The 922,746-nt window shown below is 61.3% G+C and carries 780 protein-coding genes, 9 tRNA genes and 21 pseudogenes (2 of these 810 cut by a window edge); 412 read left to right on the top strand and 398 right to left on the bottom strand.

The window, feature by feature from the left end; genetic code table 11:
• On the bottom strand, positions 1-350 hold the 5' end (the start) of the coding sequence (gene trhP / locus AB4N80_RS14950) for a prephenate-dependent tRNA uridine(34) hydroxylase TrhP (RefSeq protein ID WP_305471239.1). Its footprint begins 976 nt before the window's first position; the window shows 350 of its 1,326 coding nt (coding positions 1-350); it begins with the start codon at positions 348-350; its stop codon lies off the left edge, out of view.
• Positions 351-497: 147 nt separating this feature from the next.
• Between trhP and AB4N80_RS14955 the strand changes: the two genes are divergently transcribed.
• Positions 498-1,559, top strand: a complete 1,062-nt coding sequence (locus AB4N80_RS14955; protein WP_122565115.1) for an AI-2E family transporter — start codon at positions 498-500, stop codon at positions 1,557-1,559.
• On the opposite strand, the gene AB4N80_RS14960 is transcribed toward AB4N80_RS14955, so the two are convergent.
• From AB4N80_RS14960 to AB4N80_RS14970, 3 genes are all read right to left on the bottom strand, one after another.
• Positions 1,556-1,738, bottom strand: coding sequence for a hypothetical protein (locus AB4N80_RS14960; protein WP_003203898.1), 183 nt, complete (start codon positions 1,736-1,738; stop codon positions 1,556-1,558). The genes AB4N80_RS14955 and AB4N80_RS14960 overlap by 4 nt on opposite strands.
• Before the next feature lie 89 nt (positions 1,739-1,827).
• Positions 1,828-2,022, bottom strand: a complete 195-nt coding sequence (locus tag AB4N80_RS14965) for a hypothetical protein (RefSeq protein ID WP_003203896.1) — start codon at positions 2,020-2,022, stop codon at positions 1,828-1,830.
• A 246-nt stretch (positions 2,023-2,268) separates the two neighbouring features.
• A tRNA-Asn gene (locus AB4N80_RS14970) sits at positions 2,269-2,344 on the bottom strand.
• Positions 2,345-2,579: 235 nt separating this feature from the next.
• Here AB4N80_RS14970 and AB4N80_RS14975 point away from each other — a divergent pair.
• Positions 2,580-2,807, top strand: coding sequence for a hypothetical protein (locus AB4N80_RS14975; RefSeq protein ID WP_305481888.1), 228 nt, complete (start codon positions 2,580-2,582; stop codon positions 2,805-2,807).
• A 254-nt stretch (positions 2,808-3,061) separates the two neighbouring features.
• Here the strand turns inward: AB4N80_RS14975 and AB4N80_RS14980 are convergent, their stop codons facing one another.
• Positions 3,062-4,258, bottom strand: a complete 1,197-nt coding sequence (locus tag AB4N80_RS14980; protein ID WP_122565117.1) for an amino acid aminotransferase — start codon at positions 4,256-4,258, stop codon at positions 3,062-3,064.
• A gap of 332 nt (positions 4,259-4,590) precedes the next feature.
• On the opposite strand from AB4N80_RS14980, the gene uvrB reads away from it, so the two are divergent.
• The 11 genes from uvrB to AB4N80_RS15035 all read left to right on the top strand — a co-directional run bounded on the left by uvrB (position 4,591) and on the right by AB4N80_RS15035 (position 12,957).
• Entirely contained in the window at positions 4,591-6,606 is a 2,016-nt protein-coding gene (gene uvrB / locus AB4N80_RS14985; RefSeq protein WP_122565118.1) for an excinuclease ABC subunit UvrB, read from the top strand.
• A gap of 223 nt (positions 6,607-6,829) precedes the next feature.
• A complete protein-coding gene (gltX, locus tag AB4N80_RS14990; RefSeq protein ID WP_122565119.1) occupies positions 6,830-8,311 on the top strand; it encodes a glutamate--tRNA ligase in 1,482 nt (493 codons plus the stop codon).
• A gap of 146 nt (positions 8,312-8,457) precedes the next feature.
• Positions 8,458-8,533, top strand: a tRNA-Ala gene (locus tag AB4N80_RS14995).
• Positions 8,534-8,612: 79 nt separating this feature from the next.
• Positions 8,613-8,688, top strand: a tRNA-Glu gene (locus AB4N80_RS15000).
• A 53-nt stretch (positions 8,689-8,741) separates the two neighbouring features.
• Positions 8,742-8,817 (top strand) — tRNA-Ala (locus tag AB4N80_RS15005).
• A 75-nt stretch (positions 8,818-8,892) separates the two neighbouring features.
• Positions 8,893-8,968: transfer RNA gene (locus AB4N80_RS15010), tRNA-Glu, on the top strand.
• 181 nt (positions 8,969-9,149) lie between these two features.
• Positions 9,150-9,689: a TetR/AcrR family transcriptional regulator gene (locus tag AB4N80_RS15015; RefSeq protein ID WP_122566045.1), complete on the top strand. Its 540-nt coding sequence runs from the start codon at positions 9,150-9,152 to the stop codon at positions 9,687-9,689.
• Between the two features lie 28 nt (positions 9,690-9,717).
• The gene (locus AB4N80_RS15020) at positions 9,718-10,551 is read left to right on the top strand and encodes an alpha/beta fold hydrolase (protein ID WP_122566044.1); all 834 of its coding nucleotides are present in this window, start codon (positions 9,718-9,720) and stop codon (positions 10,549-10,551) included.
• Positions 10,552-10,596: 45 nt separating this feature from the next.
• Positions 10,597-11,046, top strand: coding sequence for an acyl-CoA thioesterase (locus AB4N80_RS15025; protein ID WP_122566043.1), 450 nt, complete (start codon positions 10,597-10,599; stop codon positions 11,044-11,046).
• Positions 11,047-11,425: 379 nt separating this feature from the next.
• Positions 11,426-12,385 carry a tRNA dihydrouridine synthase gene (locus tag AB4N80_RS15030; RefSeq protein WP_122566041.1) on the top strand — a complete coding sequence of 320 codons (960 nt, stop codon included), beginning with the start codon at positions 11,426-11,428 and terminating at the stop codon, positions 12,383-12,385.
• Positions 12,386-12,504: 119 nt separating this feature from the next.
• The gene (locus AB4N80_RS15035; RefSeq protein ID WP_122566040.1) at positions 12,505-12,957 is read left to right on the top strand and encodes an Hsp20 family protein; all 453 of its coding nucleotides are present in this window, start codon (positions 12,505-12,507) and stop codon (positions 12,955-12,957) included.
• Positions 12,958-13,173: 216 nt separating this feature from the next.
• Here AB4N80_RS15035 and AB4N80_RS15040 read toward each other — a convergent pair whose 3' ends face one another.
• Entirely contained in the window at positions 13,174-16,452 is a 3,279-nt protein-coding gene (locus tag AB4N80_RS15040; RefSeq protein WP_122566039.1) for an EAL domain-containing protein, read from the bottom strand.
• A 69-nt stretch (positions 16,453-16,521) separates the two neighbouring features.
• Positions 16,522-17,412, bottom strand: a complete 891-nt coding sequence (locus AB4N80_RS15045; protein WP_460082757.1) for a LysR family transcriptional regulator — start codon at positions 17,410-17,412, stop codon at positions 16,522-16,524.
• Positions 17,413-17,569: 157 nt separating this feature from the next.
• Here AB4N80_RS15045 and leuC point away from each other — a divergent pair, with 157 nt between their 5' ends.
• The 27 genes from leuC (at position 17,570) to AB4N80_RS15180 (ending at position 47,579) form a co-directional block, all read left to right on the top strand.
• Positions 17,570-18,988 carry a 3-isopropylmalate dehydratase large subunit gene (gene leuC / locus AB4N80_RS15050; RefSeq protein ID WP_186639905.1) on the top strand — a complete coding sequence of 473 codons (1,419 nt, stop codon included), beginning with the start codon at positions 17,570-17,572 and terminating at the stop codon, positions 18,986-18,988.
• An 11-nt stretch (positions 18,989-18,999) separates the two neighbouring features.
• Positions 19,000-19,644, top strand: a complete 645-nt coding sequence (leuD, locus tag AB4N80_RS15055; protein ID WP_003203864.1) for a 3-isopropylmalate dehydratase small subunit — start codon at positions 19,000-19,002, stop codon at positions 19,642-19,644.
• A gap of 144 nt (positions 19,645-19,788) precedes the next feature.
• Positions 19,789-20,553 carry a class I SAM-dependent methyltransferase gene (locus AB4N80_RS15060; protein ID WP_460082761.1) on the top strand — a complete coding sequence of 255 codons (765 nt, stop codon included), beginning with the start codon at positions 19,789-19,791 and terminating at the stop codon, positions 20,551-20,553.
• Positions 20,554-20,619: 66 nt separating this feature from the next.
• The gene (gene leuB / locus AB4N80_RS15065) at positions 20,620-21,702 is read left to right on the top strand and encodes a 3-isopropylmalate dehydrogenase (protein WP_354338596.1); all 1,083 of its coding nucleotides are present in this window, start codon (positions 20,620-20,622) and stop codon (positions 21,700-21,702) included.
• Between the two features lie 54 nt (positions 21,703-21,756).
• Positions 21,757-22,869, top strand: a complete 1,113-nt coding sequence (gene asd, locus AB4N80_RS15070; protein ID WP_053185893.1) for an aspartate-semialdehyde dehydrogenase — start codon at positions 21,757-21,759, stop codon at positions 22,867-22,869.
• Positions 22,870-23,121: 252 nt separating this feature from the next.
• The gene (locus tag AB4N80_RS15075; protein ID WP_460082767.1) at positions 23,122-24,132 is read left to right on the top strand and encodes an aspartate-semialdehyde dehydrogenase; all 1,011 of its coding nucleotides are present in this window, start codon (positions 23,122-23,124) and stop codon (positions 24,130-24,132) included.
• Between the two features lie 209 nt (positions 24,133-24,341).
• Positions 24,342-26,951 (top strand): FimV/HubP family polar landmark protein, encoded by a 2,610-nt coding sequence (locus AB4N80_RS15080; RefSeq protein ID WP_460082771.1) that lies wholly within the window; start codon positions 24,342-24,344, stop codon positions 26,949-26,951.
• 719 nt (positions 26,952-27,670) lie between these two features.
• Positions 27,671-28,495, top strand: a complete 825-nt coding sequence (gene truA / locus AB4N80_RS15085) for a tRNA pseudouridine(38-40) synthase TruA (RefSeq protein ID WP_018610821.1) — start codon at positions 27,671-27,673, stop codon at positions 28,493-28,495.
• A gap of 63 nt (positions 28,496-28,558) precedes the next feature.
• A complete protein-coding gene (locus AB4N80_RS15090; RefSeq protein ID WP_460082774.1) occupies positions 28,559-29,182 on the top strand; it encodes a phosphoribosylanthranilate isomerase in 624 nt (207 codons plus the stop codon).
• Positions 29,183-29,447: 265 nt separating this feature from the next.
• Positions 29,448-30,368, top strand: coding sequence for an acetyl-CoA carboxylase, carboxyltransferase subunit beta (gene accD, locus AB4N80_RS15095; RefSeq protein WP_122566034.1), 921 nt, complete (start codon positions 29,448-29,450; stop codon positions 30,366-30,368).
• Positions 30,365-31,672 carry a bifunctional tetrahydrofolate synthase/dihydrofolate synthase gene (folC, locus tag AB4N80_RS15100; protein ID WP_122566033.1) on the top strand — a complete coding sequence of 436 codons (1,308 nt, stop codon included), beginning with the start codon at positions 30,365-30,367 and terminating at the stop codon, positions 31,670-31,672. Before accD ends, folC begins: the two co-directional genes overlap by 4 nt.
• Positions 31,656-32,327: an SPOR domain-containing protein gene (locus AB4N80_RS15105; RefSeq protein WP_305467713.1), complete on the top strand. Its 672-nt coding sequence runs from the start codon at positions 31,656-31,658 to the stop codon at positions 32,325-32,327. Before folC ends, AB4N80_RS15105 begins: the two co-directional genes overlap by 17 nt.
• Before the next feature lie 89 nt (positions 32,328-32,416).
• Positions 32,417-32,977: a CvpA family protein gene (locus AB4N80_RS15110; protein ID WP_030142022.1), complete on the top strand. Its 561-nt coding sequence runs from the start codon at positions 32,417-32,419 to the stop codon at positions 32,975-32,977.
• A 41-nt stretch (positions 32,978-33,018) separates the two neighbouring features.
• Positions 33,019-34,524: an amidophosphoribosyltransferase gene (gene purF / locus AB4N80_RS15115; RefSeq protein WP_053123453.1), complete on the top strand. Its 1,506-nt coding sequence runs from the start codon at positions 33,019-33,021 to the stop codon at positions 34,522-34,524.
• 56 nt (positions 34,525-34,580) lie between these two features.
• A complete protein-coding gene (locus tag AB4N80_RS15120) occupies positions 34,581-35,792 on the top strand; it encodes an O-succinylhomoserine sulfhydrylase (protein WP_460082779.1) in 1,212 nt (403 codons plus the stop codon).
• Entirely contained in the window at positions 35,789-36,562 is a 774-nt protein-coding gene (locus AB4N80_RS15125) for an SDR family oxidoreductase (protein ID WP_460082782.1), read from the top strand. Before AB4N80_RS15120 ends, AB4N80_RS15125 begins: the two co-directional genes overlap by 4 nt.
• 103 nt (positions 36,563-36,665) lie before the next feature.
• Positions 36,666-36,741 (top strand) — tRNA-Val (locus AB4N80_RS15130).
• A 58-nt stretch (positions 36,742-36,799) separates the two neighbouring features.
• A tRNA-Asp gene (locus AB4N80_RS15135) sits at positions 36,800-36,876 on the top strand.
• An 89-nt stretch (positions 36,877-36,965) separates the two neighbouring features.
• Positions 36,966-37,042, top strand: a tRNA-Asp gene (locus AB4N80_RS15140).
• A 779-nt stretch (positions 37,043-37,821) separates the two neighbouring features.
• Positions 37,822-41,178 (top strand): type III effector HrpK domain-containing protein, encoded by a 3,357-nt coding sequence (locus tag AB4N80_RS15145; RefSeq protein WP_460082785.1) that lies wholly within the window; start codon positions 37,822-37,824, stop codon positions 41,176-41,178.
• A 569-nt stretch (positions 41,179-41,747) separates the two neighbouring features.
• Positions 41,748-41,909 (top strand): hypothetical protein, encoded by a 162-nt coding sequence (locus AB4N80_RS15150; protein ID WP_163006721.1) that lies wholly within the window; start codon positions 41,748-41,750, stop codon positions 41,907-41,909.
• Between the two features lie 126 nt (positions 41,910-42,035).
• The gene (locus AB4N80_RS15155; protein WP_122566028.1) at positions 42,036-42,980 is read left to right on the top strand and encodes a SctD/MshK family protein; all 945 of its coding nucleotides are present in this window, start codon (positions 42,036-42,038) and stop codon (positions 42,978-42,980) included.
• Entirely contained in the window at positions 42,977-43,339 is a 363-nt protein-coding gene (locus AB4N80_RS15160) for a hypothetical protein (RefSeq protein ID WP_163006720.1), read from the top strand. The genes AB4N80_RS15155 and AB4N80_RS15160 overlap by 4 nt, the downstream gene beginning before the upstream one ends.
• Entirely contained in the window at positions 43,336-43,671 is a 336-nt protein-coding gene (sctY, locus tag AB4N80_RS15165) for a type III secretion apparatus assembly chaperone SctY (RefSeq protein ID WP_047229706.1), read from the top strand. The genes AB4N80_RS15160 and sctY overlap by 4 nt, the downstream gene beginning before the upstream one ends.
• Positions 43,668-45,806, top strand: coding sequence for a type III secretion system export apparatus subunit SctV (gene sctV / locus AB4N80_RS15170; protein ID WP_460082790.1), 2,139 nt, complete (start codon positions 43,668-43,670; stop codon positions 45,804-45,806). Before sctY ends, sctV begins: the two co-directional genes overlap by 4 nt.
• Positions 45,807-45,871: 65 nt before the next feature.
• Entirely contained in the window at positions 45,872-47,140 is a 1,269-nt protein-coding gene (locus AB4N80_RS15175; RefSeq protein ID WP_240998438.1) for a type II and III secretion system protein family protein, read from the top strand.
• Positions 47,141-47,153: 13 nt separating this feature from the next.
• A complete protein-coding gene (locus AB4N80_RS15180; RefSeq protein ID WP_122566024.1) occupies positions 47,154-47,579 on the top strand; it encodes a hypothetical protein in 426 nt (141 codons plus the stop codon).
• Positions 47,580-47,590: 11 nt separating this feature from the next.
• Here the strand turns inward: AB4N80_RS15180 and AB4N80_RS15185 are convergent, their stop codons facing one another.
• Positions 47,591-48,370: a tetratricopeptide repeat protein gene (locus tag AB4N80_RS15185; protein WP_305467702.1), complete on the bottom strand. Its 780-nt coding sequence runs from the start codon at positions 48,368-48,370 to the stop codon at positions 47,591-47,593.
• Between the two features lie 166 nt (positions 48,371-48,536).
• Here AB4N80_RS15185 and AB4N80_RS15190 point away from each other — a divergent pair, with 166 nt between their 5' ends.
• The 14 genes from AB4N80_RS15190 (at position 48,537) to AB4N80_RS15255 (ending at position 60,705) form a co-directional block, all read left to right on the top strand.
• Positions 48,537-49,142: a type III secretion protein gene (locus tag AB4N80_RS15190; RefSeq protein WP_122566022.1), complete on the top strand. Its 606-nt coding sequence runs from the start codon at positions 48,537-48,539 to the stop codon at positions 49,140-49,142.
• Between the two features lie 65 nt (positions 49,143-49,207).
• Positions 49,208-49,420 carry a hypothetical protein gene (locus AB4N80_RS15195; RefSeq protein WP_122566021.1) on the top strand — a complete coding sequence of 71 codons (213 nt, stop codon included), beginning with the start codon at positions 49,208-49,210 and terminating at the stop codon, positions 49,418-49,420.
• Positions 49,421-49,429: 9 nt separating this feature from the next.
• Positions 49,430-49,879, top strand: coding sequence for a hypothetical protein (locus AB4N80_RS15200; RefSeq protein ID WP_122566020.1), 450 nt, complete (start codon positions 49,430-49,432; stop codon positions 49,877-49,879).
• Between the two features lie 4 nt (positions 49,880-49,883).
• A complete protein-coding gene (sctJ, locus tag AB4N80_RS15205; protein WP_122566019.1) occupies positions 49,884-50,666 on the top strand; it encodes a type III secretion system inner membrane ring lipoprotein SctJ in 783 nt (260 codons plus the stop codon).
• A complete protein-coding gene (locus AB4N80_RS15210; protein ID WP_122566018.1) occupies positions 50,663-51,304 on the top strand; it encodes a type III secretion protein in 642 nt (213 codons plus the stop codon). The genes sctJ and AB4N80_RS15210 overlap by 4 nt, the downstream gene beginning before the upstream one ends.
• Positions 51,301-51,894, top strand: coding sequence for a type III secretion system stator protein SctL (gene sctL, locus AB4N80_RS15215; RefSeq protein ID WP_122566017.1), 594 nt, complete (start codon positions 51,301-51,303; stop codon positions 51,892-51,894). Before AB4N80_RS15210 ends, sctL begins: the two co-directional genes overlap by 4 nt.
• Before the next feature lie 65 nt (positions 51,895-51,959).
• Entirely contained in the window at positions 51,960-53,213 is a 1,254-nt protein-coding gene (locus AB4N80_RS15220; protein ID WP_240998441.1) for a FliI/YscN family ATPase, read from the top strand.
• Between the two features lie 16 nt (positions 53,214-53,229).
• Entirely contained in the window at positions 53,230-53,706 is a 477-nt protein-coding gene (locus AB4N80_RS15225; RefSeq protein WP_305490822.1) for a hypothetical protein, read from the top strand.
• Positions 53,703-54,761, top strand: a complete 1,059-nt coding sequence (gene sctQ / locus AB4N80_RS15230; RefSeq protein ID WP_460082800.1) for a type III secretion system cytoplasmic ring protein SctQ — start codon at positions 53,703-53,705, stop codon at positions 54,759-54,761. The genes AB4N80_RS15225 and sctQ overlap by 4 nt, the downstream gene beginning before the upstream one ends.
• The gene (gene sctR / locus AB4N80_RS15235; RefSeq protein ID WP_047229694.1) at positions 54,758-55,417 is read left to right on the top strand and encodes a type III secretion system export apparatus subunit SctR; all 660 of its coding nucleotides are present in this window, start codon (positions 54,758-54,760) and stop codon (positions 55,415-55,417) included. Before sctQ ends, sctR begins: the two co-directional genes overlap by 4 nt.
• Positions 55,417-55,686 carry a type III secretion system export apparatus subunit SctS gene (gene sctS / locus AB4N80_RS15240; protein WP_122566013.1) on the top strand — a complete coding sequence of 90 codons (270 nt, stop codon included), beginning with the start codon at positions 55,417-55,419 and terminating at the stop codon, positions 55,684-55,686. Before sctR ends, sctS begins: the two co-directional genes overlap by 1 nt.
• A gap of 5 nt (positions 55,687-55,691) precedes the next feature.
• A complete protein-coding gene (sctT, locus tag AB4N80_RS15245) occupies positions 55,692-56,504 on the top strand; it encodes a type III secretion system export apparatus subunit SctT (RefSeq protein WP_122566046.1) in 813 nt (270 codons plus the stop codon).
• Positions 56,505-56,529: 25 nt separating this feature from the next.
• Entirely contained in the window at positions 56,530-57,576 is a 1,047-nt protein-coding gene (locus AB4N80_RS15250; protein ID WP_122566012.1) for an EscU/YscU/HrcU family type III secretion system export apparatus switch protein, read from the top strand.
• 174 nt (positions 57,577-57,750) lie between these two features.
• Positions 57,751-60,705: a type III effector HrpK domain-containing protein gene (locus AB4N80_RS15255; RefSeq protein WP_460082804.1), complete on the top strand. Its 2,955-nt coding sequence runs from the start codon at positions 57,751-57,753 to the stop codon at positions 60,703-60,705.
• A gap of 311 nt (positions 60,706-61,016) precedes the next feature.
• Here AB4N80_RS15255 and AB4N80_RS15260 read toward each other — a convergent pair whose 3' ends face one another.
• The gene (locus AB4N80_RS15260) at positions 61,017-62,300 is read right to left on the bottom strand and encodes an NAD(P)/FAD-dependent oxidoreductase (RefSeq protein WP_122566010.1); all 1,284 of its coding nucleotides are present in this window, start codon (positions 62,298-62,300) and stop codon (positions 61,017-61,019) included.
• A 183-nt stretch (positions 62,301-62,483) separates the two neighbouring features.
• Between AB4N80_RS15260 and AB4N80_RS15265 the strand changes: the two genes are divergently transcribed.
• The 3 genes from AB4N80_RS15265 (at position 62,484) to AB4N80_RS15275 (ending at position 63,869) form a co-directional block, all read left to right on the top strand.
• Positions 62,484-62,560, top strand: a tRNA-Val gene (locus tag AB4N80_RS15265).
• Positions 62,561-62,890: 330 nt separating this feature from the next.
• Positions 62,891-63,154: a hypothetical protein gene (locus AB4N80_RS15270; RefSeq protein ID WP_122566009.1), complete on the top strand. Its 264-nt coding sequence runs from the start codon at positions 62,891-62,893 to the stop codon at positions 63,152-63,154.
• On the top strand, positions 63,141-63,869 hold the full coding sequence (locus AB4N80_RS15275) for a zeta toxin family protein (RefSeq protein WP_122566008.1): 729 nt from the start codon (positions 63,141-63,143) through the stop codon (positions 63,867-63,869). Before AB4N80_RS15270 ends, AB4N80_RS15275 begins: the two co-directional genes overlap by 14 nt.
• An 871-nt stretch (positions 63,870-64,740) precedes the next feature.
• On the opposite strand, the gene AB4N80_RS15280 is transcribed toward AB4N80_RS15275, so the two are convergent.
• From AB4N80_RS15280 to AB4N80_RS15290, 3 genes are all read right to left on the bottom strand, one after another.
• On the bottom strand, positions 64,741-65,118 hold the full coding sequence (locus tag AB4N80_RS15280) for a histidine phosphatase family protein (protein WP_240998439.1): 378 nt from the start codon (positions 65,116-65,118) through the stop codon (positions 64,741-64,743).
• 126 nt (positions 65,119-65,244) lie between these two features.
• Positions 65,245-65,682, bottom strand: coding sequence for a GNAT family N-acetyltransferase (locus tag AB4N80_RS15285; RefSeq protein WP_122566005.1), 438 nt, complete (start codon positions 65,680-65,682; stop codon positions 65,245-65,247).
• 388 nt (positions 65,683-66,070) lie between these two features.
• Complete coding sequence (locus AB4N80_RS15290; RefSeq protein WP_122566004.1) at positions 66,071-66,397, bottom strand: DUF2388 domain-containing protein; 327 nt, start codon at positions 66,395-66,397, stop codon at positions 66,071-66,073.
• Positions 66,398-66,503: 106 nt separating this feature from the next.
• Here AB4N80_RS15290 and AB4N80_RS15295 point away from each other — a divergent pair, with 106 nt between their 5' ends.
• Positions 66,504-66,689 carry a hypothetical protein gene (locus tag AB4N80_RS15295; protein WP_163006719.1) on the top strand — a complete coding sequence of 62 codons (186 nt, stop codon included), beginning with the start codon at positions 66,504-66,506 and terminating at the stop codon, positions 66,687-66,689.
• 388 nt (positions 66,690-67,077) lie between these two features.
• Complete coding sequence (locus tag AB4N80_RS15300; protein WP_460082810.1) at positions 67,078-67,350, top strand: hypothetical protein; 273 nt, start codon at positions 67,078-67,080, stop codon at positions 67,348-67,350.
• Positions 67,351-67,474: 124 nt separating this feature from the next.
• On the opposite strand, the gene AB4N80_RS15305 is transcribed toward AB4N80_RS15300, so the two are convergent.
• The 3 genes and pseudogenes from AB4N80_RS15305 to AB4N80_RS15315 all read right to left on the bottom strand — a co-directional run bounded on the left by AB4N80_RS15305 (position 67,475) and on the right by AB4N80_RS15315 (position 68,785).
• Positions 67,475-67,783 (bottom strand): addiction module antidote protein, encoded by a 309-nt coding sequence (locus tag AB4N80_RS15305; protein WP_038858737.1) that lies wholly within the window; start codon positions 67,781-67,783, stop codon positions 67,475-67,477.
• A 2-nt stretch (positions 67,784-67,785) separates the two neighbouring features.
• Positions 67,786-68,078 (bottom strand): annotated as a pseudogene (locus AB4N80_RS15310) (type II toxin-antitoxin system RelE/ParE family toxin).
• Between the two features lie 281 nt (positions 68,079-68,359).
• Positions 68,360-68,785, bottom strand: a complete 426-nt coding sequence (locus AB4N80_RS15315; RefSeq protein ID WP_240998435.1) for a hypothetical protein — start codon at positions 68,783-68,785, stop codon at positions 68,360-68,362.
• Between the two features lie 329 nt (positions 68,786-69,114).
• On the opposite strand from AB4N80_RS15315, the gene AB4N80_RS15320 reads away from it, so the two are divergent.
• The 4 genes from AB4N80_RS15320 (at position 69,115) to AB4N80_RS15335 (ending at position 71,605) form a co-directional block, all read left to right on the top strand.
• Entirely contained in the window at positions 69,115-69,885 is a 771-nt protein-coding gene (locus tag AB4N80_RS15320) for a hypothetical protein (protein WP_122566000.1), read from the top strand.
• A 479-nt stretch (positions 69,886-70,364) separates the two neighbouring features.
• On the top strand, positions 70,365-70,910 hold the full coding sequence (locus AB4N80_RS15325; protein WP_460082815.1) for a hypothetical protein: 546 nt from the start codon (positions 70,365-70,367) through the stop codon (positions 70,908-70,910).
• 61 nt (positions 70,911-70,971) lie between these two features.
• Positions 70,972-71,187, top strand: a complete 216-nt coding sequence (locus AB4N80_RS15330) for a hypothetical protein (protein ID WP_122565997.1) — start codon at positions 70,972-70,974, stop codon at positions 71,185-71,187.
• Positions 71,188-71,404: 217 nt separating this feature from the next.
• On the top strand, positions 71,405-71,605 hold the full coding sequence (locus AB4N80_RS15335) for a hypothetical protein (RefSeq protein WP_122565996.1): 201 nt from the start codon (positions 71,405-71,407) through the stop codon (positions 71,603-71,605).
• 104 nt (positions 71,606-71,709) lie between these two features.
• Here the strand turns inward: AB4N80_RS15335 and AB4N80_RS15340 are convergent, their stop codons facing one another.
• The 3 genes from AB4N80_RS15340 to AB4N80_RS15350 all read right to left on the bottom strand — a co-directional run bounded on the left by AB4N80_RS15340 (position 71,710) and on the right by AB4N80_RS15350 (position 74,187).
• The gene (locus AB4N80_RS15340; RefSeq protein WP_163006846.1) at positions 71,710-72,879 is read right to left on the bottom strand and encodes a hypothetical protein; all 1,170 of its coding nucleotides are present in this window, start codon (positions 72,877-72,879) and stop codon (positions 71,710-71,712) included.
• Positions 72,880-73,042: 163 nt separating this feature from the next.
• Positions 73,043-73,300 (bottom strand): DUF6434 domain-containing protein, encoded by a 258-nt coding sequence (locus tag AB4N80_RS15345; protein ID WP_460082819.1) that lies wholly within the window; start codon positions 73,298-73,300, stop codon positions 73,043-73,045.
• 29 nt (positions 73,301-73,329) lie between these two features.
• The gene (locus tag AB4N80_RS15350; protein WP_460082822.1) at positions 73,330-74,187 is read right to left on the bottom strand and encodes an AraC family transcriptional regulator; all 858 of its coding nucleotides are present in this window, start codon (positions 74,185-74,187) and stop codon (positions 73,330-73,332) included.
• Between the two features lie 209 nt (positions 74,188-74,396).
• Here AB4N80_RS15350 and AB4N80_RS15355 point away from each other — a divergent pair, with 209 nt between their 5' ends.
• Both AB4N80_RS15355 and AB4N80_RS15360 read left to right on the top strand, forming a co-directional pair.
• Entirely contained in the window at positions 74,397-74,903 is a 507-nt protein-coding gene (locus AB4N80_RS15355; protein WP_460082825.1) for an AAA family ATPase, read from the top strand.
• Between the two features lie 157 nt (positions 74,904-75,060).
• A complete protein-coding gene (locus tag AB4N80_RS15360; protein ID WP_122568436.1) occupies positions 75,061-75,273 on the top strand; it encodes a hypothetical protein in 213 nt (70 codons plus the stop codon).
• Between the two features lie 90 nt (positions 75,274-75,363).
• On the opposite strand, the gene AB4N80_RS15365 is transcribed toward AB4N80_RS15360, so the two are convergent.
• On the bottom strand, positions 75,364-76,302 hold the full coding sequence (locus AB4N80_RS15365) for a LysR substrate-binding domain-containing protein (RefSeq protein ID WP_122568437.1): 939 nt from the start codon (positions 76,300-76,302) through the stop codon (positions 75,364-75,366).
• A 107-nt stretch (positions 76,303-76,409) separates the two neighbouring features.
• Here AB4N80_RS15365 and AB4N80_RS15370 point away from each other — a divergent pair, with 107 nt between their 5' ends.
• Positions 76,410-76,859 carry a PACE efflux transporter gene (locus AB4N80_RS15370; protein WP_122568438.1) on the top strand — a complete coding sequence of 150 codons (450 nt, stop codon included), beginning with the start codon at positions 76,410-76,412 and terminating at the stop codon, positions 76,857-76,859.
• Positions 76,860-76,889: 30 nt separating this feature from the next.
• Here AB4N80_RS15370 and AB4N80_RS15375 read toward each other — a convergent pair whose 3' ends face one another.
• Positions 76,890-77,333: a hypothetical protein gene (locus AB4N80_RS15375; protein WP_163006847.1), complete on the bottom strand. Its 444-nt coding sequence runs from the start codon at positions 77,331-77,333 to the stop codon at positions 76,890-76,892.
• A 257-nt stretch (positions 77,334-77,590) separates the two neighbouring features.
• On the opposite strand from AB4N80_RS15375, the gene AB4N80_RS15380 reads away from it, so the two are divergent.
• Positions 77,591-78,184, top strand: a complete 594-nt coding sequence (locus AB4N80_RS15380; RefSeq protein WP_460082835.1) for a PDZ domain-containing protein — start codon at positions 77,591-77,593, stop codon at positions 78,182-78,184.
• An 80-nt stretch (positions 78,185-78,264) separates the two neighbouring features.
• Here the strand turns inward: AB4N80_RS15380 and AB4N80_RS15385 are convergent, their stop codons facing one another.
• Entirely contained in the window at positions 78,265-78,693 is a 429-nt protein-coding gene (locus tag AB4N80_RS15385; protein WP_460082837.1) for a DUF2628 domain-containing protein, read from the bottom strand.
• 236 nt (positions 78,694-78,929) lie between these two features.
• Positions 78,930-79,844 carry a LysR family transcriptional regulator gene (locus AB4N80_RS15390; protein ID WP_122568444.1) on the bottom strand — a complete coding sequence of 305 codons (915 nt, stop codon included), beginning with the start codon at positions 79,842-79,844 and terminating at the stop codon, positions 78,930-78,932.
• 109 nt (positions 79,845-79,953) lie between these two features.
• Between AB4N80_RS15390 and AB4N80_RS15395 the strand changes: the two genes are divergently transcribed.
• The 4 genes from AB4N80_RS15395 (at position 79,954) to AB4N80_RS15410 (ending at position 82,998) form a co-directional block, all read left to right on the top strand.
• Positions 79,954-81,039, top strand: a complete 1,086-nt coding sequence (locus AB4N80_RS15395; protein ID WP_305467678.1) for a TauD/TfdA family dioxygenase — start codon at positions 79,954-79,956, stop codon at positions 81,037-81,039.
• A 4-nt stretch (positions 81,040-81,043) separates the two neighbouring features.
• Positions 81,044-81,808 (top strand): sulfite exporter TauE/SafE family protein, encoded by a 765-nt coding sequence (locus tag AB4N80_RS15400; protein WP_122568446.1) that lies wholly within the window; start codon positions 81,044-81,046, stop codon positions 81,806-81,808.
• A 174-nt stretch (positions 81,809-81,982) separates the two neighbouring features.
• Entirely contained in the window at positions 81,983-82,693 is a 711-nt protein-coding gene (locus AB4N80_RS15405; protein WP_122568447.1) for an AzlC family ABC transporter permease, read from the top strand.
• Positions 82,690-82,998 carry an AzlD family protein gene (locus AB4N80_RS15410; RefSeq protein ID WP_122568448.1) on the top strand — a complete coding sequence of 103 codons (309 nt, stop codon included), beginning with the start codon at positions 82,690-82,692 and terminating at the stop codon, positions 82,996-82,998. Before AB4N80_RS15405 ends, AB4N80_RS15410 begins: the two co-directional genes overlap by 4 nt.
• Positions 82,999-83,051: 53 nt before the next feature.
• Here AB4N80_RS15410 and AB4N80_RS15415 read toward each other — a convergent pair whose 3' ends face one another.
• The gene (locus tag AB4N80_RS15415; RefSeq protein ID WP_122568449.1) at positions 83,052-83,258 is read right to left on the bottom strand and encodes a hypothetical protein; all 207 of its coding nucleotides are present in this window, start codon (positions 83,256-83,258) and stop codon (positions 83,052-83,054) included.
• Positions 83,259-83,491: 233 nt separating this feature from the next.
• Positions 83,492-84,703: an MFS transporter gene (locus tag AB4N80_RS15420; RefSeq protein ID WP_305481854.1), complete on the bottom strand. Its 1,212-nt coding sequence runs from the start codon at positions 84,701-84,703 to the stop codon at positions 83,492-83,494.
• 129 nt (positions 84,704-84,832) lie between these two features.
• Here AB4N80_RS15420 and AB4N80_RS15425 point away from each other — a divergent pair, with 129 nt between their 5' ends.
• Positions 84,833-85,342: an anti-virulence regulator CigR family protein gene (locus AB4N80_RS15425; RefSeq protein WP_122568451.1), complete on the top strand. Its 510-nt coding sequence runs from the start codon at positions 84,833-84,835 to the stop codon at positions 85,340-85,342.
• A 101-nt stretch (positions 85,343-85,443) separates the two neighbouring features.
• On the opposite strand, the gene AB4N80_RS15430 is transcribed toward AB4N80_RS15425, so the two are convergent.
• Positions 85,444-87,288, bottom strand: a complete 1,845-nt coding sequence (locus AB4N80_RS15430; protein WP_305467673.1) for a sigma-54-dependent Fis family transcriptional regulator — start codon at positions 87,286-87,288, stop codon at positions 85,444-85,446.
• Between the two features lie 397 nt (positions 87,289-87,685).
• Between AB4N80_RS15430 and AB4N80_RS15435 the strand changes: the two genes are divergently transcribed.
• The 6 genes from AB4N80_RS15435 to AB4N80_RS15460 are packed head-to-tail and all read left to right on the top strand — an operon-like array spanning position 87,686 to position 93,635.
• A complete protein-coding gene (locus tag AB4N80_RS15435; protein WP_122568453.1) occupies positions 87,686-88,780 on the top strand; it encodes an ABC transporter ATP-binding protein in 1,095 nt (364 codons plus the stop codon).
• Positions 88,780-89,889, top strand: a complete 1,110-nt coding sequence (locus tag AB4N80_RS15440) for an ABC transporter ATP-binding protein (RefSeq protein WP_305467671.1) — start codon at positions 88,780-88,782, stop codon at positions 89,887-89,889. The genes AB4N80_RS15435 and AB4N80_RS15440 overlap by 1 nt, the downstream gene beginning before the upstream one ends.
• Positions 89,886-90,752: a carbohydrate ABC transporter permease gene (locus AB4N80_RS15445; RefSeq protein ID WP_030142069.1), complete on the top strand. Its 867-nt coding sequence runs from the start codon at positions 89,886-89,888 to the stop codon at positions 90,750-90,752. The genes AB4N80_RS15440 and AB4N80_RS15445 overlap by 4 nt, the downstream gene beginning before the upstream one ends.
• Before the next feature lie 10 nt (positions 90,753-90,762).
• Positions 90,763-91,563, top strand: a complete 801-nt coding sequence (locus tag AB4N80_RS15450) for a carbohydrate ABC transporter permease (RefSeq protein ID WP_014337490.1) — start codon at positions 90,763-90,765, stop codon at positions 91,561-91,563.
• Positions 91,564-91,573: 10 nt separating this feature from the next.
• Positions 91,574-91,846, top strand: coding sequence for a DUF2160 domain-containing protein (locus AB4N80_RS15455; protein WP_053184018.1), 273 nt, complete (start codon positions 91,574-91,576; stop codon positions 91,844-91,846).
• A 46-nt stretch (positions 91,847-91,892) separates the two neighbouring features.
• The gene (locus AB4N80_RS15460; protein WP_122568455.1) at positions 91,893-93,635 is read left to right on the top strand and encodes an ABC transporter substrate-binding protein; all 1,743 of its coding nucleotides are present in this window, start codon (positions 91,893-91,895) and stop codon (positions 93,633-93,635) included.
• Positions 93,636-94,993: 1,358 nt separating this feature from the next.
• Here AB4N80_RS15460 and AB4N80_RS15465 read toward each other — a convergent pair.
• From AB4N80_RS15465 to AB4N80_RS15475, 3 genes are read right to left on the bottom strand one after another with little or no spacing between them, the layout of a single operon-like run.
• Entirely contained in the window at positions 94,994-96,175 is a 1,182-nt protein-coding gene (locus AB4N80_RS15465) for an acetyl-CoA C-acetyltransferase (protein WP_122568456.1), read from the bottom strand.
• A gap of 11 nt (positions 96,176-96,186) precedes the next feature.
• Positions 96,187-96,852, bottom strand: a complete 666-nt coding sequence (locus AB4N80_RS15470) for a CoA transferase subunit B (protein WP_003180355.1) — start codon at positions 96,850-96,852, stop codon at positions 96,187-96,189.
• A gap of 35 nt (positions 96,853-96,887) precedes the next feature.
• A complete protein-coding gene (locus tag AB4N80_RS15475) occupies positions 96,888-97,586 on the bottom strand; it encodes a CoA transferase subunit A (RefSeq protein WP_122568457.1) in 699 nt (232 codons plus the stop codon).
• A gap of 237 nt (positions 97,587-97,823) precedes the next feature.
• Between AB4N80_RS15475 and AB4N80_RS15480 the strand changes: the two genes are divergently transcribed.
• Positions 97,824-98,726, top strand: coding sequence for a LysR family transcriptional regulator (locus AB4N80_RS15480; RefSeq protein ID WP_122568458.1), 903 nt, complete (start codon positions 97,824-97,826; stop codon positions 98,724-98,726).
• A gap of 116 nt (positions 98,727-98,842) precedes the next feature.
• Here the strand turns inward: AB4N80_RS15480 and AB4N80_RS15485 are convergent, their stop codons facing one another.
• Positions 98,843-99,670, bottom strand: a complete 828-nt coding sequence (locus AB4N80_RS15485; protein WP_460082851.1) for an NAD-dependent protein deacetylase — start codon at positions 99,668-99,670, stop codon at positions 98,843-98,845.
• Positions 99,671-99,852: 182 nt separating this feature from the next.
• Between AB4N80_RS15485 and AB4N80_RS15490 the strand changes: the two genes are divergently transcribed.
• From AB4N80_RS15490 to AB4N80_RS15530, 9 genes and pseudogenes are all read left to right on the top strand, one after another.
• Positions 99,853-100,362 carry a ferritin-like domain-containing protein gene (locus AB4N80_RS15490; RefSeq protein ID WP_122568460.1) on the top strand — a complete coding sequence of 170 codons (510 nt, stop codon included), beginning with the start codon at positions 99,853-99,855 and terminating at the stop codon, positions 100,360-100,362.
• Between the two features lie 62 nt (positions 100,363-100,424).
• A complete protein-coding gene (locus AB4N80_RS15495) occupies positions 100,425-100,682 on the top strand; it encodes a hypothetical protein (protein WP_122568461.1) in 258 nt (85 codons plus the stop codon).
• A gap of 35 nt (positions 100,683-100,717) precedes the next feature.
• A complete protein-coding gene (locus tag AB4N80_RS15500) occupies positions 100,718-100,966 on the top strand; it encodes a metallothionein (RefSeq protein WP_460082855.1) in 249 nt (82 codons plus the stop codon).
• A 517-nt stretch (positions 100,967-101,483) separates the two neighbouring features.
• Positions 101,484-101,549, top strand: a pseudogene (locus AB4N80_RS15505) (hypothetical protein); the annotation flags it as partial.
• Between the two features lie 15 nt (positions 101,550-101,564).
• A pseudogene (locus AB4N80_RS15510) lies at positions 101,565-101,714 on the top strand (con-10 family general stress protein); the annotation flags it as partial.
• 24 nt (positions 101,715-101,738) lie between these two features.
• Positions 101,739-101,861, top strand: a pseudogene (locus AB4N80_RS15515) (con-10 family general stress protein); the annotation flags it as partial.
• 255 nt (positions 101,862-102,116) lie between these two features.
• Complete coding sequence (locus AB4N80_RS15520) at positions 102,117-102,998, top strand: manganese catalase family protein (RefSeq protein ID WP_122568464.1); 882 nt, start codon at positions 102,117-102,119, stop codon at positions 102,996-102,998.
• A 108-nt stretch (positions 102,999-103,106) separates the two neighbouring features.
• The gene (locus AB4N80_RS15525) at positions 103,107-104,036 is read left to right on the top strand and encodes a ZIP family metal transporter (RefSeq protein WP_122568465.1); all 930 of its coding nucleotides are present in this window, start codon (positions 103,107-103,109) and stop codon (positions 104,034-104,036) included.
• A gap of 206 nt (positions 104,037-104,242) precedes the next feature.
• Complete coding sequence (locus AB4N80_RS15530; protein WP_305467661.1) at positions 104,243-105,262, top strand: hypothetical protein; 1,020 nt, start codon at positions 104,243-104,245, stop codon at positions 105,260-105,262.
• Between the two features lie 9 nt (positions 105,263-105,271).
• On the opposite strand, the gene AB4N80_RS15535 is transcribed toward AB4N80_RS15530, so the two are convergent.
• A complete protein-coding gene (locus AB4N80_RS15535) occupies positions 105,272-105,466 on the bottom strand; it encodes a hypothetical protein (protein WP_058545342.1) in 195 nt (64 codons plus the stop codon).
• 302 nt (positions 105,467-105,768) lie between these two features.
• Between AB4N80_RS15535 and glsB the strand changes: the two genes are divergently transcribed.
• Complete coding sequence (glsB, locus tag AB4N80_RS15540) at positions 105,769-106,677, top strand: glutaminase B (protein WP_122568468.1); 909 nt, start codon at positions 105,769-105,771, stop codon at positions 106,675-106,677.
• Positions 106,678-106,740: 63 nt separating this feature from the next.
• Here the strand turns inward: glsB and AB4N80_RS15545 are convergent, their stop codons facing one another.
• Entirely contained in the window at positions 106,741-107,070 is a 330-nt protein-coding gene (locus tag AB4N80_RS15545) for a hypothetical protein (RefSeq protein ID WP_060741484.1), read from the bottom strand.
• Positions 107,071-107,704: 634 nt separating this feature from the next.
• Positions 107,705-109,645, bottom strand: coding sequence for a DNA topoisomerase III (locus tag AB4N80_RS15550; protein WP_122568469.1), 1,941 nt, complete (start codon positions 109,643-109,645; stop codon positions 107,705-107,707).
• Positions 109,646-109,887: 242 nt separating this feature from the next.
• Between AB4N80_RS15550 and AB4N80_RS15555 the strand changes: the two genes are divergently transcribed.
• From AB4N80_RS15555 to AB4N80_RS15570, 4 genes are all read left to right on the top strand, one after another.
• Complete coding sequence (locus AB4N80_RS15555) at positions 109,888-110,295, top strand: response regulator (RefSeq protein ID WP_122568470.1); 408 nt, start codon at positions 109,888-109,890, stop codon at positions 110,293-110,295.
• Between the two features lie 103 nt (positions 110,296-110,398).
• Positions 110,399-110,920: a sigma-70 family RNA polymerase sigma factor gene (locus AB4N80_RS15560; RefSeq protein WP_122568471.1), complete on the top strand. Its 522-nt coding sequence runs from the start codon at positions 110,399-110,401 to the stop codon at positions 110,918-110,920.
• Positions 110,917-111,885 (top strand): FecR domain-containing protein, encoded by a 969-nt coding sequence (locus AB4N80_RS15565; RefSeq protein WP_460082862.1) that lies wholly within the window; start codon positions 110,917-110,919, stop codon positions 111,883-111,885. The genes AB4N80_RS15560 and AB4N80_RS15565 overlap by 4 nt, the downstream gene beginning before the upstream one ends.
• 86 nt (positions 111,886-111,971) lie before the next feature.
• A complete protein-coding gene (locus tag AB4N80_RS15570) occupies positions 111,972-114,449 on the top strand; it encodes a TonB-dependent siderophore receptor (protein WP_122568473.1) in 2,478 nt (825 codons plus the stop codon).
• Positions 114,450-114,491: 42 nt separating this feature from the next.
• On the opposite strand, the gene AB4N80_RS15575 is transcribed toward AB4N80_RS15570, so the two are convergent.
• Both AB4N80_RS15575 and AB4N80_RS15580 read right to left on the bottom strand, forming a co-directional pair.
• A complete protein-coding gene (locus AB4N80_RS15575; RefSeq protein WP_060741490.1) occupies positions 114,492-116,114 on the bottom strand; it encodes an MFS transporter in 1,623 nt (540 codons plus the stop codon).
• A gap of 207 nt (positions 116,115-116,321) precedes the next feature.
• Complete coding sequence (locus tag AB4N80_RS15580) at positions 116,322-117,965, bottom strand: GMC family oxidoreductase (RefSeq protein WP_460082866.1); 1,644 nt, start codon at positions 117,963-117,965, stop codon at positions 116,322-116,324.
• 131 nt (positions 117,966-118,096) lie between these two features.
• On the opposite strand from AB4N80_RS15580, the gene AB4N80_RS15585 reads away from it, so the two are divergent.
• From AB4N80_RS15585 to AB4N80_RS15595, 3 genes are all read left to right on the top strand, one after another.
• Positions 118,097-118,981, top strand: a complete 885-nt coding sequence (locus tag AB4N80_RS15585) for a LysR family transcriptional regulator (protein WP_122568475.1) — start codon at positions 118,097-118,099, stop codon at positions 118,979-118,981.
• Positions 118,982-119,277: 296 nt separating this feature from the next.
• Positions 119,278-119,649, top strand: a complete 372-nt coding sequence (locus AB4N80_RS15590; protein ID WP_122568477.1) for a c-type cytochrome — start codon at positions 119,278-119,280, stop codon at positions 119,647-119,649.
• A gap of 115 nt (positions 119,650-119,764) precedes the next feature.
• On the top strand, positions 119,765-121,063 hold the full coding sequence (locus AB4N80_RS15595) for a D-arabinono-1,4-lactone oxidase (RefSeq protein ID WP_460083091.1): 1,299 nt from the start codon (positions 119,765-119,767) through the stop codon (positions 121,061-121,063).
• 223 nt (positions 121,064-121,286) lie between these two features.
• Here the strand turns inward: AB4N80_RS15595 and AB4N80_RS15600 are convergent, their stop codons facing one another.
• The gene (locus AB4N80_RS15600) at positions 121,287-122,231 is read right to left on the bottom strand and encodes a SphA family protein (RefSeq protein ID WP_122568479.1); all 945 of its coding nucleotides are present in this window, start codon (positions 122,229-122,231) and stop codon (positions 121,287-121,289) included.
• Between the two features lie 206 nt (positions 122,232-122,437).
• On the opposite strand from AB4N80_RS15600, the gene AB4N80_RS15605 reads away from it, so the two are divergent.
• From AB4N80_RS15605 to AB4N80_RS15645, 9 genes and pseudogenes are all read left to right on the top strand, one after another.
• On the top strand, positions 122,438-123,481 hold the full coding sequence (locus AB4N80_RS15605) for an AraC family transcriptional regulator (RefSeq protein WP_354338256.1): 1,044 nt from the start codon (positions 122,438-122,440) through the stop codon (positions 123,479-123,481).
• Between the two features lie 66 nt (positions 123,482-123,547).
• Positions 123,548-123,679, top strand: a pseudogene (locus AB4N80_RS15610) (GntR family transcriptional regulator); the annotation flags it as partial.
• Between the two features lie 85 nt (positions 123,680-123,764).
• Complete coding sequence (lexA, locus tag AB4N80_RS15615) at positions 123,765-124,382, top strand: transcriptional repressor LexA (protein WP_460082872.1); 618 nt, start codon at positions 123,765-123,767, stop codon at positions 124,380-124,382.
• Positions 124,382-125,014 (top strand): translesion DNA synthesis-associated protein ImuA, encoded by a 633-nt coding sequence (gene imuA, locus AB4N80_RS15620; RefSeq protein ID WP_122568481.1) that lies wholly within the window; start codon positions 124,382-124,384, stop codon positions 125,012-125,014. The genes lexA and imuA overlap by 1 nt, the downstream gene beginning before the upstream one ends.
• A 7-nt stretch (positions 125,015-125,021) precedes the next feature.
• Positions 125,022-126,443, top strand: coding sequence for a Y-family DNA polymerase (locus AB4N80_RS15625; RefSeq protein ID WP_460082876.1), 1,422 nt, complete (start codon positions 125,022-125,024; stop codon positions 126,441-126,443).
• Positions 126,440-129,517, top strand: a complete 3,078-nt coding sequence (locus AB4N80_RS15630) for an error-prone DNA polymerase (protein WP_460082879.1) — start codon at positions 126,440-126,442, stop codon at positions 129,515-129,517. The genes AB4N80_RS15625 and AB4N80_RS15630 overlap by 4 nt, the downstream gene beginning before the upstream one ends.
• 340 nt (positions 129,518-129,857) lie before the next feature.
• Positions 129,858-131,969, top strand: coding sequence for a hybrid sensor histidine kinase/response regulator (locus tag AB4N80_RS15635; protein ID WP_460082882.1), 2,112 nt, complete (start codon positions 129,858-129,860; stop codon positions 131,967-131,969).
• A 96-nt stretch (positions 131,970-132,065) separates the two neighbouring features.
• The gene (locus AB4N80_RS15640; protein WP_163006849.1) at positions 132,066-132,347 is read left to right on the top strand and encodes a hypothetical protein; all 282 of its coding nucleotides are present in this window, start codon (positions 132,066-132,068) and stop codon (positions 132,345-132,347) included.
• A 464-nt stretch (positions 132,348-132,811) separates the two neighbouring features.
• Positions 132,812-133,465: a dimethylsulfonioproprionate lyase family protein gene (locus AB4N80_RS15645; protein ID WP_240998522.1), complete on the top strand. Its 654-nt coding sequence runs from the start codon at positions 132,812-132,814 to the stop codon at positions 133,463-133,465.
• A 147-nt stretch (positions 133,466-133,612) separates the two neighbouring features.
• Here AB4N80_RS15645 and AB4N80_RS15650 read toward each other — a convergent pair whose 3' ends face one another.
• A complete protein-coding gene (locus AB4N80_RS15650; protein ID WP_436278762.1) occupies positions 133,613-134,467 on the bottom strand; it encodes a methyl-accepting chemotaxis protein in 855 nt (284 codons plus the stop codon).
• 54 nt (positions 134,468-134,521) lie between these two features.
• Positions 134,522-135,556, bottom strand: a pseudogene (locus AB4N80_RS15655) (cache domain-containing protein); the annotation flags it as partial.
• A gap of 293 nt (positions 135,557-135,849) precedes the next feature.
• Between AB4N80_RS15655 and AB4N80_RS15660 the strand changes: the two are divergent.
• Entirely contained in the window at positions 135,850-136,893 is a 1,044-nt protein-coding gene (locus AB4N80_RS15660; protein ID WP_122568488.1) for a GlxA family transcriptional regulator, read from the top strand.
• A 364-nt stretch (positions 136,894-137,257) separates the two neighbouring features.
• Here the strand turns inward: AB4N80_RS15660 and AB4N80_RS15665 are convergent, their stop codons facing one another.
• On the bottom strand, positions 137,258-137,980 hold the full coding sequence (locus tag AB4N80_RS15665; protein ID WP_122568490.1) for a pirin family protein: 723 nt from the start codon (positions 137,978-137,980) through the stop codon (positions 137,258-137,260).
• A gap of 322 nt (positions 137,981-138,302) precedes the next feature.
• Here AB4N80_RS15665 and AB4N80_RS15670 point away from each other — a divergent pair, with 322 nt between their 5' ends.
• Together AB4N80_RS15670 and AB4N80_RS15675 are read left to right on the top strand one after the other, a co-directional pair.
• Positions 138,303-139,253: a GlxA family transcriptional regulator gene (locus tag AB4N80_RS15670; protein ID WP_122568491.1), complete on the top strand. Its 951-nt coding sequence runs from the start codon at positions 138,303-138,305 to the stop codon at positions 139,251-139,253.
• 181 nt (positions 139,254-139,434) lie between these two features.
• Positions 139,435-140,925: an ATP-binding protein gene (locus AB4N80_RS15675; RefSeq protein WP_122568536.1), complete on the top strand. Its 1,491-nt coding sequence runs from the start codon at positions 139,435-139,437 to the stop codon at positions 140,923-140,925.
• Here AB4N80_RS15675 and AB4N80_RS15680 read toward each other — a convergent pair.
• Positions 140,872-143,676: an ATP-binding protein gene (locus AB4N80_RS15680; protein WP_354338263.1), complete on the bottom strand. Its 2,805-nt coding sequence runs from the start codon at positions 143,674-143,676 to the stop codon at positions 140,872-140,874. The two genes, AB4N80_RS15675 and AB4N80_RS15680, sit on opposite strands and share 54 nt — an antisense overlap.
• Positions 143,677-144,023: 347 nt before the next feature.
• Here AB4N80_RS15680 and AB4N80_RS15685 point away from each other — a divergent pair, with 347 nt between their 5' ends.
• The 7 genes from AB4N80_RS15685 (at position 144,024) to AB4N80_RS15715 (ending at position 150,837) form a co-directional block, all read left to right on the top strand.
• The gene (locus AB4N80_RS15685; RefSeq protein WP_122568493.1) at positions 144,024-144,845 is read left to right on the top strand and encodes an alpha/beta fold hydrolase; all 822 of its coding nucleotides are present in this window, start codon (positions 144,024-144,026) and stop codon (positions 144,843-144,845) included.
• 132 nt (positions 144,846-144,977) lie between these two features.
• Entirely contained in the window at positions 144,978-145,925 is a 948-nt protein-coding gene (locus AB4N80_RS15690) for a LysR family transcriptional regulator (RefSeq protein ID WP_122568494.1), read from the top strand.
• Positions 145,922-146,335 (top strand): DoxX family protein, encoded by a 414-nt coding sequence (locus tag AB4N80_RS15695; RefSeq protein ID WP_122568495.1) that lies wholly within the window; start codon positions 145,922-145,924, stop codon positions 146,333-146,335. The genes AB4N80_RS15690 and AB4N80_RS15695 overlap by 4 nt, the downstream gene beginning before the upstream one ends.
• On the top strand, positions 146,328-146,966 hold the full coding sequence (locus AB4N80_RS15700; RefSeq protein ID WP_354338264.1) for an antibiotic biosynthesis monooxygenase: 639 nt from the start codon (positions 146,328-146,330) through the stop codon (positions 146,964-146,966). Before AB4N80_RS15695 ends, AB4N80_RS15700 begins: the two co-directional genes overlap by 8 nt.
• Positions 146,967-147,084: 118 nt before the next feature.
• Complete coding sequence (locus tag AB4N80_RS15705) at positions 147,085-148,923, top strand: amidohydrolase (RefSeq protein ID WP_003203401.1); 1,839 nt, start codon at positions 147,085-147,087, stop codon at positions 148,921-148,923.
• Positions 148,924-149,068: 145 nt separating this feature from the next.
• Positions 149,069-149,698, top strand: coding sequence for an isochorismate family cysteine hydrolase YcaC (ycaC, locus tag AB4N80_RS15710; RefSeq protein ID WP_014337664.1), 630 nt, complete (start codon positions 149,069-149,071; stop codon positions 149,696-149,698).
• Positions 149,699-149,958: 260 nt separating this feature from the next.
• A complete protein-coding gene (locus AB4N80_RS15715) occupies positions 149,959-150,837 on the top strand; it encodes a LysR family transcriptional regulator (RefSeq protein ID WP_460082891.1) in 879 nt (292 codons plus the stop codon).
• Positions 150,838-150,901: 64 nt separating this feature from the next.
• Here AB4N80_RS15715 and AB4N80_RS15720 read toward each other — a convergent pair whose 3' ends face one another.
• The 15 genes and pseudogenes from AB4N80_RS15720 to AB4N80_RS15790 all read right to left on the bottom strand — a co-directional run bounded on the left by AB4N80_RS15720 (position 150,902) and on the right by AB4N80_RS15790 (position 167,125).
• Positions 150,902-151,378: a hemerythrin domain-containing protein gene (locus AB4N80_RS15720; protein ID WP_122568498.1), complete on the bottom strand. Its 477-nt coding sequence runs from the start codon at positions 151,376-151,378 to the stop codon at positions 150,902-150,904.
• A gap of 291 nt (positions 151,379-151,669) precedes the next feature.
• A pseudogene (locus tag AB4N80_RS15725) lies at positions 151,670-151,893 on the bottom strand (CopG family ribbon-helix-helix protein).
• A 284-nt stretch (positions 151,894-152,177) separates the two neighbouring features.
• Positions 152,178-153,641, bottom strand: a complete 1,464-nt coding sequence (nuoN, locus tag AB4N80_RS15730; RefSeq protein ID WP_072406832.1) for an NADH-quinone oxidoreductase subunit NuoN — start codon at positions 153,639-153,641, stop codon at positions 152,178-152,180.
• A gap of 7 nt (positions 153,642-153,648) precedes the next feature.
• Complete coding sequence (gene nuoM, locus AB4N80_RS15735; protein ID WP_122568499.1) at positions 153,649-155,181, bottom strand: NADH-quinone oxidoreductase subunit M; 1,533 nt, start codon at positions 155,179-155,181, stop codon at positions 153,649-153,651.
• 39 nt (positions 155,182-155,220) lie between these two features.
• Entirely contained in the window at positions 155,221-157,074 is a 1,854-nt protein-coding gene (gene nuoL, locus AB4N80_RS15740; protein ID WP_122568500.1) for an NADH-quinone oxidoreductase subunit L, read from the bottom strand.
• Positions 157,071-157,379: an NADH-quinone oxidoreductase subunit NuoK gene (gene nuoK, locus AB4N80_RS15745; RefSeq protein WP_003180046.1), complete on the bottom strand. Its 309-nt coding sequence runs from the start codon at positions 157,377-157,379 to the stop codon at positions 157,071-157,073. The genes nuoL and nuoK overlap by 4 nt, the downstream gene beginning before the upstream one ends.
• A 4-nt stretch (positions 157,380-157,383) precedes the next feature.
• Positions 157,384-157,884 (bottom strand): NADH-quinone oxidoreductase subunit J, encoded by a 501-nt coding sequence (nuoJ, locus tag AB4N80_RS15750; RefSeq protein WP_003180049.1) that lies wholly within the window; start codon positions 157,882-157,884, stop codon positions 157,384-157,386.
• Between the two features lie 9 nt (positions 157,885-157,893).
• On the bottom strand, positions 157,894-158,442 hold the full coding sequence (gene nuoI / locus AB4N80_RS15755) for an NADH-quinone oxidoreductase subunit NuoI (protein WP_003180051.1): 549 nt from the start codon (positions 158,440-158,442) through the stop codon (positions 157,894-157,896).
• An 11-nt stretch (positions 158,443-158,453) separates the two neighbouring features.
• Entirely contained in the window at positions 158,454-159,461 is a 1,008-nt protein-coding gene (gene nuoH, locus AB4N80_RS15760) for an NADH-quinone oxidoreductase subunit NuoH (protein ID WP_092196998.1), read from the bottom strand.
• Positions 159,458-162,172 (bottom strand): NADH-quinone oxidoreductase subunit NuoG, encoded by a 2,715-nt coding sequence (gene nuoG / locus AB4N80_RS15765; RefSeq protein WP_305467627.1) that lies wholly within the window; start codon positions 162,170-162,172, stop codon positions 159,458-159,460. The genes nuoH and nuoG overlap by 4 nt, the downstream gene beginning before the upstream one ends.
• Before the next feature lie 141 nt (positions 162,173-162,313).
• Positions 162,314-163,672 (bottom strand): NADH-quinone oxidoreductase subunit NuoF, encoded by a 1,359-nt coding sequence (gene nuoF / locus AB4N80_RS15770; RefSeq protein ID WP_122568502.1) that lies wholly within the window; start codon positions 163,670-163,672, stop codon positions 162,314-162,316.
• Entirely contained in the window at positions 163,669-164,166 is a 498-nt protein-coding gene (gene nuoE, locus AB4N80_RS15775; RefSeq protein WP_018609201.1) for an NADH-quinone oxidoreductase subunit NuoE, read from the bottom strand. The genes nuoF and nuoE overlap by 4 nt, the downstream gene beginning before the upstream one ends.
• Before the next feature lie 2 nt (positions 164,167-164,168).
• Positions 164,169-165,953 (bottom strand): NADH-quinone oxidoreductase subunit C/D, encoded by a 1,785-nt coding sequence (gene nuoC / locus AB4N80_RS15780; RefSeq protein WP_057450016.1) that lies wholly within the window; start codon positions 165,951-165,953, stop codon positions 164,169-164,171.
• Positions 165,954-166,026: 73 nt separating this feature from the next.
• A complete protein-coding gene (locus AB4N80_RS15785; protein ID WP_003180065.1) occupies positions 166,027-166,701 on the bottom strand; it encodes a NuoB/complex I 20 kDa subunit family protein in 675 nt (224 codons plus the stop codon).
• A gap of 10 nt (positions 166,702-166,711) precedes the next feature.
• Positions 166,712-167,125 carry an NADH-quinone oxidoreductase subunit A gene (locus AB4N80_RS15790; protein ID WP_003203367.1) on the bottom strand — a complete coding sequence of 138 codons (414 nt, stop codon included), beginning with the start codon at positions 167,123-167,125 and terminating at the stop codon, positions 166,712-166,714.
• Between the two features lie 1,002 nt (positions 167,126-168,127).
• Here AB4N80_RS15790 and AB4N80_RS15795 point away from each other — a divergent pair.
• Positions 168,128-169,009: pseudogene (locus tag AB4N80_RS15795) on the top strand (methyl-accepting chemotaxis protein); the annotation flags it as partial.
• Positions 169,010-169,210: 201 nt separating this feature from the next.
• Positions 169,211-169,915 carry a methyl-accepting chemotaxis protein gene (locus AB4N80_RS15800; RefSeq protein ID WP_436278763.1) on the top strand — a complete coding sequence of 235 codons (705 nt, stop codon included), beginning with the start codon at positions 169,211-169,213 and terminating at the stop codon, positions 169,913-169,915.
• Positions 169,916-170,027: 112 nt separating this feature from the next.
• Here AB4N80_RS15800 and aceA read toward each other — a convergent pair whose 3' ends face one another.
• The 11 genes from aceA to AB4N80_RS15855 all read right to left on the bottom strand — a co-directional run bounded on the left by aceA (position 170,028) and on the right by AB4N80_RS15855 (position 183,627).
• Positions 170,028-171,353: an isocitrate lyase gene (gene aceA, locus AB4N80_RS15805; protein ID WP_014337679.1), complete on the bottom strand. Its 1,326-nt coding sequence runs from the start codon at positions 171,351-171,353 to the stop codon at positions 170,028-170,030.
• 455 nt (positions 171,354-171,808) lie between these two features.
• Positions 171,809-172,570 carry a secretin N-terminal domain-containing protein gene (locus AB4N80_RS15810; RefSeq protein WP_305467624.1) on the bottom strand — a complete coding sequence of 254 codons (762 nt, stop codon included), beginning with the start codon at positions 172,568-172,570 and terminating at the stop codon, positions 171,809-171,811.
• 241 nt (positions 172,571-172,811) lie between these two features.
• Complete coding sequence (locus AB4N80_RS15815; protein WP_018609216.1) at positions 172,812-173,237, bottom strand: GNAT family N-acetyltransferase; 426 nt, start codon at positions 173,235-173,237, stop codon at positions 172,812-172,814.
• Complete coding sequence (locus AB4N80_RS15820; protein WP_460082903.1) at positions 173,230-174,396, bottom strand: ribosomal protein uL16 3-hydroxylase; 1,167 nt, start codon at positions 174,394-174,396, stop codon at positions 173,230-173,232. Before AB4N80_RS15820 ends, AB4N80_RS15815 begins: the two co-directional genes overlap by 8 nt.
• Before the next feature lie 84 nt (positions 174,397-174,480).
• Positions 174,481-175,851, bottom strand: a complete 1,371-nt coding sequence (purB, locus tag AB4N80_RS15825; RefSeq protein ID WP_053123194.1) for an adenylosuccinate lyase — start codon at positions 175,849-175,851, stop codon at positions 174,481-174,483.
• A gap of 123 nt (positions 175,852-175,974) precedes the next feature.
• Positions 175,975-176,598 (bottom strand): high frequency lysogenization protein HflD, encoded by a 624-nt coding sequence (gene hflD, locus AB4N80_RS15830; RefSeq protein WP_060741554.1) that lies wholly within the window; start codon positions 176,596-176,598, stop codon positions 175,975-175,977.
• Entirely contained in the window at positions 176,595-177,719 is a 1,125-nt protein-coding gene (gene mnmA / locus AB4N80_RS15835) for a tRNA 2-thiouridine(34) synthase MnmA (protein ID WP_305481835.1), read from the bottom strand. Before mnmA ends, hflD begins: the two co-directional genes overlap by 4 nt.
• Before the next feature lie 59 nt (positions 177,720-177,778).
• Positions 177,779-178,225, bottom strand: coding sequence for an NUDIX hydrolase (locus AB4N80_RS15840; RefSeq protein ID WP_122568507.1), 447 nt, complete (start codon positions 178,223-178,225; stop codon positions 177,779-177,781).
• Between the two features lie 207 nt (positions 178,226-178,432).
• Positions 178,433-179,350 (bottom strand): hypothetical protein, encoded by a 918-nt coding sequence (locus AB4N80_RS15845; protein ID WP_122568508.1) that lies wholly within the window; start codon positions 179,348-179,350, stop codon positions 178,433-178,435.
• A 571-nt stretch (positions 179,351-179,921) separates the two neighbouring features.
• Complete coding sequence (locus tag AB4N80_RS15850; protein WP_354338271.1) at positions 179,922-180,803, bottom strand: hypothetical protein; 882 nt, start codon at positions 180,801-180,803, stop codon at positions 179,922-179,924.
• Between the two features lie 598 nt (positions 180,804-181,401).
• Positions 181,402-183,627 carry an NADP-dependent isocitrate dehydrogenase gene (locus AB4N80_RS15855; protein ID WP_305490788.1) on the bottom strand — a complete coding sequence of 742 codons (2,226 nt, stop codon included), beginning with the start codon at positions 183,625-183,627 and terminating at the stop codon, positions 181,402-181,404.
• A 483-nt stretch (positions 183,628-184,110) separates the two neighbouring features.
• On the opposite strand from AB4N80_RS15855, the gene icd reads away from it, so the two are divergent.
• On the top strand, positions 184,111-185,367 hold the full coding sequence (icd, locus tag AB4N80_RS15860) for an NADP-dependent isocitrate dehydrogenase (protein WP_053123183.1): 1,257 nt from the start codon (positions 184,111-184,113) through the stop codon (positions 185,365-185,367).
• A gap of 81 nt (positions 185,368-185,448) precedes the next feature.
• Here the strand turns inward: icd and cspD are convergent, their stop codons facing one another.
• The gene (cspD, locus tag AB4N80_RS15865; RefSeq protein WP_122568512.1) at positions 185,449-185,718 is read right to left on the bottom strand and encodes a cold shock domain-containing protein CspD; all 270 of its coding nucleotides are present in this window, start codon (positions 185,716-185,718) and stop codon (positions 185,449-185,451) included.
• 227 nt (positions 185,719-185,945) lie between these two features.
• On the opposite strand from cspD, the gene clpS reads away from it, so the two are divergent.
• The gene (clpS, locus tag AB4N80_RS15870; protein WP_003180089.1) at positions 185,946-186,308 is read left to right on the top strand and encodes an ATP-dependent Clp protease adapter ClpS; all 363 of its coding nucleotides are present in this window, start codon (positions 185,946-185,948) and stop codon (positions 186,306-186,308) included.
• Positions 186,309-186,337: 29 nt separating this feature from the next.
• On the top strand, positions 186,338-188,608 hold the full coding sequence (clpA, locus tag AB4N80_RS15875; RefSeq protein WP_024616766.1) for an ATP-dependent Clp protease ATP-binding subunit ClpA: 2,271 nt from the start codon (positions 186,338-186,340) through the stop codon (positions 188,606-188,608).
• 343 nt (positions 188,609-188,951) lie between these two features.
• Here the strand turns inward: clpA and infA are convergent, their stop codons facing one another.
• From infA to trxB, 4 genes are all read right to left on the bottom strand, one after another.
• On the bottom strand, positions 188,952-189,170 hold the full coding sequence (gene infA / locus AB4N80_RS15880) for a translation initiation factor IF-1 (protein ID WP_002553999.1): 219 nt from the start codon (positions 189,168-189,170) through the stop codon (positions 188,952-188,954).
• A gap of 122 nt (positions 189,171-189,292) precedes the next feature.
• Positions 189,293-190,000: an arginyltransferase gene (locus tag AB4N80_RS15885; protein WP_053123176.1), complete on the bottom strand. Its 708-nt coding sequence runs from the start codon at positions 189,998-190,000 to the stop codon at positions 189,293-189,295.
• Positions 190,001-190,057: 57 nt separating this feature from the next.
• The gene (aat, locus tag AB4N80_RS15890; RefSeq protein WP_122568514.1) at positions 190,058-190,738 is read right to left on the bottom strand and encodes a leucyl/phenylalanyl-tRNA--protein transferase; all 681 of its coding nucleotides are present in this window, start codon (positions 190,736-190,738) and stop codon (positions 190,058-190,060) included.
• Positions 190,739-190,817: 79 nt separating this feature from the next.
• Positions 190,818-191,777, bottom strand: a complete 960-nt coding sequence (gene trxB / locus AB4N80_RS15895) for a thioredoxin-disulfide reductase (RefSeq protein ID WP_122568515.1) — start codon at positions 191,775-191,777, stop codon at positions 190,818-190,820.
• Between the two features lie 318 nt (positions 191,778-192,095).
• On the opposite strand from trxB, the gene AB4N80_RS15900 reads away from it, so the two are divergent.
• The 6 genes from AB4N80_RS15900 to cysG all read left to right on the top strand — a co-directional run bounded on the left by AB4N80_RS15900 (position 192,096) and on the right by cysG (position 199,784).
• A complete protein-coding gene (locus AB4N80_RS15900; protein WP_460082915.1) occupies positions 192,096-194,501 on the top strand; it encodes a DNA translocase FtsK in 2,406 nt (801 codons plus the stop codon).
• 58 nt (positions 194,502-194,559) lie between these two features.
• Entirely contained in the window at positions 194,560-195,183 is a 624-nt protein-coding gene (gene lolA, locus AB4N80_RS15905) for an outer membrane lipoprotein chaperone LolA (RefSeq protein WP_122568517.1), read from the top strand.
• 213 nt (positions 195,184-195,396) lie between these two features.
• Positions 195,397-196,722: a replication-associated recombination protein A gene (locus tag AB4N80_RS15910; RefSeq protein ID WP_122568519.1), complete on the top strand. Its 1,326-nt coding sequence runs from the start codon at positions 195,397-195,399 to the stop codon at positions 196,720-196,722.
• A complete protein-coding gene (gene crcB, locus AB4N80_RS15915; RefSeq protein ID WP_018608522.1) occupies positions 196,719-197,093 on the top strand; it encodes a fluoride efflux transporter CrcB in 375 nt (124 codons plus the stop codon). The genes AB4N80_RS15910 and crcB overlap by 4 nt, the downstream gene beginning before the upstream one ends.
• 15 nt (positions 197,094-197,108) lie before the next feature.
• Positions 197,109-198,389: a serine--tRNA ligase gene (serS, locus tag AB4N80_RS15920; RefSeq protein ID WP_122568520.1), complete on the top strand. Its 1,281-nt coding sequence runs from the start codon at positions 197,109-197,111 to the stop codon at positions 198,387-198,389.
• Complete coding sequence (cysG, locus tag AB4N80_RS15925) at positions 198,390-199,784, top strand: siroheme synthase CysG (RefSeq protein WP_122568521.1); 1,395 nt, start codon at positions 198,390-198,392, stop codon at positions 199,782-199,784.
• A 141-nt stretch (positions 199,785-199,925) separates the two neighbouring features.
• On the opposite strand, the gene AB4N80_RS15930 is transcribed toward cysG, so the two are convergent.
• The 8 genes from AB4N80_RS15930 to AB4N80_RS15965 all read right to left on the bottom strand — a co-directional run bounded on the left by AB4N80_RS15930 (position 199,926) and on the right by AB4N80_RS15965 (position 204,195).
• Complete coding sequence (locus AB4N80_RS15930; protein WP_460082920.1) at positions 199,926-200,930, bottom strand: glutathione S-transferase family protein; 1,005 nt, start codon at positions 200,928-200,930, stop codon at positions 199,926-199,928.
• An 88-nt stretch (positions 200,931-201,018) separates the two neighbouring features.
• Positions 201,019-202,020: a glycosyl transferase family protein gene (locus tag AB4N80_RS15935; RefSeq protein WP_122568523.1), complete on the bottom strand. Its 1,002-nt coding sequence runs from the start codon at positions 202,018-202,020 to the stop codon at positions 201,019-201,021.
• Entirely contained in the window at positions 202,017-202,352 is a 336-nt protein-coding gene (locus AB4N80_RS15940; RefSeq protein WP_122568524.1) for a TusE/DsrC/DsvC family sulfur relay protein, read from the bottom strand. Before AB4N80_RS15940 ends, AB4N80_RS15935 begins: the two co-directional genes overlap by 4 nt.
• Entirely contained in the window at positions 202,349-202,642 is a 294-nt protein-coding gene (tusB, locus tag AB4N80_RS15945; protein ID WP_063320500.1) for a sulfurtransferase complex subunit TusB, read from the bottom strand. The genes AB4N80_RS15940 and tusB overlap by 4 nt, the downstream gene beginning before the upstream one ends.
• Positions 202,642-203,004 (bottom strand): sulfurtransferase complex subunit TusC, encoded by a 363-nt coding sequence (tusC, locus tag AB4N80_RS15950; protein ID WP_122568525.1) that lies wholly within the window; start codon positions 203,002-203,004, stop codon positions 202,642-202,644. The genes tusB and tusC overlap by 1 nt, the downstream gene beginning before the upstream one ends.
• Positions 203,004-203,396 carry a sulfurtransferase complex subunit TusD gene (gene tusD, locus AB4N80_RS15955; protein ID WP_122568537.1) on the bottom strand — a complete coding sequence of 131 codons (393 nt, stop codon included), beginning with the start codon at positions 203,394-203,396 and terminating at the stop codon, positions 203,004-203,006. The genes tusC and tusD overlap by 1 nt, the downstream gene beginning before the upstream one ends.
• A gap of 206 nt (positions 203,397-203,602) precedes the next feature.
• Positions 203,603-203,932 carry a DUF6388 family protein gene (locus tag AB4N80_RS15960; RefSeq protein ID WP_122568526.1) on the bottom strand — a complete coding sequence of 110 codons (330 nt, stop codon included), beginning with the start codon at positions 203,930-203,932 and terminating at the stop codon, positions 203,603-203,605.
• Between the two features lie 2 nt (positions 203,933-203,934).
• Positions 203,935-204,195, bottom strand: a complete 261-nt coding sequence (locus AB4N80_RS15965) for a hypothetical protein (protein WP_060741573.1) — start codon at positions 204,193-204,195, stop codon at positions 203,935-203,937.
• Between the two features lie 141 nt (positions 204,196-204,336).
• Here AB4N80_RS15965 and AB4N80_RS15970 point away from each other — a divergent pair, with 141 nt between their 5' ends.
• The gene (locus tag AB4N80_RS15970) at positions 204,337-204,687 is read left to right on the top strand and encodes a hypothetical protein (protein WP_122568527.1); all 351 of its coding nucleotides are present in this window, start codon (positions 204,337-204,339) and stop codon (positions 204,685-204,687) included.
• Between the two features lie 262 nt (positions 204,688-204,949).
• Here the strand turns inward: AB4N80_RS15970 and AB4N80_RS15975 are convergent, their stop codons facing one another.
• Positions 204,950-205,381 carry a GNAT family N-acetyltransferase gene (locus tag AB4N80_RS15975; protein ID WP_122568528.1) on the bottom strand — a complete coding sequence of 144 codons (432 nt, stop codon included), beginning with the start codon at positions 205,379-205,381 and terminating at the stop codon, positions 204,950-204,952.
• 165 nt (positions 205,382-205,546) lie between these two features.
• On the opposite strand from AB4N80_RS15975, the gene ggt reads away from it, so the two are divergent.
• From ggt to AB4N80_RS15995, 4 genes are all read left to right on the top strand, one after another.
• On the top strand, positions 205,547-207,274 hold the full coding sequence (ggt, locus tag AB4N80_RS15980) for a gamma-glutamyltransferase (protein WP_122568529.1): 1,728 nt from the start codon (positions 205,547-205,549) through the stop codon (positions 207,272-207,274).
• A 40-nt stretch (positions 207,275-207,314) separates the two neighbouring features.
• Complete coding sequence (locus AB4N80_RS15985; protein WP_122568530.1) at positions 207,315-207,848, top strand: cysteine hydrolase family protein; 534 nt, start codon at positions 207,315-207,317, stop codon at positions 207,846-207,848.
• Positions 207,849-208,005: 157 nt separating this feature from the next.
• The gene (locus AB4N80_RS15990; protein ID WP_122568531.1) at positions 208,006-209,226 is read left to right on the top strand and encodes a helix-turn-helix domain-containing protein; all 1,221 of its coding nucleotides are present in this window, start codon (positions 208,006-208,008) and stop codon (positions 209,224-209,226) included.
• A 34-nt stretch (positions 209,227-209,260) separates the two neighbouring features.
• Entirely contained in the window at positions 209,261-209,893 is a 633-nt protein-coding gene (locus tag AB4N80_RS15995) for a Vgb family protein (RefSeq protein WP_122568532.1), read from the top strand.
• Positions 209,894-210,047: 154 nt separating this feature from the next.
• Here the strand turns inward: AB4N80_RS15995 and AB4N80_RS16000 are convergent, their stop codons facing one another.
• Both AB4N80_RS16000 and AB4N80_RS16005 read right to left on the bottom strand, forming a co-directional pair.
• The gene (locus tag AB4N80_RS16000; protein ID WP_122568533.1) at positions 210,048-210,908 is read right to left on the bottom strand and encodes a CAP domain-containing protein; all 861 of its coding nucleotides are present in this window, start codon (positions 210,906-210,908) and stop codon (positions 210,048-210,050) included.
• Between the two features lie 330 nt (positions 210,909-211,238).
• Positions 211,239-212,204: an EamA family transporter gene (locus AB4N80_RS16005; RefSeq protein WP_122568534.1), complete on the bottom strand. Its 966-nt coding sequence runs from the start codon at positions 212,202-212,204 to the stop codon at positions 211,239-211,241.
• 874 nt (positions 212,205-213,078) lie between these two features.
• On the opposite strand from AB4N80_RS16005, the gene AB4N80_RS16010 reads away from it, so the two are divergent.
• Positions 213,079-214,203 carry a sensor histidine kinase gene (locus AB4N80_RS16010; RefSeq protein ID WP_305481824.1) on the top strand — a complete coding sequence of 375 codons (1,125 nt, stop codon included), beginning with the start codon at positions 213,079-213,081 and terminating at the stop codon, positions 214,201-214,203.
• A gap of 96 nt (positions 214,204-214,299) precedes the next feature.
• A complete protein-coding gene (locus AB4N80_RS16015) occupies positions 214,300-215,391 on the top strand; it encodes an SMP-30/gluconolactonase/LRE family protein (RefSeq protein ID WP_122566205.1) in 1,092 nt (363 codons plus the stop codon).
• Between the two features lie 170 nt (positions 215,392-215,561).
• Here the strand turns inward: AB4N80_RS16015 and AB4N80_RS16020 are convergent, their stop codons facing one another.
• From AB4N80_RS16020 to AB4N80_RS16035, 4 genes are all read right to left on the bottom strand, one after another.
• Complete coding sequence (locus tag AB4N80_RS16020; protein ID WP_122566206.1) at positions 215,562-215,954, bottom strand: DUF1850 domain-containing protein; 393 nt, start codon at positions 215,952-215,954, stop codon at positions 215,562-215,564.
• Complete coding sequence (locus AB4N80_RS16025) at positions 215,951-217,978, bottom strand: TRAP transporter permease (protein WP_460082935.1); 2,028 nt, start codon at positions 217,976-217,978, stop codon at positions 215,951-215,953. The genes AB4N80_RS16020 and AB4N80_RS16025 overlap by 4 nt, the downstream gene beginning before the upstream one ends.
• Before the next feature lie 79 nt (positions 217,979-218,057).
• Positions 218,058-219,008, bottom strand: a complete 951-nt coding sequence (locus tag AB4N80_RS16030; RefSeq protein WP_305467600.1) for a TAXI family TRAP transporter solute-binding subunit — start codon at positions 219,006-219,008, stop codon at positions 218,058-218,060.
• 227 nt (positions 219,009-219,235) lie between these two features.
• Positions 219,236-220,240 (bottom strand): LacI family DNA-binding transcriptional regulator, encoded by a 1,005-nt coding sequence (locus tag AB4N80_RS16035; protein ID WP_305467598.1) that lies wholly within the window; start codon positions 220,238-220,240, stop codon positions 219,236-219,238.
• A gap of 167 nt (positions 220,241-220,407) precedes the next feature.
• Between AB4N80_RS16035 and AB4N80_RS16040 the strand changes: the two genes are divergently transcribed.
• The 3 genes from AB4N80_RS16040 to AB4N80_RS16050 all read left to right on the top strand — a co-directional run bounded on the left by AB4N80_RS16040 (position 220,408) and on the right by AB4N80_RS16050 (position 224,089).
• The gene (locus AB4N80_RS16040) at positions 220,408-221,583 is read left to right on the top strand and encodes a Gfo/Idh/MocA family protein (RefSeq protein ID WP_305467597.1); all 1,176 of its coding nucleotides are present in this window, start codon (positions 220,408-220,410) and stop codon (positions 221,581-221,583) included.
• 59 nt (positions 221,584-221,642) lie between these two features.
• A complete protein-coding gene (locus AB4N80_RS16045) occupies positions 221,643-222,659 on the top strand; it encodes a sugar phosphate isomerase/epimerase family protein (RefSeq protein ID WP_436278764.1) in 1,017 nt (338 codons plus the stop codon).
• Positions 222,660-222,856: 197 nt separating this feature from the next.
• Positions 222,857-224,089, top strand: coding sequence for a nucleoside permease (locus AB4N80_RS16050; protein ID WP_354338286.1), 1,233 nt, complete (start codon positions 222,857-222,859; stop codon positions 224,087-224,089).
• Between the two features lie 18 nt (positions 224,090-224,107).
• Here the strand turns inward: AB4N80_RS16050 and AB4N80_RS16055 are convergent, their stop codons facing one another.
• Positions 224,108-224,764, bottom strand: a complete 657-nt coding sequence (locus AB4N80_RS16055; protein ID WP_122566213.1) for a polysaccharide lyase family 7 protein — start codon at positions 224,762-224,764, stop codon at positions 224,108-224,110.
• A gap of 247 nt (positions 224,765-225,011) precedes the next feature.
• Here AB4N80_RS16055 and AB4N80_RS16060 point away from each other — a divergent pair, with 247 nt between their 5' ends.
• Positions 225,012-225,347 (top strand): hypothetical protein, encoded by a 336-nt coding sequence (locus tag AB4N80_RS16060; RefSeq protein ID WP_122566214.1) that lies wholly within the window; start codon positions 225,012-225,014, stop codon positions 225,345-225,347.
• A 162-nt stretch (positions 225,348-225,509) separates the two neighbouring features.
• Here the strand turns inward: AB4N80_RS16060 and AB4N80_RS16065 are convergent, their stop codons facing one another.
• The 5 genes from AB4N80_RS16065 to AB4N80_RS16085 all read right to left on the bottom strand — a co-directional run bounded on the left by AB4N80_RS16065 (position 225,510) and on the right by AB4N80_RS16085 (position 230,816).
• Complete coding sequence (locus AB4N80_RS16065) at positions 225,510-227,273, bottom strand: L-lactate permease (protein WP_354338287.1); 1,764 nt, start codon at positions 227,271-227,273, stop codon at positions 225,510-225,512.
• 239 nt (positions 227,274-227,512) lie between these two features.
• Entirely contained in the window at positions 227,513-227,857 is a 345-nt protein-coding gene (locus tag AB4N80_RS16070; RefSeq protein WP_460082943.1) for a DUF6124 family protein, read from the bottom strand.
• Between the two features lie 547 nt (positions 227,858-228,404).
• Positions 228,405-228,785: a RidA family protein gene (locus AB4N80_RS16075; RefSeq protein WP_053189311.1), complete on the bottom strand. Its 381-nt coding sequence runs from the start codon at positions 228,783-228,785 to the stop codon at positions 228,405-228,407.
• Positions 228,786-228,893: 108 nt separating this feature from the next.
• On the bottom strand, positions 228,894-229,574 hold the full coding sequence (locus AB4N80_RS16080; protein ID WP_122566217.1) for an SOS response-associated peptidase family protein: 681 nt from the start codon (positions 229,572-229,574) through the stop codon (positions 228,894-228,896).
• Positions 229,575-229,811: 237 nt separating this feature from the next.
• Positions 229,812-230,816 carry a LysR family transcriptional regulator gene (locus AB4N80_RS16085; protein ID WP_122566218.1) on the bottom strand — a complete coding sequence of 335 codons (1,005 nt, stop codon included), beginning with the start codon at positions 230,814-230,816 and terminating at the stop codon, positions 229,812-229,814.
• A 100-nt stretch (positions 230,817-230,916) separates the two neighbouring features.
• Here AB4N80_RS16085 and AB4N80_RS16090 point away from each other — a divergent pair, with 100 nt between their 5' ends.
• The gene (locus AB4N80_RS16090) at positions 230,917-231,780 is read left to right on the top strand and encodes an aldo/keto reductase family oxidoreductase (protein WP_354338289.1); all 864 of its coding nucleotides are present in this window, start codon (positions 230,917-230,919) and stop codon (positions 231,778-231,780) included.
• On the opposite strand, the gene AB4N80_RS16095 is transcribed toward AB4N80_RS16090, so the two are convergent.
• Entirely contained in the window at positions 231,777-232,559 is a 783-nt protein-coding gene (locus AB4N80_RS16095; RefSeq protein WP_305490773.1) for an MBL fold metallo-hydrolase, read from the bottom strand. The two genes, AB4N80_RS16090 and AB4N80_RS16095, sit on opposite strands and share 4 nt — an antisense overlap.
• A gap of 91 nt (positions 232,560-232,650) precedes the next feature.
• Between AB4N80_RS16095 and AB4N80_RS16100 the strand changes: the two genes are divergently transcribed.
• Positions 232,651-233,619, top strand: a complete 969-nt coding sequence (locus AB4N80_RS16100; RefSeq protein ID WP_122566310.1) for a GlxA family transcriptional regulator — start codon at positions 232,651-232,653, stop codon at positions 233,617-233,619.
• A gap of 6 nt (positions 233,620-233,625) precedes the next feature.
• Here the strand turns inward: AB4N80_RS16100 and kefC are convergent, their stop codons facing one another.
• The 4 genes from kefC to AB4N80_RS16120 form a co-directional block, all read right to left on the bottom strand.
• Positions 233,626-235,452: a glutathione-regulated potassium-efflux system protein KefC gene (kefC, locus tag AB4N80_RS16105; protein ID WP_122566220.1), complete on the bottom strand. Its 1,827-nt coding sequence runs from the start codon at positions 235,450-235,452 to the stop codon at positions 233,626-233,628.
• Position 235,453: 1 nt separating this feature from the next.
• A complete protein-coding gene (kefF, locus tag AB4N80_RS16110) occupies positions 235,454-235,975 on the bottom strand; it encodes a glutathione-regulated potassium-efflux system oxidoreductase KefF (protein WP_305467586.1) in 522 nt (173 codons plus the stop codon).
• A gap of 179 nt (positions 235,976-236,154) precedes the next feature.
• A complete protein-coding gene (locus tag AB4N80_RS16115) occupies positions 236,155-237,501 on the bottom strand; it encodes an ATP-binding protein (RefSeq protein WP_460082951.1) in 1,347 nt (448 codons plus the stop codon).
• On the bottom strand, positions 237,498-238,208 hold the full coding sequence (locus AB4N80_RS16120) for a response regulator (RefSeq protein ID WP_460082954.1): 711 nt from the start codon (positions 238,206-238,208) through the stop codon (positions 237,498-237,500). Before AB4N80_RS16120 ends, AB4N80_RS16115 begins: the two co-directional genes overlap by 4 nt.
• 378 nt (positions 238,209-238,586) lie before the next feature.
• On the opposite strand from AB4N80_RS16120, the gene AB4N80_RS16125 reads away from it, so the two are divergent.
• From AB4N80_RS16125 to AB4N80_RS16140, 4 genes are all read left to right on the top strand, one after another.
• The gene (locus AB4N80_RS16125; RefSeq protein WP_122566223.1) at positions 238,587-239,375 is read left to right on the top strand and encodes an MlaA family lipoprotein; all 789 of its coding nucleotides are present in this window, start codon (positions 238,587-238,589) and stop codon (positions 239,373-239,375) included.
• Positions 239,368-239,604, top strand: coding sequence for a hypothetical protein (locus tag AB4N80_RS16130; protein WP_460082957.1), 237 nt, complete (start codon positions 239,368-239,370; stop codon positions 239,602-239,604). The genes AB4N80_RS16125 and AB4N80_RS16130 overlap by 8 nt, the downstream gene beginning before the upstream one ends.
• Before the next feature lie 154 nt (positions 239,605-239,758).
• Positions 239,759-241,060, top strand: coding sequence for an Nramp family divalent metal transporter (locus AB4N80_RS16135; protein WP_122566225.1), 1,302 nt, complete (start codon positions 239,759-239,761; stop codon positions 241,058-241,060).
• A gap of 69 nt (positions 241,061-241,129) precedes the next feature.
• Positions 241,130-241,609, top strand: a complete 480-nt coding sequence (locus tag AB4N80_RS16140; RefSeq protein WP_122566226.1) for a VOC family protein — start codon at positions 241,130-241,132, stop codon at positions 241,607-241,609.
• A gap of 352 nt (positions 241,610-241,961) precedes the next feature.
• On the opposite strand, the gene AB4N80_RS16145 is transcribed toward AB4N80_RS16140, so the two are convergent.
• Positions 241,962-242,360, bottom strand: a complete 399-nt coding sequence (locus AB4N80_RS16145; protein WP_122566227.1) for a RidA family protein — start codon at positions 242,358-242,360, stop codon at positions 241,962-241,964.
• Positions 242,361-242,492: 132 nt separating this feature from the next.
• On the opposite strand from AB4N80_RS16145, the gene AB4N80_RS16150 reads away from it, so the two are divergent.
• Complete coding sequence (locus AB4N80_RS16150) at positions 242,493-243,419, top strand: LysR family transcriptional regulator (protein ID WP_305467580.1); 927 nt, start codon at positions 242,493-242,495, stop codon at positions 243,417-243,419.
• A gap of 33 nt (positions 243,420-243,452) precedes the next feature.
• Entirely contained in the window at positions 243,453-243,845 is a 393-nt protein-coding gene (locus tag AB4N80_RS16155; RefSeq protein WP_122566229.1) for a GFA family protein, read from the top strand.
• A gap of 194 nt (positions 243,846-244,039) precedes the next feature.
• Here the strand turns inward: AB4N80_RS16155 and AB4N80_RS16160 are convergent, their stop codons facing one another.
• The 3 genes from AB4N80_RS16160 to AB4N80_RS16170 form a co-directional block, all read right to left on the bottom strand.
• Entirely contained in the window at positions 244,040-244,993 is a 954-nt protein-coding gene (locus AB4N80_RS16160; protein ID WP_122566231.1) for an alpha/beta fold hydrolase, read from the bottom strand.
• A gap of 324 nt (positions 244,994-245,317) precedes the next feature.
• On the bottom strand, positions 245,318-245,479 hold the full coding sequence (locus tag AB4N80_RS16165; protein ID WP_163006736.1) for a hypothetical protein: 162 nt from the start codon (positions 245,477-245,479) through the stop codon (positions 245,318-245,320).
• Positions 245,480-245,620: 141 nt separating this feature from the next.
• The gene (locus AB4N80_RS16170; RefSeq protein ID WP_460082965.1) at positions 245,621-246,421 is read right to left on the bottom strand and encodes a DUF6630 family protein; all 801 of its coding nucleotides are present in this window, start codon (positions 246,419-246,421) and stop codon (positions 245,621-245,623) included.
• A 204-nt stretch (positions 246,422-246,625) separates the two neighbouring features.
• Between AB4N80_RS16170 and AB4N80_RS16175 the strand changes: the two genes are divergently transcribed.
• Both AB4N80_RS16175 and AB4N80_RS16180 read left to right on the top strand, forming a co-directional pair.
• On the top strand, positions 246,626-247,372 hold the full coding sequence (locus AB4N80_RS16175) for a substrate-binding periplasmic protein (RefSeq protein ID WP_122566233.1): 747 nt from the start codon (positions 246,626-246,628) through the stop codon (positions 247,370-247,372).
• A 173-nt stretch (positions 247,373-247,545) separates the two neighbouring features.
• On the top strand, positions 247,546-247,773 hold the full coding sequence (locus tag AB4N80_RS16180; RefSeq protein WP_460082969.1) for a hypothetical protein: 228 nt from the start codon (positions 247,546-247,548) through the stop codon (positions 247,771-247,773).
• 175 nt (positions 247,774-247,948) lie between these two features.
• On the opposite strand, the gene AB4N80_RS16185 is transcribed toward AB4N80_RS16180, so the two are convergent.
• The 3 genes from AB4N80_RS16185 to AB4N80_RS16195 form a co-directional block, all read right to left on the bottom strand.
• Positions 247,949-248,200, bottom strand: coding sequence for a hypothetical protein (locus AB4N80_RS16185; RefSeq protein ID WP_122566236.1), 252 nt, complete (start codon positions 248,198-248,200; stop codon positions 247,949-247,951).
• Positions 248,201-248,433: 233 nt separating this feature from the next.
• The gene (locus tag AB4N80_RS16190) at positions 248,434-248,589 is read right to left on the bottom strand and encodes a GNAT family N-acetyltransferase (RefSeq protein ID WP_163006738.1); all 156 of its coding nucleotides are present in this window, start codon (positions 248,587-248,589) and stop codon (positions 248,434-248,436) included.
• A 112-nt stretch (positions 248,590-248,701) separates the two neighbouring features.
• Positions 248,702-249,619 (bottom strand): LysR family transcriptional regulator, encoded by a 918-nt coding sequence (locus tag AB4N80_RS16195; RefSeq protein WP_460082972.1) that lies wholly within the window; start codon positions 249,617-249,619, stop codon positions 248,702-248,704.
• Positions 249,620-249,704: 85 nt separating this feature from the next.
• Here AB4N80_RS16195 and AB4N80_RS16200 point away from each other — a divergent pair, with 85 nt between their 5' ends.
• The 5 genes and pseudogenes from AB4N80_RS16200 (at position 249,705) to AB4N80_RS16220 (ending at position 253,751) form a co-directional block, all read left to right on the top strand.
• Positions 249,705-250,496, top strand: a complete 792-nt coding sequence (locus tag AB4N80_RS16200) for an NAD(P)H-dependent oxidoreductase (RefSeq protein WP_460082975.1) — start codon at positions 249,705-249,707, stop codon at positions 250,494-250,496.
• A gap of 131 nt (positions 250,497-250,627) precedes the next feature.
• Positions 250,628-251,060 (top strand): annotated as a pseudogene (locus AB4N80_RS16205) (helix-turn-helix domain-containing protein); the annotation flags it as partial.
• Between the two features lie 530 nt (positions 251,061-251,590).
• Entirely contained in the window at positions 251,591-252,433 is an 843-nt protein-coding gene (locus AB4N80_RS16210) for a hypothetical protein (protein WP_354338297.1), read from the top strand.
• Positions 252,400-252,989, top strand: a pseudogene (locus AB4N80_RS16215) (transposase family protein); the annotation flags it as partial. The gene AB4N80_RS16210 and the pseudogene AB4N80_RS16215, both read left to right, overlap by 34 nt.
• A gap of 60 nt (positions 252,990-253,049) precedes the next feature.
• The gene (locus tag AB4N80_RS16220; RefSeq protein ID WP_354338298.1) at positions 253,050-253,751 is read left to right on the top strand and encodes a hypothetical protein; all 702 of its coding nucleotides are present in this window, start codon (positions 253,050-253,052) and stop codon (positions 253,749-253,751) included.
• Positions 253,752-254,377: 626 nt separating this feature from the next.
• On the opposite strand, the gene AB4N80_RS16225 is transcribed toward AB4N80_RS16220, so the two are convergent.
• The 3 genes from AB4N80_RS16225 to AB4N80_RS16235 form a co-directional block, all read right to left on the bottom strand.
• The gene (locus tag AB4N80_RS16225) at positions 254,378-255,247 is read right to left on the bottom strand and encodes a restriction endonuclease (protein ID WP_460082980.1); all 870 of its coding nucleotides are present in this window, start codon (positions 255,245-255,247) and stop codon (positions 254,378-254,380) included.
• A 435-nt stretch (positions 255,248-255,682) separates the two neighbouring features.
• Positions 255,683-255,955, bottom strand: a complete 273-nt coding sequence (locus tag AB4N80_RS16230; RefSeq protein WP_039012360.1) for a hypothetical protein — start codon at positions 255,953-255,955, stop codon at positions 255,683-255,685.
• Between the two features lie 278 nt (positions 255,956-256,233).
• Positions 256,234-257,100 (bottom strand): LysR family transcriptional regulator, encoded by an 867-nt coding sequence (locus tag AB4N80_RS16235; RefSeq protein ID WP_354338302.1) that lies wholly within the window; start codon positions 257,098-257,100, stop codon positions 256,234-256,236.
• Positions 257,101-257,202: 102 nt separating this feature from the next.
• On the opposite strand from AB4N80_RS16235, the gene AB4N80_RS16240 reads away from it, so the two are divergent.
• Positions 257,203-258,120 carry a DMT family transporter gene (locus AB4N80_RS16240; RefSeq protein WP_305490747.1) on the top strand — a complete coding sequence of 306 codons (918 nt, stop codon included), beginning with the start codon at positions 257,203-257,205 and terminating at the stop codon, positions 258,118-258,120.
• A gap of 504 nt (positions 258,121-258,624) precedes the next feature.
• Here the strand turns inward: AB4N80_RS16240 and AB4N80_RS16245 are convergent.
• On the bottom strand, positions 258,625-259,167 hold the full coding sequence (locus AB4N80_RS16245; protein WP_122566246.1) for a hypothetical protein: 543 nt from the start codon (positions 259,165-259,167) through the stop codon (positions 258,625-258,627).
• Positions 259,168-259,221: 54 nt separating this feature from the next.
• Here AB4N80_RS16245 and AB4N80_RS16250 point away from each other — a divergent pair, with 54 nt between their 5' ends.
• Together AB4N80_RS16250 and AB4N80_RS16255 are read left to right on the top strand one after the other, a co-directional pair.
• Positions 259,222-259,353, top strand: a complete 132-nt coding sequence (locus AB4N80_RS16250; RefSeq protein WP_277343017.1) for a hypothetical protein — start codon at positions 259,222-259,224, stop codon at positions 259,351-259,353.
• 378 nt (positions 259,354-259,731) lie between these two features.
• A complete protein-coding gene (locus AB4N80_RS16255; RefSeq protein ID WP_122566247.1) occupies positions 259,732-260,859 on the top strand; it encodes a mechanosensitive ion channel family protein in 1,128 nt (375 codons plus the stop codon).
• Between the two features lie 13 nt (positions 260,860-260,872).
• Here AB4N80_RS16255 and AB4N80_RS16260 read toward each other — a convergent pair whose 3' ends face one another.
• The 9 genes and pseudogenes from AB4N80_RS16260 to AB4N80_RS16300 all read right to left on the bottom strand — a co-directional run.
• Complete coding sequence (locus tag AB4N80_RS16260; protein ID WP_122566248.1) at positions 260,873-261,946, bottom strand: protein-glutamate methylesterase/protein-glutamine glutaminase; 1,074 nt, start codon at positions 261,944-261,946, stop codon at positions 260,873-260,875.
• Between the two features lie 2 nt (positions 261,947-261,948).
• The gene (cheD, locus tag AB4N80_RS16265) at positions 261,949-262,446 is read right to left on the bottom strand and encodes a chemoreceptor glutamine deamidase CheD (protein ID WP_305467554.1); all 498 of its coding nucleotides are present in this window, start codon (positions 262,444-262,446) and stop codon (positions 261,949-261,951) included.
• A complete protein-coding gene (locus AB4N80_RS16270) occupies positions 262,443-263,279 on the bottom strand; it encodes a CheR family methyltransferase (protein ID WP_163006739.1) in 837 nt (278 codons plus the stop codon). Before AB4N80_RS16270 ends, cheD begins: the two co-directional genes overlap by 4 nt.
• Positions 263,276-263,812 carry a chemotaxis protein CheW gene (locus tag AB4N80_RS16275; protein ID WP_122566250.1) on the bottom strand — a complete coding sequence of 179 codons (537 nt, stop codon included), beginning with the start codon at positions 263,810-263,812 and terminating at the stop codon, positions 263,276-263,278. Before AB4N80_RS16275 ends, AB4N80_RS16270 begins: the two co-directional genes overlap by 4 nt.
• Before the next feature lie 39 nt (positions 263,813-263,851).
• Entirely contained in the window at positions 263,852-265,510 is a 1,659-nt protein-coding gene (locus tag AB4N80_RS16280) for a methyl-accepting chemotaxis protein (RefSeq protein WP_305467551.1), read from the bottom strand.
• A 33-nt stretch (positions 265,511-265,543) separates the two neighbouring features.
• On the bottom strand, positions 265,544-267,646 hold the full coding sequence (locus tag AB4N80_RS16285; protein WP_122566314.1) for a chemotaxis protein CheA: 2,103 nt from the start codon (positions 267,644-267,646) through the stop codon (positions 265,544-265,546).
• A 36-nt stretch (positions 267,647-267,682) separates the two neighbouring features.
• Positions 267,683-267,967, bottom strand: coding sequence for an STAS domain-containing protein (locus AB4N80_RS16290; RefSeq protein WP_122566252.1), 285 nt, complete (start codon positions 267,965-267,967; stop codon positions 267,683-267,685).
• 15 nt (positions 267,968-267,982) lie between these two features.
• A complete protein-coding gene (locus tag AB4N80_RS16295) occupies positions 267,983-268,351 on the bottom strand; it encodes a response regulator (protein ID WP_003203044.1) in 369 nt (122 codons plus the stop codon).
• Between the two features lie 11 nt (positions 268,352-268,362).
• Positions 268,363-269,310: pseudogene (locus tag AB4N80_RS16300) on the bottom strand (methyl-accepting chemotaxis protein); the annotation flags it as partial.
• A 669-nt stretch (positions 269,311-269,979) separates the two neighbouring features.
• Between AB4N80_RS16300 and AB4N80_RS16305 the strand changes: the two are divergent.
• Positions 269,980-271,326 carry an MATE family efflux transporter gene (locus AB4N80_RS16305; RefSeq protein ID WP_460082992.1) on the top strand — a complete coding sequence of 449 codons (1,347 nt, stop codon included), beginning with the start codon at positions 269,980-269,982 and terminating at the stop codon, positions 271,324-271,326.
• A 238-nt stretch (positions 271,327-271,564) separates the two neighbouring features.
• The gene (locus AB4N80_RS16310; protein ID WP_305467548.1) at positions 271,565-272,224 is read left to right on the top strand and encodes an HAD family hydrolase; all 660 of its coding nucleotides are present in this window, start codon (positions 271,565-271,567) and stop codon (positions 272,222-272,224) included.
• A 129-nt stretch (positions 272,225-272,353) separates the two neighbouring features.
• Here the strand turns inward: AB4N80_RS16310 and ppnN are convergent, their stop codons facing one another.
• The gene (ppnN, locus tag AB4N80_RS16315) at positions 272,354-273,727 is read right to left on the bottom strand and encodes a nucleotide 5'-monophosphate nucleosidase PpnN (RefSeq protein ID WP_122566255.1); all 1,374 of its coding nucleotides are present in this window, start codon (positions 273,725-273,727) and stop codon (positions 272,354-272,356) included.
• 217 nt (positions 273,728-273,944) lie between these two features.
• On the opposite strand from ppnN, the gene AB4N80_RS16320 reads away from it, so the two are divergent.
• The gene (locus AB4N80_RS16320; RefSeq protein WP_460082996.1) at positions 273,945-274,478 is read left to right on the top strand and encodes a DUF3087 family protein; all 534 of its coding nucleotides are present in this window, start codon (positions 273,945-273,947) and stop codon (positions 274,476-274,478) included.
• Between the two features lie 108 nt (positions 274,479-274,586).
• Positions 274,587-275,342, top strand: a complete 756-nt coding sequence (locus AB4N80_RS16325) for an OBAP family protein (RefSeq protein ID WP_122566257.1) — start codon at positions 274,587-274,589, stop codon at positions 275,340-275,342.
• Between the two features lie 225 nt (positions 275,343-275,567).
• On the opposite strand, the gene AB4N80_RS16330 is transcribed toward AB4N80_RS16325, so the two are convergent.
• From AB4N80_RS16330 to AB4N80_RS16365, 8 genes are all read right to left on the bottom strand, one after another.
• Positions 275,568-275,795 (bottom strand): hypothetical protein, encoded by a 228-nt coding sequence (locus tag AB4N80_RS16330; protein ID WP_305467544.1) that lies wholly within the window; start codon positions 275,793-275,795, stop codon positions 275,568-275,570.
• A 63-nt stretch (positions 275,796-275,858) separates the two neighbouring features.
• Complete coding sequence (locus tag AB4N80_RS16335) at positions 275,859-276,041, bottom strand: con-10 family general stress protein (protein WP_122566259.1); 183 nt, start codon at positions 276,039-276,041, stop codon at positions 275,859-275,861.
• A gap of 219 nt (positions 276,042-276,260) precedes the next feature.
• Positions 276,261-276,824, bottom strand: coding sequence for an ATP-dependent Clp protease proteolytic subunit (locus tag AB4N80_RS16340; RefSeq protein WP_092328079.1), 564 nt, complete (start codon positions 276,822-276,824; stop codon positions 276,261-276,263).
• Between the two features lie 115 nt (positions 276,825-276,939).
• Positions 276,940-277,995 (bottom strand): DNA topoisomerase IB, encoded by a 1,056-nt coding sequence (locus AB4N80_RS16345; protein ID WP_122566260.1) that lies wholly within the window; start codon positions 277,993-277,995, stop codon positions 276,940-276,942.
• Between the two features lie 272 nt (positions 277,996-278,267).
• Positions 278,268-279,347 carry a molybdenum ABC transporter ATP-binding protein gene (gene modC / locus AB4N80_RS16350; RefSeq protein WP_122566261.1) on the bottom strand — a complete coding sequence of 360 codons (1,080 nt, stop codon included), beginning with the start codon at positions 279,345-279,347 and terminating at the stop codon, positions 278,268-278,270.
• Between the two features lie 3 nt (positions 279,348-279,350).
• Entirely contained in the window at positions 279,351-280,031 is a 681-nt protein-coding gene (gene modB / locus AB4N80_RS16355) for a molybdate ABC transporter permease subunit (RefSeq protein WP_122566262.1), read from the bottom strand.
• On the bottom strand, positions 280,032-280,784 hold the full coding sequence (gene modA, locus AB4N80_RS16360; RefSeq protein ID WP_122566263.1) for a molybdate ABC transporter substrate-binding protein: 753 nt from the start codon (positions 280,782-280,784) through the stop codon (positions 280,032-280,034).
• Between the two features lie 361 nt (positions 280,785-281,145).
• Complete coding sequence (locus tag AB4N80_RS16365; protein ID WP_305467540.1) at positions 281,146-282,219, bottom strand: NAD(P)H-dependent flavin oxidoreductase; 1,074 nt, start codon at positions 282,217-282,219, stop codon at positions 281,146-281,148.
• A 149-nt stretch (positions 282,220-282,368) separates the two neighbouring features.
• On the opposite strand from AB4N80_RS16365, the gene AB4N80_RS16370 reads away from it, so the two are divergent.
• Positions 282,369-282,857 carry a GyrI-like domain-containing protein gene (locus tag AB4N80_RS16370; RefSeq protein ID WP_305467539.1) on the top strand — a complete coding sequence of 163 codons (489 nt, stop codon included), beginning with the start codon at positions 282,369-282,371 and terminating at the stop codon, positions 282,855-282,857.
• Here the strand turns inward: AB4N80_RS16370 and ada are convergent.
• From ada to AB4N80_RS16395, 5 genes are all read right to left on the bottom strand, one after another.
• A complete protein-coding gene (gene ada, locus AB4N80_RS16375) occupies positions 282,821-283,894 on the bottom strand; it encodes a bifunctional DNA-binding transcriptional regulator/O6-methylguanine-DNA methyltransferase Ada (protein ID WP_122566266.1) in 1,074 nt (357 codons plus the stop codon). The genes AB4N80_RS16370 and ada overlap by 37 nt on opposite strands.
• Positions 283,895-283,982: 88 nt before the next feature.
• A complete protein-coding gene (gene alkB / locus AB4N80_RS16380) occupies positions 283,983-284,663 on the bottom strand; it encodes a DNA oxidative demethylase AlkB (RefSeq protein ID WP_460077975.1) in 681 nt (226 codons plus the stop codon).
• The gene (locus tag AB4N80_RS16385; protein WP_460077977.1) at positions 284,650-285,369 is read right to left on the bottom strand and encodes a 2OG-Fe(II) oxygenase; all 720 of its coding nucleotides are present in this window, start codon (positions 285,367-285,369) and stop codon (positions 284,650-284,652) included. The genes alkB and AB4N80_RS16385 overlap by 14 nt, the downstream gene beginning before the upstream one ends.
• A gap of 284 nt (positions 285,370-285,653) precedes the next feature.
• Positions 285,654-285,824: a hypothetical protein gene (locus AB4N80_RS16390; RefSeq protein ID WP_163006740.1), complete on the bottom strand. Its 171-nt coding sequence runs from the start codon at positions 285,822-285,824 to the stop codon at positions 285,654-285,656.
• A gap of 29 nt (positions 285,825-285,853) precedes the next feature.
• The gene (locus tag AB4N80_RS16395) at positions 285,854-286,156 is read right to left on the bottom strand and encodes a DUF1883 domain-containing protein (RefSeq protein WP_003182962.1); all 303 of its coding nucleotides are present in this window, start codon (positions 286,154-286,156) and stop codon (positions 285,854-285,856) included.
• A gap of 202 nt (positions 286,157-286,358) precedes the next feature.
• On the opposite strand from AB4N80_RS16395, the gene AB4N80_RS16400 reads away from it, so the two are divergent.
• On the top strand, positions 286,359-286,715 hold the full coding sequence (locus AB4N80_RS16400; RefSeq protein ID WP_122566269.1) for a hypothetical protein: 357 nt from the start codon (positions 286,359-286,361) through the stop codon (positions 286,713-286,715).
• A gap of 109 nt (positions 286,716-286,824) precedes the next feature.
• The gene (locus AB4N80_RS16405) at positions 286,825-287,055 is read left to right on the top strand and encodes a hypothetical protein (RefSeq protein ID WP_122566270.1); all 231 of its coding nucleotides are present in this window, start codon (positions 286,825-286,827) and stop codon (positions 287,053-287,055) included.
• A 40-nt stretch (positions 287,056-287,095) separates the two neighbouring features.
• Here the strand turns inward: AB4N80_RS16405 and AB4N80_RS16410 are convergent, their stop codons facing one another.
• Together AB4N80_RS16410 and AB4N80_RS16415 are read right to left on the bottom strand one after the other, a co-directional pair.
• Positions 287,096-287,377, bottom strand: coding sequence for a hypothetical protein (locus AB4N80_RS16410; RefSeq protein WP_122566271.1), 282 nt, complete (start codon positions 287,375-287,377; stop codon positions 287,096-287,098).
• Between the two features lie 115 nt (positions 287,378-287,492).
• The gene (locus tag AB4N80_RS16415) at positions 287,493-287,705 is read right to left on the bottom strand and encodes a hypothetical protein (RefSeq protein WP_060741669.1); all 213 of its coding nucleotides are present in this window, start codon (positions 287,703-287,705) and stop codon (positions 287,493-287,495) included.
• Between the two features lie 234 nt (positions 287,706-287,939).
• Between AB4N80_RS16415 and galU the strand changes: the two genes are divergently transcribed.
• The 4 genes from galU to ahpF all read left to right on the top strand — a co-directional run bounded on the left by galU (position 287,940) and on the right by ahpF (position 292,923).
• Positions 287,940-288,779, top strand: a complete 840-nt coding sequence (gene galU / locus AB4N80_RS16420) for a UTP--glucose-1-phosphate uridylyltransferase GalU (RefSeq protein WP_003182953.1) — start codon at positions 287,940-287,942, stop codon at positions 288,777-288,779.
• Positions 288,780-289,134: 355 nt separating this feature from the next.
• Positions 289,135-290,493 carry a glutathione-disulfide reductase gene (gene gorA / locus AB4N80_RS16425; RefSeq protein WP_122566272.1) on the top strand — a complete coding sequence of 453 codons (1,359 nt, stop codon included), beginning with the start codon at positions 289,135-289,137 and terminating at the stop codon, positions 290,491-290,493.
• A gap of 179 nt (positions 290,494-290,672) precedes the next feature.
• A complete protein-coding gene (gene ahpC / locus AB4N80_RS16430; protein WP_003202998.1) occupies positions 290,673-291,236 on the top strand; it encodes an alkyl hydroperoxide reductase subunit C in 564 nt (187 codons plus the stop codon).
• Between the two features lie 124 nt (positions 291,237-291,360).
• The gene (ahpF, locus tag AB4N80_RS16435) at positions 291,361-292,923 is read left to right on the top strand and encodes an alkyl hydroperoxide reductase subunit F (RefSeq protein WP_122566273.1); all 1,563 of its coding nucleotides are present in this window, start codon (positions 291,361-291,363) and stop codon (positions 292,921-292,923) included.
• Positions 292,924-293,104: 181 nt separating this feature from the next.
• Here the strand turns inward: ahpF and gloA are convergent, their stop codons facing one another.
• A complete protein-coding gene (gene gloA / locus AB4N80_RS16440) occupies positions 293,105-293,626 on the bottom strand; it encodes a lactoylglutathione lyase (RefSeq protein WP_460077980.1) in 522 nt (173 codons plus the stop codon).
• 198 nt (positions 293,627-293,824) lie between these two features.
• Between gloA and AB4N80_RS16445 the strand changes: the two genes are divergently transcribed.
• Positions 293,825-294,352, top strand: a complete 528-nt coding sequence (locus tag AB4N80_RS16445) for a DUF4946 domain-containing protein (RefSeq protein ID WP_122566275.1) — start codon at positions 293,825-293,827, stop codon at positions 294,350-294,352.
• Between the two features lie 94 nt (positions 294,353-294,446).
• On the opposite strand, the gene AB4N80_RS16450 is transcribed toward AB4N80_RS16445, so the two are convergent.
• From AB4N80_RS16450 to AB4N80_RS16460, 3 genes are all read right to left on the bottom strand, one after another.
• A complete protein-coding gene (locus AB4N80_RS16450; protein ID WP_058544518.1) occupies positions 294,447-294,812 on the bottom strand; it encodes a histone-like nucleoid-structuring protein, MvaT/MvaU family in 366 nt (121 codons plus the stop codon).
• 224 nt (positions 294,813-295,036) lie between these two features.
• Positions 295,037-296,581, bottom strand: coding sequence for an EAL domain-containing protein (locus AB4N80_RS16455; protein ID WP_354338329.1), 1,545 nt, complete (start codon positions 296,579-296,581; stop codon positions 295,037-295,039).
• A gap of 232 nt (positions 296,582-296,813) precedes the next feature.
• Positions 296,814-297,677, bottom strand: coding sequence for a LysR family transcriptional regulator (locus AB4N80_RS16460; RefSeq protein WP_122566277.1), 864 nt, complete (start codon positions 297,675-297,677; stop codon positions 296,814-296,816).
• A gap of 243 nt (positions 297,678-297,920) precedes the next feature.
• Between AB4N80_RS16460 and AB4N80_RS16465 the strand changes: the two genes are divergently transcribed.
• Both AB4N80_RS16465 and hppD read left to right on the top strand, forming a co-directional pair.
• Positions 297,921-298,865 (top strand): DMT family transporter, encoded by a 945-nt coding sequence (locus tag AB4N80_RS16465; RefSeq protein ID WP_305481797.1) that lies wholly within the window; start codon positions 297,921-297,923, stop codon positions 298,863-298,865.
• 250 nt (positions 298,866-299,115) lie between these two features.
• On the top strand, positions 299,116-300,192 hold the full coding sequence (gene hppD, locus AB4N80_RS16470) for a 4-hydroxyphenylpyruvate dioxygenase (protein WP_122566279.1): 1,077 nt from the start codon (positions 299,116-299,118) through the stop codon (positions 300,190-300,192).
• Between the two features lie 207 nt (positions 300,193-300,399).
• Here hppD and rarD read toward each other — a convergent pair whose 3' ends face one another.
• Together rarD and AB4N80_RS16480 are read right to left on the bottom strand one after the other, a co-directional pair.
• Positions 300,400-301,284 (bottom strand): EamA family transporter RarD, encoded by an 885-nt coding sequence (gene rarD / locus AB4N80_RS16475; protein WP_305490733.1) that lies wholly within the window; start codon positions 301,282-301,284, stop codon positions 300,400-300,402.
• Between the two features lie 156 nt (positions 301,285-301,440).
• Positions 301,441-302,475, bottom strand: coding sequence for an aldo/keto reductase (locus AB4N80_RS16480; protein ID WP_122566282.1), 1,035 nt, complete (start codon positions 302,473-302,475; stop codon positions 301,441-301,443).
• 395 nt (positions 302,476-302,870) lie between these two features.
• Between AB4N80_RS16480 and AB4N80_RS16485 the strand changes: the two genes are divergently transcribed.
• The 4 genes from AB4N80_RS16485 to AB4N80_RS16500 all read left to right on the top strand — a co-directional run bounded on the left by AB4N80_RS16485 (position 302,871) and on the right by AB4N80_RS16500 (position 307,564).
• Positions 302,871-304,007, top strand: coding sequence for a glycerate kinase family protein (locus AB4N80_RS16485; RefSeq protein ID WP_122566283.1), 1,137 nt, complete (start codon positions 302,871-302,873; stop codon positions 304,005-304,007).
• Positions 304,008-304,152: 145 nt separating this feature from the next.
• Complete coding sequence (locus tag AB4N80_RS16490; protein ID WP_460077983.1) at positions 304,153-305,337, top strand: pyridoxal phosphate-dependent aminotransferase; 1,185 nt, start codon at positions 304,153-304,155, stop codon at positions 305,335-305,337.
• 219 nt (positions 305,338-305,556) lie between these two features.
• Complete coding sequence (locus AB4N80_RS16495) at positions 305,557-306,258, top strand: response regulator (protein ID WP_460077985.1); 702 nt, start codon at positions 305,557-305,559, stop codon at positions 306,256-306,258.
• Positions 306,259-306,262: 4 nt separating this feature from the next.
• Positions 306,263-307,564, top strand: a complete 1,302-nt coding sequence (locus AB4N80_RS16500; RefSeq protein WP_122566286.1) for an ATP-binding protein — start codon at positions 306,263-306,265, stop codon at positions 307,562-307,564.
• Positions 307,565-307,639: 75 nt separating this feature from the next.
• Here the strand turns inward: AB4N80_RS16500 and AB4N80_RS16505 are convergent, their stop codons facing one another.
• Positions 307,640-308,281: a DUF1345 domain-containing protein gene (locus AB4N80_RS16505; RefSeq protein ID WP_460077987.1), complete on the bottom strand. Its 642-nt coding sequence runs from the start codon at positions 308,279-308,281 to the stop codon at positions 307,640-307,642.
• Between the two features lie 41 nt (positions 308,282-308,322).
• Complete coding sequence (gene pncA / locus AB4N80_RS16510) at positions 308,323-308,976, bottom strand: bifunctional nicotinamidase/pyrazinamidase (RefSeq protein WP_460077988.1); 654 nt, start codon at positions 308,974-308,976, stop codon at positions 308,323-308,325.
• A gap of 704 nt (positions 308,977-309,680) precedes the next feature.
• On the opposite strand from pncA, the gene AB4N80_RS16515 reads away from it, so the two are divergent.
• Positions 309,681-311,759, top strand: coding sequence for a putative bifunctional diguanylate cyclase/phosphodiesterase (locus tag AB4N80_RS16515; protein ID WP_122566289.1), 2,079 nt, complete (start codon positions 309,681-309,683; stop codon positions 311,757-311,759).
• A gap of 7 nt (positions 311,760-311,766) precedes the next feature.
• Here AB4N80_RS16515 and AB4N80_RS16520 read toward each other — a convergent pair whose 3' ends face one another.
• Entirely contained in the window at positions 311,767-312,867 is a 1,101-nt protein-coding gene (locus AB4N80_RS16520; RefSeq protein ID WP_460077990.1) for a DNA alkylation repair protein, read from the bottom strand.
• Positions 312,868-313,066: 199 nt separating this feature from the next.
• On the opposite strand from AB4N80_RS16520, the gene AB4N80_RS16525 reads away from it, so the two are divergent.
• Positions 313,067-313,375, top strand: coding sequence for an RcnB family protein (locus AB4N80_RS16525; protein WP_122566291.1), 309 nt, complete (start codon positions 313,067-313,069; stop codon positions 313,373-313,375).
• Position 313,376: 1 nt separating this feature from the next.
• Here the strand turns inward: AB4N80_RS16525 and AB4N80_RS16530 are convergent, their stop codons facing one another.
• Positions 313,377-313,700: a protealysin inhibitor emfourin gene (locus AB4N80_RS16530; protein ID WP_063320640.1), complete on the bottom strand. Its 324-nt coding sequence runs from the start codon at positions 313,698-313,700 to the stop codon at positions 313,377-313,379.
• The gene (locus tag AB4N80_RS16535; RefSeq protein ID WP_122566292.1) at positions 313,700-314,761 is read right to left on the bottom strand and encodes a M4 family metallopeptidase; all 1,062 of its coding nucleotides are present in this window, start codon (positions 314,759-314,761) and stop codon (positions 313,700-313,702) included. The genes AB4N80_RS16530 and AB4N80_RS16535 overlap by 1 nt, the downstream gene beginning before the upstream one ends.
• A gap of 145 nt (positions 314,762-314,906) precedes the next feature.
• Between AB4N80_RS16535 and AB4N80_RS16540 the strand changes: the two genes are divergently transcribed.
• Positions 314,907-315,248 carry an FKBP-type peptidyl-prolyl cis-trans isomerase gene (locus AB4N80_RS16540; RefSeq protein ID WP_053122889.1) on the top strand — a complete coding sequence of 114 codons (342 nt, stop codon included), beginning with the start codon at positions 314,907-314,909 and terminating at the stop codon, positions 315,246-315,248.
• 15 nt (positions 315,249-315,263) lie between these two features.
• Here AB4N80_RS16540 and AB4N80_RS16545 read toward each other — a convergent pair whose 3' ends face one another.
• Positions 315,264-316,379 (bottom strand): cytochrome P450, encoded by a 1,116-nt coding sequence (locus AB4N80_RS16545; protein ID WP_122566293.1) that lies wholly within the window; start codon positions 316,377-316,379, stop codon positions 315,264-315,266.
• Positions 316,380-316,461: 82 nt separating this feature from the next.
• Here AB4N80_RS16545 and AB4N80_RS16550 point away from each other — a divergent pair, with 82 nt between their 5' ends.
• Positions 316,462-317,217: an ArsR/SmtB family transcription factor gene (locus AB4N80_RS16550; protein WP_460077992.1), complete on the top strand. Its 756-nt coding sequence runs from the start codon at positions 316,462-316,464 to the stop codon at positions 317,215-317,217.
• A 113-nt stretch (positions 317,218-317,330) separates the two neighbouring features.
• Here AB4N80_RS16550 and AB4N80_RS16555 read toward each other — a convergent pair whose 3' ends face one another.
• A complete protein-coding gene (locus AB4N80_RS16555; RefSeq protein WP_122566295.1) occupies positions 317,331-318,125 on the bottom strand; it encodes an AraC family transcriptional regulator in 795 nt (264 codons plus the stop codon).
• Between the two features lie 109 nt (positions 318,126-318,234).
• Between AB4N80_RS16555 and AB4N80_RS16560 the strand changes: the two genes are divergently transcribed.
• A complete protein-coding gene (locus AB4N80_RS16560) occupies positions 318,235-319,164 on the top strand; it encodes a DMT family transporter (RefSeq protein WP_460077994.1) in 930 nt (309 codons plus the stop codon).
• Positions 319,165-319,379: 215 nt separating this feature from the next.
• Here AB4N80_RS16560 and AB4N80_RS16565 read toward each other — a convergent pair whose 3' ends face one another.
• From AB4N80_RS16565 to AB4N80_RS16585, 5 genes are all read right to left on the bottom strand, one after another.
• Complete coding sequence (locus AB4N80_RS16565) at positions 319,380-320,399, bottom strand: branched-chain amino acid aminotransferase (protein ID WP_460077996.1); 1,020 nt, start codon at positions 320,397-320,399, stop codon at positions 319,380-319,382.
• 256 nt (positions 320,400-320,655) lie between these two features.
• Complete coding sequence (lpdA, locus tag AB4N80_RS16570) at positions 320,656-322,038, bottom strand: dihydrolipoyl dehydrogenase (RefSeq protein ID WP_460077997.1); 1,383 nt, start codon at positions 322,036-322,038, stop codon at positions 320,656-320,658.
• 3 nt (positions 322,039-322,041) lie between these two features.
• Positions 322,042-323,310, bottom strand: a complete 1,269-nt coding sequence (locus tag AB4N80_RS16575; RefSeq protein ID WP_460077999.1) for a dihydrolipoamide acetyltransferase family protein — start codon at positions 323,308-323,310, stop codon at positions 322,042-322,044.
• The gene (locus AB4N80_RS16580; protein WP_186640437.1) at positions 323,311-324,369 is read right to left on the bottom strand and encodes an alpha-ketoacid dehydrogenase subunit beta; all 1,059 of its coding nucleotides are present in this window, start codon (positions 324,367-324,369) and stop codon (positions 323,311-323,313) included.
• 1 nt (position 324,370) lies between these two features.
• Positions 324,371-325,606 carry a 3-methyl-2-oxobutanoate dehydrogenase (2-methylpropanoyl-transferring) subunit alpha gene (locus tag AB4N80_RS16585; RefSeq protein WP_060741704.1) on the bottom strand — a complete coding sequence of 412 codons (1,236 nt, stop codon included), beginning with the start codon at positions 325,604-325,606 and terminating at the stop codon, positions 324,371-324,373.
• A gap of 192 nt (positions 325,607-325,798) precedes the next feature.
• Here AB4N80_RS16585 and bkdR point away from each other — a divergent pair, with 192 nt between their 5' ends.
• Positions 325,799-326,287, top strand: a complete 489-nt coding sequence (gene bkdR, locus AB4N80_RS16590) for a Bkd operon transcriptional regulator BkdR (protein ID WP_003202929.1) — start codon at positions 325,799-325,801, stop codon at positions 326,285-326,287.
• A gap of 300 nt (positions 326,288-326,587) precedes the next feature.
• Here bkdR and AB4N80_RS16595 read toward each other — a convergent pair whose 3' ends face one another.
• On the bottom strand, positions 326,588-327,451 hold the full coding sequence (locus AB4N80_RS16595; protein WP_305467506.1) for an MBL fold metallo-hydrolase: 864 nt from the start codon (positions 327,449-327,451) through the stop codon (positions 326,588-326,590).
• Positions 327,452-327,588: 137 nt separating this feature from the next.
• Between AB4N80_RS16595 and AB4N80_RS16600 the strand changes: the two genes are divergently transcribed.
• Positions 327,589-328,389, top strand: coding sequence for a sulfite exporter TauE/SafE family protein (locus tag AB4N80_RS16600; protein WP_305467505.1), 801 nt, complete (start codon positions 327,589-327,591; stop codon positions 328,387-328,389).
• A 137-nt stretch (positions 328,390-328,526) separates the two neighbouring features.
• Here the strand turns inward: AB4N80_RS16600 and AB4N80_RS16605 are convergent, their stop codons facing one another.
• The 7 genes from AB4N80_RS16605 to AB4N80_RS16635 form a co-directional block, all read right to left on the bottom strand.
• Positions 328,527-329,396 carry an aldose 1-epimerase gene (locus tag AB4N80_RS16605; RefSeq protein WP_460078001.1) on the bottom strand — a complete coding sequence of 290 codons (870 nt, stop codon included), beginning with the start codon at positions 329,394-329,396 and terminating at the stop codon, positions 328,527-328,529.
• Between the two features lie 187 nt (positions 329,397-329,583).
• The gene (locus AB4N80_RS16610) at positions 329,584-330,864 is read right to left on the bottom strand and encodes a TRAP transporter large permease (RefSeq protein ID WP_305467502.1); all 1,281 of its coding nucleotides are present in this window, start codon (positions 330,862-330,864) and stop codon (positions 329,584-329,586) included.
• Positions 330,864-331,391 (bottom strand): TRAP transporter small permease, encoded by a 528-nt coding sequence (locus tag AB4N80_RS16615; protein ID WP_042730808.1) that lies wholly within the window; start codon positions 331,389-331,391, stop codon positions 330,864-330,866. The genes AB4N80_RS16610 and AB4N80_RS16615 overlap by 1 nt, the downstream gene beginning before the upstream one ends.
• Positions 331,392-331,467: 76 nt before the next feature.
• Positions 331,468-332,436 (bottom strand): TRAP transporter substrate-binding protein, encoded by a 969-nt coding sequence (locus AB4N80_RS16620; protein WP_305467500.1) that lies wholly within the window; start codon positions 332,434-332,436, stop codon positions 331,468-331,470.
• 56 nt (positions 332,437-332,492) lie between these two features.
• On the bottom strand, positions 332,493-333,398 hold the full coding sequence (locus AB4N80_RS16625; protein WP_305467499.1) for an SMP-30/gluconolactonase/LRE family protein: 906 nt from the start codon (positions 333,396-333,398) through the stop codon (positions 332,493-332,495).
• Between the two features lie 43 nt (positions 333,399-333,441).
• Complete coding sequence (locus AB4N80_RS16630; protein ID WP_122566307.1) at positions 333,442-334,263, bottom strand: NAD-dependent epimerase/dehydratase family protein; 822 nt, start codon at positions 334,261-334,263, stop codon at positions 333,442-333,444.
• Between the two features lie 173 nt (positions 334,264-334,436).
• Positions 334,437-335,738 carry an OprD family porin gene (locus tag AB4N80_RS16635; protein WP_305467497.1) on the bottom strand — a complete coding sequence of 434 codons (1,302 nt, stop codon included), beginning with the start codon at positions 335,736-335,738 and terminating at the stop codon, positions 334,437-334,439.
• Between the two features lie 487 nt (positions 335,739-336,225).
• Between AB4N80_RS16635 and AB4N80_RS16640 the strand changes: the two genes are divergently transcribed.
• On the top strand, positions 336,226-336,846 hold the full coding sequence (locus AB4N80_RS16640; RefSeq protein ID WP_003202912.1) for a TetR/AcrR family transcriptional regulator: 621 nt from the start codon (positions 336,226-336,228) through the stop codon (positions 336,844-336,846).
• 75 nt (positions 336,847-336,921) lie between these two features.
• Here the strand turns inward: AB4N80_RS16640 and AB4N80_RS16645 are convergent, their stop codons facing one another.
• The 4 genes and pseudogenes from AB4N80_RS16645 to hydA all read right to left on the bottom strand — a co-directional run bounded on the left by AB4N80_RS16645 (position 336,922) and on the right by hydA (position 342,453).
• A complete protein-coding gene (locus AB4N80_RS16645; RefSeq protein WP_240998383.1) occupies positions 336,922-338,010 on the bottom strand; it encodes an RHS repeat-associated core domain-containing protein in 1,089 nt (362 codons plus the stop codon).
• A 239-nt stretch (positions 338,011-338,249) separates the two neighbouring features.
• A complete protein-coding gene (gene preA, locus AB4N80_RS16650; RefSeq protein WP_305467495.1) occupies positions 338,250-339,524 on the bottom strand; it encodes an NAD-dependent dihydropyrimidine dehydrogenase subunit PreA in 1,275 nt (424 codons plus the stop codon).
• Positions 339,525-340,892 (bottom strand): NAD(P)-dependent oxidoreductase, encoded by a 1,368-nt coding sequence (locus AB4N80_RS16655; protein WP_354338352.1) that lies wholly within the window; start codon positions 340,890-340,892, stop codon positions 339,525-339,527.
• Between the two features lie 182 nt (positions 340,893-341,074).
• Positions 341,075-342,453, bottom strand: a pseudogene (gene hydA / locus AB4N80_RS16660) (dihydropyrimidinase).
• Positions 342,454-343,120: 667 nt separating this feature from the next.
• Between hydA and AB4N80_RS16665 the strand changes: the two are divergent.
• From AB4N80_RS16665 to AB4N80_RS16680, 4 genes are all read left to right on the top strand, one after another.
• A complete protein-coding gene (locus AB4N80_RS16665; RefSeq protein WP_122564674.1) occupies positions 343,121-344,599 on the top strand; it encodes an NCS1 family nucleobase:cation symporter-1 in 1,479 nt (492 codons plus the stop codon).
• Positions 344,600-344,749: 150 nt separating this feature from the next.
• Positions 344,750-346,033: a Zn-dependent hydrolase gene (locus tag AB4N80_RS16670; protein WP_122564673.1), complete on the top strand. Its 1,284-nt coding sequence runs from the start codon at positions 344,750-344,752 to the stop codon at positions 346,031-346,033.
• Between the two features lie 85 nt (positions 346,034-346,118).
• Positions 346,119-347,603, top strand: a complete 1,485-nt coding sequence (locus tag AB4N80_RS16675) for a helix-turn-helix transcriptional regulator (protein WP_122564672.1) — start codon at positions 346,119-346,121, stop codon at positions 347,601-347,603.
• Positions 347,604-347,843: 240 nt separating this feature from the next.
• Complete coding sequence (locus AB4N80_RS16680) at positions 347,844-348,089, top strand: DUF1652 domain-containing protein (protein WP_122564671.1); 246 nt, start codon at positions 347,844-347,846, stop codon at positions 348,087-348,089.
• 164 nt (positions 348,090-348,253) lie between these two features.
• On the opposite strand, the gene AB4N80_RS16685 is transcribed toward AB4N80_RS16680, so the two are convergent.
• Entirely contained in the window at positions 348,254-349,639 is a 1,386-nt protein-coding gene (locus tag AB4N80_RS16685) for a sensor histidine kinase (RefSeq protein WP_122564669.1), read from the bottom strand.
• The gene (locus AB4N80_RS16690) at positions 349,617-350,300 is read right to left on the bottom strand and encodes a response regulator transcription factor (protein WP_053122824.1); all 684 of its coding nucleotides are present in this window, start codon (positions 350,298-350,300) and stop codon (positions 349,617-349,619) included. The genes AB4N80_RS16685 and AB4N80_RS16690 overlap by 23 nt, the downstream gene beginning before the upstream one ends.
• 276 nt (positions 350,301-350,576) lie before the next feature.
• Here AB4N80_RS16690 and hcnA point away from each other — a divergent pair, with 276 nt between their 5' ends.
• From hcnA to hcnC, 3 genes are read left to right on the top strand one after another with little or no spacing between them, the layout of a single operon-like run.
• On the top strand, positions 350,577-350,900 hold the full coding sequence (gene hcnA, locus AB4N80_RS16695) for a cyanide-forming glycine dehydrogenase subunit HcnA (RefSeq protein WP_122564680.1): 324 nt from the start codon (positions 350,577-350,579) through the stop codon (positions 350,898-350,900).
• A complete protein-coding gene (gene hcnB, locus AB4N80_RS16700) occupies positions 350,897-352,306 on the top strand; it encodes a cyanide-forming glycine dehydrogenase subunit HcnB (RefSeq protein ID WP_460090454.1) in 1,410 nt (469 codons plus the stop codon). Before hcnA ends, hcnB begins: the two co-directional genes overlap by 4 nt.
• Positions 352,299-353,558 (top strand): cyanide-forming glycine dehydrogenase subunit HcnC, encoded by a 1,260-nt coding sequence (gene hcnC, locus AB4N80_RS16705; protein ID WP_305490704.1) that lies wholly within the window; start codon positions 352,299-352,301, stop codon positions 353,556-353,558. The genes hcnB and hcnC overlap by 8 nt, the downstream gene beginning before the upstream one ends.
• A 220-nt stretch (positions 353,559-353,778) precedes the next feature.
• Here hcnC and AB4N80_RS16710 read toward each other — a convergent pair whose 3' ends face one another.
• On the bottom strand, positions 353,779-354,390 hold the full coding sequence (locus tag AB4N80_RS16710) for a glutathione S-transferase (protein WP_460078008.1): 612 nt from the start codon (positions 354,388-354,390) through the stop codon (positions 353,779-353,781).
• Positions 354,391-354,420: 30 nt separating this feature from the next.
• The gene (locus AB4N80_RS16715) at positions 354,421-355,344 is read right to left on the bottom strand and encodes a MurR/RpiR family transcriptional regulator (RefSeq protein ID WP_003202885.1); all 924 of its coding nucleotides are present in this window, start codon (positions 355,342-355,344) and stop codon (positions 354,421-354,423) included.
• A 313-nt stretch (positions 355,345-355,657) separates the two neighbouring features.
• Here AB4N80_RS16715 and AB4N80_RS16720 point away from each other — a divergent pair, with 313 nt between their 5' ends.
• The 14 genes from AB4N80_RS16720 (at position 355,658) to AB4N80_RS16785 (ending at position 372,784) form a co-directional block, all read left to right on the top strand.
• Positions 355,658-357,595: a bifunctional 5-dehydro-2-deoxygluconokinase/5-dehydro-2-deoxyphosphogluconate aldolase gene (locus tag AB4N80_RS16720; protein ID WP_460078009.1), complete on the top strand. Its 1,938-nt coding sequence runs from the start codon at positions 355,658-355,660 to the stop codon at positions 357,593-357,595.
• 175 nt (positions 357,596-357,770) lie between these two features.
• Positions 357,771-358,664: a myo-inosose-2 dehydratase gene (iolE, locus tag AB4N80_RS16725; RefSeq protein ID WP_305467487.1), complete on the top strand. Its 894-nt coding sequence runs from the start codon at positions 357,771-357,773 to the stop codon at positions 358,662-358,664.
• A complete protein-coding gene (gene iolB, locus AB4N80_RS16730; RefSeq protein ID WP_122564662.1) occupies positions 358,661-359,470 on the top strand; it encodes a 5-deoxy-glucuronate isomerase in 810 nt (269 codons plus the stop codon). The genes iolE and iolB overlap by 4 nt, the downstream gene beginning before the upstream one ends.
• A gap of 29 nt (positions 359,471-359,499) precedes the next feature.
• Positions 359,500-361,002: a CoA-acylating methylmalonate-semialdehyde dehydrogenase gene (locus tag AB4N80_RS16735; protein ID WP_305490702.1), complete on the top strand. Its 1,503-nt coding sequence runs from the start codon at positions 359,500-359,502 to the stop codon at positions 361,000-361,002.
• Positions 361,003-361,037: 35 nt separating this feature from the next.
• Positions 361,038-361,859 (top strand): TIM barrel protein, encoded by an 822-nt coding sequence (locus AB4N80_RS16740; RefSeq protein WP_305490701.1) that lies wholly within the window; start codon positions 361,038-361,040, stop codon positions 361,857-361,859.
• Between the two features lie 166 nt (positions 361,860-362,025).
• Positions 362,026-363,957, top strand: a complete 1,932-nt coding sequence (iolD, locus tag AB4N80_RS16745) for a 3D-(3,5/4)-trihydroxycyclohexane-1,2-dione acylhydrolase (decyclizing) (protein WP_122564659.1) — start codon at positions 362,026-362,028, stop codon at positions 363,955-363,957.
• Between the two features lie 29 nt (positions 363,958-363,986).
• The gene (locus tag AB4N80_RS16750) at positions 363,987-364,997 is read left to right on the top strand and encodes a bifunctional inositol 2-dehydrogenase/D-chiro-inositol 1-dehydrogenase (RefSeq protein ID WP_122564658.1); all 1,011 of its coding nucleotides are present in this window, start codon (positions 363,987-363,989) and stop codon (positions 364,995-364,997) included.
• A gap of 259 nt (positions 364,998-365,256) precedes the next feature.
• Positions 365,257-366,309: a Gfo/Idh/MocA family protein gene (locus AB4N80_RS16755; protein ID WP_122565854.1), complete on the top strand. Its 1,053-nt coding sequence runs from the start codon at positions 365,257-365,259 to the stop codon at positions 366,307-366,309.
• A 142-nt stretch (positions 366,310-366,451) separates the two neighbouring features.
• Entirely contained in the window at positions 366,452-366,604 is a 153-nt protein-coding gene (locus tag AB4N80_RS16760) for a hypothetical protein (protein ID WP_163006706.1), read from the top strand.
• A gap of 51 nt (positions 366,605-366,655) precedes the next feature.
• Positions 366,656-367,582, top strand: a complete 927-nt coding sequence (locus tag AB4N80_RS16765) for a sugar ABC transporter substrate-binding protein (protein WP_122565853.1) — start codon at positions 366,656-366,658, stop codon at positions 367,580-367,582.
• Between the two features lie 74 nt (positions 367,583-367,656).
• Positions 367,657-369,210, top strand: coding sequence for a sugar ABC transporter ATP-binding protein (locus AB4N80_RS16770; protein WP_122565852.1), 1,554 nt, complete (start codon positions 367,657-367,659; stop codon positions 369,208-369,210).
• Positions 369,211-369,244: 34 nt separating this feature from the next.
• Positions 369,245-370,267, top strand: a complete 1,023-nt coding sequence (locus tag AB4N80_RS16775) for an ABC transporter permease (protein WP_122565851.1) — start codon at positions 369,245-369,247, stop codon at positions 370,265-370,267.
• A gap of 328 nt (positions 370,268-370,595) precedes the next feature.
• On the top strand, positions 370,596-371,000 hold the full coding sequence (locus tag AB4N80_RS16780; protein WP_003202859.1) for a TraR/DksA family transcriptional regulator: 405 nt from the start codon (positions 370,596-370,598) through the stop codon (positions 370,998-371,000).
• Positions 371,001-371,560: 560 nt separating this feature from the next.
• Positions 371,561-372,784 carry a methyl-accepting chemotaxis protein gene (locus AB4N80_RS16785; protein ID WP_436278766.1) on the top strand — a complete coding sequence of 408 codons (1,224 nt, stop codon included), beginning with the start codon at positions 371,561-371,563 and terminating at the stop codon, positions 372,782-372,784.
• A gap of 173 nt (positions 372,785-372,957) precedes the next feature.
• Here the strand turns inward: AB4N80_RS16785 and AB4N80_RS16790 are convergent, their stop codons facing one another.
• From AB4N80_RS16790 to AB4N80_RS16800, 3 genes are all read right to left on the bottom strand, one after another.
• On the bottom strand, positions 372,958-373,194 hold the full coding sequence (locus AB4N80_RS16790) for a DUF2789 family protein (protein ID WP_122565849.1): 237 nt from the start codon (positions 373,192-373,194) through the stop codon (positions 372,958-372,960).
• 87 nt (positions 373,195-373,281) lie between these two features.
• Positions 373,282-373,512: a hypothetical protein gene (locus AB4N80_RS16795; protein WP_122565848.1), complete on the bottom strand. Its 231-nt coding sequence runs from the start codon at positions 373,510-373,512 to the stop codon at positions 373,282-373,284.
• A gap of 130 nt (positions 373,513-373,642) precedes the next feature.
• Positions 373,643-373,879 (bottom strand): hypothetical protein, encoded by a 237-nt coding sequence (locus AB4N80_RS16800; protein ID WP_122565847.1) that lies wholly within the window; start codon positions 373,877-373,879, stop codon positions 373,643-373,645.
• Between the two features lie 427 nt (positions 373,880-374,306).
• Here AB4N80_RS16800 and AB4N80_RS16805 point away from each other — a divergent pair, with 427 nt between their 5' ends.
• The 3 genes from AB4N80_RS16805 (at position 374,307) to AB4N80_RS16815 (ending at position 376,486) form a co-directional block, all read left to right on the top strand.
• Entirely contained in the window at positions 374,307-374,756 is a 450-nt protein-coding gene (locus AB4N80_RS16805; RefSeq protein ID WP_060741745.1) for a hypothetical protein, read from the top strand.
• Between the two features lie 151 nt (positions 374,757-374,907).
• Positions 374,908-375,918: an ABC transporter substrate-binding protein gene (locus tag AB4N80_RS16810; protein ID WP_122565846.1), complete on the top strand. Its 1,011-nt coding sequence runs from the start codon at positions 374,908-374,910 to the stop codon at positions 375,916-375,918.
• Positions 375,919-376,048: 130 nt separating this feature from the next.
• On the top strand, positions 376,049-376,486 hold the full coding sequence (locus AB4N80_RS16815; RefSeq protein WP_122565845.1) for a DUF3995 domain-containing protein: 438 nt from the start codon (positions 376,049-376,051) through the stop codon (positions 376,484-376,486).
• 125 nt (positions 376,487-376,611) lie between these two features.
• Here the strand turns inward: AB4N80_RS16815 and AB4N80_RS16820 are convergent, their stop codons facing one another.
• From AB4N80_RS16820 to AB4N80_RS16855, 8 genes are all read right to left on the bottom strand, one after another.
• Complete coding sequence (locus AB4N80_RS16820) at positions 376,612-377,016, bottom strand: hypothetical protein (protein ID WP_460090450.1); 405 nt, start codon at positions 377,014-377,016, stop codon at positions 376,612-376,614.
• 734 nt (positions 377,017-377,750) lie between these two features.
• Positions 377,751-378,104 (bottom strand): Na+/H+ antiporter subunit G, encoded by a 354-nt coding sequence (locus AB4N80_RS16825; protein WP_460078016.1) that lies wholly within the window; start codon positions 378,102-378,104, stop codon positions 377,751-377,753.
• Positions 378,101-378,379 carry a K+/H+ antiporter subunit F gene (locus tag AB4N80_RS16830; RefSeq protein WP_003202841.1) on the bottom strand — a complete coding sequence of 93 codons (279 nt, stop codon included), beginning with the start codon at positions 378,377-378,379 and terminating at the stop codon, positions 378,101-378,103. The genes AB4N80_RS16825 and AB4N80_RS16830 overlap by 4 nt, the downstream gene beginning before the upstream one ends.
• Positions 378,376-378,864, bottom strand: coding sequence for a Na+/H+ antiporter subunit E (locus AB4N80_RS16835; protein ID WP_122565842.1), 489 nt, complete (start codon positions 378,862-378,864; stop codon positions 378,376-378,378). The genes AB4N80_RS16830 and AB4N80_RS16835 overlap by 4 nt, the downstream gene beginning before the upstream one ends.
• The gene (locus AB4N80_RS16840; protein ID WP_460078018.1) at positions 378,861-380,546 is read right to left on the bottom strand and encodes a monovalent cation/H+ antiporter subunit D; all 1,686 of its coding nucleotides are present in this window, start codon (positions 380,544-380,546) and stop codon (positions 378,861-378,863) included. Before AB4N80_RS16840 ends, AB4N80_RS16835 begins: the two co-directional genes overlap by 4 nt.
• Positions 380,543-380,887 carry a Na+/H+ antiporter subunit C gene (locus tag AB4N80_RS16845; protein WP_003202835.1) on the bottom strand — a complete coding sequence of 115 codons (345 nt, stop codon included), beginning with the start codon at positions 380,885-380,887 and terminating at the stop codon, positions 380,543-380,545. Before AB4N80_RS16845 ends, AB4N80_RS16840 begins: the two co-directional genes overlap by 4 nt.
• Positions 380,887-383,811, bottom strand: coding sequence for a monovalent cation/H+ antiporter subunit A (locus AB4N80_RS16850; protein WP_354338377.1), 2,925 nt, complete (start codon positions 383,809-383,811; stop codon positions 380,887-380,889). Before AB4N80_RS16850 ends, AB4N80_RS16845 begins: the two co-directional genes overlap by 1 nt.
• 343 nt (positions 383,812-384,154) lie before the next feature.
• Positions 384,155-385,159, bottom strand: coding sequence for a DMT family transporter (locus AB4N80_RS16855; RefSeq protein WP_460083098.1), 1,005 nt, complete (start codon positions 385,157-385,159; stop codon positions 384,155-384,157).
• Between the two features lie 12 nt (positions 385,160-385,171).
• Here AB4N80_RS16855 and AB4N80_RS16860 point away from each other — a divergent pair, with 12 nt between their 5' ends.
• Together AB4N80_RS16860 and AB4N80_RS16865 are read left to right on the top strand one after the other, a co-directional pair.
• The gene (locus AB4N80_RS16860) at positions 385,172-385,735 is read left to right on the top strand and encodes a helix-turn-helix domain-containing protein (protein ID WP_305481785.1); all 564 of its coding nucleotides are present in this window, start codon (positions 385,172-385,174) and stop codon (positions 385,733-385,735) included.
• 17 nt (positions 385,736-385,752) lie between these two features.
• Positions 385,753-387,195: an FAD/NAD(P)-binding protein gene (locus tag AB4N80_RS16865; RefSeq protein ID WP_460078020.1), complete on the top strand. Its 1,443-nt coding sequence runs from the start codon at positions 385,753-385,755 to the stop codon at positions 387,193-387,195.
• A gap of 187 nt (positions 387,196-387,382) precedes the next feature.
• Here the strand turns inward: AB4N80_RS16865 and AB4N80_RS16870 are convergent, their stop codons facing one another.
• The 3 genes from AB4N80_RS16870 to AB4N80_RS16880 form a co-directional block, all read right to left on the bottom strand.
• A complete protein-coding gene (locus AB4N80_RS16870) occupies positions 387,383-388,492 on the bottom strand; it encodes a Gfo/Idh/MocA family protein (protein WP_460078021.1) in 1,110 nt (369 codons plus the stop codon).
• A gap of 233 nt (positions 388,493-388,725) precedes the next feature.
• Positions 388,726-389,493: an SDR family oxidoreductase gene (locus AB4N80_RS16875; protein ID WP_003180553.1), complete on the bottom strand. Its 768-nt coding sequence runs from the start codon at positions 389,491-389,493 to the stop codon at positions 388,726-388,728.
• Between the two features lie 24 nt (positions 389,494-389,517).
• Positions 389,518-390,585, bottom strand: a complete 1,068-nt coding sequence (locus tag AB4N80_RS16880) for a phosphotransferase family protein (RefSeq protein ID WP_122565836.1) — start codon at positions 390,583-390,585, stop codon at positions 389,518-389,520.
• Positions 390,586-390,782: 197 nt separating this feature from the next.
• On the opposite strand from AB4N80_RS16880, the gene AB4N80_RS16885 reads away from it, so the two are divergent.
• Positions 390,783-391,178, top strand: coding sequence for a DUF4280 domain-containing protein (locus tag AB4N80_RS16885; protein ID WP_003202818.1), 396 nt, complete (start codon positions 390,783-390,785; stop codon positions 391,176-391,178).
• A gap of 212 nt (positions 391,179-391,390) precedes the next feature.
• Here the strand turns inward: AB4N80_RS16885 and AB4N80_RS16890 are convergent, their stop codons facing one another.
• Positions 391,391-392,308, bottom strand: a complete 918-nt coding sequence (locus tag AB4N80_RS16890) for a methyl-accepting chemotaxis protein (protein ID WP_439653610.1) — start codon at positions 392,306-392,308, stop codon at positions 391,391-391,393.
• A gap of 3 nt (positions 392,309-392,311) precedes the next feature.
• A pseudogene (locus AB4N80_RS16895) lies at positions 392,312-393,418 on the bottom strand (FIST signal transduction protein); the annotation flags it as partial.
• A 323-nt stretch (positions 393,419-393,741) separates the two neighbouring features.
• On the opposite strand from AB4N80_RS16895, the gene AB4N80_RS16900 reads away from it, so the two are divergent.
• Positions 393,742-394,848, top strand: coding sequence for a hypothetical protein (locus AB4N80_RS16900; protein ID WP_122565875.1), 1,107 nt, complete (start codon positions 393,742-393,744; stop codon positions 394,846-394,848).
• A gap of 309 nt (positions 394,849-395,157) precedes the next feature.
• On the opposite strand, the gene yghU is transcribed toward AB4N80_RS16900, so the two are convergent.
• The 5 genes from yghU to AB4N80_RS16925 all read right to left on the bottom strand — a co-directional run bounded on the left by yghU (position 395,158) and on the right by AB4N80_RS16925 (position 400,027).
• A complete protein-coding gene (yghU, locus tag AB4N80_RS16905; protein WP_122565832.1) occupies positions 395,158-395,997 on the bottom strand; it encodes a glutathione-dependent disulfide-bond oxidoreductase in 840 nt (279 codons plus the stop codon).
• 43 nt (positions 395,998-396,040) lie between these two features.
• Positions 396,041-396,775: a substrate-binding periplasmic protein gene (locus tag AB4N80_RS16910; RefSeq protein ID WP_122565831.1), complete on the bottom strand. Its 735-nt coding sequence runs from the start codon at positions 396,773-396,775 to the stop codon at positions 396,041-396,043.
• Positions 396,776-396,804: 29 nt separating this feature from the next.
• Positions 396,805-398,148 (bottom strand): GGDEF domain-containing protein, encoded by a 1,344-nt coding sequence (locus tag AB4N80_RS16915; RefSeq protein WP_122565830.1) that lies wholly within the window; start codon positions 398,146-398,148, stop codon positions 396,805-396,807.
• A gap of 1 nt (position 398,149) precedes the next feature.
• Entirely contained in the window at positions 398,150-398,908 is a 759-nt protein-coding gene (locus AB4N80_RS16920) for a substrate-binding periplasmic protein (protein ID WP_460078023.1), read from the bottom strand.
• A gap of 123 nt (positions 398,909-399,031) precedes the next feature.
• Positions 399,032-400,027 carry an aldo/keto reductase gene (locus AB4N80_RS16925; RefSeq protein ID WP_305481781.1) on the bottom strand — a complete coding sequence of 332 codons (996 nt, stop codon included), beginning with the start codon at positions 400,025-400,027 and terminating at the stop codon, positions 399,032-399,034.
• A gap of 113 nt (positions 400,028-400,140) precedes the next feature.
• Here AB4N80_RS16925 and AB4N80_RS16930 point away from each other — a divergent pair, with 113 nt between their 5' ends.
• Complete coding sequence (locus AB4N80_RS16930) at positions 400,141-401,064, top strand: LysR family transcriptional regulator (RefSeq protein WP_122565827.1); 924 nt, start codon at positions 400,141-400,143, stop codon at positions 401,062-401,064.
• Positions 401,065-401,614: 550 nt separating this feature from the next.
• Here the strand turns inward: AB4N80_RS16930 and phnE (AB4N80_RS16935) are convergent.
• The 6 genes from phnE (AB4N80_RS16935) to ppk2 all read right to left on the bottom strand — a co-directional run bounded on the left by phnE (AB4N80_RS16935) (position 401,615) and on the right by ppk2 (position 407,782).
• Positions 401,615-402,382, bottom strand: a complete 768-nt coding sequence (gene phnE, locus AB4N80_RS16935; RefSeq protein ID WP_122565826.1) for a phosphonate ABC transporter, permease protein PhnE — start codon at positions 402,380-402,382, stop codon at positions 401,615-401,617.
• The gene (locus AB4N80_RS16940; RefSeq protein ID WP_305467453.1) at positions 402,379-403,206 is read right to left on the bottom strand and encodes a PhnE/PtxC family ABC transporter permease; all 828 of its coding nucleotides are present in this window, start codon (positions 403,204-403,206) and stop codon (positions 402,379-402,381) included. The genes phnE (AB4N80_RS16935) and AB4N80_RS16940 overlap by 4 nt, the downstream gene beginning before the upstream one ends.
• Positions 403,200-404,000 (bottom strand): ATP-binding cassette domain-containing protein, encoded by an 801-nt coding sequence (locus AB4N80_RS16945; protein ID WP_122565824.1) that lies wholly within the window; start codon positions 403,998-404,000, stop codon positions 403,200-403,202. The genes AB4N80_RS16940 and AB4N80_RS16945 overlap by 7 nt, the downstream gene beginning before the upstream one ends.
• The gene (locus AB4N80_RS16950; protein WP_122565823.1) at positions 403,997-404,848 is read right to left on the bottom strand and encodes a putative selenate ABC transporter substrate-binding protein; all 852 of its coding nucleotides are present in this window, start codon (positions 404,846-404,848) and stop codon (positions 403,997-403,999) included. The genes AB4N80_RS16945 and AB4N80_RS16950 overlap by 4 nt, the downstream gene beginning before the upstream one ends.
• Before the next feature lie 330 nt (positions 404,849-405,178).
• Positions 405,179-406,798, bottom strand: a complete 1,620-nt coding sequence (locus AB4N80_RS16955) for an inorganic phosphate transporter (protein ID WP_122565822.1) — start codon at positions 406,796-406,798, stop codon at positions 405,179-405,181.
• A gap of 66 nt (positions 406,799-406,864) precedes the next feature.
• Positions 406,865-407,782: a polyphosphate kinase 2 gene (gene ppk2 / locus AB4N80_RS16960; protein WP_122565821.1), complete on the bottom strand. Its 918-nt coding sequence runs from the start codon at positions 407,780-407,782 to the stop codon at positions 406,865-406,867.
• A 209-nt stretch (positions 407,783-407,991) separates the two neighbouring features.
• On the opposite strand from ppk2, the gene AB4N80_RS16965 reads away from it, so the two are divergent.
• From AB4N80_RS16965 to AB4N80_RS16980, 4 genes and pseudogenes are all read left to right on the top strand, one after another.
• A complete protein-coding gene (locus AB4N80_RS16965) occupies positions 407,992-408,927 on the top strand; it encodes a Ppx/GppA phosphatase family protein (protein ID WP_122565820.1) in 936 nt (311 codons plus the stop codon).
• 252 nt (positions 408,928-409,179) lie between these two features.
• Positions 409,180-410,277: a carboxynorspermidine decarboxylase gene (locus tag AB4N80_RS16970; RefSeq protein WP_122565819.1), complete on the top strand. Its 1,098-nt coding sequence runs from the start codon at positions 409,180-409,182 to the stop codon at positions 410,275-410,277.
• A gap of 25 nt (positions 410,278-410,302) precedes the next feature.
• On the top strand, positions 410,303-411,547 hold the full coding sequence (locus AB4N80_RS16975; RefSeq protein ID WP_122565818.1) for a saccharopine dehydrogenase family protein: 1,245 nt from the start codon (positions 410,303-410,305) through the stop codon (positions 411,545-411,547).
• Positions 411,548-411,868: 321 nt separating this feature from the next.
• Positions 411,869-412,366, top strand: a pseudogene (locus tag AB4N80_RS16980) (GNAT family N-acetyltransferase); the annotation flags it as partial.
• A gap of 49 nt (positions 412,367-412,415) precedes the next feature.
• Here the strand turns inward: AB4N80_RS16980 and AB4N80_RS16985 are convergent.
• From AB4N80_RS16985 to AB4N80_RS17000, 4 genes are all read right to left on the bottom strand, one after another.
• Positions 412,416-413,360, bottom strand: coding sequence for a DUF3829 domain-containing protein (locus tag AB4N80_RS16985; RefSeq protein WP_460078026.1), 945 nt, complete (start codon positions 413,358-413,360; stop codon positions 412,416-412,418).
• Positions 413,357-415,021, bottom strand: a complete 1,665-nt coding sequence (locus AB4N80_RS16990; RefSeq protein WP_460078028.1) for a J domain-containing protein — start codon at positions 415,019-415,021, stop codon at positions 413,357-413,359. The genes AB4N80_RS16985 and AB4N80_RS16990 overlap by 4 nt, the downstream gene beginning before the upstream one ends.
• The gene (locus AB4N80_RS16995; protein WP_460078029.1) at positions 415,018-416,724 is read right to left on the bottom strand and encodes a molecular chaperone HscC; all 1,707 of its coding nucleotides are present in this window, start codon (positions 416,722-416,724) and stop codon (positions 415,018-415,020) included. Before AB4N80_RS16995 ends, AB4N80_RS16990 begins: the two co-directional genes overlap by 4 nt.
• A gap of 240 nt (positions 416,725-416,964) precedes the next feature.
• Entirely contained in the window at positions 416,965-417,381 is a 417-nt protein-coding gene (locus AB4N80_RS17000) for a DUF1810 domain-containing protein (protein ID WP_122565813.1), read from the bottom strand.
• A gap of 244 nt (positions 417,382-417,625) precedes the next feature.
• On the opposite strand from AB4N80_RS17000, the gene AB4N80_RS17005 reads away from it, so the two are divergent.
• Positions 417,626-418,408 carry a hypothetical protein gene (locus AB4N80_RS17005; protein ID WP_122565812.1) on the top strand — a complete coding sequence of 261 codons (783 nt, stop codon included), beginning with the start codon at positions 417,626-417,628 and terminating at the stop codon, positions 418,406-418,408.
• Positions 418,409-418,430: 22 nt separating this feature from the next.
• The gene (locus AB4N80_RS17010; protein WP_460083102.1) at positions 418,431-419,060 is read left to right on the top strand and encodes a LuxR C-terminal-related transcriptional regulator; all 630 of its coding nucleotides are present in this window, start codon (positions 418,431-418,433) and stop codon (positions 419,058-419,060) included.
• A 53-nt stretch (positions 419,061-419,113) separates the two neighbouring features.
• Here the strand turns inward: AB4N80_RS17010 and AB4N80_RS17015 are convergent, their stop codons facing one another.
• The 8 genes from AB4N80_RS17015 to AB4N80_RS17050 form a co-directional block, all read right to left on the bottom strand.
• A complete protein-coding gene (locus AB4N80_RS17015; protein ID WP_460078031.1) occupies positions 419,114-419,812 on the bottom strand; it encodes an outer membrane protein in 699 nt (232 codons plus the stop codon).
• A 203-nt stretch (positions 419,813-420,015) separates the two neighbouring features.
• Positions 420,016-420,543 carry an SRPBCC family protein gene (locus AB4N80_RS17020; protein ID WP_240998430.1) on the bottom strand — a complete coding sequence of 176 codons (528 nt, stop codon included), beginning with the start codon at positions 420,541-420,543 and terminating at the stop codon, positions 420,016-420,018.
• A 7-nt stretch (positions 420,544-420,550) separates the two neighbouring features.
• Positions 420,551-423,952, bottom strand: coding sequence for a beta-ketoacyl synthase N-terminal-like domain-containing protein (locus AB4N80_RS17025; RefSeq protein ID WP_460078033.1), 3,402 nt, complete (start codon positions 423,950-423,952; stop codon positions 420,551-420,553).
• A 73-nt stretch (positions 423,953-424,025) separates the two neighbouring features.
• On the bottom strand, positions 424,026-425,105 hold the full coding sequence (locus AB4N80_RS17030; protein ID WP_122565808.1) for an acyl carrier protein: 1,080 nt from the start codon (positions 425,103-425,105) through the stop codon (positions 424,026-424,028).
• A 118-nt stretch (positions 425,106-425,223) separates the two neighbouring features.
• A complete protein-coding gene (locus AB4N80_RS17035) occupies positions 425,224-426,987 on the bottom strand; it encodes an FAD-dependent monooxygenase (RefSeq protein ID WP_122565807.1) in 1,764 nt (587 codons plus the stop codon).
• Positions 426,988-426,990: 3 nt separating this feature from the next.
• Entirely contained in the window at positions 426,991-427,602 is a 612-nt protein-coding gene (locus AB4N80_RS17040) for an HAD-IB family hydrolase (protein WP_122565806.1), read from the bottom strand.
• Positions 427,592-429,112 (bottom strand): class I adenylate-forming enzyme family protein, encoded by a 1,521-nt coding sequence (locus tag AB4N80_RS17045; RefSeq protein ID WP_122565805.1) that lies wholly within the window; start codon positions 429,110-429,112, stop codon positions 427,592-427,594. The genes AB4N80_RS17040 and AB4N80_RS17045 overlap by 11 nt, the downstream gene beginning before the upstream one ends.
• 81 nt (positions 429,113-429,193) lie before the next feature.
• The gene (locus tag AB4N80_RS17050) at positions 429,194-430,207 is read right to left on the bottom strand and encodes an SDR family oxidoreductase (protein WP_460078039.1); all 1,014 of its coding nucleotides are present in this window, start codon (positions 430,205-430,207) and stop codon (positions 429,194-429,196) included.
• A 502-nt stretch (positions 430,208-430,709) separates the two neighbouring features.
• Here AB4N80_RS17050 and AB4N80_RS17055 point away from each other — a divergent pair.
• Positions 430,710-431,306, top strand: a complete 597-nt coding sequence (locus AB4N80_RS17055; RefSeq protein ID WP_460078040.1) for a TetR/AcrR family transcriptional regulator — start codon at positions 430,710-430,712, stop codon at positions 431,304-431,306.
• Positions 431,307-431,577: 271 nt separating this feature from the next.
• On the opposite strand, the gene AB4N80_RS17060 is transcribed toward AB4N80_RS17055, so the two are convergent.
• The 13 genes from AB4N80_RS17060 to AB4N80_RS17120 form a co-directional block, all read right to left on the bottom strand.
• On the bottom strand, positions 431,578-432,633 hold the full coding sequence (locus AB4N80_RS17060; RefSeq protein WP_122565801.1) for a hypothetical protein: 1,056 nt from the start codon (positions 432,631-432,633) through the stop codon (positions 431,578-431,580).
• A gap of 44 nt (positions 432,634-432,677) precedes the next feature.
• Entirely contained in the window at positions 432,678-434,486 is a 1,809-nt protein-coding gene (locus AB4N80_RS17065; RefSeq protein ID WP_354338411.1) for a hypothetical protein, read from the bottom strand.
• Between the two features lie 3 nt (positions 434,487-434,489).
• On the bottom strand, positions 434,490-435,794 hold the full coding sequence (locus AB4N80_RS17070; protein ID WP_460078042.1) for a hypothetical protein: 1,305 nt from the start codon (positions 435,792-435,794) through the stop codon (positions 434,490-434,492).
• Between the two features lie 129 nt (positions 435,795-435,923).
• The gene (locus tag AB4N80_RS17075) at positions 435,924-436,844 is read right to left on the bottom strand and encodes a hypothetical protein (protein WP_122565798.1); all 921 of its coding nucleotides are present in this window, start codon (positions 436,842-436,844) and stop codon (positions 435,924-435,926) included.
• 181 nt (positions 436,845-437,025) lie between these two features.
• Positions 437,026-439,404 carry a hypothetical protein gene (locus AB4N80_RS17080; protein ID WP_460078044.1) on the bottom strand — a complete coding sequence of 793 codons (2,379 nt, stop codon included), beginning with the start codon at positions 439,402-439,404 and terminating at the stop codon, positions 437,026-437,028.
• Between the two features lie 10 nt (positions 439,405-439,414).
• Positions 439,415-440,554 carry a hypothetical protein gene (locus tag AB4N80_RS17085; RefSeq protein ID WP_122565796.1) on the bottom strand — a complete coding sequence of 380 codons (1,140 nt, stop codon included), beginning with the start codon at positions 440,552-440,554 and terminating at the stop codon, positions 439,415-439,417.
• On the bottom strand, positions 440,524-441,978 hold the full coding sequence (locus AB4N80_RS17090; RefSeq protein ID WP_305481767.1) for an alkaline phosphatase family protein: 1,455 nt from the start codon (positions 441,976-441,978) through the stop codon (positions 440,524-440,526). The genes AB4N80_RS17085 and AB4N80_RS17090 overlap by 31 nt, the downstream gene beginning before the upstream one ends.
• Positions 441,968-443,197, bottom strand: a complete 1,230-nt coding sequence (gene eboE / locus AB4N80_RS17095; RefSeq protein WP_460078046.1) for a metabolite traffic protein EboE — start codon at positions 443,195-443,197, stop codon at positions 441,968-441,970. Before eboE ends, AB4N80_RS17090 begins: the two co-directional genes overlap by 11 nt.
• Positions 443,194-444,078, bottom strand: a complete 885-nt coding sequence (locus tag AB4N80_RS17100) for a TatD family hydrolase (protein WP_122565793.1) — start codon at positions 444,076-444,078, stop codon at positions 443,194-443,196. The genes eboE and AB4N80_RS17100 overlap by 4 nt, the downstream gene beginning before the upstream one ends.
• Positions 444,079-444,116: 38 nt before the next feature.
• Positions 444,117-444,890 (bottom strand): EboA domain-containing protein, encoded by a 774-nt coding sequence (locus AB4N80_RS17105; RefSeq protein WP_460078048.1) that lies wholly within the window; start codon positions 444,888-444,890, stop codon positions 444,117-444,119.
• A complete protein-coding gene (locus tag AB4N80_RS17110) occupies positions 444,887-445,777 on the bottom strand; it encodes a UbiA family prenyltransferase (protein ID WP_460078049.1) in 891 nt (296 codons plus the stop codon). The genes AB4N80_RS17105 and AB4N80_RS17110 overlap by 4 nt, the downstream gene beginning before the upstream one ends.
• Entirely contained in the window at positions 445,774-447,648 is a 1,875-nt protein-coding gene (locus tag AB4N80_RS17115) for a 3-dehydroquinate synthase (protein ID WP_460078051.1), read from the bottom strand. The genes AB4N80_RS17110 and AB4N80_RS17115 overlap by 4 nt, the downstream gene beginning before the upstream one ends.
• A gap of 239 nt (positions 447,649-447,887) precedes the next feature.
• Complete coding sequence (locus tag AB4N80_RS17120; RefSeq protein ID WP_122565789.1) at positions 447,888-448,703, bottom strand: helix-turn-helix transcriptional regulator; 816 nt, start codon at positions 448,701-448,703, stop codon at positions 447,888-447,890.
• Between the two features lie 92 nt (positions 448,704-448,795).
• Here AB4N80_RS17120 and AB4N80_RS17125 point away from each other — a divergent pair, with 92 nt between their 5' ends.
• The gene (locus AB4N80_RS17125; protein WP_305481763.1) at positions 448,796-449,752 is read left to right on the top strand and encodes a threonine dehydratase; all 957 of its coding nucleotides are present in this window, start codon (positions 448,796-448,798) and stop codon (positions 449,750-449,752) included.
• A gap of 386 nt (positions 449,753-450,138) precedes the next feature.
• On the opposite strand, the gene AB4N80_RS17130 is transcribed toward AB4N80_RS17125, so the two are convergent.
• Complete coding sequence (locus AB4N80_RS17130; RefSeq protein ID WP_122565786.1) at positions 450,139-451,089, bottom strand: DNA/RNA non-specific endonuclease; 951 nt, start codon at positions 451,087-451,089, stop codon at positions 450,139-450,141.
• A 129-nt stretch (positions 451,090-451,218) separates the two neighbouring features.
• Entirely contained in the window at positions 451,219-451,818 is a 600-nt protein-coding gene (gene gstA / locus AB4N80_RS17135) for a glutathione transferase GstA (protein WP_122565873.1), read from the bottom strand.
• A gap of 113 nt (positions 451,819-451,931) precedes the next feature.
• On the opposite strand from gstA, the gene AB4N80_RS17140 reads away from it, so the two are divergent.
• The 3 genes and pseudogenes from AB4N80_RS17140 to AB4N80_RS17150 form a co-directional block, all read left to right on the top strand.
• Complete coding sequence (locus tag AB4N80_RS17140; RefSeq protein ID WP_460078053.1) at positions 451,932-452,837, top strand: transcriptional regulator GcvA; 906 nt, start codon at positions 451,932-451,934, stop codon at positions 452,835-452,837.
• Between the two features lie 175 nt (positions 452,838-453,012).
• Positions 453,013-453,642, top strand: a pseudogene (locus AB4N80_RS17145) (PAS domain-containing protein); the annotation flags it as partial.
• Positions 453,643-453,804: 162 nt separating this feature from the next.
• Positions 453,805-454,278 (top strand): annotated as a pseudogene (locus AB4N80_RS17150) (methyl-accepting chemotaxis protein); the annotation flags it as partial.
• On the opposite strand, the gene AB4N80_RS17155 reads toward AB4N80_RS17150, so the two are convergent.
• From AB4N80_RS17155 to AB4N80_RS17165, 3 genes are all read right to left on the bottom strand, one after another.
• Positions 454,259-455,908, bottom strand: coding sequence for an ATP-binding response regulator (locus tag AB4N80_RS17155; protein WP_240998429.1), 1,650 nt, complete (start codon positions 455,906-455,908; stop codon positions 454,259-454,261). The pseudogene AB4N80_RS17150 and the gene AB4N80_RS17155 overlap by 20 nt on opposite strands.
• 92 nt (positions 455,909-456,000) lie before the next feature.
• Positions 456,001-456,498: a hypothetical protein gene (locus AB4N80_RS17160; RefSeq protein WP_122565783.1), complete on the bottom strand. Its 498-nt coding sequence runs from the start codon at positions 456,496-456,498 to the stop codon at positions 456,001-456,003.
• Between the two features lie 317 nt (positions 456,499-456,815).
• Positions 456,816-457,454, bottom strand: a complete 639-nt coding sequence (locus AB4N80_RS17165) for a response regulator (RefSeq protein ID WP_122565782.1) — start codon at positions 457,452-457,454, stop codon at positions 456,816-456,818.
• Between the two features lie 100 nt (positions 457,455-457,554).
• Here AB4N80_RS17165 and AB4N80_RS17170 point away from each other — a divergent pair, with 100 nt between their 5' ends.
• From AB4N80_RS17170 to AB4N80_RS17190, 5 genes are all read left to right on the top strand, one after another.
• Complete coding sequence (locus AB4N80_RS17170; protein ID WP_122565781.1) at positions 457,555-459,162, top strand: ATP-binding response regulator; 1,608 nt, start codon at positions 457,555-457,557, stop codon at positions 459,160-459,162.
• A 174-nt stretch (positions 459,163-459,336) separates the two neighbouring features.
• Positions 459,337-461,391 (top strand): 2Fe-2S iron-sulfur cluster-binding protein, encoded by a 2,055-nt coding sequence (locus tag AB4N80_RS17175; RefSeq protein WP_305490657.1) that lies wholly within the window; start codon positions 459,337-459,339, stop codon positions 461,389-461,391.
• Between the two features lie 130 nt (positions 461,392-461,521).
• Entirely contained in the window at positions 461,522-462,151 is a 630-nt protein-coding gene (locus tag AB4N80_RS17180; RefSeq protein ID WP_122565779.1) for a glutathione S-transferase family protein, read from the top strand.
• Between the two features lie 91 nt (positions 462,152-462,242).
• A complete protein-coding gene (locus tag AB4N80_RS17185; protein ID WP_122565778.1) occupies positions 462,243-463,163 on the top strand; it encodes a LysR family transcriptional regulator in 921 nt (306 codons plus the stop codon).
• Positions 463,163-464,074 (top strand): LysR family transcriptional regulator, encoded by a 912-nt coding sequence (locus AB4N80_RS17190; protein WP_122565777.1) that lies wholly within the window; start codon positions 463,163-463,165, stop codon positions 464,072-464,074. Before AB4N80_RS17185 ends, AB4N80_RS17190 begins: the two co-directional genes overlap by 1 nt.
• A gap of 3 nt (positions 464,075-464,077) precedes the next feature.
• Here AB4N80_RS17190 and AB4N80_RS17195 read toward each other — a convergent pair whose 3' ends face one another.
• On the bottom strand, positions 464,078-465,001 hold the full coding sequence (locus tag AB4N80_RS17195; protein ID WP_460078056.1) for an AraC family transcriptional regulator: 924 nt from the start codon (positions 464,999-465,001) through the stop codon (positions 464,078-464,080).
• A 110-nt stretch (positions 465,002-465,111) separates the two neighbouring features.
• Between AB4N80_RS17195 and AB4N80_RS17200 the strand changes: the two genes are divergently transcribed.
• Together AB4N80_RS17200 and AB4N80_RS17205 are read left to right on the top strand one after the other, a co-directional pair.
• Positions 465,112-465,459, top strand: a complete 348-nt coding sequence (locus AB4N80_RS17200) for a carboxymuconolactone decarboxylase family protein (protein ID WP_122565775.1) — start codon at positions 465,112-465,114, stop codon at positions 465,457-465,459.
• A 621-nt stretch (positions 465,460-466,080) separates the two neighbouring features.
• Entirely contained in the window at positions 466,081-466,305 is a 225-nt protein-coding gene (locus AB4N80_RS17205) for a hypothetical protein (RefSeq protein ID WP_122565774.1), read from the top strand.
• Between the two features lie 40 nt (positions 466,306-466,345).
• On the opposite strand, the gene AB4N80_RS17210 is transcribed toward AB4N80_RS17205, so the two are convergent.
• Both AB4N80_RS17210 and AB4N80_RS17215 read right to left on the bottom strand, forming a co-directional pair.
• Positions 466,346-467,227 carry an AraC family transcriptional regulator gene (locus AB4N80_RS17210; protein ID WP_122565871.1) on the bottom strand — a complete coding sequence of 294 codons (882 nt, stop codon included), beginning with the start codon at positions 467,225-467,227 and terminating at the stop codon, positions 466,346-466,348.
• 98 nt (positions 467,228-467,325) lie between these two features.
• Complete coding sequence (locus tag AB4N80_RS17215) at positions 467,326-468,525, bottom strand: MFS transporter (RefSeq protein ID WP_460078058.1); 1,200 nt, start codon at positions 468,523-468,525, stop codon at positions 467,326-467,328.
• A gap of 151 nt (positions 468,526-468,676) precedes the next feature.
• On the opposite strand from AB4N80_RS17215, the gene AB4N80_RS17220 reads away from it, so the two are divergent.
• Complete coding sequence (locus tag AB4N80_RS17220; RefSeq protein ID WP_122565870.1) at positions 468,677-469,612, top strand: LysR family transcriptional regulator; 936 nt, start codon at positions 468,677-468,679, stop codon at positions 469,610-469,612.
• Between the two features lie 24 nt (positions 469,613-469,636).
• On the opposite strand, the gene AB4N80_RS17225 is transcribed toward AB4N80_RS17220, so the two are convergent.
• Complete coding sequence (locus AB4N80_RS17225; protein WP_122565869.1) at positions 469,637-470,035, bottom strand: VOC family protein; 399 nt, start codon at positions 470,033-470,035, stop codon at positions 469,637-469,639.
• Positions 470,036-470,127: 92 nt separating this feature from the next.
• Entirely contained in the window at positions 470,128-471,084 is a 957-nt protein-coding gene (locus AB4N80_RS17230; RefSeq protein ID WP_122565772.1) for a DMT family transporter, read from the bottom strand.
• A gap of 74 nt (positions 471,085-471,158) precedes the next feature.
• Between AB4N80_RS17230 and AB4N80_RS17235 the strand changes: the two genes are divergently transcribed.
• Positions 471,159-472,013, top strand: coding sequence for a LysR family transcriptional regulator (locus tag AB4N80_RS17235; protein ID WP_122565771.1), 855 nt, complete (start codon positions 471,159-471,161; stop codon positions 472,011-472,013).
• A gap of 200 nt (positions 472,014-472,213) precedes the next feature.
• Here the strand turns inward: AB4N80_RS17235 and AB4N80_RS17240 are convergent, their stop codons facing one another.
• A complete protein-coding gene (locus AB4N80_RS17240; protein ID WP_122565770.1) occupies positions 472,214-473,920 on the bottom strand; it encodes an amidase in 1,707 nt (568 codons plus the stop codon).
• 247 nt (positions 473,921-474,167) lie between these two features.
• Here AB4N80_RS17240 and AB4N80_RS17245 point away from each other — a divergent pair, with 247 nt between their 5' ends.
• From AB4N80_RS17245 to AB4N80_RS17275, 7 genes are read left to right on the top strand one after another with little or no spacing between them, the layout of a single operon-like run.
• Positions 474,168-474,845 carry a thermostable hemolysin gene (locus tag AB4N80_RS17245; protein ID WP_305467393.1) on the top strand — a complete coding sequence of 226 codons (678 nt, stop codon included), beginning with the start codon at positions 474,168-474,170 and terminating at the stop codon, positions 474,843-474,845.
• On the top strand, positions 474,835-476,316 hold the full coding sequence (locus AB4N80_RS17250; protein ID WP_460078061.1) for an AMP-binding protein: 1,482 nt from the start codon (positions 474,835-474,837) through the stop codon (positions 476,314-476,316). The genes AB4N80_RS17245 and AB4N80_RS17250 overlap by 11 nt, the downstream gene beginning before the upstream one ends.
• Entirely contained in the window at positions 476,313-476,987 is a 675-nt protein-coding gene (locus tag AB4N80_RS17255; RefSeq protein ID WP_122565767.1) for a TenA family transcriptional regulator, read from the top strand. Before AB4N80_RS17250 ends, AB4N80_RS17255 begins: the two co-directional genes overlap by 4 nt.
• Positions 476,974-477,783 (top strand): SDR family oxidoreductase, encoded by an 810-nt coding sequence (locus tag AB4N80_RS17260; protein WP_122565766.1) that lies wholly within the window; start codon positions 476,974-476,976, stop codon positions 477,781-477,783. The genes AB4N80_RS17255 and AB4N80_RS17260 overlap by 14 nt, the downstream gene beginning before the upstream one ends.
• The gene (locus tag AB4N80_RS17265) at positions 477,780-478,424 is read left to right on the top strand and encodes a tetratricopeptide repeat protein (protein WP_122565765.1); all 645 of its coding nucleotides are present in this window, start codon (positions 477,780-477,782) and stop codon (positions 478,422-478,424) included. The genes AB4N80_RS17260 and AB4N80_RS17265 overlap by 4 nt, the downstream gene beginning before the upstream one ends.
• An 11-nt stretch (positions 478,425-478,435) precedes the next feature.
• A complete protein-coding gene (locus AB4N80_RS17270; protein WP_122565764.1) occupies positions 478,436-479,098 on the top strand; it encodes a response regulator in 663 nt (220 codons plus the stop codon).
• On the top strand, positions 479,095-480,462 hold the full coding sequence (locus AB4N80_RS17275) for a sensor histidine kinase (protein ID WP_460078064.1): 1,368 nt from the start codon (positions 479,095-479,097) through the stop codon (positions 480,460-480,462). Before AB4N80_RS17270 ends, AB4N80_RS17275 begins: the two co-directional genes overlap by 4 nt.
• Positions 480,463-480,508: 46 nt before the next feature.
• Here AB4N80_RS17275 and AB4N80_RS17280 read toward each other — a convergent pair whose 3' ends face one another.
• From AB4N80_RS17280 to AB4N80_RS17300, 5 genes are all read right to left on the bottom strand, one after another.
• Positions 480,509-481,600: an ArsO family NAD(P)H-dependent flavin-containing monooxygenase gene (locus AB4N80_RS17280; protein ID WP_460078065.1), complete on the bottom strand. Its 1,092-nt coding sequence runs from the start codon at positions 481,598-481,600 to the stop codon at positions 480,509-480,511.
• Positions 481,601-481,687: 87 nt separating this feature from the next.
• Positions 481,688-482,107: a DUF6691 family protein gene (locus AB4N80_RS17285; RefSeq protein ID WP_122565761.1), complete on the bottom strand. Its 420-nt coding sequence runs from the start codon at positions 482,105-482,107 to the stop codon at positions 481,688-481,690.
• 2 nt (positions 482,108-482,109) lie between these two features.
• Positions 482,110-482,544, bottom strand: coding sequence for a YeeE/YedE family protein (locus tag AB4N80_RS17290; protein WP_122565760.1), 435 nt, complete (start codon positions 482,542-482,544; stop codon positions 482,110-482,112).
• Between the two features lie 25 nt (positions 482,545-482,569).
• On the bottom strand, positions 482,570-485,317 hold the full coding sequence (locus tag AB4N80_RS17295; RefSeq protein WP_460078068.1) for a cation-transporting P-type ATPase: 2,748 nt from the start codon (positions 485,315-485,317) through the stop codon (positions 482,570-482,572).
• A gap of 59 nt (positions 485,318-485,376) precedes the next feature.
• Entirely contained in the window at positions 485,377-486,300 is a 924-nt protein-coding gene (locus AB4N80_RS17300; protein WP_122565758.1) for a universal stress protein, read from the bottom strand.
• A gap of 259 nt (positions 486,301-486,559) precedes the next feature.
• Here AB4N80_RS17300 and AB4N80_RS17305 point away from each other — a divergent pair, with 259 nt between their 5' ends.
• Positions 486,560-487,810, top strand: coding sequence for an MgtC/SapB family protein (locus tag AB4N80_RS17305; protein WP_122565757.1), 1,251 nt, complete (start codon positions 486,560-486,562; stop codon positions 487,808-487,810).
• A gap of 104 nt (positions 487,811-487,914) precedes the next feature.
• A complete protein-coding gene (locus AB4N80_RS17310) occupies positions 487,915-488,826 on the top strand; it encodes a universal stress protein (protein ID WP_122565756.1) in 912 nt (303 codons plus the stop codon).
• A 53-nt stretch (positions 488,827-488,879) separates the two neighbouring features.
• Here AB4N80_RS17310 and AB4N80_RS17315 read toward each other — a convergent pair whose 3' ends face one another.
• Entirely contained in the window at positions 488,880-489,443 is a 564-nt protein-coding gene (locus AB4N80_RS17315; protein WP_122565755.1) for a GNAT family N-acetyltransferase, read from the bottom strand.
• Positions 489,444-489,613: 170 nt separating this feature from the next.
• Between AB4N80_RS17315 and AB4N80_RS17320 the strand changes: the two are divergent.
• The 4 genes and pseudogenes from AB4N80_RS17320 to AB4N80_RS17335 all read left to right on the top strand — a co-directional run.
• Positions 489,614-489,718 (top strand): annotated as a pseudogene (locus tag AB4N80_RS17320) (universal stress protein); the annotation flags it as partial.
• Between the two features lie 260 nt (positions 489,719-489,978).
• Positions 489,979-490,131: pseudogene (locus AB4N80_RS17325) on the top strand (phosphoketolase family protein); the annotation flags it as partial.
• 169 nt (positions 490,132-490,300) lie between these two features.
• Positions 490,301-491,191 (top strand): universal stress protein, encoded by an 891-nt coding sequence (locus tag AB4N80_RS17330; RefSeq protein ID WP_122565754.1) that lies wholly within the window; start codon positions 490,301-490,303, stop codon positions 491,189-491,191.
• Between the two features lie 100 nt (positions 491,192-491,291).
• Positions 491,292-492,647 carry an MBL fold metallo-hydrolase RNA specificity domain-containing protein gene (locus tag AB4N80_RS17335; RefSeq protein ID WP_122565753.1) on the top strand — a complete coding sequence of 452 codons (1,356 nt, stop codon included), beginning with the start codon at positions 491,292-491,294 and terminating at the stop codon, positions 492,645-492,647.
• Between the two features lie 196 nt (positions 492,648-492,843).
• On the opposite strand, the gene AB4N80_RS17340 is transcribed toward AB4N80_RS17335, so the two are convergent.
• From AB4N80_RS17340 to AB4N80_RS17355, 4 genes are all read right to left on the bottom strand, one after another.
• Complete coding sequence (locus AB4N80_RS17340) at positions 492,844-493,383, bottom strand: Hsp20/alpha crystallin family protein (RefSeq protein ID WP_122565752.1); 540 nt, start codon at positions 493,381-493,383, stop codon at positions 492,844-492,846.
• Positions 493,384-493,471: 88 nt separating this feature from the next.
• Positions 493,472-494,833, bottom strand: a complete 1,362-nt coding sequence (arcD, locus tag AB4N80_RS17345; protein WP_240998431.1) for an arginine-ornithine antiporter — start codon at positions 494,831-494,833, stop codon at positions 493,472-493,474.
• Positions 494,834-495,095: 262 nt separating this feature from the next.
• Positions 495,096-495,848: a fumarate/nitrate reduction transcriptional regulator Fnr gene (fnr, locus tag AB4N80_RS17350; protein ID WP_122565750.1), complete on the bottom strand. Its 753-nt coding sequence runs from the start codon at positions 495,846-495,848 to the stop codon at positions 495,096-495,098.
• 224 nt (positions 495,849-496,072) lie between these two features.
• Positions 496,073-497,416 carry an OprD family porin gene (locus AB4N80_RS17355; protein WP_122565749.1) on the bottom strand — a complete coding sequence of 448 codons (1,344 nt, stop codon included), beginning with the start codon at positions 497,414-497,416 and terminating at the stop codon, positions 496,073-496,075.
• 384 nt (positions 497,417-497,800) lie between these two features.
• Between AB4N80_RS17355 and AB4N80_RS17360 the strand changes: the two genes are divergently transcribed.
• From AB4N80_RS17360 to AB4N80_RS17390, 7 genes are all read left to right on the top strand, one after another.
• Positions 497,801-498,532 (top strand): GntR family transcriptional regulator, encoded by a 732-nt coding sequence (locus AB4N80_RS17360; RefSeq protein ID WP_122565748.1) that lies wholly within the window; start codon positions 497,801-497,803, stop codon positions 498,530-498,532.
• Between the two features lie 134 nt (positions 498,533-498,666).
• Positions 498,667-499,956, top strand: coding sequence for an MFS transporter (locus AB4N80_RS17365; RefSeq protein ID WP_122565747.1), 1,290 nt, complete (start codon positions 498,667-498,669; stop codon positions 499,954-499,956).
• A 28-nt stretch (positions 499,957-499,984) separates the two neighbouring features.
• On the top strand, positions 499,985-500,815 hold the full coding sequence (locus AB4N80_RS17370; RefSeq protein WP_122565746.1) for an amidohydrolase family protein: 831 nt from the start codon (positions 499,985-499,987) through the stop codon (positions 500,813-500,815).
• A gap of 193 nt (positions 500,816-501,008) precedes the next feature.
• On the top strand, positions 501,009-503,192 hold the full coding sequence (locus tag AB4N80_RS17375) for a PAS domain-containing sensor histidine kinase (RefSeq protein WP_354338437.1): 2,184 nt from the start codon (positions 501,009-501,011) through the stop codon (positions 503,190-503,192).
• Between the two features lie 20 nt (positions 503,193-503,212).
• Positions 503,213-503,590, top strand: coding sequence for a response regulator (locus tag AB4N80_RS17380; protein WP_240998428.1), 378 nt, complete (start codon positions 503,213-503,215; stop codon positions 503,588-503,590).
• Between the two features lie 255 nt (positions 503,591-503,845).
• A complete protein-coding gene (locus tag AB4N80_RS17385) occupies positions 503,846-504,289 on the top strand; it encodes an HIT family protein (RefSeq protein WP_122565743.1) in 444 nt (147 codons plus the stop codon).
• Between the two features lie 255 nt (positions 504,290-504,544).
• On the top strand, positions 504,545-505,063 hold the full coding sequence (locus AB4N80_RS17390; protein WP_122565742.1) for a hypothetical protein: 519 nt from the start codon (positions 504,545-504,547) through the stop codon (positions 505,061-505,063).
• A gap of 607 nt (positions 505,064-505,670) precedes the next feature.
• On the opposite strand, the gene AB4N80_RS17395 is transcribed toward AB4N80_RS17390, so the two are convergent.
• Both AB4N80_RS17395 and AB4N80_RS17400 read right to left on the bottom strand, forming a co-directional pair.
• Complete coding sequence (locus AB4N80_RS17395; protein ID WP_460078073.1) at positions 505,671-506,327, bottom strand: SMI1/KNR4 family protein; 657 nt, start codon at positions 506,325-506,327, stop codon at positions 505,671-505,673.
• A 246-nt stretch (positions 506,328-506,573) separates the two neighbouring features.
• Entirely contained in the window at positions 506,574-507,044 is a 471-nt protein-coding gene (locus tag AB4N80_RS17400; protein ID WP_122565740.1) for a hypothetical protein, read from the bottom strand.
• 130 nt (positions 507,045-507,174) lie between these two features.
• Here AB4N80_RS17400 and AB4N80_RS17405 point away from each other — a divergent pair, with 130 nt between their 5' ends.
• The gene (locus AB4N80_RS17405; protein ID WP_163006704.1) at positions 507,175-507,561 is read left to right on the top strand and encodes an Imm41 family immunity protein; all 387 of its coding nucleotides are present in this window, start codon (positions 507,175-507,177) and stop codon (positions 507,559-507,561) included.
• Between the two features lie 79 nt (positions 507,562-507,640).
• On the opposite strand, the gene AB4N80_RS17410 is transcribed toward AB4N80_RS17405, so the two are convergent.
• Positions 507,641-507,955: a hypothetical protein gene (locus tag AB4N80_RS17410; RefSeq protein ID WP_122565738.1), complete on the bottom strand. Its 315-nt coding sequence runs from the start codon at positions 507,953-507,955 to the stop codon at positions 507,641-507,643.
• Between the two features lie 215 nt (positions 507,956-508,170).
• Between AB4N80_RS17410 and AB4N80_RS17415 the strand changes: the two genes are divergently transcribed.
• Entirely contained in the window at positions 508,171-508,470 is a 300-nt protein-coding gene (locus tag AB4N80_RS17415; protein WP_122565737.1) for a hypothetical protein, read from the top strand.
• Between the two features lie 83 nt (positions 508,471-508,553).
• Here the strand turns inward: AB4N80_RS17415 and AB4N80_RS17420 are convergent, their stop codons facing one another.
• Both AB4N80_RS17420 and AB4N80_RS17425 read right to left on the bottom strand, forming a co-directional pair.
• Entirely contained in the window at positions 508,554-509,084 is a 531-nt protein-coding gene (locus AB4N80_RS17420; protein ID WP_122565736.1) for a glyoxalase superfamily protein, read from the bottom strand.
• A 293-nt stretch (positions 509,085-509,377) separates the two neighbouring features.
• Complete coding sequence (locus AB4N80_RS17425) at positions 509,378-511,237, bottom strand: ABC transporter ATP-binding protein (protein WP_122565735.1); 1,860 nt, start codon at positions 511,235-511,237, stop codon at positions 509,378-509,380.
• Between the two features lie 170 nt (positions 511,238-511,407).
• Here AB4N80_RS17425 and AB4N80_RS17430 point away from each other — a divergent pair, with 170 nt between their 5' ends.
• The 3 genes from AB4N80_RS17430 to AB4N80_RS17440 all read left to right on the top strand — a co-directional run bounded on the left by AB4N80_RS17430 (position 511,408) and on the right by AB4N80_RS17440 (position 513,115).
• Complete coding sequence (locus AB4N80_RS17430) at positions 511,408-511,710, top strand: ArsR/SmtB family transcription factor (protein WP_122565734.1); 303 nt, start codon at positions 511,408-511,410, stop codon at positions 511,708-511,710.
• A gap of 62 nt (positions 511,711-511,772) precedes the next feature.
• A complete protein-coding gene (locus AB4N80_RS17435; protein WP_122565733.1) occupies positions 511,773-512,747 on the top strand; it encodes a zinc-dependent alcohol dehydrogenase family protein in 975 nt (324 codons plus the stop codon).
• Between the two features lie 41 nt (positions 512,748-512,788).
• Entirely contained in the window at positions 512,789-513,115 is a 327-nt protein-coding gene (locus tag AB4N80_RS17440) for an antibiotic biosynthesis monooxygenase family protein (RefSeq protein WP_305467367.1), read from the top strand.
• 6 nt (positions 513,116-513,121) lie between these two features.
• Here AB4N80_RS17440 and AB4N80_RS17445 read toward each other — a convergent pair whose 3' ends face one another.
• Together AB4N80_RS17445 and AB4N80_RS17450 are read right to left on the bottom strand one after the other, a co-directional pair.
• Positions 513,122-514,081 (bottom strand): hypothetical protein, encoded by a 960-nt coding sequence (locus tag AB4N80_RS17445; protein ID WP_305467366.1) that lies wholly within the window; start codon positions 514,079-514,081, stop codon positions 513,122-513,124.
• Positions 514,082-514,200: 119 nt separating this feature from the next.
• Positions 514,201-515,085 carry a LysR family transcriptional regulator gene (locus AB4N80_RS17450; protein WP_305490638.1) on the bottom strand — a complete coding sequence of 295 codons (885 nt, stop codon included), beginning with the start codon at positions 515,083-515,085 and terminating at the stop codon, positions 514,201-514,203.
• Positions 515,086-515,200: 115 nt separating this feature from the next.
• Here AB4N80_RS17450 and argC point away from each other — a divergent pair, with 115 nt between their 5' ends.
• Positions 515,201-516,130: an N-acetyl-gamma-glutamyl-phosphate reductase gene (gene argC, locus AB4N80_RS17455; protein ID WP_122565729.1), complete on the top strand. Its 930-nt coding sequence runs from the start codon at positions 515,201-515,203 to the stop codon at positions 516,128-516,130.
• Between the two features lie 251 nt (positions 516,131-516,381).
• Here the strand turns inward: argC and AB4N80_RS17460 are convergent, their stop codons facing one another.
• Positions 516,382-516,717: a hypothetical protein gene (locus AB4N80_RS17460; RefSeq protein ID WP_122565728.1), complete on the bottom strand. Its 336-nt coding sequence runs from the start codon at positions 516,715-516,717 to the stop codon at positions 516,382-516,384.
• A gap of 403 nt (positions 516,718-517,120) precedes the next feature.
• Positions 517,121-517,744, bottom strand: a complete 624-nt coding sequence (locus tag AB4N80_RS17465; RefSeq protein WP_460078078.1) for a helix-turn-helix transcriptional regulator — start codon at positions 517,742-517,744, stop codon at positions 517,121-517,123.
• Between the two features lie 186 nt (positions 517,745-517,930).
• Here AB4N80_RS17465 and AB4N80_RS17470 point away from each other — a divergent pair, with 186 nt between their 5' ends.
• Entirely contained in the window at positions 517,931-518,914 is a 984-nt protein-coding gene (locus tag AB4N80_RS17470) for an ornithine cyclodeaminase family protein (protein WP_122565726.1), read from the top strand.
• A 76-nt stretch (positions 518,915-518,990) separates the two neighbouring features.
• Positions 518,991-519,911, top strand: coding sequence for a membrane dipeptidase (locus AB4N80_RS17475; protein ID WP_240998427.1), 921 nt, complete (start codon positions 518,991-518,993; stop codon positions 519,909-519,911).
• A 100-nt stretch (positions 519,912-520,011) separates the two neighbouring features.
• On the opposite strand, the gene AB4N80_RS17480 is transcribed toward AB4N80_RS17475, so the two are convergent.
• The gene (locus AB4N80_RS17480; protein WP_122565725.1) at positions 520,012-520,683 is read right to left on the bottom strand and encodes an FCD domain-containing protein; all 672 of its coding nucleotides are present in this window, start codon (positions 520,681-520,683) and stop codon (positions 520,012-520,014) included.
• Positions 520,684-520,816: 133 nt separating this feature from the next.
• Between AB4N80_RS17480 and AB4N80_RS17485 the strand changes: the two genes are divergently transcribed.
• The 4 genes from AB4N80_RS17485 to phnA are packed head-to-tail and all read left to right on the top strand — an operon-like array spanning position 520,817 to position 524,559.
• Entirely contained in the window at positions 520,817-521,698 is an 882-nt protein-coding gene (locus AB4N80_RS17485) for a PhnD/SsuA/transferrin family substrate-binding protein (RefSeq protein WP_122565724.1), read from the top strand.
• A gap of 1 nt (position 521,699) precedes the next feature.
• Positions 521,700-522,473 (top strand): phosphonate ABC transporter ATP-binding protein, encoded by a 774-nt coding sequence (locus AB4N80_RS17490; RefSeq protein WP_460078080.1) that lies wholly within the window; start codon positions 521,700-521,702, stop codon positions 522,471-522,473.
• Complete coding sequence (gene phnE, locus AB4N80_RS17495) at positions 522,466-523,275, top strand: phosphonate ABC transporter, permease protein PhnE (protein WP_122565722.1); 810 nt, start codon at positions 522,466-522,468, stop codon at positions 523,273-523,275. Before AB4N80_RS17490 ends, phnE (AB4N80_RS17495) begins: the two co-directional genes overlap by 8 nt.
• 33 nt (positions 523,276-523,308) lie before the next feature.
• The gene (gene phnA / locus AB4N80_RS17500) at positions 523,309-524,559 is read left to right on the top strand and encodes a phosphonoacetate hydrolase (protein WP_122565721.1); all 1,251 of its coding nucleotides are present in this window, start codon (positions 523,309-523,311) and stop codon (positions 524,557-524,559) included.
• Between the two features lie 204 nt (positions 524,560-524,763).
• On the opposite strand, the gene AB4N80_RS17505 is transcribed toward phnA, so the two are convergent.
• Entirely contained in the window at positions 524,764-525,732 is a 969-nt protein-coding gene (locus tag AB4N80_RS17505) for an AraC family transcriptional regulator (RefSeq protein ID WP_460078082.1), read from the bottom strand.
• A 102-nt stretch (positions 525,733-525,834) separates the two neighbouring features.
• Here AB4N80_RS17505 and AB4N80_RS17510 point away from each other — a divergent pair, with 102 nt between their 5' ends.
• The 3 genes from AB4N80_RS17510 (at position 525,835) to AB4N80_RS17520 (ending at position 529,168) form a co-directional block, all read left to right on the top strand.
• Positions 525,835-527,085, top strand: a complete 1,251-nt coding sequence (locus AB4N80_RS17510) for an MFS transporter (RefSeq protein WP_460078083.1) — start codon at positions 525,835-525,837, stop codon at positions 527,083-527,085.
• Positions 527,086-527,838: 753 nt separating this feature from the next.
• Positions 527,839-528,381, top strand: coding sequence for a dihydrofolate reductase family protein (locus tag AB4N80_RS17515; RefSeq protein WP_122565714.1), 543 nt, complete (start codon positions 527,839-527,841; stop codon positions 528,379-528,381).
• A 73-nt stretch (positions 528,382-528,454) separates the two neighbouring features.
• Positions 528,455-529,168, top strand: a complete 714-nt coding sequence (locus AB4N80_RS17520; RefSeq protein WP_460078085.1) for a class I SAM-dependent methyltransferase — start codon at positions 528,455-528,457, stop codon at positions 529,166-529,168.
• Between the two features lie 64 nt (positions 529,169-529,232).
• Here the strand turns inward: AB4N80_RS17520 and AB4N80_RS17525 are convergent, their stop codons facing one another.
• The 5 genes from AB4N80_RS17525 to AB4N80_RS17545 form a co-directional block, all read right to left on the bottom strand.
• The gene (locus tag AB4N80_RS17525; RefSeq protein WP_354337097.1) at positions 529,233-530,999 is read right to left on the bottom strand and encodes a S8/S53 family peptidase; all 1,767 of its coding nucleotides are present in this window, start codon (positions 530,997-530,999) and stop codon (positions 529,233-529,235) included.
• Between the two features lie 96 nt (positions 531,000-531,095).
• Positions 531,096-531,662, bottom strand: coding sequence for a DUF6630 family protein (locus tag AB4N80_RS17530; RefSeq protein ID WP_122565711.1), 567 nt, complete (start codon positions 531,660-531,662; stop codon positions 531,096-531,098).
• A 38-nt stretch (positions 531,663-531,700) separates the two neighbouring features.
• Positions 531,701-531,994: a hypothetical protein gene (locus AB4N80_RS17535; protein ID WP_122565710.1), complete on the bottom strand. Its 294-nt coding sequence runs from the start codon at positions 531,992-531,994 to the stop codon at positions 531,701-531,703.
• A 36-nt stretch (positions 531,995-532,030) separates the two neighbouring features.
• Positions 532,031-532,357, bottom strand: a complete 327-nt coding sequence (locus AB4N80_RS17540) for a low molecular weight protein tyrosine phosphatase family protein (protein ID WP_305467345.1) — start codon at positions 532,355-532,357, stop codon at positions 532,031-532,033.
• Positions 532,354-532,548, bottom strand: coding sequence for a hypothetical protein (locus tag AB4N80_RS17545; protein ID WP_109753025.1), 195 nt, complete (start codon positions 532,546-532,548; stop codon positions 532,354-532,356). The genes AB4N80_RS17540 and AB4N80_RS17545 overlap by 4 nt, the downstream gene beginning before the upstream one ends.
• Before the next feature lie 245 nt (positions 532,549-532,793).
• Here AB4N80_RS17545 and AB4N80_RS17550 point away from each other — a divergent pair, with 245 nt between their 5' ends.
• From AB4N80_RS17550 to AB4N80_RS17575, 6 genes are all read left to right on the top strand, one after another.
• Complete coding sequence (locus AB4N80_RS17550) at positions 532,794-533,198, top strand: hypothetical protein (protein WP_460078087.1); 405 nt, start codon at positions 532,794-532,796, stop codon at positions 533,196-533,198.
• Between the two features lie 42 nt (positions 533,199-533,240).
• A complete protein-coding gene (locus AB4N80_RS17555; protein WP_109753023.1) occupies positions 533,241-533,459 on the top strand; it encodes a hypothetical protein in 219 nt (72 codons plus the stop codon).
• A gap of 28 nt (positions 533,460-533,487) precedes the next feature.
• Positions 533,488-533,739: a hypothetical protein gene (locus AB4N80_RS17560; RefSeq protein ID WP_305467342.1), complete on the top strand. Its 252-nt coding sequence runs from the start codon at positions 533,488-533,490 to the stop codon at positions 533,737-533,739.
• Positions 533,740-533,804: 65 nt separating this feature from the next.
• Positions 533,805-534,071, top strand: coding sequence for a hypothetical protein (locus AB4N80_RS17565; RefSeq protein ID WP_305467340.1), 267 nt, complete (start codon positions 533,805-533,807; stop codon positions 534,069-534,071).
• A gap of 77 nt (positions 534,072-534,148) precedes the next feature.
• Positions 534,149-534,796, top strand: coding sequence for a DUF998 domain-containing protein (locus AB4N80_RS17570; RefSeq protein WP_460078089.1), 648 nt, complete (start codon positions 534,149-534,151; stop codon positions 534,794-534,796).
• A gap of 169 nt (positions 534,797-534,965) precedes the next feature.
• The gene (locus AB4N80_RS17575; protein WP_305481733.1) at positions 534,966-535,682 is read left to right on the top strand and encodes a class I SAM-dependent methyltransferase; all 717 of its coding nucleotides are present in this window, start codon (positions 534,966-534,968) and stop codon (positions 535,680-535,682) included.
• A 23-nt stretch (positions 535,683-535,705) separates the two neighbouring features.
• Here the strand turns inward: AB4N80_RS17575 and AB4N80_RS17580 are convergent, their stop codons facing one another.
• From AB4N80_RS17580 to AB4N80_RS17595, 4 genes are all read right to left on the bottom strand, one after another.
• The gene (locus AB4N80_RS17580) at positions 535,706-535,867 is read right to left on the bottom strand and encodes a DUF2986 domain-containing protein (RefSeq protein WP_122565706.1); all 162 of its coding nucleotides are present in this window, start codon (positions 535,865-535,867) and stop codon (positions 535,706-535,708) included.
• A 35-nt stretch (positions 535,868-535,902) separates the two neighbouring features.
• Positions 535,903-536,829, bottom strand: a complete 927-nt coding sequence (locus AB4N80_RS17585; protein WP_122565705.1) for a hypothetical protein — start codon at positions 536,827-536,829, stop codon at positions 535,903-535,905.
• A gap of 151 nt (positions 536,830-536,980) precedes the next feature.
• Positions 536,981-538,447, bottom strand: a complete 1,467-nt coding sequence (locus AB4N80_RS17590) for an FAD-binding oxidoreductase (protein ID WP_460078091.1) — start codon at positions 538,445-538,447, stop codon at positions 536,981-536,983.
• Positions 538,444-539,010 (bottom strand): YebB family permuted papain-like enzyme, encoded by a 567-nt coding sequence (locus AB4N80_RS17595; protein WP_240998425.1) that lies wholly within the window; start codon positions 539,008-539,010, stop codon positions 538,444-538,446. Before AB4N80_RS17595 ends, AB4N80_RS17590 begins: the two co-directional genes overlap by 4 nt.
• Before the next feature lie 164 nt (positions 539,011-539,174).
• Between AB4N80_RS17595 and AB4N80_RS17600 the strand changes: the two genes are divergently transcribed.
• From AB4N80_RS17600 to AB4N80_RS17625, 6 genes are all read left to right on the top strand, one after another.
• A complete protein-coding gene (locus AB4N80_RS17600) occupies positions 539,175-539,909 on the top strand; it encodes a helix-turn-helix domain-containing protein (protein WP_122565702.1) in 735 nt (244 codons plus the stop codon).
• Between the two features lie 323 nt (positions 539,910-540,232).
• A complete protein-coding gene (locus AB4N80_RS17605) occupies positions 540,233-540,715 on the top strand; it encodes a formate dehydrogenase subunit gamma (protein ID WP_060741915.1) in 483 nt (160 codons plus the stop codon).
• Positions 540,709-542,268 carry a formate dehydrogenase beta subunit gene (locus tag AB4N80_RS17610; RefSeq protein ID WP_122565701.1) on the top strand — a complete coding sequence of 520 codons (1,560 nt, stop codon included), beginning with the start codon at positions 540,709-540,711 and terminating at the stop codon, positions 542,266-542,268. The genes AB4N80_RS17605 and AB4N80_RS17610 overlap by 7 nt, the downstream gene beginning before the upstream one ends.
• On the top strand, positions 542,265-545,141 hold the full coding sequence (fdhF, locus tag AB4N80_RS17615) for a formate dehydrogenase subunit alpha (protein WP_122565700.1): 2,877 nt from the start codon (positions 542,265-542,267) through the stop codon (positions 545,139-545,141). Before AB4N80_RS17610 ends, fdhF begins: the two co-directional genes overlap by 4 nt.
• Positions 545,138-545,359 carry a formate dehydrogenase subunit delta gene (locus tag AB4N80_RS17620; RefSeq protein WP_122565699.1) on the top strand — a complete coding sequence of 74 codons (222 nt, stop codon included), beginning with the start codon at positions 545,138-545,140 and terminating at the stop codon, positions 545,357-545,359. The genes fdhF and AB4N80_RS17620 overlap by 4 nt, the downstream gene beginning before the upstream one ends.
• A 99-nt stretch (positions 545,360-545,458) precedes the next feature.
• Positions 545,459-547,129: a hypothetical protein gene (locus tag AB4N80_RS17625; protein ID WP_305481725.1), complete on the top strand. Its 1,671-nt coding sequence runs from the start codon at positions 545,459-545,461 to the stop codon at positions 547,127-547,129.
• 96 nt (positions 547,130-547,225) lie between these two features.
• Here the strand turns inward: AB4N80_RS17625 and AB4N80_RS17630 are convergent, their stop codons facing one another.
• Both AB4N80_RS17630 and AB4N80_RS17635 read right to left on the bottom strand, forming a co-directional pair.
• Positions 547,226-547,747: an AidA/PixA family protein gene (locus AB4N80_RS17630; protein WP_122565697.1), complete on the bottom strand. Its 522-nt coding sequence runs from the start codon at positions 547,745-547,747 to the stop codon at positions 547,226-547,228.
• A gap of 335 nt (positions 547,748-548,082) precedes the next feature.
• Positions 548,083-548,284 (bottom strand): annotated as a pseudogene (locus AB4N80_RS17635) (chorismate mutase); the annotation flags it as partial.
• 26 nt (positions 548,285-548,310) lie between these two features.
• On the opposite strand from AB4N80_RS17635, the gene AB4N80_RS17640 reads away from it, so the two are divergent.
• Entirely contained in the window at positions 548,311-549,171 is an 861-nt protein-coding gene (locus AB4N80_RS17640; RefSeq protein ID WP_122565695.1) for a DMT family transporter, read from the top strand.
• A 236-nt stretch (positions 549,172-549,407) separates the two neighbouring features.
• Here AB4N80_RS17640 and AB4N80_RS17645 read toward each other — a convergent pair whose 3' ends face one another.
• The 5 genes from AB4N80_RS17645 to AB4N80_RS17665 all read right to left on the bottom strand — a co-directional run bounded on the left by AB4N80_RS17645 (position 549,408) and on the right by AB4N80_RS17665 (position 554,134).
• Positions 549,408-549,728: an isochorismate lyase gene (locus tag AB4N80_RS17645; RefSeq protein WP_305467323.1), complete on the bottom strand. Its 321-nt coding sequence runs from the start codon at positions 549,726-549,728 to the stop codon at positions 549,408-549,410.
• Positions 549,729-549,788: 60 nt separating this feature from the next.
• A complete protein-coding gene (locus AB4N80_RS17650) occupies positions 549,789-550,307 on the bottom strand; it encodes a cysteine hydrolase family protein (protein ID WP_460078094.1) in 519 nt (172 codons plus the stop codon).
• 396 nt (positions 550,308-550,703) lie between these two features.
• Positions 550,704-551,417, bottom strand: a complete 714-nt coding sequence (locus AB4N80_RS17655) for a FadR/GntR family transcriptional regulator (protein WP_122565692.1) — start codon at positions 551,415-551,417, stop codon at positions 550,704-550,706.
• 162 nt (positions 551,418-551,579) lie between these two features.
• A complete protein-coding gene (locus tag AB4N80_RS17660) occupies positions 551,580-553,106 on the bottom strand; it encodes a UxaA family hydrolase (protein ID WP_460078095.1) in 1,527 nt (508 codons plus the stop codon).
• 17 nt (positions 553,107-553,123) lie between these two features.
• Complete coding sequence (locus tag AB4N80_RS17665) at positions 553,124-554,134, bottom strand: zinc-binding alcohol dehydrogenase family protein (RefSeq protein ID WP_122565690.1); 1,011 nt, start codon at positions 554,132-554,134, stop codon at positions 553,124-553,126.
• Between the two features lie 304 nt (positions 554,135-554,438).
• On the opposite strand from AB4N80_RS17665, the gene treA reads away from it, so the two are divergent.
• Entirely contained in the window at positions 554,439-556,067 is a 1,629-nt protein-coding gene (gene treA, locus AB4N80_RS17670) for an alpha,alpha-trehalase TreA (RefSeq protein ID WP_122565867.1), read from the top strand.
• 285 nt (positions 556,068-556,352) lie between these two features.
• Here the strand turns inward: treA and AB4N80_RS17675 are convergent, their stop codons facing one another.
• From AB4N80_RS17675 to AB4N80_RS17690, 4 genes are all read right to left on the bottom strand, one after another.
• Entirely contained in the window at positions 556,353-557,579 is a 1,227-nt protein-coding gene (locus AB4N80_RS17675; RefSeq protein WP_122565688.1) for a zinc-dependent alcohol dehydrogenase, read from the bottom strand.
• Between the two features lie 144 nt (positions 557,580-557,723).
• Positions 557,724-558,254 (bottom strand): cupin domain-containing protein, encoded by a 531-nt coding sequence (locus tag AB4N80_RS17680; RefSeq protein WP_122565687.1) that lies wholly within the window; start codon positions 558,252-558,254, stop codon positions 557,724-557,726.
• A 17-nt stretch (positions 558,255-558,271) separates the two neighbouring features.
• Positions 558,272-559,231 carry a sensor domain-containing diguanylate cyclase gene (locus tag AB4N80_RS17685; protein WP_305467318.1) on the bottom strand — a complete coding sequence of 320 codons (960 nt, stop codon included), beginning with the start codon at positions 559,229-559,231 and terminating at the stop codon, positions 558,272-558,274.
• Between the two features lie 3 nt (positions 559,232-559,234).
• A complete protein-coding gene (locus AB4N80_RS17690; RefSeq protein ID WP_122565685.1) occupies positions 559,235-560,245 on the bottom strand; it encodes a response regulator in 1,011 nt (336 codons plus the stop codon).
• Between the two features lie 355 nt (positions 560,246-560,600).
• Between AB4N80_RS17690 and AB4N80_RS17695 the strand changes: the two genes are divergently transcribed.
• A complete protein-coding gene (locus AB4N80_RS17695; protein ID WP_122565684.1) occupies positions 560,601-562,973 on the top strand; it encodes an EAL domain-containing protein in 2,373 nt (790 codons plus the stop codon).
• Between the two features lie 33 nt (positions 562,974-563,006).
• On the opposite strand, the gene AB4N80_RS17700 is transcribed toward AB4N80_RS17695, so the two are convergent.
• The 4 genes from AB4N80_RS17700 to AB4N80_RS17715 form a co-directional block, all read right to left on the bottom strand.
• Complete coding sequence (locus tag AB4N80_RS17700; RefSeq protein ID WP_305467314.1) at positions 563,007-563,414, bottom strand: type 2 periplasmic-binding domain-containing protein; 408 nt, start codon at positions 563,412-563,414, stop codon at positions 563,007-563,009.
• A gap of 41 nt (positions 563,415-563,455) precedes the next feature.
• Complete coding sequence (locus AB4N80_RS17705) at positions 563,456-564,688, bottom strand: porin (protein WP_305467313.1); 1,233 nt, start codon at positions 564,686-564,688, stop codon at positions 563,456-563,458.
• An 83-nt stretch (positions 564,689-564,771) separates the two neighbouring features.
• Positions 564,772-566,634, bottom strand: a complete 1,863-nt coding sequence (locus AB4N80_RS17710; RefSeq protein ID WP_122565681.1) for an ATP-binding protein — start codon at positions 566,632-566,634, stop codon at positions 564,772-564,774.
• Positions 566,635-566,960: 326 nt separating this feature from the next.
• Positions 566,961-568,664, bottom strand: a complete 1,704-nt coding sequence (locus tag AB4N80_RS17715; RefSeq protein WP_122565680.1) for an ABC transporter ATP-binding protein/permease — start codon at positions 568,662-568,664, stop codon at positions 566,961-566,963.
• A 198-nt stretch (positions 568,665-568,862) separates the two neighbouring features.
• On the opposite strand from AB4N80_RS17715, the gene fhuF reads away from it, so the two are divergent.
• Positions 568,863-569,546, top strand: coding sequence for a siderophore-iron reductase FhuF (gene fhuF, locus AB4N80_RS17720; protein ID WP_305467308.1), 684 nt, complete (start codon positions 568,863-568,865; stop codon positions 569,544-569,546).
• A 169-nt stretch (positions 569,547-569,715) separates the two neighbouring features.
• Here the strand turns inward: fhuF and AB4N80_RS17725 are convergent, their stop codons facing one another.
• The 8 genes from AB4N80_RS17725 to AB4N80_RS17760 all read right to left on the bottom strand — a co-directional run bounded on the left by AB4N80_RS17725 (position 569,716) and on the right by AB4N80_RS17760 (position 608,080).
• Complete coding sequence (locus tag AB4N80_RS17725) at positions 569,716-571,365, bottom strand: cyclic peptide export ABC transporter (protein WP_122565678.1); 1,650 nt, start codon at positions 571,363-571,365, stop codon at positions 569,716-569,718.
• A 1-nt stretch (position 571,366) separates the two neighbouring features.
• On the bottom strand, positions 571,367-575,203 hold the full coding sequence (locus AB4N80_RS17730; protein WP_460078099.1) for a non-ribosomal peptide synthetase: 3,837 nt from the start codon (positions 575,201-575,203) through the stop codon (positions 571,367-571,369).
• On the bottom strand, positions 575,200-585,405 hold the full coding sequence (locus AB4N80_RS17735; protein ID WP_460090440.1) for a non-ribosomal peptide synthetase: 10,206 nt from the start codon (positions 585,403-585,405) through the stop codon (positions 575,200-575,202). The genes AB4N80_RS17730 and AB4N80_RS17735 overlap by 4 nt, the downstream gene beginning before the upstream one ends.
• Positions 585,406-585,482: 77 nt before the next feature.
• The gene (locus tag AB4N80_RS17740; RefSeq protein WP_460090437.1) at positions 585,483-599,372 is read right to left on the bottom strand and encodes a non-ribosomal peptide synthase/polyketide synthase; all 13,890 of its coding nucleotides are present in this window, start codon (positions 599,370-599,372) and stop codon (positions 585,483-585,485) included.
• Positions 599,373-599,430: 58 nt separating this feature from the next.
• Positions 599,431-602,493, bottom strand: a complete 3,063-nt coding sequence (locus tag AB4N80_RS17745; RefSeq protein ID WP_460078102.1) for a non-ribosomal peptide synthetase — start codon at positions 602,491-602,493, stop codon at positions 599,431-599,433.
• A gap of 109 nt (positions 602,494-602,602) precedes the next feature.
• Positions 602,603-603,649 carry a TauD/TfdA family dioxygenase gene (locus tag AB4N80_RS17750; RefSeq protein WP_460078103.1) on the bottom strand — a complete coding sequence of 349 codons (1,047 nt, stop codon included), beginning with the start codon at positions 603,647-603,649 and terminating at the stop codon, positions 602,603-602,605.
• Positions 603,650-603,666: 17 nt separating this feature from the next.
• Complete coding sequence (locus AB4N80_RS17755) at positions 603,667-607,095, bottom strand: condensation domain-containing protein (RefSeq protein WP_460078104.1); 3,429 nt, start codon at positions 607,093-607,095, stop codon at positions 603,667-603,669.
• 7 nt (positions 607,096-607,102) lie between these two features.
• On the bottom strand, positions 607,103-608,080 hold the full coding sequence (locus AB4N80_RS17760) for a TauD/TfdA family dioxygenase (protein ID WP_305467295.1): 978 nt from the start codon (positions 608,078-608,080) through the stop codon (positions 607,103-607,105).
• A gap of 247 nt (positions 608,081-608,327) precedes the next feature.
• Here AB4N80_RS17760 and AB4N80_RS17765 point away from each other — a divergent pair, with 247 nt between their 5' ends.
• Positions 608,328-610,391 carry a TonB-dependent receptor gene (locus tag AB4N80_RS17765; RefSeq protein ID WP_305467293.1) on the top strand — a complete coding sequence of 688 codons (2,064 nt, stop codon included), beginning with the start codon at positions 608,328-608,330 and terminating at the stop codon, positions 610,389-610,391.
• Between the two features lie 108 nt (positions 610,392-610,499).
• Positions 610,500-611,921 carry a diaminobutyrate--2-oxoglutarate transaminase gene (locus AB4N80_RS17770; protein ID WP_354337076.1) on the top strand — a complete coding sequence of 474 codons (1,422 nt, stop codon included), beginning with the start codon at positions 610,500-610,502 and terminating at the stop codon, positions 611,919-611,921.
• Positions 611,922-611,976: 55 nt separating this feature from the next.
• Here the strand turns inward: AB4N80_RS17770 and AB4N80_RS17775 are convergent, their stop codons facing one another.
• From AB4N80_RS17775 to tssB, 11 genes are all read right to left on the bottom strand, one after another.
• The gene (locus AB4N80_RS17775) at positions 611,977-612,930 is read right to left on the bottom strand and encodes an MBL fold metallo-hydrolase (protein WP_354337075.1); all 954 of its coding nucleotides are present in this window, start codon (positions 612,928-612,930) and stop codon (positions 611,977-611,979) included.
• Positions 612,931-613,746: 816 nt separating this feature from the next.
• On the bottom strand, positions 613,747-614,283 hold the full coding sequence (locus AB4N80_RS17780) for a toxin-antitoxin system YwqK family antitoxin (RefSeq protein WP_122565667.1): 537 nt from the start codon (positions 614,281-614,283) through the stop codon (positions 613,747-613,749).
• Between the two features lie 13 nt (positions 614,284-614,296).
• The gene (locus AB4N80_RS17785; protein WP_460078106.1) at positions 614,297-616,306 is read right to left on the bottom strand and encodes a type VI secretion system Vgr family protein; all 2,010 of its coding nucleotides are present in this window, start codon (positions 616,304-616,306) and stop codon (positions 614,297-614,299) included.
• Between the two features lie 43 nt (positions 616,307-616,349).
• Positions 616,350-617,018: an endonuclease/exonuclease/phosphatase family protein gene (locus AB4N80_RS17790; protein ID WP_122565665.1), complete on the bottom strand. Its 669-nt coding sequence runs from the start codon at positions 617,016-617,018 to the stop codon at positions 616,350-616,352.
• Between the two features lie 14 nt (positions 617,019-617,032).
• Positions 617,033-619,576 (bottom strand): type VI secretion system ATPase TssH, encoded by a 2,544-nt coding sequence (gene tssH / locus AB4N80_RS17795; protein WP_122565664.1) that lies wholly within the window; start codon positions 619,574-619,576, stop codon positions 617,033-617,035.
• A gap of 1 nt (position 619,577) precedes the next feature.
• Positions 619,578-620,603 carry a type VI secretion system baseplate subunit TssG gene (gene tssG / locus AB4N80_RS17800; RefSeq protein ID WP_122565663.1) on the bottom strand — a complete coding sequence of 342 codons (1,026 nt, stop codon included), beginning with the start codon at positions 620,601-620,603 and terminating at the stop codon, positions 619,578-619,580.
• The gene (gene tssF / locus AB4N80_RS17805; protein ID WP_122565662.1) at positions 620,567-622,357 is read right to left on the bottom strand and encodes a type VI secretion system baseplate subunit TssF; all 1,791 of its coding nucleotides are present in this window, start codon (positions 622,355-622,357) and stop codon (positions 620,567-620,569) included. Before tssF ends, tssG begins: the two co-directional genes overlap by 37 nt.
• Positions 622,341-622,784: a type VI secretion system baseplate subunit TssE gene (tssE, locus tag AB4N80_RS17810; protein WP_122565661.1), complete on the bottom strand. Its 444-nt coding sequence runs from the start codon at positions 622,782-622,784 to the stop codon at positions 622,341-622,343. Before tssE ends, tssF begins: the two co-directional genes overlap by 17 nt.
• A gap of 13 nt (positions 622,785-622,797) precedes the next feature.
• Positions 622,798-623,295, bottom strand: coding sequence for an Hcp family type VI secretion system effector (locus AB4N80_RS17815; RefSeq protein ID WP_046063980.1), 498 nt, complete (start codon positions 623,293-623,295; stop codon positions 622,798-622,800).
• Positions 623,296-623,524: 229 nt separating this feature from the next.
• The gene (gene tssC, locus AB4N80_RS17820; RefSeq protein WP_030142660.1) at positions 623,525-625,006 is read right to left on the bottom strand and encodes a type VI secretion system contractile sheath large subunit; all 1,482 of its coding nucleotides are present in this window, start codon (positions 625,004-625,006) and stop codon (positions 623,525-623,527) included.
• Positions 625,007-625,036: 30 nt separating this feature from the next.
• Positions 625,037-625,597: a type VI secretion system contractile sheath small subunit gene (gene tssB / locus AB4N80_RS17825; RefSeq protein ID WP_122565660.1), complete on the bottom strand. Its 561-nt coding sequence runs from the start codon at positions 625,595-625,597 to the stop codon at positions 625,037-625,039.
• A 243-nt stretch (positions 625,598-625,840) separates the two neighbouring features.
• On the opposite strand from tssB, the gene AB4N80_RS17830 reads away from it, so the two are divergent.
• The 5 genes from AB4N80_RS17830 to tssA are packed head-to-tail and all read left to right on the top strand — an operon-like array spanning position 625,841 to position 633,345.
• On the top strand, positions 625,841-626,284 hold the full coding sequence (locus AB4N80_RS17830) for a type VI secretion protein (protein ID WP_460096112.1): 444 nt from the start codon (positions 625,841-625,843) through the stop codon (positions 626,282-626,284).
• Between the two features lie 52 nt (positions 626,285-626,336).
• Positions 626,337-627,668, top strand: a complete 1,332-nt coding sequence (tssK, locus tag AB4N80_RS17835; protein ID WP_122565657.1) for a type VI secretion system baseplate subunit TssK — start codon at positions 626,337-626,339, stop codon at positions 627,666-627,668.
• Between the two features lie 18 nt (positions 627,669-627,686).
• Positions 627,687-628,448, top strand: coding sequence for a DotU family type IV/VI secretion system protein (locus tag AB4N80_RS17840; RefSeq protein ID WP_122565656.1), 762 nt, complete (start codon positions 627,687-627,689; stop codon positions 628,446-628,448).
• Positions 628,445-632,269, top strand: coding sequence for a type VI secretion protein IcmF/TssM N-terminal domain-containing protein (locus tag AB4N80_RS17845; RefSeq protein WP_122565655.1), 3,825 nt, complete (start codon positions 628,445-628,447; stop codon positions 632,267-632,269). Before AB4N80_RS17840 ends, AB4N80_RS17845 begins: the two co-directional genes overlap by 4 nt.
• The gene (gene tssA, locus AB4N80_RS17850) at positions 632,266-633,345 is read left to right on the top strand and encodes a type VI secretion system protein TssA (protein ID WP_354337063.1); all 1,080 of its coding nucleotides are present in this window, start codon (positions 632,266-632,268) and stop codon (positions 633,343-633,345) included. The genes AB4N80_RS17845 and tssA overlap by 4 nt, the downstream gene beginning before the upstream one ends.
• Here the strand turns inward: tssA and AB4N80_RS17855 are convergent.
• Positions 633,342-634,295: a 2-hydroxyacid dehydrogenase gene (locus AB4N80_RS17855; RefSeq protein ID WP_354337061.1), complete on the bottom strand. Its 954-nt coding sequence runs from the start codon at positions 634,293-634,295 to the stop codon at positions 633,342-633,344. The genes tssA and AB4N80_RS17855 overlap by 4 nt on opposite strands.
• 339 nt (positions 634,296-634,634) lie before the next feature.
• On the opposite strand from AB4N80_RS17855, the gene AB4N80_RS17860 reads away from it, so the two are divergent.
• The 3 genes and pseudogenes from AB4N80_RS17860 to AB4N80_RS17870 form a co-directional block, all read left to right on the top strand.
• Positions 634,635-635,810, top strand: a complete 1,176-nt coding sequence (locus AB4N80_RS17860) for an integrase core domain-containing protein (RefSeq protein WP_122567194.1) — start codon at positions 634,635-634,637, stop codon at positions 635,808-635,810.
• A 635-nt stretch (positions 635,811-636,445) separates the two neighbouring features.
• Positions 636,446-637,726 (top strand): serine/threonine transporter, encoded by a 1,281-nt coding sequence (locus tag AB4N80_RS17865; RefSeq protein ID WP_354337059.1) that lies wholly within the window; start codon positions 636,446-636,448, stop codon positions 637,724-637,726.
• Positions 637,727-637,959: 233 nt separating this feature from the next.
• Positions 637,960-638,049, top strand: a pseudogene (locus AB4N80_RS17870) (nucleoid-structuring protein H-NS); the annotation flags it as partial.
• A gap of 378 nt (positions 638,050-638,427) precedes the next feature.
• Here the strand turns inward: AB4N80_RS17870 and AB4N80_RS17875 are convergent.
• Positions 638,428-639,603, bottom strand: coding sequence for an integrase core domain-containing protein (locus AB4N80_RS17875; RefSeq protein ID WP_460078108.1), 1,176 nt, complete (start codon positions 639,601-639,603; stop codon positions 638,428-638,430).
• Positions 639,604-639,878: 275 nt separating this feature from the next.
• A complete protein-coding gene (acnB, locus tag AB4N80_RS17880) occupies positions 639,879-642,488 on the bottom strand; it encodes a bifunctional aconitate hydratase 2/2-methylisocitrate dehydratase (protein WP_305471219.1) in 2,610 nt (869 codons plus the stop codon).
• Between the two features lie 406 nt (positions 642,489-642,894).
• On the opposite strand from acnB, the gene AB4N80_RS17885 reads away from it, so the two are divergent.
• Positions 642,895-643,365 (top strand): DUF1289 domain-containing protein, encoded by a 471-nt coding sequence (locus tag AB4N80_RS17885; protein WP_060741956.1) that lies wholly within the window; start codon positions 642,895-642,897, stop codon positions 643,363-643,365.
• A gap of 162 nt (positions 643,366-643,527) precedes the next feature.
• On the opposite strand, the gene AB4N80_RS17890 is transcribed toward AB4N80_RS17885, so the two are convergent.
• Positions 643,528-644,391 (bottom strand): universal stress protein, encoded by an 864-nt coding sequence (locus AB4N80_RS17890; protein WP_122565636.1) that lies wholly within the window; start codon positions 644,389-644,391, stop codon positions 643,528-643,530.
• Positions 644,392-644,569: 178 nt separating this feature from the next.
• On the opposite strand from AB4N80_RS17890, the gene AB4N80_RS17895 reads away from it, so the two are divergent.
• The 3 genes from AB4N80_RS17895 (at position 644,570) to AB4N80_RS17905 (ending at position 647,312) form a co-directional block, all read left to right on the top strand.
• Positions 644,570-645,178: a MiaE family protein gene (locus tag AB4N80_RS17895; protein WP_460078110.1), complete on the top strand. Its 609-nt coding sequence runs from the start codon at positions 644,570-644,572 to the stop codon at positions 645,176-645,178.
• A gap of 139 nt (positions 645,179-645,317) precedes the next feature.
• Positions 645,318-646,025, top strand: a complete 708-nt coding sequence (locus AB4N80_RS17900; RefSeq protein WP_122565634.1) for a winged helix-turn-helix domain-containing protein — start codon at positions 645,318-645,320, stop codon at positions 646,023-646,025.
• Complete coding sequence (locus AB4N80_RS17905; protein ID WP_122565633.1) at positions 646,026-647,312, top strand: ATP-binding protein; 1,287 nt, start codon at positions 646,026-646,028, stop codon at positions 647,310-647,312.
• Positions 647,313-647,343: 31 nt separating this feature from the next.
• Here the strand turns inward: AB4N80_RS17905 and AB4N80_RS17910 are convergent, their stop codons facing one another.
• The 5 genes from AB4N80_RS17910 to AB4N80_RS17930 all read right to left on the bottom strand — a co-directional run bounded on the left by AB4N80_RS17910 (position 647,344) and on the right by AB4N80_RS17930 (position 652,277).
• A complete protein-coding gene (locus AB4N80_RS17910) occupies positions 647,344-648,132 on the bottom strand; it encodes a MipA/OmpV family protein (RefSeq protein ID WP_460078111.1) in 789 nt (262 codons plus the stop codon).
• Between the two features lie 102 nt (positions 648,133-648,234).
• Positions 648,235-648,723, bottom strand: a complete 489-nt coding sequence (locus AB4N80_RS17915) for a GFA family protein (RefSeq protein WP_122565631.1) — start codon at positions 648,721-648,723, stop codon at positions 648,235-648,237.
• Positions 648,724-648,923: 200 nt separating this feature from the next.
• Positions 648,924-649,541: a DNA-3-methyladenine glycosylase family protein gene (locus AB4N80_RS17920; protein WP_122565862.1), complete on the bottom strand. Its 618-nt coding sequence runs from the start codon at positions 649,539-649,541 to the stop codon at positions 648,924-648,926.
• A 24-nt stretch (positions 649,542-649,565) separates the two neighbouring features.
• Positions 649,566-650,648: a bifunctional transcriptional activator/DNA repair enzyme AdaA gene (locus AB4N80_RS17925; protein ID WP_460078113.1), complete on the bottom strand. Its 1,083-nt coding sequence runs from the start codon at positions 650,646-650,648 to the stop codon at positions 649,566-649,568.
• Between the two features lie 174 nt (positions 650,649-650,822).
• Positions 650,823-652,277, bottom strand: a complete 1,455-nt coding sequence (locus AB4N80_RS17930) for a TrkH family potassium uptake protein (protein WP_122565629.1) — start codon at positions 652,275-652,277, stop codon at positions 650,823-650,825.
• 176 nt (positions 652,278-652,453) lie between these two features.
• Between AB4N80_RS17930 and AB4N80_RS17935 the strand changes: the two genes are divergently transcribed.
• Positions 652,454-653,041 carry a LysE family translocator gene (locus tag AB4N80_RS17935; protein WP_460078114.1) on the top strand — a complete coding sequence of 196 codons (588 nt, stop codon included), beginning with the start codon at positions 652,454-652,456 and terminating at the stop codon, positions 653,039-653,041.
• 206 nt (positions 653,042-653,247) lie between these two features.
• Here the strand turns inward: AB4N80_RS17935 and AB4N80_RS17940 are convergent, their stop codons facing one another.
• A complete protein-coding gene (locus AB4N80_RS17940; protein WP_305467247.1) occupies positions 653,248-654,072 on the bottom strand; it encodes a helix-turn-helix transcriptional regulator in 825 nt (274 codons plus the stop codon).
• Between the two features lie 137 nt (positions 654,073-654,209).
• On the opposite strand from AB4N80_RS17940, the gene AB4N80_RS17945 reads away from it, so the two are divergent.
• Positions 654,210-655,172 (top strand): GGDEF domain-containing protein, encoded by a 963-nt coding sequence (locus tag AB4N80_RS17945; RefSeq protein WP_122565626.1) that lies wholly within the window; start codon positions 654,210-654,212, stop codon positions 655,170-655,172.
• Between the two features lie 253 nt (positions 655,173-655,425).
• On the opposite strand, the gene fabI is transcribed toward AB4N80_RS17945, so the two are convergent.
• The 8 genes from fabI to gloB form a co-directional block, all read right to left on the bottom strand.
• Complete coding sequence (gene fabI / locus AB4N80_RS17950; protein WP_003202751.1) at positions 655,426-656,220, bottom strand: enoyl-ACP reductase FabI; 795 nt, start codon at positions 656,218-656,220, stop codon at positions 655,426-655,428.
• 20 nt (positions 656,221-656,240) lie between these two features.
• Positions 656,241-657,851, bottom strand: a complete 1,611-nt coding sequence (locus tag AB4N80_RS17955) for an ABC transporter ATP-binding protein (RefSeq protein ID WP_122565625.1) — start codon at positions 657,849-657,851, stop codon at positions 656,241-656,243.
• 1 nt (position 657,852) lies between these two features.
• Positions 657,853-658,872, bottom strand: a complete 1,020-nt coding sequence (locus tag AB4N80_RS17960) for an ABC transporter permease (RefSeq protein WP_122565624.1) — start codon at positions 658,870-658,872, stop codon at positions 657,853-657,855.
• Position 658,873: 1 nt separating this feature from the next.
• Complete coding sequence (locus tag AB4N80_RS17965; RefSeq protein WP_122565623.1) at positions 658,874-659,947, bottom strand: microcin C ABC transporter permease YejB; 1,074 nt, start codon at positions 659,945-659,947, stop codon at positions 658,874-658,876.
• A gap of 4 nt (positions 659,948-659,951) precedes the next feature.
• A complete protein-coding gene (locus AB4N80_RS17970) occupies positions 659,952-661,805 on the bottom strand; it encodes an extracellular solute-binding protein (protein ID WP_122565622.1) in 1,854 nt (617 codons plus the stop codon).
• On the bottom strand, positions 661,802-663,634 hold the full coding sequence (locus AB4N80_RS17975; protein ID WP_122565621.1) for an extracellular solute-binding protein: 1,833 nt from the start codon (positions 663,632-663,634) through the stop codon (positions 661,802-661,804). Before AB4N80_RS17975 ends, AB4N80_RS17970 begins: the two co-directional genes overlap by 4 nt.
• Before the next feature lie 291 nt (positions 663,635-663,925).
• Entirely contained in the window at positions 663,926-665,374 is a 1,449-nt protein-coding gene (locus AB4N80_RS17980) for a transglycosylase SLT domain-containing protein (RefSeq protein ID WP_305467244.1), read from the bottom strand.
• A gap of 99 nt (positions 665,375-665,473) precedes the next feature.
• A complete protein-coding gene (gloB, locus tag AB4N80_RS17985; protein WP_305467243.1) occupies positions 665,474-666,241 on the bottom strand; it encodes a hydroxyacylglutathione hydrolase in 768 nt (255 codons plus the stop codon).
• Positions 666,242-666,306: 65 nt separating this feature from the next.
• On the opposite strand from gloB, the gene AB4N80_RS17990 reads away from it, so the two are divergent.
• The 4 genes from AB4N80_RS17990 to AB4N80_RS18005 all read left to right on the top strand — a co-directional run bounded on the left by AB4N80_RS17990 (position 666,307) and on the right by AB4N80_RS18005 (position 669,489).
• A complete protein-coding gene (locus AB4N80_RS17990; protein ID WP_053119806.1) occupies positions 666,307-667,065 on the top strand; it encodes a class I SAM-dependent methyltransferase in 759 nt (252 codons plus the stop codon).
• Positions 667,066-667,153: 88 nt separating this feature from the next.
• Positions 667,154-667,606: a ribonuclease HI gene (gene rnhA, locus AB4N80_RS17995; protein WP_122565618.1), complete on the top strand. Its 453-nt coding sequence runs from the start codon at positions 667,154-667,156 to the stop codon at positions 667,604-667,606.
• Between the two features lie 243 nt (positions 667,607-667,849).
• Positions 667,850-668,614, top strand: a complete 765-nt coding sequence (dnaQ, locus tag AB4N80_RS18000) for a DNA polymerase III subunit epsilon (RefSeq protein WP_122565617.1) — start codon at positions 667,850-667,852, stop codon at positions 668,612-668,614.
• A 260-nt stretch (positions 668,615-668,874) separates the two neighbouring features.
• Entirely contained in the window at positions 668,875-669,489 is a 615-nt protein-coding gene (locus tag AB4N80_RS18005; protein WP_122565616.1) for a GNAT family N-acetyltransferase, read from the top strand.
• Here the strand turns inward: AB4N80_RS18005 and AB4N80_RS18010 are convergent.
• Both AB4N80_RS18010 and AB4N80_RS18015 read right to left on the bottom strand, forming a co-directional pair.
• Positions 669,455-670,348, bottom strand: coding sequence for a LysR family transcriptional regulator (locus AB4N80_RS18010; RefSeq protein ID WP_122565615.1), 894 nt, complete (start codon positions 670,346-670,348; stop codon positions 669,455-669,457). The genes AB4N80_RS18005 and AB4N80_RS18010 overlap by 35 nt on opposite strands.
• 86 nt (positions 670,349-670,434) lie before the next feature.
• Positions 670,435-670,698, bottom strand: coding sequence for a hypothetical protein (locus AB4N80_RS18015; protein WP_122565614.1), 264 nt, complete (start codon positions 670,696-670,698; stop codon positions 670,435-670,437).
• 185 nt (positions 670,699-670,883) lie between these two features.
• Between AB4N80_RS18015 and AB4N80_RS18020 the strand changes: the two genes are divergently transcribed.
• Positions 670,884-671,441, top strand: coding sequence for an NADPH-dependent FMN reductase (locus tag AB4N80_RS18020; protein ID WP_122565613.1), 558 nt, complete (start codon positions 670,884-670,886; stop codon positions 671,439-671,441).
• Between the two features lie 318 nt (positions 671,442-671,759).
• A complete protein-coding gene (locus AB4N80_RS18025; protein WP_122565611.1) occupies positions 671,760-673,043 on the top strand; it encodes an arsenic transporter in 1,284 nt (427 codons plus the stop codon).
• 131 nt (positions 673,044-673,174) lie between these two features.
• Here AB4N80_RS18025 and AB4N80_RS18030 read toward each other — a convergent pair whose 3' ends face one another.
• Complete coding sequence (locus AB4N80_RS18030) at positions 673,175-674,140, bottom strand: DUF1853 family protein (protein ID WP_122565610.1); 966 nt, start codon at positions 674,138-674,140, stop codon at positions 673,175-673,177.
• A gap of 105 nt (positions 674,141-674,245) precedes the next feature.
• Here AB4N80_RS18030 and AB4N80_RS18035 point away from each other — a divergent pair, with 105 nt between their 5' ends.
• The 10 genes from AB4N80_RS18035 to AB4N80_RS18080 all read left to right on the top strand — a co-directional run bounded on the left by AB4N80_RS18035 (position 674,246) and on the right by AB4N80_RS18080 (position 686,582).
• Complete coding sequence (locus tag AB4N80_RS18035; RefSeq protein ID WP_003180647.1) at positions 674,246-675,136, top strand: NAD(+) kinase; 891 nt, start codon at positions 674,246-674,248, stop codon at positions 675,134-675,136.
• Positions 675,133-676,107: a metallophosphoesterase gene (locus AB4N80_RS18040; protein ID WP_436278754.1), complete on the top strand. Its 975-nt coding sequence runs from the start codon at positions 675,133-675,135 to the stop codon at positions 676,105-676,107. Before AB4N80_RS18035 ends, AB4N80_RS18040 begins: the two co-directional genes overlap by 4 nt.
• A gap of 39 nt (positions 676,108-676,146) precedes the next feature.
• Positions 676,147-677,496 (top strand): AAA family ATPase, encoded by a 1,350-nt coding sequence (locus AB4N80_RS18045; RefSeq protein ID WP_460078118.1) that lies wholly within the window; start codon positions 676,147-676,149, stop codon positions 677,494-677,496.
• Positions 677,496-677,981: a hypothetical protein gene (locus AB4N80_RS18050; protein WP_122565607.1), complete on the top strand. Its 486-nt coding sequence runs from the start codon at positions 677,496-677,498 to the stop codon at positions 677,979-677,981. The genes AB4N80_RS18045 and AB4N80_RS18050 overlap by 1 nt, the downstream gene beginning before the upstream one ends.
• The gene (locus AB4N80_RS18055; RefSeq protein WP_122565606.1) at positions 677,981-678,904 is read left to right on the top strand and encodes a tetratricopeptide repeat protein; all 924 of its coding nucleotides are present in this window, start codon (positions 677,981-677,983) and stop codon (positions 678,902-678,904) included. Before AB4N80_RS18050 ends, AB4N80_RS18055 begins: the two co-directional genes overlap by 1 nt.
• Before the next feature lie 73 nt (positions 678,905-678,977).
• Positions 678,978-679,238 (top strand): YeaC family protein, encoded by a 261-nt coding sequence (locus AB4N80_RS18060; RefSeq protein ID WP_460078120.1) that lies wholly within the window; start codon positions 678,978-678,980, stop codon positions 679,236-679,238.
• The gene (locus AB4N80_RS18065) at positions 679,235-680,065 is read left to right on the top strand and encodes a DUF2797 domain-containing protein (RefSeq protein WP_460078121.1); all 831 of its coding nucleotides are present in this window, start codon (positions 679,235-679,237) and stop codon (positions 680,063-680,065) included. The genes AB4N80_RS18060 and AB4N80_RS18065 overlap by 4 nt, the downstream gene beginning before the upstream one ends.
• Positions 680,066-680,078: 13 nt before the next feature.
• Positions 680,079-682,736: an aminopeptidase N gene (pepN, locus tag AB4N80_RS18070; protein ID WP_460090429.1), complete on the top strand. Its 2,658-nt coding sequence runs from the start codon at positions 680,079-680,081 to the stop codon at positions 682,734-682,736.
• 374 nt (positions 682,737-683,110) lie between these two features.
• On the top strand, positions 683,111-684,163 hold the full coding sequence (locus tag AB4N80_RS18075; protein ID WP_460078123.1) for a WD40/YVTN/BNR-like repeat-containing protein: 1,053 nt from the start codon (positions 683,111-683,113) through the stop codon (positions 684,161-684,163).
• 43 nt (positions 684,164-684,206) lie between these two features.
• Complete coding sequence (locus AB4N80_RS18080) at positions 684,207-686,582, top strand: efflux RND transporter permease subunit (protein ID WP_122565600.1); 2,376 nt, start codon at positions 684,207-684,209, stop codon at positions 686,580-686,582.
• Between the two features lie 190 nt (positions 686,583-686,772).
• Here AB4N80_RS18080 and AB4N80_RS18085 read toward each other — a convergent pair whose 3' ends face one another.
• From AB4N80_RS18085 to AB4N80_RS18100, 4 genes are all read right to left on the bottom strand, one after another.
• On the bottom strand, positions 686,773-691,473 hold the full coding sequence (locus AB4N80_RS18085) for a dermonecrotic toxin domain-containing protein (protein WP_460078125.1): 4,701 nt from the start codon (positions 691,471-691,473) through the stop codon (positions 686,773-686,775).
• Between the two features lie 163 nt (positions 691,474-691,636).
• Entirely contained in the window at positions 691,637-696,340 is a 4,704-nt protein-coding gene (locus tag AB4N80_RS18090) for a dermonecrotic toxin domain-containing protein (protein WP_460078126.1), read from the bottom strand.
• A gap of 140 nt (positions 696,341-696,480) precedes the next feature.
• Entirely contained in the window at positions 696,481-697,200 is a 720-nt protein-coding gene (locus tag AB4N80_RS18095) for a FadR/GntR family transcriptional regulator (RefSeq protein WP_053119770.1), read from the bottom strand.
• Positions 697,201-697,451: 251 nt separating this feature from the next.
• The gene (locus AB4N80_RS18100; protein ID WP_122565597.1) at positions 697,452-699,188 is read right to left on the bottom strand and encodes an IlvD/Edd family dehydratase; all 1,737 of its coding nucleotides are present in this window, start codon (positions 699,186-699,188) and stop codon (positions 697,452-697,454) included.
• A 193-nt stretch (positions 699,189-699,381) separates the two neighbouring features.
• On the opposite strand from AB4N80_RS18100, the gene AB4N80_RS18105 reads away from it, so the two are divergent.
• The 3 genes from AB4N80_RS18105 to AB4N80_RS18115 all read left to right on the top strand — a co-directional run bounded on the left by AB4N80_RS18105 (position 699,382) and on the right by AB4N80_RS18115 (position 703,482).
• Positions 699,382-700,704: an MFS transporter gene (locus AB4N80_RS18105; RefSeq protein WP_122565596.1), complete on the top strand. Its 1,323-nt coding sequence runs from the start codon at positions 699,382-699,384 to the stop codon at positions 700,702-700,704.
• 192 nt (positions 700,705-700,896) lie between these two features.
• A complete protein-coding gene (araD1, locus tag AB4N80_RS18110) occupies positions 700,897-701,889 on the top strand; it encodes an AraD1 family protein (protein WP_354337040.1) in 993 nt (330 codons plus the stop codon).
• Between the two features lie 12 nt (positions 701,890-701,901).
• On the top strand, positions 701,902-703,482 hold the full coding sequence (locus tag AB4N80_RS18115) for an aldehyde dehydrogenase (NADP(+)) (protein WP_354337039.1): 1,581 nt from the start codon (positions 701,902-701,904) through the stop codon (positions 703,480-703,482).
• Between the two features lie 316 nt (positions 703,483-703,798).
• Here the strand turns inward: AB4N80_RS18115 and AB4N80_RS18120 are convergent, their stop codons facing one another.
• Entirely contained in the window at positions 703,799-705,043 is a 1,245-nt protein-coding gene (locus AB4N80_RS18120) for an acyl-CoA dehydrogenase family protein (protein WP_122565591.1), read from the bottom strand.
• A 376-nt stretch (positions 705,044-705,419) separates the two neighbouring features.
• Between AB4N80_RS18120 and msuE the strand changes: the two genes are divergently transcribed.
• The 8 genes from msuE (at position 705,420) to AB4N80_RS18160 (ending at position 713,369) form a co-directional block, all read left to right on the top strand.
• Positions 705,420-705,983 (top strand): FMN reductase, encoded by a 564-nt coding sequence (msuE, locus tag AB4N80_RS18125; protein WP_122565590.1) that lies wholly within the window; start codon positions 705,420-705,422, stop codon positions 705,981-705,983.
• A 39-nt stretch (positions 705,984-706,022) separates the two neighbouring features.
• Positions 706,023-707,120, top strand: a complete 1,098-nt coding sequence (sfnG, locus tag AB4N80_RS18130; RefSeq protein WP_122565589.1) for a dimethylsulfone monooxygenase SfnG — start codon at positions 706,023-706,025, stop codon at positions 707,118-707,120.
• Between the two features lie 14 nt (positions 707,121-707,134).
• On the top strand, positions 707,135-708,295 hold the full coding sequence (locus AB4N80_RS18135) for an AMP-binding protein (protein ID WP_122565588.1): 1,161 nt from the start codon (positions 707,135-707,137) through the stop codon (positions 708,293-708,295).
• A gap of 14 nt (positions 708,296-708,309) precedes the next feature.
• Positions 708,310-709,092: an ABC transporter ATP-binding protein gene (locus AB4N80_RS18140; RefSeq protein WP_122565587.1), complete on the top strand. Its 783-nt coding sequence runs from the start codon at positions 708,310-708,312 to the stop codon at positions 709,090-709,092.
• 67 nt (positions 709,093-709,159) lie between these two features.
• On the top strand, positions 709,160-710,041 hold the full coding sequence (locus AB4N80_RS18145; protein WP_460078128.1) for a branched-chain amino acid ABC transporter permease: 882 nt from the start codon (positions 709,160-709,162) through the stop codon (positions 710,039-710,041).
• Positions 710,042-710,052: 11 nt separating this feature from the next.
• Positions 710,053-711,120, top strand: coding sequence for a branched-chain amino acid ABC transporter permease (locus AB4N80_RS18150; protein ID WP_122565585.1), 1,068 nt, complete (start codon positions 710,053-710,055; stop codon positions 711,118-711,120).
• A gap of 72 nt (positions 711,121-711,192) precedes the next feature.
• Positions 711,193-712,518 (top strand): ABC transporter substrate-binding protein, encoded by a 1,326-nt coding sequence (locus AB4N80_RS18155; protein WP_122565584.1) that lies wholly within the window; start codon positions 711,193-711,195, stop codon positions 712,516-712,518.
• 56 nt (positions 712,519-712,574) lie between these two features.
• Positions 712,575-713,369 carry an ABC transporter ATP-binding protein gene (locus tag AB4N80_RS18160; protein WP_122565583.1) on the top strand — a complete coding sequence of 265 codons (795 nt, stop codon included), beginning with the start codon at positions 712,575-712,577 and terminating at the stop codon, positions 713,367-713,369.
• Positions 713,370-713,530: 161 nt separating this feature from the next.
• On the opposite strand, the gene AB4N80_RS18165 is transcribed toward AB4N80_RS18160, so the two are convergent.
• The 5 genes from AB4N80_RS18165 to AB4N80_RS18185 form a co-directional block, all read right to left on the bottom strand.
• On the bottom strand, positions 713,531-714,634 hold the full coding sequence (locus AB4N80_RS18165) for a sigma-54 interaction domain-containing protein (protein ID WP_460078130.1): 1,104 nt from the start codon (positions 714,632-714,634) through the stop codon (positions 713,531-713,533).
• 328 nt (positions 714,635-714,962) lie between these two features.
• A complete protein-coding gene (locus AB4N80_RS18170; protein WP_460078132.1) occupies positions 714,963-715,994 on the bottom strand; it encodes an HlyD family secretion protein in 1,032 nt (343 codons plus the stop codon).
• Between the two features lie 6 nt (positions 715,995-716,000).
• Positions 716,001-717,563: an MFS transporter gene (locus AB4N80_RS18175; RefSeq protein WP_122565580.1), complete on the bottom strand. Its 1,563-nt coding sequence runs from the start codon at positions 717,561-717,563 to the stop codon at positions 716,001-716,003.
• Positions 717,560-719,017 carry an efflux transporter outer membrane subunit gene (locus AB4N80_RS18180; RefSeq protein ID WP_122565579.1) on the bottom strand — a complete coding sequence of 486 codons (1,458 nt, stop codon included), beginning with the start codon at positions 719,015-719,017 and terminating at the stop codon, positions 717,560-717,562. The genes AB4N80_RS18175 and AB4N80_RS18180 overlap by 4 nt, the downstream gene beginning before the upstream one ends.
• 503 nt (positions 719,018-719,520) lie before the next feature.
• Positions 719,521-719,901 (bottom strand): response regulator transcription factor, encoded by a 381-nt coding sequence (locus AB4N80_RS18185; RefSeq protein WP_122565578.1) that lies wholly within the window; start codon positions 719,899-719,901, stop codon positions 719,521-719,523.
• A 348-nt stretch (positions 719,902-720,249) separates the two neighbouring features.
• Between AB4N80_RS18185 and AB4N80_RS18190 the strand changes: the two genes are divergently transcribed.
• The 6 genes from AB4N80_RS18190 to AB4N80_RS18215 all read left to right on the top strand — a co-directional run bounded on the left by AB4N80_RS18190 (position 720,250) and on the right by AB4N80_RS18215 (position 731,175).
• A complete protein-coding gene (locus tag AB4N80_RS18190) occupies positions 720,250-725,733 on the top strand; it encodes a trifunctional serine/threonine-protein kinase/ATP-binding protein/sensor histidine kinase (RefSeq protein ID WP_460078134.1) in 5,484 nt (1,827 codons plus the stop codon).
• Positions 725,734-725,867: 134 nt separating this feature from the next.
• Complete coding sequence (locus tag AB4N80_RS18195; protein ID WP_122565576.1) at positions 725,868-726,461, top strand: lecithin retinol acyltransferase family protein; 594 nt, start codon at positions 725,868-725,870, stop codon at positions 726,459-726,461.
• A gap of 81 nt (positions 726,462-726,542) precedes the next feature.
• On the top strand, positions 726,543-727,193 hold the full coding sequence (locus AB4N80_RS18200) for a response regulator transcription factor (protein ID WP_122565575.1): 651 nt from the start codon (positions 726,543-726,545) through the stop codon (positions 727,191-727,193).
• A 123-nt stretch (positions 727,194-727,316) separates the two neighbouring features.
• A complete protein-coding gene (locus AB4N80_RS18205) occupies positions 727,317-728,579 on the top strand; it encodes a serine hydrolase domain-containing protein (protein WP_354337027.1) in 1,263 nt (420 codons plus the stop codon).
• A gap of 115 nt (positions 728,580-728,694) precedes the next feature.
• On the top strand, positions 728,695-730,032 hold the full coding sequence (locus tag AB4N80_RS18210) for an alginate export family protein (protein ID WP_354337025.1): 1,338 nt from the start codon (positions 728,695-728,697) through the stop codon (positions 730,030-730,032).
• 39 nt (positions 730,033-730,071) lie between these two features.
• Positions 730,072-731,175: a polyamine ABC transporter substrate-binding protein gene (locus AB4N80_RS18215; RefSeq protein WP_122565571.1), complete on the top strand. Its 1,104-nt coding sequence runs from the start codon at positions 730,072-730,074 to the stop codon at positions 731,173-731,175.
• A 51-nt stretch (positions 731,176-731,226) separates the two neighbouring features.
• Here AB4N80_RS18215 and AB4N80_RS18220 read toward each other — a convergent pair whose 3' ends face one another.
• A complete protein-coding gene (locus tag AB4N80_RS18220) occupies positions 731,227-731,838 on the bottom strand; it encodes a TetR/AcrR family transcriptional regulator (protein WP_060742654.1) in 612 nt (203 codons plus the stop codon).
• A 498-nt stretch (positions 731,839-732,336) separates the two neighbouring features.
• Between AB4N80_RS18220 and gabP the strand changes: the two genes are divergently transcribed.
• The 4 genes from gabP to AB4N80_RS18240 all read left to right on the top strand — a co-directional run bounded on the left by gabP (position 732,337) and on the right by AB4N80_RS18240 (position 738,480).
• Positions 732,337-733,737, top strand: coding sequence for a GABA permease (gene gabP, locus AB4N80_RS18225; RefSeq protein WP_122565570.1), 1,401 nt, complete (start codon positions 732,337-732,339; stop codon positions 733,735-733,737).
• A 306-nt stretch (positions 733,738-734,043) separates the two neighbouring features.
• The gene (locus tag AB4N80_RS18230; protein ID WP_460078136.1) at positions 734,044-735,765 is read left to right on the top strand and encodes a type I secretion system permease/ATPase; all 1,722 of its coding nucleotides are present in this window, start codon (positions 734,044-734,046) and stop codon (positions 735,763-735,765) included.
• Entirely contained in the window at positions 735,758-737,128 is a 1,371-nt protein-coding gene (locus AB4N80_RS18235; RefSeq protein ID WP_122565568.1) for an HlyD family type I secretion periplasmic adaptor subunit, read from the top strand. The genes AB4N80_RS18230 and AB4N80_RS18235 overlap by 8 nt, the downstream gene beginning before the upstream one ends.
• 2 nt (positions 737,129-737,130) lie before the next feature.
• Positions 737,131-738,480, top strand: coding sequence for a TolC family outer membrane protein (locus AB4N80_RS18240; RefSeq protein ID WP_305481680.1), 1,350 nt, complete (start codon positions 737,131-737,133; stop codon positions 738,478-738,480).
• Positions 738,481-739,022: 542 nt separating this feature from the next.
• Here AB4N80_RS18240 and AB4N80_RS18245 read toward each other — a convergent pair.
• The gene (locus AB4N80_RS18245) at positions 739,023-744,635 is read right to left on the bottom strand and encodes a putative Ig domain-containing protein (protein WP_460078138.1); all 5,613 of its coding nucleotides are present in this window, start codon (positions 744,633-744,635) and stop codon (positions 739,023-739,025) included.
• Positions 744,636-745,046: 411 nt separating this feature from the next.
• On the opposite strand from AB4N80_RS18245, the gene AB4N80_RS18250 reads away from it, so the two are divergent.
• The 4 genes from AB4N80_RS18250 (at position 745,047) to AB4N80_RS18265 (ending at position 749,174) form a co-directional block, all read left to right on the top strand.
• On the top strand, positions 745,047-745,490 hold the full coding sequence (locus AB4N80_RS18250; protein WP_122565565.1) for a CopD family copper resistance protein: 444 nt from the start codon (positions 745,047-745,049) through the stop codon (positions 745,488-745,490).
• A 91-nt stretch (positions 745,491-745,581) separates the two neighbouring features.
• Positions 745,582-746,955, top strand: coding sequence for an oxygen-independent coproporphyrinogen III oxidase (locus AB4N80_RS18255; RefSeq protein WP_122565564.1), 1,374 nt, complete (start codon positions 745,582-745,584; stop codon positions 746,953-746,955).
• Positions 746,952-748,340: an oxygen-independent coproporphyrinogen III oxidase gene (hemN, locus tag AB4N80_RS18260; protein WP_460078140.1), complete on the top strand. Its 1,389-nt coding sequence runs from the start codon at positions 746,952-746,954 to the stop codon at positions 748,338-748,340. The genes AB4N80_RS18255 and hemN overlap by 4 nt, the downstream gene beginning before the upstream one ends.
• Positions 748,341-748,574: 234 nt before the next feature.
• A complete protein-coding gene (locus AB4N80_RS18265; protein ID WP_122565562.1) occupies positions 748,575-749,174 on the top strand; it encodes a threonine transporter RhtB in 600 nt (199 codons plus the stop codon).
• Positions 749,175-749,224: 50 nt separating this feature from the next.
• Here the strand turns inward: AB4N80_RS18265 and AB4N80_RS18270 are convergent, their stop codons facing one another.
• Positions 749,225-751,882 carry an excinuclease ABC subunit UvrA gene (locus AB4N80_RS18270; RefSeq protein WP_354337013.1) on the bottom strand — a complete coding sequence of 886 codons (2,658 nt, stop codon included), beginning with the start codon at positions 751,880-751,882 and terminating at the stop codon, positions 749,225-749,227.
• 194 nt (positions 751,883-752,076) lie between these two features.
• Here AB4N80_RS18270 and AB4N80_RS18275 point away from each other — a divergent pair, with 194 nt between their 5' ends.
• The 9 genes from AB4N80_RS18275 (at position 752,077) to nahK (ending at position 765,587) form a co-directional block, all read left to right on the top strand.
• Positions 752,077-753,549, top strand: coding sequence for a hypothetical protein (locus AB4N80_RS18275; RefSeq protein WP_122565560.1), 1,473 nt, complete (start codon positions 752,077-752,079; stop codon positions 753,547-753,549).
• 301 nt (positions 753,550-753,850) lie between these two features.
• The gene (gene nosR / locus AB4N80_RS18280; RefSeq protein ID WP_460083109.1) at positions 753,851-756,001 is read left to right on the top strand and encodes a transcriptional regulator NosR; all 2,151 of its coding nucleotides are present in this window, start codon (positions 753,851-753,853) and stop codon (positions 755,999-756,001) included.
• Between the two features lie 53 nt (positions 756,002-756,054).
• On the top strand, positions 756,055-757,974 hold the full coding sequence (gene nosZ, locus AB4N80_RS18285; RefSeq protein ID WP_305467194.1) for a TAT-dependent nitrous-oxide reductase: 1,920 nt from the start codon (positions 756,055-756,057) through the stop codon (positions 757,972-757,974).
• Positions 757,975-758,000: 26 nt separating this feature from the next.
• Complete coding sequence (locus tag AB4N80_RS18290) at positions 758,001-759,311, top strand: nitrous oxide reductase family maturation protein NosD (RefSeq protein WP_122565558.1); 1,311 nt, start codon at positions 758,001-758,003, stop codon at positions 759,309-759,311.
• Positions 759,308-760,225 (top strand): ABC transporter ATP-binding protein, encoded by a 918-nt coding sequence (locus AB4N80_RS18295; RefSeq protein WP_305481673.1) that lies wholly within the window; start codon positions 759,308-759,310, stop codon positions 760,223-760,225. Before AB4N80_RS18290 ends, AB4N80_RS18295 begins: the two co-directional genes overlap by 4 nt.
• On the top strand, positions 760,222-761,052 hold the full coding sequence (locus AB4N80_RS18300; RefSeq protein ID WP_122565556.1) for an ABC transporter permease: 831 nt from the start codon (positions 760,222-760,224) through the stop codon (positions 761,050-761,052). The genes AB4N80_RS18295 and AB4N80_RS18300 overlap by 4 nt, the downstream gene beginning before the upstream one ends.
• Positions 761,053-761,082: 30 nt before the next feature.
• A complete protein-coding gene (locus AB4N80_RS18305; RefSeq protein ID WP_460078144.1) occupies positions 761,083-761,610 on the top strand; it encodes a nitrous oxide reductase accessory protein NosL in 528 nt (175 codons plus the stop codon).
• A gap of 241 nt (positions 761,611-761,851) precedes the next feature.
• Positions 761,852-763,015 carry a nitric oxide-sensing protein NosP gene (nosP, locus tag AB4N80_RS18310; protein WP_122565554.1) on the top strand — a complete coding sequence of 388 codons (1,164 nt, stop codon included), beginning with the start codon at positions 761,852-761,854 and terminating at the stop codon, positions 763,013-763,015.
• Complete coding sequence (gene nahK, locus AB4N80_RS18315; protein ID WP_240998420.1) at positions 762,945-765,587, top strand: hybrid sensor histidine kinase/response regulator NahK/ErcS'; 2,643 nt, start codon at positions 762,945-762,947, stop codon at positions 765,585-765,587. Before nosP ends, nahK begins: the two co-directional genes overlap by 71 nt.
• A 146-nt stretch (positions 765,588-765,733) precedes the next feature.
• Here nahK and AB4N80_RS18320 read toward each other — a convergent pair whose 3' ends face one another.
• From AB4N80_RS18320 to AB4N80_RS18345, 6 genes are all read right to left on the bottom strand, one after another.
• Positions 765,734-766,399 (bottom strand): response regulator transcription factor, encoded by a 666-nt coding sequence (locus AB4N80_RS18320; protein WP_053122521.1) that lies wholly within the window; start codon positions 766,397-766,399, stop codon positions 765,734-765,736.
• Between the two features lie 60 nt (positions 766,400-766,459).
• A complete protein-coding gene (locus tag AB4N80_RS18325) occupies positions 766,460-766,993 on the bottom strand; it encodes a PQQ-dependent catabolism-associated CXXCW motif protein (protein WP_354337007.1) in 534 nt (177 codons plus the stop codon).
• 254 nt (positions 766,994-767,247) lie between these two features.
• The gene (locus tag AB4N80_RS18330) at positions 767,248-768,042 is read right to left on the bottom strand and encodes an ABC transporter permease (protein ID WP_122565550.1); all 795 of its coding nucleotides are present in this window, start codon (positions 768,040-768,042) and stop codon (positions 767,248-767,250) included.
• Positions 768,039-768,770: an ABC transporter ATP-binding protein gene (locus AB4N80_RS18335; protein ID WP_460078147.1), complete on the bottom strand. Its 732-nt coding sequence runs from the start codon at positions 768,768-768,770 to the stop codon at positions 768,039-768,041. Before AB4N80_RS18335 ends, AB4N80_RS18330 begins: the two co-directional genes overlap by 4 nt.
• On the bottom strand, positions 768,767-769,756 hold the full coding sequence (locus AB4N80_RS18340) for a YVTN family beta-propeller repeat protein (RefSeq protein ID WP_122565548.1): 990 nt from the start codon (positions 769,754-769,756) through the stop codon (positions 768,767-768,769). Before AB4N80_RS18340 ends, AB4N80_RS18335 begins: the two co-directional genes overlap by 4 nt.
• A 27-nt stretch (positions 769,757-769,783) precedes the next feature.
• Complete coding sequence (locus AB4N80_RS18345; RefSeq protein ID WP_305467186.1) at positions 769,784-770,950, bottom strand: ABC transporter substrate-binding protein; 1,167 nt, start codon at positions 770,948-770,950, stop codon at positions 769,784-769,786.
• 378 nt (positions 770,951-771,328) lie between these two features.
• Between AB4N80_RS18345 and AB4N80_RS18350 the strand changes: the two genes are divergently transcribed.
• Positions 771,329-772,582, top strand: a complete 1,254-nt coding sequence (locus tag AB4N80_RS18350) for a HAMP domain-containing sensor histidine kinase (protein WP_122565545.1) — start codon at positions 771,329-771,331, stop codon at positions 772,580-772,582.
• Positions 772,582-773,220 carry a response regulator gene (locus tag AB4N80_RS18355; RefSeq protein WP_305467184.1) on the top strand — a complete coding sequence of 213 codons (639 nt, stop codon included), beginning with the start codon at positions 772,582-772,584 and terminating at the stop codon, positions 773,218-773,220. The genes AB4N80_RS18350 and AB4N80_RS18355 overlap by 1 nt, the downstream gene beginning before the upstream one ends.
• Before the next feature lie 185 nt (positions 773,221-773,405).
• On the opposite strand, the gene AB4N80_RS18360 is transcribed toward AB4N80_RS18355, so the two are convergent.
• Both AB4N80_RS18360 and exaA read right to left on the bottom strand, forming a co-directional pair.
• The gene (locus AB4N80_RS18360) at positions 773,406-774,050 is read right to left on the bottom strand and encodes a pentapeptide repeat-containing protein (RefSeq protein ID WP_305490500.1); all 645 of its coding nucleotides are present in this window, start codon (positions 774,048-774,050) and stop codon (positions 773,406-773,408) included.
• A 128-nt stretch (positions 774,051-774,178) separates the two neighbouring features.
• Positions 774,179-776,044 (bottom strand): quinoprotein ethanol dehydrogenase, encoded by a 1,866-nt coding sequence (exaA, locus tag AB4N80_RS18365; protein WP_354337003.1) that lies wholly within the window; start codon positions 776,042-776,044, stop codon positions 774,179-774,181.
• A 253-nt stretch (positions 776,045-776,297) separates the two neighbouring features.
• On the opposite strand from exaA, the gene pedF reads away from it, so the two are divergent.
• The 10 genes from pedF (at position 776,298) to mqo (ending at position 788,354) form a co-directional block, all read left to right on the top strand.
• Entirely contained in the window at positions 776,298-776,759 is a 462-nt protein-coding gene (gene pedF / locus AB4N80_RS18370) for a cytochrome c-550 PedF (protein WP_122565541.1), read from the top strand.
• A gap of 5 nt (positions 776,760-776,764) precedes the next feature.
• Entirely contained in the window at positions 776,765-777,640 is an 876-nt protein-coding gene (locus AB4N80_RS18375) for a substrate-binding periplasmic protein (protein WP_122565540.1), read from the top strand.
• A 10-nt stretch (positions 777,641-777,650) separates the two neighbouring features.
• Positions 777,651-778,406, top strand: coding sequence for a quinoprotein dehydrogenase-associated SoxYZ-like carrier (locus AB4N80_RS18380; RefSeq protein ID WP_122565539.1), 756 nt, complete (start codon positions 777,651-777,653; stop codon positions 778,404-778,406).
• 16 nt (positions 778,407-778,422) lie between these two features.
• Positions 778,423-779,358 carry a quinoprotein relay system zinc metallohydrolase 1 gene (locus AB4N80_RS18385; RefSeq protein WP_122565538.1) on the top strand — a complete coding sequence of 312 codons (936 nt, stop codon included), beginning with the start codon at positions 778,423-778,425 and terminating at the stop codon, positions 779,356-779,358.
• 276 nt (positions 779,359-779,634) lie between these two features.
• Positions 779,635-781,410 carry a PQQ-dependent methanol/ethanol family dehydrogenase gene (locus tag AB4N80_RS18390; RefSeq protein WP_354336999.1) on the top strand — a complete coding sequence of 592 codons (1,776 nt, stop codon included), beginning with the start codon at positions 779,635-779,637 and terminating at the stop codon, positions 781,408-781,410.
• 269 nt (positions 781,411-781,679) lie between these two features.
• Positions 781,680-783,200: an acetaldehyde dehydrogenase ExaC gene (exaC, locus tag AB4N80_RS18395; RefSeq protein WP_122565536.1), complete on the top strand. Its 1,521-nt coding sequence runs from the start codon at positions 781,680-781,682 to the stop codon at positions 783,198-783,200.
• A 273-nt stretch (positions 783,201-783,473) separates the two neighbouring features.
• Entirely contained in the window at positions 783,474-783,545 is a 72-nt protein-coding gene (gene pqqA, locus AB4N80_RS18400) for a pyrroloquinoline quinone precursor peptide PqqA (RefSeq protein WP_003243383.1), read from the top strand.
• Between the two features lie 133 nt (positions 783,546-783,678).
• A complete protein-coding gene (gene ercA, locus AB4N80_RS18405) occupies positions 783,679-784,836 on the top strand; it encodes an alcohol dehydrogenase-like regulatory protein ErcA (RefSeq protein ID WP_122565535.1) in 1,158 nt (385 codons plus the stop codon).
• A complete protein-coding gene (locus AB4N80_RS18410; RefSeq protein WP_122565534.1) occupies positions 784,820-786,190 on the top strand; it encodes a hybrid sensor histidine kinase/response regulator in 1,371 nt (456 codons plus the stop codon). Before ercA ends, AB4N80_RS18410 begins: the two co-directional genes overlap by 17 nt.
• A 520-nt stretch (positions 786,191-786,710) precedes the next feature.
• Positions 786,711-788,354: a malate dehydrogenase (quinone) gene (gene mqo, locus AB4N80_RS18415; protein ID WP_122565532.1), complete on the top strand. Its 1,644-nt coding sequence runs from the start codon at positions 786,711-786,713 to the stop codon at positions 788,352-788,354.
• A 248-nt stretch (positions 788,355-788,602) separates the two neighbouring features.
• Here the strand turns inward: mqo and AB4N80_RS18420 are convergent, their stop codons facing one another.
• Positions 788,603-789,079 (bottom strand): Rrf2 family transcriptional regulator, encoded by a 477-nt coding sequence (locus tag AB4N80_RS18420; RefSeq protein ID WP_122565531.1) that lies wholly within the window; start codon positions 789,077-789,079, stop codon positions 788,603-788,605.
• Between the two features lie 145 nt (positions 789,080-789,224).
• Between AB4N80_RS18420 and AB4N80_RS18425 the strand changes: the two genes are divergently transcribed.
• A complete protein-coding gene (locus AB4N80_RS18425) occupies positions 789,225-790,121 on the top strand; it encodes an NAD(P)/FAD-dependent oxidoreductase (protein ID WP_122565530.1) in 897 nt (298 codons plus the stop codon).
• A gap of 61 nt (positions 790,122-790,182) precedes the next feature.
• Here the strand turns inward: AB4N80_RS18425 and AB4N80_RS18430 are convergent, their stop codons facing one another.
• Positions 790,183-791,037 carry a CAP domain-containing protein gene (locus AB4N80_RS18430; RefSeq protein ID WP_354336996.1) on the bottom strand — a complete coding sequence of 285 codons (855 nt, stop codon included), beginning with the start codon at positions 791,035-791,037 and terminating at the stop codon, positions 790,183-790,185.
• 194 nt (positions 791,038-791,231) lie between these two features.
• Positions 791,232-792,005: an L-iditol 2-dehydrogenase gene (locus tag AB4N80_RS18435; protein ID WP_122565528.1), complete on the bottom strand. Its 774-nt coding sequence runs from the start codon at positions 792,003-792,005 to the stop codon at positions 791,232-791,234.
• Positions 792,006-792,479: 474 nt separating this feature from the next.
• Between AB4N80_RS18435 and AB4N80_RS18440 the strand changes: the two genes are divergently transcribed.
• Positions 792,480-793,409, top strand: a complete 930-nt coding sequence (locus AB4N80_RS18440) for a cupin domain-containing protein (RefSeq protein WP_460078152.1) — start codon at positions 792,480-792,482, stop codon at positions 793,407-793,409.
• Entirely contained in the window at positions 793,393-794,025 is a 633-nt protein-coding gene (locus AB4N80_RS18445) for a hypothetical protein (protein ID WP_305467171.1), read from the top strand. Before AB4N80_RS18440 ends, AB4N80_RS18445 begins: the two co-directional genes overlap by 17 nt.
• Positions 794,026-794,444: 419 nt before the next feature.
• Here AB4N80_RS18445 and AB4N80_RS18450 read toward each other — a convergent pair whose 3' ends face one another.
• Positions 794,445-796,220, bottom strand: coding sequence for a sigma-54-dependent Fis family transcriptional regulator (locus tag AB4N80_RS18450; RefSeq protein WP_122565524.1), 1,776 nt, complete (start codon positions 796,218-796,220; stop codon positions 794,445-794,447).
• A gap of 285 nt (positions 796,221-796,505) precedes the next feature.
• On the opposite strand from AB4N80_RS18450, the gene AB4N80_RS18455 reads away from it, so the two are divergent.
• From AB4N80_RS18455 to AB4N80_RS18480, 6 genes are all read left to right on the top strand, one after another.
• On the top strand, positions 796,506-797,978 hold the full coding sequence (locus AB4N80_RS18455; RefSeq protein ID WP_460078154.1) for a benzaldehyde dehydrogenase: 1,473 nt from the start codon (positions 796,506-796,508) through the stop codon (positions 797,976-797,978).
• Between the two features lie 69 nt (positions 797,979-798,047).
• Positions 798,048-798,815, top strand: coding sequence for a coniferyl-alcohol dehydrogenase (locus AB4N80_RS18460; RefSeq protein ID WP_122565522.1), 768 nt, complete (start codon positions 798,048-798,050; stop codon positions 798,813-798,815).
• A 91-nt stretch (positions 798,816-798,906) separates the two neighbouring features.
• On the top strand, positions 798,907-800,556 hold the full coding sequence (locus AB4N80_RS18465; RefSeq protein ID WP_122565521.1) for a DUF1302 domain-containing protein: 1,650 nt from the start codon (positions 798,907-798,909) through the stop codon (positions 800,554-800,556).
• Positions 800,557-800,571: 15 nt separating this feature from the next.
• On the top strand, positions 800,572-801,933 hold the full coding sequence (locus AB4N80_RS18470) for a DUF1329 domain-containing protein (RefSeq protein ID WP_354336989.1): 1,362 nt from the start codon (positions 800,572-800,574) through the stop codon (positions 801,931-801,933).
• 69 nt (positions 801,934-802,002) lie between these two features.
• The gene (locus AB4N80_RS18475) at positions 802,003-803,106 is read left to right on the top strand and encodes a WD40/YVTN/BNR-like repeat-containing protein (RefSeq protein WP_122565519.1); all 1,104 of its coding nucleotides are present in this window, start codon (positions 802,003-802,005) and stop codon (positions 803,104-803,106) included.
• A gap of 52 nt (positions 803,107-803,158) precedes the next feature.
• Positions 803,159-805,579, top strand: a complete 2,421-nt coding sequence (locus AB4N80_RS18480) for an efflux RND transporter permease subunit (RefSeq protein ID WP_460078156.1) — start codon at positions 803,159-803,161, stop codon at positions 805,577-805,579.
• Between the two features lie 116 nt (positions 805,580-805,695).
• Here the strand turns inward: AB4N80_RS18480 and mhpT are convergent, their stop codons facing one another.
• Positions 805,696-806,919, bottom strand: coding sequence for a 3-(3-hydroxy-phenyl)propionate transporter MhpT (gene mhpT / locus AB4N80_RS18485; protein ID WP_122565517.1), 1,224 nt, complete (start codon positions 806,917-806,919; stop codon positions 805,696-805,698).
• Positions 806,920-807,233: 314 nt separating this feature from the next.
• Between mhpT and AB4N80_RS18490 the strand changes: the two genes are divergently transcribed.
• Complete coding sequence (locus tag AB4N80_RS18490; protein ID WP_122565860.1) at positions 807,234-808,541, top strand: OprD family porin; 1,308 nt, start codon at positions 807,234-807,236, stop codon at positions 808,539-808,541.
• A gap of 154 nt (positions 808,542-808,695) precedes the next feature.
• On the opposite strand, the gene AB4N80_RS18495 is transcribed toward AB4N80_RS18490, so the two are convergent.
• On the bottom strand, positions 808,696-809,181 hold the full coding sequence (locus AB4N80_RS18495) for a MarR family winged helix-turn-helix transcriptional regulator (RefSeq protein WP_354336985.1): 486 nt from the start codon (positions 809,179-809,181) through the stop codon (positions 808,696-808,698).
• A 213-nt stretch (positions 809,182-809,394) separates the two neighbouring features.
• Between AB4N80_RS18495 and AB4N80_RS18500 the strand changes: the two genes are divergently transcribed.
• The 3 genes from AB4N80_RS18500 (at position 809,395) to AB4N80_RS18510 (ending at position 813,801) form a co-directional block, all read left to right on the top strand.
• Entirely contained in the window at positions 809,395-810,225 is an 831-nt protein-coding gene (locus tag AB4N80_RS18500; protein WP_003202420.1) for a p-hydroxycinnamoyl CoA hydratase/lyase, read from the top strand.
• Between the two features lie 108 nt (positions 810,226-810,333).
• Positions 810,334-811,782, top strand: coding sequence for an aldehyde dehydrogenase (locus tag AB4N80_RS18505; protein ID WP_305467161.1), 1,449 nt, complete (start codon positions 810,334-810,336; stop codon positions 811,780-811,782).
• Between the two features lie 141 nt (positions 811,783-811,923).
• Positions 811,924-813,801 carry a feruloyl-CoA synthase gene (locus AB4N80_RS18510; RefSeq protein WP_305481658.1) on the top strand — a complete coding sequence of 626 codons (1,878 nt, stop codon included), beginning with the start codon at positions 811,924-811,926 and terminating at the stop codon, positions 813,799-813,801.
• A gap of 185 nt (positions 813,802-813,986) precedes the next feature.
• On the opposite strand, the gene AB4N80_RS18515 is transcribed toward AB4N80_RS18510, so the two are convergent.
• Positions 813,987-814,304, bottom strand: a complete 318-nt coding sequence (locus AB4N80_RS18515; RefSeq protein ID WP_122565514.1) for an ElaB/YgaM/YqjD family protein — start codon at positions 814,302-814,304, stop codon at positions 813,987-813,989.
• A gap of 162 nt (positions 814,305-814,466) precedes the next feature.
• On the opposite strand from AB4N80_RS18515, the gene AB4N80_RS18520 reads away from it, so the two are divergent.
• Positions 814,467-814,721: a hypothetical protein gene (locus AB4N80_RS18520; RefSeq protein ID WP_003181187.1), complete on the top strand. Its 255-nt coding sequence runs from the start codon at positions 814,467-814,469 to the stop codon at positions 814,719-814,721.
• Positions 814,722-814,724: 3 nt separating this feature from the next.
• On the opposite strand, the gene AB4N80_RS18525 is transcribed toward AB4N80_RS18520, so the two are convergent.
• Entirely contained in the window at positions 814,725-815,633 is a 909-nt protein-coding gene (locus AB4N80_RS18525; protein WP_305467158.1) for a LysR substrate-binding domain-containing protein, read from the bottom strand.
• Between the two features lie 85 nt (positions 815,634-815,718).
• On the opposite strand from AB4N80_RS18525, the gene AB4N80_RS18530 reads away from it, so the two are divergent.
• Positions 815,719-816,642, top strand: a complete 924-nt coding sequence (locus tag AB4N80_RS18530) for a carbon-nitrogen hydrolase family protein (protein WP_122565857.1) — start codon at positions 815,719-815,721, stop codon at positions 816,640-816,642.
• A 1-nt stretch (position 816,643) separates the two neighbouring features.
• Here AB4N80_RS18530 and AB4N80_RS18535 read toward each other — a convergent pair whose 3' ends face one another.
• Positions 816,644-817,114, bottom strand: coding sequence for an LEA/WHy family protein (locus tag AB4N80_RS18535; RefSeq protein WP_122565513.1), 471 nt, complete (start codon positions 817,112-817,114; stop codon positions 816,644-816,646).
• 272 nt (positions 817,115-817,386) lie between these two features.
• Here AB4N80_RS18535 and AB4N80_RS18540 point away from each other — a divergent pair, with 272 nt between their 5' ends.
• The 4 genes from AB4N80_RS18540 (at position 817,387) to AB4N80_RS18555 (ending at position 820,381) form a co-directional block, all read left to right on the top strand.
• The gene (locus AB4N80_RS18540; RefSeq protein ID WP_305481655.1) at positions 817,387-818,103 is read left to right on the top strand and encodes a helix-turn-helix transcriptional regulator; all 717 of its coding nucleotides are present in this window, start codon (positions 817,387-817,389) and stop codon (positions 818,101-818,103) included.
• 51 nt (positions 818,104-818,154) lie between these two features.
• Positions 818,155-818,496 carry a nuclear transport factor 2 family protein gene (locus AB4N80_RS18545; protein ID WP_122565511.1) on the top strand — a complete coding sequence of 114 codons (342 nt, stop codon included), beginning with the start codon at positions 818,155-818,157 and terminating at the stop codon, positions 818,494-818,496.
• A 211-nt stretch (positions 818,497-818,707) separates the two neighbouring features.
• Positions 818,708-819,829, top strand: coding sequence for a cell division protein ZapE (gene zapE / locus AB4N80_RS18550; protein ID WP_122565510.1), 1,122 nt, complete (start codon positions 818,708-818,710; stop codon positions 819,827-819,829).
• 57 nt (positions 819,830-819,886) lie between these two features.
• Positions 819,887-820,381, top strand: a complete 495-nt coding sequence (locus AB4N80_RS18555; protein ID WP_122565509.1) for a GNAT family N-acetyltransferase — start codon at positions 819,887-819,889, stop codon at positions 820,379-820,381.
• A 24-nt stretch (positions 820,382-820,405) separates the two neighbouring features.
• On the opposite strand, the gene AB4N80_RS18560 is transcribed toward AB4N80_RS18555, so the two are convergent.
• Positions 820,406-822,145 carry a phosphoethanolamine transferase CptA gene (locus tag AB4N80_RS18560; RefSeq protein ID WP_122565508.1) on the bottom strand — a complete coding sequence of 580 codons (1,740 nt, stop codon included), beginning with the start codon at positions 822,143-822,145 and terminating at the stop codon, positions 820,406-820,408.
• Between the two features lie 375 nt (positions 822,146-822,520).
• Complete coding sequence (locus AB4N80_RS18565; RefSeq protein WP_163006701.1) at positions 822,521-822,694, bottom strand: DUF6026 family protein; 174 nt, start codon at positions 822,692-822,694, stop codon at positions 822,521-822,523.
• Positions 822,695-822,968: 274 nt separating this feature from the next.
• Between AB4N80_RS18565 and gnd the strand changes: the two genes are divergently transcribed.
• From gnd to nhaA, 4 genes are all read left to right on the top strand, one after another.
• Positions 822,969-823,949, top strand: coding sequence for a phosphogluconate dehydrogenase (NAD(+)-dependent, decarboxylating) (gene gnd, locus AB4N80_RS18570; RefSeq protein WP_460090425.1), 981 nt, complete (start codon positions 822,969-822,971; stop codon positions 823,947-823,949).
• A complete protein-coding gene (zwf, locus tag AB4N80_RS18575) occupies positions 823,946-825,466 on the top strand; it encodes a glucose-6-phosphate dehydrogenase (protein ID WP_305467152.1) in 1,521 nt (506 codons plus the stop codon). The genes gnd and zwf overlap by 4 nt, the downstream gene beginning before the upstream one ends.
• Positions 825,463-826,284 carry an HAD family hydrolase gene (locus AB4N80_RS18580; RefSeq protein ID WP_122565505.1) on the top strand — a complete coding sequence of 274 codons (822 nt, stop codon included), beginning with the start codon at positions 825,463-825,465 and terminating at the stop codon, positions 826,282-826,284. Before zwf ends, AB4N80_RS18580 begins: the two co-directional genes overlap by 4 nt.
• A 132-nt stretch (positions 826,285-826,416) precedes the next feature.
• Complete coding sequence (nhaA, locus tag AB4N80_RS18585; RefSeq protein ID WP_122565504.1) at positions 826,417-827,598, top strand: Na+/H+ antiporter NhaA; 1,182 nt, start codon at positions 826,417-826,419, stop codon at positions 827,596-827,598.
• Between the two features lie 89 nt (positions 827,599-827,687).
• Here the strand turns inward: nhaA and AB4N80_RS18590 are convergent, their stop codons facing one another.
• Positions 827,688-828,977, bottom strand: a complete 1,290-nt coding sequence (locus AB4N80_RS18590; protein ID WP_122565503.1) for a hypothetical protein — start codon at positions 828,975-828,977, stop codon at positions 827,688-827,690.
• 184 nt (positions 828,978-829,161) lie between these two features.
• Positions 829,162-829,428 (bottom strand): hypothetical protein, encoded by a 267-nt coding sequence (locus AB4N80_RS18595; RefSeq protein WP_013693488.1) that lies wholly within the window; start codon positions 829,426-829,428, stop codon positions 829,162-829,164.
• 341 nt (positions 829,429-829,769) lie between these two features.
• On the opposite strand from AB4N80_RS18595, the gene AB4N80_RS18600 reads away from it, so the two are divergent.
• Entirely contained in the window at positions 829,770-831,095 is a 1,326-nt protein-coding gene (locus tag AB4N80_RS18600; protein ID WP_122565502.1) for a sigma-54 dependent transcriptional regulator, read from the top strand.
• A gap of 161 nt (positions 831,096-831,256) precedes the next feature.
• On the opposite strand, the gene AB4N80_RS18605 is transcribed toward AB4N80_RS18600, so the two are convergent.
• From AB4N80_RS18605 to AB4N80_RS18645, 9 genes are all read right to left on the bottom strand, one after another.
• Complete coding sequence (locus AB4N80_RS18605; protein WP_122565501.1) at positions 831,257-832,540, bottom strand: transporter; 1,284 nt, start codon at positions 832,538-832,540, stop codon at positions 831,257-831,259.
• A 46-nt stretch (positions 832,541-832,586) separates the two neighbouring features.
• Positions 832,587-833,333, bottom strand: a complete 747-nt coding sequence (locus AB4N80_RS18610) for a hypothetical protein (RefSeq protein WP_122565500.1) — start codon at positions 833,331-833,333, stop codon at positions 832,587-832,589.
• 58 nt (positions 833,334-833,391) lie between these two features.
• Positions 833,392-834,072 (bottom strand): C39 family peptidase, encoded by a 681-nt coding sequence (locus tag AB4N80_RS18615; RefSeq protein WP_122565499.1) that lies wholly within the window; start codon positions 834,070-834,072, stop codon positions 833,392-833,394.
• Between the two features lie 231 nt (positions 834,073-834,303).
• Positions 834,304-835,287, bottom strand: a complete 984-nt coding sequence (locus AB4N80_RS18620; protein WP_122565498.1) for a heme utilization protein — start codon at positions 835,285-835,287, stop codon at positions 834,304-834,306.
• A gap of 59 nt (positions 835,288-835,346) precedes the next feature.
• Positions 835,347-835,940, bottom strand: coding sequence for an adhesin (locus AB4N80_RS18625; RefSeq protein ID WP_122565497.1), 594 nt, complete (start codon positions 835,938-835,940; stop codon positions 835,347-835,349).
• Position 835,941: 1 nt separating this feature from the next.
• Positions 835,942-836,388: a hypothetical protein gene (locus AB4N80_RS18630; protein ID WP_122565496.1), complete on the bottom strand. Its 447-nt coding sequence runs from the start codon at positions 836,386-836,388 to the stop codon at positions 835,942-835,944.
• Between the two features lie 322 nt (positions 836,389-836,710).
• On the bottom strand, positions 836,711-837,235 hold the full coding sequence (locus AB4N80_RS18635) for an AAA family ATPase (RefSeq protein WP_122565856.1): 525 nt from the start codon (positions 837,233-837,235) through the stop codon (positions 836,711-836,713).
• On the bottom strand, positions 837,232-837,795 hold the full coding sequence (gene pnuC / locus AB4N80_RS18640) for a nicotinamide riboside transporter PnuC (protein ID WP_122565495.1): 564 nt from the start codon (positions 837,793-837,795) through the stop codon (positions 837,232-837,234). Before pnuC ends, AB4N80_RS18635 begins: the two co-directional genes overlap by 4 nt.
• A gap of 205 nt (positions 837,796-838,000) precedes the next feature.
• Positions 838,001-839,635 (bottom strand): methyl-accepting chemotaxis protein, encoded by a 1,635-nt coding sequence (locus AB4N80_RS18645; RefSeq protein WP_122565494.1) that lies wholly within the window; start codon positions 839,633-839,635, stop codon positions 838,001-838,003.
• Between the two features lie 273 nt (positions 839,636-839,908).
• On the opposite strand from AB4N80_RS18645, the gene AB4N80_RS18650 reads away from it, so the two are divergent.
• On the top strand, positions 839,909-840,739 hold the full coding sequence (locus AB4N80_RS18650; protein WP_122565493.1) for an undecaprenyl-diphosphate phosphatase: 831 nt from the start codon (positions 839,909-839,911) through the stop codon (positions 840,737-840,739).
• Complete coding sequence (locus AB4N80_RS18655; protein WP_122565492.1) at positions 840,736-841,164, top strand: DUF1294 domain-containing protein; 429 nt, start codon at positions 840,736-840,738, stop codon at positions 841,162-841,164. Before AB4N80_RS18650 ends, AB4N80_RS18655 begins: the two co-directional genes overlap by 4 nt.
• Positions 841,165-841,213: 49 nt before the next feature.
• On the opposite strand, the gene AB4N80_RS18660 is transcribed toward AB4N80_RS18655, so the two are convergent.
• A complete protein-coding gene (locus tag AB4N80_RS18660; protein WP_460078163.1) occupies positions 841,214-841,564 on the bottom strand; it encodes an MmcQ/YjbR family DNA-binding protein in 351 nt (116 codons plus the stop codon).
• Entirely contained in the window at positions 841,561-842,469 is a 909-nt protein-coding gene (locus tag AB4N80_RS18665; RefSeq protein ID WP_122565490.1) for a LysR substrate-binding domain-containing protein, read from the bottom strand. Before AB4N80_RS18665 ends, AB4N80_RS18660 begins: the two co-directional genes overlap by 4 nt.
• Before the next feature lie 127 nt (positions 842,470-842,596).
• Here AB4N80_RS18665 and AB4N80_RS18670 point away from each other — a divergent pair, with 127 nt between their 5' ends.
• The 3 genes from AB4N80_RS18670 (at position 842,597) to AB4N80_RS18680 (ending at position 845,814) form a co-directional block, all read left to right on the top strand.
• Positions 842,597-843,205, top strand: a complete 609-nt coding sequence (locus AB4N80_RS18670; RefSeq protein WP_122565489.1) for an FMN-dependent NADH-azoreductase — start codon at positions 842,597-842,599, stop codon at positions 843,203-843,205.
• A 184-nt stretch (positions 843,206-843,389) separates the two neighbouring features.
• Positions 843,390-844,427 (top strand): alpha/beta hydrolase family protein, encoded by a 1,038-nt coding sequence (locus tag AB4N80_RS18675; protein ID WP_305481650.1) that lies wholly within the window; start codon positions 843,390-843,392, stop codon positions 844,425-844,427.
• Between the two features lie 211 nt (positions 844,428-844,638).
• Entirely contained in the window at positions 844,639-845,814 is a 1,176-nt protein-coding gene (locus tag AB4N80_RS18680; protein ID WP_122567194.1) for an integrase core domain-containing protein, read from the top strand.
• 835 nt (positions 845,815-846,649) lie between these two features.
• On the opposite strand, the gene AB4N80_RS18685 is transcribed toward AB4N80_RS18680, so the two are convergent.
• Both AB4N80_RS18685 and AB4N80_RS18690 read right to left on the bottom strand, forming a co-directional pair.
• Complete coding sequence (locus AB4N80_RS18685; protein ID WP_122567333.1) at positions 846,650-847,843, bottom strand: MFS transporter; 1,194 nt, start codon at positions 847,841-847,843, stop codon at positions 846,650-846,652.
• Between the two features lie 363 nt (positions 847,844-848,206).
• Complete coding sequence (locus AB4N80_RS18690) at positions 848,207-849,796, bottom strand: ABC-F family ATPase (RefSeq protein ID WP_003181279.1); 1,590 nt, start codon at positions 849,794-849,796, stop codon at positions 848,207-848,209.
• 405 nt (positions 849,797-850,201) lie between these two features.
• On the opposite strand from AB4N80_RS18690, the gene lpxO reads away from it, so the two are divergent.
• Entirely contained in the window at positions 850,202-851,101 is a 900-nt protein-coding gene (gene lpxO / locus AB4N80_RS18695) for a lipid A hydroxylase LpxO (RefSeq protein WP_122567335.1), read from the top strand.
• A 9-nt stretch (positions 851,102-851,110) separates the two neighbouring features.
• On the opposite strand, the gene ligD is transcribed toward lpxO, so the two are convergent.
• Both ligD and ku read right to left on the bottom strand, forming a co-directional pair.
• Positions 851,111-853,105 (bottom strand): DNA ligase D, encoded by a 1,995-nt coding sequence (ligD, locus tag AB4N80_RS18700; protein WP_354336965.1) that lies wholly within the window; start codon positions 853,103-853,105, stop codon positions 851,111-851,113.
• Positions 853,106-853,138: 33 nt separating this feature from the next.
• Positions 853,139-854,029 carry a non-homologous end joining protein Ku gene (gene ku, locus AB4N80_RS18705; protein ID WP_122567337.1) on the bottom strand — a complete coding sequence of 297 codons (891 nt, stop codon included), beginning with the start codon at positions 854,027-854,029 and terminating at the stop codon, positions 853,139-853,141.
• Between the two features lie 277 nt (positions 854,030-854,306).
• Here ku and AB4N80_RS18710 point away from each other — a divergent pair, with 277 nt between their 5' ends.
• The 4 genes and pseudogenes from AB4N80_RS18710 to AB4N80_RS18725 all read left to right on the top strand — a co-directional run bounded on the left by AB4N80_RS18710 (position 854,307) and on the right by AB4N80_RS18725 (position 857,859).
• A complete protein-coding gene (locus AB4N80_RS18710) occupies positions 854,307-854,648 on the top strand; it encodes a hypothetical protein (RefSeq protein ID WP_122567338.1) in 342 nt (113 codons plus the stop codon).
• A gap of 47 nt (positions 854,649-854,695) precedes the next feature.
• On the top strand, positions 854,696-855,844 hold the full coding sequence (locus AB4N80_RS18715; RefSeq protein ID WP_305467142.1) for a PQQ-dependent sugar dehydrogenase: 1,149 nt from the start codon (positions 854,696-854,698) through the stop codon (positions 855,842-855,844).
• Between the two features lie 341 nt (positions 855,845-856,185).
• Positions 856,186-857,184 (top strand): annotated as a pseudogene (ilvA, locus tag AB4N80_RS18720) (threonine ammonia-lyase, biosynthetic); the annotation flags it as partial.
• A gap of 393 nt (positions 857,185-857,577) precedes the next feature.
• Positions 857,578-857,859, top strand: coding sequence for a DUF1652 domain-containing protein (locus AB4N80_RS18725; protein ID WP_122567341.1), 282 nt, complete (start codon positions 857,578-857,580; stop codon positions 857,857-857,859).
• An 83-nt stretch (positions 857,860-857,942) separates the two neighbouring features.
• Here the strand turns inward: AB4N80_RS18725 and AB4N80_RS18730 are convergent, their stop codons facing one another.
• The 10 genes from AB4N80_RS18730 to AB4N80_RS18775 form a co-directional block, all read right to left on the bottom strand.
• Entirely contained in the window at positions 857,943-858,881 is a 939-nt protein-coding gene (locus tag AB4N80_RS18730; protein WP_122567342.1) for a carbohydrate kinase family protein, read from the bottom strand.
• A gap of 12 nt (positions 858,882-858,893) precedes the next feature.
• Positions 858,894-860,381, bottom strand: a complete 1,488-nt coding sequence (xylB, locus tag AB4N80_RS18735; RefSeq protein ID WP_122567343.1) for a xylulokinase — start codon at positions 860,379-860,381, stop codon at positions 858,894-858,896.
• Between the two features lie 199 nt (positions 860,382-860,580).
• Positions 860,581-862,062: a mannitol dehydrogenase family protein gene (locus AB4N80_RS18740; protein WP_122567344.1), complete on the bottom strand. Its 1,482-nt coding sequence runs from the start codon at positions 862,060-862,062 to the stop codon at positions 860,581-860,583.
• A gap of 15 nt (positions 862,063-862,077) precedes the next feature.
• Complete coding sequence (locus tag AB4N80_RS18745; protein WP_122567345.1) at positions 862,078-863,181, bottom strand: ABC transporter ATP-binding protein; 1,104 nt, start codon at positions 863,179-863,181, stop codon at positions 862,078-862,080.
• A gap of 39 nt (positions 863,182-863,220) precedes the next feature.
• Positions 863,221-864,051, bottom strand: coding sequence for a carbohydrate ABC transporter permease (locus AB4N80_RS18750; RefSeq protein ID WP_039590930.1), 831 nt, complete (start codon positions 864,049-864,051; stop codon positions 863,221-863,223).
• A gap of 10 nt (positions 864,052-864,061) precedes the next feature.
• The gene (locus AB4N80_RS18755) at positions 864,062-864,994 is read right to left on the bottom strand and encodes a carbohydrate ABC transporter permease (RefSeq protein ID WP_305467134.1); all 933 of its coding nucleotides are present in this window, start codon (positions 864,992-864,994) and stop codon (positions 864,062-864,064) included.
• A 157-nt stretch (positions 864,995-865,151) separates the two neighbouring features.
• On the bottom strand, positions 865,152-866,462 hold the full coding sequence (locus AB4N80_RS18760; protein ID WP_305467132.1) for an ABC transporter substrate-binding protein: 1,311 nt from the start codon (positions 866,460-866,462) through the stop codon (positions 865,152-865,154).
• Positions 866,463-866,755: 293 nt separating this feature from the next.
• Positions 866,756-867,661: an AraC family transcriptional regulator gene (locus AB4N80_RS18765; RefSeq protein ID WP_053119509.1), complete on the bottom strand. Its 906-nt coding sequence runs from the start codon at positions 867,659-867,661 to the stop codon at positions 866,756-866,758.
• 70 nt (positions 867,662-867,731) lie between these two features.
• A complete protein-coding gene (locus AB4N80_RS18770) occupies positions 867,732-869,024 on the bottom strand; it encodes a glycosyltransferase (protein WP_354336955.1) in 1,293 nt (430 codons plus the stop codon).
• A 77-nt stretch (positions 869,025-869,101) separates the two neighbouring features.
• Positions 869,102-869,473, bottom strand: a complete 372-nt coding sequence (locus AB4N80_RS18775; RefSeq protein ID WP_305467129.1) for a response regulator — start codon at positions 869,471-869,473, stop codon at positions 869,102-869,104.
• 274 nt (positions 869,474-869,747) lie between these two features.
• On the opposite strand from AB4N80_RS18775, the gene AB4N80_RS18780 reads away from it, so the two are divergent.
• From AB4N80_RS18780 to AB4N80_RS18800, 5 genes are read left to right on the top strand one after another with little or no spacing between them, the layout of a single operon-like run.
• A complete protein-coding gene (locus AB4N80_RS18780) occupies positions 869,748-873,230 on the top strand; it encodes a response regulator (protein WP_354336954.1) in 3,483 nt (1,160 codons plus the stop codon).
• The gene (locus AB4N80_RS18785; RefSeq protein WP_305467126.1) at positions 873,230-874,045 is read left to right on the top strand and encodes a CheR family methyltransferase; all 816 of its coding nucleotides are present in this window, start codon (positions 873,230-873,232) and stop codon (positions 874,043-874,045) included. The genes AB4N80_RS18780 and AB4N80_RS18785 overlap by 1 nt, the downstream gene beginning before the upstream one ends.
• Entirely contained in the window at positions 874,042-874,629 is a 588-nt protein-coding gene (locus AB4N80_RS18790; protein WP_305467124.1) for a chemotaxis protein CheB, read from the top strand. The genes AB4N80_RS18785 and AB4N80_RS18790 overlap by 4 nt, the downstream gene beginning before the upstream one ends.
• Before the next feature lie 5 nt (positions 874,630-874,634).
• Entirely contained in the window at positions 874,635-875,915 is a 1,281-nt protein-coding gene (locus AB4N80_RS18795; RefSeq protein WP_460078178.1) for a hybrid sensor histidine kinase/response regulator, read from the top strand.
• The gene (locus AB4N80_RS18800; protein ID WP_460078180.1) at positions 875,908-876,285 is read left to right on the top strand and encodes a response regulator; all 378 of its coding nucleotides are present in this window, start codon (positions 875,908-875,910) and stop codon (positions 876,283-876,285) included. Before AB4N80_RS18795 ends, AB4N80_RS18800 begins: the two co-directional genes overlap by 8 nt.
• A 145-nt stretch (positions 876,286-876,430) precedes the next feature.
• On the opposite strand, the gene AB4N80_RS18805 is transcribed toward AB4N80_RS18800, so the two are convergent.
• From AB4N80_RS18805 to AB4N80_RS18840, 8 genes are all read right to left on the bottom strand, one after another.
• Positions 876,431-878,104: a response regulator gene (locus AB4N80_RS18805; RefSeq protein ID WP_460078183.1), complete on the bottom strand. Its 1,674-nt coding sequence runs from the start codon at positions 878,102-878,104 to the stop codon at positions 876,431-876,433.
• A complete protein-coding gene (locus AB4N80_RS18810) occupies positions 878,101-879,603 on the bottom strand; it encodes an ATPase domain-containing protein (RefSeq protein ID WP_460090422.1) in 1,503 nt (500 codons plus the stop codon). The genes AB4N80_RS18805 and AB4N80_RS18810 overlap by 4 nt, the downstream gene beginning before the upstream one ends.
• Positions 879,604-879,755: 152 nt before the next feature.
• Complete coding sequence (locus tag AB4N80_RS18815) at positions 879,756-880,814, bottom strand: tetratricopeptide repeat protein (protein WP_122567357.1); 1,059 nt, start codon at positions 880,812-880,814, stop codon at positions 879,756-879,758.
• 330 nt (positions 880,815-881,144) lie between these two features.
• Positions 881,145-882,566, bottom strand: coding sequence for an efflux transporter outer membrane subunit (locus AB4N80_RS18820; RefSeq protein WP_305467118.1), 1,422 nt, complete (start codon positions 882,564-882,566; stop codon positions 881,145-881,147).
• Positions 882,563-885,742: an efflux RND transporter permease subunit gene (locus tag AB4N80_RS18825; protein ID WP_122567359.1), complete on the bottom strand. Its 3,180-nt coding sequence runs from the start codon at positions 885,740-885,742 to the stop codon at positions 882,563-882,565. The genes AB4N80_RS18820 and AB4N80_RS18825 overlap by 4 nt, the downstream gene beginning before the upstream one ends.
• 15 nt (positions 885,743-885,757) lie before the next feature.
• The gene (mexE, locus tag AB4N80_RS18830; protein WP_122567360.1) at positions 885,758-887,011 is read right to left on the bottom strand and encodes a multidrug efflux RND transporter periplasmic adaptor subunit MexE; all 1,254 of its coding nucleotides are present in this window, start codon (positions 887,009-887,011) and stop codon (positions 885,758-885,760) included.
• 335 nt (positions 887,012-887,346) lie between these two features.
• The gene (locus AB4N80_RS18835) at positions 887,347-888,111 is read right to left on the bottom strand and encodes a substrate-binding periplasmic protein (RefSeq protein ID WP_122567361.1); all 765 of its coding nucleotides are present in this window, start codon (positions 888,109-888,111) and stop codon (positions 887,347-887,349) included.
• A gap of 293 nt (positions 888,112-888,404) precedes the next feature.
• On the bottom strand, positions 888,405-889,292 hold the full coding sequence (locus AB4N80_RS18840) for a LysR family transcriptional regulator (protein ID WP_122567362.1): 888 nt from the start codon (positions 889,290-889,292) through the stop codon (positions 888,405-888,407).
• A 101-nt stretch (positions 889,293-889,393) separates the two neighbouring features.
• Between AB4N80_RS18840 and AB4N80_RS18845 the strand changes: the two genes are divergently transcribed.
• From AB4N80_RS18845 to AB4N80_RS18860, 4 genes are all read left to right on the top strand, one after another.
• Positions 889,394-889,819: a VOC family protein gene (locus AB4N80_RS18845; RefSeq protein ID WP_305467113.1), complete on the top strand. Its 426-nt coding sequence runs from the start codon at positions 889,394-889,396 to the stop codon at positions 889,817-889,819.
• 100 nt (positions 889,820-889,919) lie between these two features.
• Positions 889,920-890,540, top strand: a complete 621-nt coding sequence (locus AB4N80_RS18850) for a TetR/AcrR family transcriptional regulator (RefSeq protein WP_122567364.1) — start codon at positions 889,920-889,922, stop codon at positions 890,538-890,540.
• A 97-nt stretch (positions 890,541-890,637) separates the two neighbouring features.
• Complete coding sequence (locus tag AB4N80_RS18855) at positions 890,638-891,450, top strand: thioesterase family protein (protein ID WP_305467111.1); 813 nt, start codon at positions 890,638-890,640, stop codon at positions 891,448-891,450.
• A gap of 44 nt (positions 891,451-891,494) precedes the next feature.
• Entirely contained in the window at positions 891,495-892,766 is a 1,272-nt protein-coding gene (locus AB4N80_RS18860; RefSeq protein WP_460078192.1) for an OmpP1/FadL family transporter, read from the top strand.
• Between the two features lie 801 nt (positions 892,767-893,567).
• Here the strand turns inward: AB4N80_RS18860 and AB4N80_RS18865 are convergent.
• Positions 893,568-894,353 (bottom strand): SDR family NAD(P)-dependent oxidoreductase, encoded by a 786-nt coding sequence (locus AB4N80_RS18865; protein WP_460090418.1) that lies wholly within the window; start codon positions 894,351-894,353, stop codon positions 893,568-893,570.
• 60 nt (positions 894,354-894,413) lie between these two features.
• On the bottom strand, positions 894,414-895,874 hold the full coding sequence (locus AB4N80_RS18870; RefSeq protein ID WP_305490455.1) for an efflux transporter outer membrane subunit: 1,461 nt from the start codon (positions 895,872-895,874) through the stop codon (positions 894,414-894,416).
• Positions 895,875-896,086: 212 nt separating this feature from the next.
• Here AB4N80_RS18870 and AB4N80_RS18875 point away from each other — a divergent pair, with 212 nt between their 5' ends.
• Genes AB4N80_RS18875 through fabF form a run of 3 tightly spaced genes read left to right on the top strand, consistent with a single transcriptional unit; the run spans position 896,087 to position 901,611 of the window.
• The gene (locus AB4N80_RS18875) at positions 896,087-897,196 is read left to right on the top strand and encodes an efflux RND transporter periplasmic adaptor subunit (RefSeq protein WP_460083115.1); all 1,110 of its coding nucleotides are present in this window, start codon (positions 896,087-896,089) and stop codon (positions 897,194-897,196) included.
• Positions 897,193-900,273: an efflux RND transporter permease subunit gene (locus AB4N80_RS18880; RefSeq protein ID WP_460078195.1), complete on the top strand. Its 3,081-nt coding sequence runs from the start codon at positions 897,193-897,195 to the stop codon at positions 900,271-900,273. The genes AB4N80_RS18875 and AB4N80_RS18880 overlap by 4 nt, the downstream gene beginning before the upstream one ends.
• A 45-nt stretch (positions 900,274-900,318) precedes the next feature.
• Positions 900,319-901,611: a beta-ketoacyl-ACP synthase II gene (fabF, locus tag AB4N80_RS18885; protein WP_122567370.1), complete on the top strand. Its 1,293-nt coding sequence runs from the start codon at positions 900,319-900,321 to the stop codon at positions 901,609-901,611.
• 715 nt (positions 901,612-902,326) lie between these two features.
• On the opposite strand, the gene AB4N80_RS18890 is transcribed toward fabF, so the two are convergent.
• The 12 genes from AB4N80_RS18890 to AB4N80_RS18945 form a co-directional block, all read right to left on the bottom strand.
• Entirely contained in the window at positions 902,327-903,151 is an 825-nt protein-coding gene (locus AB4N80_RS18890; RefSeq protein ID WP_305481632.1) for a DUF4198 domain-containing protein, read from the bottom strand.
• Between the two features lie 8 nt (positions 903,152-903,159).
• Positions 903,160-903,435, bottom strand: a complete 276-nt coding sequence (locus AB4N80_RS18895) for a hypothetical protein (RefSeq protein WP_240998474.1) — start codon at positions 903,433-903,435, stop codon at positions 903,160-903,162.
• A 70-nt stretch (positions 903,436-903,505) separates the two neighbouring features.
• A complete protein-coding gene (locus tag AB4N80_RS18900) occupies positions 903,506-904,501 on the bottom strand; it encodes a metal ABC transporter solute-binding protein, Zn/Mn family (protein ID WP_460078199.1) in 996 nt (331 codons plus the stop codon).
• Positions 904,498-905,403: a metal ABC transporter permease gene (locus AB4N80_RS18905; RefSeq protein WP_122566948.1), complete on the bottom strand. Its 906-nt coding sequence runs from the start codon at positions 905,401-905,403 to the stop codon at positions 904,498-904,500. The genes AB4N80_RS18900 and AB4N80_RS18905 overlap by 4 nt, the downstream gene beginning before the upstream one ends.
• A complete protein-coding gene (locus tag AB4N80_RS18910) occupies positions 905,400-906,080 on the bottom strand; it encodes a metal ABC transporter ATP-binding protein (protein WP_305467100.1) in 681 nt (226 codons plus the stop codon). Before AB4N80_RS18910 ends, AB4N80_RS18905 begins: the two co-directional genes overlap by 4 nt.
• Before the next feature lie 14 nt (positions 906,081-906,094).
• Positions 906,095-907,027 (bottom strand): metal ABC transporter solute-binding protein, Zn/Mn family, encoded by a 933-nt coding sequence (locus AB4N80_RS18915; RefSeq protein ID WP_305490445.1) that lies wholly within the window; start codon positions 907,025-907,027, stop codon positions 906,095-906,097.
• The gene (locus AB4N80_RS18920; RefSeq protein ID WP_122566945.1) at positions 907,024-907,758 is read right to left on the bottom strand and encodes a DUF6162 family protein; all 735 of its coding nucleotides are present in this window, start codon (positions 907,756-907,758) and stop codon (positions 907,024-907,026) included. The genes AB4N80_RS18915 and AB4N80_RS18920 overlap by 4 nt, the downstream gene beginning before the upstream one ends.
• Entirely contained in the window at positions 907,758-908,246 is a 489-nt protein-coding gene (locus AB4N80_RS18925; RefSeq protein WP_305467097.1) for a DUF6644 family protein, read from the bottom strand. Before AB4N80_RS18925 ends, AB4N80_RS18920 begins: the two co-directional genes overlap by 1 nt.
• A 36-nt stretch (positions 908,247-908,282) precedes the next feature.
• On the bottom strand, positions 908,283-908,765 hold the full coding sequence (locus AB4N80_RS18930; RefSeq protein ID WP_460078205.1) for a DUF6644 family protein: 483 nt from the start codon (positions 908,763-908,765) through the stop codon (positions 908,283-908,285).
• Between the two features lie 21 nt (positions 908,766-908,786).
• Positions 908,787-910,295, bottom strand: coding sequence for an alpha/beta hydrolase domain-containing protein (locus AB4N80_RS18935; RefSeq protein WP_460078207.1), 1,509 nt, complete (start codon positions 910,293-910,295; stop codon positions 908,787-908,789).
• 229 nt (positions 910,296-910,524) lie between these two features.
• A complete protein-coding gene (locus AB4N80_RS18940; protein WP_122566941.1) occupies positions 910,525-911,289 on the bottom strand; it encodes a hypothetical protein in 765 nt (254 codons plus the stop codon).
• 75 nt (positions 911,290-911,364) lie between these two features.
• The gene (locus tag AB4N80_RS18945; protein ID WP_305481622.1) at positions 911,365-911,748 is read right to left on the bottom strand and encodes a DUF6152 family protein; all 384 of its coding nucleotides are present in this window, start codon (positions 911,746-911,748) and stop codon (positions 911,365-911,367) included.
• 236 nt (positions 911,749-911,984) lie between these two features.
• Here AB4N80_RS18945 and AB4N80_RS18950 point away from each other — a divergent pair, with 236 nt between their 5' ends.
• The 4 genes from AB4N80_RS18950 to AB4N80_RS18965 all read left to right on the top strand — a co-directional run bounded on the left by AB4N80_RS18950 (position 911,985) and on the right by AB4N80_RS18965 (position 916,270).
• Positions 911,985-913,322: an alginate export family protein gene (locus tag AB4N80_RS18950; protein ID WP_460078211.1), complete on the top strand. Its 1,338-nt coding sequence runs from the start codon at positions 911,985-911,987 to the stop codon at positions 913,320-913,322.
• A 193-nt stretch (positions 913,323-913,515) separates the two neighbouring features.
• A complete protein-coding gene (locus AB4N80_RS18955) occupies positions 913,516-914,400 on the top strand; it encodes a hypothetical protein (RefSeq protein ID WP_460078214.1) in 885 nt (294 codons plus the stop codon).
• Positions 914,397-914,771, top strand: a complete 375-nt coding sequence (locus AB4N80_RS18960; protein WP_122566937.1) for a DUF6152 family protein — start codon at positions 914,397-914,399, stop codon at positions 914,769-914,771. The genes AB4N80_RS18955 and AB4N80_RS18960 overlap by 4 nt, the downstream gene beginning before the upstream one ends.
• Positions 914,768-916,270: an alpha/beta hydrolase domain-containing protein gene (locus AB4N80_RS18965; protein ID WP_460078217.1), complete on the top strand. Its 1,503-nt coding sequence runs from the start codon at positions 914,768-914,770 to the stop codon at positions 916,268-916,270. The genes AB4N80_RS18960 and AB4N80_RS18965 overlap by 4 nt, the downstream gene beginning before the upstream one ends.
• Positions 916,271-916,308: 38 nt before the next feature.
• On the opposite strand, the gene AB4N80_RS18970 is transcribed toward AB4N80_RS18965, so the two are convergent.
• From AB4N80_RS18970 to AB4N80_RS18980, 3 genes are all read right to left on the bottom strand, one after another.
• The gene (locus AB4N80_RS18970; RefSeq protein ID WP_122566956.1) at positions 916,309-916,872 is read right to left on the bottom strand and encodes a cytochrome b; all 564 of its coding nucleotides are present in this window, start codon (positions 916,870-916,872) and stop codon (positions 916,309-916,311) included.
• A 98-nt stretch (positions 916,873-916,970) separates the two neighbouring features.
• Positions 916,971-918,431 carry an aldehyde dehydrogenase family protein gene (locus AB4N80_RS18975; protein WP_460078221.1) on the bottom strand — a complete coding sequence of 487 codons (1,461 nt, stop codon included), beginning with the start codon at positions 918,429-918,431 and terminating at the stop codon, positions 916,971-916,973.
• 38 nt (positions 918,432-918,469) lie between these two features.
• Positions 918,470-919,843, bottom strand: coding sequence for an aspartate aminotransferase family protein (locus tag AB4N80_RS18980; RefSeq protein ID WP_460078224.1), 1,374 nt, complete (start codon positions 919,841-919,843; stop codon positions 918,470-918,472).
• A gap of 215 nt (positions 919,844-920,058) precedes the next feature.
• Here AB4N80_RS18980 and AB4N80_RS18985 point away from each other — a divergent pair, with 215 nt between their 5' ends.
• The 3 genes from AB4N80_RS18985 to AB4N80_RS18995 all read left to right on the top strand — a co-directional run.
• Positions 920,059-921,027 carry a helix-turn-helix domain-containing protein gene (locus AB4N80_RS18985; protein WP_122566955.1) on the top strand — a complete coding sequence of 323 codons (969 nt, stop codon included), beginning with the start codon at positions 920,059-920,061 and terminating at the stop codon, positions 921,025-921,027.
• 29 nt (positions 921,028-921,056) lie between these two features.
• Positions 921,057-921,797 (top strand): IclR family transcriptional regulator, encoded by a 741-nt coding sequence (locus AB4N80_RS18990; RefSeq protein WP_305481617.1) that lies wholly within the window; start codon positions 921,057-921,059, stop codon positions 921,795-921,797.
• A 359-nt stretch (positions 921,798-922,156) separates the two neighbouring features.
• Positions 922,157-922,746, top strand: partial view of an APC family permease gene (locus AB4N80_RS18995; RefSeq protein ID WP_305481615.1) — the 5' end (the start) only. 859 nt of this gene lie beyond the right edge of the window; only the first 590 of its 1,449 coding nucleotides appear in the window; the start codon lies at positions 922,157-922,159; its stop codon lies beyond the right edge, outside the window.

Here is a 922,746-nt window from a genome sequence, read left to right on the forward strand (position 1 = left end):
AGGTGAATCGGCATCTGTGGAAAATGCCGGCGAACCAGCATGATCAACCCCGGGTCGGACATGATCAGCGCATCCGGCGCCATGGCGATCACCGGTTCTAGGTCTTTGAGGAAGGTCCGCAGCTTGGCGTTGTGCGGGGCAATGTTCACCACCACGTAGAAACGCTTGCCCATGGCCTGGGCCTCGGCAATGCCCAAGGCCAGATTCCCGTGGTCGAATTCGTTGTTGCGCACCCGCAGGCTGTAGCGCGGTTGGCCGGCGTACACCGCATCGGCACCGTAGGCGAAGGCATAGCGCATGTTTTTCAGGGTGCCGGCGGGCGCCAGCAGTTCGGGGGCGGCGAGGGTCATGGTGGGGTCAGCTCGCAAAAAGTGCCGAGGGTACGCCAGGGCCGGCCAGGCCTTATTGACCTGAATCAATGCACAGCACAAACGTGAAGGCACTCCGGCGAGTCCTGGCGGACTAATGTGTATCCCGCCTTTGGACATGGAAAGCTGATGAATCGAAAGATGCTGCAAAACAAAGCCCAGATGTTGCTCCTGGTGCTGGTCACGGTCGCCTTCATCTGGATTCTGCTGCCATTTTACGGTGCGGTGTTCTGGGCGGTGATCCTGGGCATCGTCTTTGCGCCGATGCAGCGCCGCCTGCAGTTGAAGTTCGGCTGGCACCGCAATGTCACCTCGTTGTTCACGTTGAGTATCTGTGTGGTCAGCGCGATCTTGCCGGTGATCATCATCAGTACGTTGCTGGTCCAGGAAGGCGCGGCGCTGTACAAGAGCCTGGAAAGCGGTGAGCTGGACATTGCCGATTACCTGGCCCGCTTCAAGGATGCCTTGCCGCCGTACTTCCAGCATCTGCTGGACCGCTTCGGCCTGGGCAACCTGAACGGCTTGCGCGACAAGATCGTCAAGAGCGCGATGCAGGGCAGCGAGTTCTTCGCCACCCAGGCCTTCAGTTTTGGCCAGGGCACGTTCCAGTTCCTGGTCAGCTTCTTCGTGATGATCTATCTGCTGTTCTTCTTTCTGCGCGACGGTGCGGAACTGGTGCGCAAAGTGCGCACGGCGATTCCCTTGGGGGAACATCAAAAACGCCGCCTGCAGTTGAAGTTCAATCGAGTGGTGCGGGCCACGGTGAAAGGCAACCTGCTGGTTGCCATCAGCCAAGGGGCGCTGGGTGGGCTGATCTTCTGGATCCTGGGGATTCCGACGGTGCTGCCCTGGGCGGTGTTGATGGCGTTCCTGTCGTTGTTGCCAGCGGTGGGGGCGGGCCTCGTCTGGGCGCCGGTGGCGGTGTATTTCCTGCTCTCGGGGGCGATCTGGCAGGGCGTGGTGCTGACGCTGTTCGGGGTGTTCGTGATCGGCCTGGTGGACAATTTCCTGCGGCCGATCCTGGTGGGCAAGGACACCAAGATGCCCGACTACATGGTGCTGGTCTCGACGCTGGGCGGACTGGCGGTGTTCGGGCTGAACGGCTTCGTGATCGGGCCGCTGATCGCCGCGCTGTTCATGTCCTGTTGGGCCTTGTTCGTCGAAAGCACGCCGCGTGTGCAGTTGCCCTAGGCACTCAATAGGTAGGGGCCGATACGTTGCGACAGTGCTTGGGCGGCGGGCAGTGAAGTCAGCGGACCGCTGATGGTCACGCCGTCCTGCACCAGGTACCAGCAGGCCAGCAGTCCGAGCTCCCGGAGTGGGGCGGGGACGGCGCTGCCAATGACAGACATGATTTGAACCTTGGGCATGGGAAACCTCCATCAATCGATGGGGTTACCTTACGGCTCAGGGGGAAGGACGGAAAATCAACTGGCTCAATAGTAGGAATCGATGCCGCTCAATCGACGACCAGATCGAGCATGTGCACCACTTCCTGCTCGTTGAGCAGGCCCTTGCGCACCAGGTTTTCCGCCAGCAGGGAAAGGAACTTGGCGCTGCGGTGGCCTTCCAGCTGCTTGAGTTCAGTCAGTACGTTGTACACCTTGCTGGAAGTGCACAGGCCGACAATGCGATGGGGGTTTTGTGTAGGCATAGCTTCGTCCTTGTTGTTATGAAGCTGTTGTTGGCGGACAGTGCCAGTTTGCGGCCCTGTCATGACGCTCATGTGACAGCTTGGTGGTCGGAAAAAGAAAGCAGGATCCGGACCATATTGCCTTTTTGGCGCCGGATTATTGTTCCGGCAGCGACATCGGCCAGGCTTATATGGCCATTCACCTGTTTTTTTGCACAAAAAAAAGCCCCTGGATCTTTCGATTCAGGGGCTTTTTGTATTGCTGTCTGGCTCCACGACCTGGACTCGAACCAGGGACCCAGTGATTAACAGTCACTTGCTCTACCAACTGAGCTATCGCGGAATGGCGCGTATGTTACTGATTGGAAAAGAGAAGTCAAGCGTCTATTGCCGGACGGCGCATTCCTGATGCCCATTGACGGTCAATCAACGATTGGCAGTTACCGCAAGGACAGGAGAGGGCTACCATGGTTGCCCGGAAGTGGCAGGACGCACTGCCGGCCATTCGCCGACATTGAGGTACGTGCCATGAACCACCTGTTACCGCTTCACACAGCTCGTTGCGCCGAGGTGTGCCTGTGAGCACCGCCCAGATCAGTTTACCCAAGGGTGTGGGGCCTCACGCCGAGAAGCTGTACGACGCCATCATCCAGGCCAGCACCGCCGAGGAGCTGAACCGCGCCGGCGGCAAGGCCGAGGGGTTTGTCCTGGGGCTGGAAAGCACCAAGGCGATCAAGAGCCAGGTGGCCGAGTCGTTGTATGTCATCTATGACGATGCGGCGAGTCAGCGGGCGACGGAGCTTTAGCCTGATTTGAATAGGAGTGTCAGGCCAGACGCCTTTGTGGCGAGGGGATTTATCCCCGCTGGGCTGCGAAGCAGACCCAAGACAGTCAACTCACTCGGCCTGACATACCGGGTGGTCTGGTTTAGGGCCGCTTCGCGCCCCAGCGGGGATAAATCCCCTCGCCACAGGTTGGGGGGGCTACCGGACCTGATAGGCACACTCAAAAAAAACGGGAAGCCCAATGGCTTCCCGTTTTTCATCCAGTGCCGAAAGCGTCAAATCACCTGAACGATGGCCTTGGTCACCGCATCGATGTTGTTCTGGTTCAGCGCGGCCACGCAGATGCGGCCGGTGTCCAGGGCATAGATGCCGAACTCGTTGCGCAGGCGCGTCACTTGCTCAACGGTCAGGCCGGAGTAGGAGAACATCCCGCTCTGGCGGGCGACAAAGCTGAAGTCGTGCTGCGGGGCGGCCTTGGCCAGCATGTCGACCATCTGGTCGCGCATGCCGCGAATGCGCAGGCGCATCTCGGCCAGTTCGGCTTCCCACTGGGCCCGCAGCTCCGGGCTGTTGAGCACGGCGGCGACGATGCTGGCGCCGTGGGTCGGCGGGTTGGAGTAGTTGGTGCGGATCACGCGCTTGACCTGGGACAGCACGCGGGCACTTTCTTCTTTCGATTCGCTGACGATCGACAGGGCGCCGACGCGCTCGCCGTACAGCGAGAACGACTTGGAGAACGAGCTGGAGGCAAAGAAGGTCAGCCCCGACTCGGCGAACAGGCGCACGGCCGCCGCGTCTTCGTCGATACCTTCGCCAAAGCCCTGGTAGGCCATGTCCAGGAACGGCACGTGGTTCTTGGCCTTGACCACGGCCAGCACGTTTTTCCAGTCTTCCGGGCTCAGGTCCACGCCGGTCGGGTTGTGGCAGCAGGCGTGCAGCACAACGATCGAGCGGTCGGGCAGGGCGTTGAGGTCTTCCAGCAGGCCGCTGCGGTTCACGTCGTGGGTGGCGGCGTCGTAGTAGCGGTAGTTCTGCACCGGGAAGCCGGCGGTTTCGAACAGGGCGCGGTGGTTTTCCCAGCTTGGGTCGCTGATGGCGACGACGGCGTCAGGCAGCAGTTGCTTGAGGAAGTCGGCACCAATCTTCAGTGCGCCAGTGCCGCCCACGGCCTGGGTGGTGATGACGCGACCGGAGGTGATCAGCGGCGAATCCTTGCCGAACAGCAGGGTCTGCACAGCCTGGTCGTAGGCGGCAATGCCGTCGATCGGCAGGTAACCACGGGAAACGTGCTGAGCCACGCGAGCCGTCTCGGCTTCGACAACGGCGCGCAAGAGTGGAATGCGCCCCTCCTCGTTGCAGTAAACACCTACACCCAGGTTGACCTTATTGGTACGGGTGTCGGCGTTGAAAGCTTCGTTGAGGCCCAGGATAGGATCGCGGGGTGCCAATTCGACAGCGGAAAACAGGCTCATTAGTGCGCGGCTCTGAATGGAGAATGAGGGGACGTGTGACGCTCCAGCCGAATGCACTAGAGCGGTGCACAAACGGGGAGCTAGTATAGAGGCCATCACCCGGCACGGCGACAGGCGATTCGGTTTTTACGCTAAGTTTTTACGATTTTTTTCGACCGTTAGTTCTCTCGCAGCGTCAAAGTCTTCAAGGCGTGTAGGACGTTCGTCTTGAAAGCGAAGGCATTCACCTCCACATTGTGTGCATCCCAGCTTTTTCCTCGGGCGACATCAGTCGTTTCGGTCTTTCTCGTTCCTGTCGGCTGGCCGACAGGGGTGAATCCAGAGGTTATGTCATGTCTGAATTCCAGCTAGTCACCCGCTTCCAGCCCGCCGGCGATCAGCCGGAAGCCATCCGCCTGATGGTCGAAGGCATCGAGGCCGGGCTGGCGCACCAGACGTTGCTCGGTGTGACCGGCTCGGGCAAGACCTTCAGCATTGCCAACGTGATCGCCCAGATTCAGCGCCCGACCCTGGTACTGGCGCCGAACAAGACCCTGGCGGCGCAGCTGTACGGTGAGTTCAAGGCGTTTTTCCCGAACAACGCCGTGGAGTACTTCGTTTCCTACTACGACTACTATCAGCCCGAGGCCTACGTGCCGTCGTCGGACACCTTCATCGAGAAGGATGCCTCGATCAACGACCACATCGAACAGATGCGCCTGTCGGCGACCAAGGCGTTGCTCGAGCGCAAGGACGCGATCATTGTCACCACGGTGTCGTGCATCTATGGCTTGGGCAGTCCGGAAACCTACCTGAAGATGGTGCTGCACGTGGACCGCGGCGACAAACTCGACCAGCGCGCCTTGCTGCGTCGCCTGGCGGACTTGCAGTACACCCGCAACGACATGGACTTCGCCCGGGCGACGTTCCGGGTGCGCGGCGATGTGATCGACATCTACCCCGCGGAATCGGACCTGGAAGCGATCCGCATCGAGCTGTTCGACGATGAAGTGGAGAGCATTTCGGCGTTCGACCCGCTGACCGGTGAAGTGATCCGCAAGTTGCCGCGCTTCACCTTCTACCCCAAGAGCCACTACGTGACGCCCCGGGAAACCCTGCTGGACGCCATCGAAGGGATCAAGGTCGAGTTGCAGGAGCGCCTGGAATACCTGCGTTCGAACAACAAACTGGTGGAAGCCCAGCGCCTGGAGCAACGGACCCGGTTCGACCTGGAGATGATCCTGGAGCTGGGCTACTGCAACGGCATCGAAAACTACTCGCGCTACCTGTCGGGTCGCCCGGCGGGGGCGCCGCCGCCGACCTTGTATGACTATTTGCCGGCCGATGCCTTGCTGGTGATTGACGAATCCCACGTCAGCGTGCCCCAGGTCGGCGCCATGTACAAAGGCGACCGTTCGCGCAAGGAAACCCTGGTGGAATACGGTTTCCGCCTGCCCTCGGCGCTGGATAACCGGCCAATGCGCTTCGACGAATGGGAAAGCGTCAGCCCGCAGACGATTTTTGTCTCGGCCACCCCCGGCAACTACGAAGCCGAACATGCCGGCCGGGTGGTCGAGCAAGTGGTACGCCCTACCGGGCTGGTGGACCCGCAAGTCGAGGTGCGTCCGGCGTTGACCCAGGTCGATGACCTGCTCTCGGAAATCAGCAAGCGCGTGGCGGTGGAAGAGCGGGTGCTGGTCACCACGCTGACCAAGCGCATGGCCGAAGACTTGACCGATTACCTGGCCGACCATGGCGTGCGGGTGCGCTACCTGCACTCGGACATCGACACGGTGGAGCGGGTCGAGATCATCCGCGACCTGCGCCTGGGCACCTTCGATGTGCTGGTGGGCATCAACCTGCTGCGCGAAGGCCTGGATATGCCGGAAGTGTCGCTGGTGGCGATTCTCGACGCCGACAAGGAAGGTTTCCTGCGTTCCGAGCGCTCGTTGATCCAGACCATCGGTCGCGCGGCGCGTAACCTCAACGGCCGGGCGATTCTGTATGCCGATCGCATCACCGGCTCCATGGAGCGGGCCATCGGCGAGACCGAGCGTCGTCGCGACAAGCAGATCGCCTTCAACCTGGCCAACGGCATCACCCCCAAGGGCGTGTTCAAGGACGTCGCCGACATCATGGAAGGCGCCACCGTGCCCGGCTCGCGCAGCAAGAAGCGCAAGGGCATGGCCAAGGCCGCCGAAGAGAGCGCCCGCTACGAGGCCGAACTGCGCTCGCCGAGCGAAATCACCAAGCGTATCCGGCAACTGGAAGAGAAAATGTACCAGTTGGCCCGGGACCTGGAGTTCGAGGCTGCGGCGCAGTTGCGTGATGAGATTGGCAAGTTGCGCGAGCGGTTGCTGGCTGTCTGAGGTTTTGTGGTGGTTTTGAGGGCCTCATCGCGAGCAAGCTCGCTCCCACACTGGATCTACGGCGTTCACAAAACCCCTGTGGGAGCGAGCTTGCTCGCGATGGGCGCGACTCGGTCGACGACTGGCCACACAAATCCCGCTCTCACTGGAGCCCGCCCGCCATCGCCTGTTACCATTCGCCCCCTGTTTGATCTTTGCTTTTATATTCTTTCCGAGACATGCCATGACCACCGTCCGCACCCGCATCGCGCCTTCGCCCACTGGCGATCCCCATGTCGGCACCGCTTACATCGCTTTGTTCAACTATTGCTTTGCCAAGCAGCATGGCGGCGAGTTCATCCTGCGGATCGAGGACACCGACCAGTTGCGTTCGACCCGCGAGTCCGAACAGCAGATCTTCGACGCCCTGCGCTGGTTGGGAATCGACTGGAGCGAAGGCCCGGACGTCGGCGGCCCGCACGGTCCGTACCGCCAGAGTGAGCGCGGCGATATCTACCAGCAGTATTGCCAGCAACTGGTGGACATGGGGCATGCGTTCCCATGTTTCTGCACCGCCGAAGAGCTGGACCAGATGCGCGCCGAGCAAATGGCTCGCGGCGAAACCCCGCGCTACGATGGCCGGGCGCTGCTGCTGTCCAAGGAAGAAGTCGCCCGTCGCCTGGCCGCTGGCGAGCCCCATGTGATCCGCATGAAAGTGCCGAGCGAAGGCGTCTGCGTGGTGCCGGACATGCTGCGTGGCGATGTCGAGATCCCGTGGGATCGCATGGACATGCAAGTCCTGATGAAGACCGACGGCTTGCCGACGTACTTCCTGGCCAACGTGGTCGATGATCACCTAATGGGCATCACACACGTCTTGCGCGGCGAAGAATGGCTGCCGTCGGCGCCGAAACTGATCCTGCTCTACGAATACTTCGGCTGGGAACAACCGCAGCTGTGCTACATGCCGCTGCTGCGTAACCCGGACAAGAGCAAGCTGTCCAAGCGCAAGAACCCGACCTCGGTGACGTTCTACGAGCGCATGGGCTTCATGCCCGAGGCGATGCTCAACTACCTGGGGCGCATGGGCTGGTCGATGCCGGACGAGCGTGAGAAGTTCTCGCTGCAGGAAATGGTCGAGCACTTCGATCTGTCGCGCGTCTCCCTGGGTGGGCCGATCTTCGACATCGAGAAGTTGTCGTGGCTCAACGGCCAGTGGCTGCGGGACCTGCCGGTGGAGGAGTTCGCCGCTCGTGTGCAGAAGTGGGCGTTGAACCCTGAGTACATGATGAAGATCGCTCCCCACGTGCAGGGCAGGGTAGAGACCTTCAGCCAGGTCGCCCCGCTGGCCGGCTTCTTCTTTGCCGGTGGCGTGACGCCGGACGCGAAGCTGTTCGAATCCAAGAAGCTCTCCGGCGACCAGGTGCGCCAGTTGATGCAACTGATCCTGTGGAAGCTCGAAAGCCTGCGTCAGTGGGAGAAGGACAGCATCACCGCGACCATCCAGGCCGTGGTCGAGTCCCTGGAGCTGAAATTGCGCGATGCCATGCCGCTGATGTTCGCCGCCATTACCGGTCAGGCCAGCTCGGTGTCGGTGCTCGATGCGATGGAAATCCTCGGGCCGGACCTGACCCGTTTCCGCCTGCGCCAGGCCATCGATCTGCTCGGTGGCGTGTCGAAGAAGGAGAACAAGGAGTGGGAAAAACTGCTGGGCGCGATCGCGTAAGCGTTCGATGAGGCAGGGCATACCCCGGTTTTCCGGGGTTTGTCGGTAAGTGATTGTTATCCCGGCAAAAAATTTTTAGATTTGTTGAAAATAAATTTGACAGCCCTCCGATACGCCCTTAAGATTCGCCCCGTCCTCAGCGATGAGGGGCTATAGCTCAGCTGGGAGAGCGCTTGCATGGCATGCAAGAGGTCGACGGTTCGATCCCGTCTAGCTCCACCAATTTACACTTCAAGGCCTGGCCACACCGGTCTTGAAGCGATCAACACTCAGCGTTGATCAGTTGTATAGAAGGGTTTGCGTCCCCTTCGTCTAGTGGCCTAGGACACCGCCCTTTCACGGCGGTAACAGGGGTTCGAGTCCCCTAGGGGACGCCAGTTTTACAGAAGCGATGTTGCAAGACGTCGCTCCGCCGCGAGGCGAAAAATCCGGGGCTATAGCTCAGCTGGGAGAGCGCTTGCATGGCATGCAAGAGGTCGACGGTTCGATCCCGTCTAGCTCCACCAATTACAGGTTCAAGGTTTGGCCACACCGGCTTTGAATCGATCAGTTCTCAGCACTGATCAAGTTAGAAGGTTTGTGTCCCCTTCGTCTAGTGGCCTAGGACACCGCCCTTTCACGGCGGTAACAGGGGTTCGAGTCCCCTAGGGGACGCCACGATTACCCGCTCTGCGGGATTTTATAAGGGTCATTCAATTCTTGAATGGCCCTTTTGTTTGTCTGGCGTTCGGCCAATTCCCTTATCCTTTGAAAAAGTCTTCTGACCAGCGGTGAAAATTTCCGCTTGCGGAAAATTATTACATGGATAATATTTCAGTCGTAATATTCGGAGGCGACGATGAGCGATAAAAAGGCACAAACCCGTGAACGCATTCTCAAGGCCGCCAGCGATGCGCTGATTCAGCGTGGGCCGGCAGAGCCGAGCGTGGGCGAGGTGATGGGCGCGGCCGGGCTGACGGTGGGAGGTTTTTACGCCCATTTCGAAAGCAAGGATGCCTTGATGTTGGAGGCCTTCAAGCAATTGCTCAATCGGCGCCGCGGCTTGATCGCCGATATGGACGGCGAGCTGACAGGCGAAGAACGGCGCGCCCTGGTTGCCGCGTTCTATCTGTCGCGAAAGCACCGCGATTGCACCGAGCAAGCCTGCCCGATCCCGGCGTCGGTCGGCGAACTCGGGCGGCTGCCGGAGGCGTTTCGTGAGGTGCTCAATGAGCATATCGAGTTGATGGTCGCGCAGTTGGCGGCCAGCCCGGAGGACGCCGACAAGGCTTTGGCCGACATCGCCTTGATGGTGGGTGGCCTGGCCCTGGCGCGGGCATTGGGCCCGGGAGAGTTATCGGATCGTTTGCTGCGCGCCGCCAAGTCGGCGGTGCGTTGAGCTGAGGCGCGAGCCCTGGAGATGAGCGATGGACAGGTTGAGCTGGATTCGTAGTGTCAATGGCACGCTTGGCTGGGTGGCTCCGCACCTGGTGGCGAAGCAGATGCGTTCGTTGTTCATGCGCCCTCGGAACTTGCCGCCGCGAGATTGGGAGCTGCCGTTGCTGGCGACGTCCGAACGTATCACCTTACGCTTCGGTCTCTCGGCCTTGCGCTGGGGCAAAGGTCCGGCGGTCTTGTTGATGCACGGTTGGGAAGGGCGGCCGACCCAGTTCGCGGCGCTGATCACGGCCTTGGTGGATGCCGGTTACATGGTGGTGGCGCTGGACGGCCCGGCTCATGGTCGCTCGCCGGGTCGTGAGGCGAATGTCCTGTTGTTCGCCAGGGCCATGCTCGAAGCCGCCGCCGAGTTGCCGCCGTTGCAGGCCGTGATCGGGCACTCCATGGGCGGCGCCAGTGCCCTGTTGGCCGTCCAGTTGGGGTTGCGTACCGAGACGTTGGTCAGCATCGCCGCGCCCGCTCGCATTCTTGGGGTGCTGCGCGGTTTCTCCCGGATGATGGGCCTGCCGCCCAAGGCGCGTTCGGCCTTCATTCGCCAGGTAGAAAGCGATGTGGGCATGCCGGCCTCGAAGATGGACGTGGCGCATTATCAACTGGACGTGCCGGGGTTGATCGTCCATGCCGAGGACGACACGTCGGTTTCGGTCAAGGAGTCGCAGTTGATTCATGAGGCGTGGTTCGACAGTCGGCTGCTGCGACTGCCACAGGGCGGGCATCAGCGGGTGCTGGCCGATCCTCGTGTGATTGATGGGGTGTTATCACTGCTGGCCGGTCGCAGCCTGCAAGCGCGGCAATCGGCTTGATCATCCGTTACACTGCCCCCATCCAAATTCGACCGGGAGAGGGGCATGGGCTGGGATCGGGCAACGCCATTCATCATTGATCTTCAGGTCAATGCCGAAGACATCGACGGGCTGGGCCATGCCAACAACGCGGTGTACGTCACCTGGCTCGAGCGCTGTGCCTGGCGCCATTCCCAGCGCCTGGGCCTGGATCTGGTGGAATACCGGCGCCTGGACCGGGCCATGGCAGTGGTGCGGCATGAAATCGATTACCTGGCGGCCGCCTATGAAGGCGACGAACTGCAATTGGCGACCTGGATCGTCGACTGGGACCAGCGCCTGAAAATGACCCGGCATTTCCAGCTGGTCCGTCCCAGCGACAACGTCACGCTGCTGCGGGCCCAGACCACCTTCGTCTGCATCGAACTGTCCACCGGTCGGCCCAAGCGCATGCCGCAGGAATTCATCGAGGGTTACGGCGTGGCGCTGAATCCATCTGGCATCTTCATAGACTGACCCACCGCTATCGCGAGCAAGCTCGCTCCCACAGGGGATTGTGGCGGACTCCAATTCCGTGAACGCCCTGGAACCATTGTGGGAGCGAGCCTGCTCGCGATAGCGCCAGTCCATTCAACGTCAATGCAAGCTGATCCACCGCTTTCGCGAGCAAGCCCGCTCCCACAGGGGATTGTGGCGGACTCCAATTCCGTGAACGCCCTGGAACCATTGTGGGAGCGAGCTTGCTCGCGATAGCGTCAGTCCATTCAACGTCAATGCAAGCTGACCCACCGCTTTCGCGAGCAAGCCCGCTCCCACAGGGATTTGTGGGGAATGCCGGAAATGTGGGCAAAATCCGGTAAACTGCCGCACGTTTTTTCGTTGAGTGTGTGTTTCCATGCAAATTGCCCTGGCGCCCATGGAGGGGTTGGTCGACAACATCCTGCGGGATGTCCTGACCCGTGTTGGCGGGATCGACTGGTGTGTCACCGAGTTCATCCGCGTCAACGACCGTCTGCTCACGCCGGCCTATTTCCATAAGCTCGCCCCTGAGCTGCTGGCCGGTGCCCAGACCGCTGCCGGCGTGCCGTTGCGGGTGCAGTTGCTCGGCTCCGATCCGGTGTGCCTGGCGGAAAACGCGGCGTTGGCCTGTGAGTTGGGCTCGGAGGTGATCGACCTGAATTTCGGTTGCCCAGCCAAGACCGTGAATAAATCCCGGGGCGGGGCGGTGTTGCTCAAGGAGCCGGAACTGCTCAACGAAATCGTCGAACACGTGCGCCGCGCGGTGCCGAAACACATCCCCGTCACCGCCAAGATGCGCCTGGGCTTCGATAGCCCGGACGGCGCGCTGGTCTGTGCCACGGCGTTGGCCGAAGGCGGCGCGGCGCACATCGTGGTGCATGCGCGGACCAAGGTCGATGGCTACAAGCCTCCGGCCCATTGGGAATGGATCCCCCGCGTGCAGGAAGTGGTCAAGGTGCCGGTGTTCGCCAATGGCGATATCTGGAGTGTTGAGGATTGGCGCCGTTGCCGCGAAATCAGCGGTGTCGAAGACATCATGCTCGGTCGCGGTCTCGTTTCCCGCCCGGACCTGGCCCGGCAAATCGCCGCCGCCCGGGCTGGCGAGGACGTGGTCGAGATGTCCTGGGTCGAGCTGCAGCCGATGCTCCACGACTTTTGGCAGCAAGTGGTCGAACAACTGACACCGCGCCAAGCCCCGGGCCGGTTGAAGCAGTGGCTGGCAATGCTGACCCGCAATTACCCCGAAGCGGTCGAGCTGTTTACCGCGCTGCGCCGGGAAACCGACCTGGACGCGGTGGGGCATTTATTGGGTGTGCAGCGCACCAAAGCGGCCTGAAAAAATTTCAAAAAAACCTCTTGAAAAGTTTTTGGCGGACCCTAGATAGGGGTTACGCGATGCCGAATTCGGGTCGCGGAGACAAAAAAACTTGCTGAATTTTTCAGGAGATTTGAATCATGAGTACTGCATTTTCGCTGGCCCCGCTGTTCCGTTCCTCGGTAGGCTTCGATCGTTTCAACGACTTGTTCGAAACCGCCCTGCGCAACGAACCAGGTAGCAGCTATCCACCCTACAACGTGGAAAAACATGGCGATGACGAGTACCGCATCGTGGTCGCCGCCGCCGGATTCCAGGAAGAAGACCTGGACCTGCAAGTGGAAAAAGGTGTGCTGACCATCAGCGGCGGCAAGCGTGAAGCCAGCAACGACAGCGTCACCTTCCTGCACCAGGGCATTGCCCAGCGTGCGTTCAAGCTGTCCTTCCGGTTGGCCGATCATATCGAGATCAAGTCCGCCGGCCTGAGCAACGGTCTGTTGAGCATCGACCTGTTGCGGGTGGTTCCGGAAGAGGCAAAAGCCAAGCGCATCCCGATCAACGGTGCGCAGCGGCAACCCGCGCTGCAAAACTGATGCATCGCAACTGAAGAAGGGCGCCCAAGGGCGCCCTTTTTCATTTTGGAGAACGGTGGAAGATTCATTGTGGCGAGGGGATTTTATGTGGGAGCAAGGCTTGCCCGCGATAAAAGCGATGCGGTCCTTCAAATACCGAGTCAGCTGCAGTCGCGAGCAAGCCTTGCTCCCACATAAAACCCCCTTGCCACAAGCGTTCCCCGCAGTGTCTCCATGTCACGGCAACAACCGCTCAAACGCCTCCAGCGGCAGCGGTCGGCTGTGCAGGTAACCCTGGTACAAATGGCAATCGAGTCCTTGCAGGAACTGCAATTGCTCCAGGGTCTCCACACCTTCGGCAATCATCACCAGGTTGAGGCTGCGGGCCATGGCGACGATGGCCCGGATGATTTCGGCGTCGTTGGGGTCGCTGGTGGCGTCGCGCACGAATGACTGGTCGATTTTCAGCGTGTCCACCGGCAGGCGCTTGAGGTAGGTCAGCGACGAATAACCAGTGCCGAAATCGTCCATGGCGAAGCTTACGCCCAGTTTCTTGAGCCGGCGCATCTTGGCGATGGTGTCGTCCAGGTTCTGGATCACGATGCCTTCGGTGATTTCCAGCTTCAGCATGGAGCAGGGCAGGGCATGGGTGGCTAGGCAGGTTTCAATGCGTTCGACGAAGTCGCTCTGGCGGAATTGTCGCGGGCTGATGTTTACGCACAGGCTGAATTGCTGTGGGTCGATCTTGCCCTTGGCGATCAGTTGCTTGAAGCCGTCGCAGGCTTCATCAAGGATCCAGGTCCCGACTTCGAGGATCAGGCCGCTGTCCTCCAGCACTTTGATGAATTCGTTGGGCGATTGGGCGCCGAGGTCCGGGTGATGCCAGCGCACCAGGGCTTCGGCGCCGACGATGCGGTTGTCCCGGGCATCGACCTGCGGTTGGAAATGCACGCTGAACTCGCCACGGGCCAGGGCCTGGCGCAGGTCGGTTTCCATGCGCAGCCGTTCGCTGGCGGCTTTTTGCATGGTGGTGTGAAACATCTGCGAGGTGTTGCGTCCCGAATCCTTGGCGCGGTACAGGGCAATGTCGGCGCGCTTGAGCAAATCGGTGGGCGTGGAGCCGTGGTCGGGGATCAACGCGATACCGATGCTCGGCGTGACCTGCAGTCGCTGGCCATCGAGAAACATCGGCTCAGAAAGCAATTCGCGCAGGGTGTCGGCCAGCGTCTGCACTTGCTTGCTGACTTCGTTACGCGAGCCTTCCAGGCCGCTGAGCAACACCACGAACTCGTCGCCCCCCAGGCGCGCGACAGTGTCTTCCAGGCGCACGCTGGCTTCCAGGCGCGCGGTGATGATTTTCAGTACGGTGTCACCCACGGGATGACCGAGGGAGTCGTTGATGTGCTTGAAGTGGTCCAGGTCGAGAAACAGTAGGGCACCGCGCAAGTTGTGGCGCTTGAGCAGGGCGATCTGCTGGCTCAGGCGGTCCATCAGCAAGGCCCGGTTGGGCAGGTTGGTCAGCGAGTCGTGGTAGGCCAGGTGGCGGATCTGGGCTTCGGCATTGCGCAGCAGGCTCACGTCCCGGGCGGTCAGCAGCAGGCACGCGGTCTCATTGAGGGTGATGGGCTCGACCGAGACCTCCACCGTAAGGATTTCCCCCCGTTTATTGCGCCCGAGCATTTCCTGGTGGACGACGCGGCCCTTGAGCTGCAGTTCGGCCAGCAGGGCCGCTCGCTGTTTTTCTTCGGCCCAGATACCCACCTCGTAGACCGTATGCCCGATCACTTCATCGGCGCGGTAACCGGTCAGCCGGCAGAAGCCATCGTTGACCTCAAGGTAGCGACCGCTTTCGAGCTCGGTGATGGTAATGGCGTCGGGGCTGGAGTGAAACGCCTTGGCGAACTTCTCTTCACTGGCCTTGAGGGCGGCTTCGGAGCGTTGCTGCTGCGTGATATCGCGCAAAGTCGTGACGATGCACGGCTGATTGCCGACGTTGATTTGCCGGCTGGAAATCACACAGGTCAGCGGCTGGCCGTTCTTGTGGTGAACGACGATGGCGACATTGTTCAGCGATTGTTCGCGGATCACCCGTTCGATGCGTTGCAGGCTGCTGCCCGAGCCGCCCCAGAGGCCGATTTCGTCGGCGCTGAGGCCGATCACGTCGCCGGTGGTCCAGCCGAAGGTCTGGGTGAAACTGGAGTTGATCTCAAGGAACCGGCCGCTGTCCTGGTGGGTGACGCAGATCGGATCGGGACTGACCTGGAACAGCGTGGCGAATTTCTCTTCCGAGGCGGCCAGGCTTTGTTCGCGCTCCACCTGGTCGGTGATGTCCAGCAAAGTCCCTGCCATGCGCAAGGGGCTGCCGTCGTCGTTGCGGTAGAGGCGGGCGCGGCTTTCCAGGTAGCGCGAGCTGCCGTCGGGCAGTTGCACGCGGTAGGTCAATTGATAATTGCCCGCCGGGCCTTCCCGCAGGCTGCGGTAGGCGTTGCGCATGTTGTTGCGTTCTTCCGTGGGCACCCCCTCGAAAAACGCATCGAATGATTCGTGGAACGCCTTGGGTTCCAGGCCATGGAGCTGCGCGGCCCGGGCCGAGCCGTAGAGCATGCCGCTGGGAATGTGCCAGTCCCAGGTGCCCAGTTGCGCCGAGTCGAGGGCCAGGTCCAGGCGCTCCTGGCTGTCCTTGAGGGCCTGCTCGGCCAGTTTGCGTTCGGTGGTATCGAGGAATGTGCTCAGAAGATAAGGCTGGCCCTCGAGCTCGACTCTCTGCGCGCTGAGAAGGCCGCTGTGGATCTGGCCGTTACTGGCCTGCAGTTCTACCTCCATACTCGTCATTTCGCCCTTGGCCTTGACGACCTCCACCAATTTTGCCCGCTGCTCGGGATGGACCCATAAGCCCAGTTCCAGGGTCGTGCGGCCGATTATGTCGTGCAGCGGCCAGCCAAACAGACTTTCGAAATACTGGTTGGCCTCGATGATCAGGCCATCTTCCTGGCGGGTCAGCAGCACCATGTTCGGGGTCAGGTGAAATAGCGTGGCGAAACGTTTTTCCGAGCTGCGCAGCGCCTGTTCCCGTTCGCGCTGATGGGTGATTTCGCGAATCACCCCGATCATGCGCGGCCGGCCGTGCTTGTCGGGCAGCACGCTGCCACTGATTTCCAGCCAATGCAGGCTGCCGTCGGGCCAGACGATGCGGTGATGCATCGCCTGTTCCAGTGGCGCCCCGGCCACTGCCGCGTGAAACGCGCGCACGGCCCTGGCCCGGTCTTCGGGTAACAGCAAATCGAGGTAGTCCACGTCCGCCGGCAACGGTTGGCGCGGATCGAAGCCGAACAGCGCCTGGGTGCCGCGGGACCAACTGATCTGGCCGCTGTCGATGTCCCACGACCAGGCGCCCAGCCGCGCACCGTTCAGGGCGGCCAGCAACTGTGGCGCGCTGTCCCAGCTTTGCTCGGACCGCTTCGGGTCGAGCGCCTGAATGCGTGGCAAGGGCGGGAGATGGTCAGCAGGTTTGGGCATTTCTAGCGAGCCTTGAGCGGTTTTGGGCATTAAGCACAAGCCTCCAAGGCCCTACAGGCGCGGCACAACCTATGCCTTTGTCCCTGGCAAATCGATTTGTGCGTCCAGTAAGGCCATGAAAGCCCGTGCGGCATTCGATAGCGTCCGTTCGGTGTGCAAGATATAGCCTAGCTGGCGACTGAGCTGTATGCCCGGCAAAGGAATGCGTGCGACCTGTTCGTCGAGCATGGTGCGCGGCAGAACGCTCCAGGCCAGGCCGATGGAAACCATCATTTTTATGGTTTCCAGATAATTCGTGCTCATGGCGATGTTTGGCGTCAGGCCCTGGGCCTCGAACAGCCGTTGCACGATGTGGTGGGTAAAGGTGTTGCCCCCCGGGAACACTGCCGGATGCAAGGCAATGTCCGCCAGGCTCACCGAACTGTTTTCCAGCAAGGCATGTTCCGGGGCGACCACGAAATCCAGGGGGTCGTCCCACACCGGTGTGGCCCGTACCAGCGTGTGGGGCTCGGGGGCGAGGGTGATGACGGCCAGTTCCGCCCGGCCATGGAGGATTTCTTCGTAGGCCACTTCCGAATCCAGGAACTGGATATCCAGCGCCACCTGGGGATAGCGCCGGGTGAACTCGCGCAATAAAGGTGGCAGGCGGTGCAGGCCGATGTGGTGACTGGTGGCGAGCGTCAGGCGCCCGGTCACTTCGCCGGTCAGGTTGGTCAGGGCGCGGCGGGTGTCGTCCAGCACGTTGAGGATCTGATAGGCCCGCGGCAACAGGGCCCGGCCGGCCTCGGTCAGGCCCACTTCACGGCCCAGGCGGTCGAACAGGCGCACCTTGAGTTGTTGTTCAAGGCCGGCGATGCGCTTGCTGATGGCCGGCTGGGTCAGGTGCAGGCGTTCGCCAGCGCCGGAGAAACTGCCCGTCTCGGCGATGGCAATAAAGGCATTGAGGTTGGCGAGGTCCATGGCGGTTCCGGTCGGATTCCAGTTGGTTATGCAAAGCATGAAAAATATGAATTTGAGTTATTTAATGTAACCCCATAGGATCAGCCTCACAAGCCAAGGGGTTATTGATTCGTTCAAGGCCCGGGGCATAGAAACAAGCTGATGAGGAAACCGTCTGATGGCCGGCAAAACGCTCTACGACAAGCTCTGGGATTCGCATTTGGTCAAGCAGCGCGACGATGGCTCGGCGCTGATCTATATCGATCGTCACATCATTCACGAAGTGACGTCGCCGCAAGCCTTCGAAGGCCTGCGCCTGGCCGGGCGCAAGCCGTGGCGCATCGATGCCAACATCGCGACCCCGGACCACAACGTACCGACCACGCCGGAGCGCAAGGGCGGCATCGAAGCCATTGCCGACCAGGTCTCGCGCCTGCAGGTCCAGACCCTCGACGATAACTGTGACGAATACGGCATCGTTGAATTCAAGATGAACGATGTGCGCCAAGGCATCGTCCACGTCATCGGCCCGGAGCAGGGCGCGACCTTGCCCGGCATGACCGTGGTCTGCGGTGACTCGCACACTTCGACCCACGGTGCTTTCGGCGCCCTGGCCCATGGCATCGGCACCTCCGAGGTCGAGCACGTGCTCGCCACCCAGTGCCTGGTCGCCAAGAAAATGAAAAACATGCTGGTGCGCGTCGAAGGCCAGTTGCCGTTCGGCGTGACTGCCAAGGACATCGTCCTGGCCGTGATCGGCAAGATCGGCACCGCCGGCGGTAACGGCCATGCCATCGAGTTCGCCGGCAGCGCGATCCGCGACTTGTCCGTCGAAGGCCGCATGACCATTTGCAACATGTCCATCGAGGCCGGCGCCCGCGTCGGCCTGGTGGCCGCCGATGAAAAAACCGTGGAGTACGTCAAGGGCCGTCCATTCTCGCCCAAAGGCGCGGAATGGGACATGGCGGTCGAGGCCTGGAAAGACCTGGTCTCCGACGCCGATGCCCAGTTCGACACCGTGGTCGAGCTCGACGCGACGCAGATCAAGCCGCAAGTCAGCTGGGGCACTTCCCCGGAAATGGTGCTGGCGGTGGACCAGAACGTACCGGATCCGGCCAAGGAAATGGACCTGGTCAAGCGCGACTCCATCGTCCGCGCCTTGAAATACATGGGCTTGAGCGCCAACCAGGCGATCACCGACATTCAGCTCGATCGCGTGTTCATCGGTTCCTGCACCAACTCGCGGATCGAAGACTTGCGCGCCGCGGCAGTGATCGCCAAGGGCCGCAAGGTCGCCTCGACCATCAAGCAGGCCATCGTGGTGCCGGGCTCGGGCCTGGTGAAGGCCCAGGCCGAAGCGGAAGGGCTGGACAAGATTTTCCTCGAGGCCGGTTTCGAATGGCGTGAGCCGGGGTGCTCGATGTGCCTGGCGATGAACCCGGACCGTTTGGAGTCGGGCGAGCATTGCGCCTCCACCTCCAACCGTAACTTCGAAGGCCGTCAGGGCGCCGGTGGCCGTACGCACCTGGTGAGCCCGGCGATGGCCGCGGCGGCGGCTGTCAACGGCCGTTTCGTCGACGTCCGCGAATTGATCTGAAGGAGCGCAGCATGAAAGCTTTTACCCAGCACACCGGTCTTGTCGCGCCTTTGGATCGTGCCAACGTCGACACCGACCAGATCATTCCCAAGCAGTTCTTGAAGTCCATCAAGCGCACCGGTTTCGGCCCCAACCTGTTCGACGAATGGCGCTACCTGGATGTCGGCCAGCCGTACCAGGACAACTCCAAGCGGCCGTTGAACAAGGATTTCGTGCTCAACGCCGAGCGTTACCAAGGCGCCAGTGTGTTGCTGGCCCGGGAGAACTTCGGCTGCGGTTCGAGCCGCGAACACGCGCCATGGGCCCTGGAAGAGTACGGTTTCCGCAGCATCATCGCGCCGAGCTACGCCGACATCTTCTTCAACAACAGCTTCAAGAACGGCTTGCTGCCGATCATCCTCAGCGATGCTGACGTGGATGAGCTGTTCCAGCAGGTCGAGGCCAACCCGGGCTATCAACTGCAGATCGACCTGGCGGCCCAGACCGTGACCCGTCCTGACGGCAAGGTGTTGGGGTTCGAGATCGATGCGTTTCGCAAGCATTGCCTGCTCAACGGCCTGGATGACATCGGCCTGACCTTGCAGGACGGCGAGGCGATTGCCGCGTTCGAGGCCAAGCACCGGGCGAGCCAGCCTTGGTTGTTTCGGGATGCTTGATGGATTGATGTAGGCAGTACCGGCCTCATCGCGAGCAAGCTCGCTCCCACAGGGGATCTATGGTGTTCACAAGACACCTGTGGGAGCGAGCTTGCTCGCGATGGGGCCCGCCCAGGCAACACAACACCAAAAAGGTAACCATGCATGACCAGCACCGCCCACAGTCAGGTTGTACAAAAGCAATTCGGTGAACAGGCCTCGGCCTACCTGAGCAGTGCCGTGCACGCCCAGGGCGCTGAGTTCGCGCTGCTACAGGCGGCGTTGGCCGGGCGTGGCGATGCCCGTGTGCTGGACCTGGGCTGTGGCGCCGGCCATGTGAGTTTTCACGTGGCGCCGCTGGCCGGTGAAGTGGTGGCCTACGATCTGTCCCAACAGATGTTGGATGTTGTCACCGCAGCAGCGGCTGAGCGTGGCCTGGGCAACATCAGCACGGTCCGGGGCGCCGCCGAGCGCCTGCCGTTCGCCGACGCTGAGTTCGACTTCGTGTTCAGCCGTTATTCGGCGCATCATTGGAGCGACCTCGGCCTGGCGTTGCGGGAAGTGAGGCGAGTGCTCAAGCCGGGCGGGATGATGGCGTTCATCGACATCCTGTCGCCGGGTACGCCATTGCTGGACACCTACTTGCAAAGCATCGAAGTGCTGCGTGACACCAGTCATGTGCGCGATTATTCGGCTGGCGAGTGGTTGCGCCAGGTCAGCGAAGCAGGGCTGCACACCCGCAGCACCTCGCGCCAACGCCTGCGCCTGGAGTACCACTCCTGGGTCGAACGCATGCGCACGCCCGAGGTGATGCGTGGGGCGATCCTCCAGCTGCAGCGTTCGATGGGCGATGAAGTGCTTGAATATTTTGAGATTGAGGCCGATGGTTCGTTCAGTACAGATGTACTGGTGCTGTGGGCCGAGCGATAGCATTTTTCCCGACCCGGCCTTGGGTACGAAGCCCAGGCCCGTGTCGACAGAGCAAACGAGGAAAGCATGAGCAAGCAGATTCTGATTCTCCCAGGTGACGGTATCGGCCCGGAAATCATGGCCGAGGCGGTCAAGGTCCTGGAGCTGGCGAACGACAAGTACGACCTGGGCTTCGAACTCAGCCACGACGTGATCGGCGGCGCCGCCATCGACAAGCACGGCGTGCCCCTGGCCGACGAAACCCTGGACCGTGCCCGTGCTGCCGATGCCGTGCTGCTGGGCGCCGTGGGTGGCCCGAAATGGGACAAGATCGAACGCGACATCCGCCCTGAGCGCGGCCTGCTGAAGATTCGTGCGCAACTGGGCCTGTTCGGCAACCTGCGTCCGGCGATTCTTTACCCGCAACTGGCCGACGCATCGAGCCTGAAGCCGGAAATCGTTTCGGGTCTGGACATCCTTATCGTCCGTGAGCTGACCGGCGGTATCTACTTCGGCGCCCCGCGTGGCACCCGTGAGTTGGATAATGGCGAGCGCCAGGCCTACGACACCCTGCCGTACAGCGAAAGCGAAATCCGCCGTATCGCCCGGGTCGGCTTCGACATGGCCCGTGTGCGCGGCAAGAAGCTGTGCTCGGTGGACAAGGCCAACGTGCTGGCGTCCAGCCAACTGTGGCGTGAAGTGGTCGAGCAGGTGGCCAAGGATTACCCGGACATCGAGCTGAGCCACATGTACGTCGACAACGCCGCCATGCAACTGGTGCGCGCACCGAAGCAGTTCGACGTGATCGTCACCGACAACATGTTCGGCGACATCCTGTCCGACGAAGCGTCGATGCTCACCGGTTCCATCGGCATGCTGCCGTCGGCCTCCCTGGACGCCAACAACAAGGGTATGTACGAGCCGTGCCACGGTTCGGCACCGGACATCGCCGGGCAGGGCATTGCCAACCCATTGGCGACCATCCTGTCGGTGTCGATGATGCTGCGCTACAGCTTCAACTTGAACGATGCCGCCGACGCGATCGAAAAAGCCGTCAGCGTGGTCTTGGACCAAGGCTTGCGCACCGGTGATATCTGGTCGCAAGGTTGTACCAAAGTCGGTACGCAGCAAATGGGCGATGCAGTAGTCGCCGCGCTGCGGAATCTGTAATCTTTCGGGCCCACCGCTTCGACGGTGGCCCACTTTTGTATAGGTGTAGTTGCGATGAAACGTGTAGGTCTGATCGGTTGGCGCGGCATGGTCGGTTCCGTGCTCATGCAGCGAATGCTGGAAGAGCAGGATTTCGATCTCATTGAGCCGGTGTTTTTCACCACTTCCAATGTCGGTGGCCAGGGCCCGTCCGTGGGCAAGGACACCGGTGTGCTCAAGGATGCCTACAGCATCGAAGAGCTCAAGACCCTCGACGTGATCCTGACTTGCCAGGGTGGCGACTACACCAGCGAAGTGTTCCCCAAGCTGCGTGAAGCCGGCTGGCAGGGTTACTGGATCGACGCCGCTTCCAGCCTGCGCATGCAGGACGACGCGGTGATCATCCTCGATCCGGTCAACCGCAAGGTCATCGACCAGCAGCTGGATGCGGGCACCAAGAACTACATTGGCGGCAACTGCACCGTCAGCCTGATGCTGATGGGCCTGGGCGGCCTGTTCGAAGCCGGCCTGGTGGAGTGGATGAGCGCCATGACCTATCAGGCGGCGTCCGGTGCTGGTGCGCAGAACATGCGTGAGCTGATCAAGCAGATGGGCGCCACCCACGCCGCCGTCGCCGATGACCTGGCCAACCCGGCCAGCGCCATCCTCGACATCGACCGCAAGGTCGCCGAGGCGATGCGCAGCGATGCCTACCCGACCGAGAACTTCGGCGTACCGCTGGCCGGCAGCCTGATCCCGTGGATCGACAAGGAACTGCCCAACGGCCAGAGCCGCGAAGAGTGGAAGGCCCAGGCTGAAACCAACAAGATCCTGGGTCGCTTCAAGAGCCCGATCCCGGTGGACGGCATCTGCGTGCGCATCGGCGCCATGCGCTGCCACAGCCAGGCGCTGACCATCAAGCTGAACAAAGACGTGCCTATCGCCGACATCGAAGGGCTGATCAGCCAGCACAACCCTTGGGTCAAGCTGGTGCCGAACAATCGCGAAACCAGCATGCAGGAGCTGAGCCCGACCAAGGTCACCGGCACCCTGAATGTACCGGTGGGCCGTCTGCGCAAATTGAACATGGGTTCGCAATTCGTCGGTGCCTTCACCGTCGGCGACCAACTGCTGTGGGGCGCGGCCGAACCGCTGCGCCGCATGCTGCGGATCCTGCTCGAGCGTTGATTGGATATTGCTGTGAAAGAACCCGTGCCTTGTGAGAGGTGCGGGTTTTTTATTGGGGGCAGTTGTGTGTCAGGGCTGGCCTCATCGCGAGCAAGCTCGCTCCCACATGGGATCTTCAGTGACCACAAAACCTGTGGGAGCGAGCTTGCTCGCGATGAGGTCGCCCCAGGCACTGCAAACCCTCCGGCCAATTGCCTGCATACCCACCACCCGGTAAAGTGCCGCTCCCCACGTTTTACCTGAGGTAGACCCATGAGCCAGTCCTTTGATATTGCCGTGATCGGCGCCACCGGTACTGTCGGCGAAACCCTTGTCCAGATTCTCGAAGAACGAAACTTTCCGGTCGGCAACCTGTACCTGTTGGCCAGCAGCGAATCGGCAGGCAGCTCGGTGATGTTTCGCGGCAAAAACGTGCGGGTGCGCGAAGTCGACGAATTCGATTTCAGCAAAGTCCAATTGGTGTTCTTCGCCGCCGGCCCGGCGGTGACCTTGAGTTTCGCCCCGCGGGCCACGGCGGCTGGCTGTGCGTTGATCGACTTGTCCGGGGCCTTGCCGCCCGAGCAGGCGCCACAGATTGTGCCGGAAGCCAACGCCCAGGTCCTGGCCGGTTTGAGTAAGCCGTTGCAAGTCACCAGCCCCAGCGCATCGGCCACGGCCTTGGCGGTGGTGCTGGCGCCACTGCGCGAATGCCTGGATCTGCAGCGCATCAGCCTGACCGCCAGCCTCGCGGTGTCGGCCCAGGGCCGCGTGGCCGTGAGCGAGCTGGCGCGCCAGACCGCCGAGCTGCTCAACGCCCGTCCACTGGAACCGAAATTCTTTGATCGGCAGATGGCGTTCAACCTGCTGGCCCAGGTCGGCGCCCCGGACGAACAGGGCCATACATCGCTGGAAAAGCGCTTGGTCCGCGAGTTGCGCCAGGTGCTGAATCAACCTTTATTAAAGATTTCCGTCACTTGCATTCAAGCCCCGGTGTTTTTTGGCGATAGCTTTAGCGTGACCGTGCAGTCTGCTAGCGCCATCGACCTGGCCAAGGTCAACGCGGCCCTGGAAGCGGCGCCCGGCATCGAGCTGGTGGAGGCGGGCGATTACCCGACTGCAGTGGGTGATGCGGTGGGGCAGGATGTGGTCTACGTTGGTCGTGTGCGCGGTGGGATCGACGATCCGGCTGAACTAAATATGTGGCTGACGTCAGATAACGTGCGCAAGGGCGCGGCGCTCAATGCAGTGCAAGTGGCTGAGTTGTTGATAAAAGACCTGCTGTAAAAGATACTTGGCAACAATTTGTCGAATGATTCTAGCTGGGCGCTATGCTTGGCCAGAGCGTTGAAGGCGAACATCCCTGCGGGGACTTGCCCGGGGCATGAGTGAAACGATCGCGCGCACCGTTGCTTCGGGGCTGCGCGCAATGCCTTACGGCAGCGGCATCAATACCTTCTCGCTGGCCGAGGAATGTTCAAACAAAGGAAGAGGCTATGGTTCAAGTTCGCAAACTGGTGTTAGCAATAGCGGCCGCCTCGGCGCTGTCCTCCGGTATGGCGCAAGCGCTCGGGCTCGGGGAATTGACCCTGAAGTCGACGCCGAACCAGCCCCTGGTCGCCGAGATCGAGTTGCTTGACGTCCAGCAACTGACCGCCGCCGAAGTCGTGCCGAGCCTGGCCTCGCCCGACGACTTCGCCAAGGCCGGGGTCGACCGCCAGGCCTTTCTCAATGACCTGAGTTTCACCCCGGTGATCAACGCCAACGGCAAGAGTGTCCTGCGGGTCACGTCCAGCCGGCCGTTGTCAGAGCCCATGGTCAAGTTCCTGGTGCAGGTGATGTGGCCCAACGGCCGTCTGCTGCGCGACTACAGCGTATTGCTCGATCCTTCCAAATTCTCGCCACAGGCCGCCGACGCTGCCCGGGCAAAACCGCCCCAGGTCGTGTCCACGCCGGTTACTGGGGCCACCAAGCCGTCCCAGTACACCACCACGCCGCGCGATACCCTGTGGGAAATCGCCGCCAAGGTGCGCAACGGTGGGTCGGTCCAGCAAACCATGCTGGCGATCCAGGCGTTGAACCCGAACGCGTTCATCAACGGCAACATCAACCTGCTCAAGACCGGCCAGGTGTTGCGCCTGCCAGATCCGGTGCAAAGCACGGCGTTGCCGCAACCCCAGGCCATCGCCGAAGTGGCTGCGCAGAACGCCGCCTGGCGCTCGGGGCGTCGTGGCGTGGCGGGTGCTGGCAAGCAGCAGTTGGACGCCACCAAGCGTGGCCGTGGCGAAGGCGCGCCGGCACAGGCGGCTGGTCGCGACAACTTGAGTCTGGTGTCGGCCGACTCGGCGAAGGCGGGCGGCAAGGGCAAGGGCGCTGCCGGCGATGCCCAGGCGCTCAGCAACAAGCTTGCAGTCACCCAGGAAAGCCTCGATTCGGCTCGCCGGGACAACGAAGAACTGAAAAGCCGCATGGCGGATCTGCAGAGCCAACTGGACAAACTGCAGCGCCTGATCGAGCTGAAGAACAACCAACTGGCCAAGATGCAGGCCGAAGGTGCCGCCGTTCCGCCTGCTGGCGAAGCACCTGCTGGCGAGGCGCCTGCGGCGATGTCCGCCGAGCTGACCCCTGCGCCAGCGGCACAGGCCCCGACGACTGCGCCTGCACCTGCGCCAGAAGCGACCCCGGAAGCGACGCTGCCTGCCGCATCGGTCGAGCCGACGCCTGCCGCGTCCAACGAGCAAAAATACAACGACCTGCTGACCAATCCGATCCTGCTAGGGTTGATTGGCGGCGGCGCGCTGCTTTTGCTGTTGCTGCTGTTGTTGCTCGCCCGTCGCCGCAAGGCCCAGCAGGAAGCGGAAAAACACTTGCGCATGGCCCGGGCCCTCGAGGAGGAGGCTGACTTCTCCCCGGAGCTCGATCTGCCCCCGAGCAGCTTCGAGGGCATTGAGGTTCCACCGCCTAGCGTAAAACTCGAGCCAAAACCGGCCCCTGCGCCAGCGCCCAAGCCGGCCCCGGTGATCGCGCCTGTGGTGGTCACGCCGCCTATCGCCGCGCCATTGGTGGCGCCGGCCGCCGAGCGTTCCGACGACGTGCTGCCCCAGGCCCAGTCCCATATCGACCGCGGCCGCTTGAACCAGGCCGCCGACTTGCTTGAGCAGGGCATCAAGGCCGAACCCCAGCGCAGCGACTTGCGTCTGAAACTGATGGAAGTCTACGGTCAGCAGGGCGACCGCGACGCCTTTGTCGCCCAGGAACGCCAACTGGTGGCCAATGGCGACAACTTCGCCCAGGTTGAACAGCTGAAAAGCCGTTTCCCGGCCATGGTGGTCGCTACCGCCGCTGCTGGCCTTGCTGCGGCGACAGTGGCTGCAGAGCTGGACGCGCAGTACGTCAAGGACCTGCTGGAAGACAAATCGCCCACCGATGAGGAGCTGGACAGCGCCTTCGACCTGAGCCTGGATGATCTGGAGACCCCGGTCGCGCCTGCACCGGAGCCTGTCGCCGAGCTGGACGCATTCCCGGAAGACGACGACCTGAGTTTCGAGTCGGTGCTCAAGCAGCAGACTGAAGCCAACGAAAGCCTGGACGACCTGTCGGAATTCGACCTGGACCTGGGCGCCGACGCGCCGACCCCGGTCGCGGCGCTCGATGACGAAGACTTCCTCCTGGATCTGGATGATGACCTCAAGGGCCTGGATCTTCCTGCAGCTGAAACGCCAGCCCTGGACGATACGCCAGCCGACGATCTCGAATTGCCGGCGGATTTCGATCTGTCCCTTGCCGACGAGATGGATGCCCCTGACCGGCCAAAGGATGCCTTCGAATCCGAGCTGGACGATGTAAACGCCGAACTGGATCGCCTGTCCGACAGCCTGGGTCAACCGACCTTCACCGCCGAAGATGCCTTGGTTGGCGCTGAAGACGAGCCGGACTTCGACTTCCTCAGCGGTACCGATGAGGTGGCGACCAAGCTCGATCTGGCCCAGGCCTACATCGACATGGGCGACAACGACGGCGCCCGCGACATCCTTGGTGAAGTCCTCAGCGAAGGCGATGCCACTCAGAAGAGCGAAGCGCAGGAAATGTTGTCGCGCTTGGTCTGAGAGGATCGGGTGAACAAGAACGGCAGCCGATGAGGCTGCCGTTCTTGTTTGGGGCAGGGGAGGTAATGGCGTTTGGGCTGGCCCCATCGCGAGCAAACTCAGCTCCCACATGGATTTGTGCTGGACATAGGATATTGTGAATACCCGAGAACCCCTGTGGGAGCCGAGCTTGCTCGCGATGACGGCGGCATATTCAACATCTTCGCAAGCTGACCCACCGCTATCGCGAGCAAGCTCAGCTCCCACAGGGATTTGTGCTGGACACAGGATTTATGAGCACCCGAGCCCCCCTGTGGGAGCCGAGCTTGCTCGCGATGACGGCGGCATATTCAACATCTTCGCAAGCTGACCCACCGCTATCGCGAGCAAGCTCAGCTCCCACATGGATTTGTGCTGGACATAGGATATTGTGAATACCCGAGAACCCCTGTGGGAGCCGAGCTTGCTCGCGATGACGGCGGCATATTCAACATCTTCGCAAGCTGACCCACCGCTATCGCGAGCAAGCTCAGCTCCCACAGGGATTTGTGCTGGACACAGGATTTATGAGCACCCGAGCCCCCCTGTGGGAGCCGAGCTTGCTCGCGATGGCGGCAGTCGATTCAACCCAGGACCCCTGGTTGCACTGGCATCCCGCCCCGACGGCCTTATAATGCCCGCCTTTGCGTACCTCAGCAGGCTGTAATTCCTTGGCAAACATAGACAACCCGGCCGCCGAAATGGCGGCCGACGGCTTTTTCCGGATCGCCTTGGGCGTTGAATACAAAGGCTCGCGCTACCGTGGCTGGCAGCGTCAGGCGTCCGGTGTATTGACGGTGCAGGAAACCCTCGAAAACGCGCTGTCCAAAGTCGCCGACTCGCCCGTGTCGCTGCATTGCGCCGGCCGTACCGATGCCGGCGTGCATGCCTGCGGCCAGGTGGTGCATTTCGACACCCAGGTCGAGCGTTCGATGAAGGCCTGGGTCATGGGCGCCAACATCAACTTGCCCCACGATGTCAGCGTCAGCTGGGCCAAGGTGATGCCGGCGCATTTCCATGCGCGCTTCAAGGCCATCGCCCGGCGTTATCGCTACGTGATCTACAACGATCAGATCCGTCCGGCGCACCTGAACGAAGAAATCACCTGGAACCACCGCCCGCTGGACGTCGAGCGCATGGCCGAGGCCGCACAGTACCTGGTCGGTGTCCATGATTTCAGCGCCTTCCGTGCCGGCCAGTGCCAGGCCAAGTCGCCGATCAAGGAGCTGCATCACCTGCGCGTGACCCGTCACGGCAAGATGATCGTGCTCGACATCCGCGCCAGCGCCTTCCTGCATCACATGGTGCGCAACATTGCCGGCGTGCTGATGACCATTGGTGCCGGCGAGCGGCCGGTGGAATGGATCAAGGAAGTGCTCGACAGCCGTGTCCGCCGTTCCGGTGGTGTCACGGCGCATCCGTTTGGCTTGTACCTGGTACAGGTCGAATATCGCGATGAGTTCGAGCTGCCGGAGCGTTACATCGGGCCACATTTCCTCACTGGCTTCTCGGAACTCGACGGCTGACGCCCTCCGCAGCATTTGTTACCATCCGGGACTTTCACGGATTTGCCTGAGGTTTTACCCACCATGCCCGTCGTTCGCAGCAAGATTTGCGGGATCACCCGCGTCGAGGACGCGTTGGCGGCGGTCGAGGCCGGGGCCGATGCCATCGGGCTGGTGTTCTACGCCAAGAGCCCGCGGGCGGTGACGGTGCAGCAGGCGCGGGCGATCGTCCAGGCCTTGCCGCCGTTCGTGACCCCGGTGGGCCTGTTCGTCAATGCCAGTCGTTGCGAGCTGGGCGAGATCCTCTATGCGGTGCCGCTGGGCTTGTTGCAGTTCCATGGCGACGAAACCCCGGCCGACTGCGAAGGCTGGCATCGTCCGTACATCAAGGCGTTGCGGGTCAAGGCCGGTGACGACATTGCCGCCGGTTGCGAAGCCTTTGCCAGTGCCAGCGGTATCTTGCTGGACACCTATGTAGAAGGCGTTCCCGGCGGTACCGGCGAAGCCTTCGACTGGTCGCTGGTGCCACAAGGCCTGGGCAAGCCGATCGTCCTGGCCGGCGGCCTGACGGCGGAAAACGTCGCCGCGGCCATTCGTCAGGTTCGCCCCTATGCAGTGGATGTGAGCGGTGGGGTGGAGCAGGGCAAGGGCATCAAGGATCCGGCAAAGATTCGTGCGTTCATGGCTGCTGTTCGCAACAGCCAGTAGTCAATGTGACGGCTGGCAGACTGCCGCCGTCCATACCTGCACTGTACAAAGCAGGCAGGCACCGCCTCCGGGTGGGCCGATAGCGTAGGGGCAACCGCGGTGCAGCGGTTGCCGGGATGGCAGAGGAGGTTGGGCTGCACGCAGGTCATGTTTCGCGCTGACCGTGGTGGCCGTTCGACCCTCGCCGCACAATGAATTTAGCTCAAGGGCATACGCGGGGCCGCGAACCAGAGCGTTCGGGCCGCCGGTACTGGAGAAAGAAAGCATGAGCAACTGGTTAGTAGACAAACTGATCCCTTCGATCATGCGTTCCGAGGTGAAGAAAAGCTCGGTGCCTGAAGGTCTGTGGCACAAATGTCCATCCTGCGAGGCGGTGCTGTACCGTCCCGAGCTGGAAAAGACCCTGGACGTTTGCCCTAAGTGCAACCACCACATGCGCATCGGCGCGCGTGCCCGTATCGATATTTTCCTGGACGCAGAAGGCCGCGTGGAGCTGGGCGCCGACCTGGAGCCGGTGGACCGTCTGAAATTCCGCGACGGCAAGAAATACAAGGATCGCCTGACCGCTGCCCAGAAGCAGACCGGTGAAAAAGACGCCCTGGTGTCCATGAGCGGCACCTTGCTGGGCATGCCGGTGGTGGTCTCGGCTTTCGAGTTCTCCTTCATGGGCGGTTCCATGGGCGCCATCGTCGGCGAGCGTTTTGTTCGCGCGGCCAACTATGCCCTGGAAAACCGTTGCCCGATGATCTGCTTCGCCGCTTCCGGCGGTGCGCGGATGCAGGAAGCGCTGATCTCCCTGATGCAAATGGCCAAGACCTCCGCGGTCCTGGCGCGTCTGCGTGAAGAAGGCATTCCGTTCATCTCGGTACTGACCGACCCGGTCTACGGCGGTGTTTCCGCCAGTCTGGCCATGCTCGGCGACGTGATTGTCGGCGAGCCGAAAGCCCTGATCGGCTTTGCCGGCCCACGTGTGATCGAGCAGACCGTGCGTGAAAAACTGCCGGAAGGCTTCCAGCGCAGCGAGTTCCTGCTGGAACACGGCGCCATCGACATGATCATTCATCGCCAAGAGCTGCGTCCGCGCCTGGGCAACCTGCTGGCGCAACTGATGGGCCTGCCGACGCCGACATTCGTCGCCGCACCGATCGAGCCGATCGTGGTTCCGCCAGTGCCTGCCGGGCTATGACCCAACGCACCCTGGGCGACTGGCTTGCCTACCTCGAGCAGTTGCATCCATCGGCCATCGACATGGGGCTGGAGCGCTCGCAAACGGTAGCGTCCCGCATGGGACTGGCCAAGCCGGCGCCCCGGGTCGTCACCGTCACCGGCACCAACGGCAAGGGTTCGACCTGCGCCTTCGTGGCTTCTCTGCTGCGGGCCCAGGGGCTGAGCGTCGGTGTGTACAGCTCGCCGCACCTGTTGCGCTACAACGAACGGGTGCAAGTGAACGGCGTCGAAGCCACTGACGCCCAGCTGTGCGAAGCCTTTGCCGCGGTGGAAGCCGGGCGAGGCGATACAACCCTCACGTATTTCGAGATGGGCACCCTGGCGGCGTTCTGGTTGTTTGCCCGTGCCGGTCTCGATGCGGTCGTGCTGGAAGTCGGTCTGGGCGGGCGGCTGGATACGGTCAACCTGGTGGACGCCGACATTGCACTGGTCACCAGCATTGGCGTGGACCATGCCGATTACCTGGGCAATACCCGCGAATCCGTAGCCTTCGAGAAGGCCGGCATCTTCCGCCAGGGCGCGCCTGCGCTCTGTGGCGATCTCAATCCTCCTCAGCCATTGCTGGACAAGGTTCGCGAGCTTAGCTGTCCGTTCTTTCTGCGAGGGCGGGATTTCGATCTGGCGATGACCGAGCAGCACTGGCAATGGCGCGGCAGCGATCTGCGCGGTAATCCAGTGGAGTTGCGCGACCTGCCACTGTTGGACCTGCCGATGGAGAACGCCGCGCTGGCGCTCCAGGCCTATTTGTTGCTGGGCTTGCCCTGGGAGGCCGGGCAAATCGTCCAGGCGTTGCAGGCGACCCGTGTGGTCGGGCGCCTCGACCGCCGTCAGTTCGATTGGCAAGGCAAACGCCTGAACCTGTTGCTGGACGTCGGCCATAACCCCCATGCGGCGCAGTACCTGGCCGAACGCCTGGCGCGGCGGCCCGTGGCGGGACGGCGCCTGGCGGTGTTCGGGCTGTTGTCCGACAAGGATCTGGATGGCGTTGTCGATGCGTTGGATGCTAGTGTCCAGCACTGGGCGGTGACGCCGCTGGATTCGCCGCGCTCACGTACGGCGGCTGAGCTGCAGGAGGCCTTGCAGCGTCACGGTGCTTCAGTGCAAGCCTACGCCAGCGTGGCTGACGCCCTGGAAGGGCAGTGCGCCCTGGCGACGGCCAATGATGAAATCCTGCTGTTCGGATCATTTTTTTGTGTTGCCGAGGCCCTTCAATGGTTGGCCCGGCGCTCCACGGAGGAAGCTGCAGATGGCATTGCTGGATAAAGCGTACAAGCAGCGCATGGTCGGGGCCCTGGTATTGGTGGCCCTGGCGGTGATTTTCCTGCCGATGCTGTTTTCCCGCCAGGACGAGCAACGCCAGGTCACGGTCGACGCGCCAGCCGCGCCCCAGGCACCTTCGGTGCCGCCCGTGCAGGTCGAACCGGTGGCCGTGCCCGAGCCCCAGGTCTTGCCCCAGGAGCCGGTGCCAAGCGACGAGGAACTGGCTGAGCAACCTGCTGCGCCTTCCACGCCGATTGCACCTGTTCCTGCCACGCCAGCTCCGGCTGCACCGAGCAAACCGGCTGTCGCGCCCGTGGCTGTTCCAGCGGCGCCGGCGATCAAACCGGCTCCGAGCCAGCCGATCACCGCCGCGCCGACCAAGCCGGACACGACCCAGAGTCGCGTGGACGCCAATGGCCTGTCGGTCAGTTGGTCGGTGCAACTGGCCAGCCTGACCAGTCGCGAAAGTGCCGAGAACTTGCAGAAAACCCTGCGCAGCCAGGGCTACAACGCCTATATCCGCTCCGCCGATGGCAAGAACCGGGTGTTTGTCGGGCCGTTGATCGAGCGTGCCGAGGCCGACCGCCTGCGTGATCTGCTCGGCCGCCAGCAGAACCTCAAGGGGTTCGTCGTGCGCTTCCAGCCTGAGCGCGGTTGACGGCGATTTAGCTGATTTGAATCACGCAGCTTACCGACAGCCCTGGGCTCTGCTAAAATGCGCCGCCTTATCCGTCTGTAGGCTGCACCGTGCCATTTACCTGGGTTGACTGGGCGATCGTTGCGATCGTCGCCATCTCCGCATTGATCAGTCTGAGCCGCGGCTTCGTCAAGGAAGCCCTCTCGCTGCTGACCTGGATCATCGCGGGAGTCGTAGCCTGGATGTTTGGTGGTTCGCTGTCCCAGTACCTCGCCGGATACATCGAAACTCCCTCGGCCCGCGTGATCGCGGGCTGCGCCATCTTGTTTATCGCCACCTTGCTGGTTGGCGCAATGATCAATTATCTGATCGGCGAACTGATTCGCGTCACCGGGCTTTCCGGGACGGACCGGTTCCTGGGCATGGCCTTTGGCGCGGCGCGTGGCGCGTTGCTGGTGGTCGTGGCCGTCGGGCTCTTGAGCCTGGGTCCGGTGCAGCAGGATACGTGGTGGCAGGAGTCCCGGCTCGTGCCACAATTTCTATTGGTCGCAGACTGGTCCAAAAACCTGATCCTGGGTTGGAGCAGTCAGTGGCTTGCCAGCGGTATCAGCGTACCCGCTGAAATACCGTTCAAGGAACACCTCTTGCCGACGGCCAAAACGCCGCAGTGAGTGTTGTTCAGTTCAGATCCATTAAGTAGGGGTTGCGTCGCATGTGTGGCATCGTCGGTATCGTCGGTAAGTCGAACGTCAATCAGGCGCTGTATGACGCGCTAACCGTGCTCCAGCACCGCGGCCAGGACGCTGCCGGTATCGTGACCAGCCATGACGGCCGGTTATTCCTGCGCAAGGACAACGGCCTGGTGCGTGACGTGTTCCACCAGCGTCACATGCAGCGTCTGGTCGGCCACATGGGTATCGGCCACGTGCGCTACCCGACCGCGGGCAGCTCGACGTCGGCTGAAGCCCAGCCGTTCTACGTCAACTCGCCTTACGGCATCACCCTGGCGCACAACGGCAACCTGACCAACGTCGAGCAACTGGCCAAGGAGATCTACGAATCTGACTTGCGCCACGTCAACACCAGTTCCGACTCGGAAGTGATGCTCAACGTGTTCGCCCATGAGCTGGCCCAGCGCGGCAAGCTGCAGCCCACCGAAGAAGACGTGTTCGCCGCCGTGACCGACGTGCACAACCGTTGCGTGGGTGGCTACGCGGTGGTGGCGATGATCACCGGCTATGGCATCGTCGGTTTCCGCGACCCCCATGGCATCCGCCCGATCGTGTTCGGCCAGCGTCACACCGACGAAGGCGTCGAGTACATGATCGCCTCCGAAAGCGTGTCCCTGGACGTGCTGGGCTTCACCCTGATTCGCGACCTGGCTCCCGGCGAAGCGGTCTACATCACGGAAGACGGCAAGCTGCACACCCGCCAGTGCGCGACCAACCCGTCCCTGACCCCGTGCATCTTCGAACACGTCTACCTGGCGCGTCCGGACTCGATCATCGACGGTATCTCGGTCTACAAGGCGCGCCTGCGCATGGGCGAGAAGCTGGCCGACAAGATCCTGCGCGAGCGTCCGGAGCACGACATCGACGTGGTCATCCCGATCCCGGACACCAGCCGCACCGCGGCCCTGGAGCTGGCGAACCACCTGGGCGTCAAGTTCCGCGAAGGCTTCGTGAAGAACCGCTACATCGGCCGGACCTTCATCATGCCGGGCCAGGCCGCACGGAAAAAATCCGTACGCCAGAAGCTCAACGCCATCGAACTGGAATTCCGCGGCAAGAACGTGATGCTGGTGGATGATTCCATTGTGCGTGGCACCACCTGCAAGCAGATCATCCAGATGGCCCGCGAAGCCGGCGCCAAGAACGTGTATTTCTGCTCCGCGGCCCCGGCCGTGCGCTACCCGAACGTCTACGGCATCGACATGCCGAGTGCCCATGAGCTGATCGCTCATAACCGCACCACCCAGGACGTGGCCGACCTGATCGGCGCCGACTGGCTGATCTATCAGGACCTGCCGGACCTGATCGAAGCGGTGGGCGGCGGCAAGATCAAGATCGAGCAGTTCGATTGCGCAGTGTTCGACGGCAAGTACGTCACCGGCGACATCGACGACGCCTACTTGAACAAGATCGAGAACGCGCGTAACGATGCGTCCAAGGCCAAGACCCAGGCGGTCAGTGCGATCATCGACCTGTACAACAACTGAGTACGAACCGGCCCCGAGGGGCCGGTTTGCGTTTAACCGATTAAAGGAGTGACAGCATGAGTCAGGATTGGGATGCCGGTCGGCTGGACAGCGACCTTGAAGGCGTAGCGTTCGATACCCTGGCGGTTCGCGCGGGTCAGCACCGTACACCGGAAGCCGAACATGGCGATCCGATGTTCTTTACCTCCAGCTACGTGTTCCGCACGGCTGCCGACGCTGCGGCGCGGTTTGCCGGCGAGGTGCCGGGCAACGTCTACTCGCGCTACACCAACCCGACCGTGCGGGCCTTCGAGGAGCGCATCGCCGCCCTGGAAGGCGCCGAGCAAGCCGTGGCGACCGCCACCGGCATGGCCGCGATCATGGCCGTGGTGATGAGCCTGTGCAGCGCCGGCGACCATGTGCTGGTGTCGCGTAGCGTCTTCGGTTCGACCATCAGCCTGTTCGAAAAGTATTTCAAGCGTTTCGGCGTGGAAGTCGATTACGTGCCCCTGGCGGATCTGTCCGCTTGGGATGCGGCAATCAAGGCCAATACCAAGCTGCTCTTCGTCGAGTCGCCTTCCAACCCCCTGGCTGAACTGGTGGACATTGCCGCACTGGCGGAAATCGCCCATGCCAAGGGCGCCATGCTGGTGGTCGATAACTGCTTCTGCACCCCGGCGCTGCAACAGCCGCTGAAGCTGGGCGCGGACATGGTGGTGCATTCGGCGACCAAGTTCATCGACGGCCAGGGCCGTTGCATGGGCGGCGTGGTGGCCGGTCGTGGCGAACAGATGAAAGAGGTGGTGGGCTTCTTGCGCACCGCAGGGCCGACCCTCAGCCCGTTCAACGCCTGGATCTTCCTCAAGGGCCTGGAAACCCTCGGCCTGCGCATGAAAGCCCATTGCGCCAATGCCCAGGCCCTGGCCGAGTGGCTGGAGCAGCAGGACGGCATCGAGAAGGTGCATTACGCCGGCCTCAAGAGCCATCCGCAACATGACCTGGCCTTGCGTCAGCAACGCGGTTTCGGTGCGGTGGTGAGCTTCGAGGTCAGGGGGGGCAAGGAGGGCGCCTGGCGCTTTATCGATGCGACTCGGTTGATTTCCATCACGGCCAACCTGGGTGACAGCAAAACCACCATCACCCACCCGAGCACCACGTCCCACGGTCGCCTGTCGCCCCAGGAACGTGAATCGGCGGGTATTCGTGACAGCCTGATCCGCGTCGCGGTCGGCCTGGAAGACGTGGCGGACCTGCAAGCTGACCTGGCCCGCGGGTTGGCGGCCTTGTGATCGAGCTGGCTGCGCCGCCGAGCGGCACTCATGGCCGGGTTGCACTGGTTACGGGCGCCGCGCGGGGCATCGGCCTGGGCATCGCCGCCTGGCTGATCTGTGAAGGTTGGCAGGTGGTGTTGACCGATCTGGATCGCGAACGCGGGTCCAAGGTGGCGAAGACCCTGGGCGACCACGCTTGGTTCATCGCCATGGACGTGGCGGACGAGGCGCAGGTCGCCACCGGTATCGCCGAGGTGCTCGGGCAGTTCGGGCGGCTCGACGCGCTGGTGTGCAACGCGGCCATCGCTGACCCGCACAACATCACTCTGGAAAGCCTCGACCTGGCTTACTGGAATCGGGTCCTGGCGGTGAATCTCGGTGGGCCGATGCTCCTGGCCAAGCACTGCGCGCCGTATCTGCGTGCTCACAACGGCGCTATCGTCAACCTGGCCTCGACCCGCGCCGCGCAATCGGAACCCGACACCGAAGCCTATGCGGCGAGCAAGGGCGGCCTGCTGGCCCTGACCCATGCCCTGGCCATCAGCCTCGGACCGGAGATCCGGGTCAACGCCGTCAGCCCTGGCTGGATCGATGCACGGGACCCATCCCAGCGCCGCGCCGAGCCGCTGACCGACGCCGATCACGCCCAGCATCCCGCGGGAAGGGTGGGCACGGTAGAGGACGTGGCGGCGATGGTGGCGTGGCTGTTGTCGCGCAATGCCGGTTTTGTCACGGGGCAGGAGTTCGTGGTGGACGGCGGCATGACCAAGAAAATGATTTATGAGTGAGGGCGGTCGCGGGTGCCGTTTGAAACTGTTTTGAAAAAACTTCAACCCTGCTATTGACTTAGCTTCGGTACCTGCGTAAATTTCGCGGCCTCAGCGAAGCAAAGGGTGATTAGCTCAGCCGGGAGAGCGTCTGCCTTACAAGCAGAATGTCGGCGGTTCGATCCCGTCATCACCCACCATGTTTTACGAGAGTTTTGCGAAAGCAAGACGGAAGCTGTCAAAAGCCTCCACCGACGCGCAGCGGTAGTTCAGTCGGTTAGAATACCGGCCTGTCACGCCGGGGGTCGCGGGTTCGAGTCCCGTCCGCTGCGCCATATTTTCCGAAGCAGGTTCGCCTGGTTCGAGATCCAGACCCCAGGGTTTTGATCAGACGAGTTAACTGGACGCAAGTCCATAGCGATACGCAGCGGTAGTTCAGTCGGTTAGAATACCGGCCTGTCACGCCGGGGGTCGCGGGTTCGAGTCCCGTCCGCTGCGCCATATCTGCTTCGAGGCCCACTGAACGCCTTGAAGCTACGGAAATAGCGGCCTTGAGCCGCTTTTTTCGTTTCTGAATTCCCTGAAATCTATCTTCAACCGCGGTTTTCAAGTACACCGCTGGCACAGCCTTTTTACGATTTCTTGCACATCAATTTCGTATTGGTGCGTCTACCGCTGGGCGGTATTCCCCTTCTTGGCATTTCCGGTCCTTATCAACGCCAGGCAACACTGGCGGGGAGGAGGAGCACTCAACTAGATTGATAGAGTATTCGCTCTACCTGAATACAAGGCGAATCCCACTACCAGCCAGCCCTTTCGAAAATTACGAAATAGTCGCCATATGAATATTACATCGCCAGGAACAGGAACGTTATTGGCGAAAGTGTGTTTGGCGTGGTGAGGGGAGCGAGGAAAACTTTTATAAGTTCAACACAGCCTATGAGATTAACTTTTTCTTGGTGGGGCCGTTGTAGTCGCTCTTCTCCATTAGAGGGGCGAGGCAATTCTTAAGATACTGATACGCGGCGATGGCTTATTGGTATCATTTTGGCGCTACAGTAAAAGCGTCATGTAAACTTAATGTGATCGTTTTTTTTGCTGTAACACTCTCCGTGATACTCCTTTCATGATCCTGCCGCTACGCAGATTTATCATCCGATTAATATCAACTTAATGGCACTTTGAGCATGCGTATTTACGCCGGCTGATGTGTCGCAGGTGTTGCGCCTTTGCGGGCTCGCACCTTGCACTTATCCGTGCCCCAGAAAAAGGAGTTTTTCATGTCCGTTCAAGATGTCAGTTTTGTAGGCATAACTTCTAGGCCGCAAGACCCGAAACTTGCCGAAGCCTGGGACCAGGCGATCAAGCAGGCCAAGGATGCGGGCATTGAATGGGAGCGGCCGGAAGGCGACGACCGCTCGGCCCAGGACATCATCAATGACACGCCAGTGCTCAAGAACCTGGGTAACCAGAGCGATGTGAAGGATAACCTCAAGGATCGTGTCGGCGATTTCGAGACTGACCCCGATGCGGCCTACCGCGCCAAGCAGGTGCTTGAGCACGTGGAAAAATATGATGAGGGCGGTGAGCGGATTGCCAGCAAAGACATCGATAACGGCCGGGTCGACGGCTTCACAAAGGGCGGCGATGCCAAGCACGGCACCGAGGCGGGTCGCCTGCAGGATTTTGGTCGACAAGGGTTCTCGCACCTCAAAGGCGAGCTCAAGGATCTATCCAAGCCTGGCGATGATCCCAAGGTACGCGAGCAGGCCGAGGCCTTGGGGATCAAGTGGGAGCGCCCTGAAGGGGATGATCGCTCCGCGCAGGACATCATCGATGGCAATGCCTTGCTCAAGAACCTCGGCAATCAGAGCGGTGTCAGGGACATGCTCAAGGAGCAGGTCGGCGATTTTGAAAATGATCCCGACGCGGCCTATCGGGCGACCCAGGTGCTCGAGCACATCGAGACCCTCAATGGCGAGGGGGGCAAGATTGCCGGCAAGGACGTAGGCAACGGTCGTGTCGATGGTTTCACCAAGAGCGGCGAAGCGAAGCATGGCACCGAAGCCGGCCGCCTGCAGGACTTCGGCAAGATGGGGTTTTCTGCCCTCAAAGGTGAAATCAAGGATTCGTCGTCGGCTGGCGACAACAAGGAAGCCCGCGAGCAGGCCGAAAAGGTTGGCATCGTCTGGAAGCGTCCGGAAGAGGATAAGCGCTCAGCCCAAGACATCATTGAAGACAACCCGCTGCTCAAGAACCTGGGCAACCAGAGTGGCGTCAAGGACATGCTCAAGGACCAGGTCGGCGATTACGAGAACGACGCCGACGCCGCCTACCGGGCTGCGCAGGTCTTGGATCGCATCACGATGTTCGATGACAAGGGCAATGCCCAGTCCGGTGGTGATGTGTTCAACTGCAGCGTGGACGGTTTCACCAAGAGCGGCGAAGCCAAGCACGGCACTGAGGCGGGTCGACTGCAGGATTTCGGCAAGGAAGGCTTTTCGAGCCTGCCGGAACTCAAGAAAACCGATGATATTGCCAGCTACAAGGATTACCTCAAGACCAACAAGGATGCCGATCCGGCGTCGCAGCAGATCGCCAAGTATGCAGCGATCCTCGATGAAAACTTTGAGGCCATCAAGGGCAAGACCGGTGCGGGCAAGTACCTGACTGCCGAGGATATCAAGGAGTACAGGAACCAGAATTCACAGCTGAGCGAGGAGACCAGGCAGGCACTGGATTTCTGGTCTCAGCCAGGTGCGTTCAAGGTTATCGACAACGCCAAGAACCCACTGGACAAGAATCCTGATGGCGAACTGAGCAGGGGGGATGTCCAGAGTTGGCTCAAGAGTGCCAACGTGCCCAAGGATGCGACCTCCGTGACCGCGCTGCTTTCGGGGATCGCCGGCAACAATGCCTTGGCCAGGGTCGATACCGCAGGCTTGAACAAGGACGTGTTTGATCATCCGGAGAAATATTCGGCAGAGGAAAAGGCCGCTGTTCTGCAGGATCTCAAGGCCGCCCAGCAGTTGATTATCCAGGGCAGCGCCGCCGGGATGTGGAGGGATGACAAGTCGCAGGTCACGATTGCCAACAAGGTGCGCAGCCATCCCGATGCCCAGAAGCTGCTGGACGATGTCAACAAGCACATTGGTCTCTTGGAAAGTGATCCTGCTGTCAGCCAGTACATGGGCGAGCATGGCTCCAGTGAGCTGACCAAGCTGGTGGACGGTAACAAGGGGCTCAAGGAGTCCCTGCGAAAAACCTACGATGACCAAATCAAGTCTGGCAAGTCACTTGATGCACTGTGGGAGGCCAAGTCCAAGGATGGCAAGACGACCCACACGGAAATTCTTGCCGAGTTCTTTGGTACGGCACAGACCCTCCAGGGCGCGTTGGGCATCAATAATGCCGGTGAGATCCAGGCCGCCGTCAAAGGCTCCAAGGCGAATGCCGAGTTGGAAAGCTTTTACGAGAAGTCGCTGGCTTCAGGCGATCGCCTGAATGAGCTGCTCAAGGACCATACCCCTGACGAAGCCATGAGTGCCTTCAGCCTTGAAGTCGCGCTGTACAACTCGGCGCTGGACCCTGAGTTCACCGGCAAGTTCGACACACAGCTCAACGAGAACTTCACCAGGATCGCCAAGGAAAATGCCTTCAAGGATGCGTCCTTCGACGACATGAAGGCGGCCTTCGGCGTCAATGGTGGGAGTGAGCTGGACGAGGAGAAGGTCAAGAAAATCATCGAGCAGATCAGCAAGGAAAACCCGCAGATGCTGGTCAATGCCGACGGCACCGTCGCCACGCCAGACCAGATCCTGACTAATTTCAGGGGGGACTGGGACCTGCTTCGCCAGGGCACCAAGACCCTGGATGCGCTGGATGTCTTCAGCAAGGATTCCTCGATCAAGGGCGCTGCCAGCAAAGGTGTCCTGCACGGTGTGAGTGGGCTGTTCATGGCCGGCGTGACTATCGCCAAAGGTGCCAACAACGCCGGTAAGCTGACCGAGCGGCAAATCGTCGACATCGCCACCGGCTCAGTGCAGGCCGCCACGCTCCTGGCTGAAGGGGGGCTGAAAAACTATCAGGAATACCTCAAGGATGTGAAAGGTAAGCTGACAGGTGATCGGCTCGGCGACCTGGGCAAGAAGATGGACGATCCGCTCAAAAGCGTGACCGCCAACCTCAAGGGCATGGAAAACGCGGCCAAGGGGATCGGTGGCATTGCCGCTATCACAGCCGGTGCCTACGGCATCTTCGATGGTGTCAAGGCGCTCAGGAAAGGCGATACGGTCTCCGGTGGCATGAATATCACGGCCGGTTCGTTGGGGATCATGGCTGGTTTGGCTTCGGTGGCTGAGGTGGGCGCCAGCGCGATGAGCGTTTCGGCGATTGCCGCTTCGCGAATCTCGATGATAGCGGGTGGCTTGGGCTTCGCGGCGGCGGGTGTGGCCGCGCTGGCGCTGCTCGTGCCGGGCTTGATCGAGGAAGGCAAGCAGGAGACGCGGGTGGGCAAATTCGCGGATGCCTTGAGCGATTACCTGACTCAGTACGAAATCGACGGCGTGCCGCAAGGCGATATCTGGGATATCCCTTACGAGGAGTGGCCGGGCGAAGATAGCACCATCGCTTCCTGACGCCGGCTCAGTCGGTCGCTGCTGCAGCATGATGGGTGGACGACCCCGGGCAATTGCCTCAAGGCATTGCCCGGGCCACCAGCGTGCTGGCGAGTGCCTGTAAGAAACTGGGGGGTTGTCCAGGATATGAAGCGTACTGAAGTTATGTGAAGTTGATTGCAACTGGCCATCAAGGCGAAGTTGCTAATCGAGTGGCTTTTATTTGGAAAAAGCTCTGTAGATGTATTTTATTCAGTGGCCACGCTGTTTATATCGTCTGCCCCTAGGCCTGTAAGTATCTGTTCGCCAGAAGTGTCAGGTGACGTACTTACTAGGGCGCTGACGCAGTCCCGTCTCATTAATGCAGGGGCGTGCTCCAGCCCTGCATGCGGTGATTTGAATTTTCTCTGCAAGCAAAATATTACCCAAGTGTGATGTGGTTCTTGTTTTTCATCCGACCAAGGCAGTGGTGGGCCTGGGATTAAAACAAGTGTTAGACGTTGAACTGTAATGTTTGGCCCTTACTCTTCGCTTGGCAACATTAGTTGGCCGCTTGGCGGCTCAAATATTCTTATGTTAGGAGAAACAGCATGAGCACGACTCCCCCAGTAAGTTCCGGCAACGCTGACTCGGCTATCGCTAAGATGGAAGCCACCTTCAACATGGCGATCGAGAAATCGGCCAAGATCACCGAGCTGTCCACGGCCAAGAAAGCTGAGCTCGACGCTACCAAACAACGGCCTCAGAACTGATGCCGTCATGCAGGCGGCCCGACGGCTGCCTGCATGCTTGTTGGTTGCGGTGCTAGATCTTGAAAAACGACAGCTTACTTGTGCCTCACAGGTGTCTGTCCGCACGCCTCATTCCGGTAATACACCATGACAGCCCTGACTTTCTTCGCCACGGCTCCAGTCGTCGCTGCCACGGGTAAAGCTCTGCCAGTGCTGGGTATCACCCACGGTCTACATCAGGGGGTTTGCCTGTCCCTGGACAAGCCCGTCTACATGCTGGGCAGCGCCGCCAATGCTGATCTATTGCTCAGCGACGCAGGCATTGCCGAGCGTCACGTGGCGCTACGTTTCACCGAAGGCCAGGTGGCCGTTGAGGCCATTGGCGGCGATGTGTTCGTGCGTGGTCGCCGCGCCCGGGAAATTCTAATTCCCGCAGGCAAGGGGCATCGAGCGCACCTGCCTGTGGACATCCGCATCGGCGAGGCCCGCCTGACCCTCAGTCACGGCGCCGCGAGCGTGGAGCCGATAGCGGCTGCGGTCACATCGCCCCCACAGCGTAGGACGCGGTGGTTCATCGCGCTGCTGCTGATGTTCCTGTGCGTGGGCGCTTTTGCTTTTCGGGATGAATCGGTTGCGCCGTTGGCGTTGAGCACCGCCGCCAAGGTCGCTCTGCCGACCGTGCACCCTGAATCGACGAAGACTGTCGCGCAGGCCAAGGCTTGGCTCGAACAGCAGCTTGGCGCGTTGGGCCTTCACCACATCAAGGTCGGCGAGGTCGATGGCCAACTCAGTGCCCATGGTTTTTACGGTCCAACCCAGAAGAGCCAGTGGCTGGGCCTGCAACAAGCCTTCGATAGCCGCTTTGGCCAGAAGGTCCTGTTGCTCCCCGATGTGGTGGCACGTCACGAAATCGCCAAGCCCCGCGTACGTTTTCAGGCGGTGTGGTTCGGCGATAACCCGTACGTGATCAACGACAACGGTGAGCGCCTGTATCCAGGGGCCGCCCTGAGCGATAACTGGATGCTCGAACGCATCGAGAACCATGAGGTGGTTCTCGCCCGCGGTGAAGAAAGGTTCACGTTGACCTTATGAGAATCGACCCTGGTGCTCCCTTACCGGCAACCGCCGAAAGAACCCCCGCGGTAGAAAGCCTCCAGCCGGCCAAGGCGCGCCAAGATGGACGCTTCGATGCAGTGCTGGGCAAGCGCGCGGTGTCGGCGCGTCGTTCGCTGCGGGCCGACATTGAGCAGTCGGGCGTCGTCGAGGGCATGACCGCAGAGTTGTTCGGCAGTCGCCGCTCAATGGAGATTCTCGAATACGTCTTGGCCAATGTGATCCCCATCCTCGATGCCGAGCCCGAAATCAAAGCGTTGGCCCATGAGCTCATCAGCGAAGAAATCGACCTGCGTCGCTTGCTCGAAGAACAACGTGCCCAGGTGGTCGAGTCATGAATCGCCAGGAGCAAGACTGCGTCGATCTGCTCAAGGGCATGGGCGAGCTGTATCGCCGCAGTGGCCAGTCGCAGCGTGCCTTGGTGCTGCTGTTGATCGCCGTCCAGATGACGCCCGCCGACACCGCGCTGCTGCGCAATCTGGTCATGGCCTTTACCGACAGCGGCCAGGCCGAGCGTGCCCTGTCGGCGCTGGACCGCCTGCTCGAACTGGAAGGCGAGTCCAGCGGCCTGTTGCTGTTGCGCAGTCGTGCGCTGTGGAGCGGTGGGCGCAAGGATGAGGCGCGCCAGTGCTTCAAACGATATCTTACCGCCCGCAGGGCCGCGCAATGATGTTCCTCGACCGCCTCAACGCCTTGGCCCGCATGGCCGCCCAGCGCAGCGACGTGATTGTCGTCGCCTTCATGCTGATGGCCATCGTGATGATGATTATTCCGCTACCCACTTGGCTGGTGGATACACTCATCGGCCTGAACATCTCGCTGAGCATCCTGATCCTCATCGTCGCCTTTTACATCAAGCACTCGGTGGAGTTCTCGGCGCTGCCGCCGCTGATTCTGCTAAGCACCCTGTTTCGCCTGTCCCTGTCGATCACCACCACGCGACTGATCCTGCTCGATGGCAACGCCGGTCACATCGTCAAGGCGTTCGGCGATTTCGTCATCGCCGGCCAGGTCGTGGTCGGTCTGGTGGTGTTTTTGATCATCACCGTGGCCCAGTTCGTGGTGATCACCAAAGGTGCCGAGCGCGTGGCCGAGGTCGCGGCACGTTTCACCCTGGATGCGATGCCAGGCAAGCAGATGAGCATCGACAATGACTTGCGCAACGGTGACATCGATCAGCATGAAGCCCGCCGACGCCGCTCGCGTCTGGAGCGTGAAAGCCAGATGTTCGGTGCGATGGATGGCGCCATGAAATTCGTCAAGGGCGATGCGATTGCCAGCCTGGTCATCCTGGCGGTCAACCTGCTGGGTGGCATGATGATCGGCATGGTCGAGCGCAATATGTCGTTTGCCGATGCGGCGCACACCTACTCGTTGCTGACCGTCGGTGACGGCCTGATCGCGCAAATCCCGGCGCTGTTGATCTCGGTCGCGGCCGGTATGGTGGTCACCCGGGTCAACAGTGGCACGACCGAAGGCAACCTGGGCAACGAGATCTTCCACCAGTTGGGATACAGCCCCCAGGCGTTGGGCTTGACCGCGTTTATCCTGCTGGGCGTGGCGCTGTTGCCGGGCTTTCCGGCCATCGTATTCATCGGGCTGTCGGCGTTGCTGGGCGTTGCGGCGTTCATGATCTATCGCCGCGACGAAGCGCTCCGGGAAGAGGTGGTCGAAGGCGTCAGCGAAGTCGCGACGCCCGAAGACGAACCGCTCGAACAGTACGCAACCCTGGCTAAGCCACTACACAGCCGCGTGCTGCTGAGTATCGGCCTGGCGTTGGCCCAGGCTGCGCCCGAACTGCCGTTGCGCCAACGCATCGAAGCCTTGTGCCATGAGATTCGCGGCGACCTGGGTATCGAGGTGCCGGTGCCGGACATCTACATCGACCGCAGCCTGCCTGCCAACGGCTTTTCGGTCGAACTCGAAGGCGTGCCCATCAGCGAGGGCGAGATACCGGTTGATTGCCTGATGCTCAAGGACGATCTGGTGCACGTCCAACTGTTGGACATTCATGCGTTGGAGGCGCCGTCGCCGTTGCACAGTCGCCCGGCGCAATGGATCGAGCGCACTCACCAGCCGCTGCTTGAGCAGGCCGGTATCGGTTTTCTCAGCGCCGCTGAAGTCCTGCGGGCCATCCTCGAACGCAACCTGCGTCGCAATGCCGCGACCTTTCTGGGCATTCAGGAAACCCGCAGGATTCTGGAGCGCATGGAAGCCAGCTATGACGAGTTGGTCAAGGAAGTCTCGCGCAACGTGCCCTTGCAGCGTTTGGCTGAAACCCTGCGCTTGTTGATCGCCGAGGGTGTGTCGATTCGCAACCAGCGCGCCTTGCTCGAAGCCATGGTCGAGTGGGGCGCCCGCGAGCCGGATGCGGCGCGCCTGGCCGACCACTTGCGCGCCAGTCTGGCGCGGCAGATCAGCCATCAGTACGCCGATCGCAACCGGGTCATCACGGCCTTCGTGCTGACCCCCGCGGTGGAGGAACAACTGCGTGCTTACCTGCGCCGTGCCGACAACCCGCGCGAGTTGCTCAACGAACATGCCAGCCGTTCATTGCTGATCCAGTTACGTGCCGTTTGCAAGGACTTGGCCGAGGGTGATCGCACTGTCCTGCTGGTGCATCCCGAGTTGCGTCGCAGCCTGCGTCGACTGGTGGTGCGGGGCGAGCTGGAGCTGGCGGTGTTGTCATTTCGCGAGCTGGCCGGCGAATACAACCTGCAGGCCATCGGTTCCATCAGCCTGACCGAAACGACCGGCCGCCGGACAGCCGACGACGCTTCCCTTACTTCAATGGCGACTGCTTGATGATGTGTTTTACGCTGTTTCGCGTCCCTGTCTGCGTCGGCTTCTGGATCGCTGCCGCGTCATCCATGCTGCTGCCGCAGCTGGCCAGCGCAGAGTCCATCGCCCCGGGCAGCCAGGTCACGCTGGACCTTGCCCAGGGCGAAGGGCGGATCCTGCGTTTCCAGGATCCGGTCGAGTCGGTGCTGGTCGCAGAGCCTGGTATCGCTGACCTGCGGGTGGTTTCGCCTGGCGTGATCTACGTGTTCGGCAAGGCGCCCGGACAAACCAACCTGATTGCCTTGGGCGCCGAGGGTGAGGAACTGGCCAGCCTGAGTCTGGCGATCAATAGCGGCACCCAGGCCGTGACGCGGTCCCTGAAAGACCTGCACCCCGCAAGCAATGTCCAGGTGACCGCTGCCGGCAATCGTATGTTGGCCAAGGGCGTGGTCCAGAGTGTCGATGAAGCCACCGACCTCAACAGCCTGCTCACCAGCGACGGCCAAGGCTTGGGCTCGGCCCTCAACACCGCCTCTTACGCGGGCTCGGCCCAGGTGAACCTGCGGGTGCGCTTCGCCGAAGTCTCGCGGTCGGAGTTGTTGCGCTACGGCGTGAATTGGAATGCCCTGTTCGACAACGGTACCTTTTCCTTTGGTCTGTTGACGGGCGGAGCCCTGGCCTCCAGCGCGGCTTCTGGTGCCTCCAATGTGGTCAGCGCCGGGCTGGCCTCGGGCAATGTCAACATCGATGCGATGCTCGAAGCATTGCAAAGTAACGGCATCCTGGAAATCCTCGCCGAACCCAACATCACCGCCATGACCGGCCAGACAGCCAGCTTCCTGGCCGGAGGCGAGGTCGCGGTGCCGGTTCCGGTCAACCGCGACACCGTAGGGATCGAATACAAACCCTTCGGTGTCTCGCTGCTGTTCAACCCGACCTTGCTACCCAACGGTCGCATCGCCCTGCAAGTGCGCCCGGAAGTCAGCAGCCTGATGGGCTCCAGCACTGTGGACGTGAGCGGCTACCAGGTGCCGTCGTTCCGCGTGCGGCGTGCCGATACCCGCGTCGAGGTCGGCAGTGGCCAGACTTTCGCCATTGCCGGGTTGTTTCAGCGCGAGAGCACCCAGGACATCGAGAAAGTGCCGATGCTGGGCGAGATGCCCATCCTCGGCAATCTGTTCCGCTCCAAGCGCTTCCAGCGCAACGAAACCGAACTGGTGATTCTGATCACGCCGTACCTGGTGGAACCGGTTCGCACCCGCAGCGTGGCCACGCCGCTCGATGCCCAGCCCGAGGGCGCGACCCATGCGTCTGGTGGGCCGCGCAGCAGCGACATGTTCGGTTTCTACATCAATTGAGCCAGGAGCGAGCATGAACCCTTCATCGTCCCATCTGTCTCTGGTCGCTCTGACGTTCGGCGCGCTCGTGCTGCTGAGCGCCTGCAAGACCCAGCTTGAACCGGTGAGTTATTCACCGGACTACCAGGCGTTCACCCACGCCGATGGTCGCATTGAGTGGGCGCCGGTGGCTTGCCTTGAGCCACCGGTCGAAGACAGCTTTTATACCGATCAAGCGCGCTATGTGCGCCTGCTGCCGCCCGGTTGTGCGAATAACCGGACGCTGCTGCAGATGGTTGAGCAACGTTCGGATGTGATCGAGGGGCGGGCTACCGGCCCAACCATGGCCGCGCCGGTGGGGCGGGCGGCCCTGGTTTACATCGAAGGTTATGACCGTGAGGAGCTGCGTCGCCGTCTGGCCGAACAGCAGGCCAAGGCCGACAAGCAGGCGGGCCAATGAACGCGTTTGGCTCAGCGGCTGCCGACCAACCCCAACTCCCGGGCCTGCATCGCAGGGTCCTGAATGGCCTTGATGCGTCGGGCCTCGGTCAGCAACCGGGTGTATTGCTTGGGCGTGATGTCTTCCAGGTTCTGAGTCTTGAGGTCCTCTTCGCGGCCGGCCAGCACCATGACCAGCAGGGCGTTGCGTTGATGACTGGCTTGGACGCGGGGCGAGTCGCTAACTTCCTTGATGGTTCGCAGCGCCTGTTGCGCCTGGCCGCCCAACGCGTAGGCCAGTGCCAGGTTGCATTGCGTGTCCAGGTTGGTGGGCGCCAGGGCCAGGCTTTGGATGAATGCCACCTGGGCCGCGGATGGCTTGCCCCGCAGCATTTGCGCCACACCCTGGCGATTGAACGCTTCGGGGTGGTTGCCCGCGCTGGCCTGGGTCAGGGAAGTGACCGCGCGCTCCAGTTTGCCCTGACGCAGTTGGGCGGTGCCCACGCCGAGCAACGCCGCGGCATTGTCGGGCTGATGTTCCAACGCTTGCTGGTAGGCGAGCTCGGCGGCCCGCGCATCGCCGTTGGCCAGGCGCGCCTCACCCAGTTTCAACCACGCCTCGATCCGGGCGTCCGGTTCCTGGGTGGCTTTTTCGTACAACGCGGCGGCGGATCCCACATCACCACGCTTTTGCAGGTCGCCGGCCAGTTGCATGTAGCGCTGGTAGCTGCCATCGGAGACTGGTGGGTGGGCGCAGGAGGCCAGGGTGATGCTGGCAAACAACAACGATGTGCAGGCAAAACGATTTGGCATGAACAGGGCTCTTTCGGCGAATTTTGCAGTGGGCAAAACCAAGGAGTGTTGAGCACTCAGGCGGAACAGGGTGACCGACGTTTAAGTCATCTTCTTGACATCATCCATAAGAGTGCCCGTTTTTTGTTCGGGGCGTGCCCTCAGGCCGGCGGCGGGGAGCGCTTCCATGCGTAAGGTCTCGCGGGCGGCGATCGGCGTGGCGCTGGTGTTTATCGCGCTTAACCTGCTGGCCGCCGATCGAACGCAAGTCGACGATGCCAACCCGCAGCCGGACTGGTTCGCTCGGCCCTATGCCTATGTGCTGGTCGAGCAGGACGTGCGCGCCGCGCTGCAAGAGTTTGGCCGAAATATGGACCTGAGCGTCGTCATGTCGGACAAGGTACGCGGCAAATCGCGCAGCCGGATACGTGCCGAGTCCGCCGGCGATTTCCTGACGGCGCTGTGCGACTTCAACGGCCTGACGTGGTACTTCGACGGCAATGTGCTTTACCTCTCCGCCGACTCCGAAACCGATACGCGACGCTTCAAGGCCCAGGGCCGGGAGTTGGAGCAGTTGCAGGATTACGTCACCAGCCGGGATGTCTACGGCACGCATATGTCGGTGCGCACCGGACCCGATGGCGATGAGTTGCTCGTTTCCGGGCCGCCGGCCTGGCTGGCCATGATCGAGCAGCACTTCGACCAACCGCTTACGTCGACCCCGACGCCGATGGCGACGACTCGCGAGCGCGGCGTGCGTGTGTTCAGGGGCGGTGCGGTGACACAAGAGTGAAAGCACTCGCCTGTAGGCTCCATTAACCGATCGATCTTCCATCAACCCCGTCAAGGAGAACCACCATGTCAGTCACCCCCATCAGCGAAAATTCCGCTGTCACTGCCAACTCCGAAGCGCAGTTCAACGCAGCGGTGGACAACGCCAAGAGCGAGCTGAGCGATGGAGAACTCACCGAGGCCCTGATCACCCAGGCCGTCACGATTGGTGGCCAGTTCATCATCATGCCTCGTGCCCAGGAAATCCTGAACGAAGCCCAGTCGGACGATGACGAATAGGCCCACGCCATGACGGTAAGTCTCGGAACAACAGCCACGGCGGCGCTGCCGCCGTCAGGAGGGCAGGTCGATTTGCAGGCCTCCCAGAACTTGTTCGAACACATGACAAACAGTGCCAAGGGCATGCCTGCCGGCGCCAGTCCGCACCAGATCGGCGAAGGCTTGATGGAGCGCCTGAATGGCTTCATCGACCGTTCGCAAAACTTCGCCAAGCGTGCCGATGCGCTGACCAACGGGCCGACGGCTGGCAACGCTGTGGCGCCCTCCGGTACGCAACAGATCGCGTCACTTCCTGAGGGCGCGGCGGGCGAGTCGGGAAAAAAGGTCGGCGATCAGCAGGTCGACCAGATCGTCCAATCGCTGGGCCGCATGTTCGATTACTCCATTGAAACTCAGATGGTCGTTCGTGGCGCGACGCAGATTTCCGGCGCAGCCAACACGCTCTTGAAAGGTCAATAAAGCCATGTCCCGCCGTTGCCATGCCGTGCGTCTGATGATTGTCCTTGCCTTTGCCAGCATGCTGCAGGGCTGCGATATCGACCTGTACACCAACCTCAGCGAGCGCGAGGCCAATGCCATGGTCGCGGTGCTGCTGCGCGAAGGTGTGCCGGCCTCGCGCAAGGTCCAGGAAAACGGCCAACTCACCTTGGTGGTGGACGAAAAACGCTTTGCCGAGGCCATGAGCCTGCTCGACGAAGCCGGCTTGCCGGGCCAGACCTTTTCCAACATGGGCGCCGTGTTCAAAAGTGGTGGCCTGGTGTCCTCTCCCGTGCAAGAAAGGGCCCAGATGGTCTATGCGCTCAGTGAAGAGCTCTCGCACAGCGTCTCGCTGATCGACGGTGTGGTCTCCGCCCGGGTACATGTGGTGCTACCCGACAATGACCTGCTCAAACGGGTGATTTCCCCGTCGTCGGCTTCAGTGCTGGTGCGCTACGACCCCAATACCGACATCAACGCCCTGATCCCGCAGATCAAGACCCTGGTGGCCAACGGCATCTCCGGCTTGAGCTACGAAGGGGTGTCGGTCACGGTAATCAAGGCCACCACCGGCAGCGGTCAGGCCAACGCACAGCCGCGCCTGGCCAGCTTCCTGGGCATATGGATGCTTGAAGACAACCTGCCCCGTGCCTGGATGCTGTTCGGCGTTCTGCTGCTGGTCGCGCTGTCGATGGTCGGTGTGTTGGGCTGGCAGCACTGGCAACGACGCGCCTCCCGTGCCTTGTATGAGCTGGAGGGCGTGAAATGAGTGCCGACGCGTTGCAGCAGTGGCACAACTTGATCGAACAGCCGCTGGATTTCGTCGGCACGCCGCCTCTTGCGGCGTGCTTCCCCGACGACCTCGGCAGTGCGCAGCTGAGTGCATTGCGCCAACAGCCGCGCTTCCAGGCGCGATTGATACGCCTGTTGCTCAGCCGCCATGCGCTGCAGGCTCCCGGTCACCTGCCGCTGCCCGATGTGGACGATCTGCCGGTGCTGACGCTGTCTCCCGAGGCCTTCAAGCGCCTGCCGCGTCTGTGTGGCGCGATTGTGCATAGCACCACTCTGAGCCGCGAGATCCGTGGCGATGTGGTCAACCAGTTGCGCGATTCGCTGGGCAGTGACGTGTTTGCCCTGGCCCTGGCAAACCGGGCCCTGGGCGGCGGCGCCGATTTGCTGCGCCAGCCGGCTGAACTGCTTGAAGCCATCGACCATGATGGCGGCCGCTGCATCGCCGTTTGGCTGAGCGCCCAGCCAGTGCCACTTCAGTCCTGGCTGCGCCTGCGGTTTGCCGAGCTGCCGGATGAGAGCGCACCGATAGGCTCCACGTCGGCAGCCAATGCCCAGGCCATCGTGCGCAGCGCCGCCTCGAACCTTCAACAGCTTGACGAGCAGGGGACCCGATGAGAGCGCTTCCGACCCGTCCTGCCGCCCGTATTCTGCGTGCCGAACAGGCAGACCTGTGGATAGACGGCTACGCCTTCCTGCAGGCCGCCCGTGACGAGGCTGAGGCCATCAGGCAAGACAGTGAGCAGTGGTTGCAACAAGCCCACGCCGAAGGCTTTGAAAGCGGACGCCGGGAGGGGGCCGAACAGGTCAGCGCACTGCTGGGCGAAACGTCGTTGAGGATCGATGCCTGGCTGGCCGGGCTGGAAACGTCCCTGGCCGATCTGGCGTTGGGCATTGTGCGCGAAATACTCGATGACATGGACGATGCCGAGCGCGTGATGCGCTGCGCCCGCAAGGCATTGGGGGCGTTCCGCCAGGACCAGGCCCTGACCCTGTTCGTCTCCCGCCAGGACGCCGAAGCGGTGCGTCAGCAGCTCAAACTGCAAGAGGATGGCTTGCCGGCGATTGCCGTGGAGCCAGACGATCGATTGCAAGGCGGTCAGGCACGGCTGAGCAGTCCGGTGGGTTCGGTCGAGCTGGGGCTTGAAGCCCAGTTGCTCAACCTGCGCCGTAACCTGCTGCCGTACGCCGACGAGGCACAGCCGTGACTACTATCCCCCACGACCTGCTGCCGCGCCTGGCCGAGCGTCTGACCAATGCCCGACCGCGTCCCATGAAGGGCACCATCCGCAGCATCCGTGGGGTGCTGCTGCGCGCCAGCGTCGCCGGTGTGCACATCGGTGAACTGTGCCAGTTGCGCGAACCCGGCAGCGGCCGCAGCCTGGCTGCCGAAGTCATTGGCTTTGAAGATGACGAAGCGATCCTTTCGCCCATCGGCTCGATGGACGGCCTGTCGACTCGCACCGAAATCATCGCCACCGGCGAGACCCTGGGGGTGAGCGTCGGCGATGCGCAGCTGGGCCGAGTGATCAGCCCCATGGGCGAATTTCTCGATGGCAGCCCGCCGCTGGGCGTGTTGCAACGCTACCCCTTGCATGCCGAACCCCCAGCGCCGTTCAGTCGCCAACTGATCGCCCATCCGATGTCCTTGGGGGTGCGCAGCATCGACGGCCTGCTGACCTTGGCCCAGGGCCAGCGCATGGGTATTTTCGGTGAGCCGGGGGTGGGCAAGTCGTCACTGCTGGCGAGCATCGTGCGCAATACCAATGCCGATGTCATCGTGATCGCCCTGATTGGTGAGCGCGGCCGTGAAGTGCGCGAACTGCTGGATGTGCAGTTGGGCGCCGAGGCCCGGGCGCGTACCGTTGCCGTGGTCGCCACCTCCGACCGTCCGGCCGCCGAGCGGGTACGCGCCGCCTTTGTTGCCACGGCACTGGCCGAATACCACCGCGACCAGGGCCGCAACGTACTGCTGTTGATGGACAGCCTGACCCGCTTTGCCCGGGCCCAGCGGGAAATCGGCCTGGCGGTGGGCGAGCCGCCGACCCGACGCGGCTACCCACCCTCCTTTTTCTCCGCCTTGCCGCGCTTGCTTGAACGCGCCGGCCCCGGCGAGACCGGCAGCATCACCGGGTTGTATACCGTGCTCACCGAAGGCGATGCCTCGATGGACCCGGTGGCCGAAGAAACCCGCTCGATCCTCGATGGGCACATCGTGCTCAGCGCCGAACTGGCGCAACGCAACTTTTTCCCGGCGGTGGATGTGCTGCAAAGCCGTAGCCGGTTGATGGACCAGGTGTGTGACGACGAGCAACGCCACCTGGCCATGCGCATGCGCGAGCTGATGGCGCGGCGCAACGAGATCGAAATGCTGATCCGGGTCGGCGAATACGCCGCCGGGAGCGACCCACTGGCCGACGAGGCGATTGAGCGGCATGAGGCCATTGAGGCGTTCTTGCGCCAAGGAGCCAACGAGCCAAGCAGCCCCGATGAAACCCTGCGACACATGCGCAGGGTGATGGCTTGATAACCATGGAGGTCTTATGAAAACCAGTGACATGCGCAGCCTTCAAGCGTTGCGCCAATTGCGTGAGCAACGTGCGTCCAGCCAACTGGTCGCTCAGCAGCGACGCTGCCGGGAAACCAACGTGGCACTGGATGACGCCAAGGAAAAACTGCGCCTGCACCGTGAGACCCTGGCCCGTGAAGCTGAGCGTATCTACGGCTCGATCAGCGAAGGCATGTCGATCAGTGACTGGCGTATGGCCCAGGAGCACCTGGAGGCGCTGTACGAGGGCGGACAGCGACAGCTGGAAGTGAGCATCAGTGAAGTGGCGCGCACCTTGGAAATCCACGAGCATCAGCGCGAAGTGTTCCGGGTTGCCCATGTGGCTCGACAGCGCCAGGCGCAGGCCTGCGACACCTTGCTCGAAGGCCGCGAGCGTGTCGAGCGCCTTATCGACGAACACCGGTTGGAAGCCGACGAAATTCCTCGCGCTGCCCTCGGAGGCCGTGCGTGAGCTGTCACCAACCCCCACTCTGGACACCTTTTGCCGAGTCATTGGCGCCTGTCGATCCCCAATGGGTGGACCTGCACAACCGCCTGCATCGTAGCCGCGAAACCTGGAAGGGCGAATGTGCAGGTCAGGCCATTGCTGTGCGCTGGGGTTGCGTTGCCGAAGCTGACGTCACGGCGGTTGAGCTGTTGCTGGGGCTGGGCGAGGAGGGCGACGCGTCGGCCATCAGGCTGCACCTGCCAGCGCAGGCACTGCACGCCCTGGGTATGCCCGTCGCCCTGGACTTTCAAACCTTGCCTGGCGCGATGCTGCTGGAGCTGGCCCTGCTGAGCCTGATCGAACCGTTGGAGCGCCTGACCGGGCAATCGATGCGTTTCATTGACCACGCAGACCCGGCTCACGCCGCCCTGGCCGCGCAACCTTGCCCGTTGCGCCTGGCCACTCAAGTCCAGCTCGATGGCTCGTCCATGCCCGTTGCGCTGCACTTGAGCGCTAACGCTGGCGAGCGGGTCGCGCAGTGGCTCGGTCGGTATGCGCCGCCGGCTCCCCATGCGCTGACAGACCTGCGCCTGTGGCTGGTGGTCGAGGCCGGCGAAGCCGAGCTGAGCGTCGGCGAGCTGCGCAGCCTCAACCCGGGCGACGTGGTGATGCTCGACCCTTGGCCCATGGGCCAAGTGCGGCTGGTGGTGGCCCATCGTCTGCACACCCGGGCCCGCCAGGACGGCACCAGGCTGACGCTGCTTGAAACACCGATGATCATCAATTTTTCCAAGGAATTTTCCGTGAACGAAGCACCCTCCATGAGTGAAACCCCTGACGGGCGAAATCTGGATTCGCGCCTGGACGAACTGCCACTGAAAATGGTTTGCCAGGCCGGCAGCGTCGAGTTGACCCTGGCGCAACTGCGCGAACTGGGGGAGGGCAGCCTGCTGTCGTTCACCGAGCAACGCCAGGACAACGTCGACCTGATGATCAACGGGCGTCGCGTCGGCCTGGGGCAATTGGTCAGGATCGGTCCAGGCCTGGGCGTGCGTGTGTTGAGCATCGCCGCGTCATGAACGGCTACCAGCCAAACCTGATTGAAATCATTGTTGTCGTCGCCACCATCGGTCTTATCCCGCTGGCAGTGGTGACCCTGACCGGTTTCATGAAAATCTCCGTGGTGCTGTTTCTGATTCGCAACGCTCTGGGCGTGCAACAGACGCCGCCCAACATGGTGCTGTACGGCATCGCCCTAATCCTGTCGGTCTATGTCACTACGCCGTTGCTGGGCGACATGTACCGGCAGGTGCAGGGCCGCGATCTCAACATCGAGAGCATCGAGCAGTTGACCGCGTTCGGTGATGCACTGAGGCCGCCATTGCAGGCGCACCTTTCGCGCTTCGCCAACGAAAGCGAGCGTGGTTTTTTCATCCAGGCCACGGAGACCATCTGGTCCCCTGAAGCCCGGGCCGATCTGCGCGATGATGACTTGGTGGTACTGGTGCCGGCGTTCGTCAGCTCCGAGCTGACCCGTGCTTTCGAAATCGGTTTCCTGCTGTACGTCCCCTTTCTGGTGGTGGACTTGCTGGTGGCGAACGTATTGATGGCCATGGGCATGTCCATGGTCTCACCTACGCTGATTTCCATACCGCTGAAGCTCTTTCTGTTCGTCGCCTTGAGCGGCTGGTCGCGCTTGATGCATGGCTTGATTCTTAGCTACGGGGGTACCTGATGGGCCAGGATGTATTTCTTTCGTTGATGAATCAGGCGCTGATGACGGTGCTGCTGTTGTCCGCCCCGGCACTGGCTGTTGCGATCATCGTCGGTCTGGGAGTGGGGTTGCTGCAGGCACTGACCCAGATCCAGGACCAGACCCTGCCGCAGGCGGTCAAGCTGGTGGCAGTGCTGCTGACGATCGTGTTCGTGGGGCCGCTGCTGGCCAGCCAGGTGCTTGAGCTGGGTAACCAGGTGCTCGACAACTTCCCGTTGTGGACGCGCTGAATGGCATGAATACCGAGCTTGCCAACCAGTTCATCGAAGTCGCCTACCCGGTCATCAGCTCGGCGGCGCTGTCTGCCAGCCGCGCCATGGGCGTGGTGGTGATCACCCCAGCCTTCAACCGCCTGGGCCTGACCGGCATGATCCGCAGCTGTGTCGCGGTATCCATTTCCATCCCCATGTTTGTTCCGGTGTATGGCGCTTTCACGGCACTGCCAGAGCATGGTGGGTTTTTCTTGGCCGGCCTACTGATCAAGGAATTTCTGATCGGTATCCTCATCGGGCTGCTGTTCGGCATTCCGTTCTGGGCGGCGGAAGTCGCCGGCGAGTTGGTCGATCTGCAACGCGGCTCGACCATGGCCCAGTTGGTCGATCCCTTGTCGTCGGCAGAGTCCAGTGTCATGGCCACCTTGCTGACGGTGATGTTGATCGCCCTGTTCTTCATGTCCAGCGGCTTCATCATGATGGTCGACGGCTATTACCACAGCTATCTGTTATGGCCGGTGACCGAGTTCACACCGTTGTTTGCCAGCTCGGCGTTGATGGCGGTGCTGCAGATTCTCGACCAGGTGACCCGCATCGGCGTCATCATGGTCGGGCCGCTGATCATCTGCATGCTGGTCACGGACCTGATGCTCGCCTACTTGTCGCGCATGGCGCCCAACCTGCACATTTTCGATCTGTCGCTGCCGGTGAAAAATCTGTTCTTCACTGTGTTGATGGTGGTCTACATCAGCTTCCTGATTCCGGTGATGATCGAGCAACTCGGCGAATTCCGCGGTACGGTGGAGCTCCTGAAGACGCTGGCCGATTCGGTATGACTTCCCTGTTTCGGGCGAAGCGTCCATGAGCGATAGCAGCGAAGAGAAATCACAGCCGGCCACCAGCAAGAAGCTCAGCGAGGCGCGCAAGAAAGGCCAGGTGTCCAAGAGTCAGGACCTGGTCTCGGGCATGGTCATCCTGTTTTGCACGCTCTGCATCTCGATCATGGTGCCCAAGGCCCAGGCACAGATCACCGCGTTGCTGGACCTGATCGCGCTGATCTACATCGAACCTTTTCACACCGTCTGGCCACGGGTGCTGGACATCGCGGGGCAGTTGCTGATCAACCTCACCCTGCCGGTGGTGGCCGTGACGGTGGGGGCGGTGATCCTGACCAACATCATCAGCATGCGCGGCGTGGTGTTCTCGGTCGAACCCCTCAAACCGGACATCAAACGTATCAATCCGATCGACGGCTTCAAGCGCATTTTTTCGATGCGCAGTTTCGTCGAATTCCTCAAAGGCGTGATCAAGGTCGTACTGCTGGGGCTGGCGTTCTACGTGATCGGGCGCGGAGCCTTGCAGGCGCTGATGGAGTCCTCGCGCTGCGGCGCCGGTTGCATCGAATCAACCTTCTACCTGGTCCTCAAGCCTCTGGTGTTCACCGTGCTAGCTGCCTTTCTGCTGGTCGGGGCGGCAGACGTGATGATGCAACGCTGGCTGTTCGGCCGTGACATGAAAATGACCCGCAGCGAACAGAAGCGTGAGCGCAAGGACAGTGACGGCGATCCGCTGATCAAGCAGGAACGCCAGCGCCAACGTCGGGAAATGCAAGCCCTGGCCACCAAGCTGGGCGTGGGGCGTGCATCGTTGATGGTCGGCTCCGACCCTGGTTGGGTGGTGGGTATACGTTACGTACGCGGTGAAACCCCGGTGCCGGTGGTGGTGTGCAAGGCCGAACTCGAAGAGGCGGCGCAGATGCTCGTGCAGGCCAGGGGCCTGGGGATCGCCCATAGCCTTGATACCGTCCTGGCCAAGGACATCGCCCGACGAGCAGTACCGGGGGACCCTGTGCCGGATAATACCTTCCAGGCTGTGGCGGATATCCTGGTGGCCGCGCGGTTGATTTAAGAGTGGCTGCCGGGTGGTGCGGTACAACGAGGCAAGTGTCATGAAATGGAGAGCAGCGCTGCTTTATAGGGGTTGTAGGGCCAGTTGTCTGCCTGGGTACATCCCCCTGTAACGTTCAACGGTAATAGTTGATTCCCCTAGCGCTATCGGTGCCATGATCAGGAGGATGTCCCCTTGCGAATCGACAGCAATGCACGCCCCACAGATACCCAATTCCCTGATTCTGAAGCGGGTCAGCGCTTCGAGAAAATTCTTGGCGCGGCCCGCAAGCAAGTCAGCGATAAAACGCCTGACCCACGCGGTGCGGCAGACAAAGAGGCTTCGCCGTCCCTGCCTGACAAGGTGCTCCAGGCGTTGCGAGAAGCGGGCGGCACCATAGCTGAAGCGCTGAAGCCGCCTTATGGACGCACGCTGCGCGACGACGAAACCGTGCCGCTCCAGGATCTCGAGATTTTCATGGGATGGTGGACAGATGGCGAGGTGACGGCATACTCGGCTCGGGACAAGGAGGGCAATGAATTCACCATCAGCAAAGAGGCGACGCCTGATTACTTCGCCAAGGTTGATGCGTTGCAAAAGGGCAACGACGAAGGCTTTTTGTTGTGCGCAGATGGCGCGCTTCTATCAGCAGAAGCACTGGCGAGCGCAGAAATCTTGCCCCCGGATGAACACACTGGCTTTATCCGCCTGACGATCAACGGCGAAAAGATCAATGTCTCGAAGGATGTGACGCCCGACCTCTACAACCAATTGGTCTGGAAACAGGAAGGCTACCAGAGCAAGTTCTACGAGCAGAACAGTGAGGTCATCGATACGATCCGTGATCGATGGGACGACTGGAACGCCTCCGACAGCATTGTCAGTGACAAGGATTTGAGGAAGTACGCGGCCGATGAAAATCGAAGCGCGGAAGATCGCGAGGCGGCGCAGTTCCTGCTCGATAACAAAGGATTTTTTGACCTGCTTGATACCAAGGCACACAACAACAAGGCCGACGGCAAAATCAGCAGCAACGACCTGAATGCATGGCTACGACCTGTTGCCTCTAAAGCCGAAGATATCGGCGCCTATAACGACTTTCTGAAAGCCTCCCCGAATGCTGATGCAACCTCCCTGGAGCTTGCGAAACATTCGGCGCTGCTGCTGGAGAACTTCGACGAGATCAGCGAGCGGACCGATAGCGGTAAACACCTGACGCGTGAGGCCCTGCAGAAATACCTGGATGAAAACCCGAACATCAGTGATGACTTGAAGCAAGCCCTGACTTTTTGGTCGCAGGCGGGTGCGTTCGAAACGCTTGAAACCAGTGGGAAACCATTGGAGAGCAAACCCGATGGGAAGCTCGACAAGCGCGACATCCAGAACTGGCTGAAGAGCGCCAGCCCCAAGACCGCTGGGGATGCTCTGCTGTTCATCAACCAGATAGCGAATGCCAGCGGGGTCTCCGGCATTGATACCGGTGACCTGGGTAAGGACGTCTTCGAAAACCCTGGCAACTATTCCGCCGAACAGCGGGCTGCGGTGTTACAGGATCTGCTCAAGGCGCGACAGTTGATCATCGACGGTGCGGCTGCCGGTCTGTGGAGTGATGATTACGGTAAGGTTTCCATCGCCAACGCTGTGCGCAGCCATCCAGATCCCAACAAGCTGCTTGCCGATGTCAATAGCCACATTGACCAGCTACAAAGTGATCCCGAGGTGGTCAAGTTTCTTAATGAAACCACCTCGACGCAGATGGCCAATCTATTTGAGGCAGTACCTGGGTTAAAGGACTCGGTGCAAAAAAACTACGAAGACATCAAGTCCGGTGCAGCTCTTGATGCGCTATGGGACAAGCATACGAAAGACGGCAGCACTGACCAACAGGCGGTGCTGGCCGAATACTTCTCCAGTGCAACGCTTTATCAGGAAGCGCTCGGCATCAATGATCGGGCAGAGATTCAAAAGGGCGTCGGCGCCTCTCAGCATGCCCAAGCGTTCCAGGATTATTACGAGCACTCGCTTGCTTCCGGGACACGACTGGAAGAACTGATGCAAACCGGCACCTTCGAAGAAGCGGTCAGCACCTTCTCCGCGGAGGTCGCGCTCTACAACGCGGCACTGGACCCTACCGTCACCGCACGTTTCGACACGCAGTTGAACGACAACTTCAGCAGGATCGGGCGCGACAACGCCATGAAAGACGGCACCTTCGATGACCTCAAGCAAGCCTTGGGTATCAATGGCGGCGACGAACTTGACGAGGCAAAAGTCAGGACGATGGCCGAGACGCTTATCCAGTCCAATCCGGAACTGGTGACCAATCCGGATGGCACCGTCGCAACGGCCGACCAGATCGTCGCGGGCATCCGTTCTAATTGGGACATCCTGCGCCAAGGCACCAAGTCGCTTGCGGAATTGAAGTCGTCCTGGCTCAACCCCGACCTCAAGAACTTGTCCGACAAAGGCGTACTGCATGGCGTTAGCGGCATCTTCATGGCTGGCGTTACGATCGCCAAAGGCGCTCAGAATGGCGCAAACCTGACCGAACGAAACATCATAGACATCACCACTGGATCGGTCATGACGACGACCCTGCTCACCGAGGGTGGTGCCAAGAACCTGAAAAGCTATCTGAAAAACATAGGCAACGCTGATCTTGATCCCAACATCAAAGCCTTTTTCGACGACCCCATAAAATCTCTCACCAGCATCGCCGACAAATTTGAAAGCGGTGCCAAGGGTATCGGCGGTTTGGCCGGCATGGTTGCGGGTGCGTACGGAATCTTTGATGGCGTTCAGTCGATTCGCAAGGGCGACCCCGTCAGTGGTGGTATCAGCATCACTTCAGGCGCACTGGCGTCATTGTCAGGCCTGGCATCCGCGATTGAGGGCGGCGCAGGCCTTTTTGGCCATCTGGCAGTCAGGGCGGCGATGGCCCCGCTGGCTGGAGTCCTAGGCACCGTGGCGGCGGGCGTCGGCGCGGTTGCCCTGTTGCTCCCGGGCCTTATTGCAGAGGGCAAACGGCAGACTCAGCAAGACCACTTCGGCGACCTGCTCGGCGACTATCTGACACAGTACGAAATCGATGGCGTGCAGGGCGGTGATTTCAGTGACATTCCCGATGAGGACTGGCCGCAAACCGACTAAAGCCTGTTCCCAGGCTTGCCCGGTGAGCCCTTGCCCTCCATCGGAACCCGTGTCGGATGGAGGGCTCAGCCCAACTAAAGTGCACACCATGTTTGGCTTTGCAGGGCTGGGCAGATGACTTGGTCGAAGGGAGACTCACTTTTTCCCCTCGCACGTTAAGTGTTATCAGGAATCGAGAGGAGTACTCCCCCGACGGCAGCAGGACCCAGTTCTTGCCTGTAATAGTGGATTCGAGCATTTCCCTGCTGCGTCTGTGGCATACCCGCGGAAGATCGGTAATGCGCAACCAACCGCGGGTGGCCAATGCCATCTTAGAACCCGAGTCTATCCCGCAGCCCGTAATACCAAGCCCCCATCGCCGCAAACGGTGTACGCAGCAACTGACCGCCAGGGAAGGGGTAGTGCGGCAGGTCTGCAAACGCATCAAAACGCTCAGCCTGACCGCGAAGCGCCTCGGCCAGGACCTTGCCCGCCAGGTGCGTATACGTCACGCCATGGCCGCTGCAGCCCTGGGAATAATAAATGTTATCCCCCAGCCGCCCGACCTGCGGAAGACGCGACAGTGTCAGCAGGAAGTTTCCGGTCCAGGCGTAATCGATCTTCACATCCTTGAGCTGCGGGAAGGCCTTGAGCATCTTCGGCCGAATGATCGCCTCAATGTTCGCCGGATCCCTTGCGCCATACACCACGCCACCGCCGAAGATCAGCCGCTTGTCCCCCGTCAGCCGGTAGTAATCGAGCAAGTAATTGCAGTCCTCGACGCAATAATCCTGAGGCAACAGGCTGCGAGCCAACTCATCGCCCAACGGCTCGGTGGCGATCACCTGGGTGCCACAAGGCATGGACTTGGCCGCCAGCTCCGGCACCAGATTGCCCAAGTAGGCATTGCCGGCCACGATAATGAACTTGGCCCTGACCTTGCCCTGCGGCGTATGCACAACCGGGCTGGCGCCACGCTCGATGCGCACCGCCGGCGATTGCTCATAGATCACCCCACCCAGGGACTCCACCGCCGCCGCTTCGCCCAGCGCGAGGTTGAGCGGATGAATATGCCCGCCACTCATATCGAGCATGCCGCCCACATACTCATCACAAGCCACCACTTCGCGAATACGCCGCTGATCCAGCAACTCCAGCTGGGTATGCCCGAAACGCTCCCATAAACGCTTCTGCGACTCCAGGTGGCCCATCTGTTTAGTGGTGAGGGCAGCGAATACACCGCCGTCCTTCAAGTCGCACTGAATCTGATACTTCGCCACCCGCTCGCGAATAATCCGCCCGCCCTCGAACGCCATGTTGCCCAGCAACTGCGCCTGCTGAGGACCGACACTGCGTTCGATTACATCAATGTCGCGGCTATAACTGTTAACGATCTGCCCACCGTTGCGACCCGAAGCCCCAAAGCCGACCTTAGCTGCCTCCAGCACGGTGACCTTGAAACCGTTCTCCAGCAAAAACAGCGCAGAAGACAGCCCGGTGTAACCGGCCCCGATCACGCACACATCAGTCTCGACATCGTCCTGCAGAGCCGGGCGCGCCGGAACCGGGTTGGCCGATGCGGCGTAATAGGACGCTGGGTAGGATGTGTTCGTCATTCTGGAACCTCTGTTTTATATTTTTTACGAATGCAGCGATCCTACCCGAGATAAAAATCGGCCGCCAGCCACCTCCAAATCTTCGTTGCCCCGGTGAAATTAAATATTTTGCATATTCATAGGGTTAGGTGAAAAAAAGGTGTTGACACCCCTCCGGAATTCCGTAGAATGCCGCCTCACAGCAGGCACGTAGCTCAGTTGGTTAGAGCACCACCTTGACATGGTGGGGGTCGTTGGTTCGAGTCCAATCGCGCCTACCAAACAAAATCCGCTCTGCTGGGCGGTCTAGAAGGGGTAACCAGAAATGGTTACCCCTTTTTTGTTTCTGCGATTTTCAAAATGGTGAGCGTTTACGTAGGAGGCGTCTGAAAAACTCATAAAAAATCTCAATTAGTCCTTAAGCCTATCGCTGGTTTTGTTTTGTCGCGTTACGCTCTGAATGTCGCGATACCGCTCTCAAGAGCTCTGGAAGGCTTTGACTGTTAGCCTCTCCAAGCTGAAGAGAGGTAGCCGATGCTCCTTTAGTAAGTGCACTGATGGCGCTAGAATCTGGAATGTGTATCACCCCCTACCGAGCACTGGAGGCAATCATGGCCGGATCTGAAAAAGAAAAGCTCTCTGAAGAGGCTATCTGGAACCTGGAAGTTCAGATCCCGGACGTGGCAGCGGGCGCTACCCATGCAGCCTTTGTCCGCGCCCTTGCAGCTGGGCACACGGTACTCATGGTTGAGGGTTCCCACCTGGTTGAGTCGAAGGCTGACGGCAGCATCCGTGTAGTGGGTGAAGCCAAGCCCCGCCGTAAGGTAACTGTCGGAGAAGTCGTCAAGGTTCGTCGTCTCAGTGCCTGTGCCTAGGTTGCGGGTGTTTGCCGGTCCTAATGGTTCCGGTAAGAGCACCATCAAGGACCAGATTCCCTCCAATCTCATTTGCACCTATGTAAATGCTGACGAGATAGAGAAGGAGGCTAGAGCATCTGGCTTTGTTGATCTTTCTCAATTCAATGTCACTACAACTCAAGAGGTTGTGCGGAAGTTCTTCGCGGAGCACTCCTTGCTTCAGAAAATCGGACTGCAAGACCAGGCTCGGTTAATTGGTTTGAATAATCAGCAGGTCGATTTTCGCGGCGTTCAAATGAGCTCCTATTATGCTTCTGTGATTTCCGACTTTATCAGACATAACCTGCTTATCCAGACCGTCAACTTTACGTTTGAAACGGTGATGTCATTTAAAGACAAAGTTGAATTCATGCGTCTGGCACAGGCGAATGGCTACAGGACCTATCTCTACTTCGTGGCAACCGAGTCCCCCGAAATCAACATCAACCGGGTTGCAAACCGTGTTGATGATGGCGGCCATGATGTTGCGCAAGACAAGATCGTCGAACGTTATTATCGCTCGCTTGAGCTTCTTCCCTCGGCCATCGCGGCTTCTGATCGCGCGTATATTTTTGATAACTCCGGAGAAAAAGCGGTCCTGCTGGCAGAAGTCACGAACGGCACTGATCTTCAGTTCCACGAAGAAGAAATACCTGACTGGTTTATGCATACGTATGTAGACCAAGTCCTGTAAGTTAGCGCTCTGTGAGTGATAATCTACGAGTTCTTCTATAAGTAATATTGGATGCAGTCATGAAAAGCTGTTTGAGGACGCTCGGAGCTAGCCTCGCTAACAGAGTAGTGATTCCCGCCGCTTGGGTATCGGGGCTTGCGATGATAGGGCTTTTGTGGGGCGTGATAGAGTTTTCGCCCGGTAAGCTTACAGTCGAAGGACGTCAGCTCTTCTTGGCTTCTGTTTCTATTTTTTGCCTCGCCATATGGCACTTGATATGGCGCAAGAGACGAGCAAAAGCACTTGTAGCATCCATCAACCTAAAAGAAGGCCTGAGCCTTGACGATACTCAGTTGCTCGGCTATCCAAGCCCCATATTTCTTGCCTTTGATCTCTCCAACAAGAAACTCGCTCAATGCCAAAGCGCCACCGGCGACTATCAAATTCGAGACTTCACGTGGGTAATAGGCTGGCAGTGTGAGTGGCAACGGATTGACAGCAGGGTGTCGGGCGGGGTTCTTCAAATAGTCGATGGGGCGAGCATCAGTGTTCCAGCCGACGAGATTCGGCGTAGATTCATAAGATTCTCACTGGTTTTGACGGTTGCCGATACAAGTCATCCTCCCCTCCGTTTTCCAATGAACCGGAGCGCAGCTGAAGGGTGGTGTACCCGGTGCAAGGTACTTTTTAAGTGCTAAACGCGAAGCATCACACCGGGGGTAACAGGGACAGACCACGATGGTGGGAAGAGCCAGGTACAAGTGATTTCAATTCTTGGTCTGTTCCCCGGTTTCCCCGTACGGCACTGATCTTCAGTTCCACGAAGAAGACATACCTGACTGGTTTATGAATACGTATGTAGACAAAATTATAGGCGCCAGCGATAGGTGCATCACACTAGAGGCAGCGAGCCTCTCAGAGTGACGGAATCAAGCGTTGGAATTTCGAAGTCCTCCAGGACCAGCATGTTCCCGTTTGAGAGCTGCCATTGGTAAAAATCTGAAAAGTCCCCTTTAGCCAACGCGCGGATTACCTTCGCAACGAAGCCGTGCGCGACGAGCAAAACAGTTTTTGACGGGTATTTCGATCCCAGTTCAACCAAAACGTCCCGCACTCGCTTCACAACATCAGAGATCGACTCGCCACCGGTTGGCCCGGCATCCCAACGTCGAGTGATATTTTGTGACCAAAGCTGTGGATATCGCTCTCTAGCGTCAGCTTGAGTCAAACCCTCAAAAACCCCGACATCCCGCTCTCGGAAGCACTCCATTATCTCGGGCGGGAGCTTCAGCCCTTCGTTAAGAATGTTCGCAGTTTCTACGTAAGCGTCCGCCAAACACACCTTGCGCAATTGGCCGGGCGACCATCTAACCGTCTCGATACCTTTATTCTCGCTTTACTTCAGTTGCTTCTCAAAACGAATGTCACCTTCCGGTAGGTTCTTCACGGGCTGCCAGCCAAGGTTTCTATAGAATCCGCTCGCACGGCTTGCTTCAGCGGTTTCTAACCATATCTTCTGATGGCGTTGAAATAGAAAAGACTCTGCTTCGTGCATCAGATTGCGCCCCAACCCGTACCCTTCGAATTCCGGCAAGACGAAGACCGCGAATACGCAACCATCTTCAATATCGACCATCGAAAAACCGACTGGAACACCATTGACCTCCGCGACCCAAGCGCACGGAGTCTCTGAAATTGCCTGACTTATCGCTTCAGGCGTTATGCCTATCTCCGTTAACTGATCTTGAGATAAGTGATTTTCCCGAACACTGGTTCGAATCTTAAAAATCGCATCGATATCGGCAAGTTTGGCAAGCCGGATTACTGCGTCCATGGCATCTTCCTTTTTTCTATCCGTGTGATGAAAGCATACTTACATATCCGGGCTATCAAGGGTGGTTCCAATTGTGTGGCAACAACTCCCCAATCTCACTTGCCCGCTGTGTCGGCAGTCGTGTCAGCACATCCTTAAGAGAAAAAAGGGGACAGATTTATTTTTTTGCTTCGCTGTGCTGCGAGCTTCCATCGAATGGATTCGCTTGGATCAACTAGCTGCTGGCTAGAAAATAAATCCGTCCCATTTCCCCCTAAAGATATTTTTTTGCTTCGCTGCGCTGCGAGCTTCTATCGAATGGATTCGCTTGGATCAACTGGCAGCCGAGCTCGAATCAAGATCTGTCCCTAATTCACATGGGAGTGTTGATGCGTCAGTCTGGTCCAATTCAATACTTAGCTACGATTGCGTGGGCCAGTTGCATGTCATTCATCAGCGGTGAGTTGTAGGCCGAGCGATAGTAGCGAGACGCCTGCTCAAACTGTGCTCCGCGGATCTCACCATCAGAGCCTATGAATGCGAGAGCATCGTCCTTCGCTTTTTTCATTATTGCTGGGCCGTTGACTGTAAGTGCCGTTGTTGCGCCGAGGATCATGGTCGGAGCAAGTGTAGTTACGGTCAGCGCGCGCTCCACTGGATTTTCGACATACCACGCCGTCGCGTCAGCACTGATCGTTACAGTGATGATGGTTGTCAGCGCCTTCCAGAGATCCATTCTTCGTTGCTTCCATTGCGATCAAAGGGCGCCAACATAGCAGAGTAGGGTACTGCCATAAACAAGAAGCACAGCACTGGGCCGGGCTTCTAAGCTTGCAGGTGACATGCCGCCAGTCGTTCGTGAGCTGGTCGTTCGTCATGTCGCCTTCGGCGCCACAATAAACGTGGTCGGGCATATCCTGGTCAGCCTCGGTGCCGCCATCCCACGGGTAGAGGTGAATCGCGCGCTTGCTCATGGCGTCACCTCGCGCCGTGCCCACCAGCAGACCGGACCGTCGTCAGTATCGTGAGTCGCCAGGCAGAACCAGCCGTCGCCTTCAGGCCGATGCGGCTCCCAGTGTCGGCATATTCCAAGAAAAGGGGACGGATTTATTTTTGCCCCGTGTCTCTGAGAGTGCCCATCAATGGATTCGCTTGGGTCAACTGGCAGCCGGCTAATGGGTGTCCCCTTTTCCATGTCTATAAGTCCCTTCGCTATGCCTTATGAACGCTCAACCGTGCGCCGCCCGCGGCATTGACGCAAATTCCTACGCAAACCTCGGAAACCAGCGCATTGCGGCATCTGGATGGGCGGCTTATTGTCTCTCTGTCGCCCAGATGGCGATTCGGGTTTGGCGACTCGATTGAATGAAGCGCAGAAGCTCCTGCTCCTAAATCAATTGAATGAAGGTACTGCTCATGACCCGATACATGCCCATCACCGGCATCGACTGCATCCCCGCAACCCTGCTCATCGACACCGAAGCGCCTCCAGACGTCCTTTTCGAAACCGCCGATTACCGCATCCGCACGGTGACCCAAGTCTTGGAAAATATCGCGTTCCGCTCGGACATCAGCTCAGACACGGTGGTACTGACTGATTTTTGTAAATTGCTGACCACATCGTTACGCGATGGTTGTGATGTCATGGATGTGATTGGAAGACGATTGCGGGCGCAGGCGGCGGAATAATGAAGACGGGCGACTTATGAGCCGCCCGTTTCATAAGAGGAGAACGGGACCGACTACGATTATGAGACGGTCGATTACAAGTGAACTCAAAATCGTGGTGTGTCCCCGGTATCTAATCCGATCGTCAGGCAGGTGAATGATTAGCCGCATGCCCAGGCTGAGCATGAAGATCAATGCCTAGCGCATGAATGACCTTGAGTACGGTATCAAATCTCGGCTTTGATCCGGGTGCGAACGCCTTGTACAAGCTTTCTCGCCCCATGCCAGAGTCCTTAGCGATTTGCGCCATGCCTCGGGCCTTGGCGACATAGCCGATCGCTCGGAGAAACTCCTCGCTATCACCATCAGCTAGCACCTGAGAAAGGTACTCACTGATTGCTTCGTCGCTATCGAGTAGTGCCGCCATGTCAAATGTCGTCAGGTGTTGGCTCATGTTCAAATCTCTTTGGCCAATTTCTTCGCTCGCCGGATATCAGCACTCTGTGAAGACTTGTCACCACCCGCCAGTAGCACGATGACCACTCCACCGCGCATGGTGAATAGACCCGGTAGCCAGCGCCTACATCCACACGCAACTCTGAAATACCATCACCGACAGGTTTCACATCGCCCAGGTTACCTGCTGCGGCGCGATCAATGCGGCGGGCAATAGCGATTTTTGCTCGCAGATCACGGACCGATGAATGCCACGCAGTGAACGTCTGCGTTTGCTGGATGAGATAATTCATGAGTGGACCGTATCCAGTTGGATACTGGAGGTCAAGATGCTGATGCTGGTCGTCCCCCTGTATTCTCGATCCGGGGGGCTGGGGGGAAACGAGGACAGACCACGATCTGATGATGAGTGAACTCAAAACCGTGGTCTCTCCCCAGTCTTTGCGTAGCAGCAAAAAGGAATCAGTGGGATGTATTCGAGGGCTTGTTACGGACTGCGCGGAAACGTCGAGAGGGCGGGTACGGCACGCATAAAAAAGCCCGCGAGAGAGGCGGGCTTATTCAGGGCTGACCTTCAAAGGCAATCGGACTTGTCTATCTGAAAGTCTGTGATCGGAGCACTGCTTGAGTCATTGATCGTGTATTTGATCAAGAGCCCTGACTTCACGAACTGTCCTAGACCTTTTTCATCGCAGGATACTGAGGCCGCAAGGGCCTTTTTGTCTTTCGTAAATGCGTCGGAATCGATTTCATCTTTCGAGGTTTTTGTAAGTGTGTAGGAGATACGCATGATCCCGTCGTTATAGGTTACCGAATCAAGACGTGTGTCATCGATCATCTTCGGGGACTGGGCATTCATGATGAGCGCGGTCCCTTTAAGCTGGCGTTCTCGCTCCTCCTTTTTGTCTTCCGAAGCAGACCGTGCATGCCAGAGTTGAAGCAGTACAAAGAGTGAGATCATTGCTGAAAAAAATAGGATGGGGCCGCGGTATTGCTTCAATTGGAATATCCATATCAAAATGCTATCAGTTATTTGACCATGCCGTTCCCCTCATCTCAAGCTGGAAAAAATGCTGATGATTCGTGTGGGTAAAAAAGGGATCGTGGTCTGTCCTCAGCGCCGCCCTGTTCCCTCACAGGGCGTGCACTGGGCACGCTCGATGACCCGTGTGGCAATTGCCGGACACGTCAGCAGCTCCGCGAGCAGTCGCCAGAAGAAATTGAGCATTGGTAATCCTGACCTGATAGCGTTGCGTGAACGGGTCATGGATGGGGACAGCGAATGGGCAAAGCATGTGTTCCGATGTCTATTCGGAATGAGGACCCTTAATGCCGTACAACTACACAAACGGTCGCTACCTGGTCTTCAAAGGCCGGGGCAGTGATGGGGCGCCCTTTGGCCGGATTCACCAGGACGGAAAAGTTCGAAACCTCCTGGGTGAGCCGCTGTACTACATAGACATGGACGAACGTGCGTTCATTTCGGTCGATTTTGTCTTTCAGGGTGAAATACAAAAATGTCGCGACACGTTTTGTGTGCTCAGCGACAAAACGCTTTTCACATTTTCCGAGATGAAGGTTAAACCACTGGGAAACGAGACCGAGGAGCAGGCGCTTCACAGGGAGTTCAAAAGAAGGGCGCTAAGTTTGGCAGGGCAGATCGTTCAGGCGAAGAGTGAGATGGTGCAGGCACGCTTGGATATGACCTGGTCCAATTTAAACCCTTGCCGTCGTTTCGGTGCCTTCTTCACGAGCCGAGCCCGCAGGGAGCGAGCATCGCTAGGGTGGCCTTACAGTGGGCTGGAAAGTGATCATGAGTTCAAATCGGAGTCTGTCCCCGTCTCCTCATCCTCGCTCGCGACAATGGTTTTGTGGGCTGCGGATGCAAGGAAAGCGCGGGCAGACCACGATTATGAGGCGATTCGATTACACGTGAATTCAAATCGCGGTCTGCCCTCAGCTTTCTGGTTTCCGCCGATCGAGGTGGGTTCTATAGCGGCACTTGCAGGAAGTCCTCGTCGTAGCTCGCGCTGGGAAAACATCCAGTCAATCTATACTCCGCGTTTTGCCCGGACACTCGCCAAATTAATTGGGACTTAAATGAAAAAGGTAGTTTTGGCTCTCTCGCTGGTCACCCTAGTAGCCTGCATGCCTTATCAATCAGTCAGCTCGCCAGATCCAAATTGGATGCGTCTGGGTGGAGAAAAGCCTGAGGGCTATCCAAGGACGTTTGTTGAGAACCTGAGCGGCCATTGCGCTCTGGTTACCGAGTCATGGACTGATGGAAGAATCAACGGTCGTCTTCTGTGGACCAAGAAGCAGTCTCGAAAAGCTATTACCTGCCCATAGGCGCCTGTGTAGGGGCTGATTTCGCGCCGGGAAGAACGGACAAGACACGACTGTGAGACCGCCAAATAATGTACGCAATATCGCGGGCTGTCCCAGTTTTTGCTGACCCCACCCTTGGCTCGTAGCAGCGAAGTAATGGTGCTAAATTCTGCGCGTCCAGCGTGTGGGCCCATCTGGCTCGGCGGGATATTAACGCCTCTCTCAACCGATTTTGTGGATATGGAAATTCAATGAACACACCCAAGCTTTCGATTGCGCTGTCCTGTGCTGTTGCTGTTTTGATGTTGAGCGGATGCGCTGCCTCTGTAAAAAGCGGCGGGACTGAAACGCTCGTCATTCAGGAGTCAGCCAAGCAGAACCTGGTCGTGAACTTTGAAGGAAATAGCAAGGTTCAACAAAATGAGGACTGGCCTCGCTTGAAGCGGGAGTGGAATGATGCCCTGCAAGTCGAAGCGACTCGCGCCGGCTACAGCCTTACAGAGACTCAGGCATCAAGCCAAGCGGGCAAGGACGGTGTCGGTATCAAGATCAACGTGACCAATTTCCGTTACCTGACCCCAGGCGCTCGCTACGGAGCGGGGGTCATGGTGGGGAATGCGTGGGTCAATTCCAGTGCAGATTACTCGGACTTGAAATCAGGCCGCCTGATTGGAACTCGAACGTATGACACCTCGTCGTCTGCTTGGGAAGGTGTCATGTCGGCCATGACCCAAGAGCAGGTTCAGGCTATTTCTCAGAAAATCATAAGTGACATCAAGGGCGCAAAGGCCAAGTAATGCGATCTTGGTTAACCGGCGTCATGAGTAGACGAATAAAGCGGGTTGCGGAAGAGCACGGATGACTCAATGGAAAACACAGGGATTCTGGAGCAGGGCGTGGATCTATACGCTGTTGCTATTTCTCATAGGGTTTATCACTGATTCCGATGCGACCTGGTTGGGCGACGGCTCATCCAAGCCCAAGCGGGTCTTCAGCCTTGGCTTCATCGCGTTCTGTGCGTTGGTGGCTGTGTTTGAGCTGATAGTGCTGAATCACTTCTATGGTGTGAAGTAGGTGAGGCGAGGGTTAAAGGATTGAGGGGAGGCGGGGCAGATCACGATGATGAGGCGAACTGATTACAGATGAACTCAAAATCGTGATTTGTCCCCAGTTCTCTCACTGATTGGGGGGCATCGGCGGCGGAATAGGTATGGAACCCTGCATAGCGTTCTGCCGTGCGATGCATTCGCATCGAAGCCGATGAAGCAACGCGCCCGAGGACGATTAATCAATGCCCAAGAAACTTCAGGAAAGCAAAACAGCGACGGCTGCTGACATTGAGCGCTCTATCCAGGCACTGAACAAAATGGCTGAACGCCTCTGGGGTGATGGTCGGGAGGCTGAGGCGAAAGCCCTGCTCGATGCCTTGGATGCTTTAAACAGGGCGCTCGACAGGATCAGGGTTGGGGAGAGCCGCAGGGTTCTTCATTAATGCTTGAAGGGAAATGGGGGCGCTCACGATGTGACACGGACCTATTACAAGGGGCCCAAATCGTGGTCTGTCCCCGGTTTACTCCTGACGCTCCAGTCCAATTTTTAAAGCCTGAATCCAGTGACAACCTGCTGGGTGGGGGCACTGGATGACGTCCCATAACACTCTTGCCAAGCAGCGTTAAATTCATTGATTAAACTATAGGTTCCAAGCTCATAGACATCTATGGAGTCCGGGTCGGTCTTGGACTTTCTCATGGGTTGAACAATCATGCCCCGCACTGGAATGCCTGGATTAATCAGGGCAAGCAAGATTTTATTAACCAACGCTTTCTTTGCGTATACGTCTGAAGTTGATGTGCTTGCCAGGTTTCCGTTGCTTCCAAGCAGGCCGAGCAAGCAATAAAAAACCCAGCGTGTAGACATTTGTCGACCATAACTGGCATCGCCGAGATGGGCGTCCACACTTCCTTTACATTCGACAATGAGGTACTCCTCCACCGCGCCTGTTCGCAAATTTCGCTTGACCCATATTTGGTCTATCCCATTGGTTCGCCCTGATGAGGCTTTGCCAATTTTCAGCTGATAGTGGGTACCCATAACGGTTACCATTAGTTTGGCAGCGCCATATTCTCCTCTGTTCTCCGATGCGTAGTGTTTGGCATTTGAATCTCTTAAATTTGAATAATGGTTGTTAAGTCTATTGCCAGATTTTACGTCGTTTTTGCGAAATTTTAACCAGCCGGAAACCTCAGAATACGCGGCCGGATCTTTAGATAACGCATGCACGCACTGTTTTATATTTGGATGGTTAGGGCCGAGTAGATGAAGGTTTTTGGCGATGTAATCGCCAGCACTCTTTGATACGGGGTTGGAGAAGTTGAAGTTTGGCTGAATAGAGCTGCCCGAGGTGAAATATGCATCGGCGTTCAAGGCATTCTTTATTTGTTGAACATCATCCGTGTCGAGGAGAACTAATTGATCGGTACGCCAAGAAGCGTATTGAGCGTGAGGGTTGTAGGGGACGCAGTGCCTGTTTTGGAGCTGATTTATTGCCACGCTCTCTTGGCGCGAAGAACTCAGGTAGAACCCACCTAATTGACCGAGCGAGGTAAACGGATAGCCGCCACTATGGATGGCTGGGGACGGATTGCTCGATTTAGGTCCGCCAAAAAATACGGTATTGCGTTCTTGTATGATAACGTTGTTTGGTGCAAGTGATAGTATTGTGCTGTTTAAGATTTCACTCGGATCATAGCTGTTAAGATAGTTCATCGGATTCCATCCCGAAATTTAATTTTGCATTTTAATATAGTCGAGAAAACGTAGTCGTCAAATCGCAATCCGATTGTCGGGAGATATTTGAGCGCGCATTCCGAACAGATGAATCAAGAAGCTCAGGCATTGGAATTTGTGAGGGCTGGGTCTGTTCCCGGTTTCAAGTGGCCCCCGTTTGAGCATCTACAGTGTTTGGCCTGTGTTCAATGCCATCACCATTCCGCTGCTGCCACTCATCGACAACTTCTCCCAGTGTTTTAGGTACGCCATCACGTATCCAGGCCATAAAGCCTCTATCAAATTTAAACTTCGCGCCGCAGTGCTCCACCATGAATCTGCGGACGTTCTGTGTGTTTCGGTAATGCTTGCAAACTGGCGTCTCTCTTGTGAGCTGATCGCTGTGCCAATTAAAACTCATGGGGCAGGCTCCATGCTGAGTGGTCTGATTCATGAGTCCATGGCATGGGATGCTTGGCGTTTTGCAAGCGGTATCCACACGTCCACGTAACCCGTCCCTCGGGAAGGTTCGAAATCCGGACTGTACTGCTCGAACTCAGGCGCGTCGGCAAGTTCGTATTCGGATTCAGGCAACCAGTGATTGAAAATGGTGAAGAACGTCTGATGGATCGTCGAGATATGGCCTTGGTGTCGAAACACCACATAGTCTTGCCGTGGCACCCTGAAATACCGAAAAGCCGGAGGCAGACCGTCGACGCAGGACACCTCTGTGCCAGCAATGTACTCAAAACTACCGTCCAGTTCAGGATTGCAGCACAAGCCATAGCTCCAGTTGTTTACCTGATCGGGTACCTGTCCCAAGTAGGGGGAGAACGCTTGCCATAAGCCGACGATGCCTTCGTTCTTATCGAAGGTAAAACGCTCCCCCAGACCTGCGATGAAAAATGCTGCTCTGGTTTCAAAGCGAGGTTCAGAGAGTGTTGTGAGCTTCCTTTCTTTCATACGTAATGGCTCCACCAGCGAAAGATGTACGTCCTCGTGCCCACGCACCTGCTTCGGAGTGAAGCCAAACAGATCGCAGAAGGCGCGCGTAAAAGCTTCATGGGAGCTGTAGCCTGCATCCAGCGCTACTTGCAGGATATCCGGCGCACCTCGACGCAAGGTCAGTGCTGCTTGGCTCAAACGCCGTGCGCGGATGTAACGCATCACCGACCAGCCCGTCGACAGTGCAAACAAACGGGCCAAGGCAAAGGGAGACAGGTTGCAATGGCGCGCGACACGTCCCAGATCGAGTTGGGATCCCAGCTCCAACTCGATGTACCACAGGGCCCTTTCGATACTCAGCATGACGAATCTCCATGAATGCTGAAGCGACGTTATCAAATGAATGGGGACGGCATTTGATCGTTCTTGCGGTTTCTGCTTTCCATGCTGGAGCGTATGAACGACCCTCACGTCTCTTCGCTATGGTTTACGAAGGCTCATTGGTGCCTATCAAGAACGAGTCATAAGGCTACTGCCTACACTGGATTAACTCACTTATCGAAGGACACCGAATGCTCATCGTCTTCAGCGGCCTTCCCGGCACCGGAAAAACGACTATCGCCAATGATCTCGCCGCTACAACAGGCGCCGTGTATCTGCGGATCGATACGATTGAGCAGGCGATTCGAAACTCGGGCGCGCTTGCGCACGATGTGGGGCGCAGTGGCTATATGGTTGCCAATGAGCTCGCCCTGAGTAATCTTCGTTTGGGTCGCATAGTCATCGTTGATTGTGTCAATCCCGTCCTCGAAAGCCGAATCGCGTGGAGCGAAGTTGCCTCACGGGCGGGTAGTCGGTTGGCAAATATCCAAGTGATTTGTTCCGAAAAACATGAGCATCGGCGCCGGGTAGAAGCCAGGAGGGGTGATATTCCCGGGCTGACGCCACCCACCTGGCAGTCTGTACTGGATCATGAATATGAGCCGTGGGATGAAGTTCCGTTTTGCGTAGACACAGCCCTGGTCTCTTCAATGCAAGCGGTCTCGATGATCATCAACCGATTCCTGCCTAATGAGTAGCGCAATTCCAAGGACAGACCCCAGCAGGTTGTGAGCATCGCCTCGTAAAGAATTGACCGGCGGTCCGACCCTTTGGAATTACTGCCGCCCGGGGGACTCAACTCATCGAGGAATATGTATTCCCCAATGGCGGTGAACACCGCCCGAGGTAAATGGAATGACGTCGTTCGAAGAATTCAGGGCCACATCCCATGAGCTTCTCAAAGAGCTGGATGCCGCAACGATAAAAATGATGATGCTGGTTTCTGCGAAAGAGGTATCCGGTCCTTCTTGGGAGGATGCTACCCAGCGGCATCATGACGCTGTAGATGCTTGGCATGCCTTTCTCAATATCCCTACGAATTTCTCGGCGAATCCGCCTCTTCCCTGAGGGCGCGGAAGGAAGAGGGCGGATCGAGCTTCGTTGTTCTTCTGTACGGAAGAGGCTACAGGGATCAGTTAGGCTCGTACGGCCACAGATTCAGGGGATAGATTTCCCTTCTTGGTTCGGGGTGAGGCGGGCAGGCGCATCCGGTTCTGCGATGCGCCGCCCCAACAACCACTCACTAAACACCCGCACCTCCACCTGCCGCTCCCGCCCCGGCACGCACACCACCGTATACCGCGCACCCGCCAAGCGGACCTCAGGGCGATAATCAACCAACTGCCCATTCGCAACAGCCTCAGCAACCAGCACATTGCTGGCGAGCACCAGCCCGTGCCCGGCGATTGCCGCCTGCAGGGCATGCTGCTCTTCGTCATAACGCCGGAAACGCGCGTTCTCCAGCCAGTCGAGGGTGTCGGCCTTGGCGCACCATGCCGGCCAGTCAACCGCTACGTTCGCGCTACTCAGCCACGGCACGTCGATCAGTTCGATAGGTGAGCTCGCTGTGGGCGGTTGCCACCCGGGGCGGCAGTAAACGCCGAAGTGCTCATCCAGCAAAGGCTGTTCGAACAGCTGTGGGTCCGGCCTGAACAGGGCGCGGATTGCCAGGTCGATGCTGGCGTCTCGTCGCAGGTCGACCACGTCGTTGCTGCTGTGCAGGCTGACGTCGATCTCCGGGTGCAACCGATGAAAGTCCCCGAGTCGGGGTATCAGCCACAGGCTGGCGAACGCTGGCGTTGTGCTCACCACCAGGGACTGCGCGGTACACGATGGCGACAGTATTTGCAGACCCTGCTGGATATCGAGCAGAGCGCGGTGCATGTAAGGGTGAAGGCGCTCGCCGTCGGCGCTCAGGCGCACGTTTTGGCTGGAGCGCTCGAACAGACGCACGCCAAGGAAGGCTTCAAGGCTTTTGACCTGATGGGAGATCGCCGCCGGGCTGATGTTCAGTTCCTGGGCCGCCGCCTTGAAGCTGCCCAGCCGTGCGGCGGACTCGAAGCCGCGCAAGGCGGTGAGGGGCAGTTTGGCGAACATGGCGGGTAGGTTACTCAGGTTGAGCGTGGCTCAATTTAGCTCAATTGTGCGCAGGGGCTCAACTTGCCAGGCTGTGGTCTCCCAACCCCCTCTTAAGGAACCTGCCGATGCAAGGCACGCCCCGTAAAATCCTCCAGGCCATCCTCTACGAAGCCGGCGGTGTGCTGTTCGTGGCACCGGCGCTGGCACTGACCTACGAACAAGGGATGGGCTATTCAACCCTGCTGTCGCTGGTGATTTCTGCCGTCGCGCTGGCCTGGAATATGCTTTTCAACGGTCTGTTCGAGTGGTGGGAACGCCGCCAACCCAGCCGTCAGCGCAACTGGCAGCGACGGTTGCTTCACTCCCTGGGATTTGAAGGCGGCTTGACGTTGATTCTTACCCCGGTGATTGGGGCCTGGTTGGGCATCAGCTTGTGGCTGGCGCTGGTGACTAATCTGGGGCTGTTCGTATTTTTCTTTTTTTACGCGCTGGTTTTTCAATGGGTGTTCGATCGAGTGTTTGATGTTCCGCTTTCGGCGCAGGCTGATCAGGGTTCTGTCTCTAGCGCCCGCTGAGGCAGGCGCATGATTTGCCCAGGCGAAACGTTATTGGGGATCCAGGCAGGCACCTGCCTGGCTCTCTCTTATGGTTTTTCGAGTCGCTAATAGCACCAGCCATAAAAAAGAGGACAGCCATACGTAGAATCCGTAGCTGTAGCCCGTGACGGTCACTCGTCCGTCTCCATCATTCCACATGCTCGTGTACAGGTACGACGATAGACCGAGGAGGGTGGCGCACAAGGCGCTGATCAGGCGTCGTCTCGCACTCTTGTGTGAGAAAAATGCCACGATGAAGAAGGGATTGGCCAACCAAGCAGCACTATCACCCAGTAGTGCTAGAAACCCGAAGCAAAGAGCTTCGTAGCCGTAGGTGACGCTCTCAAATTCCCATACTTCGTTTCGCGTGTTGATGGCTGGCAGCATGAGGCTGACGGCAAAAAGGGCCAGGCTCAAGTCTCGAGCTTCTAATCGAAGTGGGTGGAATTTCATCAGCTCTCCCTGCTGTAGAAAAGTCATCGTCTGGCAAAGGCTACTGCAAGAACGCCATTGCTCATATTTGAGCTAGGGCAGCCCATCAGATAATGAGCGCCGCATTCGCGGTTAAATCAATTTCACCTGATTTTCGGTACTCTCTAGCGCTCAACCCCCAACTCAAAACTCCACCATCAGGGATGGCTATGTCACTCAGACTCGTTTCGTTAATGGCAGTAGCCTCCCCGTTGCTCGTGGGCTGTATCTTTCTGCCCATGGGCGCAGAAGAAAAGGCGAAGTATGCCGAATATCATCGTACTACCGAATCTCCGGCGACCTACGAGGCCATGGACTGCAATACGTTGTTGATTACTCGGGATAGCTATGACCAGTACCCCACGCCTCGAACAGAAAGAATCAGGCAAGTGATTCATCAAGTGGTCGCTCAGCGAGACTGCTCCCGCAGCAGCGCAACCGAGCCAAGCGTCGCCACCAGTCCTGTTCCCACTGCGCCGGCCGCGCCAGCCCCGATACCTGCCAAAAGCATTGCCGCTCCCGTGCCCGTTGCGGCTGGACATCTAGGGGCGCATCTCGGCGTGGTCACACCTGCTGTTGTAAAAAGCTTCGGTTTGCCTTCCGAGAAAGGGGTGCTGGTGTTTGGCCCGGAAGCAGGTGCCGATACCGCGAAAATGGGGCTCTTGGCGGGGGACATCATTTTGGAGGTCGCCGGTGCGGCGGTGAACAGTCCTTCCGAGGTCACGGCCATCATAGGTCGCATGACGCCAAGTGACAGTGCCTTGATAAAGGTCTGGCGCTATCGGGCTGTGACGGATGTGTGGGTCGTTGTTTCTGACGCCCGGTCTTTGTAAACGCAAATTCCCACGACTCACAAACAACAAACCCGCACACTCATGACGAGGTGCGGGCTCTTGGTGACCCAAGCCTGCAATCAGAGACGCATGCCTTTGAACGGGTTCCAGCCTTGCTCGCCTTTCACTTCCTTGAGGTAGTAGGCGTAGTTGGCCATGAGTGCGTACATCATCGACATGGCGATGCTTAGGCCCGTGCTCAACGGACGGGGAAACTCCATGCCGATGATTGCGAAAATCACGCTCAATGCGATGTGGATCGCCACGAAAATACCCAGCAGGGCCAGGTTTTTCTTCCAGAGGCCCAGGACGAACAGGTAGATAGGGCCGAAGAAAAACGCAATCACGTTGGCATTGATGAGGATTTTTTTCTTGAAGCCAGGCAGCGCATTGACGGCTTCCTTGTAGCGCGGGTCGTTTGGTGCACCATAGGTTTCAAAGAAATCAAAGCGTTCCTGCCACTTGGCGCTGTATTTACCCGTGCTTTGTACTTGTTCAGTGGTGCTCATTTTTAACGCTCCTGCTTTCCATGAATAATTTCTCTTTCTTCCAAGAAATCCTGTGCTCTGTTTCTAGCGCATTGATTGCTTTGATCTTTGACGAAGGGCGCGAGTGAATCGCCTGAGGTGCTTATCTTGCCGTTTTATGGCCCTTGGTGTGGAACATTCCGCACTGGCCGCTGGAGCGGTCGCCTGGTCTGTGACGTGCTTCACTCTATTTTTTCAATGGGGGCGCCGGCCGACCTTCAGGAGCGGCTGACGCTGTCACCGTAGACACGGATCATGTCCAGCAGGTTCTTGACCCGCAACGGCAGGTTGCCGGCGGGATAGACCGCATGCATGCGCGGATCTTCACCCGTGCTGGAGGTCAGCTTGTACTCGGGGAACACCCGCGCCAGGCGTCCCGCCGCCACTTCCGGCTCCGCGAGCCAGTCGGCCAGACGGGCAATCCCGGCACCGGCCAGCGCAGCCTGGAACACCGCCGCGCCGGAACTGAAACGAAACTTGGGGTGCACGCGAAAGCTGCCGGCCTGGCCCGGCCCACGAAAATTCCATTCCTTGAGAATCCGCGGCGCCGTGTGCAGGATCAATGCGTGCTGTTCCAGCGCCTCGATGGACGCTGGCAGCCCGCATCGCTCCAGATAGCCAGGGCTGGCGTAGAGGTAGCGCGAATAGCTCCACAGCGGGTAGCCGATCAGGTCGCTGGATTGTGGAAAGGCGCCGCGAATCGAAAAGTCCAGCTTGCCCTTGACCGGATCGACCGCTGCATCGGTGAAGATCACATCCACGCTGACATCGGGATAACGCTGGCTGTACTGGGCGATCAACCCGGGGACCACTGTGTGGGCCAAGGATTCCGGTGCGGAAAAGCGGATCCAGCCGGTGGCCAGGCCGTTGAGCCCGGCCAGGTCCTCGTCCGCTTCACGTTGCAGATCGAGCATTCTGTAGGAGTGGGGCAGTAGCCGCTCGCCGGCCTCGGTCAGCGTCACGGCATTGGCCGAGCGATTGAACAGCTTGACCCCGCTACGTTCTTCCAGCCCTTGAATGGCGCGGGTCAGCGAGCTAGGGGAGCGCCCCAGGCTCCGGGCTGCGACGACAAAGCTGCGCTTGCGGGCCACCGTCGCAAAGGCTTCAAGATCAGCCAACATATCCAGTGCCATCGGCCACCTCATTGCACTTTTCACAATATGACATTGCAACACAAAAAAGCCCCTTCCGTTAGCCTTCCCGCTCTCACCACAAGGACGTAGCTAAATAGGAGCGATGGATATGTCAACGCTGGATGAAACACTTAGAAAAGCAACCGCCCTTGCGGGCGAAGCGACCCACGAATGGCTGGTGCCAAAAGCCCCTCTCTCGACAGAACTGCCTTTGGTCGAATTACAGATTTCCTACGAAGAAAAAAGAAAACTCCACGCCGAACTCAAGCATTTCGCAATCGGCGACAGCGCCTGCGGCCTGCGGCAGATGCCGGCCCTCGGACGCTGCCTGGAACAACTGCTGGCTCCGGAAAAATCCCGCTTGCTGCGTGACTTCCAGCACTGCGACGAGGTGGCGCTGGTGATCCGTGGCCTGCCGGTCGATGCGCAGTTGCCGGCGACGCCCTACGGCGGCGACCCGGATATTGCCGAACTGCCGGTGGTCGCAGGGGCGATCCTCGCGGTACTCGCCGTGCTCGGCACCTGCCCGGTGGGTTACCAGGGAGAGAGCGAGGACAGCGTATTTCGCCATGTCTCGCCCAGGCAGCAGCGGGAAACCGAGAAGAGTTCTTACGGCTCGCTCCTGGACCTGGGCATGCATGTCGACAACCCACACCTGCCGCTCAGCTGCGAGGCCGTGCAGCAGTTGTCCGCCTGTCCCGAGTACCTGAGCCTGACCGGCTTGCGCTGCGAACTGACGGTGCCGACACGGATCGTCGCGATTGCCGACGTGCTCAACATGCTGCCGGACTTCGTCGAGCAGGAGCTGCTGCGCCCGAGCTTTTCGGTACGCCGGCCGGACTCGTTCGACCACCAGGGCAAGGTCCTGGAACATGTCCCGCTGCTCTACCGGCCCAGCAGCGGCGGCCTGCACTGTCGCTACAACATGGCCAGCGTCAGCGCTCACTGCGAGCACTCGCGACTGGCCCTGCAACTGTTCGCCGCCGCCGCCAGTCACCCTGACGTGGTCCGCTCGGTACTGCTGCAGCCCGGCGACATGCTGATCTTCAAGAACCAGCAGACCTTGCACGCGCGCGATGGCTTCGCGCCGCGCTACGACGGTCTGGACCGCTGGATGCTGCGGGTCTTCGGCGTCAACGACCGCAAGCGTCTGCTCCCGATCTCAACCACCCACCCCTTTATCGCCAGAGCCTGATTCAATGTTCGATATCGTCCTGCTATGTGTCTTCGCCTTCGCCGCCGGTCTGATCGATGCGGCCGTCGGCGGCGGCGGCCTGATCCAGATCCCGGCACTGTTCAATGTGCTACCCAGCGCCCAGCCCGCCGCCCTGCTCGGAACCAACAAGGTCGCGGCGGCCTGCGGCACGGCCTTTGCCGCACGCTCGTTCGTGCGCAAGGTGGTGATCGACTGGAGCCTGGTAGTTCCTGCCGCCGGCGCGGCTTTTGTCATGGCCTTCGCTGGCGCGGCGACGGTATCGATCGTGCCGCAGGCACTGATGCGCCCGGCGGTATTGGTGCTAATCATGCTGATGGCGATCTATACCTTCTGGAAAAAGGACTTCGGCAGCCTGCACAAGCCCATGCACATCGGCACCAAGGAGAAGCTGCTGGCGGTACTGGTCGGTGGCGCCATCGGCTTCTACGACGGTTTGTTCGGACCGGGCACCGGCAGCTTCCTGATCTTCCTGTTCATTCGCTGCTTCGCCTTCGACTTCCTGCACGCCTCGGCGTCGGCCAAGCTGGTGAATATCGCCACCAATGTCGCAGCGCTGCTGTTCTTTATACCGAGCGGCAACGTTCTCTACTTGGTAGCGCTGCCGATGGCGCTGTTCAATATCCTCGGCGCGCTGACTGGCACCTGGCTGGCGGTGCGCAAGGGAGTGCCCTTTGTCCGCGCGCTGTTCCTGGTGCTGCTGGTGATCCTGATCAGCAAGCTGTCCTATGACCTGATCCTCCAAGGCTGATCTGGAAGGACTATGCAAGGATTTGACGTTTACCCACTTTGGCGGTTTGTCACGCGCAATCTCTAAGGCTCGGCGGGTTGAGTTGCCCATTGCCCCGCCAAAAAGTGTTCGACAAGCAGATTCAGCCCCATACTCTCGGTTTTTGTACCGCAGATATTCAGAAGAGGCCCTGTTTTGTCGAATGTTGAATCCCACCTGCACGCGCTGACGTTGAATCACATCTACGACGGTTTCAAGCAACTGATCCCCATCTCTCTTTTCGTCGTCGTGTTCGGCGTTGCTTTCGGCCTGGCGGCTGCGCAAACGGGCTTGAGTGATACGTCCGCTGTGCTCATGAGCACCCTGGTTTTTGCCGGCGCTTCTCAATTTGCCGCGCTGGATCTGTGGGGACAGCAAGTTCCGGTCGTTCCGCTGATGATCACGGTCTTCGCCATCAACGCCCGGCACTTGTTGATGGGCGCGACGCTTTACCCCTGGCTGCGGGAGTTGCCCGTTGCCAAACGCTACGGTGTGATGCTGGTTGTGTCGGACGCCAACTGGGCAATGGCGATGCAGGCGTTCAGTCGCGGCAAGCCGGGGCTCGGGCTTTTATTCGGCGGCGGCATTGCACTCTGGGTCGCTTGGATCCTGGGCAGTTGGCTGGGGCTTCATTTTGGCAGCGCCATCGAGAACCCGGTCAGTTTCGGGCTCGATATGGTGATGGGCTGTTTCTTGTTGGCGATGGTTGTCGGCGGGAAAAAGAACCTGCGCATGTTCATCATCTGGACCGTGGCGGCCTGCTCATCGCTGTTGGCCTACTGGTATTTGCCGGCGAACAGTCATGTCGTGGTGGGGGCTTTGGCGGGAGGCGTTCTGGGTGCACTGTGGATGGAGAAACAACAATGAACATCGAAACGGCGGGTTATGGCACCTTGCTGATCATCTTGATAATGGCCGCGGTGACATTGGCGACTCGGTGGGGCGGTGTTTTCGTGATGTCGTTCGTGCCGATCAACTATCGGGTGCAGCAGTTCATCACGGCCATGTCCGGTTCGGTGCTGGTGGCGGTGCTGGCTCCGCTGGCGGTTAAAGGTGACAACGGCGCACGCCTGGCTTTGCTGACCACGGCAATCGTCATGTTGACATTGAAAAAACCGCTGCCAGCCATTGCGGCCGGCATACTTGCAGCAGCTTTAGCCAGACAGTTCTGAACGGCCAAGTCGCCCGCTTACAAACGGGCGACGGGGCCTCCTCAACACCCAGGTCAAAAACTCAGCGCAGATGCGTCCCCAAACGAGTGATCCTGTACACCCGTCATGAAGTGCAGCGACATTTCCTGTGGCGCCTCGATGGGTGGAATTTCAAAACTCCCCACCACCTGGCCCTGAAGCGCGCTCAGCCGCATCGACTCTTCTTCCTTTAACTTTGCCATTCTCGCGTGGTTCGCTGCGATTTCGTTGAGAGTTGACACGGTACATCTCCGTTTGCTGACCAAGCATTGATTAATTTGCCGCCGCGTCAGAATTACGTCGTTCTTGGCTGCTGAGACAGACCAGTGCAAGCCCTGAGCCAGACAGGGCCGCTGGGTGGTCACGCCATTTGACAGCTGACGAATGGCGAGGCAGACGTACCTCGACGCTGGCAACGTTTCAACCATGCCTCAACAATAAGTCACTGATAATACAAACCGACCCTCGGACTGGGTCAGTCGGTTTCGGTGTTGTAGACGCTGGATGCATGTATTGAATGCCTGTTCAGCACGCCCACTGCGATTCCGATCAGGCTGGTGGCAACCGCCAGCAGCAGAATCACTTTTTGCGTCCCAACAGGCGCGGCCAGCGCCGCGACGAGCAGGCCAGCGAGCGGTTGCGACAGGTTGTTAAGCAGCGTGATGACGCCGACGGTCTTGCCGAAGTCCTGGGGTGGAATGACTTGTTGGCGCAGGGTGCGGAAGTAGACGTTGAACATTTTGTCGAAACCGACGATCAGCAAGAAACCGACGACGTAGCCCCCTGTGTTCGGGCTGAGGGCGGTGATGAAGGCGCCGACGGCGATCAGCGTGTAGGAGAGGGCCCCCAGCAGCTTCAACGGCAAGGTCACCCGGGCCAGGATAAACAGGATGACGATGGTGGTCACCGCACCGGCCGCCTGCAACCCGGCGTAATCATCCTTTCCAGCGCCGTAGTGGCCGATGACCATGGCCGCCGACGTGGCGAGGGTGACACCGATGATCAGGTTGACGCCCACCGCCAGGCTGATGATTTTTTTCAGTTCCGCCAGGTTGCGAATGTGACCGAAGGCAACGCGCAGCGGGTTCAGCCAGAGGTCGTGATGTTGCTCGAAGGCTTCCAGGGTGACCGAGCTGGTGCGTTGCCAGTACCCCATGGCCAGGTCCGCCAGCAGGAACAGCCCGGCAATCGCCAGCACCACCCAATGCCACGCCCACACTTCAAGCAGCAGCGCAGCGATCAGCGGGCCCAGCACCAAGCCGGTCTGGTCGGCGATTTGCGAGTAGGACAGGGTCTTGGTGTAGGTGTAGTGCTTGAAGATGTACGGCATCACCACTTCGCGGGCCATGATGCCTTGCGTAGTCAACACGCCGCACAGGGCCGAGAGCGCCACGATCCAATAGATGCCGCCGAAGACGCCATACAGCACGACCGCCACGCCGCAGGCCGCGGCGCGATAGACCTGGCTGATGTGCAGGATGCGAATCGGAGGGAACTTGTCGCACAGTGCGCCGCAGATCGGGAACGCCAAATAGCGTGGCAAGGATTCGACGAAAAAGGCCAGGCCTGCCCAGGCGACGCTGTTAGTGGTTTGGAAAACAATCAGCGGGACGATGAACAGCAAGATCTGGTCGGCCAACCGGGAGAGGAACATCGAGGCGAAAAAAGCCAGGTAATCCTTGCGCATGGCGCTCCTTGATTGTTGTGTTCTGGTGTTATCCGGTTCAGGCACGCGGCGCGCAGTGTGATATGGAACTAATATCACGGTGAGTCTCTATATCTTTACAGGGGACATCCCTTTTTTGAGAGAACTGCCATGTTCAAATCGCGCTCGTTGATTGCTGCAGTGACCTGTTTCGCCCTGGTGGCGGGCCCTGGCATTGTTGTCGCAGACCCGGGCAACGGCAAGGGAAACGCTCAATTCGATCAAGGCCCCGGTCATGGACAGGGAGGTAAAGGCGGGCAGGGCAACAAGGGCGGTCAAGGAAACCCCGGTAACAAGGGCAATCAGGGCGGCAAGGGAAACCAAGGCGGTGGCGGCGATTGGCATAACGGTCCGAGCATCGACCGTGGCGGTATTTTGGGTGTGATTGGTGGCTATCGCGATTATTGGAGCCCCGGTCCGGCATTGCCGCCGGGCATCCAGAAAAACCTCGCCCGCGGCAAACCGTTGCCACCTGGCATCGCCAAGAAGCTCGACGGCCGGTTGCTGGGGCGGTTGCCGCACTATGACGGTTATGAATGGCAGCAGGTTGGCACGGACCTGATCCTGGTGGCGATCGCCACTGGCATCATCTATGAAGTGCTCAATGGCGCGTTCGACTGACCTGGTGCTTCAATAAAAGGTAAAGGGTGGCCTCTTCGGAGTGGTGCCCGTCAGTGAAACGAACCTCCTGTGGGAGCGAGCCTGCTCCCACGGGTCTTGTATCAGCTTTCGAGTTGTCGCAGGCGCTTGTACAAGGTGTTGCGGCTGACCCCCAGTCGGCGCGCCAGGTGGGAAATATTGCCGCCCACTGCCTGCAATTGACGGTTCAGGTCTTCGGCATCGTTGAGGTCCACGGTCAGCGGCTCCGGTGTTTCCACCGGTTCCATTTCCAGGTCGACAAAAAAATCATCGGGCAGGTGCTCCGGGCGGATCGGCTGTTCCTCGGCCATCGCCAAGGCCACTTGCAGCACGCTGCTGACCTGTCGCAGGTTGCCCGGCCACGGATGGCGTTCGAACAGGTCCAGCACCTCACGGCTCAGGCCGGCCCATTGGGTCGGTTCGCGGTGGTGTTCCCACAGGCGTTTGAACAGCGCCTGCTTGTCGCTGCGTTCGCGCAGGGGCGGCAGTTCCAGGGTCAGGCCGCCGATGCGGTAGTACAAGTCTTCGCGAAACCGCCCCAGTTGCACCTGTTCGCGCAGCGAGCGGTTAGTGGCGGAGATGATACGGATGTCCACCGGGAACAGCTCGGCGCTGCCCACCGGTTGCACGCAACGCTCCTGCAGGACCCGCAGCAGTCGGGCCTGGGTCGGCAGGGGCATGTCGCCGATTTCGTCGAGGAACAGCGTACCGCGGTCGGCCTTGCGGATCAGGCCTATGCTGCCTTTCTGGTTGGCGCCGGTGAACGCGCCTTTTTCATAACCGAACAGTTCCGATTCCACCAACTCGGCGGGGATCGCCGCGCAGTTGACGGCAATGAACGGCTGTTTGCAGCGCGAACTGGCCTGGTGCAGGGCTTTGACGAACACTTCCTTGCCGACGCCGGTCTCGCCATGGATCAGCAGCGGAATGTCCTTCTCCAGCAAACGCTCGGCCTGGCGCACGGCTTTCTCCACACGGCTGTCACCGAAGTGCAGGGTGTTGAGGCTGATGGCATTGCTGGCGGGCGCCGGCGCAGGCGTCGCCTCGGTGAAGACGCGGGCCCTGATCGACACCTGGCTCGGGCGCCTGAGCAAGCACTGGAATCGATTGCTGCCGGACGCTTGCAGGGCGAACGGCAGGCCGTCGGGTTGGTTCAGCAGTTCCAGCAGCGAGACCTTGAACAGGCTTTCGATACTGACCCGTGACAGGCTCAGGCCCAGCAGGTTGTCGGCCCGGCGGTTGGCGGACAGGACCTGGCCGCTCTCGTCGAAGATCAGCAGCCCGGCCCACTGGCTGTCGAGGTTGTTCAAGCCGGTATTGAACGTCAACTGGAAGTGTTCACCGCGAAACAGGTTGAGGATCAGCCGGTTCTCCACGGTCTGGCTCATCATTTTGACCATGCCCAGGGTGTGGGACGGCGGCAGGTAGCTGTCGCTGGAGACGTCCAGCACGGCGATGACCTTGCGCTCGGCATCGAAGATCGGCGCGGCGGAGCCGGTCATGAAGCGGTTGGCCTTGAGGAAGTGTTCATCGTGTTCGATGTGCACCGCCTGTTCGCAGGCCAGCGCGGTGCCGATGGCGTTGGTGCCGGTACAGCGCTCCATCCAGCTCGCCCCGGCGCTGAAGCCATGGGCCAGTTTCGGCTCGATGAAGCGCTGGGTGCCCCAGGAGGTCAGCACCTGGCCCTGGTTGTCGGCCAGCATGATCAAGCAGTTGGAGTTGCTCAGGATGTTCTCGTAATACGGCAAGACCTCCTGATGAGTGGTCTGCACCAGCGAATGCTGGCTCTCCAGCAATTGGGCGATGCCTTGGGCGGGCAACTGATCGAAGGCCGGCACGCTCTGGTGATTCAGGCCAAAGGCGCGGCAACGGGACCAGGAGGCCTGGATGATGGCCTCGTGGGACAAGGCAGGAGCTGGTGCGGCCATGGGGCACTCTCGCAGGAGCTGTTTTTATTGTTGTGGCAAGTCTCGCACAGACTCCTTGTGCTGGGGCAGATCCAGGCACTACTTAATATGCACCGACCCTGTGGGAGCGAGCTTGCTCGCGATAGCGGTGGATCAGTCACATTGATTCAACTGACCCACCGCTATCGCGAGCAAGCTCGCTCCCACAGGTCCTATTCAGTGTTGTTCAAAATTGTTCATTGTCAACCCGCGAATTGTTCAGTTGTTCAGTCATGGTTGTTCACTTGTGTTCATCAACGAACGTATTTTTCTGAAGGATTTTATAAAAAACCAATAAGATCAAAGGCTTTTGATTTCTGGCACGGCTTTCGCTTTTAGATTCGGGTCGCTTGACTCCAAATAATAAAAAGGCCGAGCCATGTCATTAAAGCTTGAGCACATCTGTCGCACCGTCGAAGGCCAGACCTGGATCGACGATGCCAATCTGAGTTTCGAACCCGGATCCTTCAACGTCCTGTTGGGCCGCACGCTGTCCGGCAAGACCAGCCTCATGCGCCTGATGGCCGGTCTGGACAAGCCCGACAGCGGCCGCATCCTGATGAACGGCGTCGATGTCACCAACCGCCCGGTGCGGTTGCGCAACGTGTCGATGGTTTACCAGCAGTTCATCAACTACCCGACCATGACCGTTTTCGAAAACATCGCCTCGCCGTTGCGCCAGGGCGGGGTGTCCGAAGAGGTCATCCAGAGCAAGGTCCTGGAAACCGCAAAAATGTTGCGGATCGAGAAATTCCTCAAGCGTCATCCACTGGAATTGTCCGGCGGCCAGCAGCAGCGCACGGCCATGGCCCGGGCGCTGGTCAAGGACGCCGAGCTGATTCTGTTCGACGAGCCACTGGTGAACCTGGACTACAAGCTGCGTGAAGAGCTGCGTCAGGAAATGCGCGAGCTGTTCCAGGCCCGCCACACCATCGCCGTCTACGCCACCACCGAGCCTAACGAAGCGCTGGCTTTGGGCGGCACCACGACGATCCTGCATGAGGGTCGGGTGATTCAGAGCGGCAAGTCGTCCTCGGTCTATCACCAGCCACAAACCGTGTTGGCCGCCGAGTTGTTTTCCGAACCACCGATCAACCTCATGCCAGGGCGTATCGCCGGCAATGAAGTCAGCTTCGCCAACTTTGTCCACTTTCCGTTAAACGTCGACCTGCGCCCGGTGGGCGAGGGTGAGTTCCGCTTCGGCGTGCGCCCCAGCCATATTTCCCTGGTGCCGAGCAACGATGACGACCTCGAACTGGCGGTGACCGTCGAGGTGGCCGAGATCAGCGGCTCGGAGACGTTCCTGCACGTGCGCAACGAGCATTTCCTGCTGGTGCTGCACTTGCCAGGGGTGCATGAGTACGACGTGGACACGCCGATTCGCATCTACATTCCGACCCATAAACTGTTTGTCTTCGACGCCCAGGGCAAGTTGGTCCAAGCCCCTGGCCAGCGTATCGCGAGGGTTGCCTGATGGCCGAAATTCGTTTGCAGAACCTCGCCCACAGCTACACCAGTACCCCGGCGGGCCCCGAGGACTACGCGATCCGCGAGATGAACCACATCTGGGAGCAGGGCGGCGCCTATGCGCTGCTCGGGCCTTCGGGTTGCGGCAAATCCACCTTGCTCAACATCATTTCCGGCTTGCTCAGCCCCTCCGAAGGGCAGGTGATGTTCGACAGCAAAGTCGTCAACGACCTGACCCCGGAACACCGCAACATCGCCCAGGTGTTCCAGTTCCCGGTGGTGTACGACACCATGACGGTGTTCGACAACCTGGCGTTCCCGCTGCGCAACCAGGGCATGGCCGAAGCGCGGATCCACACCAAGGTGCAGGAAATCGCCGAGGTCCTGGACCTGCAGAACCTGCTGGACAAAAAAGCCCGCAACCTCACCGCCGATGAGAAGCAGAAAGTCTCCATGGGCCGCGGGCTGGTGCGCGACGATGTGTCGGCGATCCTGTTCGACGAACCGCTGACGGTGATCGACCCGCACCTGAAATGGAAACTGCGGCGCAAGCTCAAGCAGATCCATGAGCAGTTCAACATCACCATGGTCTACGTCACCCACGACCAGTTGGAAGCCTCGACGTTCGCCGACAAGATCGCGGTGATGTACGGCGGCCAGATCGTGCAGTTCGGCACGCCTCGGGATTTGTTCGAGCGCCCGAGCCACACCTTTGTCGGCTACTTCATCGGCAGCCCGGGGATGAACCTGATCGAGGTCACGGCGCAGCCCGGTGGCGTCGGTTTCGCCTCGACTCACTTGCCGCTGTCGGACGCCTTGCAACGTCGGGTCGCCGAAGCCGAAGGCAAAAGCCTGAAGGTCGGTATCCGTCCCGAGTTCGTGCATGTCTGGGATGGCCCTTACGACGACGCGATGCGGGCTGACGTGGTTCACGTCGAAGACCTGGGCACCTACAAGATCCTGACCCTCAACCTCGATGGCGCACCGCTGAAGGTCCGCCTGGCCGAAGACAAGCCGGTGCCCGAAGGCACGGCGTATATCAGTTTTCCGGCCCAATGGCTGATGGTCTATGCCGATGAGTATTTGCTGGAACCGTTGAGCGAGGTGCAGCCATGAACAAGGTGCAGAACAACAAGGCCTGGTGGCTGGTGTTGCCGGTGTTCCTGCTGGTGGCTTTCAGCGCCGTGATCCCGATGATGACCGTGGTCAACTATTCGGTGCAGGACATCTTCGACCAGTCCAGCCGCTACTTCGTCGGCGCCGACTGGTACAAGCAGGTGCTGCTCGATCCACGTTTGCACGACTCGTTGCTGCGCCAGTTCATCTACTCGGCGTGCGTGCTGCTGATTGAGATTCCCTTGGGCATCGCCATCGCCCTGACCATGCCGACCAAGGGCAAATGGTCGTCCCTGGTGCTGATCATCCTCGCCATTCCGCTGCTGATCCCGTGGAACGTGGTGGGCACCATCTGGCAGATCTTCGGCCGCGCCGACATCGGTTTGCTGGGCTCGACCCTCAACGGTCTGGGCATCAACTACAACTATGCGGCCAACACCATGGACGCCTGGGTCACCGTGCTGGTGATGGACGTCTGGCACTGGACGTCGTTGGTGGCGCTGCTGTGCTATTCGGGGCTGCGGGCAATTCCCGACGTGTACTACCAGGCCGCGCGGATCGACCGGGCATCGAACTGGGCAGTGTTCCGTCACATCCAGTTGCCGAAGATGAAGAGCGTGCTGCTGATCGCCGTGATGCTGCGCTTCATGGACAGCTTCATGATCTACACCGAGCCGTTCGTACTCACCGGCGGCGGCCCGGGCAACGCCACTACGTTCCTCAGCCAGACCCTGACGCAGATGGCCATCGGCCAATTCGACCTGGGCCCGGCGGCGGCGTTTTCCCTGGTGTATTTCCTGATCATTCTGTTGGTGTCCTGGCTGTTCTACACCGCCATGACGCACTCCGACGCCAACCGTTGAGGCCCGCACGATGAGCAAGAGAAAGCTGATTCCGTTGCTGATCTACATTCTGTTCCTGCTGGTGCCGATCTACTGGCTGCTGAACATGTCGTTCAAGAGCAACACCGAGATCCTTGGCGGCCTGACCCTGTGGCCGCACGATTTCACCTTCCACAACTACAAGGTGATCTTCACCGACCCGAGCTGGTACACCGGTTACCTCAACTCGCTGTACTACGTGAGCCTGAACACGGTGATTTCCCTGGGCGTCGCGCTGCCGGCGGCCTATGCGTTCTCCCGCTATCGGTTCCTGGGGGACAAGCACCTGTTCTTCTGGCTGCTGACCAACCGCATGGCGCCACCGGCGGTGTTCCTGTTGCCGTTCTTCCAGCTGTACTCGTCGATTGGGCTGTTCGACACCCATATCGCCGTGGCCCTGGCCCACTGTCTGTTCAACGTGCCGCTGGCGGTGTGGATCCTCGAAGGGTTCATGTCCGGGGTGCCGAAAGAAATTGACGAGACCGCCTACATTGACGGCTACAGTTTCCCCAAGTTCTTCGCCAAGATCTTCATTCCGTTGATCGGCTCCGGCATCGGTGTCACGGCATTTTTCTGCTTCATGTTTTCCTGGGTCGAACTGTTGCTGGCGCGCACGCTCACCTCGGTGAATGCCAAGCCGATCGCGGCGGTCATGACCCGCACGGTGTCGGCGTCCGGTATCGACTGGGGTGTGCTGGCGGCGGCGGGGGTGTTGACCATCCTGCCGGGCATGCTGGTGATCTGGTTCGTTCGCAACCACGTGGCCAAGGGCTTTGCCCTGGGCCGGGTCTGAGGAGTCGATGATGGAATGGATGAACTGGACCGGCCCGACGGCGGCTTTTTTTGCGGTCATCGCCTTGCTGCTGGCGGGCATGACCACCTGGGAACTGCGTTCGCCGAGCATCCCTCGGCGCGGTTTCCTGCCGATTGCCACCACCCGTGGCGATCGGTTGTTTATCGGTCTTCTCGGTAGCGCCTACCTGCATCTGCTGGTGATCGGCGCCACCGACTGGAGCATCTGGATAGCGTTCGCGTTGTCTTGGGTGTGGCTGTTGGCAGTGATGCGGTGGGGCTAGTCGCAAAGGTTCGACGAAAGCTCTTAAACCCAAACAGGAGGTCTCTATGTTCGATAAAAACAATAAGCTGCGACATAGCGTTTCATTGGCAGCCATGCTGGCACTCAGCGGGCTGAGCGCTACGGCCTGGGCCGACGCCTATGAAGACGCCGCTAAAAAATGGATCGGCAGTGAATTCAAGCCGTCGACCCTGACAGCCGAGCAGCAGCTCGAAGAACTCAAGTGGTTCATCAAGGCCGCCCAGCCGTTTCGCGGGATGAAAATCAACGTGGTGTCGGAAACCATCGCCACCCACGAATATGAATCCAAAGTGCTGGCCAAGGCCTTCAGCGAAATCACTGGGATCCAGCTAACCCACGACCTGCTCCAGGAAGGCGACGTGGTGGAGAAGCTGCAGACCCAGATGCAATCGGACAAGAATATCTATGACGGCTGGGTTAACGACTCGGACTTGATCGGTACGCATTTCCGCTACGGCAAGACCGAATCGATCACTGACCTGATGGCCAATGAAGGCAAGGATTACACCTCGCCGACCCTCGACCTGAAGGATTTCATCGGCATTTCCTTCACCACCGCGCCGGACGGCAAGATCTATCAACTGCCTGACCAGCAATTCGCCAACTTGTACTGGTTCCGCGCCGACTGGTTCGAGCGTGCGGACCTGAAGGCCAAGTTCAAGGAGAAGTACGGCTACGAGTTGGGTGTGCCGGTGAACTGGTCGGCTTATGAAGACATCGCCAAGTTCTTCTCCGAAGACGTCAAGGAGATCGACGGCAAGCGCGTCTACGGTCACATGGACTACGGCAAGAAAGACCCGTCCCTGGGCTGGCGCTTTACCGATGCCTGGTTCTCCATGGCCGGTGGCGGCGACAAGGGCCTGCCCAACGGTTTGCCGGTGGACGAGTGGGGCATTCGCGTCGAAGACTGCCATCCGGTCGGTTCCAGCGTGACCCGTGGCGGCGACACCAACGGTCCCGCGGCCGTGTTCGCCACCACCAAATACGTGGACTGGATGAAGAAATACGCGCCACCGGAAGCGGCGGGCATGACCTTCTCCGAGTCCGGTCCGGTGCCGTCCCAGGGCAACATCGCCCAGCAGATCTTCTGGTACACCGCTTTCACCGCCGACATGACCAAGCCGGGCCTGCCGGTGATGAACGCCGATGGCACGCCGAAATGGCGCATGGCACCTTCGCCACGCGGTCCGTATTGGGAAGAGGGCATGAAGCTGGGGTATCAGGACGTGGGTTCCTGGACGTTCATGAAGTCCACGCCTGAGAAGCAAAAACTCGCGGCCTGGCTCTATGCGCAGTTCGTGACGTCCAAGACCGTGTCGCTGAAGAAGACCATCGTGGGCCTGACGCCGATTCGTGAGTCGGACATCAACTCCCAGGCGCTGACCGACCTGGCGCCGAAACTCGGTGGCCTGGTGGAGTTCTACCGCAGCCCGGCCCGCGTGCAATGGACCCCGACCGGGACCAACGTGCCGGACTACCCACGCCTGGCGCAACTGTGGTGGAGCCACATCGCCGAAGCCGCCAGTGGCGAGAAGACCCCGCAGCAGGCCCTCGACGGGTTGGCCAAGGATCAGGACGCGATCATGACCCGTCTGGAACGCTCCAAGGCCCAAGCCACTTGCGCACCTAAGATGAACCCTGAGCGCGACGCGCAATACTGGTTCGATCAGCCGGGCGCACCGAAGCCGAAACTGGCGAACGAGAAGCCTAAAGGCGAAACCGTGAGCTACACCGAGCTGTTGAAATCATGGGAGGCGGCACGCAAGTAAAGCCCCGAGTGTGAAAACGAACGGCACCGAAAGGTGCCGTTTTTTTGTCTGGGCTTACCGCGGCCGACAGACCGCCGCCGTCGCGAGCAAGCTCGGCTCCCACAGGGTTTTGTGGCGAGCATAGCGGTTGTGTATCCCCTGGCCCCCTGTGGGAGCGGGTTTGCTCGCGAAAGCGGTGTATCTATCACTGGGAGGCTGAATGTACTGCCGCCATCGCGGGCAAGCCCGGCTCCCACAGGGTTTTGTGGCGAACATAGAGGTTGTGTACCCCCTGGTCCCCTGTGGGAGCGGGCTTGCTCGCGAAAGCGGTGTATCTGTCACTGGGAGGCTGAATGTACCGCCGCCATCGCGAGCAAGCTCGGCTCCCACAGGGTTTTGTGGCGAGCATAGAGGTTGTGTACCCCCTGGCCCCCTGTGGGAGCGGGCTTGCTTGCGAAAGCGGTGTATCTGTCACTGGGAGGCTGAATGTACCGCCGCCATCGCGGGCAAGCCCGGCTCCCACAGGGTTTTGTGGCGAACATAGAGGTTGTGTACCCCTGGTCCCCTGTGGGAGCGGGCTTGCTTGCGAAAACGGTGTATCTGTCACTGGGAGGCTGAATGTACCGCCGCCATCGCGGCCAAGCTCGGCTCCCACAGGGTTTTGTGGCGAGCATAGAGGTTGTGTACCCCTGGCCCCCTGTGGGAGCGGGCTTGCTCGCGAAAGCGGTGTATCTGTCACTGGGAGGCTGAATGTACCGCCGCCTTCGCGAGCAAGCCCGGCTCCCACAGGGTTTTGTGGCGAGCATAGATGTTGTGTACCCCCTGGTCCCCTGTGGGAGCTTGCTCGCGAAAGCGGTGTATCTGTCACTGGGAGGCTGAATGTACCGCCGCCATCGCGGACAAGCCCGGCTCCCACAGGGTTTTGTGGCGAACATAGAGGTTGTGTACCCCTGGTCCATTGTGGGAGCGAGCTTGCTCGCGAAAGCGGTGTATCTGTCACTGGAAGGCTGAATGTACCGCCGCCATCGCGAGCAAGCTCGGCTCCCACAGGGTTTTGTGGCGAGCATAGAGGTTGTGTACCCCCTGGCCCCCTGTGGGAGCGGGCTTGCTTGCGAAAGCGGTGTATCTGTCACTGGGAGGCTGAATGTACCGCCGCCATCGCGGGCAAGCCCGGCTCCCACAGGGTTTTGTGGCGAACATAGAGGTTGTGTACCCCTGGTCCCCTGTGGGAGCGAGCTTGCTCGCGATGGGGTCGGCAAGCCATGCACATAAACCAGCAGGCAAAAAAAAACCGGCGCAACCGAGGTCGCGCCGGTGGTGGTGCCAGTGGCTGCGCGGATATTCGTGGGTCCGTGCAGCCACCGTTGTACCCGTGTCGGTTATGCTCGCTCCAGTGCCAGGGCCACGCCTTGGCCGCCGCCGATGCATAGGGTCGCGAGGCCTTTCTTGGCGTCGCGCTTGATCATTTCATGCAGCAGCGACACCAGGACCCGGCAACCCGAGGCACCGATAGGGTGGCCCAGGGCGATGGCGCCGCCATTGACGTTGACCTTGTTCATGTCCCATTTCAGTTCCCGGGCTACGGCCAGCGACTGGGCGGCGAAGGCTTCGTTGGCTTCGATCAGGTCAAGCTGCTCCAGCGACCAGCCAGCCTTGTCCAGGCAGCGACGGGTGGCCGAGACCGGGCCAATGCCCATGATGGCCGGGTCGACGCCGGCATTGGCGTATGCACTGATTTTCGCCAGGACCGGCAGGCCGAGGGCCTTGGCTTTTTCCGCGCTCATCAGGATCACGGCGGCGGCGCCATCATTCAGCGAGGACGCATTACCCGCAGTGACGCTGCCGTCCTTCTTGAAGGCCGGCTTGAGCTTGCCCAGGGATTCAGCGGTGGTACCGGCGCGCGGCTGTTCATCCGTGGCGAACGCCACGGGATCGCCTTTGCGCTGGGGAATCAGGATCGGCGTGATCTCATCGGCGAACCGACCGCCTTCAACGGCGGCGACGGCTTTCTGCTGGGACGCGGCGGCGAAGGCGTCCTGCTCCTCGCGACTGATCTCGTACTTGTCCACCAGGTTCTCGGCGGTGATGCCCATGTGGTAATCGTTGAAGGCATCCCACAAACCGTCGGTGATCATGCTGTCGATCATCTTCGCGTGGCCCATGCGCAGGCCGGTACGGGCGGCCGGCAACACGTACGGAGCCAGGCTCATGTTTTCCATGCCGCCAGCGATGATGACCTCGGCATCGCCACAGCGGATCGCCTGGGCGCCCAGGTGCAACGCCTTGAGCCCTGAGCCGCAGACCTTGTTCAAAGTCAGCGCCGGCACGGCGTGGGGCAGGCCAGCGAGGATCGACGCCTGGCGCGCCGGGTTTTGCCCAGAACCTGCGGTCAGCACCTGGCCAAGAATCACTTCATCGACCTGCTCGCCGGACAAACCGGTCTGCTCCAGCAGGCGACGAATCACCGCCGCACCGAGTTCCGGGGCGGGAATGGCAGCCAGCGAACCCTGGAAGCTGCCGATGGCGGTACGGGTAGCGGCGACAATCACGACTTCTTGCATCGAATCTCTCCTCACTGGGCAGCGAACTGCATTTCAGGCACGTGGTCCGGCACGATCAACTTGCCGGCGGTCTTGGCGACGATTTCCTCGACGCTGACGCCTGGAGCGCGTTCTTTCAGGATGAAGGCGCCGTCCTGGATTTCCAGGTAGGCCAGGTCGGTCAGCACGCGCTTGATGCACCCGGCACCGGTCAGCGGCAGGCTGCAGCGCGGCAGCAGTTTCGACTCACCGTCCTTGGACGCATGGGTCATGGTGACGATGATGTTCTCGGCACCGGCCACCAGGTCCATCGCGCCGCCCATGCCCTTGACCAGCTTGCCGGGGATCATCCACGAGGCAATGTTACCTTCGACATCCACCTCGAATGCGCCGAGCACGGTCAGGTCGATGTGGCCGCCACGGATCATGGCAAACGATTCGGCCGAAGAGAAGATCGACGCGCCGATGCGTGCGGTGACGGTCTGCTTGCCGGCGTTGATCATGTCAGCGTCGACTTCGGCTTCGGTGGGAAACGCGCCCATGCCGAGCAGGCCGTTTTCCGATTGCAGCATGACTTCCATACCTTCGGGAATGTAGTTGGCGACCAGGGTCGGAATGCCGATGCCCAGGTTCACGTAGTAGCCGTCCTGCATTTCGCGGGCGACGCGTTGAGCCATTTGTTCGCGGGAAAGTGCCATGTTCTTATTCCTTCATTCGGGCCGGGGGCAGGGGGTCACTTGCGCACGGTGCGCTGTTCGATGCGTTTTTCGAACGTGCCGCAAATGACCCGGTCGACGTAGATGCCAGGGGTGTGGATCTGCGTCGGGTCCAGCTCGCCGGGTTCGACGATTTCTTCGACTTCCACCACGGTGATCTTGCCCGCTGTGGCGGCCAGCGGGTTGAAGTTCTGGGCGGTGTGGCGATAGATCACGTTGCCGAAATGGTCAGCCTTCCAGCCTTTGACGATGGCGAAGTCGCCAGTGATGGATTCTTCCATCAGGTACTGGCGGCCATGGAATTCACGCACTTCCTTGCCTTCGGCCACGGGTGTGCCGACGCCGGTGGCGGTGAAGAAGGCCGGGATGCCTGCGCCACCGGCGCGCATTTTTTCGGCGAGGGTGCCTTGGGGGGTGAGCACGACTTCGATTTCGCCGCTCAGCAGCTGCTTCTCGAACAGGGCGTTCTCGCCCACATAGGAAGCGACCACCTTGCGGATCTGCCGGTCTTCCAGCAGCACGCCGAGGCCGAAACCGTCGACGCCGCAGTTGTTGGACACCACGGTGAGGTCGCGGATGCCCTTGCGCTTGATCTCGGCGATCAGGTTTTCCGGGATACCGCACAGGCCGAAGCCGCCGGCGATGACGGTCATGCCGTCCTTCAAGCCTTCCAGCGCTTGCTCATAAGAGCTCACGCGTTTGTCGAAACCTGCCATAGACACCTCTTTTATTCTTGATGGGGTCGCAATGGAATGCAGTGTTGCGCCAAGTCATATATTTGTTAAGTTGATTTTTAGATTGAATTGATTGATAAAACTCAATAGTTGCCTCCCTCCGTAGGAGCTGTCGAGTGCAACGAGGCTGCGATCTTTCCAATAACGCGTGAATCTCAAGCGAAAGATCAAAAGATCGCAGCCTTCGACAGCTCCTACCCAACCGGACACAAAACGACCATGACCCTCAAGCAAGTCCGCGCCTTCCTCGCCGTGGCCCAGAGTCTGAGTTTCGCCGTGGCCTGCGAGCGGCTGCACCTCTCCCAATCGGCCCTGAGCTTGACCATCAAGGCCCTGGAAGAAGGCCTCGGTGGCCGCTTGTTCAGCCGCAATACCCGCAACGTGGCGTTGACCCCCGAAGGTGAGTCGCTGCTGCCCCTGGCCCGCCGACTGGTGGCCGACTGGGACAACGCCGAGGACGAAATGCGCCAGCGCTTCACCTTGCAGCGCGGTCGCGTGACGCTGGCGGCGATGCCTTCGTTTGCCGGCAACCTGTTGCCGCCGATCCTCAAGACCTTCCGCGCCCGCTATCCGAATGTCAACGTCACGGTCAACGATGTGATCAATGAACAGGTGCTGGAAATGGTCCGTGATCGCCATGTCGAACTGGGCGTGGCGTTCGAGCCGATGCAGGGTTCGTCTTTGGCGTTCACGCCTTTGTACCTCGATCGCTTCGTCGCGGTGGTGCCGCTGGACTCACCGTTTGCCCAGCACGACGAAATCCACTGGGAAACCCTGCTGGAGCAGCCCTTCATCACGCTGCAACGGCCCTCCACCGTGCGGGTGATGTTGGAAGAGCATCTGCAGGCCCGAGGGATGAAGCTGCCCGTGGAGTTCGAGAGCCACCAGTTGGCGACCGTCGGGCGGATGGTCGCCAGTGGGCTGGGGGTGAGTGCCGTGCCGGCGCTGTGTGTCGGGCAGATGCATGAGCTGGGGGCCCGCTGCATCACCTTGAGCGATCCGGTGATCGAGCGAGCCATCGGGGTGCTGACCAAGCCGGGGCATGAACTGTCAGCGGCGGCGCAGGCGTTGTTCGATACGCTCAGGGATCAGGATATAGGGGCGCAGTTGACAGCGAAGTAGCCACAATTCCTGTGGGAGCGGGCTTGCTCGCGAAGGCGTCGGATCAGCCAGCATGGATATTGACTGACACACCGCCTTCGCGAGCAAGCCCGCTCCCACAGGGGGATTGCGTGGTGTCAGATCAATAGCGGTAACAGTTTCTCACAGGGTTCTTCCAGCTTGAGGTCCAACAGCTCATCAGCCCGGGTCTTGCCTCGGTTGATCGCCAGCAGCGGCTTGCCCTGGTCCTTGATGGCCCGGCACAGGCGAAACGCCGAATACGCCATCAGCGACGAACCCACCACCAGCAGGCCGTCCGCGTGCTCGACGGCTTGCATGGCGCGGGTCGCGGTGAGGGGGGCGACGTTCTCGCCGAAAAACACCACGTCGGGTTTTAACCGCTCGCCGCCGCAATGGGGGCAATGGGGGACTTGGAAGCGCGCCTCGAGCGCGGGGTCGAGCAGGGTGTCGCCATCAGGTGCCTGTACCGCATCGACGCCGGCCAGGTAAGGGTTTTGGGTTTCCATCAATCGCTGAATCTGCTGTCGCTCGCTGCGTTGGCCGCAATCCAGGCACAACACGCGATGCAGGCTGCCGTGCAGTTCGATGACGTCCTGGCTGCCGGCCTGGTCATGCAGGGTGTCGACATTCTGGGTAATCAGGCCGGTGATGCGTTGCTGCGCCTGCAACTCGGCCAAGGCTTCGTGAGCGACGTTCGGCCTGGCCTGCCTGACCCGTGGCCAGCCCAGCATCGCCCTGGCCCAATAGCGCCGTCGTGCCTCGGCCTGGGCGAGGAACTCCTGGTACATCATCGGCTGTAGACCCCGACGCACGCCGTCGCTGTCGCGATAATCGGGGATGCCCGAAGGGGTGCTGATGCCGGCGCCGGTGAGCACGAGGAAGCGGCGCCCGGCGGTGTACGCCAGTAACTGATCGATGGGGGCTCGGTGAAAGTCGTCGGGCATGGAAGGTGTCTGCGCTGGCCTTGAGCCGTTGAGGTTAGCACCTGGAGCGAGCAGACGCCTTTCGTCGCCCTGGCTGCTGGTTTGTTCAAACTTTCCCCCGCGCCGCGATATCCACCTTTATGTGCGGTATTTCAGAACCGTCGCGCTGCGCCGCAGTGGCGACCAGGGCTAAGGAGAAGGAAATGGCAACGCCTAAAGAGAACCTGTTGGATTGGCTCAACGATGCCCATGCCATGGAACAGCAAGCGGAAAAAATGCTCAAGGCCCAGGCCGCGCGGCTCGAGCATTACCCGGCGCTCAAGACCCGGATCGAACAGCACCTGGAAGAGACGCTCGGGCAGCAGAAGCTCGTGGAGCAATGCATCCAGCGCCTGGGCGGCAGTACGTCGACGCTCAAGGACCTGGCCGGCAAACTCATGGCCTTTGGTCAAGCGGTGGGCGGGATGACGATGAGCGACGAAGTGGTCAAGGGCGCCATGAGTGGCTACGTGTTCGAGAACCTCGAGATTGCCTCCTACACCGTGTTGATCGAGGCCGCGAAAATGGCCGGCGATGTGGAGACGCAACGGGCCTGCGAACAGATCCTGCCACAGGAAATTGCCATGGCCGATTGGTTGCGCGACCACCTGCCGCAGATTACCGCGGCGTTCCTGGAGCGTTCGGCTACCCCACATACCGAAGCCAAACGCTGAGCAGCAAAGAGCGGTCGGCCCTGTGGTGTCGCTGCTCCTGAAACTGCCGAGAGAGGAAACGTATGAAGCGGACCCAGGGTGAAGTACGGGCCATCAATCGAGAGAGCTCAATGGTGGGTGTGTATGTGAAGCAAGAGGACCGCCATACGGTGCTGAAGCTGAGTTCAGCCAATGACATCGATATTGGCGACATTCTGGCGTGGGACAGCGGCACGGCCCTGGGCACCCAGTCCTATCACAACCTGACCAAGGGCTGGACTGCCGATGTGTATGTGGCCAACCACGGTGTAGCAACGGCGAACCTCGATGTCCAGTTTTGACGGCGCCTTCAACCCGTTACCTCGGGAGAAAGAGCATGAGCAAAGTAAAGTGCGGTTGCCCCGATTGCCAATGCGAGGTGGATCCGCAACGGATGTTCAACCACGACGGCGAGGCGTATTGCAGCCAGGCCTGCGCCGAACAACATCCCAACGGTGAACCTTGTCCTTCACTCGATTGCCATTGCGAGCGCAGCGGTAAGGTGGGGGATCGGAATGTCACCAACAACCAACTGGACGACGCGTTGGAGGAAACGTTTCCAGCGAGCGATCCGATTTCACCCTGAGCATTCTTGAATCCGGGTATCGGCGACAGGGTATCCGGACACCGCAAGCCGGTCAGTGCGGTGGTGCAGGACAACACCGGCAGCCCGCGAGTTTTGGCTTCCTGGAACGGCGCGAGGCCAGGCTGACGAGACCGGTGCAATGGGGTGCCGGCGTGGCCCGGCCTTTGGCGGACAGCGTGGAAAGACACGCACTGTTTTTCCGTAGATCCATGTGGGAGCGAGCTTGCTCGCGATAGCGATCAATCACTCACTATCACTATCGCCTGATACACCGCTACCGCGAGCAAGCTCGCTCCCACAGGTTTTTCGTTGGATCAAGTTTTAGCGTTAAGACTGTTAATCGGTCGCCGCTTGTTTAATAGCCTGTTGCAATAACTATCAAGGGTACAGGTGTAAATAGAAGCGTTGACCATTCGTCGCCGTTTGCCGCGTTTCCTTAAAACCTTGGCGGCGTCATGTTTTCCGAATAAGACGAGTCAGCAAGATTCGTTGATATCAATTTAACGAGGTGAATGAAATGGCTAACACAGGTAATAACAACCCTGGCAATTTCGCTAACGATCGTGAAAAGGCATCGCAAGCCGGGAAAAAGGGCGGCCAGGCATCAGGTGGTAATTTTGCCAATAATCCTGAGCGCGCTTCCGAGGCTGGGCGCAAGGGTGGCCAGGCCTCGGGCGGCAATTTTGCCAACGACCCGCAACGCGCCGCAGAAGCCGGACGCAAAGGCGGACAAGCCTCGGGGGGTAACTTTGCCAACGACCCTGAACGGGCTTCTGAAGCCGGCAGAAAAGGTGGTCAGGCCTCGGGCGGCAACGTTACCAACGACCGGGAGAAAGCCTCTGAAACCGGCAAGAAAGGCGCTGAAAACAGCCGCGGTGGCGGTCGTAATTCGTAATGTTTCGCGGTCTCGCAGGTCCCGTGCCATTGGGCAGGGACCTGTTTCGGCGGTGATATTAAGTCGGGTATTCATGCCCGACTTCGCTGATGGATTTTATTGTTTGAAAATAAGCGAGTGTGCTTGAGTTGCAATAGACCACTCGTCCTCTGTTCTGAATAAAAACTAAATTTTATTCGTTTAACTTCTTCAGACTTTCATGGGCCTGCCGTTGGCAGTGTTCTCATGCCGTGTACCTGAACGAGGAGTTCAATCATGTTTTTACATAACAAAAGATTGCAGTACACCGTGCGTGTCGCTGAGCCTAATCCTGGCCTCGCCAACCTGCTGCTTGAGCAGTTCGGTGGGGCCCAAGGGGAACTGGCGGCGGCGTCGCGTTATTTCACCCAGGCCTTGTCCGAGGACGATCCGGGTCGCAAGGATTTGCTGATGGACATCGCCACCGAAGAGCTCAGCCACTTGGAAGTGATCGGTTCGATCATCGTGATGTTGAACAAGGGTGCCAAGGGCAGGATGGCCGAAGGGGTGGAGAAGGAAGGGCAACTGTACCGGGACATCAACGGTGCCGGTAACGACTCTCACATCACCAGCCTCTTGTATGGCGCCGGCTCGCCGCTGACCAACTCTGCTGGCGTGCCCTGGACTGCCGCCTATGTCGACACCATCGGCGAACCTACGGCGGACATGCGCTCTAACATCGCCGCCGAGGCCCGGGCGAAAATCATCTATGAACGGCTGATGAACCTCACTGACGATCCCGGCGTAAAAGAAGCACTGGGCTTTTTGATGACTCGTGAAATCGCGCACCAGTTGTCGTTCGAAAAAGCCTTGCATTCGATCCAGCCCAATTTCCCCCAAGGCAAATTGCCCGGTATGCCAGAGTTCAGCCATGTGTATTTCAACATGTCCCAAGGCGAACCTTCCGTGCGCGGTCCATGGAACCAGGGCGACGATTGGGAGTTCGTCGAAAACCCAACGCCCGCCGTGGACGGCGGCGATGGGCTCGCCAGTGTACAGTTGAGTAAAAAAGACGAAGCGTTGTTGATGGACATGAAGGCACGGACGATGTCCAACCCCGATAGCGACCCCACCACAGGTGCCGACTTGGGTTCAGGGTTACAAGGTGACAAACTTTAGGAAACCGGCGAGGGGGCTTGGCTCCCTCGCCTGAACATTGCGTTTGATCGTTCAAGCCGTGGCGCGAACGACCAGACTTGGCCTGGCTAACCCCAGTAAGGACATTCGATGGACCAGCCCACCTCCCGGATCCGGTCGCCCTGGCGTACCTGGCTGGATCCTGTGCAAAACAATCTAGTGCTAGGGGTGACCTTCTGGCTGGGGCTGGCGGTGATTGCCGGGCTATTGCTCTACAGCGGTTACAACGCACTGGTGGGAGCAGACCGGCAAAACCTGGGCTACGCCGTGCTGGGCGGTACATCGGGTTTTGCCGCCACCGCCTTGGGCGCGTTGATGGCAGTGGTATTGCGGGACATCTCGTCCCGAACCCAGGACATCATGCTGGGTTTCGCCGCGGGCATGATGCTCGCCGCCAGTTCATTCTCACTGATTTTGCCGGGGATCGAGGCTGCACAGGTCATTTGTGGCAATCAATTGCTCGCCGCGTTTGTCGTCGTGGTCGGCCTGGGGTTGGGCGTCGCCTTGATGATCGGCCTCGACCGTTTCGTCCCCCATGAGCACGAGTTGAGTGGTCGGCGCGGCCCGCAAGCCGAGCGCATCAATCGCGTCTGGCTGTTCGTGCTTGCCATCACCTTGCACAACTTGCCGGAAGGCATGGCCATCGGCGTCAGTTTTGCCGATGGCGATTTCAAGGTCGGTTTGCCCCTGACCACCGCCATCGCCATCCAGGACATCCCCGAGGGCCTGGCCATCGCCATGGCGCTGCGCGTCACCGGCATCAGCACCTTGCGTGCTGCGCTCATCGCGGTCGGCTCGGGGCTGATGGAGCCACTGGGGGCGGTGATCGGCCTGGGCATGTCGTCGGGTGTGGCCGTCGCGTACCCCATCAGCCTGGGGCTGGCGGCGGGGGCGATGATCTTCGTGGTCTCCCACGAGGTGATTCCCGAGACCCATCGCAACGGCCATGAAACCCCGGCCACTCTGGGGTTGATGATGGGCTTTGCGGTGATGATGTTTCTCGACACGGCGTTGGGTTGAAGGCCTGCCAGATACCTGTTGGATTAGATCCTGTGGGAGCGAGCTTGCTCGCGATAGCGGTGGGTCAGTAGCGTTGATAGCAACTGATACACCGTTATCGCGAGCAAGCTCGCTCCCACATTGGTTTTGTGTGTTTAACCCGGATCCCTGTTCCTCACGACCTATACTCAACCCCGTGGATCACATGAATCCGGGGTGGCGCGACTGTGCTGCGTTCGCTGATGTTGGCCGTTGTGCTCGTTCTGGCGGGGTGCGCCGCGCCACAGCGCGGTCAATCGGTCGCCACGGTAGTGATTGCCCAGGACACGTGGCGGCAGGTGGACCAACAGATCATCGCGGCATCGAAAAGCGCCGTCGAACAGGCGGCACTCTACGCCCGTGGGTCGATGGAGCATTGGCGCGTGTTGGTCTACGAGCGCACCGAGGTTGAATTCATCCCCTGGTTCAGCAGCTATTGGACCCAGGAGTGGCTGGCGGTGAAGGTCAGTTGGTATGCCGCCAGCGCCGAGGGCGAGGCGGATTCCTCGGCCAGGCGCCTGGCGGTTTACCTGCAGGAACAGTATCGCGATCAGGTGCTGGAACCGGTGGCGGTGGAAATCGATCCCGAAGCGATCAGGGCCAACGCAATGGACTACTACCTGCGCCAGCTCAATCAGCAGGTCCAGGTCATCGCCCTGCGGCATCGCATCCCGAACGAACTGATGAATCGGCGCCTGCACGGCATCCCGGCCATCCGCCTGGGGCCGCCGGCGGCGCGTGACGCTTCGTTGTACGAGATGGTCCACACCGAACCGTTGACCACCCTGCCGGCCTATGCGGCCCTGATCGATCACGTCAACAAGGCTGCAACCACAGGTGCCGGGCCATCGGAGGCAGTGATCGCCACGGTGGCGCAACGCACCAGCGAAAAAATCGAGGCCCAGTTCGCCACGCGTGGGGCAACCGGTGCGGCGGCGGCCGTGGCCGGGAAGGCGGCCGGGGCGTTGATCTCGGTGGGCGTGGCGGGTATTCGCGCGATCATCCATGAGGGCGAGCGGCCGGAAATGGAGGCGCAGATCCGCAAAAGCCTGAGCGCTGCGTTCGACGAGGCGTGGTCCAAGTCACTCAAGCATCCCCTCAGCGGGGTGATGGCACCGGTGTACTACCTGGACGAAGAAATAGGGGGCAGCCTGGTGGAGGCTGACCTGGCCAATCGGGCGGTGGCACTGCCGGACATCAAGCCGTGACGGGCCGGTTCATTCTGAGCCGAGGGTGACGCGACAGCCCTTGCGATGGCGGATCTGCTCGTCCGATGGACGTTCCTTGATGAATTCGAAACGTGGCTCGCCTTCGCTGTAGATCACCAGCCAACCCCATTCCAGCTCGCTTTCATCCTGCCCTGGCTTGGGCGGCGAGGCCCACCAGGGTTCTTTTTGCATGATCTGACGCATCGTCTGCTCCTGCCGATTGATCCTTTGAACTATAGACCGCTCGATTTGATGACCAGCGCCCATGAAAACGCTTGCATCCTGTGGGAGCAAGGCTTGCCCGCGAAGCAGGCGACTCGGTTCCAGATAGACCATGTCATTTTCATCGCGGGCAAGCCTTGCTCCCACAAAGTCTGCACCCACAGATCCCCTTGCTACAGGGTTGTATGCCTGAAGCTTGATAATCAGTGTGCTCTGACCCCGTCCACCAGCGTCTAGCGTCTGTATCCCCGCACTCGAACGGGGAATGACTGGACCCCGCGCGTATGCAAGCACTGTTGAACGAGATCCTCGATGCGGTTCGCCCCCTGATTGGTCAGGGCAAGGTAGCCGATTACATTCCTGCCCTGGGCACCGTGGTGCCCAACCAGTTGGGTATTGCCGTGTATGGCAATGATGGCGAGTTGTATTGCGCTGGCGACGCCGACACAGCGTTTTCGGTGCAGAGTATTTCCAAGGTGTTCAGCCTGGTGCAGGCCATCGGGCATTCCGGCGAAGCGATCTGGGAACGCCTGGGCCATGAGCCATCTGGCCAGCCCTTCAATTCCCTGGTGCAACTGGAGTTCGAGCGTGGTCGGCCGCGTAACCCGTTCATCAATGCCGGCGCGTTGGTGATCTGCGATATCAACCAGTCGCGTTTTGCGGCTCCGGCGCTGTCGATGCGTGATTTCGTGCGCCGCCTGTCGGGTAACCCGCAGGTGATGGTGGACGGCAAGGTCGCCGAGTCGGAATACCAGCACCGCGCCCGCAACGCGGCGATGGCGTACCTGATGCAATCGTTCGGCAACTTCCATAACGACGTGGAAGCCGTGCTGCGCAGTTATTTCAGCCACTGTGCCTTGCGGATGAGCTGCATCGACCTGGCGCGGGCATTCTGCTTCCTGGCCAACGATGGGTTCTGCAAGCACAGCGGCGAACAGATTCTCAGCGCCCGGCAGACCCAGCAGGTCAATTCCATCATGGCCACCAGCGGCTTGTACGATGAGGCCGGCAACTTCGCTTATCGCGTCGGCCTCCCGGGCAAGAGCGGTGTCGGCGGCGGGATTGTCGCCGTGGTGCCAGGAAGGTTCACCGTCTGCGTCTGGTCGCCCGAACTCAACGTCGCCGGCAACTCCCTGGCCGGCATGGCGGCGCTGGAAATGATGAGCCAGCGAATCGGCTGGTCGGTGTTCTAGTTTCCGGTCTCACAAAAAAGGGCCCGCTCCTGATCCAGGAACGGGCCCTTTTGTTAGGGGATATCAGCAGAGGCGGTCGATGACCCGGACCTCGGACGTGTTCTGCATCGACTGCCAGGCCTGGGTCAGCGTTTGCAACACGCGGCCCATGAAGTCTTTGTCAGCGGCGGCCTTCTTGCCAACGTAGCCCTGGCCACGGCGGTACATCTTCAGCCGGGCACACAGCTCTTGCGTGTTCTTTTCGAACTCGTCTTCTTGGGTGTAGGGCGACAGGCAGTCCATGTGGACCTGGCCAGTCTTGCTGATCCACAGGATATGGCTGTCGAGTGTGTCCTTGTGTGCGGCGAACATGCGAGCCAATTCATCAATAGATGGTTGATTATTCAGATTCATGTGTAAGCCCCTTGACCATTTGGTTGATCTGTCTGGTGGTTCGCAAAAACTTCGCTACTCGGTAAGTGCCTGCCTGCTACCGAAACCAGGCCGTCAGCGTTCGTCCGTCGAACTTCGACGGGGTCGTGCATCGGTTGTGTAGTGTTATCGAAGGGCTGCTACGCAAATGCGCTACAACGAAGAGAAACAGCGAAGAATCATCAGGCAGTGTCAACTTTCGAGGGTCGACCACGCGCGTCATGAGGATCTTCGCCGACGTTTCTCGTCCTTGTTACCGGACGGTCATGCCAGGTCAGCACCTTCAATCTGCCTTGTGGGCAGTCCCTTATCCATAAAACAGCTCGGCGGTCAGACGAGCTTGCTCAAACAGTTGCCTGTACTCCCGATCGGGGAGACGTCTGCATCATGCAAGGGCAAATCGGAGGCGTCAACGGTTTTGTAGTGATTATTTTTGCTCACTACATATTGTCGGACAAAATGGTTTGGGTATGAAGATTTTCAGTCAGACCTCGTCAATGTGGGAGCGAGCTTGCTCGCGATAGCGGTGGATCAGCCAACAGATAATTGACTGACACGCCGCTATCGCGAGCAAGCTCGCTCCCACAGGAGGAATCAGGGTGGGCCTGATTTTTGTTCAGGTGGCCTTGCTCGCCTTGCGCGGTGCGCCGCCGGTCTTGCGCTTGGCCGGCTTGCGTTTGTTTTTCCATGGCGTTGCGCCACGCCCGGCGGGGCTGGCCGGGCCGCTGATGGTCAGGCTCATGCCCTGGCAGCGGGCGACGTGCTTGCTCATCCAGGCGGCTTGCCGGGTGACGAACTCTTCAAGGCTCATTTCCCCGCTCTGCACCATGTCCAGGGCCTGCTCCCAGATGGCGGTGGTGCCCGGGTCGGCGATGGCCCGGGGCACGGCGTCGATGAGGCTGAAGGCCGCCGGTGTGGCGGACAGGGCCTTGCCGTTTTTCACCAGGTAACCGCGGTCGAGCAGCCCCTGGATGATCGAGGCTCGGGTCGCTTCGGTGCCGATGCCGGTGGTGTCCTTGAGCTTCTGTTTGAGCAACGGGTCTTCCACTAGCTTGGCGACGTTCTTCATCGCCTTGATCAGGTCGCCTTCGGTGAACGGCTTGGGCGGCTGGGTCCACAGGTCTTTGGGTTTCACCTCGTCCACCGCGCAATCGCGACCTTCGGCCAGTGCCGGTAAGGTTTGCGGCGCCGGTGCTTCACGGCCCTTTGCCGGCGCCAGAGCTTCGGGCAGGGCGCGTTTCCAGCCGGGTTCGACGATCTGCTTACCCACGGCACGCAGCGCCTGGCCGGCACAGTCGAAGTCAGCCTGGGTCCGGTCGTATTCGTGGTTGGGCAGGAACTGCGCCAGGTAGCGCGCGCGAATCAACGTATAGACCGCACGCGGCTTGCCGGTGAGTTTGTCGAGGTTCTTGGCGGCCGCGGTGGGAATGATGCCGTGGTGAGCACTGACCTTGGCGTCGTTCCAGGCCCGGGATTTGCGCTGCGGCTGCAAATGTTCGCGCAGCGGCGCCAGGCTTGGGTCGGCCTGGGCGAGTGCGGCCAGGATGGCCGGTGCTTCGCTGTGCTGGCTCAAGGGCAGGAAACCGCAATCGCTGCGGGGGTAGGTGATGAGCTTGTAGGTCTCATAGAGCGACTGGGCAATGTCCAGGGTTTCCTGGGCGCCGAGGCCGAGTTTCTTCGAGCAGACTTCCTGCAGGGTGCCCAGGTCGAAGGGTAACGGCGCCGCTTCGCGCAGGCGCTCGGTACGCACCTTCAGCGTCCGGGCGGTGGCGGCGTTGCTCATGGCCTGGGCGGCGTCCCGGGCCAGGGCCTGGTTCAGGCAGCGTTCCTGGTCGTCGCAGGCATCCGGGTCGGCGCGCCACTGGGCAGTGAACGCCGTGCCTTCGTGGCTCAGTTGCACGTCGATGGCCCAATAGGCCACCGGCACGAAGTTGGCGATGCTGCGGTCGCGGTCCACCACCAGTCGCAGCGTCGGTGTCTGCACGCGGCCTACCGGCAACACGCCTTGGTAGCCGGACTGGCGCCCCAGCAAGGTGAACAGGCGACTCATGTTCATGCCGATCAGCCAGTCGGCCCGGGAGCGCCCCAGGGCCGAGTGATACAGGTTGAAGGTTTCGATGCCCGGCTTGAGGGCGGCCAGAGCTTTGCGGATCGACGCTTCGTCCAGGGCCGACAGCCATAGCCGCCGGATCGGTCCGCGATAGCGGCAATGTTCCACCAGCTCCCGGGCGATCATTTCGCCTTCGCGGTCGGCGTCGGTGGCGATCACCAATTCCTTCGCTTCCCCCAACAGGCGCTTGACCGCCTTGTACTGGCTGGCGGTTTTCGGCTTGACGGTCATTTTCCATTGCGCGGGCACGATGGGCAGGTCGGCCAGGACCCAGCGCTTGTAACGCGCGTCGTAGGCGTCGGGTGGGGCGGTTTCCAGCAGGTGGCCGATGCACCAGGTAACCGTGACGCCAGGGCCCAGCCAGCAACCGTCGCCACGGCGCGTGGCACCGAGCACGGCGGCGATGTCCTTGGCCTGGGACGGCTTTTCACACAGGTACAGCTGCATAGCGCCCTTTTCCTGAGCAGATTTCTTGGGGCTGTAGCATGGTCATGGATGGGCGCCAGGGCAAGTTTTATCTGTATGGATATACAGATAAAAGCGTTGCGCTGCGTTGCCAAGGAGGGGGCTGGCGTGACATTCGGCGGCCTGTCGGCACGCAGAATGAATTTCTCGCAGGGGGATGGCTCATAACTTCAAGGCGGTTGAAACCGCAAAGAAAGTTTATGAGGTCAAGGAGAGTCACTTTCATGAATTCGATGCCAAATGGCAACGGCCAGGCGACTACACGTTTGATTCTCGTGGTGGAAGATGATCCAACTATCCTGGAATTTCTCTGTGAAATCCTTGAGGAAGAAGGATTTGTCGTGGAGCCTCAGAAAAACGCTGATGATGCTTTGGAGTTCCTCGAAAAGAGCGCCCATTTCGTCGATCTGTTGCTCACCGACATCACCATGCCCGGCAAGATCGACGGTGCGGACCTGGCCAACCTGACCGGAGACCGCTGGCCGCAGATCCCGCTGCTGATCATGTCCGGCTTCGAGACGCCGGAAAGCGCCGGGATCAAGCACCACGCGTCGTTCATCGCCAAGCCCTGGGCCCTGGGACAGATGCTGGACCTGGTGGAGAGCACGGTGAAAAATCACGCCATCCACTAAAGTGATGCCAGAGGATGGAGGCGGCCGGGCACGTTTGGGTTGCAAGCGGCGATGGGCTCTATGACAATGCGAGTCATTATCAGTCGCGAATTATTCCATTGCCATGCCCGCCCACGATCTGTCCCTACGCAGTGCTGTCGACGTTCTGTACAGTGATCATCACAGTTGGCTCCAGGGCTGGTTGCGCAAGCGCTTGGGCAACACGTTCGATGCCGCCGACCTGACCCAGGATACGTTCGTGCGGGTCATCAAGGCGCGCACCGCGCTGGATATCCGCGAGCCGAGACCGTACTTGTCGATGATCGCCAAGGGGCTGCTGATCGACCTGTTTCGCCGCCGCTCGCTGGAGCAATCCTACCTCGAAGCCTTGGCCGCCATGCCGCAAGAGCAGCACCCATCGCTGGAAGAGCAGGCGATCCTGCTCCAGGCCCTGATGGAGATCGACCGTCTGCTCCTGGGGTTGGGGCCGCGCGTCAGGCAAGCGTTCATCCTGTCGCAGTTCGATGGCTTGACGTACCCGCAAATTGCCGAGCGCTTGGGCGTCAGCGTCCGCACGGTCAACAATCACATGGCCAAGGCCATGGAACATTGCTGCCTGATGCAGATTCAATTGCAGCTTTCATGAACCTGCCGCCCGAAGAGTTGCAAGCCATCCGTGTGGCGGCGCGCTGGTACGCCCGGCTGCATTCCGGCATTACGACCGACGCGGACCGGGCCGACTGGCGCGCCTGGCTCGCCGCCGATCCGTTGCACGGCCAGGCCTGGCAGCGCATGGCCGCGGTGGCCGAGCAGATGGCGAGTGTGCCGGGCGCCCTGGCGGCACCGACCTTGAGTGACACCCACCAGCGATCCCGGCGGCAGGTGCTGCGCAGCGCCTTGCTGCTGACGTCCGCCGGCGGCCTGGGCTGGTTGGGTTGGCGCAGTCAGGCGACGCAGAACCTGTTTTGCGATTACCGCACTGCGGTGGGTGAGCGTCGCGAGTTTCAGTTGGCCGATGGCAGCACGCTCATGCTCAACACCGACACCTCGATCAATGTTCGTTTCGATGGGCAGCAGCGGCGTCTGGAACTGTTGCGCGGTGAGGTGCTCGTGACGACGGCGGTCGATCCCTTGCGACGTCCGTTCAAGGTGGTCACGGGGCCGGCCGAGGTGCTGGCGCTGGGCACGCGTTTCATCGTCCGTAGCCAGGCGCGGGGCGGCGAAGTGGCGGTGCTGGAGAAAGCGGTCGAGGTGAGCCTGCCGGCGAGTGGCTCAAAGATGCGGGTCGAGGCCGGCCAGCGCCTGGATTTCAATGAGCGGTCGTTGGGGGCGCTGCGCGGCAACGATGTGTCGGTGGGTGCCTGGCAGAAGGGAAGCATCATCGCCATTGACCGGCCTCTGGCAGCGCTGCTGGGTGAACTGTCGCGCTATCGACCCGGTGTTCTGCGCTGGGATCCGGCGATTGGCGACTTGAAGGTGTCCGGTGTGTTTCCCGTCGATAACACCGATCTCGCCCTGGCCGCGCTGGAAAGTGGCTTTTCGTTGCGGGTGACCCGCTACAGCCGCTTCTGGGTCCAGGTCTCCGCTGGCGTCGGTGGTAATGCTGCGTAATAAAAAAACCAGCCCCTGCACTTTTCATCCTCATCGTTCGGCTCTTCCTCAGTGAGTTTTTATCGACCGTTTGGGGGAGGGGAAGTATGACGTGGGTGAGCGCGCCAGGCCGTCTGGTGTTTGCAGTGAAAATCGGTTTGCTGGCGGTCACGACTGCCGGTGCCACGGTCGTGAACGCCGGGTCGGCTCCAACGGCTGTGGCGCAGCAGCGTGCGGTGCAGGCCTACGATATCGGCGCCGGTAGCCTGGTGGATGTGCTGACCCGTTTCTCCAGCGCCGCCGGTGTCGCCATTTCGTTTGATGCCCGGCAACTCGAAGGTTTGCGATCGCCCGGCCTGAAAGGTTCTTTCGGCGTGGGCGACGGCTTTGCGCGCATTCTGGGGGGGAGCGGTCTGCAAGCTGCCCTCCAGGCTAACGGCACGTACGTGCTGCGCTCCGTGCCGGTCAGCGGTTCGGCACTGGAGCTGGATGCCACCACCATCGAGGCTCAGCGACTCGGGGCAACCACTGAGCAGAGCAATTCCTACACGACGGGCGCGGTCACCATCAGCAAGGGTGCGCACTCCCTGCGTGAAACGCCGCAATCGGTGACGGTGATCACTCGCAAGATGCTCGATGACCAGAACCTCAATACCATCGAACAGGTCATGGAAAAGACCCCCGGCATCACCGTCTACGACTCGACCATGGGCGGCAAGTATTTTTACTCCCGCGGGTTCCGCATGTCTGGCCAGTATCAATACGACGGCGTTCCGCTGGACATGGGCAACAGCTATGTCCAGGCCGACAGTTTCAGCAGCGACATGGCCTATTACGACCGTGTCGAAGTGCTGCGCGGCGCCGCCGGGATGATGAAGGGGGCGGGCGGCACGTCCGGCGGCGTCAACTTCGTCCGTAAACGGGGGCAGACCACGGCCCAGACCGAGCTCAGCCTTTCGGGCGGCACCTGGGACAACTACCGTGGGCAGGTCGATACCGGTGGCCCGTTGAATGATTCTGGCACCGTGCGGGGCAGGGCGGTGATCGCCGAACAGAGCCGGCATTATTTCTACGACGATGCCCGGCGCAAGGACCAGATCTATTACGGTGCCCTGGACTTCGATCTGTCGCCCGACACGACGCTCGGCTTGGGCATCGCCTATGAAGACGTCGATGCCAGCCCCTGCTGGGGCGGCCTTCCTCGCTACCGGGACGGCAGCGATCTGAAACTCAGTCGCTCCACCTGCCTGGACCCCTCGTGGAACACTTGGCGCAGCCAGCGGACCACGGTGTTCGGCGATATCGCGCATCAGCTCAATGACGACTGGGCCGTGAAGGTCGCCGGGGTCTATACGAAAAATACCCAGGACATCAAATACGCCTTTGCATCGGGCTCGGTGGCGCCCGGCACCTCGACCACCAACATGCTGGGCAGCATGTATGACTATGACCAGGTCGATTACGGCCTCGATGCCTACCTGGACGGCAAGTTCGACGCCCTGGGGCAGCAACATGAGTTGATCATCGGTTTTAACGCCAGTCGTTCGGACAAGGATGATTTCTTCTCAGTGGCACTGCTACCACAGAAGCAGAATGTGTTCGATCCGGACCGACATATTCCCGAACCGGACGACAGTTACTTCATCGAAAACTCGACGCGCGGTGGTCCGGTCAAGACCGTGACCGAGCAGCAAGGGATGTATTCGACCCTGCGCCTGAAACTGGCGGACCCGTTGACGTTTGTCGTGGGCAGCCGGGTGAGCTGGTACAGCTCCAAGACCGACTCGGTGTTCCTCACCGGCGGTACGGAACACGCCAAGAGCACGGAGACGGGGCAAGTCACGCCGTTTGCCGCGGTGTTGCTGGACCTCAATGAGCACCTGACGGCCTATGCCAGCTATTCGGATATCTTCACGCCCCAGGGCAATTACCGTTCGCAAAGTGGTTCGGCGCTCAAGCCGTTGGTGGGCGAGAGTTATGAGTTGGGGATCAAGGGCGAATGGTTCGAGGGACGTTTGAACACGGCTTTCAACCTGTTCCGCACCGTGCAGAAAGACCAGGCCCAGACCGACTACAACTCCAGTTGTGCGTCCTCGGACGGTTACTGCTACGAGAACGCCGGCAAGGTGCGCGCCCAGGGTTTCGAAGCCGAGATCAGCGGTGAAGTCATCGAGCGTCTGCAACTGTTGGCCGGCTATACCTACACTCAGACCAAGACCCTCGACGACATTGATACCAGCCTCAACGGCGGCTCGTTCAACAGCTACGTGCCGCGCCATGTGCTGCGCCTGTGGGGCGATTATGCCCTCGGCGGGGCGTTGGAGCGGTTCAGTGTCGGTGCCGGGGTCAATGCCCAAAGCGACAACTTCCGGGTATCGCCGGCGACCGGCGAGAAGATCACCCAGGCCGGTTATGCCGTGTGGAACGGTCGCGTTGGCTACCGCATCGATGACACCTGGTCGGTGGCCCTCAATGGCAACAACCTGTTCGACAAGCGCTACTACACCACGATTGGCACCGAGAGTTTCGGTAACTATTACGGTGAGCCGCGCAACTTCACCATGACTGTGAAGGCGCACTTCTGAGGCAGTGGCGAGGGCGCCGAGGCCCTCGCCACGGTGTTGCCCTCAGTTGGTATCCAAGTCGACGTTGCGGGTTTCCCGCAGGCAGATCATGCCCACCACCAGGCTCACCCCGGTAATCACCACCGGGTACCACAGCCCGTAGAAAATATCCCCGGTGTAGACCACCAGGGCAAACGACACGGTGGGCAGGAAACCGCCGAACCAGCCGTTGCCGATGTGGTAGGGCAGGGACATGGAGGTGTAGCGGATCCGGGTCGGGAACAGTTCGACCATCAACGCCGCCAGCGGTCCGTAGCACATCGCCGAGATGATGATCAGCGCCACGATCAAGGCCACGATCATCGGCCGGTTGATCTGCTGGGCGTCGGCTTGCTGCGGGTAGCCGGCCAGGGTCACCGCACCGCGCAGGGCGGCTTCGTCGTACCCTTCGAGTTTCACGTCACCGACGCTGACTTGCACGGCGCTGCCGGCCGGAGCCGCGACGCTGCTGTAGGGCAGGCCTTGCTTGACCAGGAAGGTCTTGACCTTGTCGCATGGGCTGTCGAAACGCGCCTTGCCCACCGGGTCGAACTGGAAGGTGCAGGTGGCCGGGTCGGCGACCACGGTGATCGGTGCCTGGCGGCTTGCTTGATCGATGGCCGGGTTGGCGTAGTGGGCCAGGGTCTTGAAGATCGGGAAGTACAGGGCGGTGGCCAGCAGCAGGCCGATCATCAGCACCGGTTTGCGCCCGACCTTGTCTGACAGCCAACCAAAAAAGATAAAGAATGGCGCGCCGATCACCACGCTGACGATCAGCAGGCTGTTGGCCAGGGCTGGGTCCATCTTCAGGAACTGGGTGAGGAAAAACAGCACATAGAACTGCGCGGCGTAGAAGGTCACCGCTTGCCCGGCGTTGATGCTGAACAGGGCGATCAGCACCACCTTCAAGTTTTCCCATTTGCCAAACGACTCGCGGATCGGCGCCTTGCAGCACTTGCCTTCCTCTTTCATTTTCAGGAAGGCCGGCGACTCATGCAGGCTCAGGCGAATCCAGGTGGAGATGCCCAACAGCAGGATCGACAGCAGGAACGGAATGCGCCAGCCCCAGACTTCGAATTGATCGCCGGTGAAGTAGCGGCAGCCCAGCACCACCAGCAGCGAGAGCAACAGCCCCAACGTGGCGGTGGACTGAATCCAACTGGTATGGAAACCGCGCTTGCCCATTGGCGCGTGCTCGGCCACATAAGTCGCCGCGCCACCGTATTCACCGCCCAAGGCCAAGCCCTGGAGCATGCGCAACACCACCAGGATGATCGGCGCGGCGATGCCGATGCTGGCGTAGTTGGGCAGCAGGCCGACGCAGAACGTCGCCAGGCCCATGAGGATGATGGTGGCCAGGAACGTGTACTTGCGCCCGATCATGTCCCCCAACCGACCGAACACCAGGGCCCCGAACGGCCGCACGATGAAACCGGCGGCGAAGGCCATCAGGGCGAAGATAAACGCGGTGGTGTCGTTGACCCCGGCAAAGAACTGCTTGCTGATCACCGCCGCCAGGGCGCCGTAGAGGAAAAAGTCGTACCACTCGAACACCGTCCCCAGGGACGAGGCGAAGATGACTTTCTGGGTTTCCTGGCTGGTGCCGGCGCTGCGCGTGGCTTCCAGGGGCTGAACATGCTCGGACATAGCGGTATCCCTCACAGTGATTGTTTTTGTTGTTCCACTGCGACGCCGGGGTGGCGTCTCCTGATTTGATACGTTCCCTTTGCTTACACATTTCCCCCTGTGGGAGCGGGCTTGCTCGCGAAAGCGGTGCGCCAGTCGACATCATCGTTAGCTGACACACCGCCTTCGCGAGCAAGCCCGCTCCCACAGAGGGGGCTCTGTTGTTTTTCAGACCGTGGCAGGTTCCTCTTGGGGCGTGGTGATTCTTGTGTCCGCCTCAAGCATCATCTGCGCCGCCTTCTCGGCAATCATCAGCGTCGGCGAGCAGGTGTTGCCCGAGGTGATGCGCGGCATGATCGAGGCATCGGCGATGCGCAGGCCCTTGATGTCGTGGACGCGCAGTTGCGCGTCCACCACCGCGTCGCGATCCTGGCCCATGCGGCACGTGCCCACCGGGTGGAAAATCGTCGTGCCGATGCGGGCGGCGGCCTGGTGCAGTTCCTCTTCGGTTTGCAGGCCGGGGCCCGGCAGGTATTCCACCGGTTTGAACGCGCTCAGGGCCGGGGCCGCGACGATGCGCCGGGTCAGGCGGATGGCGTCGGCGGCGACCCGCAAGTCTTCGGGGTGGCTCAAGTAATTGGGTTGGATCAGCGGCGCTTCGTGCGGGTCGGCCGAACGAATGTCCACCCGGCCACGGCTTTGCGGGCGCAGGTCGCAGACCGACGCGGTGAAGGCCGGGAAGCTGTGTAGCGGTTCGCCGAAGCGTTCCAGGGACAACGGCTGCACGTGGTATTCGAGGTTGGCCGAGGTCTGCTCCGGGCCCGAGCGGGCGAACGCGCCGAGTTGGCTGGGGGCCATGGACAGCGGGCCGCTGCGGTCGTACAGGTAGCGCAGGCCCATGCCCATCTTGCCCCACAGGGTGCCGGCGATCTGGTTCAGGGTGCGGGCGTTTTCCAATTGGTAGATCAGCCGTAGTTGCAGGTGATCCTGCAAGTTGCCACCGACACCGGGCAGCTCATGGGTCACGCCGATGCCCAGGCGTTGCAGCAGGCTGCGCGGGCCGATCCCGGAACGTTGCAGGATCCCCGGCGAGCCGACGGCCCCGGCGCACAGGACGATCTCCTTGCGGGCCTTGAAGGTCATGCCCTTGCCTTGCCAGCGCGCGCTGACGGCGTGGGCGCGGTCGTCACGCAGCAACACGCGGTCGACCTCGATGTCGGTCAGCACCGTGAGGTTGGCGCGCTGGCGAACCGGCTTGAGGAACGCCTTGGCCGCGTTCCAGCGCACCCCGGCTTTCTGGTTGACCTGGAAGTAGCCGCAGCCTTCATTGTCGCCGCTGTTGAAGTCGTCGACGTTGGGGATGCCGCTCTGCTCGGCGGCGCTGCGGAAGGCATCGAGAATCGGCCATGACAGGCGCTGGCGTTCGACCCGCCATTCGCCGCCGGAGCCATGGAATTCGGATGCGCCGGCAAAGTGGTTTTCGCTCTGGCGAAACAGCGGCAGCACGTCTTCCCAGGCCCAGCCGGGATTGCCCTCGGCCGCCCAGCCGTCGTAGTCCGCAGCCTGGCCGCGCATGTAGATCATGCCGTTGATGGAGGAGCAACCGCCCAGGACCTTGCCGCGCGGGTAGCTCAGCGCGCGGCCTTGCAGGCCCGGTTGTGCTTCGGTCTTGAAGCACCAGTCGGTGCGCGGGTTGCCGATGCAGAACAGGTAGCCGACCGGGATGTGAATCCACGGATAGTTGTCGCGCCCGCCGGCTTCGAGCAGCAGCACCCGGTGCTGCGGGTTGGCCGACAGTCGATTGGCCAGCAAGCACCCGGCAGGGCCGGCGCCCACGATCACGTAATCGTATTCATCGACGACAGGTTGCATTCGCGACCTCATTCTTGTTGTTGTGGGATCCATCCTAGTTGTTAGTTTTCGTCAAAAGAATGTTAGTTTTTGCGCAGCCGCTGTGTGTTTATAAACAGCCATGCCTTTCAGACGTGTTCAAGGATCGCCTCATGTTCGACTGGAATGACCTGCGCTATTTTCTGGAACTGCAACGCAGTGGGCGTCTGTTGACGGCTGCACGACGGCTGAACACCACCCACGCCACGGTGGCCCGGCACATCGAGGCCATCGAGAAAAGCCTGGGCACCGCGTTGTTCATCCAGCATGCCCAGGGGTATGAACTGACCCCTGCCGGCGAGACATTGCTCAAGCACGCCGAAGCCATGGAGAACGTGGCGTTGCTGGCCCAGGAGGACATCACCCAGTCCAGTGCGCCCTTGGGCAAGATCCGTTTGGGGGTGACCGAAGGTCTGGGCATCATGTTTCTGGCCAGTCGCATGGACGGGTTGTTCCAGCGTTATCCGGGGCTGGAGGTGGAACTGGTGGCGGTGCCGCGCTTTGTCAGCATCCTCAACCGTGAGGCGGAAATCAGCATCCACCTCGAACGCCCGGCGGCCGACCTGCTGGTGACGCGAAAACTCACCGACTACAGCCTGGCGCTGTACGCCAGCCAGGCCTACCTGGACCGCTCGCCAGCCTTGCGCAGCCGCGAAGACCTGGCCCGCCACGCCTGGATCGGTTATGTCGACGACCTGCTGTTCAGCCAGGAACTGATGTTCCTCAACAGCTTTTGCCGCAATCCCCGGGTGGTGTTCCACAGCACCAGCGTCATCGCTCAGCAGCAGGCCGCGCGCTCGGGCCTGGGAATCGCCGTGTTGCCGTGCTACATGGCCAGCGGGGACCCGACGCTGGTGCCGTTGCTGCCGGACGAAACCATCCGCCGCAGCTACTGGATCAGCACCCGCCGCGAACTGCACAAATCCGTACGCCTGCGGGTGTTGTGGGATTACGTGGTGCAGTTGTGCGAGCGCGAGCAGGGGTTATTACTCCCCTGAGCACGCAATGCCCGTGTGGCGAGCCGCTCTGGGGGAACAAGGCTCTGTGGGAGCAAGGCTTGCCCGCGATGAAGAACACACGGTCTATCTGGAACCGAGTCGCCTGCTTCGCGGGCAAGCCTTGCTCCCACAGAACCCATAGAGCCCACAGATAAAGCCCCTCGCCACAAAGGTCATTGATAGGCCGGCAACTGGCCGCCCAAGCCCCCTTTTCTGGCCCCCAATGACCTCAAGCCGACGTGCTGGCGTGCCTTAGTGTTGACCCACAACAAGAAAAGCGCAGCCAAGAGGGCCCCATGCCGGCAACGACACCTTCCACCTGGCTCAACCCAGCCGTCATCCTCCTGCTTGGCACCTTGCTCGCCGGCTGCGGCGAAGAAGCCAAGCCGCCCATGCCCACGGTGTTCACGGCCATGCCCAGCGATGCGGCACTGGCCCAGGTCTATGACAGCAGCTGCAAGCTCTGCCACGCCAACCCCAGCGCCGGGGCACCGTTGACCGGCGACACGAACGCCTGGGCCCCGCGGGTCGCCCAGGGCGCCGAGACCCTGCTGGACCACGCGATCAACGGCTACAACGGCATGCCGCCGATGGGCCTGTGCATGCACTGTTCCGAAGAGCAGTTCCTGGCCCTGATCGCCTTCATGTCCGGTCAACACTTCCAATAATGCATACGGGTACTACGGCATGACGATGGACTACTCACGGCGTCGGTTGCTGCAACAGGCCGGCGTTGTCGCCGCCTTCACGGCGTTGGGCAGCCAGGGCGCCCTGGCCGAGCTGATGCGTGCGCCGCGGTTGATCCCGTGGCGCAACTGGTCCGGTGCGCAGAGTTGCCTACCGGCGGCGCGCCTGGCGCCCAAGGACCTCGATGAACTGGTGCAGGTGGTGCGCCGCGCCGAAGGGCGGATTCGCCCGGTGGGTTCAGGTCATTCCTTCAGCGCCCTGGTGCCCACCGATGGCACCTTGTTGTCGCTGAGTTTTTTCAGTGGCCTGCTGGATCACGACGAGGCCAGCCTGCAAGCCGAGTTTGGCGGTGGCACGCCTATGTCCCGCATGGGCCCGGCGCTCAAGGCCATCGGCCAGGCCCTGCCGAACATGGCCGACGTGGATTACCAGACCCTGGCCGGAGCTATCGCCACCTCGACCCACGGCACCGGCAAGGCCTTTGGCTCGTACGCGTCCCAAGTGGTCGGCCTGCAACTGGTGACGGCCAGCGGCGAGGTGCTCGATTGCGATGCCCAGCGTCATCCCGACGTGTTCAAGGCCGGCCGGGTGTCCCTTGGCGCGCTGGGGCTGGTGACCCGCGTGCGCCTGCAGAACCGCGCCGCCTATCGCTTGCGCGAGCACCAGTGGGTGGCGAAGATCGAGGAGTTGCTCGAGGACGTAGACGCCAACACCCGGGACAACCAGCACTGGGAGATGCAAGTCGTCACCCATTCCGACTATGCGCTGTCGATCACCCTGAACGAGACCACGGATCCGGCCACGCCGCCGATCAGCCCCGAGGAGGAGGGCGGTAACGAATTCGTATCCCTGATCGAAAACCTCGACAAGTACGGCAGCGATTTTCCCGCGCTCCGGCGAGCGCTGCTCAACAGCCTGCGGCTGGTGGCCGATTTCGATGACCGCGTCGGTGATTCCCATGACATCTACGCCAACGCCCGCACCGTGCGCTTCAACGAGATGGAGTACTCGGTGCCGGCCGAACACGGCCCGGCGTGCCTGCGGGAGATCCTCGCACTGATCCGCGACAAGGACCTGCGTACGTGGTTTCCCATCGAATACCGCTACGTGAAGGCCGACGACATTGCCTTGAGCATGTTCGAAGGCCGGGACAGTTGCTCGATCTCCGTGCACCAGCATTACCAGATGGACCACCACAATTTCTTCGCCGCCATCGAGCCGATCTTCTGGAAGTACCAGGGCCGTCCGCACTGGGGGAAACTGCACTCCCTGAACGCCAAGGCCCTCCAGGTGCTATACCCGCGCTGGACTGAATTCATCCAGGTGCGCCAGGCGCTGGACCCTGGTGGCAAGTTCCTCAATGGGCATCTTTCATCGATTCTGGGGGTGAGCTGATTGGCTTCAATCGTCGCGGGTCGAGCGCTGGCTGGCCTGCAGCTGATGCATTTCTGTCAAACACAAAACCTGTGGCGAGGGGACTTATCTGTGGGAGCAAGGCTCTGTGGGAGCAAGGCTTGCCCGCGATGAAGAACACACGGTCTATCTGGAACCGAGTCGCCTGTTTCGCGGGCAAGCCTTGCTCCCACAGAGTGGCTCGCCACAGGTGCTGTGAAACACTCTAGAACGCAAACGGAATACTGATCTTGGCCCAGAGCATCTCGCCTTCGGGGCGGTTTTCCACGTCGAACTCCTTGGCCCAGCGAATTTCGGCGCTGGCGTACTTGAGGAAGGTGAAATGCAGCGCCGGACCTATGGCGAAGACCTGGCCGCGTACGCCATCGTCCACGTCCTGCCCGGCGAATTGCACGTTGCGACCGTACTGTTTGTCGTCGGTGGTCTGCTTGAGGTAGTAGCCGTTGAGCCCCAACCTCAGGTTGTCGGTCACGCGGTAGCTGGCGGAATAGTCGAAGTGGAAAATCTGCCCCGAACGGTAGTCGGTGTCCTTGTTCTTGCGGTTGAAGCTGTAGGTGCTTTTCATCGACACCTCGGTGTCTTCCGTGGGCAACCAGGTGAAGGAGAACAGCGGCTTGTAGGTGTAGAAATTGTTGCTGGTGTTGGCCAGTCGATCGGTGCTGTATTCGCCGGTCGGTACGGTGATTTCCACCGCCGCGGCCAGGGTCAGATTCTTGCCCATGTCCCAGAGCACGATGGGCGAAATGGTGGTGTCGCCCATGCCCTCGCGGGTGTCATGCAGGCCGAACACCGAAACTTCCTGCTTGATCCAGGGCTGGGCGATGTAGATCCCCGCGCGCCCACCGGCCACCCGCAATGGGCTCAGGTAATCGATACGCGGGACCACTGCCGTGGATTCGATTTCGACATCCGGCAGCTCGCCACCCAACGAACTGATGTTGAATTTCCGGGCTTTGTAATGGTTGTAGTAGAGGTTGAACGCGACCATGTGGTCGGGAAGGCTGTCGACTTCCAGGGGCAATACGAAAAAGCCGTCGGTGCCGGGGCCGATGTTGTCCACCCCCGATTCGGTAGCCAAGGCGGGCAGGGCATAGCCGCAGGCCAGGCCGAGGGTCAGTTGCAAGGCGAATGTCGTGCGGATCGGGTTCATGGGAGGGCTCATTATTATTGTTGGAAATGCACCGGAGGTCCGAGTCATACAAATAAGCCGTTCGCCGCCGACAGGGCAGGGTATTGGCGGCCAGACAGGGGACTTGGGCGGCCAGATTTTTATGCCTCCCAACCCAGCGGCTCATGCTAACTTTATGAAATAACCGGTTACAAAAACGCCACCTAACGTGCTCCGGAATTCGCCCCATGCAGATGAAAGTCATCGACCCCACCTATGAGTTGGCGCTGGTATCGCCCTTCCTGCTGCAAACCCTGGCCGAGGTGGTGGCGGACAAGGGTTTCGATGCCGCCAGCCTGTGTCGCGGCCTGGGCTTCGACCTCGATGACCTGCAAGATCCCGCCCAGCGCATTTCCTACCGCCAGGCCGTGGTCATGATCCAACGGGCGCTCAAGCTGTTGCCCGACCAAGGCCTGGGGTTGTGGGTGGGTGACCGCAACGTGCTCGGCACCCTCGGCCTGCTGGGCCACGTCTTGTCGTTGTGCGAAACCCTGCGCGATGCCTTCGCCCTGGGGGTTCGTTACCAGCACACCACCGGCGGTATCGCCGTGACCCGGGTCGAAGAAGCCACTGACCGGATCATGGTCGAGGCCACGTGCCGCCTGCCTTTCGCCGAGATCCAGGTGTTTGCCGTGGAAGAATTCTTCGCCAGCCTGATGGTCTACGGCCGGGCGCTGGCAGGCCCCGATTTCAAACCCAAGGCCGTGGAGTTCATGCACGCTGCGCCGTCCTATGCCCAGGAATATCAGCGGATCTTGGGGCCGGATGTGCGTTTCGGTTGCCGGCACAACCGCATGCTGATCGATGTGCGTTGGCTGGATATGCGCCTGCCCAATCATCATCCGTTGGCCCTGCGCCAGGCATTGGCCTTGCTCGAGCAGGAGGCCTGCGAGGTCCATCAGAAGATCGACCTGATCCAGACCGTGGAGCGGGCGATTGCCCGGGACCTGACCCGGGGCAGCCACATCGAGAAAATCGCCGGTGACCTCAACATGAGCAGCCGCACCCTGCGTCGACGCCTGACCGAACACAGCCTGACCTTCGAGGCCTTGCTCGAACAAGTGCGCCGCGGCCGCACCCTGAACCTGCTGGCCAACCCAGAGCTGTCCATCGAGCGCATTACCGAAGAAGTCGGCTACAGCGATGTGCGCAGTTTCCGCCGGGCGTTTCGGCGCTGGACAGGCATGAGCCCGAGCGCGTTTCGCAATGAGAGTGCCGACGCTCGGCTCTAGTATTTCTCAAGCTGGGTCGGCTTCCCTAAGGTCCCGTCCTAACTCGTTATGACAAGTGATAAGGCCATGCCCGACAACGTGCTTTCCCTCAGCAGCGTGCCGCTGCATACGCAACTGCGAGACGTGCTGCGTGCAATACCCTCAAGCAGCCAGGTGCCCTCGGAAAGCAAGCTCGGTGCGCTGTTTAGTGTCAGCCGTACAGACCACCATAGGGATTGGTGGTGGGCTCTGAGTCTGTGAACTGACTGGCGGCGCTTGTCAGAAAAATCCCGGAAGAGTACAAATGTACTCCATGACGACTCTCACGCTCCGCCGTACCGCCATCCTGACTTTTATCCGCGAACGCATCGCTGATCAGGGTCAGCCTCCCAGTCTCGCTGAAATCAGCGAGGCGTTTGGTTTTGCCTCCCGCAGCGTGGCGCGCAAGCATGTGCTGGCGTTGACCGAGGCTGGTTTCATCGAAGTCAATCCGCACCAGGCCCGGGGCATCCGGCTGCTGAACCAGCCGCCACGGCCCGAGTTGCTGGACGTGCCGGTGCTGGGGCGAGTGGCGGCGGGCCTGCCGATTGGCGCCGATGCCGAGGTCCACAGCCGCCTGATGCTGGACCCGGCGATTTTCACCAAGGCCCCGGATTACCTGCTGCGGGTCCAGGGCGACTCGATGATCGAGGACGGCATTCTCGACGGTGATCTGGTGGGCGTGCAGCGCACCCCCCAGGCTGCCAACGGCCAGATCGTCGTGGCGCGCCTGGACGGTGAAGTCACCATCAAGCGCTTCGAGCGCATCGGCGAGCGGGTGCGTTTGCTGCCGCGCAACCCGGCCTATCAGCCGATCATCGTCGAGGCCGACCAGGACCTGGCGATAGAAGGGGTGTTCTGTGGCTTGGTGAGGCAAGGGTGATGGGGGCTGTTGTTGCGCTGGATACGCTGTTCAACGGCGGCCAGGTCTGGAAGGGCCGGCCTGCGCCGCCGGCCGCCAGTCCGCAACCCACTGGCCATGGAGCACTGGATGCGGCGTTGCCCAGTGGTGGCTGGCCGGAAGCGGCGTTGACGGAGCTGCTCATCGCTGCGCCGGGCGTGGGCGAGTTGCAATTGGTGTGGCCGACCCTGGCGCGGCTGTCGGCGGCGGGGGAGCGGATCGTGCTGGTGGCGCCGCCGTTCGTGCCTTATCCCCAGGCCTGGCAGAACGCGGGTATCGACCTGCGTCAGTTATCGGTGATCCGCGCCGATGAGCGCGAGGCCCTGTGGGCCACCGAACAATGCCTGCGTTCGGGCAGTTGTGGCGCGGTGCTGTGCTGGCCCCGACAGGCGGACGACCGGGCCTTGCGCCGTTTGCAAGTGGCGGCGGAAACCGGCCAGACCCTGGCGTTCGCCTGGCGCTCCATCCAGGAAGCCATCAACCCATCGCCGGCGGCCCTGCGCATTGCCATCGATACCCGGCCTGCGCAGTTGCGTGTGCTCAAGTGCCGGGGCGGGCTGGCCCGTTCGGCGCCGATTGCCTTTGCCACGCTCGCCCCACAAACCGGGCATTGAGGTTGCGATGCGCTGGGTCTGTATTCTCTTCCCGCAATTGGCGCTGGACGCCGCGCTGCGTCAGCGCCCCGATCCCGACCAACCCCTGGCATTGCTGACCGGCCCGGCCCAGCGTCGGGTGCTGCAAGCGGTGAACGCGCCGGCCCGGGCCCTGGGCTTGCGGCCCGGCCAGACCATGACCGCCGCCCAGGCCTTGAGCAAAGGCTTTGCCACCGCCGAATACGACGCGGCGCAGATCGAACATTGGCAACAGTTCCTGGCGGCCTGGGCCTACCGTTTCAGCTCCCAGGTCAGCGTGCATTACCCGCGAACGTTGCTGTTCGAGATCGAGTCGAGTCTGGGCCTGTTCGGACCCTGGCCGGTGTTCGAGGCGCGCTTGCGGGCCGAGCTGACCGAGCTGGGCTTTCGTCATCGCATCGTCGCCGCTCCCAATCCGGTGGCGGCACGGGTGTTGGCCAATGCCTATGACGCCCTGGTGGTGCCCGATGTCGAGACCTTGCAACAGTACCTGGGACACATGCCCGTGGAGCGAGTCGGCCTGGAGCCCGATGTCGCCACGGCGCTGTCGCGCATGGGCCTGCGCCGCCTGAGCCAGGTCCAGGCCTTGCCCCGGCAGACCCTGGCACGGCGTTTCGAGGCCCAGGTGCTCAAGCACCTCGATGCGCTGACGGGCAATCGCACCCTGGCGCTGTCTTTCTACCTGCCACCGGACCGTTTCGATGTGCGCATCGAACTCAACTATGACGTGCAATCCCACCAGGCACTGTTGTTCCCGTTGCGTCGCCTGACCGGTGACCTGTCGGCCTTCCTCTGCGGGCGCGACAGCGGCGTGCAGCGCTTCGACCTGCACCTGGAACACGCCGGGTTGCCGGATACCGTGATCAAGGTCGGTCTGCTCAGCGCCGAACGGGACCCGGCGATGCTCTTCGAACTGGCCCGCGGTCGCCTGGAACAGGTGCAGGCCGAGGCCCCGGTGCGGGGCTTTCGCTTGTGTGCCGAAGACTTGCCGAGTTTCGTGCCCCAGCGCCTGGAGCTGTTCGACGAACGCCCGCAACAGTCATTGCCCTGGGAGCAATTGCGCGAACGTCTGCGAGCCCGGTTGGGGGATGACGCCGTGCAGGGCTTGGGGTTTCGCGACGACCATCGGCCTGAGTGCGCCTGGCAGATGACGTCCCAACCCAAATCCCAGACGTGTCCGGTGCGCGACGGCGTGCAGCGTCCCGGTTGGTTGCTGGATGCGCCCCAGGCATTGGCGCAAGGCCAGGCGCAGATCCTCATGGGCCCCGAGCGTATCGAGACCGGTTGGTGGGACGGTGCGGATGTGCGCCGCGACTATTACCTGATCGAAACCCGTAGCGGGCAACGGGGCTGGGCCTATCGACCGGTGGGCGAGGGCGGGCCGCTGTGGCTGCAGGGTTGGTTTGCATGAGCATTGAGTATGCCGAGCTGCATTGCCTGTCGAACTTCAGCTTCCAGCGCGGCGCCTCCAGTGCCCTGGAGTTATGCCGTCGCGCCAAGCAGCAGGGCTATCAGGCCCTGGCGATCACCGACGAATGCACCCTGGCCGGGATCGTCCGGGCCTGGCAGGCGGCCAAGGAACTGGCGCTGCAACTGATCGTCGGCAGCGAAGTCCAGGTCGAGAACGGTCCGAAACTGGTGTTGCTGGTGGAGAACCTGGACGGTTATCAAACCTTGTGCCGGTTGATCACCCGCGCCCGGCGTCGCAGCGAGAAGGGCCACTATCGCATCGTGCGAGAGGACTTCGACCAACCCTTGCCGGGGCTGCTGGCCTTGTGGGTCGCCGAGGGCAAAGACGCCGAGGAACACGGGCGTTGGCTCCAGCCGATCTTTGCCGGGCGCCTGTGGCTGACGGTCCAGTTGCATTGCGGGCAGGACGACCGTCACCGGTTGGCAGAGTCGTTGGCGCTGGCCGAGTGCTTGGCTCTTCCGGCCGTGGCCAGCGGCGACGTGCACATGCACGTGCGTGGCCGTCGCGCCTTGCAGGACACCATGACCGCCATCCGTCATCACGTCACGGTGGCCGAGGCCGGCCAGCGCTTGCACCCCAACGGCGAGCGCCACTTGCGCAGCCGCAAGGATCTGGCCGAGCTCTATCCGCGGGCCTTGCTCGATGAAACCCTGGACATCGCCCGGCGCTGCACCTTCGACCTCGGCCAACTGCGCTACCAATACCCCCGCGAGCTGGTGCCCGAGGGGCATGACCCGGCGTCCTGGCTGCGGGAACTGACCGAGCGCGGCATGCGTGAGCGCTGGGACAAAGGTGTACCAGACAAGGTCCGGGTGCAGATCGACAAGGAACTGAGCCTGATCGCCGAGTTGGGCTATGACAGCTATTTCCTCACCGTGCAGGACATCGTCAGCTTCGCCCGCAGCCGCCATATCCTTTGCCAGGGGCGCGGCTCGGCGGCCAACTCGGCGGTGTGCTACGCCTTGGGCATCACCGAAATCGACCCCAGCCTCACCAGCCTGTTGTTCGAACGCTTCCTGTCCCGGGAGCGCAACGAGCCGCCGGACATCGATGTCGATTTTGAACATGACCGTCGCGAGGAAGTGCTGCAGTACGTGTTCCAGCGCTACGGTCGTCATCGTGCGGCCTTGACGGCGGTGGTCAGCAGCTACCACGGCGCCGGGGCGGTGCGCGATGTGGCCAAGGCCCTGGGCCTGCCACCGGATCAGGTCAACGCCCTGGCCGATTGCTGTGGCCGTTGGAGCGACGAAGCGCCGCCGGTGGAGCGTTTGCGTGAAGGCGGTTTCGACCCGGACAGCCCGGTGTTGCGCCGGGTCCTGGGCCTGACCCAGCAATTGATCGGTTTTCCCCGGCATTTGTCCCAACACCCTGGCGGTTTCGTGATTTCCGAACAGCCCCTGGACACCCTGGTGCCGGTGGAAAACGCCGCCATGGCCGAGCGCACCATCATCCAGTGGGACAAAGACGACCTGGATGCGGTGGGCTTGCTCAAGGTGGACATCCTGGCCCTGGGCATGCTCAGTGCGATTCGCCGGTGTTTCGACTTGATCGAGCAGTACCGGGGGCAGCGTTATGCCTTGGCGTCGTTGCCCAAGGAGGATCGGGCGACCTACGAAATGATCAGCCGCGCTGACACCATCGGTGTGTTCCAGATCGAGTCCCGGGCGCAGATGTCGATGTTGCCTCGGCTGAGACCCGAGACGTTCTACGACTTGGTCATTGAAGTGGCGATCGTGCGGCCCGGGCCGATCCAGGGTGGGATGGTGCACCCGTATCTGCGGCGTAGAAACAAAGAAGAGGCGGAGACTTATCCTTCTGAAGCATTGAAGGAAGTGCTCAACCGCACCCTGGGGGTTCCCTTGTTCCAGGAACAGGTCATGCAGATCGCCATCGTCGCGGCCGACTACACCCCGGGTGAAGCCGACCAGTTGCGGCGTTCCATGGCCGCCTGGAAACGTCACGGCGGGTTGGAGCCCCATCGGGAGCGCCTGGCGCAGGGGATGAAGAAAAACGGCTACACCGCAGAATTCGCCGCGCAAATCTTCGAACAGATCAAAGGCTTCGGCAATTACGGTTTTCCCGAATCCCACGCCGCCAGTTTCGCCTTGCTGACCTACGCCAGCAGTTGGCTCAAATGCCACGAACCGGCGGCGTTCGCCTGTGCCCTGATCAACAGCTGGCCCATGGGCTTCTACAGCCCGGACCAGATCCTCCAGGATGCCCGCCGGCATCAACTGTCGATCCACCCGGTGGACGTGCGCGCCAGCGCTTGGGAGTGCAGCCTCGAGCCCATGGACGGCCGGCAACCGGCGATTCGCATGGGCCTGCGCCTGGTCAAGGGCTTTCGCGAAGAGGATGCCCGCCGTATCGAAGCGGCGCGCCGGCATCGACCCTTCAGCGACGTGGCCGACCTGGGCGAACGCGCGCAGCTCGATGCCCGGGCCCAGGCGCAACTGGCCGACGCGGGGGCCTTGCAGGGCTTGGCGGGGGATCGCCATCGGGCCCGCTGGGAAGTGGCCGGGGTGCAGAAACAACTGGGCTTGTTCGCCGGTTTGCCCAGCCAGGAAGAACCGCCCGTGGCCTTGCCCGAACCCACGCTGGGAGAAAATCTGTTTGCCGATTACGCCACGCTGGGCACGACACTCGGGCCTCATCCGCTGGCCCTGCTGCGTTCCGAGCTGCGCGCCCGGCGCTGTCGCAGCTCCCGGGAATTGCAGGACGTGGAGCATGGCCGCAACGTCAGCGTCGCCGGGCTGGTCACCGGCCGCCAACGTCCGGGCACGGCCAGCGGCGTGACCTTCGTCACCCTGGAAGATGAATTTGGCAACCTCAACGTGGTGGTCTGGCGCGACCTGGCCGAGCGCCAACGCAAGACCCTGGTGGGCTCGCAATTGCTCAGGGTCGACGGGCGCTGGGAAAGCGTCGGCGAGGTCCGTCACTTGATCGCCGGGCGCTTGAGCGACCTGACTGAATTGCTGGCGGGTATCCAGGTGCAGAGTCGCGATTTCCGTTGAGCTCGCCAACCCTGTTTGGATCCGGGACATGATTCCTGTGGCAAACAAAGAACTCTGTGGCGAGGGGATTTATCCCCGCTGGGTTGCGAAGCAGCCCCATGTTTCATCAGCCACAGTGATGTGCCAGGCAGGACGCAGGGGGTTGCTGCGCAACCCGGCGGGGATAAATCCCCTCGCCACAGGTCATTCCTTTTGCCCCAGAAAGCATGTCCCCAGTCCAGACAGGTCGTCATCATGACCTCACCATGAAACCAAACGCCAACCCGGCGCTCGAAGCTCTGATCGCAAGGGGTTTGTGTAGGCCGATTCCCTGCAGGCATTTTGAGGTTCAGAGTCGACCATGGAGTTTCTATCCCAGAATCACGGCTGCCCTGGATGGGGCGGTGAGATGGCCGGGCGTATCCGGGCGTTCGATTGGAGCCGGACCGAGTTGGGCGCCATTGAGCACTGGTCCGCCAGCTTGCGCAGTGCTGTCCAATTGTTGCTGGCTTCGCCCCTGCCGATGGTGATGTTGTGGGGCCGCCAGGGCTTCATGATTTACAACGATGCCTATGCCGAGTTCGCCGGCGGCCGCCATCCTTACTTGCTGGGGTGCGCGGTGGAGTTGGGCTGGCCGGAGGTCGCCGAATTCAATCGCCATGTGCTGGACGTCTGTCTGGCCGGCGGCACCTTGTCCTACCGCAGCAAAGAGCTGGTCCTGCTGCGTGATGGCAAGCCTGAAGACGTGTGGATGGACCTCTACTACAGCCCGGTGCCCGATGACGACCAGTCCCCGGCGGGCGTGCTGGCGATTGTGGTGGAAACCACCGAGCACGTATTGACCGAGCGCGCCCGGCAAGCGGCCGAACGCAGTTACCGCGCGGTCAATGAGCGCATCCAACTGGCGCTCTCGGCCGGGCCCTTGCTGGGGTCGTTCGTCTGGGACATCCAGGCCGACACGCTGTCGGGGGATGAGCGTTTTGCCCGCACCTTCAACTACCCACCCGATTGTTCGCTGGACGCACTGCCCATCGAGATTGCCCGCCAGGGCATCCACCCGGATGACCTTGACGAGGTCAACCAGCGGGTCGAACTGACCGTGCGCACAGGCACGCCTTACAGCGCTGAGTATCGGGTGCGCCGCCTGGGCGGTGACTACCGGTGGGTGCTGGCCAGCGGTCGATGCGAGTTCGACGGGACGGGCCGGCCCCTGCGGTTTCCGGGGGTGTTGATTGATATCAACGAGCGCAAGACGGCCGAAGCTTCGCTGCTCAAATTCACTCGCGACCTGGAACAACGGGTCGCCGACGAGGTGCAGGCGCGGTTGGCTGCGGAAGAGCAGTTGCGCCAGTCGCAGAAGCTCGAGGCCATTGGCGGCCTCACCGGTGGCGTGGCCCATGACTTCAACAATTTGCTGCAGGTGATCGCCGGCAACCTGCATTTGCTGGCCCGCCACGAACGGGACAACGCCAATGTGCAACGGCGGGTCAGTGCCTCCATCGAAGCCGTGGAGCGCGGCGCAAAATTGTCATCGCAGTTGCTGGCTTTTGCCCGGCGTCAGCCATTGTCACCGGCGGTCTACAACCCTCGGCGCATCTACGAGGGCATGGGTGAACTGCTGCAACGGGCCTTGGGCGAAACCATCCTGATTGAAGTGAGCCTGCCCCAGGAGCCTTGGCGCATTCACGTCGATCGCAATCAACTGGAAAATGCCTTGTTGAACCTGGCGATCAATGCGCGTGATGCCATGGGCGGCGAGGGCACCATCCATCTGATTGGCGAGAACATTGTGCTCGATGAAGCGTTCTGCGCCGGCAAGGGGATCCCGGCCGGCGATTATGTCCGGCTGTCGGTGATCGATCGCGGTGCCGGCATGCCGCCCGATGTCCTGCAGCAGGTGTTCGAACCGTTTTTCACCACCAAGACCGATGGCCAGGGCACCGGGCTTGGATTGAGCATGGTGTTCGGGTTCGTCAAGCAGAGTGGCGGCCATATCGAGGTATCCAGTGACCTGGGCGAGGGCACGCGAGTACGGATGTATTTCCCTCGAAGTCTTGCACCCGAAGTAGGGGAAGCCGAGCAACACGACGCGCTTCAGTCCGGTCGGCAAGAGACGATTCTAGTGGTGGAGGATAACGACGAGGTGCGCAGCGCGTCGGTGGAACTGCTGGAACAGTCCGGCTATCGGACCCTCACGGCCGCCAACGGTGATGAGGCGATGAAGTTGCTGCTGGACGGCACCTCGGTCGACCTGATCTTCACCGACGTGGTCATGCCCGGCCTGATCAAGAGCTCCGACCTGGCCGCCTGGGCCAAGGTACAGAATCCGCCGGTCCCCGTGCTGTTCACTTCGGGGCACACTCGGGACATCATTTCCCGGAACCATCAATTGAGCCCCGACACCCATTTGTTGAGCAAACCCTACGGCCCGGACGCACTCGCCCGGATGGTGAGGAGCGTGCTGGGCGGTTGAGCGCGACGCTGCAAACAAATGGAACCGAAGCCGTCGCGTCACCTTCGAATGATCAAGACCGGTCATCCATCCGGCCCTGCCATGAACGAGGTGCCCATGAACGACGATCCCGCAAACACTCAGCAACAAGGCCAGGCACAGACGCCATCCCCGCGTAACGATCCGGCCATCGACCCCCAGGTCCCGGGCCAGCCGTCGAGCGCCGAGCCAGCCAGTCCCGCCGGGGCGGATCAGGCTGACAGCGCCGCCACTGAGGTCGATCAGAAGCAGCATCATCAGGACAATGACAACACCTTCAGCCCTGGCTTCAAGCCTGACCCGGACCGGCCGAAATCCAGTGACGACACGGATGCCGATATCGATACCGATGGGGGCTAGACAAGCAAGGCTGTACAACATCGCATCATGGTGGGAGCGAGTCTGCTCGCGAAGGGGGGAGCTTGAATCGGTGTTGATTGTGCCACCGCCATCGCGAGCAAGCTCGCTCCCACAAGGGTACTGTGGTGGATGCAAAACTCATGAGCTTCCAATATCCCTGTGGGAGCGAGCTTGCTCGCGATAGCGGTGGGTCAGCCTGTTTATTCAGCCTTGAAGCAATAAATGGCATCGCAGCCCTTGATTACAAAGTCTGTGCTGACAGGAAAAAGTCCCTCTGATTGCAACGCCGTTGACTTCCGCGACACCGTCCCAGTAATCCAACAGCTGTGTTGCAGTTCGGTGCCCTTGGCCAGGCGTGAAGGGGTCCGGATGTATCGATGGGCGTAAAGCAGTACTCTCAAACCACGGCCCAGGTTTGGGCTGCCTAAGCTAATGCAGTCCGGCTCAGGATGGATTCGAAACCGATGATAAACAGTACCGAGCACTTATCGTTGAGACAGGATGTGATTGCCAGCGGGAAGTCACTTCAGCGTTCACTTCATGCGGTTCTATTGAATCGGGTTCGCAATGGCGCGCCGGATTCGATACAGGCGCATGCGAGTGCCCTGGAGACTGCCCGATGGACCTTGAAACAAACATTGGAAACGCCACGTGCATTACCAGAGGCCCTGGCGCCCAGTTTGTCCCAGGCACTCAATGTTGCACCCAGAACCCACCCGCATCTCGTGTCGATACTGGATGCGTTGAGCACACTCTTGCCCCATCTCACCTGGATAAATCGCCAAGCCCGGGCTGACCAGGACAGCGCTTTCGTGGAGCGGCATCGTCACGGGATGATCACCGGCCCCGAAGGGCTATTTGAGTGTCCCACCTTGACCTTGGGATTGGCGCTCATGCTGCCCGAGACCTGCTACCCCTACCACCAACACCCGCCTGCCGAGTTCTACCTCGTTCTGTCACCGGGCGAGTGGTATCGGGAGGATGTGGGGTGGTGGAGTCCCGGGCCGGGGGGCCTTGTATTCAATCCGCCGTCCTGTGTCCACGCGATGAAATCGAGGCAGGCTCCATTGCTGGCGTTGTGGGGCTTGCTTCATTCAGAAGCTGAGTTATGTCGGTAACAACACTGGGTATCAAATTGGATAAGCAAACGCGTGCCAGGCTGAAGTTGGCATCGGCAAAGTTGGATCGCACCTCAAACGGGTTCAGAAAGGGTAGTTGCGGGTGTCGATCTAGCCGCGAGCCGTCCCTGGCCTCGGCTATATCACTTAGAACTTGAAGCGCCCAACCAAACCCTTGAGCTGCCCGGAAATATCCGTCAAACGCCCCGAACCGGTCTGCGCCGAGTGGGCGTATTCCTCCACCAGCTGTGCATCGGTATGGATCTGCGCGATGTGCCGGTTGATGTCTTCGGCCACTTGGTGCTGTTCCTCTGCCGCCGTGGCGATCTGGGTGTTCTGGTCGCGAATCGAGTCCACCGAGTTGCGGATCTTGTCGAAGCTGTCACGGGCCTGCTGAATGCGCTCGACGCTGGTGTGCGACACCTGCAGGCTGCTTTGCATCTGCTGGGTGACTTCCTGGGTGCGCCGTGCGAGGTTGCCCAGCAGGCTGTCGATCTCGCCGGTGGAGTCGGCGGTACGGCGGGCCAGGGCCCGCACTTCGTCGGCCACCACGGCGAACCCACGACCTTGATCGCCGGCCCGTGCGGCTTCGATGGCGGCGTTGAGAGCCAGCAGGTTGGTCTGTTCGGCAATCGAGCGAATGGTGTCGAGGATGGTGTTGATGTTCTTGCTGTCCTGCTCCAACGCCTGCATGGTCTGGGTCGACTTTTGCAGGTCCTCGCTCAGTTTCATCACGCTGCCGGTGGCTTCACCGATGTGATGCTGGCCGTCGTGCACGTCGCGGTAGCCTTCGTCCGCACTGGAGGCGGCCTGGCTGCAAGAGCGGGCCACTTCGTTGGCGGTGGCGACCATTTCGTTGAATGCCGTGCTCACCAATTCAACGGCCTGGCGCTGGCGCCCGGCCGCATCGTTCATGTTCTGGGCCACGTGGCTGGTATCGGCCGCGGCGGTTTGCAAGTCGGAGGAAGCGCTGCCGATGCGCTGCATCAGTTGCGCGATCATGCCCAGGAACTGGTTGAACCAGCCCGCCAGGGTGGCGGTTTCGTCCTTGCCTTGCACCGAGAGCTTACGGGTGAGGTCGCCTTCACCTTCGGCGATTTCCTGCAGGCCATTGGCAACACCACGAATCGGCCGCACGATGACGCTGGCGAAACTGGCGCCCACCACGGCGAAGACCACGGCCAGCACGGCAGCGATGGCGGCGATCAGCCAAGTCAGGCTCGAAGCCTCGGCCATCACTTCATCGCGCTTGATCAGGCCGATGAAGCGCCAGCCCAACCCTTTGGAGCTGACCACGTTGGCCATGTAGGGCACGCCGTCGATTTCGATCTGGGTCACGCCATCGCTGCTTTTGGCCAGCTCGGCATAGTTGGGGCCCAGGTCGGCCAGCGGCTTGAAGTTGTGCTTGGCATCGGCAGGGTCCACCAGGACGTTGCCGTTGGCTTCCACCAGCATCAGGTAGCCGCTCTCGCCCAGCTTGATGTTCTTGACCAGTTCGGTCAGTTGTTTGAGCGACACGTCCAGGCCGACCACACCCACCAGTTTGCCGGCGGCGTCTGAAACCGTATGCACGATGCCGATCAGTGACACATCATCTGGCGCCCAGTAATACGCGTCTGTGCGCACGGTGGTGCCCGGCGCGGCGATGGCGGCCTTGTACCATGGACGCACCCGTGGGTCGTAGTTGGAGATTTTCGGGTCGTCCGGCCAACTGGCATAGCCGCCGTCGGCCAGGCCTACGGAAAGATAGGCGGTGGTCGGATGGCTCTTGGCGAATCTGTCGAAGATCTCCAAAAGCTGTTTGTTGTTCTCGGGGAGAGGGATTTGTGCGGCGTCGGCACCCGAGTAGTTTTTCAGATCCTTGGCGGCGACGATCCGTGGATCCTTGGCGAAGAATTCGACGTTCTGGCTGATCCCGTCGAAAAACTGCTTCATGCCGTTGTCGATCTGGCGGATTTCACGGCCGCTGCTGTCCAGGAAGTTGGCCTTTGCGGCGTCGCGCAAGTTCAGTACGACAAGCACCGCCACCAGGATAACCGGGAGGCAGGCGATGGTCGCGAACGCCCATGTCAGCTTCTGTTTGATATTCATGACTTCTCCCGCGGAATATTTTAAGTGTTGGAACGGCGGAAACAGCAGTGGTTGGCGTTGCGAGTCTCTGGAAGGGAAAAGCGCCCATGCCTACTGCCAGTGTATCGACCAAAGTCGTAGGCACTTGAGGCTTGCCATTTTGGCGCGGGACGATCGGTAGACGGCGCAGGCGCGATTGCAGCCGGCTTGACTAGTCTGGAAGATAGCGTGGTTTGCCCTGCGCCTTCGCCCTGGGGTTCAGGGCACCCACGTGCAGCAAATCCTCATCGTCTTTAATGTATTAACGAGGCCCTATGCCAAGCGCATTCGAGAGCGTACTCAAAAACAAGAACATGGCTTATCGCCCGCTCGGCGCGGCGCCCGCCAGCCAGGCGCCGATCCGCGTCGCGTTCGTATTGATGGACAACTTCTCGATGATGTCCTTCACCGGCGCGGTGGACGCGCTGGTGACCGCCAACCTGATGAGCGACATGCCCCTCTATGAGGTGCTGACGGTGGGGGTTTCAGGTGGGCAGGTGACGAGCGACCTGGGCATTGTCATCTCGACGGACATCGAACTGGCGCAGATGCCGGAAAACCACGACGTGCTGATCGTCGCTGGGGGCTTTCGAGTGAAGTTGCAAGGCCATCCCTTGCTGCGCCGAAAGCTGCGTGCGAATGCGGCGTCCGGGGCGATCCTGGGCGGGTTGTGGAACGGTGCCTTTTTCGTGGCCGATGCCAATCTGCTGGATGGTTTCGAGTGCGCCGTCCACCCGGAAAGCCGCGCCATGATGGCGGAGGTGTTTCCTCATGTGAAGGTGTCCAGCCGGGCCTATGTGGTTGACCGGGAGCGGGTCAGTTGCGCCGGCGCCAACAGTTCGCTGCGCATGATGCTCCAGTTGATTCGCCAGACGGGCGGAGCGGCGCTGGTGGGGGCCATCGAGGAAATTCTGCGTTGCGATGAGTCAGGCGACGATGCGACGGACTTGCCGCCGGTTTTCGTCGAGACCGACCCGACGCTGCCGGAAAGCCTCAAGTTGGCGTTGGAGCTGATGTGGCAGAACGTAGAGGAGCCTTTGACCATCGATGAGCTGGCGGCGTGCGTGAAGATTTCCAAGCGCCAGTTGGAGCGACGGTTCTGCAGTTTTCTCGGCGCGACCCCAACGCGCTATTACCTGGAGCTGCGCCTGACGCGTGCGCGCCAACTCATCCAGCAAACCAATCGGTCCGTGACCGAAATCGCCGTGGCGACAGGCTTCGTCAGCTCGCCGCACTTCCAGCGTCGTTTTCGGGATTTCTTTGGTGTGCCGCCTGGCAGTTACCGCTCGAAATCGGAGCGCAAACAAGCCTTGCGATAAAACCGCTGTTCGATCAGGGATGAGTTTTTAGGGCGGGGAGAGGCGTTGCCGCCGCGCTATAGCGCGGGACCTGTGTGGGAGCAAGGCTTGCCCGCGATGAAGATGACGCGGTTTTCTGGGAAAACGAGGCGCCTGCATCGCGAGCAAGCTTTGCTCCCACACAGCTCCCGCGTCAGCTGTTATCGTCGGTTTGTGCTTCGGTGGGCAGCCATTGTGTGGGAGCGAGCTTGCTCGCGATGGCGGAGTGTCAGCTACATGAATATCGGCTGACCTGAGGCCATCGCGAGCAAGCTCGCTCCCACAGGGTTTACAGGTAACTTCATAGCATCTGTGACAGTTTCTCCCACAGAGGTTAAAGGGTGCTTCATGGCATCTGTGGCAGTTCCTGCGGCCGCAGATCGAACACCAGTACCTCGGCATCCTGGCCATTGCTTAAGTTCAGGACCTGCTCCTCGCGCACCCGCACGCCATCACCTTCGCGCAGTTGCACGCCGTTGAGCTCGACAGCGCCTCGGGCCACGTGCACGTAGGCATAACGATCCGGTGGCAGGGTCAGGGTGGCGCTTTGCTCGCCATCGAATAACCCGGCGTAGACCCGCGCATCCTGGCGCACCTGGAGCGAGCCGTCGGCGCCGTCCGGGGAGATGATCAATTGCAGGCGACCCTGTTTCTGCTCGCGACGAAAGTGCTCCTGTTGATAACGGGGGGTGGCACCGCTGACGTCGGGCACGATCCAGATCTGCAGGAAGTGCACCGGCTCGTCCGCACTGTGGTTGAACTCGCTGTGGGCCACGCCGCTGCCGGCGCTCATCAATTGCACGTCACCGGGGCGAATGACCGAGCCCGTGCCCAGGGTGTCCTTGTGTTCCAGCGCCCCTTCGAGCACATAGGAAAAGATCTCCATGTCCCGGTGGGGATGCTGGCCGAAACCCTTGGCGGCGGCGACCCGGTCGTCGTTGATGACCAGCAGGTCGGAGAAACCCTGCTCGTTGAGGTCACGGTAACTGGCGAACGAGAAGGTGTGGAACGAGGTCAGCCAGCCGTGACGGGCAATGCCGCGGTCCGAAGCTTTGCGAAGGGTCAGCATGATGAGTTCTCCTGATATTCAAGGGCGGCGGCTGGGGCCGTTCGCCGGGTTCAGAAGAAGGTTAATGGTTATCCGTAGGTTCAATAAGCAGGTGAAAAACGAAAGACTGTCCGTTTTGAGTGGACAATGCTCAAATGTCACCAGCAGTCGCTTCGCTTCGCCATAATGCTGAGGCGTTTACGCTACACAACACCTGTGGGAGCGAGCTTGCTCGGGATAGGGATGCCAGTCACCTTGATGCTGGCTGATCCAACGCTATCGTGAGCAAGCTCGCTCCCACAGGGGGCATTTACAGTTTCTGGATTTTTTGGCGTCTTTTTTAATGAAAACCGTTGCAATGGTGCTGTTCCCGGATTTTTTGCTGCTCGACATGGCCGGGCCTCTCGAAGTGTTTTCCATCGCCAATCGTTACCTCGAACCGGACCTGCGTTATCAACTGCTGACCCTGGGCACCGATCGCGGGCCGTTGCGAGCGTCCAACGGCGTGTCGGTGCAGGCTGATATCCATATCGACCAGGCGTGGGCGGCGTATGACGTGTTGCTGGTGCCGGGCGGGCCGGGGGCCTATAACAACCAGCATCCGGGGTTGTACACCTGGCTGCGGGCCGCGGCGCAGCGGGCTACACGCTATGGTTCTATCTGCACCGGTGCCTTTATGCTCGGTGAGGCGGGCTTGCTCGACGGTTATCGCGTCACCACCCACTGGCATTACACCGAACGCCTGATACAACGTTTCCCCAAGGCCCTGGTGGAAACCGACAAGATCTTCCTGCAGGACCGCCGCCTGATCACCTCGGGCGGCGTCACGGCCGGGATCGACTTGGCCCTGGCCATCGTCGCCCAGGACCATGGCCGCAAAGTCGCGTTGGACGTGGCCAAGGTGCTGCTGGTGGTGATGAAGCGCCAGGGCGGACAAGCGCAGTTCAGCCCCTTGGTGGCGGCGGTGTCGACGCAGGAATCGGCCATTACCCGGGTGCAGAACCACGTGATGGAGCATCTGGAAGAACCGTTCACCATTGAGCGCATGGCTGCCTTGGCCGCCATGAGCGCGCGGCATTTCGCCCGGGTCTTTGCCCGTGAAGTGAAGATGACGCCTATGGAATTCCTGCAAGGCGCGCGCATCGACCGGGCGCGTCATCTGCTGGAAACCACCGATCTGCCGCTCAAGACCGTGGCGTTTCGCAGCGGTTTCGGCAGTGTGCGGCACATGCGGTTTTTGTTCGGTGAAAAGCTCGGCCTGACCCCGGTGCAATATCGTCAGCAGTTCAGTTGAGCCGTCGGTGTCCGTCCAGGGCACCGTGATGTCCGTGGCGCTCCCAGTGCCAGCATTGTCCTGAAGCCTGTGCCTGCCAAGATAACGGCGAACCCTTTGGAAAGGATGCGCAGGAGCCAGGGCAAACGTGTTCGGTGATCCGCACGCTGACGCCCGCACCGGTTATCCGGCGCTGGATCGCATGAATAGTTTCGTCAAACCCGATAGTGAGCCGGCGGTGAGCTTTGGTCCGTTCGCCTTCTACCGCCAGCAGCGGCTGGTCACCCGTGACGGCCAACCCCTCGCGCTGGGTGGCCGGGCCCTGGATGTTCTACAGGTGCTGGTGGAGCACGCCGGCCATTACGTCAGCAAGCAAACCCTCATCGCCCACGTCTGGCCTGACAGCGTCGTGGAAGCCATCAACCTGCGGGTGCACATCGCGGCGCTGCGGCGGGCCTTCGGCGACGGGCGGGACGGCGCTCGTTATATCCTCAACCATCCGCGACAAGGCTATTGCCTGGCGATGCCCCTGGTGGTGCAAGGAGGCGTTGAGTCGCCTTTCAGACCCAGGGCCGAGCGACACAACCTGCCCACGCGCTTGAGCCCGGTGGTCGGCCGCGACAGAGTCCTGGGACGGCTGTTGGCGCAAGTGCCCCGTCAAGCCCTGACCACCGTGACCGGCCCGGGCGGGAGCGGCAAGACCACCGTGGTGTTGCGGGTGGCGGAGCTGCTGCTCGAGCACTTTGAGGACGGGGCCTGGTTTGTCGACCTGGCGGCCGTCAGTGATCCCACGCAGGTGACGGCGCAGGTGACCAGCACGCTGGGCCTGGAACCCGGTTCGTTGGGCCGGCGCCTTGAGTCTTGCCGCCTATTGCTGGTGCTCGACGGGTGCGAGCACGTCCTCGATGCCTGTCGGGAGTTGGCCCAGGCACTGGCTACGGCAGCGCCGGGGGTGGCGCTGTTGTGCAGCAGCCGCGAGCCCCTGGCCCTGCCGGGCGAAAAAATCGTGCCGCTGTCGGGCCTGGCCGTGGCCTCGCCCCTGGAGCCCGAGCACCAGATCGTCGCGTGCCCGGCGGTGCAGTTGTTGGTCGAGCGGGTGGGTGCCCGGCTGCAGGGGTTCCAGCCCCATGGCCGCGACTGGCTGATCTTGGCACAGATCTGCCAGCGCCTGGACGGCTTGCCGTTGGCGTTGGAACTGGCGGCGGCCCAAGTCGACGCCTTGGGGCTGGCCGGGGTCCTCGAACAATTGGATTACGGTCTGTCACTCTTGAGTCACGGGCGGCGTACGGCGGTGGCCCGGCATCGAAGCCTGGAGGCCGTGCTGGATTCGAGTGTCGAGCGTTTGAGCGCTGACGAACAAACCGCGTTCCAGCGCCTGGCGGTGTTCGAAGGGTCGTTTACGCTCAAGGCGGCGCTGGCGGTGATCAGTTGCGCTGAACTGAGTGTCGGGCAATTGCCCTCGTTGTTGTCGCGGCTGGCGAGTGTGTCATTGCTGATGGTCGAACCGCTGGCCGAAGGAGGGCGTTTTAGACTGCTGCACACCACGCGCGCCTATGCCATGGACAAGCTGCGGCGCAGTGGTCAGTGGCCTACGTTCCATCGGCGTTACGTTCTGCAAGGTGCTTGGGGGGCGCGTCACTCAAGGCCCCAACCGGTAACTCAGCGCCTGGAGCAGGGCGCCGGCCTCCAATAAGTCGGGGGTGTCGAACCCCTCGCTGAAGCGTCGATAGACCGGCCCGAGCAGTTCCTGCGCGGCGTGCACTTGCCCGCGACGTTGCCACAAGCGGGCCAGGGACGTGGCGCTGCGCAGTTCCCAAGCCAGGGCATGCTGACGACGGGCGACATTCAGGGCAGCCAGCAGTTGCGCTTCGGCGGCGTCTTCCAGGGAGGGTTCGTTCCGGGCCAGCCAGGTTTCGGCGCCGGCTCGCAGGATCTCCGCCGAACACCAGCCTGCGGCGCCACTGCGGGCCCGTTCCAGTTGCGCCGGGCTGACGAATTCCGGGCGCAGGGTGACGGCGATGTCCTGGATCAGCCCGTTTGTCGGGCTCATCTCCAGGGGCTGGCCATTGAATGCGCTGTCGTAATGGCAGGCCCAGTCATGGAACAGCATCACCGAATGTTTCTTGGCCTGCTGCTTCAACAGGTCGAGCCTTTCCCAGGCGGTCGGATGATCGCCGTTGTAGTGGGCGATCACGCAACCGGTTATCGCCAGGGTGTAGCAGATCGAAATGCCGTGGTTGATCTGCAAGGCGATCTGCAACGCCAGGTTGGCGGTGCGCCGGGCTTTCTCGGCGAACCCTTGCAGCCAGAGGATGCGCGCCAGAATCGTCAGTGCAGCCACGCTCTGATCGTATTGCACGCCGAAACCGTGGCTGAAGCGGCTGAGGTGGCCGCTCTGGGCCAGGCGCTGGATCACCTGTTCGGCTTCGCGCCGCGCCGCGCCCTGGTCGCCGGTGAAGTGCAGCGCCAGCACCCGCAGGCGTTGGGCGCTCAAGGACAGGGTCGGGTCGCCCTGCAAACCCAGCCGGTCGAAATCCAGGCTGTGTGCCAGGGCCTGTTGGTAGTTGCCGCAGCTGAGGTCGACCGTCATTTGCCCGGACACGGCCCGCAGTTCGCTGGCCAGGTCTTGGCATTGCCGGGCCCGTTGCCGGGCGGTGGCGAAGGCTCGGACCGTGGCCGGCGTGCCGCCCTCGGTATGGTAGTTGAAACTGGCGTGGGCCAGTTCCAGGGCCAGGGTCAAGCGTGGGCATGGCGTGGGGCTGGCCTGCAACCATTTCAGCGCCTTGTTGACGTAGAGGCCGTGCTCCTTGAGCAGCGACAGTTCCTGCCAAAGGGGCAGGGTGCGGGCGGTCAGGCGGATCGCCACGGCATGTGAACCCTGCGGGCCCAGGCCTCGGTCGAGTGCCGCACGGATGTCGTCGCGATAGTCGGCGTAGCGGGCGATCCACAGTCGGGTGGGGGTGTTTTCCCAATCATTTTCCGCTTGCCCCATGAGCGCCAGGCAGCGTTCGGCGTGGCGTTCCTGGCTGGCCGCCAGTTCCCCGGCTTCGGCCAGTTTTTCCAAGGCGTAGCGGCGGGTGGTGTCCAGCAGGCGATAGCGCACCTCTTCATCGCCGATCTCGACGTTGAGCAACGATTTGGCGACCAACTGGCTGACCGACACCAGCACCTGTTCGGGCGCGACATTCTGGCCGACGATCACCGCCGCGGCCGAGGCCAGGTTGAAACTGCCCATGAACACCGCCAGCCGCCGCAGGCAGGTTTGCTCGCAGGCCGTGAGCAGCGCGAAGCTCCAGTCCAACGTGGCGCGCAGGGTCTGCTGGCGCGGAGCGGCGTCGGTGTCGTTGTGAAGCAGGGCGACGCTGTCTTGCAGTTGCCGGTGCAGTGCTTCGAGGTTGAAGCGGCCGAGTTGTCCGGCAGCCAGTTCGATGGCCAGGGGAATGCCGTCCAGGCGCTGGCAGATGTCGACCACCAACGGCACCTCGCGGTCGGTCAGTTCGAAGTCGTCACGGTTGGCCATCGCGCGTTCGGCAAACAGTTGCAACGCCGGGTACTCCAGGGCGGGATAACCCTCGACGGGCATTTCCCGGGGCGGGAATGCCAGGGCGTCCAGGCGTTGCACGTGTTCGCCTTCGGCGCGCAGGCCTTCGCGGCTGGTGGCCAGGATGTGCAGGTGAGGGGCGCCGCGCAGCAAGGTTTCGCTGAGCTGGGCGATGGCGTCGATCAGGTGCTCGCAGTTGTCGATCACCAGCAGTAGATGCCGCTCCCTGAGTTGCCGGGCGATGGTGTCCGGCTGGTCACCGTCGTGCAGTGGCAGATCCAGCACTGCGCATAGGTTGGGGACGATCATGGCCGGATCGTTGAGCGATGCCAGGTCCAGTAGGTAAGTGCCGTCGTAGTAGTGGCCGATCAACCGTTCAGCGACCCGCAGGGCAACGGTGGTCTTGCCGATGCCGCCGGTGCCGACCAGGGTAATGAAACGCTTTCGCGGCAACTGGGCCACCAGGTTGTCCACCAGGGCCTGGCGTCCGATCAGGCGCGTGCGCTGCAGCGGCAGGTTGCGCGCCAGGGACGGATGAGGAATGCGCGCCAATGGGTCGAGGGATTCGAATGACAGTGGCGCGACAAAGCTGTAGCCGCGCTGCGCCACGGTGACGATGTAGCGCTGCCCGGCCTGGCCGTCCCCGAGGGCCTTGCGCAGAGCCGCGACGTGCACGCGCAGGTTGGTGTCTTCCACCACGCTCCTGGGCCAGACCCGGGCGATCAGTTGCTGCTTGCTCACCACTTCGCCGGCGTGTTCGAGCAACACCAGCAGAATCTCCACGGCCCGCCGTCCCAGGCGCAACGGTTGCTCGCCCTCTAGCACCAGGCGCTGGCGCGGATGGACTCGGTAAGGGCCGAAATGCACCGTCTGTTCGACGGGCAGGCTGAGGTAGTGGCTCATGGTGCTCTCAATGTTCTGGTCCCGATGCCTGGGCTTTATCCGAGCATATTCCTCAGGTTTGGCTTCCAGCGCAACGGCGCAGGCTCTACTCCCAGCCTTCCAGCCGCCGAACCCTGTGGTGAGGGAGCGTGCTCCCGCTGGGGCGCGAAGCGGCCCCAAAAGGTCTCCAGCCCAATCAATCTGGCACACCAAAGTGACAGTCCTGGGGCTGCTGCGCAGCCCAGCGGGAGCGGGCTCCCTCGCCACAAAAGCACGCCAGTTCCAAAAAAATTAACAACGTTTAACTCACGCAAATGCTTCCTCTGACCGGACCATAAAGCGATCCACCCATCTCAAGGAATCCTGTCATGAGCACCTTCATCACCCGCGACGGCACCGAGATCTACTACAAGGATTGGGGCAGTGGTCAACCAGTGGTCTTCAGCCACGGCTGGCCGTTGAACTCGGACAGTTGGGAGGCGCAGATGATGTTTCTGGCCTCCAACGGCTATCGGGTGATCGCCCATGACCGCCGTGGGCACGGGCGTTCCAGTCAGCCCTGGGACGGCAACGACATGGACACCTATGCCGATGATCTGGCCGAGCTGATCGAACGCCTGGACTTGAAAGAGGCGGTGCTGCTTGGTTTCTCCACCGGCGGTGGCGAAGTGGCTCGCTACATCGGCCGTCATGGCGCGGCCCGTGTCGCCAAGCTCGGCCTGATCTCGGCGGTGACGCCGCTGATGGTCCGGACCGCGGCCAACCCTGGCGGCTTGCCCATCGAAGTGTTCGACGGTTTCCGCCAGGCCTCCCTGGCCGACCGTTCTCAGCTATACAAAGATGTGGCCAGCGCGTTTTTCGGCGCCAACCGTCCGGGCGCCAAAGTCTCCCAAGGCATGATCGACTGGTTCTGGATGCAGGGCATGCTCGCCGGCCACAAGAACACCTACGACTGCATCAAGGCGTTCTCGGAGACCGACCTGTCCGAAGACCTGCGCAACATCGACGTGCCGACCCTGGTGGTCCACGGCGATGACGACCAGGTGGTCCCCATCGAAACTGCCGGCATCGCCGCCGCCAAGTTGCTGAAGAATTCGCAGCTGCTGGTCTACCCGGGCGCGCCCCATGGCCTGACCGACACCCACAAGGACCGCTTGAACGCGGACCTGCTGGCGTTCATCCAGGGTTGATCAAGCCATGAAACTGTGGGAGCGGGCTTGCTCGCGAATGCGGTGGCACATTCGACATAAGTGCCAACTGACCCACCGCTTTCGCGAGCAAGCCCGCTCCCACAGGATTGGCATTCAACAGGAACAACACCCATGAACCGCAACGATTTACGCCGTCTCGACATGAACCTGCTGGTGATCTTCGAGGCGCTGATGTTCGAGAAAAACCTGACCCGCGTCGCCGAAAAGCTGTTCATGGGCCAGCCGGCGGTGAGCGCGGCGCTGGGGCGGCTGCGGGACCTGTTCGATGATCCGTTGCTGATCCGTCACGGTCGTGGCATGGAACCGACCCCGCGTGCCCTGGCGATCCTGCGAGAGCTGCAACCGGCCATGGACACCATCTCCGGCGCGGTCAGCCGGGCCAAGGCGTTCGACCCCTCCACTAGTTGCGACGTGTTTCGCATCGGGCTGTCCGACGACGCCGAATTCGGCCTGTTTCCTCCATTGTTGAGTCAACTGCGCGAAGAGGCGCCGGGGATCATCGTGGTGGTGCGACGGGCCAATTTCCTGCTGATGTCATCGCTGCTGGCCAGCGGTGAAATCAGCGTCGGCGTGAGCTACACCACCGATCTGCCGGCCAACGCCAAGCGCAAGAAACTGCGGGACATTCCTTGCAAGGTCTTGCGTGGCGACAAGCGCCCGGGGCCGCTGACCCTGGACGAGTACTGCTCGCGGCCCCACGCCATGGTTTCGTTCTCGGGTGACTTGAGCGGCAACATCGACCTGGACCTGGCCCGCATCGGCCGCAGCCGCAAAGTGGTGTTGGCGGTGCCGCAATTCAGCGGCCTGCGGGCCTTGCTGGCCGGCACCGAACTGATCGCCACCGTGCCCGACTATGCCGCCTGCGCGCTGGTGGAAGGCTGCGCGCTGCGTGCCGAGGACCCGCCGTTCGAGATCAATGCCGCCGAACTGTCGATGGTCTGGAGCGGCGTGCATGACAACGACCCGGCCGAACGCTGGCTGCGCTCGCGCATTGCCAGCCACATGTCCCAACCATTGCCGGCCGAAGCCTCGGCCGCCCCGGAAGGAGCCCACCGATGAACATGACCGATGAGCGTCCATTGCAGGACCTGGGCTTGTTGTTCCTGCGCCTGAGCGGCGGGTTGTTCCTGCTGTGGGTTCATGGGCTGCCGAAGCTGTTGCACTACAGCGTTGAGCTGACCCGCATCGAAGACCCGTTTCACCTCGGCGCGGCGCCAACCCTGATCCTGGCGATTTTCGCCGAAGTGCTGTGTCCACTGCTGATCATGGCCGGTGTGCTGGTGCGCCTGGCGTGCCTGCCGATCCTGTTTTTGCTGGCCGTGGCGCTGCTGGTGGTGCACCCGCAGTGGAGCCTGGAGGAAGGCCAGTTCGGTTGGTTGCTGTTGATTGTATTTACCAGCGTGTTCATTGCCGGGCCTGGGCGCCTGGCGCTGAACGCGCGTTTTGATGGAGTGCTGCGCCATGCCTGAATCTCAAGCTGTTGAATCCACCGCGAGCCCATCCCGGCCCGGCTTCGACGAAATCGTCACCCTGGTGGTCAAGCACCGGGTCAAGGCCGGCCAGGACGCTGCCTATGAAGCCTGGTTGCGGCGCATTGTCAGCGTGGCTGGCCAGTGGCCGGGCCATCTGGGGGTGGATGTGGTGCGGGGCAAGCAGGGTGGTTTGTCGCTGTTCACCTGTGTGCTGCGGTTCTGCTCCACCGAGGCCATGCAACGCTGGCTGGATTCGCCCGAGCGCCGCGAGTTGGTGGAGGAGGCCGCGCCTCTGCTGGCCGACGGCGACCAGACCGAAGTCGCCTCGCACAAGGAGTTCTGGTTCGCCCCGCTGGCCGATGCCGCCACGCCACCGCCGCGCTGGAAGCAATCGGTGGTGACGCTGCTGGTCATCCTGCCGCACACCTTGCTGGTGCCGTTGCTCTGGGGCCCGCTGCTGCAACTCCACGCGTTTCTGTCCAACTATGTGGTCGCCACGTTTCTGATCACCGTGACCATCGTGCTTTCGGTGGTGTACGTGTGCATGCCGCTGGCGACCCGTCTGTTCGCGCCGTGGCTGGAAGCGTCCAAGGCCCATGAACACCTGGAGTCCGGCCATGGCCAATAAGGACGATCCAACCGATCCGCTGCGCCGCCAGTTGCTGGCCGCCGGCTCCTTGCTCAGCGCCGCCGCGGCTTTCTGGCCACGCCTGTCACTTGCCTCTTCCCATTCAGAAGGAAATCCCATGAACGCCGATCTGATTCTGTTCAATGGCCAGTTCCATACCGTCGACCGTGAGAAACCCCGCGCCAGCGCAGTAGCCATCAGCCAGGGGCGCTTCGTCGCGGTAGGCACCGACGCCGAGGCCATGGCCCTGCGCGGCAGCGGCACCCAGGTCATCGACCTCAAGGGCCGCACGGTCATTCCCGGCCTCAACGACTCGCACTTGCACCTGATTCGTGGCGGCCTGAACTACAACCTGGAGCTGCGCTGGGAAGGCGTGCCGTCCCTGGCCGACGCCTTGCGCATGCTCAAGGATCAGGCTGACCGCACGCCGACGCCGCAGTGGGTTCGCGTGGTGGGGGGCTGGAACGAATTCCAGTTCGCCGAAAAGCGCATGCCGACCCTGGAAGAACTCAACCAGGCGGCCCCCGATACGCCGGTGTTCGTGTTGCACCTGTATGACCGTGCCTTGCTCAACCGCGCCGCGCTGCGGGTGGCCGGCTACACCCGTGACACGCCGAACCCGCCGGGTGGCGAGATCGTGCGCGACAGCAAGGGTGAGCCCACCGGCATGCTGGTGGCGCGGCCCAACGCGATGATCCTTTACTCGACGCTGGCGAAAGGGCCGAAGTTGCCACTGGAATACCAGGTCAACTCCACCCGCCAGTTCATGCGTGAACTCAATCGCCTGGGCCTGACCAGCGCCATCGACGCTGGCGGCGGTTTCCAGAACTACCCGGACGACTACGCGGTGATCGAGCAGTTGGCCCGCGAGCAGCAGTTGACGGTGCGCATCGCCTACAACCTGTTCACCCAGAAGCCCAAGGAAGAACTCAGCGACTTCAAGAACTGGACCGGCAGCGTCAAGCTGCACCAGGGCGACGACTTCCTGCGGCACAACGGTGCCGGGGAAATGCTGGTGTTCTCGGCGGCGGATTTCGAGGACTTCCTCGAGCCACGTCCGGACCTGCCACCGGGCATGGAGCAGGACCTGGAACCGGTGGTCCGGCACCTGGTGGAACAGCGCTGGCCGTTCCGCTTGCACGCCACTTACGACGAATCCATCAGTCGCATGCTCGACGTGTTCGAGAAGGTCAACCGCGACATTCCGTTCAACGGCCTGCCGTGGTTCTTCGACCACGCCGAGACCATCACCCCGAAGAACATCGAACGCGTGCGGGCCCTGGGCGGCGGCATCGCCATCCAGGACCGCATGGCTTTCCAAGGTGAATATTTCGTGGACCGCTACGGTGCCAAGGCCGCCGAAGCCACGCCGCCGATCAAGCGCATGCTCGCCGAAGGCGTGCCGGTAGGCGCCGGCACCGATGCCACCCGCGTCTCCAGCTACAACCCCTGGACCTCGCTGTACTGGATGGTCAGCGGCCGCACGGTCGGTGGTCTTTCGTTGCACGAAGAGGGCCTGCCGCGCCTGACCGCGTTGGAATTGTTCACCCATGGCAGCGCTTGGTTCTCCTCGGAGCAGGGCAAGAAAGGCCAGATCAAGGTCGGCCAACTGGCGGACCTGGCGGCCCTGAGCGCGGATTTCTTCAGTGTCGAGGAAGAAGCCATCAAGTGGATCGAGTCCGTGCTGACGGTGGTCGACGGCAAGGTGGTGTACGCCGCTGGCGACTTTGAAAAGCTAGGGCCGGCCAGTGTGCCGGTGCTGCCGGACTGGTCACCGGTGGTCAAGGTCCCGGGGCACTGGCGTCCGACATCACCGTTGCAGGCCCAGGTCCACCAGTGCAGCGGTCCGTGCACGGTGCACTCCCACAGCCATGAACGCGCACGACTGTCGAACGTCCCGGTCAGCGATTTCCAAGGTTTCTGGGGCGCGTTTGGTTGTTCCTGTTTTGCTTTCTGACTGATTACACACAGATCCTCCTGTGGGAGCGGGCTTGCTCGCGAATGCGTCGGCACATCCGACAACGTCGCAAGCTGACACACCGCTTTCGCGAGCAAGCCCGCTCCCACAGGTTTCGTAACATCCATCCCAAAGGAGTCATCCCATGAGCAACGTTCCCGCTTACAACCGTCTGAACAAAGACGACGCGGTCGTCCTGCTGGTCGATCACCAGACCGGCCTGATTTCCCTGGTCCAGGACTTCTCGCCCAACGAGTTCAAGAACAACGTGTTGGCCTTGGCCGACCTGGCGAAGTTCTTCGAACTGCCGACCATCCTGACCACCAGCTTCGAACAAGGCCCCAACGGCCCGATCGTGCCGGAACTCAAGGAAATGTTCCCGGACGCGCCGTACATCCCGCGTCCAGGCCAGATCAATGCCTGGGACAACGAAGACTTCGTCAAGGCGATCAAGGCCACCGGCCGCAAGCAATTGATCATCGCGGGCGTGGTCACCGATGTCTGCGTGGCGTTCCCGACCCTGTCGGCGCTGGCTGAAGGTTTCGACGTGTTCGTCGTGACCGACGCTTCGGGCACGTTCAACGAAACCGTGCAACAGGCCGCCTGGGTCCGCATGACCGCTGCCGGCGCGCAGATGATGAACTGGTTCTCGGTGGCCTGTGAGTTGCACCGCGACTGGCGCAACGACATCGAAGGCCTGGGCAACCTGCTGTCCCAGCGCATTCCGAACTACCGCAACCTGATGAACAGCTACTCGGCGTTGACGGCCAAGTAAGCGGTTCATGCTGGATGGCGCCCGCCTTGTGCGGGCGTTTTTGTGTCTGGCATTAGGTTTTTGCAAGCTGTACCGCCGCTATCGCGAGCAAGCTCGCTCCCACAGGGTTCCCGGTGATTACAAGATCCGAGTACACCCACGAACCTTGTGGGAGCGAGCTTGGTCGCGATGGCGTCGGCACATTCAACAGCTAGGCAATCAGACTCATCAAGACCACAATGCCCAACTCATCCCCCTGACTGTCCACCCCAGGAATGACAATGAACCCCTTCGAAGAAATGCGCATCTTTGCCCAGGTCATGGAGTCAGGCAGTTTCACCGCCGCGGCGGATAAGCTGGGGCTGTCCAAGCAGTTTGTCAGCCGCAAGCTCATGGCCTTGGAACAACGCCTGGGCGTGCGCCTGCTCAACCGCTCGACTCGCCGGCTGGACGTCACCCCGTTGGGCCAGCGCTATTACGAAGCGGCGCTGCGCCTGCTCAATGACGTCGAACAGGTGGAGCAGGGCATCAGCGGCCAGACCAGTGAGCCCCGCGGTACCGTCCGGCTCAGCGCGCCGCTGTCTTTCGCCGTGGCGCACTTGGGCAGCCTGTTGCCGCTGTTTCTGCAGCGGTATCCAGGCGTCAGCGTCGAAGTGGACCTGAGCGACCGTTCGGTGGACTTGCTGGGGGAGGGTTATGACCTGGCGCTGCGCATCGGCGTGCTGGAGGATTCGACGCTGATTGCCCGGCGCATCGCGGCCATCGAGCGGGTGTACTGCGCCAGTCCCGCCTACCTGGCGCAAAAAGGCACGCCCACGCGACCTGAAGACCTGCGCCATCACGACTGCCTGCCCTATGGTCACAGCCGCCAGGTGCAATGGCGTTTCGCAGGCGCCGGCAAACCGTTGACCCTGGAGGTCACGGGACGCATGCGCGCCAATAACGGTGATTTGCTCAGGGACGCGGCCATTGCCGGGATGGGGATCACCTACCTGCCCACCTTCATCCTCGGCGATGCCTTGAAGGACGGTCGGTTGATCCAGGTGTTGGCGGGGTTTGAAACCGAGCCCTTGGCGTTGTCGGCGGTCTACCCGCAACATCGCCAAGGCTCACGCCCTGTGCAGGCGTTCGTGGAATTCTTGCGTGAACACATGCAGTAAAGCGTTAAAGCGTCGCAACGCATTCAGCCGTCACATGACGGCTGAAGCATCCACGGCGCTTTGATCAGGCGGCGAGATTGGCGCTGCTCAGTTCTTTTTTGTACTGCGCTTTCATGGCTTCCATGTCCGCACCCAAGGCGTCCAGTTTGGCTTTGCCCAGCAGTTTTTTCGCTTGGGGGAACATTTCCTTTTCTTCCTCCTCGATGTGGTGCTCAAGCAGCTCCTTGACCACTTTCACGCGACCGGCGAACTCCGGCTGGGTCGGATCGGTGGTTTTCAGATCCGGCAGCACCAGCGAGTCGACGGTACGGTGTTCTTCCTTGGCCTCGTAATACATTTCGGCCTCGTCTTTTCCGCCTGCTTGTTTGAAAGCCGGGTACAGAATCTCTTCTTCCAGGCGGGTATGGATGGAAATTTCCATTTCAAGTTTCGCCAACAGGTCGGTGCGTTTTTTCACGGCGCGGTCGGTCGACTCGCTCAGTTGAGTCAGGATGGCTTTGACACGTTCGTGGTCGGCTTTCAACAGATCGATGGCATTCATGTGTAGCTCCTCGGCAATTCACGGATGCGGGCAGGCTTTGAGCGCCGACGCCGCGTAAAGGTTGAATTGCATCAGCCGTGCCAGCCGAGACGGGTTTTAAAACTCTTTAAAAACAATGGGTTGAGACGCTCAGGATTTTCAGTGTCGTGCAAGCTGCATGAGCCGGGTAGGAAACGCGTTGCACTTTGCGCTGATGGTCTGCGGCGACGCTTCACTCTCGAGACTCATCTGAGCGGATCTGCGGATGGAAAAAGCCACTGCGCTTTGGCAATCAGGCGGGTCGAGCCGAAGTTATCGATCCCCGCTGAGACTATCGGCCCAAGCCTGGACTGCCTGGTGGTCAATCACTCGGCCAGCGTCAACATCGGCCAAGGCTTCATGAGTCAGGAGACTTGCGCTTGTTTGACGATCCAGTCCCTGGAGCGCCCAAGGTTCTCGGTCATCAGATCGACTTTTTCGGCCAGGTGCACCGGGACCTGAACGGTGACGGACCGAGTTTTTGCGAGGGTTGTCATGACGGATTTCTCCTTTGGCAATTGGCAATGCTAGCCAGTCTTCTAAAGCAGTCGCTTCTGAGCGGTGATTCGTTCTGGCCCTCAGGGCAGCAAAATAAATCATATTGAATAAGGTGCTGCGCCGGGGATTTATCCCACCCCTTGTGAGAGCAAGCCGTGCTCCCACAGATAGATCCTCTCGCCACAATGGCTCAAACATCAGCCAGGGTTGGTAATTTAATCGGCAAAAAAAATGCCCGTATCTCGCGATACGGGCATTCTCAGTGGTTACAACGCTTGGACGATCAACCCGTCAAGCCAGCCTGCTGGACCAGGGTCAGCAACGGCTGCGGGTACACACCGAGGAAGAACGCCAATACGGCGATGGCCAGCAGCATCACGCCGCCTGCTTTCTGTTCCCAGTGCAACTCGGCATCGTGGCGACGCAGGTTCGGTTCCATCAGGTACAGGGTGACCATGACGCGCAGGTAGTAGAACACGCCGATGGCACTGCCCAGCACCAGGGAGCCGACCAGCCACCATTGGTGGGCCTCGACGCCGGTGGCGATGATGTAGAACTTGCCGATGAAGCCAGCAGTCAGCGGGATGCCGGCCAGGGACAGCATCATCACGGTCAGCACGGCGGTCAGGTACGGACGGCGCCAGAACAGGCCGCGGTATTCGTACAGGGCGTCGGCGTCGCGGCCGTTGTACGGCGAGGACATCAGGGTGATCACGCCGAAGGCGCCGAGGCTGGTGATCACGTAGGTGACCAAGTACACGCCGATGGCTTCCACGGCCAGACCTTTACTGGCGATCAGGGCGATCAGCAGGTAGCCGAAGTGGGCGATGGACGAGTAACCCAGCAGACGCTTGAGGTTGCTCTGGGTCAGTGCCAGCAGGTTACCGAACAGGATCGACGCGATGGCGATGATGGTCAGCACGTTGCTCAGCACACCGCTGCTGGCCACGGGCGAGATCTGGAACAAACGCACCATGACCGCGAACACCGCCACTTTCGACGCGGTGGCCAGGAACGCCGCCACTGGCGCCGGGGCGCCTTCGTAGACGTCCGGGGTCCAGAGGTGGAACGGGACCAGCGACAGCTTGAACGCCAGGCCGATCAGCATCATGCCCAGGCCCAGTTGTGCGATCGGGCTAGGCAGGCCGGTGGCCGCCAGGGCCTGGCCGATGCCGACGAAGCTCAGGGTGCCGGCTTCGGCGTAGAGCAGGGCCATGCCGAACAACAGGAACGCGGAACCGGCCGCCGACAGCACCATGTACTTGATGCCGGCTTCCAGGGAGCGCTTGTTGAAGAAGGCGTAGGCCACCAGGCCGTAGACCGGTACCGACAGCAGTTCCAGGCCGATGAACAGGCTGGCCAGGTGCTGCGCGCTGACCAGCACCAGGCCACCGGCGGCGGCCATCAGGATCAGCAGGTACAGTTCTTCGCGGTTGCCCGGGTAACCCGAACCGCCATCGCCGAGGTAGGCGTGGGCGAGGGTGACGCAGGCCAGGGTGGCGACCAGGATCAACGCCATGTAGAGGCAGGCGAAGCTGTCCACCTGCATCAGTGGCGTGACCGCCAGTGGCGCGACTTTCAGGGCCGGCAAAATCGACAGCAAGGCCAGGTTCAGCCCTGCCACCGACAGCAGGAAGGTCTGCGAGTGATTGCGCCGCCAGGCGATCGCCAGCATCACCACGATGATCGTGGCGCTGGTGATCAACAGCGGCGCAAGCGCGATAAAGTGTTGAATCGTGAATTCCATAGCGCTCTTACCGGGCCGAAGCGAGTTGAGAGAAGGCGGTGCCGAGCCACTGCTGCACGCCATGCATCGTGGCGGCAGAGGTGTCGAGGAACGGTTGCGGGTACACGCCGAGGTAAACCAGCAGCACCGCAAGGCCGAGCACCATGATCAGTTCGCGACCGTCCATGCCACGCAACACTTCATCCGACTTGGTCGGACCGAAGTAGGCGCGGTGGATCATGATCAGCGAGTAGACCGAACCGAACACCAGGCCGGACGTAGCGATCGCCGTGATCCATGGCGCGCTGACGAACGAGCCGATCAGGATCAGGAACTCGCCGACGAAGTTGCCGGTGCCCGGCAGGCCCAGGGAAGCGGCCGCGAAGAACAGGCTGATGGCCGGCAGGTAGGCGATGCGCGACCAAATGCCACCCATTTCACGCATGTCCCGGGTATGCAGGCGCTCGTACAACTGACCGCTGAGGATAAACAGTGCGGCGGCCGACAGACCGTGGGCGAGCATCTGGATCACCGCGCCTTGCAAGGCGAGCTGGCTGCCGGAGTAGATCCCGATCAGCACGAAGCCCATGTGCGAAACGCTGGAGAAGGCGATCAGGCGCTTGATGTCGGTCTGGGCGAACGCCAGGAACGCACCGTAGAAAATCCCGATCAGGCCCAGGGTCATGGCGATCGGCGCGAACTCGGCCGAGGCATTCGGGAACAGCGGCAGCGCAAAGCGCAGCAGGCCGTAGGCCGCCGTTTTCAGCAAGATACCGGCCAGGTCCACGGAACCGGCGGTCGGCGCCTGGGCGTGGGCGTCCGGCAGCCAGGAGTGGAACGGCACCACCGGCAGCTTCACCGCGAAGGCGATGAAGAAGCCGAGCATCAGCACGTACTCGGTGGTCTTGGACATCTGCACTTTCAACAGGTCGGCGTAGTTGAAGGTGATCACGCCGGTGTTGTTGAAGTTGACCAGTACCAGACCGAGGATCGCCACCAACATGATCAGGCCGGAAGCCTGGGTGAAGATGAAGAACTTGGTCGCCGCGTAGATCCGGGTTTTCTTGCCGTCCGAAGAACTGTGACCCCAGAGCGCGATGAGGAAGTACATCGGCACCAGCATCATTTCCCAGAAGAAGAAGAACATGAACAGGTCCAGCGCCAGGAACACGCCGACGACACCGCCCAGGATCCACATCAGGTTCAGGTGGAAGAAACCGACGTGACGCTGGATCTCTTTCCAGGAGCAGAGGACCGAGAGGATACCCAGCAGGCCGGTCAGCAGGATCATCAGCAGCGACAGACCGTCGAGGGCCAGGTGCACGCTGATGCCAAAGCGCGCGATCCAGGCGTGCTTGAATTCAAGCGCCCAGGTCGGATCGGCGCCAGGGGCCGGAGCGAATGAATAGTCGCCGGTCGCCCACAGCCAGAGGCCGAGCGCGAGTTCCAGGGACATGGTCAGCAGCGCAATCCAGCGCGGGAGCGTGGAGCTGGAGCGCTCCGCGATCCAGCACAGCAGGCCGCCGATGAAGGGGATCAGGATTAGCCAGGGCAGAATCATGACGGGCTCGTTTCCTTTCGCAAGTTCGCAAGGTTCATATCAGACCGCTACCAGCACGATGGCGCCGATAACCAGCACGGCGCCAGCCGCCATGGAAGCCGCATACCAACGCAGTTGACCAGTCTCGGTACGGCTCAGGGCAGTGTGGCCGCCCTTGGCCATGCGCGGGATCAGGCCAATGGTCTGGTCGAGCGGGTCTTTGCGCAGAATGTGGCTGATCGCAAGGTATGGCTTGACGAACAGTTTGTCGTAGATCCAATCGAAGCCCCAGGCGGCGAACCACCAGGCCGAAAGGAAACGCCCGATGCCGCTGTTGGCGATCGCCGTGACGAAACGACGCTTGCCCAGGAACAGCAGGGCGGCCAGCAGGATACCGGCCAGGGCGATGGCACCCGAGGCGATTTCCAGGCTGTGCTTGGCTTCGCCGCCGGCATGGCCGACGCTTTGCGGCAGTACATCGGCCAGCGGTGGGGTGATCAGGGCGCCGACGAAGGTCGACAGCACGATCAGCACCGACAGTGGCAGCCAGTGGGCAATGCCGTGGCCGGCATGGGCTTCGGTCTTGGCCTCACCGTGGAACGCGATGAAGATCAGGCGGAAGGTGTACAGCGAGGTCATGAACGCACCCACCAGGCCGGCATACAGCAGGCCTTGGTTACCGCTGGCGAACGCTTCCCAGAGGATTTCGTCCTTGGAGTAGAAACCGGCGGTGACCAGTGGCAGGGCCGCCAGGGCCGCGCCGCCGACGATGAAGCTGGCATAGGCCAGCGGCAGTTTCTTCCACAGGCCGCCCATCTTGAAGATGTTCTGCTCGTGGTGGCAGGCGACGATCACCGCACCGGAGGCAAGGAACAGCAGGGCCTTGAAGAAGGCGTGGGTCATCAGGTGGAAGATCGCGCCTTCCCAGGCACCGACGCCCAGGGCCAGGAACATGTAGCCGATCTGGCTCATGGTCGAGTAGGCGAGGATGCGCTTGATGTCGGTCTGCACCAGGGCGGCAAAACCGGCCAGCACCAGGGTCACACCGCCGACGATGCCCACCAGGTGCAGGATGTCCGGCGCCAGGGCGAACAGCCCGTGGGTACGGGCGATCAGGTAGACACCGGCGGTCACCATGGTCGCGGCGTGGATCAGTGCCGAGACCGGGGTAGGGCCGGCCATCGCGTCCGCCAACCAGGTTTGCAGCGGCAGTTGCGCGGATTTACCGACGGCACCGCCCAGCAGCATCAGGGTCGCCAGGACGATCCAGAAGTCGCCGACCTTGAAGTGCTCGGGTGCCTTGACCAGCAGTTCCTGGATGTTCAGCGTGCCCAGTTGTTGGAACAGGATGAACAGGCCGATGGCCATGAACACGTCGCCGATCCGGGTCACGATGAACGCTTTGAGTGCGGCGTTCCCGTTGTTGCGGTTGCTGTAGTAGAAACCGATCAACAGGTACGAGCACAGGCCCACGCCTTCCCAGCCGAAGTACAGGAACAACAGGTTATCGCCGAGCACCAGGAACAGCATGCTGGCGATAAACAGGTTGGTGTAGGCGAAGAAGCGCGAGTAACCGGCTTCACCACGCATGTACCAGGAGGCGAACAGGTGGATCAGGAAACCCACGCCGACCACCACGCCGAGCATGGTCACCGACAGGCCGTCCAGATACAGGGCGAAGTTCGGCGTGAAGCCTTCCACCGCCATCCACTGCCACAGCACCTGCACGTACCGGCCACCTTCCGGCGGGGCGACGTTGAATTGCCAGATCACGTAGGCCGTGACGATGGCAGACAGGCCGATGGAGCCCACGCCAACCAGGGCCGAGAGGTTTTCCGACCAGCGTCCACGGGAGAACGACAGCAGCAGGAAACCGACAAGGGGAAATATGAAAGTCAGGAAGAGAAGGTTCATCCGCGCATCTCGCTGGCAGCGTCAATATCGAGAGTGTGGAAGCGGCGATACAGCTGCAACAGGATCGCCAGGCCGATACTGGCCTCGGCGGCTGCCAGGCTGATCACCAGGATGAACATGATCTGTCCATCCGGCTGTGCCCAGCGAGCGCCCGCGACGATGAAGGCCAGGGCGGAGGCATTCATCATGACCTCCAGGCTCATCAGCACGAACAGAATGTTGCGGCGGACCATCAGGCCAACCAGACCGAGACAGAACAGGATGCCGGCAACCGCCAGACCATGCTCGAGAGGGATAGCAGGCATGTGATTACTCCTTCGCCTCGTTACGGCCCAAATGGAACGCCGTGACGGCTGCGGCAAGCAGCAGCATCGAGGCGAGTTCGACCACCAGCAGGTACGGGCCGAACAGGCTGATGCCCACGGCCTTGGCGCCTACGGTGGTGTGGCCGATGGCCTGGCCGCTCTGGTGAGCGAACAGCACATACAGCAGTTCACCCAGCAACAGGGCGGACAGGATCACCGGCCCCGCCCATATGCCGGGCTTGAGCCAGGAGCGTTCCTGCTGGACCGCGGCCGGGCCGAGGTTGAGCATCATCACCACGAACACGAACAGCACCATGATGGCGCCGGCGTAGGCGATCACTTCCAGGGCACCGGCGAACGGCGCGCCGAGGGCGAAGAAGGTCATGGCCACGGCGATCAGCGAAATGATCAGGTAGAGCAGGGCGTGCACAGGGTTGGTGTTGGTGACCACACGAAGCGTGGACACCACCGCGATACCCGATGCGAAATAGAAAGCGAATTCCATCTTTCTTCCTTAAGGCAGCAAGCTCTTCACGTTGATCGGTTCGGCTTCGTTCTGCGCGGCGCCTTTTGGCTTACCGGCAATGGCCATACCTGCAACACGATAGAAGTTGTAATCAGGGTTTTTACCGGGACCGGAAATCAGCAGATCTTCTTTCTCGTACACCAGGTCCTGACGTTTGAACTCGGCCATTTCGAAATCCGGCGTGAGCTGGATCGCGGTGGTCGGGCACGCTTCCTCGCAGAGGCCGCAGAAAATGCAGCGCGAGAAGTTGATGCGGAAGAAGTCCGGGTACCAGCGACCGTCTTCGGTTTCAGCTTTCTGCAGCGAGATGCAACCCACCGGGCACGCCACGGCGCACAGGTTGCAGGCCACGCAGCGTTCTTCGCCGTCGGGGTCGCGGGTCAGGACGATGCGGCCACGGTAGCGGGGCGCCAGGTAGACCGGCTCTTCCGGGTATTGCAGGGTGTCGCGCTTGCGAAAGCCATGGCCGAAGATCATGACCAGGCTTCGCAGTTGGGTACCGGTACCCTTAACGATGTCGCCAATATATTTGAACATGGGTCAAATCCTCACTGAACCGCGGCCGCAGGCGCGTTCATCAAAACGATCGCAGCGGTCACCAGCATGTTGATCAGGGTCAGCGGCAGGCAGAATTTCCAGCTGAAGTCCATCACCTGGTCGTAGCGTGGGCGCGGGATCGAGGCGCGCAGCAGGACGAACAGCATGATGAAGAACGCGGTCTTCAGGGCGAACCAGACGAAGGACAGTTGCGGCAGGATGCCGAACGGACCGTGCCAGCCACCGAAGAACAGCGTCACCAGCAGTGCCGAGATCAGGATGATGCCGATGTATTCACCGACGAAGAACATGCCCCATTTCATGCCGGCATATTCAATGTGGTAACCGTCGGCCAGTTCCTGTTCCGCTTCCGGCTGGTCGAAGGGGTGACGGTGAGTCACGGCCACGCCGGCGATGAAGAAGGTACAGAAACCGAAGAACTGCGGAATGATGAACCACAGGTTCTGGGCCTGGTACTCGACGATGTCGCGCATGTTGAACGAGCCGGCCTGGATCACGATGCCCATGAGCGCCAGGCCCATGAACACTTCGTAGGACACGGTTTGGGCCGAGGCCCGCAGGCTGCCCAGCAGGGCGAACTTGTTGTTGCTCGACCAGCCGGCGAACAGCACCGCGTACACCGACAGGCCGGCCATGGCGAAGAAGAACAGCAGGCCGATGTTCAGGTCCGCCACGCCCCAGGTCGGGGTGATCGGGATGATCGCGAAGGCGATCAGCAAGGCGCTCATGGCCACCACCGGTGCCAGGGTGAAGATCACCTTGTCGGCAAACGGTGGTGTCCAGTCTTCCTTGAAGAACATCTTGATCATGTCGGCGGCGATCTGGAACATGCCGAACGGGCCAACGCGGTTCGGACCGTAGCGGTCCTGCCACCAGCCCAGCAGGCGACGTTCGACGAAGCTCAGCAACGCGCCGCAGACCACCACGGCCAGCAGGATCACGATGGCCTTGAGGACCGTCAGGATCACATCGATCACTTCAGGGGTGAACCAGCTCATTGCGCTGCCTCCTGCAGACCGTCGACGGTTTTGCCGAAAATCGCCGGTGGAATACCCGCCAGGCCAGCCGGCAGGGCCACCAGGCCAGCGCCCAGTTCTTCATTGATGCGCAGCGGCAGACGCAAGGTCTGGCCGGCCACGTTCAGGCTCAGCAGGGCGCCGTCGTTGACGCCCAGGCGATCGGCTTCGGACTTGGCCAGCGACACGTAGGCGGCCGGGATACGTTCCTGCACCGGTGCGGCCTTGGAAGAGTTCTCTTCGCTGCCGAACAGGTGATGGAACGGCACGACCTGCCAGGTGCCCGGTGCCGGGTTGAAGGCGCGTGGCACGCTGGCGAACCAGCTCAGGCCATCGCCCTGGCTTTCGATCAGGCGGGTGCCCGGATCACCGGCACGCAGGTGACCACCGACTTCGTCCTGGAACTTGTTCCAGGCCTGCGGCGAGTTCCAGCCCGGCGACCAGGCGAACGGCACTTGCGAGCGCGGTTCGGCGGAGCCCGAGTAACCTTCCATGGAGAACGAGAACGCCGTGTCGTTGTCCTGGGAGGTCCGTGGTTCGTGGACGCTGATGTTGGCGCGCATGGCGGTGCGACCGGAGTAGCGCAGCGGTTCGCGCGCCAGTTTCAGGCCCTTGATGCGGAACGCGGCCGATGGCGCGGCATCGACGATGCGCGCCAGTTGCGGGCTGCTCGAAGCGACGGCGGCGGTGACGTGGTCCAGTTGCGTCCAGTCGATCGGCTGGTCCAGCAGGGTGGCGCGCAGGGCATGCAGCCAGCGCCAGCCTTCGTGGACCAGGATGCTGGCGTCCAGGTAAGTCGGGTCGAACACCTGGAAGAAACGTTGGGCGCGACCTTCCTGGCTGACCAGCGTACCGTCGCCTTCGGCGAAGCTTGCCGCCGGCAGCACCAGGTGGGCGCGGTCGGTGGTGGCGGTTTTCTGATGGTCGGCGACGATCAGCACTTTCGCGGCGTTCAGGGCGGCGTCCACCCGGGCTTTGTCGGTGCGGGTATAGAGGTCGTTTTCCAGCACGACGATGGCGTCGGCGCTGCCGTCGATCACCGCTTGCAGGGCCGCGTCCAGCGATTCGCCACCGAGCATGGCCAGGCCGAGGCTGTTGGCTTCCGGCACGATCAGGCTGATGGAACCGTTCTTCTCACGCAGCTTCAAGGCCTTGGCAATGTTGGCGGCGGCTTCGATCAAGGCTTTGGAACCCAGGGAGGTGCCGGCGATGATCAATGGGCGCTTGGCCGCCAGCAGGGCGTCGGCAATGCGTTGGGCGAGGGCGGCCGCTTCGCTGTCCAGGCCGTCGACGGCCGGGGCGCTGGCGTCCAGGGCGTGGGCCACGGCGAAACCGATGCGGGCCAGGTCGTCCGGGGCGGCGTGGACACATTCTTCGGCCACGTCGTCGAGCTTGGTTTCAGCGAGGCTGGCGATGAACAGCGGGTTCAGTGCGTCCTGGCCGATGTTCTTCACGGCGGCGTCGAGCCACGGCTGCACGCGCATGGCGTCGGCCATGTCCTCGGCCTTGCCCTTGACCGACTGGCGCAGGGCCAGGGCCATGCGGGCGGCGGTCTGGGTCAGGTCTTCGCCAAGGACGAACACCGCGTCGTGGTCTTCGATGTCGCGCATCGTCGGCACGGGCAGCGGGCTGTCCTTGAGCACTTGCAGCACCAGGCGGATGCGTTCCAGCTCGCCGGCTTCGATGCCACTGTAGAAGTGCTCGGCGCCGACCAGCTCACGCAGGGCGTAGTTGCTTTCCAGGCTGGCCCGTGGAGAACCGATGCCGACGATGTTGCGTCCGCGCAGCAGCTCGGCGGCCTTGTCCAGCGCTTCGTCCAGGCTCAGCTTGGCGCCATTGGCCAGCAGCGGTTGGCGTGGACGATCGGTGCGGTTGACGTAGCCATAGCCGAAACGGCCACGGTCACACAGGAAGTACTGGTTGACCGAACCGTTGAAGCGGTTTTCGATGCGACGCAGTTCACCGTAGCGCTCACCCGGGGAGATGTTGCAACCGCTGGAGCAGCCATGGCAGATGCTCGGCGAGAACTGCATGTCCCACTTGCGGTTGTAGCGCTCGGAGTGGGTCTTGTCGGTGAACACACCGGTCGGGCAGACCTCGGTGAGGTTGCCGGAGAACTCGCTTTCCAGGGTGCCGTCTTCAACGCGACCGAAGTACACGTTGTCGTGGGCGCCGAATACGCCCAGGTCGGTGCCGCCGGCGTAGTCCTTGTAGAAGCGCACGCAGCGGTAGCAGGCGATGCAGCGGTTCATCTCGTGGGAGATGAATGGCCCCAGTTGCTGGTTCTGGTGGGTGCGCTTGGTGAAGCGATAACGGCGCTCGTTGTGGCCGGTCATCACGGTCATGTCTTGCAGGTGGCAGTGGCCGCCTTCCTCACAGACCGGGCAGTCGTGAGGGTGGTTGGTCATCAGCCATTCGACGACGCTGGCGCGAAACACTTTCGCTTCTTCGTCGTCGATGGAGATCCAGCTGCCGTCGGTGGCGGGGGTCATGCAGGACATGACGATCCGACCACGCTTGTCGTTTTCGTCGGTGTACTGCTTGACCGCGCATTGGCGACAGGCGCCTACGCTGCCAAGGGCGGGGTGCCAGCAGAAATAAGGAATGTCGAGGCCCAGGGACAGACATGCCTGTAACAGGTTGTCTGCGCCATCGACTTCGAGCTCTTTGCCGTCTACGTGGATAGTGGCCATGGTTCAAAGTTCTTCGTTGGCCCGGTGTCAGCGGGCGTGGCTAATGGAATCTTGTTGTTCGTCCGAATCCAAACAGCCTGGGTAAAAGGCGTCATCGGACGAAAGGCGAAGGGCACGGACCCTTCGCCTTTTAAAGCGTCATTACGCGCCGACCATGGTCGGCGTGACCACCTGATTGAGGTCGCCCGCGCGGGTTGGCGCGATGCCGGCCTCGAATTCAGGGCGGAAGTATTTGATCGCGCTGCCCAACGGCTCCACGGCACCCGGTGCGTGAGCACAGAAGGTCTTGCCTGGGCCGAGGAAACCCACCAGACCCAGCAGGGTCTCAATGTCGCCGGCCTGGCCTTCGCCGTTTTCAATGGCTCGCAGCAGCTTGACGCTCCACGGCAGGCCATCGCGGCAAGGGGTGCAGAAGCCGCACGACTCACGGGAGAAGAACTCTTCCATGTTGCGCAGCAACGAGACCATGTTGACGCTGTCGTCTACCGCCATGGCCAGGCCGGTGCCCATGCGGGTGCCGACCTTGGCGATGCCGCCGGCGTACATTTGGGCGTCCAGGTGTTCCGGCAACAGGAAACCGGTACCGGCGCCGCCGGGCTGCCAGCACTTGAGTTTGTAGCCGTCGCGCATGCCGCCGGCGTAGTCTTCGAACAGTTCGCGGCCAGTGACGCCGAATGGCAGTTCCCACAGGCCGGGATTCTTGACCTTGCCGGAGAAGCCCATGAGCTTGGTGCCCATATCTTCGCTGCCGTCGCGGGCCAGGGATTTGTACCAGTCCACGCCGTCGGCGATGATCGCCGGTACGTTGCACAGGGTCTCGACGTTGTTCACGCAGGTCGGTTTGCCCCACACGCCGACGGCGGCAGGGAAGGGCGGCTTGGAACGTGGGTTGGCGCGTCGGCCTTCGAGGGAGTTGATCAGCGCGGTTTCTTCACCGCAGATGTAGCGCCCGGCGCCGGTGTGGACGAACAGCTCGAAATCAAAACCGGAGCCCAGGATGTTCTTGCCCAACAGGCCGGCGGCCTTGGCTTCTTCCACGGCACGGTTCAGGTGCTTGGCGGCGGTGGTGTATTCGCCGCGCAGGAAGATGTAGCCACGGTAGGTCTTCAGCGCACGGGCGCTGATCAGCATGCCTTCGATCAGCAGATGGGGCAGTTGCTCCATCAGCATGCGGTCCTTCCAGGTGTTGGGTTCCATTTCATCCGCGTTGCACAGCAGGTAGCGGATGTTGATGGATTCGTCCTTGGGCATCAGGCCCCACTTCACGCCGGTGGGGAAGCCCGCACCGCCGCGACCCTTGAGACCGGAGTCTTTCACGGTCTGGACGATGTCGTCGCCGGCCATGTCGGCGAAGGCCTTGCGCGCGGCGGCGTAGCCGTTCTTGGCCTGGTACTCGTCCAGCCACACCGCTTCGCCGTCGTCACGCAGACGCCAGGTCAGGGGGTGGGTTTCGGCCGAACGCTGGATGCGGTTGGCGGGCCCGAAGGAAGTCAGGGTCATACGTAGCCCTCCAGCAGTTTGGCGACGCCGTCAGGCTGGACGTCACCGAAGGTGTCGTCGTCGATCATCAGCGCCGGTGCCTTGTCGCAGTTGCCCAGGCAGCACACCGGCAGCAGGGTGAAGCGGCCGTCGGCGGTGGTTTGGCCCAGGCCGATGCCCAGCTTGCCTTGGATCTCGCTGACGACAGATTCGTGGCCGCCGATGTAGCAGACCATGCTGTCGCAGACACGAATGATGTGACGGCCTACTGGCTGGCGGAAAATCTGGCTGTAGAAAGTGGCGACGCCTTCGACGTCGCTGGCCGGGATGCCGAGGATCTCGCCGATGGCGTAGAGCGCGCCGTCGGGCACCCAGCCACGTTCCTTCTGGACGATCTTCAGGGCTTCGATCGACGCCGCGCGCGGGTCTTCGTAGTGATGCAGCTCGTGCTCGATGGCCGAGCGCTCGGTTTCGCTCAGGGCGAAACGGTCAGTCTGGATAAGCGTGCTGTTCATGCTTAGCGGTCCACGTCGGCCATAACGAAATCGATACTACCCAGGTACGCGATCAAGTCCGCGACCATGCTGCCTTTGATCACGGAAGGGATCTGCTGCAGGTGCGGGTAGCTTGGGGTGCGAATCCGGGTGCGGTAGCTCATGGTGCCGCCATCGCTCGTCAGGTAATAACTGTTGATGCCCTTGGTCGCTTCGATCATCTGGAAGGACTCGTTGGCCGGCATGACCGGGCCCCACGAAACCTGCAGGAAGTGCGTGATCAGGGTCTCGATGTGCTGCAGCGTGCGCTCTTTGGGCGGCGGCGTGGTCAGCGGGTGATCCGCCTTGTACGGGCCTTCCGGCATGTTGCGCATGCACTGGTCGATGATCTTGATGCTCTGGCGCATTTCCTCGACGCGAACCATGCAGCGGTCGTAGGCGTCACCGTTGGCGGCCAGTGGTACTTCGAATTCGAAGTTCTCGTAGCCGGAGTAAGGACGCGCCTTGCGCAGGTCGAAGTCGCAACCGGTGGAGCGCAGGCCGGCACCGGTGACGCCCCATTCCAGGGCTTCCTTGGTGTTGTAGGCGGCGACCCCGATGGTACGACCCTTGAGGATGCTGTTCTGCAGGGCGGCCTTGGTGTATTCGTCCAGGCGCTTGGGCATCCACTCGACGAAGTCCTTGACCAGCTTTTCCCAGCCGCGCGGCAGGTCGTGGGCCACGCCACCGATACGGTACCAGGCCGGGTGCAGGCGGAAACCGGTGATGGCTTCGATCACCGTGTAGGCCTTCTGACGGTCGGTGAAGGTGAAGAACACCGGGGTCATGGCGCCGACGTCCTGGATGTAGGTACCCAGGAACAGCAGGTGGCTGGTGATACGGAAGAACTCGGCCATCATGATGCGGATGACGTCGACCTTCTCCGGGACCTTGATCCCGGCCAGTTTCTCCACCGACAGCACGTACGGCAGGTTGTTCATCACGCCGCCGAGGTAGTCGATACGGTCGGTGTACGGGATGAAGCTGTGCCAGGACTGGCGCTCGGCCATTTTCTCGGCGCCACGGTGGTGGTAGCCGATGTCCGGGACGCAGTCGACGATCTCTTCGCCGTCCAGCTGCAGGATGATGCGGAACGCACCGTGGGCCGAAGGGTGGTTCGGGCCCAGGTTGAGGAACATGTAGTCCTCGTTGGCGCCCGAGCGCTTCATGCCCCAGTCTTCAGGCTTGAAGCGCGCGGCTTCTTCCTCGAGTTGTTGCTTGGCCAGGGACAGGCTGAACGGGTCGAACTCGGTGGCACGGGCCGGGAAGTCCTTGCGCAGCGGGTGACCTTCCCAGGTCGGCGGCATCATGATGCGGGTCAGGTGCGGGTGGCCGGGAAAGTCGATCCCGTACATGTCCCACACTTCACGCTCGTACCAGTTGGCGTTCGGCCAGATGCCGGTCACGGTCGGTACGCTGAGGTCGCTCTCGGACAAGGCGACCTTGATCATCACGTCACTATTACGTTCGATCGACATCAGGTGATAGAACACGGTGAAGTCGACGCCGTCGGGCAGCCCTTGACGCTTGGTGCGCAGGCGCTCGTCCACGCCGTGCAGGTCATAGAGCATGACGTACGGCTTGGGCAGGTTGCGCAGGAAAGTCAAGACTTCGACGAGTTTGGCGCGGGCGACCCAAAGCACCGGCATGCCGGTACGGGTCGGCTGGGCGGTGAACGCCTCGGGGCCAAAACGGTTGTTCAGTTCGACGACCACATCCTGGTCGTCTGCCTTGTAAGGCGGGATGTACAGAGCACTGCCTGTAGTCATGGTTATTTATCGCTTTCGGTCAACGTAAAGAATGAAGCCAGGTTCTCGTTTCTTGTACAGAAGCAGAGCTGGATCAGACTTCGTCGGGGCTGCGCAGGTTGGTGACTGCGATACGCTGTTCGCGGCGCTGTTCCTTTTGCGAGGGCATCTCGGCGCGATAGACGCCTTGATCGCCAACGACCCAGGACAGAGGGCGACGCTCCTGGCCAATCGACTCCTGCAACAGCATCAAGCCTTGCAGGAACGCTTCAGGGCGAGGGGGGCAGCCGGGCACGTAGACGTCCACGGGCAGGAACTTGTCCACCCCTTGAACGACAGAGTAGATGTCGTACATGCCACCGGAGTTGGCGCACGACCCCATGGAGATGACCCACTTGGGCTCGAGCATTTGCTCGTAGAGACGCTGGATGATCGGCGCCATCTTGATGAAGCAGGTACCGGCGATAACCATGAAATCCGCCTGGCGCGGCGAAGCCCGGATCACCTCGGCGCCAAAGCGCGCGATGTCGTGGGGCGCCGTGAAGGCGGTGGTCATTTCCACGTAGCAGCACGAAAGGCCGAAGTTGTACGGCCACAGGGAGTTCTTGCGACCCCAGTTGACCGTGCTGTTCAGCACGTCTTCGAGCTTGCCCATGAAGATGTTTTTGTGGACTTGATCTTCTAACGGATCGGCGACGGTTTCCCGTTCGCCAATCGGATACTGCTCGTTAGGAGCATCGGGGTCGATCCTGGTGAGATTGTATTGCATTGCCAAAGCCTCATTGTTTCAGCTTCGCTTGCCGCTTGCGCCGAGCTTCCGGAGCCCAATCAAGTGCCCCCACCCGGTAAAGGTAGACAAGACCTGCCAACAGAATTGCTATGAAAACGAGAGCTTCGACGAATCCGGTCCAGCCGCTTTCGCGGACGGACACAGACCATGCAAAGAGAAAGAGGGCTTCGATATCGAAGATCACGAACAGCATCGCGACCAGATAGAATTTGGCTGAGAGCCGCAAGCGGGCGCCACCGGTAGGCAGCATGCCGGACTCGAACGGTTCATTTTTGCTGCGGCCCCAGGCTTTTGACCCAAGCAGGCTCGAAACGCCGAGCATGAAAGCACACAGGCCAACAACGCCCAGAAGGAAAATGGCAAAGCCCCAATTGTGGGCCATGAGTCCTGTCGCTTCGGACATGCTGGAAATCCTTAACAGAGAGCAAAGGTCTCTGAGCTTGAATGAAATAACGCAGTGACGATATGTCGCAGCAATCAATCGCGGTGATTTTATGGCTAAACACCGGGCAAGTAAAATTCCTATAGCGAAATTATTTATTGGAATAAGGACATAGCGCTCCCCCAGGCCCCTGCGGCCCCGGCCCCGTGGGCGTTGGCCGGCTATTGATCAATAATATTTCGTGCGGATGTAACAATGATAATGGCTTCCAAATGATAATTATTGTTATCTGCGGCGGCTTTTCCGCGCTGCACTTAGTGTTGTGTCTTAGGGGCTGTCTTACATCGTCGCTACTGCAATTGTCAGCGCCGCACGTTTTACTCCTTTTCGGACTGCCCAATACTGCGTTCGATCAATTTTTCTATCCATGCGCCGAAGTTTTGGGGAAGGTCTTGATGAAGGTTGGATTGGCATGAGGGCTGCTCCTGTGGGAACCAAGCTTGCTCGCGATGCCGGCAAAGCGGTCCCGAGGCAGACTGCCTTATCGTTCATCGCGGCCAGGCCTGGCTCCCACAGGTGCAGCCTTGCTCTTACAGAGTAGGTCGCTTCAAAAAAAACGGGTGAAAAAACCAAGGGTCGTCAGCTCAATGTCGAACGGTCAAGTCAACCCAGAACCTGTGGCCAAGGGATTCGCGTTTAGGCGACACCCGCCTTGCGAGCAAAAATCGGCACGAGGCCAGGCTTAAAGCCTTGAAGGATTGATGGCAAATAGCTATCTTTGCGGCTCATTCATCTAATCATATATATCAATATTGATTGGATTCTCGCCCCTTCTCAGATAAACCGCGTCAGTTTTCATCGTTCGCGGCTGATAACCAAAGGAATGTCATGAACTCTTGGATCGCGAATATGAGCGTTATGCTCAAGCTGGCTTTGGGTTTTGCCGTTGTGCTGATTCTGACCGCTATCCTCGCCGCGACCGGCTGGTTCAGCCTGGGAAAAATGATCGAGCGTACGGATCGAATGACCAGCATTACCGAACTCGGCAACCGTCTCGATCACTTGCGCAGGGCTCGCTTGCAATACCAGCTGGACAGGGGCGATGAACAAAAGGGGGCAATGATCCAGGCGTCGCTGGAGCAGTTTGTCGCCAAGCAAAAAAGCCTCGCGAACGAGTTGAGAAAACCTGAAAACCAGAAAAAACTTGCGCTGATCGAGCAGGCCAGCACGCAGTATCAAGTGGCACTGAATACGATGCGCGAGGCTTATCGCAATGACGCAGCCATGCGCAAGGAGATGGGCGTCAATGCGGTCAAGGGCGCTGCGCTGATTGCCAAGGTCATCAGTGACGTAGAAGCGATGCCCGCTTCGGATGAGCGCCGCTTTGACCTTTATAAGCTAATCCTCAAGGCCAAAGAGGACGTGGCGCTGGTGCGTTATGAAGTGCGTGGCTATACCGGCAACCCCAACAGCACCACCGAACAAGCCGCCACCCGCCAGCTCGAAAATGCGCTCAAGAGCATCGAAGCCCTCAACAGCGCTTTCGGCTCGACCTATGCCGACACCATCCAGCAGCTGGAAACCGCGCTGATTGCTTACCGCCGTTCGGTGCAGGACTTCACTGCCAGCAATCAGGCCATTGGCAAGGCCGTGCAGGACACTGTCGATTTAGGTGAAACCATCACTCGTCTGTCTGACGAAATGTATGCCAGCCAACTGGTCTCCCGGGATGAAGACAGCGCCCAGGCTCGCATCCTGCAGCTGAGTTGTACGGCCTTGGCGATGTTGTTGGGGATTTTTGCCGCCTTGATCATCACCCGCCAGATTACACGGCCGTTGCAGGACACATTGGCTGTGGTCGATCGCATTGCAGCAGGCGACCTCACGCAACACATGATCGTGACCCGTCGTGATGAGCTGGGTGCCTTGCAGCAGGGTATTCAACGCATGGGCATCACCTTGCGCGATCTGATCGGTGGCATCCGCGATGGCGTCACCCAAATCGCCAGTGCCGCCGAAGAGCTATCGGCTGTCACTGAGCAGACCAGTGCCGGGGTCAATAGTCAGAAGACCGAGACCGATCAGGTGGCGACTGCCATGCACGAAATGTCGGTCACCGTGCATGAAGTCGCGCGTAATGCCGAACAAGCTCGCGCAGCCGCATCGGAGGCCGATGCACAGGCCCGTATTGGCGACCAAGTGGTCGCGCAAGCCATCGTTCAGATTGAGCGCTTGGCCAGCGAGGTCGGGCGCTCGGTCGAGGCCATGAACGAGCTGGAACAAGAAAGCGGGCGCATCGGCAAGATCATGGACGTGATCAGGGCGGTGGCTGAGCAGACCAACTTGCTGGCCCTTAACGCCGCCATTGAGGCCGCTCGCGCGGGTGACGCCGGGCGCGGTTTTGCCGTGGTCGCCGACGAAGTACGCGGGTTGGCCCAGCGTACCCAGCATTCCACCGAAGAGATTGAAAGCCTGGTGGCGGGCTTGCAGAACGGCACGCGCCAGGTATCGACTATCATGCAAAATAGCCGCGAGCTGACCGACAGCAGCGTGGCGTTGGCATCCAAAGCCGGCACATCTCTGGGTAGCATCACCCAGGCGGTTTCTGGCATTCAGGCCATGAACCAACAGATTGCCGCCGCCGCGGTGCAACAAAGCTCGGTGGCCGAGGAAATCAGCCGCAGTATCCTGAGCGTGCGCGATGTATCCGAGCAGACCGCCTCAGCCAGCGAAGAAACCGCAGCCTCCAGCATCGAGCTGGCGCGCCTGGGCAACCAGTTGCAGCAGTTGGTCAGTCATTTCAAGGTGTAAAAAGCGAACCGGGTAAAGCCGGCAAAAAAAAGCCCCGAACCAGTCGGGGCGTCAGATCGTCGGCTTTGCGGTTAGCTTTTATTCGGTCCGCAAGGGCCGTTTACCTCAAGGATCAGTGGAACTGTTCTTCTTCGGTGGAGCCGGTCAGTGCGGTCACCGACGAAGTGCCACCCTGGATCACGGTGGTCATGTCGTCGAAGTAGCCGGTGCCCACTTCCTGCTGGTGAGCCACGAAGGTGTAGCCCTTGGCGGCGTCAGCGAACTCCTGCTCTTGCAGTTTCACGTAGGCGGTCATGTCGTTGCGGGCGTAGTCGTGCGCCAGGTTGAACATGCTGTGCCACATATTGTGAATGCCGGCCAGGGTGATGAACTGGTGCTTGTAGCCCATGGCGGACAGTTCGCGCTGGAACTTGGCGATGGTCGCGTCGTCCAGGTTTTTCTTCCAGTTGAAGGAAGGCGAGCAGTTGTACGACAGCAGTTGGTCCGGGTATTCCTTTTTGATCGCTTCGGCGAAGCGACGGGCTTCGTCCAGGTCCGGCTTGGCGGTTTCGCACCAGATCAGGTCGGCGTACGGCGCGTAGGCCAGGCCACGGGCGATGGCCTGGTCGAGACCGGCGCGCACCTTGTAGAAGCCTTCCTGGGTGCGGGTACCGGTCACGAACGGCTGGTCGTACGGGTCGCAGTCGGAAGTCAGCAGGTCGGCGGCGTTGGCGTCGGTACGGGCCAGGATGATGGTCGGTACACCGGCAACGTCGGCGGCCAGGCGGGCAGCGGTCAGCTTCTGTACGGCTTCCTGGGTCGGAACCAGTACCTTACCGCCCATGTGGCCGCATTTCTTCACCGAAGCCAGTTGGTCTTCGAAGTGAACGCCGGCGGCGCCTGCTTCGATCATGCTCTTCATCAGCTCGTAGGCGTTCAGGACGCCGCCGAAACCGGCTTCGGCGTCAGCCACGATCGGCGCGAAGTAGTCGATGTAGCCTTCGTCGCCCGGGTTCTTGCCGGCTTTCCACTGGATCTGGTCGGCACGACGGAACGAGTTGTTGATGCGCTTGACCACGGTTGGAACCGAATCCACTGGGTACAGCGACTGGTCGGGGTACATCGATTCGGCGGAGTTGTTGTCCGCGGCCACTTGCCAGCCCGACAGGTAGATCGCCTGGATGCCGGCCTTGACTTGCTGCACAGCCTGGCCGCCGGTCAGGGCGCCCATGCAGTTGACGAAATCTTTCTCGGGACGGAAGGCTGGCTTGGCGCCCTGGGTGACCAGGTTCCACAGCTTCTCGGCGCCCATTTTCGCAAAGGTGTGCTCAGGTTGAACCGAGCCACGCAGACGGACGACGTCAGCAGCGGAATAATTGCGCTTCACGCCTTTCCAGCGCGGGTTTTCAGCCCAGTCTTTTTCAAGGGCTGCAATTTGCTGTTCGCGTGTCAGTGCCATGGAGATAAACCTCGTCGCATAGGTCTTGGTGGAAAATTCCTGCTCCTGCCGACCAGGGGTTGGCGTACAAGTCGGTTCAGGCGGGGCGGCGACGGGAAGAACGATGGGCTCGAGGGGAAAGTGAGCAGGTAGGGGCGAACTGCGGGCGCATTCGGGCGTCGTGGGCCTTGATACGAACTCAGAGTGATGCCGGGTTACCTAGTTACGCTTCCGTCCCTCGGGACAACTTCGTTCCAGTCGCAACCTCGTCAAACACACCTTGTGGGCGGTACAGACACGAATCGGCTCGCAGGGTAGTTGCAAGCGTCGACCCGAAGGCCCTTGCCAGGGCCCCTGATTAGCGGGAGCGAGGCCATCATGCCTTCGGTTTTTTGGCTCGTCAAACGTTTTGTAGTGCTTTTTTTATAGCACTACATCTTTGGTCTAATACGACTCATCAGTCAGTTTTTGGTGCTTCAGTTCAGGGTGTCGACCTTGACCCGCAAAATCATGTCATCGCGGCCCTGGGTCGAGTAGCTGCGGGTCAGGCCTTGTTTGTCGGCCTGAGTCTGGCGATTCACGCCGGCCAGGGTGATCCATTCGCCCAGGCGTCCGCTGACAGTTGTGTCGGTACTCTGAACGTTCACTACATCGGGACGTTCCTGGCTCATACGGTCACGGTTGGTACTGATGCTCAGATGAACGGTCTCGCCGGTGACGCTGGCCGTGACATAGAAACCTTGGGTGACGTTGCGGTATTCGGTCTGGCTTTGCATGCGCCCGTAGTTGTCGGTCTGGTTGCTGGTGAACGGCACGCTCTGGCCCACCTGGATCAGCGCTGGCTGGCCCTCGCTGGCCTGCACCTGCTGCACGCCGCCGTCACGGCTGGCGGTGCTGCGGTTGATGATGCGGGTCTGGCTGGGGGCTGCACCGTTGACCGAGTAACCCTGGTTGCCCTGCAGGTTGTTTTCGTTGGTGTCGACCGTGATCAGCAGGCGCTTGGGGGCGGTGTCCAGTTGGGCGAGGAATTGCCGGAGTTCTTCGATCTTGCCCGGCTCGGCGTTGACGATCAGTTGGTTGCCGTAGGCGCTGACCTGGCCGTCCTTGCCGATGAAATTCTGTGCCACCGGTAACAGGTCGGCGCTGGTGCGGTAGTTCAGCGGCACGATTTGCGTGTCCGCCATGACCGACAGGCTGCAGCCGAGCAGCAAGGTGGTCAGCAGGGTGCGTAAGGACATGTCCATTTCTCCGCGAGACAAAGGCTTGATATTGCCAGTTTGTCGGCCTGGGGTGGGGCAAGTTGAATGGTAGACGGCAAAACGCCCCGGCATCGGAGGATGGCGGGGCGTTTTGTGGTGTTCTTCAGGGCCTCATCGCGAGCAAGCTCGCTCCCACATTGGAATAGTGATGTACACGAAATCTCTGTTCACCGCAGGTCCCTGTGGGAGCGAGCTTGCTCGCGATGGCTGCGCTGCGGTGTCAGGCCGAATGGCGAACCATGTCCACATGAGGAATTCCGGCTTCCAGGAACTCCTCGCTGACCACCGCAAACCCCAACCGCTCATAGAACGGCGTGGCATGCACCTGGGCGCTGAGCATCTGCTGCTGGAGCCCACGCTTCTCGGCTTCTGCGATCACCGCATGCATCAGCGCATCGCCCACCTTCAGGCCGCGCCAGTCCTTGAGGACCGAGACTCGGCCGATGTGACCGTCAGTCAGCAGGCGAGCGGTGCCAATGGGAAAATCGCCTTCGAACGCCAGGAAATGCACTGCGCTCTGGTCATCGGCATCCCATTCCAGCTCGGGCGGAACGGACTGCTCGGCGATGAACACGGTCTCACGAATGCGCCGGATCTCGGCGTTATCCTTTTGCCAGTCTGCGACACGAACGTGAATTTTATTCATCGGCGAACCCCAGGCTGCCTTGCTTGACCAGCTCGCAGACCAGGCCGCGACCGTCTTCGTCGGCCAACCACGGGCCAAGGTTCTCGATGTGCAGGGCGTCGGCGGCACAGATCATCTTCAGCAATTCGCGCAGCTTGCCCGGCAGGTAACGGCTCTGGCCGCTGGCGAACAGCAGCAGGTCATCATCGACTTCCGACCAGGCAAGGCGCGCGCTCGGGTTGCGGATGATCACGGCGCCTTGTTCCAGGCTGGCCAGCAGGTCGTCTTCTTCCAGTTCCGGGCCCACCACCAGTTCCGGGTAGCGCGGCTCGGTCATGAACTGGCCGAACCAGGTCAGCAGCAGGCGTTCGTCGCTCATGTGCTCGGCCAGCAGGCCCTTGAGGCGGTCGAGGGCGTCGTGCTGGATCTGGTGCGGGTCGGCCACCGGGCGCGCGTCGGCATCGGTGTAGCGTTCTTCGTCCGGCAGGAACTGGCTGAGGAAGTCGGTGAAGTGGGTCAGCACTTCGGCGGCGCTCGGCGCGCGGAAGCCTACCGAGTAGGTCATGCAGTCGTCCACGGCCACGCCGCAGTGCGCCAGGCGCGGCGGCAGGTAGAGCATGTCGCCCGGTTCAAGGACCCACTCGTCGGTGGCTTCGAAGTCGGCGAGGATGCGCAGGTCTGCGTGCTGCAGCAGCGGGCTTTCGGAGCCGCACATCTGGCCGATCTTCCAGTTGCGCTGGCCATGGCCCTGCAGCAGGAACACGTCATAGTTATCGAAATGCGGACCCACGCTGCCACCCGGGGCGGCGAAGCTGATCATCACATCGTCGATGCGCCAGCTCGGCAGGAAGCGGAAGTTCTCCAGCAGTTCGCTGACTTCCGGCACGAACTGGTCGACCGCCTGCACCAGCAGGGTCCACTCGCGCTCCGGCAACTTGCTGAATTCGTCTTCGGCGAATGGGCCGCGACGCAGTTCCCAGGGACGCTCGCCGTGCTCGATCACCAGGCGCGATTCGACTTCTTCTTCCAAGGCCAGGCCAGCCAGTTCATCGGCATCGATCGGGCTTTGGAAGTCAGGAATCGCCTGACGGATCAGCAGGGGTTTTTTCTGCCAGTAGTCGCGCAGGAACTCCCGTGCCGTGATGCCGCCCAGGAGTTGCAGAGGAATATCAGGATTCATGTGTAACCTATTGAAAAAATATACTTTTCAGACGCGAATAAAAACGCCCGGCGCGGCCGGGCGTCTCAAAGGTAAAGCCGTGGATCAGATGCGCTTGGCTTGTGCCGCCGCGTTGCCGATGTAGCTGGCCGGCGTGAGCTTCTTCAGCTCCGCCTTGGCCTCGGCAGGCATGTCCAGGCCATCGATGAAAGTCTGCAGCGCTTCAGGGCTGATGCCCTTGCCACGGGTCAGCTCTTTCAGCTTTTCATACGGGTTTTCGATGTTGTAGCGACGCATCACGGTCTGGATCGGCTCGGCCAGGACTTCCCAGCAGGCGTCCAGGTCGGCGGCGATCTTCTGCTCGTTCAGTTCCAGCTTGCTGATGCCCTTGAGGCTGGCTTCGTAGGCAATGACGCTATGGGCAAAGCCCACGCCCAGGTTGCGCAGCACCGTGGAGTCGGTCAGGTCACGCTGCCAGCGGGAGATCGGCAGTTTGCTCGCCAGGTGCTGGAACAGCGCGTTGGCGATGCCCAGGTTGCCTTCGGAGTTTTCGAAGTCGATCGGGTTGACCTTGTGCGGCATGGTCGAGGAACCGATTTCGCCGGCGATGGTGCGCTGCTTGAAGTAACCCAGGGAGATGTAGCCCCAGATGTCACGGTCGAAGTCGATCAGGATGGTGTTGAAACGGGCGATCGCATCGAACAGCTCGGCGATGTAGTCGTGCGGTTCGATCTGGGTGGTGTACGGGTTGAAGCTCAGGCCCAGCTCGTCTTCGATGAAGGCGCGGGCATTGGCTTCCCAGTCGATGTCCGGGTAGGCTGACAGGTGGGCGTTGTAGTTGCCCACGGCGCCGTTGATCTTGCCCAGCAGCGGCACGGCGGCCACCTGGGCGATCTGGCGCTCCAGGCGATAGACCACGTTCGCCAGCTCCTTGCCCAGGGTGGTCGGCGATGCCGGTTGACCGTGGGTGCGCGACAGCATCGGCACGTCGGCGAAGCGGATCGCCAGTTCGCGGATGGCCTGGGCGGTCTGGCGCATCAGGGGCAGCATCACTTCATCACGGCCTTCGCGCAGCATCAGGGCGTGGGACAGGTTGTTGATGTCCTCGCTGGTGCAGGCAAAGTGGATGAACTCGCTGACATTGGCCAGCTCCGGCAGCTTGGCCGCCTGCTCCTTGAGCAGGTATTCGATGGCCTTGACGTCGTGGTTGGTGGTGCGCTCGATCTCTTTGACGCGCTCGGCGTGTTCCAGCACGAAGTTTTCGGCCAGGGCGTTCAACACCGCGTTGGCTTCGGCCGAGAACGCCGGCACTTCGCCGATGGCAGGGTGGGCGGCCAGGCGCTGGAGCCAGCGCACTTCAACCAGGACGCGGGCACGGATCAGGCCGTACTCGCTGAAAATCGGGCGCAGGGCCTGGGTTTTGCCGGCGTAGCGGCCGTCAACAGGGGAAACCGCAGTGAGCGAAGAGAGCTGCATAGGGTGTTCTCGGACAGTCGGGCAACGAAATGGGGCGCGTATCATACATGAAAACAATCGCCGGTCCGTCGCCAACTGACCGGCGTGTTACGCGTAACAAGCTAAAAAATGGGTTGAGGCGACTTATTCGTTGCGCATCAACGGGTAAAGCTCTTTCAGCAATTTGCGTCGGCTGATCACCAGTTGCCAGCGATGGCCACCCAACTGCCGCCACAGCCGTGCCGAGCGAATCCCGGCCAGCAGCAGGGCGCGGATCTTCGAGGCATTGCTCGGCTGTTGCAGGTTGCGCATGTCGCCATGCACCTGGATGCGCTGGCGCAAGGTGCTCAGGGTGTCCTGGTACAGCGAACCGCAGGCCGCGACGACGTTTTCGTGAGCCGGGCCGAAGTGCTCGACCTGGGACTGGATCTGCGGCAAGCGTTTGCCGATGGTCTCCAGCAGGTCGTCGCGCTTGGCCAACTGGCGCTCAAGGCCCAGCATCGACAGGGCATAGCGCAGCGGCTCGCGTTGCAAGGCGCTGGGATCGCGCTCCAGGGCGCCGATCAGCGCACGATAGCCTTCGCGCAGGTTCAGGTCGTCGCCGCCATAGACTTCCAGGGTGTCCTTGGGGTCGCGAACCAGCAGGCTGCCGAGCATGCAGGCCACGCCCGCTTCGGTGGCCTGGCCGGTCTTGGCGATCCTGTCCACCAGCACGGCAGCGAGAAACACGCCGCCCAATGCCGTCAGTTGTTCCTGGATGGGGTTCATGCCTTGCTGCTCCAGGGCTCTGCGACTTCGATCACGCCGCCGCCCAGGCAGATGTCGCCGTCGTAGAACACCACCGACTGGCCGGGTGTGACCGCCCGCTGCGGGTCGTCGAAGGTGGCACGGTAGCCTGTGGCGGTTTTTTCCAGGGTGCAGGGCTGGTCGCTCTGGCGGTAGCGAACCTTGGCCGTCAGGCGGCGTGGTTCGCTGAGGTCGACCGGGTTGACCCAGTAGATGTCGGAGGCGAGCAGGGCACGGGAAAACAGCCAGGGATGGTCGTTGCCCTGGCCGACGATCAGCTCGTTGTGTTCCAGGTCCTTGACCAGCACGTACCACGGCTCTTCCCCAGCGTCTTTCAGCCCACCGATGCCCAGGCCCTGGCGCTGGCCGATGGTGTGGTACATCAGACCATGGTGACGGCCGATGACTTCACCTTCGGTGGTCTTGATCTCGCCTGGCTGGGCTGGCAGGTATTGCTTGAGGAAATCGCTGAAACGGCGCTCGCCAATGAAGCAGATCCCGGTGGAATCCTTCTTTTTGGCGGTGGCGAGCTGGTGTTTCTCCGCAATTGCGCGCACTTCGGGCTTTTCCAGTTCACCTACCGGGAACAGTGTCTTGGCGATCTGCTCGCCGCCGACGGCATGCAGGAAGTAGCTCTGGTCCTTGTTTGGGTCCAGGCCCTTGAGCAGTTCGGTGCGGCCGTCGATGTCGCGACGGCGCACGTAGTGGCCGGTGGCGATCAGGTCGGCGCCGAGCATCATGGCGTAGTCGAGGAACGCCTTGAACTTGATTTCGCGGTTGCAGAGGATGTCCGGGTTCGGCGTGCGCCCGGCCTTGTATTCGGCCAGGAAGTGCTCGAACACGTTGTCCCAGTACTCGGCGGCGAAGTTGGCGGTGTGCAGCTTGATGCCGATCTTGTCGCACACGGCCTGGGCGTCCGCCAGGTCATCCATGGCGGTGCAGTATTCGGTTCCGTCGTCTTCTTCCCAGTTCTTCATGAACAGGCCTTCCACCTCATAACCCTGCTCGATCAGCAGAAGGGCGGAAACGGAAGAGTCCACGCCGCCGGACATGCCGACAATGACGCGCTTCTTGGGTGTGTCAGAAGGGGCTGGATCACGCATAGGAATTCAATGAGTGTCTTGAAAAAGGACGCGATTCTATCAGGCCCGGGCGCGCAAGGCTAAAGAGAAGGACGGATCAGCGTCAGACTGTGGTGGTGGCCGTCCAGATAATCGTCGATGCAGCGGATGATCAGCTCGCTGCGCCAGTGCTCGCGCTGTTCGAGCAGTTCGTCGCGGCTCAGCCATCTGGCGCCGAGGATGCCGTCGTCCAGTTGATACTCAGGGTGGTGTTTCAAGGCCTTGGCGGCGAAACAGACCCGCTGGTACGTCACGCCGTTGCTGGGGGCGGTGTACAGATAAATGCCCACCACGCCGGTGGGCTCGACGTCCCAGCCGGTTTCTTCCAGGGTTTCGCGCACGGCGGCTTCGATCAGCGTTTCGTTGGGGTCCAGGTGTCCGGCGGGCTGGTTGAGCACCGCGCGTCCGCCTTTGGATTCTTCCACCATCAGGAAGCGGCCGTGGTCTTCGACGATGGTGGCGACGGTGATGTGGGGTTGCCAGTCCATGGGGTCTCTATTTTCAGATTGGAATATGGGCCACTGTGGGAGCGAGCTTGCTCGCGATGGCGGTGGATCAGTCGATATTAAATGAACGATGGATCGCCGTCCCGAGCAAGGGCCCCTACAGGCAATTACGTCCTCCTTTTCAGCGAGACTGGTCTTGAACGTAAATTGCAGTAGCCCTTCGCAGGCCTGTGCGGGTTCTGATCATCCTTAAAGAGCAATGCATATCGCATTCGGAAATGGTTTGTTGCTGAGTGAGAAGTCTCGGATGTCACAAAGCTTGCTCGTAAATGATTCGATTGTCATGGTGACCTGTTTTTTTGATGCGTCGTGGTCAAATTTGACGATGGCGGTTGCCTCCGAAAATCCATCTTTTATCGTCAGGGTTGTGACTCCTGGTGGATAACCCTTTTCCGGTGTGAGGTAGCAGTCGGTAGATGCCCCAGCTCGTTTGTCAACTTTGTGCATTTCACCTGGAGGGAACTCTTGGTATACATCGCAGCCCGAGAAATAGAGGTTGACATTGAATAGCAGCGAGAATTTATCTGTGTTTTTGATAACGACTTGTGAGGCCTTTTTTTGCGGAGCAGGATGCACGGGGTCGTTTGAAGCATATTGAAGGACCTGATCGTAAGTCTGGGCCTCGAGTCGCCTATTGGTCTTATCTGTCTTTCGGTCGGCCTTTGTACCTGGCTCACGCATTTCAAGCTGAATTTTCATGGAGAAGTCATCGAAAATCCAAGGATTGGCCGTGACGCTAGCACCTGGAGAATTGGTTGAATAGGTGACCTGGTTTCCAAATTTGTTCAAATTGAATCTGTATTCGGCATGTGCGCTTTTAAATAGAAGCTCTTGGGAAGCTGTGATGTAGTTGTATCTCTGTCCGTGGTCGTTGTGGCGAACATCTGTAGAGCAGTAAAGGGTATACGTATCGGTGAATTCATCTATTTTAGGATATTCAAAAGGCTCGCCCTGGCCCTCTCTCTTGTATAGGGCGGGAGAGCCTAGCAGCTGTTGATTGTCGATATTTGCAATGCTGAAAGGCATTTGAGCGGTCATAGTAATTTGCGCATTCTTCTTCACAATGTGGACCCTCAGTGTATGAGCTGGGTGCTGAGTTTTAAGCATGTGTTGCTCGCTGAAAAACTCAAACCCTGGACAAGGATTGCTATCGCTACGTAGCGGATTCAGCAACCCGGTTTCGCTCCGCTTGAGGTCGCTACATCTTTAGGTAATCAGGATGACACCTGATCCGACGCTCTCTCGTTCTCTTGCCGAGACATCCCGCATCCCAAAAGGCTGAAAGGAGCGTGTTTGGGTCACGCCGGGGCCTTCAATCTTCATGGTCTATTTCATGCGCCTTCAGTGAAGAGGGCGTACTTAGAACGATGCTGTCAAGCCTAGGCTGCCTCCTGATTCTGTCAAGCTGATGCCGCGCACAGGAACAATGCCCCTATCTTGCTATGCGTTGGCCGCCACCCGTCTGCCGTTGCATCCACGTCATCTGAAAACGGCCTTGGTCCTCAGCGAGGGGGGCGGTAATGTGGGATTGCCAGTTCATGGGGGCCTTTATTTCTCAGATTGGAATTGGGCCATTGTGGGAGCGAGCTTGCTCGCGATAGCGGTGGGTCAGTCGATAATGAATGACCACTCGCCGTCCCGAGCAAGTCCCGCAGGCGGGTGCAAGATCCGGAGATCCTTAAAGCGCGATACATATCGCATTGGGAAAGTATTGTTCGAGGTATGAAAAGTCTCGGATGTCACACAGTCTGCTGGTGAACGATTTGATGGTCACGGTTACCTGTTTATTGAATGTGTCGTGATCGAACTCGACGACAGCCGTTGCTTCCGAGAACCCGTCTTTTATAGTAAGAATTGTGATGCCAGGGGGATAGCCCTTGTCCGGTGTGAGGTAGTAATCGGTGGCCGCGCTGGGATTGCCCTCGCCGTGTCGGTCAACCTTTTTTATTTTTTCTGGCGGATATTCTTGGTATACATCGCAGCCCGAAAAATAGAGATTTACATTGGATAAAAAGGAAAATCTATCCGTGTCTGCGATAACGATTTGTGACACCTTTTTTTTAGGAGCGGGATGCACAGGGTCCCCTGTAGAACATTGAATGATCTGACCGTTGAGCTGAACTTCGTACTCCCTGTTGGACTCATCTATTTTATGGTCGACGGGATCATCTAGTTTACGCATCGTAAGTTCAATCACGCGTAGAAAATCATCGAAGATCCAATAAAAAGCTTCGACGGAGGCGCCCGGTGAGCTGGTTGAGTAGGTGACTTGGTTTCCGAATTTGTTCGCATTGAATCTGTATTCGGCAGATGCGCTTTTAAACAGTAATTCATGGGAGGCGGTGGCGTAGCTGTATCTCTGGCCATGGTCATTGGTGCGAACATCTGTAGAGTATCTTCCACCCGAAGAGCTAAGCTTATTTATTTCGCGATATGCAAAGGGTTCGTTGTCGCGATCTCTAGCATATAGGGTTGGGGAAACTGTCAGCTCCAGAAAGCTCCAGTTCCCAATAGAGAAGTGCCGTTGAGCAGGTATGGTTACTTGCGCTTTTTTTTCCATTACGTGTTTCCTCAATGTACGCGAGTCAGGTGATGAGTTGTCAGCGCTTGTTGTTCGTTGAAAAAACTCAAACCTTGTACACGGATTGCTATCGCTACGTAGGCGATTTCAGCAGCCCGGTTTCGCTCCACTTGAGGTCGACACTGCTGCAGGCCCTTCCAGTTTCAGAATGACACCTGATCCGACGCTCTCTCGTTCTCTTGCCGAGACATCCCGCATCCCAAAAGGTTGAAAGGAGCGTGTTTGGGTCACGCAGGGGCCTTCAGCCTTCATGGTCTATTTCATGCGCCTTCAGTGAAGAGGGCGTACTTAGAACGATGCCATTGAGCCTAGGCTGCCTCCTGACGCTGTCAAGCAGTCTCTCTAACGCACGGTCCGTGGGCAGCAAGTGTCCTCGATTCAATAGTCAAGCACGGTCAACTGTGGGAGCGAGCTTGCTCGCGATAGCGGTGGGTCAGTCAATATCAATGTTGAATGCTACATCGCTATCGCGAGCAAGCTCGCTCCCACAGGGTCGGGTTCTGTCTGATGAATGGTGTAAATGCCGGAAACACAAACCCCGGCACAAGGCCGGGGTTCGTGGTGCTTCCTTACAACTTTATACCAGCGCAGCGATCGCCGCGTTGAAGGTGTTGCTTGGGCGCATGGCCTTGCTGGTCAGCTCCGGGTTGGCGAAGTAGTAACCGCCGATGTCCACGGGCTTGCCTTGGACGGCATTGAGTTCGGCAACGATTTTTTCTTCGTTGTCGGTCAATGTCTTGGCCAGGGTCGCGAACTGGGCCTTGAGGGCTGCGTCGTCGTCCTGGGCGGCCAGTGCCTGGGCCCAGAACAGGGTCAGGTAGAAGTGGCTGCCGCGGTTGTCGATGCCGCCGACCTTGCGCGATGGCGATTTGTTGCGGTCCAGGAACTCACCGGTAGCCTGGTCCAGGGTCTTGGCCAGCACCAGGGCTTTCGGGTTGTTGTAGGTCACACCCAGGTGCTCGAGGGACGCGGCCAGGGCCAGGAACTCGCCCAGGGAATCCCAGCGCAGGAAGTTTTCTTCCAGCAGTTGCTGGACGTGCTTGGGTGCCGAGCCGCCGGCGCCGGTTTCGAACAGGCCGCCGCCGTTCATCAGCGGCACGATCGACAGCATCTTGGCGCTGGTGCCCAGTTCCATGATCGGGAACAGGTCGGTCAGGTAGTCACGCAGCACGTTGCCGGTCACCGAGATGGTGTCCTTGCCTTCGCGGGTGCGGCCCAGGGTGAACTTCATCGCGTCGACCGGCGACATGATGCGGATGTCCAGGCCGCTGGTGTCGTGGTCCTTCAGGTAGGTCTGGACTTTCTCGATGACCACGCCGTCGTGGGCGCGCATCGGGTCCAGCCAGAAGATCGCCGGGGTGCTGCTGGCGCGGGCACGGTTGACGGCCAGTTTGACCCAATCCTGGATCGGCGCGTCCTTGGTCTGGCACATGCGGAAGATATCGCCAGCCTCGACGTTCTGCTCCAGCAGAGTGCGGCCGTTGCTGTCGGAAACGCGCACCACGCCGTTGACCTTGATCTGGAAGGTCTTGTCGTGGGAACCGTATTCCTCGGCTTTCTTGGCCATCAGGCCAACGTTCGGCACGCTGCCCATGGTGGTTGGGTCGAAGGCGCCGTGTTGCTTGCAGTCTTCGATCACCGCCTGGTAGATGGTGGCGTAGCAGCGATCCGGGATCACAGCCTTGGTGTCGTGCAACTGGCCATCGGTGCCCCACATCTTGCCGGAGTCACGAATCATGGCCGGCATCGAGGCGTCGACGATCACGTCGCTCGGCACGTGCAGGTTGGTGATGCCTTTGTCGGAGTTGACCATCGCCAGGGATGGGCGCGCCGCGTAGACCGCCTGGATGTCGGCTTCGATCTGCGCCTGCTGCTCGGCCGGCAGGGCCTTGATGCGGGCGTACAGGTCGCCGATGCCGTTGTTCAGGTTGAAGCCGATCTGCTCCAGCACTTGAGCGTGCTTGGCCAAGGCGTCTTTATAGAACTCGGCAACGATCTGGCCGAACATGATCGGGTCGGAGACCTTCATCATGGTGGCCTTGAGGTGAACCGACAGCAGCACGCCTTTTTGCTTGGCGTCTTCGATTTCAGCGGCGATGAAGTCGCGCAGGGCGTTTTTGCTCATCACTGCGCAGTCGAGGATCTCACCGGCTTGTACGGTGGTTTTTTCCTTCAGGACAGTGGCGGTGCCGTCCTGGGCGATCAGCTCGATTTTCACGCTGCCGGCGGCGTCGATCAGGGCGGCTTTTTCGCTGCCGTAGAAATCGCCGGTGCTCATGTGGGCCACGTGGGACTTGGAGTCCGCGGCCCAGGCGCCCATCTTGTGCGGGTGCTTGCGAGCGTAGTTCTTGACCGACAGCGGCGCGCGACGGTCGGAGTTGCCTTCGCGCAGGACCGGGTTCACGGCGCTGCCCTTGACCTTGTCGTAACGGGCGCGTGCATCTTTCTCGGCATCGCTGGTCACGGTTTCCGGGTAGTCCGGCAGTGCGTAGCCCTGGGCCTGCAATTCCTTGATCGCGGCCTGCAGTTGCGGCACCGAGGCGCTGATGTTCGGCAGCTTGATGATGTTGGCTTCTGGCGTAACGGCCAGGTCGCCCAGTTCGGCGAGGTGGTCGGCTACGGCTTTGTCACCCAGTTGCTCGGGGAAGCTGGCCAGGATGCGCCCCGCGAGGGAGATATCGCGGGTTTCCACGGCGATATCGGCCGAAGCGGTAAAGGCTTCGACGATCGGCAGCAGCGAATAGGTGGCGAGGGCAGGCGCTTCGTCGGTGAAGGTGTAGATGATCTTCGAGCGGGTGGGCATATTCGGATTAACTCTCTTCTTTGCTAAAGCATGCGCAGAAACTCGAGGGGCGCCGGGTAAGCGCGTTCGTTCAAAGTCATCCGTGAGCCGAATGTCGAGGTTTCTTCGCGGTGATGTTGGGTGCATCAGTCGAGCGTCAAGCGGTCGGGCCGCGGTAACGGTCCGGCTTTTAAGTTGGCGGAAAGTCCTGTGATAGAGCCGTCAGCCGTCGTGACCCTGTGGTCAGCGGCGGCATTATACATAGGTAGCTGGCGATCTGCCGATGGTTCATAGACTTCCGTACACGTCCATTGGTCTAAACGTCGCAGTACTCCTGGGGCAAACTATGCTCATGTTTGGCGCTTTTCCCTTGGTTTTCGCAGGTTGTACGCGGCGAAGTGCAAGACTTTGCCGCTGATGGGCCTAACGTAGGGTTTGCGCGCCGATTCAACTGGGGTACGCTCGAACGCAGCCAGATGTTCAATCCAAGCAATGGAGTTCAGCATGGGGTATCAAAAGATTCAGGTTCCAGCCGTCGGTGACAAAATCACCGTCAATGCAGACCATTCTCTTAATGTTCCCGACAACCCGATCATCCCCTTCATCGAAGGCGACGGCATTGGCGTCGATATCAGTCCGGTCATGATCAAGGTTGTGGACGCTGCGGTTCAGAAGGCCTATGGCGGCAAGCGCAAGATTTCCTGGATGGAAGTCTATGCCGGTGAGAAAGCGACCCAGGTCTACGACCAGGATACCTGGCTGCCCCAGGAAACCCTGGACGCGGTCAAGGACTACGTGGTGTCCATCAAGGGCCCGCTGACCACGCCGGTCGGTGGCGGTATCCGTTCGTTGAACGTAGCGCTGCGCCAGCAGCTCGACCTGTATGTCTGCCTGCGCCCGGTGCGCTGGTTCGAAGGCGTGCCAAGCCCGGTCAAGAAGCCTGGCGACGTGGACATGACGATCTTCCGTGAGAACTCCGAGGATATCTACGCCGGCATCGAGTGGAAGGCCGGTTCGGCCGAAGCCACCAAGGTCATCAAGTTCCTGAAAGAAGAAATGGGCGTGACCAAGATCCGTTTCGACGAGGATTGCGGCATTGGCGTCAAGCCGGTTTCCAAGCAGGGCACCAAGCGCCTGGCTCGCAAGGCCCTGCAATATGTGGTCGACAACGATCGCGATTCGCTGACCATCGTGCATAAAGGCAACATCATGAAGTTCACCGAAGGTGCCTTCAAGGAATGGGCCTACGAAGTGGCGGCCGAAGAGTTCGGTGCGACCCTGCTCGACGGCGGGCCGTGGATGCAGTTCAAGAACCCGCGGACCGGCAAGAACGTCATCGTCAAGGACGCCATCGCCGATGCGATGTTGCAGCAGATCCTGTTGCGTCCGGCTGAATATGACGTGATCGCCACCCTGAACCTGAACGGTGACTACCTGTCCGACGCTCTGGCGGCGGAAGTGGGCGGTATCGGCATCGCGCCGGGCGCCAACCTGTCCGACACCGTGGCGATGTTCGAGGCCACCCACGGTACTGCGCCCAAGTATGCCGGCAAAGACCAGGTCAACCCGGGCTCGCTGATCCTGTCGGCGGAAATGATGCTGCGCCACATGGGTTGGACCGAAGCGGCCGACCTGATCATCAAGGGCACCAATGGCGCGATTTCGGCCAAGACCGTGACCTATGACTTCGAACGGCTGATGGAGGGCGCCAAGCTGGTGTCGTCCTCGGGCTTCGGTGATGCCCTGATCTCGCACATGTAAGCGAATCGGCGCTCAGCGCGAATGCCCGGCTAGAGTGATCGAGCCGGGCATTTTCATATCATGCAGGGTGGTGATGATCAGTCAATGGGGCTCGGTGACCCTGGCATGGGTATGAACAAGGGGGGCGGCGTCTTCGACGACGATTACCTTGATGTTGGTGGCGTGCAGGCCCTTGGGTCCCTGGATGACTTCGCAAGTCACAGGCTGCCCGGCTTTCAGGGTTTTATAGCCCTCCATCTGGATGGTTGAGTAATGGGCGAAAAGGTCTTCATCCACCCCGTCGACGATAACGAAACCAAAGCCCTTGGCGTTGTTGAACCATTTAACCCTGCCATTCTTGACGAGCGACATAACCCATTTCCCTCTGCAACGCACTCCATCACTGGAGTATCATCCAGTCCATCCGCAGGCTAATCTTGTTAACAGGATAGATTCCACGGACCTTTTTAACCCACGATGGGCTCTATTGGTTGTAACACCGTTTTCCCGATAGTCAAGGTGGCTCCGGTGGTCGTGGTTGAAATCGCCCACAAGCGCCCCCATCACTGTATTCGCCAACTAAACGAACCTTTCTTTCCATGCATGCAGTCAGCCAGATTCGACTAACATTCAATCAGGATCGCCCGGATCTACACGACGACGATTCCGCAGGCATTGCTGTTCAGGAAGCAAAGCCCGCATTACAGGCGCCACCGATGTACAAGGTGGTTTTGTTCAACGATGACTACACACCGATGGATTTCGTCGTCGAAGTGCTCGAGGTGTTTTTTAACCTGAATCGCGAGCTGGCGACCAAGGTCATGCTGGCCGTCCATACAGAGGGACGGGCAGTATGTGGAGTGTTTACCCGCGACATCGCCGAGACGAAGGCCATGCAGGTCAACCAGTACGCCCGGGAAAGCCAGCATCCGCTACTCTGTGAAATCGAGAAGGACGGTTAACGCCGACCACTTGGGTATGAGGTGAAGCTATGTTAAACCGCGAGCTCGAAGTCACCCTCAATCTTGCCTTCAAGGAGGCTCGTTCGAAGCGTCATGAATTCATGACCGTCGAACACCTGCTGCTGGCCCTATTGGATAACGAGGCTGCCGCCACCGTTTTGCGTGCCTGCGGCGCGAACCTCGATAAACTCAAGCATGATCTGCAGGAGTTCATCGACTCCACCACGCCATTGATCCCCGTGCATGACGAGGATCGCGAAACCCAGCCAACCCTGGGCTTCCAGCGTGTCCTGCAGCGTGCTGTCTTCCACGTACAGAGCTCGGGCAAGCGTGAAGTCACCGGCGCCAACGTGCTGGTTGCCATCTTCAGCGAGCAGGAAAGCCAAGCGGTGTTCCTGCTCAAGCAGCAGAGCGTTGCGCGTATCGATGTCGTCAACTACATCGCCCATGGCATCTCCAAGGTGCCGGGGCATGGCGATCATTCCGAGGGTGAGCAGGATATGCAGGACGACGAGGGCGGTGAGTCTTCTTCTTCAGGCAACCCATTGGATGCCTATGCCAGCAACCTGAACGAACTGGCGCGCCAGGGGCGGATCGATCCGCTGGTCGGGCGCGAGGCGGAAGTCGAGCGCGTGGCCCAGATCCTGGCCCGACGTCGCAAGAACAACCCATTGCTGGTGGGCGAGGCGGGCGTGGGCAAGACCGCGATTGCCGAAGGCCTGGCCAAGCGCATCGTCGACAACCAGGTGCCGGACCTGCTGGCCAACAGCGTGGTGTATTCCCTTGACCTGGGTGCCTTGCTGGCCGGTACCAAATACCGCGGTGATTTCGAGAAGCGCTTCAAGGCGTTGCTCGGCGAACTGAAAAAACGTCCGCAGGCGATCCTGTTTATCGACGAAATCCACACCATCATCGGTGCCGGGGCGGCGTCGGGCGGGGTCATGGATGCGTCGAACCTGCTCAAGCCGCTGCTGTCCTCGGGTGATATCCGTTGCATCGGCTCGACCACGTTCCAGGAATTCCGCGGGATCTTCGAGAAAGACCGTGCCCTGGCCCGGCGTTTCCAGAAAGTCGATGTGTCGGAGCCCTCGGTGGAAGACACCATTGGCATCCTGCGCGGCCTGAAGGGGCGTTTCGAGCTGCACCACAACATCGAATACAGCGATGAAGCCCTGCGCGCGGCGGCTGAACTGGCCTCGCGCTACATCAACGATCGGCACATGCCGGACAAGGCCATCGACGTCATCGACGAAGCGGGTGCCTACCAGCGCCTGCAACCCGTGGAGAAACGCGTCAAGCGTATCGAAGTGCCTCAGGTCGAGGATATCGTGGCGAAAATCGCGCGGATTCCGCCCAAGCACGTCACCAGTTCCGACAAGGAACTGCTGCGTAACCTGGAGCGTGACCTGAAGCTGACGGTGTTCGGCCAGGATGCGGCCATCGACTCGCTGTCGACCGCCATCAAGCTGTCCCGCGCCGGTCTCAAGTCGCCGGACAAGCCGGTGGGCTCGTTCCTGTTCGCCGGTCCTACCGGTGTCGGCAAGACCGAGGCGGCGCGGCAATTGGCCAAGGCGATGGGCATCGAGCTGGTGCGCTTCGACATGTCCGAGTACATGGAGCGCCACACCGTGTCGCGTCTGATCGGTGCGCCTCCGGGCTATGTCGGTTTCGACCAGGGCGGCCTGTTGACCGAAGCCATCACCAAGCAACCGCACTGCGTATTGCTGCTCGACGAGATCGAGAAGGCGCATCCGGAAGTCTTCAATCTGCTCCTGCAGGTGATGGACCACGGTACGCTGACCGATAACAACGGGCGCAAGGCGGATTTCCGCAACGTGATCGTCATCATGACCACGAACGCCGGTGCCGAAACCGCGGCTCGCGCTTCGATCGGTTTCACCCATCAGGACCACTCGTCCGATGCGATGGAAGTGATCAAGAAGAGCTTCACGCCTGAGTTCCGCAATCGCCTGGACACCATTATCCAGTTCGGTCGCCTCAGCCATGAAGTCATCAAGAGCGTGGTGGACAAGTTCCTTACCGAACTTCAGGCGCAACTCGAAGACAAGCGTGTGTTGCTGGAGGTGACCGATGCGGCCCGCAGTTGGCTGGCCGAAGGCGGTTACGATGTAACGATGGGCGCGCGGCCGATGGCTCGCTTGATCCAGGACAAGATCAAGCGTCCACTGGCGGAGGAGATCCTCTTTGGCGAGCTGGCCGAACATGGCGGTGTGGTTCACATCGACATCAAGGACGGCGAACTGACCTTCGACTTCGAAACCACGGCCGAAATGGCCTGACCGTTAATAGCAATAAAGCAAAAGGCGCCGAAAGGCGCCTTTTTGCTGTTCCAGACTCACGCCAATCGCCCCCTTGTGGGGGCGAGCTTGCTCGCGATGGCGGCGGCACACTCAGCATCGATGCAAGCTGACCCACCGCTATCGCGAGCAAACTCGCTCACAGTTTGTTTGGGTAAGGCACAAGATTGGCGTTCCACCGCCAAGTCCCTGTGGGAGCCGAGCTTGCTCGCGATGGCGTCGGTTCAGTCGACATCGATGTTGTCTGATGCTCCGCTATCGCGAGCAAGCTTAGCTCCCACAAACAAAAACGCCCGGCATCAGCCGGGCGTCTTGTATTGACTTGTTAGCGAGCGCGGTAAGTGATGCGCCCTTTGCTCAAGTCATAGGGCGTCAGCTCGACGCGCACTTTGTCACCGGTAAGAATACGAATGTAGTTCTTGCGCATCTTGCCGGAGATATGCGCGGTTACGACGTGCCCATTTTCCAACTCCACACGAAACATGGTGTTGGGCAGGGTGTCGACGACAGTGCCTTCCATTTCGAAGCTGTCTTCTTTCGACATGCAGTAAAGCCCTCGGTATCCAGTGAATGGCCCGGTGCAACTGCGCCAGGCAAAAGCGGCGTGCATTGTGCCCGAAAAAGGGGGGGCAAGCCAAGGGGTTCTAGCTTTTAAGCCGAAGGGTTCTAACTCAGGACGACCCATCGCTGGTTAATCAGCAATTCAATCGGGCGATATTGGGTCTTGTAGTTCATTTTCTTGCAGTTCTTGATCCAGTAGCCCAAGTACACCGCTTCCAGTCCCAGGCGCCGGGCTTCGTTGATTTGCCAGAGAATGGCAAAGCGCCCCAGGCTGCGCCGTTCTTCTTCCGGCTCATAGAAGGTGTACACCGCTGAAAGGCCGTTGGGCAGCAGGTCCGTCACGGCGATGGCGACCAGTCGCCCCTCCAGCCGGAACTCATAGAAGCGGGAAAACGGCAGGTCACGCACCAGGAACGTCGAGAACTGATCCCGACTGGGCGGGTACATGTCGCCGTCGGCGTGGCGTTGTTCGATGTAGCGTTGGTACAGGTCGAAGTATTCTTCGGTGAACTGCGGCTTGGCCGGGCGCACCTGAAGGTCGGCGTTGCGCTTGAAAATGCGTTTCTGCTGGCGATTGGGTAAAAATTGCGCCACGGGAATGCGCGCCGGGACGCAAGCGTTGCAGTGTTGGCAATGGGGCCGATAAAGGTGATCGCCGCTACGACGAAAGCCCATTTCCGACAGGTCTGCGTAGACATGCACATCCATGGGCTGGCTAGGGTCGAGGAACAGCGTCGTGGCCTGCTCCTCCGGCAGGTAACTGCAAGAGTGGGGCTGAGTGGCATAGAACTTCAAACGCGCCAACTCGGTCATGATCGACCCTCGGGATAAGCTTTGAATTTAATTGTAAGCCAGGAGCGCGAATGTCGCTCAGCAAACCCATGTCGCATGGTTGGGTTGGTCCAGATGTGCCTTTAGATAATCGGCAAATTCACTGCGTGGGATCGACCGTGCACCCAGGCTGTGCAGGTGCTCGGTGGGCATCTGGCAGTCGATCAGCACGAAACCGGCGGCCTTGAGGTGTTGGACCAGAGTGACGAAGCCGAATTTCGACGCATTGTCGGCCCGGCTGAACATGGACTCGCCAAAGAACAGCTGCCCCATGGCCAAGCCATACAAGCCGCCCACCAGCACCCCCTGGTCCCAGACTTCCACCGAATGGGCAAAGCCGCGTCGGTGCAGTTCCAGATAAGCGGTTTGCATGGCGTCGGTGATCCACGTGCCGTCGGCATAGTCCCGCGGCGCGGCGCAGGCCTGGATGACCGCGGCAAAATCCCGATCGAACGTCACTTTATAGCGCTGCTTGCGCAACAGTTTGCCCAGGCTGCGGGATACATGCAGTTCGTCGGGAAACAACACCGTGCGTGGGTCCGGCGACCACCACAGGATCGGTTGCCCCTCGGAAAACCACGGGAAGCAGCCGTGGCGATAGGCCTGGATCAGCCGGTCGGCGGATAGATCGCCACCGGCGGCCAATAATCCGTTGGGATCGCGCATGGCTTTTGCCAGTGGCGGGAATTCGAGGCTGTTGCGTTGTAACCAAGTCAGCATGAGTGTCCGGCTTGTAGAAGGGGAGGGCGGCGGATGCGGGTCTCGCCCGTCAGCGAGTACCCGCCGGGAAGGTTAACCGTCAAACGGCAGGGATGTCATCGAGATACTTCTCCGCGTCGAGTGCGGCCATGCAGCCGGCGCCGGCGGAGGTGATCGCCTGGCGATAGACATGGTCGGCCACATCACCTGCGGCGAATACGCCCTCGATAGCGGTCGCGGTGGCGTTGCCTTCGCTGCCGCCGCGCACGAGCAGGTAGCCGTCGCGCATCGTCAACTGGCCCTGGAACAGATCGGTGTTGGGTTTATGGCCGATGGCAATGAACACCCCGGCGAGGGACAAGGTGCTGGTTTCGCCGGTCTCGCTGTGCCGCAGGCGCGCGCCGGTCACGCCGCTGGCGTCGCCCAGGACTTCATCCAGGTTCTGGTTCCAGTGCAGCTTGATATTGCCGCTGGTGGCCTTTTCGAAGAGTTTGTCCTGGAGGATTTTCTCGGCGCGCAGCTTGTCGCGGCGGTGGATCAGGTGCACTTCCCTGGCGATGTTCGACAGGTACAGGGCTTCCTCGACCGCGGTATTGCCGCCGCCGACCACCGCCACCACCTGGTTGCGATAGAAAAAACCATCGCAGGTCGCGCACGCGGAAACCCCTTTGCCGGCGAAGCTTTCTTCCGAGGGCAGCCCCAGGTACTGGGCCGAGGCGCCGGTGGCAATGATCAGCGCATCACAGGTGTAGGTACCGCTGTCGCCGATCAATTCAAACGGGCGCTGCTGCAACTTGGCCGTGTGAACATGGTCGTAGACGATCTGCGTGTCGAAACGCTCGGCGTGCCGCTGCATGCGCTCCATCAGAACCGGGCCGGTCAGGCCTTCGACATCGCCGGGCCAGTTATCGACTTCCACGGTGGTGGTGAGCTGGCCACCGGCCTGCACGCCAGTAATGACTACGGGTTTGAGGTTGGCGCGGGCGGCATAGACCGCCGCGCTGTACCCCGCGGGGCCGGAACCGAGAATGATCAGGCGTGAATGCTTCACTTCGCTCATAAAAAACACCTCATAAGCCTTTGTCACAAAAGAGAATGCATGGTCCAATTGGCGCTTGTGCACCCTGTATCCGGCGATGCTGTCACTCAGCGAGCGGGCAATGCCTTGGCGTCGACAAACCCGTACAATGCTTGGGTTTTGAACGCAGGATGGGCTAAAGATCAAATTTTCGGCCGCGCCTGCAGTTTTCTGGATGCACCTCACAGTGGTAAAAGTAGTACCGGTTGTGCACATTCACTTTTTTACCTGCTCGTCATGGGCAGTTTTTTATAGTCATTCAACAGATGGACGCGCCATTGGCGCAGGAAAAGAAGCGTTTTGAAGAAATCCACCGCAGCACCTAAACCAGTCGTTCCGCTCTGGCGCCAGCAATTGCACTACCGGCTCAAGGAAGGTGCATTGATCGCCATCGGTGCCCTGTGCCTGTTCCTGATGATGGCCCTGCTGACCTACGGCAAGGACGATCCGGGCTGGAGCCATAACAGCAAGATCGACGATGTGCAGAATTTCGGCGGTCCGGCCGGTTCCTACAGCGCCGACATCCTGTTCATGGTGCTGGGCTATTTCGCCTACATTTTCCCGTTGCTGCTGGCGATCAAGGCCTACCAGATCTTCCGTCAGCGCCATGAACCGTGGCAGTGGAGCGGCTGGCTGTTCTCCTGGCGCCTGATCGGCCTGGTGTTTCTGGTGCTGTCGGGGGCCGCGCTGGCCCATATCCATTTCCATGCGCCCACCGGCTTGCCGGCCGGGGCGGGCGGGGCGCTGGGGGAAAGCCTCGGCGACCTGGCCAGGAACGCCCTGAACATCCAGGGCAGCACGTTGTTGTTCATCGCCCTGTTCCTGTTCGGCCTGACGGTATTCACCGACCTGTCCTGGTTCAAGGTCATGGACGTCACCGGCAAGATCACCCTCGACCTGATCGAACTGATCCAGGGCGCCATGAACCGCTGGTGGGCGGCGCGCACCGAGCGTAAGCAACTGGTGGCGCAACTGCGTGAAGTCGACGACCGGGTCCACGACGTGGTGGCCCCGACGACGCCGGACAAGCGCGAGCAGGCCAAGGTCAAGGAGCGCCTGATCGAGCGTGAGCAGGCGTTGAGCAAGCACATGTCCGAGCGCGAGAAGCAGGTGCCGCCGGTCATCACCATGGCCCCGGCCAAGCCGCCGGAGCAAAGCAAGCGCGTACAGAAAGAGAAACAAGTGCCGCTGTTCGTCGACAGTGCGGTGGAGGGCACCTTGCCGCCGATCTCGATCCTGGACCCGGCCGAGAAGAAACAGCTCAACTATTCCCCTGAATCCCTGGCGGCCGTCGGCCACTTGCTGGAGATCAAACTCAAGGAGTTCGGCGTCGAGGTGTCGGTGGACTCGATCCACCCGGGCCCGGTGATTACCCGCTACGAAATCCAGCCGGCCGCCGGCGTGAAGGTCAGTCGCATCGCCAACCTGGCGAAGGACCTGGCGCGTTCCCTGGCCGTGACCAGCGTGCGGGTGGTGGAAGTGATTCCCGGCAAGACCACCGTGGGTATCGAGATTCCCAACGAAGACCGGCAGATCGTGCGCTTCTCTGAAGTGCTGTCGACGCCTGAGTATGACAACCACAAATCGCCGGTCACCCTGGCCCTGGGCCATGACATCGGCGGCAAGCCGGTCATCACCGACCTGGCGAAGATGCCCCACCTGCTGGTGGCCGGTACTACCGGTTCCGGTAAGTCGGTGGGGGTGAACGCGATGATCCTGTCGATTCTGTTCAAGTCTGGCCCGGAAGACGCCAAGCTGATCATGATCGACCCGAAAATGCTCGAACTGTCGATCTACGAAGGCATTCCGCACCTGCTGTGCCCGGTGGTCACCGACATGAAGGACGCCGCTAACGCCTTGCGCTGGAGCGTCGCCGAGATGGAGCGCCGTTACAAGCTGATGGCAAAGATGGGCGTGCGCAACCTGTCGGGCTTCAACGCCAAGGTCAAGGAAGCCGAAGAGGCCGGTACGCCATTGAGCGATCCGTTGTATCACCGCGAAAATATCCACGATGAAGCGCCGCTGCTGCACAAGTTGCCGACCATCGTGGTGGTGGTGGACGAATTCGCCGACATGATGATGATCGTCGGCAAGAAGGTCGAAGAGCTGATCGCCCGTATCGCCCAGAAGGCGCGGGCGGCCGGTATCCACTTGATTCTCGCCACGCAGCGGCCGTCGGTGGACGTGATCACCGGCCTGATCAAGGCCAACATCCCGACCCGAATGGCGTTCCAGGTGTCGAGCAAGATCGACTCGCGGACCATCATTGACCAAGGCGGCGCCGAGCAGTTGCTCGGTCATGGTGACATGCTCTACATGCCGCCGGGTACCAGCCTGCCGATCCGTGTCCACGGTGCGTTCGTTTCCGACGACGAAGTGCACCGCGTGGTGGAGGCCTGGAAGTTGCGCGGCGCCCCTGAATATAACGACGATATCCTCAACGGTGTCGAAGAAGCCGGCAGCGGTTTCGAGGGCAGCAGTGGCGGCGGTGACGACGATGCTGAAACCGATGCGCTCTATGACGAAGCGGTGCAGTTCGTCCTGGAGAGCCGCCGGGCCTCGATTTCCGCCGTTCAGCGCAAGCTGAAGATCGGCTACAACCGCGCCGCCCGCATGATCGAAGCCATGGAAATGGCCGGGGTGGTGACGGCCATGAACACCAACGGCTCGCGCGAAGTACTGGCGCCGGGCCCGATGCGCGACTAATGACCCGGGCGGCCTGCTGAAGCGCCGCTCGACCCCCCACGACTTCATGAGGACTCCCATGCGCCTGATTCGCATGTTGCTGTTGCCCGTACTGGCCCTGACCACCTTGTCGGCCCACGCCGATGAAAAGGACGTGGCCCGCCTGACCCAGTTGCTGGAGCGTTCCCAGACCCTGACGGCACGCTTTTCCCAACTGACCCTCGACGGCAGCGGCACCCAGTTGCAGGAAACTGCCGGCGACATGGCCCTGCAGCGTCCAGGCCTGTTTTACTGGCACACCGATGCACCGGCCGAACAACTGATGGTTTCCGACGGCAAGAAAGTCTCGCTGTGGGACCCGGACCTGGAGCAGGTCACCATCAAGACTCTTGACCAGCGCCTGACCCAGACCCCGGCATTGCTGCTCTCCGGTGACGTTTCCAAGATCAGCCAGAGCTTCGACATCAGCTCCAAAGAGGCGGGCGGCGTGATTGACTTCACCCTCAAGCCCAAGACCAAGGACAGCCTGTTCGACAGCCTGCGCCTGTCGTTCCGCAATGGCCTGGTCAACGACATGCAACTGATCGACAGTGTCGGCCAGCGCACCAATATCCTGTTCACCGGGGTCAAGGCCAACGAGCCGATCGCCGCGTCCAAGTTCAAGTTCGACATCCCCAAGGGTGCGGATGTGATCCAGGAATAAACAAAGCCCGGTGGGAAAAGGCTGTGGGAAATGGTCTGTGGGAGCAGATCTGTGGGAGCAAGGCTTGCCCGCGATACAGACACACCTCGGTGCATCTGATAGACCGAGGCGATGCAATCGCGGGCAAGCCTTGCTCCCACAGACCACTTCCCACAGATCTGCTCCGGCAGAGAGGATCGGCACCAGGACCCAGTGGAGGTTGCACAAGTAGTGATGGACCTGTTTCGAAGCGCCCCGATTGCCCAGCCATTGGCCGCCCGCCTGCGCGCGACCAACCTGGATGAGTACGTCGGCCAGGAACATGTGCTCGCCCGCGGCAAGCCCCTGCGCGAAGCGCTGGAGCAGGGCGCGCTGCATTCGATGATCTTCTGGGGCCCGCCGGGCGTGGGCAAGACCACCCTGGCGCGACTGCTGGCGGAAGTCTCGGACGCCCACTTCGAAACGGTGTCGGCGGTGCTGGCCGGGGTCAAGGAAATCCGCCAGGCGGTGGAAGTGGCCAAGCAGCAGGCCGGCCAGTACGGCAAACGCACCATCCTGTTCGTCGACGAAGTGCACCGCTTCAACAAATCCCAGCAGGACGCCTTCCTGCCCTACGTCGAAGACGGCACGCTGATTTTCATCGGCGCCACCACTGAAAACCCTTCGTTCGAACTCAACAACGCCTTGCTCTCGCGGGCGCGGGTCTATGTGCTCAAGAGTCTCGACGAAACGGCGATGCGTAAGCTGGTGCACCGTGCGCTGACCGAGGAACGCGGCCTGGGCAAGCGGCAGTTGAGCCTTAGCGATGAAGGCTTCCAGATCCTGTTTTCCGCCGCCGATGGCGATGGCCGGCGCTTGCTCAACCTGCTCGAAAACGCCTCGGACCTGGCCGAAGACGACAGTGAGATTGGCGTCGAACTGCTGCAAAGCCTGTTGGGCGATACCCGCCGGCGTTTCGACAAGGGCGGCGAGGCGTTCTACGACCAGATTTCGGCGCTGCACAAATCCATCCGTGGCTCCAACCCCGACGCGGCCTTGTACTGGTTTGCGCGCATGATCGACGGCGGCTGCGATCCCCTGTACCTGGCGCGCCGGGTGGTGCGCATGGCCAGCGAAGACATCGGCAACGCCGACCCCCGGGCCCTGAGCCTGTGCCTGGCGGCGTGGGACGTGCAGGAGCGCCTCGGCAGCCCGGAAGGTGAGCTCGCCGTGGCCCAGGCCATCACTTACCTGGCCTGCGCGCCGAAGAGCAATGCGGTGTACATGGGCTTCAAGGCGGCGATGCGCAGCGCCACCGAGCACGGTTCCCTCGAAGTGCCGCTGCACCTGCGCAACGCGCCGACCAAGCTCATGAAGCAGTTGGGCTATGGCGAAGAATACCGTTACGCCCACGACGAGCCGGACGCTTATGCCGCCGGCGAAGACTATTTTCCTGATGAACTTGAACCCCAGCGCTTCTATCAGCCGGTGCCTCGTGGCCTTGAGCTGAAGATCGGCGAGAAGCTCAACCACTTGGCGCAACTGGACCGCTTGAGTCCACGGCAGCGGAGAAAACCTTGATCCCCTTGATACTGGCTGTTTCCGCTGGCGGCGTCGCCGGCACGTTACTGCGTTTCGCCACGGGCAACTGGATCAACGCAAATTGGCCCCGGCACTTCTATACCGCGACGCTGGCCGTTAATATCGTGGGCTGTCTGCTGATCGGCGTTCTATACGGTCTGTTTTTGATTCGCCCGGAAGTGCCCATCGAGGTACGCGCGGGGCTGATGGTCGGCTTTCTCGGCGGCCTGACGACTTTTTCATCCTTTTCACTGGATACGGTGCGCCTGCTGGAAAGCGGGCAGGTGCCGCTGGCCCTGGGCTATGCGGCCATCAGCGTATTCGGCGGGCTGCTCGCCACGTGGGCCGGCCTGTCCCTGACCAAACTTTGATAACGAGAGACCGACATGCTCGATTCCAAACTGTTACGTAGCAACCTTCAGGACGTAGCGGACCGCCTGGCTTCCCGTGGCTTTGCCCTGGACGTCGCGCGCATCGAAGCGCTGGAAGAACAGCGCAAGACCGTCCAGACCCGCACCGAAGCCCTGCAGGCTGAACGTAACGCGCGCTCCAAGTCCATCGGTCAGGCCAAGCAGCGTGGCGAAGACATCGCGCCGCTGATGGCCGATGTCGAGCGCATGGCGGGCGAATTGAGTGCCGGCAAGGTCGAGCTGGACGCGATCCAGACCGAGCTGGATTCGATCCTGCTGGGCATCCCGAACCTGCCTCACGAATCGGTGCCAGTCGGTGCAGACGAAGACGGCAACGTCGAAGTGCGCCGCTGGGGCACGCCGACAACCTTCGATTTCCCGGTGCAGGACCACGTGGCCCTGGGCGAGAAGTTCGGTTGGCTCGACTTCGAAACCGCCGCCAAGCTGTCGGGCGCCCGTTTCGCCCTGCTGCGTGGGCCGATCGCCCGTCTGCATCGGGCCCTGGCGCAGTTCATGATCAACCTGCACGTCACTGAGCATGGCTACGAAGAAGCCTACACGCCGTACCTGGTCCAGGCCCCGGCGCTGCAAGGCACCGGCCAGTTGCCCAAGTTCGAGGAAGACCTGTTCAAGATCAGCCGCGACGGCGAGGCTGACCTGTACCTGATCCCGACCGCCGAAGTCTCGCTGACCAACATCGTCGCTGGCGAGATCGTCGACGCCAAGCAACTGCCGATCAAGTTCGTCGCCCACACGCCGTGCTTCCGCAGTGAAGCCGGGGCGTCGGGCCGTGATACCCGCGGCATGATCCGCCAGCACCAGTTCGACAAAGTCGAGATGGTCCAGATTGTCGAGCCTTCGAAGTCCATGGAAGCCCTGGAAAGCCTGACCGCCAACGCCGAGAAAGTCTTGCAACTGCTGGAACTGCCGTATCGCACTCTGGCGCTGTGCACCGGCGACATGGGCTTCAGCGCAGTCAAGACCTACGACCTGGAAGTCTGGATCCCGAGCCAGGACAAATACCGCGAGATTTCCTCGTGCTCCAACTGCGGCGACTTCCAGGCCCGCCGCATGCAGGCGCGTTTCCGCAACCCGGAAACCGGCAAGCCGGAACTGGTCCACACCCTCAACGGTTCCGGCCTGGCGGTGGGCCGGACCTTGGTGGCAGTGCTGGAAAACTACCAGCAGGCCGACGGTTCGATCCGGGTACCCGAGGTGTTGAAACCCTACATGGGCGGCATCGAGGTCATCGGCTAAATGGACTATTTGCCACTGTTCCACAACCTGCGCGGCAGCCGCGTGCTGGTGGTTGGCGGCGGGGAGATTGCCTTGCGCAAGTCCCGCCTGCTGGCCGTTGCCGGCGCGTTGCTGCGGGTGGTCGCACCCGACATCGAACCGCAGTTGCGGGAGCTGGTCAGTGGCAGCGGCGGCGAGTGTGTCCAGCGCGGTTACCTCGAGACGGATCTGGACGGGTGCGGGCTGATCATTGCCGCCACCGACGACGAACCGCTCAATGCCCAGGTCTCGGCCGACGCCCACAAGCGTTGCGTGCCGGTCAACGTGGTGGACGCGCCGGCCCTGTGCAGCGTGATCTTTCCGGCGATTGTCGACCGCTCTCCATTAGTGATCGCGGTGTCCAGCGGCGGGGATGCGCCGGTGCTGGCGCGGCTGATCCGGGCCAAGCTGGAAACCTGGATTCCATCGACCTACGGGCAACTGGCCGGGCTGGCGGCGCGCTTTCGCAATCAGGTCAAGCAACTGTTTCCCGATGTCCAGCAGCGCCGGGCGTTTTGGGAAGAGGTGTTCCAAGGCCCTATCGCCGACCGCCAACTGGCCGGGCAGGGCGGCGAAGCCGAGCGCTTGCTGCGGGAAAAGATCGACGGCCAGGCGCCGAACGCGCCGGGCGAAGTCTACTTGGTGGGAGCCGGGCCGGGGGATCCGGACCTGCTGACCTTCCGCGCCTTGCGCTTGATGCAGCAGGCGGACGTGGTGCTGTACGACCGCCTGGTGGCACCGGCAATCCTCGAACTGTGCCGGCGTGACGCTGAACGCATCTACGTCGGCAAGCGCCGCGCCGACCACGCCGTACCCCAGGATCAGATCAACCAGCAATTGGTGGACCTGGCCCGCCAGGGCAAGCGTGTGGTGCGATTGAAGGGCGGCGATCCGTTCATCTTCGGCCGTGGTGGCGAGGAGATCGAAGAGCTGGCGGCCCATGGCATCCCGTTCCAGGTCGTCCCGGGCATCACCGCCGCCAGTGGTTGCGCGGCCTACGCCGGGATCCCGCTGACCCATCGCGACTACGCCCAGTCGGTGCGTTTCATCACTGGCCATCTCAAGGACGGCACCAGCGACTTGCCGTGGGCAGACTTGGTGTCGCCGGCGCAGACGCTGGTGTTCTACATGGGCTTGGTCGGCTTGCCGATGATCTGCAACGAGCTGATCAAGCACGGTCGCGCGGCGGATACGCCGGCGGCGTTGATCCAGCAGGGTACGACGTCCAACCAACGGGTGTTTACCGGCACTTTGGCGGACTTGCCACGGCTGGTGGCCGAGCACGAGGTGCATGCGCCGACGCTGGTGATCGTTGGGGAAGTGGTGCAACTGCGCGAGAAACTGGCGTGGTTTGAAGGGGCTCAGGGGCAGGTCTAGAAAGACCGTGTCGCCTCCAATCGCGAGCAAGCTCGCTCCCACAATTGATCGTGTTCAACCATGAATCTGCGGTTGCACACAGTCCACTGTGGGAGCGAGCTTGCTCGCGATGAGGCCCTCAAATACAGCGAAAATCCCGGATCAGCCCCTAACCCCACGCCAAATCCCTTTCCCACTCAACCTTTCCCGATCATGGGCGAGCGTAAAGTCCTGCTTCGGCCCCTTGGGCACGATCCCATTGGGGTTGATGGTCTTGTGGCTGCCATAGTAATGGCCTTGGATGTGGGTGAAATCCACGGTCTCGGCAATGCCCGGCCACTGGTACAGCTCCCGCAGCCAGTTCGACAGGTTCGGATAATCGGCGATGCGCCGCAGGTTGCATTTGAAGTGACCGAAGTACACCGCGTCGAAGCGGATGATCGTGGTGAACAGGCGGATATCCGCCTCAGTCAGGTATTCGCCGGCCAAGTAGCGCTTGGTTGCCAGCAAGGCCTCCAGCCGGTCCAGTTCGGCGAATAAACCGTCGAATGCTTCTTCGTAGGCCGCTTGGGTCGTAGCGAATCCGGCCCGGTAGACACCGTTGTTCACCGCCGGGTAGATCCGCTCGTTCAGCGCGTCGATATCGCGGCGCAGGTGCTCGGGATACAGGTCCAGGTCGTTGCCGGTCAAGCCATCGAAGGCGCTGTTGAACATGCGGATGATTTCCGCCGATTCGTTGTTGACGATGCGCTGTTGCTGTTTGTCCCACAGCGCCGGCACGGTGACGCGACCAGTGTAGTCTGGCGTGTCGGCGGTGTAGCGCTGATGCAGGAATTGCAGATCGTCGAGTTTGTCGCCTGTGGAGCCGTGGGCCTTGTCGAAGGTCCAGCCATTTTCCAGCATCAGGTAGCTGACCACCGAGACATCGATCAAGTCTTCCAGGCCCTTGAGCTTGCGAAAGATCAGCGTGCGGTGGGCCCAGGGGCAGGCCAGGGAGACATACAAATGGTAGCGCCCGGCCTCGGCGGCAAACCCGCTCTCGCCCGAGGGGCCGGCACTGCCGTCGGCGGTGACCCAGTGACGGCGCTGCGCCTGTTCGCGCTGGAAGGTGCCGTCCTTGCTTTCATACCACTGGTCCTGCCAGCGGCCCTCGACTAACAAACCCATCTCGATCTCCTCGGCCAATAAACGTTGGAGGCGAGTCTATTCCGATAGGTTCGAACTAAAAGCGCAAAGGTTGGGCGTTAATGATCGGTTAAATCGAACGGTCTCGGGCATCCCAATACTGCCGGGCTTTGTCGAACGCTTCGTCGCGGGTATCGCCCAGGCCACGCAGGGCCAATGCCATGGTGGCGATCAGCGCCAGTTGCGGGTAGCTGTCCTCGACCTCACCACGCCAGATCGCCTTCAAATGCTCGGGGTCGAGGCTCTCCGGTTTGACATGGCGCTGTTCGGCCAGGCGCGGCCATTCTTCGTCCCAACTGGCGCCGCCAGTGGTGCCGTACAGGTGACTGTCGGCGTCCGGGTTGATCTCGATCTCGCCGCCGTCGCCCTTGATCACGATGGCAGTGTCACCGAGCAAGCCGCTGGCATCGCGATGCACAGCCTGGTAGCCCGGGTGGAAGATGCTTTGCAAGCCGCAACGGGCCGCCAGTGGGTTGAGGATCCGCGCCAGGGAGTGGATCGGCGAGCGCAGGCCCAGGGTGTTGCGCAGGTCGATCATGCGCTGCATCTGCGGCGCCCAGTCCACCAGCGGCATGAAGGCCAGGCCGCCGTTGTCCAGCGCACTGCCGACCTGCTGCCAGTCCCGGCACAGTGGGATCTGCAACAGGCCCAGCAATTGTTCGGTGTAGAGGCGACCGGCGGTGTGGGCACCGCCGCCGTGCATGAAAATCCGCACGCCGTTCTGCCCCAGGCACTTGGCCGCCAGCAGGTACCACGGCAAATGGCGCTTCTTGCCGGCGTAGGTCGGCCAGTCGAGGTCCACCGTCAACGTCGGGACCACCAGGCGTTCGCGCAGGGCTTCGGTGAAGCCGGCCATTTCCTCGGCGCTTTCTTCCTTGTGCCGCAGCAGCATCAGGAAGGCGCCCAGCTGGGTGTCCTCAACCTGTTCGTCGAGCACCATGCCCATGGCTTCGCGGGCCTCTTCGCGGGTCAGGTTGCGGGCGCCGCGCTTGCCTTTGCCAAGGATACGCACGAATTGGGCGAACGGGTGTTCGGCCGGGGTCTCAAGGGTCAGTGCTGGAAAGTCGGTCATAAGCAATTCGTCGGTTTGGGCAGGCCCGCCAGCTTGGCGGCGAGTTTGGCGGGAGTGCCTTTGAACAATCGGTTCAGGTGCAGGCTGTTGCCTTTGTCCGCCCCCAGTTTCAACGCCGTGTACTTGATCAGCGGCCGGGTCGCGGGGGAGAGCTGGAATTCGTCGTAGAAACCGCGCAGCAGTTCGAGGATTTCCCAGTGTTCGGGACTCAACTCGATGTCCTCGGCGGTGGCCAGGGCCGTGGCGACTTCGGCCGACCAGTCGTCCAGGTCGGCCAGGTAGCCGTCCTTGTCCAGCGCGATGGCGCGGTCGCCCACGTTCAGCGTGTTCATAGCCAGGTGTTGACCTTGTCGTGCTCGATCGATAGCTCGACGAAACCTGAGTAGTTGATGGCTTCGGCCCAGTCTGGCGTGTCCAGGGCGCGGGCCTGGAGGTCTTCGGCGAGCACGAACAGGTTCACGCCGGCGGCCTGCAGCACTGCAAACGGTGGGCTGCCCGGCTGCAACGCATACGTCGCGTCGCCGCACAGCAGCAGCGCATCCTGATTGCCCAGTACTCGTAGGCAACTGGCGAGGCGGTTATCGCCGAAGGGCGAATGAGACAACACATGCAAAGTCGACATCAGAGGGTGATCACCTGGTCGTAACGGTCGATGAGCGCGGCGATGTCCGGCGCGTTCAGTACTTTCACCTCGCCCAGCGCCAGGGCAGCGCTGGCAACGCCACGTTCGGCGGCGCTGTCGGCGCAGAGGAACAGTTCCTCGACGCCGAACATAGGCAATGCCTGCAGGTTGGCGCTCAGGTCCTTTTGCTGGACTGCCTTGGCGTTTTGGCCGGCGCTGAGCTGGAACACCCCGTCATCGAGAAACAGCAGGCCGATGGGCAGGTCGAACGCCCCGCCGGCGAGGACGATGTCCAGCGCTTCACGGGCACCCGGGCCCGACCAGGGGGCCTGGCGGCTGATGAGCAATAAAGACTTGGCCATCACGCGCCTCCAAAACAGATCAAGCGGTCGGCGTCCTGGATCGCATCGTGCAACTGGCCCAGTCCGGACAAGGCCCAGGGCGCTTCGACGCTGGCCGCCGAACGCTGGTAGCGCTGGGCTTCTTCCTCGTTCAACACGCCACGACGCAACGCCGCCGCGATGCAGACCACGCCGTCGAGCTGGTTTTCGCTGACAAAGGCGCGCCATTGTTGGGGCAGGTCCTGTTCGTCCTGGGGCGTGACGACACTGGCGCAGGCGTTATAGACGCCGTCCTGATAGAAAAACAGCCGCACGATCTCATGCCCACCCGCCAGCGCCGCTTGGGCAAACAGCAAGGCACGGCGCGAGGAGGGCGCATGGGCGGCGGAAAACAGCGCAATGGCGAACTTCATGACAGACCCGATCAGCAAAACTGCGGCCATGATAAAGCTTTATGGGCGGGGGGGCGATTGTGTATGCCTGTGTGGGAGCAAGGCTTGTGCAGCGAGGTCTGTGTGGGGGCAAGGCTTGCCCGCGATGAGGGCCATGCGGTCTCCGGAAAACCGAGGCGCCTGTATCGCGAGCAAGCTTTGCTCCCACAGATGGGCGTGTGATCAGGCTACTGCTTGAGGCCATGCAACTCGCAATACTCCACCCATTCCATCCCGGCCATTTCCGCCACTTCCCTGTGCACCTCCAGGCGCTGGGCCTGGTACTCCTCAGGCGAGGCGGCGGTCAGTTGCAGGGTCAGTTCCCAGGCAAACAGGCCCAGGCGCTCGGCCTCGGCTTCGAACGCTTCATGCAAGCGCTCGGCACGGTACTGCGCGGTGGTCTCGCCCTTGGCCTGGGCCAGCAGTGGGTTGAGGTGGTCCAGTTCGAGGCGCAGTTCGGGGCGCTCATCGAGAAACTTTTCCAAGGCCCGTTCGTGTTGCTGTTCGGTTGCCGCCATGGTCACTCCTTGGGAGACGAGGACTGTTTCTTGCTGGCCTTGGCCGCAGCCGCCAGGCATTCGAGGGCGAATTGTTCGGTGTAGGTCATCTGGATCGGCGTGGTTTCGCCCTTGACGGTACGTTCGCCGTCGAGGATGTAGCGAATCCGTTTGTCGGTGACGCCGATTCGCTTGGCGATCCAGGAAGGTGTCTGGCCGATCTGGCTGATCAGTTTGTCGGCATATTCCGGGGTGGGCTTGTAGAACTCGGCGTTGGGGGTCATGGGGTGTTCCGCGTGGCTGGTGGCAATGGCGCGACAGATTGCGTGAATCGGTGCTCGCTGTCGCGGGTAAATTTCAGTAAAGCAGCACGATGGCTTGGGCCGCAGTGCTACAGTCCGTTTTTTTCTCGATGAGTGATCGCAATGCGAATGTTGACGGTGGCCCTGGCCGCCACTTTGCTGGCCGGCTGCGCGGGCTCGGCGATGAACGAGGCTCGGACCCAGGCCCCTTACAAGACCCTGACCTCGGACAAACCGGAACAGGTCGTGGCCCAGTGTGTGCAATTTTCCTGGCAGGACGAAGCGGTATTCGGTGTCGATGCCGGCGCCTACCTGCAAACGGGCAAGAAGGGCGGCTCGACGGTCTATACCCGCTCCGCCGAGTCGTTTGTCGACTTGCACGCCGGTGCGACGGGCACCGAGTTGAGCTATTACGCCAAACATGACGACTTCGTGGCCAAGCGCCGGTTGGCGGCGTTGGCGACGTGTCTATAAGCAACTCGAGTTGAACACCGGATCGAATGTGGGAGCGGGCTTGCTCGCGAAAGCGGTTAACCATTCAACATTTTTGTCGACTGATGCTCCGCTTTCGCGAGCAAGCCCGCTCCCACACTGGTCCTGGGTGGCCGAAAGATTGCCATCCACCGCAATCCCCCTGTGGGAGCGAGCTTGCTCGCGATAGCCATCCAACAGTCAACATGTCTGTCGACTGACCCACCGCCATCGCGAGCAAGCTCGCTCCCACAGGGGTTGGGTTTCAGTCAGAGGGCGTTAGGCGTTTCTGAAAGAAGAAGTGCTGGTGGCCCGGCGGGTAGTCGTCGATCTGGCCGATTTCCGTGAAACCGTGTCTGCGGTAGAACGCCGGGGCCTGGAAGTCGAAGGTGTCCAGCCAGATGCCCACGCAGTTCTTCTCCCGGGCCAGTTCTTCGGCCATCTGCATCAGGGTCGAGCCGGTGCCCTGGCCCCGGGCCTGTTCCGGCACCACCAGCAATTCGATATACAGCCAACCAAAAAACACTCGGCCGTAGAGTCCCCCGACGATTTCGCCCTGTTCGTCCCGCACCAGCCAGGCCACCAGTTCAGGCACCGTCCCACCGGTCTTGGCGGTGTTATAGGCGCGTAGCGGGGCGAGGATGGCTTGGCGTTCTTCGTCGGTGGGCGTGTCGGTGCGTTCGATTCGTAGCGTCATCGGCGATGTCCTTATGCGTTGGGGGATGAACCGCAGGAGCCTATCCCAAAGGTTGTCGTGACGTCATCCGGTCGACGAGCGAACAGGCGCATTACGCAAATCGGGCCATACTGCCTAATGCTTTTGAAGCGATCCCTATCCCTAAAAACAAGAAGAGACCGACTCATGAAGTTCGAATCCTTAGCTCGAACGCTCATCGCTACGTCATTGACCCTCGGTTGCTTATCGACGTACGCCGCTTCCCAAGCGCCGGTGGCCGCCGAGAACGGTATGGTGGTCACCGCCCAGCACCTGGCGACCCATGTCGGGGTCGACGTGCTCAAGAACGGCGGCAATGCCGTGGATGCGGCGGTGGCGGTGGGCTATGCCCTGGCCGTGGTGTATCCGGCGGCGGGCAACCTGGGTGGGGGTGGTTTCATGACCCTGCAACTGGCCGATGGTCGCAAGACGTTCCTGGATTTCCGCGAAAAAGCCCCTCTGGCCGCTACCGCCAACATGTACCTGGACAAGGACGGCAACGTCGTGCCCGAGCTCAGTACCCGCGGCCACCTGGCGGTAGGCGTGCCCGGCACCGTGTCCGGCATGGAACTGGCGTTGAGCAAGTACGGCAGTAAACCCCGGGCGGAACTGATCGCCCCGGCCATCAAGTTCGCCGAGGAAGGCTTCACCCTGGAACAGGGCGATGTCGATCTGCTGGAAACCGCCACCGATGTGTTCAAGAAGGACATGCGCGACTCCGGGGCGATCTTCCTGAGCAACGGCGAGCCCATGCAGGTCGGCCAGAAGCTGGTGCAAAAAGACCTCGCCAAGACCCTGCGGGAAATCTCCGCCAAGGGCGCCGACGGCTTCTACAAGGGCTGGGTCGCCGATGCCCTGGTCACCTCCAGCCAGGCCAACAAAGGCATCATCACCCAGGCCGACCTGGACAAGTACAAGACCCGCGAGCTGGCCCCGGTGGAGTGCGACTACCGCGGCTACCACATCATCTCGGCACCGCCGCCCAGTTCCGGCGGGGTGGTGCTGTGCCAGATCATGAACATCCTCGACGGCTATCCGATGAAGGAGTTGGGGTTCCACTCGGCCCAGGGCATGCACTATCAGATCGAAGCCATGCGCCACGCCTACGTGGACCGCAACAGCTACCTGGGTGATCCGGACTTCGTGAAGAACCCCATCGACCACCTGCTGGATAAAAACTATGCCGCCAAGCTGCGGGCCGCGATCGAACCGCAGAAGGCCGGCGACTCGCAGAAGATCAAGCCCGGCGTGGCGCCCCACGAGGGCAGCAACACCACCCATTACTCCATCGTCGACAAGTGGGGCAACGCCGTTTCGGTTACCTACACCCTGAACGACTGGTTTGGTGCCGGCGTCATGGCCAGCAAGACCGGGGTGATCCTCAACGATGAAATGGACGACTTCACCGCCAAGGTCGGCGTGCCCAACATGTATGGCCTGGTGCAGGGCGAGGCCAACGCCATCGCGCCAGGGAAGGCGCCGCTGTCGTCCATGAGCCCGACCATCGTCACCAAGGACGGCAAGACAGTCATGGTGGTGGGCACCCCGGGCGGCAGCCGGATCATCACCGCGACGTTGCTGACCATCCTCAACGTGATCGACTACGGCATGAACCTCCAGGAAGCAGTCGATGCGCCGCGTTTCCATCAACAGTGGATGCCGGAGGAGACCAACCTGGAGACGTTCGCGGCCAGCCCTGATACCCAGAAGCTGCTGGAGAGCTGGGGGCACAAGTTTGCCGGCCCGCAGGATCCCAACCACATTGCCGCGATTCTGGTTGGCGCGCCGTCATTGGGCGGCAAGCCCGTGGGCAAGAACCGCTTCTATGGCGCCAACGACCCCCGTCGCAACACCGGGTTGTCGCTGGGTTATTGAGGGAGTGCGCGGCTCCAACACGGTTTGAAGAGGGAAGGTCATGAACACCGCATTGCTGATCATCGATGTCCAGAACGCGCTGTGCAGCGGCGAAGAGGAGTGCTTCGACAGCCAGCGCATCATCCGGACCATCAGTGACCTCGGTGCCAGGGCCAGGGCGCTCGGCCGGACGGTGATCCTGATCCAGCATGAAGAGCTGGAAGGGGCGCTGACCCATGGCGCTGTCGGCTGGCAACTGGCCGACGGCCTGTCGACTGCGGTGGATGACCTGCGGGTGCGCAAGACCACGCCCGATGCCTTCTACCAGACCGACCTGCAACCCTTGCTGCAGGCACGAGGCATTGACCGCCTGGTGATCTGCGGGCTGCAAACCGACTGTTGCGTCAATGCCACCGTGCGCCAGGCCCATGCCCTGGGGTACGACGTGGTCCTGGCGGCCGACGCCCACTCCACCGTGGACAATGGCAGCATGGCGGCCGAGCAGATCATCGCCAACCACAACAATCGGCTGGGTCGGCTGAGCAGTGCGGTGTCGCGGATTGATGTTATGCCGGCTGCTGAGATCCGCCTGTAACCGATTACCCACAGCCTGAGTGCGGCGCAGGTTTGGGCTGGGGCAAGCCTGTGGCGAGGGAGCTTGCTCCCGCTCGAGCGCGAAGCGGTCGCAAATGCCTTGGGCCTGCTTCACAGTCCAGCGGGAGCAAGCTCCCTCGCCACAAAGGTTATCGTTCATGAATGACGAGATCACCACGGCAGCGCAAGCATTGGCAGCGGGCGATCCCGTGGCCGCGCTCAATCGCGTGGCCTTGCGCAACGATGCCCCGGCCCTCGCGCTTCGCGGCATCGCCATGGCGCAGTTGGGCGATCTGGCCAAGGCTCGGGCCCTGATGCGTCGGGCGAGCGCGGCCTTCGGGCCCAAGGAGGCCGTGGCACGGGCGCGCTGTGTAATCGCCGAAGGCGAGATTGCCCTGGCGTCCCGCGACCTGACTTGGCCGATGAAACGCCTCGACGCCGCGCGGGCGGTGCTCGAAACCCACGGCGATCGAGCCAACGTCGCGCATGCCCGCACGATCGAAATCCGCCGGCTGTTGTTGATCGGTCGACTTGACGAGGCCGAGCTCAAACTCGTCGAGCTGGATCTTGCCTGCCTGCCCTTGGCATCACGGGCGGCTTGCGAGTTAGTGGCCGCGGGAATCGCCATGCGGCGGTTGCAAACACAGACCGCCCACGCCGCCCTCGAACGGGCCGGGCACGCCGCACGGCAAGCGGGAATCGGCGCGCTGAGCGCCGAAATTGACAGCGCCTGGCAACTGCTGCACACGCCCGTCGCGCGTCTGATCGCCCGAGGCGAAGAGCGTTTGCTCGTGCTGGAAGAGGTACAAGCGCTGTTGGCCGGGACGGCGCTGGTGGTGGACGCATGCCGCTATGGGGTCAGTGGCGCTGGCATTCAGCTCAACCTGTCCCGGCGCCCGGTGTTGTTCGCCCTGATATGTGGGCTGGCGCAAGCTTGGCCCGGCGATGTGTCGAGGGCAGCGCTCATGGCCCAGGCCTTTGGCTTGAAGCTGACGGATGAGTCCCATCGCGCCCGGCTGCGGGTCGAGATGGGCCGGTTGCGAGCGATGCTTCGCCCGTTGGCGGAGGTGAAGGCTACCCCGCGCGGTTTTACCCTGGTGCCGCGGCAGGCCGATGAGGTCGTGGTGCTCACGCGCCCCGTCGAGGAACCCTACGGGGCGGTGTTGGCGTTGCTGGCCGACGGCGAAGCCTGGTCCAGTTCGGCCCTGGCGTTGGCCCTGGACATCAGCCAGCGTAGCGTGCAGCGGGCCTTGGAAACCCTGGCCGCCGCCGGCAAGGCGCAGTCGTTCGGGCGCGCCAGGGCCCGGCGCTGGATGGCGCCACCGATGCCTGGATTCGCGACGGTATTGTTACTCACTGCACTGCCATCCGATGGCTAGGATGCACTCAACCCCCACCGATGAGGCGAGTGAGATGAAACGTTCAGAGGCACAAATCCTGCGTGAATACGGCCCGTTTCCGGGCGTTGATTGCGTGCACGGCGTGAGCCATGACGGCGAGCGCGTCTGGTTCGCGTCGGGCGACAAACTGCACGCACTCGATCCCGCCAGCGGCCAGACCGTGCATTCCCTCGATGTCCCGGCGAATGCGGGCACGGCGTTCGATGGCGAACATCTGTTCCAGATCGCCGGTGACAGCATCCGCAAGATCGACCCCCGCACCGGCCAGGTCTTGGCGACGATCCCGGCCCCCAACAGCGGGGACGATTCCGGCCTGGCGTGGGCCGAAGGGTCGCTCTGGGTCGGTCAGTACAAAGCGCGCAAGATCCTGCAGATCGATCCCGCCGACGGCAGAATTCTGCGCACTATCGAGTCCAACCGCTTCGTCACGGGCGTGACCTGGGTCGATGGCGAGCTTTGGCATGGCACCTGGGAAAACGACGAGAGTGACCTGCGGCGCATCGATCCGCAAACGGCGCAAGTGCTGGAAAGCGTGACGATGCCGCCAGGGATCGGTGTGTCGGGACTGGAGTCCGACGGGGCCGATCGGTTTTTCTGTGGCGGCGGTGGCAGTGGCAAGGTGAGGGCGGTGCGTCGGCCGGCGTGAGCGCTGGCAGATTTGTCATAGCCCCCCTGTGGCGAGGGAGCTTGCTCCCGCTCGAGCGCGAAGCGGTCGCAAATGCCTTGGGCCTGCTTCGCAAGCCAGCGGGAGCAAGCTCCCTCGCCACAACAGCCGATGGCTCAATAGCGGGAATGGTTTTTCATGGCGCGCCAAGCACCATCGTCCAGTACACCCCCGCATCGCTGCGTGAATCGCTGGCGGACGCTGCGCCCATCTGGGTGAACATCGGGTTCATCAGGTTGGCGCAGTGCCCGGGGCTGGCGAGCCAATCGTGCAGGGCCTGGCTCGGTGAGCGTTGGCCGGCGGCGATGTTTTCGCCCAATTTACGTCCGCGAAAGCCGGCGCTCTTGGCGCGATCGGAGGTGGAGCGCCCGTCCGGGTCGCGATGGGCAAAATAATTGTCCCGTGCCATCGACCGACTGTGGGCTTGGGCAGCGGTGCCCAACGCGGCGTTCCAGCTCAGCGGCCGAGTTGCCGCAAAGCGCTGGCGTCCGCACATCCGGGGCTTGGCCCTGGCGGCATTGACCTGGGCCAGCAGCGTCTTGTCCGCCGAGCCCACGTCGCTCATCCGCGTGCCGCCCATGGGCTGCGCCAGCACCACGCGCCATTCATCACCGACTCGATTGACGCCGATGTCGGCGTATTGGTTGTCCAGCAGCGCCGCGCAATGCTCGTCGGCCAGCATCTCGAAGGCCTCTTCGGCATCCCGCGCATCGGTCAGGCGGATGCTGCGCACGGCCCGGGCTTGATATCCGGCGTCGTGCAAGGTTTCCCGCAGGCCACCGCGAAAGCCGATCGGCAAACCCAGGCTCGAACGCAGCACCAGCGGCGGCGTGGCCCGCACCGTGCGCCATTCACAGCGGCGGGACTCACTACGGAAGTCGTTGATAGCCTCCACCAACTGCCCTTCGCCACGGGCATGGGCGGGGCTGGTGAATAGGGGAAGCAGGGTCAGCAGGCACAGCGAAACGAAACGGCAAGAGCGAACAGGGTGGCGCATGGGACGAGCGGCTCAAGAGGGGGAGTTGCTTTAGCGCCAGGCTTGGCGCCGATCAGCTGGAAAACCCGTGGCTGCAGTTGGCGAGGTTTTCACGGCTGGGGTAGGACTGTGGGGTTGGGAACAAGTTTCAGCACGGTGAAGACTTAATCCTCAACTACGCAGGGGGCTATCTGGGAACCATGACAGGGCGGACGCTGGGGCACGGACTGAACACACTCTTGTGGCGAGGGAGCTTGCTCCCGCTGGCCTGCGAAGCAGGCCCAAGGAATTGGCGACCGCTTCGCGCTCGAGCGGGAGCAAGCTCCCTCGCCACAAAGGCGTTCAGTCAGTTCAGTTCGCCGTTTCAGCCACAGACGCCTTGACCCGCTCAACCTTGCGATAGGTCAGCAACACGATGCCCGTCACCACAATCGCACCGCCCATCACCTGGCCCGGGTTGAGCATCTGGTCCAGTACCAGCCAGCCGATCAGCAGCGTCGCCAGCGGTTCGATATTCATCACCGGGGCGTTGCGCGGCATGTCCAGGCGGGGCACGGAAATGAACAGCACGATGAACCCGGTGCCATAGAGCACCACCAAGGTCGCCAGGGCGATCCACCCGGTGCTGCTGGCCGGCAGGTCGAAACCGCCGGGCAGGGCACCGGTCAGGCCGGCGAGGTTGACGCTGCTGAATACGATGAAAATCGTCAACAGGCTGCGTACCGAACCGCGCACTTGGGACAACTTGTGATCGGTGATCCACAGCGCGCAGGCGAACACGCAGGCGGCGCAGAACGCCAGGCCCACCCCGAGCAGCCACTGCGGGCCGACGTCCTGCCCGGACGATAAGCGTGTCGGCACTTCCAGCACGAACACCAGCCCCACCAGGATCATGCCCATCAACGCGGCGGTGCGAGCCGTCGGGCGCGGCCCGCCCAGCGCCCAGGTCAGCAGGGCCAGCAGGATCGGAAACACGTTGCCGACCAACAGCGCCAACGCCACCGGCACTCTCGCCACGGCGGAGTACAGGCACAGGCTCTGGGCGCCGATCAACAGCCCCAGGGTCAATTGCCAACGCCACGCGCCGGGCGGCAAGCGCAGGCTCTGTCGCTGCCAGAGCACCATCGCCGCCAACACCAGCAGCGTCCCGCCCGAACGCAGCAGGATCGCCAGCAGCACCCCGGCACCGTCGTCGAAGGCGGCCCGGGCGGCGACATGGTTACCTGCGAAGGCACAGCCCATGCACAGCAGGACGAGCACCGCGAGGTGGCGGGGTAACGGGGTGGGGGTATCCGGTGTGGCAGTGGAACGGGTCATGGCAGGTGTCTCGAAGGCGGCCGCCAAGGCAAAAGGCCTCGGATCAGCTATTTTTAGTTATAGGTTGTCGTACAACTTTAAGGTTTCTGCCTCATGGGTTGCAAGGGATAAGGTCTGCAGGCCTGTACGCTGTGTTGCAGCGGTGCCGTCACCTTGCAATATCTACACGAGGCGGCCTTATAGCCGATCTGGTTCTTGATGAGACCGCGTGTCCCCTGTGGGAGCGAGCTTGCTCGCGATGGCGGTGGTTCAGTCACATGGATGTTGGGTTTGCTGGCCTCATCGCGAGCAAGCTCGCTCCCACAGGTTTTGCGGTATACATAAGTTTTGTGTCTGCTGAAGATCCAATGTGGGAGCGAGCTTGCTCGCGATGGTGGTGGCTCAGTCACATCGATGTCGGCATGTGTCCCGCTCTTGCTCTTGCTCTTGCTCTTGCTCCTGCTTTGGATCTTGATCTGGACGCCCCGTTAACCACGCTGGCCGAACGCAGGCATTGCGCAGTGGGCATCCCGGCATGGATGCCGGGATAACCGCGCTGGGCCATGGATTGCCCTTCGCGGCGGGCCCACGGAGCAATGCCGGAGTGAGGGTATGCCGAGCCTAGGCGAGGCACCAAGTGGTGGGGCAAAAGCGTTTTGGTTACTTTTGCGCTTTTCAAAAGTGACCCGCTGTAAGAGCGGAACCCTAAGCAGCCGTTACCGCAGAAACGGATATACACACCAATCCAACTAAAAACGACGCCACTCGAAACGGAAAATCAAAACCATGGTAAGCACCTTAAGTGAACAGCATTCCGCACATTGCCCAGCGCTTTGCTGTACAACAATCTGACCCCTGTGTCGTTTACAGCCTTACCCTTCCAGCGGAACCACTCATGCGCCTGGCTGATTTCATTCTCGACAATATCGAGCCGATTCTTCAGGCGTGGGAAGACTTCGCCAAAACCATCACCCCCGCATCCATTGGCATGGATTCCGTGGCCCTGCGCGACCACGCCGAGCAGATGCTGCGCACCATCGCCGCTGACCTGTGCACCTCGCAAACGCGCAAGGAGCAGATTGCCAAGTCCCACGGGGAGGCGCCGGCGGCTGATGCCGAAACCGCCGCCGAAACCCATGCGGTCATCCGTCAGTCCTCGGGTTTTACCGTGGAGCAAATGGTTTCCGAATACCGAGCCCTGCGCACCAGCGTGCTCATGCTCTGGATGCCGCACACGCAGCTGGATCACAAGCAGGTCATGGACGATCTGATTCGATTCAACGAGGCGGTGGACCAGGCCTTGGCCGAGTCCGTCGTCAGTTACTCGGGGGCGGTGGATGCGTCGCGCAACATCTTTCTGGGGATTCTCGGGCATGACCTGCGCAGCCCCTTAGGGGCAATCCTGCTGAGTTCAGAGGTGCTGCTGCGGGCGGGGGACCTGCCCGCCAAAGCCACCAAGATCACGTCGCGCATCTACACCAGCGTCAAGCGGGCCAACAAAATCGTTGGCGATCTGCTGGATTTCACCCGTACGCAACTGGGCTCGGGCATTCCGGTGCAGCGCTTCAACGGCGATCTGGTGGCCGCCTGCGAAGGCATGGTGGAGGAGGCGCGGGCCTATCACCCGGAAAACAGAATCCTCTTTGAAACCACCGGTCCCTTGGAAGGGTTGTTTGACCAGGCACGCATGGAGCAGGTGTTCTCCAACCTGATCGGCAATGCCGTCCAGCATGGTACCGAGGGCACGCCGATTACTGTTTCGTTGAGCGCTGAAGAGGATATGGCAGTGATTGCGATCAACAACCAGGGCAAGCCTATCGAGAAAGAGGCCATTGCCAGCATCTTCAACCCGATGGTCCGAAATCTGCGTGAAACGCAGTACGGTTCCACGGCCGGGCTCGGACTGGGCCTGCACATCGCTTCGGCAATCGTATTGGCCCATAAGGGCACCATCGAGGTGCATTCGAAGGCGCGAGTTGGCACGACCTTTACCGTTCGCATACCGCTGCACCCGGACTGATTGACTGTACGGATGGACCATTTCATATACTTGTACGATGTCTTATCACGGAGTAAAACTGTCGTCCCGTCCAATAATAATTAACGGAGACGCACGATGGATGCTTCGCAATCTGCAACCGCCGCCGATCAGGGCCGCCGGGTGTTCCTGAAAAAATCCCTGGTGGTCTCGGCCGCCGCCGCCACCCTTGGTAACTTGCCCGGGCTCGCCCAGGCCGAGCCCTTGAGCCAGCGTTACCCGGACCCACTGATCAATATCCTTGACCCCAGCTTCATGGACTTGCGCCTCTTCAACGCCAGCGTGGAGAAGCTCGCCACCGGCCTGCGTTGGGCGGAAGGGCCGGTATGGGTCGGTGATGGGCGTTACTTGCTGGTCAGTGATATTCCCAACAACCGCATCGTGCGCTGGGATGAAATCACCGGCGGCCTGTCGGTGTACCGCGAGAACTCCAATTTTTCCAACGGCATGTGCCGCGATCGCCAGGGCCGATTACTGGTGTGCGAAGGCTCCACCACCGCCAGCGAGGGCCGGCGCATTACCCGCACCGAGCACAACGGCACGCTCACCGTGCTGGCGGACAGTTTCGAGGGCAAGCCTTTCAACTCGCCCAACGACATCGTCTGCAAGCGGGACGGTTCGGTCTGGTTCACCGATCCGCCGTTCCAGACCGGCAACAACTACGAAGGGCACAAAGTCACACCGGTCCAGCCCCACGCGGTGTACCGCATCGACGGCGAAACCGGCAAGGTCAGCCGGGTGATCGACGACCTGGCGGGGCCGAACGGGTTGTGTTTTTCCCCGGACGAGAAAACCCTCTATGTGGTCGAAGGCCGGGCCAAGCCCAACCGCTTGATCTGGGCCATCGCCGTCAAGGACGACGGCACCCTGGGCGAGCGGCGCAAGCACATCGAGGGCCTGGATTACGCGGCGATCGACGGGATCAAGTGCGATGAAAGCGGCAACCTGTGGTGCGGTTGGGGCGGCAATGGCGACCCCAAGGCCGACCTGGAAAAGCTCGACGGCGTGCGGGTGTTCAACCCCGAAGGCAAGGCCATCGGGCACATCTCCCTGCCGGAGCGCTGCCCCAACGTCTGCTTCGGCGGCCGGGAAGGCAATCGGTTGTTCATGGCCGGCAGCCACTCGTTGTATTCACTGTTCGTGAATACCCGAGGGGCGACGTTTGCCTGAGTGAATAACTGATCTTCAGGTTGTTAACCATTGTGGCGAGGGGATTTATCCCCGCTGGGCTGCGAAGCAGCCCTAAGCTCAGTCAACCTCATGAGCCTGACACACCGAGATGTCAGGTTTTAGGGCCGCTTCGCAGCCCAGCGGGGATAAATCCCCTCGCCACAGATGCGTCAACTCTTTGGTGATTCACAACCCCACAGTTCCACGGTCGGCCCGCCCGCCGTCGGCGGCCCCAACCAATGGCTCATCGGCCGACAACCACCTTCGAAACACAATTGATAATCGCCAGCCTGGGGCGTGCGGGCCAGTTTCAGCGGTTGCAGGGGCGGCACCTGGCGCCGATAGTGCCAACTGCCATTCTCCAGCCGGGCATTGTCGGGAATCTCCATGCCCGCGCCATTGCCTTTGACCCTGGCTTCACCCAGGACCAGCCCCTGTTCGGTCACGCGATAGTCCTCCTCCCAGCGGACCTTCTCGATGGTGTGGTTCCACGCCAGCGTGAAATCGGCAACCGCAAGCTGGGCCCAGACCACGCCGGACAGGCCCACGCACAAGCCGATCACGCCAAGGCCCGCCCATTGCGTCGCGCGCGCCAGACGTGCTGGACAATCAGCAGCCCACCCAGCACGAAGCCAATCTCATCAGTCAGGGGCAGGGCAACCACCAGCAATGCGCCGGCGGCAAAGCACAGCAGGCGTTCCCAAACCGGCATTTTCTGTTGCAGGTAACCGGTGGATGCCATCCCCCAGAGTCCAACCGCCAACAACGTCTTGATCAGCATGTACGCCGTCATCCACAGGTTGTCGCCCTGGAGCATCAGGGCCGGGTTATAGACCGTCATGAACGGAATGACGAAGCCGGCGAGGGCGATGCGCACCGCCCAGAAACTGATTTTCAGACCACTTTCCCGGGCAATGGGGGCGGCGGCGAAACACGCCAGTGCCACCGGTGGTGTCAGGTCAGCGAGGATGCCGAAATAGAACACGAACATGTGCGACACGATCAGCGGCACGCCCAGTTCCAACAGGGCCGGCGCGGCGATGGAACTGGTGATGATGTAGTTGGGAATGGTCGGGATACCCATGCCCAACACCAGGCAGGTGAGCATGGTGAGGATCAGCGACAGCAACAGGTTGTCCCGGCCGATGGCGAGGATGTAGCCGGCAAAGGTGGAGGCCACGCCGGTCAGCGAGACCACCGCGATGATGCTGCCCACCAGGGCGCAGGCGATCCCCACCGGAACGGCGTGACGCGCGCCGTCCACCAAGGCATGCAAGCAGATGACAAGGGTTTCCCGTGTGCCTTGCATGAACCAGCAGGCCACCACCAATACGCCGATCACCGCAAACACCACACCGATGCCCAGCCGGAAAAAACCGACGCACAGTAGCCCCAAGGCGATCCAGAAGGCACAGCGCAACGCGTAGTTCGAGACCTTGAAAATGATCGCTGAGCCGAGAATCACGATAGCCGTCAACGCCAGACCCACCATGCCGGAAAACAGCGGTGTGCGTCCGGAAAACAGCAGATAGACCAACACCCCGAGCGGGATCAGCAGGTACCAGCTTTCCTTGACCGCGCCCCAGGCGCTGGGGCACTGGTCCTTGGGCAGGCCTTTGAGGTCGGAGCGCTTGGCCTCCAGGTGAACCATCCAGAACACCGAGCCGAAGTACAGGCATGCCGGTATCAATGCCGCCTTGGCGATCTCAACGAACGGCACATTGATGGTTTCGGCCATGATGAACGCCACCGCGCCCATGACCGGCGGCATGATCTGGCTGCCCATGCTGGACGTGGCTTCCACACCGCCGGCAAACGCCGCCTTGTAGCCGAAGCGCTTCATCAGCGGGATGGTGAATTGCCCGGTGGTGACCACGTTGGCGATGCCCGAGCCGGTGATGGTGCCCATCAGTGCCGATGACACCACGGCCACTTTCGCCGGCCCGCCCAGTTTGTGACCGAACAGGCCCATGGCGAAATCGGTGAAGAGCTTGATCATGCCGGCCTTCTCCAGGAAGGCGCCGAACAGGATGAACAGGAAGATATAGGTGGCCGACACGTAGGTTGGCGTGCCGTACAGCCCTTCGGTGCCGAACGACAGTTGGTTGATGATTTGATCGACGCCATAGCCGCGATGGGCCAAGTCGCCCGGCAAGTATTCGCCCAACAGGCCATAGGCCAGGAATACGCCACAAATGATCGGCAGCGCGATGCCCATCACCCGTCGCGCGGCTTCGAAGACCAGCACGATCAGGACCACGCCAATGATCATGTCGGCGGTGGTCAGGTCGCCGGAGCGCTGGATCAGGTCGGCTTCGAACACCCATTGATAGAGCGCCGTCGCCACGCCCCCCAGGCTCAAGACCCAGGCCAAGGGTTGCCAGGGACGCTGCTTGCCATAGGCGGGGTAGCTGAGGAACACCACCCACAGCAGGAAGCCGACATGCACCGCCCGCAGCACGATGCTGGAGACTGGAGAAAACGCGGCGGTGACGATCTGAAACACTGAAAACAGCAAGGCCACGTAGAACAGTGTCTTGGGCCAGTCTCGCGGGTCCGTGGCGATGCCATGCGGGTCTTCACTCATGAGGTGCCTGCCTTCTGTTCACATCCAAGGGGCGAAAACACGACGGCCAACGGCGTCGAGTGCCGTTGACCGAAGCGGGCTACAGCGCGCCCACTTCCTTGTAGTAGCGCTCGGCACCGGGGTGGAGTGCGATCGGCAGGTTTTTCGCGGCGTTTTTCAGGCTGATGTCCTTGGCCGCTGAATGGGAGGTGCCCAGGCGAGTGAGGTTCTCAAACAGCAGCTTGGTCATCTGGTACGCCACCTCATCCGGGACATCTTCGCGGGTGACCAGGATGTTGGTGATGGCTACCGTGGGTACGGCGTCGGTCTGGCCGTCGTAGGTATTGGCCGGAATTATTGCGCTCTGGTAGGCCGGGTTACCGATTTTCTCCACCACATCGGTGGGCACCGCTACGTAGCTCAGCGCCATGGTCGAGGCCAGGTCACGAATGGCCGCCATTCCCAGGCCCGAGGATTGAAGCGTGGCGTCCAGTTGGCGGTTCTTGATCAGGTCCACCGACTCGGCGAATGGCAGGTACTGGACCTTCATGTCCTGGTAGGTCAGCCCCGCAGCCTTGAAGATTGCCCGGGCATTGAGTTCGGTGCCGGATTTTGCCGCGCCGACGGAAACGGTCTTGCCTTTGAGGTCGGCCAATGTCTTGATGCCGGACTCCTGGCTGGCGACGATCTGGATGTAATTGGGATAAGCGCCAGCGATGGCGCGCAACTTGGTCAATGGCGCCTTGAAACCGGCGTCTTCCACGCCGTTCTTGGCATCCGCCACCGAGTCGCCCAAGGCCAGGGCCAGCTCCCCACGCCCGGCTTGCAGTAGATTGAGGTTTTCCACCGAGGCCTTGGTGGCTTGTACCGAGGTCTTGGCGTCCTGGATGCCGGTGCTGTAGATCTGTGAAAGCCCGACCCCGATCGGGTAATAAACGCCGCTGGTGCCTCCCGTCAGGATGTTGATGTACACCGGGCCTGCTTGGGCAGCAGTCGTAACCGCCAAGGCTGCCGCGGCGGCCAGGAGGGTGAAGCGCTGGTTGACTCGCATGGGGAACTCTCCGTCTTGTTATGGCTTTATGCAGAGTCCTTCCACTGTAGTTCAAACGCGGGTGATGGCGAGTCGAGCGGCCGTAAAGGCTTTTTGTGGCAAGGGAGCTTGCTCCCGCTGGGCTGCGCAGCAGCCCTGAAACCAGGCAGCCCGGTATGTCTGTTTGATTCAATCAGCTTCATTCGGGACCGCTTCGCGCCCCAGCGGGAGCAAGCTCCGGGTTCCATTCACTGTCTGGCTCTAGGGGCCGTACTGCCACGCACCGTCAACCCAAACGGCAACACTACATGGCGTTCGGCAATCGGCTTCTTCTCGATCAGGGCGATCAGCATCTCCACCGCTTTTTGACCAAACGTTTCGGCAGGCTGTGAAATGGTGGTCAGGGGTGGGTCGCAGTAGGCGGCGAACGGGATGTCGTCAAAACCCACCAGGGAAATATCCTCGGGCACCCGCAGGCCCATTTGCTTGATGCGCCTGAGCGCGCCGATGGCCATTTCGTCGTTTTCACAGAACAGCGCGCTGGGACGGTCGGCCAACTCCAGCATCGCGCCGGCGCCGTCGTCACCGGCCTTCAAGGTGAAGTCGCCATGGCAGATCAGGCTGGGGTCGACGGCGATGCCAGCCTGGCGCAGGGCATCCTGGTAGCCGGCCACGCGGTCCAGGGTCAGGGGGCTGCTGCGCGGCCCCTTGATGATGCCGATGCGGCGGTGGCCGAGGCCGATCAGGTGCTCGGTCATGGCTTGGGCGGCGGCCCGGTTGTCGAGGCTGATGGTCGGGTAGGGGGCACCTTTGACCACTTCGCAGGCGTTGACCAGCGGCAGGCTTTCGGCGCCCGTGGGCATCGATTCGAAAGGATCGCTGGCGCGCAACTGGATCACCCCGTCGGCCTGGTGGGCGTAGACCAGGGCGGCGAATTCCCGCTCGATCTGCGCCCGGCCCTGGGTGTCGCACAGCAGCAATCGATAACCTGCTGCCTGCGCGGCCTGCTGCGCGCCACTGATGACCCGGGCGAAAAACGTGTTGGCAATGGCCGGCACCAGGATCACCAGGTTGCCAGTGCGGCGGGAGCGAAACTGCACCGCCATCAGGTTGGGCCGATAGCCGGCCTGTTCCACTGCCGCGTTGACCTTGTCCCGCGTCTCGGGAAGCACCCGCTCGGGCGATTTCAGCGTTCTGGACACCGTGGCCACCGAAACACCCGCCAGCCGGGCCACTTCACGAATGTTGGACAAAATCACCTCAGGGGACAGGGGTTACGGTGGGGGAGCTTACCGCAGGTTGAGCGCCTCACAAATATTGCGCGGTGAACCCTTTGGGTTTGACACGCGGGAAAACTGAGCCTAGATTTCCGCCATGATGTAACCGGTTACATCATCATCCTGACAGGAAGAGAATCGCGATGAATCCTGTAGCACCGAAAATAAGAATGGGCTTCGTCGGCGGTGGAGAGGGCGCGTTCATCGGCCAGGCCCACCGTCAGGCCGCGGGCCTGGACGGCGGTTTCGAACTGGTGTGCGGTGCGTTCAGCCGCGACGCCCACAACAATCGGCAGACCGGCGCGGCCCTGGGCCTGCCAGCGTCCCGTTGCTACCACGACTGGCAGCAGATGCTCGACACCGAAGCGCTGCTGCCGCTCGACCAGCGCATGGAACTGCTGGTGATCGTCACCCCCAATCATCTTCATGCACCCATCGCCAGCCAGGCCTTGAAAGCCGGTTTCCATGTGTTCAGCGAGAAACCCGCCGCACTGGACCTCAACGAGTTGCTGGCCCTGCGGGAGGTGCTGCAAGGCAGCCGTTGCCTCTACGGCCTGGCGCACACCTACCTGGGCTATCCCATGGTGTGGCAGGCCCGGGACATGGTGCGTTCGGGCGTGATCGGTCAGGTGCGCAAAGTGCTGGTCGAGTACCCCCAAGGCTGGCTCAGCCAGGATGTCGCGGCCCAGGGCAATAAACAGGCCGAATGGCGCGACGACCCGGGGCAGTCCGGGTTGGGCGGTTGCATCGGCGACATTGGCACCCATGCGTTTTCCCTGGCCGAGTTCGTCGCGGACCAACCGATCCAGCAGCTCTGCGCCACATTGGGCACCCACGTCCCGGGCCGGCAATTGGATGACGATGCGGCGATGCTGTTCAAGATGGCGGGTGGCGCCAGCGGTGTGTTGATCGCAAGCCAGGTCTGCACCGGCGAAGAGAACCCGCTGAAGATTCGCGTCTACGGCGACAAGGGTGCCTTGGAGTGGCGCCAGGAAGAACCGGCGAGCCTGATCCATCGCGCCTTCGATCAACCCCTGCACATCCTGCGTAGCGGTGTCGGCCAGCCGTGGCTGTGCGAGGCGGCCACGCGGCGCATGCGCCTGCCGGCCGGGCATCCCGAAGGTTATCTGGAAGCCATGGCCAACCTCTACGGCGATTTCGCCCAGGCCATTCGCAGCCATATCGAAGGCCCTGACGCCCCAGGCGTACCCGGCATCGAAACCGGCTTGCGGGGCATGGCGTTCATCGAGGCCGCCATCCTCAACCACCGTGGCGACGCGAAATGGACCGCCGTGCAAACCGGAGCATCCTTGTTGTGAATACCTCCAATAAAACACCGAGCGGCCTGCGCGGCCCGGGCATTTTCCTGGCGCAGTTCATGTCCGCCGAAGCCCCGTTCGACACTCTGGCCAACATCGCCCAATGGGCCGCTTCACTAGGCTACAAGGCCATTCAACTGCCAACATCTGGCACCCAATACATCGACCTGGCCCGGGCCGCCGAGAGCCAGGCTTATTGCGATGAGCTCAAGGCCACCTGTGCCCAGGCCGGTGTCGAAATCAGCGAACTATCGACGCACCTGCAAGGCCAGTTGGTGGCGGTGCACCCGGCGTTCGACGCGCTGTTCGACGACTTCGCCCCGGCCCATCTGCGCGGCCAGCCCCAGGCGCGGACCGAGTGGGCGGTCGAGCAACTCAAGCTGGCCGCCCGCGCCAGCCAGCGGCTGGGGCTCAAGGCCCATGCGACGTTTTCCGGCGCGCTGCTGTGGCCGTATTTCTACCCCTGGCCGCAGCGCCCGACGGGCCTGGTGGAACAGGGTTTCGCCGAACTGGCGCGGCGCTGGTTGCCGATTCTCGAATGCTTCGATGCGGCCGGCGTGGACCTGTGCTACGAAATCCACCCCGGCGAAGACCTCCACGACGGCGCCTCCTTCGAGCGTTTCCTGGAGGCGGTCGATCATCACCCTCGGGCGGCGATTCTCTACGACCCCAGCCATCTGCTGCTGCAACAGATGGACTACCTGGGCTTCATCGACCGTTACCACGAACGCATCCGCATGTTCCACGTCAAGGACGCCGAATTCCGCCCCGATGCCCGTTCCGGGGTGTACGGCGGCTACCAGGGCTGGGTCGATCGCCCTGGGCGGTTCCGTTCGTTGGGCGATGGCCAGATCGATTTCAAATCGATCTTCAGCAAGCTGACTCAATACGATTTCAGCGGGTGGGCGGTCCTGGAATGGGAATGTTGCCTGAAGGATTCGCAACAGGGTGCGGCAGAAGGCGCGGCGTTCATCCAGCGGCACATGATCAGCAAGACCGGCAAGGCGTTCGATGATTTCGCCAGCGTTACGGCGGATGAGGACTCCAACCGGCGGTTGTTGGGTTTGTTGAGGTAGCTGGCGCAAAGCAAACCCCTGTGGCGAGGAAACTCATTGTGGGAGCAAGGCTTGCCCGCGATGAACGAATACGCGGTTCAACTGTGAGACGGCGGCGCGGCCATCGCGGGCAAGCCTTGCTCCCACAGTTGAGGTCCCTTTGTAACAAAAGCGGTGCGGCTTTTTTTCACAAGAACAACAATAAAACGGTGACTGTCATGACCACGATGAACGCACGCCTCAGCGTGATGATGTTCTTGCAATTCTTTATCTGGGGTGGCTGGTTCGTCACCCTCGGCACCTTTCTGTCCAGCACCCTGGGCGCCAGCGGTGGGCAGATCGGCATGGCGTTCTCCACACAATCGTGGGGGGCGATCATTGCGCCGTTCGTCATCGGCCTGATCGCCGACCGCTTCTTCAACGCCGAACGGATCCTGGCGGTGCTGCACCTGCTGGGCGCGGTGTTGCTGTATCAGCTGTATTCGGCAGCGGATTTCAGCGTGTTCTACCCGTACGTGCTGGTGTACATGGTGGTCTACATGCCGACGCTGGCCCTGGTCAATTCCGTGGCGTTCCGGCAGATGCGCGACCCGGCGCTGGAGTTCTCCCGCATCCGAGTCTGGGGCACCATCGGCTGGATCGTCGCGGGGGTGGTGATCAGTTTCGTGTTCGCCTGGGATTCGCGCGAAGCGATCTCGGCAGGCGGCTTGCGCAATACCTTCCTGATGGCGGCCATCGCGTCCCTGATCCTGGGCCTCTACAGCTTCACGCTACCGGCCACGGCACCGCTCAAGGAACAGGCCAGCGCCGGCGGCGTCAAGCAACTGCTGGGGCTGGACGCGTTGGGGCTGCTGAAGGATCGCAGCTACCTGGTGTTCTTCATCGCCTCGATCCTGATCTGCATTCCCTTGGCGTTCTATTACCAGAATGCCAACCCGTTCCTGGCCGAAACCGGGATGACCAACCCAACGGCGAAGATGGCCATCGGGCAGGTCTCGGAAGTGTTGTTCATGCTGCTGTTGCCGCTGTTCATCCAGCGCTTCGGCATCAAGCTGGCACTGTTGGTGGGCATGCTGGCGTGGGCGTTGCGCTACGTGTTGTTCGCCTACGGCAATAACGGCGACCTGGCGTTCATGCTGTTCACCGGCATTGCCCTGCACGGTATCTGCTACGACTTCTTTTTTGTCTCGGGGCAGATCTACACCGACGCCAAGGCACCGGAGCGCTTTCGCAGTTCGGCCCAGGGCCTGATTACCCTGGCGACCTATGGTGTGGGAATGCTGATCGGCTTCTGGGTGGCGGGGCAGGTGACCGATCACTTTGTCGTGGCCGGTGGTCATGACTGGCAGAGCATCTGGTTGTTCCCGGCCGGTTTCGCGTTGCTGGTATTGGTCTGCTTCCTGTTTACCTTCCGTGGCCAGCAGGCGCTCGTTGCGCCGTCAAAGGCCTGAAGCAGCGCCGGGCGTCAGTCATTTGTGGCTGACGTCCAGTTTGGTGTAGGTCACTTTTCCGCCTTCGTTGGAATACCCCTTGTTATCCAGCGTGTAGACGCCGGCCTTGAAGTAGAAGTTATAGCCGTACCAGGACGGGTCCAGCTTCACCTGTTTGCCCGTGCTGCCGATCAGCACCGAGAGCTTGCCTTGCTTGTCCATTTGCAGCGAGTAGGAGAAGGCCTTGTTCAGCGGCACGTTTGGCACGGTGTAGATCACCGGGCTCTTTTTGTCCTTGGGTTTGACCCGGTATTCCACGTCGATATTGCCGGTGCCCTTGGCGTAGCGGTACACCAGCTTCAACAAAGGCGTGGGGGCGTCCTTGGCGTGGATCTGCGCCACCACCACGCGGCCTTCGGAAGGGACCTGGTTCACCGCCAGGGTGCCCTTGAGGGTGTTGGTGCCGCTGTTGTAGCGCCAGTTGTGCAGCTTGCCGTCTTTACTGGTTTCCCGCAGCTCGGAGCGCGGGTATTCGCTTTTGCCGGTATGGGAGCCGGTGACCGGCGCCCAGAAGACGATCCGCTGGCCGTTATTGTCGAAATACTTGTTTTTCAGGGCCGGCATGGCTTTGGTCGCCACGACCTGCGCCGGCGTTTGCACGGGCAGGGTAATGTTCCAGACAGTCAGGTCAATCATGATAAAAACCCTCCAACGGGACCGGCCGTTACCTAGCGGCCGTCAAGACAAGAACTGCCTTCCGTGGCGCAGTTTTCATGTTATCGACGAGGGGCTGTTTCGCTGGAGGTGCACCTGACGGATGGCTCTGCGATGAGCCTTTGAGGTACTGAATTGGACGGATTATGGTGTGTCAATTTATTGCTGATCGGTTAGAGTACGCGCCGCCCGAGAGACGGATCCCGGGCGTCTTCTTATGGAGCTTCAAATGAATCACATCAGCAAAGTTGTTGCCTGCGCCCTGTTTGGTCTGGCCCTGGCGGGTTGCACCGGCACCCCGATGAAAACCCAGCAATACGACAGCACCCAATACACCGTTGTCGGCCACAGTGAAGCCAAGGCCACCGGCCTGCTGCTGTTCGGCCTGATCCCGATCCAGCAGAACAACCGTTTCGTGCGCGCCCAGACCGCCGCGATCAAGGCCAAGGGCGGCGACGCCATGATCAACACCCAAGTCCAGGAAAACTGGTTCTGGGCCTGGGTCCTGACCGGCTACACCACCTCGGTGTCCGGTGATGTGGTCAAGCTGAAAAACGTTCAGTAACACCCTGCTTGAAAGGCAAGCCTGCCGGTTGTAAAGGCGCTTGTCTGTGGCGAGGGAGCTTGCTCCCGCTCGATCGCGCAGCGATCGCAAAAGGGGCCGCTTCGCAGCCCAGCGGGAGCAAGCTCCCTCGCCACAACAGCCCCGATCATGCCTGACCCTCGATTACTGTCCTCCCACCACCATATGCGTGAACGGCGCCACATACGCCTGCAACGTCACCAGCCCGCCCACCAGAATCGCCAGCACCACCGAGTGGAAAAACACGTAGCGCAGGATTTCGCCTTCGTGACCGTACCAACGGGTCGCGGTGGAGGCGACCACGATCGACTGGGCGTCGACCATCTTGCCCATGACGCCGCCGGAGCTGTTGGCCGCGGCCATCAACACCGGGCTGATCCCCAACTGTTCCGCTGTCACCCGTTGCAATCCACCGAACAGCACGTTGGAGGCCGTGTCCGAGCCGGTCAGCGCCACGCCGAGCCAGCCCAGCAGGGTGCCGAACATGGGGTAGAAAATGCCCGTGGCGGCGAAGGCCAGGCCCATGGTCGCGTCCAGGCCTGAATATCGCGTGAGAAATCCCAACGCCAACATCGCCACGATGGTGATCAGCGAGTAGCGGACCACCCAGAGCGTTCGCAGGTAGTGGCGCACCAGTTGCGGGATGGAATAGCCCATCAGCAAGCCACCCAGAATCGCCGCCAGGAAGATGCCGCTGCCCGTGGCGGTGAACCAGTTGAACTTGTAGACCGCTTCCTCGGTTTTGGGTTGGGGCACTACGGGCGGGACTTTTTCGATCTGCTGGTGAATGGTGCCGAAGGTCATCAGGGGCGAGAAGATCGGATTGGCCTCGCGCATCGGCTTGCCTTGGGGGTCGAGCTTGGCCGATTGGGTTTGCGGGTCCAGCGCCGGACGGGTGTCGAACAGGTTCTTGAAGCCCTGGGTGCCCCAGGCGAAGACGAATACCGTGAGGATGATCCATGGCATCCAGGCCCGCAGCACGGCGGGGCGGTTGTCGCTGCCGAAAGCGCCGGTGGTGACCGGTTGCTGTTGCTCGCTCGCCTCGATCTTCGAGTCATCGTGCCGACCCGTCAGCGCCGCGGATGTATGCACCGTGGCCGGTTTCCAGACCTTGAGGAAACCGGTGAGGCAGGCCATGGAAATCAGCGCGGCGATGACATCCACCAGCATCGGCCCGTGGTAGTTGGACACCAGGAACTGCGGGATGGCGAAACTGACACCGGCCACCAGGATCGCCGGCCAGACCTCCAGCATCTTGCGCCACCCGGCGAAGGCCCAAATCAACCAGAACGGCACCAGCACCGAGAAAAACGGCAACTGCCGACCGACCATCATCGACAGCTCCATTTCATCCAGCCCGGTGACTTTGGCCAGGGTGATGATGGGTGTACCCAGGGCGCCGAAGGCCACGGGCGCGGTGTTGGCGATCAGCGCCAGGCCCGAGGCGGCCAGGGGCGAGAAGCCCAGCCCGATCAGGATCGCCCCGGTCACCGCCACCGGCGTGCCGAAGCCCGCCGCGCCCTCGAAGAATGCGCCGAAGCAAAACGCGATCAGCAGCAATTGCAGGCGCCGGTCGTCGGTGATGCGGGCGAGGGAGTCCTGCAGGACCTTGAACGAACCGTTCTCGGTGGTCAGCCGGTGCAGGAAAATGATGTTGAGCACGATCCAGCCGATGGGCAGCAACCCATTGGCCGCGCCATACAAAGCCGCAGAACCGGCCATGTCGGCCGGCATGCCGAAGGCGAAAATCGCAATGAGCAACGCCGAGGCCAGGGCGTACAATGCCGCCAGGTGCGCTTTGACATGAAAGAAGGCGAGGGACGCCAGCATCACCACCACCGGAACCGCCGCCAGAAGCGTCGACAGCACCGCATTACCGAAGGGATCGTAGACTTGTTGCCAGACCATGTTCCACCTCTGCTTTTTATTGTTGGAAGTGCAGGCCCCAGGGGGGATTGGCAGAGAAGTATAGGCGGGGATTGGTGGAACGGATTGCCAGGCAAACCCCTGTGGCGAGGGGATTTATCCCCGCTGGGCTGCGAAGCAGCCCTAAAAAGGCAGGTAGGGATAAACCTGACACACCGAGTTGACAGATATTGGGCCTGCTGCGCAGTCCAGCGGGGATAAATCCCCTCGCCACAGGGGGGCTATGTCGATGGGCGTGCTTCGACGTTATCCAACGCACGGTTTGCCAGCTGTCCACTCAACTCGATCAATTGGTGGATGCCCAGGACAATGTGGCGCCTTGAGCCTTCCAGGTCGAAGGCCAGGTCGCTGAGCATGGCGTTGGCCGAGGCCAGGTTTTCGCTGAGGTTGGCGAGCAGGATTTCGGTGTCGACGCCATGGGCGACGGTGAAGAGCTGGCCGGGATCGGCCTCGGGTTTGTTGGGTTTGGGCTTGAGGTAGTGATCGAGGATGCGGTCGGCGGCTTTGTCGAATGCTTTTGAGTTGGCTGGATCGGTGTCCGGTGGGTTGGGTGTTGGTTTGAACATAGATGAAACTCCAGATAAGAAATTGGAGCCATCACTCTCGCTACCAAACGAAGGGTGGTGGCCATACGAAGGTTGGTAGACCGGTTACCTGGCAACCCGGCGCGTCCGAGAACGCCCTGCGCATGACCACCATAAAACAGAGGACGTAGAAGTCCGTTGCATCAGGATTGCACGTGCGCCAGGAAACCGGGCTACCAAACCCGATCGCTGATTCGTCAGCGACCCGGAAACGATAGAGCCCGGCCCCCCAGGCGCACAAGCCGGCGGATTCTGGCGCAGTTGTAGGGAATGGCGCAAGACAACGTAGCCCGATCCTGAACGCTCCTACACCGGGATAAACACAAGCCCGTTTGGACCGGAGATAGGGTTCAGAACACACCTTGTGGCGAGGGGATTTATCCCCGCTGGGCTGCGAAGCAGCCCCAATTACTGTCGCCGTGGGGTGTCAGGTTGATTACATCTGAACTTCTTTTAGGGCCGCTGCGCAGCCCAGCGGGGATAAATCCCCTCGCCACAAAGGAGTCGTGTCTGTTGGCGCGTGGTCAGTTCAGCCCTTCGCCGCCATTGCCGTCACTTCCACTTTCATTCCCTCGACCGCCAGCGCGGCCACGCCCACCGCTGCACGAACCGGCCAGGGCTTGGCGAAGAAGCGTTTGTAGACTTCGTTGAACGCGGCGCGATCGGCCATGTCGGTCAGGTAGATGGTCAGGTGCAGGACCCGGTCCATGGAACTGCCGGCGCCCTCCAGGGCGGTCTTGAGGGCTTGCAGCGTGCATTCGCTCTGCAACGTGATGTCGCCCAGCTCCAGGCTGCCATCGGCGCGGGTGGGGATTTGCGTGGAGACCAGCAGGCCGCCGAAACCGGCGACGTCGGAGGAAATGGAATCGGCATCTGGATCTGGAATAAACGTGATGTCTGGGTTGCTCATGCAAAGCCTCATGCAGGAAAAGTAAAAAGACCGCCGCAGTTTACCGTCCCTTGCTGCGCTGTTCCTGCATTCCTTTGGCCGTGCGCTTCCAGTCCGCTGTTCCCAGCATCAAAGCCCCTGGGCCGGACGTTGGGTTGTCATCGTCGGTTCAAGGGGCGGTTGCGCGCCGTTCAGGCGGGCGGCCAGTTGTTGTGCCTGCTCCCATCCGAGCTCGGGCGCCAGCCAGTCGAGTGCCTCTTCGGCGCTGAAGGCCAGCACCCGCTGTTGCTGGTTGGCGATGTCGCCGTACGTGATCAGAGCCAGGCCGTCACAGCCAAACGGCGTCTCGCTGGCCTGGGCCAGGGCGGCCAGGAAGATCGGGGTCGACTGCCGGGCGGTGGTGTAGGTGAGGCGTTGCGCCTGGGAGGGCGAGGAGGACGCTTGCGCCTCATACCAGCCCTCCACAGCGACCAGTACGCGGCCTTCGTGCTTGATGGGATCGAAGACTTTGGAGCGCATGACCAGATGCAAGGGCAGATGCGTCAGTGGCGGCATCGTTCCCACCGACCAGATCGGCGACCAGCCCCAGCGAACCTTGATGCACTCCAAGTGCCCGCCGCGACGGCGAATGGCACTGACCTGCATGTTTGGCTTGATCAGGCTGTGCTGCTCCTGGGTCTTGGGCGGCGTTGTCACGCACAGCTCCAGGGGCGTCACGCTTGTACCGAAACGGCTGCCGGGCGTGTCTCGTTGGGCGAAATACGCCAGGGAGTCTTTTGAAGAACCGTGTTGAACAAGACCGTCACACATAACGAAAACTCCCGGCAGTGAAGCGCAAAGAAGCCTTGATCTACCCGCTGTTCAAGCCGTGACGTCGAAGCGCGTCAGCGTGGCTTTCAGCGGTGTCATGTAGGTCCGAACCGTGGCGAAACGCTTGGTTCGAAAATCCTCGTGGCGGGGAGACGAGCGGGCCATTGGGGTGGATGCACTACCGCTATCGCGAGCATGCTCGCTCCCACAGAGATTTGTGGTGGGCGGGATTTTCAGCTACACCGCCGAACCCTTGTGGGAGCGAGCTTGCTCGCGATGGCGGTGTATCAGCTTGCGGGGGAGGTTGACTGTGCCGACGCCTTCGCGAGCAGGCTCGCCTCCACCCCGTTGTGCATGGATGAAGTCCACGAAAGCCCTCAACGGCGAGGGCAGGTAGCGGCGGCCGGGGTAGTAGAGGAACGGCCCGGTAAAACGCTGCCACCAGGGTTCGAGCACCGGTTCGAGGGCGCCGCTGTCCAGGTGGGGCCGTAGCCAGTCCTCGAACAAGTGGACAACGCCCAAGCCATCCACCGCGGCCTGTACCGCCAGGTCCATCGCACCGCCGATGCGCACGATCAACGGGCCGCTCGGGTCGACGCTCACGGTTTCGCCGTCACGTTCATATTCCCACAGGGGCAGGGCACCGCTGGGAAACTTGCCCGTCAGGCAGGCATGCCCCAGCAGGTCCCGTGGATGTTCGGGCCGGCCCCTGACATCAAGGTACGCCGGTGCCGCGGCCGTGGCGAAGCGCTGGAACCGGGGGCCGATGGGGATGGCGATCATGTCCTGCTCAAGGCGCTCGTCGTAGCGAATGCCCGCGTCACAGCCGGCCGCGAGCATGTCGACGAAACTCTCTTCGGTGACCACTTCCAGGCGGATGTCGGGATAGCTTTTCAGGAACGGCGTGATGATCGCCGGCAACACCAGCCGAGCCGCGCTGACCGGCACGTTCAGCCTGAGGGTGCCGGAAGGACGGTCGCGAAAATCGTTGACCACGTCCATCGCCGCCTCGACTTCGCCCAGGGCCGGGACGATGCGTTCCATCAACCGGGCACCGGCCTCGGTCGGTACCACGCTGCGGGTGGTGCGGTTGAGCAGGCGCACGCCGAGCCGGCTTTCCATCCGGCGTACGGCATCGCTGAGGCTCGACGCGGACTTGCCGCTCACCCGCGCGCCTTCACGAAAGCCCTTTGCATTGACCACGGCCACAAAGGCCAGCAAGTCTTGAATATCCGTCGCCATTGTTCTCTCCCCCGTACAACCCGTGCTGATTGCACCTGATTATCAAGGAAATGGTCAACGCCTATAGTCGGCCCACTTACATTGATCCGAGGGCTACGAGATGAACATTGCAGGCAAGGCGGGCAGTTTTTTACTGGGTGATCGCACGGTCAATCGCATGGGCTATGGCGCTATGCAGTTGGCGGGGCCCCAGGTCTTCGGGCCGCCCAAAGATCCGGTGGCCGCCGTCGCCGTGCTGCGCGAAGCATTGGCGAGCGGGGTCAACCACATCGACACCGCAGACTTCTACGGGCCCCATGTCACCAACCAATTGATCCGCGAAGCGCTGCACCCTTATGCCCAGGATCTGGTCATTGTGACCAAGGTCGGTGCCGTGCGCGGTGTCGATGCGTCCTGGAACCCGGCCCACAGCCCCGCCGAGCTGACCCGTGCGGTCCACGACAATCTGCGCAACCTCGGCGTGGAGGTTCTGGACGTGGTCAACCTGCGGGTGTGGGGCGACCTGCATTCGCCTTCGGAGGCTTCCATCGAGGAATCGTTCACGGCACTGGCCGAGTTGCAGCGCCAGGGCCTCATCCGCCACTTGGGCCTGAGCAACGTCACGGCCACGCAGGTCAAGCAGGCCCAAGGCATCGCCCAGGTGGTCTGCGTGCAGAACCACTACAACCTGACCCATCGCGACGACGAGCAGCTCATCGTCGACCTGGGCCGGCAGGGCATCGCCTACGTGCCGTTCTTCCCCCTGGGCGGCTTCACACCGCTGCAATCGGAAACCCTTTCCAGCGTGGCGGCGCGCTTGCAGGCGTCACCGCTGTGCGTGGCCCTGGCGTGGTTGCTGCAACGTGCGCCGAATCTCCTGCTGATTCCCGGTACATCGTCCCTGGCGCACCTGCGTGAAAACCTCTCGGCCAGTGAGCTGAAGATCCCGGCGCCGATGCTCGCCGAGCTGGACGCATTGGTCTAGGCCGCCTGGAAAACCAACGTCTCGCCATCTTCCGGTATCAACAACCGGCCCCCAACACCGGCCTTCACGGCGGCTGCAGCCAGGGCCTGGCGTGTCGTCGGGCAGTGGCTGATCGCTTCCAGGTGATTGGCCACCACGGTCCCGCGGGACAAACGGGTGAATTCCAGCGTCTCGTCGATGCCCATGATGATGTCGCCGCCGATATCGAACCGTGCCCCACCTGCCGGCACCACGCTGACCTGCGGCTGGTGACGCAAGACGAACTCGCACACGGTGGGGGTGAGCACGGTGTCGCCGGTGAGGTAGACACTCGGTTCGCCGGGCAGCTCGATCAGGTAGCCGACACCGTGCTCCATCAACTTGCCCACCAGGCCCAACCCATGGGTGCATCGGACCGAGCGAATAGTGCCGCCCAGAAACGGGTGGGGTTGATCATGGGCCTGGGCAAGCGCCTGGACATTCAAACCACGCTTGGCTAGGTACGGGGCGTCATGGGGTGTGCAGATGACCGGGATCTGTTTTTCCCTCAGCCACCGCTTGGCCGCGCGGTCCAGATGGTCGAAATGGCCTTTCTGGCAGTGGGTGATCAGGCAATGGGTGACGGTCTCGAGGGCCTGCGCTGTCGAGGCCGGAAGCGCCACCAGCGGATTGCGTTGTGTGGCGCCAAACAGGCGAAGCGGCGGCAGCGTGCCCTTGCCAGCCAGCATCGGGTCGACGAGCACGCGATACGGGCCGAATTCAAGAATGATCGTGGCGTTACGGATCTGCTGGATGTTCATGAGGCGTTCCTGTTGAGCGAGCGCTTCATGGTGCCGATCCGGCTCCGTGTGCATAATGGCCGGATCTGACATCTTTGATTCGTTTCAAGCCATGATCAAAAAACTTCGAGTCGGTCTGCTCCTGTTTCCCGGCTGCATGCCTGCGGGCCTGTTCGCCTTCGCCGATCTGCTGCATGCCGCCAACCGCAGGAGAGGGCAGGCGCTGTTCGAGGCGCGCTACATCGCCTTGCAGGCCGGCCCCGTGGTGTGTGCCCATGGCGTGACCTTGCACGCGGAAGCGGCCTTGGGCAGCACCAGGCTGGATGCCGTTCTGGTTCCCGGTTTCTGGGCCGAATCGGCGGAGCAGGTGAATGCGCTGCTGGCTGATCAGGCAGCCCTCGTGAGCGCGCTGTCGAAGCCTGCCCGAGCACTGAAGCTCTGGTCCTACTGCACCGGCGTCTGCCTGCTGGCCGCCAGTGGCCGCCTGGACGGGCAGGGCGCGACGGTGACCTGGTGGCTGGCGCAAGCGATGCAGCAGCAGTATCGAAAAGTCCTTTGGCAAAGCGAGCAGAACTGCGTGTTCAATGAACGCACGGCGACGGCGTCCGGAGTGAACGGCTACCTGCCCATCGCTGAAACCCTCATCGAGCGCAGCGTCAGCAGCGACGTCCTGCGGGACATCACCCGGCTCATGGTGCTGCCGCGCCCGGCCATTGCCCATGTGGCGTTCCAGGGCAGCACGCTGATCGAGCAACCCAGTGGATGGTTGCGACAGTTGCATGGGTTGATCGAACAGATGCCGGCCGAGGGGATCACCGCCCAGGTGCTGGCCAGCGCGCTGGCGGTGTCCGAGCGCACCTTGGCGCGCAAGGTCAGCCGTGAAACAGGTCAGCCCGTCGCAGCCTATGCCCGGCGCATCAAGTTGAATCAGGTCAGCGAGCGCCTGATGTTGACGGCGCTGCCCCTCGCCAGCATCGGCGCCGAGCTGGGTTTCAGCAGCAGCTCCAACTTGCAGCGGATGTTCAAGGCACTGACCGGACTGACGCCGATGGAATACCGGCGCAAGTTCGGGCGTGTATGACGCCGGTCAACTCGGCGTCTTGTCGGTTTCGTTGCGATGGTGTTCCGGCCAGCTGTCGACGGGGTGGGCACGGTCTTCGTTGAACATCTCCGTGAGCAGCGCATTGGCGCGGCGGTAGGCGTCGTGGCGGAACTTGAGGTCGTCTTCCGGCTGGGCGACGATTTCCTCCAGCATCTTGAGGTTCAGCCGCCGGAACTGATCCGCCCGCTCACGGGCTTCGTAAGCCCCGACCCCCATGCGTTCCAGCGCACTGCGACCCAAGGACAGCGCGCTTTCGAAGGTTTCGCGCTCGGCCGCTTCCACGCCCATCTGCCGCAGGGTGATGAGGTGCCCCATGTCCCGCGCCCGCACGATCAACTGCAACGCGGGGAAGTGTTCCTGGGCCAGCCGGGTCAGCGTGAGGTTGTCTTCCTGATTGTCGATCGCATTGATCAACACCACCGCTTGGGCCGCACCGGCCGCATGCAGCAAGTCGAGGCGCGTGGCATCGCCATAAAAGACTTTCACGCCGAACTTGCGCAGCGTCTCGATGTTGTCGGGGTCGTGATCCAGTACCACCACCTCGACGCCGCAGGACATCAGCAGGCGTCCGGCGATCTGCCCGAAGCGGCCGAACCCGGCGATGATCACCCGTGGGTTCTGCTGGTCGACGAGGTCGGATTCGCGTTTGTTTTTCCGGGTGACGGACTCGAAGCGATCCAGCAGCAGGATCAACAAGGGCGTCAGGCACATGGACAAGGCCACTGCCAGGGTCAGGCTCTTGCCCCATTGATCGGTCAAGATGCCGGCCACGGTCGCCGCGCCAAACACCACGAAAGCGAATTCGCTGCCCTGGCCCAGCAACACCGCCTGCCAGGAACGCTGGCCGGCGGGGACGTTGAGGAACCGGCCCGCCAACTTGATCACCAGCAGCTTGATCAGAATGAAGCCCAGGGTCAGGGTGATGACTTTGAGCGGGGCGTTGACCAGGGTGCCGAAATCGATCGACATGCCGACGCCGATGAAAAACAGACCCAACAGTAGGCCCTTGAAGGGCTCAATGTCGCTCTCCAGGGCATGTCGATATTCAGAGCTGGCGAGCAACACCCCGGCGAGGAATGCGCCCATGGCCATCGACAAGCCGGCTTCCTCCAACAAGAAGCCGAAGCCGAACACCAGGAACAGCGCGACGGCACTGAAAATCTCCCGCAAGCCTGAGCGCGCGGCGAAGCGCAGCAGTGGTCGCGTCACGTAGCGGCCCAACAGCACGACGATGGCGATGGCGGCGACGATTTTGCCAATCGATAGCAACAGCGCGGTGCCCGAAGGCGTGTCGCCGTGGGCCGACAACAGCGGGATCATCGCCACCAGCGGAATGGCCGCGATGTCCTGGAACAGCAGCACGGCAAAGCTGCTGCGGCCGACGGCGGTGGCGGTCAGGTTGCGTTCGCTCATGGCCTGCATGGCGATGGCCGTGGAGGACAGGCTCAGGGTCAGGCCGACCAACAGCGCTGCCGTCCAGTTCAGGCCCAGGGCTGTGCAGAACAAGCCAATGGCGGCGCCACAGGCGAGCATCTGCAGGGCTCCGCCACCAAATACCATCCGGCGCAGGGCCCAGAGCCGTTTGGGGTCGAGCTCAAGGCCGATGATGAACAGCATCAGGACCACGCCGATTTCAGCGAACTCCAGGATCGCCTTCACATCGGTAATCAGCTTCAACCCCCACGGGCCGATGATGCACCCGGCGAGCAGGTAACCCAATACCGGGCCCAGGCCAAACCGAACGGCAATCGGTACGATCAGCGTCGCTGAGGCCAGGTAGATGAGCATTTCAATCAGGCTGTGAGTCTCCATTTCAATCTTCCTTCCAGGCGGCCAGGCGTTCGCCGTAATGTTCGATTTGGGTGCGTTGGGCCTCGGACTCGGCGGCATACGCGCCATGCACGACTACGGGTTCCAGCCAGCGCATGCCGCAATAAATGGCCGTGGCGTGGAGAGGTTGGGCCAACGCCGAAAAGCCCGGGTAGGCGCCGATCTGGAAATGATCCTGTTCGCCGCCGGTGGTCACGGCCCACAACAGGCTTTTGTCCTTGAGGACCGTGGCGCCTTTGCCGTAGGCCCAGCCGTGGGTGAAGACTTTATCGATCCACAGTTTCAGCAGGGGCGGGGTGCTGTACCAGTACATCGGGTGCTGGAGGACGACAAGCTCTGCTTGTTCCACCGCACGCTGTTCCGCCTCGACGTCGATATCGAAGTTGGGGTAAAGCGCGTAGAGCGAACGTATGACGACGTCCGGGTTGCTGGATGCTTGCGTGAGCATCTGCTGGTTCACCCGCGATTTGTCGGGGTAGGGGTGCGCATAAATGATAAGAATCATCGGTGAATTCCTTGGTTTGGCTCCGTCGATTCTTGTCTGTCGTGAGCGCGAACGATGGCGCTTGGAGCCGGGCGATACAAACAAGAGCGCCTTCCCGGGACAGGGGCGAGGCCGGAAAGGCCGGACATCCTACCGAGGAAGGCGCGGATTGTTTAGCGCGGATCGATACATCCGGGGCTTCAGTCAAGCGGCAAGGAGATTCTGGCCTCCAATCCGCCGTCCTTTCGATTCCTCAGGGTCAGCGTCCCGCCATGTTCCAGCACCGTCGCCCGGGCCGCCGACAGGCCCAGCCCGACGCCGCCGGTGTGCTTGTTGCGCGAGCCTTCGATGCGAAAGAACGGCGTGAAGACCTGCTCAAGGTATTGGGCGGCGATGCCCGGCCCTCGGTCGAGGATGCGAATGTCCACACGGTGGGCGTCGGCTTCGAGGCGAACCGTCGGCTCGCCGCCATACTTGATCGCGTTGTCGATCAGGTTGACCAAGGCGCGCTTGATGCCGATGGGCCGACCAACATAGACGAAGCGCTGGGCACCTTCGAACCCAACCTCGGTGCCGGCGTCCTTGAGGTCATCGACGATGGTGTGCAGTAGCTCGGCCAGGTCGAACGCGGTGGCATGTTCAAGCCGGGCATCGTCGCGGAAGAACTCCAGGGCGGAGTTGACCATCGCCTGCATTTCGTCCACGTCCCGGAACAAGCGCGATTGCTGCTCGGCATCCTCGATGAACTCCCCGCGCAGGCGCATGCGGGTCAGCGGCGCACGCAAGTCATGGGAGATGGCGGCGAGCATCTGCGTGCGGTCCTGCAGGAAGTGCTTGAGCTGGGCCTGCATGGCGTTGAACGCGAGGATCGCCTGACGGATTTCGTGGGGGCCGATGACCGGAATCGGCGGCGCCTGGTGGTCGACGCCAAAGCGCCGGGCGCCTTCGGCAAAGCGTTCCAACGGTGCGGCCAGGTGCCGGGTGGCGATCAGCGCGACGATCAATGTCGAGAGCAGGATCAGCGCGATGATGATCCCGTTGCGCGCCCATTCGCTCAGCCCCCAACTGCGCGAGGGTACGGAGAAGATCACCCACGAATGGTCGGCCAGTTCGATGATCACCGCGTAGCGTGCATCCGGTTGGTCGGCTGGCCAGTCGCCCGGTTCGTAAGCCTCGATCCTGGCGTCCGGTCGGCCTAGTTGCTGGCGCAGGAACGCCGAACCTTCACGGAACTCCGGGTCGTCGATCATTGGCAAGCGCGCCTCTTCACGACGCTGCAACCATTGCGCGTTGAACGCCTGATCACTGGCGGCCGCGGTAATCGCCGGGCGTTGTGCGGGGGCGACGGAGTCGATGATGCGGGTGATGGCGGCGGCCTTTTCCATCAGGCCGGTTTCCATCAGGGGAGGGCGCGCCCAGGCGCCGGCCAGCAGGCTGAACAGCTCGTTGAGGGCCAGCAAGGTCAACATGGCGATCATGGTGGTCAGGGCAATCCAGCGCGCCACCGTGTCCCGTGGTCGATGAGTGCCCGGGCGCGAGGGCTTCATCGTTTCACCACGTGGGGGCTAAAGAGGTAGCCGCTGTTGCGCACGGTGCGAATCATCGACGCACCGCTGATGTCGGTCTCCAATTTGCGCCGCAGGCGGCTGACCTGGACGTCGATGCTGCGGTCGAACGCCTCAAACGTTTCGCCGCGGGCCAGGTCCAGCAACTGTTGGCGGGTCAGCACCCGCTGCGGGTGTTCGGCAAACACCAGCAGCAGTTCGAACTCACCGGTGGACAGCGGGATCATGACCTTGTCCGGTGAGCGCAACTCGCGCCGGGTAACGTCCAGTTGCCAGTTTTCGAACTCCAGGATCGGCCGGGAGACGTCGGTCAATGCGCTCCTGGCCTCACCGGTGCGCCGCAGCACGGCGCGTACCCGGGCCAACAGCTCCCGCGCATCGAAGGGCTTGGTCAGGTAGTCGTCCGCCCCCAACTCCAGACCGACGACGCGGTCGCTCAACTCGCCCATGGCGGTGAGCATGATGATGCCGACCGTGTGCTCGGCCCGCAGCCGTTGGCAGAGCACCAGCCCGTTGTCGCCCGGCAACATGACGTCGAGGATGATGAGGTCCGGCACCTGGCGCGCCACCGCCTGCCAGAGCGCGTTGCCGTCGGCCGCCACGTCCACGCTATAGCCATGTTGTTCGAGGAACTTGCGCAAGAGGGCGAGGACTTCGAGGTCATCGTCCACCAGTAATAAATGGCTCACGGTGGGCACGCAGGGTAATGAATACAGGAGGGGATACTAGGGTCAATCCAGGGCCCGCGTCATATATTTCAACTCGGTAATAAAGTTGCCGGCGGGCAATATTCTGGAAATCTGCGGGCAAAAAAACGGCGGCAGGATGGCCTTGATGTCGGTCAGTTAAAAACAAGTCAGCCCTGCACAACCTTTGTGGCGAGGGGGTTTCTGTGGGAGCAAAGCTTGCTCGCGAAACAGGCGCCTCGATGTTTGAAAGTCCGCGTCGCCTGCATCGCGGGCAAGCCTTGCTCCCACAGCAAGCATCCCCCTCTTCACAAGAGCTGTGTCCGGCACCGTTTATTTAGCTGATCGGCAGCATCCCATTCCTCGCCGAGATAACCCTGTATGCCGATCACCAAGCCCGCTCCGTTGTTCGTTCGATCCACCGTCGTGGTTGTATTGGCGGCACTCGCCAGCGGTTGCTCCAGCACACCCGCTGCAAAACCAGGCTCGTGTGAACGCGCGACCTACACCGTTTACGATCCCGCGGAACCGGTCAACCGTGGCATTTTCGCGTTCAACCGAACCGTGGATGACTATGCGCTGGCCCCGGTGGCCCGGGGTTATCGCAAGCTGCCAGAGATGTTCCAGGTCGGCGTCCACAACTTCGTGGCGAACTTCGGCGAGCCCAAGGTGTTCATCAACGACTTGCTACAAGGCAACGCCCAGCGATCGGTCAATACATTGGGCCGTTTCGTCATCAACACCACCGCGGGCATCGTCGGGCTGATCGACGTGTCGGGCAAGCTGGGCATTGAGCGCCACAAGGCCGATTTCGGCCAGACCTTCGGCGTCTGGAACCTCGCCCCCGGGCCCATCGTGGAACTGCCGCTGCTGGGCAGTGCCAACCTGCGGGACGCGACGGGTAAAGTGCTGAGTTCTGCGGTCGACCCGTTTGGCGACAACAGCAGCACCGTCGACACCCTGGGCACGATCAACACCGTCGGCGGCATTGTCGATGGCCGCGCCGAGGCATTGCCACTGACAAACGAGTTGCAGACCGAACCGGATTACTACGCGGCGCTTCGCGATGCCACGGCGCAGCGGCGTGCCGATCTTGTCGCCCAGGGCAAGTTGGGAGCAGTGGTGGAGGACGCCCCGCAGTGCCAGGATGGAGCCGCTGCCGATGAATAACCAAGCGTTGGTCTTGCATCGACGAATGCGCTCGCTCCAGCCGGATGTCCTGCACTGTCGTGAAGTTGAATTGCGCTTGGCCGAGGATGGTCGCCATGTGCTGCTCAACCGTTACGTCGAGCTGTATCGCCATGAACATGTCAGTTGGTGCGCCATCCAGCAGCATCGGGTGCCGTTGGCGCGGATGGTGCGCTGGCTGGTCGATAACGGCGAACCTCTGAGGGATTAGTGGCAATTTGCTCCTGAGGACAGCGGTATCTCGGGAGCGGATACCCTTGAAACATTTTTACATAATTACGCATTAATTATGGTTGTACGACGTCGTATCTAATATGTTCGACTGTGGCCGTTTCTCACAAAAAAAATAAACGGAGACTCCATCCATGACGAGCATTCCTTCCGTTGAAGGCAAGGTTGCGGCGCCCGTGCAAGGCCGTTTCGTGCGCCTGCTCAAGCTTCTCGGTCCCGGCATCATCGCCGTCCTTTCCTGGCTGGGTGCCGGCGACCTGATCACCTCATCCGTGGCCGGGGCGAACTACGGCTACGCAATGATGTGGGTGCTGGCGATCTCTCTGCTGCTGCGCTACCTGATCGTCAACATCATCGCGCGCTTCCAGCTCTGCAATAACCAGGGCATGACCATCCTGCAAGGCTATGCCCAGCTCAATCCGTTTTTCGCCTGGTTCCTGCTGGTGTATGCGCTGCTCATGGGGCACCTGATGAATGCCTACATGATCAAGGGGGCCGGTGAAGCCTTAGCCATGTTGCTCAAGATTGACTATCCACTGCTGTGCTCGGTGGCGGTGGTCTTGGCGGTGTGGATGCTCGTCGGGCGCAATATCTATTCGATGATCGAGGGCGTGATGAAAGGCCTGCTAGCGATCATGACGCTGGCGTTCCTGGCCCTGGCGGTGATGTCCGGCCCGGATGTCGCGGGCATCGTCAAGGGCACCATCGGCTTCAGCATTCCGCCCGATGAAGGTGTGCACGGTGCGTTGCTGGTGGCCGTCTCGGTGATCGGTGCGGTGGCCGGTTCCATTGCCAACTTCGTCCATCCGTATGTCATGCGCCAGAAGGGCTGGGTGGGGCCTGAACACAAGCGTATCCAGCGTAACGATCTGCTGTTCGCGGTGTTTGTCGGGATCATCATCAACCTGGCGATCTGGATCGTCGGGGCGGAAATCCTGCGACCCAACGGTATCGAGGTCAAAACCCTGGGCGATCTGGGCAAGGCCCTGGAAATGTTCTTCGGCTCGATCGGTTGGTACGTGTTCTTTATCGGCGTGTTCGCCACGCTGTTCGCCAGCATCTCCGGCAAGACCACAGCGTTTCCGATGCTTATCACCGATGCCTTCCAGCACGTGCGGCCCGAGCGCCGGGAGCGTTACGGCAAGGAATTCCACCATGATCCGATGCACAAGTGGTTCATGCTGTTCATTCTCGTGACGCCGCTGATCTGGTCGCTCCCCGGCATGCCGGACTTTGTCACGCTGACCATCGGCGTCAACGCGCTGAACATCATCGGCTTGCCAGTGATTTCCCTGGGCCTGCTGATCATGTCCAACCAGAAGTCCCTGCTGGGCAAGGAGTATCGCAACAACCTGTTCGAGAACATCGCGCTGATGTTTGCCACGGGCCTGGCGTTGTGGGTCGCGTTCCAGTTGGGCGTGGATCTGTTTACCTGAGGTCGGGTCATCTGCAACTTTTGGGGGGACTGCTAGACTTTATCGTCCAGTCCCTTTCGGAGAAGCGGAATGAATAATAAAAACAGGATCTGCCTCTGGTACGACGGCAATGCGCAGGAAGCTGCGGAGTTCTACGCCAAAACGTTTCCCGACAGTGCGGTGAACGCCGTCTACCAGGCCCCGAGCGATTATCCGTCGGGCAAGCAGGGCGATGTGATCACGGTGGATTTCACGGTGATCGGCATCCCTTGCATCGGCCTCAACGGCGGGCCGGTGTTCAAGCACAGCGAGGCCTTTTCATTCCAGATTGCAACGCAAGACCAGGCCGAAACGGACCGCTTGTGGAACGCGATCATCGACAACGGCGGCCAGGCCAGCGCCTGTGGCTGGTGCAAGGACAAGTGGGGCTTGTCGTGGCAGATCAGCCCGCGTGTGTTGCTTGAAGCGGTCGCCAGTTCCGATAAAGCCGCCGCCAAGCGGGCCTTCGAGGCGATGATGACCATGACCAAGATCGACATTGCCGCGATTGAAGCCGCGGTGAAAGGCTAGCCGGCGAAAACCACCACCATCCCTTGTGGGAGCGAGCTTGCTCGCAATGACGACGGCACAACCAACTTCGGTGCAAGCTGACCCACCGCTATCGCGAGCAAGCTCGCTCCCACACTTGATGGGTGGTGACTTCGATTTTTCGACCTGTCCAAATCCCCTGTGGGAGCGAGCTTGCTCGCGATGACGGCGGCACAACCAACTTCGGTGCAAGCTGACCCACCGCTATCGCGAGCAAGCTCGCTCCCACACTTGATGGGTGGTGACTTCGATTTTTCGACCTGTCCAAATCCCCTGTGGGAGCGAGCTTGCTCGCGATGACGGCGGCACAGCCAACACCGATGAAGCTGACCTATCAGTCGGCCTCGGGCAACCTGGCAATCACCTTGATCTCGAACTGAAAACCATACAGCCACGTCACGCCCACCGCCGTCAGTGTCGGATGCGGCGCGCTGCCCCAGAACTCGGGCACGACGCTCCAGATCCGTTCGAAAGTCGACTGGGGATCGACCATGAACACCGTGACGTCCACCACATCGTCAAAACTGCAATCGGCTGCGGCGAGGATCGCCTTCAGGTTGTTGAACGCCAACCGGACCTGAGCCTCCAGGTCGGGCTCTGGTGAACCGTCGGCGGTGCTGCCGACTTGCCCCGAGACGAACAGGAAACCATTGGAACGAATCGCCGGTGAATAGCGATTGCGCTCATACAGTGCCTGGCGTCCAGGCGGGAAAACCACATCGCGCTGTGTCACGACTACCTCCATCAAAGAGTGGGTTTGAAACGATGAACTCACTCTAGGGGCTTGTGTCCTGGCGATAAACGAGCAACCTTGGCGATCACTGTTTGTAGAATCCAAACAATCGGATCGATACCCGAGGCAGAAATGGATCGTTTTGATGCGATGCAAGCGTTCGCGCGAGTCGTGGAGGCGGGCAGCTTCACCAAGGCGGCGGAGACCCTGCACATGAGCAAGACCACCGTGACCCAACTGGTGCAGCAGCTCGAGGCACGGTTGCGGGTCAAGTTGCTCAACCGCACCACGCGCAAGGTCAATGTCACCGCCGACGGCGCCGCCTATTACGAACGGGTGATCCGCTTGCTGGCCGACATGGACGATGCCGAGACCAGCCTGTCCAGCGCCCAGGCACGACCCCGCGGGCGCCTGCGGGTGGACGTGCCGAGCCCGTTGGCGGCGATGATCCTGGTACCGGCCTTGCCAGCGTTTTATGAACGATTCCCGGACATCCAGATCGACATGGGCGTCAGTGATCGCATCGTCGACATGATCGATGAAAGCGTCGACTGCGTGGTGCGCGGTGGTGAGCTGACAGATCAGTCGATGGTCGCCCGGCGCGTCGGTGATCTCGCCCTCGGTGTCTTCGCTGCACCGAGTTACCTGGCACGATTCGGTCGGCCCGCGCATCCGCGCGAACTGGAAGATTCACACCATCGCATCGTCGGTTTCTTGTGGGCGCGCACTGGCAGATCCTTGCCCTACGCCATGCGCCGTGACAATGAGCGGCTTCACGTCAAAGGGCGCTACGCCCTGGCCATCGACGACGGCAACGCCTACCTCGCGGCCGGTTTGGCGGGGCTGGGCGTGCTCTGGTTGCCTAAATACATGTCCAGGCCTCATGAAGCGCAGGGTGAGTTGGTGCCGCTGTTCGAAGACTGGCACCTCGACCCGATGCCGCTTTATTTGGCCTATCCCCCGAACCGGCATATCAGCGCCAAGTTGCGGGTGTTCATCGACTGGGTCGTGGAGCTGATGGCGCAGCATGCGCCAATCATGAGTCGACCTGTTTCGTGAAATCTGGCTGTTCAGTTGTAGAGGAGATACACCATGGACCGATTCACCGGCGGTTGCCTGTGCGGCAATGTTCGACTTGAAGCCTTGGGGCGCCCGTATCGCGTCGGCCTTTGCCATTGCCTCGATTGCCGCAAGCATCACGGGGCGCTGTTCTATGCGGCGGCCGTGTTCCCTCAGGAGGCGGTGACGATCGAGGGCGAGACACGGGATTACGCCGGGCGATTTTTCTGTCCCCGCTGCGGCTCGTCGCTGTTTGCCCGCTCTGGCGACGAAATCGAAGTGCACTTGGGAATCCTGGATACCCCCGATCAACTGATGCCCACCTACGAAAGCTGGACCGTGCGCCGTGAGTCCTGGTTACCGGCGTTTCCGTTCACCCGATGCTATGAGCGTGATCGTGAGAGTACGGGGCGGTCTGAGGAATAGATGCAACCTGTTTCATCGCTATCGCGAGCAAGCTCGCTCCCACGGTTTGATCTTGGGTGTACGCCAATTTTGGATTCCCAACCAAACCCCTGTGGGAGCGAGCTTTCTCGCGATGACGGCGGCCCATTCAACACTGATGCAAGCAGGCCCGCCGCTTTCGCGAGCAAGCCCGCTCCCACAAATGATGTGTGTATTTATTCCTTGAGGAATGTCAGCAGATCCTGGTTCAGCCGGTCCTTGTGGGTCTCGGTCAAGCCGTGCGGTGCGCCAGGGTAGACGATCAGTCGGGCGCCCTTGATCAGTGCCGCCGAGGCCCGGCCTGCGGCGTCGATAGGCACGATCTGATCGTCATCGCCATGGATGACCAGGGTCGGCACGTCGAACTTCTTCAAGTCGCCGCGGAAGTCTGTCGCCGAGAACGCCGCGATCGAGTCATAGGTATTCTTGCTGCCACCTTGCATGCCTTGCACCCAGAACGATTGGATCAGCCCCTGGGATGGCTTGGCGCCCTTGCGGTTGTAGCCGTAGAACGGGCCGGAGGCGATGTCCAGGTACAGCTGCGAACGGTTTTCCAGGGACGCCTTGCGCAGGCCGTCGAACACTTCGATAGGCAAGCCGCCGGGGTTGGTTTCCGTCTTGAGCATCAACGGTGGCACCGAAGAAACCAGCACGGCTTTTTTCACCCGGCCGGTACCGTGGCGACCGATATAACGCGCTACTTCACCGCCCCCCGTCGAGAAGCCCACCAGCGTCACGTTCTTGAGGTCCAGCGCTTCAATCACCGCCGCCAGGTCGTCGGCATAGTGGTCCATGTCGTTGCCTTCCCAAGGCTGGCTGGAGCGACCATGGCCGCGACGGTCGTGGGCAATCACCCGATAGCCTTTCGAAGCGAGGAACATCATCTGGCCTTCCCAGCTGTCGGAGTCCAGCGGCCAGCCGTGGCTGAAGGTCACGACCTGGCCATCGCGCGGGCCCCAATCCTTGTAATACAGCTGCACGCCGTCCTTCGTGGTGATGTAGCTGGCAGACTGGATCACGCTGCCGACAGCGGACGCGCTGGCAGGGGCTTGGACCAGCGAAGCGGCCTCGGCGCTGAGGCTGGCCAATGCCAGGGTCGCGACAGCCAGGGTGCGGTTGAAGGTGTTCATCGTGTTTCTCTCCATAAGGTCGGTTTGATCTGCGGCGGCCGTCATCGATCGCGTTGGTGGGCAGATTAGAGAGAGAGGACGATGGCGAGAACGGCGCGGGTATCGATAGCAACTATGGGAAAAACCGATAGCTGCGTTTCGCTTCGGTTGCGGGTGAGTATTCGTGGCGAGGGAGCTTGCTCCCGCTGGGTGGCGAAGCCGCCCCAAACGGATCGATGCGTGTCTTCCAGGCAAAGCTCATTTGGCCGATTTACGACGGCTGCGCCGTCGAACGGGAGCAAGCTCCCTCGCCACGATGGGTTTTCAAGTGCTCTGGAGCCATCCTCAACCAAAAGAAGGCATCGGCCCCAACGAGTGGAATATCCACATGACCGCCGCCACGGCGGCCAGCACCGCGACCACAAAACCGATCAGCACCCATTTGAGGATTTTCCACCCTTTCGACGGCTGAGACCTTGGCGCGAGCGTTTCTACCGTGAACGTCATCCCCCCGTCGCATCGCTGGCAAACAGCAGTGTCGTGAGGAAGGGGGGACCCGCATTGATCACAGTTTGTCATGTCGTCACTTCGAGGCTCAAAGGAAGGGTAGCCCTTTATGGGCTGGTAAAAGCACAGGGCGCCAGTCGCTTAATATTTGTAGACAATGCCCAGTCTGCCCATGATCTCCAGGGCATTGACCAAGCCCAAACCGTTCATGGGCAGGCAGGCGAAGGCCTGGTACTCATCGAAGTGCGTGCCGATGGCCAGCAACTTCAAGTCATGGGCCTCCAGCTGTGCGTTGAAATACTGCAGGAGCGCGCGTTCCCAATCGTCGGCGCGGTTGACGGCCTCGATGGTTTCACGTTCAGGCGCAGTGATTTCAATGCCCAGTTGCCGCAGCGGGGCCAGGGCATTGACCGCATCGACGCCGCAGGACGACCACTCCTTCCATTCGAACCCCGCCAACTGATTGGCCTCGGTGAGCGCTGACTCGATTTGCGTCCAGGCCCAATCCCACTGTCCGCCAGGCGCCGGCAGGTTCTCAATGAGGGCTTGCGCGTGTGCCTCGTCGAACAGGCTCTCGAACAGATCGGCCAGGGTATCGGCCAGATCGGGCTGTGGCCCTTGCCCCTGGGTATCCAGGTCGTGGCTCAAGCGCTGCCACAGGCTGCCCAGCTCGTCCCAATCCTCGTCATCCATGTCGTCCTCGATCACCTGGGCCTTGTGTCCGCGCAGGTAATTATCCAGCCGCGTCTTGCGCACTCGCACGCTGCCCTCGGCGAGATCGACCTCATAGCTGCGGTAATCCAGGTAGTTGGTCTGGAACACGATGCGATCAGGGAACACCTCATGGGCGAGGCTTTCCTCCACATCGAAATACGCCGCCCCTTCGAAATTGCCATGGGCGGTGATGATGCGTTGCAACGACAATGGATCGATTGGATTCATATGGGCTGGGTCACAGGGAGGAGGGCGAAAGGGGAGCGCCGCGTATCTGGTTCGCGCCGATCCTACACCAAGGTCCAGAGGTTGCTAAGGGGCGGAATGTGGACTGCGTCAACTGTCAGGCAAGTGTTTGGGTCTATGCTTACCTTGCCCTCTTGAATCAGGCCTACCCATGCACGAACACCGAACGGTCCACAGGGAGTACGCGTGAGACATTCGATACCGGCTGCAGCACTGCTTTGTCTATTGCTCGGCACGGTCGCCAGGGCCGAGCAGTATCAAATCGTCACCGAAGAATGGGCACCGTACAACTATCAGGAAAACAACCGGCTCACCGGCATGACCACCGAGATCGTCCGGGCCATCATGGCGCTGACCGGGGATGACTTCGAGGTGGTGCTGCAACCCAGCATGCGGGCCACCCAAGTACTCAAGCATCGTCCCAAGACCATCATGTACTCCCTGTTTCGCACGCCGGAACGCGAGTCGTTGTACAAATGGGTCGGGCCGATCGTGGAAGAATCCATCCACCCCTATCAACTGGCCAATGCGCCGCCGCTGAGCTCCCTGGAGCAACTCCTGAACGCCCCGCAGATCACCACGCGCCACGCCGGCCTGGTGCCCCAGATGCTGCAGTCGCTGGGCTTCAACAACCTGGACAAAAGCGCCACCGAGAGCAAGCTGCTCTACCGCATGCTGCTTGCCGGACGCACCCAAGTCATCGTCGGTGACACTGATGCGGGGGTGGCCTACTACAGCCGCCAACTGGGCATCGCCCCGGGCACCCTGCGACGGATACCTATCGAGCTGTATCGCTCATCGTTGTACATCGCCTTCAGCCCTGACAGTGAAGATGAAGTGGTGGCGGCGTGGGCCCGGGCGTTGGAGCAGTTGCGCCGTTCTGGGGAGTTGGCGCGGATTCAGCGGCGGTATGAGGGAGGTGATCGGCAATGAAGTCATTCATAAGGCATATTGAGTGCGAGCCGCACGGATTGTCGTTAGCTGCCAACGCTCGGGTTTACACTCGTGTCCATACTCATGCGGTATCTAGCCGCAATTGATGCTCGGCTAATCGCATCCTGTGATCTTGGTAGGTTTGTTCAAGAGGCGTTTGTGAGGAGCTGAACTTGCGTGGTGCGCCAGAAGCTACCCTTCGGAAGTGGGCAGGTAAGAGCTATCCTGAGCGTATCTCAAAGGCGCTTAGAATGGTCGGTAACCATGGCTTCGTTTCCACAGCTTTTGAAAGAAAGAAAAAAAGCTATCCTGGACGCATGATCGCGAAGCAGGATATGAGTTTTCTTGATGCTAATAATTTCAAGGAACTTTCAAGCTTGGTTTTTCCAGATATTTTGTAACGGCAACTAGATCCTGCAAAATCGCATAGCTGGGTCAGTCCATGGTTGTCATATTGTGGTCTGGTCCTGATTTGCTGCTGAGGAATACGCCTCTGCTTGCTGGAGGCCAGTTCAATTCTGGACATGTAGGCAAGACAGAGCCAGGCGCCTGATGAAGTCAAGGGTGGCAGACTCTCTACCGCTCTTGATAGAGCTCCGCTCTACGCTTGGCATTTTCCCGCTGCATGTCTTCAAAATGCTTGCGTTCTTCTCGCTCCCTCTCTTCATGGCGTTCGCGGTGTTTCCTGTTTTCTGCTCTATTCATTTCCTGTTGGCGTTCCCAGTAGCGCCTGTTTGCCTCTTGATAGTCCTTGTGCCGATCACCGGCAAATGCTCCCACTGAGCAGAAGCCAATCCAGGTGAGTACAAAAATGGCAGCCATTTTCATATGATTTGCCTCTGGTGGGGCTGGGGTAGGTGATGCCGTTGGCGGCTTCCGGTAGACCATAAGAATGATCGTAAGTGCATGCTTTAGACGGAAAGGGGGCGCTCCATGTCATGCCCCCTTTTGCCTGTTTTTTTTCTAGAAACTGTACTTGGCGTTTTTCCAGCGGGCCCTGGAAGTGGTAGCGGGTGGTCAGTTTGAACAGATGCTCCGGTGTGTCGGTGTCGAACTGCTTGTTACCTCTGTGGGTTGGCGGCATCCTTGATGGTGTGGGTGCGCGCGTAGGTATAGCCACCGCCCATGCTGATGCGTGGTTCGATCGAGTAGCCCAGAGACTCATCGGACGTTTTGGCGTTCTCATTTGCGCTGACCATTTGCAGGTTGATCTTCATGCACCCTCGAAGGCGGGCAGCTTGCTGGCTACGTGGGGCTGCATGTGAGATCTGTCTCCCTTATTCGATCCCATGTTCTCCGGATGGCAAAGATTGAATGTGAGTGTCCGGTTTATTTCTGCGTGCCGGTTATTTCCAACGTCGAAGCAATAAGGTCGCGTAGCCACATATGGGCAGGATCGCGATGCAGTCGCTCGGGCCATAACATCAGCATTTCAAACCCGGGAATGGCGAGCGGAGGTGCCTGGACGTGAAGCGCTGGCTCATGTTTCACCAGCCTTTCCGGCACCACCGCAACCAAATCGCTGTGCAGCAATGCTGAGACCAGCGAGTTGAAATTGGACACGGACAATACCACTCGCCGTTCCAGACCTTCAGCTGCCAGCGCGTGGTCGGTACTGCCAACGAAGCCGGCGCCATCAGGTGACATGACGGCATGTTCAAGCGCGCAGAACGCTTTGAGCGACAGCTTGGTTGCCAGAGCGGGATGGTCGCGCCGCGCGGCCAGCACATAGCGTTCGTGAACCAAGGAGCGCTGACGCAACTTGGGCGGCGCTTCATCGCGGGTGTGCAGCGCCAGATCGATAAGGCCGTTTTCCAGATCCTTGGCAAAGTCGACAGTCGGTTTATTCATAAGCGCCAACCGCGTGTACGGCGCCAGGTGCCTGAGCTGCGAGAGCGACGGCCAGATCAAGGCAGTCGTCGCATAATCACTGGCAGCGATCTTCCACGTTTGATGGGACCGTCCGGGTTCAAAAGCGGCCACAGGACTCAGTGCGCTTTCCAGCGCGGCCAACGCGTCACGTAGGGGCCCCTGCAATTCGCGAGCTCGCTCGGTGGGCGACATCCCTCGAGGGCCAGGCAGCAAAAGCGGATCATCAAGAAGCTCTCTCAGCCTGCCCAGTTGCAGGCTGACGGTCGGTTGCGCGAGATTGAGCAGGCGCGCTGCCCGCGTCACATTTTGCTCGGCCAGCAAGGCATCCAATGTGACCAGCAGATTAAGATCCAGACGGCGCAAGCTATTGTGCATGTAAATACCATGTGTTTCGGGAATTCATTTCTATCATAGCGGATACAGGCTTACGGTGAGGGACACATTCAACGCGGAAGCCCTCATGAAAATACTGCTGATCTACGCCCACCCCGAACCTCGTTCGCTCAATGGAGCGCTCAAGGATTTTGCGATCACTCACCTGGAAACAGCAGGCCACGAGGTCGAAGTCTCAGATCTCTACGGCATGCAGTGGAAAGCATCCCTCGATCCGGACGACGCCCCAGGTTATGACGCAGAAACGCCTTTCAACCCAGCACTGGAATCCCAGCGTGTATTTGCCGCTGGCAGCCAACCGGCCGACATCCAGGCAGAGCAGGCCAAATTGCTCTGGGCCGATGCCGTCATCTTTCAATTTCCGCTGTGGTGGTTCTCGATGCCCGCGATTCTCAAGGGCTGGATCGAACGCGTCTACGCTTACGGGTTTGCCTATGGTGTCGGCGAACATAGCGAAAGCCACTGGGGCGATCGCTACGGCGAAGGCAGCATGACAGGCAAGCGCGCCATGTTGGTGGTCACAATGGGCGGTTGGGAATCCCACTACAGTGGGCGAGGGGTGAACGGCGCGTTGGATGACCTGCTATTTCCTATCCAGCACGGGGTGCTTTTCTATCCTGGCTTCACGGTCATGCCGGCCTTCCCAATCTATAAGACCAGCAAGATGGACGCCGCCCGGTTCCAATCCATTTGCACGGCTTATGCCGCTCGCTTGAATACGCTCTTCAGTGATCAACCCTTGCCATTTCGTCGCCAGAATCATGGCGATTACGAAATCCCGGCGTTGACGCTTAAGCCGCATCTTGCATCTGGTCGTTGTGATCTTGGTATTCATATCAGTGACGGCGAGAGTGTTTGAGGTAAAACGTGCAGTGGAGGCTTGAGCCCAAGGGCGTTGGTAGTCGGGTCGCGGGTCTCAGGATTGATCATTCTTGGAGGTCAGTAATGACCGTCCCAGCGATGCTCAGGGCGAACCCTTCTCCGAAGACCCTGGCCTCCGCCTATGAGCGAGAGATTATCTTCCGCGTACTCCAAGGCCTCCATGGCTGGATGTTGCGAGACATCGCCGCGCCGGATACCGCGATGGCCCGAATCAACCTGGCAATCCAATGAATCTGCGCGACTTCGCCGAGCCCATTGGTGTTGAGCGATTGGCGCAACGCGCTTCAATGAGCGTCTCGGCATTCCATCGTCACTTTAAAGCTGTCACCAACCTAAGCCCCTTGCAGTACCAGAAGCGGGTTCGCCTGCTCCAGGCCAGACCCTGATGGTGGCGAATGCCAAAAGCATCATGGCGGTTGCCTTCGAAGTGGGCTACGAGAGCGCGACGCAATTCAGCCGGGATTATGCGCGGGTGTTTGGACTTCCGCTCGGACAGGATGCCGGGAGGATACTTGGTAATATGAAAGCGGTTAGAGGCTAGTCGGTTGGTGGGTTGATGAGGGGATGGCTATTTTCTTGATCGGCGGCTTTCGGCCGATAGGATTAGACTACACCGCATTCCTGTCAGAGATTATTTTCATGCTGATTGAGTGCCAAAGGTGCGGCCAAGGTTACGTTCGAGCAATGCGGGTCCGCTCTACACAACTTTTGCTGTGGGTGTGTGAAGAATGTGAAGCAACGTGGGTTAGCCAGGCTGAGGTGAATGTCTGTAATTTTGAAGACTACGGAACATTAATGGCCGGCATTGGGCGCAGAGGTTTATGGTCAGAATTGGAACCACAGTGAAACTTTCGTCATCGGAACGGAAAAGTGCGGAAAGCGGACGGATTTATTGCTTGTAAATAGATCCGTCCCCTTTTCTATGCGTCCCCTTTTCTAATGGTTCCCACGCAATATGAGTGTTTGGCAATTTTCGGTTTTCGCCAGGGCAGAAAGTTATGGGGTAACACAGACTGCACGTTCAAGAGAGCCTAGGTCTTCATTTCTCGAAGTGGTTAGGTGGGGGATTTCTTGAAAGGAATAACGATTGAGGCTTTGGATTTAATGAGTGATGAGTTGATGGTTTCAGCAATTTGTTGGGAAATGGATGCAGCGGTGTCTGCCAGTTTTGCCCACGCTGTTAAGGTGACGGAAGAATTCCTGTTCTTTTGCCCTGAATGCCTGGTTGACGTTGCTGCTTCAATATCTACAAAGAAAAACTTCTTTTTCCGGGCACCTAAACTACACAGGCCAGGCTGTAAAAATGAGAAGCGTCAAAGTGATTCTACGCTGCCCGCTCGCTATCCTGTAAATCGGACCTCTCCTGACCCGGAACCGATCACCCCCAGTCACTTGGGCGATTTACCTAAACGCCGTAAGAAAAAGAAACCGTCAATGCCCGAGCGTCAGGCACTGGCGAAAAGCGTTCAGCCTGGCGCTGTCCTGCATCCAGGAACCCTACGGGAAGTTGTAGATGCATGGTTCACGATGAATATCTATCATCGTAAGCATTGTCTGCTGACCGTGGGCAGTACTCAAATGACCTATTATGATGCTTTTGCTTTATTGAGTTCGGGTGGAGATATTTCGACGCTAGGATGTGCAGTAAATGTAGTCTTTGGTTCGGCCTCGGTGAATAAGTATGGCGATTCTTTCTACGTAACCACTCGGAGTAAGTTCAAATTCGGGGAGCAGATGCTACCAATCAAAGCGCGGGTTCGACCTAGTGATCCTGATTTCGATTTGCTCAAGGACGGCCGTAAGAGCGTCCAAATCTTCGTACACGGGTCTACTCCGATTCCTGATAGTCAAATCCGTTATTTTCACCCACCTGTAGCAACACTCTACACAGGTTTCGTTATCAAACCCGAGTAGGCAGGTTAAGAAAAGGGTCATCCTTACTGCAAGGCCGTCGTCTGGCGCTGACGGGCTAGGGCGGTCTCTGCCGGGGCGAGCTACCCCAAATATGCCATCGAACGAGTAGATCGATTGCTGGGTAATCAGCACCTCAGAGCAGAGTGTCCACTGTTCTACCTGGGTGATGTTACGAGCGTTGCTGGGCTCGCTAAACATCCATTTATTTTGGTCGACTGGTCTCGAGTTGACGCCCCAAGAGGACGCGTTCTTGTTGAGAGCAGCGATCCCGTTGGCAGGACGCTCATTTCCCATTTATGAAAGTGTGCATGAGCGTGTGAGTCGCCCGAGATACCAAAAACGATTGCTCAACACACTGGCCGAACTACTGCCTAACGGCTGTATTCCCATCCTGGTAACTGACGCTGGTTTTCGGCGTCCATGGATAAAGGCGGTGGCAGCACAGGCCTGGTATTACGTGGCTCACATACGAAATCGTGAGCTTTATCGCAGTGGTGGCGCTGACTGGCAACCGGTGAACAGCCTGTATGCTCGGGATTTTTCCTCCTTGAAGAGATCAAAACAATAATGACATAGTAGCAAACCCATATTGATACCTCAGCATAAGGACGTGGCCGTGGCCATCAAGCCGTCTATCAGCATCTCATCTAGACACTATCTGTCGATCTCGCATCTATCAGCGGCTGCACTTTTCTCCCAGCGGGCGATGGCACTTGAGCCTGTATTAACGCTTGGAGAGCCTGCTTCAAACGAAGGTCTCCGTGAGCACCAAGCATGCGTGGTCACTAGCATTATGTTGTCAGTTGCGTTCTTGGAGGCGGTAATCAATGAGTTATGGGCTGATTGCAGTGAAGCTTTCGATTTTTCCCGGCATAAGGATCTCCAAAATGCTGAAGTGATGGGAGCTTTATGGAAGAGGTCACCTCTCAAACGGTCAACAATGCTTGAAAAATTTGAGCTGGCGCTTGAGTTGAATATGAAGCCGGCACTGTCGAGGGATGCTAGCCCATATCAGGATGTGAAGCTACTGGTCGAACTTCGAAATGCCTTGGTTCACTATGAGCCAGAGACCATATTTAATTTCAGTAATGACTCTGAGAACACCGAGGTCGAGCACAGGTTTGAAAAAAGACTTCGTGGGAAGTTTGAAATCAATAGGCTTACTGGGCCTGGCAATCCGTTTTATCCGGATAAGGTGCTTGGGGCAGGGTGTGCTCGCTGGGCGATAACAAGTGCGGTCGCATTTACAGATGATTTTTTCGGTAAGCTTGGTGTTCCGTCTATGTATGGTGACGTCCGTAAAATGTATGGGGTTTAGCTCGCAATCATGGATAATGGGTCGACTGTTTATATCTTCTCGAAAAAGGGGACGCCCATTAGCCGGTCTCAAGTCAAGGCTAAAAGCCAACTCGCCCTGCAGCTTTTAACTGTAGGGTTTCCCTTTGTCTCAACCTGCTCGGTTGAACCCGTCGTACCCGTTTTCTCATCAATGGCTACGACCGAGTCGTGCCTGACACCCATATGGATCAAGCGGTAGCAACACAACACGCACCGCCCTGGCAGTGAACTGTCCCAGAGAAACGTTGGTACCGCCAATGTGTCCAAAACGTGTCACAGAACTGTGGCTCGTGCGCATGGGGGATCGGGGACAGACCACGATTATGAGACGGTCCGATTATAGGTGAACCCAAATCGTGGTCTGTCCCCGGTTTCCCTAGGTGAACCCAAATCGTGGTCTGTCCCCGGTTTCCCACTGCCTGAAGACTGGATCAAAGAGGCCACTCGCTGGGCTTTCTGTTTCAAATGGCTTCACCAGAACTCTTATTAAGCGCGTTGCCACACATCAATCGGTCACCAATAGCCACACCTTGCGCAGCAATACAAGCGGGAGTGGTCGAAGTCGCATCGGCAAAAGCTATTACCGCATTACTGATGACAGTTCGCTTATGTTAGGCTTCGATTTTCGGTGACAGGTGCCGCTTGAGTCCAAAGCCCAGAAGGTGACTGTGACCAGCTTGAGTCCCTCTGTAGCAATTCTGAAAGTTTTGCAAAATCCATGAAGCTCATGGTTTCTGTATGCGCGCTATAGCTTTCTACAACCCCTTTCGCTATAGCGGAAGACGTTACAAGTAATGATTTATCGCGCTTATCGCGGTGTTGCACCCCAAATAGACGATCAGCAACTCCGATTCCTACATTATCTTTATGCCGCTTCACCTCTACGACTACAGTTTTATTTACACCACCTTCTACATAAAACGCGAGTATGTCTGTACCACCGTCTTTAGAGAAACGACTAAGCTCCACTCTATCAAACCCGATATCTCTCAGCACTGCTGATACAGCAATTTCAAACACCCTGGCATCGAGCTGCCTAATAAGAGCTGGGTCTTTTTTCAGGACGCCCAAAATACAGTTCTCGGCCTCGCCAATTGAAATATCTCGTTTATGCCTTTTCCTTTCGCCATTCTCAATTACGGTAAAAGCGTCTAGAAAAAAGTGATCAAATGTAGTATCGATAGGCATTTGGCCGCCTAACGAGCGATCACTTTTGTTGAACGCAAGGTTGGCGGAAGTAATATCTAAAACTCCGGATTTTGTTCCCTTAATTGAGGCCATTTCGCCATTACGGGCTTTTGCTAGACCATTGAGAAGCTGTTCAATCTCAAAAACGTCAGAAAAATAGTCCTGATAATCGGGATCCAAATACTCAAATGATGCTTCTATGGTATCGACCCTTTGAGTTGTAACCCTATCTACCTTGATAACAAACTCGTCAAGACCATTTTTATATATATTCTCAAGCTTACTCAAGCCATCCTCCTTAACTCCTGAAAAACAGGAGAGACTACACCAACCTTCAAAAGCAATTTAATTTAAAGACTGGCAAAAAATAACTTAAAAATTAGCAATTGTCCGGTTTAATACAATAGAGTTCTTTTCATACGCCTGATATTACATTGCATCGTCCACCAACTCCAACCCATTTGTAATTTTTGACTCGGGCTCGATACTTCAATGGTAATCAATTAGTCGACAATATTCCGGGTCGCCATGCAGTGGTTTGCAAACTGACCTGGTTGCAGCTAGACGGACTGAATCGCCCCAGGTTTCGTAGATACCCGACTGACCGCTTTTGGCCGATCTCTGCCGGTTAGGACCTTTAAACTAGGTGATCAGATCTGATGCACAGTGCAGATACCGTTCCTAATTACGTAAAACGGGCGCCTTCAGACGCCCGTCGTTCCATCAGCTTTCGACCTGCGCCTGAAGCCTCCGACCAATCACCTCCAGCAAATCACAGCCATCACGCAACGGAATCACCAGGAGCTGTGCGAAGTCCGAAAGCACCACCGTATCGCTGGTGATTTCAGAGCGAAATGCAATGTTTTCCAGTACCTGGGTCACCACACGTATTCGGTGATCAGCGGTTGCATGCAGAACGTCAAGCGGGGCTTGGGTATCAATAAGCAGGGAAGCGGGAGTGCAGTCGATGCCGGTGATGGGGATGTATCTTTCCATGGGATTGCTCCGATCAGGTTAATGGGCTGATCCGATCCTCAGGTCGCCAAACCTGATCGCTATTGAGCGATGGGCATCACTATAGATTTTGTCGGATTGGGTGGGGAAGGTGACGGGTTCCTAAAGCTTCGTAGGAGTTGCGATCGTTTTTTGCCGGAGGGATCTGACATGGCTGGCTCGGCTGATTCAAAACCATCAACAAACCGAGGTGTCAGCTTCAGGTCTGCTTCGCAGCCCAGCGGGAGCAAGCTCCCTCGCCACAGGGGAGAGTGCTGCAACTAGCCTTCGAACTCCGTTTGCAGCATCGTCAAAAACGCCTCCCTTGCAGGATGCCGGCCAGCGTTTTCATGCCAATAAAAAAGGTTATCAATCCCCGTCAGCTCAGGAAATTCATACCCCGTCCAACCCGCCCCCTGATGGTATTGCTCATAGATCCCCCGAGGCACCAACGAGACGCCTGCACCCGCGCTGACACAGCCTACGATGGCGCCATAACTGGCAATGCTGGTGATCGGTTGCACTTGGTCATGACGCAGCAGCCACTGCTCCAGCGCCAAGCGATATGGGCAACCCGTGGGCCACATGAAGATCGCCTTGCCTTGCAAATCGGCGGCGCTACGCAACGGGCCGTGGGACTCGGAGGCGATGAGCACCAGGTCTTCGCGGTACATCACGGCCCGCTTGAGCCCAGGCCGTTCGATGTCCACCGCCACGATCACGCCATCGAGTCGGTGATGCTGGATATCGTCCAGCAACTGCGCCCAGGTACCGGTGCTCAGTTCCAGTGACACTTGCGGATACTGCGCGTGGTATTTGGCGAGCAACTGCGGCAGGCGCCCGGTGGCGCTGGACTCGATCGCGCCGATGCGCAGTGGGCCGCTCGGTGCGCGGGTGGGGGCGACTGCGCGGCGGGCTTCTTCCGTCAGGCTCAGTATTTTTGTCGCGTACTCCAGAAACACTTCGCCCGCCGGGCTGACCCGCAGCCCGCGACCTTCGCGGAAAAACAACGGCGTGCCGAGCTCTCGTTCCAGGGACTTGAGGCGTGCGGTGATGTTGGACGGCACGCAGTGCAGCACTTCGGCGGCGCGGGCGATGCTGCCGGTGTCGCAGACCGTCTTGAGCATGCGCAGTTGGGACAGTTCCATAGCTCACCAAAAGTGAATGATGGACTGAGTTTAAGTCACTTGTGCTGAGGTGGGGTGGTTTCGATACTTCGAGGCAAATCGGCTAGTGAACAGGAACTCTAGATGGAAATGCGTTTTGCGCTGGTTGAAGGTTCCTCCGGCAAAACCGGTGTGAAGGTTATCCTAGCGACGCTGTTGGTGATCGTTTGCTGGGCCTATTCGCCGATTGGTATTCGCATTGGCTTGCAAGCTTACGAACCCGGTCAACTGGCGCTGATGCGTTTTCTCATCGCTTCAGTGTTCATGGCTCTTGTGGCGATGGTGAAGGGGATTTCCTGGCCGCGTCTCAGGGATTTGCCGTTGCTGGCGGTATTGGGTTTCTTTGCCGTCAGCCTGCACCACATCGCCCTCAATTACGGTCAGCGGTGCGTCAGCGCCGGGGCGGCCAGTGTGCTGGCCCAGTCCACGCCGTTGTTCAGCACGCTGCTGGCGCATTTTGTCTTCAAGGACAGGGTCAGTGGTTGGCAGTGGGGGTGTGTGCTGTGCGGCTTGCTTGGCGCGGGCGTGGTGGTCACGGGGGATCGTGGCTTGGGTGACCTGGACGCCCATGGACTCTTGATCCTGTTGGCGGCGCTGTCCTGGAGCCTGTATTTTGCTTTGCAGAAGCGCCATTGCCATCGTTATGACGGTTTGACCCTGGTTTGTTACACCGTTTGGTCGGGCACGGTTCTGTTGTTCATTTTTGCGCCGGGCATGTTGAGCGCGGCGCGACAGGGTTCGGCTTCGGTGAATCTTGCGGTGTTGGTTCTCGGTATTTTTCCCAGCGCCCTGGCGTACCTTGCTTGGGCTTACGTGCTGGCGCACAGCAACGTGAGTCGCGCTTCCATGGCGCTTTACCTGATACCGCCCACGGCGATGTTGATGGCTTCTTTGGTGCTGGCTGAGCGCCCGTCAGTGATGGTTGTTGTTGGGGCGGTGATTGTGTTGATGAGCGTGCTGGCGTTGAGGCTTGAGCCGGGGAGTGGGGCAAGAGTCAGATGATTCTGTCGTGGGTTTAGACAATGAGGTTGGATGTTGTAGCGGCTTTTTTTGGGGCTGTTGCGCAGCCCAGCGGGGATAAATCCCCTCGCCACAGGTTGCGTTGTGCCTACAACTTTTTCCATCCTCGGCCATCGCTCGTGCGGTAGGTTCCCCCAGTGGCGCAGCATCCACCGGCTCCAAATGCCATACGCCCCAGCTCAACCGTGACAGTCTCCTTTCCCTTACTCAGCGACTGCCGATCGCAACGGGTGAAAAAAGGGTAGGGCTCCGTTTCCAGCACCACGGCCCACGTCATGGCTTTCGCAGACTGGCCTTCGATCTTGTAAACCGCACAATCGTGAACAACCAGGTGAGCAAACTGCCCATTGAGCAGACCCTTGAAAACGAGCTCAGGTGGAGCGTCGAGCAGGGCGTTTTTCAGCGGGTCCGGCTCCGCACCGTATTCGCAAGCCACAAGCATGCACATGGCGAGAACCAGGCACGTTACCCGGACACGCTGCCGCACTATTTCTTGACCGAGTAATCCTGCCCCCACATCCGTACCGAACTGACTGCCTCGTTCATGCCTTCAAAAACAAACTTCTGCCGCACGGCGGTCTTCGGCGGAATAGTGACTTCGTCCGGGTTGTCCAGGCCGGTGAGGCGGTTGGAGTAACCCGCCTGGTCGATGGCCAGCAGCACGCCGGTCTGGCCGAGGTTGACTACGCGCAATTGGGTGTCGGTGCTGTTCTTGAAGCCGAGGGTGATGCTGACGTTGTCGTCGCTGGGTTCGAGCTTCAACACTTCAACGGCGATGCGATCTTTCATTTGCTCGCCGGAGGAAATGATCGCGGCACCATCGGTGCCTTGGGCCGATTCGCGGCCATCGAGCACGCCCTCGCTGACGCCACCCAGCAGGTTCTTGCCAGCGGTGATGAACGTTGAAACGGCTGCCTTGGTCGAGTCCTTGATGAGGCTGCCGTCCGTCGGTTCGCCTTCGGCAAAGCACAGGGAGCTGAGCAGGAGGCTGGAGACGAAGAGGGTGGAGCGTGACGGCAGAAAAGTCATACATGAATCCTTGAGGGGGGCCTGCGACATCGCCTGTCATAAGGGCGAGCGGCAATGATAGCCGTGATCGAGGCCCGTGAGCGATATACCTCCTTGAGTATTTCCGGCCTTGTGTCGTTCCCGGTCGCGGAGCAGGCACTGGTTGCATTGAGCGAGTCCTGTGCTGGCCTGGGGGCGTTCGTCTGATCCGTAGTTTCCTGCGTCAGGTGCCACTGTCACGAACCCGCGCCCCACCCTCAGAATAGCCACACGGTGAGCCTATCGGGCGGGCTGTGTACTGCAATTTTCTAGTCCAGGAGTGCGCATGACGAAGATGGCGATTTTTTTAGGTGGGTTTTTGGCACTGACCCTATTGATCGGCGTACTGGCGACGATTTCGCCGGTATAGGCAACGGATGTTGGCGCTTTCTCCTGGCGACCGACATGACGATTTCATTGAACACTGCGGTGCTCATAACGACTAATCCCCAACAGGCCACTTGATTTGCGCGATGGATCAAGCGGCGTTTTACCTGCCGCGGCTGCGTTCCCCATGCGCAGCCGCAGGACTTCAAGGGGTAAGCGATGATTGAGGGATTCGAGGGTTTTTTCACCGGGTACACGTTGCTGGGTATTTCGTTGGCTAGCTGGATCCTTGCATTTTGCGCTGCTGTGCTCAGCTACGTGTTTGCAAGAACCGCGATCCGGTTTGTTTTCCGGAGAATCCAGGCAAGGGCGAGTGCGGGCAATGGTCATCTTAGTTTCATTGCCAGCCAAGTGCTGTCAGCCACCAGCAACACGCTGCTGTTATTGGCGTCGATTCTGGTCGGGATAGGCATACTGGATTTGCCTGAGCGCTGGCTCAGTCGTGTCAGCAGCCTTTGGTTTGTGGTGGCCGCGTTGCAGGTCGGCTTATGGACGAACCGAGCGTTGGCGCTTTTGCTGCATCGCTATTTCTCTGTCCATGGCGCGAATGGGACATTTCAAGCCAGTGCCTTGGCGACCCTGAGTCTGTGGGGCGCAAGGGTGCTCCTATGGGCGGTGATTTTACTCGCAATGCTGTCGAACGTTGGCGTTAACATCACGGCCTTCGTGGCGAGCCTTGGCGTGGGTGGTATCGCAGTGGCACTCGCGGTCCAGAATATTCTTGGCGATGTGTTCGCCTCGCTGTCGATTGCCGTCGACAAGCCATTCGAGGTGGGCGATTTCATCGTGGTGGGTTCGCTTGCCGGTACGGTGGAGCACGTTGGCCTGAAGACGACCCGCATACGAAGTCTGGGGGGCGAACAAATCGTCATGGCGAACGCCGATATGATCGGAAGCACGATTCAGAATTACAAGCGGTTGCAGGAGCGTCGGATCGTGTTCGAGTTTCGCCTGACTTATGAATGTTCAACCGAACAGATCAGGCAGGTTACGCAACGGGTTGAAGCCATCATCAGGGATGAAGACCAGGCGCGGTTCGATCGGTGTCATTTCAAGAGTTTTGGCCAGAGCGCCCTGGAGTTCGAGACGGTCTACATCGTCCTGGACGCCAGCTATAACGTCTACATGGACGTCCAGCAGAGGATCAATCTGAAGATCATGGAAGCGGTTGCCGAGCTGGACACGAAATTTGCTTTTCCGTCACAGACCGTCCATGTCGCTTCATTGCCCGACTCCGTAGCACTTCGCCCGGTCACGCAGCATTCATCGCGCGCCGGGCATGCTTGATGTCACGCCCTTGTTACCGATGCAAAATCACCTGCGCAATCTCCTGCAACCCCATCACCCGTTGCGCCGCATTGAGTTTGATCGCTTCCTTGGGCATGCCGAAGACCACGCAGCTGGCTTCGTCCTGGGCCACGGTGCTGCCGCCGGCGTCGAGCATTTCCTTCAGGCCGCGGGCGCCGTCGTCGCCCATGCCGGTCATGATGATGCCGGTGGCGTTGCGGCCGGCGAATTTGGCGACTGAGCGAAACAGCACATCCACCGACGGGCGATGGCGGTTGACCAGCGGGCCGTCCACCACTTGCACGTGATAGAACGCGCCGCTGCGGGTCACCATCATATGTTTGCCGCCCGGGGCGATGAGCGCCAGGCCCGGGTGGATGCGGTCGTTGTTGCGGGCTTCGCGCACTTCGATCTGGCACAGGCTGTTGAGCCGGGCGGCGAACGAGGCGGTGAATTTTTCCGGCATGTGCTGGACGATAACGATGCCCGGGCACACCCGTGGCAGGGCGGTGAGCACCGCTTCCAGGGCCTGGGTGCCGCCGGTGGAGGTGCCCAGGGCGACGATGCGCTCGGTGGTCTGCGCCATGGCGTGGCCATTGGCGGCGGGCAGCATGGCGTCGGCGGTGAGTTTGGTGGCCGGGGTCAGCGCGGCTGGGGCGGGGCGCTTGCCCAGGTTGCGGACGTTGACCTGGGCGGCGGCGCGGATCGCCGAGACCAGCTCCGGCGCCGACTCCAACAGAAAACTCTTCAGCCCGGTGGTGGGCTTGGTGATGATTTCCACCGCGCCGGCGGCCATCGCCTGCAATGTGGTTTCCGCGCCCCGAGGCGTCAGGGACGAGCAGATCACCACCGGTGTGGGGCGCTCGCTCATGATTTTCTTCAGGAACGTGATGCCGTCCATGCGCGGCATTTCCACGTCCAGCACGATCACGTCGGGCCATTCCTTGGCCAGTTTGTCCATGGCGAAAATCGGGTCGGACGCCGCGCCCATGACGTGGATGTCCGGTGTCTCGCTCAGGATCGCCAATAACACCTGGCGAACCACGGCAGAGTCATCCACCAGCAGTACATTGATCTTTTTTGACATGGTCAGTGCCGGGTCCTTATGGGTTGGTGCCTGACCCACACATCGCCGCTGCACAGGTCGAAGATGATGCTGCGGTGGCCGGTGCTGCCCATGTCCTGGGCGATCAGGTCGAGGCGATAGAGGGCGGCCATTTCCAGCGCGGCGTTGACGTTCAGCCGCGCCACATCGCCGTAGGGCACATGGCGTTGCAGCTCGGGGAACATCTCACCGCCGCCGAACAGCTTGAGTTGGTAGTCCTCGGGTTCGGTGCGGTGGGCCCGGGCCTGGCGGATGAACAGTTCGATGGCTTCGTCGGCGTAGAGGCCGTTCAGTGCAGTGGAGCAGCGCACCCGACGGGGCAACATGAAGTGGCACATGGCGCCGATCCGGCGTTCGGGGTGCCACAACGTGATCGCCACGCAAGAGCCGAGAATGGTGCGCAGGCGAGTCGGGCAGGTGGCGAAGCGAAACTCCCCTGGCGCCAGGTACTCCTCGGCCACTGCCCTGATGGCGGCGCTCATGGTTTGCGGTAAATCGAGGGCGCCACCAGTTTCAAGGCATCGGACACGCCGTTGAGGCTTTCCGAGTGGCTGACGATGAAATACCCGCCGGACTTGAGCCGGGGGATCAAACGGGCAACCACTTTGCTTTTGGTGGGTTGGTCGAAGTAGATCATGACGTTGCGCAGGAAGATCACGTCGAACTCCCCCAGCTCCGGCAAGGTGTCGTTGAGGTTGACCTGGATGAAGTTGACCCGGTTGCGCAACGCCCGGTCGATGAGGAACGTGCCTTGCTGGCTGCCGGTGCCCTTGAGGCAATATTTCACCAGCAGTGGCTGGGGCAGGGTGCGGGCACGTTCCATCGGGTAATGCCCGGAGCGCGCCTTGGCCAGCACCTGGCTGCTGATGTCCGAACCGATGACTTCCCAGGGCGTGGTGCCCAGCCCTTCGGCCAGGGTCATGGCCAGGCTGTAGGGTTCTTCCCCGGATGAGCTGGCCGCGCTCCACAGGCGGAAGGTCTTGCCCGGTGTCGCATGGGGCAATACGTGTTGGCGCAGGAAATCGAAATGCTTGGGCTCGCGGAAAAAATAGGTCTCGTTGGTCGTCAGCAGGTCCAGCGCCACCTGTAGCTCATCGGTGCGCTGGCCGTTCATGATCAGCTTGAAATACTCGCCGTAGCTGTCCAATCCATAGTGCTTGAGGCGCTTGAATAAACGCCCGGCCACCAGGGCTTTCTTGGCCTCGGACAGGCTGATGCCGGCGGCCTGATAGAGCCAGGACTGGAACTGGCCGAACTCTCGGTCACTGAGCGCCAGCGAGCTCGCCGTGCGTTCCTTGCAGGTGTCGGCGTTCACGGGGCATCCACTTCCAGCACGTTCGGGCTGGCTTCTGCGAGTTGAGACATTTCGTCGATGGACAACACGCGGTCCACCTCCAGCACGATGACGAACTTGCCATCGACCTTGGCCATGCCACTGATGAAATCGGCGCGGATCTTCGCGCCGAAGCTCGGTGGCGGCTCGATCTGCGAGGCCGGGATCTCCAGCACCGCCGACACCGTGTCCACCAGCAGGCCAATGTCCTGGGCCTGCCCGTCGGCACTGGCCGCCTCGATGATCACCACGCAACTGCGGCGGCTGATCGCCGAATTCGGCCGGCCGAAGCGAGCCGAGAGATCGACCACCGGCACGACCGCGCCCCGCAGGTTGATCACCCCGCGCACGAAGGCCGGCATCATCGGCACCACGGTCAGGTTGCCGTACTCGATGATTTCCTTGATGCACAGGATGCCGATGGCAAACATCTCCGTGCCGAGCATAAACGTCAGGTATTGCGCTTCTTCCTCGACCGCGAGGGCGGTTTGACGTGTGGTCGCGATGGCGCCCATTGCTTCTTCTCCTTTAAGCAAGCCAGTGGAACCGGGCCATCAGAACCGGGTGAATTCCGACTCGTCCGGGGCGCTGGCCATGTTGTAGGCAAACGCTTTGGGCATGATCGGTGCCGGTGCCCGCGCCGGTTTGCGGCCGGACGGACCTGGGGTGTTATCGACCCTGGCAACTTGCACAGCGGACTTGGGCGGCGTGTCGAGGGTGAAGAAGCTCATGGCCTGTTGCAGCTGTTCGGCCTGGCTGCTCATTTCCTCGGCGGTGGCGGCCAGTTCTTCGCTGCTGGAGGCGTTTTGCTGGGTCACCTGGTTGAGCTGGGTCATGGCGGTGTTGATCTGCGCCACACCGGCGGCCTGTTCTTCGGAGGCGGCGCTGATTTCCTGCACCAGGTCCGAGGTCTTGTTGATCGAGGGGACCATCTCGTTGAGCAGGTTCCCGGCCTTTTCCGCCATGTCGACGCTGCTGGACGACAGCTCGCCGATTTCCTGGGCGGCCACCTGGCTGCGTTCGGCCAGCTTGCGCACTTCGGCGGCGACCACGGCGAAGCCTTTGCCGTGTTCACCGGCACGGGCTGCTTCGATGGCGGCGTTGAGCGCCAACAGGTTGGTTTGATAGGCGATGTCGTCGATGATGCTGATGCGCTGGGCGATTTTCTTCATCGCCACCACGGTCTGCTGCACCGATTCGCCGCCGTCGGTGGCTTCCTTGGCGGCCTTGCTGGCCATGCCGTCGGTAACCTTGGCGTTCTCGGTGTTCTGGTTGATGCTGGCACTCATCTGCTCGATGGACGCACTGGTTTCCTCAACGCTGGCCGCCTGCTCGCTGGTGGCCTGGCTCATCGATTGCGCGGTGGCGCTGACTTCTTCGGAGGCGCTGGCGAGGTTGTCCGCGGCGTTACGCACTTCGCCGATGATGTGCGAGAGCTTGCCGACCATGTTCTGCATGGCATTGAGCACCATGCCGGTTTCGTCCTTGGAGCCATTTTCGATTTTCGCGTTCAGGTTGCCTTCGGCCAATTGTTCGGCAACGGTCGCGGCCAGTTTCAAGGGGCGGGAAATGATGCGCGAGATGAACAACGCCAGGCCCAGGCCTACCAGTAGGGCGGCAGCCAGTACGGCAATGATCGACAGGCGTGCGTTTTCAAAAAGCTCGACGCCGTGTGCACTGGCTGCGTCCGCGCCAGCAGCGTTGAGCTCGACAAGTTTTTGCAAGTCGCTGGTCACCAGATCGAACCGACGCTTGGACTCGCCCTTGAGCATCGCATGGGCCTGCTCGGTCAGATTCTGCCGGGACAGCGCGAGCAGGTCTTTGCTGATTGCAAGGTAGGCTGCCCAGTCAGTGCGAGTGGTTTCGAAGACCTGACGATCCTCAGCGCTGGAGAGCAGTTTTTCGTAAGTGTCCAGGCGCGTTTCGAAGGCTTTTTTGGCTTCGTCGGCTTCTTGCTCCAGGCCGACGCGCTCCTGTTCGGAGTCGGCGGCAATATGGCGGTTTTCCTTGAGGCGATAGTTCGCCGCATAGAAGCGCATGCCCGAGGCGGCGCGCATGGACGGCATCCAGTTTTGACGAATGTCGAGGGCGGTGTCGTTCACCTGGCCCAGTTGAATGATCGAGAACACCCCCATGACGGCGGTCAGCGCCAGCACCACAAGAAATGAAGTGATCAGTTTGGTGGCGATTCTAAGATCGTAGAACCATTTCATTGGGAATTACCTCTCCATGGAATTGCTAAAGCGTCAGCGAGCGTTGGCTTGTTGTAATTGCGTCGGGTTGTAGCGGTTTTCGGTCTGGGCGATCTGGGTGAGCAGCGCCGGTACGTCGAGAATCAACGCCACGGCGCCACTGCCCAGGATGGTCGAGCCACTGATGCCGCGAAGGGCGCCAAACAGCTTGCCCAGCGGCTTGATGACGGTCTGGAACTCACCCAGCAAGTCATCCACCACTAGCCCGGCCTTGAGTTCGGCGTAGCGCACCACCACCACGTTCTGCCGGCGCGCGGCCGGGCCTTCGTGGCTGAAGTGATCGCGCAGGTAGACCAGCGGCAGCACCTCGCCGCGCAGGTCGAGGTAGCCTTGTTCGCGACTGGCGAGTCCATCGTCTTCGCTCAGCTCGATGCATTCCTGGACCATGTCCAGCGGAATCACATAGGTCGACTGACCGATGCCCACCAGGAAGCCATTGATGATCGCCAGGGTCAGCGGCAGGCGAATGCGCACCACGGTGCCCTTGCCGGGCTGGCTGTCCAGGTCGACGGTGCCGCGCAGCAGGGTGATGTTGCGCTTGACCACGTCCATGCCCACGCCACGCCCCGAAAGGTTGGTCACGGCCTGGGCGGTGGAAAAGCCGGGTTCGAAAATCAGGTTGTAGATTTCCTGGTCGGTGGGGCTGGCACCCGGCGGCACCAGGCCACGTTCCTGGGCTTTTTCCAGGATCCGGTCACGGTTCAGGCCGGCGCCGTCGTCGGCGATTTCCAGCACGATGCTGCCGGAGTCGTGATACGCGTTGAGGTGCAAGTGCCCCTTGACCGGTTTGCCGGCCGCCAGCCGGGCCTCGGCGGTTTCAATGCCGTGGTCCATGGCGTTGCGCAGCAGGTGCATGAGCGGGTCGCCGATTTTTTCCACCACGGTCTTGTCCAGCTCGGTCTCCGCGCCGCTGATGATCAGGTCGATGTCCTTGCCCAGTTCCTGGCTGACATCGCGTACCACCCGACGGAAGCGGTTGAAGGTTTCGCCGATGGGGATCATGCGCAGGCGCAGGGCGCCGTCGAGGATTTCTTCCACCAGCCCGGAGACTGACGAGGTGGCTTCCTGCAACGGGTCGTTTTGGCAGGTACGGGCCAGCAGGCTGGCACCGGCGCTGGCAATGACCAGTTCGCCCACCAGGTTGATCAACTCGTCGAGCTTGTCCGCATTGACCCGCACATAGGTGCCGTCCTTGCCCTTGCTGTCGCTGGTCACCGCTTGTTTGTCAGTGGCGATCTGGGCGGGCATGCGCGGCGTCTTGCGCTGGTCGGACAGCAACTCGCCGGTAGCGACCAACGCGGTGCTTTCCTCGGCCGGTTCCGGCGACGTGGTGACCAGGCCGGTGTTGGCCGCAAGCGTGATGTCGTCATCCTGGGCAACGATCTCGATCTCGCAGTCTTCGCGGACGAAATCGAACACTTCGTTGATCGCCCCGTGGCTGGCGGCCGAGCGAAACTCGATGTCGAAGCCCAGGTAACAGGACTCGGCGTCCCAGGCGTCGGCGGCGGGCAGGGCGTCAGTCAGGGTGGTGATCTCGACGATTTCACCCAGGGTTTGCAGGTAGCGCAGGAACGACAGCGGGTCCATGCCGTTGCGGAACACGTCTTGGCCGAAGCGCAGGGAAAGGTGCCAGAGGCGCGTTTCGCCGGATTCGTGGGGGGCGGTTTCCTGCGTAGGCGTCGGCGCCGCGGTCGGCGAGGGCGCCTGGTATTCCTGAAGGATCTGACACAGCTCCACTTCCCGTTGCAGAGCCGGCGGCGGCAGTGATCCGCCCTGGTTGGCGGCCACGTTGATCAGTTCCAGCATGTGGTCGCTGGACTTGAGCAACACCGCGATCAGGCTGGCGTCCACCTCGACGCTGCCGTTGCGCAGGCGGTCGAGCACGTCTTCGACGATGTGGGTGAAGCTGACGATCGGTTCCAGGCCGAACAGCCCGGCCGACCCTTTGATCGTGTGGGCCGCCCGGAAGATCGCGCCGATGGCGTCATCGTCGCCGGGGTCGGTTTCCAGTTGCAGCAGCGATTCTTCCATCGCCTGCAACTGTTCCCGTGCCTCGACGATGAAGGTCTGTTGTGCCTGATCGAGATTGATGCTCACGCTCATTTCCTTTGTCGTGTCCGACGTATTGCGGTCCTAGGCAACCAGGTTGCACAGGGCAAGTGTCTCCGTGACGGCCTTGCTTTGGCCGGTCAGTGTCAGTTGGGTCCCGGCCCTGGAGGCCTCGCGCTGCACCATCAGCAGCAGTTGCAGGCCGGCGCCGTCCATCTCGGTGATCTGCGACAGATCGAGGGCCATTCGCGGCGTTGCCCCCAGGTGCGGCAGCCACTGCACGGCCAGCTCGGCCGCGGTGTAGATCGTCAGCTCGCCGTCGATGTGCACCTGGGCGGTGTCATCCTGTGCTTCGTATTGCAACGGCATTGGAGCCTCCGGCTATCAAGGAAGAATCAGCTTGGACACCGCCGCCAGCATCTGCGCCGGCTGGAACGGCTTGACCACCCAGGCCTTGGCCCCGGCGGCCTGGCCTTCCTGTTTCTTCGATTCCTGGGATTCGGTGGTGAGCATGATGATCGGCGTGAACTTGTAGCTGGCCAGCTTCTTGACCTCCTTGACGAAGGTGATGCCGTCCATGTTGGGCATGTTCACGTCACTGATGATCAGGTGCACTTTCTGCCCATTGAGCTTGCCCAGCGCGTCCTTGCCATCGCTGGCTTCGATCACGTCGTAGCCGGCACTTTTCAATGCGATGCCGACCACCTGCCGAACGCTCGCGGAGTCGTCGACAACCAATACACTTTTAGCCATGAGCGGCTCTCCTAAAAGAAGGTTATTTCCTGTGAAGTCTGTTGCGCGCTCGAGTCGCCGTGATGATTGCGGCGTTGCTCGTCGGTGGCGTAAGTGGTTTCCATGCGTGCCAGCCATTGGCGGGCATCGATGGAGACAGCCTCGTCGGGCGACTGACTGGCCTGCTGCATATGCACGTGCAGGTCCTCGATGTTGTCGCGCACGTGGCTGAGGATCTGGCTAACCCGATCCTGGAATTGCAGGCTGACCAGCACCTCGGTGAGTTCATCGCGAATGCCGAAACTTTCCCGTTGCAGCATGTCGGCCGAGTCGGCCAGGCGGCCGGTGACACTCTTGAAGCGCTCCAGTACCTGCTGGATGCTTTGCTCGGAGGCACTGACCGAATGGCTGTCCTGGTCCGCTCCGCTGGACGCGGCATGCACCAATTGGGTGATGGCGGTGTTGATGATGTCGACCTTGGCCGACATCTGCTGGCCGGTCTCGCTGGACTTGCTCGAGAGGCTGCGTACGGCGTCGGCCACCACGGCAAAACCACGCCCGGCCTCGCCGGCACGGGCGGCTTCGATGGCGGCGTTGAGGGCCAGCAGGTTGGTCTGCGCGGCAATCGCCGCGACGTCGGCGGCCATGGTCCGCAGCTCGCCGGTATAAGCCGTCAGGTTGCGCACCTGGGCCAGGGTTTCGTCGCGGCTGGCCTGGGTGGCTTTCAGGGAATCGATGACCTTGACCAGTTCGCCTTCGCTTTGGGCCAGCACCTGCACGGCGCCGCCACTGCTGCTGCCAGCCAGTTCACCAGCGGCCAGTTGCGAGGCTTGCACGGTGTCTTCCAGGCGTGACGAAATGCCGGTGAAGCGGCTGGTCAGGGAGACGATCGCGGTCTCGGTCTGTTGCCGGGAGCTTTCGACCTGCTTGGCCCAGATCGGCATGGCACCGAGGATGACTTCGTTGAGTTGTGCGTTTGTTTTATGGGCCAGGTGCTCGCTGCCTTGCAGGTCGTGGCAAGCAATGGCGGCGGCGACGGCGCTGTCGAACTGCTGGCGTTGCGAGCGCGCACCCCATACGCCGGCCCCGACGCCCAAGGCCAGGATCGCCACGCTCAAGCCGATGTTTTGCCCACTCGCGCCATTGAGCGCCAGCACGCCAATGCTCGCGGCAATGGCCACTAGCACGGCACTCCAGAGGATGCGTGGTTTTGATGGGGAAGGGGAATGACCGTGAGAATACGACGTCATGGTTCGGTCCTTGAACAGTGTTGCCAACAGGTTATTTGCGAATAACTGGTTATCTGCCAAACCGACCCGGTCTTGAGGACCAATCGTCCGGTTTCGATAAAAATAATGGCACAGTGCTATCTAAGGATAGACGAGATTGGAAAATTGTCGAGATGGCCTGACCTGTGGAAGTCCCGTGGCGCGGGCGCTTGCTCCCGCTGGAGCGAGAAGCGGTCCCAAAAATGGCTGGGGCGGTTAGCCTGATACATCGCGTGTTCAGGTATTGGGGCTGCTGCGCAGCCCAGCGGGAGCAAGCTCCCTCGCCACAGGAGCGGTTTGCGCCGAATCTTCTGAAACGATTTGTATGGATTGAGCTAAATTACCCCGCATCGGATTTTCGAACCTGCCATCAGAGTCCCCATGCCGACCCAGCCCCTCTGGAAAACCTATCTCCTGTTCCTGATCCCCATGGTTCTGTCCAACTTCCTGCAGTCCATGTCCGGCACGTTCAACAGCATCTACATCGGCCAGATGCTCGGCACCCAGGCATTGGCGTCGGTGTCGGGCATGTTTCCCATCGTGTTTTTCTTTATCGCTTTGGTGATCGGCCTGGGCGCGGGCGCGGGGGTGCTGATCGGGCAGGCCTACGGTGCCGGCGAAACCGGCACGGTGAAGGCGATTGCCGGTTCGACGTTGTTGCTGGGGGCGATTATCGGCCTGATGGCGGCGGTGCTGGGCAGTGTCTTTGCGCGTCAGGCGTTGCAAGGGCTCGGCACGCCGGCCGATGTACTGGAGGATGCCGTTGCCTATGCCCGGGTCATGCTGTGGATCCTGCCGATGTTGCTGGTTTTCGTGCTGTTCACCCAATTGCTGCGCGGGGTGAGCGATACGGTGTCACCGATGTTGGCGCTGCTGGTGTCCACCAGTGTCGGGTTGCTGCTCACGCCAGCGTTGATTCGCGGCTGGCTGGGGTTGCCGCAGATGGGCATCCAGAGCGCGGCATGGGCGGGGCTGGCGGGGACGACGTCGGCGATGCTGATGCTGGCATGGCGCCTGAGTCGCCGCCAGCATGCCCTGGCGCCGGACCGCGCGTTGTTCGCGGCGATGCGCCTGGACCGGGACATCCTCGGCAAAGTGCTGCGCATTGGCCTGCCCACGGGGTTGCAGATGGTGGTGATCTCGTTGTCGGAGTTGGTGATCCTGGCACTGGTCAATCGCCATGGCTCCGAGGCTACGGCGGCCTACGGCGCGGTGACGCAGATCGTCAATTACGTGCAGTTTCCGGCGCTGTCGATTGCCATCACCGCCTCGATCCTCGGCGCCCAGGCCATCGGTGCCGGCCGCCTGGAGCGCCTGGGGCCGATCCTGCGCACGGGGCTCGCGATCAATCTCTGGCTCACCGGTGGGCTGGTTCTGCTGGGCTATCTGTTGTCCCACTGGCTGCTGGGGTTGTTCATCACCGCCCCGGCGGCCCGGATCCAGGCCGAACACTTGCTGCATATCATGCTCTGGAGCTTGCTGGTGTTCGGCTTCCAGGCGATCGTCGGCGGCATCATGCGTGCCAGCGGCACGGTGCTGGTGCCGGTCGTCATCTCGATTTTCTGCATCGTCGCCGTGCAAGTGCCGGCCGCGTATCTGCTGGACGCGCACTTCGGGTTGCAAGGGGTATGGATGGCGTTCCCGGTGGCTTACTTGAGCATGCTGCTGTTGCAGACGCTGTACTACAAGCTGGTCTGGCAGCATCAGCCGATCGAGCGCCTCGTTTAGATCGCCGTTTTGTAAAACAACACAAACTCCCTGTGTGCGAACCTGTGGGAGCAAAGCTTGCTGTGGGAGCAAAGCTTGCTCGCGATGCAGACACCTCGGTTTCTGAGAGACCGCGTCAACTTTATCGCGGGCAAGCCTTGCTCCCACAGGTTCTGCTCCCACAGGTTCTGCTTCCACAGGTTCGGTGCCTGACGATGTTACAGTGGCCATCACCCGCCACGCCGCCACCGAGGATCCGATGCCTGCCAGTCTCCCCACTCACATCGCCTACCGCGCCTTCCTGTTCGACATGGATGGCACCCTGCTCAATTCCATCGCCGCCGCCGAGCGGATCTGGACGCGCTGGGCCCTGCGCCATGGCGTGGACGTGGCGACGTTCCTGCCGACCATCCATGGCGTGCGCGCCATCGACACCATCGCCCGCCAGCACCTGTCGGGGGTGGATGCCCAAGCGGAAGCCGAGCAGATTACCCGCGAAGAAATCGAAGACGTCGAAGGGGTGGTGCAAGTGCCCGGTGCGCTGGCTTTCCTGGAAAGCCTGCCGCCAGAGCGTTGGGCAATCGTCACCTCGGCGCCCATGGCGTTGGCCTTGCGCCGGATGGAAGCGGCGGGGATCCCCCGTCCCGGTGTGATGGTCACCGCCGAGGATGTGAGCGACGGCAAGCCCAACCCCACCTGCTATCGCCTGGCCGCCGAGCGCCTGCAAGTGGCGCCCCAGGACTGCCTGGTGTTTGAAGACGCCGAGGCCGGAATCCGGGCAGGCGAGGCTGCCGGGGCTGACGTGATGGTGGTAACGGCAACGCACACGCACCCGGTGGTCAGCCGTCATCCGCAGATCAAGGATTACCGTGGACTGGGCCTTGAAGTGGATGGCGCCGGCTTGATGCGAATTCTGTAGCCACCGCAAATCCCCTGTGGGAGCGAGCTCGCTCGCGATAGCGGTGGTTCAGCCTGCATCAATGCTGAATGTGCCACCGCCATCGCGAGCAAGCTCGCTCCCACATTGGATTTGTGGCCCTCAGATAGGTCAGGTCACCACGCGATAGCACGGCACATACGCCGCGCCGCCCGGCAGTTTCATGCGGTGTTGGGCGACGAAGGCCTGGAGCAGGCGGTCGAGGGGTTCCATGATGGCGGCGTCGCCGTGGATCTCGTAAGGGCCGTGCTCTTCGATCAGACGGATGCCCTTGTCCTTGACGTTACCGGCCACGATCCCCGAGAACGCCCGGCGCAGGTTGGCCGCCAGTTCGTGGGCGGGCAGGTCGCGGCTCAGGCCCAGGCTGGCCATGTTGGCGTGAGTCGGGTCGAACGGGCGCTGGAAGCCCTCGTCGATCTTCAGCAGCCAGTTGAAGTGGAAGGCGTCGTTGCGTTCGCGGCGGAACTGCTTGACCTCCTTGAGCCCCTGGGTCATCTGCCGTGCCACTTCGGCCGGGTCGTCGATGATGATCTGGTAGTGCTTCTGCGCTGCTTCGCCCAGGGTCGCACCGACAAACGCATGCAACTGGTCGAGGTACGGCGCGGCGCTTTTCGGCCCGGTAAGCACCACCGGGAAGGGCAGGTCCTGGTTGGCCGGATGCATCAGGATGCCCAGCAGGTACAGGAACTCTTCCGCCGTACCGGCGCCACCCGGGAAGATGATGATGCCGTGGCCGACACGCACGAAGGCTTCCAGGCGTTTCTCGATGTCCGGCAGGATCACCAGCTCATTGACGATCGGGTTTGGCGCTTCGGCGGCGATGATGCCCGGCTCCGTCAGTCCCAGGTAACGGCCGCCATGGATGCGCTGCTTGGCGTGGGCAATGGTGGCGCCTTTCATCGGGCCTTTCATCACGCCCGGGCCGCAACCGGTGCAGATGTCGAGGCTGCGCAGGCCCAGTTCGTGGCCGACCTTCTTGGTGTATTTGTATTCTTCGGTGTTGATCGAGTGACCGCCCCAGCACACGACGATTTTCGGCTCCACGCCAGGGCGCAGGGTACGGGCGTTGCGCAGCAGGTGGAACACGTAGTCGCTGATACCCTGGGACGAGCTGAGGTCGATGCGCTGGCTGTCCAGTTCGTTCTCGGTGTAGACGATGTCGCGCAGGGCGCTGAAGAGCATTTCTCGGGTGCTGGCGATCATTTCGCCGTCGACGAACGCATCGGCTGGCGCGTTCAGCAGCTCCAGGCGTACACCGCGGTCCTGCTGGTGAATGCGGATCTCGAAGTCCTTGTAGGCTTCCAGGATGGTCTTGGCGTTATCGACATGGGCGCCGGTATTGAGGATGGCCAGGGCGCACTGGCGGAAGAGGTCGTAGATGCTGCCGGAACCGGCTTCGCTCAGTTGCTGGACTTCGCGCTGGGACAAGGTTTCCAGGCTGCCCTTGGGGCTGACCGAGGCGTTGATTACATGTCTTTGAGTCATTCAGCTTTCCTTGAAAACGATGCCATGCACACAACGACGGCATCTTGAAAAAAACGTCCACACCGAAAGATCGCACGATCCTTGCGCTATCGCCATGGACTTTGTTCCTCGCCCGGCGAGTCGGTAGCGATACAAAATGAGCCCCAGCATAGCTAAATCGACCGGGCAGGCGATAATGCGTGACTCTTTTGATGCCGTACAAGGAAATTGCGCCGCGATGTTCGAGATCAAACCGTGGGATGGCGACACCTACCGCAGGCAGACCCGCCGCAGCACCCTGATCATCGCGGTGGTGTTCCTGGCCCTGGCGATGTTGCTGTCCAGCCTGGCCGTGATGCTGTTCGGTACGCCCGGAGGCGATAACTTTCGCTTCAACCTTGGCGGGGTGATGGTCGCCGTGTTGGCGATGGCGGTGCTGATGCGCCAGTATTTCTGGTCGCAGCCGTGGATGGCCGCCGCGGTGTACGGCTGGCAGCTCAAGCGCAGCCTGATGAAAATCACCAACGTGATGCACCAGGTGACAGCCGGCGTGCAGGTCCAGGATCCGAGCGCCATGAAGCTGCTGCGCTTCTATCACCTGGGGCTGGCCCAGATGCACCAGTTGGACGCCAACTCCAGCGCCCAGTCTTCCCTGGCGCGAGAGGCCGACGCGCACCTGGCGAAGCTGCAGGCGCTGGGCCTGGACACCGAACAGTCGCGCCTGGACCCGAGCTGGATCGAGACGGTGAAGCAGGCCTATAGCGTCGGTTGATCGGTCAGAGGCTGCCGATGCGCGCCGTTCGTCGGTAGGCCGTCAGGAAAATAAAACCCGCCCCAGGCACTGTCTTTCTCATGAACAGTCATGCAAAGGAGAGATGACATGCCAGATCGAAGCGTTTATGGCGCCTGGACACTGCTATGGGCGACGGCGTTGGGATTGACCGGTTGCGCGGGCGGCACGAGCGATTCGCCCGTTGATGCGCCGGGCGCCGCGAAGACCCCCACCACCGCGACGCTGGAAACAGGGGCGCGGATCATGCAGGACAAACCGCCGTTGCGGGCCCTGGACACCTACCTCGATGGTTTTCATTTCTATAACGGGCGCATGTCCGGGCAGATGGAAGCACATCACTACTGCACGGCGCTGAACGAGGAAGTCTTTCAGTGCACGATCTTCGACGGCAATACCTCCAGCGCCAAGCTGATGGGCGTCGAGTACATCATCAGCAAGCGCTTGTTCGAGGGATTGCCGGCCACTGAAAAACAACTGTGGCACAGCCATGTGCATGAGGTGAAATCCGGGCAGTTGATTGCACCCGGGATTCCCCAGGCAGCGGAAACCCGATTGATGAAAAACCTGATCAGCACGTACGGCAAGACCTGGCACACCTGGCATACCGAACAGGGCAATGTACTGCCTTACGGGGTGCCTCAGTTAATGATGGGGTTCACTGCCGATGGGCAGGTTGACCCGCAGTTGGTACGCGAGCGGGACGGTCGTATGGGTGTCGACAGCGAAGCGAAAAAGCGTGCCCGAGCGGGTATCGACACGCCGGCGATTGATCCGGGTGCCGATGCTTGGCAGAAAGGGCAGGTGTGGCAGATCAAGGATCCGACTGGCGAACACGCACATTGAAGGGGGAAATACTAATTTGTGATAAGGGATTTATTTGTGGCGAGGGGATTTATCCCCGCTGGGCTGCGAAGCAGCCCCATCTGACCACTTTGGTGGAGCAGGGAAATCCGGGTTGCTTCCATAAGGACTGCTTCGCAGCCCAACGGGGATAAATCCCCTCGCCACAAGAGCCCTTTGCCACAAAGAAAGGTGCGAAGTGCTTGTGATGATATAGGAGAAGTACAACTACGGCTGTTTGAAATGCCCAGGCACACCATGCTCTTTTTCATTAGGTCTGGTTTTCTTCTGAACTTGCACATCGCTGAGTTCAACCTCCTTGAGTTCATTGAACGTCGCCCTCAATAAGGCTTCGGCTTCGCTGACACTCAATGTCTCGGAGTTGGCCTCGACCACGCGATTGTCGGGTTGGCCATTGCTGATGAAACTGATGATGAATCGATCCTGGCTGCTCATGGGCGACCTCGGTACGGTTAAGCGCCAGGGCGCAGCGTGCCTGCGCCCCGACGGTTTTCCAGGTTACGATTTTCTGCCGCCGCCTTGGCTGCGTCCGCCACCTTTCCTGCCGGCTTCAGAGGCTTTTTCCCGGTCGTTCGCAAAATTATTGCCGCCCGAAGCTTGTCCACCTTTCTTCCCGGCTTCCGATGCTTTTTCACGATCATTTGCGAAATTACCTGGGTTCTTGTTTCCGGTGTTAGCCATTTTGAGAATCCTCATTTTGGTTAAGCGAGCAACGGCCTCGCTTAATTGTGAAAGAAAATGCCCGAGGGAAGTTTAATGAAAAAGCTTCGTTAGCGACGAACGGTGATCCGAGCAAATAACGCCATAAAAAACTTGTACAGCCGCTTCGCTTGAAAGTTGTACAGGATTACTGGAGTTTATTAAGGGGGGCATCAGAATTTTATTTATTAATGCCTCGGTTTAATCTTCGCCGCCGCTGACTTTCCAATGTTTGGCTTCCACAGGGAACACGACTTGTTCGACCCGATGGGCGATGCCAAAGGCCAGGGAATTTTCGGCCGGAATCACCCGTTCCTCGGCGCACAGGCATTTGAAGATATCCAACTGGGTCGCGGCGCCGGCGGTTTCCTTGACGTAGATCTCCACGTACCGCGCCACGTCGTTGTCCAGGCTGGACAGGTATTCGCGCAAGCGTGAATGGTCCACGGATTTCTGGCCGAAATACCAGTTCATCGGATGAATCAGGAAACGCGAATGCGGCGTGGTGGTACGGTCGCTGGCCGCCAGGAACATGATGATGCCCATCGATTCGATGTTGCCGGCATTGACCGCACGCACCGGTACTGGAAGGGACTTGATGAAGGTATAAAGCGTAAAACCGAAGTTGGTGCTGCCGCCGACGGTGGAGAGGTTGAGCATCAGCGAGTCGGCGCCTTTCTCGATGGCTTCCAGGCAGTTGTCGCGAAAGCGTTCCGTGGTTCCCTGATCGATCTGGCAATGAAAATGGACAATGTGTTCGGACATCTGAAACTCCTGTCGATTTCACCCTTTTAAGTCTGCGCAGTGGCCGTGCCGTAAAGTTGGGAGTCCGGTGGTCTGCGGATGTTCCGCCTCCTTGGCTCGCTGCGGGTGAATCGCGTCAACCCGATTGTGCCTGTTCGCACGCCTCGGCGGCTCGTGTCATACGCTGCAAGAATAGCGTCAGTCCGGCTTCTTCTTCGCTGAGGCCTTTGCGGGCCCGGGGTTTGGGCAATGCCTTCAGGGCGCCGAGCAGAAAGCCTTCCACCACCGCCGGGTGGATGTAGCATTTACGACAGACGGTCGGTGTGTTGCCCAGTTGTCGGGAGACCTGCCTGACCATCTCGGTGACGTGCCTCTTGGCTTCGGTCTCGGTTTCCCAGCGCAGCGCCCGCAGCCCGGCCAGAGCGGCTGCGCTGCCAGCCCAGGTGCGGTAGTCCTTGGCGGTGAAATCGGCGCCGGTGAGGGTTTTGAGGTAGGCGTTGATGTCCGAAGAGCTGATGGAGTGCCGCTCGCCGTGTTCGTCCAGGTACTGGAACAGGTTCTGCCCGGGAATCTCCTGGCAGCGCTTGATGATCCGTGCCAGGCGCCGGTCTTTCACGGTGATTTGGTGCTCGACGCCGCTTTTGCCGCGAAACTGGAAGGCGATGGCGCTGCCGTTGATCTCGACGTGTTTGTTGCGCAGCGTCGTCAGGCCGTAGGAGTGATTGGCGCGGGCGTATTGGGGGTTGCCGACGCGGATCAGGGTTACGTCCAGCAGGGTGATAACCGTGGCCATGACTTTGTCGCGGCTGAAGCCGGGCGTGGCGAGGATTTCTTCCAGGCGTTTGCGCAGGCGCGGCAGGGCACGTCCGAATTCCAGCATCCGTGAATACTTGTCCGCATCGCGCACCTCACGCCAGCGCGCATGGTAGCGGTACTGCTTGCGCCCGCGGGCATCGCGGCCAGTGGCCTGGAGATGACCACGGGGGTCGGTGCAGATCCAGACATCGGTATAGGCCGGCGGTACCGCCAGGGCATTGATGCGCTGGATCTCGGCCGCGTCGGTGATGCGTCGGTCCTGCGGGTCGAAATAACAGAATTTGCCCCGCAGCTTTTTACGGGTGATGCCTGGGGCCGTGTCATCGACGTAATGCAGGTCGGCCGGCAGAGCATCCGGTGTCAGGGTGTCGGGCATGAAAAAATTCCTTGGCAACGAATCCGGTGGCCTGTGAATTCATTGACCGCAGTCCGTTGTGGTCGTGCCAAGATTCTGAGGTTGCCGCAAAACCTGTGGGAGCAAACCTGTAGGAGCAGACCTGTAGGAGTAGACCTGTGGGAGCAAGGCTTGCCCGCGATAGTATCGCCTCGGTCTATCAGCTACACCGAGGTGCTTGCATCGCGGGCAAGCCTTGCTCCCACAGCCTTGCTCCCACAAGTTCCCACAGTGTGATCCGCTGGTTACGGGCCCTACGCCAACACCGCCACCGCCTTGATCTGCGCCCACAACACCTGCCCCGGCTGCAGATTCAACTGGTCTCTGGAATAGCGGGTGATGCGCGCCAGCAGCGGGGTGCCGGCGGCGTCCAGGCGCACCAGCACATGGGCAGCGTTGTCGGCGGCCTGTTCGCTGATCACGGTGACCGGCAGGCGGTTGAGGATGCTGGTCTGGGCATCGTTCGCCAGGCTGAGGCTGACGTCCCGGGCCTGGACCTTGAAGCGCAGCGGCTGGCCGAGGGCCAGGGACGTGTGGGCCACGCGTACGTTCAGTTGGCTGTCGGGCAGGTTCAGGGTCAGCAATTGATACGCCGGGTCATAGCCGCTGACCTTGCCCTCGATCACCACCCCGGCGTCATCCCCCAGGGCCAACGGCAGGTCGAGCCGGGCCAGGGTTTCGCCGATCGGCCCACTGGCCAGCGCGCGGCCAGCGTCGAGCAGCACGATGTGATCGGCCAGGCGCGCCACTTCGTCCTGGGAATGGCTGACATACAGCACCGGGATGTCCAGCTCATCGTGGAGCCGTTGCAGGTACGGCAGGATTTCGTTTTTGCGCCGGCTATCGAGGGCCGCCAGCGGCTCATCCATCAGCAGCAGTTGCGGGCTGGTGAGCAAGGCGCGGGCGATACCCACCCGTTGGCGTTCGCCGCCGGAGAGGTTGTGCGGCTGGCGATCGAGCAAGTGCCCGATGCCCAGCAGATCGGTGGCCTGGTCCATGTCCACCCGCCGTTGTGCCGGAGCAATACGCTTGAGGCCGAACGCCAGGTTGGCCCGTACCGACAGATGGGCGAACAGGCTGGCCTCCTGGAACACATACCCCACCGGCCGCTTATGGGGCGGCACGAACACAGCGTGCTCGCTGTCCTGCCACACTTGGCCATTGACCTCGATAAACCCCCGGGCCGGTCGCTCCAACCCGGCGATGCAGCGCAGACAGGTGGTCTTGCCGGAGCCGGAAGGCCCGTACAGGGCGGTCACGCCACGGCCTGGCAGTTGCACATCCAGGTCCAGGGAAAAAGCCCCATGGTCGAGCTGAAAACGCGCGTTGATCATTGATCAGCTCCAACCGGCACGGGTTCGGCGGCTGGAGTACAGCGCCAGCAGCACCAGGAATGAAAACACCAGCATCGCCGCCGCCAGCCAATGGGCCTGGGCATATTCCAGGGCTTCGACATGGTCGTAGATCTGCACCGACACCACTCGGGTTTTCTCCGGGATGTTGCCGCCGATCATCAGCACCACGCCGAATTCGCCGACGGTGTGGGCGAAGCCAAGAATTGCTGCGGTGATAAAGCCGGGGCGGGCCAGGGGCAGGGTGACGCTGAAAAACGTGTCCCAGGGCCCGGCCCGCAAAGTCGCGGCGACTTCCAGCGGACGACTGCCGATGGCGGCAAAGGCGTTCTGCAACGGCTGCACCACAAACGGCATGGAATAGATCACCGAGCCGATCACCAGCCCGGTGAAGCTGAAGGTGAGAGTGCCCAACCCGAGGGCCTGGGTGAGCTGTCCGATCCAGCCGTTCGGCCCTAATGCCAGCAACAGGTAAAAGCCAATCACCGTGGGCGGCAGCACCAAGGGCAACGCCACCACCGCGCCCACCGGCCCGCGCAGCCAGGAGCGGGTGCGCGACAGCCACAACGCGATGGGCGTGCCGATGAGCAGCAGGATCACCGTGGTCAGGGACGCCAGTTTCAGGGTCAGCCAGATGGCGGCATAGTCGGCGCTGGTCAGGGGCATTTAGCGTTGGTAACCGTAGGCTTGGATGATGGCGGCGGCTTTCGGCCCCTTGAGGTAATCCACCAGGGCCACGGCGGCGGGGTTGTCCCGGCCCTTGGTGAGGATCACCGCGTCCTGCTTGATCGGGTCGTGCAGTTCGGCCGGGACGATCCACGCCGAGCCGCCCGTCACCTTGCCGTCCTTGTACACCTGGGACAAGGCGACGAAGCCCAGTTCAGCGTTACCGGTGGAGACGAACTGGTAGGCCTGGGTGATGTTCTGGCCTTCGACGAGTTTGCTTTTGACTTGGGCGGTCAAACCCAGTTTGTCCAGCACCTGGGTCGCGGCCAGGCCATAGGGCGCGGCTTTCGGGTTGGCGATGGACAGGTGTTGGAAATCGTTGTGCTTGAGGACTTGGCCCTGGTTGTCGACATAACCGGCCTTGGCCGACCACAGCGCCAGGGTGCCAACGGCGTAGGTGAAGCGTGAGCCCTTGACGGTGTCGCCTTCGCTTTCGAGCCGGGCCGGGGTGGTGTCGTCGGCGGCGAGGAACACCTCGAAGGGCGCGCCGTTCTTGATCTGGGTGTAGAACTGCCCGGTGGCGCCGTACGCCGCCACCAGCTTATGCCCGGTGTCTTTTTCGAAATCGGCGGCAATGGCCTGGATCGGCGCAGTGAAATTGGCGGCGACCGCCACCTGCACCTCGGCGGCCTGGACGGCGCCAATGGCCAGGCACGGGATCAACAGCAACGGCGCGAAGCGGATGAGGCGCATAGGTGAGGCTCCGAGGGCAGATTCGCTATATACCGGAATATATAGCGAATGACTGACAAACGGAACGCGGCATTTTGCCTGGGGAGCGAGGGTGCAAGGGTTGGCCCCATCGCGAGCAAGCTCGCTCCCACATTGGATCCGTGGCGAACCTACATCTTGCTACCACACCAGAACCCCTGTGGGAGCGGGCTTGCTCGCGAAGACGGCGGTATATTCAACATTCCTGTCGACTGACCCAGCGCTTTCGCGAGCAAGCCCGCTCCCACAGGTACAGTGGCGTCACCCAATGTCGTGGTTGCCAGCAATCCCCCTGTGGGAGCGAGCTTGCTCGCGATGGCGTGCTAACGACCGATGATGACCATCAGGCTCGACCCAGGCGATTGAGCCGAGCCTGCGCCTCTTCAGCCAACCGCCGGGTCAACTCGGCCGTCGACAGCTCGCGCCCCAATGGGAAGGCCTGGCCGGCCCAGAGGTTGCTGAAATCCTCTTCGCCCTTGGCACGCAACGGCATCAGCGCACCGCCCGCCAAGGGAAAGGCCGGAGCCAGCGGGCTCATCGGGCCCACTTCGCGCATCACCCGGTTGACGATGCCTCGGGCCGGGCGACCGGTGAACAGGTTGGTGACAGCGGTCTGGCTTTCCTTGGCCGTACGCAACGCCCGGTGATGGGACGCGCTGATCTTCGCCTCAGGCGTGAACAGGTAAGCGCTGCCCAATTGCACCGCCGAGGCACCCAAAGCGAACGCTGCGACAATCCCGCGTGCATCGCCAATGCCACCGGCGGCGATCACCGGCACCTTCACCGCATCCACCACCTGCGGCAGCAAGGCAAACAGGCCGACCTGGGTATCGAGGTCGTCGCTGAGGAACATTCCACGATGACCACCGGCTTCATAGCCCATGGCGATGATCGCATCGCAACCGTGCTGTTCGAGCCAGATGGCTTCCTCGACGGTGGTGGCTGACGAGAGGATTTTCGCGCCGGTGGCCTTCACCCGATCCAGCAAGGATTTTTCCGGCAGGCCAAAGTGGAAACTGACGACCTTGGGCCGCATCTCTTCCAGCACCCGGCAGGCAGCATCATCGAAGGGCGTGCGGTTGGACACCGGGGTCGGTGCGTCGAAATCGACGCCCAGTTCCTGATAGTACGGTTTGAGCCGTTGCTTCCAGGCCTCGGCCCGCTGTTCGTCGAAGGCCGGCGGCTGGTGACAGAAGAAATTCACATTGAACGGCTTGTCGGTCTGTTCGCGGATGGTCGTCAGTGCCTGGCGCAACTGCTCGACATCGAGCATCGCCGCCGGCATCGAACCCAGCCCGCCGGCATTGCAGGTCGCAACCACCATGGCCGGCCCGGTCACCCCGGCCAGCGGCCCCTGGATGATAGGCAGCTCGATACCGAGCAGGTCAAGAATGCGGGTGTCTGGCCACTGGCTCATGTGCGGGGTCTCCGACGGCAGAAGGAAACAGCGTTTTTAGCAGGTGTGAGCCGGCAAGGGCCAGTCGAGTTTTTCAATCGGGCGCTGCACCTTGATCCCCATGGCGGGAGGGTTACCATGCGGGCTCCATACATCAAGGAGCCTGACTCATGGAAGTGAAACTCAAGACCGTCAAACCCTTCACCGTGGCCGGTCTGCAGGTGCGCACCCGCAACACCGACGAGCAGCGACTCGACACGGCAAGGATCGCTCCGATGTGGCAGCAGTTCTTCACCGAAGAGCTGTTCGACAAAATCCCGGCCCGGCAGTCGGAGTCGTTCGTCTACGGGGTGTATTCCAATTATGAGTCCGACGCCACCGGCCACTTCGACGTAACGGCCGGGGTGCAGGTGTATGAGGCCAGCGCAGGCTACCCCGCCGTGGACATCGAAGGCGGGGAATACCTGGTGTTTTCGGCCAAGGGGAAGATGCCCGATTGCGTGATCCAGGCCTGGGGCCTGATCTGGGCGTACTTCGCGGATAACCCGCAGACACTGCGCCGCTTCACCACCGATTTCGAGGTCTACAGCGCCCCCGAATCCGTGGCGATCTACATCGGCGTTCAGTCCCCGGCCGAGCGCTCCAGTTCCAGCAACTGACGCTTGCGCTCCACCCCCCAGCGATAGCCCGACAGGTTGCCGTCGCTGCGCACCACCCGGTGGCAAGGGATCGCCACCGCCAGGCTGTTGGCGCCGCAGGCCTGGGCCACGGCGCGCACGGCCTTGGGCATGCCGATGCGCTGGGCGATCTCGGCATAGCTGGCGGTACTGCCGGCGGGAATGTCCCGCAACGCTTGCCAGACCCGCTCCTGAAAGGCAGTGCCGCGCAGGTCCAAGGGCAGGTCCAGGCCCAGGGCCGGCGCTTCGATGAAGCCCACCACCTGGGCGATCAACTGCTCGAATTCGCGGTCGGCACCGATGAGGTTGGCCCGGCGGAATTTGTCCTGCAGGTCGCGCACCAACGCATCCGGATCGTCGCCCAGCAGGATCGCGCACACGCCACGCTCGCTTTGCGCCACCAGGATCGCCCCGAGGGAGCATTGGCCGACGGCGAAACGGATGTCGGTGTTCTGCCCGGCAGCGCGGTAGTCGGCGGGCTTCATGCCCAACACTTTGTCGGCCGCCTCATAGAAACGGCTGTTGGAATTGAAACCGGCGTCGTACAGCGCCTCGGTGATCGTGCCGCCATCGGCCAGGCGTTCGCGTACCTTGCGTGAGCGGTGAGCGGCGGCGTAACCCTTGGGGGTCAGGCCGGTGACCGCCTTGAAGACCCGGTGAAAATGGAAGGGACTCAAGCCCGCGCTGGCTGCCAGTTCATTCAGGCCTGGCAGTTCCTCGGCGGCTTCGATCTGCCGGCAGGCGGCCGCGACCCGTGCCGCTTGTTGGGCGGCGATCTGGGTCTGGTCCCGGGCCACGCGCTTGCTGGGCCTGTAGCCGGCGGCCTGGGCCTGTTCCGGCGTGTCGAAAAATTCGACGTTGCGCGGGTTGGGCAGGCGCGACAGGCTGCTGGGGTGGCAGTAGATGCCGGTGGTTTTCACGCCATAGACGAATTGCCCATCGGCGCGTGGATCGCGGGCGAGCACGGCGGCCCAGCGCGGATCCAGTTCAGGGGCGAGATTGTTCGAAGTGCTGTTCATGGTCGTTATGTCCATTGGCCCGTTTTGTCTACAGTAGCGAGCCTGTGGGGTGGCAGCACTCCGGGTCTTGCGGTTGAATTCTGCATCTTCATCCGGCGGTGCGAAACGTCAGGTTGATCCGCTGGGCGCCCAGGCGCGGGTGCTGTCCTTCCTTGAGCGGCAGTACGCCGTGGTAACGCAACCGATCCAGGCCGCCCCAGACCACGATGTCGCCATGGAACAACGGGATGCGCAGGCTCTTGTCGCTGCGCTCGAACCCGCCGAACTGGAACACCGCCGGCAAGCCCAGGGACATCGAGACGATGGGGGCGGAGAGGGAGCGTTCGTTCTTGTCCTGGTGCAGCGACATCCGGGCGCCGGGCACGTAGCGGTTGATCAGGCAGCTGTCGGGCTCGAAATGCTCGAACTGTGCCTGCCGGGCGGCGGCCTGGGCCAGTTCGCGAAACACCGCCGGCATGTCGGGCCAGGGCTGGCCGGTCTGCGGGTCATGGGCGGTGTAGCGATAGCCGCTGCGGTCGGTGGTCCAGCCCAGCGCGCCGCAACTGCTCAAGGCCACCGACATGGTAAAGCCGCCGGGCGTGACCATCTGCCGGAACGGCGCAGCCTGCAGGACGCTTTCCAGCGCTGGCAGCAAACGCTCGAGCCAGGGCAGGGTGAAGCCGCGCAGCACGAAGGATTGTTGGCCAATCTGTTCGATCTGGCCGGGCGGATTGGGCGCTTGGTCGGCGAACAGGTCCAAGGTGATCGGTGTGTCATTACTGCGCATCATGAAAAATGATTCCCAAGGTGTGCCGTCTGCCGCTGTGCACGCGGCTGACGCCATGGCGCATGTTCACTCGATAATAACCGCGAACGCCTTTGACCGGCCGTTGGTGCACGGCAAATACCACGGCGTCGCCCTGTTTCAGATCGATGACCTGAGGCCGCGACTGCATGCGCGGGCGCTGTTCGGCGAGGACAAACTCGCCGCCGGTAAAGTCCTGGCCCGGTTCCGACAGCAGGATCGCGACCTGCAGGGGGAATACCTGCTCGCCGTACAGATCCTGATGCAGACAGTTGTAGTCCTGCGGTCCGTATTGCAGCAACAGCGGTGTAGGACGCGATTGTCCGGCAGCGTGACAGCGCTGGATGAACTCGGCGTGTTCAAGGGGGTACCGCGCCTCCAGGTCCATGCATTCATTCCAGCGGTTCGCCAGCGGCACCAGCATCGGGTACAACGCCTGACGTAGCTGTTGGATGAGGTCTGGTAGCGGATAGCGAAAATACTGATACTCACCGCGCCCGAATCCGTGGCGGGCCATGATCACTCGGGAACGAAAAAGTCCGCTATCGGCGTACAAATCACCGAGCAGCCGGCATTGCGCTGGCGGCAGCAGGTTGCGAATGATTGCACAGCCGTCCTGGTCGAGGCTCTGTTCCAAGGCGGGCCAGTCCAGGTTGGCGAGGTGTTGGGGCAGGGAAGGCGTAGGGGGCACGATAGCAATCCTTGTTGGGAAGGACTGTTCAGTCTGCGCAGTGCTGCGTTGCCGGGCACTCCGATTCTTGCGGTGCGGCATTGAGCACAATGCTCTTGTGGCGAGGGAGCTTGCTCCCGCTGGGCGGCGAAGCCGACCCAAAATCGCTGAAGCGTTCTTCCAGGCCGCCCACGCCAGCAGGTTTTACGACTGCTGCGCAGCCGAGCGGGAGCAAGCTCCCTCGCCACAAGAGCATTGCGTCCACCGGTCATGGGGCCAATCCCTGAAGTCAATCGGGTGAGCCGTTACAGCGCTTTGCTGACACCGATTTCGCTGATCGCATCGTCGGTTTCGCCATGCAGTTTCTGCAACGCAGCCTTGGCTTCTTCCTCGGTGCCATTTTCCAGTTGCGCGAACTCGAAGCGGCGTTCGCCGTTGAGCTTGTACTTGATGACGTATTTGGTCGTCTGGGCCACGGTCTTGCCTTTCTTGAAAGGGGCGATGCTCAGCTCAGTTTCGAGCTGGAACGCCGGATGATTTTGATCTTGTGAGTCAGGGTCGGCTTGCGCGTGACGCTGATTGCACGGCGGTTGACGGTGTCGATGGTGATATTCCAGAAACCGGTGCTCGGTGCCGTGATCCTGGCCGGGAAAGTGTCGAACGCGCCACCGTGATACGTGTGCCGGCCGCCGTTCTTGAAGCTGCGGAAGTTGGCGTCGTTCATCAAACGGATGTTGCACATTTGGGAGCATTCGATGACGACAATGTCGTCTTCGTTCAGGTGCTCGCGCTGGTGAATGAATTTCATGGGCGCCTCCAGAAGGGCTTTTTCTACAAAATCAAAACGATAGCAAGGGGCAATGAGGCGCAGTTTATCAGCCCCGAGTGTTAATATCCGGCCCGCGCTCCAGGCTTTGTTCATTTATCGCAGGTGGCGGGGAAAAAAAGCGGTGCGGCACCGGAGCAAAACGGTGTTTGCACTGTCGGAGGATCTTTATTGGAGGAAACATATGAAGCGCAGCGTGTGGGTGTTGGCATTGGCATTGGCCATGAGTGGATGTGCATCGGTATCGGACATCAACCAGACGCCTCCCACCATGAGCGTCATCTCCGGAAAGAAACCTCACGAATATGCCAAGTGCGTTGCCGACAAGCTGGCCAGCAGCCGTGGCTCGCTGCAAATGGAGCCGCACAAGAATGGCGTGCGGCTGATCGTCCCGGGCAAACTGTCGACCCTGCCGGCGGCGGTGTTCGACATTGACGAGCGCTCCAGTGGCAGCAGCATCAAGCTGCACGAAAGCATGTCCAACGTGCCGGTGCGTCCTGGCGATGTGCAGGATGCGGCCAACGCTTGCATTTCCGGTTGAACACCGTCAGCGCCTGACGAGCGGCCCGGCCATCGGATAGACTGGCGCCCTCGACAAAAAATGCCGCCACGGTCAACGTTGGCGGCATTGTCATTCATGGAGTCAGTCGATGAAACGCGAGCAGGTGCGCGAGCGCCATGCAGAAGGCCTTATCTGTGCCACCCACGTGATCCAGAACCCGGCGAGCCCGGGCGAATGGATCGTGTTCTTCAAGAAAAGCGCCGGGCGCAGTTTCTTCCTGGTGGATGAGCAGGACGAAGTCGAGTCCTTCAGCCGGCTCGACGATTTGATCGAGACCATACGTGGCTTGGGGATCAAGTTCGCCGAGATTCACATGTAGGGTTCTGTCTCGCGAACACCGAAAGACAGGACACGGGCTCTTATTTGCACACGACCAGGACGCTGCGGCTGGTGTAGTTGCCGACATCGACACCTAGGGTCTTTTCACTTTCCTTGGCTTGCGGCGTCCCATCGGTGCCGACGATGCGGTAGCCAGTGCCGGCACAGGAGGCATCGGCCTTTTCATAACAAGTGGCCCAGTCATTGGCTTCGCCGGAGCAGTCGATGGTCAGGCCTTGCTCGCCATTGTTCAGGTAGGTTTTTTCGGCAGAGGCACAGCCCGCCAAGGCCAGGACGGCAAACAGCGCCAGCAGTGTTTTCATGGAGTCGTCATCAAGAAGGGAGGGGCAGGCGCGAGAGTATAGCGAATGGCCATTCCGGTACAGAGAAACAAAGCCCCGTTCAATGCCGGGCGTCATTTACTTGGGGCTTGTCTGTTTATTTCTTGCGGCGGGGGCTGCGTGCGGGGGCGCTTTCGCGTTCTTTCGTCGCAGGGGCAGCGCGTTCGTCCTGGAATACCGCAGCCACTTCTACCGCCATGGCCTTGCTGGGCAAAGGACCGGCGACCTGCTCGCCGTGGTAGTTGATAATCCACCACTGGCCGTCCTTGCCCTGGCTGACCGAATAACCGTTTGCGTTTCTTGCCGACATCTAACTGCCTCAATTGGCGTGATCAAGAGCGCCATGATACGTCAAATGCTCGCAAACAGTGCTCACTGGCGTACAGTGGACCGCTGCAGCCATCGAAACGAAAGGCGATTGAACTATCCGCCGTTTTTTATTTCTCTATGATGGCACCGGTTGGCCAGTGCGGGCATTGTAAGGTGCCCGTCGCCTGATTAGACTGCGCCGAAACTCGTACACACCGCCTTTTCAAGGACTTATATGATCAAGAAATGCTTGTTCCCAGCAGCCGGTTACGGTACTCGCTTCCTGCCAGCGACTAAAGCCATGCCCAAAGAAATGCTGCCGGTGGTGAACAAGCCACTGATCCAGTACGGCGTCGAAGAAGCCCTTGATGCGGGCCTGACTGAAATCTCCATCGTGACTGGCCGTGGTAAACGCGCGCTGGAAGACCATTTCGACATCAGCTACGAGTTGGAAAACCAGATCAAAGGCACCGATAAGGAAAAGTACCTGGTCGGCATCCGCAAACTGCTGGATGAGTGCTCGTTCTCCTACACCCGCCAGACCGAAATGAAAGGCCTGGGCCACGCGATCCTGACCGGTCGCCCACTGATCGGTGACGAACCGTTCGCCGTGGTCCTGGCGGACGACCTGTGCGTCAACCTCGAAGGCGACGGCGTCCTGACCCAGATGGTCAAGCTGTACAAGCAGTTCCGCTGCTCCATCGTGGCGATCCAGGAAGTCGATCCGCAGGAAACCAACAAGTACGGCGTGATTGCCGGCGAGATGATCCGCGACGACATCTACCGCGTTCACAGCATGGTTGAAAAACCAAAGCCTGAAGACGCGCCGTCGAACCTGGCGATCATCGGTCGCTACATCCTGACCCCGGACATCTTCGACCTGATCGAACAGACCGAGCCAGGCAAGGGCGGCGAAATCCAGATCACCGACGCCCTGATGAAACAGGCCCAGAACGGCTGCGTCATGGCCTACAAGTTCAAGGGCAAGCGTTTCGACTGCGGTGGCGCCGAAGGCTACATCGACGCGACCAACTTCTGCTTCGAGAACTTCTACAAGACCGGCAAGGCTTACTGATAGCCTGGGCCACGCCTTGAAAAACGCCCCGACTGGTTCGGGGCGTTTTTTTGTGTGGAACAGTTGCTCGCAGATCACTCAAGCAACCCCCCTGTGGGAGCGAGCTTGCTCGCGATGGCGGTGGGGCAGCTTGCATCAATGCTGAATGTGCCGACGCTATCGCGAGCAAGCTCGCTCCCACACTGTATCTTCAACAGGCATAAATTTTGTGCTCACCGCTCCACAGGTTTTGGGCCTGACCGATCGACATGAGCCGGTCCAGCTGGCTTTTCCGTTTTCCGCCCCCATAACCATCGCAACGCTGCCTCAGGTGAAAACAGCAGGTATGCTGATGACCTGCCGAAGGAGATAGAAAATGGCCTACGATTTTGACTTGTATGTGATTGGCGCCGGTTCCGGTGGTGTGCGGGCTGCGCGGTTTGCCGCCGGTTTTGGGGCCAAGGTGGCCGTGGCGGAAAGCCGCTACCTGGGCGGGACCTGCGTCAACGTGGGCTGCGTGCCGAAAAAACTGCTGGTCTACGGCGCGCATTACGCCGAGGACTTTGAGCAAGCACCGGCCTTTGGCTGGACGGCGGGCGAGGCGAGTTTCGACTGGGCCACGCTGATCGCCAACAAGGACCAGGAGATCAATCGCCTCAACGGCATCTACCGCAACCTGCTGGTCAACAGCGGCGTCGTGTTGCACGAAGGTCACGCCAGGCTGACCGGCCCCCATGAGGTGGAGATCAACGGCCAGCGCCACACCGCCAAGCATATCCTGATCGCCACCGGCGGCTGGCCGGTGATCCCGGACATTCCGGGGCGCGAGCACGCCATCAGCTCCAACGAGGCGTTCTTTCTCAAGGACCTGCCCAAGCGTGTCATCGTGGTGGGCGGTGGCTACATTGCGGTGGAGTTCGCCGGGATTTTCCACGGCATGGGCGCGCAGACGTCGTTGCTGTATCGCGGTGACCTGTTCCTGCGCGGCTTCGACGGTGCGGTGCGCAAGCACCTGGCCGAAGAACTGACCCGACGTGGCCTGGACCTGCAATTCAACGCTGACATCAAATCCATCGAAAAACTGGACGATGGCAGCCTGAGGGTCGAGCTCAAGGATGGCAAAACGTTGATCACCGATTGTGTGTTCTACGCCACCGGCCGGCGGCCGATGCTCGACAACCTTGGCCTGGAAACCACCGGCGTCACGCTGGATGAGAAAGGTTTCGTGAAGGTCAACGAAAAATACGAGACCACCGAACCGTCGATCCTGGCCATTGGCGATGTGATCGGTCGCGTCCAGCTCACCCCCGTTGCCCTGGCCGAAGGCATGGCAGTAGCGCGGCGTCTGTTCAAGCCCGAGCAGTATCGGCTGGTGGATTACCGGATGATCCCCACCGCCGTGTTCAGCCTGCCGAACATCGGCACGGTGGGCCTGACCGAAGAGCAGGCCCGGGAAGAGGGGCATAAGGTCGAGATTTTCGAAAGCCGCTTCCGCCCAATGAAGTTGAGCTTGACCGACTGCCAGGAGCGCACTCTGATGAAACTGGTGGTGGATGCCCAGACCGACAAGGTCCTGGGTTGCCACATGGTTGGTCCGGATGCCGGTGAAATCGTCCAAGGCTTGGCCATCGCCCTCAAGGCCGGCGCCACCAAGCGCGACTTTGACGAGACCATCGGCGTGCACCCAACCGCCGCCGAAGAGTTCGTGACAATGCGTACGCCCGTCGCCTCCTGACTACCCGGCGGATAGATGGCGAGCCAGCCTGCTCGCCATCTATATTAAGTTTTCTTCTATCTATTTAGCGGCTGATAGCCAAAACCAATCATTCACATCAGGTTTGCCAATGAGCCAGCCTGGGGATGAGTGGTTAAGATTCCCTCCATCAACTTTTCAACCCTGATGGAGAAACATCGATGCCTATCATCAACAGCCAAGTTAAACCGTTCAACGCTACCGCCTTCAAAAACGGCGAATTCGTCGAAGTATCGGACGCCAACCTGAAAGGCAAGTGGTCTGTCGTGTTCTTCTACCCGGCTGACTTCACCTTCGTTTGCCCAACCGAGCTGGAAGACCTGGCTGACAACTACGCTGAATTCCAGAAGCTGGGTGTCGAGATCTACAGCGTTTCCACCGACACTCACTTTGCCCACGCTGCCTGGCACAACACTTCGCCAGCCATCGGCAAGATCCAGTACACCATGATCGGCGACCCGACCCACGTCATCTCCCGCAACTTCGACGTGCTGATCGAAGAAGTTGGCCTGGCTGACCGCGGTACTTTCGTGATCAATCCAGAAGGCCAGATCAAGATCGTTGAAATCAACGACGGCGGCGTAGGCCGTGACGCTTCCGAGCTGCTGCGCAAGATCAAGGCCGCTCAGTACGTTGCCGCTCACCCGGGCGAAGTCTGCCCAGCCAAGTGGAAAGAAGGCGAGGCCACCCTGGCGCCGTCCCTGGACCTGGTCGGCAAGATCTAAGTCTGTGAGTCATCCGAGGGCGATCCGCTCTTAATCAAGTAAGCCGCTTCGCCCCAAAAAACGCCCGGGCGAGATTCGCTCGGGCGTTGTTTTTTCTGAAATTCAAAAAATGGAAATCGCCCGTATGTTGGACGCCAATCTTAAAGCTCAGTTGAAGTCATACCTGGAACGGGTCACCCAGCCGATCGAGATCGTCGCTTCCCTCGACGACGGTGCGAAATCCCAGGAAATGCTCGCGTTACTCCAAGAAGTTGCCAGTCTTTCCCACCAGATTACTTTGCTCGACAACGGTACCGATGCGCGCAAGCCGTCGTTTTCGTTGAACCGCCCGGGCGCCGATATCAGCCTGCGTTTTGCCGGCATCCCCATGGGCCACGAATTCACTTCGCTGGTGTTGGCTTTGCTGCAAGTCGGCGGCCACCCTTCGAAGGCCAGTGTCGAAGTGATCGAGCAGATCCGCTCCCTGAAGGGTGAGTTCAACTTCGAGACGTATTTCTCGCTGTCGTGCCAGAACTGCCCGGACGTGGTCCAGGCGCTGAACCTGATGGCGGTGCTGAACCCGAACATTCGCCACGTCGCCATCGACGGCGCGCTGTTCCAGGCCGAAGTCGATGAACGCCAGATCATGGCTGTGCCAAGCATTTACCTCAATGGCGTGAACTTCGGCCAGGGCCGCATGGGCTTGGAAGAAATACTCGCCAAGATCGACACCAGCGGCATCGAACGCCAGGCCGAGAAAATCAGCGCCAAGGAAGCCTTTGATGTGCTGGTGGTCGGTGGTGGCCCGGCTGGCGCTTCGGCGGCGATCTACGCCGCTCGTAAAGGCATTCGCACGGGTGTGGCGGCTGAACGTTTCGGCGGTCAGGTACTCGACACCATGGCCATCGAGAACTTCATCTCGGTCCAGGAAACCGAAGGGCCGAAACTGGCCGTTGCCCTGGAAGAACACGTCAAGCAGTACGACGTGGACATCATGAACCTGCAGCGTGCCGACGGCCTGGTGCCGGACAAGGACGGAGGGCTGCATGAAATCAAGTTCGCCAGCGGTGCGAGCCTCAAGGCCAAGACCGTGATTCTGGCGACCGGTGCCCGCTGGCGTGAAATGAACGTGCCGGGCGAGCAGCAGTATCGCAACAAGGGCGTGGCGTACTGCCCGCACTGCGACGGCCCGCTGTTCAAAGGCAAGCGCGTGGCGGTGATCGGTGGGGGTAACTCCGGCGTCGAAGCGGCTATCGACCTGGCCGGTATCGTGGCCCACGTCACGTTGCTGGAGTTCGATGTGCAATTGCGTGCCGACGCGGTGTTGCAGCGCAAACTGCACAGCCTGCCGAACGTGACGGTGATCACCAACGCCCAGACCACCGAAGTGACAGGCGACGGCCAGAAGGTCAATGGCTTGCGCTACAAGGACCGTCCGAGCGGTGAGGTGCGCGACGTGGAACTGGAAGGGATCTTCGTGCAGATCGGCCTGTTGCCCAACACCGACTGGCTCAAAGGCACCGTCGAGCTGTCGCCACGGGGTGAGATTATCGTCGATGCCCGGGGTGAAACCTCGATCCCTGGCGTGTTCGCCGCCGGTGACGTGACCACCGTACCGTACAAGCAGATCGTGATCGCCGTGGGCGAGGGCGCCAAGGCTTCGCTGAGTGCCTTCGACCACTTGATCCGCACCTCCGCGCCGGCTTAATAGTCGATAGCGGAAAACACAAAACCCCATGAGCCAATGGCTCATGGGGTTTTATTTTGGATCACCCATCACCCTGTGGGAGCGAGCTTGCTCGCGATAGCGATGGGTCAGCTTGCATCAATGCTGACTGAACTGCCGCTATCGCGAGCAAGCTCGCTCCCACGGAAGGCCGTGGTGAGTGTTAGAGCGGCGCAGGCTGGATGATTTCGACCCAGTAGCCATCCGGGTCCTTGATGAAGGCCAGGCTTTTCATGCGGCCGTCGGTCAGGCGTTTCTGGAAATCGCAGCCCAGTGCTTCGAAGCGCTCGCAGGCTGCGACGACGTCCGGTACCGAGATGCAGATGTGGCCGAAGCCGCGTGGGTCGGTGTTGCCGTTATGGTAGGCGAACGCCGGGTCGCTTTCGGTGCCGTGGTTGTGGGTCAGTTCCAGGATGCCAGGAATCGATTTCATCCATTCGGTACGCGCCGCTGCGTCCGCCGGGATCTGGTTCTTGTCCACCAACGCCAGGAAATACAGGCTGAATTCGGCTTCCGGGAAGTCGCGTTTTTCCACCAGCGAGAAACCCAGCACGCGGGTGTAGAAATCCAGGGACTTTTTGATGTCCTTGACCCGCAGCATGGTGTGGTTGAAGACGAACTGGGCGGTGGCGGCGTCAGGCTGTGCGGTGACGCCAGGGAAAGTATTGAGTTCGTGCAGGCTCATGGGCCCTCCGGAAAATAAGTGGGGCAAACGGCGTCGCAAGTGGGGTTGCGACGGTTCCTGGGCTTGCGTCAGACGGCTTCCTTGCAGGTGCGCCCATGATACGCAAGGGATGCGGCGGCGCCAAACCGCGCGTGGCTATTGCCTGGTTCTGCCTCGGGCTTCAGACTTCCCGATTCGTCCTTGGGTGGTGCCAACGCAATGATTCGACCGTTCCTTTCGCTGTTTGTCCTGCTGTTTACGAGTGTCGGCAGTGTCCTGGCGGCTGAACCGCAGGTGACGTGGCCTCAGGGCTGGGTTGTCGAACCGCTGCCTGCGGACGCATCGGCCTCGGCGGCACCGGGAACCCTGCGCCAACGAGCAACCAAGAATGATCCGGCAGGCAACGCCGTGATGGTCATGGAACTGACCACCACCCCCGTCGAACCCGATCACCAGGTCAACTTGCAAGGCGTGTTGCTGGAAATGCGCAAATCAATCCAGAAGGATTTTTTCCAAGGTGGTTACCAAAGTGTATGCACTAAGGTCCATGCCTCGATGTTGGGCGGCGTAACTGCATTGGAAACCACTTGTACGATCACGCAAAACGGACGACATGTATTGTCTCAAGCACTCGTCGCGGCCCTAAATGAGGGCAAGGCTTATGTGCTGTCCTATGCAGGGCAGGCGCAGGTGTTTGTTGAAAGCCAGGATGAAATACAGTCGGTGCGAAACAGTTTGAAACTATGACGCCTTCAGCGTAATACGCCAAAGGGTTTAATCCTAAAGTTTAGTCCATAAAAAAGCCCTGAGTGTGTTCAGGGCTTTTTGCGTCATGGGGCTGTCAACCACGCAACCAAGAATCAACAGTCGCTGCACCGTACTGTTCTTTCCAGGCTTTCAGGCCGCGGTGATTGCCGCCCTTGGTCTCGATCAACTCGCCGGTGTGCGGGTTCTGGTAAACCTTCACCACTCGCGCGCGACGGGTCTTGGTGGGCTTGGTCGATTGCAGGCTTGCCTTGGACGGGTTCGGGTCGAGGATCGCGACGATGTCGCGCAGACTCTTGCCGTAGGTTTTCATCAGTCCCTGGAGCTTTTCCTCGAATTCGATTTCCTTCTTGAGCCCGGCATCGTTCTTCAGTGACTCCAGCTGCTTGAGCTGTTCTTGAAGGGCCTTTTCGGCTGCACGAAATTCAGCGAGTCTGGACAAAATGATTACTCCAATCAAAATATTTGGCTGATACCAACCGCAAACAAAGCTATAAGCCAAGCGCCTTGAAGCGACTCGGTGTTAATGACCCTCTCCTGTTATGTTGCACAGGTAGAAAAATTGTAGTAGTTAATCCGTAAAGTGTAAATCGTAACTTTTTCGTTATGTAACAACAGCAAACGTTTTTATCAATTGGCAGGTCATCGTCAATAGACCGACGGCGGTTAACTGCCATTAGTGCTGTTCAAGGTCTCAACGAACGCCTGCCCGCTAATCGGTCGGCCAAATAGATAGCCTTGTAGAAAGTTCACCCCATGGGCGCTCAGGTAGTCGCTTTGTTCGACGGTTTCGACGCCCTCGGCAACCATGTCCAGGCCCAACTTGCCCGACAGTTCGATGATGCTGTCGAGGAGGTGGCGCGACAGGGCGTCGGCACCGATCATCGCGACAAAACTCTGGTCGATCTTCAGGAAATCCACGTTGAACTGGCGTAAGTACGCCAGGCTGGAGTGACCGGTGCCGAAATCGTCGAGGGCGATCTTCACGCCCAGTTCCCGCAGTTGGTCGAACAGTTGCCGGGTTACTGGCGTCGGTTCGATCAGCTCGCGTTCGGTCAACTCCAACACCAGGGTAATCGCCCCCGGCGCGAAGGCGCCGAGAAACTCGCGGCAATCGTCCACCAGCGCCAGATTCTGGCAGTGGCGGGCGGTGATGTTGATGCCGACATGAAACGGCGCTTCCAGTTGCGACGCAAGCGGCACCAGCAGGTGCATGGTTTGTTGCATCAGCGCGCGGGTCATCGGCACGATCACGCCGCTGTGTTCGGCGAAGGGAATGAATAGATCCGGGCGGACCAGGCCTTCCGTGGGATGGTTCCAGCGCATCAGCACCTCGACGCCGGCCCAGCGCTTGCTATCACTGTGCACGACCGGTTGCAGGTACGGCACGAACTCGCCGGCTTCCAGCGCCCTTTGCAATTCACGGCTGGGGGACGATGCGCGTTTTTGCAGCCAGTGCCCGAGCGTCCCGGCCACAACGCCAAAGAAGATCAGCAGGCTGAACAGCGGCGGATATTCCCTGGCCATGTAGCGCCAGGTTTCACCCTCGTCGAATCCGGCTTCTATATTGAAGGCGTAGCGGGCTGAGCCCAGTTCGGTCGGGGCCACCGGCGACCCGGGCAGGGGCGCTGACCGGACCTTGCCGTCCGCCGCCAGCCAATTTGGCCCGACTTGCAGGCGCAGCCGGGTCTGGCGGCCGATCAGGCGCAAGACGTTGGCCAGGTGGTACCCATCAAGCGTGGCCAAGGCGCCTTTCTGGCCCTCATTGAGCCGGTAGATCAGCAACGCGGTGTCCGGCGTGATCGGGTTGCCGTTCATCAGCCACAGCGTGCCTTGGTGATAGTCGCTCGGGTTGACGCGCTCCTCGAAGGCCCCGAACAGCGAGCTGCAATAGAGGTTGTTGTCCCAGATCAGGTTGGTCGAACGGACAAAGGGCCGGCGCGTCACTTGTTCGCGTAAGGCCAGCTTCACCGCTTCGCAGGGTTGGCCGGCCAGGGACAAGAGTTCACGGGCCGCCAACGCGGTGTTGTCGAGCATCAGTTCGATCTGCCTGACCGACTCCTCGGCGGTCTGCCGGGTGTGTTGCGCCAGCGTCCGTTCGGCTTGCATGTACAAAATGGCCAGCCCTGACAGTATCGGCACCAGGGCGCACAGCAGGGTGACCAGGTAGCGGCGGGGCCGGGTGTGCGAGCGGGTGGCGGTCAAGGGCATCGGCACAACCTGGGGAAAAGGAAAGAGGAGAAGCGTTGGATGCCGACCATGATAGATGGCTTGACGAGTGCTTGCTGACTGCAGGGTGACTGTGGGAGCGAAGTCTGTGGGAGCAAGGCTTGCCCGCGATGAACGATTATGCGGTCCAGCTGGAGAACCGAGGTGCCTTCATCGCGAGCAAGCTTTGCTCCCACAGGTTCAATGCCTGACTCCCCCAGGTTTGATGCCGGGCTCATGGCTGCCGGGCCAGTTCGATGAACGCCAGGGTGGCGGGCGAGGCCTGGCGGCTGTCCAATACCGCCAGGCCGATCTGGCGTGGTACCCGCGGCGACAAGGGCCGGGCGACGTAGCCGGGATTCTCGTCGTCCGGCAATGACCCTTCGGACACCACGCTCACCGCTTCGCCGCGCCTGACCACATCCAGAGTGCTGAGCAACTGCGAACAACGAAAACGCACGTTCGGTGTCAGCCGCGCGGTATTGAACAGGCGCGTGACCAGCTCCGACGATCCCGCCTCGGTGTGCACGAAGGGGTCGTTGCACAGGTCCTTGAGGCTCAGGCTGGCCTGGGCGGCGAGGGGATGTGAGGCGGGCAGCAGGGCGACCATCTGATCTTCCATCAGCATGAACGTATCGAAACGCTCCTCCGGCAGCACCACGAAACCGACGTCGATCCGCCGTTCGTCCAGCCACTGGATGACTTGCCTGTCCGGTCCTTCGTCGATGTGCACTTCGATCCCGGGATGCAAGGCTCGATAGCGCCGCAGGAGCTCGGGCAGCAATTTCATCGACGACGTCGGCCCGAACGAGCCGATGCGCAAGGTCCCTCGGCGCATGCCCCGGGCATCGGCGGCTTCCTGGCACAAGGTGTTGGCCAGCCCGAGCATCGCCCGGGCCCGTAGCAGTAACTGCTGGCCGATGTCGCTGAGCTCCACCACCGACTGATGGCGTCTGAACAATTCCACCCCCAACTCTTGCTCCAGGGATTTGATCGCGTGGGACACCGCTGACTGGCCAATGCCTAGACGTGTGGCCGCAGCGGTGAAACCCCGCAGCTCGGCGACCAGGGAGAAGATTTCGAGTTGGGTGAGGGTCATGAGGGATTGCTCATTTTACGATGATCAAACATGAGTCGAATAATGAGGCATCTGACCTGAATCAGAAAGCAGAGCCGCGCCGTTGTGTGGGAGCCTGTGGGAGCAAAGCTTGCTCGCGATGAACGATGACTCGGTTTACCTGCTGAATCGCGCCGCCTTCATCGCGAGCAAGCTTTGCTCCCACAATTAATCCCCCTCGCCACAGGTTCTGTGTTGTTCTCATTAGCGTGCCGTGGTGAAACCATGAAAACCCTCGAGCAAACCGTCCCAATCCCTTCAGACCTGCCGGTCTACCTGAAGCTCGCCATGGTCACCATGATCTGGGGCGGGACCTTCGTCGCCGGCCGGATTCTTGCCGATGCCCTGGCGCCAATGTTTGCCGCCAGCCTGCGGTTCCTGCTGGCGAGTATCGCGCTGCTGGCGTTTCTCGCCCTGGCCGGGATCCCGCTGGCCAGGCCCAGTGTGAAGCAAGGGCTGCAATTGGCGGCGCTGGGGTTCTTCGGCATCTTTTTCTACAACCTGTGCTTCTTCTATGGTTTGCAATACATCAATGCATCACGGGCCTCGCTGATCGTGGCGTTGAACCCGGCGGTGATCGGGCTGGCGTCCTGGTGGTTGTTCAAGGAACGGCTGAGCCGTTTGAAAGTGGCGGGCATCATGCTGTGCATCGGCGGCGCGGGTTTGGTGATCGTCAGTCGTGATCCGTCCTTGTTGCAAGGCGCGGCGCAGGGCTGGATCGGCGACCTGTTGATTTTTGGCTGCGTGCTGGGCTGGGGGATCTATTCGCTGTTTTCGAAAACACTCAATGACAGCCTCGGCCCCTTGCAGACCGTGACCTGGTCGATTCTGCTGGGCACGCTGATGCTGTGGCTGACTTGCGCGGCCGCGGGCGAGCTTCGACTCGAAGCCTTGCACGCGCTGGACATGGAGCAATGGCTGAGCCTGTTGTACCTCGGCGTGCTGGGCTCGGCCCTGGCCTATATCGCCTGGTATGACGGCATTCGTCGGATCGGCGCGACCCGGTCCGGCGTATTCATTGCGCTCAACCCGCTGACGGCGGTGCTGCTGGGGGCGCTGCTGCTGGACGAACGGCTCACGGCCTTGATGTGTGTGGGCGGGGGCGTGATCCTGGTGGGTATTTTCCTGTGCAACAAACCCCTTGCGCGATCGAAGGAAAAGGCGATTTGATACAGAAGGCGGACAAATCCGGTTACGCTGTGTAGAATCGATTTACGCATATAAGAATAACGTCTTCTGGCAGCAGAAGCCTCGCCCACAAGAGCCTTGGGTCGACAATGAAGATACTTGGGTTTCAACTGATCTACGGCGATTTCCTCGCCCGCAGCGTTCGTGGCATTTCCTGCGCGCCGCCCCGTGCCCTCAGCACCGCCTGCAACTAACGTTTTTTGTTAATTGACCAGCATGATGAGGCGCCGACATGGCAGATCTATACGAAAACCCCATGGGCCTGATGGGCTTCGAATTCATTGAATTCGCATCCCCGACACCCAACACCCTGGAGCCGATCTTCGAGATCATGGGCTTCACCAAGGTGGCTACCCACCGTTCCAAGAATGTGCACCTGTATCGCCAGGGCGCGATCAACCTGATCCTCAACAACGAACCCCACAGCGTGGCCTCGTACTTTGCCGCCGAGCACGGCCCGTCAGTGTGCGGCATGGCGTTCCGGGTCAAGGATTCGCAACTGGCCTATAAGCGCGCCCTGGAACTCGGCGCCCAGCCGATCCACATCGAGACCGGCCCTATGGAGCTGAACCTGCCGGCCATCAAGGGCATCGGCGGTGCGCCGTTGTACCTGATCGACCGTTTTGGCGAAGGCAGCTCGATCTATGACATCGACTTCGTATTCCTCGAGGGTGTGGACCGCAACCCGGTGGGCGCGGGCCTGAAGATCATCGACCACCTGACCCATAACGTGTATCGCGGGCGCATGGCCTACTGGGCCGGTTTCTACGAGAAACTGTTCAACTTCCGCGAGATCCGGTACTTCGACATCAAGGGCGAATACACCGGCCTGACCTCCAAGGCCATGACCGCCCCGGATGGCATGATCCGCATCCCGTTGAACGAAGAGTCGTCCAAGGGCGCCGGGCAGATCGAAGAGTTCCTGATGCAGTTCAACGGCGAAGGCATCCAGCACGTGGCCTTCCTCACCGATGACCTGGTCAAGACCTGGGACCACTTGAAAAGCATCGGCATGCGCTTCATGACCGCACCGCCGGACACCTACTATGAAATGCTCGAAGGCCGCCTGCCGAACCACGGCGAACCGGTCGATGAACTGCAATCGCGGGGCATTCTGCTGGACGGCTCGTCCAACCCGGATGACAGGCGCCTGCTGCTGCAGATCTTCTCGGAAACCCTGATGGGGCCGGTGTTCTTCGAGTTCATCCAGCGCAAGGGCGACGATGGCTTCGGCGAGGGCAACTTCAAGGCGCTGTTCGAGTCCATCGAGCGCGACCAGGTGCGGCGTGGTGTGTTGGCGACCGAATAAGGCCTACCCCATGAAAAAGCCCGCCCGGCAGTGATGCCGGGCGGGCTTTTTACTGCCGATGCAGATCCCTTTTGTTGCCAATACAGAACCAGTACCCCTTGTGGGAGCGAGCTTGCTCGCGATAGCGGTGGTTCAGCTTACATCCATGTTGAATGTGCCGCCGTCATCGCGAGCAAGCTCGCTCCCACAGGGGGGGCGGTGCTGCGCTTAATTCCGGCGCCGCTGCCGCACCAAGTGCTTGAAGCCTTCGAACACCAGCACCGCCACGGCCAGCCAGATGGGGATGTAGGTCAGCCATTCACTGGCCTTGATGCTCTCGCCCAACAGCAGCGCAACGCCCAGCAGCAACACAGGTTCGACATAGCTCAACAAGCCGAACAGGCTGAACGGCAGCAGCCGGCTGGCGACGATGTAGGACACCAGCGCGCTGACGCTGATCAACCCGAGCAACGGGATCAGCCATGTCAGTTGCGGGTATTGATCGAACACGCTGAAACCCTGTTCACCGCTTTGCACGAACCACAGCGCCAGGGGCAGCATCAGGGTCATGTCCAGCCAGAGCCCGCCGAGGTTATCGGTCTTGATGCGTTTGCGCAGGATGAAATAGATCGGGTAGCCGATCACCACCAGCAAGGTTGCCCAGGAAAAACCACCCACCTGGTACAACTCGTTGAACACGCCGAGGGTGGCGAAGAACACGGCGACTTTCTGCAGGTAGGACAGGCGCTCGCCATAGACCATTCGGCCGGTCAGGACCATCGACAGCGGCAACAGGAAGTACCCCAGCGACACGTCCAGGCTGTAGCCGTTGAGTGGCGCCCACATGAACAGCCACAGTTGCGCGCCCATCAGGGCCGAAGAGGCGATCGCGGCGATCAATAGCCGTGGCGTGGCGACCAGGCGTTGGATCAGCGTCGTGACCAGGTGCCAGTCTCGCGTCGCCAGCAGGAAGGCGGTCATGCACGGCATCGTCAGCAGCATGCGCCAACCGAAGATCTCCACGCCGCTCAGCGGTGCGAGCAACGAGGTGTAGTAGTACATGACGGCGAACAGCGCGGAGGCCGAGACCGATAGAGCGATGCCTTTGGACACAGTGATTCTCTTGAGGGCGATCAACCAACACCCTACCTGTGGCAGGGGTGTTGATTGTGGGTGCGAGTCATGTGGGAGCAAGGCCTGCGGTAGCAAAACCTGTGGGAGCAAGGCTTGCCCGCGATAGCCACGCCGCGATTCAACAGGTGAACCGCGTTATCGTTCATCGCGGGCAAGCCTTGCTCCCACAGGCACGCGTCCCGGCACGAAATGCCCCACATCATTGAACCCCGGCGTCGAAGCATGCCCAGGCGTCACCAGCGAATCGATAAAGGCTTCATCTTCCGCGCTGATCTTCACCGCCTGCGCCTTGGTGTACGAATCCCACTGCTCCTCGGTGCGCGGTCCGACGATGGCCGAGGTCACGGCGCTGTTGTTCAGCACCCAGGCGATGGCGAACTCGACGATGCCCACGCCCCGGCCCTGGGTATATTGCAGGATCTGCTGGGCAATGCGCAGGGACTCGACCCGCCATTCGGTTTCCAGGATGCGTTTGTCCTGGCGACCGGCACGGCTGTTGGCGTCCGGCGCCACGTCCGGCGCGTACTTGCCGCTGAGCACCCCGCGGGCCAAGGGGCTGAACGGCACCACGCCGAGGCCGTAGTTCTGCGCCGCGGTGATCTGCTCGGTTTCCGCCTGGCGGTTGACGATGTTGTACAGCGGTTGGCTGATCACCGGTCGGTCGATGCCCAGGCTGTCGGCGATCCGGATCACTTCGGCGATGCGCCAGCCACGGTAGTTCGACAGGCCCCAATAGCGGATCTTGCCCTGGCGAATCAAGTCGCCGATGGCCGACACGGTAACGTGCAGTGGAGTGTTATGGTCTTCGCGGTGCAGGTAATAGATGTCCAGGTAATCGGTGCCCAGGCGCGTCAGGCTGGCCTCGATACCATTGAATAGATGCTTGCGGCTCAGGCCGCTGCGGTTGGGCACGCCGTCCGGCGGGCCGAAACCGACCTTGGTGGCCAGCACCCATTCGTGGCGGTGACGGGCGATCGCCTCGCCGACGATTTCCTCGGAGCGACCGTTGGTGTAGACGTCCGCCGTGTCGATGAAATTGATGCCCTGGTCCCAGGCCTTGTCGATGATCCGCAGCGAATCCTCGGTGCTGGTCTGTTCGCCGAACATCATCGTCCCCAGGGTCAGCGTCGAGACTTGCAACCCGGAATGACCTAGCGTGCGGTAACTCATGACAAGATCCTTTTATCCATGGGAAAGGCTCAATCAAACCCCAGAACCACCGCCTGGATCAAACACAATTCTCAAACCACCTCCAAATCAACTGTGGGAGCGGGCTTGCTCGCGATAGCGGCGTGTCAGCTGACATAGGCATTGGATGTGGCGCCGTCATCGCGAGCAAGCTCGCTCCCACAGTTTGATTCGTGGCGTACGCAGGCCCTCGGTCCACAATTCTCCTTTGTGGGAGCGAGCCTGCTCGCGATGGGGCATCACTTTCGAGCACAATCCTCTTGCCCACCCGATCTTTGTGAATTTGAACAATAATGCCCAGTGCATTTTGTGCGGCGGACCGGCGTCACGGCTGCGGTCAGCCGGCAGCCTGCTGTGCATCGGAACCGGAGAATAATATGAAAATAATCATCGCCCCCGACTCGTTCAAGGACAGTCTAAGCGCCCAGGGCGTCGCCGATGCCATCGCCCAGGGGCTGGCCGAGGTCTGGCCGGATGCGCAGTTGATCAAGTGCCCAATGGCCGACGGCGGGGAGGGGACGGTGGAGTCGGTGCTGGCCGCCTGCAACGGCCAGTGGCGTCACACCCGGGTTCGCGGGCCCTTGGGTGTCGCCGTCGAGGCGCGCTGGGGCTGGTTGGCCGAGAGCCGCACCGCGATCATCGAAATGGCCGAGGCCAGTGGTTTGCAACTGGTGCCGCCGGGACAACGCGATGCCTGTTCCAGCAGCACCTACGGCACCGGCGAGCTGATTCACGCGGCCCTCGATGCAGGGGCCGTCCGGGTGATCCTGGCGATTGGCGGCAGTGCCACCAACGATGCGGGCGCCGGTGCGATGCAGGCCCTGGGCGTGGCATTACTGGATGACCAGGGCCAAGCCCTTCCTCCCGGCGGCCTGGCCTTGGCGAACCTGGCGCGCATCGACCTGAGCGACCTTGATCCTCGCCTGGCCCACGTCAGTTTCGAGATCGCCGCCGACGTCGACAACCCCCTGTGCGGGCCCCACGGCGCGTCCGTGGTCTTCGGTCCGCAGAAGGGCGCCTCGGCCCAGCAAGTGCAGGAACTGGACCGGGCCCTGGGGTATTTCGCCGAACAGTGCGCCCGAGCGTTGAGCAAGGATGTGCGCGACGAGCCGGGCAGCGGCGCCGCCGGAGGCCTGGGGTTCGCGGCCAAGGCGTTCCTGGGGGCGCAGTTTCGTACCGGCGTGGACGTCGTTGCTCAGTTGACGGGGCTGGCCGAGGCGGTCAGTGGCGCCGACCTGGTGATCACCGGCGAAGGCCGTTTCGACGCCCAGACCCTGCGCGGCAAGACCCCCTTCGGCGTGGCCCGCATCGCCCGCCAGCATGGCGTACCGGTGGTGGTCATTGCCGGCACGCTGGGGGAGGGCTACCAGGCGTTGTATGAACACGGCATCGACGCCGCCTTTGCCCTGGTCAACGGGCCGATGACCTTGCAAGAAGCCTGTGCCGACGCCCCGCGCCTGCTGAGCGAGCGTGCCGGGGACATTGCACGACTTTGGCGGGTGGCGGCGCGGTAAATCCTGTGGGAGCAAGGCTTGCCCGCGATACAAGCGCTGCGGTCCCCCAGGAATCGAGTCGCCAATATCGCGAGCAAGCTTTGCTCCCACACGGTTGAATTTGAGATAGGGTTGAGGCTGGATATCGCGCAATCAGGAGAGATACATGCGCTTCTCAGTCTTGACCCAACGCATCACCGGCGAAGGTGCCGCCGCCTGGCAGATTCACGATCGGGCGCTGGCCATGCGCGAACAGGGCATGGATGTGTTGTTGCTGTCAGTGGGCGACCCGGATTTCAATACGCCGCGCGCCATTGTCGACGCCGCGGTGGGCAGCCTGCGGGCCGGCGACACCCACTATTCGGATATCCGTGGCCTGCACACCTTGCGGGCCAGCATTGCCCGGCGTCATCGCCTGCGTTGCGGCCAGGCGGTGGGGGCCGAACAGGTCGTCGTGCTGCCGGGTGCGCAGTGCGCGGTGTATGCGGTCGCGCAATGCCTGCTCAACCCTGGCGACGAAGTCATCGTCGCCGAGCCGATGTATGTCACCTACGAAGCGGTGTTCGGTGCCTGCGGCGCGAACGTGGTGCCGGTGGCGGTCCGCCCGGAGAACGGTTTTCGGGTCGAACCGGCGGACGTTGCCCGTCTTGTGACCCCCCGTACCCGGGCGATGCTGCTCAACAGCCCGAACAACCCATCTGGCGCCAGCCTGCCGATGTCCACCTGGCAAGCATTGGCGCGGTTGTGCATCGAACATGACCTGTGGCTGATCAGTGACGAGGTCTACAGCGACTTGCTGTACGAAGGCGAACACATCAGTCCGGCCAGTCTGCCGGGCATGGCCGGGCGCACCGCAACGATCAACAGCCTGTCCAAATCCCATGCCATGACCGGTTGGCGCATTGGCTGGGTCATCGGGCCTGACCCCTTGGCCGAGCATCTGGCGAACCTGTCCCTGTGCATGTTGTTCGGCTTACCGGACTTCGTGCAACGGGCCGCCCAAGTCGCGCTGGAGCAGGATTTGCCGGAAGTGGCGCAGATGCATGAAGAATATCGTCAGCGCCGGGACCTGGTCTGCGCCATGCTCGATGACTGCTCGGGCCTCAAGCCGGTGCGGCCCGATGGTGGCATGTTCGTGATGGTCGACGTGCGCCAGACCGGCCTCGACGCCCAGGCTTTTGCCGAGCGACTGCTGGACGGCTACGGCGTGTCGGTGCTGGCCGGCGAGGCGTTTGGGCCCAGTGCGGCGGGGCATATCCGCATCGGGCTGGTGGTCGATCAACTGAAACTGGCGGATGCATGCCAGCGGATCGCCTCGTGTGCGGCGGATTTGCTGCGGGTCCAGGGGTAAAGTTTTGTAGAGGCTGTGTGAAATTGTGTAAGGGTTTTGCTCGTGGATGGGCGAGGGCGTATATCCTTGGCAGCTTGAGATTTTCTGCGCCAGTGAGATCGCCATCGCGAGCAAGCTCGCTCCCACAGTGATTTTGTGTCGTACCGAACATCCCTGTGGGAGCGAGCTTGCTCGCGATGAGGCCCTGCCAGGCGCCACAGCACTTTTCTGGAAACACCCATGCCCAACATCCTCCTGGTCGAAGACGACACCGCACTCTCCGAGCTGATCGCCAGTTACCTGGAACGCAACGGCTATCAGGTCAGCGTGCTCAGCCGTGGCGATCATGTGCGCGAACGGGCGCGCGTCGATCCACCGGACCTGGTGATCCTCGACCTGATGCTGCCGGGGTTGGACGGTTTGCAGGTCTGCCGCTTGCTGCGGGCTGACTCGGCGACCTTGCCGATCCTGATGCTCACCGCCCGGGACGACAGCCACGACCAGGTCCTGGGCCTGGAAATGGGCGCCGACGACTACGTCACCAAACCGTGCGAGCCTCGAGTGTTACTGGCGCGGGTGCGTACCTTGTTGCGCCGCAGCAGCCTCACCGAGCCGCAGACGGCCAAAGATCGCATCCTCATGGGTAACCTGTGCATCGACCTGTCCGAGCGCACCGTGACCTGGCGCGGACAGCCAGTGGAGTTGTCCAGTGGCGAATACAACTTGCTGGTAGTGCTGGCCCGGCATTCCGGTGAAGTGCTGAGCCGCGACCAGATACTGCAACGCCTGCGGGGCATCGAATTCAACGGTACCGACCGTTCGGTGGACGTGGCGATTTCCAAGTTGCGGCGCAAGTTCGACGACAACGCCGACGAAGCCCGCAAGATCAAGACCGTGTGGGGCAAGGGCTATCTGTTCAGTCGTTCCGAGTGGGAATGCTGAGCCAATGTGGAAGCTGCTGATTCGCCTGTACCTGGTTACCATCGTGTCCTACAGCGCGGCGATCTACCTGATGCCGGAACTGGTGGTCCGCCTGTTCCACGAGCGTTTCCTGACCTACAACCTCGATTACTCCCGGGGCCTGCAAACGTTGATGGTCAAGCAGTTCCGCGCCGTGCCCAGCGAACAGTGGCCAGCGCTGGCGGCGCAGATGGACAAGGAATTCGAGCCGCTGCGCATCGAACTGGCCGCTGTCGATGACGAGGGCTTCAGCACCGATGAGCAGGCGCGTCTCAAGCGCGGCGAGAATGTGGTGCGCCTCGGCGACTGGGCATGGCGAACCTTGGCGGCGGCGCCGCTGGACGAGCGCACGGCGGTGAAGATGGTCGTGCCGCCGGACCCGGCCGACGTCAGTTGGTTGTACTGGAGCATCAACGTGTTGATCGGCGCGACGATGCTGGCCTGCCTGTTGCTCTGGTTGCGGCCGCACTGGCGCGATCTGGAACGCCTGCGGCGCACTGCCGAGCGTTTCGGTAAAGGTCACTTGGAGGAACGTACGCACATCGCTTCCAGTTCGAACATCGGTAGCCTGGCCCACGTGTTCGACACGATGGCGGGGGACATCGAGAACCTGCTCAACCAACAACGAGACCTGCTCAACGCCGTGTCCCACGAACTGCGCACGCCCCTGACGCGGCTCGACTTCGGCCTGGCCCTGGCGCTGTCCGATGACTTGCCGGCGCCCAGTCGCGAGCGTCTGCAAGGGCTGGTGGCGCACATTCGCGAGCTGGATGAATTGGTGTTGGAACTGCTCTCCTATAGCCGTTTGCAAAACCCGCAACGCTTGCCCGAACGGGTCGAAGTGGCGCTGGACGAGTTCATCGACAGCATCCTTGGCAGCATCGACGAGGACCTGGCGGCGCCGGACGTGGTGATCGACGTGCTGTTGCATGGAGCGTTGGAGCGTTTCGTACTGGACCCACGCTTGACCGCACGGGCGTTGCAGAACCTGCTGCGCAATGCCATGCGTTATTGCGAAAAGCGCATCCAGGTCGGTGTGCTGGTGGGTGATCAAGGCTGTGAGATCTGGGTCGACGACGACGGCATCGGCATACCCGACAGCGAACGCGAGCGGGTGTTCGAGCCGTTCTACCGTCTGGACCGCAGTCGCGACCGCGCCACGGGCGGCTTCGGCCTCGGCCTGGCCATCAGTCGCCGGGCCCTGGAAGCCCAGGGCGGCACACTGACCGTCGAGGCCTCGCCACTGAGCGGGGCACGCTTCAGGCTGTGGCTGCCCACCCCGCCCTGAGGCTGTTTGCTTGACGCGTGACCCTGTGGCGAGGGAGCTTGCTCCCGCTGGGCCGCGAAGCGGCCCCAATGCTCTTCACCCAAACAACCCCGCCGCAATATTGATCGAAAACCCCAGGATCGCCGTGTTGAACACAAACCCGATCAACGATTGCGCCAATACGATCTTGCGCAATTGCCGCGTGGCCACGCCCAAGTCCGAGGTCTGCACCGCCACGCCGATAGTGAAAGAGAAATACAGGAAATCCCAATAGTTGGGCGTAGTCAGCCCTTCGGCAAACCGCAGCGCCGGCTCCTTGCCCTCCCAGGTGTAATACAACCGCGCGTAGTGAACGCTGAAAATCACCCCGATCAGCAACCATGAGCCGATTACGGTCATTGCCGTGAAACCGTAATGCAACAGCTTGCCGGCGGCTTGCAGGTCGCGGCTGCCGGCCAGCTCGAAGGTGATGGTCGCCAAGCTGGCCAAGGCCGCGATGCAGACCACCAGCAAGACCAGTCCGGCATTTTCATCTTCGATTTCAGCGATGCGCCTCACATCGGGCGCCTTGGCCCGCACGGTCAGCCACGACATCAGTACCAGGTAGGTCCAGACCCCGGCATTCCAGCCGATCAGGATTTTGCTGGTGATCGAATCCACGGGAATCAGGATTCCCACCGCCAGGCCAAGGACCGTGGCGCTGGAAAGACGCGGGTGGGTGCGGGCGAGGAAGGGCATGGCGGCTCACTGTCCGGAAAGGAGATGCCTAGTATGAGCCATCAAGCGAAGGGGCGACCGTCTATTGCGCCGGACTCGATCAATTGCACACCCGCTTCCTGCATCCGCCGGACCGCCGCCTCCAACGAGCCATCCCTGTCAATGCCCCGGCAGGCGTCCAGCACCACAAACGCGTTGAACCCGGCCAACCGGGCATCCAGTGCCGAATACATCACGCAGAAATCCAGGGCCAGGCCCACCAGGTATACGGTGTCGATGCCGCGCTCCTTGAGGTAGCCGGTCAACCCGGTCGGGGTCTGGTGGTCCGCTTCCATGAAGGCTGAATAACTGTCGATGTCCGGGTTGCAGCCTTTGCGAATGATCAGCTTGGCGTGGTCAAGCCTGAGTGCCGGGTGCAGTGCGGCGCCGTGGCTGCCCTGTAGGCAGTGGTCGGGCCAGAGTGTCTGCTCGCCGTAGGGCAATTGGACGGTGCCGAAAGGTTGCTTGCCCGGATGACTGGACGCAAACGAAGCATGCCCGGCCGGGTGCCAGTCCTGCGCGAGGACGACGTGCCTGAATGAATGGCCGAGCTGATTGATCAACGGCACGATCTCATCACCGCCCGGCACGGCCAGTTGACCGCCGGGGATGAAGTCGTTCTGTACATCGATCACCACGAGTGCGGTGCTCAAGGCACGATTGGCTGGAACGCCCATGATTGGAATCCTCCTTGAAGTGGTTCTTCGATGGTAGCTGAACGGCTCTGGGGCAGTGCGCAGGCTGACCCACCGTCATCGCGAGCAGGCTCGCTCCCGCAGGGATTTAGGCTGTGCACAGGATTTGTGTTCACTGAAGATCCAATGTGGGAGCGAGCTTGCTCGCGATGGCGGCGGCATATTCGACACTGAAGCAAGCTGACCCACCGCTATCGCGAGCAAGCTCGCTCCCACAGGGGATTTGGGTCGGGTACAAGTTTTATATTCACAGGAGATCCAATGTGGGAGCGAGCTTGCTCGCGATGGCGGCGGCATATTCAACACTGAAGCAAGCTGACCCACCGCTTTCGCGAGCAAGCTCGCTCCCACAGGGGATTTGGGTCGGGTACAAGTTTTATATTCACAGGAGATCCAATGTGGGAGCGAGCTTGCTCGCGATGGCGGCGGCATATTCAACACTGAAGCAAGCTGACCCACCGCTTTCGCGAGTAAGCTCGCTCCCACAATGGATCTGCGGTGAACAGATGATTGATGCTCTTCACAAAAAATATTCACCCTGCTAGGGGTAGTGTCTTTCGTCGAAAATATTCCAGGTTTGATGGCTTTTTGATATTTGGTTCGTGCGTCCCTGTCAGGATTCAGTACAATCGCCGGCCTCCACCGGGCATGGAAGCAGTCCGGTTCTCCAGTTACGAGAAAAAACCATGCTCATCGGCAGTTACTCCCCCGCCCTTGTTTCGATTTCCTTGTTTGTTGCAGTACTGGCTTCCTACACCGCGCTGGACCTGGCCGGGCGTATCGCGACCGCCCAGGGGCGTGCCGCGCATTTCTGGATGACCGGGGGCGCGCTGGCGATGGGGGTGGGCATCTGGTCCATGCACTTCATCGGCATGCTGGCGTTCACCTTGCCGATAGAGCTTGGCTACGATGTACCGATCACCGCGCTGTCACTGCTGACTGCCATTCTTTCCAGCGGTTTCGCCCTGTGGCTGGTCAGCCAGCCGCGATTGCCGGCGTGGCAACTGGCCTTTGGTGCGCTGATCATGGGCGCCGGGATCAGCGCCATGCATTACACCGGCATGGCCGCGCTGCGGATGCAGCCGGGCATCGATTACGACCCGACGTTCTTCGGGGCTTCCTTGGTGATTGCCGTCGGCGCGTCTGCGGCGGCGCTGTGGATTGCCTTTCGCCTGCGCCAGAACACCCCTCACGTGCGTCTGGCTCGCGCGGGCGCCGCGGTGGTCATGGGCATCGCCATCGTCGGCATGCATTACACCGGCATGGCCGGGGCGCGGTTCAGCGAAGGCAGTTTTTGTGGCTCGCTGGACGGCTTGAGCGGCAAGGGCCTGGATAATCTGGTGTTGATCACCACCCTGGCGGTGCTGGCCATTGCCTTGCTCACCTCGATTCTCGATGCGCGCCTGGAAGCCCGCACCGCCGAGCTGGCCCAGTCCCTGACCCGGGCCAACCGGGAATTGACTCAGTTGGCCCTGCACGACCCCCTCACCGGACTGCCCAATCGTGTGCTGCTGGCCGACCGGATCGACCAGGCCATGCATCGGGTGCAAGAGCAGGGCGGCTGCTTCGCCTTGATGTTTATCGACCTCGATGGTTTCAAGCCGGTCAATGATGCCTTTGGTCACCACATGGGCGACTTGTTGCTGCGGGACGTGGCCCTGCGCCTGCGCGAAGACCTGCGCAGCCAGGACACCCTGGCACGGATCGGCGGTGATGAGTTCGTGCTGCTGGTGCAACTGGCCGAGCCCGACGATGCCCTGCGACTGGCGGCACGCCAGGTCGGCTTGATCGGGCGCACGTTCCGGGTGACGGAGCATGATTTGCAGATATCCGCCAGCGTTGGCATCGCCCTTTACCCCGGCAACGGCCAGAGCGCCGAAGAGCTGCTGATGAACGCCGACGCGGCGATGTACCACGCCAAGGGCGCCGGCAAAAACGGCTACAGTTTTTTTGACGCCTCGATGAACAGCAACGCCCGCAAGCAATTACAGCTGCTGCAAGACTTGCGCTTGGCCGTCGAACAGCGCCAGTTCAGCCTGCATTACCAGCCCAAGTTCGACGCGGCCAATGGTCGTCCGGTCGGGGCCGAGGCCTTGTTGCGCTGGACCCACCCGACCCAGGGCTTGTTGATGCCCGACACGTACATCGACCTGGCAGAAAAGACCGGGTTGATCATCCCCATCGGCGAATGGGTATTGAACGAAGCCTGTCGGCAGATGCGCGAATGGTACGTGCTCGGTTATACCGACTGGCGCATCGCGGTGAACCTCTCGGCCTTGCAGTTCTGCCACGCCGGCTTGGTACAGAGCGTGGCCAAGGCGCTGGAGACGCATAAGCTGCCGGCCAACAGCCTGACCCTGGAAATCACCGAGACCACCGCCATGAGCGATGCGGACGCGAGCATGACAGTGCTGCAGCAGCTCTCGGACATGGGCGTGGACCTGTCCATCGATGACTTTGGCACCGGCTATTCGAGCCTGATGTACCTCAAGCGCCTGCCGGCCAACGAGCTGAAGATCGATCGCGGTTTCGTGCGCGACCTGGAGCACGACAGCGATGATGCGGCGATCGTCTCGGCCATCGTCGCCCTCGGTCAGGCCCTGGGTCTGCGGATCGTCGCCGAAGGCGTGGAGACCGATGTGCAACAGGACTTCCTGACTCAGTTGGGCTGCGATTCGTTGCAGGGTTACCTGCTGGGGCATCCGCTGCCGGCCGAGCGCTTTCTGCAGGAAATTCGCCAGGCGAAAACCGTGGCGATGGCCTGACACACCCTCAGGGGGCGATATCGAACGCCGTGCTCCCCAGCCGCTCGCCGTTGACCAGCAGGTGCACGGCGTGCCGGCCCGCGTAGTGTTTGCGCGTGGTCAGCTCGCGAATGTATTGGGACCGACTGAGGTTGACGCGACCCAGGGCGGGCAGGTCGAAGGTCTTGAGCTTGAAGACCTTGGCCGAGGTGCCGCCCGAGGCTTTCACGTAGTCGATGGCGTAGTCGATCACCAGGCGCTGGCTTTGCTCGAGGGTTGATTGCACCGTGAAGGACAGCGTGACCTGTTCCCCCAAGCGAATCACCGCCGGCGTCACCTGCAAATCCAGCACCTGGACCTGCGCTTTGCCACCGGCGCCGATGACCCCCAGTGCCCTGGGGTTGCCTTGTTTGATCAGGCTACGCAGCGCATGCCGGGCAATCCATGCGGTGTGGCGGTCTTGCAGTGGCCAGCCTTCGATCTGGTCCAGTACCCAATCGGGATGCTGTTTGGTGACGTCGTTGAGGTGGTTGGCCACGGATTTGCGCACATAAAGGCTGTCGTCGGCCTTGAGCGTGTCGAGGATCGCGGCGGCCAGGTCGGGGTTGGCCTGGATCGGCTCCAGGTGAAACGACCACGGCAGGCGCGGTCGACTGCCTTCGCTGGCCAGGCGGCGCACGTGCTCGTTGGCGTCCAGGGCCCAGCCGTGCATGACCTTGAGGGTGCGCTCCAAGTCGTCGCGCAGGAAGTGCCGCACGGCGAACTCCGACGAGCCGAACCGGGTGAAATACTGGAGCGCGTCCAGCGACACGTCGAAGTGATGTCGACCGTAAGACGCCACGTAGTGCGGCAGGAACATGCTGACAAACATGCTGTTCAGGCGGGGGGCCAGGGCACGCAGCACCTCCAGCGACGCTTCATAATCGAAGGGCAGCACCGCGTGCAGGCACTCACTGACCCGGGCCATGCGCTGCATCACCGACAGTTCCGCCAGGCCGTCGTTGGCCATGTGCAAGAACGCCTTGGCGTCGAATGCCGGGTACACCGCACGCATTTCGCCGGCGATGTGCTCCAGGCGGGCGTTGTTGAAGATTTCCTTGAGGGCAGGGGAAGAAGTGGTGGTGCTCATGGTGGGGCCGTCCGGCGAGTGTTGTAGTCCAGGCTTGTCACTATGCCATGCACGACCCGTGGCGAGGGAGCTTGCTCCCGCTCGACAGCTCCTACAGGGGCCACCAGGAACAAGCAGAGGAGAGTTTCCAGGAATTAAGGAATGATTTGCCGCCCGCGAAGTCCCAGTTTCAGTCCCTCGAATAACTGGAGTTTTTTCTATGCGCAAACCCACCCTGATCGCCAGCCTGGTCCTGATTGCCGGCCTCGGAGCCCTCGGGCCTGTTGCGCAAGCGGTCGAGAAAACCGGAGACGCCCTGGAGCATTCGCCGAGCAATGGCCGCAGGCTGGTGGAGAACGACCGGGTACCAGCGGACTACCAGCGTGCGGACCGGGCCATGAAAGACTGGAAACAGAAGAAGCTCGAACAGCCGACAAACGAGCAGCAATGGGTGCATATCGACGACAAGTACCTGCTGATCGAAACCGTGTCCGGCGCGATCGTCAAGATCGTGCCGGCCACGCGTTAGTTCAGAGCACTTCGCCTTTGTCCCACAGGTGAACCAACTCGCCGGGTGCCTGATCCTCGGGCACCTGCAGCACCATCTCGTCGTCCTGGTCGTTGGCGCGATAACGCACCTCGATCTGGAAAAACCGCTGGTCGCCGCGCCCGGGCGTGGAGGAGGTCAGCGGCAGGCAGCCCTCCAAGACCGAACAGATGCGGGTACGCTGGTCGAGGTCGCACTGGGCGAACTCGATTTCCCGTGGCCGGGTCAGTGCATGGATGGCGGCCACGCCGCCCTGGCGCGACAGCCGTACCACGGCCTTGTCGTCGAGGTCTGGAAGGGTTTTCATCAGCTCTCCTGTGTCAGGTCGACGCCGACCTGGGCCCAGCCGTTCTGTACCGCCTGCACTTCCCGCGTGCCGAAGCGCTGGCGGGCGTGCTCGACGGTCAGGCGGGCGAAGGCGCTGAAGGACGCGTCGTTCGCCAGTCTTCGGTCGCACAAGGTTTCATACCAGATCCGGCCGGCTTTTTCCCAGGCAAATCCGCCGAGTGTGGTCGCCACCAGATAAAAGGCCCGGTTGGGGATGCCGGAGTTGATGTGCACGCCGCCGTTGTCTTCCCGGGTAATCACGAATTCGCGCATGTGCGCCGGTTGCGGGTCCTTGCCCAGCAGCGGGTCATCGTAGGCGCTGCCGGGGTTGGACATGCTGCGCAGGCCGTCGCCGTTGATCTTGTCGGTGAGCAGGTCGGCGCCGATCAGCCAGTCGGCCTGGTCGGCGGTCTGTTCGAGCACGAACTGCTTGACCAGCACACCGAACACATCGGAGATGGATTCGTTCAACGCACCGGACTGATTGGCGTAGATCAACCCGGCTTCGCTTTCAGTGACACCATGGGCCAGTTCGTGGGCAACCACGTCGAGGGAGCGGGTGAAGCGCTGGAAAATTTCGCCATCGCCGTCGCCGAACACCATCTGCGCGCCGTTCCAGAAGGCGTTTTCGTAGCCCTGGCCGTAATGCACGCTGCCCACCAGGGCGAAGCCTTTGTTGTCGATGGAGTCACGCCCCAGGACCTTCCAGAAAAAATCATAGGTGGCGCCGAGGGCATCGTAGGCCTCGTCCACGGCCGGGTCGCCACTGGCCCGCTGGCCTTCCAGACGCACCGGCTGGCCGGGCAGTTCCATGCTGTTCTGGGCGTCATGCACGCTGCGTTGCGGATGTCCGGCCTTGCCGGGCTTGGGCAGCGCCGCCGCGACGGGCGGGGCGCTGGGCGGGCCAGGGTTGTGTCGCAGGCTGCGCACGTGGGTCAAGGTGCCGAGGGCGCTGGAGCGTTGCTGTTCGGAGCCGTGGGCGATGATGCGATTGAGGATGTACGGAGGAATGAAACTGTGGTGTGGACGAGAGTCGATCATCAGAAAATCCTTATCTGAAATGCAGGGCCGATACCCATGTGAACCGAAGAGGCCGCCGCGGTTCCCTGATGCGGGGCAGACAACGTTTGCCATGCGTGCTGATTTCTGCGAAAACCCCGCGCCAGGATCACACGAGGGATATGCCATGAATGAAGAACTGCAAATCATCGACCTGCAACAGGGCGACGGCAAAAGCGTAGTCAAAGGTGCGCTGATCACCACTCAATACCGCGGCACGCTCGAAGACGGCACCGAATTCGATTCGTCCTACAGTCGCGGCAAACCTTTCCAATGCGTGATTGGCACCGGTCGCGTTATCAAAGGCTGGGACCTGGGCCTGATGGGCATGCAAGTTGGTGGCAAGCGCAAGTTGTGGGTGCCGGCCCACCTGGCCTACGGTGAGCGGTCCATGGGCGCCCATATCAAGCCCAACGCCAACCTCATCTTTGAAATCGAGTTGTTGGAAGTCCTGACCCGGGACGATTGAGGGGGCTGGAGCGGGTCATGACCGCTCGCTGAACAGCGGGATGCGTGCGTTGACCGAAGGGCGGTAGCGCCAGGTCAACCGCTCCAGTGGCGGTTCGCCCTCAAGGATCATCGCCAGGGTGGCGCGGGCGATGCCCATGGCCAGGGTTTGGCCTGGACATTCATGGCGTCCGCTGCCGAAGCTGAAACTGCGGCGGTTTGGGCGGTCGAGCAGCAGGACGTCCGGCTGTGTGTTGAGCTGCGGGTCGCGGTTGGCTGAGGCCAGTAGCACCAGGATCGTTTCTCCAGGGTTCAATGCGCTGCCGAGGAGTTCGCAAGGGGCGGCGACGAAGCGGCGGGTGTTTTGCACGGGCGGGTCGAAACGCTGGACTTCGGCCAGTAACGGGCCGACCTGTGCCGGGTCGTCCCGCAGTACCTGACGTAACGCCGGATCGCCGATCAGCGCCAGCAGCGCGTTGCCGATCAGGCCAGCGGTGGCTTCATAGGTTTGCGAGAGCAGGCCGATCAGGTTGGCGATTTTGCTGTCCGCGTCTTCGAAGCCTTGCCCCATGCGCATCAATAAAGGATTGTCCTGCGCCTCGATCCGCTCCTGGAACAACCTGGTCAGTTGCTCGCTGGCCCGGTGCGCGGCATCCAGTTGCGGCGCCTGGCTCAGGGGCGACAGGCAGGCGACGAAATCCCCGGTCAATGCGCTGATCAGGCGGCTGCCCGTCGGGCTGAAACCGAGCAATGCCGCGACCACGCTGGCCGGCCCGATGAATTGAGCCTGGTGCAGGCCTTCGGCGCCGTCCTGGAGGCGACGGGCCCTGACCAATGCTTCGATCTGCCGGGGGGTGGTGTCTTGCAACGCCGGCGCAATCGCCGCCCTCGGGCAACGCTGCCGTTCACCTTCGTTCATGCGCATCAAGTGCCCGAACACGTGGCCGGCCGGGCCCTCGGCAATGGCCTTGGGCACGGGCTCGTGGACCGGGCGCACCAGGCAGTCGGTGTGATGCAATACCGCGCACACGGCCTCGGCGCTGCTGGCGACCCACAGGTTCAACACAGGGTCGAAGGCCAGTCCGCCGGCAGCGCGCAGGGCGGCGTAGAAAGGGTAAGGGTCGGGATGTGTCGCGGCGGTGATCGGGTCCATGAAGCGCGGCCTTGTTCGTGAGGGCGAAAGTGTTGCTACTATCCCCAGTCGATGCATGGCTTGATTCGTCGGGGAGCGAAATATGAACGCAGAACAGCATGATCTGGGCGTGTCCCACGTGGCCGCAGCCATCGCCGAGCCGGCCCGCACCCGGATGCTGTGTGCGCTGATGGACGGCCACGCCCGCACCAGTACCGAATTGGCGAGCATCGCCGAGGTCAGCGCCTCGACCGCCAGCGCCCATCTGGCGAAACTCAAGCAAATGGCCCTGGTGCGCCTGCATGTCCAGGGGCGTCATCGTTATTACAGCCTGGCGGACCCGCGCGTGGCCCAGGCGCTTGAGGCGCTGATGGTGATCGGCCAGAGCGCCACGCCGACGTTCACGCCGCGCACACCGGATCGCCTGCAATTTGCCCGCACCTGCTACGACCACATGGCCGGCACCTTGGCGGTGCGCCTGCATGACCGCATGCTCGAGGCCGAGTGGCTGGTGGACATGGAGGGCGAGGGCTATCGGCTGAGTGAATCCGGTGAGGCGGTGTTCGAGGGATTGGGCGTCGATGTCCAGCACCTCGCCACGCAACGCCGCCGATTCGCCTGTCCTTGCCTGGATTGGAGCATGCGCCGCCCCCACCTGGGCGGGGCCTTGGGCGCGGCGTTGCTGCAAGTGGCGATCAAGCGCAAATGGGTAATCCAGGACCTGGACAGCCGGGCGCTGGGGTTGACGGCCAGTGGCCGCAAGGCGATGGCGGGGCGGTTTGGGGTCAGTGCCGAAATCGATGCCAAACCCACTGGCGCTATCGCGAGCAAGCTCGCTCCCACAATGGAGCTGCGCTGAACACAAAACCCATGAACGCCCAAGCCCCCTGTGGAAGCGAGCTTGCTCGCGATGACGGTGGAACATTCAAGCCTTAGCAAACTGACCCACCGCTATCGCGAGCACCACCCATATCATCCAGCCATATGCCTGCGCCGATACTCATCCGGCGTGGTGCCCATCATTTTGCGAAACATGCTGATAAACGCCGAGGCGCTGCTGTAGCCCAGGTCCAGGCCGATGGTTTCCACGCTCTGGCCACGTTCGAGCAGGGCCAGGGCCTCGATGACTTTCAGGCGCTGGCGCCATTCCACCAGGGACATGCCCAGGTCCCGTTGGGCCCGGCGCATCAGCGTGCGTTCGGTGGTGTTGGCGGCGCGGGCCAGTTGCGGCAAGGAACGCGGGTCGCTGGGGTTCGCCTCCAAGGCCCGCAGCACGGGGCCCAGCAGTGGATCATCCGAGGAGGGCAGGTAGCTGCCGGCATGGGGCGCCCGCGCCAGCTTGTCCACCAGCACCTGCAACAAACGCTGCTGTTCGGGCGTCTGTGGCTGGCTTGGCGGGTCGCTGCGCAGTTCTTCCAGCAACGCGCGAATCAGCGGGCTCAAGGTCAGCGCACAGGGCACGGCAGGCAGTGCGTCGCACAGTTCGGCGGCCAGGTACAGCGAGCAATGGCAGGCCTCATGCCGATTGAATCCAACGTGTTCCATGTCCGGTGGCAGCCAGATGCCGTACTGCGGTGGCGCCAGGTAATGGTGTTGGGCGATCTCGATTTCCATCACCCCGCTGTAGGAGTAGACGAACTCACCCCAGGCATGCCGGTGCCGGGGGTAAGTCGCATGGGCCGGCATGCAGGCGCTGCGAAAGTAGATCGGCGAGGGCAGGGCTGCGTCGAACGGAGGAATCTTCAGATGTTGGGCTGGAGGCTGCATATCGACCGCAATGGCGGATTACCGGGATGGCTTGTCGGGTAATCACTATATCCAGCAAAGGTGTCAGGCAGACAATCCTTTCATCTCTTTCTGCCCAAGGACCTTTCCCATGACCACCCGCCGCGCCCTGGATGGCCAGGTCTGCGCCCTGATGACCGGCCTCTGTGCCATCTGGGGTTTCCAGCAAGTCGCGATCAAGGCCAGCGCCGTCGACATGGCGCCGATGCTGCAACTGGGCGTGCGCTCAGCCATCGCCGCGGTGCTGGTCTGGTTGTTGGTGCTGGTGCGCGGTGAACGCCTGTCCCTGGCCGATGGCAGTTGGCGCCCGGGCCTGTTGGTGGGGTTGTTGTTTGCCTTGGAGTTCGTAATGGTGGGCGAAGGCCTGCGGCATACGACGGCTTCGCACATGGTGATTTTCCTCTATACCGCGCCGATGTTCGCCGCCCTCGGCTTGCATTGGAGATTGCCGAGCGAACGCCTCAAACCGGCGCAGTGGTTGGGCATCGCGGTTGCATTCGGCGGGATCGTGGTGGCCTTCAGAGGAGGCTCGGGGGCGGCGAACGGCAGCTCGTTGCTCGGTGATGGCATGGGCTTGCTGGCCGGCGCGCTGTGGGGCGCAACCACGGTGACGGTACGCTGTTCGCGGTTGACGAATCTGCCGGCCAGCCAGACGCTGCTCTACCAACTGGTTGGCGCCGGGGTACTGCTGATCGGAATGTCGGTGGCTCTGGGGCAAACGACGATCACCCCCACGCCGCAACTCATCGCCAGCCTGGCATTCCAGGTGTTGCTGGTGTCCTTCGCCAGTTTCCTGATCTGGTTTTCCCTGCTGCGCCGCTACCTCGCGTCGCAATTGGGGGTGCTGTCGTTCATGACGCCGTTGTTCGGCATCGGTTTTGGTGTCTGGTTGCTGGATGAGCCGCTGGAGCCGAACTTCATCGTTGGCGCGGCTTTGGTATTGAGTGGGATTCTGCTGGTCAGCGGTTATGGATGGTTTCGCCAGCGTTGGGGGCGATGGCTGGTGTTGCGGCGGGAGTAACTGAACGAAATGTAAAAAAGCCACCCCTGCTGAAGCAGGAGTGGGCTTTTTTTTGAGGCCGCGCAATCTCTGTGGCGAGGGGATTTATCCCGCTGGGTTGCGAAGCAACCCCTAGTACTTGGGTGAGTCACAAAAACCAAGCGAGCGCTTCGCACTCGAGCGGGGATAAATCCCCGCGCCACAAAAAAGCCTTCAGGTGCCTGGAAGGGCTTGGATCAAACCTTGACGATCCAACCCGCCGGCGCTTCCACGTCGCCGGTCTGCACGCCGGTCAGCTCTTTGTAGAGCTTCTGGGTGATCGGGCCGACTTCGGTTTCGCTGTGGAACACGTGCAGCTTGTCCTTGTAGCTGATGCCACCAATCGGGGTAATCACCGCAGCGGTACCGCAGGCGCCGGCTTCCTTGAAGTCCGACAGCTTGTCGATGAACACGTCGCCTTCGATCACTTCCAGGCCCAGGCGCGATTTGGCCAGTTCGATCAGCGACAGGCGGGTGATGCCCGGCAGGACCGAAGGGGACTTCGGGGTGACGAATTTGTTGTCGTGGGTGATGCCGAAGAAGTTGGCCGAGCCGACTTCCTCGATTTTCGAATGGGTCATCGGGTCCAGGTAGATGCAGTCGGCGAAACTGGCCTTCTTGGCCTGGGAGCCGGGCATCAGGCTGGCAGCGTAGTTGCCACCGACCTTGGCCGCGCCGGTGCCTTGTGGGGCGGCGCGGTCGAAGCTGGAGATCAGGAAGTTGTGCGGGGTCAGGCCGCCCTTGAAGTAGGCGCCGACCGGGATGCAGAAAATCGAGAAGATGAACTCGGGTGCGGTGCGCACGCCGATGTTGTCACCCACGCCGATCACGAACGGACGCAGGTACAGCGCGCCGCCAGTACCGTAAGGCGGGATGAAGCGCTCGTTGGCGCGGACCACTTGCTTGCAGGCTTCGACGAACTGCTCGGTGTCGACGTGCGGCATCAGCAGACGGGCACAGCTGTTCTGCATGCGGGCGGCGTTCTGGTCCGGGCGAAACAGGTTGATCGAACCGTCCTTGCAGCGATAGGCCTTCAGGCCTTCGAAGCACTGCTGACCGTAGTGCAGGGCGGTGGAGCCCTCGCTGATGTGCAGCACGTTGTCGTCGGTCAGGGTGCCCGCGTCCCAGGCGCCATCGCGCCAGTGCGACAGGTAGCGCTTGTCGGTCTTGATGTAGTCAAAGCCCAGTTTGTCCCAATTGATGCTCTCGTTACCCATGACACCCTCTATTTCTTAACAACCGTCGAAACGGTTCAAGGCTTCTGACGTTTTTTGGATGGGGACAACAATACTTCATTCCGGGGTTGTTTCGCAGCCTGTAACATGAATCCTGCAGCTGGAAACAGCCCTGCGGTCGTTGTGAGGGATTGTGGGAGCAAGGCTTGCCCGCGATACAGGCGACTCGGTTTCTGAAGGACCGCATCGCCTGTATCGCGGGCAAGCCTTGCTCCCACAAGTTATTCACCCACAACTGTCACAGATGCAACGCATGCCCCAACGCCCGCAACGCCGCTTCCTGCACGGCCTCGCCCAGCGTCGGATGGGCGTGGATGGTGCCGGCGATGTCCTCCAGGCGCGCGCCCATTTCCAGGGACTGGCCAAATGCGGTGGACAGCTCCGACACGCCGACGCCAACCGCTTGCCAGCCGACGATCAAATGATTATCCCGGCGCGCCACGACCCGCACGAAACCGCTTTTCGATTCCAGAGTCATGGCCCGGCCGTTGGCGGCGAACGGGAAGCTCGACACCATGCAATCGAGCCCGGCCGCCTTGGCCTCGTCCGGCGTCTTGCCGACCACCACCAGTTCCGGATCGGTGAAGCACACCGCGGCAATGGCGGTCGGGTTGAATTCCCGATGCTGACCGGCGATCAACTCGGCGACCATCTCGCCCTGGGCCATGGCCCGGTGGGCAAGCATCGGTTCACCGCTCAGGTCGCCAATGGCCCAGACATTGCGCATGCTGGTCTGGCAACGGCTGTCGATTTTCAGCGCCGAACCGTTCATCGCCAGGTCCAGTGCTTCAAGGTTCCAGCCCTGGGTGTTGGGTTTGCGACCAACGGCCACCAGCACCCGGTCGGTGTCCAGGTTCAGCGTCTCGCCATTGGGATCACGCACTTGCAAGGTACTGGCCTGGGCATCGAAACCTTCGACGCTGTGCTTGAGGTACAGCTTCACGCCCAACTGCTTGAGCGCCTCGTGCACCGGTTGCGTCAGCTCACCGTCGTACGCCGGCAGGATCCGCTCCTGGGCCTCGACCACGCTGACCTCGGCGCCGAGCTTGCGGTAGGCAATGCCCAGTTCCAGGCCGATGTAACCACCGCCGACCACCACCAGGTGCTTGGGCACCGAGGTGGGGGCGAGGGCTTCGGTGGAGGAAATGATCGGCCCGCCCACGGGTAACATCGGCAGGTTGACGCTTTTCGAACCGGTGGCCAGCAGCAGGTGTTCGCACTGGATGCGGGTATCGCCGACCTCGACTGTCTTGCCATCGATCACCTTGGCCCAGCCCTGAATGACCTGGACCTTGTGCTTTTTCAGCAATGCCGCGACGCCGGTGGTCAGGCGATCGACGATGCCGTCCTTCCATTCCACGCTCTTGTTGATGTCCAGCGTTGGCGCCGCCACGGTGATGCCCAAGGCCGAGCCCTGGCTATGGTGCCGGGTCTGGTGGAACTGTTCGGCCACATGGATCAATGCCTTGGACGGGATGCAACCGATGTTCAGGCAAGTGCCGCCCAGCGCCTGGCCTTCCACCAGGATGGTCGGGATGCCCAACTGGCCGGCGCGGATCGCCGCCACGTAACCGCCAGGACCGCCGCCGATGATCAGCAGCGTGGTGTTCAAAGTCTGCATGGCTTACTCCACAAACAAGGTGGCGGGTTGTTCGAGCAGACCACGCAGGGCCTGGATGAATTGCGCCGCGTCCATGCCGTCGACCACTCGGTGATCGAAGGAGCTGGAGAGGTTCATCATCTTGCGGATCACGACCTGGCCCTTGATCACCATGGGCCGCTCGACGATTTTGTTCACGCCGACAATCGCCACTTCCGGCAGGTTCAGCACCGGCGTGCTGACGATGCCGCCGAGGGCACCGAGGCTGGTCAGGGTGATGGTCGAGCCGGACAGCTCATCGCGACTGGCCTTGCCCGTGCGGGCCGCCGTGGCCAGGCGTGAAATTTCCGTCGCACTGTCCCACAGCGTACGGGCCTCGGCGTGACGCACCACTGGCACCATCAGGCCCACATCGCTCTGGGTCGCGACGCCAACATGCACGGCGCCCGAACGGTGGATGACCTGGGCCTCGTCGTCGTAGCGCGCGTTCATCTGCGGGAAGTCCCGCAGGGCCACCACCAACGCACGGACCAGGAACGGCAGCAGGGTCAGCTTGCCGCGACTGGCGCCGTGTTTTTCATTCAAGTGAACCCGCAGCTCTTCCAGGGCTGTGACGTCGATTTCCTCGACGTAGCTGAAATGGGCGGCGCGTTGGGTTGCCTCCTGCATGCGCTGGGCGATCTTGCGGCGCATGCCGATCACTGGGATCTGCTGCTCGTCGTGGCGTTCGGCATAACCCGAACCGCCCTTGGCCTGGGGCGACGGACCCTGGGCCAGGTAGGCGTCGAGGTCTTCGTGCAGGACCCGTCCGGCGGGGCCGCTGCCCTGGACCAGGCGCAATTGAATGCCCAGGTCCAGCGCGTGTTTGCGCACGGCCGGCGAGGCCAATGGACGCTCGTCGGGATCGCGGGCCACCGGGGCTTGCGCAGCCGGGCGGGGCACGGCAATTTTTTCCAGCACCGGTTCAGGCGTGGCCACTGGCGCCGGCTTCGGTGCCTGCGCAGCCGCGGCGGCTGGAGCCGGTTGGGCCGATTCTTTCAAGTTACCCGCACCTTCGACTTCAATGCGGATCAGTTCACTGCCCACCGCCATGACTTCACCGGGCTCGCCACCCAGGGCGATGACCCGGCCATGCACCGGCGAAGGGATGTCCACCATCGCCTTGTCGGTCATGACATCGGCCAACACCTGGTCTTCGACCACCATGTCGCCGACCTTGACGTGCCACACCGACAGTTCAACTTCGGCGATGCCTTCGCCAATGTCCGGCATCTTGATAACGTGCGTGCCCATTCAGACCTCCATGACCCGTTTCAACGCCGCGCCCACACGGGACGGCCCTGGGAAATACGCCCACTCCTGCGCATGCGGGTAGGGGGTGTCCCAACCAGTGACACGCTCGATGGGCGCTTCCAGGTGGTGGAAGCAATGTTCTTGCACCAACGACACCAGCTCGGCGCCGAAACCGCAGGTGCGGGTGGCTTCGTGGACGACCACGCAGCGGCCGGTCTTCTTCACGGATTTGACGATGGTCTCAAGGTCCAGCGGCCAGAGGCTGCGCAGGTCGATGACTTCGGCGTCGATGCCGGTTTCTTCGGCCGCCACTTGGGAGACGTAGACCGTGGTGCCGTAGGTGAGTACCGTCACGTCCTTGCCCGGACGGGTGATGGCGGCGACGTCCAGCGGTACGGTGTAATAACCGTCCGGCACCTGCGCCGAAGGGTGTTTCGACCACGGCGTTACCGGGCGGTCGTGGTGGCCGTCGAAGGGGCCGTTATACAGGCGCTTGGGTTCGAGGAAGATCACCGGGTCATCGTTTTCGATGGAGGCGATCAGCAGGCCCTTGGCGTCGTAGGGGTTGGACGGCATCACGGTGCGCAGCCCGCAGACCTGGGTGAACATCGCCTCGATGCTCTGGCTGTGGGTCTGGCCGCCATAAATGCCGCCGCCGCAGGGCATGCGCAGGGTCATCGGCGCGGTGAACTCGCCGGCCGAGCGATAGCGCAGGCGCGCCGCCTCGGAAATGATCTGGTCCGACGCTGGGTAGACGTAGTCGGCGAACTGGATCTCGGCCACCGGGCGCAGGCCATAGGCACCCATGCCCACCGCCACGCCGACGATACCGCTTTCGGAAATCGGCGCGTCGAACACCCGCGAGGTGCCGTATTTGTTCTGCAGGCCTTCGGTGCAGCGGAACACGCCACCGAAGTAACCCACGTCCTGGCCGAACACCACGACGTTGTCGTCGCGCTCGAGCATCACGTCCATGGCCGAGCGCAGGGCCTGGATCATGGTCATGGTGGTAGTGGTCATGGCGGTGTCCAACGCAATAGTGTTGTTGTGATCGTTCATGTCAGATCCCCAACTGCTGACGCTGGCGCTTCAAGTGCTCCGGCATCTCTTTGTAGACGTCTTCGAACATGGTCGCGGCGCTTGGAATCTGCCCACCGGCGAGGGTGCCGTACTGTTCGGCCTCCTTCTGCGCGGCGATCACCTCGGCTTCGAGTTCGGCGCTGACCGCCGCATGTTCCTCTTCGGACCACTGGCCGATTTTCACCATGTGCTGCTTGAGGCGCGCGATCGGATCGCCCAACGGGAAGTGGCTCCAGTCATCGGCGGGGCGGTACTTCGAAGGGTCGTCCGAGGTGGAGTGCGGGCCGGCGCGGTAGGTGACCCATTCGATCAGCGCCGGCCCGAGGTTGCGGCGGGCGCGTTCGGCGGCCCAGCGCGAGGCGGCGTAGACCGCCATGAAATCGTTGCCATCGACACGCAGGGAGGCGATGCCGCAACCGACGCCGCGTCCGGCGAACGTCGTGGCTTCACCGCCGGCAATGGCCTGGAAGGTGGAGATTGCCCACTGGTTGTTGACCACGTTGAGGATCACTGGCGCCCGGTAGACGTGGGCGAAAGTGAGAGCGGTGTGGAAGTCCGATTCGGCGGTGGCGCCGTCACCGATCCAGGCCGAGGCGATCTTGGTGTCGCCCTTGATCGCCGAGGCCATGCCCCAACCCACGCCCTGGATGAATTGCGTAGCGAGGTTGCCGGAAATGGTGAAGAAACCGGCGTCCTTGACCGAGTACATGATCGGCAATTGCCGGCCCTTGAGCGGATCGCGCTCGTTGGACAGCAGTTGGCAGATCAGGTCCACCAGCGGCACCTCGCGGGCCATCAGGATGCTTTGTTGGCGGTAGGTGGGGAAGCACATGTCGTCGATGTTCAACGCCAGGGCCTGGGCGCTGCCGATGGCTTCTTCGCCAAGGCTTTGCATGTAGAACGACATCTTTTTCTGACGCTGGGCGACCACCATGCGGTTGTCGTAGATGCGCGTCTTGAGCATGGCACGCATGCCTTTGCGCAGGATCTCGACGGGGATGTCCGCGGCCCAGTCGCCTAGGGCATTGCCCTGGTCGTCGAGCACGCGGATCAGGCTGCGGGCCAAGTCGGCGGTGTCGGCGGGTTCGACGTCGATGGGTGGTTTGCGCACCGTGCCGGCATCGGACAGATGCAGGTAGGAAAAGTCGGTCTTGCAGCCGGGACGGCCCGAGGGTTCGGGGACGTGCAGGCGTAGCGGTTCGTACGCTGGGTTCATGGCTTTCTACGCTCGATCTTGTGAATTTCTTGTAGTGGGCGCGCTAGCTGACGAATTTCCCCGGGTACGGGAAATTGTCCTACAACAATCATAGGCTCGACGAAGAAGAATATTTTTCTCTGTTAGCTTGCTGTTCAGATCATTTGCAGATAAAAAATCTGCACAACGATAAAAAGCAGGATTATTTGTCTCATGCGTAAATTGGATCGCACCGACATCGGCATTCTGAACAGCCTTCAGGAAAACGCCCGTATCACCAACGCGGATCTCGCCCGTTCGGTCAACCTGTCGCCGACGCCGTGCTTCAACCGCGTCCGGGCGATGGAGGAGCTGGGGGTGATCCGCGAGCAGGTCACGCTGCTGGACGCCGACCTGCTGGGGTTGCACGTCAACGTGTTCATCCATGTGAGCCTGGAGAAGCAGGTGGAGGAGGCGCTGCAGCACTTCGAAGAGGCCATCTCCGACCGGCCGGAGGTGATGGAATGCTACTTGATGGCCGGTGATCCGGATTACTTGATCCGCGTGCTGGTGCCGACCATCCAGTCGCTGGAGCGGTTCATGATGGACTTTTTGACCAAGGTCCCGGGCGTGGCGAACATCCGCTCAAGCTTTGCCCTCAAGCAGGTGCGCTACAAGACCGCGCTGCCGTTGCCGGCCAATGGATTGACCTTGGGAACCTGATCAAAAGACCAGTCCCTGAGGGAGCTAGCTGTCATTCAACAATGATGCAAGCAGACCCACCGCCATCGCGAGCAAGCTCAGCTCCCACAGGGATTTGCGGTGTTGCCGGGTACTGCGACCGCCGCCGATTCTTGTGGGAGCAAGCTCGCTCCCACATGGGATTTGCGGTGTTGTCGGGTACTGCGTCCGCCGCCGATTCCTGTGGGAGCGAGCCTGCTTCACCTCCAACCTCCGCACAAGCAGACCCACCGCTGTGGTCAGAGATTGCTCCCGCTGGGCTGCGCAGCAGCCCCCAAGCATCTAGAGCTGGTTGATCGGAATCTTCAGGTAAGTCACGCCATTGTCCTCAGCCGGCGGCAGGTGCCCGGCGCGCACATTCACCTGGATCGCCGGCAACAGTAGCGTCGGCATGCCCAGTGTCTTGTCGCGCTGGGTACGCATGGCCACGAACGAGGCTTCATCGATGCCATCGCGAACATGGATGTTGTGCTGGCGCTGCTCACCCACGGTACTTATGCAGTGGGGCTCGCGCTCCTCCGGTGGATAGTCATGACAGACATACAATCGCACCCCGGCAGGGAAGGCCAGCAACTTGCGGATCGAGGCGTAGAGCTGATGGGCATTGCCGCCCGGGAAGTCGCAACGGGCCGTGCCTACGTCGGGCATGAACAGCGTATCGCCCACCAGGATCACGTCGCCGTCGATCAGATAGGCCATGTCCGCCGGGGTATGGCCGGGCACGTGCAGGGCGGTGGCCTTGAGGTTGCCGATCAGGAAGGACTCGTCGGGCGCGAACAGGTGGTCGAATTGCGAACCGTCGACGGCGAAGTGCGGCTCCAGGTTGAACAGCGTCTTGAACACGTTCTGCACCTGGCCGATGGACTCGCCAATGGCGATCTTGCCGCCCAGCTCTCGCCGCAGATAAGGCGCGGCGGACAGGTGATCGGCATGGGCGTGGGTTTCCAGCAGCCATTGCACCGTCAGTTGATGTTCCTTCACGAAAGCGATCACCCGATCAGCCTGTTCGGTGCCGCTGCGGCCCGAAGCCGGGTCGTAGTCGAGCACTGGGTCGACCACCGCGCACTGCCCGCCGTCGTGTTCATACACGACGTGGGTATAGGTCTTGGAGGCGGGGTCGAGAAAACTTTGGATCTGCGCGGGCATGACAGCGGACCTGTGCGGGAAGAAGCGGTTGCTACGCTTGAGGTTACAACATATGGTCCGCAGCTTAGTGAGGGCCAAGGCGTCCTGCAAATGCGATCGCACCTGCCAACAGGTGTGCGCGGCTTGAGAGAACCTGAATGTTACTGGCAAGTTTTTTTGGTGTGGTCATGGGGCTGGTCCTGGGCCTTACGGGGGCGGGCGGCGGCATCCTGGCGGTGCCGGCGTTGGTGTTGGGCCTGGGGTGGAGCATGACCGAGGCCGCGCCGGTGGCGCTGTTCGCGGTGGGCAGCGCGGCGGCGGTGGGCGCCATCGATGGGCTGCGCCATGGCCTGGTGCGCTACCGTGCGGCCCTGCTGATTGCGTTGCTGGGCGCGGTGTTTTCGCCGATGGGCATCTACCTCGCCCATCAGCTCTCGGAAAAAATCCTGATGATGCTGTTCAGCCTGTTGATGGTGCTGGTGGCGGCGCGCATGTTGCGGCGGGAAACGCCACAAGCGGGGCCCAGCGATCATGGCGCGGCCAGTTGGGGCCAGAAGAATTGCATGCTCGACCGCGAGACCGGGCGCCTGGCCTGGACTGCCCGATGCACGGCCACACTGTCTGCATTGGGCGCGGTGACGGGCCTGGTCTCGGGGCTGCTGGGCGTGGGGGGCGGCTTCCTGATCGTGCCGGCGTTCAAGCAATTGACCGACGTACAGATGCGCGGGATCGTCGCGACTTCGTTGATGGTCATCAGCCTGATTTCGCTGATTGGCGTGGTGGGTGCGTTTCATGCCGGGGTGAGCATCGACCGGGTCGGGGCGGTGTTCATTGCGGCGAGCATCGTCGGGATGGTGCTCGGGCGGCGAGTGTCGACCAAGGTCCCGGCCCGGGCGTTGCAGGTGGGGTTTGCCGGGGTGTGCCTGGGGGTGGCGGTATTCATGCTGGTGCGGGCGTAGCTTCTCTACGCAGACCCTTTGTGACGAGCGCCCTCTCTGTGGGAGCAAGGCTTGCCCGCGATGAAGGTGACGCGGTCTACCGGGAAACCGAGGTGCCTGCATCGCGGGCAAGCCTTGCTCCCACAGGGATGTGGGCGTTAGAGCAACCGACACTGCATCGAAAACCCCAACGCCACTGACTGCCCTTGCTCCAGCAAACGCAGCCCCGGCCGTCCAGGCAGGTGATGGGCATTGACCGGATGGCTGACCGGTTCGATGCAGAAGAAATCCAGGCCCACGGGGCAGTACAGCAAGAAGTACGTGCTACCGCTGGCGCGGCATTGCAGTTCATACCCCAGGTCCGGTTGCTGGATCAGGCAATCGCCGTCCCAGCCACCGAAGCCATTGTCCACCAGTGTATCGGGCAGCGCCCGGGTCTCCTGGAAATCCCACTCGGCAGGAATAACACTCAGCTCCGTAGGCAGCTTGCTGGCATCGCATTTCCAAACTTCGCTCGCCCGGGTTTGCAGGCGCGTGCGGGCGGTGCGCGGAAAATACGGATGCAAGCCCAGCCCATGCCAGGCGGGCTGCTTCGCCATGTGGGTGACGAACATTGCGATCTGCAATTGGCCGCCGCTGAGGCGAATCCGCAGGCTGGCGCAATAGGCGAACGGGGATTGGCTGTCGAGTTGCAACAACACTTCCTGGGCGCTTTGCTCGATCACTTGCCACGGTTGCTGCCAGGCGCTGCCATGGATCGGGAACGGATCGTTAAGGCTGTTGGCGTTCAGGGCCAGCCAACCGCCGGGGCAGTCGAAACCGCCTTGGGCGATCCGGTTCGACCACGGGATCAACGGAAAGCAGCCGAGTTTGCCCGGCAGACCGTTTTCCAGCGCTTGCGGCGCGGGCGGGCGCAGCAGGGGGGCGCCGGTGCTGCGCAATGTCCATTCAACCAGACTGGCGCCCAGGTGCGGGGCCAGGGTGAGGCGGGTGAGGTCGTCTTCGAGGTGGAGAAGGGGCGGCGTCATGATGGCCTTGTTTTGCAAGGTTGAAAAAACTGTTGTGGGAAAAGCCGGATTCCTGTGTGCGAACCCTGTGGCGAGGACTTGTGGGAGCAAAGCTTGCTCGCGATGCAGGCTCCTCGGTTTCCTGGGAGACTGCGTCATTTTCATCGCGGGCAAGCCTTGCTCCCACAAGGGGATCTATCCTTGTCTGTTACAACACCAGGTGCGGCAGCCACAGCGAAATGGCAGGGACGTAGGTCACGAGCATCAGCACCAGGAACAGCATGGCGTAGAACGGCAGCAGCGCCTTGACGGTGCTTTCGATGCTGACCTTGCCGATGGCGGAACCAACGAACAACACCGCGCCTACCGGTGGCGTGATCAGGCCGATACCCAGGTTCACCAGCATGATCATGCCGAACTGCACCGGGTCCACACCGATGCCCACGATCACCGGCATCAGGATCGGCGTCAGGATCAGGATCAGTGGCGCCATGTCCATCACGGTGCCCAACAGCAGCAACATGACGTTGATGCACATCAGGATCACGTAACGGTTGTCCGACAGTGTCAGGAATGCGGTGGTGATTTTCGCCGGAATTTCCATCAGCGTCATGATGTAGCCGAAGCTGGCGGCGAAGCCGATGAGGATCATCACGATGGAGATGGTGCGTACCGTACGGTGCATCAGTTTCGGCAACTCGCTCCACTTGTAGTCGCGATAGATGCACATGGTCACGAAGAACGCCCACACCACGGCAATGGCGGCCGATTCGGTGGCGGTGAAAACACCCGAGAGAATGCCGCCAAGGATGATGAACAAGGTCATCATGCCCCACATGGCTTCCCGGCAGATCTTCAACGCTTGCTTGAGGGGAATCACTTCGCCCTTGGGGTAATTGCGCTTTTTCGCGAAGACCAGGCACAGCGCCATCAGGCAGAGGTTCATCATGATGCCGGGGACGATGCCGGCCATGAACAGCGAACCGATGGAGACGGTGCCGCCCGCGGCGAGGGAGTACAGCACCGCGTTATGGCTGGGCGGTGTCAGCAGTGCTTGCACCGAGCCACTGACGGTGACGGCGGTGGCGTAATCACGCGGATAGCCGCGGCGTGCCATTTCCGGGATCAGCACCGAGCCGACCGAGGCCGTATCGGCCACCGAGGAGCCGGAGATCGCGCCAAAAAAACTCGAGGCCACGAGGTTGACCAATGACAGGCCACCGCGCACGAACCCCACCAGCACACTGGCGAATGCCACCAGTCGGCGGGACATGCCGCCCTCGGCCATGATCGCACCGGCCAGCACGAAGAACGGGATGGCCAGCAACGAGAATTTGTTCACCCCGCCCGTTACCTGGATCATCATGGCCTGGAACGGAATATCGATCCACCACGCCCCGATCAGGGCGGCAGCGCCCAGCGCGTAGGCCACCGGCATGCCGATCAGGATCAACAACAAAAAACTGCCCAGCAGAATCAGCGCGTCCATTAAGCGGCACCTTCGTTTTCTTCAACCAGATCGAACTGCACGACCCGACGCTTGCTTTGATCACCCAGCAAGAGTTTTTCCAGGACAAAAATCAGGGTCAGGAAACCACCGATCGGGATCGGCATGTAGGTGATGCCGACGCGCAGGGTGGGGATGGCGCTCATGAATTGATTCCAGGTGGTCATGCACAGCTTGGTGCCCCAGATGGTCATGAAAATGCACACCGCCGCCATCAAGAGTTGGGTGAAAACCGAAGCCAAGGTTTGCCAGTGCGGTGGCAGGCGGCTGGTGACCATGTCCACGGCCATGTGCGAGCCGGAGCGGTAGCTGGCAGCGGCGCCGATGAAGGTAAATACGATCATCAGCAAGATGGCGGTGGGCTCCGGCCAACTTGAGCCAGTACCCAGTACGTAGCGGGCGAACACCCCCCACGGAATCATCAGTGCAACGGCGAGGACAGAAAGGCCGGCCACCCAGATGCAAGTCATGTAAATCGTGTCGTTGATACGCAGCAGCAAATTCTTCATCGGGTTCCACCGTAACCGGGCGCGCCTTTTAGCCGCGGGCGCGCCCAGCCTTTTCGTGAGTACAGATCGAGAGGTGTTACTGGACCGCTTCGATACGCTTGATCAGGTCGGCATACGGCGCGCCGTATTTGGCCCGGATCGGTGCGGTGGCGTCGTAGAAAGGTTTCTTGTCGACGGTGATGAACTCGACGCCGGCGGCCTTGAGTTTTTCTTCACTGGCGGTGGATTTTTTGTCCCACAGCACGCGCTCTTCAGCCTGGGCGGCCTTGGCGGCTTTTTTCACCATGTCCTGCTGCTCTGGTGTGAGCTTGTTCCAGGTGATTTTCGACATCACGATCGGCTCGGGCAGGATCAGGTGACCGGTCAGGCTGTAGAACTTCGCATTCTGGTAGTGGTTGTGCTCAAGCATGGTCGGCGGGTTGTTTTCCGCGCCATCGATCACGCCGGTCTGCAGGGCACTGAAGATCTCGCCGGTGTCCATCGCAATACCGTTGCCGCCCATGGCATTGATGGTCTCGATGAACATCGGGTTGCCTTGGACGCGAATCTTCATGCCCTTGAGGTCTTCGAGCTTGCGCACAGGCTTCTTGGTATAGAGGTTGCGCGTGCCGCCGTCCATCCAGGCCAGGGCCACCAAGCCGAATTCGGAGTTAGTGATCCGATCGAGGATCGCGTCGCCGACTTCACCGTCGATGACGGCGCGCATGTGGGCCTGGTCGCGGAAGATGAATGGCATATTGAATACGTTCACGTCCGGCACCACGGGGCCGACGATCCCCAGGCTGACCCGGGACATCTGGATCGCGCCGGCTTGCATCTGCTCGATGACTTCTTTTTCAGAACCCAGTACGCCACCCGGGAAATACTTGAACTTCAGCTCGCCGTTGCTCTCCTTTTCCAGGGTTTTACCCATGGATTCCTCGGCGACCACGGTCGGGTAGCCCTTGGGGTGGATGTCGGCGATCTTGATGTCGAGGGCATGCGCCGCCTGGGCCAGGAAGGCTAGGGGCAGGGCTGCGATCAGAAGCGTGCGTTTGAAATTCATGGTCAATCTCCAGTGTTGTTGTTTTTATGTCTATCGATGTGAAGCGGCAAAGCAGATCAATTCGTGGAGGGTTTCCGTCCTCCGAAAGCAGGTTCGGCCAGGCCCTTCACGCCGGGGTTGAGGGCGAACACACCACCGGCCAGGGACTGCGGGTCGCTGTCGTCGCCCGGGCGGATCGAGGTGACGAAGAGGGTGTCCAGGCGGCTGCCGCCAAAGGCGCACATGGTCGGTTTTTTCACCGGCACTTCCAGCGAACGGTCGAGACGTCCATCCGGGGTGAAACGGTGAATCAGCCCGGCATCGTTGGCGCAGATCCAGTAGCAACCGTCGGCGTCGACGGCCGCGCCATCCGGGCGACCGGCCAACGGCAGCATGTCGACGAACAGCCGCCGGTTGGACGGAGTGCCGCTGTCGATGTCGTAGTCGAAGGCCCAGATCTGCTGGACCAACGGATGCGAGTCGGAGAGGTACATCGTGCGGCCGTCCGGGCTGAAGCCCAGGCCGTTGGGTACAATGAAACCGCTCAGTTGTGCCTCGACCGGGCTGCGTTGCCCGGCCTCATAGCGGTACATCCGGCCTTCGTCGACGTTGGCGCCCATGTTCAAAACCATGCTGCCGGCCCAGAAGCGGCCCTGGCGGTCGCAACGGCCATCGTTGAGGCGCATGTCGGCGCGGCTGTGCTCAACGCTTGCACAGAGTTCGCTGTCGAGGCTGCCGTCATCATGGGGGTGCAGGCGGAAGAACCCGCTTTCCATGCCCGCGACCCAGCCACCGTCCTGGTGGCGGGCAATGCAGGCGAGCATTTCGGGGGCTTCCCAGCCCTGGATTTTTCCGCTGCTGGCATTCCAGCGTTGCAGGCCGCCGCTGGGGATGTTCACCCAATACAGGGCGTTTTCCTCGGGGACCCACACCGGGCTTTCCCCGACGGCGTTGCGTGCATCGACAATCAATTCGGCTTGCATGGCGATTCCTTGGTTCGTTCGTATCCCATGAACAACAGGCGAATCAGTCGTCGAACGGGCCGGCGGCGACAAAGGCACCGCCCTGGTAGATCCTGGCCGGGTCATCGGCGGCCGGCATTGGCTGCGCTTCGATCTTGTCGCGGAAAATTTCTGAGGTGTCCTTGGGCTGGTAGCCCAAGTGCGCGGCGTGGCTGTTGTCCCACCAGACGTCGCGGTTGGCGGACATGCCGTAGACCACGGTGTGGCCGACTTTCGGCGTGTAGAGCGAGCATTCGAGCAGTTGGGTGAGGTCGTCGAAGCTCAGCCAGGTGCTCATCATCCGGCGGTTCTGCGGTTCCGGGAACGACGAGCCGATGCGGATGCTCACGGTCTCGATGCCGTAGCGATCGAAGTAGAAACTGGCGACGTCTTCGCCGTAGGACTTGGACAGGCCGTAGTAGCCATCCGGGCGGCGAGGGGAGAGGGCGTCGAGGGTCTGGTCTTGTTTGTAGAAGCCGATGACGTGGTTGGAGCTGGCGAAGATCACCCGTTTTACGCCGTGCTTACGGGCGGCTTCATAGATATGGAACACGCCACTGATGTTGGCGCCGAGGATCTCCTCGAACGGGCGCTCCACCGAGACACCGCCGAAGTGCAGAATGGCGTCGACACCTTCCACCAGTTGGTGCACGGCCTGTTTATCCGACAGGTCGCATGGCACCACTTCCTCGCTTTCGTCGATGGCCGGAGCCATGTTGGCGATGTCCGACAGGCGAATGTGGCGGGCGTAAGGCTTGAGACGTTCGCGCAAGACTTTGCCAAGGCCGCCGGCGGCGCCGGTCAAGAGCAGGCGATTGAAGGGGTGGCGAATTTGTGTCGTGGTCATGGCATTACCTGAGCAAACAATGAGAGGTACAGTTGTTATAAGTTGTCGTACGACCGAGAGGGAATATCCTTATCCTTCCGCTACCTTGTCAACGTTTGATCGACGAACCGCTCTGGATCGGCGTCCTTGCCGCAGGTTGCCATGGGATGCGCTCATGGCAGTGGGTCCTGGTATTACAGCAGCGACAGCGGGTAGCTGATGAAGATACGGTTCTCGTCGAATTCATTGGTGCTGAAGTCGCGACGAATCGATGCGTTACGCCATTTCACGTTGAGGCTCTTGAGCGCGCCGCTCTGCACGGTGTAGGCCAGTTCGGTCTCGCGGCCCCATTCCTTGCCGTCGTCGACGGTGGCGGTGTGCACGTTGTCACCGCTGATGTAGCGGTTCATCAGGGTCAGGCCCGGCACGCCGACGGCGGCGAAGTTGAAGTCGTGGCGCAGTTGCCAGGATTTTTCCTTGGCGTTGTCGTAGCTGGAGTTGTAGCTGTCGTTCGCCAGGGTGCCGCCGCTGGTGCCGTTGACGCGCATCCAGGCGTCATCGCCGCCGACTTTCTGCAGGCCGACATAGAAGGTGTTGCCACCGTATTTGGCCGAGAGCATGGCGAACGCGGTTTTGTTGTCCAGGTCGCCGGCCAGCGCGCTGCCGTTTTCCTTGCCGGTGAAGTAGCCGAGGTTGGCGCCCAGGGTCCAGTCGCCGATGGGTTGGCTGTGGGTCAGGTTGAAATATTGCTGCTGGTAGATGTCGGACAGTTCCGCGTACCAGACACCGACCTGGGTGCGTTTTTCGTTGAAGGCGTATTCGCCGCCACCGAAGTTGAAACGGTCGGAGGTGAACGCGCCGCGGCCGTTCATCGACATGTCTTCCATGCTCGCGTCGTTGCGCGGGCTGTTGCCACGGAACTGGCCGCCGTAGAGGCTCAGGCCGTTGATTTCGGTGGAGGTCACCTGGCCGCCACGGAAGGTTTGCGGCAGGGAGCGACCGTCGTCGGAACGCAGGATCGGCAGCACCGGCATCCATTCGCCGACCTTCAACTCGGTCTTCGATACCTTAGCCTTCAGGGCTACGCCCAAACGGCCGAAGTCATCGGCGGGGCGACCGTCGTCATGCACCGGCAGCAACTGGGTGCCGGCGGTGCCGCGGCCGCCATCGAGCTTGACCGAGTACATGCCCAGGATGTCCACGCCGAAACCGACTGTGCCTTGGGTGAAACCGGACTTGGCGTCGAGGATGAAACTCTGGGTCCATTCTTCGGCTTTGCCTTGGGCGGCATTGTCGTTGACGAAGTTGCGGTTGAAATAGGCGTTGCGCAGGTTCAGCGTGGCCTTGGCGTCATCGACGAAGCCAGCGGCGCTGGCGGCCGTTGGCAGAAACGCGGCGAGACTGCTGCAACCCAGCAGGACCAGGGTGGGGCTGGCGTTGAGAAGGGTACGGCGGTTTGAACGGTGGTTGGGCGAAAAACGGACACGTGTGCTCACTATGACGCTCCCTACTTTTTTGTTGTTTTTATTTGTCATACGTCGTCGTACAACATGAAGTGATTATTTGGAAGCGGCTGCTCATTGTCAACTGGCCATTATCGGAATTATCCAACTCGGGGGTGCTTCAAAATGAGGCGCTGCAATGGTTGGCGCGGGTCGAGGTCAAGATTGCAGGCCGTGGGGCCGGATAGATCCGAGGATTGAGGATAGCGGGGAGGGTGCCTGGTTATGCGATGACTGGTCTAAGACATTAGTCGAATGTTGGTGATCGGAAGGCTTAGGGGCTCTTGTGGCGAGGGAGCTTGCTCCCGCTGGACTGCGAAGCAGGCCCCAGTTTTTTGTTCCAACGTAGAATTTTTGGGGCGGCTTCGCCACCCAGCGGGAGCAAGCTCCCTCGCCACAAAAGCCTTCCCACAGGGATCCCCAGTGTTTTCAGAAGTGGGTGAATGCTAGTCTTGACCAACGCTGTTGCCAGGGAGCCCTCATGGGCAATCACAAGATCGAGATTCGTCGCAGTAACGTCGAGAAAATCCTGTTGGCCGCCGAGAAGGTCTTCGCCGAGAAAGGCTTCGGCAGCACCGCCATGGCTGACATCGCCGCCGAAGTGCAATTGCCGCGTTCCAACTTGCATTACTACTTCAGCACCAAGAGCGAGCTGTACAGCGCCGTGCTGTTCGACCTGCTGGAAGTCTGGAAACAGGACGCCTTGTGCTTCGAAATGTTCGACGACCCCCGGGTGGTCCTCAGCAGCTACATCCGCGCCAAGATGAACCACTCCCGCAGCCGCCCTTACGGCTCCAAGGTCTGGGCCAACGAAATCATCCACGGCGCCCCGACCCTGGGCCAGGCGCTGGACGCCAGCCTCTATGACTGGGCCAAGATGAAGGAAGCGAAAATCCGCCAGTGGGTGGAGGACAAACGCATCCTCCCGGTAGAGCCTTCAAGCCTGCTCTACATGATTTGGGCCTCGACCCAGCATTACGCCGACTTCGATCACCAGATCAATATCCTTAATGATCATCAGCCGCTGTCCGACATGCAATTCGAACGGGCGGTGCAGACGGTGACCAGTGTGATTTTGCGGGGGATTGGGTTGGAGCCGTAGTTTTTGCACCAACGTAATGACGTCGGTAGCGTGAGGTTGAAAGTAAGTTTGTTCCCGATATTAATTGCTATTTTTTCACGTTGTATCTCTGATTTTTTTTAGATTATCGATTTTGAGTGCACGTCGGGCGGTTTGGAATTTTGACGCTGCATCCGTATATTCACTCCGATCACTCTGACCAGATTTCTTGTTGCGTTTTGTAGTTCTATAGCGTTTTCTGGTTGCTTTGAAATTTTCTCGAAGAATAGGATCTTCCACGATTGGAGGTATTTGCTCGTTTCTTGCGAGGATGTCGTAAGCGTATGCTTCATTCGCGCGACGTCTATGTATCAGAGTTGTACCATTTACCTCGCCTGCGGCATCTGTTCTTTCCTGTATCCAAGGTCTACGACGTCCTTCGTAAGTAATTTTTTTAGGAATTGCCGGGGAAGGGGCGGACGTTGAGCTAGCTCCGACCCGGGGACTGGGGCCAGGCTGTTGTAGTAATTCTCTTAATCTGGGGGCAACGGGGGCAACGGGTTTGGGAGCAGCAGGTTGGAGAACAGCGGGGCTTAATGAAAGATCCAACACGCCTGGCATGTTTGTCGTCAGCCTGTTCCATGGCTTAAAGGCAGAAGTAATAAGAGTGATGGGATTATTCCCACTCGGATCATACCGATTAACCGGATCCCCCCCACAATACGCATACGCATTAATCCCCCCATCCCCAAAGGGACTGTACGCATCCGGACTATTAAACCGCATCAGCACCGGATTAAAAGCCCGGTTACCCTGTCCCAATAAATAATGCCCCGTTATCGGATCAGGGCGCTCACCATTGAACCCGAGCAAACTGCTCAAACCACTTTCCGCCGGCCGATGACCATAGGCGGTATAAGCCATACGCTGGGTATCGACGCCAGCCAGTGTCTGCATAACCGACCGTTGTCGGTCCGTTGCCAGCAGCGTCGTCTCGGTGACGTTGGCAACGTGCAGGCGTTGCGCCAGGGGCTGGGCTTCATGGCGAAGGATCGTGAGTTCTACCTGGCCTTCGATCTCATTGACCAACTCGTCGTTCTGGTAAAAACGCTGCGTGCCCACGTGTTCCGCAGGCTTCAAGCCTGTCAGGCGGTCCAGGGGGTCGTATTGGTAGCGGCACAGTATCTTCATCGTTGACGTCGACATAGGCTTGGCTCTTGCTGATTGGCTCGGCCGTGTCAGGCTCGGGTATTTTTCGGGGGGTGTCTACTAGCAGAACTGTTAGTCCGAGGGGGAGCCTTGAGATTTGTGTTGGGGCTGATGGCCTCATCGCGAGCAAGCTCGCTCCCACATTGGGTCTCTGGAGTACACAATATCTGTGAACGACAGGATCCCCTGTGGGAGCGAGCTTGCTCGCGATGGCGTCAGTCCAGACACCCCAACCCTCAAGCCGTTACATGATAGGGATTACGCGGATCATGGTTCCAATCCAGAAACGGCTTGCCGGTGTCCACCGTCACCATCTCGATGCAGTCCTGCACCGGGCAGGTGATCTGGCACAGGTTGCAGCCCACGCATTCCTCATCGATCACCTCATACACATGGGTGCCGTCCGCCTGCTTGAGGCTGGCGATGGCCTGGTGTGAGGTGTCTTCGCAGGCGATGTGGCAGCGACCGCAACCGATGCAGGCCTCTTGGTCGATCTTGGCGATGACCTGATAGTTGATGTCCAGATACTTCCAGTCGGTGGTGTTGCCCACCGCGCGACCGGAAAACGCCTGCAGGTTGGCGTGGCCCTGGCTGTCCATCCAACGTGACAACCCGTCCTTCATCTCTTCGACGATGCGAAACCCATGCAGCATCGCCGCCGTGCAGACCTGCACCGCGCCGCTGCCCAGGGCGATGAATTCCGCGGCGTCGCGCCAGCTGCCGATGCCGCCGATGCCGCAGATCGGTAAGCCTTGGGTCTGCGGGTCGCGGGCGATTTCGGCGACCATGTTAAGGGCGATGGGTTTGACCGCCGAGCCGCAGTAACCGCCGTGGGTGCTCTGGCTGCCGACGCTGGGCAGGGCGACCATGCGGTCCAGGTCGACGCTGGTGATGGAGTTGATGGTGTTGATCAACGACACCGCATCCGCGCCGCCCCGATGGGCCGCCCGGGCGGCGACGCGGATGTCGGTGATGTTCGGTGTGAGCTTGACGATCACCGGCAGCGAGCAATAGGTCTTGCACCAGCGGGTCACTTGCTCGACGTACTCCGGCACCTGGCCGACCGCCGCGCCCATGCCTCGTTCCGGCATGCCGTGGGGGCAACCGAAGTTCAGCTCGATGCCGTCGGCACCGGTGGCCTCCACCAGGGGCAGGATAGATTTCCAGGACTCTTCGACGCAGGGCACCATCAGCGACACGATCAACGCCCGGTCCGGCCAGTCCTTTTTCACCTGGGTGATTTCCCGCAGGTTGATCTCCAGGGAACGGTCGGTGATCAGCTCGATGTTGTTGATGCCCAAGACCTCGCGATTGGCCCCGTAATGGGCCGAATACCGCGAGGACACATTCACGGCTGCAGGGTCCTCACCGAGGGTTTTCCAGACCACGCCACCCCAACCGGCCTCGAAGGCGCGGACGACGTTGTAGGCCTTGTCGGTGGGCGGCGCGGAGGCCAGCCAGAACGGGTTGGGGGCTTTGATGCCGGCGAAGACAATCGACAGATCGGCCATTTACGCAGCCTCCACATTGAGCATCAGTTGAGCGTTGATCGCCTCGGCGGCGAGCTTGCCGTGCTGCACGGCTTGCACGGTGAGGTCCTGGTCCAGGCTGGTGCAATCGCCGCCGGCGTAGACCCCGGGAACGCTGGTGCGCAGGTGTTCGTCCACCAGAATTCGCCCGTCCTGGCGCTTGAGTTCCCGGGCCAGTGGGTCCACCAGCGCGTTGTCGTCGAAGGCCTGGCCGATGGCTTTGAAGATGGCGTCGGCAGGCAAGTCGAAGGTTTCGGCGCCGATGACCAGTCGACCGTTTTCCAGATGGGTACGGGAAAAGCGCATGCCGCGCACATGGCCGGCGTCATCGAGCAGCACCTGTTGCGGTTGGGCCCAAGTCAGCAGGCGCACCTGGTTGGCCTTGGCGATGTCTTGCTCGTGCAAAGTCGCGCCCATGTCCTCAAGGCCGCGACGGTAGACCAGGTTGACGTCCCGGGCGCCGAGGCGGGCCATTTGCACGGCCATGTCGATGGCGGTGTTGCCGGCACCGAGCACGATGCAACGGTCGGCCAAGGGCAACTGGCTGAGGTCGTCGGCCTGGCGCAGTTCGCGGATGTACTCGGTGGCGGCCAGCAGCCCCGGTGCTTGTTCGTCGCTCAGGCCCAGTTGTTTGCTGGCGGCCAGGCCGAGGCCGAGGAACACCGCGTCGAACTGCTGGTGCAGGTCGCTCAGGCTCAGGTTCTCGCCGAGTTTCTGACCATGGCGGATTTCGATGCCGCCGATGCCCAGCAGGAAATCCAGCTCACGTTGGGCATAGTCGTCCACCAGTTTGTACTTGGCGATCCCGTATTCGTTGAGGCCTCCGGCCTTGTCCCGGGCTTCGAAGATCACCACGTCATGGCCGTGCATCGCGCTGCGGTGCGCACACGACAACCCCGCCGGCCCGGCGCCGACCACGGCGATGCGCTTGCCGGTGGCGGCAGCCCGTTGGAACGGGTGTTCGCTGAAGTGGGCGTTGTCCACCGCGTAGCGTTGCAGCGAGCCGATCAACACTGGCGCGCATTCATGGGCGTTGTTGCGCACGCAGGCTTGCTGGCACAGCACCTCGGTGGGGCAGACCCGGGCGCAGCTGCCGCCGAGGATATTGGCCGAGAGGATTTTCTGCGCCGCGCCTTGGACGTTGTCCTGATGGATGTTGCGAATGAACGAAGGAATGTCGATCTCGCTCGGGCAGGCGTTCACGCAGGGCGCGTCGTAGCAATACAGGCACCGGGAAGCTTCCAGGTGGGCCTGGCGCGCATTGAGCGGCGGCGCCAGGTCGCTGAAGCGGGCGGCGAGGGTGGCCGGGTCTTCCTGGGAATGGGGGAGGTGATTCAAGGGCTGGATCATGGAATGGGCCTCACGGTGTTTGAGGTGCTGCCTCTGGTGGGCAGTGGTTTTTTCGGTGTCTGGACTGACGTCTTCGCGAGCAAGCCCGCTCCCACAAGGGATTTGCTACACACCACACATCTGCGTCTATCCCAGATCCAATGTGGGAGCGGGCTTGCTCGCGAAGGCCGAAGGCCTGGGTTTCAGCGTTTCACAGCAGTTGGCTTATTCAGCTCCGCCCGCTTACTCAGCAAATCAAACACCGCCGGATACGCCGGCCGTTCGATGTAGCGCCCGGCGCCGCGTTCGGCCCGCAGGTCGCCGTCGGCCCACACCAGCCGACCCTGGCTGATGGTGTGGCTGGGCACGCCGCGCACGGTCTTGCCTTCGAAGATGTTGAAGTCCACTTGCTGGTGGTGGGTCTTGGCTGAGATCGTGCGGCTGCCCTGGGGATCCCAGAGCACCAGATCCGCATCGGCGCCGACGCGGATCGCGCCCTTGCGTGGGTAGAGGTTGAAGATCTTCGCGGTGTTGGTGGAGGTGAGGGCGACGAAGTCTTGCATCGACAATTTGCCGCTGTTGACCCCTTCTTCCCAGAGTACGGCCATGCGGTCTTCAATCCCGGCGGTGCCGTTGGGGATCTTGCTGAAGTCATCACGCCCGGCGGCTTTCTGCTCGGCGCAGAAACAGCAGTGGTCGGTGGCGGTGGTGTGCAGGTTGCCGGACTGCAAGCCGTGCCAGAGTGCCTCTTGATGCCCGCGTGGGCGGAAGGGGGGCTCATCACGTAACCGGCGGCGGTCTGCCAGTCCGGGTGGCGATAGACGCTGTCGTCCAGCAGCAGGTGTCCGGCCAATACTTCGCCGTAGACCGGTTGGCCTTTGCTGCGGGCGTAGGTGATTTCGTCCAGGGCTTCCTTGGTGGACACGTGCACCAGGTACAGCGGCGTGCCCAGGGTTTCGGCGATGCGGATGGCGCGGCTCGCGGCTTCGCCTTCCACTTGCGAGGGGCGCGACAGCGGATGGGCTTCGGGCCCGGTGATGCCCTGGGCCAGCAGCTTGCGTTGCAGGTGGTAGACCAGCTCGCCGTTCTCCGCGTGCACGGTGGGCACCGCACCCAACTCCAGGCAGCGCTCGAAGCTCGCGACCAAGGTGTCGTCGGCGGCCATGATCGCGTTCTTGTAGGCCATGAAATGCTTGAAGCTGTTCACCCCGTGGTGGCTGACCAGCTCGGCCATTTCTTCGCGGACTTGTTCGCTCCACCAGGTGATCGCCACGTGGAAACCGTAGTCGCTGGCGCTTTTCTCGGCCCAGCCGCGCCATTGATGAAAGGCTTCCATTAGCGACTGCTGAGGGTTGGGAATCACGAAGTCGATGATCGACGTGGTGCCCCCGGCGAGGCCCGCTGCCGTGCCGCTGAAGAAGTCTTCACTGGCGACCGTGCCCATGAACGGCAACTGCATATGCGTATGGGGATCGATGCCGCCGGGCATCAGGTATTGACCACTGCCATCGAGCACTTCGACAGTGGCCGGAACATCCAGGTTGTCACCAATGGCCTTGATTACGCCGTCGGCGCAAAACACATCGGCGCGATAACTTTCATCATGGGTAATAACGGTGGCGCCACGGATCAACAGAGACATTCCGAGTTCCTCGCAGGCATGACCGACTGTTGCCGGTTCTTTATGTTTTATCCATCACGGTAGATAACGTCGTGCCGGTTTATATTCTTGTCACGACTGTCAGGATTAGACGCTAGCTGGAGTTTTTGAATTGAGCAAGATTATTTTTTATAAGCTTATGCGTTTATTAACTTATTGAAATTAAACGATTAAATTTTAAATTCACCAAAATGGTGAGCCTGCTCACCATTTTGACGCACTTGACAGGATCGTTATTTGAGCGAGATTTATCATGGTAAATCAGCGGCTTGAAAGTGCTGAAAGTGCTGTCTAGACACCTCGCGTTGATCCGGGGTGCACCACTTTGAATCTCCTCCTCGACAAGGCGTGAAGGTCATCTAGCCTCAAGGGCGGTAAGCAGGGAGTGAAACAAGGCAATCACGTGGCTTTAAAACGTTAAACATCAAAAGGTTGAAAGGGTTATATCGATCATCCGGTCAGCTCGGAGCGTTATTCGGCACGGTTATTGAGTGCCGTCGTGGCCTGGCGGGGTGGTCGGTAGCACGCGTGCAAGTACTCCGGCCATCGCCCGTCGATGAGCAAAAATAATGAAAACAGTGGAGCGGACATGACCAGATCAACAGTGACCGAGCGCGACGGATTGTTCGAGCTTGAAGCCGGCAGCGACGTCCTCGACAGCCCCCGTTATAACCACGACATCGCGCCGACCAAGGTGCACGAGCGAACCTGGAACAAATGGCACATCACCGCACTGTGGGTGGGCATGGCGATCTGCGTGCCGACCTACACCCTCGGCGGCGTGCTCACCGCCTATTTCGGCCTGACGGTGGGCGAGGCGCTGCTGGCGATTCTGTTTGCCAACATCATCGTGCTGATCCCCCTGACCCTCAATGCCTTTGCCGGAACCAAGTACGGCATTCCGTTTCCGGTGCTGTTGCGCTCATCCTTCGGTGTCATCGGTTCCAACGTGCCGTGCCTGATCCGCGCCTTGGTGGCGTGTGGCTGGTTCGGCATCCAGACCATGTTCGGCGGGCTGGCGATCCACCTGTTTCTCGGCTCGGTGTTCGACGGCTGGAAGAGCTTGGGCGGCACCGGTGAGGTGATCGGTTTCATGGTGTTCTGGGTCATGAACCTGTGGGTGGTGTTGCGCGGTGCCGAGTCGATCAAGTGGCTGGAAACCTTGTCTGCGCCCTTGTTGGTGCTGGTGGGGGCCGGGCTGTTGGTGTGGGCGTTGCCCAATGTCTCGTTGACTGAACTGATGGCGGTCCCGGCCAAACGCCCCGAAGGCGCCGGGGTGACCGGCTATTTCCTCGCCGGGCTGACGGCCATGGTCGGTTTCTGGGCCACCTTGTCGTTGAACATTCCGGACTTCAGCCGTTATGCCAAGAGCCAGAAAGACCAGATCGTCGGCCAGATCATTGGCCTGCCGTTGACCATGTTCCTGTTCGCTTCCCTCGGCGTGGTCATGACCGCCGCCTCGGAAAAACTGGTGGGGGTGACCGTCTCCGACCCGGTGAGCTTGATTGGGCACATCCAGAGCCCGGTGTGGGTGGCGCTGGCCATGGTGCTGATCATTGTCGCCACGCTGTCGACCAACACCGCGGCCAATATCGTTTCGCCCACTAACGACTTCCAGAACCTGGCGCCGAAACTGATCGGCCGCACTAAAGCCGTGATGTTGACCGGGCTGGTGGGGCTGGCGCTGATGGCTCACGAGTTGCTGAAGAAACTCGGCCTGATCGTCTCCGAGGTCAGCCTGGAGTCGGTCTACTCCAACTGGCTGCTGGGCTATTCAAGCCTGTTGGGGCCGATTGCCGGGATCATGGTGGTGGATTATTTCCTGATCAAGAAACAGCAACTGGACCTTGCCGGGCTGTACCGCGACGACATTTACCCGGCGTGGAACTGGAACGGTTTCATCGCCTTTGGCGTACCGGTGGTGCTGACGCTGTTGTCCCTGGGCAGCGATGCGTTCAGCTGGTTCTACAGCTATGGCTGGTTCACCGGCTCGGCGCTGGGTGGGGTGATTTATTACGGGTTGTGCAGCCTGGGAGCGAGCCCGTCCGTCGCTAAAACCGCGGTGTGAAGGAGGGCCTCATCGCGAGCAAGCTCGCCCCCACAGAGGATCCGCTGTGCACATGGATTTTGCACCCACCCCAATCCAGCGTGGGAGCGAGCTTGCTCGCGATAGCGGCCTCAAGACACCAAAAAAATGCCTGAAAAAATGGAGATCCCCATGAACGCAGCCATCGACGTCCTGCAATCGACCCATCAGCACATCAACCGCGACCGCCTGTGGCAATCGCTCATGGACCTGGCCCAGCTCGGGGCCACGGTCAAGGGCGGTGTGTGCCGGCTGGCCCTGACCGACCTCGACCGCCAGGCCCGCGACCTGTTCGTGCAATGGACCCAGGCGGCGGGCTGCACCGTCAGCATCGATGGGGTGGGCAATATCTTCGCCCGGCGCCCGGGGCGCAATCCGAACCTGCCACCGGTGATGACCGGCAGCCACATCGACACCCAACCCACCGGCGGCAAGTTCGACGGCTGCTTTGGCGTTCTGTCCGGGCTGGAGGTGCTGCGCACCCTCAACGACCTGAACATCGAAACCGAAGCACCGTTGGAGGTGGTGGTCTGGACCAACGAAGAGGGCTCGCGCTTCGCTCCATGCATGATGGGCTCCGGCGTGTTCGCCGAGAAATTCACCCTTGAAGAAACCCTGGCCAAGACCGACGCCGAGGGCATCAGCGTAGGCCAGGCGCTCAACACCATCGGCTATGCCGGCCCGCGCCCGGTCAGTGGGCATCCGGTGGGGGCGTATTTCGAGGCGCACATCGAACAGGGGCCGATCCTCGAAGACGAGGGCAAGACCATCGGCGTGGTGATGGGCGCCCTGGGGCAGAAGTGGTTCGACCTGACCTTGCGGGGCGTCGAAGCCCACGCCGGCCCGACGCCGATGCACCTGCGCAAGGATGCCCTGGTAGGCGCCTCGATCATCGTCGGCGCCGTCAATCGTGCCGCCCTCGGTCATCAGCCCCATGCCTGCGGCACGGTCGGTTGCCTGCAGGCCTACCCGGGCTCGCGCAACGTCATCCCCGGCGAAGTGCGCATGACCCTGGATTTCCGTCACCTGGAACCGGCGCGCCTGGATTCGATGATCGCCGAGGTCAAGCAAGTGATCGAGGACACCTGCCGCCAGCACGGCCTGACCTTCGATTTGAAACCCACCGCCGACTTCCCGCCGCTGTATTTCGATCAGGGCTGCGTCGACGCCGTACGCGGCGCCGCCCAAGGGCTGGGCCTGTCTCACCTGGACATCGTCAGCGGTGCCGGCCACGACGCGATCTTCCTCGCCGAACTGGGCCCGGCGGGGATGATCTTCGTGCCCTGCGAAGGCGGCATCAGCCACAACGAAATCGAAAACGCCGCCCCGGACGACCTCGCCGCCGGTTGCGCGGTGCTGCTGCGAGCGATGCTGGCCGCCTCCCAGGCGATTGCCGAGGGGCGCATGGCGGCGTGAAGGGCACGATGCACTATTGCAAACCCATGTGGTCGTAACTTTCAACGCATCCATGCTTGAACCCTACTGACCACATGGAGACCCAATGAATCAGCAAGTCCCGACCACCGATACCAACCGTCGTCAATTGCTGCAGATCATTGCCGGACTGTCCGACGGGGTAATGTTGATCGAGGTCGACCAGACCATCGCCTGGGCCAACGCAGCGGCCTTGACCATGCACGGGGTCAAGGACCTCAGTGAACTGGGCACCACGGCCAAGCAATACGCCGAGCGGTTCAATTTGCGTTACCGCAACAACCACCCGCTGACTGAAGACAACTACCCCATCGCCCGGGTTGCCCGTGGCGATGAATTCAGCGATGTGCTGGTGGAAGTCACGTCCCAGGCCGATCCGGATCGCACCTGGGTGCATCGGATCCGTAGCATGGTCCTGGCCGACCGCAACGGCGAGCCGGAACTGCTCGTGCTGATCCTCAGCGATGCCACCGAATGGGCCAGTGCCGAGCAGCGCTTCGAGAAAACCTTCGGGGCCAACCCGGCGCCGGCGGTGATCTGCCGCCTCAGCGACCTGCGCTACATCAAGGTCAATCCGGGGTTCCTGGAGATGACCGGCTACAGCCGCGAGCAGGTGATCGGGCGTTCGGTGTATGAGCTGGATGTGCTTGAAGCCGCCGAAAAACGCGACCTGGCCATCGAGCGTCTGGGGCAGGGCGCGACCATTCCGCAAATGCAGGCCGAGTTGAAGTTGCCCGATGGCACTATCAAGCAGGTCATCGTCGCCGGCCAACCCCTGGACCTGCATGATGAAGATTGCATGCTGTTTTCCTTCATGGACATGGAGCCGCGCCGCAAGGCTGAAACGGCGCTGCGCCAGAGTGAGGAGCGCTTTGCCAAGTCGTTCCGACTGTCGCCTGTGCCCACCCTGGTGTGCAGCGCCGAACAGCAGTTGCTGGAAATCAACGAAGCGTTTCTCCAGACCACCGGTTACGCCAGCGAAGAGTTGTTGGGTAAAACCGTGGAGGAAATCGGCTTTCTCGACAAGGACGCCGGCGCCGCGCTGTTTGCCCGGCTGGAAAAGGCCGCCGCGGTCTCGAGTATCGACGTCAAGGTGCATAAGAAGGGCGGCGAACTCATCGACTGTGAGGTCGCCGCCGACACGGTGCTGATCCAGGACAAGCCCTGCTATCTGCTGGTGCTGATGAACATCACCGAACGCAAGCGCTCGGAGCTGGAGCTGGTGGCAGCGATCGAGGAGGTGATGAAAGACGCGTCCTGGTTCAGTCGGACCCTGATTGAAAAACTGGCTAACGTGAAGAGCATCAACGCCCAGGTGCCCAGCGTGTCATTCACCGAGCTGACGGCCCGGGAGCGAGACGTGCTGGGGCTGATCTGCGAGGGCCTGGCCGATAAGGAAATCGCCGCACGGCTGAAGCTTGCGCCCAACACCGTGCGCAATCATGTGGCGACCCTGTATTCGAAGCTGGATGTCCATAGCCGCAGTGAGGCGATTGTCTGGGCGCGGGCACGGGGGTTATTCGCCAATGAATGGCGAATGAAGGCACCATGATAGCCAGTGCAAATGCACCTGATGGGCTGGTGCAAATTCGGGTTTTGCAGGGAGGGGCGGTTCCTTAGGCTGTCAGGGTGCGACATCGTCGGTGATGTCGCGTCCCCGACGAAACACTTAAGGAATACGCCGCGATGTACAGTGAACGAACCCAGTATGAGAGCGACAGGATGTCTATGCAGGCCAGGAGGTCGGAGCTGTCCACTGTTTATTTGCCTCCCCGGGGCTGAGGTGCATCACATGACCCATTTGGCTCCCTTGCGTACCCGCCTCGAAGAAAGTTTTACGCCGTTGGCCTGCGAATGCAGCCTCAATGGCGACGGCACCCTCACCGTGCGCCTGTATCACCGTGAAAGCGGTGAGGTGGACCTGGTGGTGAGCGGCATGAGTCTCGACAGCGTCCGCTCGGAAGAGAGCATTGCGAAGCTGATCGATGAGTTGCGTTATGAGCTGCATAACACCCCGCTGCATCGCAGTGATGCCTGATAGATAAAGATCAAGCACACCACACCCTGTGGCGAGGGAGCTTGCTCCCGCTGGGTCGCGCAGCAGCCCCAAAAACCTGCCGAATACGCGCGTCTGGTTTACGACTGCTTCGCAGCCGAGCGGGAGCAAGCTCCCTCGCCACAGGTGCTGCTCCAGCCCTATGACTACAACAACGTCCCCCGGCAATCGAGCACCAACCGCGCGCCGCCGTGTTCGCTGCTGTCCACCTCCAACGTGAACCCATGCAGATTGACGATCGCCGCGACGATCGACAGGCCCAGGCCGAATCCACCGTGCTGGCTGCTGCCTTCGGCGCGATAGAAACGGCGGAACACGGCCTTGCGCTCTGCCTCGGGAATGCCGGGGCCGGAATCGAGCACTTCGATGCGCGTGCTGTCGCCCTGATCGACCCCACGCAGGATCACGGTGCCCCCCGGCGGGGTGAACTTGATGGAGTTGCTCAGCAGGTTCGACACCGCCTCGAACAGCAAGGCCCGGTCGCCGTTGAGCAGGGGCAGGGCGTCGGGAGCCTCCAGGATGAAGGTCAGTTCGCCTTCCTCGGCCAAGGGCAGGTAAAAATCATGCAACTCCTGCAATAACTGCAACGGATCGAGGCGCACGAAGCCCGAGCGCCGTTGCTGGTCTTCCAGTTCGGAAATCCGCAACAGACCACGAAATCGCGCCATCAGGGTGTCGGTCTCGGCGATTACCTGATCCATCTGCAAGGCCTCGGGGGAGCCGTCCGGCGCTTGCTGCTGGATGCGATAAAGTTGGGCACGCAGGCGCGTCAGCGGGGTGCGCAGGTCATGGGCGATGTTGTCGCACACGCCCTTGACCTCATTCATCAAGCGTTCGATGCGCTCAAGCATGGCATTGACGATCGCCGCCAGCATGTCCAGTTCATCGCGTCGGCTCGACAGCGGCAGGCGATGGGTCAGGTCACCGGCGACGATGGCTTCGGCGCTGGCCTGCAACTGGCGAATCCGCCGCAGCGGTCGGCGGCGCAACAGGTGCCAGCCAGCGATGCCTGGCAGGATGGTCAGCGATACCCCCCAGAACAGCGCGTGCAAGATGATCCGCGTCACCGCGAACAGCGAACCGTTGTCCCGGGCCAGGACCAGCCAGCGGCCGTCCTGGGTCCGGGTCGCCACTGCGTCGCAGCTGTCGGAAGGCACGCCCGGTTCATCGGAGTCCACGCAGCCGCCAAGCATGTGGATCTTGCCGTCCAGCGGCAGGTCGGCGGGCACGCGCAGGATCGGTCCGCTCAAATGGCGCAATTGCGGATCGAACAGCCCATAGGCGTCGACACCGCGCTCGTCCAGCGTCAGGCTGGCCATGAGCGCATCTTCCAGTTGGTCGCCGTGGATCCGGGCGAACAGGTGCTGGCGCTGCATCAGGGAGTGCTTGGCCAGGCTGTCGAGGTAGCCAAACACTTCGTAATACATCACCCCCATCAGGATCGCGCTCCAGATCACGAACAGCGAACTGTACAGCGCCAGCAGGCGACTGCTGGAGGAGCGCCAGCCCTTAGCGGGGTTCAGCAATGACATAGCCGGAACCCCGTACCGTGCGAATCAGCGGTTCCAGGCCCGGTGGGTCGATTTTCTTGCGCAGGCGGCCAATGTGGACGTCGATCAGGTTGGTGCCGGGGTCGAAGTGATAGCCCCAGACTTCCTCGAAAATCATCATGCGCGAGAGGATTTGCCCGCTGTTGCGCATCAGGAATTCCAGCAGCTTGTATTCGGTGGGCAGCAGGCTCAGCAGTTGCCCGTTGCGGCTGGCCTCGCGGCTGATCAGGTTCAGCTCCAGGTCGGCTACCCGTAGCGCGGTTTCCGGCTCGCGGGTGCCATTGTTGCGCCGTAGCAGCACTTCGACCCGCGCGGCCATTTCGTCGGTGGCGAACGGCTTGGTCAGGTAATCGTCGCCGCCGGCCCGCAGGCCACGCACGCGTTCATCCACATCGGAAAGGGCGCTGATCATCAGGATCGGCGTGGCCACGCCCATGGTGCGCAGCGTGGTGACGATCACCAGGCCGTCGAGCTCAGGCAGCATGCGGTCCAGCGTGATCAGGTCGTAGTCGCCGCTGACCGCCCGTTCCAAGCCTTCTCGGCCGTTGTCGACCCAATCGACATCCAGGCCGTTGCGGGTCAGCTCGGCAACGATTTCACGGGCGGTCACGGCGTCGTCTTCGATGGTCAGGATGCGGTTCATGGGCGGTACCGTGTGGGGAAGTTGGAGCGATTGCGCAACATTCTGCCAAAAATTACCTGTCGGCTTTCTGAAAAAAAGTTCATGGACCGGCAGGCCGATTCGCTGGCCTGGATCAACACTTGGTCACAAATTATCCCTAACATGAATTTCGTGCGCACTATCATGTCGCGTCTGTTGCCCCGCTTCGGTGCGCTGTTGCCGGGTACCGACGCGAACCGGTGGATGTGTGCCGCAAGGAGCCGAAACCTCACTGAACCTTCAAGGAAGAGCAGCATGATGCAACCTCAAGACGTTCTACGCCGAACATTCGATATCCAGCCGTTGAGCCGCGCCGACATGACGGTGCGCCTGGACGGGCAAGTCGTCAACGCCGCCCACGGTGAAACCGTCCTCACCGTCATCCAGTCCCTGGGTCAGCGCCAGGTCGCCCGCAACGACCACGACCAGATCAGCGGCGCCTACTGCGGCATGGGCGTGTGCCAGTGCTGCCTGGTCAAGATCGACGGTCGCCACAAGCGCCGCGCCTGCCAGACCCTGGTGCGCCCTGGAATGCAGATCGAAACCCGGGCCAACCGCATGACCGAAACGGAGGCGCCATGAGCCTCGATCCGGTGATTGTCGGCGGTGGGCCGGCGGGTATGGCTGCAGCCATTGAACTGGCCTCTCACGGGGTGCGTTGCACCGTGCTCGAAGAGGCGCCGCGCCTCGGCGGCGTCGTGTACCGCGGGCCATTGCGCGATGGTGTCAGCCTGGATTACCTGGGGCCGCGCTACCGCGAAGCCCTGGAAAAGCTCCACGGAGAATACCAGCGCCACGCCGGGTTGATCGATGTGCGCTTGGGCAACCGTGTCATCGGTGCCGAAGGTTTCCGGGCGCTGATGCTGCTGGATGCCGACGAGCGCCTGGGCGAGGTCGCCTATTCCCATCTGGTCCTGGCGGCCGGTTGTCACGAACGCAGTGTGCCGTTTCCTGGCTGGACGCTGCCGGGGGTGATGATGCTCGGCGGCCTGCAATTGCAGATCAAGAGCGGCGTGGTCAGGCCGCCGAGCCCGGTGGTGATCGCCGGCACGGGGCCGTTGCTGCCGCTGGTGGCCTGCCAGTTGCACGCTTCGGGCGTGGCGGTGGCGGGTGTCTTCGAAGCCTGTGGGTTCAGCCGGATCGCCAAGGAAAGCCTGGCGTTGCTGAACAAGCCGCAACTGTTCCTCGACGGCCTGAGCATGCTCGCCTACCTCAAGCTCAAGGGCATTCCCGTGCGCTATGGCTGGGGTGTGGTGCAGGCGGACGGCGAGGGTGAGCTGAGCCACGTCACCGTCGCGCCTTATTCCAGTACCTGGGAACCGGACCTGAAACGCGCCGAACAGGTCCCGGCCCAGACCCTGGCAGTCGGCTACGGGTTTATCCCGCGCACGCAATTGAGCCAGCAGATGGGCCTGGAACACGGTTTCAGCGAGGACGGCTATTTGCGGGCCGTGTCCGATGCCTGGCAACAAAGCAGCGAAGCGCACATTCACCTGGCCGGCGACATGGGCGGGATCCGTGGCGGTGAAGCGGCCATGCTCAGCGGGCGCATCGCGGCGCTGTCGATCCTCATGCAACGCAACGTGCTGGACCTGTCCACGGCCCTGGCCCAGCGGGATCGCTACCAAGCGCAACTGCAGCGGATCGTTCGCTTTCGCGCCGCCGTGGATCGCTACACTCAGCGTGGTGCCGGGCAAACCGCGTTGCCGGCCGCCGATACGGTGATCTGCCGCTGCGAGCACGCCACCCGCGCCGACATCGACCGGGCGCTGCAGCAAGGCGTGCAAGACATGGCCAGCCTGAAGATGCGCACCCGCGTGAGCATGGGCGATTGCCAGGGGCGGATGTGCGTCGGCTATTGCAGCGACCGCTTGCGCGAAGCCACCGGGCGCGCCGACGTGGGTTGGCTGCGGCCGCGTTTCCCCATCGATCCGATTCCCTTTTCAGCGTTCCAGAACGTCGGTACGGAGGCCGCTTCCCATGATTAAGGACTATGACGTAGTCATCGCCGGTGGCGGTGTGATCGGGGCCTCGTGCGCCTATCAACTGTCCAAGCGCAAACACTTGAAGATCGCCCTGATCGACGCCAAGCGGCCCGGCAACGCGACCCGCGCCTCGGCAGGTGGTCTGTGGGCCATCGGTGAGTCGGTGGGCCTGGGGTGCGGGGTGATCTTCTTTCGCATGATGTCGGCCAACCGCAAGCGCCAGACCCAGGGCGCCGCCGTGGCGGTGGATGCCAGCACGCCGCACATCCTGCCCCAGTCGTTCTTCGATTTTGCCTTGCAGTCCAACGCGATGTACCCGCAGTTGCACCGCGAGTTGATAGACAACCATGGCATGGATTTCAAGTTCGAGGAGACCGGGCTCAAGTTCGTGATCTACGACGACGAAGACCGTTTGTACGCCGAGCACATCGTCGCTTGCATTCCCCACCTGGCAGACCAGGTGCGCTGGCTTGACCAGGCGGCCTTGCGTGAGGCAGAGCCGAATGTGAGCCATGAAGCCCAGGGGGCGCTGGAGTTTCTCTGCGATCACCAGCTCAGTCCGTTTCGCTTGGCCGATGCCTATACCGAAGGCGCCCGGCAGAACGGCGTCGACCTGTTCTTCAATACTAACGTGACCGAGGTGCTGCGTTGCGGCACACGGGTGACTGGGGTAAAAACCGCCGAGGCGGGGACCTTCCACTGCCGGACCCTGATCAACGCGGCCGGTGCCTGGGCGGCGGACCTGAGCGAACAGGCCACCGGTGTGAGGATTCCGGTCAAGCCGGTCAAGGGCCAGATCCTGCTGACCGAACGCATGCCGAAAATCCTCAACGGCTGCCTGACCACCAGCGACTGCTACGTGGCGCAGAAAGACAATGGTGAAATCCTGATTGGCAGCACCACCGAAGACAAAGGCTTCGATGTGACCACGACTTATCCGGAGATCGAAGGGTTGGTGCAAGGTGCGGTGCGCTGTATTCCGCAGTTGCTCGACATCAACTTGAAGCGAACCTGGGCCGGCCTGCGCCCGGGTTCGCCTGATGAATTACCGATCCTGGGGCCGATGCGCGGGGTGCAAGGCTATCTCAACGCCTGCGGGCATTTCCGCACCGGTATCCTCACCTCGGCCATCACTGGGGTGTTGCTGGACAAACTGGTGAACAATGAACCGTTGCCGCTGGACATCACGCCGTTCCTGGCGGATCGCTTCGAGGTCGCGCCGCCGGTAAAGCCCAAGGAAATGGAACTGGCCTGAGTGAATCCTGATGGAGTGAGCCCTCATCCGGCGGTCACTCAGGAACCAACTGTAGGAGCCTGTGGGACCCTGTGGGAGCAAAGCTTGCTCGCGATAGCGCTGGATCATCCAGCAACAATGTTGACTGGTATACCGCTATCGCGAGCAAGCTTTGCTCCCACAGGTACTTTGGCTACCCCCAGGTACTTTGGTTGCCTCAGGATTTTTTGTTTACAGCCAGTTATTCCATCGGTGTGCTGACAAACGCCTCCAGCCCTTCGGCATAGGCGGTGAACGCGCTGATCGACGCAAATGACTTGCCCTGCACCTGGTCCGGCACCACCAGGTTGGTGAAGCTCCAGGCCACCGCCACGGTGATGCCTGCCTGATCGAGGGTGCCATCGGTGGCCAGGGGTTGTTTCACCAGTTCCTGTTCCAGCAGGCCATAGGCCGCCGCCAGTTGGCCTTCCACGCGTTCAACCCAGGGGGCGTGCTGGATTTCTGTCGGCCGCAGGTTGCGTTCGTAGTAGATCTGTACCGACTTCTCGCACGCCGCCAGGGCCAGGCCAATCACGCGCAGTGCGCGCAGCCGTTGCCCACTGTCCACCGGCATCAGGCTTTTGCCCGGCGCGGCCAAGGCCTCGAGGTAATCGATGATCAACGTGGAATCCATCAGCACGTTGCCATCGTCCAGCACCAGGGTGGGAGCCTTGACCACCGGGTTGATGCGCTGGAACTGTTCGAAATGCCTGAACACCGAAACGGACTCGTGTTCCAGGGCAACCCCCAGGCACTTGGCGGAAATGGCGACGCGTCGCACGTAGGGCGAGTCCAGCATGCCGATCAGTTTCATGATGTCTCCTTCAGAAAAATCTTGCGGGCGTTAATCCTCGAACCCGACCTGTTCATGGATTTCATCGACTTTGAGTTCCAGCCGGTAAGCCACGGCGATGAACAACGCCTGGCACAGGCACAACGTGGCACTCAACGAACGGAAGGCGAACGAACTGCCTTCGTTCACCAGCAGCACCGCGTTGGCCCGCTTGGCCAGGGGCGAAAGGTTGCTGTCGGTGATGATCAGGGTCTTGGCCTGGTGATGCTGGGCAATGCGCAGGCAGTGCTGGGTTTCCTTGCCGTAGGGCGTAAAACTGATGGCAATCACCAGGTCGTTGGCCCGCACGCTGCGCATCTGCTCGCGGTAACTGCCCCCCAGGCCGGACACCAGGTGAATGCGTTTGTTGGTGTGTTGCAGGTTGTAGACCAGGTAGTCGGCGACCGCGAACGAGCGGCGCACACCCACCACATAGATGTTGTCGGCGTTGACCACCAGGTCCACGGCCTTTTCGAACGCCTGGTCGTCCAGCTCCAACCCCAGGCGCTCGATGCCCGACAGGGTCGCATTGACGCACTCGCGGGCCAGGTCGCCGCCGCTGGCTTTCTGCGACTTGTTGGCGATCATGCTGCGGATGCGCTGCTGGTAGTTCTGTACCGGGGTGGTCTTGTGGGTGTAGGCCTCGCGGAACAACGCCTGCATTTCACTGAAGCCACTGAAGCCGAAGCGCTGGGAAAACCTGACGATGGCCGAGGGGTGCACTTCGCATTCCCGGGCGATGTCGCTGATGCGGTCGACCATGATCCGGTCGCTCTGCTGGCTCATGTAGCTGGCGATGCGTTTGAGCTGGCGCGGCAGGCTTTCGTATTCATCGGTGATCAGTTGCAGCAGACGCTCGGCATTGATCGGTGGGCTCGGGAGGGCGGGTTCGGACGCGCTCTCGGACGGCGCCGGCAGATCATCGGGGCGGGTCATAGAAAATCCTTCTGGCTTGTTCTTATAGGGCGGCCCGAACAAAGGCCGGCCCTCGACAATAGGTTGGCTGATCGCAGTCTACAGCGTAGGCGCAGGGAAAATCATGGGCGGACAAATGTTGCAGCAGCTGCTGAAACGATGCACTGCGTCTGGTTGGCTTCGGTCATAGCGTATTGGAAAAAATATTCCACGTAAAAAATTTATAGAATAAATATTGATTATTGCCCGCTGCTCGTTTTAGTCTGCATTCACCAACAGCGTTGGCGCCGGTGTCGGCGACCAGCGCAGGCTGATAAAAATAACAGGAGCCAGCATGGGCCAGACTCGTTTTGCCAGTGGGCGTCAATTGGATGTGATCTGCCTGGGACGCCTGGGCGTCGATCTCTACGCGCAGCAAGTCGGCGCGCGCCTGGAAGATGTTTCGAGCTTCGCCAAATACCTGGGCGGTTCCTCGGCGAACATCGCGTTCGGCACGGCGCGCCTGGGGCTCAGGTCGGCGATGCTGAGCCGGGTGGGCGATGACCACATGGGCCGCTTCCTGGTGGAGTCCCTGGCCCGCGAAGGCTGTGATGTCAGCGGCATCAAGGTCGATCCCGAACGCCTGACGGCCATGGTCCTGCTGGGGATCAAGGACCGGGAAACCTTCCCCCTGGTGTTCTACCGGGAAAACTGCGCCGACATGGCGCTGCGCGCCGAAGACATTGACGAAACCTTCATTGCCTCCAGCAAGGCCTTGCTGATCACCGGCACCCATTTCTCCACCGACGGCGTCTACCAGGCCAGTCTCCAGGCGCTGGACTATGCGCAAAAACATCAGGTCAAGCGGGTCCTCGACATCGATTACCGGCCAGTGCTTTGGGGCCTGGCGGGCAAGGCCGATGGCGAAACCCGTTTCGTCGCCGACCAGAAAGTCAGCCAGCACGTGCAAAGCATCCTGCCGCGTTTCGACCTGATCGTCGGCACCGAAGAAGAATTCCTCATCGCCGGCGGCAGCGAAGACCTGCTGACCGCGCTGCGCACCGTGCGCTCGCTGACGGCGGCGACCCTGGTGGTCAAGCTCGGTCCCCAGGGCTGCACGGTGATCCATGGCGCCATCCCGGCCCGGCTCGAAGACGGCGCCATTTACCCTGGCGTGCGGGTCGAAGTCTTGAACGTACTGGGTGCCGGCGATGCATTCATGTCGGGATTTCTCGCCGGCTGGCTGGAGGATGCCAGCGATGAACGCTGCTGCCAGTTGGCCAATGCCTGCGGTGGCCTGGTGGTGTCGCGCCATGCCTGCGCCCCAGCGATGCCGACCCGGGCCGAACTCGACTATTTATTCAAGAGTCCGGTGCCGATCACCCGACCGGACCAGGACGTTGTGCTGCAACGGCTGCACCAGGTCAGCGTGCCCCGCAAGACTTGGAAACAGCTGTTCATCTTCGCCTTCGACCATCGCGGGCAACTGGTGGAGCTGGCCCAGAAGGGTGGCCGCGAGTTGAGCAGCATCGGCGAACTCAAGCAGTTGTTCATCCAGGCCGTGGAGCGGGTCGAAGCTGACCTGCGGCGTCAGGGCATCGAGGCCGACGTCGGTCTGCTGGCCGACCAGCGCTTCGGCCAGGATTCGCTGAACGCGGCCACCGGACGCGGTTGGTGGGTGGCGCGGCCGGTGGAAGTGCAAGGTTCGCGGCCACTGGCCTTCGAACACGGGCGCTCCATTGGCAGCAACCTGATCGCCTGGCCCCAGGAGCAGATCATCAAGTGCCTGGTGCAATTTCACCCTGACGACGAACCGCTGCTGCGCCTGGAGCAAGAGGCGCAACTGATGGGGTTGTACAAGGCCGCCCAGGCCAGCGGTCATGAATTGCTGCTGGAAGTCATTCCGCCCAAGGATCATCCGTCACCGCACCCGGACGTGCTCTATCGCGCCCTCAAGCGCCTCTACAACCTGGGTATTTTCCCGGCGTGGTGGAAGATCGAAGCCCAGGGCGCGGATGAATGGCAGCAGCTCGATGAGCTGATCCAACAGCGCGACCCGTATTGCCGTGGCGTGGTGCTGCTGGGCCTCAATGCCCCAGCCGCCGCACTCGCCGAAGGTTTTCGCCAGGCCAGCCAGAGCGCCACCTGCCGTGGGTTTGCCGTAGGTCGGACGATCTTCCAGGAGCCGAGCCGGGCCTGGCTGGCCGGGGAAATCGATGATGAAACGTTGATCCGCCAGGTGCAGGGCAGGTTTGTGGAGTTGATCGAGGCGTGGCGTGCTGCGCGGGCGTGACAGACACCGCAGTCTCTATTTGGAATGCAGTTCAATGTGGGAGCGAGCTTGCTCGCGATGACGGTGAAACATGCAACATTGACGCGACTGTCAAACCGCTATCGCGAGCAAGCTCGCTCCCACAAGGTTCCGTGTCGCCTTCAATGGCAATGTAAAAACAATAAAAGGTGCAGCCATGCCCGCTATTCGAATTGGCATCAATCCGATTTCCTGGAGCAACGATGACTTGCCGTCGTTGGGCGGCGAGACGCCGTTGAGTACGGCGCTGAGTGAAGGCAAGGAAATCGGCTACGAAGGTTTTGAGCTCAACGGCAAGTTTCCCAAGGACGCCAAGGGCGTTGGCGATGTGCTGCGGCCCTATGACCTGGCGCTGGTCTCCGGCTGGTATTCCAGCCGCCTGGCCCGACGCTCGGCGGCGGAGGAAATCGACGCCATCGCCAGTCACGTCGAGCTGCTGGCGCAGAACGGCGCGACGGTGCTGGTCTACGGCGAAGTCGCCGACTCGATCCAGGGCCAGCGGATTCCATTGGTCGAGCGGCCGCGTTTCCATACGGATGAAGCCTGGCAAACCTACGCCGACAAGCTCACCGAACTGGCGCGTTTCACTTTGTCCCACGGCGTGCGCCTGGCCTATCACCACCACATGGGCGCCTACGTCGAATCACCCGCGGACATCGACAAGCTGATGGCCCTGACCGGCAGCGAAGTGGGCCTGTTGTTCGACTCGGGTCACTGCTACATGGGCGGCGGCGAACCGTTGCAGGTGCTGCGCAAACACATTGAACGAATCTGCCATGTGCACTTCAAGGATGTGCGCAAACCGGTGGTGCAACTGGCGCGCAACAACCTCTGGAGCTTCCCCGACTGCATCATCAACGGCACTTTCACCGTGCCGGGGGATGGCGACATCGACTTCGCCGCGTTGCTCGATGTACTGCTGGCTGCCGACTATCAAGGCTGGCTGGTGGTGGAAGCCGAGCAGGACCCTGCCGTAGCGCCGAGTTATGCCTACGCCAAGAAGGGCTACGACACACTGCGTGCCTTGCTGCAAGAAAGGAGTCTGGCATGAGCCTGTTGATCAAGAGCCATTCCAGCGGCCGAACCATGGTCCAGTTGCCAGCGGGTGAGCTGGAATACGTCGGGTTCGCCGCCTACCGCCTGAGCCTGGGGGAAACCCTGCCGGTGGCCGCCGCAGACAAGGAATTGTGCCTGGTGCTGCTCAGTGGTCGCATCAGCCTCAAGGGGGAGGCGCCGGGGCAGGGCGCCTTCGATTGGGACAACCTCGGTGATCGCCAATCGGTGTTCGAAGACAAGTCACCTTATGCCGCTTACCTGCCGCCCGGCAGCCAGGCCCAGGTCACTGCCCTGAGCGATGTGCAGATCGCAGTGTGTGCCGCACCGGGTTCGGCGGGTAACGAATACGGCCCGCGGCTGATCCGCCCGGACAGCATGAAGCGCAGCGTGCGCGGCAAGGGCGCCAACACCCGCTATGTCTGCGACATCCTGCCAGACAGCGAACCGGCCCACTCACTGCTGGTGGTGGAGGTGCGCACGCCGTCGGGGCACTCCTCGAGCTATCCGCCGCACAAGCACGACACCGACGACCTGCCGCACCAGAGCTTCCTGGAAGAGACCTATTACCACCAGGTCAACCCGTCCCAAGGCTTCGTGTTCCAGCGGGTCTACACCGACGACCGCAGCATCGACCAGGCCATGGCCGTGGAGAACAGCGACCTGGTGGTGGTGCCCAAGGGGTATCACCCGGTCAGCGTTCCGTACGGTTACGAGTCGTATTACCTGAATGTCATGGCCGGCCCGAAGCGGGTCTGGCAGTTCCATAACGACCCGCAGCACAGTTGGCTGCTCGACCTCTGAATTCCACTTTTCCCACGGAGACAAGAACAATGAGTGACGCCCCGGTAGTAGGCCATTACATCAGCGGTCGAGTGCAGGACAGCGACGATGCGCGGTTCAGCAAGGTCTTCAACCCGGCCACCGGTGCGGTGCAGGCCCGGGTCGCCCTGGCCGAACCGGGCACCGTCGATGCGGCGGTGGCCTCGGCGCTGGCGGCATTCCCGGCTTGGTCCGAGCAATCGTCCCTGCGCCGTTCGCGGGTGATGTTCAAGTTCAAGGAACTGCTCGACCGCCATCACGACGAACTGGCGCAGATCATCAGCCGTGAACACGGCAAGGTGCTGTCTGACGCCCACGGCGAAGTCACCCGCGGCATCGAGATCGTCGAGTACGCCTGCGGTGCGCCGAACCTGCTCAAGACCGATTTCAGTGACAACATCGGCGGTGGCATCGACAACTGGAACCTGCGCCAGCCTTTGGGCGTTTGCGCCGGGGTCACGCCGTTCAACTTCCCGGTGATGGTGCCGCTGTGGATGATTCCCCTGGCGCTGGTCGCCGGCAACTGCTTCATCCTCAAGCCTTCGGAGCGCGACCCGTCCGCCAGTCTGCTGATGGCCCGCTTGCTGACGGAAGCCGGCTTGCCGGACGGCGTTTTCAACGTGGTCCAGGGCGACAAGGTGGCGGTGGATGCGCTGTTGCAGCACCCGGACATCGAAGCGATTTCCTTTGTCGGCTCCACGCCCATCGCCGAGTACATCCACCAGCAGGGCACGGCGCACGGCAAGCGCGTGCAGGCCCTGGGCGGGGCGAAGAACCACATGATCGTCATGCCCGATGCCGACCTCGACCAGGCGGCGGATGCGTTGATCGGTGCGGCCTACGGCTCGGCCGGTGAACGCTGCATGGCGATTTCCATCGCCGTGGCGGTGGGGAATGTGGGTGATGAGCTGATTGCCAAACTGTTGCCGCGCATTGATCAGCTGAAGATCGGCAACGGCCAGCAACCCGGCACCGACATGGGACCGCTGGTCACCGCCGAGCACAAGGCCAAGGTCGAAGGTTTCATCGACGCTGGCGTGGCGGAAGGCGCACGCCTGATCGTCGATGGCCGTGGCTTCAAGGTGCCGGGGGCCGAGCAGGGGTTCTTTGTCGGCGCGACGCTGTTTGACCAGGTCACCGCCGAGATGAGCATCTACCAGCAAGAGATTTTCGGCCCGGTGCTGGGGATCGTCCGTGTACCGGATTTCGCCACGGCGGTGGCGCTGATCAACGCCCATGAGTTCGGCAACGGCGTGTCGTGCTTCACCCGCGACGGCGGCATCGCCCGGGCGTTCGCCCGCAACATCAAGGTCGGCATGGTGGGCATCAACGTGCCGATTCCGGTGCCCATGGCCTGGCATTCGTTCGGTGGCTGGAAGCGCTCGCTGTTCGGCGATCACCATGCCTACGGCGAAGAAGGCCTGCGTTTCTACAGCCGTTACAAAAGCGTGATGCAGCGCTGGCCCGACAGTATCGCCAAGGGCCCTGAATTCAGCATGCCGACTGCCCAATAACGCATTTTCGAATGACTGCCGGAGGGAGAACAACAATGAACAAGCCCCTGCGTTTTGCTTTGAACCGAATGGTTGCCCCGCGCCTGTCACTGCCCGCGTTCATCGACTTGGCCCTGGCATTGAAAACCGATGCCATCGAGATCCGCAACGACCTCAAGGGCGTCGAGATCGAAGACGGCATGCCGCCGGCCCGCGTTCGTGAGCTGTGCGAGGCGCGCGGTATCAAGGTGCTGTCGATCAACGCCCTGTACCCCTTCGATGTGTGGAACGAAGAGCGCCGCGCCCAAGCCGTGCGCCTGGCTGATTACGCCCGTGAATGCGGCGCCGAGGGGCTGGTGATGTGCCCGCTCAACGACCGCGCCGACCCGCGCAGCGAGGCTGAACGGGCGTCGGGGCTGCGGACTGCCCTGAGTGAACTGGCGCCGATCCTGCGGGCCTTTGGCATCTACGGGTTCATCGAGCCCCTGGGTTTCGAAGAATGCTCGTTGCGGCGCAAACGCACGGCGGTGGAAGCGATCAAGAGCATTGGCGGGCTGGATGTGTTCCGACTGGTGCACGACACCTTTCACCATCATCTGGCGGGCGAGCAGGAATTCTTCCCTGAGCTGACTGGGTTGGTGCACATCTCCGGAGTCGAGGACGCCCAGGCACCCTTGGCTACCATCCGTGACGGTCACCGGGTGCTGGTGGGCGAGGCTGACATCCTCGGCAATGCCGCGCAGATCGAGGCGTTGCGGGTCGCAGGCTACGAGGGCTACTTGTCCTTCGAGCCGTTCGCCGAGAGCGTCCATGACCTGGCTGACATCCGCCAAGCGTTGGGGGCGAGCATGAACCATCTGCAAAGCTCCCAGGCCTGACCTGATTTCCTGAACGATGGAGCCCCCCTGTGGGAGCGAGCTTGCTCGCGATGGCGGCAGCACATTCAACACATAAATCGCCTGACACACCGCTATCGCGAGCAAGCTCGCTCCCACAGAGGACTGAGCCAGCCGCCAAATTTTGCATTCCAGACAAGGTGCAAGCATGACCACAACACGACTGACCATGGCCCAGGCCCTGGTGAAATTCCTCGATAACCAATACATCGAGGTCGATGGCGTCCAGAGCAAGTTCGTCGCCGGGGTCTTTACCATTTTCGGCCATGGCAACGTACTGGGCCTGGGCCAGGCGCTGGAGCAGGACAGTGGCGACCTGGTGGTTCACCAGGGCCGCAACGAGCAGGGCATGGCCCACGCCGCCATCGGCTTTGCCAAGCAGCATCTGCGGCGCAAGATCTATGCGTGCAGCTCGTCGGTCGGCCCCGGTGCAGCGAACATGCTGACCGCCGCCGCCACGGCGACTGCCAACCGTATCCCGTTGTTGCTGTTGCCCGGCGATGTCTATGCCAGTCGCCAGCCAGATCCGGTGCTGCAACAGATCGAGCAGTTCCACGACCTGAGCATCAGCACCAACGATGCCTTCAAGGCCGTGAGCAAATACTGGGACCGCATCAACCGCCCCGAGCAATTGATGACCGCCGCGATCCAGGCGATGCGGGTGCTGACCGACCCGGCCGAAACCGGCGCGGTGACCCTGGCGCTGCCTCAGGACGTGCAAGCCGAAGCCTACGATTATCCGGATTACTTCCTGCAAAAACGCGTGCACCGCATCGACCGCCGCCCGGCCACCGAAGCGATGCTCGGCGATGCCTCGGCGCTGCTCAAGGGCAAGCGCAAGCCGTTGATCATCTGTGGCGGCGGCGTGCGTTACTCCGGCGCCAACGCGGCATTGCAGGCCTTTGCCGAGCGCTTCGACATTCCTTTCGCCGAGACCCAGGCGGGCAAGAGTGCGGTGGTGTCCAGCCATCCGCTGAACGTTGGCGGCGTCGGCGAAACCGGCTGCCTGGCGGCGAACCTGCTGGCCAAGGAAGCGGACCTGATCATTGGCATCGGCACGCGCTATAGCGATTTCACCACCGCGTCGAAATGGCTGTTCCAGCACCCCGACGTGCAGTTTCTCAACCTCAACATTAGCCCGTGCGATGCCTTGAAGCTCGATGGCGTGCAATTGTTGGCCGATGCCCGTTCGGGCCTGGAGGCCTTGTCGGCCGCGATGGGTGACTATCGCGCCGATTGGGCCGGGCAGATCGCCGACGCCAAGGCGCAACTGGACGCGGAAGTGGACCGGGTCTATCAGGCGGATTTCCAGACCGAGGATTTCGTCCCGGAAATCAACGACCACATGGACCCAGCGGTGTTTCGCGAATTCATCGAACTCACCGGTTCCTGTCTGACCCAGAGCCGGGTGCTGGGCACGCTCAACGAAGCCTTGGCGGATGACGCCATCATCGTCGCCGCCGCCGGTAGCCTGCCCGGCGATTTGCAGCGCAGCTGGCGCAGCAAGGGCGTGGACACCTATCACGTCGAGTACGGTTATTCGTGCATGGGCTACGAGGTGAATGCGGCACTGGGGGTGAAACTCGCCGCGCCGGACAAAGAGGTCTACGCGTTGGTGGGCGATGGCTCGTACATGATGCTGCATTCGGAACTCGCGACTTCGATCCAGGAGCGCCGCAAGATCAACGTGGTGCTGTTGGACAATATGACGTTCGGTTGCATCAACAACCTGCAAATGGAACACGGCATGGACAGCTTTGGCACCGAGTTCCGCTTTCGCAACCCCGAGACCGGCAAGCTCGATGGCGCGTTCGTGCCGGTGGATTTCGCCATGAGTGCCGCGGCCTATGGCTGCAAAACCTACAAGGTCAAGACCCTCGACGAGCTGCACGCGGCCCTGACCGATGCGCGGAGCCAGAGCGTCTCGACGCTGATCGACATCAAGGTTTTGCCCAAGACCATGATCCACAAATACCTGTCGTGGTGGCGGGTCGGCGTGGCGCAAGTGTCCACCAGCACCCGCACCGATGCCGTCGCCAATACCCTCAATGAACGACTGGCCAAGGCCCGTCAATACTGATTGCCCCAACCCTACGAAAGGAGTTCCAAATGTCTTTGAAGCTGGGCGTCATCGGCACCGGGGCCATCGGCCAGGACCATATCCGTCGTTGCAGCCAGACCTTGCTCAACAGCCAGGTGGTGGCGGTGACCGACATCAACCTGCAACAAGCGGCCAAGGTCGTTGCCGATCTCAAGCTGACCGCCGAGGTCTACCCCGACGGTCACGCGTTGATCAAGGCGCCGGACGTGGAGGCGATCCTCGTCACCTCCTGGGGCCCGAGCCATGAAGAATTCGTGCTGGCGGCGATTGCAGCGGGCAAACCGGTGTTCTGTGAAAAGCCCCTGGCGGTCACGGCCGAAGGCTGCCGCAAGATCGTCGACGCCGAAGTGGCCCACGGCAAGCGCCTGGTGCAAGTCGGCTTCATGCGCCCCTACGATGAAGGCTATCGGGCGCTCAAGGCGGTGATCGACAGCGGCCAGATCGGTGAACCGCTGATGTTGCACTGCGCCCACCGCAACCCGAGTGTGGGCGAGAACTACAAGACCGACATGGCGATCACCGACACCTTGATCCATGAGCTGGATGTGTTGCGCTGGCTGCTGGCCGATGACTACGTGTCGGTGCAGGTGGTCTTTCCGCGCAAGAGCAGCAAGGCCTTGGCTCACCTGCGGGACCCGCAGATCGTCCTGCTGGAAACCGCCCGGGGCACGCGCATCGACGTCGAGGTGTTCGTCAATTGCCAGTACGGCTATGACATCCAGTGCGAAGTGGTGGGGGAGACCGGTATCGCCAAGCTGCCGGAACCGTCCCAGGTACAGCTGCGCAGCGGCGCCAAGCTGTCCAATGCGATCCTGATGGATTGGAAGGACCGCTTCATCGCCGCCTACGACGTCGAATTGCAGGCCTTCATCGACGGCGTGCGCGCCGGGCAAGTGGGCGGGCCGTCGGCCTGGGACGGCTTCGCCGCGGCGGTGGCGGCGGATGCTTGCATTCAAGCGCAGCAGAGCGGGCAGATCGTCAAAGTCGAACTGCCCGAGCGGCCGCGTTTCTACGGTTAACCACAATCCCCCGGTGGGAGCGGGCTTGCTCGCGAAGGCGTAGTGGCAGTCGAGTCAATGTTGAATCTACCGCCGTCTTCGCGAGCAAGCCCGCTCCCACAGTCGGCCGCGTTCACCCAAAAGGTACTCGGTCAAATTGTGGGAGCGAGCTTGCTCGCGATAGCGGTGGGTCAGTCAACATAATGCAAGCTGATCCGACGCTATCGCGAGCAAGCTCGCTCCCACAAGGGGCGGCGTTATATTCAAACAAGGAGCTTTCATGCGAATCGGACTAGTGGGCTACGGCAAGGGTGGGCGGTTCTTTCATGCGCCGCTGATCAGCAGTCTGCCGGGGGCTACATTCGTCGGCGTGGTGACCCGGTCCGCCGAGCGCCGCCAACAACTGGCCAGCGATCACCCGCAGGCCCAGGCCTTCGACACCCTCGAACAGTTGGTGGCGGCCGGTGTCGATGCGGTGGTGGTGTCCACGCCTTTGGACGGTCGCCCGGCCATTGTGCTGCAGGCCATCGAACTCGGCGTGGCGGTGGTCAGCGACAAACCGTTCGCCCCCGACGCCGCGCAGGCCGAGGCAATGGTGTTGGCTGCCGAACGTCGCAACGTGCCCTTGAGCGTGTACCAGAACCGCCGCTGGGATTCGGATTTCCTGACCCTGCGCAAACTGCTGGCTTCCGGTGCTCTTGGGCAAGTCATTCGTTTTGAATCCAGCGTCGAACGCTATTCGCCGACCTCGGTGGGCAAGGGCAGCGGTGGGGGATTCCTGCGCGATCTGGGCAGCCATCTGGTGGACCAGGCGCTGCAATTGTTCGGGCCGGTGACCAGGGTTTACGCCGAGCTGGATTACCGGCAGCCCGGCCAGGTGTTCGACAACGGCTTCTTCATGTCCTTGTCCCATGCCAGTGGCGTGATCTCTCACTTGAGCGGCAATTGCGTGCAAAACGCAGCGCGCCCGCGCTTTCGGGTCAACGGCAGCCAGGGTTGCTACACCGTCGAAGGCCTGGACGGGCAAGAGGCCCAGGCACTGGCCGGGTTGAGCCCGGCGACCGAGGGCGAACGCTGGGGGGCTGAAGAACATCGACGCTGGGGCTGGTTCGAACACGGCACCGAGCGCGAGCGGGTGACCTCGGAACGTGGCTGCTGGCTGGCGTTCTACCAACACTTGCAAACCGCGTTGCAGGGCGCTGGCCCGCTGCCGGTGGAAGCCCGTGATGCACTGGCGACCACACGCATCCTCGACGCGGCCAGGCAGAGTGCCGAGCAGGGCGAAGTGGTGCGTTTGTCCGTGTCTGTAGGGCATGGAATAAAAAACGAATAAAATTCTAAAATGAGTTGATATGGAAAATATTTTCCAATAAAGTCGAATCCAGGTTACCGACAACCCTGTCTGCCTCCCGCCAAGCCAACCTTGAACGGACGACAGACGAAACAAAAACAAGAAACACAGCTAGGTACCGTCGATGAAAACCTTCAGCCGTTCTGCGTTTCACCTGCCACGTCTGCCGCACCTGTCCGCAGTCCTTCCCTTGTTCGAATCCCTGTGTATCCAGCGCAACGGCGCCGTGGTCTGTTGCATGCCCGGCGCGCCCATCGTGCGCTTGCCCCGTTCCTGATCCGTCACGCCTTATCCATAAAACCAACAAAAAAGTGGAGAAAGACCGTTCATGAAGACCAAGACCCGTATCGCCTCGCTGGCCCTGTCGTTGATGCTCACCAGCGGCGCTGCCCTGGCGGACCTGAAAATCGGCGTCAGCATGTCCCAGTTCGATGACACCTGGTTGACCTACCTGCGCGAATCCATGGACAAGAAAGCCAAGTCCCTGCCGGACGGCGTCACCCTGCAGTTCGAAGATGCGCGCAGTGACGTGGTCAAGCAACTGAGCCAGGTGGAAAGCTTCATCAGCCAGAAGGTCGATGCGCTCATCGTCAACCCGGTGGACACCGCCGCGACTCAGCGCATCACCAAGGCCGCGGTGGCTGCCGGCATCCCCCTGGTCTACGTCAACCGCCGCCCGGACGAACCGAAGTTGCCGGAAGGGGTGGTCACCGTCGCCTCCAACGACCTCGAAGCCGGGCACATGCAGATGCAATACCTGGCCGACAAGATGGGCGGCAAGGGCAACATCGTCATCTTGCTGGGTGACCTGGCCAACAACTCCACCACCAACCGCACCAAGGGCGTCAAGGACGTGCTGGCCAAGTACCCGGGCATCAAGATTGAACAGGAACAGACTGGCACCTGGTCGCGGGACAAGGGCATGACCCTGGTCAACGACTGGCTGACCCAGGGCCGCGACTTCCAGGCCGTGGTGTCCAACAACGACGAGATGGCCATCGGCGCCGCCATGGCCCTCAAGCAAGCAGGCACCAAGAAAGGCAGCGTATTGATTGCCGGGGTCGATGGCACGCCGGACGGTTTGAACGCCATCAAGAAAGGCCAAATGGCGGTCTCGGTGTTCCAGGACGCCAAGGGCCAGGCCGATGGCTCCATCGACACAGCGGTGAAAATGGTCAAGAAGCAGCCGGTCGAGCAGGCCGTCTGGGTGCCGTACCGCCTGATCACGCCGGAAAACGTCGATCAGTTCAAGTGACGTTCAACCCGGTCCCACCACAACAATAAGCAGGCAAGGTTGCCACGCCGACCTTGCCGAGGGAGTACCTGATCATGTTCGCTTCAGCGACTGCTTCGAGCGCCCCGGCCATGACTTTCCAGCCGGATGTATCACTTGATGAGCCGTACCTGCTGGAAGTCGTCAATGTCAGCAAGGGCTTTCCCGGTGTGGTGGCCCTGTCCGATGTACAACTGCGGGTGCGCCCTGGCTCCGTGCTGGCCCTGATGGGCGAGAACGGGGCGGGCAAATCCACCTTGATGAAGATCATCGCCGGCATCTACCAGCCGGACGCCGGCGAACTGCGCCTGCGCGGCAAGCCGGTGACGTTCGACACGCCGCTGGCGGCGTTGCAGGCCGGCATCGCGATGATCCATCAGGAACTGAACCTGATGCCTCACATGAGCATCGCCGAAAACATCTGGATCGGCCGCGAGCAGCTCAACGGCCTGCACATGGTCGACCATGGCGAGATGCACCGCTGCACCGCCCGGCTGCTGGAGCGCCTGCGCATCAACCTCGATCCCGAGGAGCAGGTGGGCAACCTGAGCATCGCCGAGCGGCAGATGGTGGAGATTGCCAAGGCCGTCTCGTATGACTCCGACATCCTGATCATGGACGAGCCGACCTCGGCCATCACCGAGACCGAAGTCGCCCACCTGTTCTCGATCATTGCCGACCTCAAGTCCCAGGGTAAGGGGATCATCTACATCACCCATAAGATGAACGAAGTGTTCGCCATCGCCGATGAAGTGGCGGTGTTTCGCGATGGCGCCTACATCGGCCTGCAACGGGCCGACAGCATGGACGGCGACAGCCTGATCTCGATGATGGTCGGGCGCGAGTTGAGCCAGTTGTTCCCAGAGCGTGAGGCCCCCATCGGTGAGTTGGTGCTGTCGGTGCGCGACCTGAGCCTGGACGGTATCTTCAAAGGCGTGTCCTTCGACCTGCATGCCGGGGAAATCCTCGGCATCGCTGGCTTGATGGGCTCGGGCCGGACCAACGTGGCCGAGGCGATTTTCGGCGTGACCCCGAGCACCGGCGGCGAAATCCTGCTGGACGGCCAACCGGTGCGCATCACCGACCCGCACATGGCCATCGAGAAGGGCTTCGCGCTGTTGACCGAAGATCGCAAACTCAGCGGCCTGTTTCCGTGCCTGTCGGTGCTGGAAAACATGGAAATGGCCGTGCTGCCCCATTACGTCGGCAACGGCTTCATCCAGCAGAAAGCCCTGCGCGCCCTGTGTGAAGACATGTGCAAGAAGTTGCGGGTCAAGACCCCGTCGCTGGAACAGTGCATCGACACCTTGTCCGGTGGCAACCAGCAGAAAGCGCTGCTGGCGCGCTGGCTGATGACCAACCCGCGCATCCTGATTCTCGACGAACCGACCCGCGGCATCGACGTCGGCGCCAAGGCCGAGATCTATCGGCTGATTGCCTACCTCGCCAGCGAAGGTATGGCGGTGATCATGATTTCCTCGGAACTGCCGGAAGTGTTGGGTATGAGCGACCGGGTCATGGTGATGCACGAAGGTGACCTGATGGGCACCCTCGACCGCAGCGAAGCGACCCAGGAACGAGTGATGCAACTGGCCTCGGGCCTGTCCTGATGCCCGTCAGTCCAGATAAAAAAGGTAAGTGGCTATGAACGCGATATTGGAAAACAAACCCGCAGCAGCACCGACCCGGTCTCGGCGGCGGCTGCCGACGGAGCTGAGTATCTTTCTGGTGCTGATCGGCATCGGCCTGGTGTTCGAAATGTTTGGCTGGATCATGCGTGACCAGAGTTTCCTGATGAACTCCCAGCGCCTGGTGTTGATGATTCTGCAAGTGTCGATCATCGGCCTGCTGGCCATCGGCGTGACCCAGGTGATCATCACCACCGGTATCGACCTGTCGTCGGGCTCGGTGCTGGCGCTGTCGGCGATGATTGCCGCCAGCCTGGCCCAGACCTCGGACTTCGCCCGGGCGGTATTTCCCTCGTTGACGGACTTGCCGGTGTGGATACCGGTGGTGGCGGGGCTCGGGGTGGGGCTGCTGGCCGGGGCGATCAACGGCAGCATCATCGCCATGACCGGCATCCCGCCGTTTATCGCCACCCTCGGCATGATGGTCTCGGCCCGTGGCCTGGCGCGCTACTACACCGAAGGGCAGCCGGTGAGCATGTTGTCCGATTCCTACACCGCCATCGGCCATGGCGCCATGCCGGTGATCATCTTCCTGGTGGTGGCGGTGATCTTCCACATCGCCCTGCGCTACACCAAGTACGGCAAGTACACCTACGCCATCGGCGGCAACATGCAGGCGGCGCGCACATCGGGCATCAACGTCAAGCGCCACCTGGTGATCGTCTACAGCATCGCCGGGTTGCTGGCGGGCTTGGCTGGCGTGGTGGCTTCGGCACGAGCGGCGACCGGGCAGGCGGGCATGGGCATGTCTTATGAGCTGGACGCGATTGCGGCGGCGGTGATCGGCGGCACCAGCCTGGCGGGCGGGGTGGGGCGCATCACCGGGACCGTGATCGGCGCGCTGATTCTCGGGGTGATGGCCAGCGGCTTTACCTTCGTCGGTGTCGATGCCTACATCCAGGACATCATCAAGGGCTTGATCATCGTGGTGGCGGTGGTCATCGACCAGTACCGCAACAAGCGCAAACTCAAGCGCTGATCCCCCCGAGGTTGCGACAAAGCGCCACGCCTGACCCGCGTGGCGTTGCCATTTGTCTTCTTAATACAGCTATTACACCGAATTTCTTGTTATAAACGCACTCCGATGACTGCTAAAAGCCTGTCAGAGAACATTTGAGGGGGTTGTCGGACATTTTCCCTATGTTTTCAGTTGCTGAGGCCTCGACTCGGCCTTAGACTGCCGCCCCTCGTAAATTGAGTGCCGGGTGGCGCTTGGAATAAACGGCGCCTTTCCCGATGAGCGTGGCAGCTGCGCTGCGGGACGCTCCATAATTCGCCTTAATGCACGTTTTTTTATAGAGAAATCAATGACAAAGGAAAAGTTGCTGGCCATGCCGGCGGATGACTACATGAATGCCGAGCAGCTGGCTTTCTTCACCAAGCTGTTGCAGAACATGAAGGTCGAAACCCACGAGCGCATCGAACAGAACCGAATCGCCATTGAGAGCCTGGACACCCCGGCCGACCCGGCGGACGCTGCTTCCGTAGAAGAAGAGCGTACCTGGCTGGTCAACGCCATCGATCGCGACCAGCGCATGCTGCCTCAACTGGAGCAGGCCCTGGACCGCATCAACGACGACAGCTTCGGCTGGTGCGACGACAGCGGCGAGCCGATCGGCCTCAAGCGCCTGCTGATCAGCCCGACCACCAAGTACTGCATCGAAGCCCAGGAACGTCACGAACAGATCGACAAGCACCAGCGTCAGGCCTGATTCGCGTTTTCCGAAAAAAGATCGCGACCTTTTGACGAAGGCCGCGATCTTTTGCTTTCGCCCGTGCGCGTTCGTCTGCTCCCGTTGATCTGCTGCAAGAACACGACTAATGGACCATGGATAATGGCTCGGTAGTGGCGTTTAATGCGGTCATAACAACGAGAGTGTGGGTGACGAACATGGCGACAGACGGAACGCTGGCGGGTGCGGTGCCGGCCTCGGTACCCGAAACGAAAGGCGCGGCGCGCTGGTTGACGCCGACCTTGCAGAGTCTCGCCCTGGCCTTGCTGCTGTGCGGCATGGCTTTGGGCGGCTGGTCGCTGTACCTGGGCCTGCCGCTGGTCATGCTCATCGTCTGGTTGCCGCGCCTGCGTTCGCGCGTGGCCGCGTCAGCCGCACCCCCCACCGACACGTTGGCCGAGCTGACCCGCGACCTGTCCTACACCACCAGCCATAACGCGCTGTCGGCAGCCGGTGTCGCCTATTCGGTCAAGCAACTGGCCGGCAAGGTCCAGTCCCAACTCGATGCGGCGGCGCAGATCGTCAGCAATGCCGAGTCGATGATCGCCACTGAACAAGCCACTTCGCAACTGAGCCAGCAGGCCCTCGGCGCCGCTAGCGAGGCCCATCGCAGCAGCGTAGCCGGGCGCAGCGAATTGGTGGAGTCCATCAGCCGCATGCACCAGCTCAGCCAGCGCGCCAATGACAGCCGTGAGTTGATCGAGGCCTTGAGCGTGCGCAGTGATGAAATCCAGCGGGTCAGCCTGGTGATCCAATCGATTGCCAGCCAGACCAACCTGCTGGCGCTGAACGCGGCCATCGAGGCGGCCCGGGCCGGTGAGCATGGCCGTGGGTTCGCGGTGGTGGCCGATGAGGTCCGCGGCCTGGCCGGGCGCACCGCCGCGGCGACCGGGGAAGTCGGGGTGATGGTGGCCGACATCCAGCAGCGCACGACCCAGGTGGTGGAGCAGATTCGTCAACTGGCCGCTGACCTGGACAGCGGCGTGCAGCAGGTCGAGCACACCGGCCAGCACCTGGAAAACATCGCCCGGCTCGCCGCCGGCGTCGAAACCCAGGTCAGTGCCATCGCCCAAGGCACCGACACCAATCGCGAACAACTCGACAGCCTGTTCCATGCGATCGAGCAGATGCGCAGCGACCTGTCCATCAGCGACCAGCAGACCCAGCGTCTGGCCGAGGCGGCGGTGCAGATGGAAGGCCAGGCCGAAACCATCAGCGAACGCCTGGCCGAGGTAGGGCTCGATGATTATCACCAACGGGTCTACGACCTGGCGCGGGAAGGGGCGAGCCAGATCGCCGCGCAGTTCGAGGCCGACATCGACCAGGGTCGTGTCAGCCTGGAGGACCTGTTCGACCGTAACTACCAGCCGATCCCCAATACCCAACCGGCCAAATTCCAGACCCGTTTCGACCGCTACACCGACCAGGTCCTGCCGGCGATTCAGGAACCGTTGCTGGCCCGCCACGAGGGCCTTGTGTTTGCGATTGCCTGCACCCAGCAGGGTTATGTGCCGACCCACAATAAGGTCTTCAGCCAGCCGCTGACCGGCGATCCCCAAGTGGATACGCTAAATAACCGCACCAAGCGCAAATTCTCCGATCGCACCGGGATTCGCTGCGGCAGCCACCAGCAGCCGGTGCTGCTCCAGACCTACACCCGGGATACGGGGGAGTTGATGCACGATCTTTCCGTACCGATCATGCTCAAGGGGCGGCATTGGGGTGGTTTGCGCTTGGGCTACAAACCCGAGAAGCCACGCTAGGTTTTATAGCACCGAGTGGCAAAGGCGCTTTTGTGGCGAGGGAATTATCTGTGGGAGCAAGGCTTGCCCGCGATGAAGGCGACGCGGTTTCATGAGGGATCGAGGCGCCTGTATCGCGAGCAAGCTTTGCTCCCACCAATCCCCTGGCCACAGGGGACTCATGGTTCCTGGCGTTACTTACCGTCGTGTAGGCGCACGTTCAGTTGATCCACCACCACCGCTTCTTCGCCGTCGGCGCGCATCCATTCCTTGAGCAGGACTCTCTGGTGTTCCTCCCAAAAATCGGCATCCACCAGCTTGATCTCCGGCGCCAGCGGGTGGGCCATGATGAAGTCGTCGATGGCTTTGTCGTCCGAGGGCAGGCCCAGTTGGTCGAAAAGGGTAGTGAGTTCGTAGGATGGTTGTTCCATGGGGGACTCCTTTGAGCGGGCGCCGTCATGGCGCCTCGGTTGCCTCTCTTTATCTGAGGCAAGCGATCATCAGGAGTTCGATTGGAATCAGGCTTTCAAGGCGCCTTCATCCACGGCGGTCTTCAACGCCCTGGCCGCTTCCCTGGCAGCCTCAGCCGCGAGCTGCGAAGTCTTGAACCAGCGATCCTTTTCCACTTGGTGGCAAGTGACGGTGGTCAACGGTGGCTTGGCACGCATCACGATGACGGCCTGGAACTCGCCTTCGACTTCTCTGGCCTCGCCCCGGATAAAAAACTCGCCAATATCAAATTCCGTCACGTCGCGCCTGCTCCTCGAAACCATTGTGGGTGCGCGATCCGCCGATGAACGACGGACTTCGCTGGGCGGGCAGTATGGCAGCAGTTGCCCGTCGGTGGCTGAGTTAAGTCATGGACGGGCAAATAGGCGGTCAGGCGCTGTGTTCCAGACGCCTGGCCAGGTAGCAGGCCTCGTTATGGTCGGTTCGGAATCCTCTTACACGTCCAGTCGATGTTTCTTCTATGTGAAAAAAACACTTGCCGGCCAAGACGACTCGATAACGCGGTTGAATCAACGAAATTGGCAGGCAATCGACCCCGTCAATGCCGTTGGCTGTTTCAACGATGCAAGGTGCGACGGGGTGGGGCAGGGTGGTAAAAGTGGCCATAATGAATTCCTTTTCATGGTTTACCGACGAATTGCCGGGTACTTCGAGTAGTCTCCACGCCTTCCGCTGCTCTAGAATCGGCAGCGTCGTGTGGACGGTTGCGCCTATCTAAAGCAATTTTTTTTGGGCTCGATGTCAGAAAAATGCTTTTTTAAGTGAGAAATTTCCCTAAAGTTAGTCGTCCCAACTTTTCCGATGCTCAGAGTGGCGTTTTCCTTCAGCCTCTGGCGACCCCCCGGGAAAGACGGCGAGAGCGGCAACCTTTAGTCTGCTCTCGGCCCGGGACAGGGCGCGCCGTTCATTTCGAATTTCAGTGACAGGTCCATTACGACACTACAGTCGGTACGGGTTCTCGTGGTCCGTCCTTTGCGCAGGGCGGGTCTTTTTCAAAAATGGGGATGTTTCCTTGGCAGTAAGTAATCTCGACATGCATGCGTTATTTGTACTTGGTGACCTGCGGGCAAAACTGGTCAAGCAATTCCAGTCACGTTTCGTCTACATCACTGAGCAGACCGCCGAAGGTATTTATGTCGCCGAAATCGACACCGAGTCGGCCCTGGTGGTCGATGACAAGCCCAGGCTCGAGCTCAAGGTCGGTGATCATTTTCGCGCGGCAGTATTGCCCAGCCGCGAAGGTGGCAAGTTTGAAATCCGTTTTCGCGAAATCAAGCTGACGGTCTATGGCCTTGGCGATTACGCCTTCGTCACGACCCCTGGTGGCCATGCCATCCTGTTCAAGGAAGGCCACAGCGTGGTGACCGTGTTCGCGGCCAACGAACAGTTGCAGGAAGGCTTGACCAAGACCTTGAAGGCGGTCACCGCCAAGGCCGCCAAGTGGCGCAAGGGCGAACTGGTGACTTTCAAGGCCAGTGAGTGACCGTTTCAGAGCCTGTGCGCCCAAACCGCTGACAGTTTCGCAAGGCCTCGCTGGAACCTCGGCTACAGTCAATTGACTGAATTATTCAAGGCTTGCGTTCGGTTACGCAGGGCCGTTCAGCGATTGCTGTATCTGGCATGAGGTGCAAAGCATGAAACGAGTTCGACAGTGGCTGGCCGCCTGGGCCACCTTCGCTGTGTTGGTTTCACCCCTTCCGGTGTCGGCCGCCACAGCGCCGATCCACTTTGCCGACTTGAACTGGGAAAGTGGCAGCCTGATCACCGATATCCTGCGAGTCATCGTCGAAAAGGGCTATGGATTGCAGACCGATACCTTGCCCGGGACCACCATTACCCTGGAAACCGCCCTGGCCAATAACGACATCCAGGTGATCGGTGAGGAATGGGCCGGCCGCAGCCCGGTGTGGGTCAAGGCCGAGGCCGAAGGCAAGGTGGTCGCCTTGGGCGATACGGTCAAAGGCGCGACCGAAGGCTGGTGGGTGCCCGAGTACGTCATCAAGGGCGATCCGGCCAAGGGCATCAAGCCCTTGGCGCCGGACCTGCGCAGTGTCGAGGACCTGGCGCGCTACAAGCACGTGTTCAAGGACCCGGAGAGCCCCGACAAGGGCCGCTTCCTCAACAGCCCTATCGGCTGGACCTCCGAGGTGGTCAACAAACAGAAGCTCAAGGCGTATGGCTTGTCTGACAGCTACGTGAATTTTCGCAGCGGCTCGGGGGCGGCGCTGGATGCGGAAATCAGCTCGACGATCCGCCGGGGCAAGCCAATCCTGTTTTACTACTGGTCGCCCACGCCGCTGCTCGGGCGCTTCAAGCTGGTGCAGTTGCAAGAGCCGCCGTTCGATGCCGAGGCCTGGAAGACCCTGACCGACGCCGATAACCCCAACCCGAAGCCGACCCGTTCACTGGCCTCGAAGCTGTCGATCGGTGTCTCCGTGCCCTTCCAGAAGCAATACCCGGACATTGCCGAGTTCTTCAGCAAGGTCGACTTGCCCATCGAGCCGTTGAACAAGGCCCTGGCCGACATGAGCGAGAAGCGCACGCCACCCCGTGAAGCCGCCGAGGCGTTCCTCAAGGCCCACCCTGAGGTCTGGCAGGCCTGGTTGCCCAAGGAGGTCGCCGACAAGGTGTCCGCCGGTCTGTAGTGTCCCAGCGGGTTGAACGCTTGATCCTGGGCAATGAATCATTCACTGGAAACTGGCAACCTGCGTCCGTCCAGCGAAATGCCAAATTCGAGCTAGGATGATTGTTCAACCTTTTTCAGGAGGCTGGCGAATGACGCTTTTCTTGGCTCGGTCGCTGGTCGCAGTGTTTGCGACCATCAGCTTGATTCATTTGTATTGGGCCCTCGGCGGGCGGTGGGCGGCCCTGGCGGTGGTCCCCCAGGTACCGGTGAAGCAAGGGGAGGCGCTGCGACCGGCGTTCGACCCCTCGGGCTGGCTGACCTTGCTGGTGGCCCTGGCACTGCTGATGATTGCGCTGCTGGTGTGCCTGCGGGTCGGCCTGCTGGCGCAGCCGGTCACCCACCGGGCCTTGCAATGGCTGATCAGTGCGATCGCCTTGCTGATGTTCGCCCGGGCCATTGGCGAGTCGGAGCTGGTGGGCTTCTTCAAGGAGGTCAAGGGCTCGACTTTCGCCAGGCTCGACACCTGGGTCTATTCGCCGTTGTGCGTGGTGCTTGGGGCTGGGTTGCTGACGGTGGCGTGGGCCTGAGTTTCCAACTCACCCAGGGCTGCATGTAATTGCAGACAAACCCAGCCAACCGCAATCTTTGTGGCCAGGGAGCTTGCTCCCGCTGGGCTGCGCAGCAGCTTCAAAAAGGCCGAACACAAGTCAGCCTATCCGCCATAACAGTTCTCATAAATGGCTTTGGCTTTCCACCGGTCCGTATCCGTAAATTCATTCAGCATCGCAAAATGTCCCACCATCAGATCGTTGCAAACAAAAACCTTTTTTATGGATTGATCATGCTGGTAAGTGCAAATGCTGCCAAAACTATGGTTTCCTCTTGCAATCCCAACAGGGAAGTCATAGATGTCAGAGCAGTCTTTTATGGCGCCTGAGTAGCCTTTGCGCTTCAAGCTTTTATTGAATGCTTCTGTGCGCTCGATCATTACTTTTGGATCTTCTATAGTCCTCACAACCGACGCATTCTCCTTCCACTCGATTTCTCGAGAAAAAACGCCAGTGGAAAACCCTGAAAGCATCAAAAAAGCAACCAAAAAGAATGATTTTTTCTTCATTGAGCTTCCTCTGAGAGACTATCTTGCTAGGCAATTTTCCATGCTGCGCCTGAAGTGGAATGCGCCCTCTTTGGCCCCAAGATCCATGTAGTAGGGGCCGCTACCTTTAATGTCCACTATGAGTTGATGTGCTTCGGGCTGGAAAGTGACACGGGTTCTTAATCCAGTTGCATTAGTGTTTGGATAGTCGCCTGTTTCCAGTGTCCCGTCATGAATGTCCAGTCGAGTCACAGTCGTTTCCCATTTGGGATTCTTAACTGATAAAGCTTGAATGGTTTTTTGCGCGCATGACATAACTTCTTCGGTCGACACTCGTGAATCTGTCTCCCAGCTTGCTCGTGAATGTGGCTCGAGTTGGCTGCAACCGCTCAGGGCCAGCCCATATGTCAGCCAAACAATCATCCTCGTTAAAAAAGAAGTTCTCATAGGCGGACCTGTTATTGGCCGAGTGCTCCAGTTTGCCTGATGGGTATGACCTGAGCGGATGTACTTGGCACAAATGTTTGCCGCCCCAATATTAAGCGTTCCATTGTTACCGTTTCGAGTGTTGTCGCTGACTCTACTCATATAAGTAACGGAGGTTCTGGTGGTCAGCTATCGACCAAACCCGGCAGCTCAGAATTGCTGAACACATGTAAGCCTGACACACCGAAGTGGCAGGTCTCAGGGCTGCTGCGCAACCCAGCGGGAGCAAGCTCCCTCGCCACAAAAGCTGTACCGGCTCGAGATACCTGTCAGTCGGTTCGGCGGCTGCTCACTTCCGCCGGCACATCATCCCCAGCCATGCGTTTGCGGAACAAGGCCGCCCGGGCCAGCAGCAGGGTGGTCACCGGGACGGTGATCGACAGCAGGATCGGGATCAGCCATGCATGCAACACCGGCCCGGACTTGAGCGCCGAGAAATAAATGATCGAGGCCAGTGCCACGCTCCAGGCACCCAGTGTAGAGGCCAGGGCCGGTGGGTGCATGCGCTGGAAATAGTCCTTCAAGCGCACCAGGCCGATCGCTCCGGCCAGGGCGAAGAGGCCGCTGAGCACCAGCAGGATCGCCACCGGGATTTCCACCCACATCGACAGTTCGCCGTTCATTCGATCACCTCGCCACGCAGCAGGAACTTGGCCAGGGCGAACGAGCCGACAAAGCCGAACAGGGCGATCAGCAGCGCCGCCTCGAAATAGGTGTCACTGGCATAACGGATGCCCAGCACCAACATCATCAGCATCGCCACGATGTACAGATAGTCCAGGGCCAATACCCGATCCTGGGCCGACGGGCCCTTGAACAGCCGCCACAGGGTCAACACCATCGCCAGGGAGAACAGGAACAGGCTCAACAGGATCGCATTGGACAGCAGCGGGCTCATTCGAAAATCTCCATCAAGGGGCGCTCGTAGGTGGCCTTGAAATGCGCGATGAATGACGCCTCGTCTGCCAGGTCGAACACGTGCATCAACAGGATGCTGCGATCCAGGGCCAGTTCCGACCAGACGGTCCCGGGAATCACCGTAGTGATCATCGACAGCGCGGCCAGGCCGTTGGCATCGCGCAGGTCCAGTGGCACCTTGATGAACCGCGAGCGAGGCGGGCGGCGCCCGGCGTTCAGCACGCCCCAGGCCACCGCCAGGTTGGACACCAGCACGTCGCGGCCCACCAGCAGGAACAAGCGCAACATCACCCACGGCCGGCGAATACGGATGGGCCGCGGTCGCAACGGGCGCATCATCAATGGGGCGAGGAACCCCAGCGCGGCGCCCAGCAGCAGATGGCCGGCGCTGAGAGACACATTCAACACCAGCCACAGCACGCACAGCGCCAGGGACAACCACGGGGCGGGAAACAGGCGCTTCATGGCTGCACCTCCCGCAACGCGGCGCGGGTTTCCGGGTTGGGCACGGCGCGGGTGGCGAGTACCGACATCACGTAATGTTCCGGGGTGTTCAGCGCATCGGCGGCGGATTGGGTATAGCGCAGCAACGGCTCGGCCTTGAAGGCCAGGGCGATGCCCAGGCCCAGCAGCACGATGATCGGCAGGCATTCGAATGGCCGCAGCAACGGTGACGGTCGCTCTTGCGGCGTCCAGAAGCGCTGGATGCCCAGGCGCGAGAACGCGATCAACGAGGCCAGCCCCGACAGGATCAACAACGCCAACAAGCCCCAGGCCTGGTTCGACACCGGTGCCCCGGCGCTGGCCTCGAGCCCTTGGGGATTGAGCAAGGCGCTGAGCAGGCTCAGCTTGCCGATGAACCCCGAAAGCGGCGGCATGCCGATGATCAACAGCGCACAAAAGATAAAGCTCAAGCCAAGGAAAGCCATGGTCCAGGGAATCACTTGCCCGACCACGGCTTTCTGCTCGTCATCGAGATTGATGCCCTTGGGCGGCTGCAAGGATTCCAGCGGTCTCGGCAAGGTGTCGAAGTCGTCGTCCAGGGACAGCTCGTTGGCCGAGCGCGAGCGTTCGATCAGCTCGGCCAGCAAGAACAGCGCGCAGAGCGCCAGGGTCGAACTCACCAGGTAAAACAGCGCCGCACCTATCAGGTTCGGTTGGGCGAAGCCGATGGCCGACAACAGGATTCCGGCCGAGACCAGGATGCTCAGGCTCGCCATGCGTTCCAGGCGTTGGGCCGCGAGAATGGCGATGGCGGCGCAGACGATGGTCGCCATGCCGCCGTAGACCAGCCAGTCGGCGCCGAAATACGCCGAGGCGCCGGCCTGGCCGGAGAACAGCAGTGTCCACAGGCGCAGGATCGTGTAGACGCCAACCTTGGTCATGATCGCAAACAGCGCCGCCACCGGTGCGCTGGCGGCGCTGTAGGCCGGCACCAGCCAGAAATTCAGCGGCCACATGCCGGCCTTGGCCAGGAACGCCACCGCGAGAATGCCTGCCCCGGCGTGCAGCAAGCCGCGGTCGGCCTCCGGCACCAGCGGGATTTTCAGGGCCAGGTCGGCCATGTTCAACGTGCCGGTGACGCCATAGATCAGCGCCGCGCCGATCAGGAACAACGACGAGGCCAGCAGATTGATGGAAATGTAATGCAGCCCCGACGATACCCGCGCCCGACCTGACCCGTGCAGCATCAAACCGTAGGAAGCTGCCAGCAGTACCTCGAAGAACACGAACAGGTTGAACAGGTCCGCCGTCAGGAAGGCGCCGTAGAGGCCCATCAGCTGGATCTGGAACAGCGCATGGAAACTGGCACCGGCGCGGTCCCAGCGGGCCGTAGCGAAGAGCAGGGCGCTGACGCCGATGATGCCGGTCAGCACCAGCATCAGCGCTGACAGGCGATCGACCACCAGGACGATGCCGAACGGCGCCTGCCAGTTGCCGGGCAGGTACACGCCAATGGAAGCGGGCAAGGCCTGGTCCTGGGTCCAGTACAGCAACAGCACGGCGATGCCCAGGCCCAGCAGGCTGGAAAACAGATTGATCCGGGCCTTGAGCGGGCGGTGTTTCTCGCCCAGCATCAGCATCATCGCGGCGGTCAGCAGCGGCAGCAGGATGGGGGCGGCGATCAGATGGGGCGTCAATATCATTCCTTGGGCTCCCGACCGTCCACATGGTCGGTACCGGTCAGGCCCCGGGACGCCAGCAGTACCACCAGGAACAGCGCGGTCATGGCGAAGCTGATCACGATGGCGGTCAGCACCAGTGCCTGGGGCAGCGGGTCGGTGTAGTGCAGCAGGTCCTGGGGCACGCCGTCCTTGATGATCGGTTCCTTGCCGATGAACAAACTGCCCATGCTGAAGATGAACAGGTTGACGCCGTAGGACAATAGGCACAGGCCCATGACCACCTGGAAGGTCCGTGGCCGCAGCACCAGCCAGACACCGGAGGCGGCCAGTACGCCGATTGCGATTGCGATGACTTCTTCCATCAGGCGGTGGCTCCTTTGACGGGGGCGACGGGTTTGGCTTGCAGGCCCGGTTTATGGGCGCGCACCGACTGGTGAGCCAGGGCGGTGAGGATCAACAGGGTGGAACCGACCACCACGGCGTACACCCCGATGTCGAAGAACAGCGCGCTGGCCAGATGGATATCTCCCAGCAGCGGTAATTCGAAATGCCAGGTGTGGGTGGTCAGGAACGGATAACCCACGGCCATCGATCCCAGGCCCGTGGCGGTGGCGAACAACAGCCCGGTACCCATCCAGCGCAGCGGCCGCAGGCTCATTTGCGCCTCGACCCACTGGGTGCCGGCGACCATGTATTGCAGGATGAATGCCACGGACATCACCAGCCCGGCCACGAAGCCGCCACCGGGTTGATTGTGACCGCGCATGAACAGGTAGAACGACACCACCAGGGCAATCGGCAATAGCAGGCGCACCAGCACCGACGGCACCATCATGAAACCCAAGGCGGTGTCGCTGGCATGGCGCGGGTTGACCAGGTCGGTGACCACGTCCGGTGCCAGCAGGCGCTGTTGCGCCGGCAGTTGCATGCTTTCCTTCGGTGGGCGGAAACGCCGCAACAGGGCGAACACCGCCAGGGCCACCGCCACCAGCACGGTGATTTCACCGAGGGTGTCGAAGCCGCGGAAGTCCACCAGCATCACGTTCACCACATTACTGCCGCCGCCTTCGGGCAGGGCGCGGCTCAAGTAGAACGACGAAATGTCGTTGGGCGTCTGCCGTGTCAGCATCGCATAGGACAACAGCGCCATGCCGCCGCCGACGGCGATGGACAGCAGCAAGTCCCGCAGGCGGCGGATGCGCGCGCGGCGCTCGCTGTTGGGCAGCGGCGAGACGTCCTCGATCCGCCGTGGCAGCCAGCGCAGGCCCAGCAGGATCAACACCGTGGTCACCACTTCCACCACCAGTTGCGTCAAGGCCAGGTCGGGGGCGGAGAACCAGACGAAGGTCACGCAGGTCATCAGGCCGCAGACACTGACCATGGTCAGGGCCGCGAGCCGGTGATACTTGGCCTGCCAGGCCGCCCCCAGGGCACAGGCGATCGCTAGCAGCCACAAGGTGACGAAGACGATGGAACCGGGGATCTTCGGTCGGTCGCCCCAGACCAGCGTGCTGTGCAGCATCGGGATCAGCCCGGCCAATACCGCCGCCAGCACCAGGAAAAAAAGTTGGGCTTGCAGGCGCCGGGTACTGATCTTGCGTTCCAATCGTCGGCCCTGGCGCATCATCAGTACCAGGCAACGTTCGAACAACCGCTTGCCGCTGAGCCGACCAATGAACGGCGGATGCTTGATGTGACCTAGCCGGAGTTGCTTGCGCAACAATAGGTACAGGACGATGCCGCCGGACATCGCCACCAGGCTCATGATCATCGGCGCGTTCAGGCCGTGCCAGATCGCCAGGCTGTAATCGGGCAGCGTGCCGCCCACCACCGGCAACGCGGCGGCCGCGAGCAACGAGCCGACCACCTGGGCCGGAAAAATCCCCACCAACAGGCAGGTGAACACCAGCAATTCCACTGGCGCACGCATCCAGCGCGGTGGTTCGTGAGGGGTATGGGGCAGGTCGGTGGCGGTGGGGCCGAAGAACACATCCACGGTGAAGCGCAGGGAATAGGCGACACTGAAGGTCCCGGCAATGGTGGCGATGATCGGCAACGCCAGCTCGACCCAAGCCGTGGCGGAAATGAACACCGTCTCGGCGAAGAACATTTCCTTGGACAGGAAACCATTGAGCAGCGGCACGCCGGCCATGGCCGCGCTGGCGACCATGGCCAGGGTCGCGGTGAACGGTATCAGCCGCACAAGGCCGCTGAGCTTGCGAATGTCGCGGGTGCCGCTTTCGTGGTCGATGATCCCGGCGGCCATGAACAACGATGCCTTGAACGTGGCATGGTTGAGGATATGGAACACCGCCGCCACGGCCGCCAGCGGACTGTTCAGGCCCAGCAGCAGGGTGATCAGCCCGAGGTGGCTGATGGTGGAGTAGGCCAGTAAGCCCTTGAGGTCGTTCTGGAACATCGCGCAGTAGGCGCCCAGCAACAACGTACAGGCCCCCGCGCCGCTGACGATGTAGAACCATTCTTCACTGCCCGACAGCGACGGCCATAACCGCGCCAGCAGGAACACCCCGGCCTTGACCATGGTCGCCGAGTGCAGGTACGCCGACACCGGCGTGGGAGCGGCCATGGCGTGGGGCAGCCAGAAGTGGAAGGGAAACTGGGCGCTTTTGCTCAGGGCGCCGATCAGGATCAGTGGCAACAGAATGGGGTAGAGGGCATGGGCACGGATCAGGTCGCCGGCGGCCAGGACCTTGTCCAGCTCATAGCTGCCCACCACATGGCCGAGCAGCATCACCCCGGCCAACAGGCAAAGCCCGCCGGCCCCGGTCACCATCAAGGCCATGTAGGCACCGCGTCGAGCGTCGGCGCGGTGGTGCCAGTAGCCGATCAGCAGGAACGAGAACAGGCTGGTCAGTTCCCAGAAGAACACCATCTGGATCAGGTTGCCGGAAATCACCAGCCCGAGCATGGCGCCCATGAACGCCAGGAAAAAGGCGAAGAAGCGCGGCACCGGATCGTCCGGCGACATGTAATAGCGGGCGTACAGCGACACCAGCGTGCCGATGCCCAGCACCAGCAACGAAAACAGCCAGGCAAAGCCGTCCAGGCGCAGCACGAAGTCCAGGCCCAGGCTGGGCAACCACTCATAGTGCTCGCGGATCACGCCGCCGTCGGCGATTTGCGGGTACAGCAAAGCCACCTGAACCGTGCCGGCCAGGGCTACGAGGCCGGCCAGCAGCGATTCGGCGTTACGGGCGTTATGCGGCAGCAGCGCCGCGACACAGCTGCCGATGAAGGGCAAAAGCAATAGAACTATCAGTGACATAGGCTTCTATTCGGCGGGAGGTTGTGAAGGATCATACGTGGCGTATTCCCGATCACCAACCGCGAGGGTGTCGCAGAATCCTACAAGGTTGGTTGAATTTTCGGGCTTTGCGTTGTTTGGGGGAGGGGAGATAGAGTCAGAGCTAGCCACAAATACCGCGTGATACACATCACCTGTGGCGAGGGGATTTATCCCCGCAGGTCTGCGCAGCAGACCCAAAGCAGGTAATTCCATAGAGCTGACACACCGCACCGGCAGGTTTCGGGGCCGCTACGCGACCCAGCGGGGATAAATCCCCTCGCCACAGGATTTTGCCCGCCGCTATTTCGCTGGTCCACCGGCCTCACTGCTCGCGCTCAAGCACCTCATCAACCTCGACCTCACCTTTGCTCCGGGTCTTCAGCTCACTGACAATCACCGCCGCCACGATCAGCGCCGCGCCGAACAAGGCAATGGCCGGCAGCCGCTCACCCGCCAGGCGTCCGGCAATGCCGGCCCAGACCGGTTCGCCGGCATAGATCAGCGTGGCGCGGGTGGGCGAGACGCTTTTCTGTGCCCAGTTCATCGCCACCTGGATCGCTGCGCTGGCGGCGCCCAGGCCCACGGCGCTGATCAGCAGCAACATGGAAAAATCCGGGATCGCCTCCTGGGTCGGCACCACCATCAGGAACGCCAGCACCGCCGTGCTCGCCAGTTGCACCACGGTCACCCGGCGCACATCGACCTGGCCGGCATAGGCGCTGATCAGGATGATTTCGGCGGCAATCGCGATGGCGCTGATCAGCGTGGCGATTTCACCGGGGCTGAAGTTCAGCGAGGCCCCGGCCGGGCCCGATACCAGCATCAGTCCGGTGAACGCCAGCATGATACCGAGGCTGGGCATCAAGCCCGGTCGACGGCCCAGCACCAGCCATTGCAGCAAGGGCACGAACGGCACGTAAAGCGCGGTGATGAACGCCGATTGGCTGCTGGGGATGGTTTGCAGGCCGACGGTCTGCAGGCCGTAGCCGAGCATGATCGCCACGCCGATGAAGCCCCCGGCCTTGAGTTCGAACAGGGTCAGGTCTCGCAGATGCCGCCAGGAAAACAGCGCGACAAATGCGGCCGCGGCGGCGAAGCGCAGGCCGACGAAAAACATCGGCCCGCTGACCGTCATGGCATGCTGCACCAATAGAAAAGTCCCGCCCCAGATCATGGTAATCAGCACCAGCACGCATTCGGCCTTGCTGAACCTTGAGAAACGGGGGGAAGCTTGCGGGGAGTTCGCCGATGCCATGACCTTGCGCGCCACTTGAGGCGGACGCACAATGCGTCCGAAGTTGGGCAGTATAATGCGCAACCCAGCCATGTGAGCAATATAGTGCACAAAGAATCCGGCCAGCGGGCCTCCGTCCTGCAACACGTCAGCCAGAACGTCCGTCGTCTGCGGCATGCCGCCGAGCTCAGCCAGACGGCGCTGGCCGAGCTGTCGGGAGTCAGCCGGCGGATGCTGGTGGCTATCGAGGCCGGCGAAAAGAACGTCAGCCTGACCACCCTGGACCGGGTCGCCGAAGCCCTCGATGTCGCCTTCAGCGACTTGATTCAAGCGCCCGACGCCCGCGACCCGAGCCGCATCAACGAACTGGTCTGGACCGGTGTGATCCCGGGCAGCAAAGCTGTGTTGCTCGCCAAGGCCACCGCCAGCCGTGAGGTAGAACTTTGGGAATGGCGGCTGGAGCCGGGCGAGCATTACCATTCCGAGTGCGACGCAGATGGATGGAGCGAACAACTTTATGTATTCGAAGGCTGCCTGACGTTGCTGCTGGGCAGCGAAGAGCGCCGCATCGGCGTCGGTGAGTTCTTCATGTTCGCCAGCAACCAGCCCCATGCCTATCGCAACGATGGCTCGGTGGCGGCGAGATTCGTACGCAACGTGGTGATTTGATGCCTGGGGAGAGCGGTATGGACACAGCGCTGGAGCGACAGGGCGGCGGGCTCATCCGCGAAGCCGATATGCTGATCATCGGCGGCGGCCTGAGCGGTGCCATGCTGGCCGCGCAGTTGCTGCGCCTGCCGGGCCGGCGCGAGGTGCTGATCGTCGAGCCGCGCAGTGAATTGGGCCGGGGCGAAGCCTACAGTGCCGTGGAACTGGGCCACACCTTGAACGGCAACGCGGCGCGCATGAGCGTTGACCCGGACAACGCCGATGACCTGACTCAATGGCTCACCGCGTTCATCGAAGCCGGCGGCTGGCCCGAGTCGGATCAGCAGCACGTGCCCATCAGCGAGTTGTTCCCACCCCGGGGGATGTTTGGCCTCTATGTGCAGCAACGCCTGGCCGAAGCGCGCGAGAGGGGCGCACAAAACGGTTCGACCGCCGAGCATGTGCGTGGGGAGGCCGTGGACCTGCGGCTTGTCGACGATGCCGTGATGGTGACGCTGGACGATGGCCAAATCTTGCGTGGCCGTTTCGCGGTGCTGGCCACCGGCATGTTCCCGGCGGCGCGCACCCCGCAAACCGAATCCAGCGGCTTGAATGCCGCGGCCCTGGATCCCTGGGATGTGGCTGCGATGCGTCAGCTCGACCCGCAGTCCACGGTGCTGATCATTGGCTCGGGGTTGACCATGGTCGATGCCGTCGTGTCCCTGGAACAGGCCGGGCATCGCGGGCCGATCGAAGTGTTTTCCCGCCACGGCCTGCTGCCCCATGTGCGCCGCCAACCGCCGGCCTGGGTGGATTTCCTCGCCGAGGATCACAGCCTGCGTTCGCCCCGCCAACTGATGCGAGCCCTGCGCGAGCAATGCCGCCAGGCCCAAGCCCAAGGGATCGATTGGCAGGCGCCGCTGGATACGGTACGCGCGCACATCGGGCGTTTGTGGAACCAGGCCAGCGATGTGCAGCGCCGACAGTTCGTGCGGCATGTGCGGCCATGGTGGGAGAGCCATCACCATCGTTCGCCACCGTTGAGTGCGGAGCTGGTGGCGCGTTTGCACGGGGAAGGGCGGTTGCGGATTCATGCGGCGTCGTTCAAGGGGCTGGCAACGTCTGCCGAAGGCTTAGTGGCCATTTGCATTCGCCGACGGAACGAGGCTGGACTGGAAGTGGTGCAGGGCGCCGCGTTGATCAACTCCAGCGGCATCGAATATGACTGGCGTCGCGTTGCCAGACCGTTACCGCAACAGCTATTGGCGCGAGGGCTGATCCAGCCGGGGCCGCTGGCCCTGGGCATCGCCGCGCGTGCCGATGGCGCGGTGCGGGATGCCCACGGCGAGCCGGCCAGCCGCCTGTTCGCCATGGGCCCGCCACTGCGGGGGATGTGGTGGGAAAGTACTGCCGTGACCGATGTGGCGAGCCAGGCCAAGGCGTTGGCGGCAAGGTTGGTTGAATTGCAAACCCAAGATTGAAGTTGGACACCCTCTGTGGCGAGGGGATTTATCCCCGCTGCGTGGGAGCAAAGCTTGCTCGCGATGCAGGCGCCTCGGTTCCCAGGGAGACCGCGTCATCTTCATCGCGGGCAAGCCTTGCTCCCACAGGTGGGGATAAGTCCCTTTCCAACGGTTCACAAAATGGGCACAAATGAGCGGTTATAGCTCACCTCACCTTGACCCAACGCTCCTCCCGCGCCGCCACACGAATCGCCGCCGCCAGCCGCTCCACTTCCCAGGCCTCGTCGAAGTCTGTCCCGCCGGCGCCTTCGCCAGTGAGGGCCATGATCAGCTCCTGCACCTCCAACGTCTTCAATTCGTTGTAACCCAACTGATGCCCGGCAGCCGGGCTGAACGCGGCATAGCCAGGCAAGTCCGGGCCCGCCAGCAGGCGCTGGAAGCCTGGCTGACCGGCGCGACACAGGCGCAGTTCATTGAGCCGTTCCTGATCGAACGCCAGGGTGCCGAGGGTGCCGCTGATCTCGAAACTCAGGTGGTTCTTGTAGCCGTGCTTGAGCCAACTGCTGCTCACCGTGCCGCGGGCGCCATTGGCGAAACGCAGCAGCCCGTGGAACTGGTCATCCACGGCGATGGCCCGTTGTTCGGCACTGCCGACGCTGGCAGGGCGTTGGTTGTGCACGGTCTGGCTGTCGGCGCACACGGCCTCGACATCGCCCAACAAGTGCCGGGCCATGGCCAGCAAGTGGCTGCCCAGGTCCGCCAGTGCGCCACCGGCGTGGGTCGCTTCGCAACGCCATGACCACGGCGAGGCGGGATCGGCCATGAAGTCTTCGCTGAACTCGCCCTGGAAACTGATGATCTGCCCCAGTTCGCCGCGTTGAATCATGTCCCGCGCCCGTTGGATGATCGGGTTGTGCTGGTAGTTGTAGCCGACCCGCGTCACCACCCCGGCGACCTTGGCCGCCTGGCGCATCTGCTCGGCCTGCTCCAGGGACACCGCCAGAGGCTTTTCACAATAGACCGCTTTGCCAGCCGCCAGCGCGGCCATGGCCATCGGGAAGTGCAGATGGTTCGGTGTGGTAATGGCGACCAGATGAACCTTCGGGTCGTCGATCAGCCGTTGCCAGTCGCTATGGGCCGTCTCGAACCCCCAGCTTTGGGCACATTGCCGGGCACGCTGCGGATCGGCGTCGGCCAGGGCCGTCAGTGTCAGGTTCAGGGGGAGGTCGAACACCGCTTTGGCATTGTGGAACGCCAAGGCATGGGCACGGCCCATGAAGCCGGTGCCAATCAGACCGATGCCGAGTTCGCGCATGAGAAAGAGCCCTTTGAATTTTTGTTTTCAGGAGGGCTATTTATGGAATAAATATTCTTTAATTGCAAATGTTGGAATAAATATTCATTTCTGCGATCCCAGAGAATCCATTGTGGGAGCGAGCTTGCTCGCGATAGCGGCGGGTCAGCCAGTACTTGTATGACTGATGAAACGCTATCGCGAGCAAGCTCGCTCCCACAGGTGATTTCACAGGAATTCCATTAAGCCCGCCGTCAGGACAGGAACCCACCATCCACATTCAACGCCACGCCCGTGGTATAGCTCGACGCATCGCTGGCCAGGTACAACACCGCGCCGGCCATTTCGCTTGGGTCGGCCACGCGCTTGAGGGGGATCTGCGCCAGGGCGGTCTTCAGGATCGCGTCGTTCTTGACCAGCGCCGAGGCGAACTTGGTGTCGGTCAGGCCTGGCAAGAGGGCGTTGCAGCGGATGCCGAACTGCGCGCATTCCTTGGCGAAGACCTTGGTCATGTTGATCACCGCGGCCTTGGTCACCGAGTAGATGCCCTGGAAGATCCCCGGCGAGATGCCGTTGATCGACGCCACGTTGATGATGCTACCGCCGCCGTTTTCGCGCATCAGCTTGCCGGCTTCCACGGACATGAAGAAATAGCCGCGGATGTTCACATCCACGGTTTTCTGGAAGGCACCCAGGTCGGTGTCCAGCACGTTGCAGAACTGCGGGTTGGTGGCGGCGTTGTTCACCAGGATGTCCAGGCGCCCGAACTGTTCGCGGATACCGGCGAACACCTGGCTGATCTGCTCCATTTCACCGATGTGGCAGGCGATGGCGGTGGCCTTGCCGCCGGCGGCGATGATCGCATCGGCCACGTGCTGGCAACCGTCGAGCTTGCGGCTGGATACGATCACATGGGCGCCTTGCTGGGCCAGCAGTTTGGCGATGGCTTCGCCGATGCCGCGGCTGGCCCCGGAAACGAAGGCGATTTTACCGTCGAGGTCGAACAACTGGGTCTTGGACATGCTGTTTCCTTGTTATGGGGGCGCTCAGAGCGTGGATTTACCGATGACCTGCAGGCTCATCTGCTCCAGCAGTGTGTTCATCTGAACGAACTGCGCGAAGCGTTTGTCCTGGGTCTGGCCGTGGAAGAAGCGGTAGTAGATCTGCTGGACGATCCCGGCCAGGCGGAACAGGCCGTAGGTGTAGTAGAAGTCGAAATTGTCGATGCGGATCCCGGCGCGCTCGGCGTAGTAATCGACGAATTCGCGGCGGGTCAGCATGCCGGGGGCGTGGCTCGGTTGGCGACGCATCAGTTGCACTGGCGCCGGGTCGTCGGCCTCGATCCAGTAGGCGAGGCTGTTGCCCAGGTCCATCAACGGGTCGCCGAGGGTGGTCAGTTCCCAGTCCAGCACACCGATGATCTGCATCGGGTTCTGCGGGTCGAGGATCACGTTGTCGAAGCGGTAGTCGTTGTGGACGATGCTGGACGTCGGGTGGTCGGCGGGCATCTTGTCGTTGAGCCAGGCCTTGACCGTCTCCCATTTCGGCGCATCGGGGGTCAGGGCTTTTTCGTAGCGGTCGCTCCAGCCACGGATCTGCCGGGCCACGTAGCCTTCGGGCTTGCCCAGGTCGGCCAGGCCGCACGCGTTGTAGTCGACGCGGTGCAATTCGACGAGCCGGTCGATGAAACTCTTGCACAGCGCTTCGGTGCGGGCCGTGTCGAAGCCCAGCTCCGGCGGAAGGTCGGAGCGCAGGATGATGCCGTTGACGCGTTCCATCACATAGAACTCGGCGCCCATCACCGCTTCGTCGGTGCAATGCACGTAGGCTTTGGGGCAGTACGGGAACGCTTCGCGCAATTGGTTGAGGATGCGGAACTCACGGCCCATGTCGTGGGCGGACTTGGCCTTGTGGCCGAACGGCGGCCGGCGCAGGACGAATTCCTGTTCGGGGTATTCCAGCAGGTAGGTCAGGTTCGACGCGCCCCCGGGAAACTGGCTGATCCGCGGCAGGCCGGTCAGGCCGGGAATGTGGGCCTTGAGGTACGGGTCGATCAGGTTGGCATCGAGTTCTTCACCGTCGCGCACGCGGGTGGACTGATCAGTAAACGCCATGCTTATCCCTTCTGCTTATTTTGGAGGCCATCGATCATTGGCTAATCTAATGGCGCGTGGGAGGCGTCACAAGCACGCCAGGGTCTTATAGGTTAGCGTGTTGCCGGATAATCAGCGGGCTTGATGCATGGCGACGTGCGCGTTGGAGGCGGGCGAGCTATGGTTTGGGGTGAGTCGCTTTCAAAGGAGCCGCCGCGATGGGATGCCCGCAAGTCTGTGGCACCGCGACCCTGCAATGCAGCTTCGGTGCTGCCCCGGCGGTGCTCAATGTGCTGCCGGTCAATCGCCTGCTGACCGGCGGGATGCCGGCGGCGAACATCATGGATCACATCCCGCTGGTGAACATCACCACCTTCGGCATGTGCATGAGCCTGGCGAACCCCACCGTGGCCGCGGCCACCGCAGCGGCCCTGGGCGTGCTGACCCCCATGCCCTGCATCCCGGCCACCGCCGCCCCGTGGATCCCCGGCGGCGCACCGACCCTGTTGCTGGGCAACATGCCGGCCATCGATGCGAACAGCACCTTGATGTGCACATGGGCGGGGGTGATCAAGATCGTCGTGCCGGGGCAGGTGCAGATGTTGATTCCCTGACGGTGACGGCTGCGAGCAACCACAAGCTCCCAGTGGGCACAAATCCCTGTGGGAGCTCAGGGTAATTGTGATGCCTGCGGGCAACTCAAAAACTGTGGGAGCGAGCTTGCTCGCGATGACGGCGGCACAGTCAACATCACTGCAAACTGATCCACCACAGCAGGATCTGCGGTGGTCGCCCAATCTCGATCCAGTGCCTGGGCGACTCGGCCTCAAGCACTGGCGTGAGTCAGCCCGGTCAAGGTGTCCGCGATGGCCTTTGTGCGTTGTGCCGTGCCTTCGGTGGTACGGCTCGAGTCTTCCAGTGCATCGAGCATCTCGCGCAGGGCGCTCACGGCGACGGACTGGTCTTCGATCTGTTGGGCAACCCCTTGGATCTCCGTCGAGAGCAGGTCGATGTCCACACCGATTTCCGCAGCATTCTGGCGGGTGATTTCCGCGAGCTTGCGGACCTCATCGGCCACCACCGCAAACCCTCTGCCCATCTCACCCGCCCGCGCGGCTTCGATGGCGGCGTTGAGGGCCAACAGGTTGGTCTGTCCGGCGATTTGCTGGATGACCTGCACGATCGACTGAATACGCAAGCTCGAACTGGCGAGCGCTCGGGCACCGACCACGGCTTCACCCGCTTGCGTGGCCAGTTGCTCGACGGTCGTGCCGGCCTGCTCGGCGACGCTGTTTTGCCGGTCTATCGTGCCCGTCAGGTCATCCATCGACAGGTGAAGCTCGCCCGAGTAATGCTTGATTTGCGTTGCCATCTGCGCTTGCTGCTGGCTGGCCTGCGCCAACACCATGCCCAGGTCTGTCAGGCCGTCGAACACCGGCAGGATTGTCTGGTCCAGGCCGCGAGTGTCCAAGGCACTGCTGAAATCATTCATCTTGAAGGCCATGATCTGCTTGACCACGACATGGTTCAGGCCCGCCAATTTCTTGATCTGGCGGCGCAGGAAAAACGCCTTGAACTCGCCATAGTGGGCGATGAAGTTATCGACGTATTCATCGACAAAACCGGCGCCCTTGGTGACTCTGAAGAAGAAAATCGCCGTGAGCGTCTGGTTAAGGTTCAGGCCGAGGATTTCACCAAACGTCGAGAAGCCGGCCAAAGGCACATCCCCGAAAATGCCGGCCATGCTGCCCAGATCGCTGCTGTTGTTGAGCCGGCGCAGGATGCAATCGTTGAGAATAGCGGCCACCGGCCGACCACCTTTACCCTTGAGGAATTTCTCGTAGTCGAGCCGGGTCGCCTCGCGCAGGGGCGTGCGCTTGACCATCACCAGCTCTTCGCCGGGCGCCACGTCGCAGAACAGCTGGATGATCTGCTGCTGATAGTCGATGCGGGCAATGGAACGGACGAACAGCTCATCACCCACGCGGATGGCGAATGAATAATCGGCCAGCTTCTTCTCCAGCGCCTGGGCACTGCACTCGAATGCCTCGCACAGCGCCTGGACCATGCTCTTGATGTTCCCGCGGCTGTCGATGACCTGGTCGATGGTGCGGTCCTCGACCGACGCGGTCAGCACGCTGAAGGTCAACCCGGCCGGTTGGAAGTTCTGGCTCTTGAACACCCCGAAGCGCACGTCCGCCGCGGTTTTCAGGAAGACAATCTGCGCATGGTTCTGATAGCTACGCTGCCCATCGCTGATCAGGGTCTTTTTGAAATCCGTCTTGCCACCGGCTGAACCGCCGACGAACAGGCAAGGGAAGCGCCCCGATTCATAGAGCGCTTCCATAAAAAACGACTCGGAAGCCGAAAGACCATCGAACACCACGTAGGCCAAGGTATCGCGATGGTCGATGGGCGTGCTCACCTGCGCCTGCTTGATGTTATTCACCAATCGGGTGATTCGCTCACGCATGGCCAAGCGTTTGCCGCCCCCGCGAATGTCTTCGCACTCCAGCGGCACCATCACCACCTCGGCCGACACAATCACACTGGTGTCAAACAGCTGCAGCACCACCCGGTCCCAGGTTTCGCCGGTCTGGCAATACAGTGTGTTTGCAGCGTTGCACAGCTCTCCCGAGGTCGTGCACAGGCTGATTGCGCTGTGGGGGAAGCGCTTCTTGATCTTGGCGGCGATCTGGTCGATGTCCAGGTGGGGGGAGACGAAACCGGTGATCAATACAGGGGTGATACGTACGTTGGCCAGCGCCTGGTCGAGTTCACCCGAAGTGCAGGCCACGCTGACCGTCCCTTGAGTGCGGGTTCGGGCTTGGTTGAAGAGGTTCGGTAGGTTCATGGCTGGACTCGGTTGAGCGCGACGTGATGCGTACGAGGGATGCGTGCGGGGTCCTTTCGCTGTAACGGTCACGGCTGAGGGGCTTGTGTGGGCGTGAGCTTGTGCTATTTGCGGGGGTGGTCCATAGGGGCTTTTGGTTGGGGTTTGCTCCGTCTGTTGGGCAGAGACTTTCGTATAGGTCTCGGGGAAACCTACGGAAGAACCAGTTCTTGCTGGACGGCAAAGACTCACCCGCTATGCTTCGACGATGGCGTCTTGCCATTCACCACAACCAACCCCAAGCGCGAAACGAGAACCTGCTCGTCATCGCCCAGAGACAATCCATGAATACATACAAGGCCATGTCGGGAGTTGCTTGGGGTGTTTTGTTGGGTTGCATCTGCCAGGCCAACGCTTTTCAGCTCTCGCCGGATGGCACCTTGGCTGAGCGGGAGATGGCCAAGAAATATGGGGTTTCCTATAAGGCGACGGTGCCTTTCGCCAGTTTTGCGCTGCATAACTTTTCCGATCCTGCCCATGAGGCGCTGACGCAGAAGATCTATGGATGTGACGGGGATTGGCAGGATTGCAGTAACCCCAACCTGGAGAATGCCGGCGCCTACGTTATTGCCGGGGTTCGCTGGAACGATGATCCGGTATTCATGCCGGGCGCGGAAGACGCCAAGACCAAGGGCTGCAATGGGCGTTACTCGGTTGGGTTTATTTCGCAGACGCGGTGTTGGGTCAATCTCTTCGAGAAAGCAGAGGCCATAAGCGTTTCCGATCCGATGGCGTTCATGGGAGCGGGGAACTACATCTCTCGTTCGCATTTTGGCGATCTGCAATTCTTGCATGCAATGGCGTCCCAAGAGGGCAACGCGCCGGAGAAGACCAAGCGTGAAATCATGATGTGGGCCGAGTTCGCCTGGGGGGTTGCCGATGGAACCTATCCCATCAATACCTATTTGAAAGACATCAAGATCGAAGGCTGGGAACAGCATTTCAATAACGGCCAGACCGTGCAGGATCTTTTTGCGGTGGGGCGTCCATGGTTGCGGGCGAATGTGAATCAGGTGGCGTTTGGCAGTTTGCTTCACCTTGTCCAGGACAGCTTTGCCGGGGGGCATGCGCAGCGGCGCGAAGAGGTGCTGGGTGACAAGTGCATGGGAGGCGCCGAGGCTGTGCTGGGGCGGATCGAGGAGTTTCATTCTTACGCGCGGCAGGATCATGCCAAGCACAAGGACGATGACGCCAGTTCAGTCGCCAGGCTCATGTTGATGGCGCATGAACCGGATGTTGTGGATGCCGGCAAGAAGCTGCGGGGGTTTATCGCCGATCGCAAGAAATGGGCAGATGTCAGGCCTTATCTGGATGAGTGTGTTTTTGCCCTGGCCACTGAAACGACTCCGGCGTCGGCGGGCGATGGGTACAGGCTGGAAGCCAACCGCTGAACACTTGACGAAAATCTGGGGAAAGAACTGTGGGAGCGAGCTTGCTCGCGATGGCGTCGATACATTCAGGATTCAATGCCAACTGATCCACCGCCATCGCGAGCAAGCTCGCTCCCACAGGGGGACTGTGCCAGTCGAGGAGCCGAGGGTCACCACCCATCCAGTGTGGGAGCGAGCTTGCTCGCGATGGCGTCGATACATTCAGCATCCAATGCCAACTGATCCACCGCTATCGCGAGCAAGCTCGCTCCCACAGGGGGGCTGTGCCAGTCGAGAAATCGAGGTTCACCGGCGACCTTGCATGGGGCCTCAGCCCAAATCCCCAGCCTCATGCCGCTCCGGCACCTGGCTCGCCTCGTCACCCCACGTGCGATTGACCCGCTGTCCGCGCTGGACAGCTGGGCGCTTGGCAATTTCTTCTGCCCAGCGCTGCACATGGGTGTATTCGTGGGCACTCAGGAATTCGGCGGCGCCGTACACGTTGTTGCGCACCAGTTGCCCATACCAGGGCCAGACCGCGATGTCGGCGATGGTGTAGTCGTTGCCTGCCAGGTATTGGCTTTCGCCGAGGCGGCGGTCCAGGACGTCGAGTTGGCGCTTGGCTTCCATGGTGAAGCGATTGATCGGGTATTCGAGTTTCTCCGGCGCGTACGCGTAGAAATGTCCGAAGCCACCGCCCAGGTACGGGGCGGAGCCCATCTGCCAGAACAGCCAGTTCAGTGTTTCGGTGCGGCCCGCCGGGTCGGTGGGCAGGAAGGCGCCGAATTTTTCCGCCAGGTAAAGCAGGATCGAGCCGGATTCGAAGACCCGGATGGCGGGTTCCACGCTGCGGTCCAGCAGGGCCGGGATCTTGGAGTTGGGGTTGACCTCGACAAAGCCGCTGGAGAACTGGTCACCTTCGCCGATGCGGATCAACCAGGCATCGTACTCCGCGCCCGTATGACCCAGCGCCAGCAGTTCCTCCAGCAGGATGGTCACCTTCACGCCGTTGGGCGTGGCCAGGGAATAGAGCTGCAGCGGGTGCTTGCCAACCGGCAAGGTTTTGTCATGGGTCGGCCCGGCGACAGGGCGGTTGATGCTGGCGAACTGGCCGCCAGACGGGGCGTCGTTTTCCCAGACCTTGGGCGGAACGTAGGACGCTTTACTCATCGGGACATACCTCATCGTTGCTTGCGGTGTGATCCCCCAGAGTCTACCGCTGTTCGTTCATGATCCGTGCGACTTCACCGGACGCCTTGAGTTTTTCGAAAGCGAGTTGGGCCTTGGCGACGACGTCATCCGGCGTGCTCAGGCTGAAGGCCAGGTGGACCCTGTGGGGTTGTTCATCGAGGGTATAGACCTCTTCCAATGAAGTGAAATCCACTTGGGCATCTTGGCTCATCAGGCGCGCGGTGTTTTCCGGCATCGGCAGCAACTGGATCTGCCGATTCAGCAGTTTTTGAAAGTTGTCGTGGTTGTTGGCCGAGATGACCAACCGGGTAAACCCACGCTGTTGCAAGTAAATCTGCTTGGCGTCATTGCGCACCACACCGATGCTGTACTGCTTGGCCTCTTCGAGGTTGTTGACGGCGATATCTTTATTGTCACGCATTTTATAGAGCCGGCTCGCCACCCGATGTATTTCACCCACCCATTTGAACAATGCCTCGCGGGCCGGGGTGCGGTCCAGTGGGAAGATCAGCACGTTGGGCTCGTGCAATGCTTTTTCGTAGGCCCGGGCCCACGGGTACAGCGACAGGCTGTAATCGGTGAGCTGCGCGTTTCTCAGCGTCTCCTCGGCGATGAGAATGCCCGGCCCGACGACCTTGTTGTCACGCTGATAGGCGTACAGGGAGTCTTCGGTCACGACTTCGATTGCCTCGGCGTGGCTTTGCAGGCTGATCGAGGCGAGTAGCAAGCATGAGCAGAGTATCAGGCGAACGTGCATAGGCAGACCTCATGACGGCGTGATGGTTGTTACAGGGCAACGCGGTCGCGTCCCTGGTGTTTGGCCCGGTACAGCGCCTGGTCGGCGCGTTGCAGCAATTGATCGAAATGGTCCATGGTTTCCGGGTCCAGCTCGGCGACGCCAATGCTCACGGTGACGAAAGGCGAGACCTTGGAGCCGCTGTGGGGCAGCTCACGTTCCGCCAGGCTGGTGCGAAAGCGTTGAGCCGCCTGACAGGCCTGGGCGGCGTTGATGTTGGGCAGGACCACGACGAACTCTTCGCCGCCTACGCGCGCGGTCAGTTCGCCAGAGCGGCCGAACACGCTGCGCAAGGTTTCGGCGATCTCTTTCAGGCACAGGTCGCCCTGCATGTGGCCGTAGGTGTCGTTGTAGATCTTGAAGAAATCGACGTCGCACATGAGCACGGCCAGCGGGGTGTTGTGACGGATTGCCCGGCGAAACTCGATTTCCTTCAATTCGTCGAAGTAGCGACGATTGGCCAGGCCCGTCAAGGCATCGTGACGGGACAGGGCTTCGAGGGATTGGTTGGCTGCTTTCAGTTCCGCGGTGCGTGCCTCCACCAGTTCGGCCATTTGATCGCGGCTGGCGGCCAGGGCCAGTTCATCCGAACGCTGGCGTTCGAGGTGGGCGCGCAGATTGTCCTGGAGTTCATTGACCTGGAATTCGAGCAGGCTCAGTTCGTCCTGGCGATGCACCGCCCGTTGCAGCTTGAGGTGACGCTTGAGGGTATGCGGCGCGAGTTCGCCCAGGTGACGGGCGATATGCACCACATGCACGGTCACCAGTCGGTTGAACATGGTCATGATCAACCCGGCCAGCAGCAAGGACTGGATGAGCTGGGTGATGACGATGCTGCGCGCTTCGCTCCAGAGGCGCTCCCACAGCAGGTTGTTGTCGCCTTCGATGGTCAGCTCACCGACTTTTTCATGGGCTCCGGCGTAGGGCTGGGCGATGAGCTGGCGATGCAGCACCGGCACCACGCCCGATTGATCGACGGCGTAGCGCTTGAGCTCGATGACTTCAGGCGCTTGCCCGGGGCGCAGGATGTTCAACACCACGCGACCCACGGGGGCTGCCCCGGCAACGCTGGTGATTTGTTGGTCGAGAGATTCGCGATCCAGTTCCCAAATGGCATGGGCCAGGGTGTTCTGGAACACCTGGTCGATCAGGGCCAGCTCCGAATTCATTTCCGCCAGGTTGTTTTCCCAGGCCAGCCAGGTGCGCCAGGTGACCATCGCCAGGGTAAAGAACAGGCAGAACAGCAGCGTTGCCAGCACCAGGCGTCGCCCCAGGGAGCTGAACGCCTTGGTCGGTGGTGGCTGGGAGGACGCCGTGCGGAAAGGGTCACCCATGTCATAACCATTTGCGCAGGATGGCGTCGTAGACCCCGTTGCGACGGATGATCTCAAGGCCGGCGCGGAATTTCTCCACCGTCTCGGTCGGCGTCTTGCGACTGAACGCCATGTTCAGGCCGTCTGCGCTGCTCAGCTCGGGAAGTGCCAGGGAGCGGATCAGCACCTTGTCCGGATCTTCGCCATTCTGGCGCGTCAGGTACAGCGCGTTGAGCTCGTTGGAAATCCACAGCTCCACATGATCGACCTTGAGCTTGCGGTAGTTGTGTTCGTACTTGGTGCTCGACTGCAATTCCTCGCCGATGCGGAAACCCTTCGAGACCAGGTATTGCTCGCCCACGTCCTGATTGACCGTGGCGATCTGGTGACCATGGGCGTCGGCCAGCGAGTCGAGTTTTACCGGCCGGTCCGCCAGCGAGTAGATATACCACTGCGTCGGGCCAATGGTGCCCACCCACTGGAAAAGCGATTCGCGTGCAGGCGTGCGGACGATCGAATAGATCAACACGTTGCTTTCATTGAGCGCCAGGTCGTAGGCCCGGGCCCAGGGCATCGGCTGAATGGGCGCGTCCATGCCGACTTCCTTGAGCACGGCCTGGACCACTTCGGTGCTCATGCCGGTCACGCGCCCGTTCTGCGTCATGTTGTAGGGCGGCAGCTCCTCCGTCACGATGCGCAGCGGTGTCTCTGCCGCGTAAGTGCTTGCAGCGAGGAACATCAGGACGCCCCACATCAGCAGGCGATTAAGCGGCAAACCCATTGATTATTACCCTATGCAACTGGCAGAGCCCGGCGAGGCCTTGGGCTGTTATTGATAGGGTTATCGGCTGGACTGACGCCTGCTTGAGTACGGCCCGTCGAAACCGACAGCCCAGCCGACGGATCAACCGTTCAACAACGTCATCGTCTGCGCCTGGTATCGGTCGCCCGCCACCACACCGTCGCCTGTGAAAATCCCATCCAGCTGGGCCAATTCGTCAGCGTTCAACGCCACCGAAGCCGCCGCCACATTGCTCTCCAGGTACTTGCGCTGCTTGGTGCCCGGGATCGGAATGACGTGGTCACCCTGGGCCAATACCCAACCCAGGGCCAGTTGCGAGGCGCTGATGCCCTTGTCCGAGGCCAAGGCCTTGACCCGTTCGACCAGCGCCAGGTTGCGCTTGAAGTTGTCGGCCTGGAAGCGCGGGTTGAAGCGGCGATAGTCATCGGCGGCAAAATCCTCCGGTGACTTCAGCTCGCCGGTCAGAAAGCCCCGGCCCAAGGGGCTGTAGGCGACGAATGCAATGCCCAGGCGTTTGCAGGTATCGAGCACGCCATTGTGTTCAGGTTCGCGGGACCACAACGAGTATTCGCTTTGCACCGCAGCCAGTGGGTGCACGGCGTGGGCTCGCTGGATGGTCTCGGCGCTGGCCTCCGAGATGCCGATGTGGCGGACCTTGCCGGCCTTGACCAGCTCGGCCATGGCGCCGATGGTTTCTTCGACGGGCACCTCCGGGTCGATGCGGTGCTGGTAGTAGAGGTCGAGGTAGTCGGTGTCGAGGCGCTTGAGGCTGCCGTCGATCGACTGTCGCACATATTCGGGGCGGCCATTGACGCCACGGGCATGGGGATCGCTGCTGCGCACCAGGCCGAACTTGCTCGCCAGGTACAGGCTTTCACGCTTGCCTCGCAGGGCACGTCCGAGCAGTGCTTCGTTGGTATGCGGCCCATACATGTCGGCGGTGTCGAACAGCGTCACACCCAATTCCACGGCGCGGTGCAGCGTGGCAATCGCTTCGCCCTCGTCCGTGCCCGTGGTGTAGAAGTCCGACATGCCCATGCAGCCCAGGCCGATGGAGGAAACGTAAGGGCCGCGATGGCCGAGTTGGCGGGTCTTCATGCTGATAGCTCCTGGAAATGAACGACCTGTGCAGTCTCCAGCAAGGGATTTCCTGGATAAATCCCTGTTTATTGGTTTAACTATTCGGAATATCTAAATAATGAGGCGCGACAGTGGACCGATTACAGGCCATGCAAGTGTTTCGGCGTATCGTCGAGCTGGGCGGTTTTGGCAAGGCGGCCGATGACCTTGGCTTGCCCCGAGCCACGGTCAGCCTGTTGATCCAGCAGTTGGAAGCCCATTTGGGCGTGCAACTGTTGCAGCGCACCACCCGACAGGTGCGCGCAACGCTCGATGGCCAAGCGTATTACCAGCGCAGCGGCCAGTTGCTGGACGACCTCGATGACCTGGAAAGTTCGTTGTCGGCGCAACGGAGCCAGCCGCGTGGCACCTTGAAGGTGGACATGCCCATCGCCTTTGGCTGTACCTGGATCCTGCCGCGCCTACCGGATTTCTATCGCCGCTACCCGGCGTTGCAACTGGACATGGGTTTTCATGATCACCAAGTCCATCTGCAGCGCGAGGGCGTGGATTGCGCAATCCGCGCCGGCACTATCCTTGATCAAGGCTTGGTGGCGCGGCCCATCGTGCGCCTGCATCAGTTGACCTGTGCCAGCCCCGGCTACCTCGCTCGGGTCGGCACGCCTCGGCGGCTGGAGGATTTGCCGACGCATCAGGCCATTGGCTTTGCGTCGGGTAATGGACGGTTCTTCCCGTTCGAATTCGAGGTGGCGGGGCGGGTGCGGGAAATGCAATTGCCGAGTGAGTTGACCGTCAATAACGCCGACGCTTATGTAACGGCCTGTGAAGCGGGATTCGGCTTGATCCAGGTGCCGCGTTACCACGTGCAACGGCAGTTGGCCGAGGGCAGGCTGGTCGAAGTGTTGAGCGAGTACAGTGTGCCGGTGTGGCCGATCTCAGCGGTGTACCCGCCTCATCGACAGCTGTCGCCCAGGGTTCGGGTGTTTATCGATTGGGTGGTTGAGTTGTTGCAGGGTGAGGCGGATGTGCAGCCGGCGTTGATGGAGAGGGCGTAGAGCCATGGGAAAACTTTGTGGGAGCGGGCTTGCTCGTGAGGGCGGCACATTCAGTATTGATGCAAGCAGACCCATCGCCATCGCGAGCAAGCTCGGCTCCCACAGGGATCGGCGGTGGACACTGATCTTATAAACGACCAAGAACCTGTGTGGGAGCGAGCTTGCTCGCGATGGCGGTGGTTCAGTCACATGGATATGGATGTTAAGCCTACCGCCCTCATCGCGAGCAAGCTCGCTCCCACAGGAAAAACGCGGTCCCCATCAAGAGCCAGATCGGCTATCAGGCCGCCTCGGGGTGGACGTTGATCTGGGGTGTCCCGTTAACCACGATGGCCGAACGCAGGCACCGAGCGGTGGGGCAGAAGCGCTTTGGTCACTTTCGCCTGGGCCGGCTTCCGGATTTTCGAAAGTGACTCGCCGTCAGGGCGCAACCCTAAGTGGCCGTTACCGCAGCAACGGATATACACACCAAAAAAACGATGCCTCTCGGAATGAAAGACCAGGATCTCGGGAAGGCTTTTATCGAACGTGTTGGTTTTACCCCAACACCTCAAGCCTTGACCCAACGCTGGCGACTCCAACCGCTCAACGTATCGACCGCCAAAACCAGCAACAGCATCGCCAGGATCACCGTGCTGCCTTGGGCTTCCTGGAACAGGCTGAGGCTGACGTAGAGCATTTGCCCCAGTCCCCCGGCGCCGACGAAGCCGAGCACGCTGGCCATGCGGATATTGTTTTCCCAGCGGTACAGGACATAGGCCAGTAGCTGGGGCAGGAGGTTGGGCAGCGTGCCGTAGCAGAACGCCAACACGGCATTGCCACCTTGCAGGCGGATGGCATCGGCCGGTTCGGAGGGGGTATTTTCCAGGGCCTCGGCGAACAGTCGGCCGAGCACGCCAGTGGTATGCAGGGCCAAGGCCAGGGTGCCGGCGTTGGGACCAAGCCCGGCGGCCAGGACCATCAGCGCCGCCCAGACCAGTTCTGGAACGGCGCGCAAGGCGTTGAGCACCAGGCGCGAAGCGCTTTGCAGCAGCCAGCCGAAGCGCCCGGCCGCCGGCAAGGCCAATAGCAGGCCGAACACCGCCGCGAGCAGGGTGCCAAGGGCGGACATGGCAAGGGTTTCCAAGGCGCCATGACCGATCGCCTTCAGATGGCTCGGGCTCAGGTCCGGGCTGAGAAAGCGCTGCGCATAAGCCGCCATCCGCTGCAGATTGCCGCTGTCGCCGAGCTCGCCCAGGTCGATGCCCAGGTAGACGAACGAAGCCACGACTGCCGCACCGATGCACAGGAGCATGACCGCGTTGAGCAGGCGATTCATGCCAGCCTCCAGCGCAGCAGGCGGCTGAGTTGATCGGCGAGCAGCACCAGTGCGAGGAACGTCAGCAGCAAGCTGGCCACTTCACCGCCGGCGAACATGCGCAGCGACAGGTCCATTTGCTGACCCAGCCCTCCGGCCCCGACGAAACCCATCACCACCGAGGCGCGGATCGCACATTCCCAGCGGTACACCGTGTACGACAACAGTTCCGCCGCGACATTGGGGAGGATCCCGTAGCAGAAGGCCGCAAGTCGGCTGCTGCCGGACTGCAAGAGGGCGTGGGCCGGACGCTGGTCGACCGATTCGTAGATTTCCGCATAGACCTTACCCAGCATGCCGCTGTAGGTAATGGCAATCGCCAGTACGCCGGCCGTTGGGCCGAGGCCTACGGCGCGCACGAAGAGCAAGGCCCAGACGATTTCCGGCACGCTGCGCAAGAAGATCAACACGCCGCGTACCGGCCAGCGCAGTAGTTGACCCCAATAACCCGGGTGCCCGGCGCGGGAGGCCGCCGACAGTGAGAGGGCGCGGCTGGCCAGTAGGCTCGCGGGCACCGCCAGCAGCAATGCCAGGGCCATGCCGGCCGTGGCGATCGCCAGCGTTTGCAAGGTGGCCTGCCACAGCAATTCAACGAATTCGTCGCCATGGGCGGGCGGCCAGAACGCCGCGACGAACCGGCCCATTTCGCTCTGGCTGTCGCTCGCCAGCAGCACGCCGAGATCCAGCTCGCTGAACCGGATGCCGGGCCACAGCAGCACAAGCGCCAGCAGACTGAGCAGCAGGCGCGGGCGGGTGGCGGGGTCTCGGGTATCGCGTGTCAGCATCGGGGAATCTGCACGCTCAAGGGCGCGTGGGGCGTTGTTGGCGAAGACTGCAGCTGTTCGTTGGCGTAGAGCGTGTCGAGCAACGGCCGGTCCACCGCCTCGGTGGGCAGGTCGAAGAGGATCTGCCCGTCCCGAAGGCCGATGACCCGGGAAAAGTGTGCCAAGGCCAGTTCCACCGCGTGCAGGCTGGCGACCAGGGTGACGTTGTGTTCCCGGGCGTGACGGCACAGCACCGAAAGCGTGTGCTCGGCCAAGACCGGGTCCATGGCCGAAACCGGTTCGTCGGCCAGCAACACCTCCGGCGCCTGGTACAACACCCGGGCAATGCCCACGCGTTGCAGCTGTCCGCCGGACAGTTGCTGGCATTGCGCGAACAGTTTGTCCCCCAGGTCCAGCCGGGCCAATGCCGCCCTGGCGCCTGGAATATCCAGCGGGAGCAGCAGGTTCAACAAGCTTTTACCGATGCCCCACTGACCCAGTTTTCCGGCCAGGACCGCCGTCACCACACGCTGGCGTGGCGGCAGGGGCGGCGATTGGTGAATCAGACCGATGCGCGCGCGCAGGCGCTGACGCTGACGGGCGGACAGTTGCCAGGCGCGTTCGCCGAGCAACTGCAGCTCGCCGTTGCCCGGGCGCAGGGCGGTGGCGAGGAGGTTGAGCAGGCTCGACTTGCCCGCGCCGGACGGGCCGATGATCGCGACCTGTTCGCCGGCGCCGATGTGCAGGTCGATGCCCCGTAGCGCCTGGACGCCGTTGGCATGGGTCACGCTGACCTGGGTCAGTTGCAGGGTCATTTGAGCAGTTCGGCGGCGCGTGCGGCTTCCTCGATGCCCTTGTAGTTCTCAGGCTTGGTTTCGATGAAGCGACTGGCGGCTTGCAGGTCGAGGATTTCCTTGTCCTTCGGGTTGGCCGGGTCGAGGGCCAGGAAGGCCGCCTTGATCTTGGCCGCCAACGCCGGGTCGAGGGTTCCACGCACCGTCCAGTTGTAGTCGAAGTAGGCAGGGGTGGTGGCGAAGACCTTGACCTTGGTCGTGTCGACCTTGCCGGCCGCGACCAGTTTTTCCCAGACGCTGGCGTTCAGCACCCCGGCGTCGACCTTGCCGGCCTGGACCCAAGCGACGGTGGCGTCGTGGGCACCGGAGTAGCCCACACGGCTGAAGTAGCTCTCCGGCTTGATGCCGTCCTGCAGCATGAAATAGCGCGGCATGAGGCTGCCGGACGTCGACGACACCGAGCCGAAGGCGAAGGTCTTGCCCTTGAGGTCGGCGAGGGATTTGACGGCGGGGTCGGCGGTGATGAATTTGCTGGTGAACTGGGCGTCCTGTTCGCGCTGGACCAACGGGATGGCGTTGCCGGTTTTCAGGCGCGCCTGGACGAAGGTGAAGCCCCCCAGCCAGGCCATGTCGATGCGGTCAGTGGCCAGGGCCTCGACCACCGCCGGGTAATCGCTCACGGGGACGAACTCGACCTTCATGCCGGTTTGTTGTTCCAGGTAAGCACCCAGCGGCTTGAACTTGCGCAGCAGCTCGGTCGGGGCCTCATCGGGAATCGCGCTGACTTTCAGGGTGTCGGCGGCCTGCGCCAGAAAGCTGCAAAACGACAGGGCAACACCAGCGGCCAATGCCAGGGAAGGCTTGAGCATGGAAGATCTCCGGTACGGGAAGGCAAGGAAAGTTGAAGCATCACGCCCACAGGGATGGCGGTACGCCGTTCTGTGAGGGTAGCCGAAGGAGAGGGATGTTAACCGTTTCTGGTTGTGAACTCACCCAATCCCCTTGTGGGGGCTTGCTCCGGGCGACGACCCGACGATAGCGATGGTTCATGTGGGAGCGAGCTTGCTCGCGATAGCGGTGTGTCAGTCACCAACCTTGTAACTGATCCTTCGCTATCGCGAACAAGCTCGCTCCCACAGGGGGCCGTGGCGGGCGGGAGAACCGAGGCCTCGTCAGGTGAGGCCTCGGCGAACAGGCGGTCAGAACAGCTTGGTGAACAACCAGTAGAGGCTGCCGGACAGCAGGATGGCGGCCGGCAGCGTCAGCACCCAGGCCATCAACAGGTTGCGGATGGTGCGCATCTGCAAGCCAGAGCCGTTGGCGACCATGCTGCCGGCCACGCCGGAGGACAGCACGTGGGTGGTGGACACCGGCAAGCCGAACATGTCGGCGGCGCCAATGGTCAGCATGGCGACGGTTTCGGCTGAAGCGCCTTGGGCATAGGTCAGGTGGGTCTTGCCGATTTTCTCACCCACCGTCACCACGATGCGCTTCCAGCCGACCATGGTGCCCAGGCCGAGGGCGATGGCCACGGCGATTTTCACCCACAGTGGAATGAAGCGCGTGGAGTTGTCGATCTGCTGCTTGAACAATTGCAATTGGGCGCTGGTGTCGGCGTCGAAGTTGCCGACCTTGTTCTTGTCCATCAGGCGAATGGTTTCGCTGGTCAGGTACATGTCGTTGCGCACGTTGCCCACGGCTTCGGCCGGTACCTTGGCCAGCGAGCCGTAGCCCTTGACCTCGGCGCCGATGCTGCCAGTCATGGCGGCCAGGGCCGGCACCAACTGCGGCGTCGCCTCCTTACTGCCAACGTAGGTGGTCAGGATCGCCCGCGGGTCCGTCGGGGCCGGCAGCGGCGAGTGCTTCACCAGGGCCTGCTGGGTGACTTGCGCCACGGCGGCGAATTGCAGGGCCTGGTCGGCGGGCATGGTGCGGTTCAGCGCATAGGCCATCGGCAGGGTGCCGACCAGGATCAGCATGATCAGGCCCATGCCTTTCTGGCCGTCATTGGAGCCGTGGGCGAATGACACGCCGGTGCAGGTCAGGATCAGCATGCCGCGAATCCACCAGGGCGGCGGGGTGTTGCCTTGCGGAGCCTTGTACAGCGAGCGGTTCTTGACGAAGGCCCGCAGCGCGAGCAGCAACAGCGCGGCGCAGCCGAAGCCTACCAGTGGCGAGAGCAGCAACGCGTAGCCGATCTTGGTCGCCTGGGCCCAGTCCACGCCGCTGGTGCCGTCACGCCCGTGCATCAGGGCATTGGCGACGCCGACGCCGATGATCGAGCCGATCAAGGTGTGGGACGAAGAGGCCGGCAAGCCCAGCCACCAAGTGCCCAGGTTCCATAGGATAGCGGCGATCAGCAGGGCGAAGATCATGGCGAAGCCGGCGGAGGAGCCGACTTGCAGGATCAGTTCCACCGGCAACAGAGCGATGATGCCGAAAGCCACCGCGCCGCTGGCGAGCAGCACCCCGAGGAAGTTAAAGAAGCCCGACCAGGCCACGGCCACGTTCGGCGCCATGGAGTTGGTGTAGATGACGGTGGCCACCGCGTTGGCGGTGTCGTGGAAACCGTTTACGAACTCGAAGCCAAGGGCAATCACCAGGGCCACGCCCAACAGCAGGAACGGCGTCCAGGTGGTCACCACGGTGCCGAGCTCGTTCATGTCGTGCATCAGGCTGTAGGCGGTAAACAGCAGGCCACTGCCCAGTACCGCGAAAAACACCACCAGGGTGAGCACGCTTGGCTTGCGGTTGAGTTGCGGCCTTGAACTGGGGGCGATGGCACTCGATGAGTCCATGGCCAGGGTCTGGTTCGTCATGATGCAGTCCGATTCAGTGGGCAGTGAAAGTGGGGCTCGGTGCCGGGCGTCCCTGCCTGGCGGGTTTCAATAGAGCTGGGGCACGATGAGCTCCGGTGGCGTCGGACTGCGGGAGTAGTCTTCCTGTCGAACTCGCTGCGGCAGTTCGATGGTCGGCAGTTCCACTTCTTCGTAGGGCATTTGCCCTAGCAGGTGATGGATGCAATTGAGCCGGGCTTTTTTCTTGTCGTCGGCGTGCACCACCCACCAGGGGGCTTCGCTGATGTGCGTGCGTTCGAGCATGATTTCCTTGGCCTTGGTATAGGCCTCCCAGCGCCTGCGGGACTCCAGGTCCATGGGGCTGAGCTTCCATTGCTTGAGCGGGTCATGGATGCGGCTGAGAAAGCGCAGATGCTGTTCCTGGTCGGAAATGGAAAACCAGTATTTGATCAATTGGATGCCGGAGCGGGCGAGCATCCGCTCGAATTCCGGCACGGTACGGAAGAACTCTTCGTACTGGTCGTCGGTGCAGAACCCCATGACTTGCTCGACCCCGGCGCGGTTGTACCAACTGCGGTCGAACAGCACGATTTCCCCCGCCGCCGGCAGGTGCGAAACGTAGCGCTGGAAGTACCATTGAGTCCGTTCACGGTCGTTCGGGGCGGGCAGGGCGGCGACGCGACACACCCGGGGGTTGAGCCGCTGGGTGATGCGCTTGATCACGCCACCCTTGCCGGCGGCGTCGCGCCCTTCGAACAGGATCACGACCTTGTGCCCGGTCTTGACCACCCAGCTTTGCAGCTTCACCAGTTCGCCCTGAAGGCGGAACAGTTCGCTGAAATACAATCGGCGGATTTCCTTCTCGCTGCCATCCGGGGCGTGTTCATCGAACAAGGCGTTCAGGTCATGCCCGTCTTCAGATAACTCCAGCTCCAGTTCTTCGTCATTGTGATCCAGCAGCTCGCGGTGGATGCGCTGTACCAAGGTGTCCTGGGTTGAAAACATGATGGAAAACTCGGTCGTGGGGGCGCGACCCACGCTAGTTGCAATTTGTTACATAGTAGTGACGGTCATCTGCGCTTCATGGGCCTGTCGCAGGCTAAAACAGGGGGTGTCATCCAGGTGTCATCGAACCCATGGCAGGATCCTCGCAAACCATCGTGGGATGCCCGCAGCGCTTGTGCCTGCTGGCTGATGAATCAAGGAACACCCCTATGAAAGGCGACGCCCCCCTGTTCGCGGCCATTGACCTGGGCTCCAACGCCTTTCGCCTGGTGATTGGCCAGTCGGTCAAGCGCAATCGACAGTTGGTGATCCAGGAAGTGAAAACCCTGCGCGAGCCGGTCCGATTGGCCGAGGGCCTGCAAGCCGGGGCTCTGGACGAGTTGGCACTGGATCGAGGCTGGCAGGCCCTGGCCCGCTTCGGCAAAAAGCTGCGTGGCTTTGAAGCCGGACGGGTACGGGCGGTGGCCACCAGTGCCGTGCGCGAAGCGGCCAATGCCCAACTGTTCCTGGCCAGCGCCGAGCGGCACCTGGGGTTTCGGATCGACGTGCTGTCCGGGCATGAAGAAGCCCGGCTGGTGTATGCCGGTGTGGCCCATGCGGTGCCCGGTGTCGAGCAGACACGACTGGTGGTGGACATCGGCGGTGGCTCGACCGAACTGATTCTGGGACAGGGCGCTCAGCCGTTGTTGACGGAGAGCATTGCCATCGGCAGTGGCACCTTTGGCGCGCGTTACTTTGCGGGCGGACGTATCACCGCTCAGGCGCTGCTGGAGGCTGAACGAGTAGCAGTCCTGCAGTTTGAAGAAGTGGCGGCGCGTTATCGCGCGCAGGGCTGGCAGCAGGTGATCGGCTCATCCGGTACGGCGCGGATGTTGGCCAAGGTGCTCAAGGCCAATGGTCTCAATGACGCTGGGCAAGGCGGTATTACCTACAGCGGGTTGTTGCGCCTGTCGTTGCGGCTGCTGGAAGTCGGGCATGTCGACCGCCTCAGGTTGGCCGGTTTGCAGAGCCATCGCCTGGGCATCCTGCCCGGTGGCCTGGCGATCATGCTGGCGGCGTTCAAGGTCTTCGGTATTACAGACATGCTCGCTTGCGAAGCGGGTCTCAGGTTCGGTGTGCTTCATGGCCTGATGCACAAGCACTGATCCCGAACGGTTGTCCCGCTGTGCCGAACATGCGCAACGGCTCAAGGTCGAGCATCGGCGCTCTGCGGTTACCCCCCTTTGTCAGATCATCCAGCATTTCGTCGCCTGGGCAGCCGGTATGTCCGGTGATCGCAAAGCGTCGGCCTGGATCAGGATGATTGCGCGAACGGGGCTTTTCGCTCTTTCGATCTGCAGTCAGTGAAGGCACAATGCGCATCCTTTTTTGGCTCGCCTTGCCCGGAGGCCTCGAAAATGATCAAAACGCCGTACTACCTCATCGACAAACAAAAGCTGCTGGCGAACATGCAGAAGATCGCCTATGTGCGTGAGCAGTCCGGGGCCAAGGCCTTGCTGGCGCTCAAGTGCTTCGCCACCTGGTCGGTGTTCGACCTGATGCAGCAGTACATGGACGGGACCACGTCGTCGTCGCTTTATGAACTCAAGCTTGGCCGGCAGAAATTCGCGGGCGAGACCCACGCCTACAGCGTGGCCTGGGCTGACGATGAGATCGAGGAGATGCTCGCCAACTGCGACAAGATCATCTTCAACTCCATCGGTCAGTTGCAGCGCTACACCGAGGCCTCGACCGGCAAGGTCCGCGGCCTGCGGGTCAACCCGCAAGTGAGCAGTTCCGATTACCTGCTGGCCGACCCGGCGCGACCGTTCAGCCGCTTGGGCGAATGGGATCCGGTGAAAATCGAGCAAGTCATCGAGCATATCTCCGGGTTCATGTTCCACAACAACTGCGAGAACGGCGATTTCGGCTTGTTCGACCAGATGCTGGGCACTATCGAAGAGCGCTTTGGTCACTTGTTGCATAAGGTCGAGTGGGTCAGCCTCGGTGGCGGCATCCATTTCACCGGCGAGGGCTACGCCCTGGACGCTTTTTGCGCACGGCTCAAGGCCTTCTCGCAGAAGTATGGCGTGCAGGTCTACCTGGAGCCGGGCGAGGCCGCGATCACCCAGAGCGCGTCGCTGGAAGTCACCGTGCTCGACACGCTCTACAACGGCAAGCACTTGGCCGTTGTGGACAGTTCCATCGAGGCGCACATGCTCGATCTGCTGATCTATCGCCTGGACGCCAAGCTGGCACCGAGCGAAGGCGAACACACCTACATGGTTTGTGGCAAATCCTGTCTGGCCGGCGACATCTTTGGCGAGTACAAATTCGATCGTCCGCTGTCCATCGGCGATCGGCTGTCGTTCATCGACGCAGCGGGCTACACCATGGTCAAGAAAAACTGGTTCAACGGCCTGAAGATGCCGTCCATCGTTGTGAAGCAACTCGACGGCAGCGTCGAGGTGGTTCGCGAGTTTGTTTACGACGACTACTTGTCCAGCCTCTCTTGAGCTGGCGGAAGGAGAAATAAAGAAATTGAAGAAGAACGTACTTATCATTGGTGCAGGAGGTGTCGCCAAGGTGGTGGCCCACAAGTGCGCGCAGCACAACGACGAGCTCGGTCGTATTGCTATCGCGTCGCGCAACATCTCCAAATGCCAGGCCATCATCGACAGCGTCAAGGCCAAGGGTAGCCTCAAGCAACCCGCCGACATCAAGGCCTTTGCACTGAACGCTCTGGATGTCGAAGCGACCAAGGCGCTGATTCGCGAAACCGAGTCGCAGATCGTCATCAACGTCGGCTCTGCTTTCCTCAACATGTCGGTGCTGCGTGCCTGCATCGATACCGGCGTGGCCTACCTGGACACCGCCATCCACGAAGAGCCGGGCAAGGTCTGCGAGACGCCGCCCTGGTACGGCAACTACGAGTGGAACCATCTCCAGGAGTGCCAGGAGAAGAACATCACCGCCATTCTCGGCGTGGGCTTCGACCCGGGTGTGGTCAATGCCTATGCGGCACTGGCGCAACAACAGCATTTCGACCGCATTGATTCGATCGATATTCTCGACGTCAATGCCGGCTCCCATGGCAAATATTTCGCCACCAATTTCGACCCGGAAATCAATTTCCGCGAATTCACTGGACAGGTGTGGAGCTGGCAGGACAGCCAGTGGACCAGCAACACCATGTTCGAGGTCAAGCGCACCGACGACCTGCCAGTGGTCGGCTCGCAGAACCTGTACCTGACCGGTCACGACGAAGTGCACTCGCTGTCGAAGAACCTCGACGTGCCCAACGTGCGTTTCTGGATGAGTTTCGGCGAGCACTACATCAATGTGTTCACCGTGCTCAAGAACCTTGGCCTGCTTTCCGAGCAACCGGTCAAGACTGCCGAGGGCTTGGAAGTCGTGCCGCTGAAAGTGGTCAAGGCTGTGCTGCCTGACCCGAGCTCGCTGGCACCGGGCTACACCGGCAAGACCTGCATCGGTGACCTGGTCAAGGGCACCAAGGATGGCCAGCCGCGCGAAATGTTCATCTACAACGTGGCCGACCACGAGGACGCTTACGCCGAAACCGACAGCCAGGGCATTTCCTATACAGCCGGCGTGCCACCCGTGGCCGCGGCCTTGTTGGTGGCCCGTGGCGAGTGGGACGTGCAGCGCATGGTCAACGTCGAGGAGCTGCCTGCCGAGGCGTTCCTCGAGGCGCTGGACGTGATGGGCCTGCCGACGCGCATCAAGGACGAGCATGGAGACCGTCCCTGGAACCAGAACGCCTGAAGGACTCCAGGCAGGTTCCGCCCTGGCTCCCCCGATAGGAACTGTAGAGTCGCTCTGGACTCTGCAGGCGATTGAACCAGTCGCCTCACCGTTGCGTGAAGCCCTGGCAATCCGCGGGAAGCCTTGAAGAAATGCTCCGTATCGAAAGGTACGGAGCATTTTTCGTTCATGGCTCCCATCAAATGAACCCCGTGGCGAGGGAGCTTGCTCCCGCTGGGGCGCGCAACGGCCCCCCAACAAAAGACCGCTCAAGCAGAAACCCTCGCCATGAACGATCACTCGACCTTACGATTGAGCTTCACGACCCAGGAGAAACAATCAGTGAAACCATTCAGGATCCGCGAGCTGGAAATGACCGATGTGCAAGCCCTGCTGGCCTTCGAAATCCATAACCGTGAATGGTTCGAATCGCAGATTGACCCACGGGACCCTAGCTTTTATTCATTGACGGGCGTCACCGATCACATTGAAAGCTATCTGGCCGATTTTGCCGAGGGCACTTGGCATCCGTTTGTGATCGAAGATTCCAGCGGGCGAATCGTGGGGCGGGCGAATTTGAAAGGCATCCATTCACCGCACGGTTGCGCCGAGGTGGGCTATCGCATTGATCAACGCGCGAGTGGGCAAGGGTTGGCAACGCAGGCCCTGAAACATCTGATCGAGGCGGCGCGGATACGTTGGGGGCTTACGCAATTGGTGGCTTATGTCTATGAGAGCAACGTCGGCTCAAGGAAGGTCCTTGAGCGGTGCGGGTTTGTGCCTGGAGCGCTGTCGGGTGGCGAGGAGATCGAGGCTGGATGCCGCTTTGTGCTTTCGATCTGGAACTCGATCCACGCCGGACAGCGTCAGGCGTCGCTCGTACGTTTCCTCAATACTGAGCCTTCACCGCCGTGTTATAGCGCGATTGCAATTCGTCATAACCGGCCCGAGCGGCGGCGAGGTCCTGGTTCAGTTCATCGGCGTCGGCGCCTGAAGCCCAGTGTTGCTGCAAGCGCTCCAGAGCGCTGATCCATTCCTTGGCGGCGAAGCTGATGTGGGTCCACACGGGCCGGTTGCCGTTGGCCGAGCGCAACCGGGGCAGGGCCTGTATCAAGGTCTCGGCGTCCGTCCAACGGGTCGTGAGAGTCTGCTGCGCCGTAAGCAGTTGTTCCGGGCTCAGCGGTGCGCCTTCGGTCATGGCGTCGAGTGCATTGATGGTCTGACGTGCCAGGATCATGAAGCGCAGGGTCTGCCAATGCTGGTCACGGCCCAGGCGTGTTTCGATGGCCGCCAACTGTTGCTCGCGAACATGCAATTGCGGTTGCTCCAGGGCCTGGCGCAACGGTATCGCTTGGGCACGTACGTCTTGCAGGCCCAGGTTGAAGGCTTGTTCGAGTCGGTCGAGTTCGGGGGAAGGCAGTTCGTTCGACCGGTCCCCCAACCAACGCTCGATGGCCAGTGCGTCGGGCCGTAGGCGGTCATAGGCCTTGACGTAGTTTTTGGCCTGGGTGTTCAGGTCGGGATCGTCGCTATGGAACCAGGGTTTGCAGGGGGCCTGGGTCCTCAGGATATCGTCAGAGCCCATGCCGAACCCGACAAAGCCCCGCCAGGTCGGCCATACATCCTTGGACGGCGCAAGAACGGCGTGATAGTCGGCGTAGCGCTGTTCCAGCAGCTCCGCACCTTCCACCAGGCAAGTGTTAATGGCCTGGATGTCGGTCCAGGATGAAAGAGTCGCTTTGTCGACGGTTTCCGAACTGGAGACTCGCTGCACCAGCCAAGCCATCGTTAACAGGACGACAACCGCCGTGATAAAGGCGCGGGTGCTGATCATGGCTGTTTCGCCTGGGTGGTGTCGGGCTTATGCCACTGGGTGGCTGAAAGTTTGGAAGGACATGGCGAGTCCGTCAGTTGGCGGGCGGCGCAGGTACGCTGTGGCCAAGCCTGGAGTCCTTGATTTGCGGCAAGACTCGAGTGGTTGGCCAAGGCATTGCCCAGCATGACCAGGGGCACGAGTATCCCCAGGAACAGGCCGACCAGTACATCCCCGGGCACGCGCTCATAGGCGCGAGCCATAAAGGACTTGCCGTGTCGGGCGGCGGTGCGTCGGCTCAGGGCCGCGAGCGCAGCAAGGATCCCGAAATAAGTTGCAGCGGCGAAAGCACCTCCGGCCAGGTAGATGGGAACACCCAGCAACCCGACCCAGAGACTTTCACGAATCGGCAGGGGCGCAGGACGTCGCAGGCTCAGCCAATGACCAAAGCGCGTCTGGATCGATCGGTCGAGGCGCCAGGCACCGCGGCCCAGTGCTTTGCAGAACGCATGCAGGCCCCAGGCGACGACACCCAGTAGCAGCGCGCGCAGGAGCAGGTCGATCAAACTGGTGAGGAACGCGCCGCCCAGTTGATATTCCAAGGCCCAGCTCATGTAGGTCGAGGTGCCGAGCAGGGCCAGTGGCACGGCTAGCATCGGCGGTTCGCGACGCAACGGGCGCCATAGTTCCGGGGCCAGTTGAGGCATTTCGTCCAGTAGATGGGGATAGCGAAGCTGGACGTTGCGATACAGCGTTTCGCAAGCAGCCCAATCCTCGGCGCTGAAGCTCATGCTCAAGCCCATCCGGGCGTCTTCATCGAGCGAGCCAAACAGCATGCGTGCAGCCTGGGATTCGCTGCTGTCGGTACCCTGGGCGAGGCGAACCTGCTGCTGAAGGAACGTGGCGCAGTGGCTGCGGGCAAGCAGTTGACTCCACCGGGGTTCCGGACACGGGCTATGGTGGCCGGTCTGCTTCCAGCCCTGTTGCGCGCAGATGGCATCGAACAACTGCTCCGACCAACCCGGTGCTTGCAGGAGGGCCATGGCCAGGCAGCGGTTCAGCCATTGCCGAGCATCCAGGGTTTGTAGCCACGGGCTGGCGTCGAGCTGGCGGGCGAGATCGAGAAAGCGTTGGCTATCGTGGCAGGCCCCGGTCAGGCGGGACCATGCCAGCTCCATGAGCTTGCCGCGCAGTTGCTCGGTGCTGGCGCTGGGCAGGTCCTGGCGCTGCCAGGGGGTCAGCCAGTGCAACTGCGCAATGGCCGCTTCGGCCAGGTCGTAGGTATCTTCCTGCGTCAGGCAACGCTCCAGCAGGCCGTGTTCGAATTCACGTTCGCAGGCATAAAGACGCGCCTGCGTCAGGCGGCTGGCGAGATTGGTCGCGTCTATCGCCTCCAGGCATTGCGCTGCCAGGCGCTGGCTGGGGGAGGGCCCTGTCGGTGCCTGCCTCGGGGCAGGCAGTTCTACGAGGGGCGGCTCGATGGGGACTGGCTGCTCGTCGTCGACCACCACTTCCTGCTGCCAGTCAGCCCACTCCAACGCCTGTTCGTAAGCCTCTCGCAGGCGCTGGAACCCTTCGGGATCTTCGTCTGGCCGATGCTGTTTGAGCAGGCTTGCATACTGGCGCTTGATGCTGCGCTTATCGGCGTCCTCCGGCAGCCCGAGTACCACCCAGCAGGTCATCGCCAGACACCTTCTTCCAGGCTGTCGAGCTGGGCGCTGATCTGCAGCCGGAGCGCCCGGATGTCGTGCAGTTCCTGGGTATCGAGCATCTGGGCGAAACGGGTCGCCAACTCATCGATCCGTTGGCGCAGATCACCGCGGCTTTCCTGGTAAAGACGTTCCAGCCGGGCGATCAGCAGGGTATTGGGTTGTTCGTCCCGTGGATGGATCTTCAGTGCTTCCAAGGCCTTGAGGCGCTGGCTGATTTCTTCGCTATTCAGCACGCCGGCGTTATTGGCGATCACCAGGTTGCGTCGCTCTCCAGTCTGGACGATCTGCGCATCGGCTTCCAAGAGGCCGTTGGTATCGTAAGTGAAGCGCACGTCGATCCCCACTTCCCCGGCAGGCATGGGCGGCACGGGAATTTCCAGTTCACCCAGGAGAATGTTTTCACTGATCCGACGGCTTTCGCCCTGATAGACCTTCAGCAGCACGACCTTTTGCTGATCCTGGAGGGTGAACACGCGCTTGACCTTGCTCACGGGCACCACGCAGTTGCGTTCGATGATCGGCAGGTAATGGCCGTTTTCGAGCTTGCCGCCATACTCGACCGCAATTTCGATGCCCAGGGAATAAGGGCAGACGTCGGTGAGCACGACTTCTTCAAGTGCCGCGTCGCGGCTCTTCAGCCCTGCCTGCACGGCGGCGCCCAATGCCACGGCTTCATCGGGGTTGAGCTGGATCGAGGGGAAACGTCCGAACAGGCTGGCGGCCAACTTGCGCACGAGCGGCATGCGGGTGGTGCCGCCCACCAGCAACACTTCGTCCAGCTCACTGGCGCGGATGCGGGCATCGCGCAAAGCGGTTTCGATAGGGGCTCGAAGGCGGCTGAACAGGGGCGCATACAGATCGGTCAGGCCGGCCTGGGTGTATTCGCGACGCCATTCGCGCTCGCCCTGGCGTACTGCGAACGTAGCGCTTGACTCCTGGCCCAGGGATTTGCGCACGCGTTCGGCTTCACGGCGCAGCCGACCGTAGAGCTGCGCGTCTTCGAGGGCCAGCGGCCCCTCGGTGTTGCCCGCCTGTGCGGCAACGAAATCCTGGAGCAGCAGCGTGTCGAAATCTTCCCCGCCCAGGTAGTTGTCGCCGGCGCTGGCGCGAACTTCCATGATGCCTTCGAACAGCTCCAGGATGGACACGTCGAAAGTCCCGCCGCCGAGATCGAAAACCAGGAAGGTGCTGGCGCTATCGCGCTGATGCAAGCCATAGGCGAGTGCGGCCGCGGTGGGTTCGTTGATCAGTCGCTCGACCTTGAACCCGGCCAGTTCGCCGGCAATACGCGTGGCCTTGCGCTGGGCATCGCTGAAATAGGCGGGGACGCTGATGACGGCCTCTTCCACCGGTTCGCCGAAATGCCGCTCGGCATCCTCGCGCAAGCTGCGCAGCACCATGGCCGAGAGCTCCTCGGCCCGGAACTGTCGATTGCCAAGCGTGGTGAGACGAGCGCTGCCCATATAGCGCTTGAAAAGCGAGGCGGTGACCTGGGGGTGGGTCTGCAGGCGCTCCAGGGCTGCGCGGCCGACCATGACGCGGCCCTCGTCGTCCAGGCCGACCACGCTCGGGGTCAGCCACTCGCCCAATGCGTTGGGTACCAGTTGCGCCGCGCCGTCGCGCCATGCCGCGATCAGGCTATGGGTGGTGCCCAGGTCAATGCCGACAATCATGTCCGTTGGATCTCCTTAATCATTGCGTCGCAAGGGCGTACCCGCGAGCCGGTCAGTTTATCAAGCCTGTATCGGCGTATTCGTTGAAATCTTTGGGGCGATCATGGGCGAGTTTTGCATGGCGGATCAGCCCAACGTGTCGACCAGCCTCGGCAACCTGTGGGTCGCATCGCCCACCAGCGCTTTATCGGAAACGGTCTCTATCGGTTCGATATTGATAGGCAACGAGCGCTGGCCAGATCACTCTGGTTCCTTAAGTAATTCCAGTGTTCTTGAGTCGACACTCACCCCACCCTCCAGCGCCTGGGCATACACGGAGTGCTCGCCCGCGGCCGCTGCAAACAGCGTCATGCAGGACGCGAACTTCATGGCATCGAGGGTCCCCAGGAGTTTTTCTACAGCGACTTCCGAGTCCAGGACGGCGCGGGTTGCGCGTTCGAGTCGCGGTCCCAGAAGCGGGTGATGCAAATAATCGCGCGCCTCTTTCAGGCCGCGCAGGCCGTAGTAAGTGGCGTTCTCGCTGACACCCAGGCCGCGTAATTGCGGAAAGATGAACCACATCCAATGGCTTTCCTTGCGCCCGCGCCGTAGTTCGAGCAAAGCGCGCTCATAGGTTGCCGCTTGCGCCTGGACAAAGCGCTCCAGTGTTTCGGTCATACGAGCCTCTGATACGGTTTCAAGGCTGAAGAATGAAGCGCGTCCAGGCTCGATCCAAGTGGTGGCCTTATGATGTCATTGTCTGGCGCGTATCGGTAGTCCCGATCATCCCCCCCAGCCCGGACGAGGGCAAAGCCTATAGCACACTTGCGCTATAGCGCCGGTCGGCACTCGACCCTAACCTATGGGCGCTGTCGGGTTTTCGATCGATCGCAACGAGCCTATTTGAACAAGGATCTGTTTTTTGAAAAGTACACCTGCCAGAAAGTCCAACGCCGACACGGCTTACCGCATGCGTCTGGCAACGGTGTTCGCCGTCTCGGCCCTTGCCACCAGTGGCTGGGGTTCTTTTATTGCCGATGCGTCGGCTTCCACGGCCAGTGAGACGTCCTCCGCGGCTTGCACCAACGAAGCGGATTTTCAGGCCGGGACGGTGGTGGAGTATGAAAGTCGCGACAACCTGTCGCCAGCCACCAGTCGCGGAAAAACCGAGACGCTTGGGCGTGAGGCATTTGCCGGTGCCAATCCGGTTGCTTCGGTGCACACGTCGTTCTTGAATAATGTGCCGTTTTTCCTGACGACCACCTTCGCCGAGATCAAGGACGGTCGGCTGGTTCGTTACGGCGATCGCCATGGTGCCGGGGCATCGTTGGTGACCACCACCTACCAGCCTCCCGCTTCCACACCGATTGATCTGCAACCCGGGCAAACCGTCACCGTCAGCTACAAAAACAAAGCGGTGAGCGCCGGGGCAACGGTCGAGTTCGATGTCGTCGAGAAGCTGACGTATAACGGGCGTGAGACGCTCAAGACAGCCCTGGGTACGTTTGATACCTGCAAGTTCACCAATGAAATCTCCACGGGCCCGGCTTCGGCCGAGCAACCGAAACAGGTTGTCGTTGTCCAGAATTGGTTTCCCGCGGACGGACCTTATCGCGGTCAGTCGATCCGATCTGTCACGCCTCCCACCAATGGCATTGCGCAGAGAATCAGTGAAGTCGTCAAGATGCAGTATGGGACGCGATGAGAGACGCGCCTCGGGTCGGAAGATGTGCCGGATGATCGTAGCAGACGAGCATCCGCTGTTCCGAGAGGGGATGATGGTGTTGCTGGAGCGCCTTATACCGGGCGCAATGATCGAACAAGCAGGGAACCTGGAGGAAGCGCGGACGCTGGCAACGAATGGGCAACCGCTCGATACGCTGATTCTTGAAATACGTCTTCCCGGCCTGGGTTCCATCAGCGAGCTCGCGCAGTTGCGCCAGGCACTCAAGCACACCGTGATGATTGTGGTATCGACCCTGGATGACAGCGATGTCATTGGCCGTGTCATGGAGACCGGTGTAGATGGCTTTGTCGGCAAGAGCCTATCCCCTGATCAGGTTGGCAAGGCCATCGTCGATATTCGCCGTGGCGAAGTGCTGGTCAAGTACGAGCCTTCGGGCCCGCTGCCGCTCGGTTCCGACGATGATATGAGCCGGCTCACGTCTCGCCAGCGAGAGGTCTGGCAATTGATTGCCGAAGGCAAGACCAACAAGGAAATCGCCGCGGCGCTTGAGATCTCTCCCTTCACCGTGCGCATCCATGTCTCTTCGTTGATCCGCGCGCTGGACGTTCCCAACAGGGCAGTGGCCGCTGCACGATTTGCCGGGCGCCAGGTGCCGGGTACCTTGCGCTAGGCGTGCTGATCAATCGGCGCCTGCCCAAGGCCAGGCACCGATCCGTCTAGCGCTTACAACCAATACCGCAAACCAAGCATCAAGGACTGGGCGTTGTACTCCGTTTGCACATCGCCCTGGGGCAGGCCCTGGATGTTGCCGAAGTGCGCTTCGCTGGTCTTGAAGTAGCGATAATCCAGGGACATGGACCAATGCTCGCTGAGTTCGTAAGCGACCCCGGTGCCGAGTTGCCAGGCCGAGACGGTGTCGCGATGGGTGTCGCCGAACTCGACGCCGCCGGCTTCCAGGCCGGTGATGGTCAGCACGGCGTAGCCCAGGCCACCGCCCACATAAGGGGTGAACCGGTTCAACGGGGCTGGCAGGTTCGTGACGTCATACCAGAGGTTGGCCATGAGGCTGGTGGCTTCCTCTTCGCCTTTGCCGTCGATGCTGCCACCACCTTCGTAGACCCGATGATTGAACTGGGTCAGGGTGTTGCGACGGTAGCTCAGTTCCACTTCGGGTCTTAGCCCGACCGGGAACCGCCAGCCCAATGCCAGGCCGGTGGCGAAGCCGGAATGCAACGGTTGGTTGAATTCCATCTCGACGAAGTCAAGGTCGTTCTGGTTAAGGTCCTGCTCAGCGACCCAGTTCACGCCGCCCATACCACTGACATAGGGACCGAGGGTGTCGGCGAAACTCGAGGCTGGGGCGATGACACCCAGGCCCATGATGCCCATGATGAGATAGTGGGTGTTTTTCTGTAGGTTCATGCTTGGTCCGAAATGTTGCTGTTATCGATAAGTAGGCGAAGCGTCGAATGCCAGTCAGCTAAGCGAAATAAAGCCGGGCAATCATCCTGTGGCGAGGGAGCTCGCTCCCGCTGGGCTGCGCAGCAGCCCCAAAACAGGGCCGCTTCGCGACCCAGCGGGAGCAAGCTCCCTCGCCACGGTTTGTGTATCCCCGTGACATCCAATTAACGGATCGGCATTGGACGAGGCGTCGCGGTTTTCCCGAGCCCCGATGTATCGATGGCCCGCAGTTCAGCCAGCCTGCACAGGTTGTCCAGGGCTGTGGTCATCGCCGTGGCCAGCGCTTTACGCAGCAGCCCGCGGTACAGGAAACTCAACGGCCCCGAGATCTTCGCGCTATGGATGACATGGGTTTCATCGGCAGAGAGCCTGCGCATCCGATGATCGAATTCGAGGTCGATCCAGAGCAGCCGGGCGCTGTTGCGATAACTTTCATACGGGCTCACGGCATCCAGTTTCAGGGGCATCGTCAAGCCATTCTTGAGGACACATCGGCCGCGGGTTCCCGCCTGGAACGGACCGTCGAGTTGACACTGGCGGACGTCGGTATCCCAGAGCGGCGCGTCGGGAAAATTGCTCCAGAGCTTCCAGATTTCGGAAGGGGGCGATTTGACTATGACTTGCACGTTGACATCGTTCACGGCGACACCTTGGTTGTGGGGGGCACGGTCATGCGGGGTGGGCAGATCCATTCAAGGCTCAGGCTGCCGGCGCCGATTGACTCAGCACCTGGGCGGTAATACTGGCTTGACCGATTTTTTCGCCCCGGTTGAACAGGTCGATATAGATGCGGTTGGTCTTGAAGGCCTGGAGCGCAGTATCGAAACCGGCTTGCGGCGCCAATGACAGCGGGCTGTTCCTGGGGATGGGCCGATCCAGGGTGAAACTCAAGGCCAGCAGGTTCATCGGGGTATTGAGCGGGATCCGCAGGTGGCTGTGGGCGATCTGCATGTAGCACTGGCGAGCCACTTCGAGGAAATACACCATCGAATAGTGCTGGGGATCGCCTGCCTGGAAGAAGTGCTCCGGCGGCAGTTTCACGGTGTCCACGCTCAGGCCCTGGGCGACGCTGCTCATGTCACTGACGATGACGTTTTGCGCCCTGGCCTTGTGCAGCAGGGCCTTGTCGCGGCAGGGCGTGGCGCTGAATTCGCCGGCTGGTGAGGTCTCGAACGCCGAGCTGTAGGCCATGGCGAGGACGCAGGTGCACATCACTTTCCCGGCCTGCATGACCTTGGCACTGAACACCTGGGGATCGTCGCCTTGCTCGACGTGCAGATCGACCGTGCCCTGCTTCTGTACGTAGTGCTGGAACTTGATCGTCAGGGTCTTGATGTAGGCGACCCGTCCGCTCAGAGGCGGCATGGCCAGTTCGAGCAGTTGCAGCACGCCCTCCAGCAGCAAGATGCCCGGGATGTGATCCAGGGGATGATCGAAGAAGTACGGGTGCGCTTCATTCACCACGAGTTGGGCGTGCAGCGACTGAGGGGTGCGCTGGGCGTTGGTGATCACGCTATGTTCCGCGCTGCGCTGCCAGTGCGCCGGGCGCTGGACGGTATCGCCACGGTGCAGGGCGAACAGGCTTTCCATGGCGCGCACCCGTACCCGCAGCCCGGAGAGCAGGGTGCTGGTGAGCATGTCGCTGAGCTGCTGCACGTCGACGCCATCGTTCTGCGGCTCGCGGACCCGGCTGACAGGCGTGATGACCTGCTGCAGTTCCTGGGATGAAGAATGGGCAAAGCGCAACATGAAAGGATGCTTGATGGCCTCGGCCGTGGTCGGGTTCCATTGGCGAAGCTGCTCGGTAAACAGCCACATCACCGCCTTGCCAGCCTCGCGCACCTCGATCACGCTATGGGTCGTGCCCCGCAACATCACCGCCAGCAGGGTTTCGATGCCACTGGCTTCGGCCAGGAAACCGGTGATCTCCTGCAGCGATCCGCTGGCGGGCGTCGCAACGGGCTGCAACTCGCAGACCTCAACGTTCGAATAGTCGCTCGGCTCCTTGCCCAACAACCGGCAGGCTTCTTCCAGCGAGCCGGCTGCATGGGCGAGGACCGCGGCGCGGATCACCAGCAAGGGTTTTTCAGTGGCCTGCGGTTGATAGCGACGCAGCGCAAGCAACCCCAGTCCTTCACCTTGCTGGATCGCGCTGTACCGAGCGCGCTCGACCTCGATTTCGCCGCTGAAAAAACGCCCGGCGCCGAGCAGGAGCGTGGTGATGCCGTTGTCGAACCATTGCGGCGAGGCCAGCATGGTTTGCCAGAACAGACCCGCGGTGCCGACCAGGGTCTGATGGAAACCCTTGAAGTCAAAAATCTGCGCCGGGTAGCCGGACAACATGTTCGGCAACATGGTCGCCACGTCAGTCACCTCGACGCCCGGCGCCGCGCCTTGCGTCCGGGAGTAGAAGTTGTGGGCGCTGCTATAGGCGTTGCTGAAGCGCTCGCCGCCCATGTTGCAGCACATCACCATCGCGGTGCCGGACGAACCGGCCACGCCGGGCAAGCGTCGCAGCAAGTGATTGACGCGATCGGTGATTAACAGCTTGAACGGGTCGACATGGGCCAGCGGCTTGGGGCCCATGCCGAAACCGTCGATATCGATGACGTGGTCCTGGGCGAGAAATTTGCCCAGCAAAGGCTGACCGGGCGCCGGGGTGTAATCAACGAAGCGCCCATAAGGAAACATGACCGAGGGGGCGGCGGGTTGCTCGAGCTGCTGCTGGAATGCTTGCAACGAGCGATGGCTGCCCAGCGCTGCTTCAGCCTCGACAATGGCAAGGTCCAGCATCAGCACGCCGCAAGTGGTTGCGGGGGCTGCGGCGGGGTGGTCGTCGGGCCGGTATTCGTCCACCACCAGGTGCGCGTTGGCGCCACCAAAACCAAAGCTGGAAATGCCAATCCGGATTGCCGACGGACGCTCTTCCAAGGGCTGCACTTGCTGGGTGGCAAGTCGCAGGCAGGTGTCGTCGACCTTTGTGCTGGGACGGTAGCCAGGCTGCGGAGGAATGCCTTTGTGGCGCAGTATCATCAAGGCCTTGGCGAGCGAAGCGCCGCCGGCAGCGGCCAGAGGATGGCCGATGACCGACTTGATCGAACCGATGGTGATTTTCTCGCCGTCCGGGCGATGGGGGGCGAAGAAGCTGTTCAGCGAGGCCAGCTCCGTCGCATCCCCCAGCGGTGTACCGGTGCCGTGGGTCTCGATGTAGTCCACGTCCCTTGGATCGAGGCCGCGATAGGCACGTTGGTAAGCCGAATACTGGGCCTGTTTGCCGGGGGCGAATACCGAGCCCTCGGCGCCGTCGGCGGACATGCCCAAGGCGCGCAAGACGCCCAGGGGACGGCGCTGCGCCGTCAGGGCCAGGGCGACGGGTTCGACCAGAAACGCGACCGCACATTCGCCCGGCACGATGCCGTCGGCGTCCTGGCCGAAGGCTTCCATCCGCGCCCGGGCGGAAAACGCCGTCAACTGCGAGAACCCCAGGAACAGCGCCGGTGGCAGCACGGTGTTGAGGGCCATGACAATCGCGTTGTCCGCCTGGCCACTGTTGACCAGCGCCTGGGCCATGTCCAGGGCGTAGGGGAACGAACTGCAGGCCGTGTCCACCGATAACGCCGGCCCACCCAAGGCAAAGGCCGCGGCCAATGTCGCCACTTGTTCGCCCGGTGTAAAGCCCGCCGATGCAGCGGTTTTTCCGGACAGGCCGGTGACGAAATAGCTCTCGTCACTCCAGGATGTCGCGACCACCAGCGCCGTGCGTTCGCCGCTCAGTGGCGAGCCTTGCGCGGCGAGTTGGCTCAACAGCGTCTGGAGCACTTTCTGGCCGATGGCGACCTGCCGTCCTTCGTGGCGGGAGGGGATCGAGGCGTCGTCGGTCAGGCAAAACGCGCTGTCCAGGTAGGTACGATCCTTCTCGCCGGCCTTGGTTGAATAGATCGACGCCTTGTCCACCTCCCAGCGTGTCGGCATCGATTCGATCGGTGCGATCTGCCCTTGGGCGAGCAACTGCCAGAGCGCCTCCGTTGACGGTGCCCCCGGAAACTCGCCCGCCATTGCGCTGAAGCAAAAATCGCCCGCTGTTGTTGCTGCGCCACTCATACCCTGTCTCCTGATCGCCAAAATGCTGGGTGACCTGTTTGTCACCCGGATTCCATTCCTATTGCTGCTGGGGTTAGCTCAGCCTGGCCAGCAGGGCCAAGGCATCCTGGGGCGTGCGACGGGACATCAGCGCTTCGCCGGCAAACTCGCTGGCCGAGCACCGTTGTGCCATGGATTGGCAGAGCGCTTCCCGGGCGAAGCCGTTGAGACCCAGTTGGGCGAAAGGCGTCTGGATATCGATCGACTGCGCGGCGTCGGGGATCAACGGCGACAGGGCGTTGAGCAGCAGGTTTTCTTCCTGTTCTTGGGGGACTGTCGCGGCAGGTGAGGGCGCCGCTTGCGGCTGGGAATCGGCCAGGGCGGCTTGAATCAGCGCAATGGTTGCCTGCGGGAACTTGGCATTGGCCAGCTCGGAGCTGTGAGCCTTGAGCTGTGGCCACAGGGCGACGACTGATTCGAGGAAATCCAACTGCACCAGCGAATCCAGGCCCAGGCTTTCATAGCTGTGTGTTGGGTCGATCTGCTCAACCGTAAAGCCGGTGATCGCCGCCAGTTGATTCAATACCCACTCCTGGACATCCACCGCCGATGCCTGCGGATCGGCTTCCAGCCGTGCCAGCAGGGCGGTTGGGGTAGGGGCATCGAATAGCTGCGAGGTGAGGTCTTTCTTTTCCGGGAAGTGCTGGGCCAGGGATTCGAATATGTCCACCAGCCCCAGCGAGTCGATCCCCAGGCTTTCGAAACTTTGATCGAAGTCGATCTGTTGTGCCTGGAACCCGGTGACTGTGCTGATTTCGCCGCGCAACCATTGCCCGTAGCTGAGTGCGGCAGCCTGTTCGACGGTTTCGGTGGCAGGCACCGGGGCCAGGATTGTCGGGCTCGAGTGAACGGGCTCCAGCACAGCGACATTCTGGCTGACGGAGGTTTCGATCCCATGGGCATAAACACCCTCGAGAACTTGTTGATGAGCATTGAAATAGTGGGCAGTGACGGATTCGGCCTGTTCCAACACGCGCAGCAATATCGCTTCCTTGGCGATATTGGATTCGCACAATGACTCAATGATTTTTTCGGACAGAGAGAAATAGCTATGGGCTATTTTCCCATTGGACACAATGAATTCCTGCACCACATCGTTAAGTTGCACGCGCATAAGGTTCTCCTAACCAAGTCGGTCGATATTTCTATACAAAAGAAAGATCAAAAATCATGGCCCAGGACTGGGCCTTGTTTGTATCAGTGAAGTAAATCGGCCGTAGCCATGGAGCGACTTAAAGTTGGAGTTCCACTGCGTCGTTCTCGCAAGATAATGTTTTTTGGGCGCCCTTGAGCAAACCGGACCTTACGTTCAGATAAGTCACCAGCGTTATCGCATCAGCGCCCTGGAAAGCGATGTAGCCGTCAGGACGAATCAGCATCAACGTGCCTTCCTTGGCGTGGTAGCGCTTGTGCAGCCGCCAATCGGGGTCCAGCAGTGTCGAGTGCCAGGCTGGCAAGCCGGCGCTGCTCAGGGCGTCGATCACGCAATAGGCCTTGATGCCTGGGTAGTCCTTTTCCACCGACTCGGCTAACGCGTAATAGCCCGGCAATAAAGGCGAAAACTGATCGGCCGCGCTGAAAATCAGCAGCGTGAACGTTCCATGGAACAGGTCGATCAAGCGTTTTGTGGGCATCCCTTGCAGTTGCCACAACTCGACATCGGGCGCCAGTTGTCCAGCGCGAGGCGCTGCGGTTTGGAACTGGGTTTTTTTCCCCTTTTTGTTCCAGTTGTTGCGCTGCTTTTTTGTCAGCGATTCTTGGATGTAATCACTTTTCTCGTAGTGATATTGATGACCGGAAATCATCGATGGCAGTTTGCGCTGGACCTTTTTCCGGTTGCTCAACAGCGGCAGGACATTGTCACGCAGCCAAACGAGGGCGCGCCGCCGGACGGTAATCAGCCCCGTCAGGCGGTGTGCGGTGTTTTCAACTTCCAAAGCAACCGGATAACGCTCTTCGTTGTAGCTGTCGAGCAAGGACGGATCCGCCAAGCCTTGATCGACATAAGCCATTTTCCAGGCCAGGTTATAGGCCTCGGAAACCCCCAGGTTCATCCACTGGCCACCGATGGGGCTGCCGATATGCGCCGAGTCCCCCAGCAGGAACACCGAGCCTTGTTGCATCGATTGCACGCGGCGATGCTGGAACGAGGCGATGGTGGTCGATGAGATATTGGACAGCGTCATCTTTTGCCCACGTCCTTCGCACAGGCGCTGGAAGTTCTCCAGGCTCAAGGACGGGCGCTCACCTTCGGGTGGCAGGTTGTAGGGCATTTCGATGAATAGTCGATAACGGGACTGGGCGCTGATCGGCGCAACGGCCACGTAACCGTCCTGGGCACCCAGGAAGAACGCGCCTTCGTCCTTGCTTCCGGACCACTCGATATCGGCGTCGGCGAGCATGAAGAAGCGATCGTAGGACGAACCTTCGAAGGTCATGTCCAGGCGTTTTCTGATGTTGCTGCGAGCCCCGTCACAGGCGGCCACCCAACGACTGGTGAAGGTTTCGTCGGTGCCGTCGGCATGCTTGAGCGTCATGCGCACCGAGCCCGGCAGGTTTTCGATGTCCACCAGTTCGGTGTTCCACTCCACCTCTGCGCCCAGTTCCTTCAGCCGTTCCAGGAGAATTTTCTCGGTTTGCGGCTGTGGCAGGCTCAAGAGCAGGGGATAGGTCGCGTCCAGGTAGGAGAAGTTGTAGTTCAGCACCCGCTTGGCATTCGACTGCACGGAGAATTGGTTGATCGTGAAACCGTCGCTGATGGCTTGTTCGGCAACACCCAGGTCTCGGAAGATTTCCAGGGTGCGGGAATGGATCGCCATCGCCTTGGTCGCGGTCGAGGGGCCGGCGTTTTTTTCAATGATGCGAAACGCCACGCCCCATTTTTTCAGCATGATCGCCAGGGACAGGCCAATAGGGCCGGCGCCGACGATCATGACGGTGGGGGCGCTGCCGGGGCGCTTGAAATGCTTGGGGGCCAACGTGCTCAGCGTGTTCATCGATCAGTACCAGTTTCTGTAGAAGGGGGAGTTGGCAATGCCGAGCAGGGCATCGTCGCCTGATGAGTCGCCGTAGGCATAAATGTAAAAATCATCCAGGTTGTTCAGGCAGCCCTTGAGCCGCGTAACTTTCTCTCGCTCTACACAGTTGGTACCGGCTATCCCGCCAGTCAGTTTGTTCTTTGCCGTGGCCAGGCGCGTGCCGCACACATAGTCAAACCCTGCGGCCTGGCCCCAGGGGATCAGGTAGTTTTCCGGCGAGTTGCTGACCAGCGCGGTGATGTGCCCCATGGATTGATGCCATTGCAGCCGTCGCAACGCCTCGGGCCTGAGCCAGAGTGGCAGTTGTTCGCTGATGAAGTATTTGGCGTGCTCGCGTTCTTGCTCCACCGACAGGCCGCCCAGGTAACAGGCAATGAAGGCCAGGCGCGCTTGCATCAGCGGTGTGATGCCAAGGATCACGCTGAGCATCTTGGGCAGCAGGGGAATGATCCTGAGCCAGAACGAACGGGTGCCCACGATATAGCGCATGTAGCGCCAGAACGTGTGCCGGTCGGTCAATGTGCCGTCGAAGTCGAAAACGGCCAGGACCGGTTGGGTGCTGTTAGTGTGCATGCGCCTCTTCCTTGAGCGAGATAATCTCGATGGTCTTGGGCAGCTTGAAGCCCGATAGGTAGCGCGAAAGCAGGGTGCTCAGCGCGTTCTGGGTCAGCTCGCCGGTTCCTTCGACGCACAGGTGCAGCACGTTGACGTCCTTGTGGTCCGGGACGATATAGGCCCTGGCGCGCACCACGTCGGGGTGCTTGAGGGCGATGGATTCGATTTCCACCAGGTCGACCATCTGCGCCTTGATCTTCGAGATGCGCAGGCGTTGGCAAAAGAAAAACACATGCCCATCGTCGTCCCGCCAGACCAGGTCACCACTGTGGAACCAGCCATCGCGGAAGAACCGGGCATTGGTGTCCTCGGCATCGTGGTAGCCGTCGATCACCATCGCGCCGCGGATCAGCAATTCGCCGATGCGCCCGGGTGCCACGTCCTGGCCTTCGGCATCGACAACGCGCAGTTCCACGCCGCTGATCGGCTGGCCCATGGCGCCGCGGTGGACCGGGCCAATCGAGCTCTGGACGATCACCGGCATGCTTTCGGTCAAGCCGTAGCCCTGCAGTACCGGGTTGCAGCCCAGCAGCGTGCCCAGTTTCTCGGCTTCATCGGCCGGCAGGTGGCTGCCGCCCGAGTAGATCATCAGTTGCGGGTGCAACGGCAACCGCGCGCCTTTGCGTTTGGCCAGTCGTGTATTGAAGTAGCGAATGACGTCAGGCACCAGGCAGGCGAAGGTGACCTGATGCTCGGACAGGACTTCTGCCAGGTCCCGGTTGAGCAGGGTGTTGGTCATGAGCAGGGTGGCGCCCACGCTCAAGGGAAACACCATCATCACGGACAGGCCGAAGATGGCATACAGCGGCAGCGTCACCAGATGCACGGAGCCGACGCCTTGCAGGTGAAAGTGTTCGTGCAGCCCATCGCTCGATTGCGTCAGGTCGAGATAGCGGTGTGAAACAGCCAAGGGCCTGCCGAGGCCTCGATAGGTGAACTGCACCGAGACGATCGGATTGCCTTCGGGCAACAGCAAGGGTTCGAGCTGTTGAGGCAGTTGAGAGGCGGCCGTTGCATTGGCGGGCAGGGGCGATGACGGTTCGCTCCCACCGTCCAGCACCAGGGCGTGCTTGACGCCGTTGTCCGGCTGGAATACCTCGCGGTGTTGCACCCATAGCGCTTCGGTCGTGACCACCAGGGTCGGCCTGGCGAGGCTGACCACACTGTTCATTTCAAAAGGGGTCAACTTGTAGTTGAGGATGACCGGAATGGCACCCCGCCCGATAATCGCCAGGTAGTAAGCGATGAACGCCACCCCGTTGGGCAGCACCAGCGCTACTTTATCGCCTGGCAATACCCCGAGCGCCGTCAGGGCACCGTTGCAGGCTTCGGCCTTGATGCGCAGCTCGCGATAAGTGACGGTATCCTCTTCCGTGTCCAGGTGCCGGATAGCAACTTGCTCGGGGAACGATTCCGAAAAACCGACAAAACGATGCAGAAAACCTTCTTTATATGAAAGGCTTTTCATTTACCAACCTCTTTCAATCCTTGGATATAGAACGCGTCAAAAAAATTACTACAGAGGCAGGCTTTATATGAATTGTCTCAATCAAGCATCTGTGTAGTTGTTGTTTCGATACCAGTCCAGGGTATCGGTCAGGGTTTCAGCGACGGGGCGGAACTGGCATTCCAACTCCCTTGAACTTTTTTTGTGGCTGAAATGCGTACGGCCTTGTTCCTGCGCCATGAGCTTGACCGTAGAAGTACTGATGAGTACCGGTTTCTTGGTGATCCGGTAATAACCTTCATAGATAAGCGCGATGATTCGCAGCATGAACAACGGCACTTTTCGTTCGGGGGCTTTTACGCCGCTGACGCTGGACAGCGCCTGGAAAATGCTCTTCATGTCCATGTGATTGCCGGCGGCGAGGTAACGCTCTCCGGACCTGCCGCGGGTGATGGCCGCGATTTGATGTTCGGCTACATCACGGGCATCGACCACGGAAAAGCTTCCGGGCAGTACGCCGGGCAGTTTTTGTCCGACAAAGTCGAGCAGGAACTGTCCAGAGGAGGTCGGGCCGATATCCCCCGGGCCGAACATCCACCCTGGCAATACCATGGCAATGAACATGTCCGGGTGCTGCACCAGGAATTGTTGGACCTTTTGTTCGGACAATATTTTGCTCAAGTAGTAATCGTCAGCCTCCTGTTCACTGCGAGACATGGTTTCATCGATCACTTGATCTTTATTGCCCTTCAACACGGCAATGGAAGAGGTGTGGACGGCGCGACGGATACCGGCGGCATAGGCGGCTTGCAACAGTCGCTCGGTGCCGGTCACATTCGTGTCATACAGTTTCTGCCAGTGTTTCCCGCCTTTGTAACTGTCGCGGAAATAGGCCGCCGTATGAAACAAGGCGTCGCACCCTTGCAACGCATGACTGAAGGCATCGACATTGAGCATGTCGCCTTCGACCCATTCGACGGGCAGGCCGCCGAACTGTTTCTTGGCTTTCTCTGCGGAACGAACCAGTGCTTTTACTTTGATGTTTCGTTTTAACAGCGCACGAACGACATTATTCCCGAGCAGGCCAGTAGCGCCTGTAACGAAGGCATATTCCATTAAAATACCGCTCCTGTGAGATGACCTGCCATTGCATCGAAACCCGTGTCACGGACGCGGTGCCAGGGGCAGGCGTTGGGCTTCACCAACGGCGCAATTAAAAACCATTCGGTATCTGAGAATCAAGCGGTATTTCGTGATGGTGTCAAATCGGTGGCTCTGCACCGGGCTTTACGCGGATTTTTTCACGCTGCGGTGTGTCGTGGGACGGCGGGAAAATACTTCTTGGGGGCGGTAGAGGAGGGCTCCCATCCAGCTTGTCAGGGGCGGTTTTGACCTGCCCTGTACCCAGGCCAAAAGTGACTGAATAGTCATCTTGCGTTCGTTCCAGGTTGTCCCGGTTACATGGCACATACATGGCACTGAATGAAAGTTAAAATGTAAATGATTGAACGAGGTGCGTATAAGATATGATGGCGAAAATGGATTCCATACAGTGAGTAGCCGCTTCGTCGCATTTAGTTACAGGTGCACATTTTGACTGGCCAAAGGAGCCGAGGGCGTGATTAAAAAGAGACTAGGTCGAGAAGAGAGCCAGCAACTAACAAGAGACAAACTATTTGACACCGCCACTGAGCTGATGATCAGCAAAGGCTTTCATGCCGCCAGCGTCAACGTTATTGCCGAGGCGGCCGGCTTTTCCAAAGGGGCCTTCTTTTCCAATTTCGCCAGTAAATCGGACTTGCTCCTGCAACTGACTCAACGCTTCAAACGAGTTGAAATCGATCGCTTGAGCACGACCCTGGCGTCGGGCTATTCGGCGGAGCAGTTGAGCCATGGCTTGAATGCCTATATCGACACCCTGAAGAACAATACCCGCTGTGCGATCCTCGATGCCGAGTTGCAGCTGATCGCCCTGCGTGATGAAGAGTTCTCACAGCATTACTACGACTTGCATGAGGAAAACAGCGAGGCCTTGGGCAAGTTGATTACCATCATATTCAACCATGCCGGCAAGAAACCGCCGCTGGAACATGCCGCGCTTGCGAAGACGTTCACGGCCTTGGCCGAAGGCTTGATATTGCAAGGGCACAAAGATCCGGCGATTGAGATAAAGCTGGTGCTTAACTCGCTCATCCAGACCGCGGAGCCTCTGTAGTCCGCCGCTGTTATTCCCGACAGGCCAGGGGCTGGCGTCCGCTAGTACCGCTGCCTGGATCAACGCCCCATGAATCGATGTTGAGTGCAACCGTCATCGCGAGCAGGCTCGCTCCCACAATGGTCCAGTGCTGAATACAAAACTCATGAACAACCTCGATCCCCTGTGGGAGCGAGCTTGCTCGCGATAGCAGTGGGTCAGCTTGCATCAACATTGATTGTGCCGCCGTCTTCGCCCCCCCGAGCCTGGTTGACACCGGCCGGTGTCGTTGTCAGAGCTGCACCCGACGAAGCCTGCCGCTTAACGGCACCACGCGTTCATCGGGCGTGGGCAAGGGGCGTCCGACCAGGCCCATGCCTTCGCTGACCAGTACCGCATCGGGTAACAGGCACAGGTTGGACGGGGTATCCAGGCCGCGGGCGAGCACCGTGACCTGGGCTGTTTGCATGTCGCAGCCCAAGAGTCGCCCGCTGAACCGGGTAAAGCCGCCATGCAGTGGTTCGCCGTGCCAGTCGGAGAGCAGGGGTTGTTGCAGGTGCTCGCACAGTTCCAGCACTAGCAACTGGCCGTTGGGACGCAGCGCCAGCCCGGTGGGCAGTTGCAGGCCGCGAATCAGGATGTCGATCTCGGCGCTGGCGGGCCAGACCCGAATCACCTGGCCTGCCTTTTCGGCAAAGTCGATGCCCTTGCGGCTCGGGTCGCCGTGCAGTTCCCCCGAGAACAGACTGATCAGCACCGCGTCTGTCGCCGGTTCGTACACCAGCGTCACGGGAACGGCTTCCTGGCCTTGATCCAGCTCGGGCAGTTGGGCCAACACGTGCTCTTCTTGGCCCGTGGCGAACTCCACCAACTGATTGGTATCGGGCTTGACGGCCAGCCAACTGCGGCGGGTCGGGTGGTAGCACAGCGCATTCAGGTTGCCGCGGCTATGGAAGACCGGCTCGGGCGGTGTGAATTGCAGGTCCAACAGTTTGGAGCCCGCGACGTAATCGGTCTGGCTGACCAGGCAGCGTCCGTCACCGCAGGCGATGTCCGACACCCCCATGATTTCATCGCGCAGCATGCGCGCCTGCATGTTCATGGCGCGAAACCCTTGCGCCAGAGTTTCGCGGGGCAGGTAGGCACCGGGCCGCTGCGGATCCGGTCGCAATCGACTGATACGGCCGCTGAAGGGCTGGTCGGGCAGCCCCGAGCCTGCTTCGGTCAGCAGCAGGCTGCCATCGGCTTGCAGGCAGAGGCCGCGAGGGTTTAGCAGGTCCTCGGCGATGAGGGTGCTGGGGCGCAGGTTTTCCCCAGGGTGTGCGGGGATCTGAAGGGGAGCGGGCATAGGTTCTCTCCGTGAACAAAATCCGTGAGCAAAAAGGGGCGCGGTCATTGCGGCGGTTGCCACGGTTCGCCGGTGAGATAGGCCCGCAGCAGCGCCCGCTGACAGGGCGACATCGAGCGCACCACTGGCATGAACAGCGTGGTGCCTTTGTAGGCATCCGAGGTGCGGGCGAGGATGGGGTTTTTGGCACCCATGATGGCGTCGGGCTGATTCAGCGGGATATAGCGCGACATGGCGGGGAACGCCAGGTAGTGAAAGCGCAGCACGTTGGGGTACATCAGCGGCCAGGTGATGGTGGTGCCCTGGGGAATGCCGAAGTCGGTCTGGGCGTATTTGCGAAAGTTGGTGAAGTAAGCACCGCTGTCGAGGCCATTGGCCGTGCAGGTCAAGGCGACAAAACCCGCCTGGGCGGTGCTGCCCGGCTTGAGGGTGACGGGAAAACTGACAGAAAGCTGGCCACTGCTGACGGTCAATGAGTCAGGGAAGTCGAGAAAGTCCCAGTACTGCGGTTGATCATAGACAGCGGGAGCCGCTGCTTTTAGGCCGATTTCGGTGGTGCAGGGGACCGCGCCGCCCAGGTACCTGACTTGCAGGGTGATCGACAGGCCGTTGGGGTAGTCCTCCAAGTAGACGTTGCGCTGGTCGGCATAGATCCGATAGGTCGACTCGGTGGCTTGCAACGTGGTCCCAGCGACCTTGTCCGGCGCATTGATCGCCAAGGCGTTGGTCCGCACCGCCTGTTGCTGGTCGACGGTCAGGGGCAGGTCGACGATGCCGCCATACACGTAGTAGTCCAATAAAAAACCGCTGGTCGGCTCCAGGGTCGTCAGGGTGGTGGTGCCGGCGCTGATGGTCACAGTCCCGTAATTGGCGTTGGGGCCGATCGGGCTGGTGATGTCGTCCCTGACCGCCCGGAAGGTTTCCTTCGGGATGACGTTCACCATGTCGATGCTCAGGTAACCGGTATTGTCCAGGTCGGCATAGCCGGCATTGCCCGTGCTCTGGTTGACCAGTTGCCGGCCCGGCTGGCAGTTCAGCGGCTCATCGGCGAAGGCCGGGGCCAGTGTGCCGATGACTCGGCCGATGCTCGGGTTGGGGGTGTACTTGCCGGCGGCGTAGTCGGCGTCCAGCTGTTCGGTGGTCATCGTGGGGCACATTTCGAACATGACGAAACGCAAGACGATGCCCGTCGCGCCCGGTGCCTGGATGATCGAGCGCAGGCCGCTGCTGTTCTGGTTCCAACTGACAATGCTGCTCAAGGGGAAGGTCAGTTGAAACGTGCCGCTGGCATGGAAAGAGCCCGGCGCGTCCATCTTTTTCGGCAATAGCACACGTCCCGCCACGTCGAAACTGCTGCACACGGCGTTGCTGCGGATCAGCAATTGGATGTTGTCGTTGCCACCGATTTGCAGGCCGCCGACGAAGATCTGAGTGGTCGTCGAGGCGGTGGGGTCCAGGTCTACCATCATCGGGCCGGACACCGGTCCCTGGCCGGTCACCGGGTCCACCGAGCCGAGCAGGTAGACGGCCTGGCCCACCAGGTCGCCGGTGGTGCTGATACTGCCGGGTTTGCCTTGGGAGCTGATCAAGGCGTTCTGCATGTCGACGACATGTTGCCCGTAGTGATTCCAGCCACCGGCGGTGTAGTAGTTGCCGGTGGGGGCGTTGATCATGTTGTTCAACTGGTCGTCGGTGTAGGGCTGGGCACCTGGTGCCAGGGTCGAGGTGGTCAGGTCGAAGAGCGGCCACTCATCGTTGCCATCGTAGGGAATGGTCGGGGAATTGTTCGGCAGGCTGACGTCCGTGCGGATGCCGCCCCAGAAATTCAGCCGTGGTCCGTTCAGGATGCTCATGAGTTATTCCTCGTCCTTGATGGTCTTGCCGACAGGCGCGTTGGCAAATTTGAACAGGTAGGAGTAATCGGATTTGTAGGGACTCTTGACCGGTGTCGCCATGGAGTGGCAATTCATGCAACTGCTGTTGGGCTGGATGTAGCTTTCCATGGTCACGTTGGCCGAAAGGGCGGGTGTCGGCTGTCCCAGTGGGTTGCTGGGGTTGTCTGGCATCAGCGGGCGCTGGGTGGTGATGAGTTGGTAGTACTTCAACACGCTGCGTTGCAGGCCTGGGTCGCTGCGGTAGCGGGTGTTGACCTGGTTGGTGACCTCGGCGATCGGCGTGACGCGGTTCAACGGGTTCGGGGTCTGGAAGGTCGTGCCGGGTTTGGGCACGCAGACCAGGTGCGCGCCCTGGGTCTGCCAGTCGCAGGGTGACTGGTTGAGGGTGGCTGCCGGCGCGCTGGGGTTGAAGTAGGAATAGGTCGTGCCGGATGCCGGCTGGTCGACCCACACGCCGTTCACCTGCACTTTGGGTGGAACGTTGTCGATCTGTTCGAAGGTCGACCAGATCCACTGCGGATAGCCGTTCACCTTGGTGATGATATGCAGCCCCACCAGGCCCAGGTAGGCCTCGGTGACGCCGCTGCGCTGGCCTTGATCGTCGAACGTGGCTACACGGGCGAGCAGGGTCAGGTAGCGGCTGGCGTTGTCATGCGTGGTGAGGATGCGCCAGCTCGATTTGACCTCGATGACCCCGTAGGGAAAGAGGATGTTGTTGGCTTTGGAAACGACATCGGCGTTATAGAACTGGTTGGCGACGATGTAGTTGTAGGAGGTTTCGTTGGCCGAGATGTCGTAGTAGGTCGGGTTGCCAGCCTGGTCGATCAGCCAGCCGCCGACGGCCTGGTCGACGGCATTCACCTGGGAGCTGTTCTTCAGCGCGGCGATGTTGATGATGCCCAGGCTCTTGGCAAGTAGCGGGCTGTTCCAGGGGCCTGGATCTGCCCCCCGTGGCAGGAAGGTTTCTTCTACGGTCTTGTAGGTCTGCCAGACGGTGTAGCCAGGGTCCCCCGGTTGTTTGCTGCAGTCGGGATCACCTCGCTGCCCCGCCTGGGCGGGCCAGTTCACGGCGATGAACAGCTGCCAGCTGTATTGATCGAACAGATCCTGGCTGGCATTGGCTGCCGGTGCCGTGCTGGGAGGCTGGCAATTGAGGCGGGTGGCTTGTGTCGACGGCACGGCCTGTCCCTGGGGTTGTTCCAGGGCGAGGGCTGAAAGATTGACCAGGCCCAGTAGCACCATGGTGAAACGAAGTGAAGTGTTCATGGCGATCCTTCCACGTAGGTGAGGACAACACTAATCAAATGTGGGAGCGGGCTTGCTCGCGAAAGCGGTGGGCCAGTCAACATTGAGTCGACTGACATTCCGTTTTCGCGAGCAAGCCCGCTCCCACATTCAGGGTTTGCGCTGCATGAGCTTGTTCCACTGCGCCTTTTGGCCGTTGCTCTGGGAAGCCGGTGGCTCGAATAACTGGCAGGGCGGCGGATTCGCCGGGCACATCGCGGCCACCTGGGCCCAGGTCTGGGCCGGGTCCGGTTTGGCGATGCGGAAATTGGTGTAGTTCTGGCTGACAATCGGCGCATTGGCGACGCTGGTGTCACCGGAGAAAAAGAACGACTGGGGCTGCCGGTAGGGTGGTTGTCCCGTCATCTTTTTGTAGAAGGCATAGCCAAACAGGATCGGACCCTGTGGCGACTGAAGGTCCAGCGCATAGGCCTGCACGCTGGCGTTGAGGTTCTGGCTGCGCTCGGCGCTGTAGGGCAGGTGCTGGATGAAGTCCTGCCGAGGTGGATGATTCATTGGCGAGAACATGCAGCAGGCCGGCATGTCTTTCGGACGATCCTGCGGGTAGGTCAGGAAGTAAGCCTTGTTGCCCAGGGACACGAAGGAGCAGGTGTAGTTGTTGTTCTTGATCGGGAAGATCGGCAGGCAGTACTTCTCATAGTGCTCCATCATCGCGCCAAAGCCGTCGCCATCGGCCGGGATATACGCCGTGTCGTAGTAGCTGGTCCCCCGGGAGACGGTGTAGTCCGCCGGGGTGAGGGTGGTGGGGGGATTGCTGTAGGGCGGCGGGTTCTTTTCGTAGTTGTGCATCACCCGGTACATGGTCCAATCGCTGATCCAGAACGCTGGGAAAAACGGATCGGAGGGCTCGCCCGGGATGCGTTTGGCGATGCAGTTGCCGTTCTGTTCGTTACAGCCCTCGGTGTTGTGCACGCCCATGGTGAAGTAGACGGCACCGCTGTCTTGGGCGAACAGCGATGGGCTGAACAGCAGGATCAACAGCAACAGCCGGTTCAAGAGACTGGTTTTCATAGGTCATTCCTTTGAAAAGTACCGGGTGACACTGTGGGAGCCTGTGGGAGCAAAGCTTGCTCGCGATGAACGATAACGCGGTCATTCGAAAGACCGCGGTGCCTTCATCGCGAGCAAGCTCAGCTCCCACACAAGCTCGCTCCCACAGTGGTTTATCCTCCTTGGGTAAACAGCGTTACGGTCAGAGGTTGTCGTAATCGCTCATCTTGAGTTGTTGTGGCGGATAGTTGCGCTTCACCAGCTTCTTGGCCCACAGCTCCAATACCGCGCGGCGGCTCTGGGACATGTCACGGGTGATGGGCATCGAGAGCGTGCTTTCTTCCTGGTAGGGCTTGCTGATCAGCACAATCAGCTGGTCGATGGCGCCTTCGACGCGCGCCTGGGAGTTGAGCGGCATGTACTTGTTCATGATGGGGTACAGGTAATAGAAGGTCTGCAGGATGCGTGGGTAGAGGAAACCCTCCCACAACTGCGTGGCGGCGTCCTTGTCCTTGTAGACGGTGTTCCAGAAGTTGATGAAGTCCTGTTGCAGTTGCACGTCCAAAGGCAGGACGCGCAGCGGGGCGAGGAAGTCGATGTAGGCTTGGGGAAGCGGGAAGCTGAAGGGAATGACCGGATCGCTGTCGCCTTCCTTGACAAAAAAACGCAAGGTCGGGAAGCCCGGAGCCACGGCCCTGAAGCTTACCTGGGCGATGCCGTTGGCGTCGGTGGTGGTGGTTACATAGGAGTAATCCACCGGGGTGGCCTGGTAGTTGTTCAGTGTCCCGGTGACGTAGACGCCGGCGTCGAATGCCAGGCAAGGGCGCAAATTGACCGCAATCGGTTTGCTCTCGCCGTTCAGGAAATCCTGATACCCGACCGGGGTACTGGTCGGCCGATGCACGTTTTGCAGGGCGGTAAGCCGGCGGCCGCTGCCAGTGGCCAGGTAGTTCGATACGGGGGGCGCATCATTGAACTGCGGCAGATTGGCATGGTTCAAGTTGCGGTCCGTCGGGTCGTCGTAGAACAGCGTGAAGTTGGCGGCGTTACTGAACGCCAGGTAGTAATCGCTGGTGGTCACCATGTAGGGGTTGCCATATTCCGCTACCCACAGCGTGGTCTTGGCGGCTGGCACACCATTTTTCTGCACCATGATGGTCAGCGTCTTGTGGTCGCCCACGTCGATGAAACTGCCGCTTTCTATGACCTCGGCGGTCCAGGTCTGCTGGGTGGCGGCGATCTTCGGCGCATCCTGGGCCGGGGGTTGTACTTGCAGCGCCAGCGGGCCGGACTGCAAGGTTGTCTTGTCGGCGTCGGTCAGGGTGAAGTCCAGCAGGCCGGAACGTTTGTCGAAGGCGGCCTGGTTGTATTGGTCGAAACCGAAGCTGACCACCGGATTGAACTGTTGATTCTGCAGAACCCCCAGTTTGTAGTCGCCGGCCTGGAATTTTTCGGCGGTCAGGATATCGGCCTTGGGGAGCACCGGATAAAACGGGAAAGTGTTAGCCAGGTCCAGCGACAGGGTGTTGTCGGTAATCTGTGCCGACACCACGCCCAGTGTGGCGCTTTGGGGATCCTTGCCTGGTTGAGAAACCGCTACAGGTTGCGCGGGCACCAGGCGAAGGCCGGCGGGGGCGGTAGGGTATTCGTCAGTGAGCCAGAGGCCCAGGGTTGCGGCGGTGCGGCTGTAGGCGGGGTTGAAGAAAATATTGGAAACGTTGTCCAGGCCCTTCTGATACATCGCTTGCACACGATCCGTATCCGTGGGGGCATTGGAGTGGGTGTTGACGTACGGGAAATCGTTGAAAACACCGTTTCTGTCGTAGCACGTCAGGTAAGTGGAGAACCGAAACATCAAGCCCTGTACACCTTGCTGCGTCATCTGCTTTTGAAGGTTACTCAACAGCGCCGAATCGCCGATGACCCATTCCAGGTTTTCCTTGGGAAAGCAGGTCTGCCAGGTGGTGGTGACATACACCAGGCCACCAAAGGCACCCCAGTTGAAGTTCAGGAAGCGATCCATCATCCGATATTGGCGATTGAGGGTCAGGCCACACGTGGCATCTCCCAGTATCAGCTTGTCGAAATACAACGCAGTGAAGGTGTTCTGCCACGGGCTGACATCCACGAAGCGCGCGGCAGTCGGAGTGTTGCTGCCAAAGGGATTGCCGAGCAGTTGGTAGTCCCTGCCGACCAGCGCATCCTGGGTGATGTAGGTGTTGGCCTGCAGCTCGCCACCGATGATCGTTGAGCGAGTGCCTTTGTAGCTCACCGTGCCGCAGGCATTGTCCCCAAACAGATCCCATTCGGCGGGCATGTACGGGTAGGTCTTCGGGTTGGCATTGGTCGGTACCTGCAGCACATAGGTCGGCAGCTCGTTCATTGCCAGGGGCTTGATGGCCCAGGGCATCAATTTGGTGGGGGCGTTGGTGGACGTGATGTCGAAGTGGCTCATGAACGGCCAGTTGATGTCCATGTTGACCGCGTCATACAGCGGGAACACATCATTGTTGTTGGCCGTGGGTGGGTTCCAGAACATATGGCCGTTGAGGTAGATACGGGGGAAATTCAATACGCTCATGTCATGCTCCTTAGCGTTGCCACTGGGCGCGTTTCAGCGACCAGACAAAGTCCAGTTTTTTGTAGCCGTCGAAGTCTGAGGCTGGCAGCGGGGCTGTCGGGTAAACAATGCCGTCCCCCTTGTTCAGGGCGAAATTGAAGTAGCCGTCGTCGTTCGAGTAGGCGGCAGTGCTGTGGCAGGCCAGGCAGGACGAGGTGTTCTGGAACGCCGATTCCAGCTGCGAGTTGGCCAGTACCTGGGTGATGGGTTGGAACTCGACTCCGATCAATTCGTATTTCGACAGGCTCGGGTTATTGGCCTGGAAGCTGACATTGACCGGCTTGGCGGCCGGAGTCGGCCCGGTGGTGTTGGTCATCGGCGCGGGTGTTGGCGCATTGGTCACGGTGTACTTGCTGTTGTTGATGTTTTCGAAGGTGGTCCAGACCCAGTTGCTGTCCAGCTTATTGACGACATGCAGGCCACTCAGTGCCGCGTAGCCAACCTGGTATTTTCCGTCCTGCTGGTAATAGGCCTGGGCAATGTAGTAGCCGTCGTTGACCAGGGTTTGTCGGTAGGTTGTGTCTGAGCCGATCCACAGCCACGCGGCTTTCAACTCCCAGGCGGTGGGCGGAAAGTTCAGGTCATTGGCCAGGGCGGCCTGGCCATTCACGTTGTAGACCTGGTTCTTCACGATGTAGTCGAAGGTGTCCTTGCCCATCAGCAGTTGAAAGCGTACGGGGTTGCCCTGTTGGGCGTCGGGCACGGCACCGCCCATTTGCAGGATCAAGCCGTCGACCTGTTGGGTGGCGTTGAGGTTATGGAAGGCACGGGACAGGTTCATGCCTTGCGCCTTGGCTTGTGTCACCACCTCGGCCGGCAGCGGTGCGGAGGTGTCATAGGCCCCCGGCGGGGCGCCATCGGGCAGGTAGACCTGGTCCGAGGGCTTCATCGTCTCCCACACGAGGTTGCTGCTCTGTGCCGTGCTGGGCTGGTTCAGGCAGGCGAACCAATTCCAGGCCATGGTCTCGGGGCTCTGGGCAAACGCGGTCCGGGTCTTGTTGATGTCGGCTCCAAACTGCAGGAAATTGCTGCAGTCGAAGTTGTTGGGGTCCTGTGCCTGGGCCAAACCGGCCAGGGCACTTAGAACAGTGATGGAAATGGCTCGCCGCATGGAAGCTCCTTGGCATTCGCCGTATCGGCATGAGGGTGCCCCTGGAAGTGTTCCAGGAGCAGTTGCTTCACCGCCGTGACCGCAAGGTGCTGCGGCAACGACAGATCACAATTGGTGATGAGCAGCGGGCCGGTCTTCGTGCTCTCCGGCAGCCGGCCGTGGCTGCCGCGGACCAGGCGGGTGTCCAGCGGAATCAGGTCCATGTAGTAGCGAAAGCCGAGCTTTTTCTGCAGCAGGCGGCGCGCCACTTTCAATTTTGGGAAGCGAATGGCTGGGTCGATGAACAGCTCAAGCGGGTCGTAGCCTGGCTTGCGATGGATGTCCACGGTGCGGGCAAAGTCGGGGGCCTTGCGATCGTCGAACCAGTAGTAGTAATCGAACCAGTAATCGGCGGCGGCCACGGCCACCAGCTCGCCGCTGCGGGGGTGATCCAGTTGCCAGGCCCGTTGTTCGGTTTTATCGAGCACCTGCTCGATGCCGGCCTGGCGTTGCAACAGTGCCTTGACCCGAGGGATGTCGCGCGCCTGCTTCACGTAAATGTGCGCGATCTGATGGTCGGCCACCGCAAACGCCGCACTGGCACCGGGATCGAGCAATTCCCAAGTCAGCGATTGGCGTACCTGCAACAAGCCTTCGGCACGTAACAACCGGTTGATGGAAACGGATTGGGTGACGGCTTCGATCCCGTATTCGGACAGCAGCATCACCGCCGCGCCTTGCGCTTGGGCAAAGGCCAGCAGACGTCCCACTTCGCTGTCGATGGCCCGTACCTCGTTGGCAATCGACGGGTGCTCGGGGCCCAGGCGTTGCAGGCTGTAGTCGAGATGGGGCAGGTAGATCAACTGCAGGTCGGGTCGATTGAGCTGGAATTCGGCGATGGCGCAATCGACGATCCAGCGGCTCGAGGCGATGCCGGCCGCCGGCCCCCAGAAACCTGGAAAGGGAAATTCGCCGATCTGCTGCTCGATACGCTCATGCAACGAGGCCGGCGTCGAATACAGGCCGAACATTTTTCGGCCATCGGCCGGGTAATGGGGGCGTGGGGTAATCGCGGCATCCACGTCCGCGTACATGTTGTACCACCAGAACAATTGGCTGCAGCGAAACCCGGGGTATTGACGCTTGAGTGTCTGCCAGACCTTTTCCCCCTGGATCAGTGCGTTGGGTTGCAGCCAGAAGCGGACTTCGGCCTGATCGCGAAAATACCAGCCGTTGCCGACGATGCCGTGTTCCGAGGGTGGCTGGCCCGTGAGGATCGAAGCCTGCACGGTAGAGGTGACCGCCGGGAACACCGGTTGCAGCGTGGCCATCCTGGCCGTTTTCAGCAGCGCATTGATGCAGGGCGTCGCGGCGCCCAGCAGCGCGGGGGTCAGGCCGACCACGTTGATCAGCAACAGCGGCTGGCGCGCAGGATCAGAGGGCATCGGCGCAGGCCTCCAGCGCTTGGGGTTGCAGCAACTGGCGCTGTTGCAACTGAGCCTCGACCCAGTGCAATTCCGCCGCGATGCCCTGGAGTTGGGCGTGCTCGGTCGTGGGCCGCAACTGGCTGGGCAGGACGCCCCAGCTGTAGGTTTCCACTTCCAGAACCGGGCGAAAATCCCCATGCTCGGCCAGAAAGTCGAAGGTTTGCGCCAGGGCGACCTGGCTGCCGCTGAGTTCAGGCAACAGCAGGTGTTCGCTGAACAACGGAATGTGGAAGTGAATCCTCAGTTCGGGATGGGCGGCGCCGTTCTGCTCACAGTCATCCAGCGCCGCAGGGAGGTCGGCCCAGGCCGATAACCGCGCCTGCCCGTCGTGGGCTTTCACTTGATGCAAGTAGGTGGGTTCGGCAAAGCCTGCCAATGTCTTGAGCACCTGTTCGCGCCGCGACTCGTCCTCCGGCAGGCGACAAATCAGCGCGTTGGATAGCTGGATCTTGCCGATGGGGATCCGGGCCCGACGCAATCGGTCCAGTGACTGATAGCAGTCTTCAAACATCACGGCCTGGTGACAGACGTCAAAACACAGCGCCAGGTACTCATGGTGCGGGTCCGTGGCTTGCCAGTGGTGGAAGAAGGCAATGGCTTGGTCGGTGTTTTCCAGCACGCAATCAGGTTCCATCTCCAGGCAGACCACGATCTTCTTGCCCGTCTCCCGTTGCAGCCGGGCCAGCGCGGCGGTGAGCTCGCGCAATTGACGCTCGGCACGTTGCTGTAGCGTCGGGTTCCAGTGCGCGGCATAACCCAGCGGCACGCTGGAAATCACCCCCTGGGCACAATCCGCCGGCAAGGCCTGGGCGAGAAACCGGGCCAGGTCCAGGCTGTACGTCAGTCGCTGTGGATCGGCCCAACTGGGCAGGTAGACGTCGGCTTTTACCGCGCCCTGGTGAAACTGGCCGTAGGGAAAACCGTTGAGCGAGGTCAGGCGCAGCCCGCTGCGTTGCAGCAGGTCGAGAAACTCCCCACGGGCCTGCGCCTGCTGGAGTTCGGCGGCAGCCACGGCGCTGATCCACAGGCCGCTGTCCTGGGTGTCCAGCCCGCGCAGGGTGCGTACGGTCTGGAAATGCCGTTCGACGGATGCGCGCAGCCCGCCCAGGTCACGGGTCGGGTGCACGTTGCTGCAATAGCCGATCTGCGTGGCCGTCCAACCCGTGCGGGCACTCATTTGATCACCGGCTCCTGGCCCCGCAGGGCGGAGTTGTCCTGCCACTGCCGCCGCTGATCGATGGGCAGGGGTGTGCTGACCAGGGTTTTGTCCAACTGGCCGCTCTGGGCAAAAAAGTCCACCGGGTTGTGGAACAGCACTTGTTCGACCTGGGTTTCACTGAAGCCGGCGGCCAGCATCGCCTGGCCGGTCTTGGGCACCTTGAGCGGGTCGCTGATGCCCCAGTCGGCCGCGCTGTTGACCACCATTTTTTCCGTGCCGTACTGCTGCAGCAGCGCGACCATGCGCTGTTCCGACATCTTGGTGTTGGGGTAGATGGAATGGCCGCGCCAGCAGTCGCTGTCCAGCACCAGGGGCAGGGTCAGTTCGTTGAGGTGGTCGATGATCACCAGGTGTTCGGAAATGCCGACCTCGCGGATGACCGCGAGCGTGCGTTTGGTGCCACCGATCTTGTCGCGGTGCGGGGTATGCACCAGCACCGGTAGATTGAATTGCCTGGCCAGCTCCAATTGGGCGGCGAGAAAGCGATCCTCTTCCGGGGTGATGTCGTCGTAACCGATTTCACCCACCGCCACCACGCCATCTTTCACCAGATAGCGCGGCAGAATCTCCAGCACTTCATTGGCCACCGACAGGTCATTGGCCTCCTTGGGGTTCAGGCCAATGGTGCAGAAATGATGGATGCCAAACATGCTGGCGCGAAAACGCTCCCAGCCCAACAGTGTGTCGAAGTAGTCGATAAAGCTGCCGACGCTGGTCCGGGCCTGGCCCTGCCAGAAGGCCGGTTCGATCACGCCGGTGATGCCAGCGGCCGCCATGTTCTGGTAGTCGTCGGTGGTGCGGCTGACCATGTGGATATGCGGGTCGAAGTACTTGAGCATGGTGAATCCTCGTCAAAAAGGCAGGGGACGGGCGGGTTTCAGTTCGGCAAAGTGCCGCCCAGGTGCGCCTGCCAGAGCGGCGGCAAGCGTTGTTGCTGGGCCAGGCCGGCCAGGCGCTGACGTTGCGCCGGGCTCAGCAGGGTGAAGGCAATCACGTGAGGCAGGCCGACGGACACCGTTCGTTCGGCGGCGAGTTGTTCGTCCAACAAGTCGAGGGCCAACTGGTTGAGGGTGACGCTGTGGCGTTGCGTCAGGCCGATCAGGCGTCGCACGTCGAGGCCCATGCCCAGCGCCTTTAACACCAGTTGGTTGAAGGCCCGTTCGTCGTAGTGACGCGACGGATAGGCGGTGTCCAGGGCGAGGGCGGCGAACACCTGACTGTTGCTGGTGCGCCCGGCCTGAAGGGCAAGCTCGACGCACAGCCCTCGGCAATCGAGCCAGTCAAGGGCCTTCAAGGTGGCGATTTTTTCCTGGTCGTCGCCCCACAGGAACAACTGGCGCAGCAGGGGCACCTGCTCGGCGCCGGGTTGTTGCTCCAGGACCTGGGCCAGCAGCAACGCCCGCGCGAGCTGGACATTGCTCCAGCCGTCAGTGCCGGGCTGGGCACGCTCCTTGAGGTTGCGCTTGCACTGGCCGCTCAGGAGCGCCGCGGTGTTGGCGTCCGGGTGTTGGGCAAGTTGCGCCTGTGCCAAGAGCCACCATTGCCGTTCGCTTTCATCGAGTGACTGGATGAAATTCCGGCGTTGTTCGTTCAGACAGTCGTGGCGCATGTCGAGGGCCGCCGATGCCGGTGCAGTAACGTCCGTGTTCATGTTGGTTTGATCCAGCGTTGGAAATGAGGAAGCAGGAAAAACACCAGGACACATAACAGGCTGCCCAGCGGCTGGTTGGCGACGGCCAGCACCAGGGCATCGAACAGCGGCAGGGCGGCCAGACCTGCACCGATAAAGGCGCGAACCTTCCGTTGCCGCGGGTTGGCCAGGTTGCGCCAGTAGTGCCAGCCCAACCAGCCAAGCCATATCAGCAGGACCGGCCAGAACCAGGCGTTGTCTGCGTAGATCGCCAACGCCAGTGGGCTCAGCATCAGCAGCAGAGGGAGGCGGCTGATCAGTTGGTTGCGGTGTTCCTGGCGGGCCAGGTAGGTCAGGCCGCTGATGTAGACGCCGAGTAAAATGGCGCAGAGCCAGATCGGTTCGGGTGGCATCGCCAGGCTGGCCGCCGCGGTGAGGTAGAGCGTTGAGCGGCAGGCACCCATCAGCCAGACGCTGTGGGCATATTTTTTGTGCAGCAGGTTGTAGCCGAGAATGCAGCCCACCAACAGGGTGGCGCTGCCCAGCAACCAATGCGGCTGCTCGATCAGCCGGCTCAGCCCCAGCAGCGCGACTGCGGCTAGCACCAGCAGCAGCGCCGTGGCCAACCGCACTTGCTGGCGGCTGACCAGGCCCAGGGTGATGGGGCGGGGATTATGGTGTTGTTGGTCCCAGTCGGCGTCCAACAAGTCATTCAAGAACATGCCGGCCAGGTACAGCAGCGACAGGGCCGCCAGCAGCAGGAGCCACACCAGGGACGACGGCGGTGCCAGGGCGCCGGCACTGCTGGCGAGCAGGGCGGCGGCCAAGGTGTTGGTCCATACCGTGGGCAGGTTGGACACGCGCCCGAGGGTCATCCAGGTCTTGAGGTCCGGCGACGACGGGTTCATTGCGCACAGCTCTCGTTCAGCGTCAGCGTAAGATCGACCTGGGTGGACAGCCGCTGCAAGGCTTGCTCCATTCGTGCGGTATCGATTTCGTGCAAGTCCACCGACTCGCCGATCCGGCTGAGCATGGGGATGGAGAGTTGCCCGCCCAGATGCTGGCGGAACTCCTCCAGCCCCAGCAAAACCAGTGAACGCCCCCGTGCATCTTGCAGGGTCAGTTCCGGCGGGTTCAGGCAGAAGCCGAGCTTGAGTAGCAGGCGCAGCACCCGGTCGCTGTCGGCGTCGCTCAACAGCCCCAGGGCATTGGCATAGAGCCCATCCAGGGCCATGCCCACCGCGACGGCTTCACCATGGCGCAGTCGATGGTGACTGAGATTTTCCAGTTTGTGGGCGGCCCAATGCCCGTAGTCCAAAGGCCGCCCATTACCGCGCTCGAAGGGATCACCGGCACCGGTGATGTGCGCCAGGTGCAATTCGGCGCAGCGGCGGATCGCGTAGCGGCTGGCTGCATGATCGAACTGGGCGAGGGCGTCGGCCTGTTGCTCCATCCACTGGAAAAACGCCGGGTCCTTGATCAGCGCCACCTTGACCGCCTCCGCCAACCCGGCGATCTGGTCGCGCCGGGTCAGGCTGGTCAGCAATTGAAAATCGTTGATGACCGCGGTGGCGGGATAGAAAGCCCCGAGCAGGTTCTTCTGGCCAAAGGCGTTGATGCCGTTTTTCACACCGATCCCGGCGTCGTTCTGGGCGAGCACGGTGCTGGGGATGCGAATCAGGCGAATGCCGCGGTGGAAGGTGGCGCAGGCGTAGCCCACCGCATCGAGCACCGCGCCGCCACCGAGGGCCAGCACATAGCAATGCCGGTCCAAGCCATGTTGCAGCATGTCGCTGTACAGCTGCTGCAACACCTGTGAATCCTTGCTCGACTCGCCGGCCGGGACCGCGATGGGCGGTGCCTGCAAATGCAGGTCCGGAAAATGACTGGCAAAGTAGGCATTGATTTGTTCCAGCAGGTGCGGGGTGCTGTGCAGCAGTTGTTCATCGGCGAACACCAGCACCGTGACCTGGCCCCGGTGCCCGGTCATGAGCTGGCGGTGCAAACAGGGATTGAGCGGGTCGAATACATGATCGGTGAACACCACCGGGTAGTCGTAGCTGACCTTGAAACGCCCGTGCAAAGGCGGCTCCGCGCCGTGCCGGCGAATGCTCTTGAACAGGCTGTACCCGGCGATGAACAGCCCAGGCAATACCATGCTGGCGAGCAGCGTCACCAACAGCGCATTCTGTTCGACGAGGAAGGTGCCGATGGCACTGTAGGCCAATGCGAGGCCGGCATTGGCCAGGGTGGTGACCAGGATGAATGCGCGTAATGGATAACGTTGCATGCCGGCGGCGACGACCGAGGTTTCCGCCAGTACCGGGACGCCGCGCAGGCAGATCAACGACAGCGTGCCCAACCGGTAGGCCAGTTGCCCCGGTTGGCGTTGATGCAGGCCCAGGCGGCCGGACAGCAGACGGAAGTAGCCGGCCCCCAGCGCATAACCCAGCCCGGCGCCCAGGCACAGGCCGACGAAAATCACCAGGTAACCCCCCAGGCTGCCGAGCATCGCCACGGCCAGCAGCGCGACCATGCTCGACGGCACCGGCAGCACCACGTCCAGCGCCAGCAGGGCAATCAGCAGCAAGGCCAGGTTGAGTTTCTGCGCGGGCGTCGAGGGCAGGTACAGGTTGATATGGGTCAGCAAGCCCTGGATCTGTTGTTCGAATAACAGGAAGCTGGCGATCACCAGGCCTGAAAAGCAAACCAATGACAGCCAGAAATGTACGGCTGGTCCTTTTTGCGAGAGCAAACGATACCCACGGCCATGCTTCATCAAGCATCCCTCTTGTTGTTATGACTGATTCCGTGTCAGTAATTAAAAGCAACGCCAAGTGTGTTTTTCAGGCCAATAGACGCTCTCGCCCAAGGGGCTGTCAGGTGTGGTTGAAGATGTGGTTGGAGACAGGTTTGAATCTAGACGGCCAGGGTATTTTTGCAAGGCGATCTGATGGCAATTTGATTGGGGGGACTTCGCCCTTCAGCTGACCCGCATCAGCCGCTTGTGCTGCGCATTCAGGGCCTCGAATACCCGCGCAACTGCGCCGGGCTGACGCCAAGGCGTTGCTTGAACAGCGTGGTCATGTGCGCCTGGGAATTGAAGCCGCAGGTGTGCGCGATGTCGGTCAGCCGGGCGCTTGAATCACGCATCAGCGCCCGTGCCTTGGCGAGGCGTCGGTCGATCAGGTAACTGTGTGGGCTTTTGCCGGTTGCCTGCTTGAAGGCCCGCATGAAATAACCCTCGGACAAACCCAGTAGCCCAGCCATTTCCTTGACTCCCAGCGGACCGCCGAGATCGGCGTCGATGAATTCATCGAGCAGGCGCATCCGGTTGCCCGTGATGGAACCTTGAGGGCGTGCCGAAAACGTTTTTTGGTCTTTCACCCGTTCAGCCAGCCCGAGCGCCCAGGCTTCCCAATCGCCCTCTGTCGTTGCACGCAGCAGTGCGCTGCGCATGCTCAAGGCGAGGGTGATGGCCTGCGGGTCAATACGATTGTTGAACGCATGTTCTCCCGGCAACGTCATGCCGTCGGTGCGCGCCACTCGCAGGTATTCACCGCCCCTGGGGGATTCGGAGAACACGTCGCATCCGGCGGGGACGAATGCCAGGCCGTTGGGTAGCGCCTCGAAGGGCAGCACACGATCACTGCCGATGGCGTGCATGCCGCGCTGGCTGTCGAAGGCAAAACCGATCGCCGACTGGGTCGCGACATAGCGGGTCGCGTAGGCGCAACCGGGCAGCAATTCGATCGCCCAAGGCCCTGCCTCGATACGACGGACCGATTCAGTTTGGGGCGGTGGTTGGCGGTTTCGCGGGTTCATGAGCAGCATAGTAGTGAAGAGCGGGCCCGAAAGTCAGGTCAGTTTTCTGAAAGCCTGCCGCTGGCGCGCTGATTAGACTGGGCAAAACCTGGAGGCCCATCATGCACACACTGACCCGCGACGACATCGAACACGCTGCCCGCCATCTCTACCAGTTCATGCCCGCCACTGCCCAATACGCCTGGCCGTTGCTGGCTGAACGGTTGGGTTGCACGGTGTGGGTCAAGCACGAGAATCACACCCCGACGGGGGCCTTCAAGGTGCGCGGTGGCCTGACCTTCGTGCGCTGGCTCAAGCGCGAGCACCCCGAGGCGAAAGGCATTGTCACAGCGACGCGCGGCAACCATGGCCAGAGCCTGGCGCTGGCGGCCACTGCACTGGGTTTGAAAGCCTTGATCGTTGTGCCGCAAGGTAACTCGGTGGAGAAGAACAATGCCATGCGTGGCTTTGGTGGCGAAGTGGTCGAGTATGGCCGCGATTTCGATGAGGCCCGGGAAGAGGCTGCACGCCTGGCCCATGCACAGGGGCTCTACCTGGTGCCGCCGTTCCATCCGGAGTTGGTCAAGGGCGTGGCGACCTATGGGCTTGAGCTGTTCAAGGCGGTGCCGGACCTCGACACCGTCTACGTGCCGATAGGCTGTGGCTCGGGGATCTGCGCAGTCATCGCCGCTCGCGACGCCTTGGGGCTGAAAACCCAGGTGGTGGGCGTCGTGTCCACCGAGGCCGTCGCGGCGAAGTTGTCCTTTGAAACGGGAAGGCTGTGTGAGACCCCTTCGGCGAATACCTTTGCCGACGGTTTGGCCGTGCGTAGACCCATCCCCGAGGCCTTTGCCATCTACGGAGCCGCTGCGGCGCGGATCGTCGCGGTCAGCGACGGGGAAATTGCCGAGGCCATGCGGGTGTATTACACCGATACGCATAACCTCGCCGAGGGAGCAGGCGCCGCGGCCTTGGCGGCACTCATGCAGGAGCGTGAAACGATGCGGGGGAAAAAAGTGGGGGTGATTCTGTCCGGTGGGAATATTGACCGGCCGGTGTATGCCCGATTGATTGGCTGAGCCATGGGGGCGGGAGATTCCTCGTCCGACTCTCGAACTTACAGGGAACACCTCCATGATGAACGCCATGCCGATGCCGATGATGGTCTGCACCTGCTGATTTGTTGCTAAGGACGGTGTGTATATCCGTCTCTGCGGTAACGGCCACTGACGGAAACCTGTGGGAGCGAGCTTGCTCGCGATAGCGGTGGGTCAGCTTGCGATGATGTTGAATGTGCCGCCGCCATCGCGAGCAAGCTCGCTCCCACATTGGATTTTCAGCAGACACAAAACTCATGTACACCGCAAAACCTGTGGGAGCGAGCTTGCTCGCGATAGCGGTGGGTCAGCTTGCGATGATGTTGAATGTGCCGCCGTCATCGCGAGCAGGCTCGCTCCCACCGTTTTCAAAGACGGATGTCCTCGGGCCCACGGATCGGCGCTTCAATCCTCGTCCCGGTCAGTCGTTCTTCGTTGGAGAAGCCGTCATAGTCAGCCAAGCCGGCAAAGCGGATACCGGTCAGCGCTTCGATTTGATCGACGCTGCGCCGGTAGGTCTTGAGTGCCCCGAACACCAATTCCAATTGTTCCAGCTCCTGGCGCTGGTCAATCATGTAGGCACTGGCCGAAGGTTTGCCGTCGTCACCGAGAAAGGCCACGACTTTCCAGAAGGCGGTGGGGATCTGTACGCCTCTGTACGTTTGATCATCGTCCCGGAACAACGGCCCGGTAAATATCGTCGCCCTGGCTTTCCACCGGCGTGTGTTATCGAGGATGTAATCCTCAAGTTCAAGCCAGGTTTTCTGATTGAAGGCTGCCATCTGCGGCGAGCAGTTGGTGAAGTGGAAGGTGTCGTTGTTGGCGGTCTGTGCGTCAGGCCCCCAATTGGGATCCTGTCGTCTGACCAGATGACCGCGATCCAGTAAATTGCCGGCGTACAGCGCTTCGCCAATCTGGGCGTCGCTGGGGATTCGACCGTCGTAGGCCCAGGCATCACGACGCCGGTCGATCTCGACGCTGCTGGCGCCATCGATGTTGACGCCCGCCACCAGGGCCAGACGTCGCCGTCGCGAAAGCATGATGGAGAAGTGCTGATAATCCAGGCGATTGTCGGCGGTGCCGGTCGGGTAGATGTCATCGACCAACGTCGCTTCCACGCTCGGCCAAGGCACTATGAAGTCGCCCAGAAAGCCGCTGTCGTATCCCTGCCGGTCTTGCAACTGCACCGCCGGCGTGACGGTGGGCTCTGCCTGTTTGCGCAGGGTGCCGGACACGCGCCTGGCGGTTTCCTGCAGCGGATGCAGATCGGCAAGCCGTGGTCGGTGGGCGAAATCCACCTGGAGTCCTTGCGGTGGCATGATCCTACCTCGCTGAATGGGAACGAAAGTAATCAGCAAACCTAGCGATCATGCTCCGGCACCATGAAATTTTTATGATGCTGCGTGGGAACAAAACACCGCGCAGTGAAGTTGATCGTCGACCTGTGGCTATGCCGCCTCCGCTGCCATCGCCGCCCGAACGCTGGGGCGTGCTGCGATTCGGGCCATGAACGACGCCAGCACCGGCCAGTCCCCGATCTCGATATTGAACAACGGCAACCAGCTCAAAACGGTGAACAGATAGCCATCAGCCAGGCCGAAGCGGCCCATCAGGTAGTCCTGTCGTGCAAGGGCCTGGCTGAGGTAGTCCAGGCGCTTGAACAGTTTTGCCCTGAAGATCGCTTTGCTTGGTTCGGCAATGTCGGCGTTGAACAGCGGGGCGCAACCGCTGTGGATTTCGGCGCTGATGAAGTTCAACCACTCCTGCAGGCGAACCCGCTCCCAGGTGCCGTTGGCCGGGGCTAGCGTGTTTCCGGGCACCAGGTCGGCCAGGTACTGGACAATGACGGGCCCCTCGGTCAACACGCTGCCGTTATCCAGCACCAAGGCGGCCACGTAACCCTTGGGGTTGATGGTCAGAAAGTCGAGCGCGTCGGCGGTGCGCTTGGTCTTGTTGTCGACCCGGATCAATTCAAAAGGCAGGCCCAATTCTCGCAGCACGATGTGCGGGGACAATGAGCAGGTCATGGGGGCAAAGTACAGTTTCATGGTTTCCTCACAGACGGGGAACGGGCCGCCAGAATCGGTGAGGCTCGGAACATTTTCAAAGGACATCTTCAGTGCTAGCGTATGACAAAATCTCATGAGCACAGCAAACCTCCATGGCCAGCCGAATCCCTTCTCTCAACGGCCTGAAAGCATTCGAGTCAGCCGCCAGGCACATGAGCTTTACCCAAGCCGCAGCAGAGCTGAACGTCACTCAAACAGCCATAAGCCATCAGATTCGCCGGCTCGAAGAGGAGTTGGGCGTGCGCTTGTTCCTGCGGCTCAAGGACGGTCTGGCCCTGACCCGTGAAGGTCAGGCCTATTTCCCAGGCGTTCGGTCGGCCTTCCATGAACTGCGCTATTGCACGGAGACGTTGCTGGAAAGCCGCAACAACAGCGTCTTGACGATCAGTACTCTGGTTTCGTTTGCCTCCAAATGGTTGCTGCCGCGGCTGGCGTCCTTCCAACAAGCGTTCCCGCATATTGATGTGCGTGTCACCGCATCCACGGAACGGGTGGACTTTCGTAAGGGCGGCGTCGATGCGGCCATTCGTTACGGCGTCGGTGACTGGAAGGGTGTGCGGGCCGACTGGCTGATGGCCGACGAAATCTTCCCGGTGTGCAGCCCCAGGCTGCTGCAAGGTCCCGCCCCCTTGCAGGACCCTGGCGACCTGGCCCAGCACACCTTGTTGCAGGTCAGCGGGGTGACCAGTGGCGACTGGGCTTCGTGGTTGAGTGCCGCTGGCCAACCGAAAAGACTGGCCGAAGGCAGCCGGCTGACCTTCGACCTGGCCATGATGGCCGTACAGGCGGCGGTTGATGGCCTGGGGGTGTGCATCGGCCGTTCAACGTATGTCGAGGATGACCTGAAGGCGGGACGCTTGGTTGCACCCTTTGATCTGCGGTTGAAGGATGGCCTGGGCTTTTACTTCGTCACCCTCCACGAACTGGCCGATGCGCCAAAGGTGCAGGCCTTTAGAACCTGGTTGATGGATTCGGTGAGTTTTGGCGCCGAAACATGATTACAGATACCGTTCAGTCCCCAGCCAACCAGCCGATATACACATAGAAGGTCCGGTTGTTTTCAGGGTTCACCGAGGGTACGTCATGTTTAATAAAAAACTAAAAAATGAACTGACGGCTAGGACGGCCGAATTGGCAACTTACAAAGGACTGGTCGGGGCCTTGGATAGGTCGATGGCTGTTATCGAGTTCAGCCCCGACGGCAAGGTCCTTCGGGCGAACGAGAATTTCCTGAGCACGATGGGGTACCGTGCAGAACAATTGGCCGGCCTGTCCCATCGGGATTTCTGCACCCCTGCGCTGGCGGGCAGCGCCGAGTACCGCGAGTTCTGGAACCAGTTGCGCGCCGGTCAATTCGTGTCCGGCACGTTTCAACGCCGCAGCGCCTCAGGCCAGAACGTGTGGCTGGAAGCCAGCTATAACCCGGTGGTGGACGAGCAAGGCCGCGTCGTGAAGGTGGTCAAGTACGCACTGGATGTCACCGCCAGGGTGGCCAATGAGGCCGAGACACGTGGCCGGCTGGCGGCCCTCGACCGGGCCATGGCGGTTATCGAGTTCGACCTGGACGGCAACATCCTGACCGCCAATGACAACTTCATGAATGTCATGCATTACTCACTCGCTGAACTCAAGGGCAAGCACCACCGGATGTTTTGCGAACCGAGCCTGGTGGGCAGCTCGGAGTACAGTGATTTCTGGCGTCGTCTCAACGCCGGTGAGTTTTTCAGCGGTCAATTCAAGCGCCTCGGCAAAAACGGCAAAGTCGTCTGGCTGGAAGCCAGCTACAACCCGGTCTACGACGCCGAAGGCAAGTTGTGTAAGGTTGTGAAGTTCGCCAGCGACATCACCGAACGGGTGGAGAAATTCGAAGAGGATTCGCGCGGCGCCTCCCGTGCGTACCACATCTCCGCCGAAACCGAACGCGTGGCCGAGCAGGGCGCCCAGGTGATCCACCAGACCGCCAAGGAGATGCGTGAGATCGCCGACAACATCGGCGCCTCCGCACGCCTGGTTGGACAATTGGGGGCTCGTTCGGAAGAGATCACGGCCATCGTCAACACCATTCGCGGCATTGCCGACCAGACCAACCTGCTGGCCCTCAACGCGGCCATCGAGGCGGCGCGGGCCGGCGATCAGGGAAGGGGGTTCGCGGTGGTGGCCGACGAAGTCCGGCAACTGGCCGGGCGTACCAGCCGCTCCACCTCGGAGATTGCTGAAATGATCGGCATGATCCTCTCCGAAACCCGCGATGCCGTCGCGAGTATGAACGTGACCCATGAGGGCGCCTTGCGCGGCGTCACCCTGGCAGACCAGGCCGGATCGGTCATCGTGCAGATCAGGAACGGGACCACCGACGCCCTCGATGCGGTCAGCATGTTTGCGTCCAAGCTCGACGAGTCCGAGGTGATCCCCAAGACGGCTATCGGCTGGGTGGGTTGAAGTGAGCTGAGTCCATGCCCTGGCGATCCATGTGCTTGACCCGTTCAAGCAGTACCGCTCGCAGCTCTGGCGGTCGCACGGGCTTGGCCAGCACCGAGATGTTCAGGCTGTGCAGCGATTGGCGTATCCGCTCGATCTCATGCCCGGTGATGACCAGCGCCGGGACTTGCCAGCCGCGCTGCTCGCGTATCGCGGCGATGCATTCGGAGCCGGAAACCTTCGTACCCAGGTCGAAGTCGGCAATGATGATGTCGCAATCGCTGGTCAGCCCTTCGCCGTCGCTGTGGGTTTCCACCTCGCAGCCCCATTTTTCCAGGAGCGCCGATGTCGCCATCAGGACGTTGGCGTCGTCTTCCACCAAGCACACCCGTAATCCGTCCAAGCGATGCTGGACGGGTAACACCTTGGGCTCCATGGCCCTTGGCGCCGCCAGTTCCAGGCCGCTGATCGCCACCTGGGTGCCTTGTCCTACGGTGGAACGGATATGTATATCGACACCGAGTATCTGGCTGATGCGCTTGACGATGGACAGGCCCAGGCCAAGGCCCTCGACATCCTTGTCGCGCACATGGCGCACGCGGTAGAACTCCTTGAACACTTCGGGCAAATGTTCGGCGGCAATGCCGCGCCCCTTGTCGTAGATCACCACGGCCAGGCGCGTGCCCTGGCGCCGCACACCGATCAGCACCGGTTGGCCGGGCGCGTATTTGAGGGCGTTGGACAGCAGGTTCTGGACCATTGTGGTCAGCATGCCTGGATTGACGCTGACCCAGTAAGGACAGGCGCGCAGGCGCAATTCGACCCCGGCCCAGCGAGCCGCCTCGGTGTTCTGCTTGACGACGTCCTGCAATAACGCTCCCAAATGGACGGTGTCCGCCTTCGGCATCAGTTGGCCGTGGTCCAGGGTGTAGATGTCGAGGATCGAACGGAACAGCTGCGATACGGTGTGCAGCGAACGGTCGATGTTGTCCACCAGCCGCAATTCTTCCAGGCCCAGCCTGGCGTCACGCAGGCAGGCGGTGAACAGGCCGATGGAATGAATGGGTTGGCGCAGGTCATGGCTGGCCTGGGCCAGGAACCGTGATTTCTCCTGGTTGGCCGCCATGGCTTCTTCGGAGGCAATGCGTGTGCGCTTGAGCAAAATGTGTGCGTAGGCGGGCACCACGATGGTGGTGACGATCACCATCAGGAACATGTAGGGCTGGGTGTGCCAGAATGGGTTGAGCCAGAAAACCAGCACCAGGGTCGACAGCGCGATAACGGTTGCCAGTGCCAGGTAGCGCGAGCCGAAGCGCATGCCATTGCCCAAGGTGACCCAGAGCAGCGCGGCGTAGATCGGCAGTGCGCTTTCACCGCCCAGCACCATGGCGAAAGCGATGCCTGTGTAGTCATGCAGCATCGAGAAGAGGCGTCGCCAGAAGAAGTGTCCCGGCCAACGCTTGATGATCATGCGCAGGAATACCGAGGCGACGATAAACGTCACGATGTAGACGATGATGGGCACGTAGCTTGTGGCATCACCGGGATGGAGACTGGCCAATACGACGATATACAACAGCGCACAGGCGCTGACGGTCAGGCGTAACGTCGCCTGGTCGAGTTCACTGTTCTTTTCCACTGGCTTTGGCATCTCATGATCTCTGATGCCTCCAAGCGTAGCGGCTAGTCTCGGTGAGGGTTGGGGACAGGCGTGATGCTGTCCCCAATGGACGAGCCATTGCGTCAGTAGACCCTGTAGTACTTCACGACGTCATCGACGAAATAAATGGTCAATACCGAGCCTTGGGTCTGGCTTTGGCCCGTTCTCGTGCCGGTCGCGCTGCTCATGTCATTGGCCACGGTCTGTACCTTGGACAGTTGGGCCGAGGTTTCATACATCTTCAGGCGCGTCTCGGGCGACACGTACTTATGGGCCAGCTTCATGTATTTATCCAGGCCCTCATCACCCTTTTCATAGGTCCAGTTCGACTCGTTGCTGGTGCTGGTCGAATTGAGTTCTTCATTGCTCGGCACGCCGAACATTTGAGTGATCTGGCCTTTTGTCGTCTTGCCCGGAATGATCGTTTGCTTGAGGTAAGCGACGTCGTATTTTTGCGCACCCTGATTCAAGGTGCTCATCAAATTACCCAAGTCAGCGGTGTTTGCACAGCCGTTGAGTACGCCCGCCAGCACGCACAGTGACAATCCGTTTCTAAGTGTTTTTCCATATACGAAGGACATGATGACTTTCCTTGAGTTAATGTCAGGACCCTTCCACTTCAACCGGGCAGTCGGTGAAGTTGACCCAGCATTGCGCCGCCTTTGGGTTTATTTAATCCATAGGCTTTGCACGCCATAACGTTTCGATAGGCACAGTGATACCGCATGGCGAATGGCGCGTTGGCTTTCTTTATGTTTGGCTGTTTGAACAGCCTTTTTAGGGAGCGTCCACAGCTTAGGGGGAGAGTACTGAGCGACGCTATAGTACAAGTGTGCTATCGCCTCGGAGGCGAGCAAAGGGGGGTAATGCTCAATGAGTATTGGCGGCTGTTACACATTTAATTGTCTGGTTTTTCCGACCATCCGCTATTGCTTGGGAAGTTGGAAAATTGCGCCGCAGCCGCTGCGCGCGTGGGGACACCCAGGGATTTGAGCAGGCTCGAGACATGGATGCGCACCGTGAACGGGGAAATGCCCAGGTCCCGGGCTATCTCCTTGTTGGTCTTGCCGGCCGCGATCAAGCCAAGTACCTGTCGTTGACGCGCAGTCAGTTGGGAAAACGCATCGTCCTGGACCGCGTTTTCGGCTTGATACTTCACCACCACTTCGCCTTCGCGTATTGCCATGATGGCGTCGGCAATGCCGGCGGGGTCGATATTCTTGCCGATGAAACCGTCAGCCCCCAGGGCCATCACCTGGGAAATAACATCGATGTCATCCATCATTGAAACCACAATAATGGAAGTCCGTTTGAACTCACTGCGCAACTGGCCGATGACGTGCAGCGATTTGATCCCGGGAAAGCGCAGGTCGAGTATCAGGGAGTCCACTTCCACCCCGGAACGCGCCAGCGTCAATACTTCCTCCAGATTGCCCGCTTGTTCTATGGTGGCTGCCGGCAGAAGCCGTTCGAGGGTTCTCAACATACCTTCACGAAACAAAGGATGGTCATCTGCCACAATGACTCTGCATGTCATGCTTCAGATCCTTCTGATTACAAGTTCGCGCATCGTAACCTAAACGGCCCTTCGGGTTTCAGTTTGAAACAAACTTTCATGTTGGAATAAACCTGTGAATATGACGGAAAAGAATAGCGAGCTTGATCAGGCCACATTGAGGTTGACGGTCGGGGCATGTACTGCGCTGTACATCATTGTGGTGGCCTTTCTGGCCAGTGACTTCGAAACCTATGTACCGATCCTGTGGTACATGGTCTTTTTCTTCGGCACCGCGATCCCGCTACGCATGGCGGTCAAGCGCTGGCCTGGGCACTTCTTCCTGCGTCGTCTTTTTGCCATGACACTGGATTACGCAAGCCTCGCCTTCGCCTTGATCGTGGGCGGGGAGGGCACGCTGCCGGCGTACGCGGCATTGCTCTGGGTAACGTTGGGCAATGGCATGCGTTTCGGCTCGCGCTACCTGGCGCTGGCAACCGGTATCGCGCTGTCGACCCTGGGGGTGATTTTCCTGCTCACACCGTTCTGGCGTGGCCAGCCCTACCTGTTCCTGACGTTGATCGTCACCACCATCGTGGTGCCTGCCTACGCGCATATCCTGCTGACCCGTACCCGCATCGCTTCGCAAGAGGCGATTGCCGCGAACCAGGAAAAATCCCGCTTCCTGGCCCAGGCCAGCCATGACTTGCGCCAGCCCATCCACTCGATCGGCCTGTTCACCGCCTGCCTGCGCGATGCCCGGCTGGGCCAGGAAGAGTTGCGACTGGTGGACAATATCGACCGTTCGCTGCACATCGTGTCACAGCTGTTTCGTTCGATCCTGGACATCTACACTCTCGATAACGGGCAGCTTGAACCGCAGGCCGAACCCGTGCACCTGGGGGCGCTGCTCCAGGACGTGGTCAAGCAGAACACCGAAGCCGCCCGCTGGGCCGGTGTCGAGTTGCGCCTGCGCGCCTGTCCTTACTGGGTCAGCGTCAATCCAGGCATGCTGACCACAATGGTCCAGAACCTGCTGTCCAACGCCCTCAAATACGCGCCCGGCCAACCGGTGCTGATCGGTGTGCGGCGCCAGGGCACGCGCCTGGCCGTGGTGATCTACGACAAGGGGCGCGGCATTGCCGCCGAACATCTGCCTGATGTGTTCAAGGAGTTTTATCGGGTACGCCACGTCCGTGACAAGGACGTCGAGGGTCTGGGTCTGGGGTTGTCTATCGTCAAGCGAATCAGCCACCTGATCCATCTGGACATCCAGCTGGACTCCCGGCTCGGCCAGGGCACACGTGCCATGATCCAAGGGCTGGAAAGGGTCGCGCCAAGGGTGGTGATAGACAGACCGCTGCCCACGCAAAGCCGCTTGCAGGGCTTGCGGGTGTGCCTGGTGGAGGATGACGACAATGTGCTGATGGCGACGTCTGCGCTGTTGGAGAAGTGGGGATGCGAAGTGGAAACCCACAGCGACGGGGTGGGCGTGACCAGTGACTGCGACATCATCATTGCCGACTTCGACCTGGGTACGAAGGTCTCGGGGGCCGAATGCATCGCCGCGATTCGCGAACAACGGGGCTGGGAAGTCCCCGCCATGATCATGACCGGCCATGAGATCGAAAGAATTCGCCACGCTTTGCACCACATGAATATTTCGATCCTCCCCAAGCCGGTGCGACCTCCGGAGTTGCGGGCGACCTTGCTCGAATTGACCAAGCATTTCGCCAGTGTCAGGACCTGAGCCCACCATTCCATTTTATGAAACGGTGGATTGCAGTTTGTGCGTATTCCTGCGCAACCGCTTTGGGCAGAAGATGACTCCAGCCACTTGCATACCCATGCAGAAGGTGGCGGAGAATCCCTAACCGTAGCGCACTGGCGCAGGCGTTCATGCTGCGAGCGCGAGGAGTAGCTGATGGACGAAGCCTTGCAAGCAAAAAACTCGCCCTGGCACGAAGGAGAGCTGACCTTGCAGCGCTCCGTCGGGGCCGTCGACATGATGGCCGGTGTCGGCCAACGGCAACTGGCGCGTACGTGGATGCCGGACCAGCACCGGGAGTTCTACGCCCAACTGCCGTTCGTGGTGCTGGGGGCGGTGGATCGGCAAGGCGATGTGTGGGCGACCCTGCGCGCGGGACAACCGGGGTTCATGAGCTCGCCCGATCCGCAGACCCTGCACATCAACCTTGAGCCCGAGCCGAACGACCCGGCCCAGGAAGGCATGGGCGAGGGGGATGCCATCGGCATGCTGGGGATCGAGTTGCACACCCGTCGGCGTAATCGCATGAACGGCGTCGTGCGCCGTCAGCTTGCCCCGGGGCTGGAGATTGCAGTGAGCCAGGCCTATGGCAACTGCCCTCGCTACATCAACCTGCGCCAGTACCAATTTGTCGACGCGCAGGCCGCCGCACCGCGTCAATTGACCGTGTCAGACCCGCTGGTCCGTCGCCTGGTGACAGCGGCCGATTCGTTCCATATCGCCACCTACGTGGTGCGCGATGGCGAGCGGCAGGTCGATGCTTCCCACCGTGGCGGCAAGCCGGGGTTCGTGCGCATGGATGAAGACGGATCGCTGACCATTCCGGATTTTTCCGGCAACCTGTTCTTCAATACCTTGGGCAACATCCTGCTCAATCCACGGGCCGGGCTGGTGTTCGTCGATTTCCAGACCGGCGATCTGCTGCAAATGAGCGGCTCGGCGCAAGTCCTGCTGGACGATCCCCAGATCAATGCCTTCCAAGGCGCCGAGCGGCTGCTGCGCTTCACGCCGCAACGCATCGTCTATCGCCCGGCCGCCATCGCGCTGCGCTGGAAGGACCAGGACGAGGGCGATTCCCCCAACTCGTTAATGACCGGCAGCTGGGAGCAAGCCGCCGAGCGCTTGCAGGCCGAGGCGCTGCGTAGCCGCTGGCGTTCGTTGCGGGTCGAGCGGGTGGTGGATGAGAGCCACAACATTCGCTCGTTCTACCTGCAGGCGAGCGATGGCTTGGGTTTGCCTCGGTTTGAAGCCGGACAACATTTGCCGGTGCGAATCCAGCTGGAGGGGCAGAAAGCTCCGTCGATCCGGACCTATAGCGTCTCCAGTGCGCCGTCGGATGATTTCCTGCGCATCAGCGTCAAGCGCGATGGATCGGTGTCGTCCCACCTGCATGAGCAGGTGCGGGCGCTGCAGGAGATCGAAGCGCGGGCGCCCCAGGGTCATTTCACCGTCCAGGCCACCGAGCGGCGTCCATTGGTGTTGCTGGCAGCGGGGGTGGGTATCACGCCGTTGTTGTCGATGTTGCGTGAGGTGGTTTACCAGGGACAACGCATCAGTCGTATGCGTCCGGTCTGGTTGCTGCAAAGCGCCCGCTCGGTGGCCGACCTGGCGTTCCGTGAAGAGATCGACGAACTGGCCGCCCGTGCCGGCGACAAGCTCAAGGTCGTGCGCATGGTCAGCCAACCGCCCACTGAGGGAGGGGGCGCGGAAGGCTATGACCTGGCGGGCCGGATCGATGTGGAGTTGCTGAAGAAACTGCTGCCTCTCAATGACTACGACTTCTATTTGTGCGGGCCGGGCAGCTTTACCCAGGCCCTGTACGACGGGCTGCGCAAATTGCGCATCCCTGACGATCGCATCCATGCGGAAACCTTCGGTCCCTCCACCCTGGTGCGGGATCTGGAAGTCAGCATGTCGGCGCCCCAGCAAGTGCCGGCCGCGACTGAAGCGGTAAAGGTCTTGTTCGCCAGTTCCGGCAAGGAGGCCCGTTGGGAGCCCGGCGGTGGAACGCTGCTGGAACTGGCCGAAGCGCGCGGCCTGAACCCGGAATTCAGCTGCCGCGGCGGTTCCTGCGGCACCTGCAAAACCCGCTTGAGCCGCGGTCAGGTGCATTACCTGAGCCAGCCGGCCGAACCGGTTGGCGAAGGTGAAGTGCTGATCTGTTGTGCGGTGCCGGCCCAGGGGAGTGAGCCGTTGGTGCTCGAGGTCTAGGGTTTCTGATCGTTTCACCAGGTGAAATGCTGGATTGTAAAAGCTGGTTATTCCGCTGTCCGGAGCAGGAGCGGAGGATAGCGCCATCGACGCGATCACCGCTTCGAGCCCAAACCACATGGAGTACGTCATGTCTGAGAACGCGATCAAACTTTATCGCCACCCGTTGTCGGGTCACGCCCATCGTGTCGAGCTGATGCTCTCGCTGCTGGGTCTGCCGACCGAGCTGGTATTCGTGGACTTGATGAAAGGCGAGCACAAGACCCCGGAGTTTCTCGCCATCAACAGCTTTGGGCAGGTGCCGGTGATCGATGACAACGGTGTGGTCCTGGCCGACTCGAACGCGATCCTGGTCTACCTCGCAGCCAAGTACGGCAAGGGCCGATGGCTGCCCAGCGATCCGCTCGCCCAGGCTCGGGTGCAGCGCTGGCTTTCGGTGGCCGCGGGCCAGATCAACCAGGGGCCGGCCAATGCCCGGTTGATCACCGTGTTCGGTGCGGGCTATGACGCCGAAGACGCCATCAAACGTTCCCATGCCCTGTTGAAGGTGATGGAGACGGAGCTAGGGCAAAGCCGGTTCCTGGCCGGTGAGCAACCGACCATTGCTGACGTGGCCGCGTACACCTACGTCTCCCATGCGCCGGAAGGCAACGTCGCGCTGACCGACTACCCCAACGTCCGGGCCTGGCTGGGCAGCATCGAAGCCCTGCCGAATTTCGTCGGCATGCAGCGTACCGCCAAGGGCTTGCAGCAAGCCTGAGTCAAACGCAGGAGCTTGCCGGGACGCGTCCTCCGGCAAGCCTCCAGACATAGCAAGTATGTTCAATCTCCCTCAAGCAAGGCTGGATCCCATGGATCGCTTTCAGGAAATGCAAATTTTCATGGTGGTGGCCGAAGAGGAGGGGTTCGCCGCTGCCGCCCGGCGCCTGCGCATTTCGCCACCGAGCGTGACACGGGCCATTGCGGCGATGGAAGAACGGATCGGCACCCAGCTGTTGTCTCGCACCACCCGCAATGTGCACCTGACCGAAGCGGGGCAACGCTACCTGGAAGATTGCCGGCGGATCCTGAGTGAACTCGAAGAGGCCGAGGAGGCAGCCGCCGGCAGCTACTCGATCCCGTGCGGGTATCTGACGGTCACCGCGCCGGTGCTGTTCGGCGAGTTGTACATCGCACCTTTGTTGACGGATTACCTGGATCAATTTCCCTCGGTACACCTCAACGCCTTGTTGGTCGACCGCGTGGTAAATATTGCGGACGAGGGCATTGATGTGGCGATCCGCATCGGCCATTTGCAGGAAAACAATCAGCACGCCATCAAGGTCGGTGAGGTACGCCAAGTGATCTGCGGTGCCCCGGCCTATTTCCAGCGCCATGGACGGCCAACCCATCCTGGCGAGTTGAGCAAGGCCAATATTGTGATGTCTTCGGCCAGTCATCTGCTGAGCCACTGGCAGTTCATGGACGCCGCAAACTCGCTGAGCCTGCGCGTTGAGCCACGCCTGGTGGTGACCGCGAATCAGGCCGCGATCAACATCGCCCGCCAGGGCTGGGGCGTTACCCGGGTATTGTCCTATCAAGTGGCCCGGCAGGTCGCCGAGGGTGAACTGGAAGTGGTGCTCAAGGCCTTCGAACCACCGGCGTTGCCGATCCACGTGGTGTATCAGAAGAGCAATCGAGTGCCGGCCAAGGTGCGCACGTTCGTGGACTTCCTCGCGGATCGGCTGGGAGGCGACGTCACGCTCAAGCCTGTCGTAAAAGGCGCCGGCTGATGGCGCGCCACCAGGAAATGCTGATATTCCACGCGCTGTCGCAGTGCCCCAGCCTCGCCTCGGCCGCCCAGCGCCTCAACGTTTCCGGACCCACCGTGATGCGTGCGGTCGCTCGGCTGGAGGCGCGACTGGGTGTGCAGTTACTGTCACGAAGCACGCGCGGGGTGGTGTTGACGGAAGCCGGGGTCGGCTTCATGGCCGATTGCTCACGCATTCTCAAGGCCGTCGACGAGGCTGAAGCATCGGCCAAGGGTTGGCATGTCCAGGCGCAGGGCAATTTGACGATTCTGTTGCCCGCGTTGTTCAGCCGTTATGTCATGGCGCCGGTGTTGGCCGGCTACATGGATCTCTTTCCCGAAATCAAGGTATTTGCCCACTACCATGATCGTTTCCCGAACATGCATGACGAGGGGCTGGATGTGGCGGTGCTGGTGGGACCTCTACCCAGTTGCTCATTGATCGCACGACCTGTCGGCAGCGTTCGCTCGCTCGTCTGCGCCAGTCCTGGTTACTTGGCGATGCAGGGTGAGCCGGTTGTGCCGCAGGATCTGCACGATCATCGATTGATCGCCACGCAGGCCAACCAGGATTGGGTCCAGTGGTCTTTTCAACAACAGGGCGAGGCCAACTGCGTGAAGGCACGCACGCGGCTCAGTTGCGCAACGCTACAGGCGGCCATTGACGCTGCGGCTCATGGGGCCGGGTTGACGCGCTGCTTGAGCTATCCGTTGTACGACTATCTGAGCAGCGGACGCTTGCGCAGGGTCTTGCAAGCCTATGAACCGCCCTCGATACCCGTGCATGTGGTCTACCGTGAAAGACGCAAGGCGCCGATGCGCGTGCGCAGTTTCGTGGACTACATCGTCGAGCACCTGCGCGCACACCCGGCCCTGCGAGCGGATAGCGCTTGATGGTCAACGCGTGCTTGGGGCTTGAATCCCACGGCGCACCCGCCCTGGCGCCTCGCCGTAGATTTCCTTGAATTTCTTGCTGAATGCAGCCTGGGATTGGTAGCCGACCTGTACGGCAATATCGCTCAGCCCCAGGTGTGAGTGGCTGAGCAGGCTGAAAGCCAATTCCATTCGCACTTGCGTCAACAGCACCCACGGCGAGACACCGGCCACCTTGACGAATGCGCGCATGAAGTTGGCCCGGGACATGCTCGCGAGGTCCGCCAGGCCTTGAATGGTCCACTCGTGCGCAGGGTCCGCCAGCATCGCCTGCCAGGCCCGGCCCAGGCGCTTGTCACTGAGCAGGGCCAGCGAGCCGCTGTCCTGGCCGTGGCTAGCCAGGTGCGCACGCAGAATCAGGGTGAACAGCGCCTGGGACAAGGCGTCGAGCAGGAAGCGCGCGCCGGGCTGGTCCCCATCCGCTTCCCCGCGAAGGATCTCCACCAATGCCGGCAACGGCCCGTTGGCCGGTAACGCGCCGCTGGGAATCACCAGGTATTCGGGCAGGGCGCTGAACAGCAACGAAGCCCGGTTGAAGTGAAAACCCCCGCAAAGCATGTCCAACTCCGCGCTGGCACCGCCAATGCGATGAATCGGCAAGGTGCCCCCGGCCACGACCCGGGGTGAGGTCGGCGTCACCGTTTTTCCAGGGCTGTGCATGAGGTGCGGGGCGCCTCGCGGCAACAGCAGGATGTCACCGGCGCGCATGGGCAAGCGCTGCCCATCGGCAAACTCCACACGGCATTCGCCGGCCAGCACGATGTGATAGGGCGCCGTGCCCAGGGCTTGCTGCCCGTGATCCAGGGCCCAGTCGCCCTGGAACTGACAGCGCAGGTCCAGGCTGCCGCGAACGTTGGCCAGGCTGATGAGTTTATCGATCGCATTCATTTGAGCGTTTCGCCAAAAAAACTGAGCGGATTGAGCAAAACCGAGTGGCGCCAGGGTGAAAAACTGAGGGCGTCAAAACAGTACACCCAACCCACTCAGGAGTTAATGCCATGTTCAATAACTGGTCCGAATTATTACCCACCATCCAGAAAGCGTTTGGCGCGCTGGGCCGCAGCAACCCGAAAATGGTCAAGGCCTATATGGCACTCGGGGAAGCCGCCAGCGAAAACAATGTGCTTGATGCCAAGACCCGCGAGCTGATCTCGATCGCCATCGCCGTGACCACTCGTTGCGATGGCTGTATCGCGGCCCACACGGATGCGGCGATCAAGGCGGGGGCGAGTCGTGAGGAGGTCGCTGCAGCCCTGGCAACCGCGATCTCGTTGAATGCGGGGGCTGCCTATATCTACTCGCTGCGGTCGCTTGAGGCGTATGACATGCTGAAAGCATCGGCGTGATTGGTGTGCATATCCGGTTCTGCGGTAACGGCCACTGGCGGTGAGGCGGCCTGATAGCCGACCTGATTCATGGTGGGGCCGCGTTTCTCCTGTGGGAGCGGGCTTGCTCGCGAAGCGGAGGGTCAGTTTCGGTGATGGTGGATGTGCGGGCCCCATCGCGAGCAAGCTCGCTCCCACAGGTGATCTTGGGTGTTCATGAATCTTGTGTTCACCGCAGGCCGACTGTGGGAGCGAGCTTGCTCGCGATGGCGGTGTTTCAGCCACATGGATATTGGGCTGCTGGCCCAATCGCGAGCAGGCTCGCTCCCACAGGAGAAACGCGGTCTCACCAAGAACCAGGTCGGCTATCAGGCCGCCTCACCGCCAGTGGCCGTTACCGCAGCAACGGATATACACACCAAAAAAACGACGCCTCTCTGAACGGAAAATCAAAACCCCGCAAACAGCATTACAACGCCCCCGGGACTTTTAGTGCTACCCGGTGCGATTGTTTCATGTGGCGCAATCAAGTCATGAGATTCCTGGGCATTCTCTAAAAACTGTCCGCCAGTGAAACTGATCCCAGAAGCGATCGACCGTTTCGGGCCGTCGCAGCGTTCTCCATTCTCCAGGAGATTTCCCATGAACGACGTTATCTGCACCGGCAACCCTTGGCCGGACACCGCTGTCGCGATTCACCAGGAGCACGAAAGCGGATTCCTGCTGCCCCAGTTGATGGGCGCCCTGGCCAACGAGTCCGTAGCGCCTGTTTCGAACGACCTGTGCCAACAACACACCGGCGGCGTATTGCTGGCGAAGGCTGGCGCCTTTGTAATGCGGGCTCTGAGGCGAATACCGATCAGCTAACGTAGAACCTGTGGCCTGATGACCACCACCGAATAACCGATCACCTGAGCGGCAGAAAGAGTTCCGTAACGGCTTCGTTCTCAGCAACGTCCGGAAAGAACGTTATGCGCTGGCAGTAGAGCGGAAAGTCCCTAGGCTCCTCACCGCTGGCCGGCAGCCAGTCCCTGTACAAGTACAGTGCAGCGGGCTCGAGGTTGTCTGCGCCCCCTTCGACCCGCAGCACTGCACAACGCCCGGCGGGGATACTGCCGGCCTTGATCGCTTCGTCGTTCGGCACGATGGGCTGCTCCGTCCCTGCGCATAGATCCAGGCGATAGTCTTCTGGTGGCGTCGTGCGCGGGTCGGTGTGAAATACATTGAACGTCGAACTGATCGACGGGATCAGGCCGACACTCCGCCGCCAGGCAATGAAGCGTTGGAGGGTCGTACCGATTGTCGAGGGATCGCCTCGGTGTTCCATGATGGCGACGGGTGTCGCGGGAACTGTGCGGATCTGTACGTCACTGGGCTGATAGAGCGTGGGCATGAGGCGGTTCCTCGCAGTGTGCAATGGCGTGAACGTGGTGTTCCAACGCTGCCAGTCGGGAGACGTACGGAAGTTCGAGGGTGGTTGCCCCACGCGCTGTCGAAATGCACGGGCGAAGGCGTCTGGCGCTGCGTAACCGGCGTCCATGGCGATCTCGGTAATCGTTTCATGTTCGCGAAATGCCAGTTTGTAGGACGCGCGTTTCAGGCGGGCGAGCTGGACATAACGATTCAAGGGCAAATTGAACGTCGCCATGAACTGCCGGTGAAAATGGTATTTCGAAAAAGCCGCAACGCCGCTCAACGTATCCAGGTCCAGGCAGTCATCAAGATGCTCGTCGATGTAATCGAGCACCTTCTGCATCCGGGACGGGTAGTGCTTTTGTGTGTCGGTCATGGTTTTCCCCCGTGAGGACACCAGCATGAGGCCGACAAGCAAAATGCGCTCGACCGATCTTGCTAACTTGAGCGCCCCTCCTGGTGACAGGCCATGCATTACGTCTTGGCCGGAGAGTCGATCAGCCGGCAAGTACCCAGGAAATAAAACATACCACCGGCAACAATGAAGAGCGCGAGCATGTAGAAGATGTAGTGAGGCGGCTGCGTCGCCAATACCAGGCCACACAGCACCGGTCCGGAGGCGGCGCCGAGGTTGCCAAGATTTTGCGCAGCGTAGTACATGCCTCGCAAGTGGTCGGGAGCGATGTTGTCGATGAACATGTATTCGGCGGGGAAGACGATGATCTCTCCGAGCGTGAACACCGCCATGGCGATCACCCACAGCACGAGTGTGTCGGCCAGGGCAAAACCGGCCAATCCGAGGATGAACAAGCTCAACCCCGCCGCCAGCCACAGGTTTAGATGGCGGTGGGATATCTTTCGGCCAATGGCGTACTGCAGGCTGATCACCATCAGCGCGTTGGTCGTCACCATGGCACTGATGATGCGGTAGGTGAACTCCGCTGTTGTCGTGACCACCAGGTACTGCGAGAGATAGGCCGTGAACTGGCCGAAGACCACCGCGCTGAGCAGGCCGCCGAGGGTGAAGCACACTAAGCGGTAATCCCGCAGCAGAAGCTTGCCCACGGCCAGGAAAGGCACGGGTTTGTGGCTCGCATCGACGACCGCCAGGTCCCTGTCGCCCCAGACGAAATACACCAGGCAAAACCCGGCCCCCAGCATGCTGGACAACAGGAATGGCAGGCTGATGTCCAGCTTGGCCATTCCTGCCCCGAGAAACGGCCCAACGGCATAACCGATATTAGTCAGCGTGTATTTGATCGAGAACGCTTCGCTGCGATCGGCAACTGCAAGCAAGCTGCCAAATCCAGCCTTGACCGCGATATCGATGACGGCATAAGCCAGGTTGATCAGTATCAGGCAGCCGTAGAACAGCCAGAGTTCGCGAGCCAGGAATGTGCCGAGAAACCCTGCTGTGAACAGGCCGCTAAACCCCAGGATGAGTCGGTGACTGGACATATTGTCCACGAGAAAGCCGCCATAGAGGCTCAACAGGGAGCCGATGATCAATGTGCTGCCGATCACCAGGCCGATGTCGGCAACGTTCAATCCAAAGCTGTCCGACAGGTAGATCACCAGGTAGGGCAGTGTGATTGCCCGGGCCAGCGTCAGGATAAGTGACGCCGAAAGCAGCAAATTGACTGACGTGGGATAGCTTTTGAGGGTGGCGAGCATCCTTGCCTCATACGACCGGAGATGTTTATAGGGGGGGCAGCGTCGTCTCGCGGACGGATACGCAGCTGCCAAGCTTACTGAGGAAACCAGTTCTGATTTATGATGTTTTTTCTCGTCTTGATTGAATCCAGTTCATGAATGAAGGATGTCCATGTTTTCCTCGGAGCGTTTGAAGGGCATCGATGTATTCGTCTGCGTCGCCGAAACCGGCAGCTTCAAGGCCGCCGCTGAGCGGATGAATCTCACGGGTTCTGCCATCAGTAAAAGCATTGCTCGCCTGGAGAGTCGGCTCGGCGTTCGACTGTTCGAACGTACGACTCGACGTATTTCGCTGACCGATGCAGGCGTCGCTTTTCTTCGCACCTGCACCGGCGTGCTGGCCGACCTCGAAGAGGCCGAGCTGTCGCTACAGGCTGAAAACGCCGAACCCCATGGCAGGGTTCGGATCGACCTTCCCGGTGCTTTTGGCCGTTCCCAGGTACTGCCTGTCGTCTTGCGATGCCTGGAGCAATACCCGCAACTGGTACCGCACATTTCGTTCTCCGACGGTTTCATCGACGCCGTGCAGGAGGGCGTGGATATCGTTATCCGGTTGGGAGGCGCGGAGGTTTGGCCGGATACGCTGGGGCATCGGTACCTTGGCAGGGAATGGCATATTTTCTGCGCATCACCTGCGTATCTGGCCAGGCATGGCACGCCCCTGACTGACCTTGATCTGGAGCAGCACCGGTGCATCGCCTACGGTTGGCGGGATGGAAATGTCAGCCCCTGGAATTTCGCCGGGCGCCACCGGGGCGAAACGCTCAGGAAACAGGTGTCGCCAAAGCTGGTGGTGGGCGATGGCGAGGGCTTGGTGGCTGCGGTATTAGCGGGTTGCGGTATTGCCCAATTGCCGTCCTGGTTGGTCCAACGGCAACTGGACGAAGGGACATTGGTTGAAGTGTTGCCCCAGTTGGCAACCGATGGGATGGCGATCAGTCTTGCCTGGCAGAAAAGCCGTGAGATGCTTCCCAAGGTCGCTGCTCTACTGGACGTGCTGACGGCCAGTTTGGCTCAGGCAGCAGGAGGGCCGGCACAACGGTTATAGAGGTTCTTGCCCGTGGTGCGACGACTACGTCGACACCGAATCATGGCAACAGACGCAAAGCTTGTTGCCATCGAGATCCCGAAAGTAGGCGCCGTAATAATCGGGATGGTAGTGGGGTCTCAAGCCGGGTTCTCCCTCACACGTCCCGCCCAGCGCCATCGCTGTTGCGTAGCTGCTCCTGACAGTTTCCCGGCTGGCGGCAAGCAGAGCCACCATCTGTCCGTTGCCGGGTTCGCTTGCCTTGCCGTCAAACGGTTTGCCAATCACGAAGATCGGGCGAGGCGAGTTTTCGGCAATCCAGCCAGCCCAGCCTTTCGTGGCGTCGCAAAATTTCAAGGTAAGCCCCAGTTCGGCCATGAGTTTTGAATAGAACACGAAGGCGCGATCAAAATCGGCGATACCTAAAAAGACGTGGGAGATCATGATGGCTACCGTTTTGTCTGTGGGCGCGAAGGGGTGTTTTGACATCCAGCGTACGCTGCCACAGGTATCATCGCGCTGCCAAGTTCGGGCTGTTAAGACTTTCGCCCAGACGCTTGAGGCCTGGCCTGCCGCGCTTCGGTACCGACGACCAGCCAGATGCCCACCCCGGACACCGCCATCCCGACCACCATCTGCCAGGAAAGCGGTTCGTCGAACATGGCCCAGGCCCAGAGCATCGTAATGGGCGGGCTGAGGTACAGGGCGCTGGCGACCCGGGTGGCCGTCGCGCGGCGCAGGCATAGCCAATAAAGGCCGTAGCCGCCCATCGTCGACAAGCCTGCGGTCCACAATACGCTCAGTGCAAAGCCTGCGCTGGGTAGTGGGGCCAGGCTGCCATGGACGCCCTCGACCAGGGCGAAGGCCAGGCCCGACACGCAACACTGCAGCCAGAGGTTGGGTAGCAGGCCCAGCGATTGTTCGGCGGGCAGGTATTTCTGCCACAGGGTCGCGACGGCGAGCGAAAGCATGCCCAACAGCGGCAGGCCATAGGCCCACAAGGGCGCGTTACCCCACGCCAGCGCGCCTTGGGTCACCAGCATGACGCCGAGCAGGCCGATAAGCAGCCCCGCCCAGACCTGCCAGGCCAGCCGTTGTCGGAGTACGCCGGCGGCCAGCAGTGCCAGGCCCATCGGCAACAGGTCGGCGACCAGCGCGGCCAAGCCCGCAGGCACACCCAGGGCAATGCCTTGGGTGATACCGCCCAGATAGCCCGCCATCGCCAGGAGGCCGATGCCCGCGTTCTTCAACAGCACGGCGGGAGAGGTCCGGCGTAGCGACCTGGCGACGAAGGGAAGCAGGACGAGCGTGACCACGACGCACCGCCAGAACACCACCAGCAGGGCCGGCGCGTAATCGATGGAAAAGCGCGCGCCGACGAAGCCGGAACTCCACGACACAAGCAATGCCGCTTCGAGCAACGGCAACGGAATCAGCCAGTACCAGGCAGGCCGGGGCAGGGAAGTGCAGGTCATCGATTTATTCGGGTTCATGCCCACAGGCTACGAAACCCGGCTAATCTAATAAATCAAAATGTAATGCATCAGTTGTTCACGAAGATTGAATCATGACGGCCATACTCGATATCGACTTGATACGTACTTTTCATGCGGTGGCACGAATCGGGAAATTCAGTGCGGCGGCAGAGCAACTGCACAAAAGCCCGGCGGCGGTCAGCGTGCATATCCAGCGTCTGGAAGCGGTCGCTGGCGGGCGGTTGCTCAACCGGGACAATCAGTCGGTGTCCCTCACCGCGTTGGGCAAGCGTCTGCTCGTGGCGACGGCGGAGCTGCTGAGCACCCATGACCGGGTGCTGGCCGACCTGCACGGAACCCGTTTGGCGGGACGCATCACCTTGGGGGTGCCGGATGAATACGCAGACCATGTCATCCGCGACATCCTCCCGACTTTCGCCGCCGCGTGGCCCAACGTGGTGCTGGAGCTCAAGACCGCGCCAAGCTATGCGCTACGGGACCTGGTGCGGCGCGGCAAGCTCCAGGCGGCGGTTGTTGCCCAACCGAAGGGACAGATGAGTGCAGAGGCGCAAGTACTGGTGTCCACCACCCCGGTCTGGGTCGGGCCGGCCCACACGATGGCGGCCTCGATGGAGCCGCTGCCGCTGGCGGTACATGCGGCGCAATGCCCTTATCGGCAAGCGATGATGGAGGCCCTCAGGCAAAGTGGGCGCAAGACCCGCATCGTCCTGGAAAGCCCCTCCAACCAGGCCGTCAAGGCCTGCGTGGAGGCTGGGCTGGCGATCAGCCTGATAGACCGGGCGCGGGTGACGGATGCCATGCGGATCCTCGAAGGCCTGCCGGTGATCGCGGAGCATGAGGTGGTGTTCATGCGAGACCAGGCGTCACAGGGTGACGAAGCCGTGAGCCTGCTTGCCCGTGCCATGCAGCAGTATTTCCGGCTGTAGAACCGGTCTGGGGACTGCTGCGCAGTCCAGCGGGAGCAAGCTCCCTCGCCACAAAAGCCCGCAGGTGCAATACCCGAGGGCAATTGTGGCTAGGGTGGCGTTTGAATGGTCCACGCTGTCACCCAGCTGAACCCCTGTAGCGAGGGAGCTTGCTCCCCCTGGGCTGCGCAGCAGCCCCAAGACCAGCCCCAATGACCGGATCAAGCCGACAACGGCGGTGTCCGAGGCGGGACCCGGCGCTTGGAGCCAATCGACTCGAACGCCGACGCCAGTTGCAACAGCTTCGAATCATCATAGGCACGCCCGGCGAATGTCAGCCCGACGGGCATGCCGATGTCCGCCATGACGCCCATTGGCACGGTGACAGTGGGTACGCCCAGGTGGCGGATGGCGAGGTTGCCATTAGCGACCCAGACTCCGTTGCTCCAGGCGATATCGGCAGATTCCGGATTGATATCCGCATCCGCCGGCCCGACGTCGGCGACGGTCGGGAAGATCACCGCGTCCAGGCCCAGCCGCTCCATCCAGTCTTCCAGATCGATCCGGCGGGTCGCTTCAAGCCCCCGCAACCCGTCGGGCAGTGTGGGGATCTGGTCCCAGGGCGTGATGCCACGTTGGGCCATATTCACGTATTCATCCATGCCGGCGGCCAGATCGTCCTCCCGGTTGGGCAGGGTGCCGGGGTCGTGGGGGAAGATCTTCGGTCCGTCGACATCGGCCAGGCAGTTCAACGTCGGATCACCGTTGGCCCGCAGGAAATCATCGAATGCCCAGGCCGACAGGTCCCACAGCTCATGGTGCAGGAACTCCTTGGACACCAGGCCGCGGGTGAACACCGTCGGTGCGCCGGGACGATCGCCCTCGCAGTTGGACACCAGCGGGAAATCCACCTCGACCACTTCGGCGCCACAAGCCTCCAGGGCCTTGCGGGCTTGTTCCCAAAGGTCGATCACCGAGGCGCGGGTGATGATTCTCTGCCCCGTCGGGCCGCCGATGCCGGGGGCCTCGGCCGTGCCGGCTTCAGGGTCAGCGTTGATGTACATCCGTGGCACGCCGAACCGAATGCCGGCCAGCGCCCCCGGGTTGCTGGCAAGGCTCGGATATGAGGCGGGACGAACCGAGTCGACGCTCGGAATCGGCACCCAGGGTTGCAGGCGCCACAGGTCGCCACGGGTGTCCGGGTCCTCGGCGACCACCACGTCCAGCACTTCGAGCAAGTCGGCCATGGTCCTGGCGAAGGGCACGACGACGTCCATGGTCGGCGTCAACGGCCAGTTGCCGCGCACCGAAATCACCCCACGCGACGGCGTGTAGGCGCACAGGCCGTTGTTCGACGCCGGGCCGCGTCCGCTCGACCAGGTTTCTTCGGCAAGGCCGAACGCCGCGAAACTGGCGGCGGTTGCCGTGCCTGCACCGTTCGAGGAGCCGGAGGCAAAGGGCGCTGTGAGGTAGTCGCCGTTGTACGGGCTTTCCGCACGGCCATACACCCCGCGCTGCATCCCGCCGTTGGCCATGGGGGGCATGTTGGTCTTGCCCAGGCAGATGGCTCCGGCGGCGCGCAGCCGTTCGATGGTGAACGCATCGCGATAGGCCACCAGGTCCTTGAACGCCGGGCTTCCGGAAGCGGCGGTGAGCCCCTTGACCAGGTAACTGTCCTTGGCCGTATAGGGAATGCCGTCGAGCGGGCCGAGGGTCTGGCCGCTGGCCCGACGGGCATCGGAGGCCTGCGCTTCCTTCAGCGTATCCGGGTTGCGCACCACCACCGCGTTGAGGGCGGTGGGCGTGTCGGGGCCGTCGTAGGCATCGATCCTGGCGAGGTAGGCCTGGACAAGCGCTACCGCCGTGGTCTGGCCCGATTCCAGCGCGGCGCGCAGTTGGGCAATGGAAACTTCGGTGATGTCGATCATGCAGTTACCGCCGCGGTGGAAGGATGACGGGGGTGTCCGGGTCCATTGACGGTGGGGCCTGGCACTTCAGGTCATCTCAAGGTGGATATTTATCGGGTTTTGCTTACTGTACTACGGAAGAACGAACAAGGGCAGCCCATGTTTGATCGGACTTTTTTTCAAGCGTGCGCAAACTTCCCATCTTCAGACTTCGTTAAGAAACGGCCTCGATACTTCTCCCCAATAGCCCGAGGGAGAACGTTGCGCCATGCCCGATTTTGACTGGAATATTCACTTGCCGCTGGTCTTCGGTGACGCCGGGCTGCCGGCTCGCCATTTGCACCGAGCCTTGCCGGGACAACCTCGGCGGGCTGAGTTCGAAGCGTTCATCCAGCAGCGTTTTCGCCACGTCCATGGCGCCGACATTCGTCACTTCATGCCAGAGTTGTTCGGGCTCGACGATGTGCACGGCACGCTCTGCGCTGCGGCTGGCGTGCGCCGGGCCGCCCAGGGACCGCTGTTTCTCGAGCGTTATCTGGACAGCCCCATCGAGCCTTTGATCAGCGCCGCCGCCGACCGGCCGGTGGACCGCGCCGCCATCGTCGAGGTCGGCAACCTGGCCGCCAGTGACACGGGCAGCGCCCGGCTGAGCATTATCGCGATCACTTATCTGTTGGCCATGGGCGGCCTGGAGTGGGTTGCGTTTACCGGCAACGTCGGTCTGGTCAACAGCTTCCACCGCCTGGGCCTCAAGCCCGTGACCCTGTGCCCGGCCGACCCGCAACGCCTCGGCGAGGACCGTCACCTTTGGGGTCGTTACTACGAAAGCCAGCCGTGGGTTCATGTCGGAAACATTCGCGCCGGTTTTATTCATCTGCGCAATACCGGCTTGTTCAATCGACTGGGACTGCCCACGGACCTCGGAGAAACCAGCCATGTCGCCTGAGGTGGAACGGTTCAAGCGCACCTTGCGTGGGCATGCCGAGCGCAGGGGCCACGCTATTGCGTTGTGGGGCGACGGTTCGCAGCTCGACTACGCAACGCTTTACTCCGAAGTGGTGTACCGCCAGCAACGCCTGCGCGATGAACACATCAGCGTTGTCGCCCTGGCCCTGGACAACGGCATCGAAGCGATGCTCTGGGACCTTGCCGCGCTGTTTGAAGGGCTGGTCTGCGTCATCCTGCCCGGTTTTTTCAGCCAGGCTCAACGTCGCCACTGTCTGGAGCAGAGCCAGGCCGAGCGGGTGATTGCCGAGCCTGCGTTCGAAGCGGAACTGCAAGCCGCCGGATACCAGCACAGTGGCGAGTTCTGGCGGCGGCATTTCGACGGGCCGAGTCGTCTGCCGACAGGCACCGCCAAGTTGACGTTCACCTCCGGTACCACCGGCACGCCCAAAGGCGTCTGCCTGAGCGCCGACAGCCTGTTGCGGGTGGCCCGTGAACTGGAGCAGGCCAGCCAACCGGTCGAGGCCAGGCATCACTTGGCATTGCTGCCCCTGGCGATTCTGCTGGAAAACCTTGGCTGCTACGCGGCGCTGTATGCCGGTGCCATGCTGAGCCTGCCCAGCCAGAAGAACCTCGGCATCCAGGGCGCGAGCGGGGTTGATTCGACGCGCCTGCTGGGATGCCTGGCCGAGCGTCGGGCGCAGAGTCTGATCCTGGTTCCGCAACTGCTGTTGATGTTGGTCATGGCCGCTGAGCAGAGGGCGTTCAACCCGCACATCGTGCGATTCGCCGCCGTCGGCGGGGCACGGGTGTCCCATGATTTGTTGCAACGGGCCCAGCGCGTCGGCCTGCCGGTGTTTGAGGGCTATGGACTGTCGGAATGCGCCTCGGTGGTGTGCCTCAATCGGCCACAGGCTCATCGTGCCGGCAGTGTCGGTCAGCCGTTGCCCCATGTGAAGGTCCGCTTGGCCGATGACGGCGAAGTCCTGATCAAGGGCTCGACGCTGCTCGGTTACCTGGGTGAGCCACTGCACGCCAGCGAATGGTGGCCCAGCGGCGACCTGGGCGAGTTTGACGCAGACGGTTTCCTTTACCTGCGCGGTCGCAAGAAACACCAATTCGTGACCAGTTTCGGTCGCAACGTGAACCCCGAATGGGTGGAAGCCGAACTGACCCAAGGCGGTGACGTCGCCCAGGCCTTCGTTTATGGCGAAGCCTTGCCGCACAACCATGGGTTGCTCTGGCCCGCCCGCGCCGACTGTACGGATCAAGCGCTCGAACTGGCCGTGGCCAAGGCCAACGACACGCTGCCCGATTACGCACGGGTCCATCGCTGGACACGTCTGGACCAACCCTTCAGCACTGCCAACGGCATGCTCACCGCCAATGGCCGGCCACGCCGGGAAGCCATCGTGGAGCGGTACCGGGCGCAGCTCACTTCACCTGTCTTGTCCGAGGAATCCCCATCATGAGTTTTTTTGACACGTTGCAAGCAGCTACCCAGCAAGAGCGTCAGACCCTGTTCAATCTGCCGATCATCCGTGACGCTCTCAACGGCCAGGTCAGCCTGAATAGTTATCGGGGTTTCCTGGTCCAGGCGTATTACCACGTGCGCCATACGGTGCCGTTGATGATGGCGTGCGGAGCGCGCCTGCCAACCCATCTGGAATGGCTGCGCAAGGCCGTGTGCGAATACATCGACGAAGAGTACGGCCACGAGCAATGGGTGCTGGATGACATCGCCGTGTGCGGTGGCGATCAGGACGCGGTGCGCAACGGCCAGCCATCGTTGCCCATCGAATTGATGGTCAGTTACCTCTACGACTTGATCGCCCGAGGCAACCCGGTCGGCCTGTTCGGCATGGTCAATGTGCTGGAGGGAACCAGTATCGCCCTGGCGACCCATGCCGCCGACAGCATCCGCCAGCGCCTGGAGTTGCCAGCCACGGCGTTCAGTTACCTCAGCTCCCATGGTTCGCTGGACATCGAGCATATGCAAACCTATCGCGGCTTGATGAACCGGTTGGACGCTCCGGCGGACCAGGCTGCGGTGATCCATGCCTCCAAGGTGGTGTACCGGTTGTACACCGACATGTTCCGGGGCTTGCCTCGTGACGGGGAGCATGAACATGCGCCTATGTGATGCGCGTGTCGTGCTGACGGGCGCCAGCGGTGGAATCGGCCAGGCCATCGCCGCCGCCCTGTGCGCCAGTGGCGCGCGGGTACTGGCCGTGGCCAGGCATCGCGAAGCCTTGCAGCCGTTGCTGGAGCGTTATCCGCAGCACTTGAGCTGGGTCGAAGCCGACCTGACCTTCCTCGCCGACCGACGCAAGGTACTGGCCGCCGCCGAGAGCCAGGGCGGCATCAATCTGCTGATCAATGCCGCCGGCGTGAACCACTTCGCCATGCTCGAACAACTCGACGACAGCGAGATCAACGCCATGCTGGCGCTGAACATCAGCGCGCCGATCTGCCTGACCAAACTGTTTTTGCCGCGGCTCAAGCAGGCCGACAGTGCGATGGTGGTGAACGTCGGTTCGACCTATGGATCAATCGGCTACCCGGGCTATGCCAGCTACTGCGCCAGCAAGTTTGCCTTGCGCGGTTTTTCCGAGGCCTTGCGCCGGGAGTTGGCCGACACCCGCGTCGGGGTGCTCTACGTGGCGCCCCGGGCCACCCGTACCGCGATGAACAGTCCGGCGGCCGACGCGCTCAACCAGGCCCTCAAGGCCAACGTCGACGACCCGCAAACCGTGGCGGCGGCGGTGGTCCACGCCATTATCGGCGACCGGCGCGAGCTCTATCTGGGCTGGCCCGAACGTTTTTTCGTCGGCCTCAACAGCCTGCTGCCCAACCTGGTGGACCGTGGCCTGCGCAGGCAATTGCCACTGGTGCGCCGGCTCAGTCACAAACCCGAAAACGAGCACCTCAAACCATGAAAAGAATCCTCGCTTGCCTATTGATCGGCACCTTGAGCCAAAGCGTCTGGGCGTTGGAGGCGGCCGACCAGCAACGTCTCAGCGACATCCAGCAGCGCTGGGCCCACATTCAATATGAAGTGCCCGAAGGCCAACGCGCCGATGCGTTCGAAAAACTCTCCGTCCAGGCATCGGCGTTCAAGCAGGAACGCCAATCGGTGGCCGAAGCGTGGATCTGGTCCGGCATCGTCAACAGCAGTTGGGCCGGCGCGAAGGGTGGGCTCGGCGCACTGGGCAAGGTCAAGGAAGCCAAGGGCGACCTGGAAAAAGCCCTGGCCCTGGACCCCAAGGCCCTGCAAGGCTCGGCCTACACCAGCCTCGGCGCACTCTACGACCGGGTGCCGGGCTGGCCCCTGGGTTTCGGCGATTCGGACAAGGCCGAGCAATTGCTCAAGCAGGCCTTGCAACTCAACCCGAACGGCATCGACAGCCTGTACTTTTGGGGCGATCACCTCTACCGTCAGAAGCGCTATAGCGAAGCCAAGGCGGCGCTGCAAAAAGCCTTGCAGGCAGCGCCGCGGCCGGGTCGGGAAACGGCCGATGCCGGGCGCCGCAAGGAGATCGACGCGTTACTGGTGGATGTGAACAAGCAACTGAGCTGACAGGAGCGCGTGTGCGTTTATTACTGATCGAGGATGACGTGGCCTTGGGCGAAGGTATCCATCAGGCCCTGAGCCGCGAAGGCTATACCGTCGACTGGTTGCAGGACGGTAGCAGCGCCTTGCATTCGCTGCTCAGTGAAACCTTCGACCTGGCGGTGCTCGATCTTGGCCTGCCACGCATGGATGGCCTGCAAGTGTTGCGGCGTTTGCGTGACAGTGGCTCCAACTTGCCGGTGCTGATCCTCACCGCCCGGGATGCCACCGAGGATCGCATCGCCGGGTTGGACGCCGGGGCTGACGACTATCTGGTCAAGCCCTTCGACCTGGCGGAGCTCAAGGCCCGGCTCAGGGCCCTGCTGCGCCGCAGCGCTGGCCGTGCCCAGGCGTTGATCGAACATGCCGGCATCAGCCTGAACCCCGGAACCCAGCAAGTCAGTTACCAGGGCAAGCCGGTGGCCCTGACGCCCAAGGAATATCAACTACTCCATGAACTGCTTTCGCCGCCGGGTCGCGTCATGACCCGTGATCATCTGATGCAGTTGCTCTACGGCTGGAGCGAGGAGGCCGAGAGCAACACGCTGGAAGTGCATATCCATCATCTGCGCAAGAAATTCTCTACCGACCTGATCCGTACCATTCGCGGTGTCGGTTACCTGGTGGAGGAGCGTCGATGAGTTCGATCCGGCGTCGCACCCTCACGTTGATTCTCGGCCTCTTGTTCCTTGGCTTGTTGATCATCACGGTATTTAACCTGCATGACAGCAACCACGAAATCGCCGAGGTCTACGATGCCCAGCTGGCGCAGAATGCCCGGCTGCTGCAGGGCGTGATGCGCATGCCGATGGCGAGCAAGGAGCACGCCGAGCTGTATCAGGCGTTCAATGCGGCGTTGGGGCAGGCGGTGCCTAAAGTCGACGGTCATCCCTATGAAAGCAAGATCGCTTTCCAGGTCTGGAGCTCACAAGGTTCGTTGCTGGTTCATACCTCCAGCGCACCGTCGTTCACCTCACCGCCGAGTTCGCCCGGTTTCAGTGAGATCGTGGACCAGAAGAACCGTAAGTGGCGGGCGTTCGTCCTGGACGACGCGCAATACGGCTTCAAGATCTGGGTGGGCGAGCGTGACGACGTGCGTGCCGACTTGGTCGACCGCATTGTTCGTCACACCGTCGTGCCCAACCTGATCGGCAGCGTGGTGCTTGCCGCGGTGATCTGGCTGGCCATCGGTTGGGGGCTCAAACCCCTGGTCGATATGGCGGCGAAGTTGCGCGCCAGGCACCCCGGCTCACTTGAACCCCTGCAGATGATGCCACTTCCTACGGAGCTTGAGCCCATGCAGGCGGCCCTCAACCGCGTATTGGCGCAGATCCAGGAGGTGATGGGCCGTGAGCGGCGTTTCATCGCCGACGCCGCCCATGAAATGCGTACGCCCTTGGCCGTGCTGCGGGTGCACGCACAGAACCTGATGGAGGCGGGAAGCGAGCAAAGCCGTCGCGAGTCCCTGGAACATCTGATAGCCGGGGTCGACCGCACCACGCGCTTGGTCAACCAACTGCTCACCATGGCGCGGCTCGAACCGCAGGCAGGTGTTCCGACGCCCGCGGTCATCGACTTGCCTGCTACGGTTCGTGCGAGCCTGGTCCAGATGACCCCTTGGCTGTTGAGCAAGGGGCTCGAACCGGTGCTCGATGTCAGCGATGACATCGGTCCGGTTCGAATCGACCCGGTGGCCATCGACATCGCCTTGAACAACCTGGTGACCAACGCGGCCAATTTTTCTCCGGCCAATGGCACGATCACCGTACGGCTGGCCAGGAAGGGCGATCACTACGAACTGTCCGTCGAAGACCAGGGGCCGGGTATTGACGAGGCCGAGCGTGAGCGGCTCTTTGAGCGTTTCTACAGCCGTGGCAATGACCAGGGGGCCGGCTTGGGATTGACGATAGTGCGCACTATCGCCGATCGCCTGGGTGGCCAGATCCGGCTGGAGAACCGGGCCGAAGGCGGGCTGTGCGCGACCTTGGACATAGAGCTCTTTTAATCAACGTTCCCGGCGTCATGACAGTTTGCCGGTCTGGGTGGGTGGTTCAAGCGGGCGCATCGGCGGTGGATGGTTCGGTGAGCAAAGCGACTATCTCGCCGACCGTGCTGCGTGCGGTGCGTGTAACGCCGATCAGCGTGGCTGAAGCCGATCCCGTCCACTCGCCGTAGCCGACCAGCCACAGCCCGGGCTCTTGTATCGAGCGAGTACCCTCGACCTCCACACGGCCGTCGTCGTTGAGCACTCCCAGCGCATCCAGATGCTGCAGGGCGGGCCTGAATCCGGTGCACCAGATCACCACGTCCACGGCCGATTCGCGGCCGTCGGCCCAGATCACGCCGTTGCGGGTAAAGCGCTCGAAAGGCCTGACGGCCTGAAGGACGTTGCGTTCACGGGCCTCGACAACCGGTGGCACCATCACGATGTCGCCCAAACCTCCCACGGGTTGGCCAATGACGCGACCTTCCTGCTCGGCCTTCCAGCGTTCGGTGGCGCGCTCGAACAACACGCGCCCATCCACTTCGTCGGGAAGGAACAGCGGCTCGACGGGAGTAACCCAAGTGGTCTCGGCGACTTTCGACACCTCGGCCAGAATCTGCGCCCCTGAATTGCCGCCGCCCACCACCAGGACTTTCTTGCCGGCGAAAGGGGACGCCTCGACATAGTCCGCCGAATGCAGTTGCTGACCAGCGAACAAGGCCGCATCAGGGTAATGAGGGATGTAGGGGTTGCTCCAGGTGCCCGTTGCGCTGACCACGACCCGGGCGTCCCAGTGCCTATCCGGGGCATGTACTCGCAAGCCCGTTTCGGTGTGTTCCACGCGGGTGACCTGCACGGGCCGCTCCACTGGAAATCGATAGCGCTGTTCGTACTGCTTTAGATAGTCGATCACATGGTTTCGCGACGGATAGCCATCCTGCGTGGGGGGCATCATCCAGCCGGGGATCGAACTCCAGGTCGCCGGGGAAAAGAGTCGTAGCGAGTTCCAACCATGGCGCCAGGCACCACCGGGTTCTTCCTGGGCGTCGAGGATGACGAACGAGAGAGGCGTGCGTCGCAGGAAATAGGCCACCGCCAAGGCCGCTTGGCCGCCACCGATGATGACTACGTCAAATGTATCGGGGTGTGAGCGGGACATGAGGCTGAATCCTTTGGTTAAGACAGGAAGAGAGTCCGTTGCAGGACTCCCAGGGTTCCCATGTTGGTTTTCATGGCAATCTCCCGATCAATGGTTGCGCCGGGTTTCCAGCGCGGTGAACAACAACATGCCCGCCAACATGGCCAGCATGAACACAAAGGCTTGCCAGTGCCCGGTCAGCATGATGGCCACGGCGGGGCCGGGGCAGATGCCGGCGATGCCCCATCCGATACCAAACACCAGGCTGCCACCGATCAGGCGTAGGTCCAGTTCTCGCTTGAGCGGCAACTGCATGGAGCCGCCCAGCAGCGAATGAGTCTGTTGGCGCGCCCAGGCCAGCGGGACAATGGCGGTGCCAATCGCGCCGATCATCACCAACGCCAGAGACGGATCCCAGGCACCGGCCAAGTCCAGGAAACCCAAAACTTTTTTCGGATCGGTCATGCCTGCCAGGAGCAGGCCGAAGCCAAAGAGCAGGCCTGCGATGAATGCCGTCAGTTTGCGCATGTTCAAACCCCTATCACGTGACGCAGGACAAATACCGTGGCGAAACCGCTGAGGATGAAACACGCCGTGGCGACCATCGAACGCGGTGAAAGGCGTGATAGACCACAGACACCATGGCCACTGGTGCAGCCCGAACCGTAACGAGTGCCGACCCCCACCAACAGGCCCGCGACAGTGAGGCCGAACCAGCCGCTCTGAAACTCGATGGGTGGCAACGTCGCAAACACGCCCCATGACAGCGGCGCGACGAGCAGGCCCAGGAGAAACAGAGCCTTCTCGCCCAGCCCTTCGCTACCACGCTGCAGTAGGCTGCCAATCAGCCCACTGATGCCGGCGATCCGGCCGTTGGCGACCACAAACAGGCTGGCCGCCAAGCCAATCAACATACCGCCGGCAAGGGATGACCACGGCGTAAAGTTGAGCCAGTCAATATTCATCAGCGTTCTCCGGGGGGAGTGATCGTCACGGTTGACGATCGGACTCGGTTAAACGCAGTCGAAGCTGTTTTTCAATTTCGATGATAGCGAACAGCGCAATGCCCACCGCGATGATCAGCAGTCCGTCCTTGAAGGGGACCGGTTGGGTTGCGAACACAGCTTGCAGCGGTGGCGCGTAGGTGATGGCGAACTGGGCTACGGTCACTGCCGTGACGGTCGCCCACACAACCTTCGTACCTCGAAGGCCCTTCCAGGTCAGCGACGTGCCGTAGAGATTGCGGATAAAGAACAGATGGAAAATTTCCATCACGACCAAAGTGTTCATCGCCAGGGTGCGGGCCAGTTCGACGGGGTAGCCTCGGTCCAGGGCATAGGTAAAAATGCCGTAGACGCCGCACAGGAACAGAATGGAAACGAGCACCATATGCCAGACCAATGCACCGCTGATCAACGGCTCCTGTCGTGAGCGCGGCGGCCTGCGCATGGTGTTGTCTTCGGTCGGTTCGAACGCCAGCGCGATACCCAGCGTGATGGCGGTGATCAGGTTGATCCACAGGATCTGTATCGCTGTGACTGGCAATGTAAGGCCAAACAGCAGCGCGACAATCAGGGTCATTGTCTCGCCCGCATTGGTGGGTAACGTCCAGCTCAGTACTTTCTTGATGTTGTCATAGACCGTCCGGCCTTCACGCACAGCGGCCACGATGGAGGCGAAGTTATCGTCCGCCAGTACCAGGTCCGCGGCTTCTTTGGCTGCTTCACTGCCTTTGCCGCCCATGGCGATGCCCGCGTCGGCGCGTTTGAGCGCTGGCGCGTCGTTGACGCCGTCGCCGGTCATCGCCACGGTCATGCCGTTGAGTTGCAGCGACGTCACCAGCCGCAGCTTATGTTCGGGGCTGGTACGCGCGAAGATGTTCACTTGCTTGAGCGATTCCCTGAGAGTGGCATCGTTCATGGCGTCCAGGTCGTTGCCGGTCAGGACCTTGTCGGGGTTGTCCAGGCCGATCTGATTACCGATGGCGCAGGCGGTGCCGGCGTGGTCGCCGGTGATCATTTTCACGACAATGCCGGCCGCCTGGCATTGCTTGATCGCCTGGATCGTTTCCGGGCGGGGCGGGTCGATCATTCCCACCAGGCCCAGCAAGGTCAGTGTCCCTTGCACATCGGCAAATTCCAGGATGGCGTGTTCGGGCGGGACGGACCTGACGGCGAGCGCCAACACGCGTTGGCCTTTGCGGGCAATGGCATTGGCCTGCGCGTGCCAATAGTCGGCATCGAGCGGTGCCGTTGCCCCCGTGCTGCTACGTTGGCATTTGCACATGGTCAGAATCTGTTCCGGCGCGCCTTTGACATAAATCGCGGCTTGGCGCTCATGGTTGTGATGCAGCGTCGCCATGAAGCGGTGTTTGGCGTCGAACGGAATGGCATCGGTGCGGGGCCAGGTGCCGCGTTCCTCTTCGCCGTTGATGCCGGCCTTGGCGCAAAACACCAGGAGTGCGCCTTCCATGGGGTCCCCTTCGACTTTCCAGGTGTCTTCGTGCTGCCTCAAGCTTGCGTCATTGCACAGGCTGGTCGCGCGCCCCAGTTCGGCCAGCACCGGGTGATGGGAGGTATCGATCAACTGATCGGCAAGGTTCATGTTGCCCGAAGGCTGATATCCGACACCGTCGACCATGAAGGTCAGGTTACTGGTGACGACGGACGCCACCATCATTTCGTTACGGGTGAGGGTGCCGGTCTTGTCCGTACAGATGACCGATACCGAGCCCAGGGTTTCGATGGCCGGCAGGCGCCGAACGATGGCGTTGCGATGGGCCATCGCCCGCACGCCCACCGCCAGGGTGATGGTGAGTACGGCGGGCAATCCCTCGGGTATGGCTGCGACCGACATACCCACCACGACCATGAATATCTCGCTGAAGACGTAGCCCCCGATAAAGTGGCCATAAGCGAGTAGCAGGCCGGCGATCAGCAAAATCAATAGCGTCAGCCAGCGGGCGAAGACATCCATTTGCTGTGTCAGGGGCGTTGTCAGTGGCTCCACTGCCGACAACAGGTTGCTGATGCGCCCGATTTCAGTCGATGTTGCGGTGGCGACAACGACCCCTGTTGCTTGTCCGCAGGTCACCAGGGTGCCACTGAATGCCATGCAGGCACGATCACCCAGGGCCGCTTCGATGCGCACCGGTTCGATATTTTTTTCAGCCGGAGCGGATTCTCCGGTCAGGATGGCTTCCTGGACCTGTAGCCGATTGGCATGCAGCAGGCGCAGATCCGCCGGGACTTTGTCGCCGGCCTCCAGCAAGACGATATCGCCGGGTACCAGTTCCTCGCCTGCGATGCCCAGGCGTTCGCCGGCACGTATCACCGTTGCACGGGGCGCGAGCATGTTGCGGATGGCATCCATGGCCTGTTCGGCCTTGCCTTCCTGGACATAGCCAATGATTGCATTGGCCACCACGACAGCGAGAATGACCACCGTGTCCCACAGGTGTTGCAGCGTTGCGGTGATAGCAGCGGAACCCAGCAGCACATAAATCAGGATGTTATGAAACTGCAGCAGAAATCGCCGCCACGCTGGCCGCCGGGCTGACGCTGACAACCGGTTGAAACCCGTACGCTCAAGCCGGGCCTGGACTTCGGCGATGTCCAGCCCGGCTTGCCCATCGACACCAAGGTGTTTGAGTGCCTGTTCGGCGGGCAATGTGTACCAGGCCAGGCCCTGCGAAGGCATTGTCGGGTGCGCCGCTGGTATATTGCTCGGTCGGTTCATCAGCCACGTTCCTGTGGGTAGGGAGCGGTTGTTCTACAGGCCATCGACGCAGGTCTGCCTCAGCCAACCTGCTGCGGCGCAATTACCCAAACGCTGCAGGGCATCTTGTACAGCAAGCCTTCCACGGTGCTGCCGATCAGCTTGTCCAGGCTGCCGTAGCGCACGCGCCCCATGACGATGACATCAATGTCATGGGACGCGGCGTAGCTCGCCAACACCTTGGCCGGGTCACCCATGATCATGCGTCGCTGGTCCGGGGCGATGCCATTGCGTTCGGCCAGTGCATCGAAGGCCGCACTCTGAGACTCGTAGAGTTGGCGGGCCAGGGTGGAGGAGAAGAACATCGAACCGTTGCCAAAACCGTATTCAGCGGCGGTAATGGACGAAAGATCGTAGGCGTAGATGACTTCCAGCGTTGCATCGCAGCGGGTGGCCAGCTTGTTGGCTTCGCTCAGGATCCGGTCATTGAGGCCTTCATAGCGTCCGTCCTGATGAAACGGGTCGACAGCCGCCAGGATCTTGCGCGGACGCGCGTGGGCGGCCTTGTTGACGAAGTGCAGCGGCACTTCGCATTCGCGTAGCAGATGCACGTCCAGCGGCGTGAACATCAGTCGGGAAAACCACGACTCAGGGTCCACTGACTTGATCAGTGCATTCATCGGCGCTTCCTTGAGGTGGACCAGGATCTCTTGCAAGGGACGCTCCACCCACGTCACTTCTGTTGTGACCTCGATACCGAGTTTACGCAGGGGCCTGGCCTGTTCCTCCAGCCACTGCCGATGGCGCTCGATGTAGCCCAGGCGCATCTGTTCCAGTGCTTGCTCGTTGACCAGGCCGGCCGTGGCCAGGCCTTCGAGGTAGTCAAAAGCGACAATATGCAGCGCCGCGCCTTCGGCCTTGGCCAGTGCGGCCGCCCGATCGAACGCCGGGCTGTGTTCCATCAGTGGCGAGACCACCAGCATCAAGCGTGATTGCGTAGACATGACAAACCTCCCGGGCAAGGACCTGTTGGTGCCGGGCGACGTTTCGCGCGGCGTAGTGTCTGTCATCGATCATGAGCGTCATGGAGCCCGGTAACTTGATTTGCATCAAACACACTTCAATGCGTTGCATCGGGGGACAGCGGCGGCGGGGTAATCGCGCTATGTTTGAGCATGATCCGTCGTCCCAGGGCATGAGTGCAGCCGGCTCGGGCGGCCCTGGATTCAGCTACAACCGCAGGCCGCGCAGAGAGCCGTTCCTATGACTGAAACCCTGGCCTTCGCCAATGCCGCCGCCGCGCTGGGAATCGGCCTGCTGGTAGGGCTTGAGCGCGAACGCCGCAAAGGCGAGGGCGACCGGCGCGACTTCGCCGGCCTGCGCACCTTCGCCATCACGTCGGTGCTCGGCTATCTGGCGATCCAGGCGGGCGGTCCCCTGTTGCTGGGCGGCATGACCCTCGCCCTGGGCGCCTTGGTGACCGTGGCCTACTGGCGAAATCTCGACAAGGACCCGGGAATCACCAGCGAAGTGGCCTTGTTTGCGGTACTGGCACTGGGCGCGCTCTGTGCGAGCGCTCCGGGCCTGGCGACCGCCATTGGGGTAGTGATGGCCGGGCTGCTCGCCAGCCGCCAGGCGTTGCACCACTTTGCCCGCAAGCAGTTGACCGCTACCGAGATGCGCGATGGCCTGGTGCTGTTGATCGCCGCGCTGGTCGTGCTACCGCTGGCACCGGACCGCTTCCTCGGACCTTATAACGCAATCAACCTGCGCACCCTGTGCACCCTCACCGTCATGCTGATGGCGGTGGGGGCGTTGGGGCATGTCGCGGTTCGCACCCTGGGGACTCGCTACGGCTACGCCCTCAGTGCGATTGCCTCTGGGTTCGCCTCCGCCACGGTGACGGTCGCGACCATGGGCGGCATCGCGGCCAAAGAACCGATCAATCTCAAGGTGGTGAGCGCCGCGGCAGTGTTATCCAACCTGGCGACAGTGGCGCAGATGGGGCTGATCCTCGCGGCCGTGGACCCCGTGCTGCTGCGTTGGATGTGGGGGCCATTGCTGTGCGGGATGCTGATGGTATTGCTCTACGCCGGCGTGCTGATGTTTCCCCGCCCAAGGGCGCGGGCCGATGAACCGATCAAGCACGGCGGCGCCTTCAGCCTCAAGCTGGCGTTGACGGTGGTCCTGGCGATGACCGGTATCACCGTCCTGTCGTCGGCGATGCTCGATGCGTTTGGCCAGTCTGGGGTGACCGTCACTGCGATTTTCAGCGGGTTGCTCGACGCCCATGCCTCGACAGCCTCCATTGCGTCCCTGGCCAAGGGCGGGTTGTTGCCCTTCGACGGTGTCGCCGTGCCGGTCTTGATGGCGCTGAGCAGCAACTCCCTGAGCAAATGCGTCGTCGCCTGTCTCAGTGGCGGGCGAAGGTTCGCCGGCTATGTGATTCCCGGCCAGGTGCTGATAACGCTGGCAATGTGGGCGGGGCTGTTGCTTCCGAGTTTTCCAGCCTGAATGAATGATGGCCGCTTGATGAAGATCAAGTCCTGTCTCTGGCAGGCGTCCATTCTGGAATCCTCAATCCCCTAGGTGGCTGTCGCCACGTGCCGAGGTGTTCCATGTCCCAGACTCAACGTTTGTTGCTATTGGCGCCTGACGCCATGATCCGTACGCCGGCGTTCGACCGCGCCACCGAGTTGGCCCTGGCGCTGGATCTGCCCCTGCACATCGTGGCGATCGACTACCTGGAGTTGCTCTCGGTGGCCGGTCTTTTTGCCCCGGAGCAGGTCAAGCAAGCGCGTGAGGGCTATCTGGAAACCCATCGGCATTGGCTGTGGCAGCAGGCCGAACTGGTGCGTCGGCACGGCGTCGAGGTGACCTGCGAGGTGGTTTGGAGCAAGGATGCCTTTCAAGCCTTGCAGCAGTACGTCAAGGAGATGCCGATGGCGTTGATCATCAAGGACGCGCAGCCGGAGCCGGTGATGAAACGGGTTTTTTTCACACCCCTGGACTGGCGCTTGCTGCGTGACTGCCCGGTGCCGGTGCATCTGGTCACGGATTCGAGTCACCCGCGGCCTCGGCGGGTCCTGGCGATTGTCGATGTGCTGCGCAGCGAGGACCAGGACCTGGTGTTCAACGACCAGATCGTCGACGCTGCGGTCAAACTGGCGGAACAATGCAACGCCCAGGTCGAGTTGCTGCACGCCTTCGATTGGACGGCTGTCTACGCCTCGGACATGGGCATTGGTGCGCTGCCTCTGGCCACCGGGCTCTATGAAGCATTGGGCCAGGCACAACATGAGGTGTTCGAGTCCCTGGCCGAGCGGCATGGGGTCGCACCGCAGCTGCGTCACTTCATCGAAGGGGCACCGGTAAACAGCATTTGCACGTTCGCCACCGATCATCAGATCGATGTCATCGTCATGGGGACCACGGCACATCGTGGCCTGGACAAACGCCTGGGCACCACCGCCGAGCTCCTGCTGCAACGGGCGCCTTGCAGCGTGTTGGCGATCAAGCCGCAAGCGTGACGCAACCAACACTGGCGTGAAGCCTTGGTACGGCCTCGCGCCAGCGTCCCGGGCTAGATGTAGAGTCGGTGGATGACCTGCCGGGTGTCGTCGGGATCGCTGTGGGTTTCAAAACCCAGGCTATGGGCCAAATCGCGCATCGGGGCATTGCTGGCCGCGTCGACGGAATACATCTGGCGATAGCCATTTTTACGCGCGGTGTCGATCAGGTGCTCCATCAACAATGTCCCCAGCCCCAGGTGCTGCCAAGGGTCGGCGACGGTCACTGCACACTCGCATTCGTGTTCCTGGGTCGCGCAATAGCGGCTGACACCGATCTCGATCAACTCGCCGTTGTCATGGACCAGGGCGATGTAGGCCATGCGCGTCTTGCAGTCGACATCCATCAGATTATCGAGCAGCGCCGCGCCTGGCTCATTGATCTGCGCCAGGAAGCGCATGTGCCGGGACTCCGGTGACAGGCGCATGATGAAGTCGTATTCGCGCTGGCGATCCTGCTCCCTGAGTGGCCGGATCAAGACATGCCGGCCGTCCTTGAGTGCCTGGATCCAGTGCTTGCCACTGATGCTGGCATACAGGGCAGCGGCGCGTTCGTTGTGGTCTTTGACAGTGAGCATGGTGCGATCCTCCCTCGGATGTGCACGTGCGGTGCGACGAAAAGCTACGCATTCGATACTGTTCTACGCCCCGTCACGGCGACCGAATCTGATCTGGATCAGTGCTTACGTATCCGTCTGTCGATTGCCCTGCGCTGCTCCAGGAGAAAGGCCTGGATGTGACGACTCACGTAGTGATGGGCACTGCGCACCGAGTCGGTCTTGAACGTTTGCTTGGCAGCACGACAGACGTCTTGTATTTGGTGCCGGGCAGTGTGCTGGCGGTCAAGGGATGAGTACGTGGCCTCGTTGCGCCGTCCGCTCCTCGGGCACTCCAGGGCTTGGTTGGCTTGGACCAATGGGCAGCAGGTCACGTTGCAATGCATGGGCGTGCATTGGATCTGCTCGAAAAACGTCATGCCAGTGAGCGGGCGCCAGAGCATCGAGCAAGCACCTTGTATGACCTCAGCGTCCTTGTTTCTGATGTAAATCAAGTCGCGCGTATTCCTGCGCTCCAGAATCAAGCATGGCAACCCTGTTCTTTGCGGAGAACGTGATGAGCGATTTTCTCAGCCCCGACCAACTGGAAGGCATTGACGGCTACAGGCGTGCGTCCAATTACCTGGCCGTGGGACAGATCTACCTCAAGGACAACCCGTTGCTGCGCAAACCGCTGCAGCAGGGGCACGTCAAACCTCGCTTGTTGGGATCGCTACTGGGCAACGATGGAAAAGCACCAGCTGTACCTCATCGAGCATGGGCAGGACATGCCCGAAGTCTTGAACTGGCGCTGGACGCCGACGCCGCAATGACCACCCACACGCCTGATGGCATCGACGCTGCACCCTAGCGTTCGAGCCTGATTCTGGAGACCCATCATGAGCCAGTACCAACGTCTGCTGCTGATCCTCAATCCGGCACAACGCCATTCGCCGGCCCTGCATCACGCCGCGGCCCTGGCGGCGGCCAGTGGGGCGCATTTGCATGTCACGGCATTGATCCCCTCACTGGAAATCCTGTCGTTGCTTGAAGAGGAGCCGCGCGAAGAGGCGCGGCAGAACTATCTCCAGGACCATCGCCATTGGTTGGAGGATGAGGCTGACAAGATGCGGCGCCGTGGCCTGCGGGTCACTACGGAATTGGAATGGGCCCAGAAGATGAGCAAGCAGATCCTGCAACATGTCACGCAGATCCAGCCTGATTTGCTGATCAAGCAGGTACAGCACGAGCCTTTGCTCAAACGCGCATTTTTCACGCCACTGGACTGGCAACTGCTGCGCAATTGCCCGGTGCCGATGTACCTGGTGGGGGCCACCGGTCATGCGCTGCCGCGCACAGTGGTTGCGGCGGTGGACGCTTCCAGTGCATTTGCCCGGAACAGCGGGCTGAACGACCGGATCATCCGCCAGGCAATGGGGCTGGCCCTGCAATGCAATGCCGAGCTGCATCTGGTTCACGCCTATGAGGTGTCGTCAGTCTATCTGGGGGATGCCGGCGGTGGTGGTCTGTCGCTGTCGCAGCTCGGCAAGGAGCTGCGCAGGAGCCTGGAAAAAACCTTCCTGGAACTGGCGAACCTGTTTGGCGTGCCGGCCGAACGCAGGCATTTTCTACTGGGGCATCCGGTTTCGGCCCTGAGTGAATTTGCCCTGGCGCATGAAGTGGACGTGATCGTCATGGGGAGATTCCAGCACGATGATCTACATGGGCTATTGGGCAGCACGACCGAGCACATTCTCTACCAGGTGTCATGCGATGTTCTGGCGGTCTGATGAAGCGGGCTTGGCTGCTGGGTTGTTGACAAAAATCAACGGCAACTCGGGCAAACAATGTGACCAATAGGCTTCCTATCGATTGTTCAGGAGCACCGTCATGCGCATGACCTTTCTGGGAGCAGCCGGCACTGTCACCGGTAGCAAATATCTGCTGGAACAGGGCGAACAGCGCATTCTGATCGATTGCGGCCTGTTTCAGGGGTACAAGCAACTGCGCTTGCACAACTGGGACCCGTTCGACCTGCCAATGCGTGAGCTGGACGCGATCGTATTGACCCATGCGCACCTGGACCACAGCGGCTATCTACCGGTGCTGGCGCGCAATGGTTATCGCGGTCCGATCTATGCCTCGCCGGCAACCTGTGAACTGGTGAAAATTCTCCTGCGGGACAGCGCCCGCCTGCAGGAAGAAGAGGCCGAGTACGCTAACCGCAAGGGATTCTCCAGACACGACCCGGCCTTGCCGCTGTACACCCTCGAGAACGCCGAGCGGGCGCTCAAATTACTACGGCCGATCGCGTTCGAGCATCCGGTGGAAATTGCCCGAGGGGTGACGATATTGCTGCGCCGCGCCGGGCATATCCTCGGCGCCGCCACGGTTCAGGTACAGGCTGGCGGCCTGACGCTGGTGTGTTCCGGGGACCTGGGACGGCCGGAGGACCCGGTGATGTTTGCCCCACAGGCCATCGAGCAGGCGGATTATCTGCTGGTGGAATCTACCTACGGTGACCGTCGGCACCCACGCGAAGCACCGGAAGATCTACTGGCCGATGTCATTACCCGCACGGCGTTGCGCCGCGGCATTACCCTGGTACCTTCGTTCACGGTCGGGCGCGCGCAGTTGCTGATGTATCACCTGTATCGCCTGAAACAGCGCCACGCGATCCCGGATATCCCGATTTACCTAAACAGCCCCATGGCTATCGATGTCACCCGGTTGTATCAGCGCTTTGGCGATGAGCATCGGCTGTCCAGGGAAGAGTGCGAAGGCATGTGCCACATCGCACATCCGGTTCGCTCGACCAAGGACTCCATGGCCCTGGACCTGCAACGCACCCCGGCGGTGATCATAGCCGCCAGTGGCATGGCCACCGGTGGACGGGTGCTGTACCACCTCAAGAGCCTTGCCCCCAGCCCCATCAACACCTTGTTGATGCCGGGGTTCCAGGCGGGTGGGACGCGGGGCGCCAGGATTGTGGCGGGCGAGCCCTCGGTGCGTATCCATGGCAAGGATGTGCCGATCAATGCCGAAGTGGTGCCCATGCAAACGCTGTCGGCCCATGCCGATGCGGACGAAATCATGCAGTGGCTGCGCGGCTTCAAGACTCCGCCGCGCCATACCTATGTCGTCCATGGGGAGCCAAACGCCTCCGATGTCCTGCGCCATCGCATTCACGACGAACTGGGTTGGTCGGTATCGGTGCCGGAGTACCGCGATAGCGTCGAACTCTGAGCCACCGTCTTCGCGAGCAGGCTCGTTCCCACAGGGATTTTCTGTAACCGCCGGATTTGTGCCCGCCGCAGTCCCGTGTGGGAGCGGGCTTGCCCGCGAAGGGGCCGGCAGCTTCAACGACGCATTCGGCCTGAAATAAGCACAGGCATGAAAAAGCCCCTCGTCTTTGGCTGGCGAGGGGCAGGGTCCAAAGCGATCAATCGGCCTTTATCGGCACGACCTTTTCCGCTTTCAGTGCTTCTGGTTTTTTTGGCAGTGTCAGCGTCAGCACGCCTTTGCTGAACTGGGCTTCGATCTTGTCGCTGTCGACGCCTTTTGGCAGGTTGAACACGCGTTCGAAGGCGCCGTAATGGCGTTCGGACAGGTGATAACCCTTTTTCTTTTCTTCCTTGGTTTCTTTTTTCTCACCCTTGATGATCAGGTTGCCGTTGGCCAGGCGGATTTCGATGTCTTTCTGATCTATGCCGGGCAACTCGGCGGTGATTTCAAAGCTCTTTTCCTTTTCGCTGATGTCAACGGCCGGCAGGCTGCTGGTGGAGAGTTCGCGGCGCCAAAAGGGTTCGACATCGAACAGCCCACGACTGAAGGGAGAAAGCCCTGTACCCCGGTTGAAGTCATCGAACAGATGATCGACCTGCTGGCGGAGTTTTTCCAGCGGATGCCAGAGGTCAGTCTTAGCGGGATGCGGAGCGTTGTCTGCAGTTTTGACCGGCATTTTTTTCACTGAATTGGACATTTGATTTTCCTCTTTGGTGATGTTCGGGCGAGTACCTGGCCGGATGGCCAGGCACCGTTGCCGAACGGGTCAATGCACGCTTGCGAACTTACAAAGACAGTTGGCCGGACCAGAGCATCCAGCCGGCGAAAATCGCCGCCGCCCAGATCACCACCAGCAGGCCCCAGCCAAAACCATTAAGGGCACGGCTCGTCCTGGCCCGTTGAGCGCTCAAGTAGATCAGCGAGCCGGGGGCATAGAGCAGGGCACTAAGCAGCATGTACCGGGGGCCGGCGGCGTAGAGCAGCCAGACGCAATAGCCCGTCGCGACCACAGCGATGGCCATGTCACGCAGTTGCAGGCCGCGATGGCCGGCGTAGGTCTGGCCTTGCCAGGTCATTTTCAGTGCATACAGGCCACTGAACAGGTACGGCAGCAGGATCATCGAGGTGGCGAGTGAAATCAGCGCCAGGTAGCTGGCGCTCGAATACAGGGTCAGCAACAGGAATAATTGAATGCAGCCGTTGGTAATCCACAACGCGTTGGCCGGTGCGCCCTGTTGGTTTTCCGTGGCCAGCAGGCGCGGCATGACCTTTTCCTTGGCCGGGGTGAACACCGATTCGGCTGCCAACAGCGTCCAGGCCAGCAACGCGCCGCCCACTGACACAATCAGGCCAATGCTGATCAGCACCGCGCCCCAAGGACCGGCCACCGCTTCCAGTACTCCCGCCATGGAAGGGTTCTTCAGGGCGGCCAGTTCGGGCTGTCTGAGGATGCCCAACGACAATAGGGAAACGGCGATCAGCAGCATCAATGTAAGGATGAAGCCAATCACGGTGGCGCGGCCGACGTCGGCCCGTTCGGCGGCCCGGGCGGAGAATACGTTGGCGCCTTCAATACCGATGAACACCCAGACAGTCACCAACATGGTGCTCTTGACCTGGTCCAGCGTACTGCCCAGTGCCGGCGTGCCCCAGAAATCCACCGTGAAGGTGTCCTTGGAGAAACCGGCAATGACCAGGCCGATGAACAACAGCAACGGCACCACCTTGGCGATCGTTGTCAGGGCGTTGGCCTTGGCGGCGGTGCGCATCCCGCGCAAGATCATCCAATGCAATGCCCACAGCACCACCGAAGCGCCGACGATCGCGGCTTTGTTATTGCCGTCGCCAAACAAGGGGAAAAAGTAACTGAGCGCAGCGAACAGAATCACCAAGTAACTGACGTTGCCGATCCAGGCGCTGATCCAATAGCCCCACGCCGAATTGAAACCGAGGAATTCACCGCCCAGGGCACGGGCGTAGGCGAACACACCGTTGTCCAGTTCCGGTTGGCGGTTGGAGAGAGTCTGGTAGACCAAGGCCAGTGAGAGCATGCCCACGCCGGTGATGAGCCAGCCAATCAGGATCGCGCCAGCGCCAGCGCTGGCTGCCATGTTCTGGGGCAGGCTGAAGATGCCGCTGCCGATCATCGAACCGACGACCAGGGCGATCAGCAGGCTCAGCGACAGGCGCCTGGGCTCGACCTTTCGCAAACTGCCGGCCAAAGGGTGAGGTGTGACGGTCGGGATGACCGGTTCTGTACCTTGCAGTTGCGTTGCCATGATCAAAGCCTCCATGAGACGGGAGGTTCGGTAACCTTCGTCGATACAAAGGTTCGAACGCTGAGTCTTAATTTCGTCTTGGAGGTGCTCAATGGTATTGACGTAGATCAGATGTCATGCACAGCAGGCATCACAGTTGCGCATGACGATGGCAACCGGCGACTTTTTGCTTGAGGCCGGGCAAGTCCAGAATGGTGACATTGCGCCCATGCACGTCTACCAGTTCTTCCTGGCGCAGGTGGGCGATACCCCGGCAGATGGTTTCCAGGCGTAGGCCCAGGTAGGAGCCGATGGCTTCGCGGCTCATGCGTAGTACAAATTCCTTGGAGGAATAACCTCGCATGTTAAGCCGCTGGGACAGGTTCAATAGAAACGCCGCCAGGCGTTCGTCGGCGTTCATGTTGCCGAGCATCAACAACATGCTGTGGTCGCGCACGATCTCCTGGCTCAAAAGCTTGTTCAGGTTGTGCTGCAACGACGGTAAGTCGTGGGCCAGTTTTTCCAGCAGGTTGAAAGGCAGTGGGCAGACGTCGCTGTCTTCCAGGGCAATGGCATTACAGGCGTAGTGATCGGTACTGATAGCGTCCAGGCCAAGCATTTCGCCTTGCATCTGGAAACCGGTGACCTGTTCGCGACCGTCTACCGAAAGGACACTGGTCTTGAAGAAACCCAATCTTACCGCGTACAACGAGCGCAATGGGTCGCCGGTGCGATATAGCGCTGCGCCTTTCTTGACCTTTATGCGCTGGGCGATCAGCGTATCGAGGCGCTCGACTTCACCGCCCGTCAGGCCAATCGGCAGGCACAGTTCAAGCACGCTGCAGTTCGAGCAAGCGGTCTTGAGGGCATGTGCCCGCAGAAGTCGCGGTTCGGACTCGGCCATGGGAAAATTCCTATAGTTGGAGCAAGCATAGAAGAACAACTCATCCATGCCTGTTTTTTGTCGCCTAAACCGATACCGACTGTCGATTGGCGCAGAGTGGGTCGCAATTGATGGGTCGAAAACCGGTCTGCAAGACGACGCAGTTGCATCGTGGGCGGGCGTACAGGGGGGGATTTCAGCCGTTCTTCAACGTTCGGAGGCGCGCGGCGTTAGTTGCGCTAACGTCAGAACGGCCCCAGCTTGAGCGGGTACTGGACGACGATATACAGCCGGTCGATGTCATCGCCGCCCTGGCTGCTGTTGGCGCGATGGGTGACATGGGACAGTTGTAGCGACAGGTCCTTGGCCGGGCCTGACTGCACGATGTAGTGCAGGTCCAGGTCGCGCTCCCAATGGCGTCCGCCGTCCCCTTGTTGTGGACGGTAGCTGCCGGTATCCGCATCGAACGGGTTGTAGGCACCGCCTTGGGGGGCATGGCTGCCGTCTATCCCGCGTCCAGTCACATAGCGGGCCATGAAGCTCAGGCCGGGGATGCCCAAGGTGCCCAGGTCGAGGTCGTAGCGTGCTTGCCATGAGCGCTCGCCCGGGCCGTTGAAGTCGGCATATTTGATCGAGTTGGCCAGGTAGATGGAGTCGCCGCCGACGAAATCGAAGGGCGTGTCGCCGTTGATTTTCTGATAGGCCAGGGTGAACGCCTGGGCATTGAGCCGGTATTTGCCACTCAGGCTATAGGCTGTGGTGTCGATGGCCCCGGCGACGGCCTTGCCATAGTCGCGGGTGTGGTAGAGGTTGCCGTCGAGGAACAGATCGCCAAGGGTGGTATGCAGGTTGGCGTAGTACTGGCGCCAGGTGTCACTCAGTTCGGATGCATAGAGCGCACCGCCCAGGGCTTGGCCGGTGAACAGGTCGGCGCCAATGAAGTCGATGGCGCCGTTGCGCGTCGTCGCCCCGTAACCGGAAAAGTCACCCTTGCCGGTCGAGGCATCCTGATTCTTGAACGCGCTGAAGTGACCCGCCTGCAGGTCGATCCCTTCGAACTCGCGGCTGGTGACCAGCAGGCCGCTGGCGTATTCCGGTTGCAGGCGCTTGTCTGCGGTGTCGAATACCGGACTTTCCACGGTCATTTCGCCGATGGCCAGGGTGGTGCGTGAGGCGTTAAGTTTCAGCGCGCCACCCGCGCTGGAATACTGGTCTTCGCTTCGCCCGTCCTCATCCAAGGGCAATAATCCCGTTCCGGAGTGCCCCTTGCCGCCGTCCAGCTTCAACCCCAGGAAACCGTGGACATCAATACCTACGCCGATCGTGCCCGGGGTGAAGCCGGACTCGAACGAGGCGATGAAGCCCTGGGCCCATTCCTGTTTGTAGCTTTTGCCGGCCGGGGTCGGGGAGCGATAGTCATTGTTGAGGTAGAAGTTGCGGCTGAGGACTTCCAGCGTTGCCCCGTCGAGAAAGCCAGGCGTGCTTTGCGCGAGTTCCGCTGCCATCGCCGGTGCGGCGCTGCCTGTGAGCAGGGCAAGCAGCCAGATCGGCTTCAGGGCGACGGTTGAGTGGTGGGGTGCAGACAACATGCTTCATTTCCATGTGAAATTAGGCGGGCAATGCCCGACGCACCGTACGGTGGGGCAGCAGCTCCCGCTTGAAAAAACAGCTCTGAACAGAGGGCTTCATTCTTGGGCGTGCAGCGTGGGCGTGCGAGTTAAACGTTGTTAATTGCGTTCAGCTGCAGGGCCGGGCATTGCCCCAACGCAGTGCGGGCTTTATCAACGGACAGCGAAGGTGCCGATGAGCGAGTGAAATTCAATGGCTTGCGCTGTTAAAAACAGGCGTTGCCTCGCTGCTGGAGACCCTTTGTCAATCAGCTAGCCTGCGCATTCTTGACAAGCAATCGACCTTCAGCAAATACTTGCTCGCATATTCATATATATGACTAGATAACAAGGTGAATAAGGTCAATGAAATCTCTCTCCAGTGATGTCCGCCTGCCGCTGTATCAACGTCTGCGCGACCAATTGGCTGAACAGATCGCCAATAACCGCTGGCGTCCGGGGGAGGCGATTCCTACTGAGGCGGTACTCTCAGCCGAATACCAGTTGTCGACCGGTACGGTGCGCAAGGCCATCGATGCGCTGGTCAGCGAGGGCGTCCTGGAGCGTCAGCAGGGGCGCGGCACCTTCATTCGTCGACCGCAGTTTCAATCGTCGCTGTTCCGTTTCTTCCGTTTTCAAAGCGCTTCAGGCGAACGCCGAGTTCCCGAGAGCCGCATCTTGTCCGTGGAACCGGTGGCCGCGCCTTCGGCGGTAGCCCAGGCGCTGGGATTGCCGGTGGATGCGCCAGTGATCCGCCTGGTGCGGGTGCGTCTGCTGGACGTGAAGCCGGTGCTCGCCGAAGAAATCTGGTTGCCCCGTAATCGCTTCCAAGCCTTGCTCGAAATCGACCTGAGTCAAAAAGGCCCGTTGCTTTACCCCATCTATGAAGAAGTCTGCGGCCAGGTTGTTGCCTATGCCGAAGAAACCCTCACCGCCGAATCGGTGAATGAGGTGCACGCAAGATTGCTGCAGGTGCCGGTCAACAGCCCGGTGGTGGTGATCGAGCGCCTGGCGCGGGACTACGCCGGCAACCCTCTGGAGTGGCGACGCTCTCGCGGGCATGCCGAGCACTTCCGCTACAGCGTGGAAATTCGCTGACGCAGCCCGGCTAGGGGCGTTCAGCGGCGAGTCGGTCGCCGCTGTCCTTATCGTTTTTTGTTTGCCATGACTGGCCCTGTAGCGGCGCGGTTCGCTCTCGGCTGCCTTTCGTTCCACTTACAAGGATAAGAAGCATGTTCAGTTGGTATCGCCAAGTCACTGCGCGGGAGCGCAAAACGTTTTGGGCCTGTTTCGGCGGATGGTCGCTCGATGCCTTGGAAGTACAGATGTTCGGCCTGGCGATACCGGCGTTGATCGCCGCGTTCGCCCTGACCAAGGGCGATGCCGGGTTGGTCAGCGGCGTGACCTTGGTCACTTCGGCCATTGGCGGTTGGGTCGGCGGGACGCTGTCGGACCGCTACGGTCGGGTGCGCACGCTGCAATGGATGATCTTGTGGTTTTCGTTCTTCACCTTCCTGTCGGCGTTCGTCACCGGCTTCCACCAACTGTTGATCGTCAAGGCCCTGCAGGGCTTCGGGATCGGCGGGGAATGGGCCGCCGGCGCGGTGTTGATGGCCGAGACCATCAACCCCAAGTACCGCGGCAAGGTCATGGGCACAGTACAGAGCGCCTGGGCGGTGGGTTGGGGGCTGGCGGTCGGCGTCTTCACGCTGATCTACTCCCTCGTACCGCAGGACATGGCCTGGCGGGTGATGTTCGTCGTGGGTCTGCTGCCGTCGTTCCTGATCATCTGGGTGCGCCGCAACGTTGAAGAGCCCGACAGTTTCCAGCGCCTGAAAAAAGACAATGTCATTGCGCAGAGTTTCTTCAAATCCCTGGCCGGCATCTTTCGTCCCGAGTTGATCCGTGTGACCTTGTTCGGCGGGTTGCTGGGCCTGGGTGCGCACGGCGGTTACCACGCTGTGATGACCTGGCTGCCGACCTTCCTCAAGACCGAGCGCAACCTGTCGGTGCTCAACTCCGGCGGCTACCTGGCGGTGATCATCTTCGCCTTCTGGTGCGGCTGCGTGGTCAGTGGCCTGTTGATCGATCGCATTGGTCGCCGGAAAAACATCGTGTTGTTCGCGCTGTGCTGCGTGGTCACGGTGCAGTGTTATGTGTTCCTGCCGTTGAGCAACACCCAGATGCTGTTCCTGGGGTTCCCGCTCGGCTTCTTCGCGGCCGGTATTCCGGCGAGCCTCGGGGCGTTTTTCAACGAGTTGTACCCGGCGGATGTGCGCGGCGCCGGCGTGGGGTTCTGCTACAACTTCGGCCGGGTGCTCTCGGCGGTGTTCCCGTTCCTGGTCGGCCACATGAGCGACTCCATGTCCTTGGGCTCGGCCATTGGCATCGACGCCGGGATTGCCTACGGCGTGGCGGTGATCGCAGCGCTGTGCCTGCCGGAAACCCGTGGCCGCAGCTTGGAAGCCACGGCTGCATCGGCGCCTGTGGTTGAACGTGACAGCCAGGGCGCCCGGGCCTGATTTTCCTTATTGTCGATAGATGAGCCTCATGCCTGATACCTGTACTAAACCGATCACCGGCATTGACTGCCACGCCCACGTGTTCAGTCGTGATCTGGAACTGGCCGCTGTCCGGCGCTACACACCCGGCTATGACGCCACGCTCGCTCAATACCTGAGCCACCTGCACGCCCACGGCTTGAGCCATGGCGTGTTGGTGCAGCCGAGCTTTCTCGGCACCGATAACCGCTACCTGCTGGCCGCGCTACGGCAAGCACCGGAGCAGTTGCGCGGGGTCGTGGTGGTGGAGCGAGACGTCAGCCGCGCCGAGCTGGACGACATGGCCCGGCTGGGCGTGGTCGGGGTGCGCTTGAATCTGATGGGCAAGGCCCTGCCTGATTTTCGTGACGCCGCCTGGAACGGTTTTTTGGGTCACATCGCGGAACTGGATTGGCATGTCGAGTTGCATGCCAACCTGGTGGACTTGCCGGGGTTGATGGCTCAGCTGTTGCCATGGGGCCTCAAGTTGGTGGTCGATCATTTCGGTCGCCCGGATGCGCGTTTGGGGCTGGATCAACCTGGCTTTGCTCAATTGATGGCGCTGGGGCAGGGCGGGCAGGTGTGGATGAAGGTGTCCGGTATCTATCGGTTGGGCGCAACGGCCCCGCGCAACCTTGAATTCGCCCGCGCCTCGTTGACGTTGTTGGAGCGCCATTTCGGCCCCGAACGCCTGGTGTGGGGCAGCGATTGGCCGCACACCCAGCATGAAGAACATGTGGGTTTCGAGACGGTCATGGCGCAGTTGCACGCGTTGGAGTGTTCGGCGTCGTTGATGCATGCGTTAATGGTCCAGGCACCCCAGGCACTCTTCAAGTTTTGAGGCGCGAAGGTCATGGCGTCGATTTTCCTGAACTCGTCCGATGAATAGCGATCTAGACTCCATTGAAGCCCTGTGAGCAGTCGCCGTATCGGCCTTTAAAAGGGATTCTGCGAGCTGAAACCACCGACCCGGGTGATGGCCCTGGCGCGAAGGACAGCGAGGGTGCTTCAGCCAGGCGGTTTGAGGATGACTGATGTCGAACATTGAAGAGCTACCCACGCAAACACAGGCGCCGAGTGAGTACGAAAGCTTGATCGCGATGGGAATGAGCGCGCTCGATGCCATTCCCGGTGCGGTGTACCTCTGCGATCGTCAGGGGTGGCTCGTGCGGTACAACAGCGAGGCGGCGGAGCTGTGGGGCAGGGCGCCAGCACTCGGAGAGAACGGCGCCCGTTTTTGCGGCGCCCATCGATTGTTCCAGGCCGACGGTACGCCGCTGGCATTCGAACACTGCCCGACGGCCTCGGCGCTCGATACGGGCGTTGCGTCGCGCAACCAGGAAGTGATCATCCAACGTCCGGATGGCTCGCGGTTCGTGGCGCTGATGAACATCCGCGCTCTCAGGGATCGTTGGGGCGTCATTCAAGGGGTGATCAACTGCTTCCAGGATGTTTCGGCACACCATGCCATGGCCGAGGAACTTCGGCGCAAGAGTGCCGACCTGGAAGACTTCTTCGAAAACAGTGCGGTGGGCCTGCATATCGTCAGTGGCGAGGGCATCATCCTGCGCGCCAACAAGGCGGAGCTGGCGCTGCTGGGCTATCACGCAGAAGAATACATCGGGCGGCACATCACTGAGTTTCATGTCGACGAACCTGTTATTGGCGACATCCTCACCAAGCTGGGCAGTGGCGATTGCCTGGAGAGCTATCCGGCGCGCCTGAGGGCCAAAGACGGCTCGATCAAACATGTCACGATCACTTCAAACGGACGCTTCGAGGACGGAAAACTCTTCAACACCCGTTGTTTTACCATCGACAGAAGCTGCGTCCATGCGGCCGAGGCGGCGCGCCAGGAGAGCGATGACCGGCTTTCGGCGACCTATGAGGCGGTGACCATCGGGATTTCCGAAGCCGATACCGACGGTCGCTTGCTCCGGGTGAACGACGCCCTGTGCAACATGCTGGGCCGGTCGCGGGAGGAGCTCCTGTCGATGACATTCCTGGACTACACCCACCCGGACTGCATCCCGCAGGATGCGCAGTTGTACGCCCGCCAGGTGGCCGGTGAACTGGATAACTACGTGCTGCGCAAGCGCGCTCTGAAGCCCGATGGCGAGGTGGTCTACCTCGACATCCACAGCTCGTCGGTGAGGGACGCCAACGGTACGTTTCGTTATGGCGTGCGGGTGCTGCAGGACGTCACGCTGGCGCGGCGGATGGAAAACCAGATCCGCGAAAGCGAACGGCACATGCGCAATCTGCTCGAAGCATTGCCTGCCGCGGTGTACACCACCGACGCCGAAGGGCGCATCACGTTCTACAATCGCGCCGCTGTCGAACTGTCGGGGCGCACACCGCAATTGGGTGACATGTGGTGTGTGACCTGGAAGCTGTTCAATACCGACGGAACCGCACTGCCCCACGATCAATGCCCGATGGCGGTGGCGCTGAAGGAAAACCGGCCGATACGCGGCGTCGAGGCGATCGCAGAACGGCCCGATGGCAGCCGTGTACCGTTCACGCCGTTTCCCACGCCTTTGCATGATGCCGATGGAAACCTGGTGGGTGCCATCAACATGCTGGTCGATATTTCCGAACGAAAGCAGGCGGAAAGCCGGCAGAAGACGCTGATCGATGAGCTCAATCACCGGGTCAAGAACACCCTGGCCACGGTGCAATCGCTGGCGGCCCAGACCGCGCGCAATGCCGAGGATGCGAAGGACGGCTACAGGCGTTTCGAGGCAAGGCTTTTGGCGTTGTCGCGGGCACACGACCTCTTGACCAAGCGCCATTGGGGCCAGACGCCGCTCGACACCCTGGCCCATGAAGTGCTGCTACCGGTCTTTGGGCATGAGCCGGGCCGTGTCGTGATCGAAGGGGCGGCCGTGGACGTCGGCACTCGCGTGGCGCTCAACCTCACGATGACCCTCAATGAATTGGCGATCAACGCGCTCAAGTACGGGGCCATGTCGGTCGAGACGGGGACGCTAGCCGTCACATGGCACCTGCAAACTCAAGCGGACGGAACGCTACTTACTCTTGACTGGCACGAGCGTGGAGGGCCGCTGGTCTCCCCGCCGGAGCGGGAAGGGCTGGGTTCGCGCCTGATGAAACGCTGCATCGAGCGCGACTTGGGCGGCACGTTTGACCTTACCTACGCCCCACAGGGCGTTTGCTGTCGCTTTGCGTTCCTGATTGGAGCGGCTGGGGCATGATCCCATTGGCTGGAACCAGGGTGCTGGTCGTCGAAGACGAAGGCGCGATTGCCCTGTTGATCGAGGAGATGCTGGAGGAATTCGGGTGCGAAGTGGTGGCCTCGGTCGCCCGGCTCGCGACTGCATGTGAAATCGCCGGCTCGGTGCAGGTGGACCTGGCGATCCTGGACGTCAACCTGGCCGGCGAGCGCGTGTACCCGGTGGCCGACATTCTTCGCGGTCGCCAAATCCCCTTTCTATTCAGCACCGGATACGGCGCTAGCGGGCTGCCAGCGGAATACGCCGGGTGCCCGGTCCTGCACAAGCCGTTTTCGGAGAACCAATTGCGGCAGAAAATCGCCGTCACGCTGAAGAAAACCCGTGAAAGCGGCCTGGCATCCAGCACTGATGCCAACTGACCCGCCGCCATCGCGAGCAAGCTCGCTCCCACAATGACCGGCGGTGGACAGTGACTGAGTGACCACCACAAATCCTCTGTGGGAGCGGGCTTGCTCGCGATGACGGTGGCACAGGCAATACATCACCCACTGATACAACACCATTCCCAGCAAGCCGAGCCCTGACCTTCAAGCAGGCCTACGAGACGTTGCCGCTGGACTGTGCTAAATCTCTTACCGGCAACCCACTTCTCCAAACCCATTCAAGGAGTGAACATGAGTCTCCACGGTCATTACGATCCACAGAACATCTTTGCGCTGATCCTGCGCGGCGATGCGCCGTGCTACAAGATTTACGAAGACGCCGATGTGCTGGCCTTCCTGGATCTCTTTCCGCAATCGCGCGGCCATGTCCTGGTCATCCCTAAAGCCTCCCAGGCGCGAAACATCCTCGAAGTCGAACCCGCCGTCCTGGGCGCGATGATGGCTGCCGTGCAACGCCTGACGCGGATTATCGTGGACGAGTTGCAGCCGGACGGGGTCCAGGTCGCGCAGTTCAATGGTGCGGTGGCCGGGCAAACGGTCTATCACATTCATGTGCACATCATCCCGCGCTGGGAAGGTGAGGAGGCGGGCGTGCATGGCCGGGGCAAGGCCGATCCCGAGGAGCTGGAAAAACTCCAGGCCCGCCTGGTCGAACGTATCCGCTCAGAGGCCTGACGCCGGGCAGAGCAAGCTCGCTCCCACGGGGATTTCGGATGGATAGACAATGGCGGTTGTCCCGGTTTCCAGTGTGGGAGCGAGCTTGCTCGCGATAGCGGCAGTACATCCAACATTGATGCTAACTGACCCACCGCTTTCGCGAACAAAGGTTGTGCACCCCACCACAAAACCCATCAACAATTCGCCACCCAATTCCTTTTCCAACCGCTACCATTGCGCGCGGACCTCCCGACACCCCCGGACTTCACTTCCATGAAATTGCGCTTTCTGACCGCTGCCTTATTTTTTACCTGCACCTTGGTTAACGCCGCTGAACCGAAACCCGTTCCAAAAGCCCTGGAAGAACAGATTGGGCACCTGGTCGCGCTCATCAAGGACAGCTATGCCACCGGCTATCCCGAAGCGACACTGATGCAGACCCTGGACACCGGCGAGGACAGTCAGGTCACCCTTGCGGTTTTCACCATCGAGGGTTTCGGCATGGGCAACAACTACAGCCAATACCTAGCCGCCTTCACGCCCGAGGAGAACGAAGAGGGCGTGCCGCACTACAGCCTGCTGGACGTGATGCGCATCGGTGGCGACAGCTGGCGGGCCATCGACAACCTCGATGCCAAATTGGTCAGCGACCCGACCGGTGAGCAGACCCTGATCGACATTCCCGTGATGGAGAACACCGATGAGGATGCGCCGAATTTTCCGAGCCGGGCCGCCGTGATTCACCTATCCCTGGACGGGTCACAGGCAGTGCGATTGGTTGAGATTAAGTAAAGCGGTACGTCCGATCGGATTTATGCGATTGCGATAGGAGTTGTGATCTCTCCGGAAAGGGCGTTAGAGCTGGACAAACGTTGCAACCTTTTTCGGTGGTGGAACGGTTAAACGAGTTTGTAGGAATTGACGGAGCGATTATTACCCATTGACTTGCAGGACATTTCCTAGAAATTCCAGTCCCTTGCGCCTGCTGATTTCGGTACCTAGTCTTTGTCCACCGCTGCCAATTCAGCAGTCGGGTTTAGTCGCTCGGTATCTCGTTAGGCGCAAGGTCTCCTTGAAGTCAGGCTACGATTTTCTCGCTGATTTTATGGTGGCTGTGCGCAGGGCACTTTCGGGGGCGCCGGTTTCCTAACGTCCCGGTCGACTAACCTGCGCACAGCCGCCACCCCACTTCGTTTAGTCGCGAACAGTGGCGGACCCGACTGACGTTAGCTGGATGTCATCGACCCTAGGTAAGCGTCCGGTGGAATAGATTCCATTTTCCCCAAGATGGATCGGGTCGGAAGCGAAGGGCTGCTTCCGACCCATTGCGGCCCTTCATCGCAGTCAATGATTGGTCAATAACTTGCCCATTTTTAGGCACCGAGCACGAAATGGACAATTAGCGCATCCAGGCACGAATAGCTTCGAATTCAATTGGGTTCGGATGGCGCAGTCGGGCGGCTAGAGATTCCTCTTCTTCTTGAGAAATAAAGGCTTGGACAGTTGTCGGAGTACTTCGAGGCCCAGCCTGGTAGTTCATAGCCACACACTGCCGACTGAACAGGGCCTCAAGAAGTGAATAATCTGCGGGTAGTAGGGCGGCTTGGATTAATGCTACTTCACTTTTCAGTGCAAAACTGAAGTCTGCTTTAGGCGGTAGCCAAGATAGATCCCTAGCGACGCGCACGTACTCCCTTGTCACGAACGAAGAGACATCGCCGTAGGCCAATGAGGATGGCTGTGCAAAATGAAGTACTTGAGCAATCCCCGAAGCGCCGTTTTCCAATCGCACCACGCAGTAAGGCTCACCGCCGCCTGTAGCCGCAAAGGGAAGAAAGGTTCGACCTTGCTGGTCATCAGGATTAAGCCACTCATTGATTTCTCGCCCGGCCTGTTCGGCATCAAGCCATAGAAAATCTTCAAGGCTACTCAGTGCTGCCGTTCCTGTATGTGCAATTCCCATTAGAGTCGCGAGGCGCTCTGGAAACTCAATGTCAATTGATTGCGCAAGCCTTTGAAAGGCCTCAACAACTGCAACATCTTGTCCATAACTCAAAGTGACAGATTCTCCGTATCAGATAGTAGGGCAGTCAAAGGTTTGGAGTTTTTCGCAGCTTTCCGGCCGTTTAAAAACGTATCTTAAGCTGTTTAGACGAGTGTCAACACGCGAGAGACTGCCGATTGTCGATGCCAATCACTCTGAACTGAATGTCTGCTCCTGGCCGAAAACTGCCGTTCCCAACGGGTCGCGTTTTGCTCGAAGATGGCCCTGTAAACCATCTCTCATTCAATCGGGATCCATTCACATGCCTGTCTTGATGGCGCGAATGGCTGCCATGTAAGCGCTGGTTCCGATGCCGACCTGACCCCAGACTTCACGGCTTTCTCCTCCTTGGCGGTCATATTGTTCATCCGCATCCCATAGCGTCAGGATTTGGTTTGGAAACAGGTATTCATAGGATGAGAATTCGTGCTGGCCGGAATTGTCCGAAGCAGCCATCACTGAAAATACATGTGTGGCAGAGTTCGCAAAGATATCGACTCCCTTGAACATGAACGTGACGTTCGGGTTTCCGGAGACACCAATGAAGCGTACTTCATCGTTCGGCCCGTGGGAAACCTGCACGCAGGACTCGCAAAAATAATCGACGCGGTCCTGGGAATGCTCGAGAGGGAATCCGATGGCAGCCATCTTTTGCCTCGCTGTAGCGCGTGCAGCGCCAAGACGAACAGGACCAATAGCCTCGAGCGGTAAAATTTCAAAAACCTGCATTTCCTGGGCTCCATGGGTGAATGGCTAGCCAACCGCTCCGCTATGTAGGGCGCGGAAGTTGTGCTTTAGATTGTCCGAGAGCGGGCACCTCGGTACGCTGTCGACCTTATCCGATATGGAAATGCTTAACATGGATCCGCACGCTGTGATCGCAAGAAATTTCGTTGGGAGCGAAGCATACGAAGACGCCTCGTTCATCGGACGATTACACGAAGCGGGACTCTGGGATCGTGAAGAATACTGGCTGCTGGAGTGGGCACTCTATAAAATCGCAACAGAAACAAGCTTCAGTCAGGCACTCTCACATAGGGTGTTCGAGATATTCAGCTACAGTTCTCTGCTATTCGGTTGCCACTTTGATCGGAAGGATCGCTTCAAGATCCGAAACCTGAAAAGAAAGCAGATCTACGATTTCCGCGAGAGATTCCACTTGGTGTTTGAGGGTTTCTTCGCTGGAAAAATGGCGACACCGGCTCGCTTTGACGAACCCAATCCGTGGCTCGTAGGTGGCCCGTAATCTGACCGGACGGGGTTAATGATCGCTGATGTCAATCAACCGCTCCTCGGCCAGCCTTGCGCGTGCCGAGAATAAACATCTAGAGCCTTTCATAGACTACTTCAAACTCGGCACCTAGCTCCTCTTGGATAGCCGCAAGCAGAGCCTTGGCAGCGTCGTCAAATTCCGTATATTCGGCCGCATTCCAAGGACTTGGATCTGGTGGGTATTCCCAGTTCAAGGCGGTTTCGTGCCAGCGTGTCATTACACTCAGCCTCTCGAGAGTAGTGGCGCTCAATGGCAGTTTCTCTTCGATTGATCCCACCGAGAATCTTGCTAAAGCGACCTGATTCCCGCACCACAATGCACCGCCTCCCCACTCAAACATCAACCGTATGCGAAACCGTTCAGCCATGTGCACTCCTGACATCCAGCGAGAAGAATCAGACCCTGGGTCATTATGGCTTTTTTGGCTCTTCGTTTGGGCTGAAAGGCAGCTTCGGGTCGAAAGCGCTCATCCACGTCCGGCAGCTATCGACCCATAACGGCCTTTCGCTTTTGACAATCTGAAAGTTTATGTAACCTTGCGAAGTCCGTTCGCAAATTCGTTGTGTTACCCGGGATACGTTTATGCAGACTGCTCAAACCAGGCTACTCGCGCTTGCACTAATAGAGATCAGGACGTTGCTTGCTGATTATCTGGGCAGTGATGTAGATGCTCCAATGAGCGTCCGTGTCGCGGCCCATATGGCCTATGCGCTCCACAATGAGGCGGAGGCTGCATACGGCAACGCTGACTTTCAACTCGAGTGTGCGACCCAGAAAATATGTGCAATTGATCAGATTCTTGGTGTTTCGGATGGAGCCGCATTGTTGAGTAGATTTGACGTCGAAGACAAAATCAATCCGGATAACGCTCTACCTAGATGACCGCTTATGGCCGATTGCTGCCAGTCACTAAGGGCGGCAGTCGAACCAAAGCGGACTGGGTCTCCCCAGCCCGCAAACTAGGATCAGCTTTGGCAGAACCGAATTCGGTTGCCGAATGGGTCATACACTTCCAGAACTTGGCCCCAGCCCTGTTGAACAATATCCGGACGTCCGTATCCGTATCGTTTGCTCTGTAATTCGTCCCGGAGCAGTTCGATGTTTTGCATCGGGACAAATATCGTCGATCCCGGGCTAGCATCGCCATGATGTTCGGAAAGATGGACCTGCAGACCGTTTCGGCTGATACCTAGGTACAGCGGTAGATCAGCTTCGAATCGGTGCTCGAATTCGACGCTGAAACCAAGAAAATCAAGATAGAACTCGCGCGCCTTGGTTTCGTCAAACATCCGCAATATCGGGATGGCTTTGTCGAATGTAATGGCGGGTTGGGTATCTTCCTGGGAAAGCATCGCTGACGCAGTGTTCCAGTCCTTGTAGCCCAACTGGTGCGCTACTGTTTCCAGAGCCGTGGAGTGAGTCAATGCTTGATTGCGCGACTCTAGCGAGGCACGCAGCCTCTTGGCCATCTGCTTGGCTTGTTCGATTGAAAACATCGTTCCTCCTGTAGTCGAGGCATTTTGGTGCTCGCGTTGCCAAACCTCGACTCTCAAGAGATGCGATAGGATCTGGGAAGAGAAGAAATGCTTTCACCTTTCCTTTCGGAAGCGAGCGGCGGGCAGCATCAGCCCGCGCTGATGATACACAGCGGCTCCCGCCAGCGAAAGTTCTCCCGGTTGCAAGTCTCCGGTGCGAATCATCCGTCCGCTTTTGGCCGAAAGCTCCCCGTTGTGAAGGACAACTGACGACCCAAAACACCCACTTGCAGATCACCCCAAGCCATCCACGCTCATACCTGATCCATCGCCTCGCTCACCCACCGATCCTCACCCAGGAACCCGCCACTCTGATGGTGCCACAGCCGCGCATAGATACCGTTCTTGGCGAGCAATTCAGCGTGGGTACCCTGTTCAATAATGCGTCCATCATCCATGACGATCAGCCGATCCATCGCCGCAATCGTCGACAGTCGATGAGCAATGGCGATGACGGTCTTGCCTTGCATCATTTCATCGAGGCTTTCCTGGATGGCCACTTCGACTTCCGAATCCAGCGCGCTGGTCGCCTCGTCAAGGAGCAGGATCGGAGCGTTCTTGAGCATCACTCGGGCAATCGCGATGCGTTGGCGCTGGCCGCCCGACAGCTTGATGCCGCGCTCGCCCACCAAGGTGTCGTAGCCGCTGTGACCTTGTCGGTCGCTCAGTTGACTGATGAACTCATCGGCCTGGGCATTGGCCGCGGCACGGCGAATTTGTGCGTCGCTCGCATCGGGTCGGCCGTAGGCGATGTTGTCGCGAATGGAACGGTGCAGCAGGGACGTATCCTGGGTGACCATGCCGATGGCGCTGCGCAGGCTGTCCTGCGTCACGTGGGCGATGTCTTGGCCGTCAATGCGAATCTGCCCGCTGTCGACATCATAAAAGCGCAGCAGCAAGTTGATGAGCGTGGATTTGCCGGCGCCGGAGCGGCCCACCAGGCCGATTTTCTCGCCCGGGCGAATGTTCAGGCTCAAGCCATCGAGCACCTGGCGTTCACCGTTGTAGTTGAAGCTCACATTGTCGAAGGTGACCGCTCCGCCAGAGGTCACCAGCACCCCGGCGTCCGGCGCGTCCTGCACCTTGGGGCCGCGGGTCAGGGTGTCCATGCCATCCTGCACGGTGCCGATGCTCTCGAACAGCGAGGTCATCTGCCACATGATCCAATGCGACATGCCGTTGATGCGCAACGCCATGGCGGTGATCGCCGCCACCGCACCGGCGCCGACATCGCCCTGATGCCACAGCCAAAGGGCATAACCGCCTGCAGCCATGATCAATCCCACTACCAATGCTTGGTTGACGATTTCGAACTGGCTGACCAGGCGCATCTGGCGAAAGCCGGTCTGTTTGAAGTCCTCCATGGCCGCGCGCGCGAAGTGCGCTTCACGATTGGAGTGGGAGAACAGCTTCACGGTCGTGATGTTGGTGTAGGCGTCCGATATACGCCCGGTCATCGAGGAGCGCGCATGGGCCTGTTCCTGTCCGACTTTCCCCAAACGGGGCACGAAGTAGAGCATGGCCAGTCCGAACAACACGATCCAGGCCAGGAAAGGCAACATCAGTTTCAGGGCGAAGCCGCCGGCCAAGGCGATGATCGCAATGAAATACACGCCAATGCCGGGTGCGATCTCGATCAGGGTGAACAGCACGTCACGCACGGCCAGTGCCGTCTGCATCACCTTGGTGGTGACCCGACCAGAGAACTCATCGGAAAAAAATGAAAGGCTTTGCCGCAGCATCAGGCGGTGAAAGTCCCAACGCAGCCGCAACGGCAGGTTGATGGCCAATATCTGGTGCTGAACCATGGTGCGCAACGCCACCAGCCCGATGCTTGCCACCATGACGATGCCCATGCCCCACAGCACGCGACTCTCCTGCGCCGCCGCCTCACCCCCGGCCTGCCAGGTCGAGAGCAGATCCACGACCTGGCCGAGGAAGGAAAACAGCCAGGCTTCGTAGATCGATACACCGGCGCTGAGCAGCGCGAATGCAAGGATGTAACCGCGGGCGCCCCGGGTGCAGGCCCAAAGAAACCGAGCCAGGCCTTCGGGTGGCGGGGGTACTTCGTCGGGTGGGAAAGGGTCGAGTCTTTGTTCAAATACGCGAAGCATGGGGGTCTCCGAAAGATCGATTACGGGGATTCTGCCATTTAAAGACTGCTTTGAGGGTTATATGAAGTGTGGATATGGCTCTATTAGCGTGTTGCCCAGGATGTTGGGGGGCTGCAGGGGGGGACAAAACAGGGTATTGACATATCGAAAAATCTCGATATTCTCGGGGCATGGAATTGATCGAAATATTCAAAGCGCTCTCGAACCCTACACGCCTGGAAATCTTGAAAGGCTTGAAGGATCCCGCAAAGAACTTCCCTCCGCAGGATGAAGGTGACGTTCTCACGGTTGGAGTCTGCGTCAGCAGTATTCAAGAAGGTATCGGCCTGTCGCAGTCAACGGTGTCTGGTTACCTTGCAACGCTGCAACGAGTGGGCTTGGTCGAAGTCCGGCGTATCGGTCAGTGGACCTACTACAAACGCAATGAAGCAACCATCAGCGCGCTTGCCGAGGTCATAGGGAAAGAGCTGTAATTTTTTACTGTAAAATATCGAGATATCTCGATATTCCTTTTTCTAGATTCGAGGGTTTTGCAATGAAAGCAATGGTACTTAAATCATTCGGTGGGTCGGGATCGTTCGAACTCCGCGATGTGCCCAAGCCTGTACCGCACACCGGACAAGTCTTGGTGCGAGTGCACGCAACCTCCATCAATCCGTTGGATTACCAGGTTCGACGCGGCGACTATCCCGACTTGGTGCAACTGCCGGCCATTACCGGACACGATGTATCGGGCGTCGTCGAAGAGGTTGGGCCAGGCGTGACCACCTTCGCTCCAGGAGACGAAGTCTGGTACACCCCGCAGATATTTGACGGGCCAGGCAGTTATGCCGAGTACCACGTTGCCGCCGAAACCATCATCGCGAAGAAGCCTTCCTCGCTGAGCCATCTGGAGGCGGCAAGTCTGAGCTTGGTTGGCGGGACGGTATGGGAAGCATTGATCGTGCGTGCGGCGCTCAGAGTGGGGGAAAGCATCCTGATCCACGGCGGCGCGGGGGGCGTCGGTCATGTGGCGATCCAGGTGGCAAAAGCCATGGGGGCAAGGGTGTTCACGACCGTGCGTGAGTCAAACGCTGGGTTCGTGCGAAGCCTGGGAGCCGATGTGGTCATCGACTATGAAAAGGAGGACTACGTCGACGCCATCATGCGGGACACGGGTGGTCGCGGAGTGGATGTTGTGTTCGACACCATCGGCGGCAATACCTTGTCGCGCAGCCCCGACGCGCTGGCACAGCTTGGCCGCGTTGTCTCGATCGTGGACATTGCGCAGCCACAAAACCTTGTCCAGGCCTGGGGCAAGAACGCGAGTTATCACTTCGTTTTCACTAGACAGAACCGCGGCAAACTCGACGAGTTGAGCGCATTGGTCGAGCGAGGTCAGCTGCGGCCACACGTTGGCGCCGTCTATTCGCTTGCCGACATTGCGCTCGCCCATGCCCGGTTGGAGAGTCCCAACAACGGCGTTCAAGGAAAAATCGCGATAGCAGTCGAGCCATCGCTCATCGCGTAAGTGCGCACTTTTAACCGTTCAAGTCATTTTCGAGGAACGCCATGATTTATGAGATCGCTCTGCTCCCCATTTACAAAGAACGCATTGAACTGTTCAGGCGTGCATTTGCCGAGGTCGCTCCCTTGCTCACCCGCGCAAAGGGTTACTGCGGTCACCTACTAGCGCAAGGGATTGAGACCCCCGAGCAATTCAACCTGATCGTGCAATGGCAGTCACTCGAGGATCACACGCCGGGTTTCGAAGAGAGTGAAGACCATCGGCTGTTCATGATGGGCTTGGAGGAATATTTTTCGGAAGAACCGAGGGTCTACCATATCGAGGGAGCAGCTTCCTGTTCACCGTTTCTGACCGAGCGGCGGCCGAATTGACCACCTTCAGGGATTGGAACTCATCCGGCCCCGGATCGCCATGTGCAGACAACCCCAGGCGATGAGTCCGATGATCAACACCTCGGCCATGCCCACCAGCATGTTGAATGAGAAGGTGAGCGGTTGCTCGGCCCAGTAGAAGGTGGTCGTGCCCGTTCGACCGCCGACACGCAGCCGTCCGGCAAACAGAGCGGGCACCAATGCGATGACGTGACTCAGCTCCAATAGTGCCAGGAAAACACCCATGAGAAGGAGCAGGGCGCGTGCGGGTGTGCCGAGTTTTTCGGTGGACTCATCGGAAGGTTTGAGCCCCTTGGTTTTGCGCTGTCTGGCTTCCCTCACCGCTTTACCGCTGGTTGGGGCTGGAGCGCGCCTGTAGGTTGCCTTCTTCACAGCCGCCGCCGAGCCCACCACGACTTCGGTGGGCACTGCCACGTTCAGGTAGTCGGCCAGTTCACGCAGCCACATGTCGGTGCGTTGACTTCCCGGCACTACCGGAACGTTGTCAGTAGTCAGGCGGTGCTCGGTGCCATCGCGCATCACCAGCCACAGCTGGGTGTAGGCGGGCTCGGCATCTGGGGGGCGGCGAAGTTCGAGGTAGTTGGGGGTATCGATTCTAAAGACCGAATGAACACGCTCGCGACGCCCAAAAAAGTTTCGGGTGCGGCGCTTGCCTTCACCGTCGCGTCGCGATAACAGCAAGGTCTCGCGGATGCCGGTGTACACCATCAGGAGTAGGCCGAGTGCAGGAATCAGCAATAGCCCGAGCACGAACAGCAGTGAAGTCAGCGGATCCAGGTCAGTCAGGGGCGAGCCTTCATCCGCGATCACAAACACGGCGAACGCCACCGGCAAAATGAAGGCAAGCGCGCCTGTCAGCAGCACGAATGCGCTCTGCACCAGATTGCGCGAATGGATGTGCAGGTCATCCTGCGCGGTGCGCTCGAACCGATGTCCAAACAACATGCAAATCTCCTGATGCACCGTCTTTCAGGACCATTCGAGGGGCCTTGACAAGCGGTTGCACCCCCGCAGGCCTGGATCGTGTTTTTACGCCGCGCAGAATACCTCATGCCCAGACAAAATTACTGCGCACTCAACTCCCACAACACATCCAGCACGTGTTGCGTAGGCCGTTCGATGTCTTGACGGCGGTGGGCAATCCCCAGTTGACGCCACAACAAGGGCTTTATTGGCCGCATGACGATCCTGGTATCGGGCAATGGCGTGGAAGCCTCATGGGGCAACAACGTCGCCCCATATCCCGCCGCCACCAGGCTCTTGATCGCATCGTTGTAATTCAATTGAATGCGCGGCACAGGCTGTCGACCGTCACTGGCGAACCACTCCGACGTCAAGCGCGAAAGGCGAGTGCTGGTGTCGTTCAAAATCAGCGGCTGGGCGGACAGCCAACCGGGCGTCACGGTAGCCGGGCATTCCCAGCGAGCCGGCAAGAAGGCCATGACCGGGTCCCGTCGCCACGGCTCGATCCGCAAGCCCTTCACCGGCGGCTGCGGCAGCGCGACCAGACCGATCTCCAAGGAGCCCTCGGCAAGCTTCTTCAGGGTTTCCTGGGAGGTGAGCACCGCGACCTGCACATCGATCGCGGGGTGGCGTTGGTTCAACGTCTCCAAAGCGTTCGGCAGCAACTGTGCGATGGCCCCGGTGGACGCGCCTAGCCGCACACGCCCGGCCAATCCCTGTATCTGACGTTCCACTTCCTCAAGCGCCTGCTCCGCATCCGCCAACAGGCGCCGCGCGCGTTCCACCAGCGTGTTCCCTATCGCTGAAGGCTGAACGCGCCCACGGGTGCGCGACAACAGCTTGCCGCCCAGCCGTGCCTCCAGGTCGGCGATATGCAGGCTGACGGTGGGTGGCGCGAGGTGCAGCACACGCGCTGCTTCGGCAAACGATCCCAGGTCGGCAATCGCCACCAACGTGCGCAGACGGTCCAGGCTGATTTCCCGCATAAGTGCGTCCTTATTCAGAAAAACTGAATTACAGCGTTTATAAATTCAACTTTTCCTATCTTAGCGCCTCGCTGAACATTGGGACTCCTGATTTCCACTGTTCGAGAGCATGCCCATGGCAAGTCCCCTTGTATTCATCGATGGCGACCAAGGCACCACCGGGTTGCAAATCCATCAACGTCTGCACGACCGGAGCGATCTGCGGCTGCTCACCCTCAGCGCCGAATATCGCAAGGACCCACAACGTCGCGCCGAAGCCATCAACCGCTGCGACATCGCGATTCTGTGCTTGCCCGACCAAGCCGCGCGCGACGCTGTAGCGTCCATCGAAAACCCCCTCGTTCGGGTGATCGATGCGAGTTCGGCGCACCGTACCCATCCAGACTGGACCTATGGTTTTGCGGAAATGAATCCGCAGCAGACCCAGCGCATTGCCACCGCGCGACGGGTCAGCAACCCTGGTTGCTATCCAACGGGGGCGATAGGCTTACTGCGCCCATTGCTGGAGGCCGGACTAGTGCCGAGGGATTACCCGATGAACATTCATGCCGTATCGGGTTATTCCGGAAAAGGGCGGGTGGGCGTGCAAGAACATGAAGGGGCGGGCGCAGCACAGGCGTCGGCATTTCAGGTCTATGGGCTGGAACTGGCACACAAGCATATTCCGGAGATTCAGCAGCAAAGCGGACTGACGGAGCGGCCGATGTTTGTGCCGGCCTATGGCGCTTTTCGACAGGGAATCGTGCTGACCATACCTGTGCAAACCCGGTTGTTGGCGCCAGGCGTGAGCGCGATGCAGTTGCATGCGTGTCTGACGCAGCACTACGCCGATGCGCGCCATGTACACGTAATGTCGATGCAGGAAGCCAAAGCGCTGACGACCCTTGATCCTCAGGCGCTTAACGGGACTGATGATTTGCGGTTGTCGGTGTTTGAGAATGATGAGACCGGGCAGGTTTTGCTCGCTGCGGTGTTTGACAATCTTGGGAAGGGCGCCGCTGGCGCGGCGGTGCAGAATCTGGACTTGATGCTAGCAGGCGCGTGACAGCGCCAAGTAGCCTGATGCCCTGACTTCAATGGGTAGCGGGAACATTCTGTTTTGGCATGAAAAATCGAGCAAACAGCTCTGATTGTGACCTGAGAAAATCCAAGAAGAAGATCGTCCAGTCGAGCTTTACCTATGGGAACGTACTGTCCAGCTTGCCGCCGTATTTTTTGCCTGGCTCAATCTTTATTTTGTAATCAGTACTCATCGCGGTTGTTCCCGGAACTGTGCCTTCACTTCTTCGTAGATGTTCATCGTCCTTTCTTACCGGAGCGCAATTTGCCAGCGAGCCATGACAGCGTTATCGCCGGAATTGAGAGAAAGGCCGCATAGATGATACCGACACCTAGCAACGGGGATGTACCAGAAATCACTAAAACCACTGGGATCTGAGAGAGCATTACGACGCCGCCTGCGGACCACTGGGCGCTTCTTAGCACGGCTCCAAGGATCACTGACAAAGCTAGCGCGGCGGGATAGATGATGGTCCAGTAACTAGCCAGGTCCCAAGGCTCCTCAGCCCCTGTGATTGCTGAAACAACAGTCCAAAAAAATAGCGACACAACGCAGGTAGCAATGAATGCCATGAACAATTCCTAGACCGTCGGAGCAAATCGGCTTTGGTCGTTATCGTTATCGTTATCGTAATTGTGGTTGTGGTTGATGGTCCAGTCTTTTGATTTTGTTCTTAACCACCCAGTGGAAAAAATGACAAATTCCTGCGAACTCTGACATTTATCGGCATGTCAGCAGATGTGGATTTCGCGTAGATGAGCGATTTCCAGTCCGGTAGTGAGCTCCTGTCGCGCTCGAAAACGTTTTTACACAGCCGCGGCCAGAAACGGATGATCACGAAAAAAATAGGCGTAATCACTTTTTCCGAGCGTAGGCGCTTGGACCAATTCGAGTTCATCCCAGTCCATTTGAGGCCTTCAGGACCACGGGAGCTACCTTTGAGGCCATAGTTGAGACGCGCATGGCGAACTCTTACTAAACACCCGTGGCTGATCTAGAGCGTCTTAAATATTTGTATACGGTAGCCCGCGATAGAGATAACAGCTCGCAGATGTAATTGGTTGCATTGCGGAGCGCGAAGACTCCGCCTTTATCCATTTCGCCAATCAGTGCCACCATTTCTTCTGAAGTTAGCGACGTTAAAGTCACCCTACGAGCCCTCAAAAATTCATCCATAATCGAGTGCGCTGACTCTTGAAAATCTGTGGCAAATAATGCCGGAGGCTTCTCAACTGTAGTTTCAAAACCTAAAAATGATGCAGCGATTTCTGCCATCCCGCTCATGACAGTGATGTCAAAATTTACGCATAAGAGCCCAATCTGGATTCCGTCTGGATCTCGGAGCACCGCTGTAACCGACCTTAACTGCCGGCGATCAAAATTCACCTTTCTGTAAGGGCCCGAAACATCTCCATCGAATGATGCCCCATCGTTGATATCAGTCAATGAACTGTCGCCAACCCGGCGCTGAGAGAACACATTGAAGATATGTGCAATCTTTCCGGAGGCCAGGTCATGAATAATAACCTCGGCGTGCGGATCCAGGAGCTTCGCAATCGCTTGGGCGATGCTGATGTAATTATCTAGATGTTTATTCACGGTAAAACTCTGCCCCAAAAAATACAAAATGTAAACCGGAGACGAAATATATTTTTGTGTTATGGTTGTGCCCGCTTTCACTGAAGCGCCCGATTGTAGCGCCATATCCCCGCTAACGGCGGCGAATAACCGCTAGTCAGCCGGGTAAGCGCAACGCCCGTCTTTCAATGGTCGATGGAGCAATTGATGAATATCTACACCCAAGCGCAAATCATGAGTTCCTTGTGCCCGGGAGACGCTGCTGCGCTGATTGCAGAAGGATTCATTGCCCATGCTAACGGACTGGTACAGCTACCTCCGATTCAGAGCCTTCAGTTTCCGGCTAGCAACGGTGACTGCTGCGTGAAGTCGGCTTGGATGCTGGGAGACGAGGTTTTTTCGGTCAGGGTCTCGGCAGGTTTCTACGACAATCCCGCGAAGGGTTTTTCCAGTAATGATGGGTTGACGCTGATTTTCTCGGCCTTGACGGGGCAACCCGTCGCTTTGCTTCGGGATGGCGGCTGGCTGACCTCAATGCGTACAGCGCTAGCGGGGCAAATCGTGGCGAGGGCTATGGCGCCTTCACATGTGAGTGGTATTGGTGTGGTCGGTACTGGCGACCAAGCACGCATGCAACTGGAACAACTGATGCCCGTCACTGCATGTCGACGCTTGACGGTTTACGGTCGTAACCGGCAAGGCTTGGAGCAATACTGTGAATTCGCCGAGGCTTTAGGTTTTGATGTTGCTGCCACCCAGGATGCAAAGGACGTTGCGACCAACTCCAACCTAATCGTCACTGCTACACCTTCTCGCGAAGCAATCATAGCGAATGAATGGGTCAACCCTGGGACACACATCACTGCTATTGGCGCAGACAGCCTTGGCAAGCAGGAGCTGGATGTGCGTCTGGTTGAACGTGCAGATGTCATTGTCGTGGACTCAATAGAGCAATGCTGCCAATTCGGTGAAATTTCGGGAGCCCTCAAATCCGGCCTAATCGACAAGGGCAGACTTGTAGCTCTTGGCAGCGTATTGAGCGGTCACGCCATCGGACGGCAGGACGACACGCAGATCACCGTTGCAGACCTCACAGGCTTAGGCGTTCAGGATGCTCAGATTGCGAAATGCGCCATGAGCGCACTAGTGGATAGCGAAGCGATTAGACGGGGTTTAAATGATGAAGCTTGACCCATCAGGAGTCAGTAAGGCCCCGATGATTCAATGGGAGGCCCATGCGTGCTTGCCATTGATTCCCGGACAGGATATGTCCCGCCTGAATAGGTACCGAGAAGCCGGCTTCCATCATGTGTCGATCAACGTGGGCATGGACATGACCCCGTTTGAAACCGTGATGCGAACGATTGCGGGTTTTAGACGCTGGCTGGCTCATCATCCTGAAGACTTTGTCCTGGTGGCCACCGCTGACGATATCTACCATGCGCATAAGTGCCGAAAGCTCGCGGTCTCCTTTGACCTCGAAGGTACCAATATGCTGCTACAGGACCCTGCGATGGTGGAACTATTCGCAAGCTTAGGGGTTCGCCAAATGTTGCTTGCTTACAACCGCGACAACAGTTGTGCTGGCGGCTGTCATGGCGCGGGTACCGGATTGACCACCTTGGGACGCAAGATCGTACAGGGTATTAATACAGCGGGAATTATTATCGACTGTTCGCACGCCAGCAAAAGCGCCAGTCTTGAAATTATGGAAATTTCACAGCTCCCCGCCATTTTTTCTCACACCAACGTTAAGGCGGTTTTTGACCATCCGCGAACAATCGACGACGAACAAATATTCGCGTGTGCGGCTCAAGGTGGAGTAATCGGGCTTACGGGTATAGGCATATTCTTAGGCGACCCATCCGCTTCTGTAGACAGTTACATTCGACAAATCGACTATCTAGCAGAGCGCATCGGGACACGCCATATTGGCATCGGTCTGGATACCGAGTTGTACCCTGAGCATAAAGACTTGCCAGAAGGTGAAGAAGAGGGCGACTGGTGGCCGATTGAACACTATGGCCAGATGAACGGACATGCTCAGTTGCAGCCAGAGGCACTTGGTGAGGTCGCACAACAATTAACACGCTTGGGTTATTCAGATGCGGATATCCAAGCGATCTACGGCAATAATTTCATGCGTATTGCAAAGGCAACCTGGCCAGGATCGAAAGCGGTAATTTGAATCGCACCCCGTTAATTGGGCTCACGGTCATGAAAGCGCAGCCAGCAAGTCGAATTACAGCGATTGACTCTTGCATCATTTGATCAATTGATTGGGCAATTCAACGCGCTACAGAAGCGTGCAGCCGTTCCAGGCTGTCAATCGAGTGCTGGCGCAGGCGCTCCGCGGCCAACGCTGCGTCTGAATCCACTATCGCCTTGAAGATTGCCTGGTGCTCGCCTAACGAGATATGTATGGATTGCGGTGTGTGTCGCAACGAATAGCTTCTGAACAGCTTGAGTTGCACGACCAAGCGACGGTAAGTGTCGTATAGCGCTTCATTGGTCGTGAACCGGGCGAGCAGATCGTGAAACTCGAAGTTCAGGACAATGTAGGCCGATATATCCTCTCGTTGGACAGCGTCAGCCATGCTATCGAGCACTCTGCTGATATGAGTAGAAGCATCCGGCGTAAGATTTTGAGTGACCAATTCGCCAATCAGACTCTCGAGCGAAATTCGTACCTGATAGATCTGGACGGCCTGGCTCAAGTCAAGCTGGCGCACACGAACCCCGCAATTCTTCTCGAAAATCACCAAGCCTCGCTCTTCCAGCATACGAAATGCCTCGCGCACCGGCCCCCTGGAAATCCCCAAGTCATTGGCAATTGCCGCTTCGCGTAACGGATCGCCAGGCGCTAGTTCGCCGGTGGCAATACGCTGCTCAAGGCGCTCATGCGCCAACGTCGTAAGCGACTGGGTACGCAGCAGGGCTATGGCTTCGAGAGAACTCATCAAAAACGTCCGGCTTAGAGATAGGTGGCAAAGCCTACCAAACCTCCAATAGATTTGCATATTGTCAACAATATGCAATAAATAGCGTCTAGGATGCTCCTACTCCCCGCAAACTTTTTAAGGACGTCCGACCATGTTTCGAAAGCTTCTGCACACCGGCGTAATGGCGCTTGCTCTTACCGGCACTTCTCTGGTCGCCCAGGCAGAGTCCGTCAAGCTCGCCGTCACTGACCTTGTCGGGCTTGAAGAACTACAGCGCGAATTTGGTCCGTTTAAAGCCGAGTTGGAGCGTGCGAGTGGGCTGAGCATTGATTTTTTGCCTGTTACCAATCGCACTGCCGCCCTAGAGGCTCTTCGCTTCAAAAAAGTAGATTTTGTTCTGGCGGGTCCGGCGGAGTATGTGGTGATGCACAAGCGTGCGAATGCCACAGTGGTAGCGGGCTTATATCGACCTAATTACTACTCAATGATCGTGGTTAGAGCCGATAGCCCGCTGTTTTCTCTGCAAGAACTCAAGGGGCAGCGCCTTGGCATGGGGCCGGTCGGTTCGACCTCGCGCTACCTCGGCCCCATGCAGTTACTCGCCGATGCCAACCTCGATCCGCTCAAAGACGTCAGTGTTACTAGCACCAATTTGCGCTTAGCGTGGGAGGGGCTTAAAGGTGGCGACCTGAACGCCATGGGCATGGGGCGCTCGGACTACGAAACCTTTATTGCGCAGGAGCCGCAAGACCAACGTAATGCCTTCCGAGTACTGGCACGCAGCGGTGATTTGCCGAGCGATCTGCTGATGGCTGGTGAACATGTTCCCGCCGAAACGGTTGCGGGTTTACGCAAGGCGATCGTGGATAACTCGTCAGCGCTGATCAACAGCATCAGCCAAGGTCCGGAGCAAGTAAAACGTTATCAGGGCATGCGCTTTCTCGCCGCTATCGCTGACAAGGACTACAACGTGGTGCGCTCGATGTTTAGCACTGTGGGGTATCCGGAATTTTCTGACTTCATAGGTGAGTGACATGAATGCCTTGGCACATCCGAACATTATGAACACCGCATTGCGGGTAAGTGGCCTGAGCAAGCAGTTTGAAGGCGCTCCAACACCAGTGTGGTCCAACGTTTCCTTCGAGGTCCCCCGAGGTCAGCGGGTCGCCATCGTGGGCGGAAACGGCGCTGGCAAAAGTACCCTGTTGCGTTGCTGCATGCGGCTTGTAGAACCAGACAGCGGCAGCGTCGAATTTGCCGGGCAGAGCGTCACTGGCCTGGGCCTGAGGCCGCTGGCAAAAGCTCGCGCGCAGGTGGGCTTTGTGTTTCAAAAACACAACCTGGTCAGCCGCCTTTCGGTGTTGACAAATGTGTTGCACGGCGCAATGGCCTACTCGCGTACCCCGCGTTTGTGGTTCCACTCCATCGCCACTCGCGAACACCGCGACTACGCCATGCATTGCCTGGAGCAAGTTCATCTCGGGCACTTGAGTGGCCGCTATGCCGGCGAACTGTCGGGCGGGCAGTCACAACGAGTCGCTATTGCTCGCGTATTGATGCAAAAGCCGAAAATGATCTTTGCCGACGAGCCTGTCGCCAGCCTTGACCCACAAGCGGGAGAGGACGTCATGCAGGTGTTCTCGGAGTCAGTGCGTAGCCAGAACCTGACCTTGGTATTCGTCACCCATCACTTGGATCACGCCTTGCACTACGCCGACCGCGTACTGGGACTGCGCGACAGCAAACTGCATCTGGATGCGGTGAGCCAGCAGTTAAGCGTTCAGCAATTGCGAGGCATGTATGAGTGAGAAACCCACGGCCAGCCTGCCATCTCGTTTCGAGCGACCCTCACTGATTTCAGCCTTGCTGTTCGCGGGCTTTATCGCGTTGTTCTGCTGGTCAGTCTCGGCGGCGGGCCTGTCGTTGCCACAACTGCTCAGCGGTTTGCCGAACATGGCGAAGATTGCCGGAGAAATGGTGCCACCCGCCACCGACCGCATAAGTCCAATGCTGGTGGCAGTGCTGGTCACCTTCCAGATGGCGTTGGTCGGTACTGTACTTGGCGTGTTGATCAGCCTGCCCCTGGCGGTGCTGATGGCGCGTAATTACACCCCGCATCCGTTGGTGCGCTCCTTCGTTCGCAGCGTGGTGAGCTTTATCCGAACCGTTCCGGATTTGGCGTGGGCGCTGTTTTTCGTTGCTTCCGTGGGCCTGGGCACCTTTGCCGGCACGCTGACCTTGGTAATGGACACTGTGGGCTTTTGCGCGCGTTTTTTTGCCGAGGCCATTGAGGAGGTTGATGACGGGGCGCCCGAAGCATTGACCGCCATCGGGGCGCCGCGCGCATCGATAGTGGTCTGCGCCGCGCTGCCGATGGCAATGCCGAGCCTTATCAATACCAGCCTGTTCGCCCTTGAAAAATCCGTGCGAGCCTCCGTCGTACTGGGTCTGGTAGGCGCCGGCGGCATTGGTGCGGAACTCGCTACGGCAATGGAGATGTTCCGCTTCGACCAAGCCGCCACCATCATTCTGCTGGTGTTCCTGCTGGTTCTGACGGTGGAAAAACTCTCGTCCCGCGCGCGCGTAGCGTTACTTAAAAAACGCCGCTGAACGCCTCATTCGAATTATTCAAAAGGAGTCATCATGAACAGCACTCTCACCATCAATGGGAAATCCTACCGTCAACCTGAACGCCCCGTCGTAGTGGTGTGCATCGATGGGGGCGACCCGGAGTATCTTCACCAGTTTCTGGCAGAGGGGACGGTACCCAATATCCAGCGGTTTGTTGAAGAGGGTTACTCCACGGTAGCCATGGGGTCGATGCCTTCGTTCACTTGCCCAAACAACATGTCGATCATTACTGGGACGTCTGTGGCCAAGCACGGTATATCCGGCAATTACTACCTGGATACCAACACCTGGCAACCGGTCGTAATGACGGGCCCTGAACTGCTGCGCGGAGAAACCATTCTGGCCGGATTTGCCGACTCAGGTGCCAAGGTGGTGACCATTACTGCCAAGGACAAACTGCGCCGCCAACTGGGCAAAGGTCTGGATGTCAGCCAGGGTCATGTGTCGTTCTCATCGGAATTCGCCGACCGTTGTACGCTTGCGGAAAACGGTATTGAAAACGTATTGGAGTATGTCGGCATGCCCAAGCCTGACATGTACTCAATGGAGCTTTCGCTATTCGTATTGGAAGCGGGGATCAAGTTGCTTCAAGACCGCCGCCCGAACCTGATGTATCTCTCACTGACAGACTTCGTTCAACACAAGTGGGCACCCGATCAGGACCAGGCTCGGCAGTTCTATCAAGCATTGGACGATGCCTTCGGCCGGCTGGTAAACGAAGACATTGTGTTGGGACTGATTGCCGATCACGGCATGAGTGACAAAAGCACCGAAGACGGTGAACCGAATGTAATCTGGCTACAAGATATTCTCGATGCTGAATTTGGACCAGGCGAAACCACAGTGATCTGTCCCATCACCGATGCATTTGTTGCCCACCACGGTGCACTCGGCGGGTTTGTGCGGGTTTGGACACGAGGTAATGTCAGCGCTCAAGCGGTCATTGATCGAGTAGCGGCAATCGACGGGGTTGATCTCTCCTTGGATAAGAAAACCGCATGCCGACTGTTCGAGCTGCCGGAAGATCGCGAGGCGGATGTGGTAGTGGTTTCGAGAAAAGATGTCTGCATCGGCAGCTCTGCCAAGCTGCATGACCTAGAGGGCTTGAAAGGCAACCGCCTGCGAACCCATGGCGGCGTCTCAGAAACGCGAGTTCCATTCATTCTTAACCGACCATTGAATGCAGAATACCGTCAGCAAGTCGCTTGCAGCGAAATCAAGAGCTACCAAATCTTCGACTTTGCTATTAATGGCACGCAGTAGTCTCTGCGGATTGACTGGTGTGTCAATTAGCTTGATGACACACCTTACTCCCGCTGTAAAACTCCCAAGCCGCACGTGAGCGTCTGCTTTTGGCCGAGAAACGATGTGGCTCAGAGTCCGCTTCTGGGCCGAAAGCCGCCAAAGGCACGCGACAGTGCAAAGGCCGCTCCATCCATACGACTCACCCACGACTTCCGCTCGACTTCACGAAACAACCGACTGCCTCGACTGACGACTCAATCCAGGCGTCTTTCCCGTAATGCGCTTGAATGCGCGACTGAACGCGGCCTGAGAGGTATAGCCCAGGCGCTGCGCCACCTCTTCAATCGGCAGCCTTTCGAGCGTCAGCCACTGGCTCGCAAGCCGCATCCGCAGTTCGGTGACGTAGCGCAGCGGGGCCATGCCAATCGTCACCTGGAAACGGTCCGCGAAGACCGAGCGCGAGGTATTGCATTGCTCCGCCAGTTGCGCAACGGTCCAGTCGCGCCCCGGTTGTTGATGGAGCGCGAGAAGCGCACCGGCCAAGCGTGGATCGCGCAATGCGGCGACCAGGCCAGAGGCATTACCGCAGGCGCACTCCACCCAGCCGCGGACGACCATGGCGGCCACCACGTCGGCCAGACGCGCGAGGATGCCGGCGAAGCCGATACGTGCGGCGCTGACCTCGCGTTCCATGGTGGTCAGGATAGGCACCAGCCCGGGATAACGCTGGCCGCCGGCATCGATCAGCATCAGACCCGGCATCAGCCGGCCAAGGCCATGGATACTGCCCAGTTCAAATTCCATGCAGCCACTGAACAAAAGGGTGCTCGGCGTGGGGCCGGCATCGGTTCCGGTCTCCACCGCGCTGACGGCATCACCGAGGGGGGCGCCATCCAAACGGTCGACGTCCTGAACAGGCACGTCCGTATGGGAAAGCAGTTGGTGAGCCGCGCCATGGGCGATGAATACGGCGTTGCCGGCAGACAGTGCGTACGTTGTCCCGTCCTCCATCCGCAGCACCGCATTGCCGACCGCCAGGAAGTGGAACCACGCATGCCCGGGTTTGTCAGCGAAGCCCAGGCCGAAGGCTGGACCGGCTTGGATACGTCGGTATTCGACGCCACGCAGGCGCATACCGCGCAGCAGCTCATTGATGAGATCCGAGGAGAGGGCAAACTGATCGGTAGGCATCGTTCAGGTGTTTTGGTCAAAAAATTGAGGTTTTCGATCATAGATCATCCAGATTCCCGCGCCTAGACTGCGGGTCGCGATTAAGATTGGGAGATCCGTGCAATGAATGACTGTGTTTGTAATGCCATATCCGACAACCGTCCCGGCGCCGCGCTGGATATGGAACCTGCAACCCCTGCGTGGATGGCAGTGTTCTCGTTGGCAATGGGTGTGTTCGGATTGCTCACCGCTGAGTACCTTCCGGCCAGCCTGTTGACGCCGATGGCTACCGATCTGGGCGTGTCCGAAGCGCTGGCGGGACAGGCGGTAACGGTGACAGCCGTGGTGGCACTGTTCGCGGGCTTGTTGGTGCCAGGCCTGACCCGCGGTATCGACCGCCGCTGGGTGCTGCTGGGTTTTTCCACGTTGATGATCGCATCCAATCTTCTGGTCGCCGTTTCCTCCAGTTTCGCGGTGCTATTGGTGATGCGTATCTTGCTGGGTATCGCCCTCGGCGGATTCTGGAGCATGGCGGCAGCGGTGGCGATGCGCTTGGTACCGGGGGCGTTGTTGCCCCGAGCGCTCTCGATTATTTTCAGCGGCATTGCCGTCGGGACGGTGGTTGCGGTCCCGCTGGGCAGTTACCTGGGCGGCTTATATGGCTGGCGCAGCGCGTTCTTTGCAGCGGCGGCGGTCGGTGTGGTGACCCTGGCTTTCCAGTCGTTCACGCTGCCGCGCCTTGCGCCGCGCACGCCGGCACGCCTGCGCACCGTACTCGAAGTGTTGCGACGCCCGGGCATCGCCATGGGTATGTTCGGTTGTGTGCTGGTGCACAGCGGCCATTTCGCGATGTTCACCTACGTTCGGCCATTTCTCGAGGGCACTACCGGCATCGGCCCGCAAGGGCTGTCGCTGATGCTGCTGGGTTTCGGTGTGGCGAACTTCGGCGGCACGCTGTTGGCCGGGTGGCTGCTTGAGCGTCATCCTCTGGCCACCTTGGTGTTGATGCCCGCGCTGGTGGGCGTTGCCGCACTGGCGTTGGTGCTGTTGCCGGCCTCGGTGCCGGGGCAAGTGGTACTGCTGGCGGTCTGGGGACTGGCCTTTGGTGGTGTGCCGGTGGCGTGGTCGAACTGGGTCGCCAGCGCAATACCTGATCAGGCGGAAAGCGCCGGGGGGATGGTGGTGGCCTCTGTGCAGTCGGCCATCGCAACAGGCGCCGCCGCTGGCGGTGCGGTGTTCAGCCTCGGTGGCAGCGCAGGCGTATTCGTAGCGGCGGCCGTGCTGATGCTGCTGGCCGCGTTGCTGATTGCGTGGCGTGTCCGGGTTCCTTCTGCTGGTGGCGGTGCCCAGGTCAGGCCGGCACTGCACCTTTGATCCGGCTTTGTATATTCAGTAACGATTAGCTTTCCTTCAATCGGTGAATTGAATCGAAGATGCCATTCGGCGATATCTGAACACATCACACCTGAAGGGATACGAGGACGGATGTCTTCTGCGGCTTTATTGCCTGAAATAGGTCGCCAGCCAGATCCGACAAAGGAACCCTATGAAGAGGGCCTGGTCGCGTATGTTCGAAGCCTCGCAGAGTTATTCCAAAATCCGAAGTCTGAACACAATCAAAAACGGGCGATAGCGGTTTTCAGCCTTATGGCCGGCACGCTTCAAATTGCCAGGGCAGTAGCTGATCCACTGCTAGCTTGCTCCCCTGGCTCTGGTTGCAACGACGCTCGCTCGGTGAGGAGATGTTCCATGCGCTGCTACGACCGTTGATCGATGCGCCATACCCCCTGGTGTCCGAACAGTCGGGAGGCGAATGGCAGAGGCGCCTTGTTCGTATTACTGTCTTGGGCGAGCAAATGCTGCGCGGACATATCAACTGGCTCGATTACGCGCCAGCAGAGCGTTGGGTCGGCGGGGTGCGTATTCTTGCTGATCAATCACCTTGGGTGGTGAGCGATGACGGACGGGTGTGGCGTCGCTGAGCAAGCCGGGTGCGTTCGTGTCCAGGCAAACCTTCATGCTTTTGGCCGAAACCGCCGCCTGATCAAACATTCGATCCGCATCTGAATCGATACCATTCACCTCACGATCACACCCCAACACCCATTACGACCAAGGAGCCCCCCAATGCCTACCGTCCATGTCTTCATCGCCACTAGCCTGGATGGCTTCATCGCCCGGCCCGACGGTGACATCGACTGGCTTCTACAGCGCGACGACCCCTCCGAGGACCACGGCTATTCAGCTTTCATTGCCGACAAGGACGTCATCGTGATGGGCCGCGGGAGCTATGAGAAGGTGCGGACTTTCGACACCTGGTTCTACGACCGGCCCGTGGTGGTGCTGTCCGAACAGTTGGCCGAATCGCCGGTGCCCGAGGCGTTGAAGGGCAAGTTGCGTTTCTCCAACCTGGCCCCCAAGGAATTGCTGACGGAGCTGGAGGGCCAAGGCGTGCAGCGTGTCTATGTAGATGGTGGGCGGGTGGTGCAGTCGTTCCTGCGCGAAGGGTTGGTCACCGATATGGTGCTCACTACCATCCCCGTGTTGATTGGCTCAGGGCGGCCATTGTTTGGCGGGCTTGAGCGGGATCTGGATTTGAAACTCGTATCCAGCCGCAGCTTTCCTTCGGGATTGGTGCAATCCACCTACCGAACCACCGGTGGGACTTGACAGCCCTGGGATACTGGACGCGTCGCCGCATCCATCGCGGTACATCCCATCACGACGAAAAGGAAGGTGCTCCATGCGCGATGAAGAACTCAAGGCCTTATTCGACCAGCAGGCAGCCGGCTACGATAAGCAATGGGCGGGGATGGCACCCATTCGTGACGCCCTGTACACCTTGCTTGATGCTCTCTTCGCTGAGTTACCGGAAAATGCCCGGGTTCTCTGTGTCGGCGTGGGCACCGGTGCGGAACTGGCCCACCTGGCCAAGCGCTGCCCCGGTTGGCATTTCACTGCCGTCGACCCCTCGGGCACCATGCTCGATATCTGCCGGCAGAAAGCGGTACAAGGAGGCTTCCTTTCGCGTTGCAGCTTTCACCAAGGTTACCTCGACTCGCTGCCTGCCGAGTCTGGCCATGACGGTGCTACCTGCTTTCTGGTGTCTCAGTTTTTGCTCGAGCCACAAGCACGCATCGCGTTCTTCCACGAGATCGCCCGTCGGCTTAAGCCGGGCGGAGTACTGGCATCCGTCGATCTCGCCGCTGACATCGATTCACCGGCGTATGAGGCGTTGTTACGCAACTGGATGACATTGATGTCCTCTGCAGGCGTCGAGCCGCAAATGCTGGAGAGAGCCCGTGCTGCCTACGCCCGAGACGTGGCTATACTGCCGCCACAGCAGGTCACCGCCCTCATCGAGACGGCCGGGTTCGAGGCTCCGGTGCAGTTCTTCCAGGCGGGGCTGATGCATGGGTGGTTTTGCCCGCGCAAGGCAGACATGGTCTTGAGTTAGCCGTGACCTTCCGGCACAGCGGCCCAGCCCCTGCTTTTTTTGGCTGGTGCAGTCCACCTGACTTTCAACGCACGCGATCACGGCTTTGCGCAGCCAAATCCAGGGCCTTTTGCATGTCCAGTCGCGCCGAGCGGCCGACGTCTTTGTCGTTGAGTTGGTAACGACGTTCCGACGGCAGGATGGGCGCGGTGAGGTCTTCGGCGTCCATCTGTTCGAAATCGTGGTTATCGCCGATGGTCATGGCGCTGCGGCGTAGCAGCATGCGCAACTGCTCGGGTTGCAGTTGCGGGTTGATGGACAGCATCGCCGCCAACAGGCCCGCGACCATGGGCGTGGCGTAGGACGTGCCGCAATGCACGGCGCTGTCCTGGCCGGCGTTGGTCGTCGAGGCGTGGGTGCACGCGGCGGCGGTGATGTCGACGCGCATGTCGATGTTCGAGGAGCTACGTTTGACCGCATAGGCCGGGTCGTCGACGGAGACGCCGGTGTGATCGCTGCGCTGGTGTCCGCCGACCACCAGCAATTGTTCGGTAATGAAGGAGGAGGGCAGGCGGTATTCATCGCTGCCCGAGAACGAAGATCCATTGCCGGCGGAATTCACCACTATGACGTCGGGATGTTCCTTGCGCAGCCAAAGGAAAAACTCTTCCAGCAGTTCTTCGTAGCCACCCATGGCGAGGCCCGAGCGTAGCAACGAGTCGACGTCATCGCCTTTGATATCCTTGGCGCCGACGCGGTGGATGCCCCAGCTCCAATTGAGCACGCGTACGCCATCTTCCACGAGGTTGACCGAGGCGGCGATGTTGGCGGTGATCCCGGCATCGGAATTGCGCTCGACGATGACCTCGAAGCCACCGCTGGCCTTGTCCAGGCCACGGAGAAAGCCGGTGTTGCCGCTGTCGTCCCAGCGTGCGGCAAGGATGCCGGCGACAGTCGTGCCGTGGTTGTCCGGTTTGTTTGCATCACGGGCGTAGACACAGGTGCGCGGTGGCGAGCAGGCACCGAGGTAGTCCGCGAAATCCGTCGTGTCGAAGTCCACATCGCGCTCGATCAGGCCGATGCGCACCGGTTGCGGCTGGATGGGCGGTTGTCGTCCGGGAATGCGTCGTTGGTAGTAGTTCACCGCATCGAGAAAGCGGTTGGCGGCCCATTCGTCGGAGTCCAGGGCCGGTTTCTTCGGTTCTTCAGTCTGGGCAGGGGCCTGTTCGGTTTCTTCGGCCGAGGACTCCTCGGTGACCACGGCATCTACGCTGGTCTCGCTGCCCAAACGCAGCACCAAGGCGTCACGCTGCACCAGATCCTTGGCCGGCAGGCGGAGCTGGTACAGGTTCAGGGGCGCGATGCTGCCGACCACTTTCGCGCCGTACTTCCGGGCCAGGCGCTCGGCTTCCTGACGGCCATCTCGGTCTTCCTCGATCAGTATGCTGACCAGGTCGACGTAGGTGGTCAGGCCGTCCATGTTCTTCGCCACTTCGTCCGGCCCGGCGGCCAGTACGTGACTGTTGCGCAGGGTCAGCCAGGCGGCATTGCTGGTACGTGGACCGTCCTCCAGCCAAAGCGGGCCGCTTTGGTAATCGGCGGTGTCCAGGCGCACGCGCAGGTTTTCCCCTTCGCGCTGGACCGTGTCTGCGGGTATCGCCTTTGCCCCTAGCTTCAGTTGCGGCGCTCCATCGCCCATTCCGCGCGCTGTCAGGCACCAGTCCTGGTGCTGGCTTTGCAGCAGGTCGCCGCAGCGTTTCAGACTTTCCAGGCGCAGCGGTTCCGGCGCCGCGGTCGCCGTGCCGACAGCCAAGGTGAACAACGCAGCGAGGGCAGTGGATCGTAGGAGCATGGCCAGGTTTCTTTGCCGAGGGTCTTGTTGCTCCGACTGTTACGTGGCTCGCTTCGTTCAGCGGGATAACGCTACTCAGCGAAGACCCGTTCCGGTTCAGAAGCTCTCGAGGCGCACTTCAACACCTGCCTGGCGTGCAAGTTCGATCATGGCTTCGACCTGGTCCGCATCGGCGATGAACCCGACATATTCATCGCCACCGGAGTCCAGGTGCAGGTAGCGTTTGTCGAATGCCACCAGCCATTGGTCGAAACTCGCCAGCGTCTCCGACATCGACAGAGTGCCCTCATAGCGGTAGGGATAAACTTCTTTTACCCCGCTGGCGCTGACCAGATAGGGCACCAGATACTCGAAACCATCAAAGCCTCTCCAGTCGACACCTAGCAAAGCCAGGTGTTCGAGCTTCTGGCCCCGGTCTGCATCCAGCAATCCTTCCACCAGCGCAGTAGCCGGCTCTTGGCCCGAACCGTATAGGCGCATCACACGCCTGACCAGCCTGGCGCGTTCGCCTTCTGGCATGCGGGCCAGCATGGTTTGAACAAGTGTCTTGAGTTCGGCGCGATAGGGATGCAGCTCCCGCATGATCGCCGCGTCGCTGACAGTTGTTTCCTCCGGTGGCGGCAGGGTAAAGCGGCCGCCGAACAAGCGATCAAGAATGCCCATTTCCTTTCCTTGGTTTGTCCATTTCCTTCAGCCTACCGTTATACGCATTCCACGTGAACGCGATACCTGATATCCCGATCAAAAGGGTCTTCCGGGTTTTCGTAAGCTTCCAGTGTTTCCAAGAATCCCGTCCGCTCAAGGCTCACCAGATCCTCAAGGGTCCAATCAAAGGGGAAGTCGCTGGAAAAGCTTTCACCCTGGTATTCAATCCAATGAAAAACCGGGAAGGGCAGGTAACCGAGCCACTCTGATCGATAGGTGATCTCGTCGGATTCGTTACTCGTCACCACGGCGCGGATCTTGTTCTTGATGGCTGCTTGGCGTTCATCCATGGTGTTTCGATCCCGGTTGTTGATTGACCACTGGCGTCAGGCAGTGAGATAGGGCGTCACTGCGCTTTCGAGCATGTCCACCAACTCAGGATCCATGTAGCGAAAGTCGTCGGGTATATCCAGGGAGTGGATCCGTTTGTATTGAAGTAGGCGGGTGTATTCGGCTTGCAGGCGATTCAGGTGTTTTCGTTCCATGACAAAGATGATATCGGCCCAGCGAATATCCGCCGGGCCGATGGGTTTGCGTGCGTTCGGGCTGGTGCCCGCCGAGCGAGCATTGAAGCCCGGACGGCGGTGCCAGATCGCTTCCGCCGTGGGGCTGCGCCACTGGTTGCGACTGCAGACGAACAGGAGGTTTGTCATGCTTGATCCAACAGTTGGCGAGTCGTGCGGATGGGATAGCTCATGCCAAGCTGACGTGCCCTGGCGAGCTTGTCGGCACGGGTGTACATCAGCTTCCAGTTTTTTTCCGGCTTGAATTCCAGCCGACGAGCCGGTTTGTCATTGCCGTGTTTACGGGCCTGGGTACGTCTCCAGGCGCGAGTTCTTTCCATGGTCATTTCCTCGTGAGTACCGGGTTCAGCAGCCGCGGTAATACGAGTTGTGGATAGGATAAGCATGAATCGGGGCCGTGGCTAGATTGTTGTTCCTGATATTGGTCGCGCTCGCTTATGGTCAACGGCAATCACCGACGACATACCTCATATCCTGTGTAGAATCCGGTTTTTTAGATATCAAAGGATTGAGTCTGTGATCACGTTCCGTTCCTGATTGAGTCGATTAACCGGTGCTTGAATCTATGACCAAAGACCTGAGCGATGCAGATCTTCATACCGTGATGCTGGAAGCCATCGAAGAAGGCTTGAACATCAACGTGCACGCCATCTGTGAGCGTCTGCAGGTCGATGTCTGCAGTCTCTTGAATCAGGTCACGATTGCGGTGGCCGAGAGCTTCACTTCAAATACTCAAGACTTTGAATTTTGCGATGAGGTCATGAATGCGTTGTTCGTCGCTATCGTGGATGTATCCATGCAGGCGCCGATGCCAGAGCCGGCATTTTCGATATACCTAGCATTTGACGTCGGAGAGTACCGGCACAGAGGTGATTCGGCGGATGTGTGCCCTTGGGAGAAATACACTCGGCCGGAGATAGAGCGGATTCTGCACAGCATTGGGAGAGGTTTGCCGACACTTGTCAGGTAAGCATTGGCACCATGCCTGATTGAATAAATGAGACGAGTAGAGATGGACAGGAATCCGAAACTGGAAATCGAGTATGCCACCTACAACGATTTTCTCAGCCTCTGGGGTCAGGGAGCGTTTGATCAGCAACGATTCGGCCAAGCGTTCTACAACTATTTTCAACTGCACAAACTAGACGACCAGTCCTATCTGTCCGGGCTTCACGAAGCTGATGGAAAAAAGGCGCGGGCTGTGATTTCGAGGCTATTTGAGATCAAGTAAACCCTGGCGTCTCGACGAGGTAATAACCATGACCGATCAGCTTTGCGCTGTATTTATCCCCGCACTTGCGTTGCTACTCAAAGATGCCGAAACAAACAAAGGCTCGCCACTTTCGGAGGCAGAAGTGCTTGCCATACGTGATGGGGCTACTTGTATCGCCGTTCCTTTTGACGTCGCATTGCAGATGGAGAGTGACCGAGGCCTGAGAGATATCGTTGCGGAGGACTGCTGGAGTGAATGGCAGCGCATACGGCTTATTATGACTGAGCCGACTCTCTGAGTAGCTCCTGCGCTACGGATGCTTCTGCCCTTCAAAAACCACCGCTTTGTTGATAGGACATTACCTTGCAGCCCATTGAACCTGAACTGTGCCCACGCTGTGGAAACGCTCAACACGTTCGGCCGAAAGAGCTGCTGATCGGCGCAGCAAGCCCGAAGAAACGCTTCAACGGCGAAGAAAAAGCAGGCTATCGGCGTACGGATCAACTGGCTATTGATGAATGTAAACCTGAAATGTTGAAGCCGCCGCCGCTGCAACAGCTAGTGTCGGGTTTTTACTGCGAGCATTGTGGCATCGGCTTTGTCAGGGATAGTCTGGTCCAAGGAAGTTAACGACAGTGTTCTGCTGGATGGGTGCCAGATTCGCATCACCCAGGCGCGGACATCACAACGACAGGGAGTGTCACAACATGAAAACCATTGACCGTGCTTTGCTAGGCTTCGGAATCTTGATTCCATTCTGGCTGCTTTTAGGTGTCGCACTGACTGCGCGGGCCTACCCAGGCTACAACCATCTGGATCAAGCCATGAGCCAACTGGGCGCCGTTGGAGCGCCAACCCACGGCTTCTCTGGCTGGGTGAACAACTTTCCGCTAGGTGTGATGTTCGTGCTTTTCGCAGTCGGCGTGGCGAGACGGTTCAAGGCATCGCGGATGGCCTTGCTTGGCGCAGCCCTGATCTTCGTCCATGGGTTGGCAAGCTTCGCGGCCGGCTATTTTTCCTGCGACCAAGGCTGCGCGCCGGTTCAGCCGTCGGTCTCGCAACAGAACCACAACCTGGCGGGACTGGTGATGTTCATCTCGCTTACCCTGGCGAGTGCGTTGTGGATGCGCCTCGGCAAGCCGCTGCTGTCGTCGTCCGGGTTCGCCATGTTCTCGGCGATCTGCGTCATCCTGGCCATCGTGACGGTTACGCTGATGGTGACGGCATTGGCCGACGGTCATCTGTTCGGCTTGTACCAGCGGTTCAATTACGGGGTTTCGGTGGTCTGGATTGCGTCTTTGGCCGTCGTTGCCCTAAAGGATAAGGCCGATATGAAGGCCACGTACGTCCGATAAAACATAGGGGCAATGTATTTCCATCTTCGAAAACCGCAATTGGCTGACAGGCAAAATTCTGCCGAATGAAAACCGATATTCCTGATGGGAATGCCGCGCATAAAATTAATAAATTTTTATTATTCCCAAGCGAGGCGTAGCTTGATTCCAGAACACGGAGAACTGCGCTTTGAAATCATCCTCGTTTAATTCAGCGGAAAAATTTGATACTTCACGGGCTAATGAGTACGCCCGGCAGAGCCGCATTGCGCTCGCTGGGTACGACGCCTGTCAGGACCTGGCGGCGTGCATGCTGGCGGCGACCCTTGGAAACGTGAGCTCGGCGAAAATACTGGTGGTGGGCGCCGGCGGTACGGCGCAGGAGATCATTGCAATGGCCAAGCTTGAACCGGGCTGGCATTTCACTGCCGTCGATCCGTCCGGGCCTATGCTGGAGGCCGCGAAGCAGCAGTTAGTCGCAAACAACTTGCTTGAAAGAACCGCCATGCATCTTGGGCATGTGGAAGACTTGGTAGCAAACGGGTCGTACGATGCTGCTACCTTGATCGGTGTACTCCATCATCTCGATGGGGATGAAGCCAAGCTGAAAATATTACGGTCCATCCAGGTACATCTGAAGCCGGGCGCGCCGCTGATTGTCGCCGCAAACCAATATGCGTATGCCAGCCAGCCGTTACTCCTCGCGGCCTGGGGGCAACGGTGGCGACAGCATGGCGCCAGCCCGGAAGAAGTGACGGTCAAGCTTGGGAAAATTCTTCAAGGTGCCGATCCTCCACATTCCGAGGCCGCAGTTCAAAAACTGTTGAGTGATGCAGGATTCGGCAGTGCTACCCGGTTCTTCAGCAGTCTTTTCTGGAGCGCCTGGTTAACGTGTAAAACGGCCTGAGGATGGAGCTTAAGCGACGTGGATCAGCTTTCCGGGAGCGTGATGGGCGCGTCACTGGTTTCAGCCGCCAGTTTCAGTCGGTCGGCTTTACTGATGTACTGATTCTTGCTTTTGGGTGCCAGCTTGGCACTGGCCTTTTTGGCGTTGGCCTTCAATAACTGGTTTATTTTCTTGCGGCGATTCATGTCGTTCTGCTCAGCGTGTCAATGTTTGGATGGTATCAGCTTTCGGTTTTCTCAGGATTTTTCCTGATGTTGGCAACGGGCTTCACCCGGCGCTCGATGATGATCGAGTCATTTGGAATCTCCAACCGGATCGCCGTTTCTTCGGTGCGCATTTCAATGAGCGTCGAGTTGCCCACGCCTCGGAAAATCACCGTCGCATTTTCAAAGCGTTTGTAGTTTTCCAGCGGGGAATCCTTAGGGGCTGGCAACAGGTTGGCGTAAGGCGGTTTCACCAGAATCGTGGCCCTTTCTATGCGTATTTGCGCGAAGCGCATGGCCGCTTGCAGCAAGTCCGAGGTCACGCCACCCATGAGCAGGGGCGTCAGGAGGATGACACAGACAATCATCGCCCTGGTTTTTTTCAAGGGTTTCATTTCTGCGTGGGGCTTGTGCTCATGATGTTCCGAACCGCCGACCTCAAGCGCTGCTTTTATTTTCTTGTTCTGCTCCAGATAGGCTGAGTAAACGATGTACTGAAAAACGGGCAGAAGGATAAGCGGGATGTGTTCCAAGGGGCTTCTGCGGGTAAGGAGATAAATGGTCACTGCGCCGCATATTCCAAAAAACACCGAGAGGAATGTAATTTTCGGTCGTTTGAATTCCAGTATGGTTTTTTTACGGGTGACTTTTCCATGTAGCCAGGCGAAGCCTCTAAGCGCGGGAATGAAGAACGGGGAAAGCAACACCCCGGCCGCGGTGACGGAGACTGAAAAATAAACACACACCAGCCCAAAGCAAAACGCCGCGACCAGAAATAACATACTGTCTCCAATGGAGACGCCCTGTGGGTAATGGCCGTTGCCCAAGAGATAACTGACAATGCACGTGCCGCCAATCAGTAATCCGATTTTGGCGCAGAGGGAGAGCAGTTTTGTTGCAACATCGATCTGCTTTTCGAGTCCAGTGGTTGCTTCCTGCATCATCCCGTCTCCTTGATAGAACGCATCGGCTGGTCGTTCCTGACTCATCGCCCTGATGGGTAGCATAGTGATGATTTGGCGCCTTGTGGCGTGACGGCAGTCGAGGCTTGTTGTGGGAATGGATCAGTGGACTGGCCCCTGTTCTTCGGCCGCGCTATCCCACGTAATACTTATCCCAGAGCTTGTTCCGGAATCGCTTCTGCGGATCGAACCGTGCTTTGAGTGCGAACAATCGTTGTGCGCCGGGATAGGCCCGGGAGAACTGTTCTCGTGTTGCATGCAACTGATAGGGCAGGTAGTAGGTGCCCCCAAACGCCAGGGCAATATCGATCAGTTCGCGTGTCCATACGCTGACCTTCTCGCGGTCAGCCACGCCAACGTGTTGCCAGTAATAAAGTACGAATGAAAAAACTTCCTCCCGTGCCCAGGACAGGCACGAGTCAGGGGCAGGTGGCGCATGCCGGATGGAGACGTTGATGGCATCGACGTCATGGGCCTTGAGTAGATCGGCCATTTGTATGACAAATGCGTTGAGGTGGGCCACCGGTACAAAATATTCCTGCAACGCGTAGGTGCTGTTGCGTGTAGCGATCGGTCCGAGGGAGGCGACGTCCCGACTAGCCTCGTAATTACGGCGTACCACCGGGTGGCTGAGGTAGCGCAATGGATCGACCACATCCTTTCGAATCAACGGGCCGCCAGGGAGTCTGGTCACGCCCCACAGGATGGTTTGATCGAATGTGTACGATTGCCCCGGTGCAACCAGTCGATCTTCGACGGTCAGCGCTTTTTCCGTGGTGCACCAGGTGATGGCGGTGGCTTGGTCAAAATAGGGCGGCGCCAGATCGGCGTTGTGCAGGATTGCCTGGTCGTTTCCGCGGATCTGGTCATTGAAGAACTTGGGGTAATCGGCAACCGGCATGTGGTGTACCTGGCGCTCCATCGTGACGTTGGATGCCAGGTCCAATTCGATTTCGGTGATGACGCCCATCGCGCCATAGCCACCGATGGCTGCGTGAAACAGGTCGGTATTTGTGCTGTGAGAGGTTTCCACGACTGAACCGTCGGCGAGCACCAGTTGCAGGGCGCGTACCGAGTTGCTCATCGGGCCGGCACCGACGTAACGCCCATGAGCGTTGACTGACAACGCCCCACCGACGGTGAAGTTGGCATAGCTCTGCATGATCTTTACCGAAAGATCGTCCGGGTCGATGACGGTCTGAAGGTCGCGCCAGCGCATCCCTGACTGTACGCGTATGACCTTGTGCTCAGGCGAATAGCGGATGACTTGATTGAACTGACGCATATCGAGGTGCAGGCTGTCTTCGGTGGCAATCTGTCCACCCATGCTGTAGCGGCCACCACCGATGCTCACCGGGCCTGCCCACAGGGCCAACGCCTGGCGGATCTCATCGGTGGTGCGCGGAGCCAGCAGGCGATTCACCCAGACCGGGTTGAGCAGTGTCACATCGTTGACCAGGACGCCCGAAGAGGCTGCCCAGGACGACCAAGGCGACAGCACGCCGAAGGCAACCCCGGTCATGCCTGCCTGAAGCAGGCTGCGCCGGGTGAGACAGGGCGACGATCTTGAAGGGTCAAACACCTGTGCATCGTTGGTCATGCGGTGTCACTCAGTTGTGAATCGAAAATGACACGCACGTCCGGGCTTTGAAGCAGGCTGGCCGGCGTGACGGTACGACGTTGCCAAGGAACTCGGCCGAAATACCAAAGCCGCCAGAAGGCCAGGTTCGGATCGGCATTATCTTGCAGCAAGGTCGCGAACGTCTCCACCTCACCGAGCTGGATGTTCGTCGCTTCATCGATCACCTCACGCACGAAACGAGAGCAGAACTGGCGCCGCGAGCTTATGTTGAAGCCGGTGTCATAGAACGTACCCAGCCGATGATCGGCGGCGTTCTGAAGCGCCTTGCGTTGCGTGTCGGTGAGTGGCTGCGTGAGCCTCGCCACTGTGCAGCGTCCATGCTCGGAGCGCTTGATAAACCGGGTGAGCGAGGTGGTGCGCGAAAGCGGAAACGTGCTTTCTGCAATCAACGGCTCACCGCCATGGTTGTCGACCACCACGCCCACATGGTTCGTCCACGAGTTCGTCGCGTTGGCGACCTCCAGGAAGGGGCGCGCGGTGACCCGGATGAACACCATATCGCCAATCTGCAGATCGCCCATGGAGGGTCCGCCTGATGTTGGAGAAACGTGCGCTGCATTTTTGCTGAACATGCTGACCTCTCGGCTCTGTTGAGCTTCAAGCATGGGGAGGGGGTTGCGTAATTCGCAACTTGTTCGTGCGTATTTCGCTAAGCTGATACCAACGGTATCGGATATCAATACTTATGACCCAGATTACTCAACTCATCTCCACCCTGAAGCAACGCCTCAAGGCCGCCGGCATGACCTATCGGGACGTTGCCCAAGCGCTCGACCTGTCGGAGCCCAGTGTTAAGCGTCTGCTGGCCAGCGGTCGCCTGACGCTCGAACGCCTTGCCCAGTTCTGTGATTTGCTGGGCCTGACGATGGCGGAACTGCTTCAGGAGGCAGAGCGATCGACCCCGCGCCTGCACATGCTGACACGTGAACAGGAAGCGCAACTGGTCTCAGACGAAAAGCTGCTGCTGGTGGCGGTGTGTGCGCTGAATCACTGGTCACTGGAAGACATGGTGTCTGCCTACTGCGTGTCAAAAGCCGAGTGCATCAAGCATTTGTTGGTGTTGGAGCGGATGGGCCTGGCCGACCTGAAGCCGGGAAATCGCATCAGGTTGCTGGTCGCGCGGGATTTCGATTGGCTACCGGACGGCCCTATCCGAGGGTTCTTCCTGCGCCAGGGTTTGCCGGATTTCATGGCGAGCCGATTCGACGCCCCCGATGAAACCCTGCACTTTGCCCATGGCATGCTGACCAAGCCCGCTTACGCCCAGTTGCAGGTCGAAATCCACAAGTTGCGCAGCAAACTGGCGGCGCTTCACAACGAATCGTTGAGCGCGCCGCTGTCAGAGAAACGTGGGACTGCGTTGTTGCTGGCGATGCGAGTTTGGGAGCCGCAGGTGTTCAGGAAGCTTAAGCGAGGGTAGATGGATAGGTCATTTCGGCGTGGGTATTCTGGTCAGGATGTGTTGCTTTTGTGGCGAGGCGGGAGTCCACCTCCCGCGGACACAGAACAACTTTTTACGCCTAGTCGCTTTCAGAACACGTTTCGTCGTCCATGTGCAATCGCCAACCCCCGGGAGTGGCAAGCTGTGAGGATGCCCCGGACCAAGTGCGCCAAGACACTGGCCGGAGAGCGAGAATGGCGATCGGATGTGCCACGCTACCGTGACGTGGGCCGGACGCCGCAGCCAAGACTCCGGACGGCTGCCGCTATGCGGCGGTGGCGTTCGAGATGCCGAGGTACTTTATGCCCGATGAGACGCTTCACCTGCCTTTGATCCATAGCGTGCTAGCGCGCGAAAAGGACACCCCCGGTGCCTTGCTGCCTATTCTCCATGCCATCCAGGCAGGCTGCGGGTATGTCCCCGACAGCGCGGTCCCGGAGATCGCCCACGCCCTGAACCTCAGCCTGGCTGAAGTGCGCGGGGTCATCAGTTTCTACCACGATTTTCGCACTACGCCGCCGGCGCGCCATACCCTGCGCCTGTGCCGGGCCGAATCCTGCAAGAGCATGGGCGCCGAAGCCCTGGCTGCGCAGTTGCGCGAGCAATTGGCGCTGGACGACCATGGCACCAGCGCCGATGGGAGCATCAGCCTGCGGCCGGTCTATTGCCTGGGCGCCTGCGTCTGCTCGCCGGCCCTGGAACTGGACGGGGAGTTGCATGCCCGGATCACGCCCGAGCGTCTGCGTCAGTTGGTGAATGACTGCATGGAGGAGGGCGCATGCTGACGCTCTGTATCCCCCGCGATTCGGTGGCCCGTGCCGTGGGCGCGGACAAGGTGGCCGATGCATTGGCCCGTGAGGCTGAACGTCGCCAGCTGCCGCTGACGGTGTTGCGCACCAGTTCCCGTGGCCTCTATTGGCTGGAGCCGCTGGTGGAGCTGGATAACGCCGGCGTCCGGCTGGGCTTCGGCCCTGTCACGCCGGCCGATGTGCCGGGCCTGCTGGATGCGTTGGCAGGCGATCCCGGCAGCCATCCGCTGGCCCTGGGGCCGGTGGAGGAAATTCCTTATCTCAAGAGCCAACAGCGCCTGCTGTTCGCTCGCGCCGGCATTACGCAACCACTGTCCCTGGACGACTACCGTGCCCGGGGTGGCTTCTTGGGCCTGGCCCGGTCCATCCAGATGGATGGCGCGGATGTCGTCGCCAGCGTGCTGGATTCTGGCCTGCGCGGCCGGGGTGGCGCGGCGTTCCCGGCGGGCATCAAGTGGCGCACTGTGCGCGATGCTCAGGGGCCGCAGAAGTACGTGGTCTGCAACGCCGACGAAGGCGACTCGGGCACGTTTGCCGACCGCATGCTGATGGAAGGCGACCCTTTTCTGCTGATCGAAGGCATGATCATCGCTGGCATCGCCGTAGGCGCGACGATGGGCTATATCTATGTACGCTCGGAGTACCCGGACGCGGTCAGTACGCTGAACGACGCGCTGCACATCGCCCGTGAGGCCGGTTACCTGGGGGCGAACGTCGGCGGCAGTGGTCACACCTTCGAGCTGGACGTGCGGGTCGGCGCCGGTGCCTATATCTGTGGCGAAGAGACGGCGCTGCTGGAATCCCTCGAGGGCAAGCGCGGCACAGTGCGCGCCAAGCCGCCGCTGCCGGCGCTGCAAGGCCTGTTCGGGTTGCCGACGCTGGTGCATAACGTGCTGACCCTGACCTCGGTGCCGATCATCCTGGAGAAGGGCGCGCAGTTCTATCGCGACTTTGGCATGGGCCGTTCCCTGGGCACGATGCCGTTCCAACTGGCCGGCAACGTCCGTCACGGCGGCCTGGTGGAACGCGCCTTCGGCCTGAGCCTGCGAGAGTTGGTGGAAGGTTACGGCGGTGGAACCGCCAGCGGTCGGCCGCTGAAGGCCGCGCAAGTGGGCGGGCCGTTGGGCGCCTGGGTGCCGCCTTCGCAATTCGATACGCCGCTGGACTACGAAGCGTTCGCCGCCATGGGCGCGATGCTCGGCCACGGCGGCGTGGTGGTTGCCGACGACAGCCTGGACATGGCCCAGATGGCCCGGTTCGCCCTGCAGTTCTGCGCTGAGGAATCCTGCGGCAAGTGCACGCCGTGCCGGATCGGCTCCACCCGTGGGGTGGAAGTGGTGGATCGCCTGATCGCCAGCACCGAAGCCGGTGCCCGCCAGGAACAGGCCCTGCTGTTGCAGGACTTGTGCGACACCCTGCAATACGGTTCGCTCTGTGCCCTCGGTGGGATGACGTCCTACCCTGTCGCCAGCGCCCTCAAGCATTTCCCCGCCGACTTCGGTCTGGCGACCACGGAGGCCGACCAATGATCACCATCTTCGATCCCAGCACCGATATCGACCTGGGCACCCCGGCGCGTGAAAGCGACGTGCAGGTCAGCCTGACCATCGACGGGCGCGAAATCAGCGTCGCCTCCGGCACCTCGGTCATGCGTGCCGCAGCCTTGCTCGGCACCACCATTCCCAAGCTCTGCGCCACCGACAGCCTGGAAGCCTTCGGCTCCTGCCGCATGTGCCTGGTGGAAATCGACGGCATGCGCGGTTATCCCGCGTCCTGCACCACGCCGGTGACCGAGGGCATGGTGGTGCGCACGCAAACCTCCAAGCTCGCCACACTGCGCCGCAACGTGATGGAGCTGTACATTTCCGACCACCCGCTGGACTGCCTGACATGCTCGGCCAATGGCAACTGCGAATTGCAGACCGTGGCGGGGCAGGTGGGCCTGCGTGAAGTGCGCTATGGCTACGAAGGTGCCAACCACCTGGACGAGACCAAGGACGTTTCCAACCCGTATTTCGATTACGACCCGAGCAAGTGCATCGTCTGCAGCCGCTGCGTGCGTGCCTGTGAGGAAATCCAGGGCACCTTCGCCCTGACGATCACCGGGCGCGGCTTCGATTCCCGGGTGGAAGCGGCCGGCGGTGACAACTTCCTCGATTCCGAATGCGTATCCTGCGGCGCCTGCGTGCAGGCGTGCCCGACGGCGACCCTGATCGACAAGAGCGTCGTCGAGATCGGCCAGCCGGAGCGTAGCGTCATCACCACGTGCGCCTATTGTGGCGTGGGTTGCTCGTTCCGTGCCGAGATGAAAGGCGAACAACTGGTGCGTATGGTCCCGGACAAGAACGGCCAGGCCAACCACGGCCATTCCTGCGTCAAGGGCCGCTTCGCCTGGGGCTACGCCACGCACCCGGACCGCATCACCAAACCGATGATCCGCAAGCACATCAATGATCCGTGGCAGGAAGTCAGCTGGGACGAGGCGGTCACCTACGCCGCCAGCGAACTGCGCCGAATCCAGCTCAAGTACGGGCGCGACTCCATCGGCGGCATCACCTCCAGCCGCTGCACCAACGAAGAAACCTACCTGGTGCAGAAACTGGTGCGCACCGCGTTCGGCAACAACAACGTCGACACCTGTGCCCGTGTCTGCCATTCGCCGACCGGTTACGGCCTCAAGCAGACCCTGGGCGAGTCCGCCGGGACCCAGAATTTCGACTCGGTGATGAAAGCCGACGTGATTATGGTGATGGGCGCCAACCCCACCGACGCGCACCCGGTGTTTGGCTCCCAGCTCAAGCGGCGCCTGCGCCAGGGCGCGCGACTGATTGTCATCGACCCACGGCGCATCGATCTGGTGGATTCGCCTCACGCCCGCGCCGAGCTGCACTTGCAACTACGCCCCGGCACCAACGTGGCGATGCTCAACGCGCTGGCCCATGTCATTGCCACCGAAGGCCTGATTGACCAGCCGTTTGTCGAGGCTCGCTGCGAGGCGACGGACTTCGCCCGCTGGCGCGATTTCGTCAGCCAGCCGGAAAACTCGCCCGAGGTACTGGGCCCGGTTTGCGGTGTGCCTGCCGAGCAGATCCGCGCCGCCGCACGGCTCTACGCCACCGGCGGCAACGCAGCCATCTACTACGGCCTCGGCGTCACCGAGCACAGCCAAGGCAGCACCTCGGTCATGGGCATCGCCAACCTGGCCATGGCCACCGGCAACATCGGTCGCGAAGGTGTCGGGGTGAACCCGTTGCGTGGGCAGAACAACGTCCAAGGCTCCTGCGACATGGGCTCGTTTCCCCACGAGCTGCCTGGCTACCGGCACGTTTCCAACGACGCGGTCCGTGCCGAGTTCGAGCAGGCCTGGAACGTCACCCTGCAACCCGACCCGGGCCTGCGTATCCCGAACATGTTCGAAGCGGCGCTGGACGGCACCTTCAAGGCGCTTTATTGCCAAGGTGAAGACATCGCCCAGAGCGACCCCAACACCCAGCATGTGACGGCTGCGCTGTCCGCGTTGGAATGCGTGATCGTCCAGGACATCTTCCTCAACGAGACCGCCAAGTTCGCCCACGTGTTCCTGCCGGGCAGCTCGTTCCTTGAGAAGGACGGCACCTTTACCAACGCCGAACGCCGCATCTCCCGTGTTCGCAAGGTGATGGACCCATTGGCCGGCAAGGCCGACTGGGAAGCCACCATCGCCCTGGCCGATGCCCTGGGCTACAAGATGCACTACAACCATCCTTCCGAAATCATGGATGAGATCGCGCGCCTGACACCCACATTCACCCGCGTCAGCTACGCTGAACTGGAGCGCCACGGCAGCCTGCAATGGCCTTGCAACGATGCCGCGCCGGACGGCACGCCGACCATGCACATCGAGCAGTTCGTGCGCGGCAAGGGCCGCTTCATGCTCACCGGCTACGTGCCCACCGAGGAGAAGGTCAACAACCGCTATCCGCTGCTGCTGACCACTGGCCGCATCCTCAGCCAGTACAACGTTGGCGCCCAAACCCGGCGCACCGAAAACGTGGCCTGGCACGAGGAGGACCGCCTGGAAATCCATCCGACCGATGCCGAGAACCGCGGGATCGTCGACGAAGACTGGGTCGGTATCGGCAGCCGTGCCGGGCAGACTGTACTGCGCGCGCGGGTGACCGAGCGGGTGGCACCGGGTGTGGTCTACACCACGTTCCACTTCCCGGAATCGGGCGCCAACGTGATTACCACCGACAACTCCGACTGGGCCACCAACTGCCCGGAATACAAGGTGACAGCGGTGGAGATCGTGCGGGTCAGCCAGCCTTCGGAATGGCAGAAGCGTTACCAGGCCTTCAGTGATGAACAAGGCCGCCTGCTGCGCGAGCGTCGTCAAGCCGAGAAAGCCGAGGTACGCCGATGAGTTCTGACAGCTTGATCAAGATGGCCAACCAGATCGCGCAGTACTTCTCCAGCGAACCGGACCATGCGCTGGCGGTGAATGGCGTGCGCCAGCATATGAAAAACTTCTGGACGCCGGGCATGCGCCGGGAGCTGGGGGGATGGCAGGAGAAACATCCGGAGGCTGTCCTGCACCCCCTGGTACTGGCTGCGTTGGTGGAGCCGGAGGGGACGAGCTAGCGCAATTTACTGGCGCCAAGTTATCTGCGTTGCGCTTATCAGGTGGCTGTCCTACTCTCCGAGACAAGGCATTGTGCCAGTAACGACTAGGGGAAAGGGATGTTCACCGAAAACGCACCGGTTCAGGTTGCCAAGGCATTGTGCTCAGCCGTCAGCGCTCGATTCGCATTGGTATGCGGGCTTTCACTCTTCATCGCGGGTTGCGCCGTTCCAACAGGGACGGCGCATCTTTTTAAGGTTCAGCCCACTCGTCCCGCGACGGACGTCAATAAGTTTGAGGCTGCGGAGAAACTGAAGGACGATTGGGAAAGCGCCCAGCAGGCTCAGACAGACGTCGTGAAAAAGAAAGGGGTGACAGCCGCTGAAATTGATGCCGCCAATACACACACGCTCCAAGCCAAAAAGAAATTCGAAAACGCCATTCGCGATTGGAAAGCCGACCGCCTGCGCATTGATGGTGAGATTTTCAGCACCGATAAAGCCGGTGCCATTCGTAGACCCGACGGTAGTGGTAACGGTGGCGATGTGTTCGCTATCTATTTGACGGATGCTTACTTTAAATACCTCAAGGATCTCGGCGGGGTGAACGAAGTTGTGATCGTTGTCGAGTTCACAGAAGTGGGGGGCGAGGATAAAAGCGCAACGGTGACCAAAGTACTCGGGCCTTACCTCGGGGTTGCCGATAACTCCAAGCCGAATTTGCTGAATAAGTTGTTGTACGGACCCAAAAAGCTCGAGTCCGATCACCTGTCGATGAAACTGACCGTGTTGGAGTACGACCAGGGCGAGAACGAAGACTCTGCTGCTTTCCTAGACTTTATCGGATCGGCCAGCAAGACATTGTCCTTGGCCAACCCGATAACAGCCGCTGAACAGGTGTTTGCCAAAGAAGTCGCCAAAAGTCTGTTAGCTCTCAACAAAGATGATGTTGTGTTGGAGATCGACGTGGATATGGTGGCAGGCCCTGACGATGAGGCCGTGGAAGGTAACGGTTCGATACTGACGCTTAAGCCTGGGAATTACGTGCTGATTAACCAGGAGCGCTGTGCTCCCACCAACTGCTATTTTTATTTGACCAATCGGGGCAATAAAGAGAATCCGTTGGCTTGGCTGGGGGACACATTGATGTTAGTGCCTACCGCCATGCGGCGCGGTTGGACTGACACGCCAGACGGTACATCGTTGAAGGACATCCAGGCTGGCGAGATCGAGTACGCGAATCATGGTCTGCAACAGCGCGGCAAAAACGAGACGTTCGTTGACAAGACTTGGTTGTCGTTTGCGGTCCACAAGGGTGGCGATGATGTGCTCTGGGGGCGGCGACGTGCGTTGATCGAGGCAGAAAAAGCCGTCCAGTACATCAACAGGCAAGAGACGAGTGCGCTGTTGAAGAGTGCCGACTATGAGCGTGCCAGGACGGCACTGGATGCTGCCCAGCAGGCCGAGCAGGAGAGCCGGAGTGGGATAACCTTTGTTTCACCGTTGGATGCCAAGGGACGATTCGCGCCTTCAGTCCAGAGTGATTCATTTTGCCTTACGCACGCTAAGCCGGTCAGCACCCCCAAATACTCGCTCTATCGATTAAACGAGGCTGCTGCACCCACGCCGATCGATAGCGTGGCTATTGTTCCTGACAAGTCCACATCCAGCGTATCGTGCTTCAGCTATACCGCAAACGAATTGAAGTCTGGCAAGTATCAATTGGTCGTGACCACGCCCGGGGAAATGATCCCGGTGACCCAGACTGCGGTATTTGAGATGTTGCCATGAGTGAGGGGGAGTGAAACCGGTTCGATAGGCAACCCTGACCGGCATCGTCATGGCGAATAGCAAGCCGGCCAGGGTTGTTTACAACTCAGCGGACAGTCAATTGACCGTGATGTACGGGTCCCACGTGTTGGTCGGGCCAATCTGGTTCAGGTCACGATCCAGCAGAACGAAGTAGATTTGGTACCAGAGCTTTCCTGGGCTCAGCGCCGTTGATTGCCACATGGTGTACATCACATCAGTTTTGGAAATACCGCCGGGGGCAGCCTTGTTCAGATAGGGCACCACGCCGGGGATGTTGAAAGAATTAGGTTTCGAAATGGTGCCCTTGTAATCACCTCCCTGGTGGGGGTCGCCGATCTCGACGTCCTTGATCAATGCGATGCGGTCGAAGTTGCGCGACAGCGTGGTGGCGCGCCAGCGAATGATGTCACCGGGATTTACGTCGAACCACAACTCGTTGCCGCCTTCGCCTTCGCCGGTATTGATGTTGGCATGGCTGTCGACGGCACTGCGGGTCACCAGCATGGCAATCGCGCCGCCTACGTCGTTGGGGTGAGCGAGCAGGTAATCGGCGTCAACGTTGACGAGCACATCAATGGTTTGGGTCGCTCCAGACATTTTGTTGCTCCTTGAGGGGAATGACATTGACGACCGCGCCTGCAAAGGCGTCCGGGCCACCCGGTCCCTGGGTGCGGTCTCGAGAGGAACGATAGGTGATGGCTTTGTAGTGTCAAATTTCGAATTCTTGACGCTGGTAAAGCCGAGCGAAGCGCAACACAACCAAGGCTTTGATTTACCTGTGGCGTGGTCAATCACTCAATGGGTTTTGTCTGGTTTGCGGGCGGTATCAGTAGCCAAAGGCGCACGGACGTTGTCGGCGATTGCTCCCGATCTCGCCGAAGACTAGGATGGTGGCCAGGGGGTAGATGCCCTTGCCAGCGAAGCAGGAAAAATCAGTTCGGGGCTTGATCGGCCGCCCACTGCTTCCATTTCTTCGGCAATGAAGTGGTTCACCAGGGCGCTGTACATCTTTTCGATGGCATCCGGGCTCAGGCCCTCGGCCACGGCCCATTCCCGCCATGTCGCGAGCATGGCCTTGAAACGCTCCGGCGCCCGTACCGACGTGGCCGAGCAAGGCTTGGCTGACACAGCAAGTCTGATGGAGATGGAGTTTATTCAGCATGGATAGCGGTGTTTTTGGCGGGCTTATGGTCATGTTGTGCTGGGGGATTTCAGACTTTATTCAAAGCCTGATGATTCGCCAGTTAGGTACCGCAAAAACAATGCTGGTGCGCAATATATTCACCTTTGTGGTGGCCTCCCTCTTGGGGGCCTATTTGATCATTTCAGACCAGCTCAGGTTCGACACCCACGCCGTGTTGATCATCACCTGCAGCTCTGCCGCCTACGTATCAGGGTATTATTTCTACATGCGAGGGTGCGAAGTCGGCAACTTATCCCTGGTTTCTCCGATTGCTTCTACCTACAGCTTGGTCACTATCCTTTTTTCCATCATTTTCCTACAAGAAAGATTGGCCCCGGTTGCCTGGATTGCCGTATCTATTATTTTTATTGGTATTGTCATGACCTCCGGCAATATCTTCCGGTCACTGCGTGGTGGCTCGCAAGGTTTCCTTCAGGCTATCTTGGCCATGGTTGGCTTTGGCGTGGCCTTTTTTATTCTTGGTTTTTCCGCTAAAGCACTTGATGTCACGAATGCTTTCTTTTACTCGGCATTAACCCAGGCTGTTCTTTTTACTTCATTGGCGCTGACCAGGAACGGCAAGCTGGAGAAAGGGGACGTGACTCAGCGTCGCGGATGGATTTTCTTCGCGCACTCTTTGTTGGTCAATGCAGGCTGGGTGTTTTATATATTCGCCTCCAAGATGGGTGACCTGTCGTTAGTGACGCCTATCAGTTCGGTGTACTCCGGTGTGACTGTGTTGTTAGCTATCGCGATCTACAGAGAAATAACGACAGTAGTACAGAAGGTTGGGATAGGTACTGTTCTTGTTGGCGTATTTCTACTAAGTTACAAGTAATCGAAAATTATCCAGTAGGCACTCCTTGCTTTAAGGGATGGCTAATATTGTTGTGTTGAATGCATCAGTTGGTCATTTAGTACTGCATGCATAGCCCGTTTAAGTTTTATGTACCGATCACAGTAGAGGGATGCGGTGTGTTTGGCGAAGCGGGTGGCCGGTTTGGGGCTGCCTTGCAACCCCACGTGGCGGTGCGACGTTTTGCTAAATCCTCTCGACCCCCAGAGAGGTGACGATCAGGTGTCGGATTGCCGGGCCGTCCAGTGTTTCATCTCTTCGGCAATGAAATGATTCACGAGGTCGCTGTACATCTTTTCGATGGCATCCGGGCTCAGGCCCTCGGCCTCGGCCCATTCTCGTCGTGTCGTCAGCATGGCCTTGAAACGCTCTGGCGCCCGTACCGAGGTGGCCGAGGTCTTGAACTTCGAGGCCGCGAGTACGTATTGAAAACGCTTGCCCAGCAGTTTGATGACCGCCTGGTCGAGGGCGTCGATTTCGCCTCGGATGTCCTCCATGTTGGCGCACTCCGAGGGTTGCAGCCGATTGCAGACTTCCATGTAGATCACTCCATTGGTTTGAGTACATCGGCCCAGCCTGGGCCGATGTGTTGATGGGGGTTAAAAATGCCAATCCTCGGCACGAACGACCCGGCAAAAGGGGCCGGCCAGCGTTGCGTTGTGATGGGCGATGATCACTGGCGCCTTCACGTCCGGCGTGTCGGCGCACGTATGCCCATCGGCGATCAGCACGGCATCGAAGCCCAGGTCCCGGGCGGCGCGGCACGTGCTGTCGACACAATACTGGGTTTTCATGCCTGCGATAACCACGCCCTCGGCGCCACGGGCCTTCAGTTGCTCGACCAGATCCGTCATGGCAAACGCATTGGGGCGGTTTTTTTCGAAGATTACCTCATCGCCTGTTAGCCGCAGTTCCGGCAGCAGTTGTACCAATGGACTTCCCGGTTCGATAGGCGAGCCAGGCGGACCGACATGGCGAGCCAGGAAGATAGGGGCACCAGCGCTACGAGCCTTGGTCAACAGGTTATTTAACCTATCCAGCAGTGCTTCACCTGCCCAGGGTTTATCCGGGCCGTGAAACAACCCAACTTGCATATCGAGAATCAACAGTGCGTGCATCGTGCTTTCCTTGCGTGTGGGCCAGCGACGCAAGGGCAAAAGAAAAGGCCCTTACCATCACTGGCGGGCCTTTGAGATTCGTGGGTTTATGCGCTCACGACACCTCACGACCCGCCTGGGCGGTCGTGGTTGTGGTGGTCGAGGTAATCATTGGGCGATTCATGGTGCTGACAATATCGGCACTCCATCGGGTTTGGCAAGTGTGGGAGCTTGCTTGTGAAAGCGGTGGTTCAGCTTGCAGAGAGGTTGGCTGTGCTGCCGCCATCGCGAGCAAGCTCGCTCCCACAGGTGGCTTGGGCTGGCCCGCAAATCGAGCCGCGCCACCGATCAAACTGTGGGAGCGAGCTTGCTCGCGATGGCATTTGATCAGTCAACCAAAATCTCAGAACCGCAGGTCTAGTCGTCCATATCTTCCGGCTCCAGCGCTTGCAGCCAGCGGTTCTCCGAACGGCTCAGATGCTGGCGCATCGAGGTTTGGGCGCCGAGTACATCCTTTTGGGCTACAGCGCGCAGAATCGCCTCATGTTCGACGACCGCAGCTTCCCACGTCAGGGCGTTCTCCGAGTGTTTGCTCAGGTGAGCCGAAATCGGGTTGTGTCGTTCATCGAACAGGGCAGTGATGATCCGCACCAGGGCGCAGTTGCCGCTCATCTTGGCCAGGCGCTGATGGAATTTACGGTCATCCTCCAGCGGAGGCAGGCCGTTGGCGATGCTCGCGCGCATGGCATCGATGCAGTCCTGCAGGTAGCGGTAGTCGCTTTTCTTGCCATGCAGACACGCCAGGATCACCGACTCGCCTTCGATCAGCGCACGCGCCTGCATCAGTTCCGAAGGGCTCTCGCCCAAAGTCATGCTCGGGGTTTTTCCGTCCTTGGAGCGGGCTCGCACATACACGCCGGAGCCCATCTTGATCTCGATGTCGCCGTCTATTTCCAGGGCGATCAGCGCCTCGCGAAGCGACGGCCTGGAAACCCCCAACAGTTGGGTCAAGTCGCGCTCGGGAGGAAGCCTGGAGCCTGCTTTGAAATCCCCCTGGGCGATGTAGTTGCGCAGTTGATCGGCGATTTTCTGGTAGGGCTTGCGTTCAGCTGCGTTGATCGGTGAGACCATGGGTGGAAGTCCATCGGAGAGTGCGCAAAGGCTACCATAGCGGCTGAGGTGGGAGCGGGCTTGCTCGCGAAAGCGGCGGTACATTCAGCATTGATGCAAGTTGACCCACTGCCTTCGCGAGCAAGCCCGCTCCCACAGAGAACGGCGCAATGACTTCGCCATTCACATGACCGCGCCGATCTGCCAAGGTAGGAACTCGTTATCGCCCAAGCCGTTTTCCTCGCTGCAGGTGCGATGCCCGGATGCGGTCGCGAGCATCAGTCGGAATAGCCGCTCACCCGCTTGGGCCACCGATTCCAGGCTGTCGACAATGCCGCCGGCGTTGAAGTCCATGTCCAGCTCCATGCGTTGAAACAGCCGGGTATTGGTGGCGATTTTCAACGAGGGCGTGGGCTTGCACCCGTAGGTCGAGCCGCGGCCCGTGGTGAAGCAGATCAGGTTCGCGCCACCCGCCACCTGGCCGGTGGCCGACACCGGGTCGTAGCCGGGGGTGTCCATGAACACCAGGCCCCGGGCATCGACCGCTTCAGCGTATTGGTAAACGCCCATCAGCCCGGTCGCACCGGCTTTCGCCACGGCGCCCAGGGATTTTTCCAGTATGGTGGTGATGCCCCCGGCCTTGTTGCCCGGAGAAGGGTTGTTGTTCATGTCACCGTCGTTGTGGCGGACGTAGGCTTCCCACCAGTGGATGCGCGCCATCAATTTTGCTGCGATGTCAGTAGACGCGGCGCGGGCCGTCAGCAAGTGTTCGGCCCCATAGATTTCCGGGGTTTCCGAAAGGATCGCCGTGCCGCCCTGTTGCACCAGCAGGTCCACGGCCGCGCCGAGTGCCGGATTGGCCGTGATGCCGGAGTAGCCATCCGAGCCGCCGCATTGCAAACCGACGCATAAGTGACTGGCGGCAACGGTCGTCCGCTGGCATTGGTTGATGAGGGGCAGCATCGCTTCTATGTGGGCGATGCCACGTCGCACGGCGTCGCGAGTGCCGCCTTCGTCCTGAATGACCAGGCTGGCCTTGAGCGCCGCAGGGCGATCCCCCAGTTCATTCATCAACGGGGTGAGTTGATTGACCTCGCACCCCAGGCCGATCAACAGCACACCGGCGAAATTGGCGTGATCGGCATAGCCGCGCAGGGTTCGCTTGAGGATGTCGATGCCTTCACCCTGGGCGCCCATGCCACAGCCGCTGCCATGGGTGATCGCAACGACGCCGTCGACGTTGGGGAAGTCTTTCAAGCGCTCGGCGGAAAAGGCGTTGGCGATCTGCTTGCAGACGGTTGCCGAGCAGTTGACGCTGGAAATGACCCCGATGTAATTGCGTGTGCCGACGCGTCCATCGTCGCGGACGTAACCTTCGAAGGTCGCGGGCTGCTTGCTCAACGACGTTGGGACATAAACGTTCCGTACGCGGTGTTCAGCCGTGCTGGTTGGCATGTCCAGGTTGTGCACGTGGACGTGATCGCCAGGCTCGATGGCCTGGGTTGCCTGGCCGATGGTCTGCCCGTACTTGAGCACCGGCTGGCCGGCCAACACCGGGCGCAGGGCGATCTTGTGGCCGGACGGAACCGCCTGCCGGGCGATCAGGCTGATGCCGTCGGCACTCACTGGCTGACCTTCGGCGATATCGCCTCGGGCCACTGCGACGTCATCGCCGGGTGTTAGAACAAGCAAAGAAGAAGGCGGGTTCATGGGGCGTCCTCTGATGCCTAGCACTCGATGATTGCCTTGACGACACCTTGCTTGGGGTCGAGCAAGGTGGCGAACGAATGGGGCACGTCGACCAGTGTCAGTCGGTGGGTGTTCAGGGCTGCATCCGGAATCAAGCCGTCGCGCAAACATTGCTCGACGTGCCGGAAGTCTTCCTGGGTGGCGTTGCGGCTGCCCATCAACGTGGCTTCGCGCTTGTGGAATTCAGGGTCGGAGAAGGTGATGGAGTCCCGAACCACCGAGATCATCACATAGGTGCCGCCGTGGGCGATGAACTCGAACCCACGCTCCATGGCCCGGGCATTACCGGTGGCGTCGAACACCACGTCGAAAAAATCTCCTTCGGTCAGTTCGGCCAGGGCTTGCTTGTCGCCTTCGCCGATGTGCACCGCCGCGTGGATATCCAGGTGTGCCTTGCAGAACGACAGGCGATCCTCGCGGGTATCCAGGACGGTGACTTTCGCACCGCGCAGGCTGGCGAAGATCGCCGCCGCCATGCCGATTGGGCCGGTGCCGACCACCAGGGCGTGTTTCTGCGCCTGGATGTTCGAGCGCCGCACCGCGTGAGCACCGATCGAGAGGAATTCGATCATCGCAGCCTGGTCCAGGGAAATCCCCACGGCTTTGTGCACGAACGCATGGGGAATGCTCAGGTATTGGGTGAAAGCGCCGTCGCAGTGAACCCCCAATACCTGGATACGGGTGCAGCAGTTGGTCTTGCCCTGACGGCAGGCGATACAAGTCCCGCAGGACAGGTACGGCATCACATAGACGACATCGCCGACAGCCAGGTCGCTGGCTTCGTCGGTGTCCTCCACGACGCCGGAGAACTCGTGGCCCATGACCCGCGGATATTCGAGGTACGGTTGATTGCCGGTGAAGATATGCAGGTCGGTGCCGCAGACCCCGACGCGCTTGACCCGGATCAGGATCTCTCCCGGTTTCCTGAGGGGGTGTTCACGTTCGATGGCGGTGAGCGAGCCGGGTTCGTTACAGATGACTGTCAGCATGGCGATGCTCCTTGGCTGGCCTACGGACAGTGGCTGCCTGCAGGCGGGAGGAGGGTTGTGAGCGTGCGGCTGCCGGGACCGGGGCTCTCTTTTTTGTTGTAGGCGAGCGGTGACCTGCACCCATGACCTGGGTCCGAAACTACAGGCCAAGAAAAATATTGGCAAGACCAATTAATAAAAAATAAAGATTGGACTGACCAGTGTGTGGCCTGGGCGCCGCCCGGCACTGCATCATTTAGTGAACCCAGGTCCATCCCGACGGGTCACTCGTTTGTCAGGAACGAAAAACAGGATGGATCCTCTGATGCGACCTATCGATCTCGCCAGCCTCTCCTTTGCCACGCTGCTGTGCGTGGCGTGCTCAAGCCAACCGCCCGCGACATGGAGCTACGCCGACGCCCAAGGGCGAGCCAATCTCCCCCCCGACCAGGCCTACCCCGAGCTCTTTGAAGCGGTGCAGCGTGGGCAAATGTTCACCGACCAGAAGCATTTCGTGGACGCATTGCCCAACCGTGATCCGGCGCAGATCCGCGCCGATTACCTGGTCCAACGTGGCCGCGACGGTTTCGATATCAAGGCCTTCGTGAAAGGCAATTTCATTGAATCCGGCGAAGCCGAAAGCCCGGCACCCAAGCCCGGTGCTCCGATCAAGGAACACATCGACAGCCTCTGGCCGGTACTGAGTCGGTCCTACAGCCAGGTGCCGGCCTACAGCAGTTTGCTGCCCTTGCCACAGCCTTATGTGGTGCCCGGCGGACGCTTTCGCGAGATGTACTACTGGGATTCGTATTTCACCATGCTGGGGCTTGAGCAGAGCGGCGATAAGGCCCAGGTCCGCCAGATGACCGATAACTTTGCCTACATGATCGATACCTACGGCCACATTCCCAACGGCAATCGAACCTACTACCTGAGCCGGTCGCAGCCACCGTTCTTTGCCCATATGGTGGAGTTGCAGGCGCGCATCGAAGGTGACCAGGCGTATGGGCGATACCTGCCACAGTTGCAGAAGGAGTATGCCTATTGGATGGAGGGCGCCCAGGCACTCAAGCCCGGTGCGGCCGATCGGCACGTGGTCAAACTCGCCGATGGCAGTGTGCTCAACCGCTACTGGGATGCCAGCCCGACGCCGCGGCAGGAATCCTGGCTGCAAGATGTCAGCACCGCCGAACAGGCGCCGGAGCGGCCCAAGGAGGAGGTCTGGCGTGACCTGCGCGCCGGCGCCGAAAGCGGCTGGGACTTCAGCTCGCGCTGGCTGGACGATGGCCAGCACCTGGCGAGCATTCGCACCACGGCCATCGTGCCCGTGGACCTCAATAGCCTGATCTATCATCTGGAACACACCATCGCCAAAGCCTGCGAGACGGTGCAGAACAGCCCCTGCGTCCAGGCTTACGGCCGGCGCGCCGAACGGCGCCAGCGGGCCATCGAGCAGCATTTGTGGAATGCCGACAAAGGTTTCTATGTGGACTACGACTGGCAGCGCAACCAGCAACGCCAACAGCTCACGGCCGCGACGCTTTTCCCGCTGTACACCGGCCTAGCCACCACCGAGCATGCCAATCGCACCGCCGATGCGGTCCGTGACGGCCTGTTGCGTGCCGGCGGTCTCGCCACCACCCAGGTCAGCAATGGCCAGCAGTGGGACGAACCCAACGGCTGGGCACCGCTGCAATGGATCGCGGTGGAAGGGCTGGACCGCTACCAGCAAAAGGCGCTGGCGCAGCAGATTGGCAGTCGCTTCTTGCAGCAAGTCGAGAACCTCTACCGCAAGGAAAACAAGTTGGTGGAGAAATACGACCTGTCCGGACGCGGCGACGGCGGGGGAGGTGGCGAATATGAATTGCAGGACGGCTTCGGCTGGACGAATGGGGTGACGCTCAAACTGTTGGGTAAATATGGCGGAACGTCCCCAGCCCTTGTGAGTGAGTGAATGCAACATACATCCCCTGTGGCAGCGAGCTTGCTCGCGATGGCGGCGTGTCAGTCGCCCTCAATGCTGCTGAACCGCCGCTATCGGAGCAAGCTCGCTCCCACAGGATTTGAGGTTTGCATTCAATCTCGCCATCACCCGAATGGAGAGCTCTTTGATCGTTCCCACGCAGGTGAACTCCACCCACCACTAGGCCTCAGACTGAAACCGTGGCGAGGGAGCTTGCTCCCGCCGGGCTGCTCAGCAGCCCATGAGCTCCCTTCACCACAATGAACCCGCCAAGTCTCAAGTAAGCGCCATCGCACCATTCGGAACATCACCCTCCGGCAACACCACGTGCGGGCTGCCTGGCGTCAAAATGACCTTCCTGCAATCCTCCTGCTTCTTGTCGAAAAGCTTGTAGCCCTCGGCGGCCTGCTCCAGCGACATCCGGTGGCTGATGATCACCTCAGGGGACAAGCGACCGGTCTCGATATGGCCAAGCAGTTCGGGCAGATAACGCTGTACGTGAGTCTGGCCCATCTTGAAGGTCAGGCCTTTGTCGAACGCATCGCCGAACAGGAAGCCGTGGATGAAGCCGGCATACACCCCCGGCACGCTCACCACACCGCCGCGCCTGACTGCCGCAATGCATTGGCGCAGCGCCTTGCCGCTGCTGCCTTCGAGCTTGAGCGTGGCCAGCACCGTTTCGGTGGTGCTGCCCTTGGCCTCGAAACCCACCGCATCGACCACACCGTCCACGCCGCGCATGCCTCTGGTCTGACGAATGATCGTGTCTGCAGGGTCGTCGTCTTCATCGAAGTTGATTGGTATCACGCCGTAGGTTTGCTGCGCGTAGGCCAGGCGATAGGGATGATGATCGACCATGAAGATCTGGTCGGCGCCCAACATCCGCGCGCAAGCGGCACTCAACAGACCGACGGGCCCTGCGCCGTAGATCGCGATACTCGAACCCTTGCCGATCCCGGTGTTGGTGACCGCTTGAAACGCGGTCGGCAAGATGTCCGAGAGGAACAGTACCTTTTCGTCCGACAGGGTTCCCGGCACCTTGAACGGCCCGGTGTTGGCCTTTGGAACACGTACGTACTCGGCTTGGCCGCCCGGTATGCCGCCGTACAGGTGGCTGAAACCGAAAAGCGCCGCGCCCGGTGGGATGGCCTTCTTGTTCAGGATCGCGCCACGCCCGGTGTTGGTGGTTTCACAGGCGGCAAACAGATCCATCTGGCAGAAAAAACAGCTGCCGCAGGCGATCACGAACGGAATCACCACACGATCGCCGGGTTGCACTGCGGTCACCGCTGAACCCGTTTCCTCGACGATCCCCATGAACTCATGTCCGAAGATATCGCCGTGCTCGACGGCGGGGATTTTCCCGCGATAGAGGTGCAGGTCGGAACCGCAAATCGCCGTTGCCGTAACGCGCAGAATGATGTCGTCGCTGTCCACCAGGACGGGGTCGGCGACCGTATCGACTTTCACACTGTGGGCACCGTGATAGGTGAGTGCTCTCATGACGTCCTGCCTCTCTTGATAGTGGGTAAAGGGCAGAGGGGCAATTCTGGACGGAAGTTCAGAGAGATGATGGGGCGTGGGACTAGCGGTCGTTCTGTGTCGCGAGGGTACTCTTGGACGGGGTCCGGTAGCGCTGCCTGTGTCCTATCGTCGGCTTGTCCAATACCGGACGACAGCTCCCTCGCGCCCCTGCACCGGATCCCTCTCGGGAAATGGCAGGGTGGCGATCTTCGCCAGTTGGGCTTCGTTCGGTGCTTCGCGGCAGATGTCGGCTTGTTGACCGGGAGGGTAGGCGCCGACTACCAGGAAATTCTCGCTGGCGTGCAGGTTGCAGTGGCCTGTACCGGCGGGGAGCAGCAATACGTCACCGGCTTTCACCTCGAGGACATGTCCCTGCGGCCCGCCAATCATCAAGCGCGCCTGGCCACTGGCGACGCCCAGTACCTCATGACCTTCGGTATGGTAGTGGTGGTAGCTGTAAATCCCATAGCGCCATTGCGGGGGCCAACCATTGGCGCGAAAAGTCTCTTCGATCAACGCCGCCGCATCGCCGTCTCGAACGGCGATGGCGCCGGGGTAGACGAGCACGGGCAGGCGCGGGTTGTTGGGGACCCAGTCGTTGCGCTCCAATATCAGAGCCTGCACGGAATCCGATCTTGCGTTAAATGTGCTCATCGAACAATCTCCGCAGGCTAAACCTGCTCGTACACCGTCACCCGATTGCGCCCGGTCTTCTTCGACGTATACAGCGCCTGGTCGGCCCTGGCGATCAGGTCGGCGTGGTCGTTCGAGGGCTGGCTCAGGTCGGCCACGCCCAGGCTGACGGTGAAGCGGATAGTCTGGTCGTTGAACTGCACTTGCAGCGCTTCGACAGCCTTGCGCAGGCGCTCGGCGAAAATCTGTGCGCCGGCCTTGTCGGTGTCCGAGAGCACCACGCCGAACTCTTCACCGCCATAACGCCCGGCCACGTCGGACTCGCGCACATGCTCGTGCAGCAGCCTGGCGACGTGCTCGATGACCTTGTCGCCGGCCTGGTGACCGTAGGTGTCGTTGACCCGCTTGAAATGGTCGATATCGAGCATCACCAGGCTCAACGCATGACCGTAGCGCTGGTGCCGGGCGTAGGCGGCTTTCAGGTTGCTCTCCCAATGACCGCGGTTGTACAGCCCCGTCAGCCGATCGGTGCTGGAGAGTTGCTGCAGCTGTGCGTTGGCGGCCTGGAGCTGATGCCGGTTGGTGGCGACGTCGGTGACGTCATAGATCACCAGGCAGATGTGCTTGATGGTGTTGTCGGGCGAGCGCAGCGGCAGCAGCGTGGTGTTCTGGTACATGAACGCCTCCTGGCCGGTGATCGGCTGGTAACTCTTGAAGCGCATCAAGTACGGGCGCTGCTCCCAGACCGTGAACGCGGGCGTGCCCAGGGTCGCGACGCTTTCCACCTTGCGGCTGAACCATTGGTGATCGATTTCAGGGAACAGGCTGAAAAAATGCTGGTTGTGGGCGTCCTTGGGTTGCACCCCGGAGCGGTTCTCCATGAAGGTGTTCCAGACTTGCACGCGGTACTCGCGGTCGAGCACCACCACGCCGACGTCGATGCTCTGAACGATGGCCAGCAACCAGTGGAATTCGTTCAGATCGATGGATTCACTCATGGCTCAGTTCATCAGGTAGGCGAGTTTGTGGGTCAACCGTTCGATGGAGTCCTCCGTGAACAGCAGCAACAGGTCGAAACGAATATCGTGCCCTTCCAGGCTGTAGCTGATTTCCACCGCCAAGGTCTTTTTCCAGTGCTTGCTGTTGTCCCGGATCAGTTCCTCGATAGCCGCGTGCTGGCCGAGAATCTGCGGGTGGCCCTGGGAAAACACCACGTCGATCTGTTCGGCAATGCTGCTCAGGCACGCGCCGATCAAGACGCTGGAAAGGTCCAGCAACATCTCCAGGTCCGAATAGTCGGCGCTCTGGCGCTGCATCAATTGCGCGATGTCGGCGACTTCCGAGTCGTGAAAGATCAGCAGGGCTTCGCCAGCAATGCCGCTGCCGATAAAGCCCTGGCAAATTGCGGTGAGTTGCTGGGAGCTGCCGACGTCGTTCAGTGCCATGTGCAACTCACCGACCTCAAGGAGGTTCACGTTCGGCACCGGCAACTGCACAAAGACCCCCAAGACCTTGGCAATCAGCGCCGCCGCCCGACCGATGGCCACGTTGACCGTCTCGCGGAACACATCGTGAAAACCGATGGCCGTGTTCGTGGTCGAACGATTCTGGACCGGCACCTGACCGGGCTGGGCCAGGAGCCCCAGCCGCGCCAGTGTCTGGCGCAAATCGTTTTCGTCGAACGGTTTTTTCAGGAACGCCAGCGCGCCCAGCTCAAGCACGCGGCGCACCGCCTCATCCTGGACGTCACCGGAAATCACGATGACCTGCGCCTTCAATCCCTCGTCGCGCAAGGCGCTCAACACCTGGTAGCCATCCATTTCCGGCATGGTCAGGTCCAGCAACACCACATGCCCCAGGCCCTGGCGTATGGCGTCCATGGCCTGGCGTCCGTTGACCGCCTCGGTGACCGAGACCGGCCAGTCTGCCGGCAGGGCCCGCAACACCTGTTTGCGCGCCATGTTGGAGTCGTCACATACCACCAGGGGAATCAACGACACAGGGATGTCCATCGACATTCAACGGCAGGGGAGGAGGCGCTACTGCGTACGTCATTCATAGCCTTGCAAGGACCCTTTGATTAACAACCGGGTTTATCAAGCTTAGCGTCCTGTCCGAGAATTGCAGGGCACGGTTGTATTAAAAACTGGACCAATAAGTCAGGGCCGTCAACTGCACTTCGTCACTCACACCCCACGCAAAGCCACGGTCGGCGTGCGATTGGCGTGGCAGGCACGGTTTGTGGTCTATAGTTTTCAGCAGACCCGGAATCCTTCCGTGCCGGCGATCAGGGACGACGCACGCCCGCGCCGTAGCTGCATCGGATACCCGCAGGCCGTCAGCAGTGGACAATGCAGGGAGCAGACCATGGCGATCCAACGGGCGAGTGTAATGACGTCGACCCCGGGTATCGTTCATCGTGAAAACGCCCTGGCCGATGGGACGAACAATTTGCTTGGGCGCGGCTTCGACCAGGCCAGGGAAGCCTACATCCTGTTTCCGCTGCTGGCCGTTCTGCTGTTGCTGGTCATCTGGGCTGGCACCTTGTACCTGATCAAGGTCGAACAGGTCCGCGCGCAGCAGGAGATCGCTGAGGCGAGCCTGGAAATCGGCGCCACCTACGAAGCGCAGATCCTGCGGGCGATGCGTGAAATCGATCAGACCCTCAAGCTGGTCAAATACGCCTACGAGTCCGAGCGCGAGCCCAACCCGCTGCCCAAGCTCAAGGCACGCGCCTTGCTGCCTTCGCCTTACTTGTTTGACGTCAGCGTGGTAGACGCCAGCGGCCGGGTCGTCGCCAGTACCCAGCCGAACGAAGCCGGAAGCCAAATGGCCAAGGATGAGCTGCAGACACTAGGGCCGGACACGGCGCTGTCGATCAGTCGCCCGTGGAAAAGCCCGGTGACGGGGGAGTGGAAGTTGCGGTTCAGCCGACGGCTCGATGGGGGCGATGGCGCGTCCGCCGGGATCGCCATGGTCGAGGTCGATGCGGCCTATTTCGTCAGCAGTTATGACGCCTCGAAACTCGGCAATCACGGCTTGCTCGGCCTGTTGGGAGTTGACGGCATCTTCCGGGCACGGCGCAGCGGGGAGGACGTATCGGCCGGTGACTCGATCGATTACGCCACCGTGGTACCGGACACGGAAAACACCGAAGCCGTACGCGCGATCGATGCAGGGGACGGTGTGCGGCGCTACACCAGTGCCCGCCAGCTCTACGACTTTCCACTGGCGGTGATCGTCGGGTTGTCCGAGGAGGAGCAACTGGCCGCGGTGAACCAGCAAGCGCGTACCTACCTCTGGCGCGCCGCGGGCGGCAGCCTGGTGCTGGTGTTGCTGGCGGGGTTGCTCGCCCGGATGAGCTGGCAACTGGCGCAAAGCCGCTTGCGTGCCGGCGCAGCGAAAATTGCCTACGCGCAAAGTGTCGAGTACCTGGCCTATCACGACGGCCTGACGGCGTTGCCCAATCGCAGCCTGTTCAGCAAGTTGTTGAGCCAGAGTATCAGCGAGGCCAGCCGTTACGATCGGCAACTGGCGGTGCTGTTCCTTGACCTCGACCGCTTCAAGCAAGTCAACGATACGCTGGGGCACGATGCTGGCGATCAACTGCTCAAGGAGGTGGCGCTGCGCCTTGAGGCGTGTCTGCGCGGCAGCGATACGGTGGCCCGATTGGGCGGCGACGAATTCGTGATCTTGCTGCCGGAGTTGTCGCAGGACAACGACGTGGCGACCACTGCGCAGAAAATCCTGACCTCCATTGCCCGGCCTTTCAACCTCCAGGGCCAGGAGTTCCGGGTGACCGCCAGCGTCGGCATCAGCGTGTTTCCACAGGATGGCCTGGACGAGCAGACACTCACGAAAAACGCCGATATCGCGATGTACCAGGCCAAGCAACGTGGCAAGAACAACTTCCAGTTTTACTCCGCGAAGCTGAACGCGGACTCACTGGAACGGCTGACGCTGGAACTGAGCTTGCGCCACGCCCTGGAGCGCCACGAGTTCCAGTTGCATTACCAGGCCAAGCGGGACATTCGCAGTGGCCAGATCACCGGCACGGAAGCGCTCCTGCGCTGGAATCATCCCGACCTGGGGATTGTGGCACCCATGCAATTCATCCCGGTGGCGGAAGAGACCGGTTTGATCGTGCCGATCGGCAAGTGGGTGCTCAAGACTGCCTGCCAGCAAAACGTTGTCTGGCAACGACAAGGGCTGCCGCACCTGGGCGTCGCCGTGAACCTCACGGCACGGCAGTTTGCCGATGAGAACCTGCTGACGGACTTGGCCGAGATACTGGCCGAAACCGGCATGGATGCGCGCCTGTTGGAACTGGAGATCGCCGAGAGCCTGCTCATGCAGGACGTAAAAAGGGCGTTGAGTGTGTTGACCGGGCTCAAGCGCTTGCAGGTCCGCATCGCCATCGATGATTTCGGGATCGGTTATTCGTCGCTCTCCGCGCTCGAGCAGTTTCCGCTGGATGTCATCAAGATCGACCGCTCGTGTATCTGCGATACCAGCAGCGTGTCGGAAGACAAAGCCCTGACCGAGGCCATCATCGCGATGGGCCGGACCCTCAGCCTGACCGTGGTGGCCCAAGGCGTGGAAACCAAGGAACAGGCCGATTTCCTGCGGGACAACGCCTGTGATGAGTTCCAGGGTTTCTACTTCAACAAACCGGTGCCCGCCGATCAGTTCAAGCTGTTGCTGCAAGCCCAGGCGGCTGACACGGGGCTCGGCACGTAAAGTAAAGCCCCGTTGATACGTAAAGCCTCGTACTCATTGCGACTCAAGCGGCAGTGCCCTGACGCTGCCGTCCAGCTCCCGTGCCTCGATATAGCCGATGGTGTCGGGGTTCTCTGCAATACGTTTCTTGACCTCCGCCCCGCTTGAAACCGCCTGCGGCGGCTGGCCCCGGCCGGTGAAGATGATCTTCGACCAATGCGCCTTGAGCTGGGCTGCGGACTTGCCGGTGAACGTTGTGTAGAACTCATCACGGGTCGGTGAATCTTCTGTCTGGTCAATGGGAATCGCCTGTCCGCCGCCGGGAAAACGACTGGCCTTGCCCAGGAAAATATCCGCCACCTGATTGCGCGCGAGTGTCTTCACCGGGCTGGACGTGGCGACGACCACCACCACCTCGGCCTTGACGGCAACGCTGGTGGTGCTCAGGGCGAGCCCAGCCATCGCGAATCCGATGAGTCTCACAACCCACATGGCCTGCTCCATCAGAAGACAAAATCCACAGCCAGGCTGATGACGTTGAGCGAGCCCCCCGACCTGAAGTCCGGTTGGGGATTGATCAACGGACCGACCGAGTTGCCCTTGAAACGTGTGTGATCGAATTGCACTTTGGCGTCCATGTTCTTGGTGAAATCCCAGCGCATGCCAAGGGAAAGGGTCTGCTGGCCTTCGTTCGAGCCCAGGACGCTGTTGAGCGCACCGTTGAGTTCGGCGGCCGTGCCCGCCAGGGCCGGAGGCAAGGCCGCTATCGTCAGGCCCGGGCTGGAGACTTCTGTTTCGGTCCTGGAGCGCGCGTAGGTGACATAGGGGGTGAACGCTTCGATGCGGTACCCGCCGCTGATGTACCAGGCGCTGGTCCTGCCCAGGCCGGAACGGCTGTCGAGACGGCCCCATTCACTCATGACGAACCAGTCACCCGGATCGTAGCTGGCGCCCACGCCGATGAAGTCGACGGGGGTGTCATCGGAGTCGTAACGATCGGCGATGGCGATGCCCTCCGGACCGAACGCCCTGAACGTGTCGAAGAGTGAGTTGAACTGTTCCAGGGTCAGGTCGGCTTTCATGTAGGTGATTCGTGTGGTGAGAACGTCGAACTCGGTGGTGTTGGTGACACCCCAGAGATTTCTCGTCAAAACCTTGCCTGCACCGTCGGGTTGACGGGTGTCGTTCTGGCCGTAGTGCGCCTGCACGGTGTTGGTGATTGCATCGACACGAAACCGGTAGCTGCCATCGATGCCGTCGCTGCTGGAAATCGGCATCAGGCTGTAGACCTCCATGGGCGCGCGCACCCAGGGCAGTGTGTAGCCCACTTTGCGGGTGTCGGAGACCAGGAACGTCGGCAACACGGTACGGCCAATACGGGCGTTTAAATCCGGGGTGAACTGGTACTTGATGTTGGCCCACTCGACGAAGGGCCGGTAACTGTTGTCGTAGCGCTGTTCGGAAATGACCTGCACCACGGCTGAAAGCTGTGGGGTGAAGGTGGCGGTCAGTTGCGCGCCTATCAGGCTGTCGACGTCGGCGCTCCAGTTGCGCGAATGCCCGGCGCCGTTGGGCTTGAAGATACTGGAGGTGAAGTCGGCTTTCTTCTCGCTGGAATGGACAATCCCCACCGTGCCGAAACTGCTTAGCGAGAACATGTCGGCCGCGTCAGCATTGGCGCCGCCGGCGTACAGCGTCACGACTACCAGGGCCAAGGTCTTGGGCTTTTTCACCATGGGGTCAAGGTAACCTCGTTGCGTGGATCGCCATTCGTCTGTTCCTTGTAACGTTGGCTGAAGCTGCGCGTTTACCACGCACTCTAGATTGCCAGTTTGAGCGTAAAGGTCGCGCCCGTTCCCGGGCCGTCGCTGTGGGCCTCCAGCGAGCCGCCCATCTCCATGGCCGCCAGGACGCAGCTGTGCAGGCCAAAACCATGGCCGTCCTTGCGCGTGGTAAAGCCGTGGGCAAAGATCCGCGTCAGGTTCTCGGGCGCTATGCCTTCGCCGTTGTCGATGACCTTGATGACCAGGGTGTCTGCTTGGGGGATCTCGCTCTGAAGGATGATCTGGGGGGTAAGCTCCGGCCGATCACCCATCGCCCTGCTGGCGTTTTTTATCAGGTTGATCAGGATCAGCAGCACCCGGTGCTTGTCCAGTTGCAGCAAGGGCGTTTCGGCCAGGTCCCGCACCACGGTGATCCGATGCGCCGCGATGATGCCAGCGTTCATGCGTAGGGCATCCTCGATCAATTCCTTGACCTGCACGGTTTCGGCAAGGCTGGATGGGCCTGCGTAAGATTGCTGGGCGGCGACGATTTCCTTGATGTGATCGACGCTTTTGCTCAGTTGGCCGAGTTCTTCGGTCATGCTCTGTTGCTCGACCGCAAGCGCGTCCACCAGCTGGTTCAGGTAGCCGGGCAGCAGCTTGCCTTTCTCGTCGTGGGCGATGAAGTCGCCGAGGTCATCGGCGTGCTCGTTCATCATTTGCACCGCCTTGCCGAGCCCCAAGGCCTTGCTGGTGCGCAGTTTGCGGGTGACCAGGTCGGCGGAGATATTCACGCTGTTAAGCACATTGCCCACGTTGTGCAGGACGTTGGTGGCGATTTCGGCCATGCCGGCCTGACGGGCGGCGGCGGCCAGTTGGGCCTGGGCTTCGGCGGCGCGCAAACGGCTTTGCGCCAGTTGCCAGCTCATCCGGGCGAGCACGCCCACCAGCAACACCAGCAGCAGGCTGCCGCCCGCGGCGCGCCAGAGGTAGGTACGCGCTTGCTGGTTCACCGCGGCCAGTTGCTCCTCCTCGGACAACCCGACGATCACCGCCAGTGGAAAGTCGTAGAGCTGGCGGGCACTGGTGTAGCGCCGCACACCGTCCCATGCATTGACCGAGAGCACCGCCGCGGTGTTTTCAGCGTCCGGCACCACGGCCGTGTAATCGACCGTATCGCCGGCCAGTACCGTTTCTCCGGTGCGCCGTACGCGGAAGAGGCCGTCCGTGCCCAGCAGTCCGAGCGCCCCCTGTTCGCCGAGTTTCGAGGCGTCGTAGCTGCTGACGAAATAGGCCGCATCGACCTCGACCCTGGCGATCCCGGAAAGCCTGCCATCCACAGCGTCGAGTCGTCGGCTGAAGCGCAAGCGCCATTCTCCGGTGACCGGGCTCTTCCACGGGTGACTGATGGACAACGAGTCGCTGCGCCGCAGCGTTTGCTGCTCATCCAGGTCAGCGATGTTCTCTCGGTCGTTGACCCGCGTACTCGCCACGAGCCGGCCGTCCGGATTGACCACACTGACGTCAAACACCAAGGCCGGCGGCAACAAGGCCCGCTCCTGGAGCCGACGCAGGGGATTGGGTTCGCCCTCGGTCTCGTAGGTGTATTTGACCAGCTTAAGGGTCTGATCGATTTCATGGATGGCACGCAACATTTGCGCTTCGTAGGTGGCGCCCATTTCCAGGCTGGCCCTCGCGGCGCTCTGCTGCGCGCGAAGGTGTTCGACCTTGATCAGGTAGAGGGTAGCGCTCCAGATGGCCAGCAACAGCAGAGCGGCCAGCAGCGGGAACAGGATGTAGGCTTCCTTGGCCTGGCCGAAGGCGCGCCGAAGCACGCCGGCTTCGGTGGCGCCATCGGCCTCTGCACAATGAGCAGTGCCAGGGGCCAACCTCAATGTCTCAGGCCGCTGGATCGGCATGGTGTGCTCCCTGCATGGTTCGACCGAAGGCTGGTGGGCATCCGACACGGTACGGCTCGAGGGGGTGTAGCTCCTGAGGGCTCGAGCGAAAGATCCTGGGATCTGTCAGGAACTATAGACCACAAACTCTGCATGCCAATGAACGAATGGCGCCCCGATTGATGGGAGCACGGGAGACTTTTGTGGCGAGGGGATTTTGTGGGAGCAAGGCTTGCCCGCGATGCCCGCGACGCGACTTCAGGAGGACCGCGTCGCATTCATCGCGGGCAAGCCTTGCTCCCACAACTCCCTCGCCACAGGTTATTCAGTGTTTGCGTTATCGGGGCTCACACCGCTTGCTTGACCTTGCGCTGCACCCACTGCGCCTCGTCCTTCAGCTCAAGGACTTGCCAGTGGAAGTGCTCCAGGGAGGCGCTGTGGCCGACGCTGATCAGGATCGTGTCCGGCAGCGTTTGCCTGAGCAGCTGATAGCAGCGCGCTTCGTTTGCCGCATCCAGCGCCGAGCTGCTCTCATCGAGGAACAGCACCGTGGGCCGGGCCAGCAAGGCCCTGACGAACGCACAGCGTTGCTGTTCGCCGACGCTGAGGGTCTGCGCCCAGTCCCGCTCCTGCTCCAACTGATTGGCCAGGTGTTGCAGGCCGACTTGCTCCATCACCTGGCGCAGCGCGGCATCCTCTTCGGGACGGGCTGGGTTGGGGTACCAGAGCGCTTCGCGCAGGCTGCCCAGCGGCAGGTAGGGTTTTTGCGACAGTGTCAGGGCGTGCTCACGGTCATAGCTGCTCGAACCGCGCGCGTGATGCCAAAGCCCGGTAATCGTGCGGATCAGCGTCGACTTGCCGTAGCCGGATGGCGCGCTGATCATCAGGCTGTCACCGGGCTTGAGTGAGAGGTTGAAGCCTTTGAACAACGGCCGGCCGTTGGGCAGCCAGATGTCCAGGTCCTTGATGTCAAGGCCGTGGGCCTGCTGCTGGTGGCGGACCTGGGACGTGACCTCGACATTGTCCAGGCGCTCCTGGAAACCAACCAAACGGTCGATCACCGACTTCCATTCCGACAGTTCCGGAAACACGCTCACCAGGTAGGCGATGGCCGCGTGCACTTCGCCGAAGGCCGCGCTTATCTGTGTCAGGCGGCCGAGGGGAAAGGCGCCGGCAAAAAACTGTGGCGCCATGATGAACATCGGGATGACCGTTGCGCTGCGCAAATAGAAGGTCGAGTAACCCATGATCAACTTCTGTTTTTTCACCAGCGCCCAGAAGTTCTCCAGCGCTGCGTCGAGCCGATGGTTGAAGCGTTCGTTCTCCACGACTTCGCCGCGGTATTGAGCCACTGAGTCAGCGTTCTCCCGCAGACGGATAAGCGAGAAACGAAAATCCGCTTCACGCCGCTGTTGCATGAAATTGAGGCTGGGCAGTGCTCGTCCCAGCCAGAAGGCCAGGCCGGTGCCCAGGAGTGCATACACCAGGGCGACCCAAACCAGCAGCCCAGGAATGACGATCGACTCCTCGTTGAACGGCACGCTGACGAGGCTGGAGGCCTGCCAGAGGATATGCAGGAAGGAAAACAGCGACACCACTGACGTCAACAGGCCCAGGCTCAACTTCAGCGACTTGACGATAAACAGGTCGATGTCCTCGGCGATCCGCTGATCGGGATTGTCGACGTCGGTTTCGGTCAGTTTCAGCTTCTGGTAGCGCTGGCTGTCCAGCCACTGATCGAGCATGTTGCGGGTCGCCCAGCGCCGCCAACGGATGGTCAGCTTTTGCTGAAAGTGAAACGCACCCACGGTAAAGGCGGCCGTGCCGATCTGCAGCAGGATGAACTGCAGGCTGCCGATCAGGAAACCGTGGTAGTCCAAGGCCTGCAAGGCGTTATAGAAGTGCAGGTTCCAGAAATTGGTGAGGATGTTGACACCGACCAGGCACAGGGTCATCAGCACGGTGGCCAACAGCAGCAACAAGGCCGGGTACTTTTCTTCGGAAGCCCAGAAGGGCCGCGCGAGACGCCAGAAATTGCGAAGTGTGTGCATGGGGTCTTGGTGAGCCTGGTCGCTAACGACGTTGAGTTTGCAGGGGAGGGAGGATAGGATCAGCCAATGCTAATCGTTTGCATTAATTAGGGAAAGCCACGGGAGCCCGTTATCGAATTTCCAGAATGGCTTAACCAGGCCTGGCCGCCGATACAGCGGGTCATCCGGCAGGCACCTGGCGACCAGCCTTCCATCGCGTTGAGCCAGCTTGCCGATCCTGCCGCGCTGCAACCCTTGCTGGCCCGATTCGCCCTGCGTTACCCGGGGGTGAACCGCGCCGCCGTGGTGTCGCAGTGGTCGATGAACTACATGAGTATTGTCCTGCCGGCCACCCTGGCCTGCGTGTTGACGCGTCATTGCGCCATCGAGTTCTGGGGCGAGGACGCGCTGCTGTTGCACGACGACGGCCAACCGTCGGCGTTGGGCCTGGCCGCCGGGCTGTCGGCCTTGGATGCGGATGACCGCGGGGCCTATTGGTCGCGGCTGGTCCACGAGCACTTGGCGCCCCTGTTCGGCACATTGGCCGCCGCCGGTGGCCTGGCCCCGAAAATACTGTGGGGCAATTTCGTCGCCATTTGGGACGGTGCCTTCGCCAGGATGGACCCGGACCTGTCCAGGGACGGCTTCGCCGAGGCGCACCAGTGGCTGGAGCCGGTCACCGTGAACAACGGCCGCTTGAAGCTGCGGGGCCTGCAACGCATGGTCGAGTCACCGGCGCCGCAGATTTGCCCCTGCTTGCCTTTGCGTCGGCATTGCTGCCTGCATTATCAACTGCACGAGCCGGTCGAAGGTCAACCGCCGGTGCTCTGCGAATCCTGCCCCAAGCTGCACCGCCTGCCGGTGGCGGAGCAGGTGAGCTATCTGCATTACATCTATGAGTAGGCTTGAGCGCGGGTAGGGCCTTTTCTGGCAACAGCCAGTCCCCGTGGGAGCGAGCTTGCTCGCGATAGCTGTGGCTCAGCTTGCATCAATGCTGAATGTGTCGACGCCATCGCGAGCAAGCTCGCTCCCACAATGGGGCTGGGGTTGCCCTGGCATTATGGGCGCATTCTCAAGTGGACAGCATTTCGGCCACGGGCATCGCATCAGCCTGCGGGGCGACTTCGCTGAGCTTGCCCTGTTCGATGCGGATCAACCGGTCGGCCAGGCCGAAGTAGGCATCGTCATGGGAGATGACGATCAGCAATTTGCCGCGCTCGCGCAGGTCCGGCAGGATCCGAGTGTAGAAAAAGTGCTTGAACACCGGGTCCTGGTCGGCGGCCCATTCATCGAACAGGTAGCAGGGACGATCATCCAGATAGGCACTGAGCAGCGCCAGGCGCTTGCGTTGCCCGGTGGACAGCGCCAGCGTGGTCAGCTTGCCTTCCTCGATTTGCACCTTATGGTCCAGTTGCAGGTGGACCAGGTAGTCCTGCGCCTGCTTCACCAAGTGCGGATCGTCGCCATCGAACAGGTTCTCGAACAGGCAGAAGTCGGTGAAGATCGCCGAGAAGTGCTGCCGGTAATGGTGGTTGTCGTTGCTCGAGGACACCTGCTCGTCAAGCATGATCTCACCGCTTTCCGGCCGGTACAGGCCGGTCAGCAACAAGGCCAGGGTGGTCTTGCCGCTGCCGTTGCCGCCGGTGATGAACACCACTTCGCCGGCATTGAGGGTGAGGTCGATGGGGCCCAGGGTGAAATGCCCGTCCTCGCGCTCGCGGTAGTAGGTGTGGGTGACATGGCGGCACACCAGGCTGCGCACCTGGGTCGGCGAAATGGTGTCGCGGGTCTCGTCGGCGGTTTGCATCTCGCCTTCCAGGGCGCGGATCTTGTTCAGGGCCACACTGGCCCGGCCGAGGGTCGGCAAGGCGTGCATCAGCTCCGACAACGGCGTGATCATGTAGAGGATCGCCAGGATATAGCCGGTGACCAGGCTCGCGCTCAAGTCGATGAAATGCGGCGCGGCGAACAGCACCACACCGATCAGCATGTAGAACACAGCATTGCCCCAGTTCAATACCAGGGCGTAGATGCTCATGCCCCGTACAAAATCGCGGCGGTATTGCTGGCTCACCGGTATCAGCAGGCGGGTGAAGAAGTGCTGTCGGCGGGGATGGTTGAGTTGCAGCTCCTTGCTGCCATCGGTGAGCAGGCGGTATTGATTGAACAACTGGTCCTTGAGCTCGCGAGCGCGGGAGATCGAGGTCAGTGCCCGGCGTTGCGGCCAGTGGAAGCTCAGGCTGCCCAAGGCGATCAGCAGCAGCGTCAGGCCCAGCAGTGGCAGGCTGAGCCAGCCCAGGTAAGCGAGGCATGCGGTGATGATCCCGACGTTGACCAGCAGGATCGGCACCAACTCCACCGCCTGGCTGATGGTCTGCGTATCGTCGGTGAGCATCGCGAGCAGGCGATGCTTGCCCAGGCGCTGCAATTGCGCGTAGGGCGTGTCGATCAGCTTGGCGCTCAGGTGCAGGCGCATGTCGTTGACCGCGGCCTGGCCCAGGCGCAGCAGGCTGATGTCGGAGATGATCCGCGACACCGCGACCAACACCACCAGGCCGGCGAAGAGCAGGCCATCCACCGGGCGCAGCTTATCGAACACCTCCAGGCTGTGGTTGATGTTGGCGATCAGGCCGGCCGCCGCGAGGCCGCAGGTCAGACCCGTGAGGGTCGCCACCAGCAGTGCCCGCCAGGAGCGTTTAGCCATGAGTAACAACAGATCCATTTCAAACCGCTCCGTGTGTAGCAGTGGCTGTGAGGCGCGCCGCCAATTGTTCGTGCAAGACGTGTTGCTCAAGGATGGTCAGGTGTTGCGCCGAGATGACCTCGCGGGTCAACGGCCCACTGCTCAGGTCTTCCCAATGCGGGTCGGCGAACTCAGCCTGGGCCAGGGTATCGCTGGCCCACCAGACATGCACCGGGCAGTTCAACCGTACGGGCTTGAACGTGGCCAGCAGATGTTGCGTATGCTGCTGGTAGTTTAGCCGCGTCTGCAGGTGCTCCCAACTGTCGCCATCGAGTTGCAGGCCTTGTTGCCGTGCCCACTGGACCAGTTCCGGCAGGCGTGCCGCCGGGGGCAGGGCGCCCAGTTGCTCCAGCAACGCGGCCATGATCGGCGGCGGCAACTGGCGCAACACGGCCTGGCTGTCCGGTGTCAACGCTTGGGACGCCGATTCCAGCAGCGCCTCGACACTGTCTTCCGGCGCCTGATGCTGGTATTGCGAATCGATGATACCGAGAAACGCTACTTCTTCGCCCTGGCTTTCCAGGCGCGCGGCCGCGGCAATCGCGAGCAGGCCGCCGAGGGAGAAGCCCAGCAGGTGATAAGGCCCCTGTGGTTGCTGTTGGCGCAGGTGCTCGACATAGCATACGGCGAGACTCTCGATATCGCCGCCCAGGGTCGTGCTATCGTCGGTCAGGTACGCCGCCTGCAAGCCCCACAGATGCCAGCCCGCAAGCGGCGCCAGCAGCGTGCGGTAATCCTGCACGTGGCCGGTGGAGGGGTGGAAGCAGAACAGATTGGCGGTTTGTACGGCATCGACGGTGGGCGCCGACAATCGCACCAGCGGCGAGAGCTTGAGCTCGGCCTGCACCAACGCTGCAAACGCCGAGACGCTCGGGGCGTTGAACACCGCATTGACTGTTACCGGTGCCGACAGCGCGGTTTGCAAGCGACTGGCAAGCGTCACCGCCGCCAGGGAGTGGCCGCCCAGCTCGAAGAAGTCATCGTCGATGCCCACCCGCTCCAGGCCCAGCACCTGTGCCCAGACCTCGGCGAGCAGGGCTTCCAGAGGCGTGCGCGGCAAGGCGCTGCCGACCGTGTCGAGGACTTTGTCGGCCCATTGCTGCAAGGTCTTGCGGTCGAGCTTGCCATTGCCCATCAGCGGCAATGCCTCGACGATCCGCAGGGTGGGCAGCATGTAGTCCGGCAAGCAATCCTGGGCCTGGCCATGCAGCCGGGCGACCGTGGTCGAATGCCCGGGCGCCAGGGTCATGAAGGCGAACAGTTGCTGGCCGAGCTCGCCCCGGGGAATGCATTCCACCGCAGCCTGGGCCACGCCGGGAAGGCCGGTCAGCTGCGCCTGGATCTCGTCGAGTTCCACGCGGAAACCGCGGATTTTTACCTGGCGATCCGCACGCCCGGTGATCTCCAGGCTGCCGTCATGGCGATAGCGGGCCATGTCGCCGGTGCGATAGAGACGTTCACCTGGCCGTTGTGCCAGCTCGATAAACCGCCCGGTATTTTGCTGTGCGTCCAAGTAACCGCGGGCCAGTTGGGGGCCGGCGATATACAGCTCGGCGCTTTGCCCGGGAGCGGCCGGCGCTTGCTGCTCGTCGAGCAGGTACAGGCGCATGCCGTCGAGGCGGTCGCTCAGGGGCAGGCGGCGATAGTCCATGGTTGGTTCGGCTTTGTGCATCACCACCCCCACCGTGGTTTCGGTCGGGCCGTAATGGTTGAAGACCGTGAGCGCCGGCGCGAGGCTGCGAATGCTTTGCAGCAGGCGCCGCGAGCAGCTTTCGCCGCCGAGGATCAATTGCTTGCGCGGCAACACGGCAGCGCTTTGGGCGTGGATCAACCAAGCGTCGAGCAACGACGGCACGACCTTCAGGTGGTCGATCGGGTACTGCGCCTGCCAGGCTGCCCAGGCTTGGGCGTCCATGGCTGTTTCCTTGTCCAGCAGGTGCAATTCGCCGCCGCTGAGCAGCGCCGGGAACAGCAGCGTGTAGCCCAGGTCGGCCGCCAGGGAAGTGACCACCGCGCTGCGCTCACCCAGCCCCAGCGTCAGGCGTCGGGACACGCTGGCGACATAACTGGCGAGCTGCCGATGCTCGACGATGACACCTTTGGGTGTGCCGGTGCTGCCGGAGGTGAACAGCACATAGGCCGCGTCCTGCCCTTGGATCTCGACGTCGGTTGCCGTGGCAGGTGCTTGCTGCCAAGTCGCTTCATCACGCAGGTCGAGGCTGCCGATGCCGGGCAAAGCGGGGGCGCTGCCGGCCGAACCACTGAGGACGAAGACCGGCTGGGCCTGTTGCAGGATGGCCAGGGAACGTTGCGCCGGTTGATGCACATCCAGGGGGACGAATGCCGCGCCGCTCTTGAGCACGGCGAGCATGGCCAGGACCATCTGCGCGGAGCGATCCAGGTACAACGCCACGCGATCTTCGCAGCCCACACCCTGGGCGCGCAGGTAATGCGCCAATTGGTTACTGCGGGTCTGCAATTGGCCGTAGCTCAGCGGTCCGTGGTGGTCGCGCAGGGCCAAGTGTTCGGGGAACTGCGCGGCGCAGGCATCGAAACCGGCCGGCACGCTGGCAAACGGCGGCACTGGGACGTCGTCCTGCAGGGCGGCCAGCGTCGCGGTGAAGCTCGGCGCTTGCAAGGACAGCTCGGTCAGGGGTTTGCCTGGGTTGGCGAGGGCATCGAGCAGCAGCGATTGGAACTGCTCCAGCAGGACCCGCGCGGCTTGTTCGCTGTAGCGGCCGGGCAAATGACAGAGGTTCAGGCGATAGCCGCCAGCGGTGGTTTCGGCCACCAGCAGCAGCTCCATGCCCGCGGGAATGGCTTGTGCATCCAGCACCGTGAGCGTCGACGCCATGCTGCCCAAGGTGTCGAGCCGATCGGGCAACTGCCCGCCCCACTGGAAGCCGTACTGCAAAGTGTCGGCCGGCAGTGCAGCGCTGACGCCGTAGTACTCCTGCCATTCGGTGGCTTGCTCGCAGAGCACCTGCAGGTTTGCCAGCGCCTGTGCAAAATGGCTGTCCGCCGTCGGTTGCCAGCGCAGGGGCAGGGGCTTGGCGAATAATCCCCAGCAGTCGGCGAGCTCTTCATAGTCGTCGCGGCAATCGTGGACCCAGTTCAAGGTCAGTGCCGGGTTGTCGCCGGTACTCAGGCGCTGCAACAGTACGCCCCAGACTGTCATCAGGACCTGCTCGGGCGAGGCGTCGTGACGTTGGCAAAAAGCCTCAAGGGCCATGCTCAACTGTGGCGTGGCGCTCAGGCGAGTGGTGACCGGGGCGTCGGGGCGGTCGCTGCGTACCTGGCGGTAGAGCAGCTCGCTGACGGCCGGCTCGTCCAGGGCCTGGCTGGCCCAGAAGCGCCGGCCATCCTCGGCGTCTTCATCGGCCTGCAATTCGTAGAGCCAGGCGCTGTACTGGGTATAGGTCATGGCCTCGTCATCCGCCGTCGGCGCATCCGTCGAGGCCAAAGCCTGCGCCAGGCGCAGCAAGGTCCCGCGATCGGCGCTCAGCGCCGGCAGTTGCAGCGTCACCCGGTGCCGATCGTCACCGACCGCTTGTACCTCAATGCTGATGGCGTCCGCGGCCATGACCGTGGGTTCCACCATCTGCAACGGCATCAGCAGGCCCGGCTCAGGCCGCACCCGCAGGCGCAGGGCCTCGTGACATGCGCTTAGGGCGACGAGCCGCTGCTGCAGGCGCTCCATGGCCAACGGGCCTTTTATTTCCAGTTCCAGGCGCACCGCGGGCAACCCTGCCAACCACTGACTGCGTTGTTGGGGCGAGAGGGCGAAGGCTTCTTCACGTTTCTCGAAAGCGCTCATGCCTGCACCTCCGCAACCGGCGCCGGCGGTGCTTCGGGCAGGCAGCCGGTCAGTTGTTCGCGGCGCATCATCTGGCCCATGGCGACACAGATCTTGCGCTCACCCTCGAAGGGATCGCGGGCGTGGGCCACCAACATATTGTCCAGCATTACCATGTCACCCTTTTGCCAACTGAAACGTACCGCGCAGTCTTCATAGGCCTCGCCAATGACGTGCATTACCGCATCTTCGATCACGCTGCCGTCGCCGTAGTAGACGTTGCGGGGCAGGTGCCCAGGGCCGAACAGGCTGATCAGGTTGCTGCGCACTTCCGGCTCCAGGCAGGCGGTGTGGTGCAGTTGCACCTGGTTGAAGAACGACAACTCACCGGTCTCGGGATGCGCGACGATGGCCGGGCAGTGCTGGGCGATCCGCAGGTTGTCGGGGCCCAGCCATTCCCAGCGCATACCCGACGCCAGGCATTGGCGCTCGACTTCCTCGCGCTGTTCGGTCTTGAAGAAGTCCTGCCAGCGCACATCCAGCTTGTCGGTGAAGTGCCGCACGTAAAGCAGCCCCAGGGCCTGGAAGCGAGCGACGATGTCCTCGGGCAAGCGCGCCAACACCTGCCGGCAATCGACGATGGGCGTGCAGCCGCCACGTGGTGCCGGTGTTTCGCAGTAGAACCACTGCTTGCGTGGCCACTGCGGCAGATGGGAGCTCTCGTTGTGGAAGAGAATCATGTGCTGTTCCGGGTACGGCGTGGAGTGGTAGATGTTCTTGCCCGAGGTGTTTTTCGGCAGGTCGCCGTAGGTCCCGTAGAGGTCGGGCTCGATGGCCTGGGCGAACTGTTCGAAGGCGGCGGCATCCGGCAGGTTGAAGCCCCGGAACAGCAGGCCGCCGTGGGTCAGCAGCTGTGCATTGATCCATTCCCTGGCTTGCAGCGCCCAGTGCACCGGGTCCAGGTCGCCGAGCAACGGCTCGATCACCAACGGCAAGGCTTGCCCGACGTTGAGGGTGCGGGTACGGACCTGCTCGTGGGCCACCTGGCTTACGGCGGTTGCACGAGTCTGCTTGAGCTTGCTCAGTTTCGACTGCTTGCGCGCGCTGCGGGCCGTGGCCTCGTCGAGCGACGAGTCAGGCTGTGGCGCGGCGTCGGCGGCGGTGCCCTCAAGGCGCCACGACCAGTTGTCCAGCGCCTGCGCCGGGGCTGAGACGATCTGCTCCAGCAGGTGCTCGAAGCCTTGTTCGAGGCGCTGGATGGTCTGCGCCTGCAACACGCTGGTGCGATACACCCAGCGTACGTTCAGGCCTTGTTCCTCGTCCTCTTCGACGAACACGGCGAGGTCGAACTTGCTGCTCTCCTGGGGCGATACCAAGTGCTCCACCTCAAGGTCCGGCAGGCTGGCATTGCCGCTGGGCGTGTTCTGCATGACGAACAGCACCTGGACCAGTGGGTTGACCCCTGGCGTACGCGGCGGCTGCAACTCCTCGACCAGTTTGTCGAACGGCACTTGCTGGTGCTGGAACGCCGACAGGCAATCCTCGCGCAAGCGTTGCAGGCGGGCGTCAAAGGTTTCGCCCTCGTTCAGGCGGGCACGGATCGGCAATACGTTGACGAAGAAGCCGATGAGGTGTTCCAGGGCCGGATGTTCGCGGTTGGCCAGGTCGGTGCCGACGATAAAATCGGTGGCCCCGGTGGCTCGCTGCAACAGGCTGTTGAAGGCATTGAGCAAGACCATGAACAGCGTCGCCCGTTGTTCCTGCGCGTAGGCCTTGAGCACCTGCGTCTGGACCGCAGTGAAGCGTTGCTCGAGGGCCGCGCCCTGGTAGTCGGGGCGAGCCGGGCGTGGCTGGTCAAGCGGCAGCGGGATCACCGTGGGCGCGCCGTCGAGCTGGCGGCGCCAGTAGTCGATGGACCTTGCCAGCAGACGTTGTTGCGCTTCGCTGCGTTGCCAGTAGGCATAGTCGGCGAATTGGATCGGCAACACCGGCAGCACCGGTGTCGAACCACTGGTGCGCGCCTGGTAACCGACAATCAGCTCTTGCATCAGGATACCCATGGACCAGGCGTCGGTGGCGATGTGATGCAGCACCAGTTGCAGCACATGATCGTCGCTTCCCAGGCGCAGCAGGTTGACGCGCAGCATCGGCGCCTGTTGCAGGTCGAACGGGCGCCCGGCCTGTTCATCGATCAGGCGCTGCAGGGTTTGCGCCTGTGCTTCGCTGTCGAGGTGACTCAGCTCGGTCGGCGTCAAGTCGACCATCGGCGCCGGGCTGATGACCTGGCAAGGCTGGTCGCCGTGGAGGTGGAACGCGGTGCGCAAGGACTCATGGCGTTCGAACACCGCCTGCAAGGCCCCTTGCAGCGCGGCGATGTCCAGCGCGCCACGCAGCCTGACGGTGGTGGTCATGTTGTAGGCGGCGCTAGGGCCTTCGAAGCGATCCAGGAACCACAACCGTTGTTGGCTGTAGGACAGCGGCAACGGCTGGTTGCGCGGCGCCAGGGCGATCTCGGTGTCGCCGTCGGCCTCGGTCTGGGCGTCGCGCTGTTGATCGACCGCTTGGGCCAGTTGTTCGAGGGTGCCACGTTCGAACAGCGTGCGCAGCGGCAGGTTCACGTTCAACCGTCGGCGAATCCGCGACAACACCTGGGTGGCCAGCAGCGAGTGACCGCCGATGGCGAAGAAGTCGTCGTGCACACCCACGTTGTCCAGGCCGAGAATCTCTTGCCAGAGTTCGGCCAAGACGTGTTCGGTTGGTGTGCGCGGTGCCATGGTTTGCGCCTGCGCCGTCTCGTCCTGGGGCACGCCCAGGGCGGCGAGGGCGCGACGGTCGACCTTGCCATTGGCGTTCAGCGGCAATTGCGCAAGGCTCAGCCAACGAGCCGGGACCATGTAGCTTGCCAGTTGCTCGCCCAGGTACGCGCTCAAGACCTGTTGCGCGGGCTCGCCGTCCAGGTCGGCCGCTTCGTCGAGCACATACCAGGCCAGCAGTTGCAACGCGCCACGGGCGTCGGGCAGCGCCAGCACCGCCGCGCTGTCCACCACCGGGTGCTGCATCAGGCGGTTTTCGATCTCGCCCAGTTCGATGCGGTGGCCACGAATCTTCACTTGCTGGTCGCGACGGCCGAGGTATTCGATCACGCCATCGGCGCGCATCCGACCGATATCACCGCTGCGATACAGGCGCGCATCGGCCTGGAACGGATGCGGGACAAAGGCTTCGCGGGTGCGTTGCGGGTCGCGCAGATAACCGCGTCCCACGCCGACACCGCCGATGCACAATTCGCCGGGCACACCGACAGGGACCAGGCGCCGCGCCGAGTCGAGAACGAACACCTGGTTATTGGCGGTCGGCTTGCCGATGGGCATGTGCAGGCAGTCGTCGGCGGGGGCTTGGGTGATGGGGTAGAAGGCGACGTCGTCCGAGCATTCGGCGGGGCCGTAGGCGTTCATCAACGGGATCGCCGGGAAGCGCGCGAACCAATCCCGGGCCAGGGCCGGCGGCAATGCCTCGCCGGTGGGCAACAGCCAGCGCAGGCTTGCCAGGGAGTGGTGCGCCTGGCTTTCCTGGAGCATGCCGCGAATCAGCGCCGGTACGGTTTCCAGCAGCGTCAACTGCTGTTCTTGAACGGCGTCGAGCAGGGCCACAGGGTCGTGGGCCTGGGCATCGGGAAGAATGTGCACGGTGGCGCCGAACAGCGGCGCGGCGAGGAATTGCCAGACGCTGATATCGAACGCCGCCGAAGCGGTCTGGGCAATGCGGTCGTGCTCACCCAGGCCCAGGCTCGGGACTTTGCCGAACATGTTGTTGAGCATCCCCCTTTGTTCGACCATCACGCCTTTTGGCGTGCCGGTGGAGCCCGAGGTGAAGATCACATAGGCCAGTTGATCGGGGTTATGTGCATAGCTCACCGGCGGCTGCTCGCGGCCTTGCCAGAGCGCCTGGGCGATCAGGCAGGTGGGTTGCTGGCGCATCTGTGGCAGGACATTGTCCAGTGCCGAGGTCGCGTGCTCGCACGCCAACAAAAGCGGCGCTTCGCCGAGGTTCAGCACCTCCGCCAGGCGGGCGTGGGGCTGTTGGATGTCCAAGGCCTGGAACGCCGCGCCGACCTTGAGCGTGGCGATCATCATCGTCAGCAAGGCCAAGCCTCGCTCAGCGAACAGCGCCACCAGGGTTTCCGGACCGGCACCGGCGGCTTGCAGCGCATGGGCGATGGCGTTGGCGCGGCGGTCCAGTTCGGCGTAGGTCAGCGATTGTCCCTGGCATACGGCAGCCAGGTGTTGCGGGCGGCTGCGTACTTGCTCGGCGAACAGCGCCGCATAACCGCGCTCCAGCGGGAAGTCGACGTCGCTGCGGTTGCAGTCGATCTGCAACTGCCGACGTTCCGCTTCGGGCAGCATGTGCAGGCTGCCCAGGGGCGCCTGGGGCGTTTCCAGCATGCCCGAAAGCAACTGCACCAAATGCCCGAGCATGCGCTGTACGGTGTCAGTGCTGAAGCGCTGGCTGTCGTAGGACAGGCGAATGCCCAGGCGGTCGCCGGGGTACAGCACCACCGTCATCGGGAAGTTGGTGTGCACGCGGTCTTCATAGATGTCGATGCTGAAGGCGTCCAGTTGCACGCTGCTGATGTCCAGCGGCGCGTTCTCGAACACCACCAGGCTGTCGAACAACTGCTGGCCGCGCGGCACTTGGCTGCAACGCTGGATGTCCACCAGCGAGGCGCTTTCGTGTTCGCGCAATTGCGCGTTGTGGGACAGCAGCGCCTGCAACCAGTCGGCCACTGGCGCCTCTGGGTCGACATCGATGCGCAGTGGCAGGCTGTTGATGAACAGGCCGACCATTTCTTCTACACCGGCCAGGTCAGTCGGGCGACCGGCCACGGTCACGCCGAACAACACGTCGCGGTTGCCGCTGTAGCGCGACAGCAACAGCGCCCAGGCGCCCTGGATCCAGGTGTTGGGTGTCAATTGATATTGCTGGCACAGCTGCTGCAGGCGCTGGGTCTGGGCGATGCTCAGGGTCTGGTCGAAGTCGCCGACCTGTTCCGGTGCCTGCTCCGGACGGGCCACGGGGCTGTCCACATGCAGCGGCGTTGGCTCGCTGAAACCGGCCATTTCGGCCTGCCAGAATGCGTGGGCGGCGGCCATGTCATGGCGTTCCAGCCAGCTCATGTAGCCGCGGAACGAGCGCAGGCGCGGACGGGCCACCGGCTCCTGGCGCACGATGGCCTGGTAGATCGCCAGCAGGTCTTCCATCAGCAGGCCGAAGCACCAGGCGTCGGTCAGGATGTGGTGGAAGCTGCGCACCACGGCGAAGCGTCGCTCATCGAGTTGGAACACCCGCAGGTGGGTCAGCGGCGCACAGGCCATGTCGAAACCTTGCAGGCGTTGTGCTTCGAGGGCCTGATCCATCGCCAGGCGCTGCTGCTCTTCGTCGAGATGGCGCAGGTCCTGCCAGTCGAACGCCCGATGGGTCTGGCGGTACACGCATTGCAGCGGCTCATGGTCGTCTTGCCACCAGAAGGCGGTCCGCATCATGGGGTGGCGCTCGAGGAACAGCTGCCACGCGGCTTCCATCGCCGGGCGTTGCAATACTCCGTCCCAGCTGTAGCGTTGTTGCATCAGGTAGATGCCGCTGTGGGGCTGCAACAAGGTGTGCAGGAGCATGCCCTGTTGCATCGACGACAGCGGGTAGACGTCTTCGATGTTCAGCCAGTCCAGCGGTTCGGCGGCCAGGGTCGCCGCTTGCTTGTGGCACAGCGGGAATGCCTGGCTGGCAGGACGCAACTCGGCTGCGGTGACGAGCCCGGCGAGGTCGTTCAGGCGTTGGGCCAGGCGCGGCGCCCAGTCGGCGGCGAGGACACCGTGGCTGCGCAGGTGCAGGCAATCGCCCTGCCACCAGGCGTCCAGGGTCAGCGGGCAAGTCGATGCCGTCGATGGGCTTGCGGCTTCGACCTGGGCCAGGATGCCGCGTTCTTCGCGATGGCTGTCGAGGTTGCCCAGCCAGCGAATGGCGACCGAGGCCGCCGGCAGCTCACGCAGCGGTTCTTGCAGGTAGGTATTGTCCGACAGGTAACGAAGGGCGCCATAGTCGACGCCGTGTTGCGGGTAGGCGCGCATCTGCGCGACCAGTGCCTGCAAGCGTTGCAGCAGGCTGTCGCCTTCGGGCTGGAGGAAGTACGGCACCGCCAGGGCCAAGGGCCCCATGATGCGCGCCGGGTCGAGGTCGGCCACGGCAATCGGCGCATCGACCGGCAAGCGCTCGGCGCTCGGCCGGGCATCCTGCACGCTCAGCGCGACCCGGCCGTTGCCGCACAGTTCACGGCACTGTTCGGTCACGGCAGCGGCCAACAGGCTGTTCCAGTCCAGTTGCAGCACCTCGCCCAGGCGCTTGAGTTCGCCTGAGGTGGTGGCTGGCAAGGTTTGTTCGGCCACGCTGGCCGGCTGCTGGCTGTCAGGCAGTTGCAGCGGTTCCAAGCCTGCATATTGCAGCCAATGTTCCCAGGCGTCGTCCAGGGCGTCACCCTGAGCGTGGGCCTGCTGGTGCCGCGTCCATTGGGTAAAGTCGCCCCCGGTGTAGGACAGGCGCACCGGCCGCTGATAACGCAGTTGCGCCAGGGCCAGATTGAGGTCGGTCAGCAGCAGCGACCAGGACGCCTCGTCCAGGCACAGCGGATGAGCGGCCAGCAGCAGGGAATACTTGCCGCCGACCTCCAGCAGGCTGGCGTGCAGGGTTTGGCCTGCGTCCAGTTCCAGCGCGTCGACCCCGGCCTGGGCCAAGGTTTGCAGTTGCGCCGGGGCGCAGGTCTCCAGTTTTTCGGTGGTGATGACCGGGGCCTTGGCCGCGACCAGCACCCGTTGCTGCCACTCGCCGTCCGGCAGGGCCTTGAGCGCCAGGCGCAGGGCCTGGTGGTGTTGCTGCAACGCGGCGATGGCCTGGGTCAGCAGCTCGCTATCGATGGCCTGGGTCAGCGCCACGCAACGCCAGGTGGCGTGCAACGGCCCTTGTTGCAGGCGTGCTCGTTGCCCGGCGGCCAGTGGCAGGTCATAGCCATCGGTAATCTCGTGTGCCACGCCATGGCTGGCATCGGCGCCGAGCACCCGGGCGATATCAGCGATGGTGCGGTTTTCGAAGAGCTGGCGGGGCGTGAGTTTCAGCCCTTGCTGGTTGGCGCGGGCGATGATCTGCAAGTTGATGATCGAGTCGCCGCCCAGGGCGAAGAAGTTGTCATGCACGCCGACACGTTCAAGCTTCAGGACGTCCTGCCAGATAGCCGCCAACTGCGCTTCGACTTCATTGCGCGGGGCAACGTGGGTGGCGCTGTCGTCCGTGGTTTTTTGCGGGAGCGGCAAGCGTTGCACATCGACCTTGCCGTTACGGGTCAGGGGCAGTTCGTCGAGGGTGATGAAGTGCGCCGGCACCATGTAGTCCGGCACCCGCGCCGCAAGGTCGTTACGCAGTTTCGTGGCGGACAGCGACTGGCTGGCGACCAGGTAGGCCACCAGGCGCAGGCTGCCGTCCAGTTCCACGGCACGGACCAGTGCCTGTTCGATCAGCGGCGACAGGCGCTTGAGCTGCGCTTCGACTTCGCCCAGCTCCAGGCGGTTGCCGCGGATCTTGACCTGGCTGTCGACCCGACCGAGGAACGCCAGTTGGCCGTCCACTTGCCAGCGCACACGGTCGCCGGTGCGATACCAACGTTGCCGATCGGCGTCGAGGTGAAAGCGTTCGGCGGTCAGGTCCGGGCGGTGCAGGTAACCCCGGGCCAGGGCGCCGTTGATCAGCAGTTCGCCGGATACCCCGGTGGGCACCAGGCGGCCGTTGGCATCCACCACTTGCAGTCGGCGGTTCGGCAGCGGCCGGCCGAGGGCGATGCTGCGCAGGCCCGCCGGCAACTCGGTGGCAATCGCCCCGACTGTCGCTTCGCTCGGCCCATAGTGGTTGAACACCCTGAGCCCTGGCGCCAGGCGGTTGACCTGTTCCAGCAGCGCCGGGCTGAGAGCGTCGCCACCGAAGACCAGCAGGGCGCGGGGCAGCAGGCGGGCATCGGGCAACGCCTGCAACAGGCCGGCCAGATGGCTTGGGGTGATCTTCAGCACATCCACCGGGTGTTGGTCGAAGAGTTCGGCCAGTGCCAGAGGGCTGAAACCGCTGTCTTCATCCACCAGCAACAGGCTGGCGCCGCTGCACAGGGCGCCGAACAGTTGGGTGTGGCCAAGGTCGGCGGCGATGCTCGACAGCAAGCCGTAGCGGGCCATCGGTGGCGGGTTGAGGACCGCGTGCACCGCCGTCAGGTAATCGACGATGGATTGGTGCTCGACCACCACCCCCTTGGGGGTGCCGGTGGAGCCCGAGGTGTAGATCACGTAGGCGGCGTCAGTCGGGCTGTGGTCCACGGCCGGTGGCGTGTCTGGCTGGGAGGCGATGGCGTCGGCCTGTTCCGCCAGCCACAGCGTTGGCGTGTGCTCGGCCAGGCCTTTGAGCAGCGGTGAGGCGGCAGCGCCGATCAGCAGCGCGGCTCGGCTGTCCACCAGCACGTCGGCCAGGCGCCCGGCAGGCTGTTTGAGGTCCAGCGGCAGATAGGCGGCGCCAGCCTTGAGGGTGGCCAGCAGGGCAATCACGAACTCGGCGCTGCGTTCCAGGGCCAGTGCCACGACGCTGTCGTGGCCGATGCCCTGGGCACGCAAATACTGGCTGAGGCGGTTGGCTTGCTGGTCCAGTTCACGGTAAGTCAGGGCGACCTGAGGGTCGCGGACCGCCAGGTGTTCCGGATGGGCGACCACCTGTTCTTCGAAGCGCTGGTGCAGGCACGCAGAAGGCAATGGCAGTTGCACGCCACGACCCTGCACGAGCAGTTGCTGGCGTTCTTCAGGGCTCAGCCACTCCAACTCGCTGACCCGGCACTGCGCTTGCGCCGTCATCGCCAACAGGATGGCGCGCAATTGGGCCGACAGCACCGAGACCTCGGCATCGCTGAAGCGACTGCGGTCGTAGCTGATCAGGTAGTGCAGTTGTTTGTCCGGCACCACGATCAGCGACAACGGGAAGTGGTTGCGGCCTTGGGTGAGGGTGATGCCGTCCGCCTGCTGGTCGTTGCTCGGGGCACTGAAACTCAAGCCGCCGGTGTCCTGGTTGAGCGCGTCGGTGACCGGGAAGTTTTCGAACACCAGGATCGAGTCGAACAGCGCCTGTTCAGCGGCGATGCGCGTCATCGACTTGAGCTTGCCCAGCGGCAAATAGGCGTGGTGGCGCAGATCGCTGTTGGCTTGCTGCAAGTGTTGCAGCCAGGCCACCAGCGTCGGCGCGTCCGCCCATTGCACGCGCAGCGGCAAGGTATTGATGAACAGCCCGACGGTGCTGTCCACCGCCGCCAGGTTCTCCGGACGCCCGGCGACGGTGACGCCATAGACCACGTCGTCACGCCCGGCGTGCTGGCCCAGCAGCAGTGCCCAGGCGCCCTGGATCAGTGTGTTGATGGTCAGGTCGTTGTGGCGGGCGAAATGCGCCAGTTGCTCGGTTTCGCTGGCCGTCAGCAGACTTTCCCGCTCGGCGAACGGCGCCCCTGCCGGTGCCGGCTGGCGTGCGGCGAAGGTGGGCAGCGGGGTCGGCTCGCTCACGTCCTGTAATTGCTCGCGCCAGAAGCCTTCGGTGGCGGCCATGTCCTGTTCCGCCAACCAGGCGATGTAGTCCCGGTAAGGACGGGTCGGCGCCAGGTCGGCGGGGCGGCCATGAGCCTGCTCGTAGTACAGCGCCAGCCATTCCTGGACGGCGATGCCGACGCTCCAACCGTCCATGAGGATGTGATGGAAGGTCCAGATCAGGTGCCAGCGTTCGGGTGCCAGGCGCACCAGGCACACGCGCATCAGCGGCGAGTCATTGAGCTCCAGGGGTTGCGCCCGCTGCTCCAGTGCCAACTGTTCCAGCGCGGCCTGGGGCTCGGCGCGGTCTTGCCAGTCCAGTTCGGTCAGGGGCAATGGCACTTCCTGTTGCACCACCTGATAGGCATCGTCCAGCTCTTCCCAGAGAAACGCACTGCGCAGCACGGCGTGGCGCTGCATCAGCGCCTGCCAGGCGCCGCGAAACGCGCTCAGTTGCAGCGGGCCGTTCATGTCCAGGCTCAACTGCTGGTAATAAACTCGCGAATCCGGTTCATAGACGCTGTGGAACAACAGGCCGTGCTGGGTCGGCGAAAGGGAGTAGATGTCTTCGATGTTGTTCATGCTTGCTTGGTCCATTTCAAAGTCTTGAAAACTCAAGTGAGTCGATCAAGGCGCCTGCGCAGGCGCCGTGTCGCTCGCTAGCTTTGGGAATTGGGTTTGGTCTTGAGCTTGCCCAGCAGCTTGTCCAGGGATTTCTGGTTCAGCGCCTTGGCCAGCGGGAAGTCCGCAGGCATCAGCGAACCGGCCTGCGGGTCGAGGCAGTGTTCGACCAGTGCCTGCAAACGTTCCAGCAGGCGAGCGGGCAAACGGCTGTCGGCGTTCGGCGTGACGCTGTGCCATTGCACACGCAATATGCCGTCCTCCAGCCAAGCCACCACTTCACGGGCATGGGTCACTCGGTTCGCCGAGGCCACCTCCGGCGGCGGGGTCAGGCTGCTGGCGCGTAACCAGCCCGCTGGCGTTTGTTCATGCCCCAGGTAGTTGAACAGCACATCGCCGTGGCTGGCCGGCAACTCGCCGCGCTGGCGCAGCAAGCCGTAGCCCAGCCCCAGGCCGGGTACATCGCGCAAGGCTTGCTTGGCGTTGCGCACCTGATCACCCGCAGCGCCGCGGGCGTTCACCCGCAGTGGGTAGAGGGTGGTGAACCAGCCGACGGTGCGGCCGACGTCCAGCCCGGCAAATGGGGCGTCACGCCCGTGGCGCTCCAGGTCCACGACGATGTCGCTGCGCTGTTCGACCTCGGCCAAGGTCGCGGCGAGGGCGGCGATCAGCAGTTCTTCCGGTTGTGTGCGGTAAGCCGCATGGGACTCGGTCAGCCATTGGTGCGTGCGGCGGGCATCCCAGCGGGCCGAGAGGGTCTGGCGCTCGGCGACCGTGGCCATGGGCGGCGGGTTTGCAGAGGTTTGGGCACTCCAGTAGCGATGCTCGGTAGCAGCCTTGGCGGCATGGGCTTGCAGGTGCTCGGCCCATTGGCGATACGAGGTGGTTTTCGCCGGCAACGTCGGCTGCTCGCCACGTTCCAGGGCGCAATACAACTGTTGGAAGTCTTCCAGCAGCGGCGTCCAGGACACCGCATCGACCACCAGGTGATGGGCCACCAGGTACAGGCGCTGCGGTGTGCCTTCCAATAGGGCCGCGGCAAACAGCGGGCCGTGTTGCAGGTCCAGGCTTTGCGCGACGTGCAGCAATTGTTCCGACTGCTCGCAGCAGGTCAGTGGGGCCGGTGCCACCGGCGCGATGTGTGCCTGCCATTGGCCGTCGACGTGGGTGAAACGCAGGCGCAGGGCGTCGTGGTGGGCGACCAGCCGATCCAGTGTGGCTTGGACAATGGCCGGTTCCAGGCGACGGTCGCTGTCGGCGAGCACCGATTGGTTCCAGTGCGCGGCCTGGACCTGCTGCTGGTCGAAAAACCACTGGTGCAACGGCATCAGCGGCATCGGCCCGGTCACGTCGCCTTGTTCGGCCTGGGTCAGCAGTGCCGTGGTCACGTGAGCCAGGGCCGCCGGGGTCGGCGAACGGAACAGGTCCCGTGGCGTGAGCGAATAGCCCTGTTCCCGCAAGCGCGAGATCAGTTTCAGGCCAAGAATCGAGTCACCGCCCAAGGCGAAGAAACTGTCCGAGGTGCCGATTTCGCGGCCGCCGGTCAAGGTTTCGCCGAGCAGTTCGCCGAACAACTGACAGAGCAGGCGCTCCAGGTCATTGCGCGGTGCCGCGTAGTCTTTCTGGGTGTTTGGCAAGGGCAGGGCGGCCAGGGCCTTGCGGTCGATCTTGCCGTTGGTGCTCAGGGGCAGGGCCGGGATTTGCACCCACACCGCCGGTACCATGTAGGCCGGCAGCTCGGCCGCGAGCTGAATGTCGAGGTCCGACTGCGCGGTGCTGCTGTAGAACGCCACCAAGCGGTTGTCGATGACCAGGGTGCAGGCGCCGGTGATGGCCGGCAGGTTCAGCAGGGCTGAGTCGATTTCCCCCAGCTCGATGCGCTGCCCACGCAGCTTCACCTGATGGTCGAGACGCCCCAGGTACTCGATGTTGCCATCGGCCAGGAAGCGGCAACGGTCACCGGTGCGGTACAGGCGATCACCGTCCACGAACGGGCTGGCGAGGAAGCGTTCTTCGGTGAGGTCCGGGCGTTTCAAATAGCCGCGAGCCACGCCGACGCCGCCGATGTACAGCTCGCCGATGCTGCCAATCGGTAGCGGTTGCATGGCTTCATCGAGGATGTACAAGCGCAGGTTGGCGATGGGCTTGCCGATCGGCACGATCGTGTCGTTGGCCGAGCAGCGCCAGACCGAGACGTCGATGGCCGCTTCGGTGGGGCCGTACAGGTTGACCAGCGCCGCCGGGTGTTGGCCCATGAAGCGCCGCACCAGGTCCACCGGCAAGGCTTCGCCACTGGCGAATACCTGGCGCAGGCTGTGGCAGTTGACCAGGCTCGGCTCTTCGACAAAGGCCCGCAGCATCGACGGCACGAAGTGCAAGGTCGTGACCCGTTCCTGCTGGATCAACTGGCTGAGGTAGGCCGGGTCGCGATGACCGTCCGGACGGGCAACCACCAGGGTCGCGCCAGTGATCAGCGGCCAGAAGAACTCCCACACCGACACGTCGAAGCTGTATGGGGTTTTCTGCAGCACACGGTCGTTCGGGCCAATCGGGAAGGCCTCCTGCATCCAGTGCAGGCGGTTCATCAAGGCGCCGTGTTCGTTCATCACGCCTTTGGGTTGGCCGGTGGAGCCGGAGGTGTAGAGCACGTAGGCCAGGTCATTGGCCTGGACGCTGATCGGTTCTGCGACTTCAGCGTTTGGCAACGCATCCAGCGTCCAGGCTTGATGAGCGGCTGGCAGGCGCGACAGCCATTGCGCTTGAGTCAAGGTGACCTTGGCGTCGGCGTCTTCGATCAGAAAGGCCAGACGCGTGGCAGGCAGTTCCGGATCCAGCGGCAGCCACGCGGCGCCGGCATGGACGATGCCGAGCAAGGCCACGACCATCTCCACGGAACGCTCCATGCACAGCGGCACGATGCTGTCGCTGCCTACGCCGACGGCGCGCAGGGCCCGGGCGACGGTTTGCGCCCGCTGGTCCAGTTCGGCATAAGTCAGGCGCTGGCCTTCGAACACCAGCGCCGGGGCGTTGGGGCTCAGGGCTGCTTGCTGGCTCAGGGCGGTGTGCAGGTTGGTTGGGCCGCTGTAGTGACGTTCGGTGGCGTTCCAACGGTCGAGTTGTTGCTGATCCTGCTGTTGCGGGAACAGTTCGACCAGGGTGCCCCCAGGGGTTGCCACCAGGGCGTCGAGTAGCGCGCACCACTGCGCGCTCCAGCGTTGCATCGTCGCTTCGTCGTACAAGGCCGATTGGTATTCCAGCGCCAGCGTCATGTCGCTGCCGTCGTCCTGGACTTCCCAGCTCTGTTCGAACTTGGCGTCGATCACCGGCAGCATCTGCTCTTCGACGTTCAGCCCCGGCCATTGGCTGCTGTCGACGCGGCCGTAGTTGAGGGAGAACAGCACTTGGAACAACGGCGTGCGGTTCAAGTCGCGGTTTTGCGCGATGGCTCCGACCAGGGTGGCGAAAGGCAGGTCGGCGTGGGCCTGGGCGGCGCGTAGGTCGGCCTCGAGGCTGGTGAGCAGTTGCTCGGCCGGGGCCCGTTGGTCGACGTCACTGCGGATCACCAGGGTGTTGACCAGGCAGGCCAGCAGCGTCTGGGTTTGGGCGTGGTCACGTTGGTCCGCCGGGGTGCCGAGGCGAATCTCCCGCTGGCCGCTGTAGCGGGCCAGCAGCGCGCTCAGGGCTGTGGCCAGCACCACGTAGGTGGTGGTGCCGCGCTGACGGGCGAACTGTCGGATGGCTTCGGCGCGCTGGCTGCCCAGGCGGACAGTCAGTTGCTGGGCGCGACGGTCGGCTTCGGCGCCGCGTGGATGGTCGATGGGCAGGTCGAGTTGATAGTCCTCCTGGCCCAGATGGTTTTTCCAGTAGTCCAGGCTGTCGCTGCGCCGGGCTTGGGTGTCCGGGTGCTGTTGCCACAGGGCAAAATCGACGTAGTCGATCTCCAGCGGCGTCCAGGCAGGCGACTGCCCGTTGAGGCCGGCGGCGTAGGCCTGGGTCAGTTCGTCGATGAGCAACTGCATGGCCCAACCGTCGGTGGCGCTGTGGTGCAGGCACACCAGCAACAGGTTTTCGTCGCTGTCCTGGCGTTGCAGCAGGTGCGCACGCCAAGGCGCGGCGGAGGCCAGGTCGAACGGTGTCATCAGTTCGTCCTGGGCGTGGGCGCAGGTCGCTGCCCAGTCCTGGGTCGCAACGCGAGTGACCGCGAGCGCCGGCCCGTGGTCGTCGATCAGCAATTGCGGTTCGCCGTCGACGTCGACGATCCGGCTGCGCAGCACCAGGTGGCGCTGGCTGACTTGCGCAAAGGCCTGGCGCAAGACCTGGACCTGCAACTCGCCGCGCAAGGTCAGGGCAAACGGCATGTGGTATTCGCGGGACTCCGGCACCAGGCGGCTGAGCATCCAGAACCGGCGCTGGGCCAGACCCAGGGGCAATTGCGCCGGGCGCGGTTGTGCGCTGATCGATTCACCGGGCGTCGCCGCGCACAGATGCTCGGCCAGGGCCACGACTGTCGGTTGGGCGAACACCAGCGGCAAGGGCAGGGACACCCCCAGGCGCTCACGGACCCGGCTGACCAGGCGGGTAGCCAGCAAGGAATGGCCGCCGAGTTGGAAAAAGTGGTCCTCGATGCCGACGTCTGAACAGCCCAGCACCTTGCTGAACAGTTCGCAAAGCACGGTTTCAGTGGCATTACGCGGCGCGGTGCGTGGCTGGTCGCTTTGGCTGTGTGGCAGCGGCGTGGCGGCCAATGCCTTGCGGTCGAGCTTGCCGTTGCTGTTGAGCGGCAGGCGGTCGAGCTGCACGAACACGCCTGGCTGCATGTGCCCGGGCAGGCTGTCGCTCAAGTCGGCACGCAGGGTCGCTTCATCGGCGTCACCGCACCAGAAACTCACCAGGCGTTGGTCGAGCAACAAGGTGGCGGCGTCGCGAACACCGGCCTGGGCCAGCAGCGCAGCATCGATTTCACCCAGCTCGATGCGCTGCCCACGCAGTTTCACCTGATGGTCGAGACGCCCCAGGTACTCGATGTTGCCATCGGCCAGGAAGCGGCAACGGTCACCGGTGCGGTACAGGCGATCACCGGCCACGAACGGGCTGGCGAGGAAGCGTTCCTCGGTGAGGTCCGGGCGTTTCAAATAACCCCGGGCCACGCCGACGCCGCCGATGTACAGCTCGCCGATGCTGCCAATCGGCAACGGTTGCATGGCTTCGTCGAGGATGTACAAGCGCAGGTTGGCGATGGGCTTGCCGATCGGCACGATTGCATCGTCCGCCGAGCAACGCCAGACCGAGACGTCGATGGCCGCTTCGGTCGGGCCGTACAGGTTGACCAGCGCGGCCGGGTGTTGGCCCATGAAGCGCCGCACCAGGTCCACCGGCAGGGCTTCACCGCTGGCGAATACCTGGCGCAGGCTGTGGCAGTTGACCAGGCTCGGCTCTTCAACAAAGGCCCGCAGCATCGACGGCACGAAGTGCAAGGTCGTGACCCGTTCCTGCTGGATCAACTGGCTGAGGTAGGCCGGGTCGCGATGACCGTCCGGACGGGCAACCACCAGGGTTGCGCCAGTGATCAGCGGCCAGAAGAACTCCCACACCGACACGTCGAAGCTGTACGGGGTTTTCTGCAGCACACGGTCGTTCGGGCCAATCGGGAAGGCGTCCTGCATCCAGTGCAGGCGGTTCATCAAGGCGCCGTGTTCGTTCATCACGCCTTTGGGTTGGCCGGTGGAGCCGGAGGTGTAGAGCACGTAGGCCAGGTCATTGGCCTGGACGCTGATCGGTTCTGCGACTTCAGCGTTTGGCAACGCATCCAGCGTCCAGGCTTGATGAGCGGCTGGCAGGCGCGACAGCCATTGCGCTTGAGTCAAGGTGACCTTGGCGTCGGCGTCTTCGATCAGGAAGGCCAGACGCGTGGCAGGCAACTCCGGATCCAGCGGCAGCCACGCGGCGCCGGCATGGACGATGCCGAGCAAGGCCACGACCATCTCCACGGAACGCTCCATGCACAGCGGCACGATGCTGTCGCTGCCTACGCCGACGGCGCGCAGGGCCCGGGCGACGGTTTGCGCCCGCTGGTCCAGTTCGGCATACGTCAGGCGCTGGCCTTCGAACACCAGCGCCGGGGCGTTGGGGCTCAGGGCCGCTTGCTGGCTCAGGGCAGTGTGCAGGTTGGTCGGGCCGCTGTAATGACGTTCGGTGGCGTTCCACTCGCTCAGTTGGCGATGACGCTCGGCCGCTGGCAGCGGTGTCCAATCCCCGAGGCGGGTGTCTGGCGCGTCGAGCATGGTTTCCAGCAGTTGTTGCCATTGGTCCAGCCAACGCCGGGCGGTGGTTTCGCTGAACAGCGCGGCGCGGTATTCCAGCAACACCGACAGCACCTCGCCGTCGTGCACTTCCCAGTTCAGGTCGTACTTGGTGGCCTGGGCGGTCACCGCGCGTTCGCTGACCTGCAATTGCGGCCATGGCTGGTTCGACGAGTCGGCGTTCTGCATGGCGAACAGCACTTGGAACAGCGGCGTCTGACCGAGGCTGCGGGAAGGTTTCAAGAGCTCGACGACCTGGTCGAAAGGCACGTCCTGATGCTGTTGGGCATCCAGCACACGGTTGCGCACCTGATTGAGCAAACCTTCGAAATCCAGCGCTGGATCGAGGTCGGCACGCATGACCACGGTGTTGACGAAGCAACCAATCAGCGGCTGCAGTTCGGCGAATGGACGCTGGGCCACCGGGCTGCCGACCCGCACGTCGCGCTGGTTGGCGTAGCGGCCCAAGAGCAATTGCGCGGCACCGAGCATGAGCATGTACAGGGTGGCACCGCGTTGCTGGGCAAACTGCCGCAGGCGTTTCACCAGGGCGGTCGGCAATTGCAGTTGCACCGCGCCGGCCGCCGGGGCGAGCTGGTTTGGACGGCCCTGTTCGGTCGGCAGGTCCAGCAGGTAGTCGCCGTCCTCCAGTTGGTTGCGCCAGTATTCCAGTTGGCTGCTGAACGCGGTCTGTTGACCGGGCTCGCGCTGCCAGAGGGCGTAATCGGGGTATTGCAGCGCCAGCGCCGGCAGTGCCGCCGGAGTGCCTAGGCACTGGGCGGTGTAGCACTGGCGCAGTTCATCCAGCAGGTTCTGGCTGGAGGCGTCATCGGTGGCGCAGTGGTGCACGCTGAGCAACAGCAACGACTGGACGCCGCCGCTGCGTTGCAGCAACGTGGCCCGGACCGGCACTTCGGCGGCGAGGTCGAAACGGCGGCCGGTTTCTGCGTGGATCGCCGCGTCGGTCAGTTGCTGCCACTGCTCGTCGCTGGCGGCCTGCAGTGGCGTGACTTGCAAGGTGATAGCGACTTGCGGTTCGACGATCAACGCCAACTCGCCGTCGGTATCGCGCACGATGCGGCTGCGCAGAATCTCGTGGCGCTGGACCACGCTGTTCAGGGCTGATTGCAGGGCCTGGACGTTGAGTTCGCCGTCCAATTGCACGGCACTGACCACGTTGTATTCACCACCGCCGGCGCTCAGTTGTTCGAGGAACCACAGGCGTTGCTGTTCGAACGACAGCGGCAGGCGGGCGGGCCTTGGCACTCCAGTCCAGGTGGAGGCTGGAGTATCCAAGGGATCGCCGAGCAGGCTCGCGAAGGCAGACAGTGTCGGGTTTTCAAAAAGACTACGCAGTGGCGGCACCCGAGTGAACCGTTGACGCAAGCGGGTAAACAGCATCGCGGCCAACAGCGAGTGACCGCCAAGGCTGAAGAAATTATCGTGGACGCTGACATCCGGGCGTTCCAACACTTCGCAGAACAGCCTACTCAGCACCGCTTCGGTGGCGTTACGCGGTGCCACATGAGGTTGGCTGTCGTCGATGTTTGGCAGTGCGGTAGCCGCCAGGGCCTTGCGGTCGAGCTTGCCGTTGCTGTTGAGCGGCAGGTTATCGAGCTGCACGAACACGCTTGGCTGCATGTGCGCGGGCAGGCTGTCGCTCAAGTCGGCACGCAGGGTAACCTCATCGGTTTCACCGCACCAGAAACTCACCAGACGCTGGTCCAGCAACAAGGTGGCGGCGTCGCGAACACCGACCTGCGCCAGCAGCGCAGCGTCGATTTCCCCCAGCTCGATGCGCTGGCCGCGCAACTTCACCTGATGGTCGAGACGCCCCAGGTATTCGATGTTGCCATCGGCCAGGAAGCGGCAACGGTCACCGGTGCGGTACAGGCGATCCCCGGCTACGAACGGGCTGGCAAGGAAGCGTTCCTCGGTCAGGTCCGGGCGTTTCAAATAGCCGCGAGCCACGCCGACTCCGCCGATGTACAGCTCGCCGATGCTGCCAATCGGTAGCGGTTGCATGGCTTCATCGAGGATGTACAAGCGCAGGTTGGCGATGGGCTTGCCGATCGGCACGATCGTGTCGTTGGCCGAGCAGCGCCAGACCGAGACGTCGATGGCCGCTTCGGTGGGGCCGTACAGGTTGACCAGCGCCGCCGGGTGTTGGCCCATGAAGCGCCGCACCAGGTCCACCGGTAAGGCTTCACCGCTGGCGAAGACCTGGCGCAGGCTGTGGCAGTTGACCAGGCTCGGCTCTTCAACAAAGGCCCGCAGCATCGACGGGACGAAGTGCAGGGTGGTGACCCGTTCCTGCTGGATCAACTGGCTGAGGTAGGCCGGGTCGCGATGCCCGTCCGGGCGGGCGACCACCAGGGTCGCGCCGGTGATCAGCGGCCAGAAGAACTCCCACACCGACACGTCGAAGCTGTACGGGGTCTTTTGCAGAACACGGTCGTTCGGACCAATCGGGAAGGCCTCCTGCATCCAGTGCAGGCGGTTCATCAAGGCGCCGTGTTCGTTCATCACGCCTTTGGGTTGGCCGGTGGAACCGGAGGTGTAGAGCACGTAGGCCAGGTCGTGAGCTTCGACGCTGATCGGCTCTCCAACTTCAGCGTTTGGCAACGCATCCAGCGTCCAGGCTTGATGTCCGGTTGGCAGGCGCGACAGCCACTGCGCCTGGGTCAAGGTGACCTTGGCATCGGCGTCTTCGATCAGGAACGCCAGGCGTGCAGCCGGCAATTCCGGGTCCAGCGGCAACCACGCGGCGCCGGCATGGACGATACCGAGCAAGGCCACGACCATCTCCACCGAACGCTCCATGCACAGCGGCACGATGCTGTCAGTGCCCACGCCGGCGGCGCGCAGGGCCCGGGCAACGGTTTGCGCCCGTTGATCCAGTTCGGCATAGCTCAGGCGCTGGCCTTCGAACACCAATGCCGGGGCGTTGGGGCTCAGAGCTGCCTGTTGGCTGAGCGCGGTGTGCAGGTCGGTTGGGCCGCTGTAGTTGCTTTCGGTGGCGTTCCAGTCAATCAGTATGTGCTGACGTTCCGCAGAACTCAGCAGAGGCCATTCGGCGATTGGCCGTTGCGGTGTTGCGATCATCCCCTCAAGTAATTGCTCCAGGCGCGTCAACATTTGGCGGCCGCTGTCGGCGAAGAACAAATCCTGCGCGAACAACAGCTCCAGCCGAATCGGCGCATTGGCCGGGCACAGCACGTGCAAGTCCAAGTCGCATTCGGAGTGCCGCAGTGGCGTGTCCAGGGCTTCGAATTCCAGCCCGGGGAAGCGCAACCGCGACTCCATGGCCAGTTGCTGGGCGACCATCACTTGGTACAGCGGTGCATGGCTGAGGTTGCGTGGCAGTTGCAGGCTGTCGACCAATTGTTCGAACGGCAGGTCCTGATGCAGCAAGCCATTGCGCAGACGCTCGGCCACTTGTTTGACCAGGGCGGTGAAGTCGGCTTGCGGCTCGAAGTCCGCGCGAATCGCCAGGTTGTTCAACAGAATGCCCAGCAGGCCTTCGGTGCCCGGTTGTTCCCGATGGGTGACCGGGGTGCCGACCAGCACCGTGGCATCGCCGCTCAAACGGTGCATCAACACGGCAAAACCTGCGAGCAGGACGGTGAACGGCGTGGTGCCGAGGCGACTGGCAAAGGCGTGTACCCGGCCACTGAGGTCGGCGCTGAGTTCTCGCTGCACGATCCCGGCGCGGTAGCTTTGCACCGAAGGCCGTGGATGATCGGTGGGTAAGGCCAGCAGTGGGCTGGCGTCGCTGTCGCGCCGGTCCAGGGTGGTGGTCCAGTAATCGAGCTGGCGCTTGAGTTCGGCGCCTTGCAGGTGTTCGCGCTGCCAGAGGGCGAAGTCGGCGTATTGCAGTGGTAGGGCCGGCAGTTCGGCCGGTGCGCCGTTGCAACGGGCTTCATAACCCAGGGCCAGTTCGCGCAGGGCGATGGTGGCCGACCAGGCGTCCGAGACCAGGTGATGCAGGGCGATGCCGAGTACGTGCTCGCCCGGCGCCAGGCGCAGCAAACGCGCACGCAGCAGCGGTGGGCAGGTCAGGTCGAACGGTTGCTCGAAGGTGTCTTGCAGGGCATTGAACTGCGCGCCGGCGCGGGCGGTGGCGGTCAGGCCCGACAAGTCTTCGAAGGGCAGCGCGATGTCCAGTGCTGGGCTGATGCGCTGGCATGGCACGCCGTCGGTGCTGTGGATGCCGGTGCGCAGTATTTCGTGGCGCGCCAGCAGGTCGTTCAGGCTGGCGTGCAGCGCTTCGACATTGAGTTCACCCTTGAGGTGCAGGGCGAACGGGATGTTGAACAGGGTGGTGCCCGGCGTCAGTTGCTCGATGAACCACAGGCGCTGTTGCGAGAACGACAGCGGCAGCAACGTCGGGCGTGGCTGGGCCTTGGGCATGCTGAGCGCATTGGCTTGCGGTGCGGCGGCCTCGGCCTGGCGGGCGGCGATGGCCACGGCCAGCAGGGCCACGGTCGGTTGTTCGAACAGCACCCGCAGCGGCAGGTCCAGTTTGAACTGGGTACGCAGGCGAGCGACGATCTGGGTCGCCAGCAGCGAGTGTCCGCCAAGGGTGAAAAAGTTGTCTTCCACGCCCACCGTGTCGCGCCCCAGGACCTCGGCCCAGATGGACGCCACCGTAGTTTCCAGCGCGTTGCGCGGGGCGATGCTCTGCTGGGTGTCGGCCTGCCAGTCCAGCTCGCGGGCGGCGAGGGCCTTGCGGTCGACCTTGCCGTTATTGTTCAGGGGCAGTTTGTCCAGGCCGACGAAGGCTGCCGGCACCATGTACGGCGGCAGTTGCGCCCGCAAGTGTTCGCTCAGGCCGTCGCTGCCCTGGGTCTCGTCATGGGCCGACCAGTACGCCACCAGCCAGGCTTCGCCGACGGTGTTTTCCCGCAGCAGGACGGCGGCTTCGCGCACGTTCGGGTGCTGGGCGAGACGGTGTTCAATTTCCGTCAGTTCGATCCGGTGCCCGCGCAGCTTGACCTGCTGGTCGCGGCGGCCGAGGTATTCGATCACCCCGTCCGCACGCCAGCGTCCCAGGTCACCGGTGCGGTACAAGCGACCTTCGAGTTGAGGGTGGTCGATAAACGCCTCGGCGGTGCGTTGCGGGTCGTGCAGGTAGCCGCGGCCGACGCCGACGCCACCGACACAGATTTCCCCGGCCACGCCCACCGGCACCGGGCGCAGGGCTTCGTCCAGCACATACAGGCGGTTGTTGGCGGTCGGCTGGCCGATGGGCATGTGGCTGACCTCGGCCCCTGGTGCTTTGAGGATCGGCTGGAAGGCCACGTCGTCGGCGCATTCGGCCGGCCCGTAGGCGTTCATCAGGGCGATGTCGGGGAAGCGGGCGAACCAGTCCCGGGCCACGGTCGGCGGCAGGGCTTCACCGGTGGGCAGGACCCAGCGCAGGTCCGGCAGTTGCAAGTCGCACGGGCACAGCGCGAGCACGGTGCGCATCAGGCTCGGGACGATTTCCAGCACGTTCAAGCGCTCGCTGGCGAGCTCTTGCAGCAGGCGTTGCGGGTCGTGGGCGACTTCATCTGGAAGAATGTGCACGGTGGCACCGAGCACCGGCGCGGCGAGGAACTGCCACACCGAAATGTCGAACGCCACCGAAGCGGTCTGGGGAATCCGGTCGTCGGCGCTGAGCCCCAGGGCCGGCACCTTGCCGAAGATGTTGTTGAGCATGCCGCGCTGTTCGATCATCACGCCCTTGGGCGTGCCGGTCGAACCCGAGGTGAACAGTACGTAGGCCAGGCTATCGGGGCGGGCGAGCACCGGCAGTGGCGCGTCGTTGCCAGACGCCCAGCAGGCCTCGGCGAACAGCGCCGCGGGCGCTTGGTCGAGGCCGCTGAGCAATTGATCGAGCAGGCCGCTGCAGACTTCGCTGGCGACCAGCAACGGGGCGCGGGACAGTCCGAGGATTTCCCGCAGGCGCTCGGGCGGGTGATTGACTTCAAGGGGCAGCATCGCGGCGCCAGCCTTGAACACCGCCAGCATCATGGTCAACAGCGCCAGGCCACGAGGGGCCGCCAGCGCGACCAATTGATCTTCACCGGCGCCGGCTTCGCGCAGGGCGTGGGCCAGGCGCGTGGAACGCAGGTCGAGCTCGGCGTAGGTCAGCGACTCACCGGCGCAGATCGCGGCGACCTGATCACCGCGCTGGGCGACCTGGACGGCAAACAGCTCGGCGTAGCTTTGATCCAGCGGAAAATCGTGGGGGTTGAGCGCCCATTCACCCAGCAACTGTTGGCGTTCGTCGGCGGCCAGCAGTTCGAAGCTGGCCAACGGCGCATCGGGGGCGGCGAGCATGCTGCGCACCAGGCTGGTGATGTGGCCCAGCAGGCGCTGCACAGTGGCGGCCGCGAAACGTTCGCGGTCATAGGACACGCGGATGCCCAACTGTTCGCCCGGCAGGATCACCACGGTCAAGCCGTAGTGAGTGTGCACGCTGTGGTCCATGCCTTCGAGGCTGAATTGGAAACCGCCTTCGAGGATCTGTTCGTCGATGGGCGCGTTTTCGAACACCAGGATGCTGTCGAACAGGGTCTCGCCCCGGGGGAAATCGCTCCAGCCCTGGATGTCGGTCAAGGGTGTGTGCTCGAAGTCGCGCATGTCGACGTTGAGCTTCTGCAGGTCGCCCAGCCAATTGCCGAGTGAGGCGTTCGGGTCCACGCAAACCCGCAGCGGCAAGGTGTTGATGAACAGACCGATCATTTCCGCGACGCCGGTCAGGTCGGCCGGACGCCCGGCCACGGTGACACCGAAGACCACGTCCTGTTGCCCGCTGTAGCGCGACAGCAGCAACGACCAGACGCCCTGGAAAAACGTGTTCGGCGTGATCCGGCGACTGCGGCAGAACGCCGCCAGCGCTTGGGTTTCCTGCGCGTCGAGGTGAATCAGTTGGTCGTCCACCAGCACCGCATCGGTGTAGCGGTCGCGGGTCACGCCGTTGTCCACGGTCAGTGGCGTTGGGGCGTTGAGACCTTGCAGCTGGCCGCGCCAGAATTGCTCGGCCTTGCTCGCATCCTGGCGTTGCAGCCACTGAATGTAATCGCGAAACGGTCGAGGGCTTTTCAGTTCCGGCGTACGGTCGTTGCACAGCGCTTCGTAGACTTTGAGGAAGTCCACGGTCACCAGGGAAATGCACCAGGCGTCCATCAGGATGTGGTGGAAGCTGCGAATGAATTCGTAGGACTCGTCAGCCAGGCGCACCAGCCGGAAGCGAATCAGCGGTGGCTTGGACAGGTTGAAGCCGACTTTCTGCTCGTCTTCCAACAAGGTGCGGATCCGCGCTTCCTGCTCATGGGGGGCTAGCCCGCGCAGGTCGAGAGTATCCAGCGGCACCTTGACCTGGCGGTGGATCACCTGCACCGGTTGCTTCTGGCTTTTCCACTGGAAACTGGCGCGTAGGGAAGGGTGCAGCGCCACCACCTGGCGCCACGACTCGAGGAACGCCTCTTCATCGATGGCCCCACCGATGCGGTAGCGATCCTGCATCAGGTACACACCGGAGTCTTCGTGCAGCAAGGAGTGGAACAGCATCCCTTGTTGCAGCGGCGACAGCGGGTAAATGTCTTCGATCGGGTTGCCGGTGGTTTTTTCGGTGGTCATTGAAAGCGTCCTGCGTAAAAAGGGGCAACGGTGATGGCGGGGCGACGGGAGGAACCGTTCACAGGTCGGCCTCGTCCAGTTCGGCCATCAGTGCTTGCATTTCGTCATCGGATAGGCCCGACGCGCTGAACTCGGTGCTGTCGGCTTGGGGCTCGGCGGCGCTCGGATCCAGCGGTTGCGCGACCTCGGCCATGGCTGCGATGGTCTGGCGTTCGAAGACTTGCTTGGCCGACAGCGCAATGCCTTGCTCATGGGCCTGGGCCACCACTTGCAGGCTCAGGATCGAGTCGCCGCCGATGGCGAAGAAGTTGTCGGTGACGCTCACCGTCGAGAGCTTCAAGACCTTGGCGACGATCGCTTGCAGGGTGGTTTCCATGGCGTTGCGCGGCGCCACGTGGGTGCTTTCGTCGAACTGATCGGGGTCGGGTAACTGGCGGATGTCGAGCTTGCCGTTGGGCGTGCGCGGAAAGCTCGCCAAGGTCAGCACCAGGGCCGGCACCATGTACGATGGCAGGCGTTCACCGAGGAAGCGCTTGATCGCTTCCGAATCCGGCGCGTAGCCATGGGCGGCCAGGACGTAGGCGAGCAGGCGTTTACCAGCGGCCTGTTCCTGGACGATCACCGCGGCTTCGCGCACGTCGCTGTGGCTGCACAACTGGCGCTCGATTTCGCCCAGCTCGATGCGGTAGCCACGCACCTTGACCTGATGGTCCTTGCGCCCGAGGAACGCCAGGCGCCCGTCGGCCAACCAGCACGCCAGATCACCCGTGCGATAGGCACGGGTGCCGTCGGCCAGGGTGACGAAGGCCTTGGCGGTTTCTTCGGGCTTGTTGCGATAGCCGAGGGCCAGGGTCGGGCCGGCGAGGACGATTTCACCCGGTTCGCCAATGCCGCAGGCGCTGTCGAATTCGTTCAGCAGGCGCAGGTCCATGCCGGCAATGGGGCGGCCGATGCTGACGTTCCGGCCCGGCTCCAACACCTCATAGGTGGCCCAGACCGTCGCTTCAGTGGGGCCGTATTCGTTCACCAGCCGGGCGTGTGGCAGGGTCTTGTTGTGTTGCGCGATCAGTGACGGTGGGCAAGCCTCGCCGGCGACGATCCAGCAGGCGAGGCTGTCGGTTTCCCCGCTGCGCTGCAATTGATCGAGTAGGGCCTGGTACAGCGACGGCAAGGATAGGCCATGGCTGACCTGATGCTGGGCAATTAACTGCGCCAGGCGGGCCATCTCCAGCTCTTCACCCGGGGCGGGCAACACCAGGCGTCCGCCTTGGGCCAGGGTCCAGAAAATCCCGGCGACCGAACTGTCGAAGGCAAACGACGACAACAGCAGGTAGGCGCGCACCGGCGTCTCGTAGGCCGCCATGCGCACCTGGGTCGAGAAACTCAGCGCGCCGTGGCTGATTTCCACAGCTTTTGGCGCACCGGTCGAGCCCGAGGTGTAGATCAAGTAGGCGAGGTCGTTCGCGTCTGGCAACGGCAGTGTTGGCAAATCGCCGAGGTCCGGCGTTGCCAGGTCATCCAGCACGAAGCGTTGCAGGTGGGCCGGCACGCTGTCGGCCAGTTCGGCGCTGACCACGATGTGGGCGATGGCGCTGTCGGCGAGCATGTAGGCGCGGCGGTCGGCGGGGTAGGTCGGGTCGATTGGCACGTAGGCGCCACCGGCTTTCAAGACGGCGAGCATGGCGACAATGGCCGCGTTGCTACGGGCGAACAGGATGCCGACGGGCACCCCGGGACCGATGCCGGCGGCGACCAGTCGATGGGCCAGCTGCGTGGCGCAGGCGTCGAGGCGGCCGTAGCTCAGGTCGCCGTCCTGGTCGCTGAGGGCGATGGCGTTCGGTTGCTGGCGAACCTGGCGGGCAATCAACTCCACCAGTGTCACTGGTTCGATGGACGGTACGCTCGCGCCAGTGCCGATCAGTTGCGCTTGCAGCGCGCCACCCAGGGGCAATTGGGCCCAGGCCCGTTGTGGTTCGGCGAGGGCACCTTGCAACAGTTGCAGCCATTGTTCGGCGAGGCAACCCGCGGCCTCGGTGCTGAGGGCATGGCGGTCGTAGACCAGCTGCGCGTGCAGGCTGTCGGGCAATTGGCGGACGTTCAGGCACGCTTTCAGCGGGTTCATCACCGCACTGGCCTGACGCTCCCGGGCATCGCCCGAACGCCAGGCAAAGGCGTATCCGGCATCGAGGGTGCCGGTGTAATAGTCCTGCCAGCCGACCGCCCGTTCCAGGGTGGCGGCCACTTGCGTGCTTTGCTCCAGCAGGGTCGCCTGGGCATCCAGTGCGATGCTCACGGGCAGGCATTGCTCGAACAGACCCAGGGTGTTCTCCAGTTCCGCGCCGCGACTTTCATGGATCAGGGTGAGCGGCACCTGTTGCTGGCCGGCCAGTCGTCCCAGCACCGCTGCCCATGCCGTCAGCAGCAGCTCCGGGGTCAGGGCCGGGTGGCGGGCGAGGTCGGCCGGCAGCGCCAGGTCCAGTCGGGTCGGCGCAAACCGGCCTTCGAGGGTCGCTTCGAGGGGCAGTTGCAGGGTGGCCTGTTCGGTTTCGTCCGAGGGTTTCCAGAAGCTCACGCCCGGATGGTCCGGCGCGTCTTCAACCAGGCTCCAGCGCCATTCGGCGTAGTCGGCGTATTGCAAGGTGTCGGACAGGTCCGTGGCGTTGTCTTGCAGCAATGCACCGGCCAGCCATTTCAGGCTGGCGAGGTCGAAGTGGCTGCTGGCTGCCGCCAGGTCCAGGACCGTTTGTTCATCGGACAGGCGTACCAGGGTCACGCACAGGGGCGCCGTCCAGTCGCGGGGCTGGTCGACGAGCCGGGTCAGCGCGGCGTCCTGGTCGGCGCGGCTGTGTTGGCGCAGGTCCTGGAGGTTCACCGCCAACGCAGCGGTTTCGTCGATCACCTGCACCGGGTGACGCAAGCCGGGCACGGGCATCAGGCGCGTGCGCAGGATTTCACTGCCGGCCACCAATGCCTGCAGGCGCTTGTTCAAGGCATCGACGTCCAGCGGTTGCGACAGCGACCATTGCAAATGGCTGCTGAATGGGTGCTGCGTCGCGCCGTTGATGTGGGGGTAAACCGATGCCTGTTGCGGCGAAATACGAAAACCTTGAAGTCCGCTCATGTTCATCTCGACTGGAAAAGGGCTTGAGCCTGATCACCGCACAGACGCCGGGCTTGCTGGACAGGGGTCGGGCAAGCCTCCTGCGAACGGCGGGTGGCCTCGTTGAATGTCAGACGGCAACGTCGCTCGACAGCAGGGCTTCGGCCATGCCGGTCATGATGGCGCGCTTGCCGGTGAAGGGTTCACGACCGTGCACAGCGAGCATGTTGTCGATGAACAACACGTCCCCCTGTTGCCAGCTAAACCGCACCAGCGAGTCGAGGTAGGCCGCGCGTAGCGATTCCAGGACCTGCGGTTCGATGGGTTCGCCGTCGCCATAAAAAGTGTTGGTGGGCAGGTCGAGGTCGTTGAAGTTGCTTTGCAGAGAATCGCGGATCCGCCCGGGCAGGGTGCTGATGTGGAAGAACGTGGCGTGGTTGAACCAGACCTCTTCGCCGGTGCGCGGGTGGCGCACCACGGCCGGCCCGCGTTGGCGGGTGCGCAGGCGATTGTTGTCTTTCCATTCCACTTCGATGCCGACGCTGGCGCAGTAGGCTTCCACTTCGCCACGGTCCTCGGACTGGAACACGGTCTGCCACGGCAGGCCGAAACCGTCGCCGTAGTTGCGCACGTACAGCACGCCTTTTTCCCGGAACCGCGCTTCGATCTGCGGGCTGATCCTGGCCTTCACGGCGCGGGTCGAGCCAATGGGTGTTTCACCACCGGTCTCGGACGGCAGTTGGCAGTAGAAGAACAGTCGCAGCGGGAAGCGCGGCGAGTAGGAGTGTTCGTTGTGGGGAAAAATCATCTGGTCGGCCGGGTAGTCGGTCGAGGTGTAGATGTTGCCGCCGACCCGGGTCCGGGGCGAGGCGCGGAACATGTATTCCAGCGCGCCGGGGGAGAGGGCGGTGATCACCTGGTCGAATTGTTCCACGGACGCGACGTTGAAGCCGCGAAACAACAGGGCGCCGTATTGCAGCAGTTTCTTTTCCAACGACTCGCGTTCCCGGGCCGCCCAGGCGACCAGATCGACACCACTGACCGCGGGTTCGATCACCAGGGGCAGGGCGTGGTCCGGGCTGAGCAGGCGCTCGGTCACCAACTGTTGTTCCGAGACGTTCATGGCTTTGCGACGCACTGCACCGAGGGCGCGTGGCGATGGGGGCACGATAGACATAATTGCATCCGACTCGGTTAAAGGGACAAGGAGCGACGTTTGGCTTGCATCATCTGGCTGCGACCGGCCAGCGCCTGGGACTGTTGTCGCTCACGGGCAAAGGCTTGGTCCCAGCTGTCGATGCGCTCGGCCAGCGCCGGCAACGGCTCGTCCAGCAGCGTGTGTAGTTGTTCCAGCAGGCACGTCCACAGGTGTTGCAGACGCAAGGCTCGGCCCTGGTCGAAGTATTCGCCGCGATACTTGAGGGTCGCGGCGAGGCCATCGCTGCCGTGCACGAGGTCGAGCACCAGGTGGAAATCCCCCGGTGCCTGGGCCACGTCCAGCGCGCTCAACTGCGCGCCGGCGATGGCGGTCGGCGCCACCCGTGACGGTTGATAGTTGAGCTTGACCTGGAACAGCGGCGAGTGACCGGGCCGGCGCTGCGGCGCCAGAGCCGAGACCACCAGGTCGAAAGGCAGGCCTTGATGGGCATAGACCAGGCGCGCTTCATCGCGAACCCGCTCCAGGAAACCGGCCACGGTCGGTTCGCCGCGCAGGTCGCAGCGCAGGGTCAACTGGTTGACGAAGAAACCGATGACGTCGTTGTGCTCTGCCAGTGGCCGGCCGCTGACGTCGGTACCCAGCAGGAACTGCTGCTGGCCGCCCAGTTGCTTGAGCACCAGTTGGTAACTGGCCAGCAACAGCATGAACAAGGTCATGCCTTGCTCGCGGGCCAACGCTGCCAACTGTTCGCAGCTGGCCTGGGGCACGTTGAAGTCCAGGCTGTGCTCGCCCGGGGCCTGGCCGCTGCCACCCAGTTCCAAGGTTTGGGGCAGGCCGGCCAGGTGTCCGCGCCAGAAGTCCTGCTCGGTGGCGATCCGCTGTTCGCTCCAGTGCCGGGCCTCCCATTGAGCGAAATCGAGGTATTGCCCTGGGAGCGCGGCGTCCGCCGACCCCGCCAGTTCCGCCAACAATAGTTGCGCCGAGCGCCCGTCGAAGGCGATGTGGTGCAGGGTCAGCAGCAGGTCATGCTGTTGGTCAGGACGGCTGAGCAACTGTGCCCGCAGCAGCGGGCCGGCTTGCAGATCGACCGGGGTGGCGTGTTCGTCGGCCAAGCGTTGGCTCAGCGCTTGTTGTTGCTGGGCTTCATTGTGCTCACGCAAATCATGATGGACCAGCGCTACCGCTGTGGCCGGCAATACCTGTTGTTGCGGGCCATCGACACCATCGCGGTACACCGTGCGCAACACGCCATGCCGCTCGACCAGCGTGTTTAACCGCAGGGTCAGCGTCTCGATGTCCAGCGGACCTTGCAGGCGCAGGTGCAGCACCAGGTTATGACGGGTGTCGTCCGGGTTCAGTTGGCGCAGGAACCACAGGCGACGCTGGGCGAACGATTGATGCCCCTGGCTGAGGTTGGCCTGCTCGGTCGAAGCCTCGGCCGTCGGCACCGCCTCATTCAGGAAGCTTTGCAGGGCCAGTGCCCATTGCCCGAGGGTGGTGTCCCCGAACAGGCTTTGGGTATCGAGGTTCCAGCCCAGGTCCTTGTGCAGGCGCGCGGCAAAGTCGGCCACGCCGATGGAATCAAGGCCCTGGCCGATCAGGCTGAGGTCGAAGTCGGCGGAAAAATACGGGTTGACCTCGCGCAGCGTCTGTTCCAGCCATTGGCGGCAGGCCGCTTGGGCCTGTTGCGACGTTTCGGTCGCCAGGCGCTTGAACTCGGCAAGGTCAAGGGCTTCGCCGTTCGAGGCGAGCGTTCCACCGCTCTGGGCGATGATGCTCAACGTGCCTGCGGCCAGCTGTTTACGTGCGCCTTGACGGGCGATCTTGCCGCTGGTGGTCATCGGGATGGTGCCGGCTTGCACCAGCACGATCTGGTCGATGCCGCAGTCGGCGGCTTCGCGCACGGCGTTTTGCATCGAGGCGAACAGCGCCGGGTGATGCGCCGGGTCGACGAACTTGCGTTGCGGCTCGGCGACAATCACAAGCTTCTCGCGGCCCAGTGCCGGGTCCATTTCCGAGAAGGCGGCGATGCGCCCGGTGCGGATGCCCGGCTCGGCGTCGGTAATGGCGAATTCGATGTCGTGGGGGTAGAGGTTTCGCCCATTGAGAATCAACAGGTCCTTGAGCCGTCCGCAGATGACGACCTGGCCTTGGTGCATGAAGCCCAGGTCGCCGGAGCGCAGGTAATGTTCCGATGAGCCGGCAATCCGGGCTTCAAAGGCTTCGCGAGTGGCTTCGGGATTCTTCCAGTAGGATTCGGCGTTGCTCGGGCCTTTGAGCCAGACTTCGCCGATGCGATCGGCGGCGCATTGCTCGAAGGTCTGTGGGTCGACGATGGCGATGCTGTGCAAGGCTTGCGGGTAACCACAGGCGACGAACTCCACGGCGGCGGCATCGGTCGCCGCCAGCGCCACGCGGCCGGTTTCCAGCACGGCCTTGTCCAGGCGCAGCACCACCGGCAGCGCGTCGGCCGGTGTGGCGCTGACACACAGGGTCGCTTCGGCCTGGCCATAACCGGGGCTGATGGCCAACGGGTTCAGGCCACAGGCGGCAAAGCGCTGGGCGAAGGCTTCCAGGGTGCCGGGGTGGATCGGTTCGGCGCCGTTGATGGCGTGTTTCCAGGCGCTCAGGTCGAGCTGCGCGATCAGGTTGTCGCTGACCACGCGGTTGCACAGGGCATAGGCGAAGTTGGGGGCGAAACTGGCGGTGGCGCGGTAGCGACTCAACGCTTGCAACCAGGTCGACGGCGCATTGACGAAGGTCTGGGAGGCCATCAGGTAGCACGGCATGCCGCTGTAGAGCGGGGCCAGCATACCGCCGATCAGGCCCATGTCGTGGTACAGCGGCAGCCAGTTGACCATGGCGCCGTGCTCGTCGAAGGCGTAGGCCTGGCGCATCAGTTCGACGTTGGCGATCAGGTTGCGCTGACGCACCTCGACGCCTTTTGGCGAGCCGGTAGAGCCCGAGGTGTATTGCAGGAAGGCCACCGTTGAGCCATCGATGGCCGGACGCTGCCACTGGCTGGCCGGTGGCGTGCCCAGGTCCTGGACGGTCAGCACATCGACCCGGCCCTCCACCAGTTCCAGCAAACCTTCGCGATAATCCGCCGGGGCGAAAATCAGCGCCGGTTCGGCATCCACCACCACGTTGCGGACGCGGTCGAGGTGACGCGGTTTACGTGACGGTGGCGGGAACAACGGCACCGCGATCAGGCCGGCATACAGGCAGGCACAAAACGCGCGGGCGTAGTCGAGGCTGCTGGGCAGCATCAACAGCACGCGATCACCCGGGGCATAACGCGCTTGCAGCGCGGCCGCCAAGGAGCGGGATTGTTCGTGCAACTGGGCAAAAGTCAGGGTTTCGCCGATCTCTACGCCGTCCGGCAGAAAATGCAGGGCAGCACGCAGAGGGAAGTGCTGGGCGTTGGCTTCCAGCACGTCGATCCAGTGTTCGAAAGAAAACATGTGCAATTCACGCCATGGCCACGATGACTTTGCGGTCACCGGTGAAAGGATTGCGACCGTGTGCCACCAGTCGGTTGTCGAGCATCAGGATATCGCCGGGCTGCCAGGGAAAACTGATGGCCGTCTCGCGGTAGACCTCGCGCACGGTGTCGAGCATGTCGTCGGCAATCGGCGAGCCGTCGCCGAAATAGACATGGCGCGGCAGGTTCTCTTCGCCCACCGCCGCCAGCAGGCTGGCGCGTACGCTGGGTTCGATGGCCGAGACATGGAACAGGTGCGCCTGGTTGAACCAGACCCACTCACCGGTTTCGGGATGCTGCTGCACGGCGGCGCAACGCTGGCGGGTGCGCAGGTCGCCATCGGCTTTCCATTCCCACTCGATGTCGTTGTCCTGGCAGTAGCGTTCGACCTCGGCACGGTCCTGAGTGTTGAAGACTTTTTCCCAGGGCAGGTCCAGGGCGCCGCTGTAGTTGCGTACATAAAGCAGCTCGCGGCTGGCAAACAGCTCGCGGATCTCGGCAGGCATGCGCTGGTAGATCAGGCGGCTGTCGGCAATCGGGGTTTCGCCGCCGGTTTCGCTGGCCTTGATGCAGTGGAACCAGATGCGCGAAGGCCAGGGGCGGGTGTAGGCCTGTTCGTTGTGCAGCGGAATGAATTGATGGGCCGGGTACTCGGTGGAGCTATAGACCCCGGCGAAGACTTTGCTGCGCGGCGTGGAGCCGAATTCGTAGCTGGCCAGCGGCGCGCCGAAGCTGGCGGCGAAGCGCTTGAAGTCGATGGGGGTGGCGACGGTGAAGCCACGGAACAACACGCCGCCCACCGTAGTCAGGACCTGGGCCAGGCTGTCGCGAATCGAAGCGTCCAGGTCATGGATCGACTGTCCCGACGTCCCCTGCACCAGCACGGGTAGCGATTGGGCGCTTGCATCCGTGGGCGCCATTGAAAAAAGCTCGGAACGCCCGTTCAGGTGTTCGATTGAGGTCATCCTTGTGCATCCTCTTATAGCGTCTTCGACCAGTCACACGACCATGAAAGCAAGGCAGCGGTCAGCGATGTAGGACTCGTCTGTAATGTATGTAAGGCAATACAAGACGACATACTAGGTACAAATGAGATGGATTATCAATACTATTTATTTAATTTTTTTTTTGGATTAGACTCCGCTCCGCTGGCGCCAAACAGCCTTCGGCCAGCTCAAAAAACCAAAAATATCTGTCGCAGGGGAGCGGGGCGTGAATTTCAAAAAGAACACAATTGCGTTGGCTGTAGGGTCGGCCATCGGCCTGAGCAACGGTGCTTGGGCGGCTGAAGAAGCCGGCAAGATGGAGATCGCTCCAATCACCGTAACCGGTGAAAAGATCGACCGTACCCTTGATAAGACCCAGTCCAGCGTCGTGGTCGTCACCGACAAGAACCTGCGTGAGCACGGCGACAAGGACCTGGTGGATGTGTTTGCCCGCACGCCCGGCGTCTATAGCCAGGCCGGCAATGAGAACTGGGGTATTCGTGGCGTGCCGGTGTCCGGTTTCGACGACCAGGGCCCTGCGGCCCTCAACGGTGCGGTGTCGGTGTATGTCGACGGTGCCGTGCAGCCGAACCGCGCGCTGACCCTCAGCCCGGTCCCGCTCTGGGATGCCGAGCAGGTCGAGGTTTTCCTGGGCCCGCAATCCACCACCCAAGGCCGTAACTCCCTGGCCGGCGCGGTGGTTATCCGAACCAAGAACCCAACGTTCGAACCGAGCTTCTCGGCGCAGACCAACGTGGGCAACTACGGTGAACACGGCGCGGCCGTGGCCGGTGGCGGGGCCATTGTGGATGACAAGATCGCCGGTCGTATCGCCGTGGATTATTCCGACGGTGACGGCTACATCCGCAACACCACGCTCGATAAAGACGCCAACCCGCATCGCACCAGCAACGCCCGCGGTAAATTGCTGATCCTGCCCAATGACGACACTGACGTCTTGCTGACTTATGCCCATAACGAACATCGCCAGGGTGACCGCTCGACGATGCGCGGCGCCGATGGCAAGCCGAGCTATTACGACATCGCGTCCAATACCGAGGCCTTCGACAACCTCAAGCAGGACACCCTCAGCGCCAAGGTGGATTACCGCCTGAACGATGCCTGGTCGCTGACGAGCATGACCGCCAATACCAGCACGGACTACAGCAACCGTTTGGACTTTGACCAGACAGCGGTGGACAACGAGGTCGTTCTGCGTAAGCAGGACGGTAACCTGTTCAGTCAGGAGTTGCGTCTGAATTACGACTCGGACACGGTGAAGAGTTTCGTCGGTGCCTACTATGGCCATAACACCAACGCCTTCCACGACCGGTTGTTGTTCGATGACGTGCTGGTTCGTACCGTCAAAGGTGATACCAAGATTGAAAACAAGGCGGTGTTCGGTGAAGTCAACTGGACGTTCGCGCCGCGTTGGACGTTGATCACCGGCCTGCGTTACGACCACGAGACCAACGATACCGACATTGAGGCAGACGGCCGCTTCGTTCCTGAGAAAATCAAAAAGTCGTTTGATGCCGTACTGCCGAAGCTCGGCATCGACTACGAACTGGCAACGGACCAGTACCTCGGTTTCACGGTGCAGAAGGGCTATCGCGGTGGCGGTGTCAACCTGCGTTCCGGTAGCGGTCACCAAGCCTACGACCCGGAATACACCACCAACTACGAGCTGTCCTATCGTGGTTCGTTCTTCGACAAGACCCTGCGTACTCGCGCCAACCTGTATTACACGGATTGGAAAGATCAGCAGGTCAGCGTGCGCCAAGCCGGTAGCAACGTCATTGATATCTACAACGCTGGTCGCAGTGACATCAAGGGCCTGGAAGTCTTCGTCGAAAAAGACATCACCGAACAGCTGACCCTGAATGTCGGTGGCGCCATTACCGATAGCAAATACAAGGATTTCGTTGCTGACAATGGTCAGGACAGAAGCGGCGAGGCGTTCCTCTACGCGCCTAAATACAAGGCCTCGGTGGGTGGTGTCTATCGCTTCGACGATCGCCTGATCTTCGGCACGGACATTGTCTATCAGAGCACCGCGCCTTCGGAGTACGAGTTCGACGCAAGCGGCAAAGTCACTGGTGAACGTAAGAGCGACGCCTATGTGCTGGTGAATTTCAACACCGAGTACAAAGTCACCAAGAACGTCGCGGTATCCGCCTACGTGAAGAACGCGTTCGACAAGGAATACGTCACCAACAACCGCAACGACGACATCATCGACGTTGGCGCACCGCGCACGGTGGGGATGATCCTGCGCTACGACATGTAAACCCATGGGCGCGGGGAGGCAATCTCCCCGCGCCTGTCCTGCAACATTTCGGATGTTTGTTTCCAGGCTGTTCGTTCCCTTCCAAACCCAGCCTCCATGGAGGAAATCATGAGTGCTTTTTCGAATGTCACAGCAGGTGGCGCGCAACAGCTACGCCTGTTGCACACCGGTCTGTCGAGCCCTTACTGCCTCGACTCGACGCCGCTGCTGGAGCGTCAGCAACAGCAGGAGTCCAACGCCCGCAGTTACCCGCGACGCATTCCTCTGGTGCTTGAAAGGGCCCATGGCATTTATGTGCAGGACAGCCGAGGGCAAGTGTTCGTCGATTGCCTGGCCGGTGCTGGAACCCTGGCCCTGGGGCACAACCACCCGGTGATCGTCGAAGCCATCACCCAGGTCATGGCGGCCGGTGTGCCGATGCATACCCTGGACCTCATGACACCTGTGAAGGACGCCTTCGTCCAGGAAATTTTCGCGTGCCTGCCCAGCGAGTTCGCTCGTCACGCACGCATTCAATTCTGCGGCCCGAGTGGAGCTGATGCGGTCGAGGCCGCGCTCAAGTTGACCCGTACCGCCACCGGGCGGCATTCGGTCCTGGCGTTCGAAGGGGCCTATCACGGGATGACCCTGGGCACGCTGGCCATCAGCGGCAACCTGTCGCCGAAAAATGCCCTGGGCGCGTTGATGCCCGGGGTACAGCGCCTGCCGTTCCCTCACGATTATCGTTGCCCGTTCGGGGTGGCCGGCGATCAAGCGGTCACGTTGAACGTGCGTTACCTCGAACATTTGCTCAACGACCCGGAAAGCGGGGTGACCGCACCGGCGGCGATGATCCTGGAGCCGATCCAGGGCGAGGGCGGAGTGATTGCCGCGCCGGACCGTTGGCTGCAGGAGCTGCGCCGGTTGACCCAGGCCCACAGCATTCCGCTGATCGTCGACGAGATCCAGTGCGGCATTGCCCGCAGCGGCCGGATGTTCGGCTTCGAGCAATCGGGCATCACCCCGGATGTCATCACCCTGTCCAAAGCCATTGGCGGCGGGTTGCCGCTGTCGGTGATGGTCTACCACGAGTCGCTGGACGTCTGGCAGCCGGGTGCCCACGCCGGCACGTTCCGTGGCAATCAGTTGGCGATGGCGGCGGGTACCGCGACCTTGCGCTTCATCCGCGATCAAGGCTTGGTCCAGCACGCCGAAACGGTGGGGGCTCACCTGCAAAAGCAATTGCAGGCACTGCAAAACGAGTTCGCCTGGATCGGCGATGTGCGTGGACGTGGCCTGATGCTCGGCATGGAAATCGTCGACCCGCAGGGCACCCCTGATGTACAGGGTCATCCGCCGGTGGACACGGCCCGGGCCAAGGCTTTCCAACAGGCGTGCCTGAAGCACGGACTGATCGTTGAACTGGGCGGCCGCCACGGCGCGACCGTGCGCTTCCTGCCGCCGTTGATCATCACCGAGCGGGAAATCGATTTCGTCGGGAAAATCCTGTTCCAGGCCGCGAGCACGATCAACGAGCGACCCGCACGCTGATCATCGGGTTAGGACCGGCGTCCGGTTTGGACGCTGGCCCCGCCTCGAAGCGCAATCAGTAGTCCCAATAGGCCGCAACCCAGCGAAAGGCGTCACCGTCGACCGCCACTCGGCCAACGGAGGGGAACGGCAGGTGAGTGGCGACCAGCAGCTCACCGGACGCCGCCGCTTCTCGCATCAGGCGGACCCGAACGCGGACCGATTCTTCAGGATCATGTTCAAAGCCGTTGTGCCAGTCGGGGTGGTCGAAGGCGACCGGGAACAAGGCATCGCCGGCGAACGTCAACCGCTCCTCGCCGCAGGTCACGTGGACCACGCTGTGCCCCGGGGTATGGCCGCCGGTGCGCTTGACGACCACGCCCGGCGCGACCTCGTAGGTTTCCTCGAATGTGCACAGTTTGTCGTGGTACTCGTGCATGAATTGCTCGGCGGTGGCGCGCAGCACGTCCGGTACCGGCGAGGGCATGACGGTGTGGGAGAAATCCGGCGCCGCCCAAAACGCTACCTCGATCGCCGCGACATGGATCCGTACGTCCGGACGCAGCCGGTGCTTCACCTCATCGACCAGCAGCCCGCCAATGTGGTCCATGTGCATGTGGGTAATCACCACGTCGGTCACCGAGGCGAGATCGATACCGGCGGCAGCCAGGCGCTTGGGGAACTGCCCGGCCCGTGGGAAACCGGGGAACTGGCCGCCAAGCCCGGCATCCACCAGTATGGTTTGTTCGCCGCTGCGCACCACCAGCACGTTCAGCGCCCAATCGAAGGCGTCCGGGCCCAGGAACATGTCCTTGAACCAAGCCGCGCGGGCGGCTGGGTCGGCATTGGTGGACATCGTCGAGGTCGGCAGCGGCAATACCCCATCGCTGACCACCAGCACGTCGATCTCACCAATCTTCAGCGCATAACGCGAAGGGACCAACTCCTCGTACGCAGTCGCGTGCACGTTCATGTTTGAATCCGGATGCATTCCATCCTTTGCAGCAGGGGTGTTCAAATGGGTGGTCATGGTCGTTCTCCGATGGCTTGGCTCAGGGACTTGGCGAAAGCCGCCTCGCTCGACATGAGAGAGTAGGGATCGCCTGGAGAATGAGTCTGCATCGCGCCGGACCGCGTTCGATACCATACGTGGGTATGTTGCGCAGGCGCTTTAGCGTGATTGACCCCAGCAAAAGGTATGGGCATTTCAGTGAGCCGGGGAGACGGTGGCACAGGCACCATCTATGCAAACTGACGCACCGCCATCGCGAGCAAGCTCGCTCCCACAGGGGATCTGGGGTGTTCAGGCGTTTTGCATTCAACGCAGGGCCATTGTGGGAGCGAGCTTGCTCGCGATGGCGGCGGCACCGTCAACATCAATGCAAGCTGACACACCGCTTTCGCGAGCAAGCTCGCTCCCATAGGGGATCTGGGGTGTTCAGGTGTTTTGCATTCAGCACAGGGCCATTGTGGGAGCGAGCTTGCTCGCGATGGCGGCGGCACCGTCAACATCAATGCAAGTTGACACACCGCTTTCGCGAGCAAGCTCGCTCCCACAGGGGATCTGGGGTGTTCAGGCGTTTTGCATTCAACGCAGGGCCATTGTGGGAGCGAGCTTGCTCGCGATGGCGGCGGCACCGTCAACATCAATGCAAGTTGACACACCGCTTTCGCGAGCAAGCTCGCTCCCACAGGGGATCTGGGGTGTTCAGGTGTTTTGCATTCAGCACAGGGCCATTGTGGGAGCGAGCTTGCTCGCGATGGCGGCGGCACCGTCAACATCAATGCAAGCTGACACACCGCTTTCGCGAGCAAGCTCGCTCCCACAGAAAAGCTGGGGGCATGCTTAAGCGGGGTCATTCCAGCGCCTGAACCACCAACGCAGCCGGGAGATCGGTTTACCCTCGGCGTCCAGTGGGCGGCCGTCTTCGGCGTAGGCGTGGGGCGGTTCCAGCAGTTGGCCGTTGAGGTAGCGGGCTTCTACCGCCGGGTTGCCGTTGGGGTGCAGGCGGCGGTAGCGACCGTCGCGCACGCCGTCGCGATAGACCTCGGCTTCGGCCAGTTGCCCGTCGGGGAAGTAGTTGTTCGCCTCACCGTGCAACAACCCGCGGCGGTAGGTGGCCTGGCGTTGCAGGCCGCCTTCGGCCGCGTAGAAGCTCGCCACGCCCTGTAATTTGCCCTTCACGAACGGCAAGACCGCCGAGACCTTGCCATTGGGGTGATACAACGTGCTGGTGCCTTGCAGTTCACCTTGGCTGTAGTTGAGTTTTGCTTGCGGGCGTTGCGCTTCTTCGATCTGCAGTGGGCCGTCGAGCCGGCCATCGACCAGTTCCCCGTCCAGCCGACTGTCACCACGTTCCACATCCAGTCTTTTCGTGGTCATCGTTGTGCCCCTGTCAGTTGACCTTCACCAGGCCACCCTTGATGGTCAGCATGCCGCCGCCGTCCACGGTCTGTTCGGCGGCCGCCTTGTTCACCAGGCTGATGCCGGCGTCGTTGGTGAGGGTGGTTCCGGCCTTGTTTTCCAATGACGTCCCGGCCTGGTTGCTCAGGGCCGTGCCGGCTTTGTGGCTGATGGAGGTGCTGGCCTGGGCCGCCAGGTCCGCGCCGCTCTTGATGGCGAAGCTGCCGCCGCTTTGCAGGGTCAGGGTGCCGCTGACCTTGATGGTCAGGTTGCCATCCACCGTCAGGCTGTAGTTACCGGTGACCTTGTGGTCGTAGTTGCCACCGGTGCTGTGGGTCTGGTCCGAGCCCACGGTGACGGTGCGGGTGTCCTTCACATCGAGGCTGTCGCTGCCGGTCTGGATGGTCACGCTGCGCTTGCCTTTCTCCAGGGTGACGGTTTCGTCGCCATCCTTCACCGTGCGGGTGCGGGCATTCTGCACCGTGAGGGTTTCGTCGTGGCCGACGGTGGCGGTGGTGTCGTTGAGCACGTTGATATTGAAGTCCTTTTGCGCCTGGAGAAACACCTCTTCGGCGTCCTTCTTGTCTTCGAAGCGCAACTCGTTGAAACCACCGCCACCCTTGGACGAGTTGGTCTTGATTCCGGATTGGGTCTGGTTCGCCGGCAGCGCGTAGGGCAGGGCGTTGTCGCCGTTGTAGACGCAACCGGTGACCAGGGGGCGATCCGGGTCGCCGTCGATGAAGGTCACGATGACTTCCTGGCCGATGCGCGGCACGAACTGCATGCCAAAGCCTTTGCCGCTCCAAGGCAAGACCACGCGCACCCAGCAGGAGGAAGTCTCGTCGTTCTTGCCGGTGCGGTCCCAGGGGAATTGCAACTTGATCCGGCCGTATTCATCGGTCCAGATTTCTTCGCCGGCCTTGCCCACCACCACGGCCGTCTGGGTGTGCATGCGCGGTTTTGCCGTGACGCGGGCCGGTCGATAAGCCGTGGCCTTGGGGATCGCTTCGAAGCGGTTGCGGTAGCTGTCGTGGCTGGCTTCATGGTTGACCGACGTCACCACCCAATCGATATTCAACGTCGTATCTTCATGGCCGGCGAGGGTGAACCAATACCCTGGCACCAGCCAGCGGCAATCGCTTTCGCCGACAAAACGTTTCTCCTGGCTGCGCAGGCCATCCACTCGCTGCTTGGTCAACGCATCGCCCTGCGCCTTGGCGGTATAGCTGCCCGGATGCTCATACATCGAACTCGGCCCGGCCACAGCTTCGGCCTGGCTGAAGAGCGAGGTGGTCGGCGTGGTGAACTCATAATCGGTGGCCTGGTAAACCCCGGCCACCGCTTGCAGGCACACTTGCCCTGAGCGGATGCCGTGCAGCTCTCGCTCCCCCAGTTTCTGTCCGAGATAATTCACCGTCGGGCCATTGGGGATGGGCACGAAGGCGTCGTTGCTGTCGGCCAGTATCAGTGTGTGCTTGCCGTCTTCATGGCTGAAGAACCAGAAAATCCCGTCTTCCTCCAGCAGGCGCGAGACGAAGGCCAGGTCGGTTTCGCCGTATTGCACGCAGTACTCGCGGGGTGTGTAGCTACCGCTGAGCTTGAGTTGGAAATCGGTGAAACCGTGGGCCTTGAAAATCGTGGTGACGATGTCCGACGTGGCGAGGTTCTGGAACACGCGGTTGTTGCTGGCCAGGCTCAACCACCAGAGCCAGGGCCGGAGCAAAAGCTGATAACGCTCGGCGGTGGCATCGGCCGGCAGTTGGCGAATCTCGGCCACCAGCCAATCCAGCGGGCGCAGCAAGGCGTCCTGGTGCAGCGTGGTGGTCACATGGCTGGCGACGGCCGTCGTGAGGTCCAGCGAGGCGCCGTCGTTGATGCCGTTGAGGGTGTGCGAGCCCAGGGCGTTGAGGCGTTCTTCGCCGGACAGCGAGTCGGGATACAGCGCCGACAGCGAGCTGGCGGTGAGGGAGAGGGTGGTGTTGCTGTCGGTGGAGCGGGGCATCAAGCGTCCTCGGCAGGGCGTGGAAAACGGCGACCGTTGTCGTTCAGCTCGTCACATCGAAGAGGATGGGGCGGTGATCGGGTCCGGACATATCGAACACCTGGGCAAGCCCGGTGATGTCGACCGGCACGACCTTCACGTCCGCCGATGCCAGAACCCAGTCGAGAATGCCGCCCTTGCTCTGGGTCTGCTGGCCGTTCCAACACTCATAGGCAAGCCCCGCCGTATCGAGCTGCCCGACGTTTTGGTAATCCAGATTAAGGTCACCTGTCGCGACCCATTTACCGCCCAGGGCCGTACAGGATTTGAGCTGGCTCTTGGTCACGCCATTCTGGCCGGACTTGAAGTGTGCGAGGAACACGTAGCCGGTATAACCCTTCACACCGTTGGCCTCCACCGCAATCAAGTCCCTGTTCAGGGTAAACAGGCTGCCCTGGCTGATCACTTGCAATTGCTCAAAGCTCTTGACCATGACGATGTAGGCGTTCGAGTAGCCGCCAGTAAACGCATGGACACTGTAGTTCTTGTAGATGGCCGCCAGGTTTGAGCGGTAGTTGTCGATTTGTGCCGAATGTATTTCGCACAAAAAAATGATGTCCGCGTCCCAGTAGTTACTGGAGCAACAGTTGTAGAGAAAGATATCCACCTGGGTTTGCTTTTCCAGGGTGGAAGACTTGCCGTTTTTTTCAACGTTGAAGCTGCCGATTCTCATGAGTCCTGTACTCCTTACTCCAGTACCCACTCCGCCAATTTTCCCGTCACCTGCGTCATCAACACATTCTCGACGTCCCGTGCCCCCGCCGCGCTGCATTTGGCCAACACGGCCTTGACGATCCCGGCATCGAACTCGAACTGTTTGCCGGTCGCGGCCTTGTAGCGCCCGCGCAATTTCTCCAACTTCGCCAGCACGATGCCTTCCAGCGTCGCTTCATCCAGCGGCCGGTACGCGACCACCGTCATGCGCGCCAGGAACGCCGGGCGGAACGCTTGCAGCAGCACCTTGTGCAAGGCTTCGTTGAAGTCGTCGCTGCCCACTTGCGCCACTGGCGTGTCCAGCAGCAGTTCGGCGCCGACGTTGCTGGTGGCGAGCATCACGGTGTTCTTGAAGTCCACCACCAGACCGGTGCCGTCTTCCATCAGGCCTTTGTCGAAGACGTTGTAGAAGGCTTCGAGCACGTCCGGGTGGGCCTTTTCGATTTCATCCAGCAACACCACGGAGTAGGGTTTGCGCCGCACCGCTTCGGTGAGCACGCCGCCGCTGCCGTAGCCGACGTAGCCGGGCGGGGCGCCTTTGAGTTGGCTGACGGTGTGGGCTTCCTGGTACTCCGAGAGGTTGATACTGATCAGGTTGCGTTCACCACCGTACAAAGCATCGGCCAAGGCGTAGGCGGTTTCGGTCTTGCCCACGCCGGTGGGCCCCACCAGCAGGAACACGCCGACCGGTTTCTGTGGGTCGGTGAGGCCGGCGCGGTAGGCTTGCAGGCGTTGGGCGATGGTGTTCAGGGCCGTGCCCTGGCCCATCACCCGCTGGCCCATGCGCTGGCCGAGGGTGCGCACGGCGTGGGCTTCGTCGGCGAGCATCTTGCCGACCGGGATGCCGGTCCAGCCGGCGATCACCGCGGCGACGGTCTTGCTGTCCACCTGTTCCGGCACCAGCGGATCGTCCTGGCGAATGGCATCGAGGCCGGCTTCCAGGCGCAGCAGCTCGGCGGCCAAGTGGTCGATGCGGTTATCGATCTCGGTGTCGGCTTTTTCACTGTCGGCACGTTCGCTCAGGGCGAGCAGTTCGCGCCGGGTGTCGAGCAGTTCGCGCACCGCTTCGCGCTCTTCGCCCCAACGGGTTTCCAGCTCGCGGATGGCTTGTACGTTGCTGGTCGATTCGCTCTCCAGCAGGGTGATGCGTTCGCGGTGATCGAGCCCGGTGGCCTGTTCGCGACGCAGGCGTTCGACTTCATCCTTGAGGCTGTTCTGCCGGTGGCGCAGGCTTTCTAGCGGCGGCGGTACGTCGTGCTGGCCGAGGGCGACTCGGGCGCAGGCGGTGTCGAGCACGCTGATGGCTTTGTCCGGCAACTGGCGCCCGGAGATGTAGCGGTGGGACAGCTTCACTGCCTCGTGGATGGCGGCATCCAACACCTGCACGCCGTGGTGCTGCTCCAGTTTGCTCGCCACGCCACGGAGCATTTCCACGGCGGTGAGTTCGTCCGGCTCTTCGACTTGCACCAACTGGAAGCGGCGGGCCAGGGCGGGGTCTTTCTCGAAATATTTTTTATATTCCAGCCAGGTGGTGGCGGCCAGGGTGCGCAGTTCGCCCCGGGCCAGGGCCGGCTTGAGCAGATTGGCCGCGTCGCTGCCGCCTTCTGCACCGCCCGCACCGATCAGCGTGTGGGCCTCGTCGATGAACAGGATGATCGGTTTTTCGGCGTTGCGTACCGCATCGATGACGCCCTTGAGGCGTTGCTCGAACTCACCCTTGACGCCCGCGCCGGCCTGCAACAGGCCCAGGTCCAAGACGCGCAGGGTGACTTCCTGCAACGATGGCGGCACATCCCCGGCGGCGATACGCAGGGCCAGGCCTTCCACCACGGCGGTCTTGCCGACGCCCGGCGCGCCCACCAGGATCGGGTTGTTCTGCCGGCGTCGGAGCAGGATGTCGATGCACTGGCGAATTTCCCCATCGCGGCCGACGATGGGGTCGATGCGGCCGTCCCGGGCGTCGGCGGTCAGGTCCTGGGTGTACTGGTCGAGCACCGGGTCCTGTTTCTGTGGTGCCTCGCCGGGTTTGGCCGAGCGCACGCCACCGACATGCTCGCGGGAGCTTTCGGTCCATTCCAAGAGATGGGCGCGCAGGGCGTCGCGAGGAATACGCAGCAGCGACGAGGCGCTGTTGAGCAGCAGGCTGCGGCGTTCATCACGGTCCAGCAGTGCCAGGAGCAACAGCCCGGAGCGGATGCTCTCCAGACCCAGCACACTGGCCTGGACCACGGCGTCTTCCAACAGGCCGATGGTCTGCGCCGACAGGGCGGGTGTACGAGTGCTGCCGGACTTGAACAGGTCCAGGGCCTTGTTGGTTTCCGCGGCCACCGCGTCACGCTCCAGGCCGAAACGCGGCAGCAGGCAGGCGAAGTCACCGCCTTCGATGTCGAGCAACTCCAGCAGCAGGTGTTCGATTTCCACATAGTGATGGCTGCGCTGCATGCAGCGTTGCGCGGCCCGTTCCAGGGCGCGGCGGTTGTCCGGGTTGAGGCGCCCGATCAGGCTGGCCAGTTCCATTTCAGGCGATCTCCGGCTGACGAAGGCGGGTTTCGATCCGTTGCACGGCCAGGCTCGACTGGCGTTGCAGGCCGCCGTTCCAGTTCAGCCGTGGCGCTGCCTGACGGCCCAGTTGCAGCGGGCCGGCACCGCGCACCAGCAGCACCAGGGTGCAATCCAGGTCAGGGCCGAAATACAGGGCGTAAAGGCTGGCGAGCAGCGGATGAGTCTCGCCGGTGGGCAGCAATCCGCTGGCCTGGGCCGTGCTCAGTGGGCCGAGGGTCAGGCGCACGCCGGCGTGTTCGTCCCAGACCCGGGTGCCGGCCACCGCGTTGCGGCCCAGGCGCAGGTTGCGTCCGCCCGGTTGCAAGCGGCTACGGCTGGCCGGTGGGATTTCACGCCAGCCCCCTTCATAGGCACTCAGCTCCACGGGCAAGCCGAACTGTTCACGGACAATCGCCGCGAACCCGTCCAGGGAGCGCCGGCCATCGGCGTACAGCGCGGTGCAGGCCAGGACCGCCGAGTCGGGCGCGGCCTGGCGTTCCTGCAAGGCCTTGGGCAGCAGGCCGGTCAACGCGCGCAGTTGCGCGTGTACGGCGGACGCGCCTGGGGCGGTGAAACCGAGGGCGATGCGATGCTTGCGCATCACCTTGTAAAGCAGGCTGAGCAGGCGATGCTGGAACAGGTCGAGGAATTCCGCCGGGGCATGATCCTTCGCCCGCGCCCGTTGTTGCAGCCATTCCTGGTAGACGTAGGGCAACGGGCCGTCCGGGCCGCCGAGGCCGAAGATCGGTGTGATCAAGGTCGGTGGCAGACCGGGTTCCTGGCTCAGGCTCTCGACTTCACTGGCGGCGAACAGCGGCGTCAAGGGCCCGCGCAGGCGCAAGGCTTCGGCGTGCGGCGCGGTGCCGCTGCCCAAGGGCTCGGCCTGGGGGTGTTCGCGTTCGAGCAACAGCAAGGCCTGGAGCCATTCGAAGCGTTGCGGGTCGCGCCGCAATCGCTCGTTCAGGTTCAGAGCACCAGGGGTTTGCCGGCTTGGGGTTGCCATGTCTTCACCTCCTTGTCGGACTGGACCAGTACGGTGCGCACGAAGCGATTGGCGGTGGCATAAAGGGAAAAGAACTGCGCCAGTACGCCGGAAAAGAGCACGGCGCTACTGCCGACAAAGTGTTGCGGATCCAGTTGCAGGCGTACCTCCAGGCCGTTTCGCCAGCCGCGCCAGGCGTCTTCGCCGACATGGGCGATGACGCGGTCGCAGCTCAGCCCCGATACTCCTTCGATCTGGCGATGGGCGCTGGCCTCGTCCCGCAGGTTGTGCAATTGGAGAATCTCGCGCAGTGCGTCCAATGCCTGGGGGCCCTCGACCAATGACAGATGGTTGAGGGTCAATTGCGACACCAGCCGCCAGCGCGATTCACCGTCCAGGCGCGGCAAGCTTTGCGGGCTGGGTGGGTTGCGCAAGCGCGCCCAGGCCACCGGCCCCGGACGCTCGAAACCCAGCGGCGTACCGGCCGGCAGGCTTTGGGCCAGGTGGCGGTTGGTGCACAGCAGTTCGGCGGTGAGGCTGTAGTCGCGGGTGTCGGCCAGCGGGTCGAACTGGGTGTCCACCAGGCTGACCATCACGTCGGTGCCCAGCCGGTTCGGGCTCATGCCGCTGACCCGGCGCGCATGCCAGTAGCAGGTTTGGTCGTTGCCATGCTGGCTGCCGTAGTAGGCCGGCACTTTGCGCACGCCCTGGCCGGAGATGGCGCGCATGCCCCGGATGCTATGGATCTCGACGCTGTTTTCCCGATGACTGTCGGCCACCAGCCGGTACTCGCTGCGGGTGCCGTCCGGGCGCAGGGGTTCGGACGTTCGGGGAAACAGGTTGATCACCGGGGTGCAGCCCAGGGCAATGTCGCTGGCCTGGAGCGGCAGGCGGCTGGTGGGGGCACGGTCGAACACGATGTACAGGTACAAGGACTGGCTGTCGCTGGTGGCGCCGGCCAGGGGCAGGTCGAAGAAGCTGAATTTATCCGGGAAGGCAAAGTATTCGGCCAGCAGGCGCATGCCAGGGTGCACGCCGTCCTCGTCCGGCAGCAAGACCTGATCGCTGGCGAAGCCGACGATCTGCGGCAGGCCAGCCAGTGGCTCGGGTACGCTGCCCGGCGCGCCGGCCAGGACCTTGATGGCGTGAGCGCCCAGCAAATCGTATAGCCCGGCGTTGATCATCGGTGACGCCGCCAGGTGCACCCGTAGCGAGTCGATCCCCAGCGTCGACCACTGGCTTTCCCCCAGGCAACGCAGTTCCAGGCGCAAGGCCGAGCGGGCCTGGACCACCCCGGTCAGCGCCTGGGCTTCATCACTGCCCAACAGCAGTGCTTCGCCGATGTGTACTGGCCACAGATGCACGGCGGCCGTAGTGCGAAAATGAATGCTCTGGCCTGTGTCGGTGGTGACGAACAGCGGCGTGTCGCGAGGCAGCGGATAGCCCTCGTTCAAGTTGCCTTTGCTCGGGTCGGGCTCGAACTGCACGATGGCGCAGGACGGCAAGGGCCGCATGGCCAACGGGTAAAGCTGTTCGAGCAGGGCATCGCTGAATTCGGCGTAGTCGTCATCCAGCCGCCGTTGCAAGCGCGCGGCCAGTAGGGCGAACCCTTCCAGCAGGCGCTCGACGTGGGGGTCGGGGCATTCGCCGGGAGACAACGCCAGGCGCCGGGCGACCTTGGGGTAACGCTCGGCGAACAGGCTCCCGGCGTGGCGCAACCAGGTCAGCTCGCGTTGGTAATAGTCCAGCAGTTGCGGATCAATCGAGTCGCTCATGGCGTACCTCCAGGCCGTCGCCGGCGGGCTCGATAACAAAGGCCACGGGCCAGGCGTGCAGGTCGCCGCGCAGCTCGCCCGACAACCGTATGCACAGTTGCTGCGGCTGGCCCGGCACCGGGCAGACCTCGACCTCACCCAGGCGCAGGCGCGGTTCGAAGTGGGTGATGGCCTGGCGAATTTCCCGGGTCAGTTGACGGCGGTCATCGCTGCGCTGCTGTTGCAGCGCGGTCCAGTCGGCGATGCCATAGTCCAGGATGCTCGGTGGTTCGGTCAGTGCCCGTGGGCCACGACGGGTATTGAACAGGCGCGACAGTTCGGCATGCACCGAGTCTTGCAACGCCTGTCGGTCGAACGCCCGCCCGGGATCGTCCGCCAGGCTGGACAGGCGTTCGAACAGGGGCGGGCGCAGCCCGAAGCCAGCCATGGGCGCGGCTGCCTTACTTGGTCATTTTGTTGGCGGCCAGGTCCCAGGTCGTGCCCGCCGTGCCTTCCTTGGTGCCGTCGTCTTTCTGCGCGGTGAGTTCCCATTTGATTTTGGTGAAGTTCAGCGACAGGGTTTCCACTGGCTTGCCGCCAGTGCCGCCGCTGACACTGACGTTGGACAGCACGACGTTGGTCAGGGTGTAGATGATGAACGGCATGAGTTTGCCGCTGCCTTCGGCGGCGTTGCGGCCGATGGTGATGACGGCTTGCGGGATTGGCTTGCCGGCGCAGCAATACTCATTGAGGGTGGGGGTGGAGCTGTCGACGAATTTGGTCAGGGTGAATTCGCCGATGTGGGGCCGGCCGGAGGTGCGTTCCGAGTTGCTGACGTCGTTGGTGACCTGCATTGCCACGTTATGGCTGTAGGACATGACCTCGATCTTGTCCGTGAACCCTTCCAGCAGGCTGTCGCCCTTGATGTCGCCGCCGAGGTCGAGAATGATTGCATCCATTGTGTGGAACTCCTGAAGTCGAGTGGATTGTTACCCGATACCGATCCGTTAAAGACGAACGCCGAACCTGTGGCGAGGGGATTTATCCCCGTTGGGCTGCGCAGCAGCCCTAAGCAGTCAGCTCAACTTGCCTGACACACCGGGTTGCTGGTATTCAGGGCCGCTTCGCGCCCCAACGGGGATAAATCCCCTCGCCACAACAAGCCCTCTCGCCATAGGTTTTTATTGATCAGGCCGCCACTGGTGGCGGCAGGGTCGCCACCAGGCGGATCGAGGCAGTCAGTTCCTCCAGCTGGAAGTGCGGCCGCAGGAACACCGTGGCCTTGTAGGCGCCGGGCTTGCCGGCCACTTCCGTCACGTCCACCCGTGCTTCACGCAATGGGTACTGCGCCTTGATCTCTTGCGGCGCGTTGTCGTTGATCAGCACATAGTCGGCGATCCAGTTGTTGAGGTAGGTCTGCACGTTGTCGCGGGTCATGAAACTGCCGACCTTGTCGCGCATGATCACCTTCAGGTAATGGGCGAAACGCGAAGCCGCCAGCACATACGGCAACATCGCCGAGATCCGCGCGTTGGCGTTGGCCTCGTTGGTGTTGTAGAGCTTGGCCTTGTTGGTGGTCTGGCCGCCGAAGAACACCGCCACGTCGCTGTTTTTCTTGTGGCACAAGGAGATGAAGCCCAGATCGTTGAGCTCTTTTTCACGACGGTCGGTGATCGCCACTTCGGTCGGGCATTTGAGCGACAGGTCCCCGGAACTGGTGCGGAAGGTGTGGGCCGGCAGGCCTTCGACCGCGCCACCGCCTTCGGCCCCGCGAATCGCCGCGCACCAGCCATATTTGGCGAAAGCTTCGGTGATCCGTTGCGCCAGCGTCCAGGCGGCATTGCCCCACAGGTATTTGCTGTGGTCGGTGCCGTTGACGTCTTCGACGTAGTTGATGCCTTCCACCGGCAGCGTGTCCGGACCGTACGGCAGGCGCAGCAGGAAGTGCGGCAACACCAGGGACACGTAGCGCGAGTCTTCGCTTTCGCGAAAGGCGCGCCACTTGATCAGCTCCTGGCTCTCGAAAATCTTCGACAGGTCTCGGGGGATCGCCAGTTCGGTGAAGCTGGTCATGTCGAACAACCGCGGGCTGGCGGCGGCAATGAACGGGGCGTGCGCGGCGGCGGCGACGTTCGAGAGTTTTTCCAGCAGGCCGATGTCCTGCGGATGCCGGCCAAAGGTGTAGTCGCCCACCAGCAGGCTGAACGGGTGCCCGCCGAAGGTGCCGTATTCTTCCTCGTAGATCTTCTTGAACAGCGCGCTTTGGTCGAATTCGACGGCTTTTTCCAGGTCGTTCTGCAGTTCTTTCTGCGTGACGTTGAGCAGGCGCAATTTCAGCCGGGTGCTGGTTTCGGTGTTCTGCACCAGCAAGTGCAGGCCGCGCCAGGAGGCTTCGAGTTTTTGCAGGTCGGGGTGGTGCAGCACTTCGTTGAGCTGGGCGCTGATCAACTCGTCGATCTGGCTGATGCGGTCGTTGATCATTGCCACCGTGTCCTTGTCGATGGCCATGCCTTCGTCGAGGACCTGGGTAGCGAATTCGGCCAGCATGTCGCGGGCGTAGTCTTGCTGGCTGTCGTCGTGGGCCATGCGGCCTTCGGCGATGATCTTGTCCAGCAAGGACAGGGTCTGGGTCGTGCTCTCGCTGGTTTGAGCGCTGGATGAAGCAGGCATGGCGTTATCTCCCTTGAATGATGCGCGCGATCAGGCCTGTGGTTCGGCCGGGGCAGGGTCATCGTTGGCGGCGACGGTCGGCAGCTCTTGCGTGGCGTCCTGGGGCCGGGCCGACTTGATCTCCTGCAGGCCTTCGGTGTTGGCGATCACGTCACGCAGCAATTTGTCCAGGTCATCGTTGCCGTCGAGCTTGGTCAGCAAGTCCCGCAGGCGTTGGCGCGCTTCGAACAACCGGCGCAATGGCGTGACCTGCTCGACGACCTTGACCGGGTCGAAGTCGTCGATGTGGCGGAAGTTGAGCTCGATGTTGAGCTTGCTGTCGTCGCCGCTGAGGGTGTTGTTCACCTGCAGCGTGGCTCGGGGGGAGATGGAGGCGAGCACCTCATTGAAATTGTCCCGATCGATTTCCGTGAAGCGCCGCTCGGCGAGCTTGGGCAGCGGGTCCAACGGCTTGCCCGAGAGGTCGGCCAGAATGCCGACGACTAGTGGCAATTCTTTTTTCTCGATGGCGTTGCCGATTTCCACGTCATAGGTGATCTGGACGCGGGGAGGGCGGACTCTGTCGAGCTTGTGCTGGGTACTTTCTGCCATGGCGGCCGACTCCGATGCATGTAGGAAGCAATGCATCGGGCGGCCCGCTCATCGCATTCCCTTGCTGATCCGCAGGTTGCAAATGGAGGGCAGAAAACCTGTCATTCCCTTGACGAACCTGGTCCATTCGACCGTGCTGGTCGAACTATCCAAGACGCTAGAACAGGTCTATAAAAATGCAAGCGAAAACAATTTTTGACCGCTGAGAAAAGGAAGATTCATTTTGCGTGTCTTTTTTTCCGGATTTTTTTGAGCCTGACGCTCACCGGTTGCTCGCTTTTTGCCCCCAGTGTCGATCTGGACAGCCTGACCCTGGACGTCGCGCCCCGGGCCAATGACGACACGCCGATCGCGGTGGATTTCATCGCGGTGAACGACCCGGACCTGCTCAAGCAGCTGTCAGGCATCACCGCCAGCCAATGGTTTGCCGAGCGCGAACAGTTCCAGCGCGACTATCGTCAACTCATGGCGGTGTGGGGGCTGGAGCTGGTGCCGGGGCAATTCATCGACCGCCAACCCTTCCCATTGGAGGGCCGGCGCGCCGCTGGACTTTTGGTCTTCGCCAGCTATAACACTCCCGGAGCGCACCGGCTTCGGCTGGACGATCAGCGCAAGGCCTGGCTGAAGTTCGACAGTCGCGAGATGACCCTCGTCAACGATGGCCAGCGCGACGACAGTCAACCTTGAGTAAACCGCGGGCCGCCCTGCGCGGCGACACTGGGATGTCGAAGGGAGTCGTATGAGTCTGTTACCTGACGCGGTGTGCTGGCATGAGGGCATGCAATTGCTGCCCCAGCATTTTCAACTGCAAGGGCTGCGTGCCGAGGCCCTGGCCGCGCATTTCGCCGGCGCCTGCAATCCTTGGTTCTGGGGCGTCAGCCAGTTGGAAGTCGACCCGTCGGCCCTCAGCGCCGGCCAGGTACGGCTGCTGCAACTGCAAGGCACCTTGCCGGACGGCTTGCCGGTCAACCTGCAGGCGGGCGTCGGGCCGTCCCTGGAGCTGGACATCACCGAGGCCATCGACAAGACCGCCGATGCCACCGTGACCATTTACCTGGCCGTCAGCCCCCTGTGGCGCGCCGGGCAACTGCTGCCACTCAAGGGCCGTTTGCAATCGGTGGTCGGCGAGGCGTTGCCGGACCTGACCAGCGGTGAATTTCCCGAGTCGATCACCGTCTGGCGACCCAACCCGAGGCTGTGCACGCAACTGAGCAAAGCCGATTCGATCTGCCTGCCGCTGCTGCGCATCCGCAAGGAGGGCGGTGGTTTCTGGCGCGTGCCCTACACGCCACCGACGCCAATCCTGTTGCCGGAGTCGGCCCTCGGTCGACGGGTCGCCGGGGTGTGTGCCCGGGCCCGGGAAAAATGCATGTTTCTCGCCGGTCGCTTGCGTCAGGCCCAGGCGGCCGGCAACCAGGACGATGCCATGGAGATCCGTCGGCAGTTGACCGCCTTGTGGGCCCGCTTGCCGGAAGTCGAGGGCGCACTGAACACCCGGGTGGCGACGCCCCAGGCACTCTACGGTTTGCTGCTGGGGCTGGCCGGGAGCTGGTCGGCCCTCGATCCGTTGGCGGGCGTCCCGGCCTTCGCACCGCTGGATTTCCTTGAGTTGCAGCGGGGCTACGAGCCGTTGCTGGACTGGCTGGAAACCACCCTGGAACTGGTTCGCGCCGGCTATCGCAGCCTGGCCTTCGAGCGCAACGAACAGGTCTTCTCGATCCAGTTGCCGGACGATCAGCCGGATCAACGCCTGGTGATCGGTCTGCGCATGCCCAACGGTGCCAGCGAGCAAGCGGCGGCCGACTGGTTGCGCGGGGCGATCATCGCGTCGGCGCGGCACGTACCGCTGCTGAGCCGGCAACGCATGAGCGGTTTGCCCCATCAGGCCATGAGCCGCAACGAACAGGTGGCCTACAGCGTCGGCGACGACACCCGTTTGTTCGTGGTGGCTGCCAGCGGGCAATGGTTCGACGGGCAGTTGCCTCTGCACATCGTGGCGCCGGCATCGGCCCAGGCCAGCAGCCCGTGGCAAGTGGTGTTGTTCGTGGCGCAAGCCAGTGAAAGTGCCTGATCGCAAAAGGGGAGTCGTATGCCTGACGGAAGTGGCGGGGCGGTTCGGAGTCTGCATGAGGCGCCGCTGAGCAGCGCTTTTCGCCAAGCCTGGTTGAAGTGGTCCCAGGAGTGGCAAGACTTGCCCAAGGACAGCGACCCCGCAGTATTGGTCAATCGGGTGGTGGAGTTTTCCGGGCGCAGCGCCCAGCGCCTGTGGCGGGTAGCCTTCGCCACCGTCGGCGATGCGGCCACCGAGCAGGTCAAGGCGCTGGTCTATGCCTTCGTGGCGCTGGTGGACGAAACCCTGCTGTTCAGCCCCTGGCCCGGGCAACTGGCCTGGCAGCAGCACCCCCTCGAATCACGCATGTATGCCAGTCGCCAGGCGGGCGAGCGCTTGCCGGCGGCGATCAAGAAATTGCTGGACGAGCAGATGCCCGGTACCCGGGACCTGGCGAATGTCTACTTGCAGTGCCTGATCCTGGGGTTCCAGGGGCGACTGCGTGGCGAGCCCGGCCAGCTCCAGCAGGCTAAATGGCGCGCGGCGCTATTCACCTTTGCCTGGCAACACGACCCCGATTACGTCGATGTCAGCCAGCGTCTGGCGTTGGCTGCGGCGGCACCGCCGGTGCGCATGCCGGTGCAGCAGTCGTTGCCGGACGGCTTGCGCCTGGGGCTGGCGATCCTGGCAATGGTGTTGTTGCTCACCGGCCTGGGGCAGGTGTTCTGGCGTGACATTCGCCTGGAGCTCGAACCGGTGCTGCAACTGGGCGAATCAGTGGTTCAGGAGCAGGATTCATGAGCACCTTGAACATCGTCGTCCTGGTGTTGCTCGCCATCGTCGTGGTGTTGTCGGTCGCGGCCCTGATCTGGTGGCTACGGACCCAGGGCGGGGCGGCCATCCGCAGTTTCTATGGTGCGGTGCGTCACATGGAGCAGGAGCAGGGCACCCGCGACCGCTATCAGATGCCCTGGCTGATGATGCTCGGCAACGAAACCGACGGTGCCCAACTGTGTACCCAGTGGCGCTTGCAACCGACCGACAAGGTGGCCTGGTTCGGGCGTTGGTTTTGCGATGCCGAAGGCGCGGTGCTGGTGGTGCCCCAGGCGCTGTTCCTGCCCGATGAAGGCATGAACCGGCAGCGGGGCAACTGGTGGCGCCTGCTCGGGCTGATGTTGCGCTTGCGCAGCAAGCGGCCATTGGATGCGGTGATCTGGACCGTGCCGTTCAGTACCCTTGATGACATCGAGCACACCACCGAGCTGAGCCTCAAGGTCCGGCGCTGCTTCATCGACCTTCTGCAACGCTTCGGCCTCAGCCTGCCGGTGTATGTGGTGATCACCGGGATGGAAGAACTGCCCGGGTTCCAGGAACTGGTCAGCGCGCTGCCCGCCGAGGCGCGGGAGTCGATGCTGGGCTGGTCGTCGCCGTATTTGCCGGACGCGGCGTGGCAGTCGCAGTGGAGTGACCAGGCGCTGGACCAGGTCAACGCGGCACTGTCGCAGTCGATCATCGAGATCGGTGCGCTGTCGGGACAATTGGGCACCGATCTTTATGGCTTGCCGGAGCGTTTCGAAAGCTTGCGGCGGGCCTTGCAGATCCTGCTGGAGCCGGTGTTCCAAGGCAACGCCCAAGGCGAAGCGCCGCGTTTTCGCGGGGTGTATTTCACCGCCAGCCAGGCGCCGGCCGTCAGCGGCGACGGTTTGACCGCCGCCGACAGCGCCCAGCGGCAAACCGTGTTCGCCCGGCAGTTGTGGTCGCGGCGGCTGGTGGCCGAACGTGGCCTGGCCCAGCCGGTGCCACGGCTGTTGCGCTTGCGCCAGCGCGGGCATCGCTTGGCCGCGGCGGCGGCGTTGGTGGTGGGCCTGGTCTGGCTGGGGAGCATGGTCTGGGTCTGGCACGATTCGGTGGAAGAAGCCGAGGGACTGTCGCGGTTGATCCTCGGCGCCCATAAGAACCACCTGGTGGTCGACCCTGACGAACCGCAACTGGAGCCGACCCGGCACAACGTGCAGAACTACTGGAACGTGCTGGAAAAAGCCCCACGCTGGCGCTTCGTCTCGGTGGCCTTTCCCACCTCGTGGTTCTCTTCCGTGGACACGCAACTGGAGAATGGCTTGCGCCTGACCGCCCGGCATCATTGGATATTGCCGTTGCGGGATTTGTTGAACGCCGACCTGGAACAGCTCAAGTCCATCCGTAACACCGAGCGGCGGGGCAACGTCGAGAGCGAAGACCCGGCGCAATGGCAGAGCTACGTGAAGGCCAAGGCACTGGTGGACCTGGCGGTGCGCCTGGAACAGCATAACCAGATGTTCAGCCAGGTGGTGAACGATCCCAAGGCGCCGCTGGACGAACTGGTGCAACTGAGCAATACCGCGTTGTCCCTGGGCCTCAACACCGGCACCTTGAGCCGCGCCCATTTCTACAACCGGGTGCTGTTCGATGCCCAGAACAGCGATTTGAAAGGGCTGGACCTGAACGCCGCGCGCCCGGTGATCGCCGATAACTTCACCGGCCTGATGCAGCGCTGGCTGGACCATTACTTTCTGGCGGACAACTTCGTGCGCCAGGCCGGTTATCTCAAGCTGCACCTGCAACAGCTGGAGGCCGGCAGCGGCAATTCCTTGAGCGAACTCGAAGACCTGATGGCGCTGATCGACGATTTGCAGACGCTGGTCAGCCTGACCAATTCGGCCTGGGGCCGAGGCAAGGGCCAGGATTTGGTACCCGGCTACAGCCAGATGCTGGACAAGGTCAGTCACAGCGCTTTGCTGGGGCCGGATATCGAGCAGGACCTGGAGAGCCAGGCGGCGAAGTTGCAGCAGAGTTTTCGCGACCAGTGGATCGTCCAAACCGGTTCCCGAGACAACCTGCTGGTGCAACAGGGCAGTGGCTTGCTGGTCCTGCAGGATCATGTCACGGCACTGGACGGTGCGGTGCAGGCGTTGTTCAAGCGCGACTTCGTGGCGTTGGCCCTGCAGAAGGCCCCGTCGGACAGTAACCCCGATGCGATGGGCCAGGGTAATGGCGGCGATGATTTCAGCGTCGCGCTGAACTACTTCGCCAGCTACAAGAGCTATGCCAGTGAAGAACTGCCGCGCATTCCGCCGGATTACCGTGACGCGCTGATGCAGGCCGCCGAAGGGGCCGCCGCACAGGCCATGTGGTTGAGCCTGGATGAAAGCGAGGAGTCGTTGCCCGGCATGGGCTTCAACGTGCAAACGGCCCAGGCCGTGGCGTTGCAAAAAGCCTTCATGGATGTGCACCGCGGCGACCTGGCGATCCGTTTCCAGCGTCTGCTCAATCGCCGGGCATTGGCGCAGATCAAGAGTGGCCTGGACGAAATCGATGCCCAGCCGCTGTTCAGCCAGCGGGCCGATATCCAGCGCTGGGATGGTTCGAAAAACTTCGGCTTGCAGCTCTACGGTGCCAGCGATCCACAAGACTTGAAGCTGAGCCTGAGCCAGCAATTCGGCGTGATGCTGCAGGTCGCCGAGCAACGAATGCCTGCCCTGGAATGGCTGATCGTCCAGCAGGACAACCTGTCGGCCCTGGAGCACGACCAGGTGGCGCGTTTCATGGCCCTCAACGATGAGTTGCTCAAGTACAAGAACCAGAACCCTGCCAGTTCGGCGGCCCAATTGGAGCAATTGGTGAGCCGGGATTTTATCGCCATGGACACCACCTCCTGCGCGCAGATCTTGCAGACCTCCAGCCTGCCCAGCGGGCGCGGTGACCTGGCCCAGCGCACGATCGCCTTGCAGCAGGGTGCCCTGCAACGCTGCCTGTACCTGCAACAGAACCAGGCGGCGACCGCCTGGAATGACCTGGCCAACTATTTCAATCAGTACCTGGCCGGGCGTTTTCCGTTTGCCCAGGATGCGCGAGCCAGCGATGCCGACCCGGCGCGGGTTCAGCACCTGCTGGAACTGATCGACACGCGCCTGCCTCTGGCCCAGGCCGGGTTGGCGTTGAGCCAGACGCCGGAGCGGCTGGCGGCCGAGGATTTTCTCAACCGTTTGAAACAGGCCGGCACCTGGCTCGGGCCGCTGTTCGTGCGTGACAAGAGTGGCATTCTGGGCGTGGAGATGGACGTGCGCTGGCGCACCGATCGTGATGAAGAGCGCGGCGCCGACCAGGTGATCGCCTGGGGCCTGAACGCCGGCAACCAGCAGATCAGCTACCCCGGAGGCAGCCAGCAGAACCTGCGCTGGATGGTGGGTCAGCCCGTGAGTCTGACCTTGCGCTGGGCCCGTAACGGGTACCAGCGTCCGGCCAACGACCCCTTGCAACCGAACCTGGTGGTGCGCGACCTGGAGGCCGGTTGGCAGTACCAGGGGCCCTGGTCATTACTGCGCCTGATGCGCTCGCTGGGGGCGGCCCAGCGCCAGCCGAATGTCGACTACACTGATTTTCCCCTGGCCCTGCAACTGCCGGTCACTGCCCAGACCCAGGCCCGCACGGCGGAGCGGACACTGATGTTCGTGCGCCTGTCGTTGATGAGCCAGGGCTCCAAGCTGCCGTTGTCGATCCCGCCGCTGCCGACGCGGGCACCCCGTTCACCTTTCATGGCGACCGCATCGAGCCCCGCCATCGCCACCCGTGAGGAGGGCCTGTGAGCTTGCCGATATCACCTTTGCCCGAGCTGGTCACTCAGTTGCTCGAGCCGATCAGTACCGAGTCGCCCTGTGGCGAGGACCTGCGCTACGCGCCGGAATACGACCAATTGCGTGAGTTGCGCCGGGAGGACGACACCAGCTTGCCTACCGGTGTGTGGCAGTCTTCGATCAAGCGTGCCCTGTGGCCGGATCTGGAACGGCTCGCGACCACGCTGCTGCTGGAGCGCAGCAAAGACTTGATGATCAGTGCCTGGCTGGGAGAGGCCTGGTTGCATAGGGCCGGGGTGGAGGGGTTGCCGGGCAGCCTGGCGCTGGTGGCGGGGTTGTGTGAACGCTATTCGGAGCAGTTGCATCCCCTGGCCGATGAAGGCGACCAGTCGTGGCGGGTGATCCCGCTGGAGTGGCTGGCCCGTCGCTACAGCGAAGTGTTGCTGACGCGGGTGCCATTGCTCGATGGCCGGGACCCGGATTTTTCCAGTTTTTGCCTGGACGACTGGCAACGCTTGCAACGTCAGCAGGTGTTGGTCAACGACAGCAAGAACGCCAAGGCGTCGGCGGAAGCGGCGCGCAACGACCACAAGAAACTCAGCGAACTGATTCGCAGCACCCCCTTGTCGTTCTGGTTGCATCGCCAGGGCAGCCTGATGTTGAGCCTGCAGCACCTGCAACGGCTCGAAGCCTGGAGCGACGCTTACCTGGGCAACCTGGCCCCGGGCTACAAATCCCTGCAGGACGTGATGCAGGCGTTGCTGACACTGGTAGAGGAGTTCATCGCGATGCACCCACAGCAACCCACCGTCGTGCCGGTGCAAGCGTCCCCGGCGGCGACATCGACACCTCAACCGCAGGCGGCCCCTGCCCAGGTCTTCCTGGAGCCGGCCAATCGTGAAGAGGCCTATCGACAGCTACTGGTGATCGCCGGCTACCTGGCCCGTACCGAGCCTCACAGCCCGGTGCCTTACCTGATCCGGCGCGGCGTGGAGTGGGGCAACAAGCCGTTGAGCGAGTTGCTGGGGGAACTGATCAGTGCCGATGCCGAATCCCGGCGGTTGTGGACCTTGCTGGGGGTGCTTTAACGCTGCGCGTCGGGTAGCGGCACCGGGGTCAATACCGGTTTTCCGGCAAAGAACGCGTTCAGGTTCTGGCCCACCAACTCCACCGTGCCCCGCGTCGCTTCCGGCGACAGGCCGGCCACATGAGGCGTCAGTACGACGTTGGGCAGGTGTTTCAGCGCCTCCGGCACGTCGGGCTCGTGATCGAACACGTCCAGGGCCGCACCGGCGATTCGCCGCTGTTCCAGGGCGCTGACCAGATCGGCGGTGGCGACCACACTGGCGCGGGCGATGTTCACCAGGAAACCATGGGGGCCCAGGGCGTCGAGGGCCTGTTTGTTGATCAACTGCCGGGTATCCAGGCCGCCCGGCGTGGCGACGATCAGGAAGTCCGAGACCCGGGCCAGTTCGGTGGGCGTGGCGCAGAAGGTATAGGGCACGTCATTGCGCATCCGGCGATTGTGGTAGCTGACGCTCATGTCGAAGCCGAGGGCGGCCCGCTTGGCGATCGCCATGCCCACTGCGCCCAGGCCCAGCACGCCCAAGCGTTTGCCGGCCAGGGAAGGGCGCATGACCTTGGCCCATTCGCCGCGGCGCACACTCGCATCGGCCCGGGGGATGTCGCGCACAAGCGCCAGCAGCAGCGCCATGGCATGGTCGGCCACCGACGACGCGTTGACCCCGGCGCCGTTGGTCACCACGATGCCCCGCTGGCGTGCGGCCTGCAGGTCCACCTGCTCGTAGCCGGCGCCGATCACGCAGATGATTTGCAGGTTGGGCAGGGCGGCGATTTCTTCCGCCGTCAAACCCAGGGGGCCGCGGGTCAGTACCGCGCTGAAGCGTTCACCGTGTTCGAAAATCGCTGTCTTGCGTTCGGCCGGCGTGGGCGCCAATTCCAGGTGGTAACCCTGCCGCTCGAGAATCGGCAGGTATTCATTGACGGTTTCAACCAGTACCAGAACGGTTGCGGTCATGCTGGGCTCCTGTGGGCGCTGGATCGATTGCGGTATTCAACCTGATTGTAGGAGCCGGGGGCAGGGGGGCTTGGCTTTTTATGTGCATTTCGGTTGCTGCGTCGTTCGTGTGGGAGCGAACTTGCTCGCGATGGCGGCCTTGCAGCTTGACCGGGAACATATCCATTGCTGCGGTAACGGCTGCTTAGGGTTCCGCCCTGACGGCGGCTCACTTTTGAAAAGCGCAAAAGTAAGCAAAACGCTTTTGCCGGTATGACTCACCCACATGGGTTACAAATCAGTTCACGCACATAGGTAACAGTTTTTAACTGGCATGGTCGATTTCGCGAGGATTTGACCATGCCTTGGAGAGAGCTGAAACCTATGGACCTCAAAGTGATGTTCATCGCTGAATATCTGTCTGAAAAGCACAGCTTTAGCCGGCTGTGCCAGGACTATCAGATCAGCCGAAAGACCGGCTACAAGTGGGTTGAGCGCTATGAACTGGAGGGCCCCAGTGGGCTCGACGAGCGCAGTCGCCGACGGCACAACCAAACCTATGTGGTGCCGCTGGTTGTGAGACAAGCAATCATTGAGCTTCGCTCTACTGGCGAGACGGTTCCGGGGCCTAAAAAGATCCAGAGCGACCTGATAAAGCGTTTTCCGGGGCAGGATCCGCCGTCGAAAACGACCATCTACAACATCCTTAAGGCAGCGGACTTGATCGCGCCTCGGCCGTTGCGCCGGCGTGTCGCTGTCTACCCCAAACCTTTGCGTAAGGCCGAAACGCCTAACCAGCTCTTCAGTGCAGATTACAAAGGCCAATTTCTCACCGGCGCGGGTGTCTGGTGCTATCCGCTGACGATCATGGACCATGCCAGTCGCTTCTTACTTGCCTGCGAGAGCATGGCTAACACCAATCTCAAGGAGACCCAGCAAACCTTCGAGCGCGTTTTTCGGGAATATGGGATGCCTGAGCGCATCCGCACCGATAACGGCGTGCCGTTTGCCAGTACGGGTCGTGCGGGGCTGTCGCAGTTGTCGATCTGGTGGCTACGCCTTGGGATTATCCCCGAGCGAATTGAGCCCGGTCGGCCAGATCAAAATGGGCGTCATGAGCGTATGCACCGGACGTTGAAAAGTACGCTTCCCAAACCACCAGCCGTTGCCTGGGAGGCCCAGCAAAAACACTTTGATCGATTTATGCAGCACTACAATCACGAGCGGGGACACGAGGCGCTCGGCCAGCAAACCCCGGCCTCCTGCTATACACCCTCAACCCGAGCTTACCCGGAAAAATTACCGGAAATGGGGTATGCGAGCCATGTTGAGTGTTACCTGGCTGATAGTTGCGGAATCATTAGTCGAGATGGTCTGCGGATATACGTGGGGAACCTGCTCAGGCATCAAACTATTGGAATGGAGATGATCAAAGACGGAGTATGGAATGTGATCTTCGGCCCGGTGATCCTAGGTCACGTCAATGCCAGGGACGCAAAGAACGGCTACGTTTCAATCAAAGTGTCACCTATGTGAATGCACTTTTTTGTAACCCATGTGGTTGTCCCGTACATGCCCCACCACTCGGCGCCTCGCCTAGGCTCGGCATGCCCGAACGCAGGCATTGCTCCGTGGGCCCACTCCACAATGCCTGCGTTCGGCCAGCGTGGTTAACGGGGCGCCCGAGATCAACGTCCACCACGAGGCGGCCCGATAGCCGACCTGGTTCTGGGTGACCGCGTTCCTTCTGTGGGAGCGGGCTTGTTCGCGAAAGCGGCCTTGCAGCCGACCTATTTCTCCGGTTGCATCCCGATCCAATGTGGGAGCGAGCCTGCTCGCGAAGACGGCCTGACAGCCGACCAGTCTCTGGCGGTTGTACTTCAAACCAACTGTGGGAGCGAGCTTGCTCGCGATGGCGATGGCACATCCAGCATGAATGTCGACTGATTCTCCGCCATCGCGAGCAAGCTCCCCACAGGGAATGCAGGGAGATACAGGGACAATTTTTATGACAGTGATCTGATCCGCATAGCCACTCCTCAGCTAAGTCTTTGCTTCTGCTCGTGAATCCCGGACAATCGCGCCCCTGTTTCGGCCAGGGCGCTGCCTGTCGGGGTTTTCCGACTCGTCCTGGCCGGGTGCATGTGACCGGAAAGCGGAGATCCGACCGGATGAATGATCAGGCCAATAGCGTCGAAGAGCGCTTTGAAACGACAGTCCCAGCCACCCTCAGCCAATGGAGTCGCCAGGACACCACCTGGATGCTGGGTCTGTTTGGCACCGCCATCGGTGCAGGCACTCTGTTCTTACCCATCAATGCGGGCCTGGGCGGCTTTTGGCCGCTGCTGATCCTGGCGCTGCTGGCGTTCCCCATGACGTTCTATGCCCACCGGGGCCTGACCCGTTTCGTGTTGTCCGGTCGCGACGGCGCGGACATCACCGAGGTAGTGGAAGAACATTTCGGCCTCAAGGCCGGTGCGCTGATCACGCTTTTGTATTTCTTTGCCATTTTCCCGATCTTGCTGATCTACAGCGTGGCGCTGACCAATACGGTGGGCAGTTTCCTGGAACATCAGTTGCACATCCAACCGCCCCCTCGGGCCGTGCTGTCCCTGGTGTTGATCCTCGGTCTGTTGGCGGTGGTCCGCTGTGGCGAGCAGGCGATCGTCAAGGCCATGAGCCTGATGGTCTATCCGTTCATCGTGGCGTTGCTGTTCCTGGCGGTGTTCCTGGTTCCCCACTGGAGCGGCGGCATCCTGAGCACGGCGTCGACGCCGCCTGCACCTTCGGCGTTGTTGCATACCTTGTGGCTGGCGATCCCGGTGATGGTGTTCTCGTTCAACCACTCGCCGATCATCTCCGCGTTTGCGGTGGACCAGAAACGTCGTTACGGCGATCACGCCGAGGCGCGCAGTTCGCAGATCCTGTCCCGCGCCCATGTGCTGATGGTGGTGATGGTGCTGTTCTTCGTGTTCAGCTGCGTGCTGACCCTGACCCCGGCGCAGTTGGCCGAGGCCAAGGCGCAGAACCTGTCGATCCTGTCGTACCTGGCCAATCACTTCAGCAACCCGACCATCGCCTTTGCCGCGCCGTTGATTGCGTTTGTCGCCATCTCCAAATCGTTCCTGGGGCACTACATCGGCGCCAGCGAAGGCCTCAAGGGCCTGATCGTCAAGAGCGGCCGCCGCCCGGCACCCAAGACCCTGGACCGCCTCACCGCCGCGTTCATGCTGGTGGTGTGCTGGATCGTCGCTACCCTCAACCCGAGCATCCTGGGCATGATTGAAACCCTGGGTGGGCCGGTTATCGCGGCTATCCTGTTCCTGATGCCTATGTATGCCATTCGCAAAGTCCCGGCCATGGCTCGTTATCGTGGTCAGGCTTCGAATGTCTTCGTTACGTTGGTGGGTTTGGTGGCGATTACAGCGTTGGTCTATTCCTTCTTGGCGTAGGCTTTTTTGTGGGGGCGGGAATTTTTGAGGTCAGTGTGCATATCCGTTGCTACGGTAACGGCGACTTATGGTTCCGCTCTTACAGCGAGTCACTTTTGAAGAGCGCAAAAGTAACCAAAACGCTTTTGCCCCACCACTCGGCACCTCGCCTAGGCTCGGTGTGCCTGAACGAAGGCATTGCTCCGTGGGCCCGCCGCGAAGGGCCATCCATGGCCCAGCGCGGCTAACCCGGCATCCATGCCGGGTTGCCCACTGCGCAATACCTTCGTTCAGCCAGCGTGGTTAACGGGGCGCCCGAGATCAACGTCCACCGCGAGGCGGCCTTAGAGCCGACCTGGCTCTTTTGGTCGTACACCCGTCAGATCTGTGGGAGCAAAGCTTGCTCGCGATAGCGGTGGTTCAGCCACATAGATGCTGGCATGTATCCCGCTCTTGCTCTTGCTCTTGCTCTTGCTCTTGCTCTTGCTCTTGCTCTTGCTTTAGATCTTGATCTGGACGCCCCGTTAAACCACGCTGGCCGAACGCAGGCATTGCGTAGTGGGTACCTCGGCATGGATGCCGAGGTAGCCGCGCTGGGCCATGGATGGCCCTTCGCGGCGGGCCCACGGAGCAATGCCGGAGTGAGGGCATGCCGAGCCTAGGCGAGGCACCGAGTGGTGGGGCATGTACGGGACAACCACATGGGTTACAAAAAAGTGCATTCACATAGGTGACACTTTGATTGAAACGTAGCCGTTCTTTGCGTCCCTGGCATTGACGTGACCTAGGATCACCGGGCCGAAGATCACATTCCATACTCCGTCTTTGATCATCTCCATTCCAATAGTTTGATGCCTGAGCAGGTTCCCCACGTATATCCGCAGACCATCTCGACTAATGATTCCGCAACTATCAGCCAGGTAACACTCAACATGGCTCGCATACCCCATTTCCGGTAATTTTTCCGGGTAAGCTCGGGTTGAGGGTGTATAGCAGGAGGCCGGGGTTTGCTGGCCGAGCGCCTCGTGTCCCCGCTCGTGATTGTAGTGCTGCATAAATCGATCAAAGTGTTTTTGCTGGGCCTCCCAGGCAACGGCTGGTGGTTTGGGAAGCGTACTTTTCAACGTCCGGTGCATACGCTCATGACGCCCATTTTGATCTGGCCGACCGGGCTCAATTCGCTCGGGGATAATCCCAAGGCGTAGCCACCAGATCGACAACTGCGACAGCCCCGCACGACCCGTACTGGCAAACGGCACGCCGTTATCGGTGCGGATGCGCTCAGGCATCCCATATTCCCGAAAAACGCGCTCGAAGGTTTGCTGGGTCTCCTTGAGATTGGTGTTAGCCATGCTCTCGCAGGCAAGTAAGAAGAGACTGGCATGGTCCATGATCGTCAGCGGATAGCACCAGACACCCGCGCCGGTGAGAAATTGGCCTTTGTAATCTGCACTGAAGAGCTGGTTAGGCGTTTCGGCCTTACGCAAAGGTTTGGGGTAGACAGCGACACGCCGGCGCAACGGCCGAGGCGCGATCAAGTCCGCTGCCTTAAGGATGTTGTAGATGGTCGTTTTCGACGGCGGATCCTGCCCCGGAAAACGCTTTATCAGGTCGCTCTGGATCTTTTTAGGCCCCGGAACCGTCTCGCCAGTAGAGCGAAGCTCAATGATTGCTTGTCTCACAACCAGCGGCACCACATAGGTTTGGTTGTGCCGTCGGCGACTGCGCTCGTCGAGCCCACTGGGGCCCTCCAGTTCATAGCGCTCAACCCACTTGTAGCCGGTCTTTCGGCTGATCTGATAGTCCTGGCACAGCCGGCTAAAGCTGTGCTTTTCAGACAGATATTCAGCGATGAACATCACTTTGAGGTCCATAGGTTTCAGCTCTCTCCAAGGCATGGTCAAATCCTCGCGAAATCGACCATGCCAGTTAAAAACTGTTACCTATGTGCGTGAACTGATTTGTAACCCATGTGGGTGAGTCATACCGGCAAAAGCGTTTTGCTTACTTTTGCGCTCTTCAAAAGTGAGCCGCTGTAAGAGCGGAACCGCCAGCAGCCGTTACCGCAGAAACGGATATGTACCCAAAAAAGGCATTTCCCAGAAAAAGACAGGCATAAAAAAACGCCGCCCCTCGCAAGAAGGGCGGCGTTTTTAGTCGGGCGTTTTAAGCTTTAGGCTTGAACGACCGGGATGTTGGCATTTGCAGCCGCTTCACGGAACTCGGCGATCTGGTCGAAGCTCAGGTAGCGATACACGTCCGCTGCCATGCTGTCGATCTTGCCGGCGTATTCCATGTACTCCTCGACGGTCGGCAGGCGACCCAGGATCGAAGCCACGGACGCCAGTTCGGCCGAAGCCAGGTAGACGTTCGCGCCGTCACCCAGACGGTTCGGGAAGTTACGGGTCGAGGTCGACACCACGGTGGAGTTCGGCTCGACGCGTGCCTGGTTACCCATGCACAGCGAGCAGCCTGGCATTTCCATGCGTGCACCGGCCTTGCCGTAGATGCCGTAGTAGCCTTCTTCGGTGAGCTGGTGAGCGTCCATCTTGGTCGGCGGCGACAGCCACAGACGGGTTGGCAGCTGACCCTTGACCTGCTCCAGCAGTTTACCGGCAGCGCGGAAGTGACCGATGTTGGTCATGCACGAACCGATGAACACTTCGTCGATCTTCTCGCCGGCAACGCTGGACAGCAGACGGGCGTCGTCCGGATCGTTCGGCGCGCAGAGCACAGGCTCGTTGATGTCGGCCAGGTCGATTTCGATGACTTCGGCGTATTCGGCGTCGGCATCGGCTTCCATCAGTTGCGGGTTGGCGATCCAGGCTTCCATCGCTTGGGCGCGGCGTTCCAGGGTACGTGCATCACCGTAGCCTTCGCCGATCATCCAGCGCAGCAGGGTGATGTTCGATTGCAGGTATTCGGTGATCGACTCTTTCGACAGCTTGATGGTGCAACCGGCAGCCGAACGTTCGGCCGAGGCGTCGGACAATTCGAAAGCCTGTTCCAGGGTCAAGCCTTCCAGGCCTTCGATTTCCAGGATGCGGCCGGAGAAGGCGTTTTTCTTGCCTTTCTTCTCGACGGTCAGCAGACCGTTCTGGATGGCGAAGTACGGAATGGCATGAACCAGGTCACGCAGGGTGATGCCAGGTTTCATTTTGCCTTTGAAACGCACCAGGATCGATTCCGGCATGTCCAGCGGCATGACGCCGGTGGCAGCGGCGAACGCAACCAGGCCGGAACCGGCCGGGAACGAGATGCCCATCGGGAAACGGGTGTGGGAGTCACCACCGGTACCGACGGTGTCTGGCAGCAGCATACGGTTCAGCCACGAGTGGATGATGCCGTCGCCCGGACGCAGGGAAACGCCGCCGCGGGTCATGATGAAGTCAGGCAGGGTGTGGTGGGTGGTCACGTCGATCGGCTTTGGATAGGCCGCGGTGTGGCAGAAGGACTGCATCACCAGGTCAGCCGAGAAGCCCAGGCATGCCAGGTCTTTCAGTTCGTCACGGGTCATTGGACCGGTGGTGTCCTGGGAACCCACGGTGGTCATTTTCGGTTCGCAGTAGGTACCAGGGCGCACGCCTTGGCCTTCCGCCAGACCGCAAGCCTTGCCGACCATCTTCTGCGCCAGGGTGAAACCCTTGGTGCTTTCAGCAGGTGCTTCAGGCTTCTTGAACAGATCGAACGGTGGCAGACCCAGCTCGGCACGAGCCTTCTCGGTCAGGCCGCGGCCGATGATCAGCGGGATACGGCCGCCGGCACGAACTTCGTCCAAAAGGACCGGGGTCTTCATTTCGAAGGTGGTCAGGACTTCATCGGTGCCGTGCTTGCAGACTTTGCCAGCATGCGGGTACAGGTCGATCACGTCGCCCATGTGCATGTTGGACACATCGAATTCGATCGGCAGGGCGCCGGCGTCTTCCATGGTGTTGTAGAAAATCGGGGCGATCTTGCTGCCGAAGCAGAAGCCGCCAGCGCGCTTGTTCGGAACGAAAGGAACGTCGTCACCGAAGAACCACAGCACCGAGTTGGTCGCCGATTTACGCGACGAACCAGTACCGACCACGTCGCCGACGTAGGCGATCGGGAAGCCTTGGCCGCGCATTTCTTCGATCTGCTTCATCGGGCCGGTCTTGCCTTGCTCGTCCGGAACGATGCCGTCACGGGCCATTTTCAGCATGGCCAGGGCGTGCAGTGGGATGTCCGGGCGGGACCAGGCGTCCGGGGCAGGGGACAGGTCGTCGGTGTTGGTTTCGCCGGTGACCTTGAATACGCGCAAGCTGATCTTGTCGGCCAGCACCGGGCGCTTCTTGAACCACTCGCCGTCAGCCCAGGATTGCAGCACGGCCTTGGCGTGAACGTTGCCGTTCTTGGCTTTCTCAGCCACGTCGTGGAAGGCATCGAACATCAGCAGGGTGTGCTTGAGTTCTTCGGCGGCGACGGGCGCCAGCTCGGCGTCGTCCAGCAGCTCCACCAGGGTCACGATGTTGTAGCCGCCCTGCATGGTGCCGAGCAGTTCAACGGCACGCTTCTTGTCCAGCAGAGGGGATTGGGCCTGGCCCTTGGCCAGGGCGGACAGGAAACCGGCCTTGACGTAGGCGGCTTCGTCGACTCCAGGCGGAACGCGATTGGTGATCAGGTCAACGAGGAAAGCTTCTTCGCCAGCCGGAGGATTTTTCAGCAGCTCGATCAGGCCTGCGGTTTGTTCGGCGTTAAGCGGCTGGGGAACGATACCCAGGGCTGCACGCTCTTCGATATGTTTGCGGTAGGCTTCAAGCACAGTTATTACCCTCATCAGTGGTCCCAAATGGGTGTCCGGGACGCTCATCCAGAAACCCACGGTACTCATGCGCGTCTGAGGCTTTTTGAGCCACTACGCCAGAGTTTCCGGGGTTCCTCACAGAAGCTGCTTTCAAAGTTTTACGCCTGCAGAACGGGAGCTGATGAGGGTTGGCGTTGGGCTTTCCCCGCTGGAAAGACCCTTCGCCAACACCGCTCTGAAGGAACGACTGTGCTCGTGACGCTTTGAAAACAGCTTCTAACGGACATTGGCGCCTTAAAAGGCTGGCTGATTCTACGGGAAAAAAAAATTAAAGGTAAGTTGGGCGCTCAAGTTTGAGGGGTGATCAATCTTAGACAAAGGGCTAACATGCCGGTCTGTCCTGCTTTTGCGTGTGCTTTTTCTTATGCCCAACCAGCTCATCAAGACCCCCTGCGTCGGCCTTTGCTCCACTGTCTACGGTGACCTGGTGTGTCGCGGCTGCAAGCGGTTCCATCATGAAGTGATTCACTGGAACGGCTACAACGAGGACGAAAAACGCGCGGTGTGGATGCGGCTCGAGCAGTTGTTGGTGCAGGTGATGGTGGCCAAGTTGGAGGTTTTCGACCCTGGGTTGCTGCGCCAGCAACTGGAATCGCGCAAGATCCGTTTTGTGCCGCACCAGTCGGAATACTGCTGGGCCTACCAGTTGATTGCCCGAGGCGCGCGGGTGATCAACAACCTGGAGGCCTATGGCATGGTGTTGATGCCGGAGTTTCGCGATTGGGACCTGCCAGACCTGCGCGATGCCATTGATCGGGAGTTTTTCCTTCTGTCCGAAGCCCATTACCAGCGTTACATCGCGCCGGGGTTCCTGAAGGATGCGATCGGCGGCTGACAGCTTTTGTGGCGAGGGGATTTAGCAAAACGTCGCACCGCCCCGCTGTGGGAGCAAAGCTTGCTCGCGATGCAGGCGCCTCGGTTCCAGAGAGACCGCATCGTTTTTATCGCGGGCAAGCCTTGCTCCCACAGATAAATCCCCTCGCCACAGGTTGGCGTGTCAATCCTTGACCGCCAGTTCCACCAGATGATCCTCGACCTCCTGGGGCTTGAGCACCAGCACATCGCTTTCCAGCGTATCGAGCACGGCCTCGGCGGTGTTGCCGATCAGCACCCCGGACAACCCCGAGCGAGCCACGGTACCGATTACCGTCACGGCCGCCTGCAGCTTGCGCGCCATGTACGGAATCAAGACATCCGCCGGGCCTTCTTCGATGTGCAGGTGCTGGTCATCGATGTCGAATTCGGCCTGGAACGCCCGGCATTGCTCGCGATACCGGGCCTCGATGGTTTCCTTGAGCTGGAACGTCGGGTCGGCGGACGAGAGCATCGGCGCGGGGTGGGCGCTGATCACATGCAGGTGCGCCTTGGCGAGGAGGGCGATGTCATAGCCATGGTCGATGATGGTGGAATGCAGGTGGCGGTGTGAATCGTCGGCATTGCCAACGTCGACGGCGGCCAGGATCACCTTGTCTTTCCAGGAACCGGCGGTTTTCACCAGCAGCACCGGGGTTGGGCAATGGCGTAGCAGTTTCCAGTCCGCCGGGGTCAACAGGGCTTTTTTCAGCGGGCTGTCGGGGAAGTGCTGTTTGATCACCAGCCCGCAACCTTCAGCCTGCTGCACGTCGATGATGGTTTCGTAGAGGCTTTCGTTCCAGGCCTGCTCGGTGGTGACGCTGTAGCCGTCGGCCAGCAGTGCGCTCTTGAGTACGCTGAGCAGGCCGGCATGGTCATGCTTTTTGTCGCACACCAGCAGGTGCAGGTGGGCCTGGGTCACACCGGCGATCAGTTTGGCGCGCTTGAGCGCCAGGCTTTCCGAATGTTCGGGTTCAATGACCACCAGGATGCTGCGAATGGCTTGCATGATCGGCGTTCTCCTGCAATGAAAAGGCTGGCGTTGCTCAACTATAGTTGTTGTGGGGCAGTCTAGTTGCTGTGGGTGAGTCGTCGACTTGATGCATATCAATAGCGGTGGCTGGTGGTCTGGGGGCAGGCCGGTATAATCGGCGCCCTTCGCTCGATTACCTTTGCCCGTGAGCCCCATGAATCTTCCCGAAATCCACGAATTCCTTGGTTGCCGCACCCCCGATGCCTGGGTCCAGGCCGCGCTGGCCGACCAGGAAACATTGCTGATCGACCACAAGAATTGCGAATTCAAGGCCGCCAGCACTGCCCTGAGCCTGATCGCCAAATACCATTCCCACGTCGACTTGATCAATCTGATGTCGCGCCTGGCCCGGGAAGAGCTGGTGCATCACGAGCAGGTCATGCGCCTGATGAAGAAACGCAAGATCGGCTTGCGCCAGCTCTCTGCCGGGCGTTATGCCTCGGGGCTGCGCAAGGTGGTGCGCAGCCACGAGCCGGTCAAACTGGTGGACACCCTGGTGGTCGGTGCCTTCATCGAAGCCCGCAGTTGCGAGCGTTTCGAGGCCTTGGTGCCGCACCTGGACGAGGAGCTGGGCAAGTTCTATTTCGGCTTGCTGAGAAGCGAAGCCCGGCATTTCCAGGGTTACCTGAAACTGGCCTACCAGTACGGCGACGCCAAGGACATTGCCCAGGTGATCGACAAGGTCCGTGAGGCCGAGCGGGAACTGATCGAATCGCCGGATGTGGAATTTCGGTTCCACAGTGGTGTGCCGGTGGCGGCCTGAATTGTTAAAAACTCTTAAAAACATGAAATTTCTCTGAAAACCGGCCCTTGAGGCCGGTTTTTGCTGCCTGCGTTACCCGTCCCGTCGTTGGTTGACGCCATAATGTGGCCCTTCATTCATGGGTTGGCGGGCGGTTGGTATGGATAACCTGGGTTCGGGCAAAGTGTTGCTGGTGGAGGATGACGAACGGCTCGCCGGGCTGATCGCGCATTTTCTCTCCCAACATGGCTTCGACGTGCGTATCGAGCACCGAGGCGACCTGGCGCTGGCGGCGTTTCTGGCATTCGAGCCGAAAGTGGTGGTGCTCGACCTGATGCTGCCGGGGCAGAGCGGGTTGCATGTGTGCCGTGAGATTCGCAACGTTGCCGACACCCCGATCGTGATCCTGACTGCCAAGGAAGATGATGTGGACCATATCCTCGGCCTGGAATCCGGTGCCGACGACTACGTGATCAAACCCGTCAAGCCAGCGGTACTCCTGGCGCGCCTGCGGGCGCTGCAACGCCGTCAAGCGCCAGACACTACGGTGCGCGGTGCCCTTGAGTTCGGCCGATTGACCATCGACCGCAGCAGCCGGGAGGCGCGCCTGGCCGGTGACGTGGTCGAGCTGACCACCATGGAATTCGAACTGTTATGGCTGCTGGCAAGCGCGGCAGGCAAGATCCTTTCCCGCGACGACATCCTCAACCGCATGCGTGGCATTGCCTTCGATGGCCTCAATCGTGGCGTCGATGTCTATGTCAGCAAGCTGCGGGCCAAGCTCAACGACAACCCCAGGGAGCCGATGCGGATCAAAACCGTCTGGGGCAAGGGGTATCTGTTCAATCCGTTTGGGTGGGAGCTTTAGATGCTGCGGTTGTTCCTGGGGTTGTTCCTGGCCATGACGATTGGCCTGGTGCTGGCGCTGCAAACGGTCGATCGCACGTTCGATGCGCTGCTCGACGGCGAGATGCAGCGTTACAACCAAGAGGCGGTGCGTGGTCAGGCTTGGTCGTTGGTCGAGCAGTTGCGTGGCCTGGACGGCCCGGCGCGGGAGCGGCAGTTGGAAAGCGTGCGGCCTCACTACGGCTTGGGCCTGGCCCTGGTTGAGCGCGATCAACTGGCCCTGACCCCCCAGGAGCAAGCCGAGTTGATCCAGGGGCGCGTGGTGATGCGTGAGCAGTACACGCAGTTCATCTCGCGCATTGACGACGGCTCGCAGCTATTGAGCATCCATTTGCCGGCGGAGCCGAGCCTGATGCCGTTCTATATTGCCGTGGCTTACCTGATGATCGCGATCATGATTGGCTTCGTGCTGCTTTTCTGGGTGCGCCCCCACTGGCGCGACCTGGAAAAGTTGCGCCTGGCGGCCGAGCGCTTTGGCAGCAACGATCTGTCGGCGCGTATCCAGTTGTCCAGGCGTTCGAACATTCGCGACCTGGCGGAACGCTTCAATTTGATGGCGGCGCGCATCGAGGGCCTGATCGCCAATCAGCGCGAGCTCACCAATGCGGTGTCCCACGAGCTGCGCACGCCCATTGCACGGCTGTCATTTGAACTGGATCAACTCAAGCAGCAGTCCGATCCGAGCCAGAACCGCGAATTGATCGCCGACATGTACGCCGATCTCGGCGAGTTGGAAGAAATGGTTTCCGAGCTGCTGACGTACGCCAGCCTAGAACAGGGCGCCACGGTGATTGTGCGGGAAGACATCCAGGCGCGCGATTGGCTCGACAGCGTGGTGGGCAGCGTGGCGCTGGAGGCGGAGGCCGCGGGGGTGCAACTGTTGATTGTCGAGTGTCCGGCCGGGACGGTTCGTATCGAGCCCCGCTTCATGGCTCGTGCGGTGATCAATTTGCTGCGCAATGCCATTCGTTATGCCGATGAGCGGGTGCACGTGTCATTGACGCGTGCGGGGGATCATTATGAAGTGCGGGTCAACGACGACGGCCCAGGTGTGCCACCGGACGGACGGGAGAAAATTTTCGAACCGTTCGCGCGCCTGGACGCCAGCCGCGACCGTCGCACCGGTGGTTTTGGCCTGGGCCTGGCGTTGGTGCGACGGGTGTCTCAATCTCACCGAGGGCACGTGGAAGTAACGGACTCGTCCTGGGGTGGGGCGTCGTTTCGCATGACCTGGGCGCACCTCGATTAGATCGGGCAGCGTTCGTCCGGGCGGGCTTCTTTCAGAAGGTATACACCACCTGCCCAGCCAGTGACGCTTGCATCCGCCGCGCCACAATCGGGCTGCTGGCGGCGTCGCCAGCCAGGTACTGCACGGCCAATACCGTTGTGACACTCCATTGGTCATTGAACGGCAGTGACCAGGTCAAATCCGCTCCGCGACTCACCAGCCCGCCATAAGTGTCATGGGCTCGCAATTGACTGCGCGAAGCCTGGGCAGTGCTCACGCCGTACCAGGTCCGGACGTAGTCGCCGTCGCCGAACTGACTGTTGAGGCTGCCGATGAGCGTGCCATGGTTGCCCTCGTACAGCGGCGTGCTGATGCTCAGTTTCAGGCGGTTCCAGGCCGAGCCGGTGTCACGGTTGTCGTTGTCTTCCTCCAGCGCATGCTCGAAGGTGGCCTCAAGGGTGATCGGGCCCATTTGATAGGTTCCATCCAGCCCCAGCACCGGTCTGGCCTTGATCGAGCCCATGCCGTTGAGCTCATCCGAGCCCTTGAAGCCACTTTTGCGATCCTTGCGCACATCGCTGGCGCCGATGTACACGCTCAAGCCGAAGTCTTCTTCGTCAAACGCCCAGCCCAGACCCTTGTCGGTGTCGAGAAAGATGCCATAGGGGCTGACGACCTCCAGGCCCAACGCGGGCGCCACGACCCGTTCGTCGCTGCCACTGTAGCGTGGCACGCTGGCGGCGCCGGCCCGCAAGCTGTAGCGCCAGTCTTCGGCCTGCAATGAATCGCAGAGCAGAAGCAGGCCGCATGAAGACAACGACAGACACAATGAACGGACCATGGGAGCACCCGGATACGAAGTTGGATGCGCCCATGCTAGGTGGTGACCGGCGGGCAATCTTTGGCAGCTTTGTCGGGAAATTGTCAAAGACTGTGAAGCGGCCTAGCGGCTCAGATCCAGGCGTTCATGCCACTGGGCAATCGACTCTTCGGGGTAAACATCGAACTGCTGGTCCCCCGGATGCGTCTCGACCTCCACCCACGGCGCCTTGGAACCAAGCATCAGGTGAGTGTGCTCCGGCGGTACGGGCAGTGGCGTGTCGATGGCCGAGGCAAAGGGGTGAATCAGCTCCGGCCATTCAGGGCTGAATAGCCATAGCCCCGAACCGCACAGGGAACAGAAATGCCGTTCGGCACTGCTGCGGTGGGCGCGTTTATCGCCTTCGTCCTTGAGCCGCGCATGGTAGATCGAGATGTGCTTGCGACCGTGCACCTTCAGGCTTCGGGCATCGCCCCCCAGGTTGATCGCAAAACCGCCGCCGCCCTGGGTCTTGCGACAGATCGAGCAGTAGCAGCGTTGATAAGGGTAGGGGTGGGCACAGGCCAGGCTGAACGACACGGCGCCGCAGTGGCAGGATCCTTCGAGCTGCATGGGAACCTCCGATTGGGGACTGTCATGACTCTGGACAGCCCGGATGGCCCGATGTTCTGGACAGCTGAACTCATGACTGACGTGCGGACGCCATCGCGAGCAAGCTTGCTCCCACAGGGGATATTCTGTGTAGATACAATTTGTGAACACTGAGGATCAACTGTGGGAGCGAGCTTGCTCGCGATGAACGATGACACGGTCTAGCGAGCGGGCACCCGCCACAAATACCACGCCGCCACCGTCCTATAAGGGCTCCAGGCCAGACCGATTTCGACCATCTGCTTGCGGCTGGGTTGTTGCGCCAATCCCTTGAGCCGGCGATACCCCTCGCGCACTCCAAAGTCATCGGCCGGCAGGATGTCCGGTCGCTCCAGGCTGTAGATCAGCAGCATCTCCACGGTCCAACGTCCGACGCCGCGCAAGCTGATCAAACGCTCGATCAACGCTTCATCCTCCATGGCCAGTGCCGTGGCGTAATCCGGCACCACCCCGTCCAGGGCCGCTTGGGCGATGCCCTGGATGGTTGCGATTTTGTTGGCGGAGAACCCACACCTGCGCATTTGCGCAAAGTCCGTCGCCAGGAGCTGTTCAGGCCTGGGGAAGGTCAATGCCGGGAACAGCGCCAACAGTCGACCGAGGATCGCATCGCCTGCCTTGGCGTGCAGTTGCTGGTAGGCGATCGCCCGGACCAGGGCCTCATAGGGATCGCGGGCCGGCTTGGGTTGCAGCAGGCAAGGGCCGATCGTCTCGACATGCCGTCGCCAGTCTTCGTCGAGATTGGCCAGGAAGGCACTGGCGTCGTGGTAGGGCACAGGCATCAGGTGTTCGTTCTCCGGAGGCATTCAAAACGCCAGGGGCAGTGACACCTGCACCGCGGCTTTTTCCAGCCGCAACAGAAACGCCTTGCGCGGCTGGCCGCCACCATAACCGGTCAACGAGCCATCCGCCCCGATCACCCGGTGGCAGGGAATGACGATGGCCAGGCGATTCTGCCCGTTGGCCAGGCCCACGGCGCGGCTGGCACCGGGGCTGCCAAGGGCTGTGGCGACGCCGCTGTAGCTGCGGGTTTCGCCGTAGGGAATCTTTTGCAACTCGGCCCAGACCCGCACGGCAAAGGCGCTGCCGGGCATGTGCAGCGGGACCTCGAACGTGGTGAGTTTGCCGGCGAAATAGTCGGCCAGTTCGGTTTCGATCTGTTGCAGGTGAGCGTTATGCCCCGGTGCAACTGTGTAGCCGTAGCGTTGCTGCAGTTCTTCCAGCTCCTTGGTCAGGGCCGGGCGGTCGAGGAATTCCAGTAGCACCAGGCCCCGTCGTTCGGCCATGGCCAGCATCGGCCCCAATGGCGTGGTCAGGCGGGTGAACAGCAAGGGCTCGCTGAAGGCGGCGCGGCCCGGCGTGATGTGGAAGGACTTCACAAAGGCATCTCGAAAACCGCTCAACGACTCATAACCGGAATCGAACGCGGCATTGTCGATGGAAATGCCGTCCTTGATGCCGCCCAAGGCGATGCCCAGGCGACGGGTGCGCAGGTAGGCATGAAAGGTCATGCCGAAATGTTGCTTGAACCAGCGGCGCAATTTCAGCGGTTCGATGCCTTGCTCCAGCAGCAGGGCGTCAGTCCAGCGTAGGTCGGGTTCGGCGTCCACGGCTTTGAGCAGCGCCTGGATCCAGTCCGGCGCAATGGCCGCGGCATCCAGCGGCTTGCAGCGCAGGCAGGCGCGGTAGCCGGCCGACATGGCTTCGTCGGCGTGGGCGAAGAACTCCACATTCTCCGGCTTCGGCTTGCGCGCGGTACAACTGGGGCGACAGAAAATGCCGGTGGTCTTGACCGCAGTGAAGAACACCCCCTCGTAGGCGGTGTCTCGTTCGAGCATGGCGCGGACCATCTCGGTGTGGGGCGGGAGCAGCGAGTCTTGTCGGTTCATGGGGCAGAGCATAGAACCGTGTCCGGGACGACTCCACCGAAAAATCGACAGTGAATTTTCCGCGCACTCGGTCGGATGCTCACGAACAAAAATTGAACCTTGAGTCTTAAAGGTTCACCCGCTGTTTTTGTCTTTCGCAGACATCATGTCGCCAAGAACCGTGATAAGCACGGATCAATACCTCCAGAACACCGGCGTGAACAACACGAGCACGGTCAGGATTTCCAGTCGACCCAGCAGCATGCCAATGGTCAGCAGCCATTTGGCTGCGTCCGGCAAGGTCGAGAAGTTGCCGGCCGGGCCGATGATGGTGCCGAGCCCCGGCCCCACGTTGCACACGGCGGTGGCAGCGCCGGTCAGGGCGGTTGTCCAGTCCAGACCGATCAGCGCCAGACCCAGGGCGATGGCGCCAATCGTGATGGTGAAGAAGAACGAAAATGTCAGCAGCGAGCGGACGATTTCTTCATCGATGGGGTGGTTGTTGTATTTTTTCCGGATCACCGCCCGGGGGTGGATCAGTTGTTTCAAACTGCCCATCAGCAGTGCCCCGGCGACTTGAAAGCGAAAGATTTTCAACCCACCGGCCGTAGATCCCGAACAGCCACCCACGAACGTCAAGTAGAAGAACAGCAGCAGTGCGAAGCTGCCCCACAATGTGTAATCACCCAGCGCCACGCCAGTGGTGGTGACGATAGAGGTGACGTTGACGGCCACGATGCGAACCGCGTCCCACCACCCGTGGTCGCTGTTCAGGCTCAGCCAGGTGCCGACCACGAGCCAGGTAATCACCAGAAATCCGACGAAACCCCGAACCTGCTGATCCTTGAACAATGCGCGCCTGTTTCCCCTCAATGTCGCTACATACAGCGTAAAGGGCAGTGATCCCGCCATCATGACAACGACGGATACCCAATGAATGGCCGGTTGAGGCCAGTGCGCCAGGGACGCATCGGAGGTTGAGAAGCCGCCGGTGGAAATCAGCGACATCGCATGATTGATCGCCTCGAAGGGGGTCATGCCGGCCAGCCACAGCGCCAAGGTCGCGAAGGCGGTCAATGTGACGTAAATCCACAGGATGTAGTTGGCCGCGACGTGAGAGCGCGGCGTGACTTTCTCCGACCAGTCCGATGATTCGGTCTGGAACAGGCGCATGCCGCCGACCCGAAGCAGCGGCAGGATTGCCACGGCCATGCCGATAAAGCCGATGCCGCCGAGCCAATGCAACATTGATCGCCAGATCAGCAGGCCGGGAGACGTGGTATCCAGCCCGGTCAGGATGGTCGAGCCCGTGGTCGTGATGCCCGACATGGTCTCGAAAAACGCATCGGTATAGCTGATGTGCTGGATGAACACCATCGGCAGGGCGGCGAAGGCGCACACGAACACCCAACTGGCGGTGGTCAGCAGGTACATCTCCCGGGGGCGCATCTGGACGTGGTCCGGTCGTCCACGGGCGACCAGTGCGATACCGCAGACGAAGGTAATCAAGCTCGACCAAAGAAACGCCGACAAGTCATCGTTGCGCTCGTAAAGCATCAGGGTGAACAGCGGAATCGCCATGCTGATCGCCAGGGTAATCAGGAAAATGCCGAGTATGAAACCGATGAGACGCAGAACCGCAATGGACATGAATAACGCCTGATTCAATGAGCTGCACAGTATCGATAGGGGCAATGGGGCATTGCGTAAAATTTGCGTAAAAAAATTGAGCTTGGACGCCCAATAGACAAGGCAGTTTTCTTCAATACCCGCAGAGGAGGCCCCTTTACCTTGGGGCCTCTTTCCTTGAATGAAGAAGGTATGTGATGAGCTTGATATTTTCCATGGCGGCCTTTGCCTTGGTGGCCTCCATTACACCGGGGCCGGTCAATATCGTCGCCCTCAGTTCCGGGGCGCGGTACGGGTTTCGGGCCACATTGCGCCATGTGGCCGGCGCGACCCTGGGGTTTGTGTTGTTGCTGGTGCTGATGGGGCTGGGCTTGCATGAAGTGTTGCAGCGCTGGCCGGGGGTGACCCGAGTGGTGCAACTGGGCGGCGTGGCGTTCCTGTTGTTCATGGCCTGGAAACTGGCGATGGATAACGGGCACTTGGGCGGCGAAGACGCGGGGCGGGCGCCCTCGATGTTCCATGGCGCGCTGATGCAATGGCTCAACCCCAAGGCCTGGTTGGCCTGCGTGGCGGGGATGGGGGCATTCGTGGCCGACGGCGAGGCGCGGCTGGTGTGGCAGTTTGCGGCGATCTACCTGGTGATTTGCTACGTCTCGGTGGGCTGCTGGGCCTATGCCGGCAGTTTCCTGCGCACATGGCTGGGCAATCCGGCGACCTTGCGCCTGTTCAACCGGGCGATGGCGGTGTTGTTGGTGGCCAGTGCGGTGTATCTGTTGTGGCCTTGAGCTGAAGTGGGCGGCAACCTTGCATCTGAGAAGAAAGCGCTGTTTTGGCTGCAGTCCGCGCTTTAGAGGCGGGAATGCTGTTGTGGCGAGGGAGCTTGCTCCCGCTCGACTGCGCAGCAGTCGCCCAGAATCGAGGGCTACTGCGTAGCCCAGCGGGAGCAAGCTCCCTCGCCACAGAGGGCCCCGAGCCCCCGATCCATGCGGTATCAGCCGCGATATTGGCCGGGCGTAGCCGCCAGGTGTTGCTTGAACGCCCGCTGGAAGTGCGCCTGGTCGGCGAACCCGCTGTCCAGCGCCACGTCGGCGATCAGCTTGCCCTCGCGCAATTGGTGGCGGGCAAACTGGATCCGGCGGTTGACCAGGAAGGCGTGGGGCGTCATCCCGTAGTGGCGCTTGAAAGCTCGGCTCAGGTAGGACGGCGACAGCTGCGCGGCGGTGCAGATGTCTTCGAGCTTCAAGGCTTCGCTGCAATGGTCATGGATAAATTGTGCCGCACGCATCAGCCCCGGATGACTGCCCCGGTCCGGACGCCCGGCAGGGTTGAGCCGTTGTTGCAGGTCAATGAAAAACGCCTCGGCGGCGGTGTGCTTGTGGGCCGTGTCGAGGTGCTCGTCTACTAATTGGCCATACAACCTTCCCAGGGCGGCAAATAGCTCCACGTCGCGGCTATGCGTGGTGGCGAAACCCTGGAAATCCAGGCTTTCGTCAAAACCGATACGGCGCTGCAAGTCCCTGAGCCACAGGGTGTCGACGTACAACATCACGTAGGACCACGGCTGATCGTCGATCGGGTTGCAGGCGTGGACGTCACCGGGGTTCATCAGCACCACCGTGCCGCTTTCCACCTGGAAACTCGAGCGCTCGTGGATGTAGGTACTGCGCCCGGCGGTGATCGCGCCGATGGAGAAGTGATCATGGGAATGACGCGAATAGCAGACTTTGCGTCCATCGTCGATGGCCCGGGCTTCGATGAAGGGCAGGGCCGTGTCGCGCCAGAAGCGTGGGGCGGCGTCAGGGTTGGCATGCTTCATCGGTCGGCGTCCTCGTCTTGAACCTGAGTGGCAGTGTATTAGCCTTGGCCGGCAAATGCCCATTGGATTTAGCCGTTCGGCTCCAAGGGCGGTGGTCCTGGACTAGACTTCATGAAGTCCCGCCCATGGAGTTCCCGATGCTTGCGCCAGGTAAACCGGACAACGAAGCCGTTCGCCTCAAGAATCTGCACTCGCTCAAGCTGCTCGATACCGCACCCGAAGAGCGGTTCGACCGCCTGACCCGTCTTGCCCGGCGTCTGTTTGACGTGCCCATCGCCCTGGTGTCCCTGGTGGACGCCAACCGGCAGTGGTTCAAGTCCAGCGCCGGCCTGGATGCCAGTGAAACCCCGCGGGAAGTTTCCTTTTGTGGGCATGCGATTTTGCAAGATCAGATCCTGGAGATATGCGACGCGGAACAGGACGAGCGCTTCCACGACAACCCGCTGGTCACGGACAAGCCCGGCATTCGTTTCTACGCCGGGCATCCGCTGGGGCTGGAAGACGGCAGCAAACTCGGCACGCTGTGCCTGCTCGACACCAAGCCGCGCCAGCTCAATGACGAAGAACGCGAACTGCTGCGCGACTTGGCGCGCATGGCCGAGCAGGAAATGGTCGCGGTGCAGATGGCGAGCATGGACGAGCTGACGCTGTTGTCCAATCGGCGCGGCTTCAGGACGTTGGCCCAGCATGCGTTGAATGTGTGTGATCGCTTGTCGCGACCGGCGACGCTACTGTTCTTCGACCTCAACGACTTCAAGCCGATCAACGATCGATATGGGCATGCCGAGGGCGACAGCGCACTGAAAACCTTCGCCGACGTGCTGCGTATCGCCTTTCGCGAAAGTGATGTGGTCGGTCGCCTGGGCGGAGACGAGTTCGTGGCGCTGCTCACCGGTTCTTCCCATGTCGAGACAACGACGATCATGGCGCGCCTCAAGGAAATCCTCGATGAGCGCAATGCGATGTTGCAGCGTGGCTACGACATTCGGTTCAGCGTCGGCCAGATCGAGTACGACGCCCAGCGCCATCGGTCAATCGACAACCTGCTGGCGGACGCCGATGCGGCGATGTATGCGCACAAACAGGCGCTTCGCAGCTAGCACAGGCCAACCGCCGATCCAATGTGGGAGCGAGCTTGCTCGCGAAGGCGGCGGCACATTCAACATCAGTGCCAGCAGATCCACCGCCATCGCGAGCAAGCTCGCTCCCACAGGGAATGCGGTTCGCTTAAGGCCGCCGACAAGCCCGTGGCGAGGGAGCTTGCTCCCGCTGGGTCGCGGAGCGGTGTAGTGGGCATAAAAAACGCCGCTTGGCCTTTCCAGGGCAAGCGGCGTTTTTGCTGCAACGTGAAGATTACTCTTCGATGTTGCCCATGGCGGTGGTGTTGAAGCCGCCGTCCACGTACATGATTTCACCGCTGATACCCGACGCCAGGTCCGAGCACAGGAAGGCACCGGCGTTGCCGACTTCTTCGATGGTGACGTTGCGACGCAGTGGGGTTTGCGCCTCGTTGGCGGCCAGCATCTTGCGGAAGTTCTTGATGCCGGAAGCGGCGAGGGTGCGGATCGGGCCTGCCGATACGCAGTTGACGCGGGTGCCGTCCGGGCCCAGGGAACCGGCCAGGTAACGTACGCCGGCTTCCAGGGACGCCTTGGCCATGCCCATGACGTTGTAGTTCGGCATGGTGCGCTCGGCGCCCAGGTACGACAGGGTCAGCAGGCTGCCGTTGCGGCCTTTCATCATTTCGCGACCGGCCTTGGCCAGGGCCACGAAGCTGTAGGCGCTGATGTCGTGGGCAATGCGGAAACCTTCGCGGGTGGTGGCTTCGGTGAAGTCGCCGTCCAGTTGGTCGCCCGGGGCGAAGCCCACGGAGTGCACGATGCAGTCCAGGCCGTCCCACTTCTTGCTCAGCTCTTCGAAGACCTTGGCGATTTCTTCATCGCTGGCCACGTCGCATGGGAAGCACAGCTCAGGGCTCGAGCCCCAGCCTTGTGCGAACTCTTCGACACGACCCTTGAGTTTGTCGTTCTGATAAGTGAAGGCAAGCTCAGCGCCCTCGCGATGCATGGCGGCGGCGATGCCGGATGCGATGGACAGCTTGCTGGCGACACCGACGATCAGTACGCGCTTACCGGCGAGAAAACCCATGTGTTGCTCCTCTTTTCAGGTTATTCGGCAGTTGTTGGGGCCAGGAAGGCGGCCTCCAGCAACTGCTGTGTATAGGGGTGCTGCGGCGCGGCGAATATGCTGCGGGCATCACCTTGTTCGACCACTTGGCCATGCTTGACCACCATCAGTTGGTGGCTCAGCGCTTTGACGACAGCCAGGTCATGGCTGATGAACAGGTACGTCAGGTTGTACTTGGTTTGCAACGACCGCAACAGCTCCACCACTTGGCGTTGCACGGTACGGTCCAGGGCCGACGTTGGTTCATCCAGCAGAATCAACGCCGGCTTGAGCACCAGGGCCCGGGCAATGGCGATACGCTGCCGCTGCCCACCGGAAAATTCATGGGGGTAGCGGTTCCGGGTCTCCGGGTCCAGGCCTACCTCCTTCAATGCCGCGATTATCGCTTGTTCCTGCTCGGCCGCGGTGCCGATCTTGTGAATCCGCAGGCCTTCGCCAACGATCTGGCTCACACACATCCGTGGGCTCAGGCTGCCGAACGGGTCCTGAAACACCACTTGCATCTCCCGGCGCAGCGGTCGGACCTGTTGCTGCGTCAGGCTGTCCAGCTGTTTGCCTTCGAAGCGGATCCCGCCCTGACTGCCGATCAACCGCAGGATTGCCAGCCCCAGGGTGGATTTGCCGGAACCGCTTTCGCCGACGATGCCCAGGGTCTGGCCCTGGGGCAGGCTGAAGCGGATGCCGTCCACGGCCTTGATGTAGTCTACCGTGCGTTTGAACAGGCCTTTCTTGATCGGGAACCAGACTTTCAGGTCCTCGACCTGCAACAGCGGCGGGCCGACGACGTTGGTCGCCGGGGTGCCGCTGGGTTCGGCGCCCAGCAGTTCCCGAGTGTACGGATGCTGCGGCGCGCGGAACAACTCTTCGCACGATGCCTGTTCGACGATGCAACCGCGCTGCATGACACATACGCGATGCGCAATTCTTCGCACCAGGTTCAAATCGTGGCTGATCAGCAACAGCGACATGCCCAGTCGCGCCTGCAATTCCTTGAGCAATTGAAGGATTTTCAGCTGGACGGTGACGTCCAGGGCGGTGGTCGGCTCATCGGCGATCAGCAGTTCCGGCTCGTTGGCCAGGGCCATGGCGATCATCACCCGCTGGCGCTGGCCGCCGGACAGCTCGTGGGGCAGGGCCTTGAGACGCTTGTGGGGCTCGGGGATGCCGACCAGCTCCAGCAACTCAAGCGTCCGACGGGTCGCGACCTTGCCACTCAAACCCTTATGGATGCCGAGCACCTCATTGATCTGTTTTTCAATGCAGTGCAGCGGGTTGAGGGAGGTCATCGGCTCCTGGAAGATCATCGCGATCCGGTTGCCGCGGATATGACGGATGGTTTTTTCCTTCAATCCCAGCAAATCCTGGCCGGCGTATTGGATGGTCCCGGTGGGGTGATGGGCCAGTGGGTAGGGCAGCAGGCGCAGGATCGAGTGGGCGGTGACCGATTTGCCCGAGCCGCTTTCACCCACCAGGGCCAGGGTTTCGCCGCGCTTGATGTCGAAGCTGACGCCCTCGACCACGCGCTGGCGGCGTTCGCCGACAACGAATTCCACCGCCAAGTCGCGCACTTCGATCAGATTGTCCTGGTTCATATCACTTCCTCGGATCGAAGGCATCGCGAGCGGACTCGCCGATGAACACCAGCAGGCTCAGCATCAGGGCCAGCACGGCGAACGCGCTGATGCCCAGCCACGGCGCCTGGAGGTTGGATTTGCCTTGGGCCACCAGCTCGCCCAGGGACGGGGCGCCCGGCGGCAGGCCAAAGCCGAGGAAATCCAGGGCGGTGAGGGTGCCGATGGCGCCGGTGAGGATGAACGGCATGAACGTCATGGTCGAGACCATGGCGTTGGGCAGGATGTGGCGGAACATGATCGCGCCGTTCTGCATGCCCAGCGCCCGCGCGGCGCGCACGTATTCCAGGTTGCGCCCACGCAGGAACTCGGCGCGGACCACGTCCACCAGGCTCATCCAGGAAAACAGCAGCATGATGCCCAGCAGCCACCAGAAGTTGGGCTGCACGAAGCTGGCCAGGATGATCAGCAGGTACAGCACCGGCAGCCCCGACCAGATCTCCAGGAAGCGTTGGCCGGCCAGGTCCACCCAGCCGCCATAGAAACCCTGCAGCGCACCGGCGATCACGCCGATGATCGAGCTGAGCAGCGTCAGCGTCAGGGCGAACAGTACCGAGATGCGAAAGCCGTAGATGACCCGGGCCAGGACATCGCGGCCCTGGTCGTCGGTGCCCAGCCAATTGATGGAAGAAGGCGGTGCCGGTGCCGGGACCTTCAGGTCGTAGTTGATGCTCTGGTAGCTGAACGGAATCGGTGCCCACAGCACCCAGGCGTCCTTGGCCGCCAGCAGTTCACGGATGTACGGGCTCTTGTAGTTGGCTTCCAGGGGGAATTCGCCGCCGAACGTGGTTTCCGGGTAGCGCTTGAGGGCCGGGAAGTACCAGCCGTCGTCGTAATGCACCACCAGCGGCTTGTCGTTGGCGATCAACTCGGCGCCCAGGCTCAGCCCGAACAGAATCAGGAACAGCCACAGCGACCACCAGCCACGCTTGTTGGCCTTGAACAGTTCGAAGCGACGACGATTGAGAGGGGACAGGTTCATCTCAATGCTCCCGGCTTTCGAAGTCGATGCGCGGATCGACAAAGGTGTAGGTCAAATCGCCGATCAGTTTCACCACCAGCCCCAGCAAGGTGAAGATGAACAGGGTGCCAAACACCACTGGGTAATCGCGGTTGATGGCCGCTTCGAAACTCATCAGGCCCAGGCCGTCGAGGGAGAAGATCACTTCCACCAGCAGGGAGCCGGTGAAGAAGATCCCGATGAACGCCGACGGGAAACCGGCGATCACCAGCAGCATGGCGTTGCGGAAGACATGGCCGTAGAGCACCCGATGGCGAGTCAGGCCCTTGGCCTTGGCGGTGACCACGTATTGCTTGTTGATTTCGTCGAGGAAGCTGTTCTTGGTCAGCAGGGTCATGGTGGCGAAGTTACCGATCACCAGGGCGGTCACGGGCAAGGCCAGGTGCCAGAAGTAATCGAGGATCTTGCCGCCCATGCTCAATTCGTCGAAGTTGTTGGAGGTCAATCCGCGCAACGGGAACCAGTCGAAATAGCTGCCGCCGGCAAACACCACGATCAGCAGGATGGCAAACAGGAACGACGGGATCGCGTAGCCGACGATGATTGCCGAACTGGTCCACACATCGAAATGGCTGCCGTGGCGCGTGGCCTTGGCGATCCCCAGCGGGATCGACACCAGGTACATGATCAGGGTGCTCCACAGCCCGAGGGAGATGGACACCGGCATCTTTTCCTTGATCAGGTCGATGACCTTGGCATCGCGGAAGAAACTGTCGCCGAAGTCCAGGTGGGCGTAGTTCTTGATCATGATCCACAGGCGTTCGGGGGCTGACTTGTCGAAGCCGTACATGTGCTCGATTTCCTTGACCAGCGCCGGGTCCAGGCCCTGGGCCCCGCGGTAGGAGGAACCGGCCACCGACACTTCGGCGCCGCCGCCGGCAATACGGCTGGTGGCGCCCTCGAAGCCCTCGAGCTTGGCGATCATCTGTTCCACCGGCCCGCCGGGCGCGGCCTGGATGATAACGAAGTTGATCAACAGAATGCCGAACAGGGTCGGGATGATCAGCAGCAGTCGCCGAAAAATGTAAGCCAGCATTTCGTTACTCCACGCTCGCAGGGGCGGCGATTTGCTGCTCGATGACCTGCTTCTCTACTTCATCGGCCGGCTTGACCTCCGGCTTGACCCACCAGGTGGTGGTGCCGATGTCATAGGTGGGCGTGATTTTCGGATGGCCGATGTGGTTCCAGTAGGCCACGCGCCAGGTCTTGATGTGCCAGTTGGGAATCACGTAGTAGCCCCATTGCAGGACCCGATCCAATGCCCGGGCATGGGCCACCAGGCTCTTGCGCGAGTCGGCGTTGATCAGTTGCTCCACCAGTTGGTCCACGGCCGGGTCCTTCAGGCCCATGGTGTTGCGGCTGCCAGGCTTGTCGGCGGCGGCGGACATCCAGAATTCGCGCTGTTCGTTACCCGGCGAGCTGGATTGCGGGAAGCTGCCCACCACTAGGTCGAAGTCCCGGGAGCGTACGCGATTGATGTACTGGGACACGTCCACCCGGCGGATCACCAGGTCGATGCCCAGGTCGCTCAGGTTGCGTTTGAAGGGTAGCAATATCCGCTCGAACTCGGTCTGGGCCAGCAAAAACTCCAGCACCACCGGTTTACCTTGGGCGTCGACCATCTTGTCGTCGACGATGCGCCAGCCGGCTTCTTGCAGCAGTTGATAGGCCTTGCGCTGCTGGTCGCGAATCATGCCGCTGCCGTCGCACACCGAAGGTTGGAAGGCTTCGCTGAAGACCTGCTCGGGAATCTTGCCGCGCAAGGGCTCGAGAATCTTCAGTTCGTCTTCGCCGGGCAGGCCGGTGGCGGCCATTTCCGAATTCTCGAAATAGCTGCGGGTGCGGGCATAGGCACCGTTGAACAGTTGTTTGTTGGTCCACTCGAAATCCAGCAGCAGGCTCAAGGCCTTGCGCACCCGAACATCCTGGAAGACCGGCCGGCGCAGGTTGTAGACAAAGCCCTGCATGCCGGTGGGGTTGCCGTTGGGGATCTGCTCCTTGATCAGCCGGCCTTCGGTCACGGCCGGGATGTTGTAGGCGTTGGCCCAGTTCTTGGCGGTCATTTCCAGCCAGTAATCGAACTGCCCGGCTTTCAATGCCTCGACCGCGACGGTGTTGTCGCGGTAGTAGTCGGTGACCAGCACGTCGAAGTTGTAGAAACCGCGATTGACCGGCAAATCCTTGCCCCAGTAGTCCTTCACCCGCTCATAGCGGATCGAGCGACCGGCCTTCACTTCGGCGACTTTGTAGGGGCCGCTGCCCAGGGGGATCTCCAAGTTACCCTTGTTGAAGTCGCGCTCGGCCCACCAGTGCTTTGGCAAGACCGGCAATTGGCCGAGGATCAACGGCAGTTCGCGGTTATTGGTGTGCTTGAACTTGAACAGCACCTTGAGCGGGTCTTCGGCGATGACGTCGGCAACGTCGTTGTAATAGCCGCGGAACATCGGTGCGCCGTCCTTGGTCAGGGTCTGGAAGCTGAAGACCACGTCTTCGGCGCGTACCGGATGGCCGTCGTTGAAACGGGCTTCGGGGCGCAGGTAGAAACGCACCCAGCCATTGTCCGGAGCTTTCTCGATTTTTTCGGCGATCAGGCCATATTCGGTGAAGGGTTCGTCCAGGCCCTGCTTGGCCAGGGTGTCGTAGATCAGGCCGATGTCATCGGCCGGCACACCTTTGCTGATGAACGGGTTGAGGCTGTCGAACCCCCCAAAGCCGCCCTGGCGGAAGATACCGCCCTTGGGCGCGTCCGGGTTGACATAGTCGAAATGCTTGAAGTTGGCCGGGTATTTCGGCGGCTCGTTGTACAAGGTCACGGCATGTTGCGGCGCGGCGCAGGCCAGTCCGGCGAATAGCAGGCAGCTGGCCTGCAGGAGCAGGGCGCGTAGAGGCTTCATTGATCTTTCTCCGAAGATTTCAGCCACCAGGCGCTCAGACCCAGGGTGTAGGGCGGCGTGGTGACGAAGGCGAACCGGTTGCGGTACGCCAGGCGATGATAATTGAGATACCAGTTGGGAATGCAGTAATGCTGCCACAGTAGTACGCGATCCAGGGCCTTGCCGGCGGCGACCTGTTCGTCGCGGGTCTGGGCGGCGAGCAGTTTTTCCAGCAAATGGTCGACCACCGGATTGGCGATCCCGGCGTAGTTCTTGCTGCCCTTGATCCCAACTTGGCTGGAGTGGAAGTACTGCCATTGCTCGAGGCCCGGGCTGAGGGTCTGGCCCAGGGTCAGCAGGATCATGTCGAAGTCGAACTGGTCCAGGCGCTGCTTGTATTGGGCGCGGTCCACCGTGCGCAGCCGGGCTTGGACGCCGATGCTGGCGAGGTTTTCGACGTAGGGTTGCAGGATACGCTCCAGGTTCGGGTTCACCAGCAGGATTTCGAAGCTCAGGGGCTGGTGCTCGGCATTTAGCAGGCGTTGGCCGTTGAGGTTCCAGCCGGCTTCCTTCAAGAGCCCCAATGCCTTGCGCAGGGTTTCCCGGGGAATGCCGCGCCCGTCGGTCTTGGGCAAGCTGAAGGGTTCGGTGAGCAGTTTGGGCGGCAATTGATCCCGGTACGGCTTGAGCAGCAGCCATTCATGGCCCACCGGCAGGCCGGTGGCGGAGAATTCGCTGTTGGGGTAATAGCTGAGGGTGCGCTTGTAGGCGCCGCTGAACAGGGTGCGGTTGGTCCACTCGAAATCGAACATCAGCCCCAGGGCTTCGCGCACCTTGACCTCGGCGAACGTGGCGCGCCGGGTGTTCATGAACAGGCCTTGGGTCTGGGTCGGAATCTGGTGGGGTATCTGCGCCTTGATCACATCGCCCCGGTTGACCGCCGGGAATTGATAGCCGTTGGCCCAGTTCTTGGCCTGGTGTTCGATGTAGATGTCGAACTCGCCGGCCTTGAAGGCTTCGAAGGCGACTTCGCTGTCACGGTAGAATTCCACGTCCATGCGGTCGTAGTTGTACTTGCCGCGATTGACCGGCAGGTCCTTGCCCCAGTAGTCCTTGACCCGTTCGAACACCAGTTGGCGGCCTGGCTGCACTTTGGTGATGCGATATGGCCCGCTGCCCAGGGGCGGTTCGAAGGTCGTTGCCTTGAAGTCGCGGCCTTTCCAGTAATGCTGGGGCAACACCGGCAGCTCACCCAGGCGCAGGATCAGCAAGGGATTGCCCGCGCGCTTGAAGACAAAGCGGATTTTCAGCGGGTTGAGGATGTCGACTCGCAACACTTCCTGCAGGTTGGTGCGGTATTGCGGGTGGCCGTCCTTGAGCAGCGTCCGGTAGGAGAACGCCACGTCATAGGCAGTGATGGGCACGCCATCGTGGAACCGCGCCTCGGGGCGCAGGTTGAACACCACCCAGCTGCGGTCTTCGCTGTATTCCACTGATTGGGCGATCAGGCCATAGCTCGACGTCGGTTCATCACCGGACGGTGCGTACTGGCCAGTGCCGACCATCAGCGGTTCGTTCAGCTCATTGATGCCGTACTGAAGGAAGTTCGGCGTGGAAACCGGGCTGCTGCCCTTGAAAGTGTAGGGATTGAGCGTATCGAAGGTGCCGAATGCCATGACCCGCAAGACTCCGCCCTTGGGCGCTTGCGGGTTGACCCAATCGAAGTGGGTGAACCTGGCCGGATACTTGAGCGTGCCGAACTGCGCATAGCCATGGCTTTCGCTGATGGTTGCGCTGGCGGGAGCGCTCAAGGCCAGGCTGATCAGGAGCAGGAGGAGGGGACGTATCAAGTCTGAGATTCGATCCAGGCGGCTTGGGCTTTTATGGCCTGTACAGTAACAGCTTGTATCGGCAGGAAAAAGGCGGGGTTTAGAGGGGGACAGTCGGCTAAGTGGATACCGGCCGAGCGCAGAACCTTTGGTGAGGGGATTTATCCTCTTTGTGGGAGCTTGACCTGTGGGAGCAAGGCTTGCCCGCGATGAACGATATCGCGGTTCAACTGTTAAGCCGCAGTGTGGCCATCGCGGGCAAGCCTTGCTCCCACAGATGAACCCCTCACCACACAAAGCTCCCCGGTCACCTTAGTGCGGGGAGTAGACCGTCAGCATCTGCCCAGGCTTGAGTGCCTTGCCCATCCGCGGGTTCCAGCGCTTGAGGTGCTGCATTTCCACGTTGAAGCGCTTGGCGACGACATACAACGAATCGCCCTGTTTGACCTTGTACTGGGTCTGCTTCTTCTGGTTCTTGCTGTTGGCGGCCACCACGGTGCTGATGCGCTTGCCGGTGCTCTTTGTGGGCTTGGTGTCCTGCATCACCAGGGTCTGGCCGACCTTGAGCTTGTGGCCGCTGAGTTTGTTCCAGCGCTGCAGGTCCTTGGTCTGGACCTTGTTGGCCTTGGCGATCTGGGCCAGGTTGTCGCCGCGCTTGACGCGGTAGGTGCGCCTGGCACCTTCCACTTCGCTGTCGTCGACGTTTTCAAAGACCGGTTTGAGCGCGCGCTGGCTGATCAGCTCTTCCGGGCGCATGGTCGACAGGCTGGCGGTCAGCAACTGAGCCTTGGACGTCGGCACCAGCAGGTGCTGGGGGCCGTCGATAGTGGTGCGCTGCTTGAAAGCCGGGTTGAGCTGGAACAGCTCGTCTTCGTCGATGTTGGCCACCGCCGCGACCTTGGACAGGTCCATGCGCTGGTTGATCTCGACGACCTGGAAGTAGGGTTCGTTGGCGATCGGGTTGAGGTTCACCCCATAGGCGTCGGGCGCGAGCACCACTTGGGACAGCGCCAGCAGCTTCGGCACATAGGCCTGGGTCTCGCTGGGCAGCGGCAGGTTCCAGTAGTCGGTGGGCAGGCCCAGCTTCTCGTTGCGCTCGATGGCGCGGCTAACCGTGCCTTCACCGGCGTTGTAGGCCGCCAGTGCCAGCAACCAGTCGCCGTTGAACATGTCATGCAGGCGCGTCAGGTAGTCCATGGCGGCCGTGGTGGAGGCGGTGATATCGCGTCGCCCGTCATAGAAGCGGGTCTGGCGCAGATTGAAGTAACGCCCCGTGGACGGGATGAATTGCCACAGCCCCACCGCGTTGGCCCGGGAATAGGCCATGGGGTTGTAGGCACTCTCGATCACCGGCAGCAGCGCCAGTTCCAGCGGCATGTTGCGTTCTTCAAGACGTTCGACGATGTAATGGATGTACAGGCTGCCGCGCTCACCGGCGTTTTCCAGAAAGGACGGGTTGCTGGCGAACCACAGGCGCTGTTGTTCGATACGCGGGTTGACGCCGGCCGTTTCCTGAAGCTGGAAGCCCTGTCGCATGCGTTCCCAGACGTCCTGGGGCACTTGGGGGCTGGGTTTCTCGGTGAGCCATACCGGCTTCTGTTTGGCGCGAGCGGCGATATTCGGGGTGTGCACCGCGTCGGTCTGCGGCAGCTGGCTCGTGCTCTGGCAGCCCGCCAAGGTGGCGGACACAGCCACCGCGATGGCTTGAGCCAAGCGGGTCAATGTGTCTGACTGGACGGACCTGCATATAGATGACGACATTGGCTGGAAGTAAGTTCCGGGCAAAAATGTCGGCCGATTCTAGGAAGCGCACCCCAACAGGTCAACCTTTCAGAATTTTTGTATCAATCGATAGCTGCCTTAGAACGTATCTTTCCAAGCCCTCAAGGCCGCAAAAACCTCACTCGGCGTCTGGTTTCGCTGGCCGTTCCGTTCGTCTGCTTTTTGTTTAACGGATGTTTCAGCGGTGCGCAGGAACGGATTGGTGAGTTTTTCCAGGGCCAGGGTCGAGGGCAGTGTCATGATGCCTTCGCTGCGTTGGCGGCTGACTTTTTCCAGGCGGGCGGCAATGTCCGGATTGCCTGGCTCCACGGCGACCGCGAACTTCAGGTTGCTGAGGGTATATTCATGGGTGCAGTAGACCAGCGTATCTTCAGGCAACGCGGCGAGGCGACCCAGGGAATGGTGCATCTGCGCAGGCGTGCCTTCGAAGAGCCGGCCGCAACCGGCGGCGAACAGGGTGTCGCCGCAGAAGAGCAAGCCATGGTGGTAGTAGGCAATGTGCCCCAGCGTATGGCCCGGAACCGCGTAGACATCGAAGTCCCAGCCGAGCACGCTGATTTGGTCGTTGTCATTCAGGGCCTGGTCCCGCGCCGGGATGTTTTCGCTGGCGGGGCCGTAAACGGTGGCGTTCGTCGCATTCTTCAGCGCCTGGACGCCGCCGACATGATCATGGTGATGGTGGGTGATCAGGATGTCGCTCAGGACCCAGTCCGGATGGGCGTCGAGCCAGGCCTGCACGGGGGCGGCATCACCCGGGTCGACCACGGCGCAGCGCTGGGTGGAGTGATCCTGTAACAACCAGATGTAGTTATCGGTGAACGCGGGCAGGGCACTGATCTGTATCATCGCGGAATTCGCCAAGCGGAAAACAAAGGCGCATCTTAGAACTTCCTGACGCGTTGGAGAATGCAATGACCGATGAAGCGTTCGCTCAGGCTGATCCTGACTGGCTGGCGTTGATCAGCGCCGCCCGTGAATGGCTGTCCGGCCCTGTCGGGCAATTTTTGCTGGAAGAAGAACGGCGCATGCTCGAAGACGAGTTGGGCCGGTTCTTTGGCGGTTACCTGGTGCACTACGGGCCTTCGGCGCAAACGCCGCCGTCGGCGCCGCAGGTCCAGCGCAACGTACGCCTGGGCGCGCCGTTGCCTGGGGTGGAAATCGTCTGCGAGGAGCAGGCCTGGCCGCTGAGCGAGCATGCCGCCGACGTGGTGGTCATGCAGCACGGCCTGGATTTCTGCCTGTCGCCCCACGGTTTGTTGCGCGAAGCCGCCAGCAGCGTGCGCCCCGGCGGGCATCTGTTGATCATCGGGATCAACCCCTGGAGCACCTGGGGATTACGGCATGTGTTTGCCCACGACGCCCTGCGACAGGCCCGCTGCATCTCGGCATCGAGGGTTGGCGACTGGCTCAACCTGCTGGGCTTCGCGCTGGAGAAACGCCGCTTCGGGTGCTATCGTCCGCCGCTTGCGTCACCCAAGTGGCAGGCTCGCCTGGCCGGCTGGGAGCGCAAGGCCGGCGACTGGCAGCTGTCCGGCGGTGGTTTCTACCTGCTGGTGGCGCGCAAGATCGCGGTCGGGCTGCGCCCGGTGCGACAGGCGCGACGCGAGCCGATGGGCAAGCTGATTCCCTTGCCGATGGCCAAGGTCAATCGCCGTCACATCGAGCCGTAACCTTTTTCTGAGGGTTCTTGTCGGCATTGGGCTGTGGATGTGTCGGGCCCGATGGGCGGGCCTTTGCATTTTTTCTGGATAGATTGGCATGAGCGATAGCGTAGAACTCTTCACTGATGGCGCCTGCAAGGGCAACCCCGGCCCGGGTGGCTGGGGCGCGTTGCTGGTGTGCAAGGGCGTGGAGAAGGAACTCTGGGGCGGCGAAGCCAATACCACCAACAATCGCATGGAGCTGATGGGGGCCATCCGTGGCCTGGAAGAGCTCAAGCGGTCTTGCGATGTGCTGCTGGTGACCGACTCGCAGTACGTGATGAAAGGCATCAACGAGTGGATGGCCAACTGGAAGAAGCGCGGCTGGAAGACGGCGGCGAAGGAACCGGTGAAAAACGCCGACCTGTGGATGCTGCTGGATGAGCAGGTCAATCGCCACAACGTCACCTGGAAATGGGTGCGCGGCCACATCGGCCACCATGGCAACGAACGGGCCGACCAGTTGGCCAATCGTGGGGTGGATGAGGTGCGGGGCTACAAGCAGGCTTGATTCAGCCGGATGTACCTCCTGTGGCGAGGCGCTTATGTGGGAGCAAAGCTTGCTCGCGACACAGGCGCCCCGGTTTTCCTGAAAGACCGCATGATCTTCATCGCGAGCAAGCTTTGCTCCCACAGTGTTTGCTCTCGCTCATCACTTGCTTCCACGCGCCTGGCTCCCAGGTAAATCCCCTTGCCACAAGAGCGTGTTAAGATCCGCGCTTTTGCAAGACTGCCCGTTGAGAGCTGAACACTGATGGCCAACAGATCTGTAGTACTGGATACCGAAACCACCGGCATGCCGGTGACCGATGGTCACCGGATTATTGAAATCGGTTGTGTCGAGCTGATCGGCCGGCGCCTGACCGGTCGCCATTTCCACGTTTACCTGCAACCGGACCGCGAAAGTGACGAGGGCGCTATCGGCGTCCACGGCATTACCAACGAATTCCTGGTAGGCAAGCCGCGTTTTGCCGAAGTGGCCGATGAGTTCTTCGAATTCATCCAGGGCGCGCAGTTGATCATCCACAACGCGGCGTTCGACGTGGGGTTCATCAACAACGAATTCGCGTTGATGGGGCAACACGACCGGGCCGACATCACCCAGCATTGCACCATCCTCGATACCCTGATGATGGCCCGGGAAAGACATCCGGGGCAGCGCAACAGCCTCGACGCCTTGTGCAAGCGCTACGGCGTCGACAACTCCGGCCGTGAACTGCACGGCGCCTTGCTCGACTCCGAGATCCTGGCCGACGTCTACCTGACCATGACCGGCGGCCAGACCAGCCTGTCCCTGGCCGGCAACGCCTCGGACGGCAACGGTACCGGCGAAGGCTCCGGCAACCAGGCCACGGAAATCCGCCGTTTGCCCGTCGACCGCCAGCCCTCGCGGATCATCCGCGCCAGCGAAAGCGACCTGGCCGAACATGCCGCGCGTCTGGAAGCCATCGCCAAGTCCGCGGGTGCTCCGGCATTGTGGACACAACTGGCCGAGTCGCAGGCCGCTTCGCACGGATGAACCCTTCCTTGTGGGAGCGAGCTTGCTCGCGATAGCGGTGGTTCAGCTTGCATCATGATCAAATGTGCCGCCGCCATCGCGAGCAAGCTCGCTCCCACAGAGTTATCCATCGTTCATTTCTCGCCACAATCGCCACGACCTTCTAACCTGAGGTAACGGGCAGGCTACGGATCCCGCTTGATGTGTGAAGATTTGAAAGACAAGGGCAATGGATGGCACCACGCCGTTGGTTGCTTCAAGGAATGAGGACCTTCCCCAGTATGCAACCGGTCATGAATCCCAAGTACCCCGGACTGTCGGTGCGCATCGTCGATGATGGCTTTGCCGCCTATATCTGGGGCAGTGATTTCAGTTTTGAAGTCAGCGACTACGCGACGGCGCAGATCGGCCGTCCCGTCAGCCAGTGGCCGGTGACGCCCATTGTTCCCTATCGCAAGTGCTATGGCATCGACCCCGAGGAGTTCAGCAGCTTTCGCGATGCTCCAGACAGCGAGATCTTCATGGCCTATCTTGATGACCAGCCCGTAGGGCATCTGGTGGTCAGTACCAACTGGAACGGCTATGCCCACATCGACGAGTTGGCGGTGCACGCCCCGGCCCGTCGCCACGGGGTGGCCAAGGCGTTGCTCGATGTCGCCCAGTTCTGGAGCCGCAAGAAAAAGCTGCCGGGCATCATGCTTGAGACCCAGAACAACAATCTGGGCGCCTGCCGGCTCTACGAGCGTTGTGGTTACGTGCTCGGCGGTATCGATCACCTGCGCTATCGCGGCATTGACCGGCATACCGCCGAAGTCGCGCTGTTCTGGTACCGGCTATTCGACGACCCGCTCGGTATGTCGATCAGTGGCTCAGCAACGCCTCGGCTTGTTCCGTGACCCGTTCCAGCAGCGATTGAAGGGCGGGCGAGGAAGGCGCGCCGTTGAGGCTCAAGGCATAGAGGCCAATCGCGATGGCGGGCGATACCGGGCAGACGTCCAGGCCCCCGCCCTTGGCGCCCGAGGCGGTGAAAGGGTCGACAATGGCAAGGCCTTCGCCGGCCTCGACCATGGCGCGCATCATCTGGTGGGTCTGAACGCGGATCTGGATCATGGGCGCGGGACGCAGCGCCGCCAGTTTATGCTCGAACGCAGGGCTTAGCGGGTCATGGCCATCCAGACCCACCAACGGCTGGCCCGCCAGGTCCTGAAGCGAAATGTATTTTTGCCGGGGTTGCAGCCAGCCGTGGGGCGCGAGCAATTGCAGTTTGCCTTGGGCGATCATCTGGCAATGGATGTCGGGGTGTTCGGGGTCGTGCAGGCTCAGGCCCAGGTCGCTTTCGCGCAACAGTAGGCTGTGGACGATGTCCCGGGTCGGTCGACTGAGCAGGGTGCACGGTACATCCGGATGGCGCCGACGCAAGGCGGCGATGCTCTGGGGTAGCAACTGCTGGGCCAGCGGTGGGGTGCAGATAATGCGCAAGGGCGTTGCCTGATGATGTTTCAGGCTGCTGGCCAGGCGCTGTACCGGTTCAAGGGTGTCGTACACCCGCGTGATGCCGTCGCGCAATTCAAGGGTTTCCCGGGTGGCCTGCAAGCGCCCGCGCACGCTGGCAAACAGCATGAAGCCCAACTGGGCCTCGGCATCGCGCAGGATCGCCTCGACCTCCGCCACCGGCAGTTGCAGCCATTCGGCCGCCGTGCCGAGGTGGCCGGTCTGCAGCAGCGCCTGAATCACTTCGATGTGGCGTAAACGCATGCAAGAAGTCCATGTTCGGCGGGTGAGCCATTGAGTGGCTGAATCCTAACCCAAGTCCGGGCATGACTTCTGCTCATAACCAACGGTTATGAAGCTATTTGCGTTTCAGTGGGCGTCTGAGTTGGCAGTGGCGTTTCCGGTTCGCGCGTCAATTCGATTTGAGATTGCACCAGAATAAATTTGTCGTCGTCGAGTTTGCTGACTCGATCACCGATAGCCAATTTATAGGTAGTGACAGGCTCCTTGCCGTTTCCGTCGGGCGACGGGGTCGATTCCTGGAACTCATGCACCGAATAGACGCGACCTTCGGCGTCCCGCGCATGAAATTGTCCGACAAGTACTGCTGCCATTGCTTAGAACCTCTGGAAATAAATCACTCGATTTGCGGTTCTGTAGACCTTGGTCAAGCGCGGTAAGTTTTCCTACATGAAAAAAATAGTCCAGCCGGCCGATTTTTGTCGCTCCGCTGGTCCAATTGTCACCCCGATCATCTATAACTACAGGCTCCTTTGAGCCGACAGTCGAGAAGCCTCTCATGAGTAATGTCTACACAGTGGCCGTTTTGGTGGGCAGCCTGCGCAAGGCATCGATCAACCGCAAGGTCGCGCTGGCACTGGCTGACCTGGCGCCAGCCAACCTCAAGCTGAATATCATCGAGATCGGCGAGTTGCCGCTCTACAACGAAGACATCGATGTTTCCCCTCCGGCAGCCTACAGCACTTTCCGTCAGCAGGTGGGCGCGGCCGACGCCTTGTTGTTCGTCACGCCGGAGTACAACCGTTCGGTGCCGGCACCGTTGAAAAATGCCATTGATGTGGGCTCGCGTCCCTACGGCCAGAGTTGCCTGAGCGGCAAACCGGGTGCGGTGATCAGTGCTTCGCCGGGCGCCATTGGTGGGTTCGGTGCCAATCATCATCTGCGCCAATCGCTAGTGTTCCTTGACGTTCCCTGCATGCAGCAGCCAGAAGCCTACCTGAGCGGCGCCGGGACGGCGTTTGACGAGGCGGGCAACCTGTCGGAGTCGGTACGGCCGTTCCTGCAGAAATTCATCGACGCTTATGGCAAGTGGGTTGAGCAGCACAAGAAGGTTTGATACCCGAGATTCCAGGTAAACCCTGTGGCGAGGGAGCTTGCTCCCGCTGGGCTGCGAAGCAGGCCCCTTTTGGCGGTCGCTGTGCAACCGGGCGGGAGCAAGCTCCCTCGCCACAAATGCACCTGCATCGGCCATTCAATCCGCGCTTTACTGGATATTCGAAACTTCCCTATATTCGCCCCTTCGCTCCACCAGCCGTCCTTCGTCATGTGCGAATCCGCAATCGCGTCGATGCCTTCAGGTTGAACGCCATGGCTGATTTTCCGCTCACACGTTGCTGCTGATTTCCTCTTTTCAATCTTTTCAAGGCTGTTGCGCATGTTGATCGCGTCGTTGATTTTCCTGCTGACCATTACGTTGGTGATCTGGCAGCCCAAGGGGTTGGGCGTTGGCTGGAGTGCGACGCTGGGCGCGCTGCTGGCTTTGTTGAGCGGGGTGGTGCAGGTCGGTGACATTGCGCTGGTCTGGCAGATCATCTGGAACGCCACCGGTACATTTGTCGCGCTGATCATCATCAGCCTGCTGTTGGACGAGGCGGGGTTCTTCGCCTGGGCGGCCCTGCATGTGGCCCGTTGGGGCAAGGGCAGCGGACGCAAGCTGTTTGCGTTCATGGTGCTGCTGGGGGCGCTGGTGTCGGCGTTGTTTGCCAATGACGGGGCGGCGTTGATCCTGACCCCCATCGTGATTTCGATGCTGCTGGCGTTGCGGTTTTCCCCGGCGGCGACCCTTGCGTTCGTGATGGGGGCCGGCTTCATTGCCGACACCGCGAGCTTGCCGCTGGTGGTGTCGAACTTGGTGAACATCGTCTCGGCGGACTTCTTCGGCATTGGTTTCAACCGCTATGCGGCGGTCATGGTGCCGGTGAACCTGGTCAGCGTGGCGGCCAGCCTGGCGATCTTGCTGTGGTTCTTTCGTCGCGACATCCCGCGGGACTATGACCCCGATCAACTGGATGACCCGGCGACGGCGATCCACGACAAGGCAACGTTTTATGCCGGTTGGGTGGTGCTGGTGATCCTGCTGCTGGGCTGCTTTGCCCTGGAGCCGCTGGGGATTCCCATCAGTGCGATTTCGGCGGTGTGTGCTGCGTTGCTGTTGGCTGTTGCGGCCTATGGTCACAAGATTTCCACCCGCAAGGCGATGAAGGAAGCGCCCTGGCAGATCGTGATTTTCTCCCTCGGTATGTACTTGGTGGTCTATGGCTTGCGCAACGCCGGGCTGACCGGTTACCTGGCCCAGTGGCTCGACGGTTTCGCCGAATATGGCGTGTGGGGTGCGGCCATGGGCACCGGTGTGCTGACGGCGCTGCTCTCGTCGGTCATGAACAATTTGCCAACGGTGCTGATCGGCGCCTTGTCCATCGACGCCAGCCAGGCTACCGGAGTGGTGAAGGAGGCGATGATCTACGCCAACGTCATCGGCAGCGACCTGGGCCCGAAAATCACCCCGATTGGCAGCCTGGCGACCTTGCTGTGGTTGCATGTGCTGGCGCGCAAGAACATCCAGATCGGCTGGGGGTACTACTTCAAGGTCGGGATCGTGCTGACGGTGCCGGTGTTGCTGGTGACGTTGGCGGCGCTGGCTTTGCGGTTGTCCTTTTAGACCGAGTTGGCTTCATCGCGAGCAAGCTCGCTCCCACAGGGTTATGTGCAGATCATCAATGCTGCAAGCAACACAAATCCACTGTGGGAGCGAGCTTGCTCGCGATGAGGTCCTGGCAGGCAGCACAAGGCTCAGCCATTACCCGGCACATTCGGCCAAAGATCCGCCACCAGGAACACCCGCTCGGCTTCTTCCCACTTGCCCTCGGCATTTTCGCTCAGGCGCACCATCAACTGTGCCGGCGCCATGGGGTCCAGGGCCATTCGCCAGGCGTCTAGTTGCGCGGTGCTCCAGGTCTGCTCGGCTGGATAATGCGCCGGGGCCAGCCAGGCGGCGCGGGGCAGGGGTTGCCAGCGGCCCGGCGGACGTTGGGTGATGAACGCCGGCCAGTCCCGTTGATGCAACCAGCGACCGCGCAAATGCCTTGGGTGGGCGCCGGCCGGTGGCTCGGCCTGGCCCGGCCAGGGGTACAGTAGATACCCGCCCAACCAGAGCTCGGAGCGAAACAGTTCGAGCCCCGAGGGCTCGATCCCCAGTGCCGCCAGGGCCTCGCGGCTTTCAGGGCGGGCCGAGATCGGCAGTTGGTGCTCGCGCAGATGCGCTAGCTTGCGGTCGAGCCGGTCATGGCAACCCGGGCCCAGCCATTGCGCGGCGTCCAACCCGTTTCCGTGCTGGGGCCCGAGGTACAACTTGATGGCCAGTTCCAGGTGGTGGATGCCGTCGCGATCGCGCAGCAACAGGTCCAGTTCGCCCAGGGTATGGCCTTCGCGTCGGATCGGCAGGTTCGCGGCGATCAATTCGATGCCCGGGGCGTGCTGCGCGGCAAACTGCCACAGCCTTTCGTAATACAGGCCCAGGCGTCGCGTTCGTCCTTGGGACAGGCAGTGCAGCAATGGGTAGCTGTCGCGGTCCAGTTGCCGCAGCCAGTGTTCCAGTTGCCCAGGCTCCTGTACCCAATCACTGCCGGCCAGGGGGTGGCGCTGGGGCCAGGGCGTGTCGATGAGCATCGGCGGGGCGATGATCGCCCACGCGAGGTCGCGCACTTCGGGATGGTGCAGGCGTCGGGGCAGGTCCAGCAATTCAGGGAACAGGATCATCTTGCGAGCATAGCCGTTGCGCTGAAGGCTTAAAGGATTTTGTCTACGGCGCGCTTTCGCCCATAATCGTGTTTTTCGCCCGCCGCAGACCTTCGCAGGAGCCTCATGGAGCAATTTCGCAATATCGGCATCATCGGTCGCCTGGGCAGTTCGCAGGTGCTGGACACCGTTCGCCGTCTCAAACGTTTCCTCCTGGAGCGGCACCTGCATGTGATCCTCGAAGATACCATCGCCGAAGTACTGCCGGGCCATGGCCTGCAGACGTCGTCGCGCAAGATGCTCGGCGAAGTCTGTGACATGGTCATCGTGGTCGGCGGCGACGGCAGCCTGCTGGGCGCCGCTCGGGCCCTGGCGCGGCACAATATCCCGGTGCTGGGGATCAACCGCGGCAGCCTGGGGTTCCTCACCGACATCCGCCCTGACGAGCTAGAGATCAAGGTCGCAGAGGTGCTGGACGGCCACTACCTGGTGGAGAACCGTTTCCTGCTGCAAGCCGAGGTCCGTCGTCACGCCGAAGCCATCGGCCAGGGCGATGCCCTCAATGACGTCGTGCTGCACCCCGGCAAGTCCACGCGCATGATCGAATTCGAGTTGTACATCGACGGTCAGTTTGTCTGCAGCCAGAAAGCCGACGGCCTAATCGTCGCCACCCCCACCGGTTCCACCGCCTATGCGCTGTCGGCCGGCGGGCCGATCATGCATCCCAAGCTCGACGCTATTGTGATTGTGCCCATGTACCCCCATACCTTGTCTGGGCGACCGATTGTGGTCGATGGCAACAGTGAGCTGAAAATCGTCGTGTCCAAGGATATGCAGATCTACCCGCAAGTGTCCTGTGACGGCCAGAACCATTTCACCTGCGCGCCAGGTGACACCATCACCGTCAGCAAAAAAGCGCAGAAGCTGCGCCTGATCCATCCGCTGGATCACAATTATTATGAAGTCTGCCGGACCAAGCTCGGCTGGGGCAGTCGGTTGGGGGGTGGAGGCGACTGATGCTCGATCCTGCGCGCAGTTACGATTTGATCGGTGACGTGCACGGATGCGCCCTGACCCTGGAACACCTGCTGGACCGACTCGGTTACCAAAAGCAGGGCGGGGTCTGGCGGCATCCGTCGCGCATGGCCGTGTTCCTGGGGGACATCATCGACCGTGGCCCGCGGATTCGCGAGGCGCTGCACATCGTCCACGACATGGTCGTGGCCGGCCAGGCGCTGTGCATCATGGGCAACCACGAGTTCAACGCCCTGGGCTGGAGTACACCGGCATTGCCGGGCAGCGGCCAGCGCTACGTGCGCGAACACACGCCGCGCCATGCCCGACTGCTCAACGAGACCCTGACCCAATTCGAGCAACATCCCGGTGACTGGCATGACTTTCTCAAATGGTTCTATGAGCTGCCGTTGTTTGTCGACGCCGGCCATTTCCGGGTGGTGCATGCCTGTTGGGATGCGGGCCTGATCGAACCGCTGCGCGGCCTGTTCCCGGACGGTTGCGTCGACGAGCATTTCCTCCAGGCCTCGGCGCAACCGGGCAGTTTTGCCTGCACGGTGTTCGATCGCTTGCTGCGTGGCACGGACATGCGCCTGCCCCATGGCCTGACGCTGACCGGTGGCGATGGCCTGACCCGTTCGTTTTTCCGCACCAAGTTCTGGGAAGACAACCCGCAGACCTACGGCGACATCGTGTTCCAGCCAGACGCCTTGCCGGAGCCGGTGGCCCGAACGCCGCTGTCGCCGGATGAAAAAAACAACCTGCTGCGCTATGGCGTCGATGAGCCGCTGTTGTTCGTCGGTCACTATTGGCGCAGCGGCAAACCCGCGCCGATCCGCCCGAACCTGGCCTGCCTGGATTACAGCGCGGTGCTCTACGGCAAGCTGGTCGCCTATCGCCTCGACCAGGAAACCCACCTGGATCCGCACAAGTTCGTCTGGGTCGATGTCGAGCGGCCGGAGGTGGTGCAATGAGACTGTCTGTCACGCGAACGCATTGTTTGAGGAAGTGCCATGGATGATTCGACGTTCGACCAACTGGAGGCCGCGCTCCTTGCTGCGCCCGGTAACGTCGCGCTGCTGACACTGTTGCTCAACGCCAGTGTCGAGCGCGGCGAGTACGAGCGCGGGCTTGAGTTGCTGCCTGCCGATCTTGAGCAATGGAGCGATGCCCAGGCTTTGAAAATGGCCGCTGCCGGGTTATGTATCGCCGCGGGCCAGGCGCAACGGGCGCTTGGCCTGATTGAAGGCGACGAGCCTGCCGCGCGGATGCTCAGGGCGCGCGCCTTCGCGGCCCTGGAGCGGATGAAGGAGGCCCAGGTGGAGTACCGCGCCGCGGTGGATGCCAACCCGGCCCTTGAAGACATGGCGCTATGGCGTCGATTGAACGTATCCGTGACTGACTTTTCCGCAGCACAAGGGCGTCCGCGCTTGCGCGTGATCTCCAATGACAACACCGACCAGACCGAGGTCCGTCGCCTGTTGGTGCCGGAAAAGGAAGTCCTGTCCTTCGATGACATTGGCGGCCTGGACGAGCTGAAGAAAACCATTCACAAGAAAATCATCCTGCCTTACCAGAAGCCCGGCCTGTTCCAGCGCTTTCGCAAGCGGGTCGGTGGCGGCGTGTTGCTCTACGGGCCTCCGGGATGTGGCAAGACCATGCTGGCCCGGGCCACGGCCGGGGAGTGCAAGGCGACATTCTTCAACGTGGCTATTTCCGATGTCCTGGACATGTACATCGGCGAATCCGAACGCAAGTTGCACGCGCTGTTCGAGCAGGCTCGTGCCCAGGCTCCGGCAGTGATGTTTTTCGATGAAGTCGAGGCCTTGGGTGGCAAACGTTCCAATACCCGGGATTCGACGTCTTCGAAGCTGGTCAGCCAGTTTTTGTCCGAGATGGACGGTTTTACCAAGGACAACCACGGCGTACTGATCCTCGCGGCAACCAACGTGCCTTGGTCGGTGGACTCGGCTTTCAGGCGCCCGGGGCGTTTCGACCGGGTGTTGTTCGTGCCGCCGCCCGACCGGCCGGCCCGGGAAGCCATGCTCAAGTTGATGATGGCAGGCCGTCCGATGGCCGAGGATATCGACTTTGCCTTCCTGGCGAAAAACACGTCGGGCTTTTCCGGCGCGGACCTGGGTGAGCTGGTGGAAACCGCCGCTGACGAAGCGATCGAAGAGTCCATCAGCGACGCGAGCGAACAACCGATCTGCGATCGGCATTTCAAGCACGCCCTCAAGGAAGTGCGGGCAACCACCCTGGAATGGCTGACCACGGCGCGCAATTACGCGCGTTATGCCAATGAAGGCAACCAGTACGACGAGGTGCTGGCCTTCCTCGACAAACATGGGAAGGGTCATTGATGGCGCAGTACGGTGGTTATCGCATTGAAGACGAACCGCGTCCCGGCGCCCTGGCCAAGTGGGCCGTCTCGCCTTTTTGGCCGCTGCTGGGGCTGATGCTGGGGGGCGCCTGGCTTGGCTTGCCGTGGTTTGTCTTCAACGCCATCGCGGTGGGCAGCCCGACCCGCGTACGTGAGTGGCTGCTGGCCGGCCTTTGCCTGGTGGGCAGCCTGGTCATCGGCGCGGTGCTATTGCAACTGGTGGGCGCCGGTTACATCCAGAGCCAGGCACAGATCCAATACGCCTTGTTGACCCTGGTGGTGTGGAAACTTGCCATCGGCTACCTGCTGTTCATGCAGCAAAACGCGACCATCGAGATCTACCAGTACTACGGTGGCGTGCTGAACCGCTTTGGCTTGCCTGTCGTGCTGGTTGGCGCGTTTGTGCTCAAGGGCATGGTCATCAAGTGGGTGCCTGCCACTCTCTGGTATCTGGTGGTGAGCTGATGAATACCGATTATCTGCTGCAACTGGCGTATCAACGCTTGCAAGCCGACCATTACGACGGTGCCATCGACGCGCTGCGCCAATTGCTGGCGAGCGATCCGGGTTCGGCCGAAGCCCATGCGTTGCTGGCGGTCTGCCTGATCAATATGCGCCGTGTGCATGCCGCCAGGCGCGAGGTGCAGTTGGCGCTGGCGGCCGATGCACAATTGCCGATTGCCCATTACGCTGCCGCCCAGGTTGCCATTGCCCTGCGCAAGTTCAAACTGGCCCAGGAACACTTGACCCAATTGCTGGACATGGAACCGCTCAATCCGGTCAATTACCGCACGCTGGCCGATCTGTACCAATTGACCGGCCGCCTGGAGCAAAGCCGCGAGCCGTTGGAAAAAGCCCTGGAGCTGGGCCCCGACGATGCGTCCAACCTGGTGGCCATGGCCCAGTTTTATCGTGCCAGCGGCAACTGGGGGCAGGCGCATCAGTTTGCCCGCCAGGCCTTGCAGTCCGAACCGGGGCATACCGGGGCCGTGGTGGTGCTTGGACATCTGTTGTTGCGCGAAGGTGACGTCGAGGGCGCGCGTGAGCACGCCATCTGGGCCTTGCAGGAAAACGCCAATGACCGGGCCGCGCTGCACTTGCTGACTGCCGTCAAGGCCCGCAGCAGTCTGTTTTTAGGAGCATGGTGGCGATTCAACAGTTGGATGAGCGAGCGCAGCGCCAGTCGCGCCATCGTGGTGCTGTTGCTCATGTTCGTGGTCTATCGGGTAGTGGTCATCACCCTGACGGCCCAGGGCTATCCGCAGGTGGCCCAGGTGATTGATTGGCTATGGCTGGGGTTTGCCGTGTACACCTTTGCCGCGCCACAGATATTCAGGCGCTCCCTGGAAAAAGAGCTGGCCCAGGTCAAGCTGTCCAGAGAGTTCTAAATAGTGGGTGGCCACACGGCTGTCAGTCGTGCCTTGCCTTGGAAACCCACGACATTATTGGAGATTGCTTAACATGTCGTCTTTTGCAGAAATGATCAAGAACATCACCCCCGACATCTACCAGAGCCTGAAACTGGCGGTGGAAATCGGTAAATGGGCCGATGGCAACAAGCTCACCGCCGAGCAGCGCGAGTTGTCGCTGCAGGCGATGATCGCCTGGGAAATCCAGAACCTGCCCGAAGACGAGCGCACGGGCTACATGGGCCCGCAGGAATGCCAGTCGAAGTCGACCACCGTTCCGAATATCCTGTTCAAATCGGACGCCATCCATTGATCGAGATTGGCCGCGGTGCAATCAGCAAGATGTCGGCGCGCCTTGACGGGCCGACCGTTCAATACGCCTTTCGCCTGGACGAGGTCGAGGTGCCGGTCAACCCGTTGATCGGCAGCACGATCCGCCTGGAATACCTCGGTGCGATCCACTGCACCCATTGCGGACGACGGACCAAGACCAGCTTCAGCCAGGGCTATTGCTACCCGTGCATGACCAAGCTGGCCCAGTGCGACCTGTGCATCATGAGCCCCGAGCGGTGCCATTTCGACGCAGGCACCTGCCGTGATCCGGCCTGGGGCGAGCAGTTCTGCATGACCGATCATGTGGTCTACCTGGCCAACTCCTCGGGCGTGAAGGTCGGCATCACCCGCGCCACGCAATTGCCGACCCGCTGGCTGGACCAGGGTGCGAGCCAGGCGCTGCCGATCCTGCGGGTCGCCACCCGTCAGCAGTCGGGGTTTGTCGAAGACCTGTTCCGCAGCCAGGTGGCGGACAAGACCAACTGGCGTGCCTTGCTCAAAGGCGACGCGACAGCGGTGGACCTGCCGGCGATCCGCGACGCGCTGTTCGAAAGCTGCGCCCAGGGATTGCAGGGCTTGCAGGAACGATTTGGCCTGCAAGCGATCCAGACCATAGCGGACGTCGAGCCCATCGAGATCCGTTATCCGGTGGAGCAGTACCCGACCAAGATCGTCAGCTTCAACCTGGACAAGAACCCGATCGCCGAAGGCACGCTGCTGGGGATCAAGGGCCAATACCTGATTTTCGACACCGGCGTGATCAACATTCGTAAATACACGGCCTACCAGCTCGCCGTGCATCAGTAGAAGGATTCGACCCATGCGCACCGAACAACCGAAGATGATTTACCTCAAGGACTATCAGGCCCCCGAATACCTGATCGACGAAACACACCTGACCTTCGAGTTGTTCGAGGACCACAGCCTGGTCCATGCGCAACTGGTGATGCGCCGCAACCCCGAGCGCGGCGCCGGGCTGCCGCCGCTGGTGCTCGATGGCCAGCACCTGGAGCTGGTCTCGCTCAAGCTCGATGATGCCGACCTGGGGCAGGGCGACTATCAACTGGACGACAGCCACCTGACCGTGCACCCCAAGGCCCAGGCCTTCACGGTCGACACCACGGTCAGGATCCACCCGGAAACCAACACCGCCCTGGAAGGCCTGTACAAATCCGGCAGCATGTTCTGCACCCAGTGCGAGGCCGAAGGGTTCCGCAAGATCACTTATTACCTCGATCGCCCGGATGTGATGAGCAAGTTCACCACCACCGTGGTGGCCGAGCAGCACAGCTATCCGGTGTTGCTGTCCAACGGCAACCCGATTGCCAGCGGCCCCGGCGAAGACGGTCGGCACTGGGCGACCTGGGAAGACCCGTTCAAGAAGCCGGCCTACCTGTTTGCCCTGGTGGCCGGTGACTTGTGGTGCGTCGAAGACACCTTCACCACCATGACCGAGCGTAATGTGGCGCTGCGCATCTACGTCGAGCCGGAAAACATCGACAAATGCCAGCACGCCATGACCAGCCTGAAGAAGTCGATGCGCTGGGACGAAGAGGTGTACGGGCGCGAGTACGACCTGGACATCTTCATGATTGTCGCGGTCAATGACTTCAACATGGGTGCCATGGAGAACAAGGGCCTCAATATCTTCAACTCCAGCGCCGTGCTGGCCCGCGCCGAGACCGCCACCGATGCCGCGCACCAGCGGGTCGAGGCGATCGTTGCCCACGAATACTTCCATAACTGGTCGGGCAACCGCGTGACCTGCCGCGACTGGTTCCAACTGTCGCTCAAGGAAGGTTTCACGGTGTTTCGCGATGCCGGGTTCTCGGCCGACATGAACTCCGCCACCGTCAAGCGTATCCAGGACGTGGCGTACCTGCGCACCCACCAGTTCGCCGAAGACGCCGGCCCCATGGCCCACCCGGTGCGTCCGGACAGTTTTATCGAGATCTCCAACTTCTACACCCTGACCGTGTACGAAAAGGGCTCGGAAGTGGTCGGCATGATCCACACCCTGCTGGGGCCTGAGGGTTTCCGCAAGGGCAGCGACCTGTACTTCGAGCGCCACGATGGCCAGGCCGTGACTTGCGACGACTTCATCAAGGCCATGGAAGATGCCAACGGTGTCGACCTGGCCCAGTTCAAGCGCTGGTACAGCCAGGCCGGTACGCCACGGCTGGCGGTGAGCGAGTCTTACGACGCCGCCGCCAAGACCTACAGCCTGACCTTCCGCCAGAGTTGCCCGCCGACGCCGGACAAGATGGAAAAGCTGCCGTTCGTGATTCCCGTGGAACTGGGCCTGCTGGACAGCCAGGGCGCCGAGATCCCGTTGCGCCTGGCCGGCGAGGCCGCGGCAAACGGCACGTCCCGGGTGATCTCGGTGACCGAAGCCGAGCAGACGTTCACCTTCGTCGACGTCGCCGAACAACCGCTGCCTTCGTTGCTGCGTGGTTTCTCGGCGCCAGTGAAGCTGAGCTTCCCGTACAACCGCGATCAGCTGATGTTCCTGATGCAACACGACAGCGACGGGTTCAACCGTTGGGATGCCGGCCAGCAGTTGTCGGTGCAGGTGTTGCAGGAACTGATCGCCCAACATCAGCAGGGCGCCAGCCTGACGCTGGATCCGCGCCTGGTCAGTGCGCTGCGCAGCGTGTTGTCGGACGAATCCCTGGACCAGGCCATGGTCGCGGAAATGCTCTCGCTGCCAAGCGAAGCCTACCTGACGGAAATCAGCGAAGTGGCCGACGTCGAGGCGATCCACGCCGCCCGTGAGTTCGCTCGCCAGCAGTTGGCCGAGAACCTGTTCGAAGCCCTGTGGCTGCGTTATGAAGCCAACCGCGATCTGTCGAAACGCACGCCATACATGGCCGAGGCCGAGCATTTCGCCCGCCGCGCGCTGCAGAACATCGCCCTGTCGTACCTGATGCTCACCGGCAAGCCGGAGGTGTTGAGTGCGACCCTGGAGCAGTTCGACACTGCCGACAACATGACCGAACGCCTGACCGCACTGGCGGTGCTGGTCAACTCGCCATACGAGGCCGAAAAGGCCAAGGCCCTGGAAGTGTTCGCGGAAAACTTCAAGGGCAACCCGCTGGTCATGGACCAATGGTTCAGCGTCCAGGCCGGCAGCCCGTTGCCGGGCGGCCTGGCGCGGGTCAAGGCGCTGATGGAGCACCCGGCGTTCAACATCAAGAACCCGAACAAGGTGCGGGCGCTGGTGGGGGCATTTGCCGGGCAGAACCTGATCAACTTCCACGCCGCCGACGGTTCGGGTTATCGCTTCCTGGCGGACCTGGTCATCCAGCTCAATGGCTTCAACCCGCAGATCGCCTCGCGGCAACTGGCCCCGCTGACCCGCTGGCGCAAATACGACAGCGCCCGCCAGGCGCTGATGAAAGCCGAGTTGGAACGCATCCTGGCGTCCGGTGGGCTGTCTGCCGATGTGTTCGAAGTGGTGAGCAAGAGCCTGGCGTGACCTTGATGCCGCGGTCTGCCTGGCGGACCGCGGTGCCTTCATCGCGAGCAGGCTCGCTCCCACAATGGATCTCAATTGTTCACGAAATATGTGCCCACTGAAGATCTACTGTGGGAGCGAGCCTGCTCGCGATAGCGTCAGCCGCTTCACCGCTTTAGTTGCTCAGCCATCACCCCACCGAATACCCCGCCATTCACCCCCTGCGCCAACCCCCGTGGTTAACAAAAGATAACGCGGCGTCGATTGTCAGACCTTTCGAAAGCCCGATAGGATAAGGCACCGCTTGCGAAGTGGCTCTAGATTGCAGGTTTCAGGACTATGCTCCAGGACTGGCAACGTACCAAGCCATAACAATAATAATGGGGGAAAGGTCTATGAATGAGCCTGTCATGGCTGTGGGCCGCTGCCGGCCGCCGATGCTGCGCAGAATCGCGTTGCTGGCTTCGGCGCTCTCGCTGTTGGGCTCTGCGCTGTTGTCGGCACCGGTGATGGCCGTTGCGGCGTCGACGTCCGATGTCATCTATTCCGTCGAATCGGCCAAGGCCAGCAAAACCCTGATGCTCGATGTGGTCCACGCCGGCCAGCGCCTGGTGGCGGTCGGTGATCGTGGGCACATTGTCTATTCCGACGACCAGGGCACCTCCTGGACCCAGGCCAAGGTGCCGACCCGCCAACTGCTCACTGCGGTATTTTTCGTCGACGACAAGCACGGCTGGGCCGTGGGGCACGACGCGCAGATCCTTGCCAGCGATGACGGTGGCAGCACCTGGAGCAAGCAGTTCGAAGACCTCACCCGTGAAGCGCCGCTGTTGGATGTCTGGTTCAAGGACGCCAGCAGTGGTTTTGCCGTGGGGGCGTACGGCGCGTTGTACGAGACCACCGACGGCGGCAAGCACTGGGAAGACGCCAGCGACCGCCTCGACAACGAAGACCAGTTCCACCTTAATGCGATCGCGGCCGTGAAAGACGCCGGGCTGTTCATTGTCGGCGAGGCCGGCAGCATGTTCCGCTCCGCCGACGGGGGCCAGACCTGGGAGAAGGTCGAAGGCCCGTACGAAGGCTCGCTGTTCGGGGTCATCGGCACCGCCCAACCTTCGACGCTGCTGGCCTACGGCTTGCGTGGCAACCTGTACCGCTCCACCGATTTTGGCGGCACCTGGGAGCAGGTCGAGCTCAAGGCCGCCCGGGGCACCCTGGAATTCGGCCTGTCAGGCGCCACGCTGTTGGCGGACGGTTCCATCGTGATTGTCGGCAACGGCGGCAGCGTGGTGCGCAGTACCGACGATGGCGAAAGCTTCAGCGTGTTCAACCGCCCGGACCGAATCTCCGTGGCGGCCGTCACGGCGGCAGGCAACGGCAACCTGATCCTGGCGGGGCAAGGCGGCGTGCGCGCCACCACCTCCACCGGCGCCGAACTGAGCAAATGAGTCAGGCCTGCAAGACGGGCATAAAAACAAGAAGGCGGACCCCATGAGCAGTCATCACCAAGACAAGGCGACGTTCCTCGAGCGCCTGATTTTCAACAACCGCCCGGCAGTGATCGTCATTTGCCTACTGGTCAGCGTTTTCCTGTTCTGGCAGGCCACGCTGATCCGCCCCTCCACCAGTTTCGAAAAAATGATCCCCCTCGAGCACCCCTTCATCCAGAAGATGCTCGAGCACCGCAACGACTTGGCGAACCTGGGCAACACGGTGCGCATTTCCGTGGAAGCCACCAATGGCGACATCTTCTCCAAGGAATACATGGAGACCCTGCGCCAGATCCACGACGAGGTCTTCTACATCTCTGGTGTCGACCGTTCCGGGCTCAAGTCATTGTGGAGCCCGAGCGTGCGCTGGACCGAAGTGACGGAGGAGGGCTTCGCCGGCGGCGAGGTGATCCCCCAGAGCTATAATGGCTCGGCCGACAGCCTCGACCTGCTGCGCAACAACGTGCTCAAGTCCGGCCAGGTCGGGCGCCTGGTGGCCAACGACTTCAAGTCGAGCATCATCGACATTCCGCTGCTGGAGTCCTATCCCGACCCGCAGGACCAGGGCAAATTGCTCGCCCTCGACTATCGGAAGTTTTCCCACGAGCTTGAAGACAAGATCCGCAACAAGTTCGAAGCCCAGAACCCGAATGTGCAGATTCACATCGTCGGCTTCGCCAAGAAAGTCGGTGACCTGATCGACGGCCTGGTCATGGTGGTGCTGTTCTTCGGCGTGGCCTTCGTCATCACCCTGATTCTGTTGTACTGGTTCACCAACTGCATGCGCAGCACCGTGGCGGTGCTGACCACCACCCTGGTGGCGGTGGTCTGGCAACTGGGGCTGATGCACGCGGCCGGTTTCGGCCTGGATCCGTACTCGATGCTGGTGCCGTTCCTGATCTTCGCCATCGGCATTTCCCACGGCGTGCAGAAAATCAACGGTATCGCCTTGCAGTCCAGCGAGGCGGACAACGCCCTGACGGCGGCACGCCGCACCTTCCGCCAATTGTTCCTGCCGGGGATGATCGCGATTCTGGCGGACGCCGTGGGCTTCATCACCTTGCTGATCATCGACATCGGCGTGATCCGCGAACTGGCCATCGGCGCCTCCATCGGCGTGGCGGTGATCGTGTTCACCAACCTGATCCTGCTGCCGGTGGCGATCTCCTACGCCGGCATCAGCAAGCGTGCGATCGAGCGCAGCAAGAAAGACGCGACCCGCGAACATCCGTTCTGGCGCCTGCTGTCGAACTTCGCCAGTGCCAAGGTCGCGCCGGTGTCCATTGCCCTGGCGGTGATCGCCTTTGGTGGTGGTCTCTGGTACAGCCAGAACCTGAAGATCGGCGACCTGGACCAGGGCGCGCCGGAACTGCGTCCGGACTCGCGCTACAACCAGGACAACAACTTCATCATCAGCAATTACTCCACCAGCTCCGATGTGCTGGTGGTGATGGTCAAGACCAAGGCCGAAGGCTGCTCGCGCTATGAAGCCATGGCCCCCATCGACGAACTGATGTGGAAGATGCAGAACACCGAGGGCGTGCAGTCGGCGATTTCCCTGGTGACCGTGTCCAAGCAAATGATCAAGGGCATGAACGAGGGCAACCTGAAGTGGGAGACCTTGTCGCGCAACCCTGACGTGCTGAACAACTCCATCGCCCGGGCCGATGGCCTGTACAACAACAGCTGCTCCCTGGCACCGGTGCTGGTGTTCCTCAACGACCACAAGGCTGAGACCCTGGACCGCGCAGTGAAGGCGGTGCAGGACTTCGCCAAGGAAAACAACCGTGATGGCCTGGAATTCATCCTCGCCGCCGGTAACGCCGGCATCGAGGCGGCCACCAATGAAGTGATCAAGGAGTCGGAACTGACCATCCTGATCCTGGTGTACATCTGCGTGGCGACCATGTGCATGATCACCTTCCGTTCCTGGGCAGCGACGCTGTGCATCGTGCTGCCGCTGGTGCTGACGTCGGTGCTGGGCAACGCCCTGATGGCGTTCATGGGCATTGGCGTGAAGGTCGCGACCCTGCCGGTGGTGGCCCTGGGCGTGGGGATCGGCGTGGACTATGGCATCTACATCTACAGCCGTTTGGAAAGTTTCCTGCGGGCCGGGTTGCCGTTGCAGGAGGCTTACTACCAGACGCTGAAATCCACCGGCAAGGCGGTGCTGTTCACCGGTTTGTGCCTGGCCATCGGCGTGTGCACCTGGATCTTCTCGGCCATCAAGTTCCAGGCCGATATGGGCTTGATGCTGACGTTCATGTTGCTGTGGAACATGTTCGGTGCGTTGTGGCTGCTGCCGGCGCTGGCGCGGTTCCTGATCAAACCTGAAAAACTGGCGGGGCAGAAGGGCAATTCGTTGTTTGCGCATTGATCGAGAGCGAACCCGTCCAGCACAGCCCTAGTGGCTAAACCAATGTGGGAGCGAGCTTGCTCGCGATAGCGGTGTGACAGTCAATGAAGGTGTTGAATGTCTGTCCGCCATCGCGAGCAAGCTCGCTCCCACAGGTTTTCCGGCCAAACACGACCCTGTGGCGAGGGAGCCCCTCGCTTGAGGTGAAGAATCAAGGCGCCAACGGCAAGAACTTGTCCTGGGCCAAGGACTTGCCGATCTGTCCTCGATGCACATTCACCACCGCGTAGGGGCTCTGCGCCTTGGCGATCAGCGAGTGGTAGTGCTCCCGGCGTTGCTCCTTGGTTTTCAGGTGCGCGACGCTGTAGTCGGCTTTTGGTGTGTCGACCGTTGCATAGTGGAAGTGCGCATACCAGAGGGGAAACCCGTCATGGTCGTTGATGGCGTATTCCTGGAGGAAATCCTTGCGCTCGCCTTTCAAGGCCACGCGTTCGCCGAGCAGCGCGACCTGGATCAGGTTCTTCTCGAACAGGAACCGAAGGTTGCTATCAGTGGGCGGCAATTGCAGGCTCAACTCGGTGCGCAGGGCGCTGCCCTTGAGCGTCAGCCTGGTCATCGCGTCCGACAACTGCTTGGCCAGCGCCTGATCGGCCGGCGTGCGCGTGGTTGGCGATGCGCTGAAGGCCCGGTCGAGTTCGGCGGCGAGGGCGCGGAAGCGGTCCGCCTCATTGTTCATGATTTCCTCGATTTCCTGAGGATGGCGGCAGTGCTTCTTGTAGCTTTCAGCGTGGCGTAGGCGGCCTTCCAACTCATCGAGGATCTTTCGCGCATCGGCCTTGATCGCCTTGAGCGATCGCGTCTTGGGGGCCGGCGTCGGTCGGCGTACCTCGACCACGTCCCAGACGTCGTCATGGCGCGAATAGGTGGCGATCACCTCGTCATTGGCTTCGGAGCGCACTTCGACGACTTCAATCGGCAAGGTCGTGCCGGCGGGTTTCAGGTCGCCAATCAAGACACCACTGTGGCGGGTCTTGATCACCTTTTTCTGCGGACGCCCGGCGGATAGCTTGGGGTGCTTGGGTGCACGCTTGCGTGGTTTGGGCTCGGGTTTGAGTTCCGCAGCCAGTCTCCCGGACGCGTCCTGGTAAAGGCTGTCGACCAGTTTGATCAGCCGGTCGAAATAGCCTTCGTTGAGGTCGTCGGCGTAGAGGACCTTCAGCCCCTGCAAGCCGTCCAAGGCCTTGCCATAGTGCTCGGTCAGGCTTTCCAGTACCGCCAACTGCTCCGAGGGCGACAGCTCGTAAAGGCGTAGCTCAGCCTGGGAACGCATGTGTTCCCCCAGTGGTTTGACGATGCGCAGCAGGCTGTCGGTAAAGTCGGAGACGGGGTGTTTGACCGACAGGAGCGGCAGTGTGCCCAGCAGCAGGACTCTGCTGCCGGTGACATTTCTTTCATCCAGCGGGCGGTCTTTGGTCAGCCGTTCGAACGCTGCCGCGCCAGCGTCATCGAGGTTCAACAGCCGATCCAAGTAGTCGTCCTTGAGTTTCAGCCAATGGACCGCACGCTCGTGGATGTCACTCAACGTATCGAGGAACTGCAAGTAGCTCTCGAGGTGATCGGTGAGCGCCGCTTCCACGTTATCTTCTCCTAGGAAACGGGGATGGGCGTCATTGGTGGCGATGTAATCCCTTTGCGTCACCAAGAAGGCTTTACGGGCATTGTTCACCACGTTTTCCAACAGCCCAAGCATGAATTTAGGCGCCAGCGCGATACCCAGGCCGGCCCGTTCGGGGGCGCTGTTGACCAGGCTCACATACAGGTCGGTCTGCTCCTGGAGCAGGTCATAAAAGACTTTGCGTTTCGGCGCGCGCTGGGCCTCGGTGTAGGGGCCTTCGTCAAGGCGTGTCATGACTTGCTGGGCGACGTCCACGGCTTTTTGCAGGTCGGCGTCCTGGGCAATGCGTCGGTTCAGTTCCGCGGTCAATTCGAAGCTGCGCTGGGTATTCAGACGACTCAACGCCGCCACGCGTTTGGGGGGCGCACCGCCCAGCAGGCGCAAGCGCAGGTCCAGGGACCAGTGGCCTTGGGTGTCCGACTTGAGCGCCGGACCGTTTTTGCTCGGGTCGCGCGGGTCGACAATGGTCGCGCTGCCGTCCTCTTCTGGAGTGACTCGATACAGTACGCCGTCGACCTCGGCGTGCCAGGTGTTGTTGATCACGTAAAGGCCCTTGTAAGGCCCGTAGGTCACCGGGTCGGGCAGTGCTGCCGGGCGCGTTGCCTGCAAGCGCAGCAGGCGGGTGCGTTGTTCCGGCGTCAGGCGCTGACGCGGGCTGGCGAAACTGAAGTCCAGGACCCTGCTGGCGGCTTCGGCGTGGGCGCCAGGCAAGGCAACGGGGCCTTCGACAAGGCTGGGCAAGGCCGGGGCGGGCCATTGATCAGGTACAGCGCGTGGCGCCGGGGGACGCATCGCCTGGGCTTTGATCGATTCGGGCAACGCCGCGCGAGCAGGTAGGTGGACGGTGGGAAACTGGCTCACCAGCAGCGCCAGGTTGACCAGCAGATCAACAGTGGCAAGTTCCCGTGCCGCCGGGTCTTCGCTGCTCAGGGCTGGGATGTCGTTTCGGGCGCTGGCCATCAGGTTCCACAGCCAGACGGTGGTCATGGCCGGGCCACGCAGCAAGGGGAACAGCAGCGTGTTGAACAACAGGCTGCCACCCTCGAGCAGCACCGCCCAGCGGCTCTCGCTGTTGGAGACCGAGGCCCGGTCGGCCTGGGTAACCAGGGCCTGAGCGTTGCAGCCGTAGAGGTACTGCATGAGTTGGCCTTTTTGCAGCGATTGCAGCAGATCGTCGTGGCTGTCGTCGTTGGCGAGGGTCGCCGGGGCGGGCTTTTCAGGCTGCTCGAACTCGTCACCCGGGAAAAACCGCACGATGTGTGGCTCCAGGAAACCACCGTTGGCGTACACCGGGCGTGCGGCATCGGACAGCCAGGTCAGGACGCTGTCCTGCAGCTCCCCGGCACTGGCGATGGCCTGCATCAGCGCCTGGCGCGTGGGGAACTCCCGCAGCGTCGGCGCATGCAGCGGTCGGTACAGCACGTGCGGGCCGGTGGTGATGTCTTGCGGCTCGACAATGAACATGTTCATCACGACATCGGCTTGGGCCTGGGGCTTGCGCAGCAACGCCAGGTGGCGCATGACCACGGTGCGACCGTCGACCTGTTGGTCGTGCGGGTCGGTTTGCAGGACGGCTTCCATCAGCCGCAGGCCTTTGCGGGTCATGCCGTTTTCATTGGCGAGCACCTGCTTCAACGTCTCCAGCGCCAGTTGCGCCGGGATCTGTTCGGCGAACATCTGTCGACGCCGCTGCGCCTGGGGCGAATCGCCAAGCAACTTGTCTTGCAGGTAGTGCGGGTAGGTGGTGCCAATGTCGACCTGTTCGATCAACCCGTCCCGGCGGGTGATGAACTCCGGCGTCAACCATGCAGGCAGCGCCAGGCCCAGGCGATGGCTGATCGTCAGGCTGCCGCTTGGCCGGGCGACGAGGTTGCGAATGGCCAGGTCGGTCAGGCTCATCTTCCTTTTTTCGCTGATACCGGCGGTGCCGGGATACCCCGCTGACACGGTGAAGATCAGCACCACATCGTCGGGTTGGTAGCGGTTGGACGGCACCTTGTCCGGGCTGCTGTCGTTGGTTTGCTGCATGCGCTTGAACAGGGCGTCGGCCGTGAAGGCCTTGATGTCCTTGATGTCACTGAGAAAGGTCTGGCCCTGGTGCCGTTTTTTGGCGCTGGCCAGTACCAGGCTGTGGTGCTGGAACGTTGTTTGGTCGACGACGGAGGCCTGTTGCAGCCATTTGGGCAACAGTGGTTCGAGTTGAGCCGAGGCTTTAGGCGTAAGGCGTGGGGCATCGAGCAGAGCGCGGGCCGGGTCGCTCAAGTCGTTGTAGAGCTTTTTCAGGTTTTGCAGGCCGATCCGAGCGGGCAGTTGTACGGTCTTGAGGTCGGCCAGTTGCTGTTCCAGCAGCATGGCTGCCTGGATTTCGAAGGTATTGCCGCTGATCTCGTAGCGCTGGCAGGTGACGGTGTCGACCACGTACCGACTGGCGATCCGTTCGCGCCAATGTTGGTTGAACGCCTCCAGGGAGGTGAAGGCGTGCACCGCGCTGCCGGGGCTGCACAACAGGAAGACGGTGGCGTCTGTGGTAGCGCGGGTCAGGAGGATGTCGCTGCCGATCAGCACGGTGCTGGTCGTGCCTTGGGTGACCAGGGTCTCCAGGCTGTAGGCGTATACCGGCGCCTGGCGGTTGTCACGCAAGCGTCTGTCACGGTCCGGCCAGCGGATCACCTGGTCCAGGGCTTCACGTGCCGGGTCGGTGAGCCCCGGTTGTTGCAGCCCACGGATATGCAGCATGTTCTTGAAGGTGTCGCTGAGCCATTGCCAGCGGCTGATAGGGCTGTTCGCCTCGGTGGGTGGGCTGGCATCGAGGTCGTCGCTCCAGTAGCGGGACAGCGCCTCTTCCAGCCCGATGGGTACGCTCCAGGACAGCTCACGCAGTACCTTTTCGATGACCTTCATGTCCAGCGTTTGATTGCCTGACCAAAGACGGTGGGGAACGCTGTCGGAAAGGTAGTAATCCAGATTGCCCTGTGGGCTCAGATCCAGGGGGGTACCAAGCGCCAAATAGTTGAGGACCCATGCCATGAACGATTGAAAGTGCCAACCGCGCCCGACCACGTCCGGTGTTGCCAATTGGGTCTTGGCGAGGTCGAGGGTCAGCCAGGGGTATTTGTCCTTGAGGGCTTGCTCAAGCATGCGCTGGGCGACCTGTTCGAAGGTCGGGCGGCTGGCGAATTGCAGGCTGACCCGTTGTGCCAATGCGGCGGCGGTGTCAGCCGTGGGGAGGGCGGTCATGAGAAGTCCTTTTCATAAGTGCCATGGCCGTCGGAATGACGACCAGAAAAGTATCGACTTCGCTGTTCCGGGTGGGTGGTATATACATACCACCCTGTCGAATGCGGGTTGTGGCAGGTCTCGCCCCAGCCCGCAAAGCCGAGCCCTTGATCTTGCGCTGTGATCAGGGCGCCAGCGGCAGGAACTTGCTTTGCGCCAAGGATTTGCTGAGCTGTCCTCGATGTACGTTCACCACTGCGTAGGGGCTGTCCGCCTTGGCGATCAGCGAGTGGTAGTGCTCCCGCCGTTGCTCCTTGGTTTTCAGGTGCGCGACGCTGTAGTCGGCTTTGGGTGTGTCAGCCTTTTCGTAGTGAAAGTGCGCATACCAAATGGGAAAACCGTCACGGTCGTTGACGGCGTACTCCTGGAGAAAATCCTTGCGATCGCCTTTCAAGGCCTGACGTTCGCCGAGTCGGGCGATTTGTATCAGTTCTTTTTCGAACAGGAACCGAAGGTTGCTATCGGTGGGCGGCAATTGCAGGCTCAATTCGATGCGCAGGGCGCTGCCCTTGCTCGTCAGGCTGGAAACGGCGTCTGACAGCTGTTTGCTCAGTGCCTGGTCCGCTGGCGTAGGCGAGGTTTGCGCTGCGCTGAAGGCTCGGTCGAGTTCTCCGTGGAGCGCGCTGAATCGACTCGCCTCATTGTTCACGATTTCCTCGATTTCCTGAGGGTAGCGGCAATATTTCTTGTAGCTTTCAGCGCGGCGTAAACGTTCGGCCAACTCGTCCAGCAGCTTTCGCGCATCAGTCTTGATGGCTTTGACCGACCTCGTTCGGGGGATGGGGGCGGGTACCGGCACCGGAGGCCGCACGTCAACGACATCCCAGACATCGTCGTGGCGCGAATAGGTGGCGATCACCTCGTCACTGGTTTCGGAACGCAGCTCGACGACTTCAATCGGCAAGGCTGTGCCGGCCGGTTTCAGGTCACCAATCAAAACACCGCTTTTGCGGGTCCTGATCACCTGTTTCTGCGGGCGCCCGGGCGCTGCCTTGGGGCGCCTGGGCGCACGCCTGCGTGGTTTTGGCTCGGGTTTGATTTCAACCGCCAGTTTCCCTGACACGTCTTGGTACAGACTCTCGACCACCTTGATGAACCTGTCGAAATAGGCTTCGTCGATATCGTCGGCATAGAGGGTTTTAATGCCCTGCAAGGCATCCAGGGATTGGCCATAGCGTTCGGTCAGGCTCTCCAGTACCTCCAGTTGTTCCGAAGGGAGTAGCTCGTAGAGCCGCAGCTTGCAATGAGAAATCATGTGTTCTCCCAGCGGCTCGATGATGTGGGACAGGCTCTCGGTCAAGTCGGAATCAAGGTCCTTGATCGCCAGTACGGGAAGCGTAGAGAGCTGCAAGGATTTGGTGCCTGTCGCATCTATCCCGCCTGGTGGGAACTCCGTGGTCAGGCGTTCAAACGCTTGGGCTCCGGCTTCATCCAGGTTCAATAACCTTTCCAGGTAGTCGTCCTTGAGTTCCAGCCAATGAATCCATTGATCGGTGACATCCGTCAGTGTGTCGAGGAACCTTCTGTAGCCCGGCAGGTCATGGGTCATGGCCGCCTCTATGTTGGGTTCCGCGTATTGGGGATGGGTGGCCCTGATGTTCGTATAGTCTCTTTCTGTGATCAGGGAGGCTCTGCGGGCATTTCTGACCACGTTTTCCAGTAGCCCGCGCAAGTATTCGGGCGCAAACGCGATACCCAGGCTGGCGCGTTCGGGCGCGCTGTTCACTAGGTGCACATACATCTCGGTCTGCGCCTGGAGCAGGTCATAGAACACTTTGCGCTTCGGTGCGCGCTGCGCCTCGGTGTAGGGCCCTTCCTCGAGTCTCGCCAGCACTTGAAGGGCAACAGTCATGGCTTTGTGTCGATCGGGCTCTTGCGCGATGAACTGGTCCATCTCCTCGATCAATTCCTTGCATCGTTGGCTATTGAGACGACGTTGTGCAGCCACGCGCTTGGGCGGCGCCCCTCCCAGCAGGCGCAGGCGCAGGTCCAGGACCCATTGGCCCTGGGTATCGACGCGTAACGGCGGACCTTTTTGGGTCGAGTCGAGCGGGTCGACGATGGTGGCGCTGCCGTCCTCTTCCGGGGTGACTCTATACAGCACGCCTTCAACCTCGGCGTGCCATTTGTTGCCGATCACGTACAGGCCCTTGTAGGGCCCATAGGTGATCGGTTCGGGCAGTGAAGCCGGGTGTGGTACTTGCAGGCGCTGCAGGCGGGTGCGTTGTTCCGGCGTCAAGCGATCGTGGGTGCTGGCGAAGCTCAAGTCCAAGGTCCTGGCAGCGGTTTCAGCGTGGGTGCCCGGCAAGGCAATGCTCCCCTCGATGATGCGCGGCGAGGACGGCGCGGGCCATTGCTCGGCAATGGCGCGTGGCGCTGGCGGGCGCATGGCGTGTTTCTTGATCGATTCGGGTACGGGGGCATGAGCAGGGATGTGGCTAGAGGGGAACTGGCTCACCAGCAACGCCAGGTTGACCAGCAAATCGACGGCCGCCAGCTCCCGAGCCACCGGATCTTCACTGATCAGGGCCGGGATGTCGTTTCGGGCGCTGGCCATCAGGTTCCACAGCCAGACGGTGGTCATGGCCGGGCCACGCAGCAAGGGAAACAGCAGCGTGTTGAACAACAGGCCGCCGCCCTCGAGCAACACCGCCCAGCGGCTCTCGCTGTTGGAGACCGAGGCCCGGTCGGCCTGGGTGACCAGGGCCTGGGCGTTGCAGCCGTAGAGGTACTGCATGAGTTGGCCTTTTTGCAGCGATTGCAGCAGATCGTCGTGGCTGTCGTCGCTGGCGAGCGTCGCCGGTGCGGGCTTTTCGGGTTGCTCGAACTCATCACCCGGGAAAAACCGCACGATGTGTGGCTCCAGGAAACCACCATTGGCATACACCGGGCGTGCGGCATCGGACAGCCAGGTCAGGACGCTGCCCTGCAAGTCCCCGGCAGCGGTGATGGCCTGCAACAGGGCCTCACGGGTCGCAAATTCCTGTAGGGCAGGCGCGTACAGCGGTCGATACAGCAGGTGCGGGCCGGTGGTGATGTCTTGCGCCTCGATGATGAACTGGTTGGCCACCACATCGGGCTGGGCCTGGGGTTTGCGCAGGAACGCCAGGTGCCGCATGACCACCTGACTTCCGTCGACCTGCTGGGCGTCTGCCGCGGGTTGGAGGACGGCTTCGACCAGGCGCAGGCCTTTGCGGGTCATGCCGTTTTCGTTGTCGAGCAGCTGTTTCAATGCCTCCAGCGCCAACTGCGCCGGCATCTGCTGGGCAAACATGTGTTGACGCCACTGTGCCCGAGGCGAACTGCCGAGCAACTTTTCTCGCAGATAACGAGGATAGTTCGCGCCTATGTCGACCTGTTCGATCAACCCGCCTTTGCGGGTAATGAAATCCGGCGTGATCCAGGCCGGCAACGTCAGGCCCAGGCGATGGCTGAGCTTCAGGTTCCCACTTGGCCGGGCGACGAGGTTGTTGATGGCCAGGTCGGTCAGGCTCATGTTGCGCTCTTCGCTGATACCGACGGCCCCGGGATAACCCGCCGAGACAGTGAACGTCAGGCGCACATCGTCGGGCTGGAAGTGGCTGAAGGGCACCTTGTCCGGGCTGCTGTCGTTCATTTGTGTCATGCGATTGAGCAAGGCGTTGGCGGTAAAGACCCTGATGTCACTGGTGTCACTGAGAAAGGTCTGGCCCTGGTTGCGTTTTTTCGCGCTGGCCAGGGTCAGGCTGTAGCGCTGGAACGCGGTCTGATCTGCGATGGAGGCTGTTTGCAGCCATCCGGGCAATAGCGGTTCGAGTTGCGCCGACGTTTCAGGCGTGAGACGTGGGGCGTCGAGGAGGTAGCGGGCCGGGTCGCTCAAGTCGTTGTAGAGCTTCTTCAAGTCTTGTAGACCGATCCGAGACGGCAGTTGTACAGCCTTGAGGTCGGCCAGTTGCTGTTCCAACACCATCGCCGCTTGAATCTCGAAGACATTGCCGCTGATCTCGTAGCGCTGGCAGGTGACGGTGTCGACGATGTACTCGCCGGCGATCCGTTCGCCCCAATATTCATTGAAGGTTTCAATGGATGCAAAGGACTGCACGGGACCACCGGGGCTGCACAACAGAAGTTCGGTGGCGCTGCGAGTGGGCCAGGTCAAAAGGATCTCGGTGCCGACCAGCACGGTGCTGGAGGTGCCTTGAGTGATCCTGGTTTCCAGGCTGTAAGCGTACACAGGCGCCTGATTGTGGCGACTGAAACGCAGGTCACGGTCCGGCCAGCGGACGATCTGGTCCAGGGCCGCACGTGCCGGATCGCTGAGGCCCGGCTGTTGCAGCCCGCGGATGTTCAGCGTGTTCCTGAGCACATCGCTGAGCCAGCCCCAGCGGGTGATGTTCGTACCGGTTTGGCCGCTGGTGTCGAGGTCGGTGCTCCAGTAGCGGGTTAGCGCATCTTCGAGTCCGATCGGCAGGCTCCAGGCCAGTTCAAGGAGCAATTTTTTGATGACTTTCATGTCCGGTTTTTCGTTGCCTGACCAGAGGCGGCGGGGAATGCTGTCGGAAAGGTAGTAATCCAGATTGCCCCGTGGGCTGAAATCCATGGGGGTGTCCGAGGCCAGGTAATCGAGGACCTGGGGCATGAACGGTTGGAAGTGCCAACCGCGCCCGATCACGTCCGGCGTTGCCAATTGGGTCTTGGCGAGGTCGAGGGTCAGCCAGGGGTATTTTTCCTTGAGGGCTTGCTCAAGCATGCGTTGGGCGACCTGTTCGAAGGTGGGGCGGCTGGCGAATTGCAGGCGGACCCGTTGTGCCAATGCGGCGGCGGTGTCAGCCGTGGGGAGGGTGGTCATGAGAAGTCCTTTTCATAAGTTTCATGGTTGTCGGAATGACGACCAGAAAAGTATCGACTTCGCTGTTCCGGGTGGGTGGTATATACATACCACCCCGTTGCGGGCGGGGTATGGCAGGTCGCGCTGGAGTTCGGGGGATGTCAGGCGGGATCGCTGCCCAGCACCACATTCAGCGCGCTGCGGGCATCGTCCAGCTGCACCAGCGTGGCATGGCGGGCGCCGAGGGCGTCGCGGTTCTCGATGGCGGTGAGGATCGCCTTGTGTCGCGGCATCGCCAGCTCATGCAGGTTGGGCCGCTGGTTGGAGTGCTTGAGCGCTTCGGCGATGGCCACCGACAACATGTTGCAGAGGTTGGCGAGCAGGTCGTTGTGGGTGGCGTCGGCGATGCGGCTGTGGAAGTCCAGGTCCGGTTGCAGCACGGCCTCGGGGGTCGGGGCTGCCTCCATGCGTTGGTAGGCTTCACGGATGGCGGCGATGTCGGCTTCGTCGGCGAACTGGGCGGCGAGGGCGGCGGCGGCTGGCTCGATGATGCTGCGCACACTGGTCAGCAGGTTGAAGAATTCATTCTGCGGGCTGCTCTGCATCAGCCAATGCAGCACATCCGGGTCGAGCATGTGCCATTCCCGCCGGGCCTTGACCACCGTGCCCACGCGCGGACGCGAATACACCAGGCCCTTGGCGACCAGCACCCGCGTGGCTTCGCGCAGCACCGGGCGGCTGACCGCATACTCTTCGCACAACAAGGCTTCGGCGGGCAGTTTATCGTCAGGTTTGAAACGCCCGGAGACGATCTGCATGCCCAGTTCCTGGACGATGCGCGCGTGCATGCTTTTGCGGTCGGAGGGTTTGCGGTAATCCATGGGACGCGGCGCGATCCTGTGCGAGGGGAATGTTGCGCATGATAGCAGGCGCGGCGATGGCGGGTCGCTAATGCGATTTTTTGAGGTGGATGCAGACCCCATTGTAGGAGCTTATGTGGGAGCTGAGCTTGCTCGCGATGAGGCCCTTCCAGTCAATATCTCTGTTGTCTGGTACACCGCAATCGCGAGCAAGCTCAGCTCCCACAAAAGCTTGCATCCCACAGGGGGATGCCACAAGGGGATGGATGGGGTCAGTGGGAGTGGCGTGGCACCTCGGCGCCGCGGCAGCCGACCAGGAAGTCGAAATCACAGCCCTGGTCCGCTTGCAGGACGTGGTCGATGTACAGCTGGCGATAGCCCCCCACGAGCAGTTGCTGCGGTGGCACGAGGTCGGCCAGGCGCGCGGCGAGTTCAGCGTCCGGGATGTCCAGATGCAGACGCCCGCTGGCGCAATCGAGTTCGATCCAGTCGCCTTCCTTCACTGCCGCCAGGGGGCCGCCGGCGGCGGCTTCCGGTGCCACGTGCAGCACCACCGTGCCGTAGGCGGTGCCGCTCATGCGTGCGTCGGAAATCCGCACCATGTCCGTCACGCCCTGGGCCAGCAGCTTGGCCGGCAAGCCCATGTTGCCGACTTCGGCCATGCCCGGATAACCCTTCGGCCCGCAGTTCTTCATCACCAGGATCGAGCTGGCGTCTACGTCCAGTTCCGGGTCGTTGATCCGTGCCTTGTACTCGTCGAAGTTCTCGAACACCACCGCGCGACCGCGATGCTGCATCAGCTCGGCGGTGGCGGCGGACGGCTTGAGTACCGCGCCCAGTGGCGCCAGGTTGCCGCGCAGCACGCAGATACCGCCGTCGGCGCGGATCGGGTTGTTCAGGGTGCGGATGACTTCGTCCTGGCCGTAGATCGGTGCGTCCTTGGTGTTTTCGCCGAGGCTCTTGCCGTTGACGGTCAAGGCGTTCGGATGGGGAATCAGGTTGGCTTCGCCCAGACGCCGCAGCACGGCGGGCAGGCCGCCGGCGTAGTAGAACTCTTCCATCAGGAAGCGCCCGGACGGCTGCAGGTCGACGATGGTCGGCATGCCGCGACCGATGCGGGTCCAGTCGTCCAGGTCCAGCTGCACGCCGATGCGTCCGGCAATGGCCTTGAGGTGGATCACCGCGTTGGTCGAGCCGCCGATGGCCGCGTTGACGCGGATGGCGTTTTCGAAGGCTTCCTTGGTCAGGATCTTCGACAGTTTCAGGTCTTCACGGACCATTTCCACGGCGCGCATGCCGGACATGTGGGCCAGCACATAACGTCGCGCATCCACGGCCGGAATCGCCGCGTTGTGGGGCAGGGAGGTGCCGAGGGCTTCGGCCATGCAGGCCATGGTCGAGGCTGTGCCCATGGTGTTGCAGGTACCGGCCGAGCGGGACATGCCGCCCTCGGCCGCGAGGAAATCGTCGATGGTGATCGTGCCGGCCTTGACCTGTTCGCTCAATTGCCAGACTACGGTGCCCGAGCCAATGTCCTGGCCCTTATGCTTGCCGTTGAGCATCGGCCCGCCGGTGACGACGATGGCCGGGACGTCGCAACTGGCGGCGCCCATCAGCAACGCCGGGGTGGTCTTGTCGCAACCGGTGAGCAGCACGACGCCGTCAATCGGGTTGCCGCGAATCGCCTCTTCCACGTCCATGCTCGCCAGGTTGCGGGTCAGCATGGCGGTGGGACGCAGGTTCGATTCGCCGTTGGAGAACACCGGGAATTCCACGGGGAAGCCCCCGGCTTCGATCACACCGCGCTTGACGTGCTCGGCGATCTGCCGGAAGTGCGCGTTGCACGGCGTCAGCTCCGACCAGGTGTTGCAGATGCCGATGATCGGCTTGCCGTGGAACTGATGGTCGGCGATGCCCTGATTTTTCATCCAGCTGCGGTACATGAAGCCGTTTTTGTCGGCGGTGCCAAACCATTGGGCCGAGCGCAGGGAGGGTTTCTTATCAGACATGATCGATTCTCTTATTGTATGACTATATTGTTCTAGCTGAAGCGTAACATAAGCGCAATTTGTGCGGTTTGGAAGTGTTGTTGGGTAAATAGTATTACTATATAGTCCGATTCAACGGAGGGGTTGTCCTGGCGGTCATTCGCGAGAGAAATCCCCCGAGGTTCCATAACAACAACAATCGGAGACCGGTCCCATGAGCCAGGAATTGCGGCTTATTCGTCGCATCACGCTGAAACTGATTCCCTTCCTGATCCTGCTGTACCTGATCGCCTACGTGGACCGCTCTGCAGTGGGCTTCGCCAAGCTGCACATGGGCGCCGACCTCGGCATCGGCGACGCCGCCTACGGTCTGGGTGCCGGGCTGTTTTTCATTGGTTATTTCCTGCTGGAGATCCCCAGCAACCTGATGTTGGAGCGCTTCGGTGCCCGGCGCTGGTTTGCCCGGATCATGATCACCTGGGGCGCCATCACCATCGGCATGGCCTTCGTGCAGGGACCTCACAGTTTCTATGTGATGCGCTTCTTGCTGGGGGCGGCCGAAGCCGGGTTCTTCCCGGGCGTGCTGTACTACATCACCCAGTGGTTCCCGGTGCGCCATCGCGGCAAGATCCTCGGTCTTTTCATACTTTCCCAACCTATCGCGATGATGATCACTGGCCCCGTGTCCGGCGGCTTGCTGGGCATGGACGGGATCCTTGGCCTGCACGGCTGGCAGTGGCTGTTCATCGTCATCGGCCTGCCGGCGGTGCTGTTGACCTGGCCGGTGCTACGTTACCTGCCGGATGGCCCGCAACAGGTGAAATGGATGGACCAGGCCGAGAAGGACTGGCTCACCGGTGAGCTGAAAAAAGACCTGCAGGAATACGGCCAGACCCGCCACGGCAATCCGCTGCACGCCCTCAAGGACAAGCGTGTCTTGCTGCTGGCGCTGTTCTACCTGCCGGTAACCTTGAGCATCTATGGCCTGGGTCTGTGGTTGCCAACGTTGATCAAGCAGTTCGGCGGCAGCGACCTGGTGACCGGTTTCGTGTCGTCGGTGCCGTACATCTTCGGCATCGTCGGCCTGCTGATCATTCCCCGCAGTTCCGACCGTTTGAACGACCGCTACGGTCACCTGGCCGTGTTGTACGTGCTGGGCGCCATCGGCCTGTTCCTCAGCGCCTGGTTGTCGGTGCCGGTGCTGCAACTGGCGGCGTTGTGCCTGGTGGCGTTTGCGCTGTTTTCCTGCACGGCGGTGTTCTGGACCTTGCCGGGACGTTTCTTTGCCGGCGCCAGTGCGGCGGCGGGCATTGCGCTGATCAACTCGGTGGGCAACCTGGGCGGCTACATCGGCCCGTTCGTGATCGGTGCGCTGAAGGAGTACACCGGCAACCTGGCCTCGGGGCTGTATTTCCTGTCGGGCGTGATGGTCTTTGGCCTGGTGTTGACTGGCGTGGTTTACCGGTTGCTGGAGCGCAAGCATGTGCTGCCGGCGGATCAGTTCGCGGCCAGCGCCCGGGGGGCGACGCGTACCTGATGTGGAGTGGGCTGCCAGGAGGTTAAGTGTTGAGCCTGCTGACGCTTTCGCGAGCAAGCCCGCTCCCACACTGGATTGGTGGTGGTCACAGGATCTGTGTATTGCGCAGATCCAATGTGGGAGCGGGCTTGCTCGCGAAGGGGCCCTTATGTTCACCACACCTATTGATGTTTGTTTACAGGGAGAAAACCCATGCGTTTAGTTCAGTTCGAATTGAGTAACGGCGAACGCCGCGTCGGTGTGGTCGAGGGCGATCAGGTTCGCGAAGTACAGGGCGCCGGCACCGTGCGCGAGCTGGCGCTGACGGCCATCGAAGCGGGTGTGAAACTTGAGCAGCAGGTCGGCAGCCTGGGCCTGGGGGCGAGCCATGATTATGCGCAGTTGCTCGGTGAGCTGCGCATCCTGCCGCCGCTGGATCACCCGGACCCGGCGCACCTATTGGTCAGCGGCACTGGCCTGACCCACCTGGGCAGCGCCTCGGCTCGGGACAAGATGCACCAGCAGGCCGGCGACGAAGCGACCATGACCGACACCATGCGCATCTTCAAGTGGGGCGTGGAGGGCGGGAAACCCCAGGCCGGGCAGGCCGGCGTGCAACCGGAATGGTTCTACAAGGGCGACGGCAGCATTGTGGTCCGCCCGGGCCATCCGTTCCCGCTGCCACCCTTTGCCGAAGACGCCGGCGAAGAGCCGGAAATCAGCGGCCTGTATGTCATCGGCCACGACGGCAAGCCCTATCGCCTGGGCTTTGCCGTGGGCAACGAGTTTTCCGACCACGTGATGGAACGCAAGAATTACCTGTACCTGGCCCATTCGAAATTGCGCAGTTGCAGTTTTGGTCCGGAACTTCGCGTGGGTGAACTGCCTCAACATCTGTCCGGGACCAGTCGTATTCTGCGCAACGGCGAAGTGCTGTGGCAGAACGAGTTCCTCAGTGGCGAGGCGAACATGTGCCACAGCCTCGAAAACCTGGAATTCCACCACTTCAAGTACAGTCAGTTCCTGCGCCCGGGGGACGTCCACGTTCACTTCTTCGGCACCGCGACCTTGTCGTTCGCCGATGGCATCCGCACGCAGCCGGGGGATGTGTTCGAAATCAGCCAGGCTGAATTCGGTGCACCGCTGGTCAACGGCATTGCCCCGGTGGACGCAGTGTTCAACCCAGGTACTATCGGCACACTTTAAAGGAGACTTGCGATGACCCAGATCCTTGGCCACAACTACATCGGCGGGGCGCGCAGCGCGGCCGGCCAGACTCGCCTGCAAAGCGTCGACGCCAGCACCGGCGAGGCCTTGCCCCATGAATTCATCCAGGCCACGGCCGAAGAAGTCGACGCCGCCGCCAAGGCCGCCGCAGCGGCTTATCCAGCCTATCGCAGCCTGAGCGCGGTGCGCCGGGCCGAATTCCTCGAGGCCATTGCCGATGAATTGGATGCCTTGGGCGATGATTTCGTGGCCGTGGTCTGCCGTGAAACCGCGTTGCCAGCGGCACGGATCCAGGGCGAGCGCGGTCGCACCAGCGGCCAGATGCGCCTGTTCGCCAAGGTCCTGCGTCGCGGTGATTTCTACGGCGCGCGCATCGACCGGGCATTGCCTGAGCGCACGCCGTTGCCGCGTCCAGACCTGCGTCAGTACCGCATCGGCCTGGGGCCAGTGGCGGTGTTCGGCGCCAGTAACTTTCCTCTGGCGTTTTCCACGGCCGGTGGCGACACCGCGTCGGCCCTGGCCGCCGGTTGCCCAGTGGTGTTCAAGGCCCACAGCGGCCATATGGCGACCGCCGAGCACGTGGCCGATGCAATCATCCGCGCGGCTGAAAAAACCGCGATGCCGGTCGGTGTGTTCAACATGATCTACGGTGGTGGCGTCGGCGAATGGCTGGTCAAGCATCCTGCGATCCAGGCCGTGGGTTTCACCGGTTCCCTCAAGGGCGGGCGTGCCCTGTGCGACATGGCGGCCGCACGGCCGCAGCCGATCCCGGTGTTCGCCGAAATGTCGAGCATCAACCCGGTGATCGTATTGCCGCAGGCGCTGGAGACCCGCGCCGAGAGCATCGCTCGCGACCTGACCGCTTCGGTGGTGCAGGGCTGCGGTCAGTTCTGTACCAACCCGGGCCTGGTGATCGGTATTCGCTCGCCGCAGTTCACTGCTTTCACCCAGCAAGTGGCTGCGCTGATCGGCGACCAGGCGCCCCAGACCATGCTCAACGCCGGCACGCTGCAAAGCTACGACAAGGGTCTGCAGAAACTTCTGGCGCACTCGGGCATCGAACGCCTGGCCGGGCGCGAGCAGCAGGGCAGCCAGGCCCAGCCGCAGTTGTTCAAGGCCGACGCCAGTCTGTTGATCAACGGTGATGAGGCGCTGCAAGAAGAAGTGTTCGGCCCGACCACGGTGTTTGTCGAAGTCGCCGACCAGGCGCAACTGACCGCCGCGCTGAACGGCCTGCACGGCCAACTGACGGCCACGATGATCGGCGAGCCGGCGGACTTCGAACGCTTCAGCGAACTGACGCCGCTGCTGGAACAGAAAGTTGGCCGCATCCTGCTCAACGGTTATCCGACCGGGGTGGAGGTGTGTGATTCGATGGTGCACGGCGGGCCTTACCCGGCGACGTCCGATGCCCGTGGTACGTCGGTGGGCACATTGGCGATCGATCGTTTCCTGCGCCCGGTGTGCTTCCAGAACTACCCCGACAGCCTGTTGCCCGAGCCGCTGAAGAATGCCAACCCGCTGGGGATCCTGCGGTTGGTGGATGGGGTGCCGGGGCGCGAGGCGCTCTGAGGGTTGCGGGGAGGCCGTTGCATTCAAGTTGAATGTGTCGGCCTCATCGCGAGCAAGCTCGCTCCCACATTTTGATCTTCAGTGGACACAAAATTCGTGTTCAACACAGAACCGCTGTGGGGGCGAGCCTGCTCGCGAAGAGGCGGGCCCATCCAACATTTTCCTCGACTGGGACGCCGTCTTCGCGAGCAGGCACACCGAGCCTAAGCAAGGTGCCGAGTGGTGGGGCAAAAGCGATTTGCTTACTTTTTCCTGGGCCGGCATTCCGGCTTTTCAGAAGTGAGCCGCTGTAAAAGCGGAACCGCCAGTAGCCGTCTCACAGCTGCTTCGACCCCCCGCCAATCTGCCAGACATAAGGCGGTTCCGTCCCGTTGATTTCCCAATCACCAATAATGCGCTCCTTGTAGATCAACGGATTGTGCGAGGCCGCGGTGCGGGCATTGCGCCAGTGGCGGTCGAGAGCCCTGCTGGTGCTGGTGGCTGAAGCACCGAGGGCATTGAACAGGTCGCTGGTGGCACGTAATACCAAGTCGGAGATGACCACCTGGGCCTGGGCCGACTCCAGCTCGGCGGCGATGTTGGCGGTGTGTTCGGTCTCGGCGTTCTGGCTGAAGCGGCTTTCATAGGCGCGTTGGGAGGCGCTCGCGGCTCGCAGGGCGGTGGCTTCGGCGGCGTAGACCTGGGCCGATGCCCTGCCGACCACTTGTTGCACCTGCACGTCCTGGCTCACTTCGCTGGCATTGCCGGTGCTGAAGACCCGCGTGCGTTTGCGCACTTGCTCGGTGATGTCGTGGACCGCAGCGCGGCCGGCGCCGGTCAACACGGCCAGCAACACCAATTGATAAAACGCGGTCTGGTATTTGAAGCGGGTGGAGAAGTCGATGAGGTTTTCCACCTCGACCAACGCATTCTCGAACAGCGACGTCCCACTGCCAGTGGTGCGTTGGCCGAAGCCGTCCCAGTCATCGTTTTGCTTGACGCCCGGCTGGTGCACGCGGACGGCGGCAATCACGTCGGCGCCGTTGTCGTCGCGCTGGGCATACACGTCGATCCAGTCGGCGAAAATACTGCCGGTGCTGTAGTACTTGGTGCCATTGACGACCCATTGATCCCCCAGGCGGGAAACCCGAGTAATGACCTCGCCGATTTTCACCGTGCCGACTTCCGTCCAGGCGTTGCCCACCAGCTCACCCTCGACAAAGCGCTTGAACCAGGTGTCCTGTGGGCTGCTGGCGTGGGCGTTGAGGCGGTCTTCGACAAATGCAAAGTGCCCGCGCAAGGCCTGGGGCAGGTTGGAATCGGCTTCGGCCAGTTCGATCAGCAATTGCAACAGCTGCGGCAACGAGGCCCCGGCGCCGCCATATTCGACCGGTACGCGGATGGCGCCAAAGCCGGCTTCCTTCAGCCATTTCACCTGTTCAAAGGGCAGGCTGCGCGTCTGCTCACGCGCCAGGGCGCCGGCCTGGATGCGCGCAAAGATCGGCCGGAAGCGTTCGGCCAAGGGTTCATAGTCGGCGCCCGTGGAAAGGATCGGCGGCAGGTGTTGTTGCTGTGCGGTCATGTTGATGTTCCTTCTGGATGGCGAGTAGGCGGGCAGGGTGAAAACCTGCCGGTGCCCAAGGCCATTGCACAGTCCATGCCCGGGGCCCGACGCCCGTAAATGCGGGGTCTTTAGGGCATTCATCGATGAAAGGCTGTGCTGGCTGCGGACAATCTGTTGCGCAACTGTGTGCCGGGCAACAGTTGCCGCGACGGGCATCGGCAGGCCAGGTGTTCGCCAGGCAACAGCGGACCAACAGCTTGCCCGTCAGGCGACAGTGCAGTGGTTCGATGATTCATGTAATCCATTGATTATTAAGGTGATATTCAACTGGCACGGTTGCTGCTCTACACCTCATGCAGACGCTGAGGTGGCGTCTCCAGGCATGGGGTAAACGATGAGCAAGCAATTCAAAGTGGTGGCGGTGTCAGGCAGCGTGCAGTACCCGTCACGCACCCTGGCACTGCTCCAGGCGTTGGTGGACCGGCTCGGGCAGCAATTGCCGATCGAGGTGCGCTTGATCGAACTGGCCAAGGTCGGTCCACAGTTCGCCGGGGTGTTGCGTCGCGAGGCGTTGCCGGCTGCCGTGCAGGAGGATCTGCATGCCGTTGAATCGGCCGATCTGCTGATCGCCGCCAGTCCGGTGTACCGAGCGTCGTACACCGGCCTGTTCAAGCACCTGTTCGATTTCGTTCATCACGAAGCCCTCAAGAATGTACCGGTGCTGTTGGCCGCGACAGGGGGCTCGGATCGCCATGCCTTGATCATCGATCACCAGTTGCGGCCCCTGTTCGGTTTCTTCCAGGCCTTGAGCCTGCCGGTGGGGGTCTATGCCAGCGAAACCGATTTCAGCCAGTACCGAATCTCCAATGCGCAGGTGCTGGAGCGCATCGAGCGCGCCGTCGAGTCGGCGTTGTTGAGCCTGGACCCGAATGCCCAGCGCAACGCCAATGCCGCCTGATCCATTTTTCCTTTCAAAACGAGCCGTGGAGTACATGCAATGAGCCAGGACACGATCAAATTTGCCTACTGGGTGCCCAACGTCAGTGGCGGGCTGGTGGTCAGCAAAATCGAACAACGCACCGACTGGGGCATCGACTACAACCGCAAGCTGGCCCAGATCGCTGAGGCGGCCGGCTTCGACTACGCCCTGTCCCAAGTGCGTTTTACCGCCGGTTACGGCGCCGAATACCAGCATGAGTCCGTGGCGTTCAGTCATGCCTTGTTGGCCGCCACCACGCGCCTGAAAGTCATCGCCGCGGTGTTGCCGGGGCCGTGGACGCCGTCGGTGTTGGCCAAGCAGATCGCGACCATCGATCACCTGACCGGCGGCCGTGTGGCGGTCAACATCGTGTCGGGCTGGTTCAAGGGCGAATTCACGGCCATTGGCGAGCCGTGGCTGGAGCACGATGAGCGCTATCGCCGTTCCGAAGAATTCATCACTGCGCTCAAGGGCATCTGGACCACCGACAACTTCACCTTGCGCGGTGACTTCTACCGCTTCCACGACTACACCCTCAAGCCAAAACCACTGCAACAGCACCCGGAAATCTTCCAGGGTGGCAGCTCACGTGCGGCTCGGGACATGGCTGCTCGGGTATCGGACTGGTACTTCACCAATGGCAATACCGTGGAGGGCGTCAAGGCGCAGATCGATGACCTCCAGGCGAAAGCCGCGGCCAACCACCACAAGGTCAAGGTTGGCGTGAACGCCTTTGTCATTGCCCGCGACACCGAAGAAGAGGCCCGTGCGGTCCTCGCCCAGATCATCGACCAGGCCGATCCCGAGGCCGTCAATGCCTTTGGCGATGCGGCGAAGCAGGCCGGCAAGTCCAGCCCGGAAGGCGAGGGCAACTGGGCCAAGTCCAGCTTCGAGGACCTGGTGCAATACAACGATGGCTTCAAGACCAACCTGATCGGCACACCGCAGCAGATCGCCGAACGCATCGTCGCCCTCAAGGCCGTGGGTGTGGATTTGATACTCGCCGGTTTCCTGCACTTCCAGGAAGAAGTCGAGTATTTCGGCCGCAAGGTCCTGCCGCTGGTGCGTGAGCTGGAGCAACGCAAAGTGGCAGCCAAAACGGCGGCGGTCGCTTAAGCGCGGGAGGCAGCATGGGCACGTTCACCGAAACACTCGACGCGGTCCCGGCCAGCTTGCCCCAGTGGTTGCAGCGCCAGGCGCATCGGCACGGCATGGACGTCGCGCTGCGCCATAAGCACCTGGGTGTCTGGCAGGAGCGAACCTGGGCGCATGTGGCGGACGAGGTGCGTCGTTTGGCGAGTGCCCTGCAAACCCGTGGTTTTGCGGCGGGCGCGACCCTGACGATCATCAGCCGACCCAGGCCGCAGGCGCTGCTTGCCGCATTGGCTGCGCAGTGGCTGGGGGGCGTGGCGAGCCTGTTCGACCCGCTGGACGCAGCGGCCGAACAGGTGCAACGGCTCGCCACGCTGCAACCGGGTTTCGTCCTGGTCGAAGGCGTGGAAGAAATGCGGCGTCTGCATGCGGCGCGGGTGGCCGTGGGAGTGTGGGTCTACCTCGACAAGCGTGGCCTGTCGGATTCGGCGCCATTTGCGCAAGCGCTGGATTACGCCACGCTGGTTGCCGAGCGGCCAATCGATGGCCTGGCGCCGCAAGGGCGAGTGCTGCAAACGGCCTTTGTCTTTTATCGCGGGGCCGGTCAGGCGATTGAGGAGCAACGCGTCAGCCACGCCGAGCTGTTGCAGGAGGGCCAGCGGTTGGTGACGCGTGAAGGCCTGGACCGGCACGAAGAGGCATTGGCCGCACGGGCGTTCGCTTCGGGCGGGCAAGCTCGCTACCTGCTGGCGCCTTGGTTGATGGCCGGTTTTCGGCTGAACTTCCCTGAGAACCTGGCGACCCGTGATCGCGACCGGCGCGAGCTGGGCCCGACATTGGTGGCCGGGACGCGGGAAACCTACGAGCGCTTGTACCGTTATGCGTTGGAGCGTTTGCCGGAGTCGGGCAGTTGGCCGCGCCGGCTGGTGGACTGGGCGTTGGCAACGCAAGCGGGGCCGCTGCAACGGCATCTGGGGGACTGCCTGGTTCGCCGGCCTTTGCGCGACGTGCTGGGCTTTTCCCGGACTCGTGCGCCGTTGCTGGTGGGCGATGCTTTGCCGCCCGAAACCCAGGCCTTTTTCCAGGTATTGGGTATCAGGGTTCGCCAGTGGGAGGACGCGGCCCACTGGGAAGCACCGTCGAACCTGGTGCAGCACACCACCGATGACTGGAGCGGACTCCAGTCGCAACTGGCCTGAGAGGAGATGCCCCCATGACCGAGACGGCCGTCACGCATTTGCTGGAGCTGGAGCATATTTCGCTGTCATTCAAAGGCGTCAAAGCGGTCACGGACATCAGCTTTCGCGTCGCCACCGGTGAGATCTGCGCCTTGATCGGCCCCAACGGCGCCGGCAAGAGTTCGCTGCTCAATGTCATCAGTGGCGTGTACCAGGCCCAGGATGGGCACATCCGTTTTGATCGACAGGAGCGGCGCCGGATGCGCCCCCACGACGTGGCGGTCCGTGGCATTGCCCGGACATTCCAGAACATCGCGCTGTTCAAGGGCATGAGCGTGCTCGACAACGTGCTTACCGGACGCAACCTCAAGCGCCGCAGCACCTGGATCGAGCAGGCGCTGCGCATCGGTCGCGCCCGGGCCGAGGATGACAGCCAGCGCGAAGCGGCCGAACGGGTCATTGCGTTCCTGCATTTGCAGCCTTGGCGCGACGTCCTGGTGGGCACGCTGCCCTATGGTTTGCAGAAACGGGTGGAGCTGGCCCGCGCGCTGGCGGCGGAGCCCCGGCTGTTGCTGCTGGACGAGCCCATGGCCGGGATGAACGCCGACGAGAAGCAGCAGATGAGTCGCTTCATCGTCGACATCAACCGTGAGCTGGGCACGACGGTGGTGTTGATCGAGCACGATATCGGCGTGGTCATGGACATCAGCGACCACGTGGTGGTGCTCGATTACGGTCGCAAGATCGGCGACGGCTCGCCTGAAGACGTACGGCAGAACCCTGAGGTCATTTCGGCCTACCTGGGCACTCGCCACTGACACCGGATATTCGACGCCTTCCCGTCAGGGAGGGCAGGCAAGTTGCGCCCGCCGAATAGGAGCGACGATGGATTTTTTCTTTGAAGTATTGATTGGCGGATTGTTGGCGGGGGTGATGTACGCCTTGGTGGCCATCGGTTTCGTGCTGATCTACAAGGCCTCCGGGGTGTTCAATTTCGCCCAGGGCGCGATGGTGCTGTTCTCGGCGCTGACCTTCGTCAGCCTGCTGGAGCGCGGTGTGCCGTTCTGGCTGGCGTTCGTCATCAGCCTGGCGGCCATGGTGCTGATCGCCGTGGCGGTGGAGCGGGTGGTGCTGCGGCCCTTGGTCAACCGTTCGCCAATCACGCTGTTCATGGCCACCCTCGGGCTGTCCTACGTCATTGAAGGCTTCGCCCAGGCACTGTGGGGCGCCCAGGTGCATGGCCTGGAACTGGGTATCAGTGATGAACCGCTGGAACTGGGCGGGATGTTGTTGTCGCAGTTCGACATTTTTGCCGCATTGACTGCGGCGTTCCTGGTGCTGCTGTTGTCCTGGTTGTTCAACAAGACCCGGCTCGGATTGTCGTTGCGGGCGGTGGCCGATGACCCACTGGCGGCGCTGGCCGTGGGCATTCGTTTGCAGCGGGTCTGGGTGGTGGTGTGGGCGGTGGCGGGGTTTGTCGGGTTGGTCGCCGGCCTGCTCTGGGGCGCTCGCCTCGGGGTGCAGTTCTCGCTCTCGCTGGTGGTGCTCAAGGCCTTGCCGGTGTTGATCATCGGCGGCTTCACCTCCATCAGCGGGGCGATTGTCGGCGGCCTGATTATCGGTGCTTCGGAGAAGCTGGCGGAGGTTTACCTCGGGCCCTTCATCGGTAGTGGCATCGAGAACTGGTTTCCCTACGTGCTGGCGCTGCTGTTTCTGCTGGTGCGTCCGGCGGGGTTGTTTGGCGAACGGGCCATCGAACGGGTTTAGGGGAGCGCATCATGTTTTATCGAGAAGCAGGCCAGTTCAACACCCGTTATGCCCAGGACCGCCGGGTCTTCGCCCTGCGCCAAGACCGTCACGGACTGGCCGCGTTGTTGCTGTTTGCCTTCGTCGGGGTGCCCTGGTTGGGTAACGACTACTGGTTCAGTGCGATTCTGATTCCGTTTTTGGTGCTGTCCCTGGCCGGGTTGGGGCTCAATTTGCTCACCGGTTATGCCGGGCAGCTGTCCCTTGGTTCAGCGGCGTTCATGGCGGTGGGAGCCTTCGCCACCTACAACCTTGAAATACGGGTTACCGGCTTGCCGTTGTTGTTCAGCATCGCCCTGGGCGGGTTGGCGGCGGCGCTGGTGGCGGTGCTGTTCGGCCTGCCGAGCCTGCGCATCAAAGGTTTCTATCTGCTGGTCTCGACCCTCGCGGCACAGTTCTTCGTGACCTGGGCGCTGACCCGGTTCAGTTGGTTTTCCAACAACAGCGCCTCGGGCGTGATCAGCGCGCCGCGCCTGGATGTGTTCGGGGTGAATCTCGACGCGCCGGCCGGCCGCTATCTGCTGACCCTGAGCGTGGTAGTGGCGCTGTTCTGGCTGGGCAAGAACCTGGTGCGCAGCGAGTTGGGGCGCAACTGGATGGCGGTGCGCGACATGGACACCGCCGCCGCGGTCATCGGCATTGCGTTGGCGAAAACCAAGCTGCTGGCGTTTGCCATCAGCGGCTTTTTCCTCGGGGTGGCCGGCGCGCTCTGGGCCTTCGCTTACCTGGGGACGGTGGAACCCCATGGTTTCGACCTGAATCGGTCGTTCCAGATCCTGTTCATCATCATTATCGGCGGCCTCGGCAGCCTGCTGGGCAACTTCCTCGGCGCGGCTTTCATCGTGCTGTTTCCGGTGTTGCTTTCGAACCTGGTGTCGCTGCTGCCCGGCGGGCTGGTGGACGCCGGCCAGGTGGAGAACCTGCAGAAGATGATATTCGGCGCCCTGATCATCCTGTTCCTGATCAAGGAGCCAGAGGGCCTTGCGCGCCTCTGGCAGAGATTTCGCCAGCGCGCACGGCTGTGGCCGTTGCGCTACTGAGCGATGCGCACAGCGCGGGTTTGCAGTTCCATTTTGTTGGCTTATCCATGGCTTCATAACAAGGAAAATCCGATGTTCAAACGATCATTCGCCAGCAGCCTGGCACTGGCCCTGAGCCTCACCGCCGCGGCCTTCACCGTCCAGGCGGACAACGAACAATACTTCCCGCTGCAAAGCTATCGCGTCGGCCCTTATGCGGCCGGCGGCACTGGTTTCTTCGGCGGCTTCATCGACTACCTCAAGTACGTCAACGCCAACGGCGGGGTGAACGGCGTCAAGCTGACCTGGAGCGAGTGCGAAACCGAATACGTGGTCGAGAAAGGTGTCGAGTGCTACGAACGCCTGAAGAAAGGCTTGAACGGCGCGCCGGCGGCGGCCACCAACCCGCTGTCGGTGGGCATCGCCTACGCCACCCTGGAGCGTTCGACGGCCGACAAACTGCCGCTGATCACCATCAACCATGGGCGTACGGATTCCACCGATGGCAGCGTATTCCCCTACGTTTTCCCGTTGCAGTTGAACCCGTATTCCGAGGTCTCGGCGATCATCAACTACATCGGTCAGCGCGCCGGCGGGTTGGACAAGCTCAAGGGCTTGAAGATCGTCACCCTGTATCACGGCTCGCCCTACGGCAAGGAAACCAACGAGGTCCTGCAAACCCTGGCCGACAAGTATGGCTTTGCGCTGACCTTGCTGGAGGTGCCGCACCCGGGCAACGAGCAACAATCGCAATGGCTGAATATCCGTCGGGAAAAACCCGATTGGGTGATCCTGCGCGGTTGGGGCGTGATGAACCCGGTGGCGCTGAAAACCGCGCAGAAAGTCGGTTTCCCGGCCGACCACATCATCGGCAATATCTGGAGCAACTCCGAAGATGATGCCGCGCCGGCCGGTGCCGCGGCCAAGGGTTTCATCGCCATCACCACGCACCCTTCGGGCACTGACTTTCCGGTGCTGCAGGGCATCAAGCAGCAAGTGGTCGACGCCGGTAAGGGCGACCTGGCCGATCCCAAGCGGTTCGGCACCGTGTATTACAACCTCGGCGTGGTCAACGGCATTCTCAACGTAGAAGCGCTGCGCATTGCTCAGCAGAAATTCGGCAAGCAACCCCTGACCGGCGAGCAGGTGCGCTGGGGCTTCGAAAACCTCAAGCTCGACGACGCGCGACTCAAGGAACTCGGGGCGTTGGGCCTGGTGCAGCCGTTGCAGTTGTCGTGCTCGGACCATGAAGGCGGCGGCGCGGTGCGCTTCCAGCAATGGGACGGGACCCAGTGGAAGCTGATCAGTGACTGGGTGCAGGCCGACCGCGCCCTGTTGCGGCCGATCATCGAAGCGTCTTCGCACCAATACGCCCGGGAAAAAGGCATTACCCCGCGTGATTGCAGCAAGGAATCCTGAGGCATCGCGGCGACCGGGCGCACGCGTCCGGTCGCTATCTGAAAAGGCGAAACAGTATGGCGACGAACGTGCCGATCCTGCAGATCGACGACATTGAAGTCCTCTACGAACAGACCATCCTGGCCGTGCGCAGCGTGTCGCTGAAGGTGGCGAAAGGGCAGGTCGTGGTGCTGCTGGGCGCCAACGGCGCGGGCAAAAGCACCACACTGAAGGCGGCTTCCAACCTGGTGCGCGCCGAACGGGGCGACGTGGTGCGGGGGCGGATTGTCTACCAGGGGCGCGAGGTGACCCACAGCGCGCCTCACACCTTGGCGGCGAACGGCCTGGTACAAGTGCTGGAAGGTCGGCATTGCTTTGCCCAGTTGACCGTGGAGGAAAATCTTCTGGCCGGCGCCTTGGCGCGACAAGTGCCGCGGCGCCAGTTGCTGGCCGACCTGGAGTTGGTCTATGGCCATTTCCCTCGCCTGAAATTGCGGCGCAAAAGCCTGGCCGGCTACACCTCGGGCGGTGAGCAACAGATGATCGCGATAGGCCGCGCGCTGATGGCCAGGCCGCAACTGGTGTTGCTGGACGAACCTTCGATGGGCCTGGCGCCGCAGATTGTCGAGGAAATCTTCGAGATCATCCGCCAACTCAATCAGAACGATGGCGTCAGTTTCCTGATCGCCGAACAGAACATCAACATCGCCCTGCGCTACGCCCATTATGGCTATGTGTTGGAAAGCGGTCGTGTGGTCAGTGAAGGCAGCGCCGAACAACTGGCGGCCCGTGGTGATCTCCAGGATTTCTACTTGGGTGCGCGGACACGGGACCAGCAAGCGGCTGGGATGGAAGCACAGCGCTCCCCATAAAAGAGCCCTCGCCGAATCGCTTTTGTGGCGAGGGAGCTTGCTCCCGCTGGGCTGCGCAGCAGCCCCAAAGCCAGTCACCACGTTGTATCAGGTGGATGTCATCTGCTTGATTGGGGGCGCTTCGCACCCCAGCGGGAGCAAGCTCCCTCGCCACGGGGGACTCAGGTCGACAGGTTGACCACCTGGCCATCCCGCGTGTCCAGTGCCGGGCGGCGTCGATTGACCACCAGCTCGCCAATCCTGATCAGCAATGTGCGGGTGACGTTGCGACTCAGGCCCAGCAGGCTGGCGGTATGGACCTGATTGCAATTGGCGTATCGGTAGGCGGTGCGCAGCAACTCGGCCTCGACCTTTTCATACACATCGCCATGCTCCTGCTCGAGCAGTTTCTCAAAGGCTTTGTGCAAGAGTGCCTCTGCGCTTTGAGGGGCCGCCTCCGGTGGGTTGTCCTGGCGTTCGATACGGAGGTTCGACAGGTGCAGGTCCTGCGCGCCAATCACTTTGTTGCGGCAAATCAGCAGCGTGTGATGAATGACGTTTTCCAGCTCGCGGATATTCCCCGGCCAGGAGTAATCGAGCAACTTGCGTTGCGCCTGGGTGTCCAGCGTCACCTCGCCGTGACCGAGCCTGTGGCTGTACTGCGCAATGAAGTGGTGTATCAACGGCAGGATGTCGCCGGGACGTTCGCGCAGCGGCTTGAGCGCCAGGCTGACCACGTTCAGGCGGTAATAGAGGTCTTCGCGAAAGTGCCCGGCATTGATGGCTTTTTCCAGCTGTACGTTGGTGGCCGCCAACACACGCACGTCGATCTTGATGCTCTTGCGCGACCCCAGCCGGACCACTTCGCGTTCCTGCAACACCCGGAGCAACTTGACCTGGATCGGCAACGGCAAATCACCGATTTCATCGAGAAACAGGGTGCCGCCGTCCGCTTCCTCGAACCAACCGGCCTTGGCCGTCAACGCGCCGGTAAAGGCGCCTTTTTCATGGCCGAACAGCTCGGCTTCCACCAGAGTCTCGGAAAACGCTCCGCAGTTGACCGCAACGAATGGCTTGTGGCGACGGGCGCTGAGGTTGTGGACATGGCGCGCCACCAGCTCCTTGCCGGTACCGGTCTGGCCGATGATCAACACGCTGGCCTCACTGGGCGCCACTTGTTGCAGATGAGCCAGCAAGGCGCGGGAAGTGGGGTCTTCGAAGACCTGGGCAGTGGCACGAATCGAGGTGGCCAGGCTGGGGGAGGGAGGTAGTGTTAGAAGCTGCATGACGGTGGCCCGTTAATGAGATTGCCGTGACTGAAGGTGGGGAGTGCCAACGCTCCTTGATGGCAGCACCGCGGGAAGCCATTGGGCTTAAGACTTAATCTAGATGATCTAAAAAAATGATAATAAATAACTTTAAGTTATTTGCTTAGGACTGAGCCTGCACATCGAATCGGTAACGAGGGGATTCACTGTCGGGTTCTGTAGGAGCTGGCGAAGCCTGCGATCTTTTGATCTTCGCTTGCGATTCAAGTGTCTGGGGAAAGATCGCAGCCTCGTTTCACTCGTCAGCTCCTACAGAACCCAGCTCGTCACAAAAGCCCTGAGGTATTTATCCGTCAGTACGGATATGTGGGGTAACGGACATCCCCACGCGCAGTTTCGCCGCCGCGGGCTGGTCGGGGTCGATGCGAATGCGCACGGGCAAGCGCTGGACGATCTTGGTGAAGTTACCGGTAGCGTTGTGCGGCGCAATGGCCGAGTAGCTGACGCCGCTGGCTGGCCCCAGGCTTTGCACGGTGCCGGCCAGCGACTCGCCCGGCAACGCATCGACCGTGATGTCCACGACCTGGCCCATCGCGACGCGTGCCAGTTGCGTCTCCCGGAAGTTGGCGGTGATGTAGACGGCTTCGAGCGGCACAATCGCGAGCAAGGGTTCCCCGGTATTCACGAACGCGCCGATGCGCACGGACTTCTGCCCGATCGTGCCGGCTATCGGCGCCGTGATGCGGGTATAGGACAGCTTCAGTTCCTCGATGGCCTGCGTGGCCTGGGCGTGGGTGAGGGTGGCCCCGGCTTTTTCCAGATCGGCCTTGAGGACATCCACTTGCTGCCGGGCCGCCTGTAGACCCGCCTCGCTCCTGTTGCGGCGCGCGAGCTGAATGCTCAATTGCGCCTCGGCCTGTTGTTGCGCTTGCACGGTGCCCGAGCCGTCGTTGGCCAGATTGCGATACCGCGCCTGGTTGGCACTGGCCAGCTTGAGCGCCGCTTCATCCGCAGCCACCGCCGCTTGTGCCTGGGCAATGGCGGTCTGCTGTCGGCTCAGGTGCGCTTGCAGGCTGGCGATGCTGGCCCGGGCACTGGCGACCTCGGCTTTGGCTGCGGTCACCGCGGCGACGAAGTCACGGTCGTCAAGTGTCGCCAACAGGTCGCCTTTCTCGACCCGCTGATTGTCTTCGATCAACACCGTCTCTACCGTACCGGATACTTTCGGCGCGACCGCGGTGAAGTCGGCGTGGACATAAGCATCGTCCGTTGACTGGGTCGAGGCATTGGATTCGGGGCGATTGAGGTAGAGCACCCCAGCGACTGCCACGGCGAGCAGTACGACACTGACGATTTGGGCTTTTTTCGGTAAGGCCATGATGAATTACCCCTGTGAGGAGGAAGATGAGGCTGCCTGCGTGACAGGTGCCGGGATGTAGGCCAGCCGAAGCACGAGGGGAATCAACAGCAGTGCCAGTAGGGCCAGCGCGTGATAGGCATCGGCGATCGACAACACCATCGACTGCTGGCCGACGATTCCCAGCAGGTGTGAGGGCTGCGGCGCAGAGACCAGGGCATTGCTTGCCAGGGCCGCCTGGTCCAGCAACATTTCCCCATGGAAGCGGCTGCGCACCACCACGAACTGTCCGACCAGCGCCGCGCCGAACAACGACCCGAAGGCGCGCAGGGTGTTGATGGTGCCGGACACATAAGGGCCTTCGGCAGGCTGTACCACGCTGGTGATCAGAAACAGCATCGACACCACTGTCATTGGTTGCCCCAGGGCTTGCAGCGTTTGCGCCACGACGAACTGGTCGCGGTTCCACTCGCTGGTCAACTGCGCGCCGCAAAGGCAGGCCAGGGCGATCAGGCACAGCCCCAAGGCGAATACGAAGCGCGCATCGACCCATTTCTGGTAGAGCAGCAGCGCCACCAAGGCTCCGAGGATTAATTGCGGCAGCGCGACGATCAGCCCGATCGAGGCCATCTGCAACGGGCGATAGTCTTGCAGCGGCCCCAGGTAAATCGCCGGCAGCAGCGAGCTGGACATCAGCACCACCAGCAGCGATACGAACAGAATGCAGCCCAGTCCCAGGTTGCGGCGCCCCAGGATCTGCAACTTGATGAACGGCGAGGGATGAAACCACTCGGTCAACAAGTAGACCGCCAGCAAGGCTAGGCCAGCGACCATTGACGAGGTGATCAACGGCGAGTGAAACCAATCCAGCCGTATGCCTTGATCCAGGGCGACGGTCATCAGGCCAAGCGCCGGGACACCGCAGGCCATGCCGGCCCAATTGGCCTGGCGAAAGCGTGGGCGCTGAACCGGTTCCCTTGGCAGCCCCCAGGCGATCAGGCCGGCAGCGATCAGGGCCAGGGGGATGATCTGCCAGTACACCCAGCGCCAGTCCTGCAGTTCATCTGTCCACTGTCCCGCCAGCCAGATGGCCAGGTTGGGCGCGAAGGTCGCGGTCATCGCGTACATCGCCAGACCGTACAAGCGAATGGGCGGCGGCAGGAATTTCAGGGCCGCCATCATCAGCAGCGGGATCGTCGTGCCGCTGGCGACGCCTTGTATAAAGCGCAGGCTCAGCAGCAGGTCGAGGTCGTGGATGAACGGCAGGAGCAGCGCCAGCGAGGTACAGGTGGCGAGCATCCACAGCTCGAGGCGCCGGACCGAGAGCGTCAGGGCAAACCACGCCGAAAAGGGCATGGCGATCAGCTCCCCGGCGCTATACGCCGTGGTGAGCCAGGATGCATCGTCCAAGCCAAAGCCCAACGCGCCTCTCACGTCCGCCAGCGCCAACGCACCGACACGAGTGTTCAGCCCAGCCATCATGGCCGCGAGGAAGATGCCGACCAGGCCAACCAGCGGGCGTTTCGAAGACTGGGTCAAGGGGGCTTCTCGGGGCGCGATCTGCGCGGGCGACAAAGCGAGGCTGTTCATGGATGCAGCTCCGGGTCCCAGCCGCCACCCAGGGACTTATAGAGATTGACCACCGTCAACGTGGCGTTGGTGGCGCTGCTATTGAGGTTGGTCTGGCTGGCGAGCAGGTTCAGTTGCGCCGTGAGGACGCTCAGGTAGTCGGCTGCACCCTGTTGGTAGCCGCGTTCGGCTGCGTGTAGTGCTTGCTTGTTCTGCTCATACGAAACTCGCAACTCGTCGTGTTGACGCTGTTGCGCGGCCCAGGCGTCCAGGGCGTCGTCCACTTCGTGCCAGGCGCGCAATACGGTTTGCCGATAGGCAAGGGCGGCGGTTTTTTGCCGTGATTCGTTCAGGGCCAGGCGTTGCATCAAGCGACCGCCCTGGAAAATCGGCAGATAAACTGTTGGCCCGACGGAAAAGAAGCGAGAGTCCCAACTACTCAGGTCACCGCTATCGAACGCTTCCACGCCGATTCGCCCTTTCAAGCCGAGGCGTGGGTAGAAATCCGCCTTGGCCACGCCGATGGCCGCGGTGGCGGCGTGGAGCTGCGCTTCGGCGCGCAGGATGTCGGGGCGCCTGTGGGCCAGTTCCGACGGTATCCCGACCGGAACCCGGGTGGGCAGCGAGGGCAGGGGCATGGCTTGGCGCAGTTGTGCATCGAGTGCGCGGGGTGGTTCACCCATCAACAGCGCAAGGGCATTCATCTGGGCGTTGCGACGCTGGGCCAGGTCGGGAAGCAGGGCCTTGATCGTCGCCAGCTGTGCGCGAGCGGATGCGGTTTCGAAGCGTGTCGCCACGCCATTGCGCTCGCGGCTTTCGGCCAGGCCCAGGGTACGCTCGGCGATCGCCCGGTTCTGTTGGGCGATGTCCAGTTGCGCCTGGGTGCCACGCAGTTGCAGGTAGGTCCGTGCCACTTCGGCGGACAGGGCAATCCGAGCGGCTTCGCGATCATAGACTGTCGCCTCCAGGGTCGCCGCCGCACTTTCGCGCGCGCGACGGGCCCGGCCCCACAGATCGATTTCCCAACTGGCATCGAAGCCCAGCTGCCAAAAATTGCTGGGGGCCGTGGGAGCGCCCAGTGCGGCGAACTTGCCATGTTCGCTGAGCGCCTCCCGGGCGTAGCTGGCGTTGGCACCGACGCTGGGCAGCAGTTGCGAAGCGGTAATCCCCAGTTGCGCCCGGCTTTGATCGATGCGATCGGCGGCCATCTGCAAATCAAGGTTGTGGGCTTGTGCCCGTGATTGCAGTTGGGTGAGCAGCGGGTCGTTGAACAGTTGCCACCATTGGCTGGGGACGGCGGCAGGGAGCAGGGCAGTGTCGCTCCCGTGCTCGGGTCGGGGCGTCAGTTGTGCGGCGTCAAGTTCGCTCTCGGGCTTCATGAAGTCGGGGCCCACCGCACAGCCGGTGAGGAGGAGTGGGGTGAGCACGATCATGGGTTTCAAGCAGCGTTGAAGTAACTCGAAAAAAACCGACATGGGCAGTTCCCCGCAAGGTTGCAGCGCAGCTGCGCGAGCGTGCGCCTGGGCTCAATCGATCCTGGATAGCGAGTCGTCCGCTGTGGGGTCATGGTATTGAGCGATTGCGGCGAGGGCACTTCTACATCGGTTCAGCCAAGCCATACCTCAGTGGTGGGGATGTATACGAAGGTATGTGTTGGACCGGGGGGCAGGGTGTTCAGCCATCGTGGTTAATGGAGCACCGAGATCAATGTCCTGCGCGAGGCGGCCTGACAGCCGGCCTGGTTTTTGCGAACGCATTTAGCCTTTGGGAGCGAACCTGCTCGCGATGAGGCCAGCAAGCCCAACATCCATGTAACTGAGCCACCGCCTTCACGAGCAGGCTCGCTCCCACAGGAGAAACGCGGTCTCACCAAGAACCAGGTCGGCTCTCAGGCCGCCTTGTGGCCCCCGGAGCAATGCCTTCGTTCGGGCATGCCGAGCCTAAGCGAGGCAGAAGCGCTTTGGTTACTTTCGTGCTTTCAGTGTGTCGGACGCAGCGCCACCTCGATGCAGTCCAGCAGCTTGTCGGCATCACAGGGTTTAGGCAGGCAGGCGACCAACCTCGGTATGTGTGCACCAAGGTCCGGGTAAGCGGTAATGAAAATGGTGGGGATCCGCAACCCCATGGCACCGAGCCGTTCATGCAGCTCAACACCACTCATGCCCGGCATCTGGATGTCGGAAATCAGGCAGTGCGTGCCTGCCGGGGCATTGGCGTCAAGGAACTCGATGGCACTGCAATAGGTTCGAACCTTGTAACCACTGGAACGCAACAGGCTATCCAGGGCTGTCCGAACGGATTCGTCATCGTCAACAACGGCGATAGTTGTCGTGTTGCGCATCTGCGTGGCTTGCGTCATAGGGGTCGCTCGTAACAGCGCCTGTCGTGACTACACGATACGCGGTCCCATAAGGCGCAGAAGTATACCTACGTATAACGCGCTAAAACCAAAGGGTTGGCGCCGGGTGCCGGGTATGTCGCCCGGCCACGAAAAAATTGTGAAGGGCTTTCGTGAAGCGCTAATCTAGAGGGCGCAACACGCCCCGTCCTGGATCCCGGCACACGCTTCACCTTCAGGCATCCAGCGCAGCCACGGAAGTCGCCTCCAGGCGACGACATCGGCAAGTGCGACATGACACTGGACGACAGCCGACGGCAAAGTGCGGCAGAACAGACAATAGTGTTCCTGTGCCGATGGAATAACAGCATGCAAATATTATGGGACGATGGTGAGCGTATCTTCTGTCGAGAATTGCGCTCGGGTACAGACGGCGACAACACGGTCCTGGTGGCCCGGCCCGCCACCGAACAACCTCGCCCCGGCTGCCTTGAGCGGCTCACCCATGAGTTCGGCCTGAAGGATGAACTCGATCGCGCCTGGTCGGTGCAACCGCTCGACATGGTGCGCGAAGGGCCCCAGGTGCAACTGGTGCTCGAGGATCCCGGTGGCGTGCCGCTCGTGCAACTGCTGATCGCACCGATGGAAACGGCGACGTTCCTGCGTCTTGCGGTGAGCATTGCCGTAGCGCTGGGCAAGCTCCACCAGCGTGGCATCGTCCATAAAGATATCAAGCCCAGTCACATCCTGGTGAACTGCGCCGATGGCCAGGCCCGACTTACCGGGTTCGGCTTGGCCTCGCGACTGCTGCGGGAACGACAGGCCCCCGAAACCCTGGCTGGCACGCTCGCCTATATGGCCCCCGAGCAGACCGGCAGGATGAATCGCTCGATCGATTCGCGCAGTGACCTCTATTCCCTCGGTATCACGCTGTACCAGATGTTGACCGGCTCGCTGCCGTTCACCGCGTCCGACCCGATAGAGTGGGTTCACTGCCATATCGCAAAAAAGCCCTTGGCGCCCAGCGTGCAGGTCGAAACCATCCCCGAGATGCTGTCCCGGATTGTCATGAAGCTGCTCGCCAAGACCGCCGAGGAGCGCTACCAGACGGCCGCGAGCGTCGAACATGATCTGCGCCGTTGCCTGGCGGAGTGGACGCAATCGCGGCACATCGAGGCCTTTGCGCTGGGTGAACAGGGCGCATCCGATCGGCTGTTGATCCCCGAGAAGCTCTACGGCCGTGAGCGTGAAGTCCAGACGCTGGTCACGGCGTTCGGTCGGGTGGTCGAAACCAGCGCGCCGGAACTGGTGCTGGTGACCGGCTACTCCGGTATCGGCAAGTCCTCGGTTGTCAATGAATTGCACAAGGTCCTGGTGCCGCCGCGGGGACTCTTCGCCAGTGGCAAGTTCGATCAATACCGGCGCGACATTCCTTATTCGACCCTGGTGCAGGCCTTCCAGAGCCTGGTGCGCACATTGCTGGGCAAGAGCGACACGGAGCTGGCGAGTTGGCGCGAAACGTTGTTGGAGGCGCTGGACGTCAACGCGCGGCTCATGACCGATCTGATTCCCGAACTCAAGCTCATCATCGGCGAGCCGCCGGCGGTCCTGGCCCTTGACCCTCAACAGGAACAACGCCGATTCCTGTTGGTGTTCAGGCGTTTCATCGGGGTGTTCGCCCGCGCGGACCATCCGCTTGCCCTGTTTCTCGATGACCTGCAGTGGCTGGACGCGGCAACGCTGGACCTGCTGGAGGATCTGCTGATCAGCGCCGATGTGCGGCACCTGATGCTGGTGGGCGCCTACCGCAGCAACGAGGTGGATGCCTCGCACCCGCTGACGGGCAAGCTCAAGGCCATTCGGAACGCGGGGGGCAAGGTTAGTGAGATCACTCTGGCGCCCCTCGCCAAGGAGCATATCGAGCAGTTGATCGCCGAAGCCCTGCATGACGCGCTTCATCGCATCGAGCCGCTGGCGCAACTGGTGCTGGACAAGACCGCGGGCAATCCGTTCTTCGTGATCCAGTTCCTGCAGGCGCTTGCTGACGAGCGATTACTGACCTTCGACCACGAAGTCCGGCAGTGGTGGTGGGATCCGCAGCGCATTCACGCCAAGGGCTACACCGACAATGTCGTCGACCTGATGGTCGGCAAACTGGCCCGCTTGCCGGCCGACACGCAGCAGGCGCTGCAGCAACTGGCCTGCCTGGGAAACGTGGCCGGGCTCAAGGCGCTTGCCACCGTTTTGGACATCCCCGCGGCGCAAGTCCGGGCGGTGCTGTGGGAGGCGGTTCGCCAGGAACTGGTCGAGTGGCTCGACGATGCCTATGGATTCGTTCACGACCGTATTCATGAGGCCGCCTACTCGCTGATTCCCCAGGCCGCGCGTGCCGAGACGCACCTGCGCATCGGACGGCTGCTCACGGCGCAAACGGGCGCGCAAGCGCTTGAAGAGACGATTTTTGAAATCGTCGGCCAGCTCAATCGCGGCGCGGCATTGCTCACCGACCGGGTTGAGCGGGAGCAGTTGGCTGAATTCAACCTGATGGCCGGCCAACGGGCCAAGGCCTCGACGGCCTATGCTTCGGCACTCAACTACCTGGCCACTGGTGCGCAGTTGCTGGATGAGGATTGCTGGACATGTCGTCATGAATTGATTTTCGCGTTGGAATTGAACCGGGCCGAATGCGAGTTCCTTACCGGGCAACTCGGTGCCGCAGACGAACGCCTGAAGGCCCTTGCCGATCGCGCCTTGACGGTGATCGAACGGGCCAACGTGGCGTGCCTGCTGATGGACGTCTACCTGCTCCTGGATCGCAGCGATGGTGCGGTGGCTGTCTGTCTCGACTATCTGCGTCATGTGGGGATCGAATGGTCGGCCCATCCGAGCGACGACGATGTGCGAGACGAGTACGACCGCATCGGCGAACTGCTGGGCGACCGGGCCATCGAGGACCTCATCGATCTGTCGTTGATGAAGGACGCGACGTCCCTGGCGACGCTCAACGCACTGGGCAAGCTCTTTGCGCCGGCGTTGCAGAGTGAAGCGAACCTGGCGGACCTGTTGATCTGCAAGGCGGTCACCCTGAGCCTGGAGCAGGGCAACTGCGATGCGTCCTGCGTGCTGTACGCCAATCTGTTCCGGGTCGCGGGCCGGCGGTTCGGGGACTACCAGCTAGGGTTCCGCTTCGGCCAGCTCGGTTGCGACCTCGTTGAAAAACGCGGCCTGAGGCGATTCGAGGCCAGCACTTATCTGTGCTTTTCCTGTTTTGCCGTGCGTTGGATGAAGCCCGTGGGGCAGTGCCGGGACCTGTTGCGTCGGTCGTTTGCGGCGGCGAACCGGATCGGCGACCTGCCGTACGGAGCGTATGCGGGCAATAACCTCACCGCCGATCTGCTGTTCGCTGGCGAGCCGTTGGCCGATGTACAGGGCGAAGCGGAGCGGGGCCTGGCCTACGCCAGGACGGTGCACTTCGGGCTGGTGACGGACTTTATCGTCGCGCAGTTGGCGCTGATCCGGATGCTTCGCGGCGTGACGCTGACCTTCGGCGGCCTGGACGATGGCCAGTTGAGCGAGCCGGCCATCGAAACCCATTTGTCCAGCAACCCGGACCTGGTGCTGGCTGAATGTTTGTACTGGGTCCGCAAACTGCAGGCCCGCTACCTGGCTGACGATCCTGAAGCGGCCCTGGCAGCGGCGGCAAAGGCCCAGGGTCTGCTCTGGGTTTGCCAGTCGTTCTTCGAGGAGGCCGAATACCATTTCTACGGCGCCCTGGCGCGAGCTGCCTGTTGCGACCGTGTGCCGGTGGATGAGCGCGAACCTTACTGGGTAGCGATGGCGGTCGATCACCGTCAACTCCAGACGTGGGCGCAGCAATGTCCGGAGAACTTCGCGAGCCGCACCGCATTGGTCGGTGCTGAAATTGCCCGGGTCGAAGGGCGTGTCATCGACGCCGAGCTGCTGTACGAGCAAGCTATCCAGGCCGCACAGGACAGCGGTTTCGTCCATATCGAGGCGTTGGCCAATGAACTCGCGGCGCGCTTCTATGCCGCCCGTGGCTTCGGCAAAATCGCCCGTCTCTACCTCCAGGATGCCCGCTACGCCTACCAGCGTTGGGGCGCCGACGGCAAGGTGCGACAGCTGGAGAACACCTATCCGTCGCTGAGGACCGAAGCGGCTGTGCCCGGTCCAACGACGACGATGACGACACCGGTCGAGCACCTGGATCTTGCCACCGTGCTCAAGGTCTCCGAGGCGGTGTCCGGTGAAATCGTGCTGGATAAGCTGATCGACATGGTCATGTGCACGGCGATTGAACAGGCCGGCGCCGAACGCGGGTTATTGATTCTGTCGAACGAAGGCGAGCACCGTGTCGCGGCGCAGGTGACCACCGGCAACCACGCAACGCAAATCCACAATGCCCCGGTGAGCGCGGCACTGTTGCCGGAGTCGATTCTCTACCACGTCCTGCGCACTGGAGAGAGCGTTTTTCTTGACGATGCCCAGATCGCGGCGCCGTTTGCCGCAGACCCCTACATCCGCCAGCAGCATGCCCGCTCGATTCTCTGCGTGCCGTTGCTGAACCAGGCCAAGCTTGTCGGCGCGCTCTACCTGGAAAACAATTTGGTCGCCCATGTATTCAACCCAACCCGGATCGCCGTGTTGAACCTGTTGGCATCCCGTGCGGCCATTTCGTTGGAAAATGCCCGTTTGTACCGTGAGGTCGCCGGGCGTGAAGCGAGAATCCGGCGCCTGGTAGACGCCAACATCATTGGGATTCTGTTTTGGAACGCCGATGGCGACATTATCGAAGCCAACGATGCCTTTCTGCGTATGGTCGGCTACGAGCGCGAAGACTTGGCCTTGGGCCGCCTGGGCTGGCGGGACCTGACGGTGCCGGAGTTCCGGGAACTGAGCGAACGCTCCTTGGCCCAGGCGCTGCTCACCGGGCACGCCCGGCCCTATGAAAAGGAATATTTTCGCAAGGACGGCAGCCGCCTGCCGGTCATCGTCGGCTTGGCGCTGTTCGAGCCCAACAGCCGGGAAGGGGTCGCTTTCGTGTTGGATCTGACCGAACGCAGGCAGGCAGAAGAAAAAATCCGCGAAAGCGAGCGACGTTATCGCGAGGTGCAAACCGAGCTCGCTCACGCCAACCGTGTCGCGACCATGGGCCAGTTGGTGGCTTCGATCGCCCATGAAGTCAACCAACCGATTGCCGCAACGATCCTCAATGCCGATGCCGCGCTGCGTTGGCTGAACACCCAGCCCCCTGAAATCGAGGAAGTCCGCCAGGTGCTGGGGCGTCTCATCTTCGACGCCAATCGCGCCGCGGACGTGCTGGGCCGGATCCGTGGGCATATCCGCAAGGCGCCACCGCAAAAAGGCCCAGTGGACATCAACGGTGCCATTGGCGAAATGATCGAGTTCACCCGTGGCCAGATCATCAAGCGTGGCGTCTCGATCCAGACGCAATTGGCCGCCGGCTTGCCGCTCATCGAGGGTGATCGGGTCGAGTTGCAACAGGTGTTGCTCAACCTGATCATGAATGCGCTCGAGGCGATGAGCAGCGTCAACGAGGGCGAACGGCAGTTGTGGGTCTGTGCAACGTTGGCGGAGGCCGGTTGGGTACTGGTGAGCGTGAGCGATTCGGGGCCGGGGTTCGCCTCGGAAAATGTCGATCAAGTGTTCACTTCGTTCTACACCACCAAGCCCACCGGCCTGGGCTTGGGGTTATCGATCTGTCGTTCGATCATCGAGTCCCACGGCGGCCGCTTGAAGGCCAGTGCCAACCAACCCCGTGGCGCTACCGTTCAATTCACGTTGCCCATCGTCCAGGGGCAAATGCATGCCTGAGGTCTGGACAGCGTCCGATTCATACTTAGGTTTAAAGGCCGCATATCAATAGATCACCGGCACCACTCCCACGTACAAATGCAACTACGCGACCCCGGCGATAGATTGGCCTCAAGGGTTGCGGAGTATGCGCCATGATCGATTTAACTCACCGGGCAATGGATGGACTTTCTGCGCTTCGTTCGATCGCGCTGATTTTCATGACGCTCGTGACGTCGAGCGCTTTCTATCGCCTGGGGACGCCGATGCTTGACGGGCAGATGTGCGCAGCGGCCTGCAACCGCGGCCTGTCTGACATGGCCTTGAAGTGGGTGCATGTCGAACAGGCGGGGGACACGTTGCCGATCGGCGCGCACCTGATCAGTCCACGCGGATTCTACCTGCATCACGGGATCTACCTGGGCGGCGCGAAAGTCGCTCACTACTCTGGGTTCAGCGGTTCGCTGAGATCCGGCCCCATCGAAGTGATCGAGCTTGAACATTTCGCCCATGGCAAACCGGTCTGGATAGCGCAAGAGCCGTATGAATATTCCAACGATGAAGTCGTCAAGCGGGCGCGTTCACGGCTCGGGGAAAACCAATACCGGATCCTGTCCAACAACTGCGAGCACTTTTGCAACTGGTGCATCAGCGGAAAACACTACAGCGCCCAAGTCGATGCCTACTTCCAGCGTCCCCGTTATCTTTTCGCTTTTATTTCGATGTTGGAACCGCATCTGATTGCCTAGTTTCTCCCCAGGGCACGGGGCAAGTCACGCAAGGTCGCTGTGCTACACTTTTTTTCGTTTCACTCGTCGGAAGGGGCGTGAATGAACGGTAATTCTTCATCCAATGAGCCGGGTTTCAAAGGTTCCATTGTGTTCGTGGTGGATGACGATGCCTCCATGCGCGATGCGTTGAGTAACCTGCTGCGCTCTGTCGGGATTCGCGTCGAGACATTTGCTTCCACGGCGGAATTTCTTCGGCAACCAAAGACCGAGTGCCCCAGTTGTCTGGTCCTCGATGTGCGACTGCAAGGCGCCAGTGGCCTCGACTTCCAGGCGCAGTTGGCGGAATCGGATTCGAATATCCCGATTATTTTCATCACCGGCCACGGCGACATCGAGATGTCAGTCAAGGCGATGAAGGCCGGTGCCGTGGATTTCCTGGCGAAACCTTTCCGTGAACAGAACCTGTTGGATGCAGTGTCCGCCGCGCTTCAGGCGGATGTCCGGCGGCGGCAAGTCGAGCAACAGTTTTCCGATTTGCATGCCCGCTACCAGACACTCACCGTGCGTGAAAAAGAGGTCATGGGTTTTGCGGTCACGGGGCTGATGAACAAGCAAATTGCCGGGCAGATGAACCTGAGCGAAATCACCGTGAAGATCCATCGCGCCCACGCCATGAAAAAAATGTGTGCCAAGTCGTTTGCGGACCTGGTCCGGATGGCCGAAGCATTGGGCACGGGGCAGAGTCGATGAGGGTTCACGAATTGAAGGCTGATAAGTAATGTAGATAAAAAGTTTTATTGACTAAAAAATTACATCGGGTAATTATTCCCCTGCATCTGCTTTCACGCAGAGTCATTTCGCAGGGGCAACCCAATGAATCAGAACACCGTGCCTTCACTGGCCAGTCTTTACGTCGAGACTCACGAATCGCCCTCTGACGCGCGCCTGGCGCCTTCGCTCATGCAAGGCTTTCCCGCCGAACCCCACCACCGTGTCACCTGGCATAACTGGATGAGCCCACCCTTCAACCAATGGGGCTTCCGCAATCTGGCGCGCTTGCGCCCCTCCATCGACGTGCAGGCCGGCACCGGGCCGGTCAGTGCATTCAAACAGGCGCTCCAGCCGCTGGATGCGCTGCACTTCGACAGCGAGTGTGGCTTGAGCATCAGCGTGATCGATCACCTGATCGCCAGCCAGACCGATGCGTTCCTGGTCCTCAAGGGCGACACCGTCCTGTTCGAGCGCTACTTCAACGGCCAGCGCCCCGAGGACCGGCACATCATGTTTTCGGTGACCAAGTCGCTGATCGGCACCCTGGGCGAGCAACTGGTCTGCGAAGGCCTGCTGGACCCGACGTTGACGGCCGCTCATTACGTACCGGAACTGACGGGCAGCGCCTTCGGCGATGCGACCGTGCGCCAGCTGTTCGACATGGCTGTGGCCGTCGATTACAGCGAGGTCTATGAGGACCCGGATTCAGAGAGTTCCCAATACGGCTACGCCTGCGGTTTCCAGCCAGCGCCGGCGCAGTACACGACGTTCGAATCCCTGTACCAATACTTGCCGTCATTGAGAAAGCGCGGCAGTCACGGTGGCTTTTTCCATTACGTGACGGCCACCACCGAGGCGTTGGCTTGGGTCATGGAGCGGGCGTCTGGCAAGGCGTGTCACCAATTGCTGCAGGAGATCTGGAGCCAGTTGGGCTGTGAGCGTGACGGCTACTTCCTGGCCGATCCCTGGGGCCGTAGCGTGGCCGGTGCCGGGTTCAGCGCGACCTTGCGGGACATGGCGCGGTTAGGCTGCTTGCTGGCCAACGATGGCCGCCAGGGCGGGCGACAACTGCTCTCGGCCGAGGCGCTTGCCGGTATCGCCGCCGGGGCCGATCCCGCGATCTATGCCGCCTGCGCCGACTTCTCGAGTTGGACCCCCGGCGCGTCCTACCGCAGCCAGTGGTATGTCTTCAACGACCACAGCCAGGCGCTCATGGCCGGTGGCATCCACGGCCAATACCTGTTCATCGACAAACCGTCCGGCGTGGTGATCGTCAAGCAGTCGTCCCTGGGCGAAGCCGTGAGCCCGTTCGACGGTGACAGCGTGCGCATGCTGCGTGCCATCGCGGCGCAACTGACGCCCTGAGTTCATCCGATAAACACAACAATTTCGTTCCGTTCACCTGGCCCGGCCAGGTGTTGGCGCGGGTTTGCGCCGCCATTCACTGCCCTGTAACAACAATAATCAACAGGAGCTTCATATGGTTTCCATGACGCGTTTGTCCCGAACGTTCCTCGTGCTCGGTTTACCCTTGACCGCCCAGGTTGCCTGGGCGGGCTACACCTTCGAGGAGGGCAACCTCAAGGGCGAGGTCAACTTAACGGCCAGTGGCGCAGCCGTGTCCACCCGCAACGTCAACTTTGGCGGCGGCGTGGTGGACATGCGCAGCGGCAAGAATGGCGGCACGAAAATCGACTGGCAGGAGTTCTACGTCAAGCCGGGCATCAAGTTGGAATACGCCGTACAGCCGGATTTCAGCCTGCTGGCCGGCGGCTCCCTGGTGGGAGCGACCACCTTCGGTGATGGCGATGCCGGTGGCTTCACCCGCAGTTCCGACGGCAAGGTGTCGACCGAAGAGTTCTATGGCGGTTTCCGGGCCGGCGAGTGGACGGTCACGGGTGGTCGCCAGAATTACATGATCGGCAACGGTTTCATCGTGATGGATGGCAACCTCGACCAGTTGAACGACGGCGCCTATTGGCTCGCCCCACGCACCGCCTTCAAGGATTCGGCGGTGGTCGCCTGGGACCATGGCGCGTGGAAGGTCCAGGGCTTCAGCCTGGGGACCGACAGCGACCTGGGTGACTTTCGCATGAGCGGCGTGAACCTGGACTACAACCTCGACGACCAGGTGACGCTGGGTGCCACCGCGTTGAAGGTCAAGGCCATGGGGCCCAAGGGCAGCACGTTGCCGCGTCGCCGCGATGGCATGCTGGTGTACAACGTCAGGGCGTTGGGCGCCAAACTCCCGGGCATCCCGGACCTGACCCTCAATGCCGAATATGCCTTGGAGCGAGGCAGCGGCGAAGGCGTGGACTACGACGCCAAGGCCTGGTACGGCCAGGCGGATTACACCTTCAGCACGCTGCCGTTGACCCCGGTGATCGGCTACCGCTACGCGAGTTTTTCCGGCGACGACAACCTCACCGACAACCGTCAGAAAGCCTGGGATCCGTTGAGCAAGGGCTTCGTCGACTGGAGCACCTGGCTGATCGGCGATGTCGTCGGCAACTACCTGATGTTCAACAGCAACGAAAACGTCCAGCAGTTCTCACTCAAGACCCACCTCAACGAAACCCTCACCCTCGGTGCGATCCACTACCAGTTCTGGCTCGACGAAAAAAACTACATGGGCACCGCCGTCAGCGACAAACGGTTTGCCGACGAGAGTGTAGTCTTCCTGGATTGGGCGCCGTCGAAGTCGTTGTCCACCTCGCTGTCGTATAACTGGGTCAAGCCCATGGCAGCGGCCAAACAGGTCTTCGGCGACGACCGGAAATTCAGCGCGCTGGAACTCTACTTCACCTATCGCTATTAAGTGCCGCGAGCCTTCGCGGCCGCGCTGGAGTGTTTGATCATGAACATGTTTTTGCGCAACACCTTGCTGGGCGCTGTCGTTTCGATGCTGGTCAGTGGCGCGAGCCTGGCCGAAGAGCGGACGGTGCGAATCTACAACTGGATCGAGTACCTGCCACCGGAAATTCTCAAGAGTTTCGAGGAGGAAACCGGCATCCGCCCCATCTATGACGTCTTCGACAGTGTCGAGACATTGGAGTCCAAGCTGCTGACCGGCAACTCCGGGTATGACGTGGTCTACCCGAGCAGTTCCAACGTCAGTCACCTGATTGCCGCCGGCGCCGTCCAGCCCCTGGACCGCAGCCAGTTGCCGAACTGGCAGCATCTGGACCCCGAGTTCATGAAGTCGCTGGAGGCGGTGGGTGATCCGGGCAACCGCTATGCAGCGCCGTACCTGTGGGGCACGACCCTGATCGGCTACAACGTCGACAAGGTACGCCAGGTGCTGGGGGCCGATGTGCAAATGAACACTTGGGACATCCTCTTCAAGGAAGAGAACATGGCCAAGCTGGCCAGTTGTGGCGTCGGCCTGCTGGACGCCGCCAACGAGATCGTGCCCATTGCCTTGCACTACGAAGGGCTGGACCCCAATAGCCAGAAACGTGAGGACTATGCAAAAGCACAGGCGGCCATGCTCAAGGTTCGCCCCTATATCACCTACTTCAATTCGTCGCGCTATGGCATGGACCTGGCCAACGGCGAGATCTGCGTAGGAGTGGGTTGGTCCGGTGGGGTGGCCCTGGCCAAGCGACTGGCCGAAGACGCAGGGAAGGGGGTCAAGGTGGAAATGGCGTTGCCCAAGGAAGGCGCGCCGATGTGGTCGGATGTCATGATGGTGCCCACCAACGCCCCTCATGCCAAGGAGGCCTACGCGTTCATCAACTACATCTTGCGTCCGGATGTCATTGCGCGAATCAGCAACAAGATCGGTTACCCCAACCCGAACAAGGAGGCCACGGCGTTGGTCAATGCCGACATTCGCAATAACCCCGCCATGTATGTGCCGGATGAGGCGCGCAAGACTCTGTTTGCCTTGGAGCCGGTGCCAGCCGCCGTGGAGCGGATCCGCACCCGCACCTGGACTGGCATCAAGACTCATCGCTGATCAGCGTGACCCGGCGTTGCGGCGCCGGGTCCGTATCGGTGGGTGACGCCCTCAGGCGCGCATGCCCAGGAAGAGCAATTCGGTGATCCGCCGGACCTGGGTGGAGTGTGCCTCGATGTCCGGTTGTTCCTGGTTGACCAGCCTGAACAGCTGCAAGTGCGAATAGTCGTTCAGCAGGAACGCGGCAAGGTCGACGTCCAAGTCGGCGCGCAGTTTGCCGGCCTGTTGCAATTCCCTGATCAGCCCACTGATTTCCGCCCTGAGCGCATCGTTCATGGCGCGATACCCCTCCGGCAGCCCGTTGTCGCCACCAAACAGGATCAGCGGCAGCAACTCGCGCCACAGGCTCGGGTGCATGACCTCCAGTGCGTAGCCGGTCAACAGCCGCTCCAGATAACACAACGCCTCGACCGGGTCTTCGATTTCAGGCATCTGGCTGCGGGTATCCGTGAGCGCGCGCTGGTCGGCGTCGTGGAGGATTTCCAGGATGATCTCCTGTTTGTTGCCGAAGTACTTGAACACCGTGGGCGCCGATACGCCGGCCTGGCTGGCGATCTGTTCGATGGTGGTGTTCTGGAAACCCTGACGCTCGAACAGTTCGACCGCCGCCTTGCTGATGGCTTGCCGGCGTTCGGCTTTTTGACGTTCACGCAGTCCGCTCACGGGAGGTCCTTGTTGGAAGAAGAGGTTAAGTGCCTTGGCGCAGCAACCCTGTGGGAGCGAGCTTGCTCGCGATAGCGGTGGATCAGTTGCATTGAAGTTGACTGAAACACGGCCATCGCGAGCAAGCTCGCTCCCACAGGATTGCTGGTTAAGTACAGGCCGGGTGTAGGCATGCAAAATACTTAACCCAGTAAAGTTTTTAAAGGGTTTATTTCATTACTGCCCCCATAGACTCGGCTGAATGCCGCGGTCCAGACGCCTGGCAGGAGGCAAAACGCCATGCCCCACATGGCGAAATCAGGCACAGAGATGGCGCGTTCAGGTAACTAACTCGGGAGGGAAGGCAGGTAACGTGGCGCGACTTTTCACCGCAAGCGCGCACGTTCGCCCTGGGTGGATCAATACAACCATGCGGTGCCGCTTCCAGGAGGGCGGCAAACCAGCAACACCGACTGTCCCTGCGCGCGTCTCAATGTTCGATCACAAGAGAATAAGAAAATGACCAGCCCCAGCTTCAAGGACTCGAACGGCCATCTGGCACAGGGCTTCAAGCCTCGTCACGTCACCATGTTGTCCATTGCCGGCATCATCGGTGCGGGTCTGTTCGTGGGATCGGGCCATGCCATTGCCGCCGCCGGCCCGGCGGTCATGCTGGCTTATCTGTTTTCCGGATTGTTGGTGGTCCTGGTCATGCGCATGCTGGGCGAGATGGCGGTCGCCAATCCGGACACCGGCTCCTTCTCGACCTATGCCGACCAGGCTATCGGACGCTGGGCCGGCTTCACCATCGGTTGGCTCTACTGGTGGTTCTGGGTGCTGGTGATTCCCATCGAAGCGCTGGCCGCCGGTCATGTTCTCAACCAATGGTTTCCCGCCGTCGATGCCTGGGTATTCGCCTCGGTGTCGATCGTTCTGCTGGCGGTGACGAATCTGTTCAGCGTGTCGAAGTACGGTGAGTTCGAGTTCTGGTTCGCCATGGCCAAGGTCGTGGCGATCATCGGCTTCATCTCCCTGGGGTTCGCGGTGCTGATGGGCTGGATTCCCGAGCGCGAAGCCAGTGGCCTGAGTCGGTTGATGGAGGAGCACGGCGGGTTCGCCCCCAACGGCCTGTCGGCGGTGGTGGGCGCGTTCATCACCATCATGTTCAGCTTCATCGGCACGGAGGCGGTGACCATCGCCGCCGCCGAATCCGATAACCCCGCGCAGAACATTGCCAAGGCCACCCGTTCGGTGATCTGGCGTATCGGTGTGTTCTACCTGCTGTCGATCTTCGTGGTCATTTCCGTGGTGCCCTGGAACGATCCGCTCCTGGCTTCAGTCGGTTCCTACCAGCGGGCGCTGGAGTTGATGAACATTCCTCACGCCAAATTCCTGGTGGATGTGGTGGTGCTGATCGCCGTGGCCAGTTGCATGAACTCCTCCATCTACATCGCCTCGCGGATGTTGTATTCCCTGGGGCGTCGTGGCGATGCGCCAAAGGCCTTGAAAGTGACGTCCTCGGCCGGTGTCCCGCGGTCGGCGGTGATTGCCAGTACCGTATTGGGCGCGGGCGTCACCTTGTTCAGCTACTTCATGCCCGCCGGCCTGTTCCAGTTCCTGCTCGCCAGCTCCGGCGCCATCGCCTTGCTGGTGTACCTGGTGATCGCCATCTCGCAACTGCGTATGCGCCGGATGTTGCAACGGCAGAATATCGAGCTGCCTTTTCGCATGTGGCTGTTCCCCTGGCTGACCTGGTTGGTCATCGTGTTCATCTCGGCGGCGTTGGCGGTCATGATGATCACGCCCGAGCACCGCAGCGAGGTCAGCACCACCCTGGGCCTGGCGCTGATCATTTCCTTTATCGGCCTGGCGACGTCGCGGCATCCTCCTCAACCCGAGCGTGTCGCTTCCCTCGGCTAGCCCCTCATTTTTTCCTGTTGACGCCACGTTACTGGCGTCAACAAAACTGCCTTTCAAGCCCATTCAAGAGGCAAAAAACGCCTTCTTGAAGCGCGGCCCTTCCGCCTGTCACCCACTTGCAAACCCAGCCTTGCGAAGCGGCACTAACCCGTGGCCGCGTTGTCAGTAATGGGCGCCTGTAGGGATGAGGATCGTCCCTGGTATCGGCACATCGGCTGAATAGTTTTTTCTCGAGCCTCCTCGGGAAAAAGAGCCTCGCGACGGATTGCGTCCTAGACCGACAATTTCTCTTGCAGGCTATTTCCCATGGGGTTTCTACTCGATCCGCGTCATGACATCGATGCTGCCTTATTGAGCTACCGCCGGGTGTTCTGGGCCCTGGCGCTGTTCAGTGGCGTGATCAATCTTTTGGTGCTGGTGCCGTCGCTGTACATGATGCAGGTCTACGATCGGGTCCTGACCAGTCGCAACGAAACCACCTTGTTCATGCTCACCTTGATGGCCCTGGGACTGTTCATGTTCAGTGCCCTGATCGAATGGGTGCGCGGCGAGGTGATGATTCGCATGAGCGCGGGGCTGGACGACGCCTTGGGCGAACGGATTTTCGACGCCGCCTTCGCCCGCAGCCTGCGCGAACACAACGCCAACCCGGCGCAGGTGCTCACCGACCTGGCGACGTTGCGGCAGTTGATCACCGGGCAGGGCTTGATCGCGTTGCTCGACGCCCCCTGGCTGCCGATCTTCCTGCTGGTGGCGTTCATCTTTCATCCCTGGTTCGGCGTGCTGACGGTGGTGCTCGCCCTGGTGCTGATCGGCTTGGCGCTGTGGGGCGAACTGGCGACGCGCACGCGCCTGGGCGAAGCCAATCGCCTGGGGGTGCAGTCGTCGATCTACGTCAACAGCACGCTGCACAACGCTGAAGTCATCCAGGCCCTGGGCATGCTCGGGCCGTTGCGCCAGCGCTGGAGCCTGTTGCAGCAACGCATCATTGCCGCCCAGGCCCATGCCAGCGACCGCGGCGCGCGCATCACCTCGGCGACGCGTTTCGTGCGGATCTCCGGGCAGTCCCTGGCCTTGGGGCTGGGCGCCTTGCTGGTGCTCGAAGGCCAACTGTCGGCGGGCATGATGATTGCGATGTCGCTGTTGCTGGGGCGAGCCCTGGCGCCCGTGGAAATCGCCATCGGTTCGTGGAAGCAATTCAACGCCGGGCGCCAGAGCTACCAGCGCCTGAGCCAATTGCTGGCCCAGCACCCGCGCGAACGCCTGCGCATGCCGTTGCCGCCACCCACCGGCGCGGTGCGCCTGGAACAGTTGTATATCGGCCCACCGGGTGCTTCGCAGCCGATCCTGCGCGGGATCAATTTCAGCCTCGCCAAGGGCGACGTGCTGGCCGTGGTCGGGCCCAGCGCCAGTGGCAAATCGACGTTGGCCCGGGCCCTGGTCGGGGTCTGGCCGGCCATGGGCGGGTCGGTGCGCCTGGACGACGCCGAGATCAGCCAGTGGTCCCACGACGCCCTGGGCCCGCACCTCGGCTATCTGCCCCAGGACATCGAGTTGTTCGACGGCACGGTCGCCGACAACATCGCTCGTTTCGGTGAGCAGGACGCCGACCAAATCATCGCCGCCGGACGCCAAGCCGGTATCCACGAAATGATCCTGCGGTTTCCCAAGGGCTACGACACGCCGCTGGGCCCCGGCGGGCTTGGCTTGTCCGGTGGACAGAAACAACGCCTGGGCCTGGCGCGCGCGCTCTATGGGCAACCGTCGCTGATCGTGCTCGATGAGCCTAACTCCAATCTCGATGATGCCGGTGAGCTGGCATTGGTCCAGGCGATCAATGCACTCAAGGCGGCCGGCAGCACTGTGGTGTTGATCACTCACCGGCCCAGTGTGCTGGCGGTGGTCGACCACATCCTGGTGCTCAAGGACGGTACTCAACAAGCGTTCGGCCCTCGGGACCGAGTGCTCAAGGCATTGATGCCGGGGCCGCGACCGGCCGCGGTCAGGGAGGCGGGCGGGGATGCGTGATCTGACTCCAGGGGCACAAGCGTACAGCGAGCACGGGCTGAGCGTGCTCGGCACCACAACGCTGCCCAGTGCCAGGACCGACGCCGGGAACGCAGCGCGTTATGGCATGGGATTCCTGATCCTGACGCTGGGTGGTTTCCTGCTCTGGGCCTGCCTGGCACCCCTCGACCAGGGGGTGGTGGGCAGCGGCACCGTGGTGGTGGCGGGGGAGCGCAAAGCGGTGCAGTCGTTGGTCGGCGGGGTGGTGGAAAAACTGCTGGTCAGTGATGGCGACCGCGTCACCCAGGGGCAATTGCTCGTGCAACTCAACACGGTGCAGGCGCAGTCGCAACTGGACGTGACCCTGGGCAAGCTGCTCAACGATCGCAGCATCGAGGCGCGCTTGATTGCCGAGCGCCTGGGCAGTGCCGAGATCCAATGGCCCGCCGAACTGCTGGCCCACGCCGACGAGCCGCGAGTCAAGGCAGCCATGGCCTTGCAGAGCCAGTTGTTCATCACCCGACGCGCGGAGTTGGGCAGTCGCTTGCAGATCATCGAGCACGAAGCCGCGGCGTTGCAGCAACAGCTACTTGGCTACGAAGGCGTCAAGCGCAACTACGACGCGCAGATGCGTTTCCAGCAACAGGAGCTTGAAGGCCTGCGTGATTTGGCCCGGGAAGGCTACGTCCCTCGCAACAAACTGTTCGAGGCCGAGCGCAACGCGGCCCAATTGGCGGGGCAGATCGCCTCTGGGGTGGGCGATGTCGGCAGGACCCGGCAGGCGATCAACGAAAGCCGGCTCAAGGCCTTGCAGGCGCAGCAGGAATTCCGCCGCGATGCCGAAACCCAGCTCAGTGAAGTTTCGGCCGAGGCGGCCGGTTATGCCGATCAGATTCGGGCCTTGCAGTTTGAAGTCGACAACGGTGCGATCCGTGCGCCAGTGGCCGGGCAGGTCATGGACGTGAGCATTCATACGGTCGGCGGTGTCGCGCAGGCCGGGCAGACCCTGATGCAGGTGGTGCCGCTGGATGCGCCGATGGCGATCACCGCCCGCTTCGAGCCGCTGATGGCCAACAAACTGCGCCCGGGTCTGCCGGTGCACGTGCATTTCACCGCGCTGCAACGGGTGGATACGCCGACGGTCACCGGCACCGTGACGACGGTGTCGGCGGACCAGTTGATCAATGAACAGACGCACCAACCGTACTTCTCCGCCAAGGTCGAGATTCCTGCCGACACCGTGGCCGCGTTGCAGAGCGCCGGCCTGCTGGTACGCCCCGGCATGCTCGCCGATGTCACGGTGGTGACGGGCGAACGCACCTTGATGAATTACCTGATGAAACCTTTGCGTGAACGCTTGCTGGCAGCCTTCAAAGAGGAATGAGCATGGTCGACCGTTGCCGCTACCGTTGGCGTGTGTTGCTGGGCCTGTATACCGGTTGGGCGGTGATCAATCCGCTGTGGGCCGCCGAGGCTGGCCTGAGCCTGACCGCCGCCTACGACGCCTCGCGCCTTAACGATCCGACCGTGCAATCGGCGGCCCACGCTTTCGAAGCTTCGCGGCATGAAGAAGACATTGGCCGTGGTGGCCTCTACCCGCAAGTGTCGCTGACCTCACGCTACGGCTATGGCGGGCGTACCGACGGCGGCGATGACAGCACTTACGTCAACAGCAACGATTACCAGGCGAACAACGTCACCCTGGCGGCGCAACAACCGCTCTACGACAAGGCCCGCTGGGCGGCGTACCAGGAAGGCAAGGCGCGTGGGCAACTGGGCACCCAGGTGTTCGACGTGGCCGGTCAGACCTTGTATGACCGGGTGGCAAAGGGGTATTTCGACGTCGCCCGGGCCGAGAACGAGATCAAGTTGATCGCTCAGCAAAAGGCGGCCATCCAAGGCTTGGTCATCCAGAGCAAAAAGCTTTATGAGGGCGGCCAGGGCGCGATCACCGATATCGATGAGGCCCAGGCGCGGCTCGACCTGGTGCACGCCCAGGAGGCCGAAGCCCAGGCGCGCCGCGTGGCCGCCTTGCGGGCCTTGTCCGGACGGGCCAGCATGCCCATCGATGACATCCTGCCGATGCGCGAGGAATTGGCCGCCGGCAGCCCGATCCCGCCGGAGCAGGATTTACCGTACTGGACGGCGATTGCCCGCCAAGCCAGCCCCGAGCTGGCCGCCCGGCTGGCGGCGGTCAAAGTTGCTGAAGCTCAGGCCGACAGCCAGCGTGCCGGGCATTATCCGACCCTGTCGCTGACCACTCAGTTGACCCGCCGGGAAACCCGTCAATACCAGGAACTCGACCCGCGCCAGGACACCTATTACGTGGGCGTGCAGCTGGACATTCCGTTGTATCGCGGCGGGGCGGTGCGGGCCTCGGTGGCCAAGGCCGAAGCGCAACTGGCCGGCGCCCAGTCCGACTACGATGTGCAGCGCCAACAACTGGCCGAGGATATCGAGGCCGATTATCTGGGCGTCGTCGCCGGGTTTACGAAGAGCAAGGCCATGCAACGGGCGGTGGAGTCCAACCAGCGAGCACTGGCCTCGACGGAGAAAGGCTTCCAGGGTGGCGTACGTTCTACGGTGGATATTCTTGACGCCCAGCAGCGGTTGTTCCAGGCCCGTCGAGATCTGCTCAACACTAAGCTCGACATGCTGCAAAGCTATGTGAGCCTGCACACCCACACCGGCCAGATGAACCGCGCGGTGCTGGAGCAGGTGCAAAGCCTGTTCTAGACAATCCAGGGGGCAACTTTGCACTTATCCCTGTGGTGAGGGGGTGGCCGCCGCGTCTTCGACGCTGCGCTGTCGCGCAGTGAACTTGACCCTGTGGCGAGGGGATTTATCCCCGCTGAGCTGCGCAGCGGCCCTAAAGCAGTGAACTCAATCTTCCTGGTGCACCGAGTTGGCTGGTTTGGGGGCTGCTGCGCAGCCCAGCGGGGATAAATCCCCTCGCCACAAAAACGGTCAGACCCTGTGCTTGCCTTCAACCTTTCAGGTACAACACGACCCCCCCTGTGGGAGCGGGCTTGCTCGCGAAAGCGGTGGTTCAGTCAGCATCTTTGTTGGAGGTGCCGACGCCATCGCGAGCAAGCTCGCTCCCACAGTTTGATCTGCGGTTGACCTGGATTTTTCAGGCACAGCACTGAACCGCCTGTGGGAGCGAGCTTGCTCGCGATAGCGGTGGGTCAGTCAACATCAATGCTGAATGTACCGCCGTCATCGCGAGCAAGCTCGCTCCCTGTGGTGGGTTTCAAGCCCCCTAGTGGGGGCTTGATTCAGGCGGTGAAGTCGCTGGCGTGCAGCTCCTTGACGCCGACCAGTTCGAATTCGAACTCGGGGGTGGCGTCGGCGTTGGTGCTGCCGGAGAGGATGCCATCGACGAAGCGCAGCTGGCCGGTGGCGTTGGTGGCGTCGAAGGCGTTGCTGCCGATGAACGTGAAGGCATCGACCGTGGCGGTCAACGGGTTGGCATCCAGGCCGGTGAGGTCCAATTTGTCGAACTCCGCGCTCTTGAAGCCGTTGATCACATCGCGCAAAGCCCCGACGCCCATGTCCGACAGCGCACCAAACGCGTAGGTGTCCGCGCCGGTGCCGCCGGTAAGGTTGTCGGTGCCCGCGCCGCCGATCAAGCGGTCATCGCCGGAACCGCCCACCAACGTATCGTTGCCGGCCCCACCGTCGAGGACGTTCGCCGCACTGTTCCCCGACAACGTGTCGGCGTAGGCACCTCCTTTCAGGTTCTCGATGAATTTCAAGGTATCGAGCCCGGACCCCACGGTGTTTTGTTGCGCAGACGTCGAGAGGTTGACGGTGACGCCGGACAGCGCGCGTTCAAAGCTGGCTGTGTCAATGCCATCGCGTCCATCCAGGACATTGTTGCCGGCACCGGCGAACAGCGTATTGCCCAACGCGTTGCCGATGCCATTGGAGGCACCGGTACCATCGACATACAGGTTCTCGACGTTGTTGCCCAAGGTGTAGGTCGCCAGACTGCTGTGCACGCTGTCGATCCCGCCCGTCACCGTATTGCTGTTGGTCTCGATCACGCTGTCATCGGCATTGTCGACAAAGTAACTGTCGTTGCCATCGCCACCGCTCATGCTGTCGGCCCCCGCGGCGCCGTCGAGCACGTTGTTGGCGGCATTGCCGGTGATGAAGTTGCGCCGTTCATTGCCGGTGCCGTCGATGTCCGAAACCCCGGTGAGTACCAGGTTCTCGAGATTGGCCCCCAGCGTCCAACTGACCGAGGCCTGCACCGTGTCGATCTGTGAGGTCGAAGTGTTGGTTTCCACCACGCTGTCGAAGGCGTTGTCGACCACGTAGATGTCGTTGCCATCGCCACCGGTCAGGGTGTCCGCGCCGAGGTCGCCATCCAGCGTGTCGTTGCCCGCGCTGCCCACCAGGGTGTCGTCCTGGTCGGTGCCGGCGATCATCCCGCCCTGGTTCTGGCCTTTGTCGAAGATGTCCTGCACGCTGTTGTTGTCGTTGGGGTTGCCTTGGAAGCCCAGGTCATCGGCGATGTAGTCCGCCAGGCGCTGGCCGACGATTTCCGCCGATTCTTCGTGCAGGTGCCAGACGTCATCGGGGTACACCAATGGATCGACTTCATAGCGCAAGGGCAGGTCGGTGTAGTCCACCGCCAGCTTGACGTCGGCGCGTTCGGCGGCCATGGCTTCCTGGGCGGCGCGGACATAACCGACGCCTTCGACGATGGCAGCGATCTTCTCTTCCGAGTAACCCCGGGCCCGGGCCGCGTCCTCTGAGTAATGACCGGTTTCCATCAGGTACACGCTGAAATTGCCGAATTGGGCATGCAGGTAATCGAAGACTTTCAGGGTCGCGGCCTTGTACGCCGCCGCGGCCGCGGCCTTGTCCGTGGCGCGGGCGATTTCCTGGGCGGCTTCCTCGCCCTGACCCCAGATGATGCCCATGGTGACGTTATCGATCGACTGCAGTTCGGTGCGCTGGTCGCGCAGCAACGTCACCGCCCGCAACAGCGCCTGCCCCGGTTGGTTGGTGTCGGTCAGCCACCAGCACAGCTTGAGTTCCTCGGCGCTGAGCGTGGACAGGCCGTTGACCGTGCTGCCGCCGACCGCGATGTCGATACCGTTGCCATCGGCATCGGTGAACTGGCTGCGCACGTCGTAGGTGGTGTAGCGGCTCAGGTCATTGACCAGCATCGAGGTGCCGGATTGGTTGTCGTCCTCGGTCATGCGCAGCAAACGCGCATTGGATTGGCCGAGGGTCGGCAGGTAGAGAATGTCCTGCTGGGCACGCTCACCGAAGACGAAATCGTTGGCGGTGAGGGTGTTGAGGTAGTTGCCGTTGAGGGCGATCTCGAAGCGATTACCATCGGCGTCGGCTTCGGCGGACTTGACGTAGGTCTTGTCGCCGGCAGCGTTCAGGGTCATGTACAACGTGCCGTTGCTGCCATCGCCGAGGCCGAGCAAGCCCAGCCCCGAAACGTCGATTTTGTCGACGCCGACGGTGAAGTCATAAATCGTGTCGGTGGCCGTGACACCCCCGGTGTCGTAGTCGCGGTAGCTGTCGGACAGGTTGTTGTAGCGAAACGTGTCGGCGCCATCGCCACCGTACAACGAATCCCGTCCGGCGCCGCCGTCGACGATGTCCGCACCGGTCCCGGCCTTGATCGTGTCGTTGCCGCCGAGGCCGAGGATCAGGTCCGCTCCCGTCGTGCCGTTGAGGGTTTCGGCGTTGTTGGTGCCGGTGATGGTATTGGCGGGCGCATCGGCCACCACCAGGGTGAAGTTGTCGCTGACCGAGGCGCCCGAGGGATCGGTGGCCTTGACCAGGACGTCGTAGTTGCCCGCCGCGGTGCTGGTTGGCGTGCCGCTGAAGGTCAGGTTGGTGGCATTGAAACTCAGCCAGGCGGGCAGGGCGTTGCCGTTGGCGAGGGTCGCGGTGTAGGTCAGCACATCCTGGTTGGCGTCGGTGAAGCTGTTGCTCGCCACGGTGTATTGGAATGGCGTGCTTTCACTGGCGTTCTGGTCCAGGAGTGGGGTGGCCACGACTGGCGCCACGTTGGTGGGGTTGGTCTGGTCGGCGAAGACGAAGTGAGTGGCCGTCAGGCTGCTGACCAGGTTGCCCGCTAGCGACACTTCGAAGCGATTGCCGTTGGCATCGACCGTGAGGTCCTTGAGGTAGGTGCGGTTGGTCGACGAACTGTAAGTGACCTGCAGGGTGCCGTTGAGCCCGTTGCCCAGGCCGGTATAGCCCAGGGCTGACACATCGATCTTGTCGGCGGCCACGTCGAAGTCGAGGATCTGGTCACTGGCGCTGGTGGAGCTGGTGCGGTAGCTGTCGAGTTTCGAGGTGTAGCGGAACACGTCGGCCCCGGTGCCACCGGTGAGTTTGTCGACCCCGGTGCCGCCGACCAGGATGTCGTTGCCGGCGCCTCCATTAAGGGTGTCGTTGCCCGCGCCACCGAACAGTTGCTCATTGGCCGCGGTGCCGGTCAGCGTGTCGTTGTTCGGCGTGCCATTGATCACAATGGCGGCGGGGACGTCCTGCACGGCGAGAGTAAAACTGTCGCTGACGGTGGCGTTGCTGCCGTCGGTCGCCGTGACCTGGATCGAGTAGGTGCCCGACGCGGTGTCGGGCGGCGTGCCGCTGAAGGTGCGGGTGGCGGCATCGAAGATCAGCCAACTGGGCAGGGCGCTGCCATTGGCGAGCTTGGCGGTGTAGCTCAGGCTGTCGTTGTCCGGATCGGTGAAGCTGGTGGCCGGCACCACGTAGCTGAACGGGGTGTTTTCGCTGGCGTTCTGATCCACCAGCGGCGTAGCCAGCACCGGCGCCTGGTTGGTCGGCGACGTGGTGGCGAAGACGAAGTTGGCGCTGGTCAGGGTGTTGAGGTAATTACCGTCCAGCGCCACTTCGAAGCGGTTGCCATTGGCGTCGGCCTCCAGGGATTTGATGTAGGTCTTGGTGCCGGCACTGTTGAGCACCAGGTACACGGTGTTGTTCTTGCCATCTCCCAGGCCGGTGAAACCCATGGCCGAGAGGTCGATCTTGTCGGCGCTGACGTTGAAGTCGGTGATCAGGTCGCCCAGGTTGGCACCGCCGGTGTTGTAGTTACGGTAGCTGTCCAGGCGATTGGCGAACACAAAGGTATCCGCCCCAGCGCCGCCGGTGAGGGTGTCCATCCCGGCGCCACCGTCGAGCTTGTCATCGCCGGCGCCGCCACTGAGGCTGTCATTGCCCGCCAGGCCGAGCAAGGTGTCGGCCGCATCGCTCCCCAGCAGCGAGTCACTGCCGCTGGTGCCGGTGATCACCCGGTTGAAGATGAAGTTGTTGGCGGTCAGGGTACTGGCCAGGTTGCCCGAGAGGATCAGCTCGAAGCGATTGCCGCTGGCATCGGCGTCGAAGTCCTTGATGTAGGTGCGGTTGCTGCTGGCGTTGTAGCTGACTTGCAGGGTGCCGCCACGGCCATTGCCCAGGCCGGTGAAACCGAGGCCGGCGAGGTCGATCTTGTCCTGGGTGACGTCAAAGTCGGTGATGGTGTCATCGAAGCTGGTGGTCGCGTTGCGATAACTGTCCGACTGAGCGACGAAACGGAACGTATCGGCGCCGGTGCCACCGGTGAGTTTGTCGACGCCCGCGCCGCCTACCAGGATGTCGCTTCCGGCCCCGGCGTTGATGGTGTCGTTGCCCGCCGCGCCATAGAAAATCTCGCTGGCGCTGGTGCCCGTAAGGATGTCGTTGCCGGCCGTGCCTTGCACGGTGGTCATGGGCACCGTGGCGCTGACGTAGCTGCCGTCGCCATAGACCAGCGTGGCGCCCTTGCTGGTGTGGCTGATGGTGTTGGCGATGATGGCGTTGCGGTCGGTGCCGTCTTCATTGCGCTCTGCAACACCGTAGGTCGACAGGTCGCTGCCGCTGATGCTGTTGCCCTGGATGAGGTTGTCGCTGCCGTTGAAGTACTTGCCGGACACGCCCAGGGTGTCGTCATAGGACTGGATGATGATTTCCGGTACGGCACTGCCCAGTGCGTTGTTGTTGAGGGTGTTGTCGATGACCTCGACGTGGTTGCTGCCGTAGATGCGGATCCCGGCGCTGGCGTTGTCATGGATATCGATGCCCGTGACGGTCACTTCGCTGGAGAGCTTGATCAGCACGCCTTCGGCGCCGTTGCCATACACCTCGCCGCCGGTGATGGTGATGTTGCTGGGCGAGGGGATGTCCTCGCTGCCACGCTGGACCACGATGCCGTTGCCGCCGTTGTCGTAGGCGACGTTATTGGTCATGGTGAAGTCGTGGGTGCTGGTGACGACGTTGAAACCGTGGCGGTCGTTGTTGTAGGCGATGTTGTTTTCGAAGGTGCTGTCGCTGAGGAAGTCGGCGACGAAACCGTCCAGGCCGTTGCCGTGGGACACGCTGTTCTTGATGACCATGTTGACGGTTTGCTCGTGGGGGTCGAAACCGTACCCGGAGCAATCCTTGATCTCGACGCTGTCGAGGGTGACGTTGGAGTCGTAGCCTTCTTCGCCGGGAATATAGCCGTTGAACCAGCCGTCGACCTTGCCGGTGGTGCTGTCGCGGTTGCCGTCGATGGTGAGGTTGCTGACGCCGAAATCGTGGGTTTCCTCGCCATACGCCGAGCGGATGATGCCGGTGATCTTGGTGTCGGAGCCATCGGCCAGCTTGACCGTGGTGTCACCCATGCCGTCGCCGTACAGGTAGACGTTGCTCTTGAGCATCAGGCAGCCGTCGGAAGGTTCTTCGCCCCCCGAAACGATGTAGGTGCCGGTCGGCATGTACACCTGGCCTCCGCCGGCCGCAGCCGCCGCATCAATCGCACTCTGAATGGCTGCCGTGTCGTCGGTGATGCCATCTCCTTTGGCGCCAAAATTTTGTACGTTGAAAATCATGAGCTTATCTCCGTATCAGGCTTAAACCTCGGTAGACGCCAATATTCCATCGACGACCTCGGTGTTATGACCCAACGGAGCGCAAAAGTTGTGACCGCATATCGGGGAAAGTGTCAAAAAGCCGGACTAACTGATCAGCGGTTGTTTGGGGATGGGCAGGAACAACGTTCCGTTGACGCTTTCTTAACGCTGACGACGCCCTTTGTGGGAGCGAGCTTGCTCGCGATAGCGGTGTATCAGTCGCCATTGATGCCACTGAACCGACGCTATCGCGAGCAAGCTCGCTCCCACAGGGTTTGGTGGTGGGGCGGACATACGGTTTCCTTGATTGGCATCAACCCCGCTTCAGGGACCGCGCGATACCCTCGACTAAACCATCGCCCCGCTGAACAGGGGCGGCCGAGGACGCTCATGAGTTATCCGCTGTTTCTGACCTTGCATCTGTTTGCCGCGCTGGTGTTCATCGGCACGGTGTTCTTCGAGGTCCTGTTCCTGGAAAGCATCCGCAAGCAACTGCCCGCCAAGGTCATGGTGTTGCTGGAACAAGGCATCAGCCGGCGCGCCCGGCAGTTGATGCCTTGGGTGCTGCTGGTGTTGTTTGGCGCAGGCGGTGGCATGGTCTGGTTGCGCTATTGGTCGGCGTTGTCGGCACCGTTGCAGTCGTCCTTCGGTGTGCTGCTGGGGCTGAAGATCCTGTTGGCGGGCAGTGTGCTGGGGCATTTTCTCTGGGCCATGTGGCTGTTCAGACGCGGGCGAATGAACGCCCGTTACGTGCACATCATCCATGTCAGCGTGTTCCTGCATATGGTCGCGATCGTGCTCCTGGCCAAGGCCATGTTCTACGTCACCTGGTAAGCGCTGGCGGGGGCGAGGCGCTTGATACAGGTCAAGGTGGCCCGGCGGGTTAGCGCGCAAACTGCCCCCGCACAGCTACTCGGAGATTGTCATGTTCGACCCGTTCCATACCCTCGGTGAGCGACCCTCGGAACGTGTCCCTGTGGTGGCTGATTTCGATTGTCCGGTTGGCACGCGCAGGTTCCATAAAGGTATCGGCTCCCTCGACCTGCTTCGAGGGTTGCGCACCAGTCGCCAGAAACGACGGCCCCTATCCGTGGCGGTGCACTTGCCTTCGCGCTTGCGGCTGGCGTCATGTTCGCCCCTTGCCAGCGACTGCCGATGCGGCGAGATCGAAGGCTATCTGCAACGCCTGGCGTATGAGATGGGCCTGGTCGGTTGCCACCTGGGGGCAGGGCGGCGGGTCGAGCAGTTCTGCCTGACCGGCGGCACGCCGGTGATCGCTCATTTGCAGAAGCTGATGAGTGATCTGCGCAAACGCTTCGACTTCAGCGAGTACGACGGCGCCGATCACAGCATCGAGGTGGACCTGCATCACACGGACTGGTCGACCATGGGGCTGATCCGTGACCAGGGTTTCACCCATGTCAGCATCGGCGTGCCCGACATTGGCGTCGACAGCGAGCTGCCAGTCGATTGCTACCAGAATCCGGCGCCGATCCATTCGCTGATCGATGCGGCGCGCACGTTTGGTTTTCGCTCCATCAACATCGATTTGGGCTACGGCCACGCCTGGCAGACGCCCAGCAGTTTTGCCCTGAAGCTGGCAACGTTGATCGAACTGGAACCGGACCGGTTGCACGTTTTCGACTATGCCCGCGCGCCTTATCGTTATCGCTCGAAGAACGCCGGGGTGGCCGGTTCCTTTTGCAGCCCGGCCGACAAGGACGCCATGCGGCGCATCTGTTGCGAACAGTTGATTGGCGCCGGTTATCACTACATCGGCCTGGGCCAGTTCGTCAGGGCCGACGATGACTTGGCGGTGGCCCAGGAGCATGGACGCCTGCACCGCAATTGTCAGGGGTTTACCCGTCACGGTTGCTGTGATCACGTGGGCTTCGGTTTGTCGGCCATCACTCAGATCGAGCACCTGTACGTACAGAACACCGACGACCTGCTGCACTATTGCCAGCAACTGGACGCCGGGCAATTGCCGGTGTGTCGCGGCTGGCGCTGTGAAGCGCAGGATCAGGTCAAGGCGAGCGTGACCGAGCAGCTTTCCTGTGATCTGGAACTGGATATACCCGCCATCGAAGCGCGTTTCGGCCTGGTGTTTCGCGAGCACTTTGCGTCCGTCTGGCCGTCGCTGGAAGCGTTGCAAGATCAGGGATTGATCGAACTGTCGAGCCGGTTTATCGGCATCCTGCCCGCCGGACGCTTGAGCGTGGATGCGATCTGCGATCTGTTCGATTCAGCGCCGGATGACGCAAGCCCACCCGTTTTTGAAAAGTTGACCCCATCATGAAAACTGCTTCCGGTTTCAATCGGGCCCTGGTGGAGAAATACGACCGCCCGGGACCGCGCTACACCTCCTATCCGACAGCCCCGCAGTTCCACCAGGCCTTCGCCATGGACGAATACCGCCAGGCCGCCCAGCGCAGTCACGAGGCTGCGCTGCCCAAGCCGTTGTCGGTGTACATCCACATCCCGTTCTGCCAGAGCCTCTGCTATTACTGCGCGTGCAACAAGATCATCACCCGCAAGACCCATCGCGCCGTCGAATACCTGGCCTACCTCAAACGTGAAATAGCCCTGCAGTCCGCCTTGTTCGACCGCTCGCGCAAACTGACCCAGTTGCATTTGGGCGGCGGCACGCCGACTTACCTGACCCATGAGCAACTGGCCGACCTGATGGACTGCCTGCACCAGTCGTTCGATATGGACGACAGTGATGCCCATGAGTTTTCCATCGAGGTCGATCCGCGGACCATCGATGGGCAACAGATCCAAGGCCTGCGCCAGTTGGGGTTCAATCGCCTGAGCTTCGGCGTCCAGGACTTCGATGCCCAGGTGCAGCTCGCTGTCAATCGGGTGCAAAGCGAGGCCCAGGTCGTCGAACTGGTGGAGGCCGCGCGCCGGGCGCGCTTCAAGTCCGTCAGCGTCGATCTGATCTATGGCCTGCCGTTGCAGACCGTCGCCAGTTTCGATGTCACCTTGAGCAAGATCATCGCCCTGCGTCCGGACCGGATCGCGGCCTACAGCTATGCCCACCTGCCGCAACGGGTGCGGGCGCAGCGGATGATACGGCCCGAAGACATGCCGCCGCCCGAGCGCAAGCTGGAGCTGCTGGAGCTGACCATCAATCGCCTGACCGAAGCCGGCTATGTCTACATCGGCATGGACCACTTCGCCCTGCCGGATGACGAACTGGTGCGCGCTCGCGCCCAGGGTACTTTGCAGCGCAATTTCCAGGGGTATTCCACTCATGCCGATTGCGATCTGATTGGTCTGGGGGTGTCGTCGATCGGCAAGGTCGGTGACAGCTACAACCAGAACGTCAAGGAGCTTTCCCAGTATTACGCCCGGCTGGACCAAGGCCTGCTGCCGGTGCAGCGCGGCTATCGGTTGAGTGACGATGATCGACTGCGGCGCGAGGTCATCAATGAACTGATGTGCCATGGGCGCATCGACTTCGGCCGGATCGACAACGCCCACGGCATTCGATTCGGCGAATACTTCGCCGATGCCCTGGACCGGCTCCAGGAGCTGGTACGCGATGGGTTGCTGGAGATTCGCGACGCCGAGCTGGTGTTATTGCCCCAGGGACAATTGATGATGCGCAACGTGGCGATGGCGTTCGACGCGTACCTGGGGGCGGACCAGACGGTTCAGTATTCGCGTACGGTCTGATGTCCGAACCGCTCTTGTGGCGAGGGAGCAAGCTCCCTCGCCACAGAGGTCGATTTTGTCCCGCCAGGACCATCCTGTATCCGGCATCTGGGAGATGGACGATGAAAGTTTGACCACCATCGTCTTGCCGCCGCAGTGTAAAGTGCGCGTTGTAAGCGGCGCTGGGGCTGCAGTGGTGATGGATTGACCTGCCCCTGAACGTTCGCCGTGCAGGTTTCTGGTATGGAAAATTCTATGGATTATGTTGCGCTTTCGTTGTTGGCCGTATTGTTGGTTCCGGGGCCGACGAACTCATTGTTGTTACAAGTCGGTGTGAGTCGAGGGCTCAATGCGCGCTCGATGCGTTTCGTCGCAGCCGAATGGTTGGCGTACGTTATCCAGACGACGATGTGGGGGGTGTTCATTGATCTGCTCATTGCGGAACACTCGTGGGTGGTGACCGCCACCAAGATTTTTGCCGTGTGCTTCTTGTTTCATATTTCCCTCAAGCTTTGGCTCTCGGTAAAAAATGACGCGCCTGGCGCAACTGCGGGTATTGCCGTTGCGGATCTGTTTGTGGCAACGCTGACCAATCCCAAAGGGTTGTTTTTTGTTTCCTTCGTTGCGCCGGCGGGTACGTTCTTGTCGCTGGATAACTGGCTGTCATTCATGTTGCTGTTTTCAGCCATTGTTTTTCCGGTAGGGCTTGTGTGGATTGCGGCTGGCGCTTTTTGTGGCCGAAAATTTCACGCGATTGTGTCTGGACGATTTTTGAATCGAGCCATCTCTGTGGTGATTGGGTTGTTCGCTTGCAGCATGCTTTTCAATATCGCATCCCAGGTACATTTCGCCTGAATCTGGGCCGATATTGACGCCAGGGCGCCTGACAATTCGGAGTTGGACCTTCAATTTGCAAGCTGCAAAGCCCTTTCCAGGAACCCTGCCGTTCGACTCTCCCGGCATTTCGCTACAGTCTCCGGAGCCCCGCAAACCACCACGTTTCCGCCCTGGGTGCCAGCCCCCGGGCCGATATCGATGACCCAGTCACTCTGCGCCACCACTCGCATGTCATGTTCCACCACAACCACCGTATGATCTTCTTCCACCAGGCGATTCAACTGCACCAGCAAACGGTCTACGTCCTGGGGATGCAACCCGTTGGTCGGCTCGTCCAACACGTACAAGGTTGCGCCACGAGCCTTGCGCTGCAGTTCTGTCGCCAGCTTGATCCGCTGGGCTTCGCCGCCGGACAGCTCCGTGGCCGGTTGGCCAAGGCGCAGGTAGCCCAGGCCGATATCTTGCAGCACTTGCAACGAACGCCTGGCCGCCGCTTGTTCGGCAAACACCTCGAGGGCCTGGTTCACGGTCAGTTGCAACACCTGGGAAATGTCCAGGCCCTGCCAGCGAACTTCCAGGGTCTGCGGGTTGTAGCGCGCGCCGTGGCAGGTGGGGCAGGGGGCGTACACGCTGGGCATGAACAACAACTCCACGCTGACGAAGCCTTCACCTTCGCAGGTCTCGCAGCGCCCCTTGGCGACGTTGAAGGAAAACCGCCCGGCATCGAACCCCAGCGCCTGCGCCTGCTCGGTCGCGGCGAACAGTTTGCGCACGTGATCGAACAGCCCGGTGTAAGTGGCGAGGTTGGAGCGCGGGGTGCGGCCAATGGGTTTCTGGTCCACCTGCACCAGCCGCTTGATCGCGTCGAGCCCCGCAGCAACGCGCCCAGTGCTGGTTTGCACGGGTTCGTCTTCCAGGCTTTGCTCATCGGGTTCGGCGTTGGGGCTGGCTTGACCCAGGTGGGCGCCGACCAGATCCAGCAGGGCCTGGCTGACGAGACTGGATTTGCCTGAGCCAGAAATGCCGGTCACGGCGGTGAAGCAGCCCAACGGGAAGGCTGCGCTCAGATTGTCGAGGTTGTTGCGGGTGATGCCTTCCAGGCGCAGCCAATCCTTGGGTGCTCGCGGGCTGCGTGTCGCGGCGTGTGCTTCGCCAAACAGGTAGGCGCGGGTGCGTGATTCAGGCACCTGGCCAAGGCCTGCCGGCGGGCCGCTGTAGAGGACTTTCCCACCTTGTTCGCCAGCGTCCGGGCCTACGTCGATGAGCCAGTCGGCGCGGCGCATGGTATCGAGGTCATGTTCGACCACAAACACCGAGTTACCCGCTGCCTTGAGGCGTTGCAGGGCACCAAACAACGCTTCGCTGTCAGCCGGGTGCAGGCCGGCGGAGGGTTCGTCCAGCACGTAGATCACGCCGAACAGTTGGGAGTTGAGCTGGGTCGCCAGGCGCAGGCGTTGCAGTTCGCCGGAGGAAAGCGTCGGCGTGCTGCGCTCCAAGGCGAGGTAGCCGAGGCCCAGGTCGATCAGGGTGGTGATCCGCTCCAGCAGCTCGGCGGCGATGCGCTGGGCGGCCAGGCGTTTTTCCAGGGAGAGGTTGGGTGTGTGACGGGCGTCAGGCCCGCCCGCATGGGGATTGTCGCCCCTGGCGGCACGTTGCTCACGGGCCTCGCGAGTTTGCCGGTGGCTGAGGACTTCTCCCGTTTCTTCGGCCTGTTCAAGGTAGTCGGGGGCCAGGACCTGCTTGAGCACCTCGGCCAGTTCCAGCAGCGGCAGGTGCGACAGCTCGGCGATGTCCAAGCCGGCAAAGGTCACGGTTAGCGCCTCGCGTTTGAGGCGCTTGCCCTCGCACACGGGGCAAGGGCTGGCGCGCATGTATTGCGCCACGCGCTTGCGCATCTGGGCGCTTTGGGAGTGCATGAACGTGTGCAGCAGGTAGCGTCGGGCGCCGCTGAACGTGCCCTGATAGCTGGGCTCGAGCTTGCGCTTGAGGGCGGTGCGGGTCTGGGCCGGCGTCAGTCCGGCGTAGACGGGAACGGTAGGGGTTTCTTCGGTGAAGAGAATCCAGTCCCTTTGCTTTTTCGGCAGGTCGCGCCAGGGGATGTCGACGTCATACCCCAGGGTCACCAGAATGTCCCGCAGGTTCTGGCCCTGCCAGGCCATGGGCCAGGCAGCCACGGCGCGTTCGCGGATGGTCAGCGATGGGTCCGGCACCATGGACGCTTCGGTCACTTCATAGACCCGACCCAGGCCGTGGCATTCCTGGCAGGCGCCCTGGGGCGTGTTGGGCGAGAAGTCCTCGGCGTAGAGCATCGGTTGGTCGGCCGGGTAGCTGCCGGCGCGGGAGTAGAGCATACGAATCAGGCTCGACAGGGTGGTGACGCTGCCCACCGATGAACGCGCACTGGGGGTGCCGCGTTGTTGCTGCAAGGCGACTGCTGGGGGCAGGCCTTCGATGCTGTCCACGTCCGGCACGCCCACCTGGTCGATCAGGCGCCGCGCATAGGGCGCGACGGATTCGAAGTAGCGACGCTGGGCTTCGGCATAGAGCGTGGAAAAGGCCAGCGACGACTTGCCGGACCCCGACACGCCGGTGAACACCACCAAGGCATCGCGAGGGATGTCCACATCGACATTCTTGAGGTTGTGTTCGCGGGCGCCACGCACCCGGACGAAACCGGTGGCTTGCGGCAATGAAGAGGCGGTGGCGGGGCCAGAGCTTGCGGGCATGGAGCGTTCCTTGTGGGCGTCTGCTTAACGCATTGAGGCTTTCAGGTGAAACGGCGTCACGGAGAGAATGGAACCTGGGTCACAGCGTTGACAATTATGCGACCGGGTTCGTCCATGCTCGTGCGATAAAAATTTACTCCGGACAAAAGAGATGAGAAAAGCTTCGCAGTTTTCCCCCGGATACGGACCTCCCCATGCCTCGTTCAAAACTGCTTTCTAGATTATTTGTCGCCCTGCTGGCCGGCGCGGCGCTGTGGTACATGTGGATGCTCACCAGTGCCAAGCTGGAGTGGGGTGGTGCCAGCCCCGATCAGCAGCAAGTGGGCGTCGTGAAGGATACCCGCTTGCGCGCGATGACCCAGTATTGCACGGGCGTGACGGTGACACCGCAGGGGACTTGGCTGGTGGGACGCCTGGAGGACGAGGCCCAAGCGCTTGAACCGTCCACTGATGTGGTGGACCTGGATGCGCTGGTCTATGGCAAGCCCGCCGAGCCTGAAGAACCGGAGATGCCCGGGACGTTTGCCCATTTGTTCTCTCGTCCCGAAACGGAAACCTCGCTCATTTCCCGCCTGGATGCCCAGGGGCAATTTCAGTTCGTGGCCCATGTCAGCGGCGCCGCCTGCCTGGTGGCGAGTCCGGACGGGAGCAGTGTGTTCCTGCTCACCGGCCTTCGTCGGCCTGAAACGGCGAATACCCATGAGCCCGATCAAACCGTGGTCTTTCGCAGTGATGACCAAGGCCAGCGCTGGACGTGGTTGACCCAGGGGTGGTTTCCCGAGGCCGATTCGTTGGCCTGGAGCCTGGTTCCCTATTTCCATGGCGCGAATGAAGTCTGGGCCGTGGGCAGGCCGGACGTGGTGGACACCGATGAAGAGAAACCGAGTGCCGTTTCCACTGGCGTCTTTTATTCGGCTGATCGCGGTGCGCACAGCTCGCCGATCATGGGCCCCGAGTCGTTGCTGGTGTCCGCCGAATACGCCCACGGCAAACGTCCCGACATCACTGAGTGGGGCACGAGTGCAGGTGAACACGGGGACATCCAGACCAGTGTCCTGCAGCTGGATGCACAGACGGCCTTTATCTGGGTGTCCCAACGCTTCTGGGGCGGCCATCCGGATGGCGTCAGCCACAATGTCGCGGTCAACGTCACGACACGGGCCCGGTTGCAAGCCCAGGCAGGGCAGTGGCAGGTGGTGGATAGGCAGCGTGACGACAACCTGTTCGTGAGCAAGCTGCTACAGAACGATGCCGGGCGGGTGATGGGGCTGATTGACCAGGGGGACCGCGGGCAAAATGTGGTCGCCGAACTGGATACCGCCGCGCTGACCTGGACGCTCTTGGGTGACCTGCCCAGTGTCTTTGCACCTTTGGCATCGGATACCCAGGTGCGTGGCAGCAACGTCTGGATGGGGCAAAACACCCTGCTGATCAACACCACCAGCGATCACCAACCACCGCGCTGGCTCTACTGGTGGTCGGACGCGAACATCTCCGCCGATGGCGTGTTCTATTCCAAGGATTGGGGCCGCTCCTGGCAACGCCTCGCCATCGGCGGCTACCTGGGCATTCTTGGCTTTCAACCGGCGCAGGACCGGGTGTTCTGGGCCAACGGTAACTGGTACGACAGCAATGACGGCCGCATCTATTCCTATGGGTTGCGCTGAGTACCGGACCGCGCATTATTATTTGAATTGACACCAACTTGTGGCGAGGGGATTTATCCCCGCTGGGGTGCGAAGCGCCCCCAATGAGGCTGATCAGGATCAACCTGACAAACCGCAGGGACGGGTTTTGGGGCTGCTTCGCACCCCAGCGGGGATAAATCCCCTCGCCACAGACTTTTTGTGAGTCGGGTTTAGTCTTCCCAAGTTGATTTCAATCAAGGGCCCAAGCCAGGGGCGGCCCCCACAATGATCGCCAAGATCCTGCCTCCAAGCCCTGGCGCTCATGACCCCTCCCTTTGTGATGCTGCACCTATCCCGCTCCTGGCTCCCCGGGCTGTTCGTTCTACTGCTGATGTTCGCCGCAATCGTCCAGGCCAAGGACTACGGTGACCTCCCGCAACAGCGCATCCATCATGTCCTGAGTCCGGTCGATTCGATCTCCGAGCCCGACGGTTCCTTCAAGGTCCGCAAACTGTCCGCCGCCGGCAAGGTCGTGGGTTATGTCTTCCAGAGCTTGGACGTGGTGGACATTCCGGCGTATTCAGGCAAGCCGATCAATGTCCAGGTGATCCTCGATCCTGCCGGGGTGATCCTCGATGCCTACGTGCTTGAACACCACGAACCGATCCTGCTGATCGGCATCGCCGAAGAAAAACTCCACGCTTTCAGCGCGCGCTACAGCGGCATCAAGGTCAACCAGCGGGTGGTGGTGGGGCATTCCCGCGACCCGAATGCGGTGACTGTCGATGCGATCGCCGGCGCCACTGTGACGGCCATGGTGGTCAACGAAGTGATCATGCGCGCCGCTCACGATGTCGCGGTGTCCCTGGGCCTGGTCAAGGGTGACGCAGGGTTGGCCGTGGCGCCGGCCCGGGTGCGCGAGGATATCTACCAGCCCGCCGACTGGAAGACCCTGACTGGCAACGGCGCTGTCCGTCGCCTGCACCTGACCCGTGGCCAAGTCGATGCGTCCTTCAAGGGCACCGAAGCCGAGCAGGTCGAAACCGCCAGCGGCGAGCAGGTGAATGACACCTTCATCGACCTCTACGCCACCCACCTCAACCCTCCCACCATTGGCCGCAACCTGCTGGGCGATGCGCAGTACCGCGCGCTGATGAGCGAGCTCAAACCCGGTGAACACGCCATCGCGGTGATGGGCAGCGGGCGTTATTCCTTCAAGGGCTCGGGATACGTGCGTGGCGGTATCTTCGACCGGGTGCAGCTGCGCCAGTCGGGCGACACCATCAGCTTTCGCGACCTGGATTTCCAGCGCCTGAATGATGTGGCCCTCGACGACATGCCGGACTTCGACGAAATGGCGATCTTTATCATCCGCGCCTCCCACCGTTTCGACCCCGGCTCGCCCTGGACCCTGGAGCTGCTGGTGCGCCGCCAGACCGGCCCGGTCAGCGGCACCTTCAGCAGTTTCGAACTGGCCTATCAACTGCCCGAACCCTACCTGGAACGGCCATTGCCAACCGCCGAGCAACTGGCGGCCGCCGAGGAAGCCAGCCGGCCAATGTGGCTGACGCTCTGGTATCAGAAAAGCGTCGAGATCTCCGTACTCGGAGCGGCGCTGCTGGCGCTCACGATGATCCTGTTTTTCCAGGACTCACTGGCCCGGCGACCGAGGCTGCTGCATTGGCTGCGTCGCGGTTACCTGTTGTTCACCGTGGTGTTCCTGGGCGGCTTTGCGCTGGCGCAACTGTCGGTGGTGAACGTGCTGACCTTCGTCCACGCCTTGTTCGAAGGCTTTCGCTGGGAGCTGTTCCTCACCGATCCGCTGATTTTCATCCTCTGGGTGTTCACCGCCGCCAGCATTCTGTTGTGGGGGCGCGGGGTGTTCTGCGGGTGGTTGTGTCCGTTCGGCGCGTTGCAGGAGTTGCTCAACGAACTGGCGCGCACGCTCAAGGTGCCGCAATACGAGTTGCCGTTCGCCGTCCATGAGCGGCTGTGGGCGATCAAGTACATCATCTTGCTGGTGCTGTTCGGCGTCTCGCTGGAGTCGATGTCCAGCGCCGAACGGCTGGCCGAAGTGGAGCCCTTCAAGACCGCCATCACCCTCAAGTTCGACCGCCAGTGGTGGTTCGTGGCGTACGCGGTGGGCCTGCTGCTGATCAATCTGTTCACCCGCAAAGTCTATTGCCGCTATGTCTGTCCGCTGGGCGCAGCCCTGGCGATGCCGACCCGGCTGCGGCTGTTCGACTGGCTCAAACGCCGCAAGGAATGTGGCAACCCCTGCCAATTGTGCGCCAAGGAATGCGAGATCCAGGCGATTCACCCCGATGGCCGGATCAATGCCAACGAATGCCATTACTGCCTCGACTGCCAGATGACCTGGCACAACGAAAACAAATGCCCGCCGCTGATCAACAAGCGCAAGAAGCGCGGCAAGGCGAGCGTGACCGATGCGCAACTGATTCCCGTGGTGCAGGTGAACCCGGCGCCTTGAGGCACCCCAATGGCCTGTCCCTTGACCGTTTCATTCTTCATGGAGCACACAGCATGAGCGACAAAAAAGACCAAACCCCTGGCGCGGTGGAGGAACCCCGGGGTTTCAGCCGGCGCAGTTTTCTCGGCACCGGTGCGGTAACGGGGGCGGTACTGGCCGGCGCGACGGCGCTGGGGGCCGGGACGTTCACCCGTGAGTCCTGGGCCGCGGCGGCCAAGGAGGCCAAGTCCAAGATCCACGTCGGCCCAGGTGAACTCGATGAGTATTACGGTTTCTGGAGCGGCGGCCACCAAGGCGAGGTGCGGGTGCTGGGCGTGCCGTCGATGCGCGAGCTGATGCGCATCCCGGTGTTCAACGTCGACTCGGCCACCGGTTGGGGCCTGACCAACGAGAGCAAGCGCATTCTCGGCGACAGCGCCAAATACCAGAACGGCGACTGCCACCATCCGCACATCTCCATGACCGACGGCAAGTACGACGGTAAATACCTGTTCATCAACGACAAGGCCAACTCCCGGGTCGCGCGCATCCGCCTGGACATCATGAAGTGCGACAAGATCCTCACCGTGCCCAACGTGCAAGCCATTCACGGCCTGCGATTGCAGAAGGTGCCGTACACCAAGTACGTATTCGCCAACGCCGAGTTCGTGATCCCGCACCCCAATGACGGCCACACCTTCGACCTGCAAGACAAAAACAGTTTCACGATGTTCAACGCCATCGATGCCGAGAAAATGGAAATGGCGTTCCAGGTGATCGTCGACGGCAACCTGGACAATTCCGACGCCGACTACACTGGCAAATACGCCGCCAGTACCTGCTACAACTCCGAGAAGGCCTATGACCTGGGCGGCATGATGCGCAACGAGCGCGACTGGGTGGTGGTGTTCAACATCCCGCGCATCGAGGCGGCGATCAAGGCCGGCAAATTCATCACCCTGGACGGCTCCAAGGTGCCGGTGGTCGATGGTCGCAAGACCGATGGCAAGGACTCCGAGTTTACCCGCTACATTCCCGTGCCGAAGAACCCCCATGGGCTCAATACCTCGTCGGACGGCAAATACTTCATCGCCAACGGCAAGCTGTCGCCGACGGTCTCGATGATCGCCATCGACCGCCTGGACGACTTGTTCGCCGACCGCTTCAAGGACCCACGCGAAGTGATCGTCGCCGAGCCGGAACTGGGGCTGGGGCCGCTGCACACCACCTTCGACGGGCGTGGCAATGCCTATACGACGTTGTTCATCGACAGCCAGGTGGTGAAGTGGAACATGGACGAGGCCATCCGCGCCTACAAGGGCGAGAAGGTCAATTACATCAAGCAGAAACTCGACGTCCAGTACCAACCCGGCCACAACCACGCGTCCCTCACCGAAACCAGTGAGGCGGACGGCAAGTGGCTGGTGGTGTTGTGCAAATTCTCCAAGGACCGTTTCCTGCCCACCGGCCCATTGCATCCGGAGAACGATCAGTTGATCGACATTTCCGGTGATGAAATGAAGCTGGTGCACGACGGGCCGGCCTTCGCCGAACCCCATGACTGCATTCTCGCGCGGCGCGACCAGATCAAGACCCAGAAAATCTGGAACCGCAATGATCCGTTCTTTGCCGACACCGTGGCCCTGGCGAAGAAGGACGGCATCAACCTGGAAACCGACAACAAGGTCATCCGCGACGGCAACAAGGTGCGGGTGTACATGACCTCGATGGCGCCGGCCTATGGCCTGACGGAGTTCACCGTCAAGCAAGGCAACGAGGTGACGGTGACCATCACTAACATCGATCAGATCGAAGACGTGTCCCACGGCTTTGTCATGACCAACCACGGCGCCAGCATGGAGATCAGCCCGCAACAGACCTCATCCATCACCTTCACCGCCGACAAGGCCGGCTTGCACTGGTACTACTGCAGTTGGTTCTGCCACGCCCTGCACATGGAAATGGTCGGGCGCATGCTGGTTGAAAAGGCCTGAGTCGGTTCATCAAGGAGACAGGTGCAATGACCGGGAAAAAGCCGCAACACGCCCGCCAACCGGTCATTGCGCTGGTGCTTTGCCTGTTATCGGGCGGGGCGTTCGGCGCACCGCAGCCGATCACCGATTTGCCTTTGCAGGCCGAGGGCACCCAGCAATGGCGCCTGCCTGCGGGCCACTACCGGGGCTCGTTCAGCATCGACCAGCCCATGACCCTCACGTGCGCGCCGGATGCAGTATTCCAGGGGCAGGGCGAGGGCAATGGGTTGATCATTCGCGCCCCGAACGTCCAGGTCCAGGGCTGTACCTTCCTGGACTGGGGCCACGACCTCACGGCCATGAACGCGGCCGTCTTCATCCAACCGGTCGCCCAAGGGGCCGTGGTTCGTGGGAACCGGATGCAGGGCCAGGGCTTCGGTATCTGGGTCGATGGCACGCGGGACGTCAGCCTGATCGACAACCACATCCAGGGCGACCCCAGCCTGCGCTCCCAGGACCGCGGCAACGGCATCCATTTGTATGCCGTACACGGCGCCCGGGTCATCGGCAACCAGGTGCGCGAAACCCGCGATGGCATCTACATCGACACTTCCAGCGGCAACCTGCTCCAGGGCAACGTCCTCGAAGACCTGCGCTACGGCGTGCATTACATGTTCGCCAACGATAACCGCCTGCTGGATAACGTCACCCGGCGTACCCGCACCGGTTATGCCTTGATGCAAAGCCGCCAGTTGACGGTCATCGGCAATCGCTCCGAACAGGATCAGAACTACGGGATCCTGATGAACTACATCACTTATTCCACCCTGCGCGACAACTTCGTCAGCGACGTGCGCGACGGGTCCACCGGCGACACCATGATCACCGGTGCCGAGGGCAAGGCCCTGTTCATTTACAACTCGTTGTTCAACCGCATCGAAGGCAATCATTTCGAGCGCAGCGCCGTGGGTATCCACCTGACGGCCGGCTCGGAGGATAACCGCATCGCCGGCAATGCCTTCGTCCATAACCAGCGCCAGGTCAAATACGTGGCCACGCGGTTGCAGGAATGGTCGGCGGATGGGCGTGGCAATTACTGGAGCGACTACCTGGGCTGGGATCGTAATGGTGACGGTATGGGGGATGTGGCCTATGAACCCAACGACAACGTCGATCGCCTGCTGTGGCTGTATCCCCAGGTGCGATTGCTGATGAACAGCCCGGGGATCGAACTGCTGCGCTGGGTGCAGCGGGCCTTCCCGGTGATGAAATCCCCCGGGGTGATGGACAGTCATCCGCTGATGCAAACCCCTGTCCAGCCCCCGTCACGCAACAGTACCCAGGAGGACGCGTCTTGAACGTCGTCGAGATCGAAGGGGTCAGCCAGCGCTATGGCGATGTCACCGTACTGCGCGGGCTGGACTTGAACCTGGCCCAAGGCGAGGTGCTCGGGCTGTTCGGGCACAACGGCGCGGGCAAGACCACCACCATGAAGTTGATCCTCGGTTTGCTGCGGGCCAGTGAGGGCGAGGTGCGTGTCTTCGGCCGCGCGCCCAGCGACCCGGGCGTGCGACAGATGCTCGGTTATCTGCCCGAGAACGTGATGTTCTACCCGCAATTGAGCGGGCTGGAAACCTTGCGCCATTTTGCCCGGCTCAAAGGCGCGGCACCGGAGCAGGTCGAGCGTTTACTGGACGAAGTGGGGTTGGCGGGCGCTGCTCAACGGCGGGTAAGGACCTACTCCAAGGGCATGCGCCAACGCCTCGGCCTGGCCCAGGCCCTGCTTGGCCAGCCGCGCCTGTTATTGCTGGACGAACCGACCGTGGGCCTGGACCCCATCGCCACCCAGGACCTCTATCAATTGCTCGACCGCCTGCGTTGGCAGGGCACCAGCATCATTCTCTGTTCCCACGTCTTGCCTGGTGTGGAAGCGCACATCAACCGCGCCGCGATTCTTACCCAAGGTCGCCTGCTGGCCCTGGGCAGCCTGGCTCGGTTGCGGGAGGAGGCGGGGCTGCCGACGCTGATCCGAGCCTCGGGCCTGTCACGGGCCGATTGGCTTCGCCAGCATTGGCGCAGCGAAGGGCATGCCACCCAGGGTTGGGGGGCGGAAGGGGTGCAAGTGTGCGCGCCGGACGGCAGCAAACTGAAATTGCTGCGCCAGTTACTGGCCCAGGACGACCCGACGGATGTCGAGATCAAGCCGCCGTCGCTTGAGGATTTGTACCGTCATTACATGCTCCGTGCCGCGGCCGAGGAGGTCAGCCTATGAATCCGGTCTGGAACATGGCCCGCAAGGAGTTCAGCGATGGCCTGCGCAATCGCTGGTTGTTGGCGATCAGTTTGTTGTTCGCGGTGCTGGCGATTGGCATTGCCTGGCTCGGCGCTGCGGCGTCCGGTCAACTGGGGTTTACCTCGGTGCCCGCGACGGTGGCGAGCCTGTCCAGCCTGGCGACCTTCCTGATGCCGCTGATTGCCTTGCTGCTGGCCTACGACGCGATTGTCGGCGAGGACGAGAACGGCACCTTGCTGCTGTTGCTGACCTACCCGTTGGGGCGCGGCCAATTGCTGCTGGGCAAGTTTGTCGGCCACGGCTTGATCCTGGCCCTGGCCACGTTCATCGGTTTTGGCTGCGCCATGCTGGCCATCGCCCTGTTGGTGGATGATGTCCAGTTGAGCCTGCTGCTCTGGGCTTTCGGTCGCTTCATGCTGTCCAGCACGCTGCTGGGCTGGGTGTTCCTCGGGCTGGCCTATGTGCTGAGCAGTTTGTCGGCAGAGAAATCCACCGCGGCCGGGCTGGCGCTGGGGGTGTGGTTTTTCTTCGTGCTGGTGTTCGACCTGGCGTTGCTGGCGCTGCTGGTGCTGAGCGAGGGGCGCTTCAGCCCGCAGCTATTGCCATGGCTGCTGTTGTTCAACCCTACCGACGTCTATCGGCTGATCAATCTGTCCGGATTCGATGCGGTGTCCAGCGGCGCCGCGGTGCTGACCCTGGGCAGCGACCTGCCGGTGTCGGGGCCTTGGCTCTGGTTGTGCCTGGGTTTATGGATGGCGGTCCCGTTATGGCTGGCCTATCGGTTGTTCAATCGCCGGAGCCCGTGAATTTCAATCTTGATAAGGGAGCATGCAACGATGAACAAGGTGTACCTCAAGGGGGGCCGCCTCCTGGCCGGGTTATTGATGTGCCTGGCGCTGACGGCTTGCGACAAAGCCGAGCCACCTGCGGCCAGCGAGGCGGCGCCGGGGTTCCATCCCAGTGACGAGTGTCATGTGTGCGGCATGATCATCACCGATTTTCCCGGCCCCAAGGGTGCGGCGGTCGCGGCGAGCGGCGTGAAGAAGTTCTGCTCGCCGGCGGAGATGCTGGGCTGGTGGCTGCAGCCGGAAAACCATCGGTCCGACGTCAAGCTGTATGTCCACGACATGGGCCGCAGCCATTGGGACACGCCGGATGACGCCCACCTGATCGACGCTCGTAGCGCCTACTTCGTCATCGGCAGTGGGCTCAAAGGCGCCATGGGCGTGGTCCTGGCTTCGTTCTCCGATCCCCAGGCGGCACAAAAACTGGCGAGCGATACCGGCGGCCGGGTGCTGCGCCTGGAAGACATCGACCAGAAACTGCTGGGGCAGGCGAGCGCCATGGCGCCGATGAACCACTGATACTGCCTGCACACCGAACCGCTCTTGTGGCAAGGACGCTTGTGGGAGCAAAGCTTGCTCGCGATAGAGGCGCCTCGATTCTGCCAGACCGCATCGCCTTTATCGCGGGCAAGCCTTGCTCCCACATAGCGGGAGCAATCTCATCCCATGGAAGCGTCCACCCGCTACCCAAGTAGCATTCGTCGACCCGGCGCGGCTTCGTACACTCAGGGTTCCTATCACGCACCCGCCGGAGGCGACGATGCAGCAGGCCCAGAGCGAAGGTGTGGTGAGCGCCATGTCCCAGGCGACCGACGTCCAGCAGGTGGCCCAGGCGCTGGCGCGGCAGTTGTTGCACCCACACCTGGGGTTCGTGCTGTTTTTCTGTTCCGCCGAATACGACTTGCCGGCCCTGGGCCAGGCGCTGTCCCAGAGTTTCGGCGGGATTCGCCTGGTGGGCTGCACCAGCGCCGGGGAAATCACCTCCCAGGGCTACGGCCGCAACTGCGTGACGGCGGTGGGGTTCGATCATCGGCACTTTTCCATCGCCGCCGAGTTGATCGGCGAAATGGAACACTTCAGCCTGATCGACGCCCAGCAAATGGTCGAGCGCCTGGCCAGCGGCTGTCGCAGCAACGCCTTGGCGCCGATCAAGGGTCACAGTTTCGCCTTGACCCTGCTCGATGGCCTGTCCAGTCGCGAGGAAATGGTGCTGGCGGCCTTGAGTGCCGCGTTGGGGGACATCCCGCATTTCGGCGGTTCGGCCGGCGATGACAACTACCTGACCCACACCCACGTCTACTTCGAAGGCCAGTTCCACAGTGGCGCCGCCGTGGTGCTGTTGATCAACACCTGGCTGGAATTCGAAGTCTTCACCACCCATCACATCCTGCCCAGGGAAGAGAAACTGGTGGTGACTGGCGCCGACAGTGCTTCGCGGCGGGTCTATGAGCTCAACGCCGAACCCGCCGCCGAGGAATACGCCCGGCACATCGGCGTGCCGGTGAGCGCCCTCGACTATCGGGTTTTTGCCGCCCATCCACTGGCGGTGCGCATCAACGACCAGTACTACGTGCGGGCGATCCAGCAGGTGCATCCGGACCTGAGCCTGAGTTTCTACTGTGCGGTGGAGAACGGCATCGTCCTCACCGCGATGACCCCCGGTCCCTTGCTGCACAACCTGCAAACGCTGTTCGAGGGCTTGCAGGCGCGCCTCGGCGATTTGCTGCTGACCATCGGCTGCGATTGCTTCCTCAGGCGCCTGGAGTTGGAAGATCGCGGCGGCCTGGAGCAGATCGGCCAGTTCCTGCGCGAACAACGGGTGATGGGGTTCAACACCTATGGAGAACAGTTCAATGGCATGCACATCAACCAGACGTTCACCGGAGTTGCCATTGCCCGACATCGCGTCCCCGGCCATCGCTGACCTACAGGCCCAGCTTGCCAGCCTGCAACATGAAAACCGCAAGTTGCGGCGCATCAACGAGGCGCTGATCGAGCGGGTGGAGTCCGGCGCCACCCGGGGCAACGACCCCTATGCGGCGTTCCAGCACTCGGTGGTGTTGGCCGAGCAGGTGCGTGAGCGCACCGACGCCCTGAACCAGGCCATGGCTGAACTCAAGGCCGGCAATCACTTGCTGGGCGAGGCGCGGCTGCGGGCGGAAACCGCCCACCGACACCTTATCGACGCCATCGAAAGCATCTCCGATGCATTTGTGCTGTTCGATGAGCAGCAACGCATCGTCCTGTTCAACAGCCGCTTCAAGGCCTTCTGGGCCAACAGCCGGGTGCGCATCATCGCCGGGATGCGCCTTTGCGAGGTCAAGCGCTTGATGACCGCCAACGGGCTGTTCAGCGAAGAACCCCGCGGCCAGGCCGACGAGCACGTGTTGTATCGCTTGCAGAACGGGCGCTGGCTGCAAGTCAGCGAGCGGCCGACCCAGGAAGGCGGGCGGGTGATCCTGTTTACCGACATTACCGACGTCAAGCTCAGCGAAACCGTGCGTCGCGAGCAGGCCATCGCGCAGAAATCCCACCTGTTGCAGCGGGCAGTGGACAACCTGTCCCAAGGCGTGGCGATGGTCAACGCCCAAGGCGTGCTGGAGCTGTGGAACCGGCGCTTCCTCGAACTCAGTGGCCTGGCACCGGTGGCGGCCCATCGACCATTCAATGAGGTGATCGGCGACAGTGAGTTGCAGCTGCTGACCCCGGCCAGTCGCGACAGCAACGGCCGGCTGGTCCACGAATGCGAGCAGCGCCTGTCCGATGGCCGGGTCCTGGAGATTCGCACGCATCCGTTGCCCACCGGCGGCTACGTCAACACCTTCACCGACATCACCGAGCGCTACCAGCACGCCGAGGCACTGAGCGAAAGCGAGCGCTGGATCCGCCTGATCACTGACCATGTGCCGGCGCTGATCGCCTACCTCAACGCCGACCTGGTCTACGAGTTCACCAACAAGGTCTACGAGCAATGGTATTGCTGGCCTCGTGGCGTGATGCTCGGCCAGAGCCTGCGCGAAGCCCATAGCGAGCAGCATTACCAGCGCCTGGAAGCCTATGTGGCGCGGGCGTTGGCGGGGGAGAGCGTCACCTTTGAATTCGCCGAGACCAACATCAACAACCAGGAGCGCTACATGCTGCGCTCCTACGTGCCTAACCGTTTGGCCAATGGCGAAGTGGTGGGGATTTTCGTGCTGATCCGCGACATCACCGAGCGCCGCCGCACCGCCGAAGCGCTGCACCAGGCTTACCAGAACCTGGAACAGCGGGTCCAGGAACGCACGGCCGAACTGACCACCCTCAACGACCAGTTGCTACGCGAGATCGACGAGCGCAGCCGGGTGGAGTTGCGCCTGCGAGAGGCGAAGCGCGAGGCCGAGCAGGCCAACCTGTCGAAGACCAAATTCCTCGCGGCGGTCAGTCATGACCTGCTGCAACCGCTCAACGCCGCCCGGTTGTTCACCAGTGCCTTGCTTGAGCGCCGCGAACCGGTCGCCAATGCGCAACTGGTGCGCAACGTCAGCAACTCGCTGCAGGACGTGGAGAACCTGTTGGGCACCCTGGTGGACATCTCCAAGCTGGACGCCGGAGTGATCAAGGCCGATGTCGCGCCGTTCGGCCTCAGTGAGCTGCTGGACAATCTGGCCGCCGAATACGCTCAGATCGCCCGCAGCGAAGGGCTGGAGTTGCACTTTGTCGGTTGTTCGGTGCTGGTGCGCAGCGACATGCAATTGCTCGCGCGGATATTGCGCAACCTGCTGAGCAATGCCATTCGCTACACCCCCAGCGGCCGGGTGGTGCTGGGCTGCCGCCGACATCGCCAGCGGGTGTCGATCCAAGTCTGGGACAGCGGCATCGGCATTGCCGAGAACCGCCTGGAGGAAATATTCCAGGAGTTCAAGCGCGGCGACGTCCAGCGTCCGAACCAAGACCGTGGGTTGGGCCTGGGCCTGGCAATTGTCGAGAAAATCGCCGGGATCCTCGGGCACCGGATCCAGGTGCGCTCCTGGCCGGGTAAGGGCTCGATGTTCGCCATCGACGTACCGCTGAGCGCCACCGCGCCCAAGCCGTTGCCGTGCCTGGACATGAGCGAGCCGATGCTCGAACGTCTGCGCGGGGCGCGGGTCTGGGTGCTGGATAACGACGCGGCGATCTGTGCGGGCATGCGCACCTTGCTGGAGGGTTGGGGTTGCCAGGTCGTGACCGCGTTGTCGGAACAGGACCTGGCCTGCCAGGTGGACAACTACCACGCCGAGGCCGACCTGCTGATTGCCGACTATCACTTGGACCATGATCAGAACGGCATGGACGCGGTGGCCCGGATCAATGCCCGCCGGGCTTCACCGATCCCGGCCATGATGATCACCGCCAACTACAGCAACGAACTCAAGCAGCAGATCCGCGAGCGCGGGCACACCCTGATGCACAAGCCGGTGCGGCCGATGAAGCTCAAGATCGCGATGAGTCATCTGTTGGGCCAAACCCAGAGTCATTGAGCCAAATGGCTTTTGTGGCGAGGGAGCTTGCTCCCGCGGGGCTGTGAAGCAGCCCCCAAGGTCTGTCTGGCATATCGAGTTGTCAGGGTTTAGGGCCGCTTCGCGCCCCAGCGGGAGCAAGCTCCCTCGCCACAGGGTTGTGCGCCTCAACGCCGCAAATAAGCCCCGAAATCAATATCCCCGGCACTGAGGATAGCCTGTACCCGGTTGTGCACATTGAGCTTGCGCAGGATCGCCGAGACGTGGGCCTTGACCGTGGTTTCGGCGATGTCCAGGGTGTAGGCGATCTGCTTGTTCGACTCGCCCTTGGTCATGCGTTCGAGCACCAGCAGTTGCTTGCGGGTCAAGGCCTGGAGCAGTTCCGGTGGGAAGGCCGGGGTTTCGTTCAGGCGGCGGCCCATCGGGCTTTTCTGCGTGCGGATGATGTCGGGCGGCAGGTACACGTTGCCGTTGAGGATCTGCTCGATGGCGTCGGTCATCTGCGAGCGTGGCGAGGATTTGGTGATGAAGCCCACCGCGCCATAGGTAATGGCTTGCAGCACCACTTGTTTGTCTTGCTCGGCGGAGACGATCACCACGGGGATGGTCGGTGCCTCGTTGCGCAGGTTGATCAGGCCATTGAGCCCGTGCATGCCGGGCATGTTCAGGTCCAGCAGGATCAGGTCCAGGTCGTCGTGCTCGGCGGTCAATGCCAGGGCACTGTCCAAGTCGGCGGTCTCCATGACCTCGCTGCCCGGAAAACCGTCGCTGATGACGTTGTGGATGGCTTCGCGAAACAGTGGGTGATCGTCGGCTATCAGGATTTTATACATGGCCATTCACCTCGTTATTGTCGTGTGGGGCAGGGCAGTTACGCGCATTTCTGTGCAAAATCAGGGAAAGGGTTCGGGCCGGGCCGCTTGCAGGGGCAGGTTGGCTGCCTCCCAGGCGTCGAGGCCATCGCGGTACCAATACAAATGCTTATAGCCCATGGCAGCGGCGCGTTTTACCGCGTTCCAGCTTAACCAGCAATCGGCGCGGCAATAAAAGACCAGCGGTCGATCCAACCGCCCGCCGGTGGCCGTGCGCAGGTGATGGCTGAAGTAGTCCTGCCAGGTCGGGTCGAGATCGCCGTCTCCGGTATTGGCCAGCCATAAGCTGCCGGGGAGGTTGGCATGGGGTTCGTTGTCGATGAAACGCCCCTGGACCCACGGGCGACGATAAACGTCGATCAGCTGCGGGGGTTGGGCTTGGTTGAGCAGGCGTTGCAGGGCCTGGGTGTCGAGGGTCTGGGCGCCGTCGACCGTGGAGGGCGTCGGGCTGCGGTATTGGGCGATGCGATAGCCTTGCGCCGAAAACAGCACGGTCTCGGCCTGGGCGACATTCAGCGCCAGGCCCAGCAAGAGGATCGCCAGCAAACGGGGCATAGGATTTATCCTTTTTGTTATGCGCCCATTACATGCCAGGGTCGAGGTCTTGTGAATGCGACCATAGACAGGAAAACCGGTACTAAAGTAGTAATTTGAGTGTTAACGACCCGCACGACATGGAGAACATGCACCGAACCCTGTGGGAGCAAAGCTTGCTCGCGATAACGGTGTGCCAGTCAACATCAATTCTGGATGAACCGCCGCCATCGCGAGCAAGCTTTGCTCCCACAGACTGTCTGTGCAACGAGGCGTCAGCTGCCGGCCTTGCGCAACGCCGCATGCTGCGGATTGAACGTCCACACCGCCAACAGCGCGAACACCAGGGTCAACCCCACGCACACCACCATCGCCAGCAGGTTGAACTGCTCATACAGCGCAAAACGCACCAATTCCACGCCATGGGTGAACGGGCTGACCGCGCAGAGCCAATACAGCCACGGGCTGGCTTCCTGCATTTTCCACAGCGGGTATAGCGCCGAAGACAGGAAGAACAGCGGGAAAATCACGAAATTCATCACCCCGGCAAAGTTCTCCAGTTGCCGGATGGCATTGGACAGCAACAAGCCCAGGGCGCTGAGCATCAGGGCCACCAGCAGCAGGGCCGGCAAGGCCAGCAGCAGGCCCATGGCCGGCGGTTGGATGCCGTACAGCCAGGCGATGGCGAGAAAGGCGTAGACCTGCAACAGCGAGATCAGCGACGTCGCCAGCAACTTGCTCGCCAGCAGGAAAGCCCGCGGCAGGGGGCTGGTGAGCAGGACGCGCATGCTGCCCATTTCCCGGTCGTAGACCATCGACAGCGAGCCCTGCATGCCGTTGAACAATAGGATCATGCAGGCCAGCCCCGGTACGATGTACACCTCGTAAGGGATGTAGGTGTCGTAGGGCGCGATGATGGCGATGCCCAATGCCGCGCGAAAACCGGCGGCGAACACCAGCAGCCACAGCAGTGGTCGGACCAGGGCGCTGAGCAGCCGGGTACGTTGCAGCACAAAGCGCAGCCATTCGCGCATGACGATGCCGCTGAAACAGTGCCAATACGCGTTCATGGCCGGACTCCCGAGGCGGTCAAATGGGTGAAGGCCGAACCGAGGGTGCCACCGTGTTCCAGGCTCACCGCATCGGCCTGGCCGCTGGCGACCAAGCGGCCCTGGTGCACGATCAACAGGTCGTCGCTGGGCTGCACTTCGTCCAGCAGGTGAGTGGTCCAGAGCACACTGATGCCCTGTTCGTTGCACAGTTGCCGGATGTGCAGGCCCAAGGCGAGGCGGCTGGCCGGATCGAGGCCGACGCTGGGTTCGTCCAGCAGCAACAGGCGCGGCTCATGGAGCAAGGCGCGGGCGATTTCCACCCGGCGCCGATGCCCGCCATTGAGGTCGCGCACCCGCTCATGGCGGTGCTCGATCAGGTGCTGGCGGGTCAGTTCGGCATCAAGACGGACGCTGCCCTGGCGCCGGGAAAAACCATGCAGCGCCAGGTGGTAGCGCAGGTTCTGTTCGATGCTCAGGTCCAGATCCAGGGTGCTTTGTTGGAACACCACGCCCAACTGGCGCAAGGCCGGTCGTGGTGACTTTTGCAGGGAATGGCCGCCGACGCGGATGTCGCCGCGCTGCAGGTCATACAGGCGCGTGAGCAGGGCGATCAGCGTCGACTTGCCGGCGCCGTTGGGCCCCAGCAGCGCGGCGAAACGTCCGGCGGGCAGGCTGAAGTTCATCTGCTTGAGAGCTTCGCGTGCGCCATAGGCAAAGCTCAGGTCGCTGACTTCCAGGGCGTTCATGGCGTGACCACCACGCCCCAAGGGTAGCGCCCGACTTTCACCGACTTCAGGACTTTGCGGCTCTCTACATCGATCACCGAAACATCGCCGCTCACGCCATTGGTCGCCAGCAATTGCTTCTGGTCCGGGGTGAACGCCAGTTGCCAGACCCGTCGACCCACCAGCAGGTAATCCAGGACTTCGAAGGTCTTGGCGTCGATCACCGCCACATGGTTGGCCGGGCCCAGGGCGACGAACGCCAGCTTGCCGTCAGCACTGAGCTTGATGCCCACCGGCTGCACTTTGTCTGGATGCACACCCTTGATCTGGAACGTCAGGGTCTTGAGCACCTGGCGCGTGGCGACGTCGAGAATGGTCAACGTCCCGCCGATCTCCGCCGAGGCCCAGAGCTGCGTGCCGTCGCGATTGAATTCGACGAAGCGCGGCCGTTGGTCGACGAGGGTGTTGTCGGCCAGGGTCTGGGTGCTGGTGTCGATCCAGTGCAGCATGTTCGTGGTTTCACTGGTGTTGACCGCCCACTTGCCGTCGGGGCTGACGGCCATGCCTTCGGGCTCGACACCCACGCCAATCTGGCCCAGCACTTCGGAGGTCTGGGTGTCGATCACCGTGACCAGGGCGTCGTCTTCGTTGGACACGTAGAGCCAGCGGTCGTTGGGGTGCAGGGCGAACTGCTCCGGGTCCTTGCCGGAAGGCAGTTCCTTGATGATCTTGCGGGTGGCGACGTCCATCACCTGGACTCGGTCCGAATCGCTGGCGCAGATGTACAGCAGGCGACTGTCGTGGGACAGCAACAGACCCCGGGGACGCTGGCCCACCGGCAGGGTCTCGATGACTTCCAGGCTTTGCATGTCGATCAGGCTGAGGCTGTTGTCTTTCTCGTTGGACACCCAGGCGATGCTGGCGGCCGCGGGGCCGGCGGCGAGCAACGCAGCGCCCAGGGCGAGGGCTTTGCACAACTGGGCCGGTTGGAGCAGGGAGCGGCGCATGGCGGTTTTCCTTATTGTTGTTATCGATCAGGGGTAACGGCAGCTCACTTCGGGCCGGTCATGGCCCAAGCTGTCCATTTCATTGGAAGGGTGCAGGAAGCCGTCCTGGGGCGAGGTGCTCACCAGTGCCCGGGGCTGGACCAGGGGAATCGGCTGGCGCAACTGGCCGTTCCACGGCCGGTAGCTGAGCTTGCGACCCTTGAAACCGTCCAGGGGCAACTGGTCGCTGAGGGCCAGTTGGCGGATGGCGAACGGGTCGTCCTGACGCAGTTTGCTCACGGCGGCGGCGATGCTGCGCACGGCGATCCAGGCGGCGAAGTCACGGTCGTTCATCCAGCGCCCGGCCAGGGCTTCGAAGCGTTTTTGCAATTGCGCCGCGCCGTAGGTTTCAACGGTCTTGTGCCAGCCGGTGGGCGTCAGCCCTTGGGTGCCGGCCACTGGGCGCGGGTACCAGGTCTGGTAGGGCAGGTATTCGCCGAAGTCACCGCGCTCGTCGGCCACCAGCACCACATCGTACTCGGCAGTCTGGGTGAACAGCGGCATGTCGGCCTGGGCGCTGCGGCGCTGGTCGTTGTCGAACTGCCAGGCTTTCTCGGCGACGATCTTCATGCCGAAGCGTTTCATGGCTCGGCGCAATGCGGCGGCATAGGCCTGGTCCTCGGGCGTCTGGCCAACGATCAGCAAGGCCCGCTGCCATTTGCGCACCACGCTGAACTGCACCAGGGCATCGGCAAGCATGGCGCGGTCGGGCAGGCTGTGCAGCACGTTGCCCAGACAGTCGGTGGTGCGCAGGCTGTCGTCGGGGCTGCCGGCGTTGAACAGCAGGCTGTCGGGCAGGGCGGCGCTGAGCTGGCGCAGGCTGGCGGCCGGTGCGTTGACCACGAACAGCCGCAGGCCCTGGTCGTGCTGGGCACGGGCGGCCTGGAGCAAAGCTTCGGGACTGTCGACGCTGGCGCTTTCCAGGCGGTAGTCGTGCTTGAGAAAACGCCCAGTGCTGTTGCTGTCGACGATCGCCAACTCAGCGCCGCGCAACCCGGCATCGGCCGGTTCGGCAATGACGTTGGAGAGCAGCGGGCCCGGGTCGGGACGATAACCCAGGTAGCCGATGCGCACTTGCAGCGGCGTGGCCTCGCCTGCGTGAGCGGTTGCCGCTGCCAGCAGAATAACCAGGGCGTAACTGACGAGCCGGCGCATGACGTCCTCCATTGCGGGTAGCGCCAGCATAGGAAGGCGATGGCCCTGGGGAAATATGCAGAAAGTACCGCCGGGGCAGTACCAAGGTAGTAACTCGCCGTGGAGGCCGGGGTTTTAGGATGCAAGGCAATCGTCATTGACCAGGAGGGGACAGACCATGCGGATTCTCAAGACCCTGCTGCTGCCGTTGCTGCTGATCCTGAGTTTGATCGGGGTTGACCGTCCCAAAACCTGGAAACCCCCAAGCCCCCCTGTGGGAGCGAGCTTGCTCGCGATGACGACGGCACAGCCAATACTGAGGCCGACTGAACCACCGCTATCGCGAGCAAGCTCGCTCCCACAGGGGGTAGGTATCAATTCAGGGGTGGAACGCTAGCCATGTCAGCCCTCTGGCGTATCAACCTCTGGGTGTCAGCCTTCTTCGCCCTGGTCACCCTGGCCTGTGCCGTCCTGTTGTTGCATCAGGCCACGGCCGATGTGAAACGAGAGCTGCAATCGGCCGAGTCGGTGGTGCATTACCTGCGCGAAACCGCCGAGCGCGACCCAGCCAGTCTCCAGCCGCGGTTGACCGGCAGCCTGCGTCATGTGCGGGTCCGTTGGCTGGCCCCTGGGGAGCGGTTCCCGGCGGATGAAGACGGGATGAAGGCCTGGTTCGGCCGCCGTCTACTGGACGACGGCCCCGCAGCCCAGGTGGTGGAGTTGCCTGACGGTCGACGGGCGTGGATTGCGGTCGATCCACGGGACGAAATCGACGAGATTATCGATTCGTTGGTGCAACTGTTGTATGTCTGCGCCTTGGCGTTGTTGCTCAGTTTGCTGGTGATCCGCTGGGCGGTCCGCCGGGGCATGCGTCTGCTCGATGAGTTGCTCCATGCGTTGCGTCAGGTGTCTGCCGGGAACCTGCAGGTGCGTCTGGGCACTGACGGTCTCCCGGAAGCGCAGCAGCTGGCAGGGCATTTCAACCGCATGACCGCTGCCTTGGCCGAGGCCCAGGCCGATAACGCCCGGCTCACCCAGGCCTTGCTGGCCGTGCAGGAGCAGGAGCGCACCCGGCTGGCCCAGACCCTGCACGACGACCTGGGTCAATACGTGGCCGGCATTCGTGCCCGCGCCTGCCTGTTGCGGCTGGTGATGGATCAGCCATCGGCGCTGGAGCAGACCGTCCGCCAGCTCGAAGACCATTGCGAGCATTTGCAACACGGTTTTCGGGCACTGGTGCATGACTTGTACCCGGTGGTGTTGCAGCACCTGCCATTGTGCGAGGCCATCGGGCTGTTGGCCGGGCAATGGCAGGCAACCCAGGGCATCGCCTGTCAGCTGCGGATCGACGAAGCCCTGCCGCCTATGTCCGGGGCGGACAAGACCCACCTGTATCGCTTGTTGCAGGAGGCGCTGACCAACGTTGCCCGGCATGCCGGTGCCACCCAGGTGCGGATTCGCCTGCAACATCGCGCCGGGCGCCTGCGGTTGCTGGTGCGCGACAACGGCCGCGGTGCGACACAACCATCGCGCGCCGGTGTGGGCTTGCACTCGATGTCCGAACGGGCGCGCAGCCTCGGCGGTGAGTTGCGCATCATCAGCCAGCCTGGCGCCGGTTGGGCGCTGGCTTTGAATATTGCCCTGGAGGCGTGATGAATATTTTGTTGGTGGATGACCATGCGGTGGTTCGGCAAGGCTACGCCAGCCTGCTGCGGGTGTTGATGCCGGACCTGCAGGTCCGCGAAGCGGCCAGCGGTGAAGAGGCGCTGAGCCAGGTGCAGGAACAGGTGCCTCACCTGGTGATCATGGACTTTGGCCTGCCCGGTATCAGTGGCCTGGAAACCACCCGCCGGCTGCGCCAGCGTCTGCCGCAATTGCGGGTGTTGTTCTTCAGCATGCATGACGAACTGCCGCTTGTGCGCCAGGCATTGGACGCCGGCGCCGCGGGCTACCTGACCAAGAATTCGGCGCCCCAGGTGCTGGTGGAAGCGGTACGCCGGGTGCTGGCCGGCCATGCCTACATCGAACAGTCCCTGGCCACGCAACTGGCCTGCGCCAGCTCCCGGCAGGCTGTCGACCCGCGCCTGCAATGCATGACCCAACGGGAGTTGGAGATCTTCGTCATGCTCGCCAAGGGCACCCCGGCCCGTACCATCGCCGAACAGCTATGCATCAGCGCCAAGACCGTGTCCAACCACCTGACGCTGCTCAAGAGCAAGTTGCGGGTCAGTTCCCATGCCGAGTTGGTGCATTTGGGGATTGATATGGGGGTGGTGCGGGTGGCGGGGTGAAAATGCGCACTCGAAAAGTGATGATGATCCCTTGTGGCGAGGGGATTTATCCCCGCTAGGCGCGCAGCAGCCTCCGATACATTCAATTGAGTGAGTCTGACGCTGTGAGGTGGTGGTCTTGGGGCTGCTGCGCAGCCCAGCGGGGATAAATCCCCTCGCCACAGGGTTGTGTGTCTCTGGAGCCTTCACTGATCCCAGGAAGACGGGCACCCCGTACAGCCTTGCATATTCGCATCCTGGAAATTCCCATAATGCTGGCGAGAACCGCTCAAGTTGGCCTGTTCCAGGTTGCTTTCGCCGAGCTTGGCTTCCTGCAGGTTGGCGTCGCGCAGGTCGGCGCCCTTGAGGTCGGCCTTGCTCAGCCAGGCCATTTCCAGGTCCGCCGCCTGCAGATTGGCCTCGTGCAGGCGGGCGCCGGACAGGCGGGCAAACTGCAGGTAGGCCGCCGTCAGGTCGGCACGCTGGAACTGCGCGCCCTGGGCGAACAGGCCCCAACCCTGGATTGCCGTGAGCGTGGCACCGCTGAAGTCCGCCAGGCGCAGGTTGCTTTGCTGCAGGCTGGCACGGGTCAGGTTGGCGCCCTGTAGCTGGGCTTTCTCAAGGTTGGCCAGGTCCAGCCGCGCGTGCCGCAGGTCGGCATCACGCAGGTCGGCGCCGCTGAGGTTCATCTTGCGCAAGTCCTGGTTCGCCAGTTTTGCGCCCCGCAGGTTGGCGCCGGGGCATTGGCTGGATTCGGCGATGAGGCAGCCGTTGATTGTCAACGGGGTGTCGGGGTCATCGGCATTGGCAAAGGCGCCGATGAACAGAAGCAGCAGTGGTAATGATTTCATGGCATGAACTCAGGCAATTGTGGGGCGGGCTTGCTCGCGATGGCGGTGTGTCAGTCAACATCATTGCTGAATGAGTCGCCGCTATCGCGAGCAAGCTCGCTCCCACAGGAGAGGGTGTTTTAGCTCAGTTACTTCTGCGCTGTTGCCTTATCCCAGCTCGGAATCTTGAACACCCAGAACGAGCCACCCTGGGCCACGGGTTTGGTCAGTTCGGCCATGTCGCCGCCCCACAACGGCACGGCGCCGCCATAGCCGACGGTTATGCCGATGAACTGCTCGCCGTCCTGTTCCCAGGTGATGGGCGGGGAGACAATGCCGCTGCCGGTCTGGAATTTCCACAGCTCCTTGCCCGTTTTAGCATCGAAGGCCTTGAAGAAGCCGTCGCCGGTGCCGGTGAACACCAGGTTGCCCTTGGTCGCCAGCACGCCGGCCCACAGCGGCAGCGGTTCCTTGTGCTCCCACACCACTTTGCCGGTGGTGGGGTTCATCGCCCTCAGGCTGCCAACGTGATCGTCGTACATGCGTTTGATACGGAAGCCCATACCCAGGTAAGCCGAGCCTTTCTTGTAGTTCACTTCCTCGGTCCAGTATTCCTCTTTCCACTGGTTGCCGGGGACGTAGAACAGACCGGTGTCCTGGCTGTAGGCCATGGGGTTCCAGTTCTTGCCGCCGAGGAAGGGCGGCGAGACTTCCACCGGCTTGCCCTTGGTCTCACCGGGCAATGGCTTGGCCGGACGCTGGCCGGGGTTTTCCACGGGGCGGCCGGTCTTCAGGTCGATGTGGCTGGCCCAGGTGATGTTGTCGACGAAGGGGAAGGCGTTCTGCAGCTTGCCGTTGTTGCGGTCGACCACGTAGAAGAAACCGTTGCGGTCGGCGTGGGCGGTGGCCTTGACCACCTTGCCGTCCTTGTCCTTGTAGTCGAACAGCACCAGCTCGTTGTTGCCGGAGAAGTCCCAGGCGTCGTTGGGCGTGTGTTGGTAGAACCACTTCACCTCGCCAGTGCTTGGGTCGACACCGACCTGGCCCGAGGTGTAGAGGCTGTCGTAATCGTGAGGGTTGCCGTCCTTGGCCGTGCGTGCCCAGGTGTTCCATGGGCCGGGGTTGCCCGCGCCGACGATGATGGTGTTGGTCTCGGGATCGAAACTGGCGCTCTGCCAAGGTGCGCCGCCACCGTGGCTCCAGGCCTCGACCTTGCCGGTCTCGGTGGTTTTGTCGTCGGGCCAGGAGGGTGCCTTGACGTCGCCGGTCGGCGTGCTGTCCTTGCCGTTGAGGCGGCCCATGTGGCCTTCGACGAACGGGCGCATCCAGACTTCTTCACCCGTGTCCGGGTCGCGGGCGAACAGTTGCCCGACCACACCGAATTCGTCACCGGAACTGCCGTGGATCAGCAGGACCTTGCCACTGGTCTTGTCCTTGATCAGCACCGGGGCGCCGGTCATGGTGTAGCCGCCGGCGTGGTCGCCGAACTTCTTGTTCCACACCACCTTGCCGGTGTTTTTATCCAGGGCGACCACCCGCGCGTCGAGGGTGCCGAAGTAGATCTTGTCGCCATAGATGGCTGCGCCGCGATTGACCACGTCGCAGCACGGGCGAATGTTGTCCGGCAGTCGGTGGTTGTAGGTCCACAGGCGCTTGCCGGTCTTGGCGTCGAGGGCGAACACCCGCGAGTACGAGCCGGTGACGTACACCACGCCGTCGCTGACGATGGCCTGGGATTCCTGGCCGCGCTGTTTCTCGTCGCCGAATGAGTAGGACCAGGCCGGGGTCAGCTTGAACACATTCTTGTCGTTGACCTGGGCCAGCGGGCTCCAGCGCTGGGCGTTGGTGCCCATGCCGTATTGCAGCACGTCCTGGGTGGTCAGGTGATCGTTGGCGATGTCTTCCCAACTGACCCCTGATGCTGCGGCGTTGGCCAAGGGGCTCAGCGACAGACTGCCGGCCAGCAGCAAGGCAACGGTCAGGGCGGAGAGGGCGGGTAGCGTTTTTATTCTCATGGTGGCAGTTCCCAGTGAAAGGTTTTGGCCTGACTAGGTTGGGTCGCGCCGGGGCCCGCCGATACGGAAAAAGTCCCGCCTTTGCCGGGAAAACTTCCCGAACCGCCTGTCTTTGCGACTTGCGTCGGATGGCCTGCTACCAAGGAACTAGACCCCGGCCACCAAAGCAGCATTCGGCTGGTGGCACAGGGTTCCTAAGATGACGGCACGGCCTCTGCCAAGAGGTCTTGCGTGCAATCCAGAGGGCATAACAATGACAACAAAACGCAACGCCATCATCGCGACCGCATTTCTGATGGGGCTGACCGGCGCAGGCTCCGCATGGGCCCATGGCAACGTAGTGCCCCAAGCAGTGGAAACCAAGGGTCTGACTCCGATCAAGGACACCAACTTGCCGTTGGATGCCGATGGATGGGCTGCCCAGAACCCGTATCGCAATTCCCCCGAGCGTGACAAAGCCGTGGAAATCGGTGCCTCGGCCTACAACCAGAACTGCGCGGCCTGCCATGGCCTGGAGGCCAAGTCCGGCGGGATCGCCCCGGACCTGCGCATGCTCGACGCCGCCGAAGCCGGCGATGAGTGGTTTGTCGAGCGCGTGCGCCACGGTGCGGTGCGCGACGGCCGGGTCTACATGCCGAAAATGGCCGATTACCTGAGCCAGGAAGCCTTGTGGGCGGTGCGCACCTATCTCGACAGCGTGCACGTCGAGGAGTGATCGCCATGCGCCTGTTCGCGTGGGTAATCTGCAGCCTGCTGCTATGTGTCCAGGCGGTGCAGGCGCAGGTGCGCAGCTACGACCAGATGATCGCCGCTGGTGAGTTGAAGGTCGCGGTTTACAAAGACTTCGCCCCCTACAGTTTTGAAGACCAGGGCCAGCCCCGGGGTGTCGATGTTGAATTGGCGCAGGCTTTGGCCAAGGTCATGGGTGTGCGTCTGAAACTGCTCTGGGCGCCGCCCGGCGAGAAGCTCGATGACGATCTGCGCGACTACATCTGGCGCAGCAGCCCGCTGCACGACCGACAACTGGCCGACCTGATGATGCGTGTGCCGTACGATCACGACTATGTGCAAAAGCGCAACGACATCGGTGAGCTGGAAAACGCCCAGGTGGTGATGTTCGGGCCTTATCAGCAGGAGTGCTGGCAGGTCGCGTATGACCGTCGTCGACTGGATTCGGTGGGCAGCGTCGCGGTGTTCCAGCAACACCCCATCGGGGTGGAAGTCGACAGCGTGCCGTCGTTCTACCTGACCTCGGTGTTCAACGGCATGCTCAGCGCCAGGACCCGCCATTACCCCAGCGTTGCCAAAGCCTTTGGGGCCATGCAGGCCGGGGAGGTCGACGCTGTCATGGCCATGCGCGGGGAAGTCGACTGGCAAGTGCATGAGGCGGCCGATCCGCAACTGGCACTGGCGGAGAATGCCTATCCGAACATGGGCAAGCAACGCTGGGAAATCGGCATGGCGGTGCATGAAAGCAACCGTCAGTTGGCCTATGCGGTGGAAGAGGCGCTGGAAGGCTTGATCCGCGACGGCAGCCTCAAGGCAATGTATGCCCGCTATGGCCTGCGCTACGAAGTACCCGAGATGTACCAATAGGAGCGCAGGGATGAACTGGCGAGCGTATGGCCTGCTGTTGTGGTGCCTGCCGTGGCTGGCGATGGCGGTCGAGCCAGGGAAGGATCCGGTGCCGTCGGTGATGTGGGCCTTTTATCACAAACAATTGCTGGGGGACGCGCCGTTCGTGTTCGACGACCGGGTGCGACTGCTGGCGCCACCCTTTGCCGAAGATGCGCGCCAGGTGCCGCTGGAAATCGATGCCCGGGCATTTACTGGCGACGTTGTGCGGGTGCTGGCCTGGGCGGAGCTGAACCCGTTGCCGAAAATCGTCGACTTCCAACCGGGGGAGCGGGTGCTGCCCTGGCTGTCGATCCGCATTCGCATCGAACAGGCCACGCCGTTGCGCGCCGCCGTGCAGACCCGCGATGGCCTGTGGCACGTCGGTTCGACCTTGATCGACGCGGCGGGTGGTGGCTGCACTGCGCCCAGCGTGGTGCGCACCCAGCCGGGTTGGGAGGAACACTTGGGCGAGGTGCTGGGCGGTCGTTATCCGCGAGGGGATTCGAGTCGCTTGCGCCTGCAAATTGCCCATCCGATGGACAACGGCCTGGTGAGCGGCATCCCGGAGTTCTTCATCAACCAGGCGCAACTGCTGGACGCTGACGGTCAGGTGTTGGCGCGCCTGGAGCTGTTCCCGGCGGTCAGCGAAAACCCCAACCTGGGCTTCGACATCCAAGGCCCGGGACAGACCCGCCTGGTGCTGCGCGACAACAGTGGCAACGCGTTCGAGGCGGCCATTCCCTGACCAGAAGGAGCGCACCATGCGCTGGCTGTTACTGATCTGTCTTGGCCTGTGCCTGCCGGCATGGTCCGCCACCGAGTATTCACTCAAGCCCCGGCAGATCGCCGAAGGCACCTGGCTGCTGGAAGGCAGCACCGAGAACTTTGCCAAGACCAACGGCGGCAATATCGTCAATACGGCGTTCATCGTCACCGATGTCGGTGTGGTGGTGATCGACACCGGTCCGTCGAAACGTTATGGCGAGGCGCTGCGCCAGGCCATTGCGGCGACCACCGATAAGCCGGTCATCCAGGTCTTGCTGACCCATCATCACCCCGACCACGTATTGGGCAACCAGGCATTCAGCGACGTGCCCATCGGTGCCTTGGCGGACACCACCGATCTGCTGCGACAACAGGGTGATGCGCTGGCGGAAAACATGTATCGGCTGGTGGGCGATTGGATGCGTGGCACTGAAGTGGTATTGCCGACCCAGGTGGTCGCGGCCGGGACGCTGACGGTGGGCAATCACTCGTTGCGCTTGTTGCAACTGGCCGGGCACACCGGGGCCGACCTGGCGATCCTCGACGAAACCACCGGCGTGCTGTTCGCCGGCGACCTGATGTTCTACGAGCGCGCCCTGACCACCCCCAACAGCCCGGGGCTGGAGGTCTGGCTCAACGACCTGGACACCTTGCAGGCGTTGCCCTGGAAGCAGATCGTGCCCGGCCATGGCCCGGTTGCGACCAACGCCCGGCCTTTCTCGCAGATGCGCGACTACCTGGGCTGGCTCGACCAACTGATGCGCGACGGCGCGGCGCGGGGCGACGACATGGCCGAGATGATCCGCAGCCCCATCCCCGAGCGTTTTGCCGGGATCAGTTTGAGTCGCTATGAGTTGATTCGAAGTGTCAGTCATCTTTACCCGCGGTATGAGCGGGCGGGGATGAAGCGGGTGGACACCCAACCCGAATGATTCCCGTGGCGAGGGAGCTTGCTCCCGCTGGGCTGCGCAGCAGCCCCTGTATCAGTCACCCCGGCTATCAATATTGACTGGGCCATTTTCAGGGCCGCTGCGCGCCCCAGCGGGAGCAAGCTCCCTCGCCACGGGGGGGCGCTGCTCCTCCACATGTACCAAGGAACTAGAAAACTCAACACAGCGGGCAATTGTTGGCGACGGCCCCGAGGCCAAGAATCTGTGGCAGACCGGGAAAATTTCCCGGGTATAACAATAACCGCAGAGGTAGCCGTCATGAGTCATCCCGCACGTCGCCAACCCTTCGCCGTGAGCCTGCTGCTCAGTGCCATGCTGCTGTCCGGTTCGGCCCTTGCAGCCGTGACCGATCAGGAAATTCTCCAGGACCCGAAAAACCCGCAGCAGGTCGTGACCAACGGCCTGGGCGTCCAGGGCCAGCGCTACAGCCCGCTCGATACCCTCAATGTCAATAACGTCAAGGACCTGCGCCCGGTCTGGGCGTTCTCCTTCGGCGGCGAAAAGCAGCGCGGCCAGCAGGCCCAGCCGATGATCAAGGACGGGGTGATGTACCTCACCGGTTCTTATTCGCGGGTGTTCGCGGTGGATGCGCGCACCGGCAAGAAGCTGTGGCAGTACGATGCACGCCTGCCCGATGATATCCGTCCTTGCTGCGACGTGATCAACCGCGGCGTGGCGCTGTATGGCGACCTGGTGTTCTTCGGCACCCTCGACGCCAAGCTCGTGGCGCTGAACAAGGACACCGGCAAAGTGGTGTGGAGCAAGAAGGTGGCCGACCACAAGGAAGGTTATTCCATCAGCGCCGCGCCCATGGTGGTGAACGGCAAGCTCATTACCGGGGTGGCCGGCGGCGAGTTCGGCGTGGTCGGCCAGATCAGCGCCTACGACCCGAAGAACGGCGAACTGCTGTGGACCCGTCCGACCGTGGAAGGCCACATGGGCTACGTCTACAAGGACGGCAAGGCGGTCGAGAACGGTATCTCCGGCGGCGAGGCCGGCAAGACCTGGCCGGGCGATCTCTGGAAAACCGGCGGTGCCGCGCCGTGGCTGGGCGGCTACTACGACCCGGAAACCAACCTGCTGCTGTTCGGCACCGGCAACCCTGCGCCCTGGAACTCCCACCTGCGTCCTGGCGACAACCTCTATTCGTCGTCGCGCCTGGCCCTGAACCCGGACGATGGCAGCATCAAATGGCACTTCCAAAGCACGCCTCACGACGGCTGGGATTATGACGGCGTCAACGAACTGATCTCGTTCAACTACAAGGAAGGCGGCAAGGACATCAAAGCGGCGGCGACCGCTGACCGTAACGGCTTCTTCTACGTGCTCGACCGCACCAACGGCAAATTCATCCGCGGCTTCCCGTTTGTCGACAAGATCACCTGGGCCACCGGCCTGGACAAGGACGGGCGGCCGATCTACAACGAGGCCAGCCGTCCGGGCGCACCGGGCAGCGAAGCCAAGGGCAGTTCGGTGTTCGTGGCACCGGCGTTCCTCGGCGCGAAAAACTGGATGCCCATGGCCTACAACCAGGACACGGGCCTGTTCTACGTGCCGTCCAACGAATGGGGCATGGACATCTGGAACGAGGGCATCGCCTACAAGAAAGGCGCGGCGTTCCTCGGTGCCGGTTTCACCATCAAGCCGCTGAACGAGGATTACATCGGCGTGCTGCGGGCCATCGACCCCAAGACCGGCAAGGAAGTCTGGCGCCACAAGAACTTCGCGCCGCTGTGGGGCGGGGTCCTGACCACCAAGGGCAACCTGGTGTTCACCGGCACGCCTGAAGGGTTCCTGCAGGCGTTCAACGCCAAGACTGGGGAAAAGGTCTGGGAATTCCAGACCGGCTCCGGCGTGCTCGGCTCCCCCATCACCTGGGAAATGGACGGCGAGCAATACATCTCCGTGGTTTCCGGCTGGGGCGGCGCGGTACCGCTGTGGGGCGGCGAGGTGGCCAAGCGCGTGAAAGACTTCAACCAGGGCGGTATGCTCTGGACCTTCAAGTTGCCGAAAGAGTTGGTGGCCAAGCGCTGAGCCAACCTTGGCAAATGTAGAACCTGTGGGAGCGAGCTTGCTCGCGATGGGGCCAGAACATCTTGCATTGATGTTGACTGATCCGCCGCCATCGCGAGCAAGCTCGCTCCCACATAAAAGCTCCGGTTCATCCCCGGATCGCGGCAAAACCTACGACCAAATAACGAGAGTCCCCCCTGCCAACGACGCATTCGTCCGGCTGGCGGGGCTCTCTACCATCGGCCTATCGCCTGTCCCGTGACAGGCATCGACCAGGCAGAGGCCCCATCATGATCTACGCACAACCCGGAACCCCAGGCGCCGTCGTTTCCTTCAAACCGCGCTATGGCAATTTCATCGGCGGCGAATTCGTCGCGCCGGTCAACGGCGAGTACTTCACCAACACGTCCCCGGTCAACGGCGAAGTCATTGCCGAATTCCCGCGCTCCAGCGCCGCCGACATCGACAAGGCACTGGATGCCGCCCATGCCGCCGCCGACGCCTGGGGCAAGACCTCGGTGCAGGACCGTTCCCTGGTGCTGTTGAAAATCGCCGACCGCATCGAGCAGAACCTGGAAATCCTCGCCGTCAGCGAAACCTGGGACAACGGCAAGGCCGTACGCGAAACCCTCAATGCCGACGTGCCGCTGTCGGCCGACCATTTCCGTTACTTCGCTGGCTGCATCCGCGCCCAAGAGGGTGGGGCGGCCGAGATCAACGAACTGACCACGGCCTATCATTTCCACGAGCCGCTGGGCGTGGTCGGGCAGATCATCCCGTGGAACTTCCCGCTGCTGATGGCGGCCTGGAAACTCGCCCCGGCCCTGGCTGCGGGTAACTGCATCGTGCTCAAGCCGGCGGAGCAAACACCGCTGTCGATCACGGTCTTCATCGAGCTGATCGCCGACCTGCTGCCACCCGGGGTGTTGAACATCGTCCATGGTTTCGGTCGCGAAGCTGGTGAAGCCCTGGCCACCAGCAAGCGTATCGCCAAGATCGCCTTTACCGGATCCACGCCGGTGGGTTCGCACATCATGAAGTGTGCGGCCGAGAACATCATCCCGTCCACCGTGGAACTGGGCGGCAAGTCGCCGAACATCTTCTTCGAAGACATCATGCAAGCCGAACCTGCCTTCATTGAAAAGGCCGCCGAAGGCCTGGTGCTGGCGTTCTTCAACCAGGGCGAAGTCTGCACCTGCCCGTCCCGGGCGCTGGTGCAGGAGTCGATCTACGAATCGTTCATGGCCGTGGTCATGAAGAAGATCGCCAAGATCAAGCGCGGCGACCCGCTAGACACCGAGACCATGGTTGGCGCCCAGGCGTCCCAGCAGCAATTCGACAAGATCCTGTCGTACCTTGAAATTGCCCAGCAAGAGGGCGCCGAACTGCTCACCGGCGGTGCTGCCGAGCGACTCGAGGGCGATTTGTCGAGCGGCTATTACATCCAGCCGACCCTGCTCAAGGGCCACAACAAAATGCGCGTGTTCCAGGAAGAGATCTTCGGCCCGGTGGTGGGTGTGACCACCTTCAAGGACGAAGCCGAAGCCCTGGCGATCGCCAACGACACCGAGTTCGGCCTGGGTGCCGGCCTGTGGACCCGCGACATCAACCGCGCCTACCGTATGGGCCGGGCGATCAAGGCTGGTCGTGTGTGGACCAACTGCTACCACCTGTACCCGGCCCATGCCGCGTTCGGTGGCTACAAGAAGTCCGGCGTGGGGCGTGAAACCCACAAGATGATGCTCGACCACTACCAGCAGACCAAGAACCTGCTGGTGAGCTACGACATCAATCCGTTGGGGTTCTTCTAACCCGAGACCACAGCACCACCCCCTGTGGGAGCGAGCTTGCTGTGGGAGCAAGGCTTGCCCGCGATACAGACGACTCGGTCAGCCGATCAGGCCGAGGGCGATTCATCGCGAGCAAGCTTTGCTCCCACAGCAGGCCCCACATTTGAATATGTATGCCCCTGAATTGATACCAACGCACCCCACCCACCGCTTCGAAAGTAGCATTCGAGCCCCAGGCTTGGCGTGCATTAATGACCTTGCCGGAATCGCCCGGTACAAGAAGAGGAAAGACCCATGTGGACTAAACCCGCGTACACCGACCTGCGTATCGGCTTTGAAGTGACGATGTACTTCGCTAACCGATGAGTGCCGGCCCGGCCTGGGACGTTCAGGCCGGGCTACCCCATTGGTCTGATTGCATTCACAGCGGGATGCTTTAGGCTCAAGGTATCCCCTGACAATAACAACAGGCTTACCGATGAGCCACGTAACTGAAAAGATGAGCCTCAGCCCGCTGCGCAAGTTCGTTTCTCCTGAAATCATGTTCGGTGCCGGTTGTCGGCACAATGTCGGCAACTACGCCAAGACCTTCGGCGCACGCAAAGTGCTGATCGTCACCGACCCCGGGGTCATCGCCGCCGGTTGGGTGGCGGACGTCGAAGCCAGCCTCCAGGCCCAAGGTATCGATTACTGCATCTACAGCGCGGTCTCGCCCAATCCGCGGGTCGAGGAAGTGATGCTCGGGGCCGACCTGTACCGGGAAAACCATTGCGATGTCATCGTCGCGGTGGGCGGTGGTAGCCCGATGGATTGCGGCAAAGGCATCGGCATTGTCGTTGCCCACGGACGCAACATTCTCGAGTTCGAAGGCGTCGATACCCTGAACGTGCCCAGCCCGCCGCTGATCCTGATTCCCACGACGGCGGGGACGTCGGCTGACGTGTCGCAGTTCGTGATCATCTCCAACCAGCAAGAACGCATGAAGTTCTCCATCGTCAGCAAGGCGGCGGTGCCGGACGTGTCGCTGATCGATCCGGAAACCACCCTGAGCATGGACCCGTTCCTGTCCGCCTGTACCGGCATCGATGCGCTGGTGCATGCCATCGAGGCCTTCGTGTCCACCGGTCACGGCCCGCTGACCGACCCCCATGCACTGGAAGCCATGCGCCTGATCAATGGCAACCTGGTGCAGATGATCGCCAACCCGGCGGACATCGCCCTGCGGGAAAAAATCATGCTGGGCAGCATGCAGGCCGGGCTGGCGTTCTCCAACGCGATCCTCGGGGCTGTGCACGCGATGTCCCACAGCCTGGGCGGTTTCCTCGATTTGCCCCATGGCCTGTGCAACGCGGTACTGGTGGAGCACGTGGTGGCGTTCAACTACAACTCGGCACCGGAGCGTTTCAAGGTGATAGCCGAGACCCTGGGCATCGATTGCCGAGGGCTCAACCACCAGCAGATCCGCGGCCGCCTGGTGGAGCACCTGATTGCCCTCAAGCACACCATTGGCTTCCACGAGACCCTGGGCCTGCACGGCGTGAGCACCTCGGACATTCCGTTCCTGTCGCAACATGCGATGCATGACCCGTGCATCCTCACCAATCCTCGGGAGTCGAGCCAGCGGGATGTCGAGGTCGTCTATGGCGAAGCCCTCTGACGAGCAGCAAAAAGCCCTGGAGGGGCTGCTGGGACTGGGCAATCACTCGACGCGCAAGAGTCACTATCCGGAGCTGACGGCGCGCCTCGATGAGCTGGAACAGGCCCGGCGACACCTGCAACAGCTCAATGACCAACTGGAGCAGCGGGTGGCCGAGCGCACCGATGCGCTGTTGGAAGCCAACCACAACCTGCAGCAGCAGATTGCTCAGCGCGAGCTGGTTGAACAGCAATTACGCGACGCTCGGGACGTCGCCCAGGCCGCCAACCGCAGCAAGGACAAATACCTGGCCGCCGCCAGCCATGATCTGTTGCAGCCCCTCAACGCGGCCCGTCTGCTGATCGCCACGTTGCGTGAGCGCCAACTGCCTGCCGCCGAGCACGTGCTGGTGGAACGCACCCACCAGGCGCTCGAAGGCGCCGAAGACCTGCTCACCGACCTGTTGGACATTTCCCGGCTGGACCAGGCAGCGGTCAAGCCCGACCTGGCGCCATATCGGCTGGATGAGTTGCTGGGGCCACTGGTATCGGAGTTTCAATCGGTGGCCGGTGCCGCCGGGTTGGAGCTGCGGGCGCGGTTTGGTGACGAAGCGGTGCTGACCGACCTGCGGTTGATCAGCCGTATCCTGCGCAACCTGCTGAGCAATGCCTGCCGCTATACCGACCAGGGTGGCATTCTCCTGGCGGCCCGGCGGCGGGGAGGGCGCTTGAGCCTGGAAGTCTGGGACACGGGGCGCGGCATCGCAGCCGATTGCCTGGAGTCGATTTTCCTCGAATTCAACCAACTGGACGTCGGCCGGGCGGCGGATCGCAAGGGCGTGGGCCTGGGGTTGGCGATTGTCGAACGCATCGCCCATATCCTCGGCTATCGGGTGCAGGTGCGTTCGCGACCGGGGCGAGGCTCGGTGTTCAGTATCGTGGTGCCGCTGTCGGATGAAAAACCGCTGCCCATGGCGCTGGCCCCGGTACAGGCGGTCGCCGGCAACCCGCTGCCGGGGCGGCGCTTGTTGGTGATCGACAATGAGCTGAGCATCCTGCAAAGCATGGCCGCGCTGTTGGGGCAGTGGGGCTGCGACGTGTTGACCGCCACCGACGAGGCGGGTGCCCTTGACGTGCTGCAAGGCCGTGCGCCGGAGCTGATCCTGGCGGATTTTCACCTGGATCATGGGGTCGTGGGCTGTGAAGTGGTCAAGCACCTGCGCGAGCATTTCCACCAGGCGATCCCGGCGGTGATCATCACCGCCGACCGCAGCGACCAGTGCCGCCGCGCCCTGCGCAAGCTGGATGCACCGCTGCTCAACAAACCGGTCAAGCCTGGCAAGTTGCGGGCGGTGTTGAGTCAGATGCTTGGGTAGCGCCACTCCCGGAAATCCCATCAACCCTGAACCCCTGTGGGAGCGAGCTTGCTCGCGATAGCGGCCGATCAGTCAACATCATTGTTGAATGTCCCGGCCTCATCGCGAGCAAGCTCGCTCCCACAGGAGGTCTGCATCGGGCAAAGGGGATTGATATCAGGCTCACTGCCGATCAGGGCCATTAAAATGCCGTCATTTGGTCGGCGTTTTTGCCCAGAATGTAAAAATGCGCTTCGGTCTGTTTATTTCCTTATGTAAACTCCCCCCGCTGCGACAATCGGGCACGGCCACGTCAGGCCCGATGAGCACCGTTTGCAGCGTCCCTCACCCAGCTGAAGCCAAGACCTACAAGAAGTCAGCGCCGGAGAGACATAAACGAGAGGTCGACGAATGTGCTCGGCCCTGTAGGTCCATCCTCCAGTCCGTCTCGATCCCATCCCCCTGGCGTTGCTGGCCGTGGATGTGGTCTATCCTTGATCAGGACCGGTGGATGGAATGGCGTTCATCTAGGGATACACACATGTTGAAGAAAACACACACGGCGCTACTGGGCCTGGCGATGGCGATGGGTCTTGCGACCACGCACGCCGCCGAGCCAAAAAAAGTGGATGTCTTGCTCATCGGTGGGGGCATCATGAGCTCGACACTCGGCGTCTGGCTCAATGAGCTGGAGCCGGGCTGGACCATGGAAATGGTCGAGCGCCTGGACGGTGTTGCCGAAGAGAGCTCCAACGGCTGGAACAATGCCGGTACCGGTCACTCTGCGCTGGCCGAACTGAACTACACGCCGGAAGACAAGAACGGCAAGGTTGATATCTCCAAGGCCATCGAAATCAACGAAGCCTTCCAGATCTCCCGCCAGTTCTGGTCCTGGCAGGTCAAGAACGGCGTGTTGAAGAACCCGCGTTCGTTCATCAACTCCACCCCGCACATGAGCTTTTTGTGGGGCGACGAGAACATCGCGTTCCTGAAGAAGCGCTACGAAGCCCTCCAGGCCAGCCCGTTGTTCGCCGGCATGCAGTATTCCGAAGATCGCGAGCAAATCAGCAAGTGGGTTCCGCTGATGATGCAAGGGCGTGACCCGAGCCAGAAAGTCGCGGCTACCTGGAGTCCCCTGGGTACTGACGTGAACTTCGGCGAAATCACTCGTCAATTCGCGGCTTACCTGCAAACCAAGCCGAACTTCTCCCTCAAGCTCTCCAGCGAAGTGGAAGAGATTACCCGCAACGAAGACGGCACCTGGCGCGTTTCGTACAAGAACCTGAAAGACGGTACCGAAACCGAGACCGACGCCAAGTTCGTGTTCATCGGCGCTGGTGGCGGTGCGTTGCACCTGCTGCAGAAGTCCGACATCCCGGAAGCGCGTGAATACGCAGGTTTCCCGGTGGGTGGTTCGTTCCTGGTCACCGAAAACCCGACCGTCGCCCAACTGCACCTGGCGAAGGCGTATGGCAAGGCTTCGGTGGGCGCTCCGCCGATGTCGGTTCCACACCTGGACACCCGTGTGCTCGATGGCAAGCGCGTGATCCTGTTTGGCCCGTTCGCAACGTTCTCCACCAAATTCCTGAAGAACGGTTCGTACTTCGACCTGCTGACCAGCACCACCACCCACAACGTGTGGCCGATGACCAAGGTCGGTATCGAACAGTACCCATTGGTCGAATACCTGGCCGGCCAGCTGATGCTGTCGGATGAAGACCGCTTCAACGCCCTGAAAGAGTACTTCCCGGAGGCCAAGCAAGAAGACTGGCGCCTGTGGCAGGCCGGCCAGCGCGTGCAGATCATCAAGCGTGACGAAGAGAAGGGCGGCGTCCTGAAACTCGGCACCGAAGTGGTCGCGTCCCAGGACGGCAGCATCGCCGGCCTGCTGGGTGCCTCGCCTGGCGCCTCGACCGCTGCACCGATCATGCTGACCGTGCTTGAGAAGGTCTTCAAGGACAAGGTCGCAAGCCCAGCCTGGCAGGAAAAACTGCGCCAGATCGTGCCGAGCTACGGCACCAAGCTCAACGAAAGCCCTGAGCGCGTAGCCCAGGAATGGGCGTACACCAGCGAGGTCCTGCAACTGGACCCGCCACCGGCGATCGGCAAGCCAGGCGCCCCAGCGGCACCGGCCAAGCCGGGCCCAGCCCCTGAGGCCAACCCAGCGGCTGACATGGCGCTGTAAGCCGGACGCTGTCTGGTGAGGCATAAAAACGCCGCTCGTTGAGCGGCGTTTTTTTTGGGGTTCGGTAAACCCTGTGGGCGCGAGCCTGATCGCGATGACGGTTTACCTGAACAGGTGATGTTGAATGTGCCGGCGCTTTCGCGAGCAAGCTCGCTCCCACAATGTTCCCGGCTGTCTGCGAGTTTTGTATTGGCCACCGACCCCTTGTGGGAGCGAGCTTGCTCGCGATGATGCACGGTCAGTCAGCATCAATGCTCGATCTGCCCCCGGTGCGTCAGATCATCTGTGCTTGTTCCGCCTATCTCCCTGAACCGCGCATCAAAATCCTCCGCCAACTGCGCCAGGGTAATCGCCCCCAAACGCTTGAGCAGCAACGCCTGGGCCTCATCGAACGCATCCGTCAACGCCGCATTCACCGCTTGTTCCACCAGGCATTGCGGATGATCGGTGGACAGGCCAATGGCAAAGATCGACGTGCTGCCCAAGGCCTGGTGGATATCCAGCAACGTCATCTCCGACAACGGTTTGCTCAGGGTCCAGCCGCCGCGATGGCCTTTCTCCGAAGTGACATACCCCTGTTCCTTGAGCAGCGCCATGGTCCGGCGCACCACCACCGGGTTGGTGCCCAGCATCTGCGCGAGGGTGTCAGACGTGGCCGATTGTTGGTGGCGATCCATGTGGATCAGCACGTGGAGCATGCGGGACAGGCGGGTGTCGGTTCTCATGAGCGTTGCAGTGTTTTGTGGTGGAGACGGGCGTGAGTATCGCCTGTAATTGCAAAAGTTACGAGATCGTTGACAGCGGCTTTTCAAGGAACTTACGATGTGTCGAGACTTTTTCGATTCCGCCAAACCACCTTGGAGATTGATCATGCGCTACGACGTCATCATCGCCGGCGGCAGCTACGCCGGTATGTCCGCAGGCCTACAACTGGCCCGTGCCCGCCGCAACGTGTTGGTGATCGATGCCGGCCAGCGGCGCAACCGGTTCGCGGCCAGCTCCCATGGTTTTCTCGGGCAGGACGGTCGTGCCCCCGGGGACATTGTCGAAGAGGCCCGTCGCCAGCTATTGGCCTATCCGACGGTGGAATGGGTATCGAGTACCGCGATCGCGGCCAGCCAGGAGGCGGGAGGGTTCGCCGTGGAAACCGTCGATGGGCAACGCTACAGTGCCCAATGCCTGTTGCTTGCCTGCGGTGTCATCGATGAATTACCAGACGTGGAAGGGTTGACGCAGCGCTGGGGCAAAAGCGTCTTCCATTGTCCGTATTGCCACGGCTACGAGCTGGAACAAGGCCCCATCGGCGTGTTGGCGACCTCGCCGATGTCGCTCCACCATGCCTTGATGCTGCCCGACTGGGGCCCGACGACGTTCTTCACCCGTGGCGTGTTCGAACCCGATGCAGAACAACTGGAGAGCCTGGCGCGACGCGGCGTGGTCGTGGTGCCGGAACGTGTCGAACGTCTTGAAGGCGAACGGGCCGATGTGGTGCTGGCCGACGGACGTGTGGTCGCCATTGACGGCCTGTTTGTCTTGCCGCGTATCCAGGTGGCGGGCTCACTCGCGGCGTCCTTGGGTTGCGCGCTTGAAGACGGCCCGCTCGGGGCGTTCATCCAGGCCGACCCGATGACGCGTGAAACCAGCGTGCGGGGGGTATTCGCCTGTGGCGATGCGGCGATGCCGTTCGGCTCGGTGGCGTTGGCGGTCGGCGATGGGGTGAGGGCGGGATCAGGCGTACATCGGTCGTTGATCTTCGGCGCGCACTGAGGGCATCCATGCTCCCACAGGATAGTGGCCTGTGGGAGCGAGCCTGCTCACGATGGCGTCGCTACTGCTGAGTACCAAACATCGCCGTCCAATAGATCCCCGCATCGCTTTTCGGATCGGTCGCATACCCGGCGCCCAATTCGCGAAACTGTGGGTTCATCAGGTTGGCGCAGTGCCCCGGGCTGGCCAGCCAGCCGTCCACCACCTTGAGCGCAGTGTCTTGTCCGGCGGCAATGTTCTCGCCGATCAATTGGCCCAGATAGCCGGCCAGTTCGGCGCGGTCGCCCGGCGTGCGGTTGTCGCGGTCCTTGTGGTCGAAGAAGTTGTTGTTGGCCATGGCCCGAGTGTGAGTGACGGCGGCCAGGGCCAAGGTGGCGTTCCAGGCCAGCGGCGTGGTGGCGGCGAAGGCTTCGGTGCCGCAGCGACGCGGCTGGGCGCGGGCACTGTTGATCAGCTTCAGCAGTTTCTGGCCCTCGGCTTGCCAATCACCCAGGCGCGCCGACAACAACGGGCGCGCCAGCACGATGCGCCATTCGCGATCCAGGCGGCTGACGCCGATGTCGACGAACTGCGGGTCGAGCACCACCTGGCAGAAGCTTTCCTGCACGGCTTTCATGGCCGATTGGGCATCGCGGGGCCCGGACAGGCTGATGGCTTGCACGTTGACCATGGGATAGGCCGCCCGCGCCAGCGCCTGTTGCAGGTCGCCGATGCCATTGGCCGACAGGATCAGCCGGGAGTCCATCGCCAGCGGCGGCAACTCCAGCGAGGCCTGGCCGGCACAGCTTTGGGATTGGCTGCGGTAAAGGTTGATGGACTCGACCAGTTGCGTCTCTTCGGTGGCCGTCGCGCTGGTGGCGAATACCAGGCCCAGCGACAGCACGACAAGACCCATGACGGATGAAATGGCACGCATGTAAATCTCCCTTGAGCGGACGGCGCCTATGATGCGCAATTTTTGCCCCGCTGGGGCAACGGTATTCACGCTCTCTTGAAATCCCTTGAAACGGTACCGTTGGGTACCGTTCGGGACAATCCTCAAGTAGTGGGATCAATTTTTAAGCGAATAAGTCCATTTCCGTCGTTTCAAGGCCATAAAAACACAGATTATTAGCTCATCCAGTTACCGCCATCGACGTTATACGTCTGCGCCACCACGTATTCGCTCTCGGCCGAGGCCAGGAAAATCGCCATGCCGGTGAGGTCCTCCGCGGTGCCCATCCGGCCATAGGGTACTTGCTGGCCGACCTGGCGCTTCTTTTCCCCCAGCGGCAGGTTTTCGTGGCGGGCGAACAGCGCGTCCACGCCGTCCCAATGCTCGCCATCCACCACGCCGGGGGCGATGGCGTTGACGTTGATCCGGTGCTTGATCAGATCCAGCCCGGCGGACTGGGTCAGGCTGATCACCGCCGCCTTGGTGGCGCAATAAATCGCCACCAGGGCTTCGCCACGCCGGCCGGCCTGGCTGGCCATGTTGATGATCCGGCCGCCATGGCCCTGGCGGATCATCTGCCGGGCTGCCGCCTGCAGCGTGAACAGCGTGCCGGCGACGTTGATGGAAAACAGCCGCTCGTAGCTCTGACGGGTAATCTCCACGATGGGCGCCAGGTCGAACAGCGCGGCGTTGTTGATCAGGATATCCAGCTTGCCCGCCCGAGCCACCACTGCTTCGATGGCCTGGTCGATGGAGGCCTGGTCGGTTATGTCCATTTTGACCGCGTAGGCACCGTCGCCCAGTTCGGCGGCGGTGGCCTGGGCCCGCTCAAGGTCGATATCGGCGATCGCTACTGTGGCCCCTTCGTTGATATAGGCCTGTGCAAACGTCCTGCCGATACCACGGGCGGCGCCGGTCACCAGGGCACTTTTTCCTTCCAGTCGTTTCATGGGTTGGTCCTCTTGGAGTGAAATCAATAACGAGAGAGCGCTGATATCTTTTGTGGCGAGGGGATTTATCCCCGCTGGGCTGCGCAGCAGCCCCAGACCAGGCAATTGGTGTGTCAGGTTGATCAAGTCGCGCTTTTTTGAGGGCTGCTGCGCAGCCCAGCGGGGATAAATCCCCTCACCACAGAGCGGGTACCAATCGTTATTGCTTTGGATACCCAGCCCGCTTCATCTCCTGCTCGGTACTCGATTGCGCCGAGGCCAGTGCCTGGTCGACAGTGATCTGTGGCACGCCGATTACAGCAGCGCCCGTGGAGGCCGACAAACGCAGGGAGGATCGCGGGCTGGTACTTTTTTAACGCCCTTGAGTGCGCCAGGTGTGGGTTAAAAAAGTATCGGTGGGCGGTCAGGCCGAGGCTGGCGAAACGCTGCGCACTCGGCGTAAGGTGCCCCCTATAACGATAAAAGAGGCGCGACATGCCTGATCACCGAACGCCCCTGTTCGAGCAGCGACCGGCCGAACTGGAAGTCATCCTGCCCGAGCCTGAACACAGTTTTCGCTGGTACGAGCATGACTACCCGTACCCGCTGGCGCGCTGGAACCATCATCCTGAATTTGAAATCCACCTCATCCGCCAGGGCAGCGGCAAACTGTTGGCGGGCGATTACATCGGCCCGTTTGGCCCAGGCCATGTGGCGATGATCGGCCCGGACTTGCCCCATGACTGGATGGGCGACCTGGCACCGGGCGAGTATTTGGCGGGGCGCGACGTGGTGTTGCAATTCGACGGCACCACGCTGCTGACCTTGCGCCGCACCCTGCCTGAACTGGGGGATCTGCAGGGGCTGTTCGAACGCGCGCGCCGTGGCCTGGCCTTCGCTGGCAATACAGCGCAGCAAGCCGCGCACCTGCTGGAAGCCATCGGTCCGGCCCAGGGGCTGGCGCGGTTGACGCTGTTCCTGGAGCTGCTCCACATCCTCAACCAGGCTCCCGGCGACGAGGCCCTGAGCCTGGCGAGCCCTTGCTACGCGCCGATCCTGGATGCGCGCAGTTCCGAGCGCATCCATAAAGCGTTCGAGTACCTGCAAGCCGAACTCACTGGCGACCTGCGCCTGTCGGTGATCGCCCGCCGACTGGACATGAGCGAGCCGGGCTTCTCGCGGTTCTTCAAGCGCATCACCGGGCACGGTTTCATCGATTTGATGCGCAAGCTGCGGGTCCAGCGTGCCTGCCGTTTGCTGTTGCAGAGTGAAATGCCGGTGACTGACGTCTGTTTTGAAGTGGGCTACAACAACCTGTCCAACTTCAACCGCCATTTCCGCATCGAAATGAACCAGACCCCCAGCGAATATCGGCGGGGGGCTTTTGCCCTGCCTGACGGAGCCTGCCATGTTGACCGTCGTTGAACAGGCAGCCAGCGCATCCCTGCGCCAGCGAATGGAAAAGGCCGGGTGCGCCTTCGAATTCCTGGTGCTCGCGCCCGAGGCGAGTGAGGCGGTTGACGAGGCGCGCCATCGCCAGGCCGTGGGCCTGCTGTTCCAGCACATCGAGGCGCAATGGCTGGAGCGTCACCGTCAACTGACCCTGGACCCTCGCTATGTCGAGGCTGCGCCCCCGACCATGGATTGGGATTTGAACAAGGCTATCGCCAAGCCGTTGAATCGGGACGAAGTGACCCGACTCATGCGCGTCGACAAAGATGATCAGCAGCATACTTATGCCTTGTACGCTGCCTTCTGCGAACCGCCCTATGGCACTCGCTTCGCCGACGACACCCCGCAAGCGCTGTTCAAGGAATGGCTCGACCTGCTCGGGCTCGAGGACGACGCTGATGTCGTGGTGTTGAATTGGGTCGACAACTTCAACGTTAACTGGACCGCCAGCGACAAGCACGATTCAGCACGGGAGCCCTGGAGCGATTATTTCGAAGATGGTCTGGAGTGGTGGGGCGTCTGGTGCCTGAGCATCTGGAACCCCAAGCGCCGAACGCTTGCTGTGCTGGCGGCGAGCACGACGGATTGAGCGGCTTGGACACATACCTTGCAGTCACCCAGAAACCAATGTGGGAGCGAGTTTGCTCGCGATGATGTCAGCACAGTCGACATCAATGCCAACTGACCCACCGCCATCGCGAGCAAGCTCGCTCCCACAGAGGACTTGTGGTGGATACAGACCTTGCAGTCGCCCGGAGACCCGTGTGGGAGCGAGCTTGACACAGACCTTGTAGTCACCCAGAAACCAATGTGGGAGCGAGCTTGCTCGCGATGACGTCAGCACAGCCAACCTCAATGCCAACTGACCCACCGCCATCGCGAGCAAGCTCGCTCCCACAGGTAATATTATTTACTTAAGGCCGTCGACAAACCCGTGGCGAGGGAGCTTGCTCCCGCTGGGTCGCGAAGCGGCCCCAAATTTTGCAGCATTCCCCCTTGGGTCGGTGTTTACTCTGGGACACCCCGTTGATGCTTCTTCAACCGATACGCGAACTGCGCCCGGCTCAGTCCCAACGAGCGCGCGGCCGCCGCCAGGTTGCCGCTGCTCAGTTGCAGAGCTTCGTTGATCAGGCGTGATTCCAGGCCGTCAATGGAGAAGTCCGAGTCCAGTTGGCTGAGGGACTGGAGCAGCGCCGGTTTTTCTGCGGCATCGTTGGCGGCCAGGCCCATCGGCGAGAGGCCGCCGAGGTGGTCCACGGAGTACGCATCCACCGGCAATTGCTCATTGCGAAACAAGTGGACCAGGTCAATCGCCTGGCCTTCCTCGCTGGCGATCAGGCCCCGTTCGATGAGGTTCTGCAATTCCCGCACGTTGCCCGGAAAGTCGTAGCGCAACAACACCTTCAACGCACGCATGGTCAGGCCCATCGGTGTGCGGCCGTATTCCTGGCAAAAGCGCGTGAGAAAGGCATTGATCAGCAACGGTATGTCATCACGGCGCTCGCGCAGGGGCGGCAGGGCGATGGGGTAGACGTTGAGCCGGTAGAACAGGTCTTCACGGAACGCGCCGTCCGCCACTGCCTTGCGCAGGTCGATGTTGGTGGCCGCCACGACCCGCACGTCGACCTTGATGCCGTGACCGCCGCCGACCCGTTCGATTTCCCGCTCCTGCAAGGCACGCAGCAACTTGCTTTGCCCGGCCAGGCTCAGGCAGGTGATCTCGTCCAGGAACAACGTACCACCGTGAGCGCGCTCGAAACGACCGGGGCGTGAATGGGTGGCGCCGGTGTAGGCACCGCGCTCGACGCCGAACAGTTCAGCCTCGATCAGATTGTCGGGGATGGCCGCGCAGTTGAGGGCGATGAACGGGCCGTCACGGCGCCGGCTCAGTTGGTGCAACTGGCGGGCGAACATCTCCTTGCCCACGCCGGATTCGCCGCTGACCAGCACGGTGGCAGGGGTCAAGGCCACCCGTTGCAAAGCCTGGGTCGCGGCGTTGAAGGCGGCGCTGGCACCGATCAGCGGCTGTTCGCTGTCCGGCAGCAGGGCGGCTCCGGCCACACTGTCGGACTGAGTGTCGGCGCGCGCGACGACCGTCGGCGGGGAGGCGTTGAGGTAATTCAGATCCTGCTCGATGTCACCCCATTGCTCGGCGGTCTTGCCGACGACTCGGCAGCGTTCGTGGCCCATGCCCCGGCATTCCACTTCGCGAAAGACCACCAGTTGCCCGAACAACCCGCTGACGAAACCGATGGCGTAGCCCAGTTCGGTCCAGCACACCGGATCCTGCCCGATGCCATAGGCGGCGACATGCTCGTCGGCCTCGCAGGAGTGATGCCAGAGAAACTCCCCCTCATAGAAGCCCGAGTCGGCGTCGAACTTGAAATGCAGCGGCTCGACCTTGGTCATGCCTTCAAGGGTATGCAGATGCGTGCCGGCGCGGAACACCGCCGCGGCATCGGCGTGAGGCCAGCGTTCACGAATCAGCCGGGCATCCCGGGCGCCGGAGGAATAGCCGGTGCGGGTGAGCATGCCTCGGGCCTGCTCCAGCCCCTGGCGTTCGATGATTTCCCGGCGCAACGCACCGAAGGATGAACTGTGCAGCAGCAACATGCGTTGGTCGTTGAGCCAGATACGGCCATCGTCGGGGGAGAAAAACAGGCACGCGGTGAGTTCTGCCGTTGTGGGCGAACTGCTGTCGCTCAGCTCGTTGCTGTCACCCCGTGGATGGTAATGCTCGGTGGTGATCCGGTGATCCGGCAACTGGCAGTGGGGATTATTCATTGTTATGCCCCTGATGACGGGATGATCGAAATGATCACCTGGCGAGATAGTTATTAAGCATAACTTTATCAAATGAACAAGCGGCAGCTGGCCAACGGCCAGGTTGGCGCAGGCGCCCTGTGCGTCATACCTGGCGAAGAACCTTGAGCCAGAGCCTTTCGCCAGGTTTATCAAGGCCTGCGGGCAAAACCGGCACAGCGCTTGCTCAAGCACTTGCACGGCGTTTGCGTCGATACCTTCCAGGTGCGCCAAACGATGACAACAACAAAGAGCCGGGAGTGTTAAATGTCTGCACCCAAAAGCCACCTGCTGTCCCAGGTGATCGAATCGGAATGTGTCTTCAACGGGGATTGGGTGCCTGCCTCGGGCCCGCTGCAATCGATCATCGAGCCGGCTACTGGTGAGCGACTGATGCGCTGTGCCACCGCCGACACCGCCGACATTGCCAAGGCCAGTCGCGACGCCGCCCTGGCCCAACCGGCATGGGCGGCCCTGGGCCCGCGACAACGGGCGGCGATCTTCCGCAAGGCCGCCGACGTGGCCGAGCAGTCCTTCGATGAGTTGGCGCTGTACGTGGCGCGGGAGACCGGTGCCGCGCTGTTCAAAGGCCAGCACGAAGTGCGCGAAGCCATCGTGCTGTTGCATCAGGCCGCCGGCCTGCTGTCCCAGGCCCATGGGGTGGTCTTGCCCAGCGAGGCGGGGCGTCTGTCCTTTGCGCGGCGCCAACCCCATGGTGTGGTCGGAGTGATTTCGCCCTTCAACTTTCCCCTGGTGCTGTCCATGCGCTCCGTCGCGCCGGCCCTGGCGGCGGGCAACGCGGTGGTGCTCAAGCCGGATCCGCAGACCCCGGTGAGTGGCGGTTTCCTCATCGCCCGGTTGTTCGAAGTAGCAGGCCTGCCCAAGGGTTTGCTGCAAGTGTTGCCCGGCGCGGCGGATGCTGGTGAGGCGCTGTGCCGTGACCCTAACGTGCGCATGATCGCCTTCACCGGCTCCACCGGCGCGGGTCGCAAAGTTGCTGAGGTGGCCGGGCGCAACCTGAAGAAGGTCGCCCTGGAGTTGGGCGGCAAGAACCCACTGATCATTCTCGAAGACGCCGACCTCGACCTCGCCGCCCGAAACGCGGCGTGGGGCGCCTGGCTGCATCAAGGGCAGATTTGCATGGCCACCGGCTTGATTCTCGCCCATGAATCCATCGCCGCCGAGCTGACCCGCAAACTGGTGGAAAAGGCCCAGGCCATGACCGTCGGCAACGCCGCCCGGCAAGAAGCCGCGATGGGGCCGCTGATCAACCAGCGGCAGTTGCAACGGGTCCACGACATCGTCAGTGACACCGTGCGCGCCGGAGCCCGGCTGGAAGCAGGCGGCGGCCATGATCGGCTGTTCTACCAGGCCACCGTGCTCAGCGGCGTGAAGCCGGGCATGCGCGCTTTTGACGAGGAGGTCTTCGGGCCGGTGGCAACGGTGGTCAGCTTTGCCACCGATGACGAAGCCATCGAGTTGGCCAATCGCACCGAGTACGGTTTGGCGGCGGCGATCATTTCACCGTCGGTGGGCCGGGCCATGGCCATTGGTGAGCGGTTGCAGTGCGGCATGTTGCACATCAATGACCAGACCGTCGCCGATGAGTGCGTCAACCCGTTCGGTGGGCGCGGCGCCTCGGGCAATGGTGGCAGCGTCGGTGGCCCGGCGGACTGGGACGAATACACCCAATGGCAGTGGGTGACGGTCAAGGATACGGCGCCGGTCTACCCGTTCTGACAGGTCGGTTTTACCGGGCCCGATGAGCTGAGGGCCCGTGGGTACACAAAAATAATAAGAGGACTCAACATGAAACTCGACAACAAGATTGTGCTGGTGACCGGTGTCTCGTCGGGTATCGGTGCCGCCACCGCGAGCCTGCTGCGCGCTCATGGCGCCCAAGTGATTGGCGTGGACCTCAAGGCGCCCCACATGACCCTGGACGGTTTTGTGCAGGGCGACTTGAGTAGCGCCGAGAACATCGATCGGTTGCTGCCACAGCTGCCCGCACGGCTCGACAGCCTGTGCAACATTGCCGGCGTGCCGGGCACCGCCAACCCGCAACTGCTGGCGCGGGTCAACTACCTTGGGCTGCGTCACTTGAGCCGTGCGCTGCTGCCACGTATCAGCGCTGGCGGCAGCATCGTCAATATCGCCTCGATCCTCGGCGCCGAATGGCCGTTACGCCTGGAACAGCACAAGGCGCTGGCGCGCATCGACGATTTTGCCGCCGCGCAAGCCTGGCTGGCCGACCACCCGGTGGCGAACCAGACCTGCTACCAGTACTTCAAGGAAGCCTTGATCGTCTGGAATTACCTGCAGGCCCAACCCTGGTTCCTTGAGCATTCGGTGCGCATGAACAGTGTCGCCCCAGGCCCGGTATTCACGCCCATCCTCGACGACTTCGTGAGCATGCTCGGCGAGGCCCGGACCCAGGCCGATGCCCACCGCATGAAACGTCCCGCTTACGCCGATGAGGTGGCGGCGGTGATCGCTTTCCTGTGTGCCGACGAATCGCGCTGGATCAACGGCGTCAACCTGCCGGTCGATGGTGGATTGGCCTCTACCTACATCTGAAATGCGCACCCGTAGAAAGCGGCGCAAGCCGCGACCTGAGCGTGTTGGCTGCCAAAGCCATGCCCAAAAATAACAATAATGAGAAGCGTCCATGGATAACCTCAAAGATAGCTTTCGTTTCAAGCATTGCGCCCTGTTCCTGGCGTTATGCAGCACCGGTGTGATGGTCGATCGGGTCGAGGCCATGCAAATGGACCTGGGTGACTCCGATTGGAAATTGCGCTGGGACAACACCATCAAGTACAGCCAGGCCTGGCGCTTGCAGGGGCAGGACAGCCGCTTGGTCAACGCGCCAACCGCCAACGGCCTGTACCCCTCGATCCAGAGCCAGGGCGATAAGAACTTCAGCCGTGGCCTGGTCTCCAACCGCCTGGATCTGTTCTCCGAAATGGACCTCAGCCGGCAAAACTATGGCCTGCGCGTGAGCGGCGCGGCCTGGTACGACGATATCTATAACCAGGACACCGACAGCAACGAGCAACCGCACTTCCTCAGCGAAACCCGCAAGCTCCACGGTCGCGACGCGGAAATTCTCGATGCCTTCGTGTTCTTGCGCGGTGACCTCGGTGAAGACTCCCAGGGCGTGGCGCGCCTGGGCCGACACAGCCTGATCTACGGGGAAAGCCTGTTCTATGGTGGCAACGGCATTGCCAATGCCCAAGGCCCGACCGACGTCGTCAAGTTGCTCAGCGTGCCGGGGACTCAGTTCAAGGAGATCCTGCGCCCGGTCAATCAAATCTCCGGGCAGTTGCAGATCAACCCGCAGCTGTCGGTGGGCGCTTACTATCAGTTTGAGTGGGAGCGTTCCAACCTGCCCGGTGCCGGCAGCTACCTGAGCGATGTCGATGCCATCGGTTACGGCAGTGGTCCGTTGCGCGAAGTGTTCGGTAACGACACGGTCAATGGCGGCGATCTGAAACCGCGCAATTCGGGGCAGGGCGGCATGCAGATTCGCTACAAGCCGAGCGGCACCGAACTGGAGCTGGGTTTCTACGCGGCCCAGTATCACGACAAGGCGCCGATCGGGTTGTACGCGTACTTGGACGGTCCGGCGGCAGCGGCCACCGGCTTGCCGATCCTGGGTTCCTATCGGCAGGTCTACGCCGAAGATATCAAGACCGCCGGCGTCAGTTTCTCCACCGCCTACGGCCCGTTCAACTTTGCCGGTGAAACGTCGGTGCGCTGGAACGCACCGCTGGTGAGCAACCTGCAAGTGGTGACCCCCGGCATGGAGGCCGATGGTGGCGACAATGAGTTGTTCGCCAGGGGCAAGACCGCCCATGCCAACCTGTCGGCGATTTACCTGTTATCGCCCACCGCGTTCTGGGACGGCGGCTCGGCCCTGGCCGAACTGGCTTGGAACCGCACCTTGAGCGTGACCAAGAACGCTGCCGCGCTGGATTCCAACACCACCCGCGATGCCACGGCGCTGCGGGTATTGATCGAGCCGGCGTACTTCCAGATTGTCGACGGGATCGACCTGACCGTGCCGATTGGCATGGGGATAGTGCTCGATGGGCGTTCATCGGCGGTCAACAAATCCGGCTTCGGCAACACCCATTCCGGTGACTGGAGTGTCGGGCTCAAAGCCACCTATCTGCAACGCTGGGATGTCGGCCTCAACTACGTGAACTTCTTCGGCGCACCGAAAGCCGGGCTGCGCGAGGACGGCAATTTCAGTTACGGACAGTCGTTGGCCGACCGCGACTTCGTCTCGCTCTACGTGAAAACCTCATTCTAATAAGGTGGATTCGCCATGCAGAACACAGCTTTCCTGAACACCTGCGTCCTGACCCTGGCCCTGGCCGGCATGGGGCTGGCGCAGGCGGCCGTATCGCCTGAACAGGCCGCACGTTTGAAAACCGATCTGACCCCCCTGGGCGGCGAGCGTGCCGGTAATGCCGATGGCAGTATCCCGGCGTGGCAGGGCGGTTATACCCAGGTCACGCCCGGCTATAAACCGGGTGACAAGCGTCCTGATCCATTCGCCAGCGAGAAACCGCTGTATTCGATCAAAGCCGCGAACATGGAGCAGTACGCCAACGAACTGGCCGAAGGCACCAAGCTGCTGCTCAAGAAGTACCCGGACTATCGCCTGGACGTGTACCCGACCCATCGTTCGGCCGCGGCGCCGCAATGGGTGTATGACAACACCAGCAAGAATGCCACCCGCGCCACGCTGGACGTGGACAGCGAGAAGGTTTCCAACGCCTACGGCGGCATCCCGTTCCCGATCCCGGAAAACGGTGCGCAAGTGCTGTGGAATTATCGGTTGTCGTGGCAGGGCGGCGACACCATCAGCTCACCTTTCGATACCTGGCTGATGACCGCCGGCGGCAAGAAAGTCCAAGCGACCCGTGCCCAATACACCTACCAGTTTCCCTACTACGTCGAAGGCGGCAGCCTGGAAAGCTATTCGGGCAAGTACCTGCTGGGCAAGCTGTTCACCGAGTTGCCGTCGTCCAAGGCCGGCGAAGGCCTGATGACCCACTGGGACCTGGACCCGGCCAATCGGGCGGCCTGGCAGTATCTGGTCGGCCAGCGCCGGGTTCGCCGGGCGCCGAACATTGCCTATGACACGCCGGACTTCGTGACCTCCGGTGTCGGCCTGTTCGACGAGGCGTTCATGCTGTTCGGACCGACCGATCGCTACGACCTCAAGCTGGTGGGCAAGAAAGAGCTGATCGTCGGCTACAACAATAACCGCGCCGCGCTGGCCAAGAGCGACGACCTGGTCAAGGCGAACTTCCTCAATCCCGACTTGGTGCGTTGGGAGAAGCATCGGGTCTGGGTGGTCGAGGCCACGCTCAAATCCGGCAAGCGCCATGTCGTGCCGCGTCGGACCTACTACGTCGACGAAGACTCCTGGCAGATCCTGATGGCCGACGGTTATGACGCCCAGGGCAAGCTCGGCCGGCAGATGTACTCGCTGACGCTGCTGGCACCTGATCTGCCGGCCCTTACCGCACAGGTCATGTGGGGCAGCTACAACCTCGACACCGGGGCCTACTTCCTCAACTCATCGAGCAACGACCTGGCGGTTCAGTACCAGAAGGTCGCGAAGCCTTCGGCGTCCTATTTCACCCCAGATGCCATGGCCAACGAAAACATGCGCTGAACCTGTGGTGGCCGTGGCGAGGAGGAGGTTCGCCACGGTCGCTTACGATTTTCCAGGCGGAATAACGATATGAACGTTGAAAAAATCTTTGCGCGCCGCGGTTCGCTATGGGGTGCTTGCGCCCTGGTGGGGTGCTTGTTGGCAAACGTACCCTGGGGCGCACAGGCCACGACATTGGCGGTGTTGCAGCAACCGGCACTGCCGACGGCCAAGGCCCCGCGCGCGGTATTGCTTGGGCTGGCCCGGGCCGGCGAACGCCTGGTGGCGGTGGGGGAGCGTGGGATCGTGCTGCTCTCCGATGACGCTGGCGTGAGTTGGCGCCAGGCCAAGGTACCGGTCAGCGTCAGCCTGACGGCGGTGCAATTCGTCGATGCCGAGCAGGGCTGGGCGGTCGGTCACCTGGGCGTGGTGCTGCACACCCAGGACGGCGGGGAAACCTGGCAAAAGCAACTCGACGGTGAGCGCGCCATCGCCCTGGCGGTGCAGGTCGCTGAGCGCGATGCCAATCAACCCGGCGGTGCCAGCCACCTGGCACAGGCACGGCACATGCTCGATGACGGACCGGACAAACCGTTTCTCGACCTGTATTTCAGTGACCGCCTGCACGGCTACGTCGTGGGTGCCTACAACCAGATCTACCGTACCGATGACGGCGGGCGAAGCTGGCAACCGTGGATGCGGCATGTGGAAAATCCCCAGGGTTTGAACCTGTATGGCATTCGCGCCGTGGGCAAGGACCTGCTGCTGGTGGGGGAGCGCGGCCTGCTGTTGCGTTCGACCGATGCCGGGCAGTCATTCCAAGCCTTGAAGTCACCTTATGAGGGCAGCTTTTTCGGCCTGCTCGGCACCCGCGATGGGGCCTTGATCATCTATGGCTTGCGCGGAAACGCCTGGTGGTCCGATGACCGTGGCGGCAGTTGGCGACGCCTCGATACCGGTATCGAATCAACCCTGGCGAGCGCCCTCGAACTGCGCGACGGCGGCCTGTTGCTGGCCAGCCAGAGTGGCGAGCTTCTCTTCAGTCATGACCAGGGCCGCAGCTTTGACAAGCGTCAGAGCCGCAGCGGCGGGACCGTCGCTGCCATGCAACAGGCGGTCGACGGCAGCCTGGCCAGCGTCGGTTTGACCGGCGTGGCCGCTGACCAGGATCCGCGGGCCTCCGGTCAACCTTGAAACTTCACGGTGTAGCGCTATCGGGCCACGGCTCGTGCAACAGGAGTCAAACTTGAAAGACGACAGAATCCAAACCGTGATCGGCCGCCAGGAAGACTTCGACCGGGCGTCGGGCAACTTCGCCGAGCGGGCGATCTTCAACCATCGCCCGCTGGTGATCCTGCTGTGCCTGCTGGTGACCTTGGTGCTGGGTTGGCAAGCCACGCGCATCGGCATCAATGCCAGCTATGAGAAGACCATTCCCACCGGGCATCCCTACGTCGCCAACTTCCTTGAGAACCGCAGTGAATTGAGCGGCCTGGGCAACTCGCTGCGCATTGCCGTGGAGGTCAAGCAGGGGAGCATTTTCACCAAGGACTACCTCGATACCCTGGCCAAGCTCAACGACGAGCTCTATCTGCTGCCGGGTGTCGACCGACCCTACATGAAATCGTTATGGACTCCGACCACGCGCTGGACCGCCGTGACCGAGGAAGGGCTCGACGGCGGCACGGTGATCCCTGACGACTACGACGGATCGGCCGCCAGCATCGAGCAGGTGCGGACCAATGTGGCCCGCTCCGGGGAAGTCGGTCAATTGGTCGCCGGCAACTTCAAGTCCAGCGTGATCTTCGTGCCGTTGCTGGAAATCAATCCGCAGACGGGCAAGGCGCTGGACTATGGCGAGTTTTCCCGGCAACTGGAGGCGTTGCGCGACAAGTACCAGACCGATGACCTGCGCATCCATATCACCGGCTTTACCAAGATCGTCGGCGACCTGATCGAGGGCATGACCCAGGTTCTGCTGTTCTTCGTGGTGGCGGTACTGGTGACGGTATTGGTGCTGTTTGGCTACACCCGTTGCGCGCGCAGCACCCTGGTGGTGGTGACCTGTTCTCTGGCGGCGGTGCTTTGGCAACTGGGGCTGCTGGCCTTGCTCGGTTATGAGCTGGACCCTTACTCGGCACTGGTGCCGTTCCTGGTGTTCGCCATTGGCATGAGCCATGGCGCGCAGAAGATGAATGGCATCATGCAGGACATCGGCCGTGGCACCCACCGGGTGGTCGCCGCGCGCTACACCTTCCGCCGACTGTTCGCTGCCGGCATCACCGCGTTGCTCTGTGACGCGGTCGGTTTTGCGGTGTTGCTGCTGATCAATATTCGGGTGATCCAGGACCTGGCGATCACCGCCAGCCTCGGCGTGGCGGTGCTGATCTTCACCAACCTGATCCTGCTGCCGATCCTGCTCAGCTATATCGGCGTCAGCCCGGCGGCGGCGCAACGCAGCCTCAGTGCGGAAACCACCGAGCAGCAGGCGCAGATCAAGCATCCACTGTGGCGCGTGCTCGATCTTTTCACCCAACGCCGTTGGGCCATGGGTGCCATGTTGGCGGGCTTGCTGTTGGCCGCGTTTGGTTTTGCCGTGAGCCTGCACCTGAAAATCGGCGACCTGGACCCCGGTGCTCCAGAGTTGCGTGCCGACTCGCGCTACAACCGCGATGCGTTGTTCATGACCCAAAACTACGCGGCCAGCTCGGATATTTTCGTGGTCATGATCAAGACCCCAGAAGATCAATGCACCCGTTACGCCAGTCTGTCCGCGGTAGATGCGCTGGCTTGGCAACTGGAGCAATTGCCCGGCGTGGAATCGACCACCTCGATGGCGGCGCTGAGCAAGATCGCCACGGCCGGTTATAACGAAGGCAACTTCAAATGGTATGAACTGATCCCCAACGACGGCGCACTGGGTGCCGTGCAGACCCGTGCTCCGCGAGAGTTGTTCAATCAGGGCTGCTCGATGCTGTCGTTGTACGTCTACCTGGCCGATCACAAGGCTGACACCTTGAACCGGGTGGTGGAGGCCAGCGAACGATTCATTGCCGGGCATCAGATGCCAGAGGTCAAGTTCATGCTGGCGGCCGGCAGCGCGGGGATCGAAGCGGCGACCAATATCGTCGTGAAGAAGTCCATGCGCGAGATGCTGTTCTGGGTCTACGGTGCGGTCAGTCTGCTGTGCTTGCTGACCTTCCGCAGTTGGCGGGCGACTCTGTGCGCGATGCTGCCGCTGATGCTTACCTCTATCCTGTGCGAGGCGCTGATGGTAGGGCTGGGCATGGGGGTGAAAGTCGCAACATTGCCGGTCATTGCATTGGGTGTGGGTATTGGCGTCGATTATGCGCTCTATGTGTTGAGTGTGATCCTGGCGCGGATGCGTGCTGGCGACACCTTGGCCCAGGCGTATTACCAGGCGCTGCTGTTCACCGGCAAGGTGGTGTTGCTGACGGGTATGACATTGGCGGTGGCGGTGTCGACCTGGGCGTTTTCGCCGATCAAGTTCCAGGCTGACATGGGGGTTTTGCTGGCCTTTATGTTTTTGGTGAATATGCTTGGGGCTTTGATTCTGCTGCCGGCCTTGGCTTGGTTGTTGCTGCCGCAGAGGGTGTTTTTAAAAAAGCCTGAGTTGAGTCGGCGGGAGCGGTGGGTTCAGGGGTGATGGCATTTTTTGTGGGGGGTGAATATCCGTTATTTAGGTAACGGCTGCTTAGGGTTCCGCCCTTACGGCGGAACCATAAGTCGCCGTGACCTAAACAACGGATATACGCACCAAAATCAGGAATTCCCCACAACCGACTTCGCCGCACCCAACCGCGGCCCGGCCGAATAACGAATCACACTAAGAACAGCCAACGTAGCAACCACCAACCCCGGGGAAGTCGCCAGCAATACAGCAGTGGTCCCACCCCCGGCCGCGAGGATCTGCCCGGCGGCCAAAGGCCCGGCCACCGACCCCAGGCGCCCGATGGCCACCGCTGCACCCACCCCCGTCGCACGCACGGCCGTCGGGTAGGAGGGCGGTGCCAACGCATAGAGCACCAACTGTGCAGCCATGACAAACAACCCGGCGGCAAACCCGGCAATGGCCATGGGCACGATACCAACGGACAACCCAACCCCGGCCAGGGCGCTCAGCAGACCGGCATAGACGAACAGCACCACCTTGATGCCATTGCAACGGTCCAGCAACAGCCCCCCCAGCAACGAGCCAAGGGCGCCACCGATGTTGAACAGCATCTGCACCAGACCAGCCTGGGGTTTGCTGAAGCCCTGTTCCAGCAGCAATGACGGCAGCCAGTTGAGCAACATGTACATCACCGTCAGGGTGAAGAAATAACTCAGCCAGAGCGCCACCGTGGTACGGCCGCGACCTTCACCAAACAACGCCTGGGCGGTGGAGCCCCGCGAGGAGCCGCCATCCCGGGCCTGGCGAAAGGCACTGGATTCGGGAAGCCACAGAAGCATCAGCGGGACTACCAGCAAAGGCGCCAACCCACCGATGAAAAACGTCATCTGCCAATGCTCGCCAAACAGCATCGCGACCACGGCGGCCAACGCACCGCCCAACGGCACCCCCGCATACATCACGCTGATGGCCGTGCCCCGGCGCTGTTCGCCCACGGCTTCGGCACACAGGGCAATGAGGTTGGGCAGGGCGGCGCCCAGGCCCAGGCCGGTCATGAAGCGCACCAGCAACAGGCTGGAGAAGTGTTCGACATAAGCGGTACTGAGGGAAAATACGCCGAACAGCAAGACAGCCGCGATGAGGATTTTCTTGCGACCGATGCGATCGGCGATCCAGCCACCAAAAAACGCCCCCGGTAGCAATCCGATGATGCCGGCGCTGAACACCCAACCCATCATTTTCGGGTCAAGGGCAAACGTCTGCCGTAGCCCTGCGGCAGCGGTACCGGCTGACTGCAGGTCGAAACCCTCGATCAACGCAACGATGAAACACAAGGCAATGGTCAGCGTCGCACGACGCGCCGGACGGTCCATGGCAAATCCTCTTATTGTTTTTGTGAGGGACACCGGCTCGGAGGAAACCGGGCGGGGTACTTTTAAGATTAACAAAGCTAACTAAAAAATGAAGGGTGCCAGGAGGACGTCAATATGCGGCCAGTTCATGATGAAAATCAGGTGCTTGGCAACAATCCATGGATTAATTAGTAAATTAGTTAATTATATTAATGTTCGATTATCGGACGTTCGTGATTGACGAAGCGCCCGTGCCGTTTCCATTCTTTGTCCGCACGGCCCTCCATCGCCAAGGCAGGGTCGATCAAAACAACAACAATAAATGGACACCGAACATGCCAAACCTTGCTCGGGACACGCTGACGGCGCGCCCTGTTTCATCTCTCGTCCCTCTGCTGGCCTGTCTCGGGCTGAGCCTCGGTTCCCCCGTATTGTGGGCGGAAGGCTTCATCGACGGCAGCCACGGTACCCTGACCCTGCGCAACTACTACATGGATCGCGACTACAAGGACAACGGCGCCAAAACCGCAGCCCGGGAATGGGCTCAGGGTGTGTTCATGAATATGGAGTCGGGGTTCACCCCGGGCACGGTCGGGTTCGGCCTGGATGTCAGGGGATTGCTGGGCATCAAGCTGGATTCGTCGCCGGATCGCAGCGGCACCGAACTGTTGCCGGTCTCCAGTAGCGACAAGCGTGCGGCGGATGAGTATTCGCGCCTGGGCGTGACCGGCAAGCTGCGTTTCGCTCAAACCACGGTGAAGACCGGCGATGTGTCGATCTTCCTGCCGTTTGCCTTTGCCAGTCCGTCGCGGTTACTGCCGCAGACCTTTCGCGGGACGACGCTCAGTTCCAAGGATTTCGACGGTTTGACGTTGAACACCGGTTATATCGATCGCATCGCCCGGCGCGATTCCACCGATTACCAGCCGATGAGCATCGCCTCGCCCAACCGCCGATTCAACGGCGCGGCGACCTCTTCTCATATGGCGTATGTAGGCGGCGACTATCAGGTCAACAAAGACCTCAGTCTGCGGGCCTACCACGCTGAAGTGGCGGACCTGTACCAGCAGAACACCCTGGCATTGCTGCATAACCTGCCCCTGGGCGACGGCGTCCTGACCACCGACCTGCGCAGTTTTTTCAGTGACGAAGACGGCGCGGCCAAGGCCGGAAAGGTGGATAACCGCAATGTCTCGGCGCTGGTCGGCTATCGCCTGGGCGGGCATCGCGTGAGCCTGGGCTACATGCACGCCAGTGGCGATACGGCCACGCCGTATGTGTCCGGCACCGAGTTGATGGGCTTGAGTGAAATGACCATGAGCTCGGACTTTCTCAACGCCAAGGAGCGCACCTGGCAGGCGATCCATGACTACGACTTCGCCGCCGTAGGCGTGCCGGGCCTGAGGACTCGCCTGCGTTATGTGCGTGGCGATCACATCGAGCTGGCGGCCCTGAATGCCGAGGATCGCAAGGAGCGTGAGTTCCAGATGGAGCTGGGGTACGTGATCCAGAGCGGCCCATTGAAGAACGTCGGGCTGCTGGCGCGCAAGTCGATCTATCGCAACGACTTTCCGGGCACGGCGGCGTTTCGCGATGAGAACCAGACCCGGTTCCTGGTGACGTACAGCGTGCCGATCTGGTGACTTTCGAGTGGCCTGGCTAGCTTTTGTGGAAGCAAGGCTTGCCCGCGATGAACGCACTGCGGTTTTTCAGAAATCGAGGTGCCTTCGTCGCGAGCAAGCTTTGCTCTCACATAGCGGGAGCAAGCTCCCTCGCCACAGGGGGAGCGGTGTTCTGTTACTGGTAAACCTTCTTCAACAACCGCAACAACTCCTCACGCTCAGCCCCTGAGAGGGCCACGGTGGAGTCGAGGTCGCTCTGGGCGGCGATGTGCTTGAGCTCCTTGAGCAGGGTTTCGCCGGTCTTGCTCAGGAAAATCCCATAGGAGCGCTTGTCCGGCTTGCAGCGCACGCGCACGGCCAGGGCACGGCTTTCCAGTTTGTTCAGCAGCGGCACCACTTGCGGCGGTTCGATCGCCAGGGCCTTGGCCAGGTCGGCCTGCATCAGCCCGGGGTTCTGGTCGATGATCGCCAGGGCCGAGAACTGGGCGGGGCGCAAATCGTGGACGGCGAGCCGGCCGATCAGGTTCTGGAACAGTTTCAACTGGGCGCGGCGCAGGGCATAGCCGATCAGGTCGTCCAGCGCGGAGTCCAGCGGTGCCTGCGCGTCGGTACCGGCGACCAGGGTCTCGGCGGGTTCGGCAGGCTTGGAAGACTTGGCCATCGAAATGAGCTTCCTCAAGATAAGTGATTAACAAGGCTATCCAGTTTGCCGGGGTTGCGGCGCCGTGGCTACGGGCTTGTGCATATTCGAATTTTTTAACCTTCGACCCAGCCCCGGAAAAATACAGATAAACAGATTAATAGTTAATTGACATAACTAAATTTCCGGTTTAATTTTTGATCATCTTCAGCCAAGAACAAGAGAGCACGCATCATGAGCAATTACGAAGGTCGCTGGAAAACGGTCAAGGTCGATATCGAGGAGGGCATCGCCTGGGTCACCCTCAATCGCCCGGAAAAACGCAACGCCATGAGCCCGACCCTCAATCGCGAGATGATCGACGTGCTCGAGACCCTGGAGCAGGATCCAGCCGCAGGCGTATTGGTGCTGACCGGGGCCGGCGATGCCTGGACCGCTGGCATGGACCTCAAGGAATATTTCCGCGAAGTGGATGCCGGGCCGGAAATCCTCCAGGAAAAAATCCGTCGCGAAGCGTCGCAGTGGCAGTGGAAATTGCTGCGCATGTACGCCAAGCCGACCATCGCCATGGTCAACGGCTGGTGCTTCGGTGGCGGTTTCAGTCCGCTGGTGGCATGCGACCTGGCGATCTGCGCCGACGAAGCGACCTTCGGTCTCTCGGAAATCAACTGGGGCATCCCGCCGGGCAACCTGGTCAGCAAGGCCATGGCCGATACCGTGGGCCATCGCCAATCGCTGTACTACATCATGACCGGCAAGACCTTCGGCGGGCAGAAAGCCGCTGAAATGGGCCTGGTCAATGAGAGCGTGCCTTTGGCGCAGCTGCGTGAAGTCACCGTGGAACTGGCGCGCAACCTGTTGGAAAAGAACCCGGTGGTGCTGCGGGCGGCCAAGCATGGCTTCAAACGCTGCCGCGAACTGACCTGGGAGCAGAACGAGGATTACCTGTACGCCAAGCTCGACCAGTCGCGCCTGCTCGACACCGAAGGTGGCCGCGAGCAGGGCATGAAGCAGTTCCTGGACGACAAGAGCATCAAGCCGGGCTTGCAGACCTATAAGCGCTGAATCGACCGGCGAATGGCGGGCCGCATCCCGCTGTTCGCTGCCTCGCCCTGGCGCTACTGTTACACCACTGCGATGTATTCCCGATAAAGACAAAAAAGAGGAATCACCATGCTGGACGTGCCCCTGTTGATTGGCGGCCAGTCGTGCCCGGCCCGCGACGGCCGGACCTTCGAACGCTGCAACCCGGTGACGGGTGAGGTGGTGTCTCGCGTGGCCGCCGCCACCCTGGAAGACGCCGATGCCGCCGTGGCCGCCGCCCAAGCGGCGTTTCCCGCCTGGGCCGCGCTGGCGCCCAACGAGCGCCGCACGCGTCTGTTGCGTGCGGCCGAACAGTTGCAGGCCCGTAGCAGTGAATTCGTCGCTGCTGCCGGCGAGACCGGTGCCATGGCCAACTGGTACGGCTTCAACGTGCACCTGGCGGCGAACATGCTCCGCGAAGCGGCGTCGATGACGACCCAGATCAACGGTGAAATCATTCCTTCGGACGTGCCTGGCAGTTTTGCCATGGCCCTGCGTCAGCCCTGTGGCGTGGTGCTGGGCATCGCGCCATGGAACGCCCCGGTGATTCTCGCCACCCGTGCCATCGCCATGCCCCTGGCCTGCGGTAATACCGTGGTGCTCAAGGCTTCCGAGATAAGCCCGGCCGTGCACCGGCTGATCGGCCAGGTGTTGCAGGACGCCGGGCTGGGTGACGGCGTGGTCAACGTGATCTGTAACGCACCGGCGGATGCGCCGGCCATTGTCGAACGGTTGATCGCCAACCCGGCGGTGCGCCGGGTCAACTTCACCGGTTCGACCCACGTTGGGCGCATCGTCGGCGAACTGTCGGCGCGCCATCTCAAACCGGCTTTGCTGGAACTGGGTGGCAAGGCGCCGCTGCTGGTGCTGGACGACGCCGACCTGGATGCAGCCGTGCAAGCGGCCGCCTTCGGGGCCTACTTCAACCAGGGCCAGATTTGCATGTCCACCGAGCGCCTGATCGTCGACGCCCGGGTGGCGGATGAGTTCATCGCCCGGCTGAGCGCCAAGATCGCCACCTTGCGTGCCGGTGATCCGGCGGCAGGTGATTCGGTGTTGGGCTCGTTGGTCGATGCCAGTGCCGGCCAGCGCATCAAAGGGCTGATCGACGATGCCTTGGCCAAAGGCGCAACGCTGGTCACCGGTGGCCAGTTGGAAGGCAGCATCCTGCAGCCGACTTTGCTCGACGGCGTCACTGCGCAAATGCGCCTGTACCGCGAAGAATCCTTCGGGCCGGTGGCGGTGCTGTTGCGCGGTGACGGCGATGAAGAACTGCTGCGCCTGGCCAACGATTCCGAGTTCGGCTTGTCGGCCGCCATCTTCAGCCGCGACACGAGTCGTGCGCTGGCTTTGGCCCAGCGGGTCGAGTCGGGCATTTGCCACATAAACGGGCCGACCGTGCACGACGAGGCGCAGATGCCCTTCGGCGGGGTCAAGTCCAGCGGTTACGGCAGCTTTGGCGGCAAGGCGTCCATCGAACATTTCACCCAGTTGCGTTGGGTGACCCTGCAGAACGGTCCGCGGCATTACCCGATCTGAAACCCGTTGCATCACGGGCGGTCGAGCCTTGAAAGCCGTCGCCCGGATGCAGGCCAGAATAACAATGACAAGGCCGCAGCCCAGCGCTGCCACGCTCCGCTCGCATCGCGACCCGAGTGTGCCTTGGTGGAGGAAATGTACGTGAGTTCCGAGTCCAGATCGTCCTCCCGACCCGAGGCCGGGCGGTATCGCCAGGTGTCGATTGGTCACCCTGCCGTCGAAGTCCGGGAAGAGCACGGCATCTTGCACATGCGCTCCCTGGAACCCCTGGCTCCGTTGCCGGCGCGTTTGCTAGAGCGCCTGGTGCACTGGGCCGAGGTGCGCCCACAGCAGACGTTTATCGCGGCCCGTGAAGCGGGCGGTGACTGGCGCCGGGTCAGTTATGCGCAGATGCTCGACAGTGTCCGCGCCATAGCCCAAAGTTTGCTCAGTTACGGTTTATCGGCGGAAAAACCCCTGGCGTTGCTCTCCGGCAACGACATCGAACACCTGCAAATGGCCCTCGGCGCGATGTACGCCGGCATTCCCTATTGCCCGGTGTCGCCGGCTTATTCATTGCTGTCCCAGGATTTCGCCAAGCTGCGCCACGTCTGCGATCTGTTGCAGCCGGGGTTGGTGTTTGTCAGCGAAGCCGCACCGTTCGAGCGGGCGATCAATGCCGTATTGCCGGCGGACGTTCCCTTGATCACCGTGCGTGGAGAGATGCCGGGCCGGTCGAGGACAAGCTTCGCCAGCCTGCTGGCCCAACCCGGCGGCGCGGAGGCCGAGCAGGCGTTCGCCGCCACCGGCCCGGACAGTATCGCCAAGTTCCTGTTTACCTCCGGCTCCACCAAGTTGCCCAAGGCCGTGATCACCACCCAGCGTATGTTGTGCGCCAATCAGCAGATGCTGCTGCAGACCTTTCCAGTGTTCGGTGAGGTGCCGCCGGTGCTGGTGGACTGGCTGCCGTGGAACCACACGTTCGGCGGCAGCCACAACCTCGGCATCGTGCTGTACAACGGCGGCACGTTCTACCTGGACGACGGCAAACCCACCGCCCAGGGCTTCGCCGAGACCCTGCGCAACCTCAAGGAAATATCGCCCACCGCCTACCTGACCGTGCCCAAGGGCTGGGAGGAACTGGTCAGCGCCCTGGAGCAGGACGGTGAATTGCGCGAGCGTTTCTTCAAGCGCATCAGCCTGTTCTTCTTCGCCGCGGCGGGTCTGTCGCAAACTACCTGGGACCGGCTCGACAAGGTCGCCGAGCAGCATTGTGGCGAACGTATCCGCATGATGGCGGGCCTGGGCATGACCGAGGCGTCGCCGTCCTGCACCTTCACCACCGGCCCCTTGTCCATGGCCGGCTACATCGGCCTTCCGGCCCCCGGGTGCGAGGTCCGCCTAGTGCCGGTGGACGGCAAGTTCGAAGGGCGTTTTCGTGGGCCGCACATCATGCCTGGCTACTGGCGTTCGGCGCAGCAGACGGCCGAAGTGTTCGATGAGGACGGTTTCTATTGTTCAGGGGATGCGATCAAGCTGGCCGATGCCAGCAATCCGCAACTGGGGCTGATGTTCGATGGGCGAATTGCCGAGGATTTCAAATTGTCTTCCGGTGTCTTCGTCAGCGTCGGGCCGTTGCGCAACCGGGCGGTGCTGGAAGGCACGCCCTATGTTCAGGACCTGGTGATCACCGCACCGGATCGCGAATGCCTGGGCGCGCTGGTGTTTCCACGGCTTGCTGAATGCCGACGCCTGTCTGGCCTGGGGGCGGAGGCCAGCGACACCCAGGTCCTCGCCAGTCCGCCGGTACGCCAATGGTTCGCCGACTGGCTGCAACGCCTGAACCGCGAAGCCAGCGGCAACGCCAGTCGCGTGGAGTGGATTGCCTTGCTCGATGAACCGGCGTCCATCGACCGTGGTGAAATCACCGATAAGGGGTCGATCAACCAGCGAGCGGTGTTGCAGTGGCGGGCGGGGAAGGTCGAGGCGCTGTACCGCGGGGAGGATGCTTCGATCCTGCGGGCGGGGCCTGTGGCTTAAGGCAAGACCTTGTGCGGGTTCACACAGTACCTGTGTCACTCACAAATCCCTGTGGGAGCGAGCTTGCTCGCGATAGCGGTGGTCCAGCAGCATTGATGTTGCCTGACATACCGCCATCGCGAGCAAGCTCGCTCCCACAGTTTTAACCACTCATAAAATCGCAGTGAGGGTTCTGGGGCAGTTGTTTAACGCCGTCCCAGCAGCAACCCCACCACCAGCCCGAACCCAGCGGAAATCGCCACGGTCTGCCAGGGATGGCCACCAATATAGACTTCAGTGGCATCGACCATGGGACGAGTGCGCTCCCGTGCGCTGGTGACCGAGTCGCGCGCCTGTTGCAGTTTCTGGGATATCTGGCCTCGCAGGTTCTCGGCCTCTTCGCCCACCAGCGAGGCACTGCTCTTGAGCAGTTTTTCCGATTCTTCAATCAGCGCCGTCAATTCGCTGAAGGCTTGATCCTTGATTTGCTCTCCGTTCGCTTGCACGGTGCCTTTACGGGCCATGGAAGTACTCCTTGTGTGGATGATGGCATTGAACAATGGAGTGCTGCGGCTCTAAAAAAGTTGCAGCGCTGGGCGCTGGCAGGGCAGTCCATCGCAAATCGTGGTTAAGACGTTTCCCAGCAAGGTGTAAGATGGCGCCTATTTACGCAACAGGTAATTCCCATGAGCTTCAATCTGGCTGACAAGCCCCTGGCCGAGCGCGCCGCGCTGGAAGACGAAAAATCCCGACTCTTTGAACTGTGGCAAAACAACCTGGGCAAGGCCAAGGGCGATGCCGCCCGCCTGTTCGGCGAGCGCTCCAAACGCAAGGGCAAGTGGGCCGAGTGGGTGCGTGCCGAACTGGACGGCATGTCGCCGCCGGAATACGCCAACATGGTGCGCAGTGAAGTCAATCGCCTGATGGCCGCCAACAAGTAAACCTCAGGCAAACGTCGCGGTAATGGCCTCGCGTACCTTGAGCACTGCCGGATCCATTTGCGTGTGGGTCCGCCAGCCCAGTTCGATGGGGTAGCGGGGCAAGGCCAGGGGGCAGGGCAGCAAGGCCAGGCCGCTGAGGGCGGCGATGGCCCGGGCGGCATGGGCCGGAATCGTCGCCACGGCCTGGCTGCCCTTGAGCAGGAACGGCAACGCGGCAAAGTGAGTGGTCGAGGCACAGACTCGCCGACTCAGGCCAAGCCCGGCCAGCCCCTCGTCGGTGATACCGATGAACCCTCCCGAAGACACCAACAGATGCTCACGGGCCACGAACGCCTCCAGGCTGAGGGATTGTTGGTCTTGCGCCAGGCTCGCCGCGTCCAACAGGCAAGCGTAATCGCCTTCGCCCAATACCTGGCGGCTGAGCAACCGCTGCGCGAAACCGCCCGCCGTGATCGCCAGGTCGAGGTCGCGCTCCATCAGGGCCCGGCCGACGATCTGGCTGTGGGTCTGTCGGAAAATCAAGCGCAGGCCCGGTGCGCGACGGGCCACCTCCTCGATCAGGCGGCGCCCATGGGCAATCTCGAAATCGTCCGACAGGCCGACGATGACCGAGCGGCCCTCGTAATGGCTGGCATCCGGATCGACCATCGCCAGGCTCTGGCGGCATTTGTCCAGTGCTTCGCTGATCACCGGCTTCAGCTGGTTCGCCCGTAGCGTCGGCGCCAAGCCCCGGCCCGTGCGCACGAATAATTGATCGCCGTATAAATCGCGCAGCCTGCGCAATGCGGCACTGATGGCCGACTGGGTCACGCCCAGGCGCACGGCGGCGCGGCTGGCGCTGGATTCGTCGTGCAGGGCTTCGAAGGTCTTGAGCAGGTTGAGGTCGATGTCGGCGATATTCATTAGGCTCATATCATTTAGCAGCATTTTGGGCTTTATTCATGATCGGCCGCTCCTTGAGAATCAGCAACACCTGATGATCAAGGAGTTGAAAACCATGCCCAAATCCATTGTGGCTGCCCTGCAGATCGGTTCGTTGCCTGGTGGCAAGGGCGAGACCCTGGCGCAGATCCTTTCCTATGAAGACGCCATTCGCCAGGCTGGCGCACGCCTGGTGGTGATGCCTGAAGCGTTGCTCGGTGGTTATCCCAAGGGCGAGGGGTTCGGCACTCAACTGGGTTACCGGTTGCCGGAGGGGCGCGAGGCGTTTGCCCGTTATTTTGCCAATGCTATTGACGTGCCCGGCGTTGAAACCGAAGCGCTGGCCGGACTGTCGGCGCGTACGGGGGCAAGCCTGGTGCTGGGCGTTATCGAGCGTGTCGGCAGCACCCTGTACTGCACCGCGCTGTATTTCGAACCCGATGCGGGCCTGGTGGCCCGGCACCGCAAGTTGATGCCCACCGGCACCGAGCGGCTGATCTGGGGCAAGGGCGATGGTTCGACCTTGCCGGTGATCGACAGCCAGGTTGGTCGGGTTGGCGCGGCGGTGTGCTGGGAAAACATGATGCCGCTGCTGCGCACCGCGATGTACGCCAAGGGGGTGGACGTCTGGTGTGCGCCAACGGTGGATGAGCGGGAGATGTGGCAGGTGACCATGCGCCATATCGCCCACGAAGGGCGTTGTTTTGTGGTCAGTGCCTGTCAGGTCCAGGCCTCGCCGCAGGCCCTGGGCATCGACGTTGCGCACTGGCCGGCCGAGCGGCCGCTGATTGCCGGTGGCAGTGTGATTGTCGGGCCCATGGGCGATGTGCTCGCCGGGCCGCTGAAAGACACCGCTGGGTTACTGACCGCCGAAATCGACACCGATGACCTGGTGCGGGCGCGCTACGACTATGACGTGGTCGGACATTACGCCAGGCCGGACGTGTTCGAATTGGTGGTGGACGAGCGCGCCAAGCCCGGCGTGCGCTTCACGGCGTGATTCACCACGTCGCCGCGGAACCCGGCAGTTCGAGGGTCCCGCGGTCGACGAAGCGCATCGTGCCGAACACGCCGCCGGCGAGCTTGCCCTTGAGCACGTAGGGCAGGTTGTCCAGGCTTTGGGTCTGGCTCAGGCCCAGGGTCTGGCGCAGCACGGAAAACGCCGAAATACTCACCGGCACGCTCAGGATCGCTTCGGAGAAGCGCGGGATCGAGCCGGTTTGGTCACTGACCCCCGTCGCCAGCGTACGGCCGTTGACCTCCAGGTCCAGCGCCACACCGTTGTAGTCGATGGCGGTTTCGTTGGGGTTCTGCACGCGCAGCTTCACGGCGAAGCGCACTTCCAGGCCCTGGTTGGGCAGCGGTTCGATGCCGACCACGTTGATGTTCAGCGGATCGCGGTGGGGGAAGAGGGCGCAGGCGCTCAGGCTGAGCAGGATCAGGAAAACGGAAAGGCCGAGGATTCTGCGCATGGATAAACTCTCAAGGAATGAAAAAACCGGCAGCGATTGAGCACGATACCCCAAAGCGTTCCGACGACAACCGTGCCCTGCTGTGGGAGCAAGGCTTGCCCGCGATGAAGGTGGTGCGGTCTTTCAGGAACCGAGGTGTCTTTTTCGCGAGCAAGCTTTGCTCCCACAGTCTTGCGAGGCTCTCGGTCCTAACAAGGCTTATGGCTCCTGACAGTTTCTGACACCAGCCTCTGCTAATCTGCGTCATCTTTTTTCTTCCCGGACAGACCATCGTGTCGCGTACCACTCGGCTGCTCACTTTGCTGCAAGTCTTGCGGGGCAAGCGTTGCCCGGTCACCGCTGCGACATTGGCGGGCGAACTGAACGTTTCCGAGCGCACCTTGTACCGCGACATCGCCGAACTCACGGCCCTCGGCGCGCCGATCCAGGGCGAGGCAGGCATCGGTTATGTATTGCGCAGCGGCCTGTTCCTGCCGCCACTGATGTTCACCGCCGATGAAATAGAGGCCATTGTGCTGGGCTTGCGCTACGTGGATCAACGCGCCGACGAGGTGCTGGGCAAGGCCGCCGCCGACGCCCTGGCGAAGGTCGCCGCGGTACTGGCCCCGGATGTGCGGGATGCTCTGCGCAACCCCACGGTGCTGCCTGGCCCGCCGGGTTATGGCTATCCGCAGAACACCGTGGAATTGAATGTGTACCGCCAGGCCATTCGCGCCCAGGCCAAGCTGTACATTGACTACGCCGACGTGAACAAGACCCCGAGCCAACGCCTGATCTGGCCGCTGGCCCTGGGCTTTTTCAATGAAGCGCGGGTGGTGGTGGCCTGGTGCGAGTTGCGCGGCGCCTACCGGACCTTTCGCACCGACCGGATTGCCTCGGCCACCGAGCAGGGCGAGCGGTATCCGGGCCGGCGCAGCGATTTGTTGCGGGACTGGTTTGCGCTGATGAAGTTGGACGAAACCGGGCGTTTCACTCCTGACAAAAACTGACACAACGCTGTTCTAGCATGGTGCCAGATCGATAAAACAAGGAGCCGTACCATGTCCAATCCCGTCTCTTCCCTGGCCCCGGCCATCGCCGGCTACATCGCGGCTGCCAATGCCCGTGACAGTTCGGCGGTGACGCGTTTCTTCGCCGAGGATGCCAACGTGTTCGATGAAGGCCAGCACCGCGTTGGCACCCAGGCCATCGCCCAATGGATGGAAGACACCGCCCAGCGCTTCCAGCCGCGGGTGGAGGTCCTCAATGTGCAGCAGCGCACTGGCAAAGTGTTGGTGCAGAACCTGATTTCCGGGACGTTCCCCGGTAGCCCGCTGGAGTTGCGCTATACCTTTCGGCTCGATGAGCAGGGTAAGATCAGTCGGTTGGATATCTCGGTTTAAAGTTCTGCACTCAGGTCTGTGGGAGCAAGGCTTGCCCGCGATGAACGATAACGCAGTTTGGCTGTTAGACCGCGGCGCGACTATCGCGGGCAAGCCATGCTCCCACAGGCCTTGCTTCCACAGATAAACCCCTTGCCAGGGTTCTGTGCAGGGTTTCTGCAGTCGCCCGCCATGGCATACTCCCCACCTTCGTTTTCCGGACCCGGGCCGTATGACTTTCGACTCCCCCTTGACTGCCTGGCAGCATGCCATCGAACACCACGGCTTCGTCCAGGACGAAGCCCAGGAATTGGCCATCATGGCGCTGGAGCAGTGCCACCAGGCGTTGCACGAGGGGCGCAAATCGATCAAGGGTGTTTATCTCTGGGGCCCGGTGGGGCGTGGCAAGACCTGGCTGATGGACCGCTTTTATGAAAGCCTCAAGGTGCCGGCGCGCCGTCAGCACTTCCATCATTTCATGGCGTGGGTGCACCAGCGCTCGTTCCAGCTCACCGGCACGCCGGATCCTTTGCAAGCCTTGGCCCGGGAGTTGAGCGCGGAAGTACGGGTGCTGTGTTTTGACGAACTGTTCGTCAACGACATTGGCGACGCGATCATCCTCGGGCGCTTGTTCCAGGTGATGTTCGAACTGGGCATGGTGATGGTGAGCACCTCCAACCTGCCGCCGGAAGAACTCTATGCCAACGGCCACAACCGTGAGCGCTTCCTGCCAACCATCACCGCGATCAAGCAGCACATGCAGGTCGTGCCAGTGAACGGCTGGCAAGACCATCGCCAGCACCCAGGCCAATTGGCGCAGCGTTATTGGTTGCGCGATCCCGGGCAACCCGATCCGCTGGCCAATGTCTTCAACCAATTGACCGCAGGGCAAGCGTCGAGCAGTGCACCGATTGAAGTCGGCCACCGTCTGCTTGAACCGGTCCAGGCCAGCGATACCGTGCTCTGGAGCCGCTACGCCGACCTGTGCGAGCAACCGTTCTCGGCGTTGGACTTCATGGCGCTGTGTGACCGCTTCAGCGTCATCCTGCTCAGTGACGTGCCCTGCCTGAGCGCCGAACAGCGCGAAGGGCGCATCGCCCGGGGTACTGAGGACGGCGTTGAACGGGTCGTGGCCGGTGACCGTGAACTGCCACAGTTGTCGGTCCACGACGACGGTGTGCGGCGGTTCATCGCTCTGGTCGACGAATGCTACGACCGCAAGGTACCGTTGTGCCTTTCGGCTGCGGTGCCGATGGATGAGTTGTACACCGAGGGCTATCTGCAATTCCCGTTTCGCCGTACGCTCAGTCGCCTCCAGGAAATGCAAATGCAACGTTTTGGTCAGCCCGCCTGACCTGTATCCCGCCGACGGCGTCGAGCCGCCGGTACTACCGAAGTGAGATGGAAGGTCATGGAAGAAGCCAAGGACATCCTTGTTCTGCAAGCCAGCTACACCAACCCGGTCCACGCCGAAGCGATCTGTCATGTGCTCAACGGCTATGCGCAGGACCCGATGGGCGGGGGACATCCGTTGTCGGCCGAGGTGCTGCTGCACCTGCCCGAGGAACTGGCCAAGCGTCCTCATGCTTTCAGCGTGCTGGCTTTCGTCAACGGCGAACCGGCGGGGCTGGTCAATTGTTTCGAAGGTTTTTCAACCTTTGCCTGCCGGCCCTTGGTAAATATCCACGACGTGGCGGTCATGCCGGAGTTTCGTGGCCTGGGGTTGAGCCAGAAGATGCTGCAGAAGGTCGAGGACATCGCCCGCCAGCGTGGTTGCTGCAAGATTACCCTGGAAGTGCTCGAGGGCAATGCCGTGGCCCAAGGCAGCTACGCCAAATTTGGTTTCGCCGCCGGCATGTTCGACCCGGCTCACGGTCATATGCAGTTCTGGATCAAGCCCCTGTAAAAGCGGGCTTCTGATCGGGTTCGGTTATTTCTGCACGACTTCAGCCAACGGCGCCTTGGGTTTCATCAGGCTAAAGTCGATCAAGGCCTTGCGCTGGGTTTGATACGGATCGCCGATCAGCAGCGGACGGGCCTTGAAGTCATCGCTGACCAGGCTTTTGCTGTGGTCCAGCTCATCAAAACTCAAGCCGGCCAGGTCCGCCCAGGTGTGAATCAGGTGCGAGCTGCTGTAGGGCCGGGACAGGTCGCCCGCAAAGTTCCAGTCATGGTTTTCCCGCCACTTGGGCGAGGCCCAGGCCATGAAGGGAATGGTGTACATCGGCGCGGTCGGCTTGCCTTCGTTCCGGCCAAGCGTGCCGTGACCCTGCGAATCGAACACGTCTTCACCGTGGTCCGACAGGTACAGCAGGAAGCCGTTGGGGTCGGTCTTGGCGTAATCCTTGATCAGGCTGGACACGACGAAGTCGTTGTACAGCACCGCGTTATCGTAGCTGTTGTAGGTCGGGACCTGATCATCGCGCAGGCCTGCCGGTACACCCTGGCGGTCAGTGAACTTGTTGAACGTCGGCGGATACCGGTACTGGTAGCTCATGTGGGTGCCGAGCAGGTGCACCACGATCAGCTTGCGTGGGGCGCTGTCGGCCATGGCCTTGTTGAACGGTTCGATCACGTCGCCATCGTACTGCGCGGCATTCTGGTTGCGGTTGTTGTTCAGGTACACCTGCTCATCGGCCTGTTGGGAAAAAGTCGTGAGCATGGTGTTGCGCTTGGTCATGGTCTGCTGGTTGGTGATCCAGAAGGTCTTGTAGCCGGCCTGCTTCATCATGCTCACCAGCGATGGCGTACTCAGGTACAGGTCTGGATTTTCCTCGTCGGCGAACGTCAGCACCTGTTGCAGCGCTTCGATGGTGTAGGGGCGCGGGGTGATGACATTGTCGAACACCGAAAGCTGGTCCTTGAGCTTGTCCAGCTCCGGCGTGGTTTCTCGCGGGTAGCCGTAGAGGCTCATGCGTTGGCGATTGGTGGATTCGCCGATCACCAGCACCAGGGTAGCCGGCTGTTCCGCCATGGCATCCTTGAGGTTGCTCAGAGGGGGAATCTTGCTGGCGCTGTGGAGCATGCCTTGCATGTTCTCCAGTTGCTCACCGTAGCGGCGGTAGGCCACCAGCATCTGCCACGGCACCGCCGGTTCGATGCGATTTTCGAATTTCTCCAGGCCACCGGCGAAGCTGCCGGTGCGCAGGGTCTGCTTGACCAGCGGATAGCCGACCACGGCGAGCACGAGAACAGTTGCCGCCACAAAGGCCTGGCCCCGGGGCAGGTATACCGGGCGCAGACGGGTCCAGAGCCAATAACCAACGGCGGTATGGGCCAGGAACGCCGCCACCATCCACCAGGCAAAATACTGGGTCAGGTACTCGCCGGCTTCAGACACGTTCGATTCGAACATGATGAAGATGACGCTCTGGGAAAATTCCTGCTGGTAAATGAAGAAGTAGCCCAGGCTGGCCATGGAGCAAGCCCACAGCACCACACCGATCAATGCCGCGAGCAAGCGTGTGCGGGCGGGGAAGAGCAGCAGGGGCGCAAGCCACACCGCACTCATCACGAACGCCTGGCGAAAGCCGGTGAAACCTGAGGTGTCGCTCAGCAGGATGAGCAGTTGGGTGATACCCGAAAAGTACCAGAAGAACAGAAACAGCCAGCCGAATCCGGCCCAGTCAAAACCTTTCGCAGTCGTTTTGCTGCGTTTGAACAAGCTCATCAAGCGCTCCAGCCTTTGTCGACGAAGCTGCCGGCACCGGATTGGTGACCGCAGGCTTGCGTCGAGCAACCTTAAAGGCGGGGAGTATTACGAGCCGGTTGTGAAAACTTTGTGAGTTTTTCGGATACAAAATGCAGATCAGATGCGAATGCACCTGGGGTAAGGAGGGATCTGTGAAAGCGAGGCCTGTAAGAGCATGGCCAGTGGGAGCAAGTCCTGTGAGAGCAAGGCCAGTGGGAGCAAGGCTTGCCCGCGATGAACGATAACGCGGTTCAGCTATTCGACCGCGGCGCGGCTATCGCGGGCAAGCCTTGCTCCCACAAAATGACACCGGTCTGGCCAGTGTCATTTCCCGACGCTATGTCTCAGGGGCGGTTACCGAGCCAGGGACTGGCTCTGATGGGACAGCTGTGAGTGTTGCAGCTGCATGCGCAGTTGCGTCACTTCATCGAGCAGCAGATCGCGTTCTTCCTTGAGTAGGCGCAATTCATCGCGACGAATGGTCACATAAAGGGTTTGGGGAGGACGTGCGGTAACGACAGGGCCCATTGCTCACCTCGCAAATGGCGTACATCAACTATAGAGATGTCGCCATGATTTGGTCGACACCTCTACTATCGGCGCCGATTCTGATTTCTTTTGCTTGTGATTGGAACTTTTTTATTTTTCATGGTCGCTGTGTCTTTGGCCGGATCTTGAGCGTTATCCCTTGTGATCGCTCGAATTACCCGGAAACTATGCAGCAATGCTCTGGACTAACCTCCTTTAGTCGATAGTGTTAAATCTTTGACACACCTTTATTTGTAGTAGGGAGCATCAGCACATGCAACTCGGGATCATTGGACTGGGCCGCATGGGCGGCAATATTGCGCGGCGCCTGATGCTCAATGGGCACGCCACCGTCGTCTATGACCGCAATGCCGCTTTTGTCGAAAACCTGCGCCAGGAAGGCGCCACGGGCGTCGCGGACTTGCCGGCGCTGGTCGCCGGCCTGGAAAAACCACGGGCGGTCTGGGTCATGCTGCCGGCCGGAGCGCCCACCGAAGACACCATCAACGTTCTCAGCGAGCTGCTCGAGCCGGGTGACGTGATCATTGACGGCGGTAACACGTATTACAAGGACGACATCCGTCGCTCACAGGCCCTGTCGGAAAAAGGCCTGAGCTACATGGATGTCGGCACCTCCGGCGGCGTTTGGGGCCTGGAGCGCGGTTACTGCATGATGATCGGCGGCGAGGCCGAGGTGGTGAAGCGCCTGGACCCGCTGTTCGACAGCCTGGCGCCGGGCATGGGCGACATCCTGCGCACCCGTGACCGCAAATCCGACGATGACCGTGCCGAACGTGGCTACATCCACGCGGGCCCAGCGGGTTCGGGGCATTTTGTGAAGATGATCCACAACGGCATCGAATACGGCATGATGCAGGCCTTCGCCGAGGGCTTCGACATCCTCAAGACAAAATCCAGCGAAAGCCTGCCCCCCGAGCAGCGTTTCGACCTGAACGTGGCCGATATCGCCGAAGTCTGGCGTCGTGGCAGCGTAGTCTCGTCCTGGTTGCTGGACTTGACCGCCGACGCGTTGGCCAGCGATCCGAAGCTGGACGGTTTTTCCGGTGAAGTTGCCGACAGCGGTGAAGGGCGCTGGACCATTGAGGCCGCCATCGAGCAAGCGGTGCCGGTTCCGGTCCTGTCCAGTTCGCTGTTCGCCCGTTTCCGCTCGCGTCAGCAAAGCACCTACGGCGACAAAATGCTCTCGGCCATGCGTTTCGGCTTTGGTGGCCACGTGGAGACGCCGAAAAAATGACCTCGATCGCCAGCAAATCCAAGGCAGAACCCGCGCCGCCGACCACGTTGTTCCTGTTCGGCGCCCATGGCGATCTGGTCAAGCGCCTGCTCATGCCGGCGTTATACCACCTCGGTCGCGACGGTCTGCTGGGCGATGGGCTGCGCATCATTGGGGTTGACCACAACGCCATCAGCGATGTGGATTTTGCCAAGAAACTCGAGGACTTCATCCGTAACGAAGCGGCGAGCAAGGGTGGTGATGCCGACCGCGCGCTCGACCCGGCGCTGTGGGCCAAGCTGGCCCAGGGCATCAGCTACGTTCAGGGTGATTTCCTCGATGACGGCACCTACCAGGCGCTGGCGGCGAAAATCGCCGCCAGCGGCACCGGCAACGCGGTCTTCTACCTGGCGACCGCGCCGCGCTTTTTCAGTGAAGTGGTCAGCCGCCTCGGTGCGGCCGGGCTGCTTCAGGAACAGGAGGGGGCCTTCCGGCGGGTGGTGATCGAAAAACCCTTCGGTTCCGATCTGCACACCGCCGAAGCACTGAACGCCTGCCTGCTCAAGGTCATGAGCGAGAAGCAGATCTATCGCATCGACCATTACCTGGGCAAGGAAACGGTGCAGAACATTCTGGTTAGCCGTTTTTCCAACAGTCTGTTCGAGGCGTTCTGGAACAATCACTACATCGACCACGTGCAAATCACCGCCGCCGAAACCGTCGGCGTGGAAACCCGTGGCAGTTTTTATGAACACACCGGTGCCCTGCGGGACATGGTGCCCAACCACCTGTTCCAACTGCTGGCGATGGTGGCCATGGAGCCGCCAGCGGCATTCGGGGCCGACGCCGTGCGTGGGGAAAAGGCCAAGGTCGTCGGGGCGATCCGGCCCTGGTCGGTGGAACAGGCCCGCGCCAACTCGATCCGCGGCCAGTACACCGCCGGCGAGGTCGGCGGCAAGTCGGTGACCGGCTATCGCCAGGAAGCCAACGTCGCCGCCGACAGCAACACCGAGACCTACGTCGCCCTCAAGGTCATGATCGATAACTGGCGTTGGGTGGGCGTGCCGTTCTACCTGCGCACCGGCAAGCGCATGAGCGTGCGGGACACGGAGATCGTCATCTGCTTCAAGCCGGCGCCTTACGCGCAGTTTCGCGACACTGAAGTCGACGAATTGCAACCTACATACTTGAGAATCCAGATTCAGCCCAATGAAGGCATGTGGTTCGATCTGCTGGCCAAACGGCCTGGGCCAGCGCTCGACATGGCCAATATCGAGTTGGGTTTTGCCTATAAGGACTTCTTCGAAATGCAGCCGTCCACGGGTTACGAAACCCTGATCTACGATTGCCTGACCGGTGACCAGACCCTGTTCCAGCGTGCCGACAACATTGAAAACGGCTGGCGCGCCGTGCAGCCGTTCCTCGATGCCTGGCAGCAGGACGCAACGGTCCAGCCCTACGAGGCCGGTGAAGATGGCCCGGCCGCCGCCGATGACTTGCTGGCCCGCGACAATCGCGTCTGGCATGGCCTCGGATGAGTGATCCGGTGAAGCGTCCCATCCGGTTTTTACTCAGCGACATGGACGGCACCTTGCTGCTGCCTGATCACAGTCTCAACCAGCGCACCATCGAAGCGGTTCGCGCATTGCGGGAGGCCGGGGTGCTGTTCAGCCTCGCCACTGGGCGGCCGCCACGGGCCATGTTGCAGCAGATCGAGGCCCTGGGCGTCGATCTGCCCACGGCGGCGTTCAATGGCGGCACGCTGGTTCATCCCGACGGCAGTTTCCTCGCCGTCCATTACCTGCCACCCGAGGCTGCATTGGCCACGCTGGCGCTGTACGCCGATCAGCCTGGCATCGAAGTCTGGGTATTCGCCGATGGCGACTGGCTGGTGCGCGACGCCAACGGTCCGATGGTGCCGGTGGAGACGAGAGGCCTGGGCTACCCGCCGGTGGAGGTCGAGAGTTTCGAGCCTTACCTGGAGCGGATCGACAAGATCGTCGCCACCAGCGCTGATACGGACTTGCTGGTGGAACTGGAGGCTCGGCTGCATCCGTTGCTCAAGGGGCAGGCCCAGGTGTCGCGTTCACAACCGATCTACCTGGATGTGACGGCGATGAAGGCGAACAAAGGCGAAGCGCTGTCGACCCTGGCCGCTTTCCTCGACGTGCCGCTGGAGCAGACGGCGGCGATGGGCGACGGTGGCAACGATCCGGCGATGTTTCACCGGGCGGGATTGTCGATTGCCATGGGCCAGGCGGAGGAGGCCATCAGGCGCCAGGCGGATGTGGTGACCGCCGCCGTGACCGAAGACGGCGCGGCATTGGCGATAGATCGTTACATCCTGTTGAGGTAATGCGATTGCGAACCCTGCGCAAGGCTGCTTTCTCCGTAATCCTCTTCGATCTGAACGAGTTGTAAGACAACTACTACAGCTCGTCCAAGTATTGGGTAGAATCCAGGCCTGATCGGATTATGGGAGGAAATGATGGGGAACACTTCAACTCAGGGCGGTAATTCGCGCAAGGCCACGCCACTGGAGCGCTTCATGCAAGCGGAGTCCTCTGGCGGCATCGTGCTCATGCTTTCGGCGCTCGCTGCGTTGATCGTGGCTAACAGCCCGCTATTACCCACTTATACCGGTGTGCTGCATTCGTCCTTTTGGGGAATGTCACTTGAACATTGGGTCAACGATGCGTTGATGGCGGTGTTCTTTCTGCTGGTAGGCCTTGAAATCAAGCGAGAAATGCAAGTGGGGGAACTGGCCAAATGGAGCCAGAGAGCGCTGCCGGGGTTCGCTGCGCTGGGAGGGATGATCGTGCCCGCCCTCATCTATGCCTGGGTCAACAGAAACTCTGCCGAAACGTTGGCGGGTTGGGCCATTCCGGCGGCCACCGACATCGCGTTTGCGCTCGGAGTGCTCTCGCTTCTGGGCAGCAGAGTGCCGATATCCCTGAAGGTTTTCCTTTCCGCGCTTGCCATTCTCGATGACTTGGGCGCGGTCGCTATCATCGCCGTGTTCTATACCTCCGGCCTGGATGTGGCCATGCTTGCCGCCTCCGCCGCTGTGATCGCTGTGTTGTTCATCATGAACAGGGCCGGAGTCACTCGGTTGTTGCCTTATCTGGTGCTGGGTGTGGTGCTCTGGGTACTGGTGCTTAAATCAGGCATACATGCGACCTTGGCGGGTGTCGCCCTTGCTTTTTGCATCCCGTTGAACAAACACCTCGACGAAGCGCAGTCCCCGCTGCTCAGACTCGAACAGCGCTTGTCGCCGTGGGTTGCGTTCGTTGTCATGCCCATTTTCGGCTTCGCCAATGCCGGTGTTTCTCTGGCAGGGGTGTCCCTGAGCAACCTGCTTGATCCTGTGCCGCTGGGTGTTGCTGCCGGGTTGTTGCTGGGTAAACAGATAGGCGTCTTCACCTTCGCGCTGGTAGCGATCAAGACAGGGCTGGCGCAAATGCCGACCCACAGTTCGTGGCGACAGGTGTATGGGGTGGCGTTATTGTGCGGCATCGGCTTCACGATGAGTTTGTTCATAGGCAACCTGGCATTCCCCGGCGCCCAGTTGTTGATCGATGAAGTGAAGGTCGGCGTATTGGCCGGTTCTACCCTGGCCGCACTCGCGGGCATCCTGGTGTTGCGGTTCTGCGCCTCTTCGAGAACATGATTGAAGCCCGCCTGATGGTGGGCTTTTCAGTTATGCAAGCTTCAATAGAGGCATACGCCGCTCAATAGTGCTGAACCGGGGGACATTGCTCAGGCCCAATACCGCGCAACCACCGCCCGATAATGCCCCTGGAGCGAGTAGCCGCCCACCAGGATTCTGCCGTCAGCCTGCACAGCCAGGACGGTGGCGGTGTCCAGGCTGTAGCCGAGTCGCGTGCGGACCCAGCCTTTGCCTTCACCGAAATCCGGATCGAGGCTGGCATCCGGCAAATGCCGGGCAAGCACAAAATCGGCTTCAATACCACCGATGGTGGCGCCGGCGGTCACCAGCTTGCCGTCCGGTTGAAGCTGGGCGGCGGTCCATTGGCTGGCGTTGCGCCCGATTGCCATGAGCTGGCATTGGCCCTGGTTGCAATGACGATCCGGCTTGCCGTCCGGTCGCACTTTCAGCGACAGGCTATGCATCGGGTCGCGGCTGCTGCCGAACGCCTGCAGATCACCGTTCGCATCCTGGACGATCTGGCTGACCATCGCGCTATGACCCTGCGCCAGGATGGACAGGAAGCCCTCTTCGCCGAAGCTGTCGTCGAGCTTGCCGCTACTGTCATAGCGGGCGATCAGGCCATGCTGGGGCAAGTCGATGGCGCCACCGACGACAATATGCCCGTCAGCCTGGAGCATCAGGCAGCCGAGCCAGGTATTTTTCAACAAGCGTCGGACCATCACGAAACCACGGCCGTTGAATGAGGTATCCAAGGCGCCGTCCGGCAGGAGCCGGATCAGTACACCGACATGGTCGGACAATTGATAGTGATGGTTGGCGAGCAAGAGGATCCGGCCATCGGCCTGTACTTGCATGTCGCAGGCCTCAAGCCCCGGCACGCCGGGCGGCAGCCAGGGATCGCGCAGGCCTTGGGAGAGATTGCCGCAGAGCCGGATGATGTGCCTGCCCGCGTTGCCGAAGCTCGGGACGGCACGGCCCTGCTGATCGAACAGCGCCAGGGCAGGAAGGGTGTGTTCGTTGTTTTCGTAGTGCAGGCCGGACAGCAGGATATGCCCGTCGGGCAGCTCGATCACTTTACCCGCCGTCGCTTCGAAGCCCTGTTCGAACGCGCCGATCACGCAGCCGCGGCTGCCGAAACCCGGATCGGTCGAACCGTCATGGTTGAGTCGCGCCAGCCCGAACCGGCTGCCATGGGCGGTCTCGATCCTCGCCGCGACCAGAATTCGGCCGGCGCGGTCGAGGGTCAATCCGGTGATCAGGCTTGAGGTGCTGTCTTCGAAATGCACCCAGGCTTTGCCGTTGGCGGCAAAGCCTGGGTCAAGTTGCCCGGCGTGGGCCAGGGGCTTGGGAAGTACGAACGCGAACTGATCGAGCATGCCAGCCTCTCCTTGCGTGTCGATCGGCCCGAACGGGCGATGACTGCATGAGGGCAACATTCAATCCCTGAATGTGACAATGCACAACTGTCAGGTCCTGTAGTTACAGGGGCGATGCGTGCCATAACAATGGCTTTACAACCCAATGCCAAGCCTGCAATCGATAACAGGCTCTACCGGCGTTTTATTCAGGCATCGACCAGGATTGCAAGGTGTAGCCTTCCTGGCTCAATTCAGCACGGGCTTGTTTCAACAGATCAGCCAGTTGGACCGGGTCGGTATAGGCGCTGCTTGGAATCTGAGTGCGACCAATATGAGTATTGGTACGGTCGATGACGGTCAGGCTAAGTTCGCCGTTACCGTCCTGTGGAGCCCAGGCCACGCATTGGAAGGGACGGAATGCGCGGTCGGCAATCAAAAGAGCTTCGTTGATACGGAGCGGGGCGTTCATGGCGTTTTCTCTTAAGTGTGCCCAAACAAATGATGTGCCGTCGGTTGGGCGTACCGTGCGGCTGGTTACTTGTACTGATGTCCCGAACCCGTAGGCGGGTCACACATTATTTAAATAAATTTCGATTTTCTTTCAGACCAGGCTTTTGGACTTTTGTTTGAAAGTGCCGTGAAAGAAAAGCGTCCGCGATAACTAACGAACCCGTCGCTTATAACCAGTTTGAGATGATCTCGATAATCAATTGATACAAGGGCGCGTCAACTTCTTGCTACTGTTACATGCAGGTTAGCCAAACGACTGTTTCTACTCACATTTCTTTATTTTGGCGCCAAGGATCAGTCATGATCGAAGCCAGTACGTCACGTCGTCTGCTCGTGGTTGATCCCTGCGACGATTGTCATCGCCTGTTGCCAGGGCTGCGCACCATTGGGTGGGAGGTGGACAGTTGTGCCCTCGAACACGCCGGTGATCGGAGCTGTGACGTCGGCCTGTTGCGCTTGCAACCTTTTCACCTGGAGCGCCCGGAAGCGGTCAAGGAGTTGATCAGCCGCAGCGGCACCGAGTGGATTGCTGTGCTCAACCAGGAAGTCTTGCGCCTGCAGAACGTCGGTGATTTTGTCTGCGAATGGTTTTTCGACTTCCATACCTTGCCCTTCGACGTGTCCAGGGTCCAGGTGACACTGGGCCGGGCATTTGGCATGGCGCGCTTGCGGGGACAGGGCTCGATTCACATCGATCAGCCCGAACATGAACTGCTGGGCGACAGCAAGCCGATTCGCGAACTGCGCAAGTTGTTGAGCAAGTTGGCGCCTGCCGAGTCGCCGGTGTTGATTCGCGGTGAGAGCGGCACCGGCAAGGAGCTGGTGGCGCGCACCCTGCATTGTCAGTCTCACCGGCGCAATAAGCCTTTCATCGCCATCAACTGCGGTGCGATTCCGGAGCACCTGATCCAGTCAGAATTGTTCGGTCATGAGAAGGGCGCATTTACCGGTGCTCACCAACGCAAGATCGGACGGATCGAGGCGGCTCATGGGGGCACGTTGTTTCTCGATGAGATTGGCGACCTGCCGTTGGAGTTGCAGGCCAACCTGCTGCGTTTCCTGCAGGAAAAACACATTGAGCGGGTCGGTGGCAGCCAGCCGATTGCGGTCGATGTGCGGATCTTGGCGGCCACCCATGTGGACCTTGAAGCGGCCATCGAGCACAAGCGATTTCGCGAGGATCTGTATTACCGCTTGAACGTATTGCAAGTGGCGATGGCACCGCTGCGCGAGCGCCATGGTGACCTGGCGATGCTGGCCAGCCACTTTTCCCATTTCTACAGCCAGGAAACCGGCCGCCGTCCCCGCAGCTTCAGCGAGGATGCGTTGGTGGCGATGGGCATGCATGACTGGCCCGGCAATGTACGGGAGCTGGCCAACCGCGTCCGTCGTGGATTAGTGCTGGCCGAAGGGCGACAAATCGAAGCCCGGGACCTCGGCCTGGCCAGCCAACAGGGCGTTGCGGCGCCGATGGGCACGCTGGAGGATTACAAGACCCGCGCCGAACGCCAGGCCCTGAGCGATGTGCTCAACCGCCACAGCGACAACCTGAGCGTGGCCGCCAGGGTGCTGGGCGTGTCCCGGCCGACGTTCTATCGTCTGCTGCACAAGCATCAGATCCGCTAGAACTGTCAACCAACACCTCATTGTGGGAGCGGGCTTGCTCGCGAAAGCGGTGTGTCAGTGATATTGACTAACCTGACACTACGCCTTCGCGAGCAAGCCCGCTCCCGCAATGGTTTTGCAGTGCGCTTGGGATATGTGTTCGTCACATATCCCTGAGGGCATCAGAAGTAATACGGGAATTTCAGGCTAAAGGTGAAATCCGGCGCATCGTCGGTCAGCCCTATGGACAGGTTGGGCACGATGGTCAGGTTGTCGGACGCGGCGACGGTCATGCCGATGTTGAAGTAACCGGCGTTGGCGTCGCTGGAGGTCACCGACTCCCAGTCGCCACCGTCCTGTTTGAGCTTGCTTTTCTTTTGGATCAGGTCGGAGACCGAGAACGACATGCTCATCTTCTCGTTCAAGGCAAAGGCAATACCCGCGCCGATCTGGAAACTATCGCCGATCCGCACTTTGCCCGGGACCTTCTGGTTGACCGTGGAGCTGATGTCGTCGAACGATTCTTCGAAGTTATGGGTGTAGGAAAGGGTGCCGAACAGAACGGCCGGGTCGAAGGTCTTGACCAGCGAGAGCCCAGGCGTGATCGACCACACGCCGTTGCCGGTGGGCAGGTCGTCAGGTACGAACAGATTGGTGTTGGCCTGGGACTGGCGCAGCTTGATGCCGAACGGGTCCTTGCCGGTGGGGGCCTTGACTCGCAGGGTGACCACCGCGTCCGGAGAGTTGATCGACTCATCCATGAACTTGTAAGCGATGCCGAAGTTGACGTCGCCAATGGTCGGGTCGCGTGTCACGGTTTCTTCGCTGGTGACACCGGCCGCGCCGCTGTTCGCGCCGCCTGACTGGTACGTGGATTCGCGGTAGACCACCGGCACGTTGAGGTCGAACTGCCAGCGATTATCGAAGTTGTAGCGGCCGGTGAGGTCCAGCGTCCAGGTGTCGGCCTTGATCCGGTCGAGGTTGATGTTGCCCAGGAAAATCGAATCCAGGGCCAGGAAACCGTTGAGGATCAGTTGACGCGTGTCGTAGCGCGAATAGGTCACGCCAGTCTCGAAACTGAATTTACCCCCGCCAAAGAAACCGCTGGCCTCGTCATAGAGGTTGGAGACGCTCTGGGCCGGTTGGGAATCATCGGCCAGGGACTGCCCGTAGCCGCTGCCACCAGCCGTTGCCGTGCCACCGCCGGCCACGGTCTGGTTGCCTTTCATGTCGGCCGGGGATTTGGCCAGGCGCTTGGGCGGCGGCGCGGCGGGTTGGTCCTCCACCTGGCGAACCCGTTGTTCGAGCACCGCCAGGGCCTTTTGCTGGACCTCGTATCGTTGCTTGAGCTCGAGAAGTTCCTGTTTCAGTGCTTCGATATCGGCATCCGGGGCCGCCTGCAACACGGCCGCCGGGAACAACGTGCTTAAACAGATCACAGCGCGCAACGATACGGATCGATACATGAAATATGCCGTCCCTATTTGCCCAATGGTCGGAAATCAGCGTAGTTCAATAACCGAGGTTACGGAGGCCGCGCAGTTGGGTCAGATTGCAGTCCAGTGCCCCGACACTGGCGCCGTTGTTGTTTAGCACCACATTGAGTTGCGTCATGTTGTTGACCAGATTGCTGTTGCCCAGCAGGCGGGTGTTTTGCAGCAAGCCGCCCTGGGCCACTTGTTGCAGGCTGCCGCCCTGGTTGTGGCTGGCCTGGATCGCCATTTGTACGCCGCTGCCGGTGGCGGTGACCGCGACGCTGCCGGCGGCGTTGCTGCCGCTGATGGTCTGGCCCTTGGTCAACAGTTGGCCCTGGGAGGGGACGAGCGCCGGTGCCTGGCTACTCTCCTTCACATTGATGTTGACGTTGTTGTAGGCCGTGTTGCCGTCGCCGGCGGCACGCACGCTCTGGGTCACGCCTTGGCTCGTGCCAAGGCCGGCACCACCGGTAATGTTGCCGCTGCCCTGTTCCGGGACGCTGCCGTTACCGGTCTGCTTGATGGTGGAGACATAGAACTCGGGTTTGACGGTGGCGGCCTGGATCTGCATGGTGCTGGTGGCGCCGATCAAGTCGCCGCTGGCGTTGCGCCAGGTACTGCTCATGACGATGCCGAAGCTGATGACTCGGCCCGGCATGACATAACGACCGCGCAGCTCGGCGAGCTCCTGGTCCTTGACTTCGATGGGTTTGAAGCCGGCATGGGCATAGCCCGAGGCGGTCGCGAGCAGGCAGGCCAGCGACAGCCAGTGTGAAGTTCTCATGTGCTGCTCCCGGAGCGTCCTGCTCCTTTTTGTACTTATTGTTGGCAGTGGTCGGCGATTAGAAAAAGTCGCTCTGTATGAAGCCGAAATCCATCAGTTCCGCATCCCTGACCGGGTTGAAACCGTCCAGCTTGTTACGGGCTGTCAGGGGTTGAGGAGGGCTGCGTAGCGCATTGGTCTTGTCATAGCCCGGGCCGACGATCGCGAAGACGATGCCGTTCCAGCCTTTGACGAACTCATCGTGGGAGTAGCGCTTGTGGCCCAGCACCGGGTCGCCGATGTAGACCCATCGCTTGTCGGCCCGCTGCAACACCACGAAGTGCTTGTAGCCGCGTATTTCCATCAGGACCACCACCGGAATTGTCACCGCTTCGAGTTTCTCTGGCGGTATCCGGTAGCCTCGGGCGCGCATGCCGATGGTCTCCACGTAGCGCTTCATGTCCAGCATGGAAAACCCCTGGGTGCGAACCAGGTTCTGGTCGGCATTGACCAGCATGCCTTTGATGACGTGCTCTTCATCGACGTCAAGCCAATAGGCCTGGCGCAGTACCGTGGCCAGCGCGGCGGCGCCGCAACTGAAATCGGTTTTCTGCTCGACAATGTCGCTGAATTTGCGCTCGCGTACGCTTTGCACCGGTTTGTAGACCAGCATGCCGCCAGGCAGGGCGGCGACCGGCATCTGCGCCGCTTCGGCCACACAGGCCAGGCAGAGCAGCAGGGAAACGGCAGTGACACGCATGATCGATACGCCTAATGGACATCCGGGAAAAAAGCCCCGTTTCCAAGCCACACCCTTTGTAAAGCGTTGAAATGAGTCCGTGGCGAGGGAGCTTGCTCCCGCTGGGCTGCGAAGCAGCCCCTTTTTTGTGAGTGCGATGCACTCAAGCGGGAGCAAGCTCCCTCGCCACAAGACTCATCCCAACCCTAGGTGAACAGCATTGCTGTTGCCGGGGCTTCGTTTCATGCACGCTTACATGCAAGCCCTGCAGCCGGCCGCAATGGACAGCGAGTTGCTTTGCTGGTTGCCCACGCCCGCCGACACGTTGGCGCCGCCGTTACCGGAGAAGCCGTTCATGGAGTTGGTCATGGTGGCGTTGTTGATCACAGGGTTTTTCCAACCGTCGCGGGTCAGCACCTGCTGGGTGTTGCTGCCGGCCAGTTCGAAGGACCCCACGGCGGAGAACTTGAACTTGTCGTCATCGTGACCGCCGCCGTAGCCGCCTTTGTTGCCCCAGCCGCCATGATCGTTGTCTTCGACGGTGCCGGTGCCTTTGGCCTTGAACGTGCCAGAAGCGGCGTAGGTGTTGGTAAGCGTGTCGGTTTTGTAAGTCCGTACGCCCTTGTTGTCGACCACAAGGCCGGTGGAAGACTGGTCAGCCGAGGCAGAGGCCTGTGCGACACGGCCCCCGGATACGGCGATGGCCAGGTTGTTTTTCTGCTGGTTGAAGTTGCCGGCGGTCACGTTGATGCCAATGTTACCGGAGCCATTGTTGCCGGCATTGGTGAGCGAGGCATTGTTTTGCGTGGAGTTGTTTTTGACGTAGTTGTTGTTATTGACTTGCGTGGCGCTGGAGACAGCGACAGCCGAACCGAAGATGAAGCTCTCGTCAGCGGTGGCCAGGGCGGCGGCGTTGTCTTGCTGGTTACCGTCGCCGGCCGCGATGTTGGCGCCCATGTTGCCGTTGCTGCCATTGAGCGAGTCAGTGGCCTCAGCGGTGTTGCGGGTGGCTTGGTTGGTCACGACGTTGCCGTCGCTGTTCTGCACATCCAGCACGGCCGCGCCAGCCCCAGCGGTGATCGAGAGCAGTTGCTCGAACGACGGACCTCTTGGGCCTTGATTGCCGTGGCCGTTACCGTGGCCGTTGCCACGCCCGTTACCGTCGGCCTGTGCAGCCATTGCCATGACAGCGGCGAGAGCGAAAACCAATGGTTTGAGTGCCATTGTAGGTTTCATGGTGTTTCTCCTTGCGTGTCGTTGGTTAAGTGTCGGTACTTTCTTATGTAGCCCCCGGATCAATCAGCGACCCGGATGCTCAGGGTGTTAGCCATGCGGTTCCCCACCCCGGCACTCTGGTTCACCTGGATTACCCCTCGGCTGCCGGTGAAGGCCTGGTCGCTGGTAACGACCTGGCGACTGCCGGTTGGGGTGCCAGTTGCTCCTGAGTTCGGTAGCAGCGCCACGTTCTGTTGGGACAGGGCGCTGTCGTCCATGCTCTGCGGATGGGCACTGATGCCCACCCGCATGACATTGGCCATCTGGTTGTTGGCCCCGGCGGACTGGTTGACGCCCAGCACGCCGTTGCCGTTGCTGAAGGAGTGGCCACCGATGCGGGCGGTGGCGTTCATGGAAGGGTTGGCCTGGGTGTCGACACGTTGCTGCACGTGGGTGCTGGCCTGGGCGTGGCTGCCAATGGCGATGGCCCGGGTGTTGGTTTGCTGGATCTGGTCGCCGGCCGCCTGGTTGACGTTGAAGTTGCCGGTGTAATGGCTGCCGGAATCCTGCAGGTTGGCGCTGCTGACCACCGCGACACCCGAATCGGCAAATACGGTGAAAGAGCTGAGCAGCGAAAGCATGAGCAGGGTGAGTAGAAACAGGACGGGCTTCATGTCACTGGCCTCCCGCCAGCCGGCCCAGCGGGGCCAGGCCGGAACTCAGCGAGCGGTTGATGGTGCCGGAGATCGCGCCACCACTACCGCCACCATGACCGGCATTCATGCCCGGCATGCCGTTGGGGTTGGTGACCACGTTCAGGCCCTGCACACCGGTATTCGGGCTGACGATGTTGCGGATCGACGAGCCGCTGGCCACGCTGGCGAACTCGCCATCGCTCAGTTCGGTGCTGGCGGTCGCCTGGTTGATTCGTTCGGAGGGGTTGGCATTGACGGTGGTCGGGTAGGGATCTTTGCCGCCGTTGCGACCGATTGCGATGGGCTGCACGTCACGGCTGAGCACGATGACGCCGTTGCCCTCGGCCTGTGCTGGCAGGCTGAGCGTTGCGCTGGCGGCGCAGCCGATCATGAGCAGACAGGTCAAACTTCTTTCGAAAGTCCCCACGGCATCGATTCCTTCTTCGGTGGGCTGGCCTTGGTCCAGCGTTGCGAAATGGGGAAGAGCAGGTGTTGTGCCGTGTTTTGAAATACCCGGCAATTCAATGGGTTGGATTAAGCCAGGGGGCGTCGAGGAGGGAACCTGTTTCAGCGTTGAGACAGGGCGGATGACGATCAAATGGCCACCAACCGTTGCAGGGCTCTGGCTCCAGGCTTTTGGGAGGGTGTTTCAGCAGCGTGACAGTCTTGATGACAAGGACATGAAACGTGGTTGAATCCGGGTTTGCTGCGAGTGCGTTGTTTCAGAAGTGAAACAAATCAAGCGGCGGTCAGGCTTCAAGCAGTTGGGTAACGGTTGCAAACACTTGCTTCCGGCGTTGCACCCAGTTGCCCTGAATGACCTGGAAAGGTTGCCGATGTTGGCTCAGCCAAGTCTCGATCGCCTGGAAAAACGTCAGCCGCTCTGCCAGCTCGGGCTGGCAACGCAAACCGTCGCCGGTCCATTCGACCTCCTCGGGACTCAACAACAGGTGCAGGTCGTAATGGCGGGCCAACAACGCCGGCTCGAGCCAGTCCGGGCAATCGCCGAACAGGGTCTGGCTCCAGAGAATGTTGCTCAACAGGTGAGTGTCGAGGATCAACAGCGCCGGTCGGCCGGCACGTGCCTCGTCTTCCCAGGCCAATTGGCCGGAGGCGATGTCGGTGATGTCGGCCAGGCAGGTATCGCGTTGGGTCTGTTCCATGAAATGGCGCACGTACTCGTCTACCCGCACGCCACCGAAATGCGCCTGCAATTGCGCCGCCAACCAGCTCTTGCCGCTGGATTCCGGGCCGGTCAGTACCACCACCTTCATGCGCGCAGGGCCGGGTCGGCGCGCCATTCCCGCCAGCCTTGCACGGCGAGCAGGGTGAACAGGGCGTAGAGCGCGGCGGTCAGGTGCAAGCCTTTGTAGATGAACAGGCCAACGAAGATCACGTCCAGGGCGATCCACAGCGGCCAGCATTGCACGCGTTTCTGTGCCATCCACCACTGGGCCACGAGGCTGAACCCCGTAAGCGCGGCGTCGAGCCAGGGCTGGGCGGCGTCGGTCCAGTGAGCCATGGCAGCGCCCAACAGCAGGCTGCCCACCGCGCCGATGGCCAGGCCGAGCAACACCGACGGCCCACCGAGGCGGCTGACCTGACGCCCATCATGATTGCGTCCGGCACGGGTCCATTGCCACCAACCGTAGAGTTGCAGCACCGCGTAGACAACCTGCAGCAGCATGTCCGAGTACAACTTCACCTCGAAAAAAATCCAGCTGTACAGCAACACCATGACCAGGCCGATTGGCCAGCACCAGGGGTTCTGCTTGACGGTCAACCAGACGGCGATCACGCCGAGGGCTGCGGCAAACAGTTCAAGCCCGGACATGGCAGTTCCTTGGGGAAAGAGGAGAGGGCGGCGATTGTAAACGCTATGGCGTGGAGAGCTCCAATACCAATGTCGTAAATGGGCTGGCGCTATCGCGAGCAGGCTCGCCCCCACCGCGGTTTTGCGTTGGTCTCTGGTTTGGTACTCGCCACAAATCCCCTGTGGGAGCGAGCTTGCTCGCTCCCACAGGGTTGGCTACCGATCTTTAGACTCGGAATTGCTTGAGCAACCCATTCAACTGTTCACTCAACGCCTTGAGGCGGCTGCTTGCCTGGCTGGACTGTTCGGCGGCCATGGCGGTGCTATGGGACAGGCCGGCGGCCTGGGTGACGTTCTGGTTGATGTCTTCCACCACATGGGCCTGTTGCAGGGTGGCGCTGGCGATGGAGGCGTTCAGGCTGTTGAGGTTGCGCAGGGCCTGGCCGATGGCGTTGAGGCTGGCACCGGCGAGGCCGGCCTGTTCGATGGTCAGTTGCGAGGCACGGCTGCTGTCGCCGATGACTTTCACGGCGGCTTCGGAGTGGGTTTGCAGGCGCTCGATCATCGCCTGGATCTCGGCGGTGGATTTCTGCGTGCGCTGGGCCAGCAGCCGCACTTCATCAGCAACCACCGCAAAGCCCCGGCCTTGCTCGCCGGCGCGGGCGGCTTCGATCGCGGCGTTGAGGGCCAACAGGTTGGTTTGTTCGGCGATGGAACGAATCACCTCCAGCACACTGCCGATCTGGGTGCTTTCACTCGCCAGGGTGCGAATCACTTCCACGGCTTGATCGATGGTCTGGGACAAGCGGTCGATCTGCTGCAAGCTCCCATCGATGTTGACCTGGCCTTGCTGGGCCTGGGATTCGGCGTCGCGCATCTCACTGGCCGCGTGCTCGGCGTTCTTGGCCACGTCCTGCACGCCATAGGTCACTTCGTTGATCGCGGTGGCCACCAGTTCCATTTGTTGTGACTGTTGCTGGCTGCGTTCCTGGGCTTGAGCCGCGTCGTTGCCCAATTCGTTGGAAGATTGCCCCAGCTCGCTGGCCGAGGCCTGCAACTGGCTCACCACCTGGCGCAATTTGGCGGTAAAAGCGTTGAAATGCCGGGCCAGTTGCGTGACTTCGTCCTGGCCGTGGGTGTCGAGGGTACGCGTCAGATCGCTTTCGCCGCTGGCGATATTGGCCATGGCGTTGACGGTTTCTTGAAGCGGGCGGACGATGCTGCGCACAATCAGAGTCAGCAGAAGGCCCATGACCAGGGTGATCGCCAAGCCAATCAACGAAGCCTTGATCAACTGGGACTGGAACTCTGCCTGGACGTCGTCTACGTACACGCCGGAACCGATGATCCAGCCCCACGGTTCGAACAGTTTGACGTAGGAAGTCTTGGCGACCGGCGCTTCGGCGCCCGGCTTGGGCCAGAGGTAATCGATGATCCCGGCACCCTTGGCTTTGGCGATGGCGACCATCTCGTTGAACAGCGCAAAACCGTTCGGGTCGCGGATCGCCGAGAGGTTCTGGCCTTCAAGCTTCGGGTTGGTCGGGTGCATGACCATGACCGGCGTCAGGTCGTTGATCCAGAAGTAATCGCTCTGGTCATAGCGCAGGCCTCGCACGGCGCTGAGGGCTTGCTTCTGCGCTGCCTCGCGGGTCAGGGTGCCGGCGGTTTCCAGCCCATGGTAGTAGCTCAGTACACCACTGGCGGTCTGCACCACATGCTGGGTCTTCTGCACCTTGGCCTGATACAGGTCCGTGTGGATCTGCTTGAGCATAAAGGCGCCTAGCGTGAACAACATCACGATGGCCACGACCAGGATGAGCCACAAGCGTCGGCTGATCGACACACTGCGCAAGCTATTCATACGCTGTCACTCCGGTTTCTTATTCTTGTCATTAACGACGGCCGGCACTTTAGCGCCCGGCGGCTATCCATGATTGACCTGGGTCATAACGCGGCAGCGTTATCAGGGCTTGTCTGATAGGATTTCGGCCCCGCAGCGCAAAACCTGAGTCTGTTCTGATTTTTCATTGGTTTTTTTTGAAAGGTCGCGGTTATCGTGCAGCCGCTGCGTGTACCTGCATGACACTTGAATATTGATAAGACCTGCTTGAACAGCGTCTTTTTTGGGGGATGAATGGATTTGTGGACGGCCTTTTCGGCATTGATTCTTGGCGTAGTGGAAGGCTTGACGGAGTTTCTGCCGATTTCCAGCACGGGGCACCAGATCATTGTCGCCGACTTGCTCGAGTTCGGTGGCGAACGCTCGATGGCATTCAACATCATCATTCAGCTGGGCGCGATCCTCGCGGTGGTCTGGGAGTTCCGGCGCAAGATCTTCGACGTGGTGCTGGGGCTACCGACGCAACCCAGCGCTCGCCGGTTTACCGCCAACCTGCTGATCGCCTTCCTGCCGGCCGTGGTCTTGGGCGTGCTGTTTGCCGACTGGATCCACCATTACCTGTTCAACCCGATCACCGTGGCCGCCGCGCTGGTGGTGGGCGGTCTGGTGATGCTCTGGGCCGAGAAGCGTCAGCACCAGGTGCACGCCGAGACGGTGGACGAGATCTCCTGGAAGGACGCACTGAAGGTTGGCCTGGCCCAATGCATAGCGATGATCCCGGGCACCTCCCGTTCCGGCGCGACCATCATTGGTGGCTTGCTGTTCGGTCTGTCGCGTAAAACTGCTACCGAATTCTCGTTCTTCCTGGCGATGCCCACCATGGTCGGTGCGGCCGTCTACTCGGGCTACAAGTACCGCGAACTGTTCGTCCCGGCGGATTTCCCAGTGTTCGCCATTGGTTTTGTCACGGCGTTCATTTTCGCCATGATCGCGGTCAAGGGCCTGCTGCGGTTCATCGCCAGTCACAGCTACGCCGTGTTCGCCTGGTATCGAATCGCTTTTGGCCTGCTGATCCTGGCCACCTGGCAGTTCGGCTGGGTGGACTGGACCGCCGCCAAGCCATGAACGATTCAGGCAACCGCAAACGTGCCGGGCGCAACGCCGACGGCGCCGTGCAGCACCTGCGGCTCAAACTGACGGTGTTTGCCCTGGTCTGTGCCTTGCCGCTGTTCGGTTCGCTGCTGTTCGGGCTGCGGGCGGTGTCGTGGGTGCCGATGGGGGCCTATGGCGTCGTCAGCGTGGTGGCGTTCCTGCTGTACTGGAGCGACAAGCGCAAGGCGCGCGCCGACGCCTGGCGTACCCCGGAGAATGTGTTGCATGCGGTAGAGCTGGCCGGCGGTTGGCCCGGCGCCTTGCTGGCCCAGCAGCTGTTTCGCCACAAGACCCGCAAAGTCTCATTTCAAGTGGTGTTCTGGTTCATCGTGCTGTTGCACCAGGTGTTCTGGATCGACCAGTTGTTCCTGGGCGGTTATCTGTTGGCGTTGTCCTAGTGGGGGAGCGAGCTTGCTCGCGATAGCGGTGGTTCAGTCGCTGCCGCCACTACAGCAATAACCCAACCTGGGTACGCTTCGGTAACTTGCTGACCACCAATTGATGAGAGCGGCGCAGCAAATTGCGCAGCTCTTCAGCCCCCAGCGGGTAGGGCACCTGCATGATGACCCACTGGGCCCGCGCCAGGTACGGCGCGGGGTGAATGTCCGGGCGGTCGCAATGACCCAGGAACAGATCCTTGTCGACCTTGAACGCCAACGAGTCGCCCCGCAGGCCCTGGAGGGCGAACATTTTGTTCCCGGCAATGGAAAATACCCGCACGCCACCCCATTTGTAGTCTTCCCTGGCACCGGGCAAGTCCAGGCAAAACCGCGCGACATCCTCTTCGCTCAAACTCATAGCGTTCTTTCTCCACAGCCCTCGAAGGCTTCCACCAAATGATCGATCCAGGCACGCACCGCCGGCAACATGCCGCGCCGATGCGGGTAGACCGCCTGGAGCCAGCCGTCGGGCAATGACCATCCAGGCAGCAGCTCCACCAGTGTGCCGTCACGCAATTCCTGCTCGCAATACATGCTTGGCAATAAAGTGAAGCCCAGGCCGGCGAGGGTGCAGGCCCGACGCACAATGAAGTCGTCGATGCCCAGGCGGGCCTCCAGGCTCAGTTCGGCCTGCTGCCCATCGGCCTTGACCAGACGCAGATGCACCAGGCGATCGGCTTCCAGCGCCCCTAACACCGGTAAGGGCTTGAGGTCGTCCGGGGTTTCGATCCGTCGCCCTTCAACGAACGCGGGGCTGGCCACCAGCATCAGGCGTGCCCGGCGCAAACGCCGGGTCATCAGCAGTGGGTCTTCGTCCCCCAGGTCGCGCACGCGCAGCGCCACGTCGATGCCTTCGCCGATCAGGTCGACCCGGCGGTTGAGCAGGGTCATTTCCAGCTGTACCAGGGGGTATTTCACCAGGAAAGTTTCGATCACCACCGGCAGGAACTGATGGGCCAGGCCCACCGGGCTCGACACCCGCAAACGGCCACGGGGCTCGCTGGACATGCTCGCCACCGCTTCGTCGGCCATCTCGGCCTCCAGCAACATCGCCTGGCAATGGCGCAGATAAGGTTCGCCGACCGCGGTCAATTTCAACTGGCGGGTGGTGCGCTGCAGCAGGCGGGCGCCGAGGCGTTCTTCCAGCTCGGCGATACGCCGCGACAGTCGCGACTTGGGAATGCCCAGCAAGCGCCCGGCCGCCGCGAATCCGCCGGCTTCGACGACTTTGGCGAAGTAATACAAGTCATTGAGGTCTTGCATGGTGAGCTCGATTGTCCTGTCAGTAGGACAAACTATCGCATTTATGCCGACTTATCGATCATTGGCTTCATCGATAGGATGGTCGCCAATTGATCGCCTGGTCGGTCCTCACTTGGAGAGCACTCACATGAAACTGCTGCACATCGATTCGAGCATCCTCGGCGACAACTCCGCTTCCCGCCAATTGAGCCGTGAAGTGGTTGAAGCCTGGAAAGCGGCCGAGCCAGGTATCACCGTCACCTATCGTGACCTGGCCGCCGACGCCATCAGCCATTTTTCCGCCCAGACGCTGGTTGCCGCCGGTACCAGTGCTGAATTGCGCGACGCCGCGCTCAAGTACGAAGCGGACCTTAGCGCCGAGACAATGGCAGAGTTTCAGGCGGCGGATGCGCTGGTTATCGCCGCGCCGATGTACAACTTCAGCATTCCGACCCAACTCAAGGCCTGGATCGACCGCATTGCCGTGGCCGGCCAGACGTTCCGCTACACCGAAGCTGGCTTCGAAGGCCTGTGCGGTGGCAAGAAGCTGGTGATCGTTTCCACCGCCGGAGGTTTGCATGCCGGGCAGCCTAGTGGTGCAGGCCATGAGGATTATCTGAAAGTGATGTTTGGTTTCCTGGGCATTACCGAGATCGAATTTGTCCGTGCGGAAGGGCTCGCCAAGGGCGACGACATGCGTAGCAAGGGCATGAGTGAAGCCCATGCGCAGATCGGCGAACAATTCGCCGCTGCGTAAAACCTGCGTAAAGGCACCAAGTGCTTCGGGCAACCTTCGCAAAACCCTGTATTCTCGTGGTCATTGGATGGCCGGGATGCAGGGTTTTGCTGCATTCGGCGCCGGGGATTCTGGCGCAGGTTATGCACGGCCAAGGCGACGAGCGACGGAGCCTTCCCGTGCGCTGGTGAAGGTGGACGATTCGATGACACGTTTTGGTGCAACGCTGCTGCTTTGCTTGTTTGCCAGTCTCGGTTCCGTGCAGGCCGCACCGGGGCCGCATCCGCATTGGAGCGCTGGCTTCCATGAGCTGAGCTTTCTCGATCCGCTGGATCAGCAGCCGATGCACGCTATCGCCTTCTATCCGTCCATCGACCGGGAACAATCCAGCCTGCTAGGTGGCTACCAGATCGACGCCGCGCCGGACGCCCAGATCGCCATCGGCCGCTTTCCGCTGTTGATGTTGTCCCACGGCAATACCGGCACGCCGCTGGCCCTGCATGACTTGGCCACTTCGCTGGCGCGCAAGGGATTTGTCGTGGTGGCGGTGATTCATCCCGGCGACAATGCCCAGGATCACAGCCGGCTTGGCACCCTGAGCAACCTGTATGGGCGGCCGATCCAGATTTCCGAAGCCATTACCGCAACGCTCAATGATCCGATGCTGTCGCCGTTCGTTAACGCCGGGCAGGTCGGGGTGATCGGCTATTCGGCCGGTGGCGAAACCGCGCTGATCCTGTCCGGCGCGACGCCGGACCTCAATCGCTTGCGCCGTTACTGCGTGGAGCGGCCGGACGACCGTGATGCCTGCAACACCCAGGGCGAACTGATCGCTGACCGCGATGACCTGCAACCGGTGGCCGATCCCAGGGTCCGGGCATTGCTGCTGATGGCGCCGTTGAGCCTGAAATTTGGCCGTCACACCCTGGCCGATGTCCATGTGCCGGTGCTGTTGTACAGCGGCGATGGCGACAAACTCGTGGCTTTCGACAAGAATGCCGCCGCTTTGGCCCGCAAGCTGCCCACCGCACCGGATTTCAAGACCTTGGCCGGCGCTGGCCATTTTGTCTTCCTGGCGCCGTGCACCGACGAGCAGATTGCCGCGATGCCAGCACTGTGCACGGATGCTGACGGGGTCGACCGCAAGGACATCCACCGCACCATGATTTCCGAGGCCGGCCGCTTCTTTGGCGAGGCCTTGGGCAAGCCGACCCGGGCGGGGATGAGGACGGCTGATCAATGAGGATGACCGATCAATTAGGATGGTGTGTATATCCGTTGCTGCGGTAACGGCGGCTTAGGGTTCCGCCCTTACGGCGGGTCACTTTTGGAAGAGCGCCAAAAGTAACCAAAAGCGCTTTGCCGGTATGACTCACCCACATGGGTTACAAATCAGTTCACGCACATAGGTAACAGTTTTTAACTGGCATGGTCGATTTCGCGAGGATTTGACCATGCCTTGGAGAGAGCTGAAACCTATGGACCTCAAAGTGATGTTCATCGCTGAATATCTGTCTGAAAAGCACAGCTTTAGCCGGCTGTGCCAGGACTATCAGATCAGCCGAAAGACCGGCTACAAGTGGGTTGAGCGCTATGAACTGGAGGGCCCCAGTGGGCTCGACGAGCGCAGTCGCCGACGGCACAACCAAACCTATGTGGTGCCGCTGGTTGTGAGACAAGCAATCATTGAGCTTCGCTCTACTGGCGAGACGGTTCCGGGGCCTAAAAAGATCCAGAGCGACCTGATAAAGCGTTTTCCGGGGCAGGATCCGCCGTCGAAAACGACCATCTACAACATCCTTAAGGCAGCGGACTTGATCGCGCCTCGGCCGTTGCGCCGGCGTGTCGCTGTCTACCCCAAACCTTTGCGTAAGGCCGAAACGCCTAACCAGCTCTTCAGTGCAGATTACAAAGGCCAATTTCTCACCGGCGCGGGTGTCTGGTGCTATCCGCTGACGATCATGGACCATGCCAGTCGCTTCTTACTTGCCTGCGAGAGCATGGCTAACACCAATCTCAAGGAGACCCAGCAAACCTTCGAGCGCGTTTTTCGGGAATATGGGATGCCTGAGCGCATCCGCACCGATAACGGCGTGCCGTTTGCCAGTACGGGTCGTGCGGGGCTGTCGCAGTTGTCGATCTGGTGGCTACGCCTTGGGATTATCCCCGAGCGAATTGAGCCCGGTCGGCCAGATCAAAATGGGCGTCATGAGCGTATGCACCGGACGTTGAAAAGTACGCTTCCCAAACCACCAGCCGTTGCCTGGGAGGCCCAGCAAAAACACTTTGATCGATTTATGCAGCACTACAATCACGAGCGGGGACACGAGGCGCTCGGCCAGCAAACCCCGGCCTCCTGCTATACACCCTCAACCCGAGCTTACCCGGAAAAATTACCGGAAATGGGGTATGCGAGCCATGTTGAGTGTTACCTGGCTGATAGTTGCGGAATCATTAGTCGAGATGGTCTGCGGATATACGTGGGGAACCTGCTCAGGCATCAAACTATTGGAATGGAGATGATCAAAGACGGAGTATGGAATGTGATCTTCGGCCCGGTGATCCTAGGTCACGTCAATGCCAGGGACGCAAAGAACGGCTACGTTTCAATCAAAGTGTCACCTATGTGAATGCACTTTTTTGTAACCCATGTGGTTGTCCCGTACATTGCCCCACCACTCGGCACCTCGCCTAGGCTCGGTGTGCCCTCACTCCGGCATTGCTCCGTGGGCCCGCCGCGAAGGGCCATCCATGGCCCAGCGCGGCTATCCCGGCATCCATGCCGGGTTGCCCACTCCACAATGCCTGCGTTCGGCCAGCGTGGTTTAACGGGGCGTCCAGATCAAGATCAAGATCAAGATCAAGATCAAGAGCCAAAGCAAGAGCAGGCCGGCATCTAGGTGGCTGAACCACCGCTATCGCGATCAAGCTCGCTCCCACAATGGGCCTGTGGTGAACACAAGACTTATGAACGCCCAAGATCACCTGTGGGAGCGAGCTTGCTCGCGATGAGGCCAGCAAACCCAACATCCATGTGATTGAACCACCGCCATCGCGAGCAGGCTCGTTCCCACAGGAGAAACGCGGTCCCACCATGAACCAGGTCGGCTATCAGGCCGCCTCGCGGTGGATGTTGATCTCGGGCGCCCCGTTAACCACGCTGGCTGAACGAAGGTATTGTGGAGTGGGCAACCCGGCATGGATGCCGGGTTAGCCGCGCTGGGCCATGGATGGCCCTTCGCGGCGGCCCACGGAGCAATGCCTTCGTTCAGGCATGCCGAGCCTAGGCGAGGCACCGAGTGGTGGGGCAGGAGCGTTTTGGTTACTTTTGCGCTGTTCAAAAGTGACCCGCCGTAAGGGCGGAACCCTAAGTAGCCGTTACCGCAGAAACGGATATACACACCAGAGCAAGGAAATACGGGTCTTCTCAAAAAAGCCAAAAAACGGCAATGAACAGCATTACGATCAATAAGGTGCATTTGTGGCCCGGCGACGCAGCAGCAAAGTCAGCCCCAGTCCGCTGACCGACAGCAACGCGGCGCAGAAGAAGATCGACGAATAACCCAAGTTCAATGCCACCGCGCCCATCAGCGGGCCGGCAATCGCCAGCGCCAGGTCAAAGAACACCGCATAGGCGCTCAAACCCGCACCACGGCTGGTGTTCGGCACTTGCTTGATGGCCTCCACCCCCAGCGCCGGGTACACCAACGACAGCCCGAAGCCGGCCAGCCCGGCACCGACCAGGGCGAACGGGGTGGACGGCGCCAGCCACAGCAATACCAGCCCGAGGGTTTCGATGCTCATGCAGGCAATGGCCGAGTTGAAGCCACCGAAGCGGGCGATGCTGGAAATGAACACCAATCGCGCGAGGATGAAGCAGATGCCGAAGACTGTCAGGCACCACGCCGCGCCGGTCCAGCCGCGGCTGATGTAAAACAGTGTGATGAACGTGGTGAGCGTGCCGTAGCCGATCGACGCCAGGCTCAGGCCCGCGCCGTACGGCGCAATGCGCGCAAACACCGCCCAGAAAGGCAAGCGCTCGCCGCGAATGACCGGCACCGACGGCTTGTTGCGAATCATCAACAGTGCAGCACCCGCCAGCAATGACAGGGCGATGCCCAGGCTGGCAAAACCCAATTCACTGACCATCACCACCCCCAGCGGTGCGCCAATCGCGATAGCCCCGTACGAGGCGATGCCGTTCCAGGAAATCGAGCGGGCCGTGTGCTCCACCCCCACCTGACCCATGCACCAACTGATGGTGCCCACGCCAATCAGCCCCTGGGCCACGCCGAGCAGCAGGCGGCCGGCGATCAGAATCAACAGGCTGGTTAGCGCAAAGCTTTGCAGCAAGGTCGAGACCAGCGTCAGCACCCCGCTGAGCACAATCCCCGACAACCCATAGACGATGGCGCGCTTGGTGCCGAGGCTGTCTGAGAAGCGCCCGGCCATGGGGCGGCTGAGCAGGGTCGCCAGGTACTGTGAACCGATGGTCAACCCGGCCACCACCGCGCTGAAGCCCAGCTGTTCGTGGACATACCCGGGCAACACGGCAATCGGCAGGCCGATGCAGAGAAACGCGATGAAGGTGTAGAAAACGATGGAGACGATCTGCAGGGTGATCGACAAGGAGCTGGGAGCAGAGGAGGGCGTGGGCATGGGCTCGTTCGCGGGCAGCGGTAAGAGAGCCTCATCATGGCGCGAGGTGAGGATAAAAGAAAGCAGGCTAACTAAATGTCTTGGGGAGACTGGGTGTTCAGGCTGGATTGATGCTGTGTGTGCTGACGCCATCGCGAGCAGGCTCGCTCCCACAGGATTTTGTGGCGTACACAAATGCTGCGTACACCCCAAATCCAGTGTGGGAGCGAGCTTGCTCGCGATGGCGGTGGGGCAGGCAATACGATTGTCAGGGCCTCATCGCGAGCAAGCTCGCTCCCACAGGTTTTTACCCTTGGAATACACAAAAAGCCCTGTCGCAATGGACAGGGCTTTTCACTTGCAGCGTGCAGCTAAGGGCTCTATTTAGAACACCACACCCTGGCTACGCAGGTAGTCGTCATAGGTGCCGCTGAAGTCGACCACGCCGTCGGCGCTCAGTTCGATGATGCGGGTGGCCAGGGACGATACAAACTCCCGGTCATGGCTGACGAAGATCAGCGTGCCCGGGTAGTTTTCCAGCGCCAGGTTCAGCGCTTCGATGGATTCCATGTCCAAGTGGTTGGTCGGTTCATCCATGACGAGCACGTTCGGCTTCTGCAGAATCAGCTTGCCGAACAGCATGCGACCCTGTTCACCACCGGAAATGACCTTGACCGACTTGAGGATCTCGTCGTTGGAAAACAGCATGCGGCCCAAGGTGCCACGAACCAGTTGTTCGCCGCCCTGGGTCCACTGGCCCATCCAGTCGAACAGGTTGACGTCGTCTTCGAAGTCATGGGCGTGGTCCTGGGCGTAGTAGCCCAGTTCCGCGGCGTCGGTCCATTTCACGGTGCCGGCATCCGGTTCCAGTTCATTGACCAGGGTGCGCAGCAAGGTGGTCTTGCCTATACCGTTCGGGCCAATGATCGCAACGCGCTCACCGGCTTCGACGGTGAAGCTGAAGTCCTTGAACAGCGGCTTGCCGTCAAAACCCTTGGCCATGCGTTCGACAATGACCGCCTGGCGGTGCAGTTTCTTGGTCTGCTCGAAGCGGATGAACGGGCTGACGCGGCTCGAAGGCTTGACCTCGGCCAGTTGGATCTTGTCGATCTGCTTGGCGCGGGAGGTGGCTTGCTTGGCTTTCGAGGCGTTGGCCGAGAACCGGCTGACGAACGACTGCAGTTCGGAAATCTGGGCTTTCTTCTTGGCGTTGTCCGACAGCAGTTGCTCGCGGGACTGGGTCGCCACGGTCATGTACTCGTCGTAGTTGCCCGGGAACAGGCGCAGCTCGCCGTAGTCCAGGTCCGCCATGTGGGTGCAGACACTGTTCAGGAAGTGACGGTCGTGGGAGATGATGATCATCAGGCTCGACCGCTGGGTCAGCACGTTTTCCAGCCAGCGGATGGTGTTGATATCCAGGTGGTTGGTCGGCTCGTCGAGCAGCAGCACTTCCGGGTCGGAGAACAGCGCCTGGGCCAGCAGCACACGCAGTTTCCAGCCTGGCGACACTTCGCTCATCGGGCCGAAATGCTGTTCGATGCCAATCCCCAGGCCCAACAGCAGTTCACCGGCGCGGGATTCGGCGGTGTAGCCGTCCATCTCGGCAAATTCGGTTTCCAGCTCGGCCACGGCCATGCCGTCTTCTTCGGTCATTTCCGGCAGCGAATAGATGCGGTCGCGCTCGGCCTTGACCTTCCACAGCTCTTCGTGACCCATGATCACGGTGTCGATCACGGTGAATTCTTCGTAGGCGAACTGGTCCTGGCGAAGTTTACCCAGGCGCACGTTCGGCTCGAGCATGACCTGGCCGCCGGAGGGCTCGAGGTCGCCGCCGAGGATTTTCATGAAGGTCGACTTGCCGCAACCGTTGGCGCCGATCAGACCGTAGCGGTTACCCGCGCCGAACTTGACCGAGACGTTTTCGAACAGCGGCTTGGCGCCGAACTGCATCGTGATGTTAGCTGTAGAGATCAAAGGTTTATCCTGCGGAACATTCAGAGTAGCTAAGGGTGCGGCAGTACCTGTTCAGTACCTGTTTGCGCACGTTTCGACCGCGCAAAGGCGTAGTGGTCGCAAGCGCAAGGGTCCATCCGGCATAAGAGGACAGCAGCATACGGAGCGCCTGGCCCGGGTAGACGTGCGCCGAAACCGTGATTTGCGGTATCGGCCAAAGGGGGCGCGTGATAATTGGCGGCGATTGTACTGATCTGGCCGGATAAACGATAGGGTATTGCCCGGACAAGACAGTTTTTCACAACTTCAGGATAACTTTTGGTTACAAACTGTGGCTAAAATGCCACCTCACCCCATGCCATCTCCCTTGCCGCTTGGCTGGCCCGGAGACGCAGCCTGTTCACTCCTGCATTGTGACGGACTTTCGTGAAGCTCATCATTGTCGCGATCTACCTCCTCTCCATTGGCTACGTTCACCTGCGCGGGCGCGTGCGGCATAAGATCGGACGCCAGTTGAGCGATCATTCATCCTTTCTCGCACCGATCAATTGCCTGCTTTACCTGTGCTCGAAACTGCCCAACAGGCCCTTCCTGAGCCCGGCGCAGTTCCCCGACCTGAGTCCGTTGCAGGCCCATTGGGAAGAAATCCGGGCCGAAGGCCAGAGCCTGCTGCACGCGGGGGAGATCAAGCGTTCCAATCAGTACGACGACGTGGGCTTCAACTCGTTCTTCAAGACCGGCTGGAAGCGTTTCTACCTGAAGTGGTACGGCGACAGCCATCCGTCGGCCATGAAACTGTGCCCACGCACCACCGAACTGGTGCAGAGCATAGGGTCGATCAAGGCGGCGATGTTTGCCGAGTTACCGCCGGGCTCGAAGTTGGTCCGCCACCGTGACCCGTATGCCGGCTCCTATCGGTATCACCTGGGCCTGGAAACGCCCAATGATGCCGGCTGCTACATCAATGTCGATGGCGAGCCGTATCATTGGCGTGATGGCGAGGCGGTAATTTTCGACGAAACGTTCATCCATTACGCCGAGAACACCACCGCCCACAACCGCATCATTTTGTTCTGCGACGTGGAACGGCCGATGAAGTTTCGCTGGGCCACCGCATTCAACCGCTGGTTCAGTCGCACCGTAATGGCGGCGGCCGGTGCGCCCAACGACGCGGGCGACAAGACGGGCGGTCTGAACCGGGCCTTCTCCAAACTCTACAAGATCCGCTTGCAAGGCAAGGCCCTGAAGAAGCGCAACCGCACGCTGTATTACCTGCAGAAGTGGGCTTTTTTCGGCGGTTTGCTGGCGATCTTCGTCTGGATCTGAACACTGCACTCATCCTTGTGCCTCGGGTTTTTGCGCATCCAGTTGCTCCCACATCTTCGCCGTAATCCGCTGGCGGTGGTTGTAGCCTTCCCAAGGGTCGGCGTCCAAGCCCTTGGCCCGTTCCAGCGCGGTATAGATGTCCCATTGCTGGGCGTTGCGCAGGGTCTGCAGCTCGTCCCGGGCAATTGGCACCGAGACTGGCAGGCCTGGCCTGGCGCGTACCGAGTAGGCGGCCACCGTGCTGGCCCCGCGGGCGTTGCGCAGGTAGTCGACGAATATTTTTCCGACGCGGTTCTTCGGTCCCATGGTGGCGGTGATGCGCTCGGGCATTTGCCGGGTCAGGAACTGGGAGATGGCTTTGGCGAACGCCTTGATGGTGTCCCAACCTTCATTTCTCGCCAAGGGCACGATCACATGCATGCCTTTGCCACCGCTGGTCTTGAGGAAGGCCTGCAAGCCCAGTTCGTCGAGCACCGCCAAAGTCATGCGGGTCGCCTCGATCATGGCGCTCCAGGGCAGCGACGGGTCCGGGTCCAAGTCCAGGACAAACAGGTCTGGTGTCTCGATCCGGTCGTGGGTCGCGGCCCAAGTGTGCAGTTCCACCGTGCCCATCTGCGCCGCGCCGACCAGCGCGTGGATATCATCGATTTCCATCAGGGCTGCATGGCCTGGGTCCAGTTGCGGATCCAGCTGCTTGATGTGGGGGATCTCCAGGCGATCGGCGTGTTTTTGAAAGAACAGTTCTTCGCCGATACCGTCCGGTGCCCGCAGCAGTGCGACCGGGCGCAACCTGAGGTGCGGCAGGATCCAAGGGGCGATGTCCAGGTAATATTGCGCCAGCTCGGCCTTTTGCACGCCGCTGACACTGTCGATGACCCGCTCGGGGTGGGTGATCGTCACCCCGTCGACTTTGGCCGTGCCGGCTTTTTTGCGACGCTGGGGTTTTAGCGTGGTGGGCTTTATCGGCAAGGGCTGCTCACGAACCACCTTGTTGGCGGACTTATGGGTCGGCAAGCCCAGGAAAATAGCCTGCCGCACCTGGCTATCGCGGGTCCACTCGGTGAACTCGACTTCACAGGTCAGGGTCGGCTCGACCCATTGCACGCCGCGTCCCTGCGCCCCCTTGAGCGGCGCAGCCAGCGGCGAGGTCTCGCGCTGCTGTGCACACAGTTGCTCATGCAGTTGTTTGATTTGTACCTGGCTGAACCCTGTGCCGACCCGGCCGGCATACACCAGCCCCATTGGCTCGTTGACAGCCAGCAGCAGCGCGCCGAAACCGCTGCGCTTGCCTTGGGGGCGGGTGAACCCGACGATAACGAAGGCTTGGCGCAACCGGCACTTGAGCTTTACCCAATCGGCGCTTCGCTGGGACATATAAGGGCTGCCCTGGCGTTTGCCGACCACGCTGTCCAGTGACAGCGCGATGGCGCTTTCGAACATATCGTGCTGGCTGGCGGAAAACGATTCGGAAAAACGCAGGCGCTTGCTGGCATTGTTGTTCAGGGCTTTTTTCAGCGCGGCGCGGCGCTCCTCCACCGGTGCCTGGCGCAGGTCTACGCCATTGAGAAAGGGCGCATCGAACAGGAAATACACCATGTCGACCGTGCGGCTGATTTCGAATGCCTGGCGCAGGGCCGCGAAATCGGAGTGACCGGTTTCATCGAGCAGGACCAACTCGCCGTCCAGCCAACTGTCCCCCAGACCCAATCCGGCCACGGCGTCGGCATGCAACTTCAGTCGATCCGTCCAGTCCTGGTGGTTACGGTTGTATAACCGGACTTCGCCGTGTTCGATGCGGCTTAGCAGTCGATAACCGTGGAATTGGACTTCATAGCGCCATTCACCGGTGGGTGGCTCCTCCACGGGCGTCGCCAACTGCGGCGCCAGGCGTTCGGGCAGGCGGTTGCCAGGGGCTGCCGTTCCCCCTCGGCCAGGATTGCGGGGCGTCGTTGCGCCCGATTCGGCATTGGATAAACGAGCAGATTCACTCTCGGCGTTGGCCATGACAGATTCCCTTGTATAGCACGCGCCAGGGTTTTAGCCCTGGGAGGCCTTGGTGGCTTTTTTGGCAGGAGCGGATTTGCGGGGTTTCGCAGGTTTTGCAGGCGCCTTCCCGGCGGATTTGTCGGTGGCCTTGCCCTTGCCGCCCAGGCTGCGCTTGAGCAGCTCGGTCAGGTCGATGACATCGGCGGTCTTGCGTTGTTCTTCGCCTGGATCGGTCTCCACGGCTTCGAGACGGCCTTCGTTGGCCTTTTTCTCCACCAGCTCCATGATCTTGTCTTCAAAACTGTCCCGGTACTCTTGCGGCTCCCAGTCGGCGCTCATGTCCTGCACCAGGCGCTTGGCCATTTCCAGCTCGCCTTTGGCCAGGGTCGGGTTCGTGACCTCGTCACCCAGTTCCAGGATATCCAGCTCGCGTACCTCCGCAGGCCAGCGCAGCATCACCAGCACCAGGGCCGATTCCAGGGGCATGAGGGCGGCCAGGTGCTGGCGGGTATGCAGCACGACGTGGGCCAGGGCTACTTTGTTGGTCTTGACCAGGGTTTCACGCAGCAAGGCGTAGACTTTGCCGCCACGCTTGTCGGGAGCGAGAAAGTAAGGCGTGTCGATGTTTTGCAGGGGGATCTTCTCGCTGTCGACAAAGGAAAAGATATCAATGGTCTGGGTGGACTTGGGGTGGGCGGAGCGGATTTCCTCTTCGCTGAGTAGCACGTACTGGCCTTTCTGGTACTGGACGCCCTTGACGATGTCTTCCTTGGTCACTTCCTTGCCCGTGACCTTGTTGACCCGCTTGTAGCCCACCGGGTCCATGCTGCGTTTGTCCAGCCAGTCAAAATCCACACCCTGGGAAGAGGTGGCCGACACCAGCGCGACAGGAATGTGGACCAGCCCGAAACTGATTGCGCCTTTCCAGATTGCCCGAGCCATGGTGGTGTTTTCCTTGCCTGTGGATGTCTCTCTGGTGACCTTCGCGCTTCGGGAAAAGTTTCCATCATTCACTGCCTGCTTCACTGTGGGAGCGAGCTTGCTCGCGATAGCGGCGGTACAGACGCTATGGGGGCAGGCTGATCCATCGCCATCGCGCGCTCGCTCCCACAATGGTTCGGAGACTCTTGGTTACATCTTCACCGGGATATTTCGCTTAACAAGGGCGAACCTGCGGCGTAGCGTGCTTTCGATATGCCTGAACCCAAGAGGTGCCCCAATGAACAGGCTGATGCTCGCCATCATGACGCTATTGCTGACTGCCGCTGCTCAGGCCGCCACGCCCAGCGCAGGCCCAATGGTCCTGGCCCAGAACCTGCCGGGCAACAACAATCCCTATAACAGCCCGACGCGCCGGGCCAATCCCAACAGCATGCAGGGCACCCGGCCCAACGTGCCGACGATTCATAACAACCCGACAGTGCCGGTACCACGACCGCCGACCCTGGAAAACGGCGGCATCGGCAATGGCTATCCCCGGTCCGGCCAGCCGTCGAGTTCGCCGCGACCGACCATCGAGTCTCCCACGCCACCCAGGAACAGCCAGAATGGCAACCGCTAGGCGCTGGAGCCCGTCGTTCTCTTTCAACACCGCAGAAGGAAATGTGCATGTTGCGTAAAACACTCCTGGCCGCGTTCTGCGCCAGCGCTGTCCTGACCCTTGCCACGCCGACCATCGCTGCGCCAACCCAGTCTTTCAAAAGCGAAGAGGGCACCCTGGAAGTGACCACCGTGGTCAAGGGGCTGGAGCACCCTTGGTCCGTTGCATTCCTGCCTGGCCAACAGGGCCTGCTGGTGACGGAGCGAGGGGGCAACCTGCGCATGGTCAGCCCCGACGGCCAATTGTCCGCGCCCCTGAGCGGCGTGCCCGACGTGTGGGCCAAGGGGCAGGGCGGCCTGCTGGACGTGGTGTTGTCGCCGGACTTCAAGCAGGATCGCACCGTCTACCTGTCTTATGCCGAGGCGGGCGCAGACGGCAAGGCCGGCACCGCCGTGGGACGCGGGCAACTGTCCGAAGACCTCAAGAGCCTGAAGAATTTCGACGTGGTCTTCCGCCAGCAACCCAAGCTGTCCACGGGCAACCACTTTGGTTCGCGACTGGTCTTCGACCGCGACGGCTATTTGTTCATTACCCTGGGGGAAAACAACGACCGGCCCACCGCCCAGGACCTGGACAAGCTGCAAGGTAAGGTCGTGCGCATCTACCCCGACGGCAAGGTGCCCGACGACAACCCGTTCGTTGGTCAGAAAGATGTCCGTCCCGAGATCTGGTCCTACGGCGTGCGTAACCCCCAGGGCGCCGCCCTCAATCCTTGGAATGGCACCCTGTGGGAGAACGAACATGGACCCCGAGGCGGCGATGAATTGAACATCATCGAGCGCGGCAAGAACTACGGCTGGCCACTGGCGACCCACGGCATCAATTATTCCGGCGCTCCGATTCCCGAAGCCCAGGGCAAAACCGTCGAAGGCGCCCTCGACCCTTACCACGTCTGGCAGGTCTCACCCGGGCTCAGCGGCATGGCGTTCTACGACCATGAGCGTTTCAAGGCCTGGCAACACAGTGTGTTCATCGGAGCCCTGGTGTCCGGGGAACTGATTCGCCTGCAATTGCAGGACGACAAGGTCGTCCATGAAGAGCGCCTGTTGGGCGAGCTCAAGGCGCGAATCCGCGATGTTCGCCAGGGCCCGGATGGGTATCTCTATGTGCTGACGGATGAAGATGACGGGGCCTTATACAAAGTTGGACTCAAGTAATTGGAGAAAAATGTGGGAGCGAGCTTGCTCGCGATTGCTATGGGTCAGCTGACATTGATGCTGACTGACACTCCGCTATCGCGAGCAAGCTCGCTCCCACAGGCCATGCTGCTCACTTAAGGTCACTGCGGCGAATATCAAATGGCACTTGATTTGCCCATTGACTTGCCGCAAACGCACCGCTAATTTCCAGGCATGAATTCAATCGTACTGCGCAGCCAGCCAAGCATTATTACCGCCATTCCTTATTTGGCGGGCTAGCTGACGGCTGCACCGAACCCGCCCTCGAGGCGGGTTTTTTCTTTCTGTCTCCTGGGCTCCGACCGAACCAGGAGATCGCCATGACCGCTGCCCACGCCGAGCAAACCCTACTTGAGCACTATGTAAAGAAAATCCTCGCCGCGCCGGTCTACGAATTGGCTGTGCGCACGCCGCTGCAAGCGGCGCCCGCGCTGTCCGAAGCCCTGGGCAACCGGATCCTGCTCAAGCGCGAAGACTTGCAACCGACCTTTTCCTTCAAGGTCCGCGGTGCCTACAACAAGCTCGTGCACCTGACCCCGGAGCAGCGGGCCCGTGGCGTCATCACGGCGTCAGCCGGCAATCACGCCCAGGGCGTCGCGCTGGCGGCACGGGAGCTGGGTATTTCGGCCAGCATCGTCATGCCCGTGAGCACCCCGCAACTGAAAGTGCTGGGCGTGCGCAACCGCGGCGCCGAGGCGTTGCTGCATGGGGAAAGTTTTCCGTTTGCCCTGGCCCATGCGCTGGAACTGGCGGAGCGGACCGGGCGGGAGTTCGTCTCGCCGTTCGATGACCCGGACGTGATTGCCGGTCAGGGCACCGTCGCCATGGAAATCCTGCGCCAGCATCCTGGCCGGCTGGACGCGATTTTTGTCCCGGTCGGCGGCGGTGGGTTGATCGCCGGGATCGCCGCCTACGTCAAGTACCTGCGCCCGGAGATACGCATCATCGGCGTCGAGTCACAGCACTCGGCCTGTCTCCAGGCCGCGCTGGCCGCAGGGGAGCGGGTCACCTTGCCCGAGGTGGGAACCTTCGCTGACGGCGTGGCCGTGGCGCAGATCGGTGCCCATGGCCTGGATATCTGCCGTTTCTGTGTCGACGAGGTAATGACCGTGACCAACGACCAACTGTGCGCCGCGATCAAGGACATCTATGACGACACCCGTTCCATCACCGAACCGTCAGGGGCATTGGCGGTGGCGGGCATCAAGCAATACGTGGCGCGCACGGGCGCGCGAGGCGAGACGCTGGTAGCGATCGATTCGGGTGCCAACATCAATTTCGACAGTTTGCGTCACGTGGCGGAGCGGGCGGCGGTGGGCGGTCTTTGAGCTTTTTTACGCGACGTCACACTTTTTTTGAACCAGGCGACGGATGCCCGCTTGCTCCTTCGCATTAGGGGCTACTCTAGGTTGCGAACAGGATCAAAGCGATTGCACTTTGCATGGAAAAAGCATCGTTTCCTTGCATTTTGCACGAGCCCTGTGGCGCAGGACGGAGCTAAGCGCTTGATTCATATCAATCCGGAGGGTCGTCAATACAGGCATAATTTTTGCGGGATGATTCAGGAGTTCGCTAGACGAACTCGTTAACTGAAAACGCCAAAGAAAGAACGAACGGCACGGTATTCGTAGTCCCAGTCCGCAGGGAAGAAAACGGACGAAAATACCGCCGTCGTGAACATAAATTGGCCGCCTCAACAGGAGAGAGTCGCCATGTTTCTATCTGCCCTCGAAATGCGAAACATCATTGAAAGCAGTTTGCTGCCCAAGCGCTCGCAATGCACCTTGTCACCTGAGTTGGTGATGACGATCAAGATCTTCGATGACCACAGGACCGATCATGCGGCCCTGATTAAAACCGGCATCGATGCCAGCAAGCTTACCGGTTGCCGGGCCATCAACGACCTGATCGCCGAGCTGCGTACGGAGCTTGACCATAACCCCGCCGCTGGCAATCACTTTCATCAGCAACATCATCGAATGACCGGGCGCTGATTACGGCTTTGTCCTGATTAATCCGACGCTCGGGTCCGGCGATGTCCGAACCCGGCGTCCAGTTTTTCAACTGTGGCGCGCACTCAGGCCAGTTGCTGCCGGTACGGCAGGTCCGGGCCGGTTTTTCCGCACGTCAGGGCCGCAGCGCGAATGGCGAATTCCAGCATGGCGCTGATCTGCTCACGGGTCAGCGTCTGCAGGCCCTCGATCGAATCCAATTGTTGTTCAGTCAGCCAGGCAATCAGCGCGGCCTGGAAGGTGTCGCCTGCCCCCACGGTGTCGGCGATCTTCACTGGGCACGCTGGCAGGGACCATGTGCCGTGCTGGCGACTGAAGACCGTGGCGCCCTGGCCGCCGCGGGTCAGGAAAACCAACTGGCAACGGTGCTTTAGCCAACCGTCGATGACCGCCTGGGGTTCGACCTGCGGGTAGAGCAGGCTCAGGTCTTCATCACTGACCTTGATCAGGTCGGCATATTGCACCAGTGTCGCGATCCGCGAGCGCCACAACTCGATATCCGGCTGCGGGTTGAGTCGTACGTTCGGGTCGAGGCTAATCAGGCGCCGGCCGCTCTCCCGTTGCACCAGGGCCAGAAGTGTATCGGCAATGGGCTGGACCACCAGCGAGAACGAGCCGACATGCAAGCCATGCACTTCAGGACCGAGGTCCGGTAGATGGGCCAGGCTCAGTTGCCGGTCGGCACAATCTTCTCCGCGAAAGCTGTAGTGGGGTGAACCATTGGCGCCGACGGCGACCATCGCCAGGGTGGTCGGCGCGTCGACGTCCAGCAGGTATTGGCTGCTGACACCTTCGTTGAGCAATACCTGCTGCAGGCGACGGCCCAGGTAGTCGGTGGACAGCCCGGTAAACAGCGCCGATTCAACACCCAGGCGGCGCAACCCCACCGCCACGTTGAACGGCGAGCCGCCGGCAATCGCCTTGTAGTTCACCTGCGAGGCAGGGCCATTTGCCTCGGTTTCACTGAAAAAATCAAACAGCGCTTCACCACACACCAAATACATAGTTGCCCGCTCTCAAAGGGTTGCGACGTGTTGTCGGTAACGTTCATACGCCTGCTGGGACGCCGCGACGTGTGCGGCCACTGGCCGGGTTTCGCTGGCCGGGTCGAGCTTGACGCAGCGCTCGCACAGTTCGGCCAGACTGTCTTGCGCGCCTGAATGGCACCACGCCGCCTGGATCGCCGCACCCAACGCCGCCGCTTCGCTTTGTTCGGTGCAGATGACCGTGGTGTCCATGATGTCGGCGACGATCTGCCGCCACACCGGGCTCTTCGAGCCGCCGCCGATCAGGCGAATGCTCTGGGCCTTGAGTCCGTTGGCCCGCAGCAGGTCCAAGCCATAGCGCAAACCGAAGGTCGTGCCTTCGACCACGGCGCGGCACAGATTGGCCCGGGTCAAGTTGGTGGTGGTCAGGCCCAGCAGGCTAGCGGTGGCATGGGGCAGGGCAGGCACCCGCTCGCCGTTGAGGAACGGCAGCATGCACACACCCTCGGCGCCAATCGGGGCCTGGACCACCTGGGCGTTGAAAGCGTCGATGTCCAGGTCCAGCAACTCGCGAATCGCCCCGGTGGCGTTGGTCAGGTTCATGGTGCAGATCAGCGGCAGCCAGCCACCGCTGGAAGAGCAGAACGTCGCCACTGACGGTTGCGGGCTGACCGCAGGTTCGGCGGCATAGGCATAGACCGTACCGGAGGAGCCGAGGCTCATGGTGATCACGCCGGGCTGGATATTGCCGGTGCCGATGGCGCCCATCATGTTGTCGCCGCCGCCACTGGCTACCACCGCGTTGGGGTTGATGCCCAGGTGCGCGGCAATGGCCGGCAGGATGCGCCCGACCGGCTGATGCGCCTCGATCAGCTCCGGAAGCGCCATTAGCAGGCGTTCGCCGGGATCGATGTGTTGCAACAACTGCACGTCCCATTGACGGGTGCGCACGTTGAAGTAGCCGGTCCCCGAGGCGTCGCCGTATTCGCTGCAATGGCGGCCGGTGAGCCAGTAGTTGAGGAAGTCGTGGGGCAGCAGGACGCTGGCGATGCGTTCGAAAACCTGGGGATGCTGCTCCCGCGTCCAGAGCAGTTTGGAAACCGTGTAGCCCGGCGCGATCACCACGCCGAGGCGTTCGAGGCTGCCGTCCTCACCGCCCAGGTGCGCCAGGAGCCGATCGTTTTCCGGCGTCGTCTCGGTGTCGCACCACAGCTTGGCGGGGCGCAAGACCTGGCCTTGCTCGTCAAGCAACACCAAGCCGTGTTGCTGGCCGGACACGCCGATGCCGAGGATCGCCTGGCCATCGACCCCGGCGGCAGCCAAGGCCTGATGGGTCGCCTGGGTGAATGCATCGAGCCATTGCTGGGTGTCTTGCTCACGGCGACCGTTGGCCCCGCTGATCATGCTGTGGGCAGCGGCGCCCTGGCCGAGTACCTGGCCGCTGAGCGCATCCAGGATCAGCGCCTTGGTGCCTTGGGTGCCGCAGTCGATGCCCAGGAACAGTTGTTGGTTTGCCATAAAAATCCTCGGATCTAAGAACAAAACACAGAGCCTGTGGCGAGCGCCTTATCTGTGGCGAGGGGATTTATCCCCGCTGGGCTGCGAAGCAGCCCCAAATGCATCTGCTACTGCGATGTATCAGGCAGTACGTTGGGGGCCGCTTCGCGCCCCAGCGGGGATAAATCCCCTCGCCACAACAGCGGTTCGCGGTCGGGCCTTAGTTCGCCTCGGTCAGTACCCGCTCAAGTGTTCGCGTAACCCCGTGCTCGCGCAAGCTGTTGCAGCACCATTCGAAGGCTGCCACGAATTCTGGCGAACGGGGGATCGCGGTGCCAAAGATTTCTTCCACTTCCAGCAGCCGCTGGGTCACCAGCGCATCGTCAGCCACCAAGGCCTGGCAGAACGCCGCCCGTGGGTCCGGGATCGAATACGTCACGCCGTTCTCGTCCACACCCTTCAGGTACACCGCCCAGGCCGCCACGACCAGCGCCGCACGGCGGGTTTCGCCGCCGTCGGCAATCAAACGATTGATGGTCGGAACGGTGAATTTTGGAAACTTCGACGAGCCGTCCGAACAGACCCGCTCCAACTGGTCGGCAATCGCTTGGTTGGAAAAGCGTTCCACCAGGGTGTTCTTGTAGTCGGTCAGGTCGATGCCCGGCACCGGTGCCAGCTGCGGCGTCACGTCCAGGTCCATGTAGGCGCGCATGTAACGCACGAACAGCGGGTCGTTCATGGTTTCGTGGACGAAGCGATAACCCTTGAGAAAGCCCAGGTAGGTCAACGCCAGGTGACTGCCGTTGAGGAGCTTGATTTTCATCTCTTCATAGGGAGAAACGTCATCGGTGAATTGCACGCCGACCTTTTCCCAGGCCGGGCGACCGTTGACGAACTTGTCTTCCAGCACCCATTGCACGAACGGTTCGCAGACCACCGGCCAAGCGTCGTCGATGCCGTGTTCGTCATGCAATTGCAAGCGATGGGCGCTGCTGGTCATCGGGGTAATGCGATCGACCATGGCATTGGGGAAACTCACGTTTGCGTCGATCCATTGACCCAGTTCCGGGTCGCGCAGCGCGGCAAACGCCAGCAGCGCCTTGCGAGTGACTGCGCCATTGTGGGGCAGGTTATCGCAGGACATCAGCGTGAACGCCGGGGTGCCAGCCGCGCGGCGCTTGGCCAGGGCGGCACAGAGGAAGCCGAAAACCGTTTTCGGCGCCTCGGGATGGGCCAGGTCGTGCTGGATCTGCGGCAGGTGGGCCATGAACTCGCCATTGCTGTCGTCGATGCAATAGCCACCTTCGGTGATGGTCAGCGAAACGATGCGGATTTGCGGGTCGGCCAGTTTGTCGATCAGCGTCTGGGCGCCATCCTCGGCCAATAGCATGTCGGCGATGGCGCCGACGACGCGGACTTCGGTGTCGTCGGTGTCGCCCAACTCATAAAGCGTGAACAAATAATCCTGGCCGGCCAGGTCATCCCGGGCGCGACGGTCTTCGGGTCGAAGTCCTACGCCACAAATGGCCCAGTCGAGTCCTTCGCCGGTGTTCATCAACGCATCGGTGTAATACGCCTGGTGCGCACGGTGGAAACCACCCACGCCGATGTGGGCGATGCCCTGGCGACGGTCGTCCAGGTTATAAGCGGGCAGGGCGACCTCGGCGTTGAGGTTGTGCAGGTTCTGTCGGTTGAGTTTCATCACAAGTCTCTACAATCAGGCGGCAGCACGCAGCGCGCGGGAGACCGCTACGCCTTCGGCATCGAATAAATGGCAGTGTTCAGCGTCCAGGTGCAGGCTCAGTTGCTCACCGAAACGGCTCGCCAGGTCGCCGCGAACCCGCATGGTCAAGGCTTCGCCGGACGTCGTGACGACGTGACAGAAGGTGTCGCTACCCAGTCGCTCACTGACGTCGGCGGTGACTTGCAGGGTGCAATCGCCCGGTTGCGCCAGGTTCAGGTGTTCCGGACGAATCCCCAGGGTCACCGCGCCGCCGACGCTCAGGTTGGCACCGCTCAATGGCAGGCTGATACGCGTGCCGGCGTCCAGCAGGACTTCACAACCCTGGCTGTCCAAGGCGGTGACCTTGCCTTTGAGAAAGCCCATTTTCGGCGTGCCGAGGAACCCGGCGACAAACAGGTTGGCCGGCTGGTGATACAGCTCCAGCGGCGAGCCAACCTGTTCGATGCGCCCGCTATTGAGCACCACCACCTTGTCGGCCAGGGTCATGGCTTCGACCTGGTCGTGGGTCACGTAGATCATCGTCGCCTGCAGCTCCTTGTGCAGGCGTGCCAGTTCCAGGCGCATCTGCACTCGCAGGGCGGCGTCGAGGTTGGACAAGGGTTCGTCGAACAGGAAGATTTTCGGGTTGCGCACAATGGCCCGGCCGATTGCCACACGCTGGCGCTGGCCGCCGGACAGTTGCTTGGGCTTGCGCTCGAGCATCGGCCCCAATTCGAGGATGCGCGCCGCTTCGTTGACCTTCTTCTCGACTTCAGCCTTGGGCACACCGGCCAGGTCCAGGGCGAAAGACATGTTCTTGCGCACGCTCATGTGCGGGTACAAGGCGTAGGTCTGGAACACCATCGCCAGGTCGCGCTTGGCCGGGCTGACTTCGGTAATGTCCCGGCCATCGAGTTCGATGGTGCCGTCGCTGACCTCTTCCAGGCCGGCGATCAGCCGCAGCAGCGTGGACTTGCCGCAGCCCGATGGGCCGACGAAGACCACGAACTCGCGGTCGTTCACCTCAAGGTCGATACCCTTGATGATGGAGAAGCCTTCGAAACCCTTTTGCAAATTCTTGATTTTCAGGTTGGCCATGATGATGGGCCTCCACTTCTGATAATGGTGTAGGGCGGGTTATTTCACCGCGCCGAAGGACAAACCGCGCACCAGCTGTTTCTGGCTGATCCAGCCAAAGATCAGGATCGGCGCGCAGGCCAGGGTCGAGACGGCCGATAATTTGGCCCAGAACAAACCCTCCGGGCTGGAGTAGGAAGCGATCAACGCCGTCAGGGGCGCGGCCTTGGAGGAGGTGAGGTTCAGCGACCAGAACGCCTCGTTCCAGCACAGGATCAGCGACAGCAGCACGGTGGACGCCAGGCCGCCCTTGGCGATGGGCAGCAGCACGCGAACCATTTCCTGCCAGAGCGTGGCGCCATCCAGGCGGGCGGCCTCGAGGATGTCGCGAGGAATGTCCTTGAAGTAGGTGTAAATCATCCAGACCACGATGGGCAGGTTGATCAGTGTGTAGATGATGATCAACGCGATACGCGTGTCCAGCAGGCCAAACTGCTTGGCCAGCAGGTAGATCGGCATCAGCACGCCCACCGGTGGCAGCATTTTGGTGGAGAGCATCCACAGCAATGTGCCTTTGGTGCGCTGGGTTTCATAGAACGCCATGGAGTAGGCCGCCGGCACCGCGATCAGCAGGCAAAGGGCGGTGGCGCTGAAGGAAATCACCACCGAGTTCCAGGCAAAGCTGAAGTAATTGCTGCGCTCGTTGATGTGCAGGTAGTTCTCCAGGGTCGGCGCGAAGATGAACTGCGGCGGTGTGGCGAACGCATCGATTTCGGTCTTGAAGCTGGTCAGCACCATCCAGAAGATCGGAAAGAAGATCAGGATCGCGATGGCCCAGGCCAGCGTGCCCAACAGCAGGCTTTGCAGGCGACGGGATTGTTGAAGAGTCATGGCGACGGCCTCATTGCTTGTCGGTGAGGTTTTTGCCGATCATCCGGACGAGGATGATGGCGGCGATGTTGGCAATGACCACGGCAATCAAGCCACCGGCCGAAGCCATGCCGACGTCGAACTGCACCAGCGCCTGGTTGTAGATCAGGTACGCGAGGTTGGTGGAGGCATAGCCGGGGCCACCGTTGGTGGTGGTGAAGATCTCGGCGAACACCGACAGCAGGAAGATGGTTTCGATCATCAGCACCACGGCAATCGGGCGGGCCAGGTGCGGTAGGGTCAGGTGCCAGAAGATCGCGATGGGGCCGGCACCGTCCAGGCGGGCGGCTTCTTTCTGTTCCTGGTCCAGCGACTGCATGGCGGTCATCAGAATCAGGATCGCGAAGGGCAGCCATTGCCAGCTCACGATGATGATGATCGACAGCAGCGGGTAATGGGCCAGCCAGTCCACCGGCTGGGCGCCGAACAGCTTCCACACCGAGGCGAGGATGCCCGAGACCGGGTGGAAGATCAGGTTTTTCCAGATCAGCGCACCGACGGTGGGCATGATGAAGAACGGCGAGATCAGCAGCACACGAACGATGCCGCGACCGAAAAACTCACTGGCCTCCAACAGCGCGCTGATCAACACCCCGAGGACGATACTGATCAGCAACACGCTGCCCACCAGCAACAGGGTATTGGTGGCGCCGGGCATGAAACCCGAGTCGGTGAGGAAATAAGTGAAATTTTCCAGTCCCACGAATTCGTTTTCGCCGGGATAGAGCAGGTTGTAGCGGATCAGCGAGAAATAGACGGTCATGCCCAGCGGCACGATCATCCACAGCAGCAATAAGGCGACCGAAGGGCTGACCAGGAACCAGCCCGGGTTGGCCAGGCGAAGCTTGCGCGCCGGTGGGGCGATCTCGATGGGTGCTTTGGCGGTTGTCGTTGAGCTATTCATGGCATTGAACCGATTTTTGCGGGCCTATGAAGATCCACTGTGGGAGCGAGCTTGCTCGCGATAGCGTCGTGTCAGTCGCCCGTGATAGTGGCTGGGAGGCCCTCATCGCGAGCAAGCTCGCTCCCACAGGAACCGGGAGCGGGCCTCAATGAGTTGACTACTTGGGATACCCAGCGCGTTTCATCTCGCGTTCGGTGGTGGACTGCGCGGCGGTCAACGCCTGGTCCACGGTCTGCTGGCCGGTCAGCGCGCCCGAAAAGAACTTGCCCACTTGGGTGCCGATGGCCTGGAATTCGGGAATGGTCACCAACTGGATGCCGATGTAGGGCACGGGCTTGAGGGTAGGGGCTTTCGGGTCGGCGACTTTCAACGATTCCAGGGTCACCTTGGCAAACGGCGCGGCCTTCATGTACTCGTCGCTGTAGGTCGAGGTGCGGGTGCCTGGTGGTACGTTGGCAATGCCGTCGGTCTTGGCGACCAATTGGTTGTATTCCTTGGACGTTGCCCAAGTGGTAAAGACCTTGGCGGCGTCCTTGGCTTTGGAACTGGCCGGGATGGCCAGGGACCAGGAGTACATCCACGAGGTGCCCTTGTCGGTTTTTTCGTGGGGAGCGAAGGTGAATCCGACGTGATCGGCCACCTTGCTCTGGGTCTTGTCGGTGACAAACGAGCCGGCGACGCTGGCATCCACCCAGATCGCGCATTTGCCGCTGTTGAACAGCGCGAGATTTTCGTTGAAACCGTTGCTGGAAGCCCCCGGCGGGCCGGATTTTTTCATGTTGTCGACGTAGAAGTTCAGTGCATCCTTCCACTCCGGGCCATTGAACTGCGGCTGCCACTTCTCATCGAACCAGCGCGCGCCAAAGCCGTTGGCCAGGGTCGTGATCAGCGCCATGTTCTCGCCCCAGCCCGCCTTGCCCCGCAGGCACAGGCCATACTGTTCCTTGGATTTATCAGTGAGCTTTTCTGCGAACTCACCAATCTGGGTCCAGGTCGGGTGTTCGGGCATGGTCAGCCCGGCGTTCTTGAACAGGTCCGTGCGGTAATAGGTGATCGAGCTTTCGGCGTAGAACGGCAGGGCGTACAGCGAGCCTTTGACCGACAAGCCATCGCGCACGGAAGGGAAGACGTCATCCAAGTCGTAGGAGGCCGGCAGGTCCTTCATCGGTTCCAGCCAGCCCTTGGCGCCCCAGAGTGCAGCTTCGTACATGCCAATGGTCAGCACGTCGAACTGTCCGCCTTGGGTGGCGATGTCGGTGGTCAAGCGTTGGCGTAGGACGTTTTCTTCGAGCACCACCCAATTCAGCTTGATGTCCGGGTGCTCGGCCTCGAAAGTTTTCGAGAGCTTTTGCATGCGGATCATGTCGCTGTTGTTGACCGTGGCAATGGTGAGGGTCTCTGCGCCGAAGCTGACGCTGCTGAGGGTCATGCAGGTGGAGACAAGCAGAGCTTTTACCGAAGGTTTCATCGCGCACTCCTTTTCCGCGCCCGAAGGCTGCAGAAGGACAGTTATTGTTTTTGTGTCTTCCGGATGAAGGGAAGAATGTGCGCTGATTACAGCCTTCAATGGGCGGCGTGACAAATCATCCGTCGCACTTGTGCTGATACTTTTTTGCACTGCATGGGGCGGCGATGGAAATTATCTGTGGGAGCAAGGCTTGCCCGCGATGAAGTTGACACGGTCTTCCGGGGAGCCGAGGCGTCTGCATCGCGGGCAAGCCTTGCTCCCACATAAATTCCGCCACAGAAATGAGCCGAGATTCAGCCCTGGTTCTGCTCGGTCAACCGCTGCACCGCCAACCGCCGGTAGTGGGAAGGCGTCATGCCCTTGAGCTGTTGGAAACGCCGGTTGAAATTGGAGATGTTGTTGAAGCCGGATTCAAAACACACATCCGTCACCGGCTTGTCGCCATCGGCCAGCAATTCGCAGGATTTGCTGATGCGCAGGCGATTGACGAATTCGATGAAGCAGCGGCCGGTGGCCTGTTTGAACACCCGACTGAAATAGGTGGGCTTCATGCCCAGGTGCTCGGCGACTTCTTCCAGGGGCAGCTCCCGGGCGTAATGGGCAAAGATGTAGTCCACCGCGCGGTTGGTACGGTCGATGCTGTGTTCGTCCGCCGTTTGCGGGGCGGTCGCGCCGGACAGCAGTTGGTAGTCATCCGTGGCGGCCAGCAGCTCCATCAGGATGAAAAAGTGCCCCAGTCGGCTCATGCCCTGGGAGTCGGCGATGCGCTGCATCAGGGTCATGGCCTGGCGGATGGTGCGCTTGCAGCGGAACTCGATGCCGTATTGGGCGCGTTCGAGCAGCGGTGCGACCGTCTTGAGTTCAGCGAATACCTGGTGGCCGCTTTCGAACAACTCGTCGGTGAAGTTCACCAGCATGTCGCGCTTGGGCACCACTTCGTCCTCGGCCACCTGGCTGATCCAGTTGTGGGGCAGGTTGGGCCCGGTGAGAAACAGCGACTGGGGGTAGAAGTTACCGATGTAGTCGCCAATGAACACCTTGCCGGAACTGGCGACGATCAAGTGCAGCTCGTATTCCTTGTGGAAATGCCAGCGCACCAGCGGGCAGGGAAAACCATGCTGGCGGTAGATGATGGACAGCCCGTTATGGTCGTCCATCAACTCATAGGAGGGGTCGGTGACTCTGGCTGTTCGGGTCATGGGCCTGGCGCTTTTATTGTTATCGCCGTTGGATAATGCCCCCTTCGCCAGGCGGGTGCCACTCTGACGTCTAACCGTTGCGATTTTTTTCTTCGATCCACTGGGACATGTATTGGGTGCTTTTGTGCTGGTGGTGACGCAGCATGCTGCCGGTGAAATTGTCCCGGCGTCGTTGCCCCAGGTCCGCCCGGCAAGCGTTGATGCTGTCGATCAGCGCCGGCCCATGCACCTGTTGCTGGTAGCGGCTCTCCAGCAGCGCCAGGCCTGCCTCCTGGGCCTGGGTCCAACGTGCCTGGTCGCTATACAGCTGCACTGCCGCGCGGGCGATGTCTTCGGCGCTCTGGGCTATCGACCCGGGCCAGGGCATGTCGCCATGCATGGCTTCGGCCCCCACAGGCGTGGTGACGTTGGGGGTGCCGCAGAGCATGGCGTCGATCAGCTTGCCCTTGATCCCGGCGCCGAAACGCAACGGCGCCAGGCAGATGCGTGCGGCCGACATGACCTGCAAGGCGTCCTCGGCCCAGTTCATGATGTGGAAGCCCTGGGCCGGGTTATGCAACGCGGCGGCCTTGGGCGGGGTGTAGGCGCCGTACAGGTGCAGTTGCGATCCGGGCAATTGCTGGCGGATCAGCGGCCAGATGGCGTTTTTCATCCAGAGCACGGCGTCCCAGTTCGGCGCATGGCGGAAGTTGCCGATGCTCAGGAAATGCGCCCGATCCGAGAATGGCACCGGCGGGCCGCTGGGCAGGTCCAGCATCAACGGGCACCAGTGCAGCAGGTTGCGGGGCAGCTTGAAGTGCTCCACCAACAGTTCGATTTCAACCTCGGACACCATGAGGTTGACGTCGCAGCGGTACAGGGCGGCGATTTCCCGCTTGGCCAGGTCGGTGTCGGCCATCCGTTGGAACTCCTCGCCCAGGGCCGGGGCGAAGAGGTCGCTGAAGTCTTCGCTCGCCTCATCGTGCTTCAGGCGCTCCTTCAGGCGTTGATGCCGGGCGTGACGCAGGCTTTGCAGATCGGAGGTCTCCAGCACTCGCAGGGCGCCGGGGCAGTGCTTTTCGACGCGCCAGCCGAACTGTTCCTCCATCATGAACTGGTCGAACAGCACGATGTCGGGCGCAAGTGTATGGATGAACGCGTCGAAGCTGCTGTTATTGAGTTCGATGGGCACTTCGCGGATGCCCAGCGCGACCAGGTCGGCGCGCTGCTCGCCCGGGCCAGCCGGGCTGCTGAAGGTGATGTCCCAGCCTTGGCCGAGGAAGGTGTCGAGGATTTGCATGATGTGCCCACTGGCCGCCGATGAACGCGGCTCGGGCCAGACATAGCCGATAACCAGGACTTTGGTGGCGGTGGGGTGACGCATGGGCAGGGGGTTCCTTGGCGCGAATCAGGCGCCATCGGCGCGCGGGGCGCCGATAGTGACCAAGAATGCGATCCGGCTCAAGCAAGAATGCGTTTGACCTTGTCCCGCAACTGATCGATGGAGAAGGGCTTGCCGATCACCGACATGCCCTCAGGCACATCGATGCTTTCTGCGTAACCGCTGGCAAACAGCACCGGCAGTTGCGGCCGCTCGAGTCTAGCCCTCTTGGCCAGTTCCCGCCCGTCCATTATCGGCAGGCCAACGTCGGTCATCATCAGGGCGATGGGCTGATCGTGGTCGGACAAAAACTCCAGCGCCTGCTTACAACCGTCCGCCTCCAGCACCTGATATTCCAGCTCTTCCAACACGTCAACGATCAGCATCCGTACAATATCGTCGTCTTCGACTACCAGGATGGTGGGTTGGGTGGCGGCAGGGGCGGTGGACATAATAGACATTCTCGAAAGATGGGAGCGGGAAGGGCACGGAAAAAAACTGGCCTCATTCATGAGCCTCTTTTATGAGTAAGCGCCAAGGCGGCACAAGTTCCGTAGGTTGTACAAGAAAGGATCTATAGTACAAGAGCTGACAAGGATAGTCGCTTCCCTGCTACAAGACGGATCGTCGTGGGATTTGCGTCTTTGACTTGTCAGAAAATGTGGATCCAAGCGCGTTTTTTCGGGCAAACTCCACCGATTTCAACTGTCCACCAAGGCCCTTTCCATGACTCCTTCGTCTTCGGTCGACGAGCAAAGTTTTCGCAAGCTCCTGAGCCGCAACATCAGCCTGCCGCTGGGCATAGGCGCCCTCAGCGCGGTGTTTTTCATCATCCTTATCACGTATCTGCTGTCGGTGATCCAGTGGGTCGGCCATACCGACAGGGTGATCAATAACGCCAACGAAGCACTCAAGCTGAGCGTGGACCTGGAAACCGGCATGCGCGGCTACCTGTTGAGTGGTGACGAGCACTTCCTCGACCCCTACGAAGTGGCCAAGCCACGGATCGCCGTGGCGCTGGACACATTGCTGGAATTGACAGCCGATAACCCGGTCCAGACCGACCGCCTGCACAAGATTCAAGCGCTCCAGACGGAGTGGGCCAATTACGCCCAGAGCATGATCGACCTGCAACGCAGCAGCGGTGATTACCGGGGCGCGGTGAAGGCCGGACGCGGCAAGCGCCTGACCGACGAAATTCGCCAGTCCTTCGAAGAAGTCGTCGAGACCGAGCAGCAACTGCGCGCGGCGCGCAACGAGGAAGTGCGCACCACCACCGTCTGGAGCATTGCCCTTTATCTATTGTTCGTCGCCGCGGTCAGCGGGCTGCTGGCCTACGTCGGTCGCCGGGATCTGTTGAACCTGTCCGAAAGCTACAGCGCCAGCCTGAAAGTCCAGCAACGCAGCGCTTTGCACCTGGAGAAGCAGGCCTGGTTGCGTAACGGCCAGACGCTGCTGGCCGAGCAGGTCCTGGGGCAACTGTCGCTGAACCTGTTGGGTCGCAACATCCTGCAGTTCTGTGCGAAATACCTGGACGTCGCTGTCGCTGCGCTTTATGCGCGGGAAGAAAATGGTGTCCTCAAGCGCGTCGCCAGCTACGGCCTGTCCCGGGAGGATGAAGAACAACAACAGGTGATCGTCGCCGGTGAAGGCATCGCGGGTCAGGCCGTGCAGCAGGGGCGGCTCATTCGTCTGGATGATGTGCCGAGCGATTACCTGAAAGTCAGCTCCGGATTGGGGCAAGGCCTGCCCAACAGCGTACTGGTGGTGCCCACCAGTGACGATGACCGGATCAACGGTGTCATCGAACTGGGTTTCCTGCGGCCATTGACCGAGCGTGACATCGAGCTGCTGGAGTTGATCGCCGGCAATATCGGCACCTCCATCGAAGCCGCTCGTTATCGCCAGCGCTTGCAGGAAGTGCTGGCCGAAACCCAACAGTTGAACGAAGAGCTGCAAGTCCAGCAGGAAGAGCTCAAGACTGCCAACGAAGAGCTGGAAGAGCAGTCGCGCATTCTCAAGGAATCCCAGGCCCACCTGGAAACCCAGCAGCAGGAGCTGGAGCAGACCAACGAACAACTGGCCGAGCAGCGCGACGCCATGGACCAGAAGAACAGCGAACTGAACCTGGCCCAGATCCAGTTGCAGGAGCGCGCCGAAGAGCTGCAGCGTTCAAGCAAGTACAAATCCGAGTTCCTGGCCAACATGTCCCACGAACTGCGAACGCCGCTCAACAGCTCGCTGATCCTGTCCAAGTTGCTGGCGGAGAACCCGCAGCAAAACCTCAGCGAAGAGCAGGTCAAGTTTGCCGAGTCGATCTACTCAGCTGGCAACGACCTGTTGAACCTGATCAACGACATTCTCGACATTTCCAAGGTCGAGGCCGGAAAGCTGGAGGTGCGTCCAGAAAACACCAGTGTGCAACGTCTGGTGGAAGGGCTGCGAGATATGTTCAAGCCGCTGGCGGCCGACAAGGGTTTGAGTTTCGAGGTCCAGGTGCTGCCCGACGCGCCGGCGGTGCTTTACACCGATCGCCAGCGCCTGGAACAGGTGATCAAGAACCTGTTGTCCAACGCCGTGAAGTTCACCGAGCGGGGCTCCGTCAGCCTGTCCGTGGCAGGCCAGCCGGGCTCGGGCATCGCGTTCATGGTGCGCGACTCCGGGATCGGCATCGCCGTCGATCAGCAACAAAGCATCTTCGAAGCGTTCCGTCAGGCCGATGGCACCACCAACCGTCGTTACGGTGGCACGGGCCTGGGATTGTCGATTTCCCGGGACCTGGCCACGTTGCTGGGCGGCTCGATCTCCGTTTCCAGCGAGCCAGGGCAGGGCAGTGTGTTTACGCTGGTATTGCCTGAGCGTTACGTCGAACCCGGGGATGCGCCGATAGAGCCGATGACGTTCACCCCGACGGCCACCGCGCCGGCTCCCGTAACCCCCAAAGCCGCGCCAGCGCCGCTGATCGCCGAGGTGGATATGCCGATTGCCCGATTCGCCGACGACCGCGACAGGGCGCCGTTCGACACCCGGTGCATCCTGGTGATCGAAGACGAGCCCAAGTTCGCCCGGATTCTGTTCGACCTGGCCCACGAGCTCGGTTACCAGTGCCTGGTGGCGCACGGTGCCGACGAAGGCTTCGACCTGGCGTTGCAACTGGCTCCCGACGCGATCCTGCTAGACATGCGCCTGCCGGACCATTCCGGGCTGACGGTGTTGCAGCGGCTCAAGGAGCAGGCCGAAACCCGGCACATTCCGGTGCACGTGATTTCCGTCGAAGACCGCGTTGAAGCCGCCATGCACATGGGCGCCGTCGGCTATGCCGTCAAGCCGACCACCCGCGAAGAGCTCAAGGACGTGTTCGCCCGCCTGGAAGCCAAGCTGACCCAGAAGGTCAAGCGGGTGCTGCTGGTGGAAGATGACGACTTGCAACGTGACAGTATTACTCGCCTGATCGGCGACGATGACATCGAAATCACCGCCGTTGGCTTCGCCCAGCAAGCCCTGGACCTGCTGCGCACCAACGTCTACGACTGCATGATCATCGACCTCAAGTTGCCGGACATGCTTGGCAATGACCTGCTCAAGCGCATGTCCAGCGAAGACATCTGCTCCTTCCCGCCGGTGATCGTCTACACCGGGCGCAACCTGACACGGGACGAGGAAGCCGAGCTGCGCAGATATTCACGCTCGATCATCATCAAGGGCGCCCGTTCGCCAGAGCGCTTGCTGGACGAGGTGACACTCTTTCTGCACAAAGTCGAATCCCGGTTGTCCCATGAACGACAGCGGATGCTCAAGACCGCCCGCAGCCGCGACAAGGTGTTCGAAGGCCGCAAGGTGCTGCTGGTGGACGACGATGTGCGCAATATCTTTGCCCTGACCAGCGCCCTTGAGGCGAAGGGTGCGGTCGTTGTCATCGGCCGCAATGGCTTGGAGGCGATCGATCGCCTGAATGAATTCGACGACATCGACCTGGTGCTGATGGATGTGATGATGCCGGAAATGGACGGTTTTGAAGCCACCGCGCTGATCCGCAAGGATCCACGCTGGCGCAAGCTACCGATCATCGCCGTGACGGCCAAGGCCATGAAGGACGATCAGGAACGCTGCCTGGCGGCGGGTTCCAATGACTACCTGGCCAAGCCGATCGATCTGGATCGTCTGTTCTCGCTGATTCGCGTGTGGTTGCCGAATATGGAAAGAATTTAGTGGAACGTGACACTGACATTGAACTTCGTTTGTTGATCGAAGCGATCTACCTCAAGTACAGCTACGATTTTCGCGATTACTCCGGCGCCTCCATCAAGCGCCGGGTCCACCATGCGTTGAGCCAGTTCGAGTGCAAGACCATTTCGGCCTTGCAGGAGCGCGTTCTGCATGACCCGGGTGCGTTCATGCAATTGCTGCAACTGCTGACGATCCCCGTCAGCGAGATGTTTCGCGATCCCTCGCATTTCCTGGCGATCCGCGAGGAAATCGTGCCGCTGCTCAGGACGTACCCTTCGATCAAGATCTGGATCGCCGGTTGCAGCACGGGGGAGGAGGTCTACTCCATGGCGATCCTGCTGCGCGAAGAAGGCCTGCTGGACCGCACGTTGATCTACGCCACCGATATCAACCCGCGCTCGCTGGAAAAAGCCAAGCAGGGGATTTTCTCCCTGGAAAACGTGCGCACCTATACCCAGAACTACCAGAACGCCGGAGGACGGCGCTCGTTTGCCGATTACTACACGGCCGCCTACGATTATGCGATGTTCGATAAAACCCTGTGCAAGAACGTGACCTTCGCTGATCACAGCCTGGCAACCGACAGTGTTTTTTCAGAAACTCAATTAATTTCATGTCGCAACGTATTGATATATTTCAATAAAAAACTGCAAGATCGTGCGTTTGGACTGTTCCATGAGTCCCTCTGTCACCGTGGTTTCCTGGTATTGGGCAGTAAGGAGACACTGGATTTTTCGGCTTACGGTCATCGATTCGAGCCGTTGGTCAAACAGGAACGGATCTATCGCAAGTTATGAACCAGACGAAGGACAGATCCAACCCGCCCATCGAGGCCATTGTCGTCGGTGCGTCGGCCGGCGGCGTCGAAGCGTTGCTCAAGGTGTTCGGACACCTGCGCAAAGGCTTTGGCCTGCCCATCCTGGTGGTATTGCATTTGCCGGATGAGCGCGACAGTCAACTGGCTCCTGTGTTCGGTCATCGTCTGGCGGTGCCGGTGGAGGAAGCTCGGGACAAGCAAGACATCGTGCCGGGCACCTTGTACGTCGCCACGCCCGGCTATCACTTGTCGGTCGAGGCTGATCGTAGCCTGTCGTTGAGTCTGGAGGAGCCAGTACACCATTCGCGGCCGTCCATCGATGTACTGTTTGAATCGGCCGCCGATGTCTACGGCCAGAAATTGCTGGCCGTGGTGCTGACCGGTGCCAACAACGATGGCGCCCGGGGCTTGGCGAAGGTCAGTGCGCTGGGTGGGATCACCGTGGTGCAAGACCCCGCTGAAGCCCAGGTCTCGACCATGCCCGAAGCGGCGCTGGCCCTGCACGAGCCCGACCATATCCTTACTTTGCAAGGCATCGGCCAATTGCTGGCCGGGCTGGAATGAACCACATGCCAAGAGATATTCAAGCCAAACTGCTGATCGTCGACGATCTGCCTGAGAATCTGTTGGCCCTGGAAGCGTTGATCAGGGGGGACGACCGCGAGGTCTTCAAGGCCCTGTCGGCGGACGAAGCACTGTCCCTGTTGCTGCAACACGACTTTGCCCTGGCCATCATCGATGTGCAGATGCCCGAGATGAACGGTTTCGGGCTGGCCGAGCTGATGCGGGGCACGGAGAAGACCCGCAGCATCCCGATCATTTTCGTCAGCGCCGCCGGTCGTGAGCGCAACTATGCCTTCACCGGTTATGAAAACGGCGCGGTGGACTTCCTGCACAAGCCGCTGGACACCCAGGCCGTCAAGAGCAAGGTCAATGTGTTCGTCGAGCTGTATCGCCAACGAAAGGCCATGAAGGAGCAAGTCGTGGCCCTCGAACAGAGTCGTCGAGAGCAGGAGATCCTGTTGCAGCAACTGGAGGTCACCCGCGGCGAGCTGGAGCAGGCGGTGCGCATGCGTGACGACTTCATGTCCATCGTCGCCCACGAGGTACGTACCCCCCTCAATGGCCTCATTCTCGAGACCCAGCTGCGCAAGATGCACCTGGCCCGGGACAATGCCGCGGCCTTCAGCCTGGACAAGGTGCGGGCGATGGTCGAGCGCGACGAGCGCCAGATCAAGAGCCTGATCCGGCTGATCGAGGACATGCTGGATGTGTCGCGGATCCGTACCGGCAAGCTGTCGATCCGTCCGACCCGCTTCAACTTGACGGCACTGGTGGAAAACCTGCTGCGCAACTTCCAGCCGCAGATTGCCGTCGCCGAGTGTTCGTTGACCTGCACCGCTGAGCCGGCCGTGGAGGGACTGTGGGACGAGTTTCGTATCGAGCAGGTGGTGTCGAACCTGTTGACCAATGCGCTGCGTTACGGTGGCAAGAGCCCGATCGAAGTGCGCGTCTTCAAGACGCCCGAGCATGCCTGCATCGAGGTCCAGGACCACGGCATCGGCATCAGCGAGGAGAACCAGAAACGCATCTTCCAGCAGTTCGAGCGCGTATCGTCCAAGGCGGCTGCTTCAGGCTTGGGGTTGGGGCTGTTCATTTCCGAGCAGATTGTCTCGGCCCATGGCGGGACGATCACGGTCGACAGTCGCCTCAATGAAGGCGCGTTGTTCCGTGTTTGCCTGCCCTTGCAGAAAACTGTCTTGGACAAAACCGCCGAACAGACGCAACCTCTGAGAGACCCTAAGGTCGTATCAGCAGCTATTGATCGAACAAAGGCTTCTCATGAGTGAAGATGCGCAAGATGTTGTATTGATCGTCGAGGATGACCCGTCGATCCTGATGGTGCTGTCGGCCTACCTGTCGGGCGAGGGATACCGGGTGCTTCAGGCCGGAAACGGTGAGCAGGCGTTCGAGATCCTGGCGAGCAAGCCCCATCTGGACATGATGATTACCGACTTCCGCCTGCCGGGCGGTATCTCCGGGGTGCAGATCGCCGAACCTGCGGTCAAGTTGCGTCCCGAACTGAAGGTCATCTTCATCAGTGGCTACGCGCAGGAAGTGCGCGACACCGATAGCCCCATTACCCGCAAGGCCCCGATCCTGGACAAACCGTTCGACCTGGATGAGCTGCAACGCATCATGCAGTCGATGTTGTCGTAGGTTTCAAAAGTATTGTTTGGATTGAGCAAGGCATCTGTGGGAGCAAGGCTTGCCCGCGATGAGGGCTACTCGGTCTTTCTGAAACCGAGGCGACTTCATCGCGAGCAAGCTTTGCTCCCACAGAATCAAGGCCCTTCCTACAGAATCAAGGAACCTTGATCATCTCCCGCACCTTTGCCGTCAACAAATCAAACGTGAACGGTTTGGTGATCATCTGCATCCCCGGGTCAAGGAAGCCGCCGCGTACTGCCGCATGTTCGGCGTAGCCGGTGATGAACAGCACCCGCAGCTCCGGGCGGACCTGTCGGCCGATTTCCGCCAGCTGCCGACCGTTCATGCCGGGCAGGCCGACGTCGCTGATCAGCAAGTCGATGCGTTGGCCTGACTGGAGAATCGGCAACGCGCCGTTGGCGTCCGCCGCCTCCACGAAGGCATAGCCCAGTTCGCTCAACACTGCGCTCACCAGCACCCGCACCGCCGGATCGTCCTCGACGATCAGCACGGTTTCACCGTCCTGCGCATGCGGCGCGTGCTGGGTGGTGACCTGGGGCTCGTGTATTTCTTCGCCGCGAAAGCGCGGCAGGTAAAGGTTGACGGTGGTGCCCTTGTCGACTTCGCTGTCGATGGTCACATGGCCACGGGATTGCTTGCTGAAGCCATAGATCATCGACAGGCCCAACCCGGTGCCCTGGCCGATCGGCTTGGTGGTGAAGAACGGGTCGAACGCGCGGCCGATCACCGCTTCGGGCATGCCGCAACCGGTGTCCTGCACGCTCAGCACCACATAGTCGCCGGGCTCCAGGTTGGTGTAGGCAGCGGTGAAGTCGGCGTCCAAGTGCCGGTTGCAGGTCTGCACCACCAGGTTTCCGCCGTTGGGCATGGCATCCCGGGCGTTGAGCACCAGGTTGAGCAGGGCGCTTTCCAGTTGGTTGGGGTCGGCCTCTGCAACCCAGAGCTGTTCGTCCAGCCGCATGTCCAGGCGAATGCTTTCGTTGAGGCTGCGTTGCAGCAGCTCGCCCATGGACAGCACCAGCGTATTCATCTGGACGGCCTTGGAGTCCAGCGATTGCCGTCGGGAAAACGCCAGCAGGCGATGGGTCAGGCCGGCGGCGCGGTTGGCCGAGGTCACGCCCAGGTCGATCAGGCTGTCCAGGTCCTCGGTACGGCCACGGGCCAGGCGTCGGCGCAGCAGTTCGAGGCTGCCGATGATCCCGGTGAGCATGTTGTTGAAGTCGTGGGCGATACCGCCGGTCAACTGGCCGACCGCTTCCATTTTTTGCGACTGGCGCAGGGCTTCTTCGTTGTGGCGCAACTGGGCGGTACGTTCTTCTACCTGCTGCTCGAGGGTTTCAAGGGTGGTTTGCAGGCGCAGTTCGCTGTTGCTCAGGTCGATCAGGCGGTCGCGGGCTTCGTACTGCCTTCGGCGACCCCGCAGGGCGGTGGTCACCAGACTGATCAGGGTCACAGGGTGGAACGGGCGCTCGAGGAAGGTCACGTTGCCCAGTTGCATACCGATACGGGCCGCCGGGTTCTGTTCCGGGCCGCCGTGATGGGTCAGCAAGACAATGGGCAAATCGGACCAGGCCGGCTGCTGTTCGATTTGCAGGAACAGCGTTTCCAGGTCGGGCCCTACCAAGGCTTCCGAAGAAATCACCAGCAGGCCAGCACCGCTTTCCAGCTCTTCGCACAAATGGCCCAGGTGGCGGCAGATGAGGCCGGCAAAACCGGCCTCGTTGAGGATCATCAAGGCGATCTGGCTGTCCCGTCCCAGCGGTGCGAGGATCAGCGCCCGCTCGGACAGGGGCTCGGCCAGCGTCACCGGGTTTCATCCTTGAGCAGCGGGTTGCTCTCGCCCATGTAAGTGGGGACCCCGCGCAAGACGCCTTGGAACGCCTCCAGCGGTTCGCCAATGGTCATGCCCTGGCCGCTGATGCGGTATTCGCGGATGGTCGACTCGTGGCTGCCGGTGCGTTTCTTGATGATGGAAATCGCCCGGCGAACCTTGCCCAGTGCTTCGAAATAACGCAACAGAATCACCGTGTCGGCCAGGTAAGTAATGTCCACGGGCGCCTGCATGTCGCCGACCAGGCCGTGCTGGGCGACGGTCATGAAGGTCGCCGCGCCCTTGCGGTTGAGGTAGAGCAGCAATTCATGCATGTGCAGCACCAGGGCGTTCTCTTCCGGCATGGCCGCCTGGTAGCCGTTGATACTGTCGATGACCACGGTCTTGATGTTGCCTTCATCGACGCAACGGCGCACGCGGTGGGAAAACTCGCCGGGGGACAATTCGGCGGCGTCCACCTGTTCGATCAGCAGGTTGCCGGTCTCCAGTAGCGCCTGCAGATCGATGCCGATGTTTTTCATGCGCTCGAACAGCAAGCCCAGTTCTTCGTCGAAGATGAACAGCGCGGCCTTCTCGCCGCGATGCACGGCGGCTGCGGCAAAAATCAGCGCGATCAGCGACTTGCCGGTACCCGCAGGGCCCAGGATCAAGGTGCTGGAACCGGTCTCGATACCGCCGCCCAGCAGCGCATCCATTTCGCCGATGCCACTGGAGAGTTGTTGGCGCAGGTACTGTCCGCGGTGCTCGGCGGCCACCAGGCGCGGGAAGACGTGCACGCCGTCGCCCATGATGGTGAAGTCATGGTAACCGCCGCGGTATTTCTGCCCGCGGTACTTGACCACCCGGATCCGCCGCCGTTCGGCGCCGTAGTTGGGGGTCAGTTCTTCCAGGCGAATCACCCCGTGGGCGACGCTGTGCACGGTCTTGTCCAGGGATTCGGTGGTCAGGTCGTCGAGCAACAGGACCGTGGCGTCGTAGCGCACGAAATAATGCTTGATCGCCAGGATCTGGCGACGATAGCGCAGGGAGCTTTGCGCCAGCAGGCGGATCTCCGACAGGCTGTCGAGCACGACCCGGGTCGGTTTGACCCGTTCGACCACTTCGAAAATCTGCCGCGTCGCTTCGCCCAGTTCCAGGTCCGAGGAGTACAGCAGGCTCTGCTGGTGCTCGGCATTGAGCAGGCTTTCGGGTGGGGTCAGCTCGAAAATATGAATATTGTCATCCAGCGTCCACCCGTGGGAGGCCGCGCCCTGGCGCAGTTCACGCTCGGTTTCCGAGAGCGTGATGTACAACGAGCGCTCGCCAGCCTTGGCGCCGGCTAACAGAAAATGCAGCGCGACCGTGGTCTTACCAGTCCCCGGTTCCCCCTCGAGCAGGAACACATGGCTGCGGGACAAACCACCGGAAAGGACATCGTCCAGTCCTTCGATGCCGGTGGCGGCTTTTGCACTGATCAACTCGTTAGATGTAGACAAAAATAGCCCTCTCATGACTAGGGAAGTGGGCAGCAGGCGGGGTAACGCCTGAAATCAACTGCCTGAACACTTGACCTTTGGCGGTGATGGCGGTTCCGCTTACATCGACAAAACGCGGTGTGCTGCACAACTTTTGGCGTGCAATGAGAGACCTACAGACCTTGTTGCAGGGCCGGGTCATCGGGGTTCAGCTGTTCCAGTTGCGCCAACAGGATCTGAACGTTCTGCAACTGACCGGTTTCCTTCCAATAGTTGATCAGCAACACCCGTGCCTTGCGGTCGGCGGGGTAGCGCTGGACGATTTCCTGCAACTGTTTCTGCGCGGCTTCCACTTCCTGCTCGGCATGCAGGGTGGTCGCCAGGTCATAGCGGTAATGCCGGTTCTCGGGTTCCAGTTCCACGGCTTTGGCCAGGCCGAGCACTGCATACTCGCTCTGGCCGTGTTGCAGCAGCCACATGCCCAGCGCATGTTGCAGATAAGCCGACGCTGGCTGGGTTTGCAACTGTCGGGCGAGCAATTGTCGTGCGGCTTCGCCCTGGCCTTGTTTGTCCAGCACTTCGATCTGCATCACCAACGCCGGGAGATTGTCCGGTTGCAGGCGCAAGGCCTGCTCAAGGGCCAGTTGGGCTTTCTTCAATTCGGCATTGTGCAGGTGCAGCCGGGCGAGCTGGTAGTGGGACTCCGCGGTTTTCGGACCGTCCTCGAGCACCTGCTCCCAGGTGTCGATGGCGATCTGCATCGCACCGAAATACAAGCCGAGGTCATCCGGCGACAGGCCCAGCAGCGCATTCACGGCCGCGAACCGGACGTTCGGGTCGTCATCATCCAGAAGCGGGCCGAGCAACAGGCTGCGCTGCCCCGTCGGCACCAGCCCGACCACGCTGCCGATGGCGGCCCGACGCACGTCCGGTGATTCGCTGTGCAGGTCCGCGTCCGCCAGTTTCAGGGCTTGCGGACTGGGGTAGTTGGGCAGTTCTGCGTGCAGCCACACACGGCGCTTGGGCGAGAGGTCCGGACGCCCCAGTTGCTGGTAAAGCATCCGCGCCGCCCCCGGCTGGCCGTTGCGGGCGTTTTCCAAGGCTTCGCTGTAGCCACGCTTGATCGCTTCGGGGATTTGCGGGGTGGTGCTGCGCAGCCACACCGCGACAAGACCGATCAACAACAGTACACAGAGGCTGAGGAGCAGATAGCGGCGGCGAGGCGAGGGCATGCAGGGAATCCATTACCAGAAGCGTGAAATGTCGCAAGCTTCGGTCAGGTGGGGGCCTGAGTCAAACCTTGTGACACATCTCACGCGCCCTGGGTAAAGCTTGCCCAAGTCAATGTGGGAGCAAGGCTTGCCCGCGATGAGGGTGGCACATTTAGCATCAGCGCAACTGACCCGTCGCTATCGCGAGCAAGCTTTGCTCCCACAGGGCTCTCCCACAGGAGGAGGTGGAGGTCAGCGGCAAGCGAAAAAAAAGCCCCGCGTCCATGAGACGCGGGGCAAAAATTTGGCTGGTTGCGGCCAACCAAAGGAGCTCGGTTGAGCAGGACAGTGTCAGTTGCTGGCGACGGTTTCCGGTTTCCAGCCGCCACCCAAGGCCTTGTAGATCGCGACGATGCCGCGGTACAGGTCCACTTCGGCCTGGGCCTGGGTGTCTTCGGCGGCCAGGCGTTCACGTTGGGCGTCGAGCAGCACGAGGAAGTCCACGGTGCCTTCGCGGTAGCGAATCTCGGCCAGGTCGGCGGCGGCGCGGCTCGATTCACTTTGACGGATCAGCGAAATCAGCCGTTGCTGGCGCTTGCCGTAGTCGCTGAAGGCGTTTTCCGATTCTTCCAGGGCCAGCAGCACTTGCTGTTCGTAGGTCGCCAGGGCGCCATCGGCTTCGGCGTCGGCACCGCGCAGGCGAGCTCGCACACTGCCCAGGTCGAAAGCCGCCCAGGTAATGCTCGGGCCTAGCGCCCAGGCGTTGGCGGCCGAGGAGCCAATTTGCGAACCGCGTCCAGCCGTGAAACCGAGGAAACCGCTCAGGCTGACCCGTGGGAACAAGTCGGCCTTGGCCACGCCGATGCGCGCCGTGGCGGCGGCCAGTTGGCGTTCGGCACTGAGAATGTCCGGGCGCCGTTGCAGCAGTTCACCCGGATCGCCGATGGGCAGGGCTTTGGCGATGGCCGGCAACTGTTTCGGGCTCAGATCCACGCTGAGTTTGTCCGGGCGTTCACCCAGCAGCGTGGCGATGCGATTGCGTTGGCGCACCTGTTCGGCCTGCAGTTGCGGCACGCTGGCTTCAACAGAGGCCAGGCGCGCATCGGCACGGACCACGTCGAGCTGGTCACCGACGCCGGCATCGCGCAGGCTTTCAGTGATCTTGCGCGAATCCTGCTGGTTCTTGAGGTTCGCCAGGGCGATCTTTTCCCGCAGTTGCGCGCCGCGCAATTGACCGTAGGCGTCCACCAGTTCGGCGATCATCGTCACCTGCAACTGATAGAGGTCGGCTTCGACGGCCTGCTGATCGGCATTGGTGGCTTCCAGGTTACGCCGGATGCGTCCGAACAGGTCCAGCTCCCAGGCCATGTCCAGGCCCAGGTCATAACGCTCGGTGTTGACCCGGTCGGTGGTCTGCCCTGGAATCTGGCCTTTGCCCAGGTCGCTGCTCGCACGGCTGGTGATGGTCGGCATGACGTCATTGCTGGCGTCATCGCGAATCGCCCGGGCGGCCCGCAAGCGGGCGAAGGCCACGCGCAACTCGCGGTTGCCTTCCAGGGAGCGGGTCACCAACGCATTGAGGGTCGGGTCGTCGAACTGCTGCCACCAGACACCTTCGAAACGGGCGCGGTCGAAATTCTTCTGGCCGGCGGCGCCGTCGGTGGCGGTGGTGATAGTCGCCGCCTCCGTTTGTGGTGCCTTGTAGTCCGGGCCCACGGCGCAGGCACTCAGTGCCAACACCAGCAAGCTCGGCATGAACGCTTTCAAACTCATTGTTGCGCCTCCAGTTTCAAAGCCCGGGCCGCCTTGCGGGCCTCGCTGCGCTCGACGAAGTTGCGAATCAGTACATAGAACACGGGGGTGAGCAGCAGGCCGAAGAAGGTCACGCCGAGCATCCCGGAGAACACCGCCACACCCATGGCATGACGCATTTCCGCACCTGCGCCGCTGGAGAACACCAGGGGCACCACGCCCATGATGAAGGCGAAGGAGGTCATCAGGATCGGCCGCAGACGCAGGCGGCACGCTTCAAGGACCGCCGCCAGCGGGCTCATGCCTTCAAGCTGTTTATCCTTGGCGAACTCGACGATCAGAATCGCGTTCTTGCAGGCAAGCCCCACCAGTACGATCAAGCCGATCTGGGTAAAGATGTTGTTGTCGCCACCGGAGAGAATCACCCCGGTAATCGCCGACAGCAGGGTCATCGGTACGATCAGGATCACCGCCAATGGCAGGCTCCAGCTTTCGTATTGTGCCGCGAGCACCAGGAACGCCAGCAATACGCAGAGCGGGAACACGAACAGCGCGGTGTTGCCCGAGAGGATCTGCTGGTACGTCAGGTCGGTCCACTCGTACGTCATGCCGTTGGGCAGTTCGTCCTTGAGCAGTTTCTCGATGGCCTTTTCAGCCTGGCCGGAGCTGTAGCCCGGGGCGGCAGCGCCATTGATTTCAGCGGTGATGAAGCCGTTGTAGTGCATCACGCGATCGGGGCCCGAGGTGTCGCTGACCTTGATGAAGGTCGCCAGCGGGATCATCTCGCCACGGTTGTTGCGCACCTTGAGCTGGCCGATCTGGTCCGACTCGAGGCGGAACTGTTGCTCGGCCTGGACGTTGACCTGGTAGGTGCGCCCGAAGCGGTTGAAGTCGTTGGCATACAGCGAGCCCAGGTAGATCTGCAGGGTGTCGAAGATGTCGCTGACGGCCACGCCGTGGGTCTTGGCTTTTTCACGGTCGATGGCGGCATCGACCTGGGGCACGTTCACGGTGTAGCTGGTGAACAACCCGGCCAGTTCCGGCACGCTGTGGCTCTTGGTAATGATGTTCATGGTTTCTTTGTACAGCTCGTCGTAGCCCAGGTTGCCCCGGTCCTCGATTTGCAGGCGGAAACCACCGATCGTGCCCAGGCCCTGTACCGGCGGCGGCGGGAAGATCGCCATGTAGGCTTCCTGGATTTCCGAGTACTGGCCGTTCAAGGCACCGGCGATGGCGCCGGCCGACATGCTCGGATCCTTGCGCTCGTCGAAGGGCTTGAGGGTCACGAACACGATGCCGGCGTTCGGGCTGTTGGTGAAACCGTTGATGGACAGGCCCGGGAACGCCACCGCGCTTTCAACACCCGGTTGCTTGAGGGCCAGGTCGGACATGCGCTTGATCACGTCTTCGGTACGATCCAGGCTCGCGGCATCCGGCAGTTGGGCGAAAGCCACCAGGTATTGCTTGTCCTGGCCGGGAACGAAACCGGTCGGCGTGTTGGAGAAACCGAAGAAGGTCAACACCATCAAGCCTGCGTAAACAATCAGGGCAATCCCGCTGCTGCGGATCACGCGGCCCACGGTGCCCACGTAGCTGTGGCTGGCGCGGTCGAAGAAACGGTTGAACGGACGGAACAGCCAGCCACCGAAAATCTTGTCCAGGAACCGCGAGAAACGGTCCTTGGGCGCGTCATGGCTCTTGAGCAACACCGCTGCCAGGGCCGGCGACAGGGTCAGGGAGTTGAAGGCCGAGATCACCGTCGAGATGGCAATGGTCAAGGCGAACTGCTTATAGAACTGTCCGGTCAAGCCACTGATGAAGGCCGCGGGCACGAACACCGCACACAGCACCAGCGCCGTGGCGATGATCGGTCCGGTCACTTCGCCCATGGCGCGTTTGGTGGCTTCCACCGGTGTGAGTCCCAGGCCAATGTTTCGCTCGACGTTCTCCACCACCACGATGGCGTCGTCCACCACGATACCGATCGCCAGGACCAGGCCGAACAGCGACAGGGCGTTCAACGAGAAGCCGAACAGGTGCATCACCGCGAACGTACCGATCAGCGAAACCGGCACCGCCACCAACGGAATGATCGAGGCGCGCCAGGTCTGCAGGAACAGGATAACGACCAGCACCACGAGAATCAGGGCTTCGAACAGGGTGTGGACCACCGCTTCGATGGAGCCCCGGACGAAGATCGTCGGGTCATAAACGATGCTGTAGTCCATCCCGGCCGGGAAGCCTTTCTTCAGCTCGTCCATCTTCTCGCGAACGTCGTTGGAGATCTGGATGGCGTTGGAGCCTGGGCGCTGGAAGATCGGGATCGCCACCGCCGGCTGGTTGTCCAGCAGTGAGCGCAGGGCATATTGGCTGGAACCCAACTCCACCCGGGCGATGTCTTTCAGGCGAGTGATCTCACCGTTGGCACCGGAACGGATGATGATGTTCTCGAACTCTTCCTCATTCACCAGGCGACCCTGGGTGTTGATCGAGAGCTGGAAGGCCTGGGCGTTCGGCGCCGGCGGCGCACCCAGGGCACCGGCGGCGACCTGGCGGTTCTGTTCACGGATCGCGGTGACCACGTCGGTGGCAGTCAGGTTGCGCGAAGCGGTCTTGTTCGGGTCCAGCCAGACCCGCAGGGAGTAGTCGCCCATGCCGAACAGTTGCACGTCACCCACGCCGCCCAGGCGCGCCAGCTCATCCTTGATGTTGAGCAGGGCGTAGTTGGACAGGTAGAGCATGTCGTAGCGTTTGTCCGGCGAGGTCAAGTGCACGACCATGGTCAGGTCGGGCGATGCCTTGTCCACCGTGATGCCGATCCGGGTCACTTCTTCCGGCAGCTTGGGCTCGGTCCGGGTGACGCGGTTCTGCACCTGCACCTGGGCGTTGTCCAGGTCGGTGCCCAGTGCGAAGGTGATGGTCAGGGTGATCTTGCCGTCAGCGGTGGACTGCGAGGACATGTACAGCATGTTCTCGACGCCAGTGATGGCTTGTTCCAGGGGCGCGGCCACGGTTTCGCCGATGACCTTGGGGTTGGCGCCCGGGAAGTTGGCGCGTACGACCACGGTCGGCGGCACGACTTCCGGGTATTCGCTGATCGGTAGCTGGAACAGCGAGATGGCACCGGCGATCAGGATCAGCAGCGAAAGCACCGCTGCGAAGATCGGCCGCGAAATGAAGAACTGGGAAAATTTCATCTTGGATTCAGTCCCTTAACCGCGTGGGGTCGCAGCGGCCAGTTTGCCTGCCGAGCTTGACGCAGCCTTGGATGGCGCGACTTGGGGCAGGTTGCTGGCTTCGAGCGCTTTACGTTGTTGTGCCAGGGCGGCAATGGTTTCGTCGCTGGCCATCGGCACGGTTTCAGGCGTGACCGGTGCGCCCGGACGAGCCCGTTGCAGCCCCTTGACGATGATGGTGTCGTCCTTGCTCAGGCCGCTGCGCACGATGCGCAGCCCTTCGATCTTCGGCCCAAGCTCGACGGCGCGGTAGGCCGGCTTGTTGTCGGCGTCCATCACCAGCACGAACTTCTTGCCCAGGTCGGTGCCCACGGCTTCGTCGTTGATCAGCACGGCGGCGTAGGTGCCGCTGCCCACCAGCTTCAGGCGGGCGTACAGCCCAGGGGTGTAGGCGCCATCCTTGTTGTCGAACACGGCGCGACCACGGATGGTGCCGGTTTGCGGGTTGACCTGGTTGTCGACGAAGTTCATCTGGCCCAGGTGCGGATTGCCGTCCTCGTTGGACAGGCCCATGTAGACCGGCGTGGCCTGGCCGCGCTGGCCCTGGCGGGCGAGTTGGGTGTACTTGAGGAAGACACGCTCGTCGGCGTCGAAGTAGGCGTAGACCTTGTCGGTGGACACGACGCTGGTCAGCGGCGTGACATCGGCGGTCACCAGGTTGCCGGCGGTGATGGCCGCCCGGCTGACGCGACCACTGATGGGCGAGGTGACACGGGTGAAGCTCAGGTTCAGCTTGGCCAGATCCAACTGCGCCTGGATGGCCGCGGCGGCGGCACGGGCCTCCTGGGCGGCGCTGGTGCGCGAATCCGCCAGCTCGGCGGAAATGGCGTTGCTCAAGCGCAGGCGTTCACCACGCTGGGCTTCGTTCTCGCTGCGGGTGGCGGTGGCGCGGGCTTGGGCCAGTTGGGCTTCGAGACGACGGACTTCAGCCTGGAAGGGGCGTGGGTCGATCTGGAACAACAGGTCGCCTTTCTTGACCAGCGCGCCTTCGGTGAAGGCCACTTCGTCGATCTGCCCGGAAACCCGCGGGCGGATCTCGACGGTTTCTGGCGCCTCGAGGCGGCCGGTGAACTCATCCCATTCGTTGACAGGCTGCTCCAACACCTTGGCCACACTGACTTTGGCCGGCGGCATGGACGCTGCCGTGTCAGGAGTCTTGCCGCAGGCGCTCATCACCAGCACCGCCAGCAGCGCGAGGGGAAAACGCAGTTTTGAAAGTGAATGTTCCATGGATAGCATCCGCCAATGTATTGAGAATGGGCGGATGATGCGTGGCGCAAGAGACAGGAACGAATCGAATGAAGCAAAGGTAACTATCATTCAGAATGATATAAGCCATCGATGAGGGCTCTAGTCCGGGCAATAATGCTCACTTTGGAGCATCGATGACCCTGTGGCTAGGGAGCTTGCTCCCGCTTGAGCGCAAAGCGCTCACAAAGAAGGACTGCTACGCAGCCCAGCGGGAGCAAGCTCCCTCGCCACAATGACCCCGCCAGTCTTGGGTGAGTGCTTGGATTGAGTGAGGGTCTTGATTCTTTTCCATCAAATGTATTGATGGTTGCGTTCTATTGCGGCAAATAAAGGTCATGGACCCGCTTGACGGTCCCATCCGCCCGAAGCGCTTCAACCGCTTCGCGCAAATGCTCGACCATTTTCGGCGAGCATTGCTTTGAACAGGCCAGGTAAAGGTCGGCGCTGCTGCCAACCGTGCTCATGAGCAGCTTGCGCTTGGACACCTTGGGCCAGATATATCGACTTTCCGGCACCCCGTTGAACCAGGCATCGATACGCCCCATCAACAGCATCTGGGCGGGGTTGTCACCGATGGCCAGTGGATAGATCTGCTCATCGCTGAACCCTTCGCTGCGCAGGATATCTTCCTGTGCACTGCCCAGGCCGACACCGATCTTGCGGTAGGTTTCTTTCGCTTGGGTAAAGCTGCTCACCCGCCGTTCGAGGCTGAAAAAGGCTCGCTCCATGGGCATGATCGAGGCGATCCAGGTGAAGCGATCCTCACGAGAGGGGATGCGCGAGAGGGGGGTGATCAAGTGGTCATGTTCTTCACTGACGTGTTTCTGTGCCCGGGCCCAGGGAAGCACATGGATTTTTACGGTGTATCCGGCCTTGGTCATGGCCGCCACGGCGACATCGCCCACGATTCCGTGGCCCCTGGGGTCGTTGACGAATGTCAGCGGCGGTGCGTCGAGAATGTGCAGTTCAATTTCCAAGGGTTCAGCGCCCGTGTTGTGCACAACGAGCAGCGGTATCAATAGACAAAGCCTGGATAGCGCCTTAGTGGGAACATTCAAAACGCGTTTGCTCGGGCTCATGATCGATACTTCAGGCATTGGGACAGTGGGGCGCATTCTACGGGGCGGCGCCGGGAACAGCGTGCTGCAGGCCGATTTTATGTGATGCAGCGCACCTAAAGCGGGGGCGCCACAGTCGTTTTATCTGGACACGCCAACCTCTTGCCTTGGCCTGACTGCGTGTACCTGAAGGTATAGATCATCCCGCCGACAAAAGCCTTGAGTCTTGCAAGTTGATGCTGGATTACGGCGGTCAATTTCAACGATGGTCAACGCTTGGTTGTGGTAAAGAAGGCAGGGGCCAACGCTGCGAACTATGGGGTTGGCCCACCGTTGACCCGAGCGTGCTCCGCAATCAGCTGCACCAGGATCCCCGCCGGTTCGGCAACGCTCTGTCGAGTCCGATGGACGAGGCCGACCTCACGGTGGAAGGTATGCTCCGCGAGGTCGAGCGCGCGAACCCCCGTCGGCCATTGGTGATGGGTTGCGGTTTGCGGCACCAGGGCCACACCCACGCCGTTTTCAACCAGCTTGATGATGGCCTCCAATTCATCCAGCTCGCTGACTTCATGCAAGGCAAAGTGCATCTTGCGCAGGAAGCGATCCACCTGCCGACCACCGAACGAGGCGCGGTCATAACGAATGAAGGGTTGGCTACCAAGCAGTTTGGCCCAGTCTTCGCCCGGTAGCGCGCTCGGCACGATCAGTCGATACGGCTCGAGTGCCAGGGTCATCCAGCACAAATCGTTTTGCAGCGAGAAAGGCGGGCGGATGATGGCGGCCATGTCGATTTCACCGGCATCCACCAGGTTGATCAACTCCATCGACACGCCAGGCAGCACCCGCGTGCGGCACTGCGGACACTGTTGGTGAAACCGGGCGAGGGCGTCAGGCAGGTAAGAGCGTTGCACCGAAGCGATGGCACCAATGTTCACCAGAACGTTGGGGGCAAGTCCGGCTGGGCTTGCGCCAAGATTGTCGTAGAGGCGTAGCAACTCTTGCGCCTGCAAGAGTATTTGGTGACCCATTCGGTTGAGGTGGGCCGAGCGTCCTTTGCGGTCGAAGATCTCGAAGCCAAGTTCGGCCTCCAGGCGCTGGATCTGCGCGCTGACAGCTGCCTGGGTGAGGCCGATTTTATGCCCGGCGGCAGCGAAAGTACCTTCCCGGGCCACGGCGATAAGGGTCTTGAGTTCTTTGATCATTCACAAATATTAATTGTGCTCATGAGAAATATATATTGATTTTATTGCTGCGAGCCCGGCCTTACGATGACCCGGTCCTTACAAAAGCAACAGGAGCCATGATGAGCCTTTCTCCCTTCCACCTTGCAATCCCTGTTTACGACCTTCCAGGCGCCCGGGCCTTTTACGGCGAAGTCTTTGGATTGCAGGAGGGCCGCTCCAGTGCCCAGTGGGTCGACTTCAACTTCTATGGTCATCAGTTGGTCATCCATGAACAGCCAAAGACCGCTGCCCAAGAGAGCGTGCACAGCAACCCGGTAGATGGGCACGACGTGCCTGTTCCTCACTTCGGCATCATTTTGGGCTGGCAGGAATGGGAGGCGCTGGCCGAACGGCTGAAATCCTTTGGTACCGAGTTCGTCATCGAGCCGTACATACGTTTCAAAGGGCAGGTGGGGGAGCAGGCCACGATGTTTCTGTTCGATCCCTGCGGTAATGCCCTCGAATTCAAGGCGTTCAAGGATATGAGCCAGCTCTTCGCTAAATAAAAGGAAGGGTATACCGGTGGCTTGGTAGCGCTCAGGTTGTGACGCTATTGCAGAGCGGTCACAAGTTGTCAACTATCCTCAGGATGCGTAAGCTGCCTCCATGAACCAGCCATCCTTACCTTCGCCCAGTACCCGCGGCCCAGCCGATCATGACATTCGCAACCAGATTGTCGCGGCGGCCAACGAGCATTTCAGTCAATACGGTTATGGCAAGACCACGGTCTCCGACCTGGCCAAGGCCATCGGGTTTTCCAAGGCCTACATCTACAAGTTCTTCGACTCCAAGCAGGCGATCGGCGAGGCCATCTGCAGTCAGTGCCTGGCCGAAATCGTCGCGGCGGTGGAACAGGCCATCAGCGAAGACGGCCTTTCAGCGACGGAGCGCTTTCGCCGTCTGGTCAAGGCCCTGATCACCACGGGCGTGAACCTGTTTTTCAATGACCGCAAGCTCTATGACATTGCGGCATTTTCCGCGTCGGAGCGTTGGCCCAGTTCGCAGGTCTATAACGAGCGGATCAAGAGCTTCGTACTGCAGATCGTGCGTGAAGGGCGGGAACTTGGGGAGTTCGAACGCAAGACACCATTGGACGAAACCGTCGACGCGATCCATCTGGCGCTGCGGCCGTTCGTCAATCCCCTGTTGTTGCAGTACAACCTCGATTACGTCGAGGAGGCTCCCACGCTCACCTGCAATCTCATCTTGCGTAGCCTCATGCCTTAAGCTTGCTCACCGACTCACATTTCTATTCTTGCGGCCTGATGGCCGCTTTTATTTATCTGGATTGTGACTGTTGACATAAATGGTCACATGAATAAGCATGGCGCATCTGCTCTTAGCCTGGGGCGTCGGTATGACGAGCTTTGCCAAATTGCTGCAGCAATTCGATCCGGACGCAGCCTTTGTGGCTCCGCCCAACTGGCAGCAGGGTCGTACCATGTTTGGTGGCTTGTCAGCGGCTCTGTCGCTGCAGGCGGTCTTGCGGGAACGTCCGGCGGATTTCCCTCCGTTCAAGTCCGCGCAGGTGTCGTTCATCGCGCCGGTGACGCAGGCCCAGACTTTCGCAGTAAGCGTGTTGCGCCAAGGACGCTCAGTCACTTCGGTATCCGTCGACTGCCTGTCAGGCGATGATCTTGCCTTGCGCTCGGTTCTGCTGTTCGCCCAGCCACGGGCGAGCAGGATTACTCATGACGCCTGGGGCCGGCCGTTTGTGGAGGGACCGTCCCGCTACGCCACCCTGGCGCTGGACAGCAAGATTGCTCCGGCTTGCGCCTATAACTTCGAGATGCGTCCTGCAGGCGGTTCGCTGCCGGTGTCCGGTGCTGACAGTCCTGAACTATTGATGTGGGTACGTCATCTGGATGCCCAGGGCGTAGACCCGGCAGTTGCCTTGATCGCGCTGGCTGACAGTTTGCCGCCGGCCGCGATGACCTGCTTTACCGAACCCGCTGCCATCAGCTCCGCGTCCTGGATGATTGACCTGCCGCAGCCAGCCGTTGCCGGTGAATGGTTTCTTGTCAGCTCTTTCAGTCAGCAGGCGCTGGAAGGGTACTCGCTACAGGACATGGAAATATGGGACGAAAGCGGCCGCCGCGTGCTTTGGGCGCGTCAGACGGTGGCCATTTTTACCTAGCACAAACAAGCCTTATCCAGACAGCCGTTCCCAGAGTCCCAATAATGAAAAAAATAATGCTAAAGGCCCCTGTGGGCCTCGCCGTTGCGTTCGCCACTTCTCATGTGTTCGCGAGCGGTTTTGCCCTCAATGAACAGAGCGTCAGCGGGATAGGGTCCGGGTTTGCCGGTCGCTCATCGTCGGCCGAGGACGCAAGTACCGTTTTCGGTAATCCCGCGGGTATGTCTCGCCTGAAATCAGAACAGGTCAGCCTGGGGGCAGCGACGCTTTTCGCGAAGAATGACATCAGCCAGACCCGCAGTACCTTTGGCGGCCAGGAAGACGGCGACGTCGTGCCCACGACTACGGTGCCCATGGGTTACTACGTCAAGCCCATCGATGAACATTGGGCGTTCGGCGTGGGTTTCTATGTGCCGTTCGGTCTGATTACCGATTACGGCAGCGACTTTGCCGGGCGCTACTACGGCAACAAAAGCGAGGTCACGACACTCACGTTCCAGCCCACTATCAGTTACGCCTTCAATGACCGGATTTCGATCGGGTTAGGCCCGACGATCAACCGTATCAGTGGCGAGATAACAGGCACCGTGCCCAACCCACTGAGCCCGGGCCGCAATGACGGAAAACTCAAAAGCAACGGCGACGACACCGCGCTCGGTTTCAATGCCGGTGTCCTGGTGCAGGCGACGGATCGAACCCGTGTGGGATTGACCTACCATTCCAAGGTCAGTTACCACTTGGATGCCAAGACCAAGGTCAGCAATGGCATCTTCAGCGTGATAGGGCTCAGCGGTCGTAGCTATGACGCTTCGCTGGATGTGGACACCCCGGAGTCCGTGGACCTCTCGGTCACTCACCAGCTTGACGATGATTGGACCTTGTATGCGGGCAGTACCTGGACACGCTGGAGTCGCTTCAAGGAGTTGACCATCGAGAACAGCGGCTTGCCGCCTTTATTGAGCGGCTCGCTGGGCACCATTACCGAAGAGCAGAACTGGCACGATACGTGGGCTCACGCGATTGGTACGTCGTATCAGTTGAATAATCAGTGGGTGCTGCGCGCAGGCTTCTCGGTCGACCAGTCGCCCGCCAACAACAGCAACCGTGGGCCACGTATTCCTACCGGCGACCGAAAAATTGTCAGCTTCGGTGCCGGCTGGACGCCAATGGACGATGTCACGATCGATGTTGCTTATTCTTATCTGTGGGAAGAGAGCGTACGGGTCAACGAAACCTCGCCGGCCAGAGGTGCCTACAGCTCTAAGTACAAGAACAGCGCGAGCGGTTTTGGTACTTCAGTCAGTTATCGCTTCTGATCGATTGTCGCTCTAAAGGTCGGGAGAAGGGTAATGCTGTCACTTAAGGCTGTGGAACGTTAGTTTCGACCGATTGGATTGGGTACATATCCGTTGCTGCGGTAACGGCGGCTTAGGGCTCCGCCCTGACGGCGGCTCAGTTTTGAAAAGCCCGGAAGCCGGCCCAGTCAAAAGTAAGCAGAACGCTCACGGCCATCGTGGTTAACGGGGCGCCCCAGATCAAGATCAAAAACGAGGCGGCCTGACAGCCGGCCTGGCTCTGGCGGCTGTACTTCAATCCAACTGTATGGGAACGAGCCTGCTCGCGAGGGCGATGGCACAGTCGTTGAAGATGTTGAATGTCCCGACCTCTTCGCGAGCAAGCCCGCTCCCACAGGAGGAACGCGGTCCCCATCAAGAACCAGGTCGGCTATCAGGCCGCCTCGGGGAGGGCGTTGATCTCGGGCGCCCCGTTAACCACGATGGCCGAACGCAGGCATTGCGCAGTGGGCATCCCGGCATGGATGCCGGGATAGCCGCGCTGGGCCATGGATGGCCCTTCGCGGCGGGCCCACGGAGCAATGCCGGAGTGAGGGCATGCCGAGCCTAGGCGAGGCACCAAGTGGTGGGGCAGAAGCGTTTTGGTTACTTTTGACTGGGCCGGCTTCCGGGCTCTTCAAAAGTGACCCGCCGTCAGGGCGGAACCCTAAGCCGCCGTTACCGCAGCAACGGATATGTACCCAATCCAACCCCAAAAAAAGCAGCGCCCCCCTCGGAAATGCGGCCCTGACGTTTCCAGGGTAAAGCAGTTTCTCCGCCCGCTCAGACACCCATGATGCGTGCCATCAGGCCCTGGTGAAACCAGCGCGGCGTGGCCCAGGTCAAGACGGTGATTGCCTTGTTGCCAAGCCCCGGAACGACGCTTATGCGTCTGGCTTGCAGCGCGCGGATGCCTGCGCGCACAACAGGCTGGGGTTGCATCATCACCCTTTTCAAAACCGGTGTGATTTTTTGTCTGGCGCTTTCTGCAAATCCGGTGTCCGACATGCCCGGGCAAAGGGCTGTCACGGCGATGCCATCGCTTTTGAGTTCGCGATGAAGCGCTTCAGAGAAGCGCAGCACGTAGGCTTTTGCGGCAGAGTAAACGGCGAAGTTCTTTACGCCCTGAAAGGACAGCAGGCTCGCGACCATAAGGATGTGTCCACGTTGCCGAATTCGCATGTCAGCTGCGAAGAGGTGGGTCAGGGCTGTCACGCTGGCAATGTCCACGGCGATCATCGCCAGCGAGTGGTCCAGGGACTGAGCCAGGAAAGGCCCCTGTAAGCCATGGCCTGCATTGTTGATGAGCACATCGATCACGATATTGCGCTCTTTCAGTCGCGCATGCAGTTCGATGATCGCGGGGATCGAGGACAGGTCTACTTGTTCGACGAGCACATCAACGTGGAAACGTTCGCGCAACTGCGCTGACAATGCTTCGAGCCTATCCAATCGGCGCGCCACCAGGACGAGTGATTTTCCCTGTGCCGCGTATTGCCGCGCAAACTCTTCGCCAAATCCGCTTGAGGCGCCGGTGATGAGCACCCAAGAGCGTTCGTTAGGTTTCATATCGTTGGTCTCGGGTTAGTCAACCTGAAAGAGAGGGGAACAACGTTGTGTTTGGTCTAGTCAGCGAGTCGCCACCGACTGGGGCTCGGAAGGTTGCCAGCCACCGCCCAGCGCCCTGAATGCCGCCACTGCCGCCCGTGCCGATTCCGTGCGTGCTTGCGCCCGGGCATCGGAGACTTGCAACAGGGTCGCGTCGGCATTCAAAACATCGATCAGGCTGGCTGCGCCTTTCTGATAGCCAATGAATGACGATTGGCGAGCTTGGGCCAACGACGTTTCGCCCTGGGTGAGGGTGCTCGCCTGGGATTCTCGATTCACCAGCGCGGAAAACGCGTTCTCGACGTCCTCGGTGGCGCGCAGCACGGACTGGCGGTAAGCCGCCAGCGCTTCAGCTTCCTGGCCCTTGGCCTGGTCGATTTGCGCGTTGATGCGGCCAAAGTCGAAGAGTCTCCAACGCAAGCCCAGCGCGCCCGCTGCCTGGCTGGCATCACCGGTGAAAAGGTTGCCGGCGGAAACCGCCGTGGCACTACCCAGCAACGCGCTGAGGGAAAATTTCGGGTAGTACTCGGCGACGGCCTCGCCGATACGCGCATTGGAGGCAACGAGACGGCGCTCGGCGACGATCAGGTCTGGTCGGCGGCGCAGCAGATCGGCGGGGGTTCCCATGGCGGTTATCTGGGGCGCCAGAGGAACGCCGTGCCCATTTTTCAGTTGACTGCGATGAGTGCCGGGCGCCGTGCCAAGCATGACATCCAGGGCATTCATGGCCGCATCCAGGCCGGTCTGCAGCACGGGCACCGTCGCCTGGACCTGCGAGAGGGTGCCCTCGACCTGATGAACCTGATAGTTGGCGGCGAGGCCCTTGCTGTAGAGCAACTGGACTTTTTCCAACAGATCCTGCTGTGTCCTGACTTGTCGGTTGGCAATGTCCAACCGCGCCTGCAATCCACGGGCAGTGATGTAGAGGTCGGCGGTCTGCGCGGCGACGGCCAGGCGTGTGGCCGCGACACCGGCCTCGCTGGCCTGGTACTCAGCCAATGCCGCTTCGCGTCCGCGGCGCATGCCGCCAAAGAGGTCCAGCTCCCAACTGGCGCCCAGATTGAGCTCGTAGGCGCTACCGTAGCGATCATATCCAGGCGTCGAGTCCAGCACCTGGCCAAGGGGTGTTTCCACGGATTGGTAGGCACGCGCAGCCTGGCCGTTGATGTTTGCGGAAGGCAACAACGCGGCACTGGCAGCACCCAGGCCAGCCCGTGCCTGGGTGACGCGAGCCGATGCCTGCGCCAAGTCCAGATTTTGCTCAAGTGCTTTGGCAATCAGCTCGCTGAGCACTGGATCGGCAAACCCTTCCCACCACATGGCGAGGTTGGCTGATGTCGCGACGGACCTCTGTTCGACAGACGTCTGGCCCAGGTAACGATGGGTGAGCGCGGTGTCCGGACGATGGTAATCCGGACCGACCGTACAGCCTGCCATCAAGCTGAGGCTCACCAACCAGATAGCGGGGCGTAGGGGCGACATTGGGACTCCTGGAGTCATGTTGGGTTTGTGACCATATTATATTGTAGTCACTATCTGTCAATGGTCGTTCACCAGGTGAAGCTGTAGGAGAGGTTAAGAGATAGGGGCAGATGGTCTTGATGTAAGGCATTAGTTGTTTTGTGACCATTGACAGTAATGGTCACGAGACTGAAAATGCGGCTTCTGTCCTCATCTGCCCAAAAAGGGAACCTATGCGCCGGCTCCGACCTGTCACCTTTGCCGCTTGCTTGTTGCCGCTCGTCCTGACGGCGTGTGGTGATTCTTCCACCGCTAAAGATCCGCGCACGCTTGCCCCCTTGGTGCGGGTCGCTGAAGTCCAGGGTTCGTCCGACGCCTCGCGCTCTTTTACCGGCGTCGTGGCGGCGCGTGTCCAGAGTGACCTGGGCTTTCGGGTGTCGGGCAAGGTGCTCGAGCGTCTGGTCGATACTGGGCAGGCCGTTAAGCGTGGTCAGCCGCTCATGCGTCTCGACCCCATCGATTTAGGGTTGCAAGCACGAGCGCAGCAAGAAGCTGTCGCTGCCGCCAAAGCTCGAGCCAAACAGACCGCCGATGACGAGGCGCGTTATCGCGACCTGGTTGCTGCCGGTGCCATTTCCGCCTCGGGCTACGACCAGATCAAAGCCGCCGCCGATACCGCCAAGGCGCAACTCAGCGCCGCGCAGGCGCAGGCTGACGTGGCCCGCAACGCGTCCGGCTATGCCGTGCTGCTCGCCGATGCCGACGGTGTAGTGATGGACACGCTGGCCGAGCCCGGGCAAGTCGTCAGTCCCGGGCAAACCGTGGTTCGACTGGCGCGGGCGGGGCAGCGCGAAGCCGTTGTGCAATTGCCCGAAACCCTTCGGCCCGGCGCAGGCTCCACCGCCCAGGCGACGCTTTATGGCGCCACCGGGGGGGCTGTGACCGCGAAACTGAGGTTGCTGTCGGATTCGGCCGACCGCGTGACGCGCACCTTCGAGGCGCGCTATGTGCTCGAGGGCGCGTTGGCCAATGCACCGTTGGGAGCGACCGTCACGTTGCGTATCGCCGAAGGCACCGCGCAGCGGCAGACGCTGCAAGTGCCGATCGCCGCCATTTATGACGCGGGCAATGGTACGGGTGTATGGGTCATTGACGGCGAGCCGGCGAAAGTCACCTGGCGCCCTGTGCAAGTCCTGGGGCTGAGCGACGACGCCGCGCGAGTCACCGGCCCTCTCAATGTTGGCGAGCGTATTGTCGGGCTCGGCGCCCATCTGTTGCGTGAAGGTGAGGAAGTGCGGCTGGCGCAACCGGGTGATGTGAAGGTTGCCGGGGGCCGTCCATGAGCCTCAACCTGTCGGCACTCGCCGTGCGCGAGCGCTCCATTACCGTGTTTCTGATTTTCCTGATTGCCGTCGCGGGGACCTTGGCGTTCTTCCAGTTGGGGCGTGCCGAGGACCCGCCGTTCACGGTCAAGCAGTTGACCGTCATCACCGCATGGCCGGGCGCGACTGCTCAGGAGATGCAGGATCAGGTTGCCGAGCCTCTTGAAAAACGCTTGCAGGAACTGAAGTGGTACGACCGCACGGAAACCTACACCCGTCCCGGTCTGGCCTTCACCATGGTGTCGCTGGTCGATCGCACGCCACCTTCGCAGGTGCAGGAGGAGTTCTATCAGGCGCGCAAAAAACTCCAGGACGAGGCGCTCAAGTTGCCGGCGGGTGTCATTGGGCCGATGGTCAATGACGAGTTTTCCGATGTGACGTTCGCGCTGTTCGCCCTGAAAGCCAAGGGTGAGCCGCAGCGGCTACTGGTGCGTGATGCCGAAGCGTTACGCCAGCGCCTGTTGCACGTGGCAGGGGTGAAAAAAGTCAACATCATCGGCGAGCGGGCCGAACGCATCTTTATTTCCTTCTCCCATGATCGGCTGGCCACCTTGGGCGTTTCTCCCCAGGACATCTTCGCGGCGTTGAATAGCCAGAACGCGCTCACACCCGCCGGATCGATCGAAGCCAACGGACCGCAGGTCTTCCTCCGGGTCGATGGCGCCTTCGATAAATTGGCGAAAATTCGTGACACGCCCCTGGCGATTCAGGGCCGCACCCTCAAGCTCTCGGATGTGGCGACCGTCGAGCGCGGTTATGAAGATCCGGCCACGTTCCTGGTGCGCAATAACGGCGAAGAAGCGCTGTTGCTGGGTGTCGTGATGCGTGAAGGTTGGAACGGCCTGGACCTGGGCAAGGCCCTGGATGCGCAGACGGCCAAGATAAATGAAGGCATGCCACTGGGCATGACGTTGACCAAGGTCACCGATCAAGCCGTGAACATTGACTCGGCTGTCGGTGAGTTCATGGTCAAGTTTTTTGTCGCGCTGCTGGTTGTAATGCTCGTTTGCTTTCTCAGCATGGGCTGGCGTGTAGGTGTTGTGGTCGCAGCCGCCGTGCCGTTGACACTGGCGATAGTGTTTGTGGTGATGGCGGCCACCGGAAAGAACTTTGACCGCATCACCCTTGGGTCGCTGATCCTGGCGCTCGGGTTGTTGGTGGACGACGCCATTATCGCCATCGAAATGATGGTGGTGAAGATGGAGGAGGGCTACGATCGGATCAAGGCTTCCGCTTATGCCTGGAGCCACACGGCCGCACCGATGCTGTCCGGTACGCTGGTGACGGCGATCGGATTCATGCCCAACGGCTTCGCGCAATCGACCGCCGGTGAGTACACCAGCAATATGTTCTGGATCGTCGGCATTGCGCTGATCGCTTCCTGGGTGGTGGCGGTGGCGTTTACCCCTTACCTGGGGGTGAAGCTGTTGCCGGATATCAAGCAGGTCGAGGGCGGCCACGCCGCCATCTACAACACTCGCCATTACAATCGTTTTCGCCAGGTCCTGACCCGCGTCATCGCCCGCAAATGGTGGGTAGCCGGCACGGTGGTGGTGACATTTGTCGTGGCGATTCTGGGCATGGGCCTGGTCAAGAAACAGTTCTTCCCGACCTCCGACCGCCCGGAGGTGCTGATCGAAGTGCAAATGCCCTATGGAACCTCCATCGAGCAGACCAGCGCCACCACCGCCAAGGTCGAGGCCTGGCTGCAAAAACAGGACGAGGCGAAAATCGTCACGGCCTACATCGGCCAGGGCGCGCCTCGCTTCTACCTGGCGATGGCGCCGGAACTGCCCGATCCATCGTTCGCCAAGATCGTGGTGTTGACCGACAGCCAGGAAGCACGCGAGACCCTCAAGTTCCGTCTCCGCGAGGCGGCGGCCGAGGGGCTTGCCCCGGAAGCGCGGATCCGGGTGACGCAACTGGTGTTCGGTCCGTATTCGCCGTTTCCGGTTGCTTACCGGGTGATGGGGCCGGATCCGTCGAAACTGCGCGAGATCGCGGAGCAGGTCCAAGGCATCATGCAAGCGAGCCCGCTGATGCGAACCGTCAATACCGACTGGGGACCACTGACGCCGACATTGCATTTCACCCTGGACCAGGATCGGTTGCAGGCGGTAGGCCTGACCTCAAATGCCGTTGCGCAGCAATTGCAGTTTCTGCTGGCGGGCGTGCCGATCACGGCGGTTCGCGAAGACATCCGTTCGGTGCAGGTGGTTGGTCGTGCGGCCGGTGACATTCGTCTCGATCCGGCCAGGATCGAGGGCTTTACCTTGGTGGGTGCGGCGGGCCAGCGCATTCCTCTGTCCCAGGTGGGTGAGGTCGATGTACGCATGGAGGATCCGATTCTTCGTCGGCGTGACCGCACCCCGACCATGACCGTACGCGGCGACATTGCCGAAGGCTTGCAGCCACCGGACGTCTCGAGCGCGATCATCAAGTCTCTGCAACCGGTCATCGACGCGCTGCCGGGCGGCTACCGGATCGAGCAGGCGGGCGCCATAGAGGAGTCAGGCAAGGCCGGCAAGGCGATCGTGCCGCTGGTGCCGATCATGGTGGCCCTGACCCTGCTGATCATCATCGTGCAGGTGCGTTCGATCTCGGCGATGATCATGGTGTTCCTCACCGCGCCCCTGGGCCTGATTGGCGTGGTGCCGACGTTGCTGATCTTCCAGCAGCCGTTCGGGATCAACGCCCTGGTCGGTCTGATCGCACTTTCGGGCATCCTGATGCGTAACACGCTGATCCTGATCGGGCAGATCCATCACAACAAACAAGAGGGGCTGGAGCCCTTCCAGGCGGTCATCGAAGCCACGGTGCAACGGGCCCGTCCGGTGCTGCTGACGGCGCTGGCGGCCATCCTGGCCTTTATTCCGCTGACGCACTCGGTGTTCTGGGGCACGCTGGCCTACACACTGATCGGCGGCACGTTCGTCGGCACCATCATGACGCTGGTGTTCCTACCGGCGATGTATGCCATCTGGTTCAAGATCCGTCCCGACCGTCCAACGCACATTCCGGCAGCACCGTTGGCGTAAGCCAGCACTTTAATGAACGTCGATTGAGCAACGAAGAGGTTTGAAATGATGACTTCCCAAGGTCAAAAACGCATCGTCGTCACCGGCGTGGGCATTGTCGGTCCGCTGGGCTGTGGCGTGGAAGAGGTCTGGCAGCGGTTGTTGGCCGGGCGCTCGGGCATTCGTCTGCTGTCCGGTGATATCACCGAGGGGACGGGTGTGGCCGTGGGCGGGCAGGTGCCGTCGCTGGCGGAGGACGCCACCGCCGGTTATGACCCGGAGCGCACCATCCCGGCCAAGGATCGCAAGAAGATGGACCGCTTCATCGAGTTCGCGCTGGTGGCGGCTGAAGAGGCGTTGCAACAGGCCGGCTGGCAACCGACCGATGCCCAAGACCAGGAGCGGACGGCGACCATTATTTCCTCGGGCGTGGGTGGCTTTGGCACGATTGCCGATGCCGTGCGCACCACCGATGCCCGTGGTCCGCGCCGATTGTCACCGTTCACGGCACCGGCCTTCCTGGCGAACATGGCGGCCGGGCAGGTGTCCATTCGGCACGGTTTCAAAGGGCCGCTCGGCGCGCCGGTCACCGCCTGTGCGGCCGGGGTGCAGGCCATTGGCGATGCGGCCAGGCTCATCAGGAGCGGCGAGGCCGACATCGCCGTATGCGGAGGGACGGAAGCGGCGATAGACCGTGTGACCCTGGGGTGTTTTGCCGCCGCTCGGGCCTTGTCCACTGGGTTTGCCGAGCGCCCGCAAGAGGCCTCGCGTCCGTTCGATCGTGATCGCGATGGCTTTGTCATGGCCGAGGGGGCGGGGTTGCTGGTCATCGAGTCCTTGGAGCACGCCCTCGCACGTGGCGCCAAGCCCCTGGCGGAGCTGGTGGGTTATGGCACCAGCGCCGATGCTTACCACCTGACGGCAGGCCCGGAAGACGGCAACGGCGCCCGGCGCGCGATGGAGCAGGCGCTGCGCCAGGCCGCGGTCAGCCCTGCCGATGTGCAGCATATCAATGCCCATGCGACGTCGACTCAAGTTGGCGATAACGGTGAGCTGGCGGCGATTCGCTCGGTGTTCGGGCGCGATTCCGATGTGGCGATCACCTCCACCAAGTCCGCCACCGGGCATCTGTTGGGGGCGGCTGGTGGTATCGAGGCTATTTTTACGGTGTTGGCGCTTCGGGACCAGATCGTTCCGCCTACCCTGAATCTGGTTCATCCTGATGAAGCGGCTGCGGGGCTTGATCTGGTTGGCCTGGAGGCGAGGAAGATGCCGATGACCCATGCGCTTTCCAATGGGTTCGGGTTTGGTGGGGTTAATGCCAGCGTGTTGTTTCGGCGTTGGGAGCCTGTGGTTTGAGTGGGGGCTTGGGAGCGGTGTGTATATCCGTTTTTTGCGTAACGGCTGCTTATGGTTCCGCTCTTACAGCGGGTCACTTTCGAAAAGCGCGAAAGTAACCAAAGCGCTTTTGCCCCACCACTCGGTGCCTCGCTAGGGCTCGGCATGCCTGAACGAAGGCATTGCTCCGTGGGCCCGCCGCGAAGGGCCATCCATGGCCCAGCGCGGCTAACCCGGCATCCATGCCGGGTTGCCCACTGCGCAATACCTTCGTTCAGCCATCGTGGTTAACGGGGCGCCCGAGATCAACGTCCTCCACGAGGCGGCCTGATAGCCGACCTGGTTCTGGGTGACCGCGCTCCTCCTGTGGGAGCGAGCCTGCTCGCGATGAGGCCTGCAAGCCCAGCATCCCTGTGACTGAACCACCGCCATCGCGAGCAAGCTCGCTCCCACACTGGATTTTCAGCAGACACAAAGTTTCATGTACGCCTGGCTTTCCTGTGGGAGCGGGCTTGCCCGCGAAGAGGCCGGCACATTCAACATCTTCATTGACTGAACCACCGCCATCGCGAGCAAGATCGCTCCCACGCTGGATTTTCAGTAGACACAAAGTTTCATGTACGCCTGGCTTTCCTGTGGGAGCGGGCTTGCCCGCGATGAGGCCGGTAGGCCCAATACCCATGTGACTAAACCACCGCCATCGCGAACATGAGCTTTGGGGGGGCGCTGCATCGGGTCACTTCATGTCCCTGACCTGCACCCACAGCACCGCGTCTTGCGACAGGGGTTTGCCCTTGTGGGTTTTCGTTGCGCCGATGTCGAGCGCCGCAATGCCCCACCAGCCGGCCCGGGGCAGGCCGATGGTCACGATGCCTTGGGCGTCCGAGTAGGTACTCTGGGCTTTGAATGAAGCTTGGGGGGCCGTGACGTAGTCTTGTCCGCCGAAGGCGTTTTTCTCGAGATCAACGGAATGGTTGACGTATTCGATTTCGATTTCGGCGAACGGCACAGGTTTTCCGCCGGCCAGTACCACGGCGCGGAACACACCGCCCGTCCAGTTGGCATAAGGCTTGTTCAATGGCTGGATCTCAACCGGCAACCCTTGTGGTTCTGCCCAGTTGCTGGGGACTCCGCCCACGTTCACGATCAGCTTGGTGAACTGCTGGATGTAGATGTCTTCCTCGGTTTCCAGGTAGGGCTCGGGTTCGAGTACGAAGATATGGTCACCCAATGTACGCACCAACTCCTTTGGAATCGAGGCACGATAGGCCCTCGTTCGGTTGTCGCGACTCTGCCATTCGACGGGGCGCAAGTATTTGCGCAGATCTATTTTTTCCTCGCCGTGGGCGCTGGTGTGGCTGAAGGCGCGAGGTTCATCCATGGTCATGGTGGGGCCGCCGGAGAAGGGGTGGGTGAACACCAGCGCGAACTCGAGTTTTTCCGCGCGCTGCAGCGCCGTTTCCTCAAGGTAGAGCATCTGGAAATGGGCCTGTGCAGCGCCGGTCAAACCAGTGAATGTGGTCGCGGCCAGGGCCTGGAGCAGTTTGCGTTTGAACGTCATGGTCGTTTTCACCTTGAAATGTCGGAAGACTGAATCGTGATCTCATGGCCGGCTCCGCCGAAGAACACCACGGAGTAGCTCCCGGCGGGAGGCTGGAATGTGTAGGTGTTGTCCTTGTCGACCTCGCCTTGGAGCAATACCTTGTTGCTCGGGTCCTGGACATGGATTTGCCTGCCGGCGGCCGAGCTGCCGTCGGTGAAGCCCGCCTCGCACGTCACCCGGTTATCGCCCTCGATGTAGCAATCGAAAACGGGGCCGTGGGCGAAGGCTGCCTGGCTGAACATCAAGGCGCCTGCCATCGGTATTCGCAGTATTGAACCTATGGGTTTCATAACGTCTCGCCGTCAAAATCGATCATTGGGGAAGGGGCTGACCATCGCCCCTCGTACTGTCATTGCCAGTCGCGGTGAAGGCCGCCAGCAAGGCCTCCAGGTTCGAACCCATGAGTGTTTCGTATCCGTTGGCCGTGTCGGCGAGCATTCCCGGGTTGCCCGTATCGAGGATCAGCAGCCGTGCGCCCCCGTCCTCGATGGCCTTGGCAATCCGGGCGTCCGGTGCCCACTTGTGGACCACCACGCGGATGTCACGCTCGCGCAGGTAGCGGGTCAGCGCGGAGCGATCGGCGTCGCTCCAGTCGAGGTCCTGGCGGACGAACCAGCCGTCGACAAAGATGCCGAACTCGCCGAACAGGTAGATGAACTCATTGGCCAGCGACAGCACGCGCAGATCCGGCACCGCCGTCAATCGGGTGCCGTAGTCGGCCTTGAGTTGGCGCAAGCGGCCTTCAAGTGCAGCGAGGTTGCGTTCTATCCGTGGCGCATCGGCGGGAGCCAGGCGTGCCAGGTCGGCGGCGATCAGCGCTGACATGCGCATGGCGTTGACGGGGCCGAGCCAGGCGTAGGGTGACGGGCCCTCATCGACATCGCCCGCGGCGGCCCAGGGAATGTCGTTCACTGGCGCGTGGGCCACGGCTACGCCGGGCTTGACGGTGTCCCATGAGCGCGAAGCATCGATCTCGACGATCCGCAGGTTGTGGCGGCGTGCCGTCGCATACAGCGGATCTGCGCGCCAGAGGCTGCTGAGGGTGACCACGGCTTCGGCCTGCTGGAACACCGCGGCGTCGAGGCGCGACAGCGCGTTGGCCTGGCTTTCCATGGGCACGGCTGCGTCCTTCGGAACACGGACGATCTCCAGGGACGTGCCGGCGCTGAGTACCGAGGTGAGCGCATACACAGCAGGCAATGCGACAAGCACTTGCTGCTGGCCGGTATCGGCAGCGGTCGAAAACGGGATGCCCAGCAGCAGCGCCAGCATCGTCAGCCAGGACCTATAGACCCCTTTTCTATTCATACGCTGGCCCCCCTGAACCGGGATGCGGTAGCGCGCATGACGGTGGTGGCGATGAACACCAGGGCGGCGACGATCACGATGGCGCCGCCCGTTGGTACGGGGATGTGGAATTGCATGGGGGCCAGGATGCCCACCACGCAGGAAAAGGTCGCAATCAGGACGGCTCGTGCGACCAGCCCCGGCAGCGACCGGCTGATGTTGCGTGCTGCCGCGGCCGGTATGAGCAGCAGGGCTTCGACGAGCACGGCACCGATGATCTTCAGGCAGGCAACCGTCACCAGGGTGACCAGCACGACAAACAGGTATTCGACGCTTCGCACCCGCACGCCACGCGCATGGGCCAGACTTGGATTGAGGCTGGCCAACAGCATGCCGTTGTACAGCGGCAACCCAAGCAGCGCGCACAGCGCCGTTACGCCAAGCAGCACGTTCATGTCGGTGTGGTCCACCGCCAGGATGGAACCGAACAGCACGCTTTCCATTACGTGGGTGTTGATCTTCGCCGACACGAACAGCAACAGCGAGGCCCCGACCGCCAGGGAGATGGACAGGAACACGCCGATCAGCGTGTCATTGGCCAATGTGGTGCGGTGCTGTGTGTACTTCAGCGTCAGGGCGAAGAGCAAGCAGAAGCCGAACATCGAGAAGTAGGGGGATGTGTAGGATTCGCCGATCAGCACGCCAATGGCGACGCCGGTCATCGCTGCATTACCGACGGACTGACTGAAGAACGCCATGCGCTTGATCATCACCATCGAGCCCAGTACGCCCAGCAGCGGGCCGATGAGCACGGCGCAGAGCAGCGCGTTGATCACGAACTCGTACTCGAACGGTTGCGGCAGCAAGCTACTGGCGGCGAGCGCCTGCAGGTGGCTGCGAATGAAGTCGTATAGGGCGTTCATTGGGCGCCCTCCAACGAATGGGCGACCTGGTCGGGGGCGCCATGGAACAATACCCGCCGGTTGATCACGGTCACTGATTGGGCGATGCGCCGGACTTGTTCCAGGTCATGGTTGATCCACAGGATGGTGACCCCACGACCGTGCAATTCGGCCACCAGCGCCTCCACCAGCCGCACGCCCGGCTCGTCGATGCCAGCGGTCGGTTCGTCGAGAATCAACAGCCAGGGCGCCGGACTGATCGCCTGGGCCAGCAGCACGCGCTGGCGCTGGCCACCGGACAGGCTGCCAAAGGCTTTGGTGCCCATTCCGGCCACGCCGGTACGCGCCAGGGCCTCGGCATTGGCCGCCTTGGCGGCTCGGCTGGCGCCCAGGAAGGCCGGCCGGCGCTGACCAAGAAGCGCCATGAGATCGTTGACCGTCATCGGCAGGTTGCGGTCGAAGTCCGGCAATTGCGGGACATAGCCCATGGGTGTCGTCACCTCGCCCTCGAAGCGGACCGTCCCTGAATGCGGCATCTGGCCCAGCAGTGCGCGCACCAATGACGTCTTGCCGCCGCCATTGGGACCGACGAGGCAGTGCAGCGCACCGGCTTCCACCCGAAAGCTGACGTCGTCGAGCACTTGCGTACCGCCCAGTCGCAGGGAAACGTGATCGAATACGATGGCGGGACCGCGCATGACTTGTTCCTCTTTCATCGCTGCGTAAACTCAACGGCTTCGGCCAAGGTCTCGAGGTTCTCGCGCATTGCCACCTCGAATTCCTCCGCGCTGTAGGCTGTGCCGGTGATGTGCGACAGCGCGAAGACTTTCACGCCGGTGGCAGCTTCGATCGGCTTGGCGAGGTCGAGTGAGAAGTTTTTTTCGGCGAACAGCACCCGAACATTGGCCTTCTTGATCGCGTCGAGGGTGTTGGCCAACTGGCGCGCCGTGGGTGCGACGCCATGACGAGGTTCGATCACGGCGCTCACGAACAGGCCGAACTCCTGCATCATGTAGTCGTAGCCGGCATGGGTCGTCGCACAGCGGAACGATGACAGATCCAGGGCGGCGAAGCGGGTCATGAAGCCGGCCCGTAATGCTCGGATGCGTGCGGCATAGGCGAGGGCGTTTTGTCGATACGCCGCAGCATTGTCCGGGTCCAGTTCCCCCAACCGGCGAGTGATCTCGAAGACCTGCTGTATCGCTGCCGTGGTGGATACGAAGGTGTGCGGATTGACCACCTTGGCGCCGCCCTGGTCACCGCCGATGGGAATCAGGGCCACCGAGGCATTGGCCTGGATGATCGGCAGCGTCGCTCCACGACCGGCAGCCTTGACGATCTGGAAGGCCCATTCATCGTGCCCGATGCCATTGACGACCAGAGCATCGAGCGTCATCGCGCGGGTGATGTCGTCCGGTTGCGGTTGATAGTTGTGCGGATTCGCTTGTGCCGGAATGAGCGCAACGACCTCGGCCCGATCACCGACGATATTCGCCACGAAACTGTAATAGGGGTGCAGGGTGACGCCGATCTTGAGCTTCTTGCCCAAGGGGGGCGTCGAGTCGGCGAGTGCGATGGCGGGTATCAGCACCAGCAGTGCCAGGCAACGGCGCCACAGTGTGCGGTATTTCGTAGAAACGGTCATGGCTGGTTTCCTTTCACGCGTTCGACTTCGCTGGCGCCGTCGTAAGGAATGACCTGACGCCAACCTTTGCCGACCAGCGATTCGGGCTTGACGATCCCGGGGTAGGGCGCATTCGGGTCGGGGTGGACCCAGATCGTTGCCTGGTTGGCCCACATGACGCCGGCATGGGCGTGTCCAATGACGAGCAGGTAGGCGCTCTGGCCGGGCGCGCGGCCGGCGGCGCCGTAGTAGACCGTCGCGCCCTGGCCCTGGGTGGCTTGCGACACTTCGTTGGTGGCCGGGGCAGCAGCGTCGTCTTCGTGCTCATCGACGGAACCGGCATGGGGCAGGTGGCCGCCAGGCAGGATCAACTGCCAATGCACCTCGCCGTTGGTCTTCCAGAAGGCGTCCCGGTAGAAGGGCGGCAGCAAAATTTCCTGAGCACGCTCCAGGGTGATCCAACCGCCGGTGTCGTTGTTGTTCCAGATGATTTCTTCACCGGCAGGCAGCAGGGCGCTGTGGATGGCCTGGTCGACCGCACCCAGGCCATCGAAGGAACGCACCTGCCAGCTCAAGGGCGTCGGCGGTCCGGCGTGCTGTGGGCGCAGCAGCACATAGCCTGTCACGCTGGCGACGATTGCCAGGGTCGCTAGTACCAGGGCCAGCGATTCCCAGTGGCCGGAAGCCGGGCGCACGACCTTGGTCGCGCCGTTGGCGTCAGCGCCGGGCCAGGTTCGCGACAGGCGCGCCATCAGACGAACCCGATCCAGCGGCCAAGGCCTATCACGCTCACCCACAGCGCCAACGAGCAGAATCCAGCGACACGGGCCTGGCCGGGAGGCGGCAGAGTCGTGTCCCATTCCTCGATTCGGCGATAGGCGCCCAAGTGGAAGATCCCCATGTTCAGGCCCGCCAGCACTAACACGCCCATCTTCCACCAGAACACGCTGTTTTGCGCATAGGTGGTGGCATTGGAAACGAACATGAGCAGACCGGTGATCACGCAGGCTGCGAAGGCAACCCAGGTGTAGGGCAGCAGTTCCTGGATCAGCCGGAGCGCGCTGCGACGATGGGAGGCGATGCCGAGCAGGCGCAAGTCGACGACGGCGATGGTCCCGAACACGAGGGCAATGCCGATCACGTGCACTGACTCCAGGTTTGGAAAAATGGAACCCGACTCTCTGATCTGGGCGGCGACAGAGGTGTCCTCGAGGGCTTGCAATATCGATTGGATGTCCATGGCAAATACCTGAAAAAAACATTGAAAACGCTGGGATCAGTAGGCAATCCAGCGACCACAGAAGATCACGACGCACCACAGGGCGATCGACAGCCAGGCCAGGGCCTTGATGGGCGGCTTTTCGTCGGCGCCTTGTGCAGGGCCGACAACGCGCAGCAACGGACGCCGGACCGACCAGGTCAGCGTGAACACGGCGACGACCAGGAACATCTTCAGCCAGAACGTTGTGTTGACGAGCACCCGATCGGGCTCGCCGATGACCATGACCAATCCGCTGAGGAGCAGGACGATGAGCGCCGCGCGCATCCATGGGAAGTAACGGCGCACGACGCCGCCCATGGGTTCGTCGGTAGCGAACACGCCCGCGAGCCTGAGGTCGGAGATGACCGCAGCGCCGAAGATCACTGCGATGGCGACGATATGAACGCTCTGGACGGTGGGCACGACCCAGGACATGTCCCTGATGGCCGTGCTTAACGGTGACGCGTAGATCATGGCGATGATGAGTTCTGATGACATCTGCTTTGCTTCCGCGTTGAGTTAGAAGTCTTGAGGTTTCGCGATCGGACGCAGGCCCGTTGCGTCCTCCGGGAGGAGATAGCCTTGCTTGATCGAGAGGCGCTTGGCGTCTTCGAATGCCTGTGCGTAATGGCTGAAACTGCCATAGCGCTGGCCAAGCACGTCCTTGGCGTAGGGCACCTTGGTGTCGTAGATCAGGCCGCAGCCGGTCTCCTGGTCGGTGAGGTAGGTCGCGCTGGGCACCTGGATCCAGGGCGGGCGCACGCCTCCTTGCAAGTTGCCGGTAGCGGGGTCGCGCACGGCGGCCTTGCCCTCGCGTATGACTCGGGGGGCCTTCGGCATGGCTTTGCCCTCGCGCACCCAGTGGTCCATGCCATCCAGGAGGGCCGAGACGACCAGTTCCGCCGGCTCGTCGTACAGCGTCCGGCACCGTGGGTCGTCGCCCTTGCCGACGTCGTTCGCGAACAGTTCGGTATGTTCCGTACCGAGGTCGGCCAGCCGCAGATGGGGCATGCCGGTCACTTCGTAATAACGAAGCTGCGGGCTGTCGGTGTCCGGCGGCAGGTCGATGCCTTCGATCACGTCGTGCATCAGTTCGGACTGGCTGTAGACGGTCACGAACGGCACGCCGTCGGGCATCTGCCGCGGCAGCCGGATCACGTCGCCGCCCACCTCGCCATAGGCCATGCGCCCCGTCATATAGGCATCGATCAACGGCCGTGCGTCGGGCATGCGCCATTGCTGGTGCCGGCCCTGGTCGAGGTAGTCCATCCAGACTTGCGCGGTCACCGCCCAGCTGTTGACGTAGACGCGATGCACATCCAGGCCGGCCAAAGGGCCTTGCGCTGCATTGGTTTTGAGCAGTAACGCCAGCTGCGCCGCGATCCCCTGTGACTGTGGCACGAACGGGTCAGGACCTTCACCACGGGTGAAACGCTGTGGATCGTAGTAGGTGCCCAGCGGCGCATAGCGCGCGTAGTCGAAGCGGCGCATGAACTCGAAGTTCACGATCCGTCCGTACTGGGCAATTTGCTCCGCTTCGGCGGCCGGGGTATCCGCGATGAACTTGGGATCGACGGCCGGCTTGTTCATGTTCAGCGTGTAGCCGACGTACGCGTAGCCGCGCCGCAGCAAGTAGTCACGGGTCAGGATCCATCCTGCGCCACGCTCGCCAAACCAACTGAACGGCTCGATCACCACCGTGCCATTGAAGCGCGCCGGGTCTGTTGGTTTACGCACTAGGATGCGCGTGGTGTAAGGCGCCTCGAAGAGGGTTTTGCCGGCGGCGGTAATGGCTGGGGCGACGCCTTGCAGGTAAAACTCCTCCTCGACGTAGCCGTACTTGGCGAGATCGCTGTGCTCCGTGCCCGGCCGTATCGCCGACGACAGCGGTGGCTCGCTGGAGGGCGGTATGGCGATGGCCGTGGGCATGCGCGGCACATCGGCGAACGTGTTCGAGGTGAGGATCAGCGAGAGCATGACCCCTGGCAGCATCGGCCGTAGAAGGCTGATAGTTATTGGTCGTTCCATCCGGTCATCTCCAAGGGAGCAACGTCAGCCTGGTTTGGGGGCGTTTCGCACCCCAGCGGGAGCAAGCTCCCTCGCCACGGTTTTGCGTTTGGCTGGGCAGTGCTGTGGGGTAATCAGATCCCATTACGTTGCCCGCCAACCTGTGGCAAACGCCGCCTTTTGTGGCGAGGGAGCTTGCTCCCGCTGGGCTGCGCAGCAGCCCTAACACTGTCTTGATCCAATAGGGGCTTCACTCACGGCTGAGGGACGCCTTGCCCTCGCTGTCGATCACGATCTGGTTGTTCTCGCAGACATATTCTTGAATGGCGTAGTTGGAGCGCTTGTAGTCGAACGTGAAGCGATACGGGGTGTTGAGCACCTGCGGGTCTTCGATCACCACCTGGTTCTGCAAGTGGTCTGGCCCCTTTAGCCTGATGCGTTCGGTGATCTTCATCGCCTCACCGTGGGGAACGTCATAGAACGTCACGTCGGTTCGCACGCGTTGCGTCTCCACCACCAGCGTGTCGCCTTCCCAGTGGCCGCGGGAATGGCCCTGATATTTGGGGTCGAGCTTCTCTTTGGGCGGCATGGCTTGGTTCAGGAGAATCCGCCGCACCTGCTGGAGGTACTCGCCGAGGACAATCACCTGCTTGTCGTCGTGAATGATCTGGATCGGAAACAGCGCCGCCATCATCGTCGGCATGCCTTCGGGCAGGCACCTGGAGCTCGTTGTGGCCAATGGCGCGCCGGCTTCATTCGCGGCGGCTTGTTTCTTTTTCAGTGCGGCGTATTCGCCAGCGTAGGGTTCCTTCAGGTCCATCGGGCCGCCAGGGTGCACCGGATCGTCCGGGTTCTCACCGAACCAGTCGTCCGGGGTTCTTTCCCAGGTGCCGCTGATGTCCGGGCGCGGGTTGTTCTGGGATTTGGACGGCGCTGCGTGGCACACCCCGACGACCGTCGCGAGGATGACGCCGAAGAAGATTGTTGCTGCGCTCAAGGTTCGTACCGGTTTCATTGAAACGTCTCCACGCTGCTGGCTGGCTTGTTCGGTTTGGCTCGGTGGCCATGAAGCTGGGAAGGAGCCAACTTCTTATCCGCCGCCCGTGAGCACGACGTCACCGATTTTGATCTCCACCAGCAGGCCGCCCGGATCACCGTTTTTCAGCGGCCTGAAGGACACCTCGGCGCTCTCGCCGGCCTTGATCGAATCAGCGCTCCAGCCAGCACGCTGCAACGCGTTGACGCTGCCCGTCTCGATCTTGAATCGCTGGGGCGGCGGGCCGGGGGTATCGAGGTAGATCGTGATGTGCGGATTGGTCCAGGCAAAGCGCTCGACGACGCCCTTGACTGTGACGGTCTTGGTCTGGTCGAACAGTGCGAATGAATGGTGGGCAGTGGCCAGGGACGGCAGGGCACTGCAGGCGACGATGGTCAGTAGGCAAAGCCCCTGACGTAACAGCGGTATTGGGGTCATGACGGGTGCCTCATTCTTATGCGTTCTTATGGCCCCAGCATAGGGGCGACGCCTGGGCATGCCGTAGCCCAAAACGGCAACCGTTCAAGTCTCTGGAAATGTTTTCCGGCGGGCAGGGGGACGCTGAGAAAAATGGGTCGCCGGTCCTCGCACATGCTGATTTGGGCTACCGCAGGGGCGACCCGAATCGGAACACTCATGACTCGCCTCATAAATATAAAAACAGGAGAGACGTCATGCGCCCCCCCCATTACGCCCCATTGCTTTCGCTGGTTGCACTCTGCGCGTTCGAGCCGCAGGCACAGGGCTACGAGCTGTACAACGAAAACGACGGTGGGACCGTCCTGAACGCCGAGCTGTGGGCGGGATTTGGCTGGTTCGGCAGCAGCGAGAACTACCTCGGCGACCCACAACGGGAGCCCGGCAGCATGCGGTGGCAGGAAGGGTTCGCCAAGTATGGTTTGAGCGGCACGACGGATCAGATCGCCGCCGGCTCGATCTACGGCGGGTTCAGCATGATCAGTACCGGGTCATGGGGCGATGGCGATGCGGGAGCGCTCACCGCCGGAAACGAGAGAGAAACCGCCGTGGAAGAGGCCTATCTGGGCTGGAAGTCAGCTGATTTGATTCCGGCGTTGGGCACGGACGGCGTTGATTTCTCTTTTGGCCGACAGATCGTGACGGTGGACGGCTTTCTGATCACCGACGATGGGTTCGCCCCCGGGAACGCCTTCAACCCCATCGAGGGTGTCGCGGATGGCCGGTTCAATCGCGGCGGTGCCTTTTACCTCGGCCCGCGCTTGGCGTTCGGTAATACGGCAGTCCTGAAGCTGGGCGGTACGCAGGGCCTTCATGGCAGCTTGATCTGGTTGAAGTCGGATAACCCCGGGCAGTCCAAGACCGAAGTGGCGGCCGCCACTGTCGACTACACGACGCCCATCGGCTCGATCGGTTCAACGTACGTGCGCGGCCTGGATGTCGAAGAGCGATACGTCTTCGGCGATCGGGGGGAGCGCAAGGGCATGGACATCTACAGCATCCGTGGCCAGGGCAATGCCGGCATCGAGAACGCCGATTTCGCATTCGAAGTGGCGCGCCAGGAAAAACGGTCGGGGTCGCAGCGGGCGATGTTCTTCGACGCGGGCTACACCTTCGCGGATGTCAAATGGCAACCGACGGTGAGCTATCGCTATACGCGCTATTCCGAAGGCTGGGACTTCCTGTTCCAGGGCGGTTTTCGTAAACGCTACCAAGGTGAAGTCGCAGTGAATTACGCAGGTTCAGTGACTTCGAACATGCAGATCAATGATGTGCTGCTCTCGGTCATGCCGACCGACAAGTTGACGCTTAACGCGATGGCCTTCGACTACCACCAGCTTTCCCGACGGGGGGAGCAGGACTTCAGCGCACGCGAGGTCGACTTCTTTCTGGATTGGATGGTGACGGACAACATCACGCTCTCACCCCTTGTCGGTTTCTACAAGCCTGAGAAGTGGCTCGGCAACGGTGGCAACCAGAGTGGGAGCGCATCGACGAACACCTACTTCCAGCTCATCGCCTGGGTGAGTTTCTGAGCGGCCATCCACGCCGCCACACACCGTGAGCGCATGCTGATTTGGGATATCTCCCCAACGGAGTGCTTGCGTATCTTCCCCCTGGAATAAACCACACCCACGCGCCTGGCACCGGCCGTCACGCACTTCAACGGTGGCGGTTTCCGGGATGTCAGTCACTACCAACGTGTAGAAAAAGACGCAGGTCATGCCTATGAAAATGCTCCCTCTTGCTCATGCAGTCATCGCGCTGCTGGCCATCCTGGCCGCCTCGGCGAATCCTTCGTTCGCCATCGCCGCAACGCCCAAAGCAACCGCCAGCGCGGCCCAGCCGAAAGCCGCACCGCCCGACATCAGCGGGCTCTGGATGCCGGTGGGGAGTTCCGTAGACCCTCTCGTCAACAGCACGGGTGCCGATAACCCCGACACCAATATTGGCCCTCCATTCGGCACCACGCCGGAACTCAAGGGGGTCTACCTCGAGAGCGCCAGGAAACGCGCTGAAGCCCTCACCAAAGTGGGCAGCGAGTTCAAGACCTCGTGCAAGGTGCTGGGCATGCCAACGAACATGGTCGGGCCCTACGCGGTAGAGATCATGCAGACGCCGACGCAAATCAACTGGGCGCAAGAGTTCCTGCGCGAGACTCGTCGCATTTACCTCGATGGGCGCGCCCACCCCAATCCGGAGGAAGCTCCCCCGACGTTCGAGGGCCATTCAGTCGCACGCTGGGAGGGAAATGTGTTGGTCGTCGAGACGACCAACATCCGCCAGGAAACCACGTTGAGCGAGTATGGGCATGCCGACGACGCGCTGGGCCACGGCCCCCGCATGATCATCAAAGAGAGGATCTTCATCAATGACGAAGGCCTGCTGCAGGTGGACGGCAGGGTCGAAGACCCGGATGCGCTGGTCAAGCCATGGCAGTGGGCGCCGCTGACGTTCCGCCGTGCGCCCAAGGGTGTCGAATTCATGGAGTTCGTCTGCGAGGACAGCAATAACGAGTCGATCGATCCTGTGACGGGCGCGGAAATCACGACGATTCCCGAGCGACGGAACCTGAACCCAGCGGACAACAATAATCAAGGAGACACGAAGTGAATCTCAAATCCATTCTGTTCAGTTTGGCGTTCCTGGGCTTGTCGGCCCCGGCGGCTTTTGCCCACCATTCCTACTCAGCCTTCGACATGTCGAAGCTCGTCGCGATTGCCGGCACAGTGAGTGAGGTGCAGTTTAAAAACCCTCACGTTTGGTTGTTCGTCGATGTGCCGGTCGGGGACAAGACCGAGACCTGGGCGATCGAGGCCGGCGGCCCGAACATCCTGATGCGCCAGGGCTGGATGGCCAATACGCTCAAGCCGGGCGACAAGGTCGACCTGCAGCTCGCTCCGATGAAGGACGAGACGAAGACGGGTGGTGCCCTCCAGGCGCTGCGGTTGCCCAATGGGAAAACCATCGGAGCCTGGAAATGAAGCCCACGGGCAAGGTTCGGTTGTCCAGACTTTCCATGGCGGCTTTGCTGGTACTGACGACGGCTGCGCCCGTCGTCGCGCAAACGCCATCCATGCCGCAAATCTCCCAGGTGCCTCCCAGCGGTCAGTTACCGCTCGCGTCCGCGTCAAGGCACGGCACCGAGTATGTCGACCTGGAGAGGTTCGGGTATGTAGAGGAGGAGTACTACATGCTAGGGCTCGCGCCAGCGATCACCGCTTCTGGCGAGCATGTGTTCGACGCGCCCTACGTCACGCGCTTCCTTATCCGCAAACCCAAGGACCCTGGACGCTTCAACGGCACCGTCGTGATGGAACCGTTCAGTTGGATGGGCGAACGCGGAGCGGGCTGGATCCTCACCCGCAACTACCTGCTGCGCAAGGGGTATGCATTCGCCGGCTACACACTCAGCATCAATCGGCCGGCGAACGATCCCAAGACGCTGGATTGGGATCCTGAGCCCCGCAACTTGAATCTGGACTTCATGCGGCGCTACGACTACAAGCGCTATGCACCCCTCGGCAGCTACTACGACAGCGACCGGTTTCGACGCGGTGACGGTCCCGACCAGTACCCGCCCCAGGCGCAGGGCATTGCCGCGCAATTGGCCTTGCTGCTCAAGTCAAACCTCGTACACGGCCCCACCCAGGGGCTCGACGTCAAGCGTATCTATGTCAACACCTGGGCAATCAATGGGCAGCTCTGGCTCGATTACCTCGATCAGGGCCGGCATCAGCAGTGGCGCATGCCGGACGGCAAGCCGCTGATCGACGCCTACATGACGGGGCACGTTGTGTATGGCGACCTGGGTGGCGAGGTACTCAGGGTTCCGCGCAAAATCCCCTCGGACGCGCCTTTCGTGACGGTCTACAGCCAGGCCGAGGTGGTACACGATGCCAACCAGGAGATCGCGCTACCGCCAGATACAGACCAACCGAAGCTGCGCTACTACGAGATCGCGGGCATGCCACACCTGCGTCTTGCCGATCAAGGCACCGACGGGACAGAGCCGCATCCGGCTGACGGTGACAAGCGCAACGATCCGCACTGCCAGTCCCTCTATGACGAGCCGGTGGAGACGGTCGTGTCGGCGATCCTCGACGCGATGGATCGCTGGGTGCGTGAAGGTACGCCGATGCCCAAGGCTGAACGGGTCGGTCGCGAGGGGAAGGGCGTTGCCCGCGATCCGCAGACCGGCAACATGCTGGGGGGTGTGCGTCCGCCGTGGATCAGGGTGCCAAGCGCCACCTACCTGACCGACCAGGAGACCGGCTGCGGTTCAGCCTACGACACGAAGGTGCCGTATTCCGCGCAGCGGCTGAAGGCGTTGTATGGCAGTCATGCAAATTATGCGAGTCGTTTCGAGGCCGCCAAACAACAGGCGATCAAGGAGGGGTACTTGCTGCCGGAGGATGCGCGACTCGTCAAGCCAATCGCTTTGCCGGCGGACTTTACCGGGTCTCTGCGGTCCGAGCCGTGAGTGAAGGCGTTGGCATCTTTCGCCAACGCCTCATCACGTCACAGCATGCGGCGCAGGACATCGTTTCGCGGGTCGCGGTCATAGAACCGATGCTTGAGGGCGCCGGCGACATGCACCAGGATCAGGCCGAGCAGGGTATAGGCGAGCACTTTATGCAGCCATTGGAAGACGACGAACCAGTCGTCATTCTTGCCCAAGAGTTCCGGAAGATTCACCCCAAAGAAGAACACGCCGTCGCTCATCGTGTAGGTGCTCGACATCGAATAGCCCATCAACGGCACGATCACCAGCAGCGCGTACAAGGTACGGTGAGCGAGCCTTGACGAAACCCGCTCATACCGTGCCAGCGTCTCTGGCGGTTGCGGCAGCCTGGCCGTTCTCACCCGCAGGGCGATCTGGACCAGGACCACCAGGAATGCCAGCACCCCAAAGGATTTGTGCCACGGGTAATAGAGCTCGTATTTACTCGCCACTTCGTCATCCATCCCGGTCATGTGCCAGCCTGCCCAGAGGAGGCCTGCGATAAGTACTGCGCGCACCCAGTGCAAAAGCCGCAGGGACGTCGGATACCGATCAATTATTGTTTGATTTACCGGATTCATCACGGTCTCTCCATCGATCATCAGAGCATCGGAATGCACATTTGAACGACCACCTTCCATGGCACAGAGACTTGGAAGGTGGCCGGGTCAGTGCGGGTTTATTTTGCGCTGGGCAACAGTACGGTGATGACCTTCTCCTCGGTGTAGGCCAACGCACCGCTGAATCCTCCTTCTCGGCCAATGCCGCTGGCCTTGACGCCGCCCCAGGGCAGGTTGGCGTCCAGAGGGCTCCAGCAGTTGATGCCCACGGCACCGGCCTTTATCGCCGCCGCTACGCGGTGCGCTCGCGCCAGGTCGCTCGTCCAGACCGTGGCCGCGAGGCCGTAGTTGGAGTCGTTGGCCAGTGCGATCGCCTCATCCTCGCTGTCGAACGTGATCACCGTGCCGACCGGGCCGAAAATTTCGTCCCGGGCGATCGCCATGTCGTTGCGGGCGTTGGCGAAGATCGTCGGCCGGACAAACCAGCCCTGTTCAGGGTTCGATACCCCGCCGGCCAGCAGCGAGGCCCCTTGGTCGATGCCCAGTTGGATGTAGCGGTTGACGCGATCCAATTGCGCCTTCTTGGCCACCGGCCCCATCTGCACGCCGGGTTGGCGAGGGTCGCCCACCTTGACGGCGCGTGCGGCATCGGCCAGCGCTGCGGCGAAGCGATCGGCGAGGTTGCGTTGGACCAGGATGCGCGAACCGGCCGCGCAGACCTGTCCCTGGTTGGCGAACAGGCCGAGGGAGCAGCCGAACAGCGCGTCGTCGAAGGAGGCATCGTCGAAGACAATCTGCGGGCTCTTGCCGCCCAGCTCCAGGGCCACGCGCTTGAACAGCACGCCGGCGGTGCGCTGGATCTCGCGTCCGGCTTCGGGGCTGCCGGTGAAGCTGATCTTGTCGACATGGGGGTGTTCGCACAGGGCGCGACCCACCTCGTTGCCGTAGCCGGTGACCACGTTGATCACGCCATCCGGGAAGCCCGCTTCCTGGGCCAGCGTAGCCAGGTGTAGGGCCGACTGTGGTGTCTCTTCCGACGGCTTGATGACCACGGTGCAGCCTGCCGCCAGCAGAGCGGCGAGCTTCCAGACCGTGATCATCAGCGGTGAGTTCCAGGGAACGATGGCACCGACCACGCCCACCGGCTCACGTACCGTGTACGAGAGGGACTTGGTGCCGAAGTAGCCGCCGGAGGGAATGGTCCGCCCTTCGAGTTGGTTGGCCCAGCCGGCGGAGGCGCGCAGGTTGGCGACCGCATTGGGCAGGTCCAGCCGGCGCGGTTCGATCGGCGAGCGGCCGATGGCGTCGGCGTCCATATCGGCCAGTACATCGGTGTCGCGCTCCACCAGGTCGGCCAGTTTCGACAGCAGTCGAGCGCGCTGGGCGCCGTCAAGCTGGCTCCAGGCGCCCCGTTCGAGCTGGTTGCGTGCGGCCCCCACGGCACGGTCCACGTCTTCAGCGGTGCCGCGGGCGCAGCTGCCGTAGACCTGTTCTGTCACCGGGTTGACGAGGTTGATGCGGCGCCCGTCAGAGGCTTCGAAGGACGCGCCGGCGATGAAGTGTTTCAAGTGCTCAGTCATTTTGAAGTCCATGGGTGATGGGCAGGAGTCGGGACATGTCACGCCTCAAGGGCGTCCAAGGCGTCGCCGAAGATGTCCAGTGCCTTGAAGAACAGTGCCCGTGAGATCGTCAGGGAGGGCATGACACGCATCACGTTGCTGTAGCGACCGCAGGGGATCATCAGCACGCCGTGGCTCAGCAGGTAACCCATGAGCTGGCCGATCTTTTCCGGTGCCAATGGCGCCTTGGTGGTCGGGTCCGAGACCAGCTCGATGCCGATCATCAGGCCGCGACCGCGGACCTCGCCGACCAGCGGGCTGCCGAAGCCACGGATACGCTCCTGTGCTTCGAGTCCCAGCGTATGAGCGCGGTTGAGCAGATCGAGCTCCGGGTCCTGGAGGATGCTGATGTTGGTCAGCGCCACGGCCGCGGACAACGAGTTGGCGGCGAAGGTGTTGGGCATCGATCCGTCAGGAATTGCCGCCGCCAGGTCCGAACGCATGATCAGGCCGGCCATCGGCAGGTCGCTGCCGATGCCCTTGCCGAAGGTGAGCATGTCGGGCTTCACGCCGGAATGCTCGACCGCCCACATCTTGCCGGTACGCCCCGCACCGGACTGCACTTCATCGACGATCAGCAGTGCGCCGCTGCGGTCGCAGGCCTTGCGCAACAGTTGCAGGAACTCTGGCGAGGGCGGGACGTAGCCGCCTTCGCCCTGTACCGGCTCCACGATCACGGCAGCCACGTCGTCGGCGGCGGTGTAGGGGGTATTCAGCAGGTAATCCACGTATTCACCGGCGATCTGCTCGGCGCTTTTGTGCGTGGTGTCAAAGGGGAAGCGATAGGCATAAGGGTAGGGCGCATGAATGACGCCACCCATCTGGGCACCGTAGCCCTTGCGGTAGGCCGTGCCGGTCGTCAGCGCACCGGAAGCGTTCCACACGCCGTGGTAGCCACCGTGGAAGGCGATGATCTGGTGCCGCCCGGTGACGCGCTTGGCGAACTTGATGGCCGCCTCCAGCGCATCGCTACCGCTTTGCGTGAAGAACGTGATGCAGTCGCCGCGCAAGCCGTCGGGCGCGATCTCCGAGAGCTTGGCGGCCAGTTCCGTGCGCCGGGTGCTATTGACCTCCAGGGCGTGCATCAGCACTTCGGACTGTTCGCGGATGGCCTGCACCACCTTCGGGTGGCAGCGACCCACGCTGCTGACGCCTACGCCAGCGGACAGGTCAATGTAGGTATTGTCATCGGCGTCCTTGAAGGTCGCGCCGAACGCCCGGTCCATGGCCACGGGCATGCGTCCGCCGCCGCGTGCCATCGATTCGGTACGCGCCGACAACGCCAGGGCCTCGGTGGTCTTTGGGCCGGGAATGGTGGAGGTAATCCGCGGGGCATCCGCGAAGTGGAGGGCTTCAAGTTTGGCTTCACTCATGACGGTCTCTCAGGATGTCGGTTTCAGTGTCTCGATGATCCTCGTGGCCCGTTCCTGGCCGGTAGCCCGAATCGGCACATTGGGCGGGCCGTTCCGAGCGTCAACACCGAAGCGCTGACATTGCGCAAAGAAAATTTGCAGAATTCTCTTTATGTGAGAATATCGCTCGTGAAGGCGATCTAAAAACAAGAATATTGGCCGAGGCTTTCGTCATCATGAAAAATCAGAACATCAGCCACTTCCACGACATTCATGTCCACGCCGCAACCGTCCAGGAGTGGAGCCAGGACTACAACCAGTTAACCGCGGGTTTGGCTGAGAGCTCACTTATCCAGTTGACGACGCCGCGCTGCCACGTATTTCGCGAGCAGATCAATCAGCGTGTTGTGCAGCATGGCGTGGCCCCTCGGGGCAAGATGTGTTTCGCCGTGCCGATCACCGTCCCGGGTACGATACGGATGCAAGGGCGGGAAGTGGACGACAGCAGCCTGTTCTTTCTCCAGGGTGGCGAGGAGTTCATGTTCCACATGCCGCTGGGCATGGAACTGCTGGCGATCACCTTCGAGCGTGACTTGTTCGAGCAAGCGTTGGCGCAAACCGCGTCGGCCAAGGAAATCAGCCAGTTGTTGCGTCAGCCGGTGATCAAGGTTTCCACTCAACGCTATGCCGAGGCTCGCCATCGAATGCTGGCGGCGTTCTCCCAGGCGCTCTTGAGTGAAGAACTCGACAATTCGCAGGACCGGGAAATGGCGCTGGAACAGACCATGCTCGGTGAGTTGCTGCAGTTGATGACCGATCCCGCCTGCGACAAGCAGCAGCGCACGCCAAGCTCCACGCGCAGTTACATTGTCGAAAAATGTCACCGCCTGGCGACCGCGCAATTGAACAACGTGCCCAGCGTGGACGAGTTGTGCCAGCGACTCCAGGTGAGTCGGCGCACCGTGCAGAACAGCTTCCGCTCGGTGACCGAGACGACACCGGTCAATTACCTGCGCTCGGTGAGGCTTAACGGTGTACGCCGAACCCTGATGTCCACCCCCGCGTCGCGTCTTTCGATTGGCGATGCGGCGGCCCAGTGGGGCTTCTATCACCTGAGCCATTTTGCGGCGGAGTACCAGGCGCTGTTCGCAGAGTTGCCGTCCCAAACCGCCCGCGCTGCCATCGGCGGTTGTGCGCTTGCTTGAGCATTTGCCTGCACAAGGATGTAGAAAAAATGAATAGCCTTCGTCGCCTGCTCAGGGTTTTCGACTTGTTTCGCCCTGAACAGCCGGTCATCGATGTCGACGTCATTTGCCGGGAGCTCGGCTACACGCCCGCCACCGCCTATCGTTATCTGCGCGAGCTCGGCGACGCGGGCTTTTTGAAGCGATTGCCACGCGGCTACGCCCTCGGCCCACGTATCGTCACGCTTGAGCATCAGATGGCCCACTACGATCCATTACTGGCCGGCAGCCGGGGCCTGGTCGATAAACTGGTGGCTGACACGGGCCTGGATGCGCTGGTCAGCGAATGGCATGGCGACTCGGTGGTCAACGTGCTGATCCAGCGTGGTTCCGACGCCGGCCCGGTGGGGGGCGACCGAGGGCGCCCGATCGATCTTTTCCACAGTGCGACCGCTCGGGTCGTATTGGCGTATCTGCTGCCGCGCCAGATCCGCCGCATCTACGACGTCCACGCGAATTCCGCGCAAGTGCTGCATCAGAGATTGGAGTGGAAGCCGTTCACCAAGGGGTTGCTCGCCATTCGCAAGCAGGGCTACTGCATCAGCGAAAGCGAACTGCACCCGGGACGCAGTGGCGTCGCGGCGCCGATCTTCGACGAAAAACGCCGAGTGCTTGGGAGCATGACCCTGGTGGGGCGTAGCGAGCGGTTCCATGCGTTCCAGCAGGGCTACCTGTGCGACCTGGTCATCGGCGCGGCGTCGGAACTGACGGCGCGCATTGCCTTGCAATGAAGTGAGAGGGCCTCACGCCATAATGTCTAGTCAGTTAGGAGCAAACGGCATAAACCCTGTGGGAGCAAAGCTTGCTCGCGATTGCGGTAAACCAACCGACAACGATATTGACGATTCTGCCGCTATCGCGAGCAAGCTTTGCTCCCACAGGTTTGCAGCTTAACTGACTGGCATTAGCCCCACGCCAGGCTTTTTTGAGGGGACAGTGCCGATTACCGATTTGGGCTAATGGGGCGCTCAGGGAGAGGCATAGGATCGAATCCAGCGTGCAACAAGAACAATAACGCTATTCGGTGACGGTGTGCGTTTGACTGCACCGGTCCTACAGCGACTGCCTCATACAATAAGGTCAAGAAAACATGAGTGTATCTCTCCCGGTCAATAGCAACACGGAGCTCAAGCGTGGGGCCCTGGGTGTCGGCTTCATTATCTTCTTCGTGGTTTCGGCGGCGAGCCCCTTGAGCGTCATCGCCGGCGGTTTCCCCATTGGCATCATGCTGGGCAACGGCGCCGGCACACCGGCGTTGCTGATCCTGGCCCTGTCGGTGTTACTGGCGTTCTCGGTGGGCTACACCACCATGTCCCGACACGTGACCAACGCTGGCGGTTTCTATGCGTTCACCTCTCGCGGTTTGGGTGGCTTGGCCGGTGGCGCGGCGGGCGTGCTGGCGATGTTCGCCTACAACATCCTCCAGGTCGGGCTGTATGGCATGTTCGGGGGCGTGGTCAGCGGCACGATGGAAAGCGTCTTCGGCCTGGTATTGCCCTGGTGGTCGTACTCGCTGATGGCGATGGCCAGCGTTGCGATTCTCGGCTATCGCAAGATCGACCTGTCGGCCCGGGTGCTGTCGGTGATTGTAATCGCTGAATACCTGGCGATCCTGCTCCTGGATTTCGCCATTCTCAGGACTGGCGGCGATAGCGGCATCAATCTCGACGCGTTTGATCG

It is taken from the genome of Pseudomonas sp. H3_A02, assembly GCF_054671965.1.

Bases quoted from the DNA above. Each gene is read 5' to 3' on its own strand.
- AB4N80_RS15325 (WP_460082815.1), top strand. From the start codon at position 70,365: ATGAACACACCCAAGCTTTCGATTGCGCTGTCCTGTGCTGTTGCTGTT.
- AB4N80_RS17405 (WP_163006704.1), top strand. From the start codon at position 507,175: ATGGATCCGCACGCTGTGATCGCAAGAAATTTCGTTGGGAGCGAAGCA.
- araD1 (WP_354337040.1), top strand. From the start codon at position 700,897: ATGCGTTTAGTTCAGTTCGAATTGAGTAACGGCGAACGCCGCGTCGGT.
- AB4N80_RS15045 (WP_460082757.1), bottom strand. From the start codon at position 17,412: ATGGACCTCGCCAACCTCAATGCCTTTATTGCCATCGCCGAGACGGGC.
- gorA (WP_122566272.1), top strand. From the start codon at position 289,135: ATGGCCTACGATTTTGACTTGTATGTGATTGGCGCCGGTTCCGGTGGT.
- AB4N80_RS16820 (WP_460090450.1), bottom strand. From the start codon at position 377,016: ATGAAGAAAAAATCATTCTTTTTGGTTGCTTTTTTGATGCTTTCAGGG.
- xylB (WP_122567343.1), bottom strand. From the start codon at position 860,381: ATGGCAAACCAACAACTGTTCCTGGGCATCGACTGCGGCACCCAAGGC.
- AB4N80_RS18915 (WP_305490445.1), bottom strand. From the start codon at position 907,027: ATGACCGTTTCTACGAAATACCGCACACTGTGGCGCCGTTGCCTGGCA.
- AB4N80_RS18085 (WP_460078125.1), bottom strand. From the start codon at position 691,473: ATGACCGCCCTCCCCACGGCTGACACCGCCGCCGCATTGGCACAACGG.
- AB4N80_RS18910 (WP_305467100.1), bottom strand. From the start codon at position 906,080: ATGCGCGGTCCCGCCATCGTATTCGATCACGTTTCCCTGCGACTGGGC.
- AB4N80_RS16490 (WP_460077983.1), top strand. From the start codon at position 304,153: ATGCGCTTCTCAGTCTTGACCCAACGCATCACCGGCGAAGGTGCCGCC.
- AB4N80_RS15225 (WP_305490822.1), top strand. From the start codon at position 53,230: ATGAAAACCAGTGACATGCGCAGCCTTCAAGCGTTGCGCCAATTGCGT.
- AB4N80_RS15580 (WP_460082866.1), bottom strand. From the start codon at position 117,965: ATGCAACCTGTCGTCGATGAATACGATTACGTGATCGTGGGCGCCGGC.
- AB4N80_RS16330 (WP_305467544.1), bottom strand. From the start codon at position 275,795: ATGAGCAGCCAGGATCGATTCATCATCAGTTTCATCAGCAATGGCCAA.
- AB4N80_RS18470 (WP_354336989.1), top strand. From the start codon at position 800,572: ATGCAGAACACAGCTTTCCTGAACACCTGCGTCCTGACCCTGGCCCTG.
- AB4N80_RS17035 (WP_122565807.1), bottom strand. From the start codon at position 426,987: ATGAACACGCTGAGCACGTTGGCCCCCAAGCATTTCAAGCGCCCCGGC.
- AB4N80_RS16565 (WP_460077996.1), bottom strand. From the start codon at position 320,399: ATGGGTAACGAGAGCATCAATTGGGACAAACTGGGCTTTGACTACATC.
- ppk2 (WP_122565821.1), bottom strand. From the start codon at position 407,782: ATGTTTTCAACCCAGGACACCTTGGTACAGCGCATCCACCGCGAGCTG.
- pepN (WP_460090429.1), top strand. From the start codon at position 680,079: ATGCGCACCGAACAACCGAAGATGATTTACCTCAAGGACTATCAGGCC.
- sctT (WP_122566046.1), top strand. From the start codon at position 55,692: ATGAATACCGAGCTTGCCAACCAGTTCATCGAAGTCGCCTACCCGGTC.
- AB4N80_RS16665 (WP_122564674.1), top strand. From the start codon at position 343,121: ATGACCAGATCAACAGTGACCGAGCGCGACGGATTGTTCGAGCTTGAA.
- AB4N80_RS18990 (WP_305481617.1), top strand. From the start codon at position 921,057: ATGAATAGCCTTCGTCGCCTGCTCAGGGTTTTCGACTTGTTTCGCCCT.
- AB4N80_RS15800 (WP_436278763.1), top strand. From the start codon at position 169,211: ATGTCGGTCACCGTGCATGAAGTCGCGCGTAATGCCGAACAAGCTCGC.
- AB4N80_RS16095 (WP_305490773.1), bottom strand. From the start codon at position 232,559: ATGAACATCCAGCAGATCCGTAACGCCACGATCATTCTTGAATTCGGC.
- AB4N80_RS15320 (WP_122566000.1), top strand. From the start codon at position 69,115: ATGCCGTACAACTACACAAACGGTCGCTACCTGGTCTTCAAAGGCCGG.
- AB4N80_RS15435 (WP_122568453.1), top strand. From the start codon at position 87,686: ATGTCATTAAAGCTTGAGCACATCTGTCGCACCGTCGAAGGCCAGACC.
- AB4N80_RS16190 (WP_163006738.1), bottom strand. From the start codon at position 248,589: ATGAAGATCAACCTGCAAATGGTCAGCGCAAATGAGAACGCCAAAACG.
- AB4N80_RS17675 (WP_122565688.1), bottom strand. From the start codon at position 557,579: ATGAGAGCACTCACCTATCACGGTGCCCACAGTGTGAAAGTCGATACG.
- AB4N80_RS17475 (WP_240998427.1), top strand. From the start codon at position 518,991: ATGTCCCGCCTGAATAGGTACCGAGAAGCCGGCTTCCATCATGTGTCG.
- AB4N80_RS18505 (WP_305467161.1), top strand. From the start codon at position 810,334: ATGCTGGACGTGCCCCTGTTGATTGGCGGCCAGTCGTGCCCGGCCCGC.
- AB4N80_RS18075 (WP_460078123.1), top strand. From the start codon at position 683,111: ATGAATGAGCCTGTCATGGCTGTGGGCCGCTGCCGGCCGCCGATGCTG.
- AB4N80_RS18335 (WP_460078147.1), bottom strand. From the start codon at position 768,770: ATGAACGCCCTGGAAGTCAGCGACCTGAGCTTTGCCTATGGCGCACGC.
- AB4N80_RS17690 (WP_122565685.1), bottom strand. From the start codon at position 560,245: ATGGACATCCCTGTGTCGTTGATTCCCCTGGTGGTATGTGACGACTCC.
- AB4N80_RS16010 (WP_305481824.1), top strand. From the start codon at position 213,079: ATGCGCCTGGCTGATTTCATTCTCGACAATATCGAGCCGATTCTTCAG.
- AB4N80_RS15280 (WP_240998439.1), bottom strand. From the start codon at position 65,118: ATGGAGTGCTTCCGAGAGCGGGATGTCGGGGTTTTTGAGGGTTTGACT.
- zapE (WP_122565510.1), top strand. From the start codon at position 818,708: ATGACTTTCGACTCCCCCTTGACTGCCTGGCAGCATGCCATCGAACAC.
- AB4N80_RS16370 (WP_305467539.1), top strand. From the start codon at position 282,369: ATGGAAGTGAAACTCAAGACCGTCAAACCCTTCACCGTGGCCGGTCTG.
- AB4N80_RS18265 (WP_122565562.1), top strand. From the start codon at position 748,575: ATGGATTATGTTGCGCTTTCGTTGTTGGCCGTATTGTTGGTTCCGGGG.
- AB4N80_RS15260 (WP_122566010.1), bottom strand. From the start codon at position 62,300: ATGACGAACACATCCTACCCAGCGTCCTATTACGCCGCATCGGCCAAC.
- AB4N80_RS18590 (WP_122565503.1), bottom strand. From the start codon at position 828,977: ATGCTCGATCAGTTCGCGTTCGTACTTCCCAAGCCCCTGGCCCACGCC.
- AB4N80_RS16365 (WP_305467540.1), bottom strand. From the start codon at position 282,219: ATGAGCCAGTGGCCAGACACCCGCATTCTTGACCTGCTCGGTATCGAG.
- AB4N80_RS15660 (WP_122568488.1), top strand. From the start codon at position 135,850: ATGCCAAGCGCATTCGAGAGCGTACTCAAAAACAAGAACATGGCTTAT.
- AB4N80_RS17990 (WP_053119806.1), top strand. From the start codon at position 666,307: ATGACCGATGAAGCGTTCGCTCAGGCTGATCCTGACTGGCTGGCGTTG.
- AB4N80_RS16515 (WP_122566289.1), top strand. From the start codon at position 309,681: ATGCTCATCGGCAGTTACTCCCCCGCCCTTGTTTCGATTTCCTTGTTT.
- AB4N80_RS16155 (WP_122566229.1), top strand. From the start codon at position 243,453: ATGGACCGATTCACCGGCGGTTGCCTGTGCGGCAATGTTCGACTTGAA.
- AB4N80_RS15295 (WP_163006719.1), top strand. From the start codon at position 66,504: ATGCCGCCAGTCGTTCGTGAGCTGGTCGTTCGTCATGTCGCCTTCGGC.
- AB4N80_RS16070 (WP_460082943.1), bottom strand. From the start codon at position 227,857: ATGTTCAAACCAACACCCAACCCACCGGACACCGATCCAGCCAACTCA.
- AB4N80_RS18425 (WP_122565530.1), top strand. From the start codon at position 789,225: ATGCGCTACGACGTCATCATCGCCGGCGGCAGCTACGCCGGTATGTCC.
- AB4N80_RS17220 (WP_122565870.1), top strand. From the start codon at position 468,677: ATGTTTTCCTCGGAGCGTTTGAAGGGCATCGATGTATTCGTCTGCGTC.
- AB4N80_RS16045 (WP_436278764.1), top strand. From the start codon at position 221,643: ATGTCCGCCGAAGCCCCGTTCGACACTCTGGCCAACATCGCCCAATGG.
- AB4N80_RS18270 (WP_354337013.1), bottom strand. From the start codon at position 751,882: ATGCCCGCAAGCTCTGGCCCCGCCACCGCCTCTTCATTGCCGCAAGCC.
- AB4N80_RS16750 (WP_122564658.1), top strand. From the start codon at position 363,987: ATGTCTTTGAAGCTGGGCGTCATCGGCACCGGGGCCATCGGCCAGGAC.
- AB4N80_RS15210 (WP_122566018.1), top strand. From the start codon at position 50,663: ATGAGTGCCGACGCGTTGCAGCAGTGGCACAACTTGATCGAACAGCCG.
- AB4N80_RS16995 (WP_460078029.1), bottom strand. From the start codon at position 416,724: ATGATTGTCGGCATTGACCTGGGCACCACCCATAGCCTGATCGCGGCA.
- AB4N80_RS15490 (WP_122568460.1), top strand. From the start codon at position 99,853: ATGGCAACGCCTAAAGAGAACCTGTTGGATTGGCTCAACGATGCCCAT.
- AB4N80_RS17890 (WP_122565636.1), bottom strand. From the start codon at position 644,391: ATGCAAGCCATTCGCAGCATCCTGGTGGTCATTGAACCCGAACATTCG.
- AB4N80_RS17315 (WP_122565755.1), bottom strand. From the start codon at position 489,443: ATGCTCACTGTCAAAGACCACAACGAACGCGCCGCTGCCCTGTATGCC.
- AB4N80_RS17130 (WP_122565786.1), bottom strand. From the start codon at position 451,089: ATGCCACCGCAAGGACTCCAGGTGGATTTCGCCCACCGACCACGGCTT.
- AB4N80_RS16615 (WP_042730808.1), bottom strand. From the start codon at position 331,391: ATGAAGAATTTGCTGCTGCGTATCAACGACACGATTTACATGACTTGC.
- AB4N80_RS14965 (WP_003203896.1), bottom strand. From the start codon at position 2,022: ATGCCTACACAAAACCCCCATCGCATTGTCGGCCTGTGCACTTCCAGC.
- AB4N80_RS15290 (WP_122566004.1), bottom strand. From the start codon at position 66,397: ATGGATCTCTGGAAGGCGCTGACAACCATCATCACTGTAACGATCAGT.
- AB4N80_RS17965 (WP_122565623.1), bottom strand. From the start codon at position 659,947: ATGCTGGCTTACATTTTTCGGCGACTGCTGCTGATCATCCCGACCCTG.
- AB4N80_RS15340 (WP_163006846.1), bottom strand. From the start codon at position 72,879: ATGAACTATCTTAACAGCTATGATCCGAGTGAAATCTTAAACAGCACA.
- AB4N80_RS16280 (WP_305467551.1), bottom strand. From the start codon at position 265,510: ATGAAATGGTTCTACGATCTTAGAATCGCCACCAAACTGATCACTTCA.
- AB4N80_RS18215 (WP_122565571.1), top strand. From the start codon at position 730,072: ATGAACATGTTTTTGCGCAACACCTTGCTGGGCGCTGTCGTTTCGATG.
- AB4N80_RS17595 (WP_240998425.1), bottom strand. From the start codon at position 539,010: ATGGGCGATCTGCAGATTGGCGATATGGTGTTCATCCGGGTCACCGCG.
- AB4N80_RS16835 (WP_122565842.1), bottom strand. From the start codon at position 378,864: ATGAAGCGCCTGTTTCCCGCCCCGTGGTTGTCCCTGGCGCTGTGCGTG.
- AB4N80_RS17230 (WP_122565772.1), bottom strand. From the start codon at position 471,084: ATGAACCCGAATAAATCGATGACCTGCACTTCCCTGCCCCGGCCTGCC.
- AB4N80_RS17745 (WP_460078102.1), bottom strand. From the start codon at position 602,493: ATGAGCGGACTTCAAGGTTTTCGTATTTCGCCGCAACAGGCATCGGTT.
- AB4N80_RS17420 (WP_122565736.1), bottom strand. From the start codon at position 509,084: ATGTTTTCAATCGAACAAGCCAAGCAGATGGCCAAGAGGCTGCGTGCC.
- AB4N80_RS15560 (WP_122568471.1), top strand. From the start codon at position 110,399: ATGCCCGCCCACGATCTGTCCCTACGCAGTGCTGTCGACGTTCTGTAC.
- uvrB (WP_122565118.1), top strand. From the start codon at position 4,591: ATGTCTGAATTCCAGCTAGTCACCCGCTTCCAGCCCGCCGGCGATCAG.
- AB4N80_RS15460 (WP_122568455.1), top strand. From the start codon at position 91,893: ATGTTCGATAAAAACAATAAGCTGCGACATAGCGTTTCATTGGCAGCC.
- purB (WP_053123194.1), bottom strand. From the start codon at position 175,851: ATGCAGCTCTCTTCGCTCACTGCGGTTTCCCCTGTTGACGGCCGCTAC.
- AB4N80_RS17530 (WP_122565711.1), bottom strand. From the start codon at position 531,662: ATGGGCATTCTTGATCGCTTGTTCGGCGGCCGCTTTACCCTGCCGCCA.
- AB4N80_RS18945 (WP_305481622.1), bottom strand. From the start codon at position 911,748: ATGACCCCAATACCGCTGTTACGTCAGGGGCTTTGCCTACTGACCATC.
- AB4N80_RS15395 (WP_305467678.1), top strand. From the start codon at position 79,954: ATGTCAACGCTGGATGAAACACTTAGAAAAGCAACCGCCCTTGCGGGC.
- iolD (WP_122564659.1), top strand. From the start codon at position 362,026: ATGACCACAACACGACTGACCATGGCCCAGGCCCTGGTGAAATTCCTC.
- AB4N80_RS18050 (WP_122565607.1), top strand. From the start codon at position 677,496: ATGGCGCAGTACGGTGGTTATCGCATTGAAGACGAACCGCGTCCCGGC.
- AB4N80_RS17445 (WP_305467366.1), bottom strand. From the start codon at position 514,081: ATGTTGTTTGGACATCGGTTCGAGCGCACCGCGCAGGATGACCTGCAC.
- AB4N80_RS15030 (WP_122566041.1), top strand. From the start codon at position 11,426: ATGCAAATTGCCCTGGCGCCCATGGAGGGGTTGGTCGACAACATCCTG.
- AB4N80_RS17505 (WP_460078082.1), bottom strand. From the start codon at position 525,732: ATGCCTACCGATCAGTTTGCCCTCTCCTCGGATCTCATCAATGAGCTG.
- AB4N80_RS18255 (WP_122565564.1), top strand. From the start codon at position 745,582: ATGTTCGACCCGTTCCATACCCTCGGTGAGCGACCCTCGGAACGTGTC.
- AB4N80_RS18230 (WP_460078136.1), top strand. From the start codon at position 734,044: ATGGGGTTTCTACTCGATCCGCGTCATGACATCGATGCTGCCTTATTG.
- AB4N80_RS15790 (WP_003203367.1), bottom strand. From the start codon at position 167,125: ATGTCCGAAGCGACAGGACTCATGGCCCACAATTGGGGCTTTGCCATT.
- phnE (WP_122565826.1), bottom strand. From the start codon at position 402,382: ATGAATCGCCTGCTCAACGCGGTCATGCTCCTGTGCATCGGTGCGGCA.
- AB4N80_RS18675 (WP_305481650.1), top strand. From the start codon at position 843,390: ATGACACGTTTTGGTGCAACGCTGCTGCTTTGCTTGTTTGCCAGTCTC.
- AB4N80_RS15330 (WP_122565997.1), top strand. From the start codon at position 70,972: ATGACTCAATGGAAAACACAGGGATTCTGGAGCAGGGCGTGGATCTAT.
- nuoL (WP_122568500.1), bottom strand. From the start codon at position 157,074: ATGAACCTTCTCTTCCTGACTTTCATATTTCCCCTTGTCGGTTTCCTG.
- leuB (WP_354338596.1), top strand. From the start codon at position 20,620: ATGAGCAAGCAGATTCTGATTCTCCCAGGTGACGGTATCGGCCCGGAA.
- AB4N80_RS17400 (WP_122565740.1), bottom strand. From the start codon at position 507,044: ATGCAGGTTTTTGAAATTTTACCGCTCGAGGCTATTGGTCCTGTTCGT.
- tusD (WP_122568537.1), bottom strand. From the start codon at position 203,396: ATGAAGTTCGCCATTGCGCTGTTTTCCGCCGCCCATGCGCCCTCCTCG.
- AB4N80_RS18545 (WP_122565511.1), top strand. From the start codon at position 818,155: ATGTCCAATCCCGTCTCTTCCCTGGCCCCGGCCATCGCCGGCTACATC.
- AB4N80_RS18965 (WP_460078217.1), top strand. From the start codon at position 914,768: ATGAAGCCCACGGGCAAGGTTCGGTTGTCCAGACTTTCCATGGCGGCT.
- AB4N80_RS17360 (WP_122565748.1), top strand. From the start codon at position 497,801: ATGAAATCTCTCTCCAGTGATGTCCGCCTGCCGCTGTATCAACGTCTG.
- AB4N80_RS18175 (WP_122565580.1), bottom strand. From the start codon at position 717,563: ATGAACAGCCTCGCTTTGTCGCCCGCGCAGATCGCGCCCCGAGAAGCC.
- clpA (WP_024616766.1), top strand. From the start codon at position 186,338: ATGTTAAACCGCGAGCTCGAAGTCACCCTCAATCTTGCCTTCAAGGAG.
- AB4N80_RS16540 (WP_053122889.1), top strand. From the start codon at position 314,907: ATGAATGAAGAACTGCAAATCATCGACCTGCAACAGGGCGACGGCAAA.
- AB4N80_RS15935 (WP_122568523.1), bottom strand. From the start codon at position 202,020: ATGACCGACTTTCCAGCACTGACCCTTGAGACCCCGGCCGAACACCCG.
- tssF (WP_122565662.1), bottom strand. From the start codon at position 622,357: ATGAGCGACTCGATTGATCCGCAACTGCTGGACTATTACCAACGCGAG.
- AB4N80_RS17140 (WP_460078053.1), top strand. From the start codon at position 451,932: ATGGCCAGCCGAATCCCTTCTCTCAACGGCCTGAAAGCATTCGAGTCA.
- AB4N80_RS17625 (WP_305481725.1), top strand. From the start codon at position 545,459: ATGTTCACCGAAAACGCACCGGTTCAGGTTGCCAAGGCATTGTGCTCA.
- AB4N80_RS18465 (WP_122565521.1), top strand. From the start codon at position 798,907: ATGGATAACCTCAAAGATAGCTTTCGTTTCAAGCATTGCGCCCTGTTC.
- AB4N80_RS15995 (WP_122568532.1), top strand. From the start codon at position 209,261: ATGAAACGTTCAGAGGCACAAATCCTGCGTGAATACGGCCCGTTTCCG.
- ggt (WP_122568529.1), top strand. From the start codon at position 205,547: ATGAAGTTCGAATCCTTAGCTCGAACGCTCATCGCTACGTCATTGACC.
- AB4N80_RS16670 (WP_122564673.1), top strand. From the start codon at position 344,750: ATGAACGCAGCCATCGACGTCCTGCAATCGACCCATCAGCACATCAAC.
- AB4N80_RS16680 (WP_122564671.1), top strand. From the start codon at position 347,844: ATGACCCATTTGGCTCCCTTGCGTACCCGCCTCGAAGAAAGTTTTACG.
- glsB (WP_122568468.1), top strand. From the start codon at position 105,769: ATGCAAGCACTGTTGAACGAGATCCTCGATGCGGTTCGCCCCCTGATT.
- AB4N80_RS15940 (WP_122568524.1), bottom strand. From the start codon at position 202,352: ATGAACACGCTGAACGTGGGCGACCGCGCCATCGCGCTGGACAAGGAC.
- AB4N80_RS17280 (WP_460078065.1), bottom strand. From the start codon at position 481,600: ATGTCCCGCTCACACCCCGATACATTTGACGTAGTCATCATCGGTGGC.
- AB4N80_RS17265 (WP_122565765.1), top strand. From the start codon at position 477,780: ATGAAAAGAATCCTCGCTTGCCTATTGATCGGCACCTTGAGCCAAAGC.
- AB4N80_RS18925 (WP_305467097.1), bottom strand. From the start codon at position 908,246: ATGGACATCCAATCGATATTGCAAGCCCTCGAGGACACCTCTGTCGCC.
- AB4N80_RS17410 (WP_122565738.1), bottom strand. From the start codon at position 507,955: ATGGCTGAACGGTTTCGCATACGGTTGATGTTTGAGTGGGGAGGCGGT.
- pedF (WP_122565541.1), top strand. From the start codon at position 776,298: ATGACAACAAAACGCAACGCCATCATCGCGACCGCATTTCTGATGGGG.
- AB4N80_RS15385 (WP_460082837.1), bottom strand. From the start codon at position 78,693: ATGAGCACCACTGAACAAGTACAAAGCACGGGTAAATACAGCGCCAAG.
- AB4N80_RS18385 (WP_122565538.1), top strand. From the start codon at position 778,423: ATGCGCTGGCTGTTACTGATCTGTCTTGGCCTGTGCCTGCCGGCATGG.
- AB4N80_RS18290 (WP_122565558.1), top strand. From the start codon at position 758,001: ATGACCGGGAAAAAGCCGCAACACGCCCGCCAACCGGTCATTGCGCTG.
- AB4N80_RS15250 (WP_122566012.1), top strand. From the start codon at position 56,530: ATGAGCGATAGCAGCGAAGAGAAATCACAGCCGGCCACCAGCAAGAAG.
- AB4N80_RS17760 (WP_305467295.1), bottom strand. From the start codon at position 608,080: ATGACCTCAATCGAACACCTGAACGGGCGTTCCGAGCTTTTTTCAATG.
- AB4N80_RS16765 (WP_122565853.1), top strand. From the start codon at position 366,656: ATGAAGACCAAGACCCGTATCGCCTCGCTGGCCCTGTCGTTGATGCTC.
- ligD (WP_354336965.1), bottom strand. From the start codon at position 853,105: ATGGCCAACGCCGAGAGTGAATCTGCTCGTTTATCCAATGCCGAATCG.
- AB4N80_RS15430 (WP_305467673.1), bottom strand. From the start codon at position 87,288: ATGGCCGCACCAGCTCCTGCCTTGTCCCACGAGGCCATCATCCAGGCC.
- AB4N80_RS18840 (WP_122567362.1), bottom strand. From the start codon at position 889,292: ATGATCAAAGAACTCAAGACCCTTATCGCCGTGGCCCGGGAAGGTACT.
- AB4N80_RS16310 (WP_305467548.1), top strand. From the start codon at position 271,565: ATGCCTGCCAGTCTCCCCACTCACATCGCCTACCGCGCCTTCCTGTTC.
- AB4N80_RS16500 (WP_122566286.1), top strand. From the start codon at position 306,263: ATGTGGAAGCTGCTGATTCGCCTGTACCTGGTTACCATCGTGTCCTAC.
- AB4N80_RS17015 (WP_460078031.1), bottom strand. From the start codon at position 419,812: ATGAACCTACAGAAAAACACCCACTATCTCATCATGGGCATCATGGGC.
- AB4N80_RS17585 (WP_122565705.1), bottom strand. From the start codon at position 536,829: ATGATGCAGGAAGCAACCACTGGACTCGAAAAGCAGATCGATGTTGCA.
- AB4N80_RS18755 (WP_305467134.1), bottom strand. From the start codon at position 864,994: ATGAATAGCTCAACGACAACCGCCAAAGCACCCATCGAGATCGCCCCA.
- AB4N80_RS17695 (WP_122565684.1), top strand. From the start codon at position 560,601: ATGGCGATCCAACGGGCGAGTGTAATGACGTCGACCCCGGGTATCGTT.
- AB4N80_RS17620 (WP_122565699.1), top strand. From the start codon at position 545,138: ATGAGTTCTGACAGCTTGATCAAGATGGCCAACCAGATCGCGCAGTAC.
- AB4N80_RS15025 (WP_122566043.1), top strand. From the start codon at position 10,597: ATGGGCTGGGATCGGGCAACGCCATTCATCATTGATCTTCAGGTCAAT.
- iolB (WP_122564662.1), top strand. From the start codon at position 358,661: ATGAGCCTGTTGATCAAGAGCCATTCCAGCGGCCGAACCATGGTCCAG.
- AB4N80_RS15090 (WP_460082774.1), top strand. From the start codon at position 28,559: ATGCCCGTCGTTCGCAGCAAGATTTGCGGGATCACCCGCGTCGAGGAC.
- AB4N80_RS18240 (WP_305481680.1), top strand. From the start codon at position 737,131: ATGGTCGACCGTTGCCGCTACCGTTGGCGTGTGTTGCTGGGCCTGTAT.
- AB4N80_RS16585 (WP_060741704.1), bottom strand. From the start codon at position 325,606: ATGAACCCAGCGTACGAACCGCTACGCCTGCACGTCCCCGAACCCTCG.
- AB4N80_RS16840 (WP_460078018.1), bottom strand. From the start codon at position 380,546: ATGATATTGACGCCCCATCTGATCGCCGCCCCCATCCTGCTGCCGCTG.
- AB4N80_RS18380 (WP_122565539.1), top strand. From the start codon at position 777,651: ATGAACTGGCGAGCGTATGGCCTGCTGTTGTGGTGCCTGCCGTGGCTG.
- AB4N80_RS15640 (WP_163006849.1), top strand. From the start codon at position 132,066: ATGAACGACGATCCCGCAAACACTCAGCAACAAGGCCAGGCACAGACG.
- AB4N80_RS16890 (WP_439653610.1), bottom strand. From the start codon at position 392,308: ATGGCCGGCATTTTCGGGGATGTGCCTTTGGCCGGCTTCTCGACGTTT.
- purF (WP_053123453.1), top strand. From the start codon at position 33,019: ATGTGTGGCATCGTCGGTATCGTCGGTAAGTCGAACGTCAATCAGGCG.
- AB4N80_RS17905 (WP_122565633.1), top strand. From the start codon at position 646,026: ATGCTGCGGTTGTTCCTGGGGTTGTTCCTGGCCATGACGATTGGCCTG.
- AB4N80_RS17960 (WP_122565624.1), bottom strand. From the start codon at position 658,872: ATGAACCTGTCCCCTCTCAATCGTCGTCGCTTCGAACTGTTCAAGGCC.
- AB4N80_RS18795 (WP_460078178.1), top strand. From the start codon at position 874,635: ATGCCAAGAGATATTCAAGCCAAACTGCTGATCGTCGACGATCTGCCT.
- AB4N80_RS15120 (WP_460082779.1), top strand. From the start codon at position 34,581: ATGAGTCAGGATTGGGATGCCGGTCGGCTGGACAGCGACCTTGAAGGC.
- AB4N80_RS18155 (WP_122565584.1), top strand. From the start codon at position 711,193: ATGTTCAAACGATCATTCGCCAGCAGCCTGGCACTGGCCCTGAGCCTC.
- AB4N80_RS18430 (WP_354336996.1), bottom strand. From the start codon at position 791,037: ATGCGTGCCATTTCATCCGTCATGGGTCTTGTCGTGCTGTCGCTGGGC.
- AB4N80_RS17340 (WP_122565752.1), bottom strand. From the start codon at position 493,383: ATGTCCAATTCAGTGAAAAAAATGCCGGTCAAAACTGCAGACAACGCT.
- AB4N80_RS18135 (WP_122565588.1), top strand. From the start codon at position 707,135: ATGGGCACGTTCACCGAAACACTCGACGCGGTCCCGGCCAGCTTGCCC.
- AB4N80_RS18520 (WP_003181187.1), top strand. From the start codon at position 814,467: ATGAGCTTCAATCTGGCTGACAAGCCCCTGGCCGAGCGCGCCGCGCTG.
- AB4N80_RS17680 (WP_122565687.1), bottom strand. From the start codon at position 558,254: ATGAGCACATTTAACGCAAGATCGGATTCCGTGCAGGCTCTGATATTG.
- AB4N80_RS18205 (WP_354337027.1), top strand. From the start codon at position 727,317: ATGAATCAGAACACCGTGCCTTCACTGGCCAGTCTTTACGTCGAGACT.
- AB4N80_RS15545 (WP_060741484.1), bottom strand. From the start codon at position 107,070: ATGAATCTGAATAATCAACCATCTATTGATGAATTGGCTCGCATGTTC.
- AB4N80_RS18250 (WP_122565565.1), top strand. From the start codon at position 745,047: ATGAGTTATCCGCTGTTTCTGACCTTGCATCTGTTTGCCGCGCTGGTG.
- AB4N80_RS17065 (WP_354338411.1), bottom strand. From the start codon at position 434,486: ATGAGCATCCTGAACGGACCACGGCTGAATTTCTGGGGCGGCATCCGC.
- AB4N80_RS14960 (WP_003203898.1), bottom strand. From the start codon at position 1,738: ATGCCCAAGGTTCAAATCATGTCTGTCATTGGCAGCGCCGTCCCCGCC.
- AB4N80_RS18950 (WP_460078211.1), top strand. From the start codon at position 911,985: ATGCGCCCCCCCCATTACGCCCCATTGCTTTCGCTGGTTGCACTCTGC.
- AB4N80_RS18300 (WP_122565556.1), top strand. From the start codon at position 760,222: ATGAATCCGGTCTGGAACATGGCCCGCAAGGAGTTCAGCGATGGCCTG.
- fdhF (WP_122565700.1), top strand. From the start codon at position 542,265: ATGATCACCATCTTCGATCCCAGCACCGATATCGACCTGGGCACCCCG.
- AB4N80_RS16185 (WP_122566236.1), bottom strand. From the start codon at position 248,200: ATGAAAATGGCTGCCATTTTTGTACTCACCTGGATTGGCTTCTGCTCA.
- AB4N80_RS17785 (WP_460078106.1), bottom strand. From the start codon at position 616,306: ATGCCCCGCTCCACCGACAGCAACACCACCCTCTCCCTCACCGCCAGC.
- AB4N80_RS15150 (WP_163006721.1), top strand. From the start codon at position 41,748: ATGAGCACGACTCCCCCAGTAAGTTCCGGCAACGCTGACTCGGCTATC.
- AB4N80_RS15645 (WP_240998522.1), top strand. From the start codon at position 132,812: ATGATAAACAGTACCGAGCACTTATCGTTGAGACAGGATGTGATTGCC.
- AB4N80_RS17195 (WP_460078056.1), bottom strand. From the start codon at position 465,001: ATGAATGCGATCGATAAACTCATCAGCCTGGCCAACGTTCGCGGCAGC.
- AB4N80_RS18190 (WP_460078134.1), top strand. From the start codon at position 720,250: ATGCAAATATTATGGGACGATGGTGAGCGTATCTTCTGTCGAGAATTG.
- AB4N80_RS18095 (WP_053119770.1), bottom strand. From the start codon at position 697,200: ATGGATTACCGCAAACCCTCCGACCGCAAAAGCATGCACGCGCGCATC.
- AB4N80_RS17255 (WP_122565767.1), top strand. From the start codon at position 476,313: ATGAGTTTTTTTGACACGTTGCAAGCAGCTACCCAGCAAGAGCGTCAG.
- AB4N80_RS17755 (WP_460078104.1), bottom strand. From the start codon at position 607,095: ATGTTTTCTTTCGAACACTGGATCGACGTGCTGGAAGCCAACGCCCAG.
- AB4N80_RS15575 (WP_060741490.1), bottom strand. From the start codon at position 116,114: ATGTCCGAGCATGTTCAGCCCCTGGAAGCCACGCGCAGCGCCGGCACC.
- AB4N80_RS18750 (WP_039590930.1), bottom strand. From the start codon at position 864,051: ATGACTCTTCAACAATCCCGTCGCCTGCAAAGCCTGCTGTTGGGCACG.
- AB4N80_RS16055 (WP_122566213.1), bottom strand. From the start codon at position 224,764: ATGATTGACCTGACTGTCTGGAACATTACCCTGCCCGTGCAAACGCCG.
- AB4N80_RS18765 (WP_053119509.1), bottom strand. From the start codon at position 867,661: ATGACCCGAACAGCCAGAGTCACCGACCCCTCCTATGAGTTGATGGAC.
- AB4N80_RS16815 (WP_122565845.1), top strand. From the start codon at position 376,049: ATGACGCTTTTCTTGGCTCGGTCGCTGGTCGCAGTGTTTGCGACCATC.
- AB4N80_RS17025 (WP_460078033.1), bottom strand. From the start codon at position 423,952: ATGAGTGGCGCAGCAACAACAGCGGGCGATTTTTGCTTCAGCGCAATG.
- AB4N80_RS16550 (WP_460077992.1), top strand. From the start codon at position 316,462: ATGAACGCAGAACAGCATGATCTGGGCGTGTCCCACGTGGCCGCAGCC.
- AB4N80_RS15590 (WP_122568477.1), top strand. From the start codon at position 119,278: ATGCCGGCAACGACACCTTCCACCTGGCTCAACCCAGCCGTCATCCTC.
- AB4N80_RS16940 (WP_305467453.1), bottom strand. From the start codon at position 403,206: ATGCTGACACGCGATACCCGAGACCCCGCCACCCGCCCGCGCCTGCTG.
- alkB (WP_460077975.1), bottom strand. From the start codon at position 284,663: ATGATGCGCAGTAATGACACACCGATCACCTTGGACCTGTTCGCCGAC.
- AB4N80_RS16395 (WP_003182962.1), bottom strand. From the start codon at position 286,156: ATGAAATTCATTCACCAGCGCGAGCACCTGAACGAAGACGACATTGTC.
- AB4N80_RS15060 (WP_460082761.1), top strand. From the start codon at position 19,789: ATGACCAGCACCGCCCACAGTCAGGTTGTACAAAAGCAATTCGGTGAA.
- AB4N80_RS18730 (WP_122567342.1), bottom strand. From the start codon at position 858,881: ATGTATTTGGTGTGTGGTGAAGCGCTGTTTGATTTTTTCAGTGAAACC.
- AB4N80_RS16000 (WP_122568533.1), bottom strand. From the start codon at position 210,908: ATGCGCCACCCTGTTCGCTCTTGCCGTTTCGTTTCGCTGTGCCTGCTG.
- AB4N80_RS17110 (WP_460078049.1), bottom strand. From the start codon at position 445,777: ATGAACCCGTCGTCGCCGGACCTCAAGACCTGGATGACCCTCGGGCGC.
- AB4N80_RS15305 (WP_038858737.1), bottom strand. From the start codon at position 67,783: ATGAGCCAACACCTGACGACATTTGACATGGCGGCACTACTCGATAGC.
- AB4N80_RS18025 (WP_122565611.1), top strand. From the start codon at position 671,760: ATGTTGATCGCGTCGTTGATTTTCCTGCTGACCATTACGTTGGTGATC.
- AB4N80_RS17605 (WP_060741915.1), top strand. From the start codon at position 540,233: ATGCCCGATGAGACGCTTCACCTGCCTTTGATCCATAGCGTGCTAGCG.
- AB4N80_RS15220 (WP_240998441.1), top strand. From the start codon at position 51,960: ATGAAGGGCACCATCCGCAGCATCCGTGGGGTGCTGCTGCGCGCCAGC.
- nuoE (WP_018609201.1), bottom strand. From the start codon at position 164,166: ATGAACAGCACGCTTATCCAGACTGACCGTTTCGCCCTGAGCGAAACC.
- modB (WP_122566262.1), bottom strand. From the start codon at position 280,031: ATGCCCCTGACCAGCGCCGACTATGCCGCCATCTGGCTGACCCTGAAA.
- AB4N80_RS18595 (WP_013693488.1), bottom strand. From the start codon at position 829,428: ATGAACGCCCCGCTCCGTATCAACGAAGCTCTTTTGATTGCCGACCGC.
- AB4N80_RS17925 (WP_460078113.1), bottom strand. From the start codon at position 650,648: ATGAACCGACAAGACTCGCTGCTCCCGCCCCACACCGAGATGGTCCGC.
- AB4N80_RS18900 (WP_460078199.1), bottom strand. From the start codon at position 904,501: ATGAATAGAAAAGGGGTCTATAGGTCCTGGCTGACGATGCTGGCGCTG.
- nuoH (WP_092196998.1), bottom strand. From the start codon at position 159,461: ATGAGCTGGTTCACCCCTGAAGTGATCGATGTGATCCTGACGGTCCTC.
- AB4N80_RS16780 (WP_003202859.1), top strand. From the start codon at position 370,596: ATGACAAAGGAAAAGTTGCTGGCCATGCCGGCGGATGACTACATGAAT.
- fabI (WP_003202751.1), bottom strand. From the start codon at position 656,220: ATGGGTTTTCTCGCCGGTAAGCGCGTACTGATCGTCGGTGTCGCCAGC.
- AB4N80_RS15840 (WP_122568507.1), bottom strand. From the start codon at position 178,225: ATGGACTGGCAACCCCACATCACCGTCGCCACCATCGTCGAAGACCAC.
- AB4N80_RS18140 (WP_122565587.1), top strand. From the start codon at position 708,310: ATGACCGAGACGGCCGTCACGCATTTGCTGGAGCTGGAGCATATTTCG.
- AB4N80_RS16770 (WP_122565852.1), top strand. From the start codon at position 367,657: ATGTTCGCTTCAGCGACTGCTTCGAGCGCCCCGGCCATGACTTTCCAG.
- AB4N80_RS17555 (WP_109753023.1), top strand. From the start codon at position 533,241: ATGGACAGGAATCCGAAACTGGAAATCGAGTATGCCACCTACAACGAT.
- cysG (WP_122568521.1), top strand. From the start codon at position 198,390: ATGGACTATTTGCCACTGTTCCACAACCTGCGCGGCAGCCGCGTGCTG.
- AB4N80_RS17700 (WP_305467314.1), bottom strand. From the start codon at position 563,414: ATGGCTGGGCTCGCCCTGAGCACCACCAGCGTTGCCGTCAAGGCCGAG.
- dnaQ (WP_122565617.1), top strand. From the start codon at position 667,850: ATGGCCAACAGATCTGTAGTACTGGATACCGAAACCACCGGCATGCCG.
- AB4N80_RS18985 (WP_122566955.1), top strand. From the start codon at position 920,059: ATGAAAAATCAGAACATCAGCCACTTCCACGACATTCATGTCCACGCC.
- AB4N80_RS17855 (WP_354337061.1), bottom strand. From the start codon at position 634,295: ATGACCGCAACCGTTCTGGTACTGGTTGAAACCGTCAATGAATACCTG.
- AB4N80_RS17770 (WP_354337076.1), top strand. From the start codon at position 610,500: ATGAGTGCTTTTTCGAATGTCACAGCAGGTGGCGCGCAACAGCTACGC.
- mqo (WP_122565532.1), top strand. From the start codon at position 786,711: ATGTTGAAGAAAACACACACGGCGCTACTGGGCCTGGCGATGGCGATG.
- pnuC (WP_122565495.1), bottom strand. From the start codon at position 837,795: ATGTCCGGGCTTGAACTGTTTGCCGCAGCCCTCGGCGTGATCGCCGTC.
- AB4N80_RS16610 (WP_305467502.1), bottom strand. From the start codon at position 330,864: ATGGACGCGCTGATTCTGCTGGGCAGTTTTTTGTTGTTGATCCTGATC.
- AB4N80_RS18935 (WP_460078207.1), bottom strand. From the start codon at position 910,295: ATGGAACGACCAATAACTATCAGCCTTCTACGGCCGATGCTGCCAGGG.
- AB4N80_RS18820 (WP_305467118.1), bottom strand. From the start codon at position 882,566: ATGAGTTTGAAAGCGTTCATGCCGAGCTTGCTGGTGTTGGCACTGAGT.
- AB4N80_RS16245 (WP_122566246.1), bottom strand. From the start codon at position 259,167: ATGACTTTTCTGCCGTCACGCTCCACCCTCTTCGTCTCCAGCCTCCTG.
- AB4N80_RS16085 (WP_122566218.1), bottom strand. From the start codon at position 230,816: ATGGCGACGGATATTCAAGACTTGCTGGCCTTTGTGGCCGTGGTCAAT.
- AB4N80_RS16810 (WP_122565846.1), top strand. From the start codon at position 374,908: ATGAAACGAGTTCGACAGTGGCTGGCCGCCTGGGCCACCTTCGCTGTG.
- AB4N80_RS17415 (WP_122565737.1), top strand. From the start codon at position 508,171: ATGCAGACTGCTCAAACCAGGCTACTCGCGCTTGCACTAATAGAGATC.
- AB4N80_RS17730 (WP_460078099.1), bottom strand. From the start codon at position 575,203: ATGAGCGCTTTCGAGAAACGTGAAGAAGCCTTCGCCCTCTCGCCCCAA.
- AB4N80_RS15965 (WP_060741573.1), bottom strand. From the start codon at position 204,195: ATGACCCCCAACGCCGAGTTCTACAAGCCCACCCCGGAATATGCCGAC.
- AB4N80_RS18615 (WP_122565499.1), bottom strand. From the start codon at position 834,072: ATGCGTGTCACTGCCGTTTCCCTGCTGCTCTGCCTGGCCTGTGTGGCC.
- AB4N80_RS18010 (WP_122565615.1), bottom strand. From the start codon at position 670,348: ATGCGTTTACGCCACATCGAAGTGATTCAGGCGCTGCTGCAGACCGGC.
- AB4N80_RS15485 (WP_460082851.1), bottom strand. From the start codon at position 99,670: ATGCCCGACGACTTTCACCGAGCCCCCATCGATCAGTTACTGGCGTAC.
- tssC (WP_030142660.1), bottom strand. From the start codon at position 625,006: ATGCCTGCTTCATCCAGCGCTCAAACCAGCGAGAGCACGACCCAGACC.
- hflD (WP_060741554.1), bottom strand. From the start codon at position 176,598: ATGAACCCCATCCAGGAACAACTGACGGCATTGGGCGGCGTGTTTCTC.
- AB4N80_RS17545 (WP_109753025.1), bottom strand. From the start codon at position 532,548: ATGGAAAGAACTCGCGCCTGGAGACGTACCCAGGCCCGTAAACACGGC.
- AB4N80_RS18980 (WP_460078224.1), bottom strand. From the start codon at position 919,843: ATGAGTGAAGCCAAACTTGAAGCCCTCCACTTCGCGGATGCCCCGCGG.
- nuoM (WP_122568499.1), bottom strand. From the start codon at position 155,181: ATGATTCTGCCCTGGCTAATCCTGATCCCCTTCATCGGCGGCCTGCTG.
- AB4N80_RS17535 (WP_122565710.1), bottom strand. From the start codon at position 531,994: ATGGATGAACGCCAAGCAGCCATCAAGAACAAGATCCGCGCCGTGGTG.
- AB4N80_RS16195 (WP_460082972.1), bottom strand. From the start codon at position 249,619: ATGCACAATAGCTTGCGCCGTCTGGATCTTAATCTGCTGGTCACATTG.
- AB4N80_RS18905 (WP_122566948.1), bottom strand. From the start codon at position 905,403: ATGAACGCCCTATACGACTTCATTCGCAGCCACCTGCAGGCGCTCGCC.
- AB4N80_RS18120 (WP_122565591.1), bottom strand. From the start codon at position 705,043: ATGACCGCACAGCAACAACACCTGCCGCCGATCCTTTCCACGGGCGCC.
- AB4N80_RS15960 (WP_122568526.1), bottom strand. From the start codon at position 203,932: ATGGCGGCAACCGAACAGCAACACGAACGGGCCTTGGAAAAGTTTCTC.
- tusB (WP_063320500.1), bottom strand. From the start codon at position 202,642: ATGTCGACTTTGCATGTGTTGTCTCATTCGCCCTTCGGCGATAACCGC.
- yghU (WP_122565832.1), bottom strand. From the start codon at position 395,997: ATGAGTAAAGCGTCCTACGTTCCGCCCAAGGTCTGGGAAAACGACGCC.
- AB4N80_RS17775 (WP_354337075.1), bottom strand. From the start codon at position 612,930: ATGACCACCCATTTGAACACCCCTGCTGCAAAGGATGGAATGCATCCG.
- AB4N80_RS18860 (WP_460078192.1), top strand. From the start codon at position 891,495: ATGAAAAAAATAATGCTAAAGGCCCCTGTGGGCCTCGCCGTTGCGTTC.
- AB4N80_RS16240 (WP_305490747.1), top strand. From the start codon at position 257,203: ATGGAAATGCGTTTTGCGCTGGTTGAAGGTTCCTCCGGCAAAACCGGT.
- AB4N80_RS15605 (WP_354338256.1), top strand. From the start codon at position 122,438: ATGCAGATGAAAGTCATCGACCCCACCTATGAGTTGGCGCTGGTATCG.
- AB4N80_RS18340 (WP_122565548.1), bottom strand. From the start codon at position 769,756: ATGCGCCGCTCCCTGCTCCAACCGGCCCAGTTGTGCAAAGCCCTCGCC.
- AB4N80_RS17225 (WP_122565869.1), bottom strand. From the start codon at position 470,035: ATGATCTCCCACGTCTTTTTAGGTATCGCCGATTTTGATCGCGCCTTC.
- AB4N80_RS16150 (WP_305467580.1), top strand. From the start codon at position 242,493: ATGGATCGTTTTGATGCGATGCAAGCGTTCGCGCGAGTCGTGGAGGCG.
- AB4N80_RS18090 (WP_460078126.1), bottom strand. From the start codon at position 696,340: ATGACCACCCTCCCCACGGCTGACACCGCCGCCGCATTGGCACAACGG.
- AB4N80_RS18850 (WP_122567364.1), top strand. From the start codon at position 889,920: ATGAACCAGCCATCCTTACCTTCGCCCAGTACCCGCGGCCCAGCCGAT.
- AB4N80_RS16305 (WP_460082992.1), top strand. From the start codon at position 269,980: ATGCCGACCCAGCCCCTCTGGAAAACCTATCTCCTGTTCCTGATCCCC.
- AB4N80_RS18600 (WP_122565502.1), top strand. From the start codon at position 829,770: ATGATCGAAGCCAGTACGTCACGTCGTCTGCTCGTGGTTGATCCCTGC.
- AB4N80_RS18865 (WP_460090418.1), bottom strand. From the start codon at position 894,353: ATGAAACCTAACGAACGCTCTTGGGTGCTCATCACCGGCGCCTCAAGC.
- AB4N80_RS15845 (WP_122568508.1), bottom strand. From the start codon at position 179,350: ATGCTTAAAACTCAGCACCCAGCTCATACACTGAGGGTCCACATTGTG.
- AB4N80_RS16690 (WP_053122824.1), bottom strand. From the start codon at position 350,300: ATGAACCGCATCCTGACCATCGAAGACGACGCCGTGACCGCCCGTGAA.
- leuD (WP_003203864.1), top strand. From the start codon at position 19,000: ATGAAAGCTTTTACCCAGCACACCGGTCTTGTCGCGCCTTTGGATCGT.
- AB4N80_RS16015 (WP_122566205.1), top strand. From the start codon at position 214,300: ATGGATGCTTCGCAATCTGCAACCGCCGCCGATCAGGGCCGCCGGGTG.
- AB4N80_RS15015 (WP_122566045.1), top strand. From the start codon at position 9,150: ATGAGCGATAAAAAGGCACAAACCCGTGAACGCATTCTCAAGGCCGCC.
- nosZ (WP_305467194.1), top strand. From the start codon at position 756,055: ATGAGCGACAAAAAAGACCAAACCCCTGGCGCGGTGGAGGAACCCCGG.
- AB4N80_RS15035 (WP_122566040.1), top strand. From the start codon at position 12,505: ATGAGTACTGCATTTTCGCTGGCCCCGCTGTTCCGTTCCTCGGTAGGC.
- AB4N80_RS16560 (WP_460077994.1), top strand. From the start codon at position 318,235: ATGACCACCCGCCGCGCCCTGGATGGCCAGGTCTGCGCCCTGATGACC.
- AB4N80_RS17515 (WP_122565714.1), top strand. From the start codon at position 527,839: ATGCCTACCGTCCATGTCTTCATCGCCACTAGCCTGGATGGCTTCATC.
- mhpT (WP_122565517.1), bottom strand. From the start codon at position 806,919: ATGGACCGTCCGGCGCGTCGTGCGACGCTGACCATTGCCTTGTGTTTC.
- AB4N80_RS16260 (WP_122566248.1), bottom strand. From the start codon at position 261,946: ATGTCAAAAAAGATCAATGTACTGCTGGTGGATGACTCTGCCGTGGTT.
- AB4N80_RS18740 (WP_122567344.1), bottom strand. From the start codon at position 862,062: ATGAAACTCAACCGACAGAACCTGCACAACCTCAACGCCGAGGTCGCC.
- galU (WP_003182953.1), top strand. From the start codon at position 287,940: ATGATCAAGAAATGCTTGTTCCCAGCAGCCGGTTACGGTACTCGCTTC.
- AB4N80_RS15445 (WP_030142069.1), top strand. From the start codon at position 89,886: ATGAACAAGGTGCAGAACAACAAGGCCTGGTGGCTGGTGTTGCCGGTG.
- AB4N80_RS15690 (WP_122568494.1), top strand. From the start codon at position 144,978: ATGAACCGCAACGATTTACGCCGTCTCGACATGAACCTGCTGGTGATC.
- AB4N80_RS18055 (WP_122565606.1), top strand. From the start codon at position 677,981: ATGAATACCGATTATCTGCTGCAACTGGCGTATCAACGCTTGCAAGCC.
- AB4N80_RS18275 (WP_122565560.1), top strand. From the start codon at position 752,077: ATGCCTCGTTCAAAACTGCTTTCTAGATTATTTGTCGCCCTGCTGGCC.
- AB4N80_RS17010 (WP_460083102.1), top strand. From the start codon at position 418,431: ATGTGCCGGATGATCGTAGCAGACGAGCATCCGCTGTTCCGAGAGGGG.
- AB4N80_RS15370 (WP_122568438.1), top strand. From the start codon at position 76,410: ATGCAAGGCACGCCCCGTAAAATCCTCCAGGCCATCCTCTACGAAGCC.
- AB4N80_RS18325 (WP_354337007.1), bottom strand. From the start codon at position 766,993: ATGCCCCGTTTGCTGGCGATCCTCTTGCTGGGCCTGGCGCTGAATGTC.
- AB4N80_RS16785 (WP_436278766.1), top strand. From the start codon at position 371,561: ATGATCGCCACTGAACAAGCCACTTCGCAACTGAGCCAGCAGGCCCTC.
- AB4N80_RS17920 (WP_122565862.1), bottom strand. From the start codon at position 649,541: ATGCCTGTGCCCTACCACGACGCCAGTGCCTTCCTGGCCAATCTCGAC.
- AB4N80_RS18355 (WP_305467184.1), top strand. From the start codon at position 772,582: ATGAATATTTTGTTGGTGGATGACCATGCGGTGGTTCGGCAAGGCTAC.
- AB4N80_RS17450 (WP_305490638.1), bottom strand. From the start codon at position 515,085: ATGCGGGAAATCAGCCTGGACCGTCTGCGCACGTTGGTGGCGATTGCC.
- AB4N80_RS15200 (WP_122566020.1), top strand. From the start codon at position 49,430: ATGACGGTAAGTCTCGGAACAACAGCCACGGCGGCGCTGCCGCCGTCA.
- AB4N80_RS16870 (WP_460078021.1), bottom strand. From the start codon at position 388,492: ATGCGCGAACTCGGCATCGGTCTGATTGGCACCGGCTTCATGGGCCGT.
- AB4N80_RS15350 (WP_460082822.1), bottom strand. From the start codon at position 74,187: ATGCTGAGTATCGAAAGGGCCCTGTGGTACATCGAGTTGGAGCTGGGA.
- AB4N80_RS16850 (WP_354338377.1), bottom strand. From the start codon at position 383,811: ATGTCACTGATAGTTCTATTGCTTTTGCCCTTCATCGGCAGCTGTGTC.
- AB4N80_RS16655 (WP_354338352.1), bottom strand. From the start codon at position 340,892: ATGATCCAGCCCTTGAATCACCTCCCCCATTCCCAGGAAGACCCGGCC.
- sctR (WP_047229694.1), top strand. From the start codon at position 54,758: ATGAACGGCTACCAGCCAAACCTGATTGAAATCATTGTTGTCGTCGCC.
- AB4N80_RS17290 (WP_122565760.1), bottom strand. From the start codon at position 482,544: ATGAATATTGACTGGCTCAACTTTACGCCGTGGTCATCCCTTGCCGGC.
- AB4N80_RS16230 (WP_039012360.1), bottom strand. From the start codon at position 255,955: ATGGAAAGATACATCCCCATCACCGGCATCGACTGCACTCCCGCTTCC.
- AB4N80_RS16275 (WP_122566250.1), bottom strand. From the start codon at position 263,812: ATGGGCGCCATCGCGACCACACGTCAAACCGCCCTCGCGGTCGAGGAA.
- AB4N80_RS18845 (WP_305467113.1), top strand. From the start codon at position 889,394: ATGAGCCTTTCTCCCTTCCACCTTGCAATCCCTGTTTACGACCTTCCA.
- hppD (WP_122566279.1), top strand. From the start codon at position 299,116: ATGGCAGATCTATACGAAAACCCCATGGGCCTGATGGGCTTCGAATTC.
- AB4N80_RS17610 (WP_122565701.1), top strand. From the start codon at position 540,709: ATGCTGACGCTCTGTATCCCCCGCGATTCGGTGGCCCGTGCCGTGGGC.
- AB4N80_RS16985 (WP_460078026.1), bottom strand. From the start codon at position 413,360: ATGATCAGCACCCGCGCCTTTATCACGGCGGTTGTCGTCCTGTTAACG.
- nuoI (WP_003180051.1), bottom strand. From the start codon at position 158,442: ATGTTCAAATATATTGGCGACATCGTTAAGGGTACCGGTACCCAACTG.
- AB4N80_RS18390 (WP_354336999.1), top strand. From the start codon at position 779,635: ATGAGTCATCCCGCACGTCGCCAACCCTTCGCCGTGAGCCTGCTGCTC.
- AB4N80_RS16535 (WP_122566292.1), bottom strand. From the start codon at position 314,761: ATGATCGACTCTCGTCCACACCACAGTTTCATTCCTCCGTACATCCTC.
- AB4N80_RS17580 (WP_122565706.1), bottom strand. From the start codon at position 535,867: ATGAATCGCCGCAAGAAAATAAACCAGTTATTGAAGGCCAACGCCAAA.
- aat (WP_122568514.1), bottom strand. From the start codon at position 190,738: ATGCTGACTTGGTTACAACGCAACAGCCTCGAATTCCCGCCACTGGCA.
- AB4N80_RS15375 (WP_163006847.1), bottom strand. From the start codon at position 77,333: ATGAAATTCCACCCACTTCGATTAGAAGCTCGAGACTTGAGCCTGGCC.
- AB4N80_RS17075 (WP_122565798.1), bottom strand. From the start codon at position 436,844: ATGAAAACCAGTCTCTTGAACCGGCTGTTGCTGTTGATCCTGCTGTTC.
- AB4N80_RS16855 (WP_460083098.1), bottom strand. From the start codon at position 385,159: ATGGCTGGGTTGCGCATTATACTGCCCAACTTCGGACGCATTGTGCGT.
- AB4N80_RS17385 (WP_122565743.1), top strand. From the start codon at position 503,846: ATGAGTCTCCACGGTCATTACGATCCACAGAACATCTTTGCGCTGATC.
- AB4N80_RS15145 (WP_460082785.1), top strand. From the start codon at position 37,822: ATGTCCGTTCAAGATGTCAGTTTTGTAGGCATAACTTCTAGGCCGCAA.
- AB4N80_RS17275 (WP_460078064.1), top strand. From the start codon at position 479,095: ATGAGTTCGATCCGGCGTCGCACCCTCACGTTGATTCTCGGCCTCTTG.
- AB4N80_RS18420 (WP_122565531.1), bottom strand. From the start codon at position 789,079: ATGAGAACCGACACCCGCCTGTCCCGCATGCTCCACGTGCTGATCCAC.
- AB4N80_RS15075 (WP_460082767.1), top strand. From the start codon at position 23,122: ATGAGCCAGTCCTTTGATATTGCCGTGATCGGCGCCACCGGTACTGTC.
- AB4N80_RS17430 (WP_122565734.1), top strand. From the start codon at position 511,408: ATGGAATTGATCGAAATATTCAAAGCGCTCTCGAACCCTACACGCCTG.
- mnmA (WP_305481835.1), bottom strand. From the start codon at position 177,719: ATGCGTGATCCAGCCCCTTCTGACACACCCAAGAAGCGCGTCATTGTC.
- AB4N80_RS15705 (WP_003203401.1), top strand. From the start codon at position 147,085: ATGAACGCCGATCTGATTCTGTTCAATGGCCAGTTCCATACCGTCGAC.
- hcnB (WP_460090454.1), top strand. From the start codon at position 350,897: ATGAGCCTCGATCCGGTGATTGTCGGCGGTGGGCCGGCGGGTATGGCT.
- AB4N80_RS15975 (WP_122568528.1), bottom strand. From the start codon at position 205,381: ATGACGCTACGAATCGAACGCACCGACACGCCCACCGACGAAGAACGC.
- AB4N80_RS15695 (WP_122568495.1), top strand. From the start codon at position 145,922: ATGAACATGACCGATGAGCGTCCATTGCAGGACCTGGGCTTGTTGTTC.
- lexA (WP_460082872.1), top strand. From the start codon at position 123,765: ATGTACTCCATGACGACTCTCACGCTCCGCCGTACCGCCATCCTGACT.
- AB4N80_RS16800 (WP_122565847.1), bottom strand. From the start codon at position 373,879: ATGGCCACTTTTACCACCCTGCCCCACCCCGTCGCACCTTGCATCGTT.
- AB4N80_RS17650 (WP_460078094.1), bottom strand. From the start codon at position 550,307: ATGCACGCACTGTTGATTCTCGATATGCAAGTTGGGTTGTTTCACGGC.
- AB4N80_RS14980 (WP_122565117.1), bottom strand. From the start codon at position 4,258: ATGAGCCTGTTTTCCGCTGTCGAATTGGCACCCCGCGATCCTATCCTG.
- cheD (WP_305467554.1), bottom strand. From the start codon at position 262,446: ATGAGCGCCGCCATCAGGGCAGTGGCCGAGGAGTACCTGGCGCCAGGG.
- modC (WP_122566261.1), bottom strand. From the start codon at position 279,347: ATGATCAACGCGCGTTTTCAGCTCGACCATGGGGCTTTTTCCCTGGAC.
- AB4N80_RS18930 (WP_460078205.1), bottom strand. From the start codon at position 908,765: ATGTCATCAGAACTCATCATCGCCATGATCTACGCGTCACCGTTAAGC.
- AB4N80_RS15450 (WP_014337490.1), top strand. From the start codon at position 90,763: ATGAGCAAGAGAAAGCTGATTCCGTTGCTGATCTACATTCTGTTCCTG.
- AB4N80_RS18745 (WP_122567345.1), bottom strand. From the start codon at position 863,181: ATGGCCAACCTGAAAATCAAGAATTTGCAAAAGGGTTTCGAAGGCTTC.
- AB4N80_RS15525 (WP_122568465.1), top strand. From the start codon at position 103,107: ATGGACCAGCCCACCTCCCGGATCCGGTCGCCCTGGCGTACCTGGCTG.
- AB4N80_RS17560 (WP_305467342.1), top strand. From the start codon at position 533,488: ATGACCGATCAGCTTTGCGCTGTATTTATCCCCGCACTTGCGTTGCTA.
- AB4N80_RS16970 (WP_122565819.1), top strand. From the start codon at position 409,180: ATGATCAAAACGCCGTACTACCTCATCGACAAACAAAAGCTGCTGGCG.
- AB4N80_RS17115 (WP_460078051.1), bottom strand. From the start codon at position 447,648: ATGAAGCATGGCCGTGGGTATCGTTTGCTCTCGCAAAAAGGACCAGCC.
- AB4N80_RS17425 (WP_122565735.1), bottom strand. From the start codon at position 511,237: ATGCTTCGCGTATTTGAACAAAGACTCGACCCTTTCCCACCCGACGAA.
- gabP (WP_122565570.1), top strand. From the start codon at position 732,337: ATGACCAGCCCCAGCTTCAAGGACTCGAACGGCCATCTGGCACAGGGC.
- AB4N80_RS15380 (WP_460082835.1), top strand. From the start codon at position 77,591: ATGGGCGCAGAAGAAAAGGCGAAGTATGCCGAATATCATCGTACTACC.
- AB4N80_RS17645 (WP_305467323.1), bottom strand. From the start codon at position 549,728: ATGGAAGTCTGCAATCGGCTGCAACCCTCGGAGTGCGCCAACATGGAG.
- msuE (WP_122565590.1), top strand. From the start codon at position 705,420: ATGAGCAAGCAATTCAAAGTGGTGGCGGTGTCAGGCAGCGTGCAGTAC.
- AB4N80_RS15810 (WP_305467624.1), bottom strand. From the start codon at position 172,570: ATGTCCTTACGCACCCTGCTGACCACCTTGCTGCTCGGCTGCAGCCTG.
- AB4N80_RS16825 (WP_460078016.1), bottom strand. From the start codon at position 378,104: ATGAACGGCGAACTGTCGATGTGGGTGGAAATCCCGGTGGCGATCCTG.
- AB4N80_RS18195 (WP_122565576.1), top strand. From the start codon at position 725,868: ATGATCGATTTAACTCACCGGGCAATGGATGGACTTTCTGCGCTTCGT.
- AB4N80_RS17030 (WP_122565808.1), bottom strand. From the start codon at position 425,105: ATGCGCGTGCAACTTAACGATGTGGTGCAGGAATTCATTGTGTCCAAT.
- icd (WP_053123183.1), top strand. From the start codon at position 184,111: ATGGGGTATCAAAAGATTCAGGTTCCAGCCGTCGGTGACAAAATCACC.
- AB4N80_RS17080 (WP_460078044.1), bottom strand. From the start codon at position 439,404: ATGAGCGTATTGAATTTCCCCCGTATCTACCTCAACGGCCATATGTTC.
- AB4N80_RS16910 (WP_122565831.1), bottom strand. From the start codon at position 396,775: ATGCACGTTCGCCTGATACTCTGCTCATGCTTGCTACTCGCCTCGATC.
- AB4N80_RS16830 (WP_003202841.1), bottom strand. From the start codon at position 378,379: ATGAGCCCGCTGCTGTCCAATGCGATCCTGTTGAGCCTGTTCCTGTTC.
- AB4N80_RS15040 (WP_122566039.1), bottom strand. From the start codon at position 16,452: ATGCCCAAACCTGCTGACCATCTCCCGCCCTTGCCACGCATTCAGGCG.
- nuoF (WP_122568502.1), bottom strand. From the start codon at position 163,672: ATGACCCTGACTTCCTTCGGGCCCGCCAACCGCATCCAGCGTTCGGCC.
- lpdA (WP_460077997.1), bottom strand. From the start codon at position 322,038: ATGCAGACTTTGAACACCACGCTGCTGATCATCGGCGGCGGTCCTGGC.
- AB4N80_RS16525 (WP_122566291.1), top strand. From the start codon at position 313,067: ATGCGCAAACCCACCCTGATCGCCAGCCTGGTCCTGATTGCCGGCCTC.
- sctV (WP_460082790.1), top strand. From the start codon at position 43,668: ATGATGTTCCTCGACCGCCTCAACGCCTTGGCCCGCATGGCCGCCCAG.
- AB4N80_RS17190 (WP_122565777.1), top strand. From the start codon at position 463,163: ATGGCGCGCCACCAGGAAATGCTGATATTCCACGCGCTGTCGCAGTGC.
- AB4N80_RS15285 (WP_122566005.1), bottom strand. From the start codon at position 65,682: ATGGACGCAGTAATCCGGCTTGCCAAACTTGCCGATATCGATGCGATT.
- AB4N80_RS17440 (WP_305467367.1), top strand. From the start codon at position 512,789: ATGATTTATGAGATCGCTCTGCTCCCCATTTACAAAGAACGCATTGAA.
- AB4N80_RS17860 (WP_122567194.1), top strand. From the start codon at position 634,635: ATGCCTTGGAGAGAGCTGAAACCTATGGACCTCAAAGTGATGTTCATC.
- AB4N80_RS17045 (WP_122565805.1), bottom strand. From the start codon at position 429,112: ATGAAAAGCCTTTCATATAAAGAAGGTTTTCTGCATCGTTTTGTCGGT.
- AB4N80_RS16165 (WP_163006736.1), bottom strand. From the start codon at position 245,479: ATGACGTTCACGGTAGAAACGCTCGCGCCAAGGTCTCAGCCGTCGAAA.
- AB4N80_RS15985 (WP_122568530.1), top strand. From the start codon at position 207,315: ATGAACACCGCATTGCTGATCATCGATGTCCAGAACGCGCTGTGCAGC.
- AB4N80_RS17740 (WP_460090437.1), bottom strand. From the start codon at position 599,372: ATGACCACCGAAAAAACCACCGGCAACCCGATCGAAGACATTTACCCG.
- AB4N80_RS17685 (WP_305467318.1), bottom strand. From the start codon at position 559,231: ATGAGTGAATCCATCGATCTGAACGAATTCCACTGGTTGCTGGCCATC.
- AB4N80_RS17460 (WP_122565728.1), bottom strand. From the start codon at position 516,717: ATGGCATTCATTGCTACCTGCGTTGTGTCGCTATTTTTTTGGACTGTT.
- tssE (WP_122565661.1), bottom strand. From the start codon at position 622,784: ATGGCTGGCTTCGGGCTGCGCCCGCCCCTGTTCGAACGCCTGTCCAGC.
- AB4N80_RS17525 (WP_354337097.1), bottom strand. From the start codon at position 530,999: ATGCTCCTACGATCCACTGCCCTCGCTGCGTTGTTCACCTTGGCTGTC.
- AB4N80_RS15675 (WP_122568536.1), top strand. From the start codon at position 139,435: ATGAATAGTTTCGTCAAACCCGATAGTGAGCCGGCGGTGAGCTTTGGT.
- AB4N80_RS15080 (WP_460082771.1), top strand. From the start codon at position 24,342: ATGGTTCAAGTTCGCAAACTGGTGTTAGCAATAGCGGCCGCCTCGGCG.
- AB4N80_RS18165 (WP_460078130.1), bottom strand. From the start codon at position 714,634: ATGCAGCTTCTAACACTACCTCCCTCCCCCAGCCTGGCCACCTCGATT.
- AB4N80_RS17370 (WP_122565746.1), top strand. From the start codon at position 499,985: ATGCCTGATACCTGTACTAAACCGATCACCGGCATTGACTGCCACGCC.
- AB4N80_RS17210 (WP_122565871.1), bottom strand. From the start codon at position 467,227: ATGACCGACACACAAAAGCACTACCCGTCCCGGATGCAGAAGGTGCTC.
- AB4N80_RS16625 (WP_305467499.1), bottom strand. From the start codon at position 333,398: ATGCAAGCCGAATTGATTGTCGATGCACGCAACGCCGTCGGGGAAAGC.
- AB4N80_RS15495 (WP_122568461.1), top strand. From the start codon at position 100,425: ATGAAGCGGACCCAGGGTGAAGTACGGGCCATCAATCGAGAGAGCTCA.
- AB4N80_RS18655 (WP_122565492.1), top strand. From the start codon at position 840,736: ATGAACGATTCAGGCAACCGCAAACGTGCCGGGCGCAACGCCGACGGC.
- AB4N80_RS17165 (WP_122565782.1), bottom strand. From the start codon at position 457,454: ATGACATGCAGAGTCATTGTGGCAGATGACCATCCTTTGTTTCGTGAA.
- AB4N80_RS17540 (WP_305467345.1), bottom strand. From the start codon at position 532,357: ATGACAAACCTCCTGTTCGTCTGCAGTCGCAACCAGTGGCGCAGCCCC.
- gstA (WP_122565873.1), bottom strand. From the start codon at position 451,818: ATGAAACTGTACTTTGCCCCCATGACCTGCTCATTGTCCCCGCACATC.
- AB4N80_RS17910 (WP_460078111.1), bottom strand. From the start codon at position 648,132: ATGGTCCGTTCATTGTGTCTGTCGTTGTCTTCATGCGGCCTGCTTCTG.
- AB4N80_RS15630 (WP_460082879.1), top strand. From the start codon at position 126,440: ATGAGCATTGAGTATGCCGAGCTGCATTGCCTGTCGAACTTCAGCTTC.
- AB4N80_RS18460 (WP_122565522.1), top strand. From the start codon at position 798,048: ATGAAACTCGACAACAAGATTGTGCTGGTGACCGGTGTCTCGTCGGGT.
- AB4N80_RS15420 (WP_305481854.1), bottom strand. From the start codon at position 84,703: ATGCGCAAGGATTACCTGGCTTTTTTCGCCTCGATGTTCCTCTCCCGG.
- kefF (WP_305467586.1), bottom strand. From the start codon at position 235,975: ATGATTCTTATCATTTATGCGCACCCCTACCCCGACAAATCGCGGGTG.
- AB4N80_RS18410 (WP_122565534.1), top strand. From the start codon at position 784,820: ATGGCGAAGCCCTCTGACGAGCAGCAAAAAGCCCTGGAGGGGCTGCTG.
- AB4N80_RS16575 (WP_460077999.1), bottom strand. From the start codon at position 323,310: ATGGGCACGCACGTTATCAAGATGCCGGACATTGGCGAAGGCATCGCC.
- AB4N80_RS16755 (WP_122565854.1), top strand. From the start codon at position 365,257: ATGCGAATCGGACTAGTGGGCTACGGCAAGGGTGGGCGGTTCTTTCAT.
- AB4N80_RS15685 (WP_122568493.1), top strand. From the start codon at position 144,024: ATGAGCACCTTCATCACCCGCGACGGCACCGAGATCTACTACAAGGAT.
- AB4N80_RS16600 (WP_305467505.1), top strand. From the start codon at position 327,589: ATGTTACTGGCAAGTTTTTTTGGTGTGGTCATGGGGCTGGTCCTGGGC.
- accD (WP_122566034.1), top strand. From the start codon at position 29,448: ATGAGCAACTGGTTAGTAGACAAACTGATCCCTTCGATCATGCGTTCC.
- AB4N80_RS17570 (WP_460078089.1), top strand. From the start codon at position 534,149: ATGAAAACCATTGACCGTGCTTTGCTAGGCTTCGGAATCTTGATTCCA.
- AB4N80_RS18725 (WP_122567341.1), top strand. From the start codon at position 857,578: ATGTTTCTATCTGCCCTCGAAATGCGAAACATCATTGAAAGCAGTTTG.
- AB4N80_RS17310 (WP_122565756.1), top strand. From the start codon at position 487,915: ATGTCCCAGACTCAACGTTTGTTGCTATTGGCGCCTGACGCCATGATC.
- AB4N80_RS17480 (WP_122565725.1), bottom strand. From the start codon at position 520,683: ATGAGTTCTCTCGAAGCCATAGCCCTGCTGCGTACCCAGTCGCTTACG.
- AB4N80_RS17170 (WP_122565781.1), top strand. From the start codon at position 457,555: ATGACGGAAAAGAATAGCGAGCTTGATCAGGCCACATTGAGGTTGACG.
- AB4N80_RS15535 (WP_058545342.1), bottom strand. From the start codon at position 105,466: ATGCGTCAGATCATGCAAAAAGAACCCTGGTGGGCCTCGCCGCCCAAG.
- AB4N80_RS16320 (WP_460082996.1), top strand. From the start codon at position 273,945: ATGTTCGAGATCAAACCGTGGGATGGCGACACCTACCGCAGGCAGACC.
- AB4N80_RS17240 (WP_122565770.1), bottom strand. From the start codon at position 473,920: ATGATCGACATCACCGAAGTTTCCATTGCCCAACTGCGCGCCGCGCTG.
- AB4N80_RS17160 (WP_122565783.1), bottom strand. From the start codon at position 456,498: ATGTCCTTCGTATATGGAAAAACACTTAGAAACGGATTGTCACTGTGC.
- AB4N80_RS16740 (WP_305490701.1), top strand. From the start codon at position 361,038: ATGAACAAGCCCCTGCGTTTTGCTTTGAACCGAATGGTTGCCCCGCGC.
- AB4N80_RS16965 (WP_122565820.1), top strand. From the start codon at position 407,992: ATGAAAGGCGACGCCCCCCTGTTCGCGGCCATTGACCTGGGCTCCAAC.
- AB4N80_RS17260 (WP_122565766.1), top strand. From the start codon at position 476,974: ATGCGCCTATGTGATGCGCGTGTCGTGCTGACGGGCGCCAGCGGTGGA.
- AB4N80_RS16775 (WP_122565851.1), top strand. From the start codon at position 369,245: ATGAACGCGATATTGGAAAACAAACCCGCAGCAGCACCGACCCGGTCT.
- AB4N80_RS16445 (WP_122566275.1), top strand. From the start codon at position 293,825: ATGATTCGACCGTTCCTTTCGCTGTTTGTCCTGCTGTTTACGAGTGTC.
- AB4N80_RS15355 (WP_460082825.1), top strand. From the start codon at position 74,397: ATGCTCATCGTCTTCAGCGGCCTTCCCGGCACCGGAAAAACGACTATC.
- AB4N80_RS16135 (WP_122566225.1), top strand. From the start codon at position 239,759: ATGACGAGCATTCCTTCCGTTGAAGGCAAGGTTGCGGCGCCCGTGCAA.
- gloB (WP_305467243.1), bottom strand. From the start codon at position 666,241: ATGATACAGATCAGTGCCCTGCCCGCGTTCACCGATAACTACATCTGG.
- AB4N80_RS16990 (WP_460078028.1), bottom strand. From the start codon at position 415,021: ATGACCTGCTGGGTGGTACTCGGGCTGCCGGAGGACGCCGATAAGCGC.
- AB4N80_RS18685 (WP_122567333.1), bottom strand. From the start codon at position 847,843: ATGCCCACGCCCTCCTCTGCTCCCAGCTCCTTGTCGATCACCCTGCAG.
- hcnC (WP_305490704.1), top strand. From the start codon at position 352,299: ATGATTAAGGACTATGACGTAGTCATCGCCGGTGGCGGTGTGATCGGG.
- hemN (WP_460078140.1), top strand. From the start codon at position 746,952: ATGAAAACTGCTTCCGGTTTCAATCGGGCCCTGGTGGAGAAATACGAC.
- AB4N80_RS18760 (WP_305467132.1), bottom strand. From the start codon at position 866,462: ATGAAACCTTCGGTAAAAGCTCTGCTTGTCTCCACCTGCATGACCCTC.
- AB4N80_RS15390 (WP_122568444.1), bottom strand. From the start codon at position 79,844: ATGGCACTGGATATGTTGGCTGATCTTGAAGCCTTTGCGACGGTGGCC.
- AB4N80_RS18975 (WP_460078221.1), bottom strand. From the start codon at position 918,431: ATGACTGAGCACTTGAAACACTTCATCGCCGGCGCGTCCTTCGAAGCC.
- AB4N80_RS15465 (WP_122568456.1), bottom strand. From the start codon at position 96,175: ATGCAAGAAGTCGTGATTGTCGCCGCTACCCGTACCGCCATCGGCAGC.
- gnd (WP_460090425.1), top strand. From the start codon at position 822,969: ATGCAACTCGGGATCATTGGACTGGGCCGCATGGGCGGCAATATTGCG.
- AB4N80_RS15600 (WP_122568479.1), bottom strand. From the start codon at position 122,231: ATGAACCCGATCCGCACGACATTCGCCTTGCAACTGACCCTCGGCCTG.
- AB4N80_RS17520 (WP_460078085.1), top strand. From the start codon at position 528,455: ATGCGCGATGAAGAACTCAAGGCCTTATTCGACCAGCAGGCAGCCGGC.
- argC (WP_122565729.1), top strand. From the start codon at position 515,201: ATGGCAAGTCCCCTTGTATTCATCGATGGCGACCAAGGCACCACCGGG.
- leuC (WP_186639905.1), top strand. From the start codon at position 17,570: ATGGCCGGCAAAACGCTCTACGACAAGCTCTGGGATTCGCATTTGGTC.
- AB4N80_RS16030 (WP_305467600.1), bottom strand. From the start codon at position 219,008: ATGCGAGTCAACCAGCGCTTCACCCTCCTGGCCGCCGCGGCAGCCTTG.
- AB4N80_RS16520 (WP_460077990.1), bottom strand. From the start codon at position 312,867: ATGAGCACCACCACTTCTTCCCCTGCCCTCAAGGAAATCTTCAACAAC.
- AB4N80_RS18045 (WP_460078118.1), top strand. From the start codon at position 676,147: ATGGATGATTCGACGTTCGACCAACTGGAGGCCGCGCTCCTTGCTGCG.
- AB4N80_RS16950 (WP_122565823.1), bottom strand. From the start codon at position 404,848: ATGCTCAAGCCTTCCCTGGCATTGGCCGCTGGTGTTGCCCTGTCGTTT.
- AB4N80_RS18100 (WP_122565597.1), bottom strand. From the start codon at position 699,188: ATGTCTGATAAGAAACCCTCCCTGCGCTCGGCCCAATGGTTTGGCACC.
- AB4N80_RS18970 (WP_122566956.1), bottom strand. From the start codon at position 916,872: ATGAATCCGGTAAATCAAACAATAATTGATCGGTATCCGACGTCCCTG.
- lolA (WP_122568517.1), top strand. From the start codon at position 194,560: ATGCGCCTGATTCGCATGTTGCTGTTGCCCGTACTGGCCCTGACCACC.
- AB4N80_RS18475 (WP_122565519.1), top strand. From the start codon at position 802,003: ATGAACGTTGAAAAAATCTTTGCGCGCCGCGGTTCGCTATGGGGTGCT.
- AB4N80_RS18345 (WP_305467186.1), bottom strand. From the start codon at position 770,950: ATGCGCCGGCTCGTCAGTTACGCCCTGGTTATTCTGCTGGCAGCGGCA.
- AB4N80_RS17435 (WP_122565733.1), top strand. From the start codon at position 511,773: ATGAAAGCAATGGTACTTAAATCATTCGGTGGGTCGGGATCGTTCGAA.
- AB4N80_RS15155 (WP_122566028.1), top strand. From the start codon at position 42,036: ATGACAGCCCTGACTTTCTTCGCCACGGCTCCAGTCGTCGCTGCCACG.
- AB4N80_RS16595 (WP_305467506.1), bottom strand. From the start codon at position 327,451: ATGCCCGCGCAGATCCAAAGTTTTCTCGACCCCGCCTCCAAGACCTAT.
- AB4N80_RS16405 (WP_122566270.1), top strand. From the start codon at position 286,825: ATGAAACGCGAGCAGGTGCGCGAGCGCCATGCAGAAGGCCTTATCTGT.
- nuoC (WP_057450016.1), bottom strand. From the start codon at position 165,953: ATGACTACAGGCAGTGCTCTGTACATCCCGCCTTACAAGGCAGACGAC.
- AB4N80_RS18375 (WP_122565540.1), top strand. From the start codon at position 776,765: ATGCGCCTGTTCGCGTGGGTAATCTGCAGCCTGCTGCTATGTGTCCAG.
- AB4N80_RS14955 (WP_122565115.1), top strand. From the start codon at position 498: ATGAATCGAAAGATGCTGCAAAACAAAGCCCAGATGTTGCTCCTGGTG.
- AB4N80_RS18605 (WP_122565501.1), bottom strand. From the start codon at position 832,540: ATGTATCGATCCGTATCGTTGCGCGCTGTGATCTGTTTAAGCACGTTG.
- AB4N80_RS15185 (WP_305467702.1), bottom strand. From the start codon at position 48,370: ATGCCAAATCGTTTTGCCTGCACATCGTTGTTGTTTGCCAGCATCACC.
- nuoN (WP_072406832.1), bottom strand. From the start codon at position 153,641: ATGGAATTCACGATTCAACACTTTATCGCGCTTGCGCCGCTGTTGATC.
- zwf (WP_305467152.1), top strand. From the start codon at position 823,946: ATGACCTCGATCGCCAGCAAATCCAAGGCAGAACCCGCGCCGCCGACC.
- rnhA (WP_122565618.1), top strand. From the start codon at position 667,154: ATGAGCGATAGCGTAGAACTCTTCACTGATGGCGCCTGCAAGGGCAAC.
- AB4N80_RS16715 (WP_003202885.1), bottom strand. From the start codon at position 355,344: ATGACCCGCCCCGATGATCTGCCGGCGCCGTCCGAGAGCGCGTCCGAA.
- AB4N80_RS18450 (WP_122565524.1), bottom strand. From the start codon at position 796,220: ATGAATAATCCCCACTGCCAGTTGCCGGATCACCGGATCACCACCGAG.
- AB4N80_RS18870 (WP_305490455.1), bottom strand. From the start codon at position 895,874: ATGTCGCCCCTACGCCCCGCTATCTGGTTGGTGAGCCTCAGCTTGATG.
- fabF (WP_122567370.1), top strand. From the start codon at position 900,319: ATGATGACTTCCCAAGGTCAAAAACGCATCGTCGTCACCGGCGTGGGC.
- AB4N80_RS18080 (WP_122565600.1), top strand. From the start codon at position 684,207: ATGAGCAGTCATCACCAAGACAAGGCGACGTTCCTCGAGCGCCTGATT.
- nuoJ (WP_003180049.1), bottom strand. From the start codon at position 157,884: ATGGAATTCGCTTTCTATTTCGCATCGGGTATCGCGGTGGTGTCCACG.
- AB4N80_RS18350 (WP_122565545.1), top strand. From the start codon at position 771,329: ATGTCAGCCCTCTGGCGTATCAACCTCTGGGTGTCAGCCTTCTTCGCC.
- AB4N80_RS17600 (WP_122565702.1), top strand. From the start codon at position 539,175: ATGACCCAGATTACTCAACTCATCTCCACCCTGAAGCAACGCCTCAAG.
- AB4N80_RS16735 (WP_305490702.1), top strand. From the start codon at position 359,500: ATGAGTGACGCCCCGGTAGTAGGCCATTACATCAGCGGTCGAGTGCAG.
- AB4N80_RS15570 (WP_122568473.1), top strand. From the start codon at position 111,972: ATGACGTGGGTGAGCGCGCCAGGCCGTCTGGTGTTTGCAGTGAAAATC.
- AB4N80_RS18235 (WP_122565568.1), top strand. From the start codon at position 735,758: ATGCGTGATCTGACTCCAGGGGCACAAGCGTACAGCGAGCACGGGCTG.
- treA (WP_122565867.1), top strand. From the start codon at position 554,439: ATGCGACCTATCGATCTCGCCAGCCTCTCCTTTGCCACGCTGCTGTGC.
- nuoK (WP_003180046.1), bottom strand. From the start codon at position 157,379: ATGCCTGCTATCCCTCTCGAGCATGGTCTGGCGGTTGCCGGCATCCTG.
- AB4N80_RS18635 (WP_122565856.1), bottom strand. From the start codon at position 837,235: ATGAAGGTGGTGGTACTGACCGGCCCGGAATCCAGCGGCAAGAGCTGG.
- AB4N80_RS16250 (WP_277343017.1), top strand. From the start codon at position 259,222: ATGATAGCCGTGATCGAGGCCCGTGAGCGATATACCTCCTTGAGTATT.
- gloA (WP_460077980.1), bottom strand. From the start codon at position 293,626: ATGAGCCTGCACGAACTCAATACTTTCCCTGGCGTCACCGCACAGCCT.
- AB4N80_RS15855 (WP_305490788.1), bottom strand. From the start codon at position 183,627: ATGCCCACCCGCTCGAAGATCATCTACACCTTCACCGACGAAGCGCCT.
- AB4N80_RS17955 (WP_122565625.1), bottom strand. From the start codon at position 657,851: ATGAACCAGGACAATCTGATCGAAGTGCGCGACTTGGCGGTGGAATTC.
- AB4N80_RS18775 (WP_305467129.1), bottom strand. From the start codon at position 869,473: ATGTCCACCGCCCCTGCCGCCACCCAACCCACCATCCTGGTAGTCGAA.
- tssB (WP_122565660.1), bottom strand. From the start codon at position 625,597: ATGGCAGAAAGTACCCAGCACAAGCTCGACAGAGTCCGCCCTCCCCGC.
- tssG (WP_122565663.1), bottom strand. From the start codon at position 620,603: ATGGCAACCCCAAGCCGGCAAACCCCTGGTGCTCTGAACCTGAACGAG.
- AB4N80_RS18020 (WP_122565613.1), top strand. From the start codon at position 670,884: ATGAGTAATGTCTACACAGTGGCCGTTTTGGTGGGCAGCCTGCGCAAG.
- AB4N80_RS16530 (WP_063320640.1), bottom strand. From the start codon at position 313,700: ATGAAAACCCTTCCAGACCTCGACGACAAGGCCGTGGTACGGCTGTCG.
- AB4N80_RS18535 (WP_122565513.1), bottom strand. From the start codon at position 817,114: ATGCGCAGAATCCTCGGCCTTTCCGTTTTCCTGATCCTGCTCAGCCTG.
- AB4N80_RS15635 (WP_460082882.1), top strand. From the start codon at position 129,858: ATGGAGTTTCTATCCCAGAATCACGGCTGCCCTGGATGGGGCGGTGAG.
- AB4N80_RS18105 (WP_122565596.1), top strand. From the start codon at position 699,382: ATGAGCCAGGAATTGCGGCTTATTCGTCGCATCACGCTGAAACTGATT.
- AB4N80_RS18330 (WP_122565550.1), bottom strand. From the start codon at position 768,042: ATGAACGCGTATTGGCACTGTTTCAGCGGCATCGTCATGCGCGAATGG.
- AB4N80_RS17900 (WP_122565634.1), top strand. From the start codon at position 645,318: ATGGATAACCTGGGTTCGGGCAAAGTGTTGCTGGTGGAGGATGACGAA.
- AB4N80_RS15850 (WP_354338271.1), bottom strand. From the start codon at position 180,803: ATGGAAAAAAAAGCGCAAGTAACCATACCTGCTCAACGGCACTTCTCT.
- AB4N80_RS15195 (WP_122566021.1), top strand. From the start codon at position 49,208: ATGTCAGTCACCCCCATCAGCGAAAATTCCGCTGTCACTGCCAACTCC.
- AB4N80_RS15910 (WP_122568519.1), top strand. From the start codon at position 195,397: ATGGACCTGTTTCGAAGCGCCCCGATTGCCCAGCCATTGGCCGCCCGC.
- AB4N80_RS16845 (WP_003202835.1), bottom strand. From the start codon at position 380,887: ATGGAAGAAGTCATCGCAATCGCAATCGGCGTACTGGCCGCCTCCGGT.
- AB4N80_RS17070 (WP_460078042.1), bottom strand. From the start codon at position 435,794: ATGAACACTTCACTTCGTTTCACCATGGTGCTACTGGGCCTGGTCAAT.
- truA (WP_018610821.1), top strand. From the start codon at position 27,671: ATGGCGGCCGACGGCTTTTTCCGGATCGCCTTGGGCGTTGAATACAAA.
- AB4N80_RS15700 (WP_354338264.1), top strand. From the start codon at position 146,328: ATGCCTGAATCTCAAGCTGTTGAATCCACCGCGAGCCCATCCCGGCCC.
- AB4N80_RS16805 (WP_060741745.1), top strand. From the start codon at position 374,307: ATGCATGCGTTATTTGTACTTGGTGACCTGCGGGCAAAACTGGTCAAG.
- AB4N80_RS16495 (WP_460077985.1), top strand. From the start codon at position 305,557: ATGCCCAACATCCTCCTGGTCGAAGACGACACCGCACTCTCCGAGCTG.
- AB4N80_RS16410 (WP_122566271.1), bottom strand. From the start codon at position 287,377: ATGAAAACACTGCTGGCGCTGTTTGCCGTCCTGGCCTTGGCGGGCTGT.
- AB4N80_RS17390 (WP_122565742.1), top strand. From the start codon at position 504,545: ATGAAATTGCGCTTTCTGACCGCTGCCTTATTTTTTACCTGCACCTTG.
- AB4N80_RS16325 (WP_122566257.1), top strand. From the start codon at position 274,587: ATGCCAGATCGAAGCGTTTATGGCGCCTGGACACTGCTATGGGCGACG.
- AB4N80_RS18895 (WP_240998474.1), bottom strand. From the start codon at position 903,435: ATGTTCAGCCAGGCAGCCTTCGCCCACGGCCCCGTTTTCGATTGCTAC.
- AB4N80_RS17305 (WP_122565757.1), top strand. From the start codon at position 486,560: ATGACTGAAACCCTGGCCTTCGCCAATGCCGCCGCCGCGCTGGGAATC.
- AB4N80_RS17970 (WP_122565622.1), bottom strand. From the start codon at position 661,805: ATGAAGCCTCTACGCGCCCTGCTCCTGCAGGCCAGCTGCCTGCTATTC.
- AB4N80_RS17665 (WP_122565690.1), bottom strand. From the start codon at position 554,134: ATGCTGACAGTCATCTGTAACGAACCCGGCTCGCTCACCGCCATCGAA.
- AB4N80_RS15160 (WP_163006720.1), top strand. From the start codon at position 42,977: ATGAGAATCGACCCTGGTGCTCCCTTACCGGCAACCGCCGAAAGAACC.
- gltX (WP_122565119.1), top strand. From the start codon at position 6,830: ATGACCACCGTCCGCACCCGCATCGCGCCTTCGCCCACTGGCGATCCC.
- AB4N80_RS15400 (WP_122568446.1), top strand. From the start codon at position 81,044: ATGTTCGATATCGTCCTGCTATGTGTCTTCGCCTTCGCCGCCGGTCTG.
- AB4N80_RS18360 (WP_305490500.1), bottom strand. From the start codon at position 774,050: ATGAAATCATTACCACTGCTGCTTCTGTTCATCGGCGCCTTTGCCAAT.
- AB4N80_RS18880 (WP_460078195.1), top strand. From the start codon at position 897,193: ATGAGCCTCAACCTGTCGGCACTCGCCGTGCGCGAGCGCTCCATTACC.
- AB4N80_RS17205 (WP_122565774.1), top strand. From the start codon at position 466,081: ATGAACGACGTTATCTGCACCGGCAACCCTTGGCCGGACACCGCTGTC.
- AB4N80_RS16580 (WP_186640437.1), bottom strand. From the start codon at position 324,369: ATGAACGATCACAACAACACTATTGCGTTGGACACCGCCATGACCACT.
- AB4N80_RS18940 (WP_122566941.1), bottom strand. From the start codon at position 911,289: ATGAAACCGGTACGAACCTTGAGCGCAGCAACAATCTTCTTCGGCGTC.
- AB4N80_RS16485 (WP_122566283.1), top strand. From the start codon at position 302,871: ATGAAAATAATCATCGCCCCCGACTCGTTCAAGGACAGTCTAAGCGCC.
- AB4N80_RS17790 (WP_122565665.1), bottom strand. From the start codon at position 617,018: ATGAGAATCGGCAGCTTCAACGTTGAAAAAAACGGCAAGTCTTCCACC.
- AB4N80_RS18610 (WP_122565500.1), bottom strand. From the start codon at position 833,333: ATGAGAACTTCACACTGGCTGTCGCTGGCCTGCCTGCTCGCGACCGCC.
- AB4N80_RS15410 (WP_122568448.1), top strand. From the start codon at position 82,690: ATGAACATCGAAACGGCGGGTTATGGCACCTTGCTGATCATCTTGATA.
- AB4N80_RS18200 (WP_122565575.1), top strand. From the start codon at position 726,543: ATGAACGGTAATTCTTCATCCAATGAGCCGGGTTTCAAAGGTTCCATT.
- AB4N80_RS16160 (WP_122566231.1), bottom strand. From the start codon at position 244,993: ATGAACACCTTCAACCGCACCCTGGCTGTCGCGACCCTGGCATTGGCC.
- AB4N80_RS16080 (WP_122566217.1), bottom strand. From the start codon at position 229,574: ATGTGTGACGGTCTTGTTCAACACGGTTCTTCAAAAGACTCCCTGGCG.
- AB4N80_RS16005 (WP_122568534.1), bottom strand. From the start codon at position 212,204: ATGACCCGTTCCACTGCCACACCGGATACCCCCACCCCGTTACCCCGC.
- AB4N80_RS18680 (WP_122567194.1), top strand. From the start codon at position 844,639: ATGCCTTGGAGAGAGCTGAAACCTATGGACCTCAAAGTGATGTTCATC.
- AB4N80_RS16545 (WP_122566293.1), bottom strand. From the start codon at position 316,379: ATGGACCCGATCACCGCCGCGACACATCCCGACCCTTACCCTTTCTAC.
- AB4N80_RS16645 (WP_240998383.1), bottom strand. From the start codon at position 338,010: ATGTCGACGTCAACGATGAAGATACTGTGCCGCTACCAATACGACCCC.
- AB4N80_RS18445 (WP_305467171.1), top strand. From the start codon at position 793,393: ATGTTGACCGTCGTTGAACAGGCAGCCAGCGCATCCCTGCGCCAGCGA.
- AB4N80_RS18180 (WP_122565579.1), bottom strand. From the start codon at position 719,017: ATGTCGGTTTTTTTCGAGTTACTTCAACGCTGCTTGAAACCCATGATC.
- AB4N80_RS18670 (WP_122565489.1), top strand. From the start codon at position 842,597: ATGAAACTGCTGCACATCGATTCGAGCATCCTCGGCGACAACTCCGCT.
- ycaC (WP_014337664.1), top strand. From the start codon at position 149,069: ATGAGCAACGTTCCCGCTTACAACCGTCTGAACAAAGACGACGCGGTC.
- AB4N80_RS18650 (WP_122565493.1), top strand. From the start codon at position 839,909: ATGGATTTGTGGACGGCCTTTTCGGCATTGATTCTTGGCGTAGTGGAA.
- AB4N80_RS15555 (WP_122568470.1), top strand. From the start codon at position 109,888: ATGAATTCGATGCCAAATGGCAACGGCCAGGCGACTACACGTTTGATT.
- AB4N80_RS17355 (WP_122565749.1), bottom strand. From the start codon at position 497,416: ATGTTGTCTGCACCCCACCACTCAACCGTCGCCCTGAAGCCGATCTGG.
- nahK (WP_240998420.1), top strand. From the start codon at position 762,945: ATGGCATGCACATCAACCAGACGTTCACCGGAGTTGCCATTGCCCGAC.
- ahpC (WP_003202998.1), top strand. From the start codon at position 290,673: ATGCCTATCATCAACAGCCAAGTTAAACCGTTCAACGCTACCGCCTTC.
- AB4N80_RS17365 (WP_122565747.1), top strand. From the start codon at position 498,667: ATGTTCAGTTGGTATCGCCAAGTCACTGCGCGGGAGCGCAAAACGTTT.
- AB4N80_RS16090 (WP_354338289.1), top strand. From the start codon at position 230,917: ATGAACATTGCAGGCAAGGCGGGCAGTTTTTTACTGGGTGATCGCACG.
- AB4N80_RS16505 (WP_460077987.1), bottom strand. From the start codon at position 308,281: ATGCCCTTCCTCGCCCGCACCCACCCGCGTCTTTCCAGCGCCACGGTC.
- AB4N80_RS15190 (WP_122566022.1), top strand. From the start codon at position 48,537: ATGCGTAAGGTCTCGCGGGCGGCGATCGGCGTGGCGCTGGTGTTTATC.
- AB4N80_RS17945 (WP_122565626.1), top strand. From the start codon at position 654,210: ATGCTTGCGCCAGGTAAACCGGACAACGAAGCCGTTCGCCTCAAGAAT.
- AB4N80_RS18770 (WP_354336955.1), bottom strand. From the start codon at position 869,024: ATGCGTCACCCCACCGCCACCAAAGTCCTGGTTATCGGCTATGTCTGG.
- AB4N80_RS18835 (WP_122567361.1), bottom strand. From the start codon at position 888,111: ATGAGCCCGAGCAAACGCGTTTTGAATGTTCCCACTAAGGCGCTATCC.
- AB4N80_RS17710 (WP_122565681.1), bottom strand. From the start codon at position 566,634: ATGCCGATCCAGCGGCCTGAGACATTGAGGTTGGCCCCTGGCACTGCT.
- AB4N80_RS18815 (WP_122567357.1), bottom strand. From the start codon at position 880,814: ATGCCCTCGCCTCGCCGCCGCTATCTGCTCCTCAGCCTCTGTGTACTG.
- AB4N80_RS18160 (WP_122565583.1), top strand. From the start codon at position 712,575: ATGGCGACGAACGTGCCGATCCTGCAGATCGACGACATTGAAGTCCTC.
- AB4N80_RS17215 (WP_460078058.1), bottom strand. From the start codon at position 468,525: ATGCTCGCCACCCTCAAAAGCTATCCCACGTCAGTCAATTTGCTGCTT.
- AB4N80_RS18115 (WP_354337039.1), top strand. From the start codon at position 701,902: ATGACCCAGATCCTTGGCCACAACTACATCGGCGGGGCGCGCAGCGCG.
- AB4N80_RS15360 (WP_122568436.1), top strand. From the start codon at position 75,061: ATGACGTCGTTCGAAGAATTCAGGGCCACATCCCATGAGCTTCTCAAA.
- AB4N80_RS18645 (WP_122565494.1), bottom strand. From the start codon at position 839,635: ATGAATAGCTTGCGCAGTGTGTCGATCAGCCGACGCTTGTGGCTCATC.
- AB4N80_RS18665 (WP_122565490.1), bottom strand. From the start codon at position 842,469: ATGCAAGACCTCAATGACTTGTATTACTTCGCCAAAGTCGTCGAAGCC.
- AB4N80_RS17120 (WP_122565789.1), bottom strand. From the start codon at position 448,703: ATGCTGCTCATGAACCCGCGAAACCGCCAACCACCGCCCCAAACTGAA.
- AB4N80_RS17040 (WP_122565806.1), bottom strand. From the start codon at position 427,602: ATGCACACTAACAGCACCCAACCGGTCCTGGCCGTTTTCGACTTCGAC.
- AB4N80_RS16290 (WP_122566252.1), bottom strand. From the start codon at position 267,967: ATGCCGTTGCAATACGAAGCACAGGATGACACCGCCCAGGTGCACATC.
- AB4N80_RS17020 (WP_240998430.1), bottom strand. From the start codon at position 420,543: ATGGATCTGCCCACCCCGCATGACCGTGCCCCCCACAACCAAGGTGTC.
- AB4N80_RS17245 (WP_305467393.1), top strand. From the start codon at position 474,168: ATGCCCGATTTTGACTGGAATATTCACTTGCCGCTGGTCTTCGGTGAC.
- tssH (WP_122565664.1), bottom strand. From the start codon at position 619,576: ATGGAACTGGCCAGCCTGATCGGGCGCCTCAACCCGGACAACCGCCGC.
- AB4N80_RS18565 (WP_163006701.1), bottom strand. From the start codon at position 822,694: ATGGGCCCTGTCGTTACCGCACGTCCTCCCCAAACCCTTTATGTGACC.
- AB4N80_RS16130 (WP_460082957.1), top strand. From the start codon at position 239,368: ATGAATAACCAAGCGTTGGTCTTGCATCGACGAATGCGCTCGCTCCAG.
- AB4N80_RS15470 (WP_003180355.1), bottom strand. From the start codon at position 96,852: ATGGCACTTTCCCGCGAACAAATGGCTCAACGCGTCGCCCGCGAAATG.
- kefC (WP_122566220.1), bottom strand. From the start codon at position 235,452: ATGGAGACTCACAGCCTGATTGAAATGCTCATCTACCTGGCCTCAGCG.
- AB4N80_RS17815 (WP_046063980.1), bottom strand. From the start codon at position 623,295: ATGGATGCAATCATTCTCGACCTCGGCGGCGACATCAAGGGCGACAGC.
- serS (WP_122568520.1), top strand. From the start codon at position 197,109: ATGCTCGATTCCAAACTGTTACGTAGCAACCTTCAGGACGTAGCGGAC.
- AB4N80_RS16295 (WP_003203044.1), bottom strand. From the start codon at position 268,351: ATGGCTAAAAGTGTATTGGTTGTCGACGACTCCGCGAGCGTTCGGCAG.
- AB4N80_RS17550 (WP_460078087.1), top strand. From the start codon at position 532,794: ATGACCAAAGACCTGAGCGATGCAGATCTTCATACCGTGATGCTGGAA.
- AB4N80_RS17295 (WP_460078068.1), bottom strand. From the start codon at position 485,317: ATGAACCGACCGAGCAATATACCAGCGGCGCACCCGACAATGCCTTCG.
- AB4N80_RS16465 (WP_305481797.1), top strand. From the start codon at position 297,921: ATGAAAACCCTCGAGCAAACCGTCCCAATCCCTTCAGACCTGCCGGTC.
- AB4N80_RS18560 (WP_122565508.1), bottom strand. From the start codon at position 822,145: ATGAGCTTGTTCAAACGCAGCAAAACGACTGCGAAAGGTTTTGACTGG.
- AB4N80_RS15550 (WP_122568469.1), bottom strand. From the start codon at position 109,645: ATGCAGCTGTACCTGTGTGAAAAGCCGTCCCAGGCCAAGGACATCGCC.
- AB4N80_RS15585 (WP_122568475.1), top strand. From the start codon at position 118,097: ATGTTCGACTGGAATGACCTGCGCTATTTTCTGGAACTGCAACGCAGT.
- AB4N80_RS16760 (WP_163006706.1), top strand. From the start codon at position 366,452: ATGAAAACCTTCAGCCGTTCTGCGTTTCACCTGCCACGTCTGCCGCAC.
- AB4N80_RS17885 (WP_060741956.1), top strand. From the start codon at position 642,895: ATGCCCAACCAGCTCATCAAGACCCCCTGCGTCGGCCTTTGCTCCACT.
- AB4N80_RS17335 (WP_122565753.1), top strand. From the start codon at position 491,292: ATGCGCATGACCTTTCTGGGAGCAGCCGGCACTGTCACCGGTAGCAAA.
- AB4N80_RS17630 (WP_122565697.1), bottom strand. From the start codon at position 547,747: ATGTCTGGAGCGACCCAAACCATTGATGTGCTCGTCAACGTTGACGCC.
- AB4N80_RS15300 (WP_460082810.1), top strand. From the start codon at position 67,078: ATGACCCGATACATGCCCATCACCGGCATCGACTGCATCCCCGCAACC.
- AB4N80_RS17200 (WP_122565775.1), top strand. From the start codon at position 465,112: ATGTTCAATAACTGGTCCGAATTATTACCCACCATCCAGAAAGCGTTT.
- imuA (WP_122568481.1), top strand. From the start codon at position 124,382: ATGGGGGCTGTTGTTGCGCTGGATACGCTGTTCAACGGCGGCCAGGTC.
- AB4N80_RS16170 (WP_460082965.1), bottom strand. From the start codon at position 246,421: ATGAATCCAATCGATCCATTGTCGTTGCAACGCATCATCACCGCCCAT.
- AB4N80_RS16040 (WP_305467597.1), top strand. From the start codon at position 220,408: ATGAATCCTGTAGCACCGAAAATAAGAATGGGCTTCGTCGGCGGTGGA.
- AB4N80_RS18440 (WP_460078152.1), top strand. From the start codon at position 792,480: ATGCCTGATCACCGAACGCCCCTGTTCGAGCAGCGACCGGCCGAACTG.
- AB4N80_RS16340 (WP_092328079.1), bottom strand. From the start codon at position 276,824: ATGTCCGAACACATTGTCCATTTTCATTGCCAGATCGATCAGGGAACC.
- pncA (WP_460077988.1), bottom strand. From the start codon at position 308,976: ATGGGCGTTCCAGCCAATCGTGCCTTGAGCACCGCACTCGTGGTGATC.
- AB4N80_RS17725 (WP_122565678.1), bottom strand. From the start codon at position 571,365: ATGGATCTGTTGTTACTCATGGCTAAACGCTCCTGGCGGGCACTGCTG.
- hcnA (WP_122564680.1), top strand. From the start codon at position 350,577: ATGCAACCTCAAGACGTTCTACGCCGAACATTCGATATCCAGCCGTTG.
- AB4N80_RS18780 (WP_354336954.1), top strand. From the start codon at position 869,748: ATGACTCCTTCGTCTTCGGTCGACGAGCAAAGTTTTCGCAAGCTCCTG.
- nuoG (WP_305467627.1), bottom strand. From the start codon at position 162,172: ATGGCCACTATCCACGTAGACGGCAAAGAGCTCGAAGTCGATGGCGCA.
- AB4N80_RS17060 (WP_122565801.1), bottom strand. From the start codon at position 432,633: ATGCCCGCTCCCCTTCAGATCCCCGCACACCCTGGGGAAAACCTGCGC.
- ercA (WP_122565535.1), top strand. From the start codon at position 783,679: ATGAGCCTCAGCCCGCTGCGCAAGTTCGTTTCTCCTGAAATCATGTTC.
- AB4N80_RS16790 (WP_122565849.1), bottom strand. From the start codon at position 373,194: ATGGAACAACCATCCTACGAACTCACTACCCTTTTCGACCAACTGGGC.
- AB4N80_RS17510 (WP_460078083.1), top strand. From the start codon at position 525,835: ATGAATGACTGTGTTTGTAATGCCATATCCGACAACCGTCCCGGCGCC.
- AB4N80_RS15820 (WP_460082903.1), bottom strand. From the start codon at position 174,396: ATGAATCCTGATATTCCTCTGCAACTCCTGGGCGGCATCACGGCACGG.
- AB4N80_RS15990 (WP_122568531.1), top strand. From the start codon at position 208,006: ATGAATGACGAGATCACCACGGCAGCGCAAGCATTGGCAGCGGGCGAT.
- AB4N80_RS16865 (WP_460078020.1), top strand. From the start codon at position 385,753: ATGGACACAGCGCTGGAGCGACAGGGCGGCGGGCTCATCCGCGAAGCC.
- nosP (WP_122565554.1), top strand. From the start codon at position 761,852: ATGCAGCAGGCCCAGAGCGAAGGTGTGGTGAGCGCCATGTCCCAGGCG.
- AB4N80_RS17655 (WP_122565692.1), bottom strand. From the start codon at position 551,417: ATGGTCTCACCGATCAACGCAGCTGAACGCAAGCCCTACCAGAAAATC.
- AB4N80_RS16900 (WP_122565875.1), top strand. From the start codon at position 393,742: ATGAATACATACAAGGCCATGTCGGGAGTTGCTTGGGGTGTTTTGTTG.
- fnr (WP_122565750.1), bottom strand. From the start codon at position 495,848: ATGGCCGAGTCCGAACCGCGACTTCTGCGGGCACATGCCCTCAAGACC.
- AB4N80_RS16915 (WP_122565830.1), bottom strand. From the start codon at position 398,148: ATGGGTGACCCTTTCCGCACGGCGTCCTCCCAGCCACCACCGACCAAG.
- AB4N80_RS18005 (WP_122565616.1), top strand. From the start codon at position 668,875: ATGCAACCGGTCATGAATCCCAAGTACCCCGGACTGTCGGTGCGCATC.
- infA (WP_002553999.1), bottom strand. From the start codon at position 189,170: ATGTCGAAAGAAGACAGCTTCGAAATGGAAGGCACTGTCGTCGACACC.
- ada (WP_122566266.1), bottom strand. From the start codon at position 283,894: ATGAACAGCACTTCGAACAATCTCGCCCCTGAACTGGATCCGCGCTGG.
- clpS (WP_003180089.1), top strand. From the start codon at position 185,946: ATGCATGCAGTCAGCCAGATTCGACTAACATTCAATCAGGATCGCCCG.
- AB4N80_RS18305 (WP_460078144.1), top strand. From the start codon at position 761,083: ATGAACAAGGTGTACCTCAAGGGGGGCCGCCTCCTGGCCGGGTTATTG.
- AB4N80_RS16140 (WP_122566226.1), top strand. From the start codon at position 241,130: ATGAATAATAAAAACAGGATCTGCCTCTGGTACGACGGCAATGCGCAG.
- AB4N80_RS15475 (WP_122568457.1), bottom strand. From the start codon at position 97,586: ATGGCAGGTTTCGACAAACGCGTGAGCTCTTATGAGCAAGCGCTGGAA.
- AB4N80_RS17865 (WP_354337059.1), top strand. From the start codon at position 636,446: ATGAATGATCAGGCCAATAGCGTCGAAGAGCGCTTTGAAACGACAGTC.
- AB4N80_RS17840 (WP_122565656.1), top strand. From the start codon at position 627,687: ATGCCTGACGGAAGTGGCGGGGCGGTTCGGAGTCTGCATGAGGCGCCG.
- AB4N80_RS16925 (WP_305481781.1), bottom strand. From the start codon at position 400,027: ATGAAGACCCGCCAACTCGGCCATCGCGGCCCTTACGTTTCCTCCATC.
- AB4N80_RS16620 (WP_305467500.1), bottom strand. From the start codon at position 332,436: ATGAATTTCAAACGCACGCTTCTGATCGCAGCCCTGCCCCTAGCCTTC.
- AB4N80_RS15715 (WP_460082891.1), top strand. From the start codon at position 149,959: ATGAACCCCTTCGAAGAAATGCGCATCTTTGCCCAGGTCATGGAGTCA.
- AB4N80_RS15175 (WP_240998438.1), top strand. From the start codon at position 45,872: ATGCTGCTGCCGCAGCTGGCCAGCGCAGAGTCCATCGCCCCGGGCAGC.
- AB4N80_RS17085 (WP_122565796.1), bottom strand. From the start codon at position 440,554: ATGCGGCGAGCCATTTCCATCACTGTTCTAAGTGCCCTGGCCGGTTTG.
- AB4N80_RS15500 (WP_460082855.1), top strand. From the start codon at position 100,718: ATGAGCAAAGTAAAGTGCGGTTGCCCCGATTGCCAATGCGAGGTGGAT.
- AB4N80_RS16255 (WP_122566247.1), top strand. From the start codon at position 259,732: ATGATTGAGGGATTCGAGGGTTTTTTCACCGGGTACACGTTGCTGGGT.
- AB4N80_RS16235 (WP_354338302.1), bottom strand. From the start codon at position 257,100: ATGGAACTGTCCCAACTGCGCATGCTCAAGACGGTCTGCGACACCGGC.
- AB4N80_RS15270 (WP_122566009.1), top strand. From the start codon at position 62,891: ATGGCCGGATCTGAAAAAGAAAAGCTCTCTGAAGAGGCTATCTGGAAC.
- AB4N80_RS16460 (WP_122566277.1), bottom strand. From the start codon at position 297,677: ATGACCCTCACCCAACTCGAAATCTTCTCCCTGGTCGCCGAGCTGCGG.
- AB4N80_RS15650 (WP_436278762.1), bottom strand. From the start codon at position 134,467: ATGATCGCGCAACTGATGCAGCGCATCGGCAGCGCTTCCTCCGACTTG.
- aceA (WP_014337679.1), bottom strand. From the start codon at position 171,353: ATGGCACTGACACGCGAACAGCAAATTGCAGCCCTTGAAAAAGACTGG.
- ku (WP_122567337.1), bottom strand. From the start codon at position 854,029: ATGGCTCGGGCAATCTGGAAAGGCGCAATCAGTTTCGGGCTGGTCCAC.
- modA (WP_122566263.1), bottom strand. From the start codon at position 280,784: ATGCGCCTCATCCGCTTCGCGCCGTTGCTGTTGATCCCGTGCCTGGCC.
- AB4N80_RS17915 (WP_122565631.1), bottom strand. From the start codon at position 648,723: ATGCAGCTCGAAGGATCCTGCCACTGCGGCGCCGTGTCGTTCAGCCTG.
- AB4N80_RS15105 (WP_305467713.1), top strand. From the start codon at position 31,656: ATGGCATTGCTGGATAAAGCGTACAAGCAGCGCATGGTCGGGGCCCTG.
- AB4N80_RS15670 (WP_122568491.1), top strand. From the start codon at position 138,303: ATGAAAACCGTTGCAATGGTGCTGTTCCCGGATTTTTTGCTGCTCGAC.
- AB4N80_RS17235 (WP_122565771.1), top strand. From the start codon at position 471,159: ATGACGGCCATACTCGATATCGACTTGATACGTACTTTTCATGCGGTG.
- AB4N80_RS15665 (WP_122568490.1), bottom strand. From the start codon at position 137,980: ATGCTGACCCTTCGCAAAGCTTCGGACCGCGGCATTGCCCGTCACGGC.
- AB4N80_RS15680 (WP_354338263.1), bottom strand. From the start codon at position 143,676: ATGAGCCACTACCTCAGCCTGCCCGTCGAACAGACGGTGCATTTCGGC.
- AB4N80_RS15520 (WP_122568464.1), top strand. From the start codon at position 102,117: ATGTTTTTACATAACAAAAGATTGCAGTACACCGTGCGTGTCGCTGAG.
- phnA (WP_122565721.1), top strand. From the start codon at position 523,309: ATGAACAGCACTCTCACCATCAATGGGAAATCCTACCGTCAACCTGAA.
- AB4N80_RS17895 (WP_460078110.1), top strand. From the start codon at position 644,570: ATGAATCTTCCCGAAATCCACGAATTCCTTGGTTGCCGCACCCCCGAT.
- AB4N80_RS16480 (WP_122566282.1), bottom strand. From the start codon at position 302,475: ATGAGTTACCGCACGCTAGGTCATTCCGGGTTGCAAGTCTCGACGCTG.
- AB4N80_RS18955 (WP_460078214.1), top strand. From the start codon at position 913,516: ATGAAAATGCTCCCTCTTGCTCATGCAGTCATCGCGCTGCTGGCCATC.
- AB4N80_RS16200 (WP_460082975.1), top strand. From the start codon at position 249,705: ATGAAAATACTGCTGATCTACGCCCACCCCGAACCTCGTTCGCTCAAT.
- AB4N80_RS18625 (WP_122565497.1), bottom strand. From the start codon at position 835,940: ATGAAGCCCGTCCTGTTTCTACTCACCCTGCTCATGCTTTCGCTGCTC.
- AB4N80_RS18825 (WP_122567359.1), bottom strand. From the start codon at position 885,742: ATGAAATTTTCCCAGTTCTTCATTTCGCGGCCGATCTTCGCAGCGGTG.
- AB4N80_RS17100 (WP_122565793.1), bottom strand. From the start codon at position 444,078: ATGCTCAAGTACTTCGACCCGCATATCCACATGGTCAGCCGCACCACC.
- AB4N80_RS18580 (WP_122565505.1), top strand. From the start codon at position 825,463: ATGAGTGATCCGGTGAAGCGTCCCATCCGGTTTTTACTCAGCGACATG.
- AB4N80_RS17640 (WP_122565695.1), top strand. From the start codon at position 548,311: ATGGATAGCGGTGTTTTTGGCGGGCTTATGGTCATGTTGTGCTGGGGG.
- AB4N80_RS15595 (WP_460083091.1), top strand. From the start codon at position 119,765: ATGCGTGCGCCGCGGTTGATCCCGTGGCGCAACTGGTCCGGTGCGCAG.
- AB4N80_RS15345 (WP_460082819.1), bottom strand. From the start codon at position 73,300: ATGAGTTTTAATTGGCACAGCGATCAGCTCACAAGAGAGACGCCAGTT.
- AB4N80_RS15970 (WP_122568527.1), top strand. From the start codon at position 204,337: ATGCGAATGTTGACGGTGGCCCTGGCCGCCACTTTGCTGGCCGGCTGC.
- AB4N80_RS16335 (WP_122566259.1), bottom strand. From the start codon at position 276,041: ATGGCTAACACCGGAAACAAGAACCCAGGTAATTTCGCAAATGATCGT.
- AB4N80_RS17185 (WP_122565778.1), top strand. From the start codon at position 462,243: ATGGATCGCTTTCAGGAAATGCAAATTTTCATGGTGGTGGCCGAAGAG.
- AB4N80_RS16025 (WP_460082935.1), bottom strand. From the start codon at position 217,978: ATGAGTGAAGACCCGCATGGCATCGCCACGGACCCGCGAGACTGGCCC.
- AB4N80_RS17935 (WP_460078114.1), top strand. From the start codon at position 652,454: ATGAGCTTGATATTTTCCATGGCGGCCTTTGCCTTGGTGGCCTCCATT.
- AB4N80_RS16060 (WP_122566214.1), top strand. From the start codon at position 225,012: ATGAATCACATCAGCAAAGTTGTTGCCTGCGCCCTGTTTGGTCTGGCC.
- AB4N80_RS18490 (WP_122565860.1), top strand. From the start codon at position 807,234: ATGCCAAACCTTGCTCGGGACACGCTGACGGCGCGCCCTGTTTCATCT.
- sctL (WP_122566017.1), top strand. From the start codon at position 51,301: ATGAGAGCGCTTCCGACCCGTCCTGCCGCCCGTATTCTGCGTGCCGAA.
- iolE (WP_305467487.1), top strand. From the start codon at position 357,771: ATGCCCGCTATTCGAATTGGCATCAATCCGATTTCCTGGAGCAACGAT.
- sctJ (WP_122566019.1), top strand. From the start codon at position 49,884: ATGTCCCGCCGTTGCCATGCCGTGCGTCTGATGATTGTCCTTGCCTTT.
- AB4N80_RS18875 (WP_460083115.1), top strand. From the start codon at position 896,087: ATGCGCCGGCTCCGACCTGTCACCTTTGCCGCTTGCTTGTTGCCGCTC.
- sctY (WP_047229706.1), top strand. From the start codon at position 43,336: ATGAATCGCCAGGAGCAAGACTGCGTCGATCTGCTCAAGGGCATGGGC.
- AB4N80_RS17715 (WP_122565680.1), bottom strand. From the start codon at position 568,664: ATGCACACACTTCGCAATTTCTGGCGTCTCGCGCGGCCCTTCTGGGCT.
- AB4N80_RS18855 (WP_305467111.1), top strand. From the start codon at position 890,638: ATGGCGCATCTGCTCTTAGCCTGGGGCGTCGGTATGACGAGCTTTGCC.
- AB4N80_RS17750 (WP_460078103.1), bottom strand. From the start codon at position 603,649: ATGTCTATCGTGCCCCCATCGCCACGCGCCCTCGGTGCAGTGCGTCGC.
- AB4N80_RS16455 (WP_354338329.1), bottom strand. From the start codon at position 296,581: ATGCCCTTGACCGCCACCCGCTCGCACACCCGGCCCCGCCGCTACCTG.
- AB4N80_RS17285 (WP_122565761.1), bottom strand. From the start codon at position 482,107: ATGCGCAAACTGACGGCATTCATCGCAGGCCTGCTCTTTGGCTTCGGC.
- AB4N80_RS17735 (WP_460090440.1), bottom strand. From the start codon at position 585,405: ATGAACAACATCGAAGACATCTACTCCCTTTCGCCGACCCAGCACGGC.
- mexE (WP_122567360.1), bottom strand. From the start codon at position 887,011: ATGGAACATTCACTTTCAAAACTGCGTTTTCCCCTCGCGCTGCTGGCG.
- arcD (WP_240998431.1), bottom strand. From the start codon at position 494,833: ATGATCGGCAGCGGCATCTTCAGCCTGCCCCAGAACATGGCAGCCAGC.
- AB4N80_RS16115 (WP_460082951.1), bottom strand. From the start codon at position 237,501: ATGAAGCCCTCGCGCCCGGGCACTCATCGACCACGGGACACGGTGGCG.
- ppnN (WP_122566255.1), bottom strand. From the start codon at position 273,727: ATGACTCAAAGACATGTAATCAACGCCTCGGTCAGCCCCAAGGGCAGC.
- AB4N80_RS18620 (WP_122565498.1), bottom strand. From the start codon at position 835,287: ATGAAACCTACAATGGCACTCAAACCATTGGTTTTCGCTCTCGCCGCT.
- eboE (WP_460078046.1), bottom strand. From the start codon at position 443,197: ATGAGTGCCCGCACGGGTTGGACGGCCACGCAGATCGGCTATTGCAGC.
- AB4N80_RS17180 (WP_122565779.1), top strand. From the start codon at position 461,522: ATGTCTGAGAACGCGATCAAACTTTATCGCCACCCGTTGTCGGGTCAC.
- AB4N80_RS17050 (WP_460078039.1), bottom strand. From the start codon at position 430,207: ATGGAATATGCCTTCGTTACAGGCGCTACTGGCCTGCTCGGGAATAAT.
- AB4N80_RS16400 (WP_122566269.1), top strand. From the start codon at position 286,359: ATGAAGCGCAGCGTGTGGGTGTTGGCATTGGCATTGGCCATGAGTGGA.
- sctS (WP_122566013.1), top strand. From the start codon at position 55,417: ATGGGCCAGGATGTATTTCTTTCGTTGATGAATCAGGCGCTGATGACG.
- AB4N80_RS16920 (WP_460078023.1), bottom strand. From the start codon at position 398,908: ATGGGTTTGCCGCTTAATCGCCTGCTGATGTGGGGCGTCCTGATGTTC.
- AB4N80_RS16685 (WP_122564669.1), bottom strand. From the start codon at position 349,639: ATGTCATTGCTGAACCCCGCTAAGGGCTGGCGCTCCTCCAGCAGTCGC.
- AB4N80_RS18185 (WP_122565578.1), bottom strand. From the start codon at position 719,901: ATGACGCAAGCCACGCAGATGCGCAACACGACAACTATCGCCGTTGTT.
- AB4N80_RS18530 (WP_122565857.1), top strand. From the start codon at position 815,719: ATGCCCAAATCCATTGTGGCTGCCCTGCAGATCGGTTCGTTGCCTGGT.
- ahpF (WP_122566273.1), top strand. From the start codon at position 291,361: ATGTTGGACGCCAATCTTAAAGCTCAGTTGAAGTCATACCTGGAACGG.
- AB4N80_RS15930 (WP_460082920.1), bottom strand. From the start codon at position 200,930: ATGGGTTTGTTAGTCGAGGGCCGCTGGCAGGACCAGTGGTATGAAAGC.
- tssK (WP_122565657.1), top strand. From the start codon at position 626,337: ATGAGTCTGTTACCTGACGCGGTGTGCTGGCATGAGGGCATGCAATTG.
- AB4N80_RS17590 (WP_460078091.1), bottom strand. From the start codon at position 538,447: ATGACCAACGATGCACAGGTGTTTGACCCTTCAAGATCGTCGCCCTGT.
- AB4N80_RS18150 (WP_122565585.1), top strand. From the start codon at position 710,053: ATGTTTTATCGAGAAGCAGGCCAGTTCAACACCCGTTATGCCCAGGAC.
- AB4N80_RS18320 (WP_053122521.1), bottom strand. From the start codon at position 766,399: ATGTATAAAATCCTGATAGCCGACGATCACCCACTGTTTCGCGAAGCC.
- AB4N80_RS17000 (WP_122565813.1), bottom strand. From the start codon at position 417,381: ATGACCGAAACACTGGAGCGCTTTGTCCAGGCGCAAGCGGCAACCTAT.
- AB4N80_RS16955 (WP_122565822.1), bottom strand. From the start codon at position 406,798: ATGACGAACCAGACCCTGGCCATGGACTCATCGAGTGCCATCGCCCCC.
- AB4N80_RS18245 (WP_460078138.1), bottom strand. From the start codon at position 744,635: ATGATTTTCAACGTACAAAATTTTGGCGCCAAAGGAGATGGCATCACC.
- folC (WP_122566033.1), top strand. From the start codon at position 30,365: ATGACCCAACGCACCCTGGGCGACTGGCTTGCCTACCTCGAGCAGTTG.
- trxB (WP_122568515.1), bottom strand. From the start codon at position 191,777: ATGAGCGAAGTGAAGCATTCACGCCTGATCATTCTCGGTTCCGGCCCC.
- sfnG (WP_122565589.1), top strand. From the start codon at position 706,023: ATGAGCCAGGACACGATCAAATTTGCCTACTGGGTGCCCAACGTCAGT.
- AB4N80_RS15180 (WP_122566024.1), top strand. From the start codon at position 47,154: ATGAACCCTTCATCGTCCCATCTGTCTCTGGTCGCTCTGACGTTCGGC.
- AB4N80_RS15020 (WP_122566044.1), top strand. From the start codon at position 9,718: ATGGACAGGTTGAGCTGGATTCGTAGTGTCAATGGCACGCTTGGCTGG.
- AB4N80_RS16125 (WP_122566223.1), top strand. From the start codon at position 238,587: ATGCCGATCACCAAGCCCGCTCCGTTGTTCGTTCGATCCACCGTCGTG.
- AB4N80_RS17250 (WP_460078061.1), top strand. From the start codon at position 474,835: ATGTCGCCTGAGGTGGAACGGTTCAAGCGCACCTTGCGTGGGCATGCC.
- AB4N80_RS16065 (WP_354338287.1), bottom strand. From the start codon at position 227,273: ATGGTCTGGCAACAAGTCTACGATCCCTTCGGTAATGCGGTGCTGTCG.
- AB4N80_RS16345 (WP_122566260.1), bottom strand. From the start codon at position 277,995: ATGCCCGACACCCTGACACCGGATGCTCTGCCGGCCGACCTGCATTAC.
- AB4N80_RS16885 (WP_003202818.1), top strand. From the start codon at position 390,783: ATGGGATGCCCGCAAGTCTGTGGCACCGCGACCCTGCAATGCAGCTTC.
- exaC (WP_122565536.1), top strand. From the start codon at position 781,680: ATGATCTACGCACAACCCGGAACCCCAGGCGCCGTCGTTTCCTTCAAA.
- AB4N80_RS16710 (WP_460078008.1), bottom strand. From the start codon at position 354,390: ATGAAACTGATCGGCATGCTGGACTCGCCCTACGTGCGACGCGTCGCC.
- AB4N80_RS18145 (WP_460078128.1), top strand. From the start codon at position 709,160: ATGGATTTTTTCTTTGAAGTATTGATTGGCGGATTGTTGGCGGGGGTG.
- AB4N80_RS17780 (WP_122565667.1), bottom strand. From the start codon at position 614,283: ATGACCACGAAAAGACTGGATGTGGAACGTGGTGACAGTCGGCTGGAC.
- AB4N80_RS17930 (WP_122565629.1), bottom strand. From the start codon at position 652,277: ATGTCCATTGCGGTTCTGCGTCTCATCGGTTTCATACTCGGCATTTTC.
- AB4N80_RS18660 (WP_460078163.1), bottom strand. From the start codon at position 841,564: ATGAGTTTGAGCGAAGAGGATGTCGCGCGGTTTTGCCTGGACTTGCCC.
- AB4N80_RS18790 (WP_305467124.1), top strand. From the start codon at position 874,042: ATGAACCAGACGAAGGACAGATCCAACCCGCCCATCGAGGCCATTGTC.
- nhaA (WP_122565504.1), top strand. From the start codon at position 826,417: ATGGGGAACACTTCAACTCAGGGCGGTAATTCGCGCAAGGCCACGCCA.
- AB4N80_RS18035 (WP_003180647.1), top strand. From the start codon at position 674,246: ATGGAGCAATTTCGCAATATCGGCATCATCGGTCGCCTGGGCAGTTCG.
- AB4N80_RS16415 (WP_060741669.1), bottom strand. From the start codon at position 287,705: ATGTCGGCAAGAAACGCAAACGGTTATTCGGTCAGCCAGGGCAAGGAC.
- nosR (WP_460083109.1), top strand. From the start codon at position 753,851: ATGCTGCACCTATCCCGCTCCTGGCTCCCCGGGCTGTTCGTTCTACTG.
- AB4N80_RS18170 (WP_460078132.1), bottom strand. From the start codon at position 715,994: ATGGCCTTACCGAAAAAAGCCCAAATCGTCAGTGTCGTACTGCTCGCC.
- AB4N80_RS18525 (WP_305467158.1), bottom strand. From the start codon at position 815,633: ATGAGCCTAATGAATATCGCCGACATCGACCTCAACCTGCTCAAGACC.
- exaA (WP_354337003.1), bottom strand. From the start codon at position 776,044: ATGAGAATAAAAACGCTACCCGCCCTCTCCGCCCTGACCGTTGCCTTG.
- AB4N80_RS18210 (WP_354337025.1), top strand. From the start codon at position 728,695: ATGGTTTCCATGACGCGTTTGTCCCGAACGTTCCTCGTGCTCGGTTTA.
- AB4N80_RS18890 (WP_305481632.1), bottom strand. From the start codon at position 903,151: ATGACGTTCAAACGCAAACTGCTCCAGGCCCTGGCCGCGACCACATTC.
- AB4N80_RS15565 (WP_460082862.1), top strand. From the start codon at position 110,917: ATGAACCTGCCGCCCGAAGAGTTGCAAGCCATCCGTGTGGCGGCGCGC.
- AB4N80_RS17845 (WP_122565655.1), top strand. From the start codon at position 628,445: ATGAGCACCTTGAACATCGTCGTCCTGGTGTTGCTCGCCATCGTCGTG.
- AB4N80_RS17300 (WP_122565758.1), bottom strand. From the start codon at position 486,300: ATGTCTACGCAATCACGCTTGATGCTGGTGGTCTCGCCACTGATGGAA.
- AB4N80_RS16100 (WP_122566310.1), top strand. From the start codon at position 232,651: ATGATCAAAAAACTTCGAGTCGGTCTGCTCCTGTTTCCCGGCTGCATG.
- asd (WP_053185893.1), top strand. From the start codon at position 21,757: ATGAAACGTGTAGGTCTGATCGGTTGGCGCGGCATGGTCGGTTCCGTG.
- AB4N80_RS17490 (WP_460078080.1), top strand. From the start codon at position 521,700: ATGAATGCCTTGGCACATCCGAACATTATGAACACCGCATTGCGGGTA.
- AB4N80_RS15425 (WP_122568451.1), top strand. From the start codon at position 84,833: ATGTTCAAATCGCGCTCGTTGATTGCTGCAGTGACCTGTTTCGCCCTG.
- AB4N80_RS16880 (WP_122565836.1), bottom strand. From the start codon at position 390,585: ATGGCGTTTACTGATCAGTCCACCCGCGTGCGCGACGGTGAAGAACTC.
- AB4N80_RS16555 (WP_122566295.1), bottom strand. From the start codon at position 318,125: ATGCAGCCTCCAGCCCAACATCTGAAGATTCCTCCGTTCGACGCAGCC.
- AB4N80_RS15480 (WP_122568458.1), top strand. From the start codon at position 97,824: ATGACCCTCAAGCAAGTCCGCGCCTTCCTCGCCGTGGCCCAGAGTCTG.
- AB4N80_RS17660 (WP_460078095.1), bottom strand. From the start codon at position 553,106: ATGAACCCGCCTTCTTCTTTGCTTGTTCTAACACCCGGCGATGACGTC.
- AB4N80_RS15625 (WP_460082876.1), top strand. From the start codon at position 125,022: ATGCGCTGGGTCTGTATTCTCTTCCCGCAATTGGCGCTGGACGCCGCG.
- AB4N80_RS18060 (WP_460078120.1), top strand. From the start codon at position 678,978: ATGTCGTCTTTTGCAGAAATGATCAAGAACATCACCCCCGACATCTAC.
- cspD (WP_122568512.1), bottom strand. From the start codon at position 185,718: ATGTCGCTCGTCAAGAATGGCAGGGTTAAATGGTTCAACAACGCCAAG.
- AB4N80_RS17980 (WP_305467244.1), bottom strand. From the start codon at position 665,374: ATGTCGTCATCTATATGCAGGTCCGTCCAGTCAGACACATTGACCCGC.
- AB4N80_RS15785 (WP_003180065.1), bottom strand. From the start codon at position 166,701: ATGCAATACAATCTCACCAGGATCGACCCCGATGCTCCTAACGAGCAG.
- AB4N80_RS18515 (WP_122565514.1), bottom strand. From the start codon at position 814,304: ATGGCCCGTAAAGGCACCGTGCAAGCGAACGGAGAGCAAATCAAGGAT.
- tusC (WP_122568525.1), bottom strand. From the start codon at position 203,004: ATGGCCAAGTCTTTATTGCTCATCAGCCGCCAGGCCCCCTGGTCGGGC.
- AB4N80_RS15720 (WP_122568498.1), bottom strand. From the start codon at position 151,378: ATGAATGCCATCGATCTGTTGAAAGCCGACCACGAACGTGTCAAAGCC.
- AB4N80_RS17105 (WP_460078048.1), bottom strand. From the start codon at position 444,890: ATGAACACGGACGTTACTGCACCGGCATCGGCGGCCCTCGACATGCGC.
- AB4N80_RS16630 (WP_122566307.1), bottom strand. From the start codon at position 334,263: ATGACCACGACACAAATTCGCCACCCCTTCAATCGCCTGCTCTTGACC.
- AB4N80_RS17125 (WP_305481763.1), top strand. From the start codon at position 448,796: ATGCACACACTGACCCGCGACGACATCGAACACGCTGCCCGCCATCTC.
- AB4N80_RS17470 (WP_122565726.1), top strand. From the start codon at position 517,931: ATGAATATCTACACCCAAGCGCAAATCATGAGTTCCTTGTGCCCGGGA.
- AB4N80_RS16720 (WP_460078009.1), top strand. From the start codon at position 355,658: ATGGGCCAGACTCGTTTTGCCAGTGGGCGTCAATTGGATGTGATCTGC.
- AB4N80_RS18555 (WP_122565509.1), top strand. From the start codon at position 819,887: ATGGAAGAAGCCAAGGACATCCTTGTTCTGCAAGCCAGCTACACCAAC.
- AB4N80_RS15815 (WP_018609216.1), bottom strand. From the start codon at position 173,237: ATGAATAAAATTCACGTTCGTGTCGCAGACTGGCAAAAGGATAACGCC.
- AB4N80_RS17175 (WP_305490657.1), top strand. From the start codon at position 459,337: ATGGACGAAGCCTTGCAAGCAAAAAACTCGCCCTGGCACGAAGGAGAG.
- AB4N80_RS16640 (WP_003202912.1), top strand. From the start codon at position 336,226: ATGGGCAATCACAAGATCGAGATTCGTCGCAGTAACGTCGAGAAAATC.
- AB4N80_RS18495 (WP_354336985.1), bottom strand. From the start codon at position 809,181: ATGGCCAAGTCTTCCAAGCCTGCCGAACCCGCCGAGACCCTGGTCGCC.
- AB4N80_RS16050 (WP_354338286.1), top strand. From the start codon at position 222,857: ATGACCACGATGAACGCACGCCTCAGCGTGATGATGTTCTTGCAATTC.
- AB4N80_RS16075 (WP_053189311.1), bottom strand. From the start codon at position 228,785: ATGAGCAACCCAGACATCACGTTTATTCCAGATCCAGATGCCGATTCC.
- AB4N80_RS18500 (WP_003202420.1), top strand. From the start codon at position 809,395: ATGAGCAATTACGAAGGTCGCTGGAAAACGGTCAAGGTCGATATCGAG.
- AB4N80_RS15455 (WP_053184018.1), top strand. From the start codon at position 91,574: ATGGAATGGATGAACTGGACCGGCCCGACGGCGGCTTTTTTTGCGGTC.
- bkdR (WP_003202929.1), top strand. From the start codon at position 325,799: ATGCGTAAATTGGATCGCACCGACATCGGCATTCTGAACAGCCTTCAG.
- AB4N80_RS18455 (WP_460078154.1), top strand. From the start codon at position 796,506: ATGTCTGCACCCAAAAGCCACCTGCTGTCCCAGGTGATCGAATCGGAA.
- AB4N80_RS17090 (WP_305481767.1), bottom strand. From the start codon at position 441,978: ATGCCCTCTGATCCTGCGCGCCAGCCGCTGTTGCTGATCAACGTGGTC.
- AB4N80_RS16875 (WP_003180553.1), bottom strand. From the start codon at position 389,493: ATGTCCAAGACCCAGTTGTTCGACCTCGACGGTAAAATCGCCTTCGTT.
- AB4N80_RS15440 (WP_305467671.1), top strand. From the start codon at position 88,780: ATGGCCGAAATTCGTTTGCAGAACCTCGCCCACAGCTACACCAGTACC.
- AB4N80_RS17375 (WP_354338437.1), top strand. From the start codon at position 501,009: ATGTCGAACATTGAAGAGCTACCCACGCAAACACAGGCGCCGAGTGAG.
- AB4N80_RS15885 (WP_053123176.1), bottom strand. From the start codon at position 190,000: ATGACCGAGTTGGCGCGTTTGAAGTTCTATGCCACTCAGCCCCACTCT.
- phnE (WP_122565722.1), top strand. From the start codon at position 522,466: ATGAGTGAGAAACCCACGGCCAGCCTGCCATCTCGTTTCGAGCGACCC.
- preA (WP_305467495.1), bottom strand. From the start codon at position 339,524: ATGGCCGATCTGTCGATTGTCTTCGCCGGCATCAAAGCCCCCAACCCG.
- AB4N80_RS17875 (WP_460078108.1), bottom strand. From the start codon at position 639,603: ATGCCTTGGAGAGAGCTGAAACCTATGGACCTCAAAGTGATGTTCATC.
- AB4N80_RS18710 (WP_122567338.1), top strand. From the start codon at position 854,307: ATGAACAGGCTGATGCTCGCCATCATGACGCTATTGCTGACTGCCGCT.
- AB4N80_RS17330 (WP_122565754.1), top strand. From the start codon at position 490,301: ATGAGCCAGTACCAACGTCTGCTGCTGATCCTCAATCCGGCACAACGC.
- AB4N80_RS16605 (WP_460078001.1), bottom strand. From the start codon at position 329,396: ATGACGCCGCCCCTTCTCCACCTCGAAGACGACCTCACCCGCCTCACC.
- AB4N80_RS16675 (WP_122564672.1), top strand. From the start codon at position 346,119: ATGAATCAGCAAGTCCCGACCACCGATACCAACCGTCGTCAATTGCTG.
- AB4N80_RS18015 (WP_122565614.1), bottom strand. From the start codon at position 670,698: ATGGCAGCAGTACTTGTCGGACAATTTCATGCGCGGGACGCCGAAGGT.
- AB4N80_RS18715 (WP_305467142.1), top strand. From the start codon at position 854,696: ATGTTGCGTAAAACACTCCTGGCCGCGTTCTGCGCCAGCGCTGTCCTG.
- AB4N80_RS17705 (WP_305467313.1), bottom strand. From the start codon at position 564,688: ATGGTGAAAAAGCCCAAGACCTTGGCCCTGGTAGTCGTGACGCTGTAC.
- AB4N80_RS16945 (WP_122565824.1), bottom strand. From the start codon at position 404,000: ATGACCCTGCAACTGACCCAGGTCAGCGTGACCCATGCCAACGGCGTC.
- AB4N80_RS17155 (WP_240998429.1), bottom strand. From the start codon at position 455,908: ATGCCAAAGCCAGTGGAAAAGAACAGTGAACTCGACCAGGCGACGTTA.
- AB4N80_RS18920 (WP_122566945.1), bottom strand. From the start codon at position 907,758: ATGGCGCGCCTGTCGCGAACCTGGCCCGGCGCTGACGCCAACGGCGCG.
- AB4N80_RS15365 (WP_122568437.1), bottom strand. From the start codon at position 76,302: ATGTTCGCCAAACTGCCCCTCACCGCCTTGCGCGGCTTCGAGTCCGCC.
- AB4N80_RS17485 (WP_122565724.1), top strand. From the start codon at position 520,817: ATGTTTCGAAAGCTTCTGCACACCGGCGTAATGGCGCTTGCTCTTACC.
- AB4N80_RS15335 (WP_122565996.1), top strand. From the start codon at position 71,405: ATGCCCAAGAAACTTCAGGAAAGCAAAACAGCGACGGCTGCTGACATT.
- AB4N80_RS18030 (WP_122565610.1), bottom strand. From the start codon at position 674,140: ATGATCCTGTTCCCTGAATTGCTGGACCTGCCCCGACGCCTGCACCAT.
- AB4N80_RS18435 (WP_122565528.1), bottom strand. From the start codon at position 792,005: ATGAAACGACTGGAAGGAAAAAGTGCCCTGGTGACCGGCGCCGCCCGT.
- AB4N80_RS17940 (WP_305467247.1), bottom strand. From the start codon at position 654,072: ATGAAGCATGCCAACCCTGACGCCGCCCCACGCTTCTGGCGCGACACG.
- AB4N80_RS18800 (WP_460078180.1), top strand. From the start codon at position 875,908: ATGAGTGAAGATGCGCAAGATGTTGTATTGATCGTCGAGGATGACCCG.